The organism is Salifodinibacter halophilus (assembly GCA_012999515.1).
In the GTDB taxonomy this organism is placed as follows: Bacteria; Pseudomonadota; Gammaproteobacteria; order Nevskiales; family Salinisphaeraceae; genus Salifodinibacter; species Salifodinibacter halophilus.
Genome location: JABEEB010000001.1, coordinates 749,172 through 1,671,917 on the forward strand (window position 1 = coordinate 749,172; position 922,746 = coordinate 1,671,917).

Annotated in this window: 832 protein-coding genes, 10 tRNA genes, 2 other RNA genes and 8 pseudogenes (2 of these 852 running past the window's edge); 366 read left to right on the forward strand and 486 right to left on the reverse strand. The window is 58.9% G+C overall.

What is annotated here, in order from left to right:
• From HKX41_03410 to grxD, 3 genes are all read right to left on the reverse strand, one after another.
• A protein-coding gene (locus HKX41_03410; protein ID NNC23202.1) for a competence/damage-inducible protein A crosses the window boundary here: on the reverse strand, positions 1-543 show its 5' portion. Its footprint begins 222 nt before the window's first position; only the first 543 of its 765 coding nucleotides appear in the window; the start codon lies at positions 541-543; the stop codon falls past the left edge of the window.
• 99 nt (positions 544-642) lie between these two features.
• Positions 643-1,905 (reverse strand): isocitrate dehydrogenase (NADP(+)), encoded by a 1,263-nt coding sequence (icd, locus tag HKX41_03415; protein ID NNC23203.1) that lies wholly within the window; start codon positions 1,903-1,905, stop codon positions 643-645.
• A gap of 88 nt (positions 1,906-1,993) precedes the next feature.
• Positions 1,994-2,305 (reverse strand): Grx4 family monothiol glutaredoxin, encoded by a 312-nt coding sequence (grxD, locus tag HKX41_03420; GenBank protein NNC23204.1) that lies wholly within the window; start codon positions 2,303-2,305, stop codon positions 1,994-1,996.
• A gap of 186 nt (positions 2,306-2,491) precedes the next feature.
• Here grxD and HKX41_03425 point away from each other — a divergent pair, with 186 nt between their 5' ends.
• From HKX41_03425 to nadC, 5 genes are all read left to right on the forward strand, one after another.
• Entirely contained in the window at positions 2,492-3,100 is a 609-nt protein-coding gene (locus tag HKX41_03425) for a superoxide dismutase (GenBank protein ID NNC23205.1), read from the forward strand.
• A gap of 85 nt (positions 3,101-3,185) precedes the next feature.
• Positions 3,186-4,094, forward strand: coding sequence for an ornithine carbamoyltransferase (argF, locus tag HKX41_03430; protein NNC23206.1), 909 nt, complete (start codon positions 3,186-3,188; stop codon positions 4,092-4,094).
• A gap of 127 nt (positions 4,095-4,221) precedes the next feature.
• A complete protein-coding gene (gene egtC / locus HKX41_03435; GenBank protein ID NNC23207.1) occupies positions 4,222-4,986 on the forward strand; it encodes an ergothioneine biosynthesis protein EgtC in 765 nt (254 codons plus the stop codon).
• A gap of 28 nt (positions 4,987-5,014) precedes the next feature.
• Positions 5,015-5,212, forward strand: a complete 198-nt coding sequence (locus HKX41_03440) for a hypothetical protein (GenBank protein NNC23208.1) — start codon at positions 5,015-5,017, stop codon at positions 5,210-5,212.
• The gene (gene nadC, locus HKX41_03445) at positions 5,209-6,078 is read left to right on the forward strand and encodes a carboxylating nicotinate-nucleotide diphosphorylase (protein ID NNC23209.1); all 870 of its coding nucleotides are present in this window, start codon (positions 5,209-5,211) and stop codon (positions 6,076-6,078) included. Before HKX41_03440 ends, nadC begins: the two co-directional genes overlap by 4 nt.
• A 16-nt stretch (positions 6,079-6,094) precedes the next feature.
• Here the strand turns inward: nadC and metC are convergent, their stop codons facing one another.
• From metC to sppA, 3 genes are read right to left on the reverse strand one after another with little or no spacing between them, the layout of a single operon-like run.
• Positions 6,095-7,261: a cystathionine beta-lyase gene (gene metC, locus HKX41_03450; GenBank protein ID NNC23210.1), complete on the reverse strand. Its 1,167-nt coding sequence runs from the start codon at positions 7,259-7,261 to the stop codon at positions 6,095-6,097.
• A gap of 14 nt (positions 7,262-7,275) precedes the next feature.
• Positions 7,276-8,250: a glutathione S-transferase family protein gene (locus HKX41_03455; GenBank protein ID NNC23211.1), complete on the reverse strand. Its 975-nt coding sequence runs from the start codon at positions 8,248-8,250 to the stop codon at positions 7,276-7,278.
• 17 nt (positions 8,251-8,267) lie between these two features.
• Positions 8,268-10,082 carry a signal peptide peptidase SppA gene (gene sppA / locus HKX41_03460; protein NNC23212.1) on the reverse strand — a complete coding sequence of 605 codons (1,815 nt, stop codon included), beginning with the start codon at positions 10,080-10,082 and terminating at the stop codon, positions 8,268-8,270.
• Between the two features lie 149 nt (positions 10,083-10,231).
• Here sppA and trxB point away from each other — a divergent pair, with 149 nt between their 5' ends.
• Complete coding sequence (gene trxB, locus HKX41_03465) at positions 10,232-11,245, forward strand: thioredoxin-disulfide reductase (GenBank protein NNC23213.1); 1,014 nt, start codon at positions 10,232-10,234, stop codon at positions 11,243-11,245.
• A gap of 70 nt (positions 11,246-11,315) precedes the next feature.
• On the opposite strand, the gene rplS is transcribed toward trxB, so the two are convergent.
• From rplS to ffh, 5 genes are all read right to left on the reverse strand, one after another.
• A complete protein-coding gene (gene rplS, locus HKX41_03470; protein ID NNC23214.1) occupies positions 11,316-11,663 on the reverse strand; it encodes a 50S ribosomal protein L19 in 348 nt (115 codons plus the stop codon).
• Positions 11,664-11,771: 108 nt separating this feature from the next.
• Positions 11,772-12,533: a tRNA (guanosine(37)-N1)-methyltransferase TrmD gene (gene trmD, locus HKX41_03475; GenBank protein ID NNC23215.1), complete on the reverse strand. Its 762-nt coding sequence runs from the start codon at positions 12,531-12,533 to the stop codon at positions 11,772-11,774.
• 2 nt (positions 12,534-12,535) lie between these two features.
• Positions 12,536-13,027, reverse strand: coding sequence for a 16S rRNA processing protein RimM (gene rimM / locus HKX41_03480; GenBank protein NNC23216.1), 492 nt, complete (start codon positions 13,025-13,027; stop codon positions 12,536-12,538).
• 33 nt (positions 13,028-13,060) lie between these two features.
• Positions 13,061-13,408, reverse strand: coding sequence for a 30S ribosomal protein S16 (gene rpsP, locus HKX41_03485; GenBank protein NNC23217.1), 348 nt, complete (start codon positions 13,406-13,408; stop codon positions 13,061-13,063).
• A gap of 188 nt (positions 13,409-13,596) precedes the next feature.
• Positions 13,597-14,970: a signal recognition particle protein gene (gene ffh, locus HKX41_03490; protein NNC23218.1), complete on the reverse strand. Its 1,374-nt coding sequence runs from the start codon at positions 14,968-14,970 to the stop codon at positions 13,597-13,599.
• Between the two features lie 219 nt (positions 14,971-15,189).
• Between ffh and HKX41_03495 the strand changes: the two genes are divergently transcribed.
• Positions 15,190-16,461, forward strand: coding sequence for an HlyC/CorC family transporter (locus tag HKX41_03495; protein NNC23219.1), 1,272 nt, complete (start codon positions 15,190-15,192; stop codon positions 16,459-16,461).
• Positions 16,462-16,493: 32 nt separating this feature from the next.
• Here HKX41_03495 and radA read toward each other — a convergent pair whose 3' ends face one another.
• The 9 genes from radA to rnr form a co-directional block, all read right to left on the reverse strand.
• Complete coding sequence (gene radA, locus HKX41_03500) at positions 16,494-17,867, reverse strand: DNA repair protein RadA (protein NNC23220.1); 1,374 nt, start codon at positions 17,865-17,867, stop codon at positions 16,494-16,496.
• A 24-nt stretch (positions 17,868-17,891) separates the two neighbouring features.
• Entirely contained in the window at positions 17,892-18,959 is a 1,068-nt protein-coding gene (alr, locus tag HKX41_03505; GenBank protein ID NNC23221.1) for an alanine racemase, read from the reverse strand.
• A complete protein-coding gene (gene dnaB / locus HKX41_03510) occupies positions 18,956-20,311 on the reverse strand; it encodes a replicative DNA helicase (GenBank protein ID NNC23222.1) in 1,356 nt (451 codons plus the stop codon). The genes alr and dnaB overlap by 4 nt, the downstream gene beginning before the upstream one ends.
• A gap of 149 nt (positions 20,312-20,460) precedes the next feature.
• Positions 20,461-21,039 (reverse strand): 50S ribosomal protein L9, encoded by a 579-nt coding sequence (gene rplI / locus HKX41_03515; GenBank protein ID NNC23223.1) that lies wholly within the window; start codon positions 21,037-21,039, stop codon positions 20,461-20,463.
• 9 nt (positions 21,040-21,048) lie between these two features.
• Positions 21,049-21,279: a 30S ribosomal protein S18 gene (gene rpsR, locus HKX41_03520; GenBank protein NNC23224.1), complete on the reverse strand. Its 231-nt coding sequence runs from the start codon at positions 21,277-21,279 to the stop codon at positions 21,049-21,051.
• A 45-nt stretch (positions 21,280-21,324) separates the two neighbouring features.
• The gene (gene rpsF / locus HKX41_03525; protein ID NNC23225.1) at positions 21,325-21,669 is read right to left on the reverse strand and encodes a 30S ribosomal protein S6; all 345 of its coding nucleotides are present in this window, start codon (positions 21,667-21,669) and stop codon (positions 21,325-21,327) included.
• A 102-nt stretch (positions 21,670-21,771) separates the two neighbouring features.
• A complete protein-coding gene (gene rlmB / locus HKX41_03530) occupies positions 21,772-22,527 on the reverse strand; it encodes a 23S rRNA (guanosine(2251)-2'-O)-methyltransferase RlmB (GenBank protein ID NNC23226.1) in 756 nt (251 codons plus the stop codon).
• 24 nt (positions 22,528-22,551) lie between these two features.
• Positions 22,552-23,265, reverse strand: coding sequence for an OmpA family protein (locus tag HKX41_03535; protein NNC23227.1), 714 nt, complete (start codon positions 23,263-23,265; stop codon positions 22,552-22,554).
• A gap of 4 nt (positions 23,266-23,269) precedes the next feature.
• A complete protein-coding gene (gene rnr, locus HKX41_03540; protein NNC23228.1) occupies positions 23,270-25,519 on the reverse strand; it encodes a ribonuclease R in 2,250 nt (749 codons plus the stop codon).
• A 79-nt stretch (positions 25,520-25,598) separates the two neighbouring features.
• Between rnr and HKX41_03545 the strand changes: the two genes are divergently transcribed.
• A tRNA-Leu gene (locus HKX41_03545) sits at positions 25,599-25,685 on the forward strand.
• 214 nt (positions 25,686-25,899) lie between these two features.
• Here the strand turns inward: HKX41_03545 and HKX41_03550 are convergent.
• The 3 genes from HKX41_03550 to HKX41_03560 form a co-directional block, all read right to left on the reverse strand.
• On the reverse strand, positions 25,900-26,778 hold the full coding sequence (locus tag HKX41_03550; protein ID NNC23229.1) for a histone deacetylase family protein: 879 nt from the start codon (positions 26,776-26,778) through the stop codon (positions 25,900-25,902).
• 53 nt (positions 26,779-26,831) lie between these two features.
• Positions 26,832-28,703, reverse strand: coding sequence for a phosphomethylpyrimidine synthase ThiC (gene thiC / locus HKX41_03555; GenBank protein NNC23230.1), 1,872 nt, complete (start codon positions 28,701-28,703; stop codon positions 26,832-26,834).
• A 129-nt stretch (positions 28,704-28,832) separates the two neighbouring features.
• Positions 28,833-29,882: a putative sulfate exporter family transporter gene (locus tag HKX41_03560; GenBank protein ID NNC23231.1), complete on the reverse strand. Its 1,050-nt coding sequence runs from the start codon at positions 29,880-29,882 to the stop codon at positions 28,833-28,835.
• A 102-nt stretch (positions 29,883-29,984) separates the two neighbouring features.
• Here HKX41_03560 and HKX41_03565 point away from each other — a divergent pair, with 102 nt between their 5' ends.
• Positions 29,985-30,902, forward strand: a complete 918-nt coding sequence (locus HKX41_03565; GenBank protein NNC23232.1) for a LysR family transcriptional regulator — start codon at positions 29,985-29,987, stop codon at positions 30,900-30,902.
• Between the two features lie 61 nt (positions 30,903-30,963).
• Here the strand turns inward: HKX41_03565 and pncA are convergent, their stop codons facing one another.
• Positions 30,964-31,590 (reverse strand): bifunctional nicotinamidase/pyrazinamidase, encoded by a 627-nt coding sequence (gene pncA, locus HKX41_03570; GenBank protein NNC23233.1) that lies wholly within the window; start codon positions 31,588-31,590, stop codon positions 30,964-30,966.
• Positions 31,587-33,062 carry a nicotinate phosphoribosyltransferase gene (locus HKX41_03575; GenBank protein ID NNC23234.1) on the reverse strand — a complete coding sequence of 492 codons (1,476 nt, stop codon included), beginning with the start codon at positions 33,060-33,062 and terminating at the stop codon, positions 31,587-31,589. The genes pncA and HKX41_03575 overlap by 4 nt, the downstream gene beginning before the upstream one ends.
• A 115-nt stretch (positions 33,063-33,177) precedes the next feature.
• On the opposite strand from HKX41_03575, the gene HKX41_03580 reads away from it, so the two are divergent.
• A complete protein-coding gene (locus tag HKX41_03580; GenBank protein NNC23235.1) occupies positions 33,178-33,864 on the forward strand; it encodes a lysophospholipid acyltransferase family protein in 687 nt (228 codons plus the stop codon).
• Between the two features lie 114 nt (positions 33,865-33,978).
• On the opposite strand, the gene HKX41_03585 is transcribed toward HKX41_03580, so the two are convergent.
• Both HKX41_03585 and HKX41_03590 read right to left on the reverse strand, forming a co-directional pair.
• A complete protein-coding gene (locus HKX41_03585) occupies positions 33,979-35,931 on the reverse strand; it encodes a non-ribosomal peptide synthetase (GenBank protein NNC23236.1) in 1,953 nt (650 codons plus the stop codon).
• Between the two features lie 15 nt (positions 35,932-35,946).
• Positions 35,947-37,239, reverse strand: a complete 1,293-nt coding sequence (locus HKX41_03590; GenBank protein ID NNC23237.1) for a cytochrome P450 — start codon at positions 37,237-37,239, stop codon at positions 35,947-35,949.
• 47 nt (positions 37,240-37,286) lie between these two features.
• On the opposite strand from HKX41_03590, the gene HKX41_03595 reads away from it, so the two are divergent.
• Entirely contained in the window at positions 37,287-37,937 is a 651-nt protein-coding gene (locus HKX41_03595) for a 4'-phosphopantetheinyl transferase superfamily protein (protein NNC23238.1), read from the forward strand.
• Here HKX41_03595 and HKX41_03600 read toward each other — a convergent pair.
• Positions 37,915-38,445, reverse strand: coding sequence for an NUDIX hydrolase (locus HKX41_03600; GenBank protein ID NNC23239.1), 531 nt, complete (start codon positions 38,443-38,445; stop codon positions 37,915-37,917). The genes HKX41_03595 and HKX41_03600 overlap by 23 nt on opposite strands.
• A gap of 117 nt (positions 38,446-38,562) precedes the next feature.
• Here HKX41_03600 and purD point away from each other — a divergent pair, with 117 nt between their 5' ends.
• From purD to HKX41_03625, 5 genes are all read left to right on the forward strand, one after another.
• On the forward strand, positions 38,563-39,837 hold the full coding sequence (gene purD / locus HKX41_03605) for a phosphoribosylamine--glycine ligase (protein NNC23240.1): 1,275 nt from the start codon (positions 38,563-38,565) through the stop codon (positions 39,835-39,837).
• Positions 39,838-40,210: 373 nt separating this feature from the next.
• A complete protein-coding gene (locus HKX41_03610; protein ID NNC23241.1) occupies positions 40,211-41,212 on the forward strand; it encodes a TAXI family TRAP transporter solute-binding subunit in 1,002 nt (333 codons plus the stop codon).
• A gap of 31 nt (positions 41,213-41,243) precedes the next feature.
• Positions 41,244-41,789, forward strand: a complete 546-nt coding sequence (locus HKX41_03615) for a DUF1850 domain-containing protein (GenBank protein NNC23242.1) — start codon at positions 41,244-41,246, stop codon at positions 41,787-41,789.
• Between the two features lie 4 nt (positions 41,790-41,793).
• Positions 41,794-43,983, forward strand: a complete 2,190-nt coding sequence (locus HKX41_03620) for a TRAP transporter permease (GenBank protein ID NNC23243.1) — start codon at positions 41,794-41,796, stop codon at positions 43,981-43,983.
• Between the two features lie 133 nt (positions 43,984-44,116).
• Complete coding sequence (locus HKX41_03625) at positions 44,117-45,178, forward strand: nitronate monooxygenase (GenBank protein NNC23244.1); 1,062 nt, start codon at positions 44,117-44,119, stop codon at positions 45,176-45,178.
• Between the two features lie 501 nt (positions 45,179-45,679).
• On the opposite strand, the gene HKX41_03630 is transcribed toward HKX41_03625, so the two are convergent.
• Together HKX41_03630 and HKX41_03635 are read right to left on the reverse strand one after the other, a co-directional pair.
• Positions 45,680-46,294 (reverse strand): methyltransferase domain-containing protein, encoded by a 615-nt coding sequence (locus tag HKX41_03630; protein ID NNC23245.1) that lies wholly within the window; start codon positions 46,292-46,294, stop codon positions 45,680-45,682.
• Positions 46,295-46,342: 48 nt separating this feature from the next.
• Complete coding sequence (locus HKX41_03635; protein NNC23246.1) at positions 46,343-48,286, reverse strand: aconitate hydratase; 1,944 nt, start codon at positions 48,284-48,286, stop codon at positions 46,343-46,345.
• 241 nt (positions 48,287-48,527) lie between these two features.
• Between HKX41_03635 and ndhC the strand changes: the two genes are divergently transcribed.
• From ndhC to nuoN, 13 genes are read left to right on the forward strand one after another with little or no spacing between them, the layout of a single operon-like run.
• Complete coding sequence (gene ndhC, locus HKX41_03640) at positions 48,528-49,016, forward strand: NAD(P)H-quinone oxidoreductase subunit 3 (protein NNC23247.1); 489 nt, start codon at positions 48,528-48,530, stop codon at positions 49,014-49,016.
• Positions 49,013-49,669, forward strand: a complete 657-nt coding sequence (locus tag HKX41_03645) for an NADH-quinone oxidoreductase subunit B (GenBank protein ID NNC23248.1) — start codon at positions 49,013-49,015, stop codon at positions 49,667-49,669. The genes ndhC and HKX41_03645 overlap by 4 nt, the downstream gene beginning before the upstream one ends.
• Positions 49,659-51,419 (forward strand): NADH-quinone oxidoreductase subunit C/D, encoded by a 1,761-nt coding sequence (nuoC, locus tag HKX41_03650; GenBank protein NNC23249.1) that lies wholly within the window; start codon positions 49,659-49,661, stop codon positions 51,417-51,419. Before HKX41_03645 ends, nuoC begins: the two co-directional genes overlap by 11 nt.
• On the forward strand, positions 51,416-51,889 hold the full coding sequence (gene nuoE, locus HKX41_03655; GenBank protein ID NNC23250.1) for an NADH-quinone oxidoreductase subunit NuoE: 474 nt from the start codon (positions 51,416-51,418) through the stop codon (positions 51,887-51,889). The genes nuoC and nuoE overlap by 4 nt, the downstream gene beginning before the upstream one ends.
• A gap of 11 nt (positions 51,890-51,900) precedes the next feature.
• Entirely contained in the window at positions 51,901-53,232 is a 1,332-nt protein-coding gene (gene nuoF / locus HKX41_03660; protein ID NNC23251.1) for an NADH-quinone oxidoreductase subunit NuoF, read from the forward strand.
• Positions 53,233-53,242: 10 nt separating this feature from the next.
• The gene (gene nuoG, locus HKX41_03665) at positions 53,243-55,924 is read left to right on the forward strand and encodes an NADH-quinone oxidoreductase subunit NuoG (GenBank protein NNC23252.1); all 2,682 of its coding nucleotides are present in this window, start codon (positions 53,243-53,245) and stop codon (positions 55,922-55,924) included.
• Positions 55,921-56,901, forward strand: a complete 981-nt coding sequence (gene nuoH, locus HKX41_03670; GenBank protein ID NNC23253.1) for an NADH-quinone oxidoreductase subunit NuoH — start codon at positions 55,921-55,923, stop codon at positions 56,899-56,901. The genes nuoG and nuoH overlap by 4 nt, the downstream gene beginning before the upstream one ends.
• A gap of 42 nt (positions 56,902-56,943) precedes the next feature.
• Positions 56,944-57,459, forward strand: coding sequence for an NADH-quinone oxidoreductase subunit NuoI (nuoI, locus tag HKX41_03675; GenBank protein ID NNC23254.1), 516 nt, complete (start codon positions 56,944-56,946; stop codon positions 57,457-57,459).
• A 9-nt stretch (positions 57,460-57,468) separates the two neighbouring features.
• On the forward strand, positions 57,469-58,014 hold the full coding sequence (gene nuoJ / locus HKX41_03680; protein NNC23255.1) for an NADH-quinone oxidoreductase subunit J: 546 nt from the start codon (positions 57,469-57,471) through the stop codon (positions 58,012-58,014).
• An 18-nt stretch (positions 58,015-58,032) separates the two neighbouring features.
• Positions 58,033-58,341 carry an NADH-quinone oxidoreductase subunit NuoK gene (nuoK, locus tag HKX41_03685; GenBank protein ID NNC23256.1) on the forward strand — a complete coding sequence of 103 codons (309 nt, stop codon included), beginning with the start codon at positions 58,033-58,035 and terminating at the stop codon, positions 58,339-58,341.
• Positions 58,338-60,188 (forward strand): NADH-quinone oxidoreductase subunit L, encoded by a 1,851-nt coding sequence (nuoL, locus tag HKX41_03690; protein NNC23257.1) that lies wholly within the window; start codon positions 58,338-58,340, stop codon positions 60,186-60,188. The genes nuoK and nuoL overlap by 4 nt, the downstream gene beginning before the upstream one ends.
• Positions 60,189-60,197: 9 nt before the next feature.
• Complete coding sequence (nuoM, locus tag HKX41_03695; GenBank protein ID NNC23258.1) at positions 60,198-61,727, forward strand: NADH-quinone oxidoreductase subunit M; 1,530 nt, start codon at positions 60,198-60,200, stop codon at positions 61,725-61,727.
• A gap of 12 nt (positions 61,728-61,739) precedes the next feature.
• Positions 61,740-63,182, forward strand: a complete 1,443-nt coding sequence (gene nuoN, locus HKX41_03700; protein ID NNC23259.1) for an NADH-quinone oxidoreductase subunit NuoN — start codon at positions 61,740-61,742, stop codon at positions 63,180-63,182.
• A gap of 25 nt (positions 63,183-63,207) precedes the next feature.
• Here the strand turns inward: nuoN and HKX41_03705 are convergent, their stop codons facing one another.
• From HKX41_03705 to yghU, 4 genes are all read right to left on the reverse strand, one after another.
• Positions 63,208-64,626: an FAD-binding oxidoreductase gene (locus tag HKX41_03705; GenBank protein ID NNC23260.1), complete on the reverse strand. Its 1,419-nt coding sequence runs from the start codon at positions 64,624-64,626 to the stop codon at positions 63,208-63,210.
• Positions 64,627-65,523 (reverse strand): TIGR01777 family protein, encoded by an 897-nt coding sequence (locus tag HKX41_03710; protein ID NNC23261.1) that lies wholly within the window; start codon positions 65,521-65,523, stop codon positions 64,627-64,629. It abuts the gene before it with no gap.
• Positions 65,524-65,643: 120 nt separating this feature from the next.
• A complete protein-coding gene (locus HKX41_03715; protein ID NNC23262.1) occupies positions 65,644-66,669 on the reverse strand; it encodes an NADP-dependent oxidoreductase in 1,026 nt (341 codons plus the stop codon).
• 133 nt (positions 66,670-66,802) lie between these two features.
• Positions 66,803-67,675: a glutathione-dependent disulfide-bond oxidoreductase gene (yghU, locus tag HKX41_03720; GenBank protein ID NNC23263.1), complete on the reverse strand. Its 873-nt coding sequence runs from the start codon at positions 67,673-67,675 to the stop codon at positions 66,803-66,805.
• Positions 67,676-67,875: 200 nt separating this feature from the next.
• On the opposite strand from yghU, the gene HKX41_03725 reads away from it, so the two are divergent.
• A tRNA-Gly gene (locus tag HKX41_03725) sits at positions 67,876-67,951 on the forward strand.
• 139 nt (positions 67,952-68,090) lie between these two features.
• Here HKX41_03725 and HKX41_03730 read toward each other — a convergent pair.
• The 4 genes from HKX41_03730 to HKX41_03745 all read right to left on the reverse strand — a co-directional run bounded on the left by HKX41_03730 (position 68,091) and on the right by HKX41_03745 (position 71,899).
• Positions 68,091-68,600 (reverse strand): hypothetical protein, encoded by a 510-nt coding sequence (locus HKX41_03730; protein NNC23264.1) that lies wholly within the window; start codon positions 68,598-68,600, stop codon positions 68,091-68,093.
• A 66-nt stretch (positions 68,601-68,666) separates the two neighbouring features.
• Complete coding sequence (locus HKX41_03735) at positions 68,667-69,650, reverse strand: TRC40/GET3/ArsA family transport-energizing ATPase (protein ID NNC23265.1); 984 nt, start codon at positions 69,648-69,650, stop codon at positions 68,667-68,669.
• A gap of 32 nt (positions 69,651-69,682) precedes the next feature.
• Positions 69,683-69,955: a hypothetical protein gene (locus tag HKX41_03740; protein NNC23266.1), complete on the reverse strand. Its 273-nt coding sequence runs from the start codon at positions 69,953-69,955 to the stop codon at positions 69,683-69,685.
• A 240-nt stretch (positions 69,956-70,195) separates the two neighbouring features.
• Positions 70,196-71,899 (reverse strand): carbon starvation protein A, encoded by a 1,704-nt coding sequence (locus tag HKX41_03745; protein NNC23267.1) that lies wholly within the window; start codon positions 71,897-71,899, stop codon positions 70,196-70,198.
• Between the two features lie 165 nt (positions 71,900-72,064).
• Here HKX41_03745 and dinB point away from each other — a divergent pair, with 165 nt between their 5' ends.
• From dinB to HKX41_03790, 9 genes are all read left to right on the forward strand, one after another.
• The gene (gene dinB / locus HKX41_03750) at positions 72,065-73,114 is read left to right on the forward strand and encodes a DNA polymerase IV (protein ID NNC23268.1); all 1,050 of its coding nucleotides are present in this window, start codon (positions 72,065-72,067) and stop codon (positions 73,112-73,114) included.
• 729 nt (positions 73,115-73,843) lie between these two features.
• Complete coding sequence (locus tag HKX41_03755; GenBank protein ID NNC23269.1) at positions 73,844-75,427, forward strand: peptide ABC transporter substrate-binding protein; 1,584 nt, start codon at positions 73,844-73,846, stop codon at positions 75,425-75,427.
• Positions 75,428-75,498: 71 nt separating this feature from the next.
• The gene (locus HKX41_03760; GenBank protein ID NNC23270.1) at positions 75,499-77,082 is read left to right on the forward strand and encodes a peptide ABC transporter substrate-binding protein; all 1,584 of its coding nucleotides are present in this window, start codon (positions 75,499-75,501) and stop codon (positions 77,080-77,082) included.
• A gap of 54 nt (positions 77,083-77,136) precedes the next feature.
• Positions 77,137-78,063, forward strand: a complete 927-nt coding sequence (oppB, locus tag HKX41_03765) for an oligopeptide ABC transporter permease OppB (GenBank protein ID NNC23271.1) — start codon at positions 77,137-77,139, stop codon at positions 78,061-78,063.
• Positions 78,064-78,083: 20 nt separating this feature from the next.
• The gene (locus HKX41_03770; protein ID NNC23272.1) at positions 78,084-79,010 is read left to right on the forward strand and encodes an ABC transporter permease subunit; all 927 of its coding nucleotides are present in this window, start codon (positions 78,084-78,086) and stop codon (positions 79,008-79,010) included.
• A gap of 9 nt (positions 79,011-79,019) precedes the next feature.
• Positions 79,020-80,618: an ABC transporter ATP-binding protein gene (locus HKX41_03775; GenBank protein ID NNC23273.1), complete on the forward strand. Its 1,599-nt coding sequence runs from the start codon at positions 79,020-79,022 to the stop codon at positions 80,616-80,618.
• Between the two features lie 265 nt (positions 80,619-80,883).
• Positions 80,884-82,002, forward strand: coding sequence for a porin (locus HKX41_03780; protein ID NNC23274.1), 1,119 nt, complete (start codon positions 80,884-80,886; stop codon positions 82,000-82,002).
• Between the two features lie 741 nt (positions 82,003-82,743).
• Positions 82,744-86,562 carry an autotransporter domain-containing protein gene (locus HKX41_03785; GenBank protein NNC23275.1) on the forward strand — a complete coding sequence of 1,273 codons (3,819 nt, stop codon included), beginning with the start codon at positions 82,744-82,746 and terminating at the stop codon, positions 86,560-86,562.
• A 442-nt stretch (positions 86,563-87,004) separates the two neighbouring features.
• A complete protein-coding gene (locus HKX41_03790) occupies positions 87,005-87,586 on the forward strand; it encodes an acetate uptake transporter (GenBank protein ID NNC23276.1) in 582 nt (193 codons plus the stop codon).
• Positions 87,587-87,763: 177 nt separating this feature from the next.
• On the opposite strand, the gene HKX41_03795 is transcribed toward HKX41_03790, so the two are convergent.
• Positions 87,764-88,990 (reverse strand): MFS transporter, encoded by a 1,227-nt coding sequence (locus HKX41_03795; GenBank protein NNC23277.1) that lies wholly within the window; start codon positions 88,988-88,990, stop codon positions 87,764-87,766.
• Between the two features lie 90 nt (positions 88,991-89,080).
• On the opposite strand from HKX41_03795, the gene HKX41_03800 reads away from it, so the two are divergent.
• A complete protein-coding gene (locus tag HKX41_03800; protein ID NNC23278.1) occupies positions 89,081-89,632 on the forward strand; it encodes a TetR/AcrR family transcriptional regulator in 552 nt (183 codons plus the stop codon).
• Positions 89,633-89,777: 145 nt separating this feature from the next.
• Here the strand turns inward: HKX41_03800 and HKX41_03805 are convergent, their stop codons facing one another.
• Entirely contained in the window at positions 89,778-90,698 is a 921-nt protein-coding gene (locus tag HKX41_03805) for a LysR family transcriptional regulator (protein ID NNC23279.1), read from the reverse strand.
• A gap of 175 nt (positions 90,699-90,873) precedes the next feature.
• Between HKX41_03805 and HKX41_03810 the strand changes: the two genes are divergently transcribed.
• The 5 genes and pseudogenes from HKX41_03810 (at position 90,874) to HKX41_03830 (ending at position 97,862) form a co-directional block, all read left to right on the forward strand.
• Complete coding sequence (locus HKX41_03810; protein ID NNC23280.1) at positions 90,874-92,262, forward strand: aspartate aminotransferase family protein; 1,389 nt, start codon at positions 90,874-90,876, stop codon at positions 92,260-92,262.
• Between the two features lie 51 nt (positions 92,263-92,313).
• Positions 92,314-93,831: a CoA-acylating methylmalonate-semialdehyde dehydrogenase gene (locus HKX41_03815; protein NNC23281.1), complete on the forward strand. Its 1,518-nt coding sequence runs from the start codon at positions 92,314-92,316 to the stop codon at positions 93,829-93,831.
• An 88-nt stretch (positions 93,832-93,919) separates the two neighbouring features.
• Positions 93,920-94,914 (forward strand): annotated as a pseudogene (locus HKX41_03820) (glutamine synthetase).
• A 9-nt stretch (positions 94,915-94,923) separates the two neighbouring features.
• On the forward strand, positions 94,924-96,213 hold the full coding sequence (locus tag HKX41_03825; protein ID NNC23282.1) for an FAD-binding oxidoreductase: 1,290 nt from the start codon (positions 94,924-94,926) through the stop codon (positions 96,211-96,213).
• Positions 96,214-96,474: 261 nt separating this feature from the next.
• Positions 96,475-97,862: pseudogene (locus HKX41_03830) on the forward strand (sodium:proton antiporter).
• Between the two features lie 279 nt (positions 97,863-98,141).
• Here the strand turns inward: HKX41_03830 and HKX41_03835 are convergent.
• The 9 genes and pseudogenes from HKX41_03835 to HKX41_03875 form a co-directional block, all read right to left on the reverse strand.
• Complete coding sequence (locus HKX41_03835) at positions 98,142-99,266, reverse strand: MFS transporter (GenBank protein NNC23283.1); 1,125 nt, start codon at positions 99,264-99,266, stop codon at positions 98,142-98,144.
• A 1,070-nt stretch (positions 99,267-100,336) separates the two neighbouring features.
• Positions 100,337-101,701: a glutamine synthetase gene (locus tag HKX41_03840; protein ID NNC23284.1), complete on the reverse strand. Its 1,365-nt coding sequence runs from the start codon at positions 101,699-101,701 to the stop codon at positions 100,337-100,339.
• 59 nt (positions 101,702-101,760) lie between these two features.
• Positions 101,761-102,834, reverse strand: a complete 1,074-nt coding sequence (locus HKX41_03845) for a spermidine/putrescine ABC transporter substrate-binding protein (GenBank protein NNC23285.1) — start codon at positions 102,832-102,834, stop codon at positions 101,761-101,763.
• Between the two features lie 52 nt (positions 102,835-102,886).
• On the reverse strand, positions 102,887-103,960 hold the full coding sequence (locus HKX41_03850) for a spermidine/putrescine ABC transporter substrate-binding protein (protein NNC23286.1): 1,074 nt from the start codon (positions 103,958-103,960) through the stop codon (positions 102,887-102,889).
• A 133-nt stretch (positions 103,961-104,093) separates the two neighbouring features.
• Positions 104,094-104,840, reverse strand: a pseudogene (locus tag HKX41_03855) (ABC transporter permease).
• Positions 104,840-105,655, reverse strand: a complete 816-nt coding sequence (locus HKX41_03860) for an ABC transporter permease (GenBank protein NNC23287.1) — start codon at positions 105,653-105,655, stop codon at positions 104,840-104,842. The pseudogene HKX41_03855 and the gene HKX41_03860 overlap by 1 nt, the downstream one beginning before the upstream one ends.
• Before the next feature lie 115 nt (positions 105,656-105,770).
• Positions 105,771-106,832 (reverse strand): ABC transporter ATP-binding protein, encoded by a 1,062-nt coding sequence (locus HKX41_03865; protein ID NNC23288.1) that lies wholly within the window; start codon positions 106,830-106,832, stop codon positions 105,771-105,773.
• Positions 106,833-106,952: 120 nt separating this feature from the next.
• Positions 106,953-108,233, reverse strand: a complete 1,281-nt coding sequence (locus HKX41_03870; protein ID NNC23289.1) for an FAD-binding oxidoreductase — start codon at positions 108,231-108,233, stop codon at positions 106,953-106,955.
• 966 nt (positions 108,234-109,199) lie between these two features.
• Positions 109,200-110,576, reverse strand: a complete 1,377-nt coding sequence (locus HKX41_03875; GenBank protein NNC23290.1) for an NAD-dependent succinate-semialdehyde dehydrogenase — start codon at positions 110,574-110,576, stop codon at positions 109,200-109,202.
• Positions 110,577-110,790: 214 nt separating this feature from the next.
• On the opposite strand from HKX41_03875, the gene HKX41_03880 reads away from it, so the two are divergent.
• On the forward strand, positions 110,791-111,564 hold the full coding sequence (locus HKX41_03880; GenBank protein ID NNC23291.1) for a gamma-glutamyl-gamma-aminobutyrate hydrolase family protein: 774 nt from the start codon (positions 110,791-110,793) through the stop codon (positions 111,562-111,564).
• A gap of 12 nt (positions 111,565-111,576) precedes the next feature.
• Here the strand turns inward: HKX41_03880 and HKX41_03885 are convergent, their stop codons facing one another.
• The gene (locus HKX41_03885; protein NNC23292.1) at positions 111,577-112,254 is read right to left on the reverse strand and encodes a GntR family transcriptional regulator; all 678 of its coding nucleotides are present in this window, start codon (positions 112,252-112,254) and stop codon (positions 111,577-111,579) included.
• Between the two features lie 154 nt (positions 112,255-112,408).
• Here HKX41_03885 and HKX41_03890 point away from each other — a divergent pair, with 154 nt between their 5' ends.
• The 4 genes from HKX41_03890 to speB all read left to right on the forward strand — a co-directional run bounded on the left by HKX41_03890 (position 112,409) and on the right by speB (position 117,929).
• Positions 112,409-113,782 (forward strand): glutamine synthetase, encoded by a 1,374-nt coding sequence (locus tag HKX41_03890; protein NNC23293.1) that lies wholly within the window; start codon positions 112,409-112,411, stop codon positions 113,780-113,782.
• A gap of 77 nt (positions 113,783-113,859) precedes the next feature.
• Entirely contained in the window at positions 113,860-115,143 is a 1,284-nt protein-coding gene (locus tag HKX41_03895; GenBank protein ID NNC23294.1) for an FAD-binding oxidoreductase, read from the forward strand.
• Between the two features lie 161 nt (positions 115,144-115,304).
• A complete protein-coding gene (locus HKX41_03900) occupies positions 115,305-116,906 on the forward strand; it encodes a sodium:solute symporter family protein (protein NNC23295.1) in 1,602 nt (533 codons plus the stop codon).
• Positions 116,907-116,981: 75 nt separating this feature from the next.
• Positions 116,982-117,929, forward strand: coding sequence for an agmatinase (gene speB, locus HKX41_03905; protein NNC23296.1), 948 nt, complete (start codon positions 116,982-116,984; stop codon positions 117,927-117,929).
• Here speB and moeB read toward each other — a convergent pair whose 3' ends face one another.
• Positions 117,930-119,033 carry a molybdopterin-synthase adenylyltransferase MoeB gene (gene moeB, locus HKX41_03910; protein ID NNC23297.1) on the reverse strand — a complete coding sequence of 368 codons (1,104 nt, stop codon included), beginning with the start codon at positions 119,031-119,033 and terminating at the stop codon, positions 117,930-117,932.
• Entirely contained in the window at positions 119,030-120,415 is a 1,386-nt protein-coding gene (gene rmuC / locus HKX41_03915) for a DNA recombination protein RmuC (GenBank protein NNC23298.1), read from the reverse strand. Before rmuC ends, moeB begins: the two co-directional genes overlap by 4 nt.
• Positions 120,416-120,567: 152 nt before the next feature.
• Here rmuC and HKX41_03920 point away from each other — a divergent pair, with 152 nt between their 5' ends.
• The 3 genes from HKX41_03920 (at position 120,568) to HKX41_03930 (ending at position 123,958) form a co-directional block, all read left to right on the forward strand.
• Positions 120,568-122,460 (forward strand): ATP-binding cassette domain-containing protein, encoded by a 1,893-nt coding sequence (locus HKX41_03920; GenBank protein NNC23299.1) that lies wholly within the window; start codon positions 120,568-120,570, stop codon positions 122,458-122,460.
• A gap of 75 nt (positions 122,461-122,535) precedes the next feature.
• Positions 122,536-123,306, forward strand: coding sequence for a glutathione S-transferase (locus HKX41_03925; GenBank protein NNC23300.1), 771 nt, complete (start codon positions 122,536-122,538; stop codon positions 123,304-123,306).
• Entirely contained in the window at positions 123,284-123,958 is a 675-nt protein-coding gene (locus HKX41_03930; protein ID NNC23301.1) for a thiopurine S-methyltransferase, read from the forward strand. Before HKX41_03925 ends, HKX41_03930 begins: the two co-directional genes overlap by 23 nt.
• A gap of 44 nt (positions 123,959-124,002) precedes the next feature.
• Here the strand turns inward: HKX41_03930 and HKX41_03935 are convergent, their stop codons facing one another.
• Positions 124,003-124,959 (reverse strand): MBL fold metallo-hydrolase, encoded by a 957-nt coding sequence (locus HKX41_03935; protein NNC23302.1) that lies wholly within the window; start codon positions 124,957-124,959, stop codon positions 124,003-124,005.
• 381 nt (positions 124,960-125,340) lie between these two features.
• Here HKX41_03935 and HKX41_03940 point away from each other — a divergent pair, with 381 nt between their 5' ends.
• On the forward strand, positions 125,341-125,880 hold the full coding sequence (locus HKX41_03940; protein NNC23303.1) for a phosphatase PAP2 family protein: 540 nt from the start codon (positions 125,341-125,343) through the stop codon (positions 125,878-125,880).
• Here HKX41_03940 and HKX41_03945 read toward each other — a convergent pair.
• Entirely contained in the window at positions 125,856-126,443 is a 588-nt protein-coding gene (locus HKX41_03945) for an exopolysaccharide biosynthesis protein (protein NNC23304.1), read from the reverse strand. The two genes, HKX41_03940 and HKX41_03945, sit on opposite strands and share 25 nt — an antisense overlap.
• 164 nt (positions 126,444-126,607) lie before the next feature.
• On the opposite strand from HKX41_03945, the gene HKX41_03950 reads away from it, so the two are divergent.
• Positions 126,608-127,585: an aldo/keto reductase gene (locus tag HKX41_03950; protein ID NNC23305.1), complete on the forward strand. Its 978-nt coding sequence runs from the start codon at positions 126,608-126,610 to the stop codon at positions 127,583-127,585.
• A 45-nt stretch (positions 127,586-127,630) separates the two neighbouring features.
• Here HKX41_03950 and HKX41_03955 read toward each other — a convergent pair whose 3' ends face one another.
• The 4 genes from HKX41_03955 to HKX41_03970 all read right to left on the reverse strand — a co-directional run bounded on the left by HKX41_03955 (position 127,631) and on the right by HKX41_03970 (position 132,228).
• Positions 127,631-128,836: a TraB/GumN family protein gene (locus HKX41_03955; GenBank protein ID NNC23306.1), complete on the reverse strand. Its 1,206-nt coding sequence runs from the start codon at positions 128,834-128,836 to the stop codon at positions 127,631-127,633.
• A 61-nt stretch (positions 128,837-128,897) separates the two neighbouring features.
• The gene (locus tag HKX41_03960; protein ID NNC23307.1) at positions 128,898-130,013 is read right to left on the reverse strand and encodes a DUF481 domain-containing protein; all 1,116 of its coding nucleotides are present in this window, start codon (positions 130,011-130,013) and stop codon (positions 128,898-128,900) included.
• Between the two features lie 388 nt (positions 130,014-130,401).
• Positions 130,402-131,382 (reverse strand): bile acid:sodium symporter, encoded by a 981-nt coding sequence (locus HKX41_03965; protein NNC23308.1) that lies wholly within the window; start codon positions 131,380-131,382, stop codon positions 130,402-130,404.
• 216 nt (positions 131,383-131,598) lie between these two features.
• Positions 131,599-132,228: a phosphoadenosine phosphosulfate reductase family protein gene (locus tag HKX41_03970; GenBank protein ID NNC23309.1), complete on the reverse strand. Its 630-nt coding sequence runs from the start codon at positions 132,226-132,228 to the stop codon at positions 131,599-131,601.
• 206 nt (positions 132,229-132,434) lie between these two features.
• Here HKX41_03970 and ettA point away from each other — a divergent pair, with 206 nt between their 5' ends.
• Positions 132,435-134,096, forward strand: a complete 1,662-nt coding sequence (gene ettA, locus HKX41_03975) for an energy-dependent translational throttle protein EttA (protein NNC23310.1) — start codon at positions 132,435-132,437, stop codon at positions 134,094-134,096.
• Positions 134,097-134,210: 114 nt separating this feature from the next.
• Here ettA and HKX41_03980 read toward each other — a convergent pair whose 3' ends face one another.
• Positions 134,211-134,729, reverse strand: a complete 519-nt coding sequence (locus HKX41_03980) for a YgjV family protein (protein NNC23311.1) — start codon at positions 134,727-134,729, stop codon at positions 134,211-134,213.
• A 216-nt stretch (positions 134,730-134,945) separates the two neighbouring features.
• On the opposite strand from HKX41_03980, the gene HKX41_03985 reads away from it, so the two are divergent.
• Complete coding sequence (locus HKX41_03985; GenBank protein NNC23312.1) at positions 134,946-135,602, forward strand: DUF924 domain-containing protein; 657 nt, start codon at positions 134,946-134,948, stop codon at positions 135,600-135,602.
• Positions 135,603-135,659: 57 nt separating this feature from the next.
• Here HKX41_03985 and cysZ read toward each other — a convergent pair whose 3' ends face one another.
• The gene (gene cysZ, locus HKX41_03990; GenBank protein ID NNC23313.1) at positions 135,660-136,445 is read right to left on the reverse strand and encodes a sulfate transporter CysZ; all 786 of its coding nucleotides are present in this window, start codon (positions 136,443-136,445) and stop codon (positions 135,660-135,662) included.
• Between the two features lie 229 nt (positions 136,446-136,674).
• On the opposite strand from cysZ, the gene HKX41_03995 reads away from it, so the two are divergent.
• Positions 136,675-137,151: an RDD family protein gene (locus tag HKX41_03995; protein ID NNC23314.1), complete on the forward strand. Its 477-nt coding sequence runs from the start codon at positions 136,675-136,677 to the stop codon at positions 137,149-137,151.
• A 142-nt stretch (positions 137,152-137,293) separates the two neighbouring features.
• Here HKX41_03995 and HKX41_04000 read toward each other — a convergent pair whose 3' ends face one another.
• A complete protein-coding gene (locus HKX41_04000) occupies positions 137,294-137,788 on the reverse strand; it encodes a GNAT family N-acetyltransferase (protein ID NNC23315.1) in 495 nt (164 codons plus the stop codon).
• Positions 137,789-137,995: 207 nt separating this feature from the next.
• Between HKX41_04000 and HKX41_04005 the strand changes: the two genes are divergently transcribed.
• The gene (locus HKX41_04005; protein ID NNC23316.1) at positions 137,996-139,459 is read left to right on the forward strand and encodes a sodium:alanine symporter family protein; all 1,464 of its coding nucleotides are present in this window, start codon (positions 137,996-137,998) and stop codon (positions 139,457-139,459) included.
• A 67-nt stretch (positions 139,460-139,526) separates the two neighbouring features.
• Here the strand turns inward: HKX41_04005 and HKX41_04010 are convergent, their stop codons facing one another.
• Positions 139,527-139,970, reverse strand: a complete 444-nt coding sequence (locus HKX41_04010) for a hypothetical protein (protein ID NNC23317.1) — start codon at positions 139,968-139,970, stop codon at positions 139,527-139,529.
• A gap of 63 nt (positions 139,971-140,033) precedes the next feature.
• Positions 140,034-141,437 carry a class II fumarate hydratase gene (locus tag HKX41_04015; protein NNC23318.1) on the reverse strand — a complete coding sequence of 468 codons (1,404 nt, stop codon included), beginning with the start codon at positions 141,435-141,437 and terminating at the stop codon, positions 140,034-140,036.
• A gap of 199 nt (positions 141,438-141,636) precedes the next feature.
• Between HKX41_04015 and purB the strand changes: the two genes are divergently transcribed.
• Both purB and HKX41_04025 read left to right on the forward strand, forming a co-directional pair.
• Entirely contained in the window at positions 141,637-143,019 is a 1,383-nt protein-coding gene (gene purB, locus HKX41_04020) for an adenylosuccinate lyase (protein ID NNC23319.1), read from the forward strand.
• Positions 143,016-143,633: a nitroreductase family protein gene (locus HKX41_04025; GenBank protein NNC23320.1), complete on the forward strand. Its 618-nt coding sequence runs from the start codon at positions 143,016-143,018 to the stop codon at positions 143,631-143,633. Before purB ends, HKX41_04025 begins: the two co-directional genes overlap by 4 nt.
• A 14-nt stretch (positions 143,634-143,647) precedes the next feature.
• On the opposite strand, the gene HKX41_04030 is transcribed toward HKX41_04025, so the two are convergent.
• Positions 143,648-144,088 (reverse strand): acyl-CoA thioesterase, encoded by a 441-nt coding sequence (locus HKX41_04030; GenBank protein NNC23321.1) that lies wholly within the window; start codon positions 144,086-144,088, stop codon positions 143,648-143,650.
• Positions 144,089-144,201: 113 nt separating this feature from the next.
• On the opposite strand from HKX41_04030, the gene HKX41_04035 reads away from it, so the two are divergent.
• From HKX41_04035 to HKX41_04045, 3 genes are read left to right on the forward strand one after another with little or no spacing between them, the layout of a single operon-like run.
• Entirely contained in the window at positions 144,202-144,849 is a 648-nt protein-coding gene (locus HKX41_04035; protein ID NNC23322.1) for a TetR/AcrR family transcriptional regulator, read from the forward strand.
• Positions 144,850-144,870: 21 nt separating this feature from the next.
• The gene (locus HKX41_04040) at positions 144,871-147,333 is read left to right on the forward strand and encodes an acyl-CoA dehydrogenase (GenBank protein ID NNC23323.1); all 2,463 of its coding nucleotides are present in this window, start codon (positions 144,871-144,873) and stop codon (positions 147,331-147,333) included.
• 6 nt (positions 147,334-147,339) lie between these two features.
• A complete protein-coding gene (locus HKX41_04045; GenBank protein NNC23324.1) occupies positions 147,340-147,765 on the forward strand; it encodes a DUF3293 domain-containing protein in 426 nt (141 codons plus the stop codon).
• Positions 147,766-147,788: 23 nt separating this feature from the next.
• Here HKX41_04045 and HKX41_04050 read toward each other — a convergent pair whose 3' ends face one another.
• Complete coding sequence (locus tag HKX41_04050; protein ID NNC23325.1) at positions 147,789-148,073, reverse strand: SelT/SelW/SelH family protein; 285 nt, start codon at positions 148,071-148,073, stop codon at positions 147,789-147,791.
• A 192-nt stretch (positions 148,074-148,265) separates the two neighbouring features.
• Here HKX41_04050 and sufB point away from each other — a divergent pair, with 192 nt between their 5' ends.
• The 5 genes from sufB to HKX41_04075 all read left to right on the forward strand — a co-directional run bounded on the left by sufB (position 148,266) and on the right by HKX41_04075 (position 153,487).
• The gene (gene sufB / locus HKX41_04055) at positions 148,266-149,735 is read left to right on the forward strand and encodes a Fe-S cluster assembly protein SufB (GenBank protein NNC23326.1); all 1,470 of its coding nucleotides are present in this window, start codon (positions 148,266-148,268) and stop codon (positions 149,733-149,735) included.
• A gap of 71 nt (positions 149,736-149,806) precedes the next feature.
• Complete coding sequence (gene sufC / locus HKX41_04060) at positions 149,807-150,568, forward strand: Fe-S cluster assembly ATPase SufC (protein ID NNC23327.1); 762 nt, start codon at positions 149,807-149,809, stop codon at positions 150,566-150,568.
• Positions 150,568-151,890 (forward strand): Fe-S cluster assembly protein SufD, encoded by a 1,323-nt coding sequence (sufD, locus tag HKX41_04065; protein ID NNC23328.1) that lies wholly within the window; start codon positions 150,568-150,570, stop codon positions 151,888-151,890. Before sufC ends, sufD begins: the two co-directional genes overlap by 1 nt.
• Before the next feature lie 4 nt (positions 151,891-151,894).
• Positions 151,895-153,142 (forward strand): SufS family cysteine desulfurase, encoded by a 1,248-nt coding sequence (gene sufS / locus HKX41_04070; protein NNC23329.1) that lies wholly within the window; start codon positions 151,895-151,897, stop codon positions 153,140-153,142.
• A 24-nt stretch (positions 153,143-153,166) separates the two neighbouring features.
• Positions 153,167-153,487: a non-heme iron oxygenase ferredoxin subunit gene (locus tag HKX41_04075; protein NNC23330.1), complete on the forward strand. Its 321-nt coding sequence runs from the start codon at positions 153,167-153,169 to the stop codon at positions 153,485-153,487.
• A gap of 295 nt (positions 153,488-153,782) precedes the next feature.
• Here HKX41_04075 and HKX41_04080 read toward each other — a convergent pair whose 3' ends face one another.
• The 9 genes from HKX41_04080 to surE form a co-directional block, all read right to left on the reverse strand.
• Positions 153,783-154,910 carry a hypothetical protein gene (locus HKX41_04080; protein ID NNC23331.1) on the reverse strand — a complete coding sequence of 376 codons (1,128 nt, stop codon included), beginning with the start codon at positions 154,908-154,910 and terminating at the stop codon, positions 153,783-153,785.
• A gap of 438 nt (positions 154,911-155,348) precedes the next feature.
• Positions 155,349-157,109 carry a single-stranded-DNA-specific exonuclease RecJ gene (gene recJ / locus HKX41_04085; GenBank protein NNC23332.1) on the reverse strand — a complete coding sequence of 587 codons (1,761 nt, stop codon included), beginning with the start codon at positions 157,107-157,109 and terminating at the stop codon, positions 155,349-155,351.
• Positions 157,110-157,138: 29 nt separating this feature from the next.
• Entirely contained in the window at positions 157,139-158,263 is a 1,125-nt protein-coding gene (locus HKX41_04090) for a threonine synthase (protein ID NNC23333.1), read from the reverse strand.
• 44 nt (positions 158,264-158,307) lie between these two features.
• On the reverse strand, positions 158,308-159,627 hold the full coding sequence (locus tag HKX41_04095) for a homoserine dehydrogenase (protein ID NNC23334.1): 1,320 nt from the start codon (positions 159,625-159,627) through the stop codon (positions 158,308-158,310).
• A 5-nt stretch (positions 159,628-159,632) separates the two neighbouring features.
• Complete coding sequence (alaC, locus tag HKX41_04100) at positions 159,633-160,859, reverse strand: alanine transaminase (GenBank protein ID NNC23335.1); 1,227 nt, start codon at positions 160,857-160,859, stop codon at positions 159,633-159,635.
• Between the two features lie 93 nt (positions 160,860-160,952).
• On the reverse strand, positions 160,953-162,005 hold the full coding sequence (locus tag HKX41_04105) for a peptidoglycan DD-metalloendopeptidase family protein (GenBank protein ID NNC23336.1): 1,053 nt from the start codon (positions 162,003-162,005) through the stop codon (positions 160,953-160,955).
• An 8-nt stretch (positions 162,006-162,013) separates the two neighbouring features.
• Positions 162,014-162,595: a DedA family protein gene (locus HKX41_04110; protein NNC23337.1), complete on the reverse strand. Its 582-nt coding sequence runs from the start codon at positions 162,593-162,595 to the stop codon at positions 162,014-162,016.
• On the reverse strand, positions 162,589-163,230 hold the full coding sequence (locus HKX41_04115; GenBank protein NNC23338.1) for a protein-L-isoaspartate(D-aspartate) O-methyltransferase: 642 nt from the start codon (positions 163,228-163,230) through the stop codon (positions 162,589-162,591). The genes HKX41_04110 and HKX41_04115 overlap by 7 nt, the downstream gene beginning before the upstream one ends.
• Positions 163,231-163,416: 186 nt before the next feature.
• Complete coding sequence (gene surE / locus HKX41_04120) at positions 163,417-164,178, reverse strand: 5'/3'-nucleotidase SurE (GenBank protein ID NNC23339.1); 762 nt, start codon at positions 164,176-164,178, stop codon at positions 163,417-163,419.
• A gap of 97 nt (positions 164,179-164,275) precedes the next feature.
• On the opposite strand from surE, the gene HKX41_04125 reads away from it, so the two are divergent.
• The 3 genes from HKX41_04125 to HKX41_04135 all read left to right on the forward strand — a co-directional run bounded on the left by HKX41_04125 (position 164,276) and on the right by HKX41_04135 (position 166,757).
• Complete coding sequence (locus tag HKX41_04125) at positions 164,276-164,866, forward strand: DNA mismatch repair protein MutS (GenBank protein NNC23340.1); 591 nt, start codon at positions 164,276-164,278, stop codon at positions 164,864-164,866.
• A 371-nt stretch (positions 164,867-165,237) separates the two neighbouring features.
• On the forward strand, positions 165,238-166,602 hold the full coding sequence (locus HKX41_04130) for an OFA family MFS transporter (protein NNC23341.1): 1,365 nt from the start codon (positions 165,238-165,240) through the stop codon (positions 166,600-166,602).
• 11 nt (positions 166,603-166,613) lie between these two features.
• Positions 166,614-166,757, forward strand: coding sequence for a hypothetical protein (locus HKX41_04135; protein NNC23342.1), 144 nt, complete (start codon positions 166,614-166,616; stop codon positions 166,755-166,757).
• A gap of 269 nt (positions 166,758-167,026) precedes the next feature.
• On the opposite strand, the gene HKX41_04140 is transcribed toward HKX41_04135, so the two are convergent.
• The 11 genes from HKX41_04140 to gyrA form a co-directional block, all read right to left on the reverse strand.
• The gene (locus HKX41_04140; protein ID NNC23343.1) at positions 167,027-167,299 is read right to left on the reverse strand and encodes a LapA family protein; all 273 of its coding nucleotides are present in this window, start codon (positions 167,297-167,299) and stop codon (positions 167,027-167,029) included.
• A 45-nt stretch (positions 167,300-167,344) separates the two neighbouring features.
• Positions 167,345-167,629, reverse strand: a complete 285-nt coding sequence (locus HKX41_04145; GenBank protein ID NNC23344.1) for an integration host factor subunit beta — start codon at positions 167,627-167,629, stop codon at positions 167,345-167,347.
• A 72-nt stretch (positions 167,630-167,701) separates the two neighbouring features.
• The gene (rpsA, locus tag HKX41_04150; protein NNC23345.1) at positions 167,702-169,393 is read right to left on the reverse strand and encodes a 30S ribosomal protein S1; all 1,692 of its coding nucleotides are present in this window, start codon (positions 169,391-169,393) and stop codon (positions 167,702-167,704) included.
• A 122-nt stretch (positions 169,394-169,515) separates the two neighbouring features.
• The gene (locus HKX41_04155) at positions 169,516-170,205 is read right to left on the reverse strand and encodes a (d)CMP kinase (protein NNC23346.1); all 690 of its coding nucleotides are present in this window, start codon (positions 170,203-170,205) and stop codon (positions 169,516-169,518) included.
• A gap of 2 nt (positions 170,206-170,207) precedes the next feature.
• Positions 170,208-171,512: a 3-phosphoshikimate 1-carboxyvinyltransferase gene (aroA, locus tag HKX41_04160; GenBank protein ID NNC23347.1), complete on the reverse strand. Its 1,305-nt coding sequence runs from the start codon at positions 171,510-171,512 to the stop codon at positions 170,208-170,210.
• Between the two features lie 4 nt (positions 171,513-171,516).
• The gene (locus tag HKX41_04165) at positions 171,517-172,398 is read right to left on the reverse strand and encodes a prephenate dehydrogenase/arogenate dehydrogenase family protein (GenBank protein ID NNC23348.1); all 882 of its coding nucleotides are present in this window, start codon (positions 172,396-172,398) and stop codon (positions 171,517-171,519) included.
• Positions 172,395-173,513: a histidinol-phosphate transaminase gene (locus tag HKX41_04170; protein NNC23349.1), complete on the reverse strand. Its 1,119-nt coding sequence runs from the start codon at positions 173,511-173,513 to the stop codon at positions 172,395-172,397. The genes HKX41_04165 and HKX41_04170 overlap by 4 nt, the downstream gene beginning before the upstream one ends.
• A gap of 143 nt (positions 173,514-173,656) precedes the next feature.
• Complete coding sequence (pheA, locus tag HKX41_04175) at positions 173,657-174,757, reverse strand: prephenate dehydratase (protein NNC23350.1); 1,101 nt, start codon at positions 174,755-174,757, stop codon at positions 173,657-173,659.
• A gap of 33 nt (positions 174,758-174,790) precedes the next feature.
• A complete protein-coding gene (locus tag HKX41_04180; GenBank protein NNC23351.1) occupies positions 174,791-175,981 on the reverse strand; it encodes a phosphoglycerate dehydrogenase in 1,191 nt (396 codons plus the stop codon).
• Between the two features lie 45 nt (positions 175,982-176,026).
• On the reverse strand, positions 176,027-177,109 hold the full coding sequence (gene serC, locus HKX41_04185) for a 3-phosphoserine/phosphohydroxythreonine transaminase (protein NNC23352.1): 1,083 nt from the start codon (positions 177,107-177,109) through the stop codon (positions 176,027-176,029).
• 47 nt (positions 177,110-177,156) lie between these two features.
• On the reverse strand, positions 177,157-179,736 hold the full coding sequence (gyrA, locus tag HKX41_04190; GenBank protein ID NNC23353.1) for a DNA gyrase subunit A: 2,580 nt from the start codon (positions 179,734-179,736) through the stop codon (positions 177,157-177,159).
• Between the two features lie 500 nt (positions 179,737-180,236).
• Between gyrA and ubiG the strand changes: the two genes are divergently transcribed.
• The 3 genes from ubiG (at position 180,237) to HKX41_04205 (ending at position 182,676) form a co-directional block, all read left to right on the forward strand.
• The gene (gene ubiG / locus HKX41_04195; protein NNC23354.1) at positions 180,237-180,947 is read left to right on the forward strand and encodes a bifunctional 2-polyprenyl-6-hydroxyphenol methylase/3-demethylubiquinol 3-O-methyltransferase UbiG; all 711 of its coding nucleotides are present in this window, start codon (positions 180,237-180,239) and stop codon (positions 180,945-180,947) included.
• Positions 180,944-181,618: an HAD-IA family hydrolase gene (locus tag HKX41_04200; protein ID NNC23355.1), complete on the forward strand. Its 675-nt coding sequence runs from the start codon at positions 180,944-180,946 to the stop codon at positions 181,616-181,618. Before ubiG ends, HKX41_04200 begins: the two co-directional genes overlap by 4 nt.
• 218 nt (positions 181,619-181,836) lie before the next feature.
• Positions 181,837-182,676 carry a hypothetical protein gene (locus HKX41_04205; protein ID NNC23356.1) on the forward strand — a complete coding sequence of 280 codons (840 nt, stop codon included), beginning with the start codon at positions 181,837-181,839 and terminating at the stop codon, positions 182,674-182,676.
• 13 nt (positions 182,677-182,689) lie between these two features.
• Here the strand turns inward: HKX41_04205 and HKX41_04210 are convergent, their stop codons facing one another.
• The 4 genes from HKX41_04210 to HKX41_04225 form a co-directional block, all read right to left on the reverse strand.
• Positions 182,690-182,926, reverse strand: a complete 237-nt coding sequence (locus HKX41_04210; protein NNC23357.1) for a hypothetical protein — start codon at positions 182,924-182,926, stop codon at positions 182,690-182,692.
• 99 nt (positions 182,927-183,025) lie between these two features.
• Complete coding sequence (locus tag HKX41_04215; protein NNC23358.1) at positions 183,026-183,472, reverse strand: hypothetical protein; 447 nt, start codon at positions 183,470-183,472, stop codon at positions 183,026-183,028.
• A gap of 60 nt (positions 183,473-183,532) precedes the next feature.
• Positions 183,533-183,865, reverse strand: coding sequence for a DUF202 domain-containing protein (locus tag HKX41_04220; GenBank protein NNC23359.1), 333 nt, complete (start codon positions 183,863-183,865; stop codon positions 183,533-183,535).
• A complete protein-coding gene (locus HKX41_04225; protein ID NNC23360.1) occupies positions 183,858-184,238 on the reverse strand; it encodes a DUF202 domain-containing protein in 381 nt (126 codons plus the stop codon). The genes HKX41_04220 and HKX41_04225 overlap by 8 nt, the downstream gene beginning before the upstream one ends.
• A gap of 220 nt (positions 184,239-184,458) precedes the next feature.
• On the opposite strand from HKX41_04225, the gene HKX41_04230 reads away from it, so the two are divergent.
• Positions 184,459-185,346, forward strand: a complete 888-nt coding sequence (locus HKX41_04230; protein NNC23361.1) for an ATP-binding protein — start codon at positions 184,459-184,461, stop codon at positions 185,344-185,346.
• 2 nt (positions 185,347-185,348) lie between these two features.
• Here HKX41_04230 and HKX41_04235 read toward each other — a convergent pair whose 3' ends face one another.
• Positions 185,349-185,888, reverse strand: a complete 540-nt coding sequence (locus HKX41_04235) for a hypothetical protein (protein ID NNC23362.1) — start codon at positions 185,886-185,888, stop codon at positions 185,349-185,351.
• Between the two features lie 241 nt (positions 185,889-186,129).
• On the opposite strand from HKX41_04235, the gene HKX41_04240 reads away from it, so the two are divergent.
• Positions 186,130-187,431 (forward strand): hypothetical protein, encoded by a 1,302-nt coding sequence (locus HKX41_04240; protein ID NNC23363.1) that lies wholly within the window; start codon positions 186,130-186,132, stop codon positions 187,429-187,431.
• Positions 187,432-187,473: 42 nt separating this feature from the next.
• On the opposite strand, the gene HKX41_04245 is transcribed toward HKX41_04240, so the two are convergent.
• The 3 genes from HKX41_04245 to HKX41_04255 all read right to left on the reverse strand — a co-directional run bounded on the left by HKX41_04245 (position 187,474) and on the right by HKX41_04255 (position 190,740).
• A complete protein-coding gene (locus HKX41_04245) occupies positions 187,474-188,298 on the reverse strand; it encodes a carbohydrate ABC transporter permease (protein ID NNC23364.1) in 825 nt (274 codons plus the stop codon).
• Positions 188,299-188,332: 34 nt separating this feature from the next.
• Positions 188,333-189,271: a sugar ABC transporter permease gene (locus HKX41_04250; GenBank protein ID NNC23365.1), complete on the reverse strand. Its 939-nt coding sequence runs from the start codon at positions 189,269-189,271 to the stop codon at positions 188,333-188,335.
• 101 nt (positions 189,272-189,372) lie between these two features.
• Complete coding sequence (locus tag HKX41_04255) at positions 189,373-190,740, reverse strand: sugar ABC transporter substrate-binding protein (protein ID NNC23366.1); 1,368 nt, start codon at positions 190,738-190,740, stop codon at positions 189,373-189,375.
• Between the two features lie 285 nt (positions 190,741-191,025).
• Between HKX41_04255 and ugpC (HKX41_04260) the strand changes: the two genes are divergently transcribed.
• From ugpC (HKX41_04260) to HKX41_04310, 11 genes are all read left to right on the forward strand, one after another.
• Positions 191,026-192,153 carry a sn-glycerol-3-phosphate ABC transporter ATP-binding protein UgpC gene (ugpC, locus tag HKX41_04260; protein NNC23367.1) on the forward strand — a complete coding sequence of 376 codons (1,128 nt, stop codon included), beginning with the start codon at positions 191,026-191,028 and terminating at the stop codon, positions 192,151-192,153.
• A gap of 112 nt (positions 192,154-192,265) precedes the next feature.
• A complete protein-coding gene (locus tag HKX41_04265) occupies positions 192,266-193,042 on the forward strand; it encodes a D-threitol dehydrogenase (protein ID NNC23368.1) in 777 nt (258 codons plus the stop codon).
• Positions 193,043-193,135: 93 nt separating this feature from the next.
• On the forward strand, positions 193,136-194,098 hold the full coding sequence (locus tag HKX41_04270; protein ID NNC23369.1) for a sugar kinase: 963 nt from the start codon (positions 193,136-193,138) through the stop codon (positions 194,096-194,098).
• 286 nt (positions 194,099-194,384) lie between these two features.
• Positions 194,385-195,704, forward strand: a complete 1,320-nt coding sequence (locus HKX41_04275) for a sugar ABC transporter substrate-binding protein (GenBank protein ID NNC23370.1) — start codon at positions 194,385-194,387, stop codon at positions 195,702-195,704.
• Between the two features lie 165 nt (positions 195,705-195,869).
• Positions 195,870-196,757 (forward strand): sugar ABC transporter permease, encoded by an 888-nt coding sequence (locus HKX41_04280; protein ID NNC23371.1) that lies wholly within the window; start codon positions 195,870-195,872, stop codon positions 196,755-196,757.
• Between the two features lie 10 nt (positions 196,758-196,767).
• Positions 196,768-197,583 (forward strand): carbohydrate ABC transporter permease, encoded by an 816-nt coding sequence (locus HKX41_04285; GenBank protein NNC23372.1) that lies wholly within the window; start codon positions 196,768-196,770, stop codon positions 197,581-197,583.
• A 32-nt stretch (positions 197,584-197,615) separates the two neighbouring features.
• The gene (gene ugpC / locus HKX41_04290) at positions 197,616-198,755 is read left to right on the forward strand and encodes a sn-glycerol-3-phosphate ABC transporter ATP-binding protein UgpC (protein ID NNC23373.1); all 1,140 of its coding nucleotides are present in this window, start codon (positions 197,616-197,618) and stop codon (positions 198,753-198,755) included.
• Positions 198,756-198,778: 23 nt separating this feature from the next.
• Positions 198,779-200,248 carry a mannitol dehydrogenase family protein gene (locus HKX41_04295; GenBank protein ID NNC23374.1) on the forward strand — a complete coding sequence of 490 codons (1,470 nt, stop codon included), beginning with the start codon at positions 198,779-198,781 and terminating at the stop codon, positions 200,246-200,248.
• Positions 200,249-200,272: 24 nt separating this feature from the next.
• Entirely contained in the window at positions 200,273-201,793 is a 1,521-nt protein-coding gene (xylB, locus tag HKX41_04300; GenBank protein NNC23375.1) for a xylulokinase, read from the forward strand.
• A 135-nt stretch (positions 201,794-201,928) separates the two neighbouring features.
• Positions 201,929-202,903 carry a transaldolase gene (gene tal / locus HKX41_04305; protein NNC23376.1) on the forward strand — a complete coding sequence of 325 codons (975 nt, stop codon included), beginning with the start codon at positions 201,929-201,931 and terminating at the stop codon, positions 202,901-202,903.
• A 13-nt stretch (positions 202,904-202,916) separates the two neighbouring features.
• On the forward strand, positions 202,917-203,684 hold the full coding sequence (locus HKX41_04310; protein NNC23377.1) for a glucose 1-dehydrogenase: 768 nt from the start codon (positions 202,917-202,919) through the stop codon (positions 203,682-203,684).
• Here HKX41_04310 and tsaD read toward each other — a convergent pair.
• Together tsaD and HKX41_04320 are read right to left on the reverse strand one after the other, a co-directional pair.
• On the reverse strand, positions 203,669-204,688 hold the full coding sequence (tsaD, locus tag HKX41_04315) for a tRNA (adenosine(37)-N6)-threonylcarbamoyltransferase complex transferase subunit TsaD (protein NNC23378.1): 1,020 nt from the start codon (positions 204,686-204,688) through the stop codon (positions 203,669-203,671). The two genes, HKX41_04310 and tsaD, sit on opposite strands and share 16 nt — an antisense overlap.
• Before the next feature lie 45 nt (positions 204,689-204,733).
• Entirely contained in the window at positions 204,734-205,708 is a 975-nt protein-coding gene (locus HKX41_04320; GenBank protein NNC23379.1) for a sugar-binding transcriptional regulator, read from the reverse strand.
• A gap of 558 nt (positions 205,709-206,266) precedes the next feature.
• Between HKX41_04320 and rpsU the strand changes: the two genes are divergently transcribed.
• From rpsU to HKX41_04350, 6 genes are all read left to right on the forward strand, one after another.
• Positions 206,267-206,482 (forward strand): 30S ribosomal protein S21, encoded by a 216-nt coding sequence (gene rpsU / locus HKX41_04325; GenBank protein NNC23380.1) that lies wholly within the window; start codon positions 206,267-206,269, stop codon positions 206,480-206,482.
• Positions 206,483-206,521: 39 nt separating this feature from the next.
• The gene (locus tag HKX41_04330; GenBank protein ID NNC23381.1) at positions 206,522-206,965 is read left to right on the forward strand and encodes a GatB/YqeY domain-containing protein; all 444 of its coding nucleotides are present in this window, start codon (positions 206,522-206,524) and stop codon (positions 206,963-206,965) included.
• Positions 206,966-207,019: 54 nt separating this feature from the next.
• Positions 207,020-208,801 carry a DNA primase gene (locus tag HKX41_04335; GenBank protein ID NNC23382.1) on the forward strand — a complete coding sequence of 594 codons (1,782 nt, stop codon included), beginning with the start codon at positions 207,020-207,022 and terminating at the stop codon, positions 208,799-208,801.
• 172 nt (positions 208,802-208,973) lie between these two features.
• Complete coding sequence (rpoD, locus tag HKX41_04340) at positions 208,974-210,773, forward strand: RNA polymerase sigma factor RpoD (protein NNC23383.1); 1,800 nt, start codon at positions 208,974-208,976, stop codon at positions 210,771-210,773.
• Between the two features lie 54 nt (positions 210,774-210,827).
• Positions 210,828-210,904 (forward strand) — tRNA-Ile (locus HKX41_04345).
• Between the two features lie 424 nt (positions 210,905-211,328).
• Positions 211,329-212,435, forward strand: a complete 1,107-nt coding sequence (locus HKX41_04350; protein ID NNC23384.1) for a M24 family metallopeptidase — start codon at positions 211,329-211,331, stop codon at positions 212,433-212,435.
• A 7-nt stretch (positions 212,436-212,442) separates the two neighbouring features.
• Here HKX41_04350 and HKX41_04355 read toward each other — a convergent pair whose 3' ends face one another.
• From HKX41_04355 to HKX41_04405, 11 genes are all read right to left on the reverse strand, one after another.
• The gene (locus HKX41_04355; protein ID NNC23385.1) at positions 212,443-213,795 is read right to left on the reverse strand and encodes an ABC transporter ATP-binding protein; all 1,353 of its coding nucleotides are present in this window, start codon (positions 213,793-213,795) and stop codon (positions 212,443-212,445) included.
• 8 nt (positions 213,796-213,803) lie between these two features.
• The gene (locus tag HKX41_04360) at positions 213,804-215,852 is read right to left on the reverse strand and encodes a dipeptide/oligopeptide/nickel ABC transporter permease/ATP-binding protein (protein ID NNC23386.1); all 2,049 of its coding nucleotides are present in this window, start codon (positions 215,850-215,852) and stop codon (positions 213,804-213,806) included.
• Positions 215,853-215,857: 5 nt separating this feature from the next.
• Positions 215,858-216,877, reverse strand: coding sequence for an ABC transporter permease (locus HKX41_04365; GenBank protein NNC23387.1), 1,020 nt, complete (start codon positions 216,875-216,877; stop codon positions 215,858-215,860).
• A gap of 144 nt (positions 216,878-217,021) precedes the next feature.
• Positions 217,022-218,605 (reverse strand): hypothetical protein, encoded by a 1,584-nt coding sequence (locus HKX41_04370; protein ID NNC23388.1) that lies wholly within the window; start codon positions 218,603-218,605, stop codon positions 217,022-217,024.
• A 672-nt stretch (positions 218,606-219,277) separates the two neighbouring features.
• A complete protein-coding gene (gene tdh, locus HKX41_04375) occupies positions 219,278-220,303 on the reverse strand; it encodes an L-threonine 3-dehydrogenase (GenBank protein NNC23389.1) in 1,026 nt (341 codons plus the stop codon).
• Positions 220,303-221,496, reverse strand: coding sequence for a glycine C-acetyltransferase (locus HKX41_04380; protein ID NNC23390.1), 1,194 nt, complete (start codon positions 221,494-221,496; stop codon positions 220,303-220,305). The genes tdh and HKX41_04380 overlap by 1 nt, the downstream gene beginning before the upstream one ends.
• Before the next feature lie 37 nt (positions 221,497-221,533).
• On the reverse strand, positions 221,534-222,991 hold the full coding sequence (locus tag HKX41_04385) for a Na+/H+ antiporter NhaC family protein (GenBank protein NNC23391.1): 1,458 nt from the start codon (positions 222,989-222,991) through the stop codon (positions 221,534-221,536).
• Positions 222,992-223,084: 93 nt separating this feature from the next.
• Complete coding sequence (locus HKX41_04390) at positions 223,085-224,548, reverse strand: MFS transporter (protein ID NNC23392.1); 1,464 nt, start codon at positions 224,546-224,548, stop codon at positions 223,085-223,087.
• 29 nt (positions 224,549-224,577) lie between these two features.
• Positions 224,578-225,678, reverse strand: coding sequence for a porin (locus HKX41_04395; protein ID NNC23393.1), 1,101 nt, complete (start codon positions 225,676-225,678; stop codon positions 224,578-224,580).
• Positions 225,679-225,723: 45 nt separating this feature from the next.
• Positions 225,724-225,972: a hypothetical protein gene (locus HKX41_04400; GenBank protein ID NNC23394.1), complete on the reverse strand. Its 249-nt coding sequence runs from the start codon at positions 225,970-225,972 to the stop codon at positions 225,724-225,726.
• 992 nt (positions 225,973-226,964) lie between these two features.
• Entirely contained in the window at positions 226,965-227,513 is a 549-nt protein-coding gene (locus HKX41_04405; GenBank protein ID NNC23395.1) for a hypothetical protein, read from the reverse strand.
• Positions 227,514-227,795: 282 nt separating this feature from the next.
• Here HKX41_04405 and HKX41_04410 point away from each other — a divergent pair, with 282 nt between their 5' ends.
• The gene (locus HKX41_04410) at positions 227,796-229,172 is read left to right on the forward strand and encodes an L-serine ammonia-lyase (protein NNC23396.1); all 1,377 of its coding nucleotides are present in this window, start codon (positions 227,796-227,798) and stop codon (positions 229,170-229,172) included.
• A gap of 60 nt (positions 229,173-229,232) precedes the next feature.
• Positions 229,233-229,847: a trimeric intracellular cation channel family protein gene (locus HKX41_04415; GenBank protein ID NNC23397.1), complete on the forward strand. Its 615-nt coding sequence runs from the start codon at positions 229,233-229,235 to the stop codon at positions 229,845-229,847.
• A gap of 228 nt (positions 229,848-230,075) precedes the next feature.
• Here the strand turns inward: HKX41_04415 and HKX41_04420 are convergent, their stop codons facing one another.
• Positions 230,076-234,875, reverse strand: a complete 4,800-nt coding sequence (locus HKX41_04420) for an NAD-glutamate dehydrogenase (GenBank protein ID NNC23398.1) — start codon at positions 234,873-234,875, stop codon at positions 230,076-230,078.
• Between the two features lie 214 nt (positions 234,876-235,089).
• Here HKX41_04420 and putA point away from each other — a divergent pair, with 214 nt between their 5' ends.
• Positions 235,090-238,311 (forward strand): bifunctional proline dehydrogenase/L-glutamate gamma-semialdehyde dehydrogenase PutA, encoded by a 3,222-nt coding sequence (gene putA / locus HKX41_04425; GenBank protein ID NNC23399.1) that lies wholly within the window; start codon positions 235,090-235,092, stop codon positions 238,309-238,311.
• 143 nt (positions 238,312-238,454) lie between these two features.
• Positions 238,455-239,948, forward strand: coding sequence for a sodium/proline symporter PutP (gene putP, locus HKX41_04430; protein ID NNC23400.1), 1,494 nt, complete (start codon positions 238,455-238,457; stop codon positions 239,946-239,948).
• 31 nt (positions 239,949-239,979) lie between these two features.
• Here the strand turns inward: putP and HKX41_04435 are convergent, their stop codons facing one another.
• The 11 genes from HKX41_04435 to deoC all read right to left on the reverse strand — a co-directional run bounded on the left by HKX41_04435 (position 239,980) and on the right by deoC (position 250,028).
• Positions 239,980-240,828: an NAD-dependent protein deacetylase gene (locus tag HKX41_04435; protein ID NNC23401.1), complete on the reverse strand. Its 849-nt coding sequence runs from the start codon at positions 240,826-240,828 to the stop codon at positions 239,980-239,982.
• A 132-nt stretch (positions 240,829-240,960) separates the two neighbouring features.
• Positions 240,961-241,458: a dihydrofolate reductase gene (locus HKX41_04440; protein NNC23402.1), complete on the reverse strand. Its 498-nt coding sequence runs from the start codon at positions 241,456-241,458 to the stop codon at positions 240,961-240,963.
• Positions 241,459-241,501: 43 nt separating this feature from the next.
• Entirely contained in the window at positions 241,502-242,308 is an 807-nt protein-coding gene (locus HKX41_04445; protein ID NNC23403.1) for a thymidylate synthase, read from the reverse strand.
• Positions 242,305-243,102, reverse strand: coding sequence for a prolipoprotein diacylglyceryl transferase (locus tag HKX41_04450; GenBank protein ID NNC23404.1), 798 nt, complete (start codon positions 243,100-243,102; stop codon positions 242,305-242,307). The genes HKX41_04445 and HKX41_04450 overlap by 4 nt, the downstream gene beginning before the upstream one ends.
• Positions 243,103-243,241: 139 nt before the next feature.
• A complete protein-coding gene (locus HKX41_04455; protein ID NNC23405.1) occupies positions 243,242-244,177 on the reverse strand; it encodes a carbohydrate kinase family protein in 936 nt (311 codons plus the stop codon).
• A gap of 214 nt (positions 244,178-244,391) precedes the next feature.
• Positions 244,392-245,174 carry a uridine phosphorylase gene (gene udp, locus HKX41_04460; GenBank protein NNC23406.1) on the reverse strand — a complete coding sequence of 261 codons (783 nt, stop codon included), beginning with the start codon at positions 245,172-245,174 and terminating at the stop codon, positions 244,392-244,394.
• Complete coding sequence (locus tag HKX41_04465; protein NNC23407.1) at positions 245,171-246,418, reverse strand: phosphopentomutase; 1,248 nt, start codon at positions 246,416-246,418, stop codon at positions 245,171-245,173. The genes udp and HKX41_04465 overlap by 4 nt, the downstream gene beginning before the upstream one ends.
• Before the next feature lie 24 nt (positions 246,419-246,442).
• Positions 246,443-246,850, reverse strand: a complete 408-nt coding sequence (locus HKX41_04470) for a cytidine deaminase (GenBank protein NNC23408.1) — start codon at positions 246,848-246,850, stop codon at positions 246,443-246,445.
• Positions 246,850-248,247 carry a thiamine permease gene (locus HKX41_04475; protein ID NNC23409.1) on the reverse strand — a complete coding sequence of 466 codons (1,398 nt, stop codon included), beginning with the start codon at positions 248,245-248,247 and terminating at the stop codon, positions 246,850-246,852. The genes HKX41_04470 and HKX41_04475 overlap by 1 nt, the downstream gene beginning before the upstream one ends.
• 73 nt (positions 248,248-248,320) lie before the next feature.
• Positions 248,321-249,262 (reverse strand): nucleoside hydrolase, encoded by a 942-nt coding sequence (locus HKX41_04480; protein ID NNC23410.1) that lies wholly within the window; start codon positions 249,260-249,262, stop codon positions 248,321-248,323.
• Between the two features lie 88 nt (positions 249,263-249,350).
• Complete coding sequence (deoC, locus tag HKX41_04485; protein NNC23411.1) at positions 249,351-250,028, reverse strand: deoxyribose-phosphate aldolase; 678 nt, start codon at positions 250,026-250,028, stop codon at positions 249,351-249,353.
• A 410-nt stretch (positions 250,029-250,438) separates the two neighbouring features.
• On the opposite strand from deoC, the gene HKX41_04490 reads away from it, so the two are divergent.
• Entirely contained in the window at positions 250,439-251,209 is a 771-nt protein-coding gene (locus tag HKX41_04490; protein ID NNC23412.1) for a DeoR/GlpR transcriptional regulator, read from the forward strand.
• A gap of 8 nt (positions 251,210-251,217) precedes the next feature.
• On the opposite strand, the gene gcvPB is transcribed toward HKX41_04490, so the two are convergent.
• The 9 genes from gcvPB to HKX41_04535 form a co-directional block, all read right to left on the reverse strand.
• Positions 251,218-252,705 carry an aminomethyl-transferring glycine dehydrogenase subunit GcvPB gene (gene gcvPB, locus HKX41_04495; protein ID NNC23413.1) on the reverse strand — a complete coding sequence of 496 codons (1,488 nt, stop codon included), beginning with the start codon at positions 252,703-252,705 and terminating at the stop codon, positions 251,218-251,220.
• Positions 252,706-252,757: 52 nt separating this feature from the next.
• Positions 252,758-253,270, reverse strand: a complete 513-nt coding sequence (gene tpx, locus HKX41_04500) for a thiol peroxidase (protein ID NNC23414.1) — start codon at positions 253,268-253,270, stop codon at positions 252,758-252,760.
• Between the two features lie 24 nt (positions 253,271-253,294).
• The gene (gene gcvPA, locus HKX41_04505) at positions 253,295-254,692 is read right to left on the reverse strand and encodes an aminomethyl-transferring glycine dehydrogenase subunit GcvPA (protein NNC23415.1); all 1,398 of its coding nucleotides are present in this window, start codon (positions 254,690-254,692) and stop codon (positions 253,295-253,297) included.
• A gap of 54 nt (positions 254,693-254,746) precedes the next feature.
• Positions 254,747-255,139 (reverse strand): glycine cleavage system protein GcvH, encoded by a 393-nt coding sequence (gcvH, locus tag HKX41_04510; protein ID NNC23416.1) that lies wholly within the window; start codon positions 255,137-255,139, stop codon positions 254,747-254,749.
• Positions 255,140-255,188: 49 nt separating this feature from the next.
• Positions 255,189-256,316 carry a glycine cleavage system aminomethyltransferase GcvT gene (gcvT, locus tag HKX41_04515; GenBank protein ID NNC23417.1) on the reverse strand — a complete coding sequence of 376 codons (1,128 nt, stop codon included), beginning with the start codon at positions 256,314-256,316 and terminating at the stop codon, positions 255,189-255,191.
• A 113-nt stretch (positions 256,317-256,429) separates the two neighbouring features.
• Positions 256,430-257,638 (reverse strand): UbiH/UbiF/VisC/COQ6 family ubiquinone biosynthesis hydroxylase, encoded by a 1,209-nt coding sequence (locus HKX41_04520; protein NNC23418.1) that lies wholly within the window; start codon positions 257,636-257,638, stop codon positions 256,430-256,432.
• Positions 257,628-258,923 carry a 2-octaprenyl-6-methoxyphenyl hydroxylase gene (gene ubiH, locus HKX41_04525; protein NNC23419.1) on the reverse strand — a complete coding sequence of 432 codons (1,296 nt, stop codon included), beginning with the start codon at positions 258,921-258,923 and terminating at the stop codon, positions 257,628-257,630. Before ubiH ends, HKX41_04520 begins: the two co-directional genes overlap by 11 nt.
• Entirely contained in the window at positions 258,923-260,266 is a 1,344-nt protein-coding gene (locus tag HKX41_04530) for a M24 family metallopeptidase (protein ID NNC23420.1), read from the reverse strand. The genes ubiH and HKX41_04530 overlap by 1 nt, the downstream gene beginning before the upstream one ends.
• A gap of 184 nt (positions 260,267-260,450) precedes the next feature.
• On the reverse strand, positions 260,451-260,996 hold the full coding sequence (locus tag HKX41_04535; protein ID NNC23421.1) for a UPF0149 family protein: 546 nt from the start codon (positions 260,994-260,996) through the stop codon (positions 260,451-260,453).
• A 67-nt stretch (positions 260,997-261,063) separates the two neighbouring features.
• On the opposite strand from HKX41_04535, the gene argE reads away from it, so the two are divergent.
• The 8 genes from argE to HKX41_04575 are packed head-to-tail and all read left to right on the forward strand — an operon-like array spanning position 261,064 to position 267,886.
• Positions 261,064-262,227 (forward strand): acetylornithine deacetylase, encoded by a 1,164-nt coding sequence (gene argE, locus HKX41_04540; protein ID NNC23422.1) that lies wholly within the window; start codon positions 261,064-261,066, stop codon positions 262,225-262,227.
• Between the two features lie 24 nt (positions 262,228-262,251).
• Complete coding sequence (gene argA / locus HKX41_04545; protein ID NNC23423.1) at positions 262,252-263,616, forward strand: amino-acid N-acetyltransferase; 1,365 nt, start codon at positions 262,252-262,254, stop codon at positions 263,614-263,616.
• A complete protein-coding gene (locus tag HKX41_04550) occupies positions 263,616-264,395 on the forward strand; it encodes a 16S rRNA (uracil(1498)-N(3))-methyltransferase (protein ID NNC23424.1) in 780 nt (259 codons plus the stop codon). The genes argA and HKX41_04550 overlap by 1 nt, the downstream gene beginning before the upstream one ends.
• A gap of 4 nt (positions 264,396-264,399) precedes the next feature.
• A complete protein-coding gene (gene gshB / locus HKX41_04555) occupies positions 264,400-265,350 on the forward strand; it encodes a glutathione synthase (GenBank protein ID NNC23425.1) in 951 nt (316 codons plus the stop codon).
• A gap of 53 nt (positions 265,351-265,403) precedes the next feature.
• The gene (locus HKX41_04560; protein NNC23426.1) at positions 265,404-265,958 is read left to right on the forward strand and encodes a YqgE/AlgH family protein; all 555 of its coding nucleotides are present in this window, start codon (positions 265,404-265,406) and stop codon (positions 265,956-265,958) included.
• On the forward strand, positions 265,882-266,406 hold the full coding sequence (gene ruvX / locus HKX41_04565) for a Holliday junction resolvase RuvX (GenBank protein NNC23427.1): 525 nt from the start codon (positions 265,882-265,884) through the stop codon (positions 266,404-266,406). The genes HKX41_04560 and ruvX overlap by 77 nt, the downstream gene beginning before the upstream one ends.
• Positions 266,403-266,894, forward strand: a complete 492-nt coding sequence (pyrR, locus tag HKX41_04570) for a bifunctional pyr operon transcriptional regulator/uracil phosphoribosyltransferase PyrR (protein NNC23428.1) — start codon at positions 266,403-266,405, stop codon at positions 266,892-266,894. The genes ruvX and pyrR overlap by 4 nt, the downstream gene beginning before the upstream one ends.
• Positions 266,891-267,886: an aspartate carbamoyltransferase catalytic subunit gene (locus HKX41_04575; GenBank protein ID NNC23429.1), complete on the forward strand. Its 996-nt coding sequence runs from the start codon at positions 266,891-266,893 to the stop codon at positions 267,884-267,886. The genes pyrR and HKX41_04575 overlap by 4 nt, the downstream gene beginning before the upstream one ends.
• Before the next feature lie 107 nt (positions 267,887-267,993).
• Here HKX41_04575 and HKX41_04580 read toward each other — a convergent pair whose 3' ends face one another.
• The 4 genes from HKX41_04580 to HKX41_04595 all read right to left on the reverse strand — a co-directional run bounded on the left by HKX41_04580 (position 267,994) and on the right by HKX41_04595 (position 271,958).
• A complete protein-coding gene (locus HKX41_04580; protein NNC23430.1) occupies positions 267,994-269,076 on the reverse strand; it encodes a succinylglutamate desuccinylase/aspartoacylase family protein in 1,083 nt (360 codons plus the stop codon).
• Between the two features lie 47 nt (positions 269,077-269,123).
• A complete protein-coding gene (rimK, locus tag HKX41_04585; GenBank protein ID NNC23431.1) occupies positions 269,124-270,032 on the reverse strand; it encodes a 30S ribosomal protein S6--L-glutamate ligase in 909 nt (302 codons plus the stop codon).
• An 89-nt stretch (positions 270,033-270,121) separates the two neighbouring features.
• A complete protein-coding gene (locus tag HKX41_04590) occupies positions 270,122-270,592 on the reverse strand; it encodes an ATP-dependent zinc protease (protein ID NNC23432.1) in 471 nt (156 codons plus the stop codon).
• 316 nt (positions 270,593-270,908) lie between these two features.
• Positions 270,909-271,958, reverse strand: a complete 1,050-nt coding sequence (locus HKX41_04595; protein NNC23433.1) for a type IV pilus twitching motility protein PilT — start codon at positions 271,956-271,958, stop codon at positions 270,909-270,911.
• A gap of 64 nt (positions 271,959-272,022) precedes the next feature.
• Here HKX41_04595 and HKX41_04600 point away from each other — a divergent pair, with 64 nt between their 5' ends.
• From HKX41_04600 to HKX41_04620, 5 genes are all read left to right on the forward strand, one after another.
• Positions 272,023-272,748, forward strand: coding sequence for a YggS family pyridoxal phosphate-dependent enzyme (locus tag HKX41_04600; protein ID NNC23434.1), 726 nt, complete (start codon positions 272,023-272,025; stop codon positions 272,746-272,748).
• A 7-nt stretch (positions 272,749-272,755) separates the two neighbouring features.
• A complete protein-coding gene (gene rpiA, locus HKX41_04605; GenBank protein ID NNC23435.1) occupies positions 272,756-273,415 on the forward strand; it encodes a ribose-5-phosphate isomerase RpiA in 660 nt (219 codons plus the stop codon).
• A complete protein-coding gene (locus tag HKX41_04610; GenBank protein NNC23436.1) occupies positions 273,384-274,238 on the forward strand; it encodes a hypothetical protein in 855 nt (284 codons plus the stop codon). The genes rpiA and HKX41_04610 overlap by 32 nt, the downstream gene beginning before the upstream one ends.
• A complete protein-coding gene (locus HKX41_04615; GenBank protein ID NNC23437.1) occupies positions 274,238-275,176 on the forward strand; it encodes a bifunctional molybdenum cofactor biosynthesis protein MoaC/MoaB in 939 nt (312 codons plus the stop codon). The genes HKX41_04610 and HKX41_04615 overlap by 1 nt, the downstream gene beginning before the upstream one ends.
• A 69-nt stretch (positions 275,177-275,245) precedes the next feature.
• A complete protein-coding gene (locus tag HKX41_04620) occupies positions 275,246-276,946 on the forward strand; it encodes an AMP-binding protein (protein ID NNC23438.1) in 1,701 nt (566 codons plus the stop codon).
• A 20-nt stretch (positions 276,947-276,966) separates the two neighbouring features.
• On the opposite strand, the gene minE is transcribed toward HKX41_04620, so the two are convergent.
• Genes minE through minC form a run of 3 tightly spaced genes read right to left on the reverse strand, consistent with a single transcriptional unit; the run spans position 276,967 to position 278,793 of the window.
• Entirely contained in the window at positions 276,967-277,227 is a 261-nt protein-coding gene (gene minE / locus HKX41_04625) for a cell division topological specificity factor MinE (protein NNC23439.1), read from the reverse strand.
• Complete coding sequence (gene minD / locus HKX41_04630; GenBank protein NNC23440.1) at positions 277,228-278,034, reverse strand: septum site-determining protein MinD; 807 nt, start codon at positions 278,032-278,034, stop codon at positions 277,228-277,230.
• Between the two features lie 3 nt (positions 278,035-278,037).
• Complete coding sequence (minC, locus tag HKX41_04635) at positions 278,038-278,793, reverse strand: septum site-determining protein MinC (GenBank protein NNC23441.1); 756 nt, start codon at positions 278,791-278,793, stop codon at positions 278,038-278,040.
• Positions 278,794-279,049: 256 nt separating this feature from the next.
• Here minC and HKX41_04640 point away from each other — a divergent pair, with 256 nt between their 5' ends.
• Positions 279,050-279,961, forward strand: coding sequence for an OmpW family protein (locus HKX41_04640; GenBank protein NNC23442.1), 912 nt, complete (start codon positions 279,050-279,052; stop codon positions 279,959-279,961).
• A gap of 27 nt (positions 279,962-279,988) precedes the next feature.
• Positions 279,989-280,480, forward strand: a complete 492-nt coding sequence (locus HKX41_04645) for a DUF2147 domain-containing protein (protein ID NNC23443.1) — start codon at positions 279,989-279,991, stop codon at positions 280,478-280,480.
• 58 nt (positions 280,481-280,538) lie between these two features.
• Here the strand turns inward: HKX41_04645 and HKX41_04650 are convergent, their stop codons facing one another.
• The 7 genes from HKX41_04650 to HKX41_04680 all read right to left on the reverse strand — a co-directional run bounded on the left by HKX41_04650 (position 280,539) and on the right by HKX41_04680 (position 290,166).
• Positions 280,539-281,048, reverse strand: coding sequence for a membrane integrity-associated transporter subunit PqiC (locus tag HKX41_04650; GenBank protein NNC23444.1), 510 nt, complete (start codon positions 281,046-281,048; stop codon positions 280,539-280,541).
• A gap of 117 nt (positions 281,049-281,165) precedes the next feature.
• Entirely contained in the window at positions 281,166-282,164 is a 999-nt protein-coding gene (locus tag HKX41_04655) for an MCE family protein (GenBank protein ID NNC23445.1), read from the reverse strand.
• A complete protein-coding gene (locus HKX41_04660; GenBank protein NNC23446.1) occupies positions 282,154-282,891 on the reverse strand; it encodes an ATP-binding cassette domain-containing protein in 738 nt (245 codons plus the stop codon). Before HKX41_04660 ends, HKX41_04655 begins: the two co-directional genes overlap by 11 nt.
• Positions 282,892-282,956: 65 nt before the next feature.
• On the reverse strand, positions 282,957-284,054 hold the full coding sequence (locus tag HKX41_04665) for an ABC transporter permease (GenBank protein ID NNC23447.1): 1,098 nt from the start codon (positions 284,052-284,054) through the stop codon (positions 282,957-282,959).
• Between the two features lie 44 nt (positions 284,055-284,098).
• Positions 284,099-285,616: an efflux transporter outer membrane subunit gene (locus HKX41_04670; GenBank protein NNC23448.1), complete on the reverse strand. Its 1,518-nt coding sequence runs from the start codon at positions 285,614-285,616 to the stop codon at positions 284,099-284,101.
• Positions 285,609-288,839 (reverse strand): efflux RND transporter permease subunit, encoded by a 3,231-nt coding sequence (locus HKX41_04675; GenBank protein NNC23449.1) that lies wholly within the window; start codon positions 288,837-288,839, stop codon positions 285,609-285,611. Before HKX41_04675 ends, HKX41_04670 begins: the two co-directional genes overlap by 8 nt.
• Before the next feature lie 4 nt (positions 288,840-288,843).
• Complete coding sequence (locus tag HKX41_04680; GenBank protein NNC23450.1) at positions 288,844-290,166, reverse strand: efflux RND transporter periplasmic adaptor subunit; 1,323 nt, start codon at positions 290,164-290,166, stop codon at positions 288,844-288,846.
• Positions 290,167-290,266: 100 nt separating this feature from the next.
• On the opposite strand from HKX41_04680, the gene HKX41_04685 reads away from it, so the two are divergent.
• A complete protein-coding gene (locus tag HKX41_04685; protein ID NNC23451.1) occupies positions 290,267-290,911 on the forward strand; it encodes a TetR family transcriptional regulator in 645 nt (214 codons plus the stop codon).
• An 85-nt stretch (positions 290,912-290,996) separates the two neighbouring features.
• Here HKX41_04685 and HKX41_04690 read toward each other — a convergent pair whose 3' ends face one another.
• The 6 genes from HKX41_04690 to HKX41_04715 form a co-directional block, all read right to left on the reverse strand.
• A complete protein-coding gene (locus HKX41_04690) occupies positions 290,997-291,338 on the reverse strand; it encodes a hypothetical protein (GenBank protein ID NNC23452.1) in 342 nt (113 codons plus the stop codon).
• Between the two features lie 194 nt (positions 291,339-291,532).
• Complete coding sequence (locus HKX41_04695) at positions 291,533-292,228, reverse strand: DUF218 domain-containing protein (GenBank protein ID NNC23453.1); 696 nt, start codon at positions 292,226-292,228, stop codon at positions 291,533-291,535.
• Positions 292,229-292,298: 70 nt separating this feature from the next.
• Positions 292,299-293,486 carry a phosphoglycerate kinase gene (locus tag HKX41_04700; protein ID NNC23454.1) on the reverse strand — a complete coding sequence of 396 codons (1,188 nt, stop codon included), beginning with the start codon at positions 293,484-293,486 and terminating at the stop codon, positions 292,299-292,301.
• A gap of 97 nt (positions 293,487-293,583) precedes the next feature.
• On the reverse strand, positions 293,584-294,591 hold the full coding sequence (gene gap / locus HKX41_04705) for a type I glyceraldehyde-3-phosphate dehydrogenase (GenBank protein NNC23455.1): 1,008 nt from the start codon (positions 294,589-294,591) through the stop codon (positions 293,584-293,586).
• 60 nt (positions 294,592-294,651) lie between these two features.
• Positions 294,652-296,658 carry a transketolase gene (tkt, locus tag HKX41_04710; protein NNC23456.1) on the reverse strand — a complete coding sequence of 669 codons (2,007 nt, stop codon included), beginning with the start codon at positions 296,656-296,658 and terminating at the stop codon, positions 294,652-294,654.
• An 85-nt stretch (positions 296,659-296,743) separates the two neighbouring features.
• Positions 296,744-297,304 carry a thioredoxin family protein gene (locus tag HKX41_04715; GenBank protein NNC23457.1) on the reverse strand — a complete coding sequence of 187 codons (561 nt, stop codon included), beginning with the start codon at positions 297,302-297,304 and terminating at the stop codon, positions 296,744-296,746.
• A 183-nt stretch (positions 297,305-297,487) separates the two neighbouring features.
• Here HKX41_04715 and HKX41_04720 point away from each other — a divergent pair, with 183 nt between their 5' ends.
• The 3 genes from HKX41_04720 (at position 297,488) to metF (ending at position 301,119) form a co-directional block, all read left to right on the forward strand.
• Positions 297,488-298,651 (forward strand): methionine adenosyltransferase, encoded by a 1,164-nt coding sequence (locus HKX41_04720; GenBank protein ID NNC23458.1) that lies wholly within the window; start codon positions 297,488-297,490, stop codon positions 298,649-298,651.
• A gap of 99 nt (positions 298,652-298,750) precedes the next feature.
• Positions 298,751-300,172 (forward strand): adenosylhomocysteinase, encoded by a 1,422-nt coding sequence (locus HKX41_04725; protein NNC23459.1) that lies wholly within the window; start codon positions 298,751-298,753, stop codon positions 300,170-300,172.
• 86 nt (positions 300,173-300,258) lie between these two features.
• Positions 300,259-301,119: a methylenetetrahydrofolate reductase [NAD(P)H] gene (gene metF, locus HKX41_04730; protein ID NNC23460.1), complete on the forward strand. Its 861-nt coding sequence runs from the start codon at positions 300,259-300,261 to the stop codon at positions 301,117-301,119.
• Positions 301,120-301,220: 101 nt separating this feature from the next.
• On the opposite strand, the gene HKX41_04735 is transcribed toward metF, so the two are convergent.
• Positions 301,221-301,715 (reverse strand): MarR family transcriptional regulator, encoded by a 495-nt coding sequence (locus HKX41_04735; GenBank protein NNC23461.1) that lies wholly within the window; start codon positions 301,713-301,715, stop codon positions 301,221-301,223.
• 460 nt (positions 301,716-302,175) lie between these two features.
• Complete coding sequence (locus HKX41_04740) at positions 302,176-303,297, reverse strand: nucleoside hydrolase (GenBank protein NNC23462.1); 1,122 nt, start codon at positions 303,295-303,297, stop codon at positions 302,176-302,178.
• Positions 303,298-303,565: 268 nt separating this feature from the next.
• On the opposite strand from HKX41_04740, the gene HKX41_04745 reads away from it, so the two are divergent.
• From HKX41_04745 to HKX41_04765, 5 genes are read left to right on the forward strand one after another with little or no spacing between them, the layout of a single operon-like run.
• The gene (locus HKX41_04745) at positions 303,566-303,841 is read left to right on the forward strand and encodes a hypothetical protein (GenBank protein NNC23463.1); all 276 of its coding nucleotides are present in this window, start codon (positions 303,566-303,568) and stop codon (positions 303,839-303,841) included.
• A gap of 14 nt (positions 303,842-303,855) precedes the next feature.
• A complete protein-coding gene (locus tag HKX41_04750; GenBank protein NNC23464.1) occupies positions 303,856-304,704 on the forward strand; it encodes a (S)-ureidoglycine aminohydrolase in 849 nt (282 codons plus the stop codon).
• Positions 304,701-305,411, forward strand: a complete 711-nt coding sequence (locus HKX41_04755) for a GntR family transcriptional regulator (protein NNC23465.1) — start codon at positions 304,701-304,703, stop codon at positions 305,409-305,411. The genes HKX41_04750 and HKX41_04755 overlap by 4 nt, the downstream gene beginning before the upstream one ends.
• Positions 305,412-305,457: 46 nt before the next feature.
• On the forward strand, positions 305,458-306,387 hold the full coding sequence (puuE, locus tag HKX41_04760; protein NNC23466.1) for an allantoinase PuuE: 930 nt from the start codon (positions 305,458-305,460) through the stop codon (positions 306,385-306,387).
• A gap of 56 nt (positions 306,388-306,443) precedes the next feature.
• The gene (locus HKX41_04765; GenBank protein NNC23467.1) at positions 306,444-306,932 is read left to right on the forward strand and encodes an ureidoglycolate lyase; all 489 of its coding nucleotides are present in this window, start codon (positions 306,444-306,446) and stop codon (positions 306,930-306,932) included.
• Between the two features lie 186 nt (positions 306,933-307,118).
• Here the strand turns inward: HKX41_04765 and HKX41_04770 are convergent, their stop codons facing one another.
• Positions 307,119-307,952: an IclR family transcriptional regulator gene (locus tag HKX41_04770; protein NNC23468.1), complete on the reverse strand. Its 834-nt coding sequence runs from the start codon at positions 307,950-307,952 to the stop codon at positions 307,119-307,121.
• A 196-nt stretch (positions 307,953-308,148) separates the two neighbouring features.
• On the opposite strand from HKX41_04770, the gene HKX41_04775 reads away from it, so the two are divergent.
• The 12 genes from HKX41_04775 to HKX41_04830 all read left to right on the forward strand — a co-directional run bounded on the left by HKX41_04775 (position 308,149) and on the right by HKX41_04830 (position 321,323).
• Positions 308,149-309,339, forward strand: a complete 1,191-nt coding sequence (locus tag HKX41_04775) for an aminotransferase class V-fold PLP-dependent enzyme (protein NNC23469.1) — start codon at positions 308,149-308,151, stop codon at positions 309,337-309,339.
• Positions 309,340-310,332, forward strand: a complete 993-nt coding sequence (locus HKX41_04780) for a pyridoxal-phosphate dependent enzyme (protein ID NNC23470.1) — start codon at positions 309,340-309,342, stop codon at positions 310,330-310,332.
• Between the two features lie 47 nt (positions 310,333-310,379).
• On the forward strand, positions 310,380-311,498 hold the full coding sequence (locus tag HKX41_04785) for a DSD1 family PLP-dependent enzyme (protein ID NNC23471.1): 1,119 nt from the start codon (positions 310,380-310,382) through the stop codon (positions 311,496-311,498).
• 2 nt (positions 311,499-311,500) lie between these two features.
• Positions 311,501-312,451: an ornithine cyclodeaminase family protein gene (locus tag HKX41_04790; GenBank protein ID NNC23472.1), complete on the forward strand. Its 951-nt coding sequence runs from the start codon at positions 311,501-311,503 to the stop codon at positions 312,449-312,451.
• 38 nt (positions 312,452-312,489) lie between these two features.
• Positions 312,490-312,987: a 2-oxo-4-hydroxy-4-carboxy-5-ureidoimidazoline decarboxylase gene (gene uraD / locus HKX41_04795; protein NNC23473.1), complete on the forward strand. Its 498-nt coding sequence runs from the start codon at positions 312,490-312,492 to the stop codon at positions 312,985-312,987.
• On the forward strand, positions 312,984-313,325 hold the full coding sequence (uraH, locus tag HKX41_04800) for a hydroxyisourate hydrolase (GenBank protein NNC23474.1): 342 nt from the start codon (positions 312,984-312,986) through the stop codon (positions 313,323-313,325). The genes uraD and uraH overlap by 4 nt, the downstream gene beginning before the upstream one ends.
• A 1-nt stretch (position 313,326) precedes the next feature.
• Entirely contained in the window at positions 313,327-314,226 is a 900-nt protein-coding gene (pucL, locus tag HKX41_04805; GenBank protein ID NNC23475.1) for a urate oxidase, read from the forward strand.
• 78 nt (positions 314,227-314,304) lie between these two features.
• Positions 314,305-315,879, forward strand: coding sequence for a purine permease (locus HKX41_04810; protein NNC23476.1), 1,575 nt, complete (start codon positions 314,305-314,307; stop codon positions 315,877-315,879).
• Entirely contained in the window at positions 315,845-317,356 is a 1,512-nt protein-coding gene (locus tag HKX41_04815) for a purine permease (GenBank protein ID NNC23477.1), read from the forward strand. Before HKX41_04810 ends, HKX41_04815 begins: the two co-directional genes overlap by 35 nt.
• A gap of 161 nt (positions 317,357-317,517) precedes the next feature.
• Complete coding sequence (locus HKX41_04820) at positions 317,518-318,816, forward strand: outer membrane porin, OprD family (protein NNC23478.1); 1,299 nt, start codon at positions 317,518-317,520, stop codon at positions 318,814-318,816.
• A 79-nt stretch (positions 318,817-318,895) separates the two neighbouring features.
• Positions 318,896-319,366 (forward strand): thioredoxin-dependent thiol peroxidase, encoded by a 471-nt coding sequence (gene bcp, locus HKX41_04825; GenBank protein ID NNC23479.1) that lies wholly within the window; start codon positions 318,896-318,898, stop codon positions 319,364-319,366.
• A 205-nt stretch (positions 319,367-319,571) separates the two neighbouring features.
• Entirely contained in the window at positions 319,572-321,323 is a 1,752-nt protein-coding gene (locus HKX41_04830; protein ID NNC23480.1) for an NAD-dependent malic enzyme, read from the forward strand.
• Between the two features lie 12 nt (positions 321,324-321,335).
• Here the strand turns inward: HKX41_04830 and HKX41_04835 are convergent, their stop codons facing one another.
• From HKX41_04835 to xdhA, 3 genes are all read right to left on the reverse strand, one after another.
• Positions 321,336-322,364 carry a hypothetical protein gene (locus tag HKX41_04835; GenBank protein NNC23481.1) on the reverse strand — a complete coding sequence of 343 codons (1,029 nt, stop codon included), beginning with the start codon at positions 322,362-322,364 and terminating at the stop codon, positions 321,336-321,338.
• Positions 322,365-322,432: 68 nt separating this feature from the next.
• Positions 322,433-324,796, reverse strand: coding sequence for a xanthine dehydrogenase molybdopterin binding subunit (gene xdhB, locus HKX41_04840; protein NNC23482.1), 2,364 nt, complete (start codon positions 324,794-324,796; stop codon positions 322,433-322,435).
• The gene (gene xdhA / locus HKX41_04845) at positions 324,793-326,256 is read right to left on the reverse strand and encodes a xanthine dehydrogenase small subunit (GenBank protein ID NNC23483.1); all 1,464 of its coding nucleotides are present in this window, start codon (positions 326,254-326,256) and stop codon (positions 324,793-324,795) included. Before xdhA ends, xdhB begins: the two co-directional genes overlap by 4 nt.
• 263 nt (positions 326,257-326,519) lie before the next feature.
• On the opposite strand from xdhA, the gene HKX41_04850 reads away from it, so the two are divergent.
• On the forward strand, positions 326,520-327,281 hold the full coding sequence (locus HKX41_04850; protein NNC23484.1) for a GntR family transcriptional regulator: 762 nt from the start codon (positions 326,520-326,522) through the stop codon (positions 327,279-327,281).
• A 77-nt stretch (positions 327,282-327,358) separates the two neighbouring features.
• Positions 327,359-328,351 carry an adenosine deaminase gene (locus HKX41_04855; GenBank protein NNC23485.1) on the forward strand — a complete coding sequence of 331 codons (993 nt, stop codon included), beginning with the start codon at positions 327,359-327,361 and terminating at the stop codon, positions 328,349-328,351.
• Between the two features lie 98 nt (positions 328,352-328,449).
• Here the strand turns inward: HKX41_04855 and HKX41_04860 are convergent, their stop codons facing one another.
• Entirely contained in the window at positions 328,450-329,757 is a 1,308-nt protein-coding gene (locus HKX41_04860; protein ID NNC23486.1) for an NCS2 family permease, read from the reverse strand.
• Positions 329,758-329,978: 221 nt separating this feature from the next.
• Complete coding sequence (guaD, locus tag HKX41_04865; GenBank protein ID NNC23487.1) at positions 329,979-331,298, reverse strand: guanine deaminase; 1,320 nt, start codon at positions 331,296-331,298, stop codon at positions 329,979-329,981.
• Positions 331,299-331,722: 424 nt separating this feature from the next.
• On the opposite strand from guaD, the gene HKX41_04870 reads away from it, so the two are divergent.
• Positions 331,723-333,894 carry a malate synthase G gene (locus HKX41_04870; protein ID NNC23488.1) on the forward strand — a complete coding sequence of 724 codons (2,172 nt, stop codon included), beginning with the start codon at positions 331,723-331,725 and terminating at the stop codon, positions 333,892-333,894.
• 168 nt (positions 333,895-334,062) lie between these two features.
• On the forward strand, positions 334,063-335,022 hold the full coding sequence (locus HKX41_04875; protein ID NNC23489.1) for a glycerate dehydrogenase: 960 nt from the start codon (positions 334,063-334,065) through the stop codon (positions 335,020-335,022).
• Positions 335,023-335,140: 118 nt separating this feature from the next.
• Here the strand turns inward: HKX41_04875 and HKX41_04880 are convergent, their stop codons facing one another.
• Complete coding sequence (locus tag HKX41_04880) at positions 335,141-335,749, reverse strand: DUF938 domain-containing protein (protein ID NNC23490.1); 609 nt, start codon at positions 335,747-335,749, stop codon at positions 335,141-335,143.
• A 6-nt stretch (positions 335,750-335,755) separates the two neighbouring features.
• Positions 335,756-336,400 (reverse strand): O-methyltransferase, encoded by a 645-nt coding sequence (locus HKX41_04885; protein NNC23491.1) that lies wholly within the window; start codon positions 336,398-336,400, stop codon positions 335,756-335,758.
• Positions 336,401-336,450: 50 nt separating this feature from the next.
• Between HKX41_04885 and HKX41_04890 the strand changes: the two genes are divergently transcribed.
• From HKX41_04890 to rpoH, 8 genes are all read left to right on the forward strand, one after another.
• Entirely contained in the window at positions 336,451-337,224 is a 774-nt protein-coding gene (locus HKX41_04890; protein NNC23492.1) for a phosphodiesterase, read from the forward strand.
• Between the two features lie 358 nt (positions 337,225-337,582).
• A complete protein-coding gene (locus HKX41_04895; GenBank protein NNC23493.1) occupies positions 337,583-338,353 on the forward strand; it encodes a hydroxymethylpyrimidine/phosphomethylpyrimidine kinase in 771 nt (256 codons plus the stop codon).
• Positions 338,347-338,976, forward strand: coding sequence for a thiamine phosphate synthase (locus HKX41_04900; protein ID NNC23494.1), 630 nt, complete (start codon positions 338,347-338,349; stop codon positions 338,974-338,976). The genes HKX41_04895 and HKX41_04900 overlap by 7 nt, the downstream gene beginning before the upstream one ends.
• A 122-nt stretch (positions 338,977-339,098) precedes the next feature.
• A complete protein-coding gene (gene hemL, locus HKX41_04905) occupies positions 339,099-340,412 on the forward strand; it encodes a glutamate-1-semialdehyde 2,1-aminomutase (protein NNC23495.1) in 1,314 nt (437 codons plus the stop codon).
• Positions 340,297-341,403 carry a signal recognition particle-docking protein FtsY gene (gene ftsY / locus HKX41_04910; protein ID NNC23496.1) on the forward strand — a complete coding sequence of 369 codons (1,107 nt, stop codon included), beginning with the start codon at positions 340,297-340,299 and terminating at the stop codon, positions 341,401-341,403. The genes hemL and ftsY overlap by 116 nt, the downstream gene beginning before the upstream one ends.
• Positions 341,404-341,419: 16 nt before the next feature.
• Positions 341,420-342,079: a cell division ATP-binding protein FtsE gene (ftsE, locus tag HKX41_04915; GenBank protein NNC23497.1), complete on the forward strand. Its 660-nt coding sequence runs from the start codon at positions 341,420-341,422 to the stop codon at positions 342,077-342,079.
• Positions 342,079-343,041, forward strand: a complete 963-nt coding sequence (locus HKX41_04920; protein ID NNC23498.1) for an ABC transporter permease — start codon at positions 342,079-342,081, stop codon at positions 343,039-343,041. The genes ftsE and HKX41_04920 overlap by 1 nt, the downstream gene beginning before the upstream one ends.
• Before the next feature lie 114 nt (positions 343,042-343,155).
• Positions 343,156-344,031: an RNA polymerase sigma factor RpoH gene (rpoH, locus tag HKX41_04925; protein ID NNC23499.1), complete on the forward strand. Its 876-nt coding sequence runs from the start codon at positions 343,156-343,158 to the stop codon at positions 344,029-344,031.
• Between the two features lie 567 nt (positions 344,032-344,598).
• On the opposite strand, the gene HKX41_04930 is transcribed toward rpoH, so the two are convergent.
• From HKX41_04930 to rluD, 3 genes are all read right to left on the reverse strand, one after another.
• The gene (locus tag HKX41_04930; protein ID NNC23500.1) at positions 344,599-348,132 is read right to left on the reverse strand and encodes a mechanosensitive ion channel; all 3,534 of its coding nucleotides are present in this window, start codon (positions 348,130-348,132) and stop codon (positions 344,599-344,601) included.
• Positions 348,133-348,219: 87 nt separating this feature from the next.
• Positions 348,220-348,966, reverse strand: a complete 747-nt coding sequence (gene pgeF, locus HKX41_04935) for a peptidoglycan editing factor PgeF (protein NNC23501.1) — start codon at positions 348,964-348,966, stop codon at positions 348,220-348,222.
• Positions 348,963-349,931 (reverse strand): 23S rRNA pseudouridine(1911/1915/1917) synthase RluD, encoded by a 969-nt coding sequence (gene rluD, locus HKX41_04940; GenBank protein ID NNC23502.1) that lies wholly within the window; start codon positions 349,929-349,931, stop codon positions 348,963-348,965. The genes pgeF and rluD overlap by 4 nt, the downstream gene beginning before the upstream one ends.
• A 53-nt stretch (positions 349,932-349,984) precedes the next feature.
• On the opposite strand from rluD, the gene HKX41_04945 reads away from it, so the two are divergent.
• Positions 349,985-350,839, forward strand: coding sequence for an outer membrane protein assembly factor BamD (locus HKX41_04945; GenBank protein ID NNC23503.1), 855 nt, complete (start codon positions 349,985-349,987; stop codon positions 350,837-350,839).
• 82 nt (positions 350,840-350,921) lie between these two features.
• On the opposite strand, the gene HKX41_04950 is transcribed toward HKX41_04945, so the two are convergent.
• From HKX41_04950 to sucC, 3 genes are all read right to left on the reverse strand, one after another.
• Positions 350,922-352,547, reverse strand: a complete 1,626-nt coding sequence (locus HKX41_04950) for an NAD+ synthase (protein NNC23504.1) — start codon at positions 352,545-352,547, stop codon at positions 350,922-350,924.
• Between the two features lie 122 nt (positions 352,548-352,669).
• A complete protein-coding gene (gene sucD / locus HKX41_04955) occupies positions 352,670-353,539 on the reverse strand; it encodes a succinate--CoA ligase subunit alpha (protein ID NNC23505.1) in 870 nt (289 codons plus the stop codon).
• Positions 353,540-353,585: 46 nt separating this feature from the next.
• Positions 353,586-354,749, reverse strand: coding sequence for an ADP-forming succinate--CoA ligase subunit beta (gene sucC / locus HKX41_04960; GenBank protein ID NNC23506.1), 1,164 nt, complete (start codon positions 354,747-354,749; stop codon positions 353,586-353,588).
• Positions 354,750-354,991: 242 nt separating this feature from the next.
• Between sucC and HKX41_04965 the strand changes: the two genes are divergently transcribed.
• The 8 genes and pseudogenes from HKX41_04965 to HKX41_05000 all read left to right on the forward strand — a co-directional run bounded on the left by HKX41_04965 (position 354,992) and on the right by HKX41_05000 (position 362,307).
• The gene (locus HKX41_04965) at positions 354,992-355,243 is read left to right on the forward strand and encodes a hypothetical protein (GenBank protein ID NNC23507.1); all 252 of its coding nucleotides are present in this window, start codon (positions 354,992-354,994) and stop codon (positions 355,241-355,243) included.
• The gene (locus HKX41_04970; GenBank protein ID NNC23508.1) at positions 355,236-356,849 is read left to right on the forward strand and encodes a PAS domain-containing protein; all 1,614 of its coding nucleotides are present in this window, start codon (positions 355,236-355,238) and stop codon (positions 356,847-356,849) included. The genes HKX41_04965 and HKX41_04970 overlap by 8 nt, the downstream gene beginning before the upstream one ends.
• Before the next feature lie 4 nt (positions 356,850-356,853).
• Positions 356,854-358,316 (forward strand): annotated as a pseudogene (locus tag HKX41_04975) (sigma-54-dependent Fis family transcriptional regulator).
• A gap of 101 nt (positions 358,317-358,417) precedes the next feature.
• On the forward strand, positions 358,418-359,641 hold the full coding sequence (locus HKX41_04980) for a type II secretion system F family protein (protein ID NNC23509.1): 1,224 nt from the start codon (positions 358,418-358,420) through the stop codon (positions 359,639-359,641).
• On the forward strand, positions 359,642-360,529 hold the full coding sequence (locus HKX41_04985) for a prepilin peptidase (GenBank protein NNC23510.1): 888 nt from the start codon (positions 359,642-359,644) through the stop codon (positions 360,527-360,529).
• A gap of 87 nt (positions 360,530-360,616) precedes the next feature.
• A complete protein-coding gene (locus HKX41_04990) occupies positions 360,617-361,258 on the forward strand; it encodes a dephospho-CoA kinase (protein ID NNC23511.1) in 642 nt (213 codons plus the stop codon).
• 81 nt (positions 361,259-361,339) lie between these two features.
• Positions 361,340-362,107: a cell division protein ZapD gene (zapD, locus tag HKX41_04995; GenBank protein NNC23512.1), complete on the forward strand. Its 768-nt coding sequence runs from the start codon at positions 361,340-361,342 to the stop codon at positions 362,105-362,107.
• Complete coding sequence (locus HKX41_05000; protein ID NNC23513.1) at positions 362,107-362,307, forward strand: DNA gyrase inhibitor YacG; 201 nt, start codon at positions 362,107-362,109, stop codon at positions 362,305-362,307. Before zapD ends, HKX41_05000 begins: the two co-directional genes overlap by 1 nt.
• Positions 362,308-362,374: 67 nt before the next feature.
• On the opposite strand, the gene HKX41_05005 is transcribed toward HKX41_05000, so the two are convergent.
• Together HKX41_05005 and argJ are read right to left on the reverse strand one after the other, a co-directional pair.
• Positions 362,375-363,364 carry a Nudix family hydrolase gene (locus HKX41_05005; GenBank protein ID NNC23514.1) on the reverse strand — a complete coding sequence of 330 codons (990 nt, stop codon included), beginning with the start codon at positions 363,362-363,364 and terminating at the stop codon, positions 362,375-362,377.
• A complete protein-coding gene (gene argJ / locus HKX41_05010; protein ID NNC23515.1) occupies positions 363,361-364,575 on the reverse strand; it encodes a bifunctional glutamate N-acetyltransferase/amino-acid acetyltransferase ArgJ in 1,215 nt (404 codons plus the stop codon). Before argJ ends, HKX41_05005 begins: the two co-directional genes overlap by 4 nt.
• Before the next feature lie 440 nt (positions 364,576-365,015).
• Here argJ and HKX41_05015 point away from each other — a divergent pair, with 440 nt between their 5' ends.
• From HKX41_05015 to HKX41_05025, 3 genes are all read left to right on the forward strand, one after another.
• A complete protein-coding gene (locus HKX41_05015; GenBank protein ID NNC23516.1) occupies positions 365,016-365,795 on the forward strand; it encodes a 5'-nucleotidase in 780 nt (259 codons plus the stop codon).
• Between the two features lie 491 nt (positions 365,796-366,286).
• On the forward strand, positions 366,287-370,762 hold the full coding sequence (locus HKX41_05020) for an autotransporter domain-containing protein (GenBank protein NNC23517.1): 4,476 nt from the start codon (positions 366,287-366,289) through the stop codon (positions 370,760-370,762).
• Between the two features lie 349 nt (positions 370,763-371,111).
• The gene (locus tag HKX41_05025) at positions 371,112-374,573 is read left to right on the forward strand and encodes an autotransporter domain-containing protein (protein NNC23518.1); all 3,462 of its coding nucleotides are present in this window, start codon (positions 371,112-371,114) and stop codon (positions 374,571-374,573) included.
• Between the two features lie 187 nt (positions 374,574-374,760).
• On the opposite strand, the gene phoU is transcribed toward HKX41_05025, so the two are convergent.
• The 11 genes from phoU to phoB all read right to left on the reverse strand — a co-directional run bounded on the left by phoU (position 374,761) and on the right by phoB (position 386,081).
• Entirely contained in the window at positions 374,761-375,525 is a 765-nt protein-coding gene (gene phoU, locus HKX41_05030) for a phosphate signaling complex protein PhoU (GenBank protein ID NNC23519.1), read from the reverse strand.
• Between the two features lie 14 nt (positions 375,526-375,539).
• Entirely contained in the window at positions 375,540-376,433 is an 894-nt protein-coding gene (pstB, locus tag HKX41_05035) for a phosphate ABC transporter ATP-binding protein PstB (GenBank protein ID NNC23520.1), read from the reverse strand.
• Between the two features lie 5 nt (positions 376,434-376,438).
• Positions 376,439-377,281, reverse strand: coding sequence for a phosphate ABC transporter permease PstA (gene pstA / locus HKX41_05040; protein ID NNC23521.1), 843 nt, complete (start codon positions 377,279-377,281; stop codon positions 376,439-376,441).
• Between the two features lie 4 nt (positions 377,282-377,285).
• Entirely contained in the window at positions 377,286-378,266 is a 981-nt protein-coding gene (gene pstC, locus HKX41_05045; protein NNC23522.1) for a phosphate ABC transporter permease subunit PstC, read from the reverse strand.
• A gap of 132 nt (positions 378,267-378,398) precedes the next feature.
• Entirely contained in the window at positions 378,399-379,463 is a 1,065-nt protein-coding gene (pstS, locus tag HKX41_05050) for a phosphate ABC transporter substrate-binding protein PstS (protein ID NNC23523.1), read from the reverse strand.
• 178 nt (positions 379,464-379,641) lie between these two features.
• The gene (locus HKX41_05055; protein NNC23524.1) at positions 379,642-379,902 is read right to left on the reverse strand and encodes a hypothetical protein; all 261 of its coding nucleotides are present in this window, start codon (positions 379,900-379,902) and stop codon (positions 379,642-379,644) included.
• 126 nt (positions 379,903-380,028) lie between these two features.
• On the reverse strand, positions 380,029-381,987 hold the full coding sequence (locus tag HKX41_05060; GenBank protein NNC23525.1) for a DUF839 domain-containing protein: 1,959 nt from the start codon (positions 381,985-381,987) through the stop codon (positions 380,029-380,031).
• A gap of 149 nt (positions 381,988-382,136) precedes the next feature.
• Complete coding sequence (locus HKX41_05065; GenBank protein NNC23526.1) at positions 382,137-382,643, reverse strand: hypothetical protein; 507 nt, start codon at positions 382,641-382,643, stop codon at positions 382,137-382,139.
• Positions 382,643-383,800, reverse strand: coding sequence for a porin (locus HKX41_05070; protein ID NNC23527.1), 1,158 nt, complete (start codon positions 383,798-383,800; stop codon positions 382,643-382,645). The genes HKX41_05065 and HKX41_05070 overlap by 1 nt, the downstream gene beginning before the upstream one ends.
• A 185-nt stretch (positions 383,801-383,985) precedes the next feature.
• Positions 383,986-385,347, reverse strand: a complete 1,362-nt coding sequence (phoR, locus tag HKX41_05075) for a phosphate regulon sensor histidine kinase PhoR (GenBank protein ID NNC23528.1) — start codon at positions 385,345-385,347, stop codon at positions 383,986-383,988.
• A gap of 38 nt (positions 385,348-385,385) precedes the next feature.
• Complete coding sequence (gene phoB / locus HKX41_05080) at positions 385,386-386,081, reverse strand: phosphate regulon transcriptional regulator PhoB (protein NNC23529.1); 696 nt, start codon at positions 386,079-386,081, stop codon at positions 385,386-385,388.
• A 303-nt stretch (positions 386,082-386,384) separates the two neighbouring features.
• On the opposite strand from phoB, the gene HKX41_05085 reads away from it, so the two are divergent.
• From HKX41_05085 to HKX41_05095, 3 genes are all read left to right on the forward strand, one after another.
• The gene (locus HKX41_05085) at positions 386,385-387,110 is read left to right on the forward strand and encodes an ATP-binding cassette domain-containing protein (GenBank protein NNC23530.1); all 726 of its coding nucleotides are present in this window, start codon (positions 386,385-386,387) and stop codon (positions 387,108-387,110) included.
• Positions 387,107-387,961, forward strand: coding sequence for an iron export ABC transporter permease subunit FetB (fetB, locus tag HKX41_05090; protein NNC23531.1), 855 nt, complete (start codon positions 387,107-387,109; stop codon positions 387,959-387,961). The genes HKX41_05085 and fetB overlap by 4 nt, the downstream gene beginning before the upstream one ends.
• A 725-nt stretch (positions 387,962-388,686) precedes the next feature.
• Positions 388,687-390,285: an isocitrate lyase gene (locus HKX41_05095; GenBank protein ID NNC23532.1), complete on the forward strand. Its 1,599-nt coding sequence runs from the start codon at positions 388,687-388,689 to the stop codon at positions 390,283-390,285.
• A gap of 85 nt (positions 390,286-390,370) precedes the next feature.
• Here the strand turns inward: HKX41_05095 and secA are convergent, their stop codons facing one another.
• Complete coding sequence (secA, locus tag HKX41_05100; GenBank protein ID NNC23533.1) at positions 390,371-393,121, reverse strand: preprotein translocase subunit SecA; 2,751 nt, start codon at positions 393,119-393,121, stop codon at positions 390,371-390,373.
• Positions 393,122-393,226: 105 nt separating this feature from the next.
• Here secA and HKX41_05105 point away from each other — a divergent pair, with 105 nt between their 5' ends.
• Entirely contained in the window at positions 393,227-393,697 is a 471-nt protein-coding gene (locus tag HKX41_05105; GenBank protein ID NNC23534.1) for a DUF721 domain-containing protein, read from the forward strand.
• Here the strand turns inward: HKX41_05105 and HKX41_05110 are convergent.
• From HKX41_05110 to HKX41_05125, 4 genes are all read right to left on the reverse strand, one after another.
• Complete coding sequence (locus tag HKX41_05110; GenBank protein NNC23535.1) at positions 393,694-395,040, reverse strand: APC family permease; 1,347 nt, start codon at positions 395,038-395,040, stop codon at positions 393,694-393,696. The genes HKX41_05105 and HKX41_05110 overlap by 4 nt on opposite strands.
• Before the next feature lie 171 nt (positions 395,041-395,211).
• Complete coding sequence (locus HKX41_05115) at positions 395,212-396,009, reverse strand: carbon-nitrogen hydrolase (GenBank protein NNC23536.1); 798 nt, start codon at positions 396,007-396,009, stop codon at positions 395,212-395,214.
• Positions 396,010-396,101: 92 nt separating this feature from the next.
• Positions 396,102-396,178: transfer RNA gene (locus HKX41_05120), tRNA-Arg, on the reverse strand.
• 200 nt (positions 396,179-396,378) lie between these two features.
• Positions 396,379-398,091, reverse strand: coding sequence for an ABC transporter ATP-binding protein (locus tag HKX41_05125; protein NNC23537.1), 1,713 nt, complete (start codon positions 398,089-398,091; stop codon positions 396,379-396,381).
• Between the two features lie 102 nt (positions 398,092-398,193).
• On the opposite strand from HKX41_05125, the gene HKX41_05130 reads away from it, so the two are divergent.
• The 5 genes from HKX41_05130 (at position 398,194) to HKX41_05150 (ending at position 403,393) form a co-directional block, all read left to right on the forward strand.
• A complete protein-coding gene (locus tag HKX41_05130) occupies positions 398,194-399,210 on the forward strand; it encodes a glycosyltransferase family 2 protein (protein NNC23538.1) in 1,017 nt (338 codons plus the stop codon).
• Between the two features lie 89 nt (positions 399,211-399,299).
• On the forward strand, positions 399,300-400,061 hold the full coding sequence (locus HKX41_05135) for a sulfotransferase family 2 domain-containing protein (GenBank protein ID NNC23539.1): 762 nt from the start codon (positions 399,300-399,302) through the stop codon (positions 400,059-400,061).
• Between the two features lie 272 nt (positions 400,062-400,333).
• Positions 400,334-401,569: a glycosyltransferase gene (locus tag HKX41_05140; protein ID NNC23540.1), complete on the forward strand. Its 1,236-nt coding sequence runs from the start codon at positions 400,334-400,336 to the stop codon at positions 401,567-401,569.
• 163 nt (positions 401,570-401,732) lie between these two features.
• Positions 401,733-402,248 (forward strand): sulfotransferase family 2 domain-containing protein, encoded by a 516-nt coding sequence (locus HKX41_05145; GenBank protein NNC23541.1) that lies wholly within the window; start codon positions 401,733-401,735, stop codon positions 402,246-402,248.
• Positions 402,245-403,393: an HNH endonuclease gene (locus HKX41_05150; protein ID NNC23542.1), complete on the forward strand. Its 1,149-nt coding sequence runs from the start codon at positions 402,245-402,247 to the stop codon at positions 403,391-403,393. The genes HKX41_05145 and HKX41_05150 overlap by 4 nt, the downstream gene beginning before the upstream one ends.
• Positions 403,394-403,533: 140 nt before the next feature.
• Here HKX41_05150 and HKX41_05155 read toward each other — a convergent pair whose 3' ends face one another.
• The gene (locus tag HKX41_05155; protein NNC23543.1) at positions 403,534-404,538 is read right to left on the reverse strand and encodes an alpha/beta hydrolase; all 1,005 of its coding nucleotides are present in this window, start codon (positions 404,536-404,538) and stop codon (positions 403,534-403,536) included.
• 184 nt (positions 404,539-404,722) lie between these two features.
• On the opposite strand from HKX41_05155, the gene HKX41_05160 reads away from it, so the two are divergent.
• Complete coding sequence (locus HKX41_05160; GenBank protein NNC23544.1) at positions 404,723-405,742, forward strand: SMP-30/gluconolactonase/LRE family protein; 1,020 nt, start codon at positions 404,723-404,725, stop codon at positions 405,740-405,742.
• 116 nt (positions 405,743-405,858) lie between these two features.
• Here the strand turns inward: HKX41_05160 and HKX41_05165 are convergent, their stop codons facing one another.
• Together HKX41_05165 and HKX41_05170 are read right to left on the reverse strand one after the other, a co-directional pair.
• Complete coding sequence (locus tag HKX41_05165) at positions 405,859-406,479, reverse strand: DUF1949 domain-containing protein (protein NNC23545.1); 621 nt, start codon at positions 406,477-406,479, stop codon at positions 405,859-405,861.
• Positions 406,479-406,607: pseudogene (locus tag HKX41_05170) on the reverse strand (peptidase). Before HKX41_05170 ends, HKX41_05165 begins: the two are co-directional and overlap by 1 nt.
• A gap of 93 nt (positions 406,608-406,700) precedes the next feature.
• On the opposite strand from HKX41_05170, the gene HKX41_05175 reads away from it, so the two are divergent.
• Complete coding sequence (locus HKX41_05175) at positions 406,701-407,540, forward strand: alpha/beta fold hydrolase (GenBank protein NNC23546.1); 840 nt, start codon at positions 406,701-406,703, stop codon at positions 407,538-407,540.
• 175 nt (positions 407,541-407,715) lie between these two features.
• Here the strand turns inward: HKX41_05175 and HKX41_05180 are convergent, their stop codons facing one another.
• From HKX41_05180 to HKX41_05210, 7 genes are all read right to left on the reverse strand, one after another.
• A complete protein-coding gene (locus HKX41_05180; GenBank protein ID NNC23547.1) occupies positions 407,716-407,868 on the reverse strand; it encodes a metallothionein in 153 nt (50 codons plus the stop codon).
• A 235-nt stretch (positions 407,869-408,103) separates the two neighbouring features.
• A complete protein-coding gene (locus tag HKX41_05185; GenBank protein ID NNC23548.1) occupies positions 408,104-408,610 on the reverse strand; it encodes a hypothetical protein in 507 nt (168 codons plus the stop codon).
• Positions 408,611-408,818: 208 nt separating this feature from the next.
• Entirely contained in the window at positions 408,819-410,354 is a 1,536-nt protein-coding gene (locus tag HKX41_05190) for a carbohydrate porin (protein NNC23549.1), read from the reverse strand.
• A gap of 397 nt (positions 410,355-410,751) precedes the next feature.
• On the reverse strand, positions 410,752-410,976 hold the full coding sequence (locus tag HKX41_05195; GenBank protein NNC23550.1) for a hypothetical protein: 225 nt from the start codon (positions 410,974-410,976) through the stop codon (positions 410,752-410,754).
• 113 nt (positions 410,977-411,089) lie between these two features.
• Positions 411,090-412,754, reverse strand: a complete 1,665-nt coding sequence (treA, locus tag HKX41_05200; GenBank protein NNC23551.1) for an alpha,alpha-trehalase TreA — start codon at positions 412,752-412,754, stop codon at positions 411,090-411,092.
• Between the two features lie 42 nt (positions 412,755-412,796).
• Positions 412,797-415,394, reverse strand: coding sequence for a glycoside hydrolase family 3 protein (locus tag HKX41_05205; GenBank protein ID NNC23552.1), 2,598 nt, complete (start codon positions 415,392-415,394; stop codon positions 412,797-412,799).
• A 473-nt stretch (positions 415,395-415,867) separates the two neighbouring features.
• Positions 415,868-417,337: a DASS family sodium-coupled anion symporter gene (locus tag HKX41_05210; GenBank protein NNC23553.1), complete on the reverse strand. Its 1,470-nt coding sequence runs from the start codon at positions 417,335-417,337 to the stop codon at positions 415,868-415,870.
• A gap of 717 nt (positions 417,338-418,054) precedes the next feature.
• Here HKX41_05210 and betT point away from each other — a divergent pair.
• Positions 418,055-420,097, forward strand: coding sequence for a choline BCCT transporter BetT (gene betT / locus HKX41_05215; protein NNC23554.1), 2,043 nt, complete (start codon positions 418,055-418,057; stop codon positions 420,095-420,097).
• A 454-nt stretch (positions 420,098-420,551) separates the two neighbouring features.
• Here betT and HKX41_05220 read toward each other — a convergent pair whose 3' ends face one another.
• From HKX41_05220 to HKX41_05230, 3 genes are read right to left on the reverse strand one after another with little or no spacing between them, the layout of a single operon-like run.
• Positions 420,552-422,081 carry a tripartite tricarboxylate transporter permease gene (locus HKX41_05220; GenBank protein NNC23555.1) on the reverse strand — a complete coding sequence of 510 codons (1,530 nt, stop codon included), beginning with the start codon at positions 422,079-422,081 and terminating at the stop codon, positions 420,552-420,554.
• Positions 422,081-422,527, reverse strand: coding sequence for a tripartite tricarboxylate transporter TctB family protein (locus HKX41_05225; protein ID NNC23556.1), 447 nt, complete (start codon positions 422,525-422,527; stop codon positions 422,081-422,083). Before HKX41_05225 ends, HKX41_05220 begins: the two co-directional genes overlap by 1 nt.
• Positions 422,524-423,501 carry a tripartite tricarboxylate transporter substrate binding protein gene (locus HKX41_05230; protein ID NNC23557.1) on the reverse strand — a complete coding sequence of 326 codons (978 nt, stop codon included), beginning with the start codon at positions 423,499-423,501 and terminating at the stop codon, positions 422,524-422,526. The genes HKX41_05225 and HKX41_05230 overlap by 4 nt, the downstream gene beginning before the upstream one ends.
• Before the next feature lie 276 nt (positions 423,502-423,777).
• On the opposite strand from HKX41_05230, the gene HKX41_05235 reads away from it, so the two are divergent.
• Both HKX41_05235 and HKX41_05240 read left to right on the forward strand, forming a co-directional pair.
• Complete coding sequence (locus tag HKX41_05235; protein ID NNC23558.1) at positions 423,778-425,373, forward strand: sensor histidine kinase; 1,596 nt, start codon at positions 423,778-423,780, stop codon at positions 425,371-425,373.
• Positions 425,370-426,062 carry a response regulator gene (locus HKX41_05240; protein ID NNC23559.1) on the forward strand — a complete coding sequence of 231 codons (693 nt, stop codon included), beginning with the start codon at positions 425,370-425,372 and terminating at the stop codon, positions 426,060-426,062. The genes HKX41_05235 and HKX41_05240 overlap by 4 nt, the downstream gene beginning before the upstream one ends.
• A gap of 230 nt (positions 426,063-426,292) precedes the next feature.
• Here HKX41_05240 and HKX41_05245 read toward each other — a convergent pair whose 3' ends face one another.
• Positions 426,293-428,440, reverse strand: coding sequence for a S9 family peptidase (locus HKX41_05245; protein NNC23560.1), 2,148 nt, complete (start codon positions 428,438-428,440; stop codon positions 426,293-426,295).
• Positions 428,441-428,776: 336 nt separating this feature from the next.
• On the opposite strand from HKX41_05245, the gene HKX41_05250 reads away from it, so the two are divergent.
• From HKX41_05250 to rfaD, 4 genes and pseudogenes are all read left to right on the forward strand, one after another.
• The gene (locus tag HKX41_05250; GenBank protein ID NNC23561.1) at positions 428,777-429,619 is read left to right on the forward strand and encodes an EamA family transporter; all 843 of its coding nucleotides are present in this window, start codon (positions 428,777-428,779) and stop codon (positions 429,617-429,619) included.
• Positions 429,620-429,772: 153 nt separating this feature from the next.
• Positions 429,773-430,477: an MBL fold metallo-hydrolase gene (locus HKX41_05255; GenBank protein ID NNC23562.1), complete on the forward strand. Its 705-nt coding sequence runs from the start codon at positions 429,773-429,775 to the stop codon at positions 430,475-430,477.
• A gap of 351 nt (positions 430,478-430,828) precedes the next feature.
• Positions 430,829-434,167: a peptidase S41 gene (locus tag HKX41_05260; GenBank protein ID NNC23563.1), complete on the forward strand. Its 3,339-nt coding sequence runs from the start codon at positions 430,829-430,831 to the stop codon at positions 434,165-434,167.
• 398 nt (positions 434,168-434,565) lie between these two features.
• Positions 434,566-435,520: pseudogene (gene rfaD / locus HKX41_05265) on the forward strand (ADP-glyceromanno-heptose 6-epimerase).
• 74 nt (positions 435,521-435,594) lie between these two features.
• Here the strand turns inward: rfaD and HKX41_05270 are convergent.
• Both HKX41_05270 and HKX41_05275 read right to left on the reverse strand, forming a co-directional pair.
• Entirely contained in the window at positions 435,595-436,473 is an 879-nt protein-coding gene (locus HKX41_05270; protein NNC23564.1) for a glycerophosphodiester phosphodiesterase, read from the reverse strand.
• 150 nt (positions 436,474-436,623) lie between these two features.
• Positions 436,624-437,931 carry a DUF1479 domain-containing protein gene (locus HKX41_05275; protein ID NNC23565.1) on the reverse strand — a complete coding sequence of 436 codons (1,308 nt, stop codon included), beginning with the start codon at positions 437,929-437,931 and terminating at the stop codon, positions 436,624-436,626.
• Between the two features lie 293 nt (positions 437,932-438,224).
• Here HKX41_05275 and HKX41_05280 point away from each other — a divergent pair, with 293 nt between their 5' ends.
• The 5 genes from HKX41_05280 (at position 438,225) to HKX41_05300 (ending at position 442,716) form a co-directional block, all read left to right on the forward strand.
• A complete protein-coding gene (locus HKX41_05280; GenBank protein ID NNC23566.1) occupies positions 438,225-438,590 on the forward strand; it encodes a cupredoxin domain-containing protein in 366 nt (121 codons plus the stop codon).
• 44 nt (positions 438,591-438,634) lie between these two features.
• Positions 438,635-439,474, forward strand: coding sequence for an iron permease (locus HKX41_05285; GenBank protein ID NNC23567.1), 840 nt, complete (start codon positions 438,635-438,637; stop codon positions 439,472-439,474).
• Between the two features lie 24 nt (positions 439,475-439,498).
• Entirely contained in the window at positions 439,499-440,956 is a 1,458-nt protein-coding gene (locus HKX41_05290) for a 4Fe-4S binding protein (protein NNC23568.1), read from the forward strand.
• 61 nt (positions 440,957-441,017) lie between these two features.
• Positions 441,018-441,563, forward strand: coding sequence for an iron transporter (locus HKX41_05295; protein NNC23569.1), 546 nt, complete (start codon positions 441,018-441,020; stop codon positions 441,561-441,563).
• Between the two features lie 634 nt (positions 441,564-442,197).
• The gene (locus HKX41_05300; GenBank protein NNC23570.1) at positions 442,198-442,716 is read left to right on the forward strand and encodes a class IV adenylate cyclase; all 519 of its coding nucleotides are present in this window, start codon (positions 442,198-442,200) and stop codon (positions 442,714-442,716) included.
• Between the two features lie 339 nt (positions 442,717-443,055).
• Here the strand turns inward: HKX41_05300 and HKX41_05305 are convergent, their stop codons facing one another.
• Complete coding sequence (locus HKX41_05305; protein NNC23571.1) at positions 443,056-443,550, reverse strand: MarR family transcriptional regulator; 495 nt, start codon at positions 443,548-443,550, stop codon at positions 443,056-443,058.
• Positions 443,551-443,627: 77 nt separating this feature from the next.
• Here HKX41_05305 and HKX41_05310 point away from each other — a divergent pair, with 77 nt between their 5' ends.
• Positions 443,628-444,581, forward strand: a complete 954-nt coding sequence (locus HKX41_05310; GenBank protein NNC23572.1) for a DMT family transporter — start codon at positions 443,628-443,630, stop codon at positions 444,579-444,581.
• A 2-nt stretch (positions 444,582-444,583) separates the two neighbouring features.
• Positions 444,584-444,763: pseudogene (locus tag HKX41_05315) on the forward strand (NAD(P)H-dependent oxidoreductase).
• 40 nt (positions 444,764-444,803) lie between these two features.
• Here HKX41_05315 and HKX41_05320 read toward each other — a convergent pair.
• Positions 444,804-445,091, reverse strand: coding sequence for a GTP cyclohydrolase (locus HKX41_05320; GenBank protein NNC23573.1), 288 nt, complete (start codon positions 445,089-445,091; stop codon positions 444,804-444,806).
• A 186-nt stretch (positions 445,092-445,277) separates the two neighbouring features.
• On the opposite strand from HKX41_05320, the gene HKX41_05325 reads away from it, so the two are divergent.
• The 7 genes from HKX41_05325 (at position 445,278) to HKX41_05355 (ending at position 450,533) form a co-directional block, all read left to right on the forward strand.
• A complete protein-coding gene (locus HKX41_05325) occupies positions 445,278-445,490 on the forward strand; it encodes a hypothetical protein (protein ID NNC23574.1) in 213 nt (70 codons plus the stop codon).
• Between the two features lie 129 nt (positions 445,491-445,619).
• Complete coding sequence (locus tag HKX41_05330; protein NNC23575.1) at positions 445,620-446,687, forward strand: ABC transporter substrate-binding protein; 1,068 nt, start codon at positions 445,620-445,622, stop codon at positions 446,685-446,687.
• The gene (locus tag HKX41_05335; GenBank protein NNC23576.1) at positions 446,687-447,472 is read left to right on the forward strand and encodes an ABC transporter ATP-binding protein; all 786 of its coding nucleotides are present in this window, start codon (positions 446,687-446,689) and stop codon (positions 447,470-447,472) included. Before HKX41_05330 ends, HKX41_05335 begins: the two co-directional genes overlap by 1 nt.
• Positions 447,473-447,495: 23 nt before the next feature.
• Positions 447,496-448,233, forward strand: coding sequence for an ABC transporter permease (locus tag HKX41_05340; GenBank protein NNC23577.1), 738 nt, complete (start codon positions 447,496-447,498; stop codon positions 448,231-448,233).
• The gene (locus tag HKX41_05345) at positions 448,230-448,643 is read left to right on the forward strand and encodes a hypothetical protein (GenBank protein ID NNC23578.1); all 414 of its coding nucleotides are present in this window, start codon (positions 448,230-448,232) and stop codon (positions 448,641-448,643) included. The genes HKX41_05340 and HKX41_05345 overlap by 4 nt, the downstream gene beginning before the upstream one ends.
• Positions 448,640-448,978, forward strand: a complete 339-nt coding sequence (locus tag HKX41_05350) for a sulfur reduction protein DsrE (GenBank protein NNC23579.1) — start codon at positions 448,640-448,642, stop codon at positions 448,976-448,978. The genes HKX41_05345 and HKX41_05350 overlap by 4 nt, the downstream gene beginning before the upstream one ends.
• A 379-nt stretch (positions 448,979-449,357) precedes the next feature.
• Positions 449,358-450,533: an NAD(P)/FAD-dependent oxidoreductase gene (locus HKX41_05355; GenBank protein ID NNC23580.1), complete on the forward strand. Its 1,176-nt coding sequence runs from the start codon at positions 449,358-449,360 to the stop codon at positions 450,531-450,533.
• A 221-nt stretch (positions 450,534-450,754) separates the two neighbouring features.
• Here HKX41_05355 and pdxY read toward each other — a convergent pair whose 3' ends face one another.
• Entirely contained in the window at positions 450,755-451,615 is an 861-nt protein-coding gene (gene pdxY / locus HKX41_05360; protein NNC23581.1) for a pyridoxal kinase, read from the reverse strand.
• Between the two features lie 409 nt (positions 451,616-452,024).
• Between pdxY and purM the strand changes: the two genes are divergently transcribed.
• Genes purM through HKX41_05375 form a run of 3 tightly spaced genes read left to right on the forward strand, consistent with a single transcriptional unit; the run spans position 452,025 to position 454,472 of the window.
• Entirely contained in the window at positions 452,025-453,065 is a 1,041-nt protein-coding gene (gene purM, locus HKX41_05365; protein ID NNC23582.1) for a phosphoribosylformylglycinamidine cyclo-ligase, read from the forward strand.
• Positions 453,066-453,070: 5 nt separating this feature from the next.
• A complete protein-coding gene (locus tag HKX41_05370) occupies positions 453,071-453,730 on the forward strand; it encodes a phosphoribosylglycinamide formyltransferase (protein NNC23583.1) in 660 nt (219 codons plus the stop codon).
• The gene (locus tag HKX41_05375; protein NNC23584.1) at positions 453,708-454,472 is read left to right on the forward strand and encodes a DUF3108 domain-containing protein; all 765 of its coding nucleotides are present in this window, start codon (positions 453,708-453,710) and stop codon (positions 454,470-454,472) included. The genes HKX41_05370 and HKX41_05375 overlap by 23 nt, the downstream gene beginning before the upstream one ends.
• A gap of 75 nt (positions 454,473-454,547) precedes the next feature.
• On the opposite strand, the gene HKX41_05380 is transcribed toward HKX41_05375, so the two are convergent.
• Positions 454,548-455,114: a dCTP deaminase gene (locus tag HKX41_05380; GenBank protein NNC23585.1), complete on the reverse strand. Its 567-nt coding sequence runs from the start codon at positions 455,112-455,114 to the stop codon at positions 454,548-454,550.
• A gap of 132 nt (positions 455,115-455,246) precedes the next feature.
• On the opposite strand from HKX41_05380, the gene HKX41_05385 reads away from it, so the two are divergent.
• From HKX41_05385 to HKX41_05400, 4 genes are all read left to right on the forward strand, one after another.
• Positions 455,247-456,380, forward strand: a complete 1,134-nt coding sequence (locus HKX41_05385) for a glycosyltransferase (GenBank protein ID NNC23586.1) — start codon at positions 455,247-455,249, stop codon at positions 456,378-456,380.
• Positions 456,381-456,397: 17 nt separating this feature from the next.
• Positions 456,398-457,237: a hopanoid biosynthesis-associated protein HpnK gene (gene hpnK / locus HKX41_05390; GenBank protein ID NNC23587.1), complete on the forward strand. Its 840-nt coding sequence runs from the start codon at positions 456,398-456,400 to the stop codon at positions 457,235-457,237.
• A 49-nt stretch (positions 457,238-457,286) separates the two neighbouring features.
• Complete coding sequence (locus tag HKX41_05395) at positions 457,287-458,282, forward strand: hypothetical protein (protein NNC23588.1); 996 nt, start codon at positions 457,287-457,289, stop codon at positions 458,280-458,282.
• Positions 458,283-458,387: 105 nt separating this feature from the next.
• Entirely contained in the window at positions 458,388-459,380 is a 993-nt protein-coding gene (locus HKX41_05400; GenBank protein ID NNC23589.1) for a zinc-binding dehydrogenase, read from the forward strand.
• 6 nt (positions 459,381-459,386) lie between these two features.
• On the opposite strand, the gene HKX41_05405 is transcribed toward HKX41_05400, so the two are convergent.
• The gene (locus tag HKX41_05405; protein ID NNC23590.1) at positions 459,387-460,616 is read right to left on the reverse strand and encodes a YeeE/YedE family protein; all 1,230 of its coding nucleotides are present in this window, start codon (positions 460,614-460,616) and stop codon (positions 459,387-459,389) included.
• A 118-nt stretch (positions 460,617-460,734) separates the two neighbouring features.
• Positions 460,735-461,826: an iron-sulfur cluster carrier protein ApbC gene (apbC, locus tag HKX41_05410; GenBank protein ID NNC23591.1), complete on the reverse strand. Its 1,092-nt coding sequence runs from the start codon at positions 461,824-461,826 to the stop codon at positions 460,735-460,737.
• 110 nt (positions 461,827-461,936) lie between these two features.
• Here apbC and metG point away from each other — a divergent pair, with 110 nt between their 5' ends.
• From metG to HKX41_05430, 4 genes are all read left to right on the forward strand, one after another.
• Positions 461,937-463,970, forward strand: a complete 2,034-nt coding sequence (metG, locus tag HKX41_05415; GenBank protein NNC23592.1) for a methionine--tRNA ligase — start codon at positions 461,937-461,939, stop codon at positions 463,968-463,970.
• A 144-nt stretch (positions 463,971-464,114) separates the two neighbouring features.
• On the forward strand, positions 464,115-464,777 hold the full coding sequence (locus HKX41_05420) for an RnfABCDGE type electron transport complex subunit B (protein ID NNC23593.1): 663 nt from the start codon (positions 464,115-464,117) through the stop codon (positions 464,775-464,777).
• Positions 464,774-465,421: an endonuclease III gene (gene nth / locus HKX41_05425; GenBank protein NNC23594.1), complete on the forward strand. Its 648-nt coding sequence runs from the start codon at positions 464,774-464,776 to the stop codon at positions 465,419-465,421. Before HKX41_05420 ends, nth begins: the two co-directional genes overlap by 4 nt.
• On the forward strand, positions 465,418-466,077 hold the full coding sequence (locus tag HKX41_05430) for a fumarylacetoacetate hydrolase family protein (protein NNC23595.1): 660 nt from the start codon (positions 465,418-465,420) through the stop codon (positions 466,075-466,077). Before nth ends, HKX41_05430 begins: the two co-directional genes overlap by 4 nt.
• A 146-nt stretch (positions 466,078-466,223) precedes the next feature.
• On the opposite strand, the gene HKX41_05435 is transcribed toward HKX41_05430, so the two are convergent.
• The 3 genes from HKX41_05435 to HKX41_05445 form a co-directional block, all read right to left on the reverse strand.
• Positions 466,224-467,195 carry an FKBP-type peptidyl-prolyl cis-trans isomerase gene (locus HKX41_05435; protein ID NNC23596.1) on the reverse strand — a complete coding sequence of 324 codons (972 nt, stop codon included), beginning with the start codon at positions 467,193-467,195 and terminating at the stop codon, positions 466,224-466,226.
• Positions 467,196-467,340: 145 nt separating this feature from the next.
• Entirely contained in the window at positions 467,341-468,543 is a 1,203-nt protein-coding gene (locus HKX41_05440) for an argininosuccinate synthase (GenBank protein NNC23597.1), read from the reverse strand.
• Positions 468,544-468,681: 138 nt separating this feature from the next.
• Entirely contained in the window at positions 468,682-469,818 is a 1,137-nt protein-coding gene (locus tag HKX41_05445; GenBank protein NNC23598.1) for an alkene reductase, read from the reverse strand.
• Between the two features lie 227 nt (positions 469,819-470,045).
• Here HKX41_05445 and rnt point away from each other — a divergent pair, with 227 nt between their 5' ends.
• On the forward strand, positions 470,046-470,708 hold the full coding sequence (gene rnt, locus HKX41_05450) for a ribonuclease T (GenBank protein ID NNC23599.1): 663 nt from the start codon (positions 470,046-470,048) through the stop codon (positions 470,706-470,708).
• Positions 470,709-470,763: 55 nt separating this feature from the next.
• Entirely contained in the window at positions 470,764-471,552 is a 789-nt protein-coding gene (locus tag HKX41_05455) for a 1-acyl-sn-glycerol-3-phosphate acyltransferase (GenBank protein NNC23600.1), read from the forward strand.
• Between the two features lies 1 nt (position 471,553).
• Here HKX41_05455 and HKX41_05460 read toward each other — a convergent pair whose 3' ends face one another.
• Complete coding sequence (locus HKX41_05460; protein NNC23601.1) at positions 471,554-472,267, reverse strand: LOG family protein; 714 nt, start codon at positions 472,265-472,267, stop codon at positions 471,554-471,556.
• Positions 472,268-472,434: 167 nt separating this feature from the next.
• On the opposite strand from HKX41_05460, the gene clpB reads away from it, so the two are divergent.
• The 6 genes from clpB to HKX41_05490 all read left to right on the forward strand — a co-directional run bounded on the left by clpB (position 472,435) and on the right by HKX41_05490 (position 478,141).
• Positions 472,435-475,017 (forward strand): ATP-dependent chaperone ClpB, encoded by a 2,583-nt coding sequence (gene clpB / locus HKX41_05465; GenBank protein NNC23602.1) that lies wholly within the window; start codon positions 472,435-472,437, stop codon positions 475,015-475,017.
• Between the two features lie 114 nt (positions 475,018-475,131).
• Positions 475,132-475,962, forward strand: coding sequence for an aldo/keto reductase (locus HKX41_05470; GenBank protein NNC23603.1), 831 nt, complete (start codon positions 475,132-475,134; stop codon positions 475,960-475,962).
• A 153-nt stretch (positions 475,963-476,115) separates the two neighbouring features.
• The gene (locus HKX41_05475; protein ID NNC23604.1) at positions 476,116-476,553 is read left to right on the forward strand and encodes a hypothetical protein; all 438 of its coding nucleotides are present in this window, start codon (positions 476,116-476,118) and stop codon (positions 476,551-476,553) included.
• A 136-nt stretch (positions 476,554-476,689) separates the two neighbouring features.
• Positions 476,690-477,337: a MotA/TolQ/ExbB proton channel family protein gene (locus tag HKX41_05480; GenBank protein NNC23605.1), complete on the forward strand. Its 648-nt coding sequence runs from the start codon at positions 476,690-476,692 to the stop codon at positions 477,335-477,337.
• Entirely contained in the window at positions 477,303-477,737 is a 435-nt protein-coding gene (locus tag HKX41_05485; GenBank protein ID NNC23606.1) for a biopolymer transporter ExbD, read from the forward strand. The genes HKX41_05480 and HKX41_05485 overlap by 35 nt, the downstream gene beginning before the upstream one ends.
• 2 nt (positions 477,738-477,739) lie before the next feature.
• Entirely contained in the window at positions 477,740-478,141 is a 402-nt protein-coding gene (locus HKX41_05490; protein ID NNC23607.1) for a biopolymer transporter ExbD, read from the forward strand.
• A 112-nt stretch (positions 478,142-478,253) separates the two neighbouring features.
• Here the strand turns inward: HKX41_05490 and HKX41_05495 are convergent, their stop codons facing one another.
• Positions 478,254-478,667 carry a hypothetical protein gene (locus HKX41_05495; GenBank protein NNC23608.1) on the reverse strand — a complete coding sequence of 138 codons (414 nt, stop codon included), beginning with the start codon at positions 478,665-478,667 and terminating at the stop codon, positions 478,254-478,256.
• Between the two features lie 52 nt (positions 478,668-478,719).
• Here HKX41_05495 and HKX41_05500 point away from each other — a divergent pair, with 52 nt between their 5' ends.
• From HKX41_05500 to HKX41_05515, 4 genes are all read left to right on the forward strand, one after another.
• On the forward strand, positions 478,720-478,986 hold the full coding sequence (locus tag HKX41_05500) for an energy transducer TonB (protein NNC23609.1): 267 nt from the start codon (positions 478,720-478,722) through the stop codon (positions 478,984-478,986).
• Positions 478,987-479,437: 451 nt separating this feature from the next.
• Positions 479,438-480,472 (forward strand): ketoacyl-ACP synthase III, encoded by a 1,035-nt coding sequence (locus tag HKX41_05505; protein ID NNC23610.1) that lies wholly within the window; start codon positions 479,438-479,440, stop codon positions 480,470-480,472.
• Positions 480,473-480,599: 127 nt separating this feature from the next.
• Positions 480,600-481,376, forward strand: a complete 777-nt coding sequence (locus tag HKX41_05510; GenBank protein NNC23611.1) for a uroporphyrinogen-III synthase — start codon at positions 480,600-480,602, stop codon at positions 481,374-481,376.
• A gap of 148 nt (positions 481,377-481,524) precedes the next feature.
• On the forward strand, positions 481,525-481,986 hold the full coding sequence (locus HKX41_05515; protein NNC23612.1) for a DUF3429 domain-containing protein: 462 nt from the start codon (positions 481,525-481,527) through the stop codon (positions 481,984-481,986).
• Between the two features lie 23 nt (positions 481,987-482,009).
• Here HKX41_05515 and HKX41_05520 read toward each other — a convergent pair whose 3' ends face one another.
• Complete coding sequence (locus tag HKX41_05520; protein ID NNC23613.1) at positions 482,010-483,374, reverse strand: 3-oxoacyl-ACP reductase; 1,365 nt, start codon at positions 483,372-483,374, stop codon at positions 482,010-482,012.
• A gap of 319 nt (positions 483,375-483,693) precedes the next feature.
• On the opposite strand from HKX41_05520, the gene HKX41_05525 reads away from it, so the two are divergent.
• From HKX41_05525 to HKX41_05535, 3 genes are all read left to right on the forward strand, one after another.
• Positions 483,694-484,776, forward strand: coding sequence for a 3-deoxy-7-phosphoheptulonate synthase (locus HKX41_05525; protein ID NNC23614.1), 1,083 nt, complete (start codon positions 483,694-483,696; stop codon positions 484,774-484,776).
• Between the two features lie 54 nt (positions 484,777-484,830).
• Positions 484,831-485,172 (forward strand): histidine triad nucleotide-binding protein, encoded by a 342-nt coding sequence (locus tag HKX41_05530; GenBank protein NNC23615.1) that lies wholly within the window; start codon positions 484,831-484,833, stop codon positions 485,170-485,172.
• Between the two features lie 92 nt (positions 485,173-485,264).
• A complete protein-coding gene (locus tag HKX41_05535) occupies positions 485,265-486,095 on the forward strand; it encodes a GTP cyclohydrolase I FolE2 (protein ID NNC23616.1) in 831 nt (276 codons plus the stop codon).
• A gap of 94 nt (positions 486,096-486,189) precedes the next feature.
• Here HKX41_05535 and HKX41_05540 read toward each other — a convergent pair whose 3' ends face one another.
• From HKX41_05540 to HKX41_05560, 5 genes are all read right to left on the reverse strand, one after another.
• Positions 486,190-487,152: a hypothetical protein gene (locus HKX41_05540; GenBank protein ID NNC23617.1), complete on the reverse strand. Its 963-nt coding sequence runs from the start codon at positions 487,150-487,152 to the stop codon at positions 486,190-486,192.
• Positions 487,153-487,589: 437 nt separating this feature from the next.
• Complete coding sequence (locus HKX41_05545; GenBank protein ID NNC23618.1) at positions 487,590-488,456, reverse strand: OmpA family protein; 867 nt, start codon at positions 488,454-488,456, stop codon at positions 487,590-487,592.
• Between the two features lie 9 nt (positions 488,457-488,465).
• On the reverse strand, positions 488,466-489,092 hold the full coding sequence (locus HKX41_05550; GenBank protein ID NNC23619.1) for a hypothetical protein: 627 nt from the start codon (positions 489,090-489,092) through the stop codon (positions 488,466-488,468).
• Between the two features lie 37 nt (positions 489,093-489,129).
• Positions 489,130-489,798: a nucleotidyltransferase family protein gene (locus HKX41_05555; GenBank protein NNC23620.1), complete on the reverse strand. Its 669-nt coding sequence runs from the start codon at positions 489,796-489,798 to the stop codon at positions 489,130-489,132.
• A complete protein-coding gene (locus HKX41_05560; protein NNC23621.1) occupies positions 489,798-490,823 on the reverse strand; it encodes a phosphotransferase in 1,026 nt (341 codons plus the stop codon). Before HKX41_05560 ends, HKX41_05555 begins: the two co-directional genes overlap by 1 nt.
• A gap of 144 nt (positions 490,824-490,967) precedes the next feature.
• Between HKX41_05560 and HKX41_05565 the strand changes: the two genes are divergently transcribed.
• The 5 genes from HKX41_05565 to HKX41_05585 are packed head-to-tail and all read left to right on the forward strand — an operon-like array spanning position 490,968 to position 497,286.
• Complete coding sequence (locus tag HKX41_05565; GenBank protein ID NNC23622.1) at positions 490,968-493,274, forward strand: LPS-assembly protein LptD; 2,307 nt, start codon at positions 490,968-490,970, stop codon at positions 493,272-493,274.
• Entirely contained in the window at positions 493,271-494,638 is a 1,368-nt protein-coding gene (locus tag HKX41_05570; protein ID NNC23623.1) for a hypothetical protein, read from the forward strand. Before HKX41_05565 ends, HKX41_05570 begins: the two co-directional genes overlap by 4 nt.
• Positions 494,639-494,667: 29 nt before the next feature.
• Positions 494,668-495,666: a 4-hydroxythreonine-4-phosphate dehydrogenase PdxA gene (gene pdxA, locus HKX41_05575; GenBank protein NNC23624.1), complete on the forward strand. Its 999-nt coding sequence runs from the start codon at positions 494,668-494,670 to the stop codon at positions 495,664-495,666.
• Entirely contained in the window at positions 495,656-496,432 is a 777-nt protein-coding gene (gene rsmA, locus HKX41_05580; GenBank protein NNC23625.1) for a 16S rRNA (adenine(1518)-N(6)/adenine(1519)-N(6))-dimethyltransferase RsmA, read from the forward strand. The genes pdxA and rsmA overlap by 11 nt, the downstream gene beginning before the upstream one ends.
• A gap of 23 nt (positions 496,433-496,455) precedes the next feature.
• On the forward strand, positions 496,456-497,286 hold the full coding sequence (locus HKX41_05585) for a symmetrical bis(5'-nucleosyl)-tetraphosphatase (protein ID NNC23626.1): 831 nt from the start codon (positions 496,456-496,458) through the stop codon (positions 497,284-497,286).
• 36 nt (positions 497,287-497,322) lie between these two features.
• On the opposite strand, the gene rplQ is transcribed toward HKX41_05585, so the two are convergent.
• The 44 genes from rplQ to HKX41_05805 form a co-directional block, all read right to left on the reverse strand.
• The gene (gene rplQ, locus HKX41_05590) at positions 497,323-497,712 is read right to left on the reverse strand and encodes a 50S ribosomal protein L17 (protein ID NNC23627.1); all 390 of its coding nucleotides are present in this window, start codon (positions 497,710-497,712) and stop codon (positions 497,323-497,325) included.
• A gap of 33 nt (positions 497,713-497,745) precedes the next feature.
• The gene (rpoA, locus tag HKX41_05595; GenBank protein NNC23628.1) at positions 497,746-498,729 is read right to left on the reverse strand and encodes a DNA-directed RNA polymerase subunit alpha; all 984 of its coding nucleotides are present in this window, start codon (positions 498,727-498,729) and stop codon (positions 497,746-497,748) included.
• Between the two features lie 28 nt (positions 498,730-498,757).
• Positions 498,758-499,381, reverse strand: coding sequence for a 30S ribosomal protein S4 (gene rpsD / locus HKX41_05600; GenBank protein NNC23629.1), 624 nt, complete (start codon positions 499,379-499,381; stop codon positions 498,758-498,760).
• Between the two features lie 24 nt (positions 499,382-499,405).
• A complete protein-coding gene (gene rpsK, locus HKX41_05605; GenBank protein NNC23630.1) occupies positions 499,406-499,810 on the reverse strand; it encodes a 30S ribosomal protein S11 in 405 nt (134 codons plus the stop codon).
• A 27-nt stretch (positions 499,811-499,837) separates the two neighbouring features.
• Entirely contained in the window at positions 499,838-500,194 is a 357-nt protein-coding gene (gene rpsM, locus HKX41_05610; protein ID NNC23631.1) for a 30S ribosomal protein S13, read from the reverse strand.
• A gap of 113 nt (positions 500,195-500,307) precedes the next feature.
• Complete coding sequence (rpmJ, locus tag HKX41_05615; GenBank protein NNC23632.1) at positions 500,308-500,424, reverse strand: 50S ribosomal protein L36; 117 nt, start codon at positions 500,422-500,424, stop codon at positions 500,308-500,310.
• Positions 500,425-500,496: 72 nt separating this feature from the next.
• Positions 500,497-501,807, reverse strand: coding sequence for a preprotein translocase subunit SecY (secY, locus tag HKX41_05620; GenBank protein ID NNC23633.1), 1,311 nt, complete (start codon positions 501,805-501,807; stop codon positions 500,497-500,499).
• Between the two features lie 40 nt (positions 501,808-501,847).
• Positions 501,848-502,276, reverse strand: a complete 429-nt coding sequence (gene rplO, locus HKX41_05625) for a 50S ribosomal protein L15 (GenBank protein NNC23634.1) — start codon at positions 502,274-502,276, stop codon at positions 501,848-501,850.
• Position 502,277: 1 nt separating this feature from the next.
• Positions 502,278-502,460, reverse strand: a complete 183-nt coding sequence (gene rpmD / locus HKX41_05630) for a 50S ribosomal protein L30 (GenBank protein ID NNC23635.1) — start codon at positions 502,458-502,460, stop codon at positions 502,278-502,280.
• A gap of 11 nt (positions 502,461-502,471) precedes the next feature.
• A complete protein-coding gene (gene rpsE / locus HKX41_05635) occupies positions 502,472-502,981 on the reverse strand; it encodes a 30S ribosomal protein S5 (GenBank protein ID NNC23636.1) in 510 nt (169 codons plus the stop codon).
• Positions 502,982-502,991: 10 nt separating this feature from the next.
• Entirely contained in the window at positions 502,992-503,348 is a 357-nt protein-coding gene (gene rplR, locus HKX41_05640) for a 50S ribosomal protein L18 (GenBank protein ID NNC23637.1), read from the reverse strand.
• A gap of 37 nt (positions 503,349-503,385) precedes the next feature.
• Positions 503,386-503,916 (reverse strand): 50S ribosomal protein L6, encoded by a 531-nt coding sequence (gene rplF, locus HKX41_05645; GenBank protein NNC23638.1) that lies wholly within the window; start codon positions 503,914-503,916, stop codon positions 503,386-503,388.
• 26 nt (positions 503,917-503,942) lie between these two features.
• Positions 503,943-504,338: a 30S ribosomal protein S8 gene (gene rpsH / locus HKX41_05650; GenBank protein ID NNC23639.1), complete on the reverse strand. Its 396-nt coding sequence runs from the start codon at positions 504,336-504,338 to the stop codon at positions 503,943-503,945.
• Positions 504,339-504,360: 22 nt separating this feature from the next.
• A complete protein-coding gene (gene rpsN / locus HKX41_05655; GenBank protein NNC23640.1) occupies positions 504,361-504,666 on the reverse strand; it encodes a 30S ribosomal protein S14 in 306 nt (101 codons plus the stop codon).
• 9 nt (positions 504,667-504,675) lie between these two features.
• Complete coding sequence (gene rplE, locus HKX41_05660) at positions 504,676-505,239, reverse strand: 50S ribosomal protein L5 (protein NNC23641.1); 564 nt, start codon at positions 505,237-505,239, stop codon at positions 504,676-504,678.
• Positions 505,240-505,249: 10 nt separating this feature from the next.
• The gene (gene rplX, locus HKX41_05665; protein NNC23642.1) at positions 505,250-505,576 is read right to left on the reverse strand and encodes a 50S ribosomal protein L24; all 327 of its coding nucleotides are present in this window, start codon (positions 505,574-505,576) and stop codon (positions 505,250-505,252) included.
• A gap of 2 nt (positions 505,577-505,578) precedes the next feature.
• Positions 505,579-505,944 carry a 50S ribosomal protein L14 gene (rplN, locus tag HKX41_05670; protein ID NNC23643.1) on the reverse strand — a complete coding sequence of 122 codons (366 nt, stop codon included), beginning with the start codon at positions 505,942-505,944 and terminating at the stop codon, positions 505,579-505,581.
• Between the two features lie 10 nt (positions 505,945-505,954).
• Complete coding sequence (gene rpsQ, locus HKX41_05675) at positions 505,955-506,233, reverse strand: 30S ribosomal protein S17 (GenBank protein ID NNC23644.1); 279 nt, start codon at positions 506,231-506,233, stop codon at positions 505,955-505,957.
• 20 nt (positions 506,234-506,253) lie between these two features.
• A complete protein-coding gene (gene rpmC, locus HKX41_05680; protein NNC23645.1) occupies positions 506,254-506,448 on the reverse strand; it encodes a 50S ribosomal protein L29 in 195 nt (64 codons plus the stop codon).
• A 2-nt stretch (positions 506,449-506,450) separates the two neighbouring features.
• Positions 506,451-506,864: a 50S ribosomal protein L16 gene (gene rplP / locus HKX41_05685; protein NNC23646.1), complete on the reverse strand. Its 414-nt coding sequence runs from the start codon at positions 506,862-506,864 to the stop codon at positions 506,451-506,453.
• 3 nt (positions 506,865-506,867) lie between these two features.
• Entirely contained in the window at positions 506,868-507,545 is a 678-nt protein-coding gene (rpsC, locus tag HKX41_05690; GenBank protein ID NNC23647.1) for a 30S ribosomal protein S3, read from the reverse strand.
• 15 nt (positions 507,546-507,560) lie between these two features.
• A complete protein-coding gene (gene rplV / locus HKX41_05695; GenBank protein NNC23648.1) occupies positions 507,561-507,893 on the reverse strand; it encodes a 50S ribosomal protein L22 in 333 nt (110 codons plus the stop codon).
• Positions 507,894-507,900: 7 nt separating this feature from the next.
• Positions 507,901-508,170 (reverse strand): 30S ribosomal protein S19, encoded by a 270-nt coding sequence (gene rpsS, locus HKX41_05700; protein NNC23649.1) that lies wholly within the window; start codon positions 508,168-508,170, stop codon positions 507,901-507,903.
• 12 nt (positions 508,171-508,182) lie between these two features.
• On the reverse strand, positions 508,183-509,019 hold the full coding sequence (gene rplB, locus HKX41_05705) for a 50S ribosomal protein L2 (GenBank protein NNC23650.1): 837 nt from the start codon (positions 509,017-509,019) through the stop codon (positions 508,183-508,185).
• Between the two features lie 18 nt (positions 509,020-509,037).
• Entirely contained in the window at positions 509,038-509,337 is a 300-nt protein-coding gene (gene rplW / locus HKX41_05710; GenBank protein ID NNC23651.1) for a 50S ribosomal protein L23, read from the reverse strand.
• The gene (gene rplD, locus HKX41_05715) at positions 509,334-509,948 is read right to left on the reverse strand and encodes a 50S ribosomal protein L4 (protein ID NNC23652.1); all 615 of its coding nucleotides are present in this window, start codon (positions 509,946-509,948) and stop codon (positions 509,334-509,336) included. The genes rplW and rplD overlap by 4 nt, the downstream gene beginning before the upstream one ends.
• A 6-nt stretch (positions 509,949-509,954) precedes the next feature.
• Positions 509,955-510,620 (reverse strand): 50S ribosomal protein L3, encoded by a 666-nt coding sequence (rplC, locus tag HKX41_05720; GenBank protein NNC23653.1) that lies wholly within the window; start codon positions 510,618-510,620, stop codon positions 509,955-509,957.
• 221 nt (positions 510,621-510,841) lie between these two features.
• Positions 510,842-511,156, reverse strand: a complete 315-nt coding sequence (gene rpsJ, locus HKX41_05725) for a 30S ribosomal protein S10 (GenBank protein ID NNC23654.1) — start codon at positions 511,154-511,156, stop codon at positions 510,842-510,844.
• Between the two features lie 3 nt (positions 511,157-511,159).
• Positions 511,160-512,350 carry an elongation factor Tu gene (gene tuf, locus HKX41_05730; protein ID NNC23655.1) on the reverse strand — a complete coding sequence of 397 codons (1,191 nt, stop codon included), beginning with the start codon at positions 512,348-512,350 and terminating at the stop codon, positions 511,160-511,162.
• 12 nt (positions 512,351-512,362) lie between these two features.
• Complete coding sequence (gene fusA, locus HKX41_05735) at positions 512,363-514,477, reverse strand: elongation factor G (GenBank protein NNC23656.1); 2,115 nt, start codon at positions 514,475-514,477, stop codon at positions 512,363-512,365.
• A gap of 29 nt (positions 514,478-514,506) precedes the next feature.
• Positions 514,507-514,980: a 30S ribosomal protein S7 gene (rpsG, locus tag HKX41_05740; GenBank protein NNC23657.1), complete on the reverse strand. Its 474-nt coding sequence runs from the start codon at positions 514,978-514,980 to the stop codon at positions 514,507-514,509.
• Positions 514,981-514,999: 19 nt separating this feature from the next.
• Positions 515,000-515,374: a 30S ribosomal protein S12 gene (gene rpsL, locus HKX41_05745; GenBank protein ID NNC23658.1), complete on the reverse strand. Its 375-nt coding sequence runs from the start codon at positions 515,372-515,374 to the stop codon at positions 515,000-515,002.
• A gap of 177 nt (positions 515,375-515,551) precedes the next feature.
• Entirely contained in the window at positions 515,552-519,832 is a 4,281-nt protein-coding gene (gene rpoC / locus HKX41_05750) for a DNA-directed RNA polymerase subunit beta' (GenBank protein NNC23659.1), read from the reverse strand.
• Between the two features lie 70 nt (positions 519,833-519,902).
• Positions 519,903-523,988, reverse strand: a complete 4,086-nt coding sequence (gene rpoB / locus HKX41_05755) for a DNA-directed RNA polymerase subunit beta (protein ID NNC23660.1) — start codon at positions 523,986-523,988, stop codon at positions 519,903-519,905.
• Between the two features lie 172 nt (positions 523,989-524,160).
• Positions 524,161-524,538 (reverse strand): 50S ribosomal protein L7/L12, encoded by a 378-nt coding sequence (rplL, locus tag HKX41_05760; GenBank protein NNC23661.1) that lies wholly within the window; start codon positions 524,536-524,538, stop codon positions 524,161-524,163.
• Positions 524,539-524,581: 43 nt separating this feature from the next.
• A complete protein-coding gene (gene rplJ, locus HKX41_05765; GenBank protein NNC23662.1) occupies positions 524,582-525,109 on the reverse strand; it encodes a 50S ribosomal protein L10 in 528 nt (175 codons plus the stop codon).
• A gap of 247 nt (positions 525,110-525,356) precedes the next feature.
• Positions 525,357-526,052, reverse strand: a complete 696-nt coding sequence (gene rplA, locus HKX41_05770) for a 50S ribosomal protein L1 (GenBank protein ID NNC23663.1) — start codon at positions 526,050-526,052, stop codon at positions 525,357-525,359.
• 2 nt (positions 526,053-526,054) lie between these two features.
• Positions 526,055-526,483, reverse strand: a complete 429-nt coding sequence (rplK, locus tag HKX41_05775; protein NNC23664.1) for a 50S ribosomal protein L11 — start codon at positions 526,481-526,483, stop codon at positions 526,055-526,057.
• A gap of 69 nt (positions 526,484-526,552) precedes the next feature.
• Positions 526,553-527,086 (reverse strand): transcription termination/antitermination protein NusG, encoded by a 534-nt coding sequence (gene nusG / locus HKX41_05780; protein NNC23665.1) that lies wholly within the window; start codon positions 527,084-527,086, stop codon positions 526,553-526,555.
• 20 nt (positions 527,087-527,106) lie between these two features.
• Positions 527,107-527,481: a preprotein translocase subunit SecE gene (gene secE / locus HKX41_05785; GenBank protein ID NNC23666.1), complete on the reverse strand. Its 375-nt coding sequence runs from the start codon at positions 527,479-527,481 to the stop codon at positions 527,107-527,109.
• 48 nt (positions 527,482-527,529) lie between these two features.
• Positions 527,530-527,605 (reverse strand) — tRNA-Trp (locus tag HKX41_05790).
• An 87-nt stretch (positions 527,606-527,692) separates the two neighbouring features.
• Positions 527,693-527,767, reverse strand: a tRNA-Thr gene (locus HKX41_05795).
• A 5-nt stretch (positions 527,768-527,772) separates the two neighbouring features.
• Positions 527,773-527,846 (reverse strand) — tRNA-Gly (locus tag HKX41_05800).
• Positions 527,847-527,878: 32 nt separating this feature from the next.
• Positions 527,879-527,963, reverse strand: a tRNA-Tyr gene (locus HKX41_05805).
• A 292-nt stretch (positions 527,964-528,255) separates the two neighbouring features.
• Between HKX41_05805 and HKX41_05810 the strand changes: the two genes are divergently transcribed.
• From HKX41_05810 to sat, 3 genes are all read left to right on the forward strand, one after another.
• Positions 528,256-529,590 (forward strand): dihydroorotase, encoded by a 1,335-nt coding sequence (locus HKX41_05810; protein ID NNC23667.1) that lies wholly within the window; start codon positions 528,256-528,258, stop codon positions 529,588-529,590.
• A gap of 79 nt (positions 529,591-529,669) precedes the next feature.
• Positions 529,670-530,101 (forward strand): ferric iron uptake transcriptional regulator, encoded by a 432-nt coding sequence (fur, locus tag HKX41_05815; protein NNC23668.1) that lies wholly within the window; start codon positions 529,670-529,672, stop codon positions 530,099-530,101.
• Positions 530,102-530,201: 100 nt separating this feature from the next.
• Positions 530,202-531,395 carry a sulfate adenylyltransferase gene (gene sat, locus HKX41_05820; protein NNC23669.1) on the forward strand — a complete coding sequence of 398 codons (1,194 nt, stop codon included), beginning with the start codon at positions 530,202-530,204 and terminating at the stop codon, positions 531,393-531,395.
• A gap of 52 nt (positions 531,396-531,447) precedes the next feature.
• Here the strand turns inward: sat and HKX41_05825 are convergent, their stop codons facing one another.
• The 3 genes from HKX41_05825 to HKX41_05835 all read right to left on the reverse strand — a co-directional run bounded on the left by HKX41_05825 (position 531,448) and on the right by HKX41_05835 (position 533,519).
• Positions 531,448-532,410: a cation transporter gene (locus HKX41_05825; protein NNC23670.1), complete on the reverse strand. Its 963-nt coding sequence runs from the start codon at positions 532,408-532,410 to the stop codon at positions 531,448-531,450.
• Between the two features lie 39 nt (positions 532,411-532,449).
• On the reverse strand, positions 532,450-532,755 hold the full coding sequence (locus HKX41_05830; protein ID NNC23671.1) for a metalloregulator ArsR/SmtB family transcription factor: 306 nt from the start codon (positions 532,753-532,755) through the stop codon (positions 532,450-532,452).
• Between the two features lie 65 nt (positions 532,756-532,820).
• Positions 532,821-533,519, reverse strand: coding sequence for a hypothetical protein (locus tag HKX41_05835; protein ID NNC23672.1), 699 nt, complete (start codon positions 533,517-533,519; stop codon positions 532,821-532,823).
• A gap of 275 nt (positions 533,520-533,794) precedes the next feature.
• Here HKX41_05835 and HKX41_05840 point away from each other — a divergent pair, with 275 nt between their 5' ends.
• Positions 533,795-535,597 (forward strand): chloride channel protein, encoded by a 1,803-nt coding sequence (locus HKX41_05840; protein ID NNC23673.1) that lies wholly within the window; start codon positions 533,795-533,797, stop codon positions 535,595-535,597.
• Between the two features lie 206 nt (positions 535,598-535,803).
• Here HKX41_05840 and HKX41_05845 read toward each other — a convergent pair whose 3' ends face one another.
• Positions 535,804-537,498 (reverse strand): 2-isopropylmalate synthase, encoded by a 1,695-nt coding sequence (locus tag HKX41_05845; GenBank protein NNC23674.1) that lies wholly within the window; start codon positions 537,496-537,498, stop codon positions 535,804-535,806.
• Between the two features lie 167 nt (positions 537,499-537,665).
• Here HKX41_05845 and HKX41_05850 point away from each other — a divergent pair, with 167 nt between their 5' ends.
• The 6 genes from HKX41_05850 to HKX41_05875 all read left to right on the forward strand — a co-directional run bounded on the left by HKX41_05850 (position 537,666) and on the right by HKX41_05875 (position 543,478).
• Complete coding sequence (locus tag HKX41_05850) at positions 537,666-538,148, forward strand: Lrp/AsnC family transcriptional regulator (protein NNC23675.1); 483 nt, start codon at positions 537,666-537,668, stop codon at positions 538,146-538,148.
• Between the two features lie 398 nt (positions 538,149-538,546).
• Positions 538,547-540,100, forward strand: coding sequence for a DHA2 family efflux MFS transporter permease subunit (locus HKX41_05855; GenBank protein NNC23676.1), 1,554 nt, complete (start codon positions 538,547-538,549; stop codon positions 540,098-540,100).
• Between the two features lie 25 nt (positions 540,101-540,125).
• The gene (locus HKX41_05860; GenBank protein ID NNC23677.1) at positions 540,126-541,325 is read left to right on the forward strand and encodes an HlyD family secretion protein; all 1,200 of its coding nucleotides are present in this window, start codon (positions 540,126-540,128) and stop codon (positions 541,323-541,325) included.
• Between the two features lie 76 nt (positions 541,326-541,401).
• On the forward strand, positions 541,402-542,490 hold the full coding sequence (locus tag HKX41_05865; GenBank protein NNC23678.1) for a PA0069 family radical SAM protein: 1,089 nt from the start codon (positions 541,402-541,404) through the stop codon (positions 542,488-542,490).
• Positions 542,491-542,522: 32 nt separating this feature from the next.
• On the forward strand, positions 542,523-542,909 hold the full coding sequence (locus HKX41_05870; GenBank protein ID NNC23679.1) for a DUF1992 domain-containing protein: 387 nt from the start codon (positions 542,523-542,525) through the stop codon (positions 542,907-542,909).
• Entirely contained in the window at positions 542,906-543,478 is a 573-nt protein-coding gene (locus tag HKX41_05875; GenBank protein NNC23680.1) for a GNAT family N-acetyltransferase, read from the forward strand. Before HKX41_05870 ends, HKX41_05875 begins: the two co-directional genes overlap by 4 nt.
• Before the next feature lie 7 nt (positions 543,479-543,485).
• Here the strand turns inward: HKX41_05875 and HKX41_05880 are convergent, their stop codons facing one another.
• On the reverse strand, positions 543,486-544,022 hold the full coding sequence (locus tag HKX41_05880) for an RNase III inhibitor (protein NNC23681.1): 537 nt from the start codon (positions 544,020-544,022) through the stop codon (positions 543,486-543,488).
• Positions 544,023-544,176: 154 nt separating this feature from the next.
• On the opposite strand from HKX41_05880, the gene HKX41_05885 reads away from it, so the two are divergent.
• Complete coding sequence (locus HKX41_05885) at positions 544,177-546,276, forward strand: S9 family peptidase (GenBank protein NNC23682.1); 2,100 nt, start codon at positions 544,177-544,179, stop codon at positions 546,274-546,276.
• A gap of 5 nt (positions 546,277-546,281) precedes the next feature.
• On the opposite strand, the gene HKX41_05890 is transcribed toward HKX41_05885, so the two are convergent.
• Positions 546,282-546,767 (reverse strand): metallophosphoesterase family protein, encoded by a 486-nt coding sequence (locus tag HKX41_05890; protein ID NNC23683.1) that lies wholly within the window; start codon positions 546,765-546,767, stop codon positions 546,282-546,284.
• 102 nt (positions 546,768-546,869) lie between these two features.
• Here HKX41_05890 and HKX41_05895 point away from each other — a divergent pair, with 102 nt between their 5' ends.
• Positions 546,870-547,241 (forward strand): hypothetical protein, encoded by a 372-nt coding sequence (locus HKX41_05895; GenBank protein ID NNC23684.1) that lies wholly within the window; start codon positions 546,870-546,872, stop codon positions 547,239-547,241.
• A gap of 113 nt (positions 547,242-547,354) precedes the next feature.
• Here HKX41_05895 and sufT read toward each other — a convergent pair whose 3' ends face one another.
• On the reverse strand, positions 547,355-547,906 hold the full coding sequence (sufT, locus tag HKX41_05900; GenBank protein NNC23685.1) for a putative Fe-S cluster assembly protein SufT: 552 nt from the start codon (positions 547,904-547,906) through the stop codon (positions 547,355-547,357).
• 67 nt (positions 547,907-547,973) lie between these two features.
• Here sufT and HKX41_05905 point away from each other — a divergent pair, with 67 nt between their 5' ends.
• Genes HKX41_05905 through greB form a run of 6 tightly spaced genes read left to right on the forward strand, consistent with a single transcriptional unit; the run spans position 547,974 to position 551,436 of the window.
• Positions 547,974-548,363, forward strand: coding sequence for a CbiX/SirB N-terminal domain-containing protein (locus HKX41_05905; GenBank protein NNC23686.1), 390 nt, complete (start codon positions 547,974-547,976; stop codon positions 548,361-548,363).
• Between the two features lie 41 nt (positions 548,364-548,404).
• A complete protein-coding gene (locus tag HKX41_05910) occupies positions 548,405-548,845 on the forward strand; it encodes a tryptophan-rich sensory protein (protein NNC23687.1) in 441 nt (146 codons plus the stop codon).
• The gene (locus tag HKX41_05915) at positions 548,842-549,657 is read left to right on the forward strand and encodes an SDR family oxidoreductase (protein NNC23688.1); all 816 of its coding nucleotides are present in this window, start codon (positions 548,842-548,844) and stop codon (positions 549,655-549,657) included. Before HKX41_05910 ends, HKX41_05915 begins: the two co-directional genes overlap by 4 nt.
• A gap of 15 nt (positions 549,658-549,672) precedes the next feature.
• Entirely contained in the window at positions 549,673-550,524 is an 852-nt protein-coding gene (locus HKX41_05920; GenBank protein NNC23689.1) for an NAD(P)-dependent oxidoreductase, read from the forward strand.
• Between the two features lie 52 nt (positions 550,525-550,576).
• Entirely contained in the window at positions 550,577-550,894 is a 318-nt protein-coding gene (locus tag HKX41_05925) for a hypothetical protein (protein NNC23690.1), read from the forward strand.
• Positions 550,895-550,947: 53 nt separating this feature from the next.
• Positions 550,948-551,436: a transcription elongation factor GreB gene (gene greB / locus HKX41_05930; protein ID NNC23691.1), complete on the forward strand. Its 489-nt coding sequence runs from the start codon at positions 550,948-550,950 to the stop codon at positions 551,434-551,436.
• Here greB and HKX41_05935 read toward each other — a convergent pair.
• The 4 genes from HKX41_05935 to HKX41_05950 form a co-directional block, all read right to left on the reverse strand.
• A complete protein-coding gene (locus HKX41_05935; protein ID NNC23692.1) occupies positions 551,412-552,365 on the reverse strand; it encodes an HlyD family secretion protein in 954 nt (317 codons plus the stop codon). The two genes, greB and HKX41_05935, sit on opposite strands and share 25 nt — an antisense overlap.
• A gap of 142 nt (positions 552,366-552,507) precedes the next feature.
• Positions 552,508-552,711 (reverse strand): DUF1656 domain-containing protein, encoded by a 204-nt coding sequence (locus tag HKX41_05940; protein ID NNC23693.1) that lies wholly within the window; start codon positions 552,709-552,711, stop codon positions 552,508-552,510.
• Positions 552,701-554,818 (reverse strand): FUSC family protein, encoded by a 2,118-nt coding sequence (locus tag HKX41_05945; GenBank protein ID NNC23694.1) that lies wholly within the window; start codon positions 554,816-554,818, stop codon positions 552,701-552,703. Before HKX41_05945 ends, HKX41_05940 begins: the two co-directional genes overlap by 11 nt.
• 49 nt (positions 554,819-554,867) lie before the next feature.
• Positions 554,868-556,145 carry an MgtC/SapB family protein gene (locus HKX41_05950; protein ID NNC23695.1) on the reverse strand — a complete coding sequence of 426 codons (1,278 nt, stop codon included), beginning with the start codon at positions 556,143-556,145 and terminating at the stop codon, positions 554,868-554,870.
• Positions 556,146-556,279: 134 nt separating this feature from the next.
• On the opposite strand from HKX41_05950, the gene HKX41_05955 reads away from it, so the two are divergent.
• Positions 556,280-557,467 carry an MFS transporter gene (locus tag HKX41_05955; protein NNC23696.1) on the forward strand — a complete coding sequence of 396 codons (1,188 nt, stop codon included), beginning with the start codon at positions 556,280-556,282 and terminating at the stop codon, positions 557,465-557,467.
• 23 nt (positions 557,468-557,490) lie between these two features.
• Here HKX41_05955 and HKX41_05960 read toward each other — a convergent pair whose 3' ends face one another.
• The 13 genes from HKX41_05960 to HKX41_06020 all read right to left on the reverse strand — a co-directional run bounded on the left by HKX41_05960 (position 557,491) and on the right by HKX41_06020 (position 571,425).
• The gene (locus HKX41_05960) at positions 557,491-558,243 is read right to left on the reverse strand and encodes a glucose 1-dehydrogenase (protein NNC23697.1); all 753 of its coding nucleotides are present in this window, start codon (positions 558,241-558,243) and stop codon (positions 557,491-557,493) included.
• Between the two features lie 57 nt (positions 558,244-558,300).
• Positions 558,301-559,227 carry a hypothetical protein gene (locus tag HKX41_05965; protein NNC23698.1) on the reverse strand — a complete coding sequence of 309 codons (927 nt, stop codon included), beginning with the start codon at positions 559,225-559,227 and terminating at the stop codon, positions 558,301-558,303.
• A gap of 5 nt (positions 559,228-559,232) precedes the next feature.
• On the reverse strand, positions 559,233-560,228 hold the full coding sequence (locus HKX41_05970; GenBank protein ID NNC23699.1) for a hypothetical protein: 996 nt from the start codon (positions 560,226-560,228) through the stop codon (positions 559,233-559,235).
• On the reverse strand, positions 560,218-560,940 hold the full coding sequence (locus tag HKX41_05975; protein NNC23700.1) for a hypothetical protein: 723 nt from the start codon (positions 560,938-560,940) through the stop codon (positions 560,218-560,220). Before HKX41_05975 ends, HKX41_05970 begins: the two co-directional genes overlap by 11 nt.
• An 11-nt stretch (positions 560,941-560,951) precedes the next feature.
• Positions 560,952-562,049 (reverse strand): nucleoside-diphosphate sugar epimerase, encoded by a 1,098-nt coding sequence (locus HKX41_05980; GenBank protein ID NNC23701.1) that lies wholly within the window; start codon positions 562,047-562,049, stop codon positions 560,952-560,954.
• Complete coding sequence (locus HKX41_05985) at positions 562,042-564,498, reverse strand: hypothetical protein (GenBank protein ID NNC23702.1); 2,457 nt, start codon at positions 564,496-564,498, stop codon at positions 562,042-562,044. Before HKX41_05985 ends, HKX41_05980 begins: the two co-directional genes overlap by 8 nt.
• A 72-nt stretch (positions 564,499-564,570) precedes the next feature.
• Positions 564,571-565,512, reverse strand: a complete 942-nt coding sequence (locus tag HKX41_05990) for a lysophospholipid acyltransferase family protein (protein NNC23703.1) — start codon at positions 565,510-565,512, stop codon at positions 564,571-564,573.
• Positions 565,513-565,577: 65 nt separating this feature from the next.
• Positions 565,578-566,354, reverse strand: coding sequence for an aspartyl/asparaginyl beta-hydroxylase domain-containing protein (locus HKX41_05995; GenBank protein NNC23704.1), 777 nt, complete (start codon positions 566,352-566,354; stop codon positions 565,578-565,580).
• Positions 566,355-566,394: 40 nt separating this feature from the next.
• Positions 566,395-567,153 carry an SDR family NAD(P)-dependent oxidoreductase gene (locus HKX41_06000; GenBank protein ID NNC23705.1) on the reverse strand — a complete coding sequence of 253 codons (759 nt, stop codon included), beginning with the start codon at positions 567,151-567,153 and terminating at the stop codon, positions 566,395-566,397.
• Between the two features lie 47 nt (positions 567,154-567,200).
• Positions 567,201-568,394: an aminotransferase class I/II-fold pyridoxal phosphate-dependent enzyme gene (locus tag HKX41_06005; GenBank protein ID NNC23706.1), complete on the reverse strand. Its 1,194-nt coding sequence runs from the start codon at positions 568,392-568,394 to the stop codon at positions 567,201-567,203.
• A 9-nt stretch (positions 568,395-568,403) separates the two neighbouring features.
• Positions 568,404-568,643 carry an acyl carrier protein gene (locus HKX41_06010; GenBank protein ID NNC23707.1) on the reverse strand — a complete coding sequence of 80 codons (240 nt, stop codon included), beginning with the start codon at positions 568,641-568,643 and terminating at the stop codon, positions 568,404-568,406.
• Positions 568,640-569,584, reverse strand: coding sequence for an NAD-dependent epimerase/dehydratase family protein (locus HKX41_06015; protein NNC23708.1), 945 nt, complete (start codon positions 569,582-569,584; stop codon positions 568,640-568,642). Before HKX41_06015 ends, HKX41_06010 begins: the two co-directional genes overlap by 4 nt.
• A gap of 56 nt (positions 569,585-569,640) precedes the next feature.
• Entirely contained in the window at positions 569,641-571,425 is a 1,785-nt protein-coding gene (locus HKX41_06020; protein ID NNC23709.1) for a fatty acyl-AMP ligase, read from the reverse strand.
• Between the two features lie 456 nt (positions 571,426-571,881).
• Between HKX41_06020 and HKX41_06025 the strand changes: the two genes are divergently transcribed.
• The 4 genes from HKX41_06025 (at position 571,882) to HKX41_06040 (ending at position 575,854) form a co-directional block, all read left to right on the forward strand.
• A complete protein-coding gene (locus HKX41_06025) occupies positions 571,882-573,024 on the forward strand; it encodes an N-acetyltransferase (protein ID NNC23710.1) in 1,143 nt (380 codons plus the stop codon).
• Entirely contained in the window at positions 573,021-573,818 is a 798-nt protein-coding gene (locus tag HKX41_06030; protein ID NNC23711.1) for an NTP transferase domain-containing protein, read from the forward strand. The genes HKX41_06025 and HKX41_06030 overlap by 4 nt, the downstream gene beginning before the upstream one ends.
• Before the next feature lie 98 nt (positions 573,819-573,916).
• Positions 573,917-574,894, forward strand: a complete 978-nt coding sequence (locus HKX41_06035; GenBank protein NNC23712.1) for a hypothetical protein — start codon at positions 573,917-573,919, stop codon at positions 574,892-574,894.
• Positions 574,895-575,854 carry a hypothetical protein gene (locus HKX41_06040; protein NNC23713.1) on the forward strand — a complete coding sequence of 320 codons (960 nt, stop codon included), beginning with the start codon at positions 574,895-574,897 and terminating at the stop codon, positions 575,852-575,854.
• On the opposite strand, the gene HKX41_06045 is transcribed toward HKX41_06040, so the two are convergent.
• From HKX41_06045 to rsmI, 17 genes are all read right to left on the reverse strand, one after another.
• On the reverse strand, positions 575,851-576,771 hold the full coding sequence (locus tag HKX41_06045; GenBank protein NNC23714.1) for a UDP-3-O-acyl-N-acetylglucosamine deacetylase: 921 nt from the start codon (positions 576,769-576,771) through the stop codon (positions 575,851-575,853). The genes HKX41_06040 and HKX41_06045 overlap by 4 nt on opposite strands.
• A 119-nt stretch (positions 576,772-576,890) precedes the next feature.
• A complete protein-coding gene (gene ftsZ, locus HKX41_06050) occupies positions 576,891-578,048 on the reverse strand; it encodes a cell division protein FtsZ (GenBank protein NNC23715.1) in 1,158 nt (385 codons plus the stop codon).
• A gap of 66 nt (positions 578,049-578,114) precedes the next feature.
• A complete protein-coding gene (gene ftsA, locus HKX41_06055; GenBank protein ID NNC23716.1) occupies positions 578,115-579,347 on the reverse strand; it encodes a cell division protein FtsA in 1,233 nt (410 codons plus the stop codon).
• Positions 579,344-580,078 carry an FtsQ-type POTRA domain-containing protein gene (locus HKX41_06060; protein ID NNC23717.1) on the reverse strand — a complete coding sequence of 245 codons (735 nt, stop codon included), beginning with the start codon at positions 580,076-580,078 and terminating at the stop codon, positions 579,344-579,346. The genes ftsA and HKX41_06060 overlap by 4 nt, the downstream gene beginning before the upstream one ends.
• Positions 580,075-581,463: a UDP-N-acetylmuramate--L-alanine ligase gene (locus HKX41_06065; protein NNC23718.1), complete on the reverse strand. Its 1,389-nt coding sequence runs from the start codon at positions 581,461-581,463 to the stop codon at positions 580,075-580,077. The genes HKX41_06060 and HKX41_06065 overlap by 4 nt, the downstream gene beginning before the upstream one ends.
• Before the next feature lie 53 nt (positions 581,464-581,516).
• Positions 581,517-582,608 (reverse strand): undecaprenyldiphospho-muramoylpentapeptide beta-N-acetylglucosaminyltransferase, encoded by a 1,092-nt coding sequence (gene murG, locus HKX41_06070; GenBank protein NNC23719.1) that lies wholly within the window; start codon positions 582,606-582,608, stop codon positions 581,517-581,519.
• Positions 582,605-583,753: a putative lipid II flippase FtsW gene (ftsW, locus tag HKX41_06075; GenBank protein ID NNC23720.1), complete on the reverse strand. Its 1,149-nt coding sequence runs from the start codon at positions 583,751-583,753 to the stop codon at positions 582,605-582,607. Before ftsW ends, murG begins: the two co-directional genes overlap by 4 nt.
• Entirely contained in the window at positions 583,753-585,120 is a 1,368-nt protein-coding gene (gene murD, locus HKX41_06080) for a UDP-N-acetylmuramoyl-L-alanine--D-glutamate ligase (GenBank protein NNC23721.1), read from the reverse strand. Before murD ends, ftsW begins: the two co-directional genes overlap by 1 nt.
• A gap of 32 nt (positions 585,121-585,152) precedes the next feature.
• The gene (locus HKX41_06085; GenBank protein ID NNC23722.1) at positions 585,153-586,235 is read right to left on the reverse strand and encodes a phospho-N-acetylmuramoyl-pentapeptide-transferase; all 1,083 of its coding nucleotides are present in this window, start codon (positions 586,233-586,235) and stop codon (positions 585,153-585,155) included.
• Entirely contained in the window at positions 586,229-587,611 is a 1,383-nt protein-coding gene (gene murF, locus HKX41_06090; GenBank protein NNC23723.1) for a UDP-N-acetylmuramoyl-tripeptide--D-alanyl-D-alanine ligase, read from the reverse strand. Before murF ends, HKX41_06085 begins: the two co-directional genes overlap by 7 nt.
• Complete coding sequence (locus HKX41_06095) at positions 587,608-589,095, reverse strand: UDP-N-acetylmuramoyl-L-alanyl-D-glutamate--2,6-diaminopimelate ligase (protein NNC23724.1); 1,488 nt, start codon at positions 589,093-589,095, stop codon at positions 587,608-587,610. Before HKX41_06095 ends, murF begins: the two co-directional genes overlap by 4 nt.
• Positions 589,096-589,100: 5 nt before the next feature.
• Positions 589,101-590,837 (reverse strand): penicillin-binding protein 2, encoded by a 1,737-nt coding sequence (locus HKX41_06100; GenBank protein ID NNC23725.1) that lies wholly within the window; start codon positions 590,835-590,837, stop codon positions 589,101-589,103.
• Entirely contained in the window at positions 590,834-591,091 is a 258-nt protein-coding gene (gene ftsL, locus HKX41_06105; GenBank protein NNC23726.1) for a cell division protein FtsL, read from the reverse strand. The genes HKX41_06100 and ftsL overlap by 4 nt, the downstream gene beginning before the upstream one ends.
• Before the next feature lie 8 nt (positions 591,092-591,099).
• Positions 591,100-592,083: a 16S rRNA (cytosine(1402)-N(4))-methyltransferase RsmH gene (rsmH, locus tag HKX41_06110; GenBank protein NNC23727.1), complete on the reverse strand. Its 984-nt coding sequence runs from the start codon at positions 592,081-592,083 to the stop codon at positions 591,100-591,102.
• A gap of 20 nt (positions 592,084-592,103) precedes the next feature.
• A complete protein-coding gene (mraZ, locus tag HKX41_06115; protein NNC23728.1) occupies positions 592,104-592,568 on the reverse strand; it encodes a division/cell wall cluster transcriptional repressor MraZ in 465 nt (154 codons plus the stop codon).
• 235 nt (positions 592,569-592,803) lie between these two features.
• Positions 592,804-593,150: RNase P RNA component class A (gene rnpB / locus HKX41_06120), an RNA gene on the reverse strand.
• 39 nt (positions 593,151-593,189) lie between these two features.
• Positions 593,190-594,038 carry a 16S rRNA (cytidine(1402)-2'-O)-methyltransferase gene (gene rsmI / locus HKX41_06125; protein NNC23729.1) on the reverse strand — a complete coding sequence of 283 codons (849 nt, stop codon included), beginning with the start codon at positions 594,036-594,038 and terminating at the stop codon, positions 593,190-593,192.
• Positions 594,039-594,147: 109 nt separating this feature from the next.
• Here rsmI and HKX41_06130 point away from each other — a divergent pair, with 109 nt between their 5' ends.
• The gene (locus HKX41_06130; protein ID NNC23730.1) at positions 594,148-596,013 is read left to right on the forward strand and encodes a penicillin-binding protein activator; all 1,866 of its coding nucleotides are present in this window, start codon (positions 594,148-594,150) and stop codon (positions 596,011-596,013) included.
• A complete protein-coding gene (locus HKX41_06135; protein NNC23731.1) occupies positions 596,001-596,381 on the forward strand; it encodes a YraN family protein in 381 nt (126 codons plus the stop codon). The genes HKX41_06130 and HKX41_06135 overlap by 13 nt, the downstream gene beginning before the upstream one ends.
• Before the next feature lie 23 nt (positions 596,382-596,404).
• On the opposite strand, the gene HKX41_06140 is transcribed toward HKX41_06135, so the two are convergent.
• The 8 genes from HKX41_06140 to HKX41_06175 all read right to left on the reverse strand — a co-directional run bounded on the left by HKX41_06140 (position 596,405) and on the right by HKX41_06175 (position 602,752).
• The gene (locus HKX41_06140; GenBank protein NNC23732.1) at positions 596,405-596,812 is read right to left on the reverse strand and encodes a ClpXP protease specificity-enhancing factor; all 408 of its coding nucleotides are present in this window, start codon (positions 596,810-596,812) and stop codon (positions 596,405-596,407) included.
• Positions 596,813-596,830: 18 nt separating this feature from the next.
• Entirely contained in the window at positions 596,831-597,466 is a 636-nt protein-coding gene (locus HKX41_06145) for a stringent starvation protein A (protein ID NNC23733.1), read from the reverse strand.
• A gap of 37 nt (positions 597,467-597,503) precedes the next feature.
• Positions 597,504-598,805 carry a histidinol dehydrogenase gene (gene hisD, locus HKX41_06150; GenBank protein ID NNC23734.1) on the reverse strand — a complete coding sequence of 434 codons (1,302 nt, stop codon included), beginning with the start codon at positions 598,803-598,805 and terminating at the stop codon, positions 597,504-597,506.
• On the reverse strand, positions 598,802-599,452 hold the full coding sequence (locus HKX41_06155; GenBank protein NNC23735.1) for an ATP phosphoribosyltransferase: 651 nt from the start codon (positions 599,450-599,452) through the stop codon (positions 598,802-598,804). The genes hisD and HKX41_06155 overlap by 4 nt, the downstream gene beginning before the upstream one ends.
• Positions 599,449-600,738, reverse strand: coding sequence for a UDP-N-acetylglucosamine 1-carboxyvinyltransferase (gene murA / locus HKX41_06160; GenBank protein ID NNC23736.1), 1,290 nt, complete (start codon positions 600,736-600,738; stop codon positions 599,449-599,451). Before murA ends, HKX41_06155 begins: the two co-directional genes overlap by 4 nt.
• A gap of 7 nt (positions 600,739-600,745) precedes the next feature.
• Entirely contained in the window at positions 600,746-600,988 is a 243-nt protein-coding gene (locus tag HKX41_06165; protein ID NNC23737.1) for a BolA family transcriptional regulator, read from the reverse strand.
• A 79-nt stretch (positions 600,989-601,067) separates the two neighbouring features.
• A complete protein-coding gene (locus HKX41_06170) occupies positions 601,068-601,823 on the reverse strand; it encodes an ABC transporter permease (protein ID NNC23738.1) in 756 nt (251 codons plus the stop codon).
• Positions 601,820-602,752 carry an ABC transporter ATP-binding protein gene (locus tag HKX41_06175; GenBank protein NNC23739.1) on the reverse strand — a complete coding sequence of 311 codons (933 nt, stop codon included), beginning with the start codon at positions 602,750-602,752 and terminating at the stop codon, positions 601,820-601,822. The genes HKX41_06170 and HKX41_06175 overlap by 4 nt, the downstream gene beginning before the upstream one ends.
• A 101-nt stretch (positions 602,753-602,853) precedes the next feature.
• Between HKX41_06175 and HKX41_06180 the strand changes: the two genes are divergently transcribed.
• The 9 genes from HKX41_06180 to rapZ all read left to right on the forward strand — a co-directional run bounded on the left by HKX41_06180 (position 602,854) and on the right by rapZ (position 609,540).
• Positions 602,854-603,831 (forward strand): KpsF/GutQ family sugar-phosphate isomerase, encoded by a 978-nt coding sequence (locus tag HKX41_06180; GenBank protein ID NNC23740.1) that lies wholly within the window; start codon positions 602,854-602,856, stop codon positions 603,829-603,831.
• Complete coding sequence (locus HKX41_06185) at positions 603,828-604,355, forward strand: HAD hydrolase family protein (GenBank protein NNC23741.1); 528 nt, start codon at positions 603,828-603,830, stop codon at positions 604,353-604,355. The genes HKX41_06180 and HKX41_06185 overlap by 4 nt, the downstream gene beginning before the upstream one ends.
• Positions 604,325-604,909 carry an LPS export ABC transporter periplasmic protein LptC gene (lptC, locus tag HKX41_06190; protein ID NNC23742.1) on the forward strand — a complete coding sequence of 195 codons (585 nt, stop codon included), beginning with the start codon at positions 604,325-604,327 and terminating at the stop codon, positions 604,907-604,909. The genes HKX41_06185 and lptC overlap by 31 nt, the downstream gene beginning before the upstream one ends.
• Before the next feature lie 40 nt (positions 604,910-604,949).
• Positions 604,950-605,438, forward strand: a complete 489-nt coding sequence (gene lptA, locus HKX41_06195; protein ID NNC23743.1) for a lipopolysaccharide transport periplasmic protein LptA — start codon at positions 604,950-604,952, stop codon at positions 605,436-605,438.
• Positions 605,435-606,193 carry an LPS export ABC transporter ATP-binding protein gene (gene lptB / locus HKX41_06200; GenBank protein ID NNC23744.1) on the forward strand — a complete coding sequence of 253 codons (759 nt, stop codon included), beginning with the start codon at positions 605,435-605,437 and terminating at the stop codon, positions 606,191-606,193. Before lptA ends, lptB begins: the two co-directional genes overlap by 4 nt.
• Positions 606,194-606,298: 105 nt before the next feature.
• Positions 606,299-607,696 (forward strand): RNA polymerase factor sigma-54, encoded by a 1,398-nt coding sequence (locus HKX41_06205; protein ID NNC23745.1) that lies wholly within the window; start codon positions 606,299-606,301, stop codon positions 607,694-607,696.
• Between the two features lie 90 nt (positions 607,697-607,786).
• On the forward strand, positions 607,787-608,113 hold the full coding sequence (raiA, locus tag HKX41_06210) for a ribosome-associated translation inhibitor RaiA (GenBank protein ID NNC23746.1): 327 nt from the start codon (positions 607,787-607,789) through the stop codon (positions 608,111-608,113).
• A 40-nt stretch (positions 608,114-608,153) separates the two neighbouring features.
• Positions 608,154-608,627: a PTS transporter subunit EIIA gene (locus tag HKX41_06215; protein NNC23747.1), complete on the forward strand. Its 474-nt coding sequence runs from the start codon at positions 608,154-608,156 to the stop codon at positions 608,625-608,627.
• Positions 608,628-608,682: 55 nt separating this feature from the next.
• Complete coding sequence (gene rapZ, locus HKX41_06220) at positions 608,683-609,540, forward strand: RNase adapter RapZ (protein ID NNC23748.1); 858 nt, start codon at positions 608,683-608,685, stop codon at positions 609,538-609,540.
• Positions 609,541-609,713: 173 nt separating this feature from the next.
• Here the strand turns inward: rapZ and pmbA are convergent, their stop codons facing one another.
• From pmbA to HKX41_06235, 3 genes are all read right to left on the reverse strand, one after another.
• Positions 609,714-611,072, reverse strand: a complete 1,359-nt coding sequence (pmbA, locus tag HKX41_06225; GenBank protein NNC23749.1) for a metalloprotease PmbA — start codon at positions 611,070-611,072, stop codon at positions 609,714-609,716.
• A gap of 61 nt (positions 611,073-611,133) precedes the next feature.
• The gene (gene mpl, locus HKX41_06230) at positions 611,134-612,489 is read right to left on the reverse strand and encodes a UDP-N-acetylmuramate:L-alanyl-gamma-D-glutamyl-meso-diaminopimelate ligase (protein NNC23750.1); all 1,356 of its coding nucleotides are present in this window, start codon (positions 612,487-612,489) and stop codon (positions 611,134-611,136) included.
• Positions 612,490-612,492: 3 nt separating this feature from the next.
• Complete coding sequence (locus tag HKX41_06235) at positions 612,493-613,161, reverse strand: hypothetical protein (GenBank protein NNC23751.1); 669 nt, start codon at positions 613,159-613,161, stop codon at positions 612,493-612,495.
• Positions 613,162-613,176: 15 nt separating this feature from the next.
• On the opposite strand from HKX41_06235, the gene rnd reads away from it, so the two are divergent.
• Complete coding sequence (rnd, locus tag HKX41_06240; protein ID NNC23752.1) at positions 613,177-614,298, forward strand: ribonuclease D; 1,122 nt, start codon at positions 613,177-613,179, stop codon at positions 614,296-614,298.
• Between the two features lie 38 nt (positions 614,299-614,336).
• Here the strand turns inward: rnd and HKX41_06245 are convergent, their stop codons facing one another.
• Positions 614,337-614,891, reverse strand: coding sequence for an adenylate kinase (locus HKX41_06245; protein ID NNC23753.1), 555 nt, complete (start codon positions 614,889-614,891; stop codon positions 614,337-614,339).
• Between the two features lie 178 nt (positions 614,892-615,069).
• Here HKX41_06245 and HKX41_06250 point away from each other — a divergent pair, with 178 nt between their 5' ends.
• Positions 615,070-616,332, forward strand: a complete 1,263-nt coding sequence (locus HKX41_06250) for a 6-phosphofructokinase (protein NNC23754.1) — start codon at positions 615,070-615,072, stop codon at positions 616,330-616,332.
• A gap of 75 nt (positions 616,333-616,407) precedes the next feature.
• On the forward strand, positions 616,408-616,941 hold the full coding sequence (gene ppa, locus HKX41_06255) for an inorganic diphosphatase (protein NNC23755.1): 534 nt from the start codon (positions 616,408-616,410) through the stop codon (positions 616,939-616,941).
• A 148-nt stretch (positions 616,942-617,089) separates the two neighbouring features.
• On the opposite strand, the gene eda is transcribed toward ppa, so the two are convergent.
• The 8 genes from eda to HKX41_06295 form a co-directional block, all read right to left on the reverse strand.
• Positions 617,090-617,719, reverse strand: coding sequence for a bifunctional 4-hydroxy-2-oxoglutarate aldolase/2-dehydro-3-deoxy-phosphogluconate aldolase (gene eda, locus HKX41_06260; protein ID NNC23756.1), 630 nt, complete (start codon positions 617,717-617,719; stop codon positions 617,090-617,092).
• Positions 617,719-619,548, reverse strand: a complete 1,830-nt coding sequence (locus HKX41_06265; protein NNC23757.1) for a phosphogluconate dehydratase — start codon at positions 619,546-619,548, stop codon at positions 617,719-617,721. The genes eda and HKX41_06265 overlap by 1 nt, the downstream gene beginning before the upstream one ends.
• A gap of 16 nt (positions 619,549-619,564) precedes the next feature.
• Positions 619,565-620,254, reverse strand: coding sequence for a 6-phosphogluconolactonase (pgl, locus tag HKX41_06270; protein ID NNC23758.1), 690 nt, complete (start codon positions 620,252-620,254; stop codon positions 619,565-619,567).
• A gap of 4 nt (positions 620,255-620,258) precedes the next feature.
• Positions 620,259-621,731: a glucose-6-phosphate dehydrogenase gene (gene zwf, locus HKX41_06275; GenBank protein NNC23759.1), complete on the reverse strand. Its 1,473-nt coding sequence runs from the start codon at positions 621,729-621,731 to the stop codon at positions 620,259-620,261.
• Between the two features lie 98 nt (positions 621,732-621,829).
• The gene (locus HKX41_06280; protein NNC23760.1) at positions 621,830-622,603 is read right to left on the reverse strand and encodes a YrhK family protein; all 774 of its coding nucleotides are present in this window, start codon (positions 622,601-622,603) and stop codon (positions 621,830-621,832) included.
• Positions 622,604-622,715: 112 nt separating this feature from the next.
• Entirely contained in the window at positions 622,716-624,272 is a 1,557-nt protein-coding gene (locus HKX41_06285; GenBank protein ID NNC23761.1) for a hypothetical protein, read from the reverse strand.
• A 496-nt stretch (positions 624,273-624,768) separates the two neighbouring features.
• Entirely contained in the window at positions 624,769-626,484 is a 1,716-nt protein-coding gene (locus tag HKX41_06290) for an NADPH-dependent assimilatory sulfite reductase hemoprotein subunit (protein NNC23762.1), read from the reverse strand.
• 57 nt (positions 626,485-626,541) lie between these two features.
• Positions 626,542-628,383: an assimilatory sulfite reductase (NADPH) flavoprotein subunit gene (locus tag HKX41_06295; protein NNC23763.1), complete on the reverse strand. Its 1,842-nt coding sequence runs from the start codon at positions 628,381-628,383 to the stop codon at positions 626,542-626,544.
• A gap of 209 nt (positions 628,384-628,592) precedes the next feature.
• Here HKX41_06295 and HKX41_06300 point away from each other — a divergent pair, with 209 nt between their 5' ends.
• Positions 628,593-629,204 (forward strand): hypothetical protein, encoded by a 612-nt coding sequence (locus HKX41_06300; protein NNC23764.1) that lies wholly within the window; start codon positions 628,593-628,595, stop codon positions 629,202-629,204.
• Positions 629,205-629,224: 20 nt separating this feature from the next.
• On the opposite strand, the gene HKX41_06305 is transcribed toward HKX41_06300, so the two are convergent.
• From HKX41_06305 to bioB, 3 genes are all read right to left on the reverse strand, one after another.
• On the reverse strand, positions 629,225-630,133 hold the full coding sequence (locus tag HKX41_06305; protein NNC23765.1) for a protoheme IX farnesyltransferase: 909 nt from the start codon (positions 630,131-630,133) through the stop codon (positions 629,225-629,227).
• Between the two features lie 126 nt (positions 630,134-630,259).
• Positions 630,260-631,504, reverse strand: coding sequence for a hypothetical protein (locus HKX41_06310; GenBank protein NNC23766.1), 1,245 nt, complete (start codon positions 631,502-631,504; stop codon positions 630,260-630,262).
• A gap of 127 nt (positions 631,505-631,631) precedes the next feature.
• The gene (bioB, locus tag HKX41_06315) at positions 631,632-632,630 is read right to left on the reverse strand and encodes a biotin synthase BioB (protein NNC23767.1); all 999 of its coding nucleotides are present in this window, start codon (positions 632,628-632,630) and stop codon (positions 631,632-631,634) included.
• Between the two features lie 219 nt (positions 632,631-632,849).
• Here bioB and HKX41_06320 point away from each other — a divergent pair, with 219 nt between their 5' ends.
• The gene (locus tag HKX41_06320) at positions 632,850-633,404 is read left to right on the forward strand and encodes a ComF family protein (protein ID NNC23768.1); all 555 of its coding nucleotides are present in this window, start codon (positions 632,850-632,852) and stop codon (positions 633,402-633,404) included.
• Positions 633,405-633,474: 70 nt separating this feature from the next.
• Here the strand turns inward: HKX41_06320 and recG are convergent, their stop codons facing one another.
• From recG to HKX41_06350, 6 genes are all read right to left on the reverse strand, one after another.
• Positions 633,475-635,601: an ATP-dependent DNA helicase RecG gene (recG, locus tag HKX41_06325; GenBank protein NNC23769.1), complete on the reverse strand. Its 2,127-nt coding sequence runs from the start codon at positions 635,599-635,601 to the stop codon at positions 633,475-633,477.
• Positions 635,579-635,974, reverse strand: coding sequence for a RidA family protein (locus tag HKX41_06330; protein NNC23770.1), 396 nt, complete (start codon positions 635,972-635,974; stop codon positions 635,579-635,581). Before HKX41_06330 ends, recG begins: the two co-directional genes overlap by 23 nt.
• Positions 635,975-636,032: 58 nt before the next feature.
• Positions 636,033-638,192, reverse strand: a complete 2,160-nt coding sequence (locus HKX41_06335) for a bifunctional (p)ppGpp synthetase/guanosine-3',5'-bis(diphosphate) 3'-pyrophosphohydrolase (GenBank protein NNC23771.1) — start codon at positions 638,190-638,192, stop codon at positions 636,033-636,035.
• A gap of 84 nt (positions 638,193-638,276) precedes the next feature.
• Positions 638,277-638,696: a DNA-directed RNA polymerase subunit omega gene (rpoZ, locus tag HKX41_06340; GenBank protein NNC23772.1), complete on the reverse strand. Its 420-nt coding sequence runs from the start codon at positions 638,694-638,696 to the stop codon at positions 638,277-638,279.
• Positions 638,697-638,880: 184 nt separating this feature from the next.
• Positions 638,881-639,462: a guanylate kinase gene (gene gmk / locus HKX41_06345; protein NNC23773.1), complete on the reverse strand. Its 582-nt coding sequence runs from the start codon at positions 639,460-639,462 to the stop codon at positions 638,881-638,883.
• Between the two features lie 53 nt (positions 639,463-639,515).
• Positions 639,516-640,379 (reverse strand): YicC family protein, encoded by an 864-nt coding sequence (locus HKX41_06350; GenBank protein ID NNC23774.1) that lies wholly within the window; start codon positions 640,377-640,379, stop codon positions 639,516-639,518.
• 154 nt (positions 640,380-640,533) lie between these two features.
• Here HKX41_06350 and rph point away from each other — a divergent pair, with 154 nt between their 5' ends.
• From rph to HKX41_06380, 6 genes are all read left to right on the forward strand, one after another.
• On the forward strand, positions 640,534-641,235 hold the full coding sequence (gene rph, locus HKX41_06355; GenBank protein NNC23775.1) for a ribonuclease PH: 702 nt from the start codon (positions 640,534-640,536) through the stop codon (positions 641,233-641,235).
• Positions 641,236-641,240: 5 nt separating this feature from the next.
• A complete protein-coding gene (rdgB, locus tag HKX41_06360) occupies positions 641,241-641,840 on the forward strand; it encodes an RdgB/HAM1 family non-canonical purine NTP pyrophosphatase (protein ID NNC23776.1) in 600 nt (199 codons plus the stop codon).
• A complete protein-coding gene (gene hemW / locus HKX41_06365) occupies positions 641,833-643,035 on the forward strand; it encodes a radical SAM family heme chaperone HemW (protein ID NNC23777.1) in 1,203 nt (400 codons plus the stop codon). The genes rdgB and hemW overlap by 8 nt, the downstream gene beginning before the upstream one ends.
• Positions 643,032-643,220 (forward strand): CPXCG motif-containing cysteine-rich protein, encoded by a 189-nt coding sequence (locus HKX41_06370; GenBank protein NNC23778.1) that lies wholly within the window; start codon positions 643,032-643,034, stop codon positions 643,218-643,220. Before hemW ends, HKX41_06370 begins: the two co-directional genes overlap by 4 nt.
• Before the next feature lie 115 nt (positions 643,221-643,335).
• A complete protein-coding gene (locus HKX41_06375) occupies positions 643,336-644,631 on the forward strand; it encodes a citrate synthase (GenBank protein ID NNC23779.1) in 1,296 nt (431 codons plus the stop codon).
• A 53-nt stretch (positions 644,632-644,684) separates the two neighbouring features.
• Positions 644,685-644,912, forward strand: coding sequence for a hypothetical protein (locus HKX41_06380; GenBank protein NNC23780.1), 228 nt, complete (start codon positions 644,685-644,687; stop codon positions 644,910-644,912).
• A 153-nt stretch (positions 644,913-645,065) separates the two neighbouring features.
• On the opposite strand, the gene rho is transcribed toward HKX41_06380, so the two are convergent.
• Both rho and trxA read right to left on the reverse strand, forming a co-directional pair.
• Complete coding sequence (gene rho / locus HKX41_06385; protein NNC23781.1) at positions 645,066-646,604, reverse strand: transcription termination factor Rho; 1,539 nt, start codon at positions 646,602-646,604, stop codon at positions 645,066-645,068.
• A 65-nt stretch (positions 646,605-646,669) separates the two neighbouring features.
• Positions 646,670-646,999 carry a thioredoxin TrxA gene (gene trxA / locus HKX41_06390; protein NNC23782.1) on the reverse strand — a complete coding sequence of 110 codons (330 nt, stop codon included), beginning with the start codon at positions 646,997-646,999 and terminating at the stop codon, positions 646,670-646,672.
• Between the two features lie 309 nt (positions 647,000-647,308).
• Here trxA and HKX41_06395 point away from each other — a divergent pair, with 309 nt between their 5' ends.
• The 3 genes from HKX41_06395 to gltX are packed head-to-tail and all read left to right on the forward strand — an operon-like array spanning position 647,309 to position 650,935.
• Positions 647,309-648,643 carry a DEAD/DEAH box helicase gene (locus HKX41_06395; GenBank protein NNC23783.1) on the forward strand — a complete coding sequence of 445 codons (1,335 nt, stop codon included), beginning with the start codon at positions 647,309-647,311 and terminating at the stop codon, positions 648,641-648,643.
• A 21-nt stretch (positions 648,644-648,664) separates the two neighbouring features.
• Positions 648,665-649,474: a 3'(2'),5'-bisphosphate nucleotidase CysQ gene (gene cysQ, locus HKX41_06400; GenBank protein ID NNC23784.1), complete on the forward strand. Its 810-nt coding sequence runs from the start codon at positions 648,665-648,667 to the stop codon at positions 649,472-649,474.
• Between the two features lie 15 nt (positions 649,475-649,489).
• A complete protein-coding gene (gltX, locus tag HKX41_06405; protein ID NNC23785.1) occupies positions 649,490-650,935 on the forward strand; it encodes a glutamate--tRNA ligase in 1,446 nt (481 codons plus the stop codon).
• A gap of 21 nt (positions 650,936-650,956) precedes the next feature.
• Here gltX and HKX41_06410 read toward each other — a convergent pair whose 3' ends face one another.
• The 4 genes from HKX41_06410 to HKX41_06425 all read right to left on the reverse strand — a co-directional run bounded on the left by HKX41_06410 (position 650,957) and on the right by HKX41_06425 (position 653,313).
• Positions 650,957-651,595, reverse strand: a complete 639-nt coding sequence (locus HKX41_06410) for a cation/multidrug efflux pump (GenBank protein NNC23786.1) — start codon at positions 651,593-651,595, stop codon at positions 650,957-650,959.
• Between the two features lie 100 nt (positions 651,596-651,695).
• Positions 651,696-652,097, reverse strand: coding sequence for a DUF1232 domain-containing protein (locus HKX41_06415; protein NNC23787.1), 402 nt, complete (start codon positions 652,095-652,097; stop codon positions 651,696-651,698).
• 73 nt (positions 652,098-652,170) lie between these two features.
• The gene (gene mutM / locus HKX41_06420) at positions 652,171-652,989 is read right to left on the reverse strand and encodes a bifunctional DNA-formamidopyrimidine glycosylase/DNA-(apurinic or apyrimidinic site) lyase (GenBank protein NNC23788.1); all 819 of its coding nucleotides are present in this window, start codon (positions 652,987-652,989) and stop codon (positions 652,171-652,173) included.
• A 27-nt stretch (positions 652,990-653,016) separates the two neighbouring features.
• Positions 653,017-653,313, reverse strand: a complete 297-nt coding sequence (locus tag HKX41_06425) for a DUF2007 domain-containing protein (protein ID NNC23789.1) — start codon at positions 653,311-653,313, stop codon at positions 653,017-653,019.
• Positions 653,314-653,584: 271 nt separating this feature from the next.
• Between HKX41_06425 and acs the strand changes: the two genes are divergently transcribed.
• The 4 genes from acs to HKX41_06445 all read left to right on the forward strand — a co-directional run bounded on the left by acs (position 653,585) and on the right by HKX41_06445 (position 658,175).
• Positions 653,585-655,540 carry an acetate--CoA ligase gene (acs, locus tag HKX41_06430; protein ID NNC23790.1) on the forward strand — a complete coding sequence of 652 codons (1,956 nt, stop codon included), beginning with the start codon at positions 653,585-653,587 and terminating at the stop codon, positions 655,538-655,540.
• A 187-nt stretch (positions 655,541-655,727) separates the two neighbouring features.
• The gene (locus HKX41_06435; GenBank protein NNC23791.1) at positions 655,728-656,303 is read left to right on the forward strand and encodes an HNH endonuclease; all 576 of its coding nucleotides are present in this window, start codon (positions 655,728-655,730) and stop codon (positions 656,301-656,303) included.
• Between the two features lie 52 nt (positions 656,304-656,355).
• On the forward strand, positions 656,356-656,952 hold the full coding sequence (locus HKX41_06440; protein NNC23792.1) for a molybdenum cofactor guanylyltransferase: 597 nt from the start codon (positions 656,356-656,358) through the stop codon (positions 656,950-656,952).
• On the forward strand, positions 656,949-658,175 hold the full coding sequence (locus HKX41_06445; protein NNC23793.1) for a molybdopterin molybdotransferase MoeA: 1,227 nt from the start codon (positions 656,949-656,951) through the stop codon (positions 658,173-658,175). Before HKX41_06440 ends, HKX41_06445 begins: the two co-directional genes overlap by 4 nt.
• On the opposite strand, the gene HKX41_06450 is transcribed toward HKX41_06445, so the two are convergent.
• From HKX41_06450 to HKX41_06500, 11 genes are all read right to left on the reverse strand, one after another.
• Entirely contained in the window at positions 658,176-659,159 is a 984-nt protein-coding gene (locus HKX41_06450; protein NNC23794.1) for a hypothetical protein, read from the reverse strand. It abuts the gene before it with no gap.
• A gap of 16 nt (positions 659,160-659,175) precedes the next feature.
• The gene (locus HKX41_06455) at positions 659,176-660,150 is read right to left on the reverse strand and encodes a malate dehydrogenase (GenBank protein NNC23795.1); all 975 of its coding nucleotides are present in this window, start codon (positions 660,148-660,150) and stop codon (positions 659,176-659,178) included.
• Between the two features lie 226 nt (positions 660,151-660,376).
• Positions 660,377-661,879 (reverse strand): glycerol kinase GlpK, encoded by a 1,503-nt coding sequence (glpK, locus tag HKX41_06460; GenBank protein NNC23796.1) that lies wholly within the window; start codon positions 661,877-661,879, stop codon positions 660,377-660,379.
• 573 nt (positions 661,880-662,452) lie between these two features.
• Positions 662,453-663,337, reverse strand: a complete 885-nt coding sequence (locus HKX41_06465) for a hypothetical protein (protein ID NNC23797.1) — start codon at positions 663,335-663,337, stop codon at positions 662,453-662,455.
• Between the two features lie 54 nt (positions 663,338-663,391).
• Positions 663,392-664,423, reverse strand: coding sequence for a uroporphyrinogen decarboxylase (locus HKX41_06470; protein ID NNC23798.1), 1,032 nt, complete (start codon positions 664,421-664,423; stop codon positions 663,392-663,394).
• On the reverse strand, positions 664,420-665,169 hold the full coding sequence (gene pyrF / locus HKX41_06475) for an orotidine-5'-phosphate decarboxylase (GenBank protein ID NNC23799.1): 750 nt from the start codon (positions 665,167-665,169) through the stop codon (positions 664,420-664,422). The genes HKX41_06470 and pyrF overlap by 4 nt, the downstream gene beginning before the upstream one ends.
• A gap of 385 nt (positions 665,170-665,554) precedes the next feature.
• The gene (locus tag HKX41_06480) at positions 665,555-666,058 is read right to left on the reverse strand and encodes a gamma-glutamylcyclotransferase (GenBank protein ID NNC23800.1); all 504 of its coding nucleotides are present in this window, start codon (positions 666,056-666,058) and stop codon (positions 665,555-665,557) included.
• A gap of 25 nt (positions 666,059-666,083) precedes the next feature.
• Positions 666,084-666,839, reverse strand: a complete 756-nt coding sequence (locus tag HKX41_06485; GenBank protein ID NNC23801.1) for a VacJ family lipoprotein — start codon at positions 666,837-666,839, stop codon at positions 666,084-666,086.
• Positions 666,836-668,014 (reverse strand): hypothetical protein, encoded by a 1,179-nt coding sequence (locus HKX41_06490; GenBank protein NNC23802.1) that lies wholly within the window; start codon positions 668,012-668,014, stop codon positions 666,836-666,838. Before HKX41_06490 ends, HKX41_06485 begins: the two co-directional genes overlap by 4 nt.
• A 419-nt stretch (positions 668,015-668,433) precedes the next feature.
• Positions 668,434-669,429 (reverse strand): DUF2236 domain-containing protein, encoded by a 996-nt coding sequence (locus HKX41_06495; protein NNC23803.1) that lies wholly within the window; start codon positions 669,427-669,429, stop codon positions 668,434-668,436.
• Positions 669,430-669,498: 69 nt separating this feature from the next.
• On the reverse strand, positions 669,499-670,053 hold the full coding sequence (locus HKX41_06500; GenBank protein NNC23804.1) for a TIGR00730 family Rossman fold protein: 555 nt from the start codon (positions 670,051-670,053) through the stop codon (positions 669,499-669,501).
• Positions 670,054-670,209: 156 nt separating this feature from the next.
• Here HKX41_06500 and HKX41_06505 point away from each other — a divergent pair, with 156 nt between their 5' ends.
• Both HKX41_06505 and HKX41_06510 read left to right on the forward strand, forming a co-directional pair.
• Complete coding sequence (locus tag HKX41_06505) at positions 670,210-671,184, forward strand: TerC/Alx family metal homeostasis membrane protein (GenBank protein ID NNC23805.1); 975 nt, start codon at positions 670,210-670,212, stop codon at positions 671,182-671,184.
• An 8-nt stretch (positions 671,185-671,192) separates the two neighbouring features.
• Positions 671,193-671,936, forward strand: coding sequence for a tetratricopeptide repeat protein (locus HKX41_06510; protein ID NNC23806.1), 744 nt, complete (start codon positions 671,193-671,195; stop codon positions 671,934-671,936).
• Here HKX41_06510 and HKX41_06515 read toward each other — a convergent pair.
• The 27 genes from HKX41_06515 to radC all read right to left on the reverse strand — a co-directional run bounded on the left by HKX41_06515 (position 671,916) and on the right by radC (position 698,970).
• Positions 671,916-672,632 carry a hypothetical protein gene (locus HKX41_06515; GenBank protein NNC23807.1) on the reverse strand — a complete coding sequence of 239 codons (717 nt, stop codon included), beginning with the start codon at positions 672,630-672,632 and terminating at the stop codon, positions 671,916-671,918. The two genes, HKX41_06510 and HKX41_06515, sit on opposite strands and share 21 nt — an antisense overlap.
• Before the next feature lie 26 nt (positions 672,633-672,658).
• The gene (locus HKX41_06520) at positions 672,659-673,315 is read right to left on the reverse strand and encodes a hypothetical protein (protein ID NNC23808.1); all 657 of its coding nucleotides are present in this window, start codon (positions 673,313-673,315) and stop codon (positions 672,659-672,661) included.
• A 94-nt stretch (positions 673,316-673,409) separates the two neighbouring features.
• Complete coding sequence (locus HKX41_06525) at positions 673,410-675,227, reverse strand: carbohydrate ABC transporter substrate-binding protein (GenBank protein NNC23809.1); 1,818 nt, start codon at positions 675,225-675,227, stop codon at positions 673,410-673,412.
• A gap of 152 nt (positions 675,228-675,379) precedes the next feature.
• On the reverse strand, positions 675,380-675,655 hold the full coding sequence (locus HKX41_06530) for a hypothetical protein (GenBank protein ID NNC23810.1): 276 nt from the start codon (positions 675,653-675,655) through the stop codon (positions 675,380-675,382).
• Between the two features lie 12 nt (positions 675,656-675,667).
• On the reverse strand, positions 675,668-676,471 hold the full coding sequence (locus tag HKX41_06535) for a carbohydrate ABC transporter permease (GenBank protein ID NNC23811.1): 804 nt from the start codon (positions 676,469-676,471) through the stop codon (positions 675,668-675,670).
• Positions 676,471-677,352, reverse strand: coding sequence for a sugar ABC transporter permease (locus tag HKX41_06540; GenBank protein ID NNC23812.1), 882 nt, complete (start codon positions 677,350-677,352; stop codon positions 676,471-676,473). The genes HKX41_06535 and HKX41_06540 overlap by 1 nt, the downstream gene beginning before the upstream one ends.
• On the reverse strand, positions 677,345-678,454 hold the full coding sequence (locus tag HKX41_06545; GenBank protein NNC23813.1) for an ABC transporter ATP-binding protein: 1,110 nt from the start codon (positions 678,452-678,454) through the stop codon (positions 677,345-677,347). The genes HKX41_06540 and HKX41_06545 overlap by 8 nt, the downstream gene beginning before the upstream one ends.
• Positions 678,451-679,566: an ABC transporter ATP-binding protein gene (locus tag HKX41_06550; GenBank protein NNC23814.1), complete on the reverse strand. Its 1,116-nt coding sequence runs from the start codon at positions 679,564-679,566 to the stop codon at positions 678,451-678,453. The genes HKX41_06545 and HKX41_06550 overlap by 4 nt, the downstream gene beginning before the upstream one ends.
• A 17-nt stretch (positions 679,567-679,583) precedes the next feature.
• Positions 679,584-681,143, reverse strand: a complete 1,560-nt coding sequence (glpD, locus tag HKX41_06555; protein NNC23815.1) for a glycerol-3-phosphate dehydrogenase — start codon at positions 681,141-681,143, stop codon at positions 679,584-679,586.
• A gap of 84 nt (positions 681,144-681,227) precedes the next feature.
• Positions 681,228-682,022: a DeoR/GlpR transcriptional regulator gene (locus HKX41_06560; protein ID NNC23816.1), complete on the reverse strand. Its 795-nt coding sequence runs from the start codon at positions 682,020-682,022 to the stop codon at positions 681,228-681,230.
• Between the two features lie 397 nt (positions 682,023-682,419).
• Positions 682,420-683,964 carry a glycerol-3-phosphate dehydrogenase gene (locus HKX41_06565; protein NNC23817.1) on the reverse strand — a complete coding sequence of 515 codons (1,545 nt, stop codon included), beginning with the start codon at positions 683,962-683,964 and terminating at the stop codon, positions 682,420-682,422.
• A 30-nt stretch (positions 683,965-683,994) separates the two neighbouring features.
• On the reverse strand, positions 683,995-684,648 hold the full coding sequence (locus HKX41_06570) for an L-fuculose-phosphate aldolase (protein NNC23818.1): 654 nt from the start codon (positions 684,646-684,648) through the stop codon (positions 683,995-683,997).
• Between the two features lie 34 nt (positions 684,649-684,682).
• Positions 684,683-685,684: a 2-hydroxyacid dehydrogenase gene (locus HKX41_06575; protein NNC23819.1), complete on the reverse strand. Its 1,002-nt coding sequence runs from the start codon at positions 685,682-685,684 to the stop codon at positions 684,683-684,685.
• A 32-nt stretch (positions 685,685-685,716) separates the two neighbouring features.
• The gene (locus HKX41_06580; GenBank protein ID NNC23820.1) at positions 685,717-687,300 is read right to left on the reverse strand and encodes a carbohydrate kinase; all 1,584 of its coding nucleotides are present in this window, start codon (positions 687,298-687,300) and stop codon (positions 685,717-685,719) included.
• The gene (locus tag HKX41_06585) at positions 687,297-688,469 is read right to left on the reverse strand and encodes an ABC transporter ATP-binding protein (GenBank protein NNC23821.1); all 1,173 of its coding nucleotides are present in this window, start codon (positions 688,467-688,469) and stop codon (positions 687,297-687,299) included. The genes HKX41_06580 and HKX41_06585 overlap by 4 nt, the downstream gene beginning before the upstream one ends.
• A gap of 13 nt (positions 688,470-688,482) precedes the next feature.
• Positions 688,483-689,571, reverse strand: coding sequence for an ABC transporter ATP-binding protein (locus HKX41_06590; protein NNC23822.1), 1,089 nt, complete (start codon positions 689,569-689,571; stop codon positions 688,483-688,485).
• 7 nt (positions 689,572-689,578) lie between these two features.
• Entirely contained in the window at positions 689,579-690,436 is an 858-nt protein-coding gene (locus tag HKX41_06595) for a carbohydrate ABC transporter permease (protein ID NNC23823.1), read from the reverse strand.
• Between the two features lie 9 nt (positions 690,437-690,445).
• Positions 690,446-691,366, reverse strand: a complete 921-nt coding sequence (locus tag HKX41_06600; protein NNC23824.1) for a sugar ABC transporter permease — start codon at positions 691,364-691,366, stop codon at positions 690,446-690,448.
• A gap of 12 nt (positions 691,367-691,378) precedes the next feature.
• Positions 691,379-692,782, reverse strand: coding sequence for an extracellular solute-binding protein (locus HKX41_06605; protein ID NNC23825.1), 1,404 nt, complete (start codon positions 692,780-692,782; stop codon positions 691,379-691,381).
• Between the two features lie 32 nt (positions 692,783-692,814).
• The gene (locus tag HKX41_06610) at positions 692,815-693,849 is read right to left on the reverse strand and encodes a sugar-binding transcriptional regulator (protein NNC23826.1); all 1,035 of its coding nucleotides are present in this window, start codon (positions 693,847-693,849) and stop codon (positions 692,815-692,817) included.
• A 429-nt stretch (positions 693,850-694,278) separates the two neighbouring features.
• Entirely contained in the window at positions 694,279-694,842 is a 564-nt protein-coding gene (gfa, locus tag HKX41_06615; GenBank protein NNC23827.1) for an S-(hydroxymethyl)glutathione synthase, read from the reverse strand.
• A 58-nt stretch (positions 694,843-694,900) separates the two neighbouring features.
• A complete protein-coding gene (gene fghA, locus HKX41_06620; protein ID NNC23828.1) occupies positions 694,901-695,770 on the reverse strand; it encodes an S-formylglutathione hydrolase in 870 nt (289 codons plus the stop codon).
• 66 nt (positions 695,771-695,836) lie between these two features.
• Entirely contained in the window at positions 695,837-696,946 is a 1,110-nt protein-coding gene (locus HKX41_06625) for an S-(hydroxymethyl)glutathione dehydrogenase/class III alcohol dehydrogenase (GenBank protein ID NNC23829.1), read from the reverse strand.
• Positions 696,947-697,301: 355 nt separating this feature from the next.
• Positions 697,302-697,748: a tRNA (cytidine(34)-2'-O)-methyltransferase gene (locus tag HKX41_06630; protein ID NNC23830.1), complete on the reverse strand. Its 447-nt coding sequence runs from the start codon at positions 697,746-697,748 to the stop codon at positions 697,302-697,304.
• 92 nt (positions 697,749-697,840) lie between these two features.
• On the reverse strand, positions 697,841-697,996 hold the full coding sequence (rpmG, locus tag HKX41_06635; protein ID NNC23831.1) for a 50S ribosomal protein L33: 156 nt from the start codon (positions 697,994-697,996) through the stop codon (positions 697,841-697,843).
• On the reverse strand, positions 697,996-698,232 hold the full coding sequence (rpmB, locus tag HKX41_06640; GenBank protein NNC23832.1) for a 50S ribosomal protein L28: 237 nt from the start codon (positions 698,230-698,232) through the stop codon (positions 697,996-697,998). Before rpmB ends, rpmG begins: the two co-directional genes overlap by 1 nt.
• Before the next feature lie 69 nt (positions 698,233-698,301).
• Positions 698,302-698,970: a DNA repair protein RadC gene (radC, locus tag HKX41_06645; protein ID NNC23833.1), complete on the reverse strand. Its 669-nt coding sequence runs from the start codon at positions 698,968-698,970 to the stop codon at positions 698,302-698,304.
• A gap of 136 nt (positions 698,971-699,106) precedes the next feature.
• Here radC and coaBC point away from each other — a divergent pair, with 136 nt between their 5' ends.
• The 5 genes from coaBC (at position 699,107) to nadA (ending at position 704,571) form a co-directional block, all read left to right on the forward strand.
• Complete coding sequence (gene coaBC, locus HKX41_06650) at positions 699,107-700,312, forward strand: bifunctional phosphopantothenoylcysteine decarboxylase/phosphopantothenate--cysteine ligase CoaBC (GenBank protein NNC23834.1); 1,206 nt, start codon at positions 699,107-699,109, stop codon at positions 700,310-700,312.
• Between the two features lie 72 nt (positions 700,313-700,384).
• Positions 700,385-700,840 (forward strand): dUTP diphosphatase, encoded by a 456-nt coding sequence (dut, locus tag HKX41_06655; protein NNC23835.1) that lies wholly within the window; start codon positions 700,385-700,387, stop codon positions 700,838-700,840.
• A gap of 10 nt (positions 700,841-700,850) precedes the next feature.
• A complete protein-coding gene (argB, locus tag HKX41_06660) occupies positions 700,851-701,783 on the forward strand; it encodes an acetylglutamate kinase (protein NNC23836.1) in 933 nt (310 codons plus the stop codon).
• 128 nt (positions 701,784-701,911) lie between these two features.
• Positions 701,912-703,468 carry an L-aspartate oxidase gene (nadB, locus tag HKX41_06665; GenBank protein NNC23837.1) on the forward strand — a complete coding sequence of 519 codons (1,557 nt, stop codon included), beginning with the start codon at positions 701,912-701,914 and terminating at the stop codon, positions 703,466-703,468.
• Positions 703,469-703,626: 158 nt separating this feature from the next.
• Positions 703,627-704,571 (forward strand): quinolinate synthase NadA, encoded by a 945-nt coding sequence (nadA, locus tag HKX41_06670; protein ID NNC23838.1) that lies wholly within the window; start codon positions 703,627-703,629, stop codon positions 704,569-704,571.
• A 122-nt stretch (positions 704,572-704,693) separates the two neighbouring features.
• On the opposite strand, the gene aroB is transcribed toward nadA, so the two are convergent.
• The 7 genes from aroB to pilM form a co-directional block, all read right to left on the reverse strand.
• Positions 704,694-705,797 (reverse strand): 3-dehydroquinate synthase, encoded by a 1,104-nt coding sequence (gene aroB / locus HKX41_06675; GenBank protein NNC23839.1) that lies wholly within the window; start codon positions 705,795-705,797, stop codon positions 704,694-704,696.
• 101 nt (positions 705,798-705,898) lie between these two features.
• A complete protein-coding gene (gene aroK, locus HKX41_06680) occupies positions 705,899-706,429 on the reverse strand; it encodes a shikimate kinase AroK (protein ID NNC23840.1) in 531 nt (176 codons plus the stop codon).
• A 6-nt stretch (positions 706,430-706,435) separates the two neighbouring features.
• The gene (gene pilQ, locus HKX41_06685; protein NNC23841.1) at positions 706,436-708,235 is read right to left on the reverse strand and encodes a type IV pilus secretin PilQ; all 1,800 of its coding nucleotides are present in this window, start codon (positions 708,233-708,235) and stop codon (positions 706,436-706,438) included.
• A 26-nt stretch (positions 708,236-708,261) separates the two neighbouring features.
• Entirely contained in the window at positions 708,262-708,792 is a 531-nt protein-coding gene (locus tag HKX41_06690; GenBank protein NNC23842.1) for a pilus assembly protein PilP, read from the reverse strand.
• Positions 708,779-709,384, reverse strand: coding sequence for a type 4a pilus biogenesis protein PilO (gene pilO, locus HKX41_06695; protein ID NNC23843.1), 606 nt, complete (start codon positions 709,382-709,384; stop codon positions 708,779-708,781). Before pilO ends, HKX41_06690 begins: the two co-directional genes overlap by 14 nt.
• On the reverse strand, positions 709,359-709,991 hold the full coding sequence (locus tag HKX41_06700; GenBank protein ID NNC23844.1) for a PilN domain-containing protein: 633 nt from the start codon (positions 709,989-709,991) through the stop codon (positions 709,359-709,361). Before HKX41_06700 ends, pilO begins: the two co-directional genes overlap by 26 nt.
• The gene (gene pilM, locus HKX41_06705) at positions 709,988-711,064 is read right to left on the reverse strand and encodes a type IV pilus assembly protein PilM (protein ID NNC23845.1); all 1,077 of its coding nucleotides are present in this window, start codon (positions 711,062-711,064) and stop codon (positions 709,988-709,990) included. Before pilM ends, HKX41_06700 begins: the two co-directional genes overlap by 4 nt.
• A gap of 250 nt (positions 711,065-711,314) precedes the next feature.
• Between pilM and HKX41_06710 the strand changes: the two genes are divergently transcribed.
• The 3 genes from HKX41_06710 to HKX41_06720 all read left to right on the forward strand — a co-directional run bounded on the left by HKX41_06710 (position 711,315) and on the right by HKX41_06720 (position 714,940).
• Entirely contained in the window at positions 711,315-713,705 is a 2,391-nt protein-coding gene (locus HKX41_06710) for a PBP1A family penicillin-binding protein (GenBank protein ID NNC23846.1), read from the forward strand.
• 45 nt (positions 713,706-713,750) lie between these two features.
• A complete protein-coding gene (locus tag HKX41_06715) occupies positions 713,751-714,368 on the forward strand; it encodes a hypothetical protein (protein NNC23847.1) in 618 nt (205 codons plus the stop codon).
• Positions 714,369-714,475: 107 nt separating this feature from the next.
• Positions 714,476-714,940: a universal stress protein gene (locus tag HKX41_06720; protein NNC23848.1), complete on the forward strand. Its 465-nt coding sequence runs from the start codon at positions 714,476-714,478 to the stop codon at positions 714,938-714,940.
• A 406-nt stretch (positions 714,941-715,346) separates the two neighbouring features.
• On the opposite strand, the gene metE is transcribed toward HKX41_06720, so the two are convergent.
• From metE to yidD, 4 genes are all read right to left on the reverse strand, one after another.
• Positions 715,347-717,635, reverse strand: a complete 2,289-nt coding sequence (gene metE / locus HKX41_06725) for a 5-methyltetrahydropteroyltriglutamate--homocysteine S-methyltransferase (GenBank protein ID NNC23849.1) — start codon at positions 717,633-717,635, stop codon at positions 715,347-715,349.
• A 130-nt stretch (positions 717,636-717,765) separates the two neighbouring features.
• The gene (locus tag HKX41_06730) at positions 717,766-718,017 is read right to left on the reverse strand and encodes a type B 50S ribosomal protein L31 (protein NNC23850.1); all 252 of its coding nucleotides are present in this window, start codon (positions 718,015-718,017) and stop codon (positions 717,766-717,768) included.
• A 53-nt stretch (positions 718,018-718,070) separates the two neighbouring features.
• Positions 718,071-721,262, reverse strand: coding sequence for an isoleucine--tRNA ligase (locus HKX41_06735; GenBank protein ID NNC23851.1), 3,192 nt, complete (start codon positions 721,260-721,262; stop codon positions 718,071-718,073).
• Positions 721,263-721,357: 95 nt separating this feature from the next.
• Complete coding sequence (yidD, locus tag HKX41_06740) at positions 721,358-721,696, reverse strand: membrane protein insertion efficiency factor YidD (GenBank protein NNC23852.1); 339 nt, start codon at positions 721,694-721,696, stop codon at positions 721,358-721,360.
• 86 nt (positions 721,697-721,782) lie between these two features.
• Between yidD and HKX41_06745 the strand changes: the two genes are divergently transcribed.
• The 5 genes from HKX41_06745 (at position 721,783) to HKX41_06765 (ending at position 726,270) form a co-directional block, all read left to right on the forward strand.
• Positions 721,783-722,199: a SufE family protein gene (locus HKX41_06745; GenBank protein ID NNC23853.1), complete on the forward strand. Its 417-nt coding sequence runs from the start codon at positions 721,783-721,785 to the stop codon at positions 722,197-722,199.
• A 76-nt stretch (positions 722,200-722,275) separates the two neighbouring features.
• Positions 722,276-723,139, forward strand: coding sequence for a hypothetical protein (locus HKX41_06750; GenBank protein NNC23854.1), 864 nt, complete (start codon positions 722,276-722,278; stop codon positions 723,137-723,139).
• Positions 723,136-723,687 (forward strand): hypothetical protein, encoded by a 552-nt coding sequence (locus tag HKX41_06755; protein NNC23855.1) that lies wholly within the window; start codon positions 723,136-723,138, stop codon positions 723,685-723,687. The genes HKX41_06750 and HKX41_06755 overlap by 4 nt, the downstream gene beginning before the upstream one ends.
• A 359-nt stretch (positions 723,688-724,046) precedes the next feature.
• Entirely contained in the window at positions 724,047-724,922 is an 876-nt protein-coding gene (gene purU / locus HKX41_06760; GenBank protein ID NNC23856.1) for a formyltetrahydrofolate deformylase, read from the forward strand.
• Positions 724,923-724,929: 7 nt separating this feature from the next.
• Entirely contained in the window at positions 724,930-726,270 is a 1,341-nt protein-coding gene (locus tag HKX41_06765) for a hypothetical protein (protein ID NNC23857.1), read from the forward strand.
• On the opposite strand, the gene HKX41_06770 is transcribed toward HKX41_06765, so the two are convergent.
• The gene (locus HKX41_06770) at positions 726,264-727,346 is read right to left on the reverse strand and encodes a GlxA family transcriptional regulator (protein NNC23858.1); all 1,083 of its coding nucleotides are present in this window, start codon (positions 727,344-727,346) and stop codon (positions 726,264-726,266) included. The two genes, HKX41_06765 and HKX41_06770, sit on opposite strands and share 7 nt — an antisense overlap.
• Positions 727,347-727,503: 157 nt before the next feature.
• Between HKX41_06770 and HKX41_06775 the strand changes: the two genes are divergently transcribed.
• The 14 genes from HKX41_06775 to HKX41_06840 all read left to right on the forward strand — a co-directional run bounded on the left by HKX41_06775 (position 727,504) and on the right by HKX41_06840 (position 745,912).
• Positions 727,504-728,454: a PLP-dependent cysteine synthase family protein gene (locus tag HKX41_06775; GenBank protein ID NNC23859.1), complete on the forward strand. Its 951-nt coding sequence runs from the start codon at positions 727,504-727,506 to the stop codon at positions 728,452-728,454.
• 44 nt (positions 728,455-728,498) lie between these two features.
• Positions 728,499-729,377, forward strand: a complete 879-nt coding sequence (locus HKX41_06780; protein ID NNC23860.1) for a 5,10-methylenetetrahydrofolate reductase — start codon at positions 728,499-728,501, stop codon at positions 729,375-729,377.
• A 559-nt stretch (positions 729,378-729,936) separates the two neighbouring features.
• On the forward strand, positions 729,937-731,256 hold the full coding sequence (locus tag HKX41_06785) for an aminomethyl transferase family protein (GenBank protein NNC23861.1): 1,320 nt from the start codon (positions 729,937-729,939) through the stop codon (positions 731,254-731,256).
• 288 nt (positions 731,257-731,544) lie between these two features.
• Entirely contained in the window at positions 731,545-732,582 is a 1,038-nt protein-coding gene (locus tag HKX41_06790) for a membrane dipeptidase (protein NNC23862.1), read from the forward strand.
• 4 nt (positions 732,583-732,586) lie between these two features.
• Positions 732,587-734,638: an NADH:flavin oxidoreductase gene (locus HKX41_06795; GenBank protein ID NNC23863.1), complete on the forward strand. Its 2,052-nt coding sequence runs from the start codon at positions 732,587-732,589 to the stop codon at positions 734,636-734,638.
• A gap of 17 nt (positions 734,639-734,655) precedes the next feature.
• Positions 734,656-736,599 (forward strand): DUF3483 domain-containing protein, encoded by a 1,944-nt coding sequence (locus HKX41_06800; GenBank protein ID NNC23864.1) that lies wholly within the window; start codon positions 734,656-734,658, stop codon positions 736,597-736,599.
• Positions 736,586-737,806, forward strand: coding sequence for an electron transfer flavoprotein subunit alpha/FixB family protein (locus tag HKX41_06805; protein NNC23865.1), 1,221 nt, complete (start codon positions 736,586-736,588; stop codon positions 737,804-737,806). The genes HKX41_06800 and HKX41_06805 overlap by 14 nt, the downstream gene beginning before the upstream one ends.
• Positions 737,796-738,569 (forward strand): electron transfer flavoprotein subunit beta, encoded by a 774-nt coding sequence (locus tag HKX41_06810; protein ID NNC23866.1) that lies wholly within the window; start codon positions 737,796-737,798, stop codon positions 738,567-738,569. Before HKX41_06805 ends, HKX41_06810 begins: the two co-directional genes overlap by 11 nt.
• A gap of 200 nt (positions 738,570-738,769) precedes the next feature.
• On the forward strand, positions 738,770-739,297 hold the full coding sequence (locus tag HKX41_06815) for a TetR/AcrR family transcriptional regulator (GenBank protein ID NNC23867.1): 528 nt from the start codon (positions 738,770-738,772) through the stop codon (positions 739,295-739,297).
• Entirely contained in the window at positions 739,294-740,493 is a 1,200-nt protein-coding gene (locus HKX41_06820) for an MFS transporter (protein NNC23868.1), read from the forward strand. Before HKX41_06815 ends, HKX41_06820 begins: the two co-directional genes overlap by 4 nt.
• A 221-nt stretch (positions 740,494-740,714) precedes the next feature.
• Entirely contained in the window at positions 740,715-741,980 is a 1,266-nt protein-coding gene (locus tag HKX41_06825; protein ID NNC23869.1) for a sarcosine oxidase subunit beta family protein, read from the forward strand.
• Between the two features lie 17 nt (positions 741,981-741,997).
• A complete protein-coding gene (locus tag HKX41_06830) occupies positions 741,998-742,279 on the forward strand; it encodes a sarcosine oxidase subunit delta (protein NNC23870.1) in 282 nt (93 codons plus the stop codon).
• Positions 742,276-745,323 carry a sarcosine oxidase subunit alpha family protein gene (locus HKX41_06835; protein NNC23871.1) on the forward strand — a complete coding sequence of 1,016 codons (3,048 nt, stop codon included), beginning with the start codon at positions 742,276-742,278 and terminating at the stop codon, positions 745,321-745,323. Before HKX41_06830 ends, HKX41_06835 begins: the two co-directional genes overlap by 4 nt.
• Positions 745,316-745,912, forward strand: a complete 597-nt coding sequence (locus tag HKX41_06840) for a sarcosine oxidase subunit gamma (GenBank protein NNC23872.1) — start codon at positions 745,316-745,318, stop codon at positions 745,910-745,912. The genes HKX41_06835 and HKX41_06840 overlap by 8 nt, the downstream gene beginning before the upstream one ends.
• A 412-nt stretch (positions 745,913-746,324) precedes the next feature.
• Here HKX41_06840 and HKX41_06845 read toward each other — a convergent pair whose 3' ends face one another.
• From HKX41_06845 to HKX41_06865, 5 genes are all read right to left on the reverse strand, one after another.
• Entirely contained in the window at positions 746,325-746,471 is a 147-nt protein-coding gene (locus HKX41_06845) for a hypothetical protein (GenBank protein ID NNC23873.1), read from the reverse strand.
• 203 nt (positions 746,472-746,674) lie between these two features.
• Positions 746,675-746,750: transfer RNA gene (locus HKX41_06850), tRNA-Phe, on the reverse strand.
• A 65-nt stretch (positions 746,751-746,815) separates the two neighbouring features.
• On the reverse strand, positions 746,816-747,088 hold the full coding sequence (locus HKX41_06855; GenBank protein ID NNC23874.1) for an oxidative damage protection protein: 273 nt from the start codon (positions 747,086-747,088) through the stop codon (positions 746,816-746,818).
• Positions 747,085-748,173 (reverse strand): A/G-specific adenine glycosylase, encoded by a 1,089-nt coding sequence (gene mutY / locus HKX41_06860; protein NNC23875.1) that lies wholly within the window; start codon positions 748,171-748,173, stop codon positions 747,085-747,087. Before mutY ends, HKX41_06855 begins: the two co-directional genes overlap by 4 nt.
• A 67-nt stretch (positions 748,174-748,240) precedes the next feature.
• The gene (locus tag HKX41_06865; GenBank protein NNC23876.1) at positions 748,241-748,591 is read right to left on the reverse strand and encodes a hypothetical protein; all 351 of its coding nucleotides are present in this window, start codon (positions 748,589-748,591) and stop codon (positions 748,241-748,243) included.
• Between the two features lie 373 nt (positions 748,592-748,964).
• On the opposite strand from HKX41_06865, the gene thiS reads away from it, so the two are divergent.
• Both thiS and trmB read left to right on the forward strand, forming a co-directional pair.
• Positions 748,965-749,963 carry a sulfur carrier protein ThiS gene (thiS, locus tag HKX41_06870; GenBank protein NNC23877.1) on the forward strand — a complete coding sequence of 333 codons (999 nt, stop codon included), beginning with the start codon at positions 748,965-748,967 and terminating at the stop codon, positions 749,961-749,963.
• A 6-nt stretch (positions 749,964-749,969) separates the two neighbouring features.
• Positions 749,970-750,671, forward strand: coding sequence for a tRNA (guanosine(46)-N7)-methyltransferase TrmB (gene trmB, locus HKX41_06875; protein ID NNC23878.1), 702 nt, complete (start codon positions 749,970-749,972; stop codon positions 750,669-750,671).
• A gap of 230 nt (positions 750,672-750,901) precedes the next feature.
• Here the strand turns inward: trmB and ehuA are convergent, their stop codons facing one another.
• The 4 genes from ehuA to ehuB form a co-directional block, all read right to left on the reverse strand.
• Entirely contained in the window at positions 750,902-751,696 is a 795-nt protein-coding gene (gene ehuA / locus HKX41_06880) for an ectoine/hydroxyectoine ABC transporter ATP-binding protein EhuA (GenBank protein ID NNC23879.1), read from the reverse strand.
• Complete coding sequence (ehuD, locus tag HKX41_06885) at positions 751,693-752,385, reverse strand: ectoine/hydroxyectoine ABC transporter permease subunit EhuD (protein ID NNC23880.1); 693 nt, start codon at positions 752,383-752,385, stop codon at positions 751,693-751,695. Before ehuD ends, ehuA begins: the two co-directional genes overlap by 4 nt.
• Positions 752,386-753,048: an ectoine/hydroxyectoine ABC transporter permease subunit EhuC gene (ehuC, locus tag HKX41_06890; GenBank protein ID NNC23881.1), complete on the reverse strand. Its 663-nt coding sequence runs from the start codon at positions 753,046-753,048 to the stop codon at positions 752,386-752,388. It abuts the gene before it with no gap.
• 88 nt (positions 753,049-753,136) lie between these two features.
• On the reverse strand, positions 753,137-754,015 hold the full coding sequence (ehuB, locus tag HKX41_06895) for an ectoine/hydroxyectoine ABC transporter substrate-binding protein EhuB (protein NNC23882.1): 879 nt from the start codon (positions 754,013-754,015) through the stop codon (positions 753,137-753,139).
• A gap of 118 nt (positions 754,016-754,133) precedes the next feature.
• On the opposite strand from ehuB, the gene HKX41_06900 reads away from it, so the two are divergent.
• The gene (locus HKX41_06900) at positions 754,134-755,000 is read left to right on the forward strand and encodes a phosphoribulokinase (protein NNC23883.1); all 867 of its coding nucleotides are present in this window, start codon (positions 754,134-754,136) and stop codon (positions 754,998-755,000) included.
• A gap of 6 nt (positions 755,001-755,006) precedes the next feature.
• On the opposite strand, the gene HKX41_06905 is transcribed toward HKX41_06900, so the two are convergent.
• From HKX41_06905 to HKX41_06980, 16 genes and pseudogenes are all read right to left on the reverse strand, one after another.
• Positions 755,007-755,330: an STAS domain-containing protein gene (locus HKX41_06905; protein ID NNC23884.1), complete on the reverse strand. Its 324-nt coding sequence runs from the start codon at positions 755,328-755,330 to the stop codon at positions 755,007-755,009.
• Positions 755,323-755,946 (reverse strand): ABC transporter substrate-binding protein, encoded by a 624-nt coding sequence (locus HKX41_06910; protein NNC23885.1) that lies wholly within the window; start codon positions 755,944-755,946, stop codon positions 755,323-755,325. The genes HKX41_06905 and HKX41_06910 overlap by 8 nt, the downstream gene beginning before the upstream one ends.
• 44 nt (positions 755,947-755,990) lie before the next feature.
• Positions 755,991-756,473, reverse strand: a complete 483-nt coding sequence (mlaD, locus tag HKX41_06915) for an outer membrane lipid asymmetry maintenance protein MlaD (GenBank protein NNC23886.1) — start codon at positions 756,471-756,473, stop codon at positions 755,991-755,993.
• A 42-nt stretch (positions 756,474-756,515) separates the two neighbouring features.
• Entirely contained in the window at positions 756,516-757,304 is a 789-nt protein-coding gene (gene mlaE, locus HKX41_06920; GenBank protein NNC23887.1) for a lipid asymmetry maintenance ABC transporter permease subunit MlaE, read from the reverse strand.
• Positions 757,301-758,131, reverse strand: coding sequence for an ABC transporter ATP-binding protein (locus tag HKX41_06925; GenBank protein NNC23888.1), 831 nt, complete (start codon positions 758,129-758,131; stop codon positions 757,301-757,303). Before HKX41_06925 ends, mlaE begins: the two co-directional genes overlap by 4 nt.
• A gap of 54 nt (positions 758,132-758,185) precedes the next feature.
• Complete coding sequence (gene lipB, locus HKX41_06930) at positions 758,186-758,917, reverse strand: lipoyl(octanoyl) transferase LipB (protein ID NNC23889.1); 732 nt, start codon at positions 758,915-758,917, stop codon at positions 758,186-758,188.
• Positions 758,817-759,092 (reverse strand): DUF493 domain-containing protein, encoded by a 276-nt coding sequence (locus tag HKX41_06935; GenBank protein ID NNC23890.1) that lies wholly within the window; start codon positions 759,090-759,092, stop codon positions 758,817-758,819. Before HKX41_06935 ends, lipB begins: the two co-directional genes overlap by 101 nt.
• Complete coding sequence (locus HKX41_06940) at positions 759,085-759,936, reverse strand: D-amino acid aminotransferase (protein ID NNC23891.1); 852 nt, start codon at positions 759,934-759,936, stop codon at positions 759,085-759,087. Before HKX41_06940 ends, HKX41_06935 begins: the two co-directional genes overlap by 8 nt.
• 10 nt (positions 759,937-759,946) lie before the next feature.
• A complete protein-coding gene (locus HKX41_06945) occupies positions 759,947-761,089 on the reverse strand; it encodes a D-alanyl-D-alanine carboxypeptidase (GenBank protein ID NNC23892.1) in 1,143 nt (380 codons plus the stop codon).
• Between the two features lie 466 nt (positions 761,090-761,555).
• Positions 761,556-762,014: pseudogene (locus HKX41_06950) on the reverse strand (septal ring lytic transglycosylase RlpA family protein).
• Complete coding sequence (gene mltB, locus HKX41_06955) at positions 761,956-762,954, reverse strand: lytic murein transglycosylase B (GenBank protein ID NNC23893.1); 999 nt, start codon at positions 762,952-762,954, stop codon at positions 761,956-761,958. The pseudogene HKX41_06950 and the gene mltB overlap by 59 nt, the downstream one beginning before the upstream one ends.
• A complete protein-coding gene (gene rodA, locus HKX41_06960; protein NNC23894.1) occupies positions 762,951-764,045 on the reverse strand; it encodes a rod shape-determining protein RodA in 1,095 nt (364 codons plus the stop codon). The genes mltB and rodA overlap by 4 nt, the downstream gene beginning before the upstream one ends.
• Positions 764,046-764,065: 20 nt before the next feature.
• Entirely contained in the window at positions 764,066-765,958 is a 1,893-nt protein-coding gene (gene mrdA / locus HKX41_06965) for a penicillin-binding protein 2 (GenBank protein ID NNC23895.1), read from the reverse strand.
• 37 nt (positions 765,959-765,995) lie between these two features.
• Positions 765,996-766,481 carry a rod shape-determining protein MreD gene (mreD, locus tag HKX41_06970; GenBank protein NNC23896.1) on the reverse strand — a complete coding sequence of 162 codons (486 nt, stop codon included), beginning with the start codon at positions 766,479-766,481 and terminating at the stop codon, positions 765,996-765,998.
• Complete coding sequence (gene mreC, locus HKX41_06975; protein ID NNC23897.1) at positions 766,478-767,362, reverse strand: rod shape-determining protein MreC; 885 nt, start codon at positions 767,360-767,362, stop codon at positions 766,478-766,480. Before mreC ends, mreD begins: the two co-directional genes overlap by 4 nt.
• Before the next feature lie 76 nt (positions 767,363-767,438).
• Positions 767,439-768,479 (reverse strand): rod shape-determining protein, encoded by a 1,041-nt coding sequence (locus tag HKX41_06980; protein NNC23898.1) that lies wholly within the window; start codon positions 768,477-768,479, stop codon positions 767,439-767,441.
• 182 nt (positions 768,480-768,661) lie between these two features.
• Here HKX41_06980 and gatC point away from each other — a divergent pair, with 182 nt between their 5' ends.
• Genes gatC through HKX41_07000 form a run of 4 tightly spaced genes read left to right on the forward strand, consistent with a single transcriptional unit; the run spans position 768,662 to position 772,323 of the window.
• Positions 768,662-768,949, forward strand: coding sequence for an Asp-tRNA(Asn)/Glu-tRNA(Gln) amidotransferase subunit GatC (gene gatC, locus HKX41_06985; GenBank protein NNC23899.1), 288 nt, complete (start codon positions 768,662-768,664; stop codon positions 768,947-768,949).
• 12 nt (positions 768,950-768,961) lie between these two features.
• Positions 768,962-770,395 carry an Asp-tRNA(Asn)/Glu-tRNA(Gln) amidotransferase subunit GatA gene (gene gatA, locus HKX41_06990; GenBank protein NNC23900.1) on the forward strand — a complete coding sequence of 478 codons (1,434 nt, stop codon included), beginning with the start codon at positions 768,962-768,964 and terminating at the stop codon, positions 770,393-770,395.
• Positions 770,396-770,411: 16 nt separating this feature from the next.
• Positions 770,412-771,860 (forward strand): Asp-tRNA(Asn)/Glu-tRNA(Gln) amidotransferase subunit GatB, encoded by a 1,449-nt coding sequence (gene gatB / locus HKX41_06995; protein ID NNC23901.1) that lies wholly within the window; start codon positions 770,412-770,414, stop codon positions 771,858-771,860.
• A 46-nt stretch (positions 771,861-771,906) separates the two neighbouring features.
• On the forward strand, positions 771,907-772,323 hold the full coding sequence (locus tag HKX41_07000) for a YjbQ family protein (GenBank protein NNC23902.1): 417 nt from the start codon (positions 771,907-771,909) through the stop codon (positions 772,321-772,323).
• Positions 772,324-772,519: 196 nt separating this feature from the next.
• Here the strand turns inward: HKX41_07000 and HKX41_07005 are convergent, their stop codons facing one another.
• The 8 genes from HKX41_07005 to HKX41_07040 all read right to left on the reverse strand — a co-directional run bounded on the left by HKX41_07005 (position 772,520) and on the right by HKX41_07040 (position 779,095).
• A complete protein-coding gene (locus HKX41_07005) occupies positions 772,520-773,005 on the reverse strand; it encodes a hypothetical protein (GenBank protein ID NNC23903.1) in 486 nt (161 codons plus the stop codon).
• A 7-nt stretch (positions 773,006-773,012) separates the two neighbouring features.
• Complete coding sequence (purH, locus tag HKX41_07010) at positions 773,013-774,608, reverse strand: bifunctional phosphoribosylaminoimidazolecarboxamide formyltransferase/IMP cyclohydrolase (GenBank protein ID NNC23904.1); 1,596 nt, start codon at positions 774,606-774,608, stop codon at positions 773,013-773,015.
• Positions 774,609-774,659: 51 nt separating this feature from the next.
• A complete protein-coding gene (gene fis, locus HKX41_07015; GenBank protein NNC23905.1) occupies positions 774,660-774,932 on the reverse strand; it encodes a DNA-binding transcriptional regulator Fis in 273 nt (90 codons plus the stop codon).
• A gap of 117 nt (positions 774,933-775,049) precedes the next feature.
• Positions 775,050-775,934: a 50S ribosomal protein L11 methyltransferase gene (gene prmA / locus HKX41_07020; GenBank protein NNC23906.1), complete on the reverse strand. Its 885-nt coding sequence runs from the start codon at positions 775,932-775,934 to the stop codon at positions 775,050-775,052.
• Entirely contained in the window at positions 775,931-777,283 is a 1,353-nt protein-coding gene (accC, locus tag HKX41_07025) for an acetyl-CoA carboxylase biotin carboxylase subunit (protein NNC23907.1), read from the reverse strand. Before accC ends, prmA begins: the two co-directional genes overlap by 4 nt.
• Complete coding sequence (locus HKX41_07030) at positions 777,283-777,744, reverse strand: acetyl-CoA carboxylase biotin carboxyl carrier protein (GenBank protein NNC23908.1); 462 nt, start codon at positions 777,742-777,744, stop codon at positions 777,283-777,285. Before HKX41_07030 ends, accC begins: the two co-directional genes overlap by 1 nt.
• Before the next feature lie 23 nt (positions 777,745-777,767).
• Positions 777,768-778,211 carry a type II 3-dehydroquinate dehydratase gene (aroQ, locus tag HKX41_07035; GenBank protein ID NNC23909.1) on the reverse strand — a complete coding sequence of 148 codons (444 nt, stop codon included), beginning with the start codon at positions 778,209-778,211 and terminating at the stop codon, positions 777,768-777,770.
• A 539-nt stretch (positions 778,212-778,750) separates the two neighbouring features.
• Entirely contained in the window at positions 778,751-779,095 is a 345-nt protein-coding gene (locus tag HKX41_07040; protein ID NNC23910.1) for a divalent-cation tolerance protein CutA, read from the reverse strand.
• Between the two features lie 202 nt (positions 779,096-779,297).
• Here HKX41_07040 and HKX41_07045 point away from each other — a divergent pair, with 202 nt between their 5' ends.
• Positions 779,298-779,933, forward strand: a complete 636-nt coding sequence (locus tag HKX41_07045) for a peroxiredoxin (GenBank protein NNC23911.1) — start codon at positions 779,298-779,300, stop codon at positions 779,931-779,933.
• Positions 779,934-780,039: 106 nt separating this feature from the next.
• A complete protein-coding gene (ilvD, locus tag HKX41_07050; GenBank protein NNC23912.1) occupies positions 780,040-781,734 on the forward strand; it encodes a dihydroxy-acid dehydratase in 1,695 nt (564 codons plus the stop codon).
• A gap of 111 nt (positions 781,735-781,845) precedes the next feature.
• On the opposite strand, the gene HKX41_07055 is transcribed toward ilvD, so the two are convergent.
• From HKX41_07055 to HKX41_07065, 3 genes are read right to left on the reverse strand one after another with little or no spacing between them, the layout of a single operon-like run.
• Positions 781,846-782,319, reverse strand: coding sequence for a hypothetical protein (locus HKX41_07055; protein ID NNC23913.1), 474 nt, complete (start codon positions 782,317-782,319; stop codon positions 781,846-781,848).
• A gap of 4 nt (positions 782,320-782,323) precedes the next feature.
• Entirely contained in the window at positions 782,324-782,590 is a 267-nt protein-coding gene (locus HKX41_07060) for a hypothetical protein (GenBank protein ID NNC23914.1), read from the reverse strand.
• A 38-nt stretch (positions 782,591-782,628) separates the two neighbouring features.
• Entirely contained in the window at positions 782,629-783,444 is an 816-nt protein-coding gene (locus HKX41_07065; protein NNC23915.1) for a hydrolase TatD, read from the reverse strand.
• A gap of 116 nt (positions 783,445-783,560) precedes the next feature.
• Between HKX41_07065 and HKX41_07070 the strand changes: the two genes are divergently transcribed.
• Genes HKX41_07070 through HKX41_07080 form a run of 3 tightly spaced genes read left to right on the forward strand, consistent with a single transcriptional unit; the run spans position 783,561 to position 785,375 of the window.
• Positions 783,561-784,232 (forward strand): TIGR04211 family SH3 domain-containing protein, encoded by a 672-nt coding sequence (locus tag HKX41_07070; GenBank protein ID NNC23916.1) that lies wholly within the window; start codon positions 783,561-783,563, stop codon positions 784,230-784,232.
• 27 nt (positions 784,233-784,259) lie between these two features.
• A complete protein-coding gene (locus HKX41_07075; GenBank protein ID NNC23917.1) occupies positions 784,260-784,916 on the forward strand; it encodes an alpha/beta hydrolase in 657 nt (218 codons plus the stop codon).
• Between the two features lie 12 nt (positions 784,917-784,928).
• The gene (locus HKX41_07080; protein NNC23918.1) at positions 784,929-785,375 is read left to right on the forward strand and encodes a TerB family tellurite resistance protein; all 447 of its coding nucleotides are present in this window, start codon (positions 784,929-784,931) and stop codon (positions 785,373-785,375) included.
• A 59-nt stretch (positions 785,376-785,434) separates the two neighbouring features.
• Here HKX41_07080 and metW read toward each other — a convergent pair whose 3' ends face one another.
• The 11 genes from metW to HKX41_07135 all read right to left on the reverse strand — a co-directional run bounded on the left by metW (position 785,435) and on the right by HKX41_07135 (position 796,575).
• Entirely contained in the window at positions 785,435-786,064 is a 630-nt protein-coding gene (gene metW / locus HKX41_07085) for a methionine biosynthesis protein MetW (protein NNC23919.1), read from the reverse strand.
• Positions 786,061-787,206 (reverse strand): homoserine O-acetyltransferase, encoded by a 1,146-nt coding sequence (locus HKX41_07090; GenBank protein ID NNC23920.1) that lies wholly within the window; start codon positions 787,204-787,206, stop codon positions 786,061-786,063. The genes metW and HKX41_07090 overlap by 4 nt, the downstream gene beginning before the upstream one ends.
• Positions 787,207-787,791, reverse strand: coding sequence for a YggT family protein (locus HKX41_07095; protein ID NNC23921.1), 585 nt, complete (start codon positions 787,789-787,791; stop codon positions 787,207-787,209).
• A 2-nt stretch (positions 787,792-787,793) separates the two neighbouring features.
• Positions 787,794-788,615 carry a pyrroline-5-carboxylate reductase gene (locus tag HKX41_07100; GenBank protein ID NNC23922.1) on the reverse strand — a complete coding sequence of 274 codons (822 nt, stop codon included), beginning with the start codon at positions 788,613-788,615 and terminating at the stop codon, positions 787,794-787,796.
• An 81-nt stretch (positions 788,616-788,696) separates the two neighbouring features.
• Entirely contained in the window at positions 788,697-789,797 is a 1,101-nt protein-coding gene (gene ugpC, locus HKX41_07105) for a sn-glycerol-3-phosphate ABC transporter ATP-binding protein UgpC (protein NNC23923.1), read from the reverse strand.
• A 2-nt stretch (positions 789,798-789,799) separates the two neighbouring features.
• The gene (locus HKX41_07110) at positions 789,800-790,672 is read right to left on the reverse strand and encodes a carbohydrate ABC transporter permease (GenBank protein ID NNC23924.1); all 873 of its coding nucleotides are present in this window, start codon (positions 790,670-790,672) and stop codon (positions 789,800-789,802) included.
• Positions 790,665-791,597: a sugar ABC transporter permease gene (locus tag HKX41_07115; protein NNC23925.1), complete on the reverse strand. Its 933-nt coding sequence runs from the start codon at positions 791,595-791,597 to the stop codon at positions 790,665-790,667. Before HKX41_07115 ends, HKX41_07110 begins: the two co-directional genes overlap by 8 nt.
• An 85-nt stretch (positions 791,598-791,682) precedes the next feature.
• Positions 791,683-792,984 carry a carbohydrate ABC transporter substrate-binding protein gene (locus HKX41_07120; protein ID NNC23926.1) on the reverse strand — a complete coding sequence of 434 codons (1,302 nt, stop codon included), beginning with the start codon at positions 792,982-792,984 and terminating at the stop codon, positions 791,683-791,685.
• A 180-nt stretch (positions 792,985-793,164) separates the two neighbouring features.
• Positions 793,165-794,481, reverse strand: a complete 1,317-nt coding sequence (locus HKX41_07125; protein ID NNC23927.1) for a carbohydrate ABC transporter substrate-binding protein — start codon at positions 794,479-794,481, stop codon at positions 793,165-793,167.
• Between the two features lie 115 nt (positions 794,482-794,596).
• Entirely contained in the window at positions 794,597-795,544 is a 948-nt protein-coding gene (gene glk / locus HKX41_07130) for a glucokinase (protein NNC23928.1), read from the reverse strand.
• Positions 795,545-795,660: 116 nt separating this feature from the next.
• Entirely contained in the window at positions 795,661-796,575 is a 915-nt protein-coding gene (locus tag HKX41_07135) for a carbohydrate kinase (protein NNC23929.1), read from the reverse strand.
• Between the two features lie 122 nt (positions 796,576-796,697).
• On the opposite strand from HKX41_07135, the gene ilvA reads away from it, so the two are divergent.
• Positions 796,698-798,263, forward strand: a complete 1,566-nt coding sequence (gene ilvA, locus HKX41_07140) for a threonine ammonia-lyase, biosynthetic (protein ID NNC23930.1) — start codon at positions 796,698-796,700, stop codon at positions 798,261-798,263.
• A gap of 166 nt (positions 798,264-798,429) precedes the next feature.
• On the opposite strand, the gene HKX41_07145 is transcribed toward ilvA, so the two are convergent.
• The 9 genes from HKX41_07145 to HKX41_07185 all read right to left on the reverse strand — a co-directional run bounded on the left by HKX41_07145 (position 798,430) and on the right by HKX41_07185 (position 805,624).
• On the reverse strand, positions 798,430-798,891 hold the full coding sequence (locus HKX41_07145; GenBank protein ID NNC23931.1) for an EVE domain-containing protein: 462 nt from the start codon (positions 798,889-798,891) through the stop codon (positions 798,430-798,432).
• Between the two features lie 37 nt (positions 798,892-798,928).
• The gene (locus tag HKX41_07150) at positions 798,929-799,519 is read right to left on the reverse strand and encodes a 5-formyltetrahydrofolate cyclo-ligase (protein ID NNC23932.1); all 591 of its coding nucleotides are present in this window, start codon (positions 799,517-799,519) and stop codon (positions 798,929-798,931) included.
• A 33-nt stretch (positions 799,520-799,552) separates the two neighbouring features.
• Positions 799,553-799,735: non-coding RNA, 6S RNA (ssrS, locus tag HKX41_07155), on the reverse strand.
• Positions 799,736-799,748: 13 nt separating this feature from the next.
• The gene (locus tag HKX41_07160) at positions 799,749-800,087 is read right to left on the reverse strand and encodes a cell division protein ZapA (protein ID NNC23933.1); all 339 of its coding nucleotides are present in this window, start codon (positions 800,085-800,087) and stop codon (positions 799,749-799,751) included.
• Positions 800,088-800,098: 11 nt separating this feature from the next.
• Positions 800,099-800,305, reverse strand: a complete 207-nt coding sequence (locus HKX41_07165; protein NNC23934.1) for a hypothetical protein — start codon at positions 800,303-800,305, stop codon at positions 800,099-800,101.
• 228 nt (positions 800,306-800,533) lie between these two features.
• On the reverse strand, positions 800,534-802,117 hold the full coding sequence (locus HKX41_07170) for an FMN-binding glutamate synthase family protein (protein ID NNC23935.1): 1,584 nt from the start codon (positions 802,115-802,117) through the stop codon (positions 800,534-800,536).
• A 42-nt stretch (positions 802,118-802,159) separates the two neighbouring features.
• Positions 802,160-803,212, reverse strand: coding sequence for a protease SohB (sohB, locus tag HKX41_07175; protein ID NNC23936.1), 1,053 nt, complete (start codon positions 803,210-803,212; stop codon positions 802,160-802,162).
• Entirely contained in the window at positions 803,209-804,279 is a 1,071-nt protein-coding gene (locus HKX41_07180; protein NNC23937.1) for a ferrochelatase, read from the reverse strand. Before HKX41_07180 ends, sohB begins: the two co-directional genes overlap by 4 nt.
• A 64-nt stretch (positions 804,280-804,343) precedes the next feature.
• Positions 804,344-805,624: an acetyl-CoA C-acetyltransferase gene (locus HKX41_07185; GenBank protein ID NNC23938.1), complete on the reverse strand. Its 1,281-nt coding sequence runs from the start codon at positions 805,622-805,624 to the stop codon at positions 804,344-804,346.
• Between the two features lie 237 nt (positions 805,625-805,861).
• Here HKX41_07185 and groES point away from each other — a divergent pair, with 237 nt between their 5' ends.
• The 7 genes from groES to HKX41_07220 all read left to right on the forward strand — a co-directional run bounded on the left by groES (position 805,862) and on the right by HKX41_07220 (position 813,375).
• Positions 805,862-806,149, forward strand: a complete 288-nt coding sequence (groES, locus tag HKX41_07190) for a co-chaperone GroES (protein ID NNC23939.1) — start codon at positions 805,862-805,864, stop codon at positions 806,147-806,149.
• 50 nt (positions 806,150-806,199) lie between these two features.
• On the forward strand, positions 806,200-807,855 hold the full coding sequence (gene groL, locus HKX41_07195; GenBank protein NNC23940.1) for a chaperonin GroEL: 1,656 nt from the start codon (positions 806,200-806,202) through the stop codon (positions 807,853-807,855).
• Between the two features lie 133 nt (positions 807,856-807,988).
• Positions 807,989-809,404, forward strand: a complete 1,416-nt coding sequence (gene pyk / locus HKX41_07200; GenBank protein ID NNC23941.1) for a pyruvate kinase — start codon at positions 807,989-807,991, stop codon at positions 809,402-809,404.
• Between the two features lie 13 nt (positions 809,405-809,417).
• Entirely contained in the window at positions 809,418-810,011 is a 594-nt protein-coding gene (gene maf / locus HKX41_07205; protein ID NNC23942.1) for a septum formation protein Maf, read from the forward strand.
• A gap of 155 nt (positions 810,012-810,166) precedes the next feature.
• Positions 810,167-811,123: a bile acid:sodium symporter family protein gene (locus HKX41_07210; protein NNC23943.1), complete on the forward strand. Its 957-nt coding sequence runs from the start codon at positions 810,167-810,169 to the stop codon at positions 811,121-811,123.
• Positions 811,124-811,828: 705 nt separating this feature from the next.
• Positions 811,829-812,533, forward strand: a complete 705-nt coding sequence (locus tag HKX41_07215; protein NNC23944.1) for an NUDIX domain-containing protein — start codon at positions 811,829-811,831, stop codon at positions 812,531-812,533.
• Positions 812,530-813,375, forward strand: a complete 846-nt coding sequence (locus HKX41_07220) for an MBL fold metallo-hydrolase (protein NNC23945.1) — start codon at positions 812,530-812,532, stop codon at positions 813,373-813,375. The genes HKX41_07215 and HKX41_07220 overlap by 4 nt, the downstream gene beginning before the upstream one ends.
• A gap of 248 nt (positions 813,376-813,623) precedes the next feature.
• Here HKX41_07220 and HKX41_07225 read toward each other — a convergent pair whose 3' ends face one another.
• A complete protein-coding gene (locus tag HKX41_07225; GenBank protein ID NNC23946.1) occupies positions 813,624-815,396 on the reverse strand; it encodes an SLC13 family permease in 1,773 nt (590 codons plus the stop codon).
• A gap of 269 nt (positions 815,397-815,665) precedes the next feature.
• On the opposite strand from HKX41_07225, the gene HKX41_07230 reads away from it, so the two are divergent.
• From HKX41_07230 to HKX41_07275, 10 genes are all read left to right on the forward strand, one after another.
• Entirely contained in the window at positions 815,666-817,417 is a 1,752-nt protein-coding gene (locus HKX41_07230) for a hypothetical protein (protein NNC23947.1), read from the forward strand.
• Positions 817,418-817,525: 108 nt separating this feature from the next.
• Positions 817,526-818,260, forward strand: coding sequence for a hypothetical protein (locus HKX41_07235; GenBank protein ID NNC23948.1), 735 nt, complete (start codon positions 817,526-817,528; stop codon positions 818,258-818,260).
• 422 nt (positions 818,261-818,682) lie between these two features.
• Complete coding sequence (locus HKX41_07240; GenBank protein NNC23949.1) at positions 818,683-820,623, forward strand: DUF4422 domain-containing protein; 1,941 nt, start codon at positions 818,683-818,685, stop codon at positions 820,621-820,623.
• A 1,099-nt stretch (positions 820,624-821,722) separates the two neighbouring features.
• On the forward strand, positions 821,723-822,697 hold the full coding sequence (locus tag HKX41_07245; GenBank protein NNC23950.1) for a hypothetical protein: 975 nt from the start codon (positions 821,723-821,725) through the stop codon (positions 822,695-822,697).
• A 75-nt stretch (positions 822,698-822,772) separates the two neighbouring features.
• A complete protein-coding gene (gene glf / locus HKX41_07250; protein ID NNC23951.1) occupies positions 822,773-823,921 on the forward strand; it encodes a UDP-galactopyranose mutase in 1,149 nt (382 codons plus the stop codon).
• Positions 823,922-824,192: 271 nt separating this feature from the next.
• Positions 824,193-825,161, forward strand: coding sequence for a glycosyltransferase (locus tag HKX41_07255; GenBank protein ID NNC23952.1), 969 nt, complete (start codon positions 824,193-824,195; stop codon positions 825,159-825,161).
• A 266-nt stretch (positions 825,162-825,427) separates the two neighbouring features.
• Positions 825,428-826,822, forward strand: coding sequence for an O-antigen ligase family protein (locus HKX41_07260; GenBank protein NNC23953.1), 1,395 nt, complete (start codon positions 825,428-825,430; stop codon positions 826,820-826,822).
• Positions 826,815-828,233 carry an undecaprenyl-phosphate glucose phosphotransferase gene (locus tag HKX41_07265; GenBank protein NNC23954.1) on the forward strand — a complete coding sequence of 473 codons (1,419 nt, stop codon included), beginning with the start codon at positions 826,815-826,817 and terminating at the stop codon, positions 828,231-828,233. Before HKX41_07260 ends, HKX41_07265 begins: the two co-directional genes overlap by 8 nt.
• 388 nt (positions 828,234-828,621) lie before the next feature.
• Positions 828,622-829,974, forward strand: coding sequence for a glycerol-3-phosphate transporter (gene glpT / locus HKX41_07270; protein NNC23955.1), 1,353 nt, complete (start codon positions 828,622-828,624; stop codon positions 829,972-829,974).
• A gap of 280 nt (positions 829,975-830,254) precedes the next feature.
• Positions 830,255-830,938 carry a transposase gene (locus tag HKX41_07275; GenBank protein NNC23956.1) on the forward strand — a complete coding sequence of 228 codons (684 nt, stop codon included), beginning with the start codon at positions 830,255-830,257 and terminating at the stop codon, positions 830,936-830,938.
• Between the two features lie 102 nt (positions 830,939-831,040).
• On the opposite strand, the gene HKX41_07280 is transcribed toward HKX41_07275, so the two are convergent.
• Positions 831,041-832,270, reverse strand: a complete 1,230-nt coding sequence (locus HKX41_07280; GenBank protein ID NNC23957.1) for a saccharopine dehydrogenase — start codon at positions 832,268-832,270, stop codon at positions 831,041-831,043.
• 139 nt (positions 832,271-832,409) lie between these two features.
• Between HKX41_07280 and ubiE the strand changes: the two genes are divergently transcribed.
• The 3 genes from ubiE to ubiB are packed head-to-tail and all read left to right on the forward strand — an operon-like array spanning position 832,410 to position 835,430.
• On the forward strand, positions 832,410-833,168 hold the full coding sequence (gene ubiE, locus HKX41_07285) for a bifunctional demethylmenaquinone methyltransferase/2-methoxy-6-polyprenyl-1,4-benzoquinol methylase UbiE (protein NNC23958.1): 759 nt from the start codon (positions 832,410-832,412) through the stop codon (positions 833,166-833,168).
• On the forward strand, positions 833,165-833,788 hold the full coding sequence (locus HKX41_07290; GenBank protein NNC23959.1) for a hypothetical protein: 624 nt from the start codon (positions 833,165-833,167) through the stop codon (positions 833,786-833,788). The genes ubiE and HKX41_07290 overlap by 4 nt, the downstream gene beginning before the upstream one ends.
• 10 nt (positions 833,789-833,798) lie before the next feature.
• Positions 833,799-835,430 carry a ubiquinone biosynthesis regulatory protein kinase UbiB gene (gene ubiB, locus HKX41_07295; protein ID NNC23960.1) on the forward strand — a complete coding sequence of 544 codons (1,632 nt, stop codon included), beginning with the start codon at positions 833,799-833,801 and terminating at the stop codon, positions 835,428-835,430.
• Positions 835,431-835,440: 10 nt separating this feature from the next.
• Here ubiB and HKX41_07300 read toward each other — a convergent pair whose 3' ends face one another.
• A complete protein-coding gene (locus HKX41_07300) occupies positions 835,441-836,640 on the reverse strand; it encodes a peptidoglycan DD-metalloendopeptidase family protein (protein NNC23961.1) in 1,200 nt (399 codons plus the stop codon).
• 95 nt (positions 836,641-836,735) lie between these two features.
• On the opposite strand from HKX41_07300, the gene HKX41_07305 reads away from it, so the two are divergent.
• From HKX41_07305 to HKX41_07325, 5 genes are all read left to right on the forward strand, one after another.
• The gene (locus tag HKX41_07305) at positions 836,736-837,176 is read left to right on the forward strand and encodes a rhodanese-like domain-containing protein (protein ID NNC23962.1); all 441 of its coding nucleotides are present in this window, start codon (positions 836,736-836,738) and stop codon (positions 837,174-837,176) included.
• 38 nt (positions 837,177-837,214) lie between these two features.
• Entirely contained in the window at positions 837,215-837,724 is a 510-nt protein-coding gene (gene secB, locus HKX41_07310) for a protein-export chaperone SecB (GenBank protein ID NNC23963.1), read from the forward strand.
• Positions 837,725-837,763: 39 nt separating this feature from the next.
• Positions 837,764-838,762: an NAD(P)-dependent glycerol-3-phosphate dehydrogenase gene (locus HKX41_07315; GenBank protein NNC23964.1), complete on the forward strand. Its 999-nt coding sequence runs from the start codon at positions 837,764-837,766 to the stop codon at positions 838,760-838,762.
• Between the two features lie 62 nt (positions 838,763-838,824).
• Positions 838,825-839,442 (forward strand): CDP-alcohol phosphatidyltransferase family protein, encoded by a 618-nt coding sequence (locus HKX41_07320; GenBank protein NNC23965.1) that lies wholly within the window; start codon positions 838,825-838,827, stop codon positions 839,440-839,442.
• A gap of 9 nt (positions 839,443-839,451) precedes the next feature.
• Positions 839,452-840,105 carry an HAD-IB family phosphatase gene (locus tag HKX41_07325; protein NNC23966.1) on the forward strand — a complete coding sequence of 218 codons (654 nt, stop codon included), beginning with the start codon at positions 839,452-839,454 and terminating at the stop codon, positions 840,103-840,105.
• Positions 840,106-840,121: 16 nt separating this feature from the next.
• Here the strand turns inward: HKX41_07325 and HKX41_07330 are convergent, their stop codons facing one another.
• The 6 genes from HKX41_07330 to HKX41_07355 all read right to left on the reverse strand — a co-directional run bounded on the left by HKX41_07330 (position 840,122) and on the right by HKX41_07355 (position 850,363).
• Entirely contained in the window at positions 840,122-841,243 is a 1,122-nt protein-coding gene (locus HKX41_07330; protein NNC23967.1) for a glycosyltransferase, read from the reverse strand.
• A 101-nt stretch (positions 841,244-841,344) separates the two neighbouring features.
• A complete protein-coding gene (locus HKX41_07335; protein ID NNC23968.1) occupies positions 841,345-842,493 on the reverse strand; it encodes a glycosyltransferase in 1,149 nt (382 codons plus the stop codon).
• A gap of 113 nt (positions 842,494-842,606) precedes the next feature.
• A complete protein-coding gene (gene glmS, locus HKX41_07340) occupies positions 842,607-844,436 on the reverse strand; it encodes a glutamine--fructose-6-phosphate transaminase (isomerizing) (protein ID NNC23969.1) in 1,830 nt (609 codons plus the stop codon).
• Between the two features lie 45 nt (positions 844,437-844,481).
• Positions 844,482-845,855, reverse strand: a complete 1,374-nt coding sequence (gene glmU / locus HKX41_07345) for a bifunctional UDP-N-acetylglucosamine diphosphorylase/glucosamine-1-phosphate N-acetyltransferase GlmU (GenBank protein ID NNC23970.1) — start codon at positions 845,853-845,855, stop codon at positions 844,482-844,484.
• 75 nt (positions 845,856-845,930) lie between these two features.
• Entirely contained in the window at positions 845,931-848,447 is a 2,517-nt protein-coding gene (mdoH, locus tag HKX41_07350) for a glucans biosynthesis glucosyltransferase MdoH (protein ID NNC23971.1), read from the reverse strand.
• 14 nt (positions 848,448-848,461) lie between these two features.
• Complete coding sequence (locus tag HKX41_07355; GenBank protein NNC23972.1) at positions 848,462-850,363, reverse strand: hypothetical protein; 1,902 nt, start codon at positions 850,361-850,363, stop codon at positions 848,462-848,464.
• 185 nt (positions 850,364-850,548) lie between these two features.
• Here HKX41_07355 and HKX41_07360 point away from each other — a divergent pair, with 185 nt between their 5' ends.
• Positions 850,549-851,481, forward strand: a complete 933-nt coding sequence (locus HKX41_07360; GenBank protein NNC23973.1) for a hypothetical protein — start codon at positions 850,549-850,551, stop codon at positions 851,479-851,481.
• 21 nt (positions 851,482-851,502) lie between these two features.
• Here HKX41_07360 and HKX41_07365 read toward each other — a convergent pair whose 3' ends face one another.
• The 6 genes from HKX41_07365 to HKX41_07390 form a co-directional block, all read right to left on the reverse strand.
• A complete protein-coding gene (locus HKX41_07365) occupies positions 851,503-852,834 on the reverse strand; it encodes a replication-associated recombination protein A (GenBank protein ID NNC23974.1) in 1,332 nt (443 codons plus the stop codon).
• A 305-nt stretch (positions 852,835-853,139) separates the two neighbouring features.
• Positions 853,140-853,874, reverse strand: coding sequence for an SDR family oxidoreductase (locus HKX41_07370; protein ID NNC23975.1), 735 nt, complete (start codon positions 853,872-853,874; stop codon positions 853,140-853,142).
• Positions 853,875-853,975: 101 nt separating this feature from the next.
• On the reverse strand, positions 853,976-855,022 hold the full coding sequence (locus HKX41_07375; protein ID NNC23976.1) for a 3-deoxy-7-phosphoheptulonate synthase: 1,047 nt from the start codon (positions 855,020-855,022) through the stop codon (positions 853,976-853,978).
• A 402-nt stretch (positions 855,023-855,424) separates the two neighbouring features.
• A complete protein-coding gene (locus HKX41_07380; protein NNC23977.1) occupies positions 855,425-855,904 on the reverse strand; it encodes a MarR family transcriptional regulator in 480 nt (159 codons plus the stop codon).
• 89 nt (positions 855,905-855,993) lie between these two features.
• Positions 855,994-856,674 carry a nucleoside/nucleotide kinase family protein gene (locus HKX41_07385; GenBank protein ID NNC23978.1) on the reverse strand — a complete coding sequence of 227 codons (681 nt, stop codon included), beginning with the start codon at positions 856,672-856,674 and terminating at the stop codon, positions 855,994-855,996.
• 276 nt (positions 856,675-856,950) lie between these two features.
• Positions 856,951-857,856, reverse strand: coding sequence for a LysR family transcriptional regulator (locus tag HKX41_07390; protein ID NNC23979.1), 906 nt, complete (start codon positions 857,854-857,856; stop codon positions 856,951-856,953).
• 181 nt (positions 857,857-858,037) lie between these two features.
• Here HKX41_07390 and HKX41_07395 point away from each other — a divergent pair, with 181 nt between their 5' ends.
• The 7 genes from HKX41_07395 (at position 858,038) to HKX41_07425 (ending at position 866,899) form a co-directional block, all read left to right on the forward strand.
• Complete coding sequence (locus tag HKX41_07395) at positions 858,038-858,361, forward strand: hypothetical protein (protein ID NNC23980.1); 324 nt, start codon at positions 858,038-858,040, stop codon at positions 858,359-858,361.
• A 487-nt stretch (positions 858,362-858,848) separates the two neighbouring features.
• Positions 858,849-859,001: a potassium-transporting ATPase subunit F gene (locus tag HKX41_07400; GenBank protein ID NNC23981.1), complete on the forward strand. Its 153-nt coding sequence runs from the start codon at positions 858,849-858,851 to the stop codon at positions 858,999-859,001.
• Between the two features lie 79 nt (positions 859,002-859,080).
• Entirely contained in the window at positions 859,081-860,790 is a 1,710-nt protein-coding gene (gene kdpA, locus HKX41_07405; GenBank protein ID NNC23982.1) for a potassium-transporting ATPase subunit KdpA, read from the forward strand.
• A 29-nt stretch (positions 860,791-860,819) separates the two neighbouring features.
• Positions 860,820-862,841 (forward strand): potassium-transporting ATPase subunit KdpB, encoded by a 2,022-nt coding sequence (gene kdpB, locus HKX41_07410; protein NNC23983.1) that lies wholly within the window; start codon positions 860,820-860,822, stop codon positions 862,839-862,841.
• An 11-nt stretch (positions 862,842-862,852) separates the two neighbouring features.
• A complete protein-coding gene (gene kdpC, locus HKX41_07415) occupies positions 862,853-863,458 on the forward strand; it encodes a potassium-transporting ATPase subunit KdpC (GenBank protein NNC23984.1) in 606 nt (201 codons plus the stop codon).
• A 2-nt stretch (positions 863,459-863,460) separates the two neighbouring features.
• A complete protein-coding gene (locus HKX41_07420; GenBank protein NNC23985.1) occupies positions 863,461-866,187 on the forward strand; it encodes a sensor histidine kinase KdpD in 2,727 nt (908 codons plus the stop codon).
• Positions 866,174-866,899, forward strand: a complete 726-nt coding sequence (locus HKX41_07425) for a response regulator (GenBank protein NNC23986.1) — start codon at positions 866,174-866,176, stop codon at positions 866,897-866,899. The genes HKX41_07420 and HKX41_07425 overlap by 14 nt, the downstream gene beginning before the upstream one ends.
• Positions 866,900-866,989: 90 nt before the next feature.
• Here HKX41_07425 and HKX41_07430 read toward each other — a convergent pair whose 3' ends face one another.
• The 4 genes from HKX41_07430 to HKX41_07445 are packed head-to-tail and all read right to left on the reverse strand — an operon-like array spanning position 866,990 to position 871,072.
• Positions 866,990-867,337, reverse strand: a complete 348-nt coding sequence (locus HKX41_07430) for a hypothetical protein (protein NNC23987.1) — start codon at positions 867,335-867,337, stop codon at positions 866,990-866,992.
• A complete protein-coding gene (locus tag HKX41_07435; GenBank protein ID NNC23988.1) occupies positions 867,337-867,969 on the reverse strand; it encodes a cytochrome O ubiquinol oxidase in 633 nt (210 codons plus the stop codon). The genes HKX41_07430 and HKX41_07435 overlap by 1 nt, the downstream gene beginning before the upstream one ends.
• 49 nt (positions 867,970-868,018) lie before the next feature.
• A complete protein-coding gene (locus tag HKX41_07440; protein NNC23989.1) occupies positions 868,019-870,112 on the reverse strand; it encodes a cytochrome o ubiquinol oxidase subunit I in 2,094 nt (697 codons plus the stop codon).
• A 9-nt stretch (positions 870,113-870,121) separates the two neighbouring features.
• Complete coding sequence (locus tag HKX41_07445; protein NNC23990.1) at positions 870,122-871,072, reverse strand: ubiquinol oxidase subunit II; 951 nt, start codon at positions 871,070-871,072, stop codon at positions 870,122-870,124.
• Positions 871,073-871,444: 372 nt separating this feature from the next.
• Here HKX41_07445 and HKX41_07450 point away from each other — a divergent pair, with 372 nt between their 5' ends.
• Entirely contained in the window at positions 871,445-872,224 is a 780-nt protein-coding gene (locus HKX41_07450; protein ID NNC23991.1) for an HAD family hydrolase, read from the forward strand.
• Positions 872,225-872,317: 93 nt separating this feature from the next.
• On the opposite strand, the gene HKX41_07455 is transcribed toward HKX41_07450, so the two are convergent.
• The 9 genes from HKX41_07455 to HKX41_07495 form a co-directional block, all read right to left on the reverse strand.
• Positions 872,318-872,761 (reverse strand): transcriptional repressor, encoded by a 444-nt coding sequence (locus tag HKX41_07455; protein NNC23992.1) that lies wholly within the window; start codon positions 872,759-872,761, stop codon positions 872,318-872,320.
• Between the two features lie 458 nt (positions 872,762-873,219).
• The gene (locus tag HKX41_07460; protein ID NNC23993.1) at positions 873,220-874,383 is read right to left on the reverse strand and encodes a hypothetical protein; all 1,164 of its coding nucleotides are present in this window, start codon (positions 874,381-874,383) and stop codon (positions 873,220-873,222) included.
• A 218-nt stretch (positions 874,384-874,601) separates the two neighbouring features.
• Positions 874,602-875,423, reverse strand: coding sequence for a metal ABC transporter permease (locus tag HKX41_07465; GenBank protein ID NNC23994.1), 822 nt, complete (start codon positions 875,421-875,423; stop codon positions 874,602-874,604).
• 20 nt (positions 875,424-875,443) lie between these two features.
• On the reverse strand, positions 875,444-876,280 hold the full coding sequence (locus HKX41_07470; protein NNC23995.1) for an ATP-binding cassette domain-containing protein: 837 nt from the start codon (positions 876,278-876,280) through the stop codon (positions 875,444-875,446).
• Between the two features lie 344 nt (positions 876,281-876,624).
• Positions 876,625-877,539, reverse strand: coding sequence for a zinc ABC transporter solute-binding protein (locus HKX41_07475; GenBank protein ID NNC23996.1), 915 nt, complete (start codon positions 877,537-877,539; stop codon positions 876,625-876,627).
• A gap of 338 nt (positions 877,540-877,877) precedes the next feature.
• A tRNA-Arg gene (locus HKX41_07480) sits at positions 877,878-877,954 on the reverse strand.
• Positions 877,955-877,991: 37 nt separating this feature from the next.
• The gene (locus tag HKX41_07485) at positions 877,992-880,001 is read right to left on the reverse strand and encodes a UvrD-helicase domain-containing protein (GenBank protein ID NNC23997.1); all 2,010 of its coding nucleotides are present in this window, start codon (positions 879,999-880,001) and stop codon (positions 877,992-877,994) included.
• Positions 880,002-880,269: 268 nt separating this feature from the next.
• Positions 880,270-881,784 carry a YifB family Mg chelatase-like AAA ATPase gene (locus HKX41_07490; GenBank protein NNC23998.1) on the reverse strand — a complete coding sequence of 505 codons (1,515 nt, stop codon included), beginning with the start codon at positions 881,782-881,784 and terminating at the stop codon, positions 880,270-880,272.
• An 82-nt stretch (positions 881,785-881,866) separates the two neighbouring features.
• Positions 881,867-882,118 carry an accessory factor UbiK family protein gene (locus tag HKX41_07495; protein NNC23999.1) on the reverse strand — a complete coding sequence of 84 codons (252 nt, stop codon included), beginning with the start codon at positions 882,116-882,118 and terminating at the stop codon, positions 881,867-881,869.
• Between the two features lie 544 nt (positions 882,119-882,662).
• Between HKX41_07495 and HKX41_07500 the strand changes: the two genes are divergently transcribed.
• Both HKX41_07500 and HKX41_07505 read left to right on the forward strand, forming a co-directional pair.
• Positions 882,663-883,964 (forward strand): ammonium transporter, encoded by a 1,302-nt coding sequence (locus HKX41_07500; protein NNC24000.1) that lies wholly within the window; start codon positions 882,663-882,665, stop codon positions 883,962-883,964.
• 162 nt (positions 883,965-884,126) lie between these two features.
• Complete coding sequence (locus HKX41_07505) at positions 884,127-884,465, forward strand: P-II family nitrogen regulator (GenBank protein ID NNC24001.1); 339 nt, start codon at positions 884,127-884,129, stop codon at positions 884,463-884,465.
• Between the two features lie 96 nt (positions 884,466-884,561).
• Here the strand turns inward: HKX41_07505 and HKX41_07510 are convergent, their stop codons facing one another.
• The 3 genes from HKX41_07510 to HKX41_07520 form a co-directional block, all read right to left on the reverse strand.
• Positions 884,562-885,542 carry a hydrolase gene (locus HKX41_07510; protein ID NNC24002.1) on the reverse strand — a complete coding sequence of 327 codons (981 nt, stop codon included), beginning with the start codon at positions 885,540-885,542 and terminating at the stop codon, positions 884,562-884,564.
• Between the two features lie 63 nt (positions 885,543-885,605).
• Positions 885,606-886,310, reverse strand: coding sequence for a monofunctional biosynthetic peptidoglycan transglycosylase (mtgA, locus tag HKX41_07515; GenBank protein ID NNC24003.1), 705 nt, complete (start codon positions 886,308-886,310; stop codon positions 885,606-885,608).
• A 2-nt stretch (positions 886,311-886,312) separates the two neighbouring features.
• The gene (locus HKX41_07520) at positions 886,313-887,167 is read right to left on the reverse strand and encodes a lipid-binding SYLF domain-containing protein (GenBank protein NNC24004.1); all 855 of its coding nucleotides are present in this window, start codon (positions 887,165-887,167) and stop codon (positions 886,313-886,315) included.
• A 179-nt stretch (positions 887,168-887,346) separates the two neighbouring features.
• Between HKX41_07520 and HKX41_07525 the strand changes: the two genes are divergently transcribed.
• Positions 887,347-887,721, forward strand: coding sequence for a DUF423 domain-containing protein (locus tag HKX41_07525; GenBank protein NNC24005.1), 375 nt, complete (start codon positions 887,347-887,349; stop codon positions 887,719-887,721).
• 33 nt (positions 887,722-887,754) lie between these two features.
• Here the strand turns inward: HKX41_07525 and msrB are convergent, their stop codons facing one another.
• A complete protein-coding gene (gene msrB, locus HKX41_07530) occupies positions 887,755-888,141 on the reverse strand; it encodes a peptide-methionine (R)-S-oxide reductase MsrB (GenBank protein NNC24006.1) in 387 nt (128 codons plus the stop codon).
• A gap of 188 nt (positions 888,142-888,329) precedes the next feature.
• Between msrB and HKX41_07535 the strand changes: the two genes are divergently transcribed.
• Complete coding sequence (locus HKX41_07535) at positions 888,330-888,704, forward strand: DUF2237 domain-containing protein (protein NNC24007.1); 375 nt, start codon at positions 888,330-888,332, stop codon at positions 888,702-888,704.
• 66 nt (positions 888,705-888,770) lie between these two features.
• On the opposite strand, the gene HKX41_07540 is transcribed toward HKX41_07535, so the two are convergent.
• Complete coding sequence (locus HKX41_07540) at positions 888,771-889,877, reverse strand: ion transporter (protein NNC24008.1); 1,107 nt, start codon at positions 889,875-889,877, stop codon at positions 888,771-888,773.
• A gap of 25 nt (positions 889,878-889,902) precedes the next feature.
• On the reverse strand, positions 889,903-890,352 hold the full coding sequence (msrA, locus tag HKX41_07545; protein ID NNC24009.1) for a peptide-methionine (S)-S-oxide reductase MsrA: 450 nt from the start codon (positions 890,350-890,352) through the stop codon (positions 889,903-889,905).
• 356 nt (positions 890,353-890,708) lie between these two features.
• Here msrA and HKX41_07550 point away from each other — a divergent pair, with 356 nt between their 5' ends.
• On the forward strand, positions 890,709-891,701 hold the full coding sequence (locus HKX41_07550) for an ABC transporter substrate-binding protein (protein NNC24010.1): 993 nt from the start codon (positions 890,709-890,711) through the stop codon (positions 891,699-891,701).
• Between the two features lie 225 nt (positions 891,702-891,926).
• Here HKX41_07550 and betA read toward each other — a convergent pair whose 3' ends face one another.
• Both betA and betB read right to left on the reverse strand, forming a co-directional pair.
• Positions 891,927-893,585: a choline dehydrogenase gene (betA, locus tag HKX41_07555; protein NNC24011.1), complete on the reverse strand. Its 1,659-nt coding sequence runs from the start codon at positions 893,583-893,585 to the stop codon at positions 891,927-891,929.
• 22 nt (positions 893,586-893,607) lie between these two features.
• On the reverse strand, positions 893,608-895,137 hold the full coding sequence (gene betB, locus HKX41_07560) for a betaine-aldehyde dehydrogenase (protein ID NNC24012.1): 1,530 nt from the start codon (positions 895,135-895,137) through the stop codon (positions 893,608-893,610).
• Positions 895,138-895,688: 551 nt separating this feature from the next.
• On the opposite strand from betB, the gene HKX41_07565 reads away from it, so the two are divergent.
• The 5 genes from HKX41_07565 (at position 895,689) to HKX41_07585 (ending at position 900,404) form a co-directional block, all read left to right on the forward strand.
• Positions 895,689-897,077 (forward strand): hypothetical protein, encoded by a 1,389-nt coding sequence (locus HKX41_07565; protein NNC24013.1) that lies wholly within the window; start codon positions 895,689-895,691, stop codon positions 897,075-897,077.
• 78 nt (positions 897,078-897,155) lie between these two features.
• Positions 897,156-898,052, forward strand: a complete 897-nt coding sequence (locus tag HKX41_07570) for a 5'-nucleotidase (protein NNC24014.1) — start codon at positions 897,156-897,158, stop codon at positions 898,050-898,052.
• Positions 898,053-898,058: 6 nt separating this feature from the next.
• A complete protein-coding gene (locus tag HKX41_07575) occupies positions 898,059-898,997 on the forward strand; it encodes a cytochrome C oxidase assembly protein (GenBank protein NNC24015.1) in 939 nt (312 codons plus the stop codon).
• Positions 898,998-899,042: 45 nt separating this feature from the next.
• The gene (locus HKX41_07580) at positions 899,043-899,663 is read left to right on the forward strand and encodes a glutathione S-transferase (GenBank protein NNC24016.1); all 621 of its coding nucleotides are present in this window, start codon (positions 899,043-899,045) and stop codon (positions 899,661-899,663) included.
• An 18-nt stretch (positions 899,664-899,681) separates the two neighbouring features.
• A complete protein-coding gene (locus tag HKX41_07585) occupies positions 899,682-900,404 on the forward strand; it encodes a hypothetical protein (protein ID NNC24017.1) in 723 nt (240 codons plus the stop codon).
• A gap of 177 nt (positions 900,405-900,581) precedes the next feature.
• Here the strand turns inward: HKX41_07585 and HKX41_07590 are convergent, their stop codons facing one another.
• Together HKX41_07590 and HKX41_07595 are read right to left on the reverse strand one after the other, a co-directional pair.
• Complete coding sequence (locus HKX41_07590) at positions 900,582-902,027, reverse strand: mannose-1-phosphate guanylyltransferase/mannose-6-phosphate isomerase (GenBank protein ID NNC24018.1); 1,446 nt, start codon at positions 902,025-902,027, stop codon at positions 900,582-900,584.
• Positions 902,027-902,686, reverse strand: coding sequence for a thiol:disulfide interchange protein DsbA/DsbL (locus HKX41_07595; protein ID NNC24019.1), 660 nt, complete (start codon positions 902,684-902,686; stop codon positions 902,027-902,029). Before HKX41_07595 ends, HKX41_07590 begins: the two co-directional genes overlap by 1 nt.
• Before the next feature lie 142 nt (positions 902,687-902,828).
• Here HKX41_07595 and HKX41_07600 point away from each other — a divergent pair, with 142 nt between their 5' ends.
• Complete coding sequence (locus HKX41_07600) at positions 902,829-903,434, forward strand: YihA family ribosome biogenesis GTP-binding protein (GenBank protein NNC24020.1); 606 nt, start codon at positions 902,829-902,831, stop codon at positions 903,432-903,434.
• 344 nt (positions 903,435-903,778) lie between these two features.
• Positions 903,779-905,413 carry a DAK2 domain-containing protein gene (locus HKX41_07605; GenBank protein NNC24021.1) on the forward strand — a complete coding sequence of 545 codons (1,635 nt, stop codon included), beginning with the start codon at positions 903,779-903,781 and terminating at the stop codon, positions 905,411-905,413.
• 19 nt (positions 905,414-905,432) lie between these two features.
• On the opposite strand, the gene polA is transcribed toward HKX41_07605, so the two are convergent.
• The 3 genes from polA to HKX41_07620 are packed head-to-tail and all read right to left on the reverse strand — an operon-like array spanning position 905,433 to position 909,738.
• Entirely contained in the window at positions 905,433-908,138 is a 2,706-nt protein-coding gene (gene polA / locus HKX41_07610) for a DNA polymerase I (GenBank protein NNC24022.1), read from the reverse strand.
• Between the two features lie 2 nt (positions 908,139-908,140).
• Entirely contained in the window at positions 908,141-909,403 is a 1,263-nt protein-coding gene (lysA, locus tag HKX41_07615; protein NNC24023.1) for a diaminopimelate decarboxylase, read from the reverse strand.
• Entirely contained in the window at positions 909,403-909,738 is a 336-nt protein-coding gene (locus HKX41_07620) for a lipoprotein (GenBank protein ID NNC24024.1), read from the reverse strand. The genes lysA and HKX41_07620 overlap by 1 nt, the downstream gene beginning before the upstream one ends.
• A gap of 10 nt (positions 909,739-909,748) precedes the next feature.
• Here HKX41_07620 and HKX41_07625 point away from each other — a divergent pair, with 10 nt between their 5' ends.
• Together HKX41_07625 and HKX41_07630 are read left to right on the forward strand one after the other, a co-directional pair.
• Entirely contained in the window at positions 909,749-910,417 is a 669-nt protein-coding gene (locus tag HKX41_07625; protein NNC24025.1) for an alpha/beta fold hydrolase, read from the forward strand.
• An 18-nt stretch (positions 910,418-910,435) separates the two neighbouring features.
• Positions 910,436-911,005 (forward strand): DedA family protein, encoded by a 570-nt coding sequence (locus HKX41_07630; protein ID NNC24026.1) that lies wholly within the window; start codon positions 910,436-910,438, stop codon positions 911,003-911,005.
• Here HKX41_07630 and HKX41_07635 read toward each other — a convergent pair.
• The 4 genes from HKX41_07635 to glnA form a co-directional block, all read right to left on the reverse strand.
• Positions 911,002-914,859: a hypothetical protein gene (locus HKX41_07635; protein ID NNC24027.1), complete on the reverse strand. Its 3,858-nt coding sequence runs from the start codon at positions 914,857-914,859 to the stop codon at positions 911,002-911,004. The two genes, HKX41_07630 and HKX41_07635, sit on opposite strands and share 4 nt — an antisense overlap.
• A complete protein-coding gene (locus tag HKX41_07640) occupies positions 914,856-916,664 on the reverse strand; it encodes a BamA/TamA family outer membrane protein (GenBank protein NNC24028.1) in 1,809 nt (602 codons plus the stop codon). Before HKX41_07640 ends, HKX41_07635 begins: the two co-directional genes overlap by 4 nt.
• A gap of 436 nt (positions 916,665-917,100) precedes the next feature.
• Positions 917,101-917,388: a DUF4124 domain-containing protein gene (locus tag HKX41_07645; GenBank protein ID NNC24029.1), complete on the reverse strand. Its 288-nt coding sequence runs from the start codon at positions 917,386-917,388 to the stop codon at positions 917,101-917,103.
• A 75-nt stretch (positions 917,389-917,463) separates the two neighbouring features.
• The gene (glnA, locus tag HKX41_07650) at positions 917,464-918,873 is read right to left on the reverse strand and encodes a type I glutamate--ammonia ligase (protein NNC24030.1); all 1,410 of its coding nucleotides are present in this window, start codon (positions 918,871-918,873) and stop codon (positions 917,464-917,466) included.
• Positions 918,874-919,124: 251 nt separating this feature from the next.
• On the opposite strand from glnA, the gene glyQ reads away from it, so the two are divergent.
• A complete protein-coding gene (glyQ, locus tag HKX41_07655) occupies positions 919,125-920,024 on the forward strand; it encodes a glycine--tRNA ligase subunit alpha (GenBank protein NNC24031.1) in 900 nt (299 codons plus the stop codon).
• Entirely contained in the window at positions 920,021-922,075 is a 2,055-nt protein-coding gene (locus HKX41_07660; protein ID NNC24032.1) for a glycine--tRNA ligase subunit beta, read from the forward strand. The genes glyQ and HKX41_07660 overlap by 4 nt, the downstream gene beginning before the upstream one ends.
• 207 nt (positions 922,076-922,282) lie before the next feature.
• On the opposite strand, the gene gyrB is transcribed toward HKX41_07660, so the two are convergent.
• Positions 922,283-922,746, reverse strand: the 3' end of a protein-coding gene (gene gyrB, locus HKX41_07665) for a DNA topoisomerase (ATP-hydrolyzing) subunit B (protein NNC24033.1). Its footprint extends 1,951 nt past the window's final position; only the last 464 of its 2,415 coding nucleotides appear in the window; its start codon lies off the right edge, out of view — the gene reads right to left on this strand; the stop codon is at positions 922,283-922,285.

The window sequence follows — 922,746 nt, forward strand, 5'->3', positions numbered from 1 at the left end:
GACCGAATATTCGACGTCGGCCTCGCTCTGATAAGCGGCGTAATAGGTGTCCAGCACCCATTCAACCATCGGCCAGGCCATGTTGGGGAACCCCGGCACGAAATGATGGTGACCAAACGAAAAACCCGGGACCTGGTTGATCGGGTTTGGAATGACGGTCGAACCAACCGGCCATTCAACCATTTTCATGCGCGCGTCCGACGGGTCCCTTTTAAACTTGGCCTCCAGCAACGCGCGCCCTTCGGCACTGATTTCGAGTTCGACGCCGGCCGCAGCCGCCGCACACTGGCGAGTGCGATCATCGGGTGTGGCGCCAATGCCGCCGAATGAGAACACCACGGCATCGCTGGCCAGCGTTTCGGCAAGATTGGTTTGCAGCACCGTCGGGTCGTCGCCGACGAAGCGCGCCCAGCTCAGCGAAAGCCCGCGCTCATTCAGCAACTCGATGACTTTCGGCATGTGCTTGTCGACACGCTTACCGGATAGGATTTCGTCGCCGATCAGTAATAAGCCAACTGCCAACGGCGGTTTCGATTGCGTCATAGCACGCTCCTGAACGCGGGTTCGGCCATGAAAAAAGGCCACGCGAACGCGTGGCCTTTGTGGACCGCTAAAACAACCGGAATGGAACGGGTGCCGAAATCAATCCGCCGCGCCAGACTGGATCTTGTCGATCAGTGCATCGGCGAACTGACTGGTCCCAACTTCCTTGGCGCCACTCATGTTGCGCGCGAAATCATAAGTCACGACCTTATCGGCTAAGACTTTTTCGTACGCCTGGTTGATCTGGTTTGCCGCTTCCGGCCAGCCGAGATACTCCAACATGTTGACGCCGGAAAACAGCAGACTGCCCGGATTAACCTTGTCCTGGTCGGCGTATTTCGGTGCGGTGCCGTGGGTCGCCTCGAATACAGCGACGTTGTCAGTCATGTTGGCACCCGGCGCAATACCGACACCGCCGACTTCGGCCGCGGCTGCGTCGGACAGATAATCGCCGTTCAGATTCATGGTGGCAACCACGTCGAAGTCCTCGGGCCGAAGCAACATCAGCTGGAACATGATGTCGGCAATGCGATCCTTGATCACGATCTTGCCTTCGGGCCGCTTGCCATCATACTGCGACCAGAGCTCGTCCTCAGTAATGGTTATATCACCGAACTCTTCGGCGGCAACCTCATAGCCCCAGGTACGGAAGGCCCCTTCCGTGAACTTCATGATGTTGCCTTTGTGGACAAGGGTGACCGACTCGCGCCCGTTGTCGATCGCGTATTGGATAGACTTACGTACTAAGCGCTTGCTGCCAAATTCGGAGATCGGTTTGACGCCTAAACCCGCGTCTTCAAAGAAATCCGAATCCATCTCTTCACGTAGAAACTTCGCGAGTTTCTTGTTCTCATCGGTGCCCGATTGCCATTCGAGACCGGCGTAGACATCTTCAGTGTTCTCACGGAAAAACACGACATCGACTTTTTCCGGCTCCGCCAAGGGCGACGGCACGCCAGTGTAGTAACGTACTGGTCGGACACAGGCATACAGATCGAGCGACTGGCGTAGCGCGACGTTGAGCGAACGAAACCCTTTGCCGACAGGCGTTGTTAGCGGCCCCTTGATGGCAACGGTCAGATCCTTGATGGCCTCCAGCGTCTCTTCGGGGAAGTAGTCGCCGTCGTAAACGCCGGCAGCTTTTTCACCCATATAGAGCTCAGCCCAATGGATGCGACGCTTACCACCATAAGCACGCTCGACAGCCGCATCCCACACACGCAGACAAGCGCTGGTGATATCTGGCCCGATACCGTCGCCTTCGACATAACCGAGAACCGGATTATCCGGCACACTGAAGCTATCACCTTGGACGCTGATTTTTTCACCGCTTTCGGGTATCTGCACGTGTTGATAAGCCATTTACGGAGCTCCTGTCTAAAAAAATCGGGCGGCGCCGGAATCGGCCACCGCCACCGAGGAATGTGATGCGCGGTCGCGCTACTACGCTTTACTGGGCCGTCGCGCTTTCGACCATCGTTTTCAGTTCACCCGACTGAAACAGATCAACGATAATGTCGGAACCACCGACCAACTCACCATTGATGAATAGTTGCGGGATGGTCGGCCAGTTCGAAAACGTCTTAACGCCTTGGCGATAGACCTCCTCATCATCAAACACATTGACCGCTTTGAAAGGTGCACCGACCGCCTTAAGCGCTTCGGCGCTGCGTGCGGAAAAACCACACTGTGGGAAATCGGGCGTGCCTTTCATATACAGCACGACCGGATTGTTCTCGACTTCTTGCTTGAGGATCTGCATGGCTTCAGCGCTCATTTCGACCTACCTATTGCCTGAATCATTAACCCGATATTATATCTTGAAACATGTAATACTGTGTCCACCCGAACAACCACGTAGGGGTGTATCGCCGATACTTGAATCGGACCGCAAACATCCCCACCCGTTCTCAAGCGAGACATTGGAAACTACTCCAAAGGATTTGCTATGGCATTCGAACTCCCTGACCTGCCCTATGATTACGACGCGCTCGAGCCCTACATCGACGGGCGCACGATGGAGCTCCATCACGACAAACACCACAATACGTATCTGACCAAGTTTCAGAACGCTATCAAGGGCACCGAGCTCGAGGATCAAGACCTCGAGACCATCCTGGCGAAGGCCGGCCAACATGGTCCGGCGATCCGCAACCAGGGCGGCGGTTACCTAAACCACAATCTGTTCTGGCAATTCATGTCGCCGAACGGTGGCGGCCAACCTTCGGGCAAACTGGGCGAAGCAATGAATGCGAGCTTCGGTTCCTTCGACGCCTTCAAGGAACAGTTCACCAACGCCGCGACAACGCTTTTCGGATCTGGCTTTGTGTGGCTGGTACCCGAAGGCGGTCAGCTCAAAATCGTGTCGACTCCGAACCAGGACAACCCAATCATGGATGTTGTCCCGGAGGCCTCGAACCTGCCGATCATGGGCATCGACATGTGGGAACACGCTTACTACCTGAAATATCAGAATCGTAAGCCCGAGTATCTCGAAGCATTCTGGAACGTCGTCGACTGGGACGGCGCCGCCAAACGATTCGAGACCAGCGCCTGATATAGTTTCGAGTTCCGGTAAACGGCCCCGCCGCAGGCACTTCGGCGGGGCCGTTTATTTTGCCGCCCGGTATAAAGCGTTCGTCATGACAACACAACCAAGACACCTACTAACGCTAAACGATCTCGGTGCCAACGGCATTCGACGCGTCATCGAGCGTGCACTTGCCGACAAACGTGCAGGCACGTCGCATCAATCGCCGCCATTGCCCGGGCGTTCGTTGGCTATGTTGTTCGAAAAAGCATCGACCCGGACACGTGTGTCTTTCGAAGCCGGCATGACCCAACTCGGCGGCCATGCAATCTTCCTGTCGCCGGCCGATACGCAGGTCGGGCGTGGTGAATCAGCCGGTGATACCGCTCGCACACTATCGCGGATGGTCGACGCGGTCATGATTCGCAACCACGACCACGACGTGCTTGAAAACTTCGCCGCCGCGGCGACTGTGCCCGTTATCAATGGGCTAACCGACCGCGCACATCCTTGTCAGTTGCTGGCCGACATGCTGACGCTAACCGAACACTGTGGCGATCTCGCTGGGCGTACGGTCGCTTGGATCGGTGACGACAACAATATGTGCCGGTCGTATATGACGGCGGCGCGATTGGCCAATTTCAATCTACGTATTGCCACACCGCCGGGCTACCAACCGGACCCAGCATCAGTTGAAGCCGCCGGCGACGTGGTCACACTCTGTAACTCGGCAGCCGAGGCCGCGCGCGGCGCCGACGTGGTGACAACCGACGTCTGGGCCAGCATGGGCGATGAGGCCGAATACCAAAAACGATTGGCCGAATTCGGTGGATTTCAGGTCGACAACGCAGTTATGACCGAAGCCAAAGCCGATGCACTTTTTATGCATTGTCTGCCGGCCCATCGCGACGAAGAGGTTGCCGCCGCCGTCATCGACGGCCCGCAGAGCGTGGTCTGGGATCAAGCCGAAAACCGGCTGCATGCGCAAAAAGCACTGCTACTGGAGTTGCTTGCCGACTAAACGCGTATCACGGCCTGCACCGTTTTAACGCTAACTAAGTGTTCGTAACAAGCCGATACAGCGCGCTTGGGTATTGATGTCGCGGCGCGTACCATTCGAGCAAGCCCATCAATCGTGACCAGACGCCATGTGCCGAATCGCCGCCTATCTTGGTGAGCCGTGTCGACTTGATCGTTTTCTGACCGAGCCAGCACACAGCATCGCGCGCCAAGCATGGGACGCGCGTGAAATGGGCGATGCCACGGTCAATGCCGATGGCTGGGGCACGGGATGGTTTGACGAGTCTGGCCAGCCAGCGGCCTATCGCAATACGCTTCCGATCTGGTCCGACGCCAACGTCGACGCGCTCGGGCGCAGCCTGTACGCCCACACCTGGGTAACCAACGTGCGCAGTGCGACGCCAGGGCTCGGCACCGATTACGCCAACACCCAACCATTTATCAGCGACGAGGTATTGTTCGTCCACAATGGTTTCGTCGATCGCTTTGCGCACACACTGCGAGCGCGCGTGAGCGCCGCACTCGAGCCAGCGATGCTCGCAGAGATCAACGGCAGCACCGACTCCGAATACCTGTTCGCCCTCTTCCGTCAGCAAACCGGCTCGCTTGCCGATCGGCTACGCGCAATGCACGATCAAGTGGTCGCTTGGATGCCCGAGCTGGGCGACGATGTTCGCGCACTGCTGAATTTCATCGTCACCGACGGCACCCAACTAGCCGCGATCCGCAATGCTGTGAACGCGCCGGCACCATCGCTTTATCTCAACCGTAATTGGTCCGGCGGCGCCGTAATCGCGTCCGAGGCCTTTGATCAAAGCAGCGGCTGGACACCGATGCCCCATAACGAAGTCGTGGAGCTCGACCACCCAGTCTCGCCCCGAAACGCGGCCTGAGTGTGCAGCCGCAGGCGCCTCCGGCCCCATGGCACGCGTCGACGCGCCGTCATGGCCGGCAACTTATCGCCACAGCCGGGCGCCACCATCCGCACGCTACGCCCGCGGAGCTAGCGCGTTGACCGACCACGACAGCCGGCGCCCGAGTTTTCATCATTTCTATCCGCCGACGCGCTGGCACGTATTTGCCGGCCTGCGTCTGACCTGTCTAGGAACAGTGCAATGACCGACTCGCATCAGCAAGCGCTTCCAACCGACCTCGGCGATACAGTCGCCCAAGCACTGGCCGAAGACCTCGGCGAGCATGATCGTAACGCGGCGTTAATCGAAGATCCCGCACAAACCAAAGCGCGTATTATCACCCAAGAGGCCGCGATTGTTGCCGGCGCTGCCTGGGTCAACACCGTGTTCACGCAACTTACCGATAACGTCACGATTGACTGGCATGTGTCCGACGGCGCGCGTGCCACTAGCGACACAATACTGTGCACGCTCACCGGGCCCACGCGAGCATTGTTATCGGGCGAGCGCACGGCGCTGAATTTCCTGCAACTCCTTACCGGGGTCGCCAATAACACACGCGACTACGTCGACCGCGTGGCTGGAACAGGCACGGCTATTGTCGATACGCGCAAAACCTTGCCCGGCCTTCGAAGCGCCCAGAAATACGCGGTCGTCTGTGGCGGCGGGCGTAATCACCGTTTCGGCCAGTTCGATGCATATCTTATAAAGGAGAATCATCTGGCAGCCATTGGCTCGATCGCCACGGCGGTGGCCCGGGCGCGGGCGAACGCGCCCGACTTGTTTCTCCAGGTCGAAGTCGAGACTATCGAACAACTCGATGAAGCCCTGTCAGCCGGCGTCGACGGCGTGCTGCTGGATAACTTCCCGACTCATTTACTGACACGGGCCGTCAACAAAGCCGATGCGCACCGACGCCGTTTTCGTCAGCAACTGTTGATCGAAGCATCAGGCGATATCGATTTGGCCAACGTGCGCGAAATCGCGGATACAGGCGTCGATCAAGTGTCGCTCGGCGGTTTAACCAAACACGTGCGCGCCGCCAACCTATCGCTCCAATTCGCCGGCTGACGGCACGTCACTCAACCTAGGCTCGTTGCATTCGCTCAAATCCGGCGGCGAGATCGGCAATCAAATCGTCAATATCTTCAAGACCGGCATGCACCCGAAGGGTCGGCCCGCTGTCATCCCAGGCTGTGGCCGTGCGGGTGTCGTTGGGCGTAACCGGCAAAATCAGGCTTTCGTAACCACCCCAGGAAAAACCCATCCCGAACAACTCGAGATGGTCGACCAAGGCAGTTAACTGATCGCGACTGGTGGGCGCCAACTGGCATGCGAAAAGACCCGTCGCGCCAGCAAAATCGCGTTGCCAGAGCGCATGCTGTGGGTGATCGGCGCGTGCTGGATGAATGACACGGGTCACGCCCGGTTGCTCGGCCAACCAGTCAGCCAACCGAAGACTGTTTTGCCAATGTCCCGGCAGCCGCTGGCCAAGTGTCCGCAGGCCTCGGAGGCCAAGGTAGATATCGTCGGGGCCGGCGCAGTAGCCATGCAATGCCATCGTGCGTCGCACTGGCATGTAGTGCGCCTCGTCACAGTTGATCACACCGAGCATGGCATCGGCATGGCCGACGAGGTATTTAGTCGCAGCGTGTATGGAAATATCCACACCGTGGTCCGGGCCGCGGAAATATAGCGGCGTCGCCCAGGTGTTGTCGGCCAAAACACTGACGCCATGTGCGTGCGCCACGTCGGCCAGCGCCGGTATGTCACTGATTTCTAAGGTCAACGAGCCCGGCGCTTCCAAGAACAACGCACATGTCTGTTCGGTCATGTGTGCCGCCAGCGCGTCGGGGCCAATGAGCGGATCGAAATACTCGGTCGTTACACCGAGTGGACGCAGGACCGATTCACACAGCTTGCGCGTCGGGCCATAAACATTATCGGCGACGAGCACATGGGCGCCCGCCTCGACCACGGAGAAAAGCGCGACCGTGATCGCGGCCAACCCAGAGCAGGTCGCGACCGCACCATAAGCGCCTTCGAGCTCGGCGACCGCGTTCTCGAACTGGAACTGAACCGGGGTGCCGTTACGGCCGTAGTGAATGCCAGCGAACGGATCGGCGCTGGATGCCTCAAGCTGGTCGAGCGAGTCGAATAACACGGTCGAGGCGTGATACACGGGCGGATTGACCATACCGTGTTGCGATGACGGATCACGGCCAGCGTGGGCCAGTCGAGTAGCGGTTTTCATAGGTTTTCGAGCCATTATTCGTTGGCTGGCAAGTGAGTACGTCCAGGCGCGGCAGTAAGCGCCAACTCCGGCCCCTTGGGCACGATGCCATTGGCATTGATCGACGGGTGACTGCGATAGTAGTGCGTTTTGATATGGTCAAACGCGACCGTCTCGGCCACACCAGGGTGCTGATACAGCTCGCGCAGATAACCGGATAAATTGGTGTAATCGGCTATCCGACGGCGATTGCACTTGAAGTGGCTGAAATAGACAGCGTCGAACCGAACCAGCGTGGCAAACAACCGCCAGTCGGCTTCGGTCAGCCGACCGCCGACCAGATAACGCTGCGTGGCGAGCCGGTTATCCAACCAATCGAGTGTGCCAAAGACTTGCTCGAAGGCATCTTCATAGGCCGCCTGCGTGGTAGCGAATCCTGTTTTGTAGACACCGTTATTCACATGCTCGTAGATTGGCGCATTGAGCTCGTCGATCGCCACACGCAGGTCCACCGGGTAATAATCGCGCTCCGGATGCCCGGCAACGGCATCAAACGCCGCGTTGAACATCCGGACAATATCGGCGGATTCGTTGGATACAATCGTCTCACGTTCGGTGTCCCACAGCGTGGGTGTCGTCACGCGTCCGGTATAGCCAGGGTCGGCTTTCTGATAGAGCTGGTGCAGAAACTCAAACCCATAACCTGGCTCGATGTCCGTCCCCGGCGCATCGACAAAGCACCATCCGCCCTCGCCCATGACCGGATCAACAACAACGACATCGATCGCGTCGACCAGCCCTTTCAAGCGCCGCATAATCAACGCGCGATGCGCCCACGGACAGGCCAGTGACACGTAAAGCCGGTAACGGCCCGCGGCTACCGGAAACTCGGCGCCGGCTTCGGCCGAAACCCAACGTCGATACCCTGGCGACTCACGCACGAAGCGACCGCCGCTCGAGGCCGTATCGTAGCCCTGCTCATACCAAACGCCGTCAATCAGCAAACCCATACTGCTTACCCTCGGGGTCAGTCGAGGCCGGCCTGGCTCACACGACAGAAACAGCGGGCGTAGCGACCCTTCGGGTCATTCAAATGATGTTTTAGCCAACCAGCGGTGCTGCCTTGTTTTGCCTGGATGAGCCAGCCGGGCAATATGTCGGCCTGGATATGCGTCGACAGGAAGTTCTGGACCGCCATATCCAGAGACGATGGCGGCTGGATTGTACGCACCCGATATTGACCGGATTTCAAATCTGCCAGCTTGGCCAGCGCCTGCGTTGCTTGGACCGGGCCACCGAGGTGATCGACCAGCCCGATTCTTTTCGCCGCACGGCCCGTCCAAACACGCCCTTGGGCGTTGGTATGCACCTTGGAACGTGACAGATCGCGCGCCTTGGCGACCTTGGTCACGAACTGTTGGTAAGCATAATCAATATCCGACTGCATGATTTTGCGACCGCGATCGGTCAGTGGGTGGTTCTTCCGCAACAAACCGGACAGCGGCGTTGTTCCGACGCCATCGGCCTTAATACCCAGTTCATGCAAGGGCTTGCTGGCAGTCGGTATGAGCCCGAACACGCCGATCGATCCCGTGATGGTCGACGGCTCGGCCCATATCTGGTCGGCATTCATGGAAATCCAGTAACCACCCGACGCGGCCTTGCCCCCCATTGATACCACCACGGGCTTGCCAGCGGCTTGTGTTTTCACAACCTGGCGCCGAATCGACTCACTCGCGTTGATACCACCACCAGGTGAGTTGACACGCAGCAACACAGCCGCCACATCATCGTCGGCGCGCGCGGTGTGGAACAAGCGTGTGATGGTGCGGCTGTTCGCGCTATTGGGATTTTTACGACCGCTGGCGATATCGCCGGCAACTACAATCCGTGTGATTTCGGCGTTTGTCTGCGACGATTGCCGAGCATTCACGGCGGCCAGATAACTGTCGGCGCCAATCGCTTTCAGCTTGTCACCATTACCGCTGTGCGATGTTGCCAATTGACCGGCGACTTCGGACCACATTTTCAGTTGGTCCACCAGCCCGCTTTGACGCGCGAGTTGGGCGCCATTGCCATCCAATTCGGCAAATTTATCGGCATAGTTATCAGCATATTGTTTAACAGCAGCCGCATCGTACGGCCGCTTGGCACTGACAAGTTCGCGATAGATCTGCCAGAGAGAGCCAGTCCAGGCTTTGTTGGCCTCCTTGGCCGCCGGCGACATATCGCTGCGCATCAACGGCTCGGCAAACGATTTGTACTTACCGTGGCGAAAGACATGGATCTTGATGCCGAGTTTGTCCACGGCCTCGGCAAAATAATTGCGATAAACGGCATAACCCGGCAACGTAACTTGGCCCATCGGATCGAGAACGACCTGGTCAGCCTGGCTAGCAAGCGCATAGCGTGCCTGGTTGTAGTTATCGGCCCAGGCGATGACTTTTTTGCCGGATTGGCCGAAACGGTTGATGGCCCGCGTGATGTCCTGAAGCTGGCCTGGTTCGGCACCGTTGAGACGATCGAGCCGTAAATAAAGCTTCTTGATATGGTCGTCGCGACGCGCCTCATCGATCGCTGCGATCAGGTTTGAAACGACTGTCGCGCCGTCGCCGGCGCTCAGTTTTTGATGCAGCACGGATTTAACACCGCTAGGCGCTTGCTCGACGAGCGACCCAGTCGGCCGCACGACTAACGCCGAGTTTGCGCTTACCTGCGGCGCCGGTTGGTGGAACACACCAAAATAGACGACCAGCGGCACGACGATGAAAATCGCCAACAGCGCAAGTGCAGCAAGACTAGTTAACGTGCGCCAGACAATCACGAGCAGTTTGCCAAACATGCGGGTAAATCCTTGGATATGCTGAACCGGACGATTTCCTGAAATCGCCGTGCTAGACCAGTCTAGCGGCTCGTTGGCCGTATTGCGACTTGAATCCGGGGGCCGAATGCCACACGTTATCGGCTACCGCCGCCAACAACGCATTGACTATGGCCAGCGACACACAATCCCATCATCGCCTAATCATCCTCGGCTCGGGTCCGGCCGGCTACACGGCTGCTATCTACGCGGCGCGCGCCGGGCTCGAACCAGTTGTCATAACCGGTATGGAGCAAGGCGGCCAGCTCATGACGACCACCGATGTCGACAACTGGCCCGGCGACGTCGACGGATTACAAGGCCCGGGGCTCATGGACCGGATGCAGAAACACGCCGAACGGTTCGAGACCGAAATCATATTCGACCATATCCAAGCGGTGGAGCTATCGGGTCGCCCGTATCAGCTAACCGGTGAACGTGCGGTCTACACCTGTGATGCCCTGATCATCGCCACCGGCGCAACCGCCCAGTATCTCGGTCTCGACTCGGAATCCACGTTCATGGGCAAAGGCGTCTCCGCCTGCGCAACCTGTGATGGCTTTTTCTATAAAAACCAGAACGTCGCCGTGATCGGCGGTGGTAATACCGCGCTCGAGGAAGCGCTTTATCTAGCCAATCTAGCCGCACACGTAACGGTTGTGCACCGACGCGACCAATTCCGCGGCGACAAGATCCTAGTGGACAAACTTTTGGCGCGCGAAGCCGAAGGCAAAGTCTCGATCGTCTGGGACCACGAGCTCGACGAGGTTCTAGGTGACGCCATGGGCGTGACCGGCGCCAGACTCAAGCACAAACCGACCGGCCAAACACAACAGCTCGATGTCGCCGGTGTATTCATCGCCATCGGCCACAAACCGAATACAGATTTGTTCGTCGATCAGCTCGACATGGCCGGCGGTTACATCCGCACACAGAGCGGCCTGGATGGCAACGCCACCGCAACCAGCACACCGGGCGTGTTTGCAGCCGGCGATGTCATGGATCATGTCTATCGCCAAGCCGTAACCTCCGCAGGCACTGGCTGTATGGCGGCCCTCGATGCGGAAAAATACCTCGAGGCACTAGCCGACGAGGCCAGCGCTGAACCGGCGGCCGACGCGCAGCAAACGCGCCACGCCGGCTGACGACGTTAAAGATCTCCGACCATAAAAAAGACCCGCCAAAGCGGGTCTTTTTTCAACTTTCGGTCGGCAGCTAGACCTTTTCGCGAATACGGGCCGCCTTGCCGGTCCGGCCGCGCAGATAGTACAGCTTCGACTGTCGGACATCACCGCGGCGCTGGATCTTGATTTCGGCAATACCAGGCGAATACGTCTGAAACACCCGTTCGATGCCCACGCCATGCGACGTCTTTCGAACCGTGAAAGCCGAGTTTATACCTCGGTTCCGTTTGCCGATGACCACACCCTCGAACGGTTGCAGCCGCTCACGGCTGCCTTCGGTCACCCGAACCTGAACGAGTACGGTATCGCCAGCGGAAAAATCCGGCACGGTCTTGCCACTGATCTGTTCTGCTTCGATTTCGTCGACGATATTACTCACACCACACCTTCCGCGTTTATTCGAAATACGCTCGGCAAACTACGCCTAATTAAGCGCGCTATTGTAACCGACAATTAGGCGCTGAGTCTCTAGGAAACGATCAATTTATCACGCGTCGCCGCAATCTTTACCGTGATTCGGCGAATACTCATGGATAAATTCGGCTAATAACCGCTGTTTCTCGGCATCCAGCGCGAGCTGATCCAGTAAATCCGGACGCTTCAACCAGGTCGCACCGAGTGCCTGCTTCAAGCGCCAGCGCGCAATGCGCGCGTGATCGCCCGATAGTAGCGCGGACGGCACGTGTTCGGTCGCCGGCCGCGTATAGTACGGCGCATCAAGCCGCCCTTCGGTGAAGGATTCGGCCGCAGTCGAAGCTGGATCGCCGAGCACACCGGGCGTCAGACGTGCCGCTGCATCGATCATCATCATCGCCGGCAGCTCACCGCCGGACAACACGAAATCACCAATCGACACACTGGCGTCGACATAGCGGTCGATAAAGCGTTGGTCGACACCCTGGTAACGCCCACACACCAGCGTCGCAGCCCCGCGTTCGGCAAGCGAAGCAGCCCAGGCCTGGTTGAAGCGCTCACCATCGGGCGCAAGCAGTATGACGGGCTGTTGCGGTTGGCCGTGCGATTGCTCGACGGCTTCTAGCGTCTGCGCCAGCGGTTCGACCTGGAGCACCATGCCCGGGCCACCACCGAACGGTCGGTCATCGACCCGGCCGTCGTCGCGGGCGCCATAATCGCGTGGATTCCAGGTCGCCAGTTCCAGACGTTCCTCGCGCAGCGCCCGACCGACGACGCCGTAATGCTCGAGTTGCTGCACCCATTCCGGGAAAAGCGTGACGACGTCGAAACGCAATGTCAGGCGTCGTCGGGCCAATCGACATCAATACGACCCAAGTCAGGATCGACATGGTCGACGGTCTGCCCCGGTGCAAACGGAATCAAGCGCTCGCGCTCACCTTCGAGAACCAACACATCATGTGCGCCGGTTTCCAACATGTTAACCACGCGACCGAGTTGCACGCGCTGCCGATTGACCACCGCCGAACCGATCAGGTCGCACCAGTAATATTGATCTTTTGGCAGCGGCGGCATTTGGCTGCGATCCACCGTGATATCCGCGCCGACCAATCCGGCCGCCGCATCACGACTACAAATCGCTTGGCCATCTTCAGCGGTTAGCTGCGCAATCAGCGTCTTACCCTGGCGCCGCGCATCGAGAAGCGCGCGCTCGCCAAGATCATTGCCCAGCAGCCAGGGCGAGTAGTCAATAAGATTATCAATGGGGTCGGTAAAGGAATAAACCTTGACCCACCCTGAAATTCCGAACAGGCCGGTGATCCGCCCCATTGCCACGGGCCGATCGACCACCGGCGAAGTACCTTATTCGGCTTTATCGCTCGCCGATTCCGGCACCGGCTGCGATTGACTGCCCGCCTTCTCGCTGCTCACCGATGGCGAAGCACGTTTTTCGGACTCGCCTTCGCCGTGGCGATGATAGAACTTGACCAGTTCCTCGACGCGCTTGGACATCGACGCGCCACGCGCGACCCAGTAATCGACTTTTTCAGTGTCGATACGCAGCGGAGTTTCCTGACCAACCGCCACCGGGTTCAAAAAACCCAGCCGATCGACGAAACCACCATCACGCCCACTTCGCTTCGACGAAACGACGATGCGGTAAAACGGTTTCTTTTTCGCGCCAGCGCGCGCCAATCTAATTCGGACCATAGAATTCGGATGCTTGTCCGGACACGGATAATCTGCCCTTAAACCGCATAGTATACCGGTTTTTAACGACGACTCAAACCTCCATAGCCGTCGCCAGGCACGCCCAGACGTTTGCGCCAATACATGGCCCGCTGTCACGCCGGCACATCATTAATCGCAGATGGCACATCCGGACGTTAGACACATGTTTAGCGACCCATGTCGGGCGGGCCACCCGAGCCCTGCATTTGCCCCTGCATGGCGCGCATCATCTTGTTCATGCCGCCCTTGGAGAATTTTTTCATCATTTTTTTCATCTGCTGATGCTGTTTGAGTAGCCGATTAATATCCTGGACCTCGGTCCCCGAGCCGGCGGCAATACGCCGCTTACGCGAAGCTCGAATCAGATCCGGATAGGCTTTTTCACGCGGCGTCATGGAACTGACCATCGCCAGCATGCGCCCGACTTGTTTGTCGTCCGCCGCACCCGCCATGCCTTTCGGCATCTGCGCGCCCGCCGGCATTTTTTCCATCAACGCATTGATGCCGCCCATCTGCTGCATTTGCCGCAGTTGCTCGGCCATGTCATCCAGATCAAAGCCCTTGCCTTTTTTGAGCTTTTTCGCGAGCTTCTCGGCCTTGTCCTGATCAACTTGTTGTTCGGCATCTTCGACCAACGACACGACGTCGCCCATGCCCAATATGCGCGACGCAACGCGATCGGGATAGAACGGCTCGAGGGCATCCAGCTTTTCGCCGGTACCCATGAACTTGATCGGCCGCCCCGTAATCTGGCGCGCCGACAATGCCGCGCCGCCACGCGCATCGCCATCCACCTTGGTCAGCACCACGCCAGTCAGCGGTAGCGCATCGCCAAACGCTCGAGCGGTATTCGCGGCGTCCTGCCCGGTCATCGAGTCGACCACGAACAGTGTCTCGGCTGGCTCGACAGTCTCGTTCAGCGTCGAGATCTCGGTCATCATGGCATCATCGATGCCAAGCCGACCCGCCGTATCGACGATTAGTACGTCGTACAACCCTTTGCGCGCAGCTTCACGCGCTTCGGCCGCTATCTTTTTGGGTTTCTGACTCGATTTGCTCGGGTGGAAATCCACACCTACGTCGCTGGCAACTTGTTCCAACTGGTCGATCGCCGCGGGGCGATACACGTCGGTTGAAGTAACCAACACCGATTTTTTGCCCGTCTGCTTCAAATGGGCGGCGAGCTTGCCGGTGGTCGTGGTCTTACCCGACCCCTGAAGCCCGGCCATCAAGATGACCGCGGGTGGCTTGACGCGCAGATTCAGTTCGCTGTTGGTGCTGCCAAGAACTTCGGTGAGCTCGTCGTTAACGACCTTGACCAGCGCCTGACCGGGCGTAACACTCGTGGTGACTTCGCTGCCGACCGCGCGCTCGCGTACGCGCGCTACGAAATCCTTGACCACGGACAGTGCGACATCAGCTTCCAGTAACGCCATCCGCACTTCACGCAGTGTGGCCTGGATATTGTCCTCGGTCAGTCGGCCACGCCCGCGGACGGCCTGAAACGTGCTATTGAGGCGGTCACTCAGGCTGTCGAACATACTTGGAATCGATCAGTGTTGGTAAGCTGGCGACATTATACTGAAGCGATACCGACAGGCGTTCGCCTGGCAACATTAAAAATGGCGAATAACTGTCACCAACTAGATAAACACAGCCCAGCGGCAACACACACCCACGCGGCCCTATCAACCGCCATGGCATTAAAATCGCGTTACAGCCGCGGGCCAACCAATCAATAACGCTGACGACGTCAGAACGTGGAAGCATTCTCAACCCCCCTACTTTTTACCATCCTCGTCGGACTGATCGTGCTATCAGCCGCGACGTCGAGCACCGAAACCGCGCTGATGTCGATCAACCGGTACCGGCTGAGACATTTGGTGCGCCAGGGCCATGGCGGCGCGCGGCGCGCCGATGCCTTACTGGAACGACCGGACCGGCTGATCGGGCTCATCCTGCTCGGCAACAATCTCGTCAACATCGCCGCATCGGCGGTTGCCACTGTTATCGGCATCCGGCTGTTCGGCGATGCCGGCGTCGTGGTCGCAACCGTCGTATTGACGGTCATCGTCCTGATCTTCAGCGAAGTAACACCCAAGACACTGGCTGCGCTGCACCCCGAACGCATCGCCTATCCGGCCTCCTATATTTTGACGCCGCTCCAACATGGCGTCTGGCCACTGGTCTGGATTATCAACACGGCCTGTAACGGCATACTCCGAGGGTTCGGCGTTAGCGCCAAGGACGCTGCGCCCCATTCACTATCTTCTGAGGAATTGCGCACCGTCGTCTCCGAAGCCGGCGCAGTCATTCCGCACCGACACCAGAACATGCTGTTGTCGATACTCGATATGGAAAATGCCGAGGTCGACGACATCATGATCCCGCGTAACGAGATCATCGGTATCGACATCAGCAAACCCTGGGATGAGATCGTCGAACAGGTCGCCGCTAATCAGCACACCCGGCTGCCGATCTACGACGGCTCCATCGATTCGCTGAAAGGCATGCTCCACATGCGTCGCGTGCTAGGGCTGATCATCAATCACAGCATGACGCGCGAGAGCCTACTCGACCTCGCGAGCGATCCCTATTTTGTGCCCGCCGGCACACCACTGAACCACCAGCTTTTAAAGTTTCAGAACGAGCGACGCCGGATCGGCTTCTTGGTCGACGAGTACGGCGACATCCAGGGTCTGATCACACTTGAAGACATTCTCGAGGAAATTGTCGGCGAGTTCACCACCGACCCCGCGACTCAGACCCGTCATGTCAAAAACGAAGGCCACAACACATCTCTGGTCGAAGGCACGGTTGCTATACGCACGCTAAACCGAACGATGCACTGGCAATTACCAGAAGACGGGCCGCGGACGCTGAATGGCTTGATTACCGAGCGCTTGGAATCAATACCGCGCGCCGGCACCCATCTCAATATCGACGGCTACGATGTCCACGTCGCACAGACGCGGGCACGGCGCGTAAAAACGGTGCGAATCCGGCCACCGACGAGCCAAACAAACGACTAGACCAGCCACGGGCGCTGACTACTAGCACTCTGTCATTTGATCGCGTCGATAGCCTCCGACAACCGTCCGACAGCGACGACTTCCATATCGCCCACCCGGCGTGATTTCGGTGCATTAGCGCTTGGCACGATCGCCCGTTTGAAGCCGTGTTTGGCCGCCTCGGCCAAGCGTTCTTCGCCACCCGGCACAGGCCGAATTTCACCCGCCAGCCCAATCTCGCCACAAATGACGTCGTACTGACCGATCGCGCGGTCACGGAAACTCGACAGCGCGGCCAATACCACCGCCAGATCAGCCGCGGTCTCGGTTACACGCATGCCACCAACGACGTTGACAAACACATCCTGGTCGCCGAGACCGATACCGCCGTGGCGGTGCAGCACTGCCAGCAGCATCGCCAAACGCTGACCATCCGGCCCAAGTGCGACACGGCGCGGATTGTGTAACTGCGAGCCGTCGACCAGTGCCTGCACTTCTACCAGCATCGGGCGCGATCCCTCGCGCGCGACCATGATTACACTGCCCGGCACGGGCTGCTCATGACGCGACAGGAATATTGCGGACGGATTTTTGACTTGTTTTAGGCCTGATTGCGCCATCGCAAACACGCCGAGTTCATTGACTGCACCAAAGCGGTTCTTGATCGAACGCACGACCCGGAAGCGACTACTTTGCTCGGACTCGAAGTACAGCACCGTATCGACCATATGCTCTAGAACACGTGGTCCAGCGATCGAGCCTTCCTTAGTCACATGCCCGACTAGAATCAGCGCTGTACCCGTCGCCTTGGCGAAGCGTGCCAACATCGAGGCGCACTCGCGCAGTTGGGCCACATTCCCCGGCGCACTGGTCAACGCCTCGGTAAACACGGTCTGGATAGAGTCGACAACCAGCAATTTCGGCGCTTGCGGTTTGGCCAACGCCAGAATGCGCTCGACGCAGGTCTCGGCCAGCAACCCCAGATCAGCATCGGCCACGCCGAGCCGCTCGGCCCGCAGGCGCACCTGCTCCAGTGATTCTTCGCCCGTGTCGTAGAGCGCAGGCAGTTCGTTCGACAACCCGGCCAGTACTTGCAGCAACAGCGTGGATTTGCCGATGCCCGGATCGCCACCAATCAGGATCACCGACCCCGGCACAAGCCCGCCACCCAGCACACGGTCGAGTTCGGACATGCCGATCGATGTGCGCGTGACCTCACTCGAGCTGATATTGCCGAGTTTCTGGACACCGGACGGCGCGCCGTCGTAAGCCGCTGCCGGATCGACACCACGTTTGGGTGTCGCGGGCGTCGGCGCCACGCTTTCGACTAGCGTGTTCCAGGCGCCACAGTCAGCGCACTGCCCGGCCCACTTCGGCTGCGTCGCGCCGCAAGACTCACAAACGAACACCGTTTTCGATTTAGCCATCGCCGTGACACGCTTATCGCGCGTTCAAATAGCCCCGAACTCGACGCGCGGCGTTAGACGACAGAACAACTCGTAAGCGATGGTGCCGGCGGCCGTCGCAATCTCGTCGGCCGGTAAATCCGGTCCCCAGAGTGTAGCCACGTCGCCGATCTCCGCCGTCGGCGCATCGGTGACGTCGACGGTAATCATGTCCATCGAAACCCGACCTGCCAGCGGACAGCGATGACCGCCGACCATAACCGGGGTGCCGGACGGCGCATGGCGCGGATAGCCATCGCCATAACCGATCCCGACGACCGCGATCTCGGTATCGCGCTCGGCGACAAACTGCGCCCCATAACCGATCGGTTCGCCAGCCGCCACGCGGTGTCGGTTAATAATCGGTGCCGTGAGTTGCATCACACCACGCAGGCCGAGTTCGGCAGCCGAATGATCGTTCAATGGCGAACTACCGTAGAGCATGATGCCGGGGCGAACCACATCGGCATGGGCCGACGGGCGAGTCAGCACCGCAGCCGAATTGGCGATTGAGCGCTGACCAGCACGCTGACCAACGGCATCGGAAAAACAAGTGAGCTGGCGATCACTCATCGGATCACCCGGATCGTCCGCGCAAGCCAAGTGCGTGAGAAACCCCAGGTCTTCAACCCCGGGCGCGGTGGCGAGTCGGTCGGCCAATGCGCCGGCCTCGTCCGCGGCCACACCGAGGCGGTGCATGCCACTATCGATTTTCAGCCAAGCCGCAAGCGGCGTGCCACTGTATTGCGCCAATGCCTCGACCTGGCATGGACCATAAGCGACCGGTTGGATATTTTGGGCCGACGCCTCAGCGAGCACCGCTGCGTCCAGCGGCTGCGATAACGTCATGATCGGCTCGGTGACCCCGGCCAACCGAAGCCGCAGCGCTTCGTCGAGGCTGGCGACCGCAAACCCATCGGCAGCGAGCGCGGTTGCCACAGCCACGCTGCCATGGCCGTAGCCGTCCGCCTTAACCGCGGCAAACACGCGTGACGTCGGTGCGAGCTCACGCACCCGCCGCAGATTATGATCAAGCGCAGCCGTATCGACGACCGCGCGGGCCCGCGCGCTCATCCAATAAACTCCTCGTCGTATCGATCCTGCAGATTCTCGAAACGAGTATAGTGTGACAAAAATGCAGTGCGCGCCGTGCCGGTAGGCCCGTTACGCTGCTTGCCAATAACGATTTCCGCGACGCCTTTGTCGTTGCTGTCTTCGTTATAAACCTCGTCGCGATAAACAAACGCGATAACGTCAGCATCCTGTTCAATACCGCCCGACTCACGCAGGTCTGACATCCGGGGGCGCCGGTCCTCGCGCTGCTCGACCTGACGGTTGAGCTGCGACAACGCAATAACCGTGACATTAAGTTCTTTAGCTAGCGCCTTGAGTTGGCGTGAGATTTCCGATATCTCATTGGTTCGGTTCTCGGCCGTTCCTGGCACCTGCATGAGCTGCAAATAGTCGACGACAATCAGCCCGATATCGTTTTCGCGCTTCAGACGTCGGGCACGTGAACGCAGCTCGTTGGGCGATAACGCCGGCGTGTCGTCAACAAACAGTCGCGCATTTTCGTTCATGATGCCGACCGCCGAGGTGATCTTAGCCCAGTCGTCTTCGGTTAAGTTACCCGAACGGAGGTTGGCTTGGTCGACCCGGCCCCATGACGAAATCATACGCATCACGATCTGCTCGGCCGACATTTCGAGCGAAAATACCGCAACGGGCGTTTTCTGTTTGATCGCAACGTTCTCGACGATATTCATGGCAAACGCCGTCTTACCCATCGACGGACGTCCGGCCAGAATCAAAAGATCGGAAGGTTGCAGACCGTTGGTCAGTTGATCGAAGCGGTCCAACCCGGTCGGCAAGCCAGTAAACTCACCTTCCTGTTGAACCAACTCGCCGATCGTCTCGACTGCCTGAGTAAGCAGATCGTTCAACCCCCGTGGGCCATCTTCGGCCTGACGGCCGTGCTCGGCGACCGCAAACAGTTCCTGCTCGGCAGCCGAAACCAATTCATCGGCTTCACGGCCGGTGTTGTCAAACCCCAAGCCGGTGATCAAATCGCCCGCGCGAATGAGCTGCCGCATGAGCGAGCGCTGGCGGACGATATCGGCATAGGCGCGGATATTGGCCGCACCCGGTATTTCGGTAACCAGATTGCCGATGTAGGTCGCACCACCGGCTTTTTCGAGCAGATCGCGGCTACGGAGCCACTCGGTCAGCGTGACCAGATCCCGTGGCTGATCATCGTTGACCAGATCCGCTAAACCGCGGAACAGCAGCCGATGATCTTCACGGTAGAAATCGTTTTCGAAAAGCGTTCCGGCGATGTCGTCCCAAGCATGTTGGGATAACAGTAAGCCGCCGATGACCGACTGCTCGGCATCGATCGAATGCGGAGGTAGCTTGCCTTCGGTCATGGCCGCAGCGCTCGAGCCGTCAATCCTTGTTCACCAGCGAAGCACACGTTCATGTGTCGCCAACAATCCAGGGATCGTTTATACACCGGAACCACCGCGACCGCCGACAGCTAAATAGTCGGCGGTCGCGGCCTGGCATCTTACATCGTTTACGACGTTTCGCGCTCGTCGTTCGATGCGTCGCCTTCCACGGCGCCCGCATCGTCCGATTCGGCGGCAGCCTCTTCGGTCTCCGCCTCTTCAGAACTCGTGCCGCGGCGCGGCATGTTGATGCCCATGTCGGTCAGCTGGGCGACCACAATCGTCACCTCGGTCTCGACGTCGGCGTGGAGTTCCAGATTCGCCGTGTACTCGCCAGTCAACCGGAGATTACCTTCGGTCAGAAGCACTTCCCGGGCATCGACCGATGCGCTTTCTTCGGTGATTTTGGAGGCGATTTCCTGTGGCCCGACCGAGCCAAACAACTTGCCTTCATCACTGGCCCGCATGGCGATGACGAATTCACGGCCACGCAACTGATCAGCGCGCAGCTCGGCCTGATGACGACGGTCATCCGAGGCTTGCTTCAGTTCGGATTTGCGCTGTTCGAACGTTTCGATATTGGCCTTGGTCGCCGGCAGTGCAATGCCGCGCGGAATCAAATAGTTCCGACCAAACCCGGGCTTAACATCGGCGGTATCGCCAAGATCGCCGAGATTACGGACCTTCTGTAGCAGAATGACTTTCATGACGTGACCTTACGACGAGTGACGGTCAGTGTACGGCAACAATGCCAGGAATCGCGCGCGTTTGACAGCGGTCGACAGCTGGCGCTGATAGACCGACGCCGTGCCGGTGATCCGGCTCGGCACGATTTTGCCGGTGTCGGTGACGTATTGCTTGAGAGTTTCGATGTCTTTGTAGTCGATTTCTTCCACACCGGCGGCGGTGAATCGACAGTAGCGACGACGACGAAAGAATCGGGCCATGATGGGGCTCCTTGCTGGATTCGGTGACGGTCTCGCGACCGGCGCTTATTCGGTTTCGGCCTTGCGCTCGTCGGACTTCTTGGCGAGCGGCGACGGATCGGTATCGGCCTTGTGCCGGGCGACGATCAGGTGACGAAGCACCGCGTCGTTGAAACGAAACGCATCTTCGAGCTGCTCACGCGCATCCTGCGTGCATTCGAAGTTCATCAGCACATAGTGCGCTTTGTGGATCTTGTTGATCGGGTACGCGAGCTGACGCCGACCCCAGTCTTCGTGGCGATGAATCTGACCGCCTTCGGCCTCGACGATGGAGCGATACTTCTCGACCATCGCGGGCACTTGTTCGCTCTGATCCGGATGGACCAGAAACACTAGTTCATAATGTCGCATGGCTTGTTCCTTGTGGTGAATGCCCCCGGCTTGCCAAATAGCCGTAGAGCAAGGTAGCCCGGCATTGTAAGCCTTTAACGCCTACCAACGCAAAGGCAAAAATTACCCGCCCTGACGCTGCTGCCGTCGCGCTTCGAACAGAGCGACCCCGACGGCGACCGACACATTCAAACTCTCGATCGAACCACACAACGGGATCGATCCAAGTCGGTCGCAACAGTCCGTGGTCCGCCGGCGCAAACCATCTGCTTCGCCGCCAGCCACAATCACGTGCCGACCACCGAGATCCAACGTATCGATCGACGATGGCGCCTCGCCCTCGAGACCGGTTGAAAAATAACCGGCGTCCTGTAGCCAAGTCAGCGTTCGCGCCAAATTAGTGACGCGTGCGAACGGCACATATTCGGCGCCGCCGGCTGCAACCTTGATCGCACTCGACGTTAGTCCGACCGCCTGTCGGCGTGGCGCTATAACAGCGTCGACACCGGCGGCCGCCGCACTGCGCAGGCAAGCACCCAGATTATGCGGATCCTGGATCTGATCGAGTGCGAGCACCAGACTTGTTGAGCCCGCCAACGCGATGGTCTCGGCCAGCGCCTGTTCATCGATCGCCTCGGGTGCCGCGATTTCCGCGGCAACGCCTTGATGCGCGATATTTGGCAGCCGACGATCAAGCTCCGAACGCTCGATGGGTTCGGCCGACAGACCGTGTGCAGCCAGCTCCTGCTCCAGGGCATCGTTGTCGCGTGTGGCGCTGGCCAAGCGCCACACGCGATAGACCGGCCGGCGTCCTTGCAACGCGGCCATAACAGCGTGGACCCCGCCAATCAGCGACACCGGGGTCGACGATCGACCCATGTTGGCAGCCAGCTCGCTCTGGGGTTACCGCTGACCCAACGGCGGCGGCTCGCTGAAGGCCTGTTTCTTGCGACCTTTGACGATCGGTTTGATGATGATGGCAACGCGGCGATTTTGCGCCCGCCCCGCTTTGGTCCTGTTGGTAGCGACCGGCTGCGACTCGCCGCGGCCCCACGTCAGAACGCGCTGTCCTTTCACGCCGTGATTGACCAGAAACTGCGAAACCGACCGGGAGCGATCGCGAGATAACTCGAGATTGTGTTGTTTGTTGCCCGTGCTATCCGTAAACCCGACCACATGCACGGCTGTTTTTTGGTAATCCCGCATAACCGACGCGATCTTGGAAAAGATCTGCTGGGCGCGCTGGTTAAGCGTGGATTTATCCACGGCAAACGTCACGTCGCTGGCGACGCCGATCTTCAATGCGCCGTTTTGCAGCCGCTGGACATCCAACTGCCGCTGCTCGCGTTCGGCTTTTAGCTTTCTATCGAGCTCACGCTTTTGCTTGTCCATGTAATGGCCGACGCCGCCACCGGCCAAGCCACCCAATGCTGCTCCGATCGCAGCGTTGCGTGTCCCGTGATCGCCTAGTTGCGAGCCAATCAGCCCACCCAGCAGCGCGCCCGCACCACCACCGATGCCAGCCCGTTGATTGGGGTTATTAGCACAGCCGGCCAACGCGATTACAACCACCATCACGAAGACCGCCACAACAGATCGATTTACGTTTGTTGCCATACCGTCAACTCTTCGATTTTGTTTTCGCCCGTTTACGCCTGCTGCGCTGGCTAGCGGGCGCAGCCACCAGCGCCAACTCGATCTTACGCGCGTCGACATCCACGTGGACAACGCGCACCGACACCCGGTCGCAAAGCCCGAACACTGTACCGCCATCGCGTCCGACAAGACGGCGGCGATCGGCATCGTAGACAAAATAATCGTCACCGAGTTCGCTAATGTGAACCATCCCGGTCGCGTAGACATCATCGAGCTCGACGAACAGGCCAAACGAAGCCACGTTGGCTACCACTCCGTCAAAGATTTCGTCGACCGACTCGCGCATATATTCGCACTTCAGCCAATCATCGACCTCGCGTGCGGCGTCGTCAGCACGTTTTTCGGCCGCCGATGCGACTTCGCCCTGCTCCACCATCGCGGCATGATCGTAGGCGAAATGGCCGAGCGGCTTGCCGGCCAGAAGATGTTTGATGCCACGGTGGACCAACAGATCCGGATAACGGCGAATCGGTGATGTGAAATGCAGGTAGTGGTCGAGCGCCAAGCCAAAGTGGCCACCATTGTCCGGCGCGTAATAAGCGCGCGATAGACTCTGGAGCATGACGGTCTGGATGAGATGTGCATCATCGCGCTCGCGCGCCTTGGCCAGCACCTGGTCGAAATCGGCCGCTACGGGCTGACGGTTACGTGGCAGCGATAATCCGCGCTCGGTGAGAAACGAGCGCAGATCGGCCAGGCCGTCAGCGGTTGGACCACCGTGGACCCGATACAGCGTCGGCAACTTCTGCTCAGCTAATTCGCGCGCGGTCGCGACGTTAGCCGCAATCATGCATTCTTCGATGATCAGATGCGCGACCCCGCGCTCGGCGGCCACAATGCTCTCGATGCGCCCCTCAGGGCCGAAGATGAAGTGCGGATCCGTGGTTTCGAACGCAATTGCGCCGCGCTCGTGGCGGGCTTCGGCCAGCACTTCGTAAACCGCGCGCAGATCAGCCAGTGGCTGCGCCACCCCATCATATTCTGACGGTCGATTCTCCGGCTGCTCGAGCCAATCGGTGACCTGATCGTAAGTCAGCCGCGCATGCGAGCGTATGACGGCTTCCCGCCAACGGCCGGATTGAATCTGGCCGCGGCGGTCGATCTGCATTTCACAAACCAGCGCCAAGCGATCGACTTCCGGACGCAGTGAGCAAAGGCCGTTGGACAAGGCTTCCGGTAGCATCGGCACGACGCGGCCCGGGAAATACGCCGATGTTCCACGCTCGGCGGCTTCTGCATCCAAGGCTGACCCCGCCGACACATAATGCGCCACATCGGCAATCGCCACCCAGAGTTGCCACCCCTTATCGGTCGGCCGGGCATGAACCGCGTCGTCGAAATCCTTGGCGTCGGCGCCGTCGATGGTCACCAACGGCAGATCGCGCAGATCGACACGATCGCGTTTGTCGGTTTCAGAGACGGTATCGCCCCAGGCAGCTGCCTCGCTGTCTACCGCATCCGGGAAACGATCCGTTAGGTCATGGGCGCGGATGGCACGTTCGATCTCGGCGCTCGGCTCAAGCCGGTCGCCCAGAATCTCGACGACTTCGCCGCGCGCCGGTGCGCGCTTGTTCGGCGGCTGCGTCATCCGAACCACAACGATCTTATGCTCGTCGGCGCCGTTGCGGTCAGCATCGGCAACCAGAATCGGCCCGCCGTTGCTGGCGCTGTCGGCTGTCTGCAATTGCCAGCCGGCGTGTTCAGGCTGGAGATAGCCCACGAACGTATCGCGTGCGCGCTCGACGACGTGCAGCACACGCCCAACCCGGCGACCGTTTTGTTGCTCCGATTTCAAACGCACGTCGACCCGGTCGTCGGCCATCACGCCCCGCATTTGGGGTGGCGGCAAAAAAACGTCTTCCGTGTCAGCGTCATCCGGGATAACGAAGCCAAACCCGCCACGGTGCGCCTGCACCCGGCCGCGAATGCGAGTTTTGCGCTGAACGGGACGAATCATGCCTTCCGAGTCGGATTCCAGCTCGCCGTCGCGCAGCATCGCACGCACTCGGTGGTCGAGTGCGTCAATACGGTCCGGGTCGCCAAGTGCGTAGCCAGCAACCAATGCTTCACGGTCGATCTCAGCCTCGTGCGCCGCAAGATCGGCGGCAATCAGGCGCCGGCTTGGCACAGGCGCCGAATAATTCGCACACTCTTTGTCGTAATCAGGGTCGCGCTGCCACCACGCGTCAGGGCGGCTGTTTCGTAATTCTGTCATTGCGACATTAGTCTAACTCACTGAATCGCCGTTCGGTGTTTGACATCGCCGCCATCAATCACTAGATTTCGCGTTCCAGGCCGAGGTGGCGGAATCGGTAGACGCGCTAGCTTCAGGTGCTAGTGAGCATACGCTCGTGGAGGTTCAAGTCCTCTCCTCGGCACCAATTATGTATTTATAATCAATACATTACGACTATTTGTCGTATTAATCTCGTGATCGGTCGTCCGCGCTACGCAGACGACAGCATTGACCGCGGACTAGCGGTCAATCTCCTCGCCCGACACGGCTCTGCGCCGTTAGATGCGTGACCCAGGCAACACAGCGCCACAATCCCGCAGCGCGCACTCATTTACGAACAAGCGGCCCGCGCGCAGCCTTTAGCCGTGCGCGACCAATGTTTGCAGATACGCAGTACAGCTCTCGGTTAAAGACGACAGGTCATAGCCGCCTTCCAAGGTCGCGACCATCTTGCCGGCGCAGTATTGCCGTGCAACGCCCGCGATCTGCTCACCTACCCATGCGAAGTCGTCGGCGTCCAACATCAGATTGGCCAACGGGTCATCTCGATGCGCATCGAAGCCCGCCGAAACCAGAATCAATTGCGGTTGATAGGCGTCGAGTGCCGGCAACCAGTCACGTTGCACGGCTCGCCGAAAGGCCTCGCGGCCCTCGCCCGCCGCGAGCGGCGTTTTGATCAAACGCCCGGGCACACTGGTGTCGTCAGGAAACGGAAACAGCGGGTTCTGGTACGTGGAGCAGAACAACACGCGCGACTCATCGCGAAATATATCTTCGGTGCCGTTGCCGTGGTGGACATCGAAATCCAGGATCGCCACGCGCTCGAAGCCATGTTCATCCAGTGCGTGAGCCGCGGCAGCCGCCACACTGTTGAACAAACAAAAGCCCATGGCACGCTCGCTTTCGGCGTGGTGGCCCGGCGGCCGAACCGCACAAAAAGCGTTACCGATCGTGCCGGCCACGACAGCGTCGACGGCGGCTAGCGTGGCACCGGTTGACCGCTGCGCGGCGGCCAGACTGTAGGCGTTCATCGCCGTGTCGCCATCCAGCGATACCCGGCCAGTAGTCGGCGCCGCTTCGACAATCCGGTCGACATAATCCGAGCCGTGTATTTTTTTCAACGCCTCGATTGAAGCAAGCGGCGCTTCAAACTGAACGCATGCCGATGGCTCGATCCTGTCGAGCGCACGGTCGACGGCCTGCATCCGCGCCGGAGATTCGGGATGCCCGCCGCCCATGTCGTGGGCGGCGCAGTCGGCGTGACGGAGAACCCCGGTCGTCACAAACGTTCCTATTGATAGATCTCGCTGCCGCCGGCACGGAACTGTTCGGCTTTTTCAGTCATACCGGCCTCGATGGCGTCGTCGGCCGAGTGAATCCCCCGCTCGTGCGCGAACTCGCGGACCTCCTGCGAAATTCGCATGGAACAGAATTTCGGCCCGCACATGCTGCAAAAATGAGCGACTTTGGCCGCATCCTTGGGCAGGGTCGCGTCGTGGTATTCACGTGCCTTTTCGGGATCCAGGCCGAGATTAAACTGATCGTCCCAGCGAAACTCGAAGCGCGCCTTGGACAACGCATTGTCGCGGATCTGCGCGCCGGGATGGCCTTTGGCCAGATCAGCGGCATGGGCGGCAATCTTATAGGTAACAATGCCTTCGCGGACATCGTCGCAATTCGGCAGCCCAAGATGCTCTTTAGGTGTGACATAACAAAGCATCGCGGTGCCGTACCAACCAATCTGGGCCGCACCAATCGCCGAGGTGATGTGGTCGTAACCCGGACCGATATCGGTCGTCAGCGGCCCCAGCGTATAGAACGGTGCTTCGTGGCAATCTTCCAATGCAGCGTCCATATTTTCCTTGATACGCTGCATCGGCACATGCCCCGGCCCCTCGATCATGACCTGAACGTCGTGCGCCCAGGCGATCTCGGTAAGCTCCCCCAGTGTTTTTAGCTCGGCCATCTGGGCTTCGTCGTTGGCGTCTGCGATGGCACCCGGCCGCAGACCATCGCCCAGGGAAAAAGCGACGTCGTAAGCAGCCATGATTTCGCAGATTTCGGAAAAGTTTTCGTAGAGAAAACTCTCCTGGTGGTGGGCCAGGCACCATTTCGCCATGATCGAGCCACCGCGGGAGACGATGCCGGTTACGCGCTCGACTGTCATGGGCACATAGGGCAGACGTACGCCAGCATGGATGGTGAAGTAATCGACGCCCTGCTCGGCCTGCTCGATTAACGTGTCGCGAAACATGGCCCAAGTCAGTTCTTCGGCGTTGCCATCGACCTTTTCCAACGCCTGATAGATCGGCACCGTGCCCACCGGGACCGGCGCATTGCGGATGATCCATTCGCGCGTTTCATGGATGTGCTTGCCGGTGGATAGATCCATGACGGTGTCGCCGCCCCAGCGCGTGGCCCGGACCATCTTCTCCACTTCCTCGGCAATCGACGACGTGACCGCCGACGTGCCCATGTTGGCGTTGACCTTGACCCGGAAATTGCGGCCGATGATCATCGGCTCGGATTCCGGATGATTCACATTGTTGGGGATAATCGCGCGCCCGGCCGCAATCTCGTCCCGAACGAATTCAGGCGTGACGTGCTCTGGTAGATTGGCGCCAAAGCTCTGACCTTCGTGTCGACGCAGCAAGCGCGAGTCGCGAATCTCGTCGATACGCGCATTCTCGCGGATGGCGACGAATTCCATCTCGGGCGTTATGTGCCCCAAGCGCGCATAGTGCATCTGCGACACATTGGCACCAGATCGAGCGCGGCGCGGGTTGGGCGTATTCGGGAAACGCAGGTGGCCGGTGGCCATATCGGCGGATCGCTCGCGCCCGTGGTCCGAAGACAATTCGGACAGCGGCTCGGTATCACCGCGCTCGGCGATCCAATTGGCTCGCAACACTGGCAACCCGGCAGCCAGGTCGATCGATGCATCCGCGTCTGTGTACAAACCGGAGCAGTCGTAAATCGTAACCGCGGGGTTTTTCTCCACTCCGAATGTCGCCGGGGTGTTCGTCTGCGCAACCTCACGCATCGGAACACGCAGATCCGGGCGTGAACCTTCCACGTAAACTTTCGTAGAATTCGGAAACGGCTGGCGCAAGTCCATAGCGAGCCGGGTATCGAGTGTCAGGTCTTCCACTGCCGTATTCATTTTGCGCTCCGCTGGTCCGACCAAACCGCAGTCCTGGCAGTTGGTCAGTTTATGATGACTGCGATAGTACTGGACTCATCTTGCGAACAAAAAATTCCCTGTGCTCAACGGCAACCACCGGGTCAGCGATTAACCAAGCAGAAACCACGCGCCGCCCAAGCCAAGCACGCCAATCCACACTGTCGTTGCCAGGCCAAGTAGAACGGGCCGCCAACCGAGTTGGATCAAAGTCATGATCCGCGTCTGAAGCCCCATGGCCACCATCGCCACGGCGAGCAAGGCACTATCGAGTTTCACCAGATCGCTATGGGTTGCGTGATCGATCGGCAGAAACGAATTGACGATCACAACGGCGACAAAACCGAGAATGAAAAGCGGAAATTTGGCCCCGCCACCAGAAGCCTGTGCAGTGTGATTACTCGCTCGCCACCACACCGCGAGTGCCGCACACGCCGGCACAAGCATGGCCACGCGGGCGAGCTTGAACACGCTGGCGTCGGGACCAGCACCGCCGCCAAACGTAAATCCAGCAGCCACGACCTGGGCGACTTCGTGAATCGAGCTACCAACCCATGCCGCAAATGCCGACTCAGGCAACCCGAGCGCGTGGCCGAGCAACGGATAGACAAACATGGCCACGGTACCGAACACCGTGACAAGTGCCACGCCACAAACCACATCCTGCTCGCGCGCTCGAATCACGCCATCGATGGCAACTACAGCCGAGGCACCACAGATCCCAGACCCGGTCGCGATCAACACACTTAAAGTATCCGGCAGCTTTAGCAGTCGGCCGAGCGCGATACCAACGACCAGCGTGGAGCACACAACTACAACGACCAATGTCATGCCACCGATACCAACTGACACTAGATCGGCAAACGCCAGCCTGAAACCGAGCAATACAATGCCAGCGCGCAGCACATAACGAAGCGCCCACGCGATACCGGGCTCGAAAATACCCAGATGTGGCACAACCCCGCGCACGAGCACACCGACAAGAACGCCAAGCATCAGCGGACTAACCGGAACCGTATTATTCAGCCAGGGCCATTGGGCAAGTAAGTAACAAGCCGCGGCCAACCCGCTACAAAGCGCCAGACCGGCACTGCGCCGCGCGGCGGTGGTAGCAAAATCGGCTAAGTGCCAACCAACACGCTCAACAATCAGATGGGTCACGATCCAACACCGGCTATCAAAGAACGTGATCGACGATAGCCGGATCCTTAATTAAATAAAATCATTTATTATTCAATTATTAATTAAATTTTATTTAATATTATGGCGGCATCACCGTTTACCCTTCGACAACTCGACATATTCGCCAGCGTGGTGCGTCATGGGCAGATACACAGCGCAGCCCAGGCGATTCACTTAAGTGACGCGGCCGTCAGCCAAGCACTAACCGAGCTTGCCGGCAGCCTGGGGGTGCAGCTTTTCGAGCGCCACGGCCGCCGGCTGGTGCCAACAGCCCATGCGCGCCAATTGGCCGCCTTGACCGATGAACCGTTGGCGCGACTCCGCGCCATTCCCGATCAGCTTGTCGACCCCGACGACAATGCCGTCCTCAGCGGCAGCGTTCGTATTGCCGCCTCAAGCACCATCGCGCGCTATATCCTGCCGGAAGCCCTGGCAGCGGTTCGCCGTCAATATCCACATACGCTGATCGAACTAAGCTTGGATAACAGCGCCAACGTCGGGGCATGGGTGGCTGACGGCGACGTCGACGTCGGTTTCATCGAGGGGCCAAACCAATCCGCCGGGATCGTCGCCCAGCCATGGCGAACCGATCACATGCACGTGATCGCGCCTCTCGATTATCCGGTCGATACCATTGCCGTCGATCGACTTAACACCCATCCCTGGGTCGGTCGCGAAGCCGGGTCCGGCAGTCGCGCCGTATTTGAACAAAGCCTCGCGCTAGCCGGTTATCCACCGCCATCCGCCCATCTGATCTGCAACGATAGTGGTGCTATTGTGCGTGCCGTGGCCGGAGGCGCAGGGCTGGCCTGCGTCAGCCAGCACGCGACGCGCCAGGCCAGCGCCCTGACCGCCGTTCAGACGGTCGAACTGGCTGATCTCGCATTGGAACGACCGCTGTGGCGGATCAGCGCGCGCAGCACCGGCGATCACCACCCACCAGTCGTGGCACGCGTTCTGACATGCATCGATAACTGGTTGGATGCCATAGCCAGCTAGCACCAACACGATCCCGACACGCCAGCGGTTATAGGAAAATAGCGGCACACGCTGGTTCTACTTAGGCGCGGGCAAGCAATACACCGCTGGTGCAGAGTTCGGCGCCCGCCTTCTGCATCGCGTCGATCGACGCACCAGTATCGCCCGTGGCCATGTCAACGCCGCGGATACCATCGCGAACGAGCCACACCCCGAAGCCCTCGGCGAGCGCGTCGAGCACCGTGAATTTGACACAGACATCGGCTGCCAGGCCAACCACGATCAGTGTATCGATGCCACGGGTCCGCAGATGATCGGTCAAACCGGTAGCTTTTCGGTGGTCGTTGTCGTAGAACGCCGAATAGCTGTCGATGCGAGCGTCAGTGCCCTTGCGAACGACGTAGTCAATCGATGCTACATCGAGTGCCGAGGCGAAACCGGCACCCGGCGTCTGCTGGACACAATGCTCGGGCCAGAGGACCTGCTCGCAACCGTCGAGCTCGCCGATCTGAAACGGCTCAGCTCCGCGATGTTGTGTGGCAAACGAACCGTGGTCGGGCGGATGCCAGTCCTGGCTGGCAACGCGATGTTCGAAAATCGGCATCAATGCGTTGGCAACCGGCACCACGGCATCGCCATCCGGCACACCCAGCGCGCCGCCGGGCAGAAAGTCGTTCTGAATATCGACCAGCAGCAGCGCTTCGCTCATGTCGACTCCGGAGTCGTTTGCGCCGCGCCCGCCCCGGTCTGCGAGTGCAACCATGTGTGCAAATCGGCTGTCGAGCGCTCGAGGTAGCGATCCACGAGCGCTGGATAATCTGGGCGCGTGGCGAAATACGCGAACTGGGCGCGTGCATGCGCCTGGCTGTCGACCAGCGTTGCGCCGTTATCTACGCGCTTCCCGGCACGAATGGCCGGCTGTAGCAGATCGTTGTGGGGCGCGGTTTGATCGAACACTTGCGATCCCTGCGCGTCATCGGCGGCCCAAGCGGTATTCGGCGCAGCTTCATCGAACAACAGATCGGCGCTCGGTGCGCCCGCATCATCGACGAAACGTCGAACTTGATGCACACCGGGCCGCGTCAGCTTGCCCGGGCTGTCGGAGAGCTTCATCCGATAGGACCAATGGCCCTCTGAGTTCTTGACGGCCGCCAGCTTGTACACCCCGTCCAAGGCGGCATCGGGTTGCGCGGTGATCAACCGGGTACCAATGCCCCAGAACACGATCGGCGCACCGGCGGCCTTGATATCAGCTATCTCATGCTCATCCAAGCTGGAACTGGCGGCGATCCGGGCCTCGTGAAAGCCGGCTTCATCCAACATACGACGCGCTGTCGTCGCCAACTCCGCCATGTTGCCTGAATCAAGGCGTACGCCAACCATTTCGTGGCCTTGGGCGTGCAGCTTATGTCCGGCGGCGATCGCGTTCTCGATGCCACCCAGAGTGTCGTAGGTATCCACGAGGAATACGCAGTTGTCCGGCAACGCCTCGGCGTAAGCTTCGAATGCGTCGAGCTCGGATTCGAAAGCCATGACCAGGCTGTGGGCGTGCGTGCCGAACACTGGAATATCGAAAATCCGCCCCGCCAGCACGTTGGACGTGCCCGCGCAACCGCCGATAAACGCCGCTCGCGCGGCAGAAACGCCGCCGTCGATACCTTGCGCCTTGCGGAGACCAAAATCGACCACCAGATCGTCACCGGCGACATGGGCCATGCGCGCGGCTTTAGTCGCAACCAGGGTTGGGAAATTGGTCAGATTCAACAGCGCGGTTTCAAGCAACTGGGCTTCCAGAATCGGTGCCCGAACACGCAGCATCGGCTGATCGGGAAACAAAGCGGTGCCTTCGGCCACCGCGTCGACCGCGCCGGAAAACCGGAACTCAGCCAGGTAATTGAGGAAGCCATCGGAGAAAAGCCGGCCGCCGGCATGGTCTTCGAGTGTTGCGAGATAGGCGATATCATCGCGATCAAAGCTAAGCTCGGTGATATAGTCCAGCGCTGTTTCCAGCCCACAGACAATGGCAAACCGATTGTCGAACGGTGCCCGCCGAAAGAACAGATGAAACACGGCTTCGCGCTGCCCCGTACCGTTATACCAATAGGCGTAGGCCATTGTGAGTTGGTATAAATCGGTCAAAAGTGCCGGCGCACGGCCGTACAAATGGGTAATTGTGGACATGGTCGTATGTTTGATGGCCGCAAGCGTCGCCGTCAGACCACGCGCAATGAGCCATCGACATTCGGGCCGTTAGCTTGTCCGAGCAGTCTAACCGTCAGCCCGCCGTGATGCAGCCGTGAACCATAAACACCACCACCAGCAAGCAACCGCCCGACCGCTTTTAAGCTGGCGACAACGCATCGGAATCAACACCGCCGCGCCGCCTGCACGCGCGTTGATCCAAGCGTTAACTGCGAGCTGGCGTACCCAACCGTCCCGCGCCATCGTGGATGATGTCAGCACACCGCGCATCGTTTGTTGCTGGCACCGCGAGTTGGCGCCGGCCGTCAGCCACCTATTGGCACAGCGCCGCAACGGCCTGCAACCGGGGTTTCTGGTCTCACCGTCGCGGGACGGCGAATTCGCCGCACGCGTTGTCACTCGCCTCGGCGGTGAAGCCATTCGTGGCTCAGCCAATCGAACCGGGGCGCGGGCGCTGCGTGATCTCTATCAAACCCTCCAGGCCGGGGTGACGCCATTGATCCACCCAGATGGTCCAAGCGGCCCCGCGCTGGAAGCGAAATCCGGCGCAGCTCGGCTCGCCCAGCTTACCGGTTTCCCGCTGCTGCCATTACGCTGTCGTGCCGATCGCTATTGGCAGCTCAACACCTGGGATCGGTTAATCATCCCGAAACCATTCGCGCGCATCGAGTTTGAGGTGGCTCAGCCAATCGCAGTCGGCCGGCACGACGATCTCGACACAAAAACAGACGAGCTCGCCACACAGCTTGGCCAAGACGAGCCTCGGATTGTTCACACCTAGCCCGAAGCCGGCTCGATACCATGCATTTGCGGCCAATCGCCACGTGCGTACTTAGCGCATTCGATAACGGCGACGTGCGGGCTCGCCACGCAACCCCACACGTCGCCAAAAGGCTTAATCTGCCTGCCCCAGAACCGCTGCCAGATCGTTGACCGTCGGATAATCAAACAGGTCGGTTATCTCGAGGCGCCCCGGCCAGTCAGATTCAATACCCTCGTGGATCTGCGCGAGCTCGAGCGACGACAAGCCAATCTCGAACAGATTATCCGCCGGGCCGACTTGCTTGTCCGGCGCGACCTCGTGACAGATCGCGAGCAAGCGTGAAGCAGCATCGTCGCCACCGCTATCGGTCGTGTTCTCGTCGGCCACGGGCATCAGCTCATCCAACTCAGCGATAACGGTGTCGAACTCGCCGGCTTCAAGCGACGCAGCCAGTTGGCTGCGCTGGATCTTGCCGCTGGTGGTCTTGGGCAACCGGTTGATTGGCAGGACGCGAAACACGGACACCCCCGCGGCCTCATTCAACTTCGCCGCGAGCGCGCGTGCCGTATCGACAAAATCCGCCGCCGATCCACGATGTACGGCGAAAAGCACCAGCGCGTCACCATCGATGCCCGCCGCATTAACACCGACTGCCGCGACACGATCGGCTTGGATTCCGGCCGTGTCGCCGGCCAGTGTTTCTAAATCCTGTGGATAAAGGTTTTGGCCGTTGAGGAATATGATTTCCTTGGCGCGACCGGTTATAACCAGGTCACCATCGCATTCGAACCCGAGATCGCCGGTATCGAGCCAGCCGTCGGCACGCAGCGCCGCCGCATTAGCTTCGGGGGCATCGTAATAGCCGCCGGTAACGTTATCGCCACGAATCAACACATGCCCGACAGTGCCCGGCGTGACCGGCTTGCCGTCGTCGCCGGCCAACAACAGATCTGTATTACCAACCGAGCGGCCAAGCCGAGCCAGTTCAACACTGTGTTCGGACATTTCGTCAACATGCTCAGCGGTCTCACCCACGCCCAACCGACGCCGGTCCACCCAGACTGTACCCAGACCGGTGCCAGGTGCCGGAAACGCCACCGCGAGACTGGCCTCGGCCAATCCGTAGACCGGAAACAGCGCATTCACAGCCAGACCGGTTGGCGCCAGCTCGGCCGCGAAATCGCGCGCCAGCGCCGGCACGATGGGCTCGGCACCGTTGTAGATCAGCCGCACTGCCGACAAATCGATATCGGGCACGCCGCGCGCATTGATCGCGCGCAGTGTGTGGCGATAACCGAAGTTGGGCGCACACAGGATGGTTGCCCGCTTTTCGGCGGCCTTGTCCAGCCATAGCCGCGGTCGGCGCGCGAAAAGATCCGGCCGCATCAGATAGTGGTGATGCCCGAGACAAAGAAACGTTAAATGGAAACCAATCAAACCCATGTCATGGGTCAACGGCATCCACGACAGTGCCACGTCATCGGCTTGGAAACCTGAAGCGATATTGATCGCGTGGATATTAGCCACGACGTTGGCATGCGTAAGTTCGACGCCTTTCGGCGCTGCGGTCGAACCCGACGAAAACTGGATCAGCGCGACATCGTCCGGATCGGACGCTACAGGCTCAGCCTCGCATGCGGATGCGGGCGGTTGATCGGCGATGGTTGTAGCGACCAAACGACGGGCCGTTTCAAGATCGCCGCTTTCTTCGAGGCGAGCACGAATCGTTGCGATCTGTTCGACATCGGCGACGACTCGTGGCTGGTCCAGCTTGTGCCAGATCGCCAGCAATTTGTCGCGTTCGGCACGGCCAGTGCCCGCCGCCAGCGGCACCGGCACAATACCACCACGGATCGCCGCCCAGAAAAACTGCACGAACCGCAACGTATCGTCGACAAATAGAATCAGATGGTCGCCACGACCGAGATTTTCATCCTGCAGTACGCCCAGCGTGCGATCCGCCGCACGTTTGATGAGCGCGGCGCTCTGATGGCGCTCGTCGTTGGCACCGTCGATAAATCCGACGTCGATCTCATGCTCGATGGCGTGGTCCAGCCCACCATCAAGTGTTTGAAACTTCGACACTTTGCTCCCGGGTTGTCAGCGCAAAGCGAATTGTATAGGAATAGCGCCTGCTGGCCGTAGATTTATAGCCGCATCAACCGCCGGCGGATCGTCGCCGGCGGCACATGGCGTGAAACGCCGCAACATGGTGACTAGATGCGTGCGCATTTCTATACGCGCTAATTGCTCGCCGATACAGCGCCGAGCGCCCGCTGCAAACGGTATGTAGGCAAAACGTTTGGCGCGATCCAATGCACGCTCGAATCGAGACGGTTCGAACGCCGTCGGTCGCGGCCATATCGAAGCATCACGATGCAGCACGTAAGGGCTGACATACACCTGCTCGCCCGCGCTAATCCGGTATCCTCCCGCGTCAACGTCAGCAAGTGCGCGCCGCGACAGCAACCACCCCGGTGGATAAAGCCGTAGCGTTTCGGCTACGACATGGTCGATCCAGTCGAGCTGACCGCGCTCACCGCCACCAGTTGCGCGCAGCCGGTGTTCATCGACCGTATCCGCAGCAGCCTGTGCACGCGCCGTTGCATCGGGGTGAGTGGCCAACAGATGCCAGGCAAAACTTAGCGCGCTGGCTGTCGTTTCATGGCCGGCCACGATCAACGTCATGACTTCGTCGATCGCTTCGCGCTCGGTCATGACGCCAGCGACAACCGAGTTCGCCAAATGGCCGAGAAAATCAAATGTGGTCGCCGATGTATCACAACGCCGAGCCAATAGTTGCCCGATCTGCTGCGTCAGTGCATGAAACCGGCGCGCGAAGGACAAATCGCGCGTCGGTTCGGCAGTCAACAACCGGAATGGATTGTCCTCCCGGGCAACCAGCGTTTCGTAGTCGGGGCCAAAAATGGCTTTCAAGACGATGATCAGAATCAGCTCGCTGATATGCGGCGCAATATCGACATATCGCTCGGCATCGAGCCTATCGCGCAGCCGATCGGCTTCGGCCACGCACTCGTCGAAGATCATTGGATTGAATTCGGCAAGCGTTTTCGGGCGGAATGCGGCTTGCATGCGTTTCTGCTGACGCGTCCAAAAGTCGCCTTCACTGACCATGATGCCGTTGCCCAGTAGAATCTTGACGCGATCTAGGCCACGGCCTTTCGTGAATTGTCCGGAACGCCGGGCCAGCACGTCGCGCACAGCATCCGGTTGGTGGATCACCCAATCTTGGTTGCCGTCGCCGTCAGCGCGCCTGACGCGATAAACCGGCCCGTAGGTGGTGTGCCAATCGACAAGTCGGCGACGTGTTGCTTCGTCGGGCTCTATCGAAAACGCCGATTCAATTTTTGACGATTCAACGCGCGTTAACATGCTGCGAAATGACTGGTGAGTCAGAACATCAACCCAGCCCCACCGCAATGTCTCGATCTCGAGTGTGGATCGCCACGCTGCCGATCGACGAGGCAGCGGCGCTGGCTATCGATATTCTACCGCGCGACACCCTCCCTTCGCAGCAACAACAGCGGCTTAGCAGCATGGCAAGCGCATCTGCACGCCGTCAGACACACGCCGGCTTGTGGCTGTTGGGCAAGCTTTTATCGGCAGCCGGCGAGTCGCGCGACAAACTCGCTACGCTCGGTTACGCCGGCGACGGCCGGCCCACGCTCGCCGATGGACCGTCGTTCAACATCTCGCATAGTCGCGACTTGGTGGCCTGCGCCCTATCGTACGAACTCACGCTTGGCCTCGACATCGAGACACGTGATCAGCGCATACCACCACGCATCGCACGTGAAACAAGCGACGATGAACGCGCTGCCACAGCCGCTGTACCGAGCGCCTTTTTTGATTTCTGGTGTGCGCGCGAAGCCACAATCAAGGCGAGCGGGCGCGTCGGCCTCGGCCGCCTTAAACGTGTTCGATTAGCGCCCGGCTGTGCGCGCGTCGACGACGAGAAATGGCACTTATTGCCGCTCCATCTCGCACCTGGGTATGCCGCCTGCCTGGCGAGTCCGGCCACAATCGCCCCATGTGAGATCAGCGTGGTCAGGCATTATCTTCCTGCATAAGGAAATACAGACCCGCATAAACCTTGGGATCGACCAGTATGCCGGCTTCGCGTTGCTGTTCGAGCCAGGCATTGATCTCTGCCAACGGAATCGCGTGCACCGTGATCGCCTCGCTGTCGTCACCGCCGCCGTCACCAACGCGCGCTATATCGCGCGCTCGCATCCACCAGGTGATCTCGCTATCCATGCCCGCACTCGGCGGGCCGCTGGTTAACAGTTCGAAAGTGCCCGCACGATAGCCAGTCTCTTCTTCGAGTTCGCGGCTTGCGGCCCGTTCCAGCGCCTCGTCTTCCTCGCCCGCAATGTCGCCGACCAATCCCGCGGGAAACTCAATCACCGGCGCATCGACTGGTGCGCGATACTGCTCGACCAGCAACACATGATCGGCCTCGGTTCGAACAACAATAACCACGGCACCACGCGCGTTGACGCGCTCGGCAAACTCCCAACGGCCACGTTTACGAATACGGACGAAGCCGCCTTCATACAATGTCTGGTTGGCCGTCATCAACGCACTCCGAGCTGGCAAAAATCAATATTCTATACAAAGCCAAAAGACGGTGGCTCTGCTAGCCTTTAGCGTCACTGACTCGTCCGATCCATCCTTATGTCTGCGCACTCAACAATGCATCGCATCCTCGTCGTCGGCGGCGGTGGCCGCGAACATGCCTTAGCCTGGAAAATCGCGGCTTCACCGCGTGCTGAATCCGTTTTCGTCGCCCCCGGCAACGCCGGTACGGCGCTCGATACGCGCATGACCAACGTTGCAATCGCAGATGACGACACCCAGGCGCTGGTCGATTTCGCGCGGGAAAATGAAATAACGCTGACCGTGATTGGCCCGGAAGCCCCCCTCGCCGCCGGCGTTGTCGACGGTTTCGAGGCCGCCGGGCTAGCGTGTTTCGGTCCGAATGCGGCAGCAGCCGAACTCGAGGCCAGCAAATCCTTCTCCAAGGATTTTCTCTATCGCCATGATATTCCGACGGCGGATTACGCCGTATTCACGGACGACGCGGCCGCGATCGATTTCATCGCCAGCTTACCCCCGCCGATCGTTATCAAGGCTGACGGCCTGGCATCCGGCAAAGGGGTGGAAATCGCGCCGGACCGACCCAGCGCCGAGACCGCTGCCCAACGCATGTTGGCCGATAGCGGCCGGATCGTGGTCGAACGCTATCTGGAAGGTGAAGAAGCCAGTTTCATGGTTATGGTCGACGGCACACACATCGTGCCATTAGCCAGCTCACAGGACCACAAACCGGCCTTTGACGGCGATACCGGGCCCAATACGGGCGGCATGGGCGCCTACTCGCCAGCGCCCGTGGTCACGGACGCCGTTGCTGAGCGTGCCATGCGGCAGATCATCGAACCAACCGTCCACGGCATGGCCGCCGACGGACGCGCATTTCGCGGTTTTCTCTACGCCGGCTTGATGATCGATAGCGACAATAACCCGCGTGTTCTGGAATTCAACGTTCGGCTCGGCGACCCGGAAACGCAGCCGATCTGCATGCGCCTGGCAAGCGACCTGGTCGACCTCGTCGAGGCCGGCGTGAATGGCGATCTGAACACGTTGGAGCCTGTCTGGCACGACCAAGTTGCACTCGGTGTGGTTATGGCCAGCGCGGGCTACCCCGGCTCAATCGAGAAAGGCCATGCAATTCGCGGCCTCGATGCCGTCGACAACACGGCGATTGCGTTCCACGCTGGGACCCGGCTGGGCGACGGCGACAGCGTGCGCACAGCCGGCGGACGAGTGCTTTGTATGACGGCGCTCGGCAGCAGCATCGCCGACGCACAGGCGAGCGCCTATCGCGGTGCGGCGGCTATCGATTGGCCGGGCGCTTGGTATCGCGGCGACATTGGCCACCGCGCTCTAGAACGCCATCAAGACCTGTGACCACGCCTCCGTGCAACGCCAGTTGGGCTTATAAAACCATCCCGGGCCGGCATCGTCATCCGGTGCCATTGTCTTTTCAAGATAGATGCTAAGCCATGCGGCTACTAACCAGGTGACGAGCTGGAGCAGCCGGATCATGTCAGACCTTAATCCTGGGAACTACGCGCCAAGTGCACTGCATGCTACTTTTTAACGGCCGACATAGAGCCCTATTTAGCGCCTGAATAGATTACTATTGCTAATTTTCCAGCCTCTATTTGGGCACCTTTTCCCTTATGCACCCCCTACTTTAGGGTTAATTTGATTGAGTTTCGTCTTTTCTCAATCGTAAAATAAAATTATTTGATTTATTTCTATTCTCAACGAGGTAAATATGGGAGCTCGAAGCCTCTGGGTCGCCAGTATGCTAGCCATAGTTCTAGCCATGAGCGGCTGCGGCCAGTCTGACAGCGGTCATGATCAAGCGTCCGAAAGCCAGGATGAACAAGCCGCGAACCTAATCTTCGGCACGGGAGGCACCTCGGGCGTCTATTACCCGATTGGCGGCGCTCTTAAAAATGTTTTCGAAAACAGCGACAAAGTCGATTATGTTCAAGTCGTCTCGACTGGCGCGTCGGTTCAAAACATCCACAATATCGAAGATGGCACCAATAACATTGCCATCGTCATGTCCGATGTAGCCTATGACGCGATCCACGGCAAAAAGCAGTTCGAAGACCATCCGGTCAAGATCGATGCATTGGCCGGCATGTACCAAAACGTTGTCCAGATCGTGGCCCTGGATGGCTCCGACATCGGCAGCGTGGCTGACTTAAAAAACAAACGCGTGGGCGTTGGCAAGGTCGGCTCGGGCGTGGAAGCCAGCGCCAAGAAGGTTTTGAAAGCTGCCGGGCTCACCTATGATGACCTGGCTAAAGTCTCGCACACCGGCTATGCGGATTCAGTTACCAACATGAAAAACGGTAATTTGGATGCGGCATTTTTCACATCCGGCGTGCCCAATTCGTCGATTACCGGCTTGATGCAGAACGCGAACGTGCATTTCGCCAAAATCTCCGACGACACCACCGACAGCCTGCTCGACAAATATCCCTACTTCGAGCGTCACCAAATCGAAGCTGGCGTCGAAGACAAATACGATCTGGATTCCAGCGTGCACACGGTTGGCATCCGTAATCTACTCGTCGTGCCGAAATCTATGGATAAAGGTCTAGCAAAAGCGCTCACCAAACGGTTTTACAACTATCTAGGTTCGGACAATGTCTCCGTGTCGGCGCTCAAGGATTTCGATCGCGACACAATGGCCGAAGACCTTGTTGTACCGGTTCATCCAGGCTCTAAAAAGTTTTACAAATCAAATGCTTCGGATAACTAAATAAGACGATTATGGGGTCGTGAACGATAGCATGTCGCGATTGAAATGGCGCGGCGGATGGCGGCGGCTGGGATACGCCGCTGCCGCCGTCGCGATCTTGGTCGCGGCTCTCTGGCTCAGCTGGCCACGACCGTGGCTGGCTATCCATCACGGCACCCATACAGTCGCCGTCTATCCCGGTCCAGACGGCACTGAATTCGCGCTACGCTGGATGCATTCGGTGGAGCGCGAAGACTGGATCGAGTGTTTCCGTCTTCACGATGCGCACATCAAGATCGTGGCTACTCGTTTCAAAACTTTCGGCGCGGGGGTGCCTGCCCATGCGGGTCAACACACCCATCTGGAAAACGGCTGGGTGGTTATGTCGGATATCGATCGTAAAACCGACCCGTTGACCATCCAGGCTGCTGCTGCCGAACATTACCGCTTTCGTTATGAACACGGTGCCTGGCAGCGGCTATCACACCCGCATCAGGCTCCTATTCTTACCTTCAAGGTGATATATAAACCGTTGCTTTTCGTGCTCCCAGCCCGTCTGACGACGTTATGGCATGGCATCGCCGCCATTAACGGATAAACCGATGCCTCAAAACCAACCCGCTACTGCGACCGACAGCCAGGAAACACTGGAAAAATACGATCGCGAGTCGAACATACGCGATGGCCTGCCACGCACATGGATGATCAGCATCACCGCGATCAGCTCGGCGCTGGCGCTGTTTCATCTATATACGTCATTCGCTGGCCCGTTGGTCGACGTCATGCAGCGTTCGATCCATCTATACACGCTGATGGGCCTGACTTTCATGCTGTTCCCGGTCGTCCGCTCAGGCTCGCGCGACCGAATTCCGTGGATCGATGTGTTTCTCGCGCTGGCGTCTTTTGCCATCGGCATCTACATGCTGACCGCCGCGTCCCGGGTGATCGAATCCGCCGGACGCATCAACACCACCGATGTCTACGTCGGTCTGGCTGCGATCGCGCTAGTTATTGAAGCGGCGCGCCGCGTAACCGGTCTAGGGTTGCCCATCCTGGCGGTCGGCTTTCTCGTTTACGGTTTCTTCGCCAAATTGTCGAGGTATTCGGTACTCACCGAACCGATCGCGTGGTCCACGATCCAGCAAGTTATCTCGCATCTGGTTTATATCACGGAGGGCATGCTGGGTACCGCCGTAGCGGTTTCGGCCAGTTACATCATCCTGTTCATTTTGTTCGGCGCTTTTCTGGGCAAATCCGGCCTCGGTCAGTTGTTCAATGATCTGGCCCTGGCCATTGCCGGGCCGACCCGGGGCGGACCGGCGAAAGTGGCGGTCGTGGCCAGCAGTTTTCTCGGTTCCATCAATGGTTCGGCGATCGCCAACGCGGTCACCACAGGCTCTTTCACCATTCCCCTGATGAAGCGTACCGGCTATCGCAACAATTTCGCCGGTGCGGTCGAAGCCGCAGCCAGTGTCGGCGGCCAGGTGCTGCCACCCATCATGGGAGCGGCCGTTTTCATCATGGCCGAAGTACTATCCGTGCCCTACAAGCAAGTCATGTTGGCCGGCATCATCCCGGCGCTGCTGTATTACCTGGGCATTTTGTTTCAAGTACACCTACGGGCCTTGCGCAACGGGTTGTCAGGCATTCCTCGCTCGGAACTCACGCCCGCACGTGAGGTTATACTCAAACGCGGCCATCTACTGGTGCCCATGGCCATCCTGCTATGGATGATCTTTGATGGCCGGGCACCGTTTTTCGCCGCTTTCTGGTCAATTGCAGCAACTGTTTTGATCTGCGGCACAACCCGCCTGGTCACCGGAGTGACCAGTGCGCTGGCCGCCTTAATCATGCAGCCGCAATGGTTGGCTTTGCTGCATGGCGACCCTATGCCGGATCTGGCTTCGGGCCGACTGTGGCTGCTTGGCGTTATTGCGCTGCCGGTCGCCATCAACCTGGTTCGCTCGAGCCTGCCTATCGATAACACCGAAATCATGGATGTCGGTGATTGTCGCGATGCGATGGTGGAAGGCGTGCGCAATGCCATTCCGGTAGCGATGGCCTGTGGCGCCGTGGGCATCATTGTTGGTGTGGCGACATTGACCGGCATCGCGCTGGACGCCGCCGACTGGGTGGTGTCCATGGGGCAGATGATCCCCTGGGACATGCTGCGACTGCTGGTTACCCTGGCGCTCACCATGGCCGCTTCCATTATGTTGGGTATGGGCCTGCCCAGCATTCCCTGCTACATCATCACGTCCACAATGGCCGCGCCAATTCTGCTCAACCTACCACTTTTCCAGGAACTGGCCGGTTCCAACGACACGGCGGTCTTCGTCGCCCACATGTTCGTGTTCTATTTCGGCATTTTCGCCAATCTGACACCGCCAGTGGCGCTCGCGGCCTATGCGGCTAGCGGGGTTTCGGGCGGCGCACCGAATGCCACCGGATTCCAGTCGATGAAATTGGCGATCGCCGGCTTTGTGGTGCCCTATATGTTTGTGTTTTCCCACCAAATGCTCCTACTCGATGCGACCTGGGGAAATGTCGTGACAATCGTCGCTACGGCAACTTTCGGTGTGCTACTGCTAGCAGTGGCCGCAGAAGGCTATCTTCGGCGACAACTCAACGCGGTGCTACGGGTGCTGGCATTTATCGGGGCGATCGCGTTGATGTATCCCGGCTGGATCAGCAACGCAGCCGGCTTTCTGATTGCGCTCGCGCTGTTTTTGATCGGTTCGAAAACAATCGCCGGTACGCACAAGGCGGCGTCTGCTGCAGCGTCTGACTAAGCAAACCAAGTAAACTCGATTTGCCAACACGATGCTTCTAAGATAGACGCCAAGACCATTCGTCGACCGGCTGCTACCGGGGCTGGCTGATAGAACCAAACGTGGTGTTTTAGTACTTGATAATGGGCTGATTATGGGCGTTAATCATGAGTCGCGATTTAGCCATCTCTTTGGGGTTCGTCACCCCATAATCCAGGCACCCATGGCAGGTGCAACAACCCCAGAGCTAGCTGCTGCTGTTTCCAATAGCAACGCGCTCGGTTCTCTCGGGCTTGGCAGCAGTTCAGTCGACCAGGCCCGGCATCAAATACGCACGCTTCGACAGCTTACTGACAAACCTTTTAACGTCAATTTTTTCTGCCACCAGCCACCCCGGACTCAAGAAGACAAGGTACAAGCCTGGATCCAGCATCTGCGCCCCTACTTTGAGGCCAATGATGCTGATGTCCCATCGACACTTGAATCGATCTACCCGCCGATCGATGCAAACGATGCCATGGTGGCGATGATCAATGCCGAGCAGCCGCACGTGGTCAGCTTTCATTTTGGGGTGCCAAAAGCGGACATAATCCGCTCGATCCAAGCTTACGGTGGCCGCGTGTTGGTCAGCGTTACAACCTTGCAGGAAGGTTACGCAGCAGAAGCATCCGGCGTTGATGCGGTGATCGCCCAAGGTATTGAGGCCGGCGGACACCGCGGGTGCTTCGATGCCCAGAAGGACGAAGCTATTGGGCTCACATCCTTGCTTCAGGTGCTGGTTAGTCACCTGAACATCCCCATCATCGCGGCTGGCGGCATAATGGATGGACGAGGTATCAATGGCACATTAGCGCTGGGCGCGCTCGGCGCGCAACTAGGCACAGCATTCCTACTATGCCCGGAATCAAACACCGGTTCTGAGCACAGAGCGCTGCTAAAAAGTGACGCCGCTGTTAGCACGTCAGTGACGCGGGCCATATCTGGCCGGCCGGCACGCGGTATCACGGGGGTGTTTCAGCGCCAAATAGAACCGACCGACATGGATCGGATACCCGATTACCCCATCGCTTATGATGCAGCGAGGCAGTTGAATACCGCCGCAAAATCGAACAACAATCTAGCCTTCTCGCCAAACTGGGCAGGCCAATCAGCGATCATGTGCCGAGAGCTACCGGCAAGCGAGCTTGTCTCACAACTTGTTAACGAAATGACCTAGACCCCGCATCTCGCGTAACGCAGCGAATTAACGGCAGCACCTTGGCAAATGGATTAAAACAAAAACATTATTACAAAAGCCATTTATTTACAATAAGTTGACAAACTTATCTAATCTTTGGGATGGGCTTCTGCCCGCATCACGACATGCCGGATTCGCCCGACTGCGACATAGCGCTCGCCACCGCTATTGCCGATTCAGCGCGGCACATGTCCAACCAACTCCTTGCGGGTCAAAACGTGCACCACACATTTTCGCTGTAAAAAGACACATCCCGTATTTCGGACGGGGCGATCTTTCACGCCAGCATCGAACCCCCGCCCAGTGCCGTCATGTTCGGGATTTGCTTTACGCCCATATCGGCAGCAGCCGCAATGCGGCGAGCTGAAGCCCACCACCGGGCTTATAGCCCGCCACACGCGACCAGATGAATACACAACAGGTGACCACGGCTGTTGCCTTTATGGCCCGGGTAGAGGCCTGACGTAGTAACCGCCGGCCTCAGGTCGTATTACGCGCCTGCAGCAGTGTCCAGTAACCGAACGCGTTGACCGGCCGAGTATCGGTGACTTCGAGGTTGGTTTCGCGCAGAAACTCGTCCATCGGAAACGATGGACGCCAACCAACAACCTTCGAAAGCGGCTCCAATGCACGCTCGACAGCAGCCATGGCCCCACTGCTGGCACTGAAGTGATTGACGATGAAAAGCTCGCCATCCGGCTTGCAGACCCGCTTCATCTCGTCGACCAGTGACTTGGGATCAGGGGTCACGGAAACCACATACATCGCCACGACCTTGTCAAAGCTGTCGTCCGCGTAATCAAGCGCCTGGGCGTCAAGTTGGCGGATGGCGATATCGTTGGGCAACGAGTCGGCTCGCGTCTGCGCCTTGTCGAGCATTTCGGGCGAGACATCGATGCCGACAACGTCGACCCCGTCCGGATAACGCGGTAACGACGAACCGGTGCCGACACCGACTTCCAACACTCGATGCCCCGGTCGACAGTCCATGGCTTCGACCGTGGTGCGTTGGCCGTGAGCGAAAAAAGGCCCGAACACCCGATCGTAGAAACCGGCGACTCGGCGATAGGCTGAAACGACTGACTGTTTGTCCATATTTTCAGCGCGACACCGCACAGGATGCCGCGCTAATCCCGACCCGCATTAGGCCTCCACCGGTTCGTCTTCACGCATCCAGTTGATCAGGCCACCGGCCAGCAACACCTCGACCTGCCGTTCAGACAGCGCGTGAGTGCATTCGATCTCGGTGCCATCGGAGGCCTGCGCAGTAATCGAACCGCCATTTTTCAAAGCCTGGTGCAGGCCATTGAAGCTGAGCGTGGTGCCCTGCGCCAAAGCATCGAGGTTCGCACCGTCCGCGAAGGACAGCGGCAAAATCCCGAAGTTGACCAGGTTTTGCCAGTGGATGCGGGCGTAGCTCTTGGCGATAACGGCGCGCAGCCCCAGATAACGCGGGGCAATCGCGGCATGCTCGCGAGAACTGCCCTGACCATAGTTCTCGCCGCCGATAATGGCGTGATCACCCGTTTCCTTGGCACGGGTTGGATAGGTCTCATCCACGACGTCGTAGACAAATTCGGCGATCGCGGGGATGTTGGAGCGGAACGGCAACACTTCGGCGCCGGCACGCATGATTTCGTCGGTCGAGATGTTGTCGCCAACCTTGAGCAGCACCGGCATTTCAAAGCTGTCCGGGAAGGCCTCGAAATCCGGCAGCGAAGCGATGTTCGGCCCTTTAACGATTTCGACCTGACGCGCCTCATCAAGCGGCAGTGGCTCTTCGAGCATGTGGTCGTTGATGACCGGCTCGCTTGGGTTTTGAACCTGCGGATAATCCATATCGAGCGTGCGCGCATCGGTGATTTCACCTTTTAGCGCACTGGCCACGGCCGTCTCCGGCGAACACAGGAACACTGAATCTTCCTTGGTGCCGGAACGCCCTGGGAAGTTACGCGGCGTGGTTCTCAAACTATTGCGGCCATACGCAGGCGCCTGCCCCATACCAATACAGCCATTGCAGCCAGCCTGGTGCAGCCGCGCACCGGAGGCGATCAGCGGGCCGAGCAACCCATCGCGGGCCAGCGTCTCTAGCATCGCACGCGAAGACGGATTAACGTCGAATGAGACGCCTTTGGCCGCGGTTTGGCCGCGTATCATCTCGGCGGTCACGGCGAAGTCACGATAGCCTGGATTGGCCGAGGATCCGATGTAGCTCTGATATATATCGGTACCGGCGATCTCGCGCACCGGCACGACATTGCCCGGTGACGTCGGCTTGGCGATCAGCGGCTCGAGCGTGGCCATGTCGATCTCATCGTGGAGATCGTATTCAGCACCTGCGTCGGCCACAAGTTCCACGTATTCGTCTTCGCGGCCCTGAGAGCGCAGGAATCGCCGTATTTCGGCGTCAGCCGGGAAAACCGTGGTGGTCGCGCCAAGCTCGGCGCCCATATTGGCGATAACGTGACGATCCATCGCCTCCAGATTATCGAGGCCGGGACCGTAGTATTCGATGATAGTGCCAGAGCCACCTTTGACGCCGTGACGGCGCAGCATCTCCAGCACGACATCCTTGGCTGAAACCCAATCCGGCAACTGGCCGGTCAATTTCACGCCCCAGACCTTCGGCATCTTGGTGTAAAACGGCTGACCGGCCATGGCCAGCGCGACTTCAAGACCACCAGCACCAATGGCCAACATACCCATCGAGCCACCGGCCGGTGTGTGGCTATCGGACCCCAGCAGGGTTTTACCGGGGCGGCCGAAACGCTCCATATGAACAGCGTGGCTGATGCCATTACCCGGCTGCGAAAAGTACGCCCCAAAGCGCTCGCAAGCCGACTGCAAAAATAGATGATCGTCAGGGTTCTTATTATCTTCCTGGATCAGGTTGTGGTCGACGTACTGACAGGAAAGCTCCGTCTTGACGCGGTCGAGCTTCATGGCCTCGAGCTCCAGCATGACCAGCGTACCGGTTGCGTCCTGAGTCAGCGTTTGGTCCATGCCGAGGGCGATCTCGGCACCAGGGGTCATGTCACCGCTTTTCAGGTGTGACTCGATCAATTTATGGGCGACGGTCTGGGCCATTTGTCTACTCCACTGGGGCACAGATGATGCGCATAGCTTAGGACATCGAGCGCGTTGTCGCCAACACAAAGGGAGTCGGCCGTGTAAATCGCGGCATTGTCACCGGCCCGATTTGGCACAAATCCACCTCCGAGGCGCGACGTATCGAAAGCGCTGGTGTATCATGCATACGTCGTTTCAGCCGATGCCGCTGTCGAAGCACATCGGTTGACGGCAGCGCATAGAAACAACTAATCACGCTATGAATGATGCTGCTCAGCAAAGCGTAACTGTCTGGCCGCTAATCCTATTCGCGGCTGGCGCACTCGGTTTGGTCATGCTCATGATCGGCCTGTCGTCGATACTCGGCGGCCGACACAATGAGAAACTAGGCAACGAGCCGTTCGAGTCCGGCATCCGGCCGACCGGTAGCGCCCACCAACGATTCTCGGTCCAGTTCTATCTGGTTGCGATCATCTTCGTGCTATTCGACCTCGAAGTGGTTTTCGTTTTTTCCTACGCCATCGCCGCCCCGGCGCTTGGTTGGGCAGGTTACGGCGCGTTTATCTTCTTCCTGGCAATAGTTACTCTGGGGCTTGCCTATGAATGGCGCATCGGCGCGCTGAACTGGGCGCCGAAAGCACCCCGGCAGTATCGCCTGGCAGCAATCGAAGCCAACCGCGCCCGAAATCTGGCCGGCGATACGACCAACCACGCTGGCGACGACACCCGACAATCGGAACAATCATGAGTTTTTCGCTTACCAGTGTCGACGAGAACCCCAAACCCGGTAGCGGCGGCCAAAATGTGAACGGCGACAGCAAGCTCGAAGAGGCGCTGTCGCGCAACATCGTCACCGCCAAACTGAGCGACATGATCGCTTGGGGCCGTAAGAACTCGATCTGGCCGTTCAATTTCGGCCTGTCCTGCTGTTACGTAGAAATGGCCACGGCCCTGACTGCGCCGCATGACATGGCGCGCTTCGGTTCGGAAGTAATTCGCGCAACGCCGCGCCAAGCGGATGTCATGATCATCGCCGGCACCTGTTTTCTGAAAATGGCGCCAGTCATACAGCGCATGTATGAACAGATGATGGAACCGCGCTGGGTCATCTCGATGGGGTCCTGCGCCAACTCCGGTGGCATGTACGACATCTATTCGGTGGTACAGGGCGTGGACAAGTTCCTGCCGGTCGATGTCTACGTTTCAGGGTGTCCGCCGCGCCCAGAAGCCTTCCTGGAAGGTTTGCTGATGCTGCAGGAAAACATCGAAACCGAAACCCGCCCGCTGTCGTGGACGATCGGCGACCAGGGCGTTCATAAAACGCCGAAACTCGCACAACGCGACCGTAAAAGCGAACAGCGCACCAGCGAAACAACTTACCGCAGCCCGGATCACGTCTAGCGTGCTCGATACCGCCAACATCCAACAGCAGCTCACCGATCGCTTCGGCGATGAGGCGGTTACACCGCAGTTAACCGCCGACGGCATGCCCACATTCTGGGTGGGTCGCGACCGCATTCTCGATGTTTTGTCATTCGTGAAAAGCGAGTCGGTGCCCGCCTACCCCATGCTCTTCGACTTAACGGCAATCGACGAGCGCGTGCGTGAGAATCGCAGCGACCAGCCGGCATCGGACTTCACCATCGTCTATCACCTGCTCAGCCTCCAGCCTGTGGCTGAGCTGCGCCTGAAAGTTGCACTGACCGGTGATTATCCAGCCACGCCGAGCGCGGTTTCAATCTGGCCGAACGCCAACTGGTACGAGCGCGAAGTCTGGGACATGTTCGGCGTCTCATTCGACGGTCACCCGAACCAGCGCCGGATCCTCATGCCGCCGACCTGGAAGGGCCACCCGCTACGCAAGGATCATGCGGCACGGGCGACCGAATTCGAAGCACTTCATCTCGATCCCAAACGCCAGCAGGAAGAAGAAGACGCCCTGCAATTCGACCCGGACGACTGGGGCATGCAGCGCCAGTCCGAAAACGCCGAATTCATGTTCCTGAACATGGGGCCAAACCACCCGTCGGTACACGGCGTGTTCCGCATTGTGTTGCAACTGGACGGCGAAGAAATCGTCGATGCAGTTCCGGATATCGGCTACCACCATCGCGGCGCTGAGAAGATGGGCGAGCGCCAGACGTGGCACACCTATATCCCCTATACCGACCGCGTCGACTACCTCGGCGGGGTCATGAATGAACTCCCCTACGTGCTCAATGTCGAGAACATGTTGGGTATCGAGGTGCCTGAGCGAGTCAAAACCACGCGCGTCATGCTGGCGGAATTTTTCCGTATTACCAGCCATCTGATGTTCTTCGGCACCTACGTTCAGGATCTCGGCGCGATGAGCCCGATCTTCTGGATGTTTTCCGACCGACAAAAAGCCTACGACGTCATCGAGGCGATCACCGGCTTTCGCATGCACCCGGCATTTTTCCGTATCGGCGGGCTGACCATGGATCTGCCGGAAGGCTGGGATCGTAAAGTTCGCGAATTCCTCGACTGGTTCCGGCCAAGGATCGATGAATACAAAAAGATGTTGGCCGAAAACCGGGTACTGATCGAGCGCTCGAAGCATATCGGAGCCTACTCGCAAGACGAGGCCATCGACTGGGGCATTACTGGGCCCGGTCTACGCGCGACGGGGGTCGACTTCGATCTGCGCAAGGCCCGCCCCTACTCCGGCTACGAAAAATACGATTTCGATGTGCCGCTCGGCACCAATGGTGACTGTCAGGACCGGTTGGACGTGCGCATCGAAGAAATGCGCCAAAGCTGTCGGATCATCGAGCAGTGCATGACGGGCATGCCGAGCGGTGATTACAAGGCCGACCATCCGCTGACCACGCCGCCGCCCAAAGAGCGGACGATGCAGGACATCGAAACGCTGATCGCCCATTTTCTGACCGTCAGCTGGGGGCCAGTGATACCGGCGATGGAATCTTCCACGATGGTCGAGGCCACCAAGGGTCTGAATAGCTACTATTCGATCTCCGACAAACACACGATGAGCTATCGCACGCGCATCCGGACACCGAGCTTCCCGCACCTGCAGCAAATTCCGTTGATCTCGCAGGGCGGACTGGTCGCCGACCTGGTCGCGATTATCGGCTCGATCGATTTTGTGATGGCAGACGTTGACCGATGAACACCGTGTTAAGTGACGCCGAAATAGAAGAAATTCGCCATGAGATGGCGTTGTACGAAGACCCACAAGCGGCGACCATCGAAGCGCTGAACGTGGTTCAAAACCACCGTGGCTGGGTCTCCGACGAAGCTTTGGCAGCCGCCGCCGAAGTCATCGGCGTAACACCGACACAGATGGAAGCTGTCGCAACGTTCTACAACCTGATCTTCCGCCACCCCGTGGGGCGGCACGTGATCATGATCTGCGATTCGATCTCCTGCTATCTGACCGGCTACGAAGAAATGCGCGATCACCTGAAATCGAGCCTCGGCATCGATTTCGGTCAAACAACGCCCGATAACCGCTTCACATTGCTACCGATTTGTTGCCTCGGCAACTGTGGTAACGGCCCGGCTATGCGCGTTGGCAATGATTACCACGGCAACCTAACGCCCGAGACAATCGACAAAATTCTGGCGGACTACGCCTGAAGACGCTGGCTATGGAAAAAGTACTCACGCAAAACATCAACGACCAGCGCGAGCCGAAATGGCTGTCCGATTACGAGGCAGCCGGCGGTTACCGCGCCTTGAAAACAGTCGTCAACGACTATCAGCCGACCGAAGTCGGCGAATGCGTCAAGAAGGCGGGCCTGCGTGGGCGCGGCGGTGCGGGTTTCCCGACCGGGGTCAAGTGGTCATTCATGCCGCGCTTCGAAGATAAGCCCGACGAGCGTCCGGCACACATTTACATGGTGGTCAACGCGGACGAGATGGAGCCGGGTACATTCAAAGACCGGCTATTGATGGAAGGCGACCCGCACCAGCTGGTTGAGGCCGTGGCAATCGCGTCCTACGCGATCGGCGCCGACATCGCCTATATCTTTTTGCGCGGTGAATACACCGAGTCGCGGTGGAAGCTCGAGAAGGCCATCGCCGAGGCCGAAGAAGCCGGCTATCTCGGCGACCACGTGCTGGACTCGAACTTCAGCTTAACCATGTATGTGCACATGAGCGCCGGCCGCTATATCTGCGGCGAGGAATCGGCCTTGCTGTCCGCACTCGAAGGTCGGCGCGCTGTACCGCGCCACAAACCGCCCTTCCCAGCCGCATCCGGGCTGTTTGGCCAACCGACGACGGTCAACAACGTCGAGACCGTGTGCAACGTCCCGCATATCATCAACAACGGCCCCGAGTGGTATCAATCGCTGGGCTTGAACAAAGATGGTGGCACCAAGCTCTACGGCGCCTCAGGCCACGTCGCCAACCCCGGGTTGGTGGAACTGCCCATCGGCACGCCGATCCGTGAATTGCTTGACCATTTCGGCGGCATTCGCAACGGACGCGCTTTAAAAGCCTTATTACCCGGTGGCGGTTCGACGCCGATACTGACGCCCGATCACCTCGATACACCGATGGATTACGAAGGCGTCGGTGCGGCCGGGAGCCGGCTCGGCACCGGCACGATGGTCGTGTTCGACGAGCAAACACCCATCGTGGGCGTATTGAAAAATCTCGAGCACTTCTATGCCCAAGAGTCCTGCGGCTGGTGCACACCTTGTCGCGACGGTCTGCCGTGGGTCGAGCGTATCCTGACCAACTTGGAAGCTGGCCAAGGCCGGCCGGGCGATATCGAGCTTCTGGATATGCACACCAAACTACTCGGACCGGGCAAGACGTTCTGCGCCCACGCCCCCGGCGCCATGGGACCGCTCGAATCGGGACTAAAATATTTCCGGGACGAGCTCTCTGCGCTCATCCCCGACAACGGCGACACGCTGGCCTTCCACGAACCGGCCAACGCCGAGTCGCATCAGGCAACGACTCAAACCTAGAATACCGGTTATGGCAACGATCACCATCGACGGCAGGCAGTACGAAGTCGACGAAACCGACAACGTACTCAAGGTCGCCTTATCCAAAGGCTTCGACCTACCCTATTTCTGTTGGCACCCGGAGTTGCACAGTGTCGGCGCTTGCCGCCAGTGCGCGGTCAAGCAGTACAAAGACGAGAACGACACCCAGGGCCAGATCGCCATGGCCTGTATGACGCCCGCCTCGGATGGCGCACGCTTCTCGGTCGCTGACGACGACGCAGCCGAGATGCGCGCCCAGGTCGTCGAATGGCTGATGATCAACCACCCGCATGATTGTCCGGTCTGCGAGGAAGGCGGCGAGTGTCATCTACAGGATATGACATTGATGACCGGCCACACGCGCCGGCGCTATACCGGTGCCAAGCGCACCCACCGCAATCAGGATCTCGGCCCATTCATTTCGCACGAAATGAACCGCTGTATCGCCTGTTATCGCTGCGTGCGTTACTACCGCGATTACGCGGACGACAACGACCTGCGGGCACTCGGCTCGCATATGAACGTCTATTTCGGCCGCGAATCCGACGGCCCGTTCGAAAACGAATTCTCGGGTAACCTGGTCGAGGTCTGCCCGACCGGCGTGTTCACCGACAAGACCCTCGGCGCCCAATATATCCGCAAGTGGGACATGCAGAACGCCCCGAGTATCTGCACCCACTGCTCGCTTGGTTGCAACACCAGCCCCGGATCGCGGAAAGGCGAGCTCAAACGGATCCAGAATCGCTACCACGGCGAGATCAACCACTATTTCCTCTGCGACCGCGGTCGCTTCGGCGCCGGTTTCGTCACGCGCGAAGACCGGCCGCGTCAGCCGCTCGCGCGCGACGCCAACGGCGTTCTCGAGCCGGTTGCACAAGACGAAGCGCTTGCAACCGTGCGCCAGGCGCTGGCCGGCGGTCGTGCCATCGGCGTGGGCTCACCGCGGTCCTCGCTGGAAGACAACTACGCCCTACGCCATCTCGTCGGCGGTGACCATTTCGTCAACGGCATGAGTGGCGCCGACACGGCGGCAAGCCACGCGGTTCGCGATCTACTGAGCGCGCATACCGACCGCGTAGCCAGCCTACGCGAAACCGAAAACTGTGACGCTGTATTCGTGATCGGCGAGGACGTCACCCAGACCGCGCCGCGGCTGGCACTTTCACTGCGTCAAGCGGCCAAGAACAAGCATTTTGAGCTCGCCAAGGCACAAAAAATTCCGAAGTGGCACGCACGCGCCGTGCGCGACGAGGGCCGGCACAACTACAGCCCCATCTTCCAAGCCACACCGGCTGCAACCCGACTCGACGACGTCACGCTCGGCGCAACCCATGCGGATGCCGACGGCATCGCCGCTTTAGCCTTCGCCGTAGCCCATGCGCTGGATGCTAACGCGCCGGCACCCGATGGCTTAGACGACGCACTTACCGAGCACGCCAACGATATCGCCGAAGCGCTGAAATCCGCGCGCAAGCCATTAATCGTGGTTGGCACCGGACTCGGCCATGCGCCGGTCGTTGAAGCAGCCGGCAATGTTATGAGCGCGCTGGCGGCCGCCAACGATGCCACGCGCATGGTCTCGACATTGATGGAAGCCAACAGCCTCGGCATGGCCATGCTCGATGCACCCTCCGTCGATGGTGCCCTCGACGCGATCGAATCCGGCCAAGTCGACACGCTGGTCGTTAATCAAAACGACCTCTACGAGCGCGCACCAGCGAGCCGCGTGGACGCCGCGCTACGGCAACTCAAAAGCCTCGTCGTGCTCGACCACAGCCTGACCCGGACAACGGCGCGTGCCGACAGCGTGCTTCCCAGCGGCAGTTTCGCCGAATCCGATGGCACACTCATCAATAACGAAGGTCGCGCGCAGCGGTTTTTCCAAGTCTTTATCCCCGAAGGTCCGATGCAGGAGGCCTGGCGCTGGTGCGCCGATCTAGCACGGGCGCTGGAACGTCCGGTGCGTTGGAACGGCATGGACGATTTGATCGCTGGCCTGGTCGCGGACCTGCCTCAGTTCACCGGCATCGAGGACGCCGCGCCCAGCCAGAGTTTCCGCAAGGCGGGCATGCGTTTTCCGCGCAGCCCCCACCGAAACGCTGCACGCACCGCGCTCTACGCCGACGTCGACGTGCGCGAACGCCGACCGGAGGTCGATGCTGACTCGCCGCTTAGCTATTCGATGGAAGGCTATTACGGTACCGATCAGCCAAGTGAGCTACTCGCCTACGCATGGGCGCCAGGCTGGGAATCAAACCAGCAGGCCATCACCCGTTTCCAAGATGAAGTCGGGGGCAACCTCAAAAAAGGCGATCCAGGTGTTCACGTTCTGGCCGGCGGCGGCGACAGCGGCTACCGAAGCGTGCCCGGCACTAATGGTGGGGATCACTGGCGCGTGGTGCCACGCCACCACATATTCGATAGCGAGCCGTTATCCGCACGCGCACCGGCCATCGCCGAACGCGTCGACAGCCGGCAGATCACGCTCAACCGACAGAGTACCGAGGCACTCGGTGTCGCCGACGGCGACAATCTGTCGATCACGCTTGATGGCGACACCCTGACGCTGCCTGTGGCGATTGACGAGAGCTTACCCGCTCGGGTCATCGGCATTCCCATTGGTGCCCAAGGCGCAGCCACCGTCCACGCCGCAAGCCGGGTCGACACATGATTCTGGGGGTCCCAACTGATACATTCGTCAACGCCCTACTGAAGGGTGTGGAGACCATCGTCATCCTGTTCGCGGTGGTCATCGCCGCCGCGCTCCTGATTTGGGTCGAACGCCGACTGCTCGGCCTCTGGCAGGACCGCTACGGCCCCAATCGGGTCGGGCCCTTCGGCATCCTTCAAGTAGCCGCGGACATGATCAAGATCTTCTTCAAGGAAGACTGGATCCCACCGTTCGCCGACAAGCCCGTATTCATCATCGCGCCGGCGGTCATCCTGTTGACCTCCCTCATGACCTTTGCCGTGGTGCCATTCACCGCAACCATCGGCGTAGTCGATCTCAACATCGGCCTGCTGTTCATGCTGGCGATGAGCTCGCTCGGGGTCTACTCAGTGATTCTGGGCGGCTGGGCGTCGGACAACAAATACGCCATGCTGGGCGGCCTGCGTACCGCCGCGCAGATGATTTCCTACGAAGTATTCATGGGGTTGGCACTGCTCGGCGTCGTCATGCTCGCGGGCAGCTTCAATCTGCACACCATCGTCGAATCACAGGCCGGCCTCTGGAACGTGGTCACCCAATTCCCGTCATTCGTGATCTTTCTGATCGCCGGTTGCGCCGAAATCCACCGCGCACCGTTCGACCTGCCCGAAGCCGAGCAGGAACTGACGGCCGGTTACCACACTGAGTACTCCGGCATGAAGTTCGGCATGTTCTTCGTCGGTGAATATCTCGGTATCGTGCTTATATCCAGCCTGATCACCGTGCTCTTTTTCGGTGGCTGGCTCGGTCCGGTATTGCCCGGCATCGTCTGGTTCTTGATCAAGACCGGCTTTTTCATCCTCTTTTTCGTCTTACTGCGCGCGGCGACCGTTCGGCCGCGCTACGACCAGCTGATGAGCTTCGGCTGGAAAATTCTGCTACCGATCGCATTGGCCAACGTGGCCATAACCAGCGCGGTCGTGGTTGCTACGTCGTAGGTCCGCCGTGTTCGTTAGTCTCCGCTACACGAGTTTTGTCCGATGCTAAGTATTCTGCGCACGATCTGGATGATCTTCCTGCACAGCTTTCGCAAGCGCGATACCGTTTTGTATCCGGAAGAAAAACCATACTTGCCACCGCGCTATCGGGGACGGATTGTATTGACACGCGATCCGGATGGCGCCGAGCGCTGTGTTGCCTGCAATCTGTGTTCGGTCGCCTGCCCGGTCGACTGCATCAGTGTGATCAAGGGCGAGGACGAAAGCGGACGCTGGTATCCGGATACCTTCCAGATCAACTTCTCACGCTGTATCTACTGCGGTTACTGTGAAGAAGCCTGCCCGACCTACGCCATCCAACTCACGCCCGACTTCGAGATGGGCGAATTCGACCGCCAAAAGATGGTTTACGAGAAATCCGATCTGACCATCAGCGGCGTCGGCAAGCGGCCGGGCTACAACTTTTACCGGGTTGCCGGCATGGCCGTCGGCGGCAAGGACAAGGGCGAAGCCGAAAACGAAGCCGAACCCGTCGACGTCAAAACACTGCTGCCCTGATCCATCGCTATGGAAATCGTTTTTTACATTGCTGCACTGGTTGCTATCGCCACCACCATTCGCGTGGTGACCTGCGCCAACGCCGTCCACGCGCTGCTATATCTCATCGTGTCGCTCATGGCGGTAGCAGTGGATTTCTACGTGCTGGGCGCCCCATTCGCGGCCACGCTGGAAGTCATCGTCTACGCCGGCGCGATCATGGTCCTGTTCGTATTCGTGGTCATGATGCTCAGCATCAACGAAACGACGATTCATAACGAACGCAAGTGGCTCACCGGCCAACTCTGGATTGGCCCGGGTGTGATGGCCATCATTCTGCTGACTGTGGTCGGCTACACGCTGGTCACGGGCAACGATGGCGCCACGATCAATGGCCACGCGCTGTCGGCCCATGCAATCGGCATGAACCTTTTCGGCCCCTATGTGCTGGTCGTAGAATTGGTCGCCTTCGTGCTGCTAGCCGCTCTGGTTGTCGCGGCCCACCTCGGTCGACAGCGACCCGACCGGGCCCAGCGCCTGGCCGAAAACGGCCGCACCGACATCGATAAACGCTAGGACGAATCAGGAGTCGTCATGCAGGGATTGCCGATGAGCTATGGACTGGCGCTGGCCGGCATACTTTTTGTGCTTGGACTCGCCGGGTTAGTGGTTCGGCGCAACATGCTGTTTATGCTGATGTGCCTTGAGATCATGCTCAACGCCGCAGGACTGGCTTTCATCGTCGCCGGCGCGCACCATAACCAGGCCGACGGCCAAACCATGTTCATCCTGATTATTGCCTATGCCGGAGCCGAGGCCAGTGTCGGGCTCGGCCTACTCATCCAGCTTTTCAACCGAACCAAAGATGTCGACATCGCCGCAGCCAGTGAGATGAACGGATGAGTGCCGTATTTCTTACCATCGTTTTCCCGCTACTCGGCGCGCTAATCCTGTCGCTCCGGCCCGGCATGCCGGACCGAAGCGCGAAACTCATCGGCGCCGGATCGGTCGGCCTGTCGGCCCTGACCATGATCTGGCTGATGATTGCCTGGTTTTCGGCCGGTGGCGGCGCTTATGTCCAGATGCTGTGGCACTGGGTCGAGGTCGGTGACTTCTCGATGCCGATGGCACTGCGACTCGATGGACTGTCGTTAACCATGATCGGCGTCGTCACCGGTGTCGGGTTCCTGATCCACCTGTTCGCGACTTGGTACATGACGCACGACCTCGAAGGTGCGCCTGGCATGGCGCGCTTCTTTGCGTACATGAACCTATTCATCGGCGCCATGCTGATACTCGTGCTGGCAAATAACCTGCTCGTGCTGTATCTCGGCTGGGAAGGCGTCGGTTTGTGCAGTTATCTGCTGGTCGGCTACTACTATCAGACCGAAGCCAACGCCTGGGCAGCGTTCAAAGCGTTCGTGATGACCCGGATCGGCGACGTGTCGTTATCGCTCGGCCTATTCATTCTTTACGTGAATTTCGGCACGCTGAATATCGACACACTGCTGCAACAAGCGCCCGAAGCGTGGGTCCACGGCGGCCCCATCGCCACGCTGACCGCGCTTCTGATCCTTGGCGGTGCAGTCGGCAAGTCAGCTCAACTGCCGCTCCAAACCTGGCTGGTCGACGCCATGGCCGGCCCCACACCGGTCTCGGCCTTGATTCACGCCGCCACCATGGTCACGGCCGGCGTCTATCTCATCGCCCGACTGCACGGGCTTTTCATCATCGCACCGGCGGCGCTCGAAATCGTCGGCATAGTGGGCGGTATCACGCTGCTATTGGCCGGATTTGCGGCACTTGCCCAAACCGATATCAAACGCGTGATCGCCTATTCGACCATGAGCCAGATCGGCTATATGTTTCTCGCGCTCGGCGTGGGCGCGTGGCACGCCGCGATCTTCCACCTGATGATCCACGCCTTTTTCAAATCACTGCTGTTCTTGGCGGCAGGTTCGGTCATCATCGCCTGCCATCACGAACAGAACATCTTCAAGATGGGCGGCTTGCGTAAACAACTGCCGCTCGACTACGCGCTTTTCTGGATCGGTGGCGGCGCACTCTCGGCCCTACCGGTTATTACCGCCGGCTTCTGGTCCAAAGACCAAATCTTGTCGCTGGCAGCCGTCAACGGCCACGTGGTGCTTTGGCTGATGGCCCTGCTCGGTGCATTCATCACCGCGCTGTATACCTTCCGCCTCATCTTTATCGTCTTCCATGGCGAGGCCAACACCCACGCCGAACCCGGTCGCGGCTGGGCCCACCACACGCCGTTGATCACGCTGGCTGTGCTGTCGACGTTCGTAGGCGCGCTCATCGGCCAGCCACTAGACGGCGTCTTGCCAGCCGCATCCGAAGCCGAATCGCTCGGCATGGAAATCCTGTTGGAAGTGATTTCGAGCCTGGTTGCACTCGGTGGACTGGCGGTAACTGCCGCACTGTTTCTCGGAGCGCGTGGTGTCCTGACTAAGACAGTGGCTAGCGACAGCGGCAGCCGCCTCCATAACTTTTTGTACGGCGGACTTGGTTTCGACACGCTGTACGATCGTTTATTCGTGCGGCCCTATCGAGTGGCCGCGCGCTTGCACCGGCTCGACTGGATCGAGGGCATTGCCAAGATCGTGCCCTCGAGTGCATTGCTTTTGAATAACGGTCTGACTAGTATTCAGTCGGGCCAGCTGCGCTGGTATGCGTTAACGATCTTCGGCGCGGCATCAATTTTCCTCATCGTCCTGGTTCTCGGCTAAGGCCTGCCCATGCTGCTTATTTGGCTACTGCTGATCCCGTTCGTCGCCGGCGGACTGTGCTATGCGTTGGAGATGCGCCGCGGCGGCGGTCCGCCACGCTGGATCGCACTCATTGCCAGCAGTCTTATCCTGCTGAGCGCGTTCCTACTCTGGGCCACCGGCGATTACAGCCTGGCCAACGCTGTACAAGGCACGGCCCAGTGGCAGATCCAGTTCCGTCTGCCGTGGATACCGAGTCTCGGTATCTTTTTCCATTTAGCGCTCGATGGTCTGTCGGTCATCATGCTGCTGTTGACCGGTGTGATGAGCGTTTTGGCGGTCGCAAGCAGTTGGAATCAGCCGCGCAACCGCGACGGGCTTTTCTACGCCAACCTGATGTGGTTGGTTGGCGGTGTCATCGGCATCTTTCTCGCCGTCGACCTGTTCGCCTTTTTCTTCTTCTGGGAGATGATGCTGATCCCAATGGCGCTGCTGGTCGCGCTCTGGGGGCATGACGGCGCCCGAGCCACGGTCAAACGGGCCGCCGCCACCAAGTTCTTCATCTACACGCAAGCCAGCGGGCTATTGATGCTCGCCGCGATCATCGGGCTGGTCTTCGTACACTATCAGCAGACCGGTTCGATCACGTTCGACTACAATGCACTGCTGCAGACGTCGCCAACCGGCGGGATCGGCATGGTGCTGATGCTCGGCTTTTTCATCGCGTTCGCGACCAAGCTGACGACCGTGCCATTTCACGGCTGGCTCCCCGATTTCCACACTTATTCGCCAACCGATAGCAGTGTTGACCTAACCGGCGTGCTGGTCAAAACCGGCGCTTACGGCCTGCTACGTTTTGCTGTACCTCTGTTCCCACACGCCTCGGCCACTTTCGCACCGGCGGCCATGATTCTGGGGCTGATCGGGATCTATTACGGCGCCATCGTCGCTTTTGCACAAAGCGACATGAAACGCTTTATCGGCTACACCAGCATCGCCCATATGGGCTTTGTCCTGATTGGTATCTACGCGGGCACGCTGCTCTCGATCCAGGGGGCCATCCTGCAATTGGTTGCCAGCGCACTATCGACCGCGGGCTTATTCCTGGTTAGTTCGCAGGTTTACACACGCCTCGGCACACGCGATATGCGCTCGCTCGGTGGTCTGTTCGGGTTGATGGGGGCTTTACCCGGCTTCGCCCTAGCCTTTTCCGTCGCAGCACTCGGCATGCCGGCAACCGCGAACTTCATCGGTGAATTCCTGGTGCTGTTCGGCGCGTTCGCCTATTCGCCGATCGTTGTCGTTTTCGCCACTATTGGGTTGGTTCTGGCCGCCGTCTACGCGCTCTATCTGATCCACCGCGTCTACTGGGGACAACCCTCGATCAAAACGCCGACCGATGGTTTGGCCGGCCGCGAGTACGCCAGTCTGCTGCTCATTCTGACGCTAACCCTGATCATCGGACTGTATCCGAATAGCGTGCTGCACGTGACCACGGGCGCAGCCCAGGAAATCGCACACTGGTTCGATGGTCCTATTGCCGCCGCTCCGCATTCCTAAAAGCTCGTAATCATGAGTTCATTCTCGATGCAAATCGTCGCCCTACTCGCGCCGCTAATCGTAACGGCGACGATCATTCTCACGACGGGCGCCGTTGCCATTACGCGCTCACATCGGGTCATGGCCGGTCTGTCGATCATCGGCCTGGCGGTCGCCCTTATCTCACTGATCCCGGCCAGGCTGGCAGTGCCGATCCAGACGACACCGCTGTATATCGTCGATGGCTTCGGGCTGTTTTATATGGCGCTGGTGCTGTTCGCTGCACTCGTCTCGACCATACTGGCCTATGTTTATTTAGAGGCTCAATCGGAATACCGGGCCGAGTTCTACATTCTGCTGCTGTGTTCCACGCTCGGCGCGTTATCGCTCGTGGTCAGCGTACATCTGGCGTCGCTTTTCATCGGCATCGAGCTACTCTCTATCCCACTCTATGGCATGGTGGCTTACGCGTTCCGCGACTCGATCTCGCTGGAAAGCGGCCTGAAATACATGGTCCTGTCGGGCGTCGCCTCGGCATTTTTCCTATTCGGCATGGCGCTCATGTATGCCGGCTCGGGCGCGCTAACCTTTACCCAAATCGCGTCGAGCGGCAACGGCGGCGAACTGCTGTTGCTGGGCATAGGCATGCTTGTCGTTGGACTGGCATTCAAACTCTCGGTTGCGCCATTTCATCTCTGGACGCCCGATGTTTATCAAGGCGCGCCCGGGCCGGCCTCGGCGTTTCTGGCGACGGTCAGTAAAGTGGCCATATTCGCCGCGCTGCTCCGATTTTTCGAAACGAGTCCAGTCGCCCACAATGATTGGCTGCACGCACTGATCGCCGCACTGGCATTCATCTCCATGCTCGTCGGCAATCTACTGGCCCTGCGGCAGGACAACCTCAAACGAATTCTCGGCTATTCGTCGATCGCGCATCTCGGTTATATCCTGACCGCCATCGTCGCCGGTGGGCCACTTGCAGCGACGGCCGTAGGCGTCTATTTCACCGCCTATGTGTTGACCTCGCTCGGCGCTTTCGGCGTGGTGTCGCTGGTTTCCAGCACCCGCACCGGCACTGACGCTAGCGACCTCACGCACTACCGCGGTTTGTACCGGCATCAACCGACGCTGGCCGTTACGTTAGCCATTATGATGATCTCGTTGGCCGGCATCCCGGTAACCTTCGGCTTCATCGGCAAGTTCTATGCGCTCATGGTTGCCGTCACAGGCGACCTGTGGTGGCTGGTTGCAGCGTTGATCATCGGCAGCGCCATCGGGCTTTACTATTATCTGCGCGTGACATTCATTCTGTTCGGTGCCGCCGAGGGCGGTACGCAGCGACATCTGACTGGCCCGGCATCACGTGCCGCGATCATCATCCTGGGATTGCTCGCAGCGCTTGTCATCGCGCTCGGTATCTATCCGACGCCGCTGATTGATCTCGTCAACGCGACCGGCATCGCCGTGGCGGCCTAATCAATGCCGCCGGGCGGCGACCAGGTTACTGGTCGACCAATACGCCCGGATTCAGGCGGGTCTCCGGATCGAGTGCCTGTTTGACCGCGCGCGTCATCGCTTGCTCGACCGGCGACTTGTAACGCGCCATATCGGCAACTTTGAGCCGGCCTACGCCGTGCTCAGCCGCGCTAGAGCCGCCCATTTCCAGAACCAGCTCGTGCACCAGCCGATGCACCGATTCGGATTCGGCCAGAAATGACGTGTTATCGCCGTCGAGCGGACGCGTGAGGTTGAAATGGATGTTGCCGTCGCCCAGATGGCCGAACGTGCACGCACGAACGCCTGGTAATCGCGCCTCGACAGCCGGCAGCGCACGCGCCAGGAATGCCGGCATCTGCGCCACGGGCAGCGCAATATCGTGCTTGATAGACGCGCCCGCTGCTCGCTGGGCGGCCGGAATCGATTCGCGCAGCCGCCATAGTGCTTCACGCTCCTCATGGGTATCGGCAAGCGCGTAATCGGGCACAGCGCGGTCGGTGCCGGCGGTTTTCATGACGTCGTCGAGTATGGCCTGCAGATCGTTGCCGGTTGCCGAACTGGCCAGCTCGAGCAGGATGTACCAGTCGTGATCCATCGCAATGCCCGACACTTCGTCAACAACAAATTGGCGAACGAGTTGCACGGCTTGATTGGCCATCAATTCGCAAGCTACGACCTGCCCGCCGGATCGATCGATAAGCGTGCGCGTGATCGCCAGTGCGTCGGCTGGCGAGGCGGCGGCACACAAGGCTGTCGCGTGCTGGCGCTCCGGGTAATAAAGCCGAAGTGTCGCCGCGGTGATGATACCGAGGGTGCCTTCACTGCCGATGAACAGATCCCGCAGGTCGAAGCCGCTATTGTCTTTGACGAGTGGCGACAGACTCGACCAAACGCGCCCGTCGGCCAGCACAACCTCAAGCCCGAGTGTCAGATCACGTGTATTGCCATAGCGCAGCACGTTCAAACCACCCGCATTCGTGGCCAGATTGCCACCGATCCGGCATTGCGTCGCTGAAGCCAGCGACAGCGGAAAATAACGATGCGCCGCCGCGGCGACGGCCTTGACGTCGGCCAGGATCGCACCGGCTTCGACGGTGATGGTGTTGTCGTCGGTATCCACCGCCCGGATGCGATCCATACCTGCCAAACTGATGATTACATCGCTATCGGCATCGCTTGCCGCACTGCCGCCGACGAGACCGGTGTTGCCTGACTGCGCGACGATATTGGCGTCATATCGCCCACAGACTGTAACAATCGCGGCCACTGCATCGGTATCCGCCGGCAACACGACCGCGGCCGCCCGCGGTGTAAACGCGCCACGCCACTCACACAGATAAGGCGCTGCCTGGGCGCCGGTCAACACGCGCTCAGCCCCCACGATAGCGACTAGCGCATCGAAGAATCCCTGATTCACGCGCACTTACCCCCGCGCGAACAGATCACGTAGTGCGGCGTCTAATTCGGTGAATGCGAACTCGAAACCAGCGTTTTGAAGCGCCCGGGGTTCAGCACGCTGGCCGCTCAGCAACAGATGCGCCATTTCGCCCATTATGACCTTCAAAACCGGGCCCGGCATCCAGGCAATGGTTGGACGATTCAGCACACGACCAAGCGCGTGGGTGAATGTCTTGTTGGTTACCGGATTCGGCGCGGTTAGATTGAACGCTCCATCCGCCGATTCCGTTGCCATCAGAAAACGGATGGCACGCACCTCATCGCGGATATGTATCCAAGGCATGTACTGCGCGGCGCTACCGATCGGTCCGCCGAGACCATATCGAAATGGCGTTGCCATCTGTGCCAATGCGCCCTCTTGCGCCCCCAGCACCAAGCCGGTGCGAATACGACACACGCGTACGCCATACTGCTCCGCCTCACGGGCAGCCAATTCCCAGTCCTCACATAGTTGCGACTGGAATTCGCTGCTCGGTGGCGTATCTTCGGTCACGACGCTGTCACCGCAGGCGCCGTAATAACCGACCGCGGAGCCGCTAACCAGCACCGACGGCGGTGTCTCACAGTCGCGGATATAAGCCACCAGATCTTCGGTGATACGCAGGCGCGACTCGCGTATTTCCCGTTTGCGCGCCCGAGTCCAACGCCCGGCCGCCAGATTTTCACCGGCGAGGTTAATCACCGCATCGGGGGCTTTGGCATCGGCCAGCGACGGGACCGGTCGCGCATCCGGCGGCAACACCGAGCGCGCGCGTTCGGTATCGCGTGTGACGACCTCGACCTGCCAACCATCGGCGAGCAGATCCGCACACAACTGTTTACCAACAAAGCCGGTCCCGCCAGTCACCAGTGCTTGAGCCATGGTCAGCTTCCGTTATCGGGTGCTAGCCCCATGGTGCAGTGTTAGGCCGAATACCACCAGTCGATGGCAGCGATCACGAACCAGAACGCGCGCCCGCGTCACCGTATTAACAGTCGAATGCTATGAATCGACCGCCAACACCAGCTTGCCGAAATTCTCGCCGGAGAACAGTTTCAAAAAAGCATCCGGGAAATTATCGAAGCCCGAGACAATATCCTCTCGATGCGCAATTTCGCCATTTGTTAGCCAACCCGCCATATGCTGGGCGGCCTCGGGATAGCGATCGGCGAAATCGAAAACAATAAAGCCTTCCATACGCGCCCGATTAATCAGCAGCGACAGATAGTTCTGTGGCGCGTAGCCCGTATCGCCAATATGGCCGGTGACGTTGTATTGCGAGATGGCGCCACAGACCACGACACGCGCATGCAGACGAAGATTGGCGAGTGCCACATCGAGGATCTCGCCACCGACGTTGTCGAAAAACATGTCGATACCATTCGGACACCGATCGCCGACGGCCTCGGCGATGTCCTCGGACTTATAATCGATAGCGGCGTCGAATCCGAGCTCATCGACGATATAGCGACACTTGGCCGCTCCACCGGCGATGCCCACGACACGACAGTCGTATCGTTTGGCGATCTGCCCAACCAGCGCACCGACGGCACCTGAGGCCGCAGACACCAGTACGGTATCGCCGGCTGCCAGCTGGCCGACTTCCAGGGTGCCGAAATAGGCTGTCATGCCCGGCATGCCAAGTGCGCCGAGATAGACCGGCAAATCAGCAAGCGTGGTATCGACCTTACGCAATTCATCTCCCGCGGCAACGGCGTGGGTTTGAACACCGAGATTTCCGGTCACGTGGTCACCCGCCGCGAAATCGGGGTGGCGCGAGTCGATGACCGTACCAGCCGTGCCAGCACGCATTACGTCGTCGATCGCCACCGGCTCGATATACGACTTACCCGCACTCATCCAGCCACGCATGGCCGGATCGAGTGAAATGTAGTCGATCTGGACACGAACCTCGCCGTCGTCAGCCGCGCGCAACGACTCAGTGGTCAGGCGCCAATCATCGCGTTCAGGCAAGCCGTTGGGACGGCGCGCGAGCCGCATTTGCCGGTTATCGATCGCTTCGGACATAGTAAAACCTCGTTGGATTGAATCAGTTCGTGGGTGCGTGCACTGGCCCAATAGCTGGGGCTGCGCACAAAGTCGTCTACCGACCGCCGACGGTAGTGCAGCGATGCGTCACACCATTGCGGCGGTTACCTACTTATGACTGGCCCGCTAGCTTGTCCTGCGTGCGGTACTCGAAGTCGCTGGCGTCGTGGCGCTCGGGCAACTGATCTTCTGGCTCACCCCACACACGATTGACTATGCGGCCACGCTTAACGGCCGGGCGAGCATCGATCTCACTGGCCCAACGCCGCACATTCTCGTAAGTCTGAACCTGTAGGAAGTCCCCAGCTCCATAGAGCCGGCCAAGCGCGAGCGCGCCATACCAGGGCCAAGTCGCGATATCGGCAATCGTGTAATGATCGCCGGCGAGATAGCGCGTCTCGGCCAGGCGCTTATCGAGCACATCAAGCTGACGTTTTGTCTCCATCGTGAACCGGTCGATTGCGTACGGCACGGTTTCCGGCGCGTAGTAGTAAAAATGCCCAAAGCCGCCGCCAAGAAACGGGGCGCTGCCCATCTGCCAAAACAACCAGTTCAGAGCTTCGGTACGCACCGATATATCGCTCGGCAAAAACGCACCGAATTTTTCGGCCAGATACATCAGAATCGCCCCGGATTCGAAGATTCGCGTCGGCGACGATGTCGTGTGATCAGTTAGCGCGGGGATCTTGGAATTGGGATTGACCGCCACGAAGCCACTAGCAAACTGATCGCCATCACCGATCCGAATCGGCCAGGCGTCGTATTCCGCGTCGCTGTAGCCACGTTCGAGTAATTCCTCGAACATAACCGTGGCTTTGACCCCATTAGGTGTCGCCAGTGAATAGAGTTGAAATGCGTGCTGCCCCACCGGTAACGCCTGGTCAAAACGGGCGCCGGCGTAAGGTCGGTTGATACCGGCGAACTGGCCACCGTTTTGCTGTTCCCAGGCCCAGACTGCAGGCAATGTATTCTCAGAATCGCTCATAGCTTACGGCCTAGTTGATGTTCGAATCGTCACGCGCCATCTAGTCTGGCCGGCGAAACATCATTCATATGGAGCGGATGATGGGCACGACACAGCCAGGGACAAGCTTTGGATAACCACTGATTGTTCGAGACACCACCGCAACCGTGCAACGAAACGATTGCCGCACGCGATTTGCCGCGATACAGTTGGTGCGCACAGCGGTGGTAGCTCAGTTGGTAGAGCGCGACCCTCCCACGGTCGAAGTCGCGGGTTCGAATCCCGTCCGCCGCTCCAACCACACTCCTGACGTTTATTACAACGCTTAGGTTAAAACGGCTTGCGCGCCGATAGATTCGCCCACTATCTCGGCGCTGACACAGCGCTAAAACCATCCGGCACGTCAATACAACCATCCGTTGGGTGATTGGTTAGCTCATCGCCCGCTTGCCAACAGCCCCTTGTTCTCGAGGCCATTGACCAGTTTGCTGGCCAGCGCCATGCGGATTGCTCGGGCGTTTGTCGCCGTGTGCGTCGGCACGGTGATTGCAAACCGGGCAGCAACCGCTTCGGTACTATTGTCGAAGACCGTTATGCGGAACCGCTGGGCGTTCGTACCGAGTTGCCGAACCGCCGAACTTTGGGCATGAGGAGCCAGCTCGATCTCGATTGTAGCTCCAGCGCTGCTTTGACGGCTGACTTGATGGCGGCGCTGCGCGCTTTCCGGGCGCGTCGGTGGCAGAACTTCGAGCATCGTCGTACACGTATGCCCTGTGGCTCGTAGTCGGTTACAAACCGCACGCTCGTAATGGGCTTCGAGCGCTGTGTCCTTAAACGCTGCATAGCTTAAAAACCAGTCATACTGGTTGCCCTGATAGACGGGGTCGACATAACCCACGGTATGGGTCGCCGCACAACCGGCCAGCGCTGCGGTGGTACCCAGCAAGGTTATTATTCGAGGCAAAAACTGTCTCATATCAACTCTAAAAACGCGGTTTAGCTGATGGTCGCTCTAGCCACTGGAAACGCCTCGGCTCAGATATGATGCGTGTGTCGCTGTAACCTGATCGATGATCGGCTGGAGCGCTGCGCGCCCGACGATATCGTGTGCGGCCTGTGCGATCTCGACATGCTCGAACGTTGCAAAACGCTGTCGTATTTCGGCCAGATAGCCACGTTGATCGGCGGCACGGGCGGCCACAAATTCACTATCGCTATCGGCTGGCCAGAGGCGGTTAATATATAACCGCCCGATCGGCACTTGGGTCTCGCGAAGCTGCGCGATCACGCGCTCGGTCTCCTCAATCGGCAGACGTTCGGCTAACAGGACCGGCTCGAAAACAGCGTCATCGTGAAGTTTCTGGCGCGCTGTGCTGAACCGTTCGGCCCGTTGACGCAGGCGTGTTAGCACACGGTCGTCGCGTTCCGTATCCTGCACGCCAGCCATCGTCCGCCACATCTGCCGCAGTCGATTGACCTTCCGGCGCTGTTGTTGCAAGCCCTCGATCCAGGCACCAAGCATCGATGGCAACGTCAACAAGCGGAGCGTGTGACCGCTCGGTGCCGTGTCGAAAACGATGCGGTCGTAGTGTGCCGGGCACCAGGTCATGACGTGCGTAAAGCGATCGAACAGCGCCGACTCAACCGTGCCCGGGGCATCGGCCGCCAGTTTTAGCTGTCGTTCAAGCGCTGGCTGAACCTCTTTCGAGACCGCAGCCCGGGCATCTTCACGGATGCCTTCGATATACGCCTCGGCGTCAGCCTGCGGATCAATCTCCATGGCCCAGAGATTGGGCTCAGCTAGTGTCGGTTCGGCGCCAAGGTTCGCCTCCAGCACATCAGCGACTGAGTGCGCGGGATCGGTCGAGACCAGCAATGTACGTTCGCCGGCCGCTGCCAGTGCGCTGGCGCGTGCGGCAGCCAAGGTCGTTTTGCCGACGCCCCCCTTACCACCGAGTAGAATCAGGCGCGCAGTCGTCTCGTGGTCGTGATCCACGCGTCCGGGCGCGCTTTGATCGATTGGCTCGATCAACAGCAGACACCGGCTTCCGGAAACGTTTCCATCCCCATCCGCTGGTGCCAGTCGTGGAAGGCTTCGATCAGGTCCGGATACAACTCGAGCGCGAAATAATCCGCGGGCCCTTGAACACCGAGCGCCTCCAAAAACAGAAGCGCGACCAGCACATCTTCCTCGCGGCGGGCTTCACGGGCAACACCCGCCCGCCAGGGTACGAGAAACAGCTCGTCGTGATAGGCGGACAATCGCCGCCACGCAGTCTTTAGCGATTGAAAATCAATCACACGCGGTCACAACACCATTCAGCCCGGCATGCTCAGAGGCCAAAATAGCATCTCAATCGCCACGGCGTTGTGCGTGTCACCGGCCCGATTATCGCGCCGCGCCAGCACGGTGCCGATAATCGTCCGGGCCGCCGGCCGCCAGACAATAGCTGAGCCACCAACACAATAGCGCTAGGCGCACCGGCTACAGCAGCAGCCGGTGCATGAAGCTCGCATCAGCCACGGGTACCCTGCCGACATCTACTTTGCATCGGTCTCAGGTGCACGAGCCCGCGCGCGTTCACGATTAACCGCTGTTATCGCTTCAATCACCAGCCAGACCGATAGCGCGAGGATGGCAGCATCCATGAACAACAATAGCCAGCTGCCCTGCGCTATGAAATCGCCCAGATTCAGCACCAGCGCATAGACGGTCATCAACAATAGAAAGACCAAGGGCACGAGCGCAGCCAACGGGTTGCGCCCGCGTGCCATGATCCAGACACCGATGACCGCCAGCGCCAGTCCGGCCGTCAATTGATTAGTTGTGCCGAAAAGCGTCCATAGGTGACCAAAGGCATACCCTTTGCCACCACCACCCGGTATCAATGCCAACGCCAGCGGAATGGCCACGGCTAATGTGGTCAGCACGTTGATTCGGCCGGATAGGGCACGAATACCAGCGAGTTCAACGATTTCTTCGAGAATGTAACGTTGCAGGCGAATGCCGGTATCCATCGTCGTGCCCGCAAAGGTCACGGTCACGACCACGGCGAATGTGGCGCCGACCGAGGCCGGGAGGCCGAGATTGGCAATGAAGTGGCCCACACCGGTTACAAAATGCCCGACCGCACCGCCGGAGGCCGCACCCCAGCCGCTATAGGCGCTGGTCCACTCGCCGGCGCTACCAAGGCCAGCGGTACACGCCAGAATCGCGGCTAAAGCCAGGCTACCTTCACCGAGTGCGCCGCCATAACCAACCAGTCGCGCATCCGTCTCCTTGGCCAACTGGCGCGATGTGGTGCCAGACGCAACCAAGCAGTGGAAACCCGAAATCGCGCCACAGGCGATCGTGATGAACAAAAATGGGAACCAATGCGGCGCGCTCGCGGCCACGTTCGCATTGACCGCTGGCGCGGTAATTTGCTCCCAGCCGATCAACACACCGAGAAAGATCGCCGACAGCGCGACCAACAGCTGCTGACCGTTGATGTAGTCGCGTGGCTGCAGCAGCACCCAGACCGGCAAGCGCGACGCGATCCAAGTGTAGGCAAAAATCAACAGCATCCAGGTCGTGCGACCCGATAAACCGATGGCATTGGCTAGGCCGTCGATATGGACCGGATACGCCTGCCCGAGCGGAATCGAGGCATATAACAGCAGCAGGCCGATGATCGACGGGATCAGAATGGCACGTCCCATGCGATACGCCCACTGACCAATGAATATCGCGATGGGAATCACCACGATCGTTGGAATCACCGCACCTGGATGTGACTGAAACAGAATGGCGATCACCGCGCCGAACACGGCATTCACGAGCGTCAGCAAAAAGAATATGATGATTAAAAACAGCGTGCTGGCGCGTGGGGTCACGACCTTGCCAGCCAACGTGCCGATGTTCTGACCACGGTTGCGTACCGAGACCACGAGCGATCCGAAATCATGCACACCGGCGGCGAACAGCGAACCGAGAACCACCCAGGCCAGTGCCGGCAGCCATCCCCAGTACACAGCGATTGCTGGCCCCACAATCGGTGCGGCGCCGGCGACCGACGTGAAGTGGTGTCCTAGCAGGACGCTTTTAGGCGTCGGCACATAATCGACGCCGTCGCGTTGCGCGTTGGCTGGTGTCTCAAAATCCGGGTCCAGCGCATAAATCCGCTTGGCCAGATAGCTTGAATAGAAACGGTAACCGAGAAAGAACACGGCGAGCACGATGACGACGAGAACGAATGCGGGCATATAACCGGACAACGGCAACGATGAACGCTAGGCAATCTAGCAGTGGCCCCACAAGCTCACAACATGAATCGGGGGGTCTATTGGTCTTAAACGCGATACGCCACCCCACCGACGCAGGTCGCCATTGTGAGTGACGAGGCGCCACGCCGTATCATTCATGTCGATATGGACGCGTTCTATGCTTCGGTCGAGCAACGCGACGATCCGACCCTGCAAGGACGGCCCATGGTCGTTGCCAATCGCAGCCCGCGCGCCGTCGTCACGGCAGCGAGTTACGAGGCCCGCGAATACGGCATCCGCTCAGCCATGCCGGCGATGCGGGCAGCCAACCTATGCCCACATGCGGTATTCGCACCGCCGGATTTCGCGCGCTACCGCGCGGTCTCGCGCCAGATACAGGCGATCTTCGCGCGCTTCACCCCGGTCATCCAACCACTATCGCTCGACGAGGCCTATCTCGATGTCAGTGCAGTGCTCGCGTCCGGAGACACCGCCACTGCAGCCGCCCGACGCATCCGGCAAGCGATCGCGGACGAAACCAACTTAACGGCCTCAGCCGGCATCGCGCCGAACAAGTTCGTCGCCAAAATAGCCTCTGACTGGCGCAAACCCAATGGCCAGCACGTTGTGCCGCCAGCGCGTGTCCAATCGTTTTTAGCGCCTTTGCCAGTCGGCAAAATACCGGGGGTCGGCCCCGCCATGCGGGCAAAACTGGCCGATATGAACATTGCCACGATCACCGATCTGCGAACGTTCGATGAAACCACCCTCGCGACCCGGTTCGGGCGCTGGGGGTCGCGGCTCTATGAACTCGCGCGTGGTCACGACGAGCGTCCAGTCGAGTCACAGCGCCCGACCGCGCAGATCTCGTCGGAAGACACACTGGCCCAAGACACACGACTCGAGGATTTGGCGCCCCTGATCCGAGAGCTATCCGACAAAGTCTGGGCGCGCTACTATCGCAAGAATCCTGGCGTGGCACGAACCGTAACGCTCAAGCTAAAAACCGCGGATTTCGAGATCCTGACCCGCGCGTACACGCCCAGCACACCCCCTGAATCTGCTGCCTCGCTGGCCGCCATCGGCTGCAATCTACGACAACGCGTCGACAAACCCGCCCACACCAAATACCGCCTCGTCGGTATTGGTCTGTCCGGATTCATCGATGCCAATACATTCCCGCGACAAACAACCCTTTTTGACGACAACGTCTAAGCACTTAGTGCTCATCACATGCCAACGTTTGCCACTGGCCGGACACCGTTTTGCATGCACAGAAAAACGCCAACAACAAAGTTTTGGCGGCGCGTAGCTGCGACTAAAGTCGAATCAACACACGACTTATAAGTGATAACTTCTGCGCACACATAATAAGAAAGCACCATGAGTGATGCTGATGACGAGAGCCCTTGCTAACGGCGGTCTCAATGAGCAGGCGCAACACCTGACCCACCGGATAGGTTGTTGCCATGGACCATTGTTCCCGTCACTCGACACGAGTTCTCACCACACGGCCAGCCCCATCAAAGGCTATGACCCCAGTCCGGCGGACTACCGAGCCCGTTTAACGCATCAGCAATCTCGTCAGCGTTCCAAACTGACCCCGGGCGGAGAGCTGTGGGACGCGGTGGCACCCCGGCACAAGTACTGGATACCTAACAAATCATCTGTGCACGAAAGCGCCTGTCGCCCAACGACTCTCGTCGTCAGGCCTCGCACGCGGTCATCGCAAGACACTGGACTGGCGATCACTTCTAGAAGTCTAGACCGAAGTTCCCAAGCAAGCTGTCACCGGGGCCCGCCCCTCCTTCAATAATGCGGCGGTGTCGACGCCGGACTGGATGCCCAACTCGCCTCCAATGCCAGCCTCGGCCCATCTCCCGTCACCTCCACCTCTTGCTTTCAAAGGTCAGTCGACTGACAACAATGTCCAGGGAGACATCCATGTTTCACAAACGTACTCTCCTGGCGGGCGCCATCGCGCTTGCCGCCGCCCTTATGACAACGCCCGTCTGGGCGAAGACGCTCGACATGGGCGTCACCGGCGAACTCGCCTCCTTCGATACCTCCCAGGTATCCGGCGGGATCTGGGAATCCCAAATCCTGATGGATGTCTACGAGGGCCTGGTCAAGAAGGCCCCGGACGGCGAGGTTCTGCCCGGCATGGCAGCTTCCTGGGATGTGTCCGACGACGGCAAGACCTATACCTTCCACATCCGCGAGGACGCCGCCTGGTCCGATGGCAAACCCGTCACCGCCGAGGATTTCGTGTTCGGTTGGCAACATATGCTCGACCCAAAGAGCGCCTCCAAATACGCCTACCTCCTCTATCCGGTCGTCAACGCCGAAGCGGTCAATACCGGTGAAAAACCCTTGGATGCCTTGGGCGTGACCTCCCTCGACAACGGCCGCACCTTCCAGGTCGAACTCACAACGCCCACGCCCTATTTCATCCAGCTGCTAACCCACTACACCGCCTATCCCGTCCCCAAACACACCATCGAGAAATACGGAAAAGATTGGGTCAAGCTCGACAACATCGTGACTAACGGCGCCTTCACCCCCAAGGAGTGGATTTCGCAGTCGCGCATCAGCGTGCGCCGCAATCCCGAATACTACGATGCCGACGAGGTCGCGCTGGACGGAGTCAACTACTACACGGTCGAGGACCGCAACGCCGGCGTCTCGCGCTTCCGCTCCGGCGAGCTGGACATCATGCGCGAGTATCCTTCCAGCATGTACGGCATGCTGCAGGAGGAACTGCCCGACGCCACCCACATGGCGCCCTACCTGGGCAGCTACTACTACGTCTTCAACCACCGCGAGGGCCACCCGACCGCCGACCCGAAGGTGCGCGAGGCACTAAGCCTCGTCGCGCGCCGCAAAGTGCTCGCCGAGAAGATCATGGCCGACACCTTCCTGCCGTCGCGCTCCTTCGTGCCCAAAGGCATCCACCATTACGACGCCCAGAAGATGCCGCTGGAAGGCAGCATGGACGAGCGCATGAAACGCGCCAAGCAACTGCTCGCCGAGGCCGGTTATGGGCCCGACAAGCCGCTGCAACTGCGCCTGCGCTACAACACCAACGACGAGCACAAGAAAATCGCCGTCGCCCTGGCCGCCATGTGGCGTCCGCTGGGCGTCGAGATCGAGATGATCAACTCGGAAGCCACGGTGCACTACCAATCCATCGCCGAGGGTGACTTCGACATCGCCCGGGCCGGGTGGATCGCCGATTACAACGACGCCGAGAACTTCCTCAGCCTGCTGCGCACCGAGGTCGGCAACAACTACGGCGCCTATTCCAATCCCGAGTTCGACGAGCTGACAGACCAGGCTGCCCAAACCGCCGACGCCGACGAGCGCGAGGCCTTGCTCGAGCAGGCCGAACAGGTCGCCCTGAACGACCACGCGATCCTGCCGCTGCTCAATTACGTGTCGCGCAACCTGGTCAACCCGGCCATCCGCGGCTGGGAAGACAATCTCACAGATGACCATCCCTCGCGCTGGATCTCGTTCGAGCAGTGATTACCCGGTCGTGAACGGCGTGCTCCCCAGAGCGCGCCATACCGTCAACGTTTTCTCGTAAAGGAATGCCCATGTTTACCCACCTTTTCACGCGTACGGCACTGCTGGTCGGTCTGCTGGTCGGCGCAGCGCATGGCGCCCCCGCCGCCGTTCTGCAGGTCGGCAATGGCAGCGAACCCGGCTCGCTCGATCCCCAAAAGACCAATGGCGTCTGGGAGTCCCGCATCACCCTCGCGTTGTTCGAGCGCCTGGTCACCTATGCCGCTGATGGCAGCTTGACCCCCGGCCTAGCCGAGTCCTGGACCATTAGCGACGACGGCACCACCTATACCTTCGACTTGCGCCAGGCCGAGTGGTCCGACGGCACACCGATCACCGCCGACGACGCCGTCTTCGCCCTGCGACGCCTGCTGAAACCGGCCATCGCCAACCACAACGCCAATCTCTACTACCCGATCGAAAACGCCCGGGCGGTCAATACTGGCGAGGCCAAGCCGAGTGAGCTGGGCGTCTCGGCACCGGACGACCACACCCTGGTCATCCAGCTCGACAACCCCACTGCCTACTTCCTGCAGGCGCTGGCCATGACCGAGGCCGCCCCGCTGCCCCAACATCTCATCGAAAAAGCCGGGGATGAATGGGCTAAGCCCGGCACCATGGTATCGAGCGGCGCCTTCACCCTGCAGGAATGGCGCCCCCAGGCACACGTCAAAATCAAGCAGAACCCACACTTCTACAATGCCGACGCGGTCTCTCTGGACGGTGTGACCTTTTACCCCACCGGCGACGCCAGCGCTGCCCTCAACCGCTTTCGCGCCGGTGACCTGGATATCTCATACACCAAAGTGCCCACCGCGCGTTCCGACTGGGTGAAAAACAACCTCGGCGACTCCCTCCGCGTGGGAGCGAAGGTCGGCGAATACTTCTACATGTTCAACCTCCGCGACGGCCAACCACTGGCCGACGAACGCGTGCGCGAGGCGCTCAACCTTGCCGTACGCCGCAAGGTGATCACCAAACAGATCCTCGGCATGGGGCAACATGCCTCGCACTGGTACGTGCCACGCGGCACCGAGAACGGCACACAAGGTTCGCTGGATTTCGCCGAACAGCCGATGAAGCAACGGCTGACGCGGGCCAAACGCCTCATGCGCGAGGCCGGCTACGGCCCCGACAACCCGCTGCACGTGACGTTGCGCTACAACACCCTCGAGTCCCACAAGAAAATCGCCGTGGCCGTAGCCGCCATGTGGAAGCCGCTGGGCGTCGAAGTGGAACTGCTCAACGCCGAGGCGACCGTGCACTTCGCGGCAATCAACGAAGGCGACTTCGAGATCGCCCGCTACGGCATGATCGCCACCATCAACGACCCTTACGACTTTCTCAACGCCTATGCCGAGGACGGCTCCGCACAACGCAGCACCGGCTATCACAACGACGACTACGACGCCTTACTCAAGCGCAGCACCCAGGAGCTGGACACCGAACGCCGCACCGAGCTGATGACCCAGGCCGAGCAGATGCTGCTCGACGACTACGCGCTGCTGCCGCTCTACGACTATGTCAGCGCCCACCTGGTCACGCCCGAGGTCAAAGGTTGGCAGACCACCGTTCTCGACGTTCACCCACTGCGCTACATCCATCTCGAAGACTAGCTGCGTGATGTTCCACACCGCCCCACATCACCAGCCCATGCTGCGGAGGCCATCATGTTGAGCTATACGTTGAAACGGCTGCTGCAAGCCATTCCAACGATGCTGTTCGTGATCACCATCTCGTTCTTTCTAATGCGCATCGCCCCCGGCGGCCCCTTCGACGGCGAGCGGGCCCTGCCGCCGGAGATCGAGGCCAACCTGATGGCTGCCTATCATCTGGACGAGCCCCTGCCGATGCAGTACGTACGCTACATGGGCAACCTGCTGCAAGGCGACTTCGGCCCCTCCTTCAAGTACAAGGACTTCTCGGTCACCCAGCTGATCATGCAGGGCTTCCCGGTCAGCCTGGAAATCGGCGGGTTGGCAATTCTGCTGGCCCTGTTGCTCGGCCTGCCGCTGGGCGTAATCGCCGCGCTGAAGCGCAATTCGATCATCGATTATCTGGTGATGGGCACAGCGCTGGCCGGCGTCGCGATTCCCAACTTCGTCATCGCGCCGATCCTGGCGCTGGTATTTGGGGTGCTGCTGGCATGGCTGCCGGCTGGCGGCTGGAACGGCGGTGCCCTGCCCAACCTGGTGCTGCCGGTCATCGCCCTGTCGATCCAGCAGCTCGCCTACATCGCGCGGATGATGCGCGCCAGCATGATCGAGGTATTGAGCAGCCATTACATCCGCACCGCCCGGGCCAAGGGGCTGGCTGAGTCCCAGGTCATCTGGCGTCATGCGCTGCGCCCGGCGTTGCTGCCAGTGACGTCCTACCTCGGTCCGGCCGTCGCCGGGATCGTCACCGGCTCGGTGGTGATCGAACAGATCTTCGGCATTCCCGGCATCGGTCGCTACTTTGTGCAGGGCGCGCTTAACCGCGATTACACCCTGGTGATGGGCACGGTGGTGTTCTACGGCGCGCTGATCGTGCTGATGAATCTTCTCGTCGATCTGCTCTATTCCGCGCTGGATCCGCAGATCCGCCATGACGACTGACCCGCAGGGAGCGGATAGCCATGACCACTGATTCCCGTACCCACGACGGCGACCACCATGCCATGGCCGATGACCTTGGTTCGGATGCCACACCGTCTGCCGGCGAAAGCCTGACACGTGACGCCTGGCGGCGCCTCAAGCAAAACCGCGCGGCGATGGTCAGCCTGGTGATGCTGTGCGTCATCGCCGTGCTCTGCGTCTTCGGCCCCTATGTCTTGCCCTGGGGACTCGCCGAGGTCGACTGGAATGCCTTCACCGCGCCGCCGAGCCTCGAGAATGGACACTTCCTCGGTACCGACGCCAATGGCCGTGACCTGCTCACCCGCACGCTGTACGGCGGCCGAGTTTCGTTGTCGGTGGCGCTGGTGGCGAGCCTCGTCAGCCTGGTGATCGGCGTGCTCTACGGTGCTATCTCCGGCTATATCGGCGGCCGGGTGGACAACGCCATGATGAGCTTCGTCGACATCATGTATTCGCTGCCCTTCATGTTCCTGGTGATCCTGCTGATGGTGGTGTTCGGCCACAACATCTTGCTGATCTACGCCGCCATCGGCGCTGTGGAATGGCTGGACATGGCGCGCATCGTGCGCGGCCAAACCCTGGCGCTCAAGCAACGCGAATTCGTCGAGGCGGCCCATGCCCTGGGCGTGGGAAACTCCAAGATCGTCACCCGCCACCTGATTCCGAATGCCATCGGCCCGGTGATCGTCTACGTCACCTTGACCGTGCCCAAGGTCATCCTGCTCGAGAGCTTTCTGTCGTTCCTCGGCCTCGGCGTGCAGGAGCCGCTGACCAGCTGGGGTGTGCTGATCTCCGAAGGCACCAACACGATGCAGAGCGCTTCCTGGATGCTGCTGGTGCCGTCGATATTCCTAGCGGTAACGCTGTTCTGCCTCAACTTCCTGGGCGACGGATTGCGTGACGCCCTGGACCCCAAAACTCGCTAGGAGCACGCCATGAGCGACATCCTGCTCGACGTCGACAATCTGAGTGTCGATTTCCAGCTTCCCGATGGCACCGTCTCGGCGGTCAAGGACGTGAGCTTCGACATCCATGCTGGCGAGACGGTGGCGTTGGTCGGCGAATCCGGCTCCGGCAAATCGGTCTCTGCCACCGCCGCCATGCGTCTGTTGCCCGATCTGGCCCAGACTCGCGGGGCGATTCGCTTCCGCGGTGAAGATCTGCTCGCTGCCACCCTGCGCCGCATGCGACGCATCCGCGGCAATGCCATTTCGATGATCTTCCAGGAGCCGATGACCTCGCTTAACCCGTTGCACCGGGTCGGCACCCAGATCATCGAGGTCCTGACCCGGCACAACAAGGCCAAGGGCCGAGCGGCCCGCACCCGGGCCATCGAGCTTCTGGAACAGGTCGGCATTCCCGAGCCCGAGCGGCGCATCAACAGCTACCCCCACGAACTCTCCGGTGGCCAGAGCCAGCGCGTGATGATCGCCATGGCGCTGGCGTGCGAACCGGAACTGCTGATCGCTGACGAGCCCACCACAGCCCTGGATGTCACGATCCAGATGCAGATCCTACAACTGCTCAAGTCTCTGCAGGCGCGCTATGGCATGGCGATCCTGTTCATCACCCATGACCTGGGCATCGTGCGCCACTTCGCCGACCGGGTCTGCACGATGCGGCACGGCGAAATGGTCGAGCGCGGCGACACCGCCGAGGTCTTTACCAACCCCCGCCACGATTACACACGCATGCTGGTCAACGCCGAACCGCACGGCGGCAAGTCGCCGGTCGAAGCCAGCGCGCCGGTCTTGCTGGAGGCGCGGAACCTGCACGTCCACTTCGCCCTCAAGAAGCGACTGTTGCGCCCCAATTCCTACTTCGAGGCGGTCAGCGACATCAACCTGAGCATCCAGCACGGCCAGACCGTCGGCGTGGTCGGCGAGTCTGGCTCTGGCAAGTCGACGCTCGGCCGTGCCTTGCTGCGCCTGCTCAAGAGCAGCGGCGATATCCGCTTCGATGGCCACGACCTCGCCACTCTAGATCGCGCCGGCATGCAACCGTTACGTTCGCGCCTGCAGGTCGTCTTCCAAGACCCCTTCGGCTCGCTTTCGCCACGCCTGACCGTCGGCGAGGTTATCAGTGAAGGGCTGCGCGTCCATCACCCGGAACTCGACCGGCGCCAGCGCGAACGCCAGGTCATCGAGGCCCTGGAGGAAGTGGCGCTGGATCCGGCCATGCGCAAGCGCTATCCCCACGAATTTTCCGGCGGCCAGCGCCAACGCATCGCCATCGCCCGTGCCCTGGTGCTCAAGCCGGAGTTCCTGCTGCTCGACGAACCGACCTCGGCGCTCGACCGCTCCGTGCAGGTCACGGTGATCGAGCTGCTGCGCGATATCCAGGCGAAGCACGGCCTGACCTACTTGTTCATCAGCCACGACCTCTCGGTGGTACGCGCCTTGGCCGACACCGTGATGGTGATGAAATCGGGTCAGGTCGTCGAACAAGGGGCGACCGAGGCGATCTTCGCCAACCCAAGCGAAGCCTATACCCGCGAACTGATGCGGGCGGCCTTCGTCGACGACGCCGCCTGATGTCCGACGGATACCGACGCTCCTATCCGGCCGTGGACACTCTCAGGCGTCCACCAGGGGCGACTGCGGCCATACGACAGGACCAGGCTCTTCATTTTCATTTATTCAGTTAACAAAAATTACTTATGCAAAACGGCATAATTACAGTGGGCGTGCCGCCGTGACACACGCGGCGACACCTTCTCACTGTTGACCGACCGGGCCACCCCGAGTCGCTTCGCCTCTCTCGAATTTACAATAAAAACAACAACTAATAAGGTTTGGCATGTTCCATAACCACAAACTAACCGGGCTGGCCATCGCTATCGGCGCCGCCCTCACGGCCCCATCAGCCCTGGCCTTCACGGCCTACAAAACCGAGCACAACCAAATCGACATCAGCGGACGTCTATCCTTCTACAGCGAGTTCGTTGACCACGTGGATGATGACGATCCTTCTACCTACGGGCGCATTCGCCTGACCCCCGAGCATGAGTTCGAGAACGGCTGGTCACTCGTAGGACGTGCCGGAGTAGGCTTCTATCCCCTCTACAAAGACGGTTACGATGGCCATACCCAGCGCCAGCTCTACGTTGGCGTTCAGCACGACGACTACGGGAAACTGCTGATCGGCAAGCAGGATGCGTTGTGGAACGATATGGTCGCCACTTGGACGGACTGGTTCTGGTACAACGGCGCCTCCGCTCAGGGCAGCTGGAATGGCGCCTATGGCGACGGCGGCTTCGAAGGCAATGGCCGCCCCCACCGTGCGGTTACCTACCAGAACACCTGGGGCGACTGGAGCCTCGGGCTGCTCTACCAGACCTCCCGCGACAACGTGCCGACCGGGAGCGGGTATACCGGCAACCTGACCAGGCTCGAACGCGACTATACCGCCCAGGGGGCCCTCGTCTGGCAGCCGACCGAGGACCTGTCGCTGGGCGCGACCTACACCCACAGTGCCATCGACGGCAAAACCGCCACCGGCAACAAGCAGTCGCAGGACGTCAATGCCGGCTTGCTCGCCGCTCGCTGGACACCGGGCAACTGGTACTTCGCGTTTACCGGTGGCCGCTACGACAATCTGGTGCGTGACAACGAGTTCAGCGGCGTCAACACGGCCGACGGAATTATCGACGAGGCCCGAGGCTACGAAGGGGTGGCGCTGTATGGCATCGAGCACCAGGTGCCCGGCAGGGTGGAGCTCTACACCGGCTTCAACCGCCTGGAAGACAGAGCCTCCGAGGCGCGCAAAGCCTTCTACCTGGTCGGCGCGGCCTGGCGGATCTTCAACCAGAACCTAACCATCGCCCTGGAACGCAAGTTCGACGACTCCGTCGATGCCGGCGGCTCAAGCGACATCAACAACAACGAGACGGACTTCCTGGTGCGCTACGACTTCTGAGCATCGTTCTACCTTCATGGGCCGGGCATAACGCCCGGCCCCTCCGGGGCGATGTCAGTCTCAATGAGGCAGCGCAACACCGGCCCACCGGGCGAGTTTTTGCCAACGAACATTGTTCCCGTCACCTAGGCACGGGCACCGAGTGTCGTCGCACAGGAGCTCGCTCGCCATACGGGCAATTCTGTCGAGGGTCATGATTCCAACCTGGCAGGCCACCGAGGCCCCTTGATGCGTCATTCGCCTTGCCGGCGGCAGCCAAGTTGCATCTGAACGAGGCGTTGTAGGTCGTGGTGGCTCATCCGATGCACAAGCGCTCGGCACCCAGCACGCCCACACTTGAAAGCGAATGCCCCAACGATTCACGTCGCCAGGTCTCCTCGCGCGCGGTTATCTCGCTCTGCCGCCCCTTACAGCCAGCCCATGGCCGCGAGCGCCTAACGAGAATCTCACGAGAATATCAACGGCCTGATCCCCGCTCATATCCACCCAAGGGCACAGGCTCCTTGGTCTACAAGCCAAGCAAACCTTGACGAGATTGGCGACCTAACAATTAAAAACCTTCCACGTCATAGATGACCAGTTTGAGGGATTTTAGTTCTTAATTAATCAAGTAATTTACCAATGACAAATAAAATAACAACAAAGCAATATATACGGCATTGGAACAGGTTTTATTCCCGACAGGCTTGGCTTATCAGCTGTCTAATAAGCGCAACCTGCTTGTCAGCAATCGGATTTTTCGTGACGAATTCGGCCTTCGCACAGGAGGTTTCATCGGGAAAAGGCGGGGATAGCCGAACTTTTAAAATGCTCGTTGCGAATATATATAATGGGCATCTAGGCGGCAATTCTAGAAAAGACTCGCTTCCTCTGGCGAGAAAGAAATTCCTCGATGAGGGAGGCTACGATGCCTTGCTTTTTCAAGAGACACTAGGTAAACAGCAGCATAGCGAGGGAAGGCAGTATCCCGATCACTATTTATCCATGCCAAAGCAATACAAAACGGCATGGGATAAAAAAGGAACGAATAGTGGAAAGTATCGCGCATCCGCCACGATTACTCGTTTACCTACTAAAGACAGCGGCATCGGGATGCCTGGCGGCGGCCACGAGAACGTGGTCAGCCGGCTCGAACTAAAATCGGGAGCGACTGGCCGGCCACCAATGATCGTATCCTCGAGTTACTCGGATGGACATGTAGATCAAGGCGGCATTAATAATAATAACGCGCTGGCGAAAAATTTCAATAAATGGGCCTCAAAAAAGGCTATACCATTGATGTTTGGCGGGGATCTAAACTCTGGGGACGTCGGACAATGGGGGCTGAATCAAGAAAATTACCCGTTACCGGATAATGCCCCGACAACACTCAACATACTGAAAAAACGTTTTCAGCTACTGCAAACAGCAGATGAACGTGCCCTTTTCGAAAAAGCCGATGGATACAACTATAGACATACCTGGCCATCGCGGGTGAAGCAGAACAGAGAGAGCTATCAACGCACAGAAAAAGATTCGAGTAACAAACACGCCGGTCCATCATCAGGCTATTTTGCGTCAGCAAAGATTGACCATATTCTATTATCACGCCCCTTTGTGAAATGGTACTCGATTAATGACCCGAAAAATGATGCTTATGTAGGGAAAAAACTACGATCCCGCACTGTGGTTTCAAGAAACTCAAATGGCACTCCAATTGAGACCATTTCAGACCATGAAATTACCGCGCATAATTACTTTTATGTCGGACCTCGCATTAGAATCATTAAAGATCGTAAATCGATAGCACTGACTTTCGATTCCAGCATCCCTTTCAATGACATTGACCGACTCTCAAAAGAAAATAAAAATGTCTATGTCAATGTTGATGTCGATGCTGATAAAAAAGAATTTCGATTTTCTCGAAACAACAACCGTACGGACACTGTCTTCCAGAATGTTTCGGATGACAACGGCCATTCAAACTTAAAGACCTCTGAGATCAGCTCTGCACTAAATCTTGATAATTCGAGGGTGCAAGACGCTTTGAATAAGCGCCAAGAAGAACTGGGGCGTCTGCCGATTGATTTTGATGAAGACCCGAACGCTGCGTTCAAGGTTGCCGTAAATTGCCACGACCCGCGGCATCTGAGCGTCAAAGGTGTTGAGGATCTATGCATCGATGATCATCGTTCTATCGAGCGCATTGTGATCAAAGACGGCGTAACGGTTGCGATTGACGAAGATGCAGCTCTCGGAGCACCTGGGGAACCGGTATTGCTTAACCATGGCGGTCTGCGTACTGCAGGACCTGAGGATCGCAAAGATGGGCGGTGGGCTGCCTGGACCCAAGGAGTGACCGATAAAGACGACGAGCAGGTCCTGAATTCAGACGGCCAACCTGTTTTTGACAAGGTCATACTCGACCAGATTGATCGGCCGATCGTGCTTGGCCCGAATGGTGGCTGGATTGAGATTTCCGATCCGAACCAGCCGGTGACCGTGACGGGGCCCATCAAAGACATTCAGCCTGGGCAAAGCAGTCGTCAGGGACTGACCAAGAAAGGCGTTGGGACGCTGATCCTAGGCGCGAAAAATACTTATACCGGTGGCACGAACGTTGAGGAAGGCGAGCTGCGAGCCGGTGTCGCCGGCGCATTTGTCGATAATACGCTTTACCGCGTCGGTGGCGGCAAGCTCAATCTGAACGATTACGATCTCACCATATCGTCATTGTCAGGCGATGGTGGTGTGATTGAGATGGGGAGTGCCAACCTTACCGTCAAGCAAGGAAAAGACAGCCAATACGCTGGGGCAATTGCAGGCACAGGCAATTTCACCAAATCGGGCAAGGCTCAGCTTGATCTAATCGGAACGAACACCTTTACCGGCCAAACCACTGTGCAGAAAGGGGCACTATTGATAAACGGATCGATCGCCTCGTCTTCACTGACGACCGTTGAAAGCGGCGCAAAGCTGGGCGGGAACGGCACTGTCGGGAACACCGTTATTGCTGACGGCGGCACCATCGCGCCAGGCAATTCGATTGGCGAACTGAAGGTCAATGGTGATCTAACACTGAAGCCTGGCTCAACCTATGAAGTCGAGATCAACTCGAAAAGCGAGAGCGATCGGATCACATCACATGGGAAGGTGACACTCGGCGGCGCCAATGTCGAGGTCCAAGCGCAACAGGACGGTGACGGCACCTATAACGGCTATAAGGAAGGCATGCAATACAAGGTGGTGCATGCTGACGATGGCGTAGAAGGTCAGCTCAATGATGTCAAGAACGAGGATTTAGCCTTCCTTGAGGTTCTTCCGACCTATGACGGCAATAATGCCTATCTGGTAACCCGGCGAAAAACATCAGACTCCAATGAGACTGCTCCCGTCGACGGGACTGATCCCACTGCCCCTGCCGGTAAAGTTCGTCTCGATGGCAAGCCGGATGATCCGATTCCCTTCGCCTCGGTTGCCGAAACGCCCAACCAAGCGGCGGTGGCTGATGCAATCGATGCCAGCGGCCGGGGTCACCGTCTTTATGATGCCGTGGTTGGCCAAAATGCAGAAGAAGCCAGAGCCGCCTATGATGCGACCTCTGGTGAAATCCATGCGTCCGCGAAGGGGGCCATGGTCACTGATAGCCATTTTGTCCGTGACACAGTAATGGCCCGAGTCCGCGACTCTTTTGGTTCGACTGGGGCCGTGTCGGCACCAGTTCCAACCCATGGCTCCAAGCAGGAGCGCCTCAATACAGGGGATTCGACGGCCTGGCTTCAACCCTATAGTTCCCAAGGATCGCTCGATGGCAACGGTCAAGCCGCCAAGCTGGGGCACTACGCCAATGGCCTGTTTCTTGGCACAGACGCTCTGATCGGCGACAACTGGCGACTCGGTATTGCCGGCGGGTACCGTCGTTCGGACTACCAGGTTGACGACCGCCACTCCAGCGTTGATGTGGATAACTACATCGTCTCGCTATACGGGGGCACGGAAATTGGAGCGCTGGGCCTGCGTCTAGGTGTCGCTCACACCTGGCATTTGCTCGACAGCCAACGCGCGATAACCTTCCCCGGTTTTGGCGCATCATCAAATGCCTCCTACGGTGGCCGTACGACACAGTTCTTTGGGGAAGCCGGATATACACTGGATTTAGCCCAAGCGAGCCTTGAGCCTTTCGTCGGCCTGGCTCAGGTTTACTTGCACACGGATGGCTTTGATGAAGACGGCGAAGCCGGGCTGACTTCCCGCAGTGACGATATGCAGGTGACCTATAGCACCCTGGGCACTCGGGCGACGTTGGACGTTGAGCTTGGCGGCATCAATACGACGGTCAACGGCATGCTCGGCTGGCGGCATGCCGGCCATGATGTTACGCCCACCGCCACGCATACTTTTGCCAACGGTCCCAATTTCAGCGTCTCCGGTACACCCATTGCCCAAGATACGGCTCTTGTCGAAACTGGACTCGATATCAACCTAACCGACACCGCAGCGCTGGGCGTTACCTATCGGGGGCAAATTGCTTCAGAAGCAGAAGAACACGGCTTAACAGCAAGATTCAAGTTCAAGTTCTGAAAATATATTGCTTTTGAGCACACCATCGCCACCGAATCTCGGTGGCGATGGTGGTTACATGAAATTCCTTTTTGCCCACATTTGCAGAGGCCGCGGGCTCGCTTGGATTGGCTCGCCCCAGGCGATAGCGGATGCTGTCGGCATACGCATGGCATAGCGCCATCCCAAAAAGCGCATGCCTATTCACATCGTCAGGGCTCGCACGAAGTCATCACAAGATGCTGGATTGGCGTTAACTTTTGGAAGTCGAGACCGAAGAGCGCAAACAAACTATCGCCGCTCCAACCCCCTTCAATATTTGCGCATTGAGGCCACCTACCGCTGCTGCATGGACAGCAGGCGACAATGACAAAATCTTGGCAATGAATTCGACCAAAGTATTCTCAACGCGAGAATTACAAGTGCTACCTTCCCAATACAAATATTGGGTGGAGGAATCACTATGGCAGATGCTGATAACAAGGCCTTTGCTAACCCGGCACCGCTTGGATTGATTGGGTTCGGACTGACAACAGTGCTACTCAGCCTGGTCAACGCGGGCATTTTACCGGGCGGTGGCGAAGCAGTCGTCATCCCGCTCGCGCTCGCCTACGGTGGCCTCATCCAAATCATCGCTGGACTACTCGAGTTCCGTACCGGCAACACATTCGGCATGGTTGCATTTCTGAGCTACGGCGCATTCTGGGTCTGGTTCGCGCTCCTGCTTCTATTGGCCGGTAACGGACTGATCGATCTCAGCGCAGCCGGCCCCACTATCGGTATCGCCCTGATCCTGTGGGGCGTATTCACGTTCTATATGTGGATTGCGACTTTCAAGCTAAACACGGCCCTGTGGCTCATCTTTCTGACGCTATGGATAACTTTTGTTCTATTGGGCATTGGTGATGCGACCGGGCTTGGCTTTATCGCCACCCTCGGCGGCTGGGTTGGCATTGTCTGCGGCGGTATAGCGATGTATACCAGCGCGGCCGAAGTTGCCAACGACACATTTGGCCAAACCATCATGCCGGTCGACCGCACCTGATAACGATGGCATCCAGCGCGGCGTAACGCGTCGACTAGCGATACGCCGCGTTAGTTGCCAACCACCACTCCTCGTAGTCATCCGGCATTTCAAAGGAATGGGATGGGATGAGCTCAGCACGGCACGCTTGCCATCCCGCCCTACGCCAACCAAAACGTAACTATCGATACTTATCGCCTATCCATTCGGGCAAGGCGTCGGTTGCGATTCCCGTGCATTATTAAAAATCCCGAGAAGCGCTACCATCGCCAGGCCCATGACGACCGCCCCATAAACATAAGTGGTTGCCTCCAAACCAAAATAGTCCGTTGCGATACCGGCGATCAAAGCCGGCATACTGGCTGCCATATACCAAATAATGTAGAGAGCAGCCATGACTGCGGAACGCTCCGAAGCAGCCACCAAAGGTGTGACGGCCCGCATAACGCCCATAAAACCGCCACCGAAACCGGCACCCGCTACCAGTATGGCCACCAGCAACAACCAGAGCATATGCTGATGCAGGCCCAATAAAATGAGGCCCATGCCGATGGTGATACCCCAGCCACCGCTCCACAAAGCCGCCTGCGGTGAATGTTGGCGCAATATAAATATGACACCAGAACCAACTAGTGACAGAGCAAATAGCGGTAACACGCCCATCAGCGGGGTTTGTAGGCCGCCCTCTGCAAGTACCAGAGAGGGCCCCAATGACAAGGTGAAGCCACCCAACATCCAGGCCGCGATACTCACTGCCACGACACGCAACAAGGTGGCACGTACGCTAGTCGGTATTTTCACTTGCGGGCGCAGCGAAAGCCGGTGGCCCGGGGCAACCAAAGCAGTTTCGACCATTGCCGGTAACCACGCTAATTGCAACAGCAAACCACCAAGCAACAACACAAAAACCAGGCGCATGGGCAACGGCGCATAACTCACCAGCAACCCTGAAAACAGGCCACCAACAGCCATCCCGAAAAACGGCCCTATACTGGCCATCAGTGCACCTCGCCGTGCATCGCTGTCGATAATCGCTGCGACCACGGCACTAGTCATAATGCCGGTGGCCACCCCCTGCAACACACGGCCGACAATGAGCCAACCAGGACCGTTGGCCAATAAAAAGGCCCCAAATGCCAATGCTTCCAGGACGATTGCGCCACCGATAACCGGTTTGCGCCCCCAGTGATCGGAGAGTGAGCCGCTAACCAACAATGTTGCCAACAACGCAAACATGTAGACCGCGAACACTGTCGTCAACACGGCTGATGAGAACCCCCAAGCGTGCTGATAGAGTGGATAAAGTGGCGTCGGCGCACATGATGCACCGAGGAATACAATCAACACGCTGAAGTAGAACAGCGCTTGCCTATGAAGTGTCGACTGCTGCCCCTGTGTGCGGGTCTTTTGAGAAGAGCTGGCCATAGCGAACCCATCCATTATCGCAAAATATTTGCATTAGAAGAAGTCTGACATGGCACCCTTTATAAAGCAAATTCTTTGCATTAATAAGCTATGACATCTCAACCCACTGTTCGTCCGGGCGGACGCAGCGCTCGTATCCAGCAAGCTGTTCACCAAGCCGTTCGCGAGCTGGAAAGTGCCCTTCCGCGTGACGAACTTACTGTGCCGCGAATCGCCGAGTACGCCGGTGTTACGCCTTCAACGCTATATCGTCGTTGGGGCAACCTGACCGAGCTTCTTGCTGACGTGAAACTAGAGCATATGCGCTCAGATCAGCCATTGGTTGACACCGGTACGCTGGCGGGCGACCTCCAGGCTTGGGGTAAGCAATATTACGAAGAGATGGCATCGAATCCTGGCCAACTCATGCTGCGCGATATAGTGGCCAGCAGCGACGACGAACAGCGTCTTAGTTGCTGCAATCTGGCACGGGCGGAAATGCACACGCTGATACAGCGGGCGCAGCAACGTAACGAAACCACCCCCAGTGTCGACACACTGATGGATCGTTTCATTGCCCCGCTGATTTATTACCTGCTGTACGACACCGATTATGTCGACGATGCCCGACTTGAACGCTGGATCGCCACAGCGTTGGCATAGCAACACGACAGGATCACCGTAAAACGGTTAGCTATTTTTAGCCCAAAGTCGTGTTAATTGGCAGGCATTTATTGACTGCTCGACCACGGATCGCCGACATTTGCAAACTATGAACGCAATCGAGTCCAAGAATTGCCAAGGCATTTCAATCCAGCTCGCCTAACTCGGCAAGAAATGTCTCAAGCACCCGTTGGTACAAGCGCCCACGCCGCGTAATAGTGGCGTATTGAATTCGGTAGCTGTAATCACTCGGACGAATCGCCCTGAGATCGTTCTGTTGCGTCCATCGCTCGGCAAAATGTCTGGGCAGATAGCCAATGTATAAGCCGGTAAGGATCAGAAAGGCGACCCCTTCTCGATCGCTTGCACTCGCTGTTTCATTAAGCGTCTTATGCAACCTTCGCCCGGACTCCGGTAGTGCAAAAGTAGGCCGGACAGCATCGCACGCCCTTAGCTCTTCGTCCGTGATAGTTGAATCCGAACGCTTAAAAAGTGGATGGTGTGCAGAGCAATAAAGATGCGCGACTTCGTCATACAACGACATGTATTCCAAAGCACCCATTTTATTGACCGCAGGAACAACACCCACCTGAAGCCGACCATCGACAACGCCGCGTTCCACTTCGCCAGGCGGCTGCATATAGATATTGATATCGACTTTTGGGCCACGGCGTTTGAGCGCGGTAAGTGCATGCGTGATGTGCATATGCGGCAGGCTAACTAGCGTATCGGTTATGCCGATGTTGAGATAGCCGTGGAGCTCTTGATGGAAGTTGTTGACTTCAGCTCGAAACGAGTCGATCGAAGCTAATAGCCGCAAGCTCGCCTCGTAGACATCCTGGCCTTCCTCGGTCAGCGCAAAGCCCGAACGCCCGCGTTGACATAGCTTGAGATCGAAGCGTGCTTCGAGATTTGCCATGTGCGTACTGATAGCCGAGCGACTAACGCCCAAAACCGGTACAGCAGCCGTGAATCCGCCGCATTCCACAACTGTTTTGAATACGCGTACAAGATTAAAGTCTACGTCACTAACCTGGCTAAGCTGGTTCTTATAACTTCGCGCCAAAACAACTACCTAAGTGAATACGTTTATTCACGTTACTAAAGACTAACGTAAGGATAAATAGAAAAGTATTTACCAACGTTTTCGAAAACGCATACGATCGCCTTCAACAGGCAAACATCACCAATGCCCCTACCGGGCTAAATAATTACTTGCCTGGTTCTAAAGGACTCACACCATGTCAGCAGATCGATCAACCGATATATCGTATATCGACTATGAGACCAAGGAGGAAGTGAAACGCAAGGACCGTGCGCACGTATTCCATACATGGGCCGCTCAAGCCGAAATCGATCCGTTAGTGGTGAGTGGGGCTAAAGGTTCTTATTTCTGGGACTACGACGGGCACCAGTACCTGGATTTTGCATCGCAACTGGTCAATATGAATATTGGCCATCAGCACCCCAAGCTGGTTGCTGCGATTCAGAAGCAGGCCAACACGTTGTCCACTATTTCCCCTGCGGTTGCCAATGCCGCGCGCTCGGAGGCGGCACACCTCATCGCTGAAATCGCGCCAGGTGATTTGAATAAAGTCTTTTTCACTAATGGTGGAGCAGATGCCAATGAGCATGCGGTCCGTATGGCACAGCAGCATACCGGGCGAGGCAAAATCCTCTCGGCTTATCGCAGTTATCACGGGGCCACGTCCGGTTCGATTGCTCTGACGGGAGAGCCGCGTCGCTGGGCCAACGAACCCACCCGGATGCCTGTCGTCCGCTTTTGGGGCCCCTATGCCTATCGCTCACCTTTCTATGCGCGCGATGAGTCTGAGGAATGCGAACGCGCACTGCAGCATCTACGCGACACTATATCCGCGGAAGGTCCAGATACGATCGCAGCGTTCATTATGGAAACCGTGGTGGGTGCCAACGGCATCCTGGTGCCACCTGATGGCTACTTAGCCGGCGTTCGAGAGATCTGTGACGAACACGGGATCGTAATGATCATCGACGAGGTTATGGCCGGTTTTGGTCGCACCGGCGAATGGTTTGCCATCAATCATTGGAATGTCGTACCCGACCTGATCACCTTTGCGAAAGGCTCCAATTCCGGCTATGTCCCGATTGGCGGCGTAATCATCTCCGATGCCATAGCCCATAGCTTCGACCATCGCCCCTATCCGGGCGGGCTGACCTATTCCGGCCATCTGCTGGGCTGTGCGTCCGTGGTGGCGTCGATCAACATCTTTCGTGAAGAAAACATCATCGAAAACGCTCGCATGCTGGGCAAAGACGTGATTGGCCCCGGTCTGCGTGAACTAGCCGAGCGCCACCCAAGCATTGGCGAGGTGCGCGGCTTGGGCGTTTTCTGGGCTGTGGAACTGGTCACCGATCGCCAAACACGAACGCCGCTGGTGCCTTTCAATGCCAAAGGCAAAGATGCCCAACCAATGAACGACTTTGCAGCTGCCTGCAAACAGGACGGCCTGTGGCCGTTCGTGCGCTTCAACGGTACGCACGTAGCACCGCCATGCACCACAACTGCTGACGAGGCGCGCGAAGGCTTGGCGATACTGGACCGCGCACTGGAGGTCACCGATCGCTATTACACCGGCAATGACGTTTAAGTCAGCGCCCTATTCTTCATGCCCGTTGGCACAAAATATTAAGGCACAACTATGACCGCTACGGCAACGCAGTTAAAAACATTCACACATTTTATTGACGGCCAGAAAACGCCGGCCACCGGCGAGCAACATCAAGATATCTACAATCCAGCCACCGGGCAGGTAACCGGCCAACTGCGTCTCGCAAGTGAGCAAGACATCAACAAGACCATTGCTGCGGCCCAAAAAGCCGCCGAAGAATGGTCACAAACCTCACTGACTAAACGCACCAAAATCTTGTTTAGTATGCGCGAGCAACTCGTCGCGCGAACCGATGAGCTCGCGGAAGCCATCACCGCCGAACAAGGCAAGGTGCTGGACGATTCCAAAGGTGAAATTGGTCGTGCGCTCGAAGCAGTCGAATATGCCTGTGGCATCGTCGATCAGCTCAAAGGCGACTATTCCGCTCAGATCGCAACCGGAGTCGACACCTTTTCGGTACGTGAACCACTGGGCGTAATCGCAGGCATCACGCCGTTCAACTTCCCAGCCATGGTCCCCATGTGGATGGCACCGCTGGCGATTGCGACGGGTAACGCGTTCATCCTCAAACCATCAGAACGCGCCCCGTCAGCCTCACTCATCCTCGCCGAGCTATGGCAAGCGGCGGGTCTACCGGATGGCGTGTTCAATGTGCTGCAGGGCGACAAGGTTGCCGTCGACGGGTTACTGACGCATCCGGATGTCAATGCGGTGTCGTTTATCGGCTCGACACCGATCGCCCAATATATCCATGACACGGCAACGGCCCACGGCAAGCGCGTCCAAGCACTCGGGGGCGCAAAGAATCACGCAGTCGTCTTGCCAGATGCCGATATCGACACGGCGGCCGATCTTCTGAATACAGCCGCCTTCGGTGCCGCCGGCGAGCGCTGCATGGCCATTTCAGTGGCGGTCGCTGCCGGCGACGCAGCGGATGCGCTGGCCGACAAGCTCCGCGAGCGGACCAATAATGTGGTGGTCGCCGACGGCATGAATACCAATGCCGATATGGGTCCATTGATCACCTCGGCGGCCAAAGAGCGCGTGGAGCGAATCATCGGTGAAGCCGAAGCCGACGGAGCAACGCTTGTAGCCGACGGACGTGATCTTTCAGTCAAAGGTAACGAAGAAGGCTTTTTCGTCGGCCCCACGGTGATCGATCACGCCCAGACTGATATGAGCGCTTACCAGGAAGAAATCTTCGGGCCGGTGCTCGTCATTGTGCGCGTAGCCAACCTCGACGAAGCAATCCAGGTGATCAACGAGAACCCGTATGGGAATGGCACCAGCATTTTCACCAGCACAGGGGCGTTTGCCCGCAAATTTCAGCGGTCAGTCAACGTCGGCATGGTTGGTGTCAACATACCGATTCCCGTGCCAGCGGCCTGGCATAGCTTCGGCGGTTGGAATGATTCCCGATTCGGCGACCTAGGTGTCAACGGCGCCGACGGCGTGTCTTTTGGTACGCGTAAGAAGGTCATTACGCAGCGTTGGCCGGAACCGACACATGTTTCTGATGCCTCATTTAATTTCCCGTCACACAGCTAGGCCAATAGCACTATGACCAACACTTGTTGCAAGAAGCATAAACAAAGATAGCCTACCCAATACACCTACTTGCGGCGTGGATTGCCACATGTACTCAACGAGCTATTCCAATAGTCGCGTTGATAATGAACGCATCGAAGTGTTCTGCGTTGACATGAACGGCATCCCACGTGGCAAGTGGGTACCTGCTTCTCAGCTCGACGATGTACTAGATGGCAAACTTCGCCTGCCGCTTTCCACTCAATCGCTGGATATATGGGGCGAAGACAATGACGCCCTGACTGGCCTATCACAGTCAATCGGTGACCCCGATGGTATATGCCACCCTGATCAGGGCACCCTGAAGCCGTTACTACAGGGCCCAGGTCATCAACTCCTCACCACCCTTTACTCGCTGGTGCCGATGACGCCTTTTGTTTTAAGCGCCTCGTCACGCAAGCTGCCAAGGAGCATGGTCGGGCTAGCACGTTCATGGCTAAGCCGTATACCGACCAAGCCGGCTCTGGCATGCATCTGCATGTCAGTGTGCTCGACGATGAAGGTCGCAACATTTTTGACGAGCACAATGGAGCCGGGCATCTCGAATCTGCCATTGGCGGCGTGATGCAAAATTTGCTCGACGCCCAGGCGATCTTCGCTCCACATGCGAACTCCTATCGCCGCTTTCAACCCGACAGCTTTGCGCCCATTGAATGTAACCGGGGGCGTGGCCATCGTGGTGCAGCAGTACGCGTACCAGAATGGTATGGCCCAGGAGCACGATTGGAGCATCGCGTGGCTGGAGCTGATGCCAACCCCTATTTGGTCGCAACAGCTTTGCTTGGTGGCGTGCTCCACGGGCTGGAACAACGTATCACCCCGTTGCCTGCTAATGAAGACAGCTCTGGCTCAGAACAGAGCCCAAGTTGCCTCACTCATGACTGGCTCATCGCTATCGAGCGCTTCGCATCTTCATCAGTCATGGCCGATATCTTCGGTGCCGAGTACCGCGATCTCTACGCCAAGGTAAAACGCCACGAGGCCCAGCATTTACTGGCCATGGTCACTGATATTGACCGCCAGACTTATCTCACCCGCCTATAAGGTGGTTACATGACCCAAGCACGTTGCGCTTCCTACTACACTGCAACGATCGTTGAGGAATCCTCCTATCCCACGCTGGAGGGTGATTACCGGGTCGACGTGGCTATCATTGGCAGCGGCTTTACCGGAGTGGCTACTGCAGTTGAGCTGGCCGAACGCGGATACCGCGTGGCCGTAGTCGAAGCCAACAAAGTCGGCTGGGGCGCGAGCGGACGTAATGGTGGCCAGGTCACCGGCAGCCTTTCCGGCCATGACGCTATGATCAAGCAGATGCGCCGCGTTTTGGGTGACAACGTCGGAGAGTTCGTCTGGAACTTACGATGGCGTGGGCATCGCATCATCAAAAATCGCGTCGATAAGTACGCCATTCCCTGCGACCTCGAGCACGGGCATCTGCAAGCAGCCTACAAGCCAAGCCACGTGAAGGATCTAAAAAACGACTTTAAAGAATCACAGCAACACCCTATCGGCGATCACGTGCACTGGCTCGATGCCGAAGCAGTACGCGAGCTTATCGGCACCAATCTCTATTACGGCGCGATCCGTAACGATTACAACATGCACCTGCATCCGCTCAACCTGTGTCTGGGGGAGGCACGCGCCGCACAGAGCCTGGGTGCATTAATCTTTGAGCACTCACCGGTGGTCGATATCCAGCACGGTGATCCGCCGGTCGTGATTGGCGAGCAAGGCCGTATCACAGCGGATAGCGTGATCCTCGCCGGCGGCGCCTACCATCAGCTTGAGCGTAAGAAGCTTGGCGGCCGTTTGTTCCCAGCATCGCTGGGCATCGTGGCCACTGCCCCCTTGCCGTTCGACCTCATGCAGGAAATCGATCCGCATAACTTGGCTGTCTACGATACACGCGCCGTACTGGATTACTACCGTTTGACTGCCGACAACCGCCTGCTCTTTGGTGGTGGCGCCAACTACTCTGGACGTGATTCCGAAGATGTTGCTGCTGAATTACGACCACGCCTCGAACACACCTTCCCTCAGCTCGAGGGAGTACAGATCGACTTTCAATGGCAGGGCATGGCGGGCATCGTGATCAATCGCATTCCTCAGCTCGGTAGGATTTCACACAATGTCTACTACGCTCAGGGATACTCGGGACACGGTATCGCCAGCTCTCACGTCATCGGTGAAATTATGGCCAATGCTTTGGCTGGCAGCCTGGAGGAATTCGATACTTTCGCCCAGGTTAAGCATATCCATATCCCATTTAATAGCCAGTTGGGTAATGGCTTGCTCGCCGCCGGCATGTGGTACTACCAATTGCTCGAAAAACTACGCTAAGCATTTTCGGGACCGCGAATTCTAAGAATTCGGATCCACTAACACGGGTAAATGAGCCATAGCAGGCTAGCAAGCCACGCCATTCGCCGCCGCGTTCGAGCACATTCGGATGCTTTGCCCCCATCGGCCAGCCACAAACGAGATGCACCCTCTGACGCAGCGAACGGGCCTCGTTCCGCGCGCATTATTTAATAGCCAATTGCATCTGAATCATGAAACACAATCAGTGTTAACAGAGACCAGGTCGATGGAGAAAATAACATTGATAATTATGGGGCTTTATCGTTAATTCCTACTATATGCGTTCTTTTTTTAGCTTTTTGGTCCAGGCGGGCACTCGAGCCTCTAATTGCTGGGTCAATAATTGGTTTAGTTATGCTAGGCCCTACAGAAGCATTAAATGGCCTAGCCGAACGTTCGCAACAAGTACTAGCAAACCCAGATGTTATCTGGGTGATACTTGTTTGCGGTTTGATGGGAAGCTTGATCGGACTCTTGCTCAGATCAGGTGCGTCGGCAACTTTTGCCGATAAATTAAGCAACCATATTAAAGGACGCCGATCAACACTTATGGCAGCATGGTCTATGGGGATTTTTCTATTTGTAGATGATTATTTAAATTCATTAGCGGTAGGCACCGCTATGCGTAAATTATCAGATAAATACAAGGTATCGAGAGAGATGCTGGCTTATGTGGTTGATTCCACTGCGGCACCTATTAGCGTCATCATACCAGTTTCAACATGGGCTGTCTTTTTTGGCAAGTTAATGGAGACTAATAATATCGCACCACCAGGGCAAGGAGTAAGCACTTATATAACTGCGATTCCTTACATGCTGTATCCGTGGTTTGCTGTACTCATGATACCGCTAGTTGTATCCGGCATCATACCTTTGATTGGCCCCATGAAAAAGTCAGAAAAAAGAGCAAAAACTGACGGAAAATGCGTTCCACCTGGCGCGAAAAGGTGAACGAACAAATTAGCAAACTTGAGTTTGGCGAAAATAACAAAAACGCCAATAAAAAACCAGAGAGTTATTTGTTTTTTATTGCCTCAATGGCGTCATTAGCAATTTTTACATGGAATTTTAATTTAGACTTCTTAAAAGGTTTATACATAACCCTTGGTTGGGTAATAATTTATTTAATTTTTAAGAAAACTTTATCTGCAGGTGATACATTTAATACATGCCTAGAAGGGTTTAAAAGCATGTTAGACCCACTTGCAATATTAAGCGCCGCTTTTTTACTTAACAACATAAATAAAACGCTTGGTCTTACCACTTATGCAGTTAATGCGGCGGCACCGTTATTAACAGCAGCAATTTTGCCGGCCGCTATTGTCGTAATTATGGGGCTTGTAGCATTTGGCACGGGTTCGAACTGGGGAGTATTTGTCATCATACTTCCGATCGTTACCGGTTTAGCTTCTAGGGTTAACGCTGATATGAGCCTTGTAATCGGCGCGACTTTATCCGCCAGTGTTTTCAGCAGTCACGCATGTTTTTATTCAGATGCAACGGTATTAACCTCTCAAGCTACAGGATGCACACCTTTTCAACATGCGTGGACGCAGATTCCGTATGCACTTATCGCCTGGTCGGCTAGCGTGGCCGGCTTCCTTGTATTAGGTTATAAGCTTTACTAGATTCTTACGCATACATTTATCAACTCGACCCTTAAAACAGCATCATTCAATGTGCTGAGCTACACTCATATCTGGCGCACGAGCGACATTGAGGCAGATGCTCATTCTGCCGAAATTAGCGATGACAAAACGACCAATTTTGAGTGACGCAAGAGAAACCGCTTGACAAGACAACGATGTCTTATTACACATCCAGCTTTTGCTAACGAGCTAAGTGATCAGATACGCACTGGCGCCAGTGGATCATCAAGCAAGCGGTGCAAGAGCACCTTAAGCGGATCAAACTACGCGCTGTATAGCAAATATCATTAGGCCGCAGATCGCCGCCAGCGGTATATATGCAAGATAATTACCGCCAAAATCTGACAGCCAGCCGCCGAGCGGCGCGCCAATTGTAAAGCCCCCAGACCATGCAACTTCTGTTAGGGCAAAGCCGAATGCTTGCCCACCACCCATACGGTCGAGACTTTGTGTAAATAGTACTGTACTGGGGGTCAGCGCCAGGTTAAAAACGCCAGCGGCACATACCACGCACGCACTGAACAGCCAAGAAGAATTAGCAGCAGGCAAAATAAATAGGAGAACTATGGACAATGCTAAGCTAGTTATAATTGGCGGATGATAGCCAGCTTGATCGGTCCAATGGCCAGCAAGCGGATGCAGGAGTGTCTCGAACAAAGCACCTAGAAAAAACAGAGAACCAATACCGGTAGCGCCCCACCCGAGGTGCGAGAGTTGCAAAGGCGCAAGTACCACAAGCGTACTGAACAACAGTGGACACAGAGCAATCAGTAACAACCCCACCGTTGGCTTAGGACGTGCCAGTATATGTAGTGCACTCCATGACCAAAACTGCGTTTGCGCCGGTGGCGACTGAAATATGAGCGCGGCGGCTACGCCAAGTGCTAGGCATGCCATCAGCGTAAAAATCGGCAACACACCCAACGCGGCGGCCGCGCTGCCTAGCAGCGGCCCTAACATGGAACCCGCCACCGCAGCGCTAATAAGCGTGCCGATCACTTGCCCCCGGTACTCATCGGAGGCAGCGGTAATCACCCAAGTGAACACAGCTATCCAGCTGCAGGTGCTACCGATACCGCCGCTGAAACGCAATATGATTAGGTCCCATGCATTATTTGAGACCCCGAATAAAACACTAGTTAAAGCGAGAATCACAAGCCCAACCCAAGTCACTGGGCGAACACCGATACGCGCTGTCAGCCAAGCCGCAGGAACCGCCCCCGCAATAGCGCCGGCGCCATAGGCGCCGTTGAGTACACCAAGTGCAAATCGCGAGACATCAAGGGATTGCTCGTAATGGGGAAGCAACGGCGCAAGTGCCGCGAAAAATATCGTGTCGACCAGAACCACGGCACAACAAAGTATTATGAGCAAGTTACGCATGCATTAGAGTCTGTGTAGCGTTAGCCAAAACTAGACTTATACTCTAGGACGTTTTAACACTAAACAGGCTATTCTACGCGGATAGAACTTAGTCTTTTTTCAAAAATTCGCACTTACTACGCCAGCGTGGCAACATACCGCACTATTAATCACCTAGTGTTTAAAACCATCCTGTATGGCGCTGAGCATGGCTGTAAATAGCGCAACCTACCGACAAACACGCTTTGTTCATTGGCACTCCATCTACTCCGCATGAATCGCTGAGGCCAAACAGCTTTCACAGAGCTTCAGCGCCGCCAGATCATACAAGTCCGCGTCGAGGCAGTATCGCTCACTCGTTCCGGCTCATCCCGATGGCACCGTCGCGCTAAAAAACGTCAAACAAGCCATCGAACACTCTCGAGATGGTTGGGCAACCAAGATTTACATGATTGTCCGGGTGCTCGCACATCCGTAAATTTTCGGCTATCAACGAGCTAGGCGCATGATGTACCCGACGGACACCAGTCAACTCTCCGAGCACGTAACCATGGATCGAGCCTATGAAGATAATAAAACCCAGCAATTAGTACTCGATTTTGGTATGACACAGCCATGTCGCCCAAACAGGAACCGTTTTAGGCCCTGAGAATACGGGCGTGTGTACACGGTCGAGCGACTATCTCAGCGCCTAAAGGGCTTCTGCCATATCTTTGCGTGGCTCAATAAACCAGGCGTCATATCTTCTTTCTTCATCTTGCACTGATCGCACGGCCAATCAATAGTGTTAACACGCCTAGACTGATAGGCGGCCGGCGACCTCGCCCAGGGACGAAAATAGCAAAAGGCTACCGTCAGCCTTACGGACAATAGCCATCATCCGGATTCGTTAAACCCCGAAGCCTGGTTGGCGCCGGCGCCAATGTAGAGAGATAAAAATAATCCGGTTATTCGGCAAATCCGCACCTTCGTCCGGCTACGACTCCTTAACTCGACATTTTTCGAGACTGAAACGGCATAGTGGTTGGCAGCTATTCCCGATAACATGCTTTTTAACGACTACAAATAACATACACTATGTGTCTTTTTAATCAGACCCTTAAAAGAAGATATTCGCGCTCCCAGGAACTTATAACTTTAAAATGCGCTAAGGCTTCGGTTCGTTTTACCGCTACATAGGTGTTTATGAAACGTTCACCAAGCAATGATTTAATCGTCTCACTTTCCTCCAGCGTATCGAGCGCGCGACCAAGATCCGAAGGTAGTCGATACCCACTGTCGTAGGCCGAAGAAGCAACAGATGGCCGGGGTGCCATTTTTTGACGCAACCCCACGTAACCGCATGCCAAAGACAGTGCAATGGCCAGATACGGATTGACGTCGGCGCCGGCGATCCGGTTCTCAACACGCTTGGCTTTACGATCAGAATGGGGCACACGCAGCCCAACAGTTCGGTTGTCGTAGCCCCACTCAGTGTTGATTGGCGCCGAAACGTTGCCGGGATCTGGCAACAACCGTCGATAACTGTTTACGTTCGGTGCTAACAGCGCCAGCCCCTCCGGCAGATAGTGCTGCAATCCGCCAATGAAGTGGTGAAAATCGGATGTCGCCTCGTTTTGTTCATCGGCGAACACGTTTTCGCCAGTTTCCAGATCGCAGACGCTCTGGTGCAAATGCATGGCACTGCCTGGTTCCTCGGCCATGGGCTTGGCCATGAACGTGCCATACATATTGTGTGCCAATGCCACTTCGCGCAGCGTACGCTTGAAATAGAAAATCTGATCGGCCAGCTCGAGTGGGTCGCCGTGCTCGAAATTGATCTCCATCTGGCCGGAGCCTTCCTCGTGAATCAGCGTGTCGATGTCCAGCCCCTGAAGCTCGCAGTAATCGTACATGGCCTCGAAGACCGGATCGAATTCGTTTACGGCCTCAATACTATAGGCGCGGCGACTAACCTCGCGTCGCCCCGTGCGACCCGTTGGCGGCTGCAACGGATAATCGGCGTCGGTGTTGCGCTGGACGAGATAGAACTCCATTTCCGGCGCTACCACGGGCTTTAAACCACGCGCCGCGTAAAGATCAAGCACGCGCTTCAATACATGGCGCGGACTCACCAGAACCGGATCGTCGTTCAAATAGCGACATTCATGCACGATTTGGGCGGTCGGTTCGCGCGCCCAAGGCACACGACGGCAAGTCGACAAATCGGCGATCAGCTCCATATCCAGTTCGGCCGGATCGACAATCTCTTCCTCGTTTTCCGGATAATCACCGGTTGCAGCCTGGATGAATATGGAATCCGGCAGTCGGGGGCGCTCGCCACCAAGATACTTCGCTGCCGGCATAATTTTGCCTTTCGGCTCACCGGTGATATCAGGCACTACGCATTCAACCTCGGTGATCCCGTGCTCATTGAACCAGTTGCGCAGCCACTGCCCACTTTCCTCGTCCGCCATAAATTAAGCTCCTTTCGCAAGCGCGATTGCCGCAGGCGACAGCAGGCGGCCTCGCGTTTTTATCTGGATTTAATATCAGTCCAAAGCTGCTGAAACATATGTAAATTCTCGCCCTTGAGGCTCGGTGTAAAACGCAGGCGCTTCATCTGATTTTGCGTCGGCGTAATCGGCGGTTTTTGCAGTGATTTTTTAAGCATAGGCTGCGAAATCTCGTTCGGCGTGGCATATGCGTTCCAGTTGGAGAGCTGCGCCCCGACCTTGGCTTTCAAGATGAAATTGATGAACTTGTGTGCAAGCTTGGGATGAGGGGCGTTGACCGGAATCGCCATAGCATCAACCCAAAGCTCCCCTCCTTCCTTAGGTATGAAGTACTCGATATCCGAAAACGCCTCCGGGTTACGTTTCTTATAGAACATGTAGTCGCCGTTGAATGTCATACCCGCATCGGCGTTGCCGCGAGCGAGTTGTTGCAGAATCGGCGTACCTGAAACAAAACCATTAAAATTGGAACGAGTCTTGGTCTTGATCAGAAGTTGTGCGGCCTTCTTCCAGGATTTTTCGCCCTTACAACGCCAACCTATTCCCAGGTAGGCACAGGCAGCAGCAACTGTGACCTGACCGTCCGGAATCAGTGCGAACGGGTTATCCGGATTGACACCACGATCGAAAAGGATCGACCAACTTTTCGGCACATCGGCAAGATCATCCGCATTGTAGGCGATACCTGTTGTACCCCACTGATACGGCACCGAATATCGATCTTGTGGATCGTAAGGCGGATCCCGAAATCTGGATTTGAGATTATCCAGGTTGGGAATCTCGTCATGATTCAACGGTTGAATCAAATTCGTCTTGATTAGGCGTGGCACATAGTAATTGGATGGAAAAATAACGTCGTATTGGCTTGCTCCTCCGGAACGCAGCTTCGCGAAGAGCTGCGGATTCGAATCGTAAAAGCTTCGGACGACCTCGACGTCGTACTTTTTCTCGAACGCCTTGATGATGGCCGGATCCATATACTGCGACCAATTAAACAAAAACAGCTTCTTCGCGCTCTGAGCGAAAACTGTTCCGCTTGCTAAGACAAGCCCGATCAAACAAAGCATCAGCCAGACGGCGCGTCGAAGTTTCATGTCATTACCTCTCCATCAGCTAAAAACATATAGCACCCATCGGCTACAAGGATTAATTTGATTTGATTTCTGTCCAGAGCTGAGAGACGAAGTGAAGCTGCCCGCCTCGGAGGCTTGGCGTGAGGTGCAGCCGCTTCATCTGACTCGATGTGGGTGTAATCGGAGGTTTTCTCAGCACATCTCTGAGCATCGGCTGTGACAGCTTATTGGGCGTAGCGTAGTAGTTGTAGTTGGAGAGCTCCGCTCCAATCTCCGCTTTCAGGATGAAGTTTATAAACTTGTGCGCTAGCTTGGGATGCGGCGCATTGGCGGGAATCGCCATGTTATCCACCCACAGCTCAGCACCCTCTTTGGGAATGATGTACTCAATATTCGCAAAACCCTGCGAATCTTCGCTTTTGGCGTGGACGTAGTCGCCATTATAAGTCATGCCAGCATCCAGATTGCCCCGTGCGAGTTGGCGCAGCGTCCGTGTTCCAGCTACAAAACCATTGAAATTCGGGCGATTCTTTGACTTTAGAAGTAACTTGCCAGCTTGCTTCCATTTTTTCCGACCAGTGCAGCTATAATCATTGCCCTGGTAGGCACAGGCGACCCCCAACATCACTTGCCCATCAAGCGCTACTGAAAACGGATTTTTCGAGTTCACACTGGGGTCGAATATAATCGACCAACTTTTGGGCACATTCGACAAATCTTCGGTGTTATAAGCGATGCCCGTCGTACCCCACTGATAAGGGACTGTGTATTTGTTGTGCGGATCATATTTCAGACCCCGAAACCTGGGTTTTAAGTTGTCCAGGTTAGGGATCTGGCTATGGTCAAGCTTCTGCAACAAGCCGCTTTTGACCATTCGGGGTACGTAATAATTCGACGGCACGACGATGTCATATTGGCTAGCACCGCCGGCACGCAGCTTGGAAAAAAGCGCAGGCATCGAATTGTAGTGACTGCGCACAACATCAACCTTATATTCTTCCTCAAATTTTTTTATAATGGAAGGTTTAATGTAGTACGACCAATTAAAAATAAAAAGTTTTTGCGCATCTTTTGAAAAACTCGGAGAAAAAGCCAACATTAAGATTAATGAACAGAGTAAGACCCCTATTCTTCGGAATATTTTCATGACTTTGATACTCGTTCAGTGTGATGCAACTATTCCAGCCGTTGGAAGCTATGGACTAGCTTATAACCTAATCTTTGCGGGCAACTGATGCCCGTACGTATTGAAAGGCCAAGCAAATTGCTGCAGCTGCAAACACAGCACCAATCATGACCGCGGCGATGGCATTGACCTCGGGTGTTATCCCTTTTTTGATCGCACTCCAAATGTAGATCGGCAGCGTCGTGCTTTGCGGGCCGGCAGTAAAGAAGCTGATGACAAAGTCGTCGATCGATAGCGTGAACGCAAGGAAAAACGCAGAGATAATAGCCGGCTGTAGCAGCGGTAACAGAAAAAACCAAACTCGTTGCAGGCTATTAGCATAAAGATCGTGGCAGGCATCAAATAACCTCGCATCGAGTCCAACCATACGCGAATAGATCAGCAGTGCCACAAACGGCACCTGAAAGCTGATGTGCGCGATGATCATGGTCCCCAAACCGGGCTCTAGAACCCCGAGTTGCCGATAGATGGTCGTAAAAAAAGTCATCTCAGAAATGCCATAGACTATATCCGGCATTATGATCGGCAGATAAATCAACCAAATCAGCCAGCCCAGCCTCCGGCTACGATAGATATACATGCCGTAACCCAGCATCGTGCCCAACAGCGTGGCGATACATGAGGATACGATAGCCAGCAATAAGCTTTTCTTGAACGCACTGATAACGGCGTTATCGGCAAAAAGCCGCGTATACCATTTCAACGTGGCGTGCGTGAAGTTGGCCGCGGTGTTGGCGTCATTGAATGAAAACAGCACCACTACGGCTAGTGGCGCATACAGGAAAACGAGGACCAGATACCAGAACCCTCGTAGACTAATGTTAAAGCCACGGGCCGGCATCACAGCACCACGTCGACGCCGCCGCCCAAACGGCGTGAAACCCGCCGCAATGCCTGCAGGCCGGCCAGTGTTGCCAGAATCATGATCAACGCGCCCGCCGCTCCCAGCGGCCAATTCGAGGCACTGGCAAACTGTTCGGCGACGAAATTGCCGATCATCATCGATTTACCGCCACCCAGTAATTTGGGGATGACATACATACCAAACGCGGGGATCGAAACCAGCACGGTGCCGGCCACCAACCCCGGCAGTGTCTGCGGCAGCACTGCATGGATAAAGGCCCGTACAGGCCCGGCGCGCAGATCGCGGGCAGCTTCTACTTGGCTATGATCCAGCCGCTCAAAACTCGCGTAGAGTGGTAAAACCATAAACGGCAGAAAGTTATAAACCAGCCCTAGCACAACCGCGAACTGGGACGGAAACAAACCCATCTGCGAACTGACCAGCCCCATCTGGGTAGCCAAGTTGGCGATCGGAGCGCCCGGAGCCAGAATATTCATCCAGCCCACGGCACGGATCACCTGGTTGGTCCACGACGGCACGACAACCATCAATAGCATGAGCGGTCGCAAATGGACGGGCTTTGTCGTGATGTAGAACGCGACGGGGTAAGCGATCACCACTACCAGCAAAGTTGAGAGCACGGTCTGCCAGATCGATCGCACCAACGTGTACAAGTTACCCGGACTCCAGCCGAGAAACCCAAAACCGGCGAGTTGCTTGAACGAGTGCAGCGTCAGCGGCATCTGCGGTAAGCCATACTCGCCGTTGGTCATGAAGGCAATGCCGATCAGATAGATGCTGGGGAGGACCATGAATAAAACGATCCAAGCCACACCAGGCGATATAATCCCGATCAAATGCCAAGTGTCACGTCCCAGGCGTGGCCCGAGCGGTCGCAGTTTCAGTCGGGTTGCGATGGTCGCGCGACTACTCACGGAGCGATACCATGCCGCCCGACTCGATGCTGGCTGTGACTTTATCGCCGATCTCGTACATGGCTTGGCCGTAGTTATTGCAGGTGGCCTTAACCTCGGTATCACCGCAAGCCAGGGTGTACTCGCCCACGCTACCGCGATAAAGCCGCTCGATGATTTCGGCATCAAATTGGTTATCACCATCCGCCGACCCCGAACTCAACGTAATAGTCTCGGGCCGGATCAAGACGTGCGTGCCAACTTCGAAGCGGCCACCCAAAACACCTAGCGGTGTAGTCACACTGACCTCGTCGCGCTCGTAAATCGGAAACAGATTGTTGTGCCCCATAAAGCGCGCTACGAACATATTCTCGGGGTGCTCGTAGAGCGCCTGCGGCGAACCGACCTGCTGGATTACGCCGGCATCAAGCACCGCGATCCGATCGCTCATGACCATGGCTTCCTGCTGATCATGGGTAACGAACACAAAGGTCATACCAAGGCGCTGCTGGATGCGCCGCAGCTCGACTTGGAGCGCCCCACGCAGGCCAGCATCCAACGCTGAAAGCGGCTCGTCGAGCAACAATACTTCGGGTTCATTGATCAGCGCCCGCGCCAGTGCAATGCGTTGCTTCTGACCACCGGAAAGCTGTTCCACCCGGCGTTCTAACAGCGGCTCGATCTGAATGAACGCTGCGGTTTGGTCAACACGCTTACGAATTTGCGACTTTTTGACGCCGCGCATGCGCAATCCAAAACCAATGTTTTCGCGCACGTTCAAATGGGGAAACAAGGCATACGATTGAAAAACCGTATTAACGTTCCTCTTATGAGGCGGAGTCCGGGTGATCGAGCGGCCGCCAACAGCTGCATCACCGCTGCTAGGATGCTCAAGCCCGGCGAGGATGCGCAACAGAGTGGTCTTGCCACAGCCGGACGGCCCAAGCAGAGTAAAGAATTCGCCTGAGGCTATATCCAGATCGATGGCTTGGAGTGCAGACACCTCGCCATCGAACGTTTTGGTCAAGCCGCGCAGCGCTATGCCGACCTGCGGGTCAGCCCCGCCGGCAGCCATAACCTTTTCAGCCTCATCAGCCCCGCCATGAGCGGCTTTATCCGAATGCGCGTCAGAACTTTTAAAGTCTGAAGTGACAGCCATAAAGACTCCGTAGCGGTGGCGTAGCGAAACCGATCATCAAAGCCAATCACGCATTCGATAAAAATTAGTAGCCAAGACGAGCAACGGTGTCCGCAAACGGTCTCCGCCGGGAAAACGCCGATGGTCTAACTTGGTGTACAGATCGAAACGTTCGGCTTGGCCCGCGATCGCCTCACCGATCAGCTTGCCACTAAGCCCAGCAAATGCCATGCCATGTCCGGAATAGCCCTGAGCGAAATACACGTTGCTGTCCAGACGGCCAAGGTGTGGCGCACGGTTGCGGGTGACGCCAACCAGCCCACCCCATTGGTGAGTGGAGTCAACTCCTTCGAGCGCAGGAAATAAACGCTGCAGTTTGGCTACCATTCGGGCGCGAAGCCGTCGAGGGGCACGGTTGCCGTAGCTCACCTGTCCGCCGTAAAGCATCCGGCGGTCTTCGGATAAGTGGTAATAGTCTAAGACAAAATTGCTATCGGCTACTGCATTATCGTACGGCAACGTCTGTGCGACCTGATGAGCCGACAGCGGCTGTGTGGCAACCATGTAGTTTTTTACAGGCATCAACTTGTCGCGCAGATTGGGTGCCAACTCCGAACTTAGATATGCGTTGCCTGCCAACACGACAAAATCTGCTGTTAAGGTTCCATCCGCTGCTGTGAGTTGAGCAGGGCGACCGTGTGTCAAACGCTCAACCCTGCTCGCCTCGAAAATACGCGCGCCTGCAGCCTGCGCGGCGCGTGCAAGCCCGAGTGTGTAATTGAGCGGGTGAAGATGACCACTGTTCGGATCATATAGGCCACCGAGATAGGCCGGACTACGAACACGCTCCCACAGCGCATCACGATCTAGTGATACAAGATCCTCGTCACCGTAAATGTCACGCATGTGTTGCTGGGTTCGGGACAAAGCGCGTAATTGGCGCGGTTTGGCCGCGACATCGATAGCGCCCCACTGGAGATTACAATCAATCGCGTATCGCCGCACTCGATCTGCGGTTAAACGCACCGCTTCACGGGACATTTCCCACGCTTGACGCGCTGCATCCAAGCCGACGGACTTTGCGATCACATCCATGTCAGTGCCGAATCCACTGAGGATCTGCCCACCGCTACGGCCGGAGGCCCCCCAGCCGATGCTATGAGCTTCGATAAGGGCGACATCGTAGCCCTGTTCGGCAAGATACAGTGCAGCCGAACAACCAGTCACACCACCACCGACTACGGCGACATCAGCTTGGTGAGCGCCGACAAGTGCTTCCGTGTCCGCAAGCTCAATCCGAGCCGAATCCTGGTAAAAGGAATTACTGTCTGCCGCCATGTTCTATAGCGTGTTTTGCGAACTCGGCATATCTTTTACCCGCCGATTTGTGAGTGTTTCAAGAGCCACATCTTCTTATGTGATCACATATCACACTCTTTCTAGAAGAGCGTCAAAGCAACTTTAGTCGGAGTCTTTAAGGGGCCGTGGAAAAGTCGATCAATCCGCGCAATAACAAGTGCAAGAAAGTGCATTTAAAAAACCAAATCTGTGCGCAGGTCCAGCTGCTGAGCAATCGTCGCTGTTTTCCTGTTCGCCAGACGAGGTATTTGTTCCCGGCCAATCACCCATTGGCAGCAGTTTTGCGCCTTTGTCGAAGTTGAGCTCGAGCAGCCCCACCAAACACCAACTGTTATCGGAGCAGATAAAACCAAGACCATTAGTGTTATCACGCCACCTGTGGCCCAGAACACTAACGGCCGACGCACATGTATCGACCAACGGGAGATCTATCCCCCAGGCACAACCAATCCATCAATACAATGGGCAAGCTCGCGATCAACGTAGAGGCTGATGTGCGGCGCCCTTGGCATTACGGAGCCGCCTGATGGCGGTCACTGAACTCGCGCGGGTGCACGTTACACGCCGGACCGGACAATTCTGCAATAGCAGCCATTTTCCGCGATCGCCGGGACGCGCCGACTAAGCTTTTCGCCAAGCGTTATACGGCCGCAGACACCCGTACACTAGGACCTCTAACGCCTTGTACGACCAGCCTTTCCGGATCGGCGCCAGCCCCTGTTAGCGATTCACATCGATGTAAATATGCCATAGCTGACTGACAGATCGCGCTATTTGCCGACGTTTTCGGGAAGCTTTGACGATCTGCCGGCCGGCCACAAACAAGGCATACCTCTTTGACACGGCGAACAGGTTTCGATCTGCGCGTATTATTTATCAGCCAATTGCATCTGAGCAACAAAACACGACTAGTGTTAACACATCCACCGAAAAGCCAATTCTGAACTAGCCGGTAATCATGAGCGATTTGACGTTAACGAACTCGCGCATACCGAACCCGCCGTGCTCGCGGCCATAGCCGCTTTCCTTGACGCCACCAAACGGCAGTTCGGCCTGAGCCATGTTATAGCCGTTGATATTGATCATGCCGGTTTCAAACAGATCGCGCGCGATTTGCGTAGCGCGCTCAGTGTCCTGGGAAAACAAGCCGCCGCCTAGCCCGAAACGGGAATCGTTCGCCACACGAATGGCTTGCGCTTCATCGGAGACTCGGATCAATGAGGCGACCGGCCCGAACAACTCTTCATCATAGGCCGCCATGCCAGGTTCGACATTCTCTAAAAGAGTAACCGGATAGAAAAACCCGGGACCATCAGGCAACTCACCGCCCAGCGAGCATCGCGCTCCCTCGGCGACCGATCGCATGACTTGATCATGCAGCGTGTCGCGCAGATCGGCGCGGGCTAATGGGCCAAGCTGAGTGTTCGGATCGGTCGGATCGCCATAGTCGATCGCAGCGAGCTGGTCCAGAAATTTGGTGCGGAATTCATCATAGACCGAGTCGACCACGATAAAGCGCTTAGCGGCGATACAAGTCTGCCCTCCGTTGTAAATTCGACCCTGAACGCAGTCGGCGACCGCCGCATCGATATCAGCATCGGCCAGGACTATATAGGCATCGTTACTGCCTAGCTCCAGAACGGATTTTTTTAGGCACTCACCCGCTTTCGATCCGACAGCACGACCCGCGGCGGGGCTGCCAGTCAGAGTGACGCCGCAGACCTTATCGTGCCCGATCAGCCTTTCGGTTTGAGCGTTATCGATCAATAGCACGGTGAAAACGCTTTCAGGCAAACCAGCTTCGACAAACAATTTTTCCAACGCTAAGGCCATCCCCCAGACATTGGGAGCATGTTTGAGCAGCACAGTGTTGCCAGCAACAATGCTGGCTATCGCATAGCGCACCACCTGATACATCGGAAAATTCCAAGGCTGGATGCCAAGGATTACGCCGAGCGGTTGGTACGTGATCAGGCCACGGCCGCCATCAAAAGCACGTTCTTCATCCCCGAGTATGGTGTGGGCGTGCTCGGCACTATAGTCACAGATGGCGGCACAAAGCTCGATTTCACCGCCGCCTTGGGAGATCGGCTTGCCCATCTCCAATGTCATCAGCTGGGTAAACTCATCGGCACGTTCGCGCAGCAGTCGGCCAATGCTGCGCACAATTTGGCAACGCTCAGCCAATGGCGTCTGCCGCCACCATTCAAAGGCTTTGTGCGTTTCGACCACTCTGGCGTCGGCCTCAGCATCACTCATTAATTCATAAGTTGAGATCGGCTCACCATTGGCTGGATTAATAGTCTGTTGAGTGGCTGCCATAAGGCTCTCCTTTTAGGTAACTAATATACCGATAACGGCTACCAGTGATTGGGAGTAATGATAAAAGATTAGCCAACAAACGCGCGGCGAGCACCGTGTCAAGTACACGCCCTATTCCCTTGTTTGAGATTGCACCGAGCACGCTCATGCCGTATTGATCATCTTCGCTAATGTGATCACAATTGCGAATATATGTGAACCCCGGAGCACCCTGATGACGCAAGACCGCCCTAGCATTGGTATTCCAGTCGATGTCAAAACCTTCGGCGATGACACCATGCACGTCGTGGGGGAAAAATACATCGCGGCAGTGGCCCATGGCGCGGGCGCTAAACCTTTATTAGTGCCGGCGCTCGGGCAAGGCCCGGAGATGGCGTCACTTAACGACGTGATCGCACCGGAAACAATGCTCGATGGGCTGGACGGCCTATTTCTAACCGGCAGCCCCTCCAACATGAAACCCAGCTTTTACGGCGACGACAGCGAAGGCGTTGCCCCATTCGACGAACAGCGAGATCGCACAACATTAGCGTTATTGCGGGCGGCACTTGCGCGTGACCTGCCCATTCTGGCGCTCTGCCGTGGCTTTCAGGAATTAAACGTCGCATGTGGCGGCACACTCTATACCGCCGTCCACGAACAAGCTGATTACAACGATCACCGCGATGACCATGACCAACCGCGCGCCGAGCGTTACCAACCACGGCATCCGGTTACGCTGACTGAAAACGGGCTACTTACCCAGTTAGCAGGAACGCGACAGGTCGAAGTCAATTCACTGCACGGCCAAGGGGTCGCCCAGCTCGGGCCGTCACTCGCAGTCGAAGCGATTGCACCAGACGGGCTGATCGAAGCTGCGCGCCATCCAGATCGTTCTTTCGCCGTTGGCGTCCAGTGGCACCCTGAATGGCAGTTCGCCGACAACCCATTTTCCAAGGCACTGTTCACAGCATTCGGCGACGCGGCACGTGCCGGCGTGCAGGGGTGATATCAGCAGGCACTACATTTCGAGGCTTTGCCAATCAATTTCGATTAGCGCGCCCAAGCCTTCACGCACATCGGCTTCAATCGCGAACTTTAGCGCGCGCGCATCATGGCGCTGGGCTGCCCGCAAGGCCTCGGCGTGCCGGTCGACAACGTAATCGACACCGGTTTGCTGCACGGCCAACCGCATGTACGGACTGAACTGCAGCCAAAGGCTATCGATAAGAGGTTTAAAAACACTCGACTGCTCTATACGGTAAAACGTGTAGTGGAACTCACGATTGCGGGCTAGATAAACATCGATATCGCGCGCGGCTATAGCCTCATCGACCTGTTCGTTGAGCCGCCAAAGGCGATACAAGCAATCAGCGTCGATGTAGGGCAACGCACGTTCGACGGCTATCGTTTCCAGCGTAATCCGGGCCATACAGATATCGTCGAGCTTGGCCCGCGTCATCTCAGGAACGCTAAAGCGCCGATTGTCATGCGCTTCTAACGCGCGTTCCGCAACGAGACGCTTCAGCGCTTCTCGAACCGGCGTCAAACTGACTTTCAGCATCGCTGCGATACCGCGCAGCGTAATACTACGCCCCGGCAGAAAGCGCCCTCTGAGTATCGCCTCCTTTAACTGCCGGTAAACCCACTCCTGACGCGTGATCGTCGCCTCCGAGATCGGAAACGGCAACAGTTCCATTTCATTGTCGAGCGACGTATGTTCCGTCATCGATAGCGGCCTGTTCGTAAGTTATAAGTACAACTAAAGTACCAATCACAGCGGGTTGGCACGAGTATATTGTGATCACATCATGTAACACATGATCGCAATCCTCGCCGGAGCCGACTCGGTAATGACGCCAGAACCAGTAGACAAAGCCAACCCTTCGACAGTGACATACGCACTGGCGGGGAACGAACCTGCCGAGTTCATCGAGGCCTTCATCGTCGATATAAATGGCATTGCACGCGGTAAGCGTGTGCCGATGACGGCGCTCGATCGGCTTTATGAGAAAGGACTTTGCTTGCCTGCCTCGACCGCACTGCTGGATATCTGGGGTAGCGAAGTAGAAGACACCGGTTTGGTTCTAGAAACCGGCGACGCCGATCACATTTGCTGGCCAGTTCTAGACAAGGTGTGGCCACAGCCGTGGAGCCAAAGGTCCGGCGGGCAGTTGCTGATGCAAATGCATGCCAATGATGGCACGCCTTTTGCCGGTGATCCACGAGTCGTTCTGAACACCGTGCTGGAACGTCTGAATGCCCGCGGTTTGCATCCTGTCATCGCGATAGAGCTCGAATTCCGGCTGCTCGAAGCCGAGCTCGACAGCACTGGTGTGCCGACGCCGGCGAAGGCATCGACAGGGCTCGGACAGCCATCGCAATTATACGGTCTTGAAGAACTAGAACGTCTGGATCCGGTCTTTGCCGACATCCAACAGGCCTGCAGCGCGCAAGGACTACCCATCGATACTTTGATCGCCGAGCAGAGCGAAGGCCAATACGAGATCAACCTGGAACATGTGGACGATGCCATGCAGGCCGCTGACCAGGCACTTTTATTAAAACGCACGATCAAGGCCTGCGCCCATCAACATGGCTTGGCAGCAAGTTTCATGGCCAAACCGTTCGGGATGTCGGCCGGCAACGGGATGCATGTCCACATCAGCGTTCTGGACGACAACCAGGACAACGTTTTCAGCAAAGATAGTGAGCCTACCGAGTGTCTCATGCAATCCGTGGCTGGATTGCTTAACACCATGGCCGACGCCACCGCTTTATTTGCGCCACATGCCAACTCTTACCGACGTTTTCAGGCAGGCAGCCATGTCCCAATGGCACCGAGCTGGGGATGGGATAATCGTACGACAGCACTTCGACTGCCATTGGCTACACCTGCAGCGACTCGTATTGAACACCGAGTCGCGGGCGCCGATGCCAATCCCTACCTAGTATTGGCCGCTGTGCTCGCGGGGATTGAACACGGCTTAGACCATGGTGCGCTCCCGTCCCCCGAAACCCATGGCAATGCCTACGACCAGCATGCGCCGTCCTTACCCGATGACTGGAGTGTCGCATTGGCACGCTTCGAACAATCAGCATTCATTACCGACTATATCGGCGCTACTTACCAGAGCTGGTTTGCAGCCTGCAAACGCCAGGAACGCGACCAACTCAAGTGTGAAGTTCCAACCAGCGAATACGCCGCTTATCTACAAACCGTGTAAATAACCACGCCCTAAACGCCACCCCCATCAAACCAATTCCAACACCTCGAACACGTCCAAGCATCACGAGAAAACCAATGTCCCGTGAATCCCACGCCGATTCCTACTACGCAGCAACTGCCCATCCCGCGCCCGAGCGCCCACCGCTCAACACCCGCAAACATGCCGATGTTTGCGTGATCGGTGCTGGTTTTTCTGGGGTAGCCACCGCGCTGTCGCTGACCGAGCGCGGCTATCGAGTCATCGTGCTAGAGGCCGCCCGGGTCGGTTGGGGCGCGAGCGGACGTAACGGCGGGCAAATAGTCAATGGTTACAGCCGCGATCTCGACGAAGTCGAAAAACACTATGGCGAAAACGCGGCGCGCACGCTCGGTGCCATGGCTTTCGAGGGCAGCCAAATCATCCGTCAACGCGTAGCGGACTACGCCATTGACTGCGATCTACACGATGGCGGCGTATTCGCCGCACTAAACCGCAAGCAACTCGACGGTTTAAAAAAACGACATGCTGACTGGCAACGCCACGGGCACAGTGAACTCGAGTTACTGGATTCGGACACCATCCGTCGGCATGCAAACACCGATTTATATGTCGGCGGGCTGCTGGATAAGGCCGGTGGGCATCTGCATCCACTCAATTTAGTGCTTGGCGAAGCGGCGGCCCTAGAAGCCCAGGGTGGCATTATTCATGAGCATTCGCCTGTCACCCACATTGAATCCGGTAAACGGCCAACGGTTCATACCGACGACGGCGCGGTCCAAGCTGACTACGTCGTAGCCTGCGGCAATGCTTATCTGGGCAACACCGTACCGTCCTTGCGCGCTCGAACCATGCCGGTATCGACGCAGGTCGTGGCCACCGCCCCCTTAGATCAATCGACAGTTGACCGGCTCATGCCGGCGGGTACCTGCATCGAAGATTGCAACTACATGCTCGACTATTACCGCATGAGCGCCGATCACAGGCTTCTATTCGGAGGCGGCACGGTCTACGGCGGCACCACGCCGGCCAATATCGAGGCCAAGTTGCGCCCCCACTTGGCGCGCACCTTCCCCGAATTGGCCGATGTCGATTTCGACTACGCCTGGAGCGGCAACTTCGCATTGACGTTGACACGCATCCCGGATCTGGGCCGGATCGATGAGCACATCTATTTTACGCACGGCTACAGCGGCCACGGGGTGACCACGAGCCACCTGGCCGGCCAGCTCATCGCGGAAGCAATCAGCGGTTCACCCGAACGCTTCGAAACCTTCTCCGCACTCCGCAACATCCCATTTCCCGGCGGCCGATCACTTCGTGTGCCACTAACTGTACTCGGCTCTTGGTATTACCAAGCGCGGGAAAAACTCGGGCTATAGCGCCTTGCTCACCGCATCCGGGTTTTAAACACATTTATGCAATGACGGCAGCACTCAGTAGCAATAACCAGTTGTGAATAAGACTTGGTATGCCGTGCACTTTACGGCAATTGACCTTGTACCGGTGACAAAAGTTTCGTACAGGCGAGGAGATACTTGGAATGCACGGTGGCCATGCTCACAGCATTTTGATTCTTACGGTTTTAGCCGTTTATATGCTCGTCATACTGGCCATCGGCTGGTATGCCTCACGCAAAGTCCATAACAGCAGCGATTACGTCGTCGCCGGTCGCCGGCTGGGCTTCGGCCTTGGCACAGGCGCCTTGATCGCAACCTGGTTTGGTGCCGGCACAGTCATGGGCGGCGCTGGCAATGCGTATATCTTCGGTAACCAAGGTGTCATTTTCGATCCTTGGGGCGCCGGCGCTTGTCTCATCATTGTCGGCTTTTTCTTCGGCCGACTGTTACGGCGTGGGCGTTATATCTCTCTAGCCGATTTGTACACCAGTCGCTACGGCAAAGGCATGGGGATCCTATCCATGGTTTCCATGGTAATTGCCGAGATGGGCTGGACCGGCGCCATGCTGGTGGGCTTTGGCAGCATCATCCATTACTTTACTGGTCTGTCATTAGCCTGGGGCATCGGTGTTTCGACCGTGGTGATGGTCACCTACACCATGAAGGGCGGCATGTGGGCCGTCACCCTGACCGATTCGCTTCAGTTGCTTGTTTTGTTTGTCGGACTGATCGCCATGCTGATTGTCGGCGTGCCACAACTCGGCGGCTGGTCCCATCTATTCGGCGCCAACGGGGCACAGAGCAACATGATGAATTTCCCGCACTGGTCATGGCTGCCCCACGGCACAGACGGTTTTATGGGCTATACCGGTTTGACTGGCTGGGTCTACTGGGTAGGTGCCTGGATAACGATCGGATTTGGCTCTATTCCGGCTCAAAATCTGACCCAGCGAGTGTTAGCCGCGCGTGATGAACGCACGACGGTGGGCATCAGTATCGTCGGTGGCGTGATCTATATTCTCATGGGGCTGATTCCAGTATCGATGGCGATGCTTTATTTCCAATCCCATCCCGGTCTTACGATTCAGGAGGCAAGTAACGAGCTTCTATTATTGATGGCCTCCAATTATCTGACTGCCACATTACTCGCCCTCTTTGTGTGCGCACTGGTCGCTGCCTTGATGTCGAGCGCCGCAGGGGCGGTTCTAGCCGCATCGACACTCATCGGCGACAACGGCTACCGCCTATTGACGGGGAAACAATCCAACGAATCGACGCTCAAGATCACCCGCTACGCCATTCCGGTCGTCACTGGCGTTTCACTCTGGCTGGCGCTGGATTTCAAGACTATCTACCATCTGATGGTTATCGCCTGGTCGATACTTCTCGTGTCATTGTTTGCCAGCTACGTGGCGGCATTTTTCTGGTGGCGCGCCAACGAAACGGGGGCAATCGCCGGTTTCATTGTCGGTTTTGCCACTTGGATCGGATGCTATTACTGGTACTTGCCGATCACGTCGGCCGCCAATACGGACGTGGGGCACGGTGCCGGCAGCGGCGTATATTTCCAGTGGGCGATGTGGGATGCACTTTACATCGCCTCAGTTTGGGGGCTGGTCGGTTCGATTGTCTGTCTCGTGGTCGTGTCATTGGCGACCCAGCGCATCAATAAACCGAAACCACTAGTCGATATAGACGGCAATCCGATGCGTAAAGCCGGCTGGTTCGGCATCAGCAGCCGTTGAGGCAAAATGATGCCGTTCACGCCGCAAACCAACTACCGCGCGCCCGATCCATTATCGAGCACAAAAGGTTGAACCATGTCAGAACTTGACGGCGACCAAGCTTTTCGCGCCAACAGCCTCTACGGCCGTCAGCCCGAGTTGACTTACAGCGGTGCACTTAGTTTTCTCCGCCGGCGCTATACCCGCGAGCTCGGAGAAGCCGAGGTGGCCGTCAATGGTGTGCCTTTTGATGCGTCGACGAGCAACCGGCCCGGTGCCCGTTTCGGCCCGCGGGCCATCCGCGAAGCTTCGACCCAACTGGCCGAGCTGCCCGCCTTCCCCTGGGGATTCGATCCGTTCGATGAAATCGCGGTAAGTGACTATGGCGACTGCTTTCTCGATTTTGGTTACCCCGAACAGATCGTGCCAACCATCGAGGCCCACGCCACACATATTCTGCAAAGTGGCGCCTCGATGCTGACGTTGGGCGGCGACCATCTGGTGACATATCCACTGTTACGTGCGCATGCGGCCGTTCACGGGCCATTAGCACTACTGCAATTCGACGCACATCCGGATACCTGGCCGGATGAGCCCGGCCGGCTGGATCACGGCACAATGCTGACCCGGGCAATCGATGAAGGCATCATCGACCCCGAGCGCTCGGTCCAGATCGGCATCCGAACCCATAGCACACCGCGCGGATTCACCGTCCTCGATGCCCCCTGGGTTCACCGACATGGTGTCGACGCGGTTATCGAACGCGTGCATTCGGTCATCGGTCACGACCCGACTTATCTGACCTTCGATATCGACTGCCTGGATCCGGCATTCGCCCCCGGAACCGGCACGCCGGTTGCCGGTGGTTTATCGAGCGCACAGGCGCTTGCCATCCTGCGTGGGCTGGGCGGACTAACTTTCGCCGGCATGGATGTAATGGAAGTCGCCCCCGCTTACGACCATTCCGAAATCACAGCCATCGCCGCAGCGACAGTTGCTCACGATTATCTTTGTTTACTGGCCGAAAAACGCCGTTCTGCGTAGCTAGCCGCAGGTGTCGCAGTTGCTACCCGCGGGGAGAGTGATCGTTCGCCAATGTTGGCGTTTGGTATCGAGGGCGAGGATACGGCCCGCTAAGGTATCGGGCTCACCGGCTAGGTGTTTGAGTGCTTCGACGGCCTGCAGTGTACCGACCACACCCGGCACCGCGCCGAGGACACCGGCATCGGCACAACTCGGAGCAGCTTCAGCCGGTGGCATTTCTGGGAACAGGCAGCGGTAACAGGGCTGGCCGCCTGCCGGGAACAGGCCAACCTGGCCATCGAAACGCTCCACGGCGCCAAATATCAAAGGAATGTCGGCTGCCACGCAGGCATCGTTTATGGCGAAACGGGCATCGAAGTTGTCAGAGCCGTCGACAACCAGATCGTAACCAGCAACGAGCTCAGGCGCGGTTTCGGGCGTGACGCGTTGTTCGATCGGCTCGATGTGGATCGACGGATTGAGCGCGGCGAGCGTGTCTCGGGCCGAACGGGCCTTGGATTCGCCGACAGCGGCATCTCGGTGGACAATCTGGCGGTGCAGGTTCGAACGCTCGAGGATATCGTGGTCCACGATACCGATATGGCCAACACCGGCCGCAGCAAGGTAGAAACCCACTGGTGAGCCAAGCCCACCCGCGCCGATAATGAGCACGCGTGCGGCCGCCAGTTTCGCCTGACCGCCTTCGCCGATTTCCGGCAGCGTGATCTGGCGGGCGTAGCGGGCGCGATCGGCGGTGTCGAGTGTAGCCGGTGTTTCGAACGGCAACCCAGCCTGTTTCCAGGCATCGAAGCCACCGTCAACCGAATATGTGTCGGTATAGCCAAGCCGGCGTAGTTCGTCTGCGGCCAGTAACGAACGTGCGCCGGAGGCGCACATCAGCAGAATCGTGCGCTCGCTCGCTATGTCGTTCTGGTCCAGACGCATCTCCAGAAAACCACGGCCATAGCGGGCAGCTTCAACCGGCGTCCCCTGTGCGATCTCATCAGCTTCGCGGATATCAACCAATAGCGCGCCATCGTTGACCAGCTCGACGGCACGTCTGGCGGGCACCGGTGGCAAACGCTCACGCAGCTCGGCCAGTGTTTTGCCCAGCGGTCCACTCATTTTGCTCGCCCCATACCATCGGCAGCGGTGGATTTGTTATCACTGCCATCGACTTCAGACCCGGCGACCGACTCGTCACCGAGCGCACTGTCACCGACATTGGCATCCCGTCGCCAGGTTTCGTCGATTTGTTTACTGCTTTTCGCCCCCATCTCGCGCAACATTTCGGTTTGTCGCACCAAGTTGCCCTGGCCGCTGGTGAGTTTGTTGCGGGCTTGGTCGAAGGTCTTTTTCGAGGTATCGATCTGTTTGCCAAGCTTGTCCAGATCATCGATAAAGCCAACAAATTTGTCGTACAACCGGCCGGCGCGGCGGGCAATCTCATCCGCGTTTTCTTCTTGTTGCTGCAACCGCCAGAGATTAGCCACGGCGCGTAGCATCGGCATCAGTGTGGTCGGCGACACCAATGCAATGTTGGCGTCCAGCGCAGTTCTCTGCAGCGAAAAATCGCCCCGTAAGGCTTCGACATAGGCCGCTTCGGAGGGGACAAACATAAACACATAATCCAGCGTGCGGATCGCATCGATGGCCTGATAATTTTTCTCGGACAGCGACTTCAGATGGCGCCGGATGGATTCGATGTGCTCTTTCTGCGCCGCCTGGCGTTGCGCGTCGTCCTCGGCATTCTGGACGCGCAGATAAGCCTCGAGCGAGACTTTGGCATCGACCACGATGCTGCGCGACTCCGGCAGATAGATGACGGCGTCGGGATATTGATGCGCACCGTTGTCGGCCGCGGCATGGAACTGGGTATCGTAGTGCGTGTCACGCTGCAGCCCCGAGCGTTCCAACACGGTTTCCAGAATCATCTCGCCCCAGTTTCCCTGGGTTTTGGAGTCACCCTTCAAAGCCTGGGTGAGTTCCGTCGCGTCCTCGGCTATGGCTTTGTTCGACTGCTCCAGCAGCCGGATCTGCTCGGCGAGCGCCGAACGCTGCTGGCTTTCCGCATCGTAGGTTTCACGCACCTGCTTTTCGAAACGACCGATATGATCACGCAGCGGTTTGATCAGCGATTCCAGATCGGCTTTGCTGTGTTCGGCAAACTTTTTACTGCGATCGTCGAGAATTTCCTGCGACAACGTCTTGAATTGCTGGGTCAACGCTTCGCGCGCGTTGGTCAGCTCCTTTAGTTTATCGTCAGCGGCTTTGCGCTCGGCTTCAATTTGCGTTTCCAGCCGCGTATTGGCATCGCGCATTTGCTGATGCGCCGCTCGTTCACGCTCGAGTTCGGCGCTGCATGCATCACGCTCGCTGACGGCGTTGGCGGCCTCGGTTTCCAACACCGCCAGGCGACCACGCGCAGCGATAAACGAGATAACCGCCGCGATCGCGCCGCCCACGACAAGACCAACCAGTCCCGAAATAAAAACCGACGTTGTCATTCGCCCAAAACCATCGTTCTACCCACTCGATTCTACGCGCCGACGTCAGTCGATCACGACATAACCCCCGCGGCCAGCCCGTATAATAGACAAACATCGCCATTCGGCCACATGCCTACCCCGCCGATTCTGGCCTCGATTACGACAAATCTATGCTGACACTCCGAAACATCACCCTGGCCTATGGCCCAACACCACTGCTCGACGACGCCGAGATCACCGTGCGACGTGGCGAGCGCGTCGCATTGGTCGGCCGCAACGGCACGGGCAAGTCGACACTACTGCGGATCCTCGCCGGCGAAGTCGAGCCCGACCACATGTCGGTCGAAAAAAGCGGCGACGTACGCATTGCTCGGCTGACGCAGGATGTACCCGCGGGCACAACCGGCAGCGTCTACGACGTGATCGCCGCCGGGCTCGGCAGGATAGGCGACGCACTGGCGCGCTTTCACGACTTAACGGCAAGACTCTCGGCGGGCGAAGACGTCATGGATGCGTTTTCGGCCGCCCAAGCGGAAGTCGATGCCGCTGACGGCTGGACATTCGCACAACGGGTCGAAGCAACAATCTCACGACTTTCGCTGGGCGCTGACACTCGCTTTGAACACCTTTCTGGTGGCCAGCAACGTCGCGTCCTGCTCGGCCGCGCGCTGGTCCAGGAACCCGACCTACTGCTGCTCGACGAACCAACCAACCACCTCGACATCGCCGCCATCGACCAACTCGAAGACATCCTCGCCAACTGGTCGGGCGCTTTGCTGTTCATCACCCACGACCGCGCCTTTCTGCGGCGATTGGCCACGCGCATCGTCGATCTGGATCGGGGCTATCTAACTTCCTGGTCCGGCAACTACGATCAATTTCTGGCTGACAAAGACAAGGCACTGGCCGACGAAGCACAAGCGCAAGCGGCTTTTGATAAGAAACTGGCAGCCGAAGAAGTTTGGATACGCCAGGGCGTGAAAGCGCGCCGTACGCGCAACGAAAGTCGCGTTCGCGAACTCAAGGCCATGCGCACCGAGCGCGCCCAGCGCCGCGAACGAACCGGCACCGCAAATATCACGACCCAGGACGTCGAGCGCTCCGGGCGCAACGTCGTGGTTGCCGAACATGTCTCGTACAGCCGGGGCGAACAACCGATCGTCGATGACCTGTCGACAACCATCCAACGCGGCGACAAAGTCGGCATCATCGGCCCGAACGGGTGCGGTAAAACCACGCTGATCCAGCTTTTACTCGACCGACTGGCGCCGGACACCGGCACGCTAAAACTAGGCACTAACCTCGATATCGCCTATTTCGACCAGCAGCGCGCGGCCATCGACGACAGTGCCACGGTCGTGGACAACGTCGGCCAGGGCCGCACCAGCATCACGGTCAACGGCAAAGATCGGCACGTGATGAGTTATCTCGGTGACTTCTTATTCTCGCCCAAGCGCGCCCGCTCGCCAGCCAGCGTACTGTCCGGTGGCGAACGCAACCGCCTGTTGCTCGCCAAACTGTTTACGCGCCCGGCTAATCTACTGGTCATGGACGAGCCCACCAACGATCTCGATATCGAAACACTCGAGCTGTTGGAAGAACGACTGATGGCGTTTCAAGGCACGCTGATCATCGTCTCCCACGATCGCGCGTTTCTCGATAACGTCGTAACCTCCAGCCTCGTGTTCGAAGGCAATGCCCAGGTCGGTGACTACATCGGTGGCTATTCGGACTGGCTCCAGCAACGCCCGGCTACACACGACAACCAATCCGCCCCCAAGACACGCAGTGCCAGTTCAGGCACACACGCCAAGGCTGAGGAACGTTCGACGGCCGGCCTGTCGCGCGCCGAACAAAAGGAATTGCGCGAACTGCCGGGCCGAATCGAGGAGCTCGAAAACCGCGTGGCGGCCACCGAATCCGAGTTCGGCTCGCCGACGATTTACACCGGCGATTCGGCGGCAATCGCCAACAAGACCACCGAGCTAAACGAACTGCGTGCACAAGTCGAAACCGCCATGGCGCGCTGGGAGGAACTGGAGTCGCGTCAAAACCAGAGCTAGCAGTCGGTAGGCGCACTTATGTCGGGCCAGCCAGGTCGTCCTTATCGTTGATAAACCGGTAGTATTCCAGCATGGATGCGGCAATCGCGAGGCGTTATGTACGAACTCTACTACTGGCCCGGTATCCCCGGACGCGGCGAATTCATCCGGCTGGCACTGGAAGACGCAGGCGCTGATTATATCGATGTCGGCCAACGAGACGGCGCCGGCGCCGTTGCCCGGTCGCTCTATGACGACACGACCGGCCCACCATTCGCGCCACCTGCTCTGCGCATTGACGGGATCGGCATGGTCTCGCAAGTCGCTAACATCCTGCGGGTGACCGGCCACGACCTCGGGCTTGCATCCGACAACGCGGCCGAGGACGCGTTCTGCCACGGGCTACAACTAACACTCTCGGATTTCGTCGCCGAAATCCACGACACCCACCACCCACTTGGCCCCGATCTGTACTACGAAGATCAAACCTCCGAAGCCAAGCACCGCGCAGCGCTGTTCCGAGCCAGCCGGTTGCCCAAGTTTCTCAGCTACTTCGAGCAGGTAACGGCCACCAACACGGCAGCACCCTGGCTCGTGGGTGCCGATGCAACGACGGCTGACTTGTCCCTTTTCCAGATACTGGCTGGGCTTCGCTACGCATTTCCAACCGCGATGGCCAGTCTCAACGATGCCATCCCCAACCTGAATACACTGCATGACGCCGTGGCGGCGCGCCCTGGGATCGCTGCCTATCTAGTATCGGATCGTCGCCAGCCGTTCAACCAACATGGCATCTTTCGCCAATATCCTGAGCTGGACGGCGATTCGAGCCCAGCGCGAGACGATGACGCCTGCAACCTGGCTTGAGAAATGGCAGACCGGCCCAATCAGGTTTCACCAACCTGATGGGCATCCGGCTCTCATCGAGCATTGGGCTTCGCTCGAGGCGACAGGCAATGAACGCGTGCTGGTGCCACTTTGCGGCAAGGCACGCGACATGGCCACGCTGGCAGAACGCGGACACGCCGTGCACGGCATCGAACTCAGTCAGCGTGCCGCCATCGATTTTTTTGCCGAAAGTGACCTGACGCCGAGCGTACTGACACACGATCCTGATTGCTATCGCGGCGAATGGCCGGGCGGCGGCGCCGTTGAAATCGACGTCGGCGACTTCTTCGAACTGGCCGACCGCCCTGGCCGTTCGTGCGAGCTGTTTTTCGATCGCGCCGCGTTGATTGCACTCCCGCCGTCGACCCAGGCACGTTATGTTGCCCAGATGAGTGCGATGCTCGCCTATGATGCGCGCGGCTTGCTGATCACGCTTGAGTACCCCGACTCGGCAATGTCGGGACCGCCCTTTTCCATCCCGGAAGACGAGGTGCGCAGGCTATTCAACGACGATTTTGTCGTGGCCAGGCTGGCGAGTCGCGACGTGCTATCCCTCTACGATCACTTGCGAGACAACGGCCTACCATCACTGTGTGAGCACGTATTTCAACTGCGCCGGCGTACTGGCTAACAGCCCATTAGCCGGTGTCGGCACTTTGTTGATGAGTGCTGTGGTCAGGCACTCGCGCTTTGTTTGCTGCGCCAATCCCACAATCCTTGAGCGACGAGCTGCACGTCCAAGCCGTAACACGTACGCATGCGCGGCACATCATCGGCACGGCCGCGATCGGTCAGCGCACGAACATAAAGTGCCATGATTGCTTCTTCCAAGTCGTCCATCGATTGCGCGTGCCGGCAACAATCGATGTATTGATCGACAAACGTGTGCAATTGCTGACCAATAGTCGCCACCTCGTCGACATTGCCGAAGTGCGTCGGCGCGACACGCTGCGGTGCCAGACCGATAATACGGTCAATCGAAGCGTGCATCGCGTCCGGATCGAACTGGTTCGGCGGTGTCTCCGGCACAAAAAACCGCCCCGCCGGGCTGTCGAGTTCCGGGTAGCCCACACCGAATGCATCACCCGCGAGCAAAGTGGCCGTGCGACGGTCGAAAATACTTTGATGGTGACGCGCGTGGCCTGGCGTATGGAAGATATCTAAAACGCGCTCGCCAATAGGCACTTCGGCATTGTCGGGGGTTTCGACGACGCGGTCGGCAGCAACCGGTTCCAGTCTGCCGTACTCGCGATCAAAAAATGCGTCGCCATAAACAGCGCGCACCCCTTTTTCCAACTTCGTCGGGTCGATCAGGTGCCGCGCTGCTGAAGGATGCGCGTACAACCGGGCGCTAGGCAACGCCATCATAAGCTGGCCAACGCCGCCGGCGTGATCGAGATGGGCATGGGTAGCGATAACCGCATCAACCCGCTCGGTCGTTATCGCCAGCGAGTCGAGCGCTGCCAGTAATGGCTGGATCGTCGCTGCGACACCGCAGTCCACAATCGCGACTCGGTCTTGCGCCGCGATAATAAAGCACGCTGTATGACGCGGCCTGATATAACCCGTATCAAAGCGATATACGCCTGGTGCAATGGATTCCAATCGATTATTCACATTCTCAGTGGTCATACGCGCATGGTTCGTTTGGCTTGATTGACGGTCAAATCACCCAGCTTACGAAGGCAAGCGTTGTCCGTTTGCCCGCGATAGCGAATGCTGATTCGTGCGCCGAGTATGCCGTAGCATCACTGCACGGTGTTGGCTTGAACCTGTCGACACCTTCGGGCGCGGCGGCATGCGGTCGCCACCACTGCCAATAACTAACCCGGTAGACTGATTCGTGCTTTTGTGCCATCTCGAACGCTCGCCGATCCACTCTTGTTTTTAAATCAAATCGCGGCGCGACGACGCACAGCGCGAACGCTGAAAGGGACGACACTCACCGCCTTCGCGATAGCATTCTTCGCGAGCTATTTCGCCGTTTTGCATGCCGGCATTTTCGCGACGACCGTGATGCCAGTAACTGTGGTCGATCGCTGGATCGGATTTCAGCCTTGGTCGATCGCCTTTTATCTATCGCTTTGGGTGTATGTTGCTTGTGCACCGGTACTCGTGCCCGACCGCCGGCAACTGGCCGCTTACCTCACCACCGCGACTGGTATGGCCCTCGTCGGACTGGCGATATTCGTCGTCTGGCCGACCCGAACGCCGACACTGGCCGCCGACGCGGCAACGCATCCGGCCGTCGCTTGGCTACACGGCACCGACCACGGCTATAACGCCTGTCCATCACTGCACGCGGCTTTTAGCGTGCTGACAGCCGGTTGGCTCGAGCGCATTCTGCGCGCCTGTGGCGCACCGCGCTTATTACGCCTGATCAACATCTGCTGGGCTGTGGGTATCGTCTACTCAACGATTGCTACCAACCAGCATGTCGCTCTCGACACACTCGCTGGCGTGGCACTTGGCGGCGGCACGCTGATTATGGAGCGCGCCTTCGCATGGCGACACCGAGCCGGGGTTAATCAGAAAAAATCGACGGCGACATAACCGACCAGCGCAAAGCTGGCCACAGCCGGCACCAACCCAATCAATACCCACAGCCCATCGCGTCCGACCAGCCCGAGTGAGGTAAGCACCAGGCCAAAAGCGGGGCCCGCAGCCGCAAACGGCAATAATTCAAGCGGTGGCATGCACAGCGCGACGACAACCATCACGACACCGATCAAGCGCGCCATCACCCCATCGGTCAGCATGCTCAGTCGCGGTTTGACGAGCCGATCGACGCGCCGGGTCCAGGGTTTGATGCGCCCGGCGACCTGTTTGTAGCGCATGCGATCAATCGACAGACGGCGCAGCCGGGCCGGCAACCAGGGCCTACGCTTGCCGACGACGAGCTGACCGGCGATCAACACGATACACAGCCCGCAGGCAGTCGGTACGCCAGGCACCGCGCCGGTCGGCAGCAGCACCAAGAGCGCCATGATTAACACTAATGGCCCGAAGCCGCGCTCACCGATGACCGTCAATACCTCATCGATAGTTAGCGCCTTGTCCGAACCGCTGTGTTCCAGATCATCGACTAACAGTGTAAGTGTAACTTCCCGCGACACGGCGACTCCGGCTAAAGGCTGACGGCAATTGGGCGGCCAACACGCGTACCGATTCTAAAACGCACCGCAGCGGTGCTCGGGAACGCGAACAGCGTGACAGGATACCGCGTTAGCCGATGCCTGATTGGTTATGCTAATCCCATTCTTCCGTAACAGGATCTGGCATGAATCATCGTCGACTCGGCACCACTGGCACCAAGGTTTCTCCGATCTGTCTGGGCACCATGACCTACGGCTCGTCGAACTGGCGGGATTGGGTGCTCAATGAGGACGCGAGCCGCCCGTTTTTCAAGCAGGCACTCGATGCCGGCATCAACTTCTTCGACACCGCTGACATGTACTCGCTCGGAGCTTCCGAGCGCATCGTGGGCAGCACGCTGGCCGACTATGCGCCGCGCGAGGACTACGTGCTCGCCACCAAAGTGTTTAATCCGATGGGCGAAGGACCAAACGATCGCGGCTTATCACGCAAACACATCATGGACGCCATCGATGCATCGCTCGAGCGACTCGGCACCGACTACGTCGACCTCTACCAAATCCACCGTTTCGACGACGAAACCCCGGTCGAAGAGTTCATGGAAGCATTACACGACGTCGTCAAATCGGGTAAGGCGCTCTACATCGGCGCGTCGTCGATGCGCGCCTGGCAGTTCGCCAAATGTCAGCAAGTAGCTCAGCAAAACGGCTGGACACGTTTTGTAACCATGCAGCCGATGTATAACCTCGTCTACCGCGAAGAAGAACGCGAGATGCTGCCGCTATGCGCCGACCAGGGCGTGGGCGTCATCCCCTGGTCGCCACTCGCCCGCGGAGTCCTGGCCGGGAAATCGCAGGATAGCGACAGCACACGCAGCCAGACTGATCAGGCGACGCGACGCTGGGGCCTCGGTGCGCGCGATTCAGATGACGCAGTGGTTGATGCGGTCCGGCGCGTCGCCGCGAATCGCGGCGTGCCTATGGCGCAGATCGCCCTGGCCTGGGTCGCCCAGCAACCCACGGTAAGTGCGCCCATCGTCGGTGCCAGCAAGGCCCATCACCTGGATGACGCCATTGCGGCACTCGATATCGAGTTAACCGACGACGAATGCCGCGAACTGGAAGCCGACTATGTACCCCATCCGGTCGTGGGGCATCAATAGATCACTTCACACGCGCCGTTGGTTGCACCAGCCAGCGGCGCAGGGTCAACCGAAAAGCTGACCGACGATGCGGAAACCCGCGATGTAAGTGGCGGCCGCGGAACCAAGCGTCGAAAATAAAAAGATAAGCAGCGTGCGCGACACGCGGTTTCTGAACCAGCCGCGCACCGACTTGACGTTACCTCGCAACATGGCGAAATCGCCGACTCGAGGTTTTCGCAACCACAACTCCGCGGCGGCCGTGACCATGCCGGCGCCTACAGTCGGGTTTAGCGACGTCAGTGGCGCGGCAACAAAAGCCGTCACTACGGTCAGCGGATGCGCCAGCGCGGCAGCAGCACCCAGTGCGGACAGCGCACCGTTAATGATCACCCACTCCAGTACGAGCTGGCCACCAAGCGCCGGGCTTCTCCAGAAACCGATCGCGAACCCGACCAACACCACGGCCACCACTGCCCACGGTATCCACTTCAGCCAACGCGCACCGCGCGGCACTGTGCTCAACTCGCCACGCACAGTGGCCGGATTATCAAAACCCTGGCGCAGATGATTCGCCAGACCCTTCAAATGGCCGGCACCAACGACAACCAAGGTGCGGCCCGCCGGTGCGTCCGTAGCCAGCAGCGACGCGGCCATGTAACGATCACGCTCGTCGATAAGCGCGGCGTGCAGATCCGATGACTGGGCCGCGAACTCCTTGAACGTCGACTCCAGAATATCGCCGTCCTTGAGTTGCTCAATGTCTTCAGCGGTGATTTTCTCGCGCGACAGCAGACTGCCCACGAGACCGCCCAGCATCGACAGACGCTGCCACCACGGAATCTGGCGATAAACCCGCTTGAGCGTTACACCAATTTCGCGGTCGATCAGATCAAGTGGCAATTCGTGCGACTGGCTGGCCGTGATCGCGGCCCGCATTTCGGCGCCAGGCTCGATGCCTAGCTGGTCCGCGAGCCGCTGTTGGTAGGCACCGATTGCCAGACTGGCCGCAACCATGCCGGCCTTGCCTTCGCGCAGGACACGAAACAAATCAAGGTCGGCTAACTGATCGTCGCCCGTGAGCGTCTGATGCCGCGGCGCGCAGAGTTCGATGGCGACGCGCTGGTAGTCGCCGCTGTCGATTTCGGCGCGCACCTCGCGCGCGCTTTCTGCCGACACGTGCGCGGTACCGAGCAAAACATATTCACGGTCGCCAACGACCACGGTTTCGCGCGGCCCGCGGGTTGCCGAGGCTGTGTTGTCGTCAGCCATTAAGTGCGCTTCTCTCCGGGCCGCCGAACACGACGCCATCCAATGCGGCTCATCTGCCGGCTTAGAACGATCGCTGGAGTGTCAATGAATAAATTGTATCCAACTTATCAGTATCCGAATCTTTCGGATTGTTGTTGTAGTCGTTCTCAAGCTGAGCCGAAACCGCCCAGACGGAGCTGTCGGCGATCGGAACAGTCGCTGCGAGCACCGACTTTAGTGAAAAGTTATTAGTTGGCGAATCAGTGAGTTGCGGATAAATATCGAAGTCGTGGGTCAACTTGAGATAGTCACCAAACAGCTCGCCGTAATGCCAACCGGCAGCAGCAACCATTTCGTTCTCACTTTGCCCCGACTCGTAATACTTCGTGAACTCATAACCGAGACCGCCGTGGAGCTTGAAAATCAAACGCGGTTGGCGCACCACGAAATACCCCGGCCCCGCTAACGTCCGGCTACGCAGATCGTAATTCTGGAAGCGGTCATGCTCGAGCGACTGCGACGCGAACATGAACAATCGGCGGGACAAATCCCGCTCATAGGATGCTTTCCCGAGATAATCCTCTTCGGTTTTATCGCCATCTGAAGTGGACATGTTGGCCGATGCCAGCAAATCGAGCCGCGTCAAACCGGTGCTTCGCAAGGCCGATATACTGGCCAGGATATTGGTGTTTTCCGAATTGCCACGGCTGCCGTTAATACCGAGCCGGCCATTGCCCGACCATGCGACGTTATCCGGCCCCGTCTCGTGCGCATACTCGGGTAGTTGGTACTTTTTGGCCTCGGTCTGCCGCTCATTCTCGGCTATTTTTTGTGGCCGAAGCTGATCAACGCTGGTCAGCTCGATCCGTTTCCTGCCCGTTTCTTGTTGTGCATCTTCCGTATATGCGTATTGGGATTCCGCATCGGAGTCGTATGCTAAGCGCACAGTCGAGGTTTGATTCGGGCCGAGCGCTACCGGCACCGCCTCATCCGTGGTCACACCCGCCAAGGTGTCGCGATCGAGCGTAAGCGTGTCCGCGTAATCAGTATCCAGCGTCAGCTTATTGGCGGTCATGGTCTGAACCTGACCTTCTAATTGACTGCCGCCTTTCAGATAAACCGTATCAGCGACCGCTGATCCGGTTGTTACCCCTAATATCGCCAAACCAGACAAGGCGATACGCATTCGATCACTCACTTAACTCTCCTTAACCGTAAATACTTGCGGCGCACCCGGGTACCGCCACCCATGTCGCCGGACCGGGGATAGACCGCCAACGCGCGAGTAGCCGGCGGTCAGCACAACAGAATGGTAATACCGCTCCAACGCCAAGCACAGCCATCCCCGCGACTGGCGCTGGCTCGCCACTCGCTAATTCCAATCCGACAAGACCAGCTGCAACCAGCCACCACCGACAACAGCGATCCGACTCGCGAGCACGCCACACCGAGTTGGCGACCAATAACCAACGACAGCCCTGCGCGCGCGATCGCCAATACTGCCATAAGAATGCCAACGCTGCCCCTGACGCCTAATCCAAACACCGCGCGCCGGCAGTCACCCACTGGCACGCGCGCCAACCGTACTAGCGTTGTTCGCTTGCCGGCGCCCGTGCCGACAAGCTGCGTGCGATCCACACACACACGAGCAGCTGAATCTGATGAAACATAATCAACGGCAGGATGATCGAACCGAGCCGGCTAGATGCAAACAGCACGTTCGCAATCGGAATTCCGCCAGCCAGAGTTTTCTTGGAGCCACAAAAGAGCAACACAATCGCATCACCCCGGCCAAAAAGAGCGCGCCCGAGCGCCCAAGTTGCGAGCAGCACAATGGCAAGCAAGATGATATCCACGGCCGCAAGCACAACTAATGACGCCAGCGGTGTCTCGACCCAAAGGCCGGCTACAACCGACGCACTGAATGCGCCGTAGACCACCAGCACGATCGCCCCTTGATCAACGAAACGGACGATACGTGGATACCCCTCGATTAACCGGCCCACCGCCGGCCGCGCGCATTGGCCAAGCACAAACGGCAACAAGATTTCGACCGCAATATGCCCAAGCGCAGCCAGTGATATCCCGCTGCTGGTAGTCGCACCGGTTATGAGCACACCGGCTAAAAGCGGTGTGACGAGCACACCCAGCATGTTCGACAAACTGGCTGTACATACGGCCGCCGGCACGTTACCGCCGGCGATCGAAGTAAACGCAATGGAGGATTGAACTGTCGATGGCACCAGCGCCAGATACAACACACCGGCGGCCAAAGCCGGCGTTAGCAAGCCATTCAAAAGCGGCTGCGCGACCAGCGCAAGCAACGGAAACAAGACAAACGTTGTTGCCAGAACGACCGTGTGAAGCCGTACATTCCACATGCCAGCGACAACGGCTTCGCGCGATAACCGGGCACCGTGGAGGAAAAATAAAAACGCAATAGCAGCCAGCGTCACCACGTCGAACACGCTGGCAAACGCCCCACGGACGGGCAAAAAGGACGCCAAAACGATCGCGCCTATGAGGGCCAGCACGAAACGGTCCGGTAGCCAACGAAATAGTTTCATCGTGCAATTATACCGGCCGAACACCCGATCTCAGCAGGCAGCGTGCGGCGGCCACACCATGGCTCCCCACGTGCAACGCCAACGCGCCATGGTGTGCAATGACGCTCGGGCCATCGCACGACCACAGCAATGTTGGCCGCAACTACGGCCGGTTATAGACGCTGTCCCGCCGTCAGCCGGCTAACGGCGGGACAGCGTCAATCATCTTGTAGCTCGCTAAGCCGAAAACCGATTATGGAGGCCGCATTCGCGGTTACCGTGAACTTTGGTCGGGTCGTAGTAGCGCGTCTCGTTCGGCAAGTCATGCTGCTCGAGATAGGCATGCATGTCGAACTCGGTCCATTCCAAGACCGGCGCGACTTTGACCACGCTATCGGCACTATCCTGTGTAACGATTTCCATGTTGCGCCGGAATTCGGTCTGATCGCGCCGCACAGCGGTCAACCAGACATCCGGCGCCATATCCGCCATCGCGCGGGTGAACGGCTCGAGTTTGACTTGCCGGGTGAACTCTTCGTGCTGCGGGTCGTCAACATCCGGAATCCCCATTACGGCGTCGCGGCGCGCGGCCGAAGCGATTGGGTTGTAGACGTGGATATTCAGGCCGAGCTGATCGATAAGTTTTTCTGCGAACAGATAGGTGTATCGCGTGGCATAGCCAGAATCCACCCAAACGACTGGCATGTCAGGTTGCACACGGGTGGCCAGATGCAGCAACACCGCTTCGTTGGGGCCAAAATTCGTGGTCACGATGGTCTTGCCACCAAGCCCCGCAGCCCATTCCACGATCGATTGCGGATGCTGCCCAGCCAGCTCGGCATTGGCTGCGTTTACGTCAACTTTCATAAGCCACACGCTCCTTATTGTCGGCTATGCAGCCTCGCTGCAGCTGTTACACGACATGTTCTCTATGGATTTGCTTATGATAAAGCGTTCGCTGATATCATTGGATTATATCGATAGCACGCTTGGCGTGACCGGGTTTTACACCACGAGGCGCGGGCGGCGTGCATACCACGACACCCTCGCCCCCAATTGTTCAGGGAATTTTGATGGCCCAATACATCTACACCATGAGCGGCGTCAGCAAGACTGTACCGCCCAGGCAACAGATCCTGCGCGATATCTCGCTGTCATTTTATCCGGGCGCCAAGATCGGCGTGCTCGGCTACAACGGCGCCGGCAAATCCACCTTGCTGCGGATCATGGCCGGCACCGATCAAACCTACGATGGCGAAGCCCGTCCGATGCCGGGTATCAACATCGGCTATTTGCCACAGGAGCCGGAACTCGATCCGAACAAGGATGTCCGCGGCAATGTTATGGATGGCCTCGGCGAGCTGGTCAATCAACTCAACCGTTTCAACGAGATCAGCGAAGCATTCGGCGACCCGAACGCCGACTTCGAAGCACTACTCACGGAACAGGCGGAGCTGCAATCGGCGATCGACGCCGCTGACGGCTGGGAAATCAACAACACGCTCGATCGCGCCGGCGAGGCCCTTAACTTGCCGGCATGGGACGCCCATGTCGATACACTGTCGGGCGGTGAACGTCGTCGCGTGGCGATTTGCCGGCTGCTGCTATCCAAACCCGATATGCTGCTGCTCGACGAACCGACCAACCATTTGGATGCCGAGTCGGTCGCTTGGCTGGAACACTATCTGGATGAGTTCGATGGCACCGTCGTCGCCGTCACCCACGACCGCTACTTCCTGGACAATGTCGCCGGCTGGATCCTCGAGCTCGACCGCGGCCACGGCATCCCCTGGCAAGGCAATTACTCATCCTGGCTGGAACAAAAAGAAAAGCGCCTGGCCCAGGAACAACGCGCCGAAGCTGCACACAAGAAAGCCGTCGCCGCCGAACTGGAATGGGTGCGCTCGAACGCCAAGGGCCAACAATCCAAGAACAAGGCCCGCCTGAAACAGTTCGAAGAACTTCAATCGCAGGAATATCAGAAGCGTTCGGAAACCAACGAAATCTACATCCCGCCAGGGCCACGCCTCGGTGATCTGGTCTTCGAGCTGGACGGCGTGACCAAACAATACGGCCAGTCCACGCTTTACGAAAACGTCTCACTGACGGTGCCACAGGGCGCAATCGTCGGCATCATCGGCCCGAATGGCGCGGGCAAAACCACGCTATTCCGTATGCTGACCGGCGAAGAAACGCCCGACACGGGCGAAATCCGCATCGGCGACACCGTGGAACCGGCTTACGTCAGCCAGTCGCGCGACGAACTCGACGCCGGCAACACCGTTTGGGAAGAGGTCTCCGGTGGCCAGGATATTCTAAAAGTCGGCAACTACGAAGTGTCTTCACGTGCCTATCTCGGCCGCTTCAACTTTAAGGGCTCGGACCAGCAAAAACGTGTCTCCGAGTTATCCGGCGGCGAGCGTAACCGCCTGCATCTGGCGAAACTGCTGCAGAAAGGCGGCAACGTACTGCTACTCGACGAGCCGACCAACGACCTCGACGTGGAAACGCTGCGCGCACTGGAACAGGCCCTGCTGGATTTCCCTGGTTGCGCCATGGTCATCTCGCACGACCGCTGGTTCCTCGACCGCATCACGACACACATCCTCGCTTTTGAGCCGGACGGCGTGGTATTCCTCGAAGGTAACTACCAAGATTTCGAAGCCGACCGCAAACGCAGGCTGGGTAGCGCCGCCGAGGGATCATCCAAGGCCAAACACCGCAAACTCGCCTGACGATCTGTGTCGTAACCTGGCGACTCTTATCGGGGTCGCCTGGTTACATTCACAAGACGCTTAGCGAGGACTGCGCACCAGTTGCCGCTGACATGCTCTGGTTAACTTCAAGCTTCAGAGCGCACCGCCCCGCCGTTTGAGCCGCGCCACCGTGATCAGATTGGTTGCCAGAATCAATAATTCGGCGAGCGTGCCGCCGAACGATCCAACCAACACTTGCATCACCACCCAACAGAAAGCGGCACCAGTGAGAAAAAGCCGCATGGGCACGCCACCGTGCATGAACATACCGTACGTGCCGAGACTTCCGGCCGCGACCGCCCAGATATCGCGTGGCGCATGCCAGGTCAAAGCGGCGGCAACGCATGTGGCAACCAGCATGACGCACATAACTCGACCGTTGTGCTTGTAGCGCCGCACGAGGTGGATACGCAGGATGATCAACACCGTCACAGCGGCCGCCGCCCAGCTCCGGAACATAGCGAACTGAAGCGCAAAGGCGACATTCGCGAACAGCAGCAGGAAGAACAATCGATCATCACGTTTGGCGGCAAACCCGATGATGCACAGTGTCAACGCAACCACGCCAAACGTTTGGCCGGCGATCCAGCGAAGCGTCAAAACATCTGGCATGAAAGCGCTCTCAATGACTTAAGCGCGGATAGCCGCTAGACGATAGCAGGTGATCACATGAGGTGCCCGGTGTGACGCATCAGCCGTGGTTGATCCGGGTACACAAGAAAACGCCACCAACCCGCACAGCCCGCTCAAACCGCCTGTTTGGCACGGCCGGCGGCCCACCGTTTGGTTTGATACGGTCATCCACATAACTTTCGCTCGGATCACTGCATGGCAGACCCGACAAGCAATACCCAGCAACCGAGCGCTGCCTCAAATAGCACCTCATCCGAGCCCGCTGCTGTTTTGGAGTTCTGGTTCGGAGCGCTTGATGACGACCATGGATTCCCAAGCGTCTGGGGACAACGCTGGTTTGGCGCCGACCACAATTTCGATGACACAGTCCGCGCGCAGTTCGAGCCGCTCATACACGCTATTGCCGCCGGCCAACACGACGACTGGCGGGCAACCGCGACCGGCGCACTAGCGCTTGTAATCGCGCTCGATCAATTCACGCGCAACTGTTTTCGCGGCACGCCGCATATGTATAAGTTTGACCACCTCGCCCGACAAGTGGCCAACGAAAGTCTCGAGCACGGCTTCGACTGGCTCGTACACCCGGTACAAAGCGTGTTTTTCTATATGCCGTTCGAGCACCACGAGGATTTGGCGTCACAAGAGCGGGCTGTGACGCTGTTTCGGATGCTACAACGCGGGGTGAATGAAAAAGACCGCGCGCAATACGCCGGTTTCCTCGACCACGCGCTCGCACACCGAGACATTATTGCCCGCTTCGGACGCTTCCCGCACCGAAACGCGATTATCGGGCGCACAAACACGACGGCGGAAACGCATTTTCTGGCGGCACAACGGCAATCCAGCCTATAGCGATCGCCCACGCCCAATGCCGCTTTAGCACCGCCCCAAGTACCCGATCATAGGACATTAATCGCGCAGGCGGATGGCGAAGCCACGCCGCAACTCCCCCGCCGTTTCAAGATACATCACCGTGGCGCCGATCACGGCCGCTGGCATGACCACAAGATTGACCAGCGGTAACAGGGTCAGCCCCATGATTACGCTACCAAAGCCGATGTGTCGCATAGCGTGTGAACGCAAAAACGCCGTCTTTTTGTCGAAAGACATACCACGGTTGCCGAGCGGCTCGTCTAGATACTCGAACGCCACCATAAGCGCGCCGAAGCCAAGCCACATGGGTCCAACAAGCAGATTGACAACCGGAATAAAGCCAATCACGAACGTGACAAGCAAAAGCAATAATGCCCGTGTTGCGTAATACATCAAACGTTTGATTTCGCTGGCCACAGCATCGCTTATTTCGCCCACCATGCCGTGCCGTGATTCGGGCACACCGTTGCCATACCGATCTTCCACACGGGCCGATAGAAACGGTGTGAACGGCGCCGCGATCAGATTGGCCAGAATCACGAAGACAAACGCGAAGAACACGAGCGCGAGCAACAAGCCGACAACCCATAGCAGCGCCCCCAGCCAGTCCAACCAGCCGGGCAACGCGCCGACCCATGCATCGAGCCAGTGATCGAGTTGCCAGCCAAATACGCCGAGCAGACCGACAATCACGAATACGTTGATGATGACCGGCCAAACGGCAAGTCGCCGCAATGCGGGATCGCGCAATAACGAAAACCCGCGCAGCGCACAGACTGCACCGGTTGTGAAATCGGCTACCGGATTAGCTGATCGCGGCACGACACACCTCATGGTAATGCGACATTATTCGGCGCAAGAGCAAAGACAACAACGGCCGCACACCACACCATCTATGGCATTACTGCAACCCAACCGCGCGGAAAACACACATCTCGATGTGCGACCACGGCGGCCCTTGCCGCGCTCAAACCGACACTGGACAAGATAACCCGTCGCACGTTCAATGGATGCAAGCAAGCGTCTATACCGCCTTCCACAATCCAGGACCATGCGACAGCTAAACGAAGAACAAGACCTTGAATACGTCGGCTTCTGGCCACGCGTAGGCGCCAGCATTATCGATACGATCCTGCTATCCGCCATCATCGGGGCGCTGATGGCCATGGCCTATGGCGGTCAATACGACACGCCGCAGGCAATCATCAAGGGCCCGACCTATTTTCTTATTAATTGGGTTTTTCCCGCCACTGCCGTAATCACGTTCTGGAGCACCCTACAAGCAACACCGGGCAAAATGATCATCTCGGCGAAAATCACCGATGCTACGACCGGACAACCACCGAGTATCGGCCAGAATATCGGCCGCTACATCGGCTACGCCGTGTCTATGATTCCGTTTCTTTTAGGCCTGATATGGGTTGCATTTGACCGCCGAAAACAGGGGTGGCACGACAAACTCGCTAACACGGTCGTGGTACGACCGAAGCGCAGCAGCGCCGATCCGGTTAATTTCAAGCACCATTGAAACGGTTGCCCAATCCCGATTGGCAAACAAAAACACAGCCCCACAGTCAGTCCCAACGCCACGGACAGGTTAGAGCAAGCCACCTAGCTTTATATCGCGAACAAGTGTTTTTGTGGTGGTAAGCCTTTCGGCATCCAAACCATTAACTCACCAGTTTTTTATGCATGACATACGCATCAACGTAGCCATGCGTGGGGTGTTGAAACGCTTCGGGAAGCGTGCCTACAACCTCGAATCCAAGCTTTTGCCAAAGCCTGATCGCGCCCTCGTTGGTTGATACAACAAAATTGTATTGCATCGCGCGAAAACCGCGCCTTACACCTTCCTCTTGCGAATGTTGGCACATCGACGATGCCACCCCCTTGCCTTGGGCCACGGGATCAACGACATAGCCACAGTTACACACGTGCGAGCCTGGGCCGGGCCAATTGGGTTTTAGGTAATAAGAGCCATGGATTACGCCCGCCTCATCTTCGGCCACGAACGTGACATCGGGGCCTTCAATCCACGCCCGGCGTGCTTCTTCCTCAGCTATATCCGGCGCAAAGCCATAGGTATCACCAGCACGAAAGATTGGCGCCAGAATGTTCCAAACAGCTGGCCAGTCAGAGTCTTCAAATGTGCGGATAAGTGTCATAGGCGGCCCTCATAAAAATCAATTGGATCAGCGGATAATTCGAGCATCTGCGGCCTGATACGCCATGCTATGCCAATAGCCAACACGCTCTTCGCGTGCCGAATTATTCCGCCTCCAAAGCGCTTATCGACAAGCTATCCTTGCCATTTTGTGACATCCATGAAAAATGGCCTTGCATCCTTTGATGGGCACGAGCATAAAGAAACCATGGAATTTTCTATTTTCGAACAATTCAAGGAGCTGGTGGCCGCCGGCAATGGCTTGATCTGGGGTTCCTTACTGATCTACCTGCTAATTGGCGCAGGCCTGTACTTCACCGTCATAACGCGCGGCATCCAGTTCCGTTACTTCGGGCACATGTTCAAGCTCATGCGCCATTCACGTAGCGCCAGTGGCATCTCCTCGTTCCAGGCCCTTTCCACCAGCCTGGCCGCCCGGGTGGGCACTGGTAACTTAGCCGGCGTGGCGGTCGCCATCTCTCTCGGCGGGCCGGGCGCTATCTTCTGGATGTGGATGACGGCTCTAGTAGGCATGTCCACCAGCTTCGTCGAATCCACCCTGGCCCAGGCCTACAAGACGGACCACGGCGACGGCACCTTCCGCGGCGGCCCCGCCCGCTACATCGCCCAGGGACTTGGGCAACGCTGGCTGGCAGCGCTGTTTTCCATCTGCTTGATCATCGCCTTCGGCCTGGCCTTCAACAGTGTGCAGTCCAACTCCATCGCCCAAGCCATGGAGCAAGCCTTTGCTTTACCACCCTGGGTGGCTGGCGTAGCCCTGGTCGTCGCGGTAACACCAATTATCTTCGGTGGCCTGAAGTCCATCGCCCGGGTGGCTGAACTGATCGTACCGATGATGGCTGCCATCTACCTGTTGCTGGCCATCGTGGTCGTATTGCTCAACATCAGCGAGCTGCCGGCAGTCATCACGACCATTTTCAAAAGCGCCTTCGGCTTCAACCAAGCCGCTGGCGGTGCCGTCGGATATGCCATCTCTCAAGCCATCATGAACGGCATCAAACGCGGCCTGTTCTCCAACGAAGCGGGTATGGGGTCGGCCCCGAACGCCGCCGCCACCGCATACACACACCCGAACCATCCCGCCACCCAGGGCTTCATCCAGATGCTCGGCGTCTTCTTTGACACCCTGGTGATCTGCACTGCCACCGCCGCCATCGTCATCATGGCCGGCCCGGGAGTATTCGCCGGCAATGAAGCCAACGGCATCCAACTGACTCAGATCGCCCTCTCGAAGCAAGTCGGCGACTGGGCCAGTATATTTGTCGCCGTGGCAATCCTGCTGTTCGCCTTTACGTCGGTGATCGCCAACTATTCCTATGGCGAGACCAACGTGGAGCATCTCGTCGGCTCCAGATTCGCGCCCGGCGCCATCCTGATCTATCGCCTGGCAGTTCTGGCGATGGTGATAATCGGCGCGGTAGCCAATCTTGGGGTGGTTTGGAGCTTCGCCGACCTGTCGATGGGCATGATGGCGCTAATCAACCTTGTGGCGATCCTGCTACTCTCACCGGTAGCCTTCACGCTATTCCGCGACTACGAGCGCCAGATCAAGGATGGCCTGGATCCCACCTTCGATCCACAGCGCTTTCCGCGACTGAGTCACCAGGTCGATCCCGATGCTTGGCCGTCGTCGCGCACCGACAACACTTAACCCTGCCGCCATGGACGCCACGCAAGAATCGTGGCGTCCATGGCAACACCTTGATAGGCAGGCGCCGTTACGGCCGGTTCGGCGGTTTGAACCAGCTCGCGGCTGGTTCTCGGTAGACGAGAAATAACCCGACAACGCCGGCCACGAATTGCAATAATGTCAGCGTGCCGATTACTGGCATGCGCTCGATATGGGTCATGACGATTGGCAATTGCGGTGTAATGCCAACTAGGAAGAGCACGAACACGATGCCGCGGGCCCAGCTTGTCTGCTTGGCGATGTAGATATTAGCCAGTGCAATCAGGCCGAATACGGCCAGAAAAGAGACGATGGCCACGCCATGCTGTTGCCCTTTCGCCGGTACGAGCAATGTTATTGCCAGTTTTGGAATGGCCAGGCCAATCATTGCCCAGAACAGCCATAGTGCCCGGGTCACCGAATGCGGGCGGCTCATCATGTGACTCGTATGCGTCGTATTCATTTCACCGTATTCACTATCACCATTGAACAAGCTAGCACTCGCTGTGAGCTCGCTTATCAACGGCTCATTGCTTGTCGCTGTAGCTGGCTATGTTTAGTGCTTGATACCACCTTTTGTAAGCTCGGCCGGGTCCAGCAGGCGATCAAGTTCAGCGTCGCTTAGTTCAGTCTGCTCGCGGGCAAGCTCCTTGATTGGCCGGCCTTCTTTATAAGCTTGTTTGGCGATCGCCGCGCCCTTGTCATAACCGATAACCGCATTCAACGCAGTAACTAGAATCGGGTTTTTGGCCAATGTGTCGTCGATGTTATCCCGATTGACGGTTAAACCGCTGATGACTTTGTCGGCCAATGTATTGCTGGTGTTGGTCAGCAGCTCGATAGACTGAAGCAAATTATAGGCCACCACCGGCAACATGACGTTCAGTTGAAAATTGCCGGATTGACCGGAGACGGTGATGGTGCTGTCGTTACCGATGACCTGGGCGGCGGCCATCGCCGCGGATTCCGGAATCACCGGATTAACTTTGCCGGGCATGATGCTGGAGCCTGGCTGGAGCGTGGGCAGTTGAACCTCCGATAGGCCTGCGAGCGGCCCGGATCCCATCCAACGCAGGTCGTTGGCGATTTTCATGATTGACACCGCTGCGGTCTTGAGCTGACCGGACAGCTCAACCGCGGCATCTTGTGACGACAGACTTTCGAAGTTGTTGTCGCTGGGCCGGAATTCACAGCCGGTCGTCTCGGTCAGCGTTTTCGCGATGCGGGCACCGAACTCTGGGGGCGCATTAATGCCAGTGCCGACGGCGGTGCCGCCCTGCGCGAGGCCACGTACACGCTCGAGTGTATCGACCACACGCTTACGGTTGGACTCGATCTGCGCGGCCCAGCCGCCCATCTCCTGATCGAAACGCACAGGCATGGCATCCATGAGATGTGTGCGCCCCGTTTTAACTACGTCAGCCAGTTCGTCGCCCTTGCGCCGCAGCGTATCGCGAAAGTGTTCCAGCGCCGGCAAAAGTTGTTTTTCACATTCGATCACCGCGGCGACATGGATCGAGGTCGGAATCACGTCGTTGGAGGATTGCCCCATATTGACGTGGTCATTCGGATGCACCGTATCGGCGCCGACTTCGCTGGCCAGATGCGCGATGACCTCATTGGCGTTCATGTTGGTCGATGTGCCCGAACCGGTTTGGAATACGTCGACCGGGAAGTGGTCATCGTGGTCGCCGCGTGCCACGGCGTTGGCCGCGTGGATAATGGCTTCGGCGGTGTCGGTATCCAATAGGCCGAGGTCGCGATTGACCTGCGCGGCACTGGATTTGATCAGCCCCAACGCGTTGATCTGGGCACGCGGCGCACGCAGGTTGGAGATTGGGAAGTTCTCGACCGCACGCTGGGATTGTGCGCCCCAGAGGGCATCGGCCGGGACTTGCAGCTCGCCCAGGCTATCCTTTTCGGTGCGCGTATTGTTGGTGTCGAATTCGCCATTTGCCATCAGGCTCTCCTCGCTGGTTTAGGTGTGTCGCGCGACCGCGGCATGTTTCGTCCCGCAATATAACTTAGCGTCGTTTCATTTTGCCGTGGCGAGCCACCCATTAACTTGGAGTTTGGCGTGTGCCAGATCGGTCAACGGCGGAAAAATCCTTTAGAATTCGCGGCGTCCTGCCGCTTACGCAATCATGCCAACAATGAGCCTGCCCCTGAACGCGCTGACCGCCATATCACCAATCGACGGCCGCTACGACCGCAAGACCCAGCGTTTGCGCGCAGTCGCCAGCGAATACGCGCTGATCCGCTACCGACTAATCGTCGAAATCGAGTGGCTGCGCACACTGGCCTCCGAGCCCGAAGTGGCCGACCTCGACGCGCTGTCGGCGGACGCCGACGCACGGCTGGATACGGTGCTCGAACACTTTGATGTAGCCGAGGCCGAGCGGGTCAAAGCCATCGAGGCCGAGACCAATCACGACGTCAAGGCCGTGGAATATTACCTGCGCGAATGCGTGGCCGACCACGCGGAGCTGGCCACAGCCAGCGAATTCTTCCACTTCGCGGCTACATCCGAAGACATCAACAACCTGGCCTATGCCCAGATGCTGGCCGACGCGCGCGACAACCATGTGCTGCCGCAGGTCGACGAGGTTCTGAACGCCGTGCGTCAACTAGCCGATAACTCGGCATCGATGGCCATGCTGGCCCGTACCCACGGCCAACCTGCCTCGCCGACCACACTCGGCAAAGAAATGGCGGTATTCGCGACCCGCCTCGAGCGCCAGCGTGAACAATTCGCAGCGATCGCCATCCTCGGCAAAATGAACGGCGCCGTAGGCAACTACAACGCCCATCTGGCCGCGTATCCCGACGCCGACTGGCCCGCCATCGCCGCCCAGCTCATCGAGCGGCTCGGGCTGGCACCAAGCCCGATCACCACACAGATCGAGCCGCACGACTTTATCGCTGAGTATGCCCACGCGCTGGCGCGCCTGAACACGGTGCTCACCGATTTCTGTCGCGATATTTGGGGCTATATCTCGCTCGGCTATTTCCAACAAGCCAGCGTCGCGGGTGAAGTCGGCTCGTCGACCATGCCGCACAAGGTCAATCCGATCGACTTCGAAAACGCCGAAGGCAATCTAGGCGTGGCTAATGCGCTACTGACACACTTCGCCGAAAAGCTGCCGATTTCACGCTTCCAACGCGATCTGACCGACTCCACCGTGCTCCGCAACTTCGGCGTCGCCATCGCCCACGGCCACCTGGCCTACGCGTCGACGCTGCGTGGTCTGACCAAGCTGGCACCCAACGCCGACCGGATCGCCGCGGATCTCGGCGACAACTGGGCTGTGCTGGCCGAGGCCATCCAGACCGTGATGCGCGCTCGCGGCGTCCCAGGCGCCTACGAGCAGCTAAAAACCCTGACGCGTGGTCAGACGATCGACGCCGACGCCATGGCACAGTTCATCGCCGGCTTAGACATCTCCGACGCCGATAAACAACGCCTGGCCGCGATGTCGCCGGCAGACTACACCGGCAACGCCGAGGCGCAAGCGCGCGCATTGGCAGCGCGGCGCAGCTGACCGTGGACGTGCTCGACACCATAGAGGCGCGGCGCTCGACGCGGCATTTCGACCCCGAGCACCGCATGAGCGCCGCCGAATTCGACGCGCTCATGCACTATGTGCGCTGCGCGCCGACCGCTTTCAATATCCAGAACTGGCGCTTTGTCGCGGTCCAGGACACCGAACTACGCGCCGAAATCCGGCAAGCGGCCTGGAACCAACCGCAGATCACCGAGGCATCGCTGCTACTGGTGCTCTGCCTGGATCTGAAAAGCTGGGCCAAATCGCCCCATCATTACTGGCGCAATGCGCCGCCGCACGTCGCCGAATCGATGGTGCGCCAGATCGAGCATTTTTATCGCGACGACGCACAACTCCAGCGCGACGAAGGCATGCGCTCCTGCGGCATCGCCGCCCAAACCGCCATGCTGGCGGCCAAGGGCCTCGGTTATGACTCGTGTGCGATGGACGGTTTCGACTTCAAACGTGTCGCCCATCTGATCAACTTGCCACCAGACCACCGGATCAGCCTGATCGTAACGATCGGCAAAGCGGTCAACCCGCCTTATCCGCGCAGCGGTCCAGTAGCCAACGCCGACGTCGTCTTTCGCGATACATTTCCCGACGTTTAACGCCGGACACCTGGTTACATTTCCGGTTTGATGACTTCGGCGTCGGCAATCCGGGCGCGTGCCGCATCATCCACACGGATACTGGTCTGCGTCTTGAAATCAAACCAGACAGTCGCCGTCTCAAATGTCGCGAACAGCGTGTCGTTGTCAGCGCCAAAAAGCGCCTGCTCGAGCGCCATGCTGGAGCCGCCAATACGCGCAACCCGCGTACCAATCACCACCTCGGCCGGATAGTGAAGCTGGCGCTGGAAGCTACCGCGCAGATCGGCGAGGATCGGCCCGACCGACCAGGCGTTCCGATCGGTCCCTGCCAAACGATGAAAATAATCGATCCGCCCATCTTCCGCGTAGCGGAAAAACACTGTGTTATTAACATGGCCGAGCGCATCCATCTCGCCCCATTTAACGCTGATCGGCAAAAGAAAAGAAAAATCGGCCTTAGATGGTGTATTCATAATGGCGATACCCAGAGAATGAATTCGACGCTACCCTATCACCATACGCCATCGTATTGACAGCCGCCCCGAATTGGCCGAAGCTGATCAATGTGGAAGGAAGGCAATGACACATGAACAACAAAAAAACGACTCCCTCGACCTCGCGCACACTGAGCGCCGAGGACTGGGCGCTTGCCGCGCTCGATGAAATGGCGGACCACGGCGTCGACGCTGTGGCCGTGGAAGCGCTCGCGCGCAGGCTCGGCGTGACCAAGGGCAGTTTCTATTGGCATTTCGCTAATCGCGAAGAGCTCATAAGCGCCGCGCTGGTGGCATGGGAGCGGCGTGAAACCGATGTTTTGCTAGAACGTGCAGCAGCTGAAGCGAATCCCGCTAACCGTATCCGTCGCCTAATCAGCGAAGTCAACGCCTCGCGCCGCGCCAGCCGACTCTATCTCGCATTATCGACCGCAACGCGCCCGACGCTGGTGCGCGAGTGCGTCAAACGCGTGGCCGATCGGCGCTTCGAGTTTCTGCGCACCTGCTATCTCGCGCTCGAACACGACGAGCAGGCTGCCCACGATTGGGCGCTAATGACCTTTTCGGTTTTTCTCGGCTCGCTGCAAGCCCGTCACGATCTACCTGATCAGTGGCCCCCCGCTAACAGCGAGGATTTTGACCGCTATGTCGGTTTCCTGACGGACCAACTCGTGCCGGTGCCCGCCGATACCACGACGCACACGCCGGGATCGGCGACCGGATCGACGCCCGACCCATAAAGCCTAACGGAGTCTACTGCCATGATTGGACTGATCGCTTTTCTCATCGCTGTCGCGGGATCCTGGGCACTGTCCTATTTCGGTGCCGGTATTGTCGGCTGGACCGCGGGCATCGTCGGCTATTTCCTAGTAGCTTGGCTGGTCGGCGCAATCGGTTGGCTCGCCTTCGTCATCGCTCTGGTTCTATTTACACCGATTTTGGCTGCACTGGGGGTGCCCGGTATACGGCGCAAACTGCTAACCAGTCAGCTATTTGAACGCTTCAAGGTCATCCTGCCGCCGATGTCGGCGACCGAGCGCGAGGCATTGGAAGCAGGTAGTCCGTGGTGGGAAGCCGAGATGTTTTCCGGCACGCCGGATTGGCATTATCTGCTGAACTTCCAACGCACCGAGTTGACCGACGAGGAGCAGGCGTTTCTCGACAACGAGGCCGAGCAGCTCTGTGACATGGCCGACGAATGGCAGATCTCGCACGAGTTGAAGGACATGCCGCCCGAGGTCTGGCAATTCCTGCGTGAAAACAAATTCTTCGCCATGTTGATCCCCAAGGAACATGGTGGGCTTGGGTTCTCGTCGGTCGCTCAATCCACGATCGTGGCCAAGATCGCCACGGGGTCACTGACCGCGGCCACAACCGTAATGGTCCCGAACTCACTCGGCCCCGGCGAACTGCTAGTTCGCTATGGCACCCGGCAACAACAAAACCGCTGGCTCCCGGGGCTGGCCGATGGCAGCGAAATCCCCTGTTTCGGCCTGACGGGGCCAGAGGTCGGCTCCGACGCCGGCGCACTACCCGACCGCGGCATCGTCTGCGAAGGCCAATATAACGGCGAAACCGTACTCGGTATAAAGCTAACTTTTGCCAAACGCTGGATCACGCTGGCACCGGTCGCCACTGTTATTGGATTGGCCTTCAAACTCTATGACCCGGACGGCCTGCTCGGCGACGCCAACAAGACCGAGTACGGCATCACCTGTGCCCTGATCTCGGCCGACGAGCCAGGTGTGACGATTGGTGAACGCCACTACCCCGGGGCTTTCATGAACGGCCCCATCGAAGGCAGCGACGTCTTCGTGCCGCTGGATGCAATCATTGGCGGCCGCGAAAAAGCCGGCGGTGGCTGGCGGATGCTGACCGAATGCCTGTCGGCCGGGCGCGGCCTCTCGCTACCGGCGCTATCTTCGGCAGCCGCTAAGGGCAGCTATCGCATGACGGGCGCATTTGCCCGCATCCGGCGCCAATTCAAACTGCCGGTTGGCAAATTCGAAGGCGTCCAGGAAAAAACCGCGCGTATTTCGGGGCTGAATTACAAAATTGAGGCCGGACGGCTGCTGACCGCCAGCGCGGTCGATCACTGCACCCCGGCGGTCGTCACGGCCATGACCAAATACCATCTGACCGAATGGATGCGCGAATCAGTCAACGCCTCGATGGATGTCCATGGCGGCCGGGCCATCCAACGCGGTCCGCGCAACTACGTTTGGTCCTCGTACGAAGCCATTCCAATCGGCATCACTGTCGAAGGCGCCAACATCCTGACCCGCAGCCTCATGATCTTCGGCCAGGGGGCGATCCGGTGCCATCCGTTTGTGATCAAAGAGATGGAAGCCGCAGCGCGCGACGACCTGGCCGAGTTCGACACATTGTTATTTGGCCACATCCGCCACAGCGTGGCACGCGGCATGCGAGCGTTCACTCATGGCCTAACCAACGCCTGGAGTGCGCGCTCGCCGGTGACTGGTGAGGCCGCTCGTTACTATCGCCAATTGACACGTTATTCGGCTGCACTGGCGATTTGTTCCGATATCACGCTCGGCACACTCGGCGGTGCATTAAAGAAAAAGGAAATGCTCTCCGGCCGACTCGGCGACATACTCTCCGAGCTTTACTTCGGATCCGCGACGCTGAAATATTTCTACGACGAAGGTTCGCAGGACGACGACATCGACCACCTGCATTATGTGATGGCTGATTGCCTGCACAACATCGAGCAGGCATTCGACGGTTTCTTCCGCAACTTCCCGGTCACGGGCCTTGGCGGCCTGATGCGCTTCATGGTCATGCCCACGGGGCAGCATCATCATGGTCCGAGCGACCGGCTTAAAAACAAGCTCGGCACCGCGATCATGGAACCATCGGCATTCCGCGACCGGCTGACCAAACACACCTACCTCGGCCACGGGCAAACCCACCCAACCGCGCGCATGGAGCGCGCGTTCAACAAACTGGTCGAGGTCGAACCGGTCTACAATAAGTTCACCCAGGCACTTTCTAACGGTAAGATCAACGGCTGGGACCTCGAAGAGCAACTGGCATCGGCCATTGCGACGGGCGTATTGACCGAAACCGAAGCCGAATCGGTACGAACCTACGACACACTTCGCTACGACGCCGTGCTAACCGATGCATTCACCTCTGAGTACATTAGCGACCCGTTGCATCACGACCACGTCGATACACGCGCCAACTCGCGCGTTGCCTAGGGCGACATGGCCGAGGCGTTACTCGAAGCGGCATTCAAGGCCACCAGCTACCGGGTTGCGCTCGGAGCGCGTGAGATAAGCGTCACAATCGGCGGCGGCTGCCCGTCGATACTCGCAACCTGGTTTTGCCAACACGGCTACCGATTGGGCTGGCTCATTAGCGCCTACAACCCCGGTGCTCAGGCAATATCGACAGCACAAAACCGACACCGAGACGCCGCACTACATCGAGCTACGCGGCGTCTCGGCACGGCGTGGCTGGCGACACGAGCTGTCGACCCAGCCCAACACTGGCCGGACGAGCCCGGGGTGCTGATCGGCGGCATCAGTCAAACGAAAGCGCGCCTACTCGCTACGCGTTTCGGTCAAGCGGCGATCGTGGCGATCGGGCCCTCGCGCCGAACACGGCTGATCTGGCTCAGCAGCCACTAACCCAAGGGGCAGACCAGCCGGTGTCAGCGGTCGCTGTGACCGAGTTCGCGCGCCGGCGCGACCCGGTCGCGGATATGCTGCTTGATGGTTTTCGGCGCCGGGAAATCGCCGACTTCGGCACGGCAAAACACTCGCTCGGCATCCAGCCACACATCGAAAACCCCGGCGTCGTCGGGCACGAGCGCGATCTCGGCCAGATCTGCCTCGAAAGTCTTACCAATCTCCTGAGCCATCCACGCCGCACGCGTCAGCCAGCCGCAACGCGGGCAGTAATGGATCGCCAATCGCGGTTGTTCAATGCCTGACATCATCGCTTACGTATCGGCCTGTGCCAGCGATTTTCATTTGCGGTTTGCTGCATCGCAATACGCCCCCACATTCTCTAAAGAGCAAGCATTGTGAATGGCGCAAGCAACTAACACGTCGAGTTCCGGCCACTGCGAACGCATTTGCCAGACGCGTTATACTATTTGAATCGATCAAGATTGTGAGAGCTCGGTATGGCTACGACCTCCGAAGACGTTGAAACACTGGTTGCCGACAGCGGCTATGCGGCCGGCTTTGTCACCGACCTGGAACAAGAAACAGTACCACCGGGTCTAAACGAAGACGTCATCCGCTTCATATCGAACAAGAAAAGCGAGCCACAATGGATGCTTGATTGGCGGCTGGAAGCTTACCGCCAATGGCAAACCATGTCGCACCCGACCTGGCCGCATGTTCACCACGAGCCGATCGACTACCAAAAGATCTCCTACTACTCGGCGCCGAAATCGGCCGAGGACAAACCGGATAGTTTGGAAGATGTCGATCCCAAGCTGCTGGAGACTTACGAAAAACTGGGGATTCCGCTCAAGGAGCAGGAAGTCCTAGCGGGCGTTAAAGGCTCAGAAAACGTGGCTGTCGACGCTGTCTTTGACAGTGTATCGGTGGCGACCACGTTCAAAGACAAGCTCGCCGAGGCCGGCGTGATCTTTTGTTCTATTTCGGAAGCCATTCAGGAATATCCGGAAATCGTGCAGAAGTACATCGGCAGCGTCGTACCGCGTGGCGATAACTTTTTCGCATCGTTGAACTCGGCGGTATTCACCGACGGCTCGTTCGTTTATATCCCGGAAGGCGTGACCTGTCCGATGGAACTGTCGACCTATTTCCGGATCAACGCCGAAAACACGGGTCAGTTCGAGCGCACGCTAATCATCGCGGCTAAGGGCAGTCAGGTCAGCTACTTGGAAGGCTGCACGGCCCCGCAGCGCGACGAAAACCAACTCCACGCCGCTGTGGTCGAGCTGATCGCCGAGGATGACGCCGAGATCAAGTATTCGACGGTGCAGAACTGGTACCCCGGCGACGAAAACGGCAAAGGCGGCATCTACAACTTCGTGACCAAGCGCGGCGACTGCCGTGGTGACCGCTCAAAAATCTCCTGGACCCAGGTCGAGACCGGCTCAGCCGTGACCTGGAAGTACCCAAGCTGCGTGCTCAACGGCGATAACTCCGTCGGCGAGTTCTACTCGGTCGCGGTTACGCGCGGCATGCAGCAAGCCGACACCGGTACCAAGATGATTCACGTCGGCAAGAACACCAAATCGACGATCATCGCTAAAGGCATTTCCGCGGCCCAGGGCGAACAAGCCTACCGCGGGCTGGTCAAGGTCGTGCCGGGCGCGGTCAACGCGCGCAACTTCACACAGTGCGATTCGCTGTTAATTGGCGATCAATGCGGCGCGCATACCTTCCCTTACGTCGAGTCGAAAAACCCAAGCGCGAAGCTGGAGCACGAGGCGACCACGTCGAAGATCGGCGAGGACCAAATGTTCTACTGCCAACAACGCGGCCTGTCGGAAGAAGATGCGGTCAACATGATCGTCAACGGCTTCTGTAAGGACGTATTCAACGAGTTGCCGATGGAGTTCGCCGTCGAAGCACAGAAACTGCTTAACGTCACGTTGGAAAACGCCGTCGGTTAAGCGCTTTATACGCAACAACCGCGCGCCAGATTCGTGTGGCGCGCGCCACACCAACAACGAGACAGAGTCCGATGCTGGATATCAAAAACCTCCACGCTGAAGTCGAAGGGCAGCCCATTCTGAACGGCGTGGACCTGCACATCCCGACGGGTGAAGTACACGCCATCATGGGGCCGAACGGCTCCGGCAAATCAACGCTTGCCAACATTCTGGCCGACCGCGACGACTACGAAATTACCGCCGGCAGCGTGGACTACGATAGCCAATCGCTGCTGGATCTCGATGCCGAACAGCGCGCCTGCGAAGGCGTCTTCTTGGGTTTTCAGTACCCCGTCGAGATCCCGGGCGTTTCCAACCTCTACCTGCTGCGCGCTGCGGTCAATGCGCGTCGCGCGTACCGCGGCGAGGACGAGATCGACGCCATGGACTTCATGAAACAAGTCCAGAGCACGGTCGGCGACGTCGGCATGAGCATGGAAATGGCCAAGCGCGGCGTTAACGAAGGTTTTTCGGGCGGCGAGAAAAAGCGCAACGAAATCTTCCAGATGCTGATGCTAGAACCCAAGCTCTCGATCCTCGACGAGACCGACTCGGGGCTGGACATCGACGCACTCAAAACAGTCGCCAACGGCATCAACCAACTGCGCTCGCCGGAACGTTCGACAATTCTGGTGACCCATTACAAACGTCTGTTGGAACACGTGATTCCGGATCGGATCCACGTGCTGGCCGGCGGTCAGGTCGTCCGCTCGGGCGGGCCCGAGCTCGCCGACCACCTGGAAGCGCACGGCTACGCCGCACTTGAGACCGAAACCGCGAGTGCGGCGTCGTAATGACCGAACATAGCAGCGTTACCAACTACTACCGCAACGAATACGGTCGCGTATTCAGCCGGTTGCCGGGTGGTCCCGGGCCATCGGGTGAACGCCAGCAAAGCTTGGCGCGCTTCGTGGGCGCCGGATTCCCGCATGCCCGCATGGAAGACTGGAAATACACCAGCCTTCAACCGATCGAAAAGCGCCAATTCCGTATTGCGGACGAACCCGGCGACATCGACCAGGCCACGATCGACTCGCTCGCCCCGGCTGATCTCGACGCTTATCGGGTTGTTGTGATCGACGGCCGCTTCGATGCCACGCATTCCAAGCTCGATGGCCTACCATCGGGCGCTGACATCGTGAGCCTCGCCGATGATCTGAACAACGGCGGCGAAATCCAATCGTCGTCAATCAAGGACGAACCTGGCAGCCTCAGCGATCTAAACACCGCACTCGTGACCGATGGCGTCGTCATTCGTCTGGCCGCCAACGTCGCACTCGACAAACCCGTGCACCTCGTGAGCGTTGCCAGCGCGAACGAAGACAATCGCATGCACCACATACGACACCGGTTTGAGCTCGGCACAAGCGCCGAGGCGACCGTGGTCGAACATTATGTTGGTCTCGGCGAAGCCACCTACTTCACCAATGTCGTGACCGAGGCGATCACTGCGGCCAATGCCAAACTGACACGTTGCCGTGTACAACAGGAAGGCAAGCGTGGCTACCACATCGGTAGTTTCTACGCGCATCAACGGCGCGACAGTCGCATCATCGACCACGCGTTCGATTTCGGGGGCCGACTGGTGCGAACCGGTACCAACACGCGACTGGCCGAAGATAACTCGGAGATCCATCTCTACGGTGTTTACGCCCCGACCGGCCGCCAACACATCGACAACCACACGCGCGTGGACCATGCCACCGAGCACGGCATCAGCCGCGAAATCTACAAAGGCGTACTCGATGGCCACGGCCGTGGCATATTCAACGGCAAGATTATTGTCCACCCGCACGCCCAAAAAACCGACTCGGATCAAGCAGCAAATGCGCTACTGCTGTCGGACAATGCCGAGGTCGATGCCAAACCCGAGCTTGAGATCTACGCCGACGACGTCACCTGCGGCCACGGCTCGACCGTTGGTCAGCTCGACGAAAATGTGGTGTTCTATCTCAAGAGCCGCGGTGTCGGCGAAGACGGCGCACGGGCGATCTTGACCTACAGTTTCGCCAACGCACTGGTGGCCATGATCGGCCTGCGGCCGCTGGAACAGTTCCTCGAAGCCGCTCTATTGGCCAAGCTGCCAGGCGGCCAGACTTACGCAGATCTGGCCTGACACCATGGCAACGGTAGGCCACAACACCGGCCATTTCGATGTTGAAAAGGTTCGCGCGGACTTTCCGATCCTTGATGAGCCGCTGCCGAGTGGGCAGCGGCTGACATATATCGACAACGCCGCGACAACCCAGAAACCAAGCGCCGTACTCGAAGCAAGCGATGGTTATTATCGGCACGCCAATGCCAACGTCCATCGGGCGATTCATACACTGTCGCAGCGCGCAACCCAGCAATACGAGGCGACTCGTGACCGCATTGCGACCTTTGTAAACGCCGCATCTCGCGATGATGTCGTATTCACCAAGGGCACGACCGACGGCATCAACCTCGTCGCGCAATCGTTTGTTCGCCCACGGCTTGCCGAAGGCGACGAGATCGTACTCACCGAGGTCGAGCACCACTCCAATATCGTGCCGTGGCAGCTCATTGCCGAAGCCACCGGTGCCCAAATCGTCGTAGTGCCGGTCGGCGACGACGGCAGCATCGACGCTGCGGATTTTGAATCCCGGCTCGGCCCCAGGACCAAGTTCGCCGCGTTTGCGCATATCGCCAATGCAATTGGCACGCGACTGCCGGTCGAGGCCATGATCGAAGCCGCCCACAAGCGGGACGTGCCGGTATTGATCGACGGCGCGCAAGCCATCGCCCATCAGCCGGTGGATTTGCAGGCACTCTCGCCCGAATTCTACGTCTTTTCCGGCCACAAGGTATTCGGCCCGACTGGCGTCGGCGCGCTGATCGGAAAGGCCGATTACCTACAAGCCGCCTCGCCCTATCAGGGCGGCGGTGACATGATCGACACCGTGTCGTTCGCCGGCACCACCTACAACGACGTGCCTTACAAGTTCGAGGCCGGTACGCCAAATATCGCTGGCGTAGCCGCGCTTGGCGCCGCAATCGACTACACCAACAAACTGGATCTTACGGCGGTCGCCGCCCACGAACACGAACTGCTCAAATCCGCCACTGCGGCCATCGAAGAGATGGACGGGCTGCACATCATCGGCACCACACCGGACAAAGCGGGCATCATCTCGATGGTTATGGACGACGTCCACGCCCATGACATCGGCACCTTGCTCGACGAATCCGGCATCGCCATCCGCACTGGCCACCACTGTGCCATGCCGCTAATGGCGCGCTTCGGCGTCTCTGCCACCGCGCGCGCGTCTTTCGCCGCCTACAACAACCAGGCCGATGTCGACGCGCTGATCAAGGGCCTGCACAGTATCCAGCGTATTTTCGGTTAGCGTTTTTTCGGGAGATTTTGAACGATGAGCGACTGGGTCAACGTTGCTAGCGAGAGCGAACTAAGTGACGGCCAGCGTCGAGTCGTCGATGTCGACGACGTCATGGTGGCTGTATTCAACCACGGCGGTGAGTACTACGCCATCGAGGACGTTTGCACCCACGACGGTGGCGAATTAGCCAGCGGCGATCTCGAAGGCGACGAAATCATCTGCCCTCGGCATGGCGCCCGATTCTGTATCCGAAACGGCGAGGCGCTGACCGCCCCGGCCTACGAAGACGTTCACTGCTTTCCGGTGCGCGTCGACAACGGCACCGTCCAGGTCTGTGACGACCGTTTCGACTAACACAGCCTGATAACACGGCCGGCTCGGCCGCCGGCTTGCGTGCGGCACAGCAGGCAACTCGTCCACGTTCCACTTCGAACTGCAGCTACGGCGTCAGCTCGAAATCTTCATGCATCACTGCCATGCATCGGGCCGTGGCTGTAACGGCTGCCTTTAACTGGCCGAGCGGACACCGGCCATAACGGGCACCGGCTTGTCATAGTGGTGCACGGGATCGCGTTGCCGAATCGTGCATGGCATCACCCGATTCACGGGCGCTGCCAACGATCCGGCAACGCATCGCCGCAATGATAATTTAGAATTCAACGCCAATTCGCGCGCCGCCAACAAGCACGCCGTCACGATCGGATCGAAAATCGGCGTTATCGATATATTGGATATCGGGCGACACATAAAGCGGGCCCATGGCATTGATACGCCAGTATGCTTCGACCTGATAGATGGGGTCGGAACTATACGCCAGATGGTCAGAGTCGCCGGTCCGCGCAAAGGCGACACCTAACACTGAGTCGTGCTGCTGTAACTGGATTGGCAGCTGATAGGCCAGCGAGATAAAGTTGGCCGCAGCCTGGGCTTTGTCGTTGGCCACACCACCGCGCCACTGCACGCGGCCAGAGCCCATTGGCGCCCCCGCCAGCGCATATACGCCGTAACCGTTTTCTGTCGAATTCATCCGCCCCAGGCGCGCTACATCACCAGTGTCGTACCAAAGACCACCCTTGAGCGCGTAACCGTTGGCGTGCCAGTCGAGTTCGGCGGTTGTGAACGCGCCCTTGTCGTAGCGGCCACGATCGCCATTGAGGTCGAATACGTTGCCATAGGTCGGATCTCGTTCGTCTTCGAGGCCACTATCGCTGCCGAGAAACAGCTTATAGCTGACCCTGTTATTGACGCGCCCTTGATACGCGCCGCCAAGCACAAAACTAGGGAATGCAATACTGGGATTATTCACAAACGAATCAGCCAGAAACTGCGTGTATTCGTCGCCGGCAACCGAATTGGCATCGAGAAGCGCCGTCGGATCAAGCAACCCCGCTCGGAACTTGCCAGAGCCGGCGGGAAGCTCGTAGAAAAATTGTGTAGCGGCGATTCGCCCATCGCCGTCCGAATCGAGCGTTTCACCAACCAAGGCGTTGGAAGCGTAATGCTGCGCCACCCCATTATCGGCCGGAGAGGTCGCTCCACGAGCCTCCAGATGCCAAGCTCCCGGGCCCATGTCCAGCGTGCCCATTAGATAAAACGTAGCACTGGGATCGCCATTGACGTCCTCGCCATCGGCACTGGATTCCGTCGCCGCCTGGTACGTCCCGTTAATAATGCCGTGTATGCTCGCATTATTGTCACTGTCGCCGACCGCACCCGCGGACATCGACACGATAGTGAGAACAGACGCGCCAAGCGCCAATGGTAAAGACAATCGCATGGACACTCTCCCTGTGGTGAAAAACAACGAACTGCAGCCCCAGCATGCTTAAAAGGTCAACTGCGGATCGCAGGCCCAACCGTTGGCTGATAGCCGCTTAATGCTTACAAATTTCTTCTATTTCGACGGCGTGGCCGAGAGGCGCCGAGTATTGTTAAAAATGCAAACAATTCCTATTCGTTTTTAAATTAAGCGCTATCGACCTTGCTGTCAAAGCCACGATCGCGAACTCAAGACCCAACCGTCAGCCGGCATCGAAAGCTTTGTACCCAGCTCGCTGTCGCGCAAACGTTTAAGGCCACCTGTCTCGCACCCGAGCTCATCACCGCGTCGGGATAACGAAAGCCTGACTGCGCTGCGACCGGCATGGTGGCAAGCGTCTTGTTATCGGCGTTTATTGCCGCCGCAAACCCGTAATCCGGCGGCATACCGGCAGGATCAAACCGCCCATGCGGCCTGAATGACGAGCTGTAGTCGTTCACGCGCGTTGTAGTGGTTGACGTCTACGCGATACACCGTCTGCAGACGCGCCGCGTTTTGCACGGATGTATCACCATTGAACCAGATTGCCTCGACAACTTCCGACTCACCGGGTGTCCGTAACCAGAGCTTGACGTGCCGCTCGCCGACGATACGCGCGATCTGCACGTCAAACACACCGTCGAACTGTGGCTCCTCAAAGCCAATGCCCCAAGGACCACCGTCGCGCACTGCTTTGGCGGTGGCCAGGGTACGTTCGGCGGCGGCCAGCGCCCCGTCGGTAGTCCACGCTGGCGAGGCGAGTGCTGGTGTCAGCCGCGATTCGATCACGGCGCTAAATGCGGCGGCGAATCGATCGATATGCTCGACGGCCATACTCAATCCCGCAGCGCCGGCGTGACCGCCGAAACGCGCGATCAAATCCGGCTCAGCAGCATCGACAGCAGCCAACGCATCGCGAATGTTCAAGCCATCGATCGAGCGTGCTGAACCTTTCACAAGGCCGTTATCGGCCGGCGCAAAGGCGACGGCCGGCCGGTGCCAATCGCGTGCCAAACGACCGGCGATCAATCCGACGACACCTTCATGCCAATCGGCGCGGTAGACCACCTGCGCCGCCGGCCGATCCGTATCCGGTGCCGGTGCGACGTCTGCGACCGCTGCATCAGCCTCGGTCTGCATACGGTCCTGCATCGTACGTCGCCGATTGTTAAGCTCGCCCAGTTCATCAGCACGTTGACGTGCTTCGGCCGGCGAATCGGTCAGTAGACACGCCACGCCGAGCGCCATATCGTCCAGCCGACCGGCGGCATTCAAACGCGGGCCGATACTAAAACCGACATCGCGTGCGGTGAGCGTCTCGGCCTGGCGGCCAGCCGTCATAATCAAAGCAGCCACGCCGGGCCGATTGCGGCCGGCCCGAATACGACGGATCCCCTGCGCCACAAGCACGCGATTGACATGCTGCATGGGCACACAGTCCGCCACTGTGCCGATCGCAACCAGGTCGAGATAATCGCTCATGCGTGGCAGCGCGTTTGCCGGCAGACGCTCTACAAAGCGAGCGCGTAACGCCAACATCGCATAGAACGTTACACCGACGCCCGCCAATACGCCGAGCGTAGCGCCGCCGCCATCAGGCTGATTGGGGTTAACGATTGCATCGGCGCGCGGCAGTTCATCGCCAGGCAGGTGATGGTCGAGCACGATGACTTGCCAACCCGCGGCCCGGGCGGCATCGACACCCACGACGCTCGAGATGCCGTTATCGACAGTCACAATGACATCGCCCGAAGCTCCCATGCCGACCGTCTCGACCACCCCCGGCGACAAGCCATAGCCGTCGCGGACACGGTGCGGCAGATGGTAGTCCACATACGCCGCACCAAAGGCACGGAGCGCATGACAAGCCAAGGCGGTACTGGTCGCGCCGTCGGCGTCGAAATCGCCAACTACCACGATGCGATGGCCAGCCGTGATGGCTGTCTCGAGAATCGCCGCAGCCGGGTCGATGCCGGCCAGTGTTCGGAAATGCGGCAATGCCGCCAACGAGTAATTAAGTATGTCGTCGCTCGTGGCGCCACGAGCGGCATAAATACGTGCAAGCAACGCGGATTCGATAGCCGGCAGCGCTGTGCCGACCTCTCGTCGCTCGATAGCCGCTTGCTCCCCGATCGAAACGCCGGTCTTCGATTCGGGCGCGCTACTGGCAGCCGACATTCCCGCGTTATCCAGCAGCGGGCGGATCGTTACAAGCCGCTTTCAATTCGCTTACGAACAGCGGCTTCGGTCGCGTCCAGGGTCTCGATCTCGGCCAGACCACCGCCCTGCTCGATCGCGCGGTCGGGGTCTTTCAAGCCATGCCCTGTCAGAGTGCACACAACCGTTGACCCAGCCTCGATACGACCCTTTTCAATAGCGCGCATCACACCCGCGATCGAGGCCGCCGATGCGGGCTCACAGAATATGCCTTCGCGGGCGGCGAGCTGCTTTTGCGCGTGGAGAATCTCACTGTCGGGCAGTTCGTCGAAATGGCCGCCGGACTCGTCATGCGCCGCCCAGGCTGCGTTCCAGCTCTGGGGATGGCCAATGCGGATAGCCGTAGCCACAGTGTCGGGTTCATCAACGGCCGCCCCGCGCAGAAACGGTGCCGCACCGGTGGATTGAAAACCAAGCATGGTCGGCCGCTTATCGTAGCCACCGATGCTATAGCTGTGGTCGTTGCAATCCCCGGCTGTCAACGTGCCGGGCTGTGCAGCCAGTTCTTTGTAGCCGAGCCAATGGGCGGAGATGTTGCCGGCATTACCAACCGGTAGTGCGTGGTAATCCGGCACCCGGCCGAGTTCATCGCAGATTTCGAACGCCGCCGTCTTCTGACCTTGCAACCGGAACGGATTAACTGAATTGACTAAAGTGACCGGCGCGGTCTCGGCGACCTGTTTGACCAGGCGCATGCCATCGTCAAAGTTGCCACGGATCTGAACAATGCGTGCGCCTTGGATCATGGCCTGGGCGAGCTTGCCGGTCGCAATCTTGCCGTCCGGGATGAGCACGAACGCCGTGAGTCCCGCACGGGCAGCATAGGCCGCTGCCGAAGCCGATGTATTGCCGGTCGAGGCACAGATAATCGTATCCACGCCGTCGGCGACCGCGCTGGTCACCGCCATGGTCATGCCGCGGTCCTTGAACGAACCGGATGGATTCAGACCTTCGTATTTGACGTAAAGATCACCGTCAAAACCGATATCGCGGGCCAGATTATCGAGCCGGATGAGCGGTGTGCCGCCCTCGCCGAGCGCGACCGCAGGTGTTTCATTGGCGATCGGCAGCCGGTCGCGGTAGCGGTCGATCAGGCCCGTGTAGCGGCTTGCCATAAGCGGTTGTACTCCGAATTCCGGTATTGCGGCGGTTCGTTCTATCAGTCTTCGAAATGGGCCACGCGCAGGTGCATCGACCCAGCATACGCAAACTCAAACGCCTCGATCCGCTCCAGTGCGGCCAACACATTGCCTTCGCGTGCCGACTTTGTAATCACAATGACATGGGCATCGCCCTCGCCGTTGCTGGCTGGCAGATCCTTTTGCAGGATCGCGTCGATGCTGATATCCAGATCCGCGAGCACTTCAGTCATGGCCGCCATCACACCAGCCTGGTCGGCAACCTGCACACGCAGATAATGGCCACACTCGAAATCCGAACGATCACGAATCGGCTCATTCGATATCTGGTCGGGCTGGAATGCTAGATGCGGCACGCGACCAGACGGATCGGTGCTGAGCACGCGGATAGTATCGGTCATATCGGCGACCACCGCCGAAGCCGTCGGCCCCGCACCGGCGCCCGCGCCGTAGTAGACGGTCGGCCCTAGCGCATCGCCGTAAACCATGACCGCGTTTTTCTCGTTTTCGACGTTGGCAAGCAAAGCTTTTTCGGGGACCAGCGTCGGATGCACACGTAGCTCGACACCGTTTTGCGTTCGCTTGGCGATACCGAGTGCCTTGACGCGATAGCCGAGTTGGCTGGCATAGGCAATGTCGTGCGCTGTGAGATGCCGGATACCTTCGGTATGAACCCGGTCCAGCGACAGCGGGATACCAAAAGCAATACTGCCGATAATGGCCAGCTTGTGCGCCGCGTCGATGCCTTCAATATCGAAAGTCGGGTCAGCCTCGGCAAAGCCGCGCCTCTGAGCCTCAGCCAGCGCATACTCGAAGCTCACACCTTCGAACATCATCTGACTAAGGATAAAGTTGCCAGTGCCGTTAATGATGCCGGCAACCCATTCAATACGGTTGGCCGACAGCGACTCGCGCATTGCTTTGATGATGGGTATGCCGCCCGCCACCGCGGCTTCAAACGACACCACCACGTTATTGCGCTCGGCAGCCGCGAAAATAGCATTGCCATGCAGCGCAATCAGATGCTTATTCGCCGTGATGACGTGTTTGCCACGCTCGATTGCCGCCATGGTTAGGTCAAACGCCATCCCATCGCCGCCAATCAATTCAAGCACCACATCGATGTTCGGATCATCGACAATCGACTGGCAGTCGGTGCCAATATCAATTTCGGCGACATGGCATTCGCGCGTCTTGGTCGTATCGCGGACCGCCGCCCGCGTAACGCGAATCTCGCGCCCGGCACGGCGTACGATTTCGTCGCGATTTTCGGCCAGCAGATTGACGACGCCGGCCCCTACCGTGCCGAGGCCGAGCAGCCCGACGTTGATCGGTTTCACTTGTTTTAAGACTCCTTGAGGGTCGATTCGGTGGCAACGCCATCGCGCCAGAACATGCGCTTGATATTGCGCAGTCCCTGGCGCGTGCGTTGATCATTCTCGATCAGGCTTATACGCACGTGCGTATCACCGTAGGCGCCAAATCCGACACCCGGTGAGACTGCGACGTGGGCATCAGCCAACAGTTTCTTGGTGAATTCCAGTGACCCCATCTCACGATAGGCCTTGGGAATAGGCGCCCAGACAAACATCGTGGCTTTCGGCTTATCGACCGACCAGCCAATGGCATTGAGCCCGTCGCAAACCAAGTCACGCCGCTGGCGATAGGTTTCGCGGATATCCTCGACGCAATCCTGCGGGCCGTTCAGTGCACTGATAGCCGCGACTTGTACAGGGGTATACATACCGTAGTCGAGATAGGACTTCATCCGCGAGAGAGCCGCGATCAATGTCTCGTTGCCGCACATGAAGCCGATCCGCCACCCCGGCATGGAGTAGCTTTTCGACATCGAAAAGCACTCGACCGCAACATTCTTGGCACCGGGGACTTCCAGAATCGATGGCGCGCGATAACCGTCAAAGACCAGATCGGCATAGGCCAGATCCTGGATGATCCAGAAATCGTACGCGCGCGCCATTTCGACCATGCGCTCGAAAAAGGCATAGTCGACGCACTCGGTGGTCGGATTGCCGGGGAAATTCAAAAGCAGCATCTTCGGCCGCGGCCACGATTCGGTAACCGCCCGCTCCAACTCTTCGAAGAAGTCCGTATCCGGCATCAGGCGCACGTGGCGCACATCGGCGCCGGCGATGATCGCCCCGTAAGGATGAATTGGATAAGCCGGGTTGGGCACCAGCACCTGATCACCGGCTTCCAGAGTCGCCAGCATCAGGTGCGCCAGCCCCTCCTTCGACCCCATGGTGACGATCGCTTCAGACTCAGCGTCGATATTCACATCGAAATTGCGCTTGTACCAAGCTGAAATCGCCTGTCGCAGGCGCGGCACACCTTTGGAACTGGAATAGCGATGGGTGCCCGGCCGCTTGGCGACCTCCACCATTTTGTCCACGATGTGGTCGGGCGTGGGCTGATCCGGATTGCCCATGCCGAAGTCGATGATGTCCTCGCCGCGCGCTCGCGCGTCCTGTTTTAGTTCGTTGACAATCGAAAAGACGTACGGCGGCAGCCGCTCGATCCGTGCGAACTCGGACTTCGACGATGGATTAGCCATGGGCGGCGACTCGGAAGTCGGCAAAATATACCGTTAAACGGTTGATTTTGCCAGATATAGAGCGCCGAGGCTATCGCGCCGACACTGGCTACGCTATCGATTGGGCAACAGCCGTGCCGGGTTGACCGAATCACCGTCGTGGCGGATTTCGAAGTGAAGCATCGGTGTCTTGCCGGGCCCCAGCCCCATCGTTGCGATGCGCTGGCCAATTTCTATGTCTTGTCCTTTGTGGACACGCGTTTGCCTGACAAAGCCGTAGGCCGACAGATAACGGTTTGCATGCTTGATGATGATCAGCTTGCCGAAACCTTTCAGCCCGGTGCCGTTATAAACGACCGTACCGCTGGAAACAGCATAGATCGGGGCGCCGGCCGAACCACCAATTTCGATGCCCTGTCGCTGATCGCCATCGCCATAACTCTGAACCAACGCACCGCTGGCTGGCCACTGCCATTGACTATCACCCGGACCTGCGACGCGTGCCGGCTCGTGGCCGGGCTTCGCGGATGTCGACTCGTTATCTTCCTGTGCAGCTTGCTCGTCGGTTGTCGACGACTTATCTGACCCGGACGCTTGCGCTGCCTCACCTGACTTCGATTCATTAGCCGCCGGCTCGGGCTTCGTATCGGTGTGTTCACCCTCTTCGGCATTCGAGGCCGGCGACTGGCCAGCCTCGGGCTCGCCGTCGCTCGTGTTTTTATCCTGATCCTGCTTATCCTGATCTTTCTTATTCTGATCCTTGCTGCCGACTTTCAGAACTTTTTCCGATTCTTGTACGACAGTAGTCTGCGTGGATTCGCGCTGCGTTTTGTTATTACTACTGTCGTTTTGTTCTTCGACCGACGTTTGAATCGATTGCTGCTGCTGCGCCTGACTGTCCTGCGGCGCGCGTACGATCCGGCTGCGTTTGCCTGAATCCATTTGGGCGTAATCCAACTTGGGATACGGCTTCAACGTCAGGCTTTCGCCCACATAAATCCGGTATGGCCGGTCGATATGGTTCCAGCGCGCCAGCTTGCGCCAGTTGAGGTTATAGCGCTGGGCCACTGAATACAGCGTATCGCCACGCTGTACGGTATAGCGATCCGGGCGCAGTGTCTGACTGATCGAGCAAGCACCCAGCGCCGTTACCAGCGCCAAAGCCAAGGCAGTACTCAGGCCAGAACGAATCCAGTCAGAGATAATATTGCGGCAACAAGACAACACCATCCAATCCAATTAATATATTTCAGCACATGGGCTTCGAACGCTGGGCCAAGCCAGATTACCAAACCAGCCACCAAACCGAACCGAAGCCCTCGCCCAACCAACGAAGCCAACACGAACGGCGCCACAATCATGCCTGCAACGCCGGCCGCAATGGTAAAAACTTTATATGGAATCGGCGTAAAACCAGCCAACACCACGATCAAGACGCCGTAACGGCTGAACCACGCCTGCGCCTGATGGTAGGCGCCTAAATAACCAAGCTGAGCGAGTGCGGGCTGCACGACGTCGATAAACCACATACCGATTGCGTAGCCGACGAGGCCACCTGCGGTTGATGCCAGCGTCGCCAATAGCGCGTAATGCCAGCCGCGCCGTGGCCTTGCCAGCGTCATAGGCGCCAACATGGCTTCCGGCGGAATCGGAAAAACACAGGCTTCCGTAAAAGCCAGTACGGCGAGCCATCTCGGGGCGTGGCGATGGCCGGCGGCGGCCACGACCCAGTCGTAGAGTCGGCGCCACACTAGGATTGAATCAGCGGCACGAACGATACAGCATCGTGTACTTCGCGCACCGCTGTGTGGCCGTCACGCCGGATTCGATAGAGCCTCTGACCGCCTTCAGCGGCCAACGGCAGGATCATGCAACCGCCGTCAGCGAGTTGTTCGAACAACTCGGTCGGGAAATGATCCGCGCCCGCGGTGACCACAATGTGCTTGAATGGCGCCCGGCTCGGCAGCCCAACGACGTCCTGGCTCGCTAAGCGCGCCTCCACACGCCTATACCCCAGACGCGCCAAGCGCGCGCGTGACAGCCGATAAAGCGGCTCGACGCGTTCCATGGTCACGACCGATGCACCAAGCTCAGCTAACACAGCAGCCTGATAGCCACTCCCGGTGCCGATCTCCAGCACCTGATCCGAAACAGTGGTGTCCTCCATCCCGGCAATCGCGAGTGTGGTCATCTCAGCGACAATGGTCGGCTGCGAGATGGTCTGTCCATGCCCGATGGGCAGCGCACTATCGTCGTAGGCACGGCTGGCCATCGCCTCGTCCACAAACTCGTGCCGCGGCACGGCCTTCATCGCCTCGAGTACGCGCGGATCGAAGGTGCCCGTGGCGGCCAAACGCTCAATCAGACGTTCACGGCTCCGTGCCGAGGCCATGCCATACCCGCGGGTGTGCGGGTGGCGCGTATCACTCGGCGCCAACGTGTGCCTCCGGTCCGATCAAAACGCGGCCGCGCAAGACTGTCAGTGCACCCGACCATCCCGGCGTACGCACCGCCTGTCGAAGGCGTGGATGGGTCGCTGCGGGCGACAAGTCCATCGGATTGTAATAACCGCTAATGCTCATAATCCGCCGAGCCAGGTACCAAGATCGTCGATCGCAGGATAGCGTGTGCGATCAGTCTGCAACGGTGTAATCGAGACTGCGTTATTGGCCACAGCGTAAAAATCAGTGCCGGGTCCACAATCGGCCTCGTTACCAGCCTCGCCAATCCAGTAAATCGTACGACCGCGCGGATCGGCCGACACAGTGACACGCTCACCCTGGTGCCGGTTGCCAAGCCGAGTGGATCGATAACCACAAAGCGACTCGAAAGGTACATCCGGCACATTGACGTTCAAAACACTATCCGGTGCCAGCGGTCGGTCAATCAAGTGTTTCACGAGTTCATCAACCACACGGGCCGCGGTTTCATAGTGTGCGAGTTGCGTGCCAGCCAGGGAGACGGCGATGGCCGGCAACCCCAGTGAACGCCCTTCCGTGGCCGCTGCCACCGTGCCCGAATAAAGAACGTCATCGCCCAGGTTCGAACCGGCATTAATGCCACTGATCACAACATCTGGCCGTTGCTCGAAAAAGCCAGTCGTGGCTAAATGAACACAATCGGTGGGCGTGCCATCAATCGCGTAACTGCCCGGCCCAACCAGTCGAGCCCGAAGCGGACGCTCCAGCGTTAGCGCATTGCTCACACCACTGCAGTTCCGATCCGGCGCGGCCGTGACGATATCGTCCGACGGCGGGCCAAATCGCTGCTCGAGGCACTCGCGTAGCGTGTTCAACCCGGTTGCGTGATAGCCGTCGTCGTTGGACAGTAGTAGGCGCATCAATACCTCGATAACGGGTCGCCAACAGGCGACAAAGTGATACAGGATAGCGTATTGATCGGGCCACCGACTGGCCCGAGAACAACGGGACGCGCCCATGGCACGACAAACCGATCAATCGCACGCACGAACCAGCGCTGACGACCGCCCGGGCAACGACGCTGAAGCCAGCGCTGACGAACAGGCCCTTTTCCGTGCCACGGTCGGCCCTGTGGCGGCAGTCAACACCCCGCGACGCGCGCCATCGCAATCCCGACCGTCGACCCAGCCTTGCATGCGCGAAGCCGATGAGCAGGCCGTGCTCGACGAGCTCCTCGATACACCACCGCCGCCGGAGGTAGAGACCGGCGACGAACTGCATTTTGCACGGGCGGGCCTTCAGCACCGCGTGATGAACAAACTGCGCCGCGGCCACTACCGCTGCCAAGCCGAACTCGATCTGCACGGCATGGTGGTCGACGTCGCCCGGCAAGCATTCGCCGAGTTTTTACATGAAGCCACGAGCGCCGGCTACGGCTGCGTGCGGATCGTCCATGGCAAGGGGAACCGATCAGGGCATGGCGGCCCCGTTCTTAAGACACGGGTAGCGGGCTGGCTGCGCCAGCGAGACGAAGTATTGGCATTCGCGTCGACTCCGCCGAACGACGGCGGCACCGGCGCTGTGTACGTGCTATTGCGGCGCCGCTAGCACCTGGTGTCTCGCGCCACGCGCTGCCGTGGCTCAGAGCAGATCCCCTGTCTCGGGCATCGTCTGAACCGGACCTCATCCTTGGCCGTTATGTCGCCCCGTATGACGTTGAATGTCACGCCCGACCGTATCGGCGACGCTGCAATAGCGAGTCATCACACCACACTCGAACTTTAGTCTTAAGGCGTTTGTTTGCCCATTTACATTTATAGGGCTTTCAAACGATCCTTAATCGAAACAGTGATACGACATGCGGTGTATCGAGTGCTCGGTTGGATAACGACCTATAACCGACGACAACGCTTCGCCGCCAACTTGGCGCCAACTCGAACGCAACACTGGGTCATATACTCGCTTCAGGACGTTCAACCATGAGCAGCATCCTCGACCGTGAAGCAACGGTGGCGCCGCCTAACTACAATCGCTGGCTCATTCCGCCATGCGCGCTGTGCATGCACTTATCGATCGGTCAAGTCTACGCGTTCAGCGTCTTCAATGAACCGATGACACGGCTGATTGGCGTGAGCGAGTCCGCACCTCAGGACTGGAGCCTAGCGACGCTCGGCTGGATATTCAGCCTCGCCATCTTCGTACTCGGCGTCACATCCGCCATTCTAGGTGGCTGGTCCGAACGGGCTGGACCACGCAAGACCATGCTCGCCGCCGGCGTTTCCTGGGCACTTGGATTCCTGATTTCTGCGTTGGGTGTGTCGGTCCACTCACTCGTTTTGACATATCTCGGGTACGGCCTTTTTGGCGGCATCGGCCTGGGCTTGGCCTATATCTCACCGGTTAAGACGCTGATCCTGTGGTTTCCCGACCGACCTGGCTTGGCTACGGGCATGGCGATCATGGGCTTTGGTGGCGGCGCCATGATCGGTTCACCGCTCGCCGTCGGCCTTATGGATTTCTATTCAGGACCGATGTCAGTCGGGGTCGCGCCCACATTCGTAACCATGGGCCTTATCTATTTTGTCTTTATGATGATTGGCGCGATCTTTGTGCGCGTCCCACCTGCAGGCTGGCGGCCTGCCGGCTACACACCGCCGACGACATCGACAAAGCTGCAAACGACTGAAAATGTCGATCACCGTGTCGCCCACAAGACACCCCAGTTCTGGCTGGTGTGGTTTGTGCTGTTTCTAAACGTTACCGCTGGCATCGGCATACTCGGCCAAGCCTCGGTCATGGCACAGGAGATGGTCGGCATCACCGCCACGGCAGCCGCCGGCTTTGTCGGTTTGATCAGCCTATTCAATATGGGCGGACGTTTCGTCTGGGCTTCCATATCGGACTATATTGGGCGCAAATACACATATAGCACCTTCTTCATCCTCGGGATCGTGCTTTATATGCTGGTGCCACACGTTGCCAGTGCCGGCATCACCGCGCTGTTCGTGCTATTCGTGCTGATCATTATTTCGATGTACGGTGGCGGCTTCGCCACGGTACCGGCGTATCTGCGCGACCTATTCGGCCCCTCGCATGTCGGCGCCATTCACGGGAAACTGCTGACCGCATGGTCCGCGGCCGGCATCGCCGGGCCGGTGCTTATCAACTACCTCCGCCAGATCCAAATCCAGTCCGGCGTAGCGCCAGCATCGGCGTATACCATCACGCTCTACATCATGGCTGGGCTATTGGTCATCGGCTTACTATGCAACCTGGCCATCCGCGCCGTTGATTCGCGGTATCACATATCGCCCGAGCAAGACGCGCAACAAACAGACGTTTGAGAGGACTCGCGATGTCTGACCAACGCTCATCATCCCAAGGCAGCACCAAAACTGGCCAATGGGATCAAGTCGCTTTGTTCTGGGCCTTTGTCGGCATTCCACTGGCGTGGGGCATCATCGAAACCTTCATCAAAGCGGCGCAGATTTTCTACTAAAGGGGTGAACCCGGTGACCGCAACGCGCCGCTGGCTTCGTCATGCCACAGCTAGATGGTGCAACGTCATATGCCAACAAGTGCTGATCCCCATTCATCAGCCCATACACCGATCTGATGACGCCCAACACACTTCCAGCAGCTCGAAACAGCACGTTACGAGTCTTATAACAGACTCGTTTACCGAACGCTGAAGGCGGATGTCACGTGTATCAGCGTGGGCGTCGACGCATCTGGCCCGAGACCGATGTTAACGCCCCGCTGGCTCGTTTAACGTAGTTTGGGTGCCGGCGGTTTGGAAGCCGCGGGTGACAATGCCTCACCCTGGTGTCGACTGCGGCGCAGTTGTTCCCGCAACCGCAGAATACGCATACTGCTGGCCAACAGGCCGATTAACAGGCCAATGGCAAACGCGCCCCCGATAAACAAAACGAGGGGCGCGTCAATCGTCGTAAACAATACATCGACCGTGGTCGAACCGAAATTCATGCTGGCAAACGCCGCGCCTATCGCAACGGCGATCAACAGGATAACGGCCCGCACGATTCGCATTATCGCCCGATTCTCGCCACTGCCCGGCCAACGATCTTATTCATCGTTATCGACGCGCTGGGCCAGCGCTTTGCCCGGCTTGAAATGCGGCACATATTTTTCAGGTATATCGACTGGCGCGCCGGTTTTCGGGTTACGCCCGCGTCGTGCCGGTCGGTGATTGACCGAGAAACTGCCAAAGCCACGAATCTCGACCCGTCCACCTTCAGCCAATTCGCGCACAATTGTCTTCTGAAGAAGCCCAACCGCCAGCTCCACGTCGCGCTGCGACATGTCGGGCTGGCGATGGGTCAACTCCTGAATGAGATCGGACTTGGTCATTGATCACACCGTCGCTTTCGAACGGATTCTTGCCGAAGTCCCTTATACCATTCCAATGCGGTACCGGCCAACTTAGGACGAACGGTCGTTATCGTCGGCGTCGATCTGCTCTTTCAACAGATCACCAAGACTGGTCGTACCTTGCGACGCGTCGGTATCACCGTAGTCGCGCACGGCCTGCTTCTCGTTTTCTTCGACCATTGCCCGAATCGAGAGCGTGACCGTATGCGAACGTCGATCAACGCCTACCACACGGGCTTCGACGGAATTGCCTTCGGTCAGCGCGCTCCGTGCATCATCAACGCGTTCGCGTGCGATATCCGACGCGCGGATGTGACCAACCACGCCATTACCGAGATCCACGTTGGCACCGCTTTTCTCAACACTACTGAGTGTGCCGGTGACATCACTGCCTTTCGGATAGTCACTCATGAAGCGCTCGACCGGATCGTCGGTCAACTGCTTAACGCCAAGCGAAATGCGCTCACGGTCCGGGTCGATCGACAACACCACGGCTTCGATGTCCTCGCCCTTCTTGAACTGGCGCACGGCTTCTTCGCCTTCTTCGTCCCAGGACAGATCCGACAGGTGCACCAGGCCATCGATGTTGCCGGGCAGCCCGATAAAGATACCGAAATCCGTGATCGATTTGATCTGGCCGGTGACATGATCGCCGCGCTGATGGTTGTTGGCGAAATCTTCCCATGGGTTGGTCTGACACTGTTTCATGCCGAGCGAGATACGCCGACGCTCTTCGTCGATCTCGAGCACCATGACTTCGACTTCTTCGCCGACCGACAGGATCTGCGACGGATTGACGTTCTTGTTGGTCCAGTCCATCTCGGAGACGTGAACCAGGCCTTCGACGCCGGATTCGATTTCGACGAATGAGCCGTAGTCGGTGATATTGGTGACGTTGCCGAACAGACGTGTGTTTTCCGGGTAGCGCCGTGCAATATCGACCCACGGGTCTTCGCCCAGCTGCTTGAGGCCCAGCGAAACGCGCGTGCGCTCACGATCGAACTTGAGGATCTTGACTTCGATTTCTTCACCGACCGTCACGACTTCGCTCGGATCCTTGACCCGCCGCCACGACATATCGGTGATGTGCAGCAAGCCGTCGATGCCGCCCAGGTCGACGAACGCACCGTAATCCACGAGGTTCTTGACCACGCCCTTGAGCACCAGCCCTTCTTGCAGCGTGTCGAGAAGCTGCTTGCGTTCCTCGCTGTATTCTTCCTTCAAGACATCGCGGCGCGAGACCACGACGTTATTGCGCGCACGATCGAGCTTGATGACACGGAACTCGAGCGGCTTGCCTTCGAGATAGGTCGTATCCCGTACCGGCCGCACGTCGACCAGCGACCCCGGCAAGAACGCCCGGATACTGCCAACATCGACCGTATAGCCGCCCTTGACCTTGCCGCTGATCTGGCCGATAACCGACTCAGTGTTTTCGTAGGCGTTGTTCAGGAAGTCCCAGGTGCGGATGCGCTGAGCACGCTCCTTGGATACGCGCGTTGCGCCCATGCCGTCTTCGACGGCCTCCAGCGCGACCTCGACGTCCTGACCTTCCTCAACTTCTGTTTCGCCGCTTTCGTTTTGGAACTCGTCAATCGAGATAACGCCTTCAGATTTCAGGCCGGCGTCGACAATGACGACTTCCGGCTTAACCTCCAGAACGGTCGCGTTGATCAGCGATCCGGGCTGCATGGTGCGCCCCTGAAGGCTTTGCTCGAATAACTCAGCGAAACTTTCGGTCATATTTGTGGTCTATCCTGTGACGGCAACGAGCGTCACAACGGTTGGTGAAATTGCCGGTGCCGCTTTTGCGACGCCGGTACGACGTACAACTCGATCGAGCACACAGGCACGCGAACCGCTTGTCAGGCGATGCCTTGCCGACTCACCTCGGCAAGCAGCCGCTCAAGCGAGCTGGACGGATCGTCATCGCTGGTATCGATGACTACGGCATCCGCTGCAGGCTTCAACGGCGACGCCTCACGCTCGCGATCCCGCGCGTCCCGCGTTTCAATCTCGTTGTAAAGTTTTCCGATTTTATCAGTGGTCTTGGGCATCGACAACTGAGCGAGCCGTCGCCGGGCTCGCTGTTCAGCCGACGCCGTTATATAGAACTTGCATGCGGCGTCCGGGAAAATGACCGTCCCCATGTCGCGGCCATCGCCGATCAGCCCGGGCGGCTGTGCAAATGCGCGCTGGCGCGCCAGCAGTGCATCGCGAACCGCCGGCACAGCGGCCCACTGCGACGCTTGCTCGGCCACTTCAGAGGATCGGATCGTCTCGGTGATATCTTCACCCTCTCGCGACACGCGAATGCCGTCGGGCGTGATCTCAAAAGACACGGCGAGTTGTGCCGCTGCGTCCGCAGCCGCCGTTCGATCCGCCGCCACGTCCGGCGACCATCCGGCACGTGCGCCGATCAAACCCATCGCGCGATATAGGGCGCCACTATCCAGCACCTGCCACCCCAGCCGTTGCGCGAGCGCGAGTGCCAGCGTGCCTTTGCCCGCGCCCCCCGGGCCGTCGAGCGTTATAACGGGTGCGCTTTCTGCCATCGTCATTGCCTCGCGATTGCCAAACCAGCTTCGGCGGCAAGTGTCTCGAAACCGGGAAACGATGTCGCGACCGGCGCGCAGTCGTCGATGACAATTGGCGCACTGGCGCGGAGCGCGGCCATTGCAAACGCCATGGCAATGCGATGATCGCCGTGCGTGGCAATCCGACCACCAGCAAATGCATCGGCGGCGTCCGTACCTGTGATGGTCATGCCATCGCTCTGGATGGTCACATCAACCCCAAGCGCGGCCAGCCCGCCGGCCACCACGGCGATTCGATCGGATTCCTTAACCCGCAATTCGGCCGCACCGGTGATTTGCGTGGTGCCGCGCGCGCAGGCTGCGGCAATACAAAGCGCCGGCAGTTCGTCGATGGCTAACGCCACATCCACCGCGCCGATATCAATCGCGCTCAAATCGCCGCCACGTATATGCAGATCGGCGACCGGCTCGCCGGCGAGTTCGCGCTCGTTGTGGTATTCGATCACCGCCCCCATACGGGCAAGACAATCGAGCACACCACGACGCGTCGGATTGATCCCGACCTCGCTCAGCCACAACGCACTATCCGGCGCGATCGCCGCACCAACCAGAAAGAACGCCGCCGATGACAGATCCGTCGGCACGACCACATCCGTTCCATAGAGCGGACTCCCGCCAATGATCGATACGCCCGCCTCAAAACGCGTTACCGGCACCCCGAAACTCGATAGCATGCGTTCGGTGTGATCGCGACTGACACCGACCTCGCGCACCGTGGTCCGGCCGTCGGCGAACAGTCCTGCCAAGAGCACACAGGATTTGATCTGCGCACTGGCTACCGGCGGCGTGTAGTCGATAGCGGTCAGCGGGCGTTGCCCATGCACCGTCAACGGCGCGCAGCCTTCATCTGATTGGATGGCCGCCCCCATCTGCGTCAGTGGCTCGATAACCCGATCCATGGGCCGCCGATACAAGCTGGCATCGCCGGTTACATGGCTGGCAAACGACTGCCCTGCCAGCACGCCGACTAGCAGGCGCATCGACGTGCCTGAATTGCCAAGATCCAGTGACGCATCAGGAGCCGTCAACGAGCTGGCACCCGTGCCTTCAATCTGCCAGCACTCACCCTCGCGCTCAACGCGCGCGCCAAGTGCACGCACGGCCGCCAGTGTTGCCAGACAGTCCTCGGATTCTAAAAACCCGGCCACTGTGGTCCGACCTTCGGCGATCGCCCCCAGCAGCAATGCGCGGTGCGAGATTGATTTATCGCCGGGCACACGTATTTGCCCGGTTAAACGCCCGCCAGGTTCAATGTGGAATTCCATGGGGTTAAAGCTTTTGCAACGTCAGACGACTCCGCGCGGTTTGAGCCCGCTGGATACGCTCGAACACGGCTGGCGCATCGTCATTGGCGATTGCACGCCGGGTTTCGCCGAGGGCGCCGATATAATCGTCGAGTGCGGCGACAACAGCATTTCGATTGGCGGCGAAAATATCGCGCCAGACCGCCGGGTCACTGGCTGCGATGCGGGTTAAATCGGCAAAACCGCCGCCTGCATAGTCGAATACCGTGTCGGCATCGTCGCCCGTGGCTAACGCGTCGACCAGCGTAAAGGCCAGCGCATGCGGCAAATGACTGGTCGCAGCCAGCAAGCGGTCGTGGGTCGCGGCCGATAACTGTGTCACGTGCGCGCCGAGCGCCTGCCAGAGACCGGATACGAACGCCGTTGCCCCGGCATCCGCTTGATCATCCGGCGTCAATACGACACGGCGACCATCGAACAACTCGGCGAACCCAGCCTCCGGGCCACTATGCTCCGTACCGGCGATCGGATGTCCGGGCACGAACCGTGAATAAGCCGCACCCAAGCCGTTCTGCGCGTTAGCCATGACATCGGCCTTGGCGCTGCCGACGTCGGTCACGATCGACTGCGGACCGATGACATCGGCGATTTCTGAAAACACGGATTCAGCCTGACCGAGCGGTACCGCCACGATAACCACATCGGCATTCGTGGCCGCGCGTGCGGCGCCAATCTCCACGTGATCGACAAGGCCGCACGACAACGCACGTTCACGCTCATCCGCATTCACCACGGCGCCAACGCACTCGCCAGCAAACCCGGCACGCGCGAGACCAAGCGCGATCGACCCGCCGATCAACCCAAGACCGACGATCGCGATCCGATCAACCGCCAAGACGTCGTTCACGACGTTACCGCATCCAGCGCTGCTAAGAACCGGTCGTTGTCGCTCGCCCGCCCGATCGTGACCCGAATGTGGTTCGGCAGGTCGTAACTGGCCAGCGAACGCACAATCACACCCTCATGCAGCATAGCTTCGAAGATCGGTTCGGCAGCACTACCACAGTCGAAGGTGACGAAGTTGGCCGCGCTGGGCAACGTATCGAACCCACGCGCGGCCAACTCGCGTTCAACCCGGGGGCGCTGTTCGCAGTTGGTCGCAATGGATTGCTCGATAAAGTCGGTGTCATCGAGCGCCGCCGCAGCCCCGATCTGGCCAAGCGTGTGGACATTGAACGGCTGACGAATACGATTCAGAAGATCGGCAATAACCGACGACGACAGGCCGTAGCCAACCCGCAGCCCGGCCAAGCCGTAGATTTTGGAAAACGTGCGCGTGACGATCAGGTTATCGTGGCGCTCTAAAAGTGCGCGGCTGTCCACGCGCGCCTCGGGATCTTGGTACTCGACGTAGGCCTCGTCCAGCACAACGACAACAGACGACGGCACGGCGGCAATAAAGTCTTCGAGCGCCTCACGCTCGATCCAGGTGCCGGTCGGATTGTTCGGGCTGGCCAGGAACACCACGCCGGTATTAGCGTCGATCGCCTGGAGCATCGCCTCCAGATCATGGCCAAACGGCATCGATGCGCGCGCACCGAGCGCGGGCACAACACGCGCCTCGGCATTAACCGCGCGCGTGACAATCGGATATACAGCAAATGCGTACTGCGACAAAACGGCATTTTTGTCCGGCCCGAGAAACACCCGTGCGGCCAATTCCAGAATATCGTTGGAGCCGTTGCCGAGGGTGATACACGCCGGCTCGATGTTGTAGCGCGCAGCGAGTTTCTGTTTCAGCGGCGTCGCATTGCCGTCGGGGTAGTAGCGCAGATCACCGGCATGCTCGGCGAGCGCCGTTTGCGCGGCCGGAGCCATGCCGAACGGGTTCTCGTTCGAGGCGAGTTTCAGGATCGACTCCACCCCCAGTTCGCGCTCCAGGTCGGCGATCGGCTTACCGGGCACATAAGCGTGCAACTCATGGATCCCGGCGTGGGCGTTGTTCCAGACAGCGTTACTCATGCAGATTGTCACGATTCGTGGTCGCGCCGATGCTCATACGACAGTTGCGCGACGGCCCCAAGTCAACATGCGCATGATAACCCGCACGCGCAATCAGCGAGCCGCCCCTAGGCACCCCCTGCCACACGCATTTCAGTGCGCACCTAGCCGTCTGATTCACCCACAGCGCGTGGATAGGAGCCGAGAACTTTCAGGAGCACAGCTTCGGACTCGATCGCAGTCAGTGTCCGCTGGATCGCGTCGTCGTCGGTGTGGCCTTGCAGGTCGATGAAGAAATTGTAATCCCACGTGCCACGCTGTGACGGCCGCGACTCAATCCGCGCCAGATCCACGCCAGCGTCCGCAGCCGGAGCCAGGAGCCGATACAAGGTCCCGGGTCGGTTCTTGATCGCGACCATGATGGAAGTCGTATCGCAGCCGGTGCGGGCCACGTTTTGCTTGCCGAGTACCAGGAACCGCGTTGTGTTGTCGGGGTCATTCTCGATGTTGCGGGCGAGTGCATCGAGGCCATAAGCGGCACCCGCTGAGTGGCCAGCGATAGCGGCGATCGAGTCATCCCCGGCGGCCGCCCGCGCAGCCGCCCCATTGCTAGACACGCTCCGGCGGACGACGTTGGGCATATGCACATCAAGCCACTCGCCGCACTGGCCGAGTGCCTGACCGTGGCCCTGGATTTCGTGAATATCGTCGAGCGACGCCGCGCGCGACAACAACTGATGATGGATACCGAGTCGAATTTCGCCGCATATCGAGAGCCGGCTATCGACCATCTGATCGAGCGTGGAGCTGACCACGCCCTGTGTCGAATTCTCGATCGGCGCTACACCGAAGTCGGCATTGTCGGCCGCGACTTCGCGAAAAATCTGCTCGATCGATTCCTGCGGTCGGGCGGACACCGATTGGCCGAAATGGTCGTAGACCGCAGCTTCGGTGTAGGTACCTTCAGGCCCGAGATAGGCGACGGCCAAGGGCTGCTCCAGCGCCCGGCACGCCGCCATGATCTCGCGCATGATCCGGGTCATGGCCGGAGCGGACAGCGGCTTGTGACTACCCGCCGCGACCTGACGCAATATTTCAGCTTCGCGGCCGGGCCGATAGAAATCGGCGCGGCCGTCGATCTGTTTGATGCGCCCGACCTCCTCGGCCCAGCCGGCACGCTCGGCGATCAACGATTGCAATCGACGATCAATTTCGTCGATCGCCTCGCGTGCGGCTATCATTTTATTGCCGGTATTGTCGTTCATGTGGGAATAATCACCGACAAGCGGCGACCGCGTCTAGACACGATCACCGAAAGAACCGAGATAGCTTACACGCAGCACGCCATCGATGGCCTGCAATTCATCCAGCACACCGTTTTCAATCGCTGGGTCGACGTCGAGCAGCGTGTAGGCGATTTCACCTTTCGACTTGTTCAGAAGATCGGCGATGTTATAGCCGCGGTTGGCGAGAATCGAGGTGATTTGGCCAACCATATTGGGCACGTTGTCGTTGACCACTGCCACACGATGGGCGCCCGGATTCGGCGGCATGACCGCTTCGGGGAAGTTCACCGAGTTGCGGATATGGCCGTATTCCAGATACTCAGACAGCTCGTCAGCGACCATGATCGCACTGTTGTCCTCGGCCTCGTCTGTCGAGGCACCGAGATGCGGCAAAGCGATGACCTTACTATGCCCGCGCAATTTTTCTGACGGAAAGTCACAGATGTAGTAGCGCAGGTTGCCATTATCCAACGCGTCAAGCACGGCGTCTTCATCGACGATTTCGGAACGTGCGAAGTTCAGCAGCACCGAGTTCGGTTGCATAGAAGCCAAGCGCTTGCTATTGACCAGATTCTCGGTAGCTTCGACCAATGGCACGTGTAGCGTCACGAAATCTGATCCAGCGAACAGCGAATCGGCCGACAGCGCTTCGTCGACGTCGGCGTGCAAACGCCAGGCGTTATTGATCGTGATGCCCGGATCAAAACCCTGCACCTTCATGCCGAGCGCGTGTGCGGCGTTGGAGATGTTTACACCGACCGCACCAAGACCGATGACGCCGAGTTTTCGCCCCGGCAATTCGGTTCCTTTGAATTCTTTCTTGCCGGCTTCGACTTTCTTTTTGAGGTCGTTACCTGTCTCCTCCAGGCTCTCGACATAGCACCAAGCATCGATGATGTGGCGCGAGACCGCCAGCATGCCGGTTAGCACCAGCTCCTTGACAGCATTGGCGTTGGCACCTGGGGCGTTGAACACTGGCACACCACGCCTTGTCAACGCGTCAACCGGAATATTGTTGACGCCCGCACCGGCCCGGCCGATCGCCTTGATCGAGTCGCCGAACTCGGTGTCGTGCAGGTTGGCCGAACGCACGATGAGGGCGTCTGGCTCGCCGATGTCCGAGGCGACTTCGTAACGCTCGCGCGGCAAGCGTTCCAACCCACGTGTGGAAATGCTGTTCAACGTCTGGATCTTGAAAGTCATAGATCTCCTGGCTTCAAATAAAATCGAGCGAGACGCGGCGGCTAATCAGCCGTTCCGCGCCTCGAAATCGCGCATGAAGTCGATCAACGCATCAATGCCGGCCTCCGGCATGGCGTTATAGATCGAGGCGCGCATACCGCCGACCGAACGATGCCCTTTCAGCGCGTGCAGACCCGCTTCCTCGGCCTCGGCAAGAAACGTCTTATTCAGATCGTCGTTGGCAAGCAGAAACGGCACATTCATGATCGAACGTGCATGCTCGGCGACCGGATTGCGATAAAAAGCCGACTCGTCAATCGCCTGATAGAGCTTGTTCGCCTTGCGCTGGTTCACGTTAGAAATGCTTTCGAGGCCACCCTCGTCCAGCAACCATCGAAACGTCAAACCCGCCATATACCACGCAAAACACGATGGCGTATTCAGCATGGAGCCGCCATCGGCCTGCTGGGCGTAGTCCCAGGTCATGGGCACAGTCGATTGCGCCTGGTCCAGAAGGTCGTTACGCACGATGACGATGGTTATGCCCGCTGGGCCGGCGTTTTTCTGAGCTCCAGCGTAGATAATGCCGTACTGCGACACATCCAGTGGTTCGGCCAGAAATGCTGACGACAGGTCGGCAACCAGTGGCGTATCACCCGTGTCCGGCGTTTCCGGAAACGCCAGCCCCTGGATCGTTTCGTTCGGCGTGTAATGAACATAAGCCGCGTCGTCGCTGAGTTGCCAGCTATTGCGCGGCGGCAGGTCCGTAAAGCTTATATCTTCGCTCGATGCCGCCACGCGGGCGTCACCGTATTTGCCGGCTTCCTTGACGGCTTTTTTGCTCCAACTGCCAGTGATCAGATAATCGGCAACCGCCGAGTTGCCCATCAAATTTTGCGGCACGGCTGAGAATTGGCCAGCAGCACCGCCTTGCAAAAACAACACGCTATAGTTATCGGGCACTTTCAGAAGCCGACGCAGATCGGCCTCGGCGTTTTGCGCGATCGACATAAACGCCTCGCCGCGGTGACTCATTTCCATCACCGACATACCAGCGCCCTGCCAATCGAGCATATCGGCCTGAGCCTGCTCGAGGACTGCGCGCGGCAGCGTAGCCGGTCCGGCGCTGAAGTTGTACACACGTGCCATAGGGTCTTTGCTCCCTACTTCAAATGACTGGTTATCCGGCGACGGGGTCAGCCGTCGTCTTCGGTGCTGTCGTCAGCCGTCGAGGCGTCGTCGGACTCGGTCGCAACACGGTCGATACCGACGAGTCGCTGATCGTCGTCCATACGGATTACGCGCACACCCTGGGTATTGCGCCCCAGCTGCGAGATCTCGCTGACCGCGGTGCGAATCAATGTGCCAGTGTTGGAGATGAGCATGATTTCGTCGGATTCGACGACCTGCGTCGCACCTACGACCGCCCCGGTCTTATCCGAACATTTAAGTGCGCGCACGCCCTGGCCACCACGACCGCGCAGCGGGAAATCGGTCACCGCAGTGCGTTTGCCGTAGCCGGACTCGCTCAGCGTCAGCACATCGCCTTCGCGTACCACGATCAGCGAAATCACGGCATCATTACAGTCGGCCTGTAACCGCAACCCGCGCACACCGGCCGCATCACGGCCCATCTGGCGCACGTCGGCTTCGGTAAAGCGGATGCCATTGCCGGCGCGCGAAAACAGCATGACTTCATCTTGCCCGCTGGTCAGGTTGACGCCAACCAGCGCGTCGTCGCTACGCAGATCAATAGCCCGAATGCCAGCGGCACGGGGGCGCGAGAATTGCTCCAGCGCAGTCTTTTTGACCACGCCGTCCCGCGTGGCGAAAAAGACATTCTCGCCGGTCGTGAAGTCCTTGATCGGCAGCACCTGCGAGATACGCTCGTCGCTGTCCAGATTCAGAAGATTGACGATCGGCTTACCGCGCGCACCACGGCCTGCACTGGGCACGTCGTATACCTTCAACCAGTAGACCTTGCCCACTGACGAGAAGCACAGCAGCGTGTCGTGGCTGTGGGCCACCCATAATTTATCGATGAAGTCTTCATCGCGCGTCTGTGTTGCCGATTTGCCCCGTCCGCCGCGGCGCTGCGCGCGATAGGCCGACAATGGCTGCGACTTGACATAGCCAGCGTGAGTGAGCGTAACCACCACGTCTTCCGGCTCGATCAAATCGGCCGTGGTTAGGTCACGGTGTGCCTGAATAATCTCGGTGCAACGTTCGTCGCCGTACTCTTCACGTATGGCCTTGATCTCGCCACGAATGACTTCGAGCAGGCGCTCTTCACTGGACAGAATGTCGATGTAATCAGCGATTCGGTCGAGCAACTGCTCGAATTCTTCGATGATCTTGTCCTGCTCGAGACCGGTCAGGCGATGCAGACGCAGGTCCAGGATCGCCTGGGCCTGGGTGTGGGTGAGCTGATAGCTGCCATCGTTCTGCAGACCATCCGTGACCGACAGGTCGGCCGGTCGCGACGCATCGGCGCCGGCACGCTCGACCATGGACGTAACCTGCCCCGGTGGCCAGCGGCGGGTGGTCAACGCTTCTTTTGCGGCTGCCGGGTTGGCCGCGCTCCGAATCAGTGCGATGACATCATCGATATTGGCCAACGCGACGGTCAGGCCTTCCAGCACATGAGCACGCGCTCGCGCCTTGGCCAGCTCGTACTGTGTACGGCGGGTGACCACTTCGCGCCGGTGCCGGATAAATGCTTCTAGCAGCTGCTTTAAATCCAGCGTCTTCGGCTGACCTTCGTCCAGCGCCACCATGTTGATGCCGAACACGGTCTGCATCTGCGACTGGCGATAGAGGTTGTTCAGCACCACCTCAGGTGTTTCACCGCGCCGCAGCTCGATGACCATGCGCATGCCGTCTTTATCGGACTCGTCACGCAGTTCGGTGATGCCGTCGATGCGTTTGTCCTTGACCAGCTCGGCGAGTTTTTCCAGCAACCGGGCTTTGTTGACCTGATACGGCAACTCAGTGACGACAATCGCCTGTTTGCCTTGTTTATCAATGGTCTCGAAGTGGCTACGAGCCCGGATATAGATTCGGCCACGCCCGGTGGCGTAGGCCTCACGAATGCCTTCGGCACCATTGATGATGCCGGCGGTCGGAAAGTCCGGCCCCGGCAGATGTTCCATCAGCTCATCGAGCGTGATGTCCTCGTTATCGACCAGCGCCAAACAAGCACCAGCCAGTTCGCCGATGTTGTGCGGCGGGATGTTAGTCGCCATGCCCACGGCGATACCGGTGCCACCATTGACTAGCAGGTTCGGCAGGCGCGTGGGCAACACCTCCGGTTCGGTTTCGGATTCGTCGTAGTTCGGCTGGAAATCGACCGTATCCTTGCCGATATCAGCCAGAATCTCGTGCGCGAGCTTGGCCATACGGACTTCGGTGTAACGCATGGCCGCGGGCGCGTCGCCGTCGACCGAACCGAAGTTACCCTGACCATCGACCAGCACGTAGCGCATGGAAAAATCCTGCGCCATGCGAACGATGGTGTCGTAAACCGCCGAGTCGCCGTGCGGATGGTATTTACCGATGACGTCACCGACCACACGCGCCGATTTCTTGTACGCCTTGTTGTAATCGTTACCGAGCTCGTGCATGGCATAAAGCACACGCCGATGCACCGGCTTCAATCCATCACGCACGTCGGGCAATGCTCGCCCAACGATGACGCTCATGGCGTAGTCGAGATATGACTGCCGCATCTCATCTTCGAGATTGATCGGCAGTATTTCTTTAGCGATGTCGCTCATTTTTTCAGCGTTATCGACCGCGTATCAAAGCCATTGCTGGCACGTCGTTACCACGGTGTGTTGACGGTCAGGCGCCAATGCGCATGAGCCGTCGACAAACGCCGCAGTCTAGCACAGCAAATCCCCATGCCCCGGCCGCATACACAACGCCTTTGGCTGTCCCCGAATCTGCCCGCCAACTACCTGTGCATTTAGCTGACTGCGCTAGCCACACGCACTGGTTCGTTGCCATGCGACCAGCGGTCGCACATGGCTACACGATCACGCCGTAGCGACCGATTTCGCCGGACCGAGATACCGCCGGTTTACGACCTGGTAACCAGGCTAGTCTAAAGCGCAACACCCAAGCCACGGGCGGCAACTCGGTGCAAGAAAGCGCCGGCAACGCGATGACGCTGCCATTTGCGGTCGGTATCCGCCACACTGTGTTGCAGCCTGCCGTAAACTACGGCGTACCGGCCATTAATAATCGCCGGCTCCAGAACCAGTCGAGAACTGCCATGAGCGTCAGCGACCAAAACGCCGAATTCAACAAGTTTGCCGACCACGCCGCCAACTGGTGGCAAGCCGACGGCGCCATGCGCCCATTGCACGACATCAATGGACCGCGCACCGACTTTATCGACCAGCGTGCGCCAGTGGCGGGTAAAAAGGTGCTCGATGTCGGCTGCGGTGGCGGCCTGCTCGCCGAGGAATTGGCGCAGCGCGGCGCGCACGTCACCGGCATCGACGGCGCCGCTCCCATGATCGAAACAGCGCGGGCACACGCTGCTGAATCCGGTCTCGACATAACCTATCGAACAATCCAAACACGCGAGCTGGTGGCCGAAGCAAAAGGCGCATTTGACATCGTCATCGGCTACGAAATGCTGGAACACGTCGACGAACCCAACTACGTCGTCGACGATTGCGTGGCACTGTGCAAACCCGACGGTGACCTATTTTTCTCGACCATCAACCGAAGCGCACTCGCCTGGGCAATAGCTATCGGCGGCGCTGAATACGCACTTGGCCTGCTGCCACGCGGCACGCACGAATACAGCAAACTCATACGCCCAAGTGAACTCGCCCGCTGGCTGCGCGACGCCGGCGTCGAACCATCCGAGATCATTGGCATGCACTACAACCCACTGACCCGATCAGCGACTTTCGGCGGCCAGCCACGCGTCAATTACTTCGTGCACGCAGAACGCCAACAGGCGGCACGATGAGTGCGCCTGCAGTCCTATTCGATCTCGACGGCACACTGCTCGACACCGCGCCCGACCTAGTCGGCGCAGTTAACGAGCTCCGACATGAGCACGGCCTGGACACACTACCGCGCTCGGTGCTCGCACCGATGTGCTCATATGGCGCCCGCGGCATGCTCGAACGCGGGCTCGACCTGCGTCCTGGCGATAACGGTTATGAGGCCACTTACCACGCTTTCATCGACCGTTACCAAGCCCGGCTGACACGCGAAACCGCGCCCTATCCCGGCATCCGTGCCTTGATTACCGAGCTTGTCGAACGCGGCTGGCACTGGGGAGTAGTCACCAACAAGGCCGAAGCACTCGCCGTGCCGCTCATGCAGACGATGGGATTCGAGCCGCCACCCGGCTGCGTCGTCGGCGGTGACAGCGCGCATGCCCCCAAGCCCGATCCGGCGCCCATCGAGCTTGGCCTTGCGCACCTAGGCGCCAGTGCTGCTGGATCAATTTATGTCGGCGACTCAGCACGCGACATGCAGGCCGGCCGAGCGGCCAAACTCCACACCATCGGTGCCGCCTACGGATACATACCCGCCGATGAAGACCCAGCTACTTGGCAATCCAACACGACAGTGACAAACGCGGCCGACATCGAAAGCGCGATCAACGAGCTAGCCCCAACCGAGTCCTGATCGTTCTCAACGCTGGCTGAGGAGAAAACTAACGCCCGCTCGTGCGGGGAACGGCTTAGTAAAGCAGGCGTGATTTCCGATGATCCGCCCCCGCGGGTGCGGGGAAGCCTGGTGGGTCTTGCCGAGCAGCGTCTCGATAGCGGGTCGATCCCCGCAGATGCGGGGAAGACAGCGAATCCGCCCAACTCGTCGCATTCGTCGCAGGTCGATCCCCGCGGGTGCGGGAAAGCCAGGCTCGCAAACCCCTCAAGCGGTTTTCGTATAACGCCGAGCGCGACGGCGGGCATGGCACCAACCCGTCTCAAGGGGGCTATCCGTCGTGCAAGACGTGGTGGTCTAACTCGGATGATGGGGTACGCGACCGGCTCAAAGCGCAACTGGATACAGCTTTTCAGAAAAGCGTGTATTCCACGTTTCCGTCGAATAAGGCCGACGAGTATACGATTCGCGGGCTATTGAATAACCGGGCCGGGAGTGCCCATGGCAATGCTGGCACGACGGGGTCAGGTGGCGCCGGCGGCAACTGGTTCACTTCAACCCTAGGCACGGTTGGCGGCATGCTAGGGGTTGGCGTAGGCACCCTGCCATCTTACGGCATGCAGAGCGTGGCTGCCCATGCCCTGCCCAAAGTGCAGTACCTGGTGCTGATGGCCATCGTAATGGCCATGCCGCTCGTCATCGTGTTCTCAGGCTACAGCTTTGAAGTGGTCGGCCTGCTCACATTCGCCTACTTTGGCGTGATTTCGTTGGACTTCTGGTTCCAGTTATCCCACTGGTTACAGAACCATCTGACCGATTTGGTCTACGATAGCGAGGCCGCCAAGATGGGCTATGTGGCCGGCCTGGGATCCGTCTATGACCAGGGTGTCCTGGGGTTGGTGAAGGCCACGCTGATGTTCGTGTTCCCACCGCTCTGGATGGGGATGCTCAGTTGGGCTGGTTATAGCGTGGGTACTGGGATTAGCACATCCCTTACCAAAGGAGGAGATGGAGCAAGCAGCGCCGGTAAGGAAGGCGGCAAGAAAGGCCAGAATGAAACCTCAGGAGGCAAAGTTTAGTGCGCCGTCAAGCCTAATCGTCTTGGCGGATGCCGCTTATATAGAAACCAGGTCCGGCAGATCCGCAATCCCAACCATCCTGGTTTTGATCATCGTCAGGTTGATTATCGCTTTCAGAAGCCATCACCGCAGCGAGGAAATTCGCGACCAGGCTAAGCACTGCGGCGACAATAGCCAGACACAGCCGGCCGAAGGCCAGGCTGATCGCTAGGCCACGGTGATGGTTGGTGCTGGTATTTGTAGTCGCCATGATCGTCTCCGTGTGAGACCGCTCCAATCCACAACGTAGCGCGCCACGCTTGTTTTATCAAATAGCTAAGCCGGCTTCATGGCTGTCTAATAACGCTTATTAAATTGGGCGAGCGAACAGCGCGTAGACCCAGGAAAGGCCTTTACGGGAACCTGTTATGGGCTCAAAGAGCGCATGCGCGGTGCCGCCCATGGCTTCACGCCGCGGCGGCAGCCCGTCAAGCCAGAGCCAACCTTCGGCAAGATGACTGCGCCGATCACGCAGCTTGTCGTTCGGCCAAGCCTTGGCTTGAAATCGTGGCGAAATCTTGCCGATATCGTGCAGGAATGCGAACGCGGAAAGCCACTGGTGTTCGGCATCTTCCAATGTGCGGCCGGCGGCGTGCCGCAGGCGTTCGGCAATCACCGGTTGACGAATCAACGCTTCGAATACCGCTGCGACATCCATGCTGTGGTGTATAACGTGATGAGTTGGCTGACCGTCTGAATCGGTCTTGCCCCAGGCTGAGCGAGCTGCATCCATAGTCGACATACTAGCGGTCGTCACAGCGGTAACGCCAGCGGTTAAAGCGACATTCCGATCTGCCGCTTAGTGTTTTTGATCTGTCTATGCTTGGATCACAATCGTGGTCAGAACCAGCACCGCGAATAGCAGCGTGCCGGCTGCCGTAAGCCCAATCAAAACCGGTGCGGCAAGTGCTGTCGGCAGCGGTCGGCACGCGAGCATTCGGCGACGGCGCAATGCCATGTTTGCGGTCAACGCCGCGAAAATCAGTGCGCCGCCGATTGCGGCCACGTGCAGCGCATTAAGCGACGAGAGTTCACGACGCAGTAAAAAAAGCACGCCATTGGTGACAAACGCCAGACTGGTACGGACCCAGGACAGATCAGTACGCTCGGCCTGTAGCCCGGCACGTTCGGAAAACGGGCCATCAACCATGGCCAAAACCGCTGTACAACAGCGCTAGCGCAAGGACCAACCCGCCGACAACGAGCACGCCCAGGGCAAGCAGCCACGGCAATAGTGTCGACGGCAACGGTGCATCCCGGCGCATCGCTTTCTGGCTGGCATGCCAGCGCAGTGCGGCGCCGGCGACACTGGCAATACTAACCACGGCCAACACACCGCCGAGCAACCGGCCGCTGCCGGCAAATGCGATGCCTGGCGCGAATTTGACCACGGCAACGGCGCCGGCCAGCAACGCGAGTGCGGTCCGTATCCACGCTAGAAATGTGCGCTCATTCGCTAACGTGAATCGATAGTCCGGCTCGTGCTCGTCCGACTGTGTGCTCCGATTCGCCCTGTGCGTCATAAATAAATCGAATATCGATATGTCATTGCCGATATTATGACGCCAAGTAGATGTCAGTTCATACCATGGCTCGGGCGGCGCTTTTCAAAACCGTGATCAGCCGATAATGGCGCGTTCAAAACATCACGACATAGCCCAACGTCGCGCATGCCGCGGCATGCGCCAATCGCCGCCGCTACAACAAGTTCCCGGCTATCGCGCGATTCACTATAATGAGTGGATGCAAAATGCAGATTTTCTTAAGGATATCGCCGCACAGCTAGCGCGCATCGCCGACGTGCAAGAGGCACAGCTCGCTGAGTCTCGCCACACCGTCGATGGCCACATCGACTGGTCGGCGCGCGCGTTTCGCTGGCGCGATGACGGTCGCCTGCAGGCCATTGCCCAGCCGCAGGCGCTGCCACTCGAACGCCTCCATGGCATCGAGCATCAAAAAGAGCGGCTCGTTGCCAACACGCGACAATTTGTCGTCGGCGCACCGGCCAACAACGCCCTACTTTGGGGCTCGCGCGGCACTGGCAAATCCTCGCTGGTCAAGGCGCTATTGCCGGCGTTTGGCGAACAGGGCCTGCGCGTGGTTGAGGTGCCGGCCCATCGCTTGGTCGACCTGCCCGACCTCGTAGGGTTACTGGCCGAGCGGCCGGAGCGATTCATCGTGTTTTCAGACGATTTATCGTTCGAAGGTGGCGATGCCAGTTTCAAAGCCTTGAAGGCCGTGCTGGATGGATCCCTGGCAGCCACGCCGGACAACGTTCTGATCTATGCTACCTCGAACCGACGTCACTTGATGCCCGAATTTCAGTCCGAGAATCAGGCGGCACAAACAGTCGACGGTGAAATCCACCACGGTGAAGCGGTTGAAGAAAAGATATCGCTGTCGGAGCGTTTTGGCCTTTGGCTGTCGTTCTACGCGTTCGATCAGCAACAATATCTAGAGATTGTTGCCCGTCATCTAGCCACGCACGACATCGATGCCGCCATCGGCACCGAGCAACCCTGGGAGCGAGCCGCGCTGCAGTGGGCGCTCGCGCGCGGCAACCGCTCGGGTCGTGCCGCCGAGCAATTTGCCCGCGACTGGGCGGGCCGCTCGGCGACGAGTGACGAATAAAGCTATTCGGCCGCTGTCTCACGCTGCAGCTCGACCCCGCACCGACGGCATAGATAGCGCTGGCCACGCGCCACGCGATTGTGGCGGATCGTGGTCAGCCAAGCCGTTTCGGCGCAGCCGCACCGATAGGCAAAGCGCTGCATGCGGCGGCTCGGTTCCACCGGCAGTCGATGACACGCACGTGCCGGCACACCGAAAGACTGCATCAATTCACGCCACGCGGGGCCATGTGGTTTGACGCGGCGACCATAACGACGATGCACGGCGACATGTGCGACTTCGTGCGGCACGGTTTCACGCAGCATCGACATCGGATGCGAAGCCAATAGCCCCGCGTTGAAACGAATCTTATCGACCTGCCGTCGTGGCCTTGTCGCAAGCACGGCCTGACCAGCGGCGCAACCAACAAGGTCGAACACCACACCCGGCGCTGGAAGCTTCTTCGGCTCCAAATGCAAAATCTCGCGGGCACGGCCCAACCAGTGATCGACCTCGGCGCGCACCTGCGCTGCGCGCGGCACCTCATCGTCAACCGGCGCCATCAACCGACACATGCAGGACCGTTCATGCCGGCATTGTACCCTGCGCCCCAGGATTAATCGGCAGCCGCATCGACCCAGCGCCGCACGCAAAATTGGCCATACGCAAAGCCTGCGATAGCGCGACCGAATACGCCGTGGGTCGACCTAGCGCGCGTTCTCGCTTGGCGCATGCCGTGCCGCGGCTCGGTGCAAACGGCCTCGGCCATCGACGTGACGGGCATAGCGCCACAGAATGGGGGTGATGAGCTCGACACGTAAGGATCGACGCACGCGGCGCCGCAAGCTGCTCGGTGCTGGCGTGCGTACCGTCGGCCGTGGCGTGCTTCGCACGGTGCCGGGAGGTGATTACGTCCGGAGCTGGCAGAAAACCGGCGAGGATTGGTACGACACACTCGGCAACCTACGCGGCGCGGCCATGAAGCTCGGCCAGATTGCCTCGCAGTATCACGATGTCCTGCCATCGGCAATCACCGAACAACTGGCCAGGCTGCAGCGCGATGCTGAACCGTGGCGGTTCGAGGACATCGAACCGGTGCTGGCGGAACGCCTCGACCCCGAGCAGTACGCGCGCATTCAACATATTGAGCCGACGGCACTAGCGGCTGCGTCCATCGGGCAAGTCCACGCAGCAACCCTGGACAGCGGCGACGAAATCGTTATCAAGATTCGTTATCCGGGTATCGCCGATGCGGTCGACGCGGACATCGCCAACCTCGGGCGGCTGTTGAAATGGTCGCGACTGCTGCCCGCCCGGGCCGGCGATATCGATGCGATATTAACCGAGCTCCGACAACGCTTCGGTGAAGAAACCGATTACGACCTCGAACGCGCCAATCTGGCGCATCTGCGAACCATGGAGCTACCCGGCCAGGTCTTGCCGGAGCCGATACCCGGGATGTGCGCCGACGGCGTGCTGAGTATGACGCGCGTGGACGCCGCCGCATTTACCGAGGCCGATCCGGACGCAGCAGAAATATTGGTCGAAGGCGTCTGTCGACAAGTTTTTACCCACGGTGCGCTGCACGCCGACCCACATCCAGGCAATTTCGGCATACGCGACAATGGCGAAGTCGCGATCTATGACTTCGGCTGTGTCAAATACCTGACCCTCGACACGCGACTGGCGATGCGCGATATCGTCGCCGCCGGGCTGGATCAAGACTGGGAAAGCGTGCATGCCGCACTGGAAAAACTTGGCGGCGTGCCGCCGAATCGGTGGGCCACGGACGGCGCGGTTTACGCCGAGTTATATCAAAACTTCGCCGACATCGTGCTTGAAGCGCTGGAGGCGGAACCAGTGTATACCTTCAGCGACGACGGCCTCATTCAGCGACTGCGCGCCGAACTCCGCGCGTCGCTGACCTATTGGCACTATTTCAACGCCGTCCCCGAGACGATTTTCGTTTTGCGCACACTCAGCGGCTTGTACTGGTTGCTGCGCCAAATCGAAGGTCAGGCACCGGTTCTCGAACTGCTCGAGCGCATCGCCAACAACGAATTCGGGCCGTTCGACGCCGACGAATCAAGCACCGATCAAAGCTGATCCACTGTGCCGTGAAACGCCGGCGGCTACGAAGCAACCAGACTATTTAACCGCCCCCAGGGTCAGGCCACGTGCGATGTATTTGTGCACGACGATGCCACCGACGATGACCGGCGCACAGATCATGGTGGCGCTGGCCATCACTTTGGTCCAAGGCACGGAATAGCCGCCTAGATAAGCCATCGCGATCGTCGGCGCCGTTCGCGCTTCGTCGCTGGGTGTGAGCACAGACGCGAAGATCAGGTTATTCCAAGCGAATATCCCGGCCAGGATCGCGGCAACAGCAATGCCCGGTTTGACCAATGGCAGTGCAACCCGCCAGAAAATCTCAAACCGATTCAAACCATCCAGCAATGCCGCCTCCTCGAGAACAACGGGGACCGACCGGAACTGATCGACCAGTAACCAAACGATCAACGGCACAACGAATACCTGATAAACCAGGATCAAAACCAGCGGGGAATTGATTAGATTCAAGCTCGACGCGGTCAGATAAAACGGCAACAGAATGACCACGGGCACCAGCATCCAGTTAGTGACGTACCAGAACCAAATCTGTTTACGCCCAACAAAGCTGTACCGAGCGATCCCGTAGGCTGCTGGCGCGCCAACCGCCAGGCCAAGTGCGATAGCACAACTCGTCACGATGACCGAATTCTTCAGCGCGGTCAGGATGCCCGAGTCGAATATCGCATCGATATAACCAGATAAGGTCGGGTGCCAAAACCAGACTGGGGGCACACTGAATAATTGATCGGCCGTTTTCAACGACGCCGCAATCATCCAATACAAAGGGAAAAGGATCGTGATCAGGATCAAGATGATCCCGACTCCATGCACAGCCTTGCCAAACCAGTGTCTCAACATTTTTCGATTAGTCCTTTGTTTTGAAACCCCGGCATTACGAGTCGCGGTAGAACGCTTTGATATAGATCTGGGCGAGGACGATCGACATAACCAGCATCAAAACCGATTCGGCAGAAGCCAGACCAACGTCGAAACCACGAAAACCGACGCGCTCGATATGCAACATCGCCGTTCGCGTCGCGCCGCCTGGTCCCCCTTTCGCGATTGAATAGATCATACCGAACGCTTTGACGGTAAATGCGGTCTGAAAAACCAATGCAGCCGTAATGCCCGGCCACATATACGGCAGCACGACGCTTTTGAAACGCGGCCACCAGCGTGCCGTTTCCAACATGGCCGCCTCTTCAATATCCTTCGGAACAGTCGCCAAACTCGCTGAGAGTACAAGCGCCACGAAAGGCGTCCACTCCCAGATCTGGACGATCACGACGGTCGCAAACGCACTGACCGATCCCCCGAGCCAATCCACCGGCCCGATGCCCACGAGCCCGATCAGATAGTTAATGATGCCGAACTGCTGGTTGAACATCAGTTGGGCGAGCAGCCCGATAACAGCCGGAGTGACCGCGATGGGTATCACCAGACAGATTTGCAGCAAGCGTTTCAGGAATGGGTTGTGTGGCGCATCGAGGGCGAGCGCAATCGCCATGCCGAGTGCTAGCTGGACGGGTAGTGTGATGGCCAAAAGCACGAGCGTACGTGCGACCGACAGGCCAAACGCCTTCGTGGTTAAGGCCTCGATATAATTGGATAAACCGCTAAAACTCGGGGTACCAAACCCCATCGTCCAATCGTGAAAGGAAAAATAGCCGGTATAGACGATTGGAAAGAGCCCGACCATCAGCAGAAGAATCAACGACGGCGCCACAAAGAACCAAGGTTCTAGTCGTTGTCGTAACGGCGGCCGAACGGTGTCGGCTCCGCCCACCTGACCGGTCGACTCGACGAATTCTGTTTTTGTTGTCGTCGCCATAAGTTTTACCTAAAGAATCACGCTGCTATAGCCGGCTATTAACCTAAAATAGGCCGACGCGGGCCGCCTGACGACGATCCGCGCCGGATTCACTCAACGAACTACTGCATATCCTTATACTTAGATACGTACTTACGCGGCGTATTGGCGCCCTGCCAACAATCCGCCGACTTCATGTACGAGCTAAGCTTATCGGCCAGCTTGTCCAGCGTCTTTTTAACCGGTTGCTGTTTTTGCTCCATGCGCGAACCATAGTCCGACACGATGTTCGAGAACTTCGGATAGCACTTCAATTGTGGCCGCCAATCCGGCACCGTCGAATGCCGCCAGGTCTTAACCATCGGTTTTAAGTACGGATATTCCGACTGAATCTCGGGATTGGTATTCGCACTCTGACGTGCAACAACCGCGCCATGTTCGATCAATGGCTTGGCCATCTTCTTGGATGTCAGCCACTGAATGAACAGATACGACGCATTCTGTTTTTCCTTCGGGATCTGCGAACTCACCATGTAAGCGAACCCACCGAAGGCTGATGCACTATCTTTGGGCCCTTGGGGCTCGGGCGCAACGCCCAGATGATCACCAATCTTGGACTGCTTGAGCGACGTATAGAACGACGACCATTCGGTGATCATCGCAGCCTTGCCCTGGATCAACGCCTGCACGACTTGCGGATGGTCGTCGGACACGATGCCGGACGGCATCATGTTTACGAGGCGACGTCGAAACTTCAGGCCTTCGACGGCCTGCGGCGAATTGACGGTGACTTTTTCCTCATCGACGTTTAGAAACTGTCCACCCCAGGGTGACAAGAAGCGCGCAAAGGCGTCAGCCGTCTGAGTCTCGTTGTTGGCCGATTGCAGCATGTAGCCATACTGTTTTTGGCTTTTATCGGTTAGTTTCTCCGCATATTTCGCGAGCTGAGACCAGGTCTTGGGTGGCCCGTCGAATCCGGCGTCTTTTAGCTTTTTCTTGTTGTAGTAAAGAAGGCCGGCATAGCTATCGAACGGCATGCCGTAGAGTTTGTCGTTAATCGTAAAACTCGCGGCCCATACCGGGAAAAAATCCCCCAGATCCAGCTTCGGATTCCGGAGCTTATCGTTACTGGTGAATTTCTTCATGGGCACCACCCAGCCGGCGTTTGCAAAAGTCACCGGCCATACCACGTCACTTAATATGACGTCGTATTGATTGCTGTGCGACACAAAATTAAGCGTTTCAGCCTTGAGCGCACTCTCGTAGGGCAGCGAGACCCATTTGACATTGATGCCCGTCTTGTCCTCAAACCGAGAAGTCAGCTCTTGCGCTGCCTCGTAGCTTGGCCGCTCGAGACCGACGACCGTGATCGTCGTGCCCTTGTAAGGCGCCGCGGCCTCTTTCAGGTTCCATGCGAACGCCGATCCTGAAAACAGCATTCCGGCAAGCGCGGCGAGTGCTGCGCCGCCGATAACCCTTTGCCTGTTCATCGCCTTATCTCCTCTGACCCAGATTTGCATTACGTCCCCCATGACGCTGTGCCGCGTAGCGCCGGCCGTGGGCCAGGCGCTGCAATTGGAGCGGTGTTGGTGTTTGTATTATCGAACAGTTGATACCAACACTTTACATATATACGCTTCGTCGTGAGAGAGTGTCAATCAAACACTGCAGATAATCCACACCAAGAGCAGTCCAACGGGTGCACTGTCCATCAACCGTGCGCTAATTCAAGACCAACGCGTTGACGCAATCACCGACACGGAATATATAAGCTTATGTCGCAAGTCCAACTAGAACACATCGACAAAGTATTCGGCGGACAGCAAGTGCTGGACGACGTCGAAATTGATATCAACAACGGGGAGTTCGTCGTCTTCGTCGGCCCGTCCGGCTGTGGCAAAACCACGCTGATGCGCACGATTGCCGGGCTGGAGCAGCCGTCGGCCGGCCGTGTCACGATCAACAACCGCGACGTGACACGCCAACACCCGGCTGAGCGCGGCGTAGCGATGGTCTTCCAGTCTTATGCGCTTTATCCGCACATGACGGTCGCCCAAAACATTGGCTTTGGCCTCAGGCTAAGCAATAAATCCAAGGCCGAAATCGACCAGGCGGTCCAAGAAGTCGCCGGGATTCTGCAAATCGAGTCATTACTGGCGCGCAAACCGGCGGCATTGTCGGGCGGCCAGCGACAACGTGTCGCGATCGGTCGCGCTATCGTCCGTGACCCTGACGTCTTTTTGTTCGACGAACCACTATCCAACCTCGACGCCTCGCTACGCGTTCAGATGCGGGTCGAACTAATCAAGCTACACCGTCGGCTCGAAGCAACCATGGTGTATGTAACGCATGACCAGACCGAGGCGATGACGATGGCCGACCGCATCGTCGTTTTGAATAACGGACAAGTCGAACAGATCGGCACACCGCTCACGCTTTATCGCCATCCCCGCAATTATTTCGTGGCCAGCTTCATCGGCTCGCCCAAGATGAATTTCCTGAGCGTGGATTGCGAACACGTCGACGACGCCGGCGTTACGGTACGTCTGGCTGACGACACCCAGTTAACGGTCCCGGTCGACGACAATGACGTTCAAGCCGGGAGTGAATTGACACTCGGTGTGCGGCCCGAGCATCTTGGCATCAATGAAGGCGTCAACGGCCCGGCGGACGCCTACATCTCGGCTCAAGTAACGGTTGTGGAACATCTGGGCAGTGAAAGCCTGGTCCACGCGCGCCTGGCCAACGGCATGGAATTGGCATTAAAAACCAGCGGCCACGATACGATCGAGGCCGATGACAATCTGCACATCGCGATTCGAACACCGCTGTGCCACCTGTTCAACGGCAATGGCGAAGCACTGAAACCGTTGGAAAAACAGGCTGAACCAGCCGAAGCATAATTCCATACCACGCCTCGAACGTATCGTTTTGTTTATATTCGTCTCCGCAATCGACTCGGCATGCGCGGCTCGAATATTCAACCGGCGGTAATTTATGGCGACAGGTAGCTCCATGGAATCAGTCGACGCGGCGGACACCCCCGAGCCTTCCGGCGAACGTTTTGATGAGCAAACCGTTGTTATCACCGGTGCTGGTCGCGGCATCGGTTTTACAACGGCACAAAAATTCATTACACGTGGCGCCTACGTGGTGCTGGTCGACCGCGACCCAGACATTGTCGACACAGCCACGCAGCTGGGTGAGTGCGCACTTGGGGTCGTCGCCGACGTCAGTGAGACCGATGACGCACAATCTGCAATGGGTACGATCCACGCGCAGTTCGGCCCGGTCGATATCCTGATCAACAACGCCGGCATCGGGCCGCTCGCGCCTGCGGCGGAGTATCCGATGGACCAGTGGGATAACACGCTCGATATCAATCTACGCGGTGCCTTTATCTGGGCACGCGCCTGCGCCACCGACATGCTCGATCGTGGTAGCGGTCGCATCATCAACCTCGCATCACAAGCCGCACTGGTCGGTATCGAAGGACACGTGGCCTATTGCGCCAGCAAGGCGGGCATTATCGGTATGACGCGATGTATGGCGCTGGAGTGGGGCCCGCGAGGCGTAACCGTGAATGCCGTATCACCGACCGTGGTCGAAACCGAACTGGGGTTGTCCGGCTGGCAAGGCGAAAAAGGCGCTCGAGCGCGCGAACGCATTCCCACGGGTCGGTTTGCACAGCCAGCCGAGATCGCCGATGCCATCCTGTTTCTCGCCAGCGGCCAAAGCGCCATGGTCAACGGTTCGAATCTGACAATCGACGGCGGCTATACAGCCGTGTAAGAAGCACGACACCTCGCCTGCGCGAGCGCTTCATCATGGCTTAGGCCGCGGTAAGCGGCGGGCCATCACCGATTCAACTAAAGGACGTCGATCGTGAGCCGAATTATGACGCTTGGCGAAATTGTGGTCGAAATCATGGCCGCCGAATGCGACCAGCGTTTCGATGCGCCGGGCCACTGGCTCGGTCCCTACCCCAGTGGCGCGCCGGCAATCTTTATCGATCAGGTGGCACGGCTGGGGACCCACTGCAGCCTGATCGGCCACGTCGGCGATGACGGTTTCGGGCAACTAAACGTCGAGCGACTCGCCGGGCATGGTGTTGATACGTCGAGTATCCGCACACTGCCGGATTACACCACCGGTAGCGCGTTTGTGGCCTATCACGAGACCGGCGATCGCCAATTCATCTACAACATCGCCAACGCCGCCTGTGCGCAGATCACCCCGGACTCGATCGACGCCGATGCGCTGGCCGACTGCACACTTTTTCACGTTACCGGCAGCTCTTTGTTCTCGCCCAACTTACGCGCGGCCATGCAAAAAGCCGTCGACCTCGTGGCCGCAAACGGCGGGCAGATCTCGTTCGATCCAAATATTCGTCCCGAGATACTGACAGACGACGATATACAGGGGGCACTGCGCCGGATTCTGACCCAAACCGACATTCTTATGCCGAGCACCGGCGAAATTACCGCCTTGACCGATGCCACGACTGAACAAGCCGCTATCCACGAATGTCTCGATTACGGCGTCAAAGAAATCGTGATCAAGCGTGACGCCGATGGTTGCAGCTTTCACAGCCCGGATCGCACGTTAACTGCGCCGGGGCTGACTATCGATCCGGTTGATCCCACGGGCGCCGGCGACTGTTTCGCTGCAACCTATGTCGCACTTCGTCAGCGCGGGTTCGATGTCGAAGCGGCCCTGACGTATGCCAACGCCGCGGGCGCCAACGCGGCACTAGCTCAAGGGCCAATGGAAGGCACTACCAACTTAGACCAATTGACACGCTACATAGAAGAACACGCCAACCAGCGAGCTACCGACACAACCTAAAGCGCCCGCGCGCTCAACCCCGCGTCGAGTTGCCGATCTCGTATGCAAGCAGAACGAAAGTACGCGGCCTGAAGGCACCCGGCTCGAACAACGACTGCGGCCAACGATCGGTCGAATTCACCCGCCGGCCAGCGGCCACTGTCACGCCTGACCACCGACTCATACTTTAGTTTCAGACCTTCTTGAGAAGGTTTTTTCTATTGTTTTTGTTATATAACATGTGTAATTCAGCCTGCGAGCACTCGAACCGCTCGGCCCAGTAACGACTCAATCAGGAGATACTACGATGAGGTTCACAACGCTATTCGTGCTCGCCGGTGGCCTGATAATTGCCACAGGCGCGGCAGCCAAGACACAAATCACCATCGCGACCGTAAACAACCCGCAGATGACGGTGATGAAAAAGCTCACCCCGGAGTTCGAGAAGAAATATCCAAACATCGAGGTGAACTGGGCCGTCATGCCGGAGAACAAGCTTCGGCGCAAGGTGACGGTTGATATCTCGACGCAGGCGGGATCCTACGACGTGGTCACGCTCAGCAACTTGGAAACGCCGCTATGGGCCGAAAACGGCTGGCTCAAACCTTTCGAGAATTTATCCGATTCCTACGATAAATCGGATTTGCTCAAACCAGTCCGACAATCACTGTCACACGACGGCAAACTCTACTCTTTGCCGTTCTACGCCGAGTCCTCGTTTACTTATTACCGCAAGGATCTGTTCAAAAAAGCCGGGTTGAAAATGCCCCAACACCCGAGCTGGGAGCAGATCACCAAGTTTGCGAAAAAACTAAACGATCCTGCGAACGACGTGAACGGTATCTGTTTGCGCGGCAAAGCGGGATGGGGCCTCAACATGGCGGTGTTCAACACCATGGTGAACACCTACGGCGGCCGCTGGTTCAACAATCAATGGCAGCCGCAGCTGACCTCCGACGCTTGGCATAACGCGCTGAATAAATACTTAAACCTAATGAACAAATACGGCCCAAACGGCGCAACCTCCAATGGGTTTGTCGAAACCGAAAATCTGTTCGCTAACGGGCGCTGTGCCATGTGGGTAGATGCCACCTCCGGCGCCGGCTATATCTCCGATTCGAGCAAATCCAAGGTGGCCGACAAGGTTGGGTTCGCGTGGTCACCCGTCGCCGAGACCAAGCACGGATCACACTGGCTCTACGCTTGGTCTCTGGCCATTCCCAAAACATCGCGGCGTCAGGATGCTGCACGCAAGTTCATCGAGTGGGCAACATCCAAATCCTATATCCAGCTAGTCGGCCAGAAAAAAGGTTGGGTTAACGTGCCGCCGGGTACACGCTATTCCACATACAAGAACCCGAATTATAAAAAAGCAGCCGGCGCTTACGCCCAGCTAGCTAAAAAATCAATCAACCAATCAAACCCGACCCAGCCGACATCGAAGCCAGTCCCTTATACGGGCATTCAATTCGTGGCCATTCCTGAATTCGAAGCCATCGGCCGACAAGTCGGCCAAAACGTCGCAGCGGCCCTGGCCGGGCAGATATCGGCGGACAAGGCGCTCCAAAAATCGCAGAAACATGTGAAGGGCGTCATGAAGCAATCGGGCTATTATAAAAACAAATAGGGCTGACACCCCGCCGTATAAGGGTTTGACGGGGCGGGTCGTTCGCGACTCGCCTCCGACTCGGGATCCATGCGAAGCCACTGACCTACAGCGCATATCCGCAGCACGGAATCATCCCGTTCGACGAGAGCCATTGGTCGCCGGCCACAATTTGGGAGCAATTCAATGAGCAGTTCATTACAAAACCGCAGGCTACGCTCGATTGCGCTGATCGGGCCGGCGGCGCTGTATCTGTTTGTCTGGATGATCGTGCCGCTGGCGATGACGGTCTATTACTCGTTTCGCCGCTACAACCTGATCCAACCGTTCGTCAAAGGCAACGCTGGGTTTAGCAACTACGCGAAAATCATCGGCGACCCCAATTTTCTAGCCGGCCTGGTCAACACGTTGATCCTGGTCTCGAGCTGTCTAATCTTGACCGTCGTCATCGGTCTTGCTTTCGCCGTGATCTACAACAGCGAGCACGTTATCGGTAAAAACCTGCTGCGAACGTTGGCAGCCTCACCGTTTTTCATCATGCCTGTCGTTACCGGCCTGGTTTGGAAGAACTTGATGATGAATCCGTCTTTCGGCCTGCTCGCAGCGCTTCAGCGAGGTCTTGGCATCACGCCGATCGCTTTTCTGTCCCAAATGCCACTTGCCTCGATCATCGGCATCGTGACGTGGCAATGGACACCGTTCGCCATGCTGGTACTGCTTGCCAGCCTGTCGAGTGTGCCGGAAGACATCAAGGAAGCGGCCTATCTCGATGGCGCCGGGGCCTGGAAGACGTTCCGGCATATCATATTGCCGCAACTCGGGCGACCGCTGTATGCGGTCATCATGCTCGAAACCATTTTCTTTCTGATCATTTTCGGTCAGATTTATGTGGCGACCTCGGGCGGCCCGGGTAACGCTTCGACCAACCTGCCCTACTATATTTACCTACAGGCATTTTCGGCCTACGACATTGGCGCCGCCTCGGCCGGTGCCGTTGTGGCCGTCATCCTTGCCAATATCGTGGCTATATTCCTGGTACGGATGATTAACGCCAACATTCGGGAGGACACCTGACATGCACCAGATGTCTTGGCCCGCCAAACTGGGATTGAACGCACTGGCCTGGCTGGTGTGCATCCTGATGTTCTTCCCGGTTTTCTGGCTCATTCTGACCTCATTCAAGACCAACGCACTCGCGGCTGCCGAGGACCCGGTGTTTGTCTTTTGGCCGACGATCGCCGGTTATGTCAATGCCATCTTTGACAACAATTACCTGCACTATCTGCTCAACTCCGGCATCACCGCCATCGGCTCGACGCTGATCTGCATGCTACTGGCTATCCCGGCCGCCTATTCGATGGTCTTTCGGCGGTCGAAATACACCGACTCAACACTTCTGTGGATGCTCTCGACCAAGATGCTGCCACCGGTGGGTGTATTGCTGCCGATTTATGTCGTCTACAAAAACATCCACCTACTAGACAGCGCACTCGGCCTCGTTTTCATCTACGCAGCCATGAATTTGCCGATCGTAGTCTGGCTGCTCTACACCTACTTCAAGGACGTGCCTGCAGCGATTTTAGAAGCCGCGGAAATCGACGGCGCATCGCTTTTCACCACGCTCAGTCGGATCGTGGTACCGCTATCGCTGCCGGGGATCCTGTCCACTGGTTTGCTGGCGATTGTGCTCGCTTGGAACGAATCGTTCTGGGCGATCAACCTCACCAACGTCCACGGCGCCACGCTGGCTGTGTTCGTCTCCGATTTTAAGAGTGCGCGCGGCCAGTTCTGGGCCAGTATGTCAGCGGCGTCGACGTTGTCCGTACTGCCGATTCTGGTCGCCGGTTGGTTCACCCAACGCCAGTTGGTCCGTGGTTTGACGTTCGGCGCAGTTAAGTAGCGCGCGACGACCGATTACAAAGGCTTTACTTCATGGCAATTGTCGAACTCAAAGACATCTGCAAACAGTACGACGGCGGCGAAACCAACGCCGTTGACAACTTCAATCTCAAGACCGTCGATGGTGAATTCGTCGTACTTGTGGGGCCATCGGGCTGTGGCAAGACGACAACCATGCGCATGATTGCCGGGCTCGAAGAAATTACGTCAGGCGAACTCTGGTTCGGTGATCGCAATGTCGATGGCATGACTGCCAAGGATCGCGACATCGCCATGGTTTTTCAGAGCTACGCGCTGTATCCGCATATGACCGTACGCGAGAACATGGCTTTCAGCTTGAAGCTGAAAAAGATGCCGAAAAACGATATCGAACGCGCCATCAACGATGCCGCCGGCATCCTTGGCATCGAGAACCTGCTCGATCGCAAGCCGAAAGCCCTCTCCGGCGGCCAGCGCCAACGAGTAGCCCTCGGACGGGCCATCGTGCGTCAGCCACAGGTCTTCCTGATGGATGAACCGCTATCCAACCTCGACGCCAAACTGCGCGTTGATATGCGCAGCGAAATCATCAAACTGCACCGCAAGCTCGGTGTTACCACCTTTTATGTGACCCACGACCAGATCGAGGCTATGACCATGGGTCAGCGCATCGTGGTCATGCGCGATGGCTACATCCAGCAGATCGACACGCCTAACGCTCTCTACGAATATCCAACCAACCTTTTTGTGGCGGGTTTTATCGGCACGCCGTCGATGAATTTCCTCGACGCCAAGGTCGGCGACTCGGGCAGCCAACTCGCCGGTGACGGATTTTCGCTGGCCGCCAACGACGGCCATGCAGCTACACTCGCCAACTACCGCGAAGGCAAAGTTTGGGCCGGCATTCGGCCCGAGCATCTCGAACTTGCCCCCCACGACGACAGTCAGCCGACGAATTGCCTGGCCGGCACCGTGGAAGTCATCGAGCCGCTCGGGTCCGTCATGATGGTTCAAGTCAATGTTGGTGAACACACGATCACAGCACAGCTGGACAGCCACACCGAGCTTGCCATGGGCGACACCGCGAGGCTGACCTGCGCTAGCGACAAACTGCATTTATTTGACATCGACACCGAACAAGCGTTGACCGGACAAACCCGCTCGGCTACTCGCTCCGAATCCGCATCTGCCTAAGCAATCAATCGGCCAAAAACTAGATGACTACTCTCAACACCGCTAACTTGCACGCTATCGGCGAGCGGGTCGCCGTGCCGACTTACGACCGCAGCGCACTGACGCCCGGCATCATCCATTTCGGCGTCGGCGGTTTCCATCGCGCACACCAGGCCATGTTGCTCGATCGCCTGATGAACGACGGCGAGGCTCATGATTGGGCCATTCGCGGCGTGGGCGTATTGCCCGGCGACAAACGCATGAAGCAAATCATGGACGCCCAGGATGGGCTATACACGCTGGTGGTCAAACACGCCAACGGTGAATACGAGCCCCGTGTGATCGGCTCGATCGTGGATTATCTGCACGCACCAGACGACCCCGAGACAGTCATTGAAGCCATGGCGGCCGAGACCACGCGCATCGTATCGCTGACCGTGACCGAAGGCGGCTACAACTTCGACCATGTCACCGGCCAATTCAATTTTGATGAACCGGATGTCGCCTGTGACCTGGCCAGCGAGGGGCCGCCGAAAACCACATTTGGCTTGATCACCGAAGCCCTGCGCCGTCGACACGAGCGCGGCCAACCGCCGTTTACCATCCAGTCCTGCGACAACATCCAAGCCAACGGCGACACCGCCCGAGCCATGTTTACCGCGTTCGCGGGGCGCAAAGCGCCCGAGATTGGCACGTGGATGGAAACCGAAGTCCAATTTCCGAATGCCATGGTCGATCGCATCACGCCAGTGACCAGCGACAACGACATCACCGAACTCCGCGAGCGATTCGGCATCGACGACGCCTGGCCGGTGGTCTGCGAACCCTTCATTCAATGGGTTATCGAAGACCATTTCAACCTCGGACGACCACCGTATGAACATGTCGGTGCTCAGTTCGTCGACGACGTCGAACCCTACGAGTTCATGAAACTCCGGGTGCTGAACGCCAGTCACCAGGCACTGTGCTATTTCGGTTACCTGGCCGACTACCGCTACGCCCACGAAGTGGCCAGCGACCCACTTTTCGCCGATTTTCTGCTGGCTTACATGGCACGTGAGGCCAGTCCCACACTCGCACCGGTACCGGGCGTGGATCTCGATGCCTATCGGCATACGCTGATCGAACGCTTTGCCAACCCTGAGATCAAGGACACCCTGGCCCGGCTGTGTGCGGAAAGCTCCGATCGCATCCCCAAGTGGCTGTTACCAGTCATCCGCGATCAACTTCGATCCGGCGGTGAGATGGAACGCGCCGCGGCCGTGGTCGCGAGCTGGGCGCGTTACGCTGAGGGTATCGACGAAGCCGGCCACCCCATCGAAATCGTCGATCGTCTGGCCGATGAACTCACCACGATCGCCGCCGATAATCGACGCAATGCCACAGCATTTGTCGAAAACCGTCCTTTATTTGGTGATCTGGTCGACAACAAGCGTTTCACTGATGCCTACTGCTGGGCACTTACCAGCTTGCACGAACGCGGCGCACGCGAAACACTGCGCGCATTGATCTAACCACCGCGGTCACACCGAAACCCGATGTACGTAGGAATTGATTGCGGTACGCAATCCACGAAAGTAGTCCTGATCGACGCCGACAACCTCGCGGTCGTCGGCGAGGCATCCGCACCACATACGCTGCAAAGCGGTGACAACGGCCGACGTGAGCAATCTGCCGATGAGTGGATCGCCGCCTTCGAGACCGCATTCACCGAAGCCGTCACCAACGCCGGCATCGACCGACGCGCCATCGAAGCCATCGGCGTGTCCGGCCAACAGCACAGTCTTGTCGCCGTCGATCACGACAATCGGCCAGTCCACCCCGCCAAGCTCTGGTGCGACACCGAAACCGCACCGGAAAACGCTGAAATCGTCGACGCACTTGGGGGGACCAGCGGCTGTCTCGATCAATTGGGCGTCGTACCACAACCGGGTTTCACGATTTCGAAAATCGCCTGGCTGCGGCGTTATCGGCCCGAAGCCTATCGCCGCATCGATGCACTACTGCTCCCACATGACTACATCAATTGCTACCTGACTGGCGAGCGAACGAGCGAAGACGGCGATGCCTCGGGCACCGGCTACTTCGACACCCGCACACGCCAATGGGCGCCAGATGTACTACGTGTGGCCGCACCAGAACTCGATCCGGCGCGCGTACTGCCACGCCTCGTCGCACCCGATGAACCAGCAGGCACGGTGCGCTACGACGTCGCGGAACGGCTCGGCCTCGGCACCGACGTCACGGTCGCCGCCGGCGGCGGCGACAACATGATGGCAGCGATCGGCACCGGCAATATCGAGGCGGGCACCGTCACCCTCAGCCTCGGAAGCTCGGGTACGATCTTCGCACATAGCGACGCACCGGCGATTGCCGACAACGCTGGAATCGCCAACTTCTGCACCAGCCACGGCGGCTGGCTACCGCTTGCCTGCACGATGAACGTCACGGCCGCCACACAACTGGTCGCTACGGCGTTCAATATGGCCACGGACGATTTCAGCGCCGCGATAGCGTCCGCGCCGATCGGCGCGGACGGCGTTATCGCCCTGCCTTTTTTCAACGGCGAGCGCGTGCCCCCGCTACCGTCAGCGACCGGCAATTTCGACGGCCTGACCCCGCACAACTTCAACCAAGCCAATCTCTGCCGCGCTACCGTCGAAGGTGCAACCTGCGGGCTCGTCTACGGCCTGGATCATATGGCCAGCCTCGGCGTACAACCCGATGAACTTCGGCTCGTCGGTGGCGGCGCCCGCAACGCGGTATGGCGCCAGATCGTGGCCGATATCACCAATCGGCCGGTGGTCGCACCTGTTGTCGGCGAAGCCGCCGCACTCGGCGGCGCCATCCAGGCCGCCTGGTGCCACCAGCGCCAACGCGGTGAAGCCGTGACGATGAAAGCTCTCGCCGATCAAGCGGTCAGACTCGACGACCAGCTCGCCTGTACACCGATCGAGTCGAATGTCGTGGCCTACCGCGCCATTTACCAACACTATCTCGACACGTTGACACACCGCTATCCCGACGTGCCACGCCCGACGGTGGACACCACACGCTAATAGGCGCCCCGCCCAAGACCGGCCACCAGAACTTTGAACATATGTGATAAATTTGGAAAAAATGTTAAGAACAATGTAACTAGTAACATCGACGCTATATTGTTCGAAACACTTGTCTCTACGAGGTGATCTGCCGTGCCTACCCGACTCGACGCTCTTAAGGAACTCTCCACCGTAGTTGCGGATACTGGCGACCTGGACGCTATCCGCACCTATCAACCAGTCGATTCGACGACCAACCCGTCGCTGCTTTTAAAAGCCTTCGACTTGCCAGGCTATCAAGACCTAATCGACCAGACGCTGGCCAACGCCGGCGAGTACAGCCGGCGCGACGGCGAAAGCGAAGCCGAGCACGCCGTCGATTGCCTGTCCGTCGCGGTCGGCAGCGGCATTGCGCAGGCGATTCCCGGCCGCGTCTCCACGGAAGTCGCCGCGCGGCTATCTTTCGATGAGGCCGCTAGTATTGCCAAGGCCCGCAAACTAGTCGATCTCTACGCGCAGCGCGGCATCAACCGCGACCGGATCCTAATCAAACTGGCTGCGACCTGGGCCGGTATCCGCGCCGCCGAGACACTCGAAGCCGAAGGCATCAACTGCAACCTCACACTCTTGTTCTCCGAAGCCCAGGCACGGGCCTGCTTCGAAGCCGGCGTTTTTCTGATCTCGCCGTTCGTCGGGCGCGTAACCGACTGGTACAAGCAGGCACGCGGCGTTGACGGCTTCGATCCCGACGACGACCCCGGCGTGGCTTTCGTACGCAACGTGGTGGACGACCGCAACCGTTATGGCTACAACACGGTCGTTATGGGTGCCAGCTTCCGAAACTCCGACCAAATTGTGGCGCTAGCCGGCTGCGACCGCCTGACCATCTCCCCGGCACTGCTCGATGAACTCGCCTCCGACGACGGCAGACTCACCGCACAGTTCGCCGCCGCCGGCAGTCCCGAGCCCAAACCAACACCACTCGACGAGGCCGGCTTCCGCTGGCAGCACAACCAGGATCCGATGGCGATCGATAAACTGGCTGAAGGCATCCGTAAATTCGATGCTGATCAAGCCGAGCTCGAACGTCGTATCGAGCAACGCTCGACGCCAGCGGTCGCAGGCTGAAAGAGAGATTCGAATGAGCGTCATCAACCAGTTCGACCTGACCGGTAAAACGGCCATTGTCACCGGCGGCAACGGCGGCATCGGCGAAGCATTGGCACACGCGCTGGCCGAAGCCGGTGCGGCGGTGGCGATTGCGGCCCGGCGACTCGACAAGGCACAGGCGGTAGCCGACGCCATCGAACATGCCGGTGGCCGCGCGGCCGGCTTTCAGGCCGATATCAGCGATCCCGATACACCGGATGGCCTGCTCGATGCGGTCGAGCAATCGCTGGGCCCCGTGGATATCCTCGTCAATAACGCTGGCGTGTGTTTTCACGGCGCGGCGCTGGACGTCACCCCGGACAAGTGGCGCGAAGTCTTCGACGTCAACGTGCACGGGCTATGGTATTGCGCCCAGGCCACCGGACGTCGGATGGCGGATCGCGGCAAAGGGGCCATCATCAACATCGGCTCGATCTCGGCGCTGATCGTTAACCGGCCCCAGATGCAGCCGGCTTACAACGCCTCCAAGGCAGCCGTGCATCAACTGACCAAATCGCTAGCTGCCGAATGGGCGCCGTACGGCATCCGGGTCAACGCCTTGGCACCGGGCTACGTGCGCACCGAGATGGCCGAAGTCGACCACCCCGATTTCAAACCGCGCTGGATCGACGATGCACCGATGCAACGGGCTGCAACCCCGGAAGAACTCGGGCCCACTATTGTCTATCTGGCCAGCGATGCCTCGAGTTTCATGACCGGCACCGAACTGGTCTTCGACGGTGGCTACACACTCTGGTAAACCGGCGGCGCTAGATCGGTCAACGGCCAGCGCGCCAAGGCATCGATTACGCCGTTGCCTTGGCGCATTTCGCGACGTCGACGATAACCAGCATAAGCAATCATAGCTGCGTTATCGGTACAAAATGCCGGGCGCGGATAGAAAACCTCGAAGCCGTCGGCAGTTGCACAGTCGCCAAGTGAGCGACGCAAATGCCGATTGGCGCCAACGCCGCCCGCTACGACCAACCGCGTCGCACTACTAGCTGCCAACGCCCGCCGGCATTTAACCGTCAAAGTCTCAACCACGGCGGCCTGAAAGCTGGCCGCAATATCGTCGCGGGCTTTGCCGGACGGCGTATCGCCAGCCGCGAGTTTGACCGCCGTTTTCAAGCCGGAAAATGAAAAATCCAGCCCTGGTTTCCGGGTCATCGGCCGTGGAAAATCATAGGCCGTCGGATCGCCACGGGCGGCGGCTTCAGAAACCGCCGGGCCACCCGGATACCCCAACCCCAGCAATTTGGCTGTCTTGTCAAAGGCCTCGCCCACCGCGTCGTCGACGCTACGGCCCAACAGTTGATACTCGCCGACGCCGGCTACATACACCAGTAGCGTATGGCCGCCCGAGACAAGCAGGGCGACGTAGGGAAATGCCGGTGCACCATCTTCCAGCAGCGGTGACAACAGATGGCCTTCCATGTGATGAACACCGAGTATCGGCAATCCATGGCTCTCGCCTAAGCCCACCGCGATCGAGGCGCCGACCAGCAGTGCACCGACCAGCCCCGGCCCACGTGTGTAGGCGATACCGGTAAGCGGCGGATCATCAGCCTCGCCGCGCACACGTTCGATCAAGGGGGTCAGTTTTCGAGCGTGATCGCGGGAGGCCAGCTCGGGCACGACACCGCCGTAATCAGCGTGCACGGCGACCTGGCTGTGCACCGCATGTGCCACGAGGCCGCGCGTGTCGTCGAACAATGCCGCGGCACTTTCGTCGCAGGAGCTTTCAATACCGAGGATCAAGATGAGGTCATGGCTTGAGTCAGGTGGGTAGAGGTACGCGCAAACGTTTTATGCGTAATCCTGGGTTAGCTTCTCGGCGCCGGCTTCATCCGTGACCAGAACATCGATATAGCCACCAACCAATGCAGCCCGAGTCACTGTGGCCTTGGAGGTGCCCCCCGCCACCAGGACCACATTGCCAGCGGCGGCAAGATCATCCGGCTTCAAAGCCACGGTGCGCTTGTTGAGCTCGTGATCCACCAAGTTGCCATCGGCATCGATGAAGTGGCCAAGCACATCCCCCACCGCACCCGCGTCCTTGAGCGTGCCTACGTTTTTTTCGGTCAACGCGTATTTGACGACCAGTGATTCGTCGAGATCGCCGGCCGTCAAAACGGCAACATCGGCACCCCGGGCCTTGTCGAGCGTGTAGCGGGTTGTCTCATGCGCCAGAAACAGATCGCGTTCTTCACGGCTGCTCGCGTAGATGGGGGCGGCCAGATAATGACACTCGGCTCCTAATCGTTCGGCGAACCCATAGGTGATCTCGAATGTATTCAGGCGCGGACAATGGGCCAGACCGCCAAGCATCGAGACGACAGAAAGCGCGTGATCCGTGCGCGCCCGCATGGCCCGCCAAGTATTGACTAATGTCCGCCCCCAGCCAAGTGCGACGGTGTTGCCAGGCGCTATCACCTCGTTAAGATAATTGCCCGCACCAACGCCAATTGCCTCCCGCAGGCGCTGTTCATCCTCGGGCGTCGGCACCACTACAGCGCCACGCAGCCCATAGCGCTCGGCCAACGTCTGCTCCAGTGCCACACAGTTAGACAGGTTGCTGTTGATGCTGACCTGTACCACACCGGATTCCCGGCACGCGGCCAGCAACCTATTGATCCGCACACGGCTGGTGCCCAGCCGATCGGCAATCTGTTGCTGGGTCAGATTACCGACGTAGTAATACCAGGCGACCCGTGTCTCGGTCTGCAAATTGGGATCCACTGGCCACGTGGGTTCTGCACTGACTTGTGACTCGTTAGTCATGCCCGGTCCCTGCCGATTTTGGCATCATTGCCTAGCTCGGATTCGCCCACACCGGCGCCGACGCGTCGATTACGCTCAGCCGCGGGTCGCACGATCCGTAACTGCATCGCCACACACTGCGATCGAAACATAAAACTACACATGTAATGTGATGGTAACTGATGATATGACTGATGCGACAAACGCTAAATACCGCATCCAACCCAGCAACGCCTGGCTCCATCAGTGACATGGCCTTATGCGCTAGACGGTGGCCGGCGGCCACCTGCAGCATGATGGAGTCGACTGGCGCGCTCCGATAGCACACTATGGCCATGGCGTACCGCACGCAACCGCCACCATGAGCGGCCTTCCGCCCTTGGGCTCGGCATTCGAACACGCGTCACCGCCTCGCTGTCGATAGTGTAAAAAGCCCCTCGTTACCGGCATGGGCGTATCGGAGCTAGATAGACACCGAATCGCTTTGCCGTGTTCCGATCATAGGCGTATACTATTCGATTACCTCAGTGCTGCGTTTTATACGCTGCGCCCAACGAATTCAAGCCAACGGGATACTGAATGCCGAGCGTACGAGTCAAGGATAACGAACCCTTCGAAGTCGCACTGCGACGTTTCAAGCGCAGTTGTGAAAAAGCTGGCGTGGTCACGGAAGTCCGGCGCCGCGAGTACTACGAAAAGCCCTGCGATATCCGCAAGCGTAAACACGCGGCGGCGGTCAAGCGCCACGCCAAGAAGGTGCAGCGCGAAAATCAACGCTTCAGTCGCCCCTACTGACTCGAACTCGGCTAAACACAACTCGGCGTCACAATCCGCATGTCGATCCAGGACCAACTCGCCACCGATTTAAAAGAAGCCATGCGCGCCCGCGATAAGGCGCGGATGGGCGTGATTCGCATGGCGCAGTCGGAGCTTAAACAGCGCGAGATCGACGAAGGTGCACTCGACGACACGGCCACGGTCGGTGCGATCGAAAAGATGGTCAAAAAGCGTCGCGACGCTGAGGCCCAGTACCGCGATGCGGATCGCCAGGATCTGGCCGACGCCGAAGCCGCCGAGGCCGAGGTTTTGCAGGGCTATCTGCCCTCGCAACTCGGCGAAGCCGAAATCGACGCCGAAATTGAGCGCGTCATTAACGAAACCGGTGCCGAGTCGATGCGCGACATGGGCTCGGTCATGGCGGTGCTAAAACCCAGCCTGCAAGGGCGTGCCGATCTCGGCGAGGTCAGCACACGCGTTAAGGCGCGCCTCGCTGGCTGACCATTCGCGGCCCGACCACGCGTTCGCAGCGCCGCATAATAACCGGGTGATCCCGTGGCGCGCATTCCGCAAACGTTTATTGACAACCTGCTCGAACGCGCCGACATCACCGATATCGTCGGCAGGCGACTCGATCTAAAGCGGGCCGGCAACGAATTTACCGCGCGCTGCCCGTTCCATGACGAAAAAACGCCGTCTTTCACGGTTGTGCCCAGCAAGCAGTTCTATCATTGTTTTGGCTGTGGCGCCCACGGCACCGCTATCGGCTTCGTCATGGAATACGAGCGGCTCGAATTTCCCGACGCGATCGAGGTGCTGGCCGCTGAACACGGCATGGAGGTCCCACGCGACGGCGACGCTAGCGCCGACACCGGAGCCTCACGTCAGCCACTGTACGACACATTGGCCGATGCCGATCGCTACTACCAGCACTGCCTACGGCAGCACACACCCGCCATTGACTATTTAAAACAGCGCGGCATCAGTGGCGCGACTGCTAAACGATTCGGTCTTGGCTACGCCCCCGGTAGTGGTCAGCCGCTCGGCGAGCGGCTACACGACACAACAACGGCTCTGGAAGCCGGATTGGTTATTGAACGTGACCACGGCCGCGGCGTATTCGACCGGTTTCGCAACCGGCTCATGTTCCCGATTCGGGACCGGCGTGGGCGCGTAGTCGCCTTTGGCGGCCGCACACTCGGCGAAGACCGCGCCAAATATCTAAACTCGCCGGAAACACCGGTTTTTCACAAATCGGACCAACTCTACGGCTTATTCGAGGCGCGCCAAGCGAACCGTACGCTCGATCAGGTGCTGGTCGTCGAAGGCTATATGGATGTGGTCGCCCTAGCCGAACACGGTTTCGACAACGCCGTGGCCACCTTGGGCACAGCCACGACCGAATCCCACATTCGCCAGTTGTTCCACTACACCGAAGAAGTAGTGTTCTGTTTCGATGGTGACACTGCCGGCCAGCGTGCCGCGGACAAGGCGCTAACATGCTGTTTGCCCGCCCTGCGCGGCACACGGCGCGCGCGGTTTTTGTTCGTGCCGGCGGGTGAAGACCCGGCCTCGTTAGTGACAAGCGACGGCGGCTCGGCAGCGTTTCAACGCCAGATCGAGTCAGCCGAGAGCGCATCGAGCTTGCTTCTAGCGCGCTTGACCGCAAATGTCGATCTGGACTCGATCGAAGGCCGCACACAGTTACTCGAACATGCGCGTGCACCGATCAACGCGCTGCCCAACGATACATTCCGGGACGAATTACTGCGGGAAATCGCACGGCTATCGGGCCACAGCGACGAGGCATTACGCGAGCGCTATACAACCGAGCCACGCTCCAATGCCAAAACGAACAGTGACGCCGACCGCCGATCCAATGCGGCAACATCCGACGCACAGCGCGGCGCGATCGAGAAAACAACAGTCACGCGCGCATTGACGCGACTGCTTGCAGATCCGGAGCTGGCAACAAGCATCGCCGAACCCGCTGCACTGCGCGAAACCGAAACGCCCGGGGTGTCTGTGCTGGCCGATGCGGTTGAATTTTTTGCCGCTAACCCTACTATTTCCTTAGCGGCTTGGATCGAGCGCCACCGCGACCAGCGCTATTTTGATCGCTTGCAACAACTTGCGGCGGATACGCCCCCCGGGGATCGCAGCGCCCGGGCCCAGGAGTTCGCCGAAGCCGTCCGCCGGTTGATGCCGCAATCCGGGAACGAGCATGCACTGCGAACACGCTATCGGGAGCTACTCGCCCAACAGGCCGAGCAGTCGCTTGACAATGAGGCAGCTACCGAACTTGTTGAAATTAGCCGCAAACTGGCCGAGCAATAGGCTATTTTTGATGTATCGACTCATACGATCTATAGCGTATAGCCCGGCAGCAATGGCCATCGATTCGCCGCACACAGCACGTACAAACGCATATTTTGCTAGTATGGCGGGTTAATCTGCCCAGTTTCAATGGACAGCGCCCCCGCCGCATCCGCCGACGTCCCGAGGTTTTATGAGTAAGGATAAAAAGTCACAGCTTCGTCTACTCATTGCCCACGGCAAGCAGAAAGGTTTTCTGACCTACGCCGAGGTCAACGACACTCTGCCCGACGATATCGTCGATCCCGAGCAAATCGAAGATATCGTCAACATGATCAGTGACATGGGCATCACGGTGTACGAGCAGGCACCGGATGATGACAACTTGTTCATGTCGGGCAGCGCAGTCAGCGAAGACGACGACGCTGCCGAAGAAGCCGCGGCCACGCTGGCCGCGCTCGACCCGCAGCACGGTCGAACCACCGACCCGGTGCGCATGTACATGCGCGAAATGGGATCGGTGGAACTCCTCGACCGCGATGGTGAAATCCGCATCGCCAAGCGCATCGAGGAAGGCATCAACGACATGATGTTCTCGTTGGCCTACTTTCCAGCCACCGCTGGACGACTCATCGAGTTATGGGATCAAGTCCAGGCCGGTGACAAGCGCATCAGCGACATTTTGGTCGGCTTCGTCGACCCGGAAACCGGCGATCCGGTGGATGACGGCAAGGACGAAAGCGAGGAAAACGACGAAACTGACAGCGAATCGAGCAGCGGCGGCCCGGATTCCGAAGAAATCTCCGCCCAGTTCGAAGCGCTTCGTGGCTTCTACCAACAGGCTATGGACTACCTCCAGCGCAAAGGCCGCGAGGATCCACAGACTGAAACCGCGCTCTATCGGCTGGCTTACCACTTCACACGCTTCAAGCTGGTACCGAAAACCGCCGACGACATCACGCTGCAATTGCGCACCGTGATGCTCGATATCCGCGCCGATGAACGCGGGATGCTCAAAGCTTGTGTGACGGATTCAGGCATGCCACGCAAGGAATTCGTGCGCCAACTGCCGGATAACCTGACGAAAAGCGAGTGGCTGGACAAACTGATCCGCGCCAAACGTAACTATTCCGCTCGGATCGGAGCGCGACGCGAAGAACTCGATGCGATTCAGGCCGACGCACGCCGCATCGAAGCCGAGAACGGGCTGTATATCAGCGACATCAAGGAAATCAACCGCCAGATGTCGATCGGCGAAGCCAAAGCACGCCGCGCCAAAAAGGAAATGGTTGAGGCCAACCTGCGACTGGTGATCTCGATCGCCAAGAAATACACCAACCGCGGGCTGCAATTCCTCGACCTCATCCAGGAAGGCAACATCGGCCTGATGAAGGCCGTGGACAAGTTCGAATATCGGCGTGGCTATAAGTTCTCGACTTATGCTACATGGTGGATACGCCAAGCGATCACCCGCTCGATCGCCGACCAGGCGCGCACCATTCGCATCCCGGTTCACATGATCGAGACCATCAACAAACTGAACCGGATCTCGCGCCAGATGCTTCAGGAAATGGGCCGCGAGCCGCAGCCCGAAGAACTCGCCGAGCGCATGGAGATGCCCGAAGACAAGGTGCGGAAAGTCCTGAAGATCGCCAAGGAACCGATCTCCATGGAGACACCGATTGGCGACGACGAGGATTCGTATCTCGGTGACTTCATCGAAGACGCCAACGCGGTCGCACCCGATGACTCGGCCTCCGGTGAGTCGCTCAAGGAAGCCACCCACAACACGCTGGGTAGCCTGACACCGCGCGAAGCCAAAGTGCTCCGATTGCGCTTCGGCATCGATATGAACACGGATCACACGCTCGAGGAAGTCGGGCGACAGTTTGACGTGACCCGTGAGCGTATTCGTCAGATCGAAGCCAAGGCGCTGCGGAAACTGCGTCATCCGTCGCGTGCGACGTTCCTGAAAAGCTTTCTCGAAGAGTAATATCACTCCGTGCCGTCGGCCGCTTTTAGCGGCCGACGCGGCAGGACAACTGCAGGGCCTCTAGCTCAACCGGTCAGAGCACCAGACTCATAATCTGTAGGTTCGGGGTTCAAGTCCCCGGGGGCCCACCAATAAAATCAAGGCATTGCCTGACCGCTTGCAAGGCGATTGGCCAAACGCAGCCCAGTGTACACATTGGTTGCGGCAACACCCACTGTGTGGCGCCCTATCCAAGACAGGATCGCTGCGCCATGCTGTCACCAACGGCCACGTGCCGCCGCACTGACTCCTTAAAGCTATCGCGAACATAATTGTTGCTCCGCGCGTAGCAACTCGGCTAACCACTCGTCTGAACCGGGCATCCATAGCGGCATAACTGCTTGAAATCACGCCCCTGGGCTGCCCCCTCCCCACCAATCCCCGACGATGATCAACACGCCGCACACCGGAATGTCGGGCAAGCAAACGGCCCACTTCTTAGACAATGCCAGCTCACCGCTCGACCTATGGCCCGAGCAGCCTTATTCTATGAGCATCTTCAAAGATGAACCGGCTATGGCGACAGATACCCGAACAACCGAACGATTTTGCGCCTTGCGAAACCAGATGGCGACAATCGAGGTCGATCTTTTGGTACTCGGCCCTGGCTCACACATGCGCTGGCTTCTCGATTTCGCGCCACACGCGGACGAACGGCCATGCCTGCTTTTCATCAGCCGCAAGTCCGAGGCGTTTCTCATGCCGGCACTGAACGCCGAGGATGTGGCGGCACAGACCGATATCACGCTGTACCGATGGCATGACGGCGACGGCCCGTCCAAAGCTCTCACCCATGTTTTGGCCGATGTCGATGCGGCTTCGGCCAAAACGGTTGCCATTGACGAAACCCTTCGTGCGGATCACGCCCTACTCGCTCTGGATGCATTGCCCGGCGTTCAGCGCCGCTTCGCCCACGCAGCGCTCGGCCCCCTGCGCATCACCAAAGATGCCGAGGAGCACAGCGGCCTGATGGCCAGTGCCCGTATTAACGACACGGCCATGCAGACCGCCTTCGACCTCGTCCAGCCGGGCACCACCGAGCGCCAGATCGCAGCCGCAGTCCATCGCCTTTACCTGGATCACGGCGCCACCCCTGCTTTCGACATTATCGGCAGCGGCGCCAACGGCTCCTATCCGCATCACGAAACCAGTAACCGAGCATTGGCGGCCGGCGACCCGGTCGTAATCGACATCGGCGGTATCTACAACGGCTATCCGAGCGACATGACGCGTATGGCTGTTGCCGGCGAACCATCAACCGAGTATTTGAAGCTCCACCAGATTGTCGAGAATGCGGTGACAGCCGCCCTGGCCGCCGCCCGCCCTGGTGTCGAAGCCCGGGTGGTCGATACCGCGGCTCGCGACGTGATCGAAGAAGCCGGCTACGGCCAATACTTCACGACACGCACAGGCCATGGCCTGGGATTGGACCTGCACGAAATGCCCTATCTGAGCACAACCGCCGAAACGATTCTGACCCCCGGTATGGTGTTTTCCATTGAGCCAGGCATATACATCCCGGGTCAGATGGGTATACGTTTAGAAGAGGTCGTTTATCTCGGCGACAACAGGCCCGAGATCTTTTCCGCATTGCCGCGCGACGCATATCGCGCCAACACTTAGCTGCAGATCAATCGCCCTCGTTGACCGGCGGCCATTCTCTGGCCAGTGCCGTCCAATCTTGCTCGCCCACATGATCGCCATCATCTAGCGCTCGTACACCATGCAGGTGGCAGGCGACATGACGACCTGACACATCCTGCATGCTTGGTTCCGGCGCGGCACGAAACAAGACGGTCAAGCCATCTTTTTCAGCGCGTATTTCGCTAATCCCAGTGAAAACACGACTGGGTAGTGACGGCCCTATGTCACGCAGCCACTGTTCGAGGCCCTCGGCATCGGGGCAGGCAAAGCGAACGTATTCGCGCTGGACCTGCGCATTGGTCAGACGCCCAAGCAGACGCTGTTCGTCATTTCGCAACTCGGCATCGATATCAGTCCAACGGGCCTCGATGGCTTCGATCAAATCATGGCCTTCCCAGCCACACACTTCGAAAGCACGCGCACAGCGTGGGTGGAAACGACAACCGGCCGGTGGCCGTACGGCATCGGGGATCTCGCCACGCGGCAGTGTTTTCTCGCGACCACGGCGGCCAGCTTCCGGCAGCGGGATCGCATCTAATAGCGCACGTGTATAAGGATGTTTGGGATTGTCGAATAGTTGTTTTGACTCACCCTGCTCGACGGCTTTGCCGAGATACAGGATCCCCATGCGATCGCACATAAAGCGCGCCGTTGCCAGATCATGCGTAATCAGGATGTAAGTAAGGTTGAGCTCGGCCTTTAACTCAAGCATGAGTTCGAGCACACGTGCGCGAACGCTCATATCCAGGGCCGCCACCGGCTCATCAGCAATAACCAAGCGCGGACGTGTAATCAGGGCGCGGGCGATAACCAAGCGCTGTTTCTGACCGCCGGATAGCTCATCCGGATACCGATCAAGAAACGATTCGGGCGGCGATAAGCCAACGCGCTCCAACATGACTGCGACCTCGCGTCGCATCTCGTCGCGCGTTTTGGCAAGACCATGGATACGCAGCGGATGGCCGACGCCATCGGCAATGGTCATCGCGGGATTGAGCGAGGCATTCGGATCCTGAAAAATGACCGACAATTCGCGTCGCAACGGCTGCATCGTCCGCTCCGTTTGCCGGGTCAAATCGATACCTCGATAAACCAGCTCACCGGACGTTGCACCAATCAGATTGACCAAAGTCCGACCCAGGGTGGATTTACCCGAGCCAGACTCACCAACCAGGCCGAACACCTCCCCCGGTGCAACCTCGAAGCTAACACCATCAACGGCTTTCACTGCACTGTCTTGAGACAAAGCGCCGCGCACGGGGAAATGGGTTTTCAGGTTTTTGACAGCCAACAAAGCCTGATTGTCATCGGGCTGTTCTACCTGAGCCGAGGTTTCCATTGGCGCGCTCATACCCCCACCTTCTGTGGTTCGCCGCTTGGCACTGTGATGTTGTCCGGAACCGCTTGCCCAGCGCCCGGATATAAAAAGCATGCAGCTTGCTGGGCGGGGCCAACGTCCGTCAATGCGGGATCCGCATCGTGACAATGAGGCATGACGTAGGGGCAACGCGCAGCGAAACGGCAGCCGCGCGGTGGCTCAAGCAGGTCGGGCGGATAGCCCGGAATGGAGTGGAGCTCGGTCGTCTCCAGCGAGACGGTCGAGGCCAGGAGACCGCGCGTATAGGGGTGTTTGGGATCGGCGAAGATCTGATCGACCGGACCTGTTTCAATGATCCGCCCGGCATACATCACCGCTACCCGATCGCAGGTTTCAGCGATAACCCCCAGGTTATGGCTTATAACCAGCAGACCCGCATGTTGTGTATCGCGTAGTGCACCGAGCGTATCCAAAATTTGTGATTCAACGATGACATCAAGCGACGTTGTCGGCTCATCGGCGACCAAAAGCTTCGGACTCAGCACGATCCCCAGCGCAATCATGACCCGCTGTCGCATGCCGCCGGAAAACTCGTACGGATAATTATCGACACGCGTGGGAGGAACGCCCATCTGCGACAACGCTTCTTGTGCCATTGCTCGCGCTTGCTTTCTGGAAATCCCAGAACGATGGGTACGAATCATCTCCACAAAGTGGTCACCAACGCGCATCAACGGATTAAGCCGGGTCATCGGCTCTTGGAAGATCATGGAGATATCTTCGCCGCGTTGTTGGCGCAATAACCGCTCGCTTTTGCCAATCAGTTCATCACCACCCACACGCACGCTGCCGTAAGCGCCCGCGCCCGGTGGCAATAACTGCATGAGCGCTCGCCCAAGCGTGGATTTACCGCATCCAGATTCACCGACCAAGCCCAGGCTCTCGCCCGGCTGTATCTCGAAAGAGATACCGTCGACCGCCCAGACAGGCCCATCCGGTGTGCGATAGCCGACAGATAAATCCTGTACCGATACGCTCCCCGATTCGCCAGCCTCTTGGCTTGAAGAAGCAGGTTGGCCACCTTGTCGCCGCGAGCGCGTGGGTAGACGTGGCCCTGAAGCTCCACGGGCGCGAAGCAAGGGATTGATGACGTCATTCAAACCTTCACCAATCAGGGTCAAACCAGTGACCAAAATCACAATCGCCAACCCCGGCCAGAATGCAGTCCACCAAATACCGGACGAGACGTCGGTGATGGCATGCGAAATATCGTATCCCCACTCCGGCGTCGGCGGTTGCACGCCGTAACCAAGAAAACCGAGGGCGGCAAGCGTCAGGATCGCATCGGCCGCATTCAGGGTCAGGATCACGGGCACCGTGTGCACGACGTTAAAAAACACATAACGTGACAATATCGTCCGGCTGCGCGCACCCAGAGATCGCGCTGCCTCAACAAACGTTTCCTGTTTGACAGCTAAGGTCTGGTTACGAACGACGCGAAAATACTGCGGGATGTAGACCAAACCAACAGCGGCCGAAGCAGAAAATATGCCTGGCGAAATAAAAGCAGCCAAAAGAAAAGAAATAATGATCGCCAACACCAGTGGCGGGAATGCATATATCGCATCCATCACCGTGACCAGCACGCGATCAATCGGCCCGCCACGGTAGCCACTCGCCAAGCCGACGGTCACGCCAATCACCATGGCAATACTCACCGCCAGTGCCATGACGATCAGCGCCAGCTTGGCGCCGCCGATCACCCGGGCCATCACATCGAAACCATCACGGGTCGTACCCATCGGATGGGTCACCGAGGATGGCGCTAGTTGTTCAATCCCCTGGAACTGCCCCGGCGATGTTTGCACTCGATATTGGGTGGCGCCGAAGTCATATAGCGACGGGCCAACCATGGCCACCAGAATGAAGAAAATCAGTATCGCCAGTCCGGAAAAGACCAATACGCGGGAAGTGCGGCTTGCCTGGCGAAACGGTTTAGCATAATGGCGTAGCCGAGACCGCAGATAACCGTATTCACTTTTTTGGGGGACGTCTTCGGGCAACGTTGGTTCAACCATATGGGTTACGAGTAACGCACGCGCGGGTCGATGAACGCGTTGATGACATCGATCAACAGTGAAACGCCGACAACAATCAGGGCAATGAAAGTCACAATGCCCTGTACAGCCGCGTAATCGCGCGCGCCGATGAAATTAACCATGGCTCGTGCCAACCCCGGCCAGGAAAATATCGTCTCGGTTAAGGTGGCATTGCCGATCATCAGGGCAAACTGTAGCCCCATGATTGTAATGACCGGAATCAAGGCATTCTTGAATGCATGTCGGTAAACAACGTTGCGCTCCGGTATCCCCCGCGCACGTGCCGCTTCAATATAGTCCGAGCGCAGACTCTGCAGCATATTGACGCGCACCAGACGCACGAACACGCCGCCCACCAGCAAACCAAGTGTGATGGCTGGCAATGCCAAATGCGACAAGGTGCTGCTTAGTGCCTGCCAGTTACCGGTGATAAGCGAGTCGATAGTGTAAAAACCAGTTATATGCTCCGGTATATAAAAACCACCAATTCGGCCGCTACTCGGCAACCAATGCAAATTGGCGGAAAAATAAAGCTGAGCTAAAAGTGCCGACCAAAATAAGGGCGTCGCATAGATCAAAATACCGAAAAAGCGACCACCGATATCGAATGCTGTATCACGTAATCGGCCAGCCAAAGCCCCCACGCTAATGCCGACAATGACCGCCACAATCATGGATGCGATCACCAACTCCATGGTTGCCGGTGCAGTGTCGCCCACGATTTGGAGCACGCTGCGCCGATCAGTAACCGCCTGACCAAAATTGCCTTGCAACGCTTGGCCCAAATAGTCCAGATATTGCATGTAAAGGGGCTGATCGAGCCCAAGCGCCTGTTTTCGGGCGGCGATTTCATCGGGCGGCAGACGCGAGCCAACAGTGGCCGTGACCGGGTCCCCCGGCGTTGCATGCAGCAACATAAATACCAACGTCAGCAGGATCAGCACCATCGGGATGCTTAGTAGAAACCGGATGAGCAGATAATGACCGAGCGTGCCACGCCTCATATAACCAGCCTGTTGCTATCAACCTGTTGACGACACATAGATACACATTTTTACAAAGCAGGTATGTATAGGACCGTGGCCATCTCGTAACGCATTCGGTTCAATGTCGTCATGAGATGGCCAACCAGCCCCAAACAGGAGGATCTAACTGCCTTGCTTCGATAACACGGAGTACCGGAAGATCTGAGCCGCCCCCATGGTCTTGTCGACGCCCGAAACATCATCGCGCGCGAAGGCAAACGGCGTAGCAACGTACAACGGCACGATCGGCACGTCCTTTGCTGCAAGCGTTTGAATTTTGCTGAAGGTTTTCATACGCGCATCCGTATTTGGCCCATTTGCTTTTGTCTCAGCATTGAGCAGCTTATCCATACGCTTATTATCGTAGATGCGTAGAAAGCTTTTACTTGAGTGATAAAACGGTGCCAGATAATTATCAGGATCCAGATAATCGGGATACCACCCCATCAAAAAGACTGGATACTGACCACTCGGCCCCGGATAGGCGTTGCTCGTAAACTGCGCCCATTCGGAGGATTTCAACGTCACGTTGAACAAATCCGTTTCTTCGAGAATACGTTTTATCGTTTGGGCGAGTGCCGTCTCGGTCTCACCGTAATGTCCACGTGAATACCACAGTGTCAAATCCACCTTATGATCCAGATAATCCGATGCTTTTTGACCTCTGTAAGTGGTTTTGAATTTCGGTTTATAGGCATTTTTAAATGCCGGCGGGACCATTGAATACGATGGCTTAGCCGCGCCACCAAGAACGCTCTGAATGATCCGACCACGATCCATGGCAGCGGCAATCGCACGACGCACCTTCTTCGATCCCGCCGGTTTCAAATTCGGGTTGAAAACCAGATAACGAATCGCGGCGCCAGCACCTTTGGAAGCCTCTATTTTCGAAGATTTTTTCAGGTTATTTTTCTGTTCGGTCGTAAAATGTCGGAAGGCGACATCAACCTCACCTGATTTAAGGGCAACCAACATCTGCGAGCTTTTGGCGTAAAAGCGCACCAAGACTTTGTCGTTCTTCGGTTTATCGCCCCAGTACCCATCCCAGGTAGAGAGCAACATCGATTGGTTTACTTGAAAATTAGCCACTTTATATGGCCCCGATCCGATTAAGTCCTCTTTAATATATTTATCGTATCGACTGGGCTTGGCATCATTTGGGATCGGCCCATCGGGGGACGGATAAGCATCCGAAGGAACGATGGTCGCTACTGTGTACGCCAGCTTGGAAACAAAGTTAATATTCGACGACTTCAGATGTATAACAACTGTATGGGGATCAGGAGTATCAATTGACTGAATATCGGATAGCAGGAACCCCGCACCCTCGGGATGATTGATCCAAAACGCTCGATTCAAAGAAAATTTGACATCTTTGCTAGTCAGCTTAGAGCCATTTTGAAACTTGACGCCCTTGTGCAGTTTGAAAGTATAGACCTTGCCATCATCGCTGATCTTGGGCATAGACTTGGCCAGCTCCGGAACAAGATTAGTGCCATTGGGCGGATAAGTCACCAAGGTCTGGCCGACATTCCTTAGCACATTGCTACAATAAAAATCATAACAACGGGCCGGATCAACCGTATGGACGGTGTCGGTTGTACCGACAATGATGTTATTAGCCGCAAATGCAGCAGGCGCCGATATCAGCGCACTAAAAGCAAAAACAGCCGCCCACAAGCGCATGAGATGTAAAATTGATTTCATTAGTTTTCCATCCAGACGGTGCTAAATTCTTCCCCTACAGCCAATCAGTATATACAAACACAGTATGAATATTTTATGGATCATACTTTAGTGGGATTAATCAGCTCTGCGAGGTATCGACTTGGGTTTATTCAATTTAAATAATGGAACTAATCGATAAAGAGAGGCCGCTAAGAAAAAAATTCTAGAATTTTAGGCAGGTTAAAATTGGCTTAATAACGAGATTTAAGCTCAAGCCACTGCTATAAAGCGACATCTAGAATGCCGGTTCGTTTACATACGACCTAAATAATTATTAAATATGCGCGATTTTTGAGCGCAGATATCGCCACGGAGAGGTTGGAGCATCGAGGGTCTGCTCGTTAGAGCGCTTTGCGTACCGCCGGCTAAGCGTCACCTATTGCCCATAGCTCGGATTATTTGTCGTTATCGCATGGGCCGAGAGCGATACAGGAAGGCGAGTTAGGTTCCGCATTGTCACAGCAACCAGCTCCTCTACGAGTGCTGTTTAAACGCGCCCCTCCTTTTAATAATGCATTTTTATTGTGACTGAATGCTCATAATTAAGCGCAGCCCTGGCATCGGCAAGACGTTTATGCATCTCAGGTTATGCACCTCAGGGCTTTTTCAGAATATAAATTGAATCTTAAATGCGAAGTTAAAATCGCTAACTCAATCCCAATGTAATATAACTTTTCCAGATTGGCCGGCCATCATCACGTCGAACCCTTCCTGAAAATCCTCGATATCGAAGTGGTGCGTTATGACTGGGCTAACATCCAACCCAGATTGGATGAGACTGGCCATCTTGTACCAGGTCTCGAACATTTCGCGTCCATAGACGCCCTTGATCGTCAATCCTTTGAAGATCACCTTGTTCCAATCCAACGGCATAGATTCCGGCGGAATGCCGAGCATGGCAATTTTTCCGCCCGTGTTGATGGTCTCTAAAGCGCTATCGATCGCAGACTGTGCACCGGACATTTCCAATACCACGTCAAACCCTTCAACCATGCCTAACTCGGCCATCACGTCCTCAAGACACCGCTCTTGGACATTAACGGGATAGGCTGCCCCCATCTGTTGGGCCAAGCTAAGTCGGTAATCATTGATATCGGTGATGATGATATTGCGGGCACCCACATGACGCATAATGGCAGCCGCCATGATGCCAATGGGGCCAGCCCCCGTGATCAACACATCTTCACCAACCGTATCGAATGACAGCGCGGTGTGTACGGCATTGCCCAGCGGATCAAAGATAGCGGCCAGATCACTGGATATTTCATCAGGCAATTTAAAAAGGTTGAAAGCCGGCAGGCATAAATATTCTGCAAAAGCACCCTGGCGATTCACACCCACGCCGCTGGTATTGCGACATAGATGCCGACGGCCGGCCCGGCAGTTACGACAATAACCGCAGGTGATATGCCCTTCGCCGGAGACGCGATCGCCAATTTCAAAGCCACGCACCTCTGATCCCATCGCCACGATTTCACCGGCATATTCATGGCCAGTGACCAACGGCACGGGCACAGTCGAACGAGCCCAATCGTCCCACTGGTAAATATGCAAGTCAGTACCACAAAAAGAGGTACGATGAATCTTAATTAGGACATCGTTGTAGCCAATCTCGGGGATATCGACCTCGGTTTTCCAAATTCCGGGCTTCTCCTCCAGTTTGGCGAGCGCCTTCATCAATTGATCACCTGCAATTCGCGGCCAATGCGTGTAAAAGCCTCAACCGTTCGATCGATCTGCTCAGGTGTGTGCGCGGCGCTAAGCTGGGTACGGATACGGGCCTGCCCCTGGGGCACGACCGGATAAGAAAAACCGATAACGTAAATACCCTCTTTGAGCAATCTGGCGGCAAAATCGCCCGCCAGGCGCGCGTCGCCAAGCATAATTGGAATAATGGGATGTTCGGTGCTGGCTAATTCGAAGCCCGCCCGCTGCATGCGATCGCAAAAATGGCTGACGTTATCCCAGAGTGTGGAGCGCAAGGCTCGCCCATGCATGACCTTATCAAGGGCGACCTGGGTGGCAGCCACGATTGGCGGGGCCAACGAGTTCGAAAATAGATAGGGACGCGAGCGCTGACGTAGCCATGTCACGATTGGCCCACGGGCAGCCACAACACCACCGGAGGCACCACCCAACGCCTTGCCGAAAGTGGTGGTGATGATATCCACACGCTGCATGACGTCTTTGTACTCATGCGTACCGCGCCCGTTTTCCCCCATAAAGCCGGTGGCATGGGAGTCATCGATCATAACCATGGCGTTGTAGCGCTCGGCCAGATCGCATATCCCTGATAAATCAGCGATGACGCCGTCCATAGAGAAAACGCCATCAGTAACAATCAGTTTAAAGCGCACGCCCGCTTCCTCGGCGGCTTTAAGCTGAGTCTCCAAGTCAGCCATATCGTTATTGGCATAGCGATAACGCTGAGCCTTGCATAGACGAATGCCATCGATAATGGAAGCATGATTCAACGCATCCGAAATCACGGCATCTTCCTTACCTAAAAGCGCCTCAAATAAGCCGCCATTGGCGTCGAAACAGGATGAGTAAAGTATCGCTTCATCCATCTGCAGAAAGTCAGCCAAACGCTGTTCCAACTGCCGATGCTCATAATGCGTACCGCAGATGAAACGCACCGAAGCCATGCCCAAACCCTCATTATCGAGGCTCGTCTTGGCGGCCGCGATCAGATCGGCATCGTCGGCGAGCCCCAAATAATTATTGGCACAGAAATTGACAACCTGGTCGTTTTGAACCGTGACCATCGAGCCTTGTGGAGACTGCAGTTCCCGCTCGTGCTTATAAAGCCCGCTGCTCTGTAGCTCCTTGATTTTACTGTCCAAATATTGCTGGAAATCATTCAACATAGGCAGATCTCGAACTATAATCTAAATATGACAGAGCCTAAGCACCCGTAGCCGGACGCTCGCGCATTTGACTGCCATCAGCACCTTCATAGGTCCGCCCCCAGCCCGTCAACGCGGCAAACAGCATAACGAACAGCAAAATCCAGCCATCAAACACGAATGGGAAAACCGACGTGGGAGAAACAATCGGCAACCAGCCATACTGTTCTTGTGCTGTTTGAATAGCGCTCCAGCCGAGCAATACCGGCGCTCCCCAGGGGAAGATATACCCCATCGCAGAGGTAACCGCATCCAGCATATTGGCCAAGCGATAACGATGGAGACGGAATCTGCTGCCAAGATCGCGCACGAACGGCGCCGCCGTTATTTCCGCCGCAGTATTGATGGTGATGGCCGAGTTCAATAGCCCCACGATCGCCCAGTTGGCGACCTCGACTCGGCGCACCGAATTGCCAATCCAATTCATCAAGGTCTTGGTTACATAATTCATTGTGCCGCCAACACGCATTAGATGCGCAGCAGTCACAATCAGCATGATCAGCACGGCCATGTTGATATAACCATCTATACCCTTGGCTAAAGCACCGGTAATGACATCTGGTTCACTGGCGTCGAACGCGAGGATGTCGGTCAATGCACCGGTTCCAATGGATGGAATCAGGATAACGGCAACCAAAATGCCCCAAGTCAACGAGCTAATTAAGTGCTGGCCAGAAAAGGCAAGAGCCAAGACCACCGCAAAAGGAATCAACATACCCAGCCCGGCCGGGTTGGTAGAATTCATAATATCGGCTACAGCTGAAGCGTCAGCACCCTCAACCCCGCTTCCACCGCCAAAAATGGCAAACAAAATAACCGTGGGAATGGCTGCAGCGACCGCATATTTAAGACGGCTACGAACCACCCCCGGCGCATCGGCATTTTGAGTACTTGCCGAGATAATAGTGGTATCCGACACGGGCGCTAGATTATCCCCGAAAATGGCACCGGATAGGATCGCCCCGAATAAGATAACCGGATCGGCATTGAGCATCACACCCGCGGGATACATAAGGGTGCAGAAAGCCACGACCGTACCGTAACCAGTACCCACGGCCGTAGAAAACACAGCAGCTAGCAAAAAAGTCAGGGCCACGAAGACGCCACCCGTAGCACCAGAGACACCCCCTAGCCACACGAGCCCTTCGACTAATCCGCCCACCTGCAGCACCTGTGCGAACACCCCTGCATAGAACCAGGCGATAATGGCCACCACGCCGACTGGCTGGGTCATACCCTCGAACAAGGTTTCTGCGTACTTCTGCCAGGCGCTACGACAGAAAAACAGCCCCAGCGTGATCCCCATCAAAATTCCAATGACGAGACCGAGCTCGGAAGAAAGCTGCAACATGCTGGTGGTGACGGCCCAAATCACGAAGAAGATCAAGGGGATAGCAGCCCCTAAAGGACCTAGACGAAAATCTAAGCTTTTTTCACTCGCTTCCGCATCATTCATAATGGATTTACCGAGAAATGGTTGGATTTCCTACTACTACCGGGCTGCCGCCGTTATATGGATGCAGCCGGTTTTCTGCCACGAGGATTGGCCTTAGGCGGGCTCTGCAGGAGCCTCGTCAATAAGTCGTTTAAGCCAAGGCACTAAGCATGAAAGGATAACCGCAGCGATTAGCGCCGCAATACCCAGCTTCATAAATAACTCTGTATACAACGGCAATGACTTAACCGGATCGGTAACCCCCTCGGGCACTGAGGCGATACCAGCTATGGCGCCGCCAATATATTGGGCAACGGCAGTACCGAGAAAGTAAGCCCCCATCATGAAACCGCGCAGTCGCTTAGGCACAAGGCGCGCAATCATGGCCAAACCCAGACCGCTAATTATCAACTCAGCAAAAGATTGCAGACCATACCCGGCAACCATCCACCAGGCTGAAACCGTACCGTTGACGGCAGTCAATCCACTTACCGCAAAGACGAAGAAGGCTGCGCTAGAAAGGAAAAGACCAAAAGCATATTTGGTCGCGATATTAAAATCGCCTTTTCTATTTCCCATGCGGTTATAAAACCATGCCAGTAATGGGCTCAAAATAACGATCCATATCGAATTCATATCTTGAAATTGCGCCGGTAATATATGCACGCCCAGCAGCTGATGCGCTACATTTTGTTTCGCAAACAATGTCAGGGAAGTAGTCATCTGCTGGTAATAAACAAAAAACACTATTACGACTGTTATTAACACCAAACACGCCGCAAGATGATTGCGCTCTTCTGGAAACTTGAACATCAAGAATGCAAAAACGCCAAGAGCGACCAAACCAAACATTGTCATAATAGATTCAGCAATAATTTGATGCTGAATTATTAATGACAGCAGGTATGCCATAACACATGTACCGGCAATAACATTGAAAAGTCTTTTATAATTTAGTTTTTCAAAATCCGGAGCAGACCCATAAGGCTGAAGATGCTTACGCATAAAAGCGTAGTTAATCAACCCCAACGCGAGCCCCAAAGCACTTATACCAAAAGCAAGATGCCAACTATAAAAATGGGCAACGATAGGCGTTATAAAAATGGAGATCATCGACCCTATATTGATCGACATATAGTATGCCGTGAAAGCCGAATCAAGATTTGCCGTATCGTCCTCGTATAGACGTGACAGAAGATTATTAGGATTAACTTTAAAAAGACCGTTACCGATAGCGATAACGCCCATTGAAATGAAAAAAGTCTCCTTCGATGGGATAGCCAATAATAAATAGCCGCCCATCAATACGATCGCGCCAAACGTCATCGTTCGGCGAGCGCCTAAATACTTATCGCCGATATAGCCACCAATTGTCGGCATGGCATAAATCATAGCGACGAATGCGCCCCAGATAAGTACTGCACGCTTATCGGAAAAATCACGCTGGGTGGTCATGAAAAGAACCATCAGAGCACCCATGCCGTAATAACCAAAACGCTCCCACATTTCTATCAAAAACAGAGCAGCAAAAGCTTTGCTCTTCTGCACATTAGATTGCTCGGCTACACCGGGGCGCATTCAATTACCTCAAATCAACTAAAAAACAATCAATAATTATATCGCGCAAAGAGATAGGTTCTATTATGAGCTGATGACTCACCATCGACATTTCTCGAGTTTCCTCGGAAAGATTGCTCGACGGAGAAAATCAAATCATGGTCAAAGAGAAGCCAAGCTGCGCCAACAAGACGATCAACATTACGCGCTTCAGAATCACGGTCTTCCAGACGATTTAAACCGCCATAGACCTGAACATCGCCGGGGATCTCATTATATTTAATATTATACATTGCGATAATTTCATATCCGCGTGCTTCATCAACCCAGCCTTTACTATCATACCCTGCAAATTCCCCTTTTCTAACGAGATTATTATACTGGCCAGCGGTCGCGCCAAAATACCAATTTCCAGGACTCCACTGGAGCCCAAGCAACCCTGCGTCAATGTCATTGTGGTACGAAGACCCACCTTTAGAACGCTTAATATCGCTATGTGAATAAACACCGGCAAATGTCAAATCATCGCTAGCATGCCATTGAATGGCTGTTTGTATGGTGCTATCTCTCTTAGCCCCATTCAACGGCTCTTGGTCGGCCTCGTTAAACTGAACATCATCATCAGTTTGATACATTAAGCCAAACGACCAATCACCAATCCGATTTCGATAGGAGAGTGAACGACTCGGACGCCCCATACCTTCGAAACTGGTATCGCCAGTACCGTTAAAGCTGCCTTGAGCCGCAACGCCCGTAGCCCAGTAATAGTCAGTAAAAATCCCGGCCATTTCGTAGAAAATAGAGTACTGCTTGCCGAGTGTGAGAGTGCCATAACGAGGATTTGTTAAAGCAACATATTCTTGACGCCTATAATGATGATCCTGCCCATCTTTAAAAAGCGGATCGAACCCCCAAGAGCTCATCGCTATCGCAGTCCAGCCATCGAATAAATTATGCTCCCAGCCTAAACGGATGCGACTACCGGCGTTATGAAACGAACGATCATCATGGTCCGTTCCATTGCCCAAAACGCTATAGCCACTAAGACGACCATTGAGAATTACCCTATTCTCGGGGGACCCATATAGCGTTACAGCACTTGCGACCTGCGCCACAAATAAAAGCAGAAGAAAAAAAAGCGTTTTTCTCATTTCGATAACCCCGTTTTTATTTAGAAAAATTAATTAAGTTAGAGCCTACCTAGACCCTTTAGAATTCATGTTTTTAATTTCTTCTTGCCTTGCTTCAGTAAACCCACCCGGGCCGTAAATTGGCGATGTTTTCTCACCCATTTCTAAATACCTAGGCGGCTTAACTGGCTCAGATAACGCCGAACTGGCACTCGTACACCCTACGATCATACCGCCAATTCCCAAAAACAATAAATTAACAAATATCTTTTTGCTTTTACTGCTTTTCAAAATATGAATACAATTAATACTCATCAAACACCCCGCTTATTACAAAATAAAAATATCGATTATTAAATGGCCACCACTGGATTCATTTCCTGGGCTCTGCGCACCTAAATATAAATATTAATGTATATAGATACAGATTTGATACTGAACATCAAATTTACGTTCCATAGGAACACCCAAGAATAAAATCATTATTGAATTACTAATTATATTAATAACCATCCTCGAATTTCCTAAAAAACTAAATCCTATTAAAAGCCAATATGAACATCATATTTGAATACAAATAACCGATTTACCAAGTCAGACGTTACCAACTTATAGCTAATATGTATATTCAATTTTAATAAGACATTAGTCGAAACCCTTAAGAAGGCAGGTCACGATAGCTGCTTAGATTGCACCGTCCTATAAGACCAACAGCATGAATCACTTGCTAATCAGTCAGATATCCGGCTAAGGATTCAGAATCTCCCCATGAGAGAATATGAGCAACATGACTCTGGCGCGCACAGAAGTTATATTATTTAAACAACTGTTATAATCGAGCCTCCCCAATGGTTCTATGAGCCTTTAGCCAGGCAGGTCTCATACCAAGTGCTGGGCGCCGTGGCAGCATCTTATGCCTGATGGGAAATAATTAAGAGATCCAGGCTTTTTGTAACTCGAGTCGGCCACAACTACTAAACAGCATTAAATGCAGCGACGAGGCAGTTTGATCCGACTATATGACCGAATCAGTCAAAGGCTGCATTAACCAGATCCACAAGCCTTTTAGGCTTTTCTGAACCTGGCCCTCTTATCACGCGAGCATCGACAGATGCTGAAAACACGCGCAATACAGCAGCTAGGAATGCGTAGTTTTACGTTGCAATTTCTCATACAAGCATACCGAGCGCCCGTTCAGGCGAGATTAACCGGTAAGGCTCAACCGGACCGGTACTGCTTACTAGTGCACGTCCTTGCCGGCCTCGTTCGGCTAACACGCATCGCTTCTCACTACCTGAGCGGATGCATCAAGCACATTGCCGACATAGTTCTGTGGTTTGGTTACCAGTAATCCATACATTGGGATCAATAACCCGACCACTAGCTGAATAGATCAGCACTCTGGCTACATGGATATTGCCACGCGTGACACGATCAATATCCAGTGTTTTATAAGCCATATCCGGAAATAAAAGTTGCGTCACACGGCGATCGTTTATCGCCTGCATGATGGCAGTCGTATTGTTTGGGACAACGACTTCTTTTTGCCCCGGAAAAATATCGAGTATCGCGTCGTTACCAAACCGCCTGCCCACATGGAACAGATAGTAATCAGGGTAGACAAACAAATCCGGTGACTGCGCACGCTGATATTCGTAAAAGGTGGGACCGCCGCTAGAATCAAGAGGCCGCCCCACCCCACCACACGCTTCATGGATCACGACGCCGAGGCGCTCGGCCTGATTGCCCCCGGGCAGAACACCGCAAAAATCTGTGGGCTCGCCGTCGACTACTGAAGTTGAACGACTGGGGGCGAAACGTTGTCGTTGTATGCCGTGGTTGGCACGGAGCTGCAAGGCCTGCCGTGCCGAATACGGCAACTCACAGCCTATCGTATCGGTACCAACCGGGGAGGCTTCTGACGCCCCCGGATGACCAGGCCCCAGTAATCAAACCGGCTGCGCTGACACACGCGATGAATTAGCGAAGCACACTCACTCGAGATATTTACGGTCGATTTTTCGCATATCAGCACATGAATGCCGCATTTATTCTATTCCCCTACGATGACGACAGGACAAACTCGTCAGTTAATATACCGGCCAATGCTTGGCCGCCCGAATCGACGGAGTTGTCTCGTGGCAATCAGCATTTTCGAATTATTCAAGATCGGCATCGGGCCCTCCAGTTCGCATACGGTCGGGCCGATGCGAGCGGCGCGCTATTTCGCGGAAGGGCTCGTGACAGCCGGCGTTGTCGCCGAAACTGCCAGCGTACACGTTGAACTCTATGGCTCTCTGGCCGCCACCGGGCGTGGGCATGGCACCGACCGCGCCGTGATGCTGGGGCTGGAAGGCGGAGATCCTGAGACCATCGATGTTGAATCGATCGACGAGCGGATCAGCTCAATTACCGAGCACGCCACGCTGCAGCTAGCCGGGCAACACGCCGTGTCGTTCCAGCACCGCCGGCAGCTGATCATGAACAAAGAACAGAGCCTGCCGGCGCATCCCAACGGCATGACATTCACTGCCTACACTGTTGACGGTAGCGAACTGGCCAGCCGGACATTTTTTTCGGTCGGTGGTGGATTTGTCGCCACGCCCGACGCCAACGGCGACATCACCATCACGGAAGATGAGAGCGCTCTGGCCTATCCATTCACGACTGCCGCTGAGCTGCTCGGACACTGTCGCGACCAGGGGCTTCGGATCAGCGATATCGTCCGTGCCAACGAGCAGTCCTGGCGCGATCCCACGACCATCGATGCTGAAATCGACCGGTTGTGGCAAGTGATGGCCGAGTGTATCGACAGTGGCTGCGGACGCAGCGGCGAACTGCCCGGCGGCATGCATGTGCGCCGCCGCGCACGTAAACTCAAACAGGATCTCGAACACGCTGACACTGACGCCAACGACAAACCCACCGACCCCATGGATTGGGTGACACTATATGCACTGGCGGTCAATGAGGAAAACGCTTCCGGCGCACGGGTGGTCACCGCGCCCACCAATGGCGCAGCCGGCATCATCCCGGCAGTACTCAATTACTACGTGGTTTTCAATCAATCGAATACCGATGGCATCCGCCGTTTTCTACTGACTGCGGCTGCAATCGGCATGTTGTACAAGGAAAATGCGTCGATTTCCGGTGCCGAAGTCGGCTGTCAAGGCGAAGTTGGGGTGGCCTGCTCGATGGCTGCCGGCGCCCTGACCGAAGTAGCCGGCGGCACGCCGGCGCAGGTTGAAAACGCGGCCGAAATCGGCATGGAACACAATCTGGGGCTGACCTGCGACCCGATCGGCGGTCTTGTTCAGATTCCATGTATCGAGCGCAATGCCATGGGCTCGGTCAAGGCCATTCACGCGGCGCGCATGGCGCTGCGCGGCGACGGCGATCATTTCGTGTCACTGGATAAAGTCATCCGCACCATGCAACGCACCGGTGACGACATGAAGACCAAATACAAAGAAACCTCACGCGGCGGTCTAGCGGTCAACGTTATCGAATGCTAAGGAATCCCCGTATGCGAATATCGTCGACCAACAATCGAGCGCGGGGACTCGCACAACGCGATGGAAATACTGCTACCGCTTCTGAATCTTAGCGGGACATTCGTCTTCGCCATTAGCGGGGCCATGGCCGGTGTCAATCGCCAACTCGACGTATTCGGTGTGTCAGTGTTGGCCTTTGTGGCCGGCAACGTCGGCGGTATTGGTCGCGATGTCCTGATTGGCGCACTGCCGCCGGCCGCTATCGCCCACGTTCACTATTCCCTGATTTCGTTGACCGCTGCGCTGGCAGTGTTCTTCGGTCATCGGCTCATCGACCATATCCAGAGTCCGATCCTGCTGTTCGATGCCGCGGGGTTGGCGCTTTTTGCCGTCGCCGGCAGTCAGAAAGCACTCGAATACGGTCTGCCGGCGCCGATGGCCGCCGTGCTGGGCATGATCACGGGCATCGGGGGCGGCATGACACGTGATGTGCTCGTCGCCCGCGTGCCAGCAGTTCTAAGCGGCGAACTTTACGCCGTGGCGGCGCTGGCAGGCGCCACTTTAGTCGTGATCGGCGCCCAACTAGCGTGGCCACCAGTTGCCATTACACTCGTCGGCGCCGGCGTATGCTTTGCTATACGCTTGGGCGCGCTACGCCGTGGCTGGCGACTACCGGTAGCGCGTCATCGCAAGTAGCGCCGACCCGCATTGACGCTTTCGCGCCCCGCCGACGTTCGACACTCATCGTGACGCCACACCGCACACGCCTCGCACAGTTTGCTCGCACTGTCCGAGCAGATACCTCTCTCGGTACGCGCGCGAAGGGCATTCCAGACAAGGGCGAAAACCACGCCCCTGTCTGAAATCGGCCACCCCAGTCACCGGTGGCCATCCGCCATTACAGCCCAGCTACCGGCGACAAGTTCAGTCCTGACTCACTACGCTCTGTGGCTTGAGCGTGGTCAGGCGGACCAAATCGCGCACAACGACATTAAGGTGAGCATGGTCCGGACGCGCAACACCATGTAGTTCGCTCATCCGCGCCTGGATGAACGTCACTGTTTCGGCGTTTTCTTCGCGCCAAGCCGTCAGCGGCTCGTCAGCATCAATCTGCAGTACTTGGGCCACAATCTGTTGATGTACGCGGTAACTATCGTTGCGTAGGCTCGCACGCGCCAACGCTTGCCAGCGATCATCGGCAGCGACGGTGTGGATAGCATCCTGCAGCCAGGCAATACCAAGCTCATCGCCAACTGCGAAGTAGATGCGTGCGACATCGAACACGTCGCGCTCGAACGCGCCAGCCATCGACACCACGTCCATGATACCGCCGCCGCTATTGGCACTCGCAATCGATGCCGCCGTTTCGTCATTGACGCCGGCGTCGATCCACTTATCGCGGTAGGCTTGCCAACGCCGTTCGTAATCACCGGTTACCACATTCGGTAGTTCATCCAACAGACGCTGCGCATCCGCGCTATAGCGCCCGGCAAGCGTGCCGAGATCGCTTGTATCGTGCGTCATGCCCATCCACCAGTTCATGGCGTGTTTCAACAAGCGGATGACAATCCGGTGCAATTCATATTGCGTTTCGACCGCGACCTGGCCGTCGAGTGCTTCGACACGCGCGAAAAGCGTCTCACCATCGAGCCAAGCATCGGCTAGCAGATACGCCTCAGCAGCCGCTGCCATATGGTTGATCATGCCGGTCGGCAACCGATGTGCACTCGCGATACCCATGCGATCGATCATGCGGTTGGTTACGCGTGTGCTGATCAGTTCGCGTTTCAGGCGGTGGTTGTGGACCGCCTGCGGGAAACGCTTAACCAGATCATCCGGGAAACCGTGGTCGAGCAACCCCTCCAGCCACGGATCGTCTGGAATATTGCTCGCCAACAGTGCATCGGCCAGTGCAATCTTGCTGTAGGCAAACAGCACAGACAATTCAGGCCGCACCAGACCAACCCGATCGCGGGCGCGCTCGACGAGGGCATCGTCGCCCGGCAAGTTCTCAAGCTGACGGTCTAGCCAGCCGTCACGCTCCAATGCGCGCATGAAACTGACTTGTTCGTCAAAGCGCGCGACGGTGTCACTCTGCAACAGACCGAGTTGAAGGTTCTGGCGATAGTTGGTGGTCAATACACGCGTGGCAACGCCATCACTCATTTCGGCCAATAAGTCATTACGGGCTTCACGCGATATCTCGCCCGAAGCTTCGACAGTGCCGAGCGCGATCTTGATATTGACTTCCAGGTCCGAAGAATCGACACCGCCTGAATTGTCGATAGCATCCGTGTTAAGCGCCACACCAGCCAACGCGGCCTCGACACGCCCGTTTTGCGTCAAACCAAGGTTGCCGCCCTCGCCCACGGTCGAACAACGCAAGTCACAACCATCGACACGAACCCCATCATTGGCACGGTCACCAACGCTGGCGTTGGCTTCGAAACTCGCCTTGACGTAGGTGCCGATACCGCCGTTCCACAGCAGATCAACCGGTGCGCGGAGTATGGCGCCGATTACGGCATTTGGCGTCATACGACGGCTCTGGACACCGAGCACATGACGCGCTGCATCGGAGAGTTCGATGTATTTCGCACTCCGCTTGAATACACCACCGCCACTGGAGATGCGTGATTCGTCGTAGTCGCTCCAGGCTAGACTCGGGTCCTCGAACAACCGCTTGCGCTCGGCATAACTCGCAACCGGATCAGGGTTGGGGTCGATGAAGATGTGGCGGTGGTTAAATGCTGCGACCAACTGCATCTGGTCGGATCGCAGCATGCCGTTGCCGAACACGTCGCCGGCCATGTCACCCACGCCGACTGCGCTGAATGTTTCGGCGTGCGGATCACGCCCTAATGCTCGGAAATGCTGGCGCACCGATTCCCACGCGCCGCGCGCGGTGATCGCCATGACCTTGTGGTCGTAACCAGTCTCGCCGCCGGAAGCAAACGCGTCGTCCAACCAGAAACCGTATTCCTGCGATACACCATTGGCAATATCCGAGAACGAGGCCGTGCCCTTATCGGCAGCCACCACCAGATAGGGATCGGCCTCGTCGTAACAGACCACACGTTCGGGTTTGGCAATTGCATCGCCGTCGCGGTTGTCGGTGACGTCCAGTAAACCGCGGATAAACGTTTTGTAGCATTCAATGCCCAAATTCTGGCGTGCTTCGCGCGAATCCTCGGCCGGCCGGGCCTTGACCACAAATCCGCCCTTGGCGCCCACCGGCACGATGACGGCATTTTTAACCATCTGCGCCTTCATCAGGCCCAGCACTTCGGTGCGAAAATCCTCGCGTCGATCCGACCAGCGAATGCCACCACGAGCGACCTTGCCGCCTCGCAAGTGCACGCCTTCAACAGCCGGCGCATAGACGAACGCCTCAAACGCCGGCACCGGGCGCGGCAGTTCGGGAATATTACGCGGATCTAACTTGATACTGACGTACGGCTTTGGCTGGCCGTCGGCATCACGTTGATAAAAGTTGGTCCGCAGGCAACCATTAACCACGGCGTAGAACGCTCGCAGTACGCGATCGGCATCGAGTGTCGTCACCGATTCAAGTTCCGACTCGATGGCCTCGATCTCCGAGGCGTCGTGACCCGCATCGGCACCACCGGCATCCGGATCAAAACGCGACTCGAACAGCCTGACCAGCCGCTGAACGAGACCTGCGTGGGCGACGATCTGGTTCTGCACATAAACCGGCGAGAACGGCAGCTCGGTCTGAAGCAGGTAGCGAACGATGGTCCGCACCAACACGACCTGACGCGGTGTCAATTCAGCGGCGATGATCAGCCGGTTCAGGCCGTCATTTTCTGCGCGTCCGGCCAGGACATCTCCAAAGGCCTGACATACCGATTCAGCGCAGGTCGGATCGGTCAGCGCCTCGGCATTGGCGTGCTCGGCCTCGTACTCGTGGATCCATTGCGCCGTCTGGCCCGACGGTTCAACGACGAACGGCCACTGGGTGTGCGCCGATAGACCAAATTCCTCGAATATCGGCATGACGTCGGCCAACGCCATCTGCGTCCCGGTACCGTAGAGCTTCAGCCGTACATCGCCAGCATCATCCAAATCGACCACCCGTAGCCGCGGCTGGTCATCAGCTCCCAGTTCAGCTAATTGGCCGGCATCGATGAGCGCCGCCCCAGCGTCGTAACGCTCGCGATAAGCCGCCTCGAAGGCTCGCGCATAGTTGCGCAAGCCGACATTGTCGCGGCGACACAAGGCGATAAAACGATCGGACCAGTCGCGTGTAACCGCCAACAGGCGCGATTCGAGGGCCTCGGTGTCAATCTCGGCCTCGATCGCCTCGCCAGCCGATATATGCATGTATATCCGCATGAACGCGCCGCGCAAAAACCGCGTATCGACATGCTGCACGGAGCCCGAAAGGCTACGCGCAAGCTCGCCGGCAATCCGCAAGCGCAGGTTGCGGTCATAGCGCTCGCGTGGCACAAACACTAGGCAGGAAAAGAAGCGGTCGTAACGGTCGCGGCGCACGAACAACCGCAGCTTTTCGGTCTCGCGCATGCCCAGCACGCCCATGATCGTGCCAAGCAATTCGTCCTCGCCGGACTGGAATAACTCGTCGCGCGGAAACGTTTCCAGGATGTAGTTAAAATTCTTGGCGCGATTGGAGCCTTGCCGTATGCCGGCTTGTTCGGCGACGTAATTAACCTTGTGACGCAGCGTCGGGATTTCGCGCGGGCTAACCGAATAAGCCTCGTTGGAAAATAGACCGAGGAACCGATGTGCGCCAATCGTCTCGCCATCGGCATTAATACGTTTGACGGCGATGACATCCATGACGTCGTTATGGTGAATCCACGACCGCGTATTGGCCTTGGATACCACCAATGTCCGCTTTGACCCCGTATAGCGATCCATCAACGCTGGTGAGGCAACATAGCCGTTGGCATCGAGCCCCGGACGGTCTTCGCGTAACAAACCAAAACTGGCGTTCGGCACATCAACCATCGCGTTCTCGCCATCGGCGTTCTGCCGAAGCTCACGCTGACGATAGCCCAACAGTGTGAAATGGTCGTCCACCAACCAGCGCAGGAATGCCGCGGTCTCGATGCAGTTCTCGGCATCGACATTGGCCGGCGGCGTTTCCAGATCGGCGGCCACGTCCGTCATTGCCTGTTTCATCATCGCCCAATCGCCGACAACGACTGCCAGGTCATCCAGACGTCGTTCGACATCGGTGGTCAATGCGTCCACGTCCAACGAGGCCGGCGCAGCGAATTCGAAGCGCATGAGCAACTCATCGCGGGCCCCATCCAACGTATCGCTGGGCGCGGCCAATTCGACCACATGCCCTTCGTCGTCGCGCGTTACACGCACCAGGACATTGAGCACCCAATCGATGTCAGCACCGGTCTCACGCACCGCCATACTGACGGTGTCGACAAAAAATGCCATGTCGTCGGTCGCGGTAACCAGTGCGGTATCGCAACTCGACCCGGCAGGCCGCGTGTCGTGCACATCAGCGGCAATCTCGGCGCCCAGACGGGGCTGTATCAGCCGATCAAATAGACTACCGAGCGCTTCGGTAACATCGCCCGGCTCGCGGGCAGACAGCTCGTCGGCGAGCATCTGGTCGAGCGCGATCTCGACAAATCGCGGCCAAATCTCAGAATCCCGGCCGGATACTTCGCCGACACATTTGCGGATTGCGGCAAGACGTTCAGGGGTCGATGAACTCATGTGGACAGCGCTTGGTGCATTATTGTGCCCCGCTACCGTAGCGCTAAATCAGTCACGCCACAATCGCCTTTCAGCAACGCCACAGCACAGCGTCATAAGCAAAGAGTCATAATGCCCAACCACGAGTGAGTAATCACCTTTTATAGGACAATCTTTTACCCGGGAAGTCATGTATAAAGCTTATCGTCAACCGCACGAGCCTGACAGGCAAACAATGTGCTACTCGCGCCCTGCGCAGGCCGATGAATCGGCTTATCAAAACGTTCTGGCCCATTATCGCGTCGACGAACGGACCCAGCTCGATCGCCTGATTCCGATCGCACGACTCGACGAAGCAAAGCGCGCACAGGTCGAAGGTGACGCAGCACGACTAGTCGAATCGGTACGCGCCAAAAGTGCCGAAGGCAGCGGCATCGATGCCTTCATGCAGGAATACGAACTTTCCAGCCAGGAAGGCGTCGTGCTCATGTGCCTGGCCGAGGCGCTGCTCCGTATTCCGGACAACGAGACCGTCGACCGTTTGATCGACGACAAGATCGGTGGTTCGAATTGGGAAGCGCACCTCGGCGAATCCAATTCCTGGTTCGTCAACGCCAGCACCTGGGGGTTAATGCTAACTGGGCGGATTCTGCGCCATGAAGACGCCCCGCAACGTAACTTTCGTAGCGTCGTACAGCGGCTCGTACGCCGCTCCGGTGAGCCGTTTATCCGCCAGGCCGTGCGACACGCGATGCGGCTGATGGGAAAACAGTTTGTACTTGGTCGCGATATCGACGAAGCACTTAAAAACGCCCGCGAACTGGAAAAACGCGGCTATCGTTATTCCTATGACATGCTCGGCGAAGCCGCGCGCACCGATGCCGACGCCCGGCGCTATTTCGACGATTATCACCGCGCGATCGAAGCCTGCGGCCGCGCGAGCACTAACCGCGGACCAGTCCAATCCCCCGGTGTTTCAGTCAAGCTTTCGGCGCTGCATGCACGTTACGAACTCGCCCACCGTGAGCGCGTACTCAATGAACTGTTGCCGCGGCTGCAAGAACTCACCCGACTGGCCGCCCAACACAATATCAACCTCACCGTCGATGCCGAGGAAGCCAGCCGGCTCGACCTATCACTGGAACTATTCGCACTCGCTTCGGCCGACGAAGCGCTCGGCGATTGGCAAGGCTTGGGTCTGGCCATTCAGGCATATCAAAAACGCGCCCTGGATGTCATCGACTGGTTGGCCGACCTGGCCCTCCGCCACAACCGCCGGATTATGATCCGGTTGGTTAAAGGGGCGTACTGGGACACGGAGATCAAAACCGCACAGGAGGCCGGACTGGACGACTATCCGGTATTCACGCGTAAGATCAACACCGACGTATCGTACTTAGCTTGTGCGCGCCGCATTCTGGATCACGGCAACGCATTTTATGGCCAGTTCGCGACGCATAATGCCCACACTCTGGCCTTTATCCAGCATCTGGCCGCCGGGCGCGAAGACTACGAATTCCAGCGCCTGCACGGCATGGGCGAGGCCCTCTACGAAGAAATCGTCGAAAAAGATGACAAATCCGCCAGTTGCCGCATCTATGCGCCGGTCGGCCTACATGAGGATCTACTCGCCTATTTAGTGCGCCGACTGCTGGAAAACGGCGCCAACAGTTCGTTCGTCAACCGCTTGGTCGACGAAAACGAGCCGGTCTACGACATTATCGCCGACCCGGTGCGTACCGCCGAACAACTCGACCACGCCCGGCATCCAAAGATCCCGCTGCCGGCCGATCTGTACGGCGATAACCGACCCAACGCACACGGGGTAGACCTCACCGATATCCGACAACTGGATGAGTTGGCCGCCGGCATGCGGGCCGCCGATGAAGTAACCCGGCAAGCAACGCCGCTAGTCGGCGGCACCATCACGCAGAGTGCCCAAAAACGGGCCGATAAGGGCGCTGCCGAGGCGATCCACAGCCCGGCCGATCGATCCAAACGCGTCGGCGAGGTGGTCTGGGCCGACCACGACGATCTGGAAACCGCACTGGCGACAACTTCGGCCGCGGCACCACGCTGGGCAGCAACGCCAGCAACCGAGCGTGCAGCCTGTCTGCGCCGCTACGCCGACCTACTGGAACAGCACATGGCCGAGTTCATCGCCCTGTGCGCGCGCGAGGCCGGCCGGCATATCCCGGACGGTGTCGCCGAAGTCCGCGAAGCGGTGGATTTTTGTCGCTACTACGCCTGCCAAGTCGAGGCGGAATTCGCCCACGAAACAGTCCTTCCCGGCCCGACCGGCGAACGCAACACCTACCGACTGGCCGGTCGCGGCGTGTTCGTCACGATCAGCCCGTGGAACTTTCCGCTCGCGATCTTCACCGGCCAAACGGCAGCCGCACTTGCCGCCGGCAACACGGTAATCGCCAAACCGGCCGAGCAGACGCCACTAATCGGCATGCGCGCTATCGAGCTCATGCACGAAGCCGGCATCCCCGGTGACGCGCTAGCATTTCTGCCGGGCGACGGGCCAACCATCGGTGCGCCGCTGGCCGCGGATCAACGCATCAGCGGGCTGGCCTTCACCGGCTCGCTGGCCACTGCCAAGGGCATCAACCGCACGCTGGCCGAACGCGACGGGCCGCTGATTCCGCTCATCGCCGAGACCGGCGGTCAGAACGCCATGATTGTGGATTCCTCGGCTCTGATCGAACAGGCCGTAGCCGACATCGTTAAATCTGGCTTCCAAAGCGCGGGCCAGCGCTGCTCGGCACTGCGCGTGCTGTATGTCCAATCCGACATCGCCGACACCCTGCTGGAAATGTTGGCCGGCGCCATGGCCGAGCTCTCGGTCGGCGATCCGTGCAACCTCGGCACCGACGTTACGCCCGTTATCAACGACGAAGCCCGCGACGCGCTGCTGTCTTATGCCAGTCAGGCAGACGAACGATACCGCCTGATCCATCGCCATGAACTTGACGGCCACCCCAGCGACAACGGCACCTTTTTCGCGCCACGGGCGTACGAGTTATCCGGGATCAACGAGCTCGGCGACGAGCAATTCGGCCCGATCGTGCATGTGGTGCGCTTTAATGCCGACCAGATCGATCAAGTCGTGGATGACATCAACACGCTCGGTTACGGACTGACCTTCGGGATCCACAGCCGCATCGACACCACAGTCGAACGCGTCGTACGCCGCATCCGCACCGGTAATACCTATGTTAACCGCAATATTATCGGCGCCGTGGTCGGCGTGCATCCATTCGGCGGCGAAGGCCGGTCAGGGACCGGTCCCAAAGCCGGCGGGCCGCACTACCTACATCGGTTCGCTACCGAACGCGCTATCAGCCGGGACACGACCGCCGCCGGTGGCAACGCCTCGCTGATGACGCTCGAGGAAGACGAACCAGCCGACAACACCCTGCTCACGCCGGAACCACAGCGTTATGGCTAGCGTGCGCATGGCCGTCACCGAGGCCGCACGGCTTCATGCGTTCCAACGAACGTGGCAACCATTCATGCCATGGTCGGTGGTACTCGGTGGTACGGCCAGCGCCCACGGCATCCACCCACAATCCGATATAAAGGGATAACATCATGGCGATCGGTGTTTGGATCAGTCTAATTTTCTATTTCGTGCTGATGCTCGGCATCGGCTTCTATGCCTGGCTTCAGTCGACTTCATCGCCGGAGGAATACATGCTGGGCGGCCGCAGGCTGCGACCGTCGGTCGCCGCCCTATCCGCCGGTGCCTCGGACATGAGCGGCTGGCTATTGCTGGGCCTGCCGGGCGCGCTGTTCGCCTCCGGATTGGTGTCGTCCTGGATCGGTATCGGTTTGTTCTGCGGCGCATTCGCCAACTGGATCATCGTCGCGCCACGCCTGCGTGAGCAGACCAAACGTTACGACGACAGCCTGACAATCCCGGCGTTTCTAGCCAATCGTTTCCCGACACGTGCCCTGGCGCTACGCACCGTATCAGCCGTGATTATCGTCATTTTCTTTGCGGTCTATACGGCCTCGGGATTGGTCGCGGGCGGTAAGCTGTTTACCAGCGCCTTCAGCGGCATGTTCGAGTTCGGCTCGCTTTCCGGTTACACCACTGGCATCTGGCTGACGTTGGCCATCGTGCTGAGCTACACCGTCGTCGGCGGTTTTTTGGCAGTCAGTCTCACTGACTTTTGTCAGGGCAGCATCATAATGCTCGCACTGGTCGCCATGCCGTTGACTGTCCTGTTCGGAAGCGGCGGTGGCGGTCTGAGCCAAGCCTCGAACACCCTAGCCAATGTCGATCCGAACTTTTTGTCCTGGTTCCACGGCCTTGGCCTGCTTGGATTCCTTTCGGCTGTTACCTGGGGGCTCGGCTATTTCGGCCAACCGCATATTATCGTTCGCTTTATGGCGATACGCTCGGTTAAAGAGGTGCCCCGAGCCCGCAACATCGGCATGAGCTGGATGGCTGTATCACTGATTGGTGCTATCAGCGTCGGCGTTTTCGGTCGCGCCTACGCCGTGCGCAACGGTCTCGACATCGGCGATTCAGAAACGATTTTCATCGTACTCTCGGATCTTTTATTCAATCCGTTCGTGACCGGCTTTCTCTATGCGGCGCTACTGGCTGCGATCATGAGCACTATCTCCAGCCAATTGCTGGTCGCCTCGTCATCACTGACCGAGGACTTCTATCGGCTGTTTCTGCGTAAGGAAGCAAGCAAGCGCGAAAGCGTCACAATCGGCCGCATTAGCGTGCTGATTGTCGGGCTAATCGCTGCCGTCATTGCCAGCAATCCGAACTCACAGGTACTGGGCTTAGTCAGCCATGCCTGGGCCGGTTTCGGTGCAGCCTTCGGACCGATGATTATCTTGTCGCTAACCTGGCGGCGTATGTCGGGCACCGGCGCGGTCGCCGGGCTCGCCACCGGCGCGATCACCGTGATCGTGTGGATTCTGCTCGGCTGGGATCAGAGCATGTTCGGCGGTCCCGGCGTCTACGAGATCATGCCGGGCTTTGCGCTGGCTTGGCTTGCGATCTACGGCGTCAGCCTGGCCACCGAAACTAGCGGTGAATTCCGCGCCGCCCCCGCCAGCTGACGCCACTACGGCTACGACTGAGTGCGCTGGCTCAAGCCAGCGCACTCAGCTCGCCGAGACGCGCACAATCGAGGTCGAATTTCTCGATCGGCAGATTGTCGGCCCGAGTCCGGCCACGGTTGACCGCGGCCACTGGCTGGCCACGCCGCACAGCCTCGCGCACAAACCGAAACCCAGACCAAACCATCAGCGACGAACCGACAACCAACACCGCATCGGCACGATCAAGCGCGTCCCAAGCACATTTGGTCACGTGCGGCGCCACCGTGCCACCAAAAAACACCACTTCCGGTTTGAGAATGCCGCCACAGCTCGGGCAATCCGGCACGACAAACTGCTCGTAGTCGACCTCGCCCAGGTCGATGTCACCATCGGGCCTGAGCGTATCGGCCTCGGTGAGCCAACCGCGATTGGCTGCAATCAGTTTGTCCTGGATGCAACTGCGTGACACGCGCTTGCCGCAGGCCAGACACACCACGCGATCAAGGCGACCATGGAGATCGACCACCGCGCTTGACCCCGCAGCCTGATGCAGGCCATCGACATTCTGGGTGACGATGCGGCTGATCCGCCCTTTGTTTTCCAGTGATGCAAGTGCACGGTGGCCGGCGTTCGGCCGGGCCCGCGCGACCGGCGGCCAACCAGCCATGCTGCGTGCCCAGTAACGCTTGCGCTTGGTGAGCTGGGTAACAAACGCCTGATGCTGGATCGGGCTCGCGCCCTTCCAATCGCCGTGACGATCACGATAATCGGGGATGCCCGAGAGGGTGCTAAGGCCTGCACCGGTGAGCACGAACAACCGCCGATGACGGCCGATAAATGCTGATAGCGCTTCGAGACTGGCCCGGTCATCGACTGCTGTCGACCCAGCTTTAGCCATGCTGGCATCAATGTGGTCTGGCGCCGGCCCGGCAGTTGTCATTTATACGCCAGCCATAGGATCGTTGGCCTGCTTACGCGTACATTGCACGCACGGGCAGCGCCCCCGGCCTTCCGGTAGGTCGATGGCTGCTTAGGCGTCCCGACGGTCGAATGTCTGGAAGCGGCAAAGTGGTCGGTCGTTACTGGCCGGCTCGATTTGCTCATCGATTTTATGCCACATCGACCATTCGAACGGCGGAAACCAGGTATCGCCGATGTATTCGGCCTCTATGCGTGTAATGAGCAGCCGCGTCGTACGTGGTAACGCCAGAGCATAGATTTCAGCGCCGCCCAGGATCATGAGCTCATCGCCGTCGGTTGCCGGATCGATGCACTGGATCGCCTCGTCGAGATCGCGGACCATTTCACAGTCGTCAAACTGCAGATCCGACTGCCGTGTAAGCACAAGATTGCGACGGCCCGGTAAAGCCGCCCTGATAGACTGGCGCGTCTTTCGCCCCATCAAGACCGGCTTGCCATACGTCTGGTTCTGGAACCAACGCAGGTCAGCCGGCAGGTGCCACGGCATACCGCCATGAGATCCGATGACATCGTTTCGGTCCATTGCGGCGATAGCAGTCAGCCACATCGATGAATTGTCCGTGGTCGTAGCGTTTTGCATGGCTTAGACGTTAAACCGCAACCGGCGCACGAATCGCCGCATGCGATTCATAGCCTTGCAATGCGATATCGTCAAAGCTAAACGAGAATAGATCATCGACCGCTGGGTTGAGCCACAGCGTCGGCGCCGGCTTCGGATCACGCGCCAATTGCCGGTCCACTTGATCCAAATGGTTCGAATAGATATGCGCATCGCCCAGTGTGTGCACGAACTCGCCAACATCCAGGCCGGTCGCCCGCGCCATCAGATGGGTTAACAGCGCGTAGGACGCAATGTTGAACGGAAGCCCTAGAAAGATATCCGCGCTGCGCTGATAGAGCTGACAGGAGAGTCGGCCATCGGCGACGAAAAATTGGAAAAGGACGTGGCACGGCGGCAACGCCATGTCATCGACTTGCGCGGGGTTCCAGGCCGTAACGAGGTGTCGCCGCGAATCGGGGTGATGGCGGAGCGAATCGCGCACGTGCGCCAGTTGATCGATAGCGTGACCGCCCGGCGACGGCCAGCTCCGCCACTGGTAGCCGTAAATCGGGCCTAGATCGCCGTCGGCGTCGGCCCATTCATCCCAGATTGTCACCCCGTTTTGGCGCAGGTACGTGACGTTGGTATCACCGGCAATAAACCACAACAGCTCGTGAATAATCGACCTAAGATGCAGCTTTTTGGTCGTCACGGCCGGGAAGCCACGCGCCAGGTCGAAGCGCATCTGGCGGCCGAAGATCGCGCGCGTGCCGGTACCGGTGCGATCCGATTTGATCGCGCCGTTGTCGCGAGCATCGCGTACGAGATCCAGATACGGTTGCTCGACGACAGTCATGCGATCCCCGGGCGTCGCGTATACCCCCAAATCATCAGCGCCACGCCAATCGCGATCATCGGCAGCGAATAGACTTGGCCGAGCGTCATCCAGCCGAAGGCCACGAAGCCTGCGAACGGGTCCGGCTGGCGGAAGAATTCAGCGACAAAACGCGCGCAGCCGTAGCCGGTCAGAAACACACCGGTCACGACACCGCGCGGCCGCGGGCGCAACGCGAAAAACCACAGCAGGACAAACAAGAGCAAACCTTCGAGACAGGCTTCGTACAACTCGGACGGGTGCCGCGGATTGGGCCCCACCTGCGGATAAACCATGGCCCAGGGAACGGGGGTATGCACGATCCGCCCGACGAGCTCACCGTTGATGAAATTGCCGATCCGGCCGAGGAACAAACCGATGGGCACGATGGGTGCGACGAAATCGATTACGTCGAACCAGTGGCGCTGGCCACGCCAGGCAAACAACAGACTCGCGGCAGCAACACCGATCAGGCCGCCATGAAACGACATGCCACCATCCCAGACATACAGAATATGCAGTGGATGGGCGAAATAGGCGCCGGGCTGGTACAACAAGACATAGCCAAGACGACCGCCCAACACCACGCCGAGTACGACGTAAAACAGGAAGTCGCCGACCTGTTCGCGCGACCACTCAATGTGCGCAAGCCGTGTCCGCGCGTTGGCCAGAGCCCAGCCAACCAGGAAGCTGGCCAGATACATGACGCCGTACCAGTACACGGACAGCGGCCCAACCGAGAGCGCGATCGGATCGAAATCGGGGCGAACAAACATTGCCGCGTAGTTTATCAGGCCGTCATATGCGAGCGTGACTCAACGACAAGAACCAATTGCCTGCCTCCGGTTCTTGAGCAATAAAAACCCCGGCCGCAAACGCGACCGGGGCCAAATTATGCGACCGCTGTACGGACGTTCACGCCACCTTGCGCTCGAATTCGCGCTCAAAACGAGCCCGGAACTCATCGCGGGTTAAGGCGTGATTCTGGGTACCGTCGTGTTCGACCTTGATGGTGCCCATCAACGTGGCCATACGACCGGTGATTTCCCAATCGTAGCCTTCCTGGAGACCGACAATCAGGCCTGCCCGGAAGGCATCACCGCAACCAGTGGGATCGTTGACCGACGCTGGTGTGGCCGCCGGCACATTGATGGTACGGCCGCCTACGTGGATGGTCGCACCGTCAGCGCCACTGGTGATGATGAACGCTTTAACGCGCGCTGCGATTTCAGCGACCGACAGACCAGTTTTCTCGCCGATCACCTGCGCTTCGTATTCGTTGACCGAGACATAGGCAGCCTGGTCGATGGCCGTTTTAAGCTCGTCACCGTCGAACATCGGCAACCCCTGGCCAGGGTCGAATATAAAGTCGATGCCGGCGTCGGCAAATTGTTTCGCATGCTGAACCATGCCGTCCTTACCGTCCGGTGCGATGACGCCGAGATCAATCGAGTCATCGGTCGGCACATGTTGCTCATGGGCGCGATTCATCGCGCCCGGATGGAACGCAGTGAACTGGTTACCGTCGGCATCCGACGTGATATAAGCCTGCGCACAGTAGGTGTCTTCGATTTCCTTTACATACTTGCGGCTGATGCCGTGTTGATCCAGCCAGTCTTGGTAGGGACGAAAATCCTTGCCAACCGCACCCATGGCATAGCCTTCGCCGCCCAACAGATTGAGCGAATAGGCGATATTGCCGGCACAACCACCGAACTGACGGTCTAGATTCGGCACCAAAAACGACACGTTCAGCCGATGCACATGATCGGGCAGGATTTCATCGGCAAAACGGCCTTCAAAACTCATCAGCGTATCGAAAGCAATCGAACCGCAAATCAAAGCAGACATATATTGTCCTCAGTCAAACCAAAACAGTGCCAGCAACCGGCCGGCACTGTTACTACATCTTGCCAGAAATTGGCAAAATGGGGGTTCAACCAGGCAAGCAATGGCTTTCAACTGGCTTATCCACCGACCAGAAAGACCAATTCGTTTTGTAGCCACCCACTCTGAGCCATCTGAGCAGGCCTAGATATCCAAAACACTGCCTGTATACGTACAGCTACCCTTGCTCTAAAAATTTGTCGCGCAGCGCTTGTGTGAGAATCGCGTTCCAACGTTGCTCTGCCAGATCGTAAGCTTCAGGCCGAACCTCTTCAGAGTGAACACGTTTAGCGATCACACCACATAGGCAGGCTGCCGATAGCCCAAAGGTCTCGCAGACGGTAAACAGCGCGGCAGCTTCCATTTCGAAATTGGTCACGTTCAATTGTTGCCATTCGGCCATGGACCCCTGGAAACGACGCGGCACATAGCCTGAGTGATTGTCATAGCGCTCCTGGCCCGGCCAGAAGGAATCCGATGATGCGGCGACACCAACGTGGTGCGGAATTTCAAGACTGCGGGCTGCATGGACGAGTGATTGGGTCAGCGCAAAGGACGCTACTGCCGGATATTCCATAGGTGCGTAATGACCCGATGTACCCTCCAGCCGTACGGCGGCTTTGCTGATGATGATATCGCTGTAGTCGATATGCGCCTGGATCGAACCTGTGGTGCCCACACGTATGAACTGGGTTATACCGATATTGGCCAATTCCTCGACTGCGACCGCCGTCGAGGGTGACCCCAGTCCCGTCGAACACACTAATACCGACTGGCCCGCGATACGCGCCAACCAAGAACGATATTCGCGGTGTTGGCCAATCTCCCGAGCATCGCCGTCAATGCCCCGAGCCAGCTGGGGAACACGTCCTGGATCCCCCGGCAAAAGCGCGTACTGTGCGCCCCCGATGTCTTCCCGACTCAGCCCGATGTGATATTGCTTGATGCTATTCCGGCTCATGAATCACTCTCTATCTGGATGGGGGTTCCGGCACCCGTCCATACCAGCCCGAGATGCCGGGCTGCCGTGGCACCGATGTCGGCGAACGATGTTCGCCGTCCAAAATCGCCGCTAGCGATACCGGGTCCGCAGACGAGCACGGGGACGTTCTCCCGGGTATGATCACTACCCCCAAACGTCGGATCATTGCCGTGATCGGCGGTTACGATCAGAAGGTCCTCGTCGCCGAGCGCACAACGCACCTCAGACAGTCGATTATCGAAGCGTTCAAGCTCATTGGCATAGCCGATCACATCCCGGCGATGCCCGTATCGCGAGTCGAAATCACAGAAATTAACAAAAATCAGCCCTGGATCAGCCTGCTCATCCAAGCTTTCCAATACTTGGTCGAATACCTCATCGAGCTCGGTAACGGGATACTCGTGATAAATGCCACGATGAGCGAATAGATCGCCGATCTTGCCGATGGTTGTGACTGTCATACCACTCTCCGACAAGGCGCCAAGCAAAGTTGGACCATGCGGCGGCATGGAGAAATCCCGACGCTGCTCGGTACGCGTAAAGCTATCTGCCGAACTGCCGACGAAGGGCCGCGCGATAACACGCGCAATGCGATGCTCATCACACAATTCACGCGCTGCTTCGCACACTGTGTATAGGCGCTCAAGCCCAAACACACTTTCATGCGCAGCAATCTGGAATACGCTATCAGTCGAGGTATAAACGATCGGCTCACCGGTTCGCAGATGCTGCTCACCGTGGTGCGCGATAACCTCGGTGCCAGATGCTCGCCCAACTTCGATCACCCCCGGAAGTTCGCAAGCCTCGACTAACCGCGAGATCAATTCAGGCGGGTACGGCTGAGCCGGGTCCTCCCCAAAGTGCCCCCAGTCAGCTGTGGTCCGTAGCCCGGCAATTTCCCAGTGCCCCCCTGTACTGCCTTTGGGCACGCTAGTTGGTACTGCATACCCAAAAGCCACATCAGGTTCCAATCGCCCGCCAAGGCTAGCGGCTAGCGCTCGCCCCCGGCTGGCACGAGCGGATCCCTCGATCCCCATTGAGGCGAGATTCGGTGACACAAGCGGTCCGGCTCGGACTCCAGCTTGATCTGCATTACCGTTGGCAGCCGCCTCGACGATATTGCCGAGTGTATCCGACCCCACATCACCATAGGCAGCCGCATCATCGGCCTGGCCTACACCGACTGAATCCATGACTAGAATGATGGCACGCGCACTATTCATGGTGAACTCAACATAAAGACGGAACTACCCCAACGTCGCAAAAGCATGTGGTAACAACTCCACCAAAGATAGCGGCGCCGACCGCTGATCGCCTGCTACAGCCATGACCGGCGTATCACCATCTGCAAACTCGGCCAAAATCTGACGACAACGCCCGCAGGGCCAGACGAAATGTCTCGATACTGCAGCGATCGCAACCGCGTGAATCGTTGAATGGCGGTTGGCCGAGACCATCGCGCCAGCAGCGTTAGCTTCTGCGCATTGACCGCAAGGAAACGACACGTTCTCAACATTACAGCCAGTCACGACCTCTCCATCTTGCGTCCAGAGAGCCGCCCCCACCGAGAAACCAGAATAAGGGGCATAAGCGTTATTCCGGGCCTCAATCGCCTTTGCGACCAGACGGCCCCAATCCACCAGCTCGACTGTCATCAGTTGTGTCCCATATCAACTGCTTGAGTTTCGGCAAGCGTTTTTTCACCTCGAATATGCACCAAGACCCAATAAATACCACAGGCAATAACGGAAGTGATCACGAACCACGGCACATTATTCGTCAACATATCGGGTAAAAAATCAAAATAACCCAAACTCGATAAAACAGCTCCTATAATGAAAGAAATACAGGCGCTAGGACGAAAATTATTGGCAAACCCCTTCTTTTTTTCAAAAAATGACTCCACCGGAGTCGATTGCTTCTGAAATACAACCCAATCAAACATCATAAGAAATGTGAAAGGAAAGAGAAATATGCCAACAAACGATAGAAACGATGTTATATGCTGCAAAATACCTAACACCGCCAGAATAGTCGCTATTAAACCAATCCCGGTGCATGCGATCGGCTGATCGTAAGGCCGAGGGGCACGTACAGTCTCACCAGCCGCGAGCAGCTTGGTTACTGCTGGATAAAGATTCATCGCATTGGTATGGGCTATTGCTAGTATGACGCCGACCGCAGCTACAACTCCCGCAACCGGCAGATCCTTAGCAAGTAGCGCGACATTCCATTTTCCGGTTGTAGATTTAGTTATTAGACCGAGAATACCCATAAGCAAAACGGGTAATAAAACGCCTGCAGTCGCAGCGCTGAAATAAGCGACCTTGGAACCGCGGCTTTCATCCGATGTAGCTGGCCGGCAAAATCGGGAAGCAGTGGAAAACTCATAACTCCAAGCCAGCAACGAAAAACTCAGGATTGTAGAGACAACAGCACCCCAATGCATGTCGCCTGAAAGGCCAGGTATCGTGATTGTATAATCTCTTACTAAATAATAGCTCAGAACTGCATAGCAAATAATGAATATTAACGCAGTATAGTTATAAAATCGTTCTAACCACTTCATGCCCATAAAAACCAGAAGTGTTTGGAATATGCCAAGCAGCCAATACCACAGGGCGCCATAACCCGGATATAGCGTTGACATGATCTGTCCCCCAACAGCGGTATTCACACCAAACCAGCCGGCACCCACAAAAGTATAAAGAAGAGCTAGAATCAAACTTGCTCCTCGACCAAATGTCGCACGGGCGGTCACTAGCGATATCAGTGGAACTTTCCGCCCTTGTTCGCTGAATAAACCGGCTGGAACAATACCGATCACCCCAGCGATGACTACTGCAATACAAAAATTAATCAACCCAACGTGATAAAGCACCATCCCGATTACCGGCGTAGTAGCCGAGGCCGAAGCCAACCCCCAAATGGTGAATAGCGTCAGCGGAGTCATAGTGCGCCGATCATCCGGTATCGGCTGGATTCCAATAGTTTCTATATTTTTGGGCTGACCACCGGAAGAACTAACCGTATTGTTTACAGAATTATTCATAAATCACCAACTCTCAACCGACGACTTGGCTCTTGTATTGGCTTCTCTTGGTAATAGCCATGGCAGCTACCGCCTATAGACGAGCAATGCGCTGACTCAATAATTCGAAGGCTGCCTCATGTTCAATCGCATGCGCCCACCACGCATTGTGTGATTGCCCAGTTACACCCCATAAGTCGACCGCAGTATGGCCGCTGGTCAGAGGTGATTCAGTTTCGACCTGAATGGCGCATTCCTTGAATTCGAACAGCTCCGGCCGCAGCAGAGAGAGAAGCGTGCAACAGTCATGAAGTGGCGCACGATCGGCGCCGTATTTGGATTCGTCGTAGCGAACCGAGAAATCGAGCATGTCGGCAACCACATGGGCCGGCTTGGTATCGATAGCTCGAATGCAGTCACGCCGAGCTCGGGTCATTAAGAACTGATGGGTAACATCCAGGCCGAAAACGGTGATCGGAATGCCACTACGAAATACAATATCGGCGGCATGCGGATCGACGCCGATATTGAATTCCGCTGAGGGCGTCACATTGCCGCCTTCGCGCATCGCGCCGCCCATGAGCACGATCCGGCCGATCCGATCCCTAATATCCGGTGCCTTCTTGAAGGCCATCGCGATATTGGTCAGCGGTGCCGTGGCAACTAACGTCAATCGGCCGCCCTGAGTGTTTTGGGCATGGCGCACGATGAAGTCGACAGCATGTTCCGACGACAGCGGCATCTGCGGTTCAGTGACCTCGTAGCCATCGATGCCTGTTTCGCCGTGCAGATACTCGGCCGTCTCCAAAGTCCTTATCAGAGGCTGCACACAACCCGCAAAAACGGGGACATCAACTACATTAGCCAGTTCGCAAGCAAGGCGCGCATTACGATGCGTTCGCTCCAATGGCACGTTGCCGCCGACTGTAGTGATGCCGTCGATTCGAACATCCTCGGGAGATGCGATCGCTAGGAGTATGTTGATGAAATCATCCTGGCCCGGATCGCAGTCGATGAGTATGGGCAATGGTTTCATCGCATAGCCTTATGGAGGCTTGAACCAAAGGCAGAACCGAACCAATGGGATTTATATTTCCATACGGTCGGCATTTCGATCTCCCGGGTCACTTTGTCGCGTCCGACAACAAAGCCGCTCCGGAACTGCTTCCGATCCGGCTCGCACCGGCATCGATCATGGCGTGAACATCGGGTCCAGACCGGATACCTCCAGAAGCTTTCACGCCAAGGTCGACACCAACCGTTTCACGCAGCAATCGAACATCGGCGATCGCCGCACCGCCATGACTGAACCCCGTAGAGGTTTTGACGAAATCCGCCCTAGCCCGGTGCGCAGCTTGACATGCGGCGATTTTTTCCTCATGCGTTAGCAAGCAAGTTTCAAGAATTACCTTGAGAATCTTTGGCCCACACGCTTGCTTGATCTGGCGGATGTCATCCTCGACAGTCGCTAAGTCACCATCCTTCAAAGCACTGATCGCCAGCACCATATCGAGCTCGTCGGCTCCGGCTTCCAGCACTGCGTAAGCCTCGGCAAGCTTAACCCGTGTCGGCGACGCGCCTAGAGGAAATCCGATTACAGCACAGGTCGATACATTCCCATCACTCAGATAATGAGCGGCCAGCTCAACGAACCACGGATTCACACACACAGACTTAAAACCGTTGTTGATCGCCTCGTTGCAATATCGTTGAACATCGACCGACGTAGCCTCGGGGCGCAGCAACGTATGATCGATAAACTGAGGCAAATCACCTTTCGTGCGCAGTTTGTCCTGGGGCATATAATTGATGAACGCCGATAAAAGACGTCCTTCCAAGTGTTATCAATAACACTATATGTTAATTCTATTACTAGAAATGTAACTTTGGTTTCATTTACATTTTATTAATATAATGTTATTAGACTAAACCTGACCGTGAAGAGCATGCCTCGATCATAAGAAAATTATAATTATCTTATTGATTTAAATAAGGTTATATCTTCTATTTGAATAATAAATTCAAGTTATAATACAGTCTTGAACAATACTTTGAATTTATATTCAGCGCGCGCCAGATTGAATGTCTGAAAATTCACGCGAGTGATGATGTGCTGCGTCGATGGATAGCTCTGCTGGCCGCCACTTCCACTTTCTGTGGCGGCCATTTATCACTTACTATTAACCAGCAGACCCTTGAATTGAGGAGGTATATGAAACGACGCCGTGACGCACGTCTTCACTGGCTGAAGAACAATCTTGCGAACAGCGGCGGCGTTCATCTATCGGAGGCGGCCCGGCAATTTGGTGTTTCACAAATGACGATTCGGCGTGATGTCGATTCCACCGATGGTGACCTCACGCTACTAGCCGGCCGGATATTTATGTCCGATAGCCTTCACTCAACCACTGTCTACGATCTAAATGTCGAAAAAGACAGCCATCAACGGGTCAAGCAGCAACTCGGCGCCCGAGCAGCCACGTTTATCGAACCTGACGATACGGTGTTCATCGACTGCGGGTCGACCCTAATCAACTTGGTCAGTGCACTGGATCGCGATCTGCCGCTCACGATCGTGACTTATGCCTTGAACATCGCCAATGCCATCAGCAGCCGGCTACCAAATGCCCAACTGCTCCTTTACGGCGGGCTCTATCACGCCTCGTCGCAATCGTTCTCAGGCGAGGGGGCAGCCAACGCACTCAGACAAACCGGTATAAACAAAGCGTTTATTTCAGCAGCCGGAGCCGATATGGAACGTGGGATCAGTTGCTTCAACTTTCATGAAGTTGAGCCGAAACGTGCTGCTCTAGAAACAGCGCAACAATGCATCCTCGTGGCGGACTCAAGCAAGATGGGCAAGCTCCGTCCAGCCCTATTCGCCGACTGGAATCAGTTCGACACGCTCCTAACCGACACTCCCGTAACCGGACCACCGTTAATTGCTTCAGGACCTAGCGGACCAACGATTGTGCAAATCTAGGCCAGTGATCAAGCCGATCTAGCTGAATCGCCCGACTCGTATTTGAGTTCGAGACGCTTGGCGGCCGTGACCTCGTCCAACCGCCGGACCGGCAGATCGAACGGGGCGTTCTGAAGCGTCGTCGGATCACGTTCGGCCTCGGCGCGAATGCTGGCCATGGCGTCCACGAACGCATCGAGCGTGGCGCGCGACTCGGTTTCGGTCGGTTCGATCAAGAAACACTCCGGCACGAGCGTCGGAAAGTAGACCGTCGGCGCGTGAAAACCGTAGTCCAGCAGCCGTTTGGCACAATCGCCGGCGGTTATGCCGAATTCCTGTTTCTCGCGCTTTAAGGTGACGATGAATTCGTGACTGGCCCGGCGTTTCGGGAACGCAACCTCGAACCCATTGGCCTCCAACCGTTTCATCAGATAGTTGGAGTTCAATGTAGCGAACTCGGCGACACGCGTCATACCGTCGCGCCCAAGCATACGAGCGTAGACGTAAGCACGCAGTAATACACCGGTATTGCCCATGAATGCCGACAGACGGCCGATGGTGTGCGGCACATCTTTTTCGGTCAGCCAATGATAGCGGGCATCCTCACCTTCGCCAGTACACTCGACCACTGGAATGGGCATAAAATCGCGCAACCGCGGGCCGACGCCAATCGCGCCGGAGCCGGGGCCACCACCACCGTGTGGTGTCGAGAACGTCTTATGCAGGTTCATGTGGATGACATCGAAGCCCATATCACCCGGCCGCGCCTTGCCAAGGATGGCGTTCAAGTTGGCGCCATCGTAATAAAGCAGGCCACCGGCGCTATGCACGATATCGGCAATTTCCAAAATATCCTGCTCGAAAACGCCAACCGTCGATGGATTGGTGAGCATAATGCCGGCGGTCTTCGGCCCCACGGCTTCACGCAGCGCGTCGAGATCGACGTCGCCATCAGCATTGGTCGGCAGCTCGACAACTTCGCACCCGCACATAACCGCCGTGGCCGGATTCGTCCCGTGCGCAGCCTCTGGCACCAACACCTGTCTGCGGTCGGTATCGCCCCGCGACTCGTGGTAAGCCTTGATCATGGCCACACCGGAAAACTCACCCTGCGCTCCGGCCATCGGCGCCAGCGAAACCGCAGCCATGCCAGTCACCGTGGTCAACATCGTCTGCAAGTCATAGAGACAGGCCAGTGCGCCCTGCCCGTGGCTGTCGGGCGCCAGCGGGTGCCGACTCAGGAATCCGGGCAGCGATGCCAGCGTGTTACAGGCTCGTGGGTTGTACTTCATGGTGCACGACCCCAGCGGATAAAACTGGGTGTCGATCGAGAAGTTCAACTGTGACAGGCGCGTAAAATGACGCACCGTATCCATTTCGGAGACTTCCGGCAGGCCGAGCGCGCGCTCGCGCTGCAACGCCGCCGGTAGATCGTCGATCGTAGGCGTATCAGCCGGCGCCTGGGCATACGCCCGACGTCCAGTCTGGCTTTGCTCAAAGATGGTTTTTTCAGTCATAAGTCAGGCTCGGCGCGCGATAAGCGCGAATTAAGCGTTCCGCGTAAGTCCGTCAGGCGGCTTGCTTGAGGGCGGCTAATGCAGCGTCGTAGTCCGGCTCATCGCCGATTTCGGCAACCAGTTCGCTATAGACCACCTGATCCGTGCTATCGGCCACGACAACGGCCCGCGCGCACAGGCCGGCCATCGGCCCGCTATCCAGCCGCAAACCGTAGTTCGCGAGAAAAGACGGGCTACGGAATGTCGACAGGTTTTGCCCACCGGCAATGTCTTCAGCGCTGCAGAACCGGGCGTGGGCAAACGGCAGGTCTGCCGACACCTGGATGAGCGCCAAATTGTCTACTTCGGCCAGTTCGCGGTTGAATCGCTGGACCGACAGCGAGCACGTCGGCGTATCCAAACTCGGGAAAATGTTGAATAGCTTGCGTTTACCGGCAAAGTGCGCCAGCCCGACATCTTCGAGATCAGTCGTGGTCAGCGTAAAGTCCGGCAGTGCTTCACCCGATTGCGGCATCTGTCCACGGACATTAACCGGATTACCTTTGAGGGTGACTTGTTGATTCATGGTTCGTACTCCGTAACGTCGAGCTCAGGCGGCCGACACACGACGCCGCGCTGGCTTACCGTTGTCGAGCACGTCGGCCAGCGTGGTTGCGTAGGCCTCAAGATCGGCATTGGTCTTGGTTTCGGTCGCGCACACAATGATCACGTTCGATAAGGCGTCGTAATGCGCGTCGATCGCGTAGCCGCCGAATATGCCGCGGCTGGCGAGTTCGTCCAGCGCAGTCTTGCTGTCCACGGGCAGTCGCAGCGCACATTCATGGAAAAACGGCGCCTCAAAAACCCGCTCGACGCCACGCAGCGTGGTCAGTTTGTCGACCAACTTGCGGGTATTGGCGGCGGAGTGTGCCGCCACGTTTTGCAGGCCATCCGGACCCAGCAGACTCATGTGGATGGTCGCGGCCGTAACCAGCAGTCCCTGGTTGGTACAGATGTTGGAAGTCGCCTTCGAGCGCCGGATGTGTTGCTCACGCGGCTGTAGCGTCAATACGTAACCGGTCTCGCCTTCGGCGTCGACGGTCTTGCCCACGACGCGACCCGGCATTTGGCGTGCGTGTTTCGTGCGACAGCACAAAATGCCGAAATACGGACCGCCACCAGATAACGGTGCGCCCAGCGGCTGGCCCTCGCCGACCGCGATGTCGACGCCGTCGCCGCTGCCCCAATCGCCCGGCGGGCTAACCAGCGCCAACGCGACTGGGTTCACAACCCCAATGGCGAATGCGCCATTGTTGTGGGCCCAATCGGTCAGCGCATCGGCATCTTCCAACACGCCGAAGAAATTCGGTTGCGGCACAACCACTGCCGTGACGTCTTCGCCCGTCCACTGATCCAGTGCCGACTGATCGGCCCGGCCACTGGCGGCCTCAAACCCGATCGTTTCGAACTGGATCCCCTGGTTGGCGCAGATATTGGTGGCCACTTGGCGGTAGAACGGATGAACCGAAGCCGGCATGAGAATACGATTCGCACGCGACTTTCGATTGCCACGCACAGCCATCAATACAGCTTCAGCCAACGCTGAAGCGCCGTCATAGAGCGAGGCATTGGACACGTCCATGCCCGTCAGCCCGCATATCATGGTCTGATATTCGTAGGTGACTTGAAGCGTGCCCTGGCTCGCCTCTGGCTGATACGGCGTATACGCGCTGTAGAACTCGCCCCTTGTGGTCAATTCCCACACCGCCGCCGGCACGTGATGCTCATAGGCGCCGGCGCCGACAAAACAGAGACCGTCGGCATCGCGTGCGGCGCGCTCGTGCATCTCGCGTGTGATCGCGCGCTCGTCTGCATGCGTGGGGACCGAGGACAAATCGACGCCCCGGAGCCTGGGATCGATTTCATCGAACAAATCGTCGATGTTCTCGACACCGACGGCGCCAAGCATATGGCGGATATCCGCCTCGGTATGGGGTATGAAGGCCATAATCTCTCGTGGATTCAAACCAGTTACACACCGCCCACGCGGTGCGCATCGACGCTAGTCGTCAGCGTCGGCCACTTCTTTATACGCGGCAGCGTCGAGCAGCGACTCAGTCGCTTCTTCGGATTCAAGCTTTAGCTCAAACAACCAGCCCTCGCCGAATGGGTCTTCGTTGACTTGTTCCGGCGCATCTTCGAGCGTTTCGTTTACGCTAGCAATTTCGCCGGCCACCGGAGCGTAGATGTCCGAGGCCGCTTTGACCGACTCCACCACGGCGACCTGCTCGCCCGCATTGAAGCTCGTGCCGACCTCCGGCAATTCGACAAATACCAGATCGCCCAGCGACGATTGGGCATGGTCGGTGATGCCGATGCGAGCTGTGCCGTCCTCAGCCGGCGCGACCCACTCGTGCGATTGGGTATAGCGATAATTGTCCGGTCGTTCGCCCATCAGTTGATTGTCTCCATATAAAAGTTCGGTTGTTGCACCGGCGCGTTAGTTAGTCCAGCGCCACCTTAATTTTGCCTTTACGCACGAATGTTGTCGCGACCACTCGTGCTGGCTGCCACTTGCCGCGCACGCCGACTTCAACACGCGCATAGTCCCAATCGACCGGCACACGGGCGAATCCGATCGAGCGTTCAAGCGTCGGCGCGTAGCTGCCGCTCGTAAGCTCTCCCGGGGCGTTGTCAGCACTCGGCTCGGCGACTGCGTCATCGCCGGCCGCGCGCACCGACGCACCCGTTCGGAGAATCCCGCGACCTTCCAGCAACACACCGACCAGCTTCGTCTCGATGCCCCGCTGTCGCGCCATTTCCAGCGCGTTGCGTCCCACGAAAGCACGCTCTTCAGGCTCGAAAGCGACGGTCCAACCGAGATTGGCAACCAGGGGCGAATGATCCTCGTCCATATCCTGGCCATAGAGGTTGAGACCAGCTTCCAGACGCAACGTATCGCGCGCGCCCAGCCCGACGGGCGTGGCGCCCGACCGGATCATGCCGCGCCAGAAACCGACCGCCATGTTGCCCGGCAGTACGATTTCGAAGCCGTCTTCACCTGTATAGCCAGTGCGGCCGACACTCCAATCGCCATCCGCCGCTACTTCGAAGGGTTTTAGCGCCATAGCGCGCTCGGCAAGCGCCGCACCAAGATGTTCGCGCACGAGTTCGCGCGCGGCTGGCCCCTGCGCGGCCACGATTGCCAATTCATCGCGCCTTTCCACGTTGACGTCGAAATCGCGCGCTTGACTATGCAGCCAAGCCAAATCCTTGTCGGTGGTCGCCGCGTTGACGACAGCTCGATACCAGTTACCCGCCACGTGGTAGACAATCAGATCGTCCACAACGCCGCCATGTGCGTTGAGCATGCAGGTATAGAGCGCCTTGCCGTCGGCATCAATCTTGGCGACGTCGTTGGCCAGAACGCGCCGCAAAAAGTCACGCGATTGGGCGCCGCGTATATCGACCACGGTCATATGCGACACATCGAATATGCCCGCGTGCTCACGGACCGCGTTGTGCTCGCCGATTTGTGAGCTATAGTTGATCGGCATTTCCCAGCCGGCGAAGTCCACCAGCTTGGCACCGAGGCTAACGTGTTCGTCGTGAAGCGGCGTGTGTTTGGGCATATCCTCGATTACGGCGTGCGCTTCGCATTACGCGCGCGACCCGCCGAACCTGCTCATTTATCTGCTTATCATCATACGCGAATAAAGACGTAGTTCAACGCCCTATCACCGGATCACCGGGGCGCATCAACCAATGGGGCTCCCGTTGGCGAGCCACCGGTGGCCTGACGAATCATTGCTTGGCGTAGCGGTGACAACCGGGCCGTCGCCGTAACACCAAATTGCCGCGCGCGTTGCAACACGGGGCGACGACTGCCGAACAATCGTTTCAAGCCGTCGGTAGCTGCCAGCATGGCCAAATTATCGGCCATCCGTGCACGTTGATAGCGGGCAAGATAGCGCGGCGCGTCGGGCGACGCACCGGTTCGACGGCCGCGTTCGAGCGCCGCCACCAACTCAGCAACATCGAGCAACCCCAGATTCACGCCCTGCCCGGCCATGGGATGCACGACGTGCGCGGCGTCGCCGACCAACGCCACGCGGTGCGTGACATAGCGGTGGGCATGGAGCAGCTTGAGGTCAAACGCGGCGCGCGAATCGACACGCTCGATCGGCCCAAGCACGCCGGCGCTGGCCTCGGTCAGCCGCTCGGCGAATGCCGTGTCGTCCAGCTCGGCGAGTTCATCAGCCAACACGTCGTCGGCGTGCCAAGCCAGGGAACAACGGCCGTCGGCCAGCGGCAAAAACGCTACCGGTCCGGTGTCGGTGAATCGCTGCCAGGCGATGTGGCGGTGATGTTTGGCCGGCTTGACCGCGCCGACGGTACAACGCTGGCCGTACCCCCAGCTTGACGTGGCAATGCCCGCCGCGCGTCGGACCGGCGAGTTCGCGCCCTCGGCGCCAACCACCAGCGCGGCGGACAAACGGTCGCCCGTATCCAGCTCGAGTTGGGCACCGTCGGCATGCGTTCGTAGATCGGCCAAACCCGCCGGGCTATAAACCGATGTGTTAGCAAGCTGCTGCCAGGCACGGTCGACCAACAGCCCATTTTCGACAATGTGGCCGAGCTCCGGCAGACCGACAGCCGTATGCGCCAGGTGCAGCGTATCGCCACCGGCACCATCCCAAACTTTCATGCCGCCGAAATCGCAGATGCGTGAGCGGTCGATGTGTGCCCAGATGCCCAGATGCTCAAGCACATGCCGCGGCGCTGGCGCGATGGCCGATTGGCGCAGGTCAAAGTCGGCACCATGGTCGAACGGTTGCGGCCGCTTCGCTTCGATTAGCGCCGTGGCAAACCCGGCCTGCTCGAGCGCGACGGCCAAAACGGCGCCGACCACACCGCCGCCGACCACAGCCACATCGAATTCGTTACCGGCCATGACCCGTCTCCGATTGCATAAGGTCATCCAAGGCCGGCGCAACCGCCAAGCCCATGCTGCGGCGTGCGATGTCGTGGCGAATGGTTGGCGCTATCGATAGACCGAAAAGCGCCATGCCTCGGGCCATACCTAAGCCCGGCAAGCGGTTGGAAAACGTGCGCACGACCAGATCCGTAAAGTTCGCGATCCGGTGCTGATCCGGACGTCGTGCCTCGGCCCAGGCCGCCAGCCAATCGGGATCACCAGGATCGAAATCCGCGCCGGCCAGATGTTTTTGCTCAGTTAGATGAGCGGCCAGTGTGAGCGCATCGCGTACCGCCAGATTGAACCCCTGCGCCGCGGCCGGATGCAGTGCGTGGCCGGCGTTGCCGATCAACACGCTGCGCCGGGCAACCGCGCTGTCGCACAGCGTGCGTGCCAATGGGAAACTACCCCGTCGCCCGGTCAGCTTGAGCGCTCCCAGCCGTGTGCCAAATTGCGTCGCGAGCTCGGCCTCGAATGTAGCCGTGTCGGCCGCCGCCAGCTCACGCGCGCGCTCCGGCGGCAGCGTCCAGACAAGTGCACAAGACTGCGCCGAACGTGGCAGCACCGCGATCGGCCCATCCGGTGTAAAGCGCTCGAACGCAGTGCCGCCGTGTGGTTTTTCCGGTTCGAGCGTGGTAATCAGCGCACGTTGGTCGTATTCATCATGCTTGGCGCCGATGCCGAGCGCATGGCGCACGCTCGAGTTGGCGCCATCAGCCCCGACCACCAGCCTGGCGGTCAATGTCTGTCGCACAGCCCCAGTGTCGTCGCCGCACCCGAGCGTTAATGCCACACCGCCATCGATCTCCGTTAAAGCCTCGAACGTCGCAGGCGCAACCACCGACACCCTTGGCTCGGCCTCAAGCCGATCCTGTAGCGCCTCAATCATCGCCGCATTGGCGGCCACGTAACCAAGCGCGGGCACATCGTATTCCGCCGCGTCGACACGGACCCGGCCGAAACTATCCTTCTGACTCACATGGAGGGTTTCGATGGGCTCGGCCGAGTTTGCGATCGCGGGCCAAAGCCCAAGCCGTTCGAACAACACGCGGGTTCCGTATGACAGCGCTGTCGTGCGCTCACGTGCTGCTGGATCGTCCACTACCGCGAATGGTCGCGCCTCAATCAGTGCCACCGACAAACCGACTTCGGCAACGGCCAACGCTAGACTGGCGCCGGCCAACCCGCCGCCAACCACGGCAATATCGGCGTCGAATTCATGCGTCATGTCGGTATCAGCGATGGATGAAGTTTGCGGCATTACTTGGCATTGGCGATTAACCGCTCGATTGCATCCGGTTCCTTGGGAACATCGGTGGTCAACACCTCGCAACCATTGTCGGTAATAACCACATCATCCTCGATTCGAATGCCCGTGGCCAGATATTCCGCCGGCACGTTCTCGGTTTCGGGGGGAATATAGAGCCCGGGCTCGACCGTAAAGGCCATGCCGGGTTCAAGCGTAACCCACTCACCGTTTTCCTTATAATCGCCGACATCGTGCACATCCATGCCCAGCCAGTGGCTGGTGCCGTGCATAAAAAACGCGCGATAGTCCTGGTTCGCGATGATGTCGTCACGTGCACCGGTCAGCAGACCGAGTTCGATCAAGCCGTCGACGATCACTGCCACGGCGGCCTGGTGTGGGGCGTTGGCCGGCTCACCGGGCTGAGCGGCAGCGAGCGCGGCTTTGTTGGCTGCCAGCACGACGTCGTACAAACGACGCTGGGCGGTGTTGAAACAGCCGCTGGCCGGGAATGTGCGCGTGATATCACCGGCATAGCCGGCATATTCGGCGCCCGCGTCGATCAACACCAGATCGCCCGCGTTGATTACATCGGCGTTTTCGATGTAGTGCAACACGCAGCCGTTGGCGCCAGCACCGACAATTGTCGGGTACGCCCAGTGCGCGCCCGCGGCTTCGAAGCCGTGGTGGATCGTCGCAGCCAACTCGTATTCAGCCATGCCAGGACGAACGCACTGCATGGCCGCGTTATGAGCCGCAGCGCTTATGTCGGCCGCACGACGCATACATGCGATTTCAGCAGCCGATTTGGTCCGCCGCATCGCATGCAATGCGATATCCAGACGCTCGATACGTGCCGGCGGCACGCGCCCCCGACCCTGGCTACGCATGCCGGTCAGTGTGGTCAGCACACGCCGGTCGATACCGGATTCATCGCCGAGCGCCAAATGGACCGCATCGCGGCCATCAAGCAGACCTGGCAGTCGATCGCGAAACTCGGCGATATCGAAGGCATTATCGGCGCCGAGTGCCGCGCGCGCGCCGTCGATGCCGAAGCGTCGGCCAACCCACGTCTCCTGCTCTGGATGACGCGGCCGGCAGAAGAGCTGAAATTCGCCCTCAGCATGCCCTGGCGCAATGATCGCAATGGCTTTCGGTTCGATAAAACCGGTTAAATACCGAAAATCACTCGCCGCCCGATAGGGATATGTGACGTCATTATTGCGGTTTTTTTCCGGTGCCGCGGCGATCACGGCGACATCATTTTCGCCCATCGACTCGATCAATCGAGTCCGGCGATCGGCATATTCAGCCGACCAGTCGAACGATTCGGTATCAGTATCCGATATTTGGTTCATGGTTGGAGCTGCTTGTAACAAAGTTTGCAAGTTCAATACCAGTCAGACGGCCAATAAACACCCGGTGCGCACATATAGAACGACATGCGATTGCCCGGTTATGAGCCAAACCCGGCATCTGGCCACACAATCATCAGCACCCACCGACGCGCTTTGACAGGCTTTTATTCACCCGCGCGCCGTTTTAGTGCAATGTCTGACGCGACTTCGGCCCCTCGCGTGCGGGCCGGAACTCCAGGAACAAAGTCTGGGCCGCAACACGCACGTATTCGACCAATTCCATATAGTCGGCCTCGGCGGTGCCGGTTTCGTCGTCCTCGCTGGTTAGGTCGGCGCGCGACAGTTCGGTGAGGTCGTCGACCAATTCGCGCGATTCGGCTGTAAGGTTGTCCGGATTGAAATTGCCGGTTACCGACAGGCCATAGAGAAAACCCGCGCACCAGTTGGCCAGCGCCTGCACACGCGTATCCAGATCGACGTCATCGCCCGGCAACAACGGCGTAAAACTCAGTTCCGGATCGAACAGACCGTTTAATGTTATTTCACGCAGTGCGTCCAGCGCCTGGTCGAGCATCTCAGAATCAACATCTTCGACCGCATGCCCACCTGGTGTTTCGTTATCGATACATAGCCGCCCGGTCAGCGTGCCATGCGCTTCGGGCGGCGTTTGTACCGAGCCTGTCTGATGCAATCCTTGCTTGATTGCGCTAAATATTTGTTCCTGATCCATGCCAAAAATCGCGTAAACCCTGTGTCAGATTATACGCTGACAGTGAACACAACCCAGATTGCCAAGCATGCCTACAATCGACTGGCACGACACGCTGGCCGAGCTGATTGCCCACAACAGCATCAGCAGCGGTGATCCCGCGTGGGACACGGGGACACGCCCGGTCGCCGAAGCGCTCGCTAATCGGCTCGAAGACGCTGGACTGACCTGCGCCCTCGAACCACTGGCCACGCGCGACGATAAGGTCAATCTGATTGCGACCACTGGCAGCACAGCATCGATAACTAACGACTCAGCCGGCCTGGTGCTGGCCGGTCATCTCGACACGGTGCCGTTTGACCCCGACGGCTGGAGTTTTGACCCGTTCACACTCACAGCGGCCAACGAACGGCTGTACGGCCTCGGTAGCTGCGACATGAAAGGCTTTGTCGCGATCGCGGCCGCCGTCGCCAGCGAGTACACGGCCAACCATCTCGACCGCCCGCTAACACTTGCCTTTACCGCCGATGAGGAATCCGGCATGGACGGCGCCCAGGCGCTGACCGCGGCCCACCAAAAACTGGCGCCATACTGCGTTATCGGCGAACCCACGGACCTGACACCTGTGCGCCGGCACAAGGGCATTTTCATGGAGACGATCGAAACCGTCGGTTGTGCTGGGCATTCCAGCAACCCTGCACTCGGTGCCAATGCGATCGACGCCATGCGCGTGGCCATGAACGCGATCACCGAACTGCGTGCCGAGCTGGCCGCGACATCAGCGCCCGGGTTCCCAGTCGAACACGCCACGCTCAACCTCGGTGCAATCCACGGCGGCGACAGTGCCAACCGTATTCCGGCGCGCTGCCGGCTGGATATTGATCTGCGTTTTCTACCGGGCGAGCACATCGCCGATCACCGCCGCTTGCTCCGCCAACGCGTAGCCGACGCGGTGGCAACCACCGACTGTGCGGTCGAGTTCAGTGAACTGTTCGACGGTACGCCAGCGTTCGAAACACCCGCTGATTCACCGCTGGTCACGGCCTGCGAAACACAATGCGGCCGCGAGGCAGCGGCTGTGGACTTCGGCACCGAGGGCGCGTTCTACAACCGTGCCGGCATGGCGTCGGTCATCCTCGGCCCCGGCAGCATCAACCAAGCCCATCAGCCGAATGAATATCTAGCACTAGCGCAAATAACGCCGATGCAGCGCATCCTGCATGGATTAATTCGACAGTTCTGTATCGATTAGCAGCGTGTCACGCATAATGTCGGCATGAACGCCCCCGCTCCACGCAACTCAGCCACCTCGGACAACGTCTCGCCCGCCGAAGCAGCCGCGGCCGCGTTGCGCACGAGCGCGCCGTATATCCGCGCCCATCGTGGCCGAACATTCGTCGTGCATCTGCCCGGCGAAGCAGACGACGACGCCGCACTGACCACGCTGGTCGAAGACCTCGCCCTGTTATCGAGTCTCGGCGTGCGGTTGTTGCTAGTACTCGGTGCGCGTCCGCAAATCGACTACGCACTGGCCACAGCTGGCGTCGAAACCCCGTTCGTAAACGCGACCCGTGTGACCTCGGCAACCGCGCTGACCGAAGTCGTCAAAGCCGTCGGCGCGCACATGATCAACACCGAAGCACGCTTGTCGCGCAGCGTGACCCAAACAACGCTCGGCGGCACCGGCGTGGCTACGACCCGCGGCAATTTCGTGGTGGCCAAACCACTGGGCATCGTCGATGGCGTCGACCACGAACATACCGGCGAAGTCCGCCGGATCGACACCGACGGCATCAACGCCGCCCTGGACGGCGGCCAGATCGTCATGGTCTCGGCGCTCGGCTATTCGCCGTCGGGAGAAATCTTCAACGTGTTGACCGAGGATCTGGCCACTTTGGCCGCCATTGAACTGGGCGCCGACAAACTGGTCATGCTCCACGACGGCGCCGCATTGACCGAGCGCGCGCCGAATGTGGGCCGACAACTGCCCACCGCCAACGCCGAATCCCTGGCTGAATCGGAACACGATGCCTCGATTCGCACACTACTGGCACACGCCGCACACGCGTGCAGGGGCGGCGTTGCTCGCACACACCTGGTTGCGTTCACTGATACGGACGCACTGTTACGCGAGCTGTATTCGCGCGACGGCGCCGGCACGTTGGTCACCGCTGGTGGCTACGACACGATCCGAACCGCAACCCCGGATGATCTGACCGGTATCCTGGCGCTGATCGAGCCACTAGCTGCGGCCGGCGTGCTGGTGTCGCGCTCACGCGAGGCAATCGAACGCGACCTTGCCTACTACCGAGTCATGGCCCGCGACGGGCTGATTACCGCCTGCGCTGCGCTGGTGCCTTACCCGGACGCGCGTGCCACCGAGCTCGCTTGCGTTGCCGTCCACCCGGATTATCGCGGCCAGTCACGCGCTGCGGAACTACTCGCCCGCGCCGAAAAAGAAACCAGAGAATCCGGTTTTAAACAGCTCTTTGCGCTGACCACGCGCACGCCGCATTGGTTTATCGAGCACGGCTTCGAGAAAGCCGGCCGCGACGACCTGCCTGCTGGCCGCCAAGCGCTGTACAACGATCAGCGTAACTCGGCGGTATTGGTTAAACCGGTGGCCACCGACACTCGCTGATGGCGGCCCACGTTCCGCGGATTTACCTGCCGCAGCCACTCTCGGTCGATGACACCTTCAACCTGCCAGATGCCAAACGACATCATCTGGCCACGGTGCTGCGCCTCGCCCCCGGCGACCGAGTCACGCTTTTCAACGACAGCAGTTTCGAATACGACGCCCGCATCGAGACCGCTACACGCAAAACGTTGGCTGTACACGTCGTCGATTATGCTGCACCGCCCCGTGAATCCGTGCTGGAAATGACGCTGGTCCAATCGATTCTTGGTGGCGATCGCATGGACTACGCACTCGCCAAAGCCGTGGAACTCGGCGTGCAGCGCATCCAACCCGTATTCGCCGATAGAGGCAAGATCAAACTGACCGGCCAACGTGCGGCCAAGAAACACGATCACTGGCAAGCGGTCGTTGAAGCCGCCGCCGAACAATCCGGCCGGCTGATCCGTCCAGCCGTGGCCGCCCCGGACAAACTGGCCACAACGCTCGGCTGGCTTGCGTCCGACCGAACCGGACTCGTGCTGGCGCCAACCAGTACAGCACCGCTGGCCACGACCGCTATTGCCGGCGCCGTGGATTTATTGATCGGCCCGGAATCGGGACTTTCCCAGACCGAAGTAAAAACGGCCCACGAACACGGCTGGCACGACACGAGCCTCGGCCCGCGCACACTCCGAGCCGAGACCGCCGGACCGGCCGCGATCAGTGTACTGCAGGCCGTGGCTGGCGATTTCGCTGATCGCGCGGCCGATGCCGCCTGCGAGTCAATAACCGGAGATTAATGCGATGACGAAACAGCTGGGCGTGGTCATGGACCCGATCGAGTCGATCACGCCATACAAGGACACAACGTTAGCGCTGCTGCTCGAAGCCCAGCGCCACGGTTACGCACTCGTCTACATGACACTGGACGATCTGTTCGTGCGCGATGGCATCGCCCGCGCCCAGGCACGCAGGCTCACAGTGGCCGACGATAACGACGCCTGGTTTGAATATCGCGGCGCGAGCGAGACCATCGACCTGGGCGACCTGGACGTGATCCTGATGCGCAAGGATCCGCCCTTCGACATGGAATATATCTACGCGACCTATATCCTCGAACGCGCAGAAGCCGCCGGGACACGAGTCGTCAACCAACCCGCCGCGCTACGCGACGTCAATGAAAAAATGGCGATCACGCGTTTTCCCGAGCTGTGCACGCCGACGCTAATCAGCCGCTCGGCCGAACAGTTCAAAGCGTTTGTAGCCGAACAAAACGACGTTATCGTCAAACCATTGGACGGTATGGGCGGGTCACGGATATTTCGAGTCCATGCGGGCGACCCAAACCTGAGCGTGGTCATCGAAGTCCTGACCGACAACGGCCAGCGTTTTGCCATGGCCCAAACATTCGAACCAGCAATCGCCAGCGGCGACAAACGCATACTCGTAATCGACGGCCAGCCGATCGACTACGCGCTGGCGCGCGTGCCAGCCGAAGGAGAGCTCCGCGGCAACCTGGCCGCTGGCGGCCGCGGCGTGGCGCGTGAACTGACCACGGCCGATCGGCAGATCGCTGAAACCGTCGGCCCGTTTCTGGTCGAGCGCGGCATCACCTTCGCGGGCCTGGACGTGATCGGCGATAAACTCACCGAAATTAATGTCACCAGCCCGACCTGCGTACGCGAAATTGAGGAGCAGCGCGAGATCAACATCGCCAGCACTTTATTCCATGCGCTCGAGCGCCATTTTGAGTAATCCACGCCCGCAAACGATTTGCCGCAGCCCGGTAATCGGTCGATAATGAGGCCATGGGTAAAGGCGTATTCAATAATCAGTTTCTTTTGGCGATGCCCGGCACGGTAACCGGCTCGTTCGCCGAAAGCGTGATCTACATTACCGACCACGGCGACGACGGCGCGATGGGCCTGGTGATCAACCAGCTGGGTGAATTAACCATCGCCGACGTACTCGATCAGCTCGACCTAAGCGCTCATTTAAACGGTGAACAGCCCGTGTATTGGGGCGGCCCGGTCCAACCGGCGCGCGGTTTCGTACTCCACGCCAACGAAGGCAGTTGGGCGGCGAGCATGGAAATCAATGACGCCATGGCGCTCACGACCTCGCGCGATATTCTGCAGGCGATCGGCAACGGCTTCGGCCCGAGCCGCTACCTGATGACGTTTGGCTACGCTGGCTGGGGCCCCGGCCAGCTGGAAGAAGAAATGGCCGCGAATAGCTGGCTATCTACACCGGCATCCGAAGACATCATTTTCAATACCGATCCCGATGCGCGCTGGAACGCGGCGGCACGTCAGATCGGGCTCGACCCCCGAGCCCTGCTGGGCGATACCGGTCGTGCCTGACGGCGTTGTACTCGGCTTCGATTTCGGCACCGAGTGGATCGGGGTCGCACTCGGCAATCGGATCGCCGGTAGTGCCCGCCCGCTAACCGCCGTTGGCGGCGGCGACCCGCCGGCGTGGCCAGCCATTGACGAACTAATCGCCGAATGGCGCCCAGCACGACTGGTCGTCGGCTTACCATTGGACGACCAGTCCGACGAGCCGGGTGCCGAGCAGCCGATGACGCGCCGTAGCCGCCGTTTCATGCGGCAACTGGCGGCACGTTTCGAGATCGCTGTGGATGCCGTCGACGAACGCTACACGACCACCGAAGCCGTCGATCGGCTACGGGCTGCCCGCGCATCTGGATCGCGCAAGACACGCGTGACCAAAACCGACCGCGATGCTGCCGCAGCTGGTGTGATCGTCGAAACGTGGCTGGCACAAACCGAACCATCGGCCACGGTTTGAACGCGCCACCCGACGTCGACGAACTGATCCAGCGCCTAGCCGACGGGCTTCGCCCGCTGGTTGGTACGCCGGCCGACACCTGTGTGGTCGGCATCGAGACAGGCGGCGCCTGGGTGGCCGAACGGCTACGCCCCCTGCTCGACCCCGAACTACCACTCGGGAGCCTGAATATCAGCTTCTACCGTGATGATTTCTCCACGCTCGGCCTGCATCCACGCGTCGGCCCTTCGACCTTGCCCGTGGATATCACCGACAAGACGGTGATTCTGGTCGACGACGTGCTCTACACTGGCCGTACCGTGCGTGCCGCATTGAACGAGTTATTCGACTATGGCCGCCCAGCCGCCGTTCGGCTGGCCGCCCTGGTCGACCGCGACGCGCGCGAGCTGCCGTTTACCGCAGATGTGGTCGGCCAGCGTCTTGCTATCGAGCCCGACCAGCAGATCAAACTAACCGGCCCCGAACCGCTGACACTGATTTTTCAATGACGAATGGGTCGATCCACAACAAACCTGAGCTTGCCCAGTACGACGCTAACGGACAACTTCGTCACCTAGTCGGCATCGGTGGGCTGACCGCCGCGCAAATCACGCGCATTCTCGACACAGCCGACGGTTTCAATACCGCACCTGGCACCGCACCGACGAAAGTGCCTCTGCTGCGCGGCCACACGATCTGCAACCTGTTCTTCGAGAACTCCACCCGCACGCGCACCACGTTTGAACTGGCTGCCCAGCGTCTTTCCGCGGATGTGGTTAATTTCGACGTCGGCACATCGTCGCGCACCAAGGGCGAACACGATCTGGATACGCTCTATACGCTACAGGCAATGGGTGCCACACTTTTTTGTGTGCGCCACCCCGACGATGGCGCGGCCGATTATTTCGCCCGCCACGTCGCACCCGGTGTTTCCGTCATCAACGCCGGCGACGGCACCAATGCCCATCCAACCCAAGCGCTGCTGGACGTTTACACCATCCGCGCTCACCACCCCGACTTCCACAACCTGCGGGTCGCATTAGTTGGCGATGTGCGCCACTCGCGCGTCGCACGGTCCACAATCGCAGCCCTTCAGGCACTCGGGGCCACTGACATCCGTGTCGTGGGACCAAACGCATTTCTACCGCACGATGTCGACCAACTGGGCGTGTCTACCACAACTGATTTCGCCGCCGGTGTCGATGGCGCCGATATCATCATGGGCCTGCGTATCCAACGCGAGCGCATCCAAGGCAGCATTCTCGAGGACGAAAACGACTACCACCGGCACTACGGGTTGACCGCGAACAACCTCGCCCACGCCAAGCCAGACGCTCACATCATGCATCCCGGCCCGATCAACCGCGCCGTGGAGATAGATGCTGATATCGCTTATGGGCCCAATTCACTGATCCTGGAACAGGTTAGAAACGGCATCGCCGTCCGCATGGCCATCATGGCCCTGATCGCTGGTGGACGAACGCCGAACGACACCACCTGAAAACATCCGACACGCCAGCTGTCGGGGCGGACAACTCGAACCGGTGCTGGACTCTGGCTGACCGATCAACGGCAGCGGCGTACCACGCCCGTTGTGGCGCCGGCCAGTCAAACGATAGGTGGCTCGTCATCGGCATCGCCAGTCAGATCCGCCTCGTCTGGTTCATGGTCGGACTGGAAGGCTTCCACACGATCGGCGACCGCCTGAGCACCTTTGACACGAGCGACGTGGTAGACAGCGTCACCCGCGTGGGCCAGTGGCAACATCGTGCGGCCGATAACGATACCGGCATGCTCTGACCTGACTGCGGTCTCGGCTTCGCCGAACGGTTCGGAAAGCCAGGCCAACGGCTGGCCCTTGGTGACGTGTTCACCGAGATTAACCAGCGAGCGAAGGAAACCCGACTCCGGCGCACGCTCCCAATTCGAATCCAGAGCCACAGTCGGCCGCTGAGCCGGTTTCGAACCGCGTCGGCGCACATTCAACATACCGAGATGTCGCAGCACCTGGGTTATGCCGCGGACGCCCGCACGAATCGAGAATTCGTCGAAGCGCAGTGCTTCGCCCGCTTCATAGAGCAGTAACGGCACACCTTTTTTATGCGCATGCTCGCGTAACGAACCTTCACGCAGGCTGGCATCGATCAACAATGGGCAACCGAAAGCTTCGGCCATGGCGCGCGTCGTGTCGTCGGACAAATCGGCACGGATCTGCGGCAGATTCGCGCGGTGCACAGCCGCCGTGTGCAAATCGATACCGTAATCGGCCTTGGCCACGATTTCTTCAACCACGACGTGGGCCAGACGCCCCGCCACCGAGCCTTCGCTCGAACCGGGAAACGACCGATTCAAATCGCGCCGATCCGGCAGGTAGCGCGACAACCGCAGGACACCGTGGACATTGACGATAGGCACGGCGATCAGCGTGCCAGCCATATGCGACAGGGCGCGCTGACCAAGCGTTCGGCGGATGATCTCGACACCGTTTAGTTCGTCGCCGTGGATGGCCGCTGTCACGAACAGCGTCGGGCCAGGCCGGCGCCCGTGGATCACCTGCACCGACATGGTCAGTGCGGCATTGGTATAGAGATCGGCGACGGGGATCTCAACGGTTTCGCGCGTGCCCGCGGCAATCTCCCGGCCACCGATGGTAATTGAGGGTCGGCGCGGCGGTCGGCTTGGTGGCGTCATCGCTGGCTTAGCTCGGGCATATCATGATCTATACAGGCGACCGACACTCATCCTGACGTACCACGCGTGCGGGTTTTGCCTTGCTTCGAGTTGGTCTCGATAAAGCGCACGATATGCCCGGCGATATCCTTATTGGTCGCGCCTTCAATACCTTCCAGACCCGGCGAGGCATTCACTTCCATGACCGCCGGCCCATGATTCGAGCGGAGCAGATCAACGCCGGCGACGTTCAAACCCAGAATCCGGGCGGCACGCACCGCGGTCGAGCGTTCTTCCGGTGTAATGCGAATCTGGCTGGCCTGGCCGCCGCGATGAATATTGGAGCGGAACTCACCTTCGCGTGACTGGCGTTTCATAGCGGCGATCACACGATTGCCCACCACAAAACAGCGTATATCCGCGCCTTTTGCCTCACGCACGAACTCCTGCACCAGAAAGTGGGCATCCAGCCCGCGGAACGCTTCAATCACCGATTCAGCAGCGCCACGGGTTTCGGTCAGCACCACCCCTTTACCCTGGGTGCCTTCGGTCAGCTTGATGACGTAGGCATTGCCGCCCACGGTATCCAGAAGGTCATCCGTATCGTCCGGCGAATGAGCAAAACCGGTTACCGGCAGCCCAATCCCCTTGCGCGACAGAAGCTGCAGCGAACGCAGTTTGTCCCGCGAGCGCGATATTGCCACCGACTCGTTCAGCGGATACACCCCGGTCATCTCGAACTGCCGCAAAACGGCGGTGCCATAGAAGGTAATCGAGGCACCGATGCGCGGAATGATGGCATCGAAGCCCTCGAGCTTTTTACCTTTGTAGTGAATCTCGGGCGCGTTCGGCACGATGTTCATGTAGCAACGAAGCGGATCGACCACGGTCACCTCATGCTCGCGCGCCTTACAGGCGTCGATCAGTCGCTGCGTCGAATACAGCTCTCGATTGCGGGATAGGATGACAATATGCATGAATCACGGCTCCGGAATGCCATGGGCTCGGGACTCAAGCCACGGGATGCAAAGCTTAGCAATTATCGCGCCATTGACGCTGATTGCTACTACTGTATTTCGGGTACACGACGCATATCCGGGGGACCGCGGAGATAGCCACCCGCCGGGTCCACACAAATCCCGCGCATGCCGCGGCGGCCGATCAACATCGGAAACCGCATTGTCTCGCGCTGCGCCAGCCCCAATTCGATCGACCAACAGTCAGCACCCAGCACCAACCGCGTCTCGATAAATAGACGCGCGCTCTCGGCACCACTGGCATCGCGCACGTCGCGCTCGTCGACCAGGGGTGCCGAACACTGAATCACGCGCGCCTTGATGCGCGGGCGCAGCTCGAAAAAAGCCCATCGCCGCCCATCGGTACCTATCCGCGTCGTCAGGCCCATGACGCCGATCGCCGAGGTGCGCGCCCCAGTATCAAACTTAGCACGCATCACACCGGTCTCGAGATCGGGTAATGCGATGTACTCACGCCACCCGACGCATCTGTCTTCATCCGAATGGCTGACACCGCTCACAGTGCCCCCTCATCCGCCCGCATCGGCGCATCGGTGGTTGCCCCCGCTGTGTGGGGTCGGCACACCGCAGCAATCAACGCCAGTCCGGCAATAACAGTCGCATCGTCGTCAGCGAGAGACATACCCTGTACATCCACATTCTGGTTCGGACCGCTGGATCCGCACTTGCTTTCCAGCTTGATATCCAGCCATAACTCGTCGCACGAGTCGACATGGCGCCGGGCTTCCTGATAATCGATATGGTCTCGCGCCTTAGCTTTTGAACGGTGCCTGGTCCCGCGTGCACCTGGTCCAGATTGTGCCTCCCGGCACTTGTCTATGCGCTTTTCTTGTTAAACGTGTCCGGCTGCGCCGCGTGTAACGCGGCCTCTTCGGTATCCACGACACCATTGCGTACCAACCGTTGCAAACACTGGTCGCGGGTTTCCATGCCCACATTCTGGCCCGTCTGTATCGCCGAATACATCTGTGCAACCTTAGCCTCGCGGATGAGGTTCTTGATCGCCGGCGTAGCGACCATGACCTCGTGCGCCGCGCAGCGCCCACCGCCTTTTTTCTTCAAAAGCGACTGCGAAATCACCGCAATCAACGATTCCGACAGCATCGTACGCGCCATTTCCTTTTCAGCACCGGGGAAGACATCGACGATGCGGTCGATGGTCTTGGCCGCAGAACTGGTGTGCAGCGTACCGAACACGAGATGCCCGGTTTCCGCCGCGGTCAACGCAAGACGGATTGTTTCCACATCTCTTAATTCGCCGACCAGAATAGTGTCCGGATCCTCGCGCAGCGCCGATCGGAGTGCGGCAGCGTAGGAATGCGTATCGCGACCAACTTCACGTTGGTTCAGCACACACTTGTTGGGCGTGTGCACGAACTCGATCGGATCCTCGAGCGTCAGGATGTGGCCACGCTCGGTGCTGTTCTTATGGTCGATCATTGCCGCAAGCGTGGTCGATTTGCCGGAACCGGTGGCTCCAGTGACCAACACCAACCCGCGTTGCGCCGCCGCAAAATCCTGAAACACCGTTGGCGCGTTCAGTTCCGCCAACGTGGCAACACTCGACGGGATCGCGCGAAACACTGCGCTCGCGCCGCGCGACTGGTTAAACACGTTGACGCGAAAATAACCAACATCCGGCACCGCACACGAGAAATCATGTTCCAGATTCTCCGCGTAGCGGGCACGCTGGCTGTCGTTCATAATGTCGCGGATCAGATCCAACACTTCGTCATGAGACAGTGCGGGCCGATCGATCTGTTGCATATCGCCATCGACCCGCAATGTCGGCGGCAAACCGGCCGATAAATGCAGATCCGACGCCCCCTGTTGCACCGCGACATTTAAAAGCTGGCTGATCTCCACGCCACGCGCTCTTGTTTTACTCGTTTTTGTAGAATCTACCCTACTGCTTCCCGTAATACCAGCAATGGTGCCAACTTCCTCAACACCCAACGTCAAAACAATCGCCGAGCGGCTGACTGACGTACGCATACGTATTGAAAACGCGGCAGCAAACGCCGGTCGCGACGCTAGCGAGATTGGCCTAATCGCGGTCTCAAAAAAACAACCGACTGCCGCACTCGAGGCCGCGCTAACAGCCGGGCAATGTGATTTTGGCGAAAACTATCTTCAGGAAGCGCTGCCGAAAACGGAGGCACTGACAGCCACCGCGCAGACTGTCTCCCCTATCTGGCATTTCATCGGCGACATCCAGTCCAACAAGACTGCCGATATCGCCGCACACTTCGATTGGGTGCACACCCTGGACCGCGCCAAGATCGCACATCGCTTATCGGAGCAACGCCCAAGCAATGCCCTGCCACTCGAGGTCTGCATCCAGGTCAACATCGACCAAGAGGCCTCCAAATCAGGCGTTTCGCCAGATCAGTGCGCCGAGCTGGCCACGATCGTGGCCAACCTGCCTGGTCTTCGGCTGCGCGGACTGATGACGCTGCCCGAACCACGCGACGACTTTGCGGCACAGCGAGTGCCGTTCGCCGAACTCGCCCGTTTGAGAAATGAACTAAACGGCGCTGGCCATATACTGGATGTGCTATCCATGGGCATGAGCGCCGACCTGGAAGCCGCCGTCGCCGAAGGCGCAACCCATTTGCGGATCGGCAGCGCTGTTTTCGGTTCCCGTCCGGAGTAGAACTTCAATGACCGATAAAAATCCCAAACGCGCCGCGGCCGAGGCCGCATTCGAACATATACGCCATGGCGACTATCTGGGCGTGGGCACCGGCAGCACCGTGGCGCACCTGATCGACCTGCTGGCTGAGCACCAACCATATCTGCGTGCTGTCGTTGCCACGTCGTCTGATACGTACAACCGCCTACGCGCCGCCGGGCTGGACGTTGCGGATTTAAACGAAACCGGTGGCCTCGACCGTTACATTGATGGCGCCGACGAAATCAACCCGGACTTCCAGTTGATTAAAGGCGGCGGCGGCGCGCTGACCCGGGAAAAGATCGCCGCATCGGCAGCAGACTCCTTCGTATGCATGGCCGATTCGTCCAAGCAGGTCGGTCAACTCGGCGCGTTCGGGGTGCCGATCGAAGTCATCGAGATGGGACGCAGCACAGTCGCGCGAGAAATCGTCAAACTCGGGGGGCGACCGGCTCTGCGCCCGAACTACACCACCGATAACGGGCATTTGATCTTGGACGTCGCGCGGCTGGATCTGACCGACGCATTGGCGATGGAAGACCGCCTCAACGCCCTGCCCGGCGTGATAACCAACGGTGTTTTCGCTCGACACCCCGCCGATATTGCGCTTATCGCCGATGGCGAGACAGTCACCGAAACCCGTCGCTAAGCCTTATACACGGCATCAGCCATTGGGCGATAATCGACTGGCTCGTCATGCCTCGGCGCTGAATCAACACGAACCGCACGAAGCGCTTGATACACTCGAACGATCGCAAGCGCACAGAAGTACAGTGAACACCGATCGGATCGCAATCACGGTTGAGCCCTACGGCGTACTCAACGACCTGCTCGGCGGGCTGACGCTGTCGGTCCACGTGCCGGCACCGCACGACGTGAATGCGCTTATGGCCGAATTGACACACCGTTTTCCGGCCGCCGCATCGACGCTGCTCCAAACCGCAGCGGCCGTCGACGACCAGCTTATCGGCCGCGACACGAAACTGGACGACGGGCAAACGGTTGCGCTGTTACCACCGGTCAGCGGTGGCCAGCCAGATACCTCGCGACTCACAGAATCGCCGCTCGATCCCGCCAGCCTGATGCACGAGACCGACGATCCGGCCGCCGGTGCCGTCGTCGTGTTCGGCGGCACAGTCCGCACCGAGAACCGCGACAAGTCCGTAACCGCAATCGACTATACCGCCCACCGCCCGCTGGCCGAATCGGCGATGGCCGACATCGAAGCCGAAATTGTCGACGAGCCGGATGTGATTGCTTGCCGCATACAGCATCGACTCGGGCGATTGGAACCGGGCGTAGCCAGCGTCTACGTTGTAATTCGCTCAGGCCACCGCGAAGCCGCCTTCATCGCCGGACGCAAAGCCATCGACAAGGTTAAGGAACGCGTGCCGATCTGGAAAAACGAATACTTCACCGATGGAACCCGCGAGTATGTGCCGGGTGTAGCACTCGACAGCGAACCTACGTAATGAAAGACGTCGGCCTAAAACCCGATACCCAGCGCTCGGCATATGCCCGCGGCGAACTGCGTGCACCGGCCGATTGCATCCGGCGTGTTGCCGAACGCAACACTGAAAAAGGCGACCCACAGGAATCAGCGCGACTGGCCGGCATCATGGTCGCCAAGCGGACCGACACAATCTTGCCGCTGGCTCATTCACTGCCGATCCACGCGGCCGACGTCCACTTCGAAACACTCGAGACGCGTATTGCGATCGAAGCCGAAGTCCACACGATCGGCCCCACTGGCGTCGAAATGGAAGCGCTGACGGCAGTTAGCGTCGCCGCACTAACCCTCTACGATATGCTCAAGCCTTACGCCGAGCCGGAAGAGCTGACAATCGGGGACACCCATCTGGTCGACAAACGTGGCGGCAAATCCGACCACGCACGGCAACTGAGCGCCCCGATGCCGGCTACGGTGCTGATGGTCTCGAACCCGATCTATAACGGCGACAAGGCCGACACCGCCGGCCAGCTCGTCGTCGATGATTTAACCGATGCCGGACTCGCGCCGATCGACTATCGCCTGCTGCCCGACGATGCCGGGCAAATCACCGATGCTGTGCGCGACGCGGTCGACAATGGCAGCGGACTGGTCGCCACCGTTGGCGGCACCGGCATCGGCCCGAAAGATCAAACCATTGAAGCCGTTAAACCGCTGCTGACCACACCCATGCCCGGTCTGATGGAAGCCGCACGAGCGTTCGGCCAACGCCGCAGCCCGAGTGCAGCCATTTCACGCGGTGTCGCCGGCCTGATCAACGACACCCTGGTCGTAACGCTACCGGGCAGTCGCGGCGGCGCCAACGAATCCGTCGCCGCACTGCGCGCGAGCCTCGTTCACACCCTCGAGACGCGCCGACGTTTCCGTGCCGACGCTGGCCACAATACGCAAGCGTATTGACCGCGGCGCCTGCAACGGCGGAGACTGGGTCGTGACGCGTCAACAGGACACACGACTCAAAGGGCAAGCATGACAAACGAGAAGGCTGGCGAACACATCTCGTATCGCTCATATCCGCCGGGCGTCGCCCACACCATCTCGCTCGATCCACGCCGAACGCTGGTCGACGTACTGCTGGATAGTTGCGAGGCGTTTGGTCCTCAGGTGGCCTATACACACATGAATGCGCGGCTGACCTACGATGGTCTCGAACGCCAAACCCAGGCCCTGGCGGCCTATTTCCAGCAGGAGCTGGGCCTGGTTAAGGGCGACCGGCTGGCGCTTATGATGCCCAACCTGTTGCAGTATCCAATCGCGTTGTTCGCCGCCCTGCGCGCCGGGCTCATCGTCGTCAACGTCAACCCGCTATATACGTCGCGCGAACTCGGACACCAACTGACCGATTCCGGCGCCCGGGCAATCGTTATCGCGGAAAATTTCGCGGCCACGCTCACCCGTACGCTAGCCGATAACGATCACGATAACGCCATCGAGCACGTCATCATGACCCGTATCGGCGATCAACTCCCCCTAGCCAGCCGTGTGCTGACCAACTTCGCGGTTAAACACATCAAACGCATGGTGCCGACCTATTCGCTAGACGCACCCATAACCTTCAGACACGCCATGAAGCTGGGTCAGCGGGTGTCTGCACGGTTCGACCCCCCCGAGCTGGACGGCGGCGATCTCGCTTTTCTGCAGTACACCGGCGGGACGACGGGGCTCGCCAAAGGCGCCCGGCTGTCTCATGCCAACATGGTTGCCAACTTGAGACAGGCCTCAGTATGGCTAGAACCTTGGATCAACCGCGGCCAGGAACACGTCATTACCGCATTGCCGCTTTATCATGTGTTTGCGCTGACCGCGAACTGCCTGGTCTTTCTGGAACAAGGCGGCAATAACCGGCTTGTCACCAACCCGCGCGACATTCCGGGTATGGTCAAAGTTTTCAAACAACACCAGCCAACCGTATTCACCGGCGTCAATACGCTATTCAATGCGCTGGTCAATAATCCCGAATTCACCCGGCTCGATTTTTCCAAGCTTCGTTTAACGCTCGGCGGCGGTGCTTCGGTCCAAAAGCCCGTCGCCGACGCCTGGCAGCAGGTCACGGGCACCGTGCTGACCGAAGCCTACGGTCTAACCGAAACCGCGCCCGCGGTGTGCGTCAATCGGTTCGACGCGAACGGCCACACAAGCAAGATTGGTCTGCCGATTCCGTCCACCGAGGTCTCAATCCGCGACGACGACGGCCATGAACTGGGACTGAACGAACCGGGTGAGCTATGCGTTCGTGGCCCGCAGGTCATGGATAACTACTGGGGCTACGGCGCCGATACCGCCAACGATATCTTTACCGACGACGGCTACTTCCGGACCGGCGACATCGCCACGCTCGACGATGACGGCTACCTGGCGATCGTCGACCGCAAGAAAGACATGATCAACGTTTCCGGCTTCAACGTTTTCCCCAATGAGATCGAGTCGGTGATCGCGGAACATGCCAAGGTGCTAGAAGCCGGCTGCATCGGCATCGCCGACGCCAAATCCGGCGAAGAGGTCAAAGCGTTCGTGGTCAAGCGCGACGACAGCCTGACCGCGGACGAACTAGAAACCTTCTGTCGCGACCGCCTAACCGCCTACAAAGTACCCCGACACATCGTATTCGTCGACGAGCTACCGAAGTCCAACGTCGGCAAGATTTTGCGCAAGGAGCTGCGTGCCGCCTGATGCGGCCAGCCGAAACCTGCCTAACCGGTATCGTCGCCGAGTTTAATGTTTAACTCGAGCACGTCGAGATCGCCATGCTGGTCGAGGTCCATATTCACGGCGTCGTCATCGACATCGACGTATTTGCGGATCACGGCCAGCAGGTCGCGCTGAAGGTCGGGAAAATAGGCTGGTTGCCCGCTGGTCTCGGCCCGGCGCTGGGCGACCACGACTTGCAGACGTTCCTTGGCCACCTCAGCCGAGGCCTTCTTTTCGGAGCGGAAAACATCGAGCAGTCCCATCTAGCGCCTCATTAAGCGATCGAGCAAGCTCTTGCGGGCCTCGGTGAAGCGAAGCGGTCGTTGTTCACCGAGATAGCGTGCCACAGTATCGGCGTAGGCCGTGCTGGCATTGATCTTGTCTTCCAGCACCACCGGTTTACCGGCATTGGACGCATTCAACACCGTGTCGGATTCTGGGATGACGCCGGTCAACTGAACGGCCAGGATATCCCCGATATCGTCGAGCGACAGCATTTCTCCCTTACCGACACGCTCGGGCAGATAGCGCGTGACGACAAGATATTCGACCACTGGCTCGGCGCCCTCTTCGGCCCGCTTGGTGCGACTGGCCAGCATGCCGAGCACACGGTCGGAGTCGCGCACCGACGAAACTTCCGGGTTGGTCACGATCAGCGCATCGTCAGCGTAGCGCATCGCCATCAGCGCACCACCTTCGATGCCGGCCGGCGAGTCACAGACGATGTAGTCGAACTCGGTATCGAGCTCATCCAGTGCGGCTTCCACACCGGCCTGGGTCAGCGCGTCCTTGTCGCGCGTCTGCGAGGCCGCGAGGATATACAAATTTTCCACGCGCTTGTCGCGGATCATGGCTTGCTTGAGGCTCGCCTCGCCACTGACGACATTGACAAAATCAAAGACCACACGCCGCTCGCATCCCATTACCAGATCGAGATTGCGCAGGCCCACATCAAAGTCGATGACGATGGTCTTGTAACCCCGCTGGGCCAGACCGGTGGCAAACGAGGCCGCCGTGGTCGTCTTGCCGACGCCGCCCTTGCCAGATGTCACAACGATCTTTCGCGCCACTGACTACTCCTGATTGTCTATCTGCAAATTATCGTCGATTAAGCGAACACTGACCGCACGCCCATGCACGCTCGGTTCGATCGCGTCGGCGACCTTGTAACAGCCGGCGATAGCGATCAGATCTGGTTCGAATCGACGACAGAATACCCGCGCTGACTCATCGCCGGCCGCCCCGGCCAGCGCGCGTCCACGCAACGCGCCATAAACATGTATATGGCCGTCGGCTATAATTTCAGCCCCTGCACTGACCGAACTCAGCACGACTAGATCTCCGCCACGGGCGTAGATCTGCTGGCCGGAACGAACCGGCTGGGATACCACCCGGGCGGCACCGCGTTCACGGGCCGGCCTATCGGTCGTAGACGCCGCTTCAGGATTACCCTGCGCCGATCGGGCTGACTGATCCGACGTTGTTTTCGACATCTGACCGGCGCCACCAGCGGTAGCGGTCGTTCGAGTCACGCCGAGACCAGCCGCTACGGCGGCGTGTGCCGTGTCATCGTCAGCGTCTACCACGCCGGCGACAAACAAATCCATACGGCGAAGTTCACTGGCCAGCTCGGCCAGATCCGGTCGCGCGCCTTCGATCGACAACAGCACCGGCAAACGTATAAAGAAATCCGGCGCGCGCGCCGCCTGCTGCGCGACATCAGCTCGAATTTGGTCGAGATCGTCGGAGTAAACCTCGAGCACGGTCAAGGTCAACATCCGCCCCTTAAACACAACGCTGGATGAGGCGGCGGGCGCAGCGTCGGCCATTGACGATCTCCTCAGGATAAGCCGGCATGATAACAGCAATGACGTTGCCAGCCACCATTAGTTTTGGTTTCCGCCCTGCCACACGGCGACGTGTAAAACCAAGTTTCATCTAACCGCCGAATGTAGCCGCACTGCGACTAGAACTTTAGTCGAGTTTTGCGCCATACGGCGTCGTATCCTATGGCATACGCAAGCGTATTGTAGTTAGATGGCTGGTAGTGGATCCAACACAACAGGCAACGCCGAGGAAGCCACAATGCAAAACCATCGCACGAACAACGTTCAGTTCCACACGAGCCAGATTCTGGCGCTCGGGCTGGCCTTATTGGTCTGCAGTATGAGTGCCTGGGCCGGCAGCAATAGCGACGTACCGTCAATGAGCGGCAACGACAATAGCCAATCGATGCAACAGCGCGGTTTCTTTGGCAGCGTTGGCCATTATCTTGCCAACAACACGTACGCCAGCCTCGGCTATCTGCGGTTCGACTACATCGGCGATAGTAACAATCTGCAGGTTAACGGCGAATTAGCCCAAGCGTTAGCCGGTGGGGCGTCTGTGCCGAACTCGGGGTCGACGATCAGCGACGAAGAAACAGTCGGCGCCACGCTGGGCATCTTCATCCCCAAAACCGCACACCATCTGTCACTGGAGTTCGGGCTCGCGCCGCCGATCGATTTTGCGTTCCAGATCTCGGGAGCCGGTCCAGATATAGGTAGCAAGCCGCCGGCCCAACTCGTAACTGGGGGCCCAATTGGGCGAAAAATTGGCACCTTCAAGACGCTTCCCCCCAACTTTACGCTGGTATTCCGCCCCTTCACCAAGACCCTGATCCAACCTTACGTCGGCGCCGGCGCGATGTGGCTGCACTCCTACGACCAGGATGTCACCAACCCACGTCTTTCGACCGCCGCCGATACGCTTAACGCAACAGAGGCGCGTTTTGATCTCAGTCAACCGTGGGCATGTGTAGCGCAGGCCGGATTCGACATCGAGCTGCCCAAACCACTGTTTTTCAAGTTCGACGCACGCTACGTCGGTTGTGCAACGGTCGACGCCACACTCGAGCTTGGCAAACTCAAATCCAACGGTAGTCAGCTCGGTTCGATCACAACCGAGAACGACTTCGAGGCCATGCTTTATCAGGCGTCGTTCGGCATCAATTTCTGATCGCCACGGCCGTGGCGGAGGTCGTCTATGACTATTCGACTACTAACAGCCGCGTTATTTGTAGCCGCTAGCCCGCTTGCTCTGGCAAGCGGGCTCGGACCGGACGCGATTACCGGCGTCTGGCAAACCGAGTCCAAGGGCTACGTGCAGATCTACAAGCGCGACAGCGACTACGTCGGCCGAGCTGTCGGCGACGCCGAGGGCAAACCCAGATACGACAAAAACAACCCCGACAAGTCCAAGCGTGGCCGGCCATTGCTGGGTGTCAGACTCATCCGGCATCTGAAACACGACTCGGGCAGTAACTACCACGACGGCGAGGTCTACGATCCGGATAATGGCAAGACTTACAGCCTTGCCGGCGAGTTGGTCAATCGAGACACGCTACATCTACGCGGTTATGTCGGTATCTCGCTGTTCGGTAAAACCCAGACTTGGCACCGGATCGATCCACACCGGGCGAACGTCCACGAGAAACAACTACACAAGCCGCTAGCGCCCGGCCCCGGAAATGAATAATCCTTCAGCCATCCCGATGCGACGTCGTCGCTGATTGGGGCGGCGGCTCGCGCCGGGATTAGCCGGCGGCCGACACAATACGCTGGGCCAGCGTACGCACGGCCTGGGACATCGTGCGACCAATGGCCTCGGGCGATCGCTTTTTGACCGCCAGCGGTTTATTGATAACCGCTGCGTTCTGAGCGACAGTTTCATGACTTTGGCGATTGGTCACGCGCCAATGCGCCGACAGGACGACTTTACCGGACGGTTGCGGCGCGAAGGTCGAGATATCGACGTGCACCGTGTAGGGCTTATGGCGATTTTGCTTAAGGCTGCTGTCGATAGTCGATTGCAGCAATGCGGTCACCCCCGCCGGCAGGCGCTGCGCCCATTTGGCGTCGGCCAGCTCGTCGATCACGAAATCGCTGGCGCGATAGCGGATATGGTAACTATCCAGATAGTCGGGGACTTTGACGCGGGCGACCTGCCAGTTCGCCCCCTGCCGCGCGACCTGGCTGGCCTGCGGCGGCGCCAGCAAGACTTGTTTGAGGGGCGGCGCGCCTGAACAACCGGCAATCCCGGCCATCAGTGCAACCGCCGCGAGGGAGGTCGCGGCCCGGGGAACTAGCCGCTCCCAACAACCCGTGCATGATACGCGACGACGCTCGGAGAGATTGGCTGACAACCGCTGCATAGCGTAATCCTAACGCGAATCACCGTAAATCAAAGTATTCGGCTTGCGCTCGATGGTCTCGGTAAAATCGCGGAGATTGGCCGCGCTCGCCGATAAATCTCTAAGAATGTTCTTGATATCAGCGCGCGAGCTTTTGCCCGGTGCCACGAGGCTGTTCACATTTTTAGTCAATTGATTCAACTGTTTCGTGGTCTTGTGAGCGTTGGCCAAAACCTTGTCAAGTTGCTGGCCGCGCGCGCTCAGCTGCTTGTCCGCGGTTTTAGTTACCTTGTTGGCATTGCGGCTGAGTTGCTGCACTTGCTTAATCGTAGACTGCAATTGTTCGTTGTTGTCTTGGACCGCCTGACGCATGCTTTGCAACGTTTTTTGCGTGCTCGTCGTTGTCTTTTGCAGACTCGGCCCAATTTGATTAACGGTTTCGTCCAGATCGTTACTCAAGTTGATAAGCGATTTCATCGTCGTGTTCAACCGCTTGATGGTCTTCTTCCACGGCAGATCCACGACTTTGTTTTTAACCTTGCTGATCTGCGATTGCGTAGCGGGGATTTGCGGCAAGCTGACTCGGCCCGGTGACACGGCGTAGGCAATTGACGTATCCGGCTTAAAGCTCAGGTTGACCGCCAATTCCGAAGTGACATAGCTGTAGACCACAAGCTGAGCCCGCAGGCCATTTTTCACCAGTTTCTCGATGGAAGGATTAGCCGCACGATCCTTGCCATTGAGGCCAGCCGCCTTGTCGGTTACCGAAATCTTGACAGCGATACGCGCGTGGTCGGTTTCCGGGTCAACGCGCACCTGAACCTGTTGAACCGTGCCAACTTTCACACCGCGGAAAAGCACACGACCGCCCTTGGATAGGCCGAGTACAGACTGGTTGAAAAACACCACTGCTTGCCGCTTTTGGGAAAACAGTTGCGCGCCACCGAATATCAGCACACCAAGTGCCGTGAGGATAAGCGCTCCGACCAGGAAGGCGCCGACCATCGCATACGTGCGATTACTCGCCATCCGTTGCCTCCTCCACTACAGGCGTGCGCGTAAGAAACGCTCGCACACGGTTTGGCGCTGCATTTTCGACCAGCTCGCCCGGCTTGCCGTGGGCGATAGCTGTTTTTTCGACATTGTCGAGATAGATACTGTCGTCGGCGATGGCAAAAATACTCGGCAACTCATGCGAAACGGCCACAACGGTAACACCGAGCGCATCGCGCAGCTTCAGAATCAAACCGTCGAGTTGTTGCGACGTATTCGGATCAAGCCCGGCGCTGGGTTCATCCAAAAACAGATAACTCGGATCCAGTGCCATAGCTCGTGCGAGTCCCGCTCGTTTGCGCATACCACCCGACAGTTCGTTCGGCATGCGGTTCTGACGACCGTCGAGCCCAACAAGGGCCAGTTTGAATGCGACCTGATCGTCGATCTCCGCCGGCCGAAGCTTGGTGTGAAGCTGTAGTGGCAGTGCCACGTTTTCGGCCAAGGTCATCGACGACCACAACGCCGAATTCTGAAATAGCACGCCGATGCGGTCCTGAATCGCGTTGCGCTTCTGAACATCGCCGTCGGTCAACGACTGGCCGTCGAACATGATCCGGCCTTGGCTGGCCCGCTGCAGGTCGATCATGTGCCGCAACAACGTCGATTTGCCACAGCCGGATACGCCCATGATCATAAAAACCGATGCTGGCGCGATGTGGAACGACAGGTCGCGCTGTACAAGCGTATGACCGAAATACATCGACAAATCGCGAACGACGATGCCGCGGCTATCCGCGCCGGTTGCGTCGGCCAGCGCTACCATCGTCAAATGCCCAGCGCGTTGGTGCCGAGCGCAAACACAGCGTCGACGATGATGATGCCGATGATGCACACGACCACGGTCCGGGTGGCCGCACGCCCGACTTCGGCCGCATTACGCCCGGCATTTAAACCAAGATAGCAGCTCGCCAACGCAATCAGAACGCCGAAAAATACAGATTTGGCGAAGCCGATTATAAAATGTTGAGCCGCCACGGCCGACTGCAGCCGATGGATAAAAGCCGCCGGTGGCGTGCCGATGACGAGCTCGGCGACCAACAAACCGCCGATAATACCGACCGCCGTAGCATAGAGGTATATAAGCGGCATCATCAGTGACAGGGCGGCGAGCCGCGGCATAACCAGAAAATCGAACGGCGAAACACCCGTCATGCGGAGCGCGTCGACTTCTTCGTTGGCCTGCATGGTCGCCAGATGTGCCGCGAAGGCCGCGCCAATGCGTCCAGACATGACGATCGCCGTCATGAGGGCCGCCATTTCGCGGGCCACCGCGATACCCACCAGATCGGCCAGATACATACCCGCGCCGAATGCCTTCAACTGTATGGCGCCGACAAAACCGAGCACAGTCCCAACCAGCAAATTGACGATCGTCACGACCGGCAACGATGCAGCGCCTGCTTCCTGCAGATAGTTGACAAAATCGCGCAAACTGCTCTGTGAGCGCCCGAGCACGAAACGAGGCGTTGCGGCGGCGGCATAGCCGATAAATTCGAGCACACTGACGGCGGCTAGATAGCGTTGCCACCCGAAACTTCCGATACGCTCGAACAGCCTCGGAGACGGTGCCTTGGCCGGCGTTTGGGCGACGGATGTACCAGCCAACCCTATTAACGCGCCGAGGTTCTCCCCCAGGTTTTGATGCGAAACGGATACGCCGCGCGCAGCCAGCTCTGCGCCCAGAGCCCATATAAAAGCAGCTGCACGTGGATGCTCGCGCGTCAGGGACGTGCCGTCGATGACCACCGAATCCGCGCGGCTCGCTGCCAGCTGTTGCGCCACATCCCGGCTGGCCGGAAGCTGTGACGCCTGTCCCCAGTCACTACCCAGCCACACCATAGCGGGTGTGGCAGCAGTTTCCACGCTGGCAAGTTCCACGCTGCGAGCCCACCCCTGGGGCATATCAGCTAGTCGGCCGACGCGTTGTCCGCACTCGCCTTGCCATCGGAGGCATCCCGAGCACGCTGATCGTACTCGCGCATTGTGTCTTCCATGGCCGGCGTCAACGAATCGCTAGAGTGCGTCCAACCACCGCCAATCGCCTTATACAGGTTGGCGATGGCCGTAAAGCGGTTGCGGATCGACGTCGCGAGATCGAGCTGGGTGCTATAGACGTTTCGCTGGGCATCCAACACATTAAAGAAATTGGTCTGCCCCGCTTTGTAGCGAGTCCGTGCCAGTTGCAATGTATCGCGATATTTTTGCAGCTCGCTGCGTACCGACTGCAATCGCTGTTTCGTATATTTGACCTCGGTCAACGCATCCGACACACCCTTGAAAGCTTGGCGCAACGTTTGCCGATACGCGATCACTGCCTGTTGTTTGCGTGCTTTCTTGCTGGTGTAGTTTGCGCTTCGCTGGCCGAAATCCAGAATCGGCTGCGTAATCGACCCGGTGATGCTCGAGGCTGTCGACAGCGGATCAAACAGGTCGCTGACGTCGGTCGATTTGCTCCCGATCATGGCCGTGATATTAAACGTCGGGAAGAACTTGGCCTTCGCCGCACCGACATCGGCATTAGCCGCGATCAATTTCGCTTCGGCAGCACGGATGTCCGGGCGGCGATCGACGACTAGCGATGGGATTGCCTTGGGCAACTCTGGCACTTTGATTTGCGAGAACTTGCCATCCGCGACTTCCATGTGGTTCATGATCTGTCGCGGTGTCTTACCGGTCAGAATCGCAAGCGCGGTTTTCTGCTTGCCAACCTGTTTTTTAAGCGGTGGTAACTGGGCACGCGCGCTCTGCAACAACGAGCGCGTCTGTAACAGTGTCAATTTATTGATTGCACCGTATTTGTAACGCTTTTTGTCGAGGCTCAACCCCTTTTTCCGCGTCTCGATCGTGTCCTGTGTCACACGAATCTGGCGCTGGAGCGAACGCAGCGTTAGATAGTTCGTCACGACATCGGCGATCACCGTCAGCCGGATCGAATCCTGGGTGTAGGCCGATGACAGCAACTGCGCACGTGCTGCCTGTCTGCTACGCCGCAGGCGCCCGAACAAATCAACTTCATAATCCAACGTCCCGGATACCGAGAATTGGTCAGAACGCCGATCAGCGGATGACGCTCCACTAGCACTATTTCTGCTTACCTCCTGACGTGCCGCATCGGCCTGACCTGACACGGTCGGGAACAGGTCCGCATTGGCCATGCCGAGTGCCGCTCGCTCTTGGCGCACCACCTGCACCTGCTTAGCGATCTTCAGATTGCGGTCGAGCGCTTCGTTGATCATGTGGTTCAGCTTTGCATCGCCGAATTTCTCCCACCACGAAGCCAACGCTTTGCGCTGTTTCTGCGATAAATGCGTCGACGCGAATTTCGACGACGGCATATCAACGCTCGGCCGCTTATAGTCCGGCCCCAGTGTGCAACCGGCAAGGCCTACCAACGCTGCCAAACCAAGTACGGCAAGCTTATTCATGGTTATTGCCTCCGTTATTACGCTGGTCAGGCAGTTTATAGTCGGTTTCATCGGTCACTCGATGGTCGGTATCCACATTCGCGACTGGCGGGCCACCGCCGCTGCCATCGTCATGCCGACGCCGCGATACAGCCTCACTGCTGCGCTGGAGCAGATCGTAAGCCAGCGGCACGAACAGAATTGCAAAGGCCGTGGCCGCCAACATGCCACCAATCACAGTAGCGCCAATCGCGACACGACTGTTCGACGACGGTCCAGTCGCCGTAATCAACGGCGTACTCGCCAGAATGAAGGTCAACGAGGTCATGACAATTGGCCGGAAGCGCAACTCGGCCGCCGCGTACGCGGCTTCAGCCGGTGTTTTGCCGTTCCGGCGCTCTAACACCGCGAATTCGACAATCAGGATGGCGTTCTTGGCAGCCAAGCCAATTAACACCAGCATCCCGACGGTGAAATACACGTTGTTATTGACACCGAAGACCCAGATCGCGACGAACGCTCCAAGGGCTGCGAACGGTACTGCAACAATCACAGCCAGTGGCAATGTCCATTGCTCATACTGCGCGGCCAGGATCAAAAACACCATCACCACGCCAAAGCTGAGCGCAATGAGCTGTGAATCACCGCTTTTCTCGGCCTGGTAGGCCGTGCCCGTAAACTGGAACCGATAGCCCTTATCAATCACATTGTTCGCGACCTGCTTGATCGCTTGGTTGGCCTGGCCAGAACTGTAACCGGGCGCTGCCCCACCTCGAATCTTAGCCGCCGGAAAGACGTTATAGCGCTCCACGATGTCCGGACCGGTGACACGTTCAGTCGACACCAACGAACTCACCGGGATCATCTTGTCAGTCGTTTGGGACTGCACATAAACCCCAGCCAGATCTTTGGGCTTCATGCGGTACGGTGCGTCCGCTTGCAGGTTCACCTGCCAGTTACGCCCAAGCATCGTGAACCGATTGACGAACAACCGGCCAAACGTGGCCTGCAAGGTATCGAAGACATTACTGACCGGCACACCCAGTGTCTTGGCCTTTTCACGGTCGACATCGACATGGTACCGCGGCACATTGGTCGTCAAGGTCGTTTTAACGCCAGCCAACTTCGGATTTTTATTGGCAGCAGCCGACAATTTATCCGCCTGTTTTTTCAGGGTGTTGTAATCGGCACCGCCAATCGCTTGCAGATACCCCTCAAAACCACCGGTCGTCGAAAGACCGATGATTGGCGGCGGGTTCAGCGACACGATTTGGGCCGATGGAATATGGGCACCGATCCCCATGATTTTCTTGACCTGATCGAATGAACTGGCCTCACGCTCACTCCATTCTTTCAAGGTCACAAACGCGATGCCCGCAAACGTCCGCGTCGAGCCGGCCAGAAAATCGAAGCCGGGAATGCGGACCACACTCTTCACACCCGGCATTTGTTTCCGGATTTGCGTGCTCAGTTTCGCGCTAGCTTCTTGCGTGCGTTGCAATGAGCTGGCCGGGGGCAAGCGATAAATGGCAAAAACATAGCCTTGGTCTTCTTGTGGTATCAGCCCCGGCGGCACTTGTTGCGAAGCAATCCAAGTGGCCCCCAGCACACCGGCAAACAGCATAATACCGATCAGTGCGTGGCGTAGCAGGAAGTTAACACCCCAGAGATACGCACCTGTCAGCTTGGAAAAAGCCTTATTGAATAGCCGGAAAGGCAACCAGGGTTGCTGCTGCCCCTTTTTGAGAAACAGCGCGCACAGCGCCGGGGTCAGCGTCAGCGCCACGAAACCGGAAATCGCGATCGACATGGCAATAGTGATCGCGAACTGGCGATACATCTCACCGGATAAGCCGCCCAGGAATCCGACTGGGATAAACACAGCGTTCAGTGCAAGTACCACCGCTATGACCGGACCGGTGACCTCCCTCATGGCCACAATGGCGGCTTCACGTGCCGGCCTGCCCTCTTCGCTCATGTGCCGTTCGACGTTCTCGATCACGATGATCGCGTCGTCGACAACCATCCCGATCGCCAGGATCATGCCGAAAAGTGTCAGCAGATTGATCGAGAACCCAAGCTCATAGATACCGGCAAATGTACCCAGCAGAGCCACGGGAACAGCCGCCATCGGGATCAGCGTGGCGCGCACATTCTGCAAAAAGGTAAAGATGACCGCCATCACCAGCGCGAGCGAAATCACCAAGGTGAAAACCACCTCTTCGATCGAGGCTCGCACGAATTGCGTGGTATTGAACGGGATCTTATAGGACAGCCCATTGGGCATATTGCCCTTGAGCTCCGCCATGCGATCGCGCACGCGGTCGGCCGTGGCCAGCGCGTTCGAGCCGGGCGACAGATAAATCGCCATCGGCACAGCCGGCTGGCCGTTATAAGCATGGCCGGTGCTATACGTTTGAGCCCCGAGCTCGACACGGGCAACATCTTTCAAACGCAGAATCTTGCCATTCTCTTTGGCCCGCAGAATAATATCTTTGAACTGCTTGGCCTCCGAGAAACGCCCCTGCGCCGAAGCCTTGAACGTGAATGCAGTATCGGCGTTGCCATAAGGCTTGGCGCCGAATTGACCCGCTGCAAACTGCGAATTCTGCCCCTCGATCGCAGTTTTGACGTCGGTCGTAGTGAGGTTATAACGCGCCATCTTGGCCGGATTCAGCCAGATACGCATGGAATAATCTTCGTTCGAAAACAGCTGCGCCTGACCAACGCCCTTAACACGTTTGAGGGCGTTAATAACGTTAACCAACGCGTAGTTACTGATATAAGTCGTATCGAACGTCTGCTCGGGTGAGTACAGCATCACCACCTGCAGAACATTAGTCGACCGCTTACGCACCTTAACGCCGGTTTTCTGAACAGTTGCGGGCAGTTTCGAGCGGGCCGACTGCACGCGATTGTTGACGTTAATCGTGGCCTGATCCGGATCGGTACCGACCGCAAACGTTACCGAAATCGTCACGTTCCCGGAGTCCGACGAGGTCGAACTCTGGTAAAGCATATCGTCGGTGCCGTTGATGGCCTTTTCCAGCGGCGCGGCGACCGTTTCGGCAACCTCCTCCGCGCTGGCACCGGGATAGCTCGCCGTGACGTTGACTTCAGGTGGCACAACATCGGGATACTGCGATATAGGCAGCGAACGCACCCCGAGAATGCCGGCGATCACGATAACGATCGATATGACGCACGCAAAAACCGGCCGGTCGATGAAAAAACGTGACAACATGACGCTAGCCAGCCTTCTTGTCGTCGGTCGCGGCGCGTGTGACGCCGCTTACACCTGCCATTTTCAGCCCATCATCGTGCTGCGTTTGCCGATTGGCTGCCACACGTGTGGCAGCACTATCGGCCCGCGCCTGACGCTGTTGCTTTTCGCCTTTTTGATTGCCAGTCGACTCATTTTTGCCCTGCGCCGTGTCGTCACGGTTATTGGCCACCTTGATCGGCGAGCCAGCACCGACCTGGCCTAGCCCCGAGACGATCACGCGATCATCGTTCGAAAGGCCTTTAGTGATAACACGCCCCGCCTTAACGTCAGGCCCGAGCTCGACATTGACTTTCTTGGCCTTGCCATCCTTGGCCACAAACACATGTGAGCTCGCCTGACCGGTGGCAACGGCTTTTTCTGGTACCACGATAGCGTTATCGCGGGTCTCGATGCGCACCCGCACCCGTACGTAACGGCCCGGCATCAGCGAATTATTCGGATTGTCCACGATAGCCCGCAGCTGCACCGTACCCGTCTGCGAGTCTATCGTGCTCTGGGTAAAGTCGACTTTGCCCTTGCGCGCATATTCCTTGCCACTCGGGAGGATGACGGTCGCCTCGCGCGAGCTGTCATCGGTTGCCTCGTTGCCCATCTGCGCCAACGCTTTCTTGCGTGCAATCGCATCCTCTTCGGGCAACGCAAAACGCACATACACGGGGTTGAGCTGTGTGATCGTCGTCAGCTTGGTGCCATTGTTCACCAGCGACCCGGTATCTGTTTCGCGCAGGCTGGTTACGCCGGTTACCGGCGCCTCGACGGTCGTGTAGCCAAGTTTGATCTGAGCGTTTTCGAGATTAGCCTTGTCTTCCTTAACCGCAGCACGTGCCGATTCCAGGTTAGAAAGTGCCGAATCTCGCTTGGCCTGACTGACCGCATTGGATTTGTAAAGCCGGTGAATCCGCTCCCATGAACGCTTATCCCGACGGAGCGCGGCCTTGTCACTGGCCAGCTCGGCCTTGCGCTGATCGACCGTTGCCTGGAACGGCCGCGGATCAATGCGATACAGCAAATCGCCCTTGTTAACGATCTGCCCTTCCTCATAATGGCGTGACTGCAGGATGCCTTCGACACGCGCAACAATCTGCACAGTGCGCTGACCTTCGACGCGCCCGGGGAACTCGGAATAGACATCGACGCTGTGCTGCTTCACGTCCTTAACGTGAACGGGCGTTGCAGCTCTTGCCTTCCCCTTTTGCTTACCTTTTTCTTGGCTCTCGCTACAACCAGCCAAACCAATGGTTGCAGCTAACACGGCAACCGCCGCCGCGCCTAGATACCTGCTCATATTCAATCCCCAGCGGTCGTCAGGAGCCGGGAGTCTACCATACATACATGTATGTATGTATACTGGAGGCCGATCGGGGGATCATGCGGAAGATGCATAAATGGTGCGCAAGACAAAACAAGAGGCCATACTCACGCGGCAACGCTTACTGGACGCGGCCGAAATCGAGATGCAAGCCACCGGCGTGTCGCAAACATCGCTGGCACGGATCGCGAAGCGTGCCGGGCTGACACGTGGTGCCGTCTACTGGCATTTCGCCGATAAGAATGCGGTACTGGAAGCCATGATCGCGCGCACGCATCTACCGCTGCGCGATCTGCGCGACGACCTGGCCCAACATATTCCACGCTCGGCCCCCAAACGGCTGCTGCGTGAGATGTTATTGCAGGGGCTCCACCGATTGGCGAACGACGCCCAGCACCGGCGCGTCTGTGAGATTCTATTGCACCGAAACGAAGCCACCAAAGGTGTGGATTCGACGTCATCGCTTTTAATGCCGCTATTCAGCGAATCGCACGACGCGCTGGTTGAAGTCTGCAGCGACATCCGGGCCGAACAAGGCAGCTGCACCACCGATGTTTTGACCGCCGAGGACGCCGCCGACGTCATACTCGCCTTTTTCTGCGGATTATATGAATGCGTACTGCGTCATGGCTGCAACAAAGCCGTACAGCAGCACCCGCAAACCAAAATCGATGCACTACTTGCCGGCCTGTTCCCCGATCAAACATCGAATGCATCCTGACGCTTAAGCTCAGCCAGCGCTAAAACAGGCACTCTCGCGGCGGTGACTTTACCCCACCGGGTAAACGGCCGACTGCAACGCACTGTTAGCTTTCTTGTTGTTTAACAAAATATTCTTGCGCAAGCTTGCCACGAAATGCACGACCCGAATTATGGGCGCTTGCCCACTCTTCAGGGGGAAAAAGATCAAAGAGACCTATTTTGGCGAGAGTCGGGATCGCCAGTTCCAGCTCACGCTCTATTTGGCCACGTTCGCCGGCATTATATAGCTCGATGTTGTGCAGCATGGTTGCAACTGTGCCCGTTTGCACACGACTACCATCTTTGAGCCGAGTAGCTGCGAACGCCTCTCCTTCGGCGACAATCTTGTCGTTAACGCCTGCCAGTTCGCTGGTGTTATCAACATCTTCGTTCATGACCAGCCTCATATGTGTCGCTAACACCTTCACGTATGCATGGCTACGCTGCATAACCCTATACCCAGTGGCATATCGCTGTTGACCACCTGCCGGTCAGCCGCCATACGTCGCCACACTAGCGTGGCAAGCTGGCCCGGTCTGCGCATACATGTTTGTTTCAATTGCCACCATGCGATCAACCACATGATTCGCATGAACGGCCGTTAGAGCAACAGATCGCGCGGGATCGCAACGCGAGAGCGATCGCCCCCATCGGCACCGATCGGCCGAGCTGGACCAAGGTAACGCGGGTCGGTGTGAAACACATAAACATCCAAAACAGATTGGACGCGTGCGAAATATTCACGCACCGCCACCTCGAACGGTAGCCGTGTCCGCCTGTTCGACGCCACAAACGCCATGGCGTCGACGCCATTTCGGCTGGCGAGAAACACGGCGCGATACGCGTGGAATCGCTGGGTAACGATAATAGCTTGGTTAACGCCAAAAATACGTCGTGCACGGACCACCGAATCGAGTGTCCGAAAACCGGCAAAGTCCAGCGTTATGGCGTGCGGTGGCACGCCAAGCGCGATCAGTTGCTGATACATGCGACGCGGTTCGTTGTAGCGCGTACTCGGGTTGGCGCCCGAAACCAGCAAATGCGCTACAACGCCCTGCTGATAAAGCCGCGCCGCGGCAACGATCCGCTGCGTAAAAAACACGTTGTGTTGCCCGTCACGCAGATACGGACTGGTACCGAGCACAAGCGCCACACGATCCGCACTCAGCGCGTGTCCTCGATTAAAAACACTCGAATCGCTTGCGCCGACAACCCAGGCATTCAACGCCAGTGGCACCAGCAGGATCAGTCCCGCAAGCGTCGTCAACGACGGCGCGACACGCGTTAGCCACCTCATCAAGGCAACCGGCGAAGCCCGGACTCACCCCATTGAAGCCCCATGCAGCCGTAGAATCGCGTGTCGATCGTTAGCGCGACTCGCGGGCACGTGCTTCGAGCGTGGCCACGGCGGGTAATGTTTTGCCTTCCATGAACTCGAGAAACGCACCACCGCCAGTGGAGATATACGAGATGTCATCAGCCACGCGATACTTGTCGATCGCCGCCAGGGTGTCGCCACCGCCAGCTAACGAGAATGCGCTACTAGCCGCAATGGCGCGCGCCAACACCTGCGTGCCGCCGCCGAACTGATCGATCTCAAAAACGCCTACGGGGCCATTCCAAACGATGGTACCGGCGTTTTCCAGATGCTGGGCTAGTGCATCCCGGGTGTCCGGACCCACATCGAGAATCAGGTCATCGGCCCCAATCTGATCGGCCGGCTTCAATGCGGCGTGGGCCTCAGGCGTGACGTCGTCAGCGACAATCACATCACTTGGCAGTGGGATGTTGCCACCGCTCGCGCGGATCGTCTCCAGAATCGAGCGCGCCTCATCGACCATATCGGCTTCGTACAGCGACGCGCCGACATCAACGCCAGTCGCTGCCAGAAACGTGTTGGCGATACCGCCCCCCACGATCAGTTGATCGGCGCGATTCGCCAGATTTTTCAAAAGCGAGAGCTTGCTGGAGACTTTCGAGCCGCCCACGATCACCACCAATGGCCGCGCCGGATCCTCCGACGCCGCGCGCAGGGCCTCGACCTCGCCGACCAGCAACGGTCCAGCAACCGCAGTCGGCGCATACCGCGCTATGCCTTCGGTCGACGCTTGACCACGGTGAGCTGTGCCGAACGCGTCCATCACAAACACGTCACACAATGCGGCCATGCGTTTCGCGAGATCCTCGTCGTTGGCTTTCTCGCCATCGAGGAACCGTACGTTTTCACACAGCACGGCCTCGCCCTCGCTCACATCAACACCGTCGATCCAATCCTTGACCAGCGCCACATCACGGCCAATCAGTTCCCGGAGATAGTGGGCTACGGGCGCCAAACTATTCTCGTCGTCCGGCTGGCCTTCGGTGGGGCGGCCCAGGTGCGACACGATCATGACACGCGCGCCGGCAGCCAAGGCTTTCTCAAGCGTGGGCACGAACGCCCGAACCCGCGGTCCGGAGGTGACCTGGCCGTTTTCGACTGGCACATTCAGATCGGCGCGGATCAATACGCGCTTACCTTTTAGGTCGACGTCGTCGAGGGTGAGCATCGATTCCATGATGGTCTATTCGCGTTGCTAATGAATACGGCGATTACGACACCGCCCGAGCAAGATGGCGGCGCCGTAATCGCACGTTTAAACGATGTGCGCTGGCTCAGCCGGCGTCGGCCAGCGCCTTGGCCGTATCCAACATGCGGCAGGAAAAGCCCCACTCGTTGTCGTACCAGGAGCAGGCTTTCAGCAGCTTGCCGCCAACGACATTGGTCAGCGGACCATCGACTGTCGAAGACACACGACGATGGTTGAAATCACTCGAGACGAGTTCTTCGTCGGTGTAATCCAAAACCCCTTTCAATTCGCCTTGAGCCGCATCCTTGAGGATCTCGTTGACCTCATCGGCGCTGGTCTCTCGCGACAGGGTCGCGGTGAAGTCGATAAACGACACGTTGATGGTCGGCACACGCACCGCGAAGCCTTCCAGCCGGCCGTTCAACTCGGGCAACACCTTGCCCACCGCCGACGCCGCGCCGGTCTGGGTCGGGATCTGGTTGTGGGTCGCACTGCGCGCCCGACGGACATCCTTGTGATAGACGTCCGACAGCACCTGATCGTTGGTATAGGAGTGGATCGTGTTCATCAGACCATGCTCGATACCGAAGGCATCGTTGATCGGTTTAATCAGCGGTGCGAGGCAATTCGTAGTACACGAGGCATTGGACACGATCTTGTCATCGGCAGTAATCGTGTGGTGGTTGACGCCATAGACAACGGTCTTGGCATCACCGGCCGGCGCAGAAATCAGCACCTTCTTAGCGCCGCCGTCCAGATGCGCGCTGGCCTTGTCTTTGCTGGCGAACAAACCCGTCGACTCGATCACAACATCTACGCCGAGACTGCCCCACGGCAGTTTGGCAGGATCCTTTTCGGCCAGCACCTTGATCTTGTCGCCGTTGACGATGAGGTTGTCGCCATCGACTGCAACTTCACCCGGGAACGGGCCGTGCGCAGTGTCGTAGCGGGTCAGGTGTGCGTTCATCTCGGCATCGCCGAGATCATTGATCGCGACCACGTTGAATTCGCTCTCACGGCCACCTTCGTACAAAGCGCGCAACACGTTGCGCCCGATGCGCCCATAGCCGTTAATTCCGATATTTATTGCCATAAACTCCTCTTGGTTGGAAAACGCACGCGGACTGCCATGCTGACAGCGCGCCGCCGAATTCTAATTACCTAGCTGTCCCTGCACTGCTTCGCAGATCGCATCGACGGTCACTCCCATATCGGCATAGACATCGGCCCCCGGTGCCGATGCACCGTAGTGGTCGACGCCGATAACGACGCCATCACGCCCGACCAACCGATACCATGGATCCGAGGACCCTGCTTCGACCGCAACCCGCGCCGTGGTCTTTTCGGGGAACACCGCGTCGCGGTACTCATGCGACTGCTGCTCGAAAACGTCCAAACACGGCATTGAAATCACCCGCAGTCTAGCACCGTCGGGATCCAACCGATCGGCGGCTGCCACGGCCAACTCCAACTCCGAGCCAGTCGCTACGATCAGCGCATCCGGCGCGTCACCCCCGGCCCGCAACACGTAGCCGCCCCGCTCGATCAGCGCGATCGTGTCGTCGTCGCGCGACTGATGATCGACGTCTTGACGCGACAGCGCCAGCGCGGTCGGCCCGCTGTCGCGCTCGATCGCGGCTCGCCAAGCAACCGCGACTTCGACATCGTCGCCCGGACGCCAGACGTGCAAATTGGGGATCAGGCGCAGACTGGCCAGATGCTCGACCGCTTGGTGGGTTGGACCATCTTCACCGAGACCGATCGAATCGTGGGTATAGACCAGCACATTGCGCGCGCGCATCAATGCCGCCATGCGCACCGCGTTACGCGCATAGTCTGAAAACGTCAGAAACGTTGCACCGAACGGCACGATGCCACCGTGTAAGCTAAGACCATTGGTGATCGCGGTCATGCCGAACTCGCGCACACCGTAGTAGACGTAGTTGCCCCCATAGTCGCCGGCCCGTATCGCGCGATGGCCATCGAAGTCGGTGCCATTCGACCCCGACAGATCGGCCGACCCGCCGATGAGTTCCGGCAACGCCTCGGCGTAGGCAGCGATCGTCGCCTTTGACGATTTGCGCGTTGCCGTACGCTTACCGGCATCGGCCACGCCACGGATATAATCGGTGCAACGCGTCGCCCAATCCGACGGCAAATCTCCGCGCATCAGGCGGTCGAACTCGGCCGCCTCAGTTGGGTATCGAGCCGCATAAGTTTCAAAGCGGGACTGCCAGGCGCGCTCCAATTCGGCGCCCTGTTCACGCTTGTCCCAACCCCGGTAGATCTCGTCCGGAACGACGAACGGCGTTGTATCCGTCCAACCGAGTTGCTCGCGTGTAGCAGCGACTTCATCTTCGCCGAGCGCGGCACCGTGGGCGCCGGCGGTATCGACCTTATTCGGCGCCCCCATGGCGATATGGGTTCGAGCACAAATCAAGGTCGGCCGTTCGGTCTGTTTCTTGGCCGTGTCGATCGCGAAGTCGATTTCATCGACGTTGTGGCCATCCACATTCCGAATGACCTGCCAACCATAGGCTTCGAAACGGGTCGGTGTATCGTCGGTGAACCACCCCTGTGTCTCGCCGTCGATCGAAATGCCGTTGTCGTCGTAGATTACGATCAACTTGCCGAGGCCCCAATGCCCGGCTAACGATGCAGCTTCGTGCGAAACGCCTTCCATCAGGCAACCGTCGCCGGCGAAACACCATGTTCGGTGATCCACGATCTCGGCATCCTCGCGGTTAAAACGCGCTGCCAAATTGGCTTCGGCCAGCGCCATACCCACGGCATTGGCCAGACCCTGGCCGAGTGGACCAGTCGTAGTCTCGACGCCCGGCGTCATGAAGTTCTCGGGATGCCCCGGTGTCTTCGAGTGCAGTTGGCGGAAACTCTTGAGGTCATCGAGTGAAATGTCGAAACCTGCCAGATGCAGCGCCGCGTACTGCAACATCGAACCGTGGCCGTTCGACAATATGAACCGATCGCGATCCGGCCAGTCTGGATTGTTCGGGTTAAGGCGCAAATGGTCGTTAAACAGCACCTCCGCGATATCGGCCATCCCCATCGGCATACCGGGATGACCGGAGTTGGCGGCCTGAACGGCATCCATAGCCAAAATTCGGATCGCGTTGGCGCGATCAGCCCGCCATACAGTCATGTCAATTCCTTATCTATTGTAATGCAAGCGTTATTGTCCACGCTCGGGCGCGCGACGGCAACGCATCGGCCGGGAACCCAGGTATTCACGATCGCCACTTGATACTGCACCCTTGGCTTGGCACTTGTTCATCAACCGACGGCGCCTGCCCCTCGATCAGGCTATCTAACGCAGCGCGCAGATCCGCACCGGTCACCGGCGTTTCGTTGCCCGGCCGGGCACCGTCAAACTGACCGCGGTAAGCACAACGCCGGTGTCCATCGAAAACGAAAAAATCGGGCGTGCAAACCGCGTTGAACGATTTTGCCACGTCCTGCGACTCATCGTAGAGATAGGGAAAATCGAAATGGTGAACGCGCGCGAACTCGGCCATGGACTCGGGGCCATCCTCTGGCCGCACGGCAACGTCGTTGGAGCTGATCGCCACAAATCCAATCCCGCGCACACGGTAGTGAGCAGCGACGCTGACCAACTCGTCAGCAATATGGATGACATAAGGGCAGTGGTTGCAGATGAACACGACGACAGTCGCGTGCGCGCCGGCCACATCATCAAAACCGAGATCAGCCTGACTGAGCGTATCTGTCAACTCGAACGCCGGTGCCAAGGTACCAAGCGGCATCATGGTCGAATCGGTCAATGACACAAGTGACGCCTCCTATAGATTGCGACGAAATCGCACGAGCAAACGCTGCTCAACCGCCGCATGATCGAACAAAAGGCGTTGCGCGCGCAACGCCCTACCCGATGGATACGTCACCGCATTCGAAACACAAAATAATTTCGCGTACACTCAATCCGCTCATCCGGATATGGAGATAATCAATTTATGAGCCAACATCTGTTTACGTCCGAGTCGGTTTCCGCGGGGCACCCAGACAAGCTGTCCGATCAGGTGTCCGATGCCATGCTAGACGCCTACCTCGAACAGGATCCGAATTCCAAAGTCGCGTGTGAAACGGCAACCAAGACCGGCATGGCGCTGGTCTTCGGTGAGATCAAATCCAACGCCACGGTCAACACTGAAAATATCGTGCGTGACGTGATCCGCAACATCGGCTACACCAGCTCGGAAATGGGCTTCGATGCCGATACCTGCGCGGTTTTTGACAATCTCGGGCAGCAGAGCTCAGATATCAACCAGGGTGTGGATCGCTCCAACCCCGAAGAACAGGGCGCCGGCGACCAGGGCCTGATGTTCGGCTACGCCTGTGATGAAACAGACGTGCTGATGCCCGCGCCGATCACCTTCGCGCACCGACTGGTCCGCAAGCAATCAGAGCTGTTAGCCAACGGCAAGCTCGGCTGGCTACGGCCGGATGCGAAGTCACAGGTTACCTTTGAGTACTCACACGGTAAGCCATCGGCGATCAACGCCGTCGTACTGTCGACGCAGCACGACGACAACGTCACCATGACGACACTGCAAGACGCCGTACACGAAGAAATCATCAAACCGGTGATCGGCGACTGGTTGACTGACAACCCGGCCGTCCACATCAACCCGACCGGCCGTTTCGCGACTGGCGGACCGTTGGGCGACGCCGGCCTGACAGGCCGCAAGATCATCGTCGACACCTACGGTGGCATGGCCCGTCACGGTGGCGGTGCTTTCTCGGGCAAAGACCCGTCCAAAGTCGACCGCAGCGCCGCCTATGCCGCGCGTTACGTGGCCAAAAACGTGGTCGCCGCTGGTCTGGCCTCCAAGTGCGAAGTCGCTCTGTCCTACGCCATCGGTGTAGCCGAGCCGACTTCGATCTGGGTCGAGACTTTCGGCACCGGCCAGGTCGACGACGGGAAGATGACCCAGCTCATCCGCAACCACTTCGACCTGCGCCCCTACGGCATCCTCAAGATGCTCGATCTGCAGAAACCGATTTATCAACCAACCGCTTCCTACGGTCATTTCGGCCGTGAAGACATCGATCTGCCCTGGGAGCGCACCGACAAGGCCGCTGCCCTGGCTGACGACGCCGGCACCAAAGCCGCATAAGACGCAGCGCGCGCACCGCGCGCATCCCGACGCCGGGGCTCCGGCCCCGGCGCTCATCTTTATCTATTCGATATCTGCACTACCAATCGGAGGCCATCCATGAGTGCAACCGCAGAAAAACTCGACGTCGACTATGTCGTCGCCGACATAAGCCAGGCCGCTTACGGCCGGCGCGAAATCGCTATCGCCGAAACCGAGATGCCAGGGCTTATCGCCCTGCGCGAAGAGTTCGGCAGTTCGCAACCGCTCAAAGGCGCCCGCATCGCCGGCGCGCTGCATATGACGATCCAGACCGCCGTTCTGATCGAGACACTAGCTGAGCTTGGCGCCGACATCCGCTGGGCGTCATGCAACGTGTTCTCGACGCAGGACCACGCGGCCGCGGCGATCGCCGATCGTGGCGTGCCGGTCTACGCCTACAAAGGCGAGTCGCAGGAAGAATACTGGGAATACATCCACGCGACCATGGACTGGCACGACGGCGGACTGCCCAACCTCATCCTCGATGACGGCGGCGACGCCACTACGCTGGCGACTTTCGGGCCGAAGGCCGAAGCCGACCCATCGTTGCTGGACAATCCCGGTTCGAACGAGGAAAAGGCTCTCTTCAAAGTCATGAAGCAGCGCCTGGCCCAGCAGCCGAACTTCTACTCGCAGCTGGCCAAGGCCATCGGTGGCGTCTCAGAAGAGACCACGACCGGCGTCCACCGGCTATACCATCTGGCCAATAACGACGGCCTGACCTTCCCGGCGATCAACGTCAACGACTCGGTCACCAAGTCGAAGTTCGACAACCTCTATGGCTGTCGCGAGTCGACAGTCGACGGCTTGAAGCGTGCCACCGACGTCATGGTTGCCGGCAAGACCGCGATTGTTTGCGGCTACGGCGACGTCGGCAAAGGCTCGGTGCAGTCGCTCAAGGGCCTGGGTGCCAACATTTGGGTCACCGAGACCGACCCGATCAACGCGCTGCAGGCCTCGATGGAAGGCTTCAAGGTCGTCAACCTCGACGACCCGGGCATCATCGAAGAGACCGACATCTTCGTCACAGCAACGGGCAACTACAACGTGATCAACAATGCGCATATGCAGCGCATGAAGCACAACACCATCGTGCTGAACATTGGTCACTTCGACAACGAGATCGACGTTGCCTCGCTGGAAAACTATGAGTGGGAAGAGATCAAGCCGCAGGTACACCACATCACCTTCCCGGATAACAAAAAGCTTATCCTGCTAGCCGAAGGTCGGCTGGCTAACCTCGGCTGTGCGACCGGGCATCCGAGTTTCGTGATGTCGAACTCGTTCACCAACCAGGTGCTGGCCCAAATCGAACTCTGGCAACGGCCCGAGCAGTACGAGAACAAGGTCTACATCCTGCCGAAGCACCTCGATGAAAAGGTCGCCCGGCTCCACCTGGAGAGGATCGGCGCCCGGCTGACGACCCTGACGCGCGAGCAGGCCGATTACATCGGCGTGCCGGTCGAAGGGCCATTCAAGCCGGAGCACTACCGCTACTAAGTGCTAATCGCCGGGAACGGCGATCCCCACGCCGGGCCGCGAACAACGGCCCGGCGTTTTCTCATTTGATCCCATAAGGCATGCCTATGAGCAAGTCCGAATACAGCGCGGAATTCTTTCCACCCAAAGGCCCGAAAGGCCAGGCGCGCCTGGACGCGGCCTGCGACCAACTCGCCGAACTGGGACCGGATTTTTTCTCGGTCACATTCGGCGCCGGCGGCACCACCCGCTCGGGCACACTGGCCACCGTTGAGCGCTGCATGCACCGAACCGGCATCAAAGCCGCGCCCCATCTGTCCTGCGTCGAAGGCACAAAAGCATCGATCGGCGACATGCTGGACAGCTACAAAGCCGCAGGCGTGAACCGAATCGTTGCTCTGCGTGGCGACCTACCCGAAGGTATGGAACAGCCGGGCGTATTCCACTACGCCAACGAATTGGTCGAGTTCATTAAAGATCGTCACGGCAACGATTTTCATCTGGAAGTCGGTGCCTATCCGGAATACCATCCGGGCGCTTCTTCGCCGGCCGACGACGTAGCGAACTTCGCGCGCAAGGTCAAAGCCGGCGCGGACTCGGCGATGACCCAGTATTTCTTCAACGCCGACGCCTACTTCAACTTCGTCGACGAAGCCGAGAGCCAGGGCGTGGACATCCCGATTGTACCGGGCATCATGCCGATTAACGATTTCGAACAGGTCTCGCGTTTTTCCGCCATGTGCGGCGCTGACATTCCGCGCTGGATCCGTCAGAAGATGGAGTCATTCGGCGACGACACCGCGTCGGTGCAAGCCTTCGGCAAGGATGTGATCGGCGACTTGTGTGAACGGCTACTGGCTGGCGGCGCACCGGGGCTGCATTTCTACGCGCTTAACAAAGCCGAGCCAACTTACTCGCTCTGGCGCGAGCTCAAGCTACCGACCGGCGAAACACGGGCGGCAAGCTGACACGCGTTTGTTGCGCCATATATTTGAGAGGCCGCCTGCGGGCGGCCTTTTTTTGCGCTTAAAACTGGGCGGCGCACACATTGCGCGCCAGCGCGAGCGCACTATGACTCATTGAGCATATCGCGCATGGCGTCGTTGTATTTCGCCGTCAAGCGTGCGAACTCGCGACGTTCCTCTTCTGTCCAGTCCCCAAAACTCTGCTCAACACGTTCGATACGCGCGCACCGCACCTCAGCCGCCTTAGTGCGCCCGGCGTCGGTAATCGCCACGAAGCCAGCACGGCGGTCTTTTGGGTTATCGGTTTTTTCCACCAAGCCATTATCGGCCATCGCCGCAACCTGTCGGGTGACGGTCGAAGCGTCCAGGTTGACCTGCTCGGCCAAAGCGCTGATTGGCTGCTGCCCCGTTCGCTCGAGCAAGATCAATAGCAGATAATGGGCTCGCTCTAGCCCGAAATCATAGCGCCGTCGCGCGGCTTCCAGCCGACGCACCAAAAACGCCATCTCAAATTCGAGTGCTTCGACCGACCGACAGTCGGTCGACGGATGATGACCGACGGTCGGGGCGCTATCATGATTCGCCTGGTTAGACGCCATACCTCGTTCTTGTCGCTGAAAGCGGCAACCACTATCTTGACACGGCTGAACGCGGTCTGGCGTTACCCAATCGCATCGCCGTGTACGCGGTGCAATATTCCAGACTCGCTAACGGCCATCCTGCCCCTTATATATGGCGCAGGCCGGCAAACACTCAACCGTTTGTCTTCGGACAGGTGGTCAGGTCAACCCTCTCATCTGGCAGAAGGCGTGGCAACGCCAGCTAAAGCGATTACAGACTCCACCGGGCACGCCTGAGTCAGGCAAAGCGAGCATCGTGATTGGAATCTATCTGCAAACCGCACCCCAGACACCCTTGCGCAGGTTGGATTTCAGGGGGTGTCGGCCGCGTACCGGCAGATCAGCCATCACGCAGCGCCCAGCATCGGCAGGATGCTTGCCATTCGGTATATTACCTCCTGGCAAGCTCCTGCCACTATTCTGTAACGTCCCGCGACCTTCAATCGCCGCCAATCGCTGGTCGTTCAGCATTCGGTGTCGACGCCGTCATCAGCTTGATAAAGGTTTTGTCGAAGGCCTTGTGATCGAGCCCCATTTGCACCGTCGCTAGCGGGCCATCGTGCGTATCAGGCTGGTTCTCTTGCGTCCATGCAAGCGTATCGCCATAACTCGAGCCATGGCTCATGTCAGCATCCAGATACAGCTTGCGGGTCTGGGTCACCAGGTTCGGATGCAGCCAGGCCAACGCAGCAACCTCGTCCCACATGTAATGGCGCTCGGTGTCGTACTTCGACAGATAGCGTGCGACCGGGCTATCCGATTGGGCGATCTTCGCCTGCATCTTATCTGTGTAGCGGCTCTGTAAAGCGATATCGACCGACGTAACTGTGATCTTCTTCCACGGCGCATTGAACACGACGTGGGCAGCCTCGGGATCAAACCAGAGATTGAATTCATGACTCGGGTTGGTCGTAAATTCGGGATCCTCGGTTACCGGCGAGATCGATCCACCCATGACCACGAGCTGCTTCGCGGTCTTAGCGAAGCTGGGATCAATACGCTGAGCCAGCGCCAAATCGGTCAGCGGCCCGGCCGCATAAACCGTGACCTTGCCCGGATGGGCATGTACTGCATCGATCAGAAAATGCGCGGCATCCTGGCTACGCGCACTGATCGAGGGCCTGCCCTCCGGCATGCTCTGCTTGGCATTGGGATCGGCGGGGAAGTCATCCGGGTTCGAGCCGTCACCGCCCCATGCACCCAGCCACGCGATATGGCCATGGAATTCCTGCGCCATCCGCGTTCGCTCGCGATCTCGCACCAGCGGATGAACGGCCCCTTTATAGACGGGTATATCGCGTCGGCCAATGAGCTCCAGCATACGCAGCGCATGCTCGGTCTCGGCTTTCATCCAAGCATTGCCGGTGACGACTCCTATACCCAGCACCTTGATTTGGGGCGATTGAATCAAGGCCAGCATCGACCGGATATTGGACCCGCCGGGTCCCGACGCATCCTGATCAATCACCACCAACTGTTGCTGGTCGGTTTTCGCCTGCGCCTGGCCTGTGACAACGAACAACGCCAGGCCGACAGCACATACACCCAATAGATACTTCATCACCACCTCCTTTCGGCCAACTCCAAGCCAGCCCCACATTTTCGACGCAAAAGCCCGCCATTACCGCAGCGCATAACCCAAACTGTATAGGACATGCGCATGACCTGCTCCAGACCATGATTAATGATCAGCTGGGCGATCCATTGCTCCGCTGAATCACGCTCGCGTACACCCAGCACGGCGGTCGGGCTAATCCATACTGGCCAACGTCGCCCTCAGCTAGCCAAGCAGCGATGCGACTCGTCTGACTGATGTCCGAGCCGACTGCTTGACCGCTTATCCGATCAAGCGCGGTATCGAGATTGAGGACCGGCGTGCTGCGCCGAGAGATCAGCGGTATCGGGGCCATCACGTTGGCACCGCTGAACCGGCATCACGTGATAACAGTTGTACGGCTGGCAGCCATGGTGGGGAGCTTCTTGTTCTCACCGACCGCAAGCAGACAAGCGTGATTGAAGTCGATTACCGGGAAATATTGGATACCACACTAAAGTATTATTGTATCCAATTTCTCAGTGGCTTTACTTTGAGCCAACAGCATTGAACCGCCTAACCGAAATGAGCACGCGCTCCTATGCCCGGCCGCCTGCCGGCTTGCCACCGCAGTCCCAGCGAACGGCCGACCGTGCCCGGTTTACGCCGGCCTATGCTGTAATCCCGCACGGCGTGATGCGTGACATAGTCACCAGCCGGTTACCGCACTGGCGCAATACCCGCGCTTGGATTTTGGCGCGCCCGATGACTGGCTTTGCCGAAACCTTCGCCCAATACGCGGTCGAGGTTGCGCCGGGCGGCGGCAGCGAACGACCCGAACCAGACCCCGCTGTTCAAAGCGCCCTGTTCGTTCTAGAAGGCACACCGACGTTGTCGCTTGACGGTACGTCGCACCCACTCACGCCGGGTAGTTACGTGTTCGTGCCCGCCGGCAGCGATTGGCAACTGCACAACAGCGGCGCTGAAACCGCCTATTTTCAGTGGATCCGTAAGACCTATCAGCCGGTCGATGGCCTCAAAGCGCCTGAAGCAGTGATTAGCCATGATGATTCGGTAACGCCCGACCCGATGCCCAACTGCGACGGCGTATGGGCAACGACTAAATTTGTCGACCCCGACGATCTTCGCCACGACATGCACGTCACCGTGGTGACCTTTCAGCCCGGGGGCACCATCCCGTTTTCCGAAACCCACGTCATGGAACACGGGCTGTATGTGCTCGAGGGCAAGGCTTTGTATCAACTCAACGATGACTGGGTCGAAGTCGAGGCTGGCGATTTCATGTGGCTGCGCGCATTCTGTCCGCAGGCTTGTTATGCCGCCGGGCCCGGTCCCTTTCGCTATCTGCTGTATAAGGATGTTAATCGTCACCCGACGATGACGCTCGGCGGTGGTGCAAACGAGCGGCTATGAGTCAGAACGTGGCAGCCCGGCCAGCCAACGACACAGCCAGCCGCCACAATGGTGCCGACCAGCGCATCCGGGATGACATCGCCAACGCGCTATTCGATCAACGACTCAAGCCCGGCACACGGTTATCGGAGGCACGGCTCGGCGAGCTCTATGCAGTCAGCCGAACCGTCGCGCGCAAGGCGCTTTATCAGCTTGCTGGCGATAAACTGATTGAGATGCGCCCCAATCAGGGCGCCATCGTCGCCAAGCCGAGCGCGACCGAGGCTCGCGAAGTGTTTGCAGCGCGCCGGGTCGTAGAAAGTGCCACGGTAACCGCCTGCGCTGAACGGCTGACCGATGCGGATCGCACACGCCTGGATAATGCGCTGGCTGCCGATGAGGCGGCGCATCAAGCCGATGACCGCCGCTCGGCAGTTCAACGCTCGGGGGATTTTCATCGCACGATTGCCACAATCGCCGGCAACGACGTGCTTGCCACATTTCTCGACGAGTTGATCGGCCGGACCTCACTGATCATTGCCGCCTACGAAACACACGGGTTGGCCGCCTGCTCCTGCCACGCACACGCCGAACTTCTCGAGGCGCTGACCAACGGTCATGGCGAATCGGCCAGCGCCATCATGACCGCCCATCTGCACGACTGCGAGCAACAACTCAAGCTCGACGTCACCGATGGCGAGGCCGATCTCGGCGAGATCCTCGGCTGAGCGCCGCCGTTTAGTCAATGTTTTCCAACAAACCAGGACATAGCCAATGAGCGAGGCCGAAATATCCCGGCAAGATTACCCGCGTGACATGATCGGTTACGGGGCGAATCCACCACACGCACAGTGGCCGGGCAACGCGCGCATCGCCGTTCAGTTCGTCATCAACTACGAAGAAGGCGCGGAGAACAACATCCTGCACGGCGACGCCGCTTCGGAAAGTTTTCTATCCGAGATGGTCGGCACCGACGCACGCCCGGATGTCCGCCACATGAGCATGGAATGGCTCTACGAATACGGCAGTCGAGCCGGTTTCTGGCGACTCCAACGAATGTTTACCGAACGCGGCCTACCAGCGACCGTATTCGCCGTGGGCATGGCGCTAGAGCGCAACCCCGAAGCCGCTCAAGCCATGGTCGACGCCGATTTCGAAATCGCGGCACACGGTTGGCGCTGGATCGATTACCAATACGTCGACGAGGCGACCGAGCGAGATCATGTGGCACGTGCCGTCGAATCCATCGAACGCCTGACCGGCCAACGCCCGGTCGGCTGGTACACCGGCCGCACCAGTGAAAATACCCGCCGGCTGGTCGCCGAACACGGTGGCTTTTTATATGACGCAGATTCCTACGCCGACGATCTGCCCTACTGGGAGCTGGTTGACGGCTCCCCTCAACTGATCGTGCCCTACACCCTGGACACCAACGACATGCGCTTCGTCGCCCCGCAAGGATTCAACTCGGGCGATCAGTTCTATACCTATCTCAAGGATGCCTTCGATGTGCTCTACGCCGAAGGCACCGAGCGCCCGAAAATGCTCTCGGTGGGGCTGCACTGCCGGGTCGCAGGCCGGCCTGCCCGCGCGGCCGCGGTTGCCCGTTTTCTCGACTATGTGCGCACACACGAGCAAGTCTGGGTCGCGCGCCGTGACGAGATCGCGCGCCATTGGCGCGATACCCACCCCTATCAAGGCTAGGAGACTCGACCATGCGTAACGACTCTGGCGCCGAAAACGCACGGCACACGTATGAGATGCGCGCCGAGCCACTCACTGCCGATGCCTTCGCACCCTACGGTGACGTCATCGCATCGACCGGCGACGCGACTACAATCAACCAGGGCATGGGCCAGCGTTTTGCCAATCTCGCCAGCCTGGACGTGACCGCGGACAACGGCGCCGCCACCATCCACCGGGTGCACGCGGTCGCTGAACCCTCGCCGGTACCGCTGCGACTCATGGAACGCCATCCACTCTCCACCCAGGCGTTTATCCCAGTCGACGGGCAACGCTATCTGGTGGTGGTCGCACCCGCGGGCGATGCGCCCGGCCCCGACGCCCTGCGCGTATTCGTCGCCACCGGTGACCAGGGCATCAACTATCACCGTGGCATCTGGCACCACCCGCTGATCGCACTGGATAGCGACTGCGATTTTCTGGAAGTCGCCCGCACCGGCCCGGGCGCCAATTGCGAAGAATCGGCGATAGACGCCAATATCGTTGCTTATCCCCCGAATTTATAGAAAATATTCGATAAAAACATATTTTAATAAAAACGGACCAAATTCCGCCATCAACGCAATTATTGACTAATCATCTTATCCCTTGGCCACCGTCCGTGAAGTAATCAGACGGCAAACCAATCAAATAAGTCAAAATCCAACACGCGCCGCAGGACATGGGTTGTGACCCCGGAACGCCGTCAACCGCTATGATTTGACCAACCCAGGTCGCCCACCCGTTTGTTCGGTAATCCAGTCCGCTTTTTTCTTGACTTCGGGGCCTGCGACTTCTATTGCCTCCGCAGTCAAACGTTGTACCGGCCCAGATACGGAAATACCGGCCACAGCCTCGCCAAATTCGTTGAAAATCGGCGCGGCGATACACCGCATACCGGGGTGACGTTCTTCGTCGTCGACGCCCCAGCCACGCGCTCGGATCGCCTCGAGCTCAGCCAGCAAGGCATTGTCGTCGGTAATGGTGTGGTCCGTGTAGGCGGGCGTTTCGTGTGCGCTTATCAGTTCGCGACTTGTCTGCGCATCTAGATGCGCAAGAATCGCTTTGCCGATACCGGAGACGCGTAATAAACCGATCGAGCCCGGTGGGAAAAACGCCCGAATCGGCGCATGAGTCTGGATTTGTGATACGAACACAACTTCGGCGCCATCACGCACCGCGATATTGCTGGTCTCGCCAATTTCGTCGGTCAGGGCCTGCATCGCTTCGCGCCCCAATTCCAGATAGTTGACGCGGCGCGCATAGCTCTGCCCGATCCGGAACGCCTCGACACCAATCGACCACGTTTGTTTGTCCTCGTCGAAGTGGACCAGTCCACGGCCTCGCAACGTTTCGAGTATGCGATGCGTAGTCGAATACGGCAGATCCGCGACCGACGAAATCACGGTCAGCGTCGCGGCCACCTCCGCCGCAACCGCCTGGAACACCACCAACGCGCGATCCACGGTCTGAGCACGGGTGTGTTCGGGTTGCCCCTTGGTCGACCGCGGGCGACCACGTCCGCGTAATTTGGTCTCCGCTTCCATATCGATTTCCCGACCGCACCAAATGCTAGATCAAAAAGAATTTTTTACGCACATTAGAAGCCCTTCTGTTTGATCAGAATTTTTATTTTTAATCAGCATATTACGTTTTCCACGAAATTCCAATTTTAATACCAAAAACTTATTGTACGCCGCACGTAGCCCCGTTATTGTGGCACTAGACTTAATGGAGACATAGATGGCGACTCAGAATCCCGTTTTTATCCCCGGGCCAACAAACCTGCCGGACCGTCTGCGCCATGCGATGGATATGCAGACGATTGACCACCGGGCCCCCGATTTTGAACGTCAATTCCTCCCTCTGCTGGACGATCTCAAGCAGGTCTTCGGAACTGCGACGGGCGAGGTACTGCTGTTTCCAGCCACTGGCACCGGTGGCTGGGAGACCGCGATCACCAACACGCTGTCGCCCGGTGACACGGTCCTGGCCGCGCGGCATGGAATGTTCTCACACCGCTGGATCGAGCTGTGTCGGCAACAAGGCATCAATATCCAGAAGATCGAGACCGACTGGGGGGACGGCGTGCCCGCAAACGCTTTCGCCGAAGCACTGGCCGAAGACCATGAGCACCGCATCAAGGCGGTGCTGGCCTGTCATAACGAAACCGCGACGGGTGTGACCAGCGACATCGGTGCCGTGCGCTCGGCAATCGACTCAGTCGACCATCCAGCCATGTTGTTCGTCGATGGTGTGAGTTCGATCGCGAGCATGGATTTCCGGATGGACGATTGGGGTGTGGATGTCGCCGTCACCGGCGCCCAGAAAGGCTTCATGCTCATGCCGGGTTTGGCGATTCTCGCCTTCAGCAAGCGTGCGCTCGCTGCCACCGAGACCGCGACCTGCACACGCGCCTATTTCGATGTGCCGGCCATGTGCGCGGCTAACCGCGCTGGCAGCTTCCCATACACCCCGCCAACAGGACTCATTCGCGGGCTATCAGAAAGTGTATCGATGCTGCTCGAAGAAGGTCTCGACCAGGTTTACGCGCGCCATCACCACATTGCCGAGGGCGTGCGGCGTGCTGTCGACGCCTGGGGACTGCGGCTCTGCGCCAACCGGCCCGAGCTGTATTCCGATACAGTCACCGCGATCTGCGTGCCGAGCGGCTTTGACGCCAGCCAACTCACCAGTCACGCCTATGCCCGCTACGGCGTGTCATACGGCGGTGGACTCGGCGATGTCGCCGGCAAGGTGTTCCGCATCGGCCATCTCGGCGACATGACCGAAGTCATGGCACTCACCGGGATCGCAACCGCAGAGATGGCGATGGCGGATCTCGGGTACCCAATCCAACGCGGGTCGGGCGTGGCCGCGGCCCAGCGCTTCTACGGCATGGATTCGGGCGACAACGCCCAGGAGGTCGCCTGAATGCGCGACGAGGTAACCGAAGAAACCGGCGAGACACGCCCGATACCCAACTTCGACGACGTGCGCATCGCACACGAACGAATCAGACCTTGGGTGCACCGCACGCCGGTCCATACCAGCACGACATTCGATAGCTGGATTGGCGCCAGCCTCTTTTTTAAGTGTGAGAACTTCCAGAAAGCCGGCGCATTCAAGGCTCGCGGCTCAGCCAACGCCGTATTCAGCCTGGATGCTGAGACCGCGGCGCGCGGCGTCGCCACCCACTCTAGCGGCAATCACGCCCTGTCGCTATCGCGTGCGGCCGGTTGCCGCGGCATCCCCTGCACCGTAGTGATGCCACATACGGCGCCCAAATCCAAGATGGACGCTGTCCGTGGCTACGGCGGCGAGATCGTGACCTGCGAGCCAAGTCTGGCCGATCGCGAACGTACCTTGAACGACATCGTTGACCGCTCCGGCGCCCATTTCGTTCATCCGTACAACGATTCGCGCGTAGTGGCTGGCCAAGCGACCTGCTCACGCGAACTGATCGAAGACGTTGGCTCGCTTGATGCCATTATCGCGCCCATCGGCGGCGGCGGCATGATCAGCGGCAGTTGCCTGACCACACGCTCGATCGCCGGGACGACACGCGTCTACGCCGCCGAGCCCGATCAAGCCGACGATGCGTGCCGCTCATTTCATACCGGTCGCATCATCCCCGACGATGCGCCGGACACGATCGCCGACGGTTTAAGGGTTTCACTGCGCCCACTGACTTGGCACTTCGTTTCCAATTACGTCAGCGACATCCTGCTGGCCAGTGAAGCGGAGATTATCGAGGCGATGAAACTCGTCTGGCAACGGATGAAGATCGTCATCGAACCCTCATCCGCAGTCGCTGTGGCGGCTGTTTTAAAAAACAGAACACTGTTCTCGGGCCAGCGCGTCGGCGTCATTACCACAGGCGGCAATGTCGATCTAGCCAAGCTGCCGTGGATGGACACGGCCTGACAATCTGCGCCCGGCGACAGCGGTAACTGATCAACCTAGGAGTAACGATGGCTTTGAATATCCCGGCAGAAATCGGCACCCGTATAGAAGACGTGGATACGCCGTGTCTGCTGATCGATCTCGACGCATACGAGCGCAACTTAAAACGCATGGCCGATTTCGTCTCGGACCACGGCCTGCGCCACCGGGCACACGCCAAAACCCATAAATCGGCCGACATCTCGCACGACCAGTTCGCCCACGGCGCGGTCGGCGTTTGCTGTCAGAAAGTCAGCGAGGCCGAAGCCCTGCTCCATGGCGGCGTGCGCGACTTGCTTGTGTCCAATGAAGTAGTCAGCCCACATATGATCAATCGCTTGGCGGCCATGGCGACCCAGGCACGGGTGCTGGTCTGCACCGACGACGCCGGCAACGTCGACGACCTCGAAGCGGGCGCGGCCCGCTTTGGCGTAACGCTGGAAGTCCTTGTCGAGATCGATGTCGGTGCCGGCCGCTGTGGTGTGGCACCCGGCGCCGACGCAGTGCCGATCGCCAAGAAAATCGCGGCTGCCGATCACTTGGTCTTTGCTGGCCTGCAGTCCTACCAGGGCAAAGCGCAACACGTACACGACTACACCGAACGCAAGGCCAAGATCGACGAGGCCGTGGCCATGACGCGCGACACCGTCGGGCATCTAGCCGCTGAGGGGCTTAGCTGCGACATCGTTGGGGGTGCTGGCACGGGCACCTACGAGTTCGAAGGCACCAGCGAGGTCTATAACGAACTCCAGTGCGGCTCCTATATCTTCATGGACGCCGATTATCAGCGTATTCACATGGCCGACGGCCGCCTGATCGACGATTTCGAAAACAGCCTATTTCTCTACACCACGGTGATGAGCAAGACCAAGACAGAAAAAGCAATCTGCGACGCCGGCCTGAAGGCCCAGAGTGTGGACTCAGGGCCGGCTGTGGTCTTTAGCCGTGACGACATTGAATATCTGGGCGCGTCGGACGAACACGGTGTGATCAGCGATCCGTCGAATCATTTGTCGCTCGGCGACAAACTCAAACTCGTACCCGGCCACTGCGACCCGACAGTCAACATCCACGACTGGTATGTCGGCGTCCGCAACGGTGTCGTCGAACGCTTGCTACCCGTGACAGCACGCGGCATGTGCCTGTAACGATGGGAACGCAACCGATCCAATTCATCGACGAGGCAACAGCCCGCTCGATCGTCGACGAGGCTGTGGCATTTGAAGCGATCGAACGCGTTTTCGCCGGAATGGCGAAAGGCGACGCACGAAATTTCCCCGTGGTTCGCGAAGCGATCGGCTACGCCGATGCCCTCTATGGCTTCAAATCCGGCATCGATAAAAGCTCACTGACGCTGGGCGTAAAGGCCGGCGGCTATTGGCCGCACAACGCCGATCATGGCCTGACCAATCACCAATCCACAATCATTCTGTTTGACCCCGATACGGGCCAGCCGACCGATCTGGTCTCCGGCAATCACCTCACGGCGATGCGCACGGGCGGAGCCTGTGCGGTTTCTATCCGGCACTTGGCTCGCAGCAATGCCCGGACACTCGGCATCGTCGGCGCTGGTCATCAGTCGGCGTTCCAACTGCGCGCCGCTGCCGCCCAGCGCAACTTCGAGCGTGTCGTTGCCTGGAACATCGCGCCCGACGGGCTGGATCGCCTGGCGGCAGTGGCCCATGAGCTCGGCCTCGAGTTCGAAAGCGTAACGCGCGACGAACTCGGCCAAACGGCCGACGTGATCATCACTATCACGTCCTGCAACGAACCACTTCTGGATGCCTCCCAAATCCGGCCCGGCACGCATCTCGCCTGCATGGGCACCGATACAGCGGGCAAGCAAGAAATCGACCACCGGATTCTGACCAACGCGCGCGTATTCACCGACGAGCCCGCCCAGGCAGCCACACTTGGCGAGTGCCAACACGCGGTCGCTGCCGGGGCGCTAACGGTCGACGACATTACCGCCGTCGGCGGCGTGATTACCGGCGACAGCCCAGGCCGAGCCACTGACGCTGACATCACCGTGTTCGACGGTACGGGGGTCGGCCTGCAAGACCTCGCCGTGGCGCGGCGTGTTGTCGATCTCGCCGCCTGATATCGCGTCCATATGCTCAACATGCCAAAAGACAAACGATGACACTCGACGAATTCAACGTGGCCGACCGCGATACCGCCATCGCGGCTGCTCGCCCCTGCCTGGATATTCCACGCTGGTACGAGGCCGTCGTCGATCAACGGCCTTACACAAATACAGCGGCCATACGCGAGCAGGCATATATCGCCGCCCGCCCGTTTTCCACCGCCGAGATCGACGGCGCCCTCGTCCACCATCCACGTATCGGCCAACGCGCCAGCGGTAGCGGTGCCGAGGCGCGGATGTCCGCCGCGGAACAAGCCAACCTCGGCGAATCGAGCACCGACCTCGAGCAAGCGCTGGAAGCCGGCAACCTCGATTACGAGCAACGTTTCGGGCGCGTGTTCCTGATTCGCGCCGCCGGCCGCGACCGGTCCGAGATTCTCACCGAGCTGCGCCGCCGCATGGACAACTCAGAAGCCACCGAACTGGACGAAATAGCCGGCCAGCTTCGCGAAATCGCCATTACACGACTAGAAGGAGCCATTACCGAATGAGTGCCTCGCACATCACCACGCATATTCTGGACACAGCCGCCGGTCGGCCCGCGCCCGGCGTCACCGTCGAGCTCGCTGCGCGCAGCGGCGACGGCTGGACAACCATCGCGACCGGCCAAACCGACAGCGACGGCCGCGCTCGCGACCTCGGCGCGGCCTCACAGCCCGCCGGCGACTATCGCCTGACGTTTTTCACCGGCGATTATTTCGCCAGCCAGGGCGTGTCTACGTTTTTTCCGGAAGTCAGCCTTGTGTTCACGCTCGCCGACATCGACGAGCACTACCACGTGCCGCTTCTGCTCAGCCCGTTCGCCTACTCCACCTATCGAGGCAGTTGAAATGAGTAACCACAATTTCGTGCTTGGCACCAACCAGTTCGGTAAAGCCGAGGTGCGTTTGGTAAAGGTCACGCGCGATACCGAGCGCCATGAGATCGAAGATCTCAACGTCACATCGGAGTTGCGCGGCGATTTTGACTCGGCTCACTACACGGGTAACAACGAGCACGTCATCGCCACCGATACGCAGAAAAACACCGTATTCGGCTTTGCTCGCCACGGCGTCCAATCCCCCGAACGCTTTCTGCTACGGCTGGCCGACCATTTCACTTCGAATTTCGACTGGGTCAGCGGTGGCCGCTGGGAGGCCGAGCAGTTCGGCTGGAATCGCATCCCAATCGATGGGCCAGGCCAAAACCATTCGTTCGTGCGTGACGGCCAGGAGACCCGGACCGCCGTGGTCGTCCGCGATGGCGACACGACGCACGTATTCGGCGGGTTATCCAATCTGACCGTGCTAAAGACAACGGCCTCGGGTTTTGTCGGCTATCCCAAGGACACCTACACAACCTTGCCCGAAACCGAAGACCGAATCCTGGCCACCGACGTCAAGGCACGCTGGCGCTACAACACCTCGGATGTCGATTTCAACGCCGTCTACGAAAGCGTCAAGCACCTGTTTCTAGAAGGCTTTGCCGAAAAATATTCCTACGCCTTGCAGCACACGCTCTATGAGATGGCCAGCAAGGCATTGTCGGCCCACCCCGAGATCGACGAAATCAAGTTCTCGATGCCGAACAAGCACCACTTCGTCGTCGATCTATCGCCGTTCGGCGAAGACAACCCGAACGAGGTGTTCTTCGCCGCGGATCGCCCCTATGGCTTGATCGAAGCCACGGTCGCCCGCGACGACGCCACCGATGCCGGCAATGCCTGGGAAAACATGGCCGGTTTTTGCTGACCGACACAGCGTGCGGCTGCGCGTGAACTCACCGCCAGTCGCACCGCTTTTTGTACGACGCAACTAAGGAGGTGGCCCATGGTCGCGTCCCAGGACCAGCTTACGACAAAGGCCGAGGCCGATAACGACGCCGCGGGAACGCGGCCCGAAGACCGTCGACTATCGCCCGGCCTGGGCATTGCTTATGGCCTCCAGCACGTACTGACCATGTACGCAGGCCTATTAGCCGTGCCATTGATCATGGCACAAGCGGCCGGTCTATCAGACGCTTCTGCCGCTTATCTCATCACAGCCACGTTCTTCATGGCCGGCCTGGCCACGTTATTGCAAACGCTTGGCGCGCCATATCTCGGCGCGCAACTGCCCCTTGTTCAGGGCACCTCGTTCGCAGCCGTGGCGACCATGGTGGCGATCGCCGGCAACGCCGGCGGCCTACAAGCTGTTTTCGGCGCGGTGATGGTCGCCGCGCTCGTCGGCATCGGTATCGCCCCGATTTTCTCCCGTGTCATCCGTTTTTTCCCGCCGGTCGTTACCGGCAGCGTCATAACGATCATCGGCATATCCTTACTGCCGGTCGCCACACACTGGGCGATGGGCGGCGATGAGTCCGCAGCCGATTACGGCAGTCTGCACAACATCGGGCTAGCCGCAGCCACACTGGCGATTGCGCTGTTTTTCAGCAAAGTCGGCAGTGGCGCGATATCGCGGCTTTCATTTTTGTTAGCCATTATCGCCGGCACAGGCATCGCCACGATATTCGGTCTAGCCGATTTTTCATCGGTTACCACAAGCTCGGTTTTCTCGCTGCCCAAGCCACTCCATTTCGGGCTACCAACTTTCAACATCGCAGCCATCATTTCGATGGTTATCGTCATGCTGGTGATTTTGACCGAAACCAGCGCCGACATGATCGCCGTCGGCGAGATCATCGGCACTGACATCAGCAGCAGGCGGGTGGCTAACGGTCTGCGCGCCGATATGACAGCCAGCCTGGTATCGCCGTTTTTCGGTTCATTCCCGATGAGCGCGTTCGCTCAGAACATCGGCCTGGTCGCAGTTACTGGCATCAAGAGCCGTTATGCCGTCGCCATCGGTGGCGGCCTGCTCGTTGTGATGGGTCTTTTCCCGATCATCGGCAACGTCATCACCTCGTTGCCGCTGGCTGTTCTAGGCGGTGCCGGCCTCATCCTGTTCGGCACCGTTGCTGCGAGTGGCATTCGCACGCTGGCTTCGGTCGATTATCGCGACAACATGAACCTGATCATCGTCGCGGTTTCGGTCGGCGTTGGGCTAATACCGATCGCATCGCCCCATTTCTACGACAATTTTCCGGACTGGTTTCAAACGATTTTTCACTCCGGCATCAGCGCCACTGCACTGGTCGCCTTGGTACTCAACCTGTTATTCAACCATCTACGATTCGGGACACCGGAAAGTCCATCTGTATTCGCAGCCGGCACCGACCGTGAGATTCATCAAGACGTCGCCGATGCACTCGAAGAAGGCGACCACTGCGAAAACGGTCGAATTTACGATGCCGACGGCCACGAAATCCCAGTCACCTCTAACGAGGATAACCAGCAAGTAGCCGTCGGTAACAACGACAACGAGGGTGCTTATGTCGATTCGTGGCAACAAACGCAATCAGGCTGATACTCAAAACGCGCGCACCGCATCCCCTCGTCCCGAGGACCACCGTCAGCCCCCGTTTCTAACCCTCGCCTATGGTTTTCAGCATGTTTTGACAATGTATGCCGGCTTGGTCGCGGTACCGCTGATCGTCGGCCAGGCGGCCAATTTGTCAGATGCCAACACGGCTTTCCTGATTACGGCAGCCTTTTTCATGGGTGGCCTGATCACGCTCCTGCAAACGCTGGGGTTACCTTTCATCGGCAGTCAATTGCCATTAATGCAAGGAGTTTCGTTCGATACCGTTGCCATCATGACGGCGATCGTGTCGGCCACCGGCGGCCTCCAGGCCGTTTTCGGCGCCGTGCTCGTGGCTTCGATTTTCGGATTTTTGTTCGCGCCCGTTATTTCCAAAGCACTTCGCTTTTTCCCACCTGTCGTGACCGGCAGCTTGATAACGGTGATCGGACTGTCGCTACTGCCAGTCACGATCAACTGGACGATGGGTGGCGACAGCACGGCCGCCGACTACGGCAGCCTGAGCAACATCGGGCTTGGTGCCATAACGCTGGCTATCGGACTGGTACTTAGCAAATTCAAAAGCGGCGTCATATCCCGGCTCGCGATCCTGTTGGCGATCGTCGCCGGCACCGTTATCGCACTGCCCTTGGGCAAGGCCGATTTTTCGGGCGTTGCTTCCAGTACTGTTTTCGCCTTTCCCACACCTCTCCATTTCGGGATGCCCACCTTTCACCTCTCGGCCATTGTGTCGATGATCATCGGCATCCTCGTTATCTTGACCGAAACCACCGCCGACATTCTGGCGCTCCGCGAAATCGTCGGCACGAAGGTTGACAACAAGCGTTTCACGGCCGGTCTCAGGGCGGATATGGCTTCCGGGATTATCGCGCCGTTTTTTGGCTCATTCCCGCAAAGCGCTTTCGCTCAGAACATCGGGCTAGTTGCGGTCACCGGCGTCAAATCACGCTTCGTGGTCGCCACGGCCGGCGGCATACTCGTGATCCTCGGCCTGTTTCCAATTCTCGGTCGTATTGTTACTGCCATTCCGTCGGCTGTACTGGGCGGCGCGGGCTTTTTACTTTTCGGTTCCGTGGCGGCGAGTGGCATACGCATGCTCGCGGACGTCGATTATCGCCACAACATGAACCTGATCATTGTCGCGGTCACGATCTCCGTGGGCATCATCCCAGCCGCGGCACCGGATTTCTATGCTCAATTTCCAAGCTGGTTTCAGACAATCGCAAGCTCTGGAATCAGCTCAGCCGCCATCGTCGCGGTTTCGCTCAATATTTTGTTCAATCACATTCATCTTGGCACCCCCGAGGAGCCATCCGTGTTTGCCGCCGCCGGAACGGGGCGCCAACTTTCCCCCGGCGTGTCCGCCGCACTGAAACACGGCGACCATGTGATCAACGGACAGGTAATCGATGCGAAAGGCAATGAGGTGCCCGTTGTGCAACACAACTCGCATCCAAGCTGACCAGCTCAACATCATGCTCAGACCGCTCAAAAACACGACTATCTTAGGTTCGTGGAGCCCAGCCGAAGGCTGCATGTGTACTCGCGGCTTGAGCGCGTCTTGGTTACTTGCCCATGCATTAAATGTGCCCGGAAAGGGCGCGATCAGAGGAGGAAGACGGTATGTTCGAGCCGATAAGCCACTCCAAAGCCAGAGCCGTATTTTTTCTGACTGGCTTAACATTAACCACGCTGACAGGGAGTTTTGTTTCTCAATCGGCGGCTGCTCAACAACAACCCAAGCAAGCCGACAATTTAAGACAGATGTTCACCCAAGGCAGCGTCGATGGTTATTTTCGACTTTTGAATTATAATAACCACAATGCCTTTTTTGACAACGATGACCGTGAGGCCGCTACGATTGGCGGCAAAATCGGTTATACCACGGCATCGCTACACGGTTTTTCATTACGGCTGAGTGCCTACGCCCAGCGGAATTTCACAAGCACCAATCCGGCAAACCGTGATCTGCAGGACGATATCTCGACGCTCGGCGAAGCCTATATCCAATGGCAAGGGGATGATTTACGCATTCGTGCCGGCAATCAGGCACTGAAAAACGCACCATTTACATCGACTTACGACTTCCGGATCATTCCGCAACTCTACCAAGGCGTCAAACTCCGCTACGGCGATGCCGAACGCTATCTGACCGTGATGCGAATGTTTCGCTATAAATCACGTATCAACGACGAGTTCGCCCGCAAGACCAACTACAACCAATCTTTTAAACCATTTCCCGCGAACACGTCACACCATACCGATGGCTTCTGGGCCATTGGTGCCGGTAACAAAGGGGAGTTGGGTCCGACCACGCTCGAGGGTCGTGCATGGTTTTTCAATTATATGGACTACGCCAACATGTACTATGGCGACGCAACGATTACCCAATCCACCGGTTCAATCAAGCCGTTCGCGTCGATCCAAGCCATGCGCGAAACCGATACCGGCGATGCTTATCTCGGCGAGATCGACAACCAAACATATGGCGCACGCGTCGGTCTAAAGCACAACTCGCTGACTGCATCCCTGAGCTACGATTACATGCCCCACGAAACGGGCGCGTTTCTAAACGGAGCGCCAGTAACCCCATACGCGACCCAGGAGGCTTCGGGCCCGCTTTTTGCCCAACCGTACTTAACCAGCACCCAGGATCTAGGTGCGGGTAATGCCTATGCCGTTAATGTTAAAGGCGCTCCGACAGCGAACACCTTTGTCGGCGCCCGCTATTCCTATATGGATCTAAAACCCGCGGCCGGTGCTGATTCAATCGGCCAATCGGAGTATCTCGTTTTCGGCTTTTATCATTTTCAAGGAGCTTTGGAAGGATTCAGTGTCGGCAACTTCTTTGCTTATCAGACTCAAAAGCATGAAGGCCGCGATTACTGGGAAAACCGTTTCTCGCTCCAATATGAATTCTAACCGTCAATTAGCCACCGGGCCCGACAGTGCTAACGCGCTGCCGGGCCGGTTAGTATTTTTCAATTAGAGGCCCTTGGTTATGACTAGTGAACTGAGCATCGACGCGCCAGCCCCCGACTTCGAACTCATCGATGACAAAGGCAGCCATGTGCGTCTGAGCGACTACCGCGGCACGCCTGTCATCGTTTACTTCTATCCCAAAGCCGAAACCCCCGGTTGCACGACCGAGGCCTGTGACTTTCGCGACAGTCTCACGGCATTGCATACGGCCGGCTTTAGCGTGCTCGGCATTTCACCTGACGATCCCGAGACGCTGGCCGCGTTTCGGGAGAACCACACGCTTGGCTTTAAACTGGTCTCGGACCCCGGCAGTGACGTCGCCAAATCCTGGGGCGCTTGGGGCGAGAAAACCGTAAATGATCAGACATTCGACGGCGTCCTACGCAGCACACTGGTGCTAGACTCGGCCGGCATCGTCGAACAGGCACATTATAATGTGGCCGCCGAGGGACATGTTGCCGCACTTCGCGACCAGCTCGGTATTCCATGATCCATAGCTGCTCACGCACCGATATGCCGCTAACCAATCGCTGCGACCGCATCGCGACCATCGGCTGTGCGCTCAGGATGCGACGCGTCACGCATGCCTTGCTGTGCATGCAAGCACTGATGCGTTGCTGCCGACGCACCCAGTTTCGATTTTTGCACTTTTCAACGCCCGAGTAGGACCAGTGGACCCATCAAAAAACGATCGTATGCCCGACTCAACGCTGACGACCTCTAGCGACAAGCAATCGACATCGGTGCAACCCGTAGCCGATGAGCGGGGCAAACGACCAGTCTATATCCCTTACGCTGGCCCGACACTGCTCGAAATGCCGCTTTTGAATAAAGGCACCGCATTCACCGCTGAAGAACGCGAGAGTTTCAATCTCGTCGGGCTTTTGCCGCAGAACATCGAAACCATCCAGGAGCAGGTTGAGCGCGCCTACAAACAATACCAAGCATGCAGTTCCAATTTGGACAAGCATGTTTACTTGCGCGGCATCCAGGACGACAACGAAACCGTTTTTTATCGCCTGCTGGAGGAACATCTCGAGGAGATGTTACCGATTATCTACACCCCGACGGTCGGTGACGCCTGCGAAAAATTCTCCCAGATCTATCGCAACCACCGCGGGCTGTTCATCTCTTACCCGAATCGCTACCGGATAGACGATATCTTGCACTCGGCGACCAAGAACAACGTTCGCGTCATCGTGGTTACCGACGGTCAACGGATCCTTGGCCTCGGCGACCAAGGCATCGGCGGCATGGGCATTCCCATTGGCAAACTTTCACTTTATACCGCCTGTGGCGGTGTGTCGCCAGCTTACACACTCCCCGTCATACTCGATGCCGGCACCGACAACCAGGAGCTGCTAGCCGACCCGATGTACATGGGGTGGCGCCATACACGGGTCTCGAAAGAAGCCTACGAGGAGTTTGTCGACCTATTCGTACAAGCCGTCAAACGGCGCTGGCCGCGAACGCTTCTGCAGTTCGAGGATTTCGCCCAACCCAACGCCAATCATCTCCTGGATCGTTACCGCGAACAGATCTGCTGCTTCAACGACGATATCCAAGGCACGGCGGCCGTCTGCGTTGGCTCGCTGCTAGCGGCCTGCAACGCCAAACAGGAAAAGGTATCCGAACAAACGATCGTGTTCGTGGGCGCCGGCTCGGCCGGTTGCGGTATTGCCGAGCAGATCATCGTCGCCATGGTCGACGAAGGCCTTGACGAGGCCGAAGCGCGAAAACGCATTTTCATGGTCGACAAACCGGGGCTTTTAACCGACGATCTGGAAGACCTCTACGAATTTCAGGCACGGCTCGCTCAACCCACGACACAGTTGGATCACTGGTCAAACGAGCACCCGGATGAACCACTTTTGAATGTCGTCGAAAACGCGCGGCCAACCGTTTTAATCGGCGTCTCCGGTCAACGTGGTCTATTTTCCGAAACGTTGATCAAAACCATGTACAGCCACTGCGCTCATCCATTCATCATGCCGTTGTCGAACCCGACCTCGCGCGTGGAAGCAACACCGGATGAGATACTGACCTGGACCCAAGGCCAGGCGCTCGTGGCAACGGGCAGTCCGTTCGCAGACGTCGCATATGACGGACGCAACATCCCGATCGCCCAGTGCAACAACGCCTATATTTTCCCCGGTGTCGGTTTGGGCGTGATTGCCGCCAACGCCTGGCGCGTCACCGACAAGATGCTCATGGCCGCCTCGCGGGCACTCGCCGATAGTTCGCCGCTCACGACATCCGAGACGGGCTCGTTACTACCGCCATTATCCGACGTCTGCGATCTCAGCAAGAATATCGCTTTCGCGGTTGCCAAACAGGCCCAACGTGACGAAGTCGCGCTGACCTCGTCGGACGAAACAATCAGCAACGCGGTGGAGAAAAACTTCTGGTATCCACGTTATCGCTACTACCGCCGCGCCGCGTTCTGATCGCCGCAACCATCAAGTGTCGATAAACATTTGACCCACATTTGCCGGTGGCGCCCCTGCGTCACCGGTATGGCCGGCATTCGCCAACACTTGCCCCATGATGCTGAGCGCGATTTCTTCCGGCGTATCGCTTTTCATCGTCAGACCGATCGGCGCGTGGATTGCATCCAATGAAGCGCGCGATAAACCACGTTCAGCCAAAGCCTTCCAGATTACCCGGATCTTGCTGCGGCTGCCCATGACGCCCAGCCAACACCACTGCCGATCGGCAAGTGCAGCCAGTGCGTCGATATCTAAAGTCACGGCCGTGGTCATGACCACCACGGTGGTCAATTTTGGATAAGCCGGCGTTGCATCGAGTTCGGCGAAACTAGAAAGCGCGTGGCACCGAACCCCCTCGGGCCAGTCGCCAGTGGCGATAACCTCGCTGCGTGTGTCATAAACATCGACGCTATATCCAACCCAGGCGGCTAATCGCGCCAGTGCCTGCCCGCAGTGACCGGCACCCACGATCGCCAGTCGCCGCCGGTTCGTGCTTTCCTCAATGTAGTGCCAACCGGATTCGTCCTGTGTCAGCCCAAACCGAGCACGCTGCGGATCGGGCTCGGCGTACTCGCTATACAAACCGGTCGCATCGATGCGCAAACGACATGCGCTAGCACCGCTCGCATTAAGCGCTGCAATGAATTGCGCCAATGCGTCGTGATGGCGCGATGGCTCAAGAACAGCGAAAAGATTGGTCTGTTCACCGGCGCATACGAGTCCAGAGGCATCATCACCCGCGTTTCGGCGATGCACGAAACGCTGCAGCCAGGGGGCGCGCGGACGCTCGCGCAAAGCCTCGCGCCCAGTCGCGAGCACGTTCGCCTCCATTACGCCACCGCCGATCGTGCCCTCAACGTGTGCGCACGAATCGAGCAACAAACGAGCCCCCAACGTGCCGGGCGAGCCACGTGTGTTGGCGACAACCAATGCAATAAAAACCATGTCGCCACCAGCCAGACGCTGGTCGATAGCGCGCCAGAACGCGTCCACATTCATGGGCAATCAGCACGGCGCATTGGATCCGACAATATATTCGGCCAGACCCCGAATAAACGCGGCACGGCTTAATCAATCTCCTCGGTGACCGGCTCGACTGATGCGATGCGGTTGTCGCTTGTCTGCATAGCTTGCACGGCTTTCAGCACGGCCTCGGGCGTGGCTGGCGCGTGCAAGGGCGCGGCCCGGTGGCCATCGCCCACAGCGGCGACAGCGTCCTTAATCGCATGCAGCACCGACATGGCAAGCATCAACGGCGGCTCGCCGACGGCTTTGGAGCGATAAACAGCTTCTTCCACGTTCTCGCCACGCTGGTAGATTTCAGCGTAAAAATGCGGCGGCACGTCGCTTGCCACCGGAATCTTGTAGGTCGATGGCGCATGGGTGGTAATGCGTCCGGCGTCGTCCCAACAGAGCTCTTCAGTGGTCAGCCACCCGGCGCCCTGGACGAATCCGCCTTCAATCTGCCCCATGTCCACGGCCGGATTCAGCGATCGGCCGACGTCGTGGAGAATATCAACACGCGTCATGCGATGTTCGCCGGTCAGGGTATCAACCAGAACTTCGGTCGCCGCAACACCATAGGCGAAATAGAAAAACGGCCGCCCCTGCCCTAACTTATCGACCTCCAGTTTCGGCGTCGCGTAAAAACCCGCGGCCGATAATTGGATCCGATCCAGATATGCATTATTGACGACTTCAGCAAAGTCCGCCAAACGTCGCTGACCTGCATAAACGGCATTATCAGCAAAGCTTATCTTTTCATCCGATCCGACTTCATAATGATCGCGCACGACGGGTAACAGGCGTTCGACGATTTTATTGGCCGCGTTGTAGGCGGCTGCACCGTTTAGATCAGTGCCCGACGATGCCGCCGTCGCCGAGGTATTGGGCACTTTGCCGGTATTGGTCGCGGTAATGCGCACACGCTCGAGGTTGATACCAAAAACCTCGGCGACGATCTGGGCCACCTTGATATGCAGCCCCTGCCCCATTTCGGTACCACCATGATTGAGTTGCACGCTGCCGTCGAGGTACACGAGCACGAGTGCGCCGGCCTGATTCAAGAACTTGGTGGTAAACGAGATACCGAACTTGACCGGTGTCAACGCCAAGCCTTTCTTTACATAGGGGCTGGCGGCGTTGTACTCGCGAATCGCCGCGCGCCGGGCGTTGTAATCGATCCGGTTCTCCAGTGCCGGTATGAGTTCGTGGAGTATGTTGTCTTCCACGGTCATGCCATAAGGCGTAACGTTGCGCTCGGTTGTCCCGTAGAGATTGACCTTGCGCACGTCGAGTGGATCGCGGCCCAGATAACGGGCGATCTCCTCGATGATGTGCTCCATGCCGACCATCCCCTGCGGACCGCCGAAACCACGAAACGCCGTGTTCGAGACTTTGTGGGTACGACACCGACGCGACGTGATGGTCACGTTTTCGAGATAGTAGGCGTTGTCTGCGTGATACATCGCCCGGTCGGCGATGGAATGAGACAGATCCGGCGCATAACCGCAATCGGCGGCCTGCATGACATCAATGCCGTCGATCCGGCCGGCATCGTCAAAACCAACATCGTAGTCGATAATAAAACCGTGACGCTTGCCGGTGATGGTCATGTCATCGTCACGGTCGAGACGATGCTTGACGGCCTGGCCCGTGCATTGCGCCAGCAGGGATGCAATCACGGCAAACTGCGCCCCTTGGGTTTCCTTGCCGCCGAAGCCACCGCCCATGCGACGATTTTCGACCGTGACCGCATGGTCGGCGAGGCCGAGCACTTTCGCGACGGCGTGCTGGACTTCCGATGGGTGTTGGGTCGAGCTGTGCACGAGCATGTCACCGTCTTCCTGCGGCACGGCCATCGCCACCTGACCCTCCAGATAGAAATGCTCCTGGCCGCCCATCTCCGTACGCCCCTTGAGCCGATGCGATGCGCCGGCGATCGCGCCCGCCGGATCCCCCCGGTGCCAAGTCTTAGCTGGCACCACTTCCGTTTCTGCGGCAAGTGCGTCGTCAATCGACAGAATCGCCGGCAGATCGTCATATGCGATATCGGCTTGCATTGCTGCACGCCGCGCGGCGTCAATCGATTCCGCGGCCACGGCAAAAAGCGGCTGTCCGTAGAACAGGACTTCATCGTCGGCAAAAACCTGGTCACCGGGAAACACCGGTCCGATATCGTTGGTTGTCGCAGCTAGATCCGAGGCTGAGACAACAGCGGCGACCCCGGATGCACGCCGCACACTATCCAGCTCAAGGCGCGTGACACGGGCATGGGCGCGATCGGCGATTCGCACATACACCGACAACATCCCCCGCGGCTCGGCGAGGTCATCGCCGTAACGGGCTTCGCCGGCGACGTGTTTGTGCGCACTGTCGTGGGGCCTGGGCGTGCGTGCGCTAGGGTTGGATTTGGGTGTAGGCTCGTTCATACGTTAGCTGCCTCCTCGAGAATGCGCGTGCGCGCTTCCGGCTGCGTCGTCTCGACGAAAAATTTCCGCAACAGTTGTTGCGTGGCTAGCTGGCGATAATCCTCGCCGGCCCGCATGTCGGTCAGCGGCGATAACTCAGTGGCCAGACTCGACTCGCCCGCGGCGACAGTCGTTTCATTCCATGGCTGGCCGACAATTGCCGCCTCGGTCTGTGTCGCACGCTTTGGTATGGCCGCCACGCCGCCGAACCCGGTCCGCAATTCAGCCACCACACCATCGCGCTGACGCAACTTGAACGCCGCGCATACGGCCGATATGTCCTGATCAAAGCGCTTGGATAGCTTGTAACAACGAAACTGTTCGTCGGACGACAACCGCGGGATACGGATCTGTTCGACAAACTCACCGTTACGCCGGTCTTGCTGGCCATAATCGATGTAGTAGTCCTCCAAGGCCAGTTCCCTAGCCCCATCCGGACCACGCAGGACGACATGCGCGCCGAGGGCGATCATCACTGGCATCGAGTCGCCAATCGGCGAGCCGTTTGCGATATTGCCACCGACTGTCGACGAATTACGGATAAGCGTCGATCCAAAGCGGCGCAGCAATTCCCCGAAATCCGGGAAATAACGCCCGATAACAGCTATGGCGTCACTATGCGTGACAGCGGCGCCAATCACGACCTCCTGCGCTCGTTCGTCGATGCCCTGCAACGCCGCAACGTCACCGACGTAGATCACGACATCCAGGACCCGATGCTGTTTGGTCACCCACAGCCCCACATCGGTGCCCCCGGCCAGCAACGTCGCGTCGGGATAGTCGGCCAGCACACGCGCCAGTCCGACTTCATCCACCGGTGCAAAATAACGTCGACCATCGTGGCTGAGCTCGAGCGTATCGGCGCGATGCATGGCCTGTAGACGACTGGCCGTCGCCGGAGCATGGGCCAGAGTCGGATCCTGCCATGCGTAGTCGTACATCGCCTCGGCCGCATCGACAATCGGCCGATAGCCAGTGCAGCGACACAGATTACCGGCAATCACATCGTTGATGCGCTGCCGGGAAGGTGTGTTTTCTTCGAGATACATGGCGAATAGCGACATCACGAAACCTGGCGTGCAGAAACCACACTGCGAACCGTGACAATCCACCATCGCCTGCTGGGCCGGATGCAGAGCGCCATTTTCGGCTTTGAGGTGCTCGACCGTCAGTAATTGACAGCCATCGAGGATGGGCATGAACAAAATACAAGCGTTAACGGCGCGATAGCGCATCCGGCCTGCGGCATCCACGCGGCCAATCACAACCGTGCACGCCCCGCAGTCGCCTTCGGCACACCCTTCCTTGGTCCCGCAAAGGCGCGCCTCGGTGCGCAGCCATTGCAACACCGTCTGGGTCGGATCAACGGCATGAAGCTCCCGCGGCGTATCGCCAAGAAGAAACCGTACAGCCTGCGTCATGTCATGAACTCCTCATGGTCGACCGAAACCGCAGCTCACTAGTCCTGACCGATAGCTAACGCCAGACCTCGACACATTGGTTTACGCCCGGCCAGCGCGGCACCCAGGTCGACCGTATTAACTGCGCCCGCTCCAAGTTGGTGACAATATTGCCAACAAATTGACAACAAATTAATAGTCAAATAGTTGTAGATCTGGTACGCGACTGTCGCAAAACAGGTGGTAATATATAGTTATCAATCTTTCACGCCACTGTTCACGGCATGGCCAACACGCCGCAGGCGACCAACACAGCCCACCAGTCGCGTAAAACGAGCCAAACCATCGATGCCGAGAATCGAATATACGATTCGATTCGCCACGCGGTTCTCGTCCAGAAACTGCACCCGGGCACACGGCTTCCGGAACTAACACTGAGTGAGATTTACGGCATCAACCGTTCGATCGTACGGCGGGCACTGGTCCGTCTGGACAACGATCGGATTATCGTCATGCGACGCAATCAAAGTGCGATGGTTGCCAATCCCACGCCGGAAGAGATCGCACAATTATTCGCCGCACGTCGTCATATCGAAGCGCAGGTCATGCGCGAGACGGCCGGCCAGCTGCGAGAGCATCAGCGCCAGCACCTCGAAACCATCTTGGACAACGAGCATACGGCTCACGAGGCGCAGCATCACGACGATCGCATCCATTTGTCTCTTGATTTCCATCAACACTTGGCCGACGCATGCCCGAATCAAGTGCTGGGACGAATACTGCGCGATCTGATACTACAAACATCGATTGCCGTGGCGCTCTACAAGGTGCCTGGCTTAGCGGCCTGCTATCGGGCCGCGGATCATCGCGGTATTGCCGATGCAGTATTCAACGGCGATGATGAAACCGCGGCACGGCTGGCCTGTGAACACCTCGACTATCTCGAAAACCGCCTGAACTATACGCAGCAAACGCGTAACGCCGACTTACAAACCGTTCTCGGCGCAGCGCCACATGACGCCGCTGCGCACGACACAGCCACATAACGTCAACAATCGATCGCCTAAACACCGTGCCATTCAGCGGCGCGTGTGACGGCGAACGCTTTTTCGGAGGCAAAGCAATGACCAACTGGTTGAAGAGCCTGCCCAAGGCAGAACTTCACCTACATATCGAAGGCACACTCGAACCCGAGAAAATGTTCGAGCTGGCCGCCCGCAATGAGGTCGATCTACCGTACGAGTCGGTCGCCGACCTCCGCGCCGCTTACGATTTCGACGATCTGTCGTCCTTTCTCAGCCTTTACTTTCAAGGCATGGAAGTGCTTCAAACCGAAGCAGATTTTTACGAGCTAACCATGGACTATCTCGGCCGGGCCAGCGCCGAAGGCGTGGTCCACGTCGAACTATCGTTCGACCCACAGGCCCACCTCGTACGCGGCATCGAACTCGGCACGCCGCTCGCGGGGCTGACTCGGGCCATGACAGATGCCGAACATCAACACGGTATCTCGAGCGCGCTGATCATGAGTTTTCTACGCGACCGCGACGCCGACGAGGCACTGAACGTGCTGGAACAGTCGCGCCCCTGGCATGACTGGATCGCGGCGGTGGGTCTCGATAGCGCCGAAAGTGGCAACCCACCGACCAAGTTCGCCCAGGTATTCGAGCGCGCGCGTCAGTTGGGACTGCCACGCGTCGCACACGCTGGTGAGGAAGGTCCGGCCGACTATGTGCGCGGCGCGCTGGACACACTCGACGTCTGCCGCGTCGATCACGGTGTCCGAGCTGTCGACGATCCTGATCTGCTTGATCGACTCAAGTGCAGCCAAACGCCACTGACTGTCTGCCCACTATCCAACGTGTATCTCAACGTTGTCGACCAATTAGTCGACCATCCCCTCCCCCAGCTTATCGAGCACGGCCTGAACGTAACGATTAATTCCGATGACCCGGCTTATTTCGGCGGCGGCATGCTGAACAACCTTGCTGCTTGCGCCGAAGCCTTCGACTGGCAACGCGAGACCTGCCGAGACGTTGCACGCAACGCGGTTCGAGCTGCCTTCATGGGCCCGCAACGCCGACAACAACTGCTCAGCGATATCGACAACTGCTAACCACGAAAAGGCGCCGACTTGAATCGGCGCCTTTTTCTTCAGCCGAGCTGGGCACCCGCCGGCATGGCCGGCGAGCACGTTACACATCACCGCGCGGCTTACGTGAGAAACGCAAAATACAGTAGGAAGATAACGAACAGCGCGCCCATGATTGGGTGCACTTCCTTGACTCGCCCCTGCATCAGCATTGTGAACGGATAAAACACCAATCCAAGGGCGATACCGTTGGCGATACTGTAAGTCAATGGCATCGTAATGACCGTCAGGAACGCCGGCACCGCGATTTCAAACCGGTTCCAGTTGATTTCAGTCAACGACGACGCCATCAGCATGCCGACGATAATCAGTGCCGGAGCGGTGACGTTGGAAGTCACCACCGCCAAAAGCGGCGAGAAGAACATCGCCAACACGAACAGTGCGGCGACCACGATCGGCACAAAGCCAGTTCGTCCCCCCGAGGCCACACCCGTTGTCGACTCGATAAACGATGTTGTCGGCGACGTGCCGACCACCGAACCCGCCACAATCGATGACGAATCGGCCAACAGCGCGGGCCCGCCGCGGACAAGTTGGTTATTTTTCATCAATCCGGCTTTGCTCGCGATCGCCATCAGCGTGCCGCTGGTGTCGAAAAACTCGACGAACAGAAAAATGAATGCGGCGATAAACAGATTGAAGGTAAAGACTTCGTCGGGCGCCGTCATAATCCGGCTCAGCGCGACGCCAAACAGAGGTTCGACACTGGGGATCGAACTGACAATCGCATCCGGCATCGGGATCACCGTCGTCGCAATACCGAGTACCGACGTCAAAACCATGCCAAAGAAAATCGCGCCGGGGATGTTACGCAGCATCAAGGCGACCGTCACAACGAGCCCGAACACAGTCAGCCCTGTGCTGGGTGTTGTCAGGTTGCCGAGTGTCACGAGTGTCGCGTCACTATGGACGATAAACCCGGCATTCTTGAATCCGATAAAAGCGATGAATAAACCGACACCGGCCGCGGACGCCTTCTTTAAGTCGGGCGGAATGGCATCGAGGATCATCTGCCGCAGTTTGATAACGGTTAGCAGCACGAACGCGACACCCGCGATCAGGACACTGACAAGCGCGGTTTGCCAGGGAATCCCCATGCCCTGAACAACCGAAAACGAGAAAAACGCGTTCAACCCCATGCTGGGCGCGATTGCGACCGGATAACGCGCCACGAAAGCCATCAGAAGACAACCAATGACTGACGCCAGCGCGGTCGCAGTGAACAACGCCTCCTTGGGCATCCCGGCGGCACTGAGGATGTTGGGATTGACGAAAATGATGTACGACATGGCGAGAAACGTCGTCACGCCGCCGATAATTTCATTGCGATAGTTGGTCCCCATCGCCTCGAAATCGAAAAAACGGGTTATGAAATCGTTCCTGGCATTGGCCCGCCGGCTGCTGGTCTCGGACGAGGTTGGCGACATGGCGGCACTCCTGTGTCGAGTTCTGAGCTTGAAACTATTGAGTTATTTCAGACGGTGTATGCGCGTCGTCGCTGGGTATTCGACGCGGCCTGGCCTAAAGACCAACGCGGAGCATTCGTCCGGCGTACGGGGCCATCGACGGCCATGGCGGCTTAGCGCCCCACTCATGATTCGTCTTTTTGCAATGCCGGCTGACCGCGCAGCCACGTGGCACGCACATGTCGGTCATCGCCCAGCATGAAAAGTGCGAAAAGCTTTTCCTGCATCGTGTCGGCATACGCCGTACGCCGAGCAAGTAATGGCGTTGCTTGTGGATCGAGAACCACAAAATCTGCTTCACGCCCACGGCGAAAACTACCGACCCGGTCATCAATATCCAGTGCCTCAGCGCCGGCCAGGGTCGCCAGATAGAGCAGACGTAGCGGCGCCACCGAGGAACCATTGAGCTGACCGACCTTGTAAGCCTCGGACACCGTACGCAGCATGCTGAAACTGGTGCCAGCACCGACGTCGGTAGCCAGTGCCATGGCGACTCGCTGCTGATGCGTACGGTCATGATCGAACAAACCGCTGCCGAGAAACATATTGGACGTGGGACAAAACACGGCCACGGCACCACTCTCGGTCATGCGACGCCGATCCAGGTCATCTAGATGAATACTGTGAGCGTAAACACTACGTTCGCGCAGCAGACCGAAACGATCATAAACATCCAGATAACTCCGGCTCCACGGGAAAAGAGATTTAACCCATTCGACCTCATCAAGATTTTCGGCAACATGAGTATGGATATACGTATCCGGATACTGGTGTGCGAGCTCACCTGCCCGCTGTAGCTGCTCATCGCTCGATGACGGCGCAAAGCGTGGTGTGATGGCATAGCTCAGCCGATCGGTGCCATGCCAGCGCTCGATAAGATCACGCGTATCACGGAAGCCGCTGTCGGGCGTATCCAGCAGATAGTCGGGTGCATTGCGATCCATAAGCACCTTGCCAGCCACCATGCGCATATCACGGGCATACGCTTGCTGGAACACGGACTCCGCCGATTGCCGATGCACGGTCCCCATCACGAGCGCCGACGTTGTGCCATTGCGAAGTAACTCGTTAATGAAAAAACGCGCGGTTTCATCGGCGACTTCCTTATCGCCGAAACGCCCCTCGGTCGGAAAAACATAACGATTGAGCCAACTCAGGAGCTGTTCGCCGTAGCTGGCGATCATGTCGGTCTGCGCATAGTGGATATGCGTATCGATAAAGCCGGGCAGGATGAACCGGCCGCGTTGATCCTCGATCTCGATCGAGTCTTCCAGCTGGGGGAGCAGATCCGCCGCCGGGCCAACACAGGCGACCAACCCCTGCTCAATGACAAGCAAGCCATCTTCGACGATTTCAACGGCGTCGGCGTTATCGCCTTCGCCAGGATCGTGAAGACAATGGACGACAATGCCGCGAATCGCACGGCGGTTGTGGGCTTGCACCATAGTTAGACCGACCCGCGTGTTGGGGTCGCTTGCGCGACCAATTTGTTTACACATCTAAACCTAAACTGATAACAATATAAATACATATTGTTATCAATATCCATCATACTTTTTGCTCATAAACGCCGTTTCATGGACCAAGACCCAACCACGCGATGCGGATCAGAACTATGGACACACCGGGAAGCTGACACGGCCGGTTCCACAGCATTCCGTAATGTCCTTGATTCGAGGGGCAACGAACGGCTGTCTGCCAACCCATCCACCTACCAGGCACCACGGCAAAAACGACACGTGTCAGCAATTGGGATGATTACCCATAAACCGCTGCTCAATAATAACCATCGCAGGCGATGGCACTGGCCTCACCGCGACTTCGATCGGTATCCTGTCCGAAATGAAAAATTTTTCCGAGGAGCACGAGATGCCTGAGTACGTGGCGCAGCACGGGCTGCAGATCGGTCGGCCGCTATACGAGTTGCTGGAACATGCCCTGCCCGGCACGGGTGTCGACTCGGACGTATTCTGGCGCACCCTCGCTGACTTGGTCGCCCAATTCACGGATCGCAATGCCGCGCTGATCGATCGCCGCCACGACATCCAACAATCGCTAGACGACTGGCATCGCGAACACCGCGGGGGAAAACCAAACCGCGCGGCATACGAAACATTGCTTAAAGAGCTCGGCTATATCACCGAAGGTGCGCCGGAGTTCGAAATCTCGACGACAAACGTCGACCCCGAAATAAGCCAATTGCCGGGCCCACAACTGGTCGTGCCGGTAACCAACGCCCGTTTCGCGCTAAACGCCGCCAACGCACGCTGGGGTAGCTTATTCGACGCGTTGTACGGCGCCGACTTAATCGCGGAGACGGATGGCGCCGAGAAAAGCGTTTCCTACAACCCGAAACGGGGCGAGAAAGTATTCGCCTGGGCCGCGGGCTTTCTCGACGAGGCATTTCCGCTCAACGGCGTTTCACACCACGACGCACAGGCCTACCAGATCGCGGACGGCGCGTTGGTCGTAACGACACACAATGGCCAGGCGGGACTTGCCGATCCAGCACAGCTCGCCGGGTATCAGGGGGCACCAGGCGCGCCCGATGTCGTCTTACTGGTCAATCACGGCCTACATGTTGAAATCCAGATCGACGGCAGCCACCCCGTTGGCCAGTCGCATCCAGCCAACGTCAAGGATGTGGTCACAGAAGCCGCCATCAGCACCATCGAGGACTTCGAAGATTCGGTCGCTGCGGTCGACGCTGAGGACAAAGCACTTGTCTACAGCAACTGGCTGGGCCTGATGAAAGGCGATCTGACCGAAACCGTCAGCAAAGGCGACGACTCGTTTACCCGCCGCCTGGCCGCTGACCGCACATATATAACGCCCGACAGCTCGACGCTAAAACTGCCCGGACGGAGCTTGATGCTAGCCAGAAACGTGGGGCATCTCATGACCACGCCGGCGGTTCTGGATAGCGATGGCAACGAAATATATGAGGGCATACTCGACGCATTGTGCACGGCCGCGATCGGCATACACGATCTGGCCGGTAACGGCCCGCATACCAACAGCCGCGCCGGCAGTCTCTACATCGTCAAACCCAAAATGCACGGCCCGGAAGAAGTCGAGTTCACATGCGATTTGTTTACGCGCGTGGAACAACATCTCGGGCTCGAGACCAACACGCTCAAGGTCGGCGTCATGGACGAAGAACGTCGCACCTCGATCAACCTAGGGGCCTGCATCCACGCCGCACGCGAGCGCTTGATTTTCATCAATACGGGCTTCCTGGATCGAACCGGCGACGAAATACACACTTCGATGCAAGCCGGACCGATGGTGCCCAAGGGCGAGATGAAATCCACGCCGTGGCTCACGGCCTACGAAAATAACAACGTCGATACCGGGCTAGCCGTGGGCCTGCGAGGCCGTGCCCAAATCGGCAAAGGCATGTGGCCAGCCCCGGACAACCTGGCCGCCATGATGGCGTCGAAGATCGGCCACCCGGAAGCGGGGGCCAACACCGCGTGGGTGCCGTCACCGACGGCGGCCACACTGCACGCCATCCACTACCATCGTTGCGATGTGTCCGCCCGTCAAAATGAACTCACCGAGCGGCGCGGCCATTATCACGACGACCTGCTGACCATACCGCTGCTGGACCGCGAGCTGACCGACGACGAGATTCAAAAAGAGCTCGACAATAACTGCCAAGGCATCCTCGGCTATGTGGTTCGCTGGATCGACCAGGGCGTCGGCTGTTCCAAGGTGCCCGACATCACCGATACACCGCTAATGGAAGACCGAGCGACCTGTCGTATCTCGTCACAACATGTTGCCAACTGGCTCCATCACGGCATTGCCGACCGGCAACAGATCGAGGACACACTCCAGCGGATGGCCGCCGTAGTCGACCGCCAGAACGCTGATGATCCGGCTTACCGACCGATGGCCGATGATTTCGAGGCCTCGATCGCTTTCCAGGCCGCACGCGATTTGATCTTCAAGGGACTGAATTCGCCCAGCGGCTATACCGAGCCGGCGCTACATATGCGACGGCTGCAGCGGAAAGCCGCCGACCGCGCGAGTTGACCCCTGCTTTCGGTCGCCAGGCACCGGTGGCAGCGATTGAACGTCACGAGTTCGTGTGAAATCGGCTGATAAAAACAGCCGGTTCGCCACGGCGCCGTCGCGGCACGGTCGCTGACGGCCCGGGCGTTCTAGCTGCGCACGCCACGTTTACACATTATTGGAGCCGACATGCCGCTTACGGGCTGTTTTCTGGATACAGGCACCCTGCCCGGTGCCCTGGACTGGGCTGGGCTGACCGCAAGCCTCGACAACTGGCACTGGCACCACAACACAGCGCCCGACGATCTAGCCGCTCGGCTTAGCGATGTCGACGTCGCCGTGACCAACAAGATTGTGCTCGATGCCAATACGCTGGCCGCCCCCCCCCACCTGAAACTGGTCGGCATCGCGGCTACCGGCATCAATAATATTGACAAGACTGCCGCCCGACAGCACGGCATCGACGTCGTCAACGTCACCAATTACGCCACCGAATCGGTCTGCCAGCAGGTCTTTGCCTTCATTCTGGCGCGGGCATCGCGGGTTACCGATTACGACCAGCTGGTCAAAACCGGTGGCTGGACTGAATCGGAGTTTTTCTGCCGGATGGCATATCCAGTGGAACAGATCGCCGATCAAACGCTGGTCATCGTGGGCGGCGGCGACATCGGCAACGCTGTGGCCGCCGCGGGACGCGGCTTCGGTATGCGGGTTGTATTCGCCGAGCGCCCCGGCGCGGACACCGTGCGTGCAGATCGTCTGGCGTTCAACGAGGCCCTAGCCGAAGCGGACGCGCTCAGCCTCCACTGCCCGCTAACCGATGCGACCCGCGATTTGATCGACGCCGACGCACTCGCACGCATGAAGTCGACAGCCATGGTCATCAATACGGCACGCGGCGGGCTAATCAATGCGTCCGCGTTGGCCAACGCACTGCGTGCCGGTGAAATTGGCAGTGCGGCGATCGACGTGCTCGACGCCGAACCACCGCCCGCGACCCATCCACTATTGGCCGGCGATATCCCGAACCTGACCATCAATCCGCACGTCGGCTGGGCCAGTCAGACAGCGCGCCAGCGTGTGCTCGATCAACTCACGGCCAAGATTACGGCGTTCACCCGCGGCGAATCATTGACGACAGTCAACTAAACCACATGCACGGTGCCAACCAATCTCAAGCGAAGTCGGCCACTCGCGGCTTGTGAGCCAGCTGCGCGATCACCGGGGCCACAACGCGGCTACGCTCCTTATGCGCGGGGGCTATGTTTTAATCCCGGCGCCAAATGACCAGCCGATTATTCGCTGGCATGTCGATTCGCGCAGTGGATGTTAAGCCAGCGTGACCGGCCAGCTCATCCAGCTCGGCGAGTTCGCGCACGCCCATGGCCGCGTCCTGCGCACGCAGCGCGCGATCGAAGCGTTCGTTGCCAGTCGCCGGCGGGCCTTCCGCGGCATCGAAAAACGGGCCGTAAAGACAAAACACACCAGCGGCGGCCAGATGGGTGCCAGCGCCCGCGAATAAAGCCTCGACCGCGTTCCAATCCATAATATGGGCGACGTTGGCCGCAAACACGGCGTCGTATACATCGTCTGGCCACCGTTGTCGCACATCAAGCGCCAACGGCGTGGGCAGATGCTGCGCACTCAGACTCCGGTCGTCGGCAATTGCGGCCGCGAGTCGACGGACATGTCCAGGTGCTTCGCTGGTCTGCCAGCGCGTTGCGGGTAAGTGGTGCGCGGCATAGCGGGCATGAGTGGCATCACCGGCGCCGACCTCGAGTACCGAGGCTGCACTATGCAACCAAGGCAACAACGCCTCGAAAATCGGACGCTTGTTGCGCTCGGCCGCGCTGGAATCGCCAATGCCTTCAGTCATGGTTAGTTACAACACACGCGCCAGCGTCAAACCGTCGCCGACCGGCAGCACGCTCAAATCGATACGCGCATCGGCGTGCAAATGCCGGTTGAACGCCCGGATGGCTTCGGTATTGGCATCATCATAGCGCGGATCCTCAGCTTGGCCATGCCACAGTGTGTTGTCAGCCAGAATGAGTCCGCCCGGCCGAACCAGCCGCAGACAACGCTCGTAGTAGTCGATATAGCCAACCTTGTCGGCGTCGATCAGGGCCATATCGTAGGTCTTCTCGTGGCCCGCATTAAGTTCGCGATCCAACATCGCCAGCGCTTTATCGATGACGAGCTCGATCCGATCCGACAACCCGGCTTCTGCCCAAGACGATCGCGCGCGCTCCGTGATCGCCGGATCACTATCGCAGGCCAGCAGCCGGCCATCCGAGCCGAGCGCGTCGGCAAGCCAAAGCGCCGAGTAACCGGCGAACACGCCGAGCTCCAATGCCTGCCGTGCACCGATTAGTCGGGCTAGAAAGTAGATCTGTTGGCCCTGTTCGGGATCGATCTGCAGATTGGCACGGCCCGCGGCCTCGGTTGTTTGTCGATTGGCAGCCGCAGCTGCCGATTCACGCACGCCTATGCTTCTAAGATAAGCCACTGTGCTGTTATTAACCATAGAATGGAACCTATTTGACGCGCTGCCACGAAACCCGTTCGAAACACGTCATGGCGAAACAGATCCTCCATATTACCGATCCACACCTGGTTGGCGAACCCGGCGCCACATTGCACGGCTGGCGCGTTCATGATGCATTCGAGACCGTGCTGGCCGATGCCCTGGCGTTCGCACCAAATGCCGACGCCCTGGTTCTTGGCGGCGATCTGGTCGATGACGCATCAACGATGGGTTATCGCCGGCTCAACGAGCGGCTGGCGCCACTTACCATGCCAGTGCTCGCGATCGCCGGTAACCACGAGTCTCCGGATGGCATGGCCCGCGAACTGACCAGCACGACCGTACACGGACGAATCGATCTCGGCGACTGGGTACTCACCGGACTAAACAGCCACCGCCCCGATTCCCAGGCCGGCCGGCTCGGTACCACACAGATCGCCGCGCTAGCACGCGAACTCGCCGACGACCCACGCCCGCACGCCCTGTTCGTCCATCATCCGGGATGGGCGATCGGCAGTGCGTGGCAGGATGCCATCGGTCTGGCGGATCGCGACGCACTGGCCGCAGTCGTGGCCGACGCGCCTAACGCGCGGGCGCTGGTCTGCGGCCACGCGCACCAAGCCGGGTCCAAATCATTGCCCGGCGCCACCGGTTTTCTGACGGCTTCCACCATGCGCCAATTCAAGCCAGGCGCCACAGCGTTTACCGAGGACCATGCTCGGGCGCCTGGATATCGCGTGCTGACCCTCGACAGCAATGGTCACGTGTCCAGTACGCATCGCCGTGTTGCCGCAGCCTGGGCCGCATTCGTGGATGCCAATTAAACGCCTGTTTTCGACGCCCGAATTAACAAACAGGTGTAAAAAATTGAGCGCACTCGAAAAAAGCGGTTAGTGCACAAAACCTGTGGATAACATTGTGGACAACATCCGCATGAGTCGCCTGTGTAGTTATCAATCAGCGGTTTGCGCACACAGGATAGTTTGTAACCAGTTTGAAATTAAAATTTAAAATCAATAACTTAACGAACAACCCGGGCTTCAGCCCTGATCCGGATGGCCAGCGAGACCTCTGCACTCGGCGCCTGTGCATAAGCTGTTCTGTCAAGCATTTTTTTCACCGATTTACATGCTGCGAACCTGGCCCCGGTCGACGCTTATCGAACGGTGTTAGATTAACGACATGACAAGGCCGACCGTTCTCATTTGCGCCGGGCACGATCCAAGCGGCGGCGCCGGTATCCAAGCCGATATCGAGGCCGTCGCGGCTCTCGGCGGTCACGCCACAACAGTGATCACAACACTGACCGACCAGGACACGTCCGACGTACACGCCACGCTGACCGTCGACGACACGTTCTTTACCCGGGCCGTGGGCACCCTATGTGCGGACATGCCGCCAACCGCGATCAAAACCGGCGTACTGGCCAGCGTCGCGCAAATCGAACGCGTATGCGCTATCAAACACACACATCCCGATGCGCCGCTGGTTATCGACCCGGTGCTGGCAGCGGCCGGCGGCGGACGACTGGCCGACGACAGCATTGGCTACGCCCTAGTCCGACGCTTGATGCCCGCAGCCGATTTGGTCACGCCCAATCTCCTCGAGGCCCGGCGACTGACCGATGCCGATGCCGGCGCCGAAACATGTGCCCATGAGCTAGCCGAACTCGGCACCAGCGCGCTGGTCACCGGTGGTGACACGGACGACGCCGTTTCCGTACTCGCCACCCCGGCCGGGGACGTGACACATTTTCACCATGAGCAGCTCGCCGGTGGTCCATTCCACGGCTCTGGCTGCACGTTGGCCAGCGCGATCGCGACCCAACTCGCCCACGGGCAACCACTAAACGCGGCTATCGAAAGCGCAGCAGCCTATGTCCACGCCTGCCTAGCGCGTGCCGACTGTCCGGGTCACGGTCAACCATTACCGGAGCGCATACAATCATGTTAGCCGCAATGCGTGGCGTCTACGCCATCTACGATCGATCCACACTGGCCGACGATGCGCTGGCAAGTGTGGATGCCGTGCTCGAAGCGGGTGTGACGTGGCTGCAATATCGCGACAAACGCACCGGTGCTCCCGATCCCACGCTCGCGCGCCGACTCGCCGATACTGCACACGCGGCCGGCGTCGGATTTATTGTCAACGACGACTGGCGCCTGGCACTGGATATCGGCGCTGACGGCGTTCATCTCGGCACGGCCGACGGCGACTGCCGGACCGCGCGTGCGGCGCTCGGCCCCGATGCCGTCATCGGCGCTAGTTGCCAATCCTCGATCGAGCGCGGCCGCGCAGCCCTGGAAGCCGGCGCCAGCTACTTGAGCTTCGGACGTTTTTTCACCTCCGAAACCAAACCCGACGCGCCGCCAGCCGATCCAGGTGTGCTCGGCCAGGCGCGCGCGCTTGGCCACCCGATCGTGACCATCGGCGGGATCGATGCATCCAACGCATCCACGCTGATCGAAGCCGGCGCCGACGCCGTGGCGGTCTCAGGCGCGATTTTCCGCAGCACTGAGCCAGCGGCTGAAGCGCGCAAACTCGTCGCATTATTTGACCCGCCTCAGCCAAATTAATCGGCCCGGCTAGCTCGGTGGCGCTACTCACAGCCGACCTTGTCGCGCTGACCTCGCCCGATATTGGCACGCTGACTTAAAATCGGGCGGTCAAGCCCAATACTGTTCCGGAGTTCGACTCGATGAGCCACGATTTCAGCCCACCCGGCCCACATTCACAGGCGTTATTCGAGCGCGCGTGCGAAGTCATGCCCGGCGGCGTCAATTCTCCGGCGCGGACGTTCAACGCCGTCGGCGGCAGCCCTGTTTTCATGGATCGTGCCGAGGGCGCACATATCTTTGACGTCGACGGCAACGCCTATATCGACTACGTCGGTTCTTTCGGGCCAATGATCCTGGGCCACGCCGATCCAACCACGGTCGCGGCGGTACAGAACCAAGCCGCCAAAGGCCTGTCGTTCGGTGCGCCGACGGGCCTGGAAACCGAGCTCGCCGAACTGATCCGCGACATGATCGACTCGGTCGAATCGGTGCGCATGGTCAACTCCGGCACCGAGGCTACAACCACTGCCGTCAGGTTGGCGCGCGGTGCGACTGGCCGCAACAAGATCGTGAAATTCGCCGGTAATTACCACGGCCACGTCGACCCATTACTGGTCAGCGCCGGCTCGGGGGCACTGACGCTCGGCATTCCTGGCTCGCCGGGCGTCCCCGAAGCCGTGGTCGCCGACACACTGGTGGCCACTTATAACGATCTGGCCTCGGTTGAAGCCGCCTTCGCCGAACACGGCGACGACATCGCTGGCATCATCGTCGAGCCAGTGGCCGGCAACATGAACTGTGTGCCGCCGGTCGACGGCTTTCTGGCAGGCTTGCGCGGTCTGTGCGACCGCTACGGCGCGGCACTCATCTTCGACGAGGTTATGACCGGGTTTCGGGTGCACCCAGCTGGCGCTCAAGCATATTTCGGCGTCACACCCGACATCACAGCGCTCGGCAAGATTGTTGGTGGCGGCATGCCAGTGGGCGCGGTTGGTGGCTCGAAAGCCATCATGGAATCGCTGGCGCCGGCCGGATCAGTCTATCAAGCCGGCACACTGGCCGGGCATCCCCTGGGCATGGCCGCGGGTATCGCCACGCTGCAACAAATCCGCGACCACGACGTGCACGCCGCGATCGAGCCGAACATCACGCGTTTGCTGGCCGGCTTGGAACAACGTGCCGCCAACGCTGGCGTAGCATTGACCACCCAGCGCGTGGGCGCAATGTTCGGACTGTTTTTCACCACCGAAGATGCGGTGACCCGCTTCGAACAGGTCGCGGCCTGTGATACCGAGGCTTTCGCGCGTTTCTTCCATACGCTGCTGGCCGAGGGTGTCTATCTTGCGCCCTCGGCGTTCGAGGCCGGCTTCATGTCACGCGCCCACGACAACACCATCATCGACCGGACATTGGCTGCCGCCGAGCCGGCATTCGCGGCCGCTGCCCGGCGTTAACGCGTCCCAGTCCACCAACCAACAGGCAATCATCTTGGCCAGATCGAAACGTAGCGGAATCAAGCAGCCGGGTTTTTTAACCCGCATGCGCGCGAGCCTTAATCGCGGCAATTCGTGGCTGACTTATGATTTGCGCAATCTCTTGCCAGGCGAGACCATCGATCAAGACGCGCTCGATGAGCTCGAAGCCCGGCTGTTGACCGCCGACATGGGCGTAGACGCCACGAGTCGCATCATGGAGCGCGTTCAAAGCCTATACGACGGTGGCCGCATCACGTCACGCAAACAACTCGCCAGCGCTCTGAAAGAGCCGATGAGTGACGTCCTGAAACCGGTGGAACAGCCGCTGAACGTCGAGCGCGAATCCGGCCCATTCGTCATGCTGGTCACGGGCGTTAACGGTGTCGGCAAGACCACAACGATCGGCAAATTGGCTCGCAAATACGTCGATGCTGGCTACAGCGTCATGCTCGCCGCCGGCGATACATTTCGGGCCGCCGCCGTCGAACAACTCCAGGAATGGGGTGAGCAAAACGGCGTATCGGTCGTCGCCCAGGGGACAGGCGCCGATGCTGCGTCGGTCGCATTCGATGCCTATGCGCGGGCCGCGGCGCAAGGTGTCGACGTGCTAATCGCCGATACAGCCGGCCGGCTGCACACCCAGGACAACCTCATGGGCGAGCTGGCCAAGGTCAAACGCGTACTCGGCAAGCAGGACACAACCGCACCGCACGAGACCATGCTGGTTGTCGACGCGACTACCGGCGGCAACGCCTTGGCCCAGGCACGCTCGTTCCACGATAGCATCGGTCTCACTGGACTGACGGTGACCAAACTCGATGGCACAGCGGCAGGCGGTGTAATTTTCGCGATCGCGGAAACAATGGCACTGCCGATCCGGTTTATCGGCATTGGTGAAACAACCGAAGACCTCGACGTATTCGATGCCGAGCGTTTCGTCGACGCTGTATTCAGCGACCGATCGGCCTGACCGACGTATGAGCGACATCGTCACGTTCGACAACGTCGTCAAACGCTATCCCGGCAACCAGGTCGCGTTGAATAACGTCACACTGCGGTTGGGCCGTGGCGAAATGGCGTTCGTGACCGGCCATTCAGGGGCGGGCAAATCGACGCTGATCAAACTGATCGGCCTCCTCGAGCGGCCGACCCGCGGGCGTGTGTTCGTCAACGGTATGGATCTGTCGGGCGTCAAACGACGCGATGTTGCCCATTATCGTCAACGGCTCGGATTGATCTTTCAAAGCTACAACCTGCTCCACGACCGCAGTGTGTTCGATAACGTCGCGCTCCCACTCGAAATCCGCGGCACACCACGCGCTACGCTGAACCGTAACGTGCGCGCGGCGCTGACCACGGTCGGACTGCTGCAATACGAGCACAGCCTGCCGACCGTACTGTCCGGCGGCGAACAACAGCGCATCGGCATCGCCCGCGCGGTTGTCAGCCGACCGCATCTGCTGCTGGCCGACGAACCCACGGGTAACCTCGACCCCGATCTGTCGGCAGACATCATGACGCTATTCCGGCGCCTGAATCAGGCGGGCACAAGCGTGTTGATCGCCACGCACGATATCGCGCTGATCGAAGGCCTGGGCCGACGCCGTATACAGCTCGACCACGGCGAACTAGGTGCGTCACGCTGATGGCCGGTGCCGAACGCAACCGTGCCCAGCCAACACGCCCGACGCGCGACCACGGCGCAGTCGGTCGCTGGTTTGAAGCGCATGGCCGCTGCCTACGCTCGAGTCTCGACCATATCGCGCGCCGGCGGCTTGCCAGCGCGCTTACGATCGTGGTCATCGGTATCACACTCGCACTGCCGACCGGGTTATTCATAGCCGCCAAGAACCTGGCGCAAATAACCGCGAACTGGCAGCAGAGCGTGACGGTATCGCTGTATCTGAGTCCGAACGCCGATGGCCCTACACTGACACAACAATTAGGCGATAAACCCAATATCGCCAGCGCGGAATTCGTCTCGGCCCGACAGGGTCTAGCGGAATTGAAAAAACACAGCGACCTCGGCCCAGCGCTGGATGCACTCGGCCGCAACCCTTTGCCGGCCGTGATCCGCATTCATCCGAGACCCGGGATCGCGAGTGAACAGGTTCAGTCCCTAGCCAAGCAGTTGGGCCAACGTTCGGGTGTGGCGCGCGCCCGGCTCGATGCCGGCTGGATCCGTCGACTGAACGCCATCGTCGACCTGGCGACCCGTGCTGCCGTCGTTGTGGCCATTTTGCTGGGCTGCGCGGTGCTGTTCATCGTCGGCAACACCATCGGCCTTGAAATCGAGAACCGTCGCGACCAGATAGAGGTAATGAAATTACTGGGGGCGACCGACGCGTTCATTCGCCGGCCATTTATATATGGCGGCCTATGCTATGGGCTATTCGGCGGTCTAGTCGGCCTAGTCATACTCGGAGCGGCAGCACTCGCGCTGCACAGCCCTTTGAATGACTTGGTCGCCGCCTATAACGGCCAACTGTCGATTGTCGCTCTCAGTGCGACCGGCGCACTGACCATGGTCGCCATCGGTATGGCGCTCGGCTGGGTAGGCAGCGTATTCGCATCGACCCGCCGATTAGCCGCTATCGAGCCACGTTGATTAAGACTTTAGTGGAACTTGCTAGGTTTCTCGTTGTCTTAAAAATAACGGTGACCATTTCTAGGCCCGCCTTGTTATCATATTGCATAATGCAAAAGCCAGGAGACTTTGTCCATGGCGCAACCTCTTAGCACAACCGCCGACGGTTCGATGAATCTACCGACGCTATCGTCGGCCAGCATCGACTCCTATCTTCAGACCGTGTCCAACATACCGGTTCTGGAAGCCGACGAGGAATATGAACTCGCCGAGCGACTGCGCGATGATAACGACATCGCAGCGGCACAGAAACTCATTCTTTCCAATCTGCGGTTCGTGGTGCACGTGGCCCGCGGTTATGCCGGCTACGGCCTCGCGCTTTCCGATCTGATTCAGGAAGGCAACATCGGTTTGATGAAAGCCGTCAAACGGTTCGATCCGGACGTTGGCGTGCGGCTTATCTCGTTCGCGGTGCACTGGATCCGCGCCGAGATCCACGAATACATCCTGCGCAACTGGCGCATCGTCAAGGTCGCCACGACCAAAGCCCAGCGTAAGCTGTTCTTCAATCTTCGGAGCTCGAAGAAACGCCTCGGCTGGATGAACAACGACGAGGTTCAAAACGTCGCCGGCGATCTCGGCGTCAAGCCCGAGACCGTGTTGCAGATGGAGCGCCGGTTGTCCAACACCGACGCCGCATTCAACGCACTGCCGGGCAACGACGACGAATCGAGCTACGCACCCGAAGACTATCTATCGGCCGACGATGGCTACGATCCGGCCTCGGATGTTGAGACCAACGACTGGCAGACCTACCAGCACGCGAACCTATCAACAGCGATGACACTGCTCGACGATCGCAGTCGTGACATTCTGGAGTCGCGCTGGCTGACCGAAGACAACAAAACCGGTCTGCAGGAACTCGGCGACAAATACCAGGTTTCCGCCGAGCGTATCCGCCAGCTCGAAACGGCCGCGATTAAGAAACTGCGCGGCGCGATGGCCGCCTGAGACCACTCGGCCACCGTTGCATCGACACCAGTCGATATAACCAACCGGCCAACGCAACACCTCTGGGCGGGCGTCGGCTCGCCCGGGGCACCGCCGACGACGGCTGCCCCGCGCTGACAGGCGCCGCCGCCCCCACCCAAGTCACGCCACCGCTAATTCGCACTGGCCCTTAATCCGAGCCAGACGCGGCGCGACGTTGATTGGGGCACGCGCGTTTTGCCGACTTCGGTCAGCAAACCATTCACGAGCAGCTAGCGCGTAGACGCCGATCTAGCGCCGATTCTGCTATCGCGCGTTTATGCCACGATCCAACCACGGCATCTGCATGGATGCGCTCCAGCTGGCCAATTGCCATCGACTGTGCGCCTGCAATCCACGCCCGAGGCGGAACGTGCCCAAATACCAGGCACATATTTCGCAGGTGTATGACCATGCGCTGGCGAGCACGCACGCGCAGATCGCGAGCCACCACGGGCCAGCTTTGAGCAGGCTCTCGTGCGAACAGCTCCAGCCGCCGAAATGAGCGCTGGCCATGACTACCATCAGGCGCTGTGGGACGTCCGACGGCTAGCCACCGCCATCGCCACCACCACCGTCGCCCGAGCCGCCATCGCCGCCGCTCGGTCTGCGTTCCCGAGTCATGCGTCTCGTTTGGGTTGGGCGCTCGGTCCTCGATTCAGAAGCTTCAGAAGCTTCTGAATCGACATCGGCCTCGGATTCGGACTCAGATGCAACTTCAGTCGCATTTGAAGACTCGTTGTCGCCACCGGCTAACCAACCCGCTACTGAATCGTCGACCGAGCGTAGGTGTAGATCGCGTTGCTCGAAGGTAATACGCACATCCTGACCCGCAAAGGCATCGTGAATCGCCGTATAGAGCGCGTGCTGGAGTGGCATCCAGTTGTTATAAGGATCGCGGTAATAAACGCGCCCGTCGAAGCGCAAACCGTGATCGTCAAAGCCCACCATATAAACCGATGGCGGTGGGCTATCCAACACTTGCGGCTGGGCATCGATAACCTCGTAGATCAGGCGCTGGACCTTGTCGGTATCGGTTTTAAAGGCCACACGCACGCTAACCACCATGCGAGCTATATCGTCAGACAACGTCCAATTGACTATCGTTTCTGTGATAAACGTCTGGTTGGGGATAACCACTTCCTTGTTATCCCAGTCGGTGATCGTGGTGGCACGGATCCGCACACGCGAGATCACACCGGTTAGCGTGCCGACTGTCGCGATATCGCCAACCCGAACCGGCCGTTCGAACAAGATAATCAGACCGGAAATAAAGTTGGCGAAAATCGCCTGCAAGCCGAACCCGAGTCCCACGCCAAGTGCTGCGACCAGCCACTGGATCGAAGACCAGCTAACCCCGATCAGCTTGACCGCAACCCAGAGGCCAACGAAAAAAATGAAGTATTTGAAAAGCGTCGCCACGGCATAGCGGCTACCCGACGTCATGGATAGCCGCTGCAATATCGAGATTTCGAGAAAGCCCGGCAGGTTACGGCCGGCCAAGAAGGTGGCAACGCCCACGATCAGTGCCAAAAGTAACGCACCAAGCGTGATGTTTACGCTTTGCGTGTGACCGTTGATGGTGCTGGTGTTATTCCAAAGCGTGATCTGATTGAGCACATCCAGCGCCGGCAAAGTATTCGACCAGATAAACAACAGCCCGGCGCCCAACAAGAGCATGACCACGAGTTTGATCAATCCCCGGGTATGTGCGCCGATCTGTGGCAGATCGATTTCAGGCTCATCACCGGTATCAGCCGCCGTATCGCCGCCACCTTGGTCACGGGCCATTCTTGCCTGGCGCGCTTCTTCCCGGCGTTTACGCGCTTTCTGCAACGCCAAGCGCCTTACCACTACGGTTAGCCAGCGCAACACAATGCCGTAGATCACCGTGCCGCCGCCGATCAAGGCAGCCGAAGTGAAAAATCGAGTTTGGATTTGCAGCGCTGTGTACAGATAACCCATGCTGGCAAACACTGCCAATGCAACAGGCATCACCGCCGCGATCGGCAACCAGAAATAACCGCCCCGCCATACCGGTGTATCAGGCGCGAACACATGCGACAAAACGCCACGCGTCGGCAGGAAAAAGCGAACGGCAAAGCCCGCGATAACGAGCGAACTGAAGATAAACGCAACGCGGCCCAACGTGCCTCGGAACACGTCGTCATCCAGATACATGACGACCGCGACCAGAAACGACGGCACGAGCAACAGACCTAACAGTATCAGCAGGCTACGGTTGAGCGTACGGCGGGCCTCGAGCGGCCATTTGAAATGGGCATCGGCCAAGCCATTGTCGCGGCTTATCTGGATAAAGAAATTCAGATACACCACAAGCATGGCGACTTGGAACACACCGGTCCCGACCGCCTGAGCAAACGCATCCGGCTGGCCGCCGTAAATGATCAGGGCCCAGACGCCGAGGAGCGCAAGTGGCACTGGCACGGTGAGCAATAACGTCATCAGTCCGGCGCGCAACGTCAGCCAGATCGTGTCATCACCAACACGCCCAACAGGCTTGGCTAAACTCGCGAGCCGCGCCGGCAACAGTCGACACACAAAAGCCAGACCAGCAAGAACTATGATGCCCAGCCCTGTCAGGAAAGGGTAAGTGCTCAGACCACGCCATACGGACGCGAGCACGCCAGCCCATTTGGACGGCGCCAAAAATTTGGGCACGGCCGCGGCTAATCGCCCGCCCCAGGCGAGATCAAGCGGCTTCGACGAGGGCAACCAGAACAGGCGTTCATTTAAAAGTTGATGAAAGTTGGTCAGCGTTTCATCGAACTGGCTGGCAAGTTGACGCAGATCTTTACCAATCTCAACGTAGCGGCCGGTTTCAGACTGTAGTCGCTCGGCAATCTCGCGTCGCAATTTCAATTCACGCACAAGCGAACGGTGCTGATTCGCGTCGAGCTTGGCGCCAGCTTTTTGTGTCAACTGGTGCGCGCGTTGATCCAGGTTCTTTAGATCGTGAATCTGCTGGCTAAGCTGGAAGTTATTGAGTTGAACGCTGGCCAAATCGCCAATCTGCCCAAACGGACCATCAGGTGATCCGACCATGCTGCGTTTTGGTAGCTGACGCCGCTGCTGTCGCAACAACTGACCCAGCGCCGCGGAACCAGCACCAATCGACAACTGCTGATGCACGAGGTTCAAGCGACGCTGCAGCGACTCAAGCCGTGAACGTTCACGCGCCCGTCGTTTCGCGAGACCATCGGTTTGGTTAGCGCGGTCGACCAGCGAAGCAGCCATTTCAACGTTTTGCTGCGCGGTCTGCGCCAGAATGGAGTCACCATTTTTAAAGCTATCGAGACGGGTCTCGGCGCGCTTTCTAAGTGCCTGTGCCGATTCCTGGCGCTCGACGCTCAACCTTTTATTGACAATTGCCAGTTTCTGGTTGGTTACGCTGACACGTTCTTCAAGCAGGGATTGCCGGGTATTGACCAGTTGCTTGCGGGCGCCAAGCGTGGCCAACGATTTTTTGAGGTAAGCAATATGGGCCATGGTCCGCGCGCGCCTGGCCTCGGCCAATGTTTGTTGCCCCGCCTTCTTTTGTTCACCGTTGCCCGTGCTCGGGGCGGTCAATGCCTCTTCTTGTTGGCGCTTTTTGGCCCGCAGCTCTTTCAGCTTGGCGCGTGCTTTTTGGGGCAACTGCGTAAACGTGGCCAGCTTGCCGCGGGCATCGCTTAGCTCGGATTTATATGTTTTTAGCTGATCTCGAAGCGCGTTGGCCTGACCCGCAAGGTCGGCGGCCGACCCCACAGATATTTGTTCGCGATTCTTTCCAGCGATCTGTTTACGCTGGGCCTGGTATTTAGCACTTTTAGGTTTTGCGTTTTGAGCTTTAGCCGCCAGCTCTCGGGTCTTTTTTTTAAATTCCGCAGCCGTTTGATAGGCCGACAACGCCTTTTTATAGGTCGAAAGACGCTGTTTTTTCTTAGTCGAATCTTCGCCGTCCTGGTTTTGCTCCAGTTTGTTGACGGTCTGCTGTATCGAGTCGATCTGCGACTGAATATAATCTGACTGGGCCGCCAGCCCCGTGGCCGAAACCAACGCGACAAGCAGGCAAATTAGCATCAAGAACGCCGTGCGCCGAGTCGACATTTGGGCTCACAATTTATGCACTGGGCGAATTTTACGGCTTATCCGCACCAACGTAATTTATCACGCTACCGTCGTGGCCCAACCAATCACACTAGCCATGCGACCGGTGGCGCCATCACGCCGATAAGAAAAGAAACGGCCCGCGTCACTGTAGGTGCAGAGATCGCCGCCATAAATCTCACCGACACCGGCACGTGTCAGTTGAGCACGCGCCACGGCGTATAAATCAGCACGATAGCGCACGCCATCCGGGTCAAATGCGTGCTCGGCCTCCGGAACGTCTGTCAGCAATGCGTCGCGTACGTCGGTGTCCACCCGAAACATCGATGGACCAATCGCTGGTCCGAGCCAAGCGAGCAGGCGCTCGGCAGCTACCGGCATAGCCGACACAGTAGCTGCGATCACGCCAGCGGCCAGGCCACGCCAACCACCATGCACTGCCGCCCAGGCATGCCCGTGGCGATCGCACAACAAAATTGGCAGACAGTCAGCCGTTAGTACCGCACACACGCGTTGTTCGTCGGTCGCAACGGCAGCATCCGCCGGATGCGCGACCGGATGGTTGGCATCAGCGACACGCGCACCATGCTCCTGAGACAACCAGACAGGCGCCGAAACCAAGTCGAGCTCGGCAGTCAGCAATGCCCGGTTCGCAGTCACATCCGTGCCAGCCGCAGCCGGTCCGCCCGCGCCCAGATCCAAGCCATCGCGCGGTGCCGGACTGACGCCGCCAACACGTGTAGTCGTACCGGCCACCAGACCGGTCGGGGCGGGCCAATCCGCGGTGATAAATGAGTTCGGATTCATTGGCTACCACCATCGTTTGTCAGCGCGTTGATCAGCTCGGCCAGATCAGTCGGGCGCGGCGCTTCGAATGAAAGCATCTGCCCACTTACCGGATGATTAAACGCCAGCCAGCGCGCGTGCAGCGCCTGACGCGGGAATTCGCGCAACAGCCCGGCAGTATCCACGCCATAACCGGCCGTCGGCTGCGCGCCACGACCGTAAGTTGGATCCCCGACAAGCGGTAGCCCGATATGCGCCAGATGTACGCGAATCTGGTGTGTGCGTCCGCTTTCCAGCGAGCAACAAAGATGCGTGTGGCGACGAAACCGGGCTTGGCAGCGATAACGCGTTACAGCGGGCCGGCCGCGGTCGGTCACGGCCATGCGCTGGCGGTTCGTCTTGTGGCGACCGATGGGTGCATCGACACGGCCACCAGCAACCGGCGTGCCACGCGCCACTGCCTCGTACTCGCGTTTAACGCGGCGCTCGGCCAACGCCGCGACCAACGCCTGATGGGCGGCGTGCGTTCGCGCCACTACGCAAAGCCCCGTTGTGTCCTTGTCTAAGCGATGAACGATCCCGCTACGCGGCAGACACGCCAGCTGTTGATCGTAGTAAATCAGCGCGTTTTGCAACGTGCCACTGGCATTGCCCGCCCCGGGATGCATCACGCGCCCCGCGGGTTTGTTAATCACCAAAATCGAGCTGTCCGCATACACAACGTCCAGCGGTATGGCTTCGGGGCCCACTTCGGTCGCATGCGGATCGTCGGGCACACACAGCTCGACGACTTCCCCACCCTGGACTTTTGATTTGGCCGGCGCCGCCGCACCATCGACCGTGAGCGCGCCATCGGCCAGCCAACGCTTCAAGCGCTCGCGCGAAAAATCGGGCAAACAATCGGCTAATGCCCTGTCCAGCCGCTGACCAACGGCAGTGGCATCCAGGATTCGACGATAGTAGCGCTCGCGATAATCAGCCGGCATTGGGTACACTGGGCGGGTGTTACAGCGACTCGCAGCACCGCGGGCCGAAATCCATGCGTATTATTCTACTTATCCTCAGCGTCGTCGTCGTCGCCACCCTCGCCGGCTGCGCCAATAACAGCGGCATCAACGAAACCGGTTACAGCGACAAACCGCTGGTCGATAGCCAAGGCAACAAACTAACCAAGGCCGATGCCAAACAGGTCTATCGCGCCGCGCACCAGTTCCTGGTTGAGGAAAAACCCGATAAAGCGCTGCGGCTGTACGCCAACATTGGCGCCCGCTTCCCGTTTTCATCAGTAGCTGTTCAGGCGGCCCTCGAAACCATCACCGCGCATCAACGGGCCCGCGAGTACAAAGCGGCGGTCAAAGCCGCGGATCAGTTCATCAAACAGCATCCGCAGCACGCGCATATCGACTACGCCTACTACATGCGCGGCGTATCGAATTACAAGCTCAACAAGAACCATTTTCTGGGCGCGCCGGCCGACCGACGCAACGTCGACCACCTGATTCAGGCTTTTTCCGATTTCAAAATCGTGACGACCAACTACCCACAAAGCGATTATGCAGCCGACGCGCGCCAGCACATGGTCGCGATCCGTAACCGCGTCGCAAAGTTCAATCTGCGGATCGCCAACTACTATCTAGCGCGTGACGCCTACGTCGGCGCCAGCCAACGCGCGAACAAGATCATCGAGAACTACCAGGGCGCCCAGGCCACCCCCAAGGCGCTACAAATCATGCAGCAGAGTTACCAAAAGCTGGACATGCCCCAGCTGGCCGCCGAGGCGCGTTCGATTCTGCAGGCTTCCTATCCGCAGTATCTGCTAAACGGCTCGAAGTTTGAACAAACAAGCCCAAGCGATAACAACGAGAACAGCGAGCCGGAACAGGCCAGTAGTTGATCCGGTAGTCAAGTATTTTGGGGCACCGAGGGCTTGAGTCGACGGTGCCAGGTCCGACCAACGCGCTATCTGAGGCCGAAACCTACAAGTCGCCGTAGACCGCGGTAATCGGATAACGCCGGTCGCGGCCGAACGCGCGGTGGCTGATCTTCGGCCCGGGGGCGGCCTGAAAACGCTTGTATTCGTTGCGACGGATCAGACCGACCACAAGTTGCACGTCGGCACGGTCAAAACCGCGCGCCACGATCGTATCGATGCCTTCACCGTGTTCCACATAGGCCTCGACGATCGGATCAAGCACGTCATAGGTCGGCAGACTGTCGGTATCGGCCTGATCGGCGGCCAGTTCAGCCGACGGCGCACGTGCCAGAACCCGGTCGGGAATCACTTCGTCGCGGGCGTTGCGCATCGCCGCCAGGCGATAGACCTCGGTCTTGTAGATGTCTTTGAGCGGCGAAAATCCACCGCACATATCGCCGTAGAGCGTGGCATACCCCACCGCCAATTCCGATTTGTTACCGGTGGCCAATACCATGTGCCCGAACTTGTTCGACAGTGACATCAATAGCACGCCGCGCAGCCGCGATTGCAAATTCTGCTCGGCAACACCCGACTCGGCCGCACCAAAAGTCGGCGCCAGCGCGTCGAGCATGGACTCAAAGCCGGATTCGATCGGGATTTCGTCGAACGTCGCACCCAGCCGTTCGGCTTGATCGGCAGCATCGGTATTGCTGATCTCGGCAGTAAATCGTGACGGCATTGATACGGCCCAGACGCGATCGCCGCCGACGGCATCCGCGGCGATCGCCAGCGTGAGCGCCGAGTCGATACCACCGGACAACCCCACCAAAACACCGGGAAAGCCGTTGCGATCGACGTAGTCGCGGGTCGCGCGCACAACGGCATCGTAGACACGGGCATCACGCGCAGCCGGCGTTACGCGATGCTGCACCGGAATCGGCGCCGCTCGTGCTGGCACATCCAGGCAGAACACACCATCGTCGAAGGCCGGCGCACGCTGGACGATTTCACCGCTAGCGGCAACGCTCATCGTCTGGCCGTCGAAGACCAACTCATCCTGACCGCCGACACAATTGATGTAGCAAATCGCTAGGCCATTGGCGCGCGCACGCTCAGCCAGTAGTTGTTCGCGTTCGACCTGCTTATCGGCGTGGAACGGCGAACAATTGAGGTTAACCAGAACCTCGGCGCCGGCCTCGGCTGCATCGGCCGTTGGCTGCGATTCCCATAAATCTTCGCAGATGGTCACGCCTACCCGGCGTCCGGCGATCTCGAACACACAGGTTCCGGCACCGGGCCGATAGTAGCGGCGCTCGTCAAAAACGCCGTAATTGGGCAGACATTGCTTGCGATAGCGGGCCTGAACGGCGCCATCAGCGATTACGGCGGCCGCATTGTAGATGGTGCCGTCGATATACTCCGGATAACCGAAAACGACGGTGATACCCCGGATTTCGGCAACCAGACGATCCAAGGCGCGCGCGACCGCATCCGGCATCGCCGCGCGTAGCAGCAGATCGTCCGGCGGATAGCCGACCAGCGCCATTTCCGGACACACGACGACGTCCGCACCGAGCTGGTCGCGGGCATGCACCGCGGCGTCGATAATCTGGCCACAGTTGCCTTCAATGTCGCCGACCCAGACGTTTTGCTGGGCCAGAGCGAGACGAAGCGGTGATCCGGTCATAAAATTCCTACGGCCGGCTAGCAGACAAACGCAACCGATCAGTCACGCCCGCCGGATTAATTATACGCTGACTCGCTTACCGGCCTTTGGATGTCGGTAAATTGGCGCGCCTTGCCAAGCTTTTAGCCCAGGCACTGCTGCATCGTATCGCCGATTTCGGCCGTCGAACGCACGGTGGCCACACCCGCGGCCGACAGCGCGTTGAATTTGTCCTCGGCCGTGCCTTTACCACCTGAAATGATCGCACCGGCATGGCCCATGCGTTTGCCCGGCGGTGCTGTAACGCCCGCAATATAAGCCACGACCGGTTTGCTGACGTTCGATCGGATGTACTCCGCCGCTTCCTCTTCGGCGGTACCACCGATCTCACCCACCATGACCACGCCTTCAGTCGTCGGGTCGGCTTCGAAACGTTCGAGACAATCGATAAAGCCCAACCCGTGGATCGGATCGCCGCCGATGCCTACGCAGGTGCTCTGGCCTAATCCGTTCAAGGTCGTCTGATAAACCGCTTCGTACGTCAGCGTGCCGGAACGCGAGACTACGCCAATCTTGCCGGCCTGATGAACATGGGCTGGCATGATGCCGATCTTGGCTTGCCCCGGTGTAATCACGCCGGGACAGTTCGGCCCGACCAGCACGCTGTTGCTTTCACTGATCGCCGTACGCACCCGCAGCATATCCAGAACCGGGATGTGCTCGGTGATGGCGATGATGGTCTCAATGCCCGCGCCCACAGCCTCTAAGATAGCGTCAGCCGCGGCCGGCGCCGGCACGTAAATCATGCTGGCATTGGCGCCTGTTTCGGCGACCGCTTCAGCAACCGTGTTGAATACAGGCCGGTCAAGATGGGTTTCCCCGCCGCGGCCCGGCGTTACGCCGCCGACGATGTTGGTGCCGTAGGCGATGCACTGTTCGGAGTGGAACGTCCCCTGCGAGCCGGTAAAACCCTGCACGATCAGGCGGGTGCTGCTATCGACAAGAATACTCATGGTGGCAATCCGTAGTTGTTGGGTCGTACGCGTTGGTTATCGGGGTTTACCCGTTGGCGGCGGCCACGACTTTTTGTGCGGCATCGGTCAGGTTTTCGGCAGCGATCAATTCGAACTCACTGTCCGCCAGTCGCTGGCGACCTTCTTCGGCATTGGTGCCTTCCAGGCGCACCACTACCGGTACATTGATGCCAACATCACCCGCGGCCTGGATAATGCCGTCGGCGATCAGATCGCAGCGCACGATGCCGCCAAAGATATTGACCAGAATGGCGCGCACGTTGTCGCTGGCGGTGATTAGTTTGAAGGCTTCAGTTACGCGTTCGGCCGTCGCCGCGCCGCCGACATCCAGGAAGTTAGCCGGCTCACCGCCATGCAGCTTGACCAGATCCATGGTGCCCATGGCCAGCCCGGCACCGTTGACCATGCAACCGATATTGCCGTCCAACGTAATATAGGCCAGATCGTGTTCGGCCGCTTCGGCCTCGCGCTCATCTTCCTGGCTGACATCGCGCATGCCGGCCGTCTCAGCGTGCCGAAACATGGCGTTGTCGTCGAAGTTCAGTTTGGCGTCGAGTGCCAACAAACCACCGTCAGCGGTGGTAACCAATGGATTGATCTCGATCAGCGAAGCATCTTCGGTCACGAATAGCTCATAGAGCCCTTTCATGATTTTGACGAATTCACCGACCTGGCTCTTATTCAGCCCAAGGAAGAAACCAATGTCGCGCGCCTGATAAGGCGAAAAGCCCGCGGCCGCCGGGACCGTCACTTGCCGGATACGCTCGGGCGTTTTGGCAGCGACTTCTTCGATATCCACACCGCCATCGGGCGATGCAATAAAAGTCACGCGGCGGCTGGCACGATCGACCAGCGCCGAGAGATAGAGCTCGGACGTGACTTCGGCGGGTTTTTCAACGTAGACCGACGGAATCGGCAACCCGCCCGCTCCGGTCTGATGGGTTTCGAGTGTCGCGCCGATCAATGAGTCAGCGGCCGCTCGGACCTGATCGAAATCGTCACAGACTTTGACGCCGCCGGCCTTGCCTCGGCCACCGGTGTGCACTTGCGCTTTTACAACGAAGCGCTCGCCGCCAAGCGCCTTTGCTGCGGCCACCGCATCTTCAGCACTACTGGCCACACGGCCGGCGCCGACCGGCACTCCGTAGCGCTCGAAAAAACCCTTGGCCTGGTATTCGTGAACGTTCATGGCGTTGGCTCTTTTAACTGACCGTTGTCGATAAACTGCGGTATTGTCCTACTCAAGCCGGCTCGCGGCAATCCAATAATGGTTTTTTTATTGTCTGTCGTGTTTTAGACGGGCGCCGCACAAGAGCCACTTGGTCTTTTCGATGATACAAGGGGCGATACAACCTGCCCGGCACTACTTCGCCAACTAAACCACCGAATTGACAATTCAGTATTATCACGTCATCGACGCTGAACCTAATCATGGCACGCACGCTCCTCCTGGTTATCGCCGTTACCGCGCTCGTGATCGGACTACGCCGTGCAACCAACCTGGTGGCTCGCGATCGGCGACGCCGGAAAGCTCGCGCAAAACCGCGGTTTTTGGCCACGCAGCGATGCGCGCGCTGCGGCACCCATTTGGCACCCGGCGTGCAAAAAGCGCACACCGACAACGCGGTATGCGACGTGCCTGAGTGTCGCGCCCGGCTAGCCAAGCATCACGACCATGAGTGACACGACCGTTCCCAACCAGACCACGGCCTCTAGGGCCAACGACTGGCGCTCGCTGCAAACGGTCAACGCTTACCGGCTTCTCATAACTGCCGGGTTGGTCGCCAGCTTAATCCTCGGCACCAATGAAATCCTACTCGGCGCCGACATCAGCCCGAATTTTGAGTGGGGGGCGATCGCCTACGGCATAGCCGCACTGATCGCAATCATCGCCGGTCGGCTGCGTTTTTCGAGTGTCGAGAGCCAGATTGTCGCAACCGTACTGATGGACATCGTCGCACTGGGCTGTCTTGCCGGACTCAGCCAGGGCGTTCGCAGCGGCTTCGAACTGCTGTTGTTGTTGCCGATTGCCACGGCGGGTCTTTTACTCAGCGGCCGATTGGCCGGGGTGCTGGCCGCGATCGCCGTACTAGGGGTTGTCATCCAGGAAGCCATGCGGCCGCTGTTGATCCAGAATGCCGACCCGGCCTTTTTCGAAGCTGGATTAACCGGCGCTAATTACCTGATTGTGGCCGGCCTCGCACACTGGCTCGCATTGCGAATAAACGCCAGCGAGACCATGGCACGGTTTTCGGCCGGTCGCGCGCGGCGTTTTCGCGACCTCAACCACCAAATCATGGAGCAGATGGCCACCGGCGCCATCGTTGTCGACGCCGTCTACGCCATACGGCTAATTAACCGCAGCGGGTGCCATCTTCTCGGACTGTCTCGACAGACGTGCGAAGGAAAAACATTGGCCGATGTCGTACCCGATCTGGCCCGCGCCTTGGACTCGTGGCAGGCCGGGCGCGCCACCCCCGAGCGATTGGTCGGCTCAGACGGCGATCCGATTTTCGCGAGCTTTACCTTCATGAACGAAAATCCAAACGCGGATTTACTGATCACCCTCGAGAACGGTCGCTGTCAGCGTGAGCGCGTCCAGCACCTCAAACTGGCCTCGCTAGGACGTCTAACCGCAAGCGTTTCGCATGAGGTCCGCAACCCGCTGTCTGCCATCAGCCAAGCGACCGATCTGTTGCGTGAATCCCCCGGGCGACCCGCCGAAGACACACGCCTGATCTCGATCATCGGTCGCCACGTCGCACGCATCGACGACATCACCGGACGCATGCTTGGTCTGGCGCGCCATTCCACGGAGACGCAACAACCGATCGAATTACGCTCATGGCTGACCACGCACGCGGCTGAACACGAGCAGACCCATGCCAATTCACCAGAATTGGACTGCAGCGGCGTTGCCGACAACACTGTTGTCGACTTCGACCCGTCGCAGTTGGCACAGATCGTGACCTGTCTCTGGAACAACGCCGCGCACCACGCACGCTTGCCAGACCGCAATTTGGTCGTGTCCATGACCACCGGCTACGACCACGAGCAACGACCGTGGCTCGCGGTCACCGACAACGGCCCAGGTATCGAAGCCGATTCGCTGGCCGAAATTCTGGAGCCATTTTTCACAACCGCCGGCGACGGCACCGGCCTGGGGCTGCATATCGCACGGGAATTGGCCGACTCGAACGGTGCGCGCCTGGCCGCGATCGAAAGCGACAAGGGCGCCACATTCCAATTAACCTTCAATATCATATCGTCGGCAAGCACCCGGAGATAAAGCAATGAACAAGCGCAGCACGCCAGCACGTGCCGAATCGGCGAACGTACTGGTTGTCGACGACGAAGCCGACATCCAAGAGCTGGTGGAATTGACGCTTGCTCGCATGAATCTGGCAACCGAGGCTGCCTCCGACTTAGCCGGTGCACGTCAGTTGCTAGCCAATCAATCGTTCGATCTGTGCCTGGCCGATATGCGCCTACCCGACGGTGATGGACTGTCGTTGGTCGAGGAGCTGGCCGCTACACCGGAAGCGCCGCCGATCGCAGTCATTACGGCCTACGGCGACGTCGATAGTGCTGTCCGAACACTCAAGGCCGGCGCGTTCGATTTCGTCGCCAAACCGCTCAAGGCCCAACAACTGCGAGCGCTTGTACAACAGGCGTTGCAGCTCGGCACGGTCGCGCAACACACAACCGCCGCCGGCGGCGCCACGCAACGCGAACAACTGATCGGTAACGCCGAGCCGATGCGCCGCCTGCATGCGCAGCTCGACAAGATTCAACGCAGCCAGGCATCAATCCACATCCACGGCGAATCCGGCACCGGCAAGGAGTTGGTCGCCCGGGCAATCCACGCCGAGAGCAGCCGTAGCAACGGCGCATTCGTGCCGGTCAACTGCGGCGCAATCCCCGACACACTGATCGAGTCGGAATTATTCGGCTATGTTGCAGGCGCGTTCACTGGTGCCACATGCGATACCGACGGCCTGTTCGCCAAGTCGTCGGGCGGCACATTGTTTCTCGATGAAGTCGCTGAGCTCCCCCTGCCGACCCAGGTCAAACTCCTGCGCGCGCTACAGGAACGGGCCGTACGCCCGGTCGGCAGCAACGATGAAGTGGCCGTCGACATCCGCATCATCAGCGCAACACAGACGCATCTCGCCAGCGAGATCAACCCCGCCGGTTTCGCCCCGATCTGTTTTATCGCCTGAACGTGATCGAGCTCAACGTGCCGCCACTCAGACAGCGCCGCGAAGATTTGCCGCAACTCACCGACACCGTGCTCGCACAGCTTGCGCGACGCGACAACGCACCGCGTCCGTATCATCTGAGCGAGGAAGCGCTCTCGCGCCTGTCACAATACGATTTCCCCGGCAACGTGCGTGAACTGGAAAACATGCTCGAGCGCGCCGTCGCGCTGGCTGATGACATGACCATCGGGGTCGCGGATTTAGGGCTGAGCGTCGAAACAGTGCCACTCGCATCAAGTGGCGGATCGGCGGCGCCCGGCACACCTACCGTCGATAAGCCAGCGCCGGCAAACGAAGGGGTCACCGGTGCGAGTGAGAGCGCCAACGACACAGGCGACGCCACCAACCTTGTGGACGAGCTCGAAGCCCTGGAGCGACAGCGCATCGAGGAAGCACTGATCGCCTGCCGCTACAACAAGACGCGTGCCGCCGAACAGTTAGGTATCTCATTCCGCGCGCTGCGCTATCGGCTGGCTAAGCTTGGACTAGAATAATTCCATGGCACTGGCTCAAGAACAGCCAGTATCGTTCGTCCGGCAGGCGATGGAGGCATACGGTTTTGCTAACCTCGCCCGAACAAAACCAATAAATCGCCATGGCACCAGCGAGTTCGAGTCCGCTGCTTTTCGATTACACCGGATTCGATAGCGACGGCGAGCGCGTCAAGGGCCGCACCGAAGGTGAATCCGTGGCCGGTGTGCGCGTACACCTGCGCAAGCAGGGGATTCGACCGACCAGCGTGCGCCCCCATCAACCGATAACGCTTTTTGCCGCACACGAACGCAAGGTCAAAGCGGCCGATATCGCTATCATCTCGCGCCAACTGGCGACCATGCTCGGCTCGGGCATTCCGCTCGTTCAGGCACTCGATGTGATTGCTCGAGGCGTGGACAAGAAAAAACTCGCCAAGTTGCTGGACAACATCCGTGGTGAGATCGAGAGCGGGCAAACATTGGCCGCCGCATTAGCCGCACATCCCAAGCATTTCGACGAGTTGTACGTAAACCTTGTCGCGGCTGGCGAAGAGTCCGGCTCACTCGAGTCACTGCTGCACCGGATCGCGACCTACAGGGAAAAAACCGAAGCCATCAAGGCCAAAGTCCGCAAGACCATGTACTACCCGTCAGCCATCATCGCCGTCGCCATGGTCGTCACCGGCATCCTTCTTTACTTCGTGGTGCCACAATTCCGCTCACTGTTCGACTCGTTCGGGGCTCGGCTGCCGGCGTTCACACGCTTGGTTATCGAGCTGTCGCACGCAGTACAGAATTACTGGTATTTGATCTTGCTCGGTTTCGCGACCGCCATCATGGCAGTGACCAACGCGCACAAGCACTTTTACGGCTTTCGATATCGCACCGACTGGCTCCTGATCAAAACGCCGCTGATCGGCCCGATCCTCTATAAAGCCGCCGTGGCGCGCTTTGCACGCACGCTGTCAACGCTGTTCGCGGCCGGTGTACCCCTGGTTGATGCGCTCGACTCGGTCGCCCGCGCCGCGGGCAATCTCGTCTTCGAGACCTCCATTCAGCAACTCCGGCGCCAGGTCGCCACCGGCCAGCGCCTGCAGCGCGCCATGAACGAGACCCGCATGTTCCCGAACATGGCGGTTCAGATGATCGCCATTGGCGAAGAGGCCGGCTCGCTCGACAGTATGTGTGCGCGCGTAGCCGATTTCTACGAAGAAGAAGTCGATAACAAGGTCGATAGCCTGTCCAGCCTGCTCGAACCTCTGATTACGGTAATGATCGGCGTCATCGTCGGCGGCATCGTGGTCGCCATGTATCTACCGATTTTCCAACTTGGTTCGGCCATCTAAATGACGCCGGTAACGACACCCGGCATTGGCACCGGCTTATGGATAGTGGCCGCCGGCATCGTCGGCCTGGTAGCCGGCAGTTTCATCAACGTCGTGATTCTGCGCCTGCCACGCATGCTGGAAACCAGATGGTGCCGAACAACAGCCAAAATACGGGACAAACGATCGCCCGATAACGCCAACGCGGAGCTCTCGCTCACCTGGCCGCCATCAGCCTGCCCACACTGTGACGCGCGTTTGAAACCTTGGCATAACGTGCCAGTGATCAGTTTTGTCGCGCTCCGCGGGCGCTGTCATCAGTGCCGCCATACAATCAGCCTGCAGTATCCACTGGTCGAACTCATGGCTGCCGTTTTCGGCATTGTCGCCATACTGCATTTCGGCGCCACACCCGCCGCACTTGGGGCGACCGTGCTGGGCTGGCTGCTACTACCGGCGGCGATAATCGACGCCCGCACAGGGCTTTTACCGGACCACCTGACACTGACCACGCTATGGCTCGGATTGCTTGCAAGTCTCGGGTACTCGGTGGGTTTGTCATCGATCGCGCCTGCGGCCGCGATCGCCGGCGCCAGCGTCGGCTACGGCGCACTCTGGACCCTGGATCGCGCGTTTTATCTCGTTACCGGCCAGCGCGGTATGGGTCATGGCGATTTCAAACTCACCGCCGCGCTCGGCGCCTGGCTAGGCGCGACCAGCTTGCCATGGGTGCTTTTTTTAGCCGCCTGCTTCGGACTAGCGGTCAGCGCCACACTAGCGCTAGCCGGCCGCCCCGATCGCGCGCGGCAAATACCATTCGGACCATGGCTGGCGCTCGGCGGTTGGATCAATCTACTGTACGGTCCTTGGTTCATCGATGCGTATAGCCACGCCATAGGCTTGCATTAGGCTATATACTCTTGCGCGTGGCGTCGCCATTTCGACAGACCGGGACCTGTCGCACGGCGACCAAAAAACACGGAGAGACCAAGGTCAATGGCCAGAACACTCACAATCGGCCTAACCGGCGGCATTGCCAGCGGCAAATCGGTCGTATCTAGCGCGTTCGATCAATTCGGCGTCGAGGTGATCGACGCGGACGCCGTCGCGCGCGATGTTGTCGCACCGGGAACACCGGGGCTGGACGAAATACACGCCGAATTCGGTGCTGACGTCTTCCTTGCCGACGGCCAGCTCGATCGGCGCGCGATGCGCCGTACGATCTTCGCCGATGCCGATGCACGCGCGCGCTTGGAAGCAATCACTCATCCACGGATCCGCAACAGCCTGGCCGCGGCACGGGATCAATCCGATGCGCCCTACTGCATTCTCGTGATTCCGCTACTAACCAAGTCGCAGATGCGCGATCTCGTGGATCGGGTGCTAGTCATCGACGCACCACGCTCGGTACAACTTGAACGCCTGCAGGCGCGCGACGATATCGACGACGAGCTGGCCGCACAGATGATCGATGCTCAGGACAGTCGGCGCGCACGCTTGGCGCTTGCCGACGACATCCTGATCAACACCGGCCCGCGCAAAGATATCGCCGATCTGGCCGCGGCCTTCCACGCCGGTTATCTGCGCTTGGCCCACGGCGAACTGAACGAACTCGCCCCCATGCACTTACCGGGATAAACCGCGCTGGCCGAGTCCAACGACTTGGCGAGACAGCGCGCGCGAATTACACTCGACAGCCCACGCGCAACGAGGCACGGCTTGGTAGACGGCCCCCACGCCTTCGAGCAACCGCTCAATGAACGAACCCGAGGATTTTTACGCCTCGAATACCTGTTCGAGCGACTAACCTACCATCGCGCCGATACCAGCAGCTGGGGCCGACGCGCAACGCTGGACGTACTGCTCGATGTGCTGAGCGTCATGGCCTATTTCGACGTCAACGGCGAAGTCAGCAAGGCACTCGGGCAACGCTATGCTCAGATCGACGATCTACGGTTTCGTAACCAAGCGGATCCCGATACAGCCAACGAGCTCCTGGCGCAGATTGACGACCTTGGCAGACGCATACAGCGCGTTCCGGCCAATTTCGCCGGCTACCTGCTGCGCGACGACGAGCTGCTCTACAATCTCAACAATCGCCGGCCCATCGCAGGCGGTAGTTGCGGCTTCGACATACCGGGTTATCAGAATTGGCTGGCGCTACCGCATGAACGCATCGAAGCGGATCTGGATGCCTGGTGCACACACCTCGCAGTGTTCGAGTCCGCGATCGGACTTTTGCTAAAGCTACTGCGCGACGGCACGCAGCCCAGCACCGAAACAGCTGAAAATGCCATGTTCATCTATAACACACCGCCCGAAACCCAAATGATCCGCGTGCTGATCAACGACGCGAATATCTTTCCACAGATAAGCGCCGGGCGCCACCGTGCAACGATCCGATTCATGACACGCACCGGGCAAGCGGGCCGAGTACGACCGTTGGAAACCAACCTGGATTTTCAGTTGGCCTGCTGTAGCCAATAATGAGTCAGCAGCAAAGCAAATGCCCAATTTGCGGCACGCTCGTCACGCCGAGCACCGATAACCCGGCGCGGCCGTTCTGCAGCCAACGCTGCCAACTGATCGACCTCGGTGACTGGATCGACGAACGCCACAGCATCCCAGGTGACGAGAGTGCGCCCTGGCCACCGGACTCGGACGTAACCGACTCGGACGACCACTGATCCAGCTTCCCCGAGCCTCGTAACGCCACGGCTAAATCGCCGATTAGGCGAAACTTAGCGCGGGCGGTCAGCCACCGACAGGATGGGACGCAAAAGCGCGGATCGCAGCAATACCTTGCGCATTGCTCGCAAGCGCCGCATCTAAATCAGCCTCACCAAGACCACCGAGCGCGTACACGGGTAATGCATGATCGGCTCGTGTACGCCGCCAGGCCGACCAGCCAATGCCCGCCATATTCGGATGGGTGGATGTAGCAAAAACGGGCGATAAAGTCGCGAAATCGGCACCGGCCGCCGTGGCATGGGCCAGGTCCTCACTGCTGTGCGCCGAGACCGCGAATAGTCGTCCATCGCCGATTGGTGGCCGATCTTCAGCCAGGCATGAAGCCGGCCAGTGCAGTCCTGCTGCGCCCACGCGTAGCACCATAGCTGCATCCCGGTCGAGCATCACGCCACCCCCGGCGCGGGCGACACGGGCGACCACCTCCGCGGCCAGCGCTTCATAATCGCTATCAGCAAGTTCAGGTTGGCGCAGACGCACGAGCTTGATACCGGCGGCGAGCGCACCCTCGAGCCGTGTTAACCAATCGTCATACGGTGCATCGCCGAATTCTGGCGTGATCAGATAACGGTTGGCCAACGTCAATGCGTTAATGATGACGCCGGTCGCCGGGAGAGCACCGGGGTCACGCATGGTCGCCGGCTCGACAAACCGGATCAACTGGCGCTCTTTCGCCTCGGCCGGGCCGTTCCAGTCGTCAACGGTGAACACATGCAGGCGCACCGGCGCGACGCCCAGCGCGTGGGTGAACCGAATCAATCGCCGCGGTGCCCGGATTTCAATGCCGACTTCTTCGGCTAATTCACGCGCCAGAGCAGCCTCGACCGATTCACCGGCTTCGACTTTACCGCCAGGAAATTCCCAATAGCCGGCACTGGACTGGGTGGGCGTTCGACGTGCGGCGAGTACGTGGCCATCGCCGTCTCGCACCACACCAACGGCGATATCGAGCGGTGGCTGCATGTCGTTGGCCTGATCAGTGTGCTCGACGCTCAACTGCGATAGTCCGCGTTGATGCGCACGTACGCCTCGGACAGATCACTCGTCCAAACCGTGGCCTCGGCTTGGCCACGCCCAAGATCGACCGCGACCATATACTCGGACTGGGCCATGACCGCGGCCCCATCGGCTTCGCGATAATCGCTATCCAATCCGCCGCCTGCCACTACGCGGATGTCGTCCAGCCCGATCGACACGCCTTCGATCGCCAGCTCATCGATCGGCGCACGGCCGACCGCGGCCAAAAGCCGCCCCCAGTTGGGATCACCCGCAAACGCCGCCGTTTTAAAAAGTGGCGAGTGGGCAATCGTAAACGCCACAGCGCGCGCTTCGTCTCGGTCGTGTGCGCCAGTGACCGACAGGGTGATAAATCGCGTCGCGCCTTCGGCGTCACGCACGATCGCCTGAGCCAATGCCTGCGACAAATCGACTAGTGCGTCGACAAACGCGCGCCAATCTGGCGCTTCGCTCGACAATCCCGCGCCGCGCCCCGTAGCTGCGGCGCAAAATGCATCGTTTGTCGAGGTATCACCATCGACCGATATACACGAAAAAGAGCGATCATTGGCCGCGCGGAGTGCCGCATCCAGATCTTCTTGTGGTACAGCCGCATCGGTGGCCACAAATCCCAGCATGGTCGCCATGTCCGGGCGAATCATGCCCGACCCCTTGGCAATGCCAGTCAGCGTGACCGTCTCACCATTGGCGGTGGTCAGTTGCCTGGAGGCTCCTTTGGGCACTGTATCGGTGGTCATGATCGCGCGGGCCGCATCCACCCAGTCAGCCGTTGCATCGGGGTCGACCAACCGATCAATTGCCGGCAATAGCTGGCCCATGGGCAGCCGTTGGCCAATCACACCGGTCGAAAACGGTGCCACCTGGTGCGCACCCACCCCAACAACCTTGGCGACACGCGCACAGCAATCCGCGGCGTCGTGCTCACCCGGCGTCCCCACGCCGGCGTTGGCGTTGCCGCTGTTAACCAACAACGCACGCACATCTCCGGCTTCGATAGCCATACGCGCGGCGACGACCGGCGCCGCTGCGAAAGCGTTGCGTGTAAATACAGCTGAAACGCGTGTGCCCGCGTCCAATGTCAAAAGCGCCAAATCCGGATCACCCGGCGCCTTGATGGCAGCATCGACTACGGCCCACCGGGCACCATCAACCGGCCGTAATGTATCTGGTTCACTTAAGTTAACGGCCATCATCGACTATCCGGCTTAATAAATAAATTATAACTAAACGCCAAATGGCGCCATACTAACAAGCTGCATGACTAAGCCCGGACAATCATCGGCTATAACGCTGGCCTCGACCACCTGACAACGTGATGCATTAAATCGTCGAATAACAAATAACGCTAGCACTTAAAGATCATCAGTTGAGCTCAAAAATGATCTACGCCGGCGGCAAAAGACGCCGCTCTTAATTACCGGTTGCAGCAATAAAAGGACCGCGGGCCTAATAGCCAGATTTACCCACTCAACGGGGGTCAATCACCCCTTCCGACAGCCCCCATAATCGGTTTGCACACGCCATAGAAATCACATACGATCAACCGAACGATCATCTGAATAATAAAGTGTGATCGAGCGCCCGGATATTCGGGCTATATTGCTCAAGATCACCAAGAATAGGAGACCTTATGATGGGGTTCAGTCGCAATACCTTGCTCGCCGCCGCCCTGTGTGCCGGTATAGCGCCGGTCGCCAGCGCCGCTTCCAATGAGGCCACCGATGGGAAGAGCATCTGTGCCCAGGCCGCCTGGACCATGGGGCTGCGCTATCAACAACGTTCCGCCGAGGTCGCTGCCTTGCAGCGTCAAAGCTTTAACCTGGCTACGCTGCGTCTCAAGCAGGCCATTTCCGAGCATGACGAAGACGCGAATCTGGCGATCATCACCGATTTGGACGAGACGGTGATCGATAACACAGCCTTGCTGGCCCGCGACATGCAGGCATGTCACGACTACACCTCCTGGGATACTTGGACACACTGGGAACGCGACGGTAAGCCGCGCTTGATCCCCGGTGCCGCAGACTTTCTGAAGTTCGCCGATGCACAAGGCGTGGACATCTTCTATATCTCCAATCGCACTCAAGGGAACGAGGCCGATACCATCGCAAGTCTCGAGGCCCTCGAGCTGCCTCAGGTTTCAAAAGAAAGCGTCATGCTGCTCGGGCCGCCCAAAACGGAACGCCGAGCCCAAGTTGTGGACAGCCATACTCTGGTGATGCAAATCGGCGATTCCCTGCATGATTTCTCCGACAAATTCGGCGACGCGGATCTCGAAGAGCGACACCGCCTAGTCGAGAAAAATACCGACCGGTTCGGCGACGAGTGGATCGTCCTCCCCAATTCCGCCTATGGCGGCTGGAGCGACGCCGAACTCAACGCTTGGGAGGCACCGCTAAAGGCCGAGTGACCTCAGTTTGGCTTTGGAGGCTCTGCTGATCGTGCTCAAGATCGCTTATGCATCCTCCCTCGACTGGCACGCGCTCCAGCCTGTGTGATGCAGGCTGGAGCGCGTGCCGGACGCAACGGCTTGGGGAAGGCATCGCGAAATACCCCCTCCGTTTTTAGTCGGGAATGGCCGGACCAGGTCACCTACACGGCCAGCACTTATATCGGATGGATCACGCAGCCCCCGGGAGTGCCGCCCTCGGATGGCAATGTGGCCAAAACACAATTAAAAAGAGCAAGACCACAGCTTGACTGCCAACCTCATAACGGAGCATTACGCAAGCTCGCCACCAATTCATTAAGCGTTTTGCATTTCTGCTTTGCATTCGGTAGGCAAAACCCGGAATTGCTTCAGAAGCACGTGATTAACCATGAGGGGCATCAAGCTTAAGGCCTAGATAATCTCCATAACTACACATAATGAGATCTTGTATGTCGGGATCGAGAACACGCATGGAAACTCCTGCCATCTTGGGCAGAAATAGCCAGCGAAAACAGAAGCGTATCCTCAAACACCCGACCTTGCATGCAATTACTGTAGCGCTGGCATCGACTGTGGTAAGCAGTGCTCTATTTGCCCAAGAAGAACCGAGCGATCCATCTATCAGCGATAGATTTTCAGACATTAACCCGTGGTCGAGCCATGGCTTTTCAACCAATGTGATGGTTGGAGACAAAAGCAATGGTGAGGCCTCTCTTGAGGTTTACACCATGTTTGCCGATAAAAATGGCAAACCCAAACTCAAATCTTATGATAACCCCGTCTGGTCGCATAAGATCGACAATGGCTATGCGACGAGTTTTAAACCCGTAACCGACGATAACAACGTGCCATCCGTGCTCGTTATGGGCGAGACGAAAAAGCGCGGCCCCCAGGCTTATCTGCAGCCACTGCCCCCCGCCCCACAAAAGAAAACCATGACATTTAAAGCGCCAGGGGCAACGCCTGGCGCCCATGGAATCGAGCCTTTGACTGGCACAGGATCGGCTGCCGTACTTTCCAAGTCAGCCGGCACAAACTCCTTTGTCCGAATACTAAAAAAAGATAGCAAACCATCTAATAACAAAGCTCGCTTTCCTGTAAATGAGCATGCCCATGAGATGATTTGGGAAAAAGAAGAAAACACCCTGTATGTATTGGGCGGCGAAAAAGTAGATATTTTTGAAGTTAAAAGCGAGAATAATAATGCAGTAAAGCGCCTGGGATCTTTCGATTTCTCGGAAAAATACGAGCGCTGCGCCAAGCACAACGTCTGCGATGAGACAGGCTCATTTTTCGATGGCGGGCACGATTTCCGGCCAGTATCCAACCCTGAAGCCATCCTGGGGCCGGATTATGCCGGCAAGTCAATGGCGTACATGACTACTGGCGAGCGGGTTTTCATTGCGGACTTAGATGCCATTAAGCAGTGTGTAAAAAATGAAAAATGCAATGTTGACGGCGCCTTACAAAAATACAAACCGCTTTTTAAGGTAAAAAGAAAAAAAGGAGACAACGTTAACAACGGCTTAAGAGGGGGAAACCCACGCGACCACGGACCAACGACCGCGGATAAGGGCGGTGTCAAATCCATAGACCAAATTCCAGGCACTGATACAACCCTGAATACCGCCGCGCCTTGGTATTCGACCTCCCAAGGAGAGCACTATTACTCTTACCAAAACAAATTATTAATAACCGAGGCCGGCGATGAGGGGCCTTTCAATTATGATGTAACCCCGAAAGGAAAGCGCATCCAATTTGGCGATAAAGCGATTTTCTACAAACTCAGAACCCTTGCCCCGCCGCATATCGACAATGGAAAGCTCCAATATTCGTTCCGTGGCATCGATAAAAATGGCGATAGACTGCCTGGCCTCAAAGCAGAGGGCAGCGTCTCTGACGACAACACCGTAAAGTTCAGAAGCCAATTAACAACATCGAAAGACTTCGCTGTAGGCTACAACGGCCACGGTAAACTCAAACTTCACGACGGCGGGGGTATGGAGCATGGACGTGTCGTGCTCGGCATGCTGCCGGAATCCAAGGGCGAGATATCCGTCGACGGCGCAGGGTCGACCCTCACGAGCCAAACAAATCTCATTGTAGGAATGAGCGGCGAGGGTGTGCTCCACCTCTCCAACAACGCCAAAGCTAATACAAAAAGCTGTTCGAAGAGCACAGAATGCGATGTGATGGTTGGCGTTTCACCAACCTCGAATGGTCTCGTCTACATTGATGGTAATGACCCAAACAAGTCATCGGACAGCTCTAGCCACATATTTCTCGAGCTGAATCCCAATGACTTAGATGACAGAGCTGCGAGCAATGATAGCGACAAACCAGAGAACCCCAAGCCGACTCAGTTGGAGAGTTCCCGCCACATATTTGTCGGGTATAACGGCACCGGTGAAATCTCTGTTAGAGATAAAGGCGAAATAAAAGCCGACCAGACCATCACCATTGCATATGGCCCGGACTCCTCGGGAACAGTCAACATAGGTTCGGCCAAAGGTGAGGATGCCGTTACAACCGGCAGACTGGAAGCCCAGCAGGTCGTATTCGGCAATGGCGATAGCACCCTCAATTTCAACCATACGGACACCGACTATCAGTTTGCGATCCAGATAATTGGTGATGGGCACGTCAATGTGCTGGCCGGTAAGACAATACTAACGGCCGACAACCGCTACCAAGGTGGCACAACCGTCACCGATGGCACGCTACAACTCGGCGATGGCGGCACATCAGGCTCCATCGTGGGCAACGTCAAAAATAACGGCACATTGACCTTCAAGCGGGCGAATACCGTGAAGCTCACGGGTGCGATTACCGGCAAGGGCGACATCACTCAACTCGGCGCCGGCACAACCGTGCTAACAGGCAATAACGATTACCAAGGCGGCACAACCATCGCCAATGGCACGCTGCAGCTCGGCGATGGCGGTACTTCGGGCTCCATCGTGGGCAACGTCAAAAATAACGGCACATTAGCCTTCAATCGGTCGGATGATGTGAACTTCGCGGGTGCGATTACCGGCACCGGTAACATCGCCCAAATCGGCGACGGCACAACCGTGCTAACAGGCAAGAACGACTACCAAGGCGGCACAACCATCGCCAATGGCACGCTACAGCTCGGCGACGGCGGCACATCAGGCTCCATCGTGGGCAACGTCAAAAATAACGGCACACTGGCCTTCAATCGGTCGGATGATGTGAACTTCGCGGGTGCGATTACCGGCACCGGTAACATCGCCCAACTCGGCGACGGCACGACAGTGTTGACTGGTGACAACATTGGTTTTCGCGGAACCACCGACGTGCAAACCGGAACACTGGTGGTCGGCAAGAATGGACAGGGCGCACTTGGCGGCACGATCAAAGTGCAGTCAGGTGCCCGCCTGGAAGGCTCGGGCACGCTGGGCACCGGCACCGTACACAGCAACGCTGCGATCGCACCCGGCAATTCAATCGGCACGATGACATTTGCCGACGACCTGGTGCTGGAACAAGGCGCCACTTACGAAGCCGAAATCAACTCAGCCGGACAAAGTGACCTGATCCGGTCTGCCGGCACGGTGACCATCGACGGCGCCAACATCCAAGTCCAGGCACAGCCAGACGGCGACGGCAGCTACGAGGGCTACCAAGAAGATACGCGCTATACGGTGGTGAGTGCCGCCAGCGGTGTCGAGGGTGAGTTCAGCAACGTGGACAGCCAGGACCTCGCCTTTCTGGAGATAACCGATCAATATGACGATCAAAATGCTTATCTGGTAACCCAGCGAAAGACCGACGATTCCGGCGACGAGGTCGGCTTCTCCTCGGTGGCCCAAACCCCCAATCAGGCGGCAACGGCGGATGCCATCGATGCCGGTGGCCAGGACAGCACGCTGCATAATGCCGTGGAGGGACAAAGCGAAGCCGGGGCCCGGGATGCCTTTGATGCTGCCTCCGGCGAGCTCAACGCGACCATCAAAAGTGCCTTGATCGACGAGAGTCATTTCGTCCGCAATGCGGTGACCGCACGCACCCGCAGTGCATCGGGATCCGCCGCGGTGGCGGCGCCGGTGCCAACCGATGCCACGAGTCGTACTGAGCAAACGACCCGCGAGACTGATGAACCCACAACCTGGATTCAGCCGTATAGCGCCTGGGGGTCATTCGATGGCAACGGCAATGCCGCCGGGGTCGACCGCTCGGTTAACGGCTTGTTGATCGGTGCCGATAGTCAAATCGGTGACCACTGGCGTCTGGGCCTAGCTGGCGGCTATCGTCGTTCGGACTATGATGTATCCGGCCGCCGATCCAGCGCGGATGTGGACAGCTATTCCTTCGCCCTGTACGGCAGCCGAGATATGGACGCCCTGCACCTACGTTTCGGGGCCGCGCATACGTGGCACTTGATCGACAGTCGTCGGCGTTCGATCACCTCCCCCGGGTTTAGAGACCATTCGGCCGCTTCTCACGATGCCCGAACGGCACAGGTCTTCGGTGAGGCCGGCTATACCTTGGACATCAACACCTCGGCCAGCATCGAGCCGTTCGTCGGCCTCGCTCAGGTGCATACCCATACGAATGGCTTCGATGAAAGCGGCAAAGCCGGCCTGACGGCCGACAGTGACAACACGGATGTGACCTACAGCACATTGGGCACGCGCGCTGCTACGGATCTTGATCTGGGCGGCGTTAAGGCGACAGCCCGGGGCCAGCTCGGCTGGCAACATGCCGCGCATGACATAACGCCAGCGTCAAGCCATGCCTTTACTCATGGGCCGTCCTTCAGCGTATCTGGCGTGCCTCTGGCCGACGATACCGCGCTTGTCGGGACCGGGCTCGATGTCCATTTCACCGACTCAGCGGCACTCGGCCTATCCTATCGGGGTCAGCTGGCTTCAGAAGCCACCGAGCACAGCCTTAGTGCGCGGCTTGAAATCAAGTTCTGAGTAACAACTTCCAAACAGCAAACCACTGCGCAGGTCGTTGGCGGAATGCCGTCAACAACCTGTACAGTCAGGTATGTACTCCACACCTTTGTGATAAAACAACACGTTCAAAACAAAGAAACACCACCGCCGGATGACGGGCAGCCTAGAAAACAACTAAAAAGGATAACCTTACTGCCAAGTTAATAGCTAAATAACACTAACTTTCGCTACCATCCCAATAATTTTTTCGCACTTATAGCCGCAGCCGGTATAGCCGCAGCCGGCCTATTAGAATAATTACATAACAAGACCATTGTCATAGAAACCTGCCACATAACTAAACATCAGGTTTTTATTAAGGGGAGAAATGGCCATCGATATACATCCGATGAGAGGACCAGGCAGAACTTCGTCCTCTCTCAAGATAGCGCTTAGCCTAACAGCAGCACTCACCCTCGGATTTGCTCAGAGCACCTATGCGACGCCCAAAAAACCGAATAATGGCGCACGCACCTTCATGGTGTTCAACATCTGGAATAAAGATGAGTATTCTAAAATCTGGGATCAAGACGCATTGAATGAAAGAAATTTTGTATTCAATGACACAATGAAGAATCTTTTGAAGGGTGCTAAGCCAGATAGCCTTGTTATGCCAGAACTGTATAACAATGACAGCTATAAATATAACAAAAATATAACTGATGCCTTCGAGCGCAACACGCTGGAAGCTCTAAATGACCTTCCAAATAAGAGCGAGTACGCAAAGCCAGGCGCGCTTGACAAAAGCGGGAAGAGCATAGTTTTTTCTAAGAAATCCGCCCATGAGGCCGGTAAAAATACTATAAAGATAGACTCAGAATCCGGCTTCCCATCACACTTCGTGAAAGGACATCATTTCGATTATGCAGGCAAATCTTACCGCCGCATTGAAGAAGCCAAAAAACATAATGATTTCGTAACTTCAGCGAAACTGCCGACAATCGCGCTGGGTGACTACAATGCTGGCGAGCTTTCCGAACGTGGGCTAGAGGATGGATCCAAGCAGGCCATTCTTTTTGCACGTTACATCGTGGACTCTGGCATGAGCGATCTCCAGAAAAAACTAGCCAAGGAGTATATCCCCGAGGGGCATGAGGAGGCGTTTAACAACTACATCGCGAAAATGCAGTCCACCGCCGACAATGGCACCACCACTTACCGCAACGTACTAAAAGATTATTTGACTTCAAATCCTGATGAATTCCCTGGCACCAACAGTATTTCTAATATGGAATGGCCTCAATGGGAAGAGATTATCGTCAAGGATATGCAGTCGCGGGGGTTAGTTTTCGAAGACGAAACTTATCCTGTCGAGCACAACACGCCAGTAACGTTGAATATCCTCAAAAAACACAATGAGTTGATACAACTCGAGCGTAACCGTGAACGCTTTATACCCAGCCAAGTTGGCGATAATCGCGCGACTTGGCCCAGCGATGGCGAAGAGGATACCAACACCTGGAAAAGCTGGGATCGTGTCAAAATCGATCACATCATGGTCTCCCGGCCATTCGCCAAGTGGGTCCAGTTAGTTGACCGCGGCGAGTGGAGTGGCAATTTATCCGATAAAGCCAAACTTCCCAATGGTGGGTCCCTCTCGGACCATGAGCCTGTTGCACATCGGCTGGCTTGGGCCGGTCCAGCGCTGGAATCCTACCAAGCTCAGGAAGATGGGGAGTCCATCAGCAAAACACGCCTTGTTTGGGGCGAAGAGGCTCCCATCTTTGATGATGCCGATGGTGAGTTTCTGCTCACGCGCAATAATATGCGCGATGACGTCCGTCTGGGTCAGGTTGCGGATGAGAATGGCATGCCCATCCTCACCGACCTAACCACTGCTGAGAAAAAGAAACGGCTCGACTGTTCGGGTGGTGACCCACGATTCGCCCAGGCCGTCGCTGACTACTGCATCGATGACCACTCTTTCATCGGCGAGACTCGCGTCAGTGATGGCACCTTGATCATCGTGAATGATGCTGCTCTTGGCACGCCCGACGCCGACCTGGTATTAAATGGCGGCAACCTCCGTGTTGCCGGCACCGATACAACCAAGCTCAACCGACATATCGTGCTCGACGGCCAAGGGGGCGGCCTAGATATTGCCAACGCCGGCCACACTGTCGTCGTCGACAAGCCGATCACCGGCTCGGGTGACCTGGCGAAGCTCGGCGCCGGCACGCTAAGACTAGAAAATAAGCATCGCTATACCGGCGAGACCCATGTCCGAGCGGGCATACTGATAGTCGATGGCTCCATCGCCTCATCCTCGCGCATTTTGATCGGCGCGGACGGCATGCTTCGCGGCTCTGGCGACCTGGGCAGCGTCTCCGTCGCTCGGGGCGGCATGCTGGCGCCGGGTAATTCCATCGGCACGACGATCGTAGACGGCGATGTCACCTTCGGCCCCGGCTCGCTTTTTCAGGTAGAAGTCGACCCCGCTACCGACGCGAGTGACCGGATCGACGCGTCCGGCAAGGCGGTGCTCGATGGCGGCACGGTCGCACACATTGGTTTCGATGGCAGCTATGGGCCAGTATCCACCTATCGCATTCTGAATGCCGAAGATGGCGTTGAAGGTGAGTTCGACAAGGTTACGTCCAATTACGCCTTCCTGGATCCAAAACTGATCTATAACACCAATGCGGTCGATCTACAGCTCGAGCGCAACGCCACAGCCTATGTGGACATGGCGGACACCGACAATCAGAAGGCCGCGGCAGAGGGAATCGATAGTGTTGGTGCCGACAGCGATCTCTACGACAGCATCGTCATGATGCCCAGGAACGCCAAACAAATTCAGGCTGGGTTTGATGCTGTTTCCGGTGAAATCTATGGCTCCATCCAATCCGGCCTGGTCACATCGGGCAAACCGATTCGCAGTTCCGTCAACGAGCGGCTTCGCACCGCGACTGAGACCAAGCCCGACGCTTCGGTTTCACCAGTTAGCGATCTGACCATGCCCGCACCTAAGAAAGGTTCTGGCGCTTGGTTCAATATTTACAACAACCGCACTGACTTTTCCGCCACGGCGGAAGCCACTTCCTTCTCGCAAGATACCAGCGGTATCGTGATGGGGGTCGATAGCGAAACTCGCGGGTGGCGTTTCGGCTTGATAGCTGGCGTCAGCCAAAATGATTTCAGCGGCGGGCGCGGCGCCTCCGGTGATAGCAACAACTTCACCATCGGTGCCTATAGCGGCACTCAGTGGGATGCGTTAGGCCTGCGCCTGGGCGTCAGTCAGAGCTGGCACGATGTGTCCACGTCACGACATGTCGCCGTCGGCAACTTCACGGATTCGCTCAATGCCGACTACAACGCCCGCTCCACTCAAGTCTTCGGGGAGCTCGGCTATGAAATCCGCACTAACGTCGCCCGCATCGAACCCTTCGTGAATCTAGCGCATGTTTACGTCGCCACCGATAGTTTCAGCGAGTCCGGCGGTGATGCCGCCCTTTCGGCTGATTCGGGCGACATGAGCACGACCTTCAACACCCTTGGTATACGCGGCCAGACCGCCCTTAGCCATGGCCCCAACCCCATCAAAGCGACCGCCATGGTCGGTTGGCGTCACGCCTATAGCGATCTAACCGGCGAGGCTACTCATCACTTCGCCGGCGGTGATGATTTCACCGTCTCCGGCTCCCGGATCGGCGAAGACGCAACCGTCGTGGAAGCCGGGCTCAGCATACCGGTTTCCAATCGAGCGTCTTTGGGCATTTCCTACCATGGGCAGTTCTCCGCCGAGACAGATAAACATGGTATGCAGGGGCGCTTTAACTGGCGTTTCTGATACGACCTGGCTCAACCTCACGACTTAAGCCACACCACAACGAACTCGATGACTCAGTCATCGAGTTCGTATATTGGCCCTTAACCGAATAGCTGCAGGTGTCATCCGATGGCGGCAGCAGGGGGAATCTACAGCAGTTCTTCCGAAACCCGGCCACATCGCTACGCGACACGGACGACGGCGCCCGTTAGCCACCAGCCTGACGCGGCACACGCGGCGTTTCAGCGACCACCTGCTCCATGGCCTCAACGCTGGTGTGGCGGACATTGCGACCGCCGACCAAATACACCACATATTCGCCGATGTTGGTCGCGTGGTCACCGATGCGCTCCAACGCCTTGACCGCCCAGAGCACGTCCAACATCGGACTGATCGTGCGCGGATCTTCCATCATGAATGTCATGCACTCGCGTATCGCACTTTCGTATTCACGATCAACGCCTTCATCAGCCTGGGCAACGGCCAATGCCGCCTCGGCATCGAGTCGCGCAAATGCATCCAGCGCATCGCGCATCATCTGACGAACGTGGGTCGCCAACGTGTCGATCTGACGAAATGCATTGGCCGGTCGTTCACGGCTGGCCGCCTGAGCGGCAAAACGACCAATCTTCTCGGCTTCATCGCCAATGCGTTCGAGATCGGTGATGGTCTTGGCGATTGCCAATACCAGACGCAGATCACTGGCTTGCGGCTGACGTTTAGCGATAATGCGCGTGCACTGTTCGTCGATATCGACCTCGGCCGAATTAACGTGGTAATCCTGATGCGCAACGCGCTCGCCAAGTTCACCGTCGCCGGCAACCAGTGCCTGAGCGCTGTCGGCGACCTGTTGTTCAACCAACCCACCCATCGATAAGACGCGTTCGCGGATATCCTCGAGCTCAGCGTCAAACTGCGCCGAGGTATGGCGCTCGAGGTCGATTGCTTCGTATTCGCGTGTATTACTTGCCATGGTGCTTGTCCATTTCAGCCGTAACGGCCGGTGATGTAGTCCTCGGTGCGTTTTTGCTTAGGCTGGGTGAACAAAGTGTCGGTATCCGCGTATTCGACGACTTCACCCAGATGAAAAAACGCGGTATAGCCAGCCACCCGCGCGGCTTGCTGCATGTTGTGGGTGACCATGGCGATGGTGTAGTTCGCACGCAGCTCGTGGATGAGCTCCTCGATTTTGGCGGTGGCGATCGGATCCAGCGCCGAAGCCGGCTCATCGAGCAGCAGCACCTCAGGCTTGATCGCGATCGCACGCGCGATACAAAGCCGCTGCTGCTGACCACCCGACAACCGAGCCCCGCTCTGGCCCAGTTTGTCGCCCACTTCATCCAAAAGTGCGGCGGATTCCAGCGCCCACTCCACGCGCTCGTCCATGGCGTGTCGTCGCAACCGCTCGTAAAGCCTGACGCCGAAGGCGATGTTGTCATAGATACTCATCGGGAACGGCGTCGGCTGCTGGAAAACCATCCCGACACGGGCCCGAACCTGGTTGGCATTGAGTTTCGGATCCAACAGATTGAGCCCGTCCATCTGCACATCGCCGCTGGCGTAGTGGCCGGGATAGAGGTCGTAGATGCGATTCAACGTGCGCAACAGCGTCGACTTACCACAGCCGGACGGGCCAATGAAGGCCGTGACTTCACGCTCGACGATGTCTAAGTTGATGTCTTTCAGCGCGTGAAAGTCGCCGTAGTGGAAATTGACATCACGCACAGCGATCTTGCACGGATTGTTTTTCGACTGCGCACCTTCGCTTTGAACCTGCGCCGAAGTTTGGCCCTGACCTTTATCGGCCGTCGGTTCCGTATCCGGCACGGCGGTATCGCGAAATGCTGTGGTGTCAATCGCAGACTGAGATAGCGTAGACATGCGGTTTACTCCGACGCGCTGTGTCGTAGCACGACGCGCGTGAAAATATTCAAGCCAAGTATGGCGAACGTGATCAGGAAGGCGCCGACCCAGGCCAGCTGGTTCCAGCCTTCGTAGGGACTAAGCGCAAATCGGAAGATCATGATTGGCAGGTTGGCGATGGGCGACCAAAGATCATAGCTAGTGAAGCGGTTATTCAACGCTGTAAACAACAGCGGCGCTGTCTCACCGGCGATACGTGCGACGCCCAGCAACACGCCCGTCGCGATGCCCGCTTTTGCGGCGCGGTAGACGATGTGCGTAATGACTTTCCACCGTGGGACCCCGAGCGCAGCCGCCGCTTCGCGCATGCGATCCGGCACCAGACGCATCATGTTCTCGGTTAACCGCAGCGTGACCGGAATCACGATCAACGCCAGCGCAACACCGCCAGCAAACGCTGCGAAATGGCCAATCTGCACCACGACCAATTGATAAATGAACAGGCCAAGCACGATCGAAGGTGCGGCCAGCAACACATCGTTGAAAAACCGAACAACCGCGGCCAGGCGACTATCCCGCCCATATTCAGCGAGATAAGTCCCGGCCAGAATCCCGATCGGCGCACCGATTGCGGTACCGAGCCCGGTGACGATGAGGCTGCCAATGATGGCGTTGTAGAGACCGCCCTCGCCTTTTGGCGACGGCGTTGGTTGGGAAAACACAGACCAACTCAGATGGCCGATGCCGTTAACGCACAGCGTGAATAGAAGCCATGCCAGCCAAAACAGTCCAAACAGCGTTGCCAGCGCAGCCGCGCCCATGGTTAAGCGGTTGGTCCATCGGCGTCGCGTGTAAAGATCAATCATGGGATTACCGGCCTTCACCGGCTTGCAGACGCATCAGCAATAGCCGCGCTGCTATAAGCACGATCAGCGTGATGCCGAACAGGATCAGCCCGAGCGCGAGCAGCGCCGACGTGTAGATCTCGCCGGTCGCCTCGGTGAATTCGTTAGCAAGCGTGGCGGCAATACTGTTACCGGGATGGAACAGCCCCGCGTGAATGTTATGCGAGTTACCGATCACGAACGTCACCGCCATGGTCTCACCGAGGGCGCGTCCCAGCCCCAACATGATGCCGCCGACCACGCCGGTGCGTGTATAGGGCAACACGATGTGGCGGACAACTTCCCAAGTGGTGGCGCCGGTGGCGTAAGCCGATTCCTTGAGAACCTTGGGGACGACTTCGAACGTATCCCGCATAACCGAGGCGATGAACGGGATCACCATGATCGCCAGGATTACGCCCGCAGTGAATACACCGATGCCGATGGGCGGCCCTTGAACCAGCACGCCAAGCAGCGGAATATCGCCGAAAATGGTCTTAAGCCATGGCTGGATGGTGTCGGCCATGACCGGCGCGAGCACGAACAAACCCCACATACCGTAGATAATGCTCGGCACGGCCGCCAGCAATTCAATCGCCACGCTGATGGGGCGCTTCAACCACGCCGGCGCAAGCTCGGAAATAAACAAAGCCACGCCGAAGCTCACCGGCACCGCAATAACCATTGCAATCGCCGAGGTCACTAGCGTGCCAAAAATAGCAACGTATGCGCCGAAGTTATTAGTAACCGGATTCCAGACGTCGCTGACCAAAAATCCGGGGCCAAATTCGGCTAACGCCGGTGCCGACCCCAGTATCAGCGACACGGCGATGCCGGCGATGATGGCCAGAACAAGCACAGCAGCCACAGCGGTCAGACCATGGAAAAATGTGTCCCCCACCGGAGTGGCCCGCGACCCGGCGGATCGACCAGGCACCGGCGGGATGGACTCAGCAGCCTGATTCACGAAATTACGGCTCCATAGCTGTCGTGATCGATCGCATGCTGTTGCATACCACAAGATCGAAATAATTTAAGCCCACAAAATGACCGCCCGGCGAGACGCCGGGCGGTCATTTCACTATGTGCCAAGGCTACGTTACTTGGGTGGCCAGACGCTCGAACCATCCTCGCCCTGGAGTTGACTCTCCCATTTGGCACGAATCTGTTTGATAAGTCCCGACGGTAGCGGCACATAATCCAGATTCTTGGCCATCTCGTCGCCCTGCTTGTAGCTCCAGTTGTAAAACTTAAGCACGGCCTGCGCGACTTGGGGATCAGCTTGCTCCTTGTGCATCAGGATATAGCTGGCAGCCGTAATCGGCCAGCTCTCCTTGCCGGGTTCATTGGTCAGAACCATGTAGAAACCTGGCGCGTTTTTCCAGTCGGCGTGCGAGGCTGCCGATTGGAAGCTCTCGATATTCGGCTGTACCGTACCGCCGGCCTTGTTTTTCATCTGGACCCAGGCCATGTCGTTTTGCAAGGCGTAAGCGTATTCGACGTAGCCGATCGAGCCCTTGATGCGATTGACGTAAGAAGCAACGCCCTGGTTGCCCTTGCCGCCTACGCCGGCAGGCCAGGCAACCGATTTGGCGTGGCCGGGGCCATTTTTCCAGGCATCGCTGACCTTGGACAGATAACTGGTAAAGATCCAAGTCGTGCCCGAGCCGTCGGAACGGTGGACGACCGTGATTTTCTTGTCCGGCAGGTCAACGTCCGGGTTTAACTTCTGGATCGCCGGGGCGTTCCATTTTTTGATCTTGCCGAGATAAATCTTGGCGAAAGTCTTGCCGTCCAGTGTGAGATCACCTTTAGCAACGCCCGGCGCATTAACCACGGGCACCACACCGCCCATGACCGCTGGAAATTGCATCAGCCCAGCTTTTTCGAGCTCTTTTTGTTTCAAGGGCGCGTCGGACGCACCGAAATCCACGGTTTTCGCCTTGATTTGTTTGATGCCCCCGCCGGAACCGATTGCCTGGTAGTTGAGCTTGACGCCTTTTTCATCTTTATAAGCTTGAGCCCACTTCGAATAGACCGGATACGGGAAAGTGGCCCCCGCGCCGTCGATAGCATCGACTTTGGCATTGGCTGTTACCGCACCACCCGCGAGCAATGCCGCAGACGCTGCGATCAGCGTGGGGTTGGTCAGTCTTGGTTTCATGGTCTCTCCTTGGTAAACCGACTCTGATAAACCGACTTTCGGCCGCTGTATAAACCTATCCGCGACCAATGCTTAGATTAGATGGGCCGTGTGACATGCCGATGACACACAGCCCTTTTTTATTGCAGGCATCCGACATTGAGCGTTCGCCCCCGCTTCGCGGTTGGTCATCCACAGCTCAAACAACGGCCAAGAGGCGGCTCGTGCCTACCGCGCCCAATTCAGCGGCTATGTACAACCGATATCGGCCACGCACGCTGAACGTCAGCGTGATGGATTCATCGGTCACAATGAACTGATCGGGTTCCGGCCCCTCAATCGACATTTGGCTCCCGAAGTCGAAACCGGCGATCACGACCGGCGCGCCGGCGGCGATAAACGTGTTTATGCCGTTGCCGGCCGAGACCGCGGATAACGTGGTCAGATCAATGATGCGCATGGCGAATTCTCGTTGATTGCACTCAGACCCAGCCTCGCTGACCACCATTAACAGCGTATGACGCACACAAAATTTTCCAGCGGGCCATTCCATGGCGTCATCAACCGCGACACGCTTTCGTTTTTATTAAGTCGCCGCGTCGCCCGGCAGCCCCGCGATATACCCGACCTCAGCCGCGTAGCGATCGTCATAGCGGGCATCAATCAGCGGCGCCAACACGTCCTTAACCTGATCGTGCAGCGGTGATTTCCAGTCGCCCGGATGCTGGAAATTGCTCATCACGTAGGTCCAACCGCCCACATCGTCGACAGCCTGCAGACCGGTCGACTCGGCGCCGGCGGGTGCCGATAGCAAACGTGTTACACGGCCATCGTCGACGTTGTAAGCCCACAGAAAATTGTTCACGTGGAGCGCGCTATCCTCACTAACCAGCAACACGCGGTGGCGCTCCGAGAATTTGATGTTGTCAGGATTGGCAACACGATCCGGGTTTGCCCGATTGCCGAGCGCATCCGGTTCGGCCAGATCCTGACCGGTCAGCGCAGCTATGCCGTTCATGTCGACCGGCATCCATTCGCTATCGATGGCATGGCCATTGGTGTCGCGTTTACCGCCCCGAAGATTTAAGGCATAAACGGCGCCAGCCGTGGGGCCCTCGACATGGATATCGGTGCTACCGTCGGTCATGGTGTCGTGGATATAACTCATCGCGGCATAAGCCACCTTGTCAGTGGCGTTGACGGTAGTCCCCTCCCATTTGGTGAAGCCAAGGCTCGCCCCCTGCAGCGCCGCGTAGCGATGGGTCTCAAGAAATGCCGCGGCTTTGTCCATACCGGATTTAAGCCGCACCCAGTTCTCGCTGCCCCCATGGGCAATGCGTGTGTAGCCCGCCTCATTTGGAGCGCTATAAGCAACATCCATGATGTCGGTGGGCGCCAGTGTGGTCGCCAGATGCTCGATTTCGTCGCTGGTCGCGTGTCCCAACCGAATCCAATCCAGCGTCGCGCCGCCTGGACCGCGACCGTCGGTCTGATGCCAGATACCGGCATATAGCGTGCCAGCCGACAGATCGCGCGGACGATCGGCCACGAACACGAAAGCACCGCCATTGGTGTAGTCATCGCCCATCAGAACCGTGCGCTCGTCGGGACAAACGCAAACCAGCTCGTGCGAGATACGCCCGAGACAAAAATGCTTGGTCACCACACCGGTGCCGTCCGATGCCACGCTGATTTCCGGAATGTGGTTGTAGAGATAGGGGTTGGCTTTTGCCGGGTCGTCGACCGCAGCCGGATCAGCGTAAAGACGGGCGATATACGACTGAAAACTTTCATCGTTGGCGACCTGGAACGCATCGGCCGGATATTCCTCGCTGGACAGATGCGTGTTCCAGGGCGACCGGCTCGCGCCGCAGGTTATCCACAAACCATGTGCGGCTGCCGTCGGCACGGGGGCATAGCTAACCAGTGTCAGTTGCCCAGTCTCCGGATCCTGATCCAGCGTCAGCACCGCGATCGGTGACGGCAACTGCAGGGACGAACTCTGCCCGGCCTGGTCACGCGAAAGGTATTCGAATTGCACGACCGCAAAGACCGCATTGCCGGTCACGCCGAGGCTTTGTTTAGACACATTGTCCGGCGGCTGCAGCAAAGACAAACCATCCGGGCAATCGGAGAAAAACTGCCGTGGCGCATCCGGCACTGAGCGATCTATGATTGGTTGGCCGTGGATATCCAAATAACCACCAGCGATATGCTGACCACCCCCCGTCGCCGGCACCCGCGTGCCCGTTTTGAAAAACGGCTCGTAGGTCAGCGCCTGCCGGGTGCGTTCGCCGTTCGGGCCGGCGTAGTCAAACGCAGAACCGACTTCAACCCGCGCCATCGTCTCCGGCGCATCGAGATCGGGCGCAGGCATACCAACAAAACGGGCGTCGGCCAACGCCGGCGCGGTATCGGTGGCCGCGCAGCCGGCTGTTGCGGCAAGCGCGCCAGTACCCGCCCAGCGCGCCAACGGCAGCGCCATCGGACCGCCAATAAGTAATTTGAGCGCCTCACGGCGTGATTTGTCTTGGGTGAGCGTCATAACTTCTCTCTATGGTTAGTATTATCGAGCACAGACGTTAATGTGTACATATGACATTTTAGTTACAAAAAGTCAAAGTAGACATAAAATACAAGGGTTTTCATATAAAAGGCGCCAATAAGGAGTTATTCTTATTGACGCCTCGATGGTCATTTATGACGTTCTTGCCACTTCTTCCAGCGCCTAAACTTCTTGCGCGTCGACGAATCGGCCGGCAGATTTTTAAAGTGCCGGTATTGTTGATAACGCTTGAAACGCTGGAACGACTTGAACTGCTGGTGCTCATCGTCCGAACGAGAGGACGATGGCGACCTATTGCCCAAGCCAATGGCTGACGTGCCCTGTCTGGCCGACGGTTTCACAGCGACGTTTGGGCCCGGCGTCGCCCCACTGCCGGATTGATCGCCGGTGATATCCCCCGGATGAACAAGCGCCGATTGCTTATCATTAGTGGAAAACAGGACCGTGCCACCATTATTGGCCTTATCGTAATGGCCCATGCTGAGCACGCCTGGCCCTTGGGCCATTTCGCCGCTACCCGGCAAGTAGCCGACCGCTTGGGCCGGGCCGGCGAGACAGCCAGCCAGACCCAGCGCGACCGCTCCCCAGCTCAAGCGACGCGTTATGACGTTTGTCTTGTCTTGTTGGTCGCACATCAGAAGAACTTGACCCGGAGACCGCTAAACACAACGTTTGCATCCTGCGCGCCGCCACCGGCCAGATTCAGGTTATCGGCCGCAACATGGTGATAAGACGCATAAAGATTAACCGACTTCTTCAGATTGTAGACATAAGCCACACCGTAATTACGTGCCTTGCTGTCGTCGGTGTATTTGCCGTCGGTCTGACCGTAGAACAGCTGCATGCGATTCTTACCAACCCTATAGCCCACGCCACCGAAAAAGGTCTGACTATGGTCTTTTGTATCGGCCACGGCTTCGGTATCGCCGGTACTTCCATAGTAGGTATTGCTGTAATCACGCCGCTTGTACTGCAGCGTGAAATTCAAACCGCTGGGCAGAAGCACCGACGCTGAACCACCGTATTCGTTGAACTGCGAACTATCGTTGAAGCCTTGAGCCACGTCACCGTTAGGCTCGACCTCCTTGTTCCTCTGTCCGCTGTTCACATAATCCAGCGCAAACGCGAACTTGGTGCCGTTAGCAAACTCGGTCTTGAATTTCGGCGCAATCTCGACGGCTCGACCTTCGTCAAAACTAGCCGATACCTTGAAACCACCGTAAGTCGGCGTGTCGTAGCGAACAGCATTGACCCGGGACAAGGCATCGTAGCTATCGTAGACCGACCCGATCGCAACGGCGCTGTTGCCATCATCGGACATCAAACTAACGCCACCGAAATAATCATCCACGACTGTACCGCCACCGAGGTCAGTGGTCCCCGAATAATCGACTTTCGAGGTGCTGTTGGCCGCGCCGTCTTGTTTGCCCAGCGTGAGCTTACCGAGCGATCCTTTGAGATAAACGTTGGCCTGTCGGTTCTGGAGGTCGTATTCGGTCGAGTTCTGGTTGATATCAAAGTCATCCGATTGGTTCGAACCCAACCCTTCGACATATTGAAACCCGACCGTCAGGTTCGGATTAATTTCTTGACTGCCCGAGAAGCCGAACCTCGAAATCGAAGAATGGTTATCGACAAAACCGACGTCGGCATCTTCGCCATTGTCGGCAGCGATAATAGCGCGGTTGACCTGACCGGACAGCTTGAAGTCGAGCGCCTGCGCGGATGGCACCATCGCGGCGCATGCGACCACACTACCGGCTATGCCGGCTATATAACTCTTCCGGGGCATTTAAATCTCCCTAGCGTTTGATAACAAAACAAACTGGCGCTGCTCAATAAGGCCAATTTTTATTTCGTTCGTATGGATTTATATCCAATGAACGACACTAGGGATTAAATATTTTTTTTATTAATTTTTTTTTAAAAGACCACGAATAAATGTGAATTTTTTGTTAAAGATTATATTTAATATATTTATTGGTTAGATCTGTGACTGACGTCCGAAAATGCATCGGCATCGCTACTCGACTCGATCGCAGCCGGTGATACGCAGCGCGCGCTCGGGAAACGGCACGCGAAACGCGAACCTTTGGCCGGGCTGCTGGTGATCGAAAGCTCGGCGTCATGACATTTCAAGGCGTGTTTGACGATGGCCAGACCAAGCCCCGTACCGCCGCGCGCCGAGCTACGCCCAGTGTCAGCCCGATAAAAACGCTCGGTCAGCCGCGGAATATGCTCAGCGGCAATACCTTCGCCAGTGTCGGTTACAGCGAGTTCGGCGCCGTCTTCCAATGGCTGCCACGACACCGTGATCTGACCGCCAGCCGGCGTATGGCGCCGCGCGTTGGCCAGCAAATTGGACACAATACTTTCCAGTCGACGCGCGTCACCATAGAGTTCTATCGATGCGAGGTCGCCAGCGTCGATCTCTGCTCCCTGCTGTGGCTGCTGCCTGACAATACGGTCGATCAACGCGGCCACTTCGATGCGTTCGAACGCATAGCTTTCGGGGGCGGATTCAAGCCGCGCCAATTCCAGCAAATCATCAATCATGCGATCCATGCGGTCGGCCTCGGCACGCATCTGGCCGATCGGTGACTGCCAGCCGCGCAGCGCGGCGTCGTCACCCGCCCCACTGTCCATCATCTCGAGATAACCGCGGACCACGGTCAGCGGCGTACGCAGCTCATGCGATGCATTGGCCACAAAATCGCGGCGCATCGCCTCAACGCGTCGGCGCTGACTAACGTCGCGACCGATCAGCAATCGCTGCCCATTACCGTAAGGCACGAGCTGAATCGACAGCACCGTATTGACGTCCACCGGCGAGCTGATTTCGATATTTTCGGCGTTATCGTCCGACTGCCCGCCCAGATAGGCCCGAAGTTCAGGATCGCGGATGAGATTGGTCAGACGCTGGCCCCGGTCGTCCGGCAACCGCAAGCCGAGCAGTCGCCGCGCGGCATCGTTGAACCAGGCAATCGCCAATTGATCATCAAGCACCACGGCCGCATCCGGTAGGGCCGCGGTCGACGCCTGGAATTCGCTGACGATGCGCCCGAGACGCTGTTTGCGGCGGCGGTTGCGCTGCCGCAACCGGTACAGTTCGGCGTAGACCTCCTGCCAGATGCCAACGCCGTAGGCAGGCTCGATACGGTCGGAGACCAACCACTGATAAAGCTGGTAGGTGTAGACGAGTTGCAGAATCAGATACAGCACCAGCGCCAGCAAGAACCCGGCGAGGGTGTTGCCGGAAAGCCAGCCGATCGCCGCAGCCAGCGCAAGCCATCCGGCCAATATCAGTAGTTCGCGTCGCCAGGGGTTGGCGGCTTTCACAAGCAGCAGTTTATCGTCATGATCCGGCGCCGGCGCCCCTAGCCGGCCGTATCCGAAAACCGGTAGCCACTGCCACGCACGGTCTCGATCACACCGTCGCAGCGGTGTGCTGACAAGGCCTTGCGAAGTCGGCGGATGTGGACATCCACGGTGCGCTCTTCAACAAACACATTCTGACCCCAGACCCGGTCGAGTAGTTGGGCCCGAGTATAGACCCGCTCGGGATGCCCCATGAAGAACTGCAGCAGCCGAAACTCAGTCGGCCCCAGGTCAATAGCCAGCCCGTTGGCGGCCACACGCTGCGATGCAGCATCGAGCGATAGCGATGCCGATTCCAGCATAGCGTCCTCGCCACCCGGCAACGCCCGTCGCAGGACCGCCCGCACGCGAGCCACGAGCTCGGCCGACGAAAACGGCTTGGTGATGTAGTCATCAGCACCCAACTCGAGACCGCGTACACGATCGTCGGCCTCCGTCCGTGCCGTGACCATGATGATTGGCAATTCGGCCGTTGCGTCCTGGCTCCGCCAATCACGCGCCAGCTCCAACCCGGAAATATCCGGCAACATCCAGTCAAGCAACACTAAGCCAGGCCGCCGATCGGCGACAGCCAGCCGCGCTTCCTCGCCACAAGACACGACCTCCACGCCGAAACCGGCGCGATCGACCGTGAACCGAATCATGTCGCGCACGGCCGCCTCGTCCTCAACCACGAGCACGTGTTGGTTTCTCATCGTCGTTTTTATCCGTCTGCCACGGCACGAAAGGTTAATAACAGTTTGTTACAACCCGGTGACATGTCGCCCATCAACATCCATACCGATGGTGCCATGATTTTATTGACCGGATAATAATGGGCGCATGACCGACGCATGGCCAACGGCTATGGCAAACAACGGCTATGGCAAAGTGGAAGCTTGGCGCGCACACATCCGAGTGGCTGGTACAGCTTTGCTGAGACAGGCCTTCCTCGTCTTTATGTCCAATGTGGCGTGAGAGCGGGCTAAGGCGTGACTCTGGATTTATGCAATAAGGCCATGAACAATCATAATAAATGGCAAAAACCAGTGAGGCTGACACCAGCCAACGCCGACCACGACGGGCCATTGCTGGCGGCACGAGGACTGAGCTATGCGATCGCGGCCCGTACGCTGTGGCACGATCTCAACCTGGACCTAGTGGCGGGCGAGCGCCTCGCCGTGACCGGGCGGTCAGGCAGCGGCAAGAGCCTATTGCTACGGGCACTGGCCGGGCTCGACCCACTGCGGGCCGGCGACATCCACTTCCAAGGCCAATCGATATCGGCGTGGTCGATGCCGGCATATCGAGCGCGGGTGGTCTACCTTCCCCAGCGACCCGCACTCGCCGGAGGAACTGTCATGGCGGCGCTGCGGGCACCATTCGGCTTTCGCGTGCACCGCACACGGGCCTCCCCGACAGAGACGGCCGAAAAACATCTGGCCGCGCTGGGCCTGGATAAAGGCCTGTTGCGGCAACGCGCCGAGCGCCTATCTGGCGGTGAAACACAAATCATCGCGGCGCTGCGGGCATTGCTCATCGAACCCCGGGTATTACTGCTCGACGAGCCCGCTGCCTCGATGGATGTCACTACCGCACGACGCTTGGAAACGCTAATCGAATATTGGCGCGCGTGCGATCCGGGCCGCGCCTGCATCTGGACCAGCCACGACCGCCATCAACTCGAGCGTGTCACCGATCGGCAGTTTACATTGGCCGACCCCGAGCACACCCCGGGCACATGAACGCCGACTACGTCGAAATCGATGCTTGGCAGCTCGGCCTGGCCGCCGTACTGATTGTAGTTAACCTCGCAATTTCGGCCTGGCTACGGCTGGGTTTAGGCAAAACGCTGGGAGTCGCCAGTCTGCGCATGACTGTTCAGTTGTTGCTGGTGGGGTTAATCCTCAACTATATCTTCGCCCTCGAGGCACCACTGCCAGTGATTGGCATCGGCCTGGTCATGGCGACATTTGCCAGCGTCTCCGCGATCAATCGCACCCGGCGGCGCTTCGTCGGTGTGTACTGGAACAGCCTGTTGTCGGTACTGAGCGCTTCTTTTGTCATCACCGGTGTGGCGATACTCGGCATACTCGATATCCAGCCCTGGTTCCGGGCGCAATACGCCATCCCACTGTTGGGCATGATCCTGGGCAACATCCTCAACGGCGTATCCCTTGCGCTGGACCGGTTCATGGATGGTGTCGTGACTGATCGCGATCGCATTGAAGGGGATCTAGCGCTGGGTGCAAGCCGCTGGGAGGCCGCTCATGCGCTGGTCAACGATAGCGTTCGAACCGGCATGATTCCTATTATCAATTCGATGATGGTCATGGGCGTGGTCAATTTGCCGGGCATTATGACCGGCCAGATCCTGGCCGGGGCGGCACCAGCGGACGCGGTGCGCTATCAAATCGTGTTCGTGTTTATGCTCGCCGCAGCTACCGCACTAGCCACCCTCGGGATCGTGCTACTCGCCTTCCGGGTATTGTTCAGCCCGAACCACCAGTTGCGCACCGATCGCTTGTATACGCCCGCCCAGCACCCGGCCTGGGCGACCTGGCTGTTGCGTAGCCGGACACGGGATTCACATTGATCGCGTAGTTGAAAATCACGAGTGCTGCGGAGGATGCAAGAGCCTGCTTGCTTGTCGCTTATGGCTTGCCGGGCGGCGAACAATCTCTCGCACACCCGCCCGCAACCAAGGCGGTCACGCCATCAGAACGCCGTGTATCACGGCATGCAGTGCAAGTTCGGTGTGCATGACTTCCGACCGCATTATCGTATTTGACATCCCACTGCAACATTGCTAGCTTCAATTCCAAGCTAATCACTCGGAAACGACTCCGATTCCATGACATTCAAACGCGCCAACCTCTTTGCAGCAGTAGCCTGGGTAGCCGTATGCCGCCCGGGGGCGTTGGCGTGGATAAGACGATGACATAACAAAGACAACCATCCACAACAACAACCAAAGCCCCCGGCACCACAAGGTCCGGGGGCTTTTTTTTGGTTATTTGAAGGCACGCGCAGCAATATGAATACCGAACACACAACCAATAGTCAGAATGTGGCTTTCATTATTCCGGGGGGCCGCCCGGAATACGCCGCGTCTAGCTGGCCAAAGTCCATGCCATACGACAGATCCAACGACCACCGGGGTTTATCGACACGTCATCCGCCTAGCCCACCCCCGCCGTGTGACGGTGACACCGCCTTTGCTGTTTCGGCAAGTCTATTTTTTGAGCTCAGTCGCCCACCGCCGTGATCCATATCCTACAGCGACTTTCTAAATACCGTTCCCTACTAAGGAATTCGATCATGTCTGATCTTAAGTCCAATATTAACGAGATAGAAACATTATTAAACCGCCAAGGTGACGCCTGGCGTGCCATCAATCCGGAACACGTGGCCCGTATGCGTGCCCAGAACCGCTTTCACACCGGTCTCGACATTGCACGTCACACCGCGAAAATCATGCGTGAGGATATGGCCGCTTATGACACCGACCCGTCGCAATACACCCAGTCGCTAGGCTGCTGGCATGGTTTTTTCGGTCAACAGAAAGCGATTTCGATCAAGAAGCATTTCGGCAGCCTCAAGGGCCGATATCTGTATTTGTCCGGGTGGATGATTGCTGCTTTACGCAGTGAGTTCGGCCCATTACCGGATCAATCGATGCATGAAAAAACGGCTGTTCCGGACTTGATCGAAGAGCTTTACACATTCCTCAAACAGGCCGATGCCTGGGAGCTCAATCATTACTTCCGGGATCTCGAAGCGGCGCGTGAAAACGAGGATGATATTGCCGCGCAAAACGCGCAGAGCCAGATCGACAATTTCGAAACCCACGTCATCCCGATCATTGCCGATATCGACGCCGGTTTCGGCAACGAAGAGGCCACCTATCTTCTTGCCAAAAAGATGATTGAAGCCGGCGCTTGCGCAATCCAGATCGAAAACCAGGTCTCGGATGTCAAACAATGCGGCCACCAGGCCGGCAAGGTCACGGTGCCGCATGCCAACTTCCTGGCCAAGATCAACGCTGTGCGTTACGCCTTCCTGGAACTGGGGGTGCCGGACGGCATCATCGTCGCCCGCACCGATTCCCTCGGCGCTGGTCTCACCCAACAGCTCGCGGTCTCGCATGAGCCGGGCGATTTGGGCGACCAGTACAACAGTTTCTTGGCTGGCGAGAAAATAACCGATCCATCCGAGGTCAACGCCTCCGATGTCGTGATCAAGCAAAACGGTCAGCTCGTGCGGCTTAATCGCCTGGACTCGGGTCTATTCGAGTTTCAAGAAGACACGGGCGAAGACCGCGTGGTGCTGGACTGCATCACTAGCCTGAAAAACGGCGCCGACTTGCTCTGGATCGAAACATCCACGCCCAATGTCGGCCATATCGGCAGCATGGTCGGACGTATCCGACAGGAGATTCCCGACGCCAAGCTGGTCTACAACAATAGCCCGTCGTTCAACTGGACCTTAAACTTCCGGCAACAGGTGTTCGATACCTGGCACGAGCAAGGTACAGATGTGTCCGGCTACGAGCGGGCCAATCTCATGAGCCCGGCATACGACGATACCGAACTGGCTCGGGTGGCCGATGAATGGACCCGCGATTTTCAGCGCGATGCCGCACGCAATGCGGGGGTGTTCCATCATCTGATCACGTTGCCGACCTATCACACGGCGGCGCTGTCCACCGATCAGCTAACGCGAAACTACTTCGGCGACGACGCCATGTTTGCCTACGTGCGGGATGTTCAGCGTGAAGAAATCCGTGACAGCATCGCCACAGTCAAGCATCAGGATATGGCTGGTTCCAACATCGGCGATGACCATAAGGAATTCTTCTCCCGGGAAAACGCACTCAAAGCCGGTGGCGTTGATAACACCATGAACCAGTTCGGCTAAGCCGCTTTCACGTCCGGAGATCTATAACAAGCGAGGCTAAGAGACCATCCCCAATCGGCGAGAAGTCAACGTGTCGATCGACTCGTTAACGCTGTCCGCAACAGTGTTTGTATTTCTTGCCTTTACCACAGGGACAGGTCTCGTTACGACCGATCTTGCGGTCTTCGCGAACATAGGTCTCCGGCGTCGCCTCGGCTTCGGCTTCGGCGGTGGCTGCGGTATCACGTGACGGCACCGGCTCACCGCCGGTGTCGTCGGCCATCGCCTGTTCGGCCGCGGCGGTCGCCTCGGCGTGTTGGAGGTTGAGGTTGGCCTGCTGGCGACGGCTGGCCTCCTCCGCCTCATCCGATATTTCCTCGGTGATCTGGCCACGGGCAAGCACCGTCACGGTTTCGTGCTTCAAACGCTCGAGCATCGAGTTGAACATCTCGAACGCTTCACGCTTGTATTCGTTTTTGGGATCTTTCTGCGCAAAGCCACGCAGATGGATACCACGGCGCAGATAATCCATGGCCGCCAAGTGTTCCTGCCAGAGTGAATCGAGCACCTGGAGCAACACGGCTTTTTCGACATCGCGCACGACTTCGAGGCCGACTGCTTCACGCTTGGCTTCGTAGGCATCTTTCAGACGCTTGCCGATACGCTCGCGCAGACCTTCTTCGTCCAGGCTCGTTTCTTCGTCGAGCCATTGCTGGATTGGAAGGTTCTCGCCAAAGTCGCGCTCGATCGCCTCAACCAAGCCCGGAATATCCCACTGTTCTTCCAGCGTTTCCGGCGGCACGTGTTCGCTGATCAGGCCATCGACGACATCGGACCAGATATTGTCGATGATGTCACCGACATCGTCAGCGTCCATGATCTCGTTGCGCTGCTCGTAGACGACCTGGCGCTGATCGTTGGCGACGTTGTCGTATTCCAGCAGTTGCTTACGGATATCGAAGTTATGCGACTCAACCTTACGCTGCGCGTTTTCGATCGCGCGCGTAACCCAGCGATGCTCAATGGCCTCGCCTTCTTCCAACCCCATGTTTTGCAGCATCGTGCGAAGCCGCGGCGGGGTGAATACCCGCATCAGGTTGTCTTCCAACGACAGGTAAAACCTGGAAGCCCCGGGGTCGCCCTGACGTCCGGATCGGCCACGGAGCTGATTGTCGACGCGGCGGGATTCGTGGCGCTCGGAGCCGATGACCAGCAACCCACCAGCGTCCACGACTTGATCGTGGGCTTTCTGATATTCGTCCAATATCCGCTGACGGCCGGCTTCGTCGCCCTCTTCCAACGCATCCAGCGCCAAATCGGAATTGCCACCGGGCACGATGTCAGTACCACGGCCGGCCATGTTGGTCGCGATGGTCACCGCCGACGGCTGGCCCGCCTGGGCGATGATCTCGGCTTCGCGCTCGTGTTGCTTGGCGTTCAACACTTCGTGGCTAATACTGCGCTTGTTGAGCAGATCCGACAGGATCTCTGAGGAATCAATCGAGGCCGTACCGATCAGTACTGGCTGCCCCCGCCCTCTGGCTTCTTCGATTTCGTCGGCGATCGCGGCGAACTTGTCGACCGACGTCATATAGATCTGGTCGGGCCGGTCGGTCCGTCGAAGCGGCCGATTCGTTGGGATGACGACGACTTCCAGCCCATAGATCGTCTGGAACTCGTAGGCTTCGGTATCGGCCGTGCCGGTCATGCCCGCGAGCTTGTCGTACATGCGGAAGAAGTTCTGGAAGGTAATCGACGCCAGGGTCTGATTTTCCTGCTGAATGCCAACGCCTTCCTTGGCTTCCATCGCCTGGTGCAGGCCATCCGACCAACGCCGACCCGGCATGGTTCGGCCTGTGAATTCGTCGACAATGACGACTTCACCACCCGAGACGATATAGTCGACGTTGTTTTGATACAGCAAACGGGCGCGCAAGGCCGCGTTCATGTGGTGCATGAGCGCGATATTGTTGGCATCGTAGAGGCTATCGCCCTCGCCCAGCAGGCCGATCTGGCGCAGCAGCCCTTCGACGCGCTCGTGGCCTTCTTCGGTTAGATAAACCTGCTTGTCTTTTTCTTCAGCCCAGTAGTCGCCCGGCCCGTCTTCCTCGGTTTGCGGCGTGAGGTGACCAACCAGCGGATCGATCTTGCGGCAGACATCCGGGTCCTCGTCGGTCGGACCGGAAATGATCAGCGGCGTACGCGCTTCGTCGATCAGGATCGAATCGACTTCGTCGACAATCGCGTAGGAGAGCCCACGCTGCACACGGTCTTCCGGCGAAAACGCCATGTTATCGCGGAGATAATCGAAGCCGAATTCGTTGTTCGTGCCGTAGGTGACATCCGACGCGTAGGCGGCTTTTTTCTCCTCCTGGTCCTGACCGGAATAGATCACGCCCACGGTAAGCCCGAGAAAACCGTAGAGTTGGCGCATCCATTCGGCGTCGCGCGCGGCCAGATAGTCGTTGACCGTGATGATGTGCGTGCCCTCGCCCGCCAGCGCGTTCAGATAGACCGCAAGCGTGGCGACCAGGGTTTTGCCTTCGCCGGTTTTCATCTCGGCGATCTTGCCCTGATGAAGCACCGTGCCACCGACGATCTGAACGTCGAAATGGCGCATGCCGAGCGTTCGCTTGGCGGCTTCGCGCACCACCGCAAATGCCTCGTCACGCAGGTCGTCGAGTTTGGCTTTACCGTTGAGCCGCTCACGAAACTCGTCCGTTTTGGCTGCCAGCTCGGTATCCGAGAGCTGCTCCAGCGCCTGCTCACGTGAATTGACCGCATCGACATTCTTGTGGAGCCGTTTAACAACACGGTCGTTGCGGCTACCGAACAGACGCGTAAGAAAATTAGCCATGTACTGCCCTTCGAGGTTGAAATAAGGCAATTGCCCGGGCCACGTTAACCTTACATGATAACTTAGCCATGAGACTCATTTCAGTCGGTACACTCAAACACCGTCATGTCGGCGACTTCATCCAACAGTCCGCGGTCACTCCAAGCGGTACTCTACGCCGCCAGCGGCCATACGCTCCGCCGTGCCAGCTATTTACGACGCATCCACAGCGTGGTCGCGAGCCAGCTACCGCCCGGGCTCAGCGACCAAGTCCATACCGCCGGATTCGGCGGCGCGCGGCTGCGCTTGCATGTCCCCAATGGCACCTTGGCCACGCGGATTCGCTATCTCCAGCCTGCGCTGGCACGCGCCCTGGCGCGCACACACCGGCTTAAACTCGACACTGTCGATGTCAAGGTCCGCCCGGATGAGTTTATTCAACCACCCGAGCGACGAACGAAACGCGACATACCAGCCGATGTCGCCCAGCAAATGCAGTCGATCGCCGGGGGCGTCAACCACCCGCCGCTGGCCAACGCGCTGCGACAGCTTGCCGAAGCCGGCCATCCAACCGACAACGACAGTGTAAGGTACTAAGAAGCTGACTCGTCGATACGCATTTTAGGCGGTGGCTGCCTAAATCCACGAGTTAGCCACCCCAGGGCCACAATGCCAATGAGCAACCAAATACCACCAATAACGTGCGCCGGGGTATCCAAGCTGTAAAGCAGGTAGGCGTCGATCAGCGCGCCGATCAACGGCATGCCTATCCAACCGATGATATGCCACAAGCCCGGCCTAGCGTTTTGCCGCAGACAGTGCACGATCACGCTCAGGTTAACCAACGTGAATGCGCTAAAGGCACCGAAATTGATAAACGAGGTGGAGGTGCTAACACTTAGAAAAACCCCGGCAAAACCGACAATACCAATCAGTGCTATGCCGAATACCGGCGTGTTTAATTTCGGCGCGAGATAGCCGAAGACCGAGCGTGGCAGCACACCATCACGCCCCATGGCGTAAAGCAGCCGAGAGGCGGTGGCTTGAGCGGCGACACCAGACGCGAACTGCGTCACAATCATGCCGGCGATGAATATGGCGGCAACCAGATCGCCGCCGATGGTGGTGGCAATGCCGAAGGCGGCAGAATCCACGTTTTGGAATGATGTGCCCGGATGGGCCAGGCCGACCGCGTAACTCGCGATAATGAAGATCAAGCCGCCAATCAACGCCGTCGCCATTACCGCGCGCGGGACATTGCGTTCAGGCTGTTTGGTTTCCTCGGTCAAGGTCGTGACGGCATCGAAACCGATGAACGAATAAGCCGCTAATGCAGCGCCCGCGGATGTTGCCGCCAGTGTCGTATGCGCATTAAAAAACGGCGTTAGTGCCCCAGCACCGGTATCCACCATCCAAAAATGCGCCATGCTGAGCGCGATAAACACCAGCAAGACCAGGACCTCGAAACTCATGAGCACGAAATTCACGGTCGTTGCCACACGGATACCAATGATATTCAGGGCGCTCGTAACCAGGATATAAGCGAAAACCCAGACGCCGGTCGGCACGCCGGGGAATTCAGCGCTCAGATACGAGGCGCCAATCAGCCAGATCACCAGCGGCAAAAAGAAGTAATCCAGCAGGATCAGCCAGCCGGCCAGGAATCCCATTTTGGGGCCAATAGCTTGGCCCACGTATGTATAAGCCGAGCCCGATACCGGGTAAGCGGCCGCCATGCGGCCGTAACTGTACGCGGTAAACAGCATGGCGACGAGCGCGAGGACATAAGCCGACGGCACCGTACCCGCAGACGCTTGCGCCACGACGCCGTAGGTGCCCAGCACAATCATCGGCGCCATATATGCGACACCAGTCAAAACCACCGATCCGAGGCCAAGACTGCGCTGCAGTGCCGCCTGCTGATTATTGCCTTCACTCATAACGACACCAAATACCTTGTTATTAAATAAGTATTAGATCGGGGCGGCGCTGGCCGTGCGCGCAACATACGTCCGTAATCACCACCTCACCCTTTTCCGAGCAACGCCTGCTTCAAATCAACTGTTCCCAAACAGTGCGGCCAGCGTTCCAGGATCGCTCGCATTTGGCGATCAAGCATCCGTATGTATCGGCGGAACAGCGCGACGCAACGCCAGATAGTCCGGGCGAGTCTCGGTTTCTACTGCTAACGACACATCGGCGAGCGCGAGTGCTTCGGCGTGGGGCGAACTGGTCACGCGCACCCGCCCCGCTGTGTCCACGTAACAACTATCGCCAGTAAACAGGAAGGCCTCACCTTGGCCCACTTGATTGACATAAATATGCGGTCGTCGATTTTCCAACGCCCGAGCTTGTGCAAACAGACGATGGTCGGGGCCAAACGGGCGCATATTGGCCGAAATGCTAACCAGAAGCTCCGCGCTCTCGGCGGCGAGCGCCCGGCTTATCTCGGGAAATTCGATATCGAAACAAATCATGAGACCGATGCGCACGCCGGCCAGCTCGACCACCTCGAGCGTTTCGCCGGGCGTAAAAGCGTCGGCCTCATCACCGAATAGCTGAGTCTTGCGGTAGCAGCCAGCAATGCGTCCATCACGATCGATCGCCAGCGCACTATTGGCGATATGTCCATTATCGCAATGTTCTGCGATACCAATCACCAAGGCCGTATCGTATTTGGCTGCCACGTCACGCAGGCGATTGACACGCTCACCGTCGAGCGCCTCAGCCAACGTGTCGACGCGAGCGATGGTGTATCCAGGGAGGAAAAGCTCCGGCCAGACCACCAGGTCGGCTTCGGTCTGTTCGGCGAGCGTCGTTTCGACGGTTGCCAGATTGGTATCCGGGTCGGCGACAACCGGGCATTGCTGAGCCAACGCGACCTGCATATCTGCCGTATTGCGCGTCAATTAACCAGGCCAATTATTATTGTTCATACATCGTAAACACGCGATATCGTAAGCACGCAAACCGCGTTTGACGGCACTCGGCGGCAACAGTGTGGCGGGGCTAGCAGGATTCGAACCTGCGACCTACGGCTTAGGAGGCCGTCGCTCTATCCGGCTGAGCTATAGCCCCACGGTGCTAATTGTAACTACGTGCTACCCCGATGCCGCATACCATTGGCTGATGGTGCGTGTTTGCTCCAGTCTCGGCAAGGCGACTGCACCTGCAGTTCGAATACACGCTCACGACTTCATACCATTGTCGCTGCAGTGCCGGTTGCGATGTGCGTGGAGACTGGAGTGCCTTAGCGATGATCACGCCAGCGAGTGCAATCACGTGACCACTAATTGATCGGCTTCCGCCAACGTCGCCCGACCGCCGTCGATGTAGTAAATGCGGTCAGCCATTTTCGTGAACGTCGGTTGGTGCGAAATCGACAAAATGGTGTACTCACTCCCCAACTCGCGTAGCGTGGCGCTGACCGAGGCCTCCGTCTCCGGATCCAGTGCGCTAGTCGCCTCATCCAGAATCAGCAACTTGGGCTCATGGGCCAGCGCCCGGGCGATGACGATACGCTGACGCTGACCGCCGGAAAATCGGCCGCCGTGTTCGCCGACGTCTGTATAAACCCCGTCCGGCAAACGCGAGACGAAATCCCAAGCGCCGGATTTTTTCAGCGCCCAGACCGCGTTCATCTCACTAATCTCGGGGTTGCCGACAGTCACATTGGCTAAAATTGTGTCGTGCAACAGCGTGGTGTCTTGCGGCACATAGCCAATCATCGATCGCCAGGCGCGGATATCCATATCGTCGATCGGCACGCCGTCGATCGTGATGCGGCCGCGCTCGGTCCGCAGCAGGCCGATAATTAAATCCACCAGCGTCGTCTTGCCCGCGCCTGAAGGGCCGACAACAGCAACCGCTCCGCCAGCCGGGATCGTCAGGTTTATATCGCTTAAAACTGCATGGTTTTCGTAACTAAACGATACGCCTGACAGTTCAATACCAGTTTCAAGCGTTGGCGAAGTGCCCCCGAAGGCCTCTTCTTCAGCCCTGGAAGCTTCGGTGATCGACGCCTCCATGGACCAATAGAACGACTCCGAAACAGCCATTTTCTGATAACGCTGCTGCACCTTCGACAGTTTGGTAAGCATCCGTGCGAGCACAACGACCAGCACCATCACTTCCGGTAACTTCAAATCCCAGAGAACGAGCGCAGCAACAACACCGGCCACCATGACCAGCCCGATCAGGAATTCCTGAATTTGTCTGAGCGCTTCCTTGCTCAATACTTGCTTGCGAAGCGCCTTATTTAAGCGGTTGGTCTGGCGCTGGATAAGCGCGTCCATTTCAGATTCGCGCGCCATCGACTTCAGCGGCTTGAGCGAAGCCAGCGAATCGGTAAGCAATGTGAGCAGCGACTGAAACATTCGCTGCTGTTTCGAGCCGGCCTTGCGCGAAATCTTGACGAACACGCGCATCGACATAAAGATCACGCTACCGGCCACGAGTGCCAATATCGCGGCCCGCCAATTCACGAGCATGGCGACACACAAAAAGATCACCGACTGCGACAGCATATCGGCGACCTTCGCCCCATTCTCAAAAGCCGACGCACTGCGGGTCGCTTCGGTCGACACGGTATTCGCCAGCCCGCCAGAACGCTGCCGTAGAAAATACAGCCAGCGCGAATTCGACAGCGCACGTAAAAATCGCAGACGCAGATCGGTCGCGATCATCGCCACGGTGTAACCAACCTGACGATAGGCGAGCAGCGATAGGACTGTTTTGACCAACAGCCCGACGACGATCAACGTCACTAGCACGCTAAGCGTCGGGGTCAAATCAAAAAATTCGAGCACGCTCGCGACCGTATCGGCCGCCCCACTGTCGCCCATATCGCCCGAAGTGCCTCGAGCCATCGACAACAGCGGCAACATGGTCGTCAATGTCAGGCCTTCGCCAAAGCCCGCGACAACCACACACACCCAGACGATGAAACACTGCGCCGGATACTGACGAATAAAGGATTTGAGAACGCCCACTCACGCGCTCCGAGTCTGAAATATGATGGGATAATAGCAGTGGCCAGGCCGCTGCTTGGGCCGCCGATACGCCTCAACATGAGCACACTACGCTAGCCGCCTATGCCAAAAGTTACGGTCGTCATCCCCATGTTCAATCGTGAGACGCTGATCGCCGACGCGATCGACAGCGTCCTGGCACAGACGTATAGCGATTTCGAACTCGTCATTGTCGATGACGCCTCCACCGACAATAGTTGTGAGCGCGTGCGCTCGTATACCGACAGCCGCATCCGTCTCGTCCATAACGAGGTCAATAGAGGCCTACCAGCCTCCCGCAACCATGGGATTGCCGAAGCACGCGGCGACTACACCGCGTTTCTAGATAGTGACGACCGAGCCACGCATGATCGGCTGGCAAAACAAGTCGCATTTCTGGACGCCCATCCCGACCACGCCGCGGTCAGCGCATGGATGCGCTGGATTGACGAAGCTGGGAACAACACCGGCAAGACCAAGCGCAAAGCCGGCAACTGGCGACAAATACAAGCCGAAATGCTGTTTCGCTCACCCATTGAGGTGTCAGCGGCCATGGGCCGCACCGACATTCTTCGCGCCTATCCCCAGCGGGAAGAATTCATACGCGGCGAAGATTATGACCTGTGGTCACGCATCGCGGCCAATTACAAACTTGCCACCCTTCCGCACATCCTGCTTGAACGGCGCAAACACACGGGGCAATCCACGATCAGTAAGGCCGACCCCGAAATCAAGCGTGGACGGCTACAAGTATTTGCCGAACAGCTCGATGCCATGGGAATTGAGTATAGCGACACCGATCTCGAAAACCATTATCTGTTACGCCGCATGCACAAGGCTGGTTTCTGGCCCGACCGCGCATTCATCGACTGGACAAAGCACTGGATCACACGTCTACAACGCACCAATTGCCACCGCACTCGCTACCCCGAGCCAGAATTTTCCAGGGTTCTAGCTCTGTTCTGGATAAAAACCTGCGCGCGCGGATTAACCAGCGCCGGACCATACGTATTGACCCAGCTTTTCAGCTTACCGGTTATTACGCACGCACCACGCGGTCTAGCAGCTGAAATCCGAACGAGACTTCGTTTGACGTCGTGATACATATCAAAATCAAAAATCGTCACTACCCCGATTAAATGTTTTTTATTACGAATCGAAATATGTAAGTTTCGACGCACACATTAGGTATGAAAAAAGTACTCAAAGAGACAAAAGCCGCATTCGACGAACACCGACTAGCGTTCGACTTTACTATTGAAACAATCCGAGCTGCACCGACTATTGTTCAAAAAAATAAAAATAAATCAAAGCAAATACAAGAAAACTGGTTTCCTGGAATCAACGCTGTCTTTGTGCACATACCCAAAACCGCCGGTACAACAACGCATTCACTCCTATCTGAAGCCGAGCACGCATCAGCTAAATCACGCTTGCCAGATGCAGGCACAAAAACACCTAATAAACATGCGACAGCATTGGACTGGCAACGAGCATTAGGCGAAGAAGCCTGGCAGAGCTTATTCTCTTTCTGTTTTGTCCGAAACCCGTGGGACCTTATGGTTTCGAGTTATCTCTGGTGGTGTCAACACGCAACCAAGTTCAAAAGCAGAAGACGTGCTGCGCTACAAATAAGAAAAAAGAGTTTCGATCACTTCATACATTCCGATTACGGTCGCTTTTATCTTAATGAAATCCACGGACCATCCCTCTCGGCGTGGTATAGCGATGGCGCGCGTGACCTGGTCGATTATATCGGGCGTTTCGAAACTTACGAATCAGACATGCGCCATATTCTCGACCGACTCGGCGTCGAGCATGGGAAATTACCAATCAAGCAAGAAAACAGCACAGCGCGTTCGGCTTATCGTGACTATTATTCACAATCCGGGCGCGATATTGTCGCAAATCGATTCGCAGACATTATAAAGCGGTTTGATTATAAATTCTGATTTCTTACTAAATCTATAAAATGCAGCATATAGACTAAATAGACCTCTATAATTACAGCTGCTGTAGATAACTAGCGCTCCTGCCGTGAATGCAGGATTCGGGGACAGGGATTCGGGGACAGTATACTAAATTTAACGTCTGGCGCTGGAAACGGCGGGATAAATAGATCAGCATACTGCTCCCCGACCATAAACGCAGAACTTCGAATGAATTGATTACAATACCAATACGCGTCATGAACTCGACGTCTCCCATTAATTAAGATCAGTCAATGACCGAAACTGTCGCACCCAAAACGCGCATTGCGCTTTATACAACAAACCTTAAGGGCGGTGGCGCCGAATGGTGCCTGCTCGTACTCGCTGGGGCGCTGGCCGACCGCGGCTATCACGTTGACTTGCTGGTTGATTACAACAAAGGGGATTACACGAGCCAAATCCCCGACGGCGTCAATGTATACGAACTACCGAAGGCAACCTGGATACACGGCACGTTTACGCTAATCCGCGCCTGTCGTGGTGATCGAATCCCGATGCTCCGGCACCTGTCGACTTCTCTCAAGGGCTTGCAAAAATCTCGTGTCTTCCCGGCGTTGCGTGACTATGTCAAACGTGAAGCGCCCATCGCGATTATTTGCAGCCTTGGTTACACACCGTTTTTGAGTGTATGGGCAGCACGCGACACGAGCTCCGGTATACGCGTTATCGCCCGAGAAGCAAACACGTTTTCGGAACAACTAGCGGAAGAACACCTGCCATGGCTACGGCGCCGCCGCCGCCGCCAACTTTTACAACTCAAATCAAGGCTTTACCCGAAAATGGATGCCATCGTTTCGGTTTCGAGCGGCGTCGGCGATGACCTGGCACAGGTACTGGGCCTCGAACGGCAAACCATAACGACAATATACAACCCAGTTGTGTCAGAGCGGTTGCATGCGCGGCGAGCCGAGGGGGTTGAGCACCCGTGGCTGGCGCCGGGCGAACCCCCCATAGTGCTCGCCGTCGGGCGACTGAACCCTGTAAAGGGTTACACGACTTTGATCAGCGCTTTCGCGCTCGTTCGGCAAACGATCGACGCGAAACTGATCATCTTAGGTGAAGGCAGCGAACGCAGCACACTCGAAGACCACGTCCAGCGCCTCAACCTGCAATCCAGCGTTGATTTGCCCGGCCGCGCGCGCAATCCTTTTGCTTTTATGGCGCGAAGCTCGGTATTCGCGCTGTCGTCCCTTTACGAAGGCCTCCCCGCTGTCCTAATCGAGGCTATGGCCTGTCAATGCCCCGTCGTCGCTACCGATTGCCCAAGTGGACCGCGTGAAATTCTGGAAGACGGGCGGCTCGGCCTCCTTACACCCGTCGGCGACACACAAAAGCTTGCCGAGTCCATTATTCAAACGCTACGCACTTCACCAGAAACCGAATCACTGGAGCACCACGCGGCACAATTTTCGGTGGCGGCTAGCACGGACGCATACGAAGCGCTTATCCTTGGACGCGAGGATATATAACGAGAATATCCACTTCGCGAAACGTACCTCAACTGGACCAGCAGTAGAGGCCTTTACGTCGCTGCCCGTATGACCGCAAGGCCTTGAAGCCATACGCAGTCACAAGCGCCATTTCAGAATTACCGTAATTACTATATAACCAAAAACGGCCGGAGCATTAGTGATGCCTAACGATCCATTTTTTTGGCTTCATATTAAAAAATCGGCAGGCTCAAGGATACGGACTTTATTACAACCCCACTATGTGGAAGTTGATCGCGCCCAAAAGCCTATAACATTCATCCAGGCAAACCCCGAGCAGTACAATGATATCCTCAACAATTACCGTGTGGTTCTAGGTGACCACCAGTTCAAAAGATGCTTATTCGCGAAGAAATACCTCTACCCGCATAATTGGGACAACATCTATTCGTTTGCGTTTTCGCGCGAACCAGTAGATAGATGCGTCAGTATGTTCCACTATTTATACTGGCGAAAGCCCCACGTAGCAGAGATCCCTCGCGCACTCAATAAATTAATGCGCGGGAGAACGCGGAAGCTTGAGCTCAATGCATCATTCGCTTTTGATGGGACAGGTATCCGGGACAGTATACTAAATTTAACGTCTGGCGCTGGAAACAGCGGGACAAATAGATCAGTATACTGCCCCCGATCATCCAAAATGGAGTTCACCTTGTGAGCAGTGATCTATTATCCCAATGTTTGCTGTGTGAAAAAGTGATTTCCACAGAAACAGATTCTCGTGAGCACCTGATCCCCAACTCTATTGGTGGGAGAAAGAAAGTCTCAGGCTTCCTGTGTGCGGACTGCAACTCAAAATCTGGCGACAACTGGGAGTCCGCACTTGCGCGGCAAATGAATCCGTTGAGTCTGTTTTTTCGCATTAACAGGGAGCGCGGTAATGCACCCCCTCAGACGTTTCAAACCTCCAGCGGAGATAAGTTGAAACTCAATGCTGATGGATCGTTGGAATTGCCAGATCCTATTTTAAACGAGCAGAAGAATGGAAGCAGCGTAGAGATAAAAATTTCTGCCAGAAATATGACTGAAGCAAAACAAATGCTGAAAGGTGTCGCTAGCAAGAGATATCCTCAACTCGATGTCGATCAGCTGCTTGAGAAAGTTCAGGCGAAAACCAGATATTCTCAGGATCCAATTAAATTCGACTTATCCTTCGGTGGTTTATGCGCAGGGCGCTCAATTGTCAAAACAGCGCTTGCATTGCTCTCTACAACTGATGTGAGCTTGAGAGACTGTGAGCATGCTATTAAATTTCTTAAGGAAGAAGAATCTGAGCCGTGTTTTGGGTATTACTACGAAAAGGATTTAGTGCTTGGAAGGCCCGCTGGAGTTCCGATTCATATTGTCCATGTCAATGGCGATCCGGATAGCAACCTCATTCGTGGCTACGTCGAATACTTCGGTGTAATGCGGGTTGTCATGTGTTTGTCGAGCAGCTATTCAGGGAGTGGATTCTCGGCAACGTATTCGATTGATCCAACCAAAGGTGAGGAGCTGGATCTCGATGTTGACCTAGATCTGACGTTGACTGACATACGGAAGGCATATGACTATGAGAAGTGGGATGGCAACGCCGTACAGGAGGCTATGGGGGCAGTTATAGGTCCTACACTGGAAATTCAATATAAAGAAGAAAGAGAGAGAGTTATAGAGGAGGCGGTTCGGTATGCATTAACCAACTGCGGAGCAAAAGAGGGTGAAACAACAACCGAAGAGCAAAGTAACCGTCTGGTGGGCCTCCTATGGGAAAAATTGGAACCATGGGTATCAAGCCAACTCATTGGCCGGCAGAGACGTGATTAGGCATAACAAGTTGCTGCACGCGGATAAATTAGGATCCGGGGACAGTATACTAAATTCAACGTTCGGCACTGGAAACGGCGGCGAAAAATAAATCAATATACTGTCCTTCGATCCCAAACGACGGGCCACGGCCTGACACGTTATTCCCGGGGTTTCAGTGCCTCCAGCAGCTTCTGCTGGAAGCGTTCGGGCGCTTCGATGTGCGGCAGGTGGCCGAGGCCGTCGAACTCGATTAGCCCGGCATCGGGGATGCGCTCGGCCGCGCGGCGGCTCAGCTCGGGGTAACGGCCGAGCGTGGCGCGCAGCTCGTCGGAGACCAGATCCTTGCCGAGTGCGGTGCGATCGCGCTGGCCGATCATCAAGGTGGTGGGCACCTCGACCTTGTCGAATTCGTGCACGACGGGCTGGGTGTAGACCATGTCGTAGGTCATGGCCTGGGCCCAGGCCACCCGCTCGACGTCCTCGCCCGCGTACATGCCGGCCAGCATCTTCGCCCAGCGTGCGTAGGCGGGGTTCCAGTCGCCGAAGTAGTAGCTTTCCTTCTGGTAGGCCTTGATGGCTTCGTAGTCCTTGTTCAACTCGCGCTGGTACCAGGCCGGCACGCCGCGATAGGGCACGCCCTTGGCCTTCCAGTCCTCCAGCCCGATGGGATTGACCAGCACCAGGCGGTGGATGAAATCCGGATACATGAGTGCGAAGCGCACCGCCAGCATGCCACCCATGGAGTGGCCGAGAACTACCGGCTGCGCCACGTCCAGGCGGCTAAGCAACGCCCGGGTGTTGGCGGCGAGTTGGTGGAAGCTGTAGCTGTAGGCCGCCGGCTTGTCGGACTTGCAGAAGCCGATCTGGTCCGGCGCGATCACGCGGTAGCCGGCCTCGGTGAGCGCGTCGATGGTGGCTTTCCAGTAGGCGCCGCAGAAGTTCTTGCCGTGCAGCAGCACGACGGTGCGGCCGTTGGCATTCTCGGGTCGGACGTCCATGTAAGCCATGGAAACCGACCCCCTGGGCGTCTCCAGTGAGGTTCTTTCAACCTCGAAGGGATACTCGAACCGCTGCAGATCCGGCCCCAGCGCGGGCGTTTCCTCAGCGATGGCCGTACCGGCCGTGATCAGCATGACAAGCAGCAGGCAGAAGGTACGCAACATGACGGGCTGTTCGGTGGAAGATCCTGGGACAGTATATCGAAATCCTTTGAATCACGATGTTGGAATAATCGTCGATAAATCCGGGGACAGTATATTAAATTCAACGTTCGACATTGGGAACGGCAGTGAAACTAAGTCAATATACTGTCCCCGGTCCTCACAACAATGACTAAGGGACTCACGCATGACACTGGAACGACGCCAATTTCTCACCGCTTCCATAGCGCTCGGGGCGGCCGTGGCCGCGCCGAAGCTGCTGGCCAGCAACGCGGCGCCATCGCGTTACCCGGACGACGCCTGGCAGGTCATCGACGAGCGCTTCGAGCGCTACATGCTGTTCAACACGCCTCTGGAGCGCCAATGGACCGGCGGCCTGTGGCTCGAGGGGCCGGCCTGGAACGCCGTGGGTCGCTATGCCGTTTTCAGCGACATCCCCCGAGCCCGGCAGATGTGCTGGGACGAAACGACCGGCGAGGTCTCGGTACTGCGACACAAGGTCGGCTATTCGAACGGTCACACCTTCGATAATCGGGGGCGCCTGATCGCCTGCGAGCATTCCCCCGCCCGCGTGGTCCGCTACGACTGGGATGGGGGCATGAGCGTGCTGGCGGCACACTATGACGGCAAGCCGCTCAATGCCCCCAACGATGTCGTCGCCCTGGACAACGGGGGCCTGATCTTCACCGACCCGGGCTACGGCGCCCATGTTGACTATGAGGGGCAACGTCGCGAGCTACAACTAGACACAGCGGTCTATTACTGGGAAGGCGGCATGGAGGAGCCCAAGGTGTTGACCACAGAGCTCTACAAGCCCAACGGCGTCGCCCTCGGGCCGGACGGTCGCAGCCTGTACATCACCGATACCGCACCCTCCCACTACCCGGACCAGCCGGGCACCATCACGCGTTTCACCCTGGACGAGGACGGCAAGGCCTTGCAGGACGCGCAGCGACTCGTCGAAAGCCGGGAAGAAGGGCACGACGGCCTGACCTGCGACGCGGATGGCAATCTCTGGGTGGGGACCTCCGGCGGTGAAGGCATCGACGGCGTCAGTGTCTTCACTCCGGATGGCACCTTGATCGGACGCATCCTGCTTCCCGAGGTCTGCGCCAATGTCTGCTTCACGGGAGAAGATCGCAATCGCTTGCTGATGACCGCGAGCCAGTCGATCTACACCCTCTACACCGCCACTCGCGGCGCCTGAGGACACGCCGACGTCAGCGCTGCCGGCGTGGCTTTTCATTATCGGGGATCCGGGAACAGCATGCTAAATTCAACGTTCGGAACTGGAAACGGCGGCACCTAACACTAGGCAAGCGCCTAGGAAGGCTCAATCAGCGTCATACGCCCCTTGAGCCGAGCATTGAGGGAACCGAAGTCACGCTCGACGTCGCTCGGCCAGCCGAGGGTCAGTGTCACACCATCGGTCTGGTAGTCGGCGTGCTCGACCGGGATGTCGTGTTCTCCGCACCAGGCTCGGGCCTCGGCCTCGCCGGCGAAGTCGACCTTCAGGTTCAAGGGCAAACGTTCGACGACTTCGCGTCTGGGCAGAGTGTCGAGGGCCTCACTAACTGCTTGGGCGTAGGCGCGTGCCAGGCCGCCCGTGCCGAGCTTGATGCCGCCGAAATAGCGGATGACCACGCAGCCGACCCGCCCTAGCCCAGCGCCCTCCAGAACTTGAAACATGGGCCGGCCGGCAGTGCCGCCTGGCTCACCATCGTCGGAGAAGCCAATGGCGTTCTGTTCGCCGGGCGGGCCGGCGATGAAGGCGCTACAGTGATGGCTGGCGCCGCCGTGGGCGCGACGCGCTTCGGCCAGCAGCATGTCGAAGGCGGTTGCGTCCGGCGTATGTGCAATCCAGGTGATAAAACGGCTGCGCTCGATCTCCAGCTCGGTTTCGCGCCAAGCGCCCTTGGCGAGATCGGGAACGGCGTAGCGCATCAAGCAGCCAGGTCCAGCTGACGCACGATGCTTTTCATCAGGCTCAGCACCTGAATATCAATGTTGCGCAGATAGATGGGCGCTATCTCTTCGTTGGCCGGCTGCAATCACACGCCGATCTTCAAGACCTAGGGACAATATACTAGATTCAACGTGTGGCACTGGAAACGGCGGCGACAAACAGATCAGTATACTGACCCACTCCGAGGAGGCCACACATCATGATGGAACACGATTTCATCACCCTAAGTGACCGCGAACTCCATGTGCGGGTCTGGAACCGGTCCGCCGACAAGACGCTGGTCTGTTGGCACGGCTTGGCGCGTAACGGCGCCGATTTCGAACCGCTCGCGGATGCCCTGGCAAAGCAGGGATGGCGGGTCCTGGCGCCGGACACCATCGGTCGGGGCTGGTCCCAGTGGGCGGAGCGACCACGTGAAGAGTATCAATTCGAAACGTATAGCGCGCTGGCACTGGGGCTGTTGGAACACTACCGGGTCGATCGTCTGCATTGGCTAGGCACCAGCATGGGTGGCTTGCTAGGCATGATGCTGACCAGCGGTCCGCTTGCCGGCCGGATTGAACGCTTGATCCTCAACGACATCGGCCCGGCCATACCGACTGCCGCGTTGCGCCGCATTACCAACTATGTGCGCAAAACGCCGGCCTTCGACACCTTGTCCGCATTCGAAGAGCGCATCCGAACCCTCTATGCGCCGCTCGGCGAACGTGACGACGCCGGTTGGCATGCCATGGCGATGGCGTGCAGCCGACGCTTACCGGACGGGCGGTTCGTAACGCACTACGATCCGGAAATCGTCGGCCAATTCAGCGAATCGGTGCCGCCATTGGACCTTTGGAGCCTGTTTGACGCCATCGACTGTCCATTGATGCTGTTGCACGGAGCCCAATCGGATGTATTGACCGCCGACATCGTCGAGCAGATGCGCAAACGTAAGCCGCAGATGCATGCCCTGACCTTTAATGAATGCGGCCATGCGCCCGGCCTGCACCTTCAATCCCACATCGACCCGGTTGCGGCGTTTCTAAACGCGGGCTGAACAGTCTCGCAACCCTATGCTCGGGAGAAATCGGATAAATAGATCAATATACCGTCCCAGATTTACCCGCCCCCGGATTTACCCACACAGTCTCAATACAGCTCTGAGCGAGGCACTCTATTAATGCGGGAGCTCGAAAACAAGCACGGAGGCCTTTGCAGGCCTCCTCAGCAATTTAGCCGCATGCGCAGTCGTGACCACAATCCTTCGAGCCGTCGGCATGGCCTGTAACACAGACTTCAGAACAGTACAGTTTTCCGTCCTTCTCAAGGGATTGGCTATCGACGGAGCATTTGCAGGCGGGGCAAGCACACTTTTCCTGAGCCATCATCTTTCCTCCTAGTAGATTGGCACTATGAACCTTAGATGCCCGCCCCGATGTTATGTGATTGCATTATGAGGTTGTATGACCAACCGGATAAATCCGGGGACAGTATATTCAATTCAAAATGGATACGGGGGATGATGGCGATAAGTAGATCAGTATACTGTCCCGGTACCCTGACGGATTCTCGGTTGCGGTGCTGGCTCTAATAACCGCATCAACCGACTCGGCGGCCGCCTCATTCGAGATCGCGGTCAATCGCGTGGATGCGCCAATGCCGCGCCTGCTCGCTACATCCCGGCACATCGTTGCAGCGCTTCAACGTCATCGTTCCAGGGTGCGAGAACGATTCGCCCCGACGCTTGCCCGACACCTGGATCGGGACCTCGGCGTACAGCGTTCCTGCGGCGCCTTCCGTACGGGCATCGCCCGTCGTCTCTCCATCGAATGCCTGATAGGCGAGCATGGATTTCTCGAAGAGGTCGCGCCCGCCCTCGCGAGTCGAACTCGTCGGCGCCCACATCTCATAAGCCCGATCGAAATCTCCAGCCTCGAGCCGACGGAAGTAACGTTGGGCGACCGACACCGGGTCATGTGCCGTGTTGTCGGCACGGCCACCGCTCGCGGCGGTTTCTTCCGGCTGTCGCTCCGACGTTATCGGCCCAGTGGCACAGGCGACGAGCGATCCGCATAGGAGGAGCGACAAACAAGCCAGCCGCATTGTTTGCCGGGCGGGATGGTACATCGTCGTCTCCTGTCGCTTCGAAACCCGGGAACAGTATACTCAATTCAACATTAGATACTGGCCCTCGATCCCGCCGCTGATCCTCTTCCTGCTGACGCTGTAGGCCGGGCTTTCCCAGCGGCAGCGATCGGAGACCAGGACGAAAAACGCCCGCGACTCTCGAGCCGCGGGCAAATATCGAAACAGGGCTCGGTCAGGCGAAGTGGGGTCAGAACCAGATCTCGCTCTGCACCCCGAAGGCCCACTCGCCGCCGGTGAAGCCGGTACTACCGAAGGCGTCGTCCGCCGAGTAGTCGTTGAGCTCTTCGTCCCAATCACTCCAGGAGGCGAACAGCCGGATCTCCGGACGCTTCCAGAAGCCTCCCACCTCGGGCTTGAAGGTCGGCGCAATGGCCAGCTTGGTGTAACCCCCTTCCACGGCGTTATTGCCACCATAGCCTTCCGGAGAGATGTCCATCCACTGGTAGCTGCCTTCATACTGCATCTCGAAGTTTTCGGTCAGTTCGTTGGCCAGTCGAACATTGAACGTTGCCCAGTCGTACTGGTCGCCCTCGACGTAACGGTCTTCGCTGGTTTCGGCCAGAATCGCCGGCGCCACACGCCACCTGGGCGCCATGTAGGTGGTGCCATAAAGGCCCAGGCGTGTCGCGGTGGCATCCTCGCTCAAGTCGCCATTGGAACCAATGCTCTTGATCTCGGCACCCAGCCCCCGACCATGCATCACCGCCACCTTGAAGCTGCCGTCATTCAGGCCGAAGAAGCTGTCGCCATGGTAAGCCACCATCGTGTGTACGCCGTTATCCGCGGCGCTGATGTTGCCTTCGGTCCGACGCTCATCGTTGTCGGTGGCATTCATGCCGCTGAGCATCCACTGCCAGTTACCGAAGTAGTTATTGGAGGTGAGAATCAGATTGTCGGTACTGCCGGAATCCTCGGCCGGATTATGGCTATCGACCGGGAAATCGCTGAAGCTGCGACCATAGACGGAAAGGTTCGATTTCCAGTTGTCGGCAAACTGCATGTCATAGATGCCGCCGCCAGTACCGGTCAGGAAAATGAAGTCGCTATCGAGCCAGTGAATATCGAAGTTGTCACGGTCGAAGCGCTTCCCCGCCCAGATGGAGGCGTTTTCGAAGGCACCGGTAAAGCTCGGCAGGTCACTGAACTCGGCATAGACCTGGCGCACATTGAGATTCGATTCATCAGATGTCCAGTCATTACTGGTGGTGACGCCATCGGCGATCATGGTGGTGTACTTCGCCTTGGCACCATTATCGAAGCGCATCTTGTAGCTGAAAGCCGCCTCGGCGTAGGTATCCGGCTCGTTGCCGAGACGCCCCACGGCACCGCCTTGCGAGCCAGCCGGCGTCAGGTAGGGGCTTCCCTCGGTGCTCTTGCCATCCTCACCGATCAGCAAGCCTGAGCGTGCATAGGCGTTGACGGAAAAGCCTTCTTCACCATTGGCATGGCGCTCCACCTTGGCAAGGCGCGACTCGATGTCCTGACCGACAGGCCGAGAGTCGTCGGCCTGTTCCCGGGCCATTTCCCGTTCAGCCTTTTCGGCGCGCCTTTCCGCGGCGGCGGCACGCTGCTCGGCGGCCTCGATCCGTTGCTCCAGTTCGGCCAGACGCGCCTCGAGCTCACTGTCCACTTGAGCGTTCGCCAGCGAGCTGGCCGCCATGGCAGCGGCGGCAACCGCCAGGACAAAAGGGGACTTACGCAGGCGTTGGGTCGCCAATCTCATCTCATTCAAAGCCTTTGTTGTTATTGTTGTCACGGGAAGAGATCCGCCGGCGAGCCTGTCGCGCACCCCATGCCAGGGAAGACGCATCAGCGGCACACCGATATTAATCAATTAAGAATATCCCCATTGTGGTCAGTTCCTAAATACCACCTATGTCTAACCACCTTGCCAATTTCTCTATAAAAATAATTATTTTCAAATAGTTATATTCATATCCCCGGATAATCAAATAAGCTACAGGAGTTATCCTCTGCTGGCAGCAAGGGAGCTTCTACAGCAATTCATCCGGGAGCAGGTTCATAGACATCAAGCTGCATAAGCAAGCGACGACGACACCGAAGATTCGTGCCGAGATCCAGGCAGCGCCCGCCAGTGTCAGTGATAGTGAATTGGCCCGTCAGTATGGCGTGTCCGGCTCGACCATCCGCCGTTGACGCTCCGAGGCGATGTCCATGATCGACCCCACACGCGCCACAACCTGCTGACCACGCTCCCCCCCGAGCAGGAGGAAGTGCTGATCGCCGTTCGCGAGTTTCTTCGGCTCGGCCTCGATGATCTGCTGATCGTGGCCCGCGAGTTCCTGGGTAGATTCAACGTTGGCTATGGGAAACGATGGCGACAAATAAGTCGGTGCACTGTCATCGGTCCACCTCGCCCCTCCTAGACCCCACTCGCCGGTACGCTGGCCGGCCGTAACTATCTGTTGACTGGCCGGTTAATCACACAGCGGCTTAGCTAGTTCGGACGCTGGGACGGAACATCGTCACAGGGTTTTTCCGTACCGCACAGCTCATCCAGCATCCTCAGCGTGACGCCATTGGTCCAGCCGAAGCCATCCTGCGACGGATACTCACCGCCGCCGCCGGCCCCCTGGCCCGTTACGTCATATTTCTCCACCAACTTCTGCTTAGCGTTGTAGGTGTTCTGCACGTTGCTCAGGAAACGCCAGCGGATCTCCCCCGCCAGGTCATCCTGACCGTAGTGCTTCAGCCCTTCGACGGCCACCCACTGCAACGGCGCCCAACCGTTTGGCGCGTCCCACTGCTGCCCGGAGTTGACCTCGGTGGTCAGCAGACCGCCCTCTTTCAGTAGGTGGCTGCGCACAGCGTCACCCGCCTCCGCGGCCCGCTCCTGGCTGGCGGCCTGTACGTAGAGAGGGAACAATGCAGCGGCGGTTAGCTGACTGCGCACTCGGTGGTGTTGCAGATCGTAGTCGGCGTACCAGCCATTCTTGTTATTCCACATGTGCTTCTCAATGCCGCGCTGGCGCTGGCTGGCCAGATCCGCGTAGCGCTTCGCGCCTTCGGCATCACCGGCTGCCTGACTGGCGCGGGCCAGTGTCTTCTCAAGGTGATACATCAGCGCATTAAGATCCACCGGGACGATGCTGGTAGTGCGGATGGTGGAGAGCTTTTGGGGATCGTCCATCCAACGCGAGCTGAAGTCCCAGCCGGAGGCGGCGGTGGCCCGCAGATCGCGATAAATCTGCGCCGCTTTCCGCTCCGGATTGTTCTTGGCGGTGGTGACATCAGCCAGCCACGATTCAGGCCGCGGTGTATCTTTATCGTCCCAGTAGCGGTTCAGCAGCGTGCCATCGTGCAGCTTCACCACCCGCCCGTTGGCATCGCCCCTGGCGAGCTTTTCACTGCCCGCCATCCAGTACTGATATTCCTTCTTCAACTGGGGCAGGTATTGAGTTAGCGCCTCGCCATTATCATGGCTGGCCAAAAGCTCCACCATCATGGCAAAGAAGGGAGGCTGGGAACGGCTCAGATAGTAGCTGCGGTTGCCGTTGGGAATGTGGCCCCAGGTATCGATCTCATAAGCGAAGTTAGCCACCATATCCTGGACTTTCCCCCAGTGGCCGCTTTCGGCCAGCCCCAGCATCGTGAAGTAGCTGTCCCAGTAATAGACTTCGCGAAAACGACCGCCAGGCACCACGTAAGGCTCAGGCAGCGTCAGCAGGGAGTCCCACTCGCCGGAGCTTTTCCCGGTACGGGTCAGAAATGGCCACAAGCTGTCGATATGTTCGCGCAGACTCTGGCCAGCAGAAGGCACATATTTTTCGCCTTCTTTAGGCAGGATAAAGTGCACTTCCACGAAGTGGCGTAGATCAAAACCGGACTGATTACGCTGCCTATGGTAGTCCGCGAGGATCTTAGATGGATTGCTGCGCGGTACCGCGTCGACGAAGGTCTTCTGATCGGGAAAGATTTCCGCGCTCTGTACGGCTGTGAATAGCGGGCCCAGCAGCGCGTCCGGTGACTGCGGCGCTGGCCCGGCCGACACGGCCTCTTCGGCGGCAATGGCCTGAGGCACCAAAGAGATAACGGCACTGCCCAGCATCAGCTGGATGGCTAATAACAAGGGCCGCGGGCGGCGCAAATCAGATTTTGTCATGCATTATTTTCCTTATTCTTCTGCCCCGGACCCACTTTCGGACTAATGGCAGCTCAGCGTCGCGTCAGCGGCTCGATGCTTTTCCAAGCTAACTTCCGTAAAGGCCAGTGTGAGTTCACCTTCCGTCAGCACCGAAAACGGCTGAAGCACCTGGGTAATGAATTCGCCGATGGGCTGACTGACCCCGAAGTTGGCACCGGCTGTCGGGAAGCAGCTCAGATCTACGCTCAGAGTTTGCCACCCCTGGCCCTCGGCCTCGCGCAGTTGCTGAGTTAGATCGATGTCGGAGGCACAGTAGGAGCCGCAGCCGAAACGCAGCCAGGCGGTATCAGTGGGCGCCCGGTCCACTTTCAGATCAACGATCAAAGCGGCATCGTCCGCCAGGTAGTCGGTCCAGTCCTGACGTTTCGGCGCAAATAGCGCTACTTGCCCCGCCCCTTCACCGTTCCAGGTGACCTGCCGGGCGTCCCACTGCTCGTTCCGATCCACCGCCTTGATCTGCACGGTGGATACAGCGACGGTGTTGCTGGTCATGGTCTTACGATCATTTTGCGCACCGATGATTTCCAATCCCCAGATGCCCAGCGGGCGACGCTTGAATAGCTCCAGTTTGTCCTCGGTTTCGGCCACCTGAAGCCCCGTTTCGGGCAACGACTCGGCCAGCGGGTCTTCCTCGCCGTAGGCGAGCCCGTAGCCAAAAGGAAACAGCGGGTCATAGCCCTCTTCGCCAACATTCAGCGGCGTCTGGTCCGGACGCTCGGGCCAGCTAAAGGGCAGTTCGCCGGTCATGGGATAGTGCACATCGCCGTCGTTGTCCCGGAAGATCACATCAGCGATGCCGCCGCCCTCGGAACCCGGCAGCCAGGTGACCACAAAGGCATCGGAGGCGTTAAGCTCACGGTTCACCCAGAGTGGGCGGCCAGTAATAAACAGGGACACCACGGGGATGCCCTCGCTCTGCAGCCGTTTGAGCAACTCCAGGTCGCTCGTGTCTTTGGGAGAGTAGGCCAGATTGCTCCGGTCCCCTTGCACTTCGGCATAAGGGGACTCGCCAAAGACCACGATGGCCACGTCCGGCTTCTGTTCGTATTCACCATCGACCCTGAGCACCGCCTCGCCGCCACCGGCGGTCACCGCCGCGTCAACACCAGCGAAAATAGAGGTGGCGCCGGGGAAGTCGCTGTTGACGTTACCGGTGCCCTGCCAGGTCACCGACCAGCCGCCGGACTGCTTAGCGATGCTATCGGCACCGTCGCCAGCGACTAGCACACGCTGGTTCCGGTTTAGGGGCAGTAACTGGTTTTGGTTCTTCAGCATAACCAGCGATTCGCGCACCGCCTGCCGGGCCACGGCCCGGTGCTCGGCAGAGCCCAACACGGCAGTGTCACCGGCCAGCTCCCGTTCAGAAGGAACGCCTTTTTCAAACAGGCCCGCGCGCAGCTTTACGCGCAGAATCCGGCGCACGGCGTCGTCAATACGAGCCCGACTGATCGTGCCGTCGCGCACCTGCTTAAGGGTGTTGCGATACAGTTCTTTCCATTCCGGCCCCGGCGCCATGAACATATCCAGCCCGGCATTGACAGCCTTGGGGCAGCTGGCGGACGAACATCCCTGCACATAACCGTGGCCGTTCCAATCGCCCACCACAAAACCATCGAAGCCCATTTGCTGTTTGAGCACATCGGTCAGCAGGTATTCGTGCCCGTGCATACGCTGGCCCTGCCAGCTGCTGTAGGAAGCCATGACCACCTGCACACCGGATTCAATCGCACTGAAGTAGCCCGCCCCGTGAATATCTCGCAAGGCCTTTTCATCGCTCAGAGTGTCACCCCGGTCGACCCCCCGGTCAGTACCACCGTCGCCGATATAGTGTTTGGCAGTGGCGATGACGTGGTGCTCGGACAAAAAGTCCTCCGCGCCGGGGTCACCCTGCAAACCCTCGATCATGGGCCCAGCGTAGCCTTTCACGACCTCGGGATTCTCCGACCAGGATTCATAGGCACGTCCCCAGCGGTCATCGCGCGCCACGGCCACAGTGGGAGAGAAATCCCAATCCAGGCCAGTCACTGCGATTTCCCGGGCGGTAACCTCACCGATTTTCTTCAGCAGCTTAGAGTTGCGGGTGGCTCCCAGACCAATGTTGTGGGGGAAGAGCGTCGCGCCTACAACATTGCCCAAACCATGCACCGCATCGGTCCCCCACATGATGGGAACCCCGGTGCGACCATCGCTTTTATCCACCGAAGCCCGGTAATAGGCATCTGCCAGGTCCACCCAGTCCTGAACCGAGGCATGCTTGTTGTTGCCCGGGGTAGTACCGCCGCCATTGAGCACGGAACCGAGGTGGTACTCACGCACATCCGACGGAGTTGCCGTTTTGATTTCCGGCTGAATCATCTGCCCGATTTTTTCCTCCAGCGTCATTTGCGCCAGCAAATCGTCGATGCGTGCCTCCAGCTCCGGATCCCGCGGGATCGGACTTTCCAGCGTGGGCCAAGACACCGTATCGGAAGAGGAAGCCGCCGAACGATCGCCGGACGACTGGGCGGAGCCGGAAGCACAGGCGACCAAGCCCGCCACGGCTAGCGTCAGAAGCTCTCGTCGAAAACCTGAAAAACAGAACGCCGAAGAACCGGACATAGTATTGACCTTTTTTCGGCACACTTAACCCCCTCCCAACGTTCCTGTCAACGGGACCAGCCCATGGGCAACAAAGCTGCTCACCTAGGAACGAACACCCCGCTTCAGAGTGTCATTGATCCGCATCTGTCAACGGCATCCACCCTCGCCGACGTACAGCGAGCACGTACATATCAAGCCGAACCCGCTTAGCCCGCGGTGGCCGCGAATCAGATAGCGTCGACGCCAGTTCAACCCCCTAGCCTAGGCGTTAACGGTCACGACGTGATCAGACCATCCGGCCTCGCCAATTTCGCGACGATTATCGACACAACCGGCATGCCGCGTAAGGCCACCAACGAGCGCTACGTCGAGTAGAGGCAAACCGTGGGGCTGGCGAGCGCGCGACTTGATCGGCTAACCAAAGTTATAACCACTGCCGCCGGATCGCTAATACCAAGGTGCCTCTAGCGAGAAACGGACCATGCATTCGCCTACCACAGCCAACCGATGATCAGGTAAGGCACCAGAGTGGCCAACACCACACAGAATATATTGAGCGCCAGCCCGGCTCGTATCATGGACTGGATTCGCATGCGCCCGGTCGCAAATATAATGGCGTTCGGCGGCGTGGCCACCGGCATCATGAATGCGCAGCTCGCCGCAATTGCCGCCGGCACGGTGAGTAGCAGCACCTCGATATCCATCGACATCGCAAGCGCGCCTAGTAGCGGCATGAACACGGCCGCGGTGGCCGTGTTCGACGAGACTTCGGTCAGCGAAATGATGACTACAACCACTGCCCCGACCATTAGCACCAGCGGCAAGGCATAAAACACTTCCATCTGTGTCGCGATCCACTCAGCCAGCCCAGTGGCTTTGATCGCTGAAGCAAGCGCCAAACCGCCGCCGAACAACAGCAATACCCCCCAGGGCACATTGGCTTCGTTCTCCCAACCCATCAACCGCGAATTCTGGCCGTCACTAGCGGGGATTATGAACAGCGCCACGCCGATGAACATGGCAATCATGGCGTCCGACAGCCATGAAACCCCGACACTGGACAGCAGCGGCCGGCAGATCCAAAGCACGGCCGCCAGCAAAAACATGCCGCCGACGCGTTTTTCCGCGCTCGACAAGGGACCGAGTTTGTGCAACTCGTTACGCAACATATCGCGACCGGCAGCGCCGGTATCCAGCTCAAAGCCGCCCCGAACCAACCACATCCAGGCTGCGGCCATCATCGTGATCGACACCGGCACACCAACAATCATCCACTGGACAAAACCGATATCAATATTCTGATTCGAGGAGAGATAGCCGGCCAACAGCGCGTTGGGCGGCGTGCCGATCAAAGTGGCCACACCACCAATCGACGCCGAGTACGCGATCGCCAGCAGCAGCCGCGTGGCGTAGCGTTCAACTTCGGGCGAATCGCTGTCAGCCATGAGGTTAACCACCGACATACCGATCGGCAGCATCATGATCGAGGTCGCGGTGTTGGAAACCCACATGCTAATGAAACCGGTGGCGATCATGAATCCGGCGATCTGGCGGGCCGGACGCGTGCCCACCGCTAGCAGCGTCGTCAGTGCGATCCGCCGATGCAGGTTCCAGCGTTGCATGGACAAGCCAATGAGAAAGCCACCCAAGAACAAAAAGATGATGTCGTCGGCATAGCTGTGGGCTAAATCCTGGAACGAACCGATGCCGATCGCCGGACCGAGCGCGAGCGGCAAAAGAGCGGTCGCCGGAATCGGGATCGCCTCGGTCGCCCACCACGTGGCCATGAATAAGGCCAGTCCAGCACAGTGCCAGGCCGCTGCATCCATACCGGCGGGCACCGGCAGGACAAGCGTAGCGATCAGAAAAGCCGGCCCAAGCACAAGTCCGACACGGACCGCCGTGCTCTTCGAACGAGCACTTTGCTGATTTGTCGACACACTATCCTGGCTCGGGCCCATGGCTTTCCTCCCTGTTTTGCAAGTCGATTTTTCCAGGGCAGCATATTAAACCCCAGAAGTTCCGATCCATGGGCAACAAGGCTGCTCACCTACGACCGCCATCAAGTATCGCGGGATAAAGGGCACGCCGGCCGAGGCCGCGCACAAGAGCTGCGCCAAGTGGCGGCAAACCGCAGAACCGGCGATCGAGCAAACGTTCACACCATTAACAACGGATGCCTCTAGCACCGAATCTCGCGTTTGCATCACCCAATGAGAGACATTAGAGTCAAATTCGCAGGTATAAAAAGAGGATAAATCAAACCTGCCTTAGCATAGACGCAGCAAAGCCGATCGCCGTGACGTGCTACAGGTCAACGTTTGGCACGCATGCTGCATACGTGCTTTTATATAAAAAAGAATATAACTTGCCATTCCGGCAAGCGGCCGGTGTATTACACACGACTGAAGAGCGTCTACGTGGCACTAACAGATGTCGCCTGTCTATTGACCGCAGCAAAGACAGACATGGCCATTCGCCGGGGCCGACTCCACAGGTCCGGTACTCGCCCTCCGTCTGGCCGAGGCCCCGGAGGCGGCATGCGCGACCACGAGGCGGCCGCCCAAGGACCATAGCTGGCTCGAGCCCGCTGATTAACAGATCGCACAGTGCTGATTCGAGTATTCACCCGACTCAGTGCCAATCAACGACAATAAGCGACTATTAGGAAGAGCAGAATGAGCAAACAAGAAACAGCGGGGCGCGGAGGTGACCGAGTCAACCCGGTCGTCTTCTTTGGTTCTTCGCTAGCCATCCTGATCTTTGCCCTCTGGACCATCCTGTTTACCGGAGCGGCCGAGACGTGGATTAATACGGTACTCAGCTGGGTATCCCACACCTTTGGCTGGTACTACTTCCTGACCGTGGTCATATATCTGGTATTCGTCATTGGCGTGGCGCTCTCGCGCTTCGGCGATATCAAACTAGGACCGGCGCACTCCAAGCCCGAGTTCAATATCCTGTCCTGGGCAGCAATGCTGTTCGCCGCCGGCATCGGTATCGATCTACTATTCTTCTGTCTCGCCGAGCCAGTGACCCAATTCCTGTCAGCGCCGGGCGTCGAGGGCATGAGCGACGCCCAAGCGGCTCGCCACTCCATGGAGCTGACCTTCCTGCATTGGGGGGTTTCCGGCTGGGGTATCTACACGCTTGTGGGCATGTCCCTGGCGTATTTCAGCTATCGACACAATTTGCCGCTGACCATCCGCTCCGCCCTTTATCCGATCTTCGGCAAAGGCATTTACGGGCCCATCGGCCACACTGTCGATATCGCCGCGGTTCTGGGCACGGTGTTCGGTATCGCGACCAGCTTAGGCATTGGCGTGATTCAGCTCAATGCGGGGCTGAACCTTATATTCAACGTGCCGGAGAGCACCCTGGTCCAGGCAGCGCTGGTGGTCATGATCATCGTGTTTGCCACCATTTCTGCGGTGACCGGTGTGGAGAAGGGCATCCGACGGTTGTCCGAGTTCAACATGCTGTTGACGCTCCTACTCTTGCTATTCGTGCTCTTAGCCGGCAACACCGTATTTCTGCTCAACGCGCTCATCACCAACGTAGGTGATTACGTCACCCATTTCGTTGACCTGTCGCTGACCACCTATGCCTTCGACCGGCCCACGGAATGGCTCAATGCCTGGACCTTGTTCTTCTGGGCCTGGTGGATCGCATGGGGGCCGTTCGTGGGCCTGTTCCTGGCACGCATCTCACGCGGGCGCTCCATCCGGCAGTTCACCGCTGGCACCCTGCTTCTGCCGATGACTTTCATGATGGCCTGGATGTCGATCATCGGGAACAGCGGCATCGACATGGTTATGAGCGGCGCCAACGATTTTGCGCAGCAGACCATGAACCACCCCGCTTCCTCGATCTATCTGTTCCTCACTGAATTGCCGTGGACGGGCATTACCACGATCGTGACCACGATCCTGGCGATCGTGTTCTTCGTCACCTCGGGGGACTCGGGGGCGCTGGTGCTGTCCAACTTCACCGCGATCCTGAGCGACGTCAATCACGACGCGCCCACCTGGATGCGCATTCTGTGGGCGGCAGTAATCGGCATCGTGACCCTGGCGCTACTAACGGCCGGCGGACTAACGGCCCTGCAAAGTACGACCGTCATCATGGGGCTACCGTTTTCGGTGGTGCTCTTCTTCATCATGGCGGGCCTACTCATGGCGCTGCGGGCGGAGACACTCAAAAAGGACAGCCGCGGCCCCATCCAGCCTCGCGGCGCCGCATCCCCCGAAAGCGGCGCTCATTGGCAGCAGCGGCTGCGTCGCGCCATGAGTTTCCCCGGCCACGAGCAGGCACGACGTTACATCACGGATATTGTTCAGCCGGCCATGGAAGAGGTCCGTGACGCACTGCAACAACAAGATCTGCGATCGGAAGTCAGCACGACTGTCGACAATGACGGCGGGCTCGGCCTGTCCGTTGCCTTGGGCGAAGAGCAGGATTTCCTCTACGAAGTCCGGTTGCGTGAAGCCGTCACACCCGCCTTCGCCATCCGCCCGCATATGCAGAACACCTGGTACTTCCGTCTCGAAGTCCACCTGCAGGAAGGCGGCGAGGGCTACGATTTGATGGATTACACCCGGCAACAGGTCATTGAGGACATCCTCGACCAATACGAACGCCACCTGGATTTCCTACAGCTCTGCCGCGAGGCGCCGGGCCACGTTTCCATGCCCGACAACGACACCTCATCCATTAGCTGATTGGGAAAAGCATGCCCCGAGGCAGCATCGTGCTCTCGATGCTAAGCGCCTAGGCCGGTGCTACTGTCAGCACCGGCCTAGCGGCACGGGACGGGCAAAAGACAAAGCTCGGCGGTCAGCAACAGTTCTGTTGCTGACCGCCGACTACATGTTCCCGGGGCTCGATTGCCCTAACCCCGCCCCAATACATAGCGACCTGACCTATCTCGGATTGCCGGGCAGATTTCCGCGGGAATTTCCGGGGACAGTATATTTAACTTCGGAAGTTCCGATCCAAACCGATCTCGCAACAAGCCCTCGGTGGTCGCGGGCCAGATGCGTCGGTGCAAGGTGCCAGCTCGAGACCGCCCTAGCCTACGGCGATAACTGCCGCACCGTGATCGACGCAGTCTGGCCCGCCAGTTTCGAACAGGGCGCCAGTTTCCGTCCTGGCTGCTCTCCTAGCTAATGCTAGCTAGTTGGTTGACGCGGATGTCTCTTCCATAGTTTTCCGCACTCGTCGCCGCAGCACCGGGCCGATCACGTAGGGCAACACCAAGCCCAACCCGGCAACAACCCAAAAACCTATGGCCAGAGGGCTGCTCCAGAGAATGCTCCAATCACCATCCGACAGCACAAGGGCATGGCTTAAGTTCTTCTCCATTTCCGGCCCGAGTAACAGGCCGAGAATGATCGGCACCAGCGGTATTTCCAGCTTGCGCAGCACGAAGCCGGCAACGCCGAATGCCACCATCATGTACAGGTCGAATGGACTGTGGCTGATCGAGTAAATGCCGACGAAAGCCACCATGGTCACCACTGGCAACAAATACATTGGCGGCACCGACAGCAGCTTCACAAACAACCCCACCAGCGGAATATTCAGCAACAATAGCAGCGCATTGCCAATCAGCAACGCGGCGATGACCCCCCAGACGATCTCCGCATTTTGGGTGAACATGAGCGGTCCGGGCGTGATGTCGAGCGAAATCAGCATCGCCAACAGCACGGCTGTGGTGCCACTGCCCGGCACCCCGAGCGTCAGCATGGGCACAAGAGCGCCGGATGAGGCACCGTTGTTGCCGGCCTCCGGGGCCGCCACACCTCGCAGGTCTCCCTCACCGAAGCTGGCCCGCTTGCCCAGGTACTTCTTTTCCAGTGTGTAACTGATAAAACTCCCTAGAGATGCACCCGCACCGGGCAGAACGCCGGCAAAAAACCCCAGAATGCCGCCACGAAACAACGTTGGCAGCGCCGAGAAAACATCCCGAGGTCGGAGCATCAATTTGCCGAGCCGCACCATCTTGCGACCGGCGCCGGCCCGCTGCTCAATAAAGAACAGCAGCTCGGAGATCGCGAATAACCCGACGATTGCCAGGATGAAATCCACACCCTCGTGGAGTTTCAGGAGGCCGAAGGTGTAGCGCTCAGTGCCGGTGGCAATGTCGATACCAACCGTGGAGATCATCAATCCCAATGCGGCGGCCACCACCGTCTTCACCGGATTCTTGCCGGCAATACCACCCAGTGTCGCGAATGCCAGCACGAAGAGCGCAAAATACTCAGCCGGACCGAAGGTAAGAGCAAAACGGGCCAACACTGGCGCCAGCATGATCAAACCAACGGTACCAATGAGCGTGCCCGCAAAGCAGGCGATGGCAGACATCCCCAGCGCCTCGGCGGCCTTGCCGTTCTGCGCCATGGGATAACCATCGAGGCACGTCATCATGGCCGGTTCATCGCCCGGAATATTCAGCAGAATGGAAGAGATCCGACCGCCATACATCGCGCCGGCATACACCGACGTCAGAAGGATCATGGCGGTTTCCGGGGACAACCCGAGCGTAAAGGCAAGCGGGATCAGGATCGCCACACCGTTGGCGGGACCGAGGCCGGGTAACGCACCGATCAGCGTGCCGATGAAAGCGCCAAACAACGCGAACATCAGGTTAGTGGGCGTCATAGCAACGGCGAAACCGTGCATCAGGAGCTGGATCGTTTCCATCAGACCATCCCCAAAAGCCCGGCGGGCAAGCTCAGTGCCAGCAGGTTATTGAACAAGAAAAACACCACGACCGCCCCGATCAGGCCGGTCAAAAAGGCCGGCACCGGCCGCGCGCCCATGAGCCAGCACAGCGTGCCGACCGCCAAAGTGGTGGCAATCACGAATCCGAGCGGCTCCAGAAGCAAGCTGTAAACGACAAGGATTGCGATCGACAGCAGGATCTCGACGGCCGTCCGGCCCCGGGGCCATTGGGCGTCCGGGTCCGGCCTGACTATCAGATAACCGCTGGACAGAGCCAGCACAACGGCGAGCAGAGTCGGGAAGGTTTCCGGACCGATACCTTCGGCGGCGCCGAAAGGCTCGGGCCATTGTTGCGCGGTCCAACCATAGACGATGGCAAGAACGAACAGCCCGATTCCTAGGATGCGATCCCCCCGGGCTGTCATTGCATGAGCCCGATGTCACGGGACAGCTGTTCGATGTCTTTCACCTGCTGGCGGACATAGTCGTCAAACTTCTTGGACCCGGGGTGGAAAGGCATCAAGCCATTCTTTTTCATGACCTCTTTCCAGGCATCACTCCTGTAGAGCTCGTCGATGGCCTGCGTCCAGTACTGCTTGGCAGCATCGGAAGCGCCTTTGGGCATGTAAAAGCCGCGCCAGTTCGGCCCGAGGACATCAATGCCTTGCTCACGAGCGGTGGGAATATTGTCGAATGGCTTGGGCAGGCGCTCCTTCGACAGCACGGCCAGGACGCGCACATCACCAGACTCCATAAAGCCCGTAGTCTCGGAAATGTCGCCGGTAAAAGCATCGACCTGGCCACCAACCACTTGCGTCAGCGCCTCGCCCCCATTGTTGTAGGACAAATAGGGGATACTCGCCAGTTTCTTGATACCCGCTTTTTGAGCGACGAGCAGGACCTTGAGGTGATCCCAGCCACCGCGGGCACTCGCTCCGGCAAATTTAACCGAGCGCGGATCGTCTTTCAGCGCGTTTACAAGCTGGTTGAGATTGTCGTATTGGGATTCTTGGCGCACGGCGATCACGCCGAAATCCGAGCCAACCGCGCCGATCCACTCGACCATACCGACTTTCATGCCGGGGAACTGCTTCTGGGCTAGTCGCGTAGTGGTAGCGGTCGAGGCGGCGACAAGCAGGTTGTTGTCGTCACCCCGTTTGCTGACGGTATGCGAGAAGGCAACACCACCGCCGGCACCAGCCATGTTGGTGGTTTGCACACTGGAGGGAACGAGATCGAGCGATTTGAGAACCCGGCCCGCGCTACGGCAGGTAAAGTCCCAGCCGCCGCCGGGGTCGGACGGGGCAATGCATTCAACCTTGCCGGCGGGCTCCCAGGCAAAGGCGGACAGGCTGAACATGGCTAGTGCCATGAGCAACAGGCTTCGTTTGAATATCATGATGATCACCTCATTATGCTGTTATCGCCGTATCAGAGTGTTGCTCTCCCCGGACTACCGTATGAGCAGCCGGATAGCCCTTATGTTAAGGCTATAAATCATGATGCGGTGATGTAAGCATTCTGCGCGTAATGCCTTTAAACATCATTCCGGGCGTTTTATACATTTTGGTCACGGACAAGTGCCATCGCTGTACATTACGCTGACCGACGATGTTTCAGAAGGTTTCCCCACGCCATGCGACTCGCCTTCAACCGCCTGGCCCTGAAAACACGGATGACATTGGTGCTAGTCCTGGTTACCGCAATCCAGGCCGCATTGATCGTCGCCGTGGCTGGCTATTACCTCAGCGATTCGCTTTATGACCAGACCAGGCAGCGAGCCCTGATGGTGGCGCGGACGGTTGCGGCTATGCCGTCGGTTATCGACGGCATTCAGGCACGGGATACCGACGGCCTGACAAAGCTCAGCCAACGCCTGGCCGAGACCAACGAGGCGCTATTCATCGTGATTGGCGATCAGGAAGGGATACGCCTGGCCCACCCCACTCCCGACCAGATCGGCGACCCCATGGCAGAGGATGAAGGTGATCAGGCCACGCGCGCGCTTCAGCAGGGTCGTGCCTATGTCGATAGTGCCATCGGCAGTCTCGGGCCATCGATGCGAGGCAAAGCTCCCGTGATCAACCCGGCGACCGGGGACATCATTGGTATTGTCTCCGTCGGTTATGGACTGGATCAGGTTGAGGCCACGATAGCGCGCCACAATCGAGTGCTTTACGCTCTGATGGCGGTGATGCTGGCGGCCAGCATCGTCGTGGCGATCTGGATGGCCCGGCGTTTCAAACGCGCCATCTTCGACCTGGAACCCGAGACCATCGCAGCCCTCTTTGAAGAACGAAACGCCACACTGCAATCGGTTCGCGAGGGCATCATCGCCATCGACCGAGCGAGCATTGTCACCACCTTCAACCGAACCGCGATTGAGACACTCGGGCTGGATCCGGACACCCAGCTGACAGGTCGCCCCGTCGACGACATCCTGCCCGGCAATAACCTGACATCCGTACTCGAAACGGGGGACCCCGCATTCGACCGGGAAGTCTGGTTCCGGGATCGCCAGATGATCGTCAACCGGATACCGGTCAAACAAGACGGCGTCATCATCGGCGTGGTTGCCAGCTTCCGGCTGCGTGATGAACTGGATCAAGTGAGTCGCCAGCTCACCCGCATCCAGCAGTACGCCGATACGCTACGCAGCCAAACCCACGAATACGCCAACAAACTCCATACCATTGCTGGCCTGATCCAGATCGGCGCTAATGAACAGGCACTCGCCCTGATTGGCGACGAGGTCAGCGACCACCAATCGGTGATTCACCTGCTTCTTGAAGCAGTGCCGGATCCCATCCTGTCGGGCTGTCTGCTGGGCAAGTACAACCGGGCCCGGGAAATGGGGCAACAGCTGGTAATTGACCCGGACAGCCGGATGCAGGACCTGCCGGATGCCCTGCCCCGAGATCAACTGGTGAGCGTCGTGGGCAATCTTATCGACAATGCCCTGGAGGCGACAGCCCGAAACATGGGCGACGGTGGCACGGTACACATCAGCATGACGGATCTCGGTCATGACCTCGTGTTTGAAATCGAGGACCAGGGGCCCGGCATTTCTGAGGCGCAACGTGAGCGCATCTTTGAATGGGAAGTCAGCGAGAAGGGTACCGGGGATCACGGCATTGGCCTTTATCGGGTCTGGCAGTTCGTCAACCAATGGGGCGGCAGCGTTACGGTGGACGAACGACAACCGATGGGCAGTCGGTTCACGTTGTACCTCACGAAAACGCCTGCCCAGACGGAGGGAGAACGAGGTTGAGACCGATTCGTGTGCTGATCGCCGAGGACGACGCGCGGATTGCGGAAATCCAGCGTCGGTTTCTGGCGCGTATTGAGGGTGTGGAGCTATGCGGTATCGCGCATTCGCTGGCTGACGCCCGGGATCAGCTGGACATGCTCCAGCCGGACCTGGTGCTGCTGGATGTCTATTTCCCCGATGGCAACGGCCTGGATCTACTGAAAGAACTCCGAGCGGGTGACAGTCCCTGTGACGTCATCCTGATAACAGCAGCTCGGGAGGTCGAGGCACTACGCAGTGCCTTGCGGGGCGGTGTGTTCGATTACATCCTCAAACCATTGGTCTTTGACCGCCTCGACGCCGCTCTGGAGCGTTATCGCATCCATCGCGAGAAACTCGATAATCTAGACGATGTTGCCCAGGCGGAAGTAGACACCCTATTGCCACGCAATCACCCCGAGCCGGCCCGGACCACATCCTGTCGACTACCGAAAGGCATCGATGGCATCACCCTGGGACGAGTGCGCGACGTGGTTCGGGCGAACGGCGGATGGAGCGCCGAAGAGGTGGGAGCACAGCTGGGCGCCTCTCGGACAACGACCCGCCGATATCTGGAATACCTAGTGACAGCCGAGGAGCTAACGGCGGAAGTGAGCTACGGCACCGTGGGGCGTCCGGAGCGACGCTACCGGTTTATCCAACAAGAATAACGAGCTGAGCCTGGGTCGGGTTTTGCAATCCAGTATGGGGCAACCAGGCGTGATATAGCCAAGCCCTACGCATTGCGTTAATAAGTAAGCGTGCGATTGGCTAATAAGAGTTCAATATATTGTCACCGGATCTGGTCACCGGATCTGTAGGAGCCTGCCTGCCGGTAAATGGCCCACGGGCCACGCTGGCTTCGCTTGCAAGCGAGGCTCCTACATCGCCCTTCGCAACCTCAGAAACTCAGGCTTTCCACGCCCATGTTGTAGAGCGCGAAACTGAAGATATCCGCGTTCTTCTCAACCTTCTTGGACACCGGCGTACCAGCGCCGTGACCGGCCCTGGTCTCGATACGGATCAGCATGGGCGCCGTGCCCGCCTGTTTGGACTGCAATTCGGCGGCAAACTTGAAGGAGTGCGCCGGCACCACACGATCGTCGTGGTCGGCGGTCATGACCAGCGTTGCCGGATATTCCACACCCGCCTGCACATTGTGCACCGGCGAATAACTCTTCAGGTACTCGAACATCTCCTTGCTGTCCTCAGCGGTGCCGTAGTCGTCGGCCCAGCCAGCACCGGCGGTAAAGGTGTGGTAACGCAGCATATCCATTACGCCAACTGCCGGTAACGCCACCCCGAACAGGTCCGGCCGCTGGGTCATTACCGCCCCCACCAGCAGGCCGCCGTTGGAGCCGCCGCGCACCGCCAGGTAATCGCTGGAAGTATATTTGTTGTCGATCAGGTATTCGGCCGCGGCGATAAAGTCATCGAACACATTCTGTTTCTGCAGCTTGGTGCCCGCCTTGTGCCAACTTTCGCCGTACTCACCACCACCGCGTAGGTTGGGCACTGCGTAGACCCCACCCAGCTCCAGCCACACCGCATTAGCGATACTAAAGGATGGGCTCAGGCTGATATTGAAACCGCCATAGCCGTAGAGGATGGTCGGGTTTTTGCCGTTCAGCTCGGTGCCTTTCTTATAGGTAATCATCATCGGCACCTGGGTGCCGTCCTTGGACTTGTAGAAAACCTGTTTGGACTCGTAGCGGTCGCTGTCAAAGTCCGCACCGGACTTGTGGTAGACACTGGACTCACCGCTGTCCACATCAAGAGAAAACAGCGTGGGGGGTGTTATGTAGTTGGTGAAGGAATAATAAAGAGTGTCCTCCTCCCGCTTGCCGCTGATGAAAGTGGTACTGCCCAGCCCGGGCAGCTCGATCTCCCGCACCCGCTCACCGCTGTAGTCGTACTGGTAGACCTTCGACAGGGCGTCCACCATATACTCGGCAAAGAAATAGCCGCCGCCGGTGGAAACGGTCAGCACATTTTCCGTTTCTGGAATAAAGGTATCCCAGTTTTCCGGCCCCGGCGCGGCCGCATCCACGGTTACGACTTTCTTGTTGGGGGCATTGCGGTTGGTCACCAGGTACAGCTTGCTGCCGACATTGGCGATAACCCGGGTCTCCGAGTCGAAATCCGTCACTACCGGTACCAGCGCTGCCTTCTCTTTTGTCAGGTCGCGGATAAACAGATCTTTGCCGGAGGTGGAGTTAGCGCCGGCGATCACCAGATAATGATCGTCCTCGGTCACATAACCCTGTACATAACGGCGCTTTTGCTCTTCGGTACCGCCGAATACCAGTCGGTCCTTGGACTGGGGTTGGCCCAGCTTGTGGTAGTAGAGCTTGTGCTGATCCGTTTTCGCGGACAGCCTGCTGCCTTCCGGCTTATCGTAACTGGAGTAATAGAAACCTTCGTTGCCCTTCCAGGCAATACCGGAGAACTTCACATCCACCAGTGGCTCTTCCAGTTTCTCACCGGTTTCGGCGTCGATCACGATGATCTTACGCCAGTCACTACCGCCCTCGGAGATAGAGTAGGCGGCGGTGGAACCATCCTGGGAAAACTCCAGTGAGTCCAGGGAAGTGGCGCCGTCTTCACTGAATTTGTTCGGGTTCAGGAAGACCTCCGCCTCGCCATCGCTCTTCTTGCGCCAAACCACATCCTGGTTCTGCAAGCCATCGTTGCGATAGAAGTAGATGTAATCGCCCTCGTGGAAAGGCTGCTTGACCCTTTCGTAGTTCCAGCGCGCCTGCAGACGTTCCTTGACCTTATCGCGATAGGGAATCGCTTTCAGATAGCTAAAAGTAACCTTGTTCTGGGCCTCAACCCATTCCTCGGTCTCCTCGCTGCGGTTGTCCTCCAGCCAGCGGTAAGGATCCGCCACTTCCGTGCCAAAGTAAGTATCCACCACATCGCCCTTGTGGGTTTCCGGATACTGGATATCGACAGACTGTGGCTCGGCTGCGGACGCGCCGCCCAGACTGCCCCCGGAGCAGGCCACCAGCACAGCGGCCGCGGCCAGGAAGGTCATTTTTTTCATCGCGCAGTACCTTGCAATGTTTTTCTTAAATTATTGGCGCAGGGAGGCCCCTTTATCCCTCCCATAGGCGTAGCAAAACGTTTATTAATGCAAATAGCAAGGCATCGGAAATAGCCGGGCCGATCTAGGGTGCGGAAGTTCCGGGGACAGGAATTTCCGGGGGGGGATTTCCGGGGACAGTATATTAAACTTGACGCTTGACACTGGAAATGGCGGCGACAAATAGATCAATATACGGACACCGGGTTTGAAGCGGATAATAAAACTTCATAAACATCGGAGACATACGTATTATTTCGTCAATTCTTCGACCCAGACTCCAGCAAGGGACATGCATTGACGACGCCCGTCTTTCTCGCCGTGCTGGCCAGCGCCTTGATGCATGCCAGCTGGAATGCGCTGGTCAAGGTCGGACTCGACCGCCTGCTGAGCATCTCGTTGATTCAGGTCAGCTGCGGTATCATCGCACTGCTCAGCGTGGCCTTCGTGCCGCTGCCCGCCCCCGCCGCCTGGCCCTGGCTGCTGGCCTCGGTGATCCTGCATATCGGCTACAACATCTTCCTCGCCCGTTCCTACCGGGTCGGCAACCTAAGTCAGATTTACCCTATCGCGCGCGGCTGTGCGCCACTGCTGGTCACGCTGATCGGCATCGGATTGCTCAGCGACAATCCCTCTTTACTGGGCTATGCCGGTATCGGCCTGCTGGTGCTCGGCATCCTGTGCATGGCATTCCCCGGAGGGCGCCGCCACCGGCTCGAACTCGCCTCACTGATTAATGCATTGGTCACATCTGCATTCATTGCCGGCTATACTCTGGCCGATGGCAGTGGTGCACGTGCCAATGGAGATGCCACCGGCTACGTCATCTGGCTGTTCCTGCTCGACGGTTTCGGCATGCTGCTGATCCTGATCGCCCTGCACGGCACTCGAACGCTGCCACAGCTCGGTCGCCACTGGCAGGTCGGGCTGATCGGAGGCGCCCTTTCCCTCGGCGCCTATGGCGTCACCATCTGGGCCATGACCCAGGCGCCGATCGCACTGGTGGCCGCACTGCGCGAGACCAGTGTCCTGTTCGCCATTGCCATCGGAATGATCTGGCTCAAGGAGCCATTGCGTCGGGAACGCCTGCTGGCCGGCGGGTTGATATTGGCCGGTGTGGTGCTGACCCACTGGGGATGAAGGCCCGATGCCAGCGCATTTCCAGGCATTTATTTCCAGGGACAGTATATCGAATTAAACGTTTGACACTAAAAACAGCAGAGATAAATAGCTCAATATACTGTCACCGGAGCTGAAGCATATAATAAAACTTCATAAACATCGGAGAAATACGTGTTATTTCGTCAGTTCTTCGACCCGGACTCCAGCACCTACACTTATCTATTCGCCAGCGCGCCGGGGCGCGAGGCAGTAATCATCGATCCGGTCAAAACCCAGGCTGAACAGTATCTGACCGCCATCAACCAACTCGATCTGTCGCTGGTCAAGGCCATAGATACACACATCCACGCCGACCACGTAACAGCACTCGGCGATCTGCGTGACACCACCGGCTGCATGTCGATGATGGGCGAATACACCCAAGCCGAGTGCGTATCCACACATGTTCGGGACGGAGAGATAGTCGACACCGACGGCGTACAACTGCAGGCGTTATATACGCCGGGCCACACCGACGAATCGTTCAGCTTCGTGCTGCGTCCATCGGCACCACAGGCCGTGTTTACCGGCGACGTATTGTTGATTCGAAGCAGCGGCCGGACGGATTTCCAAAACGGTGATCCCGGGCTGTCCTGGGATTCCATCAACGAGCGTCTGTTCACGCTACCGGAGGAGACCATGGTCTACCCAGCCCACGACTACAAGGGTTGGACGGCATCATCTATCGGCGAGGAAAAGCACCACAATCCGCGGCTGGCGGGCACAAGTCGCCAGCAATATATCGAGATCATGAACAATCTGAATCTGGCGAATCCGAAGATGATGGACGTCGCGGTGCCGGCCAATCTGGCCTGCGGCCAAATCTCGGTGCCATGACAGTGCACGAGCACCGAATCTAAATCGTGCACCTGCTAGCTATAGCTCCGTATAGCTCTAGTTCCGGGGACAGTATATCTAATTCAATGTTCGACACTGGAAATGGCAGCGACAAATAGATAAATATACTGTCCCCTAAACTTCGCTAAACTTACCAAGCCTGCCAGCCAGTGATGCGAAAGCCTTTCCCAGCGGATGCTCCAGGCGGCTTAGTTTCGATTAAGTTGCGCAGAGCACACAGCCAAAACGAAAACTTAACTCTACATTCCTGTAGAAATTTGAGGTAAAGTTTCAGAGGCCAAGCGAAAAAACCAGGGTGCCTCAGAGCACCCGAATAATAAGGTCGATACTATGCCGCCACTCACATTGGCCGCCACCACATGGCGTGCCAGCTTGATCCTATTCACCTTGCTGGTGATGGCCACCCCTTGGTTAACAGCTGAAGCCGCGACCGCCTATTACCGCTCACCCAGCCTCTCGGGCCAGACCCTGGCCTTTGTGGCTGAAAGCGATATCTGGCTGGCCCACCTGGATGATCTACAAGCGCGGCGTCTGACCAGTACCGACGGCGAAGAGCAAACTCCCTTCGTCTCCCCCGACGGCCAACAGGTCGCCTTCGTGGCCCAAGCCGATGGGCCAGAAGAAGTCTATGTCATGCCTGCCTCGGGCGGGGTGCCACAACGTCTTACCTTTGAACAAGCCAGAGTACGGCTGCGGGGCTGGACCCCGGATGGCAACCTGCTGTATGCCACGACCGGTGGCGTTGGTCCCGATGGACAATGGCAGCTACGCACAATAAATCCCGAAACTCGCGCCACCCAAGATATCCCGCTGCAGGACGCTTTGTCGGGTGCCTTCAATGAAGATGCGAGTCGCTTGTATTTCACCCGCTTCGGACTGGGTACGAGCGGTGACCACATGCGACTCTATCGCGGCGGTGCCATGGGACAGCTCTGGGCCTATGACATGGGGTCCCAGCAGGAGGCGAGGCGCATCAAAACCTCCGGATCGGTGAGTGCACCGATGGCTTATCAGGACCAGCTAATATTTTTAAGCGATGCCGATGGGCACCCCAACCTATGGCAGGCGTCAACAGACGGTAGCCAACGCAAACAACTCACTCATTTTACGGACTTCCCGGTTCAGCAACCCACGGAAAATGACGGTCGGATCGTGTTTCAACACGGCGCCGATATCGGCTTGCTCAATCTGGAAAGTGGCCAGCTACGTACGCTCAAACCCCAGCTATCGTCTGATTTTCGGCGACGCCAACCGCGCTGGATTGATCAGCCGATGGACTATCTCCAGTACTGGGCGCCCTCGGGCAACGGCCAACGTGCAGTCGTCACGGCCAGGGGCCATGTCGCGACACTCGGTACTGACGCCGCTCGGCTGATCAACATCGCCCCGCAACACAAAGGGAATCGCCTGCGTAGCGCCGTTGCAGGCCCCAAGGGCCAATGGATCTATGCCATCAGCGATGCCACCGGCGAGCAGGAGATCTGGCGCTACCCGACCGATGGCTCGAAGGAAGCAAAAGCCCTCACAAGTGATGGCCAGAGCATGCGCTGGAGCATCTCCCTATCGCCAGACGGCCAATGGTTGGCACATGATGATAACCAAGGCCAGTTGTGGCTACTCAATACCCAAAGTGGCAAAAACCGAGTCATCTATAAGCAAGGAATCGGCCGCAAGTCACTCACCAAGAATGGGCAAGACATTACTTGGTCAACAGACAGTCGCTATCTGGCATTCGCCCCCCAGGCACGTAGCGATGACCGCCGCCGCATAGTGCTCTATGACGTTACCGAAGACCGATTGGAGACGGTGACTAGCGATCGTTACAACAGCTATTCACCGGCCTTCTCCCCCAGCGGTGATTGGCTGTATTTCTTGTCCGATCGGCACTTTTCTCCTGATCCCGAGTCACCCTGGGGTGACCGCAATCTAGGCCCGGATTTCAAGAACCGCAGCAATATCTATGCCCTGGCGTTGACCAATCAGGCGCATTTCCCTTTTGCGCCACCAACCGAATTGGAGACGCCCACCGATGCGGCGGCCTCAAACGATAAAACGGACGATGGCTCCTCATCCGGCGATGATGAAAAGACGAAAAAATCCGCCGACAAATCGAACCCGGTTGACTGGTCCAATCTCGCCTCACGCCTGTGGCGAGTGCCAGTACCACCTAGCGATTATAAGGCGCTCAGTGCGACCGAAGAGCGACTGTTCGTCCTTCGATCAAAGTCAGATAATAATGAACTGACCATGATCGATTTATCGCCTCAACCCGAGGTCACGAACTTCGCCGACGATATTGCCGGCTACCGGCTGTCCTACGACCGTCAGCACCTACTGTTGGCACGTGGCGATGGCCAAGACCTTCGCATCGTCCCAGCCGATAAGACGGGCGCCAAAGAAATACCTGATAGCAAAGTGCGTACGGCGGATTGGGCGTTTCAGATTGACCCCATGAATGAATGGCGCTCAATGTTCAATGATACGTGGCTAATGCATCGTAGCGCCTTCTTCGACCCCGACATGCGCGGCGCCAACTGGGAAGAAGTACGCCAAACTTATCGCCAATTACTGCCGCGCTTGGCCGATCGTCGCGATCTCAGCGACCTGATCGGCCAGATGAAAGCTGAATTATCAGCGATGCACTCTTTTGTCTATGGTGGCGATACCAATGATCGCGACAACGTCGAGGGCGCCTCACTAGGGGCACGACTTACAAAAACCCAGGACGGCATTCGCATATCGCATATCTATCGCACCGACCCGGAATTGCCGAGCCGGGCCGCGCCACTTGCCCGCCCCGGCGTCGATGCCCGCAACGGCGACCTACTCCTGGCTCTCAATGGCCAGCCTCTCTCCAACCTGGAAGATCTATATCAGGCGCTACGCAATCAGGTCGGGGAGCAGGTGTTATTAAAGCTCTCACGTGATGGCGACGTCCATAAAACAGTGGCAACGCCTGTCGATCTGGGTACCGATTCTAAGCTGCGTTATCGTGATTGGGTGAGCAGTAATGAAGCGCACGTGGACAAACGCAGCCACGGGCAAATCGGTTACCTGCACCTATATGCCATGGGCGCTGACGATATCGCCCAGTTTGTGCGCGACTTCCAAGCCCAATACCACAAAGACGGGCTGATCATTGATGTTCGACGTAACCGCGGTGGCAGCATCGACAGTTGGGTTATCAACCAACTAATGCGGCGCAGCTGGGCGTTTTGGGATTCACCCGGCCAAAAACCGGAGGTGAATATGCAGCAATCGTTCCGCGGCCATATGGTCGTGCTTACCGATCCTATGACGTATTCCGACGGTGAGACCTTCGCAGCTGGCATCAAGGAACTGGGCATCGCCCCTGTAATTGGTCAGCGCACGGCGGGAGCTGGTGTCTGGCTAAGCAGTAGTCATACCCTGGCTGACGGTGGCCATGCCTCGATCGCCGAGTTTCCCCAGTTCGCAGCTGACGATGGCCGCTGGCTAATCGAAGGGCGTGGCGTGACCCCGGATATTGCCGTAGAAAACAAGCCACATGCCAGTTTCGAAGGCCAGGATGCCCAACTGAATAAAGCTATCGACTATCTGCAAAAACAGCTCGATGAGCATCCGATTAAACCGCTCGAATCACAACCAATCCCTCCGATTGAGGATGCCAATTTGCGATCCGAGCCATAAAGATACGGGACCCGGCCACAAGGCCGGGTCCCGTCGTTTCGCCTCCTCCTCCGGGGCATCTCGCGCTCCGGGGGACTAGTCGTCGCACCCGAGAGCAACACCCAGGGTTTCAGGTTTCCCGAGTTTCCGGGGACAGTATACCGAATTCGGCATTTAACGCCGAAAACATCGCTGAAAACACAGCAAAACCTTAATGGATGCCCCACCGTTTGTGGGTATTACGGACTAATCCGCACCTGGCTGCATTGCTCGGCGCCAACGGGCATACCCAGCGGCAGGCCTATACGGTCGCCGCTATGAGCGATCACTGCCTCCTTATCTATATGCCACGCTAGAGAGCCTGATCTACGCTCAGCCAACAGTACCAGGCAGCCAATACAAACGATGGAAATTAAACGATGATCATCGTAACCGGTGGAGCCGGGTTTATCGGCAGCAACATCATTGCCGGCCTTAACGCCCGGGGTGTACGCGATATTCTAGTTGTCGATGATTTGAGCGATGGCCGCAAATGTCTGAATCTGGCCGATCTGGATTTCGCCGATTATCTGGCATACGACGATCTACTGACGCGGGTGGAAACCGAACCAACGGTCGCCGACCGCGAGATTACAGCGGTTTCCACCAGGGCGCTTGCTCGGACACCACTGAGCAGGATGGCCGCTACGTCATGGATCGCAATTTCCGATATTCCAAGAGTCTGTATCGCTGGTGCCAATGCCACGGCATTGCCTTCATCTATGCGTCATCAGCCGCGGTCTATGGCATGGGCCCGAATTTTGTCGAGCAGCGCAGTGCCGAACGGCCGCTCAATGCCTATGCATTTTCCAAGTTTGCATTTGACCAGTACGTGCGTACCGAGACACCGACCGCAACCAACCAAGTTGCGGGATTGCGCTATTTCAATGTCTACGGCCCGCGCGAGGCTCACAAAGGCAAGATGGCCAGCGTCGCCCGACATTTCTCACGCCAGATAGATAACTCCGGCTTTTGTCAGCTATTCGAGAGCTCCGATGGCTATAACGCCGGCGAACAGCGGCGCGACTTCGTCCATGTCGACGATGTGGTCGCCGTCAATCTGTGGCTTCTCGACCATCCCGGGGTATCTTCAACTGCGGCACCGGGACAGCTCAGTCGTTTAACGACGTCGCCAATGCCGTAATCGCCTGGCACGGACAGGGCGACAAGAGCTATATCAATTTCCCGGAATCACTTATCGGACGATACCAAAGTTACACCCAGGCCGATATAAGCGCTTTGCGTGCCGCCGGATATAGCCAGCCGTTCCTGCCGGTGGAACAGGGCGTGCCGCGGTATCTGGACTGGTTATCTGAAAATAACCGCGGCAACTAACCTGTCTCGCCAGACGATATCAGCGGGGCCCCGGAAACAAAGTACCGGGACAGCCCTGCTGCGACGCCCCGGCGCTAATCGCTCCGGTTGTCCCTCACCGTCGCGAGCCGGTCGGGGAAATTCGTGAAGATGCCGTCCACGCCCCAGTCCATGAGGCGATTCATTACAGTCTCGTCGTTGATGGTATAGACGTGCACGAACAGATCCGCCTCGTGCGCTTTGTGCACGAATGTTGACGAGATTACCTCGCGGCCACTTTTGTTGACATAATTCGTGCCGATACCGTCGGCATACTCGCCGATGGCCTCAAAGTCGCCGCCCTCTGTCTCGGACGAGTACCACACAAGCCGAACGAGCGGGATATCCGAATTGAGTGCGTGCAGCCGCTTCAAACTATCCGACCGGAAGGACTGCAGCACGACCCGATTTTGAGCAATCAAATCGTGCGACTCGAGGATCTCGACGAGCTTTTTCTCGACGCCCGGGTATAGCTGCGGCGACTTCGTTTCGATGTAGTATTTTTCATCCGCGCCGAAGTGCTCGATGATCTCGTCGAGCGTAAGGAGCTTCGCCCCCGCGTAGGCGTCATCGGCCCGATCCGGATGCTTGCGATTGAACCACGAGCCAGCATCAAGCTCCTTGAGCTGGGCCAGTGTGTGCTCGCCGAGTTTGCCCTCACCATCAGTTGTTCTGTCGATAGTCGTATCGTGGGTGGCGACGAGATGCCCATCGCTCGTCATTTGGACGTCAAGCTCCAGGTAGTCCGCCCCGGCCTGCACAGCCTGTTCGAACGCCTGCATGGTCTCCTCCGGTGCATGACCACTAGCGCCACGGTGCGCGATATTCGCGAACGTGGATAGGTCGGCCGCGGGACTGGCGCCACCGGCAGCAGGTATGGCAACCAGAATCACCAGCATGGCGGTCGCAAACCATCGGACTGGGTTAATCAACATGGCGGGGCTCCCTGACTTTTTATTAATAAATCCCGATCGAGCGCGATCGTATAGCACGGTCTACGCTAACTCAAAACCATCCTAGCCTACGGCGATAACTGCCACGACGTGATCGGCGCAATCCGGGCCGGCAATTGTACAAATGTCTGGCTAACCCGAGTTATATATCGCATCTCCGGACCTATTCCCGGCACCTCCAAGGCACAAACCTTGCCGGCCGATATCGTTTAGCTCGTCTTCGGTGAAGCGGTTCGACCAGTTCGCCTCATAGTGCTCCGCCGGAAAGTCATCGGGCGAGTTGCCCTCGCGGAAAGCTTTGGCGATACGTGTAGCGTAGGCAGCGTTCTTGTCGCACATCGGCGCGCAAGGGATGTACATGACGTTGCCCCACCCCTGCTGGTTTTCGACCGGCGCGACCGAGTGGATCATGTCACAGTGCCACCACACCGAGTCGCCGGCCGACAAGTCGGGAATGCTCGACAAAGCCCGCGTTAACAGTGGGTGCCAAGTGTCGTTAATGGGGAGCGCACGCCGAGGTGTGGCACCGCACAAAGAGTTTTCGGGCACATCGTCAAGCAGCGGCCGAAGCAGCACATAAGCCATCGCTGATGGGATTGGCACGGTGTGCAACACGCCTTGATCGCGCTGCATATCCGACAGCGCAGTCCAACCCTGGAATGTGCGAAAGGCCGAACACATCGTGGAACTTTCGTATTCGTGGACATCTGTGCGCCAAGCACCGTCCCACGGGTCGTATTGATCGAAATCGCCATTGAAAATGTGGCGAAATACCTTTTGGTAGCCGGGGTGCAACCAGCGCTCGATGGCACCGCCGTCAGTGTGCGCGCCCAGCCCACCGGAATTGGTTCCTGGTGGTCGGCGCCGCACGCGGTCCGGATAGAGACTGTCCTGATGGGGATCAAACCAGTCCCGCCCTTCTTCGGATCTATATTTCCATAGCTGGTTCATGAACGACTGTACCGTCGCCATGCGCGGGTCCTGGCGCGCTTCCATCTGTGGGCGTGACCAAAAAACGGGGAAGATCTGCGGACGTGTGGCATCCAGCCCGCCAAAAAAATCGTCGGCCGGGCCCTGATACTGGCTGTCAAAGCCATTGGTATCGACGTATTCGACGAGTTGTCGATCCCATTCACGCGCCTGTTCATGCTCAAAGTGGCCACGTATGACTGCGCAGCCACGGCGCCGGATATAATCGATCTGCTCCGAATCCACACGGCCTGCGGCGAGATCCGCGTAGTCGACGATCGGCCAAACTTCCTCGCCGCGAGCACGTGTTGCCTCGATATTTTCAACCTCTTCCGCCACAAAATCGGAGACACGCGCGAAGGCATCGTCGACGTCGCCAATCCGTGCGCGAAGTTCGCGCTTGAGTTCGACAATACGGCCTTCGAGATTATCCGGCAGCGTGGCATCAAAAACCGACAACGGAGCGTTCATCATGGTGGCCACCTATTGATGTTAATCCGGGGGCAGGATACCCCCTCGGCCTCTCACTATGGCTACCAAGTACACAGCCAACTGAGCGCGAATCGGCAACGTTTTATTCATTGAATCTTGCGTCGCAAACTGCGATTCCGCTGCCATTGGTCGCAGCACGACTTCCCGGCCGCTCGGAACGCTATGGCGTTTGGTGAACCGTATTGAACCCGCTTATCGCCGAGACTGGTTGGCCGAGCGATACCCGGTATGCTAATTTTCGCCAGCAAATAAGAATAATTATCATTAATCCTATGCCCCGCCAACGATGTGCCGCAAGGCTACCTGTTCGCCGCGTATTCGCAGGCTTGTTGCTTGTGTGGCTTATTAGCTGTGTCACCCCGGCGATCGCTGCAGACACGGCGGCCGCACAGCTCAAGATTACCGCCGATGGATTCAGCCCCGCCCATCTAACGATTGCGGCCGACAAGCGGGTCAAGATCATGGTGCACAACAAGACTTCACGACCGGCAGAGTTCGAAAGCTATGATTTCACTGCCGAGAAAGTCGTGCCCGGCGGAACCCATGTCCCGGTTTACATCGGCCCGCTAAAACCTGGGGAATACAAATTCTTTAACGATTTCGCATCAGACGTAAGCGGCCGGATCACGGTCCGGTAAATACGGGGCTACGGGTCGTACGGCCCGGTTTTCAGGAGTCGCTCATGCTGGCCACCGCTATTATTGTTTTTCGTGAAGTGCTCGAAGCAGCACTCGTGATCTCTATCGTGCTAGCTGCCGCCAAGGGTGTGGCCGGACGGGGTCGCTGGGTCAGCCTGGGCGTGCTACTGGGGATCGCCGGGGCCTGCGTGGTGGCCACCTTCGCCGGCACTATCGCGGGCGCGGTGGAAGGTCGTGGCCAGGAATTTCTCAATGCCGGCATTCTGTTGGCCGCTGCCGCCATGCTGGGCTGGCACAACATCTGGATGAGCCAGCATGGCAAGGAACTGGCACGCGACATGAAAGCCGTGGGGCATGACGTGGCCAGCGGTATCAAACCCTTATCCGTGCTCATGATCGTGGTCATGGTGGCAGTGCTTAGAGAAGGCTCGGAGACAGTTCTGTTCGGCTATGGCATCTACGCCAGCGGCGCTGGCGCGGCCACTATGCTGGGCGGTGCGGCCTTAGGCGTAAGCGGCGGCTTGTTGGCGGGAGTGCTGCTGTATAAAGGCCTGTTGCGTATTCCGACTCGCTATCTGTTTACCGTCACGGGTTGGATGATTCTCCTGCTGGCCGCCGGTATGGCAGCCGATGCAGCCGGTTTTCTGGCCCAGGCAGGCGTTCTACCCGCGCTCGGCAATTCAATCTGGGACACGTCCTGGCTGCTAACCGAGCACTCGTTGGTCGGGCGCATCCTGCATATTCTGATTGGCTACACGCAGCGGCCTTCAGGCATCCAGTTGCTCTTTTATATAGCGGCATTGGCACTCATTGGCGGCATGATGTTGTGGATCAATCGCCGTAAGACGCCATCCAACGCCGATACGCGCCGGGCTACGGCCTAGGCGCGACGCCTGCGGTTGCCAACCATGTCGAATGCGTCCAATCGGCTGCAGCAGATCGGGATCCACGTCGAGGGGCCCAACGGCAGCCAACGTCAACGACAGCAAAGCCCTTGGGCCAAGCGTATCGAAGCTTTTGTGGTGCGACACCGCGATTTGCTGGGCGGCATTCAGGTCGCCATGTTCATCATCTTTCTGTGCCTGATGATTGGGCCACTGTTTCTGCCGCTGCCGCATCAGGGCGAATATTTCTATAACAACTTCACCGTCTTTGCGAACTTCATCATCTGGGGACTTTGGTTTCCGTTGGTGTTCGTATCGGTGATTTTCTCGGGACGCAGCTGGTGCGGCGTACTCTGCCCGCTGGGTGCCAGTTCGGAATGGGCCAACCGGGTCGGCCTCAAGCGACCGGTGCCGCGCTGGGTTCGCTGGCAAGGCACGCCAATCATCAGTTTCATCATCATCACCGTGCTGGCTCAGACCGTCAGCGCGCGTGACTATGCGACGGGCATCGCGGAGGTCTTCGGCTTGACCTTTGTGTGCGCGATCGCGTTGGGGCTTGTCTACGGCCGCGGTGCCAGCAAACGTGCCTGGTGCCGGCATATGTGTCCGATCGGACTGATGCTGGGCGTGTTCTCACGTATCGGCGCCATTCAGCTCGCGCCCAAGCTACCGCGCGGCGATAACGATGCGTATGCCGAGAAGGGCGTTTGCCCGACCATGATCGATATCAATCGCAAGACTGAGTCGCGCCACTGTATCGAGTGCTTTCGCTGCGTGAACCCGGATGCGCGTGGCGGCTTGAAGATGTTGTTCCGGCGCCCGGGCACCGAAGTCGAGCAGATCCGCGAACATAACCCTAATGCAGCCGAAATCTGGTTTCTATTTCTGGCAACAGGACTGTCGCTAGGCGGTTTTCTGTGGCTCGTGCTGCCGCTGTATCAGACCCTGCGCCAAAGCGTCGGCGAATGGGCAATCAACCATGGCTGGTTCTGGATCGGCACGTCCGGGCCAGCCTGGCTAATGTCGATTCATCCGGCCGGCCACGAAGTGTTCAGTTGGCTGGATTTCTTCATGATCGTCGGCTTCATGGGCGGCTGTGCCATCGGCCTGACAATCGCACTAACGTTTACCACCGCGATATCCAGTTGGGTGTCGGGTCGCCTGGGGGGAGATCTGGATTGGCGTTCGCGCCTGGTTGAACTGGCCTATGCCTATATGCCGGTGGCCATGCTGTCATTGGTGATCGGGCTCGGCGGCAAACTGTTCGAAGCGCTCACCCTGATCGGTGTTCCAGGCGCAATGGTCGCCAGTATCAAGTTGGTGTTGTTTGGGCTGAGTGTGCTTTGGAGCTTACAACTGGGATATCGATTGCTGGGTCGACAGGCACTCAGTGGCCTTCGGCGACTGCTCGCCTTGGTGCCCATGGTTGCGGGCATTGGTCTAATCGGCATTGCCTGGAGTCCCGCACTTTTCAGCATGTGATGTCCGCTAAGCCTTTTGGCTTCATTGAGTCGTAAGTAAGTTTCAATAAAGGAGAAATATAATGAAACGCATAGCACCTCTAGCTGTAGGCACAGCGCTGATCGGCGCCACGGCGCTTGCATCGGCACCGGCGATGGCGGCCGAACATTCGATCGGCGACCCCCTGGTGACCAACGGCCTGATCATCAGCCCGGTATTTCTGCAAGCTGTAGATATGTCGGGTGAGCAATCAGGAATGAATAGCAGCGAGGCCGATATACACTTTGAAGCCGATATCCATGCCGACTCGGATGAAAAACACGGCTTTGACCCGGGCGCCTGGATTCCCTACCTGACGGTCAGCTATAAACTGACCAAAAAAGATTCCGACTGGTCGTCCGCAGGTGGTCTCATGCCCATGGTGGCGAGTGACGGCCCGCACTACGGAGCCAATGTTGAGCTGGACGGCCCCGGTAAATATACGGTCCAACTCCGCATCCTGCCTCCGTCGCACAACGGATTCTCTCGTCATACCACCAAGGACACGGGGGTCCCAGCCTGGTGGAGCCCGATTACCCATACCTGGAAATTCACGTATGTGGGCGTGGGCAAAAAAGGCGGCTACTAACCAAATCGCGCCGTATATGCCCCGAAAGCTCCAGCCGGCACACCGGCTGGAGCCATAAAATGGATCGGGGCCATCCCAAGCAGTCCATCGCGCGGGGCAGCGGGTGGCAAAATCCGGGGACAGTATATTTAATTCCACGGTTCCGATCCGGAAACACCAAGACTGCTCACTTACGATCCAAGAATCCGCCACAGAGCATCGTTCATTACGTTTACCGATATAGCTCCGCCGTGAAGTACGCGAGCACATCCGCATCGAGCCGAATCGCAGTAACGACTTTAGCCGCGGTGGCCACGCTTGAGGCGTCGGCGCCAGCTCGAGACCGCCCTAGCCTATAGCGACAACTGTCACGACTTTATCGAGACGGTCCGGTCCCGCCAATGCCGGACACCCCGCCGAAACAAACGGCATACCTCCGAAGCCGTCGGCGAAAACTGCGCCGAGTAGAGACAAACCAGCGGAGCCGGTGACCGAGCAAGTGTTAGCGACGTTAACGGCGGATGCGTCCAGAGCCATTGGTTCAATTCATCGGCGATGGCTGCCGCGTCCGGGTCGAGCATTTGAGACCGCGATCGACTAATAGGAGATATACACTGCCTCTAGACCTTCGGGCAAACAGATCAACAAGGTTTCTATGGCGCGAAACATTGAAATCAAAGCTTGGTCAGCCGATTGGGCTGAGCAATCTCGCGTAGCCGCCCGTATTGCTGACGGCCCGCCTGTGCTGATCGCACAAACCGACACCTTCTTCCATGCAAGACAAGGACGACTCAAACTCAGAGAGTTTGCGGATGGATCCGGGGAGTTAATTCAATACCAAAGAGCCGATTCGGCAGGCCCTGAATTATCAAGTTACATCCGGTCTCCGACGCCCGACCCTCAATCCCTCAAGGAATCGTTATCGGCCGCGCTCGGTGTTCAAGCCGTCGTGCAGAAAAACCGCACGCTCTATACAGTAGATCAAACGCGGATACATCTGGACGAAGTATCGAATTTAGGGCGGTTTATCGAGCTTGAAGTGGTTCTTCGCTCTGATCAAACAGAAGACGACGGCGAGTCTGTTGCGGCGGCGTTAATGGCCCAGATTGGCATCCAGCAGGCTGATTTAATCACTGGTGCCTATGTCGACTTAATCGCTCGTGGCGTCGATTGACCAACAAGGCGCTGCCGCCGACGTCACAACCGCTCCGCGGTTTCATCCCGACTAAGCCAATACCCGTCGCCTGAACGCCGCCGATTCACGGATCCGCATCCACCGCGACCAAGGTGTGACGGCAGAATCAACCCGCCCGCTCGTTACTGTCCGTCGGCGAGAGCTCCGTTAATCCGGGGACAGTATATAAAATTCAATATTTAGTACTGAATACGGCACCGGAGATACAAATCAGTATACTGTCCCCGAATTCGCAAAGCCCCCGTCTGCGACACTTTCGAGTAGTCGCGATATCGTCGCCCATCACCGTCCGGTTCGATCCGGGCGGTGATCGCGCAGCTAGACGTCGGTATCCAGGCCACTCATCAGCTTGGTCAGTAGCGCATTCAGCGTTCGCTGCTCCTCTTGGTTTAGCGGGGAAAGCGCGCGGGCCTCGTTGTCCACATGTGGCGCGATGGTGTCGTTCACGAGGTCGAGTCCTTCTTCCGTCAGCGTGACCAGCATGCTGCGGCGATCAGCCGGGTTGGGACGGCGCGCGATCAAGCCGGCCTTTTCCAGCCGGTCGAGCTGGTTGGTCATGCCCCCCGAGGAAAACATCAGCACCTTGAACAACTGGGTCGGCGTCAGGGCGTAGGGCTTGCCGGCGCGACGCAGAGTGGCCAGCACGTCGAACTCCCTCGGTTGCAGACCGCGCTCGCTGAAGAATGGCTCCAGATAATCATGGGAGATATGGCGGCTGATGGCTCCCAGGCGGGCGGTCAACTCCATGGGAAGCAGCTCGAGATCGGGACACTCCCGACGCCACTGATCGATCGCGACACTGACTCTGTCCATATGCCTTGCTATCCATTTATCTTGATATCAAGATTCTTTGTGTCATGATACACGACGATGAGATAGCGGAGTACAGAATGGCGAATGTACCCACGGGACACAAGGCTGACGTCGCCAAGGCCCTGGGCTGCCTGTTGCTGGCCGGCACTCTGATGGCTCTGTCACTGAGTGTGGCCAAGTTAGCCGACGCGGCGGACCTGCCACGCCTCTCTTTCCTGATGGTGACCATGGCCGGGGCGAGCCTCGCGCAATTGCTGCTGTCGTTGCCGAAAAGAGCGCACTGGCGGCTCGATCGACGCGTCATCGAGTATGCGCTGGTGTCCGGAATCCTGTTGGCTCTGCCCAATGCACTCGGCTTTCTGGCAGTACGTCACGTGGGGGCTGGGTTCGTCTCATTGAGCCTCGCCTTTCCGATACTGATGACCTGGCTGCTGGCGGTTTTGCTGCGCATGGAGTCGCTGCGCTGGGATCGGCTGGGCGGCGTGTTGCTGGGACTTACCGGCGGCGTCGTTCTGGCACTGTCCAAGGCCAGCGTCGGCGGCGGCCATCTGGGCTGGTCGCTGTTGATTCTGCTGCTGCCCCTGACGCTGGCTCTGGGCAACATCTATCGGACATGGCGCTGGCCGGATGGCGTGCCGCTTGCCTTCCTCACGGCTCTAGTGCTGGCGGGTGCTGCCCTCGGCCTGTTACCGGTCGCGTTCGGCACCGAAACGGGGCGGATTGGTGAGCTATTCGCTGCGCCTGCCGCGGTAGGGCTGCTGTTGGTCGAAATAGGTATATTCACCGTCCTGTATCTGTTCTTCTTTATTCTGCAACGACTGGCCGGACCGGTATACCTGAGCCAAATCGGTACCGTCGCCGCCGTCATGGGCACGGCCATCGCCGTACTCTTTCTGGGGGAGTCGGCACCGCCCAACCTGGCCATCGCCGGTGGTCTGGTCATTGCCGGCACCCTGGTTTTCCAGCGTGCGGCCTGGCGCGCTGCACAAGCCTCGTCACCTTCTACCGTTAGTCGAGCCAAGAAGCCCTGAGCATGTTGCATGCTGCCCTGAACCAGCGATACGCCACCAAACGCATGAATGGCCATCGTGTACCCGAGGCCACGGTCGAACGCATCCTGGACGCGGCGCATCTGGCTCCCTCGCCCTATGGGTTGCAACCGTACTCGGTCGTGGTGGTCGAGACACCGGAGCTGCGCGAACGCTGCCAGCCGACGGGATCGAGGGACAGGATCGAGGGACAGTATATAAAACTCAATATTTAGTACTGAGCACGGCATCGTATTTATTCGGTAGAAACTCGGTCACTCGATAGTCCGCCAGTTCATGCTGATAGAAAGGGTCTTTCTTCAAGACCCTTTCTATCTTATTTCTGCTGAGTTTTCCGCTGGCAATGATGATGCCGCCGTCTCTGGGATTCTTGGGCCCTGATACCAGAAAGGCACCTCGGCCATACTGATCATCCAGGAAGTCACGGTGGGGCTGTAGCTGCGCCTCGATATTCTCGAACGGGTTGGTGTAGGTAAGTTCTACGATATACATAAAGTGCTTACCCTTTGGGGTCCGGGGATAGCATACTAAATTCAACATCTAGCACTGACTGGAACGGTGGCGAAAGATAAATCAACATACTGTTTGCTCGACTCTTCGAATCCTGCTTTCTTGCCACCTTCTCGTTATTATTGCCTTTTCTATCTTTGGCTTTGTAAAGCCACCGAGGCCTGAACAATGTCGGATGTCATCACTCAATCGGTGATTACCTGCCCGGAATGCAGCCACACGAAAGCAGAGTTTATGCCAACGGATGCCTGCCGATATTTTTACCAATGCGAGGCATGTGAGTGCCTGCTTCGTCCCAAGCCGGGAGACTGTTGCGTGTTCTGTTCTTACAGCTCTGTCGATTGCCCGCCGGTACAGGAGGGAAAATCGTGTGGCGAGTAGTCGTATAACGAGACCGGATCCACTAGGCCGCCGGCATGGAATGCAATAATATTGAAATGCTATATCGTTCTTTATGTGCGGCTTTGAACGAGCATATACTGAATTATATTCGAGCCGGGGAGATGGGCTGTGAGCGATTGCTGTAACAACTCGACTGTCGGTCAGGGCACGGAAGATGCACTGTTCATCAGCCGCGGCGTGAGTCGGCGTGCGCTACTCAAGCGCATGGGCAGTGTTGCCGGCGCCGCCGCGCTGGCGGGCCTTCCCGCCTGCAGTAGCGGGGGTGGTGAAACCGTTAAGCTAGCTTTCTGCAGCCAATTGCTGTGCGTGGCGCCGTACGAGGCCACTCGCGCCGCTGGTTTCTTCGCCGAAGAAGGGCTCGACGTGCAGTTAGTCTATAGCCGCGGCGGCAGCGCAGCGGTACAGGCGCTCAATGCGGGCGGCGTCGACTACGCTGCCACCTCGTTCGACGCAGCCCTTAACGCGTTCGCCAACGGCGCGAATGTCATGCGCTTTGCCACCACCGGGCGACTGCCGTTATTCGCGCTCGCAACCGGGCCACACACCGCTGACGGCATCCGTAGCATCGACGATCTCAAAGGCAAGACCGTCGGCGTGGCCCAGCTCGGCAATTCCGACCACGCTTTGATGCTGTATCTGCTGGAGCAAAATGGCATCGACTCCGACAGCGTCAACTTTGCCATTCTCGGCCCCAATCTCTATGACGCTCTGCGTCTGGGGCAAGTGGATGCCGGCATGGTGCAAGAGCCGGGGTTGACCCTGCTGCAACGCGAGGGTGCCCGGGTCCTAGTCAACCTGATGACCACCGAGGACGCTAAACGCTATCTGGGCGGCGCTTACGAATTCATGGGCGTTGCCGTACGGCCGGACGAGGCCGAACAACGCCGTGAGCAGATGCAAAAAATTGGGCGTGCGCTCACCGCCGGCATGGAATACATGCAACAAGCGCCGATCGAGGACATTATCGACGCCCTGCCCGATGAACTAGTCGCGGGCGGCGATATGGAAGTGCTTGCCAAGGCGCTGGCGGAATATCGCGCATCGCTGTACCCGTCGAGCGTACAGATCTCTCGGGACGCCTGCGACAGCGTGATGAAAGCGCATCTGCTCGCCGACATCCAGAAAGAACCCGTCAATATGGACCAACTACTCAACCAGTCCGTGCTCGGCGCCTAATGCTGAGTATTTCCAACCTTGCGCTGGCGTACGGCAACGCCGAACCAGTGCTCGAAAACGTCGACCTCGAAGTCCCCCAAGGCGAATTCATCAGCCTAGTCGGCCCGTCCGGCTGTGGCAAAAGCACACTGCTACGGGCCGTCATGGGACTGCAGGCACCCCACGGCGGGCACGCCGAGTTGGATATTCCAGCGCATGAGGTGGGCATTCTGTTTCAGGACGACGCCCTGCTTCCCTGGCGCACCGCATGCGAAAACGTCGCCCTCGGGCTGCGCATCCACGGTACCGATAAGCGCGCGGCGCGAGCGCAGGCGAACGAGTGGCTCGCCGCTGTCGGCCTCGCCCAGCTGGCGCACCGCTACCCGCGCGAACTCTCCGGTGGCCAGCGCAAGCGCGTTGCCATCGCCCAGGTGCTCGCACTGCGACCCAAACTGTTACTGATGGACGAGCCCTTTGCATCGCTGGACGCCATCGTGCGCCACTACCTGACCGAAGATCTCCTCAAATGGGTGGAAGGGGAAGGCCTGACCGTACTCATGGTGACCCACGATCTGGAAGAAGCGGTCAGCGTATCCGACCGCGTGGTGCTGCTCGGAAACGGCCCGCGCGCCCACGTCAAATGCCGTTTCGAGGTCCCCATCGCCCGGCCACGCGACCCGATGCGAGCACGCGAACACCCCGAATTCATACCATTGCTCGAGCGTCTTTGGGACGCACTTTCGGAAGAAGTGCATGCGCGACCTAACGGCGCAGACAACAAACCCGATCCGGAGGCGGCGCGATGATCACGCCGCGCTTGGGCGTTTTTCTGCGACGGACTGTCGCATTGATCGCGGTATTGGTGCTTTGGGAACTGGCCGCCGGCCCGCTAGGCTGGGTCGACCCGTTTTATCTGCCACCGCCGTCCGATATCGGCGCCACGCTGGCGGACCTGTTTGCCGGCGGCGACATCTACCAGCACTTGGCAAGCACATTCGGCGCCGCGCTGGCAGGCCTGGCACTGGGCGTGTTCATCGGTGCCTTGTTCGGCTTCAGCGCCGCACTCGTGCCCGTTTTGGCCGAGTTACTGGAACCTGTGATGGTGCTGCTTAATGCAATCCCGCGCGTAATCCTCGCCCCGCTTTTCATCATCTGGCTGGGCATCGGCATGGGATCCAAGATTGCGCTCTCGTTTATTCTCGTAGTGGTGCTAACCTTCTTCTCAGTCTACAACGGCATCCGCGAGGTCGATGTCCGCCTAGTCGAGCGTGTGCGTACGCTCGGCGGCGGCTCCTGGATGGTGTTGCGCGAGGTTTACATCCCATCGGTCGTGTCGTGGGTGATGAGCAACCTCAAGGTGGCCGTCGGCTTCGCATTTACCGGCGCCGTAGTGGGCGAATTCGTGGCCTCCACCCGCGGGCTGGGCTACCTGCTGTCCTTCGCTCAGACCACCTACAACGCCTCGCTGAGCATGGCGCTGATCTTCATGGTCGTGGTTGTGGTGATGCTGCTGTTCTCGGCCGCCGGCTGGCTGGAACGCCGCCTGCTGCGCTGGAAATACCGATGAGCAACTGCTGCTCGCCGAGCCACGAGCGAAAGCAACTGTCGGTACACAGTTGCTTCGAGCGCGGGCGAACCACACGGGGATTGCCACCGCTGGCCATTGCCGGCGAACGCGTAACCACCTCATATGGTTTATGGGCCGCTTTCTCCCTGCGCCTGGAAGCAGACAGCCTGTGTGAGATCCGCTTCACCGCCAGCACCTGCACTACGCTCATTGCGTATTGCCAAGCGCTGGTCGAATTGATCCAGGGACGAAGGCGCGACGAAGCACGTGAATCGGGAAGTCGATTCCTGATTGACCGCCTGCCGGGTGTACCCATGGCTAAGCACGATCGTGCGACATTGGCCGCGGCAGCTTTCCAAGCCGCACTTGCGGCAACTAATAAACCACCCGAAACGGGAGAAACTAAATGAAAGTCGCCTACCTCTTCGCCACACAGAAGCACACGGTTTCATACGTGCTCGGCCGCATGATCCTGCCGCAACTCGAAGAAGCACGTCATGGTGTCGAGGTCGTAGGGATGTTCTTTTTCGAGGACAACAACTACGTGTTATTGGACGGCAACCCGATTGGCGAACGTCTAAAAAAAGTCGCCGATACCCAGGGCATCCAGCTGATGGGTTGCGACCAGTGCTGCTACGAACGTGAAATCGCCGACCAACTCATGGACGGCGTTCCGATTGGCTGTTTCCCGGACCTCTACGGCGCGCTCGCCGGCAACATGCCAGACCAGGTCATCACGCTCTAAAGCATTCCTTACGGGTCGGCAGAGTATATTCCACCCATGCTGATTTGCCAGCATCCGTGGTATCACTCTTGCCGCCCCGGCTTGGTGACGCCCGCCGGCCACACGAACCGCCTCACCCGCGGCGATTGGCCGGCGTCGGCTCGTCCGGCAGGCGAAGCCAAGGGAATTCACGCTTGTTGTGCGCCAAACACCCTGATCCCGCATCGCTAAACACGCGTCAGAATGACCGAATCGGGCGAGCTCTGGTGTCCGACCGTAAAAGCATAGGACAAACCTAACGACCACGAATCCCATTTCACCGCCGGCGCCACCGCGTACGGTCAATCCGGCTCCGTGTTCGCCTATAATGGTGCGTTTGCGCGCAGGCGAATCGTTCGACATGAAATGGGATGTGCTGGTCGTGGGCGGTGGTGCCGCCGGGCTGATGTGCGCGCTTGTCGCCGGCCAGCGCGGGCGACGGGTCTGCGTGGTCGAACATACCAAGCGTGTCGGCAAAAAGATCCTGATGTCCGGCGGTGGCCGCTGCAATTTCACCAACTTGGGCGTTACTCCGGAGAGCTTTCTCTCGGCGAATCCGCACTTTGCCAAGTCGGCATTGGCACGCTACACGCCGCAGGATTTCATTGATCTGGTAGACCGACACGGCATCGCCTGGCATGAAAAGGAAAAAGGCCAGCTTTTCTGTGATTCGTCTTCCAAACAGATCGTGCGAATGTTGCTGGACGAATGCCACGCTGCGGGCGTGCACATAACGGTTTCCTGCAGCATCGAAAAGGTTGAACGCCGTGCGGACGGTTTTGCCGTGGACACCACACACGGAGCGGCGGAATGCGAATCGCTGGTGGTGGCCACGGGCGGACTGTCCATTCCACGCATGGGTGCCTCCGGCCTGGGTTACCAACTGGCGCGGCAGTTCGAACACACGATTCAGCCCACGCGCGCAGCACTAGTGCCACTGACGCTCGACGGCCGGCACCTGGCGCGCTATCAGGATCTGGCCGGCATCAGCCTGCCGGATGCGGAAGCACGGGCGAACGGCACCGCCTTCCAAGCCGGCATGCTATTCACCCATGGCGGCTTGAGTGGGCCGGCCATTTTGCAGATTTCCTCGTACTGGCAACCGGGCGACGATTTGCGGCTTAATTTCACGCCAACAGTGGAGCCGGGCTGGTTGTCCGAGCAGGCGCGGGAGCGGCCTGACGTGTCGCTGAAAACTGTCCTAGCAAACACCTTGCCCAAACGTTTGGCGCAGCGTCTATGCGAACTCCGGTTCGCCGAGCACCCCATGCGCCAATACCGTGCGGAGCGGCTACGCGAGATCGAACAAGAACTTTGCGACTGGCCCATCGCCGCCAACGGCACCGAAGGCTATCGCACCGCCGAAGTCACGCTGGGCGGCGTGGATACCGATGGGCTGTCCTCGCGCACGATGGCATCCAAGCACGTGCCCGGGCTTTATTTCATCGGCGAAGTAGTCGACGTAACCGGGTGGCTGGGCGGCTACAACTTTCAGTGGGCCTGGGCATCGGGCCAGGCGGCCGGCGAAGCCGTCTAACGACACGCGCACCAGCCGGTAATTATGGGGTCAATGACTAAGCGCCCCGCTAAATCTGGCGGCACAAGTCCGCCGCGCGATTAGCCCCGCCCTATTCTGCTAAGCGAGCGTAAACGCAACCAGGATGGCATTCAGCGCCCTAGCCTTAGACAGCGCTAACTGGCTGTTGATGGGCGCATAGCGGCAATGAAGACGGCCAAGCGACTGTCGTCCGTATCGCGTCATGCAAACGCGACAGCTTCGAAACGACGCTTCGGTTGCGTCAATCCAGCGCCTAATTGAACCAAGGGCAATTCATACAATTGACGAGCATGCTGCTCCTGGACGGCGGCAAAAACGCCAGAAATCGCAGCCGATAACGCTTGATCCGGCGGTTGATGCTGCAAGCGTGCGCCGGTGTACAAAGCGGTGACCACGTCGCCCGTTCCGACGGGCTGGACCGGTAGACGCGGCGTTTCGACTCGCCACGCCCCATGCTCGGTTACCGCGATGCAATCGAGCGTGTCGGCCTCAGATGCGCCAACGCCAGTTACGACGACCTCACGCGCGCCGCGCTCGATGAGTTGATGAGCAGCCGTCTTGGCCGCATTCGGCGTTCTCGTTGGTAGACCGGTCAGGCGCTCGAGTTCGTAGTCGTTGGGGACGACGAGATTCGCGAGCGGCAAGAGTGTATCCCGGATACCGGCGAAGGTTTCCTGATCGGCGATATCACCAGCCTCCCAACTACCGATGACCGGATCGAGCACATAGGGGCAGTCAGCATTGTCGGCTTTAACCTGCTCGACGAAACGCGCTATCCGGCTTACGGGACCAGCCGCGCCGAGATAACCACTGATGATAGCGCGGGTGCGGCGCGGAGGTTGGCGCTCGAGCAGCGCGTCGAGAAGCACGCCGATCTGCTCCGGATCGATCACATCTCCCGCCATCGACGCATAGCGCGGGGTGTTGCTAAACAAAACAGTCGGCACCGCGCTAACCGGGATGCCGGCAAGCTCGAGCGGTAACATAGCAGCGCTGTTGCCGGCATGGCCAAAGACAAGCTGCGACTGGATCGAAACCACGCTCGGTTCCTGATTGATCATACGACGGCCGGAATTGGTGATTACGCGGTTGTCAGGCTCACGCAGCCTGCTGGAAAAAAGCGCTTAAAACAACGCCACGATTTCACTCAATCAATCCGCCAAATGCCTGAGACGATCCATTCATTAGGACAGTTCGCAGCACAATCCACGACAATTCGAAATCCCAATAAGGGGACAGTATACGAAGTTCAACATGCTGCCCCGCCCAATAAGGGGACAGTATACGAAATTCAACATGCTGCCCCGACCTTTTGCCCAACCTCTCCGTCTTGCCTGTGCCTGATTCGGCGCTCGTAACGATTTCCCCACCAACACCGCATTTCGGCGACACAAAGCTAAGACTCTAAGCCGACGATCCGATTGGCAGTTATAATCGTCGCTCGCCAAGTTGCATTTCTCGGGATTTTTCGTGACTGACGAACAGGGCCTGACCTACGCCGAAGCGGGCGTTGATATCGACGCAGGTAATGAATTAGTTACCCGCATTGGCACGCGCGTCGAGGCGACGCGTCGGCCGGAAGTACTCACCGGACTCGGCGGTTTCGGCGGCTTGTTCGAGCTGCCTGTCGATCGCTACAAGCGACCTGTGCTGGTCTCGGCCACGGACGGCGTCGGCACCAAGCTTCGGCTGGCGATCGAGGCCCAGCGGTATGACACGCTCGGCATCGACCTGGTGGCGATGTGCGCCAACGACGTGCTCGTAACGGGTGGCGAGCCTCTATTCTTCCTGGATTATTACGCAACGGCGCAGCTCGACACGGACGTGGCGGCCGCCGTGATCGACGGCATTGCCGCTGGCTGTGAGCAAGCCGGAGCCGCATTAATCGGCGGCGAAACCGCTGAGATGCCGGGAATGTATCAACCCGGCGATTTCGACCTGGCGGGTTTTTGTGTGGGCGCGGTCGAGCGTGACGCCATCGTCGACGGCAGTAACGTAACCGCAGGTGATGTCGTTATCGGTTTGGCCAGCAGTGGGCCGCACGCCAACGGCTATTCCCTGATCCGGCGCGTCATTGACGAGGCCGGTGCTGACCTAACCGATACACTCGACAATCGGCCGCTTGTCGATCATCTGATGGCACCGACACGCATCTACGCCCACGCGGTACGCCAGCTACAAGCCACTGTATCCATGCACGCCATGGCGCATGTGACCGGCGGCGGCCTGGCCGATAATCTGGCGCGCGTACTGCCGACCGAAGCGGCGGCGCAGATTCACGAAAATCGCTGGGAACGACCGGCCATTTTCGACTGGTTGGCTGAGCACGGCGGAATCAGCGCCGATGAAATGCGGCGCACCTTCAACAACGGCATCGGTTTCTGCGTGGTCGTGCCCGCCGAGCAGAGCGACACGGCTTTGCAAGCATTAGCCAATGCCGGCGAAACGGCACAGGTGATCGGCGAAATCGAGCATCAACGCGCCGACGCACCGTCGGTGTCCATCGGCTGATTCCATTGACCCGGCACGCACGTCTAGCAGTCGTGGCCTCGGGCCGCGGCCGGAACCTGCAAGCGATCCAGCACACGATCGAGCAAGGTGGGCTCGATGCAACGATCGTCGGGGTGTTTTCGAACCGCCGTCGCGCGCCCGCGCTTGCGTTTGCGGCTGACCGCGGGCTTCACCATTTCGCCCTCAAGCCGAAGCGGTTTCACGATCGTGCCGCATTCGACGTGGCACTTGCCGAAGCCGTCGCGGCCGTCGATCCGGACTGGGTCATCCTCGCCGGCTATATGCGGATTCTGACGCCGAAGTTCATCGACCGGTTCTCAGGTCGTCTGGTCAACATCCATCCTTCGCTGCTGCCAGCCTACAAAGGGCTGGATACGCACGCCCGCGCGCTTGCCGCCGGTGAGACCGTCCACGGTGCGAGTGTGCATATCGTTACCGACGAGCTCGACGCCGGGCCTGTCATCCGGCAAGGCTATATCCACACCGCAGACGACGATACACCCGAAACGCTGGGCGAGCGGGTAATGAGTCGCGTTGAACAGCAAATCTATCCGGCCGCGCTCGCTGAACTGAGTAGCGGGCGTGTGGTCTATAGAGACGGCGGCATCATCCGCGACGGCCAGCCGCAAAAGGAAGCACCGAATGACTGCTACGACGCCGATTAGGCGCCTGACAATACATATCGCTTACGGCCTGGCACTTTTCGTGACCACGACCGGAGCCGCACTTGCCAACACCGCCGCGACCACACCCTTCATTGGCCACTTCAAGGTCAGCCGCAGCGGACTCGGTCTCGGCACGGCGAAGTTTCATCTACGGCCCGGCGACAAGCCTGGTTGCTACGTCTACACCGGCCGCGCTGACCCTAATGCACTGGCTAAGATGTTCATCGGCCGCATCACCGAAAAAAGCCGTTTCTGTATGCGCGATGGCCAAATCCGGCCACAGTATTTCAAACACCATATCGACGGCGCGAAAGACGACAGCTTCACGCTGAATTTCGACTGGTCGAAACACGTCGTCCGCTACGAAAACGAGCAAGGCCAGACCCGGACCATGCGTTTCGACGATCAGGTGCTAGATCCGCTATCGCTGCAGATCGCGGCCCGGCGTTGGCTCATGAATGCCCAAGATCCATCCGAACTCGGCACACGCACGTTCACGCTCGTCGACGAAAACAAGATCAAGCCATATCAACTCAAGGTTACGCCTGCGCCCGACATCTCCGTGCCCGCCGGCACGTTCCAGGTGCTCAAGCTCAAGCGGACCAATGACAACCATCCGCTGACCTTCTGGCTGTCGAAAAAGCACGACTGGATCCCGGTCCGCGTTCACAAATCCGCGGGCAGCAGCTCGTACCAGATGGACATCAACAAGTTGATCGTGGACGGCGCAAACGCCGGCTGATTCAAAGCTTCAACGCCTGTTAACAGCGCTTAGCATCCGAGCGTCGCGTCGCCGCCACTCTAGCGGACGCTGCATTCAAGCGCGCGGCAGCGTGACTCCCTGTTGGCCCTGGTATTTGCCACCGCGATCGGCATACGAAGTCTCGCAGACCTCATCGGATTCCAGGAACAACATCTGGGCCACGCCTTCATTGGCGTAGATCTTGGCCGGCAACGTCGTGGTATTCGAGAATTCCAGCGTGACGTGGCCTTCCCACTCCGGTTCGAGCGGTGTGACATTGACGATGATGCCGCAGCGGGCATAAGTCGATTTACCGAGACAGATCGTCAACACATTGCGTGGAATACGGAAATACTCAATGGTCGAAGCCAGTGCAAACGAATTCGGCGGGATGATGCACGTCTCGCCCTCGAAATCCTGGAAACTCCGTGAATCGAACGACTTGGGATCGACCACCGCGGTGTTGATGTTGGTAAATATCTTGAAATACGGCGAACAACGCACGTCGTAGCCGTAGCTCGACACGCCGTAGGACACGATACGTTCACCGGCGGCGTGCTTGATCTGCGACGGCGAAAACGGCTCGATCAAACCGTTGTTTTCGGCCATCCGTCGGATCCAACGGTCGGACTTAATACTCATGAGGGTGTGCCGTGTTCCACTTTGCTAACCGTACAATAGTAAACTGTGCAGGTTAATAGGCCCAGCGCTGAGTGCTTAAAAGCACAGGCGCTGTCCATTCGCGAGTAAATCGTCATCGACGGACTTTTCTGGTTGCAATTGGTTGGCGGTCTGGCTGCCGGCGTGGCGTTCGTCTATACCGCTGCCGCCGCCATCCTGGTGCGGCGCGGTCCGCCGGCGCCGCGCCAGAAACCACGGCCGCAACCACCGGTCACGATCTTGAAGCCCTTGTGCGGCCAAGAGCAGGGGCTCGAAGATTGCCTACGGAGTTTCTGCACGCAGGACTACCCGCAATATCAAATCGTGTTCGGCGTTGCCGACGCCAATGACCCAGCGCTGACTGTCGTTGAACGGCTTCAGGCGACATTCGATTCGCCAATGATCGATGTCGTGGTCGATCCAACGCAGCACGGCAGCAATCGCAAAGTCAGCAACCTACTCAACATGCTACCGCGCGCCGCTCACGACACGCTGATCGTCGCCGACAGCGACATCCGCGTCGATAGCGATTATCTCGAGCGCATCATCGCCACACTGAACACGCATCCACGCGCCGTGGTGACCTGCGCCTATCGCGCGTTTCCCGGCCCGTCGATTTGGTCACGCCTGGGTGCGTTATTCGTCAACGGCTGGTTTCTACCATCGGTTCTAATCAGCCAGCGACTAGGCCAGACCTCTTTCGGTTTCGGATCCACCCTCGCGTTCAACCGCTCGATGCTCGACAGCGCCGGCGGATTCCAAGCGGTGGCCGACGAGCTGGCCGACGACCATGCGCTAACCGAACGGGTAGCTCAAGAAACGGGCGAATCGGCGGTCTTATCAGATTACGTCGTCGAAACCGTCGCGGACGAGCCTACACTGAGCGCGATGCTGGCACACGAAACACGCTGGATGCGCACCATCCGCCTGCTGGCCAGCCGGCGTTATTGCTTAACCATCTTATCGTTCGGTCTGCCGGTTACCTGCATCGCGATCGGGCTCGGCTACACTTCGCCGGTCGTCTGGGCGCTGGTCACGCTAACCGCCGTCAGCCGTATCGACCTGCATCGGACACAGGCACACAGACTGGGCCATTCGCCGTGGCGCGATCTGTGGTTGCTGCCGGTGCGCGGCGTATTGAACGGTTTCGTCTGGCTGTGTGGATTCGGCCGACGTGCTGTTGACTGGCGCGGCCGTCAATACGCTGTCGATTCGACCGGCACACTCCAGCACAACCCACGCGATTGAATGTGTCCTGATCCTTGATGACGAACCGTGTCGCGATTACCGCTGATGATTTCGGTGCGCACGCCGAGGTCAACGCCGCCATTGAAGACGCCCACCAAAACGGCGTTCTGACCACGGCAAGTCTGATGGTCGGCGCGCCCGCAACCGATCAAGCGCTCGCGATGGCGCAACGCAACCCAAACCTGGGCGTGGGGCTGCATCTGGTTTTGACCGACGGCCAAAGTTGCCTGCCCCCAAGCGAAATTCCTGGACTCGTCGACAAGCACGGTCGCTTCGATAACAACATGGCGCGTGCCGGCGCACGCTTTGCGTTCGACCCGTTCGCCCGGCGCCAGCTCGCCGCCGAAATTCGCGCCCAGTTTGAAGCGTTTGCAGCCACTGGATTGACGCTGGACCACGTCAACACACACAAACATTTTCACGTACATCCAACGATTTTCCGGTTGATCGTCGAAATCGGCCGCGACTACGGCCTGCACGCGCTGCGCTGGCCATTCGAACCCGCCGCATCGAGCCGGGCAATCGGCGCGCGTGTCCCGCTGTCGGAAGCCGTATTGATGCAACCGTGGTTGGCCCGGATGCGCCGCCGCATCGAGCGCGCCGGACTCGTGCATAACGACGCCGTACTGGGCCTGGCCACGACCGGCCATACGACGACCGACGTGCTGACACGACTGCTCGGCGAAACCGGGCCGGGCCGGACCGAAATCTATCTGCATCCGGCACGTATCAACGATTGGCCTGGCAGCCCGCCGGATGCCGATCACCGCGGCGAATATGAAGCGCTGATCGCACCCGGGACACGCGACGCACTGGCCGCCGCCGGTGCCACGCCCGTAACTTTCGGCGGCTTGTAGTGATTGCCATCATGGCATTCAGGACGCTACTGCCGATAATGCGAGCACGATGAACTATCTGGGCGCCCTACTCGCTCTCGCCGGGCTCGGCCTAACCGGGTACCTGATTGCGAACATCGGGGCCGACCAGATCGGCGCTGCGATCTCGCTGGTGGGCACCGGCTTCATCTGGTTGGTGCTGGCCCGGCTATTGGCAGTCGGGCTGGACGCTGCCGGCTGGCACGTGCTGGTCACGCCATTCGATCGCGCCCGGCGAGCCGGTCTAACCGTCGTGATGTGGATCGCACTGGTACGCGAAGGCGTTGCCCGCCTTTTGCCCGTGGCGAGCCTGGGCGGCGACATTGTCGGCATCCGACTTTTGAATCTGCGGGGCGTGCCCGCCTCGGGGTCGATCGCGAGTGTTGTGGTCGAAATCGTGGTCACGCTGATCGCCCAGTTCATGTTCACCGGGCTGGGACTCGCCCTATTTCTGCTCTGGCTGCATCCAGGGCCAACGGTCAACAAGTTTGCACTGGCTTTGTTGGCAGCGAGCCCGATTCCATTGGTGCTGGTTTTCATCCTGCGTCGATTCCGCGTCTTCGAACGCGGCCAACGCTTGGCCAGCCGTCTGCTGGGCGGCGACACACGCCTCGCCCAACTATTACCCGATGGTGCCCAGCTCGATACCGACATCCGACGTCTGATCGACAATGCCGGGCGGCTGGCGAGTAGTATTGTGCTTCAGTTGGCCGGCATGATCGCCGGCGGGCTGGAAATCTGGTTGATTACATGGCTGCTCGGCGACCCCATTGGGCCGCTAGCCGCAGTAGCGCTCGAGAGTATCGTACTGGCTGCCCGCCACCTCGCTTTTTTCATACCCGCCGGGCTTGGCATCCAGGAAACCGGGTTTGTGATTTTTGGCCAGATGCTCGGCCTCGAACCCGACAGCGCACTCGCTATCTCGCTGATACGACGCATACGGGAAGTCATCACGGGGGCGCCAATGCTGGTTACGTGGCAAATCGCCGAACTACGAGCCGCGCGACGGCAAAAGCAACAAGATTGACGCCACTCGGGCATCGGTTATGTTGAACTGGCGATGTGTCGCCTCGACCAATTTGCAAGCATGGCTTGTACGGCATTCAATCTGACTTTTTAAACGGGAATGAGCATGCGCGTTCAACAGATCCAGACATTCGGCGATCCATCAGTATTCGAAGCAGCCGATATCGATACGCCCACGCCCGGGCGCGGCGAGATATTGGTTCGCCAGATGGCAGCCAGCGTCAACCCGGTCGACACCAAGATACGCGCCAACGGGCCACCGATTGCCCCCGCATTGCCAGCCGTGCTCGGCTGCGACATTGCCGGGACGGTGGAAGCTGTCGGCCCCGGCGTAACGCGTTTCGCCATCGGCGATGCCGTCTACGGCTGCGCCGGCGGCATGGCAGGCCGCGGTGGTGCTTACGCCGAGTTCATTGCCGCCGAAGCTAACCTCATGGCCCACGCACCGACTTCACTGGAGTGGCGCGAGGCCGCTGCCCTGCCACTGGTGGTCATTACCGCCTGGGAAGCATTGATCGACCGCTGCTGCGTCAAATCCGGCGACCATGTGCTCATCCACGGCGGCGCCGGCGGGGTCGGCAACGTGGCCGTGCAACTAGCCAAAGCCCAAGGGGCGCGCGTCGCAACCACGGTCTCCACCGAGCAAAAAGCCAACATCGTCCGCGACCTCGGCGCCGACGAGATCATCTATTACCGCGACGAAGCCGTGACCGATTACGTCGACCGACTGACGGCGGGGCGTGGCTTCGACATCGTGTTCGACACCACGGGCGGCTCGGATCTGGCCACTGCATTCGCCGGCGTACGCGCCAATGGGCAAGTCAGCACAATCACCGCACAGTATTCGGCCGATCTAACGCCGATGCACTTGAAAAGCCTGTCGCTGCATGTCGTGTTTATGGCCACGCGCATGCTCCACGGCATCGACACCAACCACCACGGCGCCATCCTCGACAAAGTCAGCGCTCTGGTGGCAGCCGGCCAACTCCGCCCGCTAGTCGACTCGAACCGGTTCACACTGGCCGATGTCGGCGACGCCCACCGCCACCTGGCATCTGGCCAAGCCATCGGCAAAATCGTAATCGATATCGGCGCTTAACCCCGCTTAGACACTCGTATCGTTCCGGCGCGGGACAGCCATGCCGAAAAGCGGGCGCAGTTTCAAACCAACCATCGTACCGCCGAGGCCAACGATGCCCCACAACCAGCCGTGCAGTGATAGCGACGCAATACCGCCAAAATAAGCGCCGATATTACAGCCGAACGCGATGCGCGCCCCGTAGCCCATCAGCACGCCGCCGATGAGTCGCGCGGCGATCGTGCGCCAGGGCAGATCGTGCGTGATCCGGAATGTGCCGCCCCAAGCGGCGGCCGCCATCGCGCCAACGATGATGCCGATGTTCATGACGCTGGTGCGATCGGCCAGGATCGAAGTCGTTAGACCGCCTGCGTGCGGCTCACTCCAGTAGTACCAACTACCAGGATCACCACCCACTGCCGACAGCGCCTGCGACCCCCACAGCGCAAACGCGCTCGTGATGCCCCACGGCCGGCCGCTCAACCAGAGTGTCGCAGCATTCAAAACTGCAAGCACAAGCGCACCGCCCCAGAGCGGCCAAGCACCGCGAAGGGCTCGCCGCCAACCACGCTCGTGTGGTGGTTCGGCACGATGCGGCGGGGCCAACCGGCGTTCGATCAACCACGTGGCTGCCACGATGGAGCCGATGATCAGAAACTGAATCAGCACACCGCCGGCATAACCCCAGCTCGTATCGGCCAACGAAATCGTCGGCCCGACTAACGCAGGCTGGAGCCAGAAACCAAAATCATGTGCGCCCCACACAGAACCAACGACAAAGCCCAGAAGCGTCAGAATAATCGAGGTTTGGCCCGAGCCGACCGTGTACAGCGAGCCCGACGCACACGCACCACCGAGTTGCATGCCCACGCAAAAAATGAACGCGCCGAAAGCGACACTGGCACCGAGGGGCGATATATAGCCGCCAAGATCCCCGCCAAACGCGGTCGTACCGACCGCCATCAGCGGTGCAAACAACGCGGTCGCCACCGCCAGCATCAACATATGCGCGCGCAGCCGCTCGCCATGGCCGACCGCCATGAGTTGGCGAAACGCCGAGGTAAAACCAAAGCGCGCGTGGTAGAGCGCCACGCCGAGCCCGAGCGCGACAATGAACAGCACCCCCTGCTGCCCGCCTTCGAGCGCGAACAGCACGGCGGCGAACACAACCGCGGCCAAACCAGCACCAGCGGCTGGCCAAACCCGGGGTGCCGGCGGTAAACCAGCATCGGCGGGAGAAGTCGTTGCCAAGGTCAATCTCTCGTACGGAACCCTGTACGAGGATCTATGACCGGCGGAGATTGTTTCAAATAATTAAAAACGCGTTATATAAAACTTTACGGCATAACGGCGTCAGGTGCTGCCGGGTACCGCTTCAGCTATCCTCGACCTTGATATCGGGAAACTTCCCGGCATAGTCCTTTTTCTGCTGCGCCAAACGCGCGCCAGTGCGGCGTGCGGCCTGGAAATAGGCCTGGCTGGCACGATCTGATGGATCGGCCGCCACGCTAGGCTGACCGGCATCGGCGTTTTCACGGATCGAGACATCGAGCGGCAGTTGAGCGATCAGATCAACGTCGTACTGCTCGGCAAGTTGCTGGCCGCCACCGGCACCGAAGATGGATTCTTCGTGGCCACAGTTCGAGCACACGTGGGTACTCATGTTCTCGATTACGCCGAGCACCGGCACGCTAACCTTATTGAACATCTCGATGCCCTTGCGGGCGTCGATCAGCGATAGGTCCTGCGGCGTGGTCACAATCACCGCTCCCGAGACCGGTACTTTCTGTGACAGCGTGAGCTGGATGTCGCCGGTACCTGGCGGCAAATCAATAATGAGAGTATCCAGCCCATCCCATGCGGTCTGGAACAACATCTGCTGCAACGCCGACGTCACCATTGGCCCACGCAGGATCGCTGGCGAATCCTGGTCGATCAGATAGCCGATCGACATGGTCTGCAAGCCGTGGGCGACGTTGGGAATGATCGTTTCGTTATTCTGGGCTTTGGCGCGATCAGCCACACCCATCATCCGCGGCTGGCTCGGCCCGTAGATGTCCGCGTCCAACAAGCCGACCGACGCCCCATCGGCGGCCATCGCTAGTGCCAGATTGGCGGCTACCGTTGACTTGCCGACGCCACCTTTCGCCGAGGCGACGGCAATGATGTTGGAGATGTTATCCAGGCGCTTTAGCTGATTTTGAACCTGCCGCGGGGCGATCGTGTAGCCCACTGTCACATCGGCTCGATCAATTTCGTTTAGTTCTTCGATGCGACCGCGAATCGCCTCGGCCAACTGCTGGCCGTAGTCGCCGCAGGCAAAGCCAAGATCGATTTCGAGCTTGGCTGTACGACCATCGACTTCCAGGCTGCGCACCACGCGCGCCGAGGCCAGATCGGTATCCAAATAAGGCTCGTGGTAGTTCCCGAGCACGGCTTCAATGCGGGCTTTGATGTTGTCGGACATGCCGGTCGCGGCAGCTTGAATGACAGCACCATTCTACCGCCCTTATCCAAGCGCTGGCGTGGTTTCGTCTGGCATACTGACGCTGCTTTTTATCCGCGATTCAACGGTTCATGGCGCGCGACATACTTGTTACCTCGGCACTGCCCTACGCCAACGGCTCAATTCACCTCGGGCATCTGGTCGAGTATATTCAGACCGACATCTGGGCACGTTTTCAAAATCTGGCCGGCAACCGCTGTATCTACGTGTGTGCCGACGACGCCCACGGCACGCCCATCATGCTGAAAGCCCGCGCGGCGGGCATCGAAGCCGAAGATCTGATCGCTGAATTCGGCGCCGAACACCAGAAAGATTTCGGCGATTTCCTGATCGGCTTCGACAACTACTACACGACCCACTCGACCGAAAACCGCGAACTCGCGGAAACCATCTTCGGTCGCTTGTCGGATGCTGGTTATATCAGCAGGCGGACGATTTCGCAGGCATTCGACGAAGAATACGGCATGTTTCTGCCGGATCGCTTCATTCAGGGCGAATGTCCGAAATGTGGCGCAACGGAGCAATACGGCGACGCCTGCGAAGTCTGCGGTGCGACATATCAGCCGACCGAACTCAGCACTCCAGTGTCGGTGCTGTCCGGCGCGACGCCGGTCGAGCGCGAGTCCGAGCACTATTTCTTCCAGCTCGCGCAGTTCGAACAGTTCCTCCATAACTGGACCCACGGCGAACAAATTCAGGACGCGATAACGCGCAAGCTCGACGAATGGTTCGAGGCCGGCTTAAAAGACTGGGACATCTCCAGAGATGCGCCCTATTTCGGCTTCAAGATCCCGGGCAGCGACAACAAATACTTCTACGTCTGGCTCGACGCGCCAATCGGCTACATGGCGTCATTCGCCAACCTCTGCGCGCGCCGCGACGATTTATCGTTTGACGACTTCTGGGGCCGGGACTCCAATGCCGAGCTGTACCATTTCATCGGCAAGGACATCGTCTATTTCCACGCGCTGTTCTGGCCGGCGATGCTCGAAGGCGCCGGCTACCGCACGCCCACCAGCATCCACGCCCACGGGTTTCTAACCGTCAACGGCGACAAGATGTCGAAGTCGCGCGGCACATTCATCCGCGCGCGGACCTGGCTCGATCATCTGCCGGCCGAATACCTGCGCTACTACTTCGCCGCCAAGCTTTCGGGGCGGGTCGAGGACATCGACCTGAATCTCGATGACTTTGTCGCTCGCATCAACTCGGACCTGATCGGCAAGTACGTCAACATCGCCAGTCGCACCGCCAACTTCATCACCAAGCGTTTCGATGGCCAGCTGGCGTCCGCACTCGATCAGCCGGCGTTGTTTGATGAAGTTGCCGCTGCCGGCGCCAATATCCGCAAGCACTTCGAACAGCGCCGTTTCGCCCAGGGCGTGCGCGCCATCATGGATCTAGCTGACCAAACCAACGCTTATCTGGCCGAGCGCGCTCCCTGGCAGATCGCGCGCGAGGACGGGCGCGACGCCGAGTTGCAACAAATCTGCACGACCGCACTGAGCGTCTTCGCGCAGTTGACGATTTATCTCAAACCCATCCTGCCGCAGACAGCCGCAAACGTAGAAGCGTTTCTCAATGTGACGGCGCTCGACTGGTCCCATCTCGACACGCCGATCGTCGACCACACCATCAATAAGTTCAAACCGCTTCTAAAACGTGTGGAAAAAGACACCATTGAGCGCATGCTTGCGGCAAGCGCCGAGGATTTGGCACCCAAGTCGGCGGACCACAGCTCGACGGTTGGCGACACCGCATCGGCATCGGCATCGGACGACAACAACACGATTCAGATCGACGATTTCGCCAAAGTCGATCTGCGCGTGGCACGCGTGGCGGGCGCCGAATCGGTCGAGGGCGCCGATAAGCTACTCAAACTGACGCTCGATGTCGGCGACCTTGGCCAGCGCCAGGTCTTTGCCGGCATCAAACCGTCCTATGACCCGGCCGACCTGGAAGGCCGTTTGACTGTAATGGTCGCTAACCTAGCCCCACGCAAGATGCGTTTCGGTACTTCGGAAGGCATGGTGCTAGCCGCCGGTGACCAGCCGTATCTGCTGGCCCCCGACAGCGGCGCAGAGCCGGGCATGCCGATCAAGTGACGCCCAACGCCGGGCCTGCGGTTCTCGGCGGCACAGCGAACCGACGCCAGCAACAACGGCTTGCTGGCGTCGCCCCGGATGTTCTCGCTCGGTCTCGCGCCCGCGGATCAAGCGCCAGATCCGGGCATACTCTAAAGTGTGGGTATGACGCAAGACGACGTTGACGCTATCGACGCGCTATTACCGCAGACCCAATGCCGGCGCTGTGGCTACGATGGCTGTCGGCCTTACGCTGAGGCCATTGCGGCCGGCGAGGCCGATATCAACCGCTGTCCACCCGGCGGCCAAGAAACAGCCGACCGACTCGCCGCGGCAACAGGCCGCCAGAACAAACCGCTGGACCCGGAGTGCGGCGACGCCAGCGTGGCACGTGTGGCCCGCATCCGTGAAGCCGAATGCATCGGCTGTACGCGCTGTATTCAAGTCTGCCCCACCGACGCCATCATTGGCGCTGCCAAGCAAATGCACACGGTCATCGAACAAGATTGCACCGGGTGCGAACTGTGCGTGCCCGCCTGCCCAGTCGACTGTATCGACATGCCGGAATCGGCGCCCGAGACCGGTCAACCACTGTGGCCGCCAAGCCGCGACATCGATCGTGAGCGCGCCGATCATGCGCGCACGCTTTTCGAATCACGGCTACGACGTCTAAACCAATCAACAAACCGAGGCCAGCGAGCCGATCGCCACGAGGCGACAGTCGACCGGCGCGACGCGCCGGACGCCGAAACCGAATCGCGCCACCGCAAGGCGGTGGTTGGCGACGCGGTCGCTCGCGCTCGAGCCAAACGGAAGCGTGCTCCATGAATGCCGCCAAGCGCCAAGCCATCTTTGAACGACTGGCTGCATCGAACCCGGCACCGGATACCGAGCTGAACTACGAGTCGCCGTTCGAGCTTCTCACCGCGGTGATTCTATCGGCGCAGGCCACCGATGTCGGCGTCAACAAAGCCACGGCAAAGTTATTTCCGGTCGCTAACACGCCGCAAGCGATTTTGGACCTTGGCGAGGCTGGCTTGAAAACATATATCCAGACGATCGGGCTGTATAACAGCAAGGCCGCCAACATCATCAAAACTTGCCAGGCGCTGGTCGAACGCCACGACGGCCAGGTGCCGGCCACGCGCGCCGAGCTTGAAAGCTTGCCCGGCGTCGGCCGCAAGACCGCCAACGTGATCCTGAATACCGCATTCGGCGAACCAACTATCGCCGTCGATACCCACATTTTTCGCGTGGCCAACCGGACCGGACTAGGTACCGGCAAGACAGTACGCGCGGTCGAGGACAGCCTCATGCGGCTTGTGCCCAAGGCTTACCGCCGCGGCGCCCATCATTGGTTGATACTGCACGGACGCTACGTCTGCGTCGCACGTTCGCCGAGGTGCCCGACGTGCGTCATCAACGACCTGTGCGAATATCAAGACAAGACACTGGCAACCAAACCGACATGACCCAAACAAGCCCCGCCAGCGCATTCGGCTGGCGCAATGCACCACGCCTTTTTTGTATCGGCCGCAACTATGCCGACCATGTCAGCGAACTCGGCAACCAGTTGGCCGGCGATACCGCCATCGTTTTCATGAAGCCACCGAGTGCGCTGGTCGCGCCAGGCGAGACCATCGAGTTGCCCGCCAACCGCGGCGCGGTGCATTACGAGGCCGAGCTCGTGGTCGAGATCGGTGCCGGTGGGTGCGAGATTCCGGCTCGCAATAGCCGGGCGCATATCCGCGCGCTCGGCCTCGGTCTCGACCTAACCCTGCGCGATCAACAGACCGCGCTAAAAAGTGGTGGCGAGCCGTGGGAGCGTGCCAAGGCTTTCGACGCCAGCGCACCACTCGGGCCCATGACACCGCTGACCGACACGCTCGATCTAAGCACTATCGAATTCCAGCTGACAATCGACGGCGAGATACGCCAACACGGTCGCACCGACCACATGCTCGTCGGCATCGAAGAGTTGATCGCCTCGCTCAGTCGCGACTGGACACTGGCACCAGGCGATCTGATCTACACCGGCACACCCGCCGGTGTCGGACCGCTGACCTCCGGCATGCATCTGACGCTATCTGCCTGCAGCTTGCCAAGCGCCGAATGGTTGGTCGCGTAGCGCGTTTTACCGCCACCAATAATGCAATAGCCGGGCGCAAGGCCCGGCTATTTATACACGGCTGGCAGCTTAGAGCGCTTGCCCGCCGCGTCTAGCGATCCCTGACTTAATCGCCGGGGTCGCGCGGCTGGTGGGCAACGTCCAGTCTAGCTTTGGTCGTTATCGCTGCCGCTCTTCGAGGCGCCTTGCGTACTACCGCCCGACTGCTTCGACGATTCATTTTTAACCGGGCTGTTCGCATCCACGCCCGAGTCACCGTCTTGCGATGAATCGCTGGCGCTACCCTCGACCTCGGCCACCTTTTTGAGCGTGACATCGAAGATTAGCACCTGATTGGGTCCAATGAGCTCGCCTGCGCCACGTTTGCCGTAGGCCAGTTTCGGCGGGATGACGAAGTGGTACTTCGCGCCCTCGTGCATCATCTGCAGACCCTCAGTCCAACCCGGAATCACTGCATTGACCGGGAATGTGGCCGGCTTGTCCTGCTTTTTGCTCGAGTCAAACACCTTGCCGTTCGGCAGCTTACCGACGTAAGACACGGTGACCTTGTCGTTACCATCCGGTTGCGGCCCATCGCCCTTGTTTAAAACTTTGTACTGCAGGCCGTCATCCGTGGTCTTCACACCTTCTTTCTGCTTGTTTTTCGCTAGAAACTGCTTGGCCTTTTCGGCGTTTTCGGACGCAAGCTTTTTCTGCTTTTTCTGCTGGCTGGCCCGCATCTTCTCGACCAGAGTGGCCATTTCGTCACGGACCTGTTTTTCGTTCATCTTGGTCTCGCCATCGCCAAGCCGGTCGCTGACGCCTTCGGCAAGCTTGTCGGTATCCACATCCAGTGGCATCTTCTTCAAAGAATTACCGATATTCATGCCAAGCGCGTAGCTCTGACGCGCCTGTTTGCTGGCGAACTCGTCGCCCGCGTCATTGCTTTTGGAACTGTCGGAGGCCGATTCCGAGTCGTTTTCACCTTTGCCCGACTCTTGGCCGTTGTTCTTGTTATCGCTTTGCGACTGGCCGCTTTGCTGTGACGACGAGCTGCCCTGATCTTGGTTGTTGTCAGAGCCGCTGCCGCACCCGGCAAGCAGGACACCACAGGCCAGAATTGCGATGAAACGTTTCATAGAAGTTTTCCTGTCGATTACTTAATTTGTCGATCGATCGCGTAACCGCTCAACCAATCGGCCGGGGATTCGACCACGCGTGTCGCCACAGATTCCCGCCCCAAGAGCAGTCGGTTTCAAAATTGCCGTGCCAAGGGTCGAACACTTAATCGGTGCCAAGCCGAAGCCGCAATGCGTTGAGCCGGATAAAGCCCGCCGCGTCGGCCTGATCGTAGGTCCCGCGATCATCCTCGAACGTCGCAACGGCGGCATCGAATAGACTGTCGGTCTCGGAAGCGCGCCCAACGATCGACACGTTGCCCTTGTAAAGTTTGACGCGGACGGTGCCATTGACGCGATGTTGCGAACGGTCGATGGCGGCCTGGAGCATCTCACGTTCGGGCGTGAACCAGTACCCCTGATAAATGACGTTGGCGTAGCGCGGCATCAGCTCATCTTTCAAATGCGCGGCTTCGCGGTCGAGTGTAATCGACTCAACCGCGCGGTGGGCACTAAGCATGACTGTACCGCCCGGTGTTTCATAGCACCCACGCGATTTCATGCCGACATAGCGATTCTCGACGATATCGATGCGGCCAATGCCGTGGGCACCGGCGCGTTCGTTCAACATCGCCAACACTTGATAAGGCGTCAGGTCGCGGCCGTTGATGGCTTTGATGTCGCCGGCCTCGAACGTCAGATCCAGTTCTTCCGGCGTGTCGGGCGCGTTTTCGGGCGACACGGTCGCCTCCCACATGACTTCCTCGGCTGGCGTCCACGGATCTTCGAGCACGCCCCCTTCATAGGAAATATGCAAGGCGTTGGCGTCGGTGGAATACGGCGAGCCGCCATCGGCTTTCTTGCGGATATCGATTCCGTTCTCTTCGGCATAAGCCAACAGCCGCTCGCGCGAGTTCAGATCCCATTCGCGCCACGGTGCGATCACTTTGATATCCGGTGCTAGCGCATAGGCCGACAATTCGAAGCGCACCTGGTCGTTACCCTTGCCGGTGGCGCCGTGGGCGATGGCATCGGCGCCAGTCTCGCGCGCGATTTCGACCAAGCGTTTCGAGATCAGTGGACGTGCAATCGACGTGCCGAGCAGATACTCGCCTTCATAAATGGCATTGGCACGAAACATCGGGTAGACGTAGTCGGTGACGAACGTCTCGCGCAAGTCCTCGATAAAAATCTCGCGCACGCCAAGTGCCTCGGCCTTCGGCCGGACATCGTTAAGTTCTTCGCCCTGACCAATATCGGCGGTGAACGTTACAACTTCACAATCGTAATGTTCCTGCAACCACTTGAGGATGACCGACGTATCGAGCCCGCCGGAATAAGCCAGAACGACTTTGTTAATACTTGACATAGACCCATTGGCCGAAAAGGGATTCGGCCAAGATTATACAGGCGCTACCCGCCGCCGCTTTGCAGGCGGCGTGGCATTAAAACCAGCACTTCGAAGCGCAGCGGGCCGCCCGTCAATGACGGCCGGCCCGCTCGACCATTAAGCCTGATTGTCAGCGATCATCGATTCACGTTGCTTACGCGCCTGTTCTTCCGGATAAGTCGGGAAATCGACATAACCACGCGCGTCGCCGCCATAGAATGTATCCGGATCGTAATCGGCTAGCGGCCAGCCGTTTTGCATACGCTCGACCAGATCGGGGTTGGATGTATACCGCCGCCCGAAGACCGGCAAATCAATGAGATCTTCCGCGATCATCCGCTCGGCGCTGTCCTGCTCCAAGTTGCCGGCCAGCAGCAGATTGCCGTCATAAGTATCACGAAAGCGCCGTAGATAATCCATCGGCAGCGGCGCCATGCCCTGGCCGCCCTGATCGTGCAAGTGGATATAGGCAAGGCCGCGTTTTTCGATCTCGCGCGCCAGATGCAGATAGGTCTCGCCGTTGTCCTCATATTCCGGCATGTTGAACAGCGTCCCATGCGGCGACAGCCGAATACCTACGCGTTGCGCGCCAATGCGTGCGATGCACGCTTCGATCACTTCCATGACCAAACGGCAACGGTTCTCGCGACTGCCGCCATATTGATCCGTGCGGTCGTTAACACCGGGGTTTAAAAACTGCTCGAACAGATAACCATTGGCCGCATGGATCTCGACACCGTCGAAACCGGCTTCGCGTGCGTTGGCTGCCGCCTGGCTGAACTCGGACACAATCCGCTGGACTTCGGCGGTTTCCAATCGGCGCGGTTTACTCGCTGGCAACATATTCGCGCGCCCGTGCTGGTCGTAGCCATAGGCCATGCCGCCCTGGCTTTCGCTCGGGCCGACCGGCGATGCGCCATTGATTTGAACCGAGGTGTGCGATACCCGGCCGACATGCCAAATCTGGGCAAAAAACTTGCCGCCGCGCTCATGCACCGCGCGGGTCGCCTTGGCCCAGCCGGCGATCTGGTCGGGGCCGAAGATGCCCGGATTGAACAGATACCCCTGACCTTCGTATGAAATGGGCGTGCCTTCCGAGATGATCAACCCGGCGCTGGCACGCTGCCGGTAATACAGTGCCCCCATTTCGGTAGCCACATCGTCCGGCGCGCGTACCCGGGTCATCGGCGCCATGACCACACGGTTGCGCAGGTGGTGACCAGACAACGAATAGGGCTCAAATAGTGCGCTCATCGATAAATACTCCTAGCTCCACGCCGACTGCGACAGTAGGCGCAGCAACGCGAAAAGTTGGGATGCAAGGACGCAGGCCAGCCAGCCGTGCGTCGGGTATCACGCAGCGTGGGGGTTATCGCGGCCAAGGCAAGGCCCGGGCGCTGCCGTTGCCGTCACAACACGCACACGGTGGTTCGAGTGCGGCAAAATTTAGCCGAGCTTGTTTGCCCTGCTAGCATCGGCGCATGCCAAGCGATAACGATACCGACGAGCGGCCACAAATGGCCGGACGATTCCGGGGTTTTTTACCGGTAGTCGTCGACGTTGAAACCGGTGGTTTCAACGACCGCACCGACGCCCTCCTGGAAATTGGTGCGGCCATGGTCGAATACGACGACACCGGCCAACTTGGCCTGACTGAGTCGATTAGCTACCACGTCAAACCTTTCGAGGGCGCCAACATTGAACCGGCTTCACTCGCGGTCAACGGCATCGACCCACACCACCCACTGCGGCCGGCGCTGGGCGAGAACGATGCGCTGGGACGGGTATTCCGCGAAGTGCGCGCAGCCGTCAAACGGAATGGCTGCAAGCGCGCCGTGCTTGTCGGCCACAACGCACACTTCGACCTTGGATTTTTGAACGCCGCGGTCGAACGTGCGGGTATCAAGCGCAATCCTTTTCATCCGTTTTCCTGCTTCGACACAGCAACCCTCGGCGGCGTCACCTTTGGCCAGACAGTGCTAAAAAAAGCCGTATTGGCTGCCGGCCTGGATTGGTCCGATGACAACGCCCACTCGGCCAGTTATGACACCGAACAAACGGCGCGCCTGTTCTGCGCCGTCGTCAACCGATTCGACGCCTGGTCCGGCAACAACGTGCTTTCGCCCGATTCGGGCACGTTGTAGGATCCCGGCGTTTTGACAAGGGAGCTCGGCTGTTGACGCTGGCTCAAGCAGATCTATGTCGTTTCATTTGAACCACGGGCCGATTGCGCTGACCATTCGCGCTATCTGGTTTACTGCACTAGTACTGTTCGCGCTTGCGCTGGTGCCACTGGTGCCGATCTTCGGCCAACGCACCGCGGACGTAGCACGCTGGTGGTTCGGCTTGGCACTCCGCGCGCTCGGGGTTTCACTGGCGGTCAACGGCGATATACCAGCCAAGCCGACCGTGATCGTGGCCAATCATTGTTCGTGGCTGGACATCCTCGTGCTTGGCCACGTTTTCCGGGCAAGTTTCATCTCCAAGGAAGAAGTCAAACGCTGGCCGGTCGCCGGACGGCTCGCGCGGGCCACCGGCACGTTGTTTCTGCCGCGTGGCGCCGGTCAAACCCAGGCAATTGGCGAACAGATCCGCGCCACGCTGGCCGAGAACCGCTCGGTGGTCCTGTTTCCCGAGGCCACAACTGCGCGCTCCCCCGTGCCGGCGCGTTTTCATGCGCGACTGTTCGCCGCCGCCATCGACGAAGGTTTTGATGTGTTGCCGGTCGCGGTGCGCTACACCGACGACCACACGCCGGCGGACCAGCATCTAGCCCCTGTACCGTGGGTCGACATGCCGCTCTGGCCGAACTTCGTCGCGGTGTTTCGATTGAAAGCGCTGAGGGCGCGTGTCCAAATCTGCGACACGGTTACCTCCATGGGATTGGACCGGCGCGGCCTGGCCGAGGCCAGCCGTCAGGCAATCGTCTACCAGCAGCAACGCGATAGCGCACCGAATCGGGTCAACGAGCCAGCAGCCACTTCCTGAGTCAATGGCCGTCGAGGCGCTCGACCAGCAACGCTTCGGCCTCGTCCACGCTGTCGATCACGTGAAACAGGTCCACATCCTCGGGCGCGATCAACCCCAGCTCGAGAAGCACATCGAAATTGATCAATCGCCGCCAGAAGTGACTGCCGAAAAGCACCACGGGAATGGCCTCCTGGCGGTTCGTCTGGATGAGCGTGAGCATTTCGAATAATTCGTCCAGCGTGCCGAAACCGCCCGGAAAGACGATGAGCGCCTTCGCAAGGTTCATGAACCAGAACTTGCGCATGAAGAAATAGTGGAAATCGAGTTGGAGCGCGTCGGAAACGCCGCCGTTCAACCCCTGTTCTGCGGGCAAATCGATACCCAAGCCCATCGATAGATCGGCGTTGATGTCGGCAGCGCCATAGTTGGCTGCCTCCATGATGCCCGGGCCACCGCCGCTACAGATGACATATCGGTCGGTTGGCGCATGCTCAGCCATCGTCCAGCGTGCCATGCGCGCCGCAAGATCGCGGGCCTCGGCGTAGTAATCGACCGTTTCGGCGACCGCATCGCCAGCATGTGGCCGCAGCCGCGCCGATCCCCAGAAGATTAACGCACGATCGATGCCGAGTCGGTCGAAACGGTCGCGCGGTTCGATGTATTCCGACAACATCCGAAGCGGCCGTGCGGCGGGGCTGTTGATGAATTCGAGATCTTTGTAAGCCTTGGTCATGGGTCGAAAATCTCCGACGAGCGTCGCGAATGCAGCAGCGCACCTTGACAGAATTTAGGTCGTTGTGAGTTGAAAGCCGAGCGGCGGGCGCCTATATCTATAGGTGATGACGTGGCTTGCAAGCCACTTACAACCACACCCGTAATAACGCGAGAACTTTCATGCAAATGGATCAACTTACCAGCAAATTCCAGGAAGCGCTGGCCCAAGCCCAGAGCCTGGCTGTGGGCCGCGACCACAACGAAATTCAGCCGGCCCATGTATTGCTAGCGCTGATCGACGCCGACAACGGCACGACACGCCCGATGCTCGACAAGATGGGCGTGGATGTCGCCGATGTTCGCAATCGATTGATGAAAACGCTAGACGGTTTTGCCAAGGTCGGCGAACCAACTGGCGAAGTCAGCCCGAGCCAGGCGCTTGTCCGTGTGCTCAACTTAGCCGACAAACAAGCGCAAAAGCGTGGCGACCGCTATATTTCCAGCGAATTGTTTACGCTGGCACTGGCCGACGACAAGTCCGATGCGGGCAAGATTCTGAAAAACGCCGGCGCCACTACGGATGCCCTCAACAAGGCCATCGACGACCTGCGCGGCGGCGAGAGTGTCGACGACCCAGGTGCCGAGGACCAACGTGACGCGCTGGATAAATACACCACCGATTACACCGAGCGCGCCGAGACCGGCAAGCTCGACCCGGTGATCGGCCGCGACGAGGAAATCCGACGCATCATCCAGGTGTTATCGCGCCGGACCAAGAACAATCCGGCCATGGTCGGTGATCCGGGTGTTGGTAAAACCGCGATCGTCGAAGGCCTGGCTCAGCGCATCGTCAATGGTGAAGTGCCGGACTCGCTGGCCGATAAACGCGTGCTCGCGCTCGACCTGGGCGCGATGATTGCGGGCGCTAAATATCGTGGTGAATTCGAGGACCGCTTGAAAGGCGTGCTGTCCGATCTGTCAAAACAGGAAGGCCGAATCATCCTGTTTATCGACGAAATCCACACGCTGGTCGGCGCTGGCAAAGCCGACGGCGCGATGGATGCCGGCAATATGCTCAAACCTGCCCTGGCTCGAGGTGAGCTGCATTGCATCGGTGCGACCACAGTTGACGAATACCGCGAAAACATCGAAAAGGACGCCGCACTCGAACGCCGCTTCCAGCAGGTGCTGATCGACGAACCATCGATGGACGACACCGTCGCCATTCTGCGCGGGTTGAAGGAGCGTTACGAGGTCCACCATGGCGTGGATATTACCGACGGCGCGATCATCGCCGCCGCACGTCTATCGACGCGCTACATCACCGCGCGCAAGCTACCGGACAAGGCGATCGACCTGATCGACGAAGCAGCGTCGAAGATCCGCATCGAAATTGACTCCAAACCAGAAGAACTCGACCGACTCGACCGGCGCCTCATCCAGCTCAAGATCGAGCAGCAGGCGCTGCAAAAGGAATCCGGCGAGGACTCGCGCCAGCGATTGAACAATCTCGATGCCGAGATCAGCCAACTCGAGCGTGAGTACGCCGATTTGGAAGAGACCTGGAAAGCGGAAAAAGCCAGTGTGACCGGCGCAGCCGCGAAAAAAGAAGAGCTCGAACAGGCTCGGCTGGAGCTTGAAGCCGCTCAGCGTGCGCGCGATTTAGACCGGATGTCGGAGCTCCAGTACGGCCGTATTCCACAACTCGAACGCGAAGTCGAGCAAGCCCAGGCCTCAGAAATCAGTGCGAGCGAAAACACGCTGGTACGCAATAATGTGACCGAAGAGGAAGTCGCCGAAACGGTTTCCCGTTGGACCGGCATCCCGGTTGCCCGGATGCTCGAAGCCGAACGCGACAAGTTATTGCGCATGGAGCAAGACCTCCACGAGCACGTCATCGGTCAACACGAAGCCGTAACTGCCGTATCCGATGCAATCCGGCGGTCCCGATCCGGCCTCTCGGATCCGAACCGGCCGATCGGCTCGTTTTTGTTCCTCGGCCCGACCGGCGTCGGCAAGACCGAACTGTGCAAGGCTATCGCGAACTTCATGTTCGACACAGAAAACGCGATGGTACGCATCGACATGTCGGAGTTCATGGAAAAACACTCGGTCGCACGCCTGATCGGCGCACCGCCGGGCTATGTCGGCTACGAGCAAGGTGGTTATCTCACCGAAGCAATACGTCGAAAGCCGTACTCGGTAATCCTGCTCGACGAAGTCGAAAAAGCCCACACCGATGTGTTCAACATCCTCCTGCAGGTTCTCGACGACGGCCGTTTGACTGATGGCCACGGGCGGACCGTGGACTTTCGAAACGCGATTATCGTGATGACCTCGAACCTCGGCAGCCAACTCATTCAAGAGATGGGCCCCAACAACGATTACCAGACGATGCAGGACTCCGTCATGGAGGTCGTGGCCCAGCAGTTCCGGCCGGAATTTATTAACCGGATCGACGAATCCGTGGTCTTCCATCCGTTGGACAAGGCCGAAATCCGGCAGATCGCCGACATCCAGATCTCCGATCTGCGCGAACGGCTGGCCGACCGCGATATCAAAATCGACGTGACCGATAACGCGCTGGACAAGCTCGCCGAAGCCGGCTTCGACCCGGTCTACGGTGCACGACCGCTGAAGCGCTCCATCCAGACGCTGGTCGAGAACCCACTGGCCAAACAGATACTGGCCGGCGAGTTCAGCGGTGGCGATACCGTGACGGTCGACCTCGACGGCGAGCACGAATTGGCATTCGCGCGCGCCGCGTAGGCAGTGCGTTTTCAGGCGACGGCCCCACGGCATATCCACCACCGTGGGGCCGCTTGATTGCGGCGGTATGCGCTGCCACATTTTGATACCCGAACAAGATACGAGGAATCCCCAATGCAGTACGTCGACGCCAACGGCGCCCAGATGCCGGCACTCGGTTTCGGCACTTTCGAATTATCATCCGACGATGCGAAAGCCATGGTCGACACCGCCCTTAAAACTGGTTATCGCCACATCGATACTGCACAGGTGTATAAAAACGAAGCCGCGGTCGGGGCTGCCATCACAGACTCGGACGTCGCCCGCGAAGATATTTTTCTAACCACCAAGGTCTGGACCGATCACTTTCATGGCGGCGACCTTCAGGCCTCGGTCAAAGACAGCTTGAACAAGCTCGAAACCGATTACGTCGACCTGCTATTGCTGCATTGGCCGAACCCGGACGTTGAGCTGGAAGAAACCATCCGCGCGCTGAACGACACGGTCGATCAAGGCATGGCCCGCTATATTGGCATCAGCAATTTCACGACCAGCCACATCGACCAGGCCGTGGCCGCATCGAAACATCCGCTGGCCACCAACCAGGTTGAATACCATCCGTTTCTAAACCAGACGCCAGTACGCGATACGCTCGGTCGACACAACATGGCGCTGACCGCCTACTGTCCGCTGGCCAAAGGCAAAGTGTTCGGCAACGACACGCTGACCGCAATCGGCCAGCGCCACAGCAAAAACGGCGGCCAGGTCGCGCTGCGTTGGCTATTACAGCACGGCGACGTCATCGCGATCCCGCGCTCTTCCAACCCTCAACATGTGGCCAACAATTTCGACATATTCGATTTTGAACTGTCCGAGACTGAGATGAGTCAGATCACCGATCTGCACACGCCCGACGGCCGGTTGATCAACCCATCGTTTGCACCCGACTGGGACAACGCGGCGTGAACAAAACACCGTGTGTGAAATTCTGACCAACCGTGACAGCGCGGGTGGATGACGATCCACCCGCGCTCGGGCCTGCATTCGGAACGTTAAGTGTTATACCCTTGGCGATTGATCGGTATCGTCATCGATACATGGATCACAAGGAAAACGGACATGCGCGAGCTGGCAAAAACCAAATGTGGCGCGGGATTGATCGGCGTGCTCGCCGGGCTGTTGCTCGCGGCGGCGGCCCAAGCCAACAGCGGCAACGTGCAGATCGAGCTCAACAAACTAAAATCGGCCGATAACGCCTGCCGTGCCTTTTTGGTCACCCAGAACCTGACCGAGAAGCGTTTCAAGCAATTGAAACTCGACGTGGTGATGTTCAATAAAAAAGGCATTGTCGCCAAACGACTCGCGGTCGGTCTCGGGCCACTCCAGCCCAACAAGACCAGTGTCAAAGTTTTCGACATCGACAAGACCCACTGCGAGGATCTGGGACAATTTCTGATGAATGGCGTGATCGCCTGCAACACCGAAAACAGTCCGGTCAAAAACTGCGCGTCGCTACTCAACGTCTCGGCCCGAGGATCGGTATCGTTTATCGAATAGCCAACCGCCGGCTGAGCCCGGCGTCATCACAAGGAGCATAGCGTTGACGAGTGTGAACGCAGTCTGGGGGCAGTTCGTAGACACGCTGTTGCGACTAACCGCCCTTGGCGGTTTCGTGGTCTGGATATTGATCGCGATGTCGGTATTGGCGCTGGCCTTGATCTTGGTCAAGCTGTTTCAGTTTCGCCGCGTACGCATCAACGATCGGACAACGTCGCAAAGCGCCTTGAAAATTTATCGCTCCGGCAACCCAAACGCCGCGATAACGACCGCCAACCGCTCCCCCAACCCAGCCTCACGGGTCGCGGCGCGCGCCATCCAACTCCGAGCACAGTCGAATACCTCGGAAACAGCGGTACGCGAAGAGTTGTTGCAGTTCGGCGGCGATATGCTCGAACAACTGCGCAGCTTTATGCGCCCACTCGAGGTCATCGCCGCGATCGCACCATTGCTTGGGCTTTTCGGCACAGTACTCGGCATGATCGAAGCATTCCAACAGCTTCAAGCCGCAGGCAGCCAGGTTGATCCGTCGGTCCTTTCGGGCGGCATCTGGAAAGCATTGCTGACCACGGCTGTCGGTCTGGCAGTGGCCATGCCGGTCACGGTTGCTGTGAACTGGTTCGAACGCGCGATTGACCGAGTTTCACACCACATGGATAGCGTGGCCACACGGATATTTACCGTCGATCTCACCTCACAGGCCGATCAATCGGCAGATATCGATGCCGCCAGCACGCTACAGGGCCGGGATGAATCCGCAGAGCGCCAGACCCCCTTCGTTTAGCGAGCGCTATGGGCGCCGTTCGACGCGCGCGTCGACCAGCCTCACGTCGCTGATCGACGTCGTCTTCATATTGCTATTGTTTTTCATGCTGGCATCGAACTTCAGCCATAACAGTGCGATCAAGCTCGATGCGCCGACTGCCGGCGGCAATGCTGCCTCGGCCACCGGCGCCCTGCTAGTCAACCTGCGCGTCAACGGGATTCACGTAGGCGGCCAGTCACTTTCCGAAAAAGCCCTAGTGGCCCGTGTCCAGCAACTGCGCAGCAAAAAGGACGACCTCAGAGTCCTGGTCCATCCAAGCACAGGCGTCAGTCTGCAACAGACCGTCCATGTAGTGGATGCCTTAAAGGATGCGGGCGTAACCAATTTGCGCCTGATGGGCCAACCAGGTGGCGATTAAGCGTGCGTTTTGCGCGACCCAAACGCCAAACCGACAGCGAAATCTCGTTGTTGCCACTGACCAATATCGTCTTTTTGCTGATGATCTTTTTTTTGTTGATCGGGCGTATTACCCAGCCGGACGCCTTGGATGTCCAACCACCGCAATCCACGAGCCAAGCTTCGGTTTCGGATCAGGCGCTGCGGGTCGAAATCGCACCGAATGGGCGTATCGCGGTCGACGGCCAGAAGATTTCTCTGGATCAACTGGTGCCCACCGTTCGCGGCCAACAACTACAATCGCCGAATCGCCCGGTGCGGCTCCGCGCTGACGGCGGTGAAAACGCCACACGCGTAGTCCACGTGATGCAGATCCTGCACAACGCCGGTGTCGACAAACTTCGGCTCGTTACCCGCAATTCGTAACGTTCGTGGTGCAATCCCCAAGCTCGTGGCTGCTCGCTTTCATCCTGGCCATTGGCCTGCATCTGGCCATCCTGGCGCTCGTGGTAACAGCCTGGTCACCCGAGACAACGACTCAATCCGGGTCGCACAGCGTCGAGGTTTCCTTGAGCGAGCTTGGCGATGCGCCGCAATCAGCGACAACCGCGCCGACCGAGACGCCATCATCTGTGCCTTCGTCGGCTGAGGCTCCATCTGCACCGCAAGCAGCCAAACCGGCACAAGCTAAGCAGGCGAACAGCCAATCGAAAAAGGCGCGCTCGCCCAAGCCGGCAGACGCCAAAGCCAGCAGCCCGAACGTGCCGACAACCAAGGCGCACTCGCCGGTGGCGGCGCAACACTCGGAAAACAAATCAGTGCCGTCGAACCAAACACAGGCCCAAAAACCGAAGCGCGAACCTTCACCAACCCAATCGGCGCCGCCCACATCACAATCAGCATCGGCGCCGAGCAAACCATCGAACGCAGCTAACGCGCATACGGCCAACACGCAGCCTCAAGCCGGTTCGAATGCGCATTCTGCGCATGAGTACACCGACGCGTTGAACAAGGCCATTGCGGCCGAGAAACATTATCCCAAAGCCGCACGGCGCCAGAACCTGCAGGGGCATGTCGAAGTGCGCATTGTGATCCGACAATCCGGCAAACTAGCCAAACTGTCGATTACTGAGTCATCGGGCCACGACAACCTCGACAGCGCCGCACTCCATGCCATCAAAAACGCCGCACCGTTCGGCGCCATGCCGGCGAGCATGCACCGAACCCGTATGTCGGTGATCGTGCCGTTCGATTTCGGTTTGCAAAACTGACGCGCTACTATTCGGTTTTAACGCGTCCGGGCGTGCGGCGTATCGTTTGCAGCTACACCAACTTCTGCGCATTTAATTGTCGGTAGCGCACGCTCACACAGGTCGACCGCCGGGCTCCGGATCTCGGCCGCTGAGTACTGCTACGCGATCTTTGCTTCGCACCCGGCGCAGAAAGCACTGCGGCGTCTGGTCTCGAGCCGATTCAACCCGATCCGTTCTACACGGCGGCTCTGGCGCCTTCAGAACTTCGCCGGGCAACATCTGTACAACGCGTGTAATAAGGTTGACGTGACAAATCAAACGCAGCAATGCCAAAACCTTTGGCTGCTACCACTGGCCATAACGCCTCCAAAACGCTACGATGCCACCGGTTTGCCGGCCGCCCGGCACAGCCGCCGACGTCGGCGCTATGCGCATCGCGCAAAAATCTTTCGGTTTCGGGATCAACGTCATGTCTGCAGTCATCAACGCCATTGAGTACGTTCTGCCGGCCCGAACCGAATCTATAGAGGAAATCGCGACACGTTTTCCAAGCTGGCCACTGGAAAAGATCGCCGAAAAAACGGGGATCCGAGCGCGCCACATCGCCGACGAAGATGAACACTCGTCGGATTTCGGCGTGGCCGCAGCCGAACGCTTGTTCGAAGCCACGGGGGCCGCGCGCGGCGACATCGATTTTCTGTTGGTCTGCACCCAGACGCCGGATTATCTGACACCCTCCACTGCTTGCCTCATTCAGGATCGGCTCGGCCTGTCGAAGGCGATCGGCGCGCTGGATATCAACCTTGGCTGTTCCGGCTATATCTACGCGCTGGGGGTCGCCAAAGCATTGATTGAAAGCGGCCAGGCACAGCGACTCTTGCTTATTACGGCCGATACCTATTCGAAATTCGTGCACCCGGCCGACAAGAGCGTACGCGCTTTATTCGGCGACGCGGCGGCCGCCACGCTAATGTCCGATTCAAGCGAGCCCGGCGAGCAACTAGGCCCGTTCATATACGGCACGGATGGCAGCGGCGCGCAGGATCTGATCGTGCCGACCAGCGGCATGCGCGGTCGTAGCGCACCCGCATCGCCACAGGAATATACCGACCGCCATGGCAATACGCGCACCAATAAAAATATTTTCATGAACGGGCGCGCGATTATGGAATTCACACTGCGCGAGGTACCGGCCGCTATCCATCAAGCCTGCGACAAGGCGGGCGTGACACTCGCCGATATCGACGCTGTCGTGCCACATCAAGCCAGCGCCATGGTGTTGGATGGCATTCGACGCGAACTTGATTTGCCAAGCGAACGGTTTGTGGTGTGCCTGAACGACATCGGCAACACCGTCTCCTGCAGCATCCCGATTGCGGTCAAACGCGCGTTTTCAAACGGACAGATCACCGCCGGTTCCCGGGTATTGCTCGTCGGCTTTGGTGTCGGTCTATCGTGGGGTGCCACCACCACGATCCTGCCTAACGACTTCGGTAGCGCGTGACGCGAGTCACATTCAGGGCCGTATCCGCAACAGTGTTTCGGTCGTGACTGACAGCACGCCATCGCAGCCACTCGCGGGGCGCCTGATCGGCATACCGGAAACGCGTGCGCTCGACCTATTCGCGCAGATGATCGAAACGCGCGGCGGTCAGGTCGCACGCTGCCCACTGATCGCCATTCGCGATACGCCGGATATAGCGTCAGTGGAAAACTGGCTGTCCGATGTATGTGCGCAGGGCCTCGACACCATGATCTGGATGACCGGCGAAGGCGTAACACGGCTCAACGGGCTGGCCGAGCGTTTGGCTGTTCGCCAGCATCTGCATGAGGTTCTTGCCGACACACGCGCCATCACGCGTGGGCCCAAACCCGTCCGCGCCCTGCGCGCTATCGGGCTCGGCTCCGACTTCGCGGCACCGACACCGACGACCGACGGTATGATCGAGGCGCTGGGCAATCTAAATCTCGCGGGCGCACGCGTCGGGCTGCAACTCTACGGTGCTGAGCCCAACCACAAACTACAAGACGCCGTGCGCGGGCACGATGCCGAGGTGTTGCCAGTCGCGCCCTATGTTTATGCCGATCAAGTCGACGATGACACTGTCGATGCGTTTATCCACCGGATCATCGCCGGCGAACTCGATGCGGTGGCGCTGACCAGCACTGCACAAGTAAAACGCCTTTTCACGGTTGCGGATCGTCATAACCGACGCGCCACGCTTACTAGCGCCCTGCAAGCAACCTGTGTGGCTGCGGTCGGCCCGCTAGTTGCCGATGCACTGGCGACAAACGAGGTTGACGCCGACCTAATGCCGGAAGGCACCTATTTCCTCAAACCACTGGTCCGCGCACTGGTCAACCATTTCACTGCAGTGCCGTTCGCGAGCGATGCGCCAGGCGGGTAAACTCGGCCCCAGATACTCGAGCGACGCTTGATATGCGTATTTCGACTCGGCAACCACCGCGTATCGGCCAACAGAGCACACCGACTAGCGTTTGTGGTCTAGCCTATGCAACGGCGTCCGATTCAACCCCTGACTTGGTGCAATCAATATGGCGATAAATCAACCAACAAGTGCACGCAATGCGCCGACACTAGCCTGGACGCTGGGTTTCGCGGCGCTGATCCCGTTTTTGATCGGCAGCTACGTCGCGCTTGGGTGGAATTCAAACATCGCCATTCGTACACTAGATTGGCTTGTGGTCTACGCCGCCGTCATCGCGTCGTTTATTGGCGGGGTCCAGTGGGGGTTGCAGGCCGCAGGCCAGCACGCGCGAGCGATCGACATGGGCGCGGCTGTGTGTCCAGCGCTTATTGTCTGGATCGGGGTCATGCTGGGGCAGCCCTGGTCGTTCGCGCTGATTCTGGTCGCCCTCGTATTCACCTGGCTGACCGACGAGAACGGTCACCGACAGGGCTGGATGCCGATCTACTACCTCACCCTGCGCCGGATACTCACGCCGATCGTTGTCGTTTGCCTGGCCATCGTCGGCGGCGCCGCGTTATTCGGCTAGATCATCTCGGCGGCAATCAAACGTTACGCGCCAAGCAACGATTGGCCGCATACGCGAACCACATTGCCACTCAGGCCACCCGCCCCCGGTGTCGATAGAAACGTGACAGCCTCGGCGACATCTTCGGGGCGGCCACCCTGGCCGAGCGAGCTAAGTCGCCGACCGACCTCGCGTACCGCCAGCGGCATAGCAGCCGTCATCGACGTCTCGATAACCCCTGGTGCAACCGCGTTATAGCAAACACCGCGGTTACGCTGCGCGTCGGCACGCGCACGCACGAAACCATTCAGGCCAGCCTTGGTCGCAGCATAGTTGGTCTGGCCGCGGCTGCCGGCGATGCCGCCAACCGAACTCATGCATACCACGCGGGCATGATCACGGAGGAGCTTGCGGGTATCGAACTCAGCATCGATAGCGACCGCGGCTTGCAGATTAACCGCAAGGACTTGGTGCCATTCGTTGGCACTCATGTTGGCCAACGAACGATCGCGTGTAACGCCGGCGTTATGGACGAAAACGTCGATGCCGCCGTAGCGCGTCGCGCAGAAATCAGCGAGCTCGGCAGGCGCCTGGGCGCCGGTAATATCGAGTGCCAGCGCCGCACCGCCGATCTCGTCGGTTACGGCGTCGAGCGCGTCACGGTTGGCCGGCACGTCAACAGCCAGAACATCAGCGCCTTCGGCAGCCAGACGCTTTGCAGTCGTGGCGCCGATGCCGTGCGCAGCCCCCGTGATTACAGCTGTCTTACCTGCCAGGGTAGCGGATGTCGGCACAGACCGTGGCGCCCGGCCATCGGCGCTAACCGTCAGCGCCTGGCCATCAATGAATGCGCTGTAGTCGGACAACAGAAAACGAAGCGGCTCGGCAACACGCGAGTCCGCGCCCGGCTCGACGTAGACGGCGTTAACCGTGGTGCCGAATTTACCCACTTCCTTGCCCAACGAACGGACAAACCCTTCAATGGCCTGGGCGGCGGCACTTGCCGCGGCGCTGTCCATACTGGCGGGCGTATCGGTCAGGATGACTATCCGTCCGCAGCTTGCGATACGACGCGCTACGGGGTTGAACAGATCGTAGAGCGCGGTCAGTCCAGCGACATCCGCTATGCCCGTGGCATCGAACACAACGCCATCAAAAACCGCTGTCTGGTCATCGGTGACATCAGCCGCTTTTGTTACATCTGCATCGCCCGATTGCAGAACATTGGCAATCTTGCGATCTAGGCGGGCTGAGTCGAGGCTTCCAACCAAAATCCGGCGATGACTGAGCGAATCCGGCGCAAAAGGCGAGTTGGCTCGCCTCAGACTAACGGGCGTTGGCACTCGGAGTGCCCTCATAATGCCACTGACAACCGGACGCGAAGCGGCTCGGACCAGATAATCGCTCATTTTTACACCTCTCGCGATTTGTTGGATCGTAAGGTCGCTTATCAATCCAATATAGCGATCATTCGGCGACTACCGTGGACGAAAAATAACGACACGGCAAATACTTATATCCTATATGACAACGACCTGTATAACTCGGATTAGCGATAAATAGATAAATTAACGTTATTTATTAAAACCGCCGTTATCCAATGCTGGGTGTAAATCCCAAGAAAACACTGCCCACCGCCCTATTGGCCGTTATCGCATCGCGGCCAATACCGGCATATTCGATCTGCTAGCATTCAGCGTAAAATTCGCCCACCTCAAGCTCGATAACATGCAAGAAACCGACGACCTGCGGATAAACGGGATTAACGAGTTAGCCGCGCCCGAAACCGTTATCCAGGAAATACCGGTCAGTGCCGACGCCGCCCAAACCGTTGCCGATACACGCGAAGCGATCCGCAACATCTTAAGCGGCGACGACGATCGGCTGCTAGTTGTGGTCGGGCCCTGCTCCATCCACGACGTGGATCTTGCGCGCGACTACGCCGACCAACTAGCCTCGCTGCGCGAGCGCTATCAGCGCGATTTGCTGATCGTCATGCGGGTCTATTTCGAAAAACCCCGCACCACTGTGGGTTGGAAAGGCTTGATCAACGATCCCGAGCTCGACGACTCGTTCAAGATCAACAAAGGGGTCCGACAAGCGCGCCAACTTCTGGCAGAACTAGCCGAACGCGGCATGCCGGCAGGCGTGGAGTTCCTCGATCTCATTACACCGCAGTATCTGGCCGACCTGGTTTCCTGGGGCGCAATTGGCGCACGCACCACGGAGAGTCAAGGCCACCGCGAACTGGCCTCCGGCCTGTCCTGCCCGGTCGGGTTCAAGAACGGCACCGGCGGTGCCATCAAGGTCGCAGCCGATGCCGTCGGGGCAGCCCATCATCCACACCGCTTCCTGTCAGTGACCAAATCCGGGCAATCAGCCATCATCTCGACTGCGGGCAACCAAGACACCCATATCATCCTGCGCGGCGGTTCCAACGGCCCGAATTTCGACACTGATTCGGTCGCCAGTGCGGTCGCTTTGCTCCAGCAAGCGGATCTGCCGAGCCAGTTGATGGTGGATTTTTCGCACGCCAACTCCCGGAAGCAGCCACACAAACAACTCGAAGTCGGCGATGACATCGCCGGGCAAATCACAGCCGGCAGCCGGGCTTTGTTCGGTGTCATGATCGAGTCGTTGATCAAGTCGGGCAAACAAGACCTGGTGCCCGGCGTTACACCGGATTACGGCGTTTCGGTCACCGACGGCTGTCTCGGCTTCGATGACACCGAAGCGCTGCTCGGCAAACTGGCCGACGCCGTGGCACAACGTCGCGAATTAGCACAGGCGAACCATCAGACGGGCGAGTAAGAGCTCGCACGATCTGCGATAATACTTCAATACACTCTTGACGAGCCGATAGCTGTGGCCGATACCGTTTTCCAGAAGATTATCGACCGTGAAATCGACGCGGATATCGTCTATGAAGACGACCACTGCCTGGCGTTTCACGACCTCAATCCGCAAGCACCGTTGCACGTTCTGGTCATACCGAAGCAGCCGATTCCTCGTCTGGCAGACGCAACCAATAACGACGGCGACTTGCTCGGCTATTTGATGCTGACCGCCCGGCGTGTGGCTGCCGATGCAGGCTATGCCGACGCATTTCGGCTCGTGGTTAATAACGGCGAGCACGCGGGTCAGAGCGTGTTCCACCTGCACCTCCACGTACTGGCTGGCCGCGCATTCGGTTGGCCGCCGGGCTGATCATTCCCGAAAACGACGACAACAAACAACTACAAAACGGCGCGTAAACACCCACCAAGATTCTTATGAGCGATAAATCTCAGAATTCGACCATGGCCGACGCCAGCGCTCCGAGCAAAACCATCCAGGAGCCGGCAGTCGAGGATGTCCAGGGCCGTCATGACCGACGTCATCTGGCGATCAATAAGGTGGGTGTGTGTGATATCCGACACCCGGTTTCGATTGCGCAACGCAGTGGCGGAAAGCAAACGACAGTCGCCACCTTCGCCATGTACGTGAATCTCCCGCACCGCTTCAAGGGCACGCACATGTCGCGGTTCGTACAGATTCTGAACGCTCATGAGCACAAAATCACCGTGGCCTCGTTCAAGCAGATGTTAGCCGAAGTCACTGAGCGTCTGGAGGCCGACAACGGCCACATCGAGATGGCGTTCCCGTTCTTCATCGACAAGCGCGCGCCGGTGACGGGCGAGCCCGGTGTCATGGACTACCAGGTCACATTCTTCGGCGATCGTTACAGCGACAGCACCGAACTGACGGTGGAAGTCGAGGTGCCCGTGACCACGCTGTGCCCTTGTTCAAAGGACATTTCCGATTACGGTGCCCACAACCAGCGATCCCTTATCAAAATTCGTGCTCGTGCCCGCGAATTCTTCTGGCTCGAGGAATTGATCGACATCGCCGAAGCCCAGGCTTCCTGCGAATTGTACGGCGTGTTGAAACGCGTCGATGAGAAAGCGGTTACCGAACACGCCTACGAAAACCCCAAATTCGTGGAAGACGTCGTGCGCGATATTGCAACGGTATTGAACAACGACTCGAGGATCCGTGAATACCGCGTGGCGTCGGAAAACTTTGAGTCAATCCACAACCATTCGGCCTACGCCTTGATTGAGCACAACAAGGATGCGCCCGAACGTTAAGCCTTAGGTGCCGACGCTATAAGCGCTGAACCGGCCGGTGCGTGCGACTCCGAGTGGGTCGCGAGGCCGCCTCGCCACGCACCTCGGCCAACGCTTAACTTGATCCGTTGTCGCTTTCTTCCGACCGACCGGTGGTATCGGTCGCGCCGGTTTGCCCGGAACCACTACTGTCGCTGCGCTCACTTGTCCGTCGATTACGGCTAGCGCGCGACTTCTGCGCGCCCGTCTTGTTGCCACTCGTTCCACCAGTGGCTTTCGTCGACTGGCTCTTGGGCGCCGCTTGACCGGTGTTTGTTTTTTCAGCCGCAGCGTCGGCACCAGCCTTGCGCTTGCTGGCGTTCGACTGTTTGCTTTGCGCCGTGCCGCTAGCCTTGCTGTTCCCGGATCCGGTGCTACTGCCGGTGGATGCTCGGGATTTCGAGCTACCCGTCGAGGCTGATTTGGCACCGCCTCCGGTACTGCGCGAACGACTGGTTCTCGCGTTACCGGTTGTGCCGGACGCGCCCGTGCTCGAACGCTGGCCCTTTTGCTCCGTCGCTTCGGCATCCGCCCCGGCCGGGGTCGATGACGTGTCAGCGCTCGTTGTTCTGCCCTGGTGCGATCCAGCCGGCGACGTTTTATGGTCCGGGTCGGCCGTGGTTCTGGCGCTGCTTGTCGACTGATCGTCGCCCGATTCGCCTGCGTCGTCTATCTCGAACAGGTCGCTCAGCGCTTTTTGGAACGTTTGGTTGAGTTCATCGCCGGTTCGTTGAATAACGCCGGCCGAATCTTTGGCCGCAGCAATGACCTGACGCCGCCCATTCGGCAAATAGTCCGCGGGCTGGCTTGCCACACGGCGTAGCCCAGCACCGCGCGCGCGCCGCACGCTGGCACCGAGCGCTGCGGACAGGTTCTTAGCCGCGCCGATTTCGGTATTAATCAGAGTGCGGCCGTTGTGCAGCACAATGCCGGCCGCTTGACGCTGGCTATCCAGCGCGACACGAACCGAGTTCCGAGCGGTTCGGCGCACACGGGTAAAACGTGTTCCGGCATCGGTTAGCAAACGTACAACATCCATGCTGTCGGCTCCGTGTTGTTGTTGGGTACAACTGGCATCACAGTATGTGCCCGGATGCGTTCAGCTCCCGAGCATAACGCGGCTGGCCGCGATGTGCTGCTGCCCATATGTTTTTTGTATGGGCGCCACGGCACCTGCACAAGAGCAGGCCTGGAATATGGCGACGACAACACCGGCCACGCACAGTGACCAGCGTTCGTCAGATTCCCGATAGCCGCGAGTGTGGCGGCGAAAGCATGTCCCAGACCAGGACACTCAACAACGACAGGCCAGTCACATACTCGAGCAGCGGCGATTTAGCGCCACCCACAGTGGCGCGGCTACAATATTTTGGCCGGCCTCGTGCGGCGATCCGACAAGATGGCGCCCGTCTCGTAAGCAGGCGTGGTCGGCGTCATCCGTGCGCCCAAGGCCGGACAACACGCCACGTCACACGACTAACTGCCGTCGTTTTTCGGGACCAGCTCGATCGATACGGCTTTTTGCGCACCGGTTTGGGATTTGCGATCAACCCCAAGTCCCACGCGCTCGCTCGAGACGCCCGCACGCACCAGTAACTTCGCCACATCCCGTGCCCGCGTGACGGCGAGCGCCTGTTTATACGCCGCCCGTTCCTGGGAAGCGTTAGACGTTTTCTTCGCGACACGCGGATTGGCCTTGATGAAACTCGACACTTCGGCCTGACTGGGCGAGATCACCGCTGTATGCCCGGCAATCCCAATCCGCCGGTTCTTCATGCCCGGCTTGGTCAACGCCTTGGCAACGCTATCGATGACTTCGTGGCTATCCGAGGTCACGCGTGCCGAACCGTTCTGAAACTTGATGACGCCGAAACGTCCGGGCACCAGCACCGTCGCTTCGCCATTCGGCCGCGTATTACCGGCATTGCCAACCAATTGCTTGAGACGCGTCTGGTTGCGCGCACTCGTTGCACGGTAGCGCCCAATCTGAGCCAAGCGCTCGGCCCGATGGGCGTTGTCGGCAATCACCGCGAGTTGCCCGGCCGATGCATCTGCAGGATCATCGAGTTCTTGCCAACCTGATCTGGCCTTATCCAGTGCTTGCTTGGCTTGACCGAGTTTGTCAGTACGTGCGTCTTCCGCCTTGGCAACGGCCGCCTTTGCCCGTTCAAGCGGTTCGAATGTGGGCCCACTGTCGCCGACGCTGGTTTTGACTTGCGCCTTGAGCGCCTCGTTGGCTGCCGCCACACCGCTGGTATTGGAGTCGATCGTGGCGTAATGGTTGTTGAACGCTGCGCAGCCAGCCAGCGTGGCCACGAGTAGCAAACTGAGCAATAAGCGCATAATCATCTTTTATCGTCCGATGCCGCCGGCATTCGCAGGCCGCTGGGCGCCAGGCTGCGCACCAGGTCCAGTGCTCATGGTGGGTGGCTGGCGCTGAGGCCTTCTAGACGATCCGCTCTGCTGGTTGCTGGATTTTTGCTTGACGGCTTGTCGACGTTTAGCTTGCGCGGCCTTCAATGTTTCGCGACCGGCACTGCCACTGTCCTGCACATTGGCCCCTTGTTGCTGGTTCGCCTTGAGCTCCGCGAGACGGTTTTTGATATCAACCGCACTGCCACGCGCCTTAGCTGCCCGTCGATCAAGTTTGACCGCTTTAACCAGCGCCTCGACACGCTCACGCTCATCATTGGTCAGGTCACGGCCTTCACTCGCAGCCTGATAAACGATCGAGCGCGCAGTGGCCAAGCGACTGCGCGCCGACCCCATAATCGCCGGCGCGTTATCCGACCAGCGTTGGCTTGATGCCTGCGTCAATGCTTGTTGGGCCGGTTGCAATATTTTGTCGTTCGGTGAACTCGCAGCGCTTTGGCCCGGCGCATCGGCACAGCCGACCAACACAAATGCCGCCACAAGGACGACGCCGAGAGCGCTTATACCAATCCCCTTTCGCCCGGTGCCGGGCACCCAGTTAGCCATCGTTGGTGCGTCTTCGATAATTCAACTCGCCACTCTATCAGGCATCGCGATCGCCCCAAAGTCGACGTGCTCGCTCAAGATCATGGGGCCGACCGAGGTCTTGCCATGCGCCACGATGAATCCGAGCGTATACGGTGCGGTGCGCCAGCGTGTTGTCGATGACCTGCGATAAGCCAAAACGCCGTTCGGTGAATCCTTCAAACATCGCGGGATCGAAACGTCCGATGCCGGCATACGTCATACGCGGCCCGGCCGGATCAACCCGGCCGTGAGCGACACCGTAATCGCCGGCGGGTCGATGGTCGGGGTTGGGCACGAATACCAACTCGGGCGACCCCGAATGATCGACGGCGAGTGCGCGCAAATCGAAATCGGTCCAAATATCGGCGGCCACAACGAGAAAAGGCGCTTTACCCAGCAAAGGCAGTGCGGCACACACGCCGCCACCGGTATCCAATGCTGTTGGCGTCTCTTCGCTGTAGACGATATCCGCGCCGTAGGCCGAGCCATCACCCAGCGCGGCACGAATCTGTGATCCGCGATACGCCACATTAATTACCAGCTGCCGGACCCCCGCGGCGACCAACGCGCGAATCTGGGTCTCGATCAACGACTGGCCACCGATCGTGAGTAACGGTTTCGGCACAGTATCGGTTTCCGGCCGCAGCCGTTCGCCGCGGCCGGCCGCCAGAATCATGGCGCGCATTATTCAGCCCCAACCATAAATGCACGTAACGGCGCCAGCGCCGGGTCCGCTTCGACAACCGGTTGCAGATAGCGAATAAAACGCGGCGCGTCGGCAATATAATCGGGCTTGCCGTCACGCCAGCAAAGGCGTGCAAAAACGCCCAAAACCTTTAGGTGACGCTGCAAACCGGCCCAGGTCAGATCCTCTTGAAACTCGGCCCAACCAGCGGCCACAGGCAAACCGGCCGCGCAGGCGCCGAGCCAGTAGCGGTACTGCCAAGCACGCACGCGCTCGTCGGGCCAGTCGATAAAGGCATCACGACACAGACTGGCCACGTCGTAGGCGATTGGCCCTGCACGCGCATCTTGGAAATCGATGATTCCCGGGCACGGGTCCGAGACCATCAGATTGCGCGGGATATAGTCGCGATGCACCAGTACATGATGCTGGCGCCCCACCCGGCCGGCAATAAGCTCGTAGGTGGATTCAAGCGCCGACGCCTCGCTCGTGGTGAGCATCCGGCCGAGGTGGCGCTTGATATACCACTCGTTAAAAAGATGCAGTTCACCGAGCAGCATATCGTGATCGATCACGCGGAAGTCGTCGGTCGACATGGCGCACTGCCAATGAATCAACGCGTCAATCGCTGTATTCATAAGCGGATCGGGATCCCGATCCGCGAAAGCGTCAAGATAGCGTTGGTCACCCAGATCGCTGATCAGCATGAAACCGCGCGTCGCATCGAACGCGATGACTGTCGGCACGTGCAAACCGGCACGCGCCGCACGTGCGGCAACATCAACGAATGCGATGCTATTCTGGCTCTCCGGTGGTGCGTCGACCGCGATCCGGGATTCACTGGCATCGACCGCCGCTTCATCGGGGTCAGCCCGCGGCACTGCGCGATAATACCGCCGTGTGCCAGCATCCGTGCTGACCGCGCGCCAATCGCAATAACGTCCGATTCTGGCTTCCGCCCATTGCGTTAGCGCGAGGGCGCGCTCATCGGGGGTAATGTCTTTACACAAGTCTGCGTCCAGCATAGGCAACGGGGATAAACACGCGTTTCAGTTTGCGGGGCCGTTTTCCCGTGCGCATAATCCGGGCAGGCCGCGAGTTCAAACGCGTGAGCTTCGCACGATTTTCAACACTGATGCCAAGGCAGTCATTTGTCCGTATTTTCAACGTTGCGGTTCAAACCCAATCTCGGGCGACGGCGTTTTTGGCAAATCGCCACGGCGGTCGGACTTGGCGGTGTCACGATCAACGCTGCGGCAGCGGTTTGCTCGATTCCGCAGATACCCATCGCGCCGGCCGCCAAGGATAAACCACCGTCGGTGCGCGCTGATAACGTCAGCCTGAAAAAAGGTGTCGCCAAAGCGCGCGGCAATGCCCGGTTGACGCGCAACGGCCAGGCACTGGAAGCACCGTATGTCGAGTACAACCGTCAGTCGAAGGGTGCAAACGCACACGGCGGAGTGCAGTATTACAAACCCGGCATGTTTCTCACCGCCGATGAAGGTGCCGTCAACGTCAATAGCAACCAAGGGGTGTTCAGCGACGTTAAATACGTGATGACGAACACCGGCGGCCGTGGTCACGCGGACACGGTGGACTCTAAAACCGAGCATCATTTCCAGCTCCGCGATGCGTCTTACACGACCTGCCCGCTGGACTCGCCGAGCTGGTATCTATCGGCCACCCACGTCAATCTGAATCGCGATTCGGGGCGCGGCAGCGCCTGGAACACCGTCATGCACCTCTATGGTTTGCCGGTGTTCTACACGCCGTATTTCAACTTCCCGATCGATAACAAACGCCATACTGGCTTTCTCGCGCCGGTCGTCGGCGTTTCGGGCGATTCCGGTTTCGAGCTGACCTGGCCGTTTTATATCAATATCGCGCCGCAGTACGATCTAACCCTTATCCCGCGCTACTACGGCAAACGCGGTCCGCAGCTCGGGGCGCAAGCGCGCTACCAATTCACACACCAAAAGGGTGAACTCAACGGCCAACTCCTGCCGAACGATCAAAAATACGGCGAGCGCCGCAGCTTCGTTCACTACCAGCATCAAGGCAAATTCGGTCAATACGTTGGCTTTCAGGCCGACTACAACCGTGCCAGCGACGATGACTATTTCGACGACTTGGACGACGGCCCGGGTGGCACGTCGTCGTCCAATCTTGAGCGCGGCGCCGAGCTAACGTTCGCGACCACTGGCGCCCGCCTCGACTTCCTTGTGCAGGACTGGCAAACGCTCAATCGAGCCAGTAGTAGCCGGGCCTCGATTTCAAACGCTCTCAACAACAATCCCTACACGCGGCTGCCGCGTGTAAAACTCCATCTACTGTCGCCCACCGCACCGTTCCGGCTCGGCTTCGACGGCAGTTTCACCAATTTTGTCAGCGACAACCCTGCCGCGGCCGAAGCCCGGCGCTACGACGCCAAGCCCAAGTTGATCTGGTCCACCGATCACGGCGGCTGGTTCGCCTCCAGTCAGGCCGCGTACGAATTTACGCATTACGATCTCAGCAATGTCGGCAACCAAACGACATCAATCAACCGCTCGATTCCCTCGTTCCAACTACGCTCGGGGCTGCGATTCACTCGCCATATGCACAATGGCTGGATACAGACCTTCAATCCACAGTTTCAGTATCTTTACACTGGCTACGAAAACCAAAAGAATATCCGCAACTTTGACAGCGGGGTGCCAGCACTGCACTTCCAGCGCCTTTTTGCCGATAATCGTTTTACCGGCATCGATCGCATCGGCGATGCGAACCAAATCACCCTCGGCGCGACGACACGGCTATATTCAACCGCAAGCAGTCGTACACTTGCCAAGTTGAGTTTCGGTCGCGTCACCAGTTTCCGCGACCTCAAGGTGACATTGCCCAACACCGGTATCACCGGTTACTCCAACAGCGGCTCGGACTACGTCGGAAGCCTTACCGTCAGCCCGATTCATCAACTACGCGCCCGTGGCACCGTCGCGTACAGCGCGAGTGACTCGAAGATCGATCGCGGCCGGGTCCAGCTGCTCTACGCCAGCGACTCAGGGTATGGCATCAATCTCGGCTACCGCTACTACCGCGGCTATCAACTGGTGCACAATTCCGAATCAGACGAAACGAGATATCAGACATTAAAACAAGTCGCGCTCGGTGCTTACGTGCCGCTCGGCGAGCACCTCAACGTCGTGGGTCGCTGGAACTATTCGCTCAAAGCCAAGACAAACGTCGAGTCGGTTGTTGGCGTTCAGTACAATCCCTCGTGTTGTGTCTCGGCGCGCGTCTCATGGCGCCGTTACGTGCAAAATCCATCCCAAAACAACGGCAACCAGCATGACAGCGCGATTTATTTCGAACTTCTGTTCCAAGGCCTGACTTCAGTGGGCAAGACAGCGAAATCGTTCGTTTCGGACGATGTCTTCAGCGGCGTCAGTCCCGGTCGCAGACGACAAACCTATAACACGTTACAACCCCGATGAATTTTATCGCCAAGACAATAACCGCAGTTATCCTGGCCGCTATCACGACGGTAGCCGGCGCACAATCACTTACCTCCGGCAGTGAACTCGGGAACTTTTCCCTTGGATCACGTCAAGCGAGCAACAATGCCCCGTCCAATCAATCGCTAGACGGTATCGCGGCCGTTGTTAACAACGACGTTATCTTGAAAAGCCGACTCGCCCGCGCGGTAGCCCAGGCACGACAAAAGACAAACCGCAACGTGCCGTTGAATGCGCTTCGCTCACGCGTGCTGGACCGGCTGATCATGAAAAAACTGCAACTCCAGCAGGCGCATAAAGAAGGGCTGTCGATCTCTAAACAGCAACTTCAGCGCGGCATCAAGCGCGTCGCCAAAAGCAATAATATGTCGGTTGCTCAATTCAAACAGGCAGTCAAACGACAAGGGCTTACCTTCAGCAAACTCGAGGACCGCATTCGCACGCAGATGCTGGTTGCCAAGCTGCGTCGGCGTACGGTGATGTCGAAAGTTCAAATAACGCCCGACGATGTCAGCCAGTACATGCGAACCCAGGATCTGCAACAGGGTATCGCCAGCGCATACCGCTTTCGCCGGATCGTTATCAATAAAACGTCAAGTGAGACCACAGCGCGTAAGCAACTAGAACAACTGCGTAAGCGTGCAAACACGGGCGCAGATTTCGCCACACTCGCCAAGAACCAATCGAGCGGACCAAACGCTGATCAAGGTGGCTTGGTGGACTGGACGCCGGCAACCAAACTCGACACAAAAATAGCGAGCGCGCTCGACGGCCTCGACACAGGCGACATCAGCCCGATCGTGCAAAATGGGCAGCAGCTGATGCTCCTAAAGCTGCTCGGGCGTCGTCCGGTTGGCGGCAACAATCAAAGCGCGACCGTCACGCAGGTCAAGGCGCAGCATATCGTTGTCAAGCCCAACGCGATACGTACGCAGACGGAAGCCAAAAAACTGGCCAACCGGCTACGGCAACAAATCCAAGCCGGCAATGATTTCGCTTCGATCGCGAAAGAGCATTCCGATGACAAAGCCAGCGCCAGTGATGGCGGCGAGCTCGGCTGGATTACCATGAGCAGGGTCAGCCCCCAAACGCGACAAGCACTAGCCGATCTTTCACCCGGCGACGTTTCACCGGTGCTGAATGCATCCAGTGGTTTTGAAATCATCAAGATGCAAGATCGCCGCACCCGTGACCGCGCCGAGCAACGGCGGCGCAATAAAGCACGCCAAGCCCTCGGTAAACAACGCGCCCGCGAGCAAGGCAAGGTCTGGCAACAAAAGCTTCGCGACCGCGCCTACATCGACATTCGAATCAAGGGCTATCAGCAGCAGCAGGGAACTTGAGCCGTTCGTCCATTGGTGACATCGGCTTTATGAGTGCGGCGAAGCGACTCATCATCACGCCCGGCGAACCAGCCGGCGTCGGGCCGGACCTGACGCTGGCGCTCGCCCAACATGACTGGCCGTTCGAGCTTGTCGCGGTCGCAGATCCAGACATGCTCGCGCAGCGCTCACGTGCGCTCGGCTATGCAATTGACGTTACCGACATCGACTACAACCAGCCACCGAGCGCACATCGAGCCGGAGTGCTGCCGGTCGACCCAATCGCATGCGAGCGTCCGGTCACTGCAGGGCAACTGGATACAGCGAATGCCGCCTACGTGCGCCAGACATTGGACCGTGGGTGCGACCGCTGCCTCAATGGCACTGCCGACGCACTGGTTACCGCGCCGGTACACAAGGCAACACTGACTCGGGGCGGTGAGGCTTTCAACGGCCACACCCAGTATTTGGCAGCACGCTGCCATGCACCGCCGCCGGTCATGTTGCTGACGACTGCCGATGGCTCGTTCCGAGTTGCTCTGGCCACGATGCATCTGCCGCTTCGCGATGTGGCCAACGCACTGACTGTGGACGGGTTGCGTCATGTCTTTCGCACCACCGCCGCCAGCCTCCAGCAGGATTTCGGTATCGCCGCACCGCGTTTGCTGGTTACCGGTCTGAATCCGCACGCTGGCGAGAGCGGCACGCTCGGCGCTGAGGAAATACAAACCATCGCCCCTGCGATCGAGGCCGAAAAAGAAAGCGGACTGCGCATCACTGGGCCACTATCGGCCGACACGGCCTTTATCGATGATAATCGGGCGGGCGGCGATGTCGTCGTGGCCATGTTCCACGACCAAGGATTGCCGGCGATCAAATACGCTGGCTTTGGACGCGTCGTCAACGTCACGCTCGGATTGCCGATTGTCCGCACCTCGGTCGACCACGGCACCGCAGTTGAACTCGCTGGTACCGGTCATGCCGACTCAGCCAGTCTATTCACGGCCGTAGAGACAGCGGCGGCAATCGCAAATTCACGTGGTGCGTAAACGCTTCGGCCAACATTTTCTGACCGACCGGGCTGTCATCGATCAAATCGTCACAGCGATCACGCCCGTGAATGACGATTGCATGATCGAGATCGGGCCGGGCCAAGGCGCCCTAACCCGAGCGCTAACACCGCATCTAAGGCTGCTCGACGTCATCGAAATCGACCGCGATCTGGCAGCAACAATAGAATCCGAGGCCACGGACAAAACCGGGGCCGTCCGACTTATCGGCACCGACGCGCTGCGTTTTGACTACGCTGCCTACGCGCGACAACGCGGTACCCGGCTGCGGCTGGTCGGCAACCTCGCCTACAACATCGGTACGCCATTGTTGTTCCATATCTTGGCGACTCTGGATACGATCACTGATCTCCACTTCATGCTGCAGAAAGAAGTCGTCGACCGCATCGTCGCGGACCCCGGCGACCCAGCCTACGGCCGACTCAGTGTCGGCGTTGCCGTACGCGCCCATAGGACAGCACTCTTGGAGGTGCCACCGCAGGCGTTTCGCCCCAAGCCGAACGTGACATCGTCAGTTGTGCGTATCACGCCGTTTACCACGCCCGCCAACATCACGAACTGGCGCATCTTCGACGCGCTGGTTGCAGACGCATTCGGCAAACGGCGCAAGACCTGCCGCAACGCGTTAGCTCAGTGGCTATCAGGTGACGCAATTGCCGCGCTGGGTATCGAGCCACAACGTCGCCCCGGCGAACTCACACCCGATGACTACGTGCGGCTGGCAAATGCGGTGACCTCAGAATAATCACAGGTAACCATTATTCACTCATGAGTGCCGAACTACGCCGGATATTCTGTATCGGTGACGTGCACGGTCAGTATGCGATGCTGGACCGATTGCTGCACCGTCTCGATGCCATTGATGCGAACGCCGAACTTTGGTTTGTCGGCGATCTCGTCAATCGAGGCCCCGATTCGGCTAGCGTCGTGCGGCGTGTGCGCGAACTTGGCTCCCGCGCCACCACAGTGCTCGGCAACCACGACTTAAGCGTTCTGGCGATGGCAGCCGACGCGAGCAAGCGTGTTTATGCTGACACCGGCGTCGCCAGGCTCCTGGCCGCCGATGACGCCTCCGAGCTACTCGACTGGCTACGCACCCGACCACTTCTGCACCAAAGTGTCGAGACCGGTTGGACGATGGTCCATGCCGGCATTCCTAAAGGCTGGGATTTAACGACAGCCGCGGCCTGCGCGGCCGAATTCGAACAAGCGCTTACGGCCGACGACTGGCAGACAACCCTAAACGATCTCTACGGTAACGAGCCCACCGCTTGGGCGGAATCACTAACCGGGATCAGACGCCTACGCTATATCGCTAACGCGCTTACCCGGCAACGGTTTTGTCATGCCGGAAGCGGTGATCTTGACTTGAGCGAGAAGGGCCGCATCTCAGACGCTCCGGCCACGCTAACGCCATGGTTCGCCGAACCAAATCGCAAAACCCACAACGAGCGCATTGTTTTCGGGCACTGGTCGATGCTGGGGCGGATTGCTTGGCCGGAACACAATGCCTGGTGCATTGACACCGGGGCATCGTGGCAAGGCGTGTTAAGCGCACTTGAACTGCGCCAACACCCTCGACTTATACAGGCCGATTAACTTACCGAGAACCGGCCCGAATCGAAGTGAAACGCCTTAGGCAGCTCCACTTTCGTCGTCGTCAGTTGCCGGGCGGTCAACCAACTCGACGTAAGCCATAGGCGCGGCGTCACCATCACGATAGCCGCATTTGAGCACGCGCAGATAGCCACCCGGACGTTCAGCGTAGCGCTCACCGAGCGTGCCGAACAACTTGGCCACTGCCTGCTTGCTACGCAGTCGTGAAAACGCCAACCGCCGGTTCGCTGTCGTATCTTTCTTAGCGAGCGTGATCAACGGCTCAGCCGTGCGCCTTAATTCCTTGGCGCGCGGCAGCGTTGTTTTGATCAACTCGTGTTCGACCAGCGAAATCGTCAGGTTGGAGAGCATCGCGCGGCGGTGCGACGATGTACGACCCAGATTGCCGCCTTTCTTGCTGTGACGCATGGCTAAATTCGTGTCCTTTATGAGACGAGTGCGTTACGCGTTCTCGATTTCGGCCGGCGGCCAGTTCGCAACCTCAACACCAAGCTCGAGACCTTGTTCAGACAGCACCTGTTTGATTTCGGTCAGCGACTTTTTGCCGAGATTAGGCGTGCGCATCAATTCGTTTTCTGAGCGCTGAACCAGATCACCGACGTAGTGAATATCTTCCGCTTTGAGGCAATTGGTCGAGCGCACAGTGAGCTCAAGATCCTCGATCGGTTTGAGCATCATCGGCTCCACGGCACCGCCCTGCTTGCCAGCAGCGGCGCCAGTGTTGGCTTCCAGATCCACGAAAACCGACAGCTGGTCATAGAGCGTGGCCGCTGCTGTTCGCACCGCTTCCTGCGGTTCGATACTGCCGTTGGTTTCGACGTCCAAAATCAGCTTATCGAGGTCGGTGCGCTGTTCGACACGCGCCCGGTCGACTTCATAGCTTACCCGTCGAATCGGGCTAAACGAGGCATCGAGCTTGAGCGCGCCGACGGCGTGACCTTCCTGGTCGGCATCCTGCGCCACGCGTTGAGCGGCCGGCTCATAGCCACGCCCACGCCGAGCAGTCAACTCCATGTTGAGCTCGCCGCTGGTCAGATGCGCAATCACCAGATCCGGGTTCGCAATCTCCACTTCGTGATCGGTCGCGATATCGCCAGCCGTTACCGGCCCGGCGGCCGATTTATTCAGGCGCAAGGTAGCCGAATCACGACCATTCATGCGCACCGAAATCTGCTTTATATTCAAAAGCACGTCGATCACGTCTTCTTGCATACCTTCGATCGTGGTGTACTCATGCAGCACACCCTCGATTGCCACGTCAGTGATCGCGGCTCCCGGAATCGAAGATAGCAAGATGCGCCGCAGCGCATTACCTAGTGTATGCCCATAACCGCGCTCGAGCGGCTCGAGTTCGATTTTTGCGCGCCCGCCGCTACGCCGGTCTACTTCAACCAGGCGCGGCTTCAAAAGTTCATTGGATTCCATAACGCGTCCTCCGGTTCCCCCGGATCGATTACTTGGAATAAAGTTCGACGACCAGATTCTCGTTGATATCCTGAAGAATCTGATCGCGGTCGGGCACCTGCGTATAAGTACCCTGGAGTTTCTTATCGTCGACCGACAGCCAATCGCCAAAGCCGAGCTGCGCGGCGACTGACATCGCCTCCACAATGCGGTTTTGGTTTTTGGCGCGATTACGTATCGCGACAACGTCACCCGGCTGCACTTCATACGACGGTACGTTGACCAGCCGGTCATTAACCGCGACCGCTTTATGATTGACGAGCTGACGTGCTTCGGCACGTGTAGCGGCAAAGCCCATCCGATAGACCACGTTATCGAGCCGCGATTCGAGCGCCTGCAAAAGCAGAACGCCGGTAGCGCCTTTACGCTGTGACGACTTGACGTAGTATTTATGGAACTGCTTTTCCATCAGACCGTACATACGACGGAGCTTTTGCTTCTCGCGCAGCTGAGTCGCATAATCCGACAACCGCTGCCGACGGCCAGAGCCTTGGGTTCCCGGTGGGGTTTCGAACTTGCACTTGGACTCGATCGAACGACCGTGACTGGTCAGCAGCAGATCGGTGCCGGTGCGTCGTGAGAGTTTACAGCGGGGGCCGGTGTATTTCGCCATGGTATCTCGTCTATCCTTTAAGCGTTACACACGCCGTTTCTTCGGCGGACGACAGCCGTTATGCGGAATCGGTGTCGTATCCACGATATTCGTAACTTTGAAGCCGTAGCCATTCAGAGACCGCACCGATGCTTCTCGGCCGGGGCCCGGCCCTTTTACTCGGACTTCAATATTCTTGACGCCATAGCGCGCTGCACCCTCGCCTGCTCGCTCAGCGGCGACCTGGGCAGCGAACGGCGTCGATTTGCGCGACCCCTTGAAACCACATGTACCCGATGTACACCAGCTCAGTACGTTACCCTGCTGATCGGCGATCGTGATGATGGTGTTATTGAACGTCGCGTAAACAAACGCAACGCCATCGGTCACCTTGCGGCGCCCACGGGTAGCCGACGACTGACTCGTTTGCGACGTGGATGAATCTGCCATTAATAATCCCTATTAAAACTAGCGGCGTTAGCGCCGGATCGGCCGTGGCGGGCCTTTACGGGTTCGCGAGTTATTCTTGGTCCGCTGACCACGGAGCGGCAAACCGCGCCGATGGCGGATACCCCGGTAGCAGCCCATATCACGCAACCGTTTGATATTCATCGATATCTCACGGCGCAAATCACCTTCAATCGTGTGATTACCGACTTGCTCGCGGAGCGTTTCGACTTCGCCTTCAGTCAAATCGCGAACTTTAGTGTTAACCGGCACGTTGGCCGCGTCACAAATCTCATCGGCACGCGTCGGCCCAATACCATAGATAGAGGTCAACGCGATGTTCGTGTGCTTGTAGATCGGCAAGTTAATGCCGGCAATTCGCGCCATATCGTCTCTCTCAAAGGGGTGCTTGCCGGCCTTATAAAACGCCGACTAAGCCCGGCAGTATAACGCGTATTATAGCGCTACCGCAAGCTTAAAAATAGTAAAACCGAGCAGTGCTAACCTTGGCGCTGCTTATGTCGCGGATTAACGTCGCAGATAACCGTAACAGCGCCGTTGCGTCGGATTACTTTACAGTGCCGACAAATTTTCTTGACAGATGCTCGTACTTTCATGATGTCACTCTCGAAGGGTGGTCACGGCATGACCTAGATTGCACGTCGTCCCAGCCCGAACGCTCAGCATTTTTAGCGTGCCGATACAGTCCGTCGCTTGGTTTTGAGGTTACTTTTTTGCATCACACCGCTGTACTGATTCGACATCAGGTGCGCCTGCAACTGGGACATAAAGTCCATCACGACCACGACGATAATCAGTATCGATGTGCCGCCAAAGTAAAACGGCACATTATATTGCAAAATCAGCAATTCAGGCAATAGACAAACCAGTGCGACGTAAACCGCACCAGCGACCGTTAGCCGAGTCAAAACAGTGTCGATGTAATTCGCAGTCTGAACGCCAGGCCGAACGCCAGGTATAAACGCACCGGACTTTTTCAGATTATCGGCTGTCTCACGCGAATCGAAAACCAACGCCGTATAGAAAAAACAGAAGAAAACGATCATGCCGGAGTAGAACAGCACATAAAGCGGCTGCCCTGGCGCTATCGCGTTGGAGACCCACTGCGCGATCGGTCCACCCTGCCCAAAAAACCGTACAACGGTTGCCGGGAAAAGGATAATACTCGACGCAAAAATGGGCGGAATCACACCGGCCATATTCAATTTGAGCGGCAGGTGCTGGGTACGTTCCGCGTACATGCGCCGTCCACTCTGGCGCTGGGCGTGATGCACCGGAATGCGACGCTGCCCGCGCTCTACAAAAACCACAAATCCGAGAACTGCGAGTGCGCCAATGAGCAGCGCGATCACGAAAAAGATGCTGAGTTCGCCCGACTGGACTAAATTCAGCGTCCCGCCAATCGCCGATGGCAAACCAGCCACGATCGCCGAAAAGATCAGTATGGATATACCGTTTCCAATGCCGCGCTCGGTGACCTGCTCACCCAACCACATCAAAAACAACGCGCCCGTGGTTAAACAGACGGCTGTCGTGAACACAAAGCTGAATTCGCTGATACCCGATTGCGCAATGCCTTGATTCCAAAGCGCAATGCCAGTACCAATCGATTGGAAAGTCGCCAGCCCTACCGTACCGTAACGCGTGTATTGCGTGATACGTCGTTGACCAGCCTCACCTTCTTTTTTGATCTCTTTGAGCGTCGGCACCGTGGCCGTCAACAGCTGCATGATGATCGACGCCGAGATATACGGCATGACGCCAAGCGCAAGAATCGACAGGCGCTTCAACGCACCGCCCGTAAACATTACGCCAACGTCGAGAATCGTGCCTTGCTGTTGCTGAAAAAGCTGCGCAAGCTGTTGCGGGTCAATACCCGGCACCGGGATATAAGTACCCACTCGAAACACGACAATAGCGCCGATCACGAACAGCAGTCGCGACCGAACTTCGCTCAGTTTGCCAGCGTCCGGCATCATGCTATTGCGGCTACCAGCCGCCGACCCAGTGGTCGCCACGTTAGTCGCTAACCTCGCCGCCTAACTCTTCAATCGCACGACGTGCACCGCCAGTCGCAGCGACACCGCGCAGGTTAACCTTTGAATTGAGCTCACCAGAGCCAATGACTTTCGCACTGGCCGCGCCACGCGCCATCAAACCGGCGTTTTTCAATTCCTCAAGCCCGATATCACCGCTGAAACGATTCAATTGCTCAAGGCGGATTTCGGTCGGCGTTGCCCGGGCGGCCTTGAAACCACGCTTGGGCACCCGCCGCTGTATGGGCATCTGGCCGCCTTCAAAGTTAACCTTTTTATAGCCACCCGAACGGGATTTCTGCCCGGCATGCCCACGACCCGCAGTTTTGCCGTGATCGGAGGATTGACCACGCGCGATTCGCTTACGCGACTGGCGTGCGCCCGGCCCCGGCCGTAGTTTATTCATGTACATCTTAAGCTCGCTCCACCGAGATCATATCGGCGACCTTATTAATCATCCCGCGGTTCTCCGGCGTATCCGCCACCACGACTTGATGTTGACGCCGCTTCAATCCAAGCCCACGTACGCAGGCGCGACGATTCTTGGTCTGGCCAGACAGACCACGGTTCAAGGTTATTTTCAGTGTATCCGCCATCACCATTGCTCCTAGGCCTGGATCTGCTCCACGCTCATACCACGCTTGGCGGCAATATATTCCGGATCGTGCATGCTGCGCAGACCGTTAACAGTTGCGCGCACGATGTTGAGTGGGTTGCGCGAGCCGTAGCATTTAGCCAGCACGTTGTTCACACCAGCCACCTCAAATACGGCGCGCATACCACCACCAGCGATAATGCCGGTACCGGCCGACGCTGGCCGCATGATTACTTTAGTCGCACCGTGGCGGCCGACGAGGTCGTGCTGCAGCGACATATCCTCGTTCAGGGTCGCTCGGATCATATTCTTGCGCGCGGCATCCATTGATTTCGATATAGCCAACGGCACCTCACGTGCCTTGCCATAGCCGAAGCCAACCCGGCCTTCGCCGTCACCGACTACAGTCAGTCCAGCAAAGCGGAACTGCCGACCACCCTGCACGACCTTAGCCACGCGGTTAACGGTGATTAGTCGCTCGAGCAGATCGGTTTCGGTGCGCTGGTCGTTACGATTCGCCATAGTCGGTTTCCTAGAACTTGAGGCCGCCGTCGCGAGCCGCGTCGGCGAGCGCGCGAACACGGCCGTGGTACGCAAAGCCAGAACGATCAAAAGCCACGGTATCCACACCGATAGCCTGAGCGCGTTCGGCAATTGTGCGCCCTACTATTTCAGCGGCGGCTACATTACCGGTCTGCTGGCATTCATTCGCCACGACCGATTCCACCGTCGACGCTGAAGCCAAAGTCCGCGAGCCGTCGGGTTGAGTGATCTGGGCATAAATATGCCGCGGCGTTCGGTGCACCGATAGGCGCGTCGCGCCTTGGCGCTCGATCCACCCTCGGGCACGTCGGGCGCGCCGCTTCCGTTGTACTGTTTTGGTCTGCATGGCCTGTAAGTATCCTGCTCGCGTGTTCGTGAGTCGCCTACTTCTTCTTCGGGTCCTTGCGGATAACGTATTCGTCGGCGTAGCGAATACCTTTGCCCTTATACGGTTCCGGGGGCCGAAATTGACGGATTTCTGCCGCCGCATGACCAACCTTCTGTTTGTCCGTACCGCGCAGCACAATCTCGGTGGCCGAAGGTACTTCGACGCTAATCTCGTCCGGAACTTCGTAAATCGCTGGATGGGACAGCCCAAGCGAAAGCGAAAGCCGGTTACCACTCGCCTGCACACGATAGCCCACACCAACGAGCTGCAAGCGCCGCACAAAGCCTTCGGTAACGCCGGTCACCAAATTTTGCACATTGGCGCGCGCCGTACCCATCATGGCCGCATTCTTGCGTCGCGCGGTTGAGACCATGGTTGCTTCACCAGCTTCAACCGAGAGATCAACCCCTCTCGGAAGCTCAGTACTGAGCACGGTATCTCCCTTGGAGACCGTGACCGTACCCGCAGCAACTTGGCATTCAACGCCGTCGGGCAACTTGACCGGGGCACCACCTACTCGAGACATGATCTACTACCTGGACTAAACCGTCGCTATGCGACGTAACAAAGAACTTCGCCACCGCAGCCGACTTCACGTGCCTGACGATCAGTCATAACGCCGTTCGAAGTCGATACCACGGCAACACCAAGGCCACCTACGACACGCGGCACATCACGCTTGCCGCGATAAACGCGGAGGCCGGGCTTCGAGACGCGCTCGATACGTTCGATCACGCCGTCACCCTGGAAATATTTTAACTCGATGCGTAACACCGACTTACCGTCTACAGCCTCGGTCGTGTACTGCCGAATGAAGCCTTCGTCCGCCAACACCTTCGCAACGGCGGTTTTCAACTTCGACGATGGCATTGACACCGCCCGGTGCTCGGCTGCCTGGCCGTTACGGATGCGCGTCAGCATATCCGCGATTGGGTCCGTCATACTCATGACAATCGATAACCTCGCCGATTCACCAGGAAGAAAGCGTCAGGCCCGGCACTTCGCCGCGCATAGCCGCTTGCCGGAGCTGATTACGTGACAGCCCAAATTTCCGATACGTGCCCCGAGCACGACCGGTCAAATTACAACGCCGAGTCTTCCTCGTTGGGCTAGCGTCGCGCGGCAACTTCTGGAGTTGTTGGCTCGCAGCCATTCGCTCCTCGGGTGTTGCGTTCGGATCGGCGATTCGCGCCTTGATGGCACGCCGCTTTTCGGCATAGCGCGCGACCGTTTCGGTTCGCTTGCGATCGCGCTCGATCATGCATTTCTTAGCCATAGCGTTATCCTAGCTGTTCCGAAACGGCAGCTCGAAACCATCGAGCAGCCCTCGGGCCTCGGCATTGTTGTGCGCTGTTGTCGTAATAACGATATCCATGCCGCGCAGTGTATCGACGCGGTCATAATCAATCTCCGGGAAGACAATCTGCTCACGCACCCCGAGGCTGTAATTCCCGCGCCCGTCGAACGACTTTGGGCTGAGACCGCGAAAATCCCGAATCCGTGGCAACGCAACGTTGACCAGCCGATCGAGAAACTCATACATCCGGGCACGTCGCAGTGTCACCTTGCAGCCAATCGGCCAACCGGTACGAATTTTAAAACCGGCCTCCGACTTCCGCGCTCGGGTCATCACCGGCTTTTGGCCCGCGATCAACCCAAGTTCTTCCATGGCTGAGTCGATGACCTTACGGTCTGAAACCGCCTCGCCTAGCCCCATGTTCAGCGTGATTTTGGATAACGCTGGCACGGCCATCGTATTGGTATATCCAAACTGCTCGATTAGGCGCGGCACGATCGTTTCGCGATAGGTCCGCTGTAGACGCGGACTCCATTGTTTCTGTTCACTCATCGATTCTTACCTAACCGTCGATGACTTCGCCGGTCGACTTGTAATAACGCACCCGGCGACTGGTGCCACCATCCTCGACCGTCTTACATCCCACCCGATCGTGCTTCTTAGTACTCGGGTTATAGATCATGACATTGGACGCATGGATCGGCGCTTCCTGTTCTTCGATACCGCCCTGTACCCCTTGATTGGGATCGGGGCGCACCGTTTTCTTGACGATGTTCACACCGTCGACAATAAACCGTCCATCGTTGCGTTTCGCCGAGACAGTGCCGCGCTGACCACGCGACCGGCCTGCAACAACCACAACCTGGTCGCCCACACGGATTCGCGACAGACTCATAAAACCTCCGGCGCCAGCGAAATGATTCGCATGAATCGTGCGCGAAGCTCACGGGTCACCGGACCAAAAATACGCGTGCCAATCGGCTGATTCTCGTTATTCAATAAAACGGCAGCATTGGCATCGAACCGGATTACCGAGCCGTCACCACGCCGCACACCTCGTCGCGAGCGGACTACGACGGCATTCATCACCTGACCCTTACGCACACGTCCACGCGGGATCGCATCCTTTACGCTGACCTTGATAATGTCACCAATGCGTGCGTAACGACGGTGCGAGCCACCCAGAACCTTGATGCACTGCATCGCACGCGCGCCGCTGTTATCGGCTGCGCCGAGTACTGATTCGGTTTGTATCATCGCTGGTTACCTACGCTCCAACCTGACTGGCACGCTCAATTACGCGCACTAGTGCCCAACTTTTGGTCCGCGCATGCGGCCGCGACTCGGACACTTCTACGAAATCGCCGATTTGCGCAGCATTGTCCTCATCGTGAACCTTGATACGCGTACTACGCCGCACATATTTCTTGTACAGCGAATGTTTGGTACGCCGCTCAAGCACGACAACCGCTGTTTTATCCATTCGATTGCTGACCACGAACCCAGTCTGGCAGCGGGTATTACCTGCCGCGCCGTTGTCCGTCATATCACCGTCTTCTGCCATCGTTATTCCTTAGCTGCAGCTTCGCGCTTCACTGTTTTGATGCGCGCGATGTTACGGCGAACCGTTTTGAACTGATGCGTCTGCGTCAGCTGCCCGGTAGCCTGCTGCATACGCAGATTGAACTGCTCACGCCTGAGCGCGACCAACTCCGAATCCAGCTCCTGCGCTGTTTTCCCACGCAATGTCTCGACATCCATGATTACGACACCGTGCGTTCGACGAACGCTGTCTTGACCGGAAGTTTCGACGCTGCCAAGCGAAACGCTTCGCGCGCCACCTCGCGGCTCACACCTTCAATCTCGAAAATCATGGCGCCCGGCTGAACCGGTGCGACATAGTATTCGACGTTACCCTTACCCTTGCCCATACGAACTTCGATAGGCTTGCCGGTAACCGGCTTATCGGGGAATACACGAATCCATGTTTTCCCAGCACGGCGGATATGCCGCGTAAATGCACGTCGCCCGGCTTCCAGTTGCCGCGCCGTAAGCCTGCCGCGTGTGGTCGCTTTTAGACCGAACTCGCCAAAGCTTACTTCGTTACCCCGCCGAGCCAGACCACGATTACGCCCTTTCTGGACCTTGCGGTATTTTAGGTTATTCGGTTGCAGCATGGTTTACCCCGTTGCTGTCTCGCTAGCCGTCACAGCTTCCGTCGCCGTGTCGGTATCAAAGACTTCGCCCTTGAAGATCCAAACCTTGACGCCGATCACGCCATACATCGTCATGGCTTCAGCCAAGCCATAGTCTATATCGGCGCGCAGCGTATGCAGCGGCACTCGCCCTTCGCGATACCACTCAGTTCGCGCAATTTCGGAACCGTTAAGGCGCCCGGCGACGTTGACCCGGATACCACCAGCGCCAAGACGCATCGAGTTGCCAACCGCACGCTTCATCGCGCGCCGAAACATGATGCGACGCTCGAGTTGTTGCGCAATATTCTGCGCTACGAGATACGCATCGAGCTCCGGACGCCGAATTTCTTCCACCGACAAATGGACTGGCACGCCCATCCGCTCGGATACCTCAACCCTCAGGCGGTCGATATCCTCACCCTTTTTGCCGATGACAATACCCGGGCGTGCCGTATGAATCGTGATACGCGCCGAGCGAGCCGGGCGATCGATTTGGATTCGGCTTACCGATGCATTAGCCAGCCGCTGCCGGATGAAATCGCGGATTTGGATATCGCTTAGAAGCGTATCGCGATAGTCGGTTCCTTCCGCGTACCAGCGCGAGCTCCACTCGGTAGTGACACCGAGCCGGAAACCGGTTGGATGTACCTTATGTCCCATAGTTATCTACCCGGGTTACCTGTCCGCCACGCGGATTACGACGTGACTTGTGCGCTTCTGAATGCGGTCTGCCTGGCCGCGCGCCCGAGGTTTCATGCGCTTCATGATCGGCCCTTCGTCGACCATGGCGACCGAAACTCTCAGCTCATCGATGTCCGCACCGTCATTGTGTTCGGCGTTGGCAACCGCCGACTCAACAACCTTGCGCACAACGCCGGCCGCTTTCTGAGTCGAGAATTCGAGCCGTGTCAGCGCGTCTTCAGCAGACAGGCCACGAATTTCATCAACGACCAAGCGTGCTTTTTGAGGCGACACCCGTGCGAAGCGCAGTTTTGCTGTCGTTTCCATGACGTCCTTAACTCCTACGGTCGCCCGAATGGCCCTTGAACGTCCGCGTCGGCGCGAACTCGCCCAGCTTATGACCGACCATGTTCTCGGACACAAGAACCGGGATATGCCGCCTCCCGTTATGAACATTGATCGTCAACCCGATCATGTCGGGCGTCACCATCGAACGCCGCGACCAGGTCGCGATCGGTTTTTTGGATCCAGAGTTTTGTGCCGTCTCGACCTTGCGCTGCAAGTGAACGTCGATAAACGGCCCTTTCTTGATTGAACGTGGCATTTATTACTCGCGTTAACGCCGCTTGCGCTTAGACTGCCGGCGAATGATCATATTCTCGGCCCGCTTATTGGACCGCGTCTTATAACCCTTGGTCTTCCAACCCCACGGGCTAACCGGATGCCGACCACCACTGGTTCGACCTTCGCCGCCGCCGTGCGGGTGATCGATCGGGTTCATGGCCACGCCGCGCACCGTCGGGCGCTTACCACGCCACCGACTCGCGCCTGCCTTGCCACGTTGGGTAAGACTATGTTCCGAATTGCCCACTTCACCAACTGTCGCGCGACAGTTGATATGGACACGTCGCGTTTCGCCCGATTTCAACCGCAGAACAGCGAACTCACCTGCCCGCCCAGCGAACCGGATACCTGTGCCAGCCGTGCGTCCAAGCTGCGCACCTTTGCCCGGCCGTAGCTCCACACAGTGCACGATCGAGCCGATCGGCATATTAGCCAGCGGCAGTGCGTTACCTGGGCGAATCGCCGCGGTCGCACCATTCTCAATCTGATGACCAACTTCCAAGCCACGCGGCGCAATAACGTAGCGCCGCTCACCATCTGCGTAACAGACCAGAGCAATACGCGCGCTGCGGTTTGGATCATACTCCAAACGCTCCACCGTGGCCGTAATGCCATCCTTGGCGCGCTTGAAGTCAATAAAGCGATAACGCTGCTCGTGACCACCGCCACGACGACGCGTCGTCATGCGGCCAGCGGCGTTGCGCCCACCGGACCGAGTTTTTGTCTCGGTTAGTGGCTTGTACGGCGCACCTTTATACAGCCGGTTATCGCGCACGCTAGCAATAAAGCGCGTGCCCGGCGATGTCGGCCTATGTCGTTTAATCGCCATGAAAACTCCCGAAAACCTTTACTGTACGCTGCCGAGGAAGTCGATCTGATCGCCATCGCCAAGCGTAACGTAGGCCTTACGCCAACCATTACGCTTACCGGCAAACCCACGAAAACGCTTAGTTTTAGAGGGCATCGCGACCGTGTTGACCTTCTTGACCGTCACGTCGAACAGTTTGGCCACAGCCGCCGCTATTTCCGGCTTAGTGGCATCACTACGAACTTCAAATGCGACCTGATTGGCATTTTCGGTCTGCGTCGACGCCTTTTCCGAAATCACGGGCGTGCGCAGAACTTCGTACATACGTTCGGTATTCATCCCAACCACTCCTCGAGGGCACCTTTAGCCGACACGGTCACCGCAACTTTGTCACTGGCCACTAAATCGGCCACCCCGAGCGCAGCTACCGAGATGACTCGTAGACCACGCACATTACGAGCCGAATACTGCAAGGCATCGTCAACCGAAGCCACTACAAGCAGCTCGACGTCGCGCACGCCTCGACTAGTCATCGCTTCCAAAAAATCGCTCGTCTTACGATTTTCGAGCGAAAGATCAGCAACTATCGACAAGCGCTCGCTACCCGCAAGCGCCGACAGCGCCGAACACACCGCGCCGCGATACATTTTCTTGTTGACCTTTTGATCAAAAGAACGCGGCCGCGCGGCAAATGTTACACCACCACCGACCCAAATCGGGCTGCGGATCGTGCCTGCGCGGGCACGGCCCGTGCCTTTCTGCCGCCAGGGCTTTTTACCACCCCCACTGACATCTGAGCGGCCTTTTTGCTGCTTGGTTCCAGCCCGCGCAGCAGCACGCTCGGCCGTAACAACCTGGTGTACCAAGGCTTCATTAAACGACCGCCCGAATACCGCCTCGGAAAGCGTAATCTGGCCGCTATCGCCGCCGACTTGCATTTGCTCTGCCATGACGATCTAGCCCTCGCTCGCTTCCGGCGCCACTTTCTTGACAGCGGGCCGTAGTTCCACGTAGCCGTTTTTCGGACCAGGCACCGAACCCGCGACAAGCAATACACCACGCTCGCTATCGGCCCGCACAACACGAAGATTCTGCAATGTTGTTCGGGCATTGCCGAGCTGGCCGGCCATCTTTTTACCCTTGAACACATGGCCAGGCGACTGGTTTTGCCCAATCGAGCCAGGCGCACGATGCGATTTCGCATTACCGTGGGTCGAACGCTGCGACCTGAAATTGTGCCGCTTGATGACGCCGCCGTAGCCCTTACCGATGGACCGACCAACCACGTCAACGAACTGACCAACCTGGAAGCGATCGACCGTCAATTCGGCACCCGCCTCCAACTCGTCAAACGACTCTTCGTTGCTTAGACGAAATTCACAAAGAATATCGCCCGCTTCGACACCCGCCGCACGAAAGTGCCCCGTTTCCGGCGCATTCAATCGATTACGCGCTCGCGAACCGGCCGTCACCTGGATGGCGCGATAACCGTCTCGCTCGGCTGTCTTCTGCGTCACTACGCGGTTCGCGCCTACTTCAACAACGGTAACGGCCGTCGCTGTGCCATCGGCATCGAAAACCCGCGTCATGCCTCTTTTTCGTCCTACAAGACCGACGCTCATGTGACGTCTCCCGGATACAACACACCCATGGCAAAAGCCGCCATGCACATGCTCACAAATTCGATTTTCAACAAGGCGCGATAAATCGCGCCGGGTAATTTCAAGCCCGCTTGCCATCACTCGCTAGAGGGGATGACAGTTCGTCGACTTGTTTCCTAACGGCTGATTAGTCGACAGAGTATATCAGTTCTGATTACACCCTGCCAACCAATTCGCGATAGTTATTGCAGCTTAATCTGCACATCGACGCCGGCGGCGAGATCGAGCTTCATAAGCGCGTCGACCGTCTTCTCCGTCGGCTCAACGATATCCATCATTCGCTTATGCGTGCGGATCTCGTACTGATCCCGAGCCCGTTTATCCACGTGCGGCGACGTCAGAATCGTATAGCGCTCAATCTTGGTGGGCAGCGGAATCGGACCGTGCACCTGGGCACCGGTCCGCTTCGCTGTGTCCACAATTTCGCCAGCCGATTTGTCGATCAGACGATGATCGAAGGCTTTGAGACGAATCCGTATATTTTGGCTAGCGGCCATCGTTTATTCCGTAATCTTACTGACGACGCCAGCGCCCACGGTACGACCGCCTTCACGGATCGCAAAGCGCAAGCCTTCTTCCATGGCAATCGGCGAAATGAGCTCGACGGTCATGGCGACGTTATCACCCGGCATGACCATTTCAGTGTCCGCTGGCAATTCGCAAGAACCGGTCACATCCGTAGTCCGGAAGTAGAACTGGGGCCGGTAGCCCTTGAAAAACGGCGTATGACGACCGCCTTCATCCTTCTTCAGAATATAGACTTCGCATTCGAACTTGGTATGCGGAGTAATCGACCCCGGCTTGGCCAAGACCTGGCCTCGCTCGATGTCTTCGCGCTTGACGCCGCGCAACAGCGCGCCAATGTTGTCACCAGCCCGGCCACTGTCCAGCAGCTTCCGGAACATCTCGACACCCGTGACTGTAGTCTTACGGGTTTCGTGGAGGCCAACGAGTTCAACATCCTCGCCGTGATTGATTACACCACGCTCGACACGCCCGGTTGCGACGGTACCGCGACCGGAAATCGAAAAGACGTCTTCAATCGGCAACAGGAACGGGCCGTCGATCGGCCGATCCGGCTCCGGAATGGCTTCGTCCATCGCCTCGACCAGCTTAAGGATCGATTGCTTGCCATGCTCGCCTTCGTCGCCTTCCAGCGCCTTCAACGCGCTACCAACGATAACCGGCGTATCATCGCCCGCGAAATCGTATTCGCTCAGAAGCTCCCGGACTTCCATTTCCACAAGTTCCAGCAGCTCTTCGTCGTCGACCATGTCGGCCTTGTTCAAGTAAACGACGATATACGGCACACCGACTTGCCGCGCGAGCAGAATGTGCTCACGAGTTTGCGGCATCGGGCCATCGGCCGCGGAAACCACGAGGACAGCGCCGTCCATTTGGGCGGCACCGGTAATCATATTCTTGACGTAGTCAGCGTGACCGGGGCAATCGACGTGCGCGTAGTGCCGGCTGCTTGACTCGTACTCAACATGCGCCGTGGAAATCGTGATGCCACGATCTTTTTCTTCCGGCGCCTTGTCAATCGTATCGAACGCGCTCGCCTCGGACCCGTACGACTGGTTCGAGACCACGGTCATCGCCGCAGTCAGCGTCGTCTTACCATGGTCCACGTGGCCAATAGTGCCGACGTTGACGTGCGATTTGCTGCGATCAAATTTTTCCTTGGACACGGTTCCTTCCTCTTATGCCTTTTCGGGTTGATTCCGGGTGAGCGCTTCGACAACGCTCGACGGAGCCTGCGAATATTTCTCGAACTGCATGGTGTACGTCGCACGCCCCTGCGTCATCGATCGCAGGTCAGTTGAGTAGCCAAACATTTCCGACAGCGGCACCAGCGCAGACAACTGCTTACCAGCCGGAATATCATCCATACCTTCAACGTGGCCACGCCGCCGGTTCAGATCCCCCATAACATCGCCCATATACTCTTCGGGCGTGACGACTTCTACGTCCATCATGGGTTCGAGCAGAACAGGGGAGGCCTTCTTGGCGCCTTCGCGAAACGCCATAGATCCCGCTATTTTAAACGCCGCCTCATTCGAGTCAACGTCATGATAGGAGCCATCGTAGAGTGTGACCTTCACATCGACCATTGGATAGCCAGCGATCACGCCCTCGGCCATGGACTCCTGCACTCCGTTATCGACGGAGCTGATGTATTCACGCGGCACAACGCCACCCACGCTGGCGTTGACAAACTGGTAACCAGCACCCGCTTCTTCTTGCGGCGCCACGCGTAGAAACACGTGACCGTATTGGCCGCGGCCGCCTGACTGGCGGATGAACTTGCCTTCCTGCTCGACCTCGGCACGAATGGTCTCGCGATAGGCTACCTGCGGGGCACCAATATTCGCGTCGACTTTGAATTCGCGCTTTAAGCGATCGACAATAATTTCCAGATGGAGCTCGCCCATACCCGAAATAATCGTCTGCGCGGTCTCTTCATCGGTACGAACCTGGAAAGACGGATCTTCCTGGGCAAGCTTACCGAGCGCCATACCCATCTTTTCTTGATCGGCCTTGGATTTAGGCTCAACGGCAACCGAAATCACCGGATCAGGGAACTCCATGCGCTCAAGCACCACGGGCGTGTCTACCGCGCACAACGTATACCCCGTGGTCACATTCTTCAGACCAACCAGAGCAACGATATCGCCCGCACGAACCTCGCTGACCTCTTCGCGCGAATTGGAGTGCATCTGAAGGATGCGACCCACGCGCTCTTTCTTATTCTCGAGCGGGTTATAGACTGTATCACCGGATTTCAGAACCCCGGAATACACGCGCACGAACGATAACGTGCCAACGTACGGATCAGTGGTGATTTTGAACACCAGCCCTGAAAACGGCTCATCATCACTGGCAGTGCGCTCAATGGCCACGTCCGGATCTTTGGAATCGTAACCCTTGATCGACGGCACTTCGGTTGGCGCCGGCAGATAATCGACAACGGCGTCCAGCATTGCTTGAACACCCTTGTTTTTGAACGCTGTACCACACAGCGTGACGCAGATCTCATTATTGATAACCCGCGCGCGCAGACCGGCCTTGATATCCTCATTGGATAAATCCCCGTCTGCCAGATACTTCTCTAACAGCTCCTCGCTGGCTTCTGCCGCGGCCTCTATCATCTCGGCGCGATACTTCTCGGCCTCGGCTTGCAGATCGGCCGGAATCTCGGCCGCCTCAAACGTCCGACCCGCATCCTGCTCATTCCAGTAAATCGCCTGCATGCGCATCAGGTCGACAACGCCGGCAAACTCATCTTCGGCGCCGATCGGCAACTGCACGGTGACTGGCATGGTCGACAGCCGCTCGCGCATCATCGATAGACAACGACCGTAGTCGGCGCCCAGCTTGTCCATCTTATTGACGAACGTTATACGCGGCACGCGATACTTATCGGCCTGGCGCCAGACTGTCTCCGTCTGAGGCTCGACACCCGCATTGGCATCCAGCACACAGACCGCGCCATCCAATACACGGAGACTACGCTCGACCTCGATCGTGAAGTCAACGTGACCCGGCGTATCAATGATGTTGACCCGGTATTGCTCCGGGTATTGCTGCTCCATGCCCTGCCAGAAACAGGTCGTCGCAGCGGATGTGATGGTGATGCCGCGCTCTTGCTCCTGCGACATCCAGTCCATGACGGCTGCGCCATCGTGGACTTCACCCATCTTGTGCGAAATACCGGTGTAATAGAGAACGCGCTCGGTCGTGGTCGTTTTACCGGCATCGATATGCGCGGCAATACCGATATTGCGATAGTGACTAAGCGGGTGATTGCGTGCCATAAGCTGTACTTCGTTACGAGGCGGCGCCGTTACCAGCGGAAGTGCGAAAACGCCTTGTTGGCGTCGGCCATACGGTGCGTGTCTTCACGCTTTTTCACGGCTGCGCCGCGATGCTCGGCAGCGTCGGTCAACTCGCCAGCCAATCGGCGCGCCATCGTGTTCTCGCTACGCTTTTTCGACGCCGCGATAACCCAGCGCATGGCTAACGTGGTGCGACGAACCGCACGCACCTCGACCGGAACCTGATAGGTCGCACCACCAACACGGCGCGACTTGACCTCGACCGTCGGTCGCACATTATCGAGCGCCTGCTCGAGTACTTCCAACGGCTCATCAGTGCCCTTACGGGTCGAAATTTGGTCGATAGCACCATAAAGAATGGTTTCAGCCTTCGACTTCTTGCCGTGACTCATGATCATATTCATGAATTTGGCCAGCATTTCGCTATTGAAACGCGGGTCAGGCAAGATTTCGCGGCGCGGCGCGGAAAAACGGCGAGACATAATCTTAACTCGTTAACAGTTATTTCTTCGGCTTCTTGGCGCCGTATTTGGAACGGCCCTGTCGCCGCGCGTCAACGCCCGAAGCATCGAGCGCACCGCGTACGGTATGGTAACGAACACCGGGCAAGTCCTTAACACGGCCACCGCGCACGAGCACCACTGAGTGCTCCTGCAGGTTATGACCTTCACCGCCAATATAACTGGCGACTTCATAGCCATTGGTCAGGCGCACACGCGCAACCTTACGAAGCGCCGAGTTCGGCTTTTTCGGTGTAGTGGTATAAACCCGGGTGCACACGCCGCGGCGCTGCGGGCACTTTTCCAGTGCTGGCACCGGATCCTTTTTGGGCTTGTCTTTGCGTCCCTTGCGGACGAGCTGGTTAACAGTTGACAACCTGTTCAGTCCTCTTGCGCTGATACGGCGCTAACCCGGCACGTTGTGACGGGCCGAAATTAAACGCTGCATATTAGTTTAAGCTGGCCTTGATGTCAATCAAAGCCCAAGCTTGTGGAACCCTCGGTACGGCGGTTACTACACCGCCGCAGCCGAGGGCCGTTCTAGTACCTCTACCTAGTCCTGCGACAAAGATGAAGCCGACGAGATAACGTCACTATCCGCGGTTTCCGACTGGCCATCTGCCTGCGTGTCGGCCTGCTCGGAGATTACGGTATCGCCACCGGCGTTGGCTGCATCGGGCGGCAACGCGCCCTCGAGATCCAGCGACCCTGCACGCTCGCGGCGCCGTTGCTCGTGGTAGGCCAAGCCAGTTCCCGCCGGGATCAACCGGCCGACGATAACGTTTTCCTTCAAGCCTTTGAGTCGGTCGCGGCCGCCACGCACCGCTGCTTCGGTGAGCACCCGTGTTGTCTCCTGGAAGGAGGCCGCCGAGATAAACGACTCGGTCGACAGACTGGCCTTGGTGATCCCCAACAACAGGCGCTCGAAACGTGCAGGCGTTTCACCGCGTGCCTCGGCCCGCTTGTTGGCTTCGACCACGGCCTGGTATTCGATCTGTTCACCCTGCAGGAACGCGGTGTCACCGGTGTCGAGGATTTCGACCCGCCGCAGCATCTGACGCACGATGACTTCGATGTGCTTGTCATTGATGCGCACGCCCTGCAGGCGATAGACGTCTTGAATCTCGCGAACCAGATAGTCAGCTAACTTCGGAATGCCTTGCAACCGCAAGATGTCATGCGGCAGCGGCTCCCCTTCCGAGACAACCTCGCCTTTCTCAATGTATTCGCCCTCGAACACATCGATCTGGCGCGATTTCGGCACCATAACCTCGGTTTCGCGGCCTTCGCCATCGACGATTTTTAGCCGCTGCTTGCCTTTGGTCGCTTCGCCAAAGCGAATCGTGCCGCCGCCCTCGGCCAAGATGGCCGGCGACTTCGGCTTGCGTGCCTCGAACAAATCGGCCACTCGCGGCAAACCACCGGTGATATCGCGCGTCTTGGACGATTCCTGCGGAATACGTGCACAGACGTCACCCACCACGATGCTCTGGCCATCTTCAACGACCACGATCGCTCGCGGCGGCAGACTGTAAGACGCGGTTATGTCGGTACCCGGGAAGTTGAGCTCGTTACCGTTGTCATCGACCAGCTTGATCACCGGTCGCAGATCCTTGCTACCGGAGCCACGCTGCTGGGTGTCGGTAACCACCAGCGTCGACACACCGGTAACTTCATCCATGTCGCGCTGGACTGTGACGCCCTCGACGAACGATTCGAATTTCACCGTACCGGCGACTTCGGAAACGATCGGGTGCGTATGCGGATCCCAGTCAGCAACGCGATCCCCGGCGGACACCGCCTCACCGTCGGCGACATTCAGTTTCGCACCGTACGGGATCTTATAGCGCTCCGCCTCCCGGAAGTTTTCATCGATCACACCGAACTCACCCGAACGCGATACAGCCACGAGATGGCCATGTTCAGCGTGCGTCACGGTCTTAATGTTGTGCAGCTTCGCCGTGCCGTCAACCTTGACTTCGACGCCGTCGGCCGCGACCGACCTGGAGGCCGCACCACCCACGTGGAACGTACGCATGGTTAGCTGCGTGCCTGGCTCGCCGATCGACTGTGCGGCGATTACGCCAACCGCTTCGCCAGTCGCAACCGGCTCACCACGGGCCAAATCGCGCCCATAGCATTTAGCACAAACACCAATACGAGCTTCACAAGTGATCGGGCTGCGGACCGAAACTTGATCGACCGAATGCAATTCGAGCAGATCCACTGCGTGTTCGTTAAGTAGCAGACCCTGCTCAAGCAATGTCTCGTTAGTGGCAGGATCCACCACGTCCTCGGCCAGCACTCGACCGAGCACACGTTCGCGCAGTGGCTCGACTACATCACCACCTTCCACGATCGGGTACATCGGAATGGATTCCTCGGTACCACAATCTTCTTCGGTGACTACCACGTCCTGCGACACGTCGACCAATCGCCGGGTGAGGTACCCGGAGTTAGCAGTCTTCAACGCCGTGTCGGCCAGCCCTTTACGGGCACCGTGCGTGGAGATGAAGTACTGGAGAACATTCAGGCCTTCACGGAAATTGGCCGTAATCGGCGTTTCGATAATCGACCCGTCCGGCTTGGCCATCAAGCCACGCATACCTGCGAGCTGACGGATCTGGGCAGCACTACCACGCGCCCCGGAGTCAGCCATCATATAGATGGAGTTGAACGAGGTCTGATTGAAGGTGCTACCTTCAGCATCGGTCACCTCATCCAGACCCAGCTTGTCCATCATGGCCGAGGCGTTCTGCTCGTTGGCACGCGACCAAATGTCGATGACCTTATTGTAGCGCTCGCCCTCGGTGACAAGGCCCGAGGTGTACTGGTCCTCGATTTCCTTGACCTCATTCTGCGCGCGGTCGAGGATCTCCGTTTTCTCGGCCGGAACGACCATGTCATCAACGGCGATCGAGATACCCGCCTGGGTCGACATCCGGAAGCCGGTATACATCAGCTGGTCCGCAAACACCACGGTGTCTTTCTGATCGACATCGCGATAGCTGGCGTTAATGACTTCACCAACGGCCTTTTTATCCAGCTCGCGGTTGATCAACTCGAACGGGATGCGTTCGGGCAAGATCTCGGCCAGCAACGCCCGACCAACAGTGGTATCAACAACGTGCGTGATCGACGTGAAGCTACCATCTTCATGGCGTTCAACGTCGTCGATCCGAACCTTGACGTGCGCCTGCAGGTGCACAACCCCGGCGTCATATGCGCGCCGGACTTCAGCGATGTCGGCGAACGTCATACCTTCGCCGGTCGCATTGACCCGTGAGCGCGTCATCCAATAAATCCCCAGAACAACGTCCTGGGTCGGCACGATGATCGGCTCGCCCGAAGCCGGCGACAGGATGTTGTTCGAGGCCATCATCAGCACGCGCGACTCCATCTGAGCCTCGATCGACAGTGGCACGTGAACCGCCATCTGGTCGCCATCGAAGTCAGCGTTGAACGCGGTGCAGACCAGCGGATGCAGCTGGATGGCCTTGCCTTCAATCAGAACCGGCTCGAACGCCTGAATACCTAGACGGTGCAGCGTCGGTGCACGGTTTAACAACACCGGATGCTCGCGGATAACGTCCTCGAGCATGTCCCAAACTTGAGACTCTTCGCGCTCGACCATTTTCTTGGCGGCCTTGATGGTCGAGGCATATTCCAACCGCTGCAGGCGGCTGTAGATGAACGGCTTGAAAAGCTCCAGCGCCATCTGCTTGGGCAGGCCACACTGATGGAGTTTCAGCGTCGGACCAACAACGATGACCGAACGACCCGAATAATCGACACGCTTGCCGAGCAGGTTCTGACGGAAACGGCCCTGCTTGCCCTTGATCATATCCGCAAGGGATTTCAATGGGCGCCGGTTCTGGCCAGTGATCGCGCGGCCGCGGCGGCCGTTATCGATCAGCGCGTCCACTGATTCCTGCAGCATCCGCTTTTCGTTGCGCACGATGATGTCCGGCGCATTCAAATCCAGCAGCCGGGCCAGTCGGTTGTTGCGGTTGATCACGCGCCGGTAGAGATCATTCAAGTCCGAGGTCGCGAAACGGCCGCCATCGAGCGGCACGAGCGGACGGAGATCCGGCGGCAGCACCGGCAGCGTGCGCAGGATCATCCACTCGGGCTTGTTGTTCGACGCCTGGAAACTCTCAAGAATTTTCAGCCGTTTGCCGAGGCGCTTGATCTTGGTCGCCGAGCCGGTGGCATTTAACTCTTCACGTACACGCGCTGATTCGGCGGTCAAGTCCATATTCTTGAGAATATCGAGTACCGCCTCGGCGCCCATTTGGGCCGAGAATTCATCGCCGTGGGTCTCAACCGCGTCGAGATACTCCTCTTCCGACAGGAGCGTGAACGGCTCCATCGGTGTCATGCCGGGGTCGGTGACGATATAGGCTTCAAAGTAGAGCACCCGCTCAATCGCCCGCAGCGGCATGTCCAGCAGCAAGCCGATGCGCGACGGCAAACTCTTTAGAAACCAAATATGGGCAACCGGCGCGGCGAGGTCGATATGCCCCATACGTTCGCGACGCACCTTGGTCTGGGTGACCTCGACGCCGCATTTTTCACACACAACACCGTGGTGCTTGATGCGCTTGTATTTACCGCACAGACACTCGTAATCCTTGACAGGACCGAAGATGCGGGCACAGAACAAACCATCGCGCTCAGGCTTGAACGTGCGATAGTTGATGGTCTCGGGCTTTTTAACTTCGCCGTAAGACCACGAGCGCATAGTCTCGGGCGAGGCCAACCCGATCTTGATGGCATCGAAGTCTTCGTCTTCGTCTTCGTCTTTTTTGAAAAAATTCTCTAGGTTTTGCATACCCTTCTCCGGATAATCAGCGCGCGTTGAACATTCCCGGCGACGGGGCGCTCGGTACGCCCCGTTACCGCTATTGGTCGCGCTCCAATTCGATGTTCATGCCAAGCGAGCGGATTTCCTTGGTCAACACGTTGAATGACTCCGGCATACCCGCGTACATGCGATGGTCACCGTCGACGATGTTCTTGTACATGCGGGTCCGACCGGCGACGTCATCGGATTTGACCGTGAGCATCTCCTGCAGCGTGTAGGCCGCACCATAGGCTTGCAGGGCCCAGACCTCCATTTCACCGAATCGCTGACCGCCGAACTGTGCCTTACCACCCAATGGCTGCTGGGTGACCAGCGAGTACGGGCCGGTCGAGCGGGCGTGCATTTTATCGTCGACCAGATGGTTCAACTTAAGCATGTACATATAGCCGACCGTCACCGGCCGCTGGAAGGTTTCACCCGTGCGGCCGTCGATCAACGTGCTCTGCCCCGATTCCGGCAGTCCCGCGAGCTGCAACAATTCGCGAATTTGATCTTCATGGGCACCGTCGAAGACCGGCGTGGCCGTTGGCATACCGTCGACCAGATTGCGAGCCATGGTTAACATCTCGTCATCGGTCAAGCTGTCGACGGCCTCCTGGGTGCCATTTTCCACGTGGTAGGCCTTATTCAGGAACTCGCGGATTTCACCCACGGCCCGTTCACGCTCGAGCATGTCCTGCACTCGGCTGCCAATACCGCGGGCCGCCCAGCCAAGATGGGTTTCCAATACCTGACCGATGTTCATACGCGACGGCACACCAAGCGGATTCAGCACGATATCGGCCGGCGTACCGTCTTCCAGGTGCGGCATGTCTTCGACCGGCACGATCTCCGAAATGACGCCCTTGTTGCCGTGCCGGCCAGCCATCTTGTCGCCCGACTTGATCGGTCGGCGGATCGCAAGATAGACCTTGACCATTTTCAGCACGCCCGGAGCCAATTCGTCGCCCTGGGTGATCTTTTCCTTCTTGGAATCGAATCGGCGTTCGAACTCGGCCTTCTGATCAGCCAGACGCTTGGACGCGGCTTCCAGACGATTTTGAGCAGCTTCGTCGCGCAACCGAATGTCGAACCACTTCTCACGGTCGTCAAAGCTATCTAGATAGTCGGCCTTGATCTTGGAGCCAGCTTCAAGCTTATTCGGGCCGCCATCGGCGACCTTGCCCATGAGCATAGTCCGCAAGCGATCGAACAGATCGTCTTCGAAGATCCGCTGCTGGTCATTGAGATCGGTGCGAACCGCAGCCAGCTCATCTTCCTCGATCGACAATGCACGCGCGTCTTTCTCGACACCGTCACGGGTGAACACCCGCACATCCACGACCGTGCCATCCATGCCCGGCGGCACACGCTGCGACGAATCCTTAACGTCGGAAGCTTTCTCACCGAAGATCGCACGCAGGAGCTTCTCCTCCGGCGTCAACTGGGTCTCACCCTTAGGCGTGACCTTGCCCACCAGGATATCGCCAGCCGAAACCTCGGCCCCGACATACGCCACGCCCGCTTCGTCGAGCTTGGAAAGGGCCGCTTCGTTGACATTCGGAATATCGGCGGTGACTTCCTCGGACCCTAGCTTGGTCTCGCGCGCCGTACAGGTCAGCTCTTCGATGTGGACCGAGGTGAACCGGTCCTGCTCGGCGATACGCTCCGAAATCAGGATCGCATCCTCGAAGTTGTAGCCATGCCAGGGCATGAAGGCCACCAACAGATTCTGGCCGAGCGCCAATTCGCCAATATCGGTCGACGGGCCGTCAGCCAAAACGTCACCGCGCGCCAGATCGTTACCCGGTGCGACCAGCGGTTTCTGGTTCACGCAGGTGTTCTGGTTCGAGCGGGTGTATTTGACCATGTTGTAGATGTCGACGCCGGTATCGTCATCGCCGGCCTCATCGTCATGTACTCGAATGACGACGCGCGACGCATCGACTTTCTCGACCACGCCGCCTCGACGCGCGACCACGGCGTTACCAGAGTCGATAGCCACCTTGCGCTCAATACCTGTGCCCACCAACGGCTTTTCCGCTCGCAGGCAAGGCACCGCTTGGCGCTGCATGTTCGAGCCCATCAGCGCACGGTTGGCGTCATCGTGCTCGATAAACGGCACCAGCGATGCTGCCACCGACATGATCTGTTTCGGCGAGACGTCCATGTATTGGACGCGATCCGGCGCCGACAACGTGAATTCGCCCTGGTGCCGGCACGAAACCAGATCACTCACGAGCTGATCGTCGTCATCGAGTTCGGAGTTGGCCTGGGCGATGACGTAGCGACCTTCTTCGATCGCCGACAGATACTCGATCTCATGGGTCGCCTTGCCATCCACGACCTTTCGGTAAGGCGTTTCCAGAAAGCCATACTTATTGGTACGGGAATAGACCGACAATGAGTTGATCAACCCAATATTCGGACCTTCCGGCGTCTCAATCGGACAGATACGGCCGTAGTGGGTCGCGTGCACGTCACGCACCTCGAAACCAGCCCGCTCCCGCGTCAGACCGCCTGGCCCGAGCGCCGAAACACGCCGTTTATGCGTGATTTCCGACAACGGGTTGTTCTGGTCCATGAACTGCGAGAGCTGCGATGAACCGAAAAACTCCTTGACCGCTGCGGCCACTGGCTTGGCGTTGATCAGATCCTGCGGCATGAGGCCTTCGGATTCGGCCTGCGACAAGCGTTCGCGCACCGCGCGCTCGACACGCACCAAGCCGGTCCGGAACGAGTTTTCGGCCATCTCGCCCACGCTACGAACGCGCCGATTGCCTAGATGATCAATGTCGTCAGTCGTGCCGTGGCCATTACGGATCGCCAACAGCTCCTCGAGCGCGGCGACAATGTCGTCGGTCGACAGCACCAGCTCGCCCTCGGCCGACTCACGGCCGATCCGGCGATTGAACTTCATCCGGCCTACCGCCGATAAATCGTAGCGTTCCGGATTAAAGAACAGGTTCGCAAACAGGTTTTCCGCGGCATCTTCAGTCGGCGGCTCGCCGGGCCGCATCATCCGGTAGATTTCGAGCTTGGCTTCTAATTCACTGGTGGTCGGATCGATCGCCAGCGTATTGGAGATATACGGCCCATGATCGAGATCGTTGATATACAGCGTCGGGATCTCGGTGATACCGGCGGCGCGGAACGCGCTGACCATTTCCTCAGTGACTTCCGCATTGGCCGCAGCAATCTCCTCACCGGTATTTTCATCGATGATCGCACGCGCAAGGACCTTGCCGACCAAATATTCGGTTGGCACATCGAGCGACTCGACACCGGCTTGTTCAAGCTGGCGGATATGCCGCACGGTGATGCGCTTGCCTTCGGCCACGACCAGCTCACCGCCCGCGTAGATATCGAAGGTCGCAGTTTCACCGCGCAGCCGCTCGGCGATCAGATCCATGGTCACGCCGTCGTCGGTCAGACGGAACGTGGTGGTCTCATGGAACTGAGCCAAAATCTGCTCGGTATCAAAACCGAGCGCGCGCAGCAGCACTGTCGTCGGCAGTTTACGCCGACGGTCGATGCGCACGAAAACATTATCCTTGGGATCGAATTCGAAATCGAGCCACGAACCACGGTAGGGGATCACCCTCGCCGTATAGAGATACTTACCCGAAGAATGCGTCTTACCCCGATCATGGTCGAAGAAAACACCCGGGCTACGGTGCAGTTGATTGACGATTACCCGCTCGGTACCGTTGACGATAAACGTACCGGTGTCAGTCATGAGCGGCAGCTCGCCCATGTAGACTTCCTGCTCCTTGATATCCTTGACCGGCTTGGGCGTCGCCTTGCTGTCCTTGTCGTAGATAATCAGGCGCACAGTCACACGCAGCGGAGCGGCATAGATCATGCCCCGAACGCGTGATTCCGATTCGTCGAACTCGGGCGCGCTGAGCCGATAGCTGACGAACTCGAGCGCAGCACTGCCAGAGTGAGCTTCCATGGGAAACACGGACGACAACGCGGCCTGAAGCCCTACGTCCTCGCGCTGACCAGGGTTCTTGTCAGCCTGCAGAAACTGTCGATAGGAATGAAGCTGAGTTTCCAGCAGGAACGGCATTTCCAATACCGACGGCTGCTGGGCAAAATCCTTGCGGATACGTTTTTTCTCGGTAAACGAGTAGGCCATGGCATCAACTCTTGGCAGTTGTATTGGCAGTACTAACGTGCCCGGCCACACCGATGCCGGATCACGTCAATAACGAGAAAAGGCCGGCCCCTCAATGGGCACCAGCCAGTTCCCGGATTACGCCACCGCGGAGGTGGCGCGGTACCGACCGCGTGAGCGGCCAGCGTCTGACTTACTTGAGCTCAACCGACGCGCCGGCTTCCTCAAGCTGCGATTTCATTTCATCAGCGTCGGCTTTTTCGACGCCTTCCTTCAAGGTCGACGGTACGTTTTCGACCACTTCCTTGGCCTCTTTCAGGCCCTGATCAGTGATGGCACGCACGGCCTTGATTACACCGACCTTGTTATCGCCCGGGCTGGACAACACAACGTCGAACTCGGTTTGCTCTTCGGCTTCGGCCGGGGCATCGCCGCCAGCCGCTGGGGCCGCCGCTACGGGGGCCGCCGCCGACACGCCGAATTTCTCTTCCATCATTTCAACCAGTTCCACGACCTCCATAACGGACATCTGACTGATTGATTCGAGTACTTCTTCCTTGGTAGCAGCCATTATTTACTCCTTAAATGCTGGTGCCAGTTTTGGATTCAACCGCTTAAGCGGCCTGCTTCTGATCACGGACTGCAGCGACACTGCGCGAGAGTTTCGCAGCCGGCTCACGGGTGGTACGTGCCAGCGCTTCGACCGGTCCACGCATGGCCCGCATCAACTGCGAAATCGCATCGTCATAGGTCGGCAGACTAGCCAGTCGTTCGACCTGCGCGGCCGGCAACAGCTCGCCGCCGAGCGATACGGCAGTCACCTGCACAACGCCATGCTCGTTACGAAACTTTGTGAGCACGCGTGCCGCAGACCCGGGGTCTTCGAGCGAAAAGCCCATCAACACCGGCCCCGTCAACGCCTCGCTGAGGCATTCGTAGTCGGTGCCAGCAACCGCTCGCTTGGCGACCGTGTTCTTGATGACCTTCAGATACGCACCATCTTCACGCGCGTTCTTGCGAAGCTCATCCATCTGACCGGCGCTCAACCCTCGGTATTCGGCCAAGACCGCCGAATGCGCGCGCTTGGCGACGTCACCGACTTCCGCGACCATGGCCTGCTTGGCTTGAAAACTTGTGGCCATTGTCATTTCTCCTTTAACAACCGACGCCACCACGGCGCCGGGACCTTGAAGCGGTTCGCCGACCTACTTGCGGCCGACTCACGCCATCTACGCAGGCTGGCGGATCGCCATTAAGCCCGGTAACCGACCCGTGCCACATGAAGGCAGCACCGCCGGTTAACCGAACACCTTGCGGTCTTTGAAGTGGCAACCCCTATCTTTGGCTGCACTGCAAAGGACCTCGTTTGGACCAGTTCCGGCCCTCGATTCAAGCCGCCAACGAGCTGGGATCAAGCGTCAAGCCCGGCCCCATGGTCGTCGACAGCGAAATTTTCTTGAGATACACGCCCTTGGCGGTGGACGGTTTAGCACGCCGCAGATCAGCGATCAGCGCCGCTAGATTTTCAGCCAGCGCCTCGTTACCAAAATCCACATTGCCAATCGCGCAGTGAATGATGCCGGCCTTGTCGATACGGTATTGAACCTGGCCCGCCTTAGCGTTAGCCACCGCGGTTTCCACATCGGTGGTTACCGTGCCGGTCTTCGGATTGGGCATCAGACCGCGCGGGCCTAGAATTTGGCCTAACTTGCCGACTACTGGCATGGCATCCGGCGTGGCCACGACCATATCGAAGTCCATCTGACCATCCTGCACTTGCTCGGCAAGATCCTCGAGACCGACGATATCGGCGCCCGCCGCGCGAGCCGTATCGGCATTCGCGCCCTGGGTGAACACCGCCACGCGCACACTTTTACCTGTGCCGTGCGGCAGCACGGTTGAGCCACGTACGTTCTGATCCGACTTACGGGCATTAACGCCCAGTCGAACAGCAACCTCGACCGACTCGGTAAAGCGAGCATTGGCCAATTTCTTCAACGTGGTCAATGCCTCGTCGACCGGGTAATCCTTCACCGGGTCGATCTGATCGCGCGCGGCCGCTTTTCTTTTCGATAATCTGGCCATGATCAGCCCTCCACGTTCAGGCCCATGCTCCGGGCGCTGCCACCAATAATCCGAATCGCTGCGTCCATGTTAGCGGCGTTCAAATCCGGCCACTTGGCCTCGGCGATCTCCTGCAACTGGGCCGTAGTCACACTACCCACCTTATTGCGCAACGGATCACCCGAGCCGCCACTCACATTGGCCGCCTTTTTCAACAGCACCGACGCCGGCGGCGTCTTGGTGACAAACGAAAAACTGCGGTCCGAGAATACGGTGATGACCACCGGTGTCGGCAACCCTTGTTCGGCGTCCTGCGTCTCGGCGTTGAACGCCTTACAGAACTCCATGATATTGACACCATGCTGGCCGAGCGCGGGCCCGACCGGCGGGCTCGGCTTAGCCTGCCCGGCTGGAATCTGGAGCTTGATATAGCCCGTGATTTTCTTTGCCATTGCTTCCTCTCTAGCTGGGTCCGAACACGCGAGCTAAGGCCCACGCTCCCCGATTAGCCAGCCGTCCGGCTAGCCTTTTTCAACCTGATCGAAACTAAGATCAACCGGCGTCGAGCGACCAAAAATAGTGACCGCGACGCGAAGCCGGTTCTTGTCGTAGTTAACTTCTTCGACCACACCGTTAAATTCTGAAAACGGACCATCGGTGACGCGCACTTCCTGACCGGGCTCGAAGACCGTCTTCGGTCGCGGCTTTTCGACCGATTCTTCGACCCGATTCAGAATCTGCTCGGCCTCGCGATCCGAAATCGGCGCCGGACGATCGGCCGTGCCACCGATAAACCCAAGCACACCAGGCACATTTTTAACCAGGTGCCAAGTGTCATCGGTCATGTCCATTTGCACCAGCACGTAACCCGGAAAGAACTTGCGTTCAGTCGTGCGCCGCTGCCCATTTTTAACTTCGACGACTTCCTCGGTCGGAACCAGAATATCGCCGAACGACTCTCCAGCTTCGCTACGCGTCACATGGTCGGCCAGCGCATCGCGCACTTTATTCTCATGCTGCGACAGCGCGTGTACGACGTACCACTTCTTGGCCATACGTTCCTCTTGTATTGCGCTTACAGCCGACCGGTCAAAAGCGAGACACTCCATCCCAGCAGGATGTCGAGCGCCCAGATAAATACCGCCAGGATCAGAACCACCAGAACCACCATTGCCGTGGTCTGAACGGTCTCCTTGCGTGTCGGCCACACCACACGCCGGACTTCCGTGCGCGAGCCTTGAACATAGCCCCACGCGATTCGGCCGAACTGCGACTGAACCGCCACCAGAACCGCTACACCAACCCCCACGATCATACCGAGGACTCGGACCAGATCGCTGTACCAGGTGAAGTAGTAGTAGCCGACGATGCTCGCGACAACAATCGCGACGGCCACCCACATGATGGCCGCGTCCAACCACGAGCTTGCCTGTTTATCTTGGGTCGCCATCGGCTAGCGTCGCTCTGGATGCCGCGTGAACTTAAACTGTGCCGTCGCTGGCAGGCCAGGAGGGGCTCGAACCCCCAACCTGCGGTTTTGGAGACCGCTGCTCTTCCAATTGAGCTACTGACCTGACGACAGAGCACAGCGCTGCTGTTAAGCGCCTAAGAGTAGCAGATAGTCTACCGATTTAGCAACAACCAAATGCGAACCAACAGCCTGGAGCCCATGACCGGATTTGAACCGGTGGCCTCTTCCTTACCAAGGAAGTGCTCTACCACTGAGCTACATGGGCATCGCTGGAGCGGGCGACCGGAATCGAACCGGCATCATCAGCTTGGAAGGCTGAGGTTCTACCGTTGAACTACGCCCGCGCGCAAATTGTTGACGTAGTTTAACGTGAATATGGTGGAGGGAGGAGGATTCGAACCCCCGAAGGCTGAGCCGGCAGATTTACAGTCTGCTCCCGTTGACCGCTTGGGTATCCCTCCATCGAGCCCGATATTATTTCGCAATAAAAATCCGGCTGTCAATGCAGCCTGGAGATCGACGGCGTCTGGCCGGCGCATAAGCCGCCCTTGCACGGTTCGAGCGCCGGGCCACCTGCGTTACGCTTTAGGTGTTGCAGCGTGCGCTGGCACGGCCACATCGTATCCGACCCACACCGCCAAGGCCACCATAAGCGCGGCCGCAAGCTCCCTCCCATCCTTCATAACTACGTCGCAGGGTGTCAATATGGTTTAACCCAACCAGCGGCAACATGAGCGAGGCTCCCGATCCATCATGTCTGAACTCCTGATTAAAAACGCACAAATCGTCAACGAAGGCACGATTCAAACGGGTGACCTGCGCGTTCGCGACGGCCGAATTGACGCTATAGCCAGCGAGCTCGACGCCGGATCTCGCACCGAAGTGCTAGACGCCGGCGGCAACTATCTAATGCCGGGCATGATCGACGACCAAGTGCATTTCCGCACACCAGGTCTAAGCCATAAGGGAGACCTGACCACTGAGTCGCGCGCGGCTGTGGCCGGCGGTGTGACCAGCTTCATGGACATGCCAAACGTCCAACCGCCAACCATCGACAATCAAGCGCTTCACACTAAGATCGCGTCCGCCGAGGGCAAATGCGCAGCTAATTTCGGATTCCATCTCGGCGCGACCAACGACAACATCGATTCGATCAAAGCTGCCGATCAAAGTGCGGCGGCCGGCATCAAAATCTTCATGGGCGCTTCAACCGGCCGCATGCTAGTCGACGATGACGATGCCTTGGAGGCGATTTTTGAGCACGCGCCACTGACCGTGCTTACGCACTGCGAAGAAACGCCCATGATTGAGGCCGCGCTCGCGCGGGCCCGCGCCGAATACGGGGATGACATACCAATGGCCATGCACCCCACGATTCGCTCGCGCGAGGCCTGTTTGGCATCCAGCCGCAAAGCGGTTGACCTGGCACAACGCCACGGCACTCAGCTGCATATACTGCACCTGACGACTGCCGACGAATTGGCGCTATTCACAGCGAGCCCCATGGCCGGCAAATCGATCACGGCCGAAGCCTGCGTCCATCACTTATGGTTTTGCGATGCCGATTACGATCGGCTCGGCACGCGCATCAAATGCAACCCGGCGATCAAGACCGACGCCGACCGACAGGCAATCCGACGCGCTGTTGCCGAGGACCGGATCGATATACTGGCCACCGACCACGCGCCCCACTTGATTGAGGAAAAAGACGGGCCTTACACACAGGCGGCAGCCGGCATGCCGCTGGCCCAGTATGTGCTGGTTGCACTCGTCGACATGGCCGAATCGGGTTGGATGAGCCTGCCACAGCTCGTACAGAAAACCGCACATAACGTTGCCGAGCGCTTCCAGGTCGCCGAGCGCGGCTATCTCCGTGAGGGCTACTGGGCGGATCTCGTCGTCGTCGACCCATCAGCACCGACAGTCGTCGACGCTGAGCCCGTGCACGCACACTGCGGCTGGACGCCATTCACGGGCCAACGATTCAATGCCCGGGTGCAGGCGACCGTCGTGTCTGGCCAAATCGCCTATTGCAACGATACAATACAACCGGTTGCCGCCGGCCAAGCGCTTTGCTATGCGCGCTAGCATCGGTTGACGTGTCGATATTTGCTACGTCCATCTGCTGATTGCCGGCCTGAACGAATCGCGAGCGAGGTGCCAGAGCATGCAATCGAACGAATTGCGCAAAGTTGGCCTTAAAGCCACTCTGCCGCGCCTGAAGATACTCGAAGTACTGCAGGACAACCGCGCTGATCATCTTTCTGCCGAAGATGTCTACCGTCGACTACTCGACCATAACGAGGACATCGGCCTAGCCACGATCTACCGTGTATTGTCGCAGTTCGAGGAAGCCGGACTGGTGACGCGTCACCATTTCGAGGACGGTCACGCTCTGTTCGAGCTCGACCAGGGCCCGCACGATCATCTGATCTGCGTGAAGTGTGGACGCATCGAAGAATTCTTCGACGATGAGATCCAAAAGCGCCAAAAGAATGTCGCTGAACAATCCGGCTTCGATTTATCCAAGCACACACTGGTGCTCTACGGCGATTGTCAGACCACCAACTGCCAAAATAAGAGCGCCGACAACGAATAAGCACGACTTCGACGGCGCCAATCATCGCAGCCGACTAGCCTCGGTACTGCGGGCGCCTAATGGATAGGTTCGTGCCAATCAACAACCAACCGAGCAATCTATGATCCGACCCCACGGCAACAGTGAACTCTCCCCGCTTCTCGTCGAAGATGACAGCGCGCGCGACCAACTCGCCCGGGAAGCCGCTGAATTGCCGGCTTTAACGCTGACATCCGCCGCCGCGGCCAACACTGTCATGCTGGGGGCCGGTTACTTTACGCCCCTGCCCGGCTTCATGGACAAGGCCGAGGCACAATCGGTAGCGCGCGACATGCGCACACACAACGGCCTGTTCTGGCCGATACCGATCGTCAACATCGCCACCGACATCGAAGCCATCCGCGGCGCCAAACGCATCGCGCTGAAAGACCCGAACGTCGACGGCCAGCCACCGCTGGCCGTTCAAGATGTCGACGGCATCGACGAGCTATCGGACGCCGACATGGAGACCATGGTCGAGCAGGTCTTCGGCACCACCGACGATGAACACCCGGGTGTTGCAACGTTCAAGGCCCAGGGCCGATTTATTGTGCACGGGCCGATTCAGGTACTGAATTACAGCTATTTCGAGCAGGAATTCCCCGACACATTCCACAGCGCACCGGCAATCCGGGCCGAGTTTGCCGAACGCGGCTGGGACAAAGTGGTCGCTTTCCAGACGCGCAACCCGATGCACCGCGCACACGAAGAACTCTGCAAGATGGCGCTGGAGGCCACCGGCGCGGACGGGGTGCTCGTGCACATGCTGCTCGGCCAGCTCAAGCCTGGCGACGTCCCGGCCCGTGTCCGCGACGCCGCAATCCGGCGCATGGTTGATCTTTATTTCCCGCCGAACACGGTGATGATCGCAGGCTACGGTTTCGACATGCTCTACGCCGGTCCGCGTGAAGCTGCGTTACACGCCGTGTTCCGTCAGAACGCCGGCTGCAGCCACTTCATCGTGGGACGTGATCACGCCGGCGTGGGCGATACTTACGGCGCATTCGAAGCGCAGGAGTTCCTGATCAACGAAGTGCCATCCGACGCGCTGGACATACAGATATACGCGGCTGACCACACAGCCTATTCGAAGAAGCTCGGCAAAGTCGTGATGATGCGCGACGCGCCCGATCACTCGATGGATGACTTCGTGATCCTATCCGGCACCAAAGTGCGGGAGATGCTGGGTCGCGGCGAAGCACCGCCGCAGGAATTCTCACGGCCGGAAGTCGCCGAAATCCTCATGGATTATTTCCAGAACCAATCTCAGGCCTGACGCACCCGGCGCCGGCGCGCATCGACTCGCCGGCGCCTGCTGGAGTCCCGCTTTACTCGGCGGCGGTAACGCCGCACTGGTGACCATCGCGACACGCCCGGGCCGTTATCCTGTCTTCGGGCTGGAGCGTGGTGTGGGTGATTGAAAATCGCTTAGCGAGCAGTCGTTCCAGTCGCGGCCGGATCGTTTCCCAATCCGACAGGCGAGAAACCTCGATGTGAGCCACGATTGCACGCGTTGTCGAGGACAGATTCCAGATATGCAGATCGTGTATCGAGCGCACGCCGTCCACGCTGGTTAGCGCACTACCCACACTGTTGGCATCCAGATCGCGCGGCACCCCTTCCATCAAAACACGGACCACGTCGCGTAACAGCCGCAACGCGGAGATAAGAATAAGCACGCACACAACCAGCGACAGTAACGGGTCAATAGGCATCCAGCCGGTGGCCAGAATAACCCCGCCGGCCACGACCGCCGCGACCGACCCCAAAAGGTCACCGAACACGTGGAGCAACGCGCCACGGACATTCATGGTGCGCTCACCGCGCATCAAGATGGCGCCCACGCCGAGGTTGACACAAAAACCGAGTGCGCCAATGGCCAGCACAACCGGCCCATCAACGGGCGCAGGATCCAGGAACCGGGCCACAGCGGATACAGCGATCGCTACGACGATCGCCAGCATGAAAAGCGTATTGAGTGCTGCTCCCAGCACTTCCGAGCGCAAAAGCCCGAACGAATGCGTCGACGATGCGGGACGTTGCGCCAACCAGGCGGCGAACGCGCCGACGCCCAGCGACGACGTGTCGGTAATCATATGACCCGCATCGGACCATAGCGCCAACGAGCCACTAAACCAACCTGCGATCAATTCAACGACGGCAAACGCCAACGTAAAACAAAGCGAAATGAGCAGCACCCGCCCACTGCCATGGTGGTGCGAACCGCCCAAACCATGATCATGGTCGTGCTCGTTGTGGTGGTGCTGGTGGTCGTGATTGGTCATATTCATCGTCGCGTAAATCTGCCAGATATCGGAGCTCGAGACGGCTTAGTCGACGTCCTCTTCGCTGTGAGAGGCCATGTCTTTCAATACGCGTTGCACGTGGTCGTCGGATGCAACGTAGAACATCTGTTTACCGTGGCGTTCGGCCCGTAATAGACGCGCTGAGCGCAACAAACGCAGATGCTGGCTGGCCAGCGACATCGAAATCTCAAGCTCGTCGGCCAGAGATTGGACGCTGCGCGGTGTTTCTAGACAGGCATAGACCAACAACAGCCGGTTCCGCTCACCAAGCAGGCGGAACATCTCCGCAAGTTGTTCGGTGCGATCGGAATCGACGATAGCCGAGAGCATTAGCGTCTCTTATTCAATTATTGAACAATTATTTTAATGTTTTATCGTGCGCAGTGTAAACAGCGTTAGTCCCACACTAATTCACGGTAGCGCGCGACCTCATCAGCAAAAAATGGGAATTTAATAACGTCGAAATACGGTGAAAAGTCGAAATCGCGCGGTGTAATCAGCTTCGAGTCGCGAGCGTGGAACACCGGCTGGCCGCCCGGACCGCGATGCATCGTCGATAAAACCGGATACCGGACGCTGGCAAACGCGTCGGCGATCAACGTCGAGCAAATAGTCGCGCTCAAATCCCTTTGCCCCATTTCAAACAAAGTCGAACGCCAACGCCGTGGTAGCACGCGGTATGGCACCAGGAAACGCAACAGATCGAGGGCATGCCGCAGATCGTAGGGAGCGCCAATGTGCGCCAACGCATAATTGACCACATGCCGTGCATCACCGGCATTCAGACGGCTCGCCCGACACAGCCGCATATGCTCGCCCGCATAATGCGCGAGAGGCACCAGCCGAACGCCTTCGCCACCTTTGGCTTCAATTAACAACACCGACGTCGGATCATTGCCGCAAGCATGGCGCACATCGTCATCGACAAGTGCTTCCGGCAACTCACCGAAGCGTCCAACGTAGAGTAAGGAATGACTCCAACCGCTTAACGTAACGGTCTGGACAACCCCGGCAGCACGGGTCCGGCCTTCCACTAAAACCACGTCCGCAAGCCGTAAATTCTCAAGCAGACGATCGTAATCCGTACTCGGCATGCCACGAGCTCTAACCTCAACTCCCAACCAACGAGCAAATGCCTGATTGAGAAGCGCGATCAATGTTCGGAGCCTGTCTCGACGCCCCATAGGGTCTCCCTTAAGACAAAACGGCCCAGGCCAGAATATGCGGCGACAACAACTGGTTATTGCAATGAGATTGAATTACAAGGCATTCTTGCCGGTACAAGATTCGAATACGCTAGAATAGCGTTGTAACAAAATGCGCTGTCTATAGGGAAATTTGACGTCAGCGCGACTTCTCAGGGAAACGAGTGGCCCGCCCTCGCCGGATCGAACGCTCCAACTTACTGCTTGCCATCCTCGCGGTTGGCGTGGGAATCACGGCTGGCTATGGCGCTGGCATTTTTCGAAAACTGATCGCCCTCGTCCACAACCTGGCGTTCGCTGGCGAGTTGTCGCCATTTTACGATTCCAACGCGCACACCCTCCCGAGTATCTGGGGCGTCGGCATCATTGCAGCGCCAATACTGGGCTCGCTCGTCGTTACCTTCCTTATCAAGCACGTCGCGCCGGAAATCAAGGGGCCCGGCGTGTCAGACGCCATGGACGCCATTTACTATCGCGGCGGGGTTATCCGATGGCAGGTCGGCCTCGCCCGCACGTTCGCCTCGTCGATACAAATTGGCACAGGCGGCTCAGTCGGCCGCGAAGGGCCAATCATGCAGATTGGCTCGGCGATCGGGTCCGGCATCGGTCAGCTCACCCGGATACGCGAATGGCAGCGCGATACGCTGATTGCGGCCGGTGCTTCAGCCGCAATCGCAGCCACCTTCAACACGCCGCTGGGCGGTCTCTTATTCGCGATTGAGATCATCCTGCCGGAAACCAGCAGCCGGACGCTCATCCCAGTCGCGCTTGCCACTGGTTCCGGCACCTTCATAGGCCGATTACTGTACGGCGACACACCGTTATTCGATATACCAGCGCTCGCCAACGGCTCGCTTACCGTTACCACGCCCCAGCACTTAGCGGCTTACGTCGTTTTCGGCGTCCTGGTCGGCCTATGTGCCTGGCTGTATACGCGCAGCATCTTCTGGTGCGAGGATCTATTCAATCGCCTTCCCAGCAATGATTACGTGCGCCATGCGCTCGGCATGGCACTGGTCGGCGTCATAACGTGGCTTTTCCTAACGTATACCGGCCATTATTACGTTCAGGGCCTGGGCTACGCGACGATTCGAGACATTCTCGATAACGCGCTGACGTCGCCGACTCTGCTGCTTCTATTGCTGGCCGCGAAACTGCTCGTTACTTCGCTGACATTGGGCTCAGGCGGTGCCGGCGGCGTCTTTACGCCCTCGCTTTATCTGGGCGCCACGTTGGGTGCTGTGTTTGCGATAGCCGTCAACGCATTGTTCGGCTCGACGACACTCGATCCCGCCAGCACCGCCGTTCTCGGCATGGCCGGCCTGGTCGCCGGATCGACCGGCGCCGCACTGACGGCCATCGCTATCATCTTTGAGATAACGCGCGACTATCACATCATCATCCCCATGATCGTCGTGGTCTCGATCGCCTTCGGCGTCCGCCACGCGCTATTGGCAGATACCATCTATAGTTTCAAGCTCACGCGTCGCGGCCATCCGGTGCCCGACTCACTGGATACCAACATCTTCATGCTGCATACCGCAGCTGAGCTCTACGACCCAAACGTCGCGTGCGTTGGCCACACCCGCGGCATGGCCGAAATCCGACGCCGGTTTAAACGCTTCGGGCGTCAGATGCCGTATGTGTTGGTGCTCGGCCCAGACCACGACATTCAATCGATTTTCTCCGCCCGCCGGCGTTTTCGATTCACCGGCCGCGGCGGTATACATCACTGGTCCGACGAACACAGAGACACCGAATACATCGTCGTGGCACACGACGACCTGATGTTCGATGTGGTCGGCCGGCTCCGCGCCGCAGAGTGCGAAGCCGCGCTGGTTACCACTGACGGCACTATAGACGACCCACGCGACGTCCTCGGCGTGATCACCATGTCCGACATCGCTCGCTCATCGCGCTTGGCACGCCAAATGGAGCTCCTTCGTGGCCACGAAAGTTCCCCGTAAAACCACGACGGTATGATGTTGGAGCGGCACTGCGTGCCGCTCTTCTCGGCGTAAGAAAGGTGATGCACCCGGCACCCCTAAGCACACCGTTTTGGCTCCATAAAACGCCAAATATCAGCGCGCTAGACGCTCGCGCACCGAATGCCTGGCATCGCCGAGCTGTGCGCGCCGCGGTGTGCTTTTAAGCACACCGCAGCCACCTATGCCTATTCGGCGAGCGCGCCGAGGCCACCTAGCATTTCGTTATCATCTAACTCGCCCGCGAGATTGAGCGCCCCCACGATCGCCTTGATCGAAGCGCTGACCGTATCGCTGTCTTCGGCGACCGCCGGAATCCGCAACGTATCTTTTTTAAGATGCACAAACGCGATCGCGTCAGCATCCGAGCCGGCTGACAGCGCATGTTCACTGTAGTCGGCCACGGCCACATTCTGACCCGTGTACGTATTCCAGGCATTGACGAATGCCGACATCACGCCATTGCCGACGCCGGTCAAGGTTAAGCGTTCTCCACGATCGGTAAGCGTTACCGACAACTGCTGACCATCAACACTGCGTGTGACGTTGTAATCGACCAACGCCATTGGCGCGGCGCGACAGAAGTTTTCAAATAACAGATCGTGGATCCGGCTACTGGACAACTCGCTTGCTGAGGCTTCACTGGCTGTTTGCACATGCGGCGCCAGCGCCAACATCATCCAACGCGGCAGGTTGATGCCGTAATCGCGCTCCAACAGAAACGCCATACCGCCCTTGCCGGACTGACTATTCACGCGGATGACCGCCTGATAATCGCGGCCAATATCGCGTGGATCGATCGCTAGATACGCGACCTGCCACGGCTCATCGTCACCCTGTTTACGCAACGATTTGCGGATGGCGTCCTGGTGACTGCCGGAAAAGGCTGTATAAACCAGCTCGCCGACCCAAGGGTGGCGCGGGTGCAAAGGAATGCCGGTGCACTCGTGCACCACCTTGATGATTGCGTCCGGATCCGACAAATCCAGCTCGGGATCCACCCCCATGCTGTAAAGATTCATCGCCAGCACAACGATGTCCATGTTGCCCGTGCGCTCGCCATTGCCCAACAGACAACCCTCGACGCGCTCGGCACCCGCCAGCATGGCCAATTCGGCCGCGGCCAGCGCGCCGCCCCGATCGTTGTGCGTGTGCACAGACACGATCGCCGAATCACGGTTTTTAATGTGCTGGCAGAAATACTCGATCTGATCGGCGTGATGATGCGGCCCGACCTGCTCAACGGTATTCGGCAAATTGAAGATGATCCGGTCATCCGGGCTCGGCTGCCAGATATCCATCACCGCTTCGCAGATACGTACCGAGAAATCCGTCTCGGTCTGCGAGAAGCTTTCCGGTGAGTATTCCAGCCGCCAGTGCACCCCGGGGCGGGCCTCGGCATTTTCCTTGACCCGCGTCACGCCAGCCACGGCAATGTCGATGATGCCGTCCTGATCCATCTCGAACACACGCTCGCGCTGGATCGTCGAAGTCGAGTTGTAGAGATGGATGATGGCCTTATCGACACCGGCCAACGCCTCGAACGTTTTGTCGATCAGCTCATCCCGGGATTGAGTCAGCGCTGCAATGGTCACGTCCGCTGGAATCTGGTCCTCCTCGATCAACCAGCGCACGAAGTCATAGTCAGGCTGGCTGGCCGAGGGGAAACCAATCATGACTTCCTTGACGCCGATATCGACCAGCAATCGCCACATTTTCTGCTTCTGCTCGACCGTCATCGGCTCGAGCAGCGCCTGATTACCATCGCGCAGATCCTCGCTCACCCAGATCGGCGCGCGGGTGATCTCGCGCTCGGGCCAGGTTCGGTTGAAACCGGTCACGCGGGCGGCCGGTTTGTATTTGCGATGGTCGAAACGCGCCATGCCAAACTCCTGATTGTGGGCGTCAACAGGCTATTCACTGCCTGTGAAACACATTATACGCGCGCCAACGCCGCATAAAGTTGCCAATCAATTCTATTAACGCGCCACGTAAAGCAAATTATATCTTTATAATTATTTATATTGAAATTAAATTGCTATAAATATCCATGAACGACAACAGCGTTTCTCTGGACCGTTTTGACCGGCATATCCTCGAAATACTCCAGGCCGAAGGCCGTATAAGCAACCAATCGCTGGCCGAGCGCGTCAATTTATCGCCGTCGCCTTGTCTACGGCGTGTGCGAGCACTTGAAGCCGCTGGTTTGATTACTGGTTACCGTGCCCGTATCGCACCGGATCAGATCGGCTATGGGCTGAACGTCGTGCTGCATATTTCGATGGACCAACATACGCCGGAACGTTTCGCGCAATTCGAGGCACAGATCGCCGAGTTACCGGAGGTGCAGGATTGTCTGCTCATCACGGGCCAGGAAGCCGACTATCAATTGCACATCTGGGCCGCTGACATGAACGACTATCAGCGTCTGTTGCTGCAACACATTACCCGCATCCCGGGCGTTGACGGCGTGCATACCAGTTTCGTACTGCGGCGCATTCTGCGCGATCGCGTGCTACCACCCCGCAGTTGAGCTCGCCCCCAAACGCAGTACCGCCCGCCGTATCTTGTTCGACCCCGGCAACTCGACCGATAGCAGTGCCTGACCCGGGATATCGGCAGGCAACGCCGGATTCCACCGAGTCGGTGTGAGGTATCCGCTCGAAAACTTGCGACTTGCCCGATAGGCAGCGGAATAGCTGACAGATACCACGTCGTGATCGTTTTGGAACTGAGCCTGAGAGGCTGGCGTTGAAGCGGTCGGTAACCACGATGCACAGCCGACTAGCGCCAGCCCGGCAACACCCAGCACGGCTCTCGAACCGCATTTAAACGCGAACAGTTTCACGTTTGCCGATATACGCAGTTCGCCAATTGAGATAACTGCATATTACACATATCATGGTGGACTGCCCGTGACTCTCCTGCCTCATGACCGAAGTCGAACGTCTGTTCGAACGCTATGGCCCGAAATACCGCTGGCTCGTCACGCTGACGGTACTGCTCGGGCTGGTCGCGCTCGGTATGTCGATCACAATCGTCAACGTCGCCACGCCCTACATCAAGGGCGCATTCGGCATGAGCTCATCGCAGGTGCAGTGGCTATCGACCGGATTTCTGGCCGCGACAACGGTCTCGTTGCTGGTTTCGCCGTGGTTAGTCCAAGCCTTCGGTCAGCGCTATACCTTCGTGGGTCTGTTGCTGGTCTTCATTGCCGCCTCGGTGCTCGGGGGCATGGCCAACGGCATGGGCACAATCATCACTGCGCGCGTCATCCAAGGGGCCATGACCGGCGTCATCCGTCCCGTCGCGCTTGAAGCTCTGTTCAAAGTCTTCCCGCCCGGCGCGCGCGGCATGGCAACCGCCATGTACGGCATGAGTCTCGGCCTGCCGCTCACGCTCGCCAGCGTCATCGGTGGCTATCTTATCGAGCACTACAATTGGCGCTACGTCTTCTACATCGTATTACCGATCTGCGTCGCGGCCATTGTCATGGGCTGGCTTTTCCTTCCCGACCGCGAGCAAACCGGGCCACGGCCCAAACTCGACTGGATCGGCGCCATCGCCCTGTTCGCATCGATCTTTTCGGCGTTAGCTGCAATCGCCAATGGACAACGCTGGGGTTGGCACAGCACGCCGATCATCGCGTTACTGTTGATCGCGGCTGGATTGGCAATCTTTTTCATCGCCTGGGTCCGTGATCATCCGGCGCCGATTCTCGACCTCGATATCTTCAAGAGTAAGGAATTTCTAGCCGGTTCGGTCGTGTTGTTTCTGTTCGGCGGCGCGTTCTACGGCGTCATGTATCTGCTACCGCAGTTCATGTCTCAAATCCTCCACTACTCACCGGTGACCGCCGGTATGTTGTTCACGCCATCGACACTCGTCCTGGGTATATTGGTACCGCTGGTCGGCCGGCTCAGCGACCGCTTGCCGTCAGCGTGGCTGACGCTCCCCGGACTGATGTTCGCGATGTTTGCCGTGTATCGAATGAGCGGAGCCGACCCGCATACCTCATTCGACAGTCTCGCGTTGTCGATGGCCATTTTGAGTGTAGGCATGGCCACTGTCCCGCCACCGACGCTGTCACGTTCGATCAGCGCCTTGCCCACCCATCTGATCGGCTACGGCTCGGGCACAAGTAACTTCGCGCTACAACTCGGCGGCGCCTTCGGAACCGTATTTCTAGTCGCGATGCTCGATCGCCGCACGCTTTCCCATAGCGCGACCTTCGTCCATGGACAGACCGCCGGCGATACCGCAACCCAACAAGCTGTGCATCACTTTTCGAACACCGCCCACCAGCTCGGTGTCAGCCAGCTTTACCGCGGCCCGGTCGCGCACTATCTACTCGGCCGGCTCGACGCCACATGGGCGACGATCATGGCCTATCAGGACGGTTTTTTGCTCGTGGCCGCGGGCGTTGCTGCCGTGACCATTCCCGCTTTTTTACTCAGCCGCTGGGGTGACGCCACGCACGGCTGAGCTGGACCTCGGAACGATACTGCAAATGAGCGACGACGAAAGCACCCATCCCCACAAGACTCGCCCCGCCGGGCGACGGCCAAGACGTTCGAACGTGATCAAACTGATCGCGTTAGCCGTGGTTGTATGCGCTGCCCTATGGTGGGCGGCGAACTGGGTGGCTCATCGACTGGATCACGTATCCAGCAAGGACGCTCATGTCGCGACACATGAGATTACCGTATCCAGCCGTCTTCCCGGTCGAGTCAGCCAATTTGACCTGCGGCGCGGCGACCGGCTCGACAAGAACCAGGTCGTGGCCAAACTCGACAGCGAACCGGCCCGACTTAAACTGCGGCGCCTGAAATCCAAGCTGGATGCCGCAAACACACGTTTGCAGACCGAGAAAGCGCGCCTCAAGCTCGCCCACCGCCAAACACAGTCCGGCGTCAGACAGGCCAAGGCGTCGCTAGCGGCCGATAAAGCCCAGCTGAATGTCGCACGCGCCAAACAAAAACGCGCCCGCGATAAGGCCCAGCGCACGCAACGACTCTATAAGAGCAACAGTGTCTCCAAGCGCAAACGCAACGCCACTCGCTACATGGCACAAGCCCGCACGAAAGCAGTCAACGCAGCCGCCAAGCAGGTGCAATTCGACAAGGTCGCACTGGCCAACGCCAAAACCGGCCTGCTTACCGAGCCACCGATGCGCCTGACCAACCCGAAAGTCACCAAGAAACATTTAAAGACACTGCGCAACCAGCGCGCGGCGGCACGTGCCGCAGTCAAACACCAACAAAACCGCCTGCACGACCTATCGGTGGTTAGTCCAATTACCGGTGTGGTGGATAAACGCTTTATTAACCCGAAGGAATACGTGACAGCCGGCCAGCCGATCGTGATGATGCACGCGCCGAAAAAGGTCTGGATTCTGGCTAAGATCAAAGAAACCAAAATGGGCTCTATCGAGGTCGGACAATCCGTAACCATTCATGTCGACGCACGCCCCGACACCGACTACTCGGGCACAGTCCAAGTGATCGGTCATGCGGCGACCAACCAGTTCAACCTCCTGCCACCACCCAATCCATCGGGGAACTTCACCAAGATCACCCAGCGCATCCCGGTACGGATTTCGATCGACCACGGGCCGAAGAAAAAACTGAGCCCCGGTATGATGGTCGAAGTCGACATCGCCACGAGTGGTGGCCAAGATCAACAGTCGTCTGATTCGTCGACGCGCTGACTCGGCGAGCACACGCCGGTGGCCAGCGCTTCAGCCGGCAAGCCGGTTCACATGGGGCACATGCTAGCTTGGTGCCATGACACGACGGGCCGACAAACGTAAAACCCGAGGCGCGCTTTCCAATCCGGATTCGCGTTTTGCAACGCATACAAGCGCCACGTTCGACGACGGCTGGGGCACGCTGGAAGCCGACGACGATCCGCCGCCGGCGACGCATGTGCACAACGACCCGGCGCGCCGGGTGATAAGCCGGAACAGTTCACCGGATGTTGGCTTTGACTATTCGATCAACCCTTATAAAGGTTGCAGCCACGGCTGTGTGTACTGCTTCGCGCGCCCGACCCACGAATATCTCGATCACTCGGCCGGCTTGGATTTTGAAACCGAGATCTATGCCAAGCACGACGCCGCAGCCCGCCTCGAAGCCGAACTCCGCGCACCGGGCTACATCTGCCGGCCGATCACGCTGGGCGCTAACACCGACCCTTACCAACCCGACGAGCACGCGCTTGAAATAACCCGCGACCTGCTCGACGTCGCCGATCGTTTCAACCAGCCGGTATCCATCGTGACCAAATCCGGGCTCGTCCTGCGCGACCTGGATTATCTGACATCGCTGGCCAACCGCGGCCTCGTCAACGTGTTCATCAGCCTGACCAGCCTCGACCGGGAGCTAAAACGTAGCCTGGAACCACGTGCCGCCGCCCCGGCCCGGCGGCTGACCACCATCCAGACATTGGCCAACGCGGGCGTTCCGGTCGGCGTCCTAGTGGCGCCGGTCATCCCCGCCCTAACTGACGCCGAACTGGAAACGCTTATCGCCCGTGCGGCCGAAGCCGGCGCCGAGTGTGCCGGCTACGTCATGCTGCGCTTGCCGCACGGCGTCAAACATCTATTTCGCGAATGGCTCGCCACCGCATATCCCAACCGCGTCGACCACGTCATGAGCCTGGTTAACCAACTCCATGGCGGCCGAGACTACGACCCGAGCTGGGGCACACGCATGACCGGCACCGGCGAATTCGCACGCCTGTTTGAGACGCGCTTCGAACTAGCCTGTCGCCGCCACAAATTGAGCCACCGCACAGCGTTCGATCTTGACTGCCATCACTTCAGCCCACCGCCAACCGCGGGTGACCAATACACATTCGATTTCGACGGCTGACGCCGGGCCCTACAAAACGCTAAGCTTTGAATATGGACTTGTTGGATCGACTTGCCGAGGCGAATATCGCATCCGCCGCCGAGCGCGGCGAACTCGACAATTTGCCCGGCGCCGGCCAACCTTTGGACCTGGACGATGACCAAGGGGTGCCGGCCGAGCTGCGCGCTGGTTACCGGCTGCTCAAAAATGCCGGCTTCGTACCGCCCGAACTCGAAACGCGTCGCGAACTCGACAGCATCGACAAACTACTGGCCGCAGCGACCGATGATAGTTCCGATACCGAGCACCTGGCGCGGCGGCGGCGCTGGCTTGAACTGCGGCTAGCCGAAAGCTCGCGCGGGCGCGCTTTGCTGCGCGATCCCGCCTACGGTGAGCGGTTACGCGACCGGCTGGCCGATACGGATCAATCCCAGACATGACGATCGAACTCGAGCCGGCCAACACGCCGACCACCCACCGCGAACTCGCTGCCTTGGCCGAAACAATCTGGCGTGAGTGCTACGCCGACCTACTGCCGGCCGGCCAAATCGACTATATGCTGGCGCACGGCTATGCATCGGCTACGCTGATGGCCGAACAGGCCGCTGGGGCGATATTCCGGTTGGCACGCGACGACGTCGGCGCGACACTTGGCTACACAGGCCTGTCGCCCGACCCCACCAATCCCGAACTGGCATGGCTCGACAAGCTCTATGTCCATGCCGACGCGCGCGGTAGCGGACTCGGCCGCCGATTGTTCGAACAGGCGCTGGCCGATGCCATCGCACTCGGCGCTACACGGCTGGCCCTGCGCGTCAACCGCGGCAACGCACATGCGATCGCTGCCTATGAGCGCCTTGGTCTCACCACCGACTATAGCGACGACAAACCAATCGGCCACGGTTACGTCATGGACGACTACATCATGTCCATCAACCTGCCAGCCACGCTGGATGCGCAAACACCGCCACACAGCGCCACGAGCACGGCAGACGACCCGCGCACTTAAGCCAGGCTTATGACGCCGTGGCCTCAGCCAGAGCGCGATCGAATGCCTGGCACGCGCGCTCATCGAACAACACAAACCGGATGTGCGTAACCGAGCCGGCATGATCAGCATGGGCCATAGCCTGGCCGATAGCGATCGCCCCAGCCGCGTCCAGCGGATAGCCGTAAACCCCCGCGGAGATCGCAGGGAAGGCGATCGAGGCCATGCTTTCGGCCTCGGCTAATGCCAGCGCGTTGCGATAACACGACGCCAGCTCATCGGCGACGCCCACGCGCTCGGCATAAACCGGCCCGACACAGTGGATGACCCGGTCGTTGGGCAATTCGAATGCAGGTGTAATGACTGCCTGACCGGGTTCGATCGGCCCAAGTGCCCGGCTGGCCTTGATCAACTCGGGCCCCGCCGCGCGGTTGATCGCGCCATCGACGCCGCCACCGCCTTTCAACTGCCGGTTGGCGGCGTTGGCAATGGCCGCTATATCCGGCTGGGCGGTGATATCGCCGGTCACACACTCGACGGTTAGATTGTTGATCGTACATTGCATGGAGGCTGCTCCTTATCACTGGCACACGCCACTGCTTGTCCACCGATAATCCTGGCAGCGGCGTGACCTTGAACCGATGCCAAGGCGCCGCATGTACAGCGTTGTACGTTTAACTGTCTAGTCGCCAATGACAACACAACAAACCCAGTCACCGATGGCTACACGCCAGCCGACTTACACCACGTATCACGGTGTCACGCTTGAAGACCCTTACGCGTGGCTGCGCGACGCCAACTGGCGCGAGGCGATGCACGACAGCGATCGACTGCACCCCGAAATCCGGCGCTATCTCGATGCCGAAAACGACCACACCCACGCGCACGAAAAACGCCTGCGGCCACTGACCGACACATTGGTCAGCGAACTTCGCGGCCGGATTCCCGGGCGTGATAGCGGTGTGCCGGTTACCGACGGCCCCTGGTGCTACTACACCCGCTTCCGCGACGGCGGCCAGCACCCGATTTTCTGCCGCGCACCGCGCGAGGACGCGGCTACCAATGACAATACGCGCGAACAAATACTGCTCGACGGCGACGCGGAGGCCAACAACTACGATTACTTCAACCTTGGTGGTGTCGCACACAGTCGTGACCACACTCTGATTGCGTTCGGTGTCGACACCCGTGGTGCCGAAGCGTTCGACATTCGCATCCGGCGGATTGCCAGCGGCGACGACATCCAGCCGCCTATCCCCAACACCACAGGCGGCGTCGACTGGTCGGCAGCCAGCGACTTCGTGTTCTACGTCACACTCGACTCAGAGCACCGGCCGAACAAGGTCTGGCGCCAACCAATCGATGCTGGGCCGGAAGCGGCAATCGCCATCTACGAAGAAGCCGATCCCGGCTTTTTCGTCGGGTTAGACACAACCCAAAGCGGCGCATTCGTGGTCATCAACGCCCATGATCATGAAACCAGTGAGGCATGGGTAATCCCGGCCGATGCGCCTGAAACCGCGCCGCGCCTGATCGCGGCGCGCCAGACTGGACGCGAGTACGAGATCGAACACGCCGGCGATACGTTCATTATCGCGACTAATGCCGACGGTGCCGACGATTACAAACTGGTGTACGCGCCGATCAACGCCCCGGACGCCGTTAACTGGCAGCCACTGGTCGATCACGCACCCGGCCGACTGATTCTGGAATTCATCGAGTTCGCGCAGTATCGCGTACGACTCGAACGCGTCGACGCACTGCCGCGCATCGTCTACACCGATAAAGCCACCGGCGTCGAACACACCGTGGATTTCGACGCCGAAGCCTACAGTCTCGCCATTCAGGCGGGGATCGAGTTTGATACGACCACGCTCCGCTTCACTTATACAGCGCCCGACACACCAGCCGAGACCTACGACTTCGACCTGGCGACGGGCCAACGCACGCTGCGCAAACGCCGTGAGATTCCATCCGGCTTCGATGCCACTCGTTTTCGCGTGTGGCGCGTTCACGCCGAAGCCAGGGATGGCGCACGCATTCCGATCACCGTGACTGCGCACGCCGACACGCCACTGGACGGCAGTGCTACGTGTGTACTGCAAGGCTACGGGGCCTACGGCATCTCTGAACCGGCGGCGTTTTCCAGCCACCGGCTATCTCTGGTCGAGCGCGGCATGGTGGTCGCCACAGCCCACGTACGGGGTGGGCGCGAGCGGGGCCAAGCCTGGTATGAGGCCGGCAAGCTTGCCCACAAGCCCAACACCTTTAGCGACTTCATCGCCGCGGCCGAGCATCTAGCCGACACTGGGTTTAGCCGACGCGGGCGGATCGCCGCGCTCGGCGGTAGCGCCGGCGGGATGCTCGTCGGCGCAGTACTCAACCAGCGCCCGGATTTGTTCGGCGCCGCGGTCGCCGACGTGCCGTTTGTCGATGTCCTAAACACCATGCTGGATGCCAGTCTGCCGTTGACGCCGCCGGAATGGCCGGAGTGGGGCAATCCACGCGACGATGCCGAGGCATTCACCACCATCCGTAGCTACTGTCCCTACCAGAACATTACGGCACAAACGTATCCGCCGATTCTGGCAATCGCCGGCGTTTCCGATCCCCGTGTGACGTACTGGGAACCAGCGAAATGGGTCGCCAAACTGCGTGCGACCAAGACCGACACCAACCGGCTGCTACTAAAAACACATATGGGCGCCGGCCACGGCGGCGTACCTGGGCGTTTCGCAGCGCTCGACGAAATCGCGTTGATCTACGCCTTTCTACTGACCGAACTGGGCGTCATCCCCGCCGAAGTCGAAACCGCTTAGGGGCGCTACCGCTTCTTCGCACGCGGCTCGAAAATGCGCCAGTCCAACCGCCACTCGCTCGGCTCAACAGTCAGTAGCGCAGCACTCGGGCCACCGTAAGCGCGCGTCTTGCCAGCCGCGCCCGGGTTGATGATCCACGGCCACGTCTGGCCATCGTCGGTGCGACGATGGCTGTGGCCATAGACAACAGCCCGGGCATCGGCGAACTCGGCCCGGATCATCGCGTGTCGATTCTGCGCACGCCATCGATGGCCATGGACAACGCCGAGGGTGCCGCCCGGTAAATCAAGCCGAGCAGTCAATGCCAGTTGCGATGACGCGGCATCCGCATTGCCAGCCACAAGGATGGTGGGCACGCCGAGCGCATCCAGTGCTTCGCTAACATTGCTCCCGATATCGCCGGCGTGTACCACGTAATCGGCATCAACCAGAGCCGACTCGATCCGTGGATCAAGCCAGCCATGGGTATCGGCGATCAATGCAATGCGCATCGGGCGTACGTGTCTTGTCGCCGTAATTCATGCTCAGACAATTGGAACAAACCCGGCTTTTTAATTGTCCACTTATAACGTATAAGCGTTAAACAGGGATTTATGATGCGCAATTTCAGCAGGATTTTGGCTACCACCACGGCCACGGTCGTTCTGTCGCTAGGCTTGGCGGCCTGTGGCAGCGGTGACGACAACAATTCCAACCAATCCTCGAACAGCGAAAACGCAACCTCGAACCAATCCTCCAACATGTCGGATGACAACAATACCGACAGCAGCGAGCCAAACTCGAGCAGCTCTATGGAAAGTGACTCGAGCGACAACTCGAACAGCGAAATGGACAACCAGTCGTCCGATAACACCGGCGACGACTCAAAAGATCAGATGGCGGATGACGCCAGCTCGACGGATGCCGACGACAGCAGCCAAACGAGTGATGACTCGTCCGATTCACACGACCATTCGAACCACTAACCCAACACCAGCATTTGACGATCGCAGCCGGGCCGGGCAGCAATACCGCGCCCGGCTTTTTTACGCTTGTCGCCAGGCGCTACGCGCGAACACGGCGTAGCGCGGACAATGCGTTACAACATGCCGACCTGAAGTTTGGCGGCATCGGACATCATTTCCATGTTCCAGGGCGGATCGAAGACAAACTCCACGTTGATCGTCTCGATCGTCGGAATCATTGCGATCTTGCTGCGGACGTCGTCGACCAGGATATCGCCCATGCCACAACCGGGCGCAGTCAACGTCATGTCGATGGCGACTGAACGCGCGCTCGGGTCGCTGTGGTCGAATTCACAGCGGTAGATCAACCCTAGGTCAACTACGTTGATGGGAATCTCCGGGTCGAACACGGTCCGCATCTGTTCCCAGGCCAGTGACTCGACGTCGCTATTGCCCGCACCGTCCGGTAAGGACAGGGGCTCCGGCTCGGGCTGACCGATGGCGTCGGCATTGTGACCCGCAACGCGGATGAGGTTGCCGGCAATATAGATCGTGAACGATCCACCGAGTGCCTGAGTGATATTGCCCTGCGTACCCACGGGGATCTCCACCGTGTCACCAGCCGGTATCAACACGGCTTCGCAGTCGCGGGAAAATGTTACGGCTTCATTGGACGGCGTTTCCATCGCATTGACCTGTCGCGCTTTATAGGGTTTATTTTAACAACCGCACCGTTTTACAAGGGTCTCGAAAATGGCGCGTGCCCTGTTACTGATCGCTCATGGCAGCCGCATGGACTCATCCAACGATGAAGTCCGCGCCTTGACCGCGCGCGTCCGCGCGCTCACCACCGACGCATATGCCATGGTCGACTGTGCATTTCTGGAGCTCGCCGACCCCACCATCGGTGATGGCATCGAACGACTGATCGCGCACGGCGCCGAACAAATCGCTGTGCTGCCCTACTTCCTCGCCGCCGGCCGCCATGTCACCGAGGACATCCCGGCTGAGGTCAGCGCAAAGAGCGCCGAGCACCCGGCGATTGCTATCGAGCTTTTACCGTATATTGGCACCGCCGAGGCGATGCCACAACTTTTGGCCGACATGATCCCGGCCTCGGATACACCGCCCGCTACTTCGTGAGCACCCATATCGAAACCAATCCACGCCCGGGCTTATCCTGCCTGCGCGCGGCCGTGATCATCACACTTGCTGTTGGTCTGGCATCGAGCACCGGTTCGCTGTTCCCGCCCGGACCCTGGTACGCCGGGCTGACACACCCGTTGGGCACGCCACCAGCTACCGCCTTCCCAATTATCCGGACATTAATGTATGTCGCCATGGCCGTCGCCGCTTGGCTGGTCTGGCAAAGTGCCGGCTTCGGCCGCGCCTTGGCGTTATTCACGCTGCAACTGGTGTTGAACGCGGCGTGGATGCCAACCGCCTTTGGCGCTCATCTACTGGAGGGCTCGGTGGTGGTGATCATCGCCCTCTGGCTGACATTGGCAGCAACCATCATCGAATGCTGGTTCGCCAACCGCGCCGCCAGTATCTTACTCTGGCCATGTCTCGCGTGGATCACCTACGTTGGATACCTGGCTATCGGCCTGGCGCTTTTAAATTGAGTGCATTCGCCGCACGCTACGGGCCGTGGGCGCTCGTTACGGGCGCGTCGTCGGGCATCGGCGCCGAGTTCGCACGCCAGATCGCCAGCCGCGGCGTCCACGTCGTGCTGGTCGCGCGCCGCGCCGAACGCTTGGCGGCACTCGCCCACGAAATCGAAGGACGCGACGGCGTGCAGACATTGGTCGTGGCCGCGGATCTGACACAGGATAACGCCGTGGATACCGTGGCCGAGCGCATCGGTACGCGTGCCATCGGCTTGCTCGTGAACAATGCTGGCTTCGGCCGTTCGGAACGTTTTATCGAGCAGCGCGAACACAACTACGACCGCATGCTGGATTTGCACTGTCGCGCACCGCTACTTCTCACACACCGCTTTGCTTCACCAATGGCCGAACGCAGGCACGGCGGCATCATATTCACGAGCTCGACCGCCGGTCTTATACCCACCGCGCGTCTGGCACATTACAGCGCGACTAAATCCTGGGGCCATTTCATGGCACAGACGCTGCACGCCGAACTACGCCACGATGGCGTCGATGTGCTCTCGGCCTGCCCTGGCCCAACGGATACCGAATTCTTCAACGACGGCGAATCCCACCCCAGTAAAGGGTCACGCATCATACGCTGGCAGATGACACAGCCATCGGACGTTGCCCACGCCGCACTGGCCGGACTCGGGCGCACCACGGTTGTGATCCCCGGCCTGTCCAACAAACTCATCGTCGCACTGCTGCGATTGGTTCCGGCGCACTTTATCGGCCGCCTGACCGATCGCGCCATGCGCAAGGTCATGCAAGCTCGACATTCTTAAAACTGGCAGATGCTTATGAGCACATTGAGCAACAAAACGGTCGTCATAACCGGTGCATCCCGCGGCATCGGATTAGCCATCGCCGAACGCGTCGCCGCCGATGGCGCCAACGTCGCGGTTCTGGCCAAGACCGATGAACCGCATCCCCAGCTTCCCGGTACCGTGCATACCGCGGTCGAAGCCGTCGAAGCAGCCGGGGGCCATGGGTTGGCCGTTGTCTGTGACATTCGCGACGAACAACAAGTCGACGACGCCGTGGCACACGTGGTCGACCACTTCGGCGGTATCGATGTGCTGGTCAATAACGCCAGCGCCATCTCACTGACCGACACACAAAATACGCCGATCAAACGCTTCGATCTGATGCACCAGATCAACCAGCGCGGTACGTTTCTGGTCAGCCAGAAATGCGTCGAACACCTAAAACACGCGGACAATCCGCATGTCCTCACCCTCGCACCGCCACTCGACATCCAGTCCAAATGGTTCGAACCGCATGTGGCCTACAGCATGGCCAAGTACGGCATGAGTCTCTGCGTCCTCGGCATGGCGGCCGAATTCGCCGACGACGGCATCGCATTCAACGCGCTCTGGCCACGTACCGGGATCGCCACCGCCGCAATCGATCTGATCGGCGGCGCCGAAATGCGCCATGCTTGTCGCAAGCCCACGATCGTCGCCGACGCGGCCCACGCAATCCTGACGCGCGACAGCCGCGAGTTCAGCGGCCAGTTCTGTCTCGACGATAACGTTCTGTTCGAGGCAGGCGTGCGCGATTTCGATAGCTACGCGGTGACACCCGGCGCCACACTCTGGCGCGATATGTTTGTGCCGGACGACGATAAGCCGCCGTCCGACAAAGGCTAAAGCGGAGCCTATACTGGGCGGCCGAAAGTTTCACGCACATCACTCGGACAGGATGAGCACGGTAACAACACGTTTTTTCCACCAGGACGGCAAGACATTTTTCCGGGCCGACGGCTACGACAAGCTCGTCATGGAGGCGATCGTCGCGCCACGCTCAGTCGAGGACGACGACCACATCGGCCTGCACGTGACATCGATGTGGTTGGATGAGCTGGATGGCCCCGCCGATGTCGAGGTCCCGCGCGACGCGCTCGTAGATCGCGACCAATTCACGCAATATATGGGCGACCACGCCCACTTGATGATTCGATTCCTCGGCAACCGGCGTCAATTCGACGCGTTCGTCGCCGACGAATTGGGCGTCAAGTAATGCGACATATCGCTCCGACGCAAGATCAAACCACCAGCCTGCTCTGACACGAATTGGCCCAGCGCGACTACATAACCCGTGCCGGCTGGCAGACACTGGCCGCCGAACTGGATAACCTATGGCGTGAGCGACGCCCGCACGTTGTGCGTGAGCTCGCGGCCGCGGCCGCCGAAGGCGATCGCTCGGAAAACGCCGAATACATCTACCGCAAGAAAGAACTGCGCGAGATCGACAGTCGCATCCGCTATCTACGCCGGCGGCTAGACGCGCTCACCGTAGTCGAACCGCAAGGCACTAGCAGCGACCGTGTCTACTTCGGCGCCAGCGTGGAAATCCTCGACGATGCCGACACACACCAGCGATACCGCATCGTGGGCGCTGACGAAACGAATGCGGCCACAGGTGCCATCAGCATGCACTCCCCCGTCGCACGCGCACTGCTCGGCTGCCAAGTCGGTGACGAGGTCGTGGTCGAAACCCCCGGTCAGCGGCGGTATCTATCGATCGAGTCCATTAGCTACGACGATACCGAAGCATCGTGACTCGTCGGGCCGCCGCCCGCAGTCTCATTGTCGTTTTGATTGCTGTCATCGCCCGATTTGACGCGTACGGTCGCGGTCATACCGATGCTTAGACGGCCCACTTTGTCCGGATGGTCGAACTTGATCTTGACGGGGACGCGTTGCGCCAACCGAACCCATTGGAACTTCGGCTGCACGTTGGGTAGATTGCGCTCGCCTTGGGCGTTATTCGCCACCGCGATGCCGTAGGCGATATTCGCGACGTGTGCAGGTAACGCTTCGTCGCGCGACATGAGTGTCACCCGAGCCGAATCGCCGATCTGAATGTTGGCCAGTTTGGTTTCCTCGAAGTACGCGGTGACATGGAAAGAATCCGCCTGCACCAGCGTTATCGACTTACCACCTTGTTGGACGTAATCACCGCCATTCAACTGAAGATGGGTCACGTAGCCGTCCACTGGCGAACGTACGGTAGCCCATTCAAGATTTTGTTTGGCCTGTGCCAGTTGCGCTTTGACTGTCTTGATCGACGCTTCGGCCGTACGCGCTTTCGAACGTGCGAGCTGGATTTTTTGCTTGGATACCGCTCCCTTGGGCAAATTCGCAAGTCGCGCCGCATTTTTACGATCGTAGACCGCCTGTGCCTTGGCCTTCGAGAGTTGTGCTTGGCGGCGCGACACCGCGTGCTTGAAACGGGTCGGGTCGATCCGAAACAGCAGATCGCCCTTGTGGACATAACTATCATCATCGACGGCCACATCCGCCACGGTGCCGGCGACATTCGGTGCAATGTTGATGACGTTCGCCTGCACACGTCCATCGCGCGTCCACGGCGCATAGATGTAATGTTGCCAGGCGAACCAAGCAGCCACGCCGGCAATCGCGACGATGGCAAGCGTGGCGGTCACACGGCTGGCAGTCACCAGGCCGCTTTTTATTTTCGAAGCCATGAATCAGCTGTTATTGCAGATAAGTCAGGGTTTCCAATCATTATGGACCGAGACGGCACTTGCCGCGAAAGCCAGCGCCGTCGGCATAGAGTCCGCCCGGCCGAACCAGCGATACTTTTTGCCGAACTGCCACGCCACACGGTTAAGGTACCAACCATAAAATAAGCGCCGCCGCGATCACAGCGTAGACAGCCGCGCCTGCCAGTGCCGGGTGCCAGAAAGCACGATAGACCCAGATCCTCGACAACAGTCCGCGTAGACAAAAATAGACGACTGCGGCGCCGGCGAGACAGATTAGAAGAACAGGCAGATAAACCCCACCGATCTCGATCTGCTCAAGTTGCATGGGCGAGGTCCTCCTCGGCCGAGCCCGTTAATTCTGGATCGTCGCGTGTCGCAGCGTAATCTGCAAGTGCCGAAGCCAACAGTGCCGCACCGACGGCCGCCCGAACACCATAGCGGCGACGGCGACGACGCTTAAACGCGAGCGCTTCCGCCAACAAATTGTCGGCCAACGCGTCGATATCGTTTCGCACCTTGGCCACACGTGCCGGCGAGGGGTAGCTGTGGGCAAAGAGTTGCTGCAATTCATCCAAGGTCGAATGCATCGAGTCTTGCGCCTGGCGGGTGAACGCGGCACGTCCTGCGAAAAGCATTAAAGTACGTGCTTCAAGCCCAATATTGGCGGCCGAAAACGCGGCCTGCCGGGCATCCGAGTGAATTGCCCCTTGATCCGCGTTGACGGGTAGTTGCTGAATGCGTTCGTAAACGCGCGTCTCGAAATGTTCGCGCCGTTCGCCAAATCCGCGTGCCAGTTCGCGCAGGATGTGGGCTGTGCGCTCACGCAGCAATGCGCGCGGCGAGATTGGCAACACCAGCTTAAACGCGACAAGCGCCACCAATACGGCCAGACAGATGCCCATGAACGTTTCGGCAAAGCTGACAAACGTCTGCCGAGCGCCGTTGGCCGGATGGACCAGGAGCGCAAAGATGACCAACCCCACCCGGCCAATCAGCGCATAAGCCGGTGTCGCCATCGCCAGCGCAGCAACAAAAACCACAGGCAGAATGACGAGCATCAGGCTCGCATAGCTATTCGCCAGCGGCAGTAGCCAGAAGTTCACTATGAATGCCACCGCACCGGCGATGCACACGGCGACGCCAAAACCGCGCGCGCCAGCCTCCGGATTATCGCCAAGCGCGAACAGCGTGGTTAAAACCGATAATAAAACCATGGTTCCGGCTAGTGCGGGATCGGCGTGCGTGGCCCAGATCGCGGCCCCGGCCGCCATCGCGATGCCGGCCCGAAAGGTGGTCCGCAAACTACCGCGAATATGGGTCGGTGCATCGAACTCCGACGTGCCGTGCGTGTCAGTCCGCCCCACGCGTTCGTACAACAGCATTTCGTGTTTGACCACGGCTGCCCGCATCTGGTTGGCCAGATCGAGAGCGCGGCTAATAACCACCCAGTCGCCGATCGATCGCGGCCGCGAGGGCGTATGCCATGCCCACCGCTGTATGCGTTCATAAGCGCTTCCAAAGGCCGCTTTCAAGGCATTGGTGTCGTTTGGGTCCTGGTTTAGCTGGTCCGCTGCCTCGGTCAGCTCTGCCAACGGCCGCCGGTCGACCGGACCACGCGACCGCCGGAGATATGTATGCAGCGAGGCCATCTCGCTGACAAGCGACAACAACTCGTAGTTCAACCGACGCGCCATACGTTCGTGTTGATCGAAGCCAGGTGCGTCGAAACGTGCATAAAGCCGCGTCTGTTCCAAGTTGATCGTCTTGGCGATCAGACCGAACCAACTCGCACTGGGCGAGTGGCTGTGCTCGCCTTGCTCAGCATCATCATTATCGGCGTCGGTCGCCTCCGACGCCGAGCGTGCACGTTCGGCCAAAAACCCACCGAGTGCGCGCATCGCCTCGACACGGCCGTGCAGATATTTGCGCGCCGTCGTGCCCGGCGCCAGCAATACACTGACTGCGGCCGCGACCACGGTCGCCAGCGCGGTTTCCGCAGTGCGCGCCATCGCCACCGAGAATACGGTTGTCGGATCCCCCATCGCACGCACGCCGATGATTGCGGTGACATACCCGGCCAGAACGAAACCGTAGGACAGATTGTTCCGGAACAGACTGGCTAGAAACACCATGGCGCTGACCCAACCGATCAGCGCGAATGAGAACAGCGTATAACTCTGAGCGAAAAACGCGATCAGCATGATCGACACGATGCCGGCAACGACCGTCCCGACCAGGCGCGCGAAGCCACGCACCACCAGATATCCGGGCAGGGGCTGGATCAGGATCGCGATATTGATAAACGCCCAGTAGGCATTATCCAGCTGCAGCCAGAATGCCAAATAGAGAACGAGCGCCACCGATACGCAGGTGCGAACGGCGAACGATAGATTCTCCGAGCTAGGGGCTAGCAACCACTGCAAACGCGCCATCTGCGTATTATCTAACGAGCATGGAGTGTGCGCAGCCTATTCATTGGCATTAGCCGGCAAAAATCAGCATCGCGCATGCGATGAGCACCCCGGTCGCGGCGACGCCAGCCGCCGACAGCACCACGATAATACCGAGTCGTCGCCCGCCGAGGCTGTACGCGACCAGCCCCTTGAACATAACGCCCGAGGCCGCGGCGATCACCAACGCTCGAACCGCCACTTCGGTCGGCAGTGTGTTCTGCGCCAGCCCGGCGATGGATAACGTCGCCGCGGTGAGGTTGGCAGCCCCCGCCACTATCGCGACCAGATTGATACTCCAGACACCCAGCAGATGTTCGGCGGCTGCACTGGCTAGCGTGATAACAACGACCAGCAGTGCGAACTTGAGTGTCTCGCTAAGCTGAAACGGTGGGCCCATGCGTCGGGGCGCGCGCACGGATTTATGCGCAGACCGCCACTGCACCAGCAACGCGATCATGATTGCGACGGCAGTCATAACGCCGAGTGGCACACTGGCCGCGCGCACCAGCGCCGGCGTCACGAAAAGCGTGATAACGACAATGCGCGGAATACTCACCGCCTGTGCGATGACGATACCCGCTCCCAACACGCCGTCGAGTCCGACCGTACGTTTGGAAAGCCGCGCGAAATGCAGGGTCAGCGCGGTTGATGAAGCCAGACCGCCAAATATGCCGGTCAACAGAATGCCACGCCGATGGCCGAGAACGCGCACCGCGAAATGCCCTGCAAACGAGATCGCGCCCACCACCACGACCAGCAACCAGATGCGATACGGATTGAGTGCCTGCCACGGGCCGAGCGCGCGATCCGGCAGCACAGGCAACACCACGACCGATATCATCAAAAGCTGCAGCCCGGCGATCAACTCGTCGCGATCGAGCCGCTGGAGCCAGCGGTGCAGCTCGGGTTTCAACCCCAGCAACATGGCCATCACCACACCACCCGCGGCCGCGACGTAAGGCGCCCCGGTGGCCGCTAACGCCGCCAACCCAAATGTGGCAAACGCAGCCAGCTCGCTGGTGATGCCGTAACGATTATCACTCTGTGCGGCGAGAAAATGCGCCGCAACCAGGATTACAGCCAGCGCCACGAAGCCGAACCCGAGCACGATCGAATCGGTGCGCGCCGACAACAACCCCAATACACCACCAGCCAGACCGATGACCGCAAACGTTCGCAGCCCGGCCACACGCTCACCGGCTTCCGCTTCACGCTGCTGCCAGCCGCGCTCTAGCCCAATCAACAAGCCGATGGCGAAAGCCACCGCCAGATTACGGTAAATCTCCAGAGAGTTCGCAATATCCATCGGTTTAGAATAACGTCCAAGGCCAGCCGGTAACGCTAGCACCACGCTACGGAGTCGCAGCGCGACCGGGCCAACGAAAGATTTGCTGACATGACGCCATCATCAAAAGCGCGCCGCTACACAATATAGCGGCTATGAGCGAACACAAGTCCAAGCGATTGCCAGACGAGGACACCATGCGCGCCGCTGATGTTGTGGCCGCAGTTAATGCCTCAGTGTTGTCAGCACTGCCCATATTCCTTGTTGCAGCGTTGGCCGAGCAGATCCGCGCCGCACTGGATTTCGGTGTTACCGCGCTAGGCGTGTCGTTCTCGATTTATTATCTTAGTGCGGCGCTGACTTCTGTCCCGGCCAGCCGCGCGGTCGAGGCCATCGGTGGGCTGCGTTCGATGCGCCTCGGCTCGCTTGCAACGGGCGTCCTGCTACTGGCGTTCGCCGCAGCTGTAACCGACTATTACGGCTTAATCGTTCTGATGGTGCTTACCGGAGCGGTCAGCGCCTCCCTGCAGCCGGCTACCAATCTGTTCCTCATTCGACGCATACCGGATCGACGGCGCGGCATGGCCTTCGGACTCAAACAGGCGGCGGTCCCCGTGGCCGTGGCACTGTCCGGGTTTTCAGTGCCGGCCGTGGCGCTGACCATTGGCTGGCGATGGGCATTCGTCATTACCGGTGCAGCCGCCATCGCCACAGCCGTGGCGCTGCCACGCGCACAGACGTCATTGTCGGCATATCGCCGCAGCGCGCCTATTCCACGCCTCGATCGGCAACAGATGCGGCGGCTCCTCGTGACGACGATCGGTTTCGCAATCGGCATTTCCGCGGTGTCCGCATTGTCGTCGTTTACGGTGACCGCTCTCGCGGCGACCGGCCTTAGCCAGGCCAACGCCGGCATATTGGCTGCCTTGGGCGGTGTAATCGCCGGTGCGACTCGTGTGGCGGTCGGCTTCGGCGCCGACCGCAGCCGCCACACACATATGAGCCGCGTGATCGTCATGCTACTGATCGGCGGCACGGCGTTTGGCGCCGTCGCGCTAGCAAGCGCCGGTCTGACGGCCTTGTTACTGCCAGCGCTGGCGATCGCGTTCGCTGCTGGCTGGGGTTGGAACGGCCTGTTTAGCCTGGCTATCGCCACCACCTATCCCGACCAGGCCGCACGCGCGACCGGTGTGACGTCGGTCGGCGGCCGCACCGGCGGTGTGGTTGGGCCATTCGTGTTCGGCGTCGCCGCCACCCACGGTGGCTACCCGCTGGCCTGGTTGATCGCCGCGCTGGCCGCGCTCGCCGGCGCGATCATCATCGGCGTCGGGCACCGCCTGTAACTGCTCGCCGGTCGCGGCCCTAGTTACACACCGCCGTCGACATCCAACAGTGCGCCAGTCGTGAATGCGGCCTCGGTCAGATAGAGCACGGCATCGGCGATATCGGACGGTCGACCGACACGGCCAAGCGGCACACGGGCTGCGGCTGTTGTCGGCTTATCGGGTTGGCCACCGCTAGCGTGGATCTCGGTATCGACCACACCCGGGCGCACGGCGTTCACACGCACACCGGATTCAGCGAGCTCACACGCCAGTCCTTCGGTCAGCGTATCGATAGCGCCCTTCGACGCGCCATAGTCGACATACGTATGGGCGCCCCCCGAACCAGCGGCATGGCTGGAGGCCGAGCCGATGTTAACGATACTGCCACCGGCGCGGGCATCAGCACTCATATGATTGATCGCTTCACGCGCGCACAACATCGGGCCCACGACGTTGACCGACATCATGCGCTCGATACGCTCAGCCGACATCGCGACCAATCTCGAGGGAACGTCAACGATCCCGGCATTATTGACCAGTGCATCCAGGCGACCGAAATGGTCGACCACGCTATTAAAAAGCTGGGTTACCGCCGACTCGGTTGATACGTCGGCCTGAACCGCCAGTGCATGCCGGCCGTGAGCCTCGACTGCCGCGACAACCTGATCAGCGGCCTCGCGATCATGCCGGTAGTTGACGGCGACATCGAAGCCACGCGCCGCGGCTCGTTCGCTGATGGCAGCGCCGATACCTCGGCTGCCGCCGGTTACTATCATTACAGGCGCATTGGACATTACATTCTCCTTTGTGGCTACGGATGATCCGCTCGGTCCGTGCGGCAACGCGAGCGCTCACGATCCGTCAAGCGATGTGTCATAACCAAAAACCGGATCCAGGCGCGCGCGGATCATGTCGTCGACCCAATCGGCTTCGGCCGGCTCCAGATCGTCGCGGAAGCTGCCAACACGGGCGCGGCGGACTTTAACCGTATCCGGATCACCAGATTTTTTCTGCCGCAGCCCCGAATTCTTGAAATAGCGCTCAGATTCCAAGCGCCGCAGGTTGTCAGCTCCGGCGAAATCGACGGCTTCGTCGATCAGCGTGTCGTCGACGTGCTCGCCGAGGTGTGCCATGACCCGCGCCAACGTTTCGGCCGGCGCGGTATGTAAATCTTCGTAACGCACAATCAGGCCATGCGGATGCTCGCGCATGCGCGCCGCCCACTGGTTGTGATACCGGATAAGCGCCGGCAAGCCGATTTCTTCGTTGGCGATGAAAGCGGCTCGCGTGATCGAACGCGGATCAATCGGTGCGGCCATCTCGGCTGCGATCAACTCGCGCTTGCGCGCGGTAATCCGACGCGTGAATTGGTGATACCACGAGACCGCAATATCGCCCGGGTGACGGGCCATTAGCATCAGCGCGCGCGGCTGGTCAGACACAGCCAGTGTGTCGAGTGTTTCGGCCACCGCCGACTCATAGCTGTAGTGCCCATTGGAGAACACGAAGCGCGGCAGGCGCGAATCGAGGCGCGCGAATTCATCGGACTTAACCACACGACGCGTTTCGAGCCCATAATGCTGCTGATAGACGCGAAAGATCATGGCCCGCAGCCAAGTGCCGCCACACTTCGGATGAACCGCGGTGACCACATCGGCACGCTTTGTCAGCTCCGAGTAGTGGTGAGCCAACCAGCGGCGACGCAGGCCCGTCCGAGCGCGCGCGGGTAAAACCCCGGTTGCAGCCACGATCGCAGCGCGCCGGTAACGGTCAGGCAACACGGCTAACGGCTGCGCCAGTCGCGAAACGCCTGACGCGCGCTGGCCACGGGTGAAACTGGATTCCAACGTGCGCGTAGGCGCTGCCGATTCACGGCATCGAGTTCGGTGAGCACCGGCGCCAGATCGTGTACTGCCGCGTTCAACGCCGACCAATCACGCCAGAACGCCGCATCCAGCGCGCGTTCGTCGCCGGCCACAGCATCGAGCATGGCATAGCCTTCGGTGACCCAGCGGTTGACCCCCGGATCGGCGGCCAGATCGTCGCGCGTGTAGCGCGAGCGCGGTCGATCAGCCTGTACAAACGCCTCCGCATAGTCATCAATAGCCGACGCCTCGGCAGCACCGATCGGCAACGATAGATCACGCGCCACGCGCCGGAGCTGAGCCTCGGGGTCGGCGATCAGGCGGTCAAAATCGACCACCGAAACCGGCGCACCGGCGATGCGATCGAAATACGGCACGACATTGACCAGCCATTCAAGATCGCTCCATGCCTGATGGCCACGCATCGGATTCAGCCGTGCCCGTGAACGGGCTACGCTCAGTGGGTTGCGGAGCGCCACGACATAGCGCGCCTCGACCTGCATGCGGTCTAAAAGGTCCTGCCAAAACGGCAACGTGCGCAGGGTACGCCCGTATTTGAACCCCCACAGCTCCGAATTGGCGAAGCGCCGGGCCAACGTTTGCGCCCCATTGGCGGCCAACGATTCGACGGCGGGCTCACGCCAAACATCGTCGCCCAGCAACGCGAGATTGTGGCCACGGATACCCAGTGTCTTTTTCAAGCGCTGGGCGATGGCCAACACATCGCGGTCCTCGAAAAAACCGGTCGGATTCTTGCCGCCGGCCGCGCGCTGCTTGTTGCCCAGGTCGACGCCGAGTGCGGTCAGCCCTCGTGTCAGCGCACTGGTACCACTACGCCCTGCGCCTAGGACGACAACCGCGGTCGCGCGGTCGGCATCGGTTGAAGCGTGCGCAGAACCTGCGTCAGGTGTCACGCCGAGCTTCGCCTTTCAGCTTGCCGGCGGCGGTCCGGATACCGGCGCGCAGCCGATCATTGATGACCACGATAAAAACCTTACGGTAATACCCTTCGGGGCAATTGACTTCGCGTACGCCGTGCCAGGAACGCTCCTGGCGCTGGAACAAAAGACTATAGTTGCCGATACTCTCACCGGCATAGGCGCGATCGAAATCTTCGAACTCGGGCGCCGACTTGCGCGAGAAACGGCCGTTATCGTCGAGAATGACCGTGTCGCCGCCCCAGTCCGGATTCCAAACTTCAGGCGAGCTCAGATAGAAGATATGCGAGCCGAGCTTGCGCGTGGCATCACAGTGCGGTGACACAGATGCGCCGTTGGGCGCGTAATGCCAATGAAAATTGAACTTGAAACGCCCCCGGCCGAACATGCGCTTGATGAAGTCGTAGTAGGCGCCGCCTTTGAGTTCAGCCACAAAATCGTGCCATGGCTGTGCAACGTCGATGTCTTCGCTGTATTCCAGCGCGTAACGGTCATGGGGTCGTTGGCCATGCGAGCGTTGCTTGCCGAAACTCGGCGTCATCTGATCCGTTGTCGGAAGGTTGTTCATCAACCGCTCATAGCCGGCATCGGTCAAAAGGCCGGCCGGGTTCATCCACGGAAACGGATGCGTATTCTGAAACTCACCTTCATTCAGTGCAGCGAGACGATCAAGATCGAGATATTGCATAAACGGCTCTACTATTTGTCCTGGCCGGAGGTTACCGCGTGCTGCCCGGATTGGCGACCCTCAACCAGCGCGCGGGCGCGGGCTGCAGTGCGACCAAGGTCGTCCGGCGGAACGGCCAACATCGGGTCATGATTGACCAAACCACGCGCGTACAAACCGGCGTGAAAGGCATCGAAATCGCGTTTTGGCTTATACCAGCCATTGGCCACTAGCCACCGACCAAGCCAAGTCCGCACTTGCGATTTATGCCGGGCGCCGGTCAACGAGCGATCGAATATGCGAACCGGCCGCCCCATTTGACATGCTTCAGCAGGCATCGATGCACTATCAGGTGTAACTACGAATTTGTCGGCGTGCGCCAGTATTCCCAGATACGGGTTATCCGCATCGTTTGACTGCCAATTGTAGCAGTAGGCCGGCACCGTTATCTCCTGCCAGAGTGCGCGCGCGGCTTTGGGCGGCGTTCGCCGGCTGGTCGTGATCAGGACGCTCCCGCCCTCTTTTTGCGCCTGGGCATTGATATCCTGGCCGAGACGCGCCGCGGTATCCGCGTCGAAACGATAACTGGAACTATCGCCGCCAACCAACACGCCGATCTGTGGGCGCGGCAATTCGGTGAACGCTGGCGCCCATTGTTGCGCCGCGGCTGCCAGCGCTTCTGGATCGACATGATTGAGCGGCAATGTATTGGTCACAACATTCGGTGCCGACGGTAGCTGGTACTGCGGCAGCGTGACGACGAGATCAAAATACTCGAACGGCGCCTGAGTGTGTAGCAGATGTACCAAGCGGGTGCGCCCCCCGGAGGCGCGCTTGATCCAGCGTGCCACCGGCGCCGAGCGCCTCGAAGCGGCGATCACGAGGTCGGGCCACGGTGGCTCGATCGGGTCGGATCCCTGCTTGTCGACCGACACTAGCGAGGCGCCGAGAAGCGGGTTGGGCAGCCGATTGAGCGCGTTATAGACGATGGTTTTGGCCACATAAGGCCAACCCACAGCCCGCGCCAGCGCATGCATCTGAGCGTTCCCACCCGCGCCATAGCCAAGCAGAACCCAGACGCGCGGCGTGTCGAAATCCGAGTCCGAAACCGCCGCCGTATCGCTAGCCATTCGTGGCCAGTCGCGTCGTCGAATCGGCATCCGACCCTGCCTCTGGCGCCGTTTCAGCGTTGACCAGAAGTGCGCGTATACGGCCGGCAAGTCGCTCGGTCTCCTGCCACGGCGGCGGTTGCCAAGCCACAAGCTCGGTATCGATCATACGAGCTACGCCAGCCTCGATTAAAGCGTTGTGCAGTGCGTACGTGTCGCGGCGCGGCAACAACCACCGGCGGTCAACGATGCGTGCACAAAGATATTGCAGGCCTTGTTGGGGGCGTTTCGAGCCGCGCGCGTTATAGCGGTCGGTATTGGCTTGGCGCACGACCCAGTCCGCCAGCCGCCGCCGCAAGCCAACCCGGCCCTGCGGCGGCAACGGCGCGATATACACCGGCTTCTCCGTAGCCACGGCTTCGGCGAGCATGGACTCACTTTCACCAGTGACCACGACGATATCAGCACTTGCCAGATAGCCGAGATATGGATTGTCGGCGTCGGTATAGTTGCCCCACGGCACAAAGCAGGCCTCACGGCCAAGGCTGTTGCGCAGCGCGTCAGCGGCCGCACTGCGTGTGCGTCGACTGGTCAGCACCGCCAAACCACCCCCTGCGGTATCGACCTGCGACTGGATGTCGGCGCCAAACGACGCCGCAGTCTCGGCATCGAGCGCATGTATCGCGCTATCACCGCCGACCAGGAATGCGACTTTCGGGCCACTGGCATCGGGGTAAAGATCGGGCCAGCGCTGGCGCGCGCTGGCTAGCCGGTCGGCCTGTGCCTTGCACGGCGGCAGCACGGTCTCGATCTGGCGCGGATGGGGCGGCAAATTGAAATGCTGGCATACCACGGCCACATCCTCAGCTTCGCCGACGCGGCCGCCACGCCGCCCCAGCAGAATCAGCCGTGTCGCCGCCCGGCTGTGGCGCTGTATCCAGCGCGCCACGAGCGTCGGCGCCCAACCGGACGCAATAACGACTTCCGGCCATGGAGATTTGAGATCGCGCAGTGCACCGAATGTGCCCAAGCCGACGCGCGCCGCGGCCAACGCAGCCAACAGCCCCGGGGTTGCCCCCTTGATCTGTTTTGCGTCGTGCGGCCAATCGAGTGCATCCGCCAGTCCTTCTGCCTGACTGCGATGCCCCGTCTTGAAATGCTGTAGCACCCAGGTGCGCGGCTGTTCGCGAAGCAGTCGACCGCCGCTCCAGCGAAACACTGTGTCCGGCCGCAACCGGTTGGCTTGGACCACAATCAGGCGCCAATGGCGATCCGGGAAGCGCCGGCCAGCGGCGGCCAATTGCTGATACCACCAGTCCGGGTCGGCCGGCGCGCTGCGTTCAGCTCGTTCATCGAGATGCACCGTCACGGCCACCGCACGCCGCGCACGTGCCAACAAGGCATCGAGAAGCCACGGCATATCGAGATCGGGGAACGCAGCCAGACCGTCGACCAACACCACATCGGCGGCCGTCGTGGCAGACCGATCCGCAAGGTCGGTCGGACGCATCTGGGCCAATCGGCCACTATCGACGCCAAGCGCAGTTGCTAGCCCGGACGGCTGCTCCAGTCCCACGTAGCAGCCGTCAGGTTCGCCCGACACAGCGGCAACGTCAGCAATCAGCCGACGCCAATCCGCGCGACGCCCGGTGGCACTCGGTGTCTCCAACTCCTCGTCTTTGATATCGGTAAAGCCCGACGTCGGTGCCGCTGCCGTGAACAGTTCGAAACCCGCCGCATCGGCTTCTCCTTCGATCCGGTTCCAGATGCCGCTCGCTGGATTCGCCCCGTAGACATAGTCGCGCGGCTGAGGCCGCCACGGTTGGGTGTGAATCGTGGTGTAGTGGATCAGATGGGAACGATGCGGATCGTATTCGGCGTCACGAGCGTTCCAGCCGCCATCGATCGCCCCCCAAAGCTCAGCGGCGCGCATACGACTCTCGAGGTCGCGGTTCTTGGTATTGCGCGCGCTCTCGTCGTTCCACATTTCGGCCATGCGCTCGCAGTCGATCAACATGACCGACGTATCGCGGTCGTTGATCGACAGCACGCCCTTATCGCCCATGGGCAAATCGAACAATTCGGCCGGATCGCGCAGATAGATCTGGTCGGCATCATTGTAGATCGCGCGACCTTCACGCCCGGCCAGATCGGGAATTGCAAAGCGATAGTTGGTGAAACCGGTCAACCAGAGGCGGCGCTCAAACCCCGCCAGATCCTTCATCAAATGGATCTCGTACGTGCGCGCCGGATCGCGGACGCGTTCGATCGACCACACGAACGCCCGTTCGGCCCGGAACTGAGCGGACTCGGTACCGAGATAGATACGCACGGGCGGCTTATCGCTCGGTGTCACATCCGATTTCGGCGCCAGCGTAATCCGAAGCGTTTGATTGACATTGGCCGCTGGTCGGCGGGTCGCGCCCCGACCGAGATAAGTGGATAGAACACGCAGTGAACGAATTGCCATACCGGCGTACTCATAGAGCCTCGATTTGAGGGCGCATGATACGACACGCCGACTGCGACGCTAAAATCGTCGTCAGGTTTCGATACCGAGCTGTCGATAGACTGGCCGGTTCCAGCGGCTCTTGAGACACAGCCACTCGCCGGGTCGTTCATGTATCCAGTGTTCGAACACACGATTGATCTGGTGGGTCATATCGTGGACACGCTCGGACTGGACCGCGTCCGGATCGGACGCCACGATCGGCGCGAAAATGGTTACGCGGTAACATCCACCGGACACCCGCTCCCCCAGCACCGGCACGAGATCGACGCCGTAGCGCTCAGCCAGCCAGGCGGGACCGGTGTTGGTCGGCGCATCGTGGCCAAAAAACGGCACGTCGGGGGCGCCCTTCAGGCGTGTGTCGGCGGTCATACCGACGGATTTCCCCGCGCGCAGTGCGCGTATAAACGAAAGCAAACCGCCACGATTGGCGACCAGTTCGCTTTTGTAGACGCCGCGCAGTTCGTTCAACTGAGCATCGACATAGGGGTTACGTTCCGGCGAATAAATCACCGGTATTTCCAGATTGAAATGGCGCGCGACCAGCGGCGTGAACTCCCATGCGCCGACGTGTGCGGTTACAAACACCGTCGGCCGATCGGAACTCGGCTGGTTCGCGCCGGGCGCCAACTCGAAAGAAACGCGACCCGTTGCCCAAATCTTGTCGAGATGGGCCAGCTCGGCCATCGCCTGACCGAGGTGGCCGAAGGTGCGTCGGACGTAGCCGCGTATGACGCGCGGCGACGTATCGGCAAACGCTACGCTCAGGTTGCGACGCGCATTTTTGGCGCGACGGTTATACATACCCAACGCGGCGAACGATTTTTCGGCCAGCCACCGGCCCGCCCGGAACGGCAACCAACGGAACACGCGCAGACCAGCGCCGATCAGCGCCGCCTCGAAGCGCCATATCCACCGCCGAACTTTATCCGATAGGTTTAATTTACCGGCTGGCACGAAGTAGAAATCACCCATCGGTGGCCGAGATCATCCCTTGCCGATCCGATCGGCTGTCGCTAACGACGTGTTTGTGTCGTCGATCACCCGCCGTCGGTTGCCGTGGCCTGGCGATAGCGTTTTTCCCACTCGGCCTGGTTGGCGAGCGCGTCCTTGTAGTAAGCCGTGCGTTTCAGCGCGGCGATCATGGCACGCGACACAGCACGACCGGGCGCCCGCATCGGCCGCTCAATGTCGAACAACAACACCGCGCGTTCGCTGTCGGTCTCGTTCCAGACTTCATGCTTATACGTGTCGTCGAAGAAAAACATTTCGCCCTCGCGCCAGATACACGGCTGGCCGTCGACTTCGATCCGACAACGCTCCTCGCGATCCTCGGGAATCCGGAGCCCTAGATGGCAACGCACCAATCCTTTGGTGACACCGCGATGTCGCGGAATATGCTTACCTGGCCCTAATACCGAGAAAAATGCGTTCGAGATGCCCGGGATAGAAGCCAATGCATTGGAGGTTTCGGGGCACATCTCGGCACCGAAATCGAGTTGCTGGCCGAAAGCGAACAACATGAACGTCTTCCAGCGATTATCGGTCGAGATCTTGGCCTGGTCGGGGCTAATCTCTTGGAAGCTGGGGAGCGCATCCCGGCGCTCCAAAAGTTTATCCAGCTCGGCCTGAATCGTTGGCCATTTGGCGCGCAGATCCTCAGCCCAAGCAAAATGCTTGTTATCGATAACCGGTTCGTCCGGTATGAGCGACTGCTGCGACAGAAAACGCAAAAGCCCACCCCGGAAAAGTTTCTTACCGGTTTTCTTGATGACCTTGCGTCGAAAATTCGTCGTATCCCCGGCCTTGGTTGCCATAACTGCCTCGTTGATTTTTCAGCGGCTAACATGCTGGCTTCTAGCCAGCGAGCCGCCGTAGAACATAATTGTAAACCGGGCGCGGCAAAACGCGCAGAATTACGGTCAGACCAACCAATACGGCAGGAAATGCGGCCACCGCAATACGTCTGTCGATAGCGCGTTCGATGCGCGCCGTGGCATGCTCCAGCGACATGCGAAAGGGTTTTTTGCGCGACCCGGTCTTGCTGCGCCCCTTGGTATCGACAAAACCGGGCTCGATCAAGGTTACGTCAATCGCCTCGCGCGCCAGTTCAACCCGCAGGCTGGCCGCGAGCCTGGCCACACCCGCCTTGGCCGCCGAATACGCACCCGCACGCGGCAAGCCGAGCCGGGCTGCCAAACTGCCAATCATGACAATCTGGCCGCGCCCGCGCCGGCGCATCGCCGGCAGAACAGACGCGACGCTATTGGCCGCTCCCAGGAGATTAACCTCGACGATAGCGTTAAACACCTCGGCATCGAATTCTGATGCGCCCATGCGCTGCCCGCCGCCAGCATTGGCCACGAGACAGTCGACCGGGCCGACCTCGGTTTCGATTTCAGCCACAGCAGCGGCCATCGCGCGCGCATCGGTCACATCCACAGCGCGCGTGATTGGCTCGCCACCGGCGGCACGAACCGCTTCAGCGGTTTCCGCGAGCGACTCGGCACGGCGCGCAACCAACGCAAGCGCCCCACCACGTCGTGCGAGACGCAACGACAATGCCCGGCCGATGCCGGAGGACGCCCCCGTTATAAGGGTGACGGATTCGCTCATACGGTTATCCACACCGTGATGCTGTTCCCCGACCCCAGTGCACGCTCTTAGCCAGGCTGGGCAAACTCGTCCTGCAGTTGGCTAAACACCGCGATGATGTGGTTGATCTGGGCGCGTGTGTGGGCCGCGCTCAAGCTGATCCGAATCAGCGTATGGCCGCCAGGTGTCGCAGGCGGCAACATCAGATTCACGTAGACCCCATTGTCGAGCAGCGCCTGCCAGCAAGCGAGTGCGCGTTCGCGATCGGCAAACATCGCCGCTACGACCGGCCCCGGCGGCGCACCGAGCTGGTAGCCCTGCGAGGCGAGCGCGGCGTGCAAGCGTTCGGCCGATTGCCACAACGCGCGGCGTCGATCCGGTCGACTACGGATATCGGCCAGGGCGGTACGAACGGAGGCGATGACGGCCGGTGGCGGCGAAGCCGTGAAAATATACGGTCGGCTGGTATAGCGCAGATAATCCAGCGATTCGTGTGGACTCACACAGAAACCACCGGTCGCACCGAGGCTCTTACTGAAGGTCCCGACAATGAAATCGGCCTGGTGCTGCACCCCTTGGCTTTCGGCGATGCCGCAGCCCGTCACACCGGCGATGCCGAGCGAATGAGCTTCATCGACCAGGATATACGCGCCATAGTCACGGGCCACCGAGACCAGATCGGCCAACGGTGCTTGATCGCCCAGCATGCTGTAGATGCCCTCAACCACAACCAGGGTTCGCGACACACGCTCACCAAGCCGTCGCAAGCGTTTCCCGAGATCTGTCGGGTCGTTGTGCCGGAAACAGATTACGTCGGCGCCGCTTAGTTTGGCGCCATCGAAAATACTGGCATGACAGTCGGCATCCAGCATAAGAACGTCGCCCGGCTGGCACAGCGCCGACAACGTGCCAAGGTTGGCCTGATAGCCGGTGGAGAACACCATGCCTCGCGCCATACCGTAGAACTCGGCAAGCTCGGACTCGAGCTGGAGGTGCCCGTTATAGGAGCCGTTGGCCATGCGTGAACCGGTGGTGCCGGTACCTTCGAACCGCGTCGCCATCGCAGCCGCGTGGATACACGTCGGGTCAAAGGTGAGCCCGAGATAGTTGTTGCTACCGGCCAGGATGGTTCGACGACCGTCGATCATGGCCTCGGTCGCCGACAACATCCGCTCCATCGGCACGCCGAGCGGATCAACGCCGGCGCTATCCAGTTCGCGACGCTGTTCAGCCAGTGATTCGAATTTTTCGAAAAGACTCATCGGCGGTCCTCAGACATGCGCGTCGATGGCCGTTACAAGCTCGGCGAATGTCTCGACTTCGGGCAATATATTCTGCGGGATTGACGCATCGAGCTGGTCTTCGAGCTCCATCATCACTTCCATGATCTGCATCGAAGACAGGCCGACGTCGTCGACTAAGCGCGTGTCATCATCGATCGTTTGATCGGCCGGCAGATAAGGTTTGAGCACATCGCGTAGATGCCCGGCGATCTCGTCGTAGCGGCTCATGTTGACGACTCCGAATAGTTATCTTGTCCGCGCAGTCGACCGAAACCGGCGGCAAGATCGACCGTCGGTCGCCAGTTCACGGCGCTGCACCAAGCAGCATTGTCGCAGACCCAGTCCGGGTAGCGTAGCTCGCGTAGTTTACCCGGCGTCAGCATGGGGCTGTAGCCGAGTGCACGAGCGAGCCATTGATTGACCCTCGCACCGCCGGAAAGCAAGCCTGGCGGCACACGCAAGCGCCGCACCGGCGCACCGCGCGCCCGGGCGACCGTATCGACGATTTCGTCCCAACTGTAGCCATTGGGTGTGCCGTCGTGCAGCGGATAGGTTCCGCTGGCTTCGGCACCGCCATCCAGCCACGCCACTATGGCGCTGACCAGATCGTCGACGTAAAGCAGCGAAATGCGAGACTCGGGGGCCACCGGCATCGGGGCAATCCCCCACGCAAGCGCAGCGAAAAGCGGCGCGAGTTGACGATCGCCGGGGCCATAGACCGGTGGCGGCCGTAACATCACGCATGTTCGCGACGTGTCGGCCTCGAGCACGCGCTCCATGGCAGCCTTGCTTTGCGCGTAGTACGACAGCTCGGGCCGAGTCGCAGCAAGTGACGATAGCGCCAGCACCGGCACCGAGCTGCCGGCAAGGCTTTCAACGAGCGTGCACGTCCCGGCGACGTTCGTTTGCTCGAAATCGCCGTAGCGGGCGCCTGTAGTCGTGCCCGCACAATGCAGGACTGCATCGACCGAAGCGACCAGCTCGGCAACGGCTTCACGATCACCCAGACCGCCCCGCACGACCTCGGCACCGTGGGCGCGGAGCTTACTCGCTGCATCGTCACGGCGCGTCAGCGCTTTAACGACGTAGCCGCTGCGCACCAACGCCGCAACCAGCGCACCACCGATAAAACCAGAAGCCCCGGTTACGGCGAGGTGTTTGACGTTCATGGCGACAGCATCAAAACGCAGCCGCCCGACGCTCTACGCGCGAGCAGCTGCTGAATTCAGCCAGCCTGCTGACCGTGCGACTCGTCAGCGCCGACTGACACGGATTCATCGGCCTCGCTACGCTCCAGCGCTTGGCGTTGCAAGCGTGCAACATAGTCGCGCCGTGCGCCACTGCGTGACAACTTACCCGACGATGTGCGCGGCAGCGTATGAGGGGATACAGCCTCGACCAGACATTCAATGCTGTATTCGCGTCGCACAAGCCCTTCCAGGCGACGGATCAGCTCGTTACGCGCATTGGGCTCGCGCAGCCGGCACTGAATGACCAGCACGGCAGCATCACGGCCTGTCATCGAGGGGGCTGCAAACGCCAGCGCATCACCAGGACGGAGTTCGTCCTGCGCTTCGGCGAGCCACTCCAGATCCTGCGGCCAGATATTGCGACCGTTAACGATAATCAGATCTTTCGCCCGCCCGGTAACGACCACACGCCGATCAATGCGATAGCCAAGATCCCCGGTATCGAGCCAGCCATCCGGCGACAGCGCCGCCTCGGAGGCATCAGGGTCATTAAAATACCCCGACATAACGCTTGGCCCGCGCACGAAGATATGCCCGATTTCACGATCGCCGAGCGCCGTACCAGAGTCGTCACGAATTTCGAAGTCATACTCCGGCAACACGCTACCGCAATCCACAAAGGATGTAGCTTTAGCCGCGGCATCGTCCGAAACGGGAAGCGCGCGTTGCTCATCGGCAACACTACCGGCATCGACCGCATCGACGGTCAAACCGCCACCGACCGGCGCAAAGCTGATCGCCAACGAACACTCGGCCATGCCGTAACAGGCCAGAAATGCCGACTCATCGAAATTGGCAGAAGCCAGCGTATCGGCGAAACGCCGCAACGAAGCCGGCCGAATGGTTTCAGCGCCCGCACCGGCGATACGCCAGCACGACAGATCAAAATCAGACGCGTTATGGCGTATACGGCGCGCGCATAGCTCATAACCAAACGACGGACTAAACGATATCGTCGCGCGATTGCGCGAGATCAGGCCGAGCCACAACCGCGGCCGCATAGCGAAATGCCGGGTTGCCAGATAATCAACCGACCGCTGCGAGGTAAGCGCGGCCAGCATACAACCGACCAGCCCCATGTCGTGATACAGCGGCAACCAAGAAGCCAGTCGATCATCTTCGCGGATTTCCACCCCGCGGGTCACGATGCTGGACAAATTCTGCATTACCTGTCGCTGCGAAATAACGACGCCGCGCGGGAACTTGGTACTGCCCGAGGTGTACTGAAGATATGCCGTGCTGTCGACGTCGTCACGGCGCTCGAACGATTCGGCCTCGGCTAACTCGCCAAGCGATTCGTAGGCACCAATATGGGCCAGCGACATCTGATCCGCCGCCTGCATGAGGAACGGCATGAACTCTTCCGGCGCCAGCGCGATCGAAGCACGACAGCTTTCCAGAAGTCCGCGCAATTGGGCGACGTAGGCGTCGCGACTACCCAGACCGACCGTAACCGGTAACGGCACCGGCACAAGCCCTGCATACTGACAAGCGAAAAAGCTCTCGGCGAAGCCGGCCGCCGTATCCGCCACGAGCGCAACACGCGAGCCCGGCTCCAGATCAAACGCGGCAAATCGTCGAGCGACGGTTAGCGCACGATCACGCAGTTCGGCGTAAGGAAGCACGGTCGTAAGCTGACCGCGGCCGCCATAGAAATTAAAACCCGTGTCGCCAGTGGCGGCATAGTCGAGTGCTTGGGCCAACGTCGCGAAATCGGCATACCGAAGCGGTAACCGATGCTGAGTGGGCGTTTGCGTCATATATAGCTGCCCTGTTTCACCGATATACTATGCGCCAGCCGATTCGACGCGATGATATCATAAAAAATCCCATAAAATCCGGAACCTCGGCGAAGAACTTGAAGGAATGGATTGGCCGCGGTTTCCAAAATTAAACACCGAACCGGACGGATAGTAGCGTCGATTCTTTCATCAGGTAGGCGCACCTCTGTCCAAACCCTCGGCATAACACGAGCACCTCTAAACGGCGCTCATGTTATGCCGAGGGTTGCGACCAATTTGCGCGCGGATTTTACTTTATTCCAATACCGCGTGCATGTTGCTATGGCAGATTCACTGTTTTTTCATATCAATAGTGTATTGGGGCAAACACCACCGGAGACAAGTTCGCGCGTTGTACCAACACAGGTTTACGCCGCCAACTAACGGCCATAGTGCTAAAGTCCGCGCGCTACAAAACACGGATACCTACTACTCATGAACAGCGTCACGGTGCAATCGATCGACTTTGCCGATCGCAACCAGCGCAAACAGTTTATCAATGTGCCATGGCCGCTGTACGCCGACGATCCGATGTGGCGCCCACCAATTCGTCTCGAACGTTACCTGCATCTCGGCGCCCAGACGAATCCCGCGTTCGAGCACCTTGACCTGGCTGCTTGGCTAGCCTGGCGCGACGGTCAACCTGTGGGGCGTATCACCGCTCAGATCGACAGTATTCGAGCACAGATTCAGCCGGATTCCGTGGGTTATTTCGGCATGCTCGAAGCGCCCGACGACGCTGCGGTATTCAAGCAACTCACTGCTACTGCCGAAAACTGGTTGGCCGAACGCGGCGTTGACAAGATCCAAGGCCCGTTCAATTTAACCATCAACGATGAATGCGGGCTGCTCGTCGATGGTTTCGATACACCGCCGGCCATGATGATGGGTCACGCCCGGCCCTATTATGCCGAGCGATTGGAAGCGCTCGGCTATTATGGCACCAAGGACATGCTGGCCTACTGGATCGACATGGCCTTCGAGCATCCCCGAGCCATGCAACGCGTGGTCTCACGCTACGCGGAGCGTATCCGGGTACGGCCGATCGACCGTAAACGCTTCGCGGACGAATTCGATTTGATCCGCGATCTGTTCAACGACGCCTGGGCCGAAAACTGGGGGTTTGTACCAATCACTCAGGCCGAATTCCAAGATCTCGGTAACACGCTCAAGCATCTGATTGCCCACGATTTAGTACAGATCGCTGAGCTAGATGGCCAGCCAGCTGCTTTCATTGTGGGCCTGCCCAACCTCAACGAAGCAGCTCGCGATATCGACGGGCGCCTGTTGCCCACCGGCATCTTCAAGCTGATCTGGCGGCTCAAAATAGGCTTCCCGAGCACATCGCGTATCCCACTCATGGGCGTGCGGCGCGCATTTCAGGGCGGTATCCTGGGCGCTGCGCTGGCCTATGCCGTTATCGGGAAGCTGCAGCAGCGCCTGCTCGACCACGGCGCCACCGGCTGTGAGTTGTCGTGGATACTCGATGACAACCGTGGCATGCGCGAAATTATCGAAGGGCTCGGCGCGAGCGCCTACAAGACTTACCGCGTCTACGAAAAACAACTTACGCCATGAGCGGCATCACCGCGCTCGTATTAGCCGGCGATCGAGGCGCCGAGGACCCGGTTGCAGCCGCGACCGGCGCGCCCTGCAAGGCATTCGCCCCGGTCGCGGGCCGCACGCTAGTCGAGCGCGTAACAACCACGCTAGCCGCCGTACCCGCCATCGACGATGTCCGTCTGGTCGGCCCATCGCGTGCGGTGCTCGACATGGTGCCCGAGCGCTGGTCGTGGCTCGAAGCCACCGGCGCCACCTGGATCGAACCGGACATTTCCCCGGCCGCGAGCGCCGCGCACGCCCTCACTTCAATCCCAGACGACCGACCGGTGCTTCTAACCAGCGTGGACCACGGCCTGCTTCAGAGCGAATGGGTTGAACAGGTGCTGACCAAAGCACATCAATTCGAATGTACCGTCGCGCTGGTGCCACGCGCCGCACTGGCCGCAGCCTATCCTCAGGCACAGCCCACAACCATCCGACTCGGGCCGGGGGATGGTTATTGCACGGCGAATCTGTTCACGGTTGCCGGCCCGGCCGGCCGCGCCCTGGTGGATCGCTGGCGGGCATTCGAGGCCGCACGTAAAACCCCCGCCCGCTACATGGCAAGACTGCTTGGATGGACCGGCACACTCGCGTATCTATGCGGCCGACTGACGCTGGAAGACGCACGACGCCACCTCGCCAAACGGCTGGATTTAAGCTTCGGTATCACCGAAATCGAGGCCGCCGAAGCCGGGCTCGACGTCGACACAGCGGCCGATCTGCAACTCGCCGAACAGATACTGGCCGCGCGCGAAGCAGACGCTTAAATGCATAACTTCCCCACCAACCATTTAGCTTTACAAGCCACACCGCTTATCCCAGTTATTAATCCGAACGAGCACGCCGCGCAAGAGCTAATCCGTCGATGACAGCGACATCAGACTGCCCGCCACCCCATCGTCTTGGCATTCTGGCCAATCCAGCCAGTGGCCGACACGAACAGATCCTCGGACGCCGACCGCCACCCAGTGACGTGCCGATGGCCACCGCCCAAACTTTCGATGAGGTTGGGCAAGCGCTGACCGAATTGAACGACGCCGGCGTCACGCTGCTGGCCATCGCCGGGGGCGATGGCACGGTCCGCAACGTGTTGACCCACATCCTCCTCGGCGAGGTATTTGCCAGCTCACCGATAATCGCGATTATCGCCAGTGGCAGTACCAACATGACCGGCCACGACACCGGCACGATCGACATCCGACGACAGGGCTGGCAACCGCTGGTGGCATTTGCAAAAGATCCAGCGACCAAACACGCGCGTCTTACGCAGCGATCGGTGTTGGCAATCCAAGTCGCGCCCGACGCCACGCCATTCTGCGGCATGGTCATCGGCGCTGGCGCGATCGACCACGCCGTTACCTACACCCAGTCACAATTGCACAGCGCGGGCTTGCGCGGCAGCGCCGGGCCGGCAATCGCCTTTGCGCGTTTTATCAAGGCACTGGCGCTATCCGATTATCGCCACTTTCAAACGGTGGCTATGCGCATACATGACAATCATGGTCACACCGTCGATGACAACGCCATGATTTTTGTTGCCACCACACTCGATCGGCTACTACTTCGTTTCCGACCCTTCTGGGGCGGCGGTGACGGTCGACTGGCCTGGAGCGTCCTCGCCGGCCGCGCGCGCGGTGTGCTACGCCGCCTTCCCGGCGCTGCCTGGGGGCGACCGGGCCGTGGCACAACGCCGGCCAATGGCTACACGAGTGCACGCGCCGATTCGCTCGAGTTGGATTTCGACGGCGGATTCGTCGTCGACGGCGAACGCTTCGTGGCCGACTCCGCCCGCGGCCCGGTCGCCGTGTCGATCGCCGGGTCGGCGTCTTTCGTATCCTTTTAGATGCCTACGCCCGAGCACGAATCACTGCTCACGATAGCCGGTGCGTGTCGCGCGACCGATCAAGACCAGCTCAAGCCGCTAATCGATGCAGTAGTCACCCGGCATCGATCGGCGGTCCTCGGCATCATCTATTACGGCTCGTGCTTCCGGCGCGCTGACCCGACAAGCGGATTGGTCGATTTCTATGTCGTGGCCGACGGTTTTCGCGCGGCCAGCACGCATCGATGTGCGGCTGCGGCCGGCCGTATTATCCCGCCCAATGTTTACTATCTCGAAGTTGAAACCGCCGAGACCACCCTGGCCTGTAAATATGCACTGATCACGCGTTCACAGTTGGCACACGGCGTCGAACGCGCATTTTCATCCACGCTGTGGGGCCGACTTGCCCAGCCGATAGCGATTGTTTACGCCCGCAATAACCCAGCACACGAAGAGCTGCGTGCCGCCTGCGGGCAGGCTGTGCTCACCCTGCTCGAGCGTGCGCTGCCTGCGCTGGGCTCCGGTCGGACGAGCCCAGCGCACTGGTTCGAGCGTGCGCTAGCTTTGAGTTTTGCCAGCGAAATCCGTGTCGAGTCGGGGCAGCGCGAACAAGTATTTATTGGCGAGCGCGCCGATGAATACGCAAGACGTTTTCTGGCGGCAATGTATTTTGTTTCGCACAGACTCCGACGCGAACCCAACGGCGATGTCCTACTCGATACGGCCGCAACACAAACCCGATTAACGCGCCTTGTTTGGTGGCTGCGGGGTGTGCAAGGTCGTGGCCTGTCGGTACTGCGACTGGTCAAGGCCTGTTTTACGTTCGACGGTGCAGTCGACTACGGTGCTTGGAAGCTCGCTCGACATACCGGCTACCAAGCCGAGATTACACCGCGCGTGCGACGCCATCCACTGATCTTCGGTTGGCCGGTTTTTTGGCGTGCTCTGCGCGCCGCTCGGCGGCGCAATAAGACTAGCTAAGCAGCGACGTTGGCCGCTGGCGTCTGACCGAAATTCATCGGCGATCTCGTCACCGATTCGGCACTGACGATTTCCCACGCCGTCGGGTCGGCCAACAGCGCGCGCAGGAGTCGATTATTCAGCCCGTGCCCCGACTTAAACGCCGTATAGCGGCCGATCAAACCATGACCAAGCAAATACAAGTCGCCCACAGCGTCGAGTATTTTATGGCGGACAAACTCGTCGGCGTAGCGCAGGCCTTCCTGATTGACCACAGCATCGTCGTCGAGCACGACCGCGTTATGTGTGCCACCGCCGCGCGCAAGATCCGCAGCGCGCATGGCCTCAAGCTCACTTAAGAAGCCGAACGTCCGCGCCCGACTGACCTCACGAACAAACGACGTTACGGCAAAATCATGGTGCGCTGCCTGCGATACGGCCGCGAGCACCGGATGGTCGAAATCCAACGAGCAGTCGACCTCAAAACTCTCTGCCGGCTCCAATTGGGCCCATTTGTCACCGTCGGTCACGCACGTCGAGCGACAAACGCGGACGAAGCGCTTCGCGTCCGGTTGCGCCTGGATGCCCGCCGATTGGATAAGGAAAACGAACGGTCCGGCACTGCCGTCCATGATCGGCACCTCGGGTGCCGTGATATCGATCCGGACATTGTCGATGCCGAGGCCGGCCAATGCAGCCAAAAGATGTTCGACCGTTTTAACGGTGACAACGTCGCGGACAAGCGTTGTCGCCAGATGCGTATCACCGACGCAATCAGCCTGCACCGGCAAATCGACCGGTTCAGCCAAATCGGTGCGTCGGAACACAATGCCGTGATCGACTGGCGCCGGCCACAGTGTTAAGTCAACGACCACGCCCGAGTGCAAGCCGACACCACTCGCCGAGATCGGATTTTGTAGTGTGCGTTGTTGAATCATTCACTAGCTTCCGATTCGACGTAGCGCGGCCTACGCGAGTTCATCATAGCGACGTCATCGATAACGGCCAACTCGCCGCGCGAGCCAGAGTCGGCGAGGTTGGCCGCCTCGATCCAGGCTCAATCAGCCTGATTGCGCAAAAACGCCGGAACGTCGAAGTAGTCCATATCCATAGCCGCGTTGTCGTCGGCCGCCTGCTGTGGCTGCCGCCGGATAACCGTGGGCCGGTCCAGATCCGCATAGCGCATCTGGTCGACATCCTCCGACTGACTCGTGGCTTGTTGCGACGCTTCGGGCGTTCGCTCCTGCGGTTGTCCGCCCAACCCCGTCGCCACGACGGTGACGCAAAGTTCGTCGGCTATATTCGGATCGTCGGCCATGCCCACGATGACCTCAGCGTTTTCGCCGCCCATTTCGGCCACGACTTCGTTGACGATCTGGAATTCGTGAATACCCAGATTCTCGTCACCGGAGACGTTCACCAACAGCCCTTGGGCGCCACTCAAGCTTAGATCATCGAGTAGCGGGCTCGACAGCGCCGCTTCCGCAGCTTCACGCGCCCGATCTTCACCACTGGCTTGAGCCCGGCCCATCATCGCCATGCCCTGAACCGACATCACACGACGCACGTCGGCGAAGTCGACGTTCATGATACCCGGCCGGGTGATCAGATCGGAAATACCCTGAACGGCGTTGTGCAGCACATTGTTGGCTGCTTCGAAAGCATTTTTCAGGGTGATGGTCTTGCCGAGCGCAGTCAGCAGTTTCTCGTTCGGAATGACGATCAATGAGTCGACATGGCGGCCGAGTTCCTCGATTCCACTCTTGGCGGTATTCATACGCTTGCCGCGCTCGAACGGAAACGGTTTGGTGACCACCGCGAGCGTGAGAATCCCCATCTCCCGGGCCACCTCGGCAACGACCGGCGATGCACCAGTACCGGTACCGCCGCCCATGCCACAGGTCACGAATAACATGTCCGCACCCTCGATTGATTCACGGATGCGGTCACGGTCTTCTTCTGCAGCCTGACGGCCAATATCCGGATTGGCACCAGCACCAAGCCCGCGGGTCACATTGACACCGAGCTGGACCAGTGAATCGGCCTCACAGCGTTCCAGATGCTGAGCATCGGTGTTAGCGCAGATAAAATCCACACCCGCGATACCGCTGGATACCATCTGGTTGACGGTGTTGGCCCCGCCGCCGCCGACGCCAATCACTTTGATTACCGCCTGCTCATTGTGCTCTTCGGAAAATTCGAATACTTCAGGCACGTTGCACCTCCTATGGCTCGCTCTTACTCGCTAATAAATACATGGGGCAAAGATCGTCTCGACGACCTAAAAATTGCTCTGGAACCAGGATTTCATCCGGTTCCAGATGTCGACGAAGGACGTGGCCTCGCCGAGTCTTTTGTTGTTATTCGAACTGGTTTGCTGGCCGAAATACAGCAATCCAACGCCCGTGGCGTGAATCGGATTGCGGGCGACATCGGACAGACCCCGCACGGACTGTGGTGCGCCCTGGCGCACCGACATGTGAAATACCTCCTCGGCGAGATCGGCCAGCCCTTCCATCTTCGATGAGCCGCCGGTCAACACCACGCCACCGGCCAAACGATCAGCAAACCCTGAACGCACAAGTTCCTTGTTGATCAGCCCGAATAATTCGGCGTAGCGGGGCCGAATGACCTCGGCCAGCGTGTATCGCGACAGCCGCCGTGGCGGACGCTCACCGACACTCGGCACCTCGATCGCATCGTCGCTGGTAATCAAATCCGGTACCGCACAGCCATAGCGGGTCTTGATCTGCTCGGCTTGCTCGGTAGGCGTACGTAGCGCCACGGCGATATCGTTGGTTACTTGATCGCCGGCGATCGGAATGACAGCGGTGTGGCGTATCGCACCGTTCACGAAGATCGCGATATCGGATGTGCCACCACCGATATCCACAAGCGCGACGCCGAGGGCTTTCTCATCCGCCGACAACACCGCATAGCTCGACGCCAGTTGCTCGAGCGACAAATTGATAACGTCCAGACTGCAGCGCTCGACGCACTTCTGAATATTCTGGACCGAGCTCACCGAGCCGGTAACGATATGCAGTCGAGTCTCCAACCGCACGCCCGACATGCCGATCGGCTTCTGGATGCCTTCGTTATCGTCGACGGTGTAATGGTGCGGCAGCCGATGCAGAATCTTCTGATCGTTGGGGATGGGCACGGCGCAGGCCGCATCCTCAACCCGTTCGATATCGGATTCGGTGACTTCTTTATTGCGTACCGCCACGATGCCGGGCGAGTTGAATGACGAGACGTGGGCGCCAGAAATACCGCAGTAGACCGACTGAATACTGCATCCGGCCATCAATTCGGCTTCTTCGACGGCCTGGCGAATCGATTCGGTAGTCGACTCGATATTGACCACCACGCCTTTTTTCAGCCCCTGCGACGGCGCTGTACCAATGCCACTGATTTCCAGGCCTTGATCAGTGTTTTCGGCAACGATTGCGGCTACCTTCGAGGTGCCGATATCCAGTCCGACGATCAGATCTTGTTCAGATCGTTTGGTCATCCGGTTTGCTCCATGTTGGTTTGCGACGTGCGCGAGCCACCCACAGCAAAGCCGTCGGCATAGCGCAGATCGACATAGCCCGCCTGCGCGATGTGCTTACGCACACGGGCCGAGGCGTCGGCAAAATTGGTGAAACGCTGCATCCGTGCGGCGATTTGTTGACGTCCGATTCGAAGTCGCAGTCCGTTGCCCAATACCGCACGCCAACTGCCACGTTGGGTCTGCCGCAGCCCGGCCAGTTGCCCATATTGGGAACCGACGATCGCCGCGAGTCGCTGATAGGTTTTAAAAACTTGGTCCTCGCTGCCTTCCGGGCCAGCGAGTTTCGGTAGCGCATCCATACGCGCGCGCTTAACCGGCCGGAACAGATTACCGTTGGCGGCCAACAGCGCGTGCTCATTCCAGCGCGCCATCGCGCGGTATTCGTTCAAGTGAATCAGGACACCATTGGGCCAACGGCGGGTCACAGTGACGTTGTGTAACCACGCCAACTGATTCAGACGGTGGGCGAGCGCCGCGGTGTCGATATTAAAAAAGGATGTCTGCAAATAGGAACGCGCGATGCGCGCCAGTCGCCGATCATCCACGTGGGCGGTCACACCACGGACATAAACACGCTTGGCGCTCGGACCATCATCGGCCACGCCCTGGCGGATACACACCACCGCGCCACCGGCGAGAACCGCAATCAACGCCAGATCAAGCATGCGTTTAACATCCGAGCGGATCACGACGCGCCTCCGGTCTCGCTTGCGAGTCGCGCCGCCAGCGCACTTATATCCCCGGCGCCAAGCGTCAATACAACATCGCCGTCGGCCACGATTTCAGCTAAACGTTCGGCCGGATCGGCGTCATCGCCGGTGAAATACGGCGCGCGTCCGATGGCCGCGATACCACGCGCCAACGCGCTGCCATCGACACCGGCCACTGGCGACTCCCCAGCCGGATAAACATCCAATAACACCAATGTGTCGATCGTGGCCAACGCATGGCAGAAGTCGTTGAACAACGCTTCGGTACGCGAAAAACGATGCGGCTGGAAGACCACGATCAATCGCGCGTCGGCGAAAGCATCGCGGGTCGCGGCGACTACACTCTCGATTTCACGCGGATGATGGCCATAATCGTCGATCAGCCGCACGCGTCGGCCGCCGATCGAAACCATGCCCCGATCCTCGAAACGTCGGGCAATGCCGCCGAACGCCGCCAAACCGGCGGCAACCGAATTAACATCCAGCCCCAGCTCGAAACCAATCGCGGCCGACGCCAATGCATTGGCTATGTTGTGCCGCCCGGGCAACCGGAGTCGGACATCAACCGCACCTGCTTCGCGATGCACCAACCGGAACCGGCTCCCGTCGGCGTCGACGGTCATGGCCTCGGCACGGACATCAGCGGCGGCATCGAAGCCGTAAGTTACCACCGGCCGCGTGCTGCGCTCGGCCAACTGTTTGACGACCGGATCGTCGATACACAAGACAGCCAGACCATAGAACGGCAAGCGGTGCAAGAACGCTTCAAACGCATCCACGAGGCGCTCGAAGTCGTTATCGAACGTCGCCATATGATCGGCGTCGATGTTGGTGACGACTGCCATGACAGGCGTTAACGATAAAAACGACGCGTCGGACTCGTCGGCTTCGGCCACGAGATAGTCGCCACTGCCGAGGTAAGCGTTACTGCCGCTGGCCAACACGCGACCGCCAACGATATAAGTTGGATCGAGCCCGGCGTCGGCCAACATCGCGGCCAATACGCTGGTCGTCGTGGTCTTGCCGTGCGTACCGGCAACCGCTATGCCGTAGCGGAACCGCATCAGCTCAGCCAGCATCTCGGCACGCGGGATGACTGGCACACGCGCAGCACGTGCAGCCACGACTTCCGGGTTATCAACCGCGACCGCCGACGAAGTCACCACAACATCAGCCTCGGCCACATTGGCGGCAGCATGGCCAATCATCACCTGTGCACCGAGCACTTCGAGTGCATCAACTTCCCGGCCACGTTTGATGTCGCTGCCGGTGATCGTGTAGCCGAGATTGATCAGCACGCGCGCAATGCCGGCCATGCCCGCACCCCCGATGCCAACCAGGTGCACAGCCGAAACCCGGCGCATGGGCTGAGCGGCCAAGCGTGCCCGGGTGGCATCGGTCACGTCGCGTGCACGCGTCATGACTGACCTCCAGCTGCGGCAACAACATGATCGGCGATCGTGGTCGCGGCATTCGGCCAACGACAGCGGCGCGCGGCGTTGGCGCGTTCAAGCAACGCCGCGCGGTCGTCGCACAACTGATCGAGTTCTGCGGTCAAACGTTCGACGTCCGCTTCGGCCTGATCGAGCATCCGGGCAGCGCCGGCTTCAACCAGATACGCAGCATTGGCGTGTTGGTGGCGATCGGCGGCAAAGGGATACGGGATCATCAACGCACCGACCCCGGCCGCCGCCAATTCAGCCACAGTCAGCGCCCCGGCCCGGCAAACCACCACGTCGGCCCAAGCGTAGGCGGCCGCCATGTCGTCGATAAATGCGACGACCTCGGCATCGATTCCAGCCTGTGCATAGGCGTCGTCGGCTGCCGCACGCGTACGCCCAGCCTGGTGCCAAACGATGGGCTGCTGACCAGCCGGCAACGCCGCAACAGCCTTGGGTAAACGTTCGTTGAGGGCTAGCGCACCACCGCTGCCGCCCAGGACCAGCAGTCGAATCGCCCCGGTTCGTTCACGCCAGCGTTCGTCTGGGGCGGGCAATGCCAAAACGTCGTCACGCACTGGGTTGCCCACAGTTTCGGCGTCGCGTTCCGGCCCGAACGTGTTCGGGAATGCCTGCAAAACGCGCGCCGCGAAACGTGCAGCGACCCGGTTAGTCAGACCCGCGCTTTTGTTCTGCTCGTGCACGATCACGGGGCAGCGCATCAGCCAACCGGCCAACGCTCCTGGGCCGGCGGCAAAACCGCCCATACAAAGCACCACGGTAGGCCGGACACGCCGCAAAACCGCCAGCGCAGATAACACTGCCCAAGCGATTCGGAAGGGCGCCAAGAGCTGTGTGCCCCGGCGTTTGCCACGCAGCGCGCTTACCCGAACCGTATGCAAAGCATAGCCGGCCGTCGGCACGGCCCGACTCTCTAACCCGGTCGATGTGCCCAGCCATGCCACGTGGGCGCCGCGCGCATCCAGTGCATCGGCTACGGCCAACCCCGGAAAGACGTGACCACCGGTGCCGCCGGCGGCGATCAATACGCGTGTATCGAGCGCACTCACGAGCTCGCCTCCGAGGTGCCGCTCTGGGTTTCAACGTCGATCCGGAAAATCAGTGCACAAACCGCACAGACCGTGATCAGCGACGATCCGCCATAGCTCATCAGCGGCAGCGTCAGACCCTTAGTTGGCAGCAGGCCCATGTTGACGCCGATGTTGATAAACGCCTGCACGCCCAGCCAGCTCACCAAGCCGTAAGCAGCGAAACCGGCAAACCAGGCACCGCTGTCGAGCGCGCGGCGGGCGATGGCGAAGCCACGCCAGACCACGATCAGATATAGGCCCAGTAATGCCAGCGTGCCCAACAAGCCAAACTCGTCGGCATAAACCGCGAATAAAAAATCCGTGTGGGTCTCGGGCAGATACATCAGTTTCTGTACCGAGTTGCCAAGACCGACGCCAAATAACTTGCCGTGGCCAATAGCCATTAACGACTGGGTTAGTTGAAAACCCGTGTCCTGCGCATTGGCCCAGGGATGGACGAAGCTGATAATGCGTTCCAACCGATACGGCGACGACACCATGATCGCCGCCATTGCACTGGCACCAACGGCGCCAACCACCAATAGATGCAATAGCCGCGCACCGGCCACAAAAAACATCAACCCAGCGATCGCGCCAAGCACCACGAGCGCGCCAAAATTAGGTTCGAGCAGTAGCAACCCACCGGCCAACACCACGAACACGAGTGGCCGCAGAAGCCCGCCCCAGGTTTCGACTAACGACCGCCGACGACGCGCGGCGTAGCCGGCCAGATACAGAATCAACAACAGCCGGGCTGGTTCCGAGGCTTGGATACTGATCAAGCCGAGATCAATCCAGCGGCGGGCACCATTGACGGAGTGCCCTACGCCCGGCAGCAAAACGACGATGAGCAGCCCGATCCCCAGCGCCAATAACACAAACGGCCGCGCAGCCCATGTCCGCATCGGAACCATGAAGACCGCACCACCAAACGCGATGCCCAGCGCCAGATAGAAACTCTGACGATAGAAATAATGCAGCGCGTCGCCCGTTTGGCGTGCCGCTACAGCAGTCGATGCCGAGGCCACCATGACGAGACCCAGGAGCGCGATGACCACAAGCGCACCGACCAACAAGCGATCGGGTGTACCACGCAGACGCCAGGCTTGAAGCGAATCGGCGATCACGCGGCCACCTCCTTGACCGCAGCAGCAAACGCCTCGCCGCGCTCGGCGTAGCCAGCGAATTGATCAAAACTGGCGCAGCCGGGCGACAGCAACACGGTATCGCCCGATTCGGCACGTTCCGCGGCTATCGCAACGGCTTCCGCCAATGTTTCGCAGGCGACGACCGACACATAACCGGAGATCGCGTCGGCGATGGTCGGCCCATCGGCTCCGTAAACCACCGCAACACGAGCAACGCGCCGCGCCAGCGAACCGATACTCGTGAAATCGGCACCCTTGGCTTGGCCGCCAACCAGCCAAACAATGGGGGGTGTCAGGTTTTCCAGCGATGCGGTCGCTGCGCCAAGATTGGTGCTCTTGGAGTCGTCAATCCAGGCCACACCATTGGCTTCGGCCACGATCTCGGCGCGATGCGAAAGGCCGGAGAAAACCGGCATGCCGGTGGCGATCGCAGCATCGCTTGCCCCCGCTGCAGCGGCAAGCGCCCACACGGCAAGCGCGTTAAACCAATTGTGCCGGCCAGGTATTCGAACACGGCCCACCGGGATAGTGCGGGAACTGGCCGGATGCGCCAGCATGGCGCGCCCATCGCGTTCGACTAAGCGGTAGTCGACATTCGGACCACTGCCGAATGTGCGTGTGGCGGTCTCGCTAGGGGCAATCGCTTTCACCCACGGATCATCGGCATTGATCAACGCGGTTTCGGCGCCGGCAAACACACGCGCCTTGGTCGCCGCATAGCGGGCGAGGCTGCCGTGTCGGTCAATATGATCAGTGCTTAAATTCAGCACCGTCGCCATGCGCGCGTTCAGCACAGGCGCCATCTCGAGTTGAAAACTGGAAACCTCGAGCACATAGGCCTCGACGTCATCGGCCAAAGCGTCCAATGCCGGCGGGCTGAAATTGCCGCAGGCCACCGCGTGGATGCCGGCGTGACAAAGCACATCCCGCGTCCAGGCAACAACCGTCGATTTGCCGTTGGACCCAGTCACGGCCAGGACGGGCGGCCGAGCCTCGGTGCTCATACCGTCCAGCGTCCGAGCAAATAATTCGATATCGCCGATCAGCGCAACGCCGGCGGCGCGCAGCTCATCCACAAACGGGTGATCCAGCGCCACGCCGGGTGAAATAACGGCTTCATCGATCTCGGCCAACGGCAGCGGGCAAGCAAGTGCGCCAAATGCACACGGCACATCGGCAAGCTCGGCCAATTCGGCCGCCGCCGGTGGCGTTGCCCGCGTATCGGTGACCGCGAACGACGTACCAGAGCGCACAAAATAGCGTGCTACCGACAGACCGGTCGCCCCCATGCCCACGATCAGGCGCCAACCGGCACGCCGATCCGCATCGCCCGAGGCCCGCATCTCGGGGTTCGAATGCCGTGTCTCGACGCTGCTCATCGGATTTTCAACGTCGCTAGACCAACAAGCACAAGAATCAGCGTCACGATCCAGAATCGGACGATGATCTTGGGCTCAGCCCAGCCCAGTAGTTCGAAGTGGTGATGTAGCGGCGCCATTTTGAACATGCGCCGACCAGTCGCCTTGAATAGGGTGACCTGGAGCATGACGGACACGGTTTCGGCCACAAATACGCCGCCCATGACCACCAGGATGAGCTCCTGACGCACACAGACCGCGACAATACCGATAGCCGCCCCCAACGCCAGCGCCCCGACGTCGCCCATGAACACTTGCGCCGGGTATGTGTTAAACCATAAGAAACCGAGCCCCGCGCCACCGAGCGCGCTGCAAAAGATGGCCAGCTCGCCGGCACCGGGGAGGAATCCGAAGCCTAGGTAATTCGAAAACTCGTGGTGGCCGGTAACGTAGGCGAAAATACCCAGCCCCGCGACGACCAGCACACAGGGCAGCGTGGCCAACCCATCCAAACCATCGGTTAGGTTGACCGCGTTGCTCGCGCCCGCAACCACCAGATAAGTCCAGACGATGTAGCCGACGCCCAAGGGGATGGCGACGTTTTTGACCATCGGGATAAGCACGCTGGCTTCGAAAGGTGTGTCGGAAGCCAGATACAACCAGAGGCCGGCGGCCAACCCCACCACTGTTTGCGCACCGTATTTCTGGGCCGCTGACAGACCACGGCTGGTACCGCGTTTTAGTTTCTGAAGGTCGTCGACGAAACCGATCCCGCCGAAAGCCAGTGTCACCAGCAGAACCAGCCAGACCCAGCTACTGCTTAAGTCCGCCCACAGCAGCGTCGCCACGGCCATCCCGGCGAGTATCAACACGCCACCCATGGTCGGCGTGCCAGCTTTAACCGCGTGGGTCGCCGGACCATCGTCGCGGATGTTTTGCCCCACCTGATAACGGGTGAGCCGGCGAATAAGCCAGGGCCCAAGCGCCAGCGAAAAGATCAGCGAAGTCAGTGCCGCCAGAATCACCCGCAGGGTGACAAACTGGAAAACACGAAAGCCGCTAACCATCGGCTCGAGTGCATGAGCAAGCCAGGTCAACATGGCGAAGCCTCCTGCACGCCGGCCGGACCAATGGCGGCCACGACGCGCTCCATGCCAGCACTACGCGATCCTTTGACGAGAATCGTTGGCGGCTGCGCAACATCTTCGAGCGCGACACGTAATGCCGCGATCAGCGCATTGAGATCATCATAGTGGGCCGCCTCACCGGTGAACGCGGCGTTGGCCCGGCGACTTAGCTCACCAACTGTCCAGAGATGGTCGACCCCTGCGCGCGCGGCCATTTCGCCGGCCTCGGCATGCATGTCGCCAGCCTCGGCGCCGAGCTCAGCCATATCACCGAGCACGAGCCAACGTGGCGCGCTTCGCGCTGCCAGCCAGTCCAGGGCACTGGTTAATGATTCCGGATTAGCGTTGTAACTATCGTCGACAACCTCGGCGCCGCCGACACCACCAACAAGGTGCCGGAGTCGCCCCGCTTCACCCTGCACGGCCGCCAATCCACCCGCGATCTGCTGCGGTGTCACACCGCGCGCATGGGCCGCGGCTGCAGCCGCCAGTGCGTTGCGAACATTGTGCCGGCCGGCGAGTGGTATATTGATTTGTACGGCGTTCATCGGCGTTTGTAATTGGAAATGCGTGGACTGACCATCGTCTGCGGTGATCACGTCATGCGCGGTGATATCTGCGCCGTCAGCCTCCAACGCAAAAGTGACAACGCGCCGTGAGCCCGCTTGTTCGGACCAAAACCGGGCATAGGCATCGTCGAGGTTGATGACTGCCACCCCTTCGGCGCCCAGGTGTTCATAAATCGCTGACTTGGTCGTCGCTACAGCGTCGACCGTGCCGAAGCGTTCTAGATGGGCGCGGCCGGCGTTGGTCACCAATGCCACATCGGGTTCCACGATACGGGCGAGTTCGGCGATATCCCCCGGGCCGCCGGCGGCCATCTCAATAACCGCGCTGGCTTGGTCAGCCAGGCCGGCTAACGTCATCGGCACGCCCAATTCGTTGTTTAGGTTGCCGCTCGATGCATGAACGCTGCCGGCTTCAGCCATGACCGCGCCGAGCATCTGCTTGACCGTGGTTTTGCCGTTACTGCCCGTGACGCCAATGACCACACCCGCAAATCGATGCCGAACGAAGGCGCCAGTCGCACGCAGCGCGGTGACGGGGTCGTCGACCACCAATTGCGGTGCTTCGATGGGCTGCGGTGCCGATACCACCACCGCGGCGGCTCCAGCTCGCACGGCAGCCTCGACAAAGCAGTGGCCATCGGTGTGTTCGCCAGCTAATGCGAAAAACAAATGACCAGGCACAACGGCACGGCTGTCGATCGCCGCGCCAAGAAATTCGGCATCGGCACCGACACGGCGTGCATCGATTGCGGCTGCGAGATCGGACAAACGATGACTCATGCATTACCCTCCAGGGCTTTGCACGCGATCTCACGATCGTCGAATGGCCGCAGGGTTTCTCTAACCTGCTGGCTCGACTCGTGGCCTTTGCCCGCAATCAGCACAATATCGTCCGACCGAGCGGCCCCGATCGCTTCACTGATAGCCGCAGCACGATCGTGTATGACGTGGTAGCGATCCGACGGCAGATCGGACACGATCTGGTCGACGATCGCCTCGGGTGATTCACGCCGCGGATTATCATCGGTGACAATCACGAGGTCGGCGTAGGCGCTCGCCGCACGTCCCATCGCCGCTCGTTTGCCGGTATCACGCTCGCCGCCACAGCCGAACGTGACAATCAGTCGACCGCTGCGGTGCTCATCCAAGGCGGTCAGCGCCCCCGTCAGCGCACCAGCAGTGTGGGCATAGTCGACCACCACCGTAGGTTGGCTGGCCTCGGTATCGACACGCTCCATGCGCCCGGGCGCGCCACCGACATCGGCAAGCATTTCGCGTATCGCCGCAAGCCCGAGGCCACGCTCGATCAATACACCGACAACCGCAGCGACATTGGCTGCATTGAAAAACCCGAGCAGGCGCGTCGGAATCTCCAGCTCGCCCAGGTGGGTCGACAGCGTCAGATCGAGGCCATTCGAGCGCGGCGTTATGCCCGCGATGTGCACATACGAATCGAGTCGCTCCACACTCGGATCCACGCCATAGCCTGTCACATGTAACCGACCGCCGAGCTCGCTCAGCCACTGATGGCCATACGCATCGTCGGCGTTAATCACGGCCGCACCAAGCGTCGGGCAATCGAACAAGCGCCGTTTCGCGGCCACGTACTGCTCGAAACTAGCGTGATAGTCCAAATGATCACGGCCGATACCGGTCAGTACAGCGATATCGAAATGCAGCGCGTCGGTACGGTTTTGAGCCAACGCGTGCGAGGAGACTTCGATGCCAACAGCTTGCGCACCGGTATCGCGCAGGCGAGCGCATTCACGCTGAAGCGCCGCGGCATCCGGCGTCGTGTGGCGACATTCATGCAGCGCGCCGAGCCGGCCAGCGCCGAGTGTCCCGATATAACCGCAATCCAGCCCGGCACACGAGCAAGCGTGTGCCAACAGCCACGCGCAAGTTGTTTTGCCGTCAGTGCCAGTTACACCAACGGCCAACAGCGACTCGCTCGGCGCCCCATGGATACCCGCCGCGATTGCCCCGGCTTCGCGGCCGAGATTGGCGACATGGCGCATGGGCAGTTTCGTTTCCGGCGCGCGCTCACCGTCCCAGGCGATCGCAGCGGCACCACGCGTTTCGGCGTCATGCACGTGATCGACCCCGTGCGCACGCTCACCCGGTACCGCCATGAATAGATCACCCGATTCAACATCGCGGCTATCCAACGCGGCGCCCGTCACTTGCACGGTTTCTGCTTCGGCGTCGCCAGACAACCTAAGGGCGGCGGCAAGCGTACTCTGATGCGGCTTACTATCAGTCACCGTCGTCACCCCGCGACCTTGACCGTCTCACCATCATTAGCGGCGAGTGTCACCGGCGAGGGCGCCACGTTCATGATGTGTAGCGCTTGACGCATCACACGCTTGAACACTGGCGCCGCCACGGTGCCCCCGTAATAGGTGCCCTTGGCCGGGTTCTCAACCATCACCAGCGTGACCAGCTCCGGATCGGCAGCCGGCGCCATGCCGATGAAATTCGCACGGTGCGCCGATTTGGTGTGCTTAGAGCCTTTGACCAAGCGCGCGGTACCGGTCTTACCGGCCACGTCATAGTGCGCCAACCGAGCACGCTCTGCGGTTCCACCTTCTTTCACGACGCCGTGCAACAGCCGCCGCATGGTCATCGCCGTTTGTTGGCTGACCACACGCCGCGCCGGTGTATGCACCTGCCCGCCATGCCCAGTGAAAAGCTTAAGCGACGGCAGCATGCCGTTATTGGCGATCGCAGCGTAAGCTCGCGCCAGTTGTAGCGGTGTTACGCCAACGCCATAGCCATAAGAAGCGGTTGCCGTCTCGATCTTGTTCCACTGCGTAAACGGCCGCAGCGTACCGGCACGCTGGCCAGGAAAGTTCACACTGGTCTTCTGGCCGAAGCCAAAATCACGATAGTTCTGCCAGACCTTTCTGGCCCCCATATCCAAGCCGATATGGGCAGCCCCGATGTTGCTGGATTTCTTCAGAATTCGGGCGATGCCCTCAGTACCGTAGTTATGGGTATCGTGGATCGTCAGTTGGCTGTTCAGGCGCCAGTAGCCGCGTGTCTCAATACGCTTGGAAAGCGACCAGACATCCTCGTTCAGCGCCCCCGAGATCAGGATCGGCTTGATTGACGAGCCGGGCTCCATGACATCGGTCGCCGGCCGCATCCGGAGCGCGTCCGATGTAATCGAGGACCGGTTATTGGGATTGAAGCTGGGGACCGAGGCCAACGCCAGGATACGACCGTTATTCGGGTTGAGTACGACAACAGCGCCATTTGAGGCCTGTTGTTTATCGACTGCCTTTTTGAGCGCCCGATAGGCAACGGTTTGGATTCGGGCATCGATGGTCAGCTTGACCTTTTGACCCGATTTCGGCGAGTCGAAACCACCGAGGTCATTGACCACATCGCCGAGCCGATTGGTGACGACGCGCCGCTTACCGGGCGTGCCGGCGAGCGTCTTGTTCGCCGCGCGTTCCACACCCGACAGCCCCTTGCCGTCGATATTGGTCAGCCCGAGCACTTGGGCAGCTGCCGGCCCGACCGGATAGAAACGCTTGTAGACACGCTTAAAAAATACGCCCGGCGCATTCAGCGACCGGATCTGGTTGGCCTTGAACGGCGACAACTGTCGCTTGAGGTAATAAAACTGACTGCCGCTATGGGCCTTCAGTTTCTTTTTAAGAACGCGGGTCGAAAGCTCCAGCTTGTCGGCGACCGATGCCAGTTTCTCCGACTTGGCCTTAAGCAGCGCCGACGGCACCGCCCAAACGGTTTCGGTGGGCGCGGACAACGCCAACGGCTTGCCATTGCGATCGACAATCGCCCCGCGGTTTGCCGAGATATCGAGCGTCTGGATGTGTTGCTCGCGGGCTCGCTTGGTCAAAAAACCATAATCGAGAATCTGCAGCGAAAAGCCACGCCACGCCAGCACAACTGCCGCCACGACGAACACCAGACTCACCGCCCACGTGCGCCAGCGCGCGGGGGCTGGCAGCGCACCCTTGTTGCCACGCCGACTCACGAGTGACCCCGCAACACGTAGTACTGCTTCGGCGGACGCATGTTCAGCGAATCACGCGCAATACGGCGCACACGCTCGACATTGGCCCATGTGCTGTGCTCGAGTTCGAGCTGGGCATGCCGGGCAACGAGCGTACCGTGCTGCGTACGCGCCTCTTGCAGCGCAGTGAAAAGTGAACGAGTCTGGTGTTTGCTCGCGACAACACCGATCGCACTAGCCGCTATCGCGGCCACCAGGACTATGCCGAGCACCAACTGCCGATTCACGACTCAACCACCGCATGCTGGGTGCGCCGCGCACTGCGCATGATCGCGCTGCGAGCGCGTGGGTTGGCGGAAACCTCGTTGGCATCGGGCGCTATCGGCTTGCCGATCAGCTCGAGTGCCGGCAATGTCCTATCGGCCATCGGCACCGGCGGCTGCGGCGGGTCTGCCTGATGGCGCAACGCCCGTTTAACAATCCGGTCCTCTTGCGACTGAAAACTGATCACAGCCAAACGCCCATCGACGGCCAGTGCGCGCACGGCCGCATCCAGCCCACGTTGGAGCGCACCTAGCTCATCGTTGATGAACACCCGCAGCGCGTTGAATGTTTTCGTCGCCGGGTGTGTAGCGCGACCGCGCGCAACGGGCGCTGGCACCGCTTCAGCCACCGCCGCCGCGAGCTCACCGCTATCGTTAATACGTCCGGCAGCGCGCTTGGCGACAACCGTGTCCGCGATACGCCGAGCCTGGGCTTCATCGCCGTAACGGCGGATGACCGCTGCCAGTGTGGCGCTATCGACCCGATCCAACCAGTCCGCTAGCGACTGGCCGAGCGCGGGGTTCATACGCATATCCAGTGGCCCCGGGTAACGCAGCGAAAAGCCACGCTCAGCCGAGGTCAACTGCGGCGATGACACGCCGAGATCGAACAATATGCCATCCACACCGCGCGCCGGTGCATGGTTCGCGATCACCTCGGTCAGATCAGCGAAATTAGCCGATTCGAATCGCAACCGCGACTCGCTTTGCGCATAAACTTCAGCGGCGCGGGCTGCGTCCGGATCTTGATCAAGGGCGATTACCCGCGCATCGGCTGGCGCGGCATCCAGCAGCGCGCGGGTGTGGCCGCCGCGCCCGAAAGTCGCATCGACAAACACACCACCCCGCTCAGGCGCCAGCGCCGTGACAGCTTCACGCACGAGCACGGGCGCATGACCGGCGTCCGAATTGGCAGGCTTCGGATCGGCGGGGCAATCAGTCATGGGACCGACGGCAGCGGCCGTCACAGGCTGATATCCATGAGAACGTCCGGCAATTCACCGGCGTTCGCGTCAGCGGCCAATTCGTCGGCGGTCGACTGGTTGCGGGCTTCGAAGCGCTCCGCATCCCAGAGCTCGAACAGATTGCCAATGCCCGAGAGCACCGCATGACTGACCAAACCGGCCGACTCACGCAAATTGCTGGGCAACAGGACACGCCCCTGACGGTCCATGTCGACATCCCTGGCGTTGCCGATGAAAAAGCGTTGAATGTTGCGAACCTTTGGATCGAGGCTGCCGCGGGCCAGAAGTTTCTGCTCGAACGATTCGAACTCACGTGACGGGTAAATCAATAAACAGCCGTCCCAGTGTCGTGTGACGACCAGACGCCCCCCGCAGTCATCAGATAAAGGCTGCCGATAAGCGGCCGGCACGGCGAACCGACCCTTCGTATCAATCGTGACGGGATGTGAGCCTTTGAACATCACTGGACGTCCCTCGTTAACCCACTTTGTCCCACAATATGCCCTCGGGCACCACTATAGGTGCGCGCTACTCAAGGTGTCAACATTGTTTTCAGAACCAGCAGCACACACCTGGTGTCCGGCAGTCCGTCGAAAATCAAATAGTTGGCGTTATTACTGGGAGATTGCGTGCCGTGCGGCACGTCTGACGCCTAGGTGGCGCCATGTGGAGGCGCTGCCGGCGTAGCGGCATCGAAGCGCGGGGAGCCAGCCGATAAGCCGGGTTCTGTCGTGCGCGGTCATTCATCTCGGGCTGGCGTCACCGCCAGCCTCGTGCGACCTACCCGAGGCCCGCGCGGGCTACGCGCTGCCTCCTATTCGGTCTTGCTCCGGATGGGGTTTGCCGTGCCACGAATCGTTACCGATCGCGCGGTGCGCTCTTACCGCACCATTTCACCCTTACCACACGCCGAACGTGCGGCGGTTTATTTTCTGCTGCACTTTCCGTCAGCTCACGCTGCCCAGGCGTTACCTGGCATCCCGCCCTATGGAGCCCGGACTTTCCTCGACGCCGTTAGACGGCGCCGCGACCACGTAGCCGACTCCCCGCAAGCCTAAGCTTAACACTGCTGCATACACCCGCCGCTATTCACGCGCCAGAACCAGCGCACGCTGATAGGCCGCATTACGGGCCACACCCAACGTCCGCGCGGCAATCCGGGCAGCCTCGCGCGTACCGGTCAAAGCCACCAGTTCGGTCAAAAGAGCGTCCAGATCGGCCGTCGGGGACTTGTCGGTCGCGCGTGCGGCGCCCGCGACGCAGACGACGAACTCGCCGCGTGTACGGTTGGCGTCTGCATCGACCCAAGCGACCCCATCGGCCAAATCAAGCTGGGCAGACTCCTCGAACCGCTTGGTGAGCTCTCGCGCGACGGCGATGCGACGCTCATCACCGAACGCATCCCGGCAGTCGGCCAGCATCGCGCGCATGCGGCGCCCCGCTTCGTAGAAAATCAGAGTACGGGACTCGTCGGCCAGCGCCGCGAGCCGGCGACGCCTGGCCACCGAGCGTGCGGGTAAAAACCCCTCGAAAACAAAGCGATCAGTCGGCAAACCAGAAACTGACAACGCAGCTATCGCTGCACACGGCCCAGCAACAGGCCGCACATCAATGCCATGGGCACGCGCGCCGCGTATCAATTCAAAGCCAGGGTCGCTGATACCCGGTGTACCTGCATCGCTAACCAACGCCACCGACTGCCCTGCTGCCAGCCGATTAAGAAGTGAGCGCCAGCGCGCGGCATCGCTATGCTCGTGGAGCGATTCCAGCGGTGTATCGATGGCGAAATCTCGCAATAACACGCCGGTATGGCGGGTGTCTTCGGCCGCGACGGCATCAACCGCAGCCAGCATCTCACGCGCTCTCGCGCTCAACTCGCCCCGATTACCGATCGGCGTAGCCACAACATAGAGCGTACCGGCTCTAGCCGTCATTGGATGTGCTTGGGGTTGCCAACAAACTTGCCTCGAACTTTAAACTCGTACTGCTATTATGCAGATACACCACGCGGGGGATGGTTTCGATACGGGAGAGCTTGGGGCCATGACAACGCGACGCGCGCACACTTTTTCGGTTTTTGTCGTCCTATCACTAGCATTGGTGGTGGCTGGATGCGCTGGGCACACCCCGCAGCCAACCGGGCACCACAGTGATCAAGCGGCGACCAAGGCACGCCGCGCCGGCCACCATGAGCTGGCAACTCGGCGCTACCAAAACCTCGCGGACAACGCTGGTTCGGCTGCCGAGAAAAACCATTGGCAGCTTCAGGCTGTGCTCAGCTCAAACCAGGCCGAACATTTTGCGCGGGCACAAAAGCTGATCACCGCGATCGATCCGAAACGACTTAGCGACGCGGACAAAGCGCTCTACCGCCTGGCTCGAACCGAAAACCAAAGCGCCGGACAATCCGCCAAGGCGCGCTTGAACTCGCTGCCCACGCCAGACGCCCAAACCCCTGACCGCGTCGCCGCAAGAATCCTGATTGCACGCGCCAAGGCAGCGTTTGCCGCTGGCAACACACGCACCGGATTTGAGTCCCTGGTCGCACGCGGTCGTCGACTCAACAGTGACAAGGCGCAATACGCCAATAACAAGCGAATTTTCAAACACGCTCGCACGGCCGATACCAGCCAAATCAACGTGAAAGACCGCAAGGTTATACGCGGGTGGCTGCGCCTCGGCACGATCGCGCGCCGTGTGTACCCGAGCGCCGATGCACGCGACCGCGCACTCGGGCGCTGGGTTCATAACTTTTCGGACCACCCAGCGAGCGGACGCTTTCTAAGCCAAGAACTCGGCTTTGACAAAAGCCAGCAGGCCGAGGCTCGACATCTGGCACAACAAGGCGGCAGCGCCAAAATAAGTGCGCCGGCCAGCAAGCAGGTCGCGCTCGCCCTGCCACTATCGGGGCGTTACAAAAACGCCGCCAGTGCGATACGCGACGGCTATAAGTTTGCCGCAGAGCGCGCCGATCAATCACTCCCACCGCCGCTTATCTGGAACACAACGGATATCAATGCGTCCCAAATGACTCGACGCGCCCAGCAGCGCAACATCGGCGTCGTGATTGGTCCGCTACGCAAGGCAGCAACCACCGCACTGGCACAAACCCCGGACTCAACCCGCGTCATCGCACTCAACCGCAGTAAACAACCACCCAAGCGCGCCGGGTTTTATCAGTTCGGGGTACAACCCACCGACGAGGCACGTACAGCCGCTCGACAAGCCCTGGCTAAAGGGTGGCACCGAGCACTCGTGCTAGTGCCCGACAGCGATCGCGGGCAACGGATCACGCGCGCCTTTCAATCACAGTTCCAAGACGACGGCGGCAAGATCGTGGCCAGTGCACGCTACGCCCCCAATGGCACCGACCACGGCAATGTCATTAAACGCTTACTGGGCGGGTATAAAACCCAACAACACCGCAACCCACGCAATATCGACTTCATCTTCGTGGCCGCCGCACCTCGTCAAGGCCGCCTGATCCGCAGCCAGCTGCGCTACAACCACGCTACTGGCTTGCCGATGGTGGCCACGGGATTGATTTACTCCGGCACGCCCAAACCGAAAAAAGACGTGGATTTAAACGGCGTGTATTTCGTCGACATGCCTTGGCGCATCGACAACAGCCAGCAACTGACCCAAAACCGTGATGCCGCGCGGCAACAATATCCCAATGCAACCGACTACAGCCGTTTATTCGCACTCGGCATGGACAGTTATCGCCTGGCGGCGACAATGGCGCGCGATGGCTTGAGCGCCAGCACCCGGATCGGCGGCGTCACGGGCCAGCTCACCATTGACGACAGCGGGGTGATTCACCGCCATTTGGCCTGGGCACGCTTCGTCAACGGTCGGCCCAAATTGCTGTCGATGCCGAAAACCGGCGACACAACGTGCTGTCAGTAGCCAAACGCCGGGCAGCACGTGCCCATCGCGCCGGACAGACTGCCGAACGCGCCGTCGATCAAGCCGCACAAGCCGCCGGATGGCAGCAGATAGCGGCCAATTACCGCGCCCGCGGGGGCGAGCTGGATCGGGTTTATATCGGTAACGGCTACCTGATCGTGGTGGAAGTCCGCTACCGCAGCCGCAACGACTACGGCCGCGCGGTGGAAACAGTGACCACGACCAAGCAGGCACGCATTATCCGCGCGACCCGCCAGTTACTGGCCACGAACGCCGACTACACAACGTATCCGGTGCGTTTCGACGTCGTCGGTGTCGACGCCGCTGGCCAACTTGAGTGGATCGAGAACGCGTTCGACGCCGTTTGACCGGCCTCGCCCCAGTTCGGCGCCTACTTCACGACCTTCAGGTGCGCGCGGCGATCGTCGACGTTATCGGCCTCGTCTTCGGTCGACGCCGCCGCATCTTCCGAAGTGTCCTCGGCGTCGCCGAAGAGCATGCCCTCGCCGTTTTCACGCGCATAGAGCGCCAGCACGGCGCCAGGCGGGATGCAAACGTCGAAATTGTCACCGGAAAACCGTGCCGAAAATGAGATTTCGTTGTTGTCCAGGCTCAGATCGCGAACCGCGCTGGGCGCAACGTTGACCGTGATCTTGTTTTCCTCGGTCACGAACTGACGCGGCACGATGACACGCGGTGCATCGGCCGCCACCAGCAGATGGGGCGTCAGTCCGTTGTCGAGCACCCAGTCGTAGAGGGCGCGGATCAGATAGGGGCGGCGCGAGCTCAATTCGGCCATTACCAGACTCCGATGTGTTCAGCGGGCGATCGCGGGCGCCATACGGGCCTCGGCCGATGACAGGCTAGCGCTGAAGCCGCTGCGCCTGAACAATCGGGCCGCATAGTCCCGCCATGCGTTGTCGCGATCATCTTTGTTCCTGCTGTTCAATGATAACCCGAACTGGTCGACGCGCCACAACAACGGCGCCAAGCTGCAATCGAGCAGCGACAGACCATCACCGGACGTGCGCAGCGCACCGACATCGGTCACGATCAGCTGAAGCCAGTCGGCGAGCGCGCGTTTATTGCGCGCGGTCGATCCTTCACCGAGGTCGAGCGCATCGGCCAGCGGATAAGCACGCGACTCGATACGGTCAAGCAACATTCGGTGCCGCGCGCGATCCAACGGCTCAGTCGGCAACAGCGGTGGATACGGATAGCGTTCGTCGAGGTAGGCCACCAGCGTACGTGTACCGAATACGCTGGCACCGCGATCGACCAAGGTCGGCACACTCGATTCAGGGTTGACCGCGGCCAGCTCATCGCTTGGCTCGTCCGGGTCGATGTTCGCGATCCGGACACGCGCTTCCTTTTCGGCCAGCACCAGTCGCGCGCGATGGCAATAGACACAGGTCGGCGCCGAATAGAGCGTCAATTGCGCTCGGTCGCGCATGCTCATCGCGCGGTCAGTACGTCGCTGTCGCGAGGCGTCACTTAGCGGTCATCGAGCCGCCACGCGCACGCGCCGAAGCGGCGTGCGCATCGAGCCCTTCGGCAACGGCCAGACGCTCGGCCACAGGTGCCAGCTCATCCGCACCGGCGGCACTAGCCTCAACCACGGAAATACGTTTCTGAAAATCGTAGGTTCCAAGTGGCGACGAGAACCGCGCCGTGCGACCGGTCGGCAACACATGATTGGGCCCAGCGCAGTAATCGCCAAAGACTTCCGGCGTCCAGTGCCCGACGAATACAGCGCCGGCGTGGCGGATGGAATCCAGCAACGCCGCGGCGTCGGCAACTGCCAGTTCGAGATGTTCCGGCGCCACGCGATTGGCAAGTTCGACAGCCTCTGCCAGGTCCGCCGTATGAATCAACGCACCATTGTCGCGCAACGACGCACGGATCGTTTCGGCGCGCGGCAGTCGCTCGATTTCCTCGGCCAGACAGGCCTCGACGGCGTCGATGAGTTGGGAATCCGGGGTGACCAGAACCGCACGCGCAGCCGGATCATGCTCGGCCTGGGCGCATAGATCCAGCGCGACCCATCGTGGATCGGCGCTGGCATCGGCAATGATGAGCACTTCCGAGGGGCCGGCGACCGACTCAATACCAACGCGCCCAAAAACTTGCCGCTTGGCCGATGCCACATACGCATTGCCGGGGCCGACGATCTTGTCCACCGCGGGCACGGTTGCTGTACCGTCAGCCAACGCCGCCACGGCCTGGGCACCGCCGATGGTAAACAATCGATGCACGCCAATATGAGCCGCCGCGGCGAGCACCCAATCATTAACCTGGCCGCCGGGCGCGGGCGAGACCATAATGATCTGATCAACGCCGGCTACGCGTGCGGGCACGGCATTCATCAACACGCTCGATGGATAAGCCGCCGCACCGCCAGGCACGTAGACACCGACGCGCTCGATGGGGCGCACGATGTGACCGAGCCGATTGCCGGCAGCATCGGTATAACTCGCGTTGTCGAGTTTCTGGTGTTGGGCGTACGCCGTCAGTCGCTCGGCGGCAGTCGCGAGCGCCCGACGATCGTCGGGCGACAGGCTGGCGAGCGCGTCATCCATGCGCTGACGCGGCACTTCCAATGCCGCAGCGTCGGCCGGCGTCCAGTCGTCGAGTTGCTGGGTGTAATCGACAAGCGCATCGTCGCCACGCTCGCTCACATCCGCAATGATTTCAGCCACACGTGTATCGACACGCGCCGTGGCGTCGGCCCCGCCCGCCAGCGCATCCACTACATTGATGCCGTACTCATGCGTTGAAAGCCGTTGGATCACGGCGCTCCCACCGTTTGATCGGGCGCTTCGAATGCAGCGATCAGCTCACGCACCCGCGCGTTATCGAGTTTCTGCGCGGCTTTGTTGACCACCAACCGAGCACTGATCGACTGGATGGTCTCGAACGTTTCCAAGCCATTGGCGGCTAGTGTATTACCGGTATCCACCAGATCCACGATGACATCGGCCAGCCCCACGATGGGGGCGAGTTCCATCGAGCCGTAGAGTTTGACGATCTCGATCTGGCGGCCACGCCGCGCGAAATGGTCACGCGCGATAGCCTCAAATTTGGTCGCGACACGCAGCGGTCGGTGTTGCGCAGCGGCCAGCGCGCCGGGGCAGCCGGCGATCGCCATACGGCAACCGGCAATACCTAGATCCAGCGGTTCGTAGAGATCCCGCCCGCCGTGTTCGAGCAGCACATCCTTGCCGGCCACGCCGAGATCAGCGGCGCCATAGGCCACGAATGTCGGCACATCGGTCGCTCGCAGAACCAGAAGCCGCAAATCGGGTCGACTGGTCCCGATAATCAATTGGCGCGAACTCTCGGGATCAACCGTGGGTGTAATTCCGGCCGCCGCCAGGCGCGGCAGTGTCGCCTCCAGGATGCGGCCTTTGGAAAGCGCGAGCGTGAGTTGTTCGCTCATGACGTCACCGCCGATCCGATGGGCGTCGAGTCGGGCAGTCGCTGGATGTTTGCGCCGAGCTGCGCCAGCTTTTCCTCAATGCATTCATAACCACGGTCGATGTGGTAGATGCGCCGGACGTCGGTCGTGCCACTAGCCGCGATGCCAGCGATGACCAGCGAGATCGATGCGCGCAGATCGGTGGCCATCACAGGAGCGCCGGTCAACTGCGGCTGACCGGTGATCACAAGCGTATTGCCCTCGGGCCGGATCAGCGCACCCATCCGCTCGAGCTCGGCGGCATGCATGAAGCGATTCTCAAACACGGCCTCCGTGATGGTCGACACACCGTCGGCGATGGCCGCGATGACGCAGAACTGAGCCTGCATATCGGTCGCAAACCGGGGATACGGCGCAGTCCGGACGTTGATCGCTTGTGGCCGCATACCGGTCGCATCGACACGGAGCCAGTCGTTACCGGCATCGACACGCGCCCCGGTCGCGGCCAGCTTTTCGGTGGTCGCTTCGAGCAAGCGCGGATCCGTGTGCGCCACGGTGATATCGCCGCGCGTGGCCACAGCGGCGGTCAGGAATGTGCCAGTTTCTATACGATCCGGCTGCACGCGGTGACGTGCGCCAGTCAGCCGCGACTGGCCGCGGATACGGATCGTTGAGGTACCCGCGCCTTCGATTTCGGCACCCATCGCCGTTAGACAGCGTGCCAGATCCGCGACTTCCGGCTCACACGCCGCGTTTTCCAGCACCGTCACGCCATCAGCGAGCGTAGCCGCCATCATGAGATTTTCGGTGCCGGTTACGGTTACGGACTCCATCGCGAAACGCGCCCCAACGAGGCGATGTGCACGCGCTTTGATGGTGCCCTGTTCCACCTTGATCTCGGCACCCATCGCTTCGAGCCCAGCAAGGTGAATATCAACCGGTCGCGTGCCGATGGCGCAGCCACCGGGCAGTGAGACGTCGGCGTAGCCGTGGCGCGCCAGCAACGGCCCCAGAACCAGAATCGACGCCCGCATGGTCTTGACCAATTCGTATGGCGCTTCGGGGCGCGTGATGGTGGATGCATCGACGGCCAACGCCATATTGTCCAACATGGTCACTGTTACGCCCATGTGAGCGAACAGCACGTTGATTGTCGTCACATCTTCCAGATGCGGGACGTTATCGATCGTTAGCGTTTCGTCGAGCAGGAGCGCGGCCGCCATGACCGGCAGCGTGGCGTTTTTGGCGCCGGAGGCGCGTATTTCACCGCCGAGCGGCGTGCCGCCCTCTATTCGGAACAGTTCCATGTGCAGCTTACGATGCGGCGTCAGCCTGGTCGGGCGTCCGGGTCGTCAACGACAGGGCATGGATCTCGCCGCCCATACGCTCGCCAAGCGTCGCGTAGACCATCCGATGCTGAGCCAGCGTCGACTGTCCTTCGAAACTCGGGCTGACAACGCGGGCGGCAAAGTGCGTGCCGTCATCACCGACGACCTCAACCTGGGCGTCCGGCAGACCGGCCTCAATCAATTCGCGGATGGTATCGGGCGAAAGCATAGGGGTACTCGAGTCGCGTGCGATCAATTTACGATTTTAGCACCGGAGACCAGGCACCTTGCGACCACCAACTGCCGGTTCAACTGCGAATCCTGAATCCTTCACCGAGCATCCAGATCGCTAACACTGAGACCGCGACGAAAAACCCGCCTGCGACACTCATGGCAACGACCACGTTGGCATCCCCCACACCGAAGAAACCGCGCCGAAAACCGTCGATCATGTAGAAAAACGGATTGAAGTAGGATGCTTTTTGCCAGAAAGGCGGAAGCGAGTGGATCGAATAAAAAATCCCCGATAGAAACGACATCGGCACGATGAAAAAATTCTGAAACGCCGCCAGATGATCGAATTTTTCGGCCAGTATCCCGGCAATCAGCCCGATTACAGCTAGCGTGCCGCCGGACAAGAGCAACATCAAAAGGATCAACCCGGGATGGGTGATCGGCACCGAGACGAAAAGATTCGTGACGATGAAAAGCACCAGCGCCACCAGACAGCCACGCGCAACAGCAGCAGCGGTATAAGCAAGGTAGATCTCGAAAGGCGACAGCGGTGTCATCAGCATGAACACCAGATTGCCCATAACCTTGGACTGGGTGAAACTCGACGATGTGTTGGCAAACGCGTTCTGGATCACGCTCATCATCATCAAGCCCGGCACCAGAAACGCGGTGCTCGGCACGCCCTGGATGGTTTCACCGCGCAGCACCTGGCTAAACACCGCCATATACAACAACGCAGTAACCACCGGCGCGCCAATCGTCTGCAGGATGACACTGTAGAAACGCCGAATCTCCTTGATAAACAGCGCGTAGCAACCGTAAACATTCATACGGCCACGCCCACGTCGTTATTCATGGTCAGATCGACGAAAATATTTTCCAGCGACGGCTCGCGGGTACGCACGTCATTCAAGCGGTACCCGGCGTCACGCACGGCTTCGATGACATCGCCGATGTGATGGCGCCCAGTCTCAAGTTTAAACTCGACGTTTTCCCCGTCACGTGACTCCACAAGGTGCTCGACAGCGTCCGGCAGAACGGCGTCGGCTCGGTCCAACTGCAACGACAGATAGCGATACGGATGGCGGCCGAGCAAATCCCGCGTATCTTCGAGCACGAGAATCCGCCCACCGTCGAGGATCGCCGTGCGGTCACAGAGCTGCTCGGCTTCTTCGAGGTAATGCGTGGTGAGCACGACGGTGTGGCCGGCGTCGTTCAATTCCTTGGTGAACCGCCAGAGCGTGCGACGAAGCTCAACGTCGACGCCAGCCGTCGGCTCGTCCAGGATGATGACATCAGGTTTATGGACCAAGGCCTGAGCGATCAATACGCGACGCTTCATGCCACCCGATAACGCTCGGATTGACTGATCGCGCTTATCGGTCAGTTCGAGGCGGCGCAGCAGCTCATCGATCCAGGGCCAGTAGTCGCGACCGCAGCCGTGATACCCGGCTTGCTGCCGCAACATGTTGCGGACCGAGAAAAAAGGATCGTAGACCAATTCCTGCGGCACCACGCCAAGCGACCGGCGCGCCTGTCGATAATCGGTGATGACATCGTTGCCAAGCACTGAGACCGACCCGGAACTGGCGGTCGACAAACCGGCGGTGATATTGATCAGCGTTGATTTGCCGGCACCATTGGGGCCAAGCAACGCGAAAAACGACCCCCGCTCGATATCGAAATCGACGTCATCGAGCGCTTGAAAGTCGCCGAAGTGCTTGGACACGGACCGATAAGAAAGCGCGGGCGCTGCCATGACGCAAGGATACTAGGAAGGCGTAGCCGACCAGTATAAGCTGTAGCGCAATCCGATGCGAGCACGACAAGACCCCGACGCTCGTACGCTAGACTATTGCCATGGATAAAGATACCCGCATCAAGGCCGGCCAACGCGTCATCGCGATTGAGGCCGAGGCCGCCACCGCGCTAGCCGATCGAGTCGATAGCGCATTCGACGACGCCGTGACAACGGTCTTGAATACAGCAGGGCGCGTGATCGTAACCGGCGTCGGCAAATCGGGGCATATTGGCGGCAAGATTGCTGCCACGCTCGCCTCCACAGGCACGCCGGCGTTTTTCGTTCACGCGGGAGAAGCCAGCCACGGCGATCTCGGCATGGTGACCCGAAACGACGTCGTACTTGCACTGTCTTATTCGGGCGAGACCGGCGAATTGTTGCAGCTCTTGCCGCTATTGAAACGCCTTGGCACACCACTGATTTGCATGACCGGGCGGCCGGAATCAACGCTGGCGACCCGGGCCGACGTCCATCTCGACGTCAGCGTGACAATCGAAGCCTGCCCGCTGGATCTAGCGCCATCGGCTTCCACCACCGCAGCGTTGGTCATGGGTGATGCACTGGCCATCACGCTGCTCGAAGCACGCGATTTCGGCGTGGCCGACTTCGCCCGCTCGCACCCTGGCGGTCAACTGGGCCGCCGTCTGTTGATGACAGTTGATGATGTCATGCACCAGGGCGACGAACTACCGCTTATCGGCCTCGACGCCACCGTCGGCGACGCACTTCTGGAAATGACTGCCAAAGGGCTCGGCATGACAGGTGTAGCCGATGCCGACGGCCATCTCGCCGGTGTATTCACCGACGGCGACCTGCGGCGTACGCTCGACCTCGGCACCGATCCGCGCAGCACACCGATCGCCGAAGCCATGACCCAAAGTCCCAAAACAATTAGCGCCGGCGCACTCGCCACGGAAGCCATTCAAATGCTGGAAACCCACCGTATTGGCGGCGGCGGCCTATTCGTGGTCGACACCGACAACCATGCCGTAGGCGCGCTAAACACCCAGGATCTACTGCGAGCGGGCATTCTATGAGTGATACCGAAACGAGCTCGAACGAGCAACTACCGCGCACCGAGCGCGCGCGACAGATTCAGTTGGCAGTCTTTGATGTCGACGGCGTGCTGACCGATGGCCGCCTATATCTGCTCGACCACGGCGAGCCGGCACGTAGCATGCACGTGCATGACGGCCTCGGCATCAAACGCTTGCTGGCCGCCGGTATCGACGTCGCAGTGATCAGCGCACGCCCGGGTGCAGCCGTGGCCGAACGCCTGCATGAGCTGGGCGTCATCCATATCCACCTGGATAGTCACGACAAACGCATGGACTTCGAGGCCATTTTGGCCGAGCTCGAGATCACCCCGAGCGAGGCTGCAATCATGGGCGACGACCTGCCGGATCTGGCCTTGATGCGCGACGCGGGCCTGGCACTGACCGTGAGCGATGCCGTAGACGCCGTGCGTGAACACGCCGATTGGGTCAGCTCCCGTGGTGGTGGCGACGGCGCCGTACGCCAAGCCTGCGAATGGCTGATCGACGCGCGCGAGGCGACGTGAAGCCATACCTCAATATCGCGCTGCTCGTTATCGGCTGCCTGGGAGTCGCCGCCACGCTCTACGGCACGTGCGAGTTTGTAAATAGCGACCGACAACCGCCCGGCTCCACGCCCGAGAACAGCCAATACTACCTGATCCAACCGGTCACTTATAAGTTTGATAAAAAAGGGCAACGAGTCTATAAGTTAATCGCCAAGCGCAGCCTTTATTTTCAAAGCGGCGTCATTCAGATCCAGCAGCCCAACATGCGCTATGCCGGCGCAAAAAAGGGCCAGTGGCACCTCACGGCCAAGCGCGGGTTCGTGCCGGCCGCTCACCAGCGAATCCGCTTGAATGACCAAGTAGAAGTCGTCAAACACCAAGCCGACGGCGGCAAGACGCACATCAAAACCGACCAAGCCTGGGTTAACCCCGACCAGCATCTGGTGACTTCATCACACTATGTACGTGCCGACTTACCGACCCACCGCCTTACCGGCATGGGCATGCGACTGAACACGCAGACCGACCACTTGAAAGTGAAAAACGATGCGAATGTCACTTATCAGCAATAGGCCACGACTGGTCGCGACTCTGGCTTTGGCCGTAGTAAGCATGGCAGCGGCGACAGCCGTACCGGCAGCTACCCAGCAAAAGCCAAAGCTGCCAATCAATATACAGTCGAATCAAGCGACCTTTGACCAGAAAAACGGCAAGAGCGTGTACGAAGGCGCGGTCAAACTCACCCGTGGCGGGCTCACGCTGACCGGTGACAAACTTGTGCTGACCAACACCCGCCAACGTGGCCAACTGCACGCTGTACTGACTGGCTCGCCCGCACAGATCGCCAAAAAACCGGATCAGGCGGGCAGTCACACGATTGACGGCCACGCACAACGGCTTATCTTCGACAACCCGGATCGCACCGTCACCATGCGAGGCGAAGCCTTCCTGAAACGCGCAGATGGCAACGCAGTGCGCGGCGCGAAGATCATCCACAATCTCGATACGGACCAAAGCCGGGCGCTACGGGGCAATAAGAACAACGAACGCGTCAAGGTTACGCTGCAACCGAAGGACACGTCGGGAAACGGCAATAAATGAGCGCCTCAGCCACCAACGCCACCCCCTCGGGAAACCGGCTCGACGCGACCGGGCTCCGGAAAAGTTATCGCGGCCGCAGTGTCCTGGAAGGAGTCGACATTGGCGTCGAACGCGGCGAGATCGCGGGCCTTCTAGGGCCGAACGGCGCAGGCAAGACGACGGCCTTCTACATCGTTGTAGGCCTGATTCGCCCCGACCACGGCCAGATCATGCTGGGTGATCACTCGCTCAGCGGCATGCCAATGCACAAACGGTCGCGCTACGGGATCGGCTATCTGCCACAAGAGCCATCGGTGTTCCGCAAGCTCTCGGTCGCCGACAATATCCGCGCGATCCTCCAATTCCGCACCGATCTCAATCGAAAACAGGTGCGGGCAAAGTTGGATGACCTGCTCGAGGAACTGTCAATCAGCCACATCGCCGACTCGATAGGGATCCATCTGTCCGGCGGTGAACGCCGGCGCGTGGAAATCGCGCGTGCGCTCGCGGCCGAGCCCAGTTTCATGCTGCTCGACGAGCCTTTCGCCGGTATCGACCCAATCGCGATCAGCGACATCCGCGGCATCATCCGCTATCTTGCCGAACGCGGCATCGGGGTGCTCATAACCGATCACAATGTGCGCGAGACCCTCGGCATCTGCGACCACGCATTCATCCTGGCCGAAGGCACAGTCATCGCCAGCGGCGAGCGACACGATGTCGTAGCCAACTCGCGTGTGCGTGAAGTCTACCTCGGCGAAGACTTCACGCTATAGTCGAGGCGCGGCGCCAATCGCACGCTTGTCACTGCTCGTACGTCAGCAGATGGATTCGGATCGTTACCCTGTGATCAGCCGCATTCGACTTAAGGTGACCCAGTTATGAAGCAATCGCTGAATATCTCACCGACCCAGTCGTTGACTATGACGCCGGCGCTGCAACAGGCGATCAACATGTTGCAGATGTCGACGGCGAGCTTGCGCGCCGAGATTCAGAGCGCGCTCGATTCCAACCTAATGCTGGAATCCGACGACGGCAACAGCGATTCGGACGAGGAGACACCGGAGAGCACAGGCGACGATACGCCGGATGCCGGGGAGGTCAACGTCGAGTGGGAGCAGATCTACGAGCCGTCGCCAAGCAGCTCAAACGCCGACCTGGCGCCGGGCGACGAATGGCAAACCAATACGGTATCCACCGAAAGCCTGAGCGACCATCTCCACTGGCAAGCGGACATGGCGCCGTTCGACCCACACGAGCGTGCAGCGGCGACAGTCATCATCGACGCCATCGGCATCTCCGGCCGAATCGAGGACTGGCTAAGCATCGCCGATTCGCTCGACACGGATTTCGGCCTCGACGCCGACGCGGCGGAATCAACGCTCCAACGCATTCAAACGTTCGATCCACCCGGCGTAGCAGCGCGCAACCTGGATGAATGTATCAGCCTGCAACTCGCGCAGTACGATAGCGACACCCCCGGACACGGCACCGCGTTCAAGCTAATCCGCGAAGTCGGCCTCGAAGCGCTGGCTAATGCCGAGCGATACGAATTAGCCCAGACCATCGACACGCCGGCCAACGAAATCGACGCGGCACTGGCGCTGATCCGCACCTGCCGGCCCGATCCGGGCGAAGCTTATGAACAGTCGACAGCGGAATTCATCAGCCCGGAAATCGAAATACATCGAACCACCAGTGGCTGGCAAGTCAGCCTGAACAACGACACCATCCCTCGCGTGCGCCTGAATGAGCGTTACCTCGAGCTGATCAAGCGCGGCGATCAGTCCGACGACCAAACCACGCTCAAAAACCATCTGCAAGAAGCCCGGTGCTTTCTGAACAGCCTAAAATCGCGCAACGAAACCCTGCTCGAGGTCGCCGAATGTCTGGTGACCACCCAGCGCGCGTTTTTAGACTACGGTGATAAGGCGCTCAAACCCCTGGTCCTGCGCGATGTGGCCGAACGACTGGATATGCACGAATCGACGGTTTCACGCGCCACAGCCAACAAATACATACAGACACCACGCGGCATACTGGAGATGAAATCATTTTTCTCCAGCCGCGTACCAACAACCGATGGCGGTGCCGTCTCGGGCGTTGCCATCCAGGCTATGTTGCAATCCATTATCGCCGAGGAAACACCGTCGCAGCCGTTTTCCGACAGCAAACTCACCACCAGGCTGCATGATGAAGGCGTCTGCGTGGCGCGGCGCACAGTCGCCAAATACCGTGCGGCACTCGGCATTGCACCGTCGCGTGAGCGCCGCCGGTAGACGCCGTCTATGACGACAGCGGTTGCCAAAAGGTGCATCACGAGCGGCATAATGCAACCACCGTTAATACGGGTAGCAAGGAGAGCCTTCATGAATCTCAACATATCCGGCCACCACGTCGACGTTACCGACGCACTTCGCGACTACGTCGAATCCAAGATGGAACGCATCGAACGACACTTCGATCACGTCATCGACGCCGAAGTTGTCCTCGAGGTCGCCAAAGAGCGCCACTCGGCGGAAGTGACCATGCAACTCTCAGGTACACGCCTGCACGCCGAAGCCACCGAGCCGGATATGTATGCCGCCATCAATAGCATGGTCGACAAACTCGACCGACAAACGCGTCGGTACAAAGAAAAAGCGCGCGATCACCACAACCGCGATGGCCGCCGGGTCGATCGTGACGCTGGTTAGCGGTGACAAGCGATGGCCAATGGCCAGCGGCGGTTGAGTAATGCAGCTCGAAGACTGCCTGACACCCCGGCGCGTTCGTCATGTACCGGAGATATCAAGCCGTAAGCGGCTACTGGAACGAGTCGCGAATATGCTGGCCTCAGCCGAACCGTCGCTGACGGCCAGCGAAATTCTGGATGCGTTGCGGGCACGCGAACGGCTCGGATCGACCGTCGTCGGCGGCGGTGCCGTTATAGCCCGCGCGCGCATCGCCGGCCTGGCTTCGCCGCTCGGTGCCTTCGTGCAACTAAGCCACAGCATTGACTACGGCGCGAATGAACCGGACGCTGCCCCAATCGACCGACTTTTCGCACTAATCGTCCCCAAAGTGCCCAGCAACGACGTACGCGGCTTTGTCGATACTCTCGGCAAAACGCTAGCTCGCCCGGAAACCGCGGCTCGACTGCACGCCACAGCGAACGACGAAGCACTATTCACCGCCTTGTGTGCACTCGACGACACGCCCACGCCATGAACAGATCCGCCAACGCCAGCCACGAGCGTATTGCGCCGCCCCGAGGAGCCCCTTCATGAAACTGATCATCGTCAGCGGACTGGCCGGCGCTGGCAAATCCGTGGTCCTCCAGACCCTGGAAGACATCGGCTACTTCTCGATCGACAATCTGCCACTGGCCATGCTCCGCGATGTTTCCGCAAGCACGCTCACAGCGGAAGGCCTGGACTACGAACGGCTGGCGCTCGGCATCGATACACGGGCCGGACGCGAGCGCCTCGCGGATCTGCCGCAACGCATCGACAATCTGCGCGCGGCCGGCGTCGACGTCGAACTGATGTTTGTCACCGCCGATCCAGGCACGATCCTCGGTCGCTTCGACCAAACCCGTCGCCGTCACCCGCTGGCCACGGCCGACCTCGCACTGCCCGAAGCCATCCGCGCCGACCGTGACGCACTCTCGGCGATCGAAGACAGCGCCGACGTCACGATCGATACGAGCCGCACCAATATCCATGAACTGCGCGACATCGTGCGCAACCGGGTCGAATCCGGGCAACCGGGGTCGGTTGCCATCCTGCTGCAGTCGTTCGGCTTCAAGCATGGCATTCCAGACGGCGTCGACTTCTGTTTCGACGCACGCTGTCTGCCTAACCCTTACTGGGACCCCGAGCTTCGCCAGGCGACGGGCCGAGACCCCGGCGTGGCCGCCTTTTTCGAGGCCGACCAAGCAACACAGACCTATCTAACCGATCTCAGCAATTTTTTCGAGACCTGGTTACCCGCCTTCGCGCACGGCGATCGCGCCTACGTCACGATTGCCATCGGCTGCACGGGCGGCAACCACCGCTCGGTGTATCTCGTGGAGCAGCTGGCCAAGTCTTGCCGGGCGCACTACGAACCAGTCATCGTGCGACATAACGAGATCGGTTGATAACCGCGGCAAAGACCTGACTGGCCAATCACAGTCGCCACCGCGCCGACCCCATCTCAGGTATACCTACTAGCGTCGAGCCACGCGCCCGCAACGCATTGATCTGATAACCCAACACCAAAGACCGCACGCGGCCGGCCCGCGTTTTTGACTTGCCGCGCCAGGTGGGCGAATCAATTGCCGGCGATCGTCATGCGCTCAATCAGAACCGACGGCGTTCGCAACACGTTTGAAGTGTCGACATCATTACCAAGCGCATCAATCTGCTGAAACATCTGGCTTAGGTTGCCCGCGATGGTCACATTTTCCACTGGGTAAGCGATCTCACCGTTTTCCACCCAGAAACCAGCCGCACCACGCGAGTAGTCGCCCGTCGTCAGATCCACGCCCTGCCCCATTAGCTCAGTCACCACGAGCCCCCGGCCCATGCGGGCGATCAAAGCTTCAAACTCATGTTCGCCCGGTGCGATCGCTGGATTGAACACGCCGCCAGCATTGCCGGTGGTGGTCATGCCGAGCCGGCGTGCGCTATAGGACCCGAGCACATAACCAGTCAACACGCCATTGTCGACAAGTTTACGCTCGGCCGTCGCTACACCGTCGCCATCAAAGCCGGCGCTGGCCAGACCGCGTGGCCGATGGGGCGATTGTGTCAAGGTGAGTGCCGGGGCAGCGATCACATCACCCATTCGGTCTTTTAGGAAGCTGGCGTCTTTATACAGCGCCCCGCCACTGATCGCACCGATCAGGTGTTGCCAGAGACTGGCCGCCACTCGTGGCTCAAAAAGAACCGGCGCGGTCGTCGTCGGCGGCGTGCGCGCGCCCAAGCGGGCAACTGCACGATCGACCGCGCGTCGGCCAATGGCTTCGTCGGAAGCAAGATCGTCGGCTGCGCGCGCCGGCGAAAACGCCACGTCACGCTGCATGCCATTGTCATCCCGCGCGAGTGCACTGCAGCTAATCGCGTGTTGGGTCGCTGCCTGCGCGGCAATAAAGCCGTGGCTGTTGGCATACACCGTCATCTCGCTTTCGGTCCCGACCTGGGCCGCTTCGACCTGAAAGACCCGCGCATCGCGTTCAAATGCGGCGGCCTCAACCGCCAGCGCGCGGCGTTCAGCCTCATCGGCATCCAGCGCCCATGGATGATTCAACGATAACTCGGGCCAACCGCTGGCCATGAGCGAGGCGTCGGCCAGACCGGCGTCGGGATCGGGCTCGGTGAAACGCGCCATCTCAAGTGCCCGCGTCAGCGTCTCGGCCAGCCCATCGGCGCTCAAATCACTGGTTGTGGCTGTCGCTGAGCGCTGACCGCGATAGACGGTGACGCCGGCCGACCGCGCGTTGGCTGATTCGACGCTCTCGCGCTGCCCGGCGCGCGCCGAGACCGACAGACTGCGCGCCGCCGAAATACCGACTTCGGCAGCATCCGCCCCGCCGCGACGTGCATCGCTGATCAGCGCCGCCACTTGCTCGCGCAGCGCTTGCGGCGCGACGCGGGCCTGCACATCGACGGCATCTCCAGTCTCGGCCATTATCGTTCCTTGTCTTGTGTCCAACCGTTCAAGACCAGTGCAGCAGTCAACGTTGCTGGTCTCATGCGTTATTTTCGAGTTGACCGAGAAGCCGCTGTTGAAAATTGTCGAAGCCGGCATTGCTCAGTACAACAACGTGATCCGCAGGCCTAACAAACGCCGCGACCGCCATCACCAACGCGTCGACCGTGGTCGCGGCGTCCACATACGGCAGCCCCGCACGGCCGAGTGTTGCTTCCACCGACCAATCGAGACCGTCGGCAAAAACGAACACGGCATCGGCGCGCGTCAAACTCGCGGCTAGCTTATCGCCGTGGACACCTGCACGCATAGCGTTCGACGCCGGCTGCAGCACGGCAATCAGACGCCCAGTCCCCGGTTTGTCGGCAAGTGCGGCCAGCGTGGCCTCGATCGCAGTCGGATGGTGGGCGAAGTCGTCGGTCACCGATACACCGCCAGCACAGCCGAGATATTCTAAGCGTCGCTTGACGCCGTGAAAGTCGGCCAACGCCTGGGCCGAAGCTGTCGGTGCCACACCGGCCGCATCGGCCGCGACGACCGCGGCCAGCGCATTCGACGCGGTATGCGCGCCGGTCAAGGTCCAACGCTCGTCAGCAAGCACCCGAGTGGCTTGACTAACCTGCCAAGCCCCAGTCTCGGTATCTAAACGCGCCGACCAATCGGTCTCGGTGTTGAATCTGGCCACCGGGGTCCAGCAGCCGCGGTCGAGCACATTCGCCAGCTCCGGCTCGTCTGCATTGACCACCAGGTGCCCGCTCCCAGGCACAACGCGGACCAATTGATGGAATTGGCGTTTTATCGCCTCTAGATTGTCAAAAATATCGGCATGGTCGAACTCGAGATTGTTCAGCACGCAGATCGATGGCCGATAATGGATGAACTTCGAGCGCTTATCGAAAAACGCCGTATCGTATTCATCGGCTTCAACCACGAAACAACGCCCACCGCCGAGTGCGGCGGAAACGCCAAGATTGTGCGCCACACCGCCAATCAACCACCCCGGATCATAGCCAGCCCGGCGCAGTATATGCGTGAGCATACTGGCCGTCGTGGTCTTGCCGTGGGTGCCGGCCACAGCCAGGACCTGCCGTCCAGCCAACACGTTATCGGCAAGCCAGGCCGGGCCGGACGTATAGGCCAGCCCTCGATCCAGGACGGCTTCGACCTCCGGATTGCCACGCGACAACGCGTTGCCAATCACGACTTCATCCGGGGCCGGTTCGAGGTTGGCCACCCTAAAACCATCGGCGACCTCGATACCCACCTCGGCGAGCTGCGTACTCATGGGCGGATAGAGCGCACTATCCGAGCCGGTCACCGTATGCCCGGCCGCGCGCGCCAGCAACGCGATACCGGCCATGAAAGTGCCGCCAATGCCGAGAATATGAACGTTCATGCGCTAGACAGCAGCAAAAACCACCAGCAGGAACAACTCGAAGCCGATAGCAGCAGCCACCCCCATCCAGCGCGACATATCGAGTGCCTGACGATAGATGTGGCCAAACACCAGCAAACGCCAGACACCGACCGCGGCAAACAGGAGAAACGCCCAAGCAACGGACGCGGACAGCGGTTCCCCCGCCCCGGTTGCCATCCCGGCGCTGCTGTTGCCACTCTGATTGGCGTTGGTTTTGTCAGGTGTGTCTTGCGCCGGGCTCGCCGACGACGCCGAACCAGTTGTTTGGGTCGCAGTGGGCGGCGCGTTGGCGGCGTTAACACGCATGGCCTTCAGGTAGGGAGCCATGGCGAGGTTCGGCGCGATCATGATCACCGTGAATAGCGTGCCGGTCGCAAACAGAGCCGTGGCCGTCTGTCGAAAGCGATTGGGCACATTGCGCCAAAGCAGGAGCCCCGCCGTGTAAATGGCCAGGAGTACAGTGGTTAACAAAATCAGGCTAACCGCCTGCGCCAAGGACTCCAGCACCAGTAGCTGGCCGGTGCCAGCCACCACGTATAGCGCCGCTGCAACGGCCAGCGAGCCACGATCACCGGGCATATCCTGCGGCCCGGCGCGCAGTCGCATAAGGTCAAGAACCTGGACCAACACGGCCATGATGGAATTCAACATTCGTATAATGCGCCAATGATACAAAACACTTCGCAATCGGTCGCGGTGATCGACACGTCAGCCGACCTCAGCGCTTTTCTCGAGGCGATCGGGCAGCCCACTACGCTGGCGCTGGATACCGAATTCGCGCGCGAACGGACCTATTTCCCACGGCTGTGTCTGATCCAACTCGCCGTCGACAACCGCATCGCGCTGATCGATGCGCTAACCATCGACGATCTCGACCCATTGGCCGCGCTCTGGGCTAATCCACAAGTCACGACCGTCATCCATTCAGCCACCCAGGATCTCGAAGTCCTGCTTCACCGCACCGGCGCGCTACCCGCGTGCGTGTACGACACCCAGATGGCGGCCGCATTCGCCGGTTACGACGCGCAAGCAGGCTACGCAGCGCTGGTTGAATCCGAACTCGGCGTGACATTAGCCAAGGGCCACACACGCACCGACTGGCAACAGCGGCCACTACCATCGGGGGCACTCGACTATGCCGCCGACGACGTGCGCTATCTACCGGCGCTTCATGGGCGCTTGGCCGAACAACTAGCCGACGCCGGACGCCAACAATGGTTGGCCGAAGACTGTGCGCGCCTGACCGACGCGGAGCGCTATCGACCCCACCCCGACAAAAGCATTCGCTTCGTGCGCGGCCTCGACCAACTCGAGGCATCAGCGCTGCCAATTGCTGCGCATCTGGCGGCCTGGCGAGAGCGAACGGCTGTAAACGCTGATCGCCCCCGGCGCTGGATCCTGGCCGACGACGCGGTCGTTGAGATGGCCCGTCGCCAACCATCCCGGACCGCCGATCTGGCCGTAATCGAATCGCTGCCTAAGCGCACGCGCGAACGCCACGGCAACGCGCTGATCGATACGATTACCGCGGCCGACGGCGACACAGCGATGGCACCGGCGGCTACCACCAAGCCGACGCCCGCCGAGCGTCGACAGACCAAAGCCGGCATGGCCGAGCTGCGACGCATCGCCGGCACCCTAAAGATAGCGCCCGGAGCGCTCGGTTCGCGCGCGGATGTCGAGGCGCTGGTGTCGGGCCGACGCGATACGCGGCTGGAAACGGGCTGGCGCGCCGAAGTGGCCGGGGCGGCAATCGCCGCAGCTATCGGTGCGTCGACAGCCGGGTAACTGTTGTCAGCGCTTGTGCACGCGGGTGATACCGCGGCTCAAGCGGCTTCGATCGCCTCGATCAAACGCGTCTGAATCGCGTCGATATCGCCAGTGGCGTTGACCGGCGTCAGCAAACCACGCTGTTCGTAATAGGTCACCAAAGGCTCGGTCTGCTCGGCGAAGACAGCGAGTCGATTACGGATCGCTTCCTCCGTGTCATCCGCCCGTCCGCGCGCAGCCAAACGCCCGACGATTTCTTCATTATCCACCTGCATGTGGATGACGCGCTGGAGCGGTCGCGACAGCTCGTCGAGCAATTGATCCAGTGCTTCGGCCTGCGCCAGGCTGCGCGGGAAACCGTCGAGGATGAAGCCATTCTGCGCGTCCGGCTCATTCAACCGTTCCCGGATCATCCCGATAACGGTGTCGTCCGAAACCAGTTCGCCAGCATCCATCGCCGCCTTGGCTTTTTGCCCCAATTCGCTACCGGAAGCCACGGCCTCGCGCAGCAAATCACCGGAGGCAATCTTCGGCACGCCGTAATGTGACGCCAGTTCGGCGCCCTGCGTTCCTTTTCCGGAGCCGGGCGCGCCCAGCAACACGATTTTCAGCATAGTTGTTTCTGCGGTTTGTTCGTGTCGGGCGCTGGAGCAGTTCGCCCCGTCAACGCCGCGTTATTGACAAGGTCGTTGAAGTTACTGAACGCGTCAGCTCGCGTCAATTGTCGCGTACCAACCTGCACCCGTATGATTTCGGGGACGACATCCACATATCCATGAGTGCCTTACCGTGCCCCGCAACAACGTATTCTATGCCCAAAGCGGCGGTGTGACATCCGTGATCAACGCCTCGGCGGCCGGTGTCATCGAGACTGCACGCGCCAACTCCGACCGTATCGGCCGCGTTTACGCTGGCCGCGACGGCATCGTCGGTGCGCTTACTGAAGACTTAATCGATACCAGCGCCGAGTCCGACGCTGCGATCGCCGCGCTGTATCACACGCCCGGCGGTGCATTCGGCTCGGCACGCTACAAACTAAAATCCCTCGACGAAAATCGCGCCGAATACGAACGCTTGATCGAAGTTTTTAAGGCACACGACATCGGTTACTTTTTCTACAACGGCGGCGGCGACTCGGCCGACACCTGCGAAAAGGTCAGTCATATCGCCGACGTCATGGGCTATCCGATCCAGACGATCCATATCCCCAAAACCATGGATAACGACCTGCCGGCGACTGACTGCTCGCCGGGCTTTGCCAGCGTAGCCAAATACACCGCCGTATCCATCCGCGAAGCCAGCCTTGACCTGGAAAGCATGTATCCAACCTCGACCAAGGTCTTCATCCTCGAGGTCATGGGCCGGCACACTGGCTGGACCGCAGCCGCCGGTGGCGTCGCCAGCGACATTGAAAGCGCCGACCCGCACATCATCCTGTTCCCGGAAGTCGTCTTCGACCGCGAACGCTTCCTGCGTAAGGTCGACAGCTGTGTCCAAAACCACGGTTACTGCACGATCGTGGCCTCCGAAGGCCTACGCCGACCGGACGGCCAATTCGTTTCGGACGCCGGCACCCAGGACGTTTTCGGCCACACACAACTCGGCGGCGTGGCCTCGGCGTTGGCAGACATGGTCGGCAACGAACTCGGCTACAAAAACCATTACGCCATCGCTGACTATCTCATGCGCTCAGCCCGGCACATCGCTTCCGAGACCGACGTCGAACACGCCTATGCCGTAGGCCAGGCAGCGGTCGAATACGCACTGGATGGCCACTCCGGCGTAATGGTGACTATTGAACGTGAATCCGACGACCCCTATCGCTGGCGACTCGGCAGCGCACCCTTGGCCGATGTCGCCAACGGCGAGCAAGCGATGCCGGACACGTTTATCAGCGACGACGGCTTCCACATCACGGACGCCGCGCGGGCCTATCTGACACCATTGATTACCGGGGAATCCCATCCACCCTACGTCGATGGCCTGCCGCAGTACGCACGCTTGACCAAACAGCCAGTACCGCGCCAGTTGAATACCGATTTCAAAGTTTAAACAGTCGCACGAGTCGCCGGCGCACCCGGCAATCCGTTAAACTCGCGCATTTGAATTTCCAGAGGTTTTTGGGACATGGGATACGAAGCACTCACGCCGGGCAAAAAAGCACCGGAGGAAGTCAATGTTGTGGTCGAGATTCTGGCGGGCGCCAGCTCGGTCAAGTACGAGATCGACGAGGACACTGACTGCCTGACCGTCGACCGCTTCATGAACGTGGCCATGCACTATCCGGGTAACTACGGCTTCGTCCCCAAAACCCTCTACGACGACGGCGACCCAGTCGACGCGCTGGTGCTGACGCCCGAGCCGATTGTGGCCGGCGTTGTGGTGCCATGTCGTCCGGTTGCGGTGCTGCACACCGAGGACGAATCCGGCCTGGACGCCAAGATTCTTTGCGTGCCGACCGATAAGATCGCGACGGATTATTACAAGTCGATCCGGGACCTCAGCGATCTGGACGAGCGCACATGCCGCGAGATCGACCACTTCTTCACGCACTACAAAGACTTGGAAGACGGCAAATGGTCCAAGGTCGGCGGCTGGGAAGGTGCCGACAAGGCGCAAAACGAGATCCAGCGCTCGATGGACGCGTACGACAAGAGCTGAGTCGAAGCGTTTAGTCGCCCAGCCAGGTCTCGGCCGATTACAGGCGGTTAACCTGCTGGGCGGTGGCGCCGACCATCTATCGGGGCCAGTGGTGTAGTCGGTTACGACTTTCCAACCGGCCCCGGTTCGGACGCTGCGCCGCGCATATTTAAGCGGTTTTCAAATGACCGGTGTTTTTGGCTTCCAAACGCACGGCATCCCAATCGCCGGCTTTGACTGCGGCGGCCGGCGTCAGCCAGCTCCCGCCGACACAGGCAACACTCGGTAACGCCAGATAGTCACCGGCGGTTTCAGCGTCGATTCCGCCCGTGGGACAGAAAGTCATATCCGGGTGCACGCTGGCGTAGGCCTTGATTGCCGTTGGGCCACCGAGCGCCGCCGCGGGGAAAAGCTTGGCGCAATACCGGCCGCGCGCGGCCAGATGTGCCAGCTCACTGACCGTTTGCGCCCCCGGCAGATATGCGACACCGCGCTCGCGACAGACGTCGTCGACCGCGTCGGCAACGCCCGGAGAGACGATGAACCGAGCACCCGCTTCGAGTGCCTGTTCGGCCTGCTCGGCGGTCCAGACGGTCCCAGCCCCGACATGCATCTCGGGTAATTCGCGCCTGACAGCGTCTATGGCCTCGAACGCCGCCGACGTGCGCCGTGTGATTTCGATCACCGACACGCCCCCTTCCGACAACGCACGCGCGATCGACACGGCCTGGTCGGCGTCCTGAACCGTCACCACCGGAATTACCGGTGACAGCGTCATTATCTCGGCGATATCGGCCATCATGGCACTCCTTGTAATACCGGGCCCGCACCCTGTTCGGCCGTGGCCGCGTTCTGGCGGAAAAAGGCAAACAACTCGCGCCCAAGGCCAAACTCGGTCTCCGGCGCATCCTCGAACGTGATGGGGTCACGCGCGGCCAGCGTATCGGCATCCACGTCGACCCCCAATGTTCCGGCCTCGGCATCCAGTACGATCGGATCTCCATCGCGCAGCTTGGCGATCGGCCCGCCGCGCGAACCTTCGGGTGTGAGCTGCAATGCAGCCGGCACTTTGCCGGACGCGCCGGACATGCGGCCGTCGGTCAACAACGCGATGTGGAGGCCAGCGTCCTGAAGGTTGGTCAGCGTGGGGGTGAGCTTGTGCAGCTCGGGCATGCCGTTGCCTCTCGGGCCCTGATAAGGAATCACGACCACCATGTCGGTGTTCAGTTCGCCGGCTTTGAAAGCATCCAGAACGTGTTCCTGCGAGGCGAATACACGCGCCGGCGCCGTCACTCGACGGTGCTGGTGCGCCACCGCAGAGACCTTGATGATACCGCGCCCCAAATTGCCTTCGAGCAACGTGATGCCGCCCGTATCCGCGAACGGCTCAGCCGGCATGCGAACCACGTCGCTGTCATGGCTAGCGTGTGGACCTTCGCGCCAGACCACCTCGTCGTTTTCGATGAACGGCTCGCGCGTATAGTTCGACAGCCCGTCGCCAACCACGGTGGTCACATCCTCGTGCAGCAAACCGGCGTCCAGCAACGAACGAATCATCAATTGGATACCACCAGCCGCGCGCATGTGGTTAACATCGGCGGTGCCGTTCGGATACACCCGCGCCAGCAACGGTGTGATCGCCGACAACTCGGCAAAATCATCCCAATCGATAACGATGCCGGCCGCGCGCGCGATCGCCACGAGGTGCATGGTGTGGTTGGTCGAACCACCCGAGGCCAGCAGCCCAACCATGCCGTTGACGATGGCTTTTTCGTCGACCACGTGCGCCAGCGGCGTGTAGTTGTCGCCCAACGCCGTCAGGCCCACGACTTGCTCGGCCGCTGCCCGTGTCGCCGCCTCGCGTAGCGGCGTGCCGGGATTGACAAACGATGTCCCCGGGATGTGCAACCCCATGAACTCCATCAACAACTGGTTGCTGTTAGCAGTACCGTAGAAGGTGCACGTCCCGGGCGAATGATAGGACATGGACTCGGCTTTCAAGAGTTCGTCGCGGCCGATCTCGCCGGCGGCGAACCGCTGGCGAACCTTGGATTTCATCTGATTGGGCAGCCCCGAGGTCATCGGGCCGGCCGGCGCGAACACGAACGGCAGATGACCATAGGACAACGAGCCAATCAAAAGCCCCGGCACAATCTTGTCGCACACACCAAGACACATCGCGCCGTCGAACATGTTGTGCGACAGCGCCACGGCCGCCGCCATGGCGATCACATCACGCGAGAACAGCGACAGCTCCATACCCGGCTGACCTTGGGTGACGCCGTCGCACATGGCCGGCGTACCGCCGGCGAACTGAGCCACGCCGCCAGCCTGCCAGGCCGCGTCCTTGATGATGTCCGGAAAGTCTTTAAGCGGTTGGTGGGCCGACAGCATATCGTTATAAGCTGAGACAATCGCGATATTGGGCCGTTGCTCACCGGCCAGTGCATCCTTGCCCGCCTGACCAGAGCTCGCAAAACCGTGGGCGAGATTGCCGCAGGATAATTCACCACGGTGCGGGCCACGCTTCGCGGCGGCATCCATACGCGCCAGATAATCGGCGCGCGAATCACGGCTCCTGGCCACGATTCGGTCGGTTACACGGGCGACAGTGTCATTCATCGACATAACAACCTCTGCGCATTTAAGGCGCCCAGAAAACCCGCACGGGCACGGGCGCATTGTTCAAAATAGCGGCGATCGGCAACTCGCCGGGCGGCGCGCCGGTTGCGGCGCGTTCAAATACTGTCCACTTATCAGCTCCGAAAAACAGGACGCTGATTGCGCGCGCCTGCGTCAACCTCGGCACCGAGAGACTGATACGCGCGGTTTCTCCGGCCGGTAAGTCGGGCACCACAACACGGCCACTGCTGGCCAGCATGGCCTCAATATTGGCCGCATGCGGGAAAATCGACGCTGTATGGCCATCGCCCCCCATACCGAGCACGACGTGATCGAATGGGTCGCCGATCGCGGCTAATTCGTTGTCAACTTCGGCTGCGGCCTCAAGCGGCGTTTGCTGGCCACGATACAGCCCCCGAAGTTGAGCATCCGCGGCCATCCCAGTCAGGACTCTCTCGCGAAACAATCGCTCGTTGCTGGCGTCTTGGTCGACCGACACCCAGCGCTCGTCGCTCGGCATGATCGTCACTCGATCCCAGGCCAGCGGCGTCGCGGCCAGCGACGCGAACATATCGACTGGTGAACTACCGCCACACAACACAATGCGCGCGCGGCCCGCGGCTGACACCCCGGCACGGGTATCGGCGGCGACCGTGTTGGCCAGTGCCGCTGCCGCCGCCGGCCGAGATGAAAATGCATTTACGTAGTGCACGGTGCTACTCGTCCTGCCAGCGCCGCCCGTCACGATCGATCAACAGGAAGCCGTCCGGCGGCCCCCAACTCCCAGCCAGGTACGACTGCGTATGCTGGCGTGAGTCGCGCCAAGCAGCGCCGATCTGATCGATCCACTGCCAGGCCGATTCGACTTCTTCGCGGCCCATGAACAACGCCGGGTTACCCCGCAGCACTTCCATCAGCAACCGCTCGTACGAATCCGGATAGCGCACATCGAACTCGTCGGAAAAACTTAAATTGAGCGGCACCGAAGTCATGTGAAAGCCGCCCGGGCCGGGGTCTTTGGTCATCAACTTGAGATTGACGCCCTCTTCCGGCTGCAGCGTCAGTGTCAGCGTGTTCGGCGCCAGCGAATGATCGCCAAAAATTGAGTGCGGCACCGGCTTAAACTGAAACACGATCTTCGAGGATTTTTGCGCCATGCGCTTGCCGGTGCGCAAATAAAACGGTGTATCGCGCCAGCGCCAACTATCCAGCTCAGCCTTGATCGCTACGAATGTCTCGGCTTCGAGTTCACGGTCAGCCTCGGTATCCGCACCGTAGGCATCGACAGGTTCGCCATCGATCATCCCGGCGGCATAACGACCACGCACGGTGACATCCGCACAGTTTTCGGTCGTAATGGGACGCAGTGCACGCAGCACTTTCATCTTCTCGTTACGGATGTCGTCGTAGTGCATGCTGGCCGGCGGCTCCATCGCCACAAGGCACAACAGCTGCAGCAGATGGTTCTGGACCATATCGCGCAGCGCACCGGTCTGTTCGTAGAAATCGAGCCGCTCTTCCACGCCGATATCCTCGGCCACGGTGATCTGGACGTGATCGATGTGGTTGCGGTTCCAGACCGGCTCGAACATCGAATTGCCAAACCGCAAGGCCAACAGGTTCTGAACCGCTTCCTTGCCGAGATAGTGGTCGATGCGGAAAATCCGCGACTCGTCGAACACCGCGCCGACCGCATCGTTGATCGCCCGGGCCGATTGCTCGTCGAAGCCAACCGGTTTTTCCAGCACAATCCGTGCGCTCTCGGTGGCAAGCCCCTGATCGGCTAACGTTCTAGCGATAGAGCCATAAAGCTGGGCCGCTGTTGCCAAATAGAAAACACGCACGCGGCCGTCCGGCTCGACGCCGAGTTTACCGGCAAGATCGGACCAGCCGGTGTCGTTGGCAACATCAACCGACTGGTACCCCAGTCGGCCAGTGAATCGCTGCCAGACCTCGTCGTCCGGTATGGGTTCGTCCAGATGCTCGGCCAACACATCGGCCACCCATTGGACATACTCACCGTCGGAGTAGTCACGGCGCGATACGCCGATGATCCGGCTATCTTCGGATAGTTGTCCATCGCGGTCACGGTGATAGAGCGCCGGCAGCAGCTTGCGTGCCGCTAGATCACCGGTACCGCCGAAAATGACCAGATCGAACGGGGAAACCGGAATAAATTCAGCGGGCATAAACCAATGTGGGCCAGTTGGAAAGGACCCAGTATAACCCGACTAATTTGTGCAACATAGCTCGAAACGGCAGGCGTGTTCGGCTCGTTACCCCGATATTAAGAACCAAGCCGGCCGTAGCGATCGACTTCTCGTCGGACGAACTCGGTCAACACACTGGTGCGCGAACCACCAGCGGCTGCGTGGCGCCGTCGTACCCGGTAACGCAAATGAATCATCAGGCCGCCGCTTAGAAACAGGATACTCCCGGCCATGTATTCAAAGCCCGCATAGGTCATCACTAGCGTGGCATCCCGATTGCTGTGCAGATCCCAGAGATACGGCACCGAGGCGACCAAAAACAACACAGAACCAACGGCGAACCAGGCAACAGTCAGGTTGAACAATTCGAGGTAGGCCAGCGTCGGCGACTCAAAGACCTGCAACAAATTGATGCTGGCACCCACAACAAAAGCGACTGACCCCAGCACGAACAGCCAGGCACCGGCGACTGGCCAGTCCCAGCTCGGCAGGAAAAACACGCTGCCGACCGCGAACAAAAGCGAGCCGGTGACATAGTTCAAAGAGGCGAGCAATTCGAGCGTCTGCCCCAGCGTGCGCGTAAAAAACAAACGCCAAAAGCGGACCACTTCCAACAGATCGTGGCCAGTAACCACTAAATACAGAATCGAGCCGATCAGAAACAGCCAGGCACCGACAAACTGCGATGACGCCAATGCCGGCAAAAAGAAGATACTGCCGCCGATAAAGAGCGCGGCGCCGAGCTCATAAACCACAAGACTGACCAACTCCCACCAATCATGGGCGGGATGGTCGGGGTCAGCCACTTGCGGACTACCGACACGCGGCCTGTTGGTAACCAGATGTGCCATCGCTAGATAGACAGTAGCTTATAACGCCCAGAACAAGCCAATAACACGCTACAAACAAAAAGGCCCGGCCGAAAAAATCGGCCGGGCCCGTTCAGCTGGTTCTAACTCAACCTTAGAAGGTGTAGTAGAACCGCAGACGATTGTCGTAGAAGGTCGACTTCTCCACATTGCTGTCGAAGTGGGTGATACCCAACGTATTGGAGACGTGCAGACCGGACAGCGCCGGGTCGAGCTCACCGAAGTTATAGCTTAGGCCAACATTGATGCCATAGCTATCTTCGCTGCCACACTCCGAGCCGACATCCTGCGGACCACTAGCACAACTCGCATCCCCACCGGAGTTCAGGGTATAGAACCTGTGGCCGTTGCCTTCCTTGGCGTGGTAGTAGTCACCCGCAACCGAGACACCGAAGCCGTAGCCAGGTTTCAGGGCCAACGAGCCGCCAACGGCGTAGCCAGGACCGATTTCCTGCATACCGTTGTTCATGGTGTCGGTGTACAAGAAGCCGGAAAGATCCGAGTACGGATGCAGCATCTGGCCGTCGCCGAGCGTGCCATTATGCTCGGGCGAGTAGTTGGCCTGCAGCGAACCGTTGACGTATTCGGATTTGAAACCAACTTTCAGACCGAAGATATCGGATTTGATACCGCCATAGTCTTGGATCTTCGCGTTGGCGTTATCCGTATCGTCCGCCCGGACGTACTGTGCCCGGACATACGGGGCAAAGTTTGTCTCGCCCTTCGCCGGTGCGATATAGCCAGCTTCGACGTATTCCAGGTTCTGGATTGCCTGGAAGGTGTGATGGTACGCCTGAAAGATGTAGTTACCTTCCGGCGTGTTTTTACGGTAGCTGGTACCAATGCTCCACAACCCCGGGGTATCGATGCCGTAGAAGTTGTTGTTTACACTGAAGTCATCGTGTTGAGCACGATATTTGGTCCGGGAGAACTTAGCACCGTAAATCTTCCAGGACTGACCATTCGCATCACTGGCCGACAGCGGCATGAAAGCGTTCATGTCGAGGCTGGGCGCAGTGGCGCGTTGGCCGCTTTGATCGCTATTGGACGTTAGCGACGACTGGTTCTTACCCATCCATTTGAACGGCGCGATAATCACCGACGCACCATCGAATGAGCGCGGGTTGAACGAGAACCGGTCGTTGCTGGCAAACGGCGTGGTGACCAATTGCCGACCAACGCGGGCTTGGAAGCCGGGGGCGTTGTATTGCCCATACAAAGCCGAGAAGGTCGTCAGAGAGCTGCCACCGGATTTAGGCCCGAGATTCGGGTTGCCGTTCCAGTTACCGCTATCGGGATCGTAGAAGTTGTCGGTGTAGACGAACTCACCGCCGGCCGAGAAACCGTAGACCATGCCGGTGTGCAGATCCAGATAACCGCCGTAGGCCGTCGACCGACGGTCATCCACGTCTTGGTTGCCATCGTGCCAACGACGAAAATCGTAGACACCGGCCCGGCCGTGGACGCGGGTGCCCTTCACAACATTGTTGATGAACTGGTCGCGGAACGTATTCGTAGTGGCGCTATCCGACGAGGTCGCGGCCAAAGCCGAGCTGCCAAACATGACGGCCGAAGCCCCAAAGGCCAACGAAATCTGCAACGCTAGCCGGGAGCGACCCGTGCGCGCTGCTTGCTTGCTTGAGTGATTCACTGTTCTTCCCTCCAGAGTAGATGCCTTTACAAAGGCGACTGACAACGGACTAAAAGCCCGAATTCCTTGTCCACCGCCGTACAACCCCACGCTGTTCGACGGCACCCGCAGAACGAATCATACCGATTGCTCTGCGCTACTGCGTGGTTATTTAATGCTGTGGTGCGAAGCGCGTCAAGAAGTTCAGGACTTTAAATTGGCGCTGTCACGGCTGAGCGGCATATCCAGTATCTCCCCAAAAGACAGACACCTACGCTTTTTAGATTAACACTGCATCACATGGTTTCTTTAAATAATTGTTTAAAAAAACTTTTTGCGAAATTATATTGATTCAGGCTGCATGATCGTGTATGCGCATTAGCCATTAGTCGTAGATCGACATCGAGTATAAAAATGTTCGCTCTTGCAAAGCACCAGATACACAAAACCCGATACAACGCGCACATTCCGTTCTCAAAATGTCGCTACGCGCGCACCCACGCGCTCGCTGCTTAACTCAAGCGGTTGCCGGCTCGCCTATGTGCGAGTGAAAGTCCAGGCCAGCCGTCGTTTCAGCGATAACGCCCGCACGGATCACAAAGTCGCCGAAGGGTTCGCCGGCGCTGGCTTCGACCGCATAACGGTTAATCAGCGGCGTGAGCTCCGCCAGGATTTCGGCTTCGCCAATGTTTTCACGGTAGAGTTTGTTCAACCGTTCGCCATTCCAAGCGCCGCCGAGGTAGACATTGTATTTCCCCACGGCTTTGCCAACAAACGCGATTTCCGCGTTGTAAGGACGCGCACAGCCGTTCGGACAGCCAGTCATACGCACGACAATCGCATTATCACCGATGCCAGCATCTTCCTGCACCGCCTGGATCTTGTCGATAAGTTGCGGCAGGTAGCGTTCGGATTCGGCCATGGCCATACCGCAGGTCGGAAACGCGACACACGACATGGCACTGTAGCGCAGACGCGACAGCGAGCCTCCGTCATCCAACCTGTAGTCACGGATAATGCGTTCGATCTCGGCACACGCGTCGTCGGCGATGTTGGCCACGATTACGTTGTGATTGCAGGTCATGCGAAATTCGCCTTCGTGCGCATCGGCTAGTGCGCGAAAGCCGGATTTCAGCCGCTGCCCATCGTCGAAATCGGCGATGCGGCCGTTTTCGACGAATAACGTGACGTGCCAACGGCCGTTTTCGGCCTGCCGCCAGCCAAGTGGATCGCCGTTGCGGTCGAACTGGTAGCTACGCGGCTCGCTCAAGGCAAGGTCGGCGCGTTCGGCGAGCTGCGCGTGCAACCAATCCACGCCATGGTCGTCGATGGTGTATTTGAAGCGCGCGTGCTTGCGGTTTTCGCGGTCGCCATAGTCGCGTTGAATAGCGACCAGGGTTTCGACCGTATCCAAAATTTGGTCCGGTGTGGCAAAACCGATAACGCTGGCCAGCCGTGGATAGGTCGCAGTTTCGCCGTGGGTCATGCCCATACCGCCGCCGACAGCGACGTTGAAACCAGCCAACTCACCGTTTTCGACGATCGCGATCAAGCCGATGTCATTGGCCAGGACGTCGCAATCATTCTCCGGCGGGATCGCGATCCCTACTTTGAATTTGCGCGGCAGATAGGACGTGCCGTAAAGCGGCTCATGCTCGGGCTCGTCGGAAACTGGCGCATCCAGCCACAGCTCATCGTAGGCTCGCGAGCGCCACATCAGTCGTTCGCTGATGCGGTGCGACCAGTCGTGGATTTCACGGTGCAACGCCGATTCGTGCGGGTTGGCGTTAGCGATGACATTACGGTTATCGTCGCCGCAGCCGCCCTTGCTATCCAGATCGACAGCATCGAGCGCCTGGATTAGCGGCTTCAGATTGTGCTTGGCCACGCCGTGGAACTGGAACGTCTGGCGCGTGGTGATGCGAAGTGTTTCATTGCCGTAGTTATCGGCGATATCGTCGCAAGCAAGCCACTGGGCGGGCGTAAGCGTGCCAGCCGGTAAACGCATGCGCACCATGAACTGGTAATAAGGCTCCAGTTTTTGGTGTTTGCGCTCGGAGCGGACGTCGCGATCGTCCTGCTGGTAGAAACCGTGAAACTTGGTCAGTTGCGTGTCGTCGTCGGCGATCGCACCGGTCAACTCATCCGCGAGACCCGCCTCGATAGTCCCGCGCAGGTAATTGGATTCCAGCTTGATATGCTCGACGTTCGACAGCTTAGCGTTGTCGTTCATGATGATTCGCTACTTCGGTGGCACACGGCTGGCGCGTAGCGCCTTGCCCATAATTAATCAATAAACGTCGCGTTGGTAGCGCTTGTCTTTTTGCAGCTGCTTCAGGCGCGCCGCTGCGTCGTCCTCGGATAGACCTGCATTGTCGCCGATAATCCGGATCAGTGCGTTGTGAACGTCATGGGCCATCGCTTCGGCGTCACCACAAACATAGACAACCGCGCCGTGCTCAATCCAGTCGTAGATCTCGGCGGCGGCGGCAAGCAGCTTATGCTGAACGTAGACCTTGTCAGACTGGTCGCGTGAAAACGCAACATCCATGCGCGTCAAAAGCCCTTCACGGCGCCAGCGCAACCAGTCAGTCTGGTAATAGAAATCGGTTCTAAAATGCGGAGCGCCGAAGAAAAGCCAGTTGGCGCCCGTGGCCTCACGTTCTTCACGTTCTTCCAGGAAGGCGCGAAACGGCGCAATGCCGGTCCCCGGACCGATCATGATGATCGGCACATCGTCGGCCGGCAGCTTGAAGTTCTTATTATGGTCAATATAGACCGGCAGCTTCGCGTCATCGCTGCGGTCGGCGAGTTGTACCGAGGCGACCCCATAGCGCGTGCGGCCGTGGGCCTCGTAACGAAGTGCATCGACCGTCAAATGAACTTCATCGGGGTTGGCGGTATAACTCGAAGCGATCGAATACAGCCGCGGCGGCAGCTTACGCAGCAGACGCACGAATTCGGCCGCAGTTACGCCCGTGATCGGGTAATCCCGGACTAAATCAACGATATAGCGCCCCGCCATATACGCCGACAACTCTTCTCGCCGATCTTCACCAAGCATGGCGCTTAACTCGTCGCTGTCGGCATGGTGGGCATATGCTTCCACAAACGGCCGCGTCAGCGTGGTGATCTCGTAGTCGCGCGTGAGCGCGTCTTCCAACGTCGTTTCACCGTCGGTGCCAGTCACTTCGTCGGCCGGCGACAGGCCCAAGATTTCGATCAGTTCCGCGACCACGTCAGGGTCGTTTTCCGGCAGGATGCCCAGCGAATCGCCCGGCTCCCATACCAGGCCGCTATCCTCGGTATCGAGCTCGATGTGGCGGACTTCCCGGGGCGAACCGCGGCCGTTCAGGGTGACGTTGGTTAAGACCTCGGTCGTATACGGATTCTTGCGCGAATAAGTATCACCCCCCGACTGAGTGTTCGCGCTATGCATCGGCGTGACTGTCGGATGGGCGTCGGCTGCTGCAGTCGCACCGCCGAGTTGCTCCTTGAACGTTTCGACCACATTGCCGATCCAGGTCTCGGCCGGATCATCAAAATCCACATCGAGATCGACGCGCTCGGCGACGCGCTCGGCACCGAGTGCTTCGAGCTGGCGGTCGAAGTCCTTGCCGGTCTGGCAAAAATTATCGTAGCTGGTGTCGCCGAAAGCCAGCACCGAGTAACGCACGCCATCCAGTTTCGGCGCTTTTTTCGAGAAAATGAGTTCGTGCAGTTCCTCGGCATTGTCCGGTGGTTCGCCCTCGCCGTGGGTCGAGGCAAGCACCACAATATTTTTCTCGGATTTCAGGTTTTTCGGCTTATAGTCGAGCATGTCTTGGGCCGTGGCATTCAAGCCTTCGGCTTGTGCGCGCTCGACGAACTGCTCTGCTACGTCTTCAGCGTTGCCGGTCTGCGAGCCATAAAGCACAGTCAACGACTCATCGGTCGCGCTGGCCGCTACCGGTGCAGCCGCAGCCTGGGGCGTGGCAACCGCGCCCGCGGCACTATCGGCATTAATACCCGCCAAGTATCCACTAATCCACGTTAGCTGATTGGCGCTCAGACTCTGAATCAGCGTATTCAGCGTCTCGGCCTGATTAGCGTCCAGCGGGCTCGTATATTCGTCAACCGATTTCCCAGTCATGGCGTTATGGCGCTCACTCCCGAAACCATTCAGCCCCCATTGTCGGGCTGGTTATTCAAAATAAAACGTCTATTTTATTCTTTTTTTATTACGCAACGATTTGACGCCGGCGTGTCAGCGCCCTATCCCGGCCTACACCGCCGCCCCAGTAGCGTATTATCGGCATCAACTACATGTGCTCGCAAAGCCTCCTCTGCTAGGATCCCGTCATGCGCTGGGGATGGTTAACCGTAATCTTGATGGGCACTCTAGTGGCCGGCTGCGTGACAGCACCGCCACAAAACCCATCGAATGTCTGTTCGATCTTCCGCGAAAAAGACGATTGGTACAGTAACGCCAAGCAGTCAGCCGATCGCTGGCGAGCCCCAATCCCCGTACAGATGGCGATCATCCATCAAGAATCCGGGTACCAGGCCCAAGCCAAACCGGCCCGGAACTACGTGCTCGGCTTCATTCCCTGGGGGCACATATCTTCAGCCTACGGCTATACGCAGGCCCTGGATGCGACCTGGGAACGCTATGAAAACGCCACGGGCAACGGCGGCGCCGACCGCGACGATTTCGGCGACGCAACCAACTTCGTCGGCTGGTACATGACCGTCACACACAAGAAGCTCGGCATCCCGATGCGCGCCGCACGCCGGCAATATCTGGCCTATTACTTCGGCCAAGCCGGCTATCAGCGCGGCGCTTATCGCGGCCATCCCAAGATTCAGCGCGTCGCGCGCAACGTGGCCCAAACAGCCAACCGCTATAACCGCCAATTGGCGAGTTGCCGCCAGGAGCTGGAAAACCGGGGCCACTGGTGGTGGCCATTCTAACGCGACCAGCCCGGCCCGACCTACGCGATGAACCACGCGAGGTAGTGATCGAGCAACAACGCTAGAAACAGCGCCATTAGATAGATGATGGAATAACCAAACATCCGCATACCGAGGCCTGACCGCCGCGCGAATTTCAAACGAACAGCGTGAAAAACGAACCAACCAGATAAGCCGATGGTCGCGATCAGGTACAGCCAGCCACTCATGCCGACGGCAAACGGCAGCAACGACACCACAAACAGTACAACGCTATAAACGAGCACCTGCGTCCGCGTGTGCTCGACGCCATGGGTGACCGGCAACATCGGGATGTCGGCGTCGGCGTATTCGGTATAGCGCTCGATGGCCAGCGCCCAGAAATGCGGCGGCGTCCACACAAAGATGATTAGAAACAACACAAGCGCGTCGATACCGACTTCGCCTGTCATCGCAGCCCAGCCGAGCAGCGGCGGCGCCGCGCCCGAGGCACCGCCGATGACGATATTCTGCGGTGTAGCACGCTTCAAGTAGACCGTATAAATCCCAGCATAGCCGACAAGCGTCGCCAGGGTGAGCCAAGCTGTCAGCGCATTGACCAGTGTCAACAAGACCGCCATCCCCGAGGCGCCAAGCAACACCGCAAAAGCGATCGCACGGGGCATATCAATATGCCCCGTGACGATCGGCCGCTTATTGGTGCGCGCCATGTGCGCATCCACGCGCCGATCCAGAATCTGATTAACGGCCGCAGCTGAGGCGGCCATCAGCGTGATGCCGAGCGTGCCGAACACGAACGGAGCGATCGGCACAACGCCCGGCGCCGCGAGCAGCATGCCGATGATCGCCGTGAAGACAATCAGCATCACCACGCGGGGTTTGCACAGCTCGTAATAGTCGCCGAGGCGTTGCGACCAGTCGCCGGTGTGTGCGGGTTTTGTCTTGGCCATGGGGTCGAATTGACTGGCGGGCGGCGTGATTGTCACCAATGATAGCAACCGGGCCGACTCGTTAGCCCGGTCCATGACATCCAGCCATCGCCACCCCGATCTCCCAACCTCCGGATGCGGCACTATTTATAATGCCGCGTCGATCTCGCCTTCAAAGAAAAGGCCAAAAGTCACGTTGGCTTGCCAGTGCCAGTTGCCATCGTTCGGCCCAATACCAGCCAGCCCCGCATTGCGCCCCGCAATGCCTTCAAGCCAGACAAACAACGGGCCGTGGTGGACCGCCAACCCCGTAACGTTGAAGGCCGTATCACCGATGCGCTGGCCGGCAGCGTCAAATTCGCCCTCATCCGAGTGAAGATAACCCGCATCGTTGTAGAGCTTGAAACTTACATCGTCACCGCCAAGCGCGGGTAGTCGGCGCGCTATGTTTAAGCCATAAATCTGGCCACGCGCCGGCAGTCGCGACGGGAAACCGTAGTGCTCGATCGCAACCGAGTCGGTCGGCAGCGACGTGCCCTCAAAACGCTGGCCATCCGGCACGTCGAAATTGAACTGGACGATTTGGGCCTGGAACCCCCAAGGCCCATAGTCACCTGCTGCACCGGCAGTCAATGCGAAGCGATGGCCGCCGGCCTCGTGTGCGCCGACCGACAGCCGACCACCGCGGGCGGCAAACGAGAAGGTCGCATGATCGCCGTCGCGTGCGCCGGTGGTATAGGCCGTGCGCAGGTTAAGACCGTTGATACGCTCATATCCCCCGGACGGGTTGGTGCCATAAGTCGCATGCTGACCGGCATCGTCGTTTTTGAAGACGTCGGCATCGAACCGCCACGGCCCGCGCTCATAGCGATAACCAACGCCAGCAGCCTGATTATTGGTGTAGCCCGTGAAGTGGGCCAAGCTTCCCCAGAAGCCGTAAAAGCCGTAACGCAGGTTACCGAACGGCACTTGGTAGAAGCCTGCCTTAAAGCGGTGCTGATCGGCCGCGCCGAAGTCGCGTGCCGCCCACCCATAGTGGAAGATATCGCCGTTCTCGAAATTGTAGAAGCGCTGCTCAAGGCCGAACGACCAGCGCTTGTACTGCCCCTGCGCATTGAACACCACACGACCGAAGCTCGCGCTGCCACCGGCCGTGTTGTCGAGCGCCGACTGTTTTTTCTCGTACTCGACAGTTGCCGAGCCGCCCAGTGTCAGTGTTTTGTTGGGCCGGCTATGTTGTTGCGAGCCACCGTCTTCGATCTCGGCTGTATCGGTTGTCGCATCGGCCGAGGGCTTGCCACGGCGCTGCGCCTTTTTGAGGCTATGTATCTCAGCCTGTAAGTGATCGAGCTGTTTTTTCAACTTGTCGAGCTTCGACGTTTTTGTTTTCACAGAGGCCGAAACCGATGGTGCTACCGAAACGGCAATTACTACGATCAACGAGACGAGCGACGCCGGGGCCGGGGCCGGGGCCGGGGCCGGGGCCGGGGCCGGACGCACGGTGACCAAGCCATAATTTCTAAGATACATGGGCATCAACTTCGTTTGTCTTGGCTCGAGCATCCACTTGTGTTTCAGGCTCGATCCCAAGTCGGTCGAGCAACGCAAGATCAGCCCGGTGGCTCGGGTTATCGGTGGTTAACAAGCTGTCGCCGTAGAAGATCGAATTGGCCCCGGCGAGGAAACATAGCGCCTGGGTGGCATCGTTCATGTCGTCACGCCCGGCGGACAAACGCACATAGGCGCCGGGCATGGTGATACGCGCAACGGCGATCACGCGTACGAAATCGAACGGGTCGATCGGCTCGGCGTCAGCCAGTGGCGTGCCAGGCACACGGATGAGGTTGTTAATGGGTACGCTTTCCGGTTGCGGCTCCAGCGTGGCCAATTGCCGGATTAACTCGGCACGTTCGTTGGTCGTCTCACCCATCCCCAGGATGCCGCCGCAGCAGACCTTCAATCCCGCCTCGGCCACATTGGCCAACGTCTCTAGCCGGTCGTCATAGGTCCGTGTGGTGATGATCCGTTCGTAGTGCGCCGGCGACGTATCCAGATTATGGTTGTAATAATCCAGCCCGGCCTCGGCCAAACGCTCGGCTTGGCGCGCGGTCAGCATGCCGAGGGTGATGCACGTCTCCAATCCTTCGGCCTGGACGGCTTCGAGACGCTCAATGACGCGTTCGAGGTTGGCGTCGCTTGGCGCCCGCCAAGCCGCGCCCATGCAAAAACGGGTAGCGCCGGCGGCGCGCGCCCGGCCAGCGGCAGCCCGCACCTCCTCGACCGGCATCAATTTTTCGGGCTCGACGTGGGTCTGGAACCGCACGCTCTGCGGGCAGTAAGCGCAATCTTCCGGACAAGCTCCCGTCTTAATGGAAGCTAACGTCGATAGTTGAACCGAATTCGGATCGAATTTGTCGCGATGCACGCGTTGCGCGCGGTAGATGAGATCACTTAGCGGTGAAGCCAGTAGATCAGCGATGGCAGCGAACGACCATCCGATATCGTTAGCCGGTGTCATAGTCTCCCAGGTTGTCAATTTCAGCGCGAGCTTCGCCTGTCTCCACGCCTTTGTCAAAAAATGAAATTAAATATTTTTTACAATTGGTTAAATATTAATCTTTTTGTGTTCGGTAACCACTGTGTCCTTTGCCGCGCACGAACTGCTAACGACAGTGGGTGTTGCGATGGCTGCTGGCACGATTTGCCGTTTCTAGCGCGGGCCTGCCGGTACTGTGCGGTGCCATTACCAGCCAACGCCGCTGCCACCGTTTGCAGCGATTGCCAACGCCATCCATCCTTCGATAACGCCGTCGCCGCGTTCACGTATCAAGAACCGATACGCTGGCTGATTACCGGCCTGAAATTCCGCGGCCGACGCGAATACGCGCGATTGTTGGCTGCCGGGCTTGCGAGCCGCATCGATCAGGCCCTCGAGCCGGTCCCCGATGTACTCATACCCGTGCCTTTGCACGATGCCGACTATAGGCGACGCGGCTTCAACCAGGCCGAATTGTTAGCGCGGCTGATTGCGCGTCGAACTGGCCTCGCGCTTGACTGTCGGCTTATATCGCGTATCGCCGACACTCCGGCCCAGAGCACACTGACCGCTAAGCAGCGCCGCACCAACCTGCGGGGCGCATTCTCCTGTCGCACGGAGATCGCCGGCCGGCGGATCGCGCTTGTTGACGACGTGGTGACCACGGGCGCGACCGCAGCGGAACTCGCCCGCGAACTCCGGCGAGCCGGTGCCGCAAGCGTCTCGGTTTATTGCGTAGCGCGTGCCACCGTTTAGCGCCAAACGATACCGACAGCGCCATCGACTGCTCGCCGCCGTCGACATCGTTGGACCGGACTATTTCTGGTTAGACAGCAACGTAGTCGTCTGTAGCAGCCGTCCAGCGCTCGATTAGGGCTTCGGCTTCGCGCGGATGGTAGGCCAATACGTCATCGGCCTGCCGTGCGGCCGATTCGGCCAGTGCCTGATCACGACCAAGATCGGCGATACGAAAACTGGCCGCGCCGGTCTGGCGCGTACCGAGCACCTCACCCGGCCCACGCAAGGCCAGATCGGCACGCGCGATTTCGAAGCCATCGCCTGTATCGCGCAGTGCGATCAAACGTTGGCGCGCGGTCTCCGACAACGGCGGCTGATAAACCAGCACACAATGGCTCGCCACCGAGCCGCGGCCAACCCGCCCGCGCAGTTGATGCAACTGGGCAAGTCCAAGCCGCTCGGCATTTTCAATGATCATAAGCGATGCATTGGGCACATCGACACCAACTTCGATGACCGTCGTGGCCACAAGCACGTCGATCATGCCGCTCGCGAAATTGGTCATGACATTTTGCTTGTCGGTGTTGGCCAAACGGCCGTGGGCCAGCCCAATCCGTGCATTCGGCAGCGCTTGTGCCAGAAGGTCGGCACTGGCTTCGGCAGCTTGGGCCTCGAGCTTATCGCTGTCTTCGATCAACGTGCAGACCCAGTAGACTTGGCGGCCGTCGGCCACGGCACGGCCAATGCGCTCGATGATCTCGTCACGCCGCGTGTTCGGCAATGCCACGGTGGCGATCGGCGTGCGCCCCGGCGGCAACGTATCGATCGTCGAGGTATCGAGATCGGCATAGTGGCTCATGGCCAGCGTACGCGGGATGGGCGTAGCGGTCATGATGAGCTGGTGCGGACGTGTCGTGGCGCCGGCCTGATTGGTCAACGCCAATCGCTGGTCGACACCGAAGCGGTGCTGTTCGTCGACCACGCACAACCCGAGCCGCCCAAAATCGACGCCTTTTTCGAACAGCGCGTGAGTACCTACCGCCACACCAGCCGACCCGGCGGCAATCGTTTGAGCCACTTCGTCCGAACGCGCGCGTTTACCGGTCACGCGCCAGACAGCCACGCCCAGCGGTTCCAACCAGGCAGACAGGGTCTCGTAATGTTGCTGGGCCAGCATTTCCGTGGGCGCCATCAACGCGGCCTGCCAGCCATTTTCAACGGCGGTTAGCACCGCCGCCGCCGCAACCACGGTCTTCCCGGAACCGACATCTCCCTGCAATAGCCGAAGCATCGGATGGGCGACCGCCATGTCGGCTAGAATCTCACCGATCACACGCCGCTGCGCATCGGTTGGCGCAAATCCCAGTTGGTCGAACAACGGCGCTAAGCCGCGTCCAGCGTCACCGAGCCGGGGGGCAGCGTAGCCTCGCACCTGTTGGCGGCGCGCGCGTAGTTGCAGTTGATGAGCCAGCAATTCCTCGAATGCCAAACGGGCAACCGCGGGATGCTGCCCGTCGATTAGTGCGTTGCAGTCAGCCTGAGCCGACGGCGCGTGGATCAGACGCAGCGCGTCCGCGGGAGACTGCTTCCCCCAGCCGACGGCCAGGTCCGCAGGCAGCTGGTCAGGCCAAAAGCCGGGCTTGGCCAGCGCGTCCAGCGCCTGATCAACGAGTCCTCGCAACCGTTTTTGCGTTAAACCGGCCGTGGCGGGATAGACCGGCACCAAGGCCGGCTCGAACGCCTGCCCTTCTTCACGACCGGCGACGAACTCAATCTCCGGGTGCACCATCTCGACCCCAAAGCCACTCGCACGCGGCTGGCCGAAAAGACGCAGCCACGCACCGGAGGTGAATCGAGCTTGCTGACTAGGCGAAAAATGAAACAGACGAATAAGCAGGTGACCGCTATCGTCTTCGGCATCGACACATAAGCTGCGCCGGCGGCCAATCCGCACATCGGCATTGATTACACGCACGAGCACCAACGCCGGCTCACCAGCGACTAACTGGCGCACCGGCGTTAGTTGGGTGCGGTCTTCATAGCGAAGCGGTCGGTGCAGTAGTAGATCGCCGACGCTGACAATACCGAGCGCGGTCAGTCGCTCGGTAAGCTTCGGCCCGACACCGGCCAGTGTCTGGACGCTATCGCTAGCCCGGCATGGACGGCCGGGATCCGCCTTGGCCGATTTCGTATTAGCCGATGACGAGGATGGCATCGGCCTCGACCGCGGCGCCTTTCGGCAATTCGGCGACCCCGATCGCCGCGCGCGACGGGTACGGCTCGGCCAGCCGCTCGGCCATGACCTCGTTAACCACACCAAAGCCCGACATATCCGTCAGATAGATCCCGATACGCACGGCATCCGACAAACTACCGCCGGCCGCCGCTGCGATCGCCTCGAGACTATCGAAAACGCGCTCTGTCTGGGCGCGGAGATCGCCTTCGACGAGTGCGCCGGTAGCCGGGTCAAGTGGGATTTGACCGGAGACGTAAACCGTCTCGCCAACGGCAAACGCCTGGCTGTATGGACCGATTGCGGCGGGCGCATTGTCCGTATTGATGGGACGCTGGGCGGTAGAGTTCGACATTGCAGATAATCCGACGGTAAATGACGGGCCTATTCTAGGCCGTGTTAACAACCACGGCCTAGCGTCGTTCGACTTTTTCGACGCCACGCACGCTGCGCAATTGGCGCATCAGGCGCGCTAGATGTCGCCGATCGGTAACAGAGACGAGAAACTGGATCGGTAGCACGGCTTCTCGGCGTTCCGGAAACGACATATCGTCGATAGTACAGTCCGCTTCGGCAACCTGGGCGGTCAGCGTCGCCAGCAGACCACGCCGATCACGCGCGGTGACGCGGACTTCGACCTGGTACTCGCCACTCACGTCATCCGCCCAGGTCAACTGAACGCGATCGGCCGACGCCCCTTGGCGCGCGGAAAACGTGCACCCCGTGCGGTGCACAACCAGGCCACGGCCGACACTGGCCTGGCCGTGAATGGCATCGCCGGGTAGCGGATGGCAACACCTACCGAATTCCACGACCAGGCCTTCGGTGCCCTGGATGGCTAACGGTTTCTGTCGGCGCTCTTCTTGATCGGCCGCGTCGTCGGATAAAAAATGCCGCGCCACCAGCGGTGCGAGTCGCTGACCAAGACCAATTTCGGTGTATAAATCGTCGAGCGACGCCACGTCCATCTGGGCCAGACCGTGCTCACGATCTGCCTTCGAAAGTTTCTTCAATGACAGATCAAGGTCAGCCAGGGCGCGCTCAAGTAGACGCTGGCCAAGCCGTGCTGCCTTGTCGGCGCGTTGATTCTTCAAAAACGCACGCACGCCGTTGCGTGCCTTGGCAGATTTTAGAAAATGCAGCCAGGCGGCATTGGGCCGCGCGTGCCGGGCAGTGATGACCTCGATCGTCTGACCGGATTCGAGCTGCGTATTCAGCGGCGCAAGCGCGCCGTCGATACGGGCCGCCACGCAACTATTGCCGAGTTCGGTATGCACCGCATAGGCGAAATCGACCGGCGTTGCCCCTTTGGCTAAACGAATAATACGGCCTTTGGGTGTGAAGACGTAGACCTCATCTGGAAACAAATCCAACCGCAGGTTGTCGACAAACCCCTGACTATCACCGGATTCGGTTTCAAGTTCAGCCAGATCGCCAAGCCAGGCGTTGGCATCGAGACTGCCGATCTTGGCTGCTTGTTCGCCAAGCTTGTACTGCCAGTGGGCAGCCACGCCGGATTCAGCGATCTGATCCATCTCGCGGGTGCGAATCTGGATTTCGAACTTCAGTCCACCGTGGGCGACAACCGTGGTGTGCAGCGATTGATAGCCGTTCAGCTTCGGGGTGGCGATGAAATCGTTGAAATATTCGGTTATCGGCCGGTACAGATGGTGGGCGATCCCCAGCACCCGATAACATTGGTCAACGTTATCGACGATGATACGCACGCCATAGAGATCAAAAACGTCGAGAAAACGACGCTTTTTACCCTGCATCTTGCAGTAGATGCTATAGAGGTTTTTGCGTCGGCCGGTCACACTGGCATTAATGCCTTCGGCCGCACTCGAACTGCTCAGCCGTTCCTCGATCTCCCGGAGCAGCGATTTGCGGTCTCCAGCAAGCGAGCGGCTGGCGCGCGACAACACTTGGTATCGGCTGGGATGGAGATTGGCAAACCCCAGCTCCTCGAGCTGTTCTCGCATCCGGTTAATGCCGAGCCGGCGCGCGATCGGCGCATAAATCTCGAGTGTTTCCCGGGCGATTTCGGCACGCTTGGCCTTGGACATCCCGTCGAGCGTCTGCATGTTGTGCAGCCGATCGGCAAGTTTAATCAGAATCACCCGCAGGTCGCGGGTCATGGCCAGCATCAGCTTGCGGAAACTCTCGGCGTTGGCCTCGGCCCGGCTATGAAACTGAGCCCGATCGAGTTTGCTAACGCCGTCGACCAACTCCGCGACGTGGCTGCCGAAACGCGCGTCGACTTCGTCACGCACTGCGTCGGTATCTTCGATGACGTCGTGGAGGATGGCCGCCACTAGCGTGGTCACATCCAAGCGCATTTCGGCGAGGATGCGGGCCACCGAGAGTGGATGGTAAATATAGGCTTCGCCGGTCTGGCGGTACTGTCCGGCGTGTTGCGACGCGCCAAACTCGTAGGCCTGGCGGACGGTGGCAATCGACGCGTCCGGCAGGTAATTTTTCAGATAAACCGCGAGCGAATCGATACCACGGCTTTTAGAAATCCGGTTCTCGCGGATGCGGGAGGTAACACGGGAAATGCTGGGTAGCGGCATACCCCTAATGTAGGACGTCGCGCGGTTACACGCTACCCGGTTCTAAAGGCCGCTAGGTCAGCGGCCTTTAAAACGTCAGCGACGCTAACTCTCGGATTGGTCGCTCGCCTGACCCTGTGTGCCTTCGCTCGCGCTGGCTTCGTTCGACGAGCTTTGTGCGCCCTTGGCGGCAGACCCGCCGCCCAATTCGCTTTCGAGATCTTCGAGCGGTTTGCCGCTGGACAGCTCGTCGGCCTCAAGCTCTTCCGGCGTGGGACCCGGCGGCTGCGGCGGCGTATCGGAGCTCGGCATAACTGGCGGCAGATCAGTCTTTTCCAGAACGCCGTTGTCGACATGACCGGCCGCGATTTCTCTTAGCGCCATCACTGTCGGTTTGTCTTCTTCCCAGTCCAGCGTCGCATCGGCGCCACGCGCCAATTGCCGTGCCTGTTTACTGGCCACAGCGGTCAACTCGAATTGATTGCCGAGCCGCGCCATGCAGTCTTCGACGGTTACTCGTGCCATCGATCAATACCTCGTTAGTTAGCCCTATATTGTAGCGCTTTCCGCCGCGCGTATAAACAACATCAGGGCATCGTCAAGCACCCACCGGGCACCGGCGGTTTTTAAACGCGGTCCCGTTTTAAGGCGCGTGCCACCGGCACACACAAATATGCTGCTATCAATCATTGTGCCTGTGGCGGCAGGTTCAACCATCAACCACACGATCCAGCGCGCCCAGTGCGCGTCCGAACGAATCATTGGCAATGACATGATCGAACTCATCGGCATGCGCAAGCTCCTCGTCGGCTTCGGCCAGCCGGTGCGCGATGGCTGTCTCGTCCTCGGAGCCACGCGCACGCAGACGAGCCTCCAGCTCGTCCCGATCCGGCGGCCGAATGAAGATCGTGACGGCATCCGGAGCCTTCGCACGCACTTGGCGCGCGCCCTGCCAATCGATATCGAGCATGACGTGCTCGCCCGCTGTCAGACCACGCTCGGTCTCGGCCAACGACGTGCCGTAATAACGATCGAAAACGCGGGCGTATTCAAGAAACGCACCGCGCTCGATCATCGACTCGAAGGTCGCTTCGTCGACGAAGAAATAGTCACGACCATCGACCTCACCCGGCCGGGGCGCGCGGGTCGTGTGCGAGATGGAAAAACGTGCGGGTTGGCCGCGCTCGACCATTCGGTCGATCAGGGCCCGCGTCAGGCTGGTCTTACCGCCGCCTGAAGGCGCCGAGATAACGACAAGCTGGCCGCGCGCCGTTCCGTTACCGTCAGCCACCGGCGTGTCGATCCCACTATTGCTCAATCCATTGTTCCCAGGGTTGTTCGAAATTACTCGAGATTCTGCGCCTGTTCGCGCATCTGCTCGACCAGGGTCTTCGCCTCCACCGTGTGTGCCGTGACGGTGTGGTCCTGCGTTTTGGAACCAATCGTGTTGACCTCGCGCATCAGCTCCTGCAGCCAAAAATCGAGTCGCCGCCCGATCGCACCGTCAGCGGCCAGCGTCTGGGCAATCGACTCGCGATGGCTATCGATGCGATCGAGTTCTTCGGCCACATCCATACGCTGCGCTGCGAGTGCGACTTCCTGCTCGAGCCTGGCCGGATCGGTCTGGATATCCAGCGCGTCGAGTCGGCGCTTGAGCCGATCACGTAGCGTTTGTTCGATGGCCGGCACATTGTCGCGAATCGCAGCGGTGTGGTCAGCCAGCTCGGTCAGTCGCTCGCGCACCATCGCGACTAATCTTTCGCCCTCGCTGTGACGCCGTTCTCGGACCGCATCGAGCGCCTCGTCGAGCGCGGCCAGAACTTCATCTTGCAACGCGTCGGCGTCGACGGCCGCACGCTGGACCACGCCTGGATAGTTCAGGAGCGCGAGCGCATCCGGTGCATCGCAGTCGATTACTTTGTCGCGCACCTGCTCGAGGGCTGTCGCCACGGTTTCAAGGCGACTTCGGTCGAGGGTGATGTCAGTTTTGCCGGCGGCCGCTTCCAGGCGAATAGATACATCCACACGCCCGCGGGCCAACCGCTGACCAACACGCTCGCGCACGCTTGCTTCCAGTGACTCAAGTCCATTATCGAGCTTGGGCGTGCACTCGAGGTGACGATGATTCACGGTGCGCACTTCGACGGCAATGACGCCGGTCGACGATTCCCGACGCTGGCGGGCAAATCCGGTCATGCTATGGGCCATAATTATGCTCACGCGAGCGCGAAACTATTAGCGCCGAGTCTACGTGACAGCGCGCCTCTTTAGAACGCCCGGCGACAACCGGCTACACTGCTACACTCCACAGCATTGCCAACTAGCGGAATAGTAAACATTGAGTGAACGCCCCAGCGGCCGGATGGTCGACGATCTACGAGCAATCGAGTTACAGCGCGGTTTTACCCAAAACGCCGATGGCTCGGTGCTGGTCTCCTTCGGCAATACTCGGGTCATCTGCACCGCCAGCGTCGAAGAGCGCGTGCCGCCCTGGCTACGTGGCACAAACCGTGGGTGGCTAACCGCCGAATACGGTATGTTGCCGGGGTCGACGGGTGAACGAACCGGGCGCGAAGCTGCGCGTGGCAAACAAGGCGGCCGCACGGTGGAAATCCAGCGGCTAATCGGCCGTAGCCTACGCGCCGTGCTCGACCTCGAAGCGTTCGGCCCACGCACGATCACGATCGACTGCGATGTTATCCAGGCCGACGGCGGCACACGCACAGCCTCGATTACCGGTGGCTATGTCGCACTGGTGGACGCGGTGCAAAAGCTCATGGCGCGCGGCCGGCTCAAATCGAACCCGATACACGGCCAGATTGCCGCGGTCTCGGTCGGCATCTATGCGGGACAACCAGTTCTCGATCTCGACTACGCGGAAGACTCACGTGCCGAAACCGATATGAACGTGGTTATGAACGAAGCTGGCGGCTTTATTGAAATACAGGGCACGGCCGAAGGGCACGCTTTCACACGCGCCGAATCCGATGCGCTGCTCGATCTCGCGACCAGCGGCAACCAGGCTCTGATCGCGCACCAAAACCAAGTGCTGGCCGACGGCTGACAACCATGTCCACCCCGGCAACCTGGGTCCTGGCCTCCGCCAATAAGGGCAAGGCCGCGGAGATGCACACGATGCTGGCCGGACACGACATCACGCTGGTGTCGATGGCCGAATTCGATGTTGCATCCCCCGCGGAACAGGCCATCACATTCGTCGAAAACGCACTCACCAAGGCGCGCACGGTGGCCAAGGCTACCGGCCGCCCCGCGCTTGCTGACGACTCCGGGTTATGTGTCGATGCACTCGGTGGCGCCCCCGGTATTTACTCGGCACGTTATGCCGGGGTACACGGTGACGACGACGCCAACAACGAACGGCTTCTCAACGAGCTGGCCCACGTCTCCGAATCCGAGCGCACCGCCGCATTCCACGCCACGATTGTCGTCTGTCAGAGCGAGAACGACCCAGCGCCTCTGATCGCGCAGGGCGTCTGGCGCGGGCATATCGCCACCACCGCGCGCGGCGATCACGGCTTTGGCTACGACCCACTTTTCATCGACCGTCAGTCGGGCCTCGGCGCGGCCGAGATGACGCCCGAGCTAAAAAACCAGCGCAGTCACCGGAGCCGGGCGTGCCGACGACTTCTAGAGCTGCTCGATGACTGATCCGGCGCGCGCGCCATCACCGGCACTATCGCCCACGCACGACCGCCGCCTCGACGTGCCATTGGCTGCGTATATCCACCTACCATGGTGCGTCCATAAATGCCCGTACTGCGATTTCAACTCGCACCGCGCCCCGGATAACCTGCCAGAGACAGCGTATATCGACGCGCTGATTAGCGATTGGGCCTTGGCCAGCCGCGATGAAGTGCGATCGATCGAGTCGATCTATATCGGCGGTGGCACGCCAAGCCTGTTTTCCGGCGCATCGATCGAACGACTACTGACGGCGATCGACGACACACTCGGCCTGGCCAATGGCTGCGAGATCACCATGGAAGTCAATCCCGGCACCAACAAGCGCGGCGCATTCGCCGATTGGCGAGCTGCCGGTGTCAACCGCGTATCACTAGGCCTTCAGTCGCTCAACAACGCGCACCTGGCCCAGCTCGGCCGTATCCACGACGCCGCGGCCGCGCGCTCAGCAGTTACAGACGCCCGTTCCGCTGGTTTCCAGCGGATCAACTGCGACCTGATGTTCGGCCTGCCGGACCAGACCATCGACGAAGCCGCAGCCGATCTCGACGCCGTGCTGGCACTGGCACCGAGCCACGTTTCCTATTATCAATTAACGTTCGAGCCGGGCACGCCGTTCTACAAGCAACCACCGGCACGGATCGATGACGACGGCCTCGCTGCGATGGCCGACGCCGGCGCCGAGCGCCTGACCGAAGCCGGCCTCCACCGCTACGAAATATCGGCGTTTGCCGAAACCGACGCATTCTGCCGGCATAACGATCATGTCTGGCGCTTCGGCGATTATCTGGGCATCGGCGCCGGCGCGCACGGCAAACAGACCTGCGCCGATGGCCGGATAGAGCGCACCGCTCGCTTACGCTGGCCGACTGGTTACCAAGCCGCGGCCGGGAGCACGCGTGCCGTGGCCGAATCACGCTGGCTTGCAGCCAATGACGCCTGGTTCGAATGCCTACTGGGCGGCCTCCGGCGACCAGCGGGCATCGCCCGCGCCGACTTCGAGCCACATACCGGCCTGTCGTGGGAGAACCTGCTGACAACGTGCCAGCGCCAGATCGAGCAGGGCCTGTTGACTGCGAGCGACGAGCGTCTGACGACAACGCCCGTAGGCTGGCGCTATCTCGACAGCATCCTTGCCGAACTGGTGCCAAGCGAATCATGAACGAAGACATCGACATTGACTGCCCCTACTGCGGCGAGACAAACGCGCTGACTGTCGATGTGCTCGCCGGCGAGCAGCAGTTTACCGAAGACTGCGTGGTGTGCTGTCAGCCCATTGCCGTCCGGGCGTCAGCCGATCCAGAAAACGGGGTCACACACCTGGTGGCCGAACCCGAAAACACCTGATCCAACTAGCACCGGGTAGCGATTGATGCCGCTCGGTCGTATCATCGACGGCTCAAAATGCTATCTGCGGTGCCCATACAGGCACCCAAACCACCGTCGCGTCAGGAGATAAACCATGGCCGATAACTACACGCTTTCCGGGTCGAACTCGACCGACGGCACCGAGCTCCCGCACGTCGAGCCCACACTCGGTACACCGGCGGTGGACGTCCGCGGCCTAAATCAGACAGCCGGGGTTTTCACGTTTGACCCGGCATTCACGGCCACCTGTAGCTGTGAATCTGACATCACCTTTATCGACGGCGCAAATGGCCAACTGCTGTATCGCGGTTACCCAATCGATCAGCTCGCCGCAAACGCCTCGCACCTCGAAGTCAGCTATCTGTTGATCAACGGCGAATTACCTTCGCGTACGCAAATGGATCAATTCCGCGAGTCGATCACGCATCACACGATGCTCAACACCTCGCTAATGAATTTCTTCGATAGCTTCCATTACGATGCCCATCCAATGGCGATGATGACTGGCATCGTCGGATCGCTGGCGGCCTTCTATCACGACACTACCGACATCCACGATCCCGAACACCGCGAAACCTTCGCGCATCGAATGATCGCGAAGATACCCACGATCGCGGCCGCAGCTTACAAACATTCGGTCGGCCAGCCGATCATGAGCCCGCGCAATAACCTCGGCTATACATCCAATCTACTTCGGATGATGTTCGCGGTACCCGCAGAAGACTACGAGGTCGATCCAGTGGCATCAAAGGCGCTGGAAGTCTTGTTCATGCTGCACGCCGACCACGAGCAAAACGCCTCGACTTCGACCGTGCGCATGGCCGGATCGACCGGCGCCAACCCCTACGCCGCGCTGTCGACCGGCATCGCGGCGCTCTGGGGCCCTGCCCACGGCGGCGCCAACGAAGCCGTGCTGAACATGCTCAACGAAATTGGCGACGCTTCAAACGTCCCGGAATACATTGAAAAAGCCAAGGATAAAAACGACCCGTTCAAACTTATGGGCTTCGGCCACCGGGTCTACAAGAACTTCGATCCCAGAGCCCTAGTTATCCGGGACTACTGTCATCAAGTGCTCGATCACTACAATAATCAAGGCAACGAACGGCTGTTCGACTTAGCCCGTGAACTAGAACGCGTCGCACTCGAAGACGACTACTTCGTCGAGCGCGCACTGTATCCAAACGTCGATTTCTATTCCGGCATTATTTACGCAGCGCTTGGCATCCCAACCAACATGTTCACGCCGATGTTCGCGATCGCACGCACGGTCGGTTGGAGCGCACACTGGATGGAGATGATGAACGATCCAGGCACCCGGATCGCCCGGCCACGACAGGTGTACACCGGCTACACCCAGCGCGACTACGTGCCAACCGATAAGCGCTAGCGCACAGCGCCTCCATACCGAACAAACCGGGTACTGACCGTATCGCCGCGGGAATGGCCGCGGCGATTCATTCAAATGCGGCCAGCGCCACCCATGCCAAGGTGACCAAGCAACCGCGGCATCCGATAGGCAAGCCGCAGCAGCTCACCGGCCGGATTGCGCGCTTCAGCGTCAATGCCTACAGCCGCGCACTCGGCAAGGCGCGGCGGACACGTAAGCCGCACAGCGGCCATCACGCCAAGACCGCTACAACCAAAGCACAGCGGCGCGAGCCAGGCTAATTTCAAGTCCCTGACACGACGCGGGCAGCAGGACGAACGGCGAGGCCACCGCCCATGCGGGGAGATGGCCACCGATATTTTGCCCCAAACAACCGGCAGCTTATGGCCGTGCTGAGGCGCTGCACGCCGACGTGGACGCGCGACTCCAGTCGGCTAGCTGCGCTTCATGGACTCGAAGAAAGCGGCGTTGGTCTTGGTCTGCTTCATGCGGTCGATCAGCAGCTCCATCGCGGCGATATCGTCCATGCCGTGGAGTAATTTTCTCAAGACCCACATGTTCTGCAGCTCGCCCGGGTCGACCAGTTTTTCTTCGCGGCGGGTGCCCGACCGGTTGACGTGGATCGCCGGGTAAATGCGCTTCTCGGCAATGCGACGGTCCATATGGACTTCCATATTGCCGGTGCCCTTGAACTCTTCGAAGATGACCTCGTCCATCTTCGAGCCAGTCTCTACCAGGGTCGTGGCCATTATGGTCAAACTGCCGCCTTCCTCAACATTGCGCGCAGCACCGAAAAACCGCTTCGGCCGCTGCAGTGCATTGGCATCGACACCGCCGGTCAGCACCTTGCCGGACGACGGCGATACGGTGTTGTAAGCGCGTGCCAATCGGGTGATCGAGTCCAGCAAGACGACCACGTCCTTTTTGTGCTCGACCAGACGTTTGGCTTTTTCACTGACCATTTCCGCGACTTGGACGTGCCGCGATGCCGGCTCGTCGAAGGTCGACGAGACCACTTCGCCACGCACCGAGCGCTCCATTTCGGTGACTTCCTCGGGCCGCTCGTCGATCAGCAGCACGATCAGGTGACATTCGGGCTCGTTGGTCGCGATCGACTGGGCGATATTCTGGAGCATCATGGTCTTGCCGGCCTTCGGCGGCGAGACCACCAAACCGCGCTGGCCCTTGCCGAGCGGCGCGATCAGATCGATCGTGCGCGCGGTGATGTCCTCCGTCGAACCGTTCCCGAGCTCCATCATGAGACGCTCGGTCGGGAACAACGGCGTCAGATTCTCAAACAGAACCTTGCCACGCGCTTTCGCCGGCTCGTCCTCGTTGATCTGATCGACCTTGAGCAGCGCGAAATAGCGCTCGGAGTCCTTCGGCGGACGAATACGGCCACTGACGGTGTCACCAGTCCGCAGACTGAAGCGCCGGATCTGGCTCGGCGAGACGTAGATATCGTCGGGACTGGCTAGATACGACGACTGACTGGATCGTAGGAAGCCAAAACCATCGGACAGGATTTCGAGCACACCGTCGCCGTAGATCCGCTGCCCTTCGTCAGCATGCACTTTGAGCAGCGCGAAGATGAGATCCGGCTTGCGCATGCGCGAAACGTTGTCGAGCTCGAGCGCTTCGGCGCGCGCCATCAGTTGACTCGCCGACTCCGACTTGAGATCGCTTAAATCAAGGGTCGGTGCGTTGTCGTCGGTGACACCGGCGTAGGCCTCGAATTCGGCCTCATCGATGTCTTCATTGGGCGGTTTGGCACCGCCTTTCGACTGGCCATTACGACCGCGATTATTATTGTTACGGGCCTTGCCGTTATTGCCGTTATTGTTGCCCTGATCCGAACCACCATTCGCGCCTTTACGGCGCCGGCCCCGTCGGTTGGGGCCACGCGAGCCCTGGTTCGAATTCGAGTTAGTGGACTGGTCGTTGGTCGACTGGTCAGGAGTTTCTTCAGACACGTTGATTCATTTGGGTTGTGGAGCGCATGCGGCTCGAGACGCGATCGGCGATTCTCGTAATTGAATCAGCCAATATGGGCATCGATAAATTCGGTTAGTTGCGATTTAGAGACTGAACCGACCTTGGTATCCAGTACTTCGCCGTCCTTGAAAAGCATGAGCGTCGGGATACTGCGAATCCCGTAATTCGGCGGCGTTTCCTGATTGTTGTCGATATCCAGCTTGGCGATCGTCAACTTGCCATTGTACTCGTCGGCTAGCTCTTCGAGCACCGGCGCGATCATCTTGCAAGGACCGCACCACTCGGCCCAATAATCGACCAACACCGGGCCGCTAGCGCCGAGCACATCATCACTGAAGCTTTCGTCGGTAGTGTGGATTAGATTATCACTCATCGAAATATCCTGATTGGGATCAATAAAAGGGTTAAATTACGCCGAGGCATGAACAAGCGGCGGCCGGCGCCCGGTGGCACGCGCCAGGAACTCGATACGAAGCACTTAAAAAGCCGCGCGCTGTTAGACTACGCGTCGGTCGTCGAGCGGGCGACCGCGAATTAGGCAAACGCGGGCGCGATTTATTGCTTCCGCTATTGCAGCGCAGAATTCGTCTTTTTGCAACCCCGGCTCGCGACCAAATCGAACACGACGTGTTACATCGCCGTGCTACCTGCTCGATTCCGGCGCGGCTTAAAAGCCTAAACTATGAACGACGCCAGTCCGAACACAACAGCATCCGAAGATCCAGTCGAACGCCTGGTTACCAACCAGCGATTGGACAGCTTCGAGCTCCAACCGCAAATCGCCGCAACCCTGGAGCGACTCGGGCTGACGCATGCCACGCCGATTCAGGCGCGCACGCTACCGCGAGCGCTGGCCGGCGGCGACCTCACCGGCCAGGCACAAACCGGCACCGGCAAGACCGCTGCATTTCTGCTGGCGATTATCAATCGGTTGCTGGACGCCCCGCAGCCGGCCTCGAACGACCAGGGACCAGCCGGCGCCAGCGCGCCGCGCGCGCTTATCATCGCACCGACGCGCGAACTGGCCGAGCAAATCGACGCCGACGCACGGGCGCTGACCGCTGACACCGATCTGGCCACGACCGTCTGCTACGGCGGCACCGGTTATCACGCCCAACGCGAAGCACTGGGTGCCGGCACTGACATCCTGATCGGCACGCCGGGTCGACTCATCGACTACTACAAACAAAAAATCTATACGCTCCGACGCATCGAAACGGTCGTGCTCGACGAAGCCGACCGCATGTTCGACCTCGGTTTTATCAGCGACATCCGCTACATGCTGCGCCGGATGCCGCCGCCGATTGAACGCCAGAGCATGTTGTTCTCGGCCACACTGTCGCACCGGGTGCTAGAACTCGCCTATGAGCATATGAATGACCCGGTGTCGATCGAAGCCGACGAGGACAAAGTCGATATCGACGCCATCGACCAACGCGTCTACCACGTCTCCAAGGACGACAAGGCCGCGTTGCTGATCGGGCTGCTAAGGTCGCTGTCGCCCACCCGCACGCTCGTGTTCATCAACACCAAACGGGTTGGTGAGCGCCTTACCGACATGCTGCAAGCCAACGGTTTCAACGCCTCGATCCTGTCCGGCGACGTCGCGCAAAACAAACGCCAGCGCCTGCTCGAAAACTTCAAAAGCGGCGAACTCCAGCTACTGGTCGCGACCGATGTCGCCGCTCGCGGCTTGCATATTCCCGACGTCAGCCACGTCGTTAACTTCGACCTACCACAAAACGCAGAGGACTACGTGCACCGCATCGGCCGCACCGCGCGCGCCGGTAATTCGGGCACGGCGCTGTCGTTGGCCTGCGAAGACTACGTCTACTCGCTGCCGGACATCGAAACGTTTATCGACCAAAAGCTGACAGCAAGCGTGCCGGCCGACAGCGATTTCGCCGTCGATCTGACCACGCCCAACCCGCGTTCGAAAAAACGCGGCGGCCAGAACGGTCGCCGTCGATCGGGCCGTTCGGCCGGTCAAAAACCGGCCAAATCATCCACAAACTAAATTTGGAGATCTGGAGCTACCTTGCAACATCTGGACCGCGATTTTCTCGATCAAATCAAGGCCGTCGCCGAAGCTGCCGGCCACGCGACGCTCCCCATTTATCGCTCGGATTTCGACGTCGAGACCAAAGAGGATGATTCGCCGCTGACCCAGGCGGATCTGGCGGCCCACGCCGTCATCCGCGACGGCTTGGCGGCGATCGACGACGAAGTCGAACAGCTTTCGGAAGAAGGCGCCGACGTGCCATTTGCAACCCGCAATGATTGGGACGAATACTGGTTGATTGACCCGCTGGACGGCACGCGCGAATTCGTCAACGGCAAGGACGAATTCACGATTAACATCGCGCTGATCCAGGACAATCGGCCGAGCCTCGGTGTGGTCTACGCCCCCGCACTCGAACGTTGCTGGTTCGCCGCGGAGACTGTCGGCGCCTTCGAACAGCGCGGCGATAATCCGCCACAACCGATCCAGACCAGCGTGGCCGATCCGGCCAAACCTCGTGTGCTGGCCTCGCGCTCGCACCGCAGCGATGCTGTTGAAAACATCCTCGCGCGGATGGCGGACTACGAGACGGTCAGCATCGGATCATCGCTGAAATTCTGCTTGATCGCCTCCGGCGAAGCGGATTTCTATCCGCGCCTCGGCCCGACCAGCGAGTGGGACACCGCCGCCGGGCAAGCGGTCGTCAGCGTCGCAGGCGGCGGCGTGACCGACACCGCAGGCCACGAGATGGAATACAACCAGACCGAATCGCTATTGAACAACGCGTTCATCGCTTACGGCGATCGCAGCCATAACTGGCTGGGTTATCTCGACAGCGACGACTAGCAGGAGCTCCACGTCATGGCCACTGTTGCCCGCTTTGCCCCTAGCCCTACCGGCATGTTGCACGTCGGCGGCGCCCGGACGGCACTGTATAGCTGGCTGCACGCGCGCCAGCGAAACGGCCGGCTCGTCCTGCGCATCGAGGACACCGACCGCACGCGCTCGACCCCCGAAGCCATCGAGGCAATCTTTGATGCCTTGCACTGGCTGGGGCTCGACTACGAGCAACCGGCGGTGTTCCAAAGCGAACGCGAAACACGCCACCGTGAAGCGATCAACCAGCTGCTCGCACAGGGCGATGCCTATTACTGCTATGCCAGCGAAGAAGAAGTCGAAGCCATGCGTGAGCGAGCGCGGGCGCTCGGTAACAAACCACGCTATGACGGCACCTGGCGCCCAGCTCCCGGCAAGACACTCCCGGAGCCGCCGCCCAACGTTGCACCGGTGGTGCGCTTCGCCAATCCGCAGTCGGGCACGGTTCATTTTAGCGACAGCATCCGAGGCGAAGTCGCCATCGACAACACCGAGCTCGATGACCTGGTCATCGCGCGCGGTGACGGCACCCCCACCTACAACCTGTGTGTTGTGGTCGACGACCTCGACGCCGGCGTGACCGACATCATCCGTGGTGACGACCATGTCAACAACACACCCCGCCAGATCAACATCGCCCGCGCTCTGGCCGGTGCCGAGACTGAACTACCGAGATACGCGCACGTACCGATGATTCTCGGCGCGGATGGCGCACGCCTGTCCAAGCGCCATGGCGCCGTCGACGTGCTAACGTTCCGCCGCGACGGCATCCTGCCAGCGGCACTACTAAATTATCTGGCACGACTCGGCTGGTCCTACGGCGATCAAGAACTGTTTAGCGTCGACGAGCTCGTCGACAAATTTACCCTCGAGACGGTCCAGGCCAAGGCCGCTGTATTCGATCCGGACAAACTCGCCTGGGTCAATCAGGAACACATCAAGACGGCCGACCCGGCAGCCTTGACCGACGAACTCGCCTGGCACTTGCGCGTGTTCGGCGTCACCGACGTCGACCAGACCCGGTTGGCAGAGATCGCGGCGGTCCAGCAAAAACGCGCCCGAACCATGCAAGACATGGCCCGGGATAGCTTGTATCTGTTCCAACCGGTTGCAGCTTACGACGACAAAGCCGTGCGTAAACACATCCGGACCGGCACCGCAGCTGTGCTGGCTGATCTGCGCGAGCGGCTAATGGCACTGGCCGACTGGCACGCCGATGCGCTTGGCGCGACCGTCCAAGCTGTAGCCGGCGATCACGAGATTGGCATGGGTAAAGTCGCGCAGCCGCTACGCATCGCGCTGACCGGCACCCCCGTGTCGCCGCCGATCGACCAAACGCTGGCGCTGCTTGAGCGCGAGACCGCGCTTACCCGACTGGACGATGCAGTCGCAGCTTTCGCCGACGACAGCGACGAAACTGGCAACGCATAACGGCTGAGCGCAACACGCTGGTCATTTATTCCAACGCCGCGTCGCGGATCGCGCCGCGGCGTTGGCCGGTCGCGCGACCAGGCCACTCTGGCTAAGAACCACCGTATAGCGTGCACCAGCCGCCATCGGCATATAGGCCGAACCGCCGTATCGGGTATCCACCAAGCCAAGCCAGTTGGCAAGCCACCAGACGTCCAGCCCGGCACCACTGTTGCCGAGATCATAGGCAGTATGCTGCGCTTGTCGAGCACGTTGGAGCGACTGATAGCGCCCCGTCAGACGCGTCAGACGGTAGCGCGCATCCAGCCCAACCATATTGGCCCAACCACGCCATTTAAGCACCCGCGCATCCAGTCGCCACGAAGCCCCGGCGACCTCGAAAGTCCGCCCAGATCCGTGAGCCGGCCGAATCTGTACGCGAAACAAAGCGTCGCCGACTTTATGGCTCGCCAAAGTCGCGACGGGCTGCTCGTAGGTCAGGCGCTGATACGTATACAAATTGAATAATACGGCCACACCGAGGCCACCGAGTGTCAGCAGCACACCGCCACCGACACCGCTGCGCGAGGCACGTGCCAGACGTCGGCGTCGGGCATGCAGCCCAGCCCGCAGCAATAACAGGGCACCGCCAACGAGCAAGACGGCGACAATCAAATTCACGCCGATCATTGCTTAGCTACCGGACCAATCACGCAGTGCTGGCGGTGGTCATCCCCGGAAAACGCGAATGTGGATGGCAAGCGCCCATGGCGAGCCATGCTTAGTGGCCGTTCGAGGATCGCCCCAACCACTGGTCCATCTTGGCCGCAGCCTGCCTGCGCACATCGGCGTCGATGTAGTGCGCGATGGTCATAACAGCGAGCGTGATGGCACCGAAGTCATCGGTTAGACCAACGCCAGCGAGCCAGTCGGGCACCGTATCCATGGGCAGAATCAGATACCCCAAGGCACCATAAGCCGTAGCACGCGCCCAGGGTGGCGTTTCTGGCTTGTTGGCCGCGTAATAAAGCTGCAGTGCTTTTTCGAGCAGCTCGGTGCCAACGCGCCCGGCGATGCGACCGAGCTTGCGCCACAAACCACGGGTCGAATAATGCCCCGCGTAGTGACGAACGCTCACGGGCACCGGCAGATTGGTTTCGGACACTGAGGAGTCGTTGCTCATGGCCGCCTCCGTTTCAGCCTGCGATTTACTGTTGCCAACACTAGCACCCGCACGTTGTCGACGCGGCATTGCATCAGCGCTGACAAACCGGACAAAAGAAAGTGTTGCGCTGGGCGATGATCTCGGCACGAATGGGCCCGCAACCACGCGGGCACGGCTCACCGGAGCGGCCGTAGACGGCCAAATCGAGCTGGAAATAACCGCGACCGCCATCGGCGCCGACATAATCGCGAAGCGTCGTGCCACCGGCGCGGATCGCGGCCATCAATGTCTCGCGAATGGCGCTGGCCAGCCTGGCATAGCGCGCGCGCCCAACCCGACGCGCTGGACGTCGCGGGTGAATTCCCGCCTGATGTAACGCCTCGGATGCGTAAATGTTGCCGACCCCTACCACGATGCGGTGATCCATGATCAGGCTCTTGACTGCGGCTCGTCGGCCGCGCGCTGACTGATACAGCCAGTCACCGTCGAACACGTCGTCGAACGGTTCGGGACCGAGCGCCGACAACAGTGAAAAGGACGCGGCAGTCTCGCCCGGCAACCAGAAAATCGACCCGAAACGGCGAGCGTCGTTGAAACGGATCGCGGTGTCATTATCCAGCACCACGTCCACATGATCGTGCGCCGCTGGCGCCAAATCCGCCGGCACCACGCGCATCTGGCCCGACATGCCCAGATGCACACAGACCGTGCCGGCCGCACTGTCGAACAAAAGATATTTGCCACGACGACGCAGCGCGGTCAGTGTCTGTTCGGGCAGTTCTTCGGCCAGGGTTGGCGTCACCGGCCATCGCAATCGAGACTCACGAACGACGACGGTGTGTACAACCTGGCCGACGACGTGCGGCGCCAAACCGGCGCGGGTCGTTTCGACCTCGGGCAACTCGGGCATCCGCGAATTATCGCATGCGAGCGGCTTTCACTCGGTTCGTGGCGTATCGCAGAGCCAACACCGATCGAATTGACCGGGGATAGATTCACTGCAACCCGGGCACGTCCAGGCGTTCCCGCTGTCCACCGGCCCCTGCTCGAAAGCGTCGATCAACTCGCGTGCGCGCGGACGCTCATCGGGATCGGCAACGCTGACGCGGGGCGCCAAACTGGCCGGCAGCGCGGCGGCACCCGCCCATGTGTTGTCCTGTTCAACCCGGGCGTCGATGCCGTAGGCGCACAGCATATCCTTGACGATTTCGGCATTGACGGCGTCCCTGGCCACATATACCTCGTTTTCAGCCATCAACGACCCCGATGGCCGGCCGCGATAAGCGACCGGGCGCTTTTACTAAGCTCACGACAAACATAACAGCGGCGGCGATCCACGAGCTACTATCGCTTTGGTGTATTCGCCTCAATCGACTACTACAAGACCAGCCGGCGGCAGCTACACAAACTGAGGCGCCAAAGGCGATACGACTTTAGTCGGTTGCGGCGGTCACCAACCGCAGAATATGCTCCATTTCAGTGGCTCAGCCAAGCGAGGCAACACGATGACGGATTCGCCGATTGATTCGGTACTCGAAGAGTCCCGTACTTTTCCACCACCGCAACATTTCGTCGACAGCGCCAATCAAACGCCAGCGGACATCAACCAACTTTATGACACCGCAGCGAGTGATCATACTGGCTTCTGGGCCACCCAGGCGCGACACCATCTCGATTGGCATCAGCCATTTTCGAGCGTCTTGAACGCTTCCGATGCGCCCTTTTTCCGCTGGTTCGAAGACGGCGAACTAAACGCCGCTTACAACTGCCTCGACCGACACTTGCCGGAGCGCGCCGACCAAACGGCGATCATCTTCGAAGGCGACGACGGCCAGGTCGAAAACATTACTTTTCAGGACCTGTTCGCACGGACTTGTCGTTTTGCCAACACGCTGAAAGCGAGCAACATCGGCAAAGGTGACCGCGTCATTATCTACCTGCCGAATATCCCCCAAGCCGTGGTCGCCATGCTGGCGTGTGCACGTATCGGCGCGATTCATTCGGTTGTCTTTGGTGGTTTTTCCGCACCCGCCATTCGAGATCGGATCAATGATGCCGAGGCCCGGGCGGTCATCACCGCCGACGGCAATTATCGCGGCGGCAAACTGATCCAACTGAAAAAAACCGTCGACGAAGCCCTCGCGGAGGGTTGCGACTCGGTCGAAACAGTATTTGTCTATCGGCGCGCGGGTATCGACATCGACTTGAACTCGGCACGCGACGTGGACTGGGACAAAGCCGTAGCGGAACAATCAACCCAATGCCCGCCCGTCGCCGTCGACTCGGAGCACCCGCTATTCATCCTCTACACGTCCGGCTCAACCGGGCGACCGAAAGGCATCTACCACTCGACCGGTGGGTATCTTTTGGGCACGATCTGCACCTGTCGCTGGACGTTTGATCTCGGCGAACGCGACATTTTTTGGTGTACAGCCGATGTTGGCTGGGTTACGGGCCACAGCTACATCGCTTACGGCCCCACGGCTTGCGGCGTCACGCAGGTGATGTTCGAGGGCGTGCCCACTTATCCCGAGCCAGACCGGCTTTGGGCGATGGTCGAGCGACACGGCGTCAGCGTGTTCTACACGGCGCCCACTGGCATCCGTGCGTTGATGCGCCAGGGCGATGAATATCCCGAGCGTCACGACCTGACCAGTCTGCGCCTGCTCGGCACGGTCGGCGAGCCGATCAATCCAGAAGCCTGGATGTGGTATTACCGCGTGATCGGCGGCGAGCGCTGCCCAATCGTCGACACTTGGTGGCAAACCGAAACCGGCGCACACATGATTACCGCGCTGCCGTCATACACCACGACGCGACCCGGTTCGGTCTCGAAACCACTGCCGGGTATTTCGGCAGACATACTTGATGAATCGGGTGAGCGCGTCGAAACCGCCAATGCCGGTGGCTATCTGGTCATACGACAGCCCTGGCCCTCCATGCTGCGTGGTATCTGGGGCGATCCCGAACGCTATCGCGAAACCTATTTCGGCCTGTTCGACAGCTTTACCTACGTCGCCGGCGACTCGGCACAACGCGACGCCGATGGCAACTTCCGGATACTCGGCCGCACCGACGACGTGGTCAACGTCTCCGGTCACCGGCTCGGGACCATGGAGGTCGAATCGGCGCTCGTAGCGCATAAATCGGTTTCGGAGGCCGCAGTCGTCGGGCGCCCGCACGACGTCAAGGGCGAAGCAATCGTCGCCTTTGTCATACTACAGGCCAACGCCAGTGCCGATAATTTGGCCGACGAATTGCGAGAGTGGGTCAGCAAGCAACTCGGCGCAATCGCCAAACCCGAGGAAATCCGATTCACAGACGGACTTCCCAAGACGCGTTCGGGCAAAATCATGCGCCGTCTCGTGCGCAGCGTGGCCCGGGGGGACGAAATCACGCAGGACACCTCGACGCTGGAAAATCCCCAGATCGTCAAACAACTACAAGCCGAAGGGCATTGAGCCACACGCCGGCTCAAGACACCACCGGCCAACACGGGCAACCGTGGCCGAGGTGTCTTCGAGCCGGCGCCATGCAATGGCTTGACGATCCCGATGCGGGGGCGGCCTGCGGTCGATAAAAGTTGCGCCAGTCGCGCGTACACGGTACAAACGAGGTATACGTGGACGAGTGAGGACGCCGGGCGTGATTAATCAAGGCGCGATTCCGCGGATATTGAAACTCGATGTGGGCGGGCTGCCAGTCGCATGGATCGACTGGCGGGAAGCCGTCGGCCTCCATTTCACCGACAAGGTCGCGTGGGGAGCCGGCAGTGCCAAAATTCGGCTACGCGGTGGCCGCTCCCGCGAGACCGGCCGCCGCAGCAGCATCGACATCGACTCGATCATCGCGGTCGAGGACCGGTCGCACCGCTACAGTCAAAATCTAGTGCCAACGCTCACACGGCGCGAGCTCTATCACCGAGATGGCGGCCTATGCCTCTACTGCGGTGACCATCTGACCTATGCCCGCATGCAGATCGAGCACGTCGTGCCCAAATCCTGCAACGGCGCCCACGAATGGACCAACGTCGTGTCGGCGTGCGGGCCATGCAACCGCCGGAAAGACAACCGAACACCGGAACAAGCCGGTATGAAACTGATGGCCCTGCCCTACGAGCCCAACCTGGCTGAATGGCTGATCCTGTCCAACCGGCGGATACTCGCTGACCAACAAGCGTTTCTGGAACGGCTTGCACCCCGGCGAGGCCGCGGCCTGTCATAAATCGATCGCCGCGGCATCCCCACGCGGACGTGACATCGAATCCAAAATTACGTTGAACAGTGCACACTCGCATCCCCCCACCGCCGGCATTGTCGCCGGCGGCACCGGCCAGCGGTTCGGCGGCGCCGACAAAGGTTGGGTACGCGTTGCCGGCCGACCACTCATCGAACACACCGTCAATCGAGTCGCCGGCCAGTGCGACCCGATTCTGATCAATGCCAACCGCAACCTCGACGCCTACCGGGCACTGGGCTTTGGCGTTTTCCCAGATAGCGACATCAACAATGGCCCGCTGGCCGGTATCGAAACGTTATTCCACGCGAGCCTTGCCGACCTTTTACTGATCGTCCCCATCGACACGCCGCTATTACCAACTGATCTGGCCAACCGTTTGTTTGACGCACTGACGGCGTCCGCGGACCTGGCCATCGTGCGGACACCAGCTGGGCCACAGCGTATGCATGCGCTTTGCCGCCGTCGCTGTCTCGAGCGTCTTGTCGCCGCGCGCGCGGCCGGCATCACCAGCGTAGGCGAGTGGCAGGCCGATCTACACTGTGCCGAGGCCGTTTTCGAATACGACACCCCTTTCCTCAACGTAAACACACCCGCCGACGTGGCAAACGTTGAAAAGCAATTGGAGCCCACATGAGCCCTCCCGCCGATATGCTGACGTTTGATGAAGCCCGACAGCGCATTCTGGCTGCCACCAAACCGGTGGCTAACGTCGAGACAATTAGCCTCGACGCGGCACTGGGCCGTATTCTGGCAACCGATATCGTGGCACCGATAGACGTGCCGGGCGCCGCGAACTCGGCCATGGACGGCTTTGCCATGGCCGCCGATACGGTATCGGCCGATACCGGCGCAACACTGGTGGGCACCGCCCACGCCGGTCATCCATTTACTGACAACGTCGGCGCGGGCGAATGCGTACGGATCATGACTGGCGCGTGGCTGCCCACTGGCACCGATGCCGTTGTCATGCAGGAACAGGCCCAGATCAATGGCCAACACGTAGCGCTCGATGCCGCACCGGCACCCGGCGCCCATGTGCGCCCGGCGGGCGACGACATCTGCCGCGGCCAGCGTGTATTAGCCGCTGGCTCATATCTGCGGGCGACGGATATCGGCGTGTTAGCGACCCTCGGGCAGATGTCAGTGCCAGTCTTTCGACGGCCCTGCATCGCTTATTTTTCGAGCGGTGACGAGCTACAGCCGCCGGAGCGCGAACTTGGGCCGGGCCAACTGTACGACAGCAATCGCCCCATGCTGGCAGCCCTGTTGGCCGAACTCGGATTCGACACACTTGACCTTGGCCGGGTGCCCGACGATCCGCAAGCACTTGAAGCAGCCCTCGAACGTGGCGAATCAGCCGACGCGATCGTCAGCACCGGCGGCGTATCCGTCGGCGATGCTGACTTCGTGCGCGAAACACTGGCGGCCAAGGGCAACGTCGATTTCTGGCGGGTCGCGATCAAACCCGGCAAGCCGCTGGCGTTCGGGCATCTCGGCGGCACCGGTTTCTTCGGCCTACCGGGCAATCCAGTCTCGGCGGCCGTGACGTTCACACAGCTTGTGCGACCAGCGCTGGCGCGCTTAGCCGGTGGTCAGCCCGCCGCTGCCCAACGCCATCAACGCCAACTCGCCGAGACCATCGAACGCAAACCAGGCCGAACCGAGTTCATGCGTGGCCAACAGTTGACGAGCGACGCTGGCCAGGCCTATGTGCGCGCCCTGGGACACCAGGGCTCGGGCGTATTGAGCTCGATGGGTATAGCCGACTGTTTCATTGTCCTGCCCGCCGACAGCGAAGGCGCCGCAGCCGGCTCAGCGGTCAACGTCGAGCCTTTTGCACAACGGCTCTGGGCTTGATCAGCCAGCCGCCGTCAGTCGCCTATCGATCCACGCGCTCAGGTCAGCCAGCACATCATCACCGGCCGACTCGAACAACAGATCGTGTCCAGCGCCGTCATAACAGTAATGCGAGACGTCGCGATAGCCATCGTTGGTGAGCTGCCGTGCCAAACGACGCGGCTCTCGGCCTTGCTGGCCAACCGGATCCCGACGACCAGCTAGAATGAGCACCGGCAACTCAGGCGGGACGCGCAGCCGCCGCGAGCGTCGACCGGCCTCGGCGGCACCAGCCAGCACCCCCGCCAGCGTCTGAAGCCGCAATACGCCGCCACACAATGGATCCGCCGCGTAGGCGGCTGCTGGCTCGACGGCACACATGCGCCACATCGTTGGCGACCCCGATGCGTCCCTGGCCACGCCTCGCTTATGTCCAGCCCGCCGTTGATAGACACGCGCGGGCCAACGATCGAGCCATGTTGCCGACGCTGTCGGTCCACGGCACCCATATCCAAGCCGACTCAACCACCGCATCAACGTGCGCCTGGGCCGGCCGACGCCGCCAGGGCCGATCAGTACAGCCCCCGCATATTGACGCCCCTGCGCCTGAACCGCGCTTTGGACCAAATCAGTGCCGGCATCCCCAAGTCCGACCAGAAACACCGGCTTAACGCCGAGTTCAGCCAACGCATATCGACGCACGCGCCCAATATCGGCGATCAGGGTTCGCCAAACCGGACGCGGCTCGACCATACCGTGGTCGACCGCGTGCGTGGTTTCGCCGTGGCCTCGAAGATCGCAAGCGACAACATCCACGCCCGAGTCGGCGAGGTGCTTCGCCCAACGATTGTGGCGTCCCGTGTGGTCACGCAGATCGTGAACCACAATGACGATCGCCCGCGGCTGCTCACCAGCCCAGTGGCGTACGGCCAGCGGCCAACCGTCATCGGCCACGATGGTCCGCGGCTCAGGCACGGCCGCACCGGCATGCGATGCCACGGGCATCGTCTCTGGGGTCGGCTCAGCCAAGCAGGTGCGCCACGGCCTCCCGCTCACTGCGGAGTTCGTTTTCGGTTTCGGCGATCTTGGCGCGCGCGAATTCGTCGGATTCGAAACCCTGGACGATTTCGTATTCACCGTCGCGACAGATCACCGGATACGAGAACATGATTCCAGGCTCGATACCGTAGCTCCCATCGGCCGGGATAGCCATGCTGACGATCGTCTCGGTGCCCTGGACCCAGTCACGAACCTGGTCGATGGCCGCCGAGGCCGCCGAAGCCGCACTGGACGCGCCACGGGCATCGATAATCGCCGCACCACGTTTCTGAACCGTCGGAATGAACGACTGCGCGTACCAATCATGGTCGACGCAGTCGAATGCCGGCTTACCGGCCACACGTGCGTGGCTGATGTCGGGAAACTGGGTCGCGCTATGATTGCCCCAGACGAACAGGTTGTCGATATCGGTGACGTAGCTGTCCGTCTTCAGTGCCAACTGACCGAGCGCACGATTGTGGTCGAGGCGCATCATGGCGCTAAAGCGGGTTGCGTCCATATCCGGCGCGTTCGCTTTGGCGATAAGCGCGTTGGTGTTGGCGGGATTGCCAACGACCAGAACGCGCGCATCCGCGGCGGCCACATCGTTGATCGCTTTGCCCTGAACCGAAAAGATCTCGGCATTGGCCTTGAGCAGATCGGCGCGCTCCATGCCTTGCCCGCGCGGTTTGGCACCGACAAGCAGACAAATATCGGCGTCCGCAAACGCTTCTTCCGCTTTATCGGTGCCAAACAGACCGTGAACCAGCGGGAACGCGCAGTCGGTGACTTCCATCATCACGCCGTTCAGGGCATCAAGCGCCGGTGGGATCTCCAATAACTGGAGGATTACCGGCTGATCCGGGCCCAGCATATCGCCGGCCGCTATACGAAAGATCAGCGAATAACTGATCTGACCGGCACCGCCGGTAATGGCCACACGAACGGGTTGTTTCATGGTCGACTCCATATCGGGTAGAACGAGCGCACGTATCTCACTAACTTAAGATCCCGCAGGATAGCGCAGGCAGCCACGCTAAGCATCCGGTATGCGATATAGCGGGCGTCGTTTACGACGATCGCAACGATTCCGACTGGTTCCGAAGCTTTGCGCACGCCACGCGACACCCGGCCAGTGCGACCGATAGCCAATCATCGATCGCCCCGACCAGCGCAGGCCAGGGTTAGTCGTCGATACGAAACGCCATCGTGGCCTGGATAGCTTTCTGCCAGCCTTTGTAGCGCTTCTCGCGCTCTTTTTCACTGATGTTCGGCTCGAACGTCTTGTCGACCTTCCAAATCTTGGCGATTTCTTCTTTCGACGTCCAGAAACCGACCGCGAGACCAGCGAGATAGGCCGCACCCTGGGCCGTCGTTTCATTAACGCCGGGTCGCAATAGGTCCACACCAAGCATATCCGCCTGGAATTGAGCGAGGAAATTATTGTTGATAGCGCCGCCGTCGGCGCGCAATTCCTTCAACGACTGCCCGGCGTCGGCCTGCATGGCGTCAAGCACATCACACGTCTGGTAGGCCATCGATTCAACCGCCGCACGGATGAAGTGTTCTTTTTCGGTTCCGCGCGTCAACCCGAATACGGCGCCGCGACAGTGGCTTTCCCAATACGGAGCGCCCAATCCGACAAACGCCGGCACAAAATACACACCGTCGTTGCTGCCCGCGCGCTCAGCGTATTCCTCAGTATCACCCGAGCGACCCAGCATGCGCATGCTGTCTCTGAGCCACTGTACGACCGATCCGGCCACGAAAATCGACCCTTCGAGCGCGTATTCGACCTGGCCATCGATACTCCAGGCAATCGTGGTCAGTAGGCCATTCTCGGAAAGCTGCGGTGTCGTGCCGGTATTCATCAGCGTAAAACAGCCGGTTCCATAGGTATTCTTGGCCATACCAGGATCGAAACAGGCCTGACCGAACAGCGCCGACTGCTGATCGCCGGCGATACCGCAGATCGGAATTTGTCGGCCGAACATATAACGCGCATTAATGTGGCCATAAACCTCGCTGGAAGATTTGACTGCCGGCAACATCGACGCAGGCACGTCGAATAGATCCATCAAATCCTGGTCCCACTGGCAGTTGTAGATATCGTAGAGCAACGTGCGCGACGCGTTGGTGACGTCGGTTACATGTGCTTCACCGCCGGTCAGATTCCAGATGACCCATGTATCCATGGTTCCGAATAAAAGTTCACCGTTGTGTGCGCGTTCGCGCACACCCTCGACGTTATCGAACAACCATTTGATCTTGGTGGCCGAAAAATAGGCGTCGAGTAAAAGCCCCGTCTTATCGTGGATCAGCTTCTCGGTGGCATCGTCACGCATCTCGTCGCAGATCGCGGCCGAATGCCGGGACTGCCAGACGATAGCGTCATAAACCGGCTCGCCGGTATTTTTGTCCCAGACGACAGTCGTCTCGCGCTGGTTGGTGATACCGATCCCGGCGATTTCCGACACGGGCACGCCGGTGTCGTTGAGCAACTCGGTCACCGTGGTCATCACCGTCGTGATAATGCTGCGCGGTTTATGCTCAACCCAACCCGGCTTCGGAAAGATCTGCTCGAACTCACGCTGGGCGATACCGGCGATTTCCCCATCGTGGTTGAACAGGATGGATCGCGAGCTGGTCGTTCCTTGATCGATGGCCAGCATGTACTTCTTGGTCAATTCGTTTTACTCCTCTGACAATGCCGGACTAAACCCGGTCTTGGCGTTGGACACGCACTCGTGGCTAGGTAGGAAAATCGGAGCAGCCATCGATAGACGACGGCGCCAAGCACGCCACCGACAAGCGAATTCGCCAGCACCGGCTATCCAGGTGTTATGTCGACCGGGCCCAACCATCGACCGCCAGGCGACACACCAGGAGCCAAAATCGCGGGCGGGATGCGACGCGCCGATCAACAGCGCCCCCGAGCGCGCGGCGCTATGTCGTTGTATGGCCGAGTGATCGCAAAAATATCGAAGCCCAGCCCGGCTACCCAAATGAACGAGGTAACAAAACCAAATAAGGTCGAGGCGGCTGCGCTTGGGCGGGGGGGCAAATGCCGCCTCGGCGTGCATCGAAGTCTTACTGCCACCGCCGCGTTCCGCGTCGCCGGCGGCTTCCGAGATGCGCGCATCGATCAGTCGATGCATTGAAAAACGTTTTGTTTCATCCGATGAGCCGACTCTTTTAACAGATACTTGCCCTGTGCGTCGCGCGACAAACGATGTGCTGGTATCGACGCGCTACGCCGGTCAGAAACCACGCCGTACACTCGCTGGCGACTGAATCTCGGCGAGAGCCTTGTCCTTGGCCCGCCAACGCGCCTCAAGAAACGCACGGATTGCATCAACGGCATCGGGATCAGAGGTTGCATCCGCGGTCAAAAACTCGGGCGGCACTTCCAGCCGCTGCAACCGTAATACCACGGTACTGATGCGACCCGTTAAAACGGCCCACAGGGTTGGCGCGGGCGCATCCACGTAACCGATGCTGAGATCGAGTATACCGTCCAACGACGCCCCGAAGCCGCGAACAGCATATCGCAGTCCGCCCGTACGTGGCGGCAGTAACGTTTTATACGGCGAGTCGACCGCACGGCGCTTCGCGGCCGTGGAACGCGTACCTTCGGGGTAGTTGACGAAGGTAATTGAGTGGTCACGGAAACCGCGGCAGGCGTGCTCGATCGATTCGGCATCACGTCCGCGCAGGGCTGGATTGCGGCGCACCGCCTCGCGGCTGTGGCGATCCACAAAGATATAGTCCAACGCCCAGAATGCCAGCCCGATGACCGGCAGGCGCCGCAGCGATCGCTTCAGACAAAACCGCGGGAACGGAAAGCGGCCATCGAGTGCATAAACCAGAAACAGTGGATCGGCTGCGCATTGATGATTGCCGATCAGCACAAAACGACCGTTTAAGCTGTCACCGGCCTCATGCTGGAGCGATACGCGGACGCCACTGATCGCTATCACAACGGCGTTGCAGGCACGCGCCCAATACCGGGCAACGGCGATCGCAGCCCGACCCGCGCGTTCGCGAGCTCGCTCGCTGCGCGCCACGCGTTTGGCAAGGGCGACCGGCACCAACGGTATGACACCCGCCAATGTGATGAGCACGATACCAACAATCGAGGCCATAGCACGTGCCACTCGCAGCAGGCGAATCAACACAGTCAGCCCCGGGCATCCGGCCTAGCCGGTACCGAATTCGTGGACGGCGTCGACGAGCGCCGCAACCCGGTCCGGCTCGACCTCCGGCGTGACGCCGTGGCCAAGGTTGAACACATGGCCGGCGTGCGGCCCGAACGAATCGATGATGGCCGCAACCTCGCGTCGAATAGCTGCAGGACGGGCATATAACAATGCAGGATCAGCGTTGCCTTGTAGGGCGACGCGTTCGCCAACGCGGGCCCGAGCCGCCCCCATGCTCAAGGTTTGATCCAATCCGAGTGCGTCGGCACCGGAGTCGGCCAACGATTCGAGCCAACCGCCACCGCCCTTGGTAAATACGATTACTGGCGCCGGATCGAGCTGGTCGATGATCCTGCGGATATAGGCTAGCGAGAAGGTTTCGAATGCGGTTGTCGATAACGTGCCGCCCCAAGTGTCGAAGATCTGCACCGCATCGGCACCAGCCCGAATCTGGGCGTTAAGATAATCGGCTGTGGTATCGGCTAGCAAAGTTAGCAGACGGTGCAGCGCGGCCGGCTCATCGTACGCCAACGCCTTGACGTGGCGATAAATCTTCGACGGGCCGCCTTCCACCATGTACGTGGCCAACGTCCAGGGGCTGCCGGCAAACCCGATCAGCGGTTTGCGGCCAGCCAGTTCACGTTTGGTCAAGCGCACGGCCTCCGGCACGAACGCCAGATCCGACTCGATTGCCGGTCTACGTAGCGCGTCGATTGCCGCCGGTGTTCGCACCGGATGCTCGAAATGCGGCCCCTCACCGGCCACGAAATGCAGCCCAAGGCCCATCGACGCCGGGATGGTCAGAATGTCCGAAAATAGGATCGCCGCGTCGAGATCGAAACGCGCTAGCGGCTGCAGCGTGATCTCGCAAGCGGTCGGCGGATCCTGACACAGCGCCAGAAAGCTACCGGCGCGCTCGCGCAACCGCCGATATTCGGGCAGATAGCGGCCAGCCTGGCGCATCAGCCACACCGGTGTTGTATCGACCGGCTCGCGTGCTAATGCCTTCAGGAGTCTTGATTGTTCACTCAAGTGCCCACCTCCGCGCGGGCCGTCTGGATTTCGCGTTGAATACGGGCCGCTTCGGCGGCCGGCTCGCTAGCGTCGCGGATGGGGCGGCCCACCACGATATGATCGGCACCAGCAGCGATCGCTTCGGCCGGTGTCATCACGCGCTTTTGATCGTCGGGGGGCGCTTCGTCATTAGTGACTGGCCGGATACCGGGGACGACGGTGGTCAATGCCGACGGTGCTTCGGCGCGCAGACGCGTCAACTCCATTCCGGACGATACGACACCGTCGCAGCCAGCCTCCAACGCGCGCCGGGCCCGCGAGAGCACGAGTTGACCAACATCGCAGTCGAACCCCAGATCGTCCAGATCGCCACGATCGAGACTAGTCAGCGCCGTGACCGCAAGCAGCCGCGTATTCCCCTGTTTGGCCGCGGCAGCGGCTTCCATTATCGCCTGATTGCCATGAACCGTGATGAAATCGACCCCGCGCGCGGCGAGTTGACGCACAGCTGCGGCCACGGTGGCCGGAACATCGAACAGCTTGACGTCGACGAACACCCGTTTGCCGCATGCGGCCAGCCAGTCGATCAACTCGAAGTAGTCCGGCGTCATCGCCAGCTCCAGACCGACCTTGTAAAAGCAGACATGGTCACCGAGCGCCTCGACCATGCGTCGCGCAGCAGCCGCGTCGGCCACATCGAGCGCCACAATCAGGCGCTCGGCATCCGGAATGGGCGGCGACGACTGTACATCAGGATTTCGCATTCAAATTCCAATCAAAAACGCGTTCGGCGCACGATCGAGGCGCATCGGCGGCCACGCTCACCCTAAGCGTGTTCTCGCCACCGCATCGGCGCTTGTAAAGACTTGCAAAATTTCACTTGCAAGCAACACGCGCCCACGTCGGCATGCTCAAACAGCGGCATCCACCCGCTTAACTCAATGGTCTCCGATGATGCATTCACCAACAAGGGCATAAGCACGATAACGCAATGCAATCGTGCATGCCGCACTTATTGATTGCTTTGATCAGCGTTGCCGAGCCGGGCGGCGCCGAGCATATCCCACGACAATTGTGGTTTTCACTCTACCCAGCGCAGCTCGTCGTGTCTTGTCATGTTCTTATGGCGATTTAACGGCGACCCTGAACTCAGGCGCTGCGTGACACCGATAGCGCGTTGTGATTGGATTGGCGCCGTTCGGCGTCGGGGTCGATCGTGGCTGGATAAGCCGCCAGGCTATCGATCCATTCGCCCGATAACCGATGTTCACGTGCGCCCGCCAGCACATAGTCGAGGTACCACTGATAAGGCTGGCGCGTGGTGTCGCGGTATTCCGTCAAACCACGATAAACGGCCGCATTGATCGTCGACCCGCCGCACAGGACATCCAACCAGACGAATTCATAGGCCGGACCTTCAGCGGCGTGCAAGTATTCAAGCTGGCTGGCGTCGATTTCGAAGCAGACGCCGTGGACCACGTCGTCGCGACGGCCGGTGGCCGCGATATTGCACTTGGCCGACCCATCGCTGCTCATCAAATCCAGACCAAAGATGTGTCCAGCCATCGTCGCTGGCCCAAGCGGGCGCGCGCTCGACACGCGCGCGGCGAGTCGCCGCGTGCACATGTTCGAACCATAGGCAAAGTAATTCATCGTATTCCGGCGGGAAGCATCAGCATCACCGATCAACCTGCAGAGCGCGATAGTTCAAATAAACCGTTCGCACCAGTATATATTCGAACGGCGAACCGGTTTGGTAATAACGAAACGCCAATGAGTCACGTTTATTCAACGTGTAAGCCGTGTAGTAGGCCGCCTCGGCTGGCCGGTTACCCTGAATCTGCAGTGGATCAAGCTCGAACGACAGCGTCTGATCGCCGGCGAGGCCGACCGCGTCCCGAAGATTGGATGGACCGAAAAACGGCAGCACGAGATACGGGCCGGTCGGCACGCCATAGCGCCCGAGCGTCTGGCCGAAATCCTCATTACGCTGGTACAACCCCATACCGGTCGCCGGGTCGAATAAACCAGCGACGCCAATAGTAGAGTTGATCACGAAGCGCGACAGCGTAATCAGCGACGTCATCGGCTTGAGCTGAAGAACGGCATTGGCGAATGTGGTGATTTCACCGACGTTGCCTAAAAAATTGCCGACGCTCTTACGTGCCAGCTTCGGCGTGACAGCGTGGTACATATGTACCGCCGGCAATAGCACATATTGATCGGCAAGTGCGTTGAAACGATAGATTCGGCGATTAAAACCCGCCCAGGGATCCGTCGCCGCAATTGGATTGGCGGTGGTCTGGGCCGCCGTTCGCGACACCGGCGTGGATTTGTCCAATGTTCTGGGCGGCGGCGTACCGGCACAGCCGACAAGCGCCCAAGCCAGTGCAACGACCGCGCTGGCACGAGTCAGATCGGCGCGATGCGTCATGGCGCCACCGCTTGCTGTATGTCGCGAATGGTCTGACGTGAGGACAGGTTCCCCATATGGCCACCATGCGGCCGAATCTTTAAACGCGTGCCAAAGGTGCGCCGCAAAAATGCAACGTCGCCTTTGCTCAGGATGATGTCGTCAGCATTGGTCATGGCTCGGATACGCTTATCACGCTGCAGAAACCCGGCAATCGAGCGCAGACTGTTTTCGCGTTTTAACTGCTCGAAAGTCAGATGGCGCTGACCACGGTTCCAGTAAGGTAACAGCAGCTTGTGGACATATTGGCCGAAGGACAATTCAAACGCGCGGTGCATCGCCGCCCCACGTCGCTGATAGCGCCCCATCCGCGCGCTCTGCGGCACGACCACGCCAAGATTGGTCAGCGTGTCGGCGGCATACGCCATATTGGCCAGTGCCAGACGAAACACGAGCCCAACACCGCCTGCTAGTTCGCGCTGGCTGGCCCGCCCCGAGCGGTACATGCGATACAGCGCCTCCGTGCTGAATGACAGCGGTTTGCCGTGGCCATATGCTGTTTTGAGTTTGCCGAGCGCGCGCGCAATAAACGCCGGTGTCCCCTCGATTCCGCCGGGAATATTGTCCGCCAGCAGACGATCCATGCGCTGTACCGAATCCCAGACGCTGACCGCCGGATTAATCAGCAAGACATGTTCGAATTCGAATGTGCCACGCTGCGATGCGCGCCGCGCTAGAAAGGCTGCCTCGGTGGCCCCCAGCGAGTAACCGCCGACCGAAAGGCTCGTGATGGTCGTGTGCCGAGCCGCGTCCGCGCGCACACGCCGGAGCAGCCGAGACAAACTGGCCACGTCGGAGCTCATACGTCCCGGCACCGGATGTTCAGCCGCGCCGAGGATGAACGACACACTGGTTGGCGACGGCAGACAGGCGACGCTATAGCCAACTTCGTACAACGCGCGCAACAACGTTTTACATTTCGCCGAGTTGGCGCCAGCCCCAGTGCCCGCGATCAAAACCATTAGCGGTGCCGACTGCGGCTGAGCAGCCAAAACATAGTGCATTGGGCGCGCATACGCCAGCGTTGGCGGCGTAGATCGCTCGACGAGCGGTGCCAGTTTATGGCGATTGATCGGCACATCGTCAGGCAGCTTGGCCTGCTGTGCTGACGGTGTGCCGAGAATTGTTGCGGCCACAGGGTCCTTGATCGGCATCTTTCGGGCGGCATCCGGTCCGTTCCCCGCACCGGGGCCCTGTCGTTGTACTGGCGTACACCCGGCCATTAGCAGCGCCAGGACAAGCATCGAAACGGCAACCGGCCCAGCAAAGCCGCCACTGTCAATCCGACAACGCAAAGTTTGGGCTAAGGCATCGGCAGTGGCGTATCCGGCTCTGGTCAGGCCCACACCATTGCAACCCAAGTGTGACCGGACGCATCGGGTAACGCGCCGATCAGTGTTCTGTCTAAAATCCGCCATGCATGCGTCAGGCTGGTTCAAAACACCGACATTCTGAGCATTGATGCCGACGCTGTCGCGCCCGGCACCGCAAAACGCGCGTTTACCAAACAAGCGTTGCGATGCAATAGGCAATGAGGCGCTCGTTTAGCCAGCAGTCAGTCCTTCCAATCACGCTCTCGGATCGGAGGGTCCGGCGGTGGCCCATCGACAGGCACGTTCGCCAGATCCAGAGACGCGCGCGTCGCGCCACAGCGCCGAGCTGATCGCAGCACCACACCCTCGCCCATGGCACCCCGCAGCACCGGCGCCGCACGACGCATTGTCACGGCAGCCACTCGATAACTGGCCCGATCAAGCGGCCGGCGCTGCATTAAATTCAGCGCCCACTCGGGTAAAAGTGCAGCCCCCGCGCCCAAAAACAGTCGCCGCGACAGACCTGCCGTTTTCGACGGCAACTGGATAGCCTCCAGCCAACTCAGCGCCTCACGGGCGCGCGCATCAAAGCATAGCTCCGGTTGAACCGCACTAAAATAATCATCCATCTGAGACCTGGAGGCCGGCACGTCAGTGGCACCGAGGCGCTCGGCAACGCGGCGCGTTTCATCGAAATAGCGATCGGCCAGCCAGCGCGGCAATGTGATGCCGTTATAACGCTCATAGCCAGCCAGAAAACTGGCCATCTCGGTACAGTGGACCCACGTCAAAAGCTCGGGATCGTGCGCTGAATACGCCACACCACCGGGTGCTGCGCCGTTAACGTGATCGTGAACACGCCGCACGTGTTCGATCAAACGCTCGGCGTCATCGCGCGCGGCGTATGTCGTCCCGGCGACGAACCTGATCGTGCGGCGGAGCCGATTCAGAATATCCTCACGCATACGAGAATGGTCTCGGACACCAGCCAACGCGCGTGGATGCAGCGTCTGGAGCATGAGCGCGGCCATGCCGCCACTCATCATGCCCGGGAAATCGCGATGCACAACCCAGGTGACCGAGCCGGGGCCGAACAAACCGGGATCGCCCAGCGGCGCATCGTAGTCGATGCCAAAATCCTGTCGCGTGGCGATAACATCGACAATCTGCCGGCGCAGCCAGCCGTGGAACAGCGACTGTGTGCGTTGGCCAGGCGTTGTCGAGGCGCGCGTCCGCATGCGAACTCGGCTGAAGCGATAGTCGCTCGAGTTTATTGTTCTCGATTATGCGCGGATTGTCTCCAATTTTCACGTGACCGCGTTCTGCAGAGTGTGGAGCATCGTATCGGGTTCGGATGCGATGAGGGGCCGATTGCACTCATCAGCGCTGACAAAACCGGCCGCCGTCATAGCATCGAACATCGAGTCCAACGGCGCATAGTAGTCATCCACGTTGAGCAGCCCAATCGGCTTGGTGTGCCAGCCTAGCTGTTGCCAAGTCAGCATCTCGAAAAGCTCCTCCAGCGTGCCGAGACCACCCGGCAAGGCGATAAACGCGTCAGCCGCTTCGCTCATGGCGAATTTGCGGGCGTGCATGTCGGCCACCACACGCTGCTCAGTCAGGCCATCGTGGGCGACTTCGGCGGCCACCAACGACTCGGGGATTACGCCGAGTGTGTGTCCGCCGGCGGCAATCGTGGCGTCAGCCAGCGTGCCCATCAGACCGATACGCGCCCCACCGTAGACCAAACGTAGACCGCGCTGGGCGATGGCACCGCCCAGCGCACGGGCCGCCTGCACATAGTTTGGCGACTGGCCGGTCCGCGAGCCGCAATACACGCAAACCGATTGGATCAAGGACATAACGATTCAACGCCATTTAGAAAGTGGCGGCAGTATAGCGTGCCCGTACACATTCCCGGCAGCACCCCGGGAAGCGCGCACCGGCCGTTTCTGCGATGATAAAGGGGTTTTGAGCCGGCGCGATCAACGACCGGCGCCGACGAGTTGTGCGATTACATGGAGACAAGTACCGAACTGTGGCTGGTCACGATTAGCGGATTCGCGGCACTGATCGTGGCCGATTTCTGGACGCACGTGCGGCGTTCACATACACCGGGATTGCTCGAATCCGGGCTCTGGTCGCTTTTCTACATTTTATTGGCCACGGCGTTCGGCGCGATTATGTGGCTCATTTACGGCGCCGAACCCGGGTTTCAGTTTTTTGCTGGGTTTGTGACCGAAAAGAGCCTGTCGGTCGACAACCTGTTCGTGTTCGTGGTGATCTTATCGGCATTTCGGGTGCCCAACGACGCACGCCAGACTGTCTTACTGTTTGGGATCGTGATCGCGCTGCTACTGCGAGGCGCGTTCATCGCACTCGGTCATCAGGCTATCGAGCATCTGTCGTGGACTTTCTACGCGTTCGGCGCATTTCTCATCTACACCGCGATCAAGCTGGCCTGGCCGAGTAACGATAACGACGAACACCACGACGTCATGCACAACCCCATAGTGCGTCTAGTCAAGCGACTCGTGCCGATGTCCGACAACTTCGCGGGTAGCGCGTTGATAACGCGCGTGGGCGGCCGGCGCCTCGCCACACCGATGGTGCTGGTCATTACGGCGATCGGCGCGACCGACGTGCTCTTCGCACTGGATTCAATTCCGGCCATCTACGGGCTGACGCGGCAGCCGTATATCGTATTCACGGCGAATGCGTTCGCCTTGATCGGCCTCGTTCAGCTTTATTTCCTGCTCGGCGAATTGCTCGACCGGCTTATCTATCTCAGCTATGGCCTCGGTGCCGTGCTGTTGTTTATCGGCGTCAAAATGATTTTCGAGGCCCTTCGTGAGAACCAACTCCCATTTATCAACGGTGGCCAGCCGGTTTTCGCCGTGCCCGACATCACAACGTCGGTATCACTGGGTATCATCATCCTTATTCTGACCAGCACGACGATAGCGAGTTTATTGCGCGCACGTTTTAGCTGATTCGAGCCATGGCCAACGATCCTCGTTCACAGCAAACTGGGGACCCGCGCGAAGCGCTGTTTCGCGACTGCGCCACCAAGCTGGCGGCTGGCGACGACGACGCTAACCGTCTGCTGGCCGAGATCTCGAGCCACACCGATTACGCGCCGGGGTGGCGACGACTTGGCAAGACACTCCATGATCTCAGGCGTTTCGAGGCCGCTATCGTCGCCCTGGATACAGCACTTGCGGCCACGCCCGGCGAGCCGACTGCGTCATTGTACAAAGCCGAAACGCTGTTCGAGCTCGGGCGCCTGGTCGAAGCTGACGCCGTACTTGCCCCCGAGCGAATCAACGCTGGCCAAGCCGGCGCGGTCGCCCATTCACGCGGCCGAATCGCCTACGCTGACGGCCGTGTGGCCGACGCGCGGGTCCATCTCGAACACGCCGTGTCAGCCGCGCCCCGGATCGCTAGCGCCTGGTTTCGCGCCGGCCTGGCCTGCCACGCGCTCGGTGACTACATGAGCGGCGCCCAATACTACCGGCAAGCCCGAGCGCGCGAACCACAGATGTTCGAAGCCGCGCTAAACGAAGGCATCTGTCATCAAACCACGGGGGCGATCAACGACGCGCTAGCGGCATACGCGCTCGCCTATCAGCTCGAGCCGAGCTGCCTCGGCCGCATCGCGCACGCCTTGACGACTGGCGCCAGCGGCCGGCTCTGGCTCAATCCGGACGCACTGGCCGCCGAGTTAAGAGGACTCGTCGTTTGAGCGCCGCGCGCGGTATGCGCGGCGGTAGACGCCGGTTTCCGTGGTCAACGATCGCCCCAGGCGATCGAATTCGGCGGTCTGGTCCGCATCCATCGTCTCACAGCGCAGGTTGAACGACTGGCGCGGGACCGGTATGCACTGGACCACAGGCGTACCACGCTCGAGCCGCCCCTCGAAATTCGGATCCGTCCAAACGGCGGGAAACAGGATGCCGACATCGTGATACTGGTCGGCGTCGACCAGCCCTGTCAGCGGCCGAAACGGTAGATCGTCGCGATTGGCTGGCGGCATGGCCAGCAACGACCACCCCGCCGGCAACTCTACCGTCCAGAAACTATTGAATTTGACGACAACCTGACCATCGCGGGCCATCGGACTGCCTTCGACCTGGGCCGGCACGTGAAAACTCAAGGGGGCGCGCGGATGCTGGGCCGCTGCGGGCTCCGGAACCGGCCAGTCCCAGGAAAATACGCCGTCGCGGACATCGATATCGCAGGGCAACGGCATCATGAAGCCGTACTGCATAGCATCCAAAAACGGCGGACATTGCTTCACGGTTCGGATTGGCTGGTCGAGTAACGACGAATGGGCATTGGCCGGCATCGACCGCAACCAGTCGGGCAGTGCCGAGCGCGCGGGCTGCGGTTGCGGCACATGCGCTTCCAGGTTGGGATCACAACGAAATACGATATCCATCGATCCGACCGGCAACAGGCGCCGTACTAATCCGTGCGGCTCAAATTGAACGCGAACGAAATCCGTTCGCGCGAACCGTTATACGGGCGTACCTGATGCTGCAGCCAACCGGGAAACATCAGCAAAAGCCCGGCTCTCGGGGTGAAGGTGATCGTCGTCCCGCCGCTGTTCTGGCCACCGTCGGCAATGATAAGCGAGGGATCGTGCATGGCCACCTGCGGCCCACGGGGGTCCATAATCTCGAACTCACCGCCAAGTGCCGGATTCTCGGCACAGCCACCGTCGTCGACATAGTAAGTCGACGACCACATCGCGCCCGGGTGGCAATGGAAATCGTTGGCGTGGCCGGGACCGTTTATATTGGCCCAGGCACGCCACAGCCAATCGACCGCCAACGCGTTACCCGAACGATCCAGTGTCATCTGGTTGGCCATCGCCTTGCCAGCGTTGACGATGGCGCGCCCACTGTCACCCGCCCACTCGTCGATCGGCGCTGCCGAATGCCACCCACCACGGTTCGACGCGCGCTTGCCAGCCTCTACTTCACGCTGTGCGCGCACTTTCGGCACCAGGTCGGCGTTAATCGCTTCCGCGCCGGGGACTATCGCGGCGACCACGGGCGTGGCGAAAAAATAACCGACGCTTGGATTCAGTTCGGTATCCGAGGCCTCGTTGGCTGCCACCACCGCCTCCTCAATGGTTCGGTTTCATGGATTACACAAAAAAGGCCCGGCGCACGCAAACGCCGGGCCCGGTTCGAACGCTTGTAAGACCGGTTTAACCGCTCAACGCATCCGGATCATCGAAGGCCTTGAGCAACTCTTCGTAGGGCTTGGTCTTGCCCTTCGGATTTTCGTTTTCGACCTTCGGCTTGGGCGCACCCGATGCTTCGAGCCAATGATCCTTGCTCTTCTTCGGATTGAGCTTCGGCGGCGCCTTCTTCAAAACACCAGCCTTGGACAGACGAGCCATGGTCTGATCCATCTTCTCACCCACACTATCCATCGCCTCCTGCGCGGACTTATCGCCAGTGACAGCCGGAGCCACGTTCTTCCACCAGATCGGCGCCAGCTTGGCGTAGTGCGGCACGCCGGTGCCGGTGGGCGTCCAGTACTTCACGGCCGGACTCCGATAGAACTCGACCAGGCCGCCCAGATACGGTGCCGCCTTGGTCATGGCATCCATATCGACATCAGACTTGCGGAATGGGGTCAGAGCCGCGAACAGTTTACGACCCGAGATGGCCTTGCAGGTCGTGAACTGCGCGTACAGCCACGCTGCCTTCATCTTCTTCTTCGGCGTGTATTTCGGCATGGTCCAACTGCCCATGTCCTGATAGCCGACCTTCATGCCGGGTTCCCAGTAGGGGCCGTGCGGCGATGGCGCCATACGCCACTTCGGCGTGCCGTCGTCGTTGACCACCGGTAGACTCGGGTCGGTCAAACTCGACGTGAACGCTGAATACCAGAAGATCTGCTGGGCAACATGGCCCTTGGCCGGCACGGGTCCGGCGCTGTAGAAGGTCAAACCGGTGGCTTCCGGCGGCGCATATTTCTTCAGCCAACTGACGTATTTCTCGATCGCATAGACCGCGGCCGGCCCGTTGACCGCACCGCCACGTTCGACCATGGAGCCAACCGGGTTCATGTCATCGTCGATCCGGATGCCCCAGTCATTGACCGGGCGACCGAATGGAAGGCCCTTGTCACTCATGCCAGCCATCGACAACCAACTGTCGTGGATACGCCAACCAATCGACGGGCCTTTCTTGCCGTAGTCCATGTGGCCATAGACCCGCTTGCCGTCAATGTGTTTGACCTTGTTGGTAAAGAAGTCGGCAATGTCTTCGTAAGCCGCCCAGTTCACCGGCACATTCAGCTCATAGCCATATTCGTTTTTGAATTTCTGCTTGAGATCCGGCCGGTCAAACCAGTCCTTGCGGTACCAGTACAGATTCGCGAACTGCCCCTGCGGCAATTGATAGACCTTGTTATCACCGGGCCAGGTCACCCAATCTTTACCAATGAAGTCATCAAGATCCAACGACGGCAAGGTGATGTCGTCGTTATCCTGCATATAGTCGGTGATCGTATGCGTGACTTCCAGTCGCGGCACCGTGCCGATGAAATCCGAATCGATCGTAAAAATGTCGTAGATGTCCTGATGGGTTTGCGCCTCGGTCAGGAACTTGGACACCGTTTTGCCTTCGCCCATCAGATCGTGTTTGACCGTGATGCCGGTCAGATCCTCGAAGGCCTTCGTCAGGACATTAGACTCGAACTTGTGGGTCCCGGTCGATTCAGAGACCGCGTTGATCGTCATGCCCGAGAACTGCTCGCCCTTTTCGACGAAGAATTCGAGCTCCTTGCGTTGCGCCTCCTTGGAAAGCGACGACGGTTGGAGATAATCCATCCATGCGTCAATTGCTTCCTTACCGGACTTACCGCCGGCTGGATTGGCGCTTTCCGGCACATGACCAAGCTGTGGGAGCCCTTCGATCTGGTTCTTCGCGAAGGCATTGAGTGGCCCCACGAATGCAGTCGCACCTGCGACCGCAGCACCACCTTTCAGTACTTTACGCCTATCGACACTCACGTCCGACAGCTTGCCGGTTCGGCTTGTGCTGTTTTCGTCATCCATGTCGTTACTCCTTAAACTGGCTTTATTAAAACCAAGCGTTGCCATCCCGCTCGGTCATCCACAACGGCGTCTCGACCGATTGAGCGCGGCGCCGTTTTCGTGCCTATTTAGCCGACTGCGATCAAAAGCACCACCCAAACAATCGCGATCGGAATCAATATCCATTTCGTCAGCGGGATGAGCGCAACCCAGATGGCCGTAATGTAAGCCATCGACAACAAACTGATGAACAGCCGATCGCCGCGGGTCGTTTTCATCGGAATGATGTAGCCACGGCGAAAATCCGTCGGGGACACGAGCTCCCAGATGCCCATGCTGACCAGCAGCAGAAATATGCTGCCGAAAAAAAGCGCCGTCGGAAGCGTCCAGTACATCCAACCCAGCATTTTTCGCTCCTAGACGCGGCCGAGCGCGAAGCCCGTCGCGATGTGTTTACGCACAAACCAGATTACGGCCGCCCCGGGGATCAGGCTGAGCGTGCCAATGGCCGCAAGCAAACCCCAGTTCACGCCCTGCACTGAAATCGCGCTGGTCATCGCCGACGCAAATGGCTTGGCATTGGTCGTGGTCAGAGTTTGCGGGATCAGCAGACTAATCCAACTGAACATGAACAAAAAGAATGCTGTCACGCCGATGCCCGAGCGGATCAACGGCACGAAAATCTGGATGAAAAATCGCGGCAGCGAGTAGCCATCCAGAAATGCGGTTTCATCAATAGCGGTGGGCACCCCCGACATGAATCCTTCCAGAATCCAGATGGCGAGCGGCAGATTGAAAAGCGTCTGACAGATGGCCACGGCGATCACCGTGTCGAACATACTCAGCGTGTGATAGAGGTTGAAAAACGGCAACACAAAAACCGCCGGCGGCGCCATCAAGTTGGTCAGCAACCAGAAAAACAGATGCTTGTCACCGAGAAACCGATAGCGCGAAAACCCGTACGCTGCGGGCAATGCCAGCGGCATGACAATGGCGATATTCAACAACACATATTCCAGTGAATGCAGAAAACTGCCCCACCAGAATTCGTTGGTGAAGATCGTCATGTAGTGGGCCACCGTTGGATCGGCCGGCCAGAAGCTGAAAACCGTCTGGATGGCTCGATTGGTCTTGAACGACATGATGATCATCCAGTAGAGCGGCACCATCAGTGCCGCCAGGAAGACCCCTAGTCCGATACGACTCGCCCAGATGCGCATTAGCCTTCCTCTCCGACGGTGCCACTACGAGTCAGCAAGATGTAGAACAAATAACTGATAAGCAGAATAATCAGGAAATACAACGTGCCGAACGCGCCTGCCCGGCCCACGTTGAGTTGGTTGATGGCGATGATCTGCAAAATCTGTGTCAGGAATGTGGTCGCGTCCCCTGGGCCACCGCCGGTGATCAAAAACGGCGCAGCGTAGATCTTGAAGCTGTAGATGAAGCGCAGGATCAACGCGATGGTCAAAACGCCCTTGAGTTTCGGCAGCTCGATGTGTCGAAACACCGCCAAGCGCGACGCGCCGTCGATACGCGCGGCCTGATAGAACGCGCCAGGAATCGCACACAGCCCGGCATAGGAAAGCAGGGCGACCAGTGACGTCCAATGCCAAATATCCATCAGGATCAGCGTCACCCAGGCAGACACCCCGTCGGTCGCGTAGTTGTAGTGGATACCGAGGGTATTGTTTACGAAATTCCCCAGTAGGCCGATATCGCTACGGCCGAAGACCTCCCAGATAAAGCCCACAATGTTCCAGGGCACCATCAGCGGCAACGCTAGGAACACCAGGATGAGGCCCGACCAGCGGCCACCACGTGGCATCGTCAGCGACACGGCAATCCCCAGCGGGATCTCGATAGCCAACGTTACAGCGGTAAAAATCGACTGCCGGCCGAGCGCCTTCAGTATGTCGGGATCGTGCATTACATCCACGAAATGCTCCCAACCGACAAACAGATGAGCGGTCGGACTATAAACCTCTTGGAACGAATAGTTGATGACCGCCATGAACGGGACCAGCGCGTTGAAGAACAACAACAACGCCGCCGGTAATACCAGCAGCCAGGCCCGATTAGTGTGAAAACGGCTATCCATTGGAGCGCTCCGACTGCTTGGTCACGAGGCGGTTGTCGGCATACAGACAACTCCATTCCGGCGGGAAACGAAAACCCGCCCGCGTCGCGTCGACACTGATCGCGTCGTTGGGCACCCGCGCTTTAACCTCGTGCCCGGCGAGTTGCGCCGTCACGATGCGGAACTGCCCCATGGGCACGACCCGGTCAATGGTGACCGGCGTCCCTTCATCTTCGGGCACGAGCTCGACGAACTCAGGACGGATCCCCAGCTGGAGATCCTTCGCCTCATGCTGGGCCGCAGCATCCGCAACCTCCGGACTGAGCTCGATACGTTGATCGCCTATGGAAGCGGCCCCCGATGCGATCGTGCAAGGCAAGAAATTCATCCCCGGGCTACCGATGAAGTAGCCGACGAACGTATGTTCCGGTCGCTCGAACAACTCCTGCGGCGTGCCGACCTGGACCATTTCACCTTCTGACATGACCACGACCTTGTCAGCGAAAGTCAGCGCTTCGGTCTGATCGTGTGTGACGTAGATCAATGTCTTGTTGAACTCGGCGTGGATTTCTTTGAGCTTACGCCGCAGCTTCCATTTCTCTTGCGGGTCGATGACCGTCAACGGCTCATCGAAAAGTATGGCCGTCGTATCTTGGCGCACGAGACCACGCCCCATGGAAATCTTCTGCTTTAACTCGGCCCCCAGATTCGACGCGCGTTTTTTCAGCACGTGTTCCAAATCGAGCATTTCAGCGACGGCGCGCACGCGCTCGGCGATGTGGGCCTTGTTTTCCTTTCGATTTCTCAGCGGAAACGCCAGATTATCGAAAACCGTCATCGAGTCGTAGAGCACGGGGAATTGGAACACTTGCGCAATGTTGCGCTCTTCCGGCGACATCGCCGACACGTCCTGGCCGTCGAAGTAAATCCTGCCTTCCGATGGCGTTAGCAAGCCGGAACAAATGTTGAGCAGCGTGCTCTTGCCACAACCGGACGGGCCGAGCAGTGCGTAAGCGCCACCGTCATCCCAAGTGAAATCCATGCGTTGCAGCGCATAATCGTCCGACGATTGTGGACTGCCGCCGTAAGAATGGGCGACGGCGTCGAACTGGATCTGGGTCATGAAGCCTCCTTCTGGCCGTCTCCATCGGTCGGCGCGCTGGACTCAGGCGAAACCAGGCGCATACCGTCGGTGTCGAATGCAAACAAGTTATCGGCGCTAAACCCGAATGCGACCGATTCGCCCGCTTCCATGCGAACGACACCGGTTTCGACCGAGACCCAGGGCTGATCGTGATAAATGAAATGTATAAACGTTTCGGACCCGGTCACTTCGGTCACGTCAACGTGGGTATCGATGCGTGAGCTGTGGTGTGCCGGGTCATGGATTTCTATATGCTCCGGCCGTAAACCGAAGGTGTATTGCCCATCGGCGAGTTCGGCCAGATGCGCCGGCACCGCGCCCACATCGTCTTCGCCTAGAAGCACACGTCCGTTGTCGATACGACCAGTGCCAAAATTCATGGGCGGGTCGGAAAATATCTGGCCAACGTGCGTCGTGGCTGGCGCCGCGTAAACTTCTGGCGCCGGCCCGGCCTGGACAATGCGCCCTTCGTGCATGGCTATCGTGGTGCCACCGAGGGATAATGCTTCCCACGGATCGGTCGACGCGTAAACCACGATCGAATTGCGGCCCGCAAATACGCGGGGCAAATCTTCGCGCAGCGCCTCGCGCAGTTTGTAGTCCAGATTGACCAGCGGCTCATCGAGCATGATGAGGTTGGCTTCACGCACCAACGCGCGCGCCATCGCCATACGCTGCTGCTGACCACCCGACAACTCGGCCGGCAGCCGATCCAGCAAGCCATCGATGCGAAGTCGCTCCGCTTCCGCACGGACACGGCGATCGATCTCGGATTTCTCGACGCGCGCCAGCCGCAACGGCGACGCAATGTTGTCGTAGGTCGTCAACGACGGGTAGTTGACGAACTGCTGATAAACCATCGCGACATCGCGTTTTTGCACCGCCATGCCGGTCACATCCTGACCGTCGACCAGCACTCGCCCCGCCGAGGGTTTATCGAGCCCCGCCATCAACCGCATCAGGCTCGTCTTGCCTGCTAGCGTAAGCCCCAGCAAAACATTGACCGAACCGGTTTCGAGTGTGAGGTCGATCGGCGCGATATGTGTGTCGCGACCGACGTGTTTGGCAACTTGTTGTAGCGTCAGCGCCACTTGATAATCTCCTAACGTTAAGCGCTCAGGCCGGTACGCGATTCGCCGAGGCCAACCGCTGCGAGCGCATCGAGCCGCGCAATCCGATGGCCTGCCAGATAGTCATCAACAGCCTGGATCTGGGCATCACTGAGTCGCAAACCGAGCTTGCCGCGACGCCACAGAATGTCGTCGCTAGTCCGAGCCCATTCGGCGGTAACGAGATAGTCGACCTCGGCCTTATAAAGGTCGGAACCAAAACAACGCCCCAGATCATCGACGCGCTGAGCATCGCCCAGTATTCGATCCATTCGTGTGCCGTAGTTGCGGGCCAGTCGCCAGACCAGTGACGCCGGAAGTGCGCTGTATCGTTTCTTTTGGGCCGCAAGATAGCGTGAAAAATCGCCGCGCGGTATATCCCCACCGGGCAGACTTTGGTCGGAACTCCACGCACTGCCCGTTTGACCGATGTGTGGCGTGAGCTCTTCCAAAGCGTGCTCGGACAGCCGCCTATAAGTAGTCAGCTTGCCGCCAAAAACGGATAACAGCGGAGGCCGATCATGGCCTGCATCGAGATCGAGCACGTAGTCGCGCGTGGTCGTCGAGGCATTGCCACTATGGTCGTCATACAGCGGCCGCACGCCCGAATAGGTCCAAACGACGTCATCCGGACAAATCTGGCGCTCGAAATAGCCGTTGGCGGCCCGGCACAGATAATCAATCTCTTCAGTGCTTGCTTTGGGGTCCCCCGGCGCCTGGTCGTATTCGACATCGGTGGTACCAACCAAAGTGAAATCTTGCTCATATGGGATCGCAAACACGATCCGGCCGTCGTCCTGCTGAAAAATGTAAGCGTCGTCGTGCTCAAAAAGCCGTGGCACTACGATATGGCTGCCTTTGACCAGACGCACGCCGTTGTTTGTTGGCCGCTCAATGACGTCATTGAACAAACTGGCCACCCAAGGCCCGCTCGCGTTGACAACACCGGTGGCCGTTACGCTCGCCGCCCGGTCGTCGCTTTCGAGATCCACAACCCAGTGATCTTTATCCGCTTGCGCGCGCGTGCATCGTGTCCGCGTGACGACCGTGGCGCCGCGCTCAGCCGCGTCCTGCGCGTTCAGCGCCACGAGACGTGCATCCTGGACCCAGCAGTCGGAATAGATAAAGCCACGCTTAAAACCCGCATTCAATGACACCCCCGCCGGATGCGTCGACAGATTGAGCGCGCCGGAAGCGGGCAGCTTTTCCCGCTTAGCCAGATGGTCGTACAAAAACAAGCCAGCACGGATCATCCAGACCGGCCGCTGTGACCGACTGTGCGGTAACACGAAACGCAGCGGCCAGATGATGTGCGGGGCCATCGCGAGCAATCGCTCGCGTTCTTTCAGCGCTTCCCGCACCAGGCGAAATTCGTAGTTTTCGAGATAGCGTAGGCCGCCGTGTATCAGCTTGGTACTAGCCGATGACGTCTGGCCCGCAAGGTCACCCTGCTCGCACAGCAGGACGTTGAGACCACGGCCCGCGGCATCTCGGGCAATACCCGAACCATTGATACCGCCGCCGATGACGACTAGGTCAAAATGTTGCTTGCTGGACATCGAGGCGCGCCGATAATTTTCATTTACGATCAAATACCTTGTATTTTGAACATTAGCACGCCTATATGCTTTCGCATATCGACTTTAGTCGGAGTCTTGGACGATATGTAGCTCGACCCCCGAACGTTCGAGTACCGCGCGCAGTTGCTCTGGTGGTGGCGCATCCGTGAAAAAGGCGTCGACATCAGCCACCGAGCCCGCCCGCACAAGGGCGCCTCGGCCATATTTAGTGCTATCGGCAAGCAGATAAACCTGCCGCGCGTTGGCCATAATCGTACGCAGCACGCGCACCTCGCGATGGTCGAAATCGTACAGCGTGCCGTCGAAATCAATGCCGGAGATACTCATCAGGGCGTAGTCAACGCGAAAGTTGTCGAAAAAATCGACCGCGGACTCGCCGGTAACGCCGGCATCCAAAGACCGCATAACGCCACTGGCCACCATTACGTCCAATTCCTCGTTACCACTTAGTGATACCGCCACCCGCAAATTGTTGGTAATCAGTCGGAGTCGGCTGCGGCGTGCCAAACAGGCACCGACCTGCTCCATCGTGGTGCCAAGCGTCAGAAAGGCCGACGCTTGATCAGGCAAGCGCGCGACCACGTCTTCGGCAATCCGCCTTTTGCCATCGACGTTAATGACCTGGCGCATCGCAAGCTCGGTATTTTCGATCGTTGACGGCGGCGTGGCGCCACCGTGGTGCCGACGCAGGCGGCCGGTTTCGGCCAACGCGTTGATATCGCGACGTACTGTCTGTGTCGTGACGCCGAACTCACGCGCTAATGTCTCGACCGCGACATAGCCGCTCTCCTGCGCTCGGGCAACAATACGGTCCTGGCGATCGGTCACCTTGGCGATCGGATAGCTTACTCGCTCCATTCGAGACTCCCTATGCACGGCCAGAAACATTGGTTTCCACCGAGCCGATTTTCAAAAATGAAAAATATGCCGCCGCATCACTATCGCCGAGAACGGCCACACGGGAAACCCGATAGTCGATTTTTCATACGAATGTCGTAGGCGCAATAATCGAACGCCCCTAATAGGGTTGCCGAGCCCGTGGCACACCCCGCGCTCGATAACGATCCTGGAGACACCAGCCATTCCGGCGCTCAAGACACATCGCCATCCACACGCAATCGCGACTTGTGCGCGCCAACGCTAGGCAAGCGATCGGCGCCGATGCAACCGGGTTCAATCAGTTCAGACGGTCAGTCGCAACCAACAACCGAGATTGCACTAAAGCTCGAAGCGCCATCTCGGCGCATGGCACGCCTTATCCAGCCACTTCCACGCCGACGGCGCTCGCCATCCATGCCCGAAACCGCTCGATTTCCGAAGCTGCCAAATGCAGTCCGAACTTGGTTCGCCGCCAGAGAATGTCATCGGCCGAGCGAGCGTATTCGCGCTCGATACACCAGCGCGCTTCGACCTCATAGAACTGACTACCGAAATGCTCACCTAGATCATTAATACTGTGGCAGCCGGCAAGCATGGCGTCCGTCAATGTACCGTAGCAACGCCCATAGTGCCGTGCGAGCGCTTCGCTCAGCCACGGATAACGTCGACGCAGATCATTGTGGAAAGTTTCGAAATCCGCGTTCGGGATATCGCCGCCTGGCAGGCAGCAATGAGAGGTCCACGCCGCGCCCATTCGCGGTAAATAGCCAGAGAGGCGTTCGAGCGCATGTTCGGCCAGCCGACGGTAGGTCGTGATCTTACCGCCATAGACCGACAGAAGCGGCGCTTTGCCCGCACCGTTGTCGCTGATGTCGAACACATAGTCCCGCGTAACAGCCGATGCATCCTGGTTTTGGTCGTCGTATAACGGGCGCACGCCCGAAAACGTCGAGATAATGTCAGCGCGCGTTTTTTCGTGTTTGAAATGGTGGTTGATGACGTTCAGTAGATAATCGATTTCGGCGTCGTCGATTTCGACATCGGCCGGATCACCCTCGATCGGTATATCGGTTGTACCGATCAGTAATTTATCGCCTTCGTAAGGATTGACGAAGATGACCCGTTTGTCGGTGTGTTGCAGCAGATAGGAGTGGGTGCCTTCGTAGAACTTGGGCAGCACGATATGGCTGCCTTTAACCAGGCGAATCGTCGACTGATGCGTCTGCATGGCCTGATTGAGGAGTTGGTCGACCCACGGGCCGGCGGCGTTGACGAATGCATGCGCGCGGACGATGTGATCGCCCCCGCCATCCTCGCGCGCCAGTGTTATATGCCATTGGTCTCCGACCCGCTCAGCCCCGGTGCAACGCGACTGGGGGAAAAATCGAACGCCGCGATCAACGGCATCGTTGACGTTGAAAAGCACGAGCCGCGCGTCATCCACCCAGCAATCGGAATATTCAAACCCTTTCTTGAATGTGGGCTTTAAAGGGTTGCCTTCAGCATGCCGCCGAAAATCGAGACTTCGACTGCCTGGCAAGGAATTGCCGCCCCCCAGATGGTCATACAGAAAAAGACCGGCACGGATCATCCAGGCTGGGCGAAGGCTTTTCTCGTGTGGCAACACGAAGCGGGTCGGCCAGATTATGTGTGGCGCCATCCGCAGCAATATTTCACGCTCCTTGAGCGCTTCATGAACAAGCCGAAACTCGTAGTTTTCAAGATAACGCAGGCCACCGTGGATCAGTTTGCCACTCCGGGATGACGTGCCTTCACCAATATCGCCTTTTTCACACAGTGCGACCGACAGCCCACGCCCCGCAGCGTCGCGCGCAATGCCGGCGCCATTAACACCGGCGCCCACGACAAGCATGTCGTAAATCGGCGACGCATCGGTCGCCCCATCGCTTTCCGGAAACATAGACTCCGTGTTGTCGTGCATCGCTTTTGCTTAGCTCGCCTCGCGGTTTGGCTGAGCGCCGTAGGTCTTGAATTTTTCGAGCACTTCATCGACCTGGTCGCTTGTCAGCAAGCTCGGACCGCCAAGCTGGAGTGACAGCACATATTGCCGGGCTAACGTTTCGACCTCGACAGCCAGCCACATCGCTTTTTTCATGGTCGGACCGCAGGCAACCATGCCGTGATTCGCCATCAGGCATGCCGAACGATTTTCGAGAGCAGCCAAAACGGCTTCAGATAGCGCCTGTGTACCAAACGTCTGATAATCCGCGCACGGAATGGAATCACCGCCGGCCGCTGCGATCATATAGTGCATCGCCGGGATTTCCATATGACGAATCGCCAGTGCGGTGCAGTAAGGCGGGTGATTGTGGACCACGGCATTGGCATCCGGCCGTCCCTGCAGGATGGCCATATGGAAACGCCATTCGCTCGACGGGTTGAGTTTGCCTTCCGTCGATCCGTCCGGGTGGACGAACACAACGTCGTCGGGTTGCAGCTCGTTGTACGGCACGCCACTCGGCGATATCAGCATGCCGTCGTCGTGGCGGATACTGATGTTGCCGGATGTCCCCTGGTTGAGGCCGTTGTCATTCATCTCGATGCAATGATCGATGACGGTCTGGCGTTTTTCCTGCTCGTTCATAGCTTGCTCCGTTGAATGGTGAGTGAAATATCTATCAGGACACCGGATTGCGCGGTGCATCGCGCCGCAGATAACGACCGACTTCGTCGGCCAGCATGGCGGCGGATCGCTCGACGGTGTCATGTGATGCGCCAGCGATATGTGGCGTTAATACGACGTTATCGAGGTCGGTTAACGGGCTCTCGGCTGGCAGCGGCTCAATATCGAATGTATCCAGCGCAGCGCCGGCCAGCCGCCCACTGCCAAGAGCACGGGCGAGCGCATCTTGATCGACTAGATCACCACGCGTGGTGTTGATCAGATAGGCGCCGTGGCGCATGGCGGTAATTTCGCGAGCGCCAAGCAAACGCCGGTGATCGGCCGGCGGACGGGCATGCAGAGAGACAATGTCGGCCTCGGCGATAAGCGTATCGAAATCGACTTGCCGGGCGGGCGTATCGTCGGCGATCTGAACGACCGGATCGCATACCAACACACGCGCTCCGAACGGAGCGAGTAGCGCCGGCAGCAATGACCCGATCCGGCCATAACCGATAATCCCCACAGTCAACTGCCGGAGCTCTGGACCCGCTTGGTCAGCACGGTAGAGATCGCCGCGCCAGCGCCCGTCCGTAAACAGCGCGTGATGACCGACTGCCACCCGCCGCGTTGCCGCCAAAATCAAGCCGACCGTGAATTCAGCCACTGCCGTGCTGTTCCGCCCCGGCGCATTAACCAGCCGCACGTTGTATCGCCTGGCCGCGGCCGTATCGACATTGACCGGCCCACCACGCGCCACACCCAGAAATTCGAGCTGAGGATTGGCTTTGAAAACCGCCTCGCCAACAGGCGCCAGATGGACCAGCGCCAATTCGGCATCGACCAACGCCTCGGCGACCGCTGCCTGGGTGCCGACATACTCGGCCAATCCGCTTTCGGCTGTGCCGTCGCCGGACTGGCGCATGGGGTCGTCCGGCCAGTCGAGGGTGACCGTGCGAATCACCAAATCCGGATTCACGCGCGCGGCCAACGCCTCGGCGAAACGCCCCGGCTGCATGAAATGGTCGCCAATGATGGTCACCACCCGGCTCACACGGCCACCTGCCGTTGTGCCGACCGAAGTTCTTGCCAGAATGGCCGCATATTGCGATAACCACTTCGGTAAGCATCGAACATCGGCGCATAGCGCGCGGCGAGATCCGCCTGCGGCGTCTGTGTCGAGCCTAGATACGGTGTAACCCAATCGGCACTAGCGCGATCAAGATCCGCATAATGTCCGAGCGATAATCCGGCCACGATCGCTGCCCCTGCCGCACCGGTTTCCTCGCGCTCGATACAGCGCACCGGCCGATCGCAGATAGCAGCAAGAATGTGTCGACACGTAGCGCTCCGGGCGAAACCACCAGTCAGCCGGATTTCATCCGGCAGCGGGCCCATCGCCTCGTAACAGTCGCGGGCCGCGAACGCGATCGCTTCATAAATCGCGCGCAACATATCGATGATCGATACATCCTCATGCAGTCCGAGGAATTGAGCGCGCGCCGAGGGGTCGACAAAGGGGCCGCGCTCGCCGGTCGCGTAGATAAACGGATGATAAACAAGCTGCGCCGGCTCGGCTGCCATCACGTGTTCATCGAGCATCGCCAGGAGTTGCTCTGGATGCTGGTGTGCTCGGTTGCCATCGATAAGCTCGGCAAACCCGTGCAAGGCGCTAATGAACCAATCGATATTCAGCGATGCCGCCATGTTGGACACGATTTTCAGCCAGCTACCGCGCTGTGCGAACGGCTCGATATAGCCCGCGGGATCGGTCGGCTGACCGTCCAACCCTGCATCGGCCAGAGAAGGCATCACCCGCATATGCGCGCCGGTGCTACCAAGCGTCGAGCAGCCGACTGACGCCTGGCCGGCGTAGACACCACCGCCAAGACCACTACATTGAATATCGATGGGCGCCAGCACGACCGGCACACCAGCTTTCAAGCCAGCGGCGCGCGCAGCCTCCGCCGTGAGCGGTGCATGATGGTGCCGACCGTCGACAACCGGTGGTAATAATCGATGGTAATCGGTCAATCCGGTCACTTCGAGCAGTTCGTCGCTATAGTCACCGGTGCGAATATCGCCGAAAGTAAGAAGCATCTCGGTCAGGTCGGTGACCCGCTCACCAGTGAGCTTGAAATAGAGCCAATCCTTGCAGTGAAAGACCGTTTCGCCACGTTCGAGTAACTCGGGGCGATGGCATGCGAGCCACTTCAGGTGGGCGCACTGATTGGCCGGATTCAAACCGGTGCCCGCCAGGCGCCAGTACGCGTCAGCGACGCCGTGTGCCCGCCAGTCCGTGACAGTATCCACGGTGCGGCTATCCAGCCACAGCCAACTCGGCATGACCGGCTCGCCGCCGGCATCAATCAGCCAGGTACCATCTCCCTGGCCCGTTACTGAAATCGCGACCGTGCGATCGGCAAGCCGATCGACCCGCTCGCCTAGTTTTATTAATGTCGCCGCGGTTTCCGACCAAGTCTGGTTGGCGTCCTGCTCGACCCCGCCCCCAGCGACGGTCGTATAGTGATTCGGTCGCGACGCACAGCCGACCTGCTTACCCTCGATATCGAACGCGACCGCTTTGATAACGGACGTGCCGGCGTCGACACCGATGACTAACTCATCACTCATGCCACAGACTGGCCCGCACTGTCGTGCTCAGTCGAGCCGTGGAATAGAGCTTCCGTGGTCTCGCTGTCGAAGATATGCAGGTGCTCGGGCGGCAGGCGTATGAACGCGTTGTCATTCGCTGATAAACCGACCGGCTCCGAGGTTACACAGATCAGTTGACGTCCGGCTGTCGTCAGCGCTAGATGCGCCTGATCCCCGAGCCACTGATTGGTCACCACCGACACCGGAATGGCACCCGGCTCATCGGCTTCGCAGAAGGCCATGGAGTGCGCACGAATGCCGAGATGCAATTCCCGACCCACAGTCAGCGTCTGTTTCATGGCCGGTGTCAGCACCGTTTCAGGCAGCGTAAAACCGAACGCCTCGTCTTGATCATCGCTGTGGATCGCCAGATAAACGCCCAATTCGGCCGACCCAACGCGCGCTTGAAGTATATTCATCGGCGGCTCGCCGATAAACGATCCCACGAAGAGGTTGTTCGGCCGCGATTCAAGCTCGAAAGGCGTCCCGTATTGCTGCAAAACGCCACCTTCCATCACGGCAACTCGATCGGCGAGCGCCATGGCTTCTGTCTGGTCATGGGTGACGAAAACCGACGTCACACCGCGGTTGACCAAATATTCCTTAACCCGGACGCGCAATTGCGCCCGCAGACGTGGCTCGAGCTGCGACATTGGTTCGTCGAGCAGATACACCTCGGGATGGCGAAGCAAGGCACGGCAAAGACTTACCCGCTGCGCCTGCCCGCCGGATAGCCCCAGCGGTTTGCGAGCGAGAATATTGTCGATCTCCAGCAACTCGGCGATATAGTTGACCTGCTTGCGCACCTCACCGGCGCTGAAACCTTTCTGGCCGCGAATGGCGAAGGCGATGTTGTCGTAGACCGTCAGCGGCGGATACAGTGCGTAGCCTTCAAACGCCATGGCCACACCGCGCCTGCCGGGCGCGACACCGTTCAGAGTCCGGTCTCCCAGCTTGACGGTGCCCGACGTGATCGATTCGAAGCCAGCAATCATCCGAAGCGTAGAGGTTTTACCACAGCCCGACGAGCCGAGCAGTCCGATGATTTCCCCGCTCTCGGCAAAAAGGGAAACATTGTCGACCGCATGCACCCCGTGCTTGCCGGGGTTATAAACTTTATTCAGCTGCTCGAGATTCAGAGATGCCATAGAACGGCCTTGCTTAGGAGGCGGCCGGGAAATAGACCGCGTTGGACAGATCCACGCGGGCCCAAACTTTGGTGTTTTTCTTGGAGGCCGTGGACTCATCGAGTGCCCATTCAGAACCGGTGACCGCCAGTCCGTTGTCGTGGACCAACCGGGTGGCAGTTCGTACGTTCAGCGGCAGTGTGGTCTCGAGCAGAAAGGCGACGGTGTTGTCGGCCTGCTCATCGACAATCTGCACATCCTCGGGCCGGATGCCGACCCGACAGTCGCTATCCACAAGCGAGTCCGGGCAACTAGGCGCTGGCAGCTCGGTATCGCCGATACAGACGTTCACGTGACCATCGCCGCCACGTGTCGGGCGGACATCGAGCAAATTGATCGGCGGGTCACCAAACAACTCGGCGACGTCAGCATCGGCCGGCGCATCGTAGACTGTCGACGGCGTATCGATTTGATGGAGCGTGCCATCGTCGAGCAGCACCGCCACTCGGTCGCCCAATGCCATGGCTTCCTTGAAATCCTGGGTCACATACAACAGCGTGGCGTTGAACTCGGCGATCACGCGGGGCAACTCTAGCCGCATCTCGTAACGTAGCTTGGCGTCGACGTTTCGCAGGGGATCGTCGAGCAACACGATATCGGCCTCGGGCACCAAGGCGCGGGCCAGTGCCGTACGCTGCTTCTGACCGTTGGACAATGCCCCCGGGTTGTGCGACAGCACATGCTCGATTTTCAACATCGAAGCAGTCGCCCGCACTCTGCGATCAATTTCGTTGCGACCGAAGCCCTTTTGTTTCAGCGGCGAGGCTATGTTGTCGAACGCACTCATGTGCGGATACAACGCGAACGTCTGAAATGCCATGGCGACACCGCGATGTTCGGGCTCGAGTCGCGTGGCATCTTGGCCATTGATCGCGATCGACCCCGAGTCAGGCACCATGTTGCCGGCGATCAGCTTAAGCAGCGTGGTTTTGCCGCTACCCGATGGACCAAATATCACGACTGACTCACCGCGACGCACAGCCAGTGACAGATCACGGATTACAGACGCACCGCCGAAAGCAATGTTCAAGTCGGTCAGTTCGAGGTGGGATTGCTGACTCATTGGCTTTCTAACCCTTCGTGGCGCCGACCGCCAAGCCCTCGACCAGATGCTTCTGGGCGTATAAGGCGATCAATAGCGTCGGCATAATCGAGATCACCAAACCGGCTGCAATGGCGCCGTAATTAATGCCCGATGACGTAATGAACGATAATGTGGCGACCGTGACCGGCTGGGTATCCTTGGACGCCAACACAAGCGCAAAAATGAAGTTGTTCCATGCGTAGATGAAGGTCAAAAGACCGGCAGCCGCGATACCGGGCCGGGCCAGTGGCAGCGCGATTCGGAAAAAGGTTTGCCACCAGTTATGGCCATCGAGCCGATAAGCCGATTCCAAATCGGGGCTGATCTGCTCGAAATAGCCGCGAGTCACCCAGAGCACCAGCGGTACAGTCAGCAGGAAATAAACCCAAATCAGACTCCAGTACTGGTTATCGATGCCAAGCGCGTTGAATTCACGGGTCAGCGGAATCAGCACGAGAAGCGGCGGTGCGAAGCGTACACTCAGGATCGTGAACGACATATTGTCGCTGCCGCGAAACTTGTAGCGTGCAAAGGCGTAACTCGCCGGCACCGCAAGAATAAGCGCACCGAGCGTAGAACCCGCCGCCAGAATGAAACTATTCAACATGCTGGGCAGAAACTGAACCGACAGCGACCCAGTCGAGGTTGAAAGATTGCCGGAAAACAGCGCCCGATAGTTGTCGATAGTCGGCGAAAACGTGAAATGCGGCGGAAACGACAACACCGTTTCGTTCGTCATGAAGGACATGGCGCCGATCCAGTAGATCGGAAAAAGAAAAAACAAAACGATGACGAGACGCAGCAACGCAGAGCCCCACCATTTCGGATCTTTTAGGTGCGACATGGACTACTCCTACGCCTTGGTCTGACGATCGCGATATTTGATCGCGAAAAAGCTCAGGGTGTAGGTGATCACCCAAAGTACGAACAGGATTGCTGCGGACTTGCCGAGACTGGTGTAGGTGAACGCTTCCAAATAGGCGCGCACCTGAAACAGGTTCAAAGCGTCGCCGGGGCCACCACGCGTCAATCCGAACGGAATTGGAAACTGCTGGATACTGTCGAACATATGAAAGACAACCGCAGTAATTATGTAAGGCCGCAACATCGGGAGCGTAATGCGGAAAAACACAAAGCTACGCGGCACACCATCGAGTTCAGCAGCTTCGAACGGCTCGGTCGGCAGCCCCCGTAGCCCGGCCAGAAGCAATACCATGAAAAAGGGTGTGAACACCCAAATATCGACAAGAACGGCTGTAAACATGGCCCAATTCGGATCCGACGCCCATCCGAAGTTATATATGCCAATCCATTGCAGAAAATAATTCAGCACACCGAAGTTGGAATTGGTCATCAACTTCCACATCAGCGCAGCGATCACGGGGGCCACCATGAACGGCAGGATAAGCAGCACACTCAGTATGTTATTGACCAGTGTGCGCCTCGCCAGCGCCATGGCGACAATCAGTCCTAAAATGGTTTCCAGACCCACCGTCGCGACGACGTAAATCATGCTGATATAAACGGTGTGCCAAAACTCGGAGCTCGTGAACAGGTCGACGTAGTTGCCAAACCAGATAAAGTGCGTCAGCGACGGAATCGCCAGGTTGTACTGGAGCATCGAGTAATAGACCGCCGTACCGAACGGTATGACGACGCCGATTACCGCGAATAGAGCCGGCAGACTCAGGATGTACGGCGCCCAATCGCTCGAGCGCCGTACCCGAGTCTGTCCCGCGGACCGCACAGCGGCCTGGATGGGGCTTGGGTTCATCTTATTGTGCCGCTAGCGGTTGAGAGGCTTAATCTGGTGGTCAATCTTTTCGGCCAATTGATCGAGGCCTTCGTCGACCGAAATCTCGCTGTTGTACATTTTCTGAAGCGCCGCGGCCCACTGCGTCGTGACGTTGAAAAACAATGGCTGCGGCGTGAATTGAATCTTAGCGTTCGGAACCGTTTTCTTGTATGTATCGGAAAAACTCGGGAAATCGCTTTTGAGCCGATTCTGATACTTCTCATCTTCAAAAACCGCTTTCCGAACCGGATCAACCTGTTTCTTTTCGGTAGCACCAAAAGTCTGTTCCTTGGGACCGGTGGCCCATTGCAGGAAATACCAGGCCGCATCCTTGTTCTGGGAGAAACTGCTCATCGCGAGCGCCCAGATCCATATGTTGGAATCCGGATGGTCAGTGTCGGGATTGGGGGCAAACGACTCATAAGCGATGTTGCCGGCTTGCTTGGTGCCATGCTGCTGAAAAAAGCCGATGATATCGGCGTCATAGATCATCGCGGCTTTGCCGGCGCCGAGTGCTTGCCCGACTTCGTACCAGGTATAGCTGGTCCAGTCAGACGGACCGAACTGCTGCTCCATGTCGATCCACATCTTGGTCCACTTTTTGCAAGCTTCGCTGTTGACCGCGCTCTTGAGCTTGCCGTCGTCCATGACGAAATCGCTGCCGCCATAGTTGGCCAGCCCGGACATATAACCAGAGTGGATCGTGGCCCAGCTACGGCTGCCACGAGTCGCGATGGGGAAACCGTTGCCCATGTCCTTTTTGAGCTTGGCACTTTTATCCAAAAGATCCGGCATATCCTCTGGCGGTTTAATACCGGCACTGTCGAACATTTTCTGGTTGTAGGACATGCTGTAGAGTTCGTGCGCCATTGGCACCGCCCACTGGTGCGAGTCCAGCCCACCCAAGGGATCGCCAATGTTGCCGCTCCAGGCCAGCGCGTAACGGATATTCGATTGGACGTCACGCCAGTTGTAGGTATCCGCGGTCTTGTTGGAATCCGACAGATAGGGGTTGAGATCAACGGTGTAACCCGCTGGCCCGTATTGCCAAAGCTGGTAAGCACCGGTCATGAACACGTCGTACTCGGACGATCCGGCCGACATCGCCGCCGTCACCTTTTGAAAATAGACGTCTTCAGGAAAAATGTCGTATTCAACATCGATACCGGTCAGCTTCTTGAAATTTTCCAGATAGGCGATGACCGCATTCGCGTACGGATGTTTATTCAAGAGCAACTTGATTTTGGTGCCCTTGTGCTTCTTCCAGTCAAAGTTGGTATCGGCCAAAGCTGCGGTAGCCAGGGTGTTGGCGAACATGCCAGAACCCATTGCGGCGAGGCTGAGTTTGCCGGTATCGGCCAAAAACTTGCGTCGGTTGACGCCGCCGCTTTTCATGACCTTGTCTAACCATTTGCCGTTTTCGTCACTCATAGATCTTCCTCCAGATTACGGGCGCTTAGCCCGGATTTTCCGCGGCTCACCGCATCATGCCCGTCAGCCTCTGCCGACTCGCAAAGCTGGTCGGCCGCGTTTTCATCCACGATCAGACCGCTCAGTGCGCCGGTATTCAAAACAGCCCGTATCGCATCAATCTTGCCGACGCCGCCGGCAACGGCGACTGTTTCGCGCGCGCGAAGCTCGTCGATAGATAAGCCCAGAATCCGACGATTAAGCTCAACGTCGACCTCATTACCATCGACGTCGACAAATCGACCCACGAGCTCGCCCACGGCGCCGGCATTGGTCAACATTGTTTGCTCATCGCCTGCGAGTAGACCGTGGTCCGCCATGAACATTGGCTGATCCGAACGAATCGCGCCGATCCCCACGCAACACAATTCCGCCTGCCGCGCACGTTCAAGTGCGTCGTGCACACTGCGCTGCTGGATCAACACATCTCTGTCGGCAACACTGTCGGCAATGAATGGCACCGGAATGAAAAATCCAGAGGCATCAATAATGTCCGTAATGCGATGGACGACATCGAACGGATTGATAGCCGACTTGAGCGTGAGGCTACCCATGACCGAAGCGACAGCGAGATTCGGGCGACGCTCACGCGGCAGGCGGCGCGCCATCTCGGCAAGCGACCGCCCCCAGGAAACACCCAGTGTCCGGATGTCGCCGTGGTTCAAACGGTTGGTCAGATAATAAGCTGCAGCCGACCCGAGTGCCGCGACACTGCCATGTGAGCTTGCGTCAGTTTCGACCTCGGGCACTACTGTGCAATGCCCGAGCCCATATTGCGCGGCGATGCGATCGCCCATCTCGATCAATCGCTGTGGCGAATGATCGATGAAGACATGCACATAACCCGACTCGTGTGCCTGGCTGATCAGGCGATTGACCTTGGCACGCGACAATCCGTAACGCTCGGCGATGCTGGCCTGGGTATGGCCGCCGATATACGCCATCCATGCAATCTGGATCGACAGGTCTTTGTTTCGGTCGGACTCGCTCACGTTGCTTATGAAATTTCTTTCGGATGTCGATCAAAATACTACTTCGCGAAGCATGCACGCTCAACCGCTGCATGCGGACATACCACTATTGCCAACGCGTACACATCCGAAAGGATTGGCGTGAGCGAGACGAGCCCCACCCCATCATCCAAACAAAAAACCATTTAAAACAGATCATTATAAGAAATGACGTTGCCGGCAATACTGACGGCGCCAGACACGCCAAGCCCTTGCAGCCTACGACTAATGTTGAATCGTGAGTCGCAGCACGCCTGTGGGTTTGCCGTACGTAGCGAACACACTGAAACAGTCATCCACGTGAACGGGACAGGCACAAAAAAACCCCGCGACAGAAACTGTCACGGGGCGATGCTGACACCACACACAACGACATGACTCGCCGGCGAGCCAACCGGCGCGCCGTCGTGACTACAATACGCCGGCCTGTTTCGCTTTATGCGCCGAAACCATATCCATCAGTTCCGGAGAAAGTGCATCGTACGGCGGCAAATCCAGATTGCGAAGCCGCGTACGCACGGCCTCCATGTCGTCAGGATCCGCGCCAGCCTCGATGATCGACGATACAAAAGCAGCGAACTGTGGTGGCTGCCAGCCGTTTTGCTCCGAGCGCTCGACATGAATGAAATCAAGGCCATAGAACGGGTGGTTCTGGTCCTCGATATGGCCATACATATGCACGCCGCAGTCACGGCAGGCGTGGCGCTTGATCACCGCGCTCGGGGCCACGACTTCGAGGTCATCGGCATTATGCGTAACTGCCACGCTGTCAGCCGGCACCACTGCGACCTCCGAAAACAACGCCCCCTCCGGTTTCCAGCATTGGGTGCAACCACAGATATGGTTATGCGCACACTGGCTAGAGACCTCTACTTTGACCGGATCGCTACACGCGCATTTCAGCGTGCCGCCATCAAAATCTGCGGCGGCCGGCGTCATACCGGCATCAACATCGGGATGGATCGTTACACTCATTTTCAGCCTCCGTTTGGCTTACCAACAAAGCCGTACACGCCACCCCGACGCTGACCGATTACGTATCCGGAAGTGGCTTTTGGTCGAGCTGTTCACGTAAAAACTTCAACTGTTGCTCGATAAAGCTCGCAATAAAGAAGTAACTATGATCGTAGCCCTCACGACGATTGACGACAACGTCAGCGCCAGTTTCACGCGCGGCTTCTTCGATCAAATCGGGCCGCAACTGCTCATCGAGAAAGTTATCGGCCAATCCTTGTTCGACCTGGATCGGTGGCAACGACGCCGCTGCTGGTGCACACCGCAGTAACTCACAGGCATCGTATTGCTGCCAAAGCGCCTGATTATCGCCGAGATACAATGGAAACGCCTGCTGTCCCCACGGCACCGCCGTCGGCGCGCAGACCGGCGAAAACGCGACAATCCCAGCGTAGCGCTCGCCCTCATTGAGGCCAATAGCCAGCGCGCCGTGCCCGCCCATGGAATGGCCAGCAATGGCTTCGCGCCCCATGATCAATTCATGTTCGCCAAAAGCCGCCCCCAACTGGAGCGGCAACTCCTGCACCAGATAGTCGTACATCTGATAGTTCGTCGCCCACGGGTCCTGCGTCGCGTTGACATAGAACGCCGCCCCTTGGCCCAGATCGAACTGATCACGATCGGGCACTTCGGCACCACGCGGGCTGGTATCCGGTGCAACCAGCGCAAGCCCCAATTCCGATGCCGCACGCTGGGCGCCGGCTTTGTTAACGAAGTTCTCGTCAGTACACGTCAAACCTGAGAGCCAATAAACGACCGGTACCCGCTCGGTCGCCACCTGCGGCGGCAGGTATAGCGAAAAGGTCATCTCGCATTGGCACTTGCTGGACTGGTGCTTATAGCGCCGCTGCCAGCCGCCAAACGACTTATGCTCGTCAATCAACTCCATGTGGCGAAGTCCTCGTTATCAACTGTGCCGAAACGCCAAGCGTGCAATATTCTCAGATCCAAAAATTTAAAAGTGGAGGACCGACCGGACCGCCTTGCCTTCGTGCAATAGATCGAAGGCTTCGTTGATTTGATCGAAATCGAGATTGTATGTAATGAAATCGTCGATGTTGATCTTGCCTTCCATGTAGTCGTTGACATAAGCCGGAAGTTGACTGCGCCCCTTGACGCCACCGAACGCCGAGCCACGCCAGACACGACCAGTGACAAGCTGGACTGGCCGCGTTTCGATGGTTTCACCGGCGCCCGCGACACCGATGATCGTCGACTCGCCCCAGCCTTTATGGCAACACTCGAGTGCGGCTCGCATAACATCGGTGCTGCCGATACATTCGAATGAGTAATCGACCCCGCCGTCAGTCTGGTCGATAATCACATCCTGGATCGGGTCGCTGTATTCCTTGGGGTTGATGCATTCGGTCGCGCCCATCTGTTGCGCAAACTCGAACTTGCTCGGGTTGATATCGATACCGATAATGCGACTAGCGCCAATCATGTGCGCGCCCTGAATCACCGACAGACCGATCGCGCCAAGCCCAAACACGGCCACCGTGGCACCCGGCTCGACCTGGGCTGTATTGTAGACCGCGCCAATGCCGGTGGTTACACCGCAGCCGAGCAGGCAAACCTTATCCAATGGCGCGCTCTTACTGACCTTGGCCAGCGAAATCTCAGGCACGACCGTATATTCGGAAAACGTCGACGTCCCCATGTAGTGGTACAGCGTCTCGCCGTTTTTCGACAACCTCGACGTGCCATCCGGCATCAAGCCCTGGCCCTGGGTCCCACGAATCGCACCGCAAAGGTTGGTCTTGCCCGAACGACAGGATTTGCACTCGCCGCACTCGGCGGTATACAGAGGAATCACGTGATCCCCGGGCTCGACCCAAGTTACGCCTTCGCCGACTTCCTCGACAATGCCGCCACCTTCGTGGCCCAGAAGACGCGGGAAAAAACCTTCCGGATCGGCGCCCGAGAGTGTATAAGCGTCGGTATGACAAACGCCGGTCGCCACGATTCGGACCAGCGCCTCACCGGCTTTCGGTGGCGCGACATCGATTTCTTCCAACGTTAGTGGTTTGGCAGCTTCCCAAGCAACTGCGGCGCGCGATTTCATAACTCCTCCCGTGGCTCAATTTTCAACTCGCTCTATGTGAGCCAACTACGCCGGACAGTAGCACTTAGCGACGGTACGGCCTGCGGCCGCGCCGTGTCACATGAGCTTCACGCAGCAGCACACAACGTGTCCGAGAATCAGTTGGACAACAAAATATCGAGATTGTGTTCATCAATTGAAATATGTCTCGAGTATAAGCGGGCATCCGCAGCGCTGTCTAATCGAGAACCGACGCTCATCTTTACAACGGCGACATCCATTGCCGTATGCGTACCACGCAACGGCTTGACGACTACCAGTCGTTGGCTATCCGCCGCTTTGAAAAGCTGCTGAGGTATTTAACGTGATGGCGCGATCAGCAGAAGGAGAGTTGCCGCCAAGCCTCGAACGCGACCACTGAGACACTGTTGCCGAGATTGAGGCTGCGGTTGCCCGGCTGCATGGGAATATAGACGCGGGCCGTGCAATCGGCCGCCACGTCCGCCGGCAATCCGCGGGTTTCGGCGCCGAACAACAGGATATCGTCGTGCCGATAGTCGATGCTGTCGTAGCAGACGTCGCCGTAGCGAGTCAGAGCCCAGACACGCCGGTCGGCCATGGCCGCACGCCAATGATCAATATCCGACCACTCGCAGACATCGACCAGCTCGTGGTAATCGAGACCAGCGCGTCGCAGTCGACTGTCGTCGAGCACAAACCCAAGCGGATGGATCAAATCCAGCGGCGCACCGATGTTGGCGGCCAGCCGAATGACGTTGCCTGTGTTCTGCGGGATCTCCGGGCGGCAAAGAGCTATACGCATTGCCTTGGCAGAGATGGTAGGCGTGGAGGTAACGCGCGAATTAACTCAAAGGCCGGGCCGAATAACGGCCCGTACCGCGCAAGAGTGGTTACTTACTTGATCCGCGTCTCTCGAAACACGACGCGCCGACCCGCTTTGGGATCGTACTTCTTACGCTCGAGTTTATCCGGCGTGTTCCGCTTATTCTTGAACGTGGTATAGAAAAAGCCGGTGTCGGCCGTCGAAACCATCTTGATCTTTTCACGCATTAGATGCTCTCTCCACGGGCTCGAATATCGGCCAGCACATCATCGATACCACGCCGGTCGACGATCCGCAGCCCCTTGGCTGAGACACGAAGCCGCACGAAACGCTTCTCGTTCGGCGACCAGAACCGATGCATATGCAGATTCGGTAGGAAGCGCCGCTTGGTCTTGCGGTTCGAGTGCGAGACGTTACAGCCGGCGGTCGGCTTTTTTCCTGTGACCTGACAGATTTGCGCCATGACTGATATCAGAAAAGCTTGCTAAGCCGCACATTAAACCACGACTTTGTTCACACGCCAACCCCAATGTTAAAGCAGCCCTTGCTCGGCCAGCGAGACACTCGTATCACCCGCAAAAATCAGATGGTCCAGCACCCGAATGTCGACCAACGCTAGTGCATCCACCAGGCGGCGCGTGATGTCACGGTCGGCGCGGCTGGGCTCGGCCACGCCCGACGGATGATTGTGTGCGCAGATGATAGCAGCGGCATTGTGGCCGAGTGCTGTTTTGACCACCTCTCTCGGATACACGGCCGCCCCGTCGATGGTGCCGCGAAACATAGGCTCGAACGCGATCACGCGATGGCGCGTATCCAGAAATACGCACGCAAAGACTTCGTGCTGCATGCCAACCAGCTGGAGCCGCAGGTAATCGCGCGTCGCATCGGGGTCGGTCAGGGCACAGCGTTGGCTGACCTCACTGGCGAGATGGCGTCGGGCCATGGCCAAAACGGCCTGCAACTGCGCGTACTTAGCCGGTCCGAGCCCACTGGTCTGGCAAAAGCGCGCCTGATCGGCGCGTAATAATGCCCCTAGATTGCCGTATTCGGCTAAAAGATCCCGCGCCAGATCAACGGCGCTGAGTCCCGCAACGCCGGTACGCAAGAATATTGCAAGCAACTCGGGATCCGACAACGCGTCGGCCCCGCGTGCCAGCAGCTTTTCGCGCGGCCGCTCGGCCACGGGCCAGTCACTGATTCGGGTACTCACACTTCCCCCTGCTTGGCTTGTTTTATTGTATTTGTTGCGCCGACATCACTATTCGATGTTTTCAGGCATTTTATAAAACGGCCGGCACAACTAAGTCAGCCGCTGCAAACGCTATAATACGCCGATGACCGATCGCACCACTCGCCGCATCATTCTCGGCCTGACTGGAAGCATAGCCGCTTACAAGGTGGCTTGGCTGGCCCGTCGATTCATCGCAGCGGGCGATGATGTGCAGGTCGTCATGACCGAGGCCGCGAAACACTTCGTCGGCCCGATGACTTTCGCGGCGATCACCGGCAACGCCGTACGCGACAGCCTCTGGGATGAGGACGCCGAGCTGGCCATGGGCCACCTCGAATTGGCGCGCTGGGCCGATCACATCGTCATCGCGCCCGCCTCGGCCGATGCGATCGCGCGCTTGGCGAACGGGCGCGCCGACGACTTGCTATCAACATTGTGTCTGGCAAGCGAAGCACCTGTGCATCTCGCCCCCGCCATGAACTATGTCATGTGGACACATCCGGCGACACAGGCCAACGCCACAAGGCTCGCCGAACGGGGCACATCCTTCATCGGCCCTGAGCACGGCGCGCTAGCCGAGCGCGAGTCTGGCGCCGGCCGTATGGCAGAACCAGAGACGATCTTCGCTGCGATCACCGGCCCGGCGGGCGATGACGCTGACAAACGTCTAGCCGGCCGGCGCGTGTTGGTTACAGCCGGGCCGACCATCGAGGCCATCGACCCGGTGCGCTATATCACCAATCACTCGTCGGGGCGGATGGGATTTGCAGTCGCAGCCGCGTGTGCTGCCGCAGGTGCCGAGGTTACACTGATTGCTGGCCCGACCGCTTTGTCCACCCCACCGGGTGTAGCGCGTATCGACGTCGACTCAACCGCCGACATGCATACCGAGGCCATGGCGCGGGCGGCGAACACAGATATTTTCGCCGGAGCCGCTGCGGTTGCCGATTACACACCGGCCCACCCCGAAGCGCAAAAACTCAAAAAATCCGATGCCGACGAGACCCTGAAACTGGTGCGCACGCCGGACATTATTGCCGAAATTGCCCGCGATCATGCCCACATCGTCACACTCGGCTTTGCAGCCGAAACCAAAAATATGGCCCAAACAGCGCGCGCGAAGCGCCGGGATAAAGGCTTGACGATGATCGCTGGCAACCGGGTCGGCCCTGACCATGCGTTCGGCCGCGACGACAATGCATTAACCGTGATAACAGATACCGAGGAGCGCGAACTCGGCCCGGCACCGAAACGCGAACTAGCCGACGTGCTGACCACAATGCTGGCCGACGCGCTGCCATCCGATTAGCGGCCGCACCTTCACGCATCGCGCTCGCTATACTCATCAGCTCAATACTAAACCGCAAGCGACAACGACCTTATGGCCCGATTGGAAACTCAGATTCTCGACGCCCGCCTCGGCCAGGAATTCCCGCTGCCGAGCCGCGCCACCGACGGCGCTGCCGGGCTCGACCTGCGCGCACTGACCGATGCTAGCGTCACACTCGAACCAGGCGACTGCGAATTGCTGCCCACCGGCTTGTCGATCCACATCGGCGATCCACAAACTGCGGGACTGATCCTGCCGCGCTCCGGGCTCGGCCATAAACACGGCCTCGTCCTCGGTAACGGTGTAGGTCTGATCGACTCGGACTATCAAGGCCCGCTTATGGTCTCGGCTTGGAATCGTAGCCATACGCCCTACACCGTCGAAATCGGCGAGCGAATCGCACAGCTGGTCCTGGTGCCTGTCGTCGCGGCCGAGATCGCGCTGGTCGACGCCTTCGGCGAGTCGGAACGCGGCGACGCCGGCTTCGGCTCCACAGGCACGGCTTAAGCCAACCCACATGACCACCTCCGAACAACCTTCGCTCGACCGCGACCAGGCTGCACGCATCGCGCGTGTGCTGGGCGAGGCATTACCTTATATACGGCGCTTTGCCGGCCGTACCGTCGTCATCAAATACGGCGGCAATGCCATGACCGATCCGACTCTGAAATCTGGCTTCGCGCGTGATATCGCGCTGATGAAATGGGTTGGCTTCAACCCCGTCGTGGTTCACGGAGGCGGCCCACAGATCGGTGCCGTACTGGAACGCGTCGGCAAACAAACCGACTTCATCGGCGGCATGCGCGTAACCGATGAGGACACCATGGACGTGGTCGAAATGGTGCTCAGCGGCTCGGTCAATAAGGACATCGTCAACCGCATCAACCAGTCCGGCGGCTTTGCGGTTGGCCTGACCGGCAAGGACGGCAATCTGATAAGCGCGCGCAAGCTTACCGCGGTCGGCGATGGCTCCGACCTCGGATTTGTCGGTGATGTCGCCGACATCAATCCGGCGATCGTTCGCACACTCGAAGCCGACGATTTCATCCCCGTGATCGCACCGATCGGTGTCGGCCCGGATGGCCGAAGCTACAACATCAATGCCGACCTGGTCGCTGGCCGCATTGCGGCGGTTCTAGAAGCCGAAAAACTCATGCTGCTGACCAACACACCGGGGGTGCTGGACGACAACGGCCACCTGTTGAGCGGCCTCGACGACGCGCATGTGCGCACATTGATCGATAACGGCACTATCGCTGGCGGCATGTTGCCAAAAATCGAATGCGCACTAGACGCGGTCGCCAATGGCGTTACCGCGTCGCATATCGTCGATGGCCGGGTGGAAAACGCCGTACTGCTGGAATTGTTCACCGATGCCGGCGTCGGCACGCTGATCGAGTCCAACGAGGGCAAGCCGCCGCCGTCAGACGAGCCGCCAGCACTGGCTTGACCGCTATTACACAACTAAGCCGGCCATCAAGTTACGTTTGACGTAAGATGCCGACGCGGCGCGTCGACAACACCCCGACACATCGCGCGTCAAACCAAAATCTTGCCCGGGCAAAGGCAGCACCAAGTGTGACCACGGATAACGCCCACAGCGATCTTCTGATTATTGGCAGCGGTGCAGCTGGGCTATACGCAGCCGATCGTGCCGCCGCCGATGGCGCCCGAGTCACACTCGTAACCGCCGACCAGCTCGCCTCGGGCAGCAGTTACTGGAGCCAAGGCGGTATCGCGGCCGTGACAACGGCTGATGACGACTTTGCGTCCCATGCCGCAGATACCCGGGCCGCCGGGCGCGGTTACTGCAAGGACGAGGCCGTCACCGTATTGGTGCGCGAAGGCGCCGCCATCGCCAACGACTTAATCGAACGCGGCATGCCATTCGATCGCCACGAATCGGGCTCGCTGCAACGTGGCCTCGAAGGCGGCCATTCTCACCACCGCGTCCTCCACGCACTGGGGGTTCAAACCGGCAAGGCGCTGGTCGACTTCCTTATCGGTCAAGTTCGCGAACGCGCGAATCTCACCGTCATCGAGAATGCTTTCGCATACCGGTTACTGACCGACGCCAGCGGCCACTGTGGTGGCGCCATGCTGTATCGCTGGCAACACGGCGACAATCTGACCCTGACCGCCAACGCCACTGTACTGGCCACCGGTGGCTACTCGGCACTTTTTGCTCGCAGCACCAATCCGCACACGTCGGCCGGCGACGGCTTGGCACTCGCGGCAAACGCGGGGGCAACGCTGTCGGACATGGCATTCGTCCAGTTTCATCCCACGGCCTTTTACAGCGCCTCGGGCCCCTGCTTTTTGCTGAGTGAAGCGCTGCGCGGTGCCGGCGCGACGTTGGTCGACGCACACGGGCGACGCTTTCTCGCTGACCGAGATAGTGCCGAACTAGCGCCGCGCGATGTCGTCGCCCGGGCCATCTTTCAACAGATCGAATACCAAGAGCAGCCGTTTGTCGGACTCGACTTACGCCACCTTGATCCAACGCATCTGACAGCCGGATTCGATTACCTCTTGAAGCAAGTCGCCACACAAGGCGTGGACAGCACCCGCGAGCCAATCCCGGTCGCGCCCGCCGCGCATTACTGCATTGGCGGCGTAGCAACCGACCTCGATGGCCACACCGGCGTCCCGGGCCTCTACGCTTGCGGCGAAGTGGCAGCCACCGGTGTCCACGGCGCCAACCGGCTCGCCAGTAACTCGCTGCTGGAATGTCTCGTCTTCGGCCAACGCACCGCCCGGCACGCGCTGCACGACCGTTCGCCACGCCAGCGCCCGACGCCCGGTAATGGCTGCATGATGTATGTCGACAGCGGGCGCGCACAGGACTTCATCGCCCGCCGCCGTGACCTCGCCGACTTGCTCACGGCGCAAGCTGGCCTTGTACGCGATGCCGATGGGCTTCAGTACGCGCTCGACGCGCTGGACCAAGCCTCTAGCGAGTCGCAAACAAAGCCGGTGCGCACCGGTACCGAATACTATGACTGCCGCACACGCTATATGTACCAGATTGCGCGGACCGTCGTTTCATCCGCGCTACATCGACCATCCAGCATCGGTGTGCATTACCGGTGTGATGAGCTGGCAAACAATCGCCACGTGGATACTACGATCTAGGCGATGATTAGAAATCACCGCCAACGGCCACGACGCCATGATGGCAATCGTTCGGTCCCAAGCATTGCTGTCGGCACGACACCCCACTCGCTTGCTATATTCGACATCCGAAAGCGCCTGGCCGACGACGACACAACACCGACCAATCGGACCTATATATGACCGATTTCGAAACGCTTAGAGACGAAATCAATCAACTTCGAAGCGATAAAAACGCCGTCATACTGGCGCACAACTACGAACGCCCGGAAATCCAGGACATCAGCGACTACCTGGGCGATTCGCTTGGCCTGTCACGCCAGGCCGCAGCCACTGATGCTGACGTGATCGTATTCTGCGGCGTGCACTTCATGGCCGAGACCGCTTCCATTACGTCGCCGGACAAAACCGTGCTGATCCCCGATCTGAACGCCGGTTGCTCCCTGGCCGAGAGCATCACCGTGGATGAGCTGAAAAATTGGAAAGCTGAGCATCCCGACGCAACCGTGGTCACCTATATCAATACCAGCGCGGCAATCAAGGCCGAATGCGATTACTGCGTAACGTCATCCAATGCGGTCAAGGTCATCGAATCGATCCCGGAAGACGAACCCATCCTGTTTCTTCCGGACAAATTCCTCGGCACCTACGTTGAAATGATGACCGGTCGCAAGCTCCACATTTGGCCGGGCGCCTGCCACGTACACGAAAAAATCGGCGACATGAATCTAGCCGAAAAACAAGAGTCCTATCCCAACGCCGAGATGCTCATTCATCCGGAATGCGGCTGCTCAACGGCTTGCATGATGAATTCGGCCATGAATTTCGACTGTGCCAGCGCCCATATTCACTCGACAAGCGGCATGCTGACGCGCGCCGAACAATCCGAAGCCGACGAATTCGTGGTCGCCACCGAGACTGGCATCTTGCACCAATTACGCCAGCGAAACCCCGGCAAAACCTTCCACGCTGCCGACGACAACTCGGTCTGCGAGTACATGAAGATGACTACGCTGCCCAAACTCCGCGACGCCCTGAAACATACCCAATTCCAGATCCGCGTCGACCCTGAGCTCGCCGCCGCCGCTCGCCAACCCATCGACCGTATGCTCGCCGTCGGCTAAGGCGCCAAGGTGATTGCAAAGCGGGGATCATAGCCGCTGCAAGATGCGGTCCTGTCTGCTTGCCTGGCCCTGCTGGCGAAACCACGCAACAACCCGCCAGAGCTGTTGCTAAGGCTTAAAGCTCAGCCCAAATAGCGCGCCAGCGTCGCATCCAGTGCAGGTTCCTCAGCGGGCATGACCACTGCATCGCCGATTGCGCGTAAAACGATGACCTGTAACTGGCCGGCGCTCGTCTTTTTATCACGCGCCATGGCGGTTCTTAGACGTTGGCGGCTTAGCCTACGCGGCGGCTCTGTCGGAAGGCCGAGTGCAGCGATCAATGATTCGATCCGCGGGCACTCAGCCGCGTCCAGCAAGCCGAGTCGAGCGGACATATCGGCGGCCATACACATGCCAGCCGCCACAGCCTCGCCATGCAGCCATACGCCGTAACCAAGCTCGGTCTCGATGGCATGGCCAAAGGTATGGCCGAGGTTCAGCAGCGCGCGTTGCCCCGATTCATATTCATCTGCGACCACAATGTCGGCTTTGTTCTGGCACGAGCGTCGTACGACCTCCGCCAAAGTGGGCGCGTCGCGCGCCATGAGCGCATCGGTTGAGGCGATCAACCAGTCTATAAAGGCATGATCGCCGAGCAGGCCATATTTGACGACTTCGGCCAAACCCGCCGAATACTCGCGTGCGGGCAATGTCGTTAATGTGTCCAGGTCGGCGATCACACTGCGTGGCTGATGGAAAGCGCCCACCATATTCTTGCCAAGCGCATGATTGACGCCCGTCTTGCCACCGACCGAAGAATCAACCTGGGCGAGCAGCGTGGTCGGCACCTGAACGTAATCGATACCACGTTGGTAGGTGGCGGCCGCGAAGCCAGCGACATCTCCTACTACGCCGCCCCCCAGCGCGATGACCAGCGCGTCGCGCCCGCAACCGGTCGCGAGCAAACGTGTATGAATCGACGCGACGACATCCATGCGCTTGAACGCCTCGCCATCGGGCAACACGAGCATATCCACCGAAAACCGTTCGGCCAATGCCCTTTGCAAACGTTGCGCATGGAGCGGCGCGACGGCCGTATTGGTCACGATCAGGACGCGCGCGGGCCGCGACAAGTCGATCACTTCGACGGCGCGATCGAGCAACCCGGGGCCGGCGTGAATCCGATAGCCCCGCGTGCCCAGGTCTACGTCGACCTGCTTGGTTGGTTTACATTGCTGGGCGGCCACATCGAGCTCCGGCTACGCGCAAGCGGTTCGGGTCGCTGCCATCGAGACCATGACGCAAACGGTGTTTATAGCACCGCGTCACCGACTCGCGTGAGTGACAGTTAACCGTGTCCGATCGCCTCAAGCTGCTCGACGACTTCGCTCGCCATGTGCTTGGCGGCCTGCTGACCAGAGGTCACGACAATATCGGCGATGCTTCGATATAAGGGGTCGCGCTGTTCCGACAGTTCGCGAAGCGTTGCCTCGACGTCGTCGACACCTTCAAGCATGGGCCGATTGTCAGCCTTGCGAGTGCGTGCGAGCTGCTGCTCAATCGAGGTCTGCAGATACACGACAACGCCACGCGCGGACAAAAGATCCCGCGTCGCGGCGTCGCTCACGGCGCCACCGCCGGTCGCGATAACCGTGTTCGCTTGCTCGGAGAGCTGCGCGATCATGTCGCACTCACGTTTCCGGAAACCTTGCTCGCCTTCCATGTCGAAGATGAACGAGATATCGACACCAGTTTTTTTCTCGACTTCCTGATCGGAGTCGGCAAACTGCATGCCTTTCATCTCGGCGATCCGCCGACCGATCGTGGTCTTGCCCGCACCCATCGGCCCCACTAGAAAGATATTGGGATTTGCTGCCATTGACGGTTAGTTGCTCGCGGTCTGGCGTACCTGCGAATCGAGGATACGCGGCGTAATGAATATCAGTAGTTGACGCCGGTTGTTCGTACGGGTCGTTTTCTTGAACAATCGGCCCAACAGCGGGATCTTACCAAAAAATGGCACGCTCGACGTGCCCTGGGTATTGATGTGCTTATAGATTCCACCGAGCACGAGCGTGTTGCCATTATCCACAAGGACCTTGGTCTTGAGTTGGTTGGTGTTTATCGCCGGCTCTGAACCACCGTTCGCGGTTGGAATCGTCTCGCCTCTGCTGTCCTGCTGGATATTCAAATCCATCAGGATGTGGTCGTCTGGCGTAATTCGTGGCGTCACCGCGAGTTTGAGTTCGGCCTTCTTGAAATCAATCGAAGTCCCGACATTGCTGCGCCCGGTCGACGACAGATACGGGATCTGCGTACCGCGGCTCACCGATGCTTTCTGACCATTGGCCGTGATGACGCGCGGCGACGACACGATCTTGCCTTGTTTTTCGGTCTGCATCGCCTGGAGCACGAGACCGATGTTCATGTGCCCCGTGATAATCGAGGTCGCAAGCTCACTCGTCGCATTACCGACAGGCAGACTGGTTGAAAACCCACCGGCGTTCACTTGTGAAGCACGACTGCGCGCGCCGGCAATCTGATTGCCGCCAGGCCCGGTCCCTGCTTTTTGCTCGGCACCGCGGGCGTTGAACTGGGTACCCAGCTTGCGCCCGAAATCACGATTGGCCAAGACAATCCGTGCCTGAATCAAAACCTGCTGCTGTGCATGGTCGAGCTGCTTAATCAGCTTTTGAATCGCGTCGATGTGTGGCTGGGTCGCACCGATAATCAGGCTATTGGTGCGCTGGTCGACCTGAATGTGGCCGCGCTCGGAAAGTAACGACCCGGCACCACCCTTGCCGGCCTTAACCAACTTCTTGATGTCGCCTGCCTGTGCATAGTTCAGCGCAATAATCTGATTGTGTATCGGTTTGAGATTTTCGGTTGCTCTGTTGGCGGCTCGCTCGGCCTTATCACGCGCCGCCATCTGCGCTAGCGGCGCGATGTTGATGACATTGCCATCACGTCGTTTGCCAAGCCCTTGTGACCGCAAAATAATATGCAGTGCCTGGTCCCAAGGCACATCCTGCAAACGCAGGGACATCGCACCACTGACTTGTCCGGACGTCACCAGATTGACTTTCGCCACATCGGCGATGATCTGAAGCAACTTGCGGACTTCTACGTCCTGAAACGAAAGCGAAATTTTCTGGCCCGTGTATTCCGATTTGTTTTTCTTTTTGCCACCAGATTGGCTATTACCGCGCGGCCTGATTTCGATATTGACCGTATGCCCAGTCGCATAGGCGATCTGAGTGAAATCGGCGCCTTTTCTCGGTTTGATTTTGACCTGGACGTCGCCGTTATTGCGATCGACGTCGATGCTATCCACGATCGAGCCAAAGTCACGCACGTCGAGATGCTTTTGCCAGCGTACGGGCAATTGGGTGTCGCTGATCACCGCCAGAACCCGAGCGCCGGCCCGTCTTACGCTGACCGGCGCATGCACGCCGCTTAGTTTCAACACAACACGGCCAGCGTCATCCTTACCACGGCGAAAATCGATGTGGGTCACGTGTCGATCAGCATCTGCGATTATCGACTGGCCGTCGCCATTGGCATCGAATTGCTGCCCGCCTGGTTCGACGGCCGCGGCTGTTAACGCGACCATTGCCAACAGGACAATCAATACGCCAGAGCACACCGATAATCGACATTTGCAATCAACACTGTCCGGGATCACGTTTGGCCTCCTTTTAGTTCTTCTTGCTATCCCGACTGGCCAACGTGCAGCCTTGTCCGCTTTTTGCGATAGCCGCCGCCGCTCTTCGGCACGATCTCCCGTAGGAGCAGTCCATTGGTCGTTATCTGGCGGATCTTGCCGGCATGCTTGCCCATATAGCGCCCCGGCTTGACGCGATAGATCACACCACTCGGCGCTTTTATCAGGGCGTAGATCACGTCGCCGTCGGTGATCGTCCCCACCATCGCCAACGCCCCGAGAGAAAATTGTTCCAGTGGCTCGCGCGGCCGATCCGGGTTGGGGTCAGGGCTGCTGGGCGCCACGCGAATCCTCTGCGCTTTAGCATGTGCCGGCTGGAACGGTTGGCGCCGTTCGCCGGCTTTGTAGATAAACGGCTGGTACGAGTATCGCTCGGGCGGCAGTTTTATAGGCGCTGGTTCTTCGGCACGCACTTGCCGGACAAAATCACGCGCGTCGTCGTCGTGGTTGCCACAACCAGCCAACGCAACAACCACGGGCAACGCGGCAACGCCCACTAGAGCCCTACGAACGGCCATCGCCGATATACCGGTAGGTCTTGAGCGTCACGCGCATTTTCAAGTTATCCGGGTCGTGTTCGACTGGGCGGATGTCAACGCTATCGATCGTGACGATGCGCGAGAGCTGGGCGACGTCAGACACAAACCGTGCCAGGTCGTGGTAAGCACCTCGGACTACCAACTTATTCGGCAGAGTCACGTAGAACTTATGTTTGTGACTTTTCTTAGGTTTAAAAAGCGCTTCGCTCAGACCGTTGGAAGCGCGTTTATCCGATACGTCGCGTAACAGATTCGGGACTTCCGTTTTGCTCGGCAATTGCGCGAGCAGGCTTTTGAGCTCTTTTTTAAGTTTTGTTAGTTGCCTTTCATATTGATCAATATGCGCAACACGTTTGTGTTTATGGCGAAATACTTTTTCTAGCGCCTGCTTTTGCTGCTGCGCCTGGGCCAAAGCCTGTTGCCTCGGCTTCAACACGTAGTAATAAGAGCCGATGACGATCAAAGCCACGAGCACCACCACGAACAGGCCATACACCCATGTCGGCCAACTACCAATATTGTTTCGGTCTAGATCTCTGAGTTGATCAACGTACTCGTTCAACTGCGCCACGTTTGGCCACCCTGCTCGGCTTATCGCCTTTATTAGCGTTCTTAGGTTGATGCGTCGGATGGATGCTTTGCACCTGTAAGGTGAAATGCGAGTATTGTTTACCGTTCACGCGCCGGTGTTCGATCACAATTAAACGCGGCTTGGTGAGCCACTTCGCGTCAGCAAGATTCGACATGTATGACGAGATATTGGCGTTCGCCTTCGCCACTCCTTTTAAGGTGGTGGTATCACCCGACTGTTTCAGCGTTTTGAGATAAACCCCGTCCGGAATCGTGGCGACGAGCTGATCAAAATAATGCACGATCGCCGGACGTGCGTTCTGAAGCTTTTTGATCACCTGCATGCGGTTGATAATCCGCCGGCGCACTTTCTTGAGTCGCTTTATTTTGTGCAGCTTCTGATCCGCGACATTGATCTGATTCTGCAGATAGTCATTACGCGATTTCTGCGCGCTTATCAGTCGGCCGTAATACCAATGCGGCAACACACCAAAAAATACTGCGGCTAGCACACCCGCAACTGCAAGCATCACGAAAAAGCGCTGTTGTCGCGCTTGTCGCCGCGCGCCACGCCAATCCAGCAAATTGAGTCGGATCAGATCGCTCATCTCACGGCTCTTATGGCCAGGCCACTGGCAACTGACAGCGCAGGCCCATACCACTCGACATTCTTATCCTTCGCCGCGCTACTGGCTGACATATTGGCGATTGGATTACCAAGGCGAAACGGCCGGTTCAGATGTTCGCCAAGCGCCCGTTCACTGCCAGGCAAAAGGCCGATATCACCCACGATCACGACTTCATCGATCGTCTCGTCGAACGCAGCCGCTGAAGTAAAAAACTGTAGCGCTTGTTCGATCTGCCTGGCGGCGTCAGCAGCAAAATCCGCGACCTTGTCGGCGATCATGGACGCGCTAATAGCCCCAGCCCGAAGCTGACCGAACAAATCGTCCTCGTTAAGCACGTCGTGCTGCGCCACCAGCAAGTCGGTAAGCTGTTGTGTCGCGAGCGTCAGTTCGCGACTGTAGACACTCTTACCACGGTGCTGAACGGTCAGGCGCGTATACTCGGCGCGCACATCAAATACAGCGCGGTTCGTCAGAACTTGGGCCGCTGGGATGTCTCCGACCAGCAAGCCGCAGGCATTTTCCAATGCCGCCGATGCGAGATCGACGATCGCCACACTGATACCGCCTTTTGCCAGCGCGTCGATATAACTAGCGACCGTATCGCGACGACAGGCGGCAAGCATAACCCGGTTAATATCCGGGTTACTGGGATCAGATTCCACAATCCGGAAGTCTAGGTGAAGCTCTTCGATTGGATGCGAGATATAGGCAGCGGCGTCATAATGAATCTGCTCTTCGATTTCGGCATCGCCAAGACCGGCCGGCAGCTCGACCATCTTGCTGATAACTGCCGGACCGGCAACAGCAAGTGCTGCACGACGTGAGCCTATACCGCTCCTATGCAAAGCTTGCTTGACCGAATCGCCAACGGCATCGATATCTGCCACTCGATCATCTATGACCGCATGATCAGCGATGGAGGCGCTACCGAAGCCACTAACACAGGGTTGTTCACTACCGCTGAATTCGAGCAGGTGCAAACGTCGCATCCCAATGTCGACGCCCATGAAGCCACTGCGATTCTTCTTGAAAGCATCGACAAAAGGCGACATGCTCAGCGAGTTTTGTCGTCCGCCCGCCCACGACCGGAGTGAGAGCTTCACCACCGCACCGTTTCCCCCTTTGATTTTTTTCGTTCTATCCGCTTACCTTATATATCAGAGTTGGCGCGGATAAAACGAAAAAATAACGATTTTTAGTATGATTTTAATGCGCGATATCACCTATCGCCTATCATAGAACGCTTAACTGCCGAGCTTCCGATCGCCCGAAAGTTTCAACGCGAGCATAATCCGACGCCCCATGTGGACTTCAATCTACCGCACGCTAATTTGGATTGCAGCTTCCTTGCTTTCCTTGAGCCTCGTGACCTGCCTGATCGCGGGCGGCATCTATTGGCATTTCGCACGCCACCTACCCCATCCAAAGCCGGGTATAGCAGTCAAACTACACGAGCCGCTGCGTATTTACACTGCCGACCATAAGTTGATCGGCGTTTACGGCAAGCAAAAACGCATCCCAATTCAGTACGCCGATATCCCCAAGCAGGTTATCAACGCCTTCGTAGCCGCAGAGGATGATCGATTCTTCGAGCATCCCGGCGTCGATTATCAAGGTATTGTCCGCGCCGCCGTGCATCTATTGGCAACGGGCCGCAAGACGCAGGGCGGCAGCACCATCACGATGCAACTGGCACGCGATCTCTACCTGAGCGACAAACGTACCTTTACGCGCAAGATCAAGGAGACGATCCTCGCCCTACGGCTAAACGACACGTTCTCAAAACAAGAGATCTTTCAGCTATACGTCAACAAGATCTATCTCGGCAAAGGTGCCTATGGTGTGGCCGCCGCTGCACAAACCTACTACCACAAGCCATTGGCCCAGCTGGACATCGCTGAGATCGCCATGATCGCCGGCTTACCCAAAGCGCCATCGGCGTTCAACCCCATTAACAACCCGTCGCGCGCGAAAACACGTCGCAACTATGTGCTGGCACGTATGCACGATCTCGGACAGATCAGCGACAAGGCGTACCAACAAGCTAAGCAAGCGGTCATAACAGCTCAACAGCCACCAACCGCGAAACAGAATGATCGTTTCAAAGCACCGTACATCGCCGCGATGGTGCGCAAGAAAATGATTGCCCGATACGGTGCCCAAAAGGCATACACGGCCGGTTTCGATGTCGTAACGACCATCACCAGCGCTCGCCAGAAAGCGGCTCGCAAGGCGATACACAACAACCTGCGTGCTTACGCCAAACGCCATGCCTGGAACGGCGCCAGTCGCAGTGTCTCGGCGCAGGTGGCAAAAACAAAGGCACAACGCCAGCAGAAACTGGCTGAGTTGCAGCCCGTGGCGGGAACCCGCCCCGCAATCGTCACCGGACTCAACGGCGACACGATCAGCGTGGCGATCCGAAACGCTAAGCGAATCAAATTGGGCCCACAAGACAACCCCTGGCTGTCGTCCAACCACGACGCATCCAAGATGGTGGACATTGGCGATATCGTTTATCTGCACCACGCCGATTCATCAGCCGAAGCCAACGACACCGACTGGCGTCTTACCGAGCATCCAGAGGTCGAGGGCGCGCTCGTATCGCTGGATCCACACAACGGGGCGATTCAAGCACTCGTAGGGGGCTACGACTACGATCAGTCAAAATTCAATCGCGCCACGCAGGCACACCGCCAAACCGGCTCCAGCTTCAAGCCATTTCTTTACTCGGCCGCACTTGCTAACGGTTTTACCGCCGCAACCATCGTCAACGACGCACCGATCGTGTATCAAGACGCCAGCCTCGACGAATCCTGGCGTCCACAAAACTATAGCGGTAAATACTTCGGTCCAACCCGCCTACGCACCGGACTCGTCCATTCACGCAATCTAGTCTCGATCCGGGTACTACGACGCATCGGGATCAATCCAGCCGTTAACCACATCAGCCAATTCGGCCTGGGCGAGAAACAACTACCGCACAGCCTGTCGCTCGCGCTAGGCAGCGCCTCGTTTTCACCACTGCAGATGGCGCGCGGTTACGCAGTCTTCGCCAATAATGGCTTTTTGATCAGCCCTCACCTGATCAAGACCATCAAACGCGGCCAAGGTGAAACGGTATATCGCGCCAACCCCGAACGCGCCTGCAGCGATCGCATCGCTTGTCCCGGCCAGCAACAGCCATCTTCCTCCACAAGAAACCTGCAGTATGCGCCCCGCGCGATCCCCGCCGACAACGCGTATATCGTCGGTGACATGATGCGAGACGTTATTAAAAACGGCACTGGACGTGGCGCGTTAAAACTACATCGAGAGGATTTATCCGGTAAGACCGGAACAACGAACAAACAAATTGACGCTTGGTTCGGTGGCTTTAACGCCAATCTGGTCACCGTCTGCTGGGTGGGTTTCGATCAGCTCAAATCGCTTGGCCACTATGAAACCGGTGCCCACGCCGCGCTCCCGATCTGGACCGATTTCATGGGGGCGGCGCTGGCGGATGCCTCAACCACACTGCCCTCAAAACCTGATGACATCGTGGATGTAAAAATAAATCCGGACACAGGCCAACGCGCCCTGCACAGCAGCGGTATCAACGAGATTTTCCGGAAACAGAACGTGCCCACCAAAGCCGAGGCCAAGCGTTCAGGGCAACGAAGCCCCTCGGAAGATGTGCAAAGTCTTTTCTAAATCGCCAGCCCGGAACCGGGTCATACACTCAGCAGGCACGATGGGATGACCAGCACACGCAAGCAGAACACGCAGCGAACGGAGATGGCCCAGGTCGCAGCGCGAATCATGATAGACAGCGGGATACGCGACTTTCGTTTCGCCAAGCAGAAAGCGGCCGAACATCTTGGCATCAACCCACGCAACTCTATCCTACCGAAAAACCGTGAGATCGAAGCCGCCACGGTCGAACATCAGCGCCTTTTCGGCGGCAACGAACATACCGCTGAACTCCAGCGTATGCGGCAGACCGCACGCCAGGCCATGCGCCTGTTCGCCGACTTTCGCCCACGACTGGTCGGCGAGGTCTTAAGCGGGACGGCTAGTCCCGATACGCCAATCTGTCTGCACTTATTCGCCGAGCAACCAGAAGCCATGGATATGTTTCTCGACGACCAGGCGATTCCCTTCGAGATCGTCGAACGGCGTTTCAAGTTTGGCGGCGGGCAAGTCGCGTTCTATCCGACGTTCTGTTTCGTGGCTGGCGACGATTGCATCGAGGCCACCGTATTTGAGCACACTGGCCTACGCCAGCCTCCACTCAGCTTGGTCAACGGCGGCGCCATGCCCAGGGCAACACCCGCCGACCTCGACGAGCTACTGGCGAGCAGCACGACACTCTAGATCTGGACTATCCTCTGCCGCAACACGCAGCCTAAACTTGACAAGAATTCGGCCGCCCGGTTCGATAGAATCAGCTGGCTACCTATAAATACTAGAGGAACAACCCGATGCAAAACTTCGAAACCATCCTGCTCGCCTACGACGGAAGTGAGCGTGGGCGTGTTGCGTTGCGCCGCTGTCTACCGCTCATGGATTCCAACGCGGTCACGATCCACCTACTGGCTGTAGTACCGCTAGCTGGCGCCGTTGCGGCAGCCGACGGGTTTTATACCGAGAGCATGTACGAAGCTGAACGCGATCGCATCCAACAGATACTGGACGACGGTGTGAACAGGCTGCAGAGCCATGGCATCACAGCGACTGGTTATCTGCGCGCCGGGGAACCAGCGCACCAGATTGCAGATCTGGCCACTGAACTGAGTACTGACCTTGTCGTTGTCGGCCATCAAAGACGCGGGCTGCTGTCGCGCTGGTGGCGTGGCTCAGTCGGTGCGTCGCTGCTCGATCGCCTCGATTGCTGCCTGCTCGTCGCCCAAGCTTGCGACGAAGAGCTCCCCGACGCCGCCGAGTAGCATCAATTGCTGACAGCACGACTTCGCAGTCGTAATAGTCTGCCCATGACCGCAACGGACAAAACCGCAAATTGCGTCACTTGTGAGGCAGTCGCAATCGACACCGGTCGCGCGACATTCGCTCAAGGCCCGGATTGAGTAGCAGTAAAAGGCGTTATAACCGCGCGCAGCATCGGGTTTTGGCACGCTTTATAACGTCGGAGTTTGCTGACAAATGCGTTTTGAGCCGGTTGCTGTGCCACCAACCAGCAGTCGGCGAGGCAACCATATTGCGCTCATCGGGCCACTGAACTTATAAGACCACCCCCTGGCAAATGCCCCAATTAAAAAGGCCGGCCCGCATTCGCGGGCCGGCCTGTCCAGTAACGGTAAGCTGGCTTACCAGCCCATTGCTGGGTAGCGGTGTTTAGGCCGCCTTGGTCGTCTCGCGAAGTTCCTTCGCCGCATCGACCATGTGCTGCAACGCGGGCTTGACCTCGGCCCAACCACGCGTTTTCAGACCACAATCTGGGTTAACCCAGATGCGCTCGGCCGGCAGCACATCGCGCGCTTTTTCCAGAAGCTGGATCATTTCCTGCTTGTTCGGTACGCGCGGGCTGTGGATATCGTAGACACCCGGGCCGATTTCGTTCGGGTACTGGAACTTCACGAACGAATCCAGCAACTCCATCTGTGAGCGCGAGGTCTCGATGGAAATGCAATCCGCATCCATAGCGGCAATCGACTCGATGATGTCGTTGAACTCCGAGTAGCACATATGCGTGTGCACTTGGGTTTCATCACGAACGCCCGAGGCCGTCAGCCGGAACGACTTGGTCGCCCAATCCAGATACGCGTCCCAGTCGGCACGTCGTAACGGCAGCCCTTCGCGGAACGCAGCCTCATCGCACTGGATAGCGGCCAAACCGGCAGCTTCCAAATCCACGAGTTCGTCGCGGATCCCCAGAGCAACCTGTTTGACAGTCTCAGAACGTGGCTGATCGTCGCGCACGAAGGCCCATTGCACCATGGTCACTGGACCGGTCAGCATGCCCTTCATGGGCTTATCGGTCAGCGACTGGGCATACTTCGACCATTTAACGGTCATCGGCTCAGACCGCGACACATCGCCGTAGATAATCGGCGGTTTGACGTAGCGGGTGCCATAGCTCTGCACCCAGCCAAACTGAGTGAAAGCGTAGCCCGACAACTTCTCGCCGAAGTACTCGACCATGTCGTTACGCTCGAACTCACCGTGCACGAGCATGTCGAAGCCCATGTCTTCCTGCATCTTGACCGCATCCTGGATCTGTTTTTCCAGGAAGGCGTCGTACTCGGCGTCCGACATCTTGCCCTTCTTATGGGCCGCACGTGCCTGACGCACATCCTGAGTCTGCGGGAAGGAACCGATGGTCGTGGTCGGGAACGCCGGCAAACCAAGCTTGGTATGCTGCTTCCGAGCACGCTCGGGATAAGCGGAACCACGCGCGTAGTCCTTGGCGGTAATGCCCGCAACGCGCCGCTGCACGGCCTCGTCGTGAATACGGGCCGACTCGGCGCGATTGGCTAGCGCTTCCTTGTTCGACGCAAGCTTCTGTTGGTCGACCTGGCCATCGGCCGCACGTGCCAAGAACACGAGCTCGTCCAGTTTTTCCTCGGCAAAAGCCAGCCAGCTCTTGAACTCAGCGTCGATTTTTTCTTCGCTTCGAAGCGTGACCGGCGAATGCAGCAGCGAGCAGGCCGGGCCGACCATCAAGCGGTCGCTGCCGAGCTCGCCATGGGCGGTCTTGAGCGTAGACAACGCTTTTTCGAGGTCGGTCGCCCAGATATTGCGGCCGTCGACAATGCCGACTGACAACGACGTCTTGTCGCCGACGCGTGCGGCAACCGGCTCGATATCTTCGGCCCCGCGTACAGCGTCGAGGTGCAGCGCATCGACTGGCAGCGAGGTGAACAGCTCGCGGTTGTCGGCTAGATCATTGAAGTAGTTGGCCACCATGATCTTGATGCCAGCGACCTTGGACAGTCGGTCGTACGCGGCACGCAGTGCATCCTGCTGAGCCTTCGAAAGGTCCAGCGAAAACACCGGCTCATCGATCTGCACCCATTCGGCGCCTTGGCTGGCCAGCTTGCTCAGAATCTGCTCGTAAACGCCGACCAGATCATCCAACAGCGACAGCTTATCGAAGTCACCTTCGGTGACCTTACCCAGCGTCAGGTACGTGACCGGGCCGACTAAGACCGGCTTCGTGGTAATATCGAGCTTTTTAGCCTCGTCGAATTCATCGAAGACCTTAGTCGAAGCCAACGAGAATTGGGTCTTCGGCGTGAACTCGGGAACGATGTAGTGGTAGTTGGTATCGAACCACTTAGTCATTTCGGCGGCGATGGCATCTTTGCCGCCACCTTGAATCCCACGCGCGATCGCAAACATCGTGTCCAAGTCGACGTTGCCACCGGACCAGCCGAAGCGCTCGGGGATGTTGCCGACCAGGCACATCATATCCAGAACCTGGTCGTAGTACGAAAAGTCGTTGGATGGGATCAAATCGACCCCAGCGGCTTTTTGCTTTTCCCAGTTGCTCTGGCGAAGTTCGGTTCCGGTCGATTCCAGACCCTTGCGGTCCAGGTCGCCTTTCCAGTAAGCCTCGGTTGCCTTCTTCAGCTCCCGACGCTCACCAATACGCGGAAAGCCAAGGTTTTGCGCAATAGTCATGCTTGGATTATCACCTTTGGTTCAAATGTGTCGTCGCACGGACTTGGCCGATGCTCAAAACACACCGGCCAAGCGCGACAGCCATCGCGTGCGCGCTGCCGACTCGATCGAACTTAGGGGTATCGAGACGTTATTTCGGGGTCATGCCATAGCGCCGACGGAAGCGCTCCACATTACCCGTGGTGTCCATGATGTTCTGCTTGCCGGTGTAAAACGGGTGGGTAGCACTGGTGACCTCAAGCTTAACCAGCGGATATTCATTGCCGTCTTCCCACTCGATGGTTTCGTCGGTTGCCACCGTCGATTGCGACAGGAACGCGAAGTCCGCGCCCATATCTTTGAAGACCACCGGCCGATAATTCGGATGTATGTCTTTCTGCATCTTCGCTATCCGTTGTTTGTGCGGGCAGCCCGCGTGTCGTTCGCCGCGTTTGTCTAACCACTGGTCGCCGGGCTGATCGCGATCGTAATGCGACCGGCGCCCAGTTCGAACGTCTCGACTACCCCATTTTCCGGGGATTCTACCGCTTCGAGACGGGTCGCCAATATTTCATCAGCGACAGTTTTCTCATGCTGCGCGACACTACGCGCGATTTCGTCGTCAGCCAAGTAGTGTACCTGAATTCTATCGGCCACGTGAAAGTCGGCGCGTTTCCGGAGCTGCTGCACCCGATTGACTACTTCCCGCGCCACCCCGCGTGATTTGAGCGAGGCATCGATGGCGGTATCCAACGCCACTGTCACGCCGTCCTCGCGGCCAACCGCCCAACCGGCGATACCCTCCGCCGTTATATCGAGGTCGTCCGGCCCCAATACGACGGTGGTGCCATTAACGTCAATCTCGAGCTGGCCAGACGCCAGATAGCGACTGAGCGCGTCGCCGTCGAGTTCGGCGATGACAGCAGCGGCCGGCTTCATGAGCGACCCGAGCCGCTTGCCGAGTGTGCGGAAATTGGCCTTGGCCCGGCGCGTAACGAGATCGGCCTCGCCGGTGACGAATTCGACCGTATCGACGTTGACTTCATCGCGGATGATCGGCGCAACGGCTTCGATATCGGCGCGGGCCACATTCGACTCCTCGACCACCAGAACCCGCGCGAGCGGCTGGCGCACATTGTGGCCCGCATCGTTGCGAAGAGCCAGCACGTTGCCAACCACCGCGCGCGCCAGCCGCATGCGCCGCGCCAGATCAGTATCGACCTGCGCCGCGTCATAAGCCGGATAATCAGCCAGGTGCACCGAGGCTCGTGCGCTGCTGCCACCTTTAAGCCGTGCGCACAGCCACTCGGCGAAAAACGGTGCGATAGGCGCCATCAGCCGCGCCACACCATCGAGACAGGTCAGCGTCGTGTGATACGCCGCACGCTTGTCGGCCACATCGCCGTCCGCCGCCTCAGGCGAACGATCGGCGCGCGCGCCGGCCCAGAAACGCGGCCGGGTGCGGCGGATATACCAGTTGGACAACGCATCGATGAACGATTCAACCGCGCGCGCGGCAGGCGTCGGATTATAGTTGTCGAATGCAGAACGAGCCTCGTGGATTGTCGAGTGCAGTTGCGACAAAATCCAGCGATCAAGCTCGGGGCGCTCAGCCACCGGCGGCGCATCGGCATCGGCGGTAAAACCGTCGATATTGGCGTAGGTCGCGAAAAACGAATAGACATTTTCCAACGTCCCGAAGACCTTGGTGCGCGTGGCCTTGAGGCCGCGCTCGTCATATTTCGTGTCTTCCCATGGCGCGCTTGTAGCCAGCATGTACCAGCGGATAACGTCGGCACCGTGCTGGTCGAGCGCATCGAACGGATCAACCGTGTTGCCCTTGGACTTGGACATTTTCTCGCCATTGGCGTCCAACAGCAGGCCGTTGACCACGACATTGCGGTAGGCCGGCGTGTCCATGACCAGCGTGGCGATCGCGTGCAGGGAATAAAACCAACCACGGGTCTGGTCGACGCCCTCACAGATAAAATCGGCCGGGAAGTTCGACTCGAATGCGGCTTGGTTTTCAAACGGATAATGCCACTGGGCGAACGGCATGGCGCCGGAGTCGAACCAAACGTCGATGATCTCCGGAACGCGCCGCATGGTGCCACCTCCTGCCGCCGGCCAGGTGACTGCATCAACCTGCGGCTTATGCAGGTCGAGTTCGGCGTCAGCCGGCACCGCATCACCGGCCAACTCGCGTAGTTCGGCGATCGAACCGACAACCACGTAGTCGTCCGGATCCGCGTCGTTGACCCAGATTGGCAGCGGCGTCCCCCAGTATCGATGGCGCGACAACGCCCAGTCGACATTATTTGCCAGCCAGTCGCCGAAGCGCCCGGTGCCGACGTGCGTCGGGTACCAGTTGATCTGGTTGTTGTACTCGACCAGCCGATCCTTGTGCGCACGTGTGGCGACGAACCAGGACTCGACCGGATAGTTCATCAATGGCGTTCCCTTACGCCAATCATGCGGATAGTTGTGGACTGTCACGTCCTGATTGAACAACAACCCGCGGTGTTTGAGATCACGCGTGATCGGCTTATCGGCATCCTTAAACCACTGCCCACCGACCAGCGGGAAATCGTCACCAAACCGGCCATCAGCGCTTATCGGGTTGAATACCGGCATACCTGCTGCCGACGTGACGTCGAAATCGTCAGCCCCGAAGGCAGGCGCTTCGTGGGCGATGCCGGTACCATCGGCGGTCGTGATGAAATCAGCGGCGATGATGCGCCAGGCGCTGTCGGCCTCCGGATGGTTGGCAAAGCAGTCGAACGGCGGTTTGTAACGCCGGCCAATCAAGGCGTCGGCACCGAAAGTATCGATGATCTCGGCATTGTCGCCGAGCGTGGCGGCAACGCAATCCCGCGCCAAGATATAAACCTGCCCGTCGAGCCGGGCGCTGGCATATTCAACGCTAGGCCCAACCGCGAGCGCAACGTTGGATGGCAGAGTCCACGGCGTGGTGGTCCACGCCAGGAGCGCTGTGTCGGGTTCGTCTTCGAGATAAAACCTGACCGTGACCGACGGGTCCTGGACTTCTTCGTAGCCAAGGCTGACCTCGTGCGACGACAGTACGGTCCCTGACCCCGGCGAATACCAGTGAATCTTGCGCCCTTTGTAGAGCAGGTCGCGCTCGTGGAGCTGTTTCAACAGCCACCAAACCGACTCGATATATTCGTTCGAATAGGTGACGTACGGATGATCGAGATCGACCCAGTACCCAATCCGGCGTGTCAGTTCGTTCCACTGATCGGTGTAGCGCAACACCGATTCACGACAGGCGGCGTTGTAGGCGTCGATGCCGAACGCATCGATGTCCTCGCGCGAGGCCAGGCCCTGTTCTTTTTCAACCTCGATTTCGACCGGCAGTCCGTGGGTATCCCAGCCAGCTTTACGGTCGACACGGTAGCCGGCCATTGACTTGTAACGACAAAACACATCCTTGATCGTTCGGCCGAGCACATGGTGAATACCGGGCCGGCCGTTAGCCGTCGGCGGCCCTTCGTAGAAGGTGAACACCGGTGCGTCCGCGCGCTGATGGGTGCTCGCTTCGAACACGCCTTGCTCGCGCCACCAAGTGCCAATCTCGGCGTCCATCGCGGGCATATTCAGTGCCGAGGGCAACTCGTAAGCAGCCATAAATTAATTCGTTGCCGGTTTCATCGAAACCAGGCAGTTTAACCCGCGCGCACGGCACCTGCACCTATAACCCGGGCCGACGCGGCCGATTATCATCAGTCACGACGCTCATGCGCCTGCGGCACCGGGTCGAAACCGCCTTCACACAGCGGATGGCAACGCACCAAGCGCCTGATCGTTAGCCAGCTGCCGCGCACGGGGCCGAACCGACCTATCGCAATGAGCGCGTACTCCGAACAAGTCGGCATAAACCGACAACGTGGACCGATTAGCGGCGAAATCACCCAACGATAGATCACCACTGGCGTTAGCAGGACGCCGCTCAGGCAATGGCGTCCACCACGCGCGAGTGCTGCGGCAACACGATAGCCGGTCGAGGTTATCTGGCTCACGATCGCGGGCACGCTTGTACGAACGCGTGCATCGAGCCCCATCTTGGCGTCATACTTGATACGACAATTGTCGTGCCCACTTTCCTACGTGCGGGTCGCAAAACCAAGCAGCAACCCAAGCATTAACTATGGACAGCGATATTACACACCTCAAGGACACGTTCGAGATGTTGCCCGATTGGGAGGAGCGCTATCGCTACATCATCGATCTCGGCCGCAACCTCGAACCGCTGGCCGACGACGAACGAAACGAGGCAAGCCGCGTGCGCGGCTGTATGAGCCAGGTCTGGCTGGTCGCCGACGAATGCGACGATCAGAAACTCCATTTCCGTGGCGACTCAGACGCCCACATCGTGCGCGGCCTGATCGGCGTGTTGCTAATGATCTATTCGGATAAGACACCGCGCGAAATCGCAGATACCGACATCAACCAGATCTTTACCGACCTAAACCTCGAGCAGCACATCACTATGAATCGGCGCAACGGGCTTTATTCGATGGTCGAAACCATCGAGAACACAGCCCAGCGTCATTTGTCGGCCTGACCTGCCTGACATCGCCGAAAGATTCCATCATTAGTTCGTCACGCTCGCGCGCAGAAGCCCGGTAGACTGGCCTCGTATGGGTCGATCCACCGCTCGCAGTCACTCCCCCTATCATCCAGTCAAACGCGCGCGGCGCGCGGTGCTGCGCCGCCTCGGGCGCTGGGCGCGTTCCGATTACGACGTACGGATCGATCTCGACAACGGTCAGCCAACAGCCAAGACGATTCAATTTGCCGCCATTGAACAGGCTAATTCGGTCGCCGACGCGCTGGCGCACTTTGCCGACTCGCCACACGTCCCATCACTTATCGAACGCGACGGCCCGCGCGTGTCGACCGAGTTTGTAGCCGGCCAAATATGCGAACCCATGAGCGACTCGCTGGTACCGGACGTCGCGCGCTGTCTTGGCCATATCAACAGCGCGGGCGCACGCGAATGCCAACTGGCGGGCAGCTCTTACTGGCAAGCGCATATCGACCGGCTCGACTACCTATTTCAAGCAAGCATTATCGATTACACACTCTATGCACGGCTGCGCGATGCCACCGAAAACACAGCGCCGGGTACGCTGCGAATTGGTTTCGACTACACCGACCCAATCGGTCAAAACTTGATTCAGCGCTCTGATCAATCCTTGGTCGCGGTTATTGACGTCAAGAATCTGCGCGCCGACCAGCCTGCAGGGCTCGGCATGGCCAAGGCCGCCAGCAAATGGCTGACACCGGAACGACAACCGCATTTTTTCGAGGCGCTGGCAGCGACCGACGACGCACACGTCGCACACTACTTCGATTTCCTATGCTTGTTTGAACGTGTCGAGCGCTCGGCACGCAAGACCAAAGCCGAGATCCAGTTTCGGCGCTGGCACAAGAAAACCAGCCAGCGCCGGCGCCACTTGCAGCGTCTGGTGGACACCATCGAATCGCCGGAGACACCATGATTCTGTTTCCAATCAAAACCTATCCGTGGCGTGCTTTCGTTGTACTGGCCAGTGCCACGGTCGCATTGCCGGTCGCGTTGATCGGTTTAATGCTCGCGCTCGCCGCGGTTATACCAAGCTGGCTCTCGACCCTCGGCATAGCCGTCGGTATCGGCTTACTCCTTTCAATCAATGCCGCGTTGACCGTTCTTGCGGTGTATATCACCACCCGCAACGAGGTCACCATTCGCGATGCCACACTGCATCTAAAAGGTGGTGCTTTTCACGAGCGCGTACCGCTGGACTCGATCATCGATTCACGCGTGGTCTCCCTGACCAACAACCGTTATCTGGCACATGCTCGGCGCGAGAACGGCATCACATTGCCGGGTTTTCGCCTTGGCTGGTTCCGGACATGCTACGACGAGCTGGTTTTCGTGATTGCCGGGAGCCGCTGTCAGCGCGGTGTCCATCTGCGCTCGTCGCGCGCTTTCTCCGTGTTGTTGGCCGCAGACAACCCGGAAGCACTCAAAGCGGCACTAGACGCGCCCGAATCACGCCAACACTAGTCACTGACGCAACAACACACGGCCTACGCCCGTAGGACAGCACTTAGCTTGTCGCATACACCCAGCCGCCGCCGAACGAGCATGCCCTGAGAACGGCAGCATCACGCGCCCTTTCAAAGCGTTCAGTCACACTGATCGCCCATTACTCGCCGTTGACAGACACCCTGCCGGCAACATGCAAGTAGCACGGCGGCTATGTCACCCCTTTTTGCCGTAACTTGCCCACATCCACCCCAGCAAGTCGCGCCTATTCAATCCAGCGTCGCAAGTGCGCTAGTCGTCCGCGTCAGCCAGTTCTAGTGTTAAGTCACGCGCAGCGTAATAAACCCGCAATCGACAACGGACTCGACGGTTCTGACATGGACGACGACAACAAATACGGCCAAGCATTCATTCTCAACGCGGTCTCCCCAGGCCAGGTCGGCACCGTCGCTATGATTGCCGGCTTTCTAGCTGAGCTCGAGTGTTACATCGTCGAAATGAGCCAGCACGATGATTCTCGCACCGGCAATTTTCTCGCCCGCACCATGTTTCGGACCAGTGCCAGCCGGCCTTTGTCGCCCGAGTACATTCGTGAACATTTCGCCGAGCGAGTTGGCGACTGGCCCATGACCTGGCAACTCTATGACCCGAACGAACCGATCCCGGCGCTGATCATGGTCTCCAAGGCCGACCATTGTCTGCTGACTTTACTCTACCGTCAGCGCCTGGGTGAGCTGAATATCGACATCCGTGGCATTGTCTCGAATCACCCCGACTTGGAAGAGATCGCCGTAGCTCACGGCGTCCCCTTTTACTATATGCCCGTCACGGCCGAGACCAAGCCGGAACAGGAACAAGCCGTGCTCGACCTGATGAACGAGCAGGAGGCCGACTTGCTCATTCTGGCGCGCTACATGCAGATTTTGAGCGACAAACTCTGTAGTGCCCTGTTTGGTCGCGCCATCAATATCCATCACTCGTTTCTGCCAGGTTTCAAAGGCGCACGCCCCTATGAGCAGGCGTTCAAACGAGGCGTCAAGGTCATCGGCGCAACGGCGCACTATGTAACCACCGATCTCGATGAAGGGCCCATCATCGAGCAAGTCGTCCAACGCGTGGACAACCCCTATTCACCCAAGGACCTGGCCAGCGTCGGCCGCGACATCGAAACCTGGGCATTAGCGCGGGCCGTCAAGTTGCACGTGGAACGTCGGGTGTTTATCGAAGGCCAAAAAACCATCGTGTTTCGTTAGACGGCCCATGGGCGAATCGCACTACGGCATTCCATCCCAACCACACCCAGGCTGGCTCGACAGCTATCTCGCTGACTTGGCCAGCCGGCCACGCCAGACAAGCCGCGACCAACCACGCAGCGGACTATTCCGACTTTTGAACCACGTCGGATCGCCGCACGTGCGCGTGCCGGCTGTGCGAGTCGTCGGCTCCAAGGGCAAGGGCTCAACCGCACGCACTTTAGCCGCGATACTCGATGCCGCTGGCTATCACGTCGGCGTCTTTAGCTCGCCCCATATTCACCATTGGTGCGAACGAATCCGTATTGGCGAGCGGGATATCCTGCCGGCACATCTAGCCTCGGTGATGGCGCGGCTCGCGCCCATAGTCGAGACCCTGCGCGACGACGAGCGCATTGCCGGACCTGACTTTTTCGAGGTGATGCTGACCGCCGCTCTGCTTGCTTTTCAGGAAGAGCGCGCCGATCTAGCGATCGTCGAAGCCGGCATCGGTGGCCGCGGTGACGCCACACACTGTCTCGGTCCGATACTGTCCATACTCACCACGATCGAAGCCGAACACCTCAACATCATCGGCCCGACACTCACCGACGTCGCACGTGAGAAAGCCGCGGTCGCGACAGCCGGCGTGCCACTTATCGTCGGGCCACTATCGACAGCCACACGCCAGGCCGTTGTCGCCACCGCCTCCGGCCGGGGCGCTCGACTCGTCATGGCAGCGCGCGATTTCCAGTTCGCCGCCACCGAGCCGGCCAAGACCAATGGCTACTACAGCGAATCTGGTTACGGCTTACAAGTTTCGCTGACCGAAACACTGGCCTGGCTGCCCGATTGCGTGGGAATCGCGATCGCTGCTGCGCGCCGACTTTCCGGATTCAGCATCCAAGACCACGCCATCAATCGCGGTCTGGTCAGTGTCGCGCTGCCGGGCCGCCTGCAGCACCTGAAGAGCCGACCACTCATTATCGCGGATGGCGCCCACACAAAAGCCTCGACCCGGCGTCTTGCGCGATTACTCGCCGCGCACCATGAACGACCACTGATTCTGGTTATCGCCTGCTCGATCGGCCACGAGCCAGCCGACTGGGACAAAACACTCTGGGCCGCTGCCGACGCAATCATTACAACCTGCGCCGACTCGCCCCGTTCACACCACGCCCGGGACACCGCGCGCCGCATCCAGTCACTCGGCTTTGCGGTCGCCGGCATCCAACAAGATCCGGCGCTGGCGATGGCTGCCGCAACCCGACGGGCTGGCGCGGCTGGCCTGGTCTGCGCGACCGGCTCGGTTTATACAGTCGCCTGTGCGCAGAGATTTGTGGCGTGCCCGCCCGATAAGCCTTATTGATCGGCCTTCAATAAGGCGCTGCGTTGGCTCCGTTCATCGTTGGGCGGTCGCCCGAAGAAATCGTGGTAGCACTTGCTAAAGTGCGACGGCGACGCGAAGCCGCAAGCGGTCGCCACCTCGATAATCGAATGGTTGGTCTGCAACAAGAGCTGACGCGCCCGATTCAGCCGCAGAGCCAAGTAGTAGCGAGTCGGCGCGTTGTTAATATACTTTTTGAATAGCCGTTCGAGCTGGCGTCGCGACACGCCGACGTAGTAGGCCAATTCGTCGAGTGTCAACGGCTCTTCGATGTTGGCCTCCATCAATCGAACCGCGTCTTCCATTTTGGGGTGGCCGGAACCCAGGTGGGCTCTGAGCGGATTGCGCTGTGAATCCGTATCGAGCCGAATGCGTTCATGTATAAACTCTTCGGAAATCGCTTCCGCCAGTGATGCGCCTTGTTGCTTGCGGATGATGTTGAGCATCAGATCCAACGGCGCCACGCCGCCCGAGCAGGTGTAGCGATCCCGATCGGTAACGAATAGTTCACTGACGAACTGTGTTTGCGGGAATAACAACTCTTCGTGGATGCTTGAGATTTGCTGCCAATGAATCGTGGCTTTATAGCCGTCCAATAGATTCGCGCGCGCCAGAATGTAAGTTCCGGTGCAAAGCCCACCAAGCGCGACTTTATCCCGCGCCAGCCGCCGCAACCAACCGGCGATGCTTTCGTCGAACGCGTACTGAATATCAGTGCCCCCACAGACGAACACGATCTCGTATTCAGTCGTCTGGCGCAGTGCATGATCGGGCGTGATCGACAGACCATTGCTGGCGGTGACAGGCGCGCCATCGACGCTGATTACCGGCCACTCGTAAAGCGTCTGCTTGGCCAATTGATTGGCCATACGCAGTGGTTCCACCGCTGATGTAAACGCGTAGTGGGAAAATTGCGGCACCAGCAGAAAGCCAATCCGAAAAGTGCGTTCAGCAGGCGGGGCGGGTAACCACACGGTTGATCTCCAAGGCAGCCGGCAGATTGGCCAACCTGAAATATTAGCGACTCGGGCGGATATGTAAAACCTTATATCGACCATGAGCCATACTCGATGGCATGCGGGTACCGGGTCAGCACGTCGATAACCGCGATGGCGATCTCAAGCAAGTCGGCGTCGCATTCGCGTCAGGCCGCGCGTGGCGCGCGGGGTAGCCTGAAATCGATGAGCCTACGAGCCTGCGGCGATTGCCGACACCATGACGACCCAACGCGTAATCCATAGCATCCTCGATACCATCGGCGACACGCCGTTGATGGAGATCGACGGTATATTCGCCAAGCTCGAATTCACCAACCCTTCGGGCTCGATCAAAGCGCGTATCGCCAAATACATGGTCGAGCGTGCCGAACAGGAAGGCAGACTACAGCCAGGGGATACCATCGTCGAAGCCACCAGCGGCAACACCGGCAATGCGCTGGCCATGGTCGCGGCGGTCAAAGGGTATCGAATGCTGGTCGTCATGCCCGAAGGCATGACTAGCGAACGCGTGGCGATATCCCGTGCCTACGGTGCCGACATACTGTTTACCGGCCACTTCCACGTCAACGATGCTCTAGCCAAAGCGCACGAATTAGGCGAAAAACCTGGTTTTTTCTGCCCAGCCCAGTTCGAATCCGAGTTCAACGCCGAAGAAAATCGGGTACTGCTGGGCAGTGAAATTCTGGCCCAGCTTCCCCCCGATCGGATACCCGACGCATTGGTGATGGGCGTGGGTACTGGTGGCACCTTGATCGGCGTCGGCCAAGCTTTCAAAAAAGCCAACCCCAATGTGCGCCTGTTCGCGATGGAGCCATCGGAATCCACGACCATCTCTTGCGGCGAGATCGGCGAGCACGAAATCGAGGGCATCTCCGACGGGTTCGTTCCGGGCATCTACGCCAACCATCGCGAGCTTGTCGACAGTGTTCATCCGGTTACCAGTCGACAGGCAATCGAAACCATGCGTGAACTTGCCCGCGACCACGGCCTGCTCGTCGGCCCCAGTTCGGGCGGACATCTGGCTGCCGCGCGCCACGTCCGCGATCAATTCCCCGAGTTGAAAACGATCGTGACGTTGTTCTGCGACGAAGGTGAGAAATACATCAACGATCATTTTTCCAGTACGGCGTCGTCGATTACATCCAATCCCGACGCCGTTGCTGGCTGACACGCGCCCGCTCGCTGAAATGCATCAACCGCAAGCAGAAAACCATGAGTGACCGAACACGAACAACCATGGGCCGAGCACTGGCCTCCCCCGATTTCGAAATCATGCCGATCAAGGGAGGCTTAGAAGCCGCGCGCCATATGCCGGCCGGGGCGTTTACAGCCGTAACCTGCTCACCGGCACAAGGCGTAGACGGTACCGTCGAATTCGCCGCCTCTATTCAGGCAATGGGATTGACCGCTGCGGTGCATCTGGCAGCCAGACGTATCACCGACCACGCGCATCTCGAACGGCTCCTATCGCGCATGCGTGAGGCCGGCATCCGGCACGCATTCGTGGTCGCCGGCGACCGCACCGACACCCCGGGCGCATTCACCAGCGGGCTCGAACTGGTCCAGACGCTCAGACAAACCGGCGCCGAGCTGGATAGCATCGGCGTGCCCTGTTATCCCGAGGGCCACAGCTTTATCGACGACGCCACGCTGGCGGATGCGCTGCAAGCCAAGGCCAAATACGCCGATTACATGGTTAGCCAACTCTGCTTCAACCCGCAAGCGATCCTCGATTGGCTCACCTACACGCGCGAGCACAATAACGTGAACCTGCCGCTTTATATTGGCGCGCCAGGCGTGATGGCGCGTACCAAGTTGTTGAATATCGGGCTACGAATCGGGATCGGCGACTCCATTCGGTTTTTGCGCAAAAATAGCGGCTTCATCAGCGGCTTTCTAACCGGCTCGAAGTACAAACCCGACCATTTGATTAATGAGTTGGCTACGAAAATTGATGACCCGGCGCTGAATATCGCGGGTTTGCATATCAACACCTTCAATCAAATAGAAGCGACCGAAGATTGGCGTAACGATCAGCTCGGTAAGTGGCAAACCGCCGACAAGGCGACTACCGCGACAGAACCCGGATAAGCGATGGCCCGACGGGCCATTCCACACCGACGCACAGCAAAACACCGCCCACGTTGCGGGCGTGCCTCCTGAACGAGCACGAGCGCTTTGCCGAACGGTGCGCCGAAAAGAAGACACTTCGTCTGTAGTGTCTATGGTTTCCGGTTTCTTTTGATACGCCCGTCACCCAAAAAATCCACCTGCTTCGAGTAAGATCGATTATCACCACGGCCCGCTTAAGCGGGCCGTCAAACGGGTGCGTCCAAGCCTAACGATGGCTTCTAAAGCCCATTAAAAATCGCGGCGGTCGCGCTGAGTCAAGTCGATGTCGTACCTGAAACGGACCACCTATGGCGTGCGGCGTAGCGTCTGGGGTGTGGCCAAGTTTTTAACGCCACAGTAGCGATCGATACGAAATGCCGGTGCACTATACAATTTTTCGTGTGTTGCATCTTTTTGATCACGTCAACACCGACAAGCGGACGCGGTCGGTGGCTGGCACGTCGATACCTCGATAGGACCACAGGCAATTCGGACGTCGACCGGTTTCACTCACGACTTTATCGAGGAGCCAAAAGCCATGTCTTCATCGGACAACGTCAACTACGATAACGATATCGACCAGAGCGGGCGCCATGTGCCAGCCAATCTGCGTCAAACCGGCGATCCGGGCATTCAGATGCTGATGTCGACCCGTGTGCGCAAATCACCGTTCTGGCATTTATCAGTCCAAGCCGGCTGCTGGCGGGCAACCGTCTACAACCGGATGTACCACCCGCGCGGCTACGTTAAACCTCAAGACGGCGGCGCGATGGTGGAATATCGCTCGCTAATCAATGACGTCACACTCTGGAACGTCGCTGTCGAGCGCCCAATCCGCGTCAAAGGCCCGGACGCCGAAGCCTTTTCCAACTACGTCTGCACCCGTGACTGCACCCGCGTTAAACCGATGCACGGGCGTTACGTCGTACTCTGCGACGAAGACGGCAACGTGCTAAACGACCCAGTCATGCTGCGTGTCGCCCAGGACGAGTTCTGGTTCACCCTCAGTGATTCGGACCTTGCCTACTGGTTCAAGGGCATCAATCTCGGCATGAATTTCGACATCTCAATCGACGAGATCGACGTCTCTCCGCTGCAGATCCAGGGCCCGAAATCGGAAGCACTGCTGGTAGATCTGGTCGGCGACGACGTGCGCGACATCCCCTACTATGGCCTGATGGCGACACAGATCGACGGTGCGGACGTGCTGATCTCGCAAACCGGTTTCACGGGCGAAAAAGGCTACGAAGTCTACACTTACGACTCGTCGATCAACGCCGAGACGGTGTGGAATGCCATCCTCCGAACTGGCGAGAAGCACAATCTGCGGGTCATCGCACCGGCGCACCACCGCCGGATCGCGGCCGGCATCCTGTCCTACGGTCAGGACATGGACGCCGAGACCAACCCGTTCCAGTGCAACCTCGGTCACATGGTGCCGCGCAAGAAAACGGCCGACTACATCGGCAAGGACGCGCTCGAGGCCACACGCGAGCAGGTTCAAGCCGGTAACCCGCCGTTCAAATACCAGCTCGTCGGCTTGAAGCTCGGCGGCAAGCCCATCGAGGACTATAACTCGGACTTCTGGCTCGTCGCCAAAGATGCGGAAAGCGGGCCGTGCGGCTATATCACATCACCGTGGTATTCGCCGGAACTGGAAACCAATATCGCCATGGCCTACGTGCCGGTCGATCAGACCGAACTCGGCACTGAGTTGGTGGCTTGGTTGCCGGAGATCTATCAATCCTCCCCGGGCCATCCGGTCAAAGCCGAAGTAGCTGAAATGCCCTTCCGCGAGTCAGTCAACAAGAGCTCGCGCGAACAGGCTAAGGCTCAAGGCCGCGACTACGCCTACTAACGGCTAGCGGTTGCCCCGGCCACAGTAATTGGATTGCTGTGGCCGGGCGCCAACTCGAAACCGTTGGTTTGCCTGAAGCCGGCACAGACTCGATTGTGAGTCTGCGCCGGCTTTTTTAATTAATCACCACGTTCGACGGCCCGTGAGCGGATTCACTTAATTTGAACGTGGGTCACCGACAACGCTTCGGACGTGACGCAGTTTGCAAAGTGATGGTCGCAGTTGTTCGCCCATCCATTCGCACCCCCGCGTAACTTGAAATTACGAAATTAACGCCGGGGTCAGGCCATGTCGGCCAAGGAAATACATACCAATGCCGCGGTCTTTGACGGGCTGATCATCGCCAACTGGTCACGCCCCGTGTTCGAAGCCATGCACGCCGGTGGACTAACGGCCGCCAACTGCACATGTTCGGTCTGGGAAGGCTTCGAAGCGACGATGGCCAACATCGCCACTTGGCAACAGCTATTCGCCGACAACGCGGACCTGATCCGTCCGGTTCATTGCCTCGCTGATATCGAACGCGCGATGGCGGAAGGCCGGGTCGGCATCGTGCTGGGTTTTCAAAACCTCTCAGCCATCGAAGACCGTATCGAGCGTTTATCGCTGTTCAAACAGCTCGGTGTCGGCGTCATGCAAATGGCCTATAACACCCAGAACTTTGTGGGTAGCGGTTGCTACGAATCCCGCGACGGTGGGTTGTCGGACTTCGGTCATGACGTTGTCGCCGAAATGAATCGGCTGGGCATCCTCTGTGACCTCTCCCACGTTGGTGATAAGACCAGCACCGATGTCATTCACACCTCGCGCCAGCCCGTCGCCTATAGCCACTGCTTGCCAGCCGGCTTAAAAAAACATCCACGCAATAAAACTGACGAGCAACTCAGGTTTATTGTTGATTACGGCGGCTTCGTGGGTGTCACACTTTTCCCGCCATTTCTCAAGCATGGCCCCGATTCGACAGTCGACGATTACATCGAGGCCATCGACTACGTTATCGATATTTGCGGCGAACAAAACGTCGGCATCGGTACCGACTTCACCGAAGGTCAGCCGCCTGAGTTCTTCGATTGGATCACCCGGGACAAGGGCAATGGCCGCAAACTGACCGAGTTCGGCGCGATCCGCAACCCCGAAGGTCTGCGCACGATCGCCGACTTTCCGAACCTGAGTGCGGCCATGGTTCGCGCCGGTTGGTCCGAGTCGCGCATCGAGCGCGTACTCGGCGGCAACTGGCTGCGGGTCCTAGGCGAGGTTTGGGGTGACTCGCCCCAATCTCACGAGCCGACCTTCGCTTCGACAACTGCCGAGACTATAACCGGATAAAACGATGGGCGATTTCGACCAGCTTCTTCAGCCACTAACCATCAACAAACTCACGATCCGTAATCGCATCGTGAGCACACCACATGGCGAAGTCTACGCCGAGGGCGGCGTCCCCACCGAGCGCTACCGCCATTACCACGCTGAAAAAGCGAAAGGTGGCATCGGTATGACCATGTGCGGTGGCTCGTCAGCAGTCTCGCGCACCAGCCCCACGCCCTATTGGTGGGGCGCGGTCGATGTCTCCGACGATAAAGTCATCCCGTATTTCCAGCAGCTCGCCGACGCTGTCCATGACCAGGGCGCGGCGATCATGATCCAGATTACGCACATGGGTCGCCGCTCGAACTATGACGGTGGCGACTGGCCACACCTGATGTCGCCCAGCGGCTATCGCGAACAGATCCACAAGGGCATGGCCAAAACCATCGAGCCGGAGGAGATCAAACGCATTCAGCAAGAGTTTGCGCAAGCCGCACGCCGTGTCAAAGAAGGCGGCCTGGATGGGGCCGAGGTCTCAGCCGCACACCAACACCTGATTGACCAGTTCTGGTCACCACGCACCAATCAACGCACCGACGAATACGGCGGCAGCCTCGAAAACCGCATGCGCTTCGGGCTGGAAGTATTTCAAGCCATCCGTGATGAAGTCGGCCCCGACTTCGCCATCGGCATGCGCATGACCGGCGACGAATTTCACCCCGATGGCCTCGGCCAGGAAGAGCTGCAACAGATCGCTAAGCGCTACGCTGATAGCGGCCTGATTGATTTTCTGGACATCATCGGTTCAGGGGCCGACACGGCGACCACGCAGGCCAATTGCATCCCGAACATGAGTTATCCGCCGGCGCCATTTTTGTATCTGGCTTCCGGCATCAAGGCCGAAGTCGATATCCCGGTGCTGCACGCCCAGAACATCAAGGATCCGAACTCGGCCGGGCGCGCCATTGGCGAAGGACATATCGACATGGTCGGTATGACCCGCGCCCACATCGCCGACCCGCACTTTGTTAATAAGATCCGCGACGGTGACGTGGACCGCATTCGCCAGTGCGTGGGCGCTAACTACTGCATCGACCGCCAGTACGACGGCAAAGAAGTGCTGTGCATCCAGAACGCGGCGACCGGTCGAGAACGCACCATGCCGCAGACCGTGTCCAAGGCCGATACCAAGCGCCGCGTTGCGATCGTCGGCGCCGGGCCGGGTGGCCTAGAGGCCGCACGTGTCTGCGCCGAACGCGGCCACGCCGTTACCTTATTCGAGGCCAGCGACCAACTCGGCGGCCAAGTCAATCTCGCAGCCAGAGCCCCTGGTCGCGACCAAATCGGCGGCATCGTCCGCTGGTTCTCGCTGGAGCTCGCCCGGCTCGGTGTCGACCAGCGTCTGGAGACTTATGCCGACGCCGAGGCACTGCACGCGCTGGACCCCGATATCATCATGCTGGCTCAAGGCGGCCGCCCATTTCTCGATCGCCAGTCCGGCTGGCATTGGGAAGAAAACCTGGTGGTCTCGACCCATGACATTCTGTCCGGCGCAGTCGCGCCCGGCAACAATGTTTTGGTTTTCGACGTAACCGGCGAACACCCGGGATCAACCTGCGCCGACTATCTGGCCGACCAAGGTTCGCTGGTCGAGCTGGCCACACCGGACATGGCCATCGGGGAATTACTCGGTGGCACCACCGCGCCGGTAATCTACGAGCGATTGTATTCCAAGGATGTCGTGCTTACGCCCAACGTCTCGCTGGTCGATGCCTACACGGAGGGCGAGCAGGTGATTGCAGTTTTGGCCAACGAGTTCACCGGCACAGAGGAAGAACGCGCCATCGACCAAATCGTGGTCGAAAACGGTACTCGGCCGAATGAAGCGCTCTACTACGAACTGAAACCCGAATCGCGCAACCAAGGGCAGACCGACCAGGACGCGCTTTTCGCTGGCAAGCCACAGCCCCACTGGGAAGGTGACAGCTTCCTGCTCTATCGCGTTGGCGACTGTGTCTCACCCGGCAATATTCATGCGGCGATCTACGATTCGCTGCGGTTGTGCAAGGACTTCTGAGGGGGAATGCGCCAGCAATGGTCTACCACGCCGCCCCCGCCAGTATCTATCTCGCCGGATTGATCGTCTTGGCGATCGCGGCCAGTGTGCGCGCAGCGCGCTGGCGCCGGGGTCGCCCCACGAAAGTCGCAATCTGGCGCGGATTGGCCGCCATGCCGCAGCGCTATTTGCACGATGTACACGAAGTCGTAACCCGCGACCCGGTCAGTGGTGCCGGGCCGGGAGACTCCGGCAAACAGTCGGCCCGTATGCACATGATGGCCGCCGGTGGCTTTGTCGCGGCCAGCGTATTGATCATCCCCGTGCATATATTCGGCGTCGGTGGCACACCGCTAGCCTGGCTGCTCTTACTGACGCTGGTCGGCATGGCCGTCGGCGTCGGCATGGAATGGCATCGGCGCTATCCGCGCACGCCGGCACGGCTCTCAAAAGGCGACTTCAGCCGGCTGCCGTTCGGTCTGACAGCTTTCGTCGTATTCTTCATCGCAACGACACTCCCGTCAGCCGGCGTAATCGGCGGCCTGGATTGGGCCTCGATCGGTGGCGCCCTATTACTTTTGATTGGGCTTTACGCAGCGCTCGAATGCTACGGCGGCCTGGCATTCGGCGCATTACATCATGCCCTGGCCGGCGCACTGCATCTGGCTTGGCATCCACGCCCAGGACGTTTTGCTGCCTCGCCCACCGAAACCGGACTGGCGCCTTTGGATTTGACAGCCGACAAACTCGGCGTTGAGACGCCACAGGATTTCAACTGGAATCAACTTCTCGGCTTTGATGCATGCGTGGAATGCGGGCGCTGTCAGACTGCGTGCCCAGCGTATGCCGCCGGGCTGCCGCTCAATCCCAAAAACCTGATCCAGGACATTACGCTGGCGGCCCAGGGCCGTACCGGAGCCTATGCCGGCGCAGCGCATCCGGACCGTGACCAAACCAATGCAACCGGCGGCCCTGATCAAGCGCTTATCGGCAGCGACGCGACGATCCACCCGGATACGCTCTGGGCCTGCACGACCTGCCGCGCCTGTGTCGAGGAATGCCCGATGATGATCGAGCATGTCGACGCGGTCATCGATCTACGGCGATTCCAAACATTAGAAGAAGGTGGCACACCCGCCAAGGGTAGCGAACTTCTCGACACGCTCCGCGAAACCGACACCATGTCGGGTCAACCCGCCACAGCACGCAGTAGCTGGACGACCGATTTAAGCCTGCCCCACATAGGCGATGTCGAGAGTGCCGATGTACTACTGTGGTTTGGCGAATCCGGCTTCGAGCTCCGCAACCAGAAAACCCTGCGGGCACTGATCCAGCTTCTAAAACATGCCGGCGTGGACATCGCCATGCTCGGCCACAGCGAACGCGACTGCGGCGACATCGCCCGCCGGATGGGTGACGAAGCAACGTTTCAACGACTGGCCAAAGCCAACATCGAAACGCTTGGCCAATATCGCTTCAACCGCATCGTGACCGCCGATCCACACGTCTACCACACCATCAAAAACGAATACCCAGCGATGGGCGGCGATTTCGACATCTGGCACCACACCACGTTTCTGGCCGGACTCATCGACGACGAGCGGCTGGCGCCGACGGCCTTGCCGGACGAATCGCTGACCATGCACGACCCCTGTTATCTAGGCCGCTATAACGACGAAATATCAGCGCCACGCCGCATCCTCGACGCGCTCGGCGTCGAGCGGCGAGAAATGGAACGCTCTGGCAAGCGTTCGATGTGCTGCGGCTCCGGCGGTGGCATGGCGGTCAACGATATTCCCGGCCAGCAGCGCATCTCGGATGTGCGCATGGATCAAGTCGACGCCACGGGGGCGGCGACTGTGGCCGTCGCTTGTCCGCACTGCGCCACGATGCTCGACGGTGCTGTCAACGCAAAAGCCGAGGTTACCGACGTCGCCGAGCTGCTATGGCAAGGCGTGGAGGCTAATCATGAGCTCGCGTAATCGACGCCGAGCGCCGCATGCGAGCGGCAATAAACGGCGCGACCCTAGAACCGAACGCAGTATGGTGCGTAGCCCGAGCGCGGTTACCGGCAGCACCGGCCCGACCGGTCGGCGCCGCTTCAACCCCAGGGTGCTACGTGGCCAACTCGCCGATAACGGGCGTCGACGGCTGGACCGCAGCGGGCGGGGCCAGACAATGGTCGCCATGGGCAGCGCTGCCACCACGGCAGGCGCGGCCGAGCCGCAGCCCATTATCGTCGACGATCCGGCGCGCTTCGTGCTGGCCGTCCCCGATTGTGCCGACGGCCGACCTTCCAGCCACGATCGTGACATCCTGGGCGCAGCACGGACGCTGGCCGATACCGTTGATGCCACGGGCGCGGTTGTCGCACTCGATTTCGGCGGGCGGGCATCGCTTGGCATCCATGGCGCGGACCGCGTCATCGACGCCACTACTTTGGGCGCCGATTACTCGCCCGAGGCCCGCGTAGACTGGGTCATCGCCGCTATCGACGCGCTGCACCCCGCCCACGTCGTATTTCCCGACGCCGGCATCAACGGCGGCGATCTGGCCCGGCGGGTGGCCGCCAAGCGCGCGTATAAACTGGCCACTCACTGCCAGCGCGTTAAAGGCGATGTAGTCATAAGCCGTGGCGATGGCGCCAAGTCGGAAACGCACCTCGAACCGCCGCCACTGCTGGCCATCGATGCCGAAGGCGCCGATCCCGTCGCTGGTGCGCCACGCGAAGGACGCGCGGTCGAGATCGATGCCCCGGCCACCCCGAGCGCCGTCCGCGATCTCGGTCCAGTCGCCGTCGATCCCGCCAGCATTCCGCTGGCCGAAACCGACTTCATCCTCGCCGCTGGCAACGGCGTGACCGATTGGGAGACATTTCACGCAGTTGCGAGTGCGCTGGGAGCCTCCGAAGGCGCCTCCAGAGTGGTTTGTGACGCCGGTGACATGCCGCGCGATCGCCAAGTCGGGGCCTCCGGCACACTCGTCTGTCCGCGCTGCTACGTCGCCATCGGCATCTCCGGGGCCCCGCAACACCTGCAGGGCATCACCGAGGTCGAAAACGTAGTCGCGGTCGACATGCAAGGCAACACGCCGATGCAAAAACGCGCTGATCTCAGCGTGGTCGGCGATGCCAAAGCCATTATGCAAGCGCTATTGAATCGCCTGGGGGCCAAAAGCGATGCCGCTTAATATTGTTGTATTGGTCTCGATCGGCCGCCATCCAGTCTCTGGCCGTGAGCGTCGGGCCGAAGACGATGCCCGGGCGCTGGGCGTTGCACGGTCACTGACCGACCGCAGCCATATCAGCATCCTGCACGCGGGCGTCCCCGACGCATCCACGTTGAACGAATACCTCGGTGTCGGCGCCGACCGCGTTGAAGTCCTACCGGTGCCGCCCGAGCGCGACGTGGTTCCCGGACTGGCTGCGGAAATCAAACGCCGCCAGCCGGATCTGGTCCTAACCGGCAGCCAGGCTGAACAAGGGGACTCCAGCGGCATGCTGCCATACGCCGTCGCTGAACACGCCGGACTGGCAATAGCCGCCGGCATCACGAAAATCGAAACAAACGGTGACACTGAGTTGCGTCTGCAACAGGCACTGCCCGGCGGCCAGCGCCGGGCACTCGCCGCGCCACGGCCGCTGCTCGCAACCATTGACCCCGCAGCGGGCCCAGTACCGGCGTTTATCTATATGCGCAGCCGCCGCGGCAACATCGAGACACTGGATGCACCGGACGAGATGCCGATACTCGACCGCCCCGAATCCCAAGCGGCCCGCCGCCGACCGAAACGGATCGGCACTAGCGGTGGCAACCAATCCGCCGCCGACCGCCTGAAAGCTGCGGCTGGTGCGCAATCCGCTGGCGGCCAACAAATCGAGACCGACGACCCGGACGAAGCCGCCGCCGCCATCATCGAGTTTCTCGAAGACAAGGCCATCCTCAAACGCTGATCCGCGCTACGCGAGCACACCCACAGCACCGTTCAACGGCTGTGGCCCCGCCCATACGACACCATTAGACAAGCATTAACGAGTACCTCCCGGCTGGGCTTGGTGGTGCGCTACCGCTCCGTTTTCGCGCACCGGCATACCACTGATGGCGCAGTGGCAAAGTGTTGACGCGTGTAAAACGATCGTTTTACACTCGATGCATGGATATCGATGCACAACTACTCGCCACGGCCGAGCGGCTTTTCGATCGCGATGGCTTTAACGCCACCGGAATGGGACGCGTCATCCAGGAAACCGGACTATCGAGCCGCACGGTCTATAAGCACGCCACGAGCAAGAGCGCTCTGATGGCCATGGTGTTATCCGAGCGCCAGCGGCGATTTTTCGAACACCTCGATGCCCGCAGTACAGACGCACTTTTTGCGTCGCTAACCATTTGGGTCGAACAAGAAGGCGCGCGTGGTTGCTTATTTTTCCGCGCTCACGCGGAAACGGGCGGCAACACACCGGTGATCGAGCGGGCGGTCACCGCTTATCATTCGTACTTGCACGCACGAATTGCTGAGTTAGTCGCGCTTGAGACTGGCGCGACCCACGATGATCTGACGGATCAGATGCTCGCACTTTTCGAAGGGGCGACGACGGCGGCGACATACCGTGGCATAGCAGTCATCGAGGCAGCCCGCATCCGCGCCCAAAACTTCATCGCCGAGGCAAAACAACAATGATGCCGGCTATCCGTGTGGGGACGACCGGATTTGGCCTTATCGCGGTCTGCTACGGGTTTGCACGGTTCGCTTTTGGCCTATTCCTGCCCCAGATTCGGGCGGATCTGGCGCTATCCTCGAGCCTGGCTGGTGTTATCTCGGGCGGCGCATTTTTAGCGTACTGCTTGGCCATCGTCGTATCAGCACACCTGTCAGAGCGGATTGGCGCTCGCGCTATTGCCGTTGCAGCAGCACTCGTTGCTTGTGCAGGCACACTCGGTATTGCGACGTCCGCGTCGCCGGCTTGGCTGGCTATCTTCGTGGTACTAGCCGGTGCGAGTACTGGCTTGGCCTCCCCGCCGATGGCCGACGCGGTATCCCACGCTGTGGCGAAGCGCCATCAAGACGCGACTAATACCGTGATTAATGCCGGCACTAGCGCCGGTGTCGCCCTATCGGGACCGATTGCGCTGATCATGGGCGATGACTGGCGCATGGTTTTCACGATCTTTTCGGGCATTGCTTTCGCATTAGCCGTGGCGGCATTCATTTCGTTGCCGACCAATACAGCGCAGCGGCGACGCACCAGACACACTAATCACAGCCGTTTGCCATCGCTTAATGCCAATCTGATTCGCCTAGTCGGCGCATCATGCCTCATGGGCATATCAAGCACTGCGCTCTGGTCGTTCGGCGGTGAGATCGTCACGCTACGGCTGGACTGGGCGGCGCGCGGCGCCGGCTTGCTTTGGACCATGATCGGCACGGCCGGTGTATGCGGTGCCGCAGCGGGCTGGCTGACCGTGCGCTTGGGTTTAAACGCCGTCCATTGGCTATTTCTGGCTGTCTTGGCTGCCAGTATCGGCATGCTCGGGCTGACATTCACGACCCCAACGTTGACGTTGATCGGTGGTGCCTTGTTTGGCGCAGCCTATGTGATGCTGACGGGCATCTATCTTGTCTGGGGCACGTCGGCGCTGCCGAATCGGCCGGCTACTGGCTTAATGGTCGGTTTCTTGACCATTGCCGTAGGCCAGACGATCGGCGCGCCTTTATTTGGTTTCTTGATGAGTCGCACTTCATTGGAAATCGCCGTCCTGGCCTTTTCCGGTCTCGGCTTGGCGGCAGGACTGTTCTGGTCCGAATCGCCCCCTAATCAAGTTACTACAGCCGATATCGGCCATGACCCGCTTACCGAATGTTCCACGCATCAGTGACATTCATTCGTGGTGCCGTCGCCGCTGAGCACAGCGGCGCGATGCAAACCTCATCACCCAACATAGCTGCATCGCGGCCGAGCGGCAAATTCTTGAGCCTGGCGGTCGTTGGTGAGCATCGCCGTGTCGCATCCATTCAATGTGTATTGCCTTGTGCTTTGTAGATTGAGCCTATACAGCAATTGGCGTCGGTTGGCGACGTCTCGACAAGGCAAGACGCGATGAGCGACAAGCGGCGACAAAAATACTCAGCGTTCAGTCTTTTCGCCCAGGGACTCAGCCATCACAAGCATTGGCAACAGGCGTGGCGTAGTCCCGAGCCGAAATCTCATTACGACGTAATCATCATCGGCGCCGGTGGCCACGGGCTCGCCACTGCCTTCTATTTAGCCGCCGAGCACGGCATCACGAATGTGGCAGTGCTGGAAAAAGGTTGGCTGGGTGGCGGCAACACCGGTCGCAACACGACGATCGTGCGCTCGAACTATCTACAGACCGAGTCCTCCGATCTCTACGACAAAGCGTTGCAGCTCTGGGAAGGTTTGAGCCAACACGTGAACTACAACAACATGTTTTCACAGCGCGGCGTCTACAACCTTGCCCATACCCCGGGTGATGTTCGCACCACACTGCGACGGGTCAATGCCAATCGGCTGAACGGCATCGATGCCGAGTACCACGAACCGGCCGACATCCGCGCCAACATCCCGTATATCAATACGTCACCGGATGCGCGCTACCCCATCCTCGGCGGCTCGTTCCAGCCTCGGGCCGGCGTAGCGCGGCACGACGCCGTCGCTTGGGGCCTAGCCCGTGCCGCGGACGAACGCGGCGTAGACATCATTCAAAACTGCGAAGTCACCGGCATCAATCGCGATGGCGGCCAGGTTACTGGCGTCGAAACCACCCGGGGCACGATCAACGCGCCCAAGGTCGGTGTAGTCGTCGCCGGCCATTGCTCGGTGCTGGCAGAAATGGCCGGGCTCAGATTGCCGATCGAGTCGCATCCGCTGCAGGCCTGCGTATCGGAGCCGGTTAAGCCGGTGCTGGACACGGTGGTCATGTCCAATCAAGTCCACGGCTATGTGAGCCAGTCCGACAAAGGCGAACTGGTCATGGGCGCCGGTATTGATAGCTATTCAGGCTACGGCCAACGTGGCAGCCCGCGCGTGATCGAAAACTTTATTGCTGCTCTCAAGGAAATGTTCCCGGTCTTTTCGCGTATGCGGATCTTGCGTCAGTGGGCCGGTATCGTCGACACCGCGCCCGACGCCAGCCCAATCCTATCCAAGACCGATGTCGACGGTCTGTATTTCAACTGCGGCTGGGGCACCGGCGGTTTCAAAGCCACCCCCGGATCCGGCTGGGTCTTCGCTCACACCATTGCCCGCGACGAGCCACATCCGATCAACGCACCGTTCTCGTTGGAGCGATTCACCAGCGGCCGCTTGGTCGACGAACACGGCGCGGCTGCGGTCGCGCATTAATCCCGAGGAGATCGATCATGCTCGAGATTCCCTGCCCTTGGTGCGGCCCGCGAGACGAGTCCGAGTTCGCCTACGGCGGTGAAGCCCACCTGAACCGACCCGATCCGGAAACCGCAAGCGATCGCGAGTGGGCCGCATATCTGTACTACCGCGATAACAAAGCCGGTGTGCATGCCGAGCGCTGGCACCACACCCATGGCTGCCGGCGCTGGTTTAACGCGGTGCGCGATACCGTGACCTATCGTTTTCACTCCGTGTACACCATGGACGACGAGCAACCCGCAGAGATTGACCAATGAGCCGTAACGCGGGGACAAACGACACCGACCGAGCACCGAGTGGTGGCCATCGCCTCGATCATGGCGGCCGCATCGATCGTTCAAAGCAACTTCGGTTTTGGTACAACGGACGTGAACTAACTGGCTACGCAGGCGATACACTGGCCTCGGCGCTCATGGCCAACGGCATCGACGTTCTCGCCCGTAGTTTCAAACTGCGTCGGCCGCGGGGGATTCTCACCCACGGTGCGGCCGAGCCAAACGCCATCGTCCAGGTCGACCAAGGTGCCCGCGCGCGGCCTACCCAGCGCGCCACGCAGACCGAACTGCACTTCGATCTAGATGCTCGGATGGTTAACGTCTGGCCGAACGCCAAGCACAACCTCACGGGGCTGATGGGGTTGGCCGGGCGCTTCATGCCGGCCGGGTTCTACTACAAGACATTCATGCGGCCGGCCCGACTGTGGCAACGCTATGAACAAGTCATCCGCAAAGGTGCGGGCTTAGGCTACGCGCCGGAGCAAAACGACCCAGACGTCTACGACAAGCGCTACGCACACTGTGATGTGCTGGTCGCTGGCGCCGGGCCAGCCGGTTTGATGGCCGCACTCACCGCGGCCCGCAGCGGCGCGCGGGTCATCCTGTCCGACGAGCAAAACGAATTCGGTGGCAGCCTACTGGATGCACCCGGAACCATCGACGGTGCACCGGCTATAAACTGGGTCTCGGCCGTGGTCGCCGAGCTTCAAACATACCCCGAGGTCACGCTGCTGAAGCGGTCGACGGTGTTCGGCTACTACGACCATAATCGTGTCCATATCAACGAAAACCGAACCGACCACCTACCACCCGACCAGCGTGACGAACCGCGCCACCGGCTATGGAAAGTACGTGCCCGGCGTGTGATCTGCGCGACCGGTGCCATGGAGCGTCCGCTGGTATTCGCCAACAACGACCGCCCCGGCGTCATGATGGCCTCGGCCGCCGCGGCCTACACCCACCGCTACGCCGTAGCGCCGGGACGTCGCGCGGTGGTATTCACCAACAACGACAGCGGTTATCGCGCCGCGATCGAGCTGCATCAGGCTGGCATCGAGATCGCCGCGATCGTCGACAGTCGCGACCCGGCTGGCGGTCACTGGCATAAGCAGGCAGCCGACGCCGGCATCCACATGATTACGCGCTCGGCCGTGTTCGACGTGCGCGGCAACAAGCGCGTGCGTGGTGTCCACGTCGCACGACTCAACGCCAATGACACCGCACTTGGTGGCCATCAACAAACCATCGATTGCGATTTACTGGCTGTGGCCGGCGGCTGGAACCCAGTCGTCCATCTACACTCGCAATCCGGCGCGCGACCGCACTTCGATCCGAAACTTGCGACGTTCGTACCCGGCGAATCCGTGCAACCAGAAGCCTCGGCCGGCTCGGCCAACGCCACCTTCGGCCTGGCCGCCGCGCTCGCAGAAGGCGCTCAAACCGGCCACGAGGCGGTTTCGGCCTGCGGCATCGAAACCAGCGAGATCACGCTTCCCACGGCTGATAACGACCAGCCGGAGGCCAACATCACACCGCTCTGGCGCGTGCCGCACCGCAAGTCGCCTGAAAACGGCCCCAAACAATTCGTCGACTACCAAAACGACGTCAGCAGTGCGGACTTACGATTGGCGGTACGCGAGAATTATCGTCACATTGAGCATGTTAAGCGCTATACCGCGCTCGGCTTCGGCACGGATCAGGGCAAACTCGGCAACATCAACGGCATGGCGATCGTCGCCGAGGCACGCGGTTTAACACCGGGAGAGGTCGGCACGACCACATTCCGCCCCGCCTATACACCAGTCAGCTTCGGCGCCACCGTCGGCCGCGACGTCGGCACCCTTTACGACGCGACACGCAAAACGCCGATGCACGATCGCCACGTGGCAGCCGGCGCGGTGTTCGAGGACGTCGGCCAGTGGAAGCGTGCGCGCTACTACCCCGAACCCGGCGACACCATGCAGGACGCAGTCGACCGCGAAGTCTGGGCAACCCACACGGGGATCGGCGTGCTCGACTACTCCACGCTCGGTCAAATCGACGTCAAAGGCCCGGATGCCGCGGCCTTCCTTGATCGCATCTACACCAACAACTGGCAAAAACTCAAAGTCGGCGGTTGTCGTTATGGCCTGATGCTTAATGAAGACGGCTCCATTCTCGACGACGGTGTGAGTCAGCGTATCGAGGATGACCGCTTCCTGATCAACACCTCGACCGGCGGCGCGGCCTCGGTGCTGAGCTGGATGGAAGACTGGCTACAGACCGAATGGCCGGAGATGCAGGTCTATCTGACGTCGCTGACCGATCAGCTGTCGACAATCGCCATCGGCGGCCCGTTTAGTCGCAAGCTCTGCGAAGAAATCTGCGAAGGCATCGATTTCTCGGCCGAAGCGTTCCCGTTTTTCGCCTGGCGCGACGGCAAGGCCGCGGGCATCCACGCCCGCGTGGCGCGAGTCAGTTTCTCGGGCGAGCTATCGTTCGAGATCACCGTGCCGGCCCAATATGCCGGCCGGCTCTGGGACGCCGTCATGGACGCTGGCGCGAAATACGGCGCTCATCCTTATGGCACCGAGACGATGCACGTCCTACGCGCCGAGAAAGGCTTCATTATCGTTGGCCAGGACACCGACGCCACGGTCACGCCTCACGATCTCGGCATGGGCGGCCTGTTATCCAAGAAAAAGGATTTCCTCGGCAAACGTAGTCTGGCGCTGGCCGAACCGGCACGCGAAGGTCGCCAGAACCTTGTTGGCATTAAGCCACACGATCCCAACACGATCGTGCCGGAAGGCGCCCAACTCGTAACCGACCCGGATGCCGCCAAACCGATGCCGATGGCCGGGTTTGTCACATCATCCTATTACAGCTCGCGACTCGGCCACTCGTTCGGGCTGGCGATGGTTACCGACGGCCGCAACCGTCACGGTGAAACCGTCTATTCACCCCAGGCCGACGGCCGCGTAATCCCAGCCGATATCTGCTCGCAGGTATTTTTCGATCCGGAAGGCAAGCGTCAAAATGTCTGATACCACCATCGGAAGCGCAACCCCAGTTGTCGAAAGCGCCGCCACGCCCGCCGGCAGCACCCGCGGCGAGCTGGGCGTTTCGGTCACTGAACAACCGGTCGCCGGCGCTATCAACCTACGCGGTCACGCCGATGATCCAGCGTTTGCCAACGCCGTTAAACATGCACTCGGCCTAGCACCGCCGACAACGCCCAACACGATCGCCGATGGCGACGGGCTTGAGGCCCTCTGGCTGGCGCCAACCGAATGGCTCATTCGGTGCGAGCTAAGCGCTCAGGTCGAGCTTGAAAACGCGCTCGGTGACACTCTCGCTGACCAGTTCACGGCCATCAACGATGTCAGCGGCTATTACGCTACATTCACCGTGCACGGTCGCAACGCCCGCCATCTGCTCGAACGGGCGACGCCACTGGATATCCACCCGCGTGTTTTTGGCCCCGGCCAGTGTGCACAAACCGTATTCGCTCAGACCAGCGCAATTATCCTGCCGCGCGAGGCCGAAACCACCCGCTTCGACCTCATCATTCGACGCAGCGCAGCAGACTACGCCTGGCACTACCTCGACGACGCCATTCGCTGCATGGATTGATCTTTTCTGAGCGGAACCAGCATGAGCACCCTAGGAACGCCTCCCACAGGCTTCCCGGGGAGCCAACAGGCCAGCACTCAGCAGACCCCGGTGTCGTGGCCTGACTGTAACGCTGGCGGCCTGCATGGCGCTGCTGTACGCCGTCGCCACCCTGGCCTCGGCTATCACTGCTGTCACCTTCACCGCCGTCAGCGGGATCCGGCTCCTCTCTGGGGTCGCCCCGCCTGCCTGTTCCTCGTCGCAGGGCTGGCCGCCCTCAGGCTAGCCGGGCCATGGACAGATGGGGTCGCACTCCGGCCCTCGTGGCCGGGTTCGCCATAGGTAGCTCGGCTGCGGACTCGTCGCCGTCGGCGTCGACGAGCTTGGGCACATCGGCGGCGTTGACATCGCGCACCACCGCGCCAGCTTGGAATCAAAGCTGGCGACTTTGATCACTCGCCGACTTGCCAATGTCAGAAACAAGTTCTTGGTCGGCAGCTTTTGTTATTTCAAAATACGATCGCGCCGCGTTGTGCGGGCTTTTGGCGCTCAGTCTTGAGCGCGCGGTCAGGCCGGACATGTTCGGGGCATCGCTGCCTAGCACCGAAGCATAAGCCCTGTCCTTACCTAATATGGGTCCATATGCGCGCTTTACGCCTAGTCCCGTTCCACTGGACATGCCTTGAGCATCGGCATTGTCCGCGCCAGGGGAACACGCGTGGGGGGGACTGTTACCTAACTCCTAAATTAAGCAACAATTACATTAACTTATTTTAATGTTAATGGTGGCCGGAGGTGGAATCGAACCACCGACACTGCGATTTTCAGTCGCATGCTCTACCGACTGAGCTATCCGGCCGTTTTATCTGCCACGCGGCAAGCGCGTATTAAATCGTTGCGCGGCCCAGGCGTCAACCGCCGTGGCTAATTTTTTGGCGGTACGTAGTGGGTCTCGGCAGTCTGGCCTTGCCCGAAGAAATATTCCTCGGTTTGTTCGGCCAGGAATTCGCGCGCCTTGGGGTCGGCCAGATGCAGGCCATATTCGTTGATTAGACGCGTCTGCTCGACCAGCCACTGCTGCCAAGCCTGCTGCGAGACGTTGTCGTAGATGCGCTGGCCGAGTTCGCCGGGTAGCGGCTTGGCAGGCAGACCTTCGGCTTCGATGCCGAGTTTAATGCAGTGGACGGTGTGGCTCATAGCTCGTATTCATATTGGCGATCGGTTACGACACGCTTAATCGGCGCCGGAACGCCCGGCAATTCGGCGGTATCGAACCAGTCCATGTCGGCCTCCATGATACGGGTTGCCCGCGTTGCTTGCAGCTTAATGATGTGAATATCCAGCTCAAAATGGGTGAACACGTGGCGAAATGCCGGTAAACGAGCATCAACGCTACTTTCAATGCCCAACTGTTGACGACAAAACGCGGCCACATCGCTGGCCTCGGGTATTTCCGGCAAACTCCAGAGCCCACCCCAAATGCCGGCTGGCGGCCGCTTTTCGAACAGGATGTGGCCAGCTTCGTTCACGATTAAGGCCATGTGTGTTGTCCGGACCGGCTTGCGGCGTTTCTTGCGCGGCGCTGGGATGGCGTTTTGCACGCCATGCGCCAATGCTTGGCAGCCGTCGGCTAGCGGACACACATCGCAACGCGGGTTGCGGCGCACACAAACCGTCGCACCGAGATCCATGATGGCCTGTGTGTAGTCGGTGATGCGTTTTTCCGGCGTATACGCGCGGGCAAGTTGCCATAGTCGGTTGTCGTAGCGCGATGTACCCGGCGTATCCTCGATCGCAGCCAGCCGTGCGAGCACACGCTTGGCGTTGCCATCGAGAATCGGTGCCCAATCGCCCCAGACCTGGGCGACAATCGCACCGGCTGTCGACTGGCCGATTCCCGGCAGCTCGAGTAGCGCGTCGAAATCGCGCGGCAACTCACCGCCGTGGCGTTCAATAATGCGGCCCGCCGCTGCGTGCATATTGCGTGCACGCGCATAGTAGCCAAGCCCCGACCACGCATGCATGACAGCATCGACGTCGGCCGCGGCTAGCGCCTCGACATCCGGGAACCGCGCCAGGAAAGCGTTGAAATAGCCGATAACGGTTGTCACCTGCGTCTGCTGCAGCATGATTTCCGCAATCCAAACCCGGTACGCCGTGCGCGGATGCTGCCAGGGCAGATCGTGGCGGCCATGTCGATCGAACCAGCGCAATAGCGCCGCGTCGATGGCAACCGGCGGTTCAGTACTGGGCGATATAGTTTGGGCGGCTGGCTGGGTCAAGCTTCCCAGTGTATCGGCGGTGCGCCGGACTTGAAAATCAATCTCGACGCAACTCCGCGGCAAATTCTTAGAACATCCAGCCAGTGGGGGACGGCGGTGCTGCGTTGTCCCCCAGCGCTTTCAAGCCTTTGACACAGCGCACAATAAGCCAAATCAGCCAGAACAACAGGACGAAGAAGCCGATAATCACAAACGACAACAGCACGCCAATAAAGATGTATAACACCCCGATCCAGAACGTGCGTATCTGGAATTGATAGTGCTGCTGCAGCCATGCCGGCGCGTCATCCTTATGGATATACGCCATGATGACGCCGATAATCCCCGTCACGCCGATGAATAGACTGACAAGGTAAAGGACATAGATGATCTTGGCGTTATTGGCGCCGCTCACATCTTGTGGCGTCATTTCGGTCATCTTATCTCTCAATAGAACCGTCGGTAATTAATTCTCGAGGCGATGCGACACCCTCTGCTTAATTTACTACAGCCATCCAACTGCTTGGTCTGGGCATCACCGAGCTTCCAACGGAGTTTATCGCCAAGCGGCTCCTTTTAATAGCGGCGGTAACTGATCACCGTACGCCCGGCAGCTCCGCGGCATTTACGCGCGCTTTTTATTGCGATTGTCGCCTGTGTCTTCTGGGCCGTGGTGCGCGGTTTCTGCAACGTGGCTGCACGTTCTATCAAAAAGCGGTGCTGCGGGTCATGTCAGATGTTCGCGAACAAGGTCAATCCGCGTTAATCTTGTGAATTACTCATCAGACAGGCGTTTAACCAAACGACAATTGATGCAACTTTGGATTAACGGCGAGCAAACCGAATTTCGTGACGCGGTGACGCTGGCAGATCTATTGCACGAACTCGACTATGGCGAGCGGCGCATCGCTGTCGAGCACAACGGCGAGATCGTGCCCGGAGATCAGCACACCACGACCCAGCTGGCCGACGGCGACCGGCTCGAAATCGTCCACGCCATCGGCGGCGGCCAAGCCCAGGTGGAGTCGGACACGCTCAACGTGGCCGGCCGGCGCTTCAACTCGCGGCTGCTGGTTGGCACCGGCAAATACGCCGACCTCGACGAAGCCGAGGCCGCGCTAGCCGCAAGCGGTACCGAAATCGTAACCATGGCCATCCGCCGTACGCCGGCCTTCACCGATCCGGACGCGCGCGCCAAGCGCAACCTGCTCGATGTCGTATCACCCGAACGCTACACACCATTACCGAATACCGCCGGCTGCGCCACGGCTGACGACGCCGTCCGCGCCTGCCGCATGGCACGTGAACTGCTCGACGGCCACAACTTGGTCAAACTTGAGGTCATCGGCGACGAGAAAACGCTGTATCCAGACATGACCGAGACGCTGGCCGCAGCCGAAAAGCTGGTGGCCGATGATTTCGATGTCATGGTCTATACCAACGACGATCCGATTGCCTGCCGGCGGCTAGAGTCGATGGGCTGTGTCGCGATCATGCCGCTGGCCGGGCCGATCGGCTCGGGGTTGGGGATCCAAAACCGCTACAACGTACTAGAGATCGTCGAAAACGCCGATGTGCCGGTTCTGGTCGACGCCGGCGTTGGCACGCCATCCGATGCGGCCATTGCCATGGAGCTCGGCTGCGACGGCGTGCTCATGAACACGGCTATCGCCCAAGCCGGCAAACCGGTGCTGATGGCCCAGGCCATGCGTCACGCAGTGAATGCCGGCCGCCAAGGCTACCTGGCCGGACGCATGCCGCGACGGCGCTACGCGTCGGCCTCATCACCCGCCAACAATCTACCGTTTTAACAGGCATTGGACACAACCCAAACGACTGACTACCGGCCTATCCGAAGCTTCACCAAGCGCGAAGGCCGGCTGACGCCGGGCCAGCAGAAAAAGCTGGATCAGCTGTGGCCACGCTACGGTGTTGCGACGCCGAGTGAGCCACTGAACTGGGCAACAGTGTTCGGCCGCAACGCGCCAATCACGCTCGAGATCGGCTTCGGTGCGGGCGAAGTGCTCGCCACGCGTGCGCCGGCCGAACCCGAACGTGACTTCATCGGCATCGAAGTCTATCGCACCGGCATTGCACGCCTTATGGGGGCACTCGACGCCTCGGGCGCACACAACGTGCGGCTGCTCAGCGGCGACGCCGTGGAACTAATCGATATGGCCTTCGCCGACGCCGCGCTCGACGAAGTCCTTCTGTATTTCCCCGACCCATGGCCGAAAAAACGCCACCACAAACGACGCATCGTCACATCCGTTTTTGCTAAACAGATCGCGCGCGTGCTCCGCAGTGGCGGGCTGTGGCGGCTAGCCACCGACTGGCCAGACTACGCCGAGTGGATGCGTGACTTACTCGATGTCCAGGCCACATTTGAGAACGTCGGCAACACCGACGGCTTTGTGACCGACCCACCACGGCCGGCCACACGATTCGAGGCCCGTGGCGAGCGCCGGGGCCACCCCGTTTACGACCTCGCCTATCGGCGACGGGCAAAAACCGGGTAGGTGAATCACTGTAGGCCGACCAACGGCGTGACATAGGCGTGTTTTTCGAAGCGACCACGCCCCACGCCAGCACGCATCCACGACGGCAACCGAGCCTAGCTTGAGCGCTTTTCCGTGTTGACCGCCTGCGGTGCCGCTCGCGCCAACGTCGCACCGCGACTATGCCAAGCTATCCCCAACCCGCGCCAAGCTGAATGCCGCGGTCGATTAGCAGCGTATCTCGTGCGGGACTAGTCAGCACTGGCCTCGCCGGCCTCGGCCTCGGTGACGCGCTGTAGAAACTGACGCGTTCGCGCCTCGGTCGGCCGCGTAAAGATCTCTTGCGGCGTGCCTTGTTCCAGAATCTGGCCCTCGCAGAAAAAACACACACGATCGGCCACCTCGCGCGCAAAACCCATCTCGTGGGTCACGATTAGCATGGTCAGATCATACTCATGGGCCAGATCCTTGATGACTTTAAGTACATCGCCAACCATTTCCGGATCAAGCGCCGATGTCGGCTCATCAAACATCAACAATTTAGGCCGCATGGCCATCGCGCGAGCAATCGCCACGCGCTGTTTCTGGCCACCGGAAAGTGCTTCTGGCAACGCGTCACGCTTGTCGGCCATGCCGACACGTTCGAGCAATTCGTCGGCACGCGCCGTGGCCTCACTACGTGACAAACCCAACACATGGATGGGGGCTTCGATAACGTTTCGAAGCACACTCATGTTGGGGAACAGGTTGAAATGCTGGAACAGCATACCGATGCCGGCACGCATTCGACGCAGATGCGCCTCGCGCGCCGGCCGCAACACACCGCCCCGGTATTCGTGCCAAAGCGGCTCGTCGCCGACGTAGACAACCCCGTCGTCGATGCCTTCAAGGGTCATCAAAATCCGCAACACGGTCGATTTACCCGAGCCAGACGGTCCCATCAAGACAACGTGCTCGCCTTCAACGACTTCGAAATTGAAATTGTCGAGGCAGACCGTTTGCCCAAAACGTTTGACGACTTTATCGAACTGCGCAAGCGCGGTCATTTAAGTACGACTCCGGCGCGCGGCAAACGGCGTTCTAGCATGCGGACGCCCCAGGCGGCCAATATGGTGAGGATCAAGAACAATATACCGACCATAGTCAGTGGGATCATATAGCGAAACGTGCGGTCGCCAATGATTTTGCCCACACCCAACATTTCCATGACAGTAATCGCGGACAGGATCGGCGTATCCTTAATGATCGCCACAAGATAGTTGGCGAGTGCGGGTACGATGCGCGGGATGGCCTGCGGCACAAGCACATCGCGGTAAGTTCGCAGCGCACCGAGATTCAAAGCGCGCGCGGCTTCGCGCTGGCCACGCGGCACGGCTTCCAGACCCGCCCGATAGACTTCCGACGTATAGGCGCTGTACTGAATACCGAGTGTTATCACACCGGTTTCAAGTGCCGGCAGTGTGATGCCGTAGTTGGGCAAAATATAATACAAAAAATACAACTGGATCAGCAGCGGCGTATCGCGGATAAACTCGACCACGATCATCGTCGGCCAGGAAACGATCCGTAGCGGCACAGCACGCAGCAACGCAAAGACCAACCCCAGCGTCATGGCGATCAGAAAACCAAACACCGTGGCTTTGATCGTCACCTCCATGGCGATCAAAAGCATCGGCACGATCGACAGTGCAAATGCGCCTTGCGAGCTCAGATCCCAGCTAAAGCCGTACAGCATCTAGTGTGTTACACCCCGTCCGGAAGCACGCCAGGCATAGCGCTCCAATAAGCGCATGGTGACCATCAACACGAGCGCCATGGCGAAATAGAGCAACAGCGTGAGCACAAGTATCGGCAGCGTTTCCAACGTTCGGTTGCGGAGCTGGCCGGCCTGAAACGCAAGATCGGCCAAGCTGATCAAAGAGACCAACGCCGAGTCCTTGAGGTTCTGGATTACCAAATTGCCGAACGGCGGCATCATCTCGACCAGCGCCTGCGGCATCAATACGCGCCACAGCGTCTGACGCGAGCTCAAATTCAGAGCCGTCGCCGCTTCACGTTGGCCGCTGTCGACCGACGCCAGTGAGCCACGCACAACTTCGGCCCCGTAAGCACCAATATTGAGCGACAATCCGACGATTCCGGCCACAATGGGCGACAGACTCAGGCCGATTAGAATCGGTAACGCGAAATACAGCCAGAAAAGCTGGACCAGTAGCGAGGTGCCCCGGAAAACCTGGATGTAAAAACCGGCAAGCCAACGCCAACCACGAAACCTAGAACTCGCGCCCAGGCCAGCGGCAAACGCCAGCACGCCCCCGCCTGCGGTTGAGGCGAGCGTAATCCAAGCCGTAACCTTGGCGCCGACCAAAAGCGGCGGCAGGAGATCAATCCAGTTCACGACGAAATGGTGGGTTGTGCAGCGTAGCGTGCGGCGGCGCGACGACTGGCCGCGCCGCCACTACGGCCTGCAATCAGCAGCTGTGCGCTCAGCTTGAAGACTGGCTGCAGAGCTGCTTGATTGTTTTCTTGTGCACCTCGTTGATGGAATGTTCGTCCATACCGAAGTGTTGCAACGTCTCACGCCATTCGGATTTCTTCTGATAGGCGACTAGTTGCTTGTTAAACGCTTTCCGCAGTTTATCGTTATTCTTGTTGAATCCGTACGCGCCCCAGCTACGTACTGGCTCGCCCTCGATGACCGGGTCGTGGAAAGGCTCGGCTGGTTGCAGCGCGTCACTTTTTCCGGCTAGGCGCACGACCGTGAACTGAGTGCCGGCGTACGCATCGATGCGGCCCGATTGAACCGCCGAGGCGGCGTCGGTATTGGCTTTTAGCATCACCAGTTGGTCGTCGGGGACCCCGATCTTGTGCGCGAATTCTAGTTGATCTGCGCCTGAGACGATGCCCATTTTCAGATCGTTATTTTTCTTGAAGTCCTTGTAACCGTGGATGTCCTTGGGATTGCCTTTCTTGACCATGAGGCCTTCACCGTAAGTCGAATTCGGCACCGAATAATCGACCTGCGTACAGCGCTTGGGCAATACCGCCAATGAGGAAGCGACGATATCGACGCGATCAGCTTTGAGGGCTGGGATCAGCGACCCGTACGGCATGACCGTCCACTGAATCTGACCAATACCCATGCGTTTCAGGACCGGCTTGGCGGTGCTTGGGCTAAAGCCTTTGGCCGTCCCTTTACTGGTCATGTAACCGTACGGGATTTCGTTGGCCACGGCGACACGGATATAACCGCGGTCCTTAATCTGCTTCAACGTGGCGGCGTTCGCATTCGTAACGACCGCAACCAGCGCGACAGCGGCCACCAACCCGGCCAACCCGCGCAATGAGAATTCTGACGAGGCCATAAACCGACTCCCTGATTCGAATGAACGGCATTTTATGTCAGGTTCGACCTTGCAACATCTAGACCAAAACCGCAATGCAACTTGAGTCGATCTCTCGCATCACACAGAATGCGGCCTAATGTCCGTAAAACATCCAATTATCGCGGTCACCGGTTCATCCGGATCCGGCACCTCGACCGCACGAGTAGCGTTCGATCACATCATCCGCCGCCAGCGCCTGCACGCAGCGTTTATCGACGGCGACGGCTTTCATCGCTACGAGCGCCAGGCGATGCACGCCGCTGAGGCCGAAGCCGATGCCCGCGGCGAAGCCTTCAGCCATTTCAGTCCGGGCGCCAACCGGCTCGACCAGCTCGAAAAATTGTTCGCCGAGTACGGCGCCCATGGCACCGGCGAGGCCCGACAATATCTGCACGACTCGAACGAAGCCGCAGCCTTCAACCAACAACCGGGCACATTCACGCCGTGGCAACCGGTCCCGAGCGGTACCGACCTGCTGATGTACGAAGGACTGCACGGTGGGGCTGTAACCCAAGACCACGACATTGCCCAACACGTCGATCTACTGGTCGGTGTGACGCCGACCATCAACATCGAATGGATCCAGAAAATCCACCGCGACATGCACAATCGCGGCTACGCCCCCGAGCGCAGCACCGACGTGATTCTGCGCCGGATGCCGGATTACGTCGAAACCATCACACCGCAGTTCGCCCGCAGTGATATCAACTTTCAGCGCGTACCGCTGGTCGACACATCGGACCCGTTCATTGCCAAGGACGTGCCGACGCCGGACGAGTCGATGATCGTGATCCGGTTCCGCGAGCCAGCCCGATTCGCCGTGGATTTTCCCTACTTGCTCACCATGATCCAGGGCGCGTTCATGTCTCGCCCCAACACACTCGTTGTACCAGGCACGAAAATGCGCATGGCCATCGAAATCACGATTGGGCCGATCATCGAACGTCTGACGGCAACGGCCTAAACGTCGCTAGCCGGACTGCACTTCAGGCGGGCCGCTCTCATCTGGCGCGATCAGAAGAACCGGATCGAGTCCGCAGACATGGGCAATACCGCGAATCGAGGCGGGCGTATTGGCAAACGTAAGTGCTACACCGGCCGCAGCTGCCCGGCGTTGCCACGCCAGAAGCAGTGCCGCGCCGGCGCTATCGGCGTGCTCGACACCGGCCAGATCAAGCGTTAGCGGCTCGCTGGTGGCAAACCAGGTTTTCGACTCAGCCAGCCGTGCCGGCGCACTGACCTGATCGAGTGAACCATCAACCGCGATTCGACGCGCCGAGGACGTGTCACTCATGCGTTCCGTAACGACTTTTCATCTGCTGAATGAATTTATCCAGACCGACTTTCTGGATGCGCGACCTGAACTGTTCCTTGTAATTGGCCACAAACGACAGGTTTTCACCACTTGCATCGTAAACTTTCCACTGACCATCGACTTGGCGGAGTTTCAAAGACAAATGGATATCCCGCCCTTTGGGCGTGTGATAGATCGCATTGAACGTTACCTTGTCGGCGTCAGCCGGCGCTCTAACCGGCTTGTAGTCCAGGTTCTCACCGCTTTTCAGTTTCAACAGCGCATCGCCGTAGTTCTGGATCAGCAGATTCCGAAACGTTCGCTGGAACGCCTTACGCTGCTCGGCACTGGCCTGACGCCAATAGCGCCCCAGCGTTAATTGCGCCATGTAACGTTGATCCAACACCGGCACCAGATCTTTTTCGATCAATTGTTTTAATTGCTGCGGGTTGTTGCGGAGTTGTTCGCGCCGACCATCCATGTCATCGAGCACTTTCTCGACGGTCTGCTTGGCGAGTTGTTCCGGCGTCTTCGATGACGCGTCGGCCGACATCGCGGCCGGTGCCATGACAGCGCCTGCAACAAACGCTGCAACGAGCATTTTCAAAGGCTGCATTTTCTTACCTCGCATAATTTCAGTATTGGGTCATGCGCGCCAGGCTAGTTTGGCCCGCCGCCACTGCTGCTATCGCCGTTGCCGCTCATCTGAGTCATGAACTGGCCAATTAGATGTTCGAAAACCAGTGCACTCTGGGTGATCGCGAAACTGTCACCGTCTTCCATGTCCTGCGGTGATCCACCCGGGCTGACGCCGAGATATTTACTGCCGAGCAGCCCCGACGTCAGGACCGATGCAGTCGATCCTTTTGGAATCTTGTAACTGGACTGTATATGTATTTTGGCCACAGCTTGGAACGTCTGCTGGTCGAGTTTGATTTTCGTCACACGACCGATTTCGACACCTCCCATTTTGACCGGCGCGCCGCCTTTCAGGCCGCCGATGTCATTGAACGACGCGGTTAGCGTATAGCCAGCGCCAGTGCCAGCGTGGAAATTGCTGACTCGCATGGTCAGCACGAATATGGCAGCCACGCCCAGACAAATGAACGCGCCGACCAGGATTTCCATGGCTCGGGACTGCATGTCGAAAACTCCTAGAAACCTAAAAAACCGCGAAACCCAAAACTAGGCGCCACCGGAAAACAGAACCGCCGTTAGAATCAGGTTGGCGCCGAGGATCGCCAGCGAGGCAATAACAACGGTGTTAGTCGTAGCCCGCGATACGCCCGCCGAGGTCGGCGCCGTGCGGTAACCTTCGAAAACCGCGACCCAAGTTATGATCGCGCCGAAAACGCCGCTTTTGATGAACATATCTGCAAGGTCGCCGACCGAGACGCTGGCCTGGATACCGTGCCAATAGGCGCTGGCATCCACGCCGAGAAGTGAAACGCCAACGTAGTAGCCACCACCGGCGCCGATGGCCATGACTGAGAATATAGCGGTCAACAGCGGTAGCGTCACAATCCCGGCGACAAATCGCGGTGCGATTACGCGTCGCATCGGGTCAACCGCCATCATTTCCATGCCTGAGAGTTGATCGGTGGCTTTCATCAACCCGATCTCCGCCGCCACCGCACTACCGGCACGCCCGGCAAATAACAAGGCCGTTACCACCGGCCCGAGTTCACGCACCACAACCAGCGCCACGGATGTGCCGAGCGAATTCTCAGCACCGAATTGCACCAGCGCACGGTAGCCGGACAATGCCAGCACCATGCCCACGAATAGCCCCGAAACGACGATGATAACCATCGATAGGACACCAATCGAATAGATCTGTTCGACCAACAGCCGTGGTTTTCGGATGAGCACCGGTGTAGCCGCGATGACGCGCAACAGAAAAAACACGCTGGCACCGAGATCGGCAAGCCAATCGAGCGCCGACCGCGCCAGTTGACCAACAGCCGCGGTCATGGTGCGCCCGCCAGAAGATCGTCGCGCACCGCCTGGCCCGGGTAATGAAACGGCACCGGGCCATCGGCGTGCGCATGGAGAAACTGGTTGACCCACGCCGAGTCGGAACCGCGCAGCTCGTCCGGCGTACCATGATCGACGATTTCACCGTCGGCCACGACATAGACATAGTCGGCGATCGACAACGTTTCGGCCACGTCGTGCGAAACCACGATCGAACTCAGACCAAGTGCATCATTCAACCGGCGGATCAGCCGCAGTAGAACACCCATCGAAATAGGGTCCTGCCCGGAAAACGGCTCGTCATACATCACCATTTTAGGGTCGAGCGCGATCGCGCGTGCAAGCGCGACACGCCGCGCCATGCCACCCGAGAGCTCGGCCGGATAAAGCCCGCGTGCATTTCTTAGCCCCACGGCCTCGAGTTTCATCAGCACAACGTCGCGCACCAATTCTTCGGGCAATTCGGTATGTTCACGCAGCGGGAACGCAACATTGTCGAATACCGATAGGTCCGACAACAGCGCGCCCGACTGAAACAACATCCCCATGCGCTTGCGCGTTTCGAAAAGACGGCGCTGCGACAGCCCCGCCATATCGACGCCGTCGAAAGCGACGCTGCCCTGTTGGGGACGCCACTGGCCGCCGATCAATCGCAACAAGGTGGTCTTGCCGGTACCGCTCGGCCCCATGATGGCCGTAACTTTGCCACGTTCGATATCAACGTTCACGCCGCGATAGATCGCATGATCGCCGATAGCGTAATGCAAATCACGTACTGCGACGATGGGATCGTCGGCGTCGACGGAACCAGTGTTTGTGCTCATAGCGTAATTATCGGGGCCTGACAAACCGGTTACAACATCTCTAGTCGCCGCTGGCTAAGCGACCGACGGCTCAGCCAGGCGCGCGGTCAACGCGTTACCGAGACGCGCCGCCACAGCGTCCAGCCCCGGCGAAACGCCGAAATCGGCGAGCTGGGTAACAGACATATCGGCAAAGCCACACGGCGCGATCCGCTCGAAAGGCTCAAGGTCCATATCGACGTTCAGCGCCACCCCATGGTAGCTACAGCCGCGTGACACGCGCAGCCCCACGGCGCTAATTTTACCGCGCCGGGTGTAAACACCCGGCGCCGAGCGGTCTGACCAGGCTTCGACGTCGTAGGCGGCCAGCGTATCGATGACGCTATCCTCCAGCGTACTGATCAGCCGACGGATACCGAAGCCGCCGCGTTTTAAGTCGAACAGCACATAGGCCATAATCTGGCCCGGACCATGATAGGTTACCTGGCCACCACGATCGGTCGGGATCACTTCGATATCGCCGGACGCGAGCACATGCTCGGCATTGCCATTGCGCCCCTGCGTGAATACAGGTTGGTGGCAAAGCAACCAAATCTGATCGGCCGTCTGTTCGGTCCGATCTCGGCAAAAGGCTCGCATTGCCGACCACACCGGCCGGTAAGCTCTCGGCGTCCAATCCTGGTAGCCGATCTCAATCACGACGGATTCACAGTGACATGATGATCGAAGGGCTGGCCCCGAGATCAGTGTAGATGGCGTCAAGCTGCGCTTTGCTCTCGGCGCGGATAGTCGCGGTAACCGAGACATAACGCCCTCGGCTGCTGTCCCGAGTTTTTAGATCAGCGCGCTGGAGATCGGGCGCGTGTGGCTTGACCAAGGCATACACGGTTTCGCTGAAGTCGCCGTCACCGTCGGCGTTTCCAAAGGCCTTGATCGCAAACTGGCACGGGAATTCAAGCAGGGTCTCGCCGGGATCATTCATGGTCCACCTCCTGCAACGCGCCGTACACTTTGGCCCAGACATCGCCCGGCCGTCCGTTGCCTACAGTGGCACCGTCGAGCTGGGTAACCGGCATAATTTCACGGCTCGAAGAGCATATCCAGATCTCATCCGCCCGACGCAAGGCAGTCAGTGGCAGATGGTCGACCACGTGGTGAGCGATGTCATTCGCCGCGAGTACATCCAAAACCACGCCTCGCGTGATGCCCGGCAATATCGCCGGCCTCAAGGCCGGCGTCAGCACACGACCGTCGACGACCGCGAAGATGTTCGACGAACTACCTTCGACCACGCCGTCGGCCTCATCGATAAACAGTGCTTCAGTGGCCTCCTCGGCGTGAGCTTCGGCCGCAGCCAGCACATTAGCCAACAGCGATGTCGATTTGATGTGGCAGCGCGCCCAGCGTGTATCGCGACGCGTTACTGCGGCGACACCGTCGGCCAGCGTTGCCGGTGGCGGTGGGCGACGCGCTTGGCAAAACGCCACAATATTGGGGTCGACGTCTTGCGGTAGCCGGTGCTCCCGCCGCGCTGGCGCACCGCGCGTCACCTGGAGATACACACTCTGATCACCACCGCCGTTGACGTTGATCAAGTCGTTCAACAGTCGTACCCAGTTGCCGTGCTGGTGTGGATTGTCGATGCCAACCGCCGCGAGACTGTCGGCCAAGCGACTCAAATGTGCCTCAAGTCGAAACGGCCGACCGGCGTAGACTGGAACCACTTCGTACACGCTATCGGCGAACAAAAACCCGCGATCGAAGATCGAGATACTCGCCTGCTCGGCCGCGACGAAACTGCCATTGATCAGCGCCGTGTCCGTCATTCAGGGTTTCCTAGAACATCATCCAGATGGCGTCGATAAGGCGTGAGAACAGCCCGCCTTCGCCAACTTCCTTGCCAGCGTAAAGCGGCTTCTGTTTCAAAAGCTTGTCGTTGTATTTGATCGTCAGTGTCCCGATTTTCTGGCCTTTTTGGATTGGCGCAGTTAACGATTGCGGCAGCTTCGCCGACACTTTGACGTCATCGCGCTTACCGCGCGGGTAGGCAACCACAACCTTGTTTTGGGCCACCGCCGGGACACGGTCGGCATCGCCTTTCCAGACTGTCACCTTGGCGATCGATTGGCCCGACTTGGCAAATGTCCCGTTTTCAAAAAACCGGAATCCATAGTTGAGCAACGAATCAGCTTCGCGGTTGCGCGCATTATTCGTGTCGGTGCCGGTTACCGCCGAGACCAGCCGCATTCCCTTGGCTTTCGCCGAAACCACCAAATTGAAACCAGCTTCCTTAGTATGGCCGGTCTTGCCGCCATCCACGCGGGAATCACTCCAAAGCAGCTTATTACGATTGTGCTGCTTGATGCCGTTGTATTTGAAGGCCTTCTTTTGGAAATACTTCTGGTAAAGCTCCGGAAAATCAGTCGCGATTTTGGCCTGCAGTCCGGCAATGTCGCGTGCACTCATGTAGTGGTTTTCGACCGGCAACCCATCCACATTCTCGAAATGGCTGTTGCTCAGCCCCAGCCGTTCGGCATATTTATTCATATAGCCGACAAACGTGCCGGTCGTGCCGCCCATATGCTGCGCCAGCGCGATAGCGGCGTCGTTACCAGAGGCCGTGATCAAACCGTCCAATAGTTTGTCGACCGACACTTCGTTGCCGACTCGCAGAAACATCTGCGAACCTTTTGCCTTCCAGGCTTTCTTGCTGACCTTGGTCGTCTCATCGATCGAGAGATCGCCATTCGTGATCGCGTCAAACGTGATGTAACACGTCATCAGCTTGGTCACACTCGCCGGCTTGATGTGCTTGTCGGGATTTTTAGACGCCAACACCTGGCCAGAGTCGACATCCAAAAGCACATAGCTGCCCGCCCCCAGCGACGGCGGATCGGGGATAGGCAACGAGCGCGCCTGAGCGGCAACCGCAGCCCCGAGAAGCAGTAGGACGAAAAGCAAGCGCGACGCGTTATTCATAGTTGATCGATACAATCGGGTACACACGGGAAATGGCCAGCATGGCAAACGAGGCATACTGATTTTACAACAGCCGAACTGCTTCAAACTGCTATATGAGACCGACACCCTGTCAATTGGTTCACCCATCGAGCGGAACCGCGGTGATATCGCGCGTTGATAGACGCTGCCGGACACGGCGGCGCGAACTGGTATCTGCAAACGGCCCCACTTGAACAAGATACAGCGCCCGAGGGCCAGTGCCACGCCGGATACGGACCGCGTCGATGCCAAGCGAACGGATGCGACGCCGCTGACGAACCGCGTGCGAGCGACGGTCGAATGCCCCCGCCTGCAGATAATTGTCTGCATTAGACGTGGCGCGCGGCTTTGTATGATCCGTATCGGCGCGGTTGGCGCCCAGTACACTGATCCGTACACGCGCCCGTCCTCGACGCCGCATACCGAGCCGCTGTGCCGCAGCATAAGACAGGTCGATGACACGGTTACCGTGGAACGGCCCACGATCGTTGATCAACACGTCGACGTGACGGTCGTTGGATAGATTGGTGACGCGCACCCGCGAGCCAAGCGGCAGTGTCTTGTGTGCCGCCGTGAGCTTGTGCATATCGTAAATCTGGCCGCTCGCGGTCCGGCGGCCATCGAATCCGGGTCCATACCAGCTCGCCTCGCCGGTCTGCCGAAATCCCGTTGCATCGCTACGCACGCGATAGGTCTGGCCTTTGACGGTGTAACTCGAAGGCCCTTGTTGGATACGCCCGGACTCCGGCGACTGACTCGCGCAGCCGGCCACAATCAATAGCACACACGCCAACAGCGTCGCGTTGGTAATAACGCGGCGCCCCGCAAACACCGCCCGACGACGCTCAGTCAAGGCGCTTGGCGATCGCCTGCGACAACTGATGCACGGCCATCGCGTACAGATCGCTGTGGTTGTAGGTCGTGATCACGAAGAAATTGTGTTGTGCCAGCCAGTATTCACGCCCGTTCTTGCCGTTCAAACGCATGAGTGCGACACGTGCATCGGCAGAGGGTGACGTATCGAATGCGGCCGCACCGTCGCGCGCGATGCGCGCCCAGCTCGTATTGGTCGAATCCGGGCGCGACTGTGCGACCTCGGCCGCCGGCGAACCGGCAGTTACGCGCGCGCGACTCGCGACACCTGCGCCATTTTTCCAATCATGGCGTGACAGATAGCTGGCGACCGAAGCGATCGCATCCGCTGGCTGCCAGAGATCGCGCTCACCGTCGTCGTCGCCGTCGACCGCGTACGCCAGATAACTCGTGGGAATAAACTGTGGCAATCCGATCGCGCCTGCGTATGAGCCTTTCAGGTTTTGACAGTCGAGATCGTCCTGCACACAGAGTTTGATAAACGCCCGCAACTCCTTGCGGAAGAAATCGGCACGCGGTGGATAGTCAAACGCGAGTGTTGCTAGCGAATCGAGCACTCGCTCCTGGCCCATATGCTGCCCATAGCGCGTTTCGACACCGAGGATCGCAGCCACCACCGAGACCGGGACACCGTAGCGGCGTTCGGCCCGCTGGAAAGCCTCCCGATGCTGGCGCACGAAACGCAGCCCCTGGCGCGCGCGTTTGGGGGTAACGAAAATCGCACGATACTCGCCCCAATCCAACCGCGTTTCGGCTGGATTTCGCATCCTGTCGAGAACGCTCGAATTTTTTTTCGTCGCCGCTAGCAACTGTCGCGTTTTCGCTGCGGGAATGCCGCGATCGGCTAGTTGTTTGACAAGCTTTTCGGCACCTGCGCGGTGCACAAAATCGTCATCAGCGGCGTTCGCTACGCCGCTGATCAGGTATACACCGAGCGCGGCCCAGAGCAAACAATAGATTATCCGATTCATTGGCTTAATAACTCGCGATGTGTCTGGATCGACATGAGCACGCCGAACGAGGTTAGCAGTGCGACCAACGACGTGCCGCCATAGCTAATCAGCGGCAACGGCACCCCCACCACGGGCAGAATGCCCGAGACCATGGCGATATTGATGAACGCGTAGAGGAAAAACACCACGCTGATACTAGCCGCCGCGAGGCGTTCAAAGGTCTCGGGATTGCCCAGCGCGATCACCAGACCACGCCCGACGATACAGGCGTAGATTAAAAGCAATCCCGCGACCCCGAAAAAGCCGGTTTCCTCGGCATAAACCGCGAAAATGAAGTCAGTTTGTGCCTCGGGCAAGAAACTCAGCCGCGCCTGACTACCATCCAGCCATCCCTGACCGAATAGGCCGCCAGAGCCAATCGCTATTTTCGATTGCAGGATATGATAGCCGGCGTCGAGGGGCTCACTGGACGGGTTCAAAAAGGTCAGGATTCGCTCCTGCTGATAGCCATGCAGGAAAAAGAACCAAATGATTGGGGCCGCAGCGGCTACCAGGCCGACGACTGTCATGATCAAACGCCAACGAATGCCGGCGAAAAACAAGACACAAGCCCCCGAGGCAACAATCAGCACAGCTGACCCCAAATCGGGTTCGATCGCTACCACTGCGGCGGGCACGCCGATCACGAACACGCAGAGCACGATGTCCAACCAGCGCGGCGGCAATACGCGGGTATGTAGAAAGCTAGCAAGGGCTAGCGGCACCATGAGCTTGACGATCTCGGAGGGCTGAAACCGGAACACCCCCAAATCGAGCCAGCGCCGCGCGCCCATGCTGGCCTCACCCAACCACACAACCGCCAGGATCAAAGCGACACCGCCCAACAATCCCCAGGGGGCAATGATCCGTAGCCAACGCGGCGGAATCTGGGCGACAAAGACCATCGCAACCAGACCGAGTCCCAAGCGAGCACTCTGATGGCCGACCACGCTCACGGACTGCCCGGAGGCGCTGTACAACACGCCCAGCCCGAACAAACAGGCGATGCAGATCACCAGTAACAGAGGCAGATCCAAATGCAGCGCAGCGATACGCTGAGTGAAAGTCAAAGACGGACGCTGCGCGGTATTCACGGCGCGTTATCCGCCCATTGCCCGGATGTATCGCCGGATTGCTTGTTGGCTTGATTCATGTAAGCGTCGATTACCTCGCGTGCGACCGGCGCGGCCACGCTGCTGCCACCGCCGCCGTGGTCGACCACGGCAGCCACCGCGATCTTCGGATTATCGATCGGCGCAAATGCGATAAACAGCGCATGCGGCCGACGTGCGCGCGCCACTTTGCTCTCGTCCGGCGCCGGCCCCCTCGGCAGATCCGCGACCTGGGCTGTTCCAGACTTACCGGCCATCGGATAATCAAGATTTTGACCGGCGTAGCGATAGGCCGTTCCGCGTGGTGTCGAGACCACCATCCGCATACCCTTGATGACATTCTGCCAGTCACTACTCGACGGCTTGGTGATTGGTTTAAGTGCTTGCGGTTTGTATTGGTGCGTCTTGCCGTCAGAACTTCGCCAAGCTTTCAGAAGGTGGGGTTTGTAGCCACCGCCGCGCTTTGCGATGCGCGCAGTCACTGTCGCGAGCTGGAGCGGCGTCACTGTCGTCGACCCCTGGCCAATTACTGTGTTCAGTGTTTCGCCCGGATACCACGGTTTACCTGTAGTGGCATTTTTCCAGCCTCGCGACGGCATCACGCCCGCACGTTCATGCGGTAGATCAATACCGGTCTTGTTGCCCACGCCAAATTTGGTGGCATAACGATGCATCGCGTCGATACCGACTTTCTGCCCCAGTTTGTAGAAATACACATCGGCCGAGCGCTGAAGCGCCTGTGGCAAATCCACCCAACCCTGTCCTGAGCGTTTCCAACCACGGAATCGGTGGTCGCTGTGGGGTAGCGTTATATACGGCGGACAGTAGACTTTTTTGCTCGACTTGATATTACCGGTTGCCAGTCCAGCAATCGCCATGACTGGTTTGATTGTCGAACCGGGTGGGTACTGCCCCTGAATGGCACGATGCAAGAGTGGATCATAAGGCGCATTCAACAGCTTTTGGTATTCCGGCTGACTTATGCCGTCGGCAAATAGCGACGGCTTGAAGCTGGGCTTGCTCACCATGGCCAACACCCCACCGGTATCCGGATTGAGTGCAACTACTGCGCCTTGCTTGTCACCGAGTGCGCGATATGCGGCACGCTCCAGCGCGGCATCCAACGTTAAGCGCAGATCATCACCGGGTTTCGGTGTCTGGCGCTGCACATCGTGCAGCGTTCGGCCAGCGGCGTTGGTCTCCACCATCCGTCGTCCCGGATAACCGTGCAATCGCGACTCGTGATTTTTTTCGATGCCGGCCTTGCCGATCTGACTGGCCCCGCGGTAGCGCTTTTCGTCGACCTCGATAAGGTCACGCGACGTTATGCCACCCACATAACCGATCACATGGGCGCCGATCTGGCCGAGCGGATAATTCCGGGTCAGACCGGCGCGGATGTGCACGCCGGGGAATCGCGTCTGATTAACTTCGAACCGAGCTGCTTCTTTCTGTGTCAGATCCAACCGCAGGTTGGTCGCCTGAAATGGGGCCTTGCGCCCTACGGTGTTGAAAAAACGCTTTTTGGCACTTTTAGAGATCGACAGCAAGCTCGACAGCTGGGCCACAGTCTTTTTCAGATTATCGACTTCCTCGGGCACGACACTGAGACGATAGGCCGGTTTGTTATCAGCCAAAACCGTGCCGTCACGGCCATAGATTAGCCCGCGCACCGGCGCGACCGGCTGCACCTGCAGCCGATTATCCTTGGAGCGAGCCGAGTAAAAATCGTGGCGCTCAACCTGCAGATAGGCCATGCGCACCAACAACACCACGATCAGCAACGCCAATATGCCGCCCACGACCGCGATACGCGCGACAAACCCCTGACGCTCGCCGGCGTGATCCTTGAGCGGGTCTTCGCGACTCATCGTTCCAGCCTATGTGAACAGCGGATGTGCTTGATTGTTATCGGACTTCCAAAAGGGCAACCCGTTCCAGAAGCGCACTCCAGAACGGCCAGATCAAACCAGTCGTCAACACCGGCAACCACCGCCACAACATCGACGTCGACACGCCCATGACGCCATCGATCCAAAACAACACGAACTCGTAGCCAGCAAAAATCGGGAGTAACAAGACAAGCTGCTGCAGCGGCGCCAGCGTCCAGAGAATGGAGCGCAGTCGAACTGTCGCATACGCCGCCAGCGCCAATGCCAACGCATGTTGGCCGAGTGGCGTGCCGAAAATGACATCAAGCAACAATCCACCGAGCCATGCCGTACCCACCCCGAAACGGGTCGGCTGCATGAGCACCCAGAAAAGCAATGTCGCGGGATAAAACAGCGGCCGCCCCGCCGCGACTACCGTCGGCAAAGGCGCGAGTGCGACCACCAGGCTCACGCTAACCGAGAACGCAATCCAAAAGATCCCGACGCGATCATTCTGAATCACGACGCAGACTCCTCGTTGGCATTGTCGACACGCGATGGCGCGGTGTTGCGATTCCAGACGAGCAACACCTCACGACCGCGTGCTAACGACGCCGTCGGCTTAGCCGTTACTTGCAGGAATTCCTGCCCCGTATCGTGCGAAACCGAGTCAACGCGCGCGACCGGATAGCCGGCCGGATAACGTCCGGCCAAGCCCGATGACACCAGCAGATCGCCTTCACGGACATCGGTGTTTGCAGGCAGAAAAGGCGACTCCAGCGTCGCCGCCCGCCCCGTACCACGCGCGATGGTCTCCAGGCCATTACGATTAATCTCGACCGGAATGCCGTGATTCGGATCGGTGATCAGAACGGCGTGTGAGCTCGCGGACTCGACACGGACGACTTGCCCGACAATACCGTGTGCGTCGATAAGCGCCTGGCCAACGAAGACGCCATCGTTCTGGCCTTTGTCGAGCTTGATGCGATGCCGGTACGGATCGGGGTTGGTGGATAGCACCTGTGCGATCTGCACATGGCGATCGATCGAACCGGCTGACCCCAGTAATGACCGCAGTCGCTCATTGCGGGTCTTCAACGAAGCCAGTTTCTGTAGCCGCGCTCGCAGTTGGAGATTTTTTTGCCTGAGTCGTTCGTTGGCATCGATCAGGGCGCCACGGTCGAGATAGCGCTCTAGATAATCGATCGCCTCACTCGGCAAACTGGCAGCGGCTTGAAACGGTGTGCCAATCATAGCTAAGACGCTACGCACCGGCCTCACATAGTCGCTACCAACATCCAGACTCATCATGGCCACCGAGGCCAGCACTACGACACCAAGCGTCAGGCTCGGCGGAATCCGGCGCAGACGCGCCAAGGTATCTTGATAGTCGCTGTCTGCCACTACGTTTCAGCGCCCCGGCGACAACCGACCCGGGCAGGTACTACCGACCGACATGACGCGCCGTGTGCGCCGCGCGCTATTCGAGTGCGAACAACTGCCCGGTTTTGCGATCGATCATCTCCAGCATGATGCCGCCGCCACGCGCCACGCAGGTCAGCGGATTGTCGGCCGTGATGACCGGCAGCCCGGTTTCCTCCGTGATCAGCTTGTCGAGATTGGCGAGGTTGGCGCCACCGCCACTCAGCACAATCCCACGCTCGGCGACATCCGATCCCAACTCCGGCGGCGTGGATTCCAACGCCAGCTTGACCGCGCTGGTGATGTTCGACAGCGGCTCCTGGAGCGCGTCGAGTATTTCGTTAGAGTTGAGTGTAAAACTGCGCGGCACACCCGCCGAGATGTGGCGTCCGACAACCTCGATTTCCTTGACTTCGTGGCTCGGAAACGCGCTGCCGACCTGGTGTTTGATGGACTCGGCCGTCGCCTCGCCGATCAACATGTTGTACTGCCGGCGAAGATAATTGGTAATCGCTTCGTCGAACTTGTCACCACCTGTGCGTACCGATGCAGCGTAGACGATACCGTTCAGCGAGATGACAGCGACCTCGGATGTGCCACCGCCAACATCGAGCACCATCGAGCCGCGCGCTTCGCCGATTGGCACACCGGCCCCAATAGCGGCCGCAACCGGCTCTTCAACCAGGTAAACGCGCCGCGCGCCGGCATTGGCTGCGGATTCACGAATCGCCTTACGCTCGACCTGCGTCGAACCATAGGGGACACAAACCAGCACGCGTGTCATCGGCCTCAGCAGACGCTTTCGCTGCACCTTGCGGATAAAGTGCTGGAGCATCTTTTCCGTGATCGTGAAGTCGGCGATCACACCGTCTTTCAACGGCCGGACCGTCGAAATCTGGCTCGGCGTGCGCCCAAGCATGCGTTTGGCGTCCTGCCCGACAGCCTCGATCCGTTTAGCGCCACGCGAATCGGTACGGACCGCGACAACCGAAGGTTCGTCGAGGACAATCCCGTGGTCACGGGCATAGATCAAGGTGTTGGCGGTACCGAGATCGATGGAAAGATCGTTGACGAAAAGACCGCGGACGTTGTCAACCATTAAAAAGGCTCGGTTAAACTGTTTAGAATAGATTGGGTCGCGCACTGCGACGCAATTAGGATACGCGACACACTCAGGGTCTGCGAGCCCTGTGTGCGCTTGTTTGATCCATTGGATGCGCGAATCAGCGAGTCGCGCAATATTTAAGACACTTACGCCGCACTGAGCGCCGGGAACGCAAGTTGAAAGCAAAAGCCGAAGACGTCCGCGCCGTCGCCGCACTGAACCGGATCCGGCTGGCCGACGAAGACATCGAACCGACAGCAACCACGCTGTCCGGCATTTTCGAACTATTCGACGCGCTCGCCGAAGTCGATACCAGCAGCGTTGAGCCAATGGCGCATCCGCTCGATTTGGTGGCGAGACTCCGGCCGGATCGCGCCGAGCCAAACACCGACACTACAACCTATCAGGCACTCGCGCCCGACGCTGAAAACGGGCTTTATCGTGTGCCGAAAGTCCTCGGATAAGCCGCGTTTAATATGAGCTCGACAGACGCCATCACCAATATCGCGGCCACCAATGCCAACAACCCCGAAGCAGCCGGGACACGAATTGAGATTTGCCGTACGCGGATCAAGCAAAGTCAGCCGGCATTAAATGCGCTGATAAGCATCGACGCGCCAACGTCCGAACGCGCCGCTAACGGCGCATTGGCCGGCGTGCCGATCGTGCACAAGGATTTATTCTGCACGCGCGGCCAGACGACCACCGCCGGCTCCAAAATGCTCGCGAACTTCACCGCGCCGTATGATGCGACGGTCGTCTCACGCCTCGAAGCGGCGGGAGCGGTCACGCTCGGCAAGGCCAATATGGACGAGTTCGCCATGGGCTCATCCAACGAGACCAGCTATTTTGGCGCGGTGGCCAATCCGTGGGACCAATCCCGGGTACCGGGCGGCTCCTCAGGCGGCTCAGCCGCCGCGGTCGCTGCTGGGCTGGCGCCCGCTGCCACCGGTACCGACACCGGGGGCTCGATCCGCCAACCAGCCGCACTTTGCGGCGTAACCGGGATCAAACCGACCTACGGCCGGGTCTCGCGTTTCGGCATGATTGCGTTCGCCTCCAGTCTCGACCAGGCCGGTTGTTTCGCTCGATCAGCGGCCGACTGCGCCCCATTGCTCCAAACCATGGCCGGGACCGACGCCAACGATTCGACTGTCGCCGACGAGCCGGTGGCGGACTATGCAGGCTCGCTGAACGGCGATATCGCGGGGCTGACGATCGGCCTGCCGCGTCAATATTTCGCCGCAGGCGTCGAAACCGAAACCGCGACGGCCCTCAACGCCGCAATTCGTGAACTCGAAGCCTTGGGCGCACATGTGGTCGATGTCGACATGCCATACACTGATTTGGCACTTTCGACCTACTACATCATCGCGCCTGCCGAAGCCTCATCCAATCTCGCACGTTACGACGGCGTGCGCTACGGTCATCGCTGCGCCGACCCGGCCGATCTGACCGACCTCTACGAACGCTCGCGCGCCGAGGGTTTCGGACCTGAAGTTCAACGCCGTATCTTGACCGGCACGTACGTGCTCTCAGCCGGATACTACGACGCCTACTACCGCAAAGCCCAACGCACACGACGCCTGATTGCAGACGATTTCAGCCGCGCTTTCGAGTCGGTCGACCTGTTGGCCACACCGGCCACGCCCGGCCCAGCATTCGAACTCGGCAGCCAGATCGACGACCCGACCACGATGTATGCCAACGACGTCTTCACCCTGCCGGCCAGTCTGGCCGGCGTACCCGCGATGTCAGTCCCAGCCGGTTTTTCCGGCCATCTGCCGGTCGGCCTGCAGATGATTGCGCCATGGTTTGCCGAAGCGCGACTGCTGAACGCTGGCCACGCATACCAGCAAGCGACGGACTGGCACACGCGCCAGCCGCCCGGTTTCGAATGGTCGCAGTGAGTCAGCGGAGGACACCATGAGCTGGCAACCTGTCATCGGCCTAGAGATCCACATGCAGCTGGCTACGGCCAGCAAAATATTTTCCGCCGCACCTACGGCGTATGGCGCACCGCCCAACAGTCAAGCCTCGGCAGTCGACATCGCTCTGCCCGGCGTTCTGCCAGTCATCAACGCCGACGTCATCCGCATGGCGATGCGTTTCGGGGTAGCCATCGACGCCGATATCGCACCGCGCTCAGTATTCGAGCGCAAGCACTATTTCTACCCCGACCTACCGAAGGGTTACCAAATCAGCCAATTGGCGCTACCGATCGTGGCCGGCGGCAGCTTGCCAATCGAAACGACCAACGGCGACAGCAAAACGATCGGCATTACCCGCGCCCACCTCGAAGAAGATGCCGGCAAATCGCTCCACGACGCGTTCGACGGCGCCACCGGCATCGATCTGAACCGCGCCGGCACGCCACTGATCGAGTGTGTCTCCGAGCCGGATATCCGCAGCGCCGCCGAAGCCGCGGCCTACGCCCGGCGCCTGCATACACTGGTGCGCTATCTCGGTATTTGTGACGGCAACATGGCCGAAGGCTCATTCCGGGTCGATGCCAACGTGTCGGTGCGTCGTAGCGACAGCGCCGAGTTCGGCACCCGCACCGAAATCAAGAACGTCAACTCGTTCCGGTTCCTGGAGCAGGCGATCGATTTTGAAATCGAACGCCAGATCGACATACGGGAATCCGGCGCTGCGGTGCCCCAACAAACGCGTCTGTTCGACCCTGAGCGCGGTGAAACGCGGGCCATGCGCAGCAAGGAAGAAGCCCACGACTACCGCTACTTCCCCGACCCAGATCTGCTGCCGGTCGTGGTTACTGCCGACGACATCGAACGCGAGCGCCAAGCCATGCCGGAACTGCCGGCGGCCAAGAACAAACGCTTCGAAAACCAGTATGCACTGTCCCATGCCGACGCCGCGGCGCTGACGACCAACCCCGAGACCGCCGATTATTTCGAGGCAGCGGTTACCGCGGCCGGCGACGCCCCAACCACGCTTGGCCGGCCCGCCGCCAACTGGATCAACGGCGAACTCGCCAGCGTTTTGAACCGAACCGGCACATCCATCACCGAAGCGCCGGTGACCGCGACACAGATCGGCGGCCTGGTTCAACGCATCGCCGACGACACTATTTCCGGCAAGATCGCCAAACAAGTCTTCGATGCACTGGTCGCCGGTGAAGCCGAGACCGCCGACGCGGTCATCGAGGCCCGTGGCCTGAAACAGATTACCGACACGGGCGAGATCGCTGGTTACGTCGACCAGGTGATCGCCGATAACCCCGACCAGGTCGCGCAATATCAGGCCGGCAAAACCAAGGTTATGGGCTTTTTGGTCGGCCAGGTTATGAAAGCATCCGGTGGCAAAGCCAATCCCAAGGAAGTCAACCAGCTCATCGCCGACAAACTTAGTTGAAGGCTGGCGTTCGAGACACGATATGTCGCGCCACGATAGTTGAAATATGCAAGAAACACTGACCTATTCCACCGCCGGGCGGACCACGCGCGATATCACCTCGGATGTACGCACCAGCGTCAAACGCGCCGGTATCGCGACCGGGCTGGCACACGTGTTCGTGCGCCACACGTCGGCTTCGATCATGATCTGTGAAAACATCGACCCCGAAGTGCGCGGCGATGTCGAGCGCTGGTTCGCCAAAAACGTCGTCGACGGCGATCCGATGTACGAACACGACATGGAAGGCCCCGACGACATGAGCGGTCACATACGCAGCATCCTCACCGGCATGGAATTGAGCGTGCCGGTCACCAACGGTGACCTGAACCTGGGCATCTACCAGGGCATTTATATGTATGAGCACCGCACCGGCGGCCGCGACCGCAGCGTCGTCGTCACACTCTTGCCCACGGCCACCTAAAGGCCGGAAACGGCGCATCTCAAACACATAACGCATCGCGTGCGTTGCAACTGGCACTCGACGGCGGCTTCTGCGCAGTGGCGATCGCGCTAATCCACGGCTATCGCCACGCTGACCACGAACGATACCTGGTCGAATAAGCGGCGCGCTATGGTCCGGTTGCGCAGGCGTGGACACGCCGCAAAGCGCGCCTAAGTCAGTCTTGGCCCGCCCGCTTGTAGATCATGCGCACGCGCCCGACCGGACCAAACTCGCGCTTGGTATAGATAAACTCGGGTTTATCCGGCATTAAATGATAGGTCTGCTTCACGGTCTGTTGCTCACGATGCTCGATCATGGTGACCGTGTGTGCGCTCCGATCGATACGATAGTCGACCGGATACGACGTCGTTTTACCACCGGGCTTGGTCAGGGTCAGTTGGTCAGCGCCGAAATGGACTTCGATGGTCTGCAGCGGCGCCACCATGGCGCGTACGCGCCGAAGATTCGACTCATCGACCTGCTCGGCCAGCGGCTGGACATGGTCGAAGCGCCAGCTACCGAAAAGCGGATTGTCCGCGTTGCCAGCAGCCACAGCGTTCGACGCCCCCAAAGACGCGCCCAGGCATGCGACAAGCACAAGCAGGGCTTGCACAGCCGCCACAAACCGCATGCCGCCGAGGCTATCTCGAGTGACCAGCACGAGCTGCCTAGTGCCGAAAATGGCGTAGGCCGGTGAACATCATCGCCACGCCGGCCTCGTCGGCGGCGGCAATGACTTCGTCGTCGCGCTTCGAGCCGCCCGGCTGAATTATCCCGGCCACCCCCGCTTCAACCGCGGCATCGACGCCATCACGAAACGGGAAAAACGCATCCGAGGCCATCACGCTTCCGGTCAGATCCAGTCCAGCATCGGCGGCTTTCTGACGAGCAATGCGAACGGCATCGATACGGCTCATCTGACCAGCGCCGACACCCAACGTCTGCCCGCGCGCCGCGAAGACGATCGCGTTGGATTTGACATGTTTAGCGGCCCGGAACGCAAAAAACATATCCTGAATCTGGGCGCCATCCGGTGTGGCCTGCCCTACGTTTTCGAGTCTGTCGCTGTCGACACCTTGCGCATCGGCCTGTTGGCGCAGAAAACCACCCTGGATCGAACGCGTGACGAAATGGTCCGTCGCGGTCTCATGGAACGCACCGGTCGCCAACACACGCAAGTTCTTCCGGCGACCGAAAGCCCCGAGCGCATCGTCGGCAAAAGCCGGCGCAAGCACGACTTCGGCAAACTGGTTGGACACAATCTGTCCAGCCAGCGCACCGTCAACAGTATCGTTGAACGCGATGATGCCCCCGAAGGCCGAAGCCGGGTCAGTAGCGAACGCGCGCGCGTAGGCCGTCGCCAAGTCGGGGCCGACACCGATGCCACAGGGGTTGGCGTGTTTGATGATGACGCAGGCCGGCGTGTCGTCGAAATCGCGCACCGCGGCCAGAGCCGCATCGGCATCGGCGTAGTTGTTATACGACAGTGCTTTGCCCTGACACAGCCGTGCATTGACGACACCGGTGGTATCGCGATCACCGACCCGATAAACCGCCGCCTGCTGGTGCGGATTCTCGCCATAGCGAAGTTCATCGACCTTCACGGCTTGCGGCGACCACATGCTCGCCTGCATTGTCGCGTCAGCATCGCCACTCGATTGATCTTCGCCGCCGTCCACCTGGTCTGCGCCGAGATAGGCGGCGATCGCGCGGTCGTAGCCCGCCGTGTGTGCAAAGCCAGCGGCGGCCAAGCGGCGGCGTGTAGCGGTGGTGGTGCCACCGTGTTCGCCGATTTCCGCTAACACCGCAGGGCCATCAGCCGGGTCGACGACAAGCGTCACATCGGCGTGATTCTTAGCTGCGGCACGCAGCATCGCCGGACCGCCGATGTCGATGGTCTCGATGGCAGTCTCACGCGTCGTATCGGGCGCGGCCACGGTCTGCTCGAATGGATAGAGATTAACCACCACCATATCGATCGGCGGTATATCGTTGTCGCGCATGACGTCCGCATCGGCCGCACGCCGGCCCAGAATGCCGCCATGTATGCGCGGGTGCAGGGTTTTGACGCGCCCACCCATGATTTCCGGCGCCCCCGTGTAGTCGACGACATCGACAACCGGCACACCAGCTTCGCGTAGTTTGGCCGCCGTGCCACCTGTCGACAGAACCTCGACGCCGTGGGTCTCGACGAGCTCGCGCGCAAACGCAACCACGCCGGTCTTGTCGGACACACTTATAAGCGCACGCCGCACGGGTGCTATTTCAGTCACGATGAAACACTCCGAAAAGTCTGGTCGAGTCGCCCCGCGGCCCTAGCCGTTTAACGCGTGCCGACGCAATTTCTTGCGCAGCGTGGCGCGATTGATGCCAAGCATCTCAGCCGCCCGGGATTGATTACCACCGGTCTGGTCGAGTACACGTTCGAGTAGTGGTTTCTCCACTTCCGCCAACACCATCTCGTAGAGATTGTCGGGCGGCTCACAGCCATTCAGGGATTCGAAATATTGATCCAAGCTTGCGCCGACATAGTGGCGTAATGGTTTGGTCTGGCCACTGGAGGGGTCATCGCGTTCAGTCGACGACATACGGCGCGCCGGCGGTTGGTTTGAGCGGTCGACTAATATAACGATTTTGGGCGCCGAACTAAACCCACAACCAGCGCTCGCGCCGCCTCGATTCGCTACAACGCCGGCTGCGCGGGCCTATCGGCGACGACCGGCCAATGCCGCCCAATCTCCTTCGTAGATGGGCGGCTCGAAAGATAACCAATCTGCGTAGGCATTTTGCACATCATCGACATGGCGCGATAACAGCCCGGAGAGCACCAACCAACCGCCCGGTGCAAGCTGCGCGATCAACGTCGGCGTCAGATCGATCAGCGGGGCAGCCAGTATATTGGCCAGAACGATATCGTAAGCCGGCGCGGGTACCGCATCCAGCGCTGGTGTCTCGACCACTTCGGCCACGCCGTTGGCAGCGGCATTGTCACGAGTCGCAGTCAATGCTTTCGGGTCGTTGTCGACCGCAACGACCGTATGTGCACCAAGTTTGGCAGCAGCGATCGCTAGAATCCCCGAGCCGCAGCCATAATCGAGAACACGCTGGCCGGCTAGATCAGCGCCGGCCAGCCAAGCCAGACATAGCGCCGTTGTCGGATGCGAGCCAGTGCCAAACGCCAACCCTGGATCCAGACGAATCACGGTTGCACTCGGACCGGCCTCAGCCGACAGTTCGGCATCAGTCGGCGCAACCCACAGATCGTCGCCAAACCGACGCGGCTTTTGATACGCACGCCAGGCTTCGACCCAGTCGGCTTCGGGCAGTATTTCGCTGGCCACAGTCACATGCGGGTCACCGATGGCTTCCCGCAGGGCGTGCTCGATTGGGGCCGTATCGGTCTCCGGCGAAAACTGCCCAACAACCCGCGAGACACCAAACGACGGGGTCTGACCCGGCGCTGGTTCCACGGTCAATTCCTCACCTACATCGAGCACTGTCACCGCCTCGGCACCGTTTTCTTCCAGCACCAGTTCGGCCAGGGCCGAATGCTCGGTCTCAGCAATGACCTGCAAGCGGGCGAGATTCATCCGTCGGCGTCGGCGCGCAGCTTGTTTTCCAGATAATGAATGGACACGCCACCCGCCACGAAATGCGGATCGGTCAGGATTTGTTGGTGGAGATCGAGGTTGGTGTGTATTCCTTCAACGACCATCTCCGACAACGCGATTTCGCCGCGGGATAGCGCGGTGTCCCGATCCGGGCCGTGGGCGATAAGCTTGCCGATCAGCGAATCGTAGTGAGGCGGCACGCTATAGCCCGCGTAGGCATGCGAATCCAGCCGTATACCCGGGCCACCCGGCGTGTGGTATTCGGTGATCCGGCCAGGCGACGGCACGAACGTCGTCGGATGCTCGGCATTAACTCGGCACTCGATGGCGTGCCCAGAAAGCTCGATATCCGACTGCGAATAAGACAGCGGATAGCCTGCCGCGATTCGCAGTTGTTCGGCCACCAGATCGACACCCGTGATCATTTCAGTGACCGGATGCTCAACCTGGATACGCGTATTCATTTCAATGAAATGGAACTCGCCGTTTTCGTATAAAAACTCGAAGGTGCCTGCGCCGCGATAACCAATGCGCTGGCATGCCGCCACACACAATGCACCGATACGTTCACGCTCGGCATCAGTGATGCCAGGCGCCGGCGCTTCCTCGACCACCTTTTGATGGCGACGCTGCGACGAGCAGTCGCGCTCGCCCAGATGGATGGCGTTGCCATAGTTGTCGGCCAGCACCTGGACTTCGATGTGGCGCGGCAGCTCCAGAAATTTCTCCATATAGACCAGCGAGTTGCCAAAGGAACTCGCGGCCTCACGGCGCGCCATATCGACCGCACTGGGGACTTCGGATGCACTATGGACAACATGCATGCCACGTCCACCGCCACCGCCGACGGCCTTGATGATGACCGGAAGACCGATGGATTCAGCCAGTTGGCGATTGGCCTGGTCATCGTCGGACAACGGCCCGCCTGACCCCGGCACACAAGGCACACCAGCCGCCGACATTTCCTGGATCGCCGAGGTTTTGTCAGCCATCAAGCGGATCGTCTCGGCATCCGGGCCGATGTAGGTGAACCCAGATTCGGCTACGCTTTCGGCGAAATCCGCGTTTTCCGACAGGAAGCCGTAGCCAGGGTGGATCGCACTGGCACCGGCAACCTCCGCCGTGCTCATCAGCGTCGCCATGTTGAGGTAGCTTCCATCGGCGTTCGGCGGGCCGATACAGACCGCCTCCTCGGCCAGCAGAACGTGTTTCTGATCCTGGTCAGCGGTGGAATAGACCGCGACCACCGGGATATCGAGTTGACGACAGGCGCGCAGGATCCGCAGCGCAATCTCGCCACGGTTGGCAATCAGTACCTTATCCAGCATCACGAAATGACAAACAGTGGTTGATCGAACTCCACCGGCTGGCCGTCTTCCACCAGCACTTGGCTGATTGTCCCGGCAGTCTCGGACTCGATCTGATTGAGCATTTTCATAGCCTCGACGATGCATAGCGTATCGCCCACCGAAACGCGATTGCCGACTTCAGCAAACGGTTCGGCGTCCGGTGACGGGGCGCGATAAAACGTGCCCACCATCGGTGAGCGGATCATCGTGCCATCCAGCGGCTCGTCGGCCGGCGCCGTGCTTTCAGCCTCCGGCTGAGCAGGTGGCGCCGCCGGCTGCGCCGGCGCCTGCGTCGCCGGTGGCGGCGCGGCCCCGGCAGAGGCCGCTACTGGCGGATAGCGGCCGATACGGACTGACTCTTCGCCCTCCGATATTTCGAGCTCGGCGACGCCCGACGCCTCAACCAGTTCGATGAGTTTCTTGAGTTTTCGTATGTCCATGACGTTCCCTAAATTTAAAGCAGCTAAGCCGCGCCGTCGGCGCGCATAAGTGCGGCTAGCGCCAACTCGTAACCGTGGGCACCGAATCCAGCGACGGTGCCAAGCGCAATGTCCGAAAAGTACGAATGTTGGCGGAACGGCTCGCGCGCGGCGATATTTGACAGATGAATTTCCACAAACGGCAGCCCCGTCGCAATCATCGCGTCGCGCAGCGCCACGCTGGTATGAGTGAACCCGCCGGGATTCAACAAGATGCCGTCACAGTGCTCGTGTCCAGCGGCCTGCACACGGTCAATCAACGCACCTTCGCCGTTGGTCTGAAAAGTATCGAGTTCGTGGCCAGCGTCTTGCGCAAGCACGGCCAATCGCGACTCGATCGCAGCCAGCGTGTCGCGGCCATAATGGGCCGACTCGCGCTGCCCGAGCAGATTTAAATTCGGCCCGTTGACAAGCAGATATCGCGCCAAACCGCATCCGTTCGTAAAACCGCTGTAATAGTATGCCTCAGCCAAGCTGTTACAGCAATAAGTTGACCCCGGATCGACGACATTCGCGCCTATTTCGAAACTTTTCCGGCAAAAATACTTTGACGACGCGCCCGGGCACGTCGTTTTAGGCTGCCTCGAACCGAGCGAGCACTAAGCGAGTCTACTCGAGCGCGTGTGCGCGAACCCCACCGGCACCCGCTCCAAACGGATGGACGACATATTGTGATGGCTTACGCTTCTACGCGTGCGGCGCTTGGCTACCAAAGCGATAACATGGCGACTACGCATCCAAGGATCGCACACGCCGATAGCCTTACAAAGGCCACATGCGGCGTACCGATACAGCCGCCGATGTGCCAGCAAGATAAACAAACCTGTCAAACCGCAACGATTTGATTACAAAATCATAAACCCGCGAGACGTTGAAACAGCGACTCGGTGGGCGACAGCGCGGCGGCTACAACCGCCCCGTTGCTTCGACAGATGGCAACCATAGCCCGACCAAAGGCAGGCTCCGTTTAAGCCTCGGTTGTTTCGATCAGCCAGCCCAGATAATCGGGCAGCCCATCAACAATCGGCACCGCAACGATTTCCGGCACATCGTCCGGATGGGATTCGGTCACGCGAGTACGCAGTGCTTCCAACCGAGTGTGCTGAGTTTTGATCAGCAAAAGGACTTCCTGGGCGGTTTCGACCTGACCTTGCCAGCGATAAACCGATCTGATCCCCGGCACGATATTGACGCAAGCCGCTTCACCGGCTTCGACCAGCCCATTGGCGATCGACTCGGCAGTCGCCGTATCAGGACAGGTGACATAAATGATAATCGGGTGGTAGCGGCCGCCAGATTCGGCATCGCTCATTTTGTTTCCTCCGCATAAGGTACCGGACGAAGCATCACCGTCGTTCCCGGCCATGATTTGTCGCTCGAGAGAATACCAGCTGCGCGCATCCTCGCAGCTCAATAGTTTAACGCCGCTTAAAGTTAAAATATCCAGTTATTTAGAAAAATCGAAACTCGGTGCTACGCTTAAACAATGAGGCAGTTTGCATAAGGAGTTCTTCATGGGTCTACGACTGGGCGACACAGCCCCTAATTTCACGGCAGAAACCACGGAAGGCACCATCGACTTCCACACATGGCTGGGCGATGGCTGGGGGGTGCTGATGTCCCACCCCGCGGATTTCACGCCCGTGTGCACAACCGAGCTCGGCACCGTCGGCGGCTTGGACTCGGAATTCGCCAAACGCAACGCCAAGGCGATCGTGGTCTCGGTGGATTCGGTCGATGATCACTACAAGTGGTCACAGGATATCGCCGAAACGCAACGAAGCGGGGTCACATTCCCGATTATCGGCGATCCCGAGCGCAAGGTATCCGAGCTCTACGACATGATCCACCCGAATGAGGGCGACACGTCGACGGTACGATCGGTGTTCGTGATCGATCCGAATAAAAAGATCCGCATGACGCTGACCTACCCCAAGTCAGCCGGGCGCAACTTTGCCGAAATCCTGCGCGTGATCGACTCTCTACAGCTGACGGATAACTACAAAGTGACCACGCCGGCCGATTGGCAAAACGGCGACGATGTGATCGTCCTGCCGAGCCTATCCAATGACGAAGCGGAAAAGCTCTTCCCGGCCGGCTTCACCGAGTTAAAGCCCTATCTACGCATGACCAAACAGCCGAATCTCTAACACCTCGGCCAACCATAGAACTCAAAAGGCGCGGCCAGGGGTCGCGCCTTTTTTGTGTATGGCGCAACGAAGCGGTCATAATACGGCTTCAGCGACCGGAGCGAGCATGACCGACCAGACAACCAACAAACGCCGCAGCGCCACCATAACCGAAGGCACAGCACGCGCGCCGAACCGCGCCATGCTGCGCGCCATGGGCTACACCGACGCCGACCTGACCAAGCCCATCGTCGGCATCGCCAACGGCTACTCCACGGTCACGCCCTGCAATATGGGCCTAAACGCTCTGGCTGAACGCGCCGAAACCGCGTTCGAGGACAGCGGCGCCAAGTCACAAGTCTTCGGCACGGTCACCGTCTCGGACGGCATCTCCATGGGCACGACGGGGATGAAGTACTCGCTGGTCTCGCGCGAAGTCATCGCCGACGCGGTGGAAACCGCGGTCCAAGCCGAATCAATGGACGGCGTCCTAGCACTCGGCGGCTGCGACAAGAACATGCCGGGCGCGATGATCGGTATCGCACGCATGAATGTGCCGGCAATATTCGTCTATGGCGGCACGATCAAGCCTGGCCATCTGGACGGCGAGGACTTGACCCTCGTCTCGGCATTCGAAGCTGTCGGCCAACGCGTTGCCGGCACGATCGACGACGCTCGCCTCAAGAAGGTCGAATGCAACGCCTGCCCGGGCATCGGCTCCTGTGGCGGCATGTTTACCGCCAATACCATGTCGAGCACATTCGAAGCGATGGGCATGAGCCTGCCCTATTCGTCGACCATGGCCGCGGAAGACGCCGAGAAAGCCGAGAACACAGCCGCCTCGGCACAAGCGCTGTTAACCGCCATCGAAAAAGGCATCCGCCCGCGTGATCTGCTGACCTTCAAAGCCTTCGAGAACGCCATCACGCTGGTCATGGCCGTGGGCGGCTCCACCAACGCGGTGCTCCACCTGCTCGCGATCGCACACGCAGCGGGCGTCGATCTATCGATTGACGATTTTGAACGCATCCGCGGCAAGGTCCCGGTTTTCTGCGATCTGAAACCCTCGGGCCGCCATGTCGTCACCGAACTGCACGCCGCCGGCGGCATCCCGCAGGTGTTGAAGATGCTCTACAACGCTGGATTGCTGCATGGCGACTGCCCGACGATCACCGGTGCCACGCTGGCCGAGACCCTGGCCGACGTGCCGGACGAACCGCCGTCCGGGCAAACGGTGATTCACCCGATCGACAAACCGCTCTATGCCTCCGGGCACCTGGCGATCCTCAAGGGTAACCTCGCCACCGAAGGCGCCGTAGCCAAGATTACGGGCATCAAGGAACCGTCGATAACCGGCCCAGCACGGGTGTTCGATTCGGAAGAAGATGCCATGTCGGCCATCGTCGGCGAGCAAGTCGGCGCCGGCGATGTCGTGGTCCTTCGCTACGAAGGCCCCAAGGGCGGCCCCGGTATGCGCGAAATGCTCTCACCGACCTCGGCCATCGTCGGCCGGGGCCTTAGTGACAAAGTCGGACTGATTACCGACGGTCGCTTCTCTGGCGGCACTTACGGCATGGTCGTCGGCCATGTCGCACCGGAAGCTGCAGCCGGCGGCGATATCGCACTCGTCGAGGACGGTGACACCATCACCATCGACGCCCACCAACGATTGCTACAACTGGCGGTCGACGACGAAACGTTGGCGCGCCGGCGTGCCGCATGGCAGAACCGTCCCGGCAACGCGACGCGCGGCGTGCTCGGCAAATACGCCAAGCTGGTCGGTTCGGCGGCGAGCGGTGCTGTCACCGACGACGCCGATTGACCCCGCTTAATACCGCCCTAAACGGCCACCGGGAATAAGCGATCGCGCCGCTTTTTGACTGACCACGCGCTCTCCGAGCGCGTGGTCAGTCATACATGCGATCTCGAGGCGTTACGAGCGATCGGCAAAACGATCGATGGTGCGCGCAGCCTGTTCGCGTAGCGACGGCTCGACCGCACGAAACAGCGCACCGCGCAGCCCCGGGCTAGCGGCTACGACCACGCCGGCCGCCAGCGCCGCCACCATCACGCCACCAGTATGGTCGCGCGTCCAGTCGACAGCCATGTCACCGAGCGCCGAACGATCCCGATCCTCATCCGAGCGGGCATCAGAGCCGTCGGCAGACGGTGCCGCACTATTGATGCGCGGCCGCACCGCTCGATATACGAGGCCGCCGACAACCGCTACCATCAGCAGCAGCGTCGCGCCGGCAATCGCAATCGCGCCCGGCTGCCCGATCAGCGGGGCGAGCGCAAGATAGAGGGCACCAATAAGCGCTAACACGGCCGCTGTTGCCAGCAGCATCAACATCCAGAACAGCATGTTGACGGCCAACGCACCGACCGCTTTGGCGCGCAAATTCATGGCGTCAGCGCTTTAGCAGAGCACCGATCAACAGACCGGCGCCGAAAGCGGTGGCAATACTCGTGTACGGGCGCGCCTCGATCTCGGCACCGACCTCCTGCGAACGCTTGCGAACTTCCTCGCTGAACTCGCCGGTTTTGCTGCGGACGGCATCGGCACCCGAACGCGCCTGTTCTTCGCTGATTTTGCGGACATCCGAAGTCAACGTTTGGAAATCGTTGCGGAGCGATTCAAGGTCATTTTTTAGCGTTTCAGTTTCATTTTCGGCCATGGCGACCACCTAACGTTGCCAGTTGCGTTTGAATCGTATCATTTCGCGACTGAAGCGGCGGCATGCCGTTCTTTTAGCCCAAAAAATCGCTCAGCCGTTGCAGTTGTCGCACTCGCCAGTGCCGACACCGACTCACCGCGCGCGACGGCTGCCGCCCTGGCAACCTCGGGCAGAAACGACGGCTCGTTGCGTCGTGTCGCCGGTTTGGAATCAAGACTTCGCGGCAACAGAAACGGACAGTCGGTTTCGATCATCAGGCGATCACTCGGGATCTCCGGCAACAGCCGGGCGACCGACTGGCCACGGCGCTCGTCGCAGATCCAGCCGGTGATGCCGATGTGGCAACCAAGTTCGAGATAAGTCTCGAGTGCGTCGCGGTCGCCGGTAAAACAATGCACGACCGCGGCCGGCAAGTCGTCGATCGTGTTTTTCAGAATGGCGGCAAAGTCAGCATGTGCCTCACGCTGATGCAGGAACACCGGCAACTGATGGCGACGCGCAATATCGAGTTGAGCCTCGAACGCCGTGGCCTGTGCATCCCTTGGCGATAGATCGCGGAAATAATCCAGACCGGCTTCACCGACCGCTGCAATATCGCCAGCGCCGGCTGCGTCGGCGATCTGCTCGGCGAGTGCGTCGTCCCATGACTCGGCGTGGTGCGGATGCAAACCAGCGGTCGCTGCCAGATCGTTCTCGGTGCGCGCGAGTTCTACGGCAGATGCGTTGCTCGCATGGTCACTGCCCGTCACGACCATCGCGTGGACGCCAGCCGCGTGCGCTCGCTGGCGTACATCTTGGCGATCAGCGTCAAAACTCTCGTGGGCCAGATTGGCGCCGATGTCGACTAGCGTCATAGGCAAAATCCCGGGTTGATAATCGCGCCACAGTCTAGCCGATCGCGGCGACACCATGGCCGTTCAATACGTGTGGTTTTGCTATCATTTCCCAACCCTTCAATCTCCCAACTTTCATGCGTCGTAGCCCAATACCGCGCGTTGCTATCGCGTTCCTGCTCGTGATCGTCACTGGCGTGGCCAGCGCCGCAACACGCTATGTCAGCGACCAATTATCGGTGAACCTGCGGCGCGGCCCGGGCACCGGTTACAACATTAAGAAACTCATAGACGCCGGCGACAAGCTAACCACACTCTCGAAATCCGATGGTTGGACCAAGATCCGGACAGCCAGCGGCACCACCGGCTACGTGCTGACCCGGCAACTGTCGGACAAACCAGCCGCCACCACGCGTCTGGACAAATATCGGCAGCAGAATAAGAAACTGCGTAAACAAAACAAATCGCTGAGCACCAACGCGGGCAGTGCTAAGAAAAAGATTGCCAAACTGCAGAAACAGAACAAGCAACTGACCAGCCAGAAAAAAACGATCAGTCAGAAGCTTGAAAAATTGCGTGAAACCTCCGCCGACGCCGTGCGCATTAACAAACAGAATAAGAAATACCACAAGAAAGTGATGTCGCTGGAGTCGACGGTCGAGCGTTTGAAACACGAAAACGAGGCGCTCGAAAGCCGGCGTGAAGGCATGAAAATCGGCGCGCTCATCCTGTTCGTGGGGATCGTGGTCGGCCTATTGCTTTCCCTGATGCGCCGGCGTCGTTCCGGTAGTTGGAGCGACTCGCTATGATCGGCCCACTCGACACGCTGTAACGTTATGCAGGCGGACGAATTACATTGGCCAGCCGCGGGCGAACACGCACGCGGCACGATCGACGGCCCAGCAGGCGCGCTGGAAACCGCCATAGCCATGCCGAAAACGAGCGCGCGCGGACTCGTGCTTGTGGCTCACCCGCATCCGCAGCAAGGCGGCACGCTGGATAACAAAGTCACCTACATGACTGCGCGCGCCATGGTCGAGTCCGGCTTTGCTGCAATCCGGGTCAACTACCGCGGTGTGGGCCAAAGCGAAGGCGGCTACGACGCTGGCCAAGGCGAGTTCGACGATCTGCGCGTGGCGCGGCAATGGGCGCTCCAACAATCCGGGCTCCCGTATGCCGGAGTCGCAGGCTTTTCATTCGGCGCCTGGCTGGCGCTGTGCCTAGCCGTATCAGACGGCGCACGGGCGCTTCTGACTATCGGTCTGCCGGTGGAATATTTCGAAAACAACCTGCCACGAGCCGATACGGCATGGCGCGCCCTTTTCGGCGACGCTGACGACGTCATCGACGTCGATCGCGCCATACATGCCGTCCAGGCCCTACAGCCGCCGGTCGACACACAGATAATGAGCGGCGCCGGCCATTTCCTGCACGGCCGTCTCAGCGAGCTTCGCCGTCTGGCCGGGGACCATTTCGACGCCCACGGCGACTAAACCGCCATCGCCATGAATCTTTTCAACCAGCTGAAAACCGCGTTGGCGCCGACCGAGACAGCCGAGCGCGACCCGGAACACGCCCAGCGCATCGCCGCTGCGGTATTGATGCTCGAGATAGCGCATGCGGATCACGTGCACGCCGACGTCGAATACCAAACCATCCGCACCGAGCTCGAAAACGGTTTCGCCCTAGACGCCGCGGGCGCCGACGAGCTGCTTGAGGCTGCCCGACCGCAGTCCGACGACAACGTGTCACTTTATACGTATTTAAAAACGCTCAACAGCGGGCTTAACGCGACCGAGAAGCGCGAAGTCATCGAGATGTTGTGGCGCGTCGCGTATGCCGACCGTGAAATCGCCGCTGACGAAGAAGCGCTGCTGCGGCGACTCGCCGATATGCTTTATCTGCCGCACAGCGAGTTCATCCGCGCCAAACTGGCTGTGCTCGGCGACTAACGCGCAACCCGATGCAGCAGGGGCACGTGCGCTGAATAAGCTTTGTAACGTACCAACGCCTACGCTGATTCGGCGAGTTGATAAAGCGCGATCTCGCCGAAAAGATTCGGCCACATCCGAATCAGCGCATTACTGCGGTGGGCATGATTGACCACATGCCGACGCGCGATCGCGACGCCCTTTTCCACGCATAGTTGCTCGAAGTCACGCACCGTGCTCAGCCGGATGTTGGGCGACTCATACCAGCGATGCGGCAATGATTTCGACATCGGCATCAGACCAAAGGCCCCGAGCGACAGACGCGGACGCCAATGGCCAAAGTTAGGGAAGGTCACGATCGATGCCTGCCCGACACGCAGCATCTCGTCCATCAGCCGATCCGGGCGCTGGACTTCCTGCAGCGCCGAGCTCATAACGACATAATCGAAACTCGCCGCCGAGAACTCGCCAAGGCCCTTGTCGAGGTCGAGCTGCAGCACGTTGACGCCGCGTTTAGCGCACTGGATAACGTTGTCGGCATTGATCTCCAAACCATAACCGACAACGTCCTTGGTCCCGGCGAGGTGTGCCAATAACGCGCCATCACCACAACCGAGATCGAGCACCCGTGCGCCTGGACGAATCCAGTCAGCAATGAGCGCGAGATCGGCGCGCAAACCATCCGGTGCCGGCGTCGTCTCCGTGTTCATATGCCTAACTCGTCAGCCGCGCGGCCGAGATAGGCCCGCAGCGTATCGATATAGTGCGGCATCGTCAGCAGGAAGTCGTCATGGCCCAGGTTGGAGGTGACTTCAGCGTAGGATACGTCTTTGCCGGCCTCGACCAACGCATCGACGATCTCGCGCGAGCGTGACGGCGGAAAGCGCCAATCCGAGGTGAATGACAACACCATAAATCGCGCTGTCGCCGGCGCGAACGCTTCCGCCAGACCACCAGCCAGGTTATTAGCCGGGTCGAAATAATCCAACGCCTTGGTCATCAGCAGATATGTGTTGGCGTCGAAATTGTGGACAAACGACTCGCCCTGATAGCGCAGGTACGACTCCACCTGGAATTCAACGTCGAAGCCGTAGCGCACCGCGTCGGCACGTAGGTCACGACCAAACTTGGCGCGCATTGCCTCGTCGGACAAATAGGTGATGTGGCCAAGCATGCGCGCCAACATCAAACCACGCCGCGGCACGGCATCGTGGTCGACGTAACGCCCACCATAAAACTCTGGATCGGTCACGATCGCCTGGCGCGCGATTTCGTTGAAGGCAATATTTTGAGCCGATAATCGCGGCGCGGCTGCAATCACCACGGCGTAGGCAATCCGATCCGGATAGTCGAACGACCATTGCATGACCTGCATGCCGCCGAGGCTACCGCCAATCACCGCGGCCCATCGCTCGATGCCAAGCGCAGCGCGCAGCCGGTCCTGCACCCGCACCCAATCGCCAACCGTCACCACGGGGAAATCCGGCCCGTAGATGGCGCCAGTCTCGGGATTAACACTGGCCGGCCCAGTCGAGCTGCCGTAACAGCCGGGGTTGCCCGGACTGACAACGAAAAACCGATTGGTGTCGATCATTTTGCCGGGACCGATGCACTTATCCCACCAGCCAGGTTTGGCGTCATCCTCGCTGTGGTAACCGGCCGCGTGGTGGTTGCCGGACAGCGCATGGCAGACCAACACGGCATTGGAATGATCGGCGTTCAATTCGCCGTAGGTTTCATACACCAGATCGAGACGCGCCAAGCTACTGCCACAGTCCAGCTCGAGCGGCTGCTCGATAGCCAGCGTCTGGGGCTCGACGTACCCTACGGCACCCGGTGTCGACTCACGCATTCAGTGCAACGCACCTGGCAAGGGCAACAACATAGTAACGACCTGCAACACCAGGATGACCACCAACGGTGACAGATCGAAGCCGCCGAGCGGCGGCAGACGAGAGCGAACCGGTCGAAGCAACGGTTCATTCAGAGTTCGCAAAAGTGCAGTGGCCGGCGAGTTCTGCTGCGGCGCCAGCCATGACATGAGCGCTTGGATGAGAATCGTCAAGGTGTATAGGTTACAGACCAACACGATCGTTTTGAAAGCCGCCCAAGCCAGCGCGACGGCGGGACGGAGCTGAGCGAAGTCGAGCGGCTGCCCTTGTGCCAACGTGTTCAGCACGAGAATCAGTTCGACATCTACATAGCAGATGATGACTGCCAATACCAGCGCTGGCACGTCGAGATCACTCCGGCGTGGAATTAGCGCGGCTACCCAGCGAACCGGTATGCGCGTGGCCTGCCAGACAAACTGCGACAACGGATTGTAGAAATTGGCCCGAACGAGTTGCAACAACACGCGCAGCAACACCACGATCGTATACAGCGACAGCAGCGTATCGCCCAGAAAAATCAGTGCATGCATTCCGTTATTGACCACAGTCAGCTCGGATCGAGATCATCGGCCAGTTCACCGGCGCGACTGGCGGCTGCCTCAACGGCACGGTTGATCGCGACATCAACTTGACCACTCGTCAATTCGCCCAATGCCTTTTCAGTCGTGCCGCCCGGCGACGTGACCTTGGCGCGGAGCGTGCCAGCGTCGTCACCCGACTCCTCGACCATTCGGGCCGCACCAAGCGCGGTTTGCGTGACCAATTGACGCGCCGTGGCCGGATCCAGCCCCTCGTTTTCAGCCGCCGTCTGGAGCGCCTCCATAAAGGCGAAAAAGTATGCCGGGCCACTACCGGAAACCGCTGTCACCGTATTCAATTTGGATTCCGCGTCGACCCAGACCGTTTGGCCACTGGCCGTCAGGATATCGTCGGCTAATTGCCGCGTCTGCTGGTCAACACCGGGTGGCGCATACAGCCCCGTTATGCCAGCGCCGATAAGTGCCGGCGTATTCGGCATACAGCGCACGATCGCTCGTTTCTCACCGAACCAATGCACGAGCGCGGCCAACGGCACACCTGCCGCAACCGATATGACAGCAGCCGAACTGGTCGTCATCGACTCGGCCAGCTCTGTAGCCACATCCGGCAAGATCTGGGGTTTGACCGCGAGTACAACAGCATCGGCGTCCATGACTTCGGGGCTCGCCTGGCTCACGCAATCGACCGCGTAGGCCTCGGTCAAGGCCGCGTGTTTAGCCGCATCCGGTTCCACCACCGTGACCGTTGCGGGCGAGCCTGCGTGTCGCAAGCCGCCGATCAGGCTGCACGCCATATTGCCGCCGCCAACAAATACGACCCTGCGCTCCATCCATTGCCTCAATTGGTTAAACCGTGCGCATGATACGACACGCCGTCCCCGGTCGGCGAGGGCAGCACGCTTTGCGCCGAGTCAGGCGATACGCTTGCCATCCTCAGGCGCGAAAAACACCGCCCTGTCCATATTGAACCAGAGGTCGACGTTTGCACCGACAGGCGTCGAAAATCCCGGCAGCGTGCGAGCCGTTATGGATGTATCGCCGACCGCCGACGTGATGAACGTATCCGGCCCGGTCGGTTCGACAACATTGACCGGGCAGGCAACCTTGGCGGTATCGGACTCCTCGGCTGGACGAACGTGCTCCGGACGGATACCGAGCGTCACCTCGGTTCGACTGCCTTCGGACAGTTGTCGCGCTGTTCGATCATCAACCGGCAACGCCACTCGACCGTCGTCAGTCGCAAAGCTAGCGTACAAATTATCGCCGCTTTGTTCGATATTGGCGGGAATGAAGTTCATCGCCGGCGAGCCGATAAAGCTCGCAACGTAGCGATTGGCCGGGTCATTGTAGATGTCGTGTGGCGACCCCAGTTGCTGGACCACGCCCTCATTCATCACCGCAATGCGATTGCCTAGCGTCATGGCCTCGATCTGATCATGGGTGACGTAAACCATGGCCTTGCCCAGACGCTGCTGGAGCATCTTGATTTCCGTGCGCATCTCGACACGCAGCTTGGCATCGAGATTGGACAACGGCTCATCAAGCAAAAACAACGCCGGATCCCGCGCCAACGCCCGACCTATTGCGACTCGTTGGCGCTGGCCACCTGATAACTGGGCCGGTTTACGTCCCAACAGCGGCTCGATCTGAAGCAGGCTCGCAACCTGATCGATGATCTTCGCCTGCTCGGCTTTGGGTACGCGACGCATCTTCAACCCGAACTGGATATTGCCGCGCACGGTCATGTTCGGATACAGCGCGTAGAACTGGAATACCATGGCGATGTTACGAGCGCGCGGCGAGCGCTCGTTGATGCGCTCGCCATCCAATCGGATCTCGCCCTCAGTGACCGGTTCAAGACCGGCCAACATATTCAACAGCGTCGACTTGCCACAGCCCGACGGCCCCACCAGGATCAAGAAGTCGCCCGAGTCGATCTCGATGTTGATGTCATCGAGTACACGCGTAGTACCGAAATGTTTACTTACATTTTCTATAGCCAGAGCAGACATCGTTATCCTTTCACAGCGCCGGCGGTCAGGCCCCGCACGAAATAGCGACCGGCGACGATATAGACGATAAACGTGGGCAGCGCAGCGATCATGGCCGCAGCCATGTCGACGTTATAGTGTTTGACGCCGGTCGACGAGGTATTCACCAAGTTATTAAGCGCCACGGTTATCGGATGTGATGCACCCGAGGTAAATACCACACCAAAGAGGAAATCGTTCCATATTTGCGTAAACTGCCAAATCATACAAACCATTAGAATCGGAACTGCCAAAGGCAGGGCGATGTGCCAAAAAATAGAAAAGAAACCGGCACCGTCGACGCGCGCCGACTTCGCGAGTTCATTCGGCACAGTCACGAAAAAGTTACGGCAGAACAGCGTCGTGACCGCGATACCGTAGATCGTATGCACCACAATCAAGCCGACGATTGAATTGGACAGACCCAATGTGCCGAGCGTATCGGCCATCGGAAGCAAGAACATTTGATACGGCACAATCATGCCGAAGAGCAAAAGCCCAAAAATGACTTCCGAACCACGAAATCGCCATTGGGTAAGAAGATAACCGTTTATCGCACCAAACCCTGTCGACAATAGAACCGCCGGCACCGTGAAGGCCATCGAGTTCAGGAAATAGGGTTTCAGGCCGCTACACGAATCGCCCGTGCACGCCGACCCCCATGCGGCCAACCACGGCTTGATCGTGAATGGATCGGGCCACGCAAACAGCCCGCCACTCTGAACCTGGCCGAGACTTTTGAATGATGTCACCACCATCACGTACAGCGGCGCCAAGAAATATAACGCTGCCACAATCAGCACGGCATAGATTGCTATAACGGATGGTGACAGCGACGTTCGATTAGACTCAGCCATTACGCGCATTCCGTTTTTGTCGAAATTCGCTGATCCACATCGGCAAGATCACGACCGCAATCACGAGCATCATCAGCGAAGCCGCCGCTGCACCAAGCGCGATTTGGCCGCGGTTGAATCCATATTCGTACATAAAAATTGCCGGCATCCAGGTTGAGTAGCCTGGGCCACCGCCAGTCATGGCCATGATTAGCGCAAAACTCTTAATGGACAGTTGCACCAACAAGGCCACCGCCGAGAAAAGAACCGGCTGCAAACTGGGAATAATGATCTTCAAATACGCACGCGGCAGCGACGCACCGTCAAGCTGAGCCGCCTTGATGATCGAATCATCGATATTGCGCAGCCCAGCCAAAAACAACGTCATCACGAAACCCGACGCCTGCCACACGGCGGCGACTGCTACGGCATATATCGCCATATCCGGTTGGATCAGCCAGTCAAAGCTAAAACTGCCCCAGCCCCACGACCGAACGACATGTTGCACCCCCATACTCGGGTTCAACATCCACTTCCAGACCACACCGGTGACAACCATCGACAGCGCCATCGGATACAGATAGATCGTACGCAGCAAGCCGACCGCGCGTATCTTCTGATCGAGCAAGATGGCGAGTAACAATCCCAGGCCAAGGCTAACGCCAATATAGAGCGCACCGAAGATGAGAAGATTAAGCAACGACACATGCCATGTGTCGAGCGAAAACATCGCCTCGTATTGAATCAAGCCAGCGAAATGGTTGCTGGGCAAGATCGTCGAGTTCGTGAACGACAACCAGATCGTCCACCCCAGAAATCCATAGATAAAGACACCAACCGCGATTAGCGATGGGATCAGCGTCAGTTTCGGCAAAAGCCAATCAGACCATGCCGCTAGTTCGAAGCGGGATTGTTTTCGCTCTTTTGGTATTTGGCCAGTTGCCATAAACAGATCGCGACGGCTTATTTTAAAAAATGGCCCGATACAGGCCGGGGCATGTGCACCATGGAATCATCGTGGCGTCTCAGGCTTAGCCTGCCGAAAGGCTCGACATTTGCTCGGCCTGTTTGACCCGTGAGGCCAATGCTTCAACAGCGGCTTCAGCGCTCATCTTGTCAGTGTTGTAAAACTTGGCGATGACATCAAAAATCGCACCTTTGACCGCGCCTATTTCGGCCTGATCCTGAGACATCGTCGGCACTAGAGCGTCCGCTTTCTTGGCCTTTTGGTATAGTTTGGCCGACTTCTTGGCGCATTGGTCGAAACCTTTAAGCGAAGTTTTTTCACGCACCGGAATCGACCCCTTAGCCTTGTTGAATCGCCGCTGGAATTTGGGCGACATAACGGTATTGGCGAACACCGCCTGACCTCTCCTTTTTGCTTTCGCGTCGACCTTGAACGCCACGAAAGTGTCATTGTTATAGATATACGCGTTGTCATTGCCCGGCATGGTTACACAGGCAATCTCCTTACCTGGCGTCTTGCCATCATTGATGATTTCGCCTTTAGCCCAATCACCCATAATCTGCATCGCCGCCTCACCACGCACCACCAGGCCAGTATTGTGATTCCAGGACAGTCCCGCCGCGTCAGGATCGGTGTATTGCTTGAGCGTACGCAACCGCTTGAACGCTTTGACCATCTTGTCACTGGCCAAAGCGCGCTGATCAAGCTCAACGAGCGCTTTCCGGTAAAACTCGGCATCCCCCACAGTAGCGACCACGGCGTCGAACTCAGTCGCCACCTGCCAGGTATTGCCGCCACCCGCAATCGGCGTAATGCCCGCCTGTTTCAACTGCTTCAACGCATCGACAAAATCTGGCCAAGAGCGTGGTATATCGACACCTGCCTCGCGCATCAACGACTTGTTGACCCACAGCCAGTTGACGCGATGAATATTGAAGGGAACCGCAGCATACTTGCCGTCGCATTTGACGCCTTCGGCAACCCGTGGAGCTAGTTTTTTGTCCCAGTTACCGGCCTCAGCCACTTTATCCAAGGATCCAATCAGCCCGGTCTGACACCATTGATCGATCGCCGGCGGCATAACCTGGGCCATCCCCGGCGTCCTATGCGATTGGATACGCGACTTCAACACTGTGCGGGCATTCGCACCGCCGCCGCCGGAGACCGCGTCATTGTTCATCTCAACGCCTTCATCGGCCAGCATCTGCTTGAGCACATGCATCGATTTGGCTTCGGACCCCGATGTCCACCAATTCAGAGCATCGATCTGGGATTTGCCGCCACTGTTGGCGGCTGAAGCCACGCCAGCGGCACTGGCCATGCTCGCCATTACAGCGAGCAAAACCGTGCTTACAGTTCGACTCAAGGCTCCAGACAAAACACCGGCTCCATAGCGACCGACTTTCAACACGCTCCACGTGCCCGGTCCAGCTCATGCAAAACGCCCACGTAAGATTATTGAGCGAGCGCTTGTTCAAATGGCCGCATCAATCGCTAGCCAGCAATCGAGTTTTGGATTCGATTGCTGGCACAACGAAGATTGCCACTAGAGCTGAGACATCTGCTTGGCTTGTTTGACCCGCGACGCCAGTGTCTCGGCCGCATCCTGAGCGGTCATATCCTTGGTATTGTAGAACTTGGCGATCACGTCAAAGATTGCACCTTTGACCGCACCGACCTCGGCCATGTCCTGAGACATCGATGGCACCAGCGCATCGGCCTTCTTGGCTTTCTTATACAGCTGGGCCGACCTCTTGGCGCAAAGATCAAAACCCTTGAGTGAAGTGCCCTCGCGCACCGGGATGGACCCCTTGGCCATATTGAACTTGCGCTGGAACGCCGGGCTCATCACTGTGTTAGCAAAAACTGCTTGGGCTTTTTGCCTGGATTTCGAGTCGACCGTGAACGCCTCGAAAGTATCGACATTGTAGATATACGAATTCTTGTTGCCCGGCATGGTCACACAGGCAATCTCTTCGCCCGGCGTCTTGCCGTCATTAGTGATTTCACCTTTGGCCCAATCGCCCATGATCTGCATCGCAGCTTTGCCCTGCACCACCATGCCGGTGTTGTGATTCCAGGACAGCCCCGCCGCGTTGGGATCGGTATATTTCTGGATCGTGCGCAGGCGCTTGAACGCCTGGACCATCTTGTCGCTGGATAGCGCATCCTGATCGAGCTGGATAAGCGCTTTGCGATAGAACTTGGCATCCCCCACGGTCCCGACCAGAGCGTCGAACGCGGTGCCCACTTGCCAAGTGTTGCCGCCACCAGCAATCGGCGTGATATCGGCTTTTTTCAGCTTTTTCAATACGTCGACAAACTGGCTCCAAGTTTGCGGCATTTCGGCGTCAACTTCTTTCAAAAGCGAGCGATTGACCCACAACCAGTTGATTCGATGAACATTGAACGGCACCGCGACATATTCGCCATCGCATTGCAGACTCTTGGCAATCCGTGGCGCGACATGTTCATCCCAATTGTCGGACTTGGCGGCCTTGTCCATCGACCCGATCAGCCCGGTTTCGCACCACTGCTGGATCTTCGGCCCCTTGATCTGAGCGACCCCCGGTGTGTTGTGCGATTGGATGCGCGATTTCAACACCGTGCGGGCATTCGAACCACCGCCGCCCGACACGGCGTCGTTGTTCATCTTTACCCCTTTATCGCCCAGCATCTGCTGCAGGACGCGCATCGATTTGGCTTCGGAGCCCGACGTCCACCAGTTCAGGACATCGATCTGCGGCTTGTCGCCACTATCTGCCGCTGACGCCGTACCAACGACGCCGAGTGTGCCAGCCGCACTAAGCGTAGCCGCGATCGCTGTCGCGCGCATTATTCGAGCCACGGGGTTTAGAGGCATATTATTCTCCGCTCGTCGCTAATCCGAAGTCTATAAGATTCACATAGAACCATATAGGCAGGACATATAAGCGACAATTAGCCTAAAGTCTTAGAGCGGCTGTCGGCCGCACGTTTTAGTCATCCAGCGTCGCCACAACACCGCGCAACGCCGGATTCGAAGCCTCTATGACATAGACCGGAATCGCTGACAGGTAATCGCTTAGGCGTCCGCCGGATTCGAAACGCTCACGAAAACCACTGGCTGCAAAGAAATCGCCGAGTCGCGGCACGATCCCGCCACCGATATACACACCGCCGCGCGCGCCCAGCGTCAGCGCCAAATTCGACGCCGTAGTGCCGAGCATCCGACAGAACATCGTCAATGCTTCGATCGCGTGGCTATCGCGTCGCGCCAATGCTGAGTCGCTGATCGCGGCCGGCGTATCCAAATGGGTTACAGCACCATCCAGTTCAGTGAGGCCTTGGTACAGATTGACCAAGCCGCTGCCAGTCAATACACGCTCGGTCGACACCCGCCCGTGCTTAGCGGCAAGCGCCTCAACCACGGCGCGCTCGCGCGCGTCGACCGGGTTGATACGCACATGACCACCTTCGCTGTTCAAGGGCACCCACATCCGGCGACCGGCGACCAATCCGGAGACGCCGAGGCCGGTACCCGGACCAATGACAGCACGCGCGGCGCCCGGCACCGGCGCATCGCCGCCGAGTGGCCTCAATTCAGACGCCGCAAGCTTCGGTAGCGCGAGCGCGAGCGCCGCGAAATCGTTGACGACCTCGAACCGAATCAGACCAAGACGCTGCTTGAGATCCTCGATCGAGAACGACCAGTCACGGCGATTCGTCCAGGTGATGCGATCGCCGTGCACCGGCGTCGCGACAGCCATTGCCAGTTCGTCGATGCCCATGAGACCGGCTTGATCGAGATAAGCGCGAACAGCCGCTTCGGGGCCAGCGTAGTCTGCACACTGGAGTGTGATCGACGACGCCAGCTCGCCATCAGCTTGAAGCTGGGCAAAGCGCGCATTAGTGCCACCGATATCGGCGACGATTCGGATACACATCAGCGTCCTTCTATCCGTCGGCGTAAAACATGTAAATAAGAAGACGCGACACAGCCGCAACACGCCTTAATGCGCACCGATTGCCACCAATCACGGCTGCATTCATCGTGCTGCAATCAACCAGCCGCCAGCACGGCGTCGACTTCATGTCGCGTCGGCGCATGGGCGCCAGTCCGACAACAGGCAGCAGCCGCCGTAGCGGCCGCCATACGCAAATGCTCGGCCACCGGCGCGTCGGGCCGGTCGAAATAACCCGCGACGAGACCGCCGATGCAGGCGTCGCCGGCGCCGACACTGTCACCCGCAGCGGCATCAACGCTAAACGCTGGTTGGCGGGCCGACTCATCACCGCGATAGCCAACCATGCCCGCCCGACCACGGGTGTAGACGACGATGGCTCGCGGCGCGATGGCGCGTACGTGCGCGAGCGCTGCCTCAGTTTCGATCTGCGGATAGATTGCGGCCAGATCTTCATCCGAAAGCTTGATCAACGTTGAGAGCGCGGCGAGCCGCTCGAAAAGCGCAGGATAGTCCGGCCCCATCAGGCGCCGCATATTCGGATCGAAACAAATGGCCGTCCCGCGTTGATGGAGCGCGTCGGCAAGCTCGATCAACCGCTCGCCCAAACCAGGGCGAACGAGGCTAATACAGCCAAAATGGGCCAACTGAACGGCGTCCAACCAACCGGCCGGCAACTCGTCCGGGTCGAACGCGAGATCAGCGGCATCGGCACCGAGAAATTGATAAGCCGGCGGCTCAGTATCGTGCACCATCGCAATCAATGGTTCCCGGTGTGCGCGCTGGATAAAGCGCGTATCGAGCCCGCCGGACTCGGACAAAGCGGCAATCTCGTCGCCAAACCGGTCGGTGCTCACCGCACCAGCCCAGGCGCTAGGCACACCGAGCGCAGCCGCGCTACGCGCAACGTTCCAGCAGGAACCACCGGCCGCGCTACGCCAGTCGGCTTCACCGATGCGCACGAAATCCGTCAGCGCCTCACCGAGGCTCACAAATTGGGGAAGATCCGACATAGCGCGCCGACGGCCGGCTAAAACCGACGTAGTTTAGGCAAAGTTGCGCCTGCGGCACAACGGGTTAGCCGTTAACATTACGCAGTCGGACCGCCGAATTTCCATCCGAACCGAATCACACCATGCCGCAAGACGCTGCTCCCACGACTGCCAATCACCCCGACGTCGACCTCAACGACTATCGCCGACGCATCGAGTCGGCACAAGTTTACGACGCCGCCATCGAGACGCCGTTGGTCACGGCCACGCAGCTGAGCGCGCGCTTTGGCAACCGTATTCTGCTCAAACGTGAGGACTGCCAACCGGTCCACTCGTTCAAGCTCCGGGGCGCCTACAACAAGATGACGTTGCTGGACGCCGACGCGCGCTCTAAAGGCGTCATCTGTGCCTCCGCCGGTAACCACGCCCAAGGCGTGGCGCTCGGCGGGCGGCGGCTCGGCGTGCGCGCGGTGATCGTCATGCCCAAGACCACACCGGCCATCAAAGTGCGCGCGGTCGAAAGCTTTGGCGGCGAAATCGTGTTGGCCGGCAACAATTACGACGAAGCCGCGGCGCGCGCGTCCGAAATCCAGGCACGCGACGGGCTGGTCTACATCCCGCCTTACGATGACCCGGAAGTGATCGCCGGCCAAGGCACCATCGCCCGTGAGATACTGGAACAGCAGCCGGACGCGCTCGACGCCGTATTCGTCTGCGTCGGCGGCGGCGGCATGCTGGCCGGGGTGTCCGCCTACATCAAAGCCGTGCGCCCCGATGTTCAGGTGATTGGCGTCGAACCCGAGGACGCCGCCAGCATGAGCGCGGCCCTGGCCGCCGACGAGCGCGTCACACTCGACCGCGTGGGTCCGTTCGCCGACGGCGTGGCCGTAAAATGCGCCGGTGCCGAATCGTTCGCGGTCTGCCGCGAAACCATCGACGCCATGCTTACCGTATCGATCGACGAACTCTGCGCGGCAATCCGCGACATCTTCGAGGATACGCGCGCGCTAGCCGAGCCGGCAGGCGCGCTCGGGGTGGCCGGCGCCAAGGCCTGGATCGAACGCACCGGCGCCAACGACAAAACCGTCGCCGCGATCGTGTCGGGCGCCAACGTCAATTTCGACCGGTTATCGTATATCGGCGAACGCGCCGAAATCGGCGAACACCGCGAAGCCTTACTGGCCGTGACCATCCCCGAACGCCCGGGCGCATTCCTCGACTTCTGCGAAACCATCGGTCATCGCTCGATCAGCGAATTCAATTACCGCTATGCCGAAGCCGAGCAAGCCCAGATCTTTGTGGGTGTCAAACTCGGCGGCCGTATCGCTGAACGCGAAGACGTCATCGCCGATCTCGAAGCCGGTGGTTACGACGTGCTGGACATGTCGACCAATGAGATGGCCAAGATCCATGTCAGACACATGGTCGGCGGTCGTGCTGCAGGTGTCGGCGATGAGATGCTGTTCCGTGTCCAGTTCCCGGAGCGGCCCGGGGCACTGTTGAACTTTCTACAACAAGTCGGCAACCGCTGGAACATTTCGCTGTTCCATTACCGCAACCACGGTCACGCCCACGGCCTGGTCCTGATCGGTCTGCAAGTTGCTCCCAAAGATCAGGCCGCCTGCCGGGAAGCAATCGACGCCGTTGGCTACGACTACGCCGAGGAAACCGACAATCCGAGTTATCAGCGGTTTCTGCACGCGCAGTAGCCCACCCGACAACCGTCACCTCGGCCCGGGTCGAAGCTATGGTCTACGGCACATCGACCGGCTAGGCCGCTAGCGGTCACCTCATACAGCGCCGGACTGCTGACCAGCAGTCCGGCGCTCACGGCTCAGACCGCCCGCTCGGCGACCCTGCGTCATCCCCACGTCATCACTCCATCGACAGAATCAGATCCCAGTTGTCTTTCGACACCGGCATGATCGACAGCCGATTGCCCTTACGGATCAGTTGCAAGTCGCCCAGCTCATCGGCGCGGGCCTTGATCTCAGGCAATGAGATTGTGCGCGAGAGTTTGCGTTCAAAGCCAACATCCACGTGGTACCAGCGCGGATTGTCCGGGTTCGATTTGGGATCGTAGTGTTTGTCCTCGGGATCGAACGCGGTTGGGTCGGGATAGGCGCTGGACACGATCCGCATCACGCCGACCACGCCCGGCACCTTAGTATTGGAGTGATAGAAAAATGCTAAATCGCCGACCGACATACCATCGCGCATGAAATTGCGCGCCTGGTAATTGCGCACCCCGTCCCAGGGTTCAGTCTGGTCCGGCCGGTTTTCCAGATCGTCGATACTAAAGTCATCGGGTTCGGATTTCATCAGCCAATAGCGCATTGGATCGATTGCCATGGTTTCGCTGTGGCACGCCAGCTTAACCGGCCAGCCCGCCACAGCGATAGACGCCGGCCTCGGTTGCAATCCAGTCCAACGGCACATCCCAGTCGCGCGCCGGTATCCACGCCACGCGCTGGGCTTCGAATGCCAGCCCGATCAGCGTCGGTCGCCGCCAACCAGGCGCACGCGCGGCCGCAGCCAGGGTGCGGTCGTAATAGCCGCCCCCCATACCGACCCGCTGGCCCCAATCATCAAAAGCCGCCAACGGCATAATAAGGAGATCGAGCGCCGCCGCTGCCCAGCCGCGTCCTGCAACGGGTTCAGCCATGCCCAACTCGCTATGGGCAAAGCGAAGGCGTGATGGCGTATTGGCAACAAAGACGAGGTTCGAGCCCGCGACGCGCGGCCAGAAAAACGTTTGGTCCGACCGTAGATGGAGGCTTAGAAACGCTGGGTCGGCTTCGCTGGCCAGCGCATTGTAGATGCCGATACGACGTGCACGTTTGGCGACGGGTTGTCGAGCCAAGCGCCGACAGGCGCGCCGACTTGCACATCGGCGCTGCGACGCCGACAACCTGTGCCGGGCGCGCAAACCAAACTTGCGCAACGCATGGATGGACTCACTCACTGCGACGCATGCATGGGATATAAAAAGGAGGTCGAAGCGTCCGCCGCTGCCGCTAGTGCTCCGACTACCTTGAGCGTTTCGCTCAAGTGGGGCATTCCGCGTGACTTTAGGCTTCCCGCTCGGTGGCGGGCGTGCTCACCGGCCACGTTTTCACACCCCCGGTTAAAAATTAGGCTCAAGGGGACCGTGGAGGGTTCACGAACAAGGCAGGCGCTCCGACGCTTGTACCTTAACTCTGCTGGGCGGTGTCATCAAGAGATTCGTCAATCCTCATCTCCATCTGCGACAGCCGTTCGCGCACCGCTTCGTCAGCCTCGCTGGACTCGGCTTGTTGCGCGCCCGTGTGCTTTTCCAGTTCCAGCAGATCGTGCGAGATGTTGAGCGCGGCCATGACCGCGACTTTATCGATCCCAAGCGTCTTGCCACGTTTTTGTATCGCCTGCATGCGCTTGGATAGATATTCCGCCGAACGCAGCAGGCTTTCGCGTTCCCCCTCGGGGCAGGCAACGGAATAATCCCGCCCGAGGATCCGAATGGTGAGGCTGTTATCAGCCTGTTTATTGGCCATTGCGCACCCCGCTAGCCACTATCGGTTTCTGCCGCCTGAGCTTCCAGCGCGCGGATCCGCTCAATAAGCTGACCAAGCCGCTGACGGGTCTGTTCATTTTTGCGCTGTTCCGCTTGGAGCTCAGTTTGAAGTGACCGATAGCTGGCCTTCAACTGTTCGTGGGTATCCACAAGCGTGCTCAACTTGGCTTCGAACTGGTCAATGTCGAACTCGCTCATGGGCCAAACCTATTGCCCGGTCGGATGGCCCCGAGTATAGACATCGTAAAGACGCTGGCAAAATGCCGGCAGACACGCCGCATCGCACACGCACCACTATACCGCGCCTCGAACATCCGCCCACGGTGAGCCGATCTGGCAGCACCACGGTTGGCGGACTGCCCCGTCAATCGCTGCGCATGCCGCCCAAGCACGGCCGGGGCGGACCTATTGTTCACAGCCTTAGCGCTAAAACGTCGCCGCGCGAGCCAACGCCCATGGGCGCTGGTAGCTTTGCGGCAAACGTTCGTCGAGGAAATCGCCCTCATCAACATCGGGGTGCATGAGGGCGTAAGTGCCGGCCGCACCGTGGTCATAGCGGTGATAAATATGGCGCGGCGAAAGCTGGCCCGGGTCGGAGATACCAAGGGCGCCGGTCAAATCCAGAAACGCGTTGACCGTGGCGTCATGAAAATTGCGCGCCCGCAGCGCTTTACCCGCCACGTCCAGTGAACGTGCGCGGGCTGGATCCTGGGTGGCAACGCCAGTCGGGCAGGTGTTGGTGTGGCAACGCTGCGACTGGATACAACCAATCGAGAACATGAATGCGCGTGCGGCGTTGCACATGTCCGCGCCGAGGGCCAGTTTCTCGACCATATCGAAGCCAACCGCGACCTTGCCACTGGCAATCACGGTGATCTCGCGGCGCTTACCGATGCCGACCAGGCAGTTGTGCACGAACGGCAATGCGTCGTGGATATAGCTACCGACAAAATCCTCGAACTCGGCCGGAGCCGCACCAGTGCCGCCCTCGGCCCCGTCGACGGCGATGAAATCCGGCTGGATGCCGGTCTCGAGCATGGCCTTACAAATGCCCATGAACTCGTGGCGATGGCCGAGACAGAGTTTGAAACCCACCGGTTTGCCGCCACACAGCTCGCGTAACCGGGCCACGAAGTGCAGCAGGCCGTTAGGTGAGTCGACCTCCGGATGCATGGCCGGAGACTGACAATCCTCACCGGCCGGGATCGCGCGCGTTTCGGCGATCTCCGGGGTGATCTTGGCTGCCGGTAACAAACCACCGTGCCCCGGTTTTGCGCCCTGCGAAAGCTTGATCTCGACCATTTTGACTTGGTCGGTACAAGCCTTGTCGCGAAAGGCGTCGGGATCGAATCGGCCCGCGCTGTCGCGGCACCCGAAGTTACCACTGGCCACTTCCCAGATAATGTCACCACCATGTTCACGATGGTATTTACTGATCGCACCTTCGCCCGTGTCCTGTGCAAAACCGCCGAGAGCAGCAGCCTTGTTGAGTGCAGCCACCGCGTTGCCAGACAGCGCGCCGAAGCTCATCGCCGAAATATTGAGTCGCGACGAACTGTACGGCCACGCGCACTGCGGACCACCGATCGTGATTCGGGCATGCGCCGGGTCGACGGTCGCCGGCGCCATCGAATGGTGGACGAAGTCGTAGCCGGTATCGGTGAGGGTATAGCGCGTGCCGAACGGTGCCGTATCGCCCTGGCGGTCGGCGCGTTGGTTGACGATACGTCGCTGCTCACGGTTGAACGGACGACCGTCGTGCTCCGATTCGAAGAAATACTGGCGGATCTCGGGCCGGATAAACTCCAGCATATAGCGCATGTGGCCGATGATCGGATAGTTCTGCAGGACGTTATGTCTCGACCCGAGATCAAAAACACCGACAACCGCCAGCAGTGCCAACACACCCCAGGCGATCAGCCAATACGGCGCCAAAATCGCCAGCACCATGCCAATGGCAAGCGTGACGACGACATAAACGCCGAAAAACAGCCGCGGTTTACCAAACATCGGTTTTAGATTACCGGCCGCATCATCATCCGCTCAATGCATTTAGCTTGGCCGGCGTGCGTCAACGCCAACCGCCCCGCCAGCGGCCAAGCGACTCATGAGACGACCGGCTTCCCCCGTTATCCGTTGCCAGACCGAGCCACGCTCGTGGCTGTCCACAGTGTAGACACTACGTTCGTTGCGGGCGGCGGTGAGCATGACGTCGTCGCTAGTGCCGATCTCGTCGACCAGATTCATACTAAGCGCTTGCGTGCCGTGCCAGTGTTCGCCGGTGGACACGGCATCGATATCCAGCGACGGTCGATAGTCACCGACAAACGATTTGAATAAGCCGTGGACGTCTTCGAGTTCCTCGACGAATTTGGCGCGGCCGGATTCGGTGTTTTCGCCGAACATCGTCAACGTCCGCTTATGCTCGCCGGCGGTATAAACGTCGAAATCGATATCCTTATCCTTTAGAAAGCGGTGGAAGTTCGGCAACTGCGCGACCACGCCGATCGACCCGACAATGGCAAACGGTGCGGCCACGATGCGCTCGGCCACACAAGCCATGAGGTATCCTCCGCTGGCGGCCACGCGGTCCACGGCCACAGTTAGATGCATGCCGGCCTCGCGCAACCGCACGAGTTGTGAGGCCGCCAAACCGTAGCTATGCACCATGCCGCCGCCGGACTCCAGCCGCACCAGCACTTCGTCGCCGCTCTCCGCGACCTGCAACAGCGCGTTGATCGACTCGCGTAGGCTTTCGACCGGTGAGGCTTTGATATCGCCATCGAAATCCAGCACGAACAATCGGTTCGGCTCGTGCTTACGGCCGAGTTTTTCGGCTTTCTGACGCTGTTTGGCCTCGCTTTTTTTCTGTTTGCGCCGCGCTTTTTTCTCGCTCGCATTCAGCAGCGTATCCGACATCCGGTCGGCCATGCTTTCCAGCCGCTCGTTGACGTTCGTTACCTTAAGCGTTTCCTGCTTACGTGCACGCAACTCGCCGGCAGCACTGACCAGCCAGCCGATAACCAATCCGATCGCCATAACGATCGTGGCCACTTCCAACAAAAACAGGCCATAATCGATCGCGACATTTATTAAATGAGTCATGCAGACGCCGCCTCCGTCGGCGCTGTCGGGGTATTGTTGCCGCCCGCCGACAACCACGGACCGAGTTGGCGGATCGCCAGGTCCGTCAGAAAGTCAACGTGGTCGACACGGTCGTTCAAAGCCGAAATGTAGCGTAGCTGTCCACCGCCGGCTTCTTGGAAGTACTCGCTGTTTTCCGAGGCGATTTCTTCGAGGGTCTCCAGGCAATCCGCGGAAAAACCGGGACAGACCACATCCACCGTCCCAACGCCGGCTGCGCCCCAGGCTTTCACGGTTTCATCGAGATAAGGCTTGAGCCACGGCTCACGGCCGAAGCGCGACTGGAAACAGACCTTGTAATCATCGGCAGACAACCCCAGCCGCTGGGCCACATGATACGCCGTTAGCCCACAGTCACGCGGGTACGGATCCCCCTGTTTGACGTAGCGTTTGGGAATACCGTGGAAAGAAAACACAAGCCGATCCGGGCGGCCGTGTTCGGCCCAGTATTCGCGGATCGAATTCTCCAATGCCGACAAATAGCCCGGCTCTTCGGCATAGCGTGTAACGGTGTGCAGCGCTGGCTGCTCTGGCCAGGTGGTCAGCAGGTGGCCGATTTTGTCGTAGGTCGTGGCCACAGTGGTCGCCGAATATTGCGGATAGGCCGGCAGAATGAGCATACGGCGGCATCCGGCTTCGGCCAGCTCGGCCAGGCCATTGGCCAGCGACGGCCGACCGTAGCGCATGCCCAATGCAACCTTGACCGGCGTGTCGAGTCGTCGGTCCAGACGGGCCTGCATCGCCTCGGCCTGGCGTCGAGCGTAAACCAGGAGTGGCGAGCCTTCATCCAACCAGACCGACCGATAGCCCTGGGCTGACTTGCGCGGCCGAAACGTTAGAACGGCGCCGTACAGGATGGGTAGCCAGAGCGCGCGATTGAGATCAATTACGCGCCGGTCGCTCAAAAATTCGCGCAAATAGCGCCGAACCGCCGACGTCGACGTATCGTCAGGTGTACCGAGGTTGGTCAACAATACACCCAAAGGCTCATCAGACGGCGAAGCTGCGTGCGAGACGGAATCTATCATCGGATCATCAGAGTGCAGTGAGTTGTGTCGCCGGCAGCAGACCCGGCTTCGAATGCCACCATCGTCAACGCTCCAGAATCGCGGTCATACCCTGGCCGCCCGCGGCACACACCGAGACCAAGCCACGACCACCGCCATTGTCATACAGCAGTTTGGCCAGCATGGCCAGAATGCGCGCGCCGGTAGCCGCAAACGGGTGGCCGAGCGCGATCGACGAACCATTGACGTTCAGCCGGCTGCGATCAATCGCTCCGAGCGCAGCCTGTCTGCCCAGTACGTTTCGGCAGTAATCTTCGGATTCCCACGCCGCCAGCGTACACAGCACTTGGGCGGCGAACGCTTCGTGGATCTCGTAGTAATCGAAATCGCCAAGCGACAGACCAGCGGCATCGAGCATCTTCGGTACAGCATGGGCCGGCGCCATCAACAACCCTTCATCGCCACTGGCAAAATCAACCGCCGCACTACGCGAAAACGGCGTAAGCCAGGCCTGCACTGGCAACCCCCGCGCGGCCGCCCAATCCTCGCTGGCGAGCACGACACCGGCGGCGCCGTCAGTCAGCGCCGTGGCATTCGCGGCGGTGATCGTGCCATGTTCGCGATCAAATGCCGGCGCGAGCCCGGACATTTTATCGACGTTGGCATCGGGCCGAAGGTTGGTGTCGCGCGTCACGCCGCGATAGTCAGCCACAAGATCATCGAAAAACCCAGCCTCGTAGGCAGCAGCCGCGTTGGCATGGCTGGCGGCGGCCAGCTCATCCTGCGCCGCGCGCGAAATTCCCCAGTACTTGGCCATCTGTTCGCAGTGCTTGCCCATCGACAGCCCGGTGCGAGGTTCATCGATGTTCGGGAAATCGGGTTTGAGTTGGCCGGGCCGAAGCCGGGTCAGTGGTCGCAGCCATTGCGTCGTGTGCCGCGCGTGGTTGATATCCAGCAGAATCCGCCGCAGGTCGTCGTTGATTTCAATCGGCACATCCGAAGCGCTATCGACCCCCGCAGCGACACCCGCGTCGATTTGCCCCAGCGCGATCTTATTGCCGATATCGACGGCAGCTTCCAGACTCGTAGCGCAGGCCCGACTGACATCGAACGTCGACACTTCGGGGTTAAAGCCGGCACCAAGCGCTGCTTCCCGCGTCAGGCTGACATCCCGGGCATGTTTCAAGACCGCACCGGCGGCGATCTCGTCGACCTGCCCGCCGAGCTCGAAACGCTTGTCGATACACTCGAGCGCGGCAGCTAGCATGTCAATGTTCGACGCATCCGCGTACGGGCCGCTGGCACGGCAGAACGGGATGCGGCTGCCTCCAACGAGCGCCACCCGCCGGGGCAAGGCTTGGCTCATACTCGTGTCAAGGTCGCGATAATGTCCGCCCATATTCTAGCGGTTCAGACGCGCCTGCGTGATAGTGTTGCGGCATCCGGCGGGCAATAAATTATCGCCTAAGTCTTGAAAAGACGGCAGGCGGCCACAGGTCTCCTACCGGTCAAGACAGCAACGTCGACGATCGTGATGCCGACATCTTTATGGCTCGGCACTTAAAAACATTAGGTACAAGCAACGTTTGAGGAGAAGGGTGGTATGAATATCCGTCCTCTGCATGACCGCGTCGTCATCAAGCGACTCGAGGAAGAGCAAAAAACCGCCGGCGGCATCGTCATCCCGGACACCGCGGCAGAAAAACCGCAACGCGGCGAAGTCGTCGCCGTTGGCAACGGCAAACCACTGGACAACGGTGAAACACGAAACCCGGCTGTCAAACAGGGCGAGACTGTGCTGTTCGGCAAGTTTTCCGGCACTGAAGTCAAGGTGGACGGCGAAGACGTCATCGTAATGCGCGAAGACGACATCCTCGCGGTGCTCGGCTAACGCCGACACGATCCACCCATCATTTCCATTCAAACTTAAGGGAACGAACAATGGCTGGTAAGGAAGTACGTTTTGGCGACGATGCGCGTTCGCGCCTCGTCAAAGGCGTCGACACGCTCGCCGAATCCGTCAAGGTTACGCTCGGGCCGAAGGGCCGCAACGTGGTCCTCGACAAGAGCTTCGGCGCACCCACCGTCACTAAGGACGGCGTGTCTGTAGCCAAAGAACTCGAGTTCGAAGACAAATTCGAGAACATGGGCGTCCAAATGGTCAAGGAAGTGGCCTCGAAGACGTCCGATGTCGCCGGTGACGGCACCACGACCGCCACGGTCCTAGCACAGGGCATCGTCCGCGAAGGCATCAAGGCGGTCTCAGCCGGCATGAACCCGATGGACCTCAAGCGCGGCATCGATAAAGCCGTGGACGCGGCTGTCGCAGAGCTGGCCAAATACTCCAAGGCTTGTGACGACCAGAAGTCGATCGCCCAAGTCGGCACGATTTCGGCCAACTCCGACGCCGATGTCGGCCAGATCATCGCCGACGCCATGGACAAGGTCGGCAAAGAAGGCGTGATCACGGTCGAAGAAGGCTCGAGCCTTCTCAACGAACTCGACGTGGTCGAAGGCATGCAGTTCGACCGCGGCTACCTCTCGCCCTACTTCGTCACCGATAACCAGGCGATGCAGGCCGAGCTGGACAACCCCTACATCCTGCTCCACGACCAAAAGATCTCGAACATCCGCGACATGCTGCCGCTGCTCGAGAACGTGGCCAAGCAGAACCGGCCGATCCTGATCGTCGCCGAAGAAGTCGAAGGCGAAGCCCTGGCTACGCTGGTGGTCAACAACATGCGCGGCATCGTCAAGGTCGCAGCGGTCAAGGCACCCGGCTTCGGCGATCGGCGTAAGGCCATGCTCGAAGACATCGCGATCCTGACCGGCGGCACGGTCGTGTCGCAAGATCTGGGCATGAGCCTGGAAAACACCGAGCTGGACCACTTGGGCGAAGCCAACAAGATCCAGATCTCGAAGGAAAACACCACGATCGTCGACGGCAAAGGCCAGAACAAGGACATCGAGGCCCGCATCGAGCAGATCCGCACCCAAATCGGGGAATCCTCGTCGGACTACGACAAGGAAAAACTCCAGGAGCGGGTCGCCAAGCTCGCCGGCGGTGTCGGTCTGATCAAGGTCGGTGCAGCCACCGAAGTCGAGATGAAAGAGAAGAAGGCCCGCGTCGAAGACGCGCTGCACGCCACACGTGCGGCGGTCGAAGAAGGCATCGTGCCGGGCGGCGGCGTCGCCCTGCTGCGGATGCTGCCCGCGATCGAGAAGGTCGAAGGCGATAACGAGGACCAGGAAGCTGGCATTCGCCTACTACGGCGCGCCATCGAAGAGCCGCTGCGTCAGATCATCTACAACAGCGGCGCCGAGCCGTCGGTTGTGGTTAACGACGTATTGAGCCACGACGGCAACTACGGCTACAACGCCGCGACCGGTGAGTACGGCGATCTGGTCGAGCAGGGCGTGTTGGACCCAACCAAGGTCTCGCGCACCGCGCTGCAGAACGCCGCCTCGATCACCAGCCTGATGCTGACCACCGAAGCTGCGGTCGCTGACGTCCCGGACGACGACAACGACAGTGGCGGCGGTGACGCCGGCATGGGCGGCATGGGCGGCATGGGAGGCATGGGCGGCATGATGTAATTCATCGTGCCGACCATCGCACCCCGTGCGACGTCTGCAAAAAACCCCGCTTCGGCGGGGTTTTTTTATGCCGTATCGCCGCCATGAATATGGCATCGGATTCATCAACGCTGTGCTATCGTCTCCCGTCATGATGCGAAAAACCAAGATTCTCGCCACACTCGGCCCCGCCTGCGACAACGACACTGTCCTGCCGCGATTGCTGGAGGCCGGCGTCAACTGTGTGCGCGTCAACTTCTCGCACGGCAGCCCCGAAGAGCACAGCGAACGCGCCGAACGCGTGCGCGCCGCCGCCGACTCCAAAGGCTTGCCAGTTGGCATTCTGGCCGATCTCCAGGGGCCAAAAATCCGCATCGAGTCATTTGCTGACGGTGCCGTGGACCTCGAGGCCGGCCAGACTTTCACGCTGGATACCCAGCTTGACCCCGACGCTGGCACGAAAGAACGTGTCGCCATTTATTACGAGCCGCTGCTGGCCGACGTTCAGCCGGGCAGTGTGATTCTGGTTAACGACGGCGCAATATCGCTGAGCGTTACCGACGTTGGCGCCACAACCATTACCACCCGCGTCGAACTCGGCGGTCGACTATCCGGCCGCAAGGGCGTCAACCTGCGTGGCGGCGGCTTGTCGGCCGGCGGCTTGACCAAGCAAGACATTGCCAATATCGACGTCGCCGCCGACATCGGCGCGGACTATCTGGCCGTGTCGTTCGTGCGCAATGGCGACGACATCCGTCAGGCGCGCGATCTTTTGCAGAAAGCCGGCGGCACCGCACGGCTCTGCGCCAAAATCGAGCGGGCCGAAGCACTGGATTCGCTCGACGACATCATCGAGGCCAGCGACGCAGTGATGGTCGCGCGTGGCGATCTCGGCGTTGAAATCGGTGATCCCGAATTGCCTGCGATGCAGAAACGCATCATCGCCCGTAGCCGGGAGATGAACCGGCTGGTCATCACGGCCACCCAGATGATGGAGTCGATGATCGACAACCCGACGCCGACGCGCGCCGAAGTGCTCGATGTCGCCAACGCGACACTCGACGGCACTGACGCCGTCATGCTCTCGGCCGAATCAGCGGTCGGCAGTTACCCGACGGCCACGGTCAAGGCCATGAGCGAGATCTGCGAAGCCGCCGAACGCCAGGCTGCGACCGGCCGCTCCGAAGGCTCGGTCGACAAGCACTTCGAGAAAATCGACGAAGCGATCGCCATGGCGACGATGTACACCTCGCGCTACATGCACGCCGACGCCATCGTCGCACTGACCGAGTCGGGCTCGACCGCCATGCTGATGTCGCGCCAGGACTCCCACATCCCGATCTACGCACTGACCCAATACCCGCCGACCGAGCACTATCTCGCACTGTGCCGCAATGTCTACCCGATCGCATTCCGGCCGAGCGAGCTAAACGGTGTCGTGCCGGTCGACGAAGCGCTCGCACACCTGCGCGAACTGGGCTTGGTCGAATCCGGCCACCGGGTGCTGTTAACCAAGGGCGATTTCAACGGCCCGGGCGGCACCAACGCACTGAAGATCGTAACCGCCTGATCGCACGCCGACGATGCGCCTGCTTCTAGCTTCCGGCTCGGCACGCCGCGCTGAGATTCTGGACACGCTCGGTATCGAGTTCGACATCCAGCCCGCTGACATCGACGAATCAGCGCGGGCCGGCGAAGCGCCGGATGCACTCTGCCGCCGTCTGGCCACGCAAAAGGCCGAAACCGTGCACGCCAGTGCGCCGGACGCCACGATCATCGGCGCCGACACCCTGGTGGCATTCGGCGGCGAAGCGCTCGGCAAACCGCGTGATGCCGAGCACGGTCGTTCGATGCTCGCGGCTATGTCCGGTACGACGCACCGAGTACATACCGCGATGACGGTGATCGCTCCACCCGGCACTGTCCATGAGCATCTGTCGACCAGCGTCGTCACCCTGCGGGCACTGGCTGCTGAGGAAATCACCGCCTACTGGGCGACCGGCGAGCCGATCGACAAAGCCGGCGGCTACGCCATTCAGGGCATCGGTGGCGCGTTCGTCGAGCATCTGGACGGCAGTGCGTCGGCAGTAGCCGGGCTGGACTGCTGCCAAATCGTCGCGTTGTTGCGCGCGGCTGGTGTCGCGATCCTCGGCCAACCAACCGACGCCGCCGACTAAAACGCATACACCGCTATCAGCTCCAACCGATTGATACCACCCTCCGCCGTGTTCAGCACAGCGTCAATCGGCGCAATCTGCCTCTAACACCTGTGTCGCGCTGAGCATGAGCGGTAATATGCGCGGTCATTCGCACACCTGAACTTGGCCCGACCATGAAATTCTTTTCCGACATCAATCGGCTGTTTCCGGTCTGGGCCGTGGGCTTCGCGCTGGTCGCCGTCTGGCAACCGCAAGTCTTCACACCGCTGGCAGCCGGCATCCGCCCCTTATTGGCCGTGGTCATGTTCGCCATGGGATTAGCGCTGTCCCGCCCGGACTTCACGCGGGTCGCACGCCAGCCATCGCCGATCGGGATCGGCGTGCTTTTGCAGTTCATCGTCATGCCGCTGGCGGCGTTCGTAATCTCACGCATGCTGGGCCTGGATTCCGCCCTGACCACCGGCATGGTGTTGGTTGGTGCAACGGCTGGCGGCACAGCTTCGAACGTCATGAGCTGGCTGGCCGGCGGCTACGTCGCGCTGTCCGTGTCCATGACGCTGACTTCCACAATTGTCTCGGTTGTAGCCACGCCGCTCCTGGCTTGGCTCTATGTCGGCCAGAGCGTGCAGGTGCCAGTGCTCGACATGTTCGCGAGCATTGCCGAGCTCGTCGTGGTGCCAATCGCTGCCGGCGTGGCCATCCACCATCTGATCGGCGCGCGTATCCATAACGCCGAGCCCCTATTCGCGACTGCGGCCATGGCCACGATCGTGCTCATCATCGCAATCGTGGTGGCATTAAACGCGGGCAAAATCACAACACTTGGCCCGCTCGTGGCCTTGGCGGTCATATTGCACAACGGTATTGGCCTGGCTAGCGGCTACGGCATCGCACGCCTATTCGGTTTCGACCGCCGAACCGCGCGCACCACGGCTTTTGAAGTTGGCATGCAGAACTCGGGGCTGGCGGTCGCACTGGCACAGCAATTCTTTACCGCAGCCGCTGCGCTGCCGGGCGCCCTGTTTTCGGTCTGGCACAATGTTTCCGGCTCCATACTGGCTGGCTACTGGCGCCGACAAGACGCATCCGCCAATAAAGCACAGCCTGAAACCAATACGCCGCCCAAATAACGGGACACCTCCAGCTCGCACCGGTCATGATGGCTGAGGACGCCGGGATCAACCGATATAGGCACGCCGGCCACACCGGATCCAGCGCGCGTTGCCACCTATAAAGCCAGAGCGACCCCGCGGCGGTTGTAATCACGAACTGATCGTAGTCGACGGGCCGATTTTCGAGTGCATCGACACGTACAAATGTGGCCGCTTCGACGTCGAACACGTTACCCACCAACGCCGTCGCACCGCCCGTCACAGCCACTGGGAATGCACCGGCGTCGTACAGCGTATAGGCCGCTGGCGTGGCTATAGATGCGCGGTGAACGGCGTGGTTCAACAATCCATAGTTGGCGCCGTCGGCCGGCGCGTGCCGTAGACGAAAATAAGATGCTGGGTGGCCTGCGCGCAGATGGGATGTTTCGGCTGCTGTCGTAAGCGACATCATCAACGTCGCGTCGCATGCATTTCACTGCATCACAGGCAGGCAACGTCCGACACACAATCGATGTGCGGTCGCATCATTGGGTTACCAACAATCGACCTATTGGCTGTAATCTGTCGATAATCTAGGCATATCACAATTCATCCGAGACGATTGCATGGCCCATACAGTAGTCTCATGCAAGGCTCACTGTTTTAACGTACGCCCTTGAACGGCCGACAAACGGCGCGATGCATAACCTTATCAATGACGGATAACGCGACTGGCGACAGGATTTGAACGACACCGAGCAAACAGGCGATACCAGCGTGGCGGCCGTGCGCTCAGCGGCGACGGTTGCCTGTGTGCGCGACGGGCCGGCCGGGCTGGAGGTCGTGCTCCTGCGTCGCGCCGCGAGTCATGTATTTTGCCCCGGCGCGCATGTTTTCCCGGGCGGCGCGGTGGACGCCGAAGACATGGCGCTGGCTGAAAGCGGCAGCACTGGACAAACAGACACCTCAACCAACGTTCAGGAGCAAGCCCGGCGCTTGACCGTCGCCCGTGAAGCCTTCGAGGAAGCCGGTTTGCTGGTCGGTGTCCATGCGGCGCACACACTGGCTTCAACCGATTTGACCACAGCGCGAGCGCAATTAAACGCCGGCCGGATGAGCTGGGCCGACGTACGCGATCAACTCGGGCTGAGCCTGGCACCGGAAACACTCGTCGCGATCGGTTTTCGACAGACACCACCCGGCTGGCCACGACGCTACGCGACCCAGTTTTTCCTCGCACGCGCCGATGCCGACGCCGATCCCACCTGCGACGGCACCGAAACCGACGCTGCCGGCTGGTGGTCGCCCCAAGACACGTTGCACGAAGCCGACGCCGGCCGGATTGAACTGGTCCGACCCACGCGCATCGCACTTACCAATCTTGCACGCTATGCGTGCGTCGCGGATTTATTCGCCGCATGCAGCGACCGAAACCAACTATCGCTATGACGACATCGACAATCAGCGGCAACCCCGAGCACTTGGCACCCGGCGTGCAGCGGGTGACCGCACCCAACCCGAGTGCCATGACCGGTCCGGGCACCAATACGTTTATCCTGGGGCACAATCCGGCGATCGTGGTCGATCCCGCTATCGACGACAGCGACCACTTCGATGCGGTCGAAGCAGTCGCCGGTCACGTCGACGCGATCTGGCTTACCCACCGCCATCCCGATCACGCGCGCGGCGCGGCAGCATTTGCGGCCCGTACCGGCGCGCCCATCCGCGCGCTGCCGCAAGACCAACCCGGCCAATTCGATATCGACATCGATGCCGACGTGCCACTAGCCGATGGCGAACGCGTCGAACTTGGCGAACTGACCATTGAGGCAATCCATACGCCCGGCCACGCAGCCGACCATCTGGCGTTTCTGGTCAGCCCCGCGCGCATTCTGCTGGCCGGCGATCTATTGATGAGCGACACCAGCGTCGTGATCCTACCGCCGGAAGGTCGCATGACCGACTATTTCAACAGCCTCGATCGCATCAAGGCACTGTCGATCGACGCCATCGCCCCCGCCCACGGCGACCTCATGCGCGAACCGCACACGGTGATCGACAACGCCATCGCCCACCGCTTAAAACGCGAAGCCGAAGTCGCCGCATGCCTCTCGCCCAACACACCCCAGACAGCCAACGCGATCACCGCTCGGCTGTATCCAAACATCGAAGGGGATCTCCGGCGCGCAGCAGCCGCCCAGGTCGAAGCCCACCTCATCCGCCTGGCCGAACGCGACCAAGCCAAGCCCCGCGGGGACAGCGACTGGCTTGCCGGCGTCGGCGCCGACTAAGCGCGGCTTATAACAGCGGTATAGCCACTCCAACGGCCCTCGTCTCGGATGCATATCCCGGGGACAGTATACTTAACTCAATTAACAACCTAAGCATATCCCGGGGACAGTATACTTAACTCAATTAACAATCTAAGCGCGGCCCATGTTACTCAAATTCAGTATACTGTCCCCGGAATTAAATTCGGAATTGGCCCCTAGAATTGAATCACTGGAATTATCCAGTTAAGCGCTCGTATCTAACCCTGTTAGCCACCAAGCGGCCATATCAGTGGAATCAGGACAACGCTGACAGTGCCGACTAGCACCGTCAGTGGCAACCCCAAACGAGTAAAATCGCCAAAACGGTAGCCACCAGGGCCATACACCATCAGATTGGTTTGATAGCCGATCGGCGTCATAAAACTGGCCGAAGCCCCCATTATGACTGTGATCGCAAAGGGCGTGACGGAGGCACCTAGTGACGCGGCCATGGATGCCGCTATCGGAAACATGATGACCACCGCCGCATTATTGGTCACAACCGCGCTGATCAACACGGTGCAGGTATAGATTACAGCCATGGCGGCATACGCCTGTGTACCGGCCAGTGTCAGAAACCCTTCGGCCAGCATTGCAGCCAGTCCAGTTTCCCGAACGGCCGCGCCCAAGCCGAGCGCGGCCGCAATAGCAATGAATAACGGCCAATCCAGCGCCCGCCGAGCGGAAGTTATAGTACAGCAACGTAGCAGCAGCATGCCGGCGGCAGCGGCCAACGAGGCCTTGAGTATGGGCAAAAGCCCCAGCGTTACGACCACCACCATCGCGGCAACGACAGCCAGAGCGAGCGCCGACTTGTGATGCTCTGGCGGCGTCGAGTTTTCAATCTGGCTGACAAGGAAAAAATCCCGAGAATGGCGCTGCTGCTGGATAAACGACGGCCGTGTCTCCAGCAGCAGCGTGTCACCTGCCTGTAGCTGGATATCACCGATTTTGCGATGGAGGCGCTCACCGTTACGCGCCACGGCGAGTACTGCAGCATTATAACGAGAGCGAAAGTTACTCTCGCGCACGGTTTGCCCATTCAACGGGCAGATGTCGGATACTACAGCTTCGACAAGAACACGCTGGCGTTTGGGTGCCTCCAGCTCGTGAACCTGATCATTAGCCGGCGTCAAACCACGCAGTTTCTGCAAGTCCACCACCGAATCCACAATCCCGACGAACAGCAGGCGATCGTCGGCCTGTAGCGGCTGCGTGGGAGACACCGCGGGCAGTATATGACCATCACGTTCGATTTCAGCCATAAACATACCTGGCAGCCGGCGCAGACCGGCTTGCGCGATGGTCTTCCCCGGCAGCGGGCCATCGGGCTCGACTTGCATCTCGACACTATATTCGCGCGGATTGTCGAATTCAGTGATCGCCGCGCCCCGGCTTGGCAACAACCATTTCGCCGCCCAGATGATGAACACCAAACCAGCGATAGCTACAGGCACGCCAATCCAGGCGAGTTCAAACATCCCCAGGCCGCCGAGGCCCTGTTCGATCATCAGCGCATTGACCAACAGATTGCCACTCGTACCGATCAACGTACACGTGCCGCCCAGAATCGCGGCGAAACTCAGCGGCATCATGAGCTGCGAAGCGGGCAAACCGTGACGTCGACACCAGTTGTTAATGGCCGGTATCAACGCAGCGACCACGGGCGTATTATTGACGAACGCGCTGAGCAACGTCGCCGGCGGCATTATTTGGAACTGCGCGTGCCGCAGGCTGCGCGGCCGCCGGAGCAGGCGCGACGCCAACATCTGCGTGACCCCGGTATCCTGCAACCCTGCCACCACGATAAACAGGGCTGCGATCGTGATGACTCCCGGATTGGAAAACCCGGAAAATGCCTGTGCCGGCGTTATGATGCCGGTCAGCAACAATATTAATAGCGCAGCAGCCAGTGCGACATCGGTCGCAATGGAGGTTGTCGCTAGCAAAGTCAGTGTTGCCAGCAAAACAGCCAGCGTAAACCATGCGCTTAAAGTCATACAGGATGATTAAAGGTGATAACTTGAAACGTTAAGGTTATAACTTATTGTGAAGAAAATTTTTTCAAAAAACGAGTAATTAGCATGTGACATTCAAAAGAGAGTCTGCCACCTGCAAGAGTGTCGAGCGTTCTGCACCGCCGGCCAACTAAGTACATCACACGTTGATTATCAGTCAACACAAATGGCGAAATAGTGATGTGTCAACGTCGCGGCACATTCGATAAATGGTTGGACCCCAATTCTTCCGCATTTATACGCAACAGTCCATGAATCTTTTCAAAGAAACACAAAGTTTTATAGCCTGGGTCACCCGCCTCGCATTTGTATTCCTGCGCCGGCGTCCGTGGACAACGATCGTTCTCGTCGCAGCCATGGGAATAGGCCGCGTCACCTCGATCCTGTCGTTCGTGCTACCGATCAAAGTTCTCTCGGTTATCGCCTCGCAATCAGAGCCTGGGAAATTACAGAGCATGATCGGCGCCGATCAGACGACACTAGTCGTGGCATTACTCACCGCTGTAATACTCTCCTTTTTTACGTCCATTATCACGGACGCGATCGCTAACCGACTGACAACGTCGGGCGGCACGGCATTATTCAGCACTGCCAACGAACTCGCGGTTGTACGCAACAATTATGCGACCGCGCAAGGCATCTATCGTCAATTTGCCTCGGTAACAAGTGGCGCCGTGTTCGTCGGCGTCGGTTTCGCGGTCATCGCATATATAGAGTTGCCGCTCATCGCGGGTCTAGCCGGAGCATTGTTGGTCGAGTTCATATTCACCGCAGTTGTACTCCGGAGCGCCAATGCATTTCGCTCAAACACCCTGACGCGATTTGTCTCCGAAAACACCAGAAATTACCTCAACGCGCTGAGTTCCCTGAATATCCTGATCGCACTCGGTATACTGATCTATCCGTTCGTCTGGGGCAATGGGGCGGACGTAATCAGCGCATTGATTAGCTTCCTGATTCTACGCCGAATCCTGGGCGTGGCGAGTGGATGCGTCGCCGAGTCGATCAACCTGGCTAAGCGCCGCAATGTAGCCGATGCGCTCTTCTTTCCCAAACGCCGATACTTGCCGGATGAAGGCAAAGACACCAGAACGCTGCGCGACGTTTTTTCCCGACAAGCGCGAGGCGAAAAAACAATACAGCGGCTACGCGCAGTAAACGTCGATTGCGACGACCTGACCATGCTCTGGCGTGATTCCCGAGTGCCCGGCGTCAACATACTGGCAATCGACTTGTTTCATAGCAACGAGACAACGGCGCGCTATCAACAGCAGGTGTATCTGCCCAACCAGGGGGCTCGGCTTGATAACGAGGCGGTCCTATTCCAGTACATGGCACGAGATGACTTACCAGCCCCCAAGATAATAACCCGATTCGACGAAGGGCCATATCATTGCCAGATTTGTGACACGCAACTCGGCGAGCCGGCCCAAACCGGCAGCGGCCGATGGATGAAGACGGCATTCGACCTCACCGTAAAGCAAATAAGTGCCACACCGCCGAGAGCATTGTTGCGGACGTATGCAATGTCTCACCCATCGATGGCGGACCGACTATCGGATGAATTGATCGAGCGGCTTGACGTCGCGGCCGACACGCCGGAAGACACCGCGAGGCTGGGAAAACTACGACGCGCCATGCCAGACATCCGGGCCCGCGTACAACAATCACCGCTCTATGTCTACAATCCGGAAATGAAACCAGCCAACGTGTTAATCGGCCAGGACAGTAAGGCGCTAATCATGACCTGGGGGCGCTGGGCTCTGGAGCCGATCGGTTACGGCATGCCACAGTTCCAGGAAAACGAAAAACTGAAAGCCCTCGCGCAAACGGTTCGCAATACACGAAGCGATGTACCCGAAACTTATTCGTTCGAGGAGATTGAATGGATACGCCGACTCGGCATATTCGAAAACCAAATCAAAGACAACCTTCTTAAGACCGCCTTGTCCCAGATCGACTACATCTTGGATACAGAGGCGCCCCCCCGTCGCGCCAAGTAAGACTGCACCTCCATCACGGCCGATTGCCGACAACGCCTAACCAGAAACCGATGGTTGTTAGCGGACGGCAACGATGGAGTCATCATTTTATGATTTGTAGGATTAACAATGTTTAATTTATTTAGAAAGTTTGAAAAAAATGAGAACGAAGCTATAACACAAGAAACTCAATTTGACCAAGTTTTTATTGTTACATACGGTCGCTCTGGGTCCACATTATTGCAAAAAATAATAAACTCTATCCCTGGCTATATGATCAAAGGGGAAAACAATGGGGCCTTATTTCACATATTTAGATCCATTAAGGCTTTAAAAGATGCTAGCCATAACCATGGCAGCAGAGAACCTAAACTTGCCAGAGTATCAAGCGCATCAGATTCTCACCCATGGTATGGAATCGGGAGTACTGATCTAGATTCATACTCCACGGAGGCTATTAATGCATTTGTGAGAAATATTATCAAGCCAGACCAGAACATTAGAGCTTATGGATTTAAAGAAATACGGTATTTTGGAAACATACAAAACATTACAGAAATTTTAGAATTCATGCGCAACAATTTCTCGAACCCTTGCTTTATTTTCAATTACAGAAACTGGAATGATGTCGCCAATTCGAGATGGTGGGCTAAGCAAGACCCCGACGATCTAAAGAAAAGGCTCCAATGGTTCGAAGAGGAGTGCGACAAATTTATTCAAAATAATACGAATAGAACTATAATATTAAAATACGATGATTATTCTAATGATGTTACTGAACTTAAACGATTATTCGATTTCTTGGGTGAGGATTTTGACAAGGAAAAGATACAGCAGATAATGAGCCAAAAATTGACACACTAAAATCTGAACTGCAGCCAGCGGCATATTGACCGCGATACTGTAGTGAATGCGCGCCTTGGGCAATCCGGAGCCATGCTCGGGTAGTCAACGGAGTGGCTAATTTAGTTGTCATCACATGGCATAAACCTTTGCATAATTGAGTCTAGATAGTTACCGTTGTTTGCAATAAGACTCAGGCAATTCTTTCGTCAGCATTATTCCGCTGGACATCCCCGAAAAGAGGTTATTATAAGTTTCTGACGAGACCGGAGAACCCCAAACATCGACAATGCCAGCATGAGACGATCGATCTTATGCCTGATATTTTGTGGCCGGATAAAACATCGAGTGTCGACGACAAGATTTCGGCAGACGGCAGAATCTGAATTATGAGATGTATGACCTCCTATTAGACAACTCTCCAATCTCCATTCAGGAGAACAATGGATCAGGGTTTCGACCGCAAAAATTCCGCTTTAAAAGGAATAACTTTGAGTCTCTCAATTTACGTTTGCCACCATAAAGCCAGCCGCTTCTTGACCGGGGATGAGTTTGTTCCCATTCATGTCGGCAAAGTGAACAGTTTCAACGATATTGGCTGCCCCGGGGACGACACGGGAGACAATATATCGCTTCGTAACCCTTTCTACTGTGAGCTGACCGCCCATTACTGGATGTGGAAGAACGATCGTAATAGCGATTTGCTAGGTCTCATGCATTACCGACGCCATCTGAATTTCAGCGATAACCAAGGTTTTTCGGAGGATTGCTGGGGATGCGTCAACGAATCGCACATGGGTGACGATTATCAGACGAAATACGGGCTTTCGAAGGAACAGGTGCTGGCATTCATGGGTGATGCGGACGTCGCCCTTCCTAAACGATGGGATGTGCGCGCTGCCGGAAGCGGCAACAACTACGACCATTACCGAGCCGGAGAGAACCTAAAGATCGATGATTACGAGCAAGCTCTCGCAATACTTCGTGAGAAATATCCCGAGTTTTCCTCCGCTGCGGACCGCTATAACGGATCACCTTACGGCTACTACACAAACATGTTCGTGATGAAGCGAGCAGTGTTTGAAGCCTATTCTGAATGGCTATTTTCGATCCTTTTCGAGCTCGAGAAGCGTATTGACTTGCATGGATATGACCAACAACAACGTCGCGTGTTTGGACATATCGCCGAGCGACTATTAGGCATTTACTTTACCCGGATGATTGAGGAAGGGGCGCTCAACATCACAGAGGCGCAGCGGCTTTTCTCTGCCGAAGGTGCATATAACGGGCACCTTGCGCCAGCTTTTAAAACCGACAATGTTCCACTGGCGATCTGTTTTGATGACAATTATGCGCACGCAGGAGGCGCCCTACTGCGTTCGATTATCGACCATGCCAATGGCGATAAAAATTATGATGTATTGATCCTTGAGGACAGCGTTTCGGCTTGTAACAAAGGCCGGCTCAAAGCTCTGGTCGAAGGACTGCCGAATTTCGAACTGCGTTTCTTTGACGTCAACACCTTCTCCGCGGTAGAAAAAGTGCATACGCGAGGGCACTTCAGCCCAGCGACCTATGCTCGACTACTCATCCCCAATATATTCGAGCACCAAGAAAAGGTTTTGTTTATCGACTCGGATACTGTGGTAAACACCGATGTCGCCGAGCTACTCGAGATGGATATTGGTAACAACTTGGTGGCGGCGGTCAAGGATATTGTGATGGAGGGATTCATCCGTTTCGAAACCCCCTCCGATGAACATACCGGCGCCATGCCGGCGGGCCGCTATCTATCCGATTATCTCGGCCTGACCAACCCAGATGGCTACTTCCAGGCTGGCTTGATCGTCTTTAATCTCGAGTTAATGCGCCGTGAAAACACGTTTGATACTTTGATGGAGATCATGGAACGGACAGCCTATTGGTTTCTCGACCAAGATATAATGAACGTGGCTTTTCAAGGACGCGTTCACTACTTGCCCATGAAATGGAACGTATTTCATGGCAATGGCAATACAGACGATTTTTTTCCGGGGCTCAAGTTTTCAACATATATACAATATTGGGAAGCGCGCCAGACCCCTTCTATGGTCCATTTCGCGGGTGAGAACAAGCCCTGGGGGAACTCCGTCGTTGACTTCTCCGATATGTACTGGGCCGCCTTGAGGGGAACACCTTGGTACCACGAGAAGCTTGCACCTCTGAATAAAAACAGAGAGTCTAATGCAATATTTTTTGAGTCGCGCGAGGCTCGATTTCGTAACTTTATGAAAAAACGTTTGTATCGTGTTTTACCGGCAGGCTCGACGCGTCGTAACATGGCGGCACAGTTATATTTTACGACACTTTCATACTGGCGTCGCTTACGCGAAAGCGTGCGATGACCAGATTTATGCAATTGCGATACGCTGCACTGATAAGAGGAAAGCCAGCAGCGAACACAACTCGCTAGAGAGAGAGCCATGACAACGGTTTATTTACATGTAGGAATGCCGAAATGTGCCTCTTCAGTTCTCCAGTCTTTTTTCAAGTAAGGCGAAGAAGTCCACCGACTATCAGGGTTTTGCCACCCCAGAGCTTTCCGAGAAACGAAAGGTTATTTCAGCCACCGGCCGTTGCATATTTTTTCACCCGACGAAGTAAGGGCAGCGGCGGAAAACATAGCGGCTGAAGCACACGACAATGCTTGCGATACTATTTTCCTATCTGCTGAAGAGTTTGTTAATTTTCTTTGGGATAAAAATATCACGAAATTTGTAATCGATGCACTTAATTAGCAGTTCGGGCCCTAAAATGTAGTGATATTATTTTTAATACGCAATCACTTTTCGTTTGTAGAGTCCGTGTATGCCCAGTTTATTAAGGCTGGAATGTTCCGAGTTAACAACCGCGAATTTTTCAGTCAGCCAGATAATGGAATCTTGGAATTAATTGAGTTTTTAATAAACAAAACGGTTTTGATTTCTTTTGTTACTCAACCTTTATTGAAGCATACCGGACATTGGCCACTCAAAATAAAATCGATATCTTATCCATTGAGCCGGACGACCCAAAGGAAAGCGATGTGGTTAGGCATTTCTGCAAACGATTTTCACTTCTTGACGAAAGACCAGAAAAAGTTAACTCAAGATTCAATGAAAGAGTCATTTTGGCCCTAAACCATGCAAGAGCCAAACACGGGGACGTCATATCGACGAAAAAGTTCGCTATTTTAATAAAGCCTTTATTGGCGGACAAAGTGGAAGCTCAAGACTGCCTAACCTCAGCGAGGAAGCGTTTGACCGAGCACTCGAAGTCTCGATCAACAATCACGAGTACTTTAAAACGTTTCTAGATGATTGCCCAGAAAAAGCTTTTGTTGTCCATAATGGGTTCCCAAGAAACTTGAAATGCGAATCACTACCTAGCAAGAAATGAAGAGCCGGTTAAGGAGGGAAAACTGGCTATTCACCTTATCGCGGCAACCCTAACAACTAGGTGCTTATGAAGCTTATATTACATATTGGAATCGGGAAAACTGGCACCACGGCATTCCAACGCTTTTGCAACCTCAATGAAGGCATTTTAAGGGAGAATGGCTACATTTATGCTGGAACACTTCTACAGAATATAACTCTCCGGCCCCCGTTCGAACATATCGGGCAAGTAGGAAATCCAGCTATACTAGCCAGAGGATTGTCAAAATTGGATTCGATTGCCCAGCATTTTAGTAAAGATACTAAAGCTTTGATTTGGTCCAATGAGTCACTTTCGATGAGCCGCTCTCCAGAAGAGTTGGCTGCATGTTTTGATGATTATATCAAAAACTCTAAAGTATTTAGCGAATGGGAAGTCTACGTTGTTTTGCGCCGACAGGACCAATGGATAGAGTCTGCCTATAAACAGTGGGCTTTGAAACATAAAACTTATAAAGGCACGGGTATTATGGATCCAGGTAAATATGCAGAGTCTGTAGCATATTTGCTTGATTATTATAGCTGGATCCAAAAATGGAATAACACTTCTGCATCTGTCTTTGCTTGTTCGTATGATGCTGTTTTGGAATCAGGAGGAATCGCTCCTTACTTTATTCATAAAATGGATCTAAACCTTCCTGAAAAAGAAAGCATGGACTATTCTGAACATACTCACGGCTCATTAAGTAATGATATGAGCATGCTGGTAGCGCTTTATAATCAGCATTATGAAGAACCGAACAACCCCACGGATCTCTTAACCGTGCTTAATGATACGGGACTCGCACATTTATCGGACTCAAAAGAGTCCTGCTTTTTCTCCCGCGAAATGAAACAGGAAATTTTCGATAGATTTAAAGACACTAATGATAAAGTTAATTCGGAACTATTTTCTGACAGGGAGAGCTTCAATGATAAACCTATCGAAGATAAAGAGTTGTATGAGCCTGATTACCTTAGACTTATATCACACCTACTTATTATATTATCAAAACGATGGTAGCAATATTGAAAATTTATACCACCTCCTCCCTTAGATCCGGTTTGTCACCGAATATCATTTAACGAAGGTCTGGTTATGGCAGAAGTTATTGTAGTTGGCGCTGGATTCTCAGGCGCAGTAATCGGTCGTGAGCTTGCCAATGATGGGCATAAGGTGGACATTGTGGACCACCGAGGCCATATCGCCGGTAACTGCTACACGGCGAGAGATGCAGTTACAGGGGTGATGGTGCATGTCTACGGGCCACATATTTTTCACACCGATGACGAAGAGGTCTGGGAATACGTCAATCATTTTTCCAATTTCAAACCCTATGTGAACCGGGTGAAAAGCACGGTTAACGGAGCGGTTTACTCGCTTCCGATTAATCTGCTTACCATCAACCAGTTTTTCGGTAAAACGATGCGACCGGATGAGGCACGAGCCTTTATCGAGGAACAGGCGGACACCAGCATCGAAAACCCGCAGACATTTGAAGAGCAGGCACTCCGCTTTGTTGGCCCAGATTTATACGAGGCATTTTTGAAGGGGTATACCAAAAAGCAGTGGGGCTGTGATCCGTCCGAGCTACCGGCCAAGATTCTCAAGCGCCTACCGGTTCGCTTCAATTACGACGATAACTATTTCTTTCACCGTTTCCAGGGCATGCCAGAGCATGGTTATACCGCCCTGGTGGAAAAGATACTGGACCACGAAAACATTACCGTTCATTTGGACACCCCTTTCACCTCTGAGATGGCGAAAAACTATGACCATGTGTTCTATTCCGGCCCGTTGGATACCTACTTTGGGTACAGCGAGGGGCGTCTGGGCTACCGCACGCTAGATTTCGAGCGGATCGATTATCAAGGGGACTACCAAGGCTGCGCGGTAATGAACTACGGCGACGAGTCAGTTCCATATACCCGTATCACCGAGCACAAACATTTTTCGCCCTGGGAAGAGCACGAGGGCAGCGTCTGTTACCGGGAATACAGCCGATCATGTGGCGACGATGACATCCCCTATTACCCGATTCGCCTTGTAAAGGAAAAGGAAACACTCGCCCGGTATATCGAGCGGGCGAATCAGACGGAAGGCGTGACTTTTGTTGGCCGGCTGGGAACATACCGCTATCTAGATATGGACGTGACCATCCGTGAGGCGCTGGATACTGCTCGCAGTTTTCTAGATTACATAGAGCGCGGTGAGCAAGTCCCGGCGTTTTTCGTGAAGCCCTTATAAGACCCGTTGAGCAGAACTGCTCGAGGCAGGTCACCGTCGCTGGCTCAAACATCCGATAAGGAGAGGCAGCGCCCCGTCCGACAATCTCCATGCCGGAATTTCACCGAGTACAATACGGAAGCTGTTAGCTTCCTGTGTCGGCTCCGACTACACCCCACCAGCATCATCATTTTTTACAACTGACTCATTCAGGAGTCTGCGGCTTTCAATTTTCCGTGCCGTCTATTTGGCTTGGAGGCAACCAGAAATGCACTCTTTAGTTGCGGTGGTAGTGACCTGTAACCGCCTCGAACAACTTAAAACGGGGATTGCCGCAACACTGCAGCAGCGCTGTGATGCCGTGGTAGTGGTGGACAATTGCTCCACGGACGGCACCAGCGAATGGCTGGACGCCGCTTCCCACGACCATGAGCATCTGGATGTCGTGCGCACATCCCACAATGTAGGTGGCGCGGGCGGTTTCGAAATCGGATTCCGACACGCGCTGGCGCAATACCAACCGAACTGGCTCGTGTGTTTCGATGACGATGCTTGGCCCAACCCCGGCGCTTTCGATGCTTTCCTGAGTTCTGAATTGGATGGGATCGACGCCGCTGCTGCGGCCGTTTACTACCCGGATGGCCACATCTGCGAGATGAACCGCCCCAGCCACAATCCATTCTGGCACTGGCGGCTTTTCCTCAAGACGGCTCTAGGCCAAGGGCGCCGTGGTTTCCACTTGGTGGATGACGACTATTGCTCCGGACAACCATTGCCGATCGATTGCAACTCGTTTGTTGGTTTTTTTGTTAGTAAAGAGATGGTCGAGCGAGTTGGATTACCCGACGGACGTCTTTTCATTCATGGTGAGGATCTGCTCTACACACTGACTATTCGCCGCATGGATGGGCATAGTTGTTTTATGCCCTGGGTGACCTTCACGCACGACTGCTCGACCTTTTCCGTACACAAAAAGACGTTTACGCCGCTTTGGAAAGTTTATTACAACTATCGTAATATGTTGCAAGTCTATCGGACCGCGGCGGGGATATTTTTCTGGTTAATCCTACCGCTCAAAGCGATCCATTGGATTACGCGGGCACGCTTTTATGATCACCGTCGGCGTTACCTAAAACTGGTATATACGGCTTTAAAGGATTTCGCAACCGGGCATTATGACCACCCGCACGAGGACATAGTAAAGCTTGCCGAAGCCAGAGCCGACGCGAATACCTCGAGCAACCCTCCTGAAAATTCGTAGCCACTTACATTGTCGCAGACCATGTTCGAGCAGGCATGTTCAATGCAATCTACCCAGTTGCATCGAACATACGCTGCCAGACGACATACTTGACCTGGTGCTTACATGGACACGCTGTGCAAGCAAGCCACCCAAGGCCTCCGACGACTGTGACCGGCATTAACGCTTCGTACGCGGGCAACACGTTTGCGGGATAACCGCGATGTACAATTGCGGCTATCCCGCGCAATTTGAGTGCGGCGTTTTAAGTTCCACGGAGGCAGTTTTTGGGGCATCAACTGGCAAATAAAGTGGATTGGCCAAGCCGAGTCGGGCTCAGCCTAACGGTATTGTTCGCGCTTTTTCTGGTCGCGGGCACGTCGATCGCACTGAGTGCGCTGGGTTTTATGCTCATTGTTGCACTCGCTGACGGACATCAGTTTGTGGCAGTTTTGCGCCGCAGTCCTTCGGCCTGGGCAGCATTGGCACTTTTTGTGTACGTGGCAGCCCGCGGCGTGGCGGGTGCCTTTCTACACCCGGCGTGGGCCGACCTTCAGTACGAAGGGCTCTGGGACTGGCTTTTATTGCTACTGTTTCCGCTGGTCGCTTGGTTTGTTCAGGGTAGCGAACGCCGCGTACGGATTATTCTGATCACGGCACTGTTAGGGCTAGTGATCGCGATCGCGCGACTGACAGACTGGTCACATTTTCTTCACGACGTTTGGTTCGGCAGTAAACGTGCTGATTGGGGTATGACCTATCTACAATCCGCACTTTTCCTAGGCACGGTATTGCTCGGATGGATCGCGTTTGCCGAGCGCCTGATTGGTGCTGATCGCTGGCGCTGGCTGCGTGGTCCTGGCTGGTTGCTATTCGCCGGGTTGCTTTGCGAGATGATTGTTCTGACCCAATCACGCGCAGTGCTAATGTCCCTTGTCGTGCTCGCGCCAGCGCTCGTGATCGTCAAAATCTGGCTTCAGTCGACGCGGCAGAAGCGGATGGTCGCAGTTAGCGTATTTGTGGTTTTTATTGCAGTCGCAGTTGCACTTATTTTTGCCCACCGCGGCTCCGTAGAAAACCGGCTGCACGGGACGGCCAAGACGTTACACGGGATGCAAACGCTGCAGCTCGACCAAGTGCCCAAGACTTCATTGGGCAAACGTATGTATTTGTACAACTTCGGCGGGCACCGGTGGCTGGACAAACCAGTATTCGGCTGGGGGCCAGGCATTGAAGCAGCGACGGTATTCGCGGACGCGCCAATCGATCCGAAAACGAACGCACATTTCCCGGATTTGCATAACGGTTATCTGGAAGTTCTGGTTCGCTTCGGCGTCGTAGGCTTTCTGCTAAGTCTAACTATGACTGGTTGTCTGTTGATCGGTTTATATCGCGCGTGGCAGCGCGGGTTCGTGCGAACCGACATGGTGGCATTCCTAACCTTTTCCTCAATCCTGGGGGCACTGGTCAATCTGACCAATTTCCGGCTTGTCCATATGGCATACCGTTTTTACGTGATTTTTTTGGTTGGTCTTGTATTTGCCCATGAATTACGGATGCTGGCAACAACGCAACAAACGGCGAGCCAAGATGATGCGGCAGCCAGCGATCCAAGCGTGCCTATCAAGAACGCAACCGGCGGGCAGCAACCGGATGAAATAACGCGGACGCCAGATGCTTAAAGCTCGAGTGGACCGACGTCGCCCGACGCTTGACTATAATCTGCTTGCCTACGGCATACTCATTGCGAGTGATATCACCACTATTCTCGGTAGTGGTTACTTGGCCTATTTCCTACGCTTTGGCGCCTGGACAATGCCACCGCATTATCGGAGCGCACTGGCCATAGCGTTAATCACTAGCTTTGTCATTTTCCCAAATCTGCGCCTTTACGCCGGCTGGCTAAATAAACCGGTCTGGATTCGGCTTCAGTCGTTAATCCTAGGGTGGGGAGCCGTTGCGCTTGCGCTAATCACGATTGCCTATATGGTCAAAGAAAGCGAGAGCTACTCACGCTTGTGGTTCGGCACGTGGTTTTTGTTGGGGGGCATTGCCCTGAATCTGCTGCGTGGCTTAGCAACGCATTTGCTGGCGCGCATTCGCGCTAGCCAGGGTGTACGGCGCCGCGTGGTTATTGTCGGCCAAGGCGCAATAGCCGAACGCGCAATCTGGCACGCACACCATCATGGCGACGGCTCCTTCAAAGTGTGTCGCGTCGTGCCGCTGGATTATGACCAATCAACTGCCAACCTCGGAGGCATTGAAAGCCGACTGTTGTCAAAACGCGTGTCGCTGGCAAATTTTGTCGAGCGCGCTGGGATTGACGAAGTGTGGTTTTGCTTAGCGCTGCGGGATGAGCATGTGCTCAGGGATTTCCAAAGCCGCTTGGCACATACCGCGGTCACGCAACGATTCATGCCCGATATTGATGCTTATCGCGTGTTGCGTAGCCAAATCACGGAAGTCGCCGGTCTGACATCGTTGAATTTAAATACATCCCCGATATTCGGTGCCAACCGTGCACTCAAGACAATCGAAGATTTGGTGCTATCGGCACTGATTCTAGCGCTCATCAGCCCGCTTTTAGCCGTTATCGCAATCGCCATCAAATTGACCTCCGCCGGGCCTGCTTTATACAAGCAGCAACGCGTTGGCTGGAATGGTCAAGAGTTCCGTATGCTTAAATTTCGCACGATGCCGGTTCACGCCGAAGCAGAGTCGGGACCGGTCTGGATGGACCCCAGCAGCAACCGAACAACACGTTTAGGCCAGTTGTTGCGGCATACGAGCTTGGATGAATTGCCGCAGTTCATCAACGTCATCAAGGGGGATATGTCGATTGTCGGGCCACGCCCGGAACGACCAGCGTTCGTAGGCCAACTGAAACACGAAGTTCCGGGCTATATGCAGAAGCATCTTGTCAAAGCCGGCATTACCGGTCTGGCCCAGATCAATGGGTGGCGCGGCAATACCGACCTTCGCAAACGCATTGAATGGGACCTGTATTACATCGAACACTGGTCATTGTGGTTGGATCTCAAGATCATTGTTCTGACGCCTTTCAAAGGCTTCATGAACGAACACGCCTACTAACATATTAGCGACGCGTGGCAGCTCCACTCACTGGTAATCCCTCACCAGCCGTGAATGTGGCGATACCGGCCTGTCCCACCAAATGGCCGGAGGCAGACACCCATTTTCCAGCTACCACACAATTCCGCATGGCTCGCTCGTTGGACAGCCCTTCGATCTCTCAAGCGCCAACGGATCGTACGCTCAAGCCGAAATCACCAGAGCCGAAAAAGAATAACGACACAGCAAAAGCGGACAGCGGCCAGATCAGTATACTGTCCCCGGATTTGGCAAAGTCGCCAGGACCAAAATAACTGACGGCACAGTACAAGCCGACAGCGATTAGATCTGTATACTTCTGCGCCCGTGCTGTGAGCGGAGTGTAATTTAAACTTGTGGAGCCTATGGAATGCTGAAAATATTCAAACCAAAACCAGCAGCCGATCGTTTACCGGACGATCAGGTGGACCATGAGTATAAAAAAATGCGTTGGCAAGTATTCATAGGAATATTTGTTGGGTATGCAGCGTACTATCTCTTAAGAAAAAACTTTTCAATTGCCATGCCCTATTTGGTTGAAGAAGGTTTTTCCAAAGGGGAGCTTGGAATTGCTTTGTCCGCCGTTTCTCTTTCTTATGGGATCAGTAAATTCGTAATGGGGACTGTTTCTGACCGAAGCAATCCAAAAGTATTTTTAACAGCCGGCCTTGTTCTTTCCGCGATCATAAGTTTATTAATGGGGTTTATTCCCTTTTTTACATCTTCAATCGCCATAATGTTTATTATGTTGTTAATACTCGGCTGGGTTCAAGGGATGGGCTGGCCGCCGTCTGGGCGCACGCTTGTACATTGGTTTAGCGTGAGTGAACGCGGGCGTAAAACAGCGATTTGGAATGTTTCACATAACGTCGGCGGCGGACTGATGGCACCGTTAGCTGTTTTCGGCGCTTCCATATTTGCTGGCGGATATTTCGTTGGATATGAGGGTGTTTTTATACTTCCAGGTTTTGTAGCTTTAATTATAGCAATAATTACTTACATCCTGATGAAGGACACCCCTCAATCAGTGGGATTACCTCCCATCGAGGAACACCGGGACGATTACCCTACTGAGTCAAAAGAAACCTTTGAAACGGAATTAACAACAAAGCAAATACTTTTTAATTATGTTCTTAATAACAAATGGATGTGGGCAATAGCCTTTGCCAACATATTTGTCTACCTTGTCCGATACGGCGTACTGGATTGGGCACCGACATATTTAAGTGAGGCGAAAGGATTCACGATGGATGAATCAAGCCTCTCTTATTTCTTGTATGAATGGGCTGGGATCCCGGGTACATTGTTATGTGGCTGGATCTCAGACAAGGTATTTAATGGCCGCCGCGGCCCGACAGGGTTCTTCTTTATGGCGGGCGTGCTTATTTCCGTGCTGGTTTATTGGCTAAACCCTGCAGGCCACCCGATGGTTGATAATGCAGCGCTAATTGCAATCGGATTCTTGATTTATGGCCCGGTGATGCTAATTGGGTTGCAAGCACTGGACTATGTCCCCAAAAAAGCAGCCGGAACGGCGGCTGGACTGACTGGATTGTTTGGGTATTTAGGCGGAGCAGTTGCCGCTAATATACTATTGGGTTATATAGTTGAATTTTATGGCTGGGACGGAAGTTTTATCCTGTTAATCGTCTCCTGCTTACTGGCTATGGCCATTTTTGCGTTTACTTGGAATATTCGCGGCCAAGAGGTTGCAAAAAGCTAAATAGCACCTGAAGGCTTAAAACACTCAGCTAGCCGAACCCAAATTTGAGCGGCTCGGGCAAACAGTCATAGTGCATGGCCAGACGCTGCCCACGCCTGTTCTAGTTGTCGGGCGCACCCGACAACTAGAACTTGGGTAAAGGCACGAAGCCATTGGCATCGCCCGGAGCAAGGTTCTGCTCCGGGCGATGCAACAACCGATGCTTATTAGCTTAGAAATTCCAGGCAATTCCGGGGACGGTGTACTAAACTAGTTATTTCGAACGACTGTGTGAACACTTATGGCCCGGCTCGCCCGCGTCGTCTTACCTAACACGCCCCATCACGTCACACAACGCGGCAACCGGCGTCAGCCCGTGTTTTTCTGCGACGATGACTACGACGTCTATCTCGACCTCATGGCGACGTACGCACGAAAAGCGGGCACGAAAATACTAGCCTATTGCCTAATGCCCAATCACGTGCACTTCGCCGCCGTGCCGACCGAAGCGGATGGTCTACGTGCCATGCTCGGCGAAACACATCGGCGCTACACACGGCACGTCAACTCGCGGGAACAATGGCGCGGCCATCTCTGGCAAGAGCGTTTTCACTCATTCCCGATGGACGAGGCACATCTTGGGTCGGTGCTTCGATACATCGAGCACAACCCGGTAGTAGCCGGCCTGGTCAACGAACCAGCTGATTGGCCTTGGTCCAGCGCCGCCGCGCATCTCACAGGTCGTGACGACCCGCTGATCGATACGCGTGATGTCCGCCATGTGGCCGATGATTGGGCTGCCTATCTCGGAACCCAGGAAACTGATGGGCAAACGCATCAGATTGAGCAGCATCTGCGGACAGGACGTCCGTTGGGCAGTGATCATTTTATCTCGGCCGCCGAACGTCAACTCGGCCGAACGCTCAAGCCAAAACCGCCAGGACCAAAGAAAACTGACGACACAGCAAAAGCGGGCAGCGATTAAATCAATATACTGTCCCCGGATTATAGCGTGCCTTCACCTAGCAACATGGCACAGCGCGGCGGCAGTCGTCGGCGTGACGCACGCTGGACGTGCTATTCGTTCTTACTCGTCGGCAACAAAAGTCACGCCGGCATGGCGTTCCAGGCGCGCGGTCAGCGGCTCGGCCATGAGGCTAGCCGGTGTCCAGAAACCACCCGGCACTGCACCCGGATTGTCGCAGGCCAGGCACAGCCCAGCTTCACCGAATATACGTGACGTCGCGCCATAGCCGGGGTCGCGATCACCACGAACACGGGTTCGAACCGTGTCACCGCTCGGCGTGTGGCCATGGAACCGCACATCGAAGAAACCGTTGGCACGTTTGGTGGCGTTCGGGCCCTGACCGGGCGCGGGTAACACGAAACGTTCGAGCAGATTCCGTGTGGCCTGGAACGAGACCGCGGCCATGAAAGTGCCGAGTGCACCGGCCAAGCCGTACGCGCCAGCACGGCCTTTCAATCCACGGCCAGTGAGCTGGGCTTCGTTATAACTAAACTCGGTGCCGTAACCAGGCTCGGCCAATGCATTCGTGCGATGGACGACATGTTCGTTGACCGCGGCCATGACGAACGGCGCGCCCCAAGCCTTCGCGTCTCGATCCCAGAATGGCCGGGTGACAGGCCGCTGTTTCGTCGTCGGCCGCTTGTCGGCAGGGCAAATCGAATACGGATCGGTGATGTATTGCTGCTGGCCTGGCTCGTCGCGCAGTTGGCGCGCCATATTCGTCATAGTCGCGACGGTACCGCCCGAGACACGGCCGCGCATGGCTTGGATGCGCATGGCGACACGCTGGCACGGCGTGCCAAACCGCGTCCGCGCCTGCGACTGCAGATGCGCAACACCGAGATCGGATGGCACCGAGTCAAAACCGCAGCAAAACACCAGGCGGGCACCGGACTGGGCGGCACGCACCTGGTAGCGCTCGATCATCTGCGCCATCCATGGCACTTCAGCGGTTAGATCGGCGTAATCGGTGCCGGTCTGGGCGCAACTTCGCACCAGCGGTTCGCCATGAAGTGCATACGGGCCGACCGTGGAAATCACGACACGTGTGCGCGCGCACAATGACAACAGCGCGGCGTCATCGTGCGCATCGGCGGCGATGATCGGCAGATCCGGGCACCCGATCTCGGCCCGCACGCCGGCAAGCTTCGTCTCCGAACGACCGGCGATAGCCCAGTTCAGATTGTGGGCATCCGCGCGAGTCGCCAGATGCTCGGCGACCAGCCGACCGACGAAACTCGTCGCGCCAAACAAAACGAGATCGAATACTTCGTGCTTGGCCTGACTCATTTTCTGGCTCCACATACGCCGATTCATAACGAATCATACGCGGCCGGCAGGGCCCGCGCGGCGTCACCCGGCTGGCCGGATTTCGTCGGGCACGATAACCTGATCGTGTTTTAACTCGATGCATTCGAACGGACCGGCCATGCCCGAGACACGTGATACCACAACCACCGATTTCGGTTACGAGGAAATCGACTGGTCGGAAAAAAAGAAGCGCGTCGGCGCGGTTTTCGATTCGGTCGCGGGCCGCTACGACCTCATGAACGACCTAATGTCGGGCGGCATACACCGGCTTTGGAAACGTTTCACAGTGGAGTTAGCAGCTGTCCAGGCCGGCGACCAGGTCCTGGACGTGGCCGGCGGCACGGGCGATCTGGCCGCGGCCTTTGCGCGGCGAGCCGGGCGCAGCGGTCGGGTAACGCTGTCGGATGTCAACGAATCCATGCTCGGGGCCGGCCGCGACCAACTAGCCGATCGCGGCGTGGTCGGCAATGTCGACTTCACCATCGCCGACGCCGAAGCGTTGCCATTCGAGGATGCCAGCTTCGACTGTGTGACCATCGGCTTCGGGCTTCGCAACGTTACCGACAAACAACAAGCTTTGAACGAAATGACACGGGTGGTCAAACCTGGCGGGCGCGTGCTGGTCCTGGAGTTTTCCCAACCGCAGTTCGAAGCGCTGGATAAACTCTACGAGCGCTATTCGTTCTCGGTGTTACCACGGCTGGGCCGTTTTGTTACCGGCGACGAAGACGCCTACCGCTATCTCGTGGAATCGATCCGCATGCATCCCGATCAAGAAACACTGGCCGGCATGATGCGCGCAGCCGGCCTGGAACGCGTGGATTGGTACGATCAAACTGGCGGCATCGTCGCCGTGCACCGCGGTTACCGGCCGTGAGCGACACAGTCGACCTACCGCCGAAACTGCGGGCGGCCGCCGAGATCGCATTCAACCGTTACCTGAGCAACGACCCGAACGCCCTGGCGCGCTGCCGTCGGCTGACGGGCCGAACGCTGGCCGTGCGCGTCAACGACTGGGATCTAGCTATCTGCATCATGGCCGTCGATCACGGCATTCAACTGCGGCCCTGGCGCGACGAGACGCATTATGACGTGGCATTAACCGGCGCCGCCAACGCATTTGCCCAACTCACCCGGCGCGCAGACACCGGTGCTGGCGCCATCGGTGCCAGCGGCTTGAACATTGAAGGCGACATCGGCGTGGCACAGGGCTTCGCCGAACTAGCCCGCACCATCGATGTAGAAGCCGCCGATTTGGTCGAGAGCATTACCGGCCCGGTGACCGCCAGCGTGTTCGATCGCGGCTGGCGCGCCGCGCGCGGACTAGTCAGCCGCATCAGCCAAGAAGTCCCATCCCAGCTCCGCGAATATCTGCTCGAAGAAACCGCCGCGGTGGCCTCGAAGGCCGAGGTCGACGACTTCGCCGAACAGACAGCGCGTTTGCGCGATGAAGTCGACCGGCTGAGCGCGCGCAAGCACGGCTCAGCCGGCGGCTGAGCGCAAACCGATGGCTGGCCAAACACGACGGATCGCCCAGATACTGCGCGTCGCCCGGCGCTACGGGCTTGGCGAGTTGTTCGCCGACACTTCACGTAGCAACTGGCTAGCGCGCACGCTCGGCGCTGGCAAAAAATTAGACGACCCCATCGGCCCGCGACTACGCCAAGCGCTGGAAGAACTGGGCCCGGTGTTCATCAAATTCGGCCAAGCTCTATCGACGCGGCGCGATCTACTGCCGCCCGGCCTGGCCGATGATCTGATCGAATTGCAGGACGCAGTCGCCCCATTTGCCGGCGACCAGGCGCGCGAACTCATCGAGACCGCCTACGGTGAATCGCTGGACCAGCGCTTCGCCTGGTTCGACCCCGAACCGCTGGCCGCAGCCTCCATCGCCCAGGTTCATGCCGCCCGCCTACACCCCCGCGCGGATCAGACAACCGGCGACGACGTCGTCATCAAGGTGCTGCGGCCGCATGTCCATCACCAGGTGGCGCGCGACATCGCAGTTCTCTATCGCCTGGCGCGACTGATCGCACACGTGCACCCGGAAGCCTCGCGGCTGCGCCCGGTGGAGGTCGTGGCCGAGTACGAACGCATCATCCACGACGAGTTGGATCTGCTGCGCGAAGGCGCCAACGCCAGTCAACTCGGGCGTAACTGGGCCGGCTCGGATCTGATCGCCCACCCGACAATCTATTTCGACCACAGCACCGAGAACGTGCTGGTCATGGCACGCATATTCGGCACACCGATCGACGACGTCGAGACCCTCAAAGCCGCCGGCGTGGACTTCAAGGTCTTAGCCGAGCGCGGCGTGGAAATCTTTTTTCAGCAAGTTTTCCGCGATAACTTCTTCCATGCGGACATGCATCCCGGCAACATCTTCGTCGACACCACGCATCCGCACCGGCCGCGTTACATCGGCCTGGATTTTGGCATCGTCGGCTCGTTGACGCCCGCCGACCAACGTTATCTCGCCGAGAATTTCCTCGCGTTTTTCAACCGCGACTACCGCCGCATCGCCGAACTCCACGTCGAGTCCGGCTGGATGCCGGCCGACACCCGCATCGAGGAATTCGAGGCCGCGATCCGAACCGTCTCGGAGCCGATTTTCCACAAACCGCTCGCCGAGATCTCCTTTGGGGTTTTTCTGATCCGGTTGTTCAAGATCGCCCGGCGCTATCGCTACCATGTCCAACCCCAGCTCGTATTGCTGCAGAAAACCGTTCTGAACGTCGAAGGCCTGGGCCGCGATCTGTACCCTCAGCTCGACCTCTGGGCCACGGCCAAACCAATCCTCGAACAATGGATGGCCCGCCGCGCCGACCCGCGCCGGGCGGCACGCCGTTTGCAAGATCAATGGCCACAAATCGTCGACAGCCTGCCCGAGTTCGCCTACCGCTGGGCGCGACAGATCGACGCGCCGGTCGACACGGACACGCCCTCCGCGCCCCGGGCGCTGGTCGATGTCACCCACGAACTCCGTGCGACCCGTCGCAGCCAGCGCTGGAGTCTTTTCGCCGCCGGACTACTGGCACTCGCCGGCGTGCTGACCGCTGCCGACACCGGTTTGGCCGCACCACTTGCCACAGGCCTAGCCGGCCTCGGATGTGGGCTGCGGGCGCTTACGATTCGTTAGCGCAACGCGCTTACTGGGCGAGCCAGCCCGCCGGATCGAGTGGCTTATCGCCGCGACGGACCTGAAAGAAAATGCCACTCTGCCTGTACCCGCCACTCTTGCCGGCTGCAGCAATCTTTTGCCCGGCAGCCACGCTCTGCCCCACGCGGGCAAAGACGGTGGAAGCGTGACCGAACAGCGTGTAATAGCGCGAACCATGCGCCACGATGACAATCAGCCCGTAGCGTTTGAGATAGCCAATATAGACCACTTGCCCCGGTGCGACCGCCTTGACCGGCGTGCCATTTGAAGCGGCGATCCACCGCCCCTGCCAGCGCATCGGTCCGCCGGATTTTCTCTGGTGAAATGCGGCGATCGTTTTGCCCTTCACAGGCGCCGACAGATGCCCACGGCGCTTGGCGAACGCGCCGTAGCTCTGGGAACCATTGTCGTTTAATTGGTTTTCCAAACGGCTAAGCAGCTTTTTCAACTGCTTCGCGTTGGCCTGCATCGACGCCAGGTCCTGTTTATTCGAGCCAAGCTGTTTGTCCAGTGCGGCCAGCGCTTGATGCTGTGACTTGCGACTCTTTTTCAGGTGTGCGAGGACCGCGGCGCGCTTCTCGCGCTTCTGATTCAGTTCCTCGCGCTTGTTTTTCACACGGCGACGGTTTTGCGCCAAATCGGCCAGCGCCTTTTTGAGGCTCGCAATCTGTTCCGACTGTGCCTTGGTGAAGTAGTGGTAGTAAGCCAGTACGCGCCCGATCTCGTTTGGCGAGCGGTTGGACAACAACAGTTTCAGACGGCTGGGCTTTCCATTTTCATAAGCCGCTCGCACTTGTTTGCGCAGTGAGCCGAGCTGGCCCGAGAGCTGTTCCTTTTGATTGTCGATCGTTGCGTCGAGATCCTGGATCTCATCGCGCGCTTGGTCGATCGCTGTATCAACCGCCTGCAGCCGATTACGTGCCTTGTCCAACCGTTTTTCTGCTTGTTGCAAGGTATCGGACAAGCGCGAGCGTTTCTTGCTCTGGCTGCTGATCTGGTCACGAACGGTGGCGATGCGTTCGCGTAGTTTGTCCAGGCGCGCCCGGGTTTTATTGGCTTTCGCGGTGTGGGCGTGGCCGTGGCCATCGCTGTGGCTCAGGGCGGCCGGGCTGGCGCCCAGTATGGCCAACAGACCCAAAACAAACAGCCACCTGCCCATTATTTGTTCACGCCGCGCACCCGAAACCATACCGAGATTGTATCGTCCACCAGGGCCTGCTTATGCCATAATTGTCGATTGAACGGCGGAATCGCCGCCCTATTGAAACGTTGCCGCGCGCTGCTATGACGCCTGCCGAACTCATCGACTTCGTCACCGCCCACCCGGTACTCTGGGCCGGACTGGCGATTACCCTGATCGCGCTCGCCGCCAATGAATGGCTGCTCGCCAATGGCGGCAGTGGCAGCGGTCGTCCCGTAAACCCAAGCGAGGCGGTGCGCCTGATGAACACCGACGACGCCGTCGTGGTCGACACGCGCTCGGCGTCAGACTATAAGAAAAATCACATACTGAACGCCATCCACGTGCCGGTCGCCGGCATCGACGAGCGCGCTGGCGAAATCAGCAAGGACACGAATCAGACCATCATCTGCTATTGCGGCAGTGGCAACCAAGCCGCACAGGCTGCGAGCAAACTGCGCAAACAGGGTTACAGCAATGTCTACACGCTGCGCGGCGGCATCAACGGCTGGGAATCGGACGGCCTGCCGCTGACGGCGAAATAACCCGCACACACCAACCAATCTAAACCGCGGAACGAGCCATGGCCGACGAACTGACGCCCGACGACGCCGACGACACAGCCACCAACGACACGGCCCAGCGCGACGTCACCATCCAGAAACTCTACGTCAAGGATGCCTCGATCGAGGTTCCGAACGCGCCGCAGATCTTCACCGAAGAGTTCCAGCCGGAAGTCAATGTCGACCTAAACACACAGGTCCAACCACTGGCCGAGACCGCATTCGAAGTCGCGGTAACAGTGACGATCAACGCGACCCAGGGTGAGACCACGGCCTATATCGTCGAAGTCCAGTACGCCGGCGTCTTCGAAATCGACGGCGAGATTAACGAAGAAGCGCACGGCCAGCTCCTCGGCGCCTATTGCCCAACGATCATCTTCCCCTACCTACGTGAGACGGCGGGCGACATGGTCCAACGCGCCGGCTTCCCGCATTTCGTGCTGCAGCCGGTGAACTTCGAGGCGCTCTACGCGCAACACCAGGCCGAACAAACCGGCGACGCCCAGAACGCCAGCCGCACGACGCATTAATACGATACCGTTCGCTCACACCGGCACACCCCAGATGAGATGACCAACCTCGCCGTTGTAGGCGCCGGCTCTTGGGGAACGGCGCTAGCACTCGTTCTCGCCCGTCGCGGCTACGCCACCCGTCTAACGGGGCGTAACGCCGAGCGCATCGCCGAACTAGCCGAGGCGCGCGAGAACCGTGCTTATCTGCCGGGACACCAATTCCCGGACTGCCTCGTGCCAACACCGGATACTGGCGCCGCACTCGACAACATCGACTTCGTGATCGTGGCAGTGCCGAGCCACGCACTGCGGGCCACGCTGACGAGTCTGGCGCCCCATCTACCGACGCATTGCGGCATCGTCTGGGCGACCAAAGGCCTGGAGCCGGGAACGGCCAAATTGCCACACGAGGTCGCCGCCGAAACACTCGGCCCAGAACGGCCGCTGGGCGTGCTCTCCGGACCCAGTTTCGCGGACGAAGTCGCGGCCGGTCTGCCGACGGCAGTCACGGTGGCCGCGACGGATCAAGCGTTCGCCGAACACGTGGCGATGTGTTGCCACGATGGCGCGTTTCGCGTCTATGCCACCACCGACGTGGCCGGCGTCGGTGTGGGCGGTGCCGTCAAAAACGTACTCGCCATCGCGGTCGGCTTTGCAGACGGGCTCGGCTATCGCGCCAACACACGCGCACTGCTTATAACCCGTGGCCTGCGCGAGCTGACCGAAGTCGGCGCCGAACTCGGCGCCCACGCCGACACCCTGACCGGCATGGCCGGGCTTGGCGATCTGCTTTTGACCTGCGGCGACGACCAATCCCGGAATCGGCGATTCGGGCTATTGCTGGCCGCCGGCCGATCGGTCGAAGCCGCCGAGCGCGAAATCGGCCAGACCGTGGAAGGCGTGCGCGTGGCACACGCGCTGTATGAGCTCGCGCTCGCGCGCGGGCTGGATGTGCCAATCATCGCCGAAGCCTATCAAGTGCTGTATGGCGGCCGACCGCCCGCGGAAGCCGCTGCACGCTTGATGGAGCGCCCGTTTCGACCGCCCCAAAGATAACCTAAACTGTTGCTTGTAAACGGCAAGCCGCCGGTTTTCGATCCGCTACCGACGCATTACCCATGGCGAACCTCATAACTTTCAGCCGTTTTCTGCTGCTGTTCGCGCTGATCGGTGTGGTCTATTCCGACCTACCGACGCTACAACTGATCAACGCACCGCTGGTGGTGCTCATCATTGTGCTCGACGCCGCCGACGGCTGGGTCGCACGGCGCTTCAACCGCGAAACACTATTCGGTGCGACCTTCGATATCGCAATCGACCGGATCGTGGAGATCGTACTGTGGGTCATCCTCGCAGATCTGGGCTTTATCGGTATCTGGGTGCCGCTGTTGTTTATCATCCGTGGCAATCTGGTCGACGCCGTGCGCGCCCACGGCGCGACCGGCGGCACCGCGGCCTTCGACATGCTGGACACCCCGCTGGGGCGTTTCCTGGTTGCTGGGCCGTTCATGCGTGCCTTCTACGCCGGCGTGAAAGCCGTTGTGTTTGCCTGGCTGCTATTCTGGCAGCCATTCGCCGCACTCGCCCCCGAGTTCTGGGCCAACGCTGGCTGGGCGTTGATACTCATCGGCCAGATACTCACCTGGCTCGCCGCCGCGATCTGCGTTATACGCGGCCTGCCGGTGCTGATTGAATTCTGCGTGGGGGCCGGCCACGACGACACCAACACGCGCTAAACGGCCGCCATGCGATTGGTTTTATTCGATATCGACGGCACACTAGTCACCGGCGCCAGCAGCGAGCAACGCTTTGCGCACTATTTACGCCGTCAGCGTCGGCTACGGCCGCTCGCGCTGCTTGCTTACGTGTTGTTCTTTGTCTGCCACGCGCCGCGCTACGGCCGACGCGTCGTACAACTCAACAAGGCATATCTACACGGACACACATTGGCGGCGCTACGTCGCTACGCGACCGAGTTCGTCCGTCACGAGCTTGTGCCGGCTCTCTCCACAACCGTCGTAGAACGCTTGCGGCAACACCAACGCGCCGGCGACACGGTGGTTCTTCTGAGCGGCACGCCACAATTCATCGCCGACGCATTGGCTGAAGAGCTGGGCGTAGAACACGCCCGGGGCGCCCTCGTGGCCACCCGGCGTGGCAAGATCCAGGCGCTCCGGCCACCGATCCGCCACCCGAACGGGCCCAGCAAGATCGACGCGGCCTACGATCTCGCCGAAGCCACCAACCGATCATTGGCATGGGCCGAGGCCTACGGTGATTCACCGCAGGATCGTTTTTTATTCCACGTAGTGGATCGCACGGTCGTGGCAGGCGCCAACGAGCAACTCGGTGCGCTTGCCAATACCCATAATTGGCCGCACCTCACCAGCACAGGATGAGTGCGCCGCGTCGCATCTACATGCGACCGGGATCGACCACTTCCAGGTAGCGCCGCGTCGCGGTCGCTGTATCGTAACCCGCGACGGCCTGCTGCAAAAATTCGGCCGGCAACGGATGTGCCAACGTCTCGCGCATCGCCTCTGCTAATGGACTGACTGCATCGACCGGCACCAGTGGTCCGAATCTGCCATCGGCCAGTATTTCCCGCGGGCCGCTCGGGCAGTCGGTGGCCACGACCGGCGTCCCGATGGCGAGTGCTTCGGTCAGCGCATTGGGCGAGCCTTCCCAGCGTGACGACAGCACAAACATATCCGCACGCGCCAGAATCGCCGCCGGGTTCTCGACAAAGCCAGCCAACGCAACGCAATCGGCCAGTGCCAGCGACTCGATCCGCCGAGTGATCGCTGCGCGCTCCGGCCCCTCGCCGACAATCAGCAAACGACAATCACGCGTTCGACGCAATTCGGCGAATGCATCAAGCAGGGTCGTCCAGCCTTTTTGTTCGGTGAGTCGCCCGATTCCGACGATGACCGGCGAGCCGCCGTCGCCGGGCCACGGATGCGGGCACGGCTCGCTTGCGCGCTCGAAAAGCGTCGCCGTCACCACCGGGTTGCGGACGGTTTCGATGCGTTCGGCTGGCAGGCCGGTCACCCGGTGCGAATCCGCCGCCACACCATCGGATACGGCGATCAGGCCATCCACGTGTCGATAAACACGACGCATCGGCAACCGGCGAAGTGCGGCCGCAGCGGCCGATTTACCGGCCAGCGATGCGCCTAGATTGGTGCCGAGCCGGCCCACGAGACGCGTATCGACCCGTGCCAGCCAGCGCGCGCGCAGCGCAGCCCGGATAGCGCGATCCTTGACGGCGAGCAACGCCGGTGGCCGGTTTCGGGCCAGATACAACGCCAGTTCCGGCACGCACCACGCAGTGTGGCGCGCACGGAGCCGGATCTGATTCACGCTGTCCGGGATGGACGCCACGAACGGCCCTTCGGTGCGGGCCAGCAACAGATCGACAGCCACGCCTTCGGCCACTAGGCCATCGAGCAGATTGACGAGCATATGCTCGACACCGCCCTGACCGGAAAACGAGACGAAAATCGCCAACCGCCGTGGTTCGGTACCGCTACGCATCGGATTCCATATGCTACACCGCTGGTTCCGGCTGTTGAGCCGGCAGTGCCCGCAACAGTCGCCGTGGCCGAAAATCGCAACAAAATGCCATCAGTCGCCCTCTATGTCGTCGCGACCAATGCGGACAACACGTCTCGATAGCGCTCAGCGCTCACTTCAAGCGTGTAGTCGCGAACCGATTGCCGGAGCATGTCATGTGGTGGCGTCGGCCAGGCGAGTGCCTCAGTAACCGCAGCCGCGAACTGCTTGGGGACGCCCACCGGCACAATCCGAGCATATGGATTATCAGCCAATATCTCCCCTGGTCCACTACCACAGCGCGTAGCCACGACCTTGCGGCCCAGTGCCACCGCTTCGGTAACAATGGTTGGAGCGCCTTCCCAGCGCGACGACAACGCGAACAGATCGGCAGCGGCGATCAGCGGATAGGGATTGGCGACGAATCCCATGAAATCGACGTGTTCACTAATGCCCAACTTGGCCGCGAGCCGCTCCAGGCGCCGGCGCAGCCGACCAGTTCCCACCACGATTAGCCGCAGCGCCTGCGTCCGGCGTGCGATCGCGACCGCACGCAGTAGATCATCGAAACCTTTTTGGCGACGTAACCCGCCCCCGGCCAGGACAACCGGACAGGTTTTGTCGACCAACCACGGGTGCGTCACCGGCTGGCTCGCAAATTCGGTAAGTTCCGGCGTGATAATTGGGCTGGGAATGGCGCGAATACGCGCCTCCGGCACACCGGCAATCTGAGCTGTATCTTCGGCCACGCCGCGAGAGACGGCGATCATCAGGTCAGCGCGCGGCAAGATCCGCCGCATCTCCCGATACTCCGCCATACGCCGCCAGAAGCGCGTCGCCCGGTGCCGGCGCGAAACGACCGTGCTGGCCCGCATGACAATCCGCGTGGCCACACCTGTTTGGTCACGGGCGGCAACAGCCGTTGCATGCGCGCGATCCTTCGCACTGAGCACCACATCGGGCGGCGTGTTTTTCAAGTAATCGACAAACCATCGGTACGAGGTTTGATCGGTGGCATCGCCACCAATTTCGATCAACGCGACGTGTGTCGATAGCTCGCTGAGATACGGTTGGTCGCTGTGCGCGGTGATGAAGTCGACACGGACACCAAGGTCAGTCAACCCGCGCGCCGTGTGGACGACGCCGCGCTCGACACCGCCGTCGCCGAACGATGGAATGAAGATCGCGACGTGCAGGGGAGGCGCGTTGGACACGGATTGCGACGAAGTCATTTAAAACAGGTTTTGGCCGAACCATCGTAACCCGGAGGACAGGTGGCCGGCTGTGTTCGCAGCAACCGCCAGCCACCCGCGTATCCGTGTTGCACAGTCTTGGGCGCCGAACGCTACTCCACCGTGACCGATTTGGCTAGATTTCTCGGCTGATCCACGTCGGTGCCGCGAGCGAGTGCGACATGGTATGCCAGCAGCTGCAGCGGCACGTTGTAGACGATCGGCGCGATGCTCGGGGCCGCGTGCGGCAATTCGATGATCGTGGTGTTCTCATCGCCTTCGATGCCCGCCGAGGCATCGGCAAACACGTACAGCCGACCATGACGGGCACGGACTTCGGCCAGATTGGCCTTCAGCTTAGCTAATAGTTCGTTATTGGGTGCAACGGCCACCACCGGCATGTCTTCGTCGACCAGTGCCAGCGGCCCGTGCTTGAGTTCGCCGGCAGCGTAGGCTTCGGCGTGGATATAAGAAATCTCTTTGAGCTTCAGCGCGCCTTCCATAGCGATCGGCACCATCGCGCCGCGGCCCAGAAACAGCGCGTGGGCGTGTTCGGTAAAGTGCGCTGCGAGCTCAGCCACGCGATCCTCGATCGCAAGCGCGCTCTGGATACCCGACTGCAGGTTGCCGAGATCGGCCACGAGAGATTCGGTGTCCGGGCCCGGCCCGGCTAGCAGGCCCGCCAACGTCAAAAGGCAAGCACACTGGGTCGTGAAGGCCTTGGTCGAAGCCACGCCAATTTCAGGGCCGGCGTGGGTCAGCATCACGTAGTCGGACTCGCGGGTCAGCGAAGTCTCGGGTTTGTTGCAGATCGCCAGCGTAGCGCGGTAGCCCGCTGCGGCTGGTAATGACCGGGCGTAGCGAAGCGCGGCCAGGGTATCGGCCGTTTCGCCGGATTGCGACAAGGTTACGAGCAGCGTCCCCGGACCGACAATCGGGTCGCGATAGCGGAATTCGCTGGCCAACTCGACGCGGCATGGCACACGCGCCAGTGCTTCGATCGCATAGCCAGCCACCAGCCCCGCGTGATAGCTGGTGCCACAGGCGACGATGTGGACCGCCTGGATTTCGTCGAGCAATGCCTGGCCCTGGGGGCCGAATACGTCGGTGGCTAAGCTGTTGCCAGTCACGCGAGCGCCCAACGTGTCGGCGATCACCTCAGGCTGGGCGAGGATTTCCTTGCGCATGAAATGGCGATAGCCATTTTTCTCGGTGTCTTCGATCGCGAGCACCGATTCTCTGATATCGCGCTCGGCGAGCGCGCCGTTGGCGTCGGTTACACGCGCGGCGTCCGCGGTCAACGTTGCGACATCGCCATCCTGCAGATAGATAAACCGGCGTGTGACCGGCAACAATGCCTCGACATCCGACGCCGCGAAGTGTTCACCGATGCCCACGCCGACCACTAGCGGTGAGCCTTGGCGGGCCACAACCAACGTCTCCGGCGCACTCGCAGCCACTACAGCGAGCGCGTAGGCACCATGCAGACGAGCGACCACGGTGCGAACCACGCCGGTCAGATCGCCGTTGGCGGCGAATTCACGATCGATTAGGTGTGCAACGACTTCGGTGTCGGTGCCCGAGCTCAGGGCATAACCCGCAGCTTCGACTTCGCTGGCAAGCTCGGCATGGTTCTCGATGATGCCGTTATGCACCACGGCCACGCGCTCGCCGGACATTTGCGGATGGGCGTTTCGCTCGGACACGCCGCCGTGTGTGGCCCAGCGTGTATGCGCGATGCCGAGCGTGCCCGGCCATTGTTCGCCGGCCAAGCGCTCGGCCAAGGCGTCGACCTTGCCGACCGCGCGTGCGCTGTACAGCGCGTCATCATGCACCAGAGCCACGCCCGCGGAGTCGTAGCCGCGGTATTCCAGCCGCCGCAAGCCCTCCAGCAGAATAGGCTCGACATCCCGCCTGGCGGTTGCACCTACGATGCCACACATACGCTTCTCGCTAATTCCTTGGACGTCGAGACCGCGTCGCCGACATCAACTATCGGTTTTTTTCGGTCGTCGCCAGTTGTCGACTGCCACTTGTTCCTTGCGCGTTAGCGACAGTTTATTGGCCGGCGCCGCCTTGGTTAACGTCGTGCCGGCCGCAATTGTCGCTCCCGCGCCGATTTCCACCGGCGCGACAAGCTCGCTGTTTGAGCCCACGAAAGCGTCATCACCGATCGTGGTGACGTGTTTGTTGGCGCCATCGTAGTTGCAGGTGATCACGCCCGCGCCGATATTCACACCGGTGCCGAGTGCAGCGTCGCCAACATAGCTCAAATGATTGACCTTAGTGGAGGCGCCAACGCTGGCGTTCTTGGTTTCGACGAAATTGCCAATCCGCGCACGATGGCCCAACTCGGTGCCCGGCCGGATACGTGCGAATGGCCCAACCTGGCACTCGGTTGCCAGATGCGCATGCTCCACCACCGTGTGTGCCATGACGCGGCCGCCATCGCCAATCACCGAGTGGCGGATCACACAGCCGGCTTCGATATGAACACCGTTGCCGAGCGTTATTTCGCCTTCCAGCACGACATCGACGTCGATCAATACATCGCGGCCAACCTCGATCCGGCCACGCACATCGACGCGCGCCGGATCGCGGAGTGTCACGCCGGCCGCGAGCAGATCATCGTTTCGGCGCTGCTGGTACACACGCTCGGCACAGGCCAGATCACGCCGATCGTTGATGCCCTGAGTCTCGGCCACGGTTTCGGCCGGATCGGCTACAACCGGCCTGTGATCGGCGACGGCCATGGCGATGCAATCCGTCAAAAGATACTCGCCCTGGGCATTATCGTTTGACAGCCGAACGAGCCAGTCGCGCAGATGGGCCGCCGGCGCCACCATCAAGCCCGTGTTGATTTCGCGGATCGTGCGCTGGTCGGCGGCTAGATCTTTGTCTTCGACAATCGCGGCCACGCCACCAGCCGCATCGCGGACGATACGCCCGTAGCCGGCTGGCTCGGCTAGCTCGGTGGTCAGGATGGCCATACCATCCGAGGCCGCCGTGGTTAATAAGTGTGTGAGTGTCCTGGGCCGCACCAGCGGCACATCACCGTAGAGCACGAGCACTTGTGCATGGTCGGGGATCGCGTCCATGGCCGCAGCCACCGCGTCGCCGGTGCCAAGCGGCTGAGGCTGCTCGACCCAATTCACCGCCAAGTAACCGAGTGCTGTGCGGATCTGTTCCACGCCGGCACCGCAGACAACGTGAATTTGCGTCGGCTCAAGCGTTTCCGCCGTGGCAACCACGTGGCGGAGTAGCGGCCATTCACCGAGCGGCGCCAACACTTTAGGGTGCGCCGACCCCATTCGAGTGCCAGAGCCCGCGGCCAGCACCACGATATGCAGGTTATCGGTCACGATTGTTCCCGTGTTTCCGGTTTGTGCCCGACATGTTTACCTTTTAGTCCGATATTCGCAAATGCGCTTATTATCCTACGACCGCGACACAGTTTCACCTGCGTGCTCGTCCGGCATGGCGGATTCCGACGCCACCCACGCCGCCGGCATCTCACTCCAGACGCGTCGATGAAGCCATCGCAACCAGTGCCGATCGGTCAGCACCCGCCGCGCATCGTCTGCTTCCAAATCGTCGGTGCCACGCGCTAACGCCTGGCGAGCCGCCGTTTCCCGGATGACCCCGATCGTGCGGCTGCAGGAACGACTGTCGCGGGCCAACCCCGCACAGAGTGCGTTCAGCGTCGGGTCAACCACCGCATTGGCAAAGTTCGGTTCCGGCGAAGCAGTAGCGACCAGTTCGCGAATACGGCTCAACTCGGTAGGTGGCTGGTTTTCTTCGGGGATCAAAGCCACCCCGCGCCGAGCAAGCCAGCGCCCCAGATCGGCGCGTGACGTGACCACGGTCAGTACCGGTGCGAACAAAAGCGGCAACAGGATGGGCGCCAACCAGGGCGCAAACCCCGGCGTCGTCGCCAACAGCACGCCGCCCCAGACCACAGCGATAACCATACCGGGGGCGTGATACGCGAATGCTCGGCGCCAGGCCACCGTGGCGTCCGCGCGTTGCTGCGAATCCCAGCGGACGGTGCGCCCCAGCAGCGTCGTCGTGACAAAACGCGCGTGCGCCACCATACGAATCGGCGCCAATGTCGAAGTCAGAAGAACTTCGATCAGGGTCGAAGCCACAAGTCGCAGAACGCCGCCGTAAGCATGATGCTGGCGTTTGGCCACAACCAGGAACAGCCCCAGCACCTTCGGCAAAAATAGCACCACCATGGTGGCCACGAACAAGCTGAGCGCCCAGAACGGTTGCCAGACCGGCCAATGCGGAAATAACTGTTGTCCATCGTTGGAGAAATACTGCGGCGTTTTCAACGCCTGCATTACGGCTTCGCTGGACGACAGCAGCAAGAACAAAAACCACAAGGCCGCCGACCCATAAGCCATGACGCCGTTTGCGAACAGCGCGCGATGAGCCATCGACAGATTGTCAGCGAACAGTAGCCGCATGTGCTGGAGATTGCCGCGACACCAGCGGCGGTCACGACCAAGCTCTTCAATCAGCGACGGCGGCACTTCTTCATAGCTGCCCCCGAGGTCGTAGGCGATGTGCACGCCCCAGCCGGCACGGCGCAAAAACGCCGCTTCGACGAAGTCATGGCTGAGGATATCGCCGGACAGCACGCCATGGCCGGCCAGCGCTGGTAGCGCACAATGCTCCATGAACGGATCCACGCGAATAATCGCGTTGTGGCCCCAATAATGGCCCTTATCCAGGTGCCAGTAGTGCAGGCCCGCGGCAAACATCGGCCCGTAAACGCGCATGGAAAACTGCTGAATACGGGCCAACGCGCTCTGCCGATTAACGCCGGTCGGCGGTGTCTGGATCAGGCCGGCCGACGGGTTGGCGTCCATGCGCGCCACGAGCTCCACGATGGTTTCTCCGCACATGATGCTGTCCGCATCGAGGACCAGCATATACGGATAATTACGCCCCCAGCGTCGGCAGAAATCCGCGAGATTTCCCGATTTTCGGCTCACCCGGGCTTCCCGCCGACGATAAAAGATTTGCCCGAAGGCATCCAGTTCGCGACAAAGCTCTGCCCAGGCGGCTGTTTCGGCGACACAAGTATCGGGCGCGCTACTATCACTCAGGATATAGAAATCGAAATCTTCTATATGCCCGGCTGCCTGTATTGATTCATAGACCGCCCGCAAGCCGGCACAGGCGCGCGTCACGGACTCTTCGCAGATGGGCATTAGAATCGCCGTACGTGCGCCCTGCTGCGAATTGTCTTCAGGTTCTTCGGACGGCTGCCCAGCGGCCTCGATGCAGTATTGATCACCGCGCCACATAAGGAAGAAACCCGCACAAGCGGTCCAGAACCCAACCAGAATCCAGGCGAACAGCAAAAACGCGATCGCGAGTATCGCCAGTTCGAGGATCGTCGCGCCGTGATTGGGCAGGACCGTGGCCATATACATGGTCGCCGCCGCAGCTGGGATCATGATAATCAGCGCCAACAGAAACTGTCGACGACATACGATTCGGCCCAGACGCGTCTCATGCGGACGTGTGTGCTCGCGGGCACGCGCTTGGCGTGAAAACGCCGCCCGCAGGATTCGGCCTAGGCCGCGCGAGGCATGCGGCGGCGCCATTTGTGCGCGTCGACAACGCGGCATGCTAGCACCACGGTAGGTATCGGCCGCCCTGTTTGAAACGCGCCGGCTCCACCCGGGGTACCGGCCAGCCAACATGCCGCGGATGCCAGCCTCATCCGCGTCGTCGGGCATCGCACCGTCACCAGCGCCTTCATCGGGTGCGGCGTCGACCGTCAGACGATCAAGATGTCCTTGCGCTCGGGTCAATGCCTCGGCCGGCGAACCAGGAGCATCGGCCAACGTACGTTCGAGAATGACACGGCGCCGTTCGTCGTCCAGTGCCAACCGGTCTAGATAGCCCTCTAGACGTGCCCGTATCGCGTTGTCCATAAACTGACTCTTGCTCAACGATTCACGAGCTCATAGCGCCAGACCTCGGTTATTTTTTCCTGGTTGCCGTTTTTCAGATACGCTCTGATCGGCAATGGCTTACCAAGGGCACTGGTCGGCACATCAAAACTGAGCTGCCACCCACCCACGTGTGTATTGCGCGTGATCCCGATGTTTTGCACATCGACTTTTCGCGACGTCGTAATCTGCGACGTGAGGGCGTCGCGACCCTGCAAATCATCGAGTCCACCGCCCGCAAACTCTAGCTCTACACGCACTCGCTCGGATCCGTTTTTGCCCTGCGGATGGCCAATGTGGGTCGCTACGACATGGCCAACACTGTTCGACTGCGGACTGTAGGGGCTCCAGATCATGTCGTAGCTGAACTCGTGTCGGCTACCGGCCTTGATGGTTTGTTGCGAAACCCACGACAATTCGATATTACGATTGATTTCGCGCTTGGACGGGATCTCGATTAGCTCCAGATGGCCCTTGTCGAATCCGGACTCGGGGCGAACCCAGACGTTCGGCCGATTGTGATATTGCCTGTGGGGCGCCCGATAGTGCGCCTTGCTGCGGTCTCGTTGCATCAACCCGAAGCCGGCCACTTGATTGGCGGGTATCTCGATCTGGCGCAGTTTGCCCGGATTTTTCAGTGGCTTCCACTGCCAGTTCTTGCTGTCGCCATGGATCAACAGGCCATCGGCATCGTGGGCTTCCGGCCTAAGATTGGAACGACCGCTGAGGCTGTTTTCTCCCCAGGTGAACATGCTGGTCAGCGGTGCCACGCCCAGTTTGCTGACTTCCTTGCGCGCAAACAGTGTGGCCTTGACATGCGTATGGGTTGCCCGCCCCGGATGGGTGTTGATGACGTAGGCACCGACGACCTTGGGCGAATCCAGCAAAGCATAGATCGTCAGGCCGCGCTTGCCTTGAGTCGGTGGCGCGAGCCAGAAATGCGTGAAATGTGGGAATGTTTGTTTGTTGGTGCTCGCCGCATTGACTGACAGCCCACGCGCTTGCGTCCCAAACTCCTCGCCGCGACCCCGCGCCCGGAAGTAAGACGCCCCCTTGAAGGAGACTGCCGGCCACCAGCCTGTACCGCTGTTATCTCGGCGATCGACACTGAAGCCAGCATAACCCAGGTCATCCGGCACGCGTTTCCGCAATTTCTCATTCGGCCAGTTGAAGTTCGCGGGACTAAACGGCAACGGTTCAGTTTGGTCGCCCTTGTTGGCACGAATCGACACGGCTTTGTCGTAAATCATGCCCGGGATCTCGCCCCGGACTCGATACCCCATGCCAGCGCCCTGCCATAGTGCCGCCGGCGATTTGAATTTGATCTGCTTGTAGGTGCCAGAATCGAGATTCCGGAGAAAGCTCGGCACCTTGGACGGTGCCTGGTACTCGCTGTCCGCCTTTTTCTTGGCCAGCCGCACCAACTTGGATGCGGTCATGCGGCCTTCGATCAAACGCTCGGACGGCTTGTTTTTTGACTTCTGTTGCGCTGACTCTGCGCTATTCGCACCCGCACCTTGACCATGCTCTTGGTCGTCATCCGAGGCTTTATTTTCACTGGCCTTGTTGTCGCTTTTGGCGTTTTTATCGGCCTCTGAATGATCTTTTTGGTCGCCCTCGGATTGGTCCGCCGCTTTCGCTGCGGGCTTATCCGTCGCGGACTGCGATGATGACCCTTTGTCGGCCGCAGCAGCACTAGCCGATCCGATAGCTAGCGCGATGGCCGTCGCGATGGCCGGTAACTTTCGATTGATGGACCAACAAGCCAGATCCGGATCATTGCAAAAACCGGCCCGCTTGGAACGCACAATGGTTGAACAACGCATAATTTTCATGGCTGGATCGACGGCACTGCCGGCCATCGCTGGTGGGCACTGCACATATTCGGAGTTGTACAAACGGTCATTATTCGCATCGCTTCCGATAGCTAATGGTCTTTCAACGGCATCAACCGCGGCTAGGACAATCCCGGCTACGGATTCGTTCCAGGCGCTCGTAGATTCCGCTACGTAATTTCCCGATTACAACGTAACGGGTATCCTACTTTAATAGATTTTCGAAAGAGAGGCCGCTCATTTCAAGCGTGGCATGTGATTGGGCACCGAACCCCGCCATCAGCGACGCGCATAAGCTGGCCGCGGTTGCGTTCGACCCCGACACCCCCAATCTCTTCGACGTACCCCTATCCTGGCTGACCGGCGACTGGCAGCACGAATCCTGGTCTGCGGATACGCCCGTCGAAGAGCTGTGGCTTGGGGATTGGCAGGTACGGCGCACTCCGGATCTCGCTTTTGCGGCCGTCGAGCTCCCTGAATCCCGCCTGGCCAGCCCGGCCGCGCTAGAGGCCGCCGCGTTGACGGCTTATCGTGAGTTATTCGCGCTCCAGACGAAACTTGGCTTCGCTCACCTGCAGCGCGTCTGGCATTGGCTTTTCGATGTGATCGGGGGCGAAGGCGAAACGCAACGTTATCGCAGCCTATGTCGTGGCCGCGCCCAAGCCGTGGACGAAGTCAACATTGTTTTGCCGCCGGCGACCGGGGTCGACAGCGCGCGGCCAGGGCTGCGTATTCAGGCAATTCTCGGATGCCAGCCGATCACGCCGATCGAAAACCCACGCCAGGTCAGCGCCTACCGCTATCCGCGCGAGCACGGTCGCCGCGCGCCGGCATTTGCCCGCGCGGCCGAAACACAACTCGGCCGCAGTCGTTATCTTCTGATTTCCGGCACGGCGAGTATCATCGGGCATCGCACGTACCACGCCGGCGACGTGCGCCGCCAAACCCGGGAGGCGGTCGCTAATATCGCGGCGGTTATAGGCGCTGCATCCCGCTCAACCGCAGCTCGCGGCCTGGACGGCCTGGCCGGCGCACGCGGTTATGTGCCCCGCGCTGCCGACGCCGAGATCGTGGCGGCGGAGCTACGCGCCCTGATGCCGAAGGTACCGATCACGTTATTACAGGCTGAGTTGTGCCGGCCGGATCTAAGTGTCGAGATCGAGGCACAGATGCGGCTCTGAACCACGCCCGCGCGACGACGTTCAACGCCTGTCGTCATTCGTGTTGCTGGCCGCCGGCTGACTGGTTTGTTCGCGCTCGCCGGCCTCGGCGTCGCGCTGGCGAAGACGCGCCAGTTTCTCGCCGATCCGGGATTCAAGACCGCGCGGGCTCGGTTCGTAATAACGCGTGCCAACGAGTTCATCGGGCAGATACGTCTCACCAGCCGCGTAACCGTCCGCTTCGTTGTGGTCGTAGCGATAGTCCTCACCGTAGCCAAGCTCGTTCATGAGGCTCGTCGGCGCGTTGCGTATGTGCATCGGCACTTCCAGGGAACCGTGCTCGCGGGCATCACGCCATGCTGCCTTGAACGCGCTATACACGGCGTTGGACTTGGGCGCACTGGCCAGATAGACCCCCGCCTGGGCGATGGCCAGCTCGCCTTCCGGCGACCCTAGTCGGTCGAACGTCTCCCAAGCATCGAGACACAGTCGGAGTGCACGCGGATCCGCGTTGCCGATATCTTCGCTGGCTATGCGCACGATGCGGCGCGCGACGTAGTGTGGATCACAGCCGGCTTCGAGCATGCGCGCCAGCCAGTAGAGTGCAGCGTCAGGATCGGACCCACGCACGCTTTTGTGCACGGCCGACATCTGATCATAGAAATAGTCGCCGCCCTTGTCGAAGCGACGCAGGCCACCAGCCAGCACCTCGTCGAGGTCGACTTGCGTGATCTCACTGGCTACGGCGTCTTCGCGTCCACCGGCGATATCGGCCGCCAATTCGAGCAGATTCAAGGCGCGCCGGGCGTCACCATCGGCGCGTGCGGCCAGCTGATCGCGTAGCGTATCGGCCATGACGAGTTGCCGATCGCCGAGTCCTTGCTCGATATCGGCCAACGCGCGGTCGATGAGCTCACGTATCACAACACCGTCCAACGTCCGTAGAACGTAGGTGCGGGTGCGCGACAGTAGTGCATTATTGACTTCGAACGACGGGTTTTCGGTCGTCGCACCGACAAGCACGACCGTGCCGTCTTCCACATAGGGCAGCAAGCCGTCCTGCTGCGCTTTGTTGAAACGATGAACCTCATCGACGAAAAACAGTGTGCCCTGTCCCGATCCGGCACGCGCGTTCTGGGCGTCGGCGACCGCAGCGCGTATATCCTTGACCCCAGCCATGACCGCGGAGATCTGGACGAATCGCATGGCCACCGATTCGGCCAGAAGCCGCGCCAACGTGGTCTTGCCCGTCCCCGGCGGCCCCCAAAGGATCATCGAATGCACGCGCCCCGCCGCGAGCGCACGGCTCAGGGGTTTGTCCGCTCCGAGAATATGCGCCTGGCCGGCGAAATCAGCCAGTCGTTGCGGCCGCATACGATCGGCCAGTGGTCGCACTGCGTCCGCTTCCGAATCAGTTGAAAGAGAGAATTGCTGTTGGTGAGACAGGGCGTGTCACCGCTTGTTCGCCACGATGGCTTCCAGCGTATCACTGTGCCCAGCAAGGTCGACCCCTGGCCACAGCAGCGGTCACGCTCAAGCGACGCGGCCCCAAAAAACAAACTTGCTTCGGTCCAAGGCGTCGCCATCACGCAGCCGGCCAACGCCTCGCTGTTTCGCATAGCCCGCGCGGCGCGCGGGCCACCGCCAACTATTTGTTACCGATCCGCTCTGGACGCCGACTACATATCAAAATTGGTCGGCACCACGATTACGTCGCGAATCGTGACGTTGCGTGGGCGGGTCAGCATGAACATGATGCAATCCGCGACCTCGTCCGGCTCGATCAGACTGCCCGACTCCTTGGCCTTACGCAGGTTTTCGGCCGGCCAATCATTTAAAAGCGCACTGCTGACCGGTCCGGGCGAAACTTCCCCCATGCGAATGCCGTGCTGGATGACCTGACGGCGCGTAGTCTGCACGAAACAGTTGATCGCCCATTTCGAGGAGGCATAGACCGGCTCCCACGGAACCGGGTAGTGGCCCGCAACCGAGCAGGTGACCACGATATCGCCGGTGCCACGCTCGACCATCGGCGGCAGCATATCGCGTATGTTTTTCATCGCCACATTGACGTTCAGATCAATCACGCGGTCGATGGTGTCCGTTTCGGCGTCGAGCAGATCGCCACCGACATACGCGCCAGCGTTGGCGTGGAAGATATCGACATGGTCGACCGTATCCAGAAGACGCGGCACGAGATTGGCACACTGCTGACTATCCAGAAGATCGACGACTAGCGGTATCGCTCGCTCGCCGAGCGCCTCGCAGAGGTGGTTCAACGCCGATTCGTCACGGTCCACTAATACCACCGTCGCACCCGCGTTCAGCATCGCCTCGGTCGAGGCTTGCCCGATACCGGATGCCGCCCCGGTGACCGCTGCTATTTTCCCGTCGAGGGCATCGGTTTCAACCATCCCATGACTCCGTTTCGATAAAGTCTCGCGTCAAATACACGGCCGACGCAATATAAGATACAAGTGTATCCATATTTATACACCTGTCAAAGGTCGGTAGCTTACGCGCCGACAGCGTTCCGTATGGCATTGGCCGTGGCATCCCACCCGAGGCAATCGTCTGTTATCGACATGCCGTAGGTCATGTCAGTGCCGACTTTCTGTTTACCCGCTGTGAGGTTGCTCTCCAGCATGACCCCGGCGATCGCGCGCTCACCCGCACGCCGACGTGCTGCAAGATCAGCAAGCACGGCGGGTTGGGCAGCGGCGACCTTGCCACTGTTGGCGTGGCTACAATCGACGATTAGACGCTGTGGCTGATTGATCTCACCCAGCGCGTCAACAGCCGCGCTGACATGCTCACGTGCGTAATTGGGGCCTCCCCGACCGCCACGCAGAATCAAATGCGGACGTGGGTTGCCGGCGGTCGCCATGGCCGCCGGACGACCCTCATCGTCGACGCCGATATAGTGCTGCGGCATCGACGCCGCTTCGACCGCGTTCATGGCACTTGTCAATCCACCATCGGGCGCGTTCTTGAAGCCAACCGGCAAATCGAGTGCACTAACCCGCTCCCGATGTGTCTGCGACTCAGTGGTACGCGCCCCGACGGCCGCCCAGGCCAGCGTATCCGCCAGATAATCAGCGGCGATCGGGCTTAAAAGCTCGGTCGCGAGGGGCAAACCGAGTTCTGCGAGCTCGATCAGAAGCGCGCGGGTTGTATGGAGCCCGCGTTCAATGTCATTACCGCCATCCAGATCCGGATCGTGCAGCAGGCCTTTCCAACCAACGGTTGTGCGCGGTTTCTCGACATAGGCGCGCATCACGATTACGGCATGTTCGGACAGCTCGTCGGCCAGCGCGGTCAGGCGTCGGCCGTATTCGAGTGCTGCATCGCGATCGTGCAGCGAACAAGGGCCGGCGATCACCAGCAGACGGTCGTCAGCGCCGGCCAGTATGGCGTCAATCAACGAGCGCTGGTGCGCGATCCGTGCCGCCGAAATCGGATCGAATGGCAGCCGTTGGCGAAGCTCGGCCGGCGATGGTAGCGGGTTGATCCGCGTTGCCGACGGCTGTGAATCGAGGCTACGTGCGGTGGCACAATCCATGATCGACTCCCGGTTGTGTCGCTACGATCAGTGCGTGCAACGAAGAATTTGTGCGTTGTTCAGGTTGGGCGGCGATTGAAAATGTTGTGCGATACGTCATCCGATATTCCTTTTCCAGCTCGATTTGGTAATCCATAAAAAACCCCCGGCTGGAAGACCAGCCGGGGGTTTTTGCAAATCCGTGGCCAGGCTCCCAAATCGGGCGCCTGGCCGTTACCGGTTCAGGCGCGCATGCGACCAAACCAGTAGTAATAAAACGAGCACGCTGTTCCCGTCGCGCTAGGCACGCGGCAGACCATCGAAGTGTGGGATGTTTGCTTACTCATCATGAGCAGCACATTACGACGCCGACCAGCGAAAATCAACCGCCGGCGCGATACATAAGCGCATCACGCCACCCACCTAATCTTCGGGCCGGTCTGCAGCATCAAGCCGGTCGGCGACTGTTCGCAACTGACCACAAAGATCGATCATCTCGGTACGCGTTAGCCCTGTAGCACGCGCGAGATTACTCTGGACGTCAGCGACAGCCGATTTCAGCGCAGCGCCGTGACTCGTCAGTCGCACCAGAAGTTGGCGCTGATTATTGATCGGTCGTTCACGCTCGATTAACGACGATTCCTCCATTTTCTTGAGAATCGGCGTCACGCTCGATGGATCGAGACAGATGCGTTCGGCGATGGCACCAGCGGTCAGACACTCCTCCGCATAAAGGGCCAGCAGAACCAGATACTGTGGATGGGTTATGCCCAGATCGGCAAGGCGCTCGGTATACAGGCGCGTAATACTGCGCGCGCCACGACAAAGCGCCAAACACAGTTGGTCTTCCAGCGCCAGATTAGGGAAATTATCGGTTGTATTATCGCGATCAGACTCGCTCATAAACCAAGGCTACCAGTTCTTTGGCAGCCAACACATCGGCCACTGCTTCGCAGTATGCGCCGCTCCACGCATTTGCATCCTTGCGCGCGCTACGCGGCCGTGTCGTCAAACCGCATGCTCGTGCCATCCCAAACGAGACGGCGATCGGCGCGACGCGTACTCGACTCGATCCGACGGGCGTTGGGTCGATCATTGGTCGCGACCCAAGTCCACGCCTCGGCCGGCTCACGCCCGAAGTGAACATGGCGCGCCACCAGCCCCTGTTCGCGAACGTGCGTCGGCGCATCGATATACCAGACTGCATCGAGGCACTCACATAGTTCGCACCAGGGCGGATCGTCGAGCAAAAGATAATTGCCCTCGGTGATCACCAACGGTGTCGTCGGCGCAATGGCTACGGCGCCCGCAACTGGCTCGTCGAGCGTGCGCGAAAAATCCGGCGCGTAGATCGTCGACCCACGCTCGCAAGCCGCTCGCGTACGCGCCAACAAGGCGTGATAACCATCGGCGTCGAACGTCTCGGGTGCGCCCTTGCGATCTGCCAAGCCCAGACGTTCGAGTTGACTATTGGCCAAGTGAAAACCATCCATTGGCACATTGACGGCCGTGCAGCCCAATTGGCGCACCAACGCGGCCGCTAATGTCGATTTGCCGGCACCCGGGGCGCCCACGATGCCCAGCAATGCGCGTCGGTCTCGCGCACCGATCAACGCATGGGCGGCGCACACGACCTCATCAGCCAACCACTCGTCGGTATCGTCGCCAGACATCAATGGTCGAGAATCAGTCACGGGCGTATGTGAGCCGGCACCGGCGACGTGCTTACAAGCGTCGAGTGCGCGGTTTCCTTAGGCACGGTGAACAGCCTCCGCCGGGCGCATGCCGCACGGATAACACGGTAAATGGCGCCGATAGCGCCAGCCCGACGACAACGATAGACGCGGGCCATCACGCGGCGCTGTGCCATGTGCATGCCTTGGTTCGACCATTGCCACACTGTCGTTTCATATTCGGGCGCGCAATAGCCTGGATACACGATTGTCCGGCTAGCGTGCGGCCGCACGCAAATGGCTGATCAACGTATCGACGTATGGATTAATCACCTCGCTGCGGACGGGCGTGCAGACATAAATATGGCGCAGCGCCCAGTCTTCGGCCAGACTGACGGTAGCAAGACAGCAATCCAATTGCTCGATAACCGAGCGTGGCACGATGGCGATACCGACGCCGGCCGCCACCAGATTACCGACGGTGATGAAATCATTCACACGCACACGGTAGATGACACGTTTCCCCCGGTGCTCAGCCTGTTCGACGATCAACTCGTGTAACGGCGCATAATCCCGCAATCCGATAAACGACTCGGCCAAACAAGCCTCGAAATCGACGCTGGTCGCGGTGGCCAATGGATGTGTCGTCGGCGTGATCACCACGAGCTCATCGCGCGCGAGCGCCTCGAAATTCAGCGCCGGATGTCGGTTATCGTTACACAGCCCTAGATCCGCACGGCCGGCCGCGACCTCGGTGGGAATATCCTCGCTGCGTGCCTGCTCCAGTTCCACATCGGCCAGAGGGTTGTCGCGGAAAAACGAGGCCAGTGTGCGTGGCGCGAGATCGATAAGCGAGGTGTTGTTGGCGAGTAGCGACACGCTTGTTCGAACGTTAGCACTGTAATCGGCCAGATCGGCGTGCATGCGTTCGAGGCCAGCAAAGCACTGACGCGCATGTTCGGCTACCACGCGCCCCGCAGCCGTCGGCACCATGCCGCGCCGGCTGCGCTCGAGCAGTTTCGTGCCCAACGCAGATTCCAAATTCGACAACCGCTCGCTAACTGACGACGGCACCAGATACTGCTGCCGAGCGCCGGCCGAGACGCTGCCGGTATCGACAACGGCTAGAAACAAACGCAGATCACTGAGTTTGTAATGCAGCGGCGGGGTGCTTTTCGGCATAACCGAATTCTAACTTCGGATCATCCCATTTGTAATCGAATGCATAACCACAAGGTTCCTCATTGAACGCAGCAATCGATTAGTAAGTTTTGATGCCTTTCGGCTATCGGAGCCTAAATTGTTTGCTGTGGTCAAACACACATCCACCCGGCTAAGCCGGGCGAACCAACAAGGAGACGTTATGCGTTTCACATCACTAACCACGGGTTCGATTTTTGCGACTGCGCTTCTCATAGGCGGTATGGCATTTACCAGCGTTGCCTCCGCTGCCGGGCCGACCAACCCCGTTGGCACGACCAATACATTGCCTCGCGCGCAGCCCACACTCGGTGAAAGCGGCGCGGCACCACGCGCCAACGAGCTTCACTCCGCCGAGCAAAATCAGTCGGCCCAAAACACGCGGCAAGCTGCGAGCCAGAATCAGGGCGACAAAGTGGCGCGCAACGTCACTGAGCAGACCACCTCCCATGGCACGCGCCCCGACCGCCATAAACGGGAACTTTGATCAAAGCTGGCGTCGAACGCCAGTTACGATTGCCCCAAAAGCCGGATCGATGATCCGGCTTTTTTTATGCCCGCTCCGAGGGTAGAAACGGCTGCGAACAGGAAACGGTGCTGCGCAGCTTTTATGTCTCAGCCGGCTGAGACATGGTGCGGGCATAAACAGATACGTCGATGTGGCTCGGTGGCCTCTGTATACACAGAATGGCCAGCTATACCAGCCGCGACACACCGTCTTCGTCGCCGCGACGCGGCTCGATCAGACTCAACGGCGCTCGCGTTTTAACGCGCATTTCACGCCGACGAGTGCACAACACCACGTGACGGTTTCCCCGTTGGCCACAGCTGCCGGCGGCGAGTATTAATCACAGCGGATACCACGGTGGCGAATACGCCTCCTCCTATACCTGGCGTTTTGCGCATGAGCCGCCAGCGCTCGAGGCGAGCCGCGACGCTATCGATCATTACGACATTTTTACGCCAATCGGCGCTTGTGGAATAGCACTTTTACGCCTCCCGGCCCTAGCATCCTGCGTCCCATAGTTGGGCAAGCTCAGGAAGTATGTATGTGGTTACTTTTCATCGTCTGTTGGGCGACTGCTATCTACTTGATCGCAGCCGTGCTCCGACCGGAGCGGTTCTAATGATGGCGTTTGTCGGCCTGGCCATCCTCATGGGGCTTTTAGCCCTCTGCATCGGTTTCATTTGCATTGAGGACCGCATATGAATGAAATCATTCTGACCTACGTGGTCTCGCTTTTACTCGCACTGCCGCTCGGCTGGTACATGGCGAACGTTTTTGCCAGCAGCTCGGGCGCTCTGGATCGTGTATTCGGCCCGGTTGAGCAGGGCGTCTTCCGGCTCGCCGGCATCGACGCATCACGGCCGATGGACTGGAAGGGCTATGCACTTGCCTTCATGAAATTCCATGTCGGCCTCGGTGCGCTCGTCTTTTTCATCCTTTACTTCCAGGGTTATTTGCCACTGAACCCGGACGGTATTCAGGGGATGGATTGGGATCTCGCTCTGCACACGGCGACGTCGTTTCTCACGAACACGAATCAGCAGCACTACTCGGGGCAGGCGCAACTCTCCTATTTCGCTCACATGTTCGGGATCGTCACCTTGCAAGTGATCACGCCAACTGCCGGGCTGGTGGCACTGGTCGCGATCGTGCGGACACTGCTGGCGCGCCCACACACGGTGCGTCAACTGGGAAGTGGTGAGGTTGCCGTGGGCAACTTCTACCGGGATCTCGTGCGCGCCATCCTGCGCATCACGCTGCCGCTGGCATTCCTCGTCGCCATTTTAATCGCCTGGCAGGGCGTGCCAAGCACGTTCGAGGGCGCACAAACGACGAACACCCTCGATCCGGCCGCCGAAATGACGCAACAGGAAGTGCCTGTGGGGCCGGTCGCATCGATGGTGGCGATCAAGCAACTCGGCACGAATGGCGGCGGTTGGTACGGCCCGAACAGCTCGGTTCCGCTCGAGAACCCAACGCCAGTGTCGAACTTCATCGAAACCGTCTCGCTCGTGCTTATCCCGATCGCAACCGTGATTATGGCGGGCTTTCTCTCGGGGCGTAGGCGTCTGGCTGCGGGCATTTTGAGCGTGATGGTAATGCTATCGGTTTCGTTGGTAAGCCTAGCGGTCTGGTCTGAGAATCAACCCAATGCCGCCTTCGTGGGTCTGTCCGAGACCGGTCCCAACATGGAAGGCAAGGAGACGCGTTTCGGTCCGACAGCGTCAGCGCTGTGGGGGGCGTTCACCACGCAAACGTCCAACGGGTCTGTGAACTCAATGCACGACTCCTGGAACCCGATGGGCGGGCTGGTAACGCTGATGGACATGTTCATCAACGCGATATTCGGCGGCGTCGGCGTCGGCTTGATCAACTTCTTGCTCTACGGGTTACTCGCGGCATTTCTAGGATCGTTGATGATCGGTCGCAGCCCGGCAATTTACGGCCGAGCACTCGAAGCGAAAGAGATCAAACTCTTGTCGATCGCATTACTACTGCCGTCGCTGCTGATCTTGAGTTTCACGGGCGCATCATTCGCCTTTTCCGGGCTGGCCCAGAACTCGAACCCGGCATTTCACGGCATATCGCAGGTCCTTTACGAATACACCTCCGCTTTCGCCAACAACGGCTCCGGTTTCGAAGGCCTGGGTGACGACACAGTCTGGTGGAACGTAACGACCTCCGTGAACCTCGTCTTCGGTCGCTTTATCCCGATTTTGGCGTTGCTCGCTATCGGCGCGCGCATCGCAGGTAAACGGGCCGCACCGACCGGCCGCGGGAGCTTGAAGATCGAAACGCCGACCTTCGCCGTACTAACGCTGGGCGTCATCGTCCTGATCGCGCTGCTGTCATTCATGCCCGTGCTTGTGCTCGGTCCGATCGGCGAGCAGCTGTTCCTGGCGAACTAAATGCTACGGACAACATAGGGAACGCAACCATGTCTCAAAAAAGCAGTTCCGTTTTTGGCGCCATGCAGCCCCATGAGCTCATGCTACAAGCGCTTGCGCGCCTAAGCCCGAGAAATCTCGCCCATAACCCGGTGATGTTCGTGGTCGGGGGCGGCACGGTCATTTCGTTGATCTACACCGCTCTCGCGATGGGGCAAGGCGACCCATTCGGAGTCAATTTGGCCGTCACGCTCATCCTGTTGGCGACCGTTTTATTCGCCAATGGCGCCGAAGCACTGGCCGAGGCACGGGGGCGTGCACACGCTTCGAGCCTGCGCACCCAGCGCGATCAGCTCCAGGCGGAACGACTACGCACCGGCGGTGACAGCGAGACCGTGCCCGCCAGTGAATTACGCCGTGGGGACCATGTCCGTGTAACGGCGAATTCTTTAATCCCATGTGATGGCGAAATCGTGGAAGGCGCCGCCACCATCAACGAGTCAGCGGTCACCGGCGAATCAGCGCCGGTGCTACGCGAGGCCGGCACCGACCACAGCGGGGTTAGCGCTGGCACCAGCGTTTTGTCCGACGGGATCGTGATCAAGGTCACTGTTGACCCGGGCAACAGCCTGCTCGATCGCATGATCGCCCTGGTCGAGAGTGCAAAACGGCAAAAGACGCCGAACGAGATCGCTCTGACTGTCCTGCTGGCCGCGATGACGCTGATTTTCCTGTTGGTCGTAGCCAACCTCGTGCCGCTCGCCGATTTTCTCGGTGTGACGGTGCCTGTCCCGGTGCTCGTGGCCGTGCTTGTCTGCTTGATTCCGACGACCATCGGTGGCCTGTTACCAGCGATTGGCATCGCGGGCATGGACCGGGCAATGCGGGCGAACCTGGTCGCCAAGTCGGGCATGGCCGTGGAAGTGGCCGGTAATATCGATACCTTATTGCTCGATAAAACCGGGACGATCACGCTCGGCGATCGTCAGGCGACGGAATTTCATACGGTCGGGGCCACCGCCAGGCAGCACCTGCTGGACGCGGCCTATCTCGCTTCGCTCGCCGATCCCACGCCCGAAGGGCAGTCAACCGTCAAACTGGCGGCGGATCAGGGTGCCGAAGCAACCAATGGCGACCATGACGCGTTCATCGAGTTCTCCGCCGAGACCCGGTTGTCGGGTGTTGATCGCACCGATGGCACGCGCATCCGCAAAGGGGCGACCGACGCCATCCAACATTTTGTCGAGGAAGGCGAGGCGACATACGATGCGGAGGCCGACCAGATCGTGGACCGAGTCGCCCGCAGCGGCGCAACGCCACTGGTGGTAGCCGACACCACCGGCGTGTTGGGTGTGATCGCTCTGTCGGATGTCATCAAACCCGGCATCGACGAACGCTTGCGCAGTCTATCCGAGGTCGGGGTGCGCACGGTCATGATCACCGGTGACAATCCACTCACCGCTGCGGCGATTGCGGCGGAAGCGGGCGTCGACGACTACCGGGCGGAGGTCGCTCCCGAGGATAAGCTCAATCTTATCCGTGAGGAGCAAACAAACGGGCGCTTGGTGGCCATGATGGGAGACGGCACCAATGACGCGCCCGCACTCGCACAAGCTGATCTCGGACTAGCCATGAATGCGGGCACTCAAGCAGCCCGTGAAGCCGGCAACATGGTCGATCTCGATTCCGATCCGGGCAAGCTGATCGAGGTCGTCGAAATCGGCAAGCAACTGCTGATTACGCGCGGCGCTTTGACCACGTTTTCGCTGGCGAATGACGTGGCCAAGTACTTCGTCATCCTGCCGGCGATCTTTGCGGCGAGCATCCCGGCACTGGGTGCCTTGAACATACTGGGCATGGCGACACCGACCTCGGCCGTGTTGGCGGCGGTCATCTTCAATGCGCTGCTGATCCCAGCGCTCGTGCCGTTCGCACTACGGGGCGTGCGCTTCAAACCGCAGTCGAGTGCTGGCCTGCTTCGGCGCAATATGTTGCTCTACGGGTTGGGCGGACTCGTACTGCCATTTATCGCCATGAAAGCAATCGACCTCGTTTTAGGCTTGGCCGTCTGAGGAGGATTCACATGAACGAGTTTGCATCCAACCACACACCGGATTTCAACACATCCTGGATCCCAGCACTGCGCGCGGCGCTGGTTCTAATGGTGCTCTGCGGTGGCATATACCCTGCTATCACGACCATGATAAGCGGCACGCTTTTCCCTTGGCAGTCGACTGGCAGCCTCATCGTGCGCGATGGTCAGCCGGTCGGCTCGGCCCTTGTAGGGCAGCCGTTTGTCAGCAATCGCTACTTCTACGGACGACCTTCGGCCGCCGGTTATGACCCGACCGCCGTATCGGGGTCAGACTGGGCGCCGAACAACCCCGAGCTTAGAGCGCGTGCGGACAAACGCTCGGCCCAGATCGCTGCACGTGAGAACGTGTCGCGCGCCGATATTCCGGTCAACCTCATTGCCGCATCCGGATCAGGGCTCGACCCGCACGTGTCACCGCAAGCCGCCTATCTGCAGGCCGAGCGTGTCGCCCAGGCGCGCGACATGCCGGTCACCGAGGTGCATTCGGCGATCCAACGCCATATCAAGAAACCGGTGCTCGGGGTTCTCGGGGACCGCCGGGTGAATGTTCTTGAGCTCAACCTGGCGCTGGACACCAGCAGCGGGAACACCTAAGTATGCCGGCACAATCGGATCATCCGCGACCGAACCCGGACGCGCTGCTCGCGGGCATGGATCGCGAGCAGCGTGGTGGGCTCAAGATATTCCTCGGTGCCGCGCCCGGTGTGGGCAAAACCTACGCGATGCTTCTGGCCGCCCGCGAAGCCCAAAAGGAAGGCCGTGACATCGTCATCAGCGTAGTCGAAGCACACGGGCGAGCCGAAACCGAAGGCTTGTGCGCCGACCTCGAGCGCGTGCCCATGCAGTCAGTGCCGTACCGGGAACGCGAGTTCGCGGAATTCGACCTTCAAGCAACGATCGAGCGCAAGCCGGACGTCGTGCTGGTCGACGAGCTGGCCCACCGCAACATTCCCGGTACGCGCCATCCGCGACGCTACCAGGACATCGAAGATCTGCTCGACAACGGCATCGAAGTCTGGACCACCTTAAACGTCCAGCATCTCGAGAGCCTCAACGACAGTATCGCGCGCATCACGGGCGTGCGCATGCGCGAAACCGTGCCCGATTCAATCCTGGAACGGGCGCGCGACATCGTACTGATCGATCTCAGCCCACGCGAGCTCATCGAGCGTCTGCATCAGGGCAAGGTATACGTGCCCGAGCAGGCACGTGCGGCGCTCGACAACTTCTTTAGCATCTCCAATATCACCGCATTGCGCGAAATGGCGTTTTCGGCGGCCGCGAATCGCGTGGATGCCGATCTGCGCCAGGCCATGCAACAGCAGGGCGAACAGGGACCATGGCCCGCCCGCGACCGACTGGTCATAGCGATCGACGGTCGGCGCAATTCAGAACAGGTGGTGCGAGCAGGCAAACGCCTTGCCGAACGATTGCAGGCGCCATGGACGGTCGTGTACGTCGATACGGGACGCGTCCGCTATGCGGCGGCACAGGAGCAGATCGACCGGGCGTTCAGCCTGGCCGAGCGCCTTGGCGGTAACACCGCCGTACTACGCGGCAACGCCATCGACAAAGAACTTGTCGCATTCGCAACCGATCAAAACGCGACCATTCTAATGCTCGGGCGCACCCGCGAACGCCTATGGGCCGGCATTCTGGGCCAGACGCTCACGCAGAAACTGCTGCGCCACAATCGCGATTTCGAAGTCATGGTTGTGGGCGGCGAAGCCGAGCCTCCGCCAGCCGCGCGCAGGCGCTGGGAGCAACTCAAAGAAGAGATGCGCCTTACAGCCGCGCGCCACTACGCGTTCGCGCTCGCAGTCGTGGCTGTATGCGTGTCCGTATCACTCGGACTTGAAAGGCTGCTGCCGCTGCCGCTCGCCAACCTGTCACTCGTGTTCCTAACCGGCGTGCTCGTGGTCGCTGCGCGCACCTCGCTAGTACCTGCATTGACGGCTTCTGCGGTCAGTTTTCTCGCCTACAATTTTTTCTTCACGGAGCCACGGCTCACGTTCGCCATGGTCCCACAAGCGGAGATCGTGACGGTCGTGTTCTTCCTGATCATGGCGGTTATCGGCGGTAACCTGGCCGATCAGCTACGACGGCAGCTAGCAGCCCTGCGTGCCACGAACGAGCAAACACGGATCATGCTCTCGCTGAGCCAAAAGCTGGCCTCGGCCCCCGATCCGGCCGCCGTACACGAGATCGCAGTCGATGCGATCGCACGCCTCCAGCATGTGCCAACTTGCTTCGTGGTCGAAGATGACACCGATAATGACCTGCACATCACCGTTTCCGAACCAGAGGGTACCCAGCTCGATGCGAAGGACCATGCCGCTGCGGGCTGGGCCCTGCGTCACCGCAAGGCCAGCGGCCACGGCACGGACACACTGACGAAAGTCCCTTGGCGGTTCATTCCACTGGTCGATGAGAACGCCAGTCATGGTGTGCTCGGGGTACGTCTGGCCGACCGACCGCTTGGGGCCGGCGGCGAAGAACTGCGGATGCTCGATGCACTCGTCCACCCGATCACACTGGCGCTCGCCCGAACGGCCCTCAACGCCAATCTCGAGCAAGCGCGCGTCGCGGAGGAAACCGAGCGCCTGCGCTCAGCATTACTGTCATCGGTGTCGCACGATCTGCGCACGCCGTTGTCATCGATCATCGGCGCTGCTTCCACACTTCGGGACTGTGAAACCGAGCTGACAGCCGATAACCGACGCGAACTCATCGGGAGCGTCGTCGAGGAGGGACAGCGCCTTAATCGCTACATTGGCAATCTGCTCGACATGACGCGACTGGGTCATGGCGGCATGAAGCTACAGCGTGACTGGGTCGCGCTCGGCGACCTGGTTGCCGCGGCCTTGCGCCGGACGCACGACTTGTTCTCGTCGGTGAACATAACGCGCAGCATTCCCACGGATCTACCGCTGCTATACGTGCATCCAGCATTGATCGAACAGGTCCTCGTTAATGTGCTCGAAAACGCTGCGCGCTTCTCACCCCTGGACGGCGAGGTCCGCATTGCCGCCCGTCAGGACAATGAGGATTTGCTGGTCGAGATAACCGATCAAGGCTGCGGCATCCCGCCACAGGATCGCACCCGCATTTTCGACATGTTTACCTCGGGCGAAGGCAGCGATACCGAACGTCACGGCAGCGGGCTAGGACTGGCGATCTGCCATGGCATGGTCGGTGCGCACGGCGGCGTCATCGAAGCTCAGGAAGGCCCGGGTGGCCTCGGTACGACGATCGCCATTCGCTTGCCACTTTTCGACCCGCCTGAAACGCTCGACGACACGGTCAATAATGACGACGCATAACGCCGCTGATACGCGACCGGGCGACCGGGTCCTCGTGATTGACGATGAAGTTCATATCCGTCGTTTCCTTCGCATCGGGCTCACCAGCCGGGATTACCAATTCATCGAAGCCGCGAGCGCCGAGGATGGACTGGCACAGGCCGCAACCGCATCGCCGGACTTGATCGTCCTCGACCTAGGTTTGCCAGCGCGGGACGGTCACGAGGTGCTGGCCGAACTTCGAGGCTGGTCCTCCGTCCCGGTGATCGTACTATCGGTACGTGATCACGAGACCGAGAAGGTCAAAGCACTCGACGGCGGCGCGAATGATTACGTTACCAAGCCGTTCGGGATGAATGAGATGCTCGCCCGGATCCGCAATCAGCTACGCAGCGCCGGTCGTCACCAGGAAGACGAAGGTCGCTACGACGACGGGTATCTCGCATTTGACATACCGGCACGCCGCCTCACGGTCGGTCATGCGGAAACCCGGTTAACGCGGAAGGAATTCGCCGTGCTGCGAATGCTCGTCCAGAACCGCGGCCGGGTTGTCACCCAGGCCCATCTGTTGCGAGAAAACTGGGGCGGCACCCACAGCGAGGACACGCATTACCTGCGCATTATCATCCAAAGGCTGCGCCAGAAACTCGGCGACGACCCGACCGAGCCACGCTATGTGTTCACCGAACCCGGCGTAGGGTATCGGTTCGATCCCCAAATCGATGCGGACTGACTGCGACGCTTTGCCGCCCCTTTAGGCTTTCGTATGGCCCCAGGGCGCCGCATCACGATGACGCGCTGCCGACGCCGATCCCATAGCCAACTAACTGCCGCCGAGCGCGGTCCGAATCGCCAGCGTGTGGAACATCCACTGGGTCAGCGTAATGGCGATAAAGAGCAACGGCACCGTCATCACGAACGAGATGGTGTGCCAGATGCGGCTTTCGTGTATATCCAGTTTGAACAACAGATAGAGCTGGATAACGATGGCCACGAAACCGATGATCGAAAGTTCGAGCAAAGCGCCGACAAGTGACAGATCGGCAAAGACCAGAATCAGCGCCGCCAGGGCCATGAGACCAAAACCAATGACAAACGCCGCGAGATAGCGTGGCGCACTGGCGACTTGGACCTCAGCATGATCGAGCGGGTTGTGGTGTTGCTCGGACATCAGGCCACCCCCAGCAAATAGACGACAGCGTAGACACACAGCCAGATCGAGGCCTGGAAGAACCAGAAGATACGCAGGTTGATCAGACGCGCGACGACAAGCTCACTAAAGCCTTCAGTCGCAACCTGAAGCCACATGATCAGCATCCAGAGCAAACCGAACGCGACGTGTGCCGCATGCGCGAGCACGATGGTCCAGTAGTCGGAAAGAAAACCGCTGACAGAAGGCAAACCACCGCGCTCAGCAAGGTCAACGAAAGACCCGACCTCGACGCCGATAAAGGCCAGCCCAAGGATAAACGCGCCCAGCATCCAACCCAACACACCACGGCGGTTCGCATGTTTCAACGAGACCATCGCCAAGCCGAAGGCCAGAACGCTACCCAGAATCAGACCAGTCGGCCATAGCGCCTGCAACGGCTCGATGACGGACTGCGCGGTGAAATGACTGCCCGCATAGGCTCGGATATACGCTCTGTGGGCTACAAACAGGCCCGCGAATATCATCAAATCGCTCATCATATAGAGCCAAAAGCCCAGTGAGCGCAGGCCGATCGTATCGTGGTCGTCGTAACCGTACGCCCAGAGCGAAACGTTCCGCGGCTGACCGGACGACTGCATTGATTCAGTCATTTCCGACCTCCTCGATCATGGCCCATCGGCATCTCACCCCACCTATGCATCAGCCCGACATCCTGCCGGCATGCGCGTTGTCGCCGGGCGCCGGGGCCGGCTGTCGCGCCACTTCGTCATCGCGCACCGTGAGCCTGTCTTTTTCGATCCGCTCGACCTCTGCCGCGGGTACCGTGTAGTCGATATCACGTATACAGCCACGCACGATTACCGCGATGACGACGCCGACCAACGACACGCCGGCCAGCCACCAGATACGCCAGACCATGGCAAAGCCGAACACGAGACCGAGGACACAAAGCAGCGCCGGAATCGCACTGTTTTTCGGCATGTGGATCGACTCACAGGTGCCAGTATCCAGGCTGGTTAGACCATTTTCACGACGCCAGGCCCACTCGTCGCGCTCGTGCACGACCGGCTGCACCGCAAAGTTGTAAAACGGGGGCGGCGTATGTGTGGCCCATTCCAGGCTGCGCGAGGTCTCCCAAGCGTCCGGGCCGGTCACGCGGTTCTCGTGGCGATCGCGGATGCTGACGTAGAGCTGCAACAGAAACACCAGTACCGACGCGGTATACAGCACGATACCGACGACTTGGAACAACAACAGCGGCAACCAGGACGAATGGGCGATGAAGTCGAGCCGCCGCGTCATCCCCAGGAATCCGAGCACGTACATGGGTACGAACACGAACACCGAGCCGCCCCAGAACAACCAGAAAAACCAGCGGCCAAGATACTCATCGAGTTTAAATCCGAACATCTTCGGCCACCAGTAGGTAACGCCGCCGAAGACCGCGAAGACGATGATTAGAAACATGTTGTGGAAATGGGCGACCACGAACACGCTGTTATGCGTGACATAGTTGATCGCGGGAATCGCGACCATCATGCCGGTCATGCCGCCACCGATCAGAAGCAGGACGGCGGTCACAGCCCACAGCATGGGCGTTTCGAGCCGCACGTGACCGCGCCACATGGTGAACACCCAGTTGAAAACCTTAACCCCGGTGGGTATGCCCACCAGCATCGTCGCAATACTGAAAAACGTATTGACGCCCGCGCTCGCGCCCATGATGTAGTAGTGGTGTAGCCACACCAGCCACGACACACCAGCGATGGCCATGGTGGCAAATACCATGCTGACGTAGTTGAAAAGCGTTTTCTCTGAAAACGTGGGGATGATTTCCGAGATCATGCCGAATGCCGGCAAAACCACGAAGTACACCTCGGGGTGGCCCCAGAGCCAGAACAAATTGGTGTACATCATCAGGTTGCCACCGCCGTCAGCGGTGAAAAAATGTGTGCCGATGTAGCGATCGAGCGTCAGTAACGACACCGCGACTGTCAAAAGCGGAAATGAAGTCAGCGCGATGATGTTGGTGCCCAGCGCGGCCCACGAGAAAACCGGCATCCGCAATAGCGTCATACCGGGGGCGCGCATTTTCAGAATGGTCGCGATGATATTGAGGGCACCGAGCGTGGTGCCGATCGAGCTCAGTTGTATGGCCCAGATCCAGTAATCGACGCCTGGCCCCGGGCTGGATGGCATTTCAGTCAGCGGCGATAACCCCACCCAGCCGGCGTGTGAGAAAAAGCCAATGAACAGTGCGCCCATGATCAGCGCCGACGCAGCGACGGTAAACGCTAATCCGACCGCATTCAAAAACGGATAGGCCATGTCGCGCGCGCCAATCTGCAGTGGCACGAGGATATTCATCAGCCCGACCAGAATCGGCGTTACCGCGACGATGATCATGATCGTGCCGTGCGCGGTGAACACCTGGTCCATGTGGAACGGCGGCATATAGCCGTGCTGCGCACCCATGATGCCGGGCGAGCTCGTGCCGGCGGCCATGGCCTGATGCGTGCGGATCATGATGGCGTCGAAAAAACCACGAAACAGCATCACCAGACCGACAACGATATACATGATGCCGATCTTTTTATGGTCGACCGTCGTCAACCATTCGCGCCACAGCCAGCCAACGCGGCGGCTATAAACGAGATAGGCCGCGACCGCTAAAGCGCCCACAACGACCAGCACGAGCGCGAAGAAAATGAACGGGTTGGTGTACTCCATGTCGAGCAGCATGCCGAGCCGCCCGATCCAGGGATTCCAAGGGCCTTGTACGTCGACGAACATAAGCCTGACCTATTGGGTGCTGTGCTTGCGGAACTTCGCCGAGCCCATGTCCTCGGTCAGCTCCATCGGCCGTTCATGCGTCAGTTTGCCGCTCTTGACGCGCTTGATCACAGTCTCGAAAAGGTCCGGATCGACATGGTTGAAGGTGTACGTCTTATGGGCCGTATTCACCATCGGCTCGGCGAATTGCTGGAAGCGCTTGTAGGACAACGCCTGCCCAGTGGCTTGCGCTTTGTCGACCCAGCCCTGGAACTTCGCTTTTTTGACGACATGTACTTTGTAATCCATCCAGGAGAACCCGGGGCCGCTGAATTCCGTGGAAAAGCCGCGGTACGTGCCCGGCCGGTCAATCAGAAATTTTCGTTTGGTCCGCATGCCGGGCATGACGTAGATCTGGCCCACCAATTTCAGAATGTAGAAATCGTTGGTCACCGACGCCGACGTCAGACGCATATTAATCTGGCGCCCGACCGGCAGGATTAGCTTGTTCGCGAGCGCGACGTCCTGCTCCGGATAGATGAACAACCACTGCCAATCGGTGGTGATGACATCGATCTGTAACGGCTTGTTGGCCTGTGCAGCGGGGTTGGTTTGCAACACTCCCGGGTCGTAGGGAGCGACCGCATGCGCCCCTTCGTAGGCGTAATAGGACAACGCCCCGACAACCAGGAGCGGAACGCCCCACGCAAAAACCTCGATCAGATTGGAATGGCGAAACGATGGATCGTAGGTGCCATGCCCGCCGCGGCGATAGCGAAAAATCACCCAAAGCGTCAGGGCCGTGGCCGGTACTATGATGATGAGCAGCAGGACGACGTCGACGAATAGATAGTAGACCGACCACGTCGCCAGCGGGCCATTCGGATTAAAAATCCACAGCCAGTCTTGGCGCGCATTCGCACAGCCCGCGAGCGGCGCGAACAGAACAAGACCCGCTAGGCGCATCCAATGCATGGGCATGCATTTTTTCAAATGTCGACGCGGGCTGGATGATGCGCGCGGTCTAGTCATTGCGAGTTAAACCATTAATCGAGCTTCGTCAGTATACGCCTGTCGCAGGCATCGACACAGCTAGGGCGGCCTTGATGGGCCGGAGCATGCCCAATCTTTGATGGCCTCGCCGCGCTACCGCGACGGGCAGCGTATGGCGCCACGCGCTAATATCAACTGCCGGCACGATCGGGCGGTTGTGCTAGCGTTCCGGGAGTCGACATTCCAGGCAGTTATCACTGCTAGGCTTATAACAAGATTGGCAGCTAACATGAACATGCTTTACCTAAACCACAACCAATCACGACCGGACAACGTTCGCAGTCACTGCGGCCGGAAAGCATCATGACGCATTCAACCATCGACTGCTGGCTAACCGATATGGACGGCGTATTGGTCTCGGAGCACGAGGCCATGCCCGGCGCCAACGAGCTGCTCGAACAATGGCATCAAGCCAGTACCGAATTCCTGGTTCTGACCAACAACTCGATCTATACGCCGCGCGACCTGAGCGCCCGGTTGTCGCAGCGCGGACTCCAAGTACCCGAAGATCGCATCTGGACATCGGCCCAGGCCACCGCGACCTTTCTCGCCGACCAGATCCCCGGCGGCTCGGCCTACGTCATCGGCGAGGCCGGCTTGACCACCGCACTGCACCAGGCCGGTTTCATCTTGACCGACACCAATCCCGATTTCGTCGTGCTCGGTGAAACCCACGTGTATTCCTTCTCAGCGATCACTCGCGCGATCCGGCTGATCAACGCTGGCGCTCGCTTTATATCGACCAATCCAGACGTGACCGGCCCGAGCCCGGACGGTGTGCAACCGGCGACCGGGGCAGTAGCGGCAATGGTTACGAGCGCGACGGGCCGCCAGCCTTACGTGGTCGGCAAACCCAACCCGATGATGTTTCGCTCGGCGATGAATAAACTCGGCGCCCACTCCGAACGTACCGGCATGATTGGCGACCGCATGGACACCGATATCGTCGCCGGTATCGAAGCAGGTCTATACACCGTGCTCGCCCTGTCCGGGATCGCCAGCGAAGCCGACATTAAGCGTTATCCCTTCCGACCCAAGCAAATCATCAACTCGGTCGCCGACCTGGTCGATAACACGTAGGACACATCGTCGCAGTCGGGTCGGCATGCCGCGCCGAACACTGATTACAGCCACTTGAGTAGCGCCTAGGCGTGGTCCTATCGGCCGTTTGCTCTAGTCACCAGCTTCGGAATTCGCACACGCGTTGCACAAACCGTGCAACTCAATGATTTCATTTTCGGCGTGAAAGCCTAGCGTGCGTGCTTCGCGGGTCGCATCGGCATGCAAGCGTTCACTATGCATCTCGGCGACACAGTGGCAGCTACGGCAGATCAAAAACTGAGGCCGACCACAGCAGTTATCGGGTTCACAGCCGATAAACGCGTCGATTGACTCCAGATGATGAACCAAACCAGCCTGCTTTAGAAACTCCAGCGCCCGATACACCGTCGGCGGCGCCGCGCGCTCATTCTCGGCTCGCAATTGGTCGAGTAGATCGTAAGCCTTAGCCGGTTGGTGGTTCTGCCACACCAGTTCCAGAATGCGCCGCCGGGTAGCGGTTAGCTTCAGGTTTTGCTGCTCGCAGATGCGAACGGCACGCGCTACAGCCTCGCTCATGCAACGATCGTGATCGTGTCCCTGACTCGCGAACGCGACCGGCGTGTCGTCAGATTGTGGGGATTCTGAGCTCACTTTTTCACGTTATCACGTTGCCCAAGACAATCGCTGCAAAGCGTCGCCGCGATTCGTACAAGCCACGACGTCCGACCGTCGCGTGGCAACGCGTAACGCCAGCCCCATTAACAATGGAGCCAGCGTTGGAAGAGCGCGCGCACCACGCAAACGTATTCGGTCGGCGCCAACCGTTTATTGACCACATCAGAATATGGCCCGCTCGGGCGTTGATTATCAACCCCGCGAGCACCCGGTGACAAAATCACCGGGCGTCTCGAAGCCATGCTGGACGAGGCTCGACTTGCCGGCACCGCAACGGCCCGGCAGCAAGGTTGAGCGGCCTCGAGCGCATGGCGTTTGGCAAGGTCAACGACCGATAATCCAGCCCCAACGCGGCTGGATCAGAACCCGACTTGGGCCCGAACTTGGTAGATATTGGAGTCGTTGTCCGGCCCGTTCGGATAATCGGCGCTGGCGCGCACGTAGTTGAGATCGAAGCGGACGGCTTTATTCACATACCAATTCAACGCCGCCGTGTAATCATGCTCGCGCCCACCGGCGATGCCACCGTCATTTAAGTTCAGAGCATCGTAGCGAAATGCCACCTGCCAGGCGCCGTAGTCATGCTTGGGCACAATCCGGCCATACGCACCCGCGCCCGACTTGTAGGCCGACGCACGCGAATCGCCGGTTAGGAAGTAACTGGCCTGCACGTAGCCGCCGTCGGCGTCGAACGACGAGTCACGCCGCTCAACACGTTTATGGACATACTCACCCTGGGCGGCCCACGGCCCAAAGGCGGCTGTAGCCTGGACATCACCGGCAGCGATATTTTGGCCGTCGGTGATCGGCTTCAGCGAGGATCCCGCATTGCCCTGCGTGTGCGGCCCGAAACCAACCATTCGCTGGGCAGTCACGTGACTGTCCGGACGCGCTTTCATCGCCACCTTGTTGAAATCACCGAGGTGACGATACTGGCCAGCCAGACCCAGCATCACCAGTCGTTGTTTGGTGTGAATCGGTGTGAGCACACCACGTGCCACAACACCAACACCGGTGTCCTGGTCCGGATTATCGGTGACCTTGTTCGTGAAAACGCCTGCCTGAGCAGTGTAAAACGGACTGTGCGACGCAGCCTGAATACCGACTCGGCGCTTGGGCACGAGCGCCTCATGCATCAGGCCTAACTCCATGAACGTCGCCTTTCGCGCACCGTTTAGAAACTGCAGGGAGAACGGCTGCTTGAAGTTACCGAGTTTGACGGTGACGGGTTTGAAACCGCGATACTGCACGAACAGATCCTGCAGTTTCTTTTTACCATCGTTGGTGAAATCAACCTGGAACTTATAGCCCCAATCGGTAAACGCTTTGCCCTTCACAATCAGCTTGGCATTGCGAACACTAGTGCCGTTGCCGAGTTGTGCCTGATCATCATCGAACACGGCGCCATCCAATTGCATAAAGCCATGCAGGCCGATTGCAAACCGATTATCCTGAGTTTTTACACCCAGGCCGCCATGTGGACTAAACGCAAGTTGCGGCGGATCGACATTATCGGCCGCCATAGCGGCACCGGGCGCCAGTACCGCCAAACCTAGTACCGTATGCAATAACCGTCGACCCGAGCGGTACATCGACTGTGCCCGAGCGGGACGGTCCCTATTTTTATGATACGTTATAACGTTGTTTTTTAACTGACTTAATTTTTTAATCAACATTTTATTCATCTTCTTAGATTAAATATGAATGACGCGGTCACCGACGAACGATTCGCCAGCGACCGTTATGTAGCCGCGGCTCGCGAGAGCCGCGTCAACCGTTGTCGCACCGCTAACGAAGTGGTCAGCCAGCTCAAAGCAAAAAAGCCAAACGACAGCGATGCGATACAGGACGTTGCCGGCACGTTGACGTAGTAGGAGATCGTCAGCCCCGCCCAACATTGCACCAAAGCCAGAACCACAGTTAATGCCAGCCCGCGGCTCGTCCGCGCCGTCCAGGCATGCGCCGCCGAGGCCGGCCCGACGAAAATCGCGAAACTCAACAGCGCACCGATTACCGGCACAGAGACAGCCGCCATCGCCGCCACCACAAGCAGGAATAATGTGCCGATAAACGTCACAGGTACACCCCGTGCCCGCGCCGCCGGCGCATTCAAACTGGCAAAGCGAAGCGGCCGAAACATGGCAGCAAGTGCCACAAGCACAATCACCGAGACACCTGCGATCGTATAAAGCTGCCCGTCGCTGATTCCCAGCACGCTACCGAAAAGAATACCGATCGCAGCATCTGCATTGGCGCTGTAGAGATTAACGAACAAAATCCCCAGCCCCAACGAAAACATCAGGATCATACCGACGCTAATATCACGCCGACCGATATCCTCACCGGATGCGGCCATCAATAGTGCCGCACCAATCACGAACACGAACAGGCCGGCCAACGGGTCAACGCCAACGAGCGAACCGCCAGCCGCACCGGCAAAACCGATGTTGCTCAGCGCATGCGCGGCAAACGCTTGGCGTCGCAACACGATGAAATAGCCCACCAGCGAGCCGGCGATCGCGATACACGTCACCGCCATGTAGGCATGGCGCATGAACGCCATTTCAAATGGCCCCAACCCGGTCATGATGCCACCCGCTGCACTGACTCGAGCGGCGTCACCTCTGGCTGGGCGCCGTCTTGCTGCGTATCGCGCATGACGAATATCTGGCCACGCTCACGCACGACATGCATCGGCACACCGTAGAGTTCAGTCAACACCTGATCGGTAATGATCTCGTCGACGTGGCCAATTCGGCCCTGACAACACGCAAGATAGAGCACATGGTCAGTAACGCCGACAACTGGATTGACATCATGCGTGGAAAACAAAACACTTATGCCGTAAACGTCACGCAAGTGCGCCGCCAGCTCCACGATCTCATGCTGCGCAGCCGGATCGAGCTGAGCCAAAGGCTCATCCATCAATAGCAAACCAGGCTGGTTAACCAATGCCTGGGCAACCATAAGGCGCTGGCGCTGCCCCCCAGATAGAGCCGCCAGCCGACGCTGACCGAGCGACTCAGCACCAATCGACGCCAGCGCTGAGTCGACTGCACGCGCTACGGCGCGCGGCCGCAGCGGCATCCCCCAGCGATGACCTCGATACGCAGCCGCCACAAAATCGCGGCCCAAAAAATGGGCATCACAGCTCAACTGCACGGCCTGTGGCACATAGGCGATGCGTTGACGAGCACGCGCCGGCAACTGATCCAGCACACGAACCGAGCCAGCATGTGGCTCAACCAGCCCCAACAAGGTCTCAAAAAGCGTCGTCTTGCCCGCCCCGTTGGCGCCAACCAAAGCCGTAAAGCTAGCGGCCGGCATCTCGAACGAAAGGTCGTTCAAGATGCGCACACCACCCTTACCAACGGTTAAACCGTTGGCAATAATTGCCGATTGCTCATTGGGTGCACTCATGTATCGCTTCCGTAACGACCAAAAACTCTATCTCTTGGCCCTCGCTGGGCACCACGCCACCGCCCAATCCGGGTTGCGTGTTGCGTTAGTTGATTGCAGGTCAATTTTGTATGATTCACAAACGCCTGCTGCTATCGGCGGTTTTCAATAAAGTTGGCAACGAACGGTTAAAAATCCCGATGCAAGGCCTTAAGGCCCTGCATCGGGTAACGCAACAGCCAACCAACCAAAGATCTTAGATACCACCATAACGTAATAACGTATCTAAACTATGCTTTTAGTTAGCCGGCTCCTGGGTGCTGACCACACCTCTTTTTATTTAAACCCGATCGGTCACCCGAACGCTAGGCTGCGTTATCGGCTTTCTCGAGTGCCTTTTCGATCGCCTTCAACTGTTCGATCTGCCACTCCGCATAATTTTCACCATGCAGTGGTATTGCACTGACGCCGACTACCGGGACGCCGTTGTCCTTAGCAGTTTGAATCTGGTTTTTAGTCAATCGAGAGTGAACCTGCACGTTATAGATCAAGAGACTGACTTTGTGATTTTTCAAACCACTGATAAATTTCTTGACCTGCTTCGCGCTAGGCCGACTACCATGCATCGAGGCGAACTGGATGTCGTGATACAGCACGTTGTAACCGAGCAGGTTCAACATATAGTTGTACACCGGCACAGTCGCGGTCACCGTCAAGTTTGGATGCGACGCGATCAGTTTCTGTATATGCTCGTAAACTGGCAGCAACTGCTCACGGAACTGAGCCAGACCATCCTGGTAGGCGCTTTTATGATCCGGATCAATCTCCGCCAGCGCCGTAGCCACATGGCTGGCCGTAGCTAGCATGGCTTGCGGCGAATAGAAAAGATGCGCATTGTCATCCCGCATGACCATGGCGCTGCCCGCCTCGCTAGCTTTGACGACGCGCCGATCCGATGCCTTGCTGCCCTCGAGCAGCGGATCCAACCAGCCATCGAAGCCTTGGCCGTTCATAACCACCAAATCAGCCTGGCTGAGCTGGCGGCCGATCTTCGGGCTGCTCTTAAACTTATGTGGATCCACATCTGGGCTATCGAGCAGTGAGCTGACATCAACATGATCACCACCGACCATCTTGACCATACTGCCGTAGCTACTCTCAGCAGCGATAACCGACACAGGCTTGGCAAATGCTGCCGGCGTGGCAACAACCGCGCCGAACGCCGCGACCCAAAGCGTTAACAACAACCGCCCTATGTGTGGACGAGTGAAGAGCTGCATCCAATTCTCCATTATTTCATTATTAGTACGTTATACTATAACAACACGATACATGCACATCAACAGACGCCAATTGCGTCTCGGCAATCGAGACGCCTAGACGTACGTGGCCTTTATTAGATCTTGCCCCAAGCCAGATAGCAGCGCACCCCAAAATGGCACATATGCCGCGCACACCTATTTAAGCGGCACGGGGCGCAGCCTGTTTTATTAGGCGATAGGTTTATGAGTTTCTTGCGCGCCCTGTCTCGCGCTAACGCGGCGTTTTTCTCGCACGCTATCGAGCCGCAGTTTAGGGCTGTTGATCCACCGCCCAAACAGATCGACCGACTCTTGATTGGTGCGCCCGGCAGGATTCGAACCTGCGACACCCGGCTTCGGAGGCCGGTGCTCTATCCAGCTGAGCTACGGGCGCTACGCGACAAATGGTACGCGCTGGTCAGGCCCTGCGTCTACGTGTTTTCGCCGGCGCCCAGCAATGCCCGCAGGCCAGCGAGATTCTGTTCGCTTTGCGCAGCGTCCGCGTTCGCGGTTTTACCATTGCGATTCTGCGGCCAATCAAGTTCGTCCGCCGGCAAATCGTCCAGAAAACGGCTGGGCGTGATGGACGTCGTTTCGCCGCCACGCCGGCGTTCCCGCGCATAGCTAAGCGATAACGACTTGCGCGCACGGGTAATGCCGACATAGCACAGCCGACGCTCTTCGGCCAATTTTTCTTCATCCTCAACGCATGAGTGATGAGGGAGCAGCCCTTCTTCGAGACCGGACAGAAAAACATGGTCGAATTCCAACCCCTTGGCCGCGTGTAGCGTAAGCAACTGCACTTGATTGTCAGCCCCGGCATCATCCTTATTGGCATAATCCAATAGGCTCAAGCGCCGCACGACAGCTTCCAGCGAACACGCCTCACCTTCAGACCGGGCGTCGAGCTGGCCGAGCCAGGTCAAAAAGTCATCGACGTTGGCGATCTTGCGCTGTGCGCTTTTGGCATTGGTCGCGCTCTCGCGCAGCCAGTTGCGGTAATCGATGTCGCTAACGAGTTCCCCAACCAGTTGACGGGCCGGCCCGGACTCGCCGCGTGCCGCCGTATCGGCGATCCATTCGGCGAACTCGGCCAGCCGCCGGCCGGAACGCTCCCCCATGCCGCCGGTCATACCGATACTGCGCGCACAGGCCAGCAAGCTACGATGGCGACTAGCCGCGTAGCGCCCGAGTGTTTCCAGCGTAGCCGGACCGATTTCGCGCTTCGGCAGATTGACGACACGTAGAAATGCCGCATCGTCGTCGCCATTGACCATCAATCGCAAATAGGCGACCAAATCGCGGATTTCGGATTGCTCGAAGAAGGAGCGTCCACCGGACACGCGATAGCCGATGCTGCGCTCGCGGAGCTCTTTTTCGAACGCCCGCGACTGATAGTTGCCGCGGTAGAGCACTGCGTAGTCACCATAGCGGTTGCCGTGGCGCAGCCTGTGTGCGGACAGCTCGGCAACCACACGCTCGGCCTCACCCGCTTCGTCTGAACAAGCCAGGACCCGCACCGGATCCCCCGCGCCGCGCGCGCTCCAGAGGTTTTTATCGTAGACGCGCGTGTTGGCACGAATCAACGCGTTGGCGGCGGACAGGATACGCCCGACCGAACGATAGTTCTGCTCCAGCTTGACGACTTTTAAGTTCGGATAGTCCCGCGAAAGCCCTGCGATATGACCAGGTTCGGCGCCCCGCCAGCCATAGATCGACTGGTCATCATCACCCACCGCGGTCAGCGCACCACGGGGGCCGACCAGTAGTTTCAAAAGCTCGTGCTGCGCGGTGTTCGTGTCCTGGAACTCGTCGACAAGGATGTAGCGAAACCCGTTTTGCCAGCGCTCGCGCGCATCCGGGTGGTCGCGAAACAATTGCACCGGCAACCGCAACAGGTCATCGAAATCGACGGCGTTGTAGGCGGCCAATCGCCGTTGATATTCACGGTAGGCATTGGCCGCCGCGGCATCGCCACCGGGTTCGGCAACGGCTCCTTCCGGATCGACTAACGCAGTTTTCCAGGCACTGATGGCCGCGCGTGTGCGCTTGCGCGCATCGACATCACGGCCAACGAGATCGGCCAGAATACGATCACTATCCTCGGCATCAAAGATCGAGAAACCGCGCTTCAGCTCGAGAGTGTCAGCCTCGGCACGAATAATGGTTACGCCGAGACTATGAAACGTTGCAACGTTCAAGCCCTGCGTATCGGTCCGTTTAGTGGAGCTGGCGACGCGCTGTTTCATCTCGCGCGCGGCCTTGTTCGTGAAAGTCACGGCCGCGATCTGATCGGGCCGATAGCCGCGGTCTAGCAAACGCGTGATCTTGGCGGTGATGACACCGGTCTTGCCCGAGCCCGCACCGGCAAGCACCAGAAGTGGACCAGCCAGGTACTCGACAGCCTCGTTTTGTTCCGGATTGAGTTGCCGCGTGCTCATCGGCGGCGCATTCTAGCAATGAAAATAGCCGGCCCCGTTATAGAGCCGGCCACCGACAACCTTCTCTGGAGGGATCCAGTTGTTCGTCATTAGCGCCGCCGTCACCTATACGCTGGCATTGAACCAATGGCGATTTCGGGCCGCGTGGGGTCGAGCCGTTTACTGCGATAGCAGTGAATCCGCCTGCGCTAAACCGCGACGCTAATATTGTTAGGTTGCCAATTTCCCAATTTGTTCCGCGATGACGTGTTCGATTTTCATCGAATTCCTATTGCCGGTCCATTTGTCGATAGCCCACCGCCTCGGCAACGTGGTTGGCACCGATTGTTTCGGCACCGGCTAGATCGGCGATCGTTCGCGCCAGACGCAGGATACGATGATAGCCGCGCGCCGAGAGATTCAGTGTCTGGATCGCGCGATTGAGCAATTGACGGGCGTCATCGGCCGGACGACACACCGCATCAACGGTCGCGGCATCGAGTGCGGCGTTGTTGGTCGTCCCACGCCGAGTGGCCGACATACGCGCTGCTTCGACGCGCTCGAGCACTGCTGCGCTGGCTTCGGCCACGGTATCGTCTTCACCGACCAACGACTCGCGCGGCACCGCGGCTACACTTAGATACATGTCGATTCGGTCCATCAACGGCCCCGACAGCCGCCGCCGATAACGGCTAACCTGGTCCGGCGTACAGTGACAACGCCCGGATGGATCGCCGAGATAACCGCAGGGGCAGGGGTTCATGGCTGCGATCAACTGGAACGTCGCCGGATAACGCGTCTGACGTGCCGCGCGCGAGATCGTGATTTCGCCGGACTCCAACGGCTCGCGCAGCACCTCGAGTACGCGCCGGTCGAACTCCGGAAGCTCATCCAGAAACAGACAACCACGATGCGCCCGTGTGATCTCACCAGGCCGCGGGCTCGAGCCACCGCCGACCAGCGCCACGCCCGACGCCGTATGGTGTGGATCGCGGAACGGGCGCTGGCCCCAGGTCGCTGGATCGAAACCTGCACCGCTGATCGAGGCGATACTCGCCACTTCCAACGCCTCACTGCGCGACATCGGTGGCAAAAGCCCCGGCAGTCGGGCCGCCAGCATGGATTTACCAGCCCCGGGCGGGCCAACCATCAACATCGAGTGGCCACCCGCCGCTGCTATTTCGAGCGCGCGCTTCGCTTGGGCCTGGCCACGGACGTCCGCCAGGTCGGGAACCTTGCCGCCGACGGCACCGACCGTAACCGGCTCGGGACGTGTCAGCATCGCCGTTGACTCATCTGCATTCAACGCCGCGACAACGTCATGCAGATGTTCGGCCGACGCTACCCCCGTAGCGTCGGCCAGAGCCGCTTCGGGCCCATTGTCGGTCGGCACAATCAAGCCGCGGCCGGCTGCGCTCGCCGCCAGCGCGGCCGGTAGGACGCCACGCACCGATCGCAGCTCGCCCGACAGCGAGACCTCTCCCAGAAATTCGAAACGTCTCACCCCAGATGCGGCGACCTGCCCCGAAGCACAGAGAATGCCCAGCGCGATCGCCAGATCAAAACGTCCGCCTTCCTTGGGCAGATCGGCCGGCGCCAGGTTGACGGTGATCCGCCGTGTCGGGAATTCGTAGCCGCTGTTGGTGATCGCAGCGCGGACACGATCCTTACTTTCCTTAACCTCGGCTTCGGGCAAGCCGACAACGGTCAGTGCGGGCAAGCCACTGGCCAGATCGACCTCGACACCGACACTCTCGGCCTGGAGTGCATTTTGCGCCCGGCTGTAGACGGTCGCTAACGCCACGCGCGGAGCACCGGCCGAGATGACACGTCAGTCGAGCAGCGCCAAGCGCCGGCCAAGCAGCAGCGCGCGCCAGCATCCAGCCTCAGTCATCAGCATGCCTGGATTTTTGATCCCCGCTGGTGGCCATTTCGGCCTCCAGGGCATCGAGCTTGGCGCGGGTGTGTTCGAGCATCCGCCGGCTGGCCTCGAATTCGGATCGTGGCACCAGATCAAGCTTACCAAGCTGTGTTTGCAACAGCGCGCCCGCGTTTTTTTGGACCGACGTCCGTAACTGGGTCAACTGCGGCGGCACAAACGCGTTAATACGATCAGCAAGCGTATCGAGTCGGATCATGATTGCAATCTAGATCAGATGATTGGTAAGCGCAGTCCTAGGATACTGCGCCGCCCGATAAACGCAATGCGAGCCATACAGCGATTCAGCTTACCGCACCACTCCGATTGCAAAAAAACGGATATGGCACAGCTTCTGTATTGATGAGCCGCGCATCAAACGCGTGACAACGGTCCACATTGGCTGAACCAGCTTAGTGCAACCAGATACCCGGCGCCCAAGTCGACCGCACGTTCCTAGTGCAATAACCGAGCCAAGCCTTATACGGATACGCGTACAACGTCGGCGGTCCGCACACCGGCCTTTTCTGGCATGAAACATGCTTGATTAACCGGTGAATGGGTCGATTACACACAACGTGGCGTCAACCGGATCAGCCCTGGACGTTGCCAGCTCAATGGTTACGGCAGGTCATATCACGGGCACGCGACACATTGTTGATTGATCGCCCATCGGCGAAAAGCGAAGTAACAACGATAGCTATAAATAACCGGCCCAGACCAGCGAGACCAGCCATATGCGATTTAAACCAAACATCAACGCAATGCGCATAAAAAGGATAACCACTCGAAGTGCCGGCTTGTCTGGCCTACTGTTTCCGATTGTTGCCGGCGCTACGCCCGCACAGCTAAGCGCTGGCGACACCGCTTGGATGCTGACTGCGAGCGTCCTGGTGCTATTGATGACCCTGCCCGGCCTGGCCCTTTTCTACGCCGGCATGGTGCGCGCCAAAAACGCACTGTCAGTCCTGATGCAATGCTTTGCGATCTGTTGCCTGGCATCCGTGATCTGGGCCCTTTGGGGATACTCGATCGCTTTCGGTAACAGCGGCATGGCTAATGCTGTCTGGGGCGGTTTTGAGTACATCTTTATGCACGGCATTGCCATCGACAGCCTCAGCGGCACGATCCCGAAAACCGTGGACGTCGTATTTCAGCTCACCTTCGCAGTCATCACGCCGGCGCTGATCGTCGGCGCATTCGCCGAGCGCATGAAATTTTCGGCGATGCTCTGGTTTATCGCCCTCTGGATCACCGTGGTCTATGCGCCGATCGCGCACTGGGTCTGGGGCGGCGGCTTTCTTGACCATATCGGTGTGCAGGATTTTGCCGGCGGCACGGTGGTCCACATCAATGCCGGTGTAGCCGGCTTGGTCGCCGCGCTCGTACTGGGCAAACGCAAAGGGTATCCGAAGACCATGATGCGGCCACACAACATGGCCTACACCCTGATCGGCGCCTCCCTATTATGGGTCGGCTGGTTTGGTTTCAATGCCGGCAGTGCCTACAGTGCCGGTCCGATAGCGGGCATGGCCATGCTCGTGACGCAGTACGCCACCGCCGCCGCGGCACTGACATGGATGTTCATGGAATGGGCGCATCACGGCAAACCCAGCGTGCTCGGCATCTGCACGGGCGCCGTCGCGGGGCTGGTCGCGATTACGCCGGCTTCCGGTTACGTCGGCCCCATGGGTGCATTAGTAATCGGCATCGGCGGTAGCTTTTCTGCTTACTATGCGGTCACCGTATTGAAAGCCCGAGCTGGCTACGATGATTCGCTGGATGCTTTCGGTGTACATGCCGTCGCCGGTATCGTCGGGGCCTTACTGACTGGCATCTTTTCCGCCCAAGCCTTGGATGGCACCGGCCAATCCGTCGATGGCGGCATCGGTCTTCAATTCGGCGTGCAAATTGCTGGCGTCGCCGTGGCGATCGCCTACGATGCGATCGTCACATTCATCCTGCTCAAGGTGCTGGACGCCTTGATCGGTCTGCGTGTCTCGTCCGAGGAAGAAACCGCCGGGCTGGACTTGTCCCTCCACGACGAAACCGCCTATGACTTGTAAAAGCTTTGATCACACACGCGTAGCCACTGACGTTACTGGAGCCGGGGTGTCGAGCCATCGACGACCTGACAAGCAGCCAGTTACTGCAGCCAACAGCTACATCATCTAACCTAACTACATTACCTTTAAGCCGCCTGTGGCAAGGGCCAGGGAGCCAATCACATGAAAATGGTTACTGCCATCATTAAACCCTTTCGTCTGGACGATGTGCGCGAAGCACTAGCCGATATCGGCGTGGACGGCACCACGATGACCGAGGTCAAAGGTTTCGGCCGTCAGAAAGGCCACACCGAACTCTATCGCGGTGCCGAGTACGCCGTGGACTTCCTGCCCAAAGTCAAATTGGAAGTCGTGATCGCGGACGACCGCGTGGACGATGTCGTCGAAACCATCAGCAACGCGGCCAAAACCGGTCAGATCGGCGACGGCAAGATCTTCGTACAAACACTCGACCAGATCGTGCGTATTCGCACCGGCGAGACCGATCGCGACGCGATTTAGCCGCCACCATCACGGCATGGGCATCCGCCACCGCCGCTCGTCCGGGCAAGCCGCCACATCGCCGATGTGAGCGGCTGCTGCGACGCGTCAGTTCACCTATCTGCCCGAAGGGCACGATAGCCGCTGCGCCATGAACTTCGGGATACGCTGCTCCAGCCAGTAGGATGGCCGCCACGGCGACCGGCCGCCGACAAAGCCCACATGTCCGCCGTGGTCGGTCAACTCCAGCCGAATCGCGGATGACAACGCATGTTGTCCGGGAATCACCGCAGGCACCATGAACGGATCATCGCGGGCGTGGGCAATCAGCGTGGGCGTCTGTATAGCCGACAGAAACGGGGCGCAGCTGACGCGCGCATAATAATCAGCAGCGCCGTCGAAGCCATTCAAGGGTGCAGTCACATAGTCGTCGAAAGACGCGAACGTGGTCAGTCGCGACCAATCGATATCGGCCAATGGCAGGGTGGCGTTCGCCTGCTTGGCATGGGCCATGGCCTTAAGGCCGCTGAGCAGATAGCGTTGATAACCGCGCCGTAAGCCATAACGGAGCGCCTCGGCACACGCCGCCAGATCGAAAGGCACCGAAACGGCGGCGGCCGCCGCGAGCGCGCTGTTATCGCCGCGTTCACCGAGATATTTCAACAGCATGTTGCCGCCGAGCGAATAGCCGACAGCAACACGCGGCGCATCCGGGAACCGTTCGGCCAGATAAGTCACGATCGCCGCGATATCCTCGGTACGCCCGGAATGGAACGTCTCCGGCAACCGATTGGGCCGCGCAAGCCCGCGATAGTGCATGACTGCCGAGCGAATGCCACACGCCGCGAACGCCGCGACGATCCCACGCACGTAAGGCGACTCAGGACCGCCATTGATGCCGGCCAGAATCAACGCGACTGGTGCCTCTGGCCCGGCCGGCCAAGTGCTTATGGAGACATCCAGAAAATCGCCGTCGGCCAATTCGATCGTGTCGACAGTAAGCGTCACGGCTGGCGGGCGGCGCAACAGCCCCGCCACGACGGTTTGTAGGTGCGGATTGCGACACCAGGGGGCGGGACGAAAACCGGTCTCCATCATCACAGCGACAGCTTTGGCCCGGCGATCGGTCGATGTTTTGTCGGACCACCCCGCAGCAAGGTATTAGTGCCGGCCGAATGTCCGATTCAGATAACCGGCGCCGAGATTGTTCATCTGACCGAGAATCCATCGGGCGCGGCGACGCACATCGGCGCTCGGCGCCACGGCACTGTACCCAGCGGGATTCGGCAACACGGCTGCCAACCGCGCGCACTGTCGGCGTGTCAATTGGCCCGCCGATACGTTGAAAAATTGGCGCGCCGCCGCCGCAACGCCAAACGTGCGATCACCGAACTGAACCGTGTTCAAGTACACGCTCATCACGCGGCGTTTGGGCCAGAGCGCAACCATCCACGCCGTGATGTAAGCTTCAACGCCCTTGCGAAACAGACTGCGCGTCGGCCATAGAAAAAGGTTTTTGGCGGTCTGCTGCGTGATCGTACTCGCCCCACGCAGATCGCCGCCTTTCAGATCGTGGATTACGGCTTTTTTGATGGCCCGCCAGGCAAACCCGTAGTTACTCGGAAATGTCTGGTCCTCGGCAGCAACCACGGCCAGTGGCATACAGGCCGGCATTCGCTCGAAATCGAGCCAGCGCTGATGAATGCCACCACGCACGGCGACATCGTCGCTATGGGCGACGCGCCACATATAGGCCGTGGTCGGCGGGTCGATAAAGCGAAACGCGCCGACTGCCGCCGCCGGCAACAGCAGAATCACAGCCACCGCACCGACAATGGCCGACAACAGGCGATATCGCCACCGAATTTTCAACCGCTGTCGGCGTCACCGCTAGTGCTCTCGGTTACGTTCGACTTTTGCCGCTGTACCGACACACCGCCGCTGTTCTGGCGCGCGCTCGCTTTGCCGATGGATGAACCGTCGCTTTCGTTGGCCGCTGCGTTATCGGACTCTGACCCGCGGTCTCCCGATGTATTGTCGGCGGGCAAATATTGATTGAGCGTGTAAACAAGGCGCTGTCCTGCCTTGGGCATGGTCAGCGATCCACCATTATCCAAAATGTCTGCCGCCGAAATGCCGGCCTCGTCGTAGAACAACCAGTTCGCATCCTGGTCGATACTGATGCGACCACCGTCAATGGCCACACCCGCGAACAAGCCGCGTGAGCGTGAATAGCTGTAGATCTCGGCTTTCATACGCAGATTGGTGGACGCACCCGTGTGGCGCCCGACAGGGCCGGCCGCAACCGATGCGTCCGCGCCGAGATTGAATTGCCCCTGGGCGAGGCGTTTAACGCTTTGCCGCGTCTTAAACACGAGGATGACGTCAGTCGATGACGCCCCGGCCTGAAGACCAAACGAGGCGCTGGTCAACGACACCATCGCCGGTTTTGACCACTTTCCGTTCGGTTTTCGCACGGCCACAACCCCGTGCCCACGACGGCCACCGAAAACAAACCCGATTTTCAGCACATTCGGTATAACGGCGATGCCCTTGGCCTGATGCAATAGCGTCGGCGGAATCGCATTTTCCGGGATATGGACGAACTGCTGCAGGACGTCGATCACTTCGTTCGCGCGCTGGGACGGATGCGGTTTGGCGACTGCTGTGCCGGTCAACAAGCAGCCGGCCATCAACACCACCAGCCAGAAAGACTTATTCATCACCGAAAGATGCTCCGTGGATTTCATGAAATTGACAAAGGTTGGCTTTTGCATCGCAGTATAGCTATTGCAGGCGGGTTAGCGGTCGACAATGCCAACAGCGAATCGTTCGCCGGCCGGCGTTGCCCCCGACTCGCTGCGGCATTCAATCGTGGCATCAACAACTTAAAGATTCGGACATGGCACAAGCTGCACTGATTATCGGCGGCCTTTACGGCCTGCTCGCGGTCGTCCTGGGCGCCTTCGGCGCACACGCCTTAGGCGATACATTAACAACACGCATGCAGTCGATCTGGCATACCGCTGAGCAATACCAGTTTTACCATGCGCTTGCACTGTTGCTGCTGGGTGTTCTCGCACGATTGGGCATGGCCGGCGGGCTGACCAACGCCGCCGTGGTCTGCTTCGCACTGGGCACGCTGGTGTTTTCCGGCAGCCTATACGTGCTCGCCATCACCAACGTATCGCAACTCGGCGCCGTCACGCCGATCGGCGGCGTCTTGCTGATCATTGGCTGGGCGCTATTTATTGCTGCGGTACTAATGCGCGCCTGAGCGGCTCACTGCGCGAACGCCGCCATCAAGCGATTAGTCGCCGTCGGCCTCGAAACGGAGCGCAACACCGTTATTGCAGTAGCGCAGCCCCGTCGGTTGCGGCCCGTCGGGAAAAACATGGCCCTGATGGCCACCACAGTTGGCACAGTGGTACTCCGTACGCGTCATACCGCGGCTGTGGTCATCGGAAAATGCCAGGCTACCGGGGATGCAGTCGTAGAAACTTGGCCAGCCAGTGCCCGAGTCGAACTTGGTCGTGGTGGTGAACAAGCGCGCGCCGCAGTCGGCGCAGTAAAACGTGCCGGCTCGGGTCACGTTATTGAGATCACTAGAGCCCGGCGGCTCGGTGCCATGGTCGTGCAATACCGAACGTGCTTCGGCGGAAAGACGATCGCTGGCATCGGCGTTGGATGGTGCCATGATCACCTCCGTTGTCGGTTACGATCAGGTTATCGGATTTGCAATATGATGCCACGCTGACCGGCGTCTAATCTGTCGCCAGGCGCGGCCGGCCCATATTAGCCACAACGAACCGATAGCTGCACACCGCGTGGTTATTTCGATAGCCATGCACCATCGCGCAAAACAACGTTAAGCCCGCAACCACCATGATTGAACAAGCCCGCAATGTCCTCGGCCAGCCACTGACCGCCTGCTGCCATGACCCGATAACCGGTTTCTATCGCGATGGCTATTGCCACACCGGCACCGCCGACGCCGGCCGCCACGTCGTCTGCGCGATCATGACCAATGATTTTCTGGAATTCACCGCCGCCCTTGGTAACGACCTCTCAAAGCCGCGGCCGGAACTCGGCTTTTCCGGCCTTTCGGCCGGCGACGGCTGGTGCCTGTGTGCCACACGCTGGCAACAAGCCAAGGAAGCTGGCATCGCACCACGCATCAAACTGAGCGCCACACATGAAGCGGCGCTGGAACAACTCAACCTGGCCGACCTCAAGGCGCACGCGATCGATCTGTCGTAACCAGCACGTCAACGCTCAACACGCGCCGCTGTAGTGGTGGCGCCAGGCTAGAGCGAGCGGTGGTCCTCAGGTCGATCCGTCAGCGGGTGTGCGATCAATCCCTGCATCTCGGCCAGCCTCAGCGTCTTCTTCGCTGCTGTCCGTGTTGAAATAACCATGCCACTTCTTGACCGCAACCTGCTCTTTAACCAACTCGAGCGTCTCGACCAGTGCACGATCCAATTCCGAAGACTCGGTTTGCTCGTCACTGACTAGCCGCTCGATAACCTCGTCAATAGTGGTCTGAAGCACGCGCTCGAACTCGGCGCGAGTGCAACTCTCAATGATTTCGTCGAGCACGCTGTTGACGCTATCGCGGATTGCGTCATCCAACGCATGATTGAGCGTGCGGCCAAGCACTGGCAGGCGCTCCATGTTTCTGACCGCGGCGTTGCGTGCCACGCCTCGATGCACGACATCGGCAACGTAACGCTGCAGATCGGCACGACTCGCCTGATACGACTCGGCAATGACATTTTCCAACTGCGTCGCGGCACGCTCGACGAGTTGTTGACGACGCGGCTCAAACACCTCGGTTATAGCGCGGCGCGCGATCCGGCTGCCGCTCGAGCTTAATTCGTCCTGCGCGCCCGAAATCATCTTGATGACAACGCGGTCGGTGATCTCCTCGGCGAGGATGTCGTAATAAACCATCACCCGTCGGAAAATCGCCCAACCCCGTACGTCGATCACGCCTAGACGCTGCAGGCGCATGACGATCGAAACCAGCCGCAGTACACGCAGAAAACGAAAACCGGCGACCGGGATACAACCGAGGACGTCGTACCAGTGCACAAACGGGTAGAAAAACCAGCGCACGTAGCGCTTCTGATATACGGCCACGGCCCATCCCGCCAATACATCGACGATGAAGACCGCCACGAAAGACAGGTCGATGAGCTCGAAATTAGCGTGAACGTAACTTTTATAGGCGTCGTGACCGCTCGGCCAGACAGTACCTAACAACCCCTGGATCGGCCCGATGACGTAGAGCGTGTCGACGATGATCAGAGCCAAGTTCACCGAGACCAGCGCGACCATGGTCAGATCCCATAACAACAGACCACGCTCGCGCAGACTGGCGCCGGGATCGAAGAGCCGGCCGAATGCCGGCGACTGCATACCCTCGCTCACAGAACGCTACTCGTTTGATCGTGCATCAAGCGCGGCATTCCAGATACCGCTGGTGATAGGCCTCGGCCGGATAAAATGCTTCGAGTGGCTCGATCTGGGTCACAATATCCAGACGCATCTGTGCAGCGTGCGCGTTGCGACTGGCTTTTGCAGCTTGGTGCTGGGTTTCATTGTGCGTCAGGATCAATGAGCGATACTGCGAGCCCACATCCACCCCTTGGCGGTCACGCTGCGTCGGATCGTGGTTGGCCCAGAACACGTCGAGCAATGCGTCGTAGCTAATCCGATCCGGGTCGAAGTCGACCTGAACAACCTCAGCGTGGCCGGTATCGCCACCACAAACCTGTTTGTAGCTCGGATTCTCGACATGACCTCCCGCATAGCCAACGCGTGTATCAACCACGCCCGGCGTCTGCCGGAAAATCTTTTCGGGCTTCCAGAAACACCCCATACCGAATGTAGCTTGTTCGGTCATCGTCATCTTCCAAACGTATTCAGTGGCGTTAGGTTAACGTAACCATAACTGGGCCACAGCCTTATTGACCGGGCCTACGCGCGAGCGCGTTCGCCGCGGGCAATCGAAACATATCGAACGAAATCGATGTATAGAACTCCCCCTGATGATTGTGCGATACTCAGATTAGTGTCTCAAAAGTGCTACTTTCGGCCACCCAGCCGTGTCCAGAGCGAGTCGATAACTTTGGCAAGCGTTTCGCCGATCAAGAGGCGATGGCTATGGTATGGCTGGCCTTAGTACATAATTAATAAATTAAATGCGCATTTTCTTCGAGACATCCAATCGTCCACAACAAATCCCCCGGGAGTATTGACATGACCTTATTGGCATACAACCACTCTTATAATCGCCAATTGCACCTGCGATCAAACAGGCCGAGTTTCGTCAAAAAGTGTCTTGTTGCGCTTCTTTTCGCTGTTGGGGTGGCTTTTACCGCCAACGCCGGCGCAGCGACAACCGTTAAGTTCGGCGCGCCACCGTGGCCGGGTGTAATGGTCAAAACTTCCGTTGCCCGCCATCTTCTGGAAGCAATCGGCTATGAAACTGACCTGACCAAGAGCAGTTGGGTCATCAACGTCCATGGCATTGCAGATGGCTCGATCGACGTCGATCTCGGCATCTGGATGCCAACACAAAAATCAACCATTCAACCCATGGCCGATGCCGGCAAGATCAGGCTCTTGGTTAAGAATGTGCCGAACGCCAAGTACGACGTGGTCGTGCCCGAATACGTCTGGGATGCAGGCGTCCATTGCATCTGCGATCTCGACAAATACGCCGAGAAGTTCGATCACAAGATTTATGGCATTGAAGCCGGCAATGACGGCAACCAGACCATGAACGATGCGATCAAGAACGACACATACAACCTCGGTGATTGGAACCTGCGACCATCCAGTACTGCTGCCATGCTCGCCGAAGCCGGAAGCAAGATGGAAGACAAAAAATGGATCGTCTTCCTGGGTTGGAAACCACATTGGATGAACATCAAGTACGATCTTCGCTACTTGAAAGACCCGAAAGAAATCTGGGGTGGCGGTAGCTCAGTACTGACTGCCATCAACCCGGATTTTGCGGATGCTCATCCGAATCTTGAAACCTTTTTCAAGCAACTCGTGGTGCCCACGAAAATCCAGAGTGGCTGGATCAATAAGTACGGCCACAAGAATCAAAAGCTCGATTCAGTCGCACAAGATTGGATCAAGAACAACCACGACGTCGTGGCGAAATGGCTCAAGGGTGTTAAAACCGCGGATGGCGAGAAGGATGCCATGGACGCCGTAAAAGCCGAGTTCCCCTCATCTTGACTTGAGACGGCCCCGCCCCTGGCTCGGAGCCCTCATACGGCGCTCCGAGCCAGGGGCGACGCCTTTCCTCCGAGTGTACGGTCACTCTTCTTTAGTGCCCGCACAATCCAACGCAACTAAAACAGCACGACGCCCATGGCGATATGGCACACCGCGAACGGTGCGCAAGCCACCATGGGCATCGTGGTATCTAGGTTTACTGCGTCCTTTATGAGCTGAAAAAGATCAGCGCTGTTCGGAACGCCAGTTCGGCGCTTCGAACCAGGGTTGGTCTTCAACAATCGGCTCATTGCCGCGAATCGCATCCGCGATTTTCTCGGCCATCATAATGGTCGGACCATTCAGATTGCCACTCGTAATCCGCGGCATGATCGAGGCGTCGACCACCCGCAGGGCCGACATTCCATGAACCCGGCCTTGATGGTCGACGACCGCGCCATCATCACCGCCCATGCGACATGTGCCACTGGGGTGATAAGCACTTTCACCCTTTTGCCTAACCCACGCATCAATCGCTTCATCCGAGGTTACGTCCGGGCCAGGCTCCAACTCACGCCCACGGTAAACATCGAAAGGTGACTGGGCGATTATTTCCCGCGTTAAGCGAACCCCGGCCCGCATCTCACGGCGATCGCGCTCAGTGCCCATGTAGTTGAATAAAATGCGTGGCGGCTTGTGTGCGTCCGCACTCTGCAACGTCACACTGCCGCGCGACTCGGGCCGCATCGGGCCAATATGCGCCTGAAAGCCATGACAGGTTGCCGAGCTACTACCGTCGTAGCTGATCGCCATGGGTAGGAAATGATACTGCAGGTCGGGGAACTGAACGCCAGCCTCACTGCGGATGAAACCACCCGATTCAAAATGGTTGGTGCCGCCAAGGCCTTTCCGCGTTAGTAGCCAGTTGGCCCCGATCCGAGCCTGATTCCAGGGTTTTTGCGCACTGTAGAGTGTGATCGGCTGCCGGCATTCGTACTGGACATAGACCTCCAGATGGTCCTGTAAGTTGGCACCTACGCCAGCCATTTCTTGTACGGGTTCAATACCGTGCGCATCGAGTTGTTCGGCCGGACCGATCCCCGAGAGCATAAGTAGCTGCGGCGAGTTAATCGCGCCGGCGCATAGAAGCACCTCGCACTCAGCATCGACCTGGAACGTCTCGCCCTTGCGCTCGAGCTCGACCCCCGTCGCACGCTGGCCATCACAGAGGATTCGGCGAGTGAATGTATGCGCCGCAACCGTCAGATTGGACCGTTTCATCGCCGGGCGCAGATACGCGTTCGCGGTGGACCAGCGCACGCCGTCTTTTGTGGTCATGAACATCGGGCCCAGGCCTTCATGCTGGTAACCGTTCATATCCGGTGTATACGGATATCCGGCCGCCATGCCGGCTTCCACAAAAGCGTGGTAAAGCGGATTACGCATTGACCCCGTCGTCACATGCAGCGGGCCACCAACGCCGTGGTAAGCATTCTCACCTTGATCGAAATCCTCGGCTTTGCGGAAATAGCCAAGCACATTGCGATACCGCCAGTCCGGCAGATCGAAATCTTCGGCCCACTGCTCATAATCAAGCGCGTGACCACGCAGGTAGGCCATGCCGTTGATCGATGACGAGCCACCCAATACCCGGCCACGCGGACAGTACATGCTCCGCTTATCCATATAAGGATCGGGCTCACTGTGGTAATACCAGTTGTACTTGTCGTTAGCCAGCGGGTGCGCAAACGCCGAGGGCATGTGGATGAACAAGCTGTAGTCCATCGGGCCAGCCTCGACCAGTAGCACCGAATTGCGCCCATCTTCGCTAAGGCGAGCAGCTAAGGTCGCGCCGGCAGATCCAGCACCGATGATGACGTAGTCGTAGTTTTTATCGAGACTCATACCGATTCTCCGATCGTTTTAGTTAATAGGGCGCGTCGACTGCACCCTTAGCGACGAAAACACTTTTAAGTCGCGTGTAGCTCTCGAGCGCGCGGCGGCTATTCTCCTTGCCGATTCCGGACTCTTTGATACCGCCGAACGGCATCTCGATCGGCGTGACGTTGTAATCATTCACCCAACAAATGCCGGCCTCAAGTTCGCCGGCGACACGATGTGCACGCCCGAGATCGGTAGTGAATACACCAGCCGCTAGCCCGAACGGCGTCTGGTTCGCACGCGCGATGGCTTCCTCCTCATCGGAAAAGGTCAACACCGACATGACAGGGCCGAAGATTTCTTCGCACACAATCCGCATATCATCGGTGCAGCCATCGAATACAGTCGGCGCCACATACCAACCAGATTCACAGCCTGATACCGAAACACGCTCCCCGCCGATCAGCGGTTTCGCGCCTTCTTCACGGCCAATACGCATATACTCAAGCACGTGCTCCATATGTGCCTGGCTGATCATCGCGCCCACATCAGTATCTGCCGCCTTGGGATCACCGATTTTGAGTGCGCGCGTACGCTCAATCAGTTTAGTCAGAAACGCCTCGCGCACGGATTCGTGCACGAAAACCCGGGTGCCGTTAGTACAAATCTCACCCTGGGTATAGAAATTGCCGAGGATCGCGCCGGATACAGCGTCATCCACATCGGCATCATCAAATACCAGAATCGGTGACTTGCCACCCAGCTCCAACGACACTTCCTTGAGTGTGCCGGCTGCGTCACGCATCACATTCTTGCCGGTATCGACGCCGCCGGTAAGCGAGATCTTATCGATGCTGGAATGTTGCGTAAGACCTCGGCCGGCTTCTTCAGCCCCCGGCACGATATTGAGCACACCGTCCGGCAGTCCGGCTTCCTTGGCCAGCTCAGCGAAGCGGATCGCAGATAGCGGCGTCAACTCCGATGGTTTAAACACCATCGTATTGCCAGCAGCCAGTGCCGGGGCACATTTCCAGCATATGATCTGGAGCGGGTAATTCCAGGCACCGATACCGCCACAAACACCAAGCGGTTCTGGCCGCGTATAGAAAAACCCACCGTCGACTTCCTGGTATTCCCCCTGCAGCGAAGCCGCCTGGCCAGCGAAATATTCGAGACAATCAGCGCCCGAATCCACATCGGCTTCCGGCGTTTCCGCGATCGGCTTGCCACCATCCAGCGTTTCCAGCCAGGCAAGCTCGTCTCTGTGTTCGCGTACTTTCGCCGCCAATGCCGCAAGCACACGGCCACGCGCAACTCCACTTTGCGCTTTCCAGTCGACAAACGCTTCGCGCGCCGCGTGAACGGCTGCATCCACATCCGAAGTTGTCGCTTCAGCGACCTCGCAAATCGATTGCCCGGTCCCCGGGTTGTATGTTTCGAAGTATCGGCCATCTTTGGGCGCTACAGCGCGGCCGTTGATCCATAGTTCTTGTTGCTTTTGGGGGGTCGTGTCACTCAATTTCCAAACTCCATAGTCCCGAAGTACATCGCAGGGCGCGCAAATGCTGTCTTTCAGGCGGCCTCACGTTTGTAATAATCCGATGAAAAGCAGCTGTGCCAAATACGTACCAGAATAGGGCCATATTGCCCGCACGGCAACGCATAAGTTGCCCGCCTGCGTGCGCTTTTCCCAAAAACAGTCGCACCCACGACTTCAGGGCTGCACAAATAATCGTTTGCCCAGCATGGGCCACCATATCGACTCGACATGGTTTGCGCCATGAGCAAACTCATCATCAATTCGCTGCGATCAACCGTCCATCAAAAACAACATTTGCACCGCGCCACAAAGGCCGGTGCCAAGTTACTTGTTGCCAATTGGTTACAACGACGCACCGCCACCGTAATAGCTTGATTACGTAACTTCGTCGACAACGCATCCATAATCAGACAGGTAGGCTGCCGAGTCACGATAATCACTCATGAGCGACCATTTTATCGTCTTGCGCATACGCGCTCGACAGTTATAAGATGGCGATAAGAGGTTTTCGTTCAGATTCGGTCGAATGATTTGGCCTCGGCGCGATGTTCGTATCGACTCGACCAACCGCTTTAAGGGAGTACTAAATGATGTTTCGATCCAGCCGGCCGCTTCTGGCGGCAATAGGTGTTGGCTGCCTCGGTCTATGGACCGCTCAGGCTAGCGCGGCCAATAACGTGAACAGCCAGGCGAGCTCGACACAAGTCCAAAAACTGCAGCAACAGATCAACCAGTTGCAAAACCAATTGCAGCAAGTTCGCCAAACGCAGCAGACGCAACAACAGCAAACGCAAGCGGCGACAACTGAGCAACAGGAATCCACAGGCCCGAAGAAAAAGCTTTCGATTAACGGCGGCGTGATCGGCGAGCACCAGTGGATGCACGGTAATGGCAGCGGTGACAACAAACCCGGTGGCGATCTCGTGCTCGACTATGTCCAAGTCGGTATCGACGGCCAGCTCGGCAACTGGACATTCAAGGCCGAAGAGCGTTTCGGCACCGAAAATACAGTCTCCGATAACAACCGTTTTCTGCATTTCGCCCAGGCGGCTTACCACTTCGGCCCCGGCAACAATCAGAAGGTTACGGGCGGTTACTTCCAAGTACCGTTTGGCAACCTGCCACTCGGCTACCAATCGTTCTGGGGTAGCACGGCTTATTACCTCGGCTTTACCGACACACAAGCCGCAGGCCTTGGCTATACCTACGAAGATAACGGCTGGCGTTTTGATATCGACGCGTTCAAAAACGACGATCTGGAACAGAACGCGACCTATAACGGTCGTCCAGACAATGGCTATGACCAGATCAACGGCGGTAACATTCGACTGGGTTACACCTTCGACTACGCCGGCGGCAACAGCCTGAACGTATCCGGCGCCTTCCGCGGTGGCCAGTTGCGTGTGGAAAAAGCCAACGGCGGCCACGATACCGGCTCGCGTTATGCGGGCACCGTTGCGGCCGACGCCGAGCTCGGCAACTGGACGCTGCAGGGGCAGTTCGTACAATACTCCTACGATATCCCCGAGGAAGCCAACGGCGGCGCCACCGGTAGCAGCCAGTCGATGTATTTCTCCGACTATGGTTATGGCTACGGCGAACCGATTCCGGCGAAAGGCCAGCTCTACGCTGTCAACGCGATGTACACGCTTCCGGCCGAAGATATCCCGCTGAATCTGGGGCCGATTGATGAAGTCGCGATTTACGACAACTATCAATACCTGCACTCGAGCTACGGCGAACACGACAGCACGGGCACCCGGATGGGCGACATCCAGTCGAACCAACTCGGCTTGAAAGTCGTCGCGGGCCCTGTCTACGCCTGGCTCGATTACATGACCGGCAAGAACAGTGCCACGACGTATAACACCGGGCCAAACGGTAACGACGATAACTGGCACCATCGCTTTAACCTGGCGTTCGGCTTCTACTTCAACGGCACAGTCGTTGACTCGGGGCAAGGCCCTGATCTGTAGCGGCGACAGACGCTAGCAATGTTCGGGCGGCGGTCCTTCGGGATCGCCGCCTTTTTTATGGGCGCTACAATAGCGCGCATGAGCGCTGCCAAAACCGACAAACTGGTTGTGGGGATTTCCTCACGCGCGCTGTTCGACCTCGAGGCCAGCCACGACGTCTTCGAGCGCGAGGGCCGCGACGCGTATTGCGATTATCAGATCGCGCACGAGAATGATGTGCTGGCTCCCGGCCGCGCATTCGGGCTAGTCAAGAAACTGCTCGCGCTGAACACGGCCGAGGATGAGCGCCGCGTGGAAGTCATTCTGCTGTCGCGCAATAGCGCCGACACCGGCCTTAGAATCTTCAACTCCATCGCCCACCACGATCTGCCGATAACGCGCGCGGCATTTACCAGTGGCGACTCGCCGTATCGCTATGTCGGCGCATTCGACGCCGATCTGTTTGTCTCAGCCGAGCCGGCCGATGTCCATGCGGCGCTCGACGCCGACTGCGCCGCGGCACGCATCGTACCCGGCCAGTCGGTCAGCGATGATGGCGGCCCGCTCAAAATCGCGTTCGACGGCGACGCGGTGCTTTTTTCCGACGACGCCGAGCGCATCTTCAAACAGCACGGGCTGGACGCTTTTGCCGCCAGCGAATCGGAAGCAGCCACCGAGCCGCTGCCCGGCGGGCCCTTCAAATCGTTTCTGGAGGCGTTGAATCGCATCCAGCAGGATTATGACCCGGCCAACTGCCCGATCCGCACTGCACTGGTGACCTCGCGCGGGGCGCCCACCCACGAACGCGTCATTCGCACACTCCGCGCCTGGGGCATCCGTATCGACGAGGCATTGTTCCTCGGCGGCATGGCCAAGGCCGAATTCCTGTTGTCGTTCGGCGCCGATATATTCTTCGACGATCAAACCACGCACGTCGACACCGCCGCCGAAACCGTGGCGGCCGGCCATGTACCGCATGGCGTCGCCAACGAGTAATACATAATGGCTTCCACACCACGCCCGGGCGTCGCGCCCGAACACGACACCGACAACAAACACGTCGTCGAAGGCGAGATTACCTGGCTCGTCCGCGTGGTGGGCGCGGGCATCGGAGTGCTATTGGCGCTCGCGATCGTGCTCGGTGTGGTCACGGCACTGACCAGCTCCGCCGGTCCATTCGCTGCCGTGGCCGACGGCCTGCTGGTCGCAGAGATCGTGTTCGCCGCCATTCTCATCATGCTCGGCAGTATGGTGGAAAGCTACGGTTTCGGCCTGGCGCTCGGCACGCACTGGCCGTACACGAAAAACATTCTGCTGCTCACACTGGCCGGTGACCCCGAAGCCGCGCACCGGCTGGTGGCCACGCTCGTGGGGCTGGTGGCCGTCGCACTCTGTGTGGTCGACCCAATCTCCCAGAACTTCGTGGGGCTCGGGCTCATTGTGGCCACAGCACTGTTCGGAATGGGCACGCTGTACGTTCTGGCCGGGCGCGCACCGGCGTTCGTCCACGGCACGCACGGGTTGTTGGCCTACGCCGTGTTCATTGTTTACCTGGTCGAACTTGCCCATCCATCAACCTCGATCCTGGGTTATCTCGGTGACGTCGACCCGATCCGTTCCATCCTTTTCGCGGTTTTCATGGGCGGCATGGTGACCGGCCATCGCGGCTTCGGTCAGCCGATTGGCTCGTTCGTAACGCCGCAACGCCCAGCCCAGTGGGTGTTTGTCGTCCATGGCTTATCGGCGCTGCTGGTCATCGGCATCCTCGGCTGGACCATGCCGGCCTATCCGGTCGCTTTCTTGCTGGCTGTCATACAGACAGCGGTCGGCTTTGGTGTATTCCACGCGGTCAACTTCAAACCCAAAGCACCGGGCACGATGGTGGCCTTTCATCAGACGATGGCCCTGTTGATTGCGACGGCCGTTATCATGCAGTGGTAGACCACCAACACCCGGCGCCGGCCGGGCGAGGCCAAGCTGAATCATATGCGTTTCTACGAAAAACACGCCGCGCCCAATCCACGCCGAGCCCGGTTTTTCATGGCCGAAAAAGGGGTGGACTTGGACGCCGTCGAGTTCGTGGAACTCGATCTCGCGGCCGGTGACAACCTGACCGAAGACTTCGCGCGCAAGAACCCAATGCTCGGCGTGCCGGTCCTCGAGTTTGCTGATGGCACCTGCATCAGCGAGTCGGTCGCGATCAGTCGCTATTTCGAAACCCTGCACCCCGAACCGGCATTGATGGGCGGCGATGCGCGCGATCAAGCACACGTCACGATGTGGCAGCGCCGCATCGAACTCGGCCTGCTGCTACCGACCGTCATGGCCTTTCGCCACACTACGGGGCGGTTCGCCGATCGCGAAGAACTCTGCCCCGAATACGGCCGCATCAGCTTCGACAAGGCGAAAGCGATGTTCGGCTTTTTGAACGAGCATCTGGCCGATAACCAATACGTCGCCGGTGAGGTGTTTTCCATCGCCGATATCACCGCTGTCTGCGCAGTCGACTTCGCTGCCAGAGCCGTCGACTTGTCGATCGGCGACGCACAGCCGCATTTGCATCGCTGGTACGACACGGTCTCGGCGCGGCCCGCGGCAAAAGCCTGATAACGTTAAGCGCAACCGATGAATACCGAATCCATCCTCGAGGGCGGCACGCCCGAAGTCATCGCCGTAGTCACCGACATCGACAACACGCTCGGCGTGGCGACCGATGAAACCGAGACACTATCGGCCTACACCCAACGTGCGTTGGCCGATTGGCTGCGTACGCGCGACAACCACGGCACGATCGAAACCCTGCGCGAGGCACTAGCCGCCGAGTCCATACCAACCGATATGGAATCGCTGGTCGACACGGCTTACGCCTGGATTCGCGACCAACGACAGTCACCCGCGCTCGAGGCTGTACTCGGCGCATTCTGGCGCGACGCTTATGCTGTCGAGGCGCTGGATAATACGCTATCCACCGATGCCGTTGCCCAGCTTGAGTTCTGGGCCGAGGATCGACGCGCTCTTTTCATCTATGCCGAACGACCACGTGTGGCCCAACAGGCGCTGATCGCGCACACCGATCACGGCGATTTGGCACCACTTTTCGCCGGTTTTTTCGATACGCGCATGGGCCCGTCAACTGATCCAGCGACCTATAACACCATCGCCGCAGCGCTCGGCGAGATTCCCGCCAGTCTATTGTTCGTTTCCGCCGATGGCGAGCGATTGGACGCCGCGAAGTCTGCCGGCTGGCAAACCTGTTTCCTTGTTCGGGACGACGATACGGCCGATCACGCGCACGAAAACGGGCAGCACGCGGTCGTTGATTCGTTTGCAGCTATCGAACTGGTATAGCCCTTCACACACAAAAACTCGCGTCTTTTTAAGCCAGGACATGCCGGCCAGGCCGCGTCGTCTTCGAAAGCGTGGGTTGCTCACTCTGTGCTCTGGCTGCCGCCCGCGTGGCCTTTGCTCTGTAAGCAGCCACGCTGCACGGCGGCTATTGATGCTCAAACGCGGCTGCTCGGTTGCTTACTCGGCATCGCCAGCGTGCCGCCGGCCGTAGCGATCGTCGAAACGCACAATGTCATCCTCGCCCAGATAGCTGCCGGACTGGACTTCAATCACATCCAGTTCTTCAGCGCCGGGGTTTTCCAAACGGTGTATCGCACCCAATGGGATGAATGTCGACTGGTTGGCGACTAAGTCGCCGGTCCAGTCGTCACAAGTCACGCGCGCCATACCGGCCACCACGACCCAATGCTCAGCACGATAGTGGTGTTTTTGCAGCGACAACTGGGCGCCGGGGCTGACTCGAATATGCTTAACCTGAAACCGTGGCCCGGCTGCGATCTGCTCGTAGCTACCCCAGGGCCGATAGACCCGCGGGTAGCTGCTGGCTTCCGTGCGTGCGTGGTCTTTTAGGCCATCAACCAACTCGCCAACACGTTGCTCCTGATCGCGATCGGCGACCAATACGGCATCGGCTGTCTCGACGATGATTTGGTTATGGGTACCAAGTGCAGCAATCAATCGATTATTGCTGTAGACCAAACAGTCGTCGGCATCTTCCAGCCAGGCGTCGCCGCGCACGCTGTTGCCACGCTGGTCGGTATCCATGACGCGGGCGACGGACTGCCAACTGCCAAGATCGTTCCAACTCGTGTCCAGTTCGACCATCACGGCGTTGCGCGTGCGCTCCATGACCCCGTGGTCGACCGACGCCACCGGGCTGGCCGCGAATGCGGCGGCATCGAGGCGCAAAAAGTCAAAATCCGCCGTGGCATTCGTATGAGCCGTGGCCACCGCCTCCGCGATCGCCGGTTCGAATGTCGACAGCGCTGCTAGATAGTCGGCGGCGACAAAGGCGAATATGCCGCTGTTCCAGTAGTAGTCGCCGTGTTCAAGGTAAACCTTTGCATCGGCCGTATCAGGTTTTTCCACGAAGCGCCTGACCGGTCTGAATTCCCCCGCGGCCGCTTCGCCGGCGTGGATATAGCCGTAACCAGTCTCCGGTCGCTGTGGCGGCACGCCGAACAACGCGAGCTGTGGTTCAGTTAACTGGGCCAGCGCGCTTTCAACAGCGCTGACAAACGCGCGATCATCTTCGATGGCATGGTCGGTGGGCAGAACCAACAGGCGGACGTTGTCACCGTGCCGGGCACGGGCTTCATGCGCAGCGGCGGCCACAGCCGGAGCGGTACCGCGGGCTGCGGGCTCCAGCAGAATGCAGCCTTCGAAGCCCGCCCAGCGTAGCTGCTCGGCCAGTACAAAGCGGTGCTCGTCCAGGCCCACGAGAAGAGGCGGCGCTGCACTCTCGAGTCCGGCCACCCGCGTCAATGTTTGACCGAGCAGCGTCTCGTCACCGGTTGGCGCTAGAAATTGCTTGGGCCGCGCGGCGCGCGATAAGGGCCAGAGTCGCGAGCCAACACCGCCGGCCAGCAGAACGGGGACGACAACGCTTTCGGTAGCGTTTATCACTCCGACTCGCTGGACTGCCGTGCGCGTCGTGTCTTGGCGATTAGATATTTCGCCACTTTGAGCATGCGCTCGTTGCTGCCGGCGGCGCGGCCGCTAACCCAATAGCGTCCGGCGACTTCCAGGCTCGGGACCGCGCGCACCCCGAACCGGCGCATCCGTTTCTCAGCCTGGGTGACATTCTGCTTAACGGATTGACTGTCATACGCCTTCTTGAAGCGTTTGCCGGAGACACCGTGCTGCTTGAAAAAAGCACGGATCGTGCCGCGCGACTGCAGACTCCGATGTTGCTTGTGAATGGCATCAAAAATCTTGCGATGCAGTTGATCGAGCACGCCGAGTTGTCGCTCGGTGTAATAGATGCGTGCATAGGTTTTCGCACCGCTACCGAATAAAACGGGCGAGCGGTCGAAGACGACGTCATCGCCAAGCGTTTGGATCCATTTTTCGAGCGTCGGCTCGAACTTGAAACAGTGCGGGCAGCTATATAAAAAGAATTCTCGAACCCGAATGGGTGCCGACGCAGACCGCTTTACAGGTTTATCGATGACCTTGTAGTCCTGTCCTGGTTGATAGCGCGCCACCTCGTTGCCAGCCATCGCGGTAGCAGCAGCCATCATGCCCGCCAGGGCAACACCTATAAATGTGAATCGACGCATATCGTTTCCAGACAACAAAACATAAGCGATACGCTATGGTACGCCGCAATCCCCCCAGCGTGCGATACGATTTTCGACACGGCATCCGCCCCAAACGTTCAACATGCCCGACAACATCCCCGAATCCGCCTCATTTCAGCGGATGGCCTTCGAGTGCTCGGCGCCCGAGCCGCCGGTTTTCCCGGCGGCCGACCGACCCGAGATCGCCTTCGCCGGGCGCTCAAACAGTGGTAAATCGAGCGCCCTGAACGCGCTATGCGGGCGGCGCAATCTAGCGCGCACAAGCAAGACGCCGGGTCGGACCCAGATGATAAATTTCTTCGCCGAGCCGACGCTACGCCTCGCCGACCTGCCGGGATACGGTTATGCCAAGGTTCCGGCCAACAAGAAAGACGCTTGGCGGGCGCTAATCGAGGCTTATCTGGCACAGCGCGAAACACTAGCTGCCGTGGTGCTGATCATGGACGCGCGACGACCGCTGACCGAATTCGATCGCACACTGCTCGCGTGGGGCCAACAATACGGGCTCACGTTCTACGGCCTGCTAACTAAAGCCGACAAGCTCGGCAACCAAGCGCAAATCGAAACCCGGCGCCATGTTGCTGACATCGTGGGTGCCGATGCCGTACAGCTTTTCTCGGCCACGAACCGCCGGGGCGTCGACGTAGCGCGCGATACGCTGGCCGCGTTCGGCGCGGCTTCTGGATACACCGCAACCGATGACGATGGCCCTATAGACAACGGATAAGACAATCTGCGATTGTCGCAGTGCACTAAACGGCACATAAAATGCCGGCCGCATTGTAGCCGGCCGGCGTAACGTTAATCGAACCACTTACTAAGAGTAAGAAGAGGTCTCGGTGATAGGGGGAGTACCACCGAGACCAAATCCGGCCTTGGGGAAGCCGGACGTTACCGCTCAGGGAGAAAAGCGGGTAAGCGCATTGCTTACACTTCGTCTGACACCCGTGCCCGGAACGTGTTCCCCGGGTCAGGCAAATTTTTTTTAATTCGCCATACGCCAAGGCACATGGCCTCGATGCGGTGATCGGCGTACGCTGGATCGGGTAGGCACAAACTCCGAACATTGGCATGACACGGTTTATCAACGCCAGTGACACCATCGTTCCAGATGCTGTCACTGGCCGACTGGGCACGGGCGAGGCCGATCACGTCACCCGCATCGATGGCTTCAATGACATCCGTGTCGTCACGCGCCAATCGCCGGACCCATCGCGCGTTGCCGTCATCTCAGGCGGCGGCTCCGGTCACGAACCCGCCCATGCCGGGTTTGTCGGCGCCGGGATGTTAACCGCCGCCGCGGCGGGCGACGTATTCGCGTCACCCACGGTCGACGCCGTGCTCGCCGCGATTCTCGCCGTAACCGGCGAGGGCGGGTGTCTGCTGATCATCAAGAACTACACGGGCGACCGATTGAACTTCGGGCTGGCGGCCGAACGCGCCAAACACCGCGGCTTGGACGTGGAGATCGTCGTCGTTGCCGACGACATTGCGCTTGGCCAAGACATCGACCCACGCGGGCTCGCCGGCACGCTGTTTGCCCACAAGGTCGCCGGTTACCACGCCGATCGGGATGCGCCCCTTGCCACCGTCAAGCACCACGTTCAAACAGCCCTGGCACGGACCGCCTCAATCGGCGTGGCCTTATCGAGCTGTGACCCACTGACCCAACCGCTTTCGGGACAACCGGCCCAACCCGAAATCGGCTTGGGCATCCATGGCGAACCCGGCGCCGAGCGCCTCGATCTAGACGGCGCCCAGGGCGCGATCGACGCCGTGGTTGAGCGTCTGACGCCCTACGTCGACACGGACGCGCCGCTCGCGCTGCTGTTGAATAATCTCGGCGGCGTATCGCCCATCGAGATGGACATCCTGGAGCGCGATCTGCTCGCAACCGAATTGGGCCAGCGCGCACGCTGGCTGGTCGGGCCAGCGGTTTTGATGAGTTCCCTGAACATGCCGGGATTCTCCCTCTCGGTACTCGCATTAACCGACGAATTGGAACAGGCGCTGACCGCTGAGGTCAGCCCGACGGCCTGGTCACCCGCCAAACGAGCAGGCACAACCAAGCCCAAGCCGATGCCGGACCTCGGCAAGGGGCACACGCCCGCGGCAGAATCGGAACCGGCCACCGAGCAACGACTGCAGGCTGTAATCGAGACACTGACCGCCAACCGCGCCGAACTCGATGCACTGGACGCACACGTCGGCGATGGCGACGCTGGAACTACGTTCGCGACCGGCGCCCGCGCTGTGGCACAAACACTCAACGAGACCGGCCTACCGCTGGCCAGCCCCGGCCCATTGCTCGCCATGCTTGGGCGTCTGGCCGAGCAGCACATGGGAGGATCCAGCGGCGTGCTGCTGGCGATGTTGCTGACCACCGCCGGCAACGAGGTGGGCAAGGGAAAAAGCGTGGTGGGTGCACTCCAGTGCGGCGTCGAATTCATGCAATCCTGTAGCGGCGCCAAGCCCGGCGACCGCACGCTTATCGACGCGCTAGTACCGGGCCTGGAGACGCTTGCACACTCGAACGATCTCGCGGCGGCGGCCCAGGCAGCCCGTGACGGTGCAGCGCAAACACAACACATGGCGGCCGGCGTTGGCCGTTCCGCCTATCTACGCACCGAGTCGCTGGCCGGTCATCCCGACCCCGGCGCCATTGCCGTCGCGCTCGTCTTCGAAGCCGTTGCCGGCGCGCGCTAAAGGCGCGTGACCGCCGGCGTCAGTGCGCCTGCTGCCAGTTGGCGGCAATGCCCGTCTCGGCGATCAGGGCAACATCCAGTTGGGCGATATTTGCCATCAGACTGGTGATCCGCCGCGCACAATCATCGGCCTCGTCGGCAGGCACTTCGAAGACCAGCTCGTCATGGACTTGCATGACCATACGCGCAGCTAGTTCGGTATCGGCGTGGACCGCGAGCATAGCCTTCTTGATGAGGTCAGCCGCGGTGCCCTGAAGGGGCGCGTTGATCGCGGCGCGTTCAGCAGCCTGCCGACGCGTGGCCTGGCGCGCGCTGATCTCGGGTAGATACAGCCGGCGGCCGAACAAGGTCTCGACATAACCCTGGGCTTTGGCCTGGGTGCGCGTGTTTTCCATGTAACGAGAAACACCGGCGAAACGCTCGAAGAAGCGTTCGATATAGGCGCTGGCCTCTGCGCGGCTCACGTCGAGCTGGCGCGACAGACCGTGCGCGGACATGCCGTACATTAGACCGAAGTTGATGGCCTTGGCCGCGCGCCGTTGGTCGGCGGACACCGCGACCAGCTCAACGCCGAAGACTTCCGATGCGGTCGCGGCGTGGATATCGCGCTCGTCATTGAACGCCGCCAGCAACCCCGGGTCGCCGGATAAATGCGCCATGATCCGCAGTTCAATCTGCGAATAATCAGCCGCCAAGATCTGCCAGCCGGGCGGCGCCACGAACGCCTCGCGGATACGCCGACCGGACTCGGTTCGGATCGGGATGTTTTGTAGATTGGGATCGGACGACGACAATCGGCCAGTCGCCGTAACCGCCTGGTGATAGGAGGTGTGAATCCGACCGGTCGCCGGATTGATCTGGCCCGGTAGCTTGTCGGCATAAGTCGAGCGCAATTTCGACAACTCTCGCCAATCGACGATTAGTCGCGGCAACTCATGCTGGTCGGCCAGCTCCTCCAGCACATCCTCAGCGGTCGACGGCGCGCCTTTCGGCGTCTTGCGGATGACAGGCAAGCCCAACCGATCGAACAGGATGGTCTTGATCTGATTCGGCGAGCCGAGATTGAACGCCTCGCCCGCGGCCGCATAAGCCGTGTCGGCCAACGTTTGCATGCGCTCGGCCAGTTCCCGACTGATTCGCACCAGCAGTTCTTCGTCGACGCAGACGCCGGTGGCTTCGACGTCGGCCAACGCCGACAATAGCGGAATCTCGGTCTGATCGTAGAGTTGTTTCTGGGTCGGCAGTTCGGCGAGCCGGCGCTGCAATTCGGCGTGGAGCCGAAGTGTGATCTCGGCGTCCTCGGCGGCGTAAGGGGCGGCGGTTTCCAGATCAATCTGATTGAAGGTTAGCTGCTTAACCCCTTTGCCGGCGACCGTCTCGAATTTCGTCGTTGCCCGGTTTAGATAGGTCCGAGCCAGTGAATCCATATCGTGGCGCGTGGCCGTGCTATTCAGCACATAAGACGCCAGCATGGTGTCGTGGGCGACGCCGGCCAGCGGCAGGCCGTGACGACGCAAGACATTGACGTCGTATTTGATGTGCTGACCGAGCTTGGCGATGGTGGCGTCGGCCAGAATCGGACCCAGCTCGGCCTGCACACGCTCGAGGGCGAGCTGATCCGGCGCGCCTGGATAATCGTGGGCAAGCGGTAAATACCAGGCCTCGTCGACCGTAACGGCGAACGACAGGCCGACCAGGTTGCTCGTCATCGCCGATAGGGCGTCGGTTTCGGTATCGACGCAGATTAGTTTGGCCGTGGCCAACGCATCGCGCAGCCGGCCAAGCGCGGCGGCGTCAAGCACCGTATGATAAATCGCGTTACTGGATGTTTCGGGCTCGGCGTTGTCTGGGCTCGCATCGTCGCGGGCGGCGCTGTTCGACTCGGTGCGCAGGAACCGGCGCATATCGTAGGTCTGGCACAGCGCTTCAAAGCGCTCACTGTCGATTTCGCGTCGTGTCAGATCCAGATTCTCCTCAGATAAATCCAGTTCGCAGCGAATCGTGGCCAGATCCTTATACAGTGGCAGGTCGTCGACAGCTGCGCGCAGGTTATCGGCGACTTTTCCTTTGATGTCGTCCGCGGCGGCTATTACCCCGTCCAGCGAGTCGTAGTGGGCCAACCACTTGGTCGCGGTTTTGGGCCCGACCTTGGCCACGCCCGGGATATTGTCCGACGTGTCGCCCACAAGGGCGAGATAATCGGCAATACGCTCGGGGCCGACACCGAATTTGTTGTGCACCTCGGCAACGTCGGTGGTGCGATCTTGCATGGTGTCCAGCAGTTTGACGCGATCGTCGACCAACTGGGCCATATCCTTGTCGCCGGTCACGATCAGCACTTCGGACTCGGCCTGTTTGGCGAGTGTGCCGATCACATCATCGGCTTCGACACCACCGACCTGAACCAACGGCAGGCCAAGCGATTGGATCACGGCCCACAAGCCATCGAACTGGGCGATGAGTTCCTCGGGCACCGGCGGCCGGTGGGCCTTGTAATCCGCGAACATGTCGCTGCGAAACGTCGGCCCCGGCGGGTCGAAGACCACGACGATCGACTCGTCGGGGTAGTCGCGCATGAACTTGTTCAGCATGTTGGTCATGCCGTAGATCGCGCCCGTGGGCTCACCCTGACTATTGGTGAGCGGCGGCAGCACGTGGTAAGCACGGAATAGCCACGACGAGCCATCAATCAGGATAAGCGGCTGTTTCGAATTCGTATCGGCCATGCTCAACGCTCGGGTAGAAGTCGTTTTTCACCGCGCATTAGGTCGGCAACCGACTCGCGCGCGCGGACTTCGATCATATCTCCATCAGCCAGCATGACTTCCGGTGCCCGCGGCCGTGTGTTGTAGTTCGAGGCCATGGCCGAACCGTAAGCGCCGGCCGAATACACGACCAGCAAATCACCCTCTGCCAGCGTGAGTTCGCGCTCGTTGGCCAGACAGTCGCCGGTCTCGCAGATGGGGCCGACCACGTCCCAAATGCGCGTTACGGCGCCATCGCCAGCCGCGCCGACACGCTCGACGGCATGCGCGGCATCGTAGAGTGCCGGGCGAATCAGGTCGTTGATGGCTGCATCGACCACTGCAAACGAGCGCGCGTCGGTAGCCACCGCCGGTTTGAGTGTGTCGACACGGGTCAGAAGCACACCCGCATCGGCCGCGATTACGCGTCCCGGCTCGAATATCAGCCGCAGATCGCGATCCCCCACGGCCTTGCATACCGCCGCCACATAGTCGGCGATCGACGGTGGGTTGTCGGCCTGATAGTCAACACCAAGCCCGCCGCCAATATCCAGATGGTCGATGTCGATACCCTCAGCCGCCAAGCGGTCGATCAATGCGACCACACGTTCTGCAGCATCGCTAAACGGCGCCAGATCGGTCAGTTGAGAGCCGATGTGGCAATCAACGCCGACGATTTCGATACCGTCCATGCCCGCAGCGCGCTGGTAGAGCGTGGCGGCGGACTCGACATCGACACCGAATTTGTTCTCGCTCAGTCCCGTCGCAATAAACGGGTGAGTGCGGGCGTCGACATCCGGGTTAACGCGTATCGAGATCGGAGCGCTTTGGCTGCGCCGGGTCGCCAGCGTATTCAGGCGCTCCAACTCCGATTCGGATTCGATGTTGAAACAGCCCACACCCACGTCCAGCGCGCGCTCGAGTTCGTCGCGTCGTTTGCCGACACCGGAGAAAACGATGTCTTCCGGCGCGCCACCCGCCGTGATAACGCGTTCCAGCTCACCGACCGAGACGATGTCGAAGCCACTGCCGAGATCAGCCAGTACGCCCAACACGCCGATGTTCGGATTGGCTTTGACTGCAAAACACACGCGCGCGTCGACACCTTCGAGCGCACGCTCGAAGGCTTGGTATCGCGCCCGCAAGGCCGTTTGGCTATAGACGTAGCACGGTGTATCGAACGCGTCGGCGACCGCCGCCAGGGCCACACCGTCCGCGCAGTGCTCGGGAAATGCGCCCACAGCCATCAACCGCCGGAACCGCCGGCCGTATCGCTTGTCGCCCCGGACTCGGATGAATCGGACGACTCCGGAACCGATTGTTTGTTACCGCTGGTTTGGCTCTGCTGATCTTGTTGACCACTAGAGCTGCGCGGTTGATACAACGGACCTTTCTGGCCGCAGCCGGCTAGCACCGATCCGGCCAGTAGTGCAGCAATCATGAGGAGGGCGCTTTGTCGCCAGCGTCGACACATGCCTTGATGGGGCGTCAAAAAACCGGACGCGAATATAACACCGCCGCGCGCCACACGCGCCTTGCATGCTACGCCACCGCTGTCCAGACTATACGTCGAAAGTCGCATAAACACAGGTATGTCGGACCCAATCGTTATTCAACCGCCCGCAGCCGCCAACGCTAGCGTTATCTGGCTGCATGGATTGGGCGCCAGCGCTGACGACTTCGTCGGCCTAGCCGATGAGCTCGCGCTCGGATCCGGGCACGGCGTCCGCTTCGTGCTACCGAATGCGCCGACCATGCCGGTGACAATCAACAGCGGCACCCCCATGCCAGCGTGGTACGACATCCGCGGCCTCGATATAGACGCGCCCGAGGACACCGACGGGCTGAGCGCCAGCTGTGAGCGCATCGACGCACTGATAGCCGCCGAGCGGGAGCGCGGCATTGCCGCCGACCACATTGTGCTCGGCGGCTTTTCCCAAGGCGGCGCGCTGGCGCTATATGCCGGGCTTTGCTATCCCGAGCAACTGTGCGGCGTGGTCGCACTATCAGCGTATCTGCCGCGACACGAGTGGCTACTAGACGCCGCACGAACCACGACGAATAACAACAAACCGCCGGTGTTCATGGCGCACGGCGACGCCGATCCTGTGCTGGCTCCAGAGCTCGGCGCACAAAGCCGCGATTTGCTGCTTGCAGGTGGCTATGATGTGGCATGGCATAGCTATCCAATGGGCCACGAGGTTTCGGCAAACGAGCTGGTGGCACTGCGCGACTGGCTCATCGCGACCGGCATCGTTTAATCGGGGCGGTCGCACGTCGTGTTATCTACCATCGCGCAATTCGTTATCCAGTACGGCTATATCGCGGTCGGCATCGGCTGTTTCTTCGAAGGCGAGATCGCGGTTTTTGCAGGCATGATCGCTGCCCGCGAAGGGGCACTGATGGTGCAGGGCGTATTTTGGGCCGCGCTGGTGGCCACATTCATCGGCGACAACGTCTGGTTCCAGGTCGGGCGGGTTTTCGGGCGCCCCGCACTGGTACGGCGGCCACGCTATCGGCGCAAGATCGCGCGCGTCGAGTATCTGGTCGACCGCTATGGGGCGCCGGTGATTATCGGTTTTCGATTTTTCTATGGCCTGCGCTACGTTACGCCGTTCGTTCTGGCCTCGCTCGGTATTCCGACCTGGCGCTTCGCGCTCTACGATGCCGCCGGTGTGCTGCTCTGGACGGCTGTGATCAGCGTAGCGGCCTATTATCTGGCGGGCGCAGCCGAACAAGCGCTGGGCTGGATACAACACGCCGAAATCGGATTATTGGCCACGCTCGCTGCCGGCGTGCTGATCGCTGCGATTGCCGTCTGGCTAATTCGGCGTCGACGCCGGCGCTAGTGGTCGATCGAAAAGATCACATCACCGCCAGTCGACTCGGAGCTGGACGAGGTTTTCAACTTCCAGTGCGACGACAATGTGTATCTTAGAGAAACCGTTGAAACCTGGTCGAACAAGCCCAGACCGTAGCTGAGATACAGCTTGGGTGTTAAATACTTGCCCACGGTGAACGCCGCGTTATCGCGGGATTTACCGGGCGAGCTGCCGACGCCGATTTGATCGACGCCAAGTTTATCGCCCAGTTTATTCAACACGCTGTTGGCACGTCCCGAACCAAGTGCCAGCGCCGCCTTGGCGATCAGATTGGATTGCCCGGCACTGTTGTCTTCCGGCGCCCGACCCAGCATCAACCAAGACAGTTGTTCCGACTGGGTCATCGACGGCTCCGAGAAAAGATTGACGTTCGGCTCCGCCAATGGGCCACGCACGTGCACCCCGACGGTGACATCCTCGGTCGGATAGCGCGCCGCTTTAACATCCATCGCCGGCGCGCTTAGCGGGCCGCCACCGAACAAGATCTGCCCGTTGGTGATATCCAGATTCTGGCCATACGCACGATAAGACCCATCGACCAGATTAATCTGGCCGGACCCAGTCGCGGGCTGACCGGGTTGCTGCACGATGGATAATTTTCCGTTGACATCGGTCTTGAGGCCAAAGCCTTCGATATGGATGTCCTTGCCCAGAATTAAATCGATGTTCGCGTGCACCTTGCGTGCGACGCGCTTGGCCGCCGATTCTTTCTTGCCCACGATGACCTGATCGCCAGACACGGTCGTCGCACCCGCAGCGGGCAGATCCCGGGGCGTGATACTGGCTTTCGGCACTTTGACCGTGCCGTTAGCCTCGATACGCTTGGGGGTGATTGCTAACTGCAGATCAGGACTTATAAACGCCTGCACCATCGGTATGTTGACGGCTTCGAAATCTTGCCCTTGGATATTTAATTGGACCGACTGACCGGCATCGCCAAGCCCGACCTGTCCGTTCAGTTTCAAGGTGCCACCCCCCGAGTCGACCTGACCATCGAGGTTGATGCGATCGCCTTGACCAACGGCGGTCAACTGCAGGTCTTTCAGCGTTAACCCTGGTTGGATCAGCGTTAATTTAGGCGCATCCAGTTTTAGCTGGCCCTGTATTGACGGCTCGGCGAGCTTGCCGTCCAGCTTCAAATCCCCCTGCATATGGCCTTGTGTCTGGCCGATCTGTGGTGAGAATTGATTGATGAAACCGAAGTCGGCGATATTGACTTGCAGGCGGCCACTCAGCGGACGCTGGCTCAAGCCAGCCTTACCAGCGGCGACATCGACGTTGGCCTGCACACCGCCTTGATCAAACGGCAAATCGATAGCCGCCGACAACTTCCGATCGCGCAAACGTGCATCGATCTGGCCGGGCTGAAGGGATAGCACATTGACGGTCTTGCCATCGGCGTTGTCGACCTGCACTTGCCCCTCGGTCGTCGTCAGCCGGGTGACCAAATCGGGCGATCCACGCGCGGGCTGCTTCGCCGAAACCTCGCCCGACAGGGTGCCGCTAACCGAAATGTTTTTCGGTAAAACAGGCTTTAGGTAGGCAAATGCCAAGTCGTTAATCTTGATATGCGCCTTGCTACCACTACTCGCCGTATGGCTTCCCTGTAAACAAACCCTGGCCTCACCCGATTCAAGACAGGCGTTTTCCAGGCCTTGTCCATCGGCAGCCACATGCCCCTCGGCCGATCCGGCCAGATGCCAAGGCTCGAACTGCCCGTAGCCGGCATCAAGTTTAGACAAACGGAATTGCCATGTCTTATCTGCACGCTGGTAACGGCCGGTCAACGTGCTCTTAAGCTTGGCGCCAGCGCCGTCGAACGCTATCTCGACTTGATGTTTGGCGGGCCTGCCGTCGGCGTCGAGCGTTAATTTATCGACATGCTGGCCGGCCGCGTCGACATTCCGGATATCAGCCGCGATAGAAGACGCCTTCTGGCCCGACCAGTCAACGTCTGCATCTAACTTGGCACTGCCAACTGTGTAATCACCGTATGCCAAATCATTCGCTTGCAACTTGGCATCGGCCATGGGCTTGGCGACCGTGCCGCCTAGCTGGCCTTTGGCGCTCAGTGCACCGGCCAGAGTCGGCCACAGCTCGGCCATTTGGGGCGCTTGGATGTTGAATCGGGCATCCAGTGGCGTGTCGGGCGCCCAACCGAGGTGTCCGCTCAGCCGCGCCTGGGCCGACCCCGAGTCCAGCCGGAAATGGTCCACATCGATGGTTTGGGTTTGACCGACGTATTGGACACGGGTACCCAGCTGAATCGGGCGACCATGCAACGTGCCGTCGGCGGTCAAGCGCTTAACCGTGGCGGTCAGTCCCGTTTTATCCTGATGAGCGGTGGCATCGAGATTAAAATCGAGGTTACCGGATACACCAGCGACCACGGCATCCGGCTTGATGGCGTGGCCTGTAAGCTCGGCGCTAGCCTGCAGCGACGGCGCCCAGCGCGCCTTGGCGTGACCCTCGATGCGCCCAGCCCCGCCGGTAACGCGCAGCTTCGAGAGCTTGAATTTGGACGTGCTACCACTACCAGCCAGTTGTAACTGGCCTTGAGTACGGCCGACGACCTGCCAATTCAAATCGCCAGTGAGCTCATAATCATCCATCGTGCCAGTCAACTGAACCTGACCTTTCGGCGTACGATAGGCCGGCTTGTCTTTAAGCGGCCACTGCAGGTCCGACCAAGCCAACTTGAGGTCCATCGTGCGTGTTTTGCCTAGCGCTAATTGGCCGTTCGCTTTTAATTGGCCATCGGTTTGCGGACTGGTAACGCGCAGATTGTCGATCGTGACCGCGCTCGGCGCGTAGTGGATCCCCCCTTGTACCTTCGCCTTGCCATAGACCGGACTGTCGGCGCTGGCGTCAACATCAATGGTCAGATCATCGATGCTTCCCCGCAAGCCGACATCGGCTGTCGCGCTTAGCTTAGGCAGGCTCGGCTTTATCGCGTGCGCTTTGAGTTCGTTCAGCGCGACGTCCAACGTCAGTTCGGGCTTGTTCAGCGCGTTTTGCACCCGGCCACTGAGTTGGATGTTGTAAGGCTCGGTAACGCCGGCGTCGATTGCCAGGTCGTCGAGCTTACCCTGCACGCTGGCATTGGCTTTTATAGGCGCCAACGTGCCGGTATCCAGACTGGCCTGGGCGCTCAGCTTTGTCGGATAGCCGTTTTTCGGCGTCACGCCGGCACTGGCCTTGAGATCAAAGCGCGGCCCATGGCCCGTGATCTGGCCGATTTGCCATTGATCGCTGCGCAGCGCTATGTCCTTGACCCGTGCCTTGGCGACTCGGAAAGGTTTGTCGCTGGACTGGCTGTTCAGAGTGACATGGTCGACAGCGATGGTATCGATCTGGACACTAAGCGGTAACTTGACCGACTGCGGCACTTCAAATGAGCCGCTCTTTTTCTGTGGCTTGGTAGATTTGGCCGACTTGGCAGCATAATCGACGCCGGCTATCCCCAGACGCCGAATATGTAACCTGGCGTGTAGCAGGGCTTTCGGATCCCAACGCAGCTCAAGCTTTTTGACGCTCAAATCGGTCGATTGGTTATTCACACGCACGCCGGTCAGCGTCAACGGTCCAAACAGTCGGCCTTCGACATTCGCCACCTGAATCGACGCCGGCATATAGCCTTGTATCCGATGCCAGGCAAACGCGGTGCCGCTGGGCGTGGCTAGCACCCATGCCAGCAATCCGATCACCACGACCAACAACACAGCTAGCGTACCGCCGGTCCATTTCAAGATACGCCATACGCGTCCGGGCCAGCGCTTTCGGCGTGGCTGCGCCGACTGGTTGTCTTGATCGCGACTCAAAGCCGAGGCCCGATGCTGATCCCGAGGCTGACCGGCGACCCCTGGTCATCCAGTGGATGGGTGACGTCGATAGCCACCATGCCGACGGGCGATGCCCAGCGAAAGCCAATACCCACGCCGCGCTTGAAATCGAAATTCAAATTATTGGCAGCATCCCCCATGTCGAAGAAGGCTGCAGCACCAAAATTGCCATAGACCCAGTAGTCAGCCTCGACTGATGCCGTCGCCACAAACTTGCCACCGACGTCGACACGGTCGCCGTTGGTCGGGCTGATCGACTGATAACCATAGCCGCGCACGCTGTGCTGTCCACCAGCAAAAAACCGCTGTGATGGCGGAAGCGCAGCGAAATCGCTCGCACCAAGCGCCCCGAAATGACCGCGCACCAGGCCATCGAGCTTGGAAGCCAGTGGATAAATAGCCTTGGCCTCGACATCGCCGCGCATAAAATTGGTGGCAGACAACACGGCGGACGAGCCGCCGCGTACATCCACCGACGCACTCACGCCGCGCGTCGGGTTGAGCGATTTATTGGCGCGTTTAAAGCTGATGTTGTATTCCGGGTAGAGCAGATTCTCGGTGCGGTCGCCAGCGCCATCGTGGAGATCGTAGGTCGAGCGCAAAAAATGCAGCGACACACGGCGTCGGCCGAAGCGCCAACCTATATCGCGGACAGCGCCAACGCCATACCGAAACGAAGTGATATCACCAAAATCCTCGTTGGCGATATCGCCGGTGAAACTGAGCTTGTCGCTATTGACGTTACGGATCGGGATATCGTAGCTCGCGTGCAGTCGTTGTTTGACCTGCGACACCTGAAGATCAGCGTGGAACTGGTGGCCATATCTGTTGATATGCCGCAAATCCAACCCCAAACCCACGCGTGGGCCAGTATTGGTGCCATAGCCGCCCGACATCCGGTAATGGATCGGTGGGCTCGCTTTAGCCCGCACGTTCACCGGCACCCGCAGCTGATTAGTGGCGGACCAGATCGGATCGTCGCCGAAAATCATATTTTCCAACCACGGCGAGCCGACATGCCTCAACGTCGGTTGGTCTCGCTTAGCACTTACGTCTATCGCCTTGTAATAGTCGGTTTTTGCCAGTTTTAACTGCAGCTGCAAGAGCTTATCGTCGGAAAACGGCTCGCCGGCGGCAAACGGCACGAAGCGCTGGGCGAATTGGTCGGCCAATACCGACTGGTGAAATGCGACGTCACCAAAGTAATAACGCGTCCCCGTATTGAGAACCAGGTCGATCGCCGCCGTGTTTTGTTTCGGATCAACCCGGATCGCCGATTGACTAAACTGGGCATTCAGATAGCCCGATTGGCGCGCGGCTGAGGCCAGCGAATTTTTGGTGTTTTTATATCGTGACTGGATCAGTCGATCCCCCGCTTCCAGATCGGTGTCGTGCAATGCGTGGACGATTGCTGACTGCTCCTTCCCCGGGCCTTCGACGGCTAGATTGAGTTTGCTGATCTTGGTTGCCGGGCCATGCTTGACGCGAAACGTGGCCTGCCACTGATCATCGTCTTCGGCCGGCTGTTTCAGATTCCCATCAATCGACGGATTGAAATAACCGTATGGCTGTAATGCCTTGCGGATTTCTTCGGGGGCCAACCGATACAACCGGCGTATCTTTGCTGCTGGCCAACCCTTGTCGTGATCGGCCGTCAGTGACATGACTTTGCGGGCATTGGCCGTCAACGTGTCATTTATGCCTTTGACCTTGACCGCCACTGTATCCGACGACGCCGAGACTGCGACCGCTAGAAGCGCCAGCAGACATGCAAGCCGAAGCACGCGAGCGGATAGTACCGGGCGTCCGGCCCGACGTCGTGGGCGCAAGTGTTTCATCAAGCAGTTTTCTACACCGAGTCGATATAAACGAATGGCATTGACAAGGCCATGCACTGGCCGACCTGCGCCCAAACTGAGGTTACCGTGGCGTAGCGCCGCGGTATCGCGTCGTAGCCGTCAGCGATGGTGACAGCCAGTCTAGCGTATGCGGCCGCAGCCGATAAATTGTGCGGTTTTGAGGCAGTAACCGCCGGCACGAACCAGCGTCGCGTGATGCGTCCGCACTTGCCCCGGGCCAGCGCATCGACTATCAACGGTGCGTAGCTAACGGCGAGTCGTTGCTCGGCCCAGTCACGCCAGCGATCCAGCCCAGGACGAGTCCATTTTAACGCCCAGGTGATCGCCCAGGCACCATGACATGGTGGCCGAGATGTGTCCGTTAGGGCGTCGAAGGCTCCGCGTTTTCTCGGCCTTTTTTATTCTCATGGCCTGGGGATTTTATTGTACTTTTTTGCGGCGTAGCGGCGTGGCTGCGCACAAATTCGAGCGCGTTACCGTTGCTTTGAACGGCCTGCAATCTGGACAGATCGACTTTTTCCGCTTTTTTATTCTGCGCGATGTCACTGTAGTGGCGCACACCACTACTGTCCACCCAAGTATAAATCGTGGCATTGGCCGCGCCACACACCAACAAGCCGCTCAATACCATGATTGTGCGCGTATTCATGGCCCAGCTCGCGAACAGCTGCAAGCTAAAAAGAGCGCCCGAAGGCGCCCTTTTCAAGCGATGCGACTGCGTGTTTTAACAGGAGTAGTACAGATCGAATTCGGCCGGGTGTGTACTCATCTTAAGGGTGAGCACCTCTTCCGATTTCAGTTCGATATAACCGTCGATGACATCGTCGGTAAAGACGTCTCCTTTTTTCAAAAACTCGCGGTCGTTATTGAGTGCGTCGAGTGCTTCTTCGAGCGACTGCGCCACCATCGGGATCGCTTGTTCTTCCTCGGGCGGCAGATCGTAGAGATCCTTGTCCATGGCCTCGCCTGGATGGATTTTATTCTCGATCCCGTCGAGGCCAGCCATTAACATCGCCGAAAAGGCGAGATACGGATTGGCTGTCGGGTCGGGGAAGCGTATCTCGATACGTCGTGCCTTGGGACTCGCCACCCACGGAATGCGAACTGATGCCGAGCGATTACGGGCCGAGTAGGCCAATAGCACGGGTGCTTCGAAGTGCTTGACCAGCCGCTTGTAGCTGTTGGTCGAGGCGTTGGCGAAGGCGTTGATGGCCTTAGCGTGCTTGATGATACCGCCAATATAGTACAGCGCCTCTTGCGACAAACCACCGTATTCCTCTCCGGAAAAGATGTTTTTGCCGTCTTTCACCAATGACTGGTGCACATGCATGCCCGTACCGTTGTCACCCACCAACGGCTTGGGCATAAAGGTCGCGGTCTTGCCGAAGCTCTCGGCGACTTGGGCGACACAGTACTTGTAGACCAGCGTTTCGTCTGACTTGCTAACAAGCGTATTAAACTTGACGCCAATCTCCCCCTGACCGGCCGTGCCGACTTCATGGTGATGGACCTCGGTGGTCAACCCCATTTCTTCCATGGCGATACACATGGCCGAACGGACGTCCTGGAGAGAATCAACCGGCGGGACCGGAAAATAGCCTCCCTTAATCCCCGGCCGGTGGCCATGGTTGCCTTCGGGATAGTTGCGGTTCGAATTCCACCACGCTTCTTGCGAGTCAATCTGATACCCGACACGCCCCATTTCGTTTTGCCAGGTGACAGAGTCGAAGACGAAGAACTCCGGCTCCGGCCCGAACAGCGCGGTATCCGCAACGCCAGTGGATTGTAAATAGGATTCGGCGCGTTCGGCGATGGTCCGCGGGTCGCGCTCGTAGCCCATCATGGTGTTCGGCTCAAGCACATTGCAGCGGATAACGACGGTGGGTTCCTCGAAAAACGGATCGAGAACGGCCGACTCATCCTGCGGCATCATGACCATATCCGACTCATTGATGCCTTTCCAGCCGTCGATCGACGAGCCGTCGAACATCTTGCCTTCCTCGATGAATTCTTCATCGACAGCATGCGCCGGCATGGTGATGTTTTGCTCTTTGCCGCGCGTGTCGCAGAACCGGAAATCCACAAACCGGGCTTTCGTTTCCTCGATGAGGTTAAGGGCTTGGCTGTTCGACATGGCCGCTCCTGGGAGGTTGTTGTCTAGTGACTGATAAGTTATTAACGACAGCTCTATTTATTAAGCATGTTTCGTGCCAATTCTCGATCGCGTGTTAAAGCACGCTAACGGTCATGACGCCCTGAAAGGGTGCACTTGTTTGCACTAACATTGTTCAATTGTGGCAACGCACTGCTGTAGTGCAACCCAACGCCGACCCGTCGACGCGGCTGATTCGATACAATCGTGCCTCAAAGCGCGAGAACGGGTTCATGGATTTTCAACAGCTTATTGCTGAACTACAAGCCTATTGGTCCAAACATGGTTGTGTCGTTGTACAACCATTGGATATGCCGGTCGGCGCCGGGACATTTCATCCGGCGACATTTTTGCGATCTATCGGCCCTGAGCCGTGGCGAGCGGCTTACGTACAACCATCCCGGCGGCCAACCGACGGACGCTATGGGCACAACCCGAACCGTTTGCAGCATTATTATCAGTTCCAGGTGCTGTTGAAGCCGTCACCGCTGGAGATCCAGGACATGTATCTGGATTCACTCCGAGCGCTGGGGCTGGATCTATCGATCCACGACACCCGTTTTGTCGAGGATAACTGGGAATCGCCCACACTCGGTGCCTGGGGGCTAGGCTGGGAAGTTTGGCTCAACGGCATGGAAATAACCCAGTTCACCTATTTTCAACAGGTTGGCGGTCTCGATTGCCGCCCCGTATCCGGGGAGATTACCTACGGCCTTGAGCGCATCGCCATGTATCTACAAGGCGTAGATAGCGTCTACGACCTGGTCTGGGCGAGCGGACCGCAAGGCACGGTGCGCTACGGCGACATTTTCCACCAAAACGAAGTCGAACAGTCGCACTATAATTTCGAGCACGCCAACGTTGATGACTTGTTCGCGCGATTCGACACGATCGAAGCCGAAAGTCGCGAATTGAACCAGGCCGAACTCCCCGGGCCCGCTTACGAGCGCCTGCTGGAATGTTCCCACCTGTTCAATCTACTCGACGCGCGCCGCGCTATTTCAGTCACCGAGCGTCAGCAGTACATCCTGCGTATCCGTGCGCTGTCGCGGCAGACGGCGCAAGCTTATTATCAGTCACGCGAAGCGCGCGGTTTTCCGCTCGGCAACGCAGTCGAAGGTGAAACTGCATGACAGCACCACTTCTTATCGAAATCGGCGTCGAGGAATTGCCCCCCACGGCCATGCTCGACCTCGCAGATCAATTCGCGAGCGGTATTGTCGCCGAGCTCGAAAAAAACGGGTTCCAACAGGCTAATTACCAGCGTTTTGCCACACCGCGTCGCTTGGCGGTCCTCATTGACGATGTTGCCGATGCGGCGCCGGGCTACACGGAGACGGTGCAAGGACCCGGCGTTGACGTCGCGTTCGACGCCAATGATCAACCGACGGGGGCGGCCAATGGGTTCGCACGGTCGCTTGGCGTGACACTCGACAAACTGGTGATCGAGGAGACCAGCCGGGGGAGACGTCTGACAGGTCAACGCGAAATACCTGGCCGTTCGCTTAACGAACACATCGGCGAAGTGCTCACTCAAACCATCACGGCACTCAACATTCCCAAGCGCATGCGCTGGGGCATGAACACCGATTCATTCGTGCGACCCGTCCATTGGTTGACAGTCATCCACGGCAGCACATGCATGCCGGCCTCGTTGTTCGGTATCGCCAGCGATCACCAGACCCGGGGGCATCGTTTTCATCACCCCGGCCCGATTCCCTTGGATGATGCAACCCACTATGAATCATCACTTCGACACACCGGGTACGTATTAGCCGATCCTGAAAAGCGCGCTGCGATTATCAACGAACAAGTTGCGCACACAGCAGCCGAATGCGATGCCCGCAGCATCTCTGACGATACGCTGCTGGCCGAGATCAACGCGCTTGTTGAGTATCCCACCGCGCTTACAGGGCGCTTCGATACGCAGTTCCTCGAGCTGCCGCGTGAAGTATTGATCGCCACAATGGAACATCACCAACGCTATCTCCCCCTCGAAGATAGTGCTGGCTCGTTAACCAATTCTTTTATCACCATCGCCAATGTCGATAGCGCTCAGCCTGAGCTGGTGGCCTCCGGTAATGAGCGGGTTATACGCCCGCGGCTGGACGACGCTTTGTTCTTCTGGAACCAGGATCGCACGCGTGGATTGGCGTCGCTTGTACCCAAGCTTGCTGGTGTGCAATTCGAGACCAAACTCGGCAATCTCGCGGATAAACAACAACGTGTTGCCCGCATCGCGGCTTATCTAGCACCGCTTTTCGAGCTCTCGACCGGCGACACTGAACGCGCCGCAGAACTCGCCAAAGCAGATCTGCTCACCGAGATGGTCGACGAATTTCCCGACCTTCAAGGCGTCATGGGCGAGTATTACGCGCTCAATGACGGTGAAACGGCGGACATCGCCCGCGCGATTCGAACCCAGTATGCGCCAGTTGGTGGCACTGGAGCCATTCCTGACACCGCGCTCGGGCGCAATTTGGCGTTGGCCGACCGCCTCGACACACTGGCGGGTATATTCGCGGTCGATAAACGACCGAGCGGTGACAAGGACCCATATGCGCTTCGTCGCGCCGCACTCAGCGTTGTTCGTATTCTGATCGAGTCGGGTAGCCAGCTTGATTTAAATGCGGCTCTCGACTATGCAGTGTCGATTCAACCCGTGGAGGCACCCTCGGGCACGGTCGATGCACTACGAATGTTCCACGTGGAACGTCTGCGCTCTTATTTCCTTGAACAAGGCACAGCGCCCCAGGACATCGACGCTATATTAGCCGTCAGCTCGCATGACCCCATGGACATCTCGAATCGTCTGCAAGCCGTTTCGCATTTTCGAACGTTACCGGACGCAGCTAGAGTCTATGAGGCCCACAAGCGTATTCGCAACATCCTCAAGAAACAGGGGGATACCGACAATGCGCCGACGAGGAGCCATTATCAGCAAGCGGCCGAAAAACAGCTCGGTGAAATGCTTGATCATCGTGCTCTCAATAAGGATGCGCTCATTGATTACAGCGACTCCCTCCAGAGCTTGACGCATTTCGCCGCGCCTTTGGCTGCCTTTTTCGACGAGGTTCGCGTCATAGTCGACGATGCGAACCTGCGCAACAATCGTCTTGCCCTGCTCGGCGCACTTGACCGTGAATTCTGTCGAGTTGCCGATATTTCGCGGCTGGCTAGTTAACACACCCGCCGTTGTAGCAACCTCGGCTGTTAGCGGGTGGGCTGCATTATTTCGCGCGACGTCAATGCAGCCATATCGTGTTTTTATGTTCGCCCTTGGGCTAGTACAAAAAGCGAACCGTCGCGTCGGGCACCCTTTACCCGAGTCTAATCCAAGTGCGCAGAAACTGCTGAGCCGGCGATGCCGGCTCAGCAGCGAGTATCAACCTTAAACGTCGAGGTTGGCGACTTGTAGGGCATTATCCTCAATGAATTCGCGACGCGGCTCGACCTGATCCCCCATTAATGTGGAAAACATTTGGTCGGCGCCGATAACGTCGTCGATCCTAACTTGGACCAAGCGCCGATTGACGGGATCCATCGTGGTTTCCCATAGCTGCTCCGGATTCATTTCACCAAGCCCTTTGTAGCGCTGGATACTCAGCCCCCGTTTCGCCTCAGCCATGAGCCAACGATACGCGGCTTCAACAGTTTCCACACGGGTCTCGCTCTGCCCCCGCATGACATCGAATGGCGCACTGCCCAACACGGCGATCATGCGGCTCACATCAACAAGGGCGCCGTATTCCGGACTATTGAAAAATCCTTGTCCGAATGTCGACGTATGGGGGACACCGTGGCTGGTCCGCGTTACCCGCAAACCCAATTCTTGACCGGTTTCTGCCGCAGAAA

What these genes read in the sequence shown, in the direction of transcription:
- icd (NNC23203.1), bottom strand. Translation starts at nt 1,905, where the DNA reads ATGGCTTATCAACACGTGCAGATACCCGAAAGCGGTGAAAAAATCAGC.
- grxD (NNC23204.1), bottom strand. Translation starts at nt 2,305, where the DNA reads ATGCAGATCCTCAAGCAAGAAGTCGAGAACAATCCGGTCGTGCTGTAT.
- HKX41_03425 (NNC23205.1), top strand. Translation starts at nt 2,492, where the DNA reads ATGGCATTCGAACTCCCTGACCTGCCCTATGATTACGACGCGCTCGAG.
- argF (NNC23206.1), top strand. Translation starts at nt 3,186, where the DNA reads ATGACAACACAACCAAGACACCTACTAACGCTAAACGATCTCGGTGCC.
- egtC (NNC23207.1), top strand. Translation starts at nt 4,222, where the DNA reads ATGTGCCGAATCGCCGCCTATCTTGGTGAGCCGTGTCGACTTGATCGT.
- HKX41_03440 (NNC23208.1), top strand. Translation starts at nt 5,015, where the DNA reads ATGGCACGCGTCGACGCGCCGTCATGGCCGGCAACTTATCGCCACAGC.
- nadC (NNC23209.1), top strand. Translation starts at nt 5,209, where the DNA reads ATGACCGACTCGCATCAGCAAGCGCTTCCAACCGACCTCGGCGATACA.
- metC (NNC23210.1), bottom strand. Translation starts at nt 7,261, where the DNA reads ATGAAAACCGCTACTCGACTGGCCCACGCTGGCCGTGATCCGTCATCG.
- HKX41_03455 (NNC23211.1), bottom strand. Translation starts at nt 8,250, where the DNA reads ATGGGTTTGCTGATTGACGGCGTTTGGTATGAGCAGGGCTACGATACG.
- sppA (NNC23212.1), bottom strand. Translation starts at nt 10,082, where the DNA reads ATGTTTGGCAAACTGCTCGTGATTGTCTGGCGCACGTTAACTAGTCTT.
- trxB (NNC23213.1), top strand. Translation starts at nt 10,232, where the DNA reads ATGGCCAGCGACACACAATCCCATCATCGCCTAATCATCCTCGGCTCG.
- rimM (NNC23216.1), bottom strand. Translation starts at nt 13,027, where the DNA reads ATGGGGCGGATCACCGGCCTGTTCGGAATTTCAGGGTGGGTCAAGGTT.
- rpsP (NNC23217.1), bottom strand. Translation starts at nt 13,408, where the DNA reads ATGGTCCGAATTAGATTGGCGCGCGCTGGCGCGAAAAAGAAACCGTTT.
- ffh (NNC23218.1), bottom strand. Translation starts at nt 14,970, where the DNA reads ATGTTCGACAGCCTGAGTGACCGCCTCAATAGCACGTTTCAGGCCGTC.
- radA (NNC23220.1), bottom strand. Translation starts at nt 17,867, where the DNA reads ATGGCTAAATCGAAAACGGTGTTCGTTTGTGAGTCTTGCGGCGCGACG.
- alr (NNC23221.1), bottom strand. Translation starts at nt 18,959, where the DNA reads ATGAGCGCGCGGGCCCGCGCGGTCGTCGATACGGCTGCGCTTGATCAT.
- dnaB (NNC23222.1), bottom strand. Translation starts at nt 20,311, where the DNA reads ATGACCGAAGGCAAGCTACCTCCGCATTCGATCGATGCCGAGCAGTCG.
- rplI (NNC23223.1), bottom strand. Translation starts at nt 21,039, where the DNA reads ATGAAAGTCATTCTGCTACAGAAGGTCCGTAATCTCGGCGATCTTGGC.
- rpsR (NNC23224.1), bottom strand. Translation starts at nt 21,279, where the DNA reads ATGGCCCGATTCTTTCGTCGTCGTCGCTACTGTCGATTCACCGCCGCC.
- rpsF (NNC23225.1), bottom strand. Translation starts at nt 21,669, where the DNA reads ATGCGACATTATGAACTAGTGTTTCTGGTCCATCCGGATCAGAGCGAA.
- rlmB (NNC23226.1), bottom strand. Translation starts at nt 22,527, where the DNA reads ATGGGTCGATCGTCGACCCCGGTGTCGCTGATTGGCGGGGTCCACGCT.
- HKX41_03535 (NNC23227.1), bottom strand. Translation starts at nt 23,265, where the DNA reads ATGGCAACAAACGTAAATCGATCTGTTGTGGCGGTCTTCGTGATGGTG.
- rnr (NNC23228.1), bottom strand. Translation starts at nt 25,519, where the DNA reads ATGACAGAATTACGAAACAGCCGCCCTGACGCGTGGTGGCAGCGCGAC.
- HKX41_03550 (NNC23229.1), bottom strand. Translation starts at nt 26,778, where the DNA reads ATGGGCGGCGGGCATCCCGAATCTCCGGCGCGGATGCAGGCCGTCGAC.
- thiC (NNC23230.1), bottom strand. Translation starts at nt 28,703, where the DNA reads ATGAATACGGCAGTGGAAGACCTGACACTCGATACCCGGCTCGCTATG.
- HKX41_03565 (NNC23232.1), top strand. Translation starts at nt 29,985, where the DNA reads ATGGCGGCATCACCGTTTACCCTTCGACAACTCGACATATTCGCCAGC.
- pncA (NNC23233.1), bottom strand. Translation starts at nt 31,590, where the DNA reads ATGAGCGAAGCGCTGCTGCTGGTCGATATTCAGAACGACTTTCTGCCC.
- HKX41_03575 (NNC23234.1), bottom strand. Translation starts at nt 33,062, where the DNA reads ATGTCCACAATTACCCATTTGTACGGCCGTGCGCCGGCACTTTTGACC.
- HKX41_03590 (NNC23237.1), bottom strand. Translation starts at nt 37,239, where the DNA reads ATGTTAACGCGCGTTGAATCGTCAAAAATTGAATCGGCGTTTTCGATA.
- HKX41_03595 (NNC23238.1), top strand. Translation starts at nt 37,287, where the DNA reads ATGTCTCGATCTCGAGTGTGGATCGCCACGCTGCCGATCGACGAGGCA.
- HKX41_03600 (NNC23239.1), bottom strand. Translation starts at nt 38,445, where the DNA reads ATGACGGCCAACCAGACATTGTATGAAGGCGGCTTCGTCCGTATTCGT.
- purD (NNC23240.1), top strand. Translation starts at nt 38,563, where the DNA reads ATGCATCGCATCCTCGTCGTCGGCGGCGGTGGCCGCGAACATGCCTTA.
- HKX41_03610 (NNC23241.1), top strand. Translation starts at nt 40,211, where the DNA reads ATGGGAGCTCGAAGCCTCTGGGTCGCCAGTATGCTAGCCATAGTTCTA.
- HKX41_03615 (NNC23242.1), top strand. Translation starts at nt 41,244, where the DNA reads ATGTCGCGATTGAAATGGCGCGGCGGATGGCGGCGGCTGGGATACGCC.
- HKX41_03620 (NNC23243.1), top strand. Translation starts at nt 41,794, where the DNA reads ATGCCTCAAAACCAACCCGCTACTGCGACCGACAGCCAGGAAACACTG.
- HKX41_03625 (NNC23244.1), top strand. Translation starts at nt 44,117, where the DNA reads ATGGGCGTTAATCATGAGTCGCGATTTAGCCATCTCTTTGGGGTTCGT.
- HKX41_03630 (NNC23245.1), bottom strand. Translation starts at nt 46,294, where the DNA reads ATGGACAAACAGTCAGTCGTTTCAGCCTATCGCCGAGTCGCCGGTTTC.
- HKX41_03635 (NNC23246.1), bottom strand. Translation starts at nt 48,286, where the DNA reads ATGGCCCAGACCGTCGCCCATAAATTGATCGAGTCACACCTGAAAAGC.
- ndhC (NNC23247.1), top strand. Translation starts at nt 48,528, where the DNA reads ATGAATGATGCTGCTCAGCAAAGCGTAACTGTCTGGCCGCTAATCCTA.
- HKX41_03645 (NNC23248.1), top strand. Translation starts at nt 49,013, where the DNA reads ATGAGTTTTTCGCTTACCAGTGTCGACGAGAACCCCAAACCCGGTAGC.
- nuoE (NNC23250.1), top strand. Translation starts at nt 51,416, where the DNA reads ATGAACACCGTGTTAAGTGACGCCGAAATAGAAGAAATTCGCCATGAG.
- nuoF (NNC23251.1), top strand. Translation starts at nt 51,901, where the DNA reads ATGGAAAAAGTACTCACGCAAAACATCAACGACCAGCGCGAGCCGAAA.
- nuoG (NNC23252.1), top strand. Translation starts at nt 53,243, where the DNA reads ATGGCAACGATCACCATCGACGGCAGGCAGTACGAAGTCGACGAAACC.
- nuoH (NNC23253.1), top strand. Translation starts at nt 55,921, where the DNA reads ATGATTCTGGGGGTCCCAACTGATACATTCGTCAACGCCCTACTGAAG.
- nuoI (NNC23254.1), top strand. Translation starts at nt 56,944, where the DNA reads ATGCTAAGTATTCTGCGCACGATCTGGATGATCTTCCTGCACAGCTTT.
- nuoJ (NNC23255.1), top strand. Translation starts at nt 57,469, where the DNA reads ATGGAAATCGTTTTTTACATTGCTGCACTGGTTGCTATCGCCACCACC.
- nuoK (NNC23256.1), top strand. Translation starts at nt 58,033, where the DNA reads ATGCAGGGATTGCCGATGAGCTATGGACTGGCGCTGGCCGGCATACTT.
- nuoL (NNC23257.1), top strand. Translation starts at nt 58,338, where the DNA reads ATGAGTGCCGTATTTCTTACCATCGTTTTCCCGCTACTCGGCGCGCTA.
- nuoM (NNC23258.1), top strand. Translation starts at nt 60,198, where the DNA reads ATGCTGCTTATTTGGCTACTGCTGATCCCGTTCGTCGCCGGCGGACTG.
- nuoN (NNC23259.1), top strand. Translation starts at nt 61,740, where the DNA reads ATGAGTTCATTCTCGATGCAAATCGTCGCCCTACTCGCGCCGCTAATC.
- HKX41_03710 (NNC23261.1), bottom strand. Translation starts at nt 65,523, where the DNA reads ATGGCTCAAGCACTGGTGACTGGCGGGACCGGCTTTGTTGGTAAACAG.
- HKX41_03715 (NNC23262.1), bottom strand. Translation starts at nt 66,669, where the DNA reads ATGTCCGAAGCGATCGATAACCGGCAAATGCGGCTCGCGCGCCGTCCC.
- yghU (NNC23263.1), bottom strand. Translation starts at nt 67,675, where the DNA reads ATGAGCGATTCTGAGAATACATTGCCTGCAGTCTGGGCCTGGGAACAG.
- HKX41_03745 (NNC23267.1), bottom strand. Translation starts at nt 71,899, where the DNA reads ATGCCCGCATTCGTTCTCGTCGTCATCGTGCTCGCCGTGTTCTTTCTC.
- dinB (NNC23268.1), top strand. Translation starts at nt 72,065, where the DNA reads ATGGACGCGTTCTATGCTTCGGTCGAGCAACGCGACGATCCGACCCTG.
- HKX41_03755 (NNC23269.1), top strand. Translation starts at nt 73,844, where the DNA reads ATGTTTCACAAACGTACTCTCCTGGCGGGCGCCATCGCGCTTGCCGCC.
- HKX41_03760 (NNC23270.1), top strand. Translation starts at nt 75,499, where the DNA reads ATGTTTACCCACCTTTTCACGCGTACGGCACTGCTGGTCGGTCTGCTG.
- oppB (NNC23271.1), top strand. Translation starts at nt 77,137, where the DNA reads ATGTTGAGCTATACGTTGAAACGGCTGCTGCAAGCCATTCCAACGATG.
- HKX41_03770 (NNC23272.1), top strand. Translation starts at nt 78,084, where the DNA reads ATGACCACTGATTCCCGTACCCACGACGGCGACCACCATGCCATGGCC.
- HKX41_03775 (NNC23273.1), top strand. Translation starts at nt 79,020, where the DNA reads ATGAGCGACATCCTGCTCGACGTCGACAATCTGAGTGTCGATTTCCAG.
- HKX41_03780 (NNC23274.1), top strand. Translation starts at nt 80,884, where the DNA reads ATGTTCCATAACCACAAACTAACCGGGCTGGCCATCGCTATCGGCGCC.
- HKX41_03790 (NNC23276.1), top strand. Translation starts at nt 87,005, where the DNA reads ATGGCAGATGCTGATAACAAGGCCTTTGCTAACCCGGCACCGCTTGGA.
- HKX41_03795 (NNC23277.1), bottom strand. Translation starts at nt 88,990, where the DNA reads ATGGCCAGCTCTTCTCAAAAGACCCGCACACAGGGGCAGCAGTCGACA.
- HKX41_03800 (NNC23278.1), top strand. Translation starts at nt 89,081, where the DNA reads ATGACATCTCAACCCACTGTTCGTCCGGGCGGACGCAGCGCTCGTATC.
- HKX41_03810 (NNC23280.1), top strand. Translation starts at nt 90,874, where the DNA reads ATGTCAGCAGATCGATCAACCGATATATCGTATATCGACTATGAGACC.
- HKX41_03815 (NNC23281.1), top strand. Translation starts at nt 92,314, where the DNA reads ATGACCGCTACGGCAACGCAGTTAAAAACATTCACACATTTTATTGAC.
- HKX41_03825 (NNC23282.1), top strand. Translation starts at nt 94,924, where the DNA reads ATGACCCAAGCACGTTGCGCTTCCTACTACACTGCAACGATCGTTGAG.
- HKX41_03835 (NNC23283.1), bottom strand. Translation starts at nt 99,266, where the DNA reads ATGCGTAACTTGCTCATAATACTTTGTTGTGCCGTGGTTCTGGTCGAC.
- HKX41_03840 (NNC23284.1), bottom strand. Translation starts at nt 101,701, where the DNA reads ATGGCGGACGAGGAAAGTGGGCAGTGGCTGCGCAACTGGTTCAATGAG.
- HKX41_03845 (NNC23285.1), bottom strand. Translation starts at nt 102,834, where the DNA reads ATGAAACTTCGACGCGCCGTCTGGCTGATGCTTTGTTTGATCGGGCTT.
- HKX41_03850 (NNC23286.1), bottom strand. Translation starts at nt 103,960, where the DNA reads ATGAAAATATTCCGAAGAATAGGGGTCTTACTCTGTTCATTAATCTTA.
- HKX41_03860 (NNC23287.1), bottom strand. Translation starts at nt 105,655, where the DNA reads ATGGTCCTCCCCAGCATCTATCTGATCGGCATTGCCTTCATGACCAAC.
- HKX41_03865 (NNC23288.1), bottom strand. Translation starts at nt 106,832, where the DNA reads ATGGCTGCCGGCGGGGCTGACCCGCAGGTCGGCATAGCGCTGCGCGGC.
- HKX41_03870 (NNC23289.1), bottom strand. Translation starts at nt 108,233, where the DNA reads ATGGCGGCAGACAGTAATTCCTTTTACCAGGATTCGGCTCGGATTGAG.
- HKX41_03875 (NNC23290.1), bottom strand. Translation starts at nt 110,576, where the DNA reads ATGGCAGCCACTCAACAGACTATTAATCCAGCCAATGGTGAGCCGATC.
- HKX41_03880 (NNC23291.1), top strand. Translation starts at nt 110,791, where the DNA reads ATGACGCAAGACCGCCCTAGCATTGGTATTCCAGTCGATGTCAAAACC.
- HKX41_03885 (NNC23292.1), bottom strand. Translation starts at nt 112,254, where the DNA reads ATGGAACTGTTGCCGTTTCCGATCTCGGAGGCGACGATCACGCGTCAG.
- HKX41_03890 (NNC23293.1), top strand. Translation starts at nt 112,409, where the DNA reads ATGACGCCAGAACCAGTAGACAAAGCCAACCCTTCGACAGTGACATAC.
- HKX41_03895 (NNC23294.1), top strand. Translation starts at nt 113,860, where the DNA reads ATGTCCCGTGAATCCCACGCCGATTCCTACTACGCAGCAACTGCCCAT.
- HKX41_03900 (NNC23295.1), top strand. Translation starts at nt 115,305, where the DNA reads ATGCACGGTGGCCATGCTCACAGCATTTTGATTCTTACGGTTTTAGCC.
- speB (NNC23296.1), top strand. Translation starts at nt 116,982, where the DNA reads ATGTCAGAACTTGACGGCGACCAAGCTTTTCGCGCCAACAGCCTCTAC.
- moeB (NNC23297.1), bottom strand. Translation starts at nt 119,033, where the DNA reads ATGAGTGGACCGCTGGGCAAAACACTGGCCGAGCTGCGTGAGCGTTTG.
- rmuC (NNC23298.1), bottom strand. Translation starts at nt 120,415, where the DNA reads ATGACAACGTCGGTTTTTATTTCGGGACTGGTTGGTCTTGTCGTGGGC.
- HKX41_03920 (NNC23299.1), top strand. Translation starts at nt 120,568, where the DNA reads ATGCTGACACTCCGAAACATCACCCTGGCCTATGGCCCAACACCACTG.
- HKX41_03925 (NNC23300.1), top strand. Translation starts at nt 122,536, where the DNA reads ATGCGGCAATCGCGAGGCGTTATGTACGAACTCTACTACTGGCCCGGT.
- HKX41_03930 (NNC23301.1), top strand. Translation starts at nt 123,284, where the DNA reads ATGACGCCTGCAACCTGGCTTGAGAAATGGCAGACCGGCCCAATCAGG.
- HKX41_03935 (NNC23302.1), bottom strand. Translation starts at nt 124,959, where the DNA reads ATGACCACTGAGAATGTGAATAATCGATTGGAATCCATTGCACCAGGC.
- HKX41_03950 (NNC23305.1), top strand. Translation starts at nt 126,608, where the DNA reads ATGAATCATCGTCGACTCGGCACCACTGGCACCAAGGTTTCTCCGATC.
- HKX41_03955 (NNC23306.1), bottom strand. Translation starts at nt 128,836, where the DNA reads ATGGCTGACGACAACACAGCCTCGGCAACCCGCGGGCCGCGCGAAACC.
- HKX41_03965 (NNC23308.1), bottom strand. Translation starts at nt 131,382, where the DNA reads ATGAAACTATTTCGTTGGCTACCGGACCGTTTCGTGCTGGCCCTCATA.
- HKX41_03970 (NNC23309.1), bottom strand. Translation starts at nt 132,228, where the DNA reads ATGAAAGTTGACGTAAACGCAGCCAATGCCGAGCTGGCTGGGCAGCAT.
- ettA (NNC23310.1), top strand. Translation starts at nt 132,435, where the DNA reads ATGGCCCAATACATCTACACCATGAGCGGCGTCAGCAAGACTGTACCG.
- HKX41_03980 (NNC23311.1), bottom strand. Translation starts at nt 134,729, where the DNA reads ATGCCAGATGTTTTGACGCTTCGCTGGATCGCCGGCCAAACGTTTGGC.
- HKX41_03985 (NNC23312.1), top strand. Translation starts at nt 134,946, where the DNA reads ATGGCAGACCCGACAAGCAATACCCAGCAACCGAGCGCTGCCTCAAAT.
- HKX41_03995 (NNC23314.1), top strand. Translation starts at nt 136,675, where the DNA reads ATGCGACAGCTAAACGAAGAACAAGACCTTGAATACGTCGGCTTCTGG.
- HKX41_04000 (NNC23315.1), bottom strand. Translation starts at nt 137,788, where the DNA reads ATGACACTTATCCGCACATTTGAAGACTCTGACTGGCCAGCTGTTTGG.
- HKX41_04005 (NNC23316.1), top strand. Translation starts at nt 137,996, where the DNA reads ATGGAATTTTCTATTTTCGAACAATTCAAGGAGCTGGTGGCCGCCGGC.
- HKX41_04015 (NNC23318.1), bottom strand. Translation starts at nt 141,437, where the DNA reads ATGGCAAATGGCGAATTCGACACCAACAATACGCGCACCGAAAAGGAT.
- HKX41_04030 (NNC23321.1), bottom strand. Translation starts at nt 144,088, where the DNA reads ATGAATACACCATCTAAGGCCGATTTTTCTTTTCTTTTGCCGATCAGC.
- HKX41_04035 (NNC23322.1), top strand. Translation starts at nt 144,202, where the DNA reads ATGAACAACAAAAAAACGACTCCCTCGACCTCGCGCACACTGAGCGCC.
- HKX41_04040 (NNC23323.1), top strand. Translation starts at nt 144,871, where the DNA reads ATGATTGGACTGATCGCTTTTCTCATCGCTGTCGCGGGATCCTGGGCA.
- HKX41_04045 (NNC23324.1), top strand. Translation starts at nt 147,340, where the DNA reads ATGGCCGAGGCGTTACTCGAAGCGGCATTCAAGGCCACCAGCTACCGG.
- HKX41_04050 (NNC23325.1), bottom strand. Translation starts at nt 148,073, where the DNA reads ATGTCAGGCATTGAACAACCGCGATTGGCGATCCATTACTGCCCGCGT.
- sufB (NNC23326.1), top strand. Translation starts at nt 148,266, where the DNA reads ATGGCTACGACCTCCGAAGACGTTGAAACACTGGTTGCCGACAGCGGC.
- sufC (NNC23327.1), top strand. Translation starts at nt 149,807, where the DNA reads ATGCTGGATATCAAAAACCTCCACGCTGAAGTCGAAGGGCAGCCCATT.
- sufD (NNC23328.1), top strand. Translation starts at nt 150,568, where the DNA reads ATGACCGAACATAGCAGCGTTACCAACTACTACCGCAACGAATACGGT.
- sufS (NNC23329.1), top strand. Translation starts at nt 151,895, where the DNA reads ATGGCAACGGTAGGCCACAACACCGGCCATTTCGATGTTGAAAAGGTT.
- HKX41_04075 (NNC23330.1), top strand. Translation starts at nt 153,167, where the DNA reads ATGAGCGACTGGGTCAACGTTGCTAGCGAGAGCGAACTAAGTGACGGC.
- HKX41_04080 (NNC23331.1), bottom strand. Translation starts at nt 154,910, where the DNA reads ATGCGATTGTCTTTACCATTGGCGCTTGGCGCGTCTGTTCTCACTATC.
- recJ (NNC23332.1), bottom strand. Translation starts at nt 157,109, where the DNA reads ATGTCGGCTGCCAGTAGCGCGCCCGAATCGAAGACCGGCGTTTCGATC.
- HKX41_04090 (NNC23333.1), bottom strand. Translation starts at nt 158,263, where the DNA reads ATGGCAAGCCGCTACACGGGCCTGATCGACCGCTACCGCGACCGGCTG.
- alaC (NNC23335.1), bottom strand. Translation starts at nt 160,859, where the DNA reads ATGGCTAATCCATCGTCGAAGTCCGAGTTCGCACGGATCGAGCGGCTG.
- HKX41_04115 (NNC23338.1), bottom strand. Translation starts at nt 163,230, where the DNA reads ATGGCCTCGGCACGGAGCCGTGAACGTCTGATTGAGCGTTTGGCCGCC.
- surE (NNC23339.1), bottom strand. Translation starts at nt 164,178, where the DNA reads ATGCGCCTACTACTGTCCAACGACGACGGCTATCACGCAACCGGGTTG.
- HKX41_04125 (NNC23340.1), top strand. Translation starts at nt 164,276, where the DNA reads ATGGCACGACAAACCGATCAATCGCACGCACGAACCAGCGCTGACGAC.
- HKX41_04130 (NNC23341.1), top strand. Translation starts at nt 165,238, where the DNA reads ATGAGCAGCATCCTCGACCGTGAAGCAACGGTGGCGCCGCCTAACTAC.
- HKX41_04135 (NNC23342.1), top strand. Translation starts at nt 166,614, where the DNA reads ATGTCTGACCAACGCTCATCATCCCAAGGCAGCACCAAAACTGGCCAA.
- HKX41_04145 (NNC23344.1), bottom strand. Translation starts at nt 167,629, where the DNA reads ATGACCAAGTCCGATCTCATTCAGGAGTTGACCCATCGCCAGCCCGAC.
- rpsA (NNC23345.1), bottom strand. Translation starts at nt 169,393, where the DNA reads ATGACCGAAAGTTTCGCTGAGTTATTCGAGCAAAGCCTTCAGGGGCGC.
- HKX41_04155 (NNC23346.1), bottom strand. Translation starts at nt 170,205, where the DNA reads ATGGCAGAAAGCGCACCCGTTATAACGCTCGACGGCCCGGGGGGCGCG.
- aroA (NNC23347.1), bottom strand. Translation starts at nt 171,512, where the DNA reads ATGGAATTCCACATTGAACCTGGCGGGCGTTTAACCGGGCAAATACGT.
- HKX41_04170 (NNC23349.1), bottom strand. Translation starts at nt 173,513, where the DNA reads ATGAGTAACGCTGTCTGGAACAACGCCCACGCCGGGATCCATGAGTTG.
- pheA (NNC23350.1), bottom strand. Translation starts at nt 174,757, where the DNA reads ATGAACGACAATACCGGCAATAAAATGATAGCCGCACGCGAGGCGATC.
- HKX41_04180 (NNC23351.1), bottom strand. Translation starts at nt 175,981, where the DNA reads ATGACTTTCAAGATCCAGACGTTGAACAGCATTTCCACACGTGGGTTG.
- serC (NNC23352.1), bottom strand. Translation starts at nt 177,109, where the DNA reads ATGGCACGTGTGTACAACTTCAGCGCCGGACCGGCTACGCTGCCGCGC.
- gyrA (NNC23353.1), bottom strand. Translation starts at nt 179,736, where the DNA reads ATGAGCGACATCGCTAAAGAAATACTGCCGATCAATCTCGAAGATGAG.
- ubiG (NNC23354.1), top strand. Translation starts at nt 180,237, where the DNA reads ATGAGCGTCAGCGACCAAAACGCCGAATTCAACAAGTTTGCCGACCAC.
- HKX41_04200 (NNC23355.1), top strand. Translation starts at nt 180,944, where the DNA reads ATGAGTGCGCCTGCAGTCCTATTCGATCTCGACGGCACACTGCTCGAC.
- HKX41_04210 (NNC23357.1), bottom strand. Translation starts at nt 182,926, where the DNA reads ATGGCGACTACAAATACCAGCACCAACCATCACCGTGGCCTAGCGATC.
- HKX41_04220 (NNC23359.1), bottom strand. Translation starts at nt 183,865, where the DNA reads ATGGTTGATGGCCCGTTTTCCGAACGTGCCGGGCTACAGGCCGAGCGT.
- HKX41_04225 (NNC23360.1), bottom strand. Translation starts at nt 184,238, where the DNA reads ATGACGCACAGGGCGAATCGGAGCACACAGTCGGACGAGCACGAGCCG.
- HKX41_04230 (NNC23361.1), top strand. Translation starts at nt 184,459, where the DNA reads ATGCAAAATGCAGATTTTCTTAAGGATATCGCCGCACAGCTAGCGCGC.
- HKX41_04235 (NNC23362.1), bottom strand. Translation starts at nt 185,888, where the DNA reads ATGGCGCCGGTTGACGATGAGGTGCCGCGCGCAGCGCAGGTGCGCGCC.
- HKX41_04240 (NNC23363.1), top strand. Translation starts at nt 186,130, where the DNA reads ATGAGCTCGACACGTAAGGATCGACGCACGCGGCGCCGCAAGCTGCTC.
- HKX41_04245 (NNC23364.1), bottom strand. Translation starts at nt 188,298, where the DNA reads ATGTTGAGACACTGGTTTGGCAAGGCTGTGCATGGAGTCGGGATCATC.
- HKX41_04250 (NNC23365.1), bottom strand. Translation starts at nt 189,271, where the DNA reads ATGGCGACGACAACAAAAACAGAATTCGTCGAGTCGACCGGTCAGGTG.
- HKX41_04255 (NNC23366.1), bottom strand. Translation starts at nt 190,740, where the DNA reads ATGAACAGGCAAAGGGTTATCGGCGGCGCAGCACTCGCCGCGCTTGCC.
- ugpC (NNC23367.1), top strand. Translation starts at nt 191,026, where the DNA reads ATGTCGCAAGTCCAACTAGAACACATCGACAAAGTATTCGGCGGACAG.
- HKX41_04265 (NNC23368.1), top strand. Translation starts at nt 192,266, where the DNA reads ATGGAATCAGTCGACGCGGCGGACACCCCCGAGCCTTCCGGCGAACGT.
- HKX41_04275 (NNC23370.1), top strand. Translation starts at nt 194,385, where the DNA reads ATGAGGTTCACAACGCTATTCGTGCTCGCCGGTGGCCTGATAATTGCC.
- HKX41_04280 (NNC23371.1), top strand. Translation starts at nt 195,870, where the DNA reads ATGAGCAGTTCATTACAAAACCGCAGGCTACGCTCGATTGCGCTGATC.
- HKX41_04285 (NNC23372.1), top strand. Translation starts at nt 196,768, where the DNA reads ATGTCTTGGCCCGCCAAACTGGGATTGAACGCACTGGCCTGGCTGGTG.
- ugpC (NNC23373.1), top strand. Translation starts at nt 197,616, where the DNA reads ATGGCAATTGTCGAACTCAAAGACATCTGCAAACAGTACGACGGCGGC.
- HKX41_04295 (NNC23374.1), top strand. Translation starts at nt 198,779, where the DNA reads ATGACTACTCTCAACACCGCTAACTTGCACGCTATCGGCGAGCGGGTC.
- xylB (NNC23375.1), top strand. Translation starts at nt 200,273, where the DNA reads ATGTACGTAGGAATTGATTGCGGTACGCAATCCACGAAAGTAGTCCTG.
- HKX41_04310 (NNC23377.1), top strand. Translation starts at nt 202,917, where the DNA reads ATGAGCGTCATCAACCAGTTCGACCTGACCGGTAAAACGGCCATTGTC.
- HKX41_04320 (NNC23379.1), bottom strand. Translation starts at nt 205,708, where the DNA reads ATGACTAACGAGTCACAAGTCAGTGCAGAACCCACGTGGCCAGTGGAT.
- rpsU (NNC23380.1), top strand. Translation starts at nt 206,267, where the DNA reads ATGCCGAGCGTACGAGTCAAGGATAACGAACCCTTCGAAGTCGCACTG.
- HKX41_04330 (NNC23381.1), top strand. Translation starts at nt 206,522, where the DNA reads ATGTCGATCCAGGACCAACTCGCCACCGATTTAAAAGAAGCCATGCGC.
- rpoD (NNC23383.1), top strand. Translation starts at nt 208,974, where the DNA reads ATGAGTAAGGATAAAAAGTCACAGCTTCGTCTACTCATTGCCCACGGC.
- HKX41_04350 (NNC23384.1), top strand. Translation starts at nt 211,329, where the DNA reads ATGGCGACAGATACCCGAACAACCGAACGATTTTGCGCCTTGCGAAAC.
- HKX41_04355 (NNC23385.1), bottom strand. Translation starts at nt 213,795, where the DNA reads ATGGAAACCTCGGCTCAGGTAGAACAGCCCGATGACAATCAGGCTTTG.
- HKX41_04360 (NNC23386.1), bottom strand. Translation starts at nt 215,852, where the DNA reads ATGGTTGAACCAACGTTGCCCGAAGACGTCCCCCAAAAAAGTGAATAC.
- HKX41_04365 (NNC23387.1), bottom strand. Translation starts at nt 216,877, where the DNA reads ATGAGGCGTGGCACGCTCGGTCATTATCTGCTCATCCGGTTTCTACTA.
- HKX41_04370 (NNC23388.1), bottom strand. Translation starts at nt 218,605, where the DNA reads ATGAAATCAATTTTACATCTCATGCGCTTGTGGGCGGCTGTTTTTGCT.
- tdh (NNC23389.1), bottom strand. Translation starts at nt 220,303, where the DNA reads ATGAAGGCGCTCGCCAAACTGGAGGAGAAGCCCGGAATTTGGAAAACC.
- HKX41_04380 (NNC23390.1), bottom strand. Translation starts at nt 221,496, where the DNA reads ATGTTGAATGATTTCCAGCAATATTTGGACAGTAAAATCAAGGAGCTA.
- HKX41_04385 (NNC23391.1), bottom strand. Translation starts at nt 222,991, where the DNA reads ATGAATGATGCGGAAGCGAGTGAAAAAAGCTTAGATTTTCGTCTAGGT.
- HKX41_04390 (NNC23392.1), bottom strand. Translation starts at nt 224,548, where the DNA reads ATGCGCCCCGGTGTAGCCGAGCAATCTAATGTGCAGAAGAGCAAAGCT.
- HKX41_04395 (NNC23393.1), bottom strand. Translation starts at nt 225,678, where the DNA reads ATGAGAAAAACGCTTTTTTTTCTTCTGCTTTTATTTGTGGCGCAGGTC.
- HKX41_04400 (NNC23394.1), bottom strand. Translation starts at nt 225,972, where the DNA reads ATGAGTATTAATTGTATTCATATTTTGAAAAGCAGTAAAAGCAAAAAG.
- HKX41_04415 (NNC23397.1), top strand. Translation starts at nt 229,233, where the DNA reads ATGGAAATACTGCTACCGCTTCTGAATCTTAGCGGGACATTCGTCTTC.
- HKX41_04420 (NNC23398.1), bottom strand. Translation starts at nt 234,875, where the DNA reads ATGAGTTCATCGACCCCTGAACGTCTTGCCGCAATCCGCAAATGTGTC.
- putA (NNC23399.1), top strand. Translation starts at nt 235,090, where the DNA reads ATGTGCTACTCGCGCCCTGCGCAGGCCGATGAATCGGCTTATCAAAAC.
- putP (NNC23400.1), top strand. Translation starts at nt 238,455, where the DNA reads ATGGCGATCGGTGTTTGGATCAGTCTAATTTTCTATTTCGTGCTGATG.
- HKX41_04435 (NNC23401.1), bottom strand. Translation starts at nt 240,828, where the DNA reads ATGGCTAAAGCTGGGTCGACAGCAGTCGATGACCGGGCCAGTCTCGAA.
- HKX41_04440 (NNC23402.1), bottom strand. Translation starts at nt 241,458, where the DNA reads ATGTGGCTGACTGCTATCGCCGCAATGGACCGAAACGATGTCATCGGA.
- HKX41_04445 (NNC23403.1), bottom strand. Translation starts at nt 242,308, where the DNA reads ATGACTGTCGTCGAGCAACCGTATCTGGATCTCGTACGCGATGCTCGC.
- HKX41_04450 (NNC23404.1), bottom strand. Translation starts at nt 243,102, where the DNA reads ATGTTTGTTCGCCCCGATTTCGATCCGATCGCGCTCTCGGTTGGGCCG.
- HKX41_04455 (NNC23405.1), bottom strand. Translation starts at nt 244,177, where the DNA reads ATGTCTGCTTTGATTTGCGGTTCGATTGCTTTCGATACGCTGATGAGT.
- udp (NNC23406.1), bottom strand. Translation starts at nt 245,174, where the DNA reads ATGAGCCGGAATAGCATCAAGCAATATCACATCGGGCTGAGTCGGGAA.
- HKX41_04465 (NNC23407.1), bottom strand. Translation starts at nt 246,418, where the DNA reads ATGAATAGTGCGCGTGCCATCATTCTAGTCATGGATTCAGTCGGTGTA.
- HKX41_04470 (NNC23408.1), bottom strand. Translation starts at nt 246,850, where the DNA reads ATGACAGTCGAGCTGGTGGATTGGGGCCGTCTGGTCGCAAAGGCGATT.
- HKX41_04475 (NNC23409.1), bottom strand. Translation starts at nt 248,247, where the DNA reads ATGAATAATTCTGTAAACAATACGGTTAGTTCTTCCGGTGGTCAGCCC.
- HKX41_04480 (NNC23410.1), bottom strand. Translation starts at nt 249,262, where the DNA reads ATGAAACCATTGCCCATACTCATCGACTGCGATCCGGGCCAGGATGAT.
- deoC (NNC23411.1), bottom strand. Translation starts at nt 250,028, where the DNA reads ATGCCCCAGGACAAACTGCGCACGAAAGGTGATTTGCCTCAGTTTATC.
- HKX41_04490 (NNC23412.1), top strand. Translation starts at nt 250,439, where the DNA reads ATGAAACGACGCCGTGACGCACGTCTTCACTGGCTGAAGAACAATCTT.
- gcvPB (NNC23413.1), bottom strand. Translation starts at nt 252,705, where the DNA reads ATGACTGAAAAAACCATCTTTGAGCAAAGCCAGACTGGACGTCGGGCG.
- tpx (NNC23414.1), bottom strand. Translation starts at nt 253,270, where the DNA reads ATGAATCAACAAGTCACCCTCAAAGGTAATCCGGTTAATGTCCGTGGA.
- gcvPA (NNC23415.1), bottom strand. Translation starts at nt 254,692, where the DNA reads ATGGCCTTCATACCCCATACCGAGGCGGATATCCGCCATATGCTTGGC.
- gcvH (NNC23416.1), bottom strand. Translation starts at nt 255,139, where the DNA reads ATGGGCGAACGACCGGACAATTATCGCTATACCCAATCGCACGAGTGG.
- gcvT (NNC23417.1), bottom strand. Translation starts at nt 256,316, where the DNA reads ATGCCCAAACACACGCCGCTTCACGACGAACACGTTAGCCTCGGTGCC.
- HKX41_04520 (NNC23418.1), bottom strand. Translation starts at nt 257,638, where the DNA reads ATGGCCGGTAACGAATTCGATGTGGCTGTGGTCGGCGGCGGTGTGGTC.
- ubiH (NNC23419.1), bottom strand. Translation starts at nt 258,923, where the DNA reads ATGCCGCAAACTTCATCCATCGCTGATACCGACATGACGCATGAATTC.
- HKX41_04530 (NNC23420.1), bottom strand. Translation starts at nt 260,266, where the DNA reads ATGAACCAAATATCGGATACTGATACCGAATCGTTCGACTGGTCGGCT.
- HKX41_04535 (NNC23421.1), bottom strand. Translation starts at nt 260,996, where the DNA reads ATGGATCAGGAACAAATATTTAGCGCAATCAAGCAAGGATTGCATCAG.
- argE (NNC23422.1), top strand. Translation starts at nt 261,064, where the DNA reads ATGCCTACAATCGACTGGCACGACACGCTGGCCGAGCTGATTGCCCAC.
- argA (NNC23423.1), top strand. Translation starts at nt 262,252, where the DNA reads ATGAACGCCCCCGCTCCACGCAACTCAGCCACCTCGGACAACGTCTCG.
- HKX41_04550 (NNC23424.1), top strand. Translation starts at nt 263,616, where the DNA reads ATGGCGGCCCACGTTCCGCGGATTTACCTGCCGCAGCCACTCTCGGTC.
- gshB (NNC23425.1), top strand. Translation starts at nt 264,400, where the DNA reads ATGACGAAACAGCTGGGCGTGGTCATGGACCCGATCGAGTCGATCACG.
- HKX41_04560 (NNC23426.1), top strand. Translation starts at nt 265,404, where the DNA reads ATGGGTAAAGGCGTATTCAATAATCAGTTTCTTTTGGCGATGCCCGGC.
- ruvX (NNC23427.1), top strand. Translation starts at nt 265,882, where the DNA reads ATGCGCGCTGGAACGCGGCGGCACGTCAGATCGGGCTCGACCCCCGAG.
- HKX41_04575 (NNC23429.1), top strand. Translation starts at nt 266,891, where the DNA reads ATGACGAATGGGTCGATCCACAACAAACCTGAGCTTGCCCAGTACGAC.
- HKX41_04580 (NNC23430.1), bottom strand. Translation starts at nt 269,076, where the DNA reads ATGACGCCACCAAGCCGACCGCCGCGCCGACCCTCAATTACCATCGGT.
- rimK (NNC23431.1), bottom strand. Translation starts at nt 270,032, where the DNA reads ATGCATATTGTCATCCTATCCCGCAATCGAGAGCTGTATTCGACGCAG.
- HKX41_04600 (NNC23434.1), top strand. Translation starts at nt 272,023, where the DNA reads ATGGTGCCAACTTCCTCAACACCCAACGTCAAAACAATCGCCGAGCGG.
- rpiA (NNC23435.1), top strand. Translation starts at nt 272,756, where the DNA reads ATGACCGATAAAAATCCCAAACGCGCCGCGGCCGAGGCCGCATTCGAA.
- HKX41_04610 (NNC23436.1), top strand. Translation starts at nt 273,384, where the DNA reads ATGGCGAGACAGTCACCGAAACCCGTCGCTAAGCCTTATACACGGCAT.
- HKX41_04615 (NNC23437.1), top strand. Translation starts at nt 274,238, where the DNA reads ATGAAAGACGTCGGCCTAAAACCCGATACCCAGCGCTCGGCATATGCC.
- HKX41_04620 (NNC23438.1), top strand. Translation starts at nt 275,246, where the DNA reads ATGACAAACGAGAAGGCTGGCGAACACATCTCGTATCGCTCATATCCG.
- minE (NNC23439.1), bottom strand. Translation starts at nt 277,227, where the DNA reads ATGGGACTGCTCGATGTTTTCCGCTCCGAAAAGAAGGCCTCGGCTGAG.
- minC (NNC23441.1), bottom strand. Translation starts at nt 278,793, where the DNA reads ATGGCCGACGCTGCGCCCGCCGCCTCATCCAGCGTTGTGTTTAAGGGG.
- HKX41_04640 (NNC23442.1), top strand. Translation starts at nt 279,050, where the DNA reads ATGCAAAACCATCGCACGAACAACGTTCAGTTCCACACGAGCCAGATT.
- HKX41_04645 (NNC23443.1), top strand. Translation starts at nt 279,989, where the DNA reads ATGACTATTCGACTACTAACAGCCGCGTTATTTGTAGCCGCTAGCCCG.
- HKX41_04650 (NNC23444.1), bottom strand. Translation starts at nt 281,048, where the DNA reads ATGGCCGGGATTGCCGGTTGTTCAGGCGCGCCGCCCCTCAAACAAGTC.
- HKX41_04655 (NNC23445.1), bottom strand. Translation starts at nt 282,164, where the DNA reads ATGGCGAGTAATCGCACGTATGCGATGGTCGGCGCCTTCCTGGTCGGA.
- HKX41_04660 (NNC23446.1), bottom strand. Translation starts at nt 282,891, where the DNA reads ATGTATTTCGGTCATACGCTTGTACAGCGCGACCTGTCGTTCCACATC.
- HKX41_04670 (NNC23448.1), bottom strand. Translation starts at nt 285,616, where the DNA reads ATGAATAAGCTTGCCGTACTTGGTTTGGCAGCGTTGGTAGGCCTTGCC.
- HKX41_04675 (NNC23449.1), bottom strand. Translation starts at nt 288,839, where the DNA reads ATGTTGTCACGTTTTTTCATCGACCGGCCGGTTTTTGCGTGCGTCATA.
- HKX41_04680 (NNC23450.1), bottom strand. Translation starts at nt 290,166, where the DNA reads ATGAGCAGGTATCTAGGCGCGGCGGCGGTTGCCGTGTTAGCTGCAACC.
- HKX41_04685 (NNC23451.1), top strand. Translation starts at nt 290,267, where the DNA reads ATGGTGCGCAAGACAAAACAAGAGGCCATACTCACGCGGCAACGCTTA.
- HKX41_04690 (NNC23452.1), bottom strand. Translation starts at nt 291,338, where the DNA reads ATGAGGCTGGTCATGAACGAAGATGTTGATAACACCAGCGAACTGGCA.
- HKX41_04695 (NNC23453.1), bottom strand. Translation starts at nt 292,228, where the DNA reads ATGAGGTGGCTAACGCGTGTCGCGCCGTCGTTGACGACGCTTGCGGGA.
- HKX41_04700 (NNC23454.1), bottom strand. Translation starts at nt 293,486, where the DNA reads ATGGAATCGATGCTCACCCTCGACGACGTCGACCTAAAAGGTAAGCGC.
- gap (NNC23455.1), bottom strand. Translation starts at nt 294,591, where the DNA reads ATGGCAATAAATATCGGAATTAACGGCTATGGGCGCATCGGGCGCAAC.
- tkt (NNC23456.1), bottom strand. Translation starts at nt 296,658, where the DNA reads ATGACTGTATGGCGGGCTGATCGCGCCAACGCGATCCGAATTTTGGCT.
- HKX41_04720 (NNC23458.1), top strand. Translation starts at nt 297,488, where the DNA reads ATGAGCCAACATCTGTTTACGTCCGAGTCGGTTTCCGCGGGGCACCCA.
- HKX41_04725 (NNC23459.1), top strand. Translation starts at nt 298,751, where the DNA reads ATGAGTGCAACCGCAGAAAAACTCGACGTCGACTATGTCGTCGCCGAC.
- metF (NNC23460.1), top strand. Translation starts at nt 300,259, where the DNA reads ATGAGCAAGTCCGAATACAGCGCGGAATTCTTTCCACCCAAAGGCCCG.
- HKX41_04735 (NNC23461.1), bottom strand. Translation starts at nt 301,715, where the DNA reads ATGGCGTCTAACCAGGCGAATCATGATAGCGCCCCGACCGTCGGTCAT.
- HKX41_04740 (NNC23462.1), bottom strand. Translation starts at nt 303,297, where the DNA reads ATGAAGTATCTATTGGGTGTATGTGCTGTCGGCCTGGCGTTGTTCGTT.
- HKX41_04750 (NNC23464.1), top strand. Translation starts at nt 303,856, where the DNA reads ATGAGCACGCGCTCCTATGCCCGGCCGCCTGCCGGCTTGCCACCGCAG.
- HKX41_04755 (NNC23465.1), top strand. Translation starts at nt 304,701, where the DNA reads ATGAGTCAGAACGTGGCAGCCCGGCCAGCCAACGACACAGCCAGCCGC.
- puuE (NNC23466.1), top strand. Translation starts at nt 305,458, where the DNA reads ATGAGCGAGGCCGAAATATCCCGGCAAGATTACCCGCGTGACATGATC.
- HKX41_04765 (NNC23467.1), top strand. Translation starts at nt 306,444, where the DNA reads ATGCGCGCCGAGCCACTCACTGCCGATGCCTTCGCACCCTACGGTGAC.
- HKX41_04770 (NNC23468.1), bottom strand. Translation starts at nt 307,952, where the DNA reads ATGGAAGCGGAGACCAAATTACGCGGACGTGGTCGCCCGCGGTCGACC.
- HKX41_04775 (NNC23469.1), top strand. Translation starts at nt 308,149, where the DNA reads ATGGCGACTCAGAATCCCGTTTTTATCCCCGGGCCAACAAACCTGCCG.
- HKX41_04780 (NNC23470.1), top strand. Translation starts at nt 309,340, where the DNA reads ATGCGCGACGAGGTAACCGAAGAAACCGGCGAGACACGCCCGATACCC.
- HKX41_04785 (NNC23471.1), top strand. Translation starts at nt 310,380, where the DNA reads ATGGCTTTGAATATCCCGGCAGAAATCGGCACCCGTATAGAAGACGTG.
- HKX41_04790 (NNC23472.1), top strand. Translation starts at nt 311,501, where the DNA reads ATGGGAACGCAACCGATCCAATTCATCGACGAGGCAACAGCCCGCTCG.
- uraD (NNC23473.1), top strand. Translation starts at nt 312,490, where the DNA reads ATGACACTCGACGAATTCAACGTGGCCGACCGCGATACCGCCATCGCG.
- uraH (NNC23474.1), top strand. Translation starts at nt 312,984, where the DNA reads ATGAGTGCCTCGCACATCACCACGCATATTCTGGACACAGCCGCCGGT.
- pucL (NNC23475.1), top strand. Translation starts at nt 313,327, where the DNA reads ATGAGTAACCACAATTTCGTGCTTGGCACCAACCAGTTCGGTAAAGCC.
- HKX41_04810 (NNC23476.1), top strand. Translation starts at nt 314,305, where the DNA reads ATGGTCGCGTCCCAGGACCAGCTTACGACAAAGGCCGAGGCCGATAAC.
- HKX41_04815 (NNC23477.1), top strand. Translation starts at nt 315,845, where the DNA reads ATGTCGATTCGTGGCAACAAACGCAATCAGGCTGATACTCAAAACGCG.
- HKX41_04820 (NNC23478.1), top strand. Translation starts at nt 317,518, where the DNA reads ATGTTCGAGCCGATAAGCCACTCCAAAGCCAGAGCCGTATTTTTTCTG.
- bcp (NNC23479.1), top strand. Translation starts at nt 318,896, where the DNA reads ATGACTAGTGAACTGAGCATCGACGCGCCAGCCCCCGACTTCGAACTC.
- HKX41_04830 (NNC23480.1), top strand. Translation starts at nt 319,572, where the DNA reads ATGCCCGACTCAACGCTGACGACCTCTAGCGACAAGCAATCGACATCG.
- HKX41_04835 (NNC23481.1), bottom strand. Translation starts at nt 322,364, where the DNA reads ATGAATGTGGACGCGTTCTGGCGCGCTATCGACCAGCGTCTGGCTGGT.
- xdhB (NNC23482.1), bottom strand. Translation starts at nt 324,796, where the DNA reads ATGAACGAGCCTACACCCAAATCCAACCCTAGCGCACGCACGCCCAGG.
- xdhA (NNC23483.1), bottom strand. Translation starts at nt 326,256, where the DNA reads ATGACGCAGGCTGTACGGTTTCTTCTTGGCGATACGCCGCGGGAGCTT.
- HKX41_04850 (NNC23484.1), top strand. Translation starts at nt 326,520, where the DNA reads ATGGCCAACACGCCGCAGGCGACCAACACAGCCCACCAGTCGCGTAAA.
- HKX41_04855 (NNC23485.1), top strand. Translation starts at nt 327,359, where the DNA reads ATGACCAACTGGTTGAAGAGCCTGCCCAAGGCAGAACTTCACCTACAT.
- guaD (NNC23487.1), bottom strand. Translation starts at nt 331,298, where the DNA reads ATGGTGCAAGCCCACAACCGCCGTGCGATTCGCGGCATTGTCGTCCAT.
- HKX41_04870 (NNC23488.1), top strand. Translation starts at nt 331,723, where the DNA reads ATGCCTGAGTACGTGGCGCAGCACGGGCTGCAGATCGGTCGGCCGCTA.
- HKX41_04875 (NNC23489.1), top strand. Translation starts at nt 334,063, where the DNA reads ATGCCGCTTACGGGCTGTTTTCTGGATACAGGCACCCTGCCCGGTGCC.
- HKX41_04880 (NNC23490.1), bottom strand. Translation starts at nt 335,749, where the DNA reads ATGACTGAAGGCATTGGCGATTCCAGCGCGGCCGAGCGCAACAAGCGT.
- HKX41_04885 (NNC23491.1), bottom strand. Translation starts at nt 336,400, where the DNA reads ATGGTTAATAACAGCACAGTGGCTTATCTTAGAAGCATAGGCGTGCGT.
- HKX41_04890 (NNC23492.1), top strand. Translation starts at nt 336,451, where the DNA reads ATGGCGAAACAGATCCTCCATATTACCGATCCACACCTGGTTGGCGAA.
- HKX41_04895 (NNC23493.1), top strand. Translation starts at nt 337,583, where the DNA reads ATGACAAGGCCGACCGTTCTCATTTGCGCCGGGCACGATCCAAGCGGC.
- HKX41_04900 (NNC23494.1), top strand. Translation starts at nt 338,347, where the DNA reads ATGTTAGCCGCAATGCGTGGCGTCTACGCCATCTACGATCGATCCACA.
- hemL (NNC23495.1), top strand. Translation starts at nt 339,099, where the DNA reads ATGAGCCACGATTTCAGCCCACCCGGCCCACATTCACAGGCGTTATTC.
- HKX41_04920 (NNC23498.1), top strand. Translation starts at nt 342,079, where the DNA reads ATGGCCGGTGCCGAACGCAACCGTGCCCAGCCAACACGCCCGACGCGC.
- rpoH (NNC23499.1), top strand. Translation starts at nt 343,156, where the DNA reads ATGGCGCAACCTCTTAGCACAACCGCCGACGGTTCGATGAATCTACCG.
- HKX41_04930 (NNC23500.1), bottom strand. Translation starts at nt 348,132, where the DNA reads ATGCTAATTTGCCTGCTTGTCGCGTTGGTTTCGGCCACGGGGCTGGCG.
- pgeF (NNC23501.1), bottom strand. Translation starts at nt 348,966, where the DNA reads ATGAATCCGAACTCATTTATCACCGCGGATTGGCCCGCCCCGACCGGT.
- rluD (NNC23502.1), bottom strand. Translation starts at nt 349,931, where the DNA reads ATGCCGGCTGATTATCGCGAGCGCTACTATCGTCGAATCCTGGATGCC.
- HKX41_04945 (NNC23503.1), top strand. Translation starts at nt 349,985, where the DNA reads ATGCGTATTATTCTACTTATCCTCAGCGTCGTCGTCGTCGCCACCCTC.
- HKX41_04950 (NNC23504.1), bottom strand. Translation starts at nt 352,547, where the DNA reads ATGACCGGATCACCGCTTCGTCTCGCTCTGGCCCAGCAAAACGTCTGG.
- sucD (NNC23505.1), bottom strand. Translation starts at nt 353,539, where the DNA reads ATGAGTATTCTTGTCGATAGCAGCACCCGCCTGATCGTGCAGGGTTTT.
- sucC (NNC23506.1), bottom strand. Translation starts at nt 354,749, where the DNA reads ATGAACGTTCACGAATACCAGGCCAAGGGTTTTTTCGAGCGCTACGGA.
- HKX41_04965 (NNC23507.1), top strand. Translation starts at nt 354,992, where the DNA reads ATGGCACGCACGCTCCTCCTGGTTATCGCCGTTACCGCGCTCGTGATC.
- HKX41_04970 (NNC23508.1), top strand. Translation starts at nt 355,236, where the DNA reads ATGAGTGACACGACCGTTCCCAACCAGACCACGGCCTCTAGGGCCAAC.
- HKX41_04980 (NNC23509.1), top strand. Translation starts at nt 358,418, where the DNA reads ATGGCACCAGCGAGTTCGAGTCCGCTGCTTTTCGATTACACCGGATTC.
- HKX41_04985 (NNC23510.1), top strand. Translation starts at nt 359,642, where the DNA reads ATGACGCCGGTAACGACACCCGGCATTGGCACCGGCTTATGGATAGTG.
- HKX41_04990 (NNC23511.1), top strand. Translation starts at nt 360,617, where the DNA reads ATGGCCAGAACACTCACAATCGGCCTAACCGGCGGCATTGCCAGCGGC.
- HKX41_05000 (NNC23513.1), top strand. Translation starts at nt 362,107, where the DNA reads ATGAGTCAGCAGCAAAGCAAATGCCCAATTTGCGGCACGCTCGTCACG.
- argJ (NNC23515.1), bottom strand. Translation starts at nt 364,575, where the DNA reads ATGGCCGTTAACTTAAGTGAACCAGATACATTACGGCCGGTTGATGGT.
- HKX41_05015 (NNC23516.1), top strand. Translation starts at nt 365,016, where the DNA reads ATGATGGGGTTCAGTCGCAATACCTTGCTCGCCGCCGCCCTGTGTGCC.
- HKX41_05020 (NNC23517.1), top strand. Translation starts at nt 366,287, where the DNA reads ATGGAAACTCCTGCCATCTTGGGCAGAAATAGCCAGCGAAAACAGAAG.
- HKX41_05025 (NNC23518.1), top strand. Translation starts at nt 371,112, where the DNA reads ATGGCCATCGATATACATCCGATGAGAGGACCAGGCAGAACTTCGTCC.
- phoU (NNC23519.1), bottom strand. Translation starts at nt 375,525, where the DNA reads ATGGCAAGTAATACACGCGAATACGAAGCAATCGACCTCGAGCGCCAT.
- pstB (NNC23520.1), bottom strand. Translation starts at nt 376,433, where the DNA reads ATGTCTACGCTATCTCAGTCTGCGATTGACACCACAGCATTTCGCGAT.
- pstA (NNC23521.1), bottom strand. Translation starts at nt 377,281, where the DNA reads ATGATTGATCTTTACACGCGACGCCGATGGACCAACCGCTTAACCATG.
- pstS (NNC23523.1), bottom strand. Translation starts at nt 379,463, where the DNA reads ATGAAACCAAGACTGACCAACCCCACGCTGATCGCAGCGTCTGCGGCA.
- HKX41_05055 (NNC23524.1), bottom strand. Translation starts at nt 379,902, where the DNA reads ATGCGCATCATTGATCTGACCACGTTATCCGCGGTCTCGGCCGGCAAC.
- HKX41_05060 (NNC23525.1), bottom strand. Translation starts at nt 381,987, where the DNA reads ATGACGCTCACCCAAGACAAATCACGCCGTGAGGCGCTCAAATTACTT.
- HKX41_05065 (NNC23526.1), bottom strand. Translation starts at nt 382,643, where the DNA reads ATGTGCGACCAACAAGACAAGACAAACGTCATAACGCGTCGCTTGAGC.
- HKX41_05070 (NNC23527.1), bottom strand. Translation starts at nt 383,800, where the DNA reads ATGCCCCGGAAGAGTTATATAGCCGGCATAGCCGGTAGTGTGGTCGCA.
- phoB (NNC23529.1), bottom strand. Translation starts at nt 386,081, where the DNA reads ATGAGAAACCAACACGTGCTCGTGGTTGAGGACGAGGCGGCCGTGCGC.
- HKX41_05085 (NNC23530.1), top strand. Translation starts at nt 386,385, where the DNA reads ATGAACAATCATAATAAATGGCAAAAACCAGTGAGGCTGACACCAGCC.
- fetB (NNC23531.1), top strand. Translation starts at nt 387,107, where the DNA reads ATGAACGCCGACTACGTCGAAATCGATGCTTGGCAGCTCGGCCTGGCC.
- HKX41_05095 (NNC23532.1), top strand. Translation starts at nt 388,687, where the DNA reads ATGTCTGATCTTAAGTCCAATATTAACGAGATAGAAACATTATTAAAC.
- secA (NNC23533.1), bottom strand. Translation starts at nt 393,121, where the DNA reads ATGGCTAATTTTCTTACGCGTCTGTTCGGTAGCCGCAACGACCGTGTT.
- HKX41_05105 (NNC23534.1), top strand. Translation starts at nt 393,227, where the DNA reads ATGTCGGCGACTTCATCCAACAGTCCGCGGTCACTCCAAGCGGTACTC.
- HKX41_05110 (NNC23535.1), bottom strand. Translation starts at nt 395,040, where the DNA reads ATGAGTGAAGGCAATAATCAGCAGGCGGCACTGCAGCGCAGTCTTGGC.
- HKX41_05130 (NNC23538.1), top strand. Translation starts at nt 398,194, where the DNA reads ATGCCAAAAGTTACGGTCGTCATCCCCATGTTCAATCGTGAGACGCTG.
- HKX41_05135 (NNC23539.1), top strand. Translation starts at nt 399,300, where the DNA reads ATGAAAAAAGTACTCAAAGAGACAAAAGCCGCATTCGACGAACACCGA.
- HKX41_05140 (NNC23540.1), top strand. Translation starts at nt 400,334, where the DNA reads ATGACCGAAACTGTCGCACCCAAAACGCGCATTGCGCTTTATACAACA.
- HKX41_05145 (NNC23541.1), top strand. Translation starts at nt 401,733, where the DNA reads ATGCCTAACGATCCATTTTTTTGGCTTCATATTAAAAAATCGGCAGGC.
- HKX41_05155 (NNC23543.1), bottom strand. Translation starts at nt 404,538, where the DNA reads ATGTTGCGTACCTTCTGCCTGCTGCTTGTCATGCTGATCACGGCCGGT.
- HKX41_05160 (NNC23544.1), top strand. Translation starts at nt 404,723, where the DNA reads ATGACACTGGAACGACGCCAATTTCTCACCGCTTCCATAGCGCTCGGG.
- HKX41_05165 (NNC23545.1), bottom strand. Translation starts at nt 406,479, where the DNA reads ATGCGCTACGCCGTTCCCGATCTCGCCAAGGGCGCTTGGCGCGAAACC.
- HKX41_05175 (NNC23546.1), top strand. Translation starts at nt 406,701, where the DNA reads ATGATGGAACACGATTTCATCACCCTAAGTGACCGCGAACTCCATGTG.
- HKX41_05180 (NNC23547.1), bottom strand. Translation starts at nt 407,868, where the DNA reads ATGGCTCAGGAAAAGTGTGCTTGCCCCGCCTGCAAATGCTCCGTCGAT.
- HKX41_05185 (NNC23548.1), bottom strand. Translation starts at nt 408,610, where the DNA reads ATGTACCATCCCGCCCGGCAAACAATGCGGCTGGCTTGTTTGTCGCTC.
- HKX41_05190 (NNC23549.1), bottom strand. Translation starts at nt 410,354, where the DNA reads ATGAGATTGGCGACCCAACGCCTGCGTAAGTCCCCTTTTGTCCTGGCG.
- treA (NNC23551.1), bottom strand. Translation starts at nt 412,754, where the DNA reads ATGACAAAATCTGATTTGCGCCGCCCGCGGCCCTTGTTATTAGCCATC.
- HKX41_05205 (NNC23552.1), bottom strand. Translation starts at nt 415,394, where the DNA reads ATGTCCGGTTCTTCGGCGTTCTGTTTTTCAGGTTTTCGACGAGAGCTT.
- HKX41_05210 (NNC23553.1), bottom strand. Translation starts at nt 417,337, where the DNA reads ATGGGCCCGAGCCAGGATAGTGTGTCGACAAATCAGCAAAGTGCTCGT.
- betT (NNC23554.1), top strand. Translation starts at nt 418,055, where the DNA reads ATGAGCAAACAAGAAACAGCGGGGCGCGGAGGTGACCGAGTCAACCCG.
- HKX41_05220 (NNC23555.1), bottom strand. Translation starts at nt 422,081, where the DNA reads ATGGAAACGATCCAGCTCCTGATGCACGGTTTCGCCGTTGCTATGACG.
- HKX41_05225 (NNC23556.1), bottom strand. Translation starts at nt 422,527, where the DNA reads ATGACAGCCCGGGGGGATCGCATCCTAGGAATCGGGCTGTTCGTTCTT.
- HKX41_05230 (NNC23557.1), bottom strand. Translation starts at nt 423,501, where the DNA reads ATGATATTCAAACGAAGCCTGTTGCTCATGGCACTAGCCATGTTCAGC.
- HKX41_05235 (NNC23558.1), top strand. Translation starts at nt 423,778, where the DNA reads ATGACATTGGTGCTAGTCCTGGTTACCGCAATCCAGGCCGCATTGATC.
- HKX41_05245 (NNC23560.1), bottom strand. Translation starts at nt 428,440, where the DNA reads ATGAAAAAAATGACCTTCCTGGCCGCGGCCGCTGTGCTGGTGGCCTGC.
- HKX41_05260 (NNC23563.1), top strand. Translation starts at nt 430,829, where the DNA reads ATGCCGCCACTCACATTGGCCGCCACCACATGGCGTGCCAGCTTGATC.
- HKX41_05270 (NNC23564.1), bottom strand. Translation starts at nt 436,473, where the DNA reads ATGTTGATTAACCCAGTCCGATGGTTTGCGACCGCCATGCTGGTGATT.
- HKX41_05275 (NNC23565.1), bottom strand. Translation starts at nt 437,931, where the DNA reads ATGAACGCTCCGTTGTCGGTTTTTGATGCCACGCTGCCGGATAATCTC.
- HKX41_05280 (NNC23566.1), top strand. Translation starts at nt 438,225, where the DNA reads ATGCCCCGCCAACGATGTGCCGCAAGGCTACCTGTTCGCCGCGTATTC.
- HKX41_05285 (NNC23567.1), top strand. Translation starts at nt 438,635, where the DNA reads ATGCTGGCCACCGCTATTATTGTTTTTCGTGAAGTGCTCGAAGCAGCA.
- HKX41_05290 (NNC23568.1), top strand. Translation starts at nt 439,499, where the DNA reads ATGTCGAATGCGTCCAATCGGCTGCAGCAGATCGGGATCCACGTCGAG.
- HKX41_05295 (NNC23569.1), top strand. Translation starts at nt 441,018, where the DNA reads ATGAAACGCATAGCACCTCTAGCTGTAGGCACAGCGCTGATCGGCGCC.
- HKX41_05300 (NNC23570.1), top strand. Translation starts at nt 442,198, where the DNA reads ATGGCGCGAAACATTGAAATCAAAGCTTGGTCAGCCGATTGGGCTGAG.
- HKX41_05305 (NNC23571.1), bottom strand. Translation starts at nt 443,550, where the DNA reads ATGGACAGAGTCAGTGTCGCGATCGATCAGTGGCGTCGGGAGTGTCCC.
- HKX41_05310 (NNC23572.1), top strand. Translation starts at nt 443,628, where the DNA reads ATGGCGAATGTACCCACGGGACACAAGGCTGACGTCGCCAAGGCCCTG.
- HKX41_05320 (NNC23573.1), bottom strand. Translation starts at nt 445,091, where the DNA reads ATGTATATCGTAGAACTTACCTACACCAACCCGTTCGAGAATATCGAG.
- HKX41_05325 (NNC23574.1), top strand. Translation starts at nt 445,278, where the DNA reads ATGTCGGATGTCATCACTCAATCGGTGATTACCTGCCCGGAATGCAGC.
- HKX41_05335 (NNC23576.1), top strand. Translation starts at nt 446,687, where the DNA reads ATGCTGAGTATTTCCAACCTTGCGCTGGCGTACGGCAACGCCGAACCA.
- HKX41_05345 (NNC23578.1), top strand. Translation starts at nt 448,230, where the DNA reads ATGAGCAACTGCTGCTCGCCGAGCCACGAGCGAAAGCAACTGTCGGTA.
- HKX41_05350 (NNC23579.1), top strand. Translation starts at nt 448,640, where the DNA reads ATGAAAGTCGCCTACCTCTTCGCCACACAGAAGCACACGGTTTCATAC.
- HKX41_05355 (NNC23580.1), top strand. Translation starts at nt 449,358, where the DNA reads ATGAAATGGGATGTGCTGGTCGTGGGCGGTGGTGCCGCCGGGCTGATG.
- pdxY (NNC23581.1), bottom strand. Translation starts at nt 451,615, where the DNA reads ATGATCAATCAGGAACCGAGCGTGGTTTCGATCCAGTCGCAGCTTGTC.
- HKX41_05375 (NNC23584.1), top strand. Translation starts at nt 453,708, where the DNA reads ATGACTGCTACGACGCCGATTAGGCGCCTGACAATACATATCGCTTAC.
- HKX41_05380 (NNC23585.1), bottom strand. Translation starts at nt 455,114, where the DNA reads ATGAGTATTAAGTCCGACCGTTGGATCCGACGGATGGCCGAAAACAAC.
- hpnK (NNC23587.1), top strand. Translation starts at nt 456,398, where the DNA reads ATGACGAACCGTGTCGCGATTACCGCTGATGATTTCGGTGCGCACGCC.
- HKX41_05395 (NNC23588.1), top strand. Translation starts at nt 457,287, where the DNA reads ATGAACTATCTGGGCGCCCTACTCGCTCTCGCCGGGCTCGGCCTAACC.
- HKX41_05400 (NNC23589.1), top strand. Translation starts at nt 458,388, where the DNA reads ATGCGCGTTCAACAGATCCAGACATTCGGCGATCCATCAGTATTCGAA.
- apbC (NNC23591.1), bottom strand. Translation starts at nt 461,826, where the DNA reads ATGTCCGACAACATCAAAGCCCGCATTGAAGCCGTGCTCGGGAACTAC.
- metG (NNC23592.1), top strand. Translation starts at nt 461,937, where the DNA reads ATGGCGCGCGACATACTTGTTACCTCGGCACTGCCCTACGCCAACGGC.
- HKX41_05420 (NNC23593.1), top strand. Translation starts at nt 464,115, where the DNA reads ATGACGCAAGACGACGTTGACGCTATCGACGCGCTATTACCGCAGACC.
- nth (NNC23594.1), top strand. Translation starts at nt 464,774, where the DNA reads ATGAATGCCGCCAAGCGCCAAGCCATCTTTGAACGACTGGCTGCATCG.
- HKX41_05430 (NNC23595.1), top strand. Translation starts at nt 465,418, where the DNA reads ATGACCCAAACAAGCCCCGCCAGCGCATTCGGCTGGCGCAATGCACCA.
- HKX41_05435 (NNC23596.1), bottom strand. Translation starts at nt 467,195, where the DNA reads ATGAAACGTTTCATCGCAATTCTGGCCTGTGGTGTCCTGCTTGCCGGG.
- HKX41_05440 (NNC23597.1), bottom strand. Translation starts at nt 468,543, where the DNA reads ATGTCAAGTATTAACAAAGTCGTTCTGGCTTATTCCGGCGGGCTCGAT.
- HKX41_05445 (NNC23598.1), bottom strand. Translation starts at nt 469,818, where the DNA reads ATGAGCGCACTATTTGAGCCCTATTCGTTGTCTGGTCACCACCTGCGC.
- rnt (NNC23599.1), top strand. Translation starts at nt 470,046, where the DNA reads ATGCCAAGCGATAACGATACCGACGAGCGGCCACAAATGGCCGGACGA.
- HKX41_05455 (NNC23600.1), top strand. Translation starts at nt 470,764, where the DNA reads ATGTCGTTTCATTTGAACCACGGGCCGATTGCGCTGACCATTCGCGCT.
- HKX41_05460 (NNC23601.1), bottom strand. Translation starts at nt 472,267, where the DNA reads ATGACCAAGGCTTACAAAGATCTCGAATTCATCAACAGCCCCGCCGCA.
- clpB (NNC23602.1), top strand. Translation starts at nt 472,435, where the DNA reads ATGGATCAACTTACCAGCAAATTCCAGGAAGCGCTGGCCCAAGCCCAG.
- HKX41_05470 (NNC23603.1), top strand. Translation starts at nt 475,132, where the DNA reads ATGCAGTACGTCGACGCCAACGGCGCCCAGATGCCGGCACTCGGTTTC.
- HKX41_05475 (NNC23604.1), top strand. Translation starts at nt 476,116, where the DNA reads ATGCGCGAGCTGGCAAAAACCAAATGTGGCGCGGGATTGATCGGCGTG.
- HKX41_05480 (NNC23605.1), top strand. Translation starts at nt 476,690, where the DNA reads ATGTCGGTATTGGCGCTGGCCTTGATCTTGGTCAAGCTGTTTCAGTTT.
- HKX41_05485 (NNC23606.1), top strand. Translation starts at nt 477,303, where the DNA reads ATGAATCCGCAGAGCGCCAGACCCCCTTCGTTTAGCGAGCGCTATGGG.
- HKX41_05505 (NNC23610.1), top strand. Translation starts at nt 479,438, where the DNA reads ATGTCTGCAGTCATCAACGCCATTGAGTACGTTCTGCCGGCCCGAACC.
- HKX41_05510 (NNC23611.1), top strand. Translation starts at nt 480,600, where the DNA reads ATGATCGAAACGCGCGGCGGTCAGGTCGCACGCTGCCCACTGATCGCC.
- HKX41_05515 (NNC23612.1), top strand. Translation starts at nt 481,525, where the DNA reads ATGGCGATAAATCAACCAACAAGTGCACGCAATGCGCCGACACTAGCC.
- HKX41_05520 (NNC23613.1), bottom strand. Translation starts at nt 483,374, where the DNA reads ATGAGCGATTATCTGGTCCGAGCCGCTTCGCGTCCGGTTGTCAGTGGC.
- HKX41_05525 (NNC23614.1), top strand. Translation starts at nt 483,694, where the DNA reads ATGCAAGAAACCGACGACCTGCGGATAAACGGGATTAACGAGTTAGCC.
- HKX41_05535 (NNC23616.1), top strand. Translation starts at nt 485,265, where the DNA reads ATGGCCGACGCCAGCGCTCCGAGCAAAACCATCCAGGAGCCGGCAGTC.
- HKX41_05540 (NNC23617.1), bottom strand. Translation starts at nt 487,152, where the DNA reads ATGGATGTTGTACGTTTGCTAACCGATGCCGGAACACGTTTTACCCGT.
- HKX41_05545 (NNC23618.1), bottom strand. Translation starts at nt 488,456, where the DNA reads ATGCGCTTATTGCTCAGTTTGCTACTCGTGGCCACGCTGGCTGGCTGC.
- HKX41_05550 (NNC23619.1), bottom strand. Translation starts at nt 489,092, where the DNA reads ATGGCTAACTGGGTGCCCGGCACCGGGCGAAAGGGGATTGGTATAAGC.
- HKX41_05555 (NNC23620.1), bottom strand. Translation starts at nt 489,798, where the DNA reads ATGCGCGCCATGATTCTGGCGGCCGGCCGCGGCGAACGGCTGCGGCCG.
- HKX41_05560 (NNC23621.1), bottom strand. Translation starts at nt 490,823, where the DNA reads ATGCTGGACGCAGACTTGTGTAAAGACATTACCCCCGATGAGCGCGCC.
- HKX41_05570 (NNC23623.1), top strand. Translation starts at nt 493,271, where the DNA reads ATGAATTTTATCGCCAAGACAATAACCGCAGTTATCCTGGCCGCTATC.
- pdxA (NNC23624.1), top strand. Translation starts at nt 494,668, where the DNA reads ATGAGTGCGGCGAAGCGACTCATCATCACGCCCGGCGAACCAGCCGGC.
- HKX41_05585 (NNC23626.1), top strand. Translation starts at nt 496,456, where the DNA reads ATGAGTGCCGAACTACGCCGGATATTCTGTATCGGTGACGTGCACGGT.
- rplQ (NNC23627.1), bottom strand. Translation starts at nt 497,712, where the DNA reads ATGCGTCACAGCAAGAAAGGCGGCAATCTGGGTCGTACATCGTCGCAC.
- rpoA (NNC23628.1), bottom strand. Translation starts at nt 498,729, where the DNA reads ATGGAATCCAATGAACTTTTGAAGCCGCGCCTGGTTGAAGTAGACCGG.
- rpsD (NNC23629.1), bottom strand. Translation starts at nt 499,381, where the DNA reads ATGGCGAAATACACCGGCCCCCGCTGTAAACTCTCACGACGCACCGGC.
- rpsK (NNC23630.1), bottom strand. Translation starts at nt 499,810, where the DNA reads ATGGCAGATTCATCCACGTCGCAAACGAGTCAGTCGTCGGCTACCCGT.
- rpsM (NNC23631.1), bottom strand. Translation starts at nt 500,194, where the DNA reads ATGGCGCGAATTGCCGGCATTAACTTGCCGATCTACAAGCACACGAAC.
- rpmJ (NNC23632.1), bottom strand. Translation starts at nt 500,424, where the DNA reads ATGAAAGTACGAGCATCTGTCAAGAAAATTTGTCGGCACTGTAAAGTA.
- secY (NNC23633.1), bottom strand. Translation starts at nt 501,807, where the DNA reads ATGATGCCGGACGCTGGCAAACTGAGCGAAGTTCGGTCGCGACTGCTG.
- rplO (NNC23634.1), bottom strand. Translation starts at nt 502,276, where the DNA reads ATGTACATGAATAAACTACGGCCGGGGCCGGGCGCACGCCAGTCGCGT.
- rpmD (NNC23635.1), bottom strand. Translation starts at nt 502,460, where the DNA reads ATGGCGGATACACTGAAAATAACCTTGAACCGTGGTCTGTCTGGCCAG.
- rpsE (NNC23636.1), bottom strand. Translation starts at nt 502,981, where the DNA reads ATGGCGAATCGTAACGACCAGCGCACCGAAACCGATCTGCTCGAGCGA.
- rplR (NNC23637.1), bottom strand. Translation starts at nt 503,348, where the DNA reads ATGCAGACCAAAACAGTACAACGGAAGCGGCGCGCCCGACGTGCCCGA.
- rplF (NNC23638.1), bottom strand. Translation starts at nt 503,916, where the DNA reads ATGTCTCGAGTAGGTGGTGCCCCGGTCAAGTTGCCCGACGGCGTTGAA.
- rpsH (NNC23639.1), bottom strand. Translation starts at nt 504,338, where the DNA reads ATGAGTATGACGGACCCAATCGCGGATATGCTGACGCGCATCCGTAAC.
- rpsN (NNC23640.1), bottom strand. Translation starts at nt 504,666, where the DNA reads ATGGCTAAGAAATGCATGATCGAGCGCGATCGCAAGCGAACCGAAACG.
- rplE (NNC23641.1), bottom strand. Translation starts at nt 505,239, where the DNA reads ATGAGTGAACAGAAACAATGGAGTCCGCGTCTACAGCGGACCTATCGC.
- rplN (NNC23643.1), bottom strand. Translation starts at nt 505,944, where the DNA reads ATGATACAAACCGAATCAGTACTCGGCGCAGCCGATAACAGCGGCGCG.
- rpsQ (NNC23644.1), bottom strand. Translation starts at nt 506,233, where the DNA reads ATGACGGACAACGGCGCGGCAGGTAATACCCGCTGCCAGACTGGGTTC.
- rpmC (NNC23645.1), bottom strand. Translation starts at nt 506,448, where the DNA reads ATGGATGTCGAGACATTGCGTGGGAAAACAGCGCAGGAGCTGGATTCG.
- rplP (NNC23646.1), bottom strand. Translation starts at nt 506,864, where the DNA reads ATGCTGCAACCGAATAACCTAAAATACCGCAAGGTCCAGAAAGGGCGT.
- rpsC (NNC23647.1), bottom strand. Translation starts at nt 507,545, where the DNA reads ATGGGACATAAGGTACATCCAACCGGTTTCCGGCTCGGTGTCACTACC.
- rplV (NNC23648.1), bottom strand. Translation starts at nt 507,893, where the DNA reads ATGGAAACGACAGCAAAACTGCGCTTCGCACGGGTGTCGCCTCAAAAA.
- rpsS (NNC23649.1), bottom strand. Translation starts at nt 508,170, where the DNA reads ATGCCACGTTCAATCAAGAAAGGGCCGTTTATCGACGTTCACTTGCAG.
- rplB (NNC23650.1), bottom strand. Translation starts at nt 509,019, where the DNA reads ATGGCGATTAAACGACATAGGCCGACATCGCCGGGCACGCGCTTTATT.
- rplW (NNC23651.1), bottom strand. Translation starts at nt 509,337, where the DNA reads ATGAATACCGAACGTATGTACGAAGTTCTGCGCACGCCCGTGATTTCG.
- rplD (NNC23652.1), bottom strand. Translation starts at nt 509,948, where the DNA reads ATGGCAGAGCAAATGCAAGTCGGCGGCGATAGCGGCCAGATTACGCTT.
- rplC (NNC23653.1), bottom strand. Translation starts at nt 510,620, where the DNA reads ATGAGCGTCGGTCTTGTAGGACGAAAAAGAGGCATGACGCGGGTTTTC.
- rpsJ (NNC23654.1), bottom strand. Translation starts at nt 511,156, where the DNA reads ATGGCCGCTAGCCAAAATATACGGATTCGTCTCAAAGCCTTCGATCAT.
- fusA (NNC23656.1), bottom strand. Translation starts at nt 514,477, where the DNA reads ATGGCACGCAATCACCCGCTTAGTCACTATCGCAATATCGGTATTGCC.
- rpsG (NNC23657.1), bottom strand. Translation starts at nt 514,980, where the DNA reads ATGTCTCGCCGTTTTTCCGCGCCGCGCCGCGAAATCTTGCCTGACCCG.
- rpoC (NNC23659.1), bottom strand. Translation starts at nt 519,832, where the DNA reads ATGCAAAACCTAGAGAATTTTTTCAAAAAAGACGAAGACGAAGACGAA.
- rpoB (NNC23660.1), bottom strand. Translation starts at nt 523,988, where the DNA reads ATGGCCTACTCGTTTACCGAGAAAAAACGTATCCGCAAGGATTTTGCC.
- rplL (NNC23661.1), bottom strand. Translation starts at nt 524,538, where the DNA reads ATGGCTGCTACCAAGGAAGAAGTACTCGAATCAATCAGTCAGATGTCC.
- rplJ (NNC23662.1), bottom strand. Translation starts at nt 525,109, where the DNA reads ATGGCCACAAGTTTTCAAGCCAAGCAGGCCATGGTCGCGGAAGTCGGT.
- rplA (NNC23663.1), bottom strand. Translation starts at nt 526,052, where the DNA reads ATGGCCAGATTATCGAAAAGAAAAGCGGCCGCGCGCGATCAGATCGAC.
- rplK (NNC23664.1), bottom strand. Translation starts at nt 526,483, where the DNA reads ATGGCAAAGAAAATCACGGGCTATATCAAGCTCCAGATTCCAGCCGGG.
- nusG (NNC23665.1), bottom strand. Translation starts at nt 527,086, where the DNA reads ATGGCCAAGAAGTGGTACGTCGTACACGCGCTGTCGCAGCATGAGAAT.
- secE (NNC23666.1), bottom strand. Translation starts at nt 527,481, where the DNA reads ATGGCGACCCAAGATAAACAGGCAAGCTCGTGGTTGGACGCGGCCATC.
- HKX41_05810 (NNC23667.1), top strand. Translation starts at nt 528,256, where the DNA reads ATGTCTGAACTCCTGATTAAAAACGCACAAATCGTCAACGAAGGCACG.
- fur (NNC23668.1), top strand. Translation starts at nt 529,670, where the DNA reads ATGCAATCGAACGAATTGCGCAAAGTTGGCCTTAAAGCCACTCTGCCG.
- sat (NNC23669.1), top strand. Translation starts at nt 530,202, where the DNA reads ATGATCCGACCCCACGGCAACAGTGAACTCTCCCCGCTTCTCGTCGAA.
- HKX41_05825 (NNC23670.1), bottom strand. Translation starts at nt 532,410, where the DNA reads ATGAATATGACCAATCACGACCACCAGCACCACCACAACGAGCACGAC.
- HKX41_05830 (NNC23671.1), bottom strand. Translation starts at nt 532,755, where the DNA reads ATGCTCTCGGCTATCGTCGATTCCGATCGCACCGAACAACTTGCGGAG.
- HKX41_05835 (NNC23672.1), bottom strand. Translation starts at nt 533,519, where the DNA reads ATGCCGAGTACGGATTACGATCGTCTGCTTGAGAATTTACGGCTTGCG.
- HKX41_05845 (NNC23674.1), bottom strand. Translation starts at nt 537,498, where the DNA reads ATGGCGCGTTTCGACCATCGCAAATACAAACCGGCCGCCCGCGTGACC.
- HKX41_05850 (NNC23675.1), top strand. Translation starts at nt 537,666, where the DNA reads ATGAACGACAACAGCGTTTCTCTGGACCGTTTTGACCGGCATATCCTC.
- HKX41_05855 (NNC23676.1), top strand. Translation starts at nt 538,547, where the DNA reads ATGACCGAAGTCGAACGTCTGTTCGAACGCTATGGCCCGAAATACCGC.
- HKX41_05860 (NNC23677.1), top strand. Translation starts at nt 540,126, where the DNA reads ATGAGCGACGACGAAAGCACCCATCCCCACAAGACTCGCCCCGCCGGG.
- HKX41_05865 (NNC23678.1), top strand. Translation starts at nt 541,402, where the DNA reads ATGACACGACGGGCCGACAAACGTAAAACCCGAGGCGCGCTTTCCAAT.
- HKX41_05870 (NNC23679.1), top strand. Translation starts at nt 542,523, where the DNA reads ATGGACTTGTTGGATCGACTTGCCGAGGCGAATATCGCATCCGCCGCC.
- HKX41_05875 (NNC23680.1), top strand. Translation starts at nt 542,906, where the DNA reads ATGACGATCGAACTCGAGCCGGCCAACACGCCGACCACCCACCGCGAA.
- HKX41_05880 (NNC23681.1), bottom strand. Translation starts at nt 544,022, where the DNA reads ATGCAATGTACGATCAACAATCTAACCGTCGAGTGTGTGACCGGCGAT.
- HKX41_05885 (NNC23682.1), top strand. Translation starts at nt 544,177, where the DNA reads ATGGCTACACGCCAGCCGACTTACACCACGTATCACGGTGTCACGCTT.
- HKX41_05890 (NNC23683.1), bottom strand. Translation starts at nt 546,767, where the DNA reads ATGCGCATTGCATTGATCGCCGATACCCATGGCTGGCTTGATCCACGG.
- HKX41_05895 (NNC23684.1), top strand. Translation starts at nt 546,870, where the DNA reads ATGATGCGCAATTTCAGCAGGATTTTGGCTACCACCACGGCCACGGTC.
- sufT (NNC23685.1), bottom strand. Translation starts at nt 547,906, where the DNA reads ATGGAAACGCCGTCCAATGAAGCCGTAACATTTTCCCGCGACTGCGAA.
- HKX41_05905 (NNC23686.1), top strand. Translation starts at nt 547,974, where the DNA reads ATGGCGCGTGCCCTGTTACTGATCGCTCATGGCAGCCGCATGGACTCA.
- HKX41_05920 (NNC23689.1), top strand. Translation starts at nt 549,673, where the DNA reads ATGAGCACATTGAGCAACAAAACGGTCGTCATAACCGGTGCATCCCGC.
- HKX41_05925 (NNC23690.1), top strand. Translation starts at nt 550,577, where the DNA reads ATGAGCACGGTAACAACACGTTTTTTCCACCAGGACGGCAAGACATTT.
- HKX41_05935 (NNC23692.1), bottom strand. Translation starts at nt 552,365, where the DNA reads ATGGCTTCGAAAATAAAAAGCGGCCTGGTGACTGCCAGCCGTGTGACC.
- HKX41_05940 (NNC23693.1), bottom strand. Translation starts at nt 552,711, where the DNA reads ATGCAACTTGAGCAGATCGAGATCGGTGGGGTTTATCTGCCTGTTCTT.
- HKX41_05945 (NNC23694.1), bottom strand. Translation starts at nt 554,818, where the DNA reads ATGGCGCGTTTGCAGTGGTTGCTAGCCCCTAGCTCGGAGAATCTATCG.
- HKX41_05950 (NNC23695.1), bottom strand. Translation starts at nt 556,145, where the DNA reads ATGGATATTGCGAACTCTCTGGAGATTTACCGTAATCTGGCGGTGGCT.
- HKX41_05955 (NNC23696.1), top strand. Translation starts at nt 556,280, where the DNA reads ATGAGCGAACACAAGTCCAAGCGATTGCCAGACGAGGACACCATGCGC.
- HKX41_05960 (NNC23697.1), bottom strand. Translation starts at nt 558,243, where the DNA reads ATGTCCAATGCGCCTGTAATGATAGTAACCGGCGGCAGCCGAGGTATC.
- HKX41_05975 (NNC23700.1), bottom strand. Translation starts at nt 560,940, where the DNA reads ATGCAATATCTCGATCTTGATCGTCTCGCTGCACTGAATGAAGGTGAG.
- HKX41_05980 (NNC23701.1), bottom strand. Translation starts at nt 562,049, where the DNA reads ATGGCTAGCGATACGGCGGCGGTTTCGGACTCGGATTTCGACACGCCG.
- HKX41_05985 (NNC23702.1), bottom strand. Translation starts at nt 564,498, where the DNA reads ATGGCAATTCGTTCACTGCGTGTTCTATCCACTTATCTCGGTCGGGGC.
- HKX41_05990 (NNC23703.1), bottom strand. Translation starts at nt 565,512, where the DNA reads ATGGGTGATTTCTACTTCGTGCCAGCCGGTAAATTAAACCTATCGGAT.
- HKX41_05995 (NNC23704.1), bottom strand. Translation starts at nt 566,354, where the DNA reads ATGGCAACCAAGGCCGGGGATACGACGAATTTTCGACGCAAGGTCATC.
- HKX41_06000 (NNC23705.1), bottom strand. Translation starts at nt 567,153, where the DNA reads ATGAGCGAATCCGTCACCCTTATAACGGGGGCGTCCTCCGGCATCGGC.
- HKX41_06005 (NNC23706.1), bottom strand. Translation starts at nt 568,394, where the DNA reads ATGAGTCTTTTCGAAAAATTCGAATCACTGGCTGAACAGCGTCGCGAA.
- HKX41_06010 (NNC23707.1), bottom strand. Translation starts at nt 568,643, where the DNA reads ATGAGCCGCTACGACGAGATCGCCGGGCATCTACGCGATGTGCTCAAA.
- HKX41_06015 (NNC23708.1), bottom strand. Translation starts at nt 569,584, where the DNA reads ATGAACGTCAAACACCTCGCCGTAACCGGGGCTTCTGGTTTTATCGGT.
- HKX41_06020 (NNC23709.1), bottom strand. Translation starts at nt 571,425, where the DNA reads ATGACGCAAACGCCCACTCAGCATCGGTTACCGCTTCGGTATGCCGAT.
- HKX41_06025 (NNC23710.1), top strand. Translation starts at nt 571,882, where the DNA reads ATGAACAGCGTCACGGTGCAATCGATCGACTTTGCCGATCGCAACCAG.
- HKX41_06030 (NNC23711.1), top strand. Translation starts at nt 573,021, where the DNA reads ATGAGCGGCATCACCGCGCTCGTATTAGCCGGCGATCGAGGCGCCGAG.
- HKX41_06035 (NNC23712.1), top strand. Translation starts at nt 573,917, where the DNA reads ATGACAGCGACATCAGACTGCCCGCCACCCCATCGTCTTGGCATTCTG.
- HKX41_06040 (NNC23713.1), top strand. Translation starts at nt 574,895, where the DNA reads ATGCCTACGCCCGAGCACGAATCACTGCTCACGATAGCCGGTGCGTGT.
- HKX41_06045 (NNC23714.1), bottom strand. Translation starts at nt 576,771, where the DNA reads ATGATTCAACAACGCACACTACAAAATCCGATCTCGGCGAGTGGTGTC.
- ftsA (NNC23716.1), bottom strand. Translation starts at nt 579,347, where the DNA reads ATGACCAAACGATCTGAACAAGATCTGATCGTCGGACTGGATATCGGC.
- HKX41_06065 (NNC23718.1), bottom strand. Translation starts at nt 581,463, where the DNA reads ATGCGCCGGGTTTCGGCTGTGCACCTGGTTGGCATCGGGGGTGCGGGC.
- murD (NNC23721.1), bottom strand. Translation starts at nt 585,120, where the DNA reads ATGCGGGCCTCGGGCGATGCGGATCGGCGTGCCGGTTGGCGCCTGATC.
- HKX41_06085 (NNC23722.1), bottom strand. Translation starts at nt 586,235, where the DNA reads ATGTTGACCTGGCTTGCTCATGCACTCGAGCCGATGGTTAGCGGCTTT.
- murF (NNC23723.1), bottom strand. Translation starts at nt 587,611, where the DNA reads ATGAGTCATCGTTTGTCCGATCTCGCAGCCGCAATCGATGCACGCCGT.
- rsmH (NNC23727.1), bottom strand. Translation starts at nt 592,083, where the DNA reads ATGACTGATTGCCCCGCCGATCCGAAGCCTGCCAATTCGGACGCCGGT.
- rsmI (NNC23729.1), bottom strand. Translation starts at nt 594,038, where the DNA reads ATGACGGCTAGAGCCGGTACGCTCTATGTTGTGGCTACGCCGATCGGT.
- HKX41_06130 (NNC23730.1), top strand. Translation starts at nt 594,148, where the DNA reads ATGACAACGCGACGCGCGCACACTTTTTCGGTTTTTGTCGTCCTATCA.
- HKX41_06140 (NNC23732.1), bottom strand. Translation starts at nt 596,812, where the DNA reads ATGGCCGAATTGAGCTCGCGCCGCCCCTATCTGATCCGCGCCCTCTAC.
- HKX41_06145 (NNC23733.1), bottom strand. Translation starts at nt 597,466, where the DNA reads ATGCGCGACCGAGCGCAATTGACGCTCTATTCGGCGCCGACCTGTGTC.
- HKX41_06155 (NNC23735.1), bottom strand. Translation starts at nt 599,452, where the DNA reads ATGAGCGAACAACTCACGCTCGCGCTTTCCAAAGGCCGCATCCTGGAG.
- murA (NNC23736.1), bottom strand. Translation starts at nt 600,738, where the DNA reads ATGGAACTGTTCCGAATAGAGGGCGGCACGCCGCTCGGCGGTGAAATA.
- HKX41_06165 (NNC23737.1), bottom strand. Translation starts at nt 600,988, where the DNA reads ATGCTTTCGCCCGATACCATCCGCGAATTGATTGAGGCCGGTCTGCCG.
- HKX41_06170 (NNC23738.1), bottom strand. Translation starts at nt 601,823, where the DNA reads ATGAATGTTTACGGTTGCTACGCGCTGTTTATCAAGGAGATTCGGCGT.
- HKX41_06175 (NNC23739.1), bottom strand. Translation starts at nt 602,752, where the DNA reads ATGGCAGCGCCCGCGCTTTCTTATCGGTCCGTGTCCAAGCACTTCGGC.
- HKX41_06180 (NNC23740.1), top strand. Translation starts at nt 602,854, where the DNA reads ATGGATAAAGATACCCGCATCAAGGCCGGCCAACGCGTCATCGCGATT.
- HKX41_06185 (NNC23741.1), top strand. Translation starts at nt 603,828, where the DNA reads ATGAGTGATACCGAAACGAGCTCGAACGAGCAACTACCGCGCACCGAG.
- lptC (NNC23742.1), top strand. Translation starts at nt 604,325, where the DNA reads ATGGCTGATCGACGCGCGCGAGGCGACGTGAAGCCATACCTCAATATC.
- lptA (NNC23743.1), top strand. Translation starts at nt 604,950, where the DNA reads ATGGCAGCGGCGACAGCCGTACCGGCAGCTACCCAGCAAAAGCCAAAG.
- lptB (NNC23744.1), top strand. Translation starts at nt 605,435, where the DNA reads ATGAGCGCCTCAGCCACCAACGCCACCCCCTCGGGAAACCGGCTCGAC.
- HKX41_06205 (NNC23745.1), top strand. Translation starts at nt 606,299, where the DNA reads ATGAAGCAATCGCTGAATATCTCACCGACCCAGTCGTTGACTATGACG.
- raiA (NNC23746.1), top strand. Translation starts at nt 607,787, where the DNA reads ATGAATCTCAACATATCCGGCCACCACGTCGACGTTACCGACGCACTT.
- HKX41_06215 (NNC23747.1), top strand. Translation starts at nt 608,154, where the DNA reads ATGCAGCTCGAAGACTGCCTGACACCCCGGCGCGTTCGTCATGTACCG.
- rapZ (NNC23748.1), top strand. Translation starts at nt 608,683, where the DNA reads ATGAAACTGATCATCGTCAGCGGACTGGCCGGCGCTGGCAAATCCGTG.
- pmbA (NNC23749.1), bottom strand. Translation starts at nt 611,072, where the DNA reads ATGGCCGAGACTGGAGATGCCGTCGATGTGCAGGCCCGCGTCGCGCCG.
- mpl (NNC23750.1), bottom strand. Translation starts at nt 612,489, where the DNA reads ATGAACGTTCATATTCTCGGCATTGGCGGCACTTTCATGGCCGGTATC.
- HKX41_06235 (NNC23751.1), bottom strand. Translation starts at nt 613,161, where the DNA reads ATGTTGAATTCCATCATGGCCGTGTTGGTCCAGGTTCTTGACCTTATG.
- rnd (NNC23752.1), top strand. Translation starts at nt 613,177, where the DNA reads ATGATACAAAACACTTCGCAATCGGTCGCGGTGATCGACACGTCAGCC.
- ppa (NNC23755.1), top strand. Translation starts at nt 616,408, where the DNA reads ATGGGATACGAAGCACTCACGCCGGGCAAAAAAGCACCGGAGGAAGTC.
- eda (NNC23756.1), bottom strand. Translation starts at nt 617,719, where the DNA reads ATGGCCGATATCGCCGAGATAATGACGCTGTCACCGGTAATTCCGGTG.
- HKX41_06265 (NNC23757.1), bottom strand. Translation starts at nt 619,548, where the DNA reads ATGTCGATGAATGACACTGTCGCCCGTGTAACCGACCGAATCGTGGCC.
- zwf (NNC23759.1), bottom strand. Translation starts at nt 621,731, where the DNA reads ATGCCCGCTGAATTTATTCCGGTTTCCCCGTTCGATCTGGTCATTTTC.
- HKX41_06280 (NNC23760.1), bottom strand. Translation starts at nt 622,603, where the DNA reads ATGGCACATCTGGTTACCAACAGGCCGCGTGTCGGTAGTCCGCAAGTG.
- HKX41_06290 (NNC23762.1), bottom strand. Translation starts at nt 626,484, where the DNA reads ATGAACGACAACGCTAAGCTGTCGAACGTCGAGCATATCAAGCTGGAA.
- HKX41_06295 (NNC23763.1), bottom strand. Translation starts at nt 628,383, where the DNA reads ATGACTGGGAAATCGGTTGACGAATATACGAGCCCGCTGGACGCTAAT.
- HKX41_06300 (NNC23764.1), top strand. Translation starts at nt 628,593, where the DNA reads ATGCGCTGGGGATGGTTAACCGTAATCTTGATGGGCACTCTAGTGGCC.
- HKX41_06305 (NNC23765.1), bottom strand. Translation starts at nt 630,133, where the DNA reads ATGGCCAAGACAAAACCCGCACACACCGGCGACTGGTCGCAACGCCTC.
- bioB (NNC23767.1), bottom strand. Translation starts at nt 632,630, where the DNA reads ATGACACCGGCTAACGATATCGGATGGTCGTTCGCTGCCATCGCTGAT.
- recG (NNC23769.1), bottom strand. Translation starts at nt 635,601, where the DNA reads ATGCCATCCTCGTCATCGGCTAATACGAAATCGGCCAAGGCGGATCCC.
- HKX41_06330 (NNC23770.1), bottom strand. Translation starts at nt 635,974, where the DNA reads ATGTCGAACTCTACCGCCCAGCGTCCCATCAATACGGACAATGCGCCC.
- HKX41_06335 (NNC23771.1), bottom strand. Translation starts at nt 638,192, where the DNA reads ATGCCGCTACCCAGCATTTCCCGTGTTACCTCCCGCATCCGCGAGAAC.
- rpoZ (NNC23772.1), bottom strand. Translation starts at nt 638,696, where the DNA reads ATGGCACGAGTAACCGTCGAAGACTGCATGGCGCGGCTCGGCAATCAA.
- HKX41_06350 (NNC23774.1), bottom strand. Translation starts at nt 640,379, where the DNA reads ATGGCCCATAGCATGACCGGATTTGCCCGCCAGCGTCGGGAATCGTCG.
- rph (NNC23775.1), top strand. Translation starts at nt 640,534, where the DNA reads ATGGTCGACGATCTACGAGCAATCGAGTTACAGCGCGGTTTTACCCAA.
- rdgB (NNC23776.1), top strand. Translation starts at nt 641,241, where the DNA reads ATGTCCACCCCGGCAACCTGGGTCCTGGCCTCCGCCAATAAGGGCAAG.
- hemW (NNC23777.1), top strand. Translation starts at nt 641,833, where the DNA reads ATGACTGATCCGGCGCGCGCGCCATCACCGGCACTATCGCCCACGCAC.
- HKX41_06370 (NNC23778.1), top strand. Translation starts at nt 643,032, where the DNA reads ATGAACGAAGACATCGACATTGACTGCCCCTACTGCGGCGAGACAAAC.
- HKX41_06375 (NNC23779.1), top strand. Translation starts at nt 643,336, where the DNA reads ATGGCCGATAACTACACGCTTTCCGGGTCGAACTCGACCGACGGCACC.
- HKX41_06380 (NNC23780.1), top strand. Translation starts at nt 644,685, where the DNA reads ATGGCCGCGGCGATTCATTCAAATGCGGCCAGCGCCACCCATGCCAAG.
- trxA (NNC23782.1), bottom strand. Translation starts at nt 646,999, where the DNA reads ATGAGTGATAATCTAATCCACACTACCGACGAAAGCTTCAGTGATGAT.
- HKX41_06395 (NNC23783.1), top strand. Translation starts at nt 647,309, where the DNA reads ATGAACGACGCCAGTCCGAACACAACAGCATCCGAAGATCCAGTCGAA.
- gltX (NNC23785.1), top strand. Translation starts at nt 649,490, where the DNA reads ATGGCCACTGTTGCCCGCTTTGCCCCTAGCCCTACCGGCATGTTGCAC.
- HKX41_06415 (NNC23787.1), bottom strand. Translation starts at nt 652,097, where the DNA reads ATGAGCAACGACTCCTCAGTGTCCGAAACCAATCTGCCGGTGCCCGTG.
- mutM (NNC23788.1), bottom strand. Translation starts at nt 652,989, where the DNA reads ATGCCCGAGTTGCCCGAGGTCGAAACGACCCGCGCCGGTTTGGCGCCG.
- acs (NNC23790.1), top strand. Translation starts at nt 653,585, where the DNA reads ATGACGGATTCGCCGATTGATTCGGTACTCGAAGAGTCCCGTACTTTT.
- HKX41_06445 (NNC23793.1), top strand. Translation starts at nt 656,949, where the DNA reads ATGAGCCCTCCCGCCGATATGCTGACGTTTGATGAAGCCCGACAGCGC.
- HKX41_06450 (NNC23794.1), bottom strand. Translation starts at nt 659,159, where the DNA reads ATGCCCGTGGCATCGCATGCCGGTGCGGCCGTGCCTGAGCCGCGGACC.
- HKX41_06455 (NNC23795.1), bottom strand. Translation starts at nt 660,150, where the DNA reads ATGAAACAACCCGTTCGTGTGGCCATTACCGGCGGTGCCGGTCAGATC.
- HKX41_06465 (NNC23797.1), bottom strand. Translation starts at nt 663,337, where the DNA reads ATGGCCTCGATTGTTGGTATCGTGCTCATCACATTGGCGGGTGTCATA.
- pyrF (NNC23799.1), bottom strand. Translation starts at nt 665,169, where the DNA reads ATGCGAAATCCTGATGTACAGTCGTCGCCGCCCATTCCGGATGCCGAG.
- HKX41_06480 (NNC23800.1), bottom strand. Translation starts at nt 666,058, where the DNA reads ATGAATTACTTTGCCTATGGTTCGAACATGTGCACGCGGCGACTCGCC.
- HKX41_06485 (NNC23801.1), bottom strand. Translation starts at nt 666,839, where the DNA reads ATGACGCATCGCGCCGATCTGACTCGTGCCAGCGCGGTCGTTGCACTG.
- HKX41_06495 (NNC23803.1), bottom strand. Translation starts at nt 669,429, where the DNA reads ATGCGGACGCGCGCCTCGACAACGCCTGGCCAACGCACACAGTCGCTG.
- HKX41_06500 (NNC23804.1), bottom strand. Translation starts at nt 670,053, where the DNA reads ATGTCCTTGATCCAATCGGTTTGCGTGTATTGCGGCTCGCGGACCGGC.
- HKX41_06505 (NNC23805.1), top strand. Translation starts at nt 670,210, where the DNA reads ATGGAGACAAGTACCGAACTGTGGCTGGTCACGATTAGCGGATTCGCG.
- HKX41_06510 (NNC23806.1), top strand. Translation starts at nt 671,193, where the DNA reads ATGGCCAACGATCCTCGTTCACAGCAAACTGGGGACCCGCGCGAAGCG.
- HKX41_06515 (NNC23807.1), bottom strand. Translation starts at nt 672,632, where the DNA reads ATGGATATCGTATTTCGTTGTGATCCCAACCTGGAAGCGCATGTGCCG.
- HKX41_06535 (NNC23811.1), bottom strand. Translation starts at nt 676,471, where the DNA reads ATGCGCATCTGGGCGAGTCGTATCGGACTAGGGGTCTTCCTGGCGGCA.
- HKX41_06540 (NNC23812.1), bottom strand. Translation starts at nt 677,352, where the DNA reads ATGGATAGCCGTTTTCACACTAATCGGGCCTGGCTGCTGGTATTACCG.
- HKX41_06545 (NNC23813.1), bottom strand. Translation starts at nt 678,454, where the DNA reads ATGACCCAGATCCAGTTCGACGCCGTCGCCCATTCTTACGGCGGCAGT.
- glpD (NNC23815.1), bottom strand. Translation starts at nt 681,143, where the DNA reads ATGTCCAGCAAGCAACATTTTGACCTAGTCGTCATCGGCGGCGGTATC.
- HKX41_06560 (NNC23816.1), bottom strand. Translation starts at nt 682,022, where the DNA reads ATGGAGCGAGTAAGCTATCCGATCGCCAAGGTGACCGATCGCCAGGAC.
- HKX41_06565 (NNC23817.1), bottom strand. Translation starts at nt 683,964, where the DNA reads ATGTTTCCGGAAAGCGATGGGGCGACCGATGCGTCGCCGATTTACGAC.
- HKX41_06570 (NNC23818.1), bottom strand. Translation starts at nt 684,648, where the DNA reads ATGAACGAGCAGGAAAAACGCCAGACCGTCATCGATCATTGCATCGAG.
- HKX41_06575 (NNC23819.1), bottom strand. Translation starts at nt 685,684, where the DNA reads ATGCAGCCGGGGCGTTTCGCCGAGGCGTTGGCCGCGCGCGTGAATCCG.
- HKX41_06580 (NNC23820.1), bottom strand. Translation starts at nt 687,300, where the DNA reads ATGAGTGATGAGTTAGTCATCGGTGTCGACGCCGGCACGTCCGTTATC.
- HKX41_06585 (NNC23821.1), bottom strand. Translation starts at nt 688,469, where the DNA reads ATGGCATCTCTGAATCTCGAGCAGCTGAATAAAGTTTATAACCCCGGC.
- HKX41_06590 (NNC23822.1), bottom strand. Translation starts at nt 689,571, where the DNA reads ATGAGTCAGCAATCCCACCTCGAACTGACCGACTTGAACATTGCTTTC.
- HKX41_06595 (NNC23823.1), bottom strand. Translation starts at nt 690,436, where the DNA reads ATGTCGCACCTAAAAGATCCGAAATGGTGGGGCTCTGCGTTGCTGCGT.
- HKX41_06600 (NNC23824.1), bottom strand. Translation starts at nt 691,366, where the DNA reads ATGAACCCAAGCCCCATCCAGGCCGCTGTGCGGTCCGCGGGACAGACT.
- HKX41_06605 (NNC23825.1), bottom strand. Translation starts at nt 692,782, where the DNA reads ATGAAAAGCGGCGGCGTCAACCGACGCAAGTTTTTGGCCGATACCGGC.
- gfa (NNC23827.1), bottom strand. Translation starts at nt 694,842, where the DNA reads ATGAGTGTAACGATCCATCCCGATGTTGATGCCGGTATGACGCCGGCC.
- fghA (NNC23828.1), bottom strand. Translation starts at nt 695,770, where the DNA reads ATGGAGTTGATTGACGAGCATAAGTCGTTTGGCGGCTGGCAGCGGCGC.
- HKX41_06625 (NNC23829.1), bottom strand. Translation starts at nt 696,946, where the DNA reads ATGAAATCGCGCGCCGCAGTTGCTTGGGAAGCTGCCAAACCACTAACG.
- HKX41_06630 (NNC23830.1), bottom strand. Translation starts at nt 697,748, where the DNA reads ATGCGTATAGCTCTTTGCCGCCCGGAGATCCCGCAGAACACAGGCAAC.
- rpmG (NNC23831.1), bottom strand. Translation starts at nt 697,996, where the DNA reads ATGCGTGAAAAGATCAAGATGGTTTCGACGGCCGACACCGGCTTTTTC.
- rpmB (NNC23832.1), bottom strand. Translation starts at nt 698,232, where the DNA reads ATGGCGCAAATCTGTCAGGTCACAGGAAAAAAGCCGACCGCCGGCTGT.
- coaBC (NNC23834.1), top strand. Translation starts at nt 699,107, where the DNA reads ATGACCGATCGCACCACTCGCCGCATCATTCTCGGCCTGACTGGAAGC.
- dut (NNC23835.1), top strand. Translation starts at nt 700,385, where the DNA reads ATGGCCCGATTGGAAACTCAGATTCTCGACGCCCGCCTCGGCCAGGAA.
- argB (NNC23836.1), top strand. Translation starts at nt 700,851, where the DNA reads ATGACCACCTCCGAACAACCTTCGCTCGACCGCGACCAGGCTGCACGC.
- nadA (NNC23838.1), top strand. Translation starts at nt 703,627, where the DNA reads ATGACCGATTTCGAAACGCTTAGAGACGAAATCAATCAACTTCGAAGC.
- aroK (NNC23840.1), bottom strand. Translation starts at nt 706,429, where the DNA reads ATGGCAGCAAATCCCAATATCTTTCTAGTGGGGCCGATGGGTGCGGGC.
- HKX41_06690 (NNC23842.1), bottom strand. Translation starts at nt 708,792, where the DNA reads ATGGCCGTTCGTAGGGCTCTAGTGGGCGTTGCCGCGTTGCCCGTGGTT.
- HKX41_06700 (NNC23844.1), bottom strand. Translation starts at nt 709,991, where the DNA reads ATGAGCGATCTGATCCGACTCAATTTGCTGGATTGGCGTGGCGCGCGG.
- pilM (NNC23845.1), bottom strand. Translation starts at nt 711,064, where the DNA reads ATGTCGCCTTTTGTCGATGCTTTCAAGAAGAATCGCAGTGGCTTCATG.
- HKX41_06710 (NNC23846.1), top strand. Translation starts at nt 711,315, where the DNA reads ATGTGGACTTCAATCTACCGCACGCTAATTTGGATTGCAGCTTCCTTG.
- HKX41_06715 (NNC23847.1), top strand. Translation starts at nt 713,751, where the DNA reads ATGACCAGCACACGCAAGCAGAACACGCAGCGAACGGAGATGGCCCAG.
- HKX41_06720 (NNC23848.1), top strand. Translation starts at nt 714,476, where the DNA reads ATGCAAAACTTCGAAACCATCCTGCTCGCCTACGACGGAAGTGAGCGT.
- metE (NNC23849.1), bottom strand. Translation starts at nt 717,635, where the DNA reads ATGACTATTGCGCAAAACCTTGGCTTTCCGCGTATTGGTGAGCGTCGG.
- HKX41_06730 (NNC23850.1), bottom strand. Translation starts at nt 718,017, where the DNA reads ATGCAGAAAGACATACATCCGAATTATCGGCCGGTGGTCTTCAAAGAT.
- HKX41_06735 (NNC23851.1), bottom strand. Translation starts at nt 721,262, where the DNA reads ATGGCTGCTTACGAGTTGCCCTCGGCACTGAATATGCCCGCGATGGAC.
- yidD (NNC23852.1), bottom strand. Translation starts at nt 721,696, where the DNA reads ATGGGGCTCGATGCACGCGTTCGTACAAGCGTGCCCGCGATCGTGAGC.
- HKX41_06745 (NNC23853.1), top strand. Translation starts at nt 721,783, where the DNA reads ATGGACAGCGATATTACACACCTCAAGGACACGTTCGAGATGTTGCCC.
- HKX41_06750 (NNC23854.1), top strand. Translation starts at nt 722,276, where the DNA reads ATGGGTCGATCCACCGCTCGCAGTCACTCCCCCTATCATCCAGTCAAA.
- HKX41_06755 (NNC23855.1), top strand. Translation starts at nt 723,136, where the DNA reads ATGATTCTGTTTCCAATCAAAACCTATCCGTGGCGTGCTTTCGTTGTA.
- purU (NNC23856.1), top strand. Translation starts at nt 724,047, where the DNA reads ATGGACGACGACAACAAATACGGCCAAGCATTCATTCTCAACGCGGTC.
- HKX41_06765 (NNC23857.1), top strand. Translation starts at nt 724,930, where the DNA reads ATGGGCGAATCGCACTACGGCATTCCATCCCAACCACACCCAGGCTGG.
- HKX41_06770 (NNC23858.1), bottom strand. Translation starts at nt 727,346, where the DNA reads ATGGTCGATATAAGGTTTTACATATCCGCCCGAGTCGCTAATATTTCA.
- HKX41_06775 (NNC23859.1), top strand. Translation starts at nt 727,504, where the DNA reads ATGACGACCCAACGCGTAATCCATAGCATCCTCGATACCATCGGCGAC.
- HKX41_06780 (NNC23860.1), top strand. Translation starts at nt 728,499, where the DNA reads ATGAGTGACCGAACACGAACAACCATGGGCCGAGCACTGGCCTCCCCC.
- HKX41_06785 (NNC23861.1), top strand. Translation starts at nt 729,937, where the DNA reads ATGTCTTCATCGGACAACGTCAACTACGATAACGATATCGACCAGAGC.
- HKX41_06790 (NNC23862.1), top strand. Translation starts at nt 731,545, where the DNA reads ATGTCGGCCAAGGAAATACATACCAATGCCGCGGTCTTTGACGGGCTG.
- HKX41_06795 (NNC23863.1), top strand. Translation starts at nt 732,587, where the DNA reads ATGGGCGATTTCGACCAGCTTCTTCAGCCACTAACCATCAACAAACTC.
- HKX41_06800 (NNC23864.1), top strand. Translation starts at nt 734,656, where the DNA reads ATGGTCTACCACGCCGCCCCCGCCAGTATCTATCTCGCCGGATTGATC.
- HKX41_06805 (NNC23865.1), top strand. Translation starts at nt 736,586, where the DNA reads ATGAGCTCGCGTAATCGACGCCGAGCGCCGCATGCGAGCGGCAATAAA.
- HKX41_06810 (NNC23866.1), top strand. Translation starts at nt 737,796, where the DNA reads ATGCCGCTTAATATTGTTGTATTGGTCTCGATCGGCCGCCATCCAGTC.
- HKX41_06815 (NNC23867.1), top strand. Translation starts at nt 738,770, where the DNA reads ATGGATATCGATGCACAACTACTCGCCACGGCCGAGCGGCTTTTCGAT.
- HKX41_06820 (NNC23868.1), top strand. Translation starts at nt 739,294, where the DNA reads ATGATGCCGGCTATCCGTGTGGGGACGACCGGATTTGGCCTTATCGCG.
- HKX41_06825 (NNC23869.1), top strand. Translation starts at nt 740,715, where the DNA reads ATGAGCGACAAGCGGCGACAAAAATACTCAGCGTTCAGTCTTTTCGCC.
- HKX41_06830 (NNC23870.1), top strand. Translation starts at nt 741,998, where the DNA reads ATGCTCGAGATTCCCTGCCCTTGGTGCGGCCCGCGAGACGAGTCCGAG.
- HKX41_06835 (NNC23871.1), top strand. Translation starts at nt 742,276, where the DNA reads ATGAGCCGTAACGCGGGGACAAACGACACCGACCGAGCACCGAGTGGT.
- HKX41_06840 (NNC23872.1), top strand. Translation starts at nt 745,316, where the DNA reads ATGTCTGATACCACCATCGGAAGCGCAACCCCAGTTGTCGAAAGCGCC.
- HKX41_06845 (NNC23873.1), bottom strand. Translation starts at nt 746,471, where the DNA reads ATGTCCGGCCTGACCGCGCGCTCAAGACTGAGCGCCAAAAGCCCGCAC.
- HKX41_06855 (NNC23874.1), bottom strand. Translation starts at nt 747,088, where the DNA reads ATGAGCCACACCGTCCACTGCATTAAACTCGGCATCGAAGCCGAAGGT.
- HKX41_06865 (NNC23876.1), bottom strand. Translation starts at nt 748,591, where the DNA reads ATGACCGAAATGACGCCACAAGATGTGAGCGGCGCCAATAACGCCAAG.
- thiS (NNC23877.1), top strand. Translation starts at nt 748,965, where the DNA reads ATGCAACTTTGGATTAACGGCGAGCAAACCGAATTTCGTGACGCGGTG.
- ehuA (NNC23879.1), bottom strand. Translation starts at nt 751,696, where the DNA reads ATGACCGCGCTTGCGCAGTTCGATAAAGTCGTCAAACGTTTTGGGCAA.
- ehuD (NNC23880.1), bottom strand. Translation starts at nt 752,385, where the DNA reads ATGCTGTACGGCTTTAGCTGGGATCTGAGCTCGCAAGGCGCATTTGCA.
- ehuB (NNC23882.1), bottom strand. Translation starts at nt 754,015, where the DNA reads ATGGCCTCGTCAGAATTCTCATTGCGCGGGTTGGCCGGGTTGGTGGCC.
- HKX41_06900 (NNC23883.1), top strand. Translation starts at nt 754,134, where the DNA reads ATGTCCGTAAAACATCCAATTATCGCGGTCACCGGTTCATCCGGATCC.
- HKX41_06905 (NNC23884.1), bottom strand. Translation starts at nt 755,330, where the DNA reads ATGAGTGACACGTCCTCGGCGCGTCGAATCGCGGTTGATGGTTCACTC.
- HKX41_06910 (NNC23885.1), bottom strand. Translation starts at nt 755,946, where the DNA reads ATGCAGCCTTTGAAAATGCTCGTTGCAGCGTTTGTTGCAGGCGCTGTC.
- mlaD (NNC23886.1), bottom strand. Translation starts at nt 756,473, where the DNA reads ATGCAGTCCCGAGCCATGGAAATCCTGGTCGGCGCGTTCATTTGTCTG.
- mlaE (NNC23887.1), bottom strand. Translation starts at nt 757,304, where the DNA reads ATGACCGCGGCTGTTGGTCAACTGGCGCGGTCGGCGCTCGATTGGCTT.
- HKX41_06925 (NNC23888.1), bottom strand. Translation starts at nt 758,131, where the DNA reads ATGAGCACAAACACTGGTTCCGTCGACGCCGACGATCCCATCGTCGCA.
- lipB (NNC23889.1), bottom strand. Translation starts at nt 758,917, where the DNA reads ATGTCTCGGTTACCGCGACTATCCGCGCCGAGAGCAAAGCGCAGCTTG.
- HKX41_06935 (NNC23890.1), bottom strand. Translation starts at nt 759,092, where the DNA reads ATGAATGATCCCGGCGAGACCCTGCTTGAATTCCCGTGCCAGTTTGCG.
- HKX41_06940 (NNC23891.1), bottom strand. Translation starts at nt 759,936, where the DNA reads ATGACGGACACGGCGCTGATCAATGGCAGTTTCGTCGCGGCCGAGCAG.
- HKX41_06945 (NNC23892.1), bottom strand. Translation starts at nt 761,089, where the DNA reads ATGAATAACGCGTCGCGCTTGCTTTTCGTCCTACTGCTTCTCGGGGCT.
- mltB (NNC23893.1), bottom strand. Translation starts at nt 762,954, where the DNA reads ATGAATCGGATAATCTATTGTTTGCTCTGGGCCGCGCTCGGTGTATAC.
- mrdA (NNC23895.1), bottom strand. Translation starts at nt 765,958, where the DNA reads ATGAGTCGCGAAGACCCGCTCAAGGATCACGCCGGCGAGCGTCAGGGG.
- HKX41_06980 (NNC23898.1), bottom strand. Translation starts at nt 768,479, where the DNA reads ATGGTTGACAACGTCCGCGGTCTTTTCGTCAACGATCTTTCCATCGAT.
- gatA (NNC23900.1), top strand. Translation starts at nt 768,962, where the DNA reads ATGAGCTCGACAGACGCCATCACCAATATCGCGGCCACCAATGCCAAC.
- gatB (NNC23901.1), top strand. Translation starts at nt 770,412, where the DNA reads ATGAGCTGGCAACCTGTCATCGGCCTAGAGATCCACATGCAGCTGGCT.
- HKX41_07000 (NNC23902.1), top strand. Translation starts at nt 771,907, where the DNA reads ATGCAAGAAACACTGACCTATTCCACCGCCGGGCGGACCACGCGCGAT.
- fis (NNC23905.1), bottom strand. Translation starts at nt 774,932, where the DNA reads ATGTCGTCGACTGAACGCGATGACCCCTCCAGTGGCCAGACCAAACCA.
- prmA (NNC23906.1), bottom strand. Translation starts at nt 775,934, where the DNA reads ATGAATCTCGCCCGCTTGCAGGTCATTGCTGAGACCGAGCATTCGGCC.
- accC (NNC23907.1), bottom strand. Translation starts at nt 777,283, where the DNA reads ATGCTGGATAAGGTACTGATTGCCAACCGTGGCGAGATTGCGCTGCGG.
- HKX41_07030 (NNC23908.1), bottom strand. Translation starts at nt 777,744, where the DNA reads ATGGACATACGAAAACTCAAGAAACTCATCGAACTGGTTGAGGCGTCG.
- HKX41_07040 (NNC23910.1), bottom strand. Translation starts at nt 779,095, where the DNA reads ATGAGCGATGCCGAATCTGGCGGCCGCTACCACCCGATTATCATTTAT.
- HKX41_07045 (NNC23911.1), top strand. Translation starts at nt 779,298, where the DNA reads ATGGGTCTACGACTGGGCGACACAGCCCCTAATTTCACGGCAGAAACC.
- ilvD (NNC23912.1), top strand. Translation starts at nt 780,040, where the DNA reads ATGACCGACCAGACAACCAACAAACGCCGCAGCGCCACCATAACCGAA.
- HKX41_07055 (NNC23913.1), bottom strand. Translation starts at nt 782,319, where the DNA reads ATGAATTTGCGCGCCAAAGCGGTCGGTGCGTTGGCCGTCAACATGCTG.
- HKX41_07060 (NNC23914.1), bottom strand. Translation starts at nt 782,590, where the DNA reads ATGGCCGAAAATGAAACTGAAACGCTAAAAAATGACCTTGAATCGCTC.
- HKX41_07065 (NNC23915.1), bottom strand. Translation starts at nt 783,444, where the DNA reads ATGACGCTAGTCGACATCGGCGCCAATCTGGCCCACGAGAGTTTTGAC.
- HKX41_07070 (NNC23916.1), top strand. Translation starts at nt 783,561, where the DNA reads ATGCGTCGTAGCCCAATACCGCGCGTTGCTATCGCGTTCCTGCTCGTG.
- HKX41_07075 (NNC23917.1), top strand. Translation starts at nt 784,260, where the DNA reads ATGCAGGCGGACGAATTACATTGGCCAGCCGCGGGCGAACACGCACGC.
- HKX41_07080 (NNC23918.1), top strand. Translation starts at nt 784,929, where the DNA reads ATGAATCTTTTCAACCAGCTGAAAACCGCGTTGGCGCCGACCGAGACA.
- metW (NNC23919.1), bottom strand. Translation starts at nt 786,064, where the DNA reads ATGAACACGGAGACGACGCCGGCACCGGATGGTTTGCGCGCCGATCTC.
- HKX41_07090 (NNC23920.1), bottom strand. Translation starts at nt 787,206, where the DNA reads ATGCGTGAGTCGACACCGGGTGCCGTAGGGTACGTCGAGCCCCAGACG.
- HKX41_07100 (NNC23922.1), bottom strand. Translation starts at nt 788,615, where the DNA reads ATGGAGCGCAGGGTCGTATTTGTTGGCGGCGGCAATATGGCGTGCAGC.
- ugpC (NNC23923.1), bottom strand. Translation starts at nt 789,797, where the DNA reads ATGTCTGCTCTGGCTATAGAAAATGTAAGTAAACATTTCGGTACTACG.
- HKX41_07110 (NNC23924.1), bottom strand. Translation starts at nt 790,672, where the DNA reads ATGGCTGAGTCTAATCGAACGTCGCTGTCACCATCCGTTATAGCAATC.
- HKX41_07115 (NNC23925.1), bottom strand. Translation starts at nt 791,597, where the DNA reads ATGGCAACTGGCCAAATACCAAAAGAGCGAAAACAATCCCGCTTCGAA.
- HKX41_07125 (NNC23927.1), bottom strand. Translation starts at nt 794,481, where the DNA reads ATGCCTCTAAACCCCGTGGCTCGAATAATGCGCGCGACAGCGATCGCG.
- glk (NNC23928.1), bottom strand. Translation starts at nt 795,544, where the DNA reads ATGTGTATCCGAATCGTCGCCGATATCGGTGGCACTAATGCGCGCTTT.
- HKX41_07135 (NNC23929.1), bottom strand. Translation starts at nt 796,575, where the DNA reads ATGTCGGATCTTCCCCAATTTGTGAGCCTCGGTGAGGCGCTGACGGAT.
- ilvA (NNC23930.1), top strand. Translation starts at nt 796,698, where the DNA reads ATGCCGCAAGACGCTGCTCCCACGACTGCCAATCACCCCGACGTCGAC.
- HKX41_07145 (NNC23931.1), bottom strand. Translation starts at nt 798,891, where the DNA reads ATGCGCTATTGGCTGATGAAATCCGAACCCGATGACTTTAGTATCGAC.
- HKX41_07160 (NNC23933.1), bottom strand. Translation starts at nt 800,087, where the DNA reads ATGGCCAATAAACAGGCTGATAACAGCCTCACCATTCGGATCCTCGGG.
- HKX41_07165 (NNC23934.1), bottom strand. Translation starts at nt 800,305, where the DNA reads ATGAGCGAGTTCGACATTGACCAGTTCGAAGCCAAGTTGAGCACGCTT.
- HKX41_07170 (NNC23935.1), bottom strand. Translation starts at nt 802,117, where the DNA reads ATGTTTGGTAAACCGCGGCTGTTTTTCGGCGTTTATGTCGTCGTCACG.
- sohB (NNC23936.1), bottom strand. Translation starts at nt 803,212, where the DNA reads ATGACTCATTTAATAAATGTCGCGATCGATTATGGCCTGTTTTTGTTG.
- HKX41_07180 (NNC23937.1), bottom strand. Translation starts at nt 804,279, where the DNA reads ATGATAGATTCCGTCTCGCACGCAGCTTCGCCGTCTGATGAGCCTTTG.
- HKX41_07185 (NNC23938.1), bottom strand. Translation starts at nt 805,624, where the DNA reads ATGAGCCAAGCCTTGCCCCGGCGGGTGGCGCTCGTTGGAGGCAGCCGC.
- groES (NNC23939.1), top strand. Translation starts at nt 805,862, where the DNA reads ATGAATATCCGTCCTCTGCATGACCGCGTCGTCATCAAGCGACTCGAG.
- groL (NNC23940.1), top strand. Translation starts at nt 806,200, where the DNA reads ATGGCTGGTAAGGAAGTACGTTTTGGCGACGATGCGCGTTCGCGCCTC.
- pyk (NNC23941.1), top strand. Translation starts at nt 807,989, where the DNA reads ATGCGAAAAACCAAGATTCTCGCCACACTCGGCCCCGCCTGCGACAAC.
- maf (NNC23942.1), top strand. Translation starts at nt 809,418, where the DNA reads ATGCGCCTGCTTCTAGCTTCCGGCTCGGCACGCCGCGCTGAGATTCTG.
- HKX41_07210 (NNC23943.1), top strand. Translation starts at nt 810,167, where the DNA reads ATGAAATTCTTTTCCGACATCAATCGGCTGTTTCCGGTCTGGGCCGTG.
- HKX41_07220 (NNC23945.1), top strand. Translation starts at nt 812,530, where the DNA reads ATGACGACATCGACAATCAGCGGCAACCCCGAGCACTTGGCACCCGGC.
- HKX41_07225 (NNC23946.1), bottom strand. Translation starts at nt 815,396, where the DNA reads ATGACTTTAAGCGCATGGTTTACGCTGGCTGTTTTGCTGGCAACACTG.
- HKX41_07230 (NNC23947.1), top strand. Translation starts at nt 815,666, where the DNA reads ATGAATCTTTTCAAAGAAACACAAAGTTTTATAGCCTGGGTCACCCGC.
- HKX41_07235 (NNC23948.1), top strand. Translation starts at nt 817,526, where the DNA reads ATGTTTAATTTATTTAGAAAGTTTGAAAAAAATGAGAACGAAGCTATA.
- HKX41_07240 (NNC23949.1), top strand. Translation starts at nt 818,683, where the DNA reads ATGGATCAGGGTTTCGACCGCAAAAATTCCGCTTTAAAAGGAATAACT.
- HKX41_07245 (NNC23950.1), top strand. Translation starts at nt 821,723, where the DNA reads ATGAAGCTTATATTACATATTGGAATCGGGAAAACTGGCACCACGGCA.
- glf (NNC23951.1), top strand. Translation starts at nt 822,773, where the DNA reads ATGGCAGAAGTTATTGTAGTTGGCGCTGGATTCTCAGGCGCAGTAATC.
- HKX41_07265 (NNC23954.1), top strand. Translation starts at nt 826,815, where the DNA reads ATGCTTAAAGCTCGAGTGGACCGACGTCGCCCGACGCTTGACTATAAT.
- glpT (NNC23955.1), top strand. Translation starts at nt 828,622, where the DNA reads ATGCTGAAAATATTCAAACCAAAACCAGCAGCCGATCGTTTACCGGAC.
- HKX41_07275 (NNC23956.1), top strand. Translation starts at nt 830,255, where the DNA reads ATGGCCCGGCTCGCCCGCGTCGTCTTACCTAACACGCCCCATCACGTC.
- HKX41_07280 (NNC23957.1), bottom strand. Translation starts at nt 832,270, where the DNA reads ATGAGTCAGGCCAAGCACGAAGTATTCGATCTCGTTTTGTTTGGCGCG.
- ubiE (NNC23958.1), top strand. Translation starts at nt 832,410, where the DNA reads ATGCCCGAGACACGTGATACCACAACCACCGATTTCGGTTACGAGGAA.
- ubiB (NNC23960.1), top strand. Translation starts at nt 833,799, where the DNA reads ATGGCTGGCCAAACACGACGGATCGCCCAGATACTGCGCGTCGCCCGG.
- HKX41_07300 (NNC23961.1), bottom strand. Translation starts at nt 836,640, where the DNA reads ATGGTTTCGGGTGCGCGGCGTGAACAAATAATGGGCAGGTGGCTGTTT.
- HKX41_07305 (NNC23962.1), top strand. Translation starts at nt 836,736, where the DNA reads ATGACGCCTGCCGAACTCATCGACTTCGTCACCGCCCACCCGGTACTC.
- secB (NNC23963.1), top strand. Translation starts at nt 837,215, where the DNA reads ATGGCCGACGAACTGACGCCCGACGACGCCGACGACACAGCCACCAAC.
- HKX41_07315 (NNC23964.1), top strand. Translation starts at nt 837,764, where the DNA reads ATGACCAACCTCGCCGTTGTAGGCGCCGGCTCTTGGGGAACGGCGCTA.
- HKX41_07320 (NNC23965.1), top strand. Translation starts at nt 838,825, where the DNA reads ATGGCGAACCTCATAACTTTCAGCCGTTTTCTGCTGCTGTTCGCGCTG.
- HKX41_07325 (NNC23966.1), top strand. Translation starts at nt 839,452, where the DNA reads ATGCGATTGGTTTTATTCGATATCGACGGCACACTAGTCACCGGCGCC.
- HKX41_07330 (NNC23967.1), bottom strand. Translation starts at nt 841,243, where the DNA reads ATGCGTAGCGGTACCGAACCACGGCGGTTGGCGATTTTCGTCTCGTTT.
- HKX41_07335 (NNC23968.1), bottom strand. Translation starts at nt 842,493, where the DNA reads ATGACTTCGTCGCAATCCGTGTCCAACGCGCCTCCCCTGCACGTCGCG.
- glmS (NNC23969.1), bottom strand. Translation starts at nt 844,436, where the DNA reads ATGTGTGGCATCGTAGGTGCAACCGCCAGGCGGGATGTCGAGCCTATT.
- mdoH (NNC23971.1), bottom strand. Translation starts at nt 848,447, where the DNA reads ATGGACAACGCGATACGGGCACGTCTAGAGGGCTATCTAGACCGGTTG.
- HKX41_07365 (NNC23974.1), bottom strand. Translation starts at nt 852,834, where the DNA reads ATGCGGCCGCAACGACTGGCTGATTTCGCCGGCCAGGCGCATATTCTC.
- HKX41_07370 (NNC23975.1), bottom strand. Translation starts at nt 853,874, where the DNA reads ATGGTTGAAACCGATGCCCTCGACGGGAAAATAGCAGCGGTCACCGGG.
- HKX41_07375 (NNC23976.1), bottom strand. Translation starts at nt 855,022, where the DNA reads ATGGATTGTGCCACCGCACGTAGCCTCGATTCACAGCCGTCGGCAACG.
- HKX41_07380 (NNC23977.1), bottom strand. Translation starts at nt 855,904, where the DNA reads ATGAGCGAGTCTGATCGCGATAATACAACCGATAATTTCCCTAATCTG.
- HKX41_07385 (NNC23978.1), bottom strand. Translation starts at nt 856,674, where the DNA reads ATGTCTGGCGACGATACCGACGAGTGGTTGGCTGATGAGGTCGTGTGC.
- HKX41_07390 (NNC23979.1), bottom strand. Translation starts at nt 857,856, where the DNA reads ATGCCGAAAAGCACCCCGCCGCTGCATTACAAACTCAGTGATCTGCGT.
- HKX41_07395 (NNC23980.1), top strand. Translation starts at nt 858,038, where the DNA reads ATGCGTTTCACATCACTAACCACGGGTTCGATTTTTGCGACTGCGCTT.
- kdpA (NNC23982.1), top strand. Translation starts at nt 859,081, where the DNA reads ATGAATGAAATCATTCTGACCTACGTGGTCTCGCTTTTACTCGCACTG.
- kdpB (NNC23983.1), top strand. Translation starts at nt 860,820, where the DNA reads ATGTCTCAAAAAAGCAGTTCCGTTTTTGGCGCCATGCAGCCCCATGAG.
- kdpC (NNC23984.1), top strand. Translation starts at nt 862,853, where the DNA reads ATGAACGAGTTTGCATCCAACCACACACCGGATTTCAACACATCCTGG.
- HKX41_07420 (NNC23985.1), top strand. Translation starts at nt 863,461, where the DNA reads ATGCCGGCACAATCGGATCATCCGCGACCGAACCCGGACGCGCTGCTC.
- HKX41_07425 (NNC23986.1), top strand. Translation starts at nt 866,174, where the DNA reads ATGACGACGCATAACGCCGCTGATACGCGACCGGGCGACCGGGTCCTC.
- HKX41_07430 (NNC23987.1), bottom strand. Translation starts at nt 867,337, where the DNA reads ATGTCCGAGCAACACCACAACCCGCTCGATCATGCTGAGGTCCAAGTC.
- HKX41_07435 (NNC23988.1), bottom strand. Translation starts at nt 867,969, where the DNA reads ATGACTGAATCAATGCAGTCGTCCGGTCAGCCGCGGAACGTTTCGCTC.
- HKX41_07440 (NNC23989.1), bottom strand. Translation starts at nt 870,112, where the DNA reads ATGTTCGTCGACGTACAAGGCCCTTGGAATCCCTGGATCGGGCGGCTC.
- HKX41_07445 (NNC23990.1), bottom strand. Translation starts at nt 871,072, where the DNA reads ATGCCCATGCATTGGATGCGCCTAGCGGGTCTTGTTCTGTTCGCGCCG.
- HKX41_07455 (NNC23992.1), bottom strand. Translation starts at nt 872,761, where the DNA reads ATGAGCGAGGCTGTAGCGCGTGCCGTTCGCATCTGCGAGCAGCAAAAC.
- HKX41_07460 (NNC23993.1), bottom strand. Translation starts at nt 874,383, where the DNA reads ATGGCGGCCGATAATGTCGATCCGCCGCAACTTGCGTTTAGTCCACAT.
- HKX41_07465 (NNC23994.1), bottom strand. Translation starts at nt 875,423, where the DNA reads ATGGCGTTCATGCGCCATGCCTACATGGCGGTGACGTGTATCGCGATC.
- HKX41_07470 (NNC23995.1), bottom strand. Translation starts at nt 876,280, where the DNA reads ATGAGTGCACCCAATGAGCAATCGGCAATTATTGCCAACGGTTTAACC.
- HKX41_07475 (NNC23996.1), bottom strand. Translation starts at nt 877,539, where the DNA reads ATGCAGCTCTTCACTCGTCCACACATAGGGCGGTTGTTGTTAACGCTT.
- HKX41_07485 (NNC23997.1), bottom strand. Translation starts at nt 880,001, where the DNA reads ATGAGCACGCGGCAACTCAATCCGGAACAAAACGAGGCTGTCGAGTAC.
- HKX41_07495 (NNC23999.1), bottom strand. Translation starts at nt 882,118, where the DNA reads ATGATCCGACTCGATACGCTTGCTGATCGTATTAACGCGTTTGTGCCG.
- HKX41_07500 (NNC24000.1), top strand. Translation starts at nt 882,663, where the DNA reads ATGCGCATAAAAAGGATAACCACTCGAAGTGCCGGCTTGTCTGGCCTA.
- HKX41_07505 (NNC24001.1), top strand. Translation starts at nt 884,127, where the DNA reads ATGAAAATGGTTACTGCCATCATTAAACCCTTTCGTCTGGACGATGTG.
- HKX41_07510 (NNC24002.1), bottom strand. Translation starts at nt 885,542, where the DNA reads ATGATGGAGACCGGTTTTCGTCCCGCCCCCTGGTGTCGCAATCCGCAC.
- HKX41_07520 (NNC24004.1), bottom strand. Translation starts at nt 887,167, where the DNA reads ATGAATAAGTCTTTCTGGCTGGTGGTGTTGATGGCCGGCTGCTTGTTG.
- HKX41_07525 (NNC24005.1), top strand. Translation starts at nt 887,347, where the DNA reads ATGGCACAAGCTGCACTGATTATCGGCGGCCTTTACGGCCTGCTCGCG.
- msrB (NNC24006.1), bottom strand. Translation starts at nt 888,141, where the DNA reads ATGGCACCATCCAACGCCGATGCCAGCGATCGTCTTTCCGCCGAAGCA.
- HKX41_07535 (NNC24007.1), top strand. Translation starts at nt 888,330, where the DNA reads ATGATTGAACAAGCCCGCAATGTCCTCGGCCAGCCACTGACCGCCTGC.
- msrA (NNC24009.1), bottom strand. Translation starts at nt 890,352, where the DNA reads ATGACCGAACAAGCTACATTCGGTATGGGGTGTTTCTGGAAGCCCGAA.
- HKX41_07550 (NNC24010.1), top strand. Translation starts at nt 890,709, where the DNA reads ATGACCTTATTGGCATACAACCACTCTTATAATCGCCAATTGCACCTG.
- betA (NNC24011.1), bottom strand. Translation starts at nt 893,585, where the DNA reads ATGAGTCTCGATAAAAACTACGACTACGTCATCATCGGTGCTGGATCT.
- HKX41_07565 (NNC24013.1), top strand. Translation starts at nt 895,689, where the DNA reads ATGATGTTTCGATCCAGCCGGCCGCTTCTGGCGGCAATAGGTGTTGGC.
- HKX41_07570 (NNC24014.1), top strand. Translation starts at nt 897,156, where the DNA reads ATGAGCGCTGCCAAAACCGACAAACTGGTTGTGGGGATTTCCTCACGC.
- HKX41_07575 (NNC24015.1), top strand. Translation starts at nt 898,059, where the DNA reads ATGGCTTCCACACCACGCCCGGGCGTCGCGCCCGAACACGACACCGAC.
- HKX41_07580 (NNC24016.1), top strand. Translation starts at nt 899,043, where the DNA reads ATGCGTTTCTACGAAAAACACGCCGCGCCCAATCCACGCCGAGCCCGG.
- HKX41_07585 (NNC24017.1), top strand. Translation starts at nt 899,682, where the DNA reads ATGAATACCGAATCCATCCTCGAGGGCGGCACGCCCGAAGTCATCGCC.
- HKX41_07595 (NNC24019.1), bottom strand. Translation starts at nt 902,686, where the DNA reads ATGCGTCGATTCACATTTATAGGTGTTGCCCTGGCGGGCATGATGGCT.
- HKX41_07600 (NNC24020.1), top strand. Translation starts at nt 902,829, where the DNA reads ATGGCCTTCGAGTGCTCGGCGCCCGAGCCGCCGGTTTTCCCGGCGGCC.
- HKX41_07605 (NNC24021.1), top strand. Translation starts at nt 903,779, where the DNA reads ATGACACGGTTTATCAACGCCAGTGACACCATCGTTCCAGATGCTGTC.
- polA (NNC24022.1), bottom strand. Translation starts at nt 908,138, where the DNA reads ATGGCCGATACGAATTCGAAACAGCCGCTTATCCTGATTGATGGCTCG.
- lysA (NNC24023.1), bottom strand. Translation starts at nt 909,403, where the DNA reads ATGGCTGTGGGCGCATTTCCCGAGCACTGCGCGGACGGTGTGGCCCTG.
- HKX41_07620 (NNC24024.1), bottom strand. Translation starts at nt 909,738, where the DNA reads ATGCGACTTTCGACGTATAGTCTGGACAGCGGTGGCGTAGCATGCAAG.
- HKX41_07625 (NNC24025.1), top strand. Translation starts at nt 909,749, where the DNA reads ATGTCGGACCCAATCGTTATTCAACCGCCCGCAGCCGCCAACGCTAGC.
- HKX41_07645 (NNC24029.1), bottom strand. Translation starts at nt 917,388, where the DNA reads ATGAATACGCGCACAATCATGGTATTGAGCGGCTTGTTGGTGTGTGGC.
- glnA (NNC24030.1), bottom strand. Translation starts at nt 918,873, where the DNA reads ATGTCGAACAGCCAAGCCCTTAACCTCATCGAGGAAACGAAAGCCCGG.
- glyQ (NNC24031.1), top strand. Translation starts at nt 919,125, where the DNA reads ATGGATTTTCAACAGCTTATTGCTGAACTACAAGCCTATTGGTCCAAA.
- HKX41_07660 (NNC24032.1), top strand. Translation starts at nt 920,021, where the DNA reads ATGACAGCACCACTTCTTATCGAAATCGGCGTCGAGGAATTGCCCCCC.